Raw genomic sequence first — 857,572 nt, forward strand, 5'->3', positions numbered from 1 at the left:
GCTCAGCTGGGGCGACGCGATTCGCGACGCGTACAGCCCCGCCACGCGGCGGTTGCTGCTGAGCGGTACGCCGTTCCGCAGCGACGACGCGCCGATCCCGTTCGTCGAGTACCTGCCCGACGAGCAGGGGCTTCGCACCTCGGTCACCGACTACAACTATGGCTACGCCCAGGCGCTCGAAGACGGCGTCGTTCGCCCCGTGCTATTCCACGTCTACTCGGGTCACATGAAGTGGCGCACCAAGATGGGCGACGAGCTCGAGGCCTTCCTCGGTCAGGACAACACGAAGGACATCACGAGCCAGGCCTGGCGCACCGCGCTCGACCCCGAGGGCGAGTGGATGCCCGCCGTGCTGAAGAGCGCCGATCTGCGGCTCACCGAGATCCGCAACCACGTGCCCGATGCCGGCGGCCTCGTCATCGCGACCGACCAGACCAACGCCCGCGCCTACGCCGCGATGCTGCGAGAGATCACGGGCCAGCCCGCGACGATCGTGCTGAGCGACGAGGCCGAGTCGTCCAAGCGCATCGAGCAGTTCTCCGAGAACACGTCGCGGTGGATGGTCGCGGTGCGCATGGTTTCCGAGGGCGTCGACGTGCCCCGCCTCGCCGTCGGCGTCTACGCCACTAGCTCGTCGACCCCGCTGTTCTTCGCGCAGGCGATCGGCCGCTTCGTGCGCGCTCGCCGCAAGGGCGAGGCCGCGAGCGTCTTCCTACCCCAGGTGCCCGTGCTCATGTCGCTCGCGCACGAGATGGAAAAGCAGCGCGACCATGTGCTCGACCGCGGCGAGAAAGACGCCGACGGTCTCGACGACTCGCTGCTCGATGCCGCCGAGCGCGAGGAGAAGGCGAGCGATGATCTGCTCGAGGAGGAGTTCTCCTTCCAGAGCCTTGGATCCGTCGCCCACTTCGACTCGGTCGTCTTCGACGGCCAGCAATTCGGTCAGCTCGCGGCGCCCGGCACGGACGAGGAGCTCGAGTTCATCGGCCTGCCGGGCCTGCTCGAGCCCGAGCACGTGCACGACCTGCTGATGCAGCGCCAGGCGAGGCAATCGCGCCACCGCAGCGAACGCGAGAAGCGCGAGCAGGAGTCGGGCGGGGTGAGCTCGCTTCCCGAGCCGCTGCACCGCACACTGAAGGAACAGCGCCAGCTCCTCAACAGCCTCGTCGGCGTGTATGCCAACCAGACGGGCGACCCGCACGGCACGATTCACGCGTGGCTCCGCCGCACATGTGGCGGCCCGGCCGTCGCACAGGCGACCGTCGCGCAGCTCCAGGCGCGCATCGATCTGCTCCACAAGCGCGTCCGCCGATAGGCGGTTTTGGGGCTCCGAAAGGCTCTATTCGGCCTCAGGCGCGCGGGGTAGTTTCGGGAAGTCGTCGAACGGACGACGGTGACTTCCAGGAGACCCGCGTGACAACCACGGCCCCAGATCCCTCGCAAGCCACGCCCGCCCAGCGACGCAAGTGGGCGCAGTACCTCGCCGACGAGCGCGCCGAGGCGGCGACCTATCGAAACCTCGCCAAGCGCCGCGAGGGCGACGAGCGCGACATCCTCGAGAAGCTCGCGGAGGCCGAGGGGCGCCACGAGAGCCACTGGCTCGGCCTGCTCGGCGGGGAGCCGCAGCGCATGCCGCGCGCGAGCATGAGCACGCGGATCGTCGCGTGGCTCGCCTCGCACTTCGGCTCGATCTTCGTGCTCGCCCTCGCGCAGCTCGCGGAGGCCCGCTCGCCGTACGAGGCGGATCCGTACGCGACCGCGCGCATGGCCGCCGACGAGCGGATCCACCACGAGGTCGTGCGTGGGCTCGCGGCGCGTAGCCGCCGCCGGCTCTCCGGCACCTTCCGCGCGGCCGTTTTCGGGGCGAACGACGGTCTGGTCTCGAACCTCGCGCTCGTGATGGGCATCGGCGCGACGGGCGTGTCCGGAAGCTTCGTGCTCTTTAGCGGTATCGCGGGCCTCCTGGCCGGCGCGCTATCGATGGGCGCGGGCGAATTCGTGTCGGTGAAGTCGCAGCGCGAGCTGCTCGAAGCGACCGAGCCGAACGACTACGCCCACCGCGGCCTGCCCGACCTCGACCTCGACGCGAACGAGCTGGCGCTCGTCTATCGCACCCGCGGCATGAGCGAGGCGGAGGCACAGCGAAAGGCCCGCGAGGTCGTCGCGAACGCGCACGACGGTCGCATGCCGGCGCCGCACGTGCCGGGGGAGGACCACGAGGTCGTCGGAGGCGCGTGGCGCGCCGCCGGATCGAGCTTCCTGCTGTTCTCGAGCGGCGCGATCATCCCGGTGCTGCCGTGGATCTTTGGCCTGTCGGGCATCGTCGCCGTCGTCGTCGCCCTCGTGCTCGTCGGCATCGCGCTGATGCTGACCGGTGCGACCGTCGGCCTGCTGTCGGGCGCCTCGCCGCTCCCGCGCGCCCTGCGCCAGCTGGCGATCGGCTTCGGCGCAGCCGCCGTCACCTACGTGCTCGGCCTCGTCTTCGGCGTCTCGGTGGCGTGACGCGCCCGGGATCTGCGGCCGATTAGGCCGCGGATCCCAGGGCTGGTAATGTTTCTTCTTGGTTCGGAAAGCGGTAAGCAGGAAGAATCATCACCCATTTGCGCGGGTGGCGGAATAGGTAGACGCGCTAGCTTGAGGTGCTAGTGCCCGTATTAGGGCGTGGGGGTTCAAGTCCCCCCTCGCGCACAGAGTAAAAATGGTCTCTGACCTGGAAATACTTCCAGAGTCAGGGGCCATTTTTCGTTGGCGGGGCTCGGGGTGGCCTAGACCGCCGTGTGGATGTGTGGGAGAGTCGGGGCGTGCGCCACTCTCAGCCGCTTGATACGCGCCCTGTCCGACGTGCATGGAGCCTCCTCGGGCTGCGGCTGGGCCTGGTGCTCGGCGTGACGCTCGTGATGTGGCTGATTCTTCGCGCCGCCACCGGCACGGCGGCGTTCCCGCCGAACACGACGTGGGCGACGCTGGGCCTCCTGCCCGTGAACGCGATCTGTCTGCTCGCCGTGCGCCGCTTCTACCGCGACGAGGGAATCTCGCTCCGCGAGGCGCTCGGGATCCGGAAGGGGCGCATCGGGCGAGACGTCCTGTGGGGGCTGCTCTGGCTCTTCGTCCTGGCCGTCCCCTTTATGGCGGCGATCTCCGGCACGGTGTTCGCGCTCTATGGCGGGGATGCCCCGGCCGCCTTTGAGACTATCTTCTTCGATCCGGCAGAGGAGGAGCCGATGCACCCCGGGGCCCTGCTCGCCATATCGATCGTGGCGGTCGTGCCCTTCATGCTGATCAACGCACTCACCGAGGAGCTCGTCTTTCGCGGATACGCGCTGGAGGGCATCGCGTCGCGATGGGGCGGCGCCGCGGCGATCGTCGCGACCGCCGTCGCGTTCGGCGCGCAGCACGTGTTCTTCGCCGCGACAGCGCCCGGCATGCTGGTCTACGCGATCGCCTTCACCGTCTGGGGCCTGTGTGCCGCGACGATCGTGCGCAGGCAGGGCTGCATCTTTCCGGTGCTGATCGCCCACTGGATCGTGAACGTCATGATGTCGTCGCCCGCGATCGTCCTCCCGATCCTTCAGCTCGCGGGTGTCAGGCTGGAGTTCTGAGCTCGGCGGTGGAACCGCCTAGATGTGGCCCGTGACGTGCATGGTCGCGAGCGTCGTGCAGGCGACGACGAACGAGAGGATCGCGCCGAGCATGAGCGGCCGGAGACCGGCGGTGCGGATCGCCTTGAGGTCGGTCGAGAGCCCGATGCCGGCGAGGGCTGTGGCGACGAGGAAGACGCTCACGGTATTCGCTCCGGAGACGACGCTCTCGGGGAGGATCCCCGTTGACGTGATGCCGGCCATGATGAGGAAGCCGAAGAGGAACCAGGGGATGAGCGTGAATACCCGCCGGGGAGTCAGGCGCTCGTCGTCACCGTTTCGACGGCCCTCCATCACGGCGAGCGTCACGCTGATCGGGATGATCATGAGCGTGCGCACGAGCTTGACGACGACGGCGAAACTCAGGGCCGCGGTGCTGAACACGCTCGCGGCGGCGACCACGGAGCTCGTGTCGTTGACGGCCGTGCCGGCGAAGAGGCCGAAGGAGTGCGGCGTCATTCCGAGGGCGTGACCGATTGTGGGAAAGATGAGCACGGCCAGGATGTTGAAGAGGAAGACGGTGGAGATCGCGTACGAGATGTCGTGGCTCTTCGCCTTGATGATCGGCGAGACGGCGGCGATCGCCGAGGCGCCGCAGATTCCCGTGCCGACCCCGATGAGGGTCAGGATGTCGCGCTCGATCCGCAGCGCGCGGCCGATAAGCCACGCGCCGATGAGACACACGGCCAGGGAGCTGAGCATGACGGGGAGCGACTCGGCGCCGACCTTGACGATGCTCGCGAGCGAGAGCTGCGTGCCAAGGAGCGCGACCGCGAGCTGCAGCACGAACTTGCCGGAGTAGCCGATGCCGGGCGCGAGGCGCCCGGCGGGCCTGCGAATCACCGCGATGATCACGCCGATGATCACGGCCGGGATGGCGGATCCGACGAGCGGGACGACGGATCCGATGGCGGTGGCAAGCGCGGCGATGCCGACGCACAGCAGGAGGCCGGGCCAGATCTCGCCGGCGAGGGCGCCGAGTCGTCGCGGAAGCGTGGAAACGGGGGTGAATCGCATAGAAATGATGGTTTCTCGGGGCGACATGTTCCCGGAAGATCCGTAACTCTTACCCCGATACAAAGTGCGCTTGTATCCTGGGATACATGTCATCGCCCACGCTCGTCGACCTGCGCTACTTCGAGGCCTCGGTGCGCACGGGCAGCATTTCTCGAGCCGCGCGCGAGCTCCGTGTCACGCAGCAGGCCGTCTCGTATCGTGTGCGGGGCCTCGAGCGGATCCTCGGGCTCGATCTCGTCACGCGATCGCCGTTCGGCATCACGCCGACCGAGGCGGGCGAGGCGCTGCTCGAGGCGTCGCAGGAGGTGCTCGGCGCCGCCGAGCGGCTGGACGTGCTCGCGGCCGCGCTGCGCGGGACCGCGGCGGAGGCGTCGTCGTTCTCGGTCGCCGCCAGCCAGACGATCGCCTCGCACCTGTTGCCGGGCTGGGTGATGGCGCTCCGGAATAGTCGGCAACAGCGCGGCGCCGCGTCGGTGGCAGTCGGGTTGCGCACGGCGAATAGCGAAGAGGTGATCGGGCTCGTCCGCGACGGCACCGTCGATCTCGGGTTCATCGAGCAGCCGGACGTGCCGCGAGACCTGGGGAGCGCGATCGTCGGGGAGGATCACATGCTTGTGGCGGTGCACCCCGATCACCCGTGGGCCTCGCGCGACGGGATCCCGCTCGACGAGCTCGCGCGCGAGGCTCTCGTCTCGCGGGAGCGGGGAAGTGGTACGCGCGCGACATTCGAGAGCGCGGTGCTCCGCGAGGTGGGAACGGTCGCCGCAGAGCCTGCGCTCGTGCTCGCAACCGAGGCCGCCGTGCGATCGGCGGTGGCGACCGGCGTTGCCCCCGCCGTCGTGAGCTGGCTCACGGTACACGACGACGTGCGCCTCCACCGGATGGTTACGCTCCCGATCACGCCGGACGCGGTTTCTCGTCCGTTCACGGCGATCTGGCGCGGATCCTCGCGGGATCTGCGCCAGGGTGCGCGGGAGCTCGTCTCGATCGCCGCCGCGCACCCCGGCGCTGCCGGCCACTAATCGCGAGCGGCGCCTTCGGGGGTCGTCGCCGATGCGCGCCGCTCGCGGAGGCGGACGGCGAGTAGCGCGCCGCAGCTGATGACGACCGCGCCGAGGAGCACCCAGAGGTCGGAGACCTTGCCCGCCGCCCCGAGCACCGTGCCCTCGAGGCGCACCTGGTCGGTGGCGCCGAGGATCCCACCGAGCGAGGTCGTGCCCTGCGTCGCGAGCAGAAAGATCCCGATCCCCATCGTGATTAGGCCGCCGATGAGCCCGGTCCACGTGGTGCGCCACGCCCCGATCCGAATCTCGCGCGGGCGGACCAACTTCTTGATGCCGGGGATCCGGCCCCAGAGCAGCGCGAGGACGAGGAGCGGCGCGGCCATTCCCGCCGCGAAGACGAGCAACACGAGGCCTCCGTAGAGCGCGTTCGCGCCCATCGCGGCGTAGGTTAGCACGGCGCCGAGGAGCGGCCCCGCGCACACCCCGGCGAGGCCGTAGACCGTGCCGAGCGCATACACCGACGCCCCCGACGTGCCGTCGAGCCCCGACGCGCCGGGCAGCCGGAGGAATGGCAGGTTCAGCACCATGATCAGGCCGAGAACGATCACCACGATCGAGGCAACCGTTATGAAGACGAACCGGTACTCGTTGATGAACGCGCCCACCGTCCCCGCGAGCATTCCGAGGGGGACGAGCGTCGTGATGAGCCCGAGGTAGAAGACGCCGGTGCGCGAGACGACCTGCCGGGTCGATGTGAATGCGTACGAGAAGAAGGCGGGGAGGAGCATCACCGAGCACGGGCTCAGCAGCGTGAGGATTCCGCCCAGGAGGGCGCCAAGAAGGCCGATACTCATGCCGGAGGCTTACTTCTGCGTGTTCGCGAGGGCCGAGTCCAGGAACTGGCGGAAGTTCTCGATGGGCTGCGCACCGGATAGCGCCGTACCGTCGGCCACGAAGAACGGAACGCTATTGACCCCGAGCTGCTGCGCGTATGTCGTGCTCTGCGCGACCTCCTCCGCGAGCGTCGGGTCATCGAGATCGCTCTCGAACTGATCCAGGTCGGCGACCCCGGCCGACTTCGCGAAGCCGATCAGCTTCTCGCGCGGCATGTCCGGGTGTCCGTCTTCGGGGGCGTTCGCGTAGACCGTCGTCAGGAACTCGGCGTACTTTCCCTGACGACCCGCCGCGCGCGCCGCGACGGCGGCCGCGGTCGAGTCTTCGCCGAAGAACGAGACATCGTTGACTTCAATCCTGACCTGTCCCGAGTCGACGTACTCGGTCACGACCTCGGGAAGCGTGTCGCGGCTATAGACGGCGCAGAACGGGCAACGCATGTCGGTCCACTCGACCAGCACGAGGGGTGCGTCGATGTCGCCGATCGCCATGGGGTCGTCCGCATCGTTGCGGATGTAGTCGGGCTGGGTGGGCGCCGTCGTCGCCGTCTGCCCGGCGGCGTTTGTCGGCTTCGAGGCGCCCTGGGTCGTGAACTGCGCGAACAGGGCGATAGCGAGGAAGATGCTCACTCCGAGAAGAGAGAACATCAGCATCTGAAGGCGCCTGTACTTCTTGCAGGGAACCGTTTCTGCGCGTGACATACCCGTAGGATACAAGAGAAGTCCTAGCTGGCGTCTGGGCGACCAGCTCCGGTCGGGGCAGTGCAGGTTGGATACTTGTTGTATCCCCGTTGCGTGAGCTGGCGGGGCGAGGAAGGGGCGAGACCGTGGCGTCAGAGACCGAGAGCGCGGCCACCCGTGCGTACACGCACATCCGCGATGGGATCATCGAGGGGCGCTACGAGACGGGCACGATGCTGGGCGAGGCGGGGCTCGCGGCCGAGCTGTCGGTGAGCAGGACCCCGATTCGGGCGGCGCTCGTTCGCCTGCAAGAGGAGCAGTGGATCACGATCTACCCGCGTCGCGGCGCGCTCGTTCGCGGCCTCAGCGAGCGCGAGCTGACCGATCTTGCGGACGCACGCTACGTTCTGGAATCGGCGGCGATTCAGCGAGCCGATGCGCCGCAGATCACGCACCTCGCCGCGCGGCTCACCGAGCAGATCGCCGAGCAACAGGCGGCGTTCGAAGCGGAAGACATCGCGCGCTTTGTGGAGCTGACGACCGCGTTTCATCGCTCGTTCGTCGAGGTCGGCGGAAACGGCGTGCTGCTCGAGCTGAGCGACCGCCTCGCCGACCGCCAGCGCTACATGCTCTTCAAGATCGGCCCGACTCTGCTTCAGCGATGCGAGTCGATCCTGGAAGAACATCGCCAGCTCGTCGCGGCGCTCGACGATGTCGACTCCGCGCGGTTCTCCGAGACGCTGCGGGGCCACATCAACGACGTGCACACCGAGCGCCTGGCCGCGCTCGCGCCGCTCGACTAACGGGCGTCAGGCCTGGGCGGGCCCGACGAGTCCAAACGCCTCCAGCTCGGGCTCCTCGAGCAGGCGCGACCGGATCATGAATCGCTTTCCCGTCGGGCTCTCGACGCTGAAGCCCGCGCCCCTGCCATCGACAACGTCGATCGTGAGGTGCGTGAACTTCCAATACTCGAATTGGCTCGCCGACATGAACACCTCGATCGGCTTGTCGAGACCGACGTGAATCTCGCCGAGACGTACGTCGCCGGGGCCCGTTATGAACATGCCGACGGGGTAACACATCGGCGAGGATCCGTCGCAACAGCCACCGGACTGATGGAACATGAGCGGCCCGTGCTGCGCCGTGAGGTCCCGCAGCAACGCCGCGGCCTCCTCGGAGACATCGACGCGGGAGTATGACTCAGACATAGCTCCTCCTTCGAGAGCGAGCCAAGCGAAAGGCCATGCCGGGGCGGGTGATGGTCACCGCCCCGGCACGGCGCGTGGATCAGAAGAAGCCCTGCGGGCCCTCCGCGTAGGAGACGAGGAGGTTCTTCGTCTGCTGGTAGTGGTCGAGCATCATGCGGTGGTTCTCGCGGCCGATGCCCGACTGCTTGTACCCGCCGAACGCGGCGTGCGCCGGGTACTGGTGGTACGTGTTGGTCCACACGCGACCGGCCTCGATCGCGCGGCCCGCGCGGTAACAGATGTCGGCGCTGCGGCTCCACACTCCCGAGCCGAGGCCATATAGCGTGTCGTTCGCGGTGGCGATGGCGTCGTCGTAGGTCTCGAAGCTCGTGACCGCGAGCACCGGGCCGAAGATCTCCTCCTGGAAGATGCGCATCGAGTTGTTGCCCTCGAACACCGTCGGGGTCACGTAGTAACCGCCGCTGAGGTCGCCGCCGAGGTCGGCGCGCTCGCCGCCCGTCAGCACCTTCGCACCCTCGGCGCGGCCGATGTCCATGTACGAGAGGATCTTCTCGAGCTGGTCGTTGGACGCCTGCGCGCCGATCATGGTGTCGGTGTCGAGCGGGTTGCCCTGCTTGATCCGCTTAACGCGCTCGACGCCGTCGGCGAGGAAGCCGTCGTAGATCGAGCGCTGGATGAGGGCGCGCGATGGGCACGTGCAGACCTCGCCCTGGTTGAGGGCGAACATCGCGAAGCCCTCCTGGGCCTTGTCGTAGTACGAGTCCTTCTCGCGCGCCACGTCCTCGAAGAAGATGTTGGGGCTCTTGCCGCCCAGCTCCAGCGTGACCGGGATGAGGTTCTGCGACGCGTACTGCATGATCAGGCGGCCGGTCGTCGTCTCGCCGGTGAAGGCGATCTTGCGGATCCGCGGGTGCGAGGCAAGGGGAGCCCCGGCCTCGATGCCGAATCCGTTGACGATGTTGAGCACGCCGGCGGGGAGGAGGTCGCCGATGATCTCGATGAGGAAGAGGATCGACGCCGGGGTCTGTTCGGCGGGCTTCAGGACGACGCAGTTGCCGGCCGCGAGGGCCGGAGCGAGCTTCCACGTCGCCATCAGGATCGGGAAGTTCCAGGGGATGATCTGACCGACGACGCCGAGCGGCTCGTGGAAGTGGTAGGCGACGGTGTTCTCGTCGATCTGGCTGATGCCGCCCTCCTGCGCGCGCAGCGCGCCGGCGAAGTAGCGGAAGTGATCGATCGCGAGAGGGATGTCGGCGTTCAGCGTCTCGCGGACGGGCTTGCCGTTCTCCCACGTCTCGGCGACCGCGATCTGCTCGAGGTTCTGCTCCATGCGGTCGGCGATCTTGTTGAGGATCACGGCGCGCTCGGCGGGGCTCGTGCGCTTCCACGAGTCGAAGGCCTTCCACGCGACATCGACGGCGCGGTCGATGTCCTCTGACGTTCCCCGTCCGACCTCGGTGAAGGTCTTGCCCGTGATGGGCGTCGGGTTCTCGAAGTACTCGCCCTTCGCGGGCTCGACGAATTCGCCCCCGATGTAGTGGCCGTAGCGGTCACGATAGTTGGCGATCGCCCCGGGTTGACCGGGCTGGCTGTAGACGGTCATGGCAGTCTCCTTTGACATGCACTCTCCCGCGGGAGGGTGCCCCGCGGTGATCCAGACACTACGCCTCGCAACGTTGCATCGGGTTGCCTCAGCCGAGGTTCTCCAGACGGGCGACGATGCCCGCGCGCCGCGGCGATCTCGGCGGCAGCATGCGGAGGAGTTGCGCCAGCGCGTCGGCGTCGCCGGATCCGAGATCGGAATCGACGTAGTCGAGGAGGGTGTCGACGCTCGCCTCGGTGAGGAGGGTTTCCCGCAGTGACGCGCGGATGTCGTCGCGCAGGGCCTCGACGCCCGGCGCGTGCGAGCCCGGAAGCACCTCGCCGCGGAGCGTCGCGAGCGCGATGCGATGCGCGCCTCGCGCCACGAGCGTGAGCACCTGCTGCGCGTCGGTCTCGACGGGGCGGATCCGGTAGGGCCGCGATTCGGGGACGATCAGGGGCGCGCGGCGCTCGAGGAAACGGCGGAGCCGCACCATCTCGGGGCGTAGCGTGCCGATCGCGGCGGCGTCGCCGTAGACGAGCTCCGCGAGGTGCTCGGCCGTGAGGCCCTGGCGGTGCACCGCGAGCATGAGGAGGATCTCGGCGTGGCGCAGCCCGAGCGCCACGGTCGATTCCTCGGATCCGGATCCGACCGTGAGGAGCGCGCGGTCGCGACCGAGGACGCTCAGGGAGGCGCGATCGGCCGCGCGCGGGCGCCGACGGGCGGGCGGCGCGTCGCGCACGTTCGCGGCGCGGATCCGGGCGACGAGGAGTTCGTTCTCGACGGCGCGCGCGGTCGCGTTCACGAGCATCTGCGCCTGGGGCGTCGCCGCCTCGTCGCCACCCGTGACGTCGATCACGCCCAGCAGCCGGCCTGACTCGGTGTCGCGGATCGGCGCGGCCGTGCACGACCACGGGCGCACGAGGCGGTTGAAGTGCTCGGATCCGCGCACCTGAACCGAACGGCCGAGCGCGAGCGCCGTGCCGGGCGCCGCCGTGCCGACGTGTTCCTCGGCCCAATTGGCGCCCTCGACGAACCCCATCGCGCCGACGCGGGCGCGGAGGTCGTGGTCGCCCTCGACCCAGAGCAGGCGCCCGGAGGCATCGCCGAGCGCGACGACCACGCCCGAATCGTCGTCGGATCCGGGGAGGAGCAGGCTGCGGACGAGCGGGAGGGCGCCCGCGAGCGGGTGGGCCGAGCGATACGCCTCGAGCTCCGCGCCCTCGAGGTCGAGGGGCGGGAACGCCTCCGACGCGACGGATCCGCTGAGCGCGCGCGACCACGACGCCCTCACGAGCGGGCGCACCGCCGTGAGGGCGTCGAGGTTTCCGGCGAGCAGCTCGTCGTGCGCGCGCTCGATCTCGGCGCGCGAGGCCCGGGTGGGCTCGGCCAACCACGGAGAAGTCATGGCACCCCATCCTCATCGAGGGAGTAAACAACTGGTGCCAGTCTAGGGCGGGTGGGGCAGGCTCGGCCCGCCCCACCCGCCGGGCCCGGTTACTCGGCCGTCACGCTCTCGATGAAGCCGAGCGTGCGCAGTGCGAGCTGCTCGATGCGTCGCACGCGCGCGGCTCCCATGTCGTAGCCGTCGTAGGGGAGCGGCGGATCCTTTCGCACGTTGTGTGAGCACTCGAAGTCGAGGCAGGCGAGGATCCCGACCGTCGCGCCGCGGCGGCCTGCCGCTCCGGCGCGCTTCGCGGCCCAGAGGACGACGTCGTTCGGCAGCCGCACGTCGCGGCACCAATTGCACATGGCGCGCGAGTTCGGGGTCGCCTCGGCCTGCGTGAGGGCAACGCCGATGAGGTCTCCATCGAGCGTCGGCACGACGACATACGCGCGGCGCGCGAACTTCGGGTCGCGCCAGCCGTAGAAGTCGAGCGCGGCCCAGTCGGCCTCGGTCATCTGCTCGAACGACTCGGGCAACGCCATGTCTTTGATGGTCTTGCGCGAGGCGTTGACAAAGGAGGATCGGATGGTGGTTTCGGTGAGGGAATGCATGGCTGACGCCTTTCGGAGGGCATGCGCTCGCCGCGTGCCCTCGTAGTGAGGAGAATTCTGGGTTCGACAAAGTCCGCCGTGTCACGATGGTCGCGGCACGGGGGAGCGCGTCAGCTACTCACCGTCGGCGAGGATCTCGCCGACGACCTCCTGGCGCTGTGCATACAGCTCTCGAAAACTCACGTGTGACACTTTACGCCGCAACGCCTGAAAGCGCGCGACGCGCCCGGCCGACCGGCCGCGTGCGGGCGGTCGGCACTGTGGTAATGTTTTCCCTTGGTTCGAAAAGTGTTCAACTGATCGGATCGACACCCAATGCGCGGGTGGCGGAATAGGTAGACGCGCTAGCTTGAGGTGCTAGTGCCCGTATTAGGGCGTGGGGGTTCAAGTCCCCCCTCGCGCACAGAGAAATTGACCCCTGACCTGGGATTTCATCCCGAAGGTCAGGGGTCATTTTTGCGTTGTTCGACGGGTCAGAGCCGCGCGAACGGCACGGCCGGGTCGGCGAGGCGTTTCGGATCGACGACGCGGCGTTCGGCGATGAGCGGTTTGATCTCGTCGATCACGTCCCAGACGTTGACGTTCATCGCGGCCTGGATGTGTGCGTGCTCGTCGAGCCAGAACGCGACGAACTCCCGCGACTCGAGATCGCCACGGATCACGACCTCGCTCTCCGCGCCGTTCGCGTGGCCGATGTACTCGCAGCCGAGGTCGTACTGGTCGGTGAAGAAGTACGGCAGCTCGGTGTATTCGACGTCGTCGCCGAGGAGCGCGGCTGCGGCGACGGCCGGCTGGTTCAGCGCGGTCGCCCAGCGCTCGACCCGGATCCGGTGCCCGAGCACCGGGTGGTCGTGGTTCGCGATGTCGCCGACGGCGTAGACGTCGGGGTCGCTCGTGCGCAGCGACGCGTCAACGAGCACGCCGTTATCGACCGCGAGGCCCGCGGCCTCGGCGATCTCGGTGACGGGGGAAACGCCGATGCCGATCACGATCGCGTCGGCAGGGATGGTCTCGCCGCCCTCGAGGCGCACCCCCGTCGCGCGGCCGCCGTCGGTGACGATGCCCGAGACCTTCGCCTCGGTGCGCAGGTCGACGCCGTTCGACCTGTGGAGGCCCGCGAACACCCGGGCGACCTCGTCGCCGAGCACCCGCAGGAGCGTGAGCGAGGATCCCTCGAGCACCGTCACGGTCGTGCCCGCGGCGCGGGCCGACGAGGCGACCTCGAGGCCGATCCAGCCGCCGCCGATGATGACGAGGCGCTTTCCGTCGCCGAAGCTCGCGCGGATCGCGTCGGAGTCCTCGACGGTGCGCAGGTAGTGCACGTTCTCGGCATCCGCGCCGTCGAGGGGGAGGCGGCGGACGGCCGAGCCCGTCGCGAGCACCAGCTTGTCGTAGGGCAACGCCGTGCCGTCGTCGAGCGTGACGCGGTGGTCGGCGGCGTCGATGCCCGTCGCGCGAACGCCCAGGCGCAGGTCGACGCGGTTGTCGGTGTACCACTCGGCCGTGTGGACCGCGGCATCGTCGAATGGCGCCTTGCCCGCGAGGTAGTCCTTCGACAGCGGCGGCCGCTCGTACGGCAGTTGCTCTTCCGCCGCGACGAGCGTGACCGCGCCGGCGTACTCGCGCTCGCGCAGCGCCTCGGCGGTCTTGGCGCCCGCGAGGCCGCCTCCGATGATGACGACGTTCTCCGGTGTGCTCATGTCCTCTTCTCCTTCGGTTCAGACGCTTACTTCGATCAGGCGGTGACGCCGGACAGGGCGAGGAACTCCCGCCGGGAGTGCGGATCCGTTCGCAGCCGCCCGAGCAGGCTCGACGTCACTGTGTTCGAGCCTGCCACGTGAGCGCCGCGCAGGCTCATGCACGAGTGCTCGGCGGTGATGACGACCCCGACCGCCAAAGGGGAAAGGTTCTCTTGCAGCCAGTCGGCGACCTGCCTCGTGAGCCGCTCCTGCGTCTGCGGTCGGCGCGCGAAGTGCTCGACGATGCGGGCGAGTTTCGACAGCCCGACGATCCTCTCTCCCGGGAGGTAGCCGACGGTGGCGCGGCCGGTGAAGGGGAGGAGGTGGTGCTCGCAGATCGACTGCACGGGCACGTCGCGCACCGTCACCAGCTCGTCGTAGCCCTCCTCGTTCGGGAACGTCGTGAGTTCGAACGGGCGCGGGGTGAGCATCTCCGCCCAGGCGCGCGCCATGCGGCCGGGCGTCGCCCGCAGGTGCTCCGAGTCGAGCGATACGCCGAGCGCCTCGAGGAAGTCCGTCGCCGCGAGCTCGGCCCGCGCGAGATCGTGGGTGGCGGTGCCGTCGACGTGAACCGGTTCGGGGTCGAGGAGGGCGATGTCCGCTCGTTGCGACTGAGGCATTCTCGGATCCTTCTATAGACAGTGACTCTTGGTTATAGAATGACGAGGCGCGGATCTTTTGTCAAGACTGGTTGGTGATAGAGAATGGACGACATGACGATGAACACGCCGGGCGACGACGTCTCGAGGCTGGGGTTGCTCGCCGACCCCGCGCGCCGCCGGCTCTACGACGTCGTCGTCGCGCAGCAGGATCCGGTCACCCGGGAAGCCGCCGCGGCGGCGGCCGGGATCAGCGGAAAGCTCGCCGCCTACCACCTCGACAAGCTCGCCGATGCAGGCCTGCTCGACGTCGACTATGCGCGAGAGCCCGGCCGCACCGGCCCCGGGGCGGGGCGCCCCGCGAAGCGATATCGGCGGTCCGCACGCGAGGTGGCCGCGAGCTTCCCGCCGCGCAACTACAGCCTGCTCGCACACATCCTCGCCGACGCCGCCGACGACGAGGGCCCCGGCCCCGTCCGTCACTCGCTCGAGCGCGCGGCCGAGCGGGCGGGGCGGTCGCTCGGCGAACGCGCCGGCGATCTGCCGACGGCGCTCGACGCGGGTGGCTACGTGCCGGCGGACACCGACGACGGCGACGTGATCCTGCGCAACTGCCCGTTCCACAGCGTCGCGCAGGAGCACACACAGCTGGTGTGCACGCTCAACCACGCCGTCATCAGGGGTGCCCTGGAGGGAACGGGCGACGACCCGGACCGCGCCGAGCTCGACCCGTGCGACGGACGATGCTGCATCGTGATTCACCCCGAGGCGCGGCCGTGACCGCGCCGAGGTTCAGTGTTGTTCCCGCCGCCTACCTCTACTTGAGGCACGGTGACGAGGTGCTGCTGCAGCTGCGCCGGAACACGGGGTATATGGACGGCAGGTGGGCGGCAGCGGCCGCGGGACACATCGAACACGGCGAGACCGCGGCGGCCGCCATCATGCGCGAGGCGCGCGAGGAACTCGGCATCGACGTGCGCGCAGAGGACCTCGAGCCGCTCACTGTCATGCAGCGCACCGACGGCACCGCGACCCCGATCGAGCAGCGCGTCGACTGGCTCTTCACCGCCTCGGCGTGGGAGGGCGAGCCGCGCATCATGGAGCCGCGGAAGTGTGCGGCGATCCAGTGGTTCCCCGTACGCGGACTGCCGCGGCAGATGCCCGGGCACGAGCGCTTCGTGCTCGACGGCGTCGCGCGCGGCGTGCTCGCGCCGTTCAGCGACTTCGGCTTCTGACCGCGCCCTATCCCGCGCGAAGGTGCGCGAGCACGAGCCCCACGGGCACGCTGACGATGAGGATGGCCAGGGCGGCGACGACGAGCCACCGCCACGCGCCCGTCGTCAGCGCCGGGATACCCGGCGTCTGGCGGCGCCACACGGCGCCGAGCAGGGCGCCCAGCGCGACAAGGAGGAGGACGCCGCCCGCATCGACCAGGTAGGGCTGGGAGAGCAAAGACCCCGCGATGACGGCGGCGTTGCCGGCGTTCCACAGCGCGAGCACCGACCAGCCGGTGCGCTCGCTACGCCACGCCACGGCGGCGCGACCCACGATGTACTGGGGCACGCCGCCGACGAGCACGAGGTAGGCCGCCAGCCAGCTGCCCTTGGGGAGGCCGAGCGGCGAGGTGACCGCCGCCACGAGGCCGCCGGCGATCACGAGCGCGCCGCCCAGGATCATCGACCACAGCGCCGTAGGGCGGCGGTGCTCGTCCGCAGGCCGAGGCATCAGGCGCGCGACTTCACGATGGTGAGGAGGACCGCCGCGTCTTCCAGGGCCAGCAGGCTGTGTCGCTCCTGGGGGATGACGAGGTGCTCGTCGGGCCCCAACGCGCAGGTGCCGTCGCCGACGATCAGGCGGACGCGGCCCCGCAGTACGTGGAGGAGGGCCTCGCCCGGGTTATCGTGCTCGGACAGCTCCCTGCCCTCGCGCAGCACGAGCAGTACCTGCGAGAGGGCGCCGCCGGTCACCGCACGGAACACGTGCGTTGCGCGGCCGCTGGATCCCGTGCCCGCCATCAGCTCGTCGACCATTTCTCGGAGGTTGACGCTGCTCATTACTTCGCTCATCGGGGGCCTTCCTCTGCTCACACGGATCTTGTCCGCCGAGGCGCCACGCCCCGACAGGCGATATCGAGCCTATCGAGAGGCGACGGGCACCGGGTTCCGCGCGCCCGCCGCCCGCACGAACACGACGCCGGCGGCGATCGCGAGAGCAAACCCGATCGCGTAGGGCGTGGCGTGCGCGACTCCCGTGTAGAGCACGCCCGCGAGGAGCGGGCCGATCATCTGGATCCCCGAGGTGATCGACTGCAGCGCACCGGCCACGCGGCCCTGCTCGTCGTCGCCCGCGGCGCTCGAGACGAGGCCGTCGAGCGGTGCCTGGGTGAGGCCCTGGAAGCCGCCGAGCATGAGCACGCCGAGGACGAGGATCCAGGGCTGCGCCAGAACCGAGGCGACGAGGGCGAGCACGGCGAGGCCGGCGGCCTGGCCGACGATGCCGATGAGGATCGTGCGGCGTTCGCCGATGCGGGGGAGGAGGAAGGCGAGGAGGCCGCCCTTCACGACGACGTCGACGACGCCGATGACCGCGAGGAGCAGGCCCACCTGCGTCGCGGTCCATGAGACGGTATCGATGGCGAGCACGCTGAAGTTACTCGAGAAGAACGTGAACGGCAGCGTGAGGAGCGCGAGCGCGACGAGGAGGCCGCGGAGCTCTCGCCGCCGGAGCGCGTCGGAGATGACCCCCACGGGGTGGAGGCTCCCGAGGTCGAACTTCGACGCGCGGTTTGATGGCGCGAGCGATTCCGGCAGGAGGAAGATCGCGACGAGCGCGACGATGAGGGCGACGGCCGCCGTGGCGAACACCGGTAGCCGCACGTCGATCCCGGCGAGCAGGCCGCCGAGCGCGGGGCCGACCATGAAGCCGATGCCGTTCAGCGCGCCCAGCAGCCCGAAGCGCTTGGCGCGCTGCTCGGGCGGCGTGATGTCGGCCGCGTAGGCGAAGAGCGCGGGCATGTCACCGGCCGTGATGCCCTGGATGATGCGGCCGAGCAGCAGGATCCAGAGCGCGCCGCCGATGCCGAAGACGACGTAGCCGGCCACGGCCCTGAACGCCGCGACGATGATGACGGGGCGGCGGCCGAAGCGATCCGAGAGCCCGCGCTCGTGGCCTACGAGCGCGCCATGTGGCTGCGTCACGAGGGTGCGCTCGCCGCGGCGATCGCGGACGAGCTCGGTGCCGACCCGCGGGATCCGCGGATCCACCTCTTCGCGCACTTCGTCTTGGAATCGTGGAGCGTCGTCGACGTGAGTGACGACCCGCTCGTCGTGCTCGACGCGACGTTCGCGCTACTCGAGCCCGGCTGGCTCGCCGTCGAGCCCGCGCCGGGGGAGTGAGGGAGGCTTAGGCTTTGCCGCGGTTGCGGCGGCGCGTCGCGCCGGGCGCGCGGCCGCCGAGGAACGAGCGCGCCGGATCCACGACGTACCCGCGCTTGAGCGCCTCGCGGCCAATGAGCATGCGGAAGCCCATCTTGTCGCGGTTCGTGAGCGTCACCTCGGCGTTCACCTCGCGGCCCACCATTATCAGCCGCAGCTTGATGACGTAGCGCTTCTGCTTGTGGCCCGACGAGCTCCGCACGACGCGGCGATCGTGCACGGGGCACTCGACGACGCGCGCGTCCTCCTGGCTGTCCTGCCACGGCTTGATCTTGAATCTGACCCACGGCGTGCCGTCGCGCTCGAACTCGACGATCTCGAAGGCATGGAGCGCCGACGTCCGGGCGCCGGTGTCGATCTTGGCCTTGATCCAGTCCACGCCAAGATCGGGCAGCGACACCCACTCTCGCCAGCCCGTTGTCGTGTTTGAATGAGATCGAACCACCCCCCTATCTTGACAGGAGAAATCCGTGAAGATCGCCGTGCTCTCTCGAGCCCCGCAGTCGTACTCGACGCAGCGCCTTCGCGCGGCCGCCGTTCAGCGCGGTCACAACGTCAAGGTGTTGAACACCTTGCGCTTCGCGATCGACCTCACCTCGGATGAACCTGACCTGCTGTACCGCGGCAAGCAGCTGAGCGATTACGACGCGATCCTGCCGCGCATCGGATCCTCGATCACCTACTTCGGCACCGCCGTCGTGCGCCAGTTCGAGCAGATGGACGTGTACACGCCGAACACGGCGAACGGGATCCAGAGCGCGCGCGACAAGCTGCGTGCGAACCAGATCCTCTCGCGCCACAACATCGCGATGCCCGCGACCGCATTCGTGCGCAACCGTGCCGACGTGCGCCAGGCGATCGAGCGCGTCGGTGGGGCGCCCGTCGTGATCAAGCTGCTCGAGGGCACCCAGGGCATCGGCGTCATCCTCGCGCCGCAGGTAAAGGTCGCCGAGGCGATCATCGAGACGCTCCACTCGACGAACCAGAACGTGCTGATCCAGAAGTTCATCTCGGAGAGCCGCGGGCGTGACATCCGCGCGCTCGTGGTCGGTGACCGCGTCGTCGCGGCCATGCGCCGCGTTGCGGAGGGCGACGAGTTCCGCTCGAACGTGCACCGCGGCGGCCGCGTCGAGGCCGTGACGCTGAGCCCCGAGTACGAGCAGACCGCCGTGCGTTCCGCGCAGATCATGGGCCTGCGCGTCGCGGGCGTTGACATGCTCGAGGGCAACGACGGGCCCCTCGTCATGGAGGTCAACTCCTCGCCCGGCCTGCAGGGTATCGAGGCCGCGACCGGGCTCGACGTCGCGGGCGCGATCGTCGACTACATCGCGTCGCAGGTTGACTTCCCCGACATCGACGTGCGCCAGCGCCTCAGCGTCTCGACGGGCTACGGCGTCGCCGAGCTCGTGCCGAACGCCAGCTACGGCCAGATCGGCAAGGAGCTGGGCGAGCTGGGGCTGTGGGAGCGCGACATCACGGTGCTCACGCTGCACCGCGGCGCGCAGGTCATCCCCAACCCGCGCAAGCACGTGGTGCTCGAGTCCGGTGACCGCCTGCTCTGCTTCGGCAAGCTCGACGAGATGCGCGGCATGATCCCCGAGCGCCGGAAGCGCCGAGCCAAGGTGCGCAAGTTGCCGAAGGAACCGCTCGCCGACGAGTGAGGGGCATCGGTCGCTGTACGGGCCACGGCGATTAGGTGAACATTTGGCAAACAGCCTGGTGGAATTCCTATGATCGGTGATATTTACAGGCTTGGTTCTGCGACGATGGAGTACATGTCCGGTGAGCTCCTCATCTTGATCCTGGTGATCGTCACGGCGATCGCTTTCGACTTCACAAATGGGTTCCATGACACCGGAAACGCGATGGCCACGTCCATCGCGACCGGCGCCCTGAAACCGAAGGCCGCCGTCACGCTGTCGGCGATCCTCAACCTCGTGGGCGCCTTCCTCTCGGTGGAGGTCGCCGCGACCATCACGCGAGATGTCCTCAACATCCAGACCGACACGGGAGATCTCGCCCTGGGGCTGGATCCGCAGACCGCGATGATGATCATCTTCGCGGGTCTCGTCGGCGGCATCCTCTGGAACCTCATGACCTGGCTGCTCGGCCTCCCGTCGAGCTCGTCGCACGCGCTCTTCGGCGGCCTCATCGGCGCGGGCCTCGCCGGCATCGGCACCGCGGGCGTGAACTGGGGCGGCATCATGGCGAAGGTTGTCGTTCCCGCCTTCCTCTCGCCGGCGATCGCCTGTGCGATCGCCGCGATCGGTACCTGGCTCGTCTACGCCGTCACGAAGCGCGTCGACGCCAAGCGTCGCGAGACGGGCTTCCGCTGGGGGCAGATTGGCACGGCATCGCTCGTCTCGCTCGCCCACGGCACGGGCGACGCGCAGAAGACGATGGGCGTCATCGCGCTCGCCCTGATCGCACACGGCTCGCTGACGACGACGAACATCGAAGAGCACGGCCTGCCAGTGTGGATCATCTTCGTCTGCGGCCTCGCGATCGCGCTCGGAACCTATCTCGGCGGCTGGCGCATCATCCGCACGCTCGGCAAGGGCCTCGTCGAGATCGACTCGCCGCAGGGCATGGCCGCTGAGGCATCGTCGGCCGCCATCATCCTGACCTCGTCGACCTTCGGCATGGCCCTGTCGACGACGCACGTCGCGACGGGCTCGATCCTCGGATCCGGTGTCGGCAAGCCGGGAGCGCAGGTGCGCTGGGGCGTCGCCGGCCGCATGGCGTCGGCGTGGCTCATCACGATGCCCGCCGCGGGCATCATGGGCGCGATCTGCTTCTTCCTCGAAAACGGCATCGGCGGTCTCGCCGGCGCGATCACTGTCTTCGTGATCCTCGTGTTCGCATCGCTCTACATGTATTTGCACAGCCGTAAGCAGAAGGTCGATGCCTCCAACGTCAACGCCGACTGGGACGACAACGTCCCCGCCGATTCCGCTCGCTGATCCTCGGGAGTAACGACCATGGACATCAATTTCGCTGAAATCGGCATCTCGGCCCTCCGCGTCCTCGGCGCCGGCCTCCTCCTCGGTGCGGGCCTTCCCGCGCTCTTCGCGCTCGGCATGCGCCTGCACGCGATCGGCAGCGGCGCCGCGGAAGACGGCACGATCGAGCGGCGCAAGCCGATCGCGACGATCGGCGCATACGTGCTGTACGCTGTCGTGATTCTCGCAGTGCTCGCGGGCGTGCTCTTCGTGACGAGGCACTCCCTCGGTCACTACTTCGGCATCACTCTTTTTGGAGGCTGACATGGCTGAAGGCCTGATCGCATCTGTTCTCAACTGGCTGCGCGCCGGCTATCCGGAGGGCGTCCCGCCCAAGGACAGCTTCCCGCTGCTCGCCCTCCTTCGGCGCACGCTCTCCGACGACGACTACGTCAAGATCGTCGCGGAGCTGATCGCGGAGGAGAAGAAGAAGGTTCGCGTGCGGCACATCCGCGATGCGATCGAACGCTTCACGCGTGAGGAGCCCGCGGAAGCCGACATCCGTCAGGTGGCGGCGCAGCTCGCCTCCGGAGGATGGCCGCTGAGCGGGAAGGCGATGCGGCTGGCCGACAAGGTCGACGAGCCCCTCGAGCTCGGCGTGCCGAGTGCCGACGAGGCTCGCGAGGGGTGGGCACAAGCGGCGAGCGAGGACGTTGTTGAGCCGGTGCGCCCCAGCATCGTCGAGCGCGTTGTCGACTGGCTGCGGATCGGGTACCCCGAGGGCGTCCCGTCGAACGACTATGTACCGGTGCTCGCGCTGCTGCGCCGACGCCTGACCGACGACGAGGTCACGCGCGTCGCCGAGAAGCTCGTCGAGATCGCCGACGCCGACCGCGAGGTCGAGATGGAGGACGCGCAGGCGATCATGGGCAAGGTCCTTGACGGGATCCCGGACGAGGCCGACATGGACCGCGTGCTCGAGCACCTGAGGGCAAACGGCGTCACGATCGCAGAATAAGCAACGCAACGAATAAACCCCTCGCGATGCGCGGGGTTTATTCGTTGCTACCGGATCCGGCTACTCGCTGATCGGGTCGCCCCAGGCGTCGACCGACTCGTCGGTGTCGACGACGTAGGCCTGCGGGTGGCCGGGCAGGTAGCGCACCACGAGCTGGTCGGCGCCCGACACAAAGGCGTCGCGCTCGGGATAGGTCGGCGGCGAGAAGAACGGCAGGTTGACGGTGTAGGTCTCGCCGTCGTCGGCCGTGAAGGTGATGCCGCCGTTGAGGCCGTCGCCCTGCGTGGCGATGGCCTGCTCGCCGTTGTTGAAGATGTAGGCGCGGGTAATCGGGCCGAAGATGAGGCTCGCGATGCCGATCGCGAGGCCCGAGAGCACGACGATCGAGAGTAGCCGGAAGAACCAGGCCTTGATCGCGGCGCCCACGCGGACGCGGGCGGGGATCTCGGTGGGGGCCTGGCCGCGCTCCGCGCGGAGCTGCGCGAGGCGGGAGAGCTTCGGCGTCGACGACCGGGAGGCGCCGATGAGGCCGAGGGCCGAGAAGGCTCCGAGGAAGACCATCTCGTAGGCGTGCGTGGCGGGGTAGTTCACCAGCCAGATGAGGGTGTCGAGCACGTTCATGCGAGGGTCTCCTGACGCTGAATCGTCATGTGGACAAGATCGGGGCGCGACGGTTCGTACATCGCGAAGACGGGGGATCCGACCTGCACCCGCGAGAGTGCCTCGGGGTGGAGGAAGATCGTCGAGTCGGCCTCGAACTGATCGGTCCCGTCGGTCGGCATGACCAGGAGGCGGGCCGTGACCTGCACCTGGCCGGCCTTGCGCTCGCCCGTCGGGCGCAGCGCGAGGACGCTCGCGGGCTGCGAGACGCCGCGCGTGCGGGCCGCGATCAGCTCGGGCAGGATCAGGCCGTGCGAGATGCGCCAGCGGAGCATCATCTGTTCGACCTCGCGCGATTGCGGATCCGCGAGCGCGATCCGGTCGCGATTGGCCTCGGAATAGCTAACGGCGAGCAGGCCGCCCGGCTGCAGGTGCGCCGCCTCGGCGGCGTCGACGAGCTGCTTGAGGCTCGACACGAACGGCTCGCCGTCGATGGGCTCGATCTCGAGGAAGATCTCGTACTGCGGCACGTCGTTGACGGTGAGGCCCGTGCGGCGCACCTCGACGATGGTTCCCGGCGCGATCTGCGCGGGGCCGGATCCGGGGCCCGGGCTGGTGCTGCGGAGGGCCGAGCCGATGCTGTTGCTGAAGAGGCCGAACGTGAGTAGGAGGCCCCAGAAGACGCCGGCGACGAGGAACGCGACGTCGACCTCTCCGATGGCGCTCGCGAACGGGAAGATTGACGTCGTCTGGTCGTGCGAGAAGAGGCTCTCGTAAATCCGGGTGACGAGGAACGCGCTGAGGGCGAACCACACAATGCGGAGAATCCAGGTGAACATGCCTTGAGGCTATCGAGGCGGGGTTTCTCCCGATGACGGAAAGTGTTCATCGGACAAAGTGAGGCTCCCCTTATCTGGATGTGCGAGAGTTGTGGTGATGACCGATCAGAAGCCCCGTCGCCCCCAGTACGTCTTCGACGTCGTGTCGACGGAACACGTGACCCCGCACATGATCCGCGTGTGGTTCGGAGGGCCCGATTTCGATGCCTTCGCTCGAGACGCGGACGAGCGCGCGTCGACCGACACCTACGTGAAGATGCTGTTCGCGCGGCCCGAGCTCGGCCTCGAGCCGCCGTACGACATGGACGCTCTCCGCGAGACGCTGGCGCCCGAGGACATGCCCGTGCGCCGCACCTACACGATCCGCAAGATCGACCTCGAGGCGCGCACGATCGCGATCGACTTCGTCGCGCACGGCGACGTGGGGGTCGCCGGCCCGTGGGCCGAGCGCGCGCAGGCGGGCGACAAGGTCGTCATCCCCGGCCCCGGCGGCGGATACGCGCCGAACGGCGACGTCGACGAGCACCTCTTCATCGGCGACGAGTCGGCGCTGCCCGCGATCGCCGCGGCGATCGAGCAGCTCCCGGCCGACGCGCGCGGCCGCGCCTACATCGAGGTCGAGTCGGTCGACGACGAGATGCCCCTCGAAGTGCCCGCCGGCGTCGAGATTAACTGGCTACACCGCGACGGTGCCGGCTACGGATCCGCGATGGTCGCCGCCGTCGAGGCGCTCGACGCGCCCGTCGGCACCGTCGACGTCTTCGCGCACGGGGAGCGCGCGGCGATGAAGCGCCTGCGCCCGCTCATCCACAATGAGTGGGGGATCCCGCGCTCGCACATGTCGTACTCGGCGTACTGGGCGCTGGGCCGCGAACACGACGACTTCCAGGCCGAGAAGCGCACCCCGATCGGGCAGATCTTCGACGACGCCCCGGCCGCGCCGCCTACCTGGCGGGCGTAGACAGGTCGCGCGGGTAGCCTGGAGCGCATGTCTGAGGAGCAACTTCCCGAGGTTGTGCGCATCGCGCGCGATCTGATTCGCATCGACACGACGAACTACGGCGGCGGCCGGTCGAAGGGCGAGCGCGAGGCTGCCGAATACGTCGGCGCCTTCCTCGAGAGCCTGGGGCTTGAGCCCGAGTACTACGAGCCCATCGATCGCCGCACCAACGTGATGGCACGCGTCGCGGGGAGGAACCCCGACAAGCCCGCCCTCGTGCTGCACGGGCACCTCGATGTCGTCCCGGCGGTCGCCGACGACTGGTCGGTGGATCCGTTTGCGGGCGAGATCAGGGACGGCCTGCTTTGGGGCCGTGGCGCGGTCGACATGAAGAACATGGACGCGATGATTCTCGCGTCGATCGCCGACATGATCCGCCGCGGCGAGCAACCCGAGCGCGACCTCATCCTCGTCTTCTTCGCCGACGAGGAGAACGGTGGCGTCGAGGGATCCGCGCTCGTCGTGAAGGACCGGCCCGAGTGGTTCGCGGGCGCGACCGAGGCGATCAGCGAGGTCGGCGGCTACTCTATCCCCGTCGGGGACAAGAGCGCCTACCTGCTGCAGGTCGGTGAGAAGGCGCTCATGTGGATCACGCTGCGCGCCCGCGGCCGCGCCGGTCACGGCAGCCGCGTGCACCGGGACAACGCGATCACGCGCCTCGCGGCGGCGATCGAGAAGATCGGCACCGCGACGTGGCCCGTCGAGCTCACCGACACGACGCGCGCGCTCCTCGACGGCATGCGCGGCGTCTGCGGATCTGACATCGAGGATCCCGATGAGCTCGCGTCGCTTGCGGGCCCGGCCGAGGCGTTCCTCGCCTCGACGTGGCGCACGACCACGAACCCGACGGGCCTGACCGCCGGATACAAGCACAACGTCATCCCCGATGCCGCCGAGGCGACCGTCGACGTGCGCGTGCTCCCCGGCACGGAGGACCGCGTGCTCGACGAGATTCAGGCGCTCGTCGGCGACGACATCGAGATCGGCATGTTCCACCGCGATATCGGCCTCGAGGTGCCCTTCGAGGGCGCCCTCGTCGAGGCGATGGTCGGCGCGATCGAGACCCACGACCCGGGTGTCCCCGTGTTGCCGTACCTGCTGGGCGCGGGCACCGACAACAAGGCGCTCGCGACGATCGGCATTACGGGCTACGGCTTCGCGCCGCTCAAGCTGCCCCGCGACCTCGACTTCACGGGCATGTTCCACGGCGTCGACGAGCGCGTGCCGCTCGACGCCCTCGTCTTCGGCCAGCGCGTTCTGACCGATCTCATCCGCACCTACTGACCCTCAGAAAGACCCGAATGCACCTTATCGAGGCCATCATCCTCGGGCTCGTGCAGGGACTCACCGAGTTCCTGCCGGTCTCTTCTAGCGCGCACATCCGCATCGTGGGTGTGCTGCTCCCCTCGCAGGCGGACCCCGGCGCGACCTTCACCGCCATCACGCAGATCGGTACCGAGCTCGCGGTTCTCGTGTTCTTCTGGACGAAGATCGTGCGCATCGTCAAGCAGTGGGCGCTCTCGCTCGCCGGCAAGGTACCGCGTAACGACCCCGAGGCCCGCATGGGCTGGCTCGTCATCGTCGCGTCGATCCCGATCGGCGTGCTCGGCTACACGCTGCAGGACTACATCCGCGAGCCGTTCCGTAACCTGTGGCTCGTCGCCGCGGTGCTGATCGTCTTCGGCCTCATCCTCGGCGCCGCCGACCGCTTCAGTGCCCGCAGGCTCGACGAGGCCGACGTGACGTACCCGCAGGGCATCACGATCGGCATCGCGCAGGCGCTCGCCCTGATCCCCGGCGTCTCGCGCTCCGGCGCGACCACGACCGCCGCGCGTCTCTTCGGCTTCAAGCGCACGACCGCCGCGGAGTTCTCGTTCCTCATGGCGATCCCCGCGGTCCTCGGGTCCGGCCTCTTCGAGGTGCTGCACGGCATCGAGAGCGCCGACCCCGGCCCCTACGGCTGGAGCGGCACGATCGTCGCGACGATCGTCGCCTTCGTCGTCGGCTGGGCCGTCATCGCCTACCTCATGCGCTACCTCGAGCGCGGCAGCTTCATGCCGTTCGTGGTCTACCGCGTCGCCCTCGGCGCGCTGCTCATGATCCTGCTCGGCACCGGGGTGCTCGACCCCTTCGCGAACGCCGACGCGTAACGGCGCAACGAAAACGGCACCGGGTCCACGCGGATCCGGTGCCGTTTTGAGTTGGGGCTAGCCCTTGGGCGGTCGCCCGTCGCGCAGGAACTTCTCGAACGCCTGGGCGATCGCGTCGCCCGACGCCTCGGGGGAGTCCCACGTGTCGCGGGCCTCCTCGAGCTGGTGAATGTAGTCGCGCATCTCGTCGTCGTCGGCGGCCGCGGCATCGACCGTGGCCTCCCACGCGGCCGCCTCGGTCGGCAGGGTGCCGAGCGGGAACTCGCGCCCCGTGATCTCGCCGATGCGCTCGAGCAGCGCGAGGGTCGCCTTGGGCGAGGGCGTCGTGCCGGCCACGTAGTGGGGCACGCTGGCCCACAGCGACATCGTCGGGATGCCCGCGCGCTCGGTCGCCTCGCTCAGCACGCCGAGGATCCCGGTGGGGCCCTCGTAGCGGTTGCGGTCGATCTCGAGCTGGTTGCGCAGGAGCTTGTTGTCGCTCGTCGCGTGGACCGCGATCGGGCGCGTGTGCGGCACGTCGCTCATCATCGCGCCGATCGCGATGAAGCCCGTGACGTCCTCTGCCAGGAGCGCGTCGACGAACTCGCTCGTGAAGGCGCGCCAGGCGCGCGCCGGCTCGACGCCGCGCACCGTCCAGAACCCCGCCGGATCCTCGGGCCGGTAGAGCGCCGCCTCCGGCCACTCGATGCGCCGGCGCCCCTCGCCGTCCATGCGGATGGCGGGGCGGTTGTACTGGTAGTCGAAGAAGAGCTCGGGATCAACCGAGGCGATCTCGACGCTCGGGTAGGCCTCTCGCAACACCGAAACGGTCTGGGACGCGGCTTCGCCGGCATCGTTCCAGCCGTCGAATGCGGCGACCGCGATCCTCGGGCCGAGGGCCTGCTGAATGCTGTCGTCCATCCTTCAAGGCTAACGGCAGGATCCTGCCCCTAGGCTGGTGCGGTGACAACACTGGCTGGCCCGAAGGCCGTTCTCTGGGACATGGATGGCACTCTCGTCGATACCGAGCCGTATTGGATCGCCGCCGAGACGCCGCTCGTCGAGCGCTTTGGCGGCACCTGGACGCACGAGGATGCCCTCGGTCTCGTCGGCAACGACCTCCTGACCTCCGCGCGGATCCTGCAGGAGGCCGGCGTGCAGATGGACGCCGACGACATCGTCGAACACCTCACCGATAGCGTGATCGAGCAGATCCGCGTCAAGGGCGTGCCGTTTCGTCCGGGCGCGCAAGAGCTCCTGCGGAGCCTCCGCGCCGCGGGCGTCAAGACCGCCATCGTCACGATGTCGCGCCACCGCCTCGCCGAGCGCGTGACGCAGCTGATCGACTTCGACGCGTTCGACGCCGTCCTCGGCGGCGACGACGTCGCGCGACCCAAGCCGTTCCCGGACCCGTACCTCGAGGGCGCACGGGCGCTCGGGGTCGCGATCGAGGACTGCGTCGCGATCGAGGATTCGCCGACCGGGCTGACCTCGGCGGTGTCGTCGGGGGCCGTGTCTCTCGGCGTCCCCAATCTCGTCGCGCTCGAGGGCTACGGCGCTCACGCGATCTGGAACACGCTTGACGGCCGCACGGCGGACGACATTGCGACCCTGTGGAAGGAATCTCGCGCATGACCGCGACCCGTGGCCCGTTCGTCTATGGCGACCGCGTACAGCTGACCGACCCGAAGGGCAAGCTGCAGACGACGACCCTCGTCGACGGGGGAGAACTGCACACCCACATCGGCGTGCTGCGCCACCGCGATATCGTCGGCCGCGAGGACGGCTCGGTGGTGGAGAACAGCGAGGGCCACGAGTACCTGTGCCTGCGCCCGCTGCTGCGCGACTTCGTGATGTCGATGCCGCGCGGCGCCGCGATCGTCTACCCGAAGGACGCCGGCCAGATCGTCTCGCAGGCCGACATCTTCCCCGGCGCGGTCGTGGTCGAGGCGGGCGTCGGATCCGGCGCCCTGTCGATGTCGCTCCTCCGCGCCGTCGGCGCGGGCGGTCGCCTGCACTCGTTCGAGCGCCGGCCCGAGTTCGCCGAGGTCGCCCAGGCGAACATCGAGACGTTCTTCGGCGAGATCCCCGAGCAGTGGGAGATCCACTACGGCGACCTCGCCGAGGCCCTGCCGCGCGACATCGAGGACGGCACCGTCGACCGCGTCGTGCTCGACATGCTCGCGCCATGGGAGGTGCTCCCGGCCGTGAGCGACGCGCTCATGCCGGGCGGCGTCGTGCTCTGCTACGTCGCCACCGCAACCCAGCTGAGCCGCATCGCCGAGTTCATCCGCGGCCTCGGTGCCTTCACCGAGCCGGAATCGAGCGAGACGATGGTGCGCGGCTGGCACGTCGACGGCCTCGCCGTGCGCCCCGACCACCGCATGGTCGGCCACACGGGCTTCCTGATCAGCGCGCGCAAGCTCGCTCCCGGATCCGTCACCCCCGAGGTCAAGCGCCGCGCGTCCAAGCGCAGCTACGGCGACGAGGACGAGGAGATCTGGACCCCCGGATCCGTCGGCGATCGCGAGATCACCGACAAGAACCTGCGGAAGCGGATCCGCGATGCGGAGAAGGCCGCGTCCGGCGCACGCCGGGCGGCCGAGACACGGCGCGACCCGTCGGTGGGCTGATCCATATTCTTGGGCCAGTAGACTGTGCCGGTGCGTAAGACGACATCGGCAGTCACTGTTCTCGGCCTCACCGCGCTCGCCCTCGCCGGGTGCGCGCAGGCGCAGGACCCGGAGACCTCCACGGCATGCGGCCGCGCCGACGGCGCGAGCTCGGCCCTCAGCTCTGTGAGCGTCGAGGGAGATTTCCTCACCGAGACCCCGACGATCGAGGCGCCCGCCTCGTTCCACTCGACGGGCGTGCAGTACCACGACCAGGTTGAGGGTAACGGCGCGGTCGTCACGAGCGACGAGCAGCCGGTCGTGCTGAGCGTCGACTTCGTGAACCCCGCGACGCAGGAGAGCGTGGCGCTCAGCCCCGTTCCCGCGATGACGATCTCGGCGTGGCAGGACATGCTTCCGGGCCTGGGCGACGCGCTGCAGTGCGCGGCCGAGGGCTCGCGCGTCATCGCCGCGCTCGGCGAGACCGGCATCAACGAGGACTTCGGCGCGCAGCTTCCCTCCTACATCGCGACCGACGGTAGCGACTTTGACCTCGGCAACGTCATCACGGTGATCGACGTCGACCGCGTCTACCTCGCATCGGCCGACGGCTCGCTCGTCTACAACGCGGGCGGCGGCATGCCGAGCGTCGTGCGCAACGACGACGGGGTTCCCGGCATCACGATCCCGAACTCCAAGGCGCCGACCTCGCAGAAGACCGAGACCCTCATCAAGGGCGACGGCGACGAGATCGCCGACGGCGACACCGTGACGGTGCACTACACCAGCGTTAACTGGGAGACCTCCTCGGTCTCGTCGTCGACCTGGGACTCGGGCACGCCCACGAGCGCCACGCTCGACGAGCTGCCGGACGGCTTCGCCGACGCGCTCAAGGGCGCGACGGTCGGCTCGCAGGTCGTCACGGTCGTGCCGGGTGACAGCGGCGCCGCGACCGTGTCGGTCATCGACGTGCTGGGTGTCGACGCGCAGTAAGTTTTCCTCCCGGCCATAGGATGGCGGCGTGGCAGAACGGATCAGCGCGGCAGAGCGCATGCTCAGCCTCACGGTCGCGTTGCTCAGCACCGACCAGGGGCTGACGCGCGCGCAGATCTTCGGCTCGGTGAGCGGCTACGTTGAACGCGTCGCCACGGGCGCCGACGAGCCGGCGCTCGAGCGCATGTTCGAGCGCGACAAGGAGACCCTCGCGGCCCTCGGCACGCGCCTCGAGGTGATCGGCGACCCCGAGAACCCGCAGAACCTGCGCGATGCGCGGTACCGGATCCCGCAGGACGATAATGCGCTGCCGGACGACCTCGAGTTCGATTCCGCCGAGCTCGCGGTGCTGAGCCTCGCCGCCGATGCCTGGACCGAGGCGACGATGTCGCGCGAGGCGAGGGCAGCGGTGCGCAAGATCGGGGCGCTCGGCGTCGAGACCGACGAGGCGATCACGGGCTTCGCGCCCCGCCTGAGCGCGCGCGACGAGTCGTTCGCCCCGCTGCAGGAGGCGATCGACCGCCGGCACGAGGTGAGGTTTGACTACCTTCGCCCCGGCAGCCAGCGGGTGCGGACGCGCCGCGTGCAGCCCCTCGCGCTCGTGCAGTTTCAGGGCCGCTGGCACCTGCACGGCCTCGACGTGGGCGTGGGGGAGCCGCGCACCTTCCTGCTGAGCCGCATCGTCTCGCCCGTGTCGACCACGGGCACGCAGGTCGACCCGTCGCTCCTCGCGGGGGCCGCCGAGCGGGCGCTCGCGGGGCTCCGCGAGGTCGCGGCGCGCCAGCACGCGACGATCGAGGCGGTGCCCGACTCGGAGGCGGCGCTGCGGCTCGGCCGCCGCGCGAGCTCCGCGACCGACCGCGTCTTCGAGGTTCCGTACGTCGACGCCTACCTCCTCGCCGACGAGCTCGCGTCCTACGGTCCCGACGCGCGGGTCGTGGATCCGCCAGAGCTGCGCGCGCTCGTCGTCGACCGGCTCGAACGGGTCGCGCGCGTGCACGCGGGGGATCCGGACCTCGCGCCGGCCGAGGGTGCCACGCTTGTGAAGGCGAAGCGGCGCACGCCCGTCGCGTCGGCCGACCGGGTGCGCACGGTGCTGACGCTCGTGCCCTGGCTACTCGAGCGCGACGACGTGCCGGTGTTGCGGGTCGCCGAGGCGTTCGACGTGACGCCCGCCGAGGTGCGCGCGATGCTCACGAACCTCACGCTCGTGGGCGAGCCCGCCGGCGACTACTACTCGGGCCAGATGTTCGACATCGACTGGGACCTGCTCGAGGATCACGACATGGTGCGCCTCACGCAGACGGTCGGGATCGATCGCGTGCAGCGGTTTACGTCGCGCGAGTCGGCGGCGCTGATCGCGGGCCTCCAGCTCGTCGCGGCGCTGCCCGGCGCGGCCGATGCCGACACGATCGCGCGGCTGCGCGACAAGCTCGGGCAGGGATCCGCGACGGCGACCCCCGACACCGTCGTCGTCGACGAGCCCGTCGATGACCGCCGCTCGGAGATCTCGCGCGCCGTGCGCGAGCGCCGGGTCGTCGCCTTCGACTACCGCACGCCCGACGGCGAGACGATGGCGCGCCGCGTAGATCCGGCGCGGCTGCTGCTCGCCGGCGGGCAGTGGTACCTGCAGGGCTGGTGCCACCTGCGCGAGGGGGATCGAACCTTCCTGCTCGACCGGATGAGCGGGCTCGAGGTGACGGACGACACCGCGACGCACTCTTCCGAGCAGACGGGCTCGCGGCCCGGCGAGCTGTTCGAGCGGGGCGACGGCGACGTCGACGCGCTGCTGCGGTTCCCGACGCGCATGCGCACGCTGCTCGCCGACTACCTCGTGCACGCCGAGCTGCGCGAGAGCGGATCCGACACCTTCGCCAGCATTCCGTTCGCGAGCCCCGCGGGCGCGAGGCGGCTCGCCGCATACGGCGGCGGCGATGTCGAGGTGCTCTCGCCCCCGGCGGCGCGCGAGGCGGCACGGACCTGGGCGCAATCAGGCGCGATCCACAACGCACCCGCGTAGACTGGCAAAAAAGTACCTCGGAACTTGGGAGTTCATCATGGGCGGTCTGTTCCACCCCGGAGGAATGCAGATTCTGCTGCTCCTCGTCGTCATCCTGCTCATCTTCGGCGCGTCGCGACTTCCCGCGCTCGCGAAGGGTATCGGCCAGTCTGCGCGCGTCTTCAAGGACGAGATGAAGCAGATGAAGGACGACCAGCCGGCCGAGAACGCATCAGCGCAGATGCAGAACGAGGCGGCCCCCCAGCAGGCGGCCCCCCAGCAGGCCGCGACTGAGCAGACGAACCTTACGCCGCCGCCGGCGAAGCCCGATACACCCCAGCAGTAACCCGCGTGGCTGAATCCCTCCCTGGCGAGGGTGTCCCGGGCGAGCGCGTCCTTCCGAACGAACGCAAGATGACGCTCACGGGGCACCTCCGCGAGCTCCGACGCCGGCTGACGATCGCGGCCATCGCGCTCGTCATCGGCATGATCGCCTCGGCGTTTCTCACCGACTGGATCATCGGCTGGCTGACGTACCCGATCACGGCATTCGCCGAGAAGATCGGCGACGATAGCTTCACGAAGCTGACGTTCACGACTGTTACGGGCGCCTTCGACATGCGCTTCCGCATCGCGATGGTCGCGGGCCTCGTGATCTCGTCGCCGATGTGGCTGTGGCAGCTCTGGCGCTTCGTGACGCCGGGCCTGACGCGGCGCGAGTTCTGGTACGCCATGGGCTTCATGGCCGCCGCGATTCCGCTGTTCGTCGGCGGCGTCATCGTCGCGATCATGCTGCTGCCGAACGTCATCGCCGTGATGTCGTCGTTCTTCCCGAGCGACGTCCAGAACGTGGGGCAGCTGTTTACGGCGACGGAGTACTACAACTTCGTCTTCCGCATGCTGGTGTTCTGTGGCATCGGTTTCGTGACGCCCGTGTTCGTGGTGGCGCTGAACCTCGCCGGCATCGTGCGTGGTAAGTCGATCCTGAAGGCCTGGCGCTGGGTGCTGATCCTGTGCCTCGTCTTCGGCATGGCGGTCTCGTCGCCGGCCGACATCATCACGATGGTGGTCATGGCGGGCATCCTGTTCGTGCTCTACATGGCGGCGACGGTCTTCGCCCTCATCGTCGACGCGCGCCGCAAGAAGGCCAACCCCGAACTCTTCGTCGACGTCGAATAGGCGGCACGAAAAAGGCCGGATCCTCGCGGATCCGGCCTTTTCGTATTCGCTTAATGCTGGTGGTCGGCCCCGAGCTTGAACGCGAGGCGGCCGTGGGCGTAGGCGCCGCCGGCCTTGAGGGCCGAGGCGACCCAGGCGGCCTCGGCGATCTCGGCCTCGGTCGCGCCCGCCTTGATGGCGTTGTTCGTGTGGCCGTCGATGCAGTAGACGCACTGCGTCGTGATCGCGACGGCGACCGCGATGAGCTCGCGGTACTTCAGCGGGATCTCGCGACCCTCCTCGGCGAAGACGGCGCTGTTGAAGTCGTTGAAGGCCTTCAGCACGTCGGGCGTGTGCTGCTTGTAGGTGGCAACGTACTTCTTGTCGGACGGGTCGAGGTAGTGATCGCTCATGCCGCGAGCCTAGCCCGGCGCGGGAGGGGCGAGGCGCAGTCTTTCGCCAAGTTTCACCGCGATTCGACGGGCCGGGCGTGGGCCGACTAGCGTTCAGGGGGTACGCGCGCGCCCGCGCGGTGTGCTCGTGAAAGGTTCTTCGATGACCGTCGAGATCTCCGTCTCATCGTGGGACGACCCCCGCGTCGTGCGTTTCCGTGAGCTCATGGACGCCGAGGTACAGCCGCTCTACGCGCACCTCCGCGACCGCGTGGCACCAGTCGTCGTCGACGAGGCGACCGTCATCGTGACGCTCGTCGCCCAGATAGGCGGCGAGCCCGTCGGCACCGTCGCGCTCAAGCAGACCGGCCGGTACGTCGAGGTGAAGCGGCTCTATGTCGCGGAGGCCGGGCGTCGCGCCGGCGTCGCGGGCGCCCTCATGGCCGCCATCGAGGGCGAGGCGCTCTCGCGCGGGGCGCGCGAGATCTTCCTGCAGACCGGATCCTCGCAGCCGAACGCGATGGCGCTCTACGAGCGCGACGGGTGGATCCCGACCGCGCCCTACGGCCCCTACGAGGGCGACGAGCTGCTGAGCCGCTGCTACGTGAAGCAGCTCTCGCGGCCGGTTGTCGCCGCGCTCGTCGCGGCCGACGGATCCGTGGACCGCGCGCTCGGCGCGATCGAGGCGCTCGACGAGGCCGGCGCGGATCTCGCGATCCTCGACGACGCCCCGCTCGCGGGCGGATCCGCCGGGCTCGACGCGCCGATGCTCGCCGCGGCGGCGGCGGTCTCGACGCGCCGCATCGCGCTCGCGCCGCGGATCGACACGATCCACACCGAGCCGTTCAACGTCGCAAAGGCCGTGCAGAGCGTCGACTGGACCACCGCGGGCCGCGCCGCGTGGGTGGCCTCGGCATCGACCTCAGAGTCGGACGCGCGCGCCCTCGGCCGCCGCGAGGCGCCGACGCCGGGCGCCGCGTGGGCCGAGGCCGAGGCCGTGATCGACACCGTGCGCGCCCTCGAGGACTCGTGGGAGGACGATGCCGAGATCCGCGACGTCGGCACCGGCCGCTTCATCGACAAGGAGCGCGTGCACCACGTGCGCGTCGAGACCGAGTTCTTCAGTGTCGTCGGCCCGTCGATCGTTCCCCGCTCACCGCAGGGCAACGTGCCCGTGATCGTCGAGGTGGACGCGGACGGCCCGGCACTCGAGGCAGCCGCGCGCTCGGCCGACGTCGTGCGCGCCGCGACGCCCGCGCTCGCCCGCCGGGTGCGCGAGCGCGCCGGGCGCAAGCTGACCGTCCTCGTCGACGTGGATCCGGCGCTCGCGCCCCGCGCGCCGCACGAGCGCAGCGCGACCGAGGGCGTCGCCGCCTACGCGGCTGACCGCCGCGCGAGCGCGGGCGCCGACGGCGTCGTGTTCACGGGATCCGCGCTCGCGGCGATCCGCGCGATCGCGGATCCGGTGCCCGGATCCGGCACCCTGCGGGAGCTTCTCGGCCTCGCCCGACCCGCCAGCCGCTACGCCCAGGAGGACGCCCGATGACGAAGCGCAGGATGCACCTCGGCGCGCACTTCCCGGGCGTCAACCAGACGACGATCTGGAACCGCCCCGAGTCGGGAAGCCAGATCGACCCCGCGTCGTTCACGCGCTTCGCGCAGACGGCCGAGCGGGGCCTCATGGACCTGATGTTCCTTGCCGAGGGGCTGCGGCTGCGCGAGCACGCCGGCGAGATCCACGACCTCGACGTCGTGGGCCGGCCCGACACGCTCGTGCAGCTCGCGCAGGTGGCCCGGCAGACCTCGCACATCGGCCTCATCGCGACGCTCAGCACGACCTTCAACGAGCCCGTCGAGTTCGCCCGGCAGCTCGCGACGCTCGACGCGCTCTCGAACGGGCGGGCCGGCTGGAACCTCGTGACGAGCCACGGCGCGTTCTTCGGCGCGAACTTCCGCCGCGGCGGCTATCTCGCCGATGAGGATCGCTACGAGCGCGCCCGAGCCTTCGCCGACACCGCCATCGCGCTGTGGGACGCCGCCGGATCCGGCGACGCGGTGCGGGTGTCCGACCGCTTCTTCGACATCGAGGCGCGCCCGAGCGTGCCGCCGACCCCGCAGGGGCGCCCCGTCATCATGCAGGCCGGCCTCTCGCCCGAGGGGCGCGACATCGCGGTGCGCTACGCCGAGACGGTGTTCTCGCCGTTCCTGCGCGGGTCCGCCGCCGACGAGTACGCGTCGGACCTCCGCGCGCGCCTCGTGGCCGCGGGCCGCGACGAGGACGGCATCAAGATCCTCGCCTCGGCGTCGTTCGCGCTCGGCGACACGCACGAGGAGGCGCTCGAGCAGGCGCGCCGCGACCAGCGCGACCAGGTGAGCCCCGCCACGGCGGTGCGCTACATCGAGTCGATCTGGGGCCGCCGCTTCGACGACCTCGACGCTGACGGGCCGCTCCCGCCGCTCAGCGACGTCGTCGAGGGCGTCGAGCTCACGGCGGGGCGCGCGAAGATGCACCTCGACCAGCGCGGCCGCGCCGCCGAGCTCATCGAGCAGGCCGAGGCCCAGAACCTCAGCGTGCGCGACATCGTGATCGGGGCGACGACCTTCGGCTCGCCGCTCGTGGGCACGCCCGCCGAGGTGGCCCGCATCATGGACGAGCACGTGCAGTCGCGCGCGTGCCACGGCTTCATGCTCATCCCCACCATCACGCCGACGGGGCTCGATCGCTTCGTCGACGAGGTCGTTCCCGAACTGCAAAACCGCGGTGTGTATCGCACCGAATACGAGGGCGAGACCTTCCGCGACCGCCTGGCGTGATGGGATAGGCGTATGCCTTCTCCCGCCGAAATGTATGCCGAGGCGCGTGCCGTGCGCGAGCACCCCATCACGGCGGAGTTCGCCGACGCGCAGCGCTTCGATTTGGATCCCTTCCAGGTCGCGGGCTGCCGCGCCCTCGAGGGCGGATCCAGCGTGCTCGTCGCCGCGCCGACGGGCGCGGGCAAGACGATCGTCGGCGAGTTCGCGATCCACCTCGCGATGCGCTCGGAAGGCGATAAGGCGTTCTACACGACGCCCATGAAGGCGCTGTCGAACCAGAAGTTCCGCGAGCTGCAAGACGTCTACGGCGCCGAGAACGTCGGCCTGCTGACGGGCGACACCAACATCAACGGCGACGCGCGCGTCGTGGTCATGACGACCGAAGTGCTGCGCAACATGATCTACGCCCGCTCGCGCGCGCTCGACGGCCTGCGCTACGTCGTGATGGACGAGATTCACTACCTCGCCGACCGCTTCCGCGGCGCGGTGTGGGAGGAGGTCATCATCCACCTGCCTGAGAGCGTGCGCCTCGTGGGCCTGTCGGCGACGGTGTCGAACGCCGAGGAGTTCGGCGACTGGATCGGCACGGTGCGCGGCGACACCGAGGTCATCGTGTCGGAGACGCGGCCCGTGCCGCTCGAGCAGCATGTGCTCGCGCGCGGCGACCTCATCCCGCTCTTCGACGAGCACAGCGCCGCAGACGTCAACCGCGACCTGCTACGGCTCGGCCGCGGGTTTTCCTCCGGCGGATCCGGTGGTCGCGGGCAGCACGGCCGCGGTCGCCACCGCGGGGGACAGCAGCGCCCGCGTGGCGGCGCGGGGCGCCTCGACCGCGCGGCCGCGATCGACCTGCTCGAGCACCGCAACCTGCTTCCGGCGATCTTCTTCATCTTCAGCCGCGTCGGCTGCGAGCAGGCGGTCGAGCAGGTGCGCCGCTCCGGGATCCGCCTGACGAGCCGCGAGGAGCGCGAACAGATCCGCGAGATCGTGCGCCAGCGCACGGCGACGCTGCAGGACGAGGACCTCGGGGTGCTCGGCTTCTTCGAGTGGTCCGACAACCTCGAGCGGGGGATCGCGGCGCACCACGCCGGCATCCTGCCGATCTTCAAGGAGGTCGTCGAGGAGCTCTTCCAGAAGAAGCTCGTGAAGGTCGTCTTCGCGACCGAGACGCTCGCCCTCGGCATCAACATGCCGGCCCGCACGGTGGTGCTCGAGAAGCTCGAGAAGTTCAACGGCGAGGCGCGCGTGCCGATCACGTCGGGGGAGTACACGCAGCTGACGGGCCGCGCCGGGCGCCGCGGCATCGACGTCGAGGGTCACGCCGTCGTGCACTGGACCGACGGCGTCGACCCCGAGGCCGTGGCGTCGCTCGCGTCTCGCCGCACCTATCCGCTCAACTCGTCGTTCCGGCCGACCTACAACATGGCGGTCAACCTCATCGACCAGTTCGGGCAGGAGCCCGCGCGCGAGATTCTCGAGTCGTCGTTCGCGCAGTTCCAGGCCGACCGCGCCGTCGTGGGCCTCGCCCGTGAGGTGCGCCGCGCCGAGGAGTCGCTCGAGGGCTACCTCGGGTCGATGCAGTGCCACCTCGGCGACTTCGCCGAGTACGCCGGCATCCGCCGCGAGCTGAGCGACCTCGAGAAGAAGGCCCGCCGCGACGTCACGGCGTCGAAGGCGCGGCAGGAGCAGCGCCGCCAGCAGATGGCGAAGCTGAAGAAGCAGATGCAGCGCCACCCGTGCCACCAGTGCGGCGAGCGGGAGCAGCACGCGCGCTGGGGCGAGCGGTACTACCGGCTGAAGCGCACGACCGACAAGCAGCGCCGCGAGATCACGTCGCGAACCGGCACCGTCGCGCGCCAGTTCGACCGCATCGTCGACGTGCTGGCGGCTCTCGACTACGTGAGCTTCGACGCCGAGGGCGCGGCGAGCCTCACCGAGACCGGCCGCACGATGAAGCGCATCTACGGCGACCGCGACCTGCTCGTCGCCGAGTCGCTGCGGCGCGGGCTCTGGAAGAACCTCGACGCGGCCTCGCTCGCGGCGCTCGCCTGCACCCTCGTGTACGAGCCGCGCCGTGGCGAGCAGGGCGGCGACTTCGCGCTGCCCCGCGGATCCTTCCGCGAGGCGCTCGACGAGACCGAGCGGCTGTGGGCCGAGCTCGACGACCTCGAGCAGGATCACCGGTTGCCCGGCACCGCGCCGCTCGCGCCGGGCCTCGCCCAGGCGATGCACCTGTGGGCGCGCGGCGTGATTCTCGACCGCGTGCTCGGCGCCGCCGACATGGCGGCCGGCGACTTCGTGCGCTGGACGAAGCAGACGATCGACCTGCTCGACCAGATCTCGATCGTCGCGGAGGGCGACCTCGCCCGCACCGCGCGCCGCGCCCTCGACGCGGTGCGCCGCGGCATCGTGGCCTACTCGGGCGTCTAACTCTGCAATTCTCCGCGCGGTCAGCAGCGAATAGCTGATGACGCCGCGGAGAATTGACGACTTAGGATTGAGCGGTGCGTATCGACATCGTGACCATCTTTCCGGCGTTCTTCGACGTGCTCGACGTCTCACTGATCGGCAAGGCGCGCGAGTCGGGCGTTCTCGACCTGCGCGTGCACGATCTGCGCGATCACACCCACGACCGCCACCGCACCGTCGACGACACCCCGTACGGCGGCGGCGCTGGCATGGTGATGAAGCCGGAACCCTGGGGCGAGGCTCTCGACGAGATCCTGGGCGACGACGCCGTGCTCATCGTGCCGACCCCGTCGGGCGAGGTCTTCACGCAGAGGACGGCCCGCGAGCTCGCCGAGGAGAAGCAGCTCGTGTTCGCGTGCGGCCGCTACGAGGGAATCGACCAGCGGGTGCTCGACCACTACGCCTCGCGCGGCCGCGTGCGCCTCGTGAGCATCGGCGACTATGTGCTCAACGGCGGCGAGGTCGCCTCGATGGCGATGATCGAGGCCATCGGCCGTCTCATCCCCGGCGTCGTCGGCAACCCCGAGAGCCTCGTCGAGGAGTCGCACGAGCTCGGCATGCTCGAGTATCCGATCTACACGAAGCCCGCCGAATGGCGCGGCCGCGGCGTGCCCGACGTGCTCCTGAGCGGGCACCACGCCAAGATCGCCGAGTGGCGCCGCGAGCAGTCGCTCGAGCGAACGCGAGAGCGCCGCCCCGATCTGCTCGACGAGCAGGATCGGTAGCGGCGCTCTCGGGGCGGAGATCAGGCCTGCGACAGGATGACGGGCCCGTCCTCCGTGATCGCGATGGTGTGCTCGCTGTGCGCGCCGCGGGATCCGTCGGCGCTCGACAGCGTCCAGCCGTCGCGCTGCTCGGTGATGAGCTCGTCGGTGGTCTGCAGGAACCACGGCTCGATCGCGATGACGAGGCCCGGCTTCAGCGGGAAGCCGCGGCCGGCGCGGCCGGCGTTCGGAACGTGCGGGTCGCCGTGCATGGTGCGGCCGACGCCGTGACCGCCGAAGTCGGTGTTGATCTTGAGGCCCTCGGCGCGCGCGACCTTCGCGATCGCGGCCGAGATGTCGCCGACCTTGTTGCCCGGCTGTGCCGCGGCGATGCCGGCGGCGAGTGCGCGCTCGGTCGTGTCGATGAGCTTGAGGTCCTCCTCGCGCGGCGTTCCGACGACGAACGAGATGGCCGAGTCGGCGACCCAGCCGTTCAGCGAGACCGCGAAGTCGAGCGTCAGCAGGTCGCCGTCCTTCAGCGCGTAGTCGTAGGGCATGCCGTGCAGCACCGACTCGTTGACCGAGGTGCAGATCACGTGCCCGAAGGGGCCGGATCCGAACGAGGGCGCGTAATCGAGGTAGCAGCTCTCGGCGCCGGCGCGGCGGATCAGCTCGTGCGCGCGCTTGTCGATGTGTAGCAGGTTCATGCCGACCGTGACCTCGTTCTTGAGGGTCTGCAGGGTCTCGGCGACGAAGCGGCCCGCGGGGCGCATCTGCTCGATCTCGGCGGGAGTGCGCAATTCGATCATGGGAGTCCTTTCGCAATTTTCGCGTGTGGGAACCATTCTCGCTTACTGCGCCGGGGAATGCCCGCACGAGGGTTTTTACGGCACACCCGATCTGTGGCAGAATAGACCCTTGTGCCGTGACCGGTGCGCCCGTTGGTGCTCCGGTTGTGACTCTGCCACGGGGGAGTCACGGTCTCGTCTGACGAGACTCACGACGCCGCCTTCTTTATTTCCTTGTGAAGTGGTCGGCCCGTGGCGGTCACAGAGAGCGATTCATCATGAACATCATTGATGCACTCGACGCAGCCTCGCTGCGCAGCGACATCCCGGAGTTCGGCCCCGGCGACACCGTCAAGGTCCACGTGAATATCATCGAGGGCAACCGCTCGCGTGTTCAGGTGTTCCAGGGCGTCGTGCTCGGCCGTCAGGGCTCGGGCCTCCGCGAGACGTTCACCGTTCGCAAGATCAGCTTCCAGGTGGGCGTGGAGCGTATGTTCCCCGTTCACTCGCCGATCATCGAGAAGATCGAGGTCCTCACGCGCGGTGACGTGCGTCGCGCCAAGATCTACTACCTGCGCGGTCTCACCGGCAAGAAGGCGCGCATCCGCGAGAAGCGGACCAACAACGCCTAATTCTGGTCGGATTCATAGCGAACGTCCCGTGCCGCCTTCGGTACGGGACGTTTGTTGTATGGGAACCTAAAAGAGATGACAACAGAAGCAGGATCCTCGCCTTCGCCCGCGCGTTCTCGTGGGCGGGGTTTTTTGACCTTCCTGCGCGATGTCATCGTGATCGTCGTGGTCGCGGTGCTCGTCTCGGTGCTCATTAAGAGCTTCGTCGTGCGGTCGTTCTACATCCCGTCCGAGTCGATGGAGAACACCCTCCTCGTCGACGACAAGATCCTCGTCGACGAGCTCACGCCGAAGTTCGGCGGCTATCACCGCGGCGATGTGATCGTGTTTAAGGATCCGGGCGGTTGGCTCGACGGCGCGAGTTCGCCGGCCCCCACGGGCATCGCTGGCGCGATCGACTGGGCGCTCTCTGCCGTGGGCATCTCGGCCTCCGACTCCGACGAGCACCTCGTGAAGCGCCTCATCGGCATGCCGGGCGACCACATCACGTGCTGCAACGAGCTCGGCCAGCTCGTGATTAACGGCGCCGGCATCGACGAATCTGACTATCTTCGCCTGCCCGCGGGATCCTCGCTCGCGTCGAAGATCGACTTCGACGTCGTCGTGCCGGAGGGCACGGTGTGGGTGATGGGCGATAACCGCAACAACTCGCGCGACTCGCGCTACCACAACGGGCAGCCGGGCGGCGGATTCGTGCCGATCGAGGACATCGTCGGCCGCGTCGCCCTGCGCACCTGGCCCCTCGACACCTTCGGCCCGCTCGAGAACGAGACGTCGGCGTTCCGCGGCGTGCCCGACGCGTCCGACTCTTCCGACGAATGAGCCCCGTGACGCCGACGCTCGACCTCGAGCGTCACCTGCTCGACGAGTTTCCCTTCGTGATCGGCCTCGACGAGGTGGGGCGCGGCGCGCTCGCCGGCCCCGTGACGGTCGGGGCGAGCATCCTCGACCGCGCGGTCGCGGACGGCGAGGTCCCCGAGGGGCTCCGCGACTCGAAGCTCGTGACCGAGAAAAGGCGCCCCGACGTCGCCGAGCGCACGGCCGCGTGGGTGCTCGGCACCGCCCTCGGCTGGGCGACGCCCGGCGAGGTCGACGAGCGGGGGATCCTCGGCGCGCTCGGCCTCGCGGCGACGCGCGCGGTGGCGGGGCTGCGCGAGCAGGGCTTCGCGGTTGAGAGGGCCGTGCACCTGCTCGACGGCGACCGCGACTACCTCTCGCGCGTGGCGCGCGAGGAGCTCGGGCCACTCGACGTTCGCACCGTCGTCAAGGGCGACCGCGATCGCGCCGTCATCTCGGCCGCGTCGATCGCCGCGAAGGTCGCGCGCGACGCGCTCATGGTCGACCTGCACCCGGGCTTCGAGGCCTACGCGTGGGACCGCAACAAGGGCTACGCGAGCGCCGCGCACCGCTCCGCGATCGAGGCCCACGGCCTCACGGCGCATCACCGGCAGTCGTGGGCAATCGCCCCGGCGCAGCCGCTTTTTTAGAAACCACGGCGACCTCGTAGGATGGGACGACCATGGATGAGGATGCTTTCGAGGAATTCGATCGCGAGCTTGAGCTCGCGCTGTACCGCGAGTATCGCGACATCGTCGGTCAGTTTCAGTTCGTCGTCGAGACGGAGCGCCGGTTCTACCTCGCGAACGAGGTCAACGTCGTTCGCCGCGACACCGAGCACGACTTCTACTTCGAGCTCACGATGCGCGACGTGTGGGTGTGGGACATCTACCGCGCGAACCGCTTCGTGACGAGCGTGCGGGTGCTGACGTTCAAGGACGTCAACGTCGAGGAGCTCTCGCGCGGCGAGTTCAAGCTCCCCGATGACATGTCGCTCGACAAGCCGTAACCGGGGTCAGCGTGTCCACAGGGCGCTAATTCGCCGATTCTCTCCACAATCGGCGGATCCGCCCGCATGCGCGGTCACCCGTTCGGGCACCGTGGTGGCATGAGCCACAACACGACCCTCGGGCGCGCGGGCGAGCAGCGCGCGGCCGACTACCTTCAAGGCCGCGGTTTCGACGTCGTCGACCGCAATTGGCGCTGCTCCGCCGGCGAGATCGATCTCGTCGCGACGCACGGCGACGTGCTCGCGATCGTCGAGGTGAAGACCCGCTCGAACAAGCGCTACGGGCATCCGCTCGAGGCGCTCGACCGCGCGAAGGTCGACCGCCTCTGGCGCCTCGCGCTGATGTGGGCGCGCACGCACCCCGAGACCGCGCGCGGCAGGCGGATCCGCGTCGACGCCGTCGCCGTGATCGGCGCGGATCCGGATACTGCGTCGGTCGAGCACCTCGCGGGGCTGTCGTGATCGTCGTGCGCACCTGGGCCGTGGCCCTCACGGGGCTCAGCGGCCAGCTGATCGAGGTCGAAGCCGACATCACGCAGCACAAGCCCGACTTCCGGCTGATCGGAATGCCCGACAAGGCGCTGGGCGAGGCGGTGCGGCGCGTGACGAACGCGTGCGAGAACACCGGGCTGGAACTGCCGGATCGGCGGCTGACGGTCAACCTCTCGCCCGCGAGCCTCCCCAAGCAGGGATCCGGCTTCGACCTCGCGGTGGCGCTCGCGGCCGTCGCGACCGACGGCAGGCTCGACCCCGACTCGCTCGTGCGCACGGTGCACATCGGCGAGCTCGGCCTCGACGGGCGCGTGCGCGCGGTGCCGGGCGTGCTGCCCGCCGTCCTCGCGGCGGTCGGCGCCGGGCGCACCCGCGTCGTCGTGCCCGAGGCGAACCGGCCCGAGGCGGAGCTCGTGGCGGGCGCCGAGGTCATCGGCGTGCGCACCCTCGCGGAGGCTGCGCGGCTGCACGGCGCGGAGCTCGACGATCCCGTGTTGGAGGGGCCGCCCGAGGTCGAGCCGGTCGCGGATCCGGTCTCGGGGCCGGAGGAGCAGGCGCTCGACCTCGCAGACGTCGTGGGGCAGCGCGACGCCGTCGAGGCGCTCGTGATCGCGGCCGCTGGCGGGCACCACCTGCTGATGTCGGGCCCTCCGGGCGCGGGCAAGACGATGCTGGCGAGGCGCCTACCCGGGATCCTGCCGGCGCTCGACGACGAGGCGGCCCTCGAGGTCGCGTCGGTGCGGTCGCTCTCGGGCGAGAGCGTGCGCGGCCTCACCCGCACGCCGCCCTTCGAGGCGCCGCACCATTCCGCCACGCTCGCGGCGCTCGTCGGCGGGGGATCGCGGCGGGCGACGCCGGGGGCGATCGCCCGGGCCTCGCGCGGCGTGCTGTTCATCGACGAGGTCGCGGAGGCGCCGCGGTCGCTCCTCGACGCGCTCCGGCAACCCCTCGAGAACGGCTCGATCTCGATCCACCGCGCCGGGTTCGTGGCGAGCTTTCCCGCGCAGTTCCAGCTGGTCCTCGCCTGTAATCCTTGTTTTTGCGGGGAACATGGCGTTTTAGGGGGCACCTGCACTTGCTCTCCGGCGGAGGTGCGGCGGTACACCGGGAAGATCTCGGGGCCGCTCCTCGACCGCGTTGACATCGACCTGCGCATGCGGCGCGTGTCGCGCATCTCGGACGAGGGCCGAGGCGGGCTCTCGAGCGCCGAGGCGCGCGCCCGCGTCGTCGCGTCGCGGCAGATCGCCGCCGAGCGGCTCGCCGGCACACCGTGGCGCACGAACGCGCAGGTGCCGGGCACCTGGCTGCGGGAGGGCCCGCGCCGGCTCACCGGATCCGCGCGGCGCACGCTCGACGGCGCGCTCGAGCGCGGCCTCGTCACCCTCCGCGCCTATGACCGGGTCACGCGCGTCGCGTGGACGATCGCCGACCTCGCGGGGCGCGACGAACCCAACGCGCACGACGTCGGGCGCGCGCTGTTCCTCAAGAAGGGCGTGTCGGCATGACCCTGCGGGTGGATGCGCTCTGCAATGCGCGCGCGAGGGACCTCGCCGCGGCCTGGCTCGGCGAGAGGGCGACGCCCGAGGCGCTCGCCCGCATCGCCTGGTCGGTGCTCGTCGAACCGGGCGACGCGACGGCGGGCGCCCTCATCGCCGCCGAGGGCGCGGCCGGCGCGCTCGAGCGGGTGAGCCGCGACGAGGGCGGCGGCGACAAAGAGCTGGCGCAGGCGATCGCGCGGTGGGCGCCGCGCTGGCAGGCGGCGCTCGTTGTGGCCGCGATCGAGCAGGCCGCGCGCCGGGGGCTGGCGCTCGTGCTGCCGGGCGACGTCGCCTGGCCGCGGGGCTTCGACGACCTCGGCCCCCACGCGCCCGTGTGCCTCTGGGTGCGGGGAGACCCGAACATGCTCGCGGCGGCGGCCGCCGTCTCGATCGTCGGCGCGCGCAGCGCGACCCCGTACGGCGAGCACGTCGCCGGGATCCTCGCGGGCGACCTCGCGCACGACGGCATCGCGGTCGTGTCTGGCGCCGCCTACGGCATCGACGGCGCGGCGCACCGCGCGGCGCTGCAGCTCGGCGGGCGCACGATCGCGTTCGTCGCCGGAGGCGTCGACCGCGTCTATCCCGCCGGCCACGCGCAACTGTTCCAGCAGATCGCCTCGACGGGCGCCGTCGTCGCGGAGTGCCCGCCGGGAACAACGCCGACTCGATGGCGATTTCTCGCTCGCAACAGGCTTATTGCCGCGATCGGCGACGCCACGGTGGTCGTCGAGGCAGGGTTCCGCAGCGGCAGCATTAACACAGCTGGCCACGCGGCGAGCCTCGGCCGCGCGCTCGGCGCGGTGCCCGGGCCCATCACGAGCACGACCTCGGCGGGGTGCCACCGTCTGCTCCGCGATTACGACGCCGTCTGCGTGACGAGCGCCGACGACGTGAAGGAGATGTTGGGCATCACGGCCGATCCGGCGCCGCTCGCGTACGAGTCGCCCGAGTCAGTGCGCCTCACCGACGCGCTGAGCAATCGCCGCGCCCGCACGGTCGGCGAGCTCGCGCAGCGCAGCGGCCTCGCGCCGGGCGACGTCGAGGCGACCCTCGGCCTCCTGCACCTCTCGGGGAGCGTGGTCGAGCGCGAGGGCGGGTGGATGCTCGCGCGGTGAGCTACGCCCGTGGGTGCGCCTGGCGGTACGCGGCGGCGAGGCGCTCGCTCGAGACGTGGGTGTACACCTGCGTCGTGCCGAGGCTCGCGTGCCCCAGCAGCTCCTGCACGGCGCGGAGGTCCGCGCCGCCGTCGAGCAGGTGGGTCGCCGCCGAGTGCCGCAGCGCGTGGGGGCCGACGGCCCCGCCGACGAGCGGGCCGACCGTGCGGGCTACGAGGTCGTAGACCGCGCGGGGGCCGAGCCTGCGCCCGCGCGCGCCGAGAAACACCGCGGGGCCGGATCCGCCGCCGCGCGCCGCGAGCGCCGAGCGGCCGCGCGTGAGATAGGCCTCGATCGCGCGCCGCGCGGGGGCGCCGTAGGGCACGACGCGTTCCTTCGAGCCTTTGCCGAGCACACGGGCCGTCGCGCGCGAGGGGTCGAGGTCGTCGACGTCGAGGCCGCAGAGCTCCGACACGCGGATCCCGGATCCGTAGAGCAGTTCGAGGATCGCGTGGTCGCGGAGCGCCACGGGGTCACCCTCGGCGGCCGCCGCCGCGGCGTCCCGCAGCATGTCGTCGAGGCCCTGCGCGGTGGCGACGCGGGGGAGGCGCTGGGCCTTCTTCGGCGTCACGAGGCGCACGGCGGGGTCGACATCGATGAGGCCCTCGTCGAGGGCCCACGCGAAAAAGCCGCGCGCCGACGAGGTGCGCCGGGCGAGCGTCGACCGCGCGTCGCCGCGCTGCGACGCCTTCCAGAGCCACTCGCGCAGAACCTCGATATCGATGGCCGCGAGTTCGACGTCGCCCGAGGCTGCCGCGAGATCGGCGAGGTCGGAGCGATAGGCCCGGACCGTGGCGGGGGAGAGCCTGCGCACACCGTCGAGGTGGTGGGCGAAGCGCTGGGCTGCGGCGGAGAGGAGCACCCGTCCAGTCTGCCCCGCTCAGGAGCAACAGGGCAGTAGCACGGGCCGCTCGGCCGCGCCGAGCAGCGCGAGGGGGTTGATGTACTCGCCGTCGAGACGCGCGCCGAGGTGCAGCAGGCCCTCGGCCGTGTGGCCACCCGTCGCGAGCGTGCCGACCGCCTGGCCCTGCGGCACGGCGTCGCCGGGGTTCAGCTCGCTCTCGACGGGCTCGAGCGTCGAGACGAGTCCGGATCCGTGATCGATCGTGATGAGCGGGCGGTCGACCACCACGCCGCGGAAGGCGACGACACCATCCGCGGGCGCGACGATCTCGTCGGCCGCGACGGCGATGTCGATGCCGCGGTGGCCCGCCTCGTAGGGTGTCGGGGGCTGTTCGTAGGGCCGCACGACGCGCGCGACGCCGCCCGGCCAGACCCACGAGCCGGGCGCGCCCGGATCCGCGACCGCGGGTGCGGATCCGGTGAGGGGCGCGCAGAGCGCGAGAACGCAGGCGAGGAGGAGCGCCCTGCGCGGGCGGCTCCGGGTATTTTCCGAGCTGGGAGAGGTCGTCATGCGCCTACGATGGCGCAGGCCAGAATCGCGCGCTCGACGAGAGCGGCGATTGTGGAGAAACTCCCGCAAATTCGCCCCTGTGGGCACGCTGAGCCGCGCCGGTTCGCGAGCCAAGGTGCTGTATAGTGGGGGATGCATCTCGCTCGTCGAGATGACTTCGCGTGTCCTTTCGGCTTCGGCCGGTCATGCTCCCAACGGTCCCTCGAAAGAGGGCGGGTGCGTGTCAGGACACCAGGCTCGCCGGCGCTCGCCGGCAACTCAACCGCAATCGGCACGCCACAGGTGTGCCCTGACACAAGGAGACGACCATGGCTGTCGTTACCATCCGCCAGCTGCTCGACAGCGGCGTTCACTTCGGACACCAGACCCGTCGGTGGAACCCGAAGGTGAAGCGCTTCATCCTTACGGAGCGCTCGGGCATTCACATCATCGACCTGCAGCAGTCGCTGGGTTACATCGACTCGGCGTACGACTTCGTCAAGGAGACGGTTGCCCGCGGCGGCACCATCCTTTTCGTCGGTACGAAGAAGCAGGCTCAGGAAGTCCTCGCCGAGCAGGCGACCCGCGTGGGCCAGCCCTACGTCAACGAGCGCTGGCTCGGTGGCCTCCTCACCAACTTCCAGACGGTGTCGAAGCGCCTTGCTCGCATGAAGGAGCTCGAGGAGCTCGACTTCGAGAACCCCGCCGAGTCGGGCTTCACGAAGAAGGAACTCCTCCTCAAGAAGCGCGAGCTCGACAAGCTCCACAAGTCGCTGGGCGGTATCCGCAACCTGACGAAGGCCCCCTCGGCCCTCTGGGTTGTTGACGCTAAGCGCGAGCACCTCGCCATCGACGAGGCCCGCAAGCTCAACATCCCGGTCATCGGTATCCTCGACACCAACGTCGACCCCGACGACCTCGCATACCCGATCCCCGGCAACGACGACGCGATCCGTTCGGTCGCGCTCCTCACCCGCATCATCGCGGACGCCGCCGCGGAGGGTCTGCAGCTCAAGCACAACCCCACCGAGGGTGCTGCTGAGCCGCTCGCCGAGTGGGAGCAGGAGCTCCTCGCCGGTGAGAACGCCGAGGCTCCGGCCGAGGCTCCCGCAGCCGAGTAATCGACACCTAGAGCAACTAGAGCAAAGGGAAGCCACTTATGGCAAAGGTCAGCATCGCCGACATCAAGACGCTGCGCGAGCAGCTCGGCACCGGCATGGTCGACACCAAGAAGGCCCTTGAGGAAGCCGACGGCGACCTCGAGAAGGCCATCGAGATCCTCCGCCTCCAGGGCGCGAAGGGCAACGCGAAGCGCGCAGACCGTGCCGCGACCGAGGGCCTCGTGGCCGCGGCCGAGGTCAACGGTTCGACGACGCTCATCGAGCTCGCTTGCGAGACCGACTTCGTCGCGAAGAACGAGAAGTTCCTCGCGCTCTCCGAGAAGGTTCTCGCCGCGGTCTCCGCAGCGGGCGCCACGACCGTTGAGGCCGGCCTCCAGGCCGACGTCGATGGCCAGACCGTTGAGCAGCTCATCGCCGACGAGGCCGCCGTTATCGGAGAGAAGATCGAGCTTCGCAACGTCGCCACCCTCGCGGGTGACGCGTTCCAGGTCTACCTGCACAAGACGAACAAGGACCTGCCCGCGCAGGTCGGTGTCGTTGTCGCCTACTCGGGTGACGACGCCGAGACGGCTCGCTCGATCGCGCAGCACATCTCGTTCGCCGCTCCGCAGTACCTGACCCGCGACGAGGTTCCGGCCGAGGTCGTCGAGAAGGAGCGTGACATCGTCACCGAGATCTCGCGCAACGAGGGCAAGCCCGAGGCCGCCCTGCCGAAGATCATCGAGGGTCGCGTGAACGCCTTCCTCAAGCAGGTCGTGCTCCTCGAGCAGGCCTACGCGAAGGACAACAAGCTCTCGATCAAGCAGGTCGCGGACGCCGCCGGTATCACCGTCACCGGCTTCGCGCGCTTCAAGGTCGGCGCTTAAGCAATACCTTGACGGGGCCCGGGAACCCGCTTCGGCGGATCCCCGGGCCCCGTTTTGCGCGCCGACGCGGCGCGCCATGACGAACGCGCGCAGGAATGATCCGGGCCACCTGCGCTAGCGTTATTCAGATCTCTTTTTCGGCCTCTGAGAGGAACCCTCATCGTGACCAGCGACGCCAGCACCCGCCGTGTACTTCTGAAGCTCTCGGGGGAGGCGTTCGGCGGGGGAACCCTCGGCGTGGCACCGGATGTCGTCAGCGAGATCGCGCGCGCGATCTCGGAGGCGGCGCGCGAGGTGCAGATCGCGATCGTGGTCGGCGGCGGTAACTTCTTCCGCGGCGCCGAGCTCTCGAAGAGCGGCATGGAGCGCTCGCGCGCCGACTACATGGGCATGCTGGGCACCGTCATGAACGCCCTCGCCCTGCAGGACTTCCTCGAGCAGGCCGGCACCGAGACCCGCGTGCAGTCGGCCATCGAGATGCGTCAGGTCGCCGAGCCCTACATCCCGCGCAAGGCCGAGCGCCACATGGAGAAGGGCCGCGTCGTCATCTTCGGTGCGGGCGCGGGCCTGCCCTACTTCTCGACCGACACGGTCGCGGCGCAGCGCGCGCTCGAGATCCGCGCCGACGAGGTCCTCGTGGCGAAGAACGGCGTCGACGGCGTCTACACGGCCGACCCGAAGGTCGACCCGACCGCGACGAAGCTCGAGCACCTCACCTACAACGACGCCCTCGTGAAGGGCCTCAAGGTCGTCGACTCGACGGCGCTGAGCCTCTGCATGGACAACCGCATGCGCATGCGCGTCTTCGGCATGGAGCCCGCCAGCAACATCACGAGCGCCCTGCGCGGCGACGCGATTGGCACGAGCGTCACCGCCTGACGCGCGAGAATAGTCTTACTACACACTCACGAATTGGAGTCCCCGTGATCGCCGACGTTCTTTCTGAAGCAAATAGTCGCATGGAGCGCGCCGTTGAGGCCGCGAAGGAAGACTTTGCCACGGTGCGCACCGGCCGCGCCAACCCGCAGATGTTCCAGCGGGTGCTCGTCGACTACTACGGCACCCCGACGCCCCTGCAGCAGCTCGCGGCTCTCGCTAACCCCGAGGCGCGCACGCTCGTCATCACGCCCTACGACAAGTCGGCGCTGACGGCGATCGAGCAGGCGATCCGCGACATCCCGAACCTCGGCGTGAACCCGACGAACGACGGCAACCTCGTTCGCGTCACGATGCCCGAGCTCACGGAGGAGCGCCGCAAGGAGTACGTCAAGCTCGTCAAGGGCAAGGCCGAAGACGCCCGCGTTCGCGTGCGCGGCATCCGTCGCCAGGTGAAGGACGACCTCACCGCGCTGAAGGACGAGATCGGCGAGGACGACGTCGCCCGCGGCGAGAAGGACCTCGACGCGCTGACGAAGAAGCACGTCGACCTCATCGACGTCGCGCTCACGGCCAAGGAAGCCGAGCTCCTCGAGGTCTGACCCATGAACCATTCGAGTGCTGACGACGAGCGGCGAGACGATCAGTCCGCCGCGGACCCGTCGCGCCCGGGCTCGGTACATGACCGACTGACGCACGCGCGCGACGACCTGGAACACCGGGTCGATCGCGCGCGCGATCAGTTCGACGCGACGAACGAGCGGATCAAGAAGCGAACGGGTCGCGACCTGTTCGCCGCCATCGGCGTCGGCGTGCTCGCCGGCGCGATCGCGCTTGCGTCGCTTCTCTTCCTGAAGTGGGTCTTCGCGATCCTCGCGGTGGGAGTCGCCGGCCTCGGCGTCTTCGAGCTCGCGCGCGCGCTCCAGGCGCGCGGGCGCCGCATCGACCTGGTGCCGCAGCTGCTCGGCAGCACCATGCTCCTCGCCGCCGCATTCTGGCTGCCCTCGGCGGCCTATTGGGCCGCGCTCTTCGTCGCGCTCGTGCTGATCGTGGTGTGGCGCACCGTGGCGCAGATGGCGTCGCCCGACGGGCGCGTGTACGCGTCGATCTTCGCCGACATCATCGTTGGCTGTTTCATCACGCTCTACGTGCCGCTGCTCGCGAGCTCGGCGCTCGTGCTGCTGAAGCAGCCCTCGGGCGAGCTGTGGGTCATGATGTTCCTGCTGCTCGTGATCGTGGCCGATACGGGCGCCTACGCCTCCGGCCTCATGTTCGGCAAGCACAAGCTCGCGCCGCGCATCAGCCCGGGTAAGACGTGGGAGGGCTCGGCCGGCGCCCTCGTGGTCGCCGTGATCGTGGGCGCGTTCGCCGGCTACTTCCTGCTCGAGGTGCCCTGGTGGGCGGGCATGATCATGGCGGTTCCGCTCGTCGCCTCGGCGACGCTCGGCGACCTCGCCGAATCGATGATCAAGCGCGACCTCGGCATTAAAGACATGAGCTCCTGGTTGCCCGGGCACGGGGGAGTGCTCGACCGCCTCGACAGCATCCTGCCGTCGGCCGTCGTCGCCCTCGCGCTGTACCAGCTGCTCTCGCCGCTCAGCGGCCTGTGAGAGGTAACACGATGACCCAGACGTCTGTCAGCGCGCCCTTTACGCGCGTGCCCTGGAACAAGCGCGGCTACGAGCCCGAGGCCGTGCAGGCCTTCCTCGACCGCGCGCGTGCGTCGTATCAGGGCGGCACGGGCGAGCTCACGAGCCTCGACGTGCGCTCGGCGTCGTTCCCGCTCGCGCGGGGCGGTTTCGACATGCGCAGCGTGGATCACGCGCTCGCCCGCCTCGAGGACGCCTTCGCGGCGCGCGAGCGCGACGCGCGGATCCGCACCGGCGGAGCCGAGATGTGGGTCGACGAGGCGCGCGCGGAGGCGCAGGAGCTACTCGCGCGCTTTGGCCGCCCGCAGGGCCACCGCTTCGATCGCGCGGGCGCGCTCCGGTCCGGCTACTCGGTCGCCGAGGTCGACGCCGTCGCCGACCGCCTCTCGCGGTTCTTCGCCCACGGCGACCCCGTCTCGGCGGATCAGCTGCGCACCGCGGCGTTTCACCCGCAGCGCGGGGGATACCGCGAGGAACAGGTCGACGCCGTGCTCGACGCCGCCGTGCGCGTGATTCTCGCGGTCCGATGACATGGTGCAGAATCTAATGTCACATTCAGGTAACAGTCGGGTACACTGGTGCTCACTGTGACTGATCAGAACAGCGAACCCCGCACCCAGACCCGCCGCCAGGCCCGCGCGACTCAGCGCGCGGCGATGAGCGAGGGACGCCGCATCGAACGATCGGCCGTACGCGCCGAGCGTCGTCGCACCCGCGACACGGTTCGCGCCTGGACGGCCCGCCGCATCGCGATCGGCGTGCTCGGCGGCGTCGCAGCCGTCGGCATCGTCGGTGCCATGGTCGCGCCGCTCCTGCAGTCGCAGACCGCGACCGCGAGCCAGGACCATCAGCAGCAGCAGTCCGAGTACTCCGCCGCGGCAGAAGACGCACAGCTGTTCGCCGTCGCCGAGCACGGCGCCGTGCTCTCGGCCCTGACGAACGTCGCATACGAGGTCGAGGTCCCCACGCCCACCCCGACGCCGGAGCCCGAGGTCGCGTCCGTTCCCGAAGGCGACACGTCGGGCGGCACCCAGGCCGAGCAGACGGCGCCCGCGCCGATCCAGCCCCCCGCGGCATACACGGGCGGCGGCTCGGCATCCGAGTGGATGGCGGCGGCCGGCATCGCCGAGAGCGACTGGGGCTACGTCGACTACATCGTCACCCGCGAGAGCGGCTGGAACCCGAACGCGACCAACGCGTCGTCGGGCGCGTGCGGCCTCGTGCAGGCGCTTCCCTGCAGCAAGGTTCCGGGCGGCGGCTACGACCCCGTCGCGAACCTGCAGTGGGCCAATGGCTACGCCGTGGGGCGCTACGGAAGCTGGGCCAACGCCCACGCCTTCTGGGTCTCCAACCACTGGTGGTAAGGGGCACCTGACGATGGGTCGCTCACGCCGCCGTCGTCCCGAACCTCGTTCGACTGACGACTCCTTCGAGCGCCTCCTCTCGGGCTTTCGCCGCACAGAGGAGCGTCGCGGCAACTCGTGGAACGTCCAGCCCGTCGGGCCGGGCCGCAGCGATAAGGCCTACACTTGCCCTGGTTGTTCGCGCCCGATCCCGCCCGGCGCCGCCCACGTGGTCGCGTGGCGCGACGACGGCGTGATGGGGGCGCGCGCCGATCTCGAGGCGCGCCGCCACTGGCACTCGCACTGTTGGAACCTCGCCTGAGCGATCTCTCCGGCAGGCCCCATAGACTGGCGCCGTGGAAATTCGTGGTGCCAGTATCCTCCCCGCCCGTCGCGAGGACATCGAGCTGACAACGAGCGACGGGCTGACGCTCGTCGGCGAGCTGTCGCTCCCGCTCGATCGCGATCCGGTGGCGACGCTCGTCACGCTCCACCCGCTTCCCACGCACGGCGGGTTCATGGACTCGCACATCATCCGCAAGGCCGCGGCGCGGCTCCCCGCGCTCGCTGATCTCGCCGTGCTGCGCTTCAACACCCGCGGCGTGACGTCGCCGCGCGGGACGAGCGAGGGATCCTTTGGCGAGGGCATCGACGAGCGCGCCGACGTCGAGGCCGCGATGCGCTTCGTTGCCGAGCGCGGGCTTCCGAACCCCTGGCTCGTCGGCTGGTCGTTCGGCACCGAGCTCACCCTGAAGTACGGCCGCGAGCACGACATCGCGGGCGCGATCCTGCTCTCGCCGCCGCTGCACCGCGCGACCGACGCGGAGGTCGCGGCGTGGGCCGATGACCCGCGCCCCCTCGTGATCCTCATTCCCGAGTTCGACGACTACCTGCGCCCGGACGAGGCGCGCCAGCGGTTCGCGTGCGTCCCGGACGCCAAGCTCATCGCCGTCGAGGGCGGCAAGCACCTGTGGGTCGGCGAGAAGCAGACGGTGCGCGTCTTGAACGAGATCGTCGGCGCCGTGAACCCCGCGGCGCTGCCGCTGGCCGAGGAGTGGCCTGACGCCTGACGCCTACTTCGCGTTCATGCGCGGGATGAGTACCTGGCGGTAGATGATCAGGGTGCTCGCCGCGACGGGGATCGCGATGAGCGCGCCGAGCAGGCCGAGCAGCGCGCCACCCGCGAGCGCGGCCACGACGACGACGCCACCGGGAACCGCGACCGCGCGGCTCATGATGCGCGGCGCGAGGACGTATGCCTCGATCTGCATATAGATGAGGTAGTAGATCGCGGCCGCGATCGCGGTCGAGACGTCTCCGACGCTCGGGATCAGACAGACGAGCACGATGATCGTCGTGCCCGTCACGGTGCCGACGAGCGGGATCATCGAGCCAATGAAGGCGATCACCGCAAGCACCATTGCGAACGGTGCGTCGATGATCGTCAGGTACAGCGCGCTCAGCAGGCCGTTGAGCGCGGCGAGGCTGACCTGGCCCATGACGTAGTGGCCGACCGAGTCGGTGATCTGGTTACCGATCTCCATCGTGAACGGGCGCTTCGACGCGGGGACGAGCTGGTAGATCGCGCTCTTGAGCGACGGCGTCGATGCCGTCAGATAGATCGTGAGGATCAGGACGATGAACGCGCCGAAGAGGCCGTTCGCGACGCCGAAGGTCGCGTTCAGGACGCTCTCGCTGATCGAGAAGATGTTGTTGGTGAGCCAGTCGTTCAGCGCGTCGAAGACGACCGCGACGTCGAGGTTCGGGAACATCTCGCGCAGCCACGCCTCGACCTCGGTCTGCCAATCGGTGCGATTGAGCTGCAGCGTGATGCGCCGCACCAGCTGAGACACCTGATCGATGAGCACCGGCACGACGATGAGCAGGATGCCCGCGAAGGCCGCGAGCACGCCGACGATCGCGATCAGCACCGCGACCCAGCGCGGCATCCACCGCTTCGAGAGCCAGCTGACGAGCGGATCCAAGCCGAGCGAAATAAACAGCGCGGTGCCGACGTAGAGCAACACCGTCGACAGGCTCTGGATGCTCTGCAACAGGATGACGGCGAGCCCCACACCGAGTGTGGCGATGAAACCGAGACGGAAGGGATTGTGAATCTTCATGACGTTCCTGCAGCCGGTGGTCGTGCCCGGAGCAGTTCCGAGAGTACCGGGCGGTGACACTCCGGCGCGAGGACCGCGCCGCATCGGTTGTGTTCAGCTCACAGGAGTTCTCGTTACCCTGGGGAGTCTGACTGTCGAGGCTGCAGCCTCGGCGCCGATTCGAGGAGAAGTGATTCGTGAGATTTGTCTGGGCGGTCGTCGCCTTCCTCGTTGCGGTGGGATTGATTGGCGCGGGCGTTGCACGCCTCGCGCTCGCAAGTGAGCCCGACACCGTAACGAGCCCCATCGCGGCCGCCGACGCGGAGCTCCCGTACACCGTCATCGACGCCGACGTGTTGTCGGCCTACCCGGGCCAGCAGGGCCTGACGATCGCCGACGCCGACAACGAGATCTTCGTGTCGTACGGCCGCACGTCCGACATCGAGGCCTGGCTGAGCGACACGAGCTACAACCACGCGACCCTCGCCGAGGGGCAGGCCGAGAACGGCGAGCCCCAGGTCTCGGTCGAGGTCGTCGACGCGACGAACGAGTACGCCGATTCGGGCGAGCGCGTGTGGTGGAACCCGCGCGACTCCGACCTCTGGATCGAGCAGCTCACGGCAGAAGACTCGCTCGAGCGCGACTTCGCGCTGCCCGACGGCATGAGCCTGCTCGTCGCGACCGACGGCACCCAGCCCGCCCCGACCGACGTGAGCGTCACCTGGCAGACGGGCGCGATCACGACGCCGTGGGCCGGCCCGCTCATCGCCGCCGGCTGCCTCTTCCTGCTCATCGGCCTGATCTTCTGGATCCTCGGGTTCATTCACCTGCGCCGCCGTCGCGGCCCGCGCCGCAAGGGATCCGCGAACTCGGGCGGCCGCGGCCGCCGCGGATCCGCTCGTCGCGCCTTCTGGGCGATCCCGACCGTCACGGTCGCGGGCGCCCTGCTCGCGGGCTGCACGCCCTCGGCGTGGCCAGACCTTTCGAACGACCCGACGCCGACCCCGTCGCCGACGCTGACGGCGTCGCCCGAGGCCGAGATGCCCGCCGTGACTGACGCGCAGGCGCAGCGCATCGTTGCCTCGATGGCGCAGGTGCTCGCCGATGCCGACCGCGAGACCGACATCGAGCTCGGCGCCAAGCGCCTCACGGGCGCGGCGTACGACATGCGCAAGACGGCGTACGAGATCCGCGCCGACGTCGACGACTGGAAGCTCCCCGTCTCGCTGCCCGAGGGCCCCGTCAGCGTGCTCCTGCCGCAGGCGAACGACGGCTGGCCGCGCACGGCGCTCATGGTCGTCGGCGACGCCGACGAGAAGAACCCGACGATCATCTTCGCCTCGCAACAGAGCCCGTGGGAGACGTACAAGATCTCGTACATGGGCTCGATCGTCGCCGGCACCGAGCTGCCCGAGCTGGCGCCGGCGTGGATGGGCGCCGTCGTGGTGCCGCCGGAGTCATCGTTCCTCGAGGTGACGCCGTCCGATCTCTCGGCGACCTACGCCGACATCATCAAGAACGGCGAGGACAGCGAGTACGCCGACCTCTTCGACATCGACAACGACGCGTTCGCGACGGCCCTCCACGACAAGCGCAAGGCGACGCTCGACACGTTCAACAAGTCGGCGACGTCCGACGACGAGCGCACGGCGTCGATGACGTTCGACCAGCAGGCCGGCGACGGCGACCCCGTCGCGCTCGCGACCTTCGACAGCGGCGCGATCGTCGCGGTGCCGTTCCTCGACTCCGAGACGCTGAAGCCGACGGTCGACGACGGCATCATCAAGATCCCGGACGCCCCCGAGATCCAGCACTTCGTCGGTGAGGAAGAGACCAAGACGGGCCTCACCACCTACTACCGCAGCCAGCTGTTCTTCTACGTGCCCGCGAAGGCGTCGGAGGAGAAGGTCCGGATCCTCGGATTCTCGTACGCGCTGGCCGACGCGACCCTGCTCGACGAGCAGACCGACGACGAACAATAACCTCCCCCTTCAGCGAAAGGTGATCGATGTCTGATGCCTCTCTCGGCTCCGCCCTGCGCGGCGCCGTCGACCTGTCCTCCCTGCGCAACCACCCGGCGCAGCCCGCGCCGGGCGGGGCGGCGCCCAGCGGATCCGCGCCGGACGTCGTGATGGAGGCGAACGACGCCAGCTTCGGCCAGGTGATGGAGCTCTCGCGCCAGATCCCGGTCGTCGTCGACCTGTTCTCGGCGCGGTTCGAACAGAGCGCGCAGCTGAGCCCCGTGATCGAAAAGGTCGTGCGCGAGCTCGCCGGCCGCGTGCTCCTCGCGAAGGTCGACGTCGATCAGAGCCCGCAGATCGTGCAGGCGTTCCAAGTGCAGTCGATGCCGTCGGTCGTGGCCCTTATCGGCGGCCGCCCGGTGCCGATGTTCAACTCGGTCGTCGATGAGGAGCAGGCTCGCGGCGTGTTCGCGCAGTTGCTCGAGCTCGCGGCTCAGCAGGGCGTGACGGGCTCGCTCGACGGCGCGGCCGAGGCGGGCGAGGAGCCGCAGCTCCCGCCGCTGCACCAGGAGGCGTTCGACGCGATCGAGCGCGGCGACAACGCCGCGGCGATCGTCGCGTACGAGAAGGCGCTGGCCGAGAACCCCCGCGACGAGCAGGCCGCGGCGGGCCTCGCGCAGGTCAAGCTGCTCGAGCGCATCTCGGGCGTCGACCTGCAGCAGGCGCGCCAGGCGGCCGCCGCGAACCCAAAGGGCCTCGACGAGCAGTTCCTCGTCGCCGACCTCGACATCGCGGGCGGGCACGTCGACGACGCCTTCGACCGTCTGCTCGACCTGTTCCTCGACACGGGCCGCGACGCGGCCGTGAAGGATCGCCTGATCGAGCTGTTCGGCCTCATCGGCCAGACGGACCCGCGCGTCATCGCGGCGCGCACCCGCCTCACCAACCTGCTCTTCTGAGCATGATCTACCTCGACCACGCCGCGACGACGCCCCTGCGCGACGAGGTGCGCGATGCGTGGCTCGGGGCCCAGCTCGTCGGCAATGCTTCCTCGGTGCACGGCGCGGGCCAGAGCGCCCGCCGCGTGCTCGAGGAGGCGCGCGAGCGCGTCGCCGCGAGCCTCGGGTCCCAGCCGATCGAGGTGGTCTTCACCTCCGGCGGCACCGAGTCGGTGAACCTCGCGCTCAAGGGCCTGTGGTCGGCGCGCGCCGAGCGCCGCGACGCGATCGTGCTCCCGGACGGCGAGCACCACGCGACCCTCGACGCGGTCGGCTGGCTCGCGTCCCGCGAGGGTGCGCGCGTCCGCGCGGTGGCGCTCGAAGAGACCGGCCGGATCCCGGTCTCGGACTTCCGCGACGCGCTCGACGGATCCGCCGCGCTCGCGACCGCCCTCGTGGCGGCGAACGAGACGGGCACGATCAACGACGCGGCCGGGCTCGCGCGGGCCGCCGCCGAGGCGGGCGTCGCGCTGCACCTCGACGCCGTCGCCGCGGCAGGCCACGTGCCGATCGACTTCGCGGGCTGGCGCGGATCCGCCCCCGCGGGTGCGGGGCTCGTCGCGCTCAGCGTGTCGGGGCACAAGCTCGGCGCGCCCGTCGGCACGGGGGCGCTCGTCGTGTCGCGCCACGCGGCACCGGATCCGCTGCTGCACGGCGGCGGGCAACAGCGCGGGCTGCGCGCGGGGACGCAGGACATCGCGGGCGCCGTCGCGCTCGCGACCGCGCTCGAGCTCGCCGACGCCGAGCGCGACGCCGAGAACGCGCGGCTCGAGGAAATCCGGGCGCGGACCGTCGCCGAGCTCGCCGAGCGCGCTCCGGGGATCGTCGTGCTGGGGGATCCGGCGCGGCACCTGCCCGGCACCATCCACCTGCACCTCCCGGGCGCGGTGGGGGAGTCGCTCATGTTCCTCCTCGATCAGCGCGGCTTCTCGGTGTCGACGGGGTCGGCGTGCCAGGCCGGCGTCGCCGAGCCCTCGCACGTCGTGATGGCGCTCGGCTACACCGCCGACGAGGCGCGCCAGGTGCTGCGCATCTCGATGGGCGCGACGACGACGCCCGCCGAGATGGAAGATTTCACGACGGCCCTGGTAGAGGCCTACTCCCGCCTCACAACCCACTAACCCCACCCTTCCGGTCGCCCAATATGCTCGTCCGGGGCTCCGGGAGGCGCAGATTGGGCGACCTGAGCCGGTGTTCAGCACCGCGGCGTACCCTGAAGTCATGCGTGTTTTGGCGGCGATGAGTGGTGGCGTCGACTCTGCGGTCGCGGCGGCGAGGGCCGTCGAGGCCGGTCATGAGGTCGTCGGTGTGCACCTGGCGCTGTCGCGCGCGGGCGGAACCCTGCGCACGGGAAGCCGCGGCTGCTGCACCGTGGAAGACGCGATGGACGCGCGCCGCGTGGCCGACAAGCTCGGGATCCCGTTCTACGTCTGGGACTTCTCGGAGCGCTTCCGCGACGACGTGATCGACGACTTCATCTCGGAGTACCAGGCTGGCCGCACGCCGAACCCTTGCATGCGCTGCAACGAGAAGATCAAGTTCGCTGCCCTCCTCGAGCGCGCGATCGAGCTCGGCTTCGACGCGATCTGCACGGGCCACTACGCCACCCTCGTCGACGGCGAGCACGGCCTCGAGCTGCACCGCTCGAGCGAGGAGGCGAAGGACCAGTCGTACGTGCTGGGCGTGCTGAACGCCGAGCAGCTGGAGCACTGTTACTTCCCGCTCGGCACGACGCCGTCGAAGCAGATCGTGCGCGCCGAGGCTGAGGCCCGCGGCTTCTCGGTTGCGAAGAAGCCCGATAGCTACGACATCTGCTTCATCCCTGACGGCGACACGCGCGGCTACCTCGCCGAGAAGATGGGCATGGAAAAGGGCGAGATTCTCGACCGCTCGGGCGACGTTATCGGGACGCACGAGGGCGCCCACGCCTTTACGGTCGGCCAGCGCAAGGGCCTCAACATTGGCCACCCGGCGCCCGACGGCAAGCCGCGCTTCGTGCTCGAGATCCGCCCCGTGCAGAACCAGGTCGTCGTCGGCCCCAAGGAGGCTCTCGCCGTCTCGCGGATCTCGGGAACCCGCTACAGCTGGGCCGGAGCCGCCCCGCGCGACACGCGATTCGCCTGCGAGGTGCAGATCCGTGCGCACGCGGATCCCGTGCCGGCGGTCGCGTCGCTCGAAGACGGATCGCTGGTGATCACCCCCGACACGCCACTCGACGGCGTCGCGACGGGCCAGACCGCCGTCGTCTACGTCGGCACGCGAGTGGTCGGCCAGTGCACGATCGACACGACGGTGTCGGCGGTTCCGGTCGCGGCCTGACGCCGCCTTATCGGGCCCTCCGCCTTCGTTTGTCGGGGCCTCCATCTACACTCGAAGCGTGACAATCGCCGCATCAGACCTCAGCCTCGACGACGCTCGCGCGGAGGCCGACGACCTCGTCGCCCGCATCGAAACCGCGCGCGACGCGTACTACGGATCCGACACTTCCGAGGTCGACGACCAGACGTATGACGGGTGGCTGCACCGCCTCGAGGAGCTCGAGGAGGCGCACCCCGTGCTGCGCGCGCAAGACTCGCCGACGCAGACCGTCGGCGCGGCCGAGGCCACGGGCCTCGACACGATCGAGCACGCGGAGCGCATGCTGAGCCTCGACAACGTGTTCTCGCCCGAAGAGCTACGCGACTGGTGCGTGAAGGCGGCCGATTCGTCGGCGCGCGAGGTGCGCTGGCTCACTGAGCTCAAGATCGACGGCCTCGCGATCAACCTGCGCTACGAGAACGGCGTGTTGACGTCGGCCGCGACCCGCGGCGACGGCCGCGTGGGCGAGATCGTGACGGACAACGCGCTGCGCGTCGCGGGGATCCCCGCGCGGCTTGCGGGCGATGGGCACCCCGAGATCGTTGAGGTGCGCGGCGAGGTGTTCATCCCGGTCGAGGAGTTCCACGCGCTGAACGCCGGGCAGGCTTCGCGCCGCGAGCGCGCGTTCGCGGAGAGCCGCGCGAAGTGGGAGAACACCCGCAGCGCGCTCAAGAAGGACTTTGACGAGGACCGCGCGAAGACGGCCGCCGAGCGCCGCTTCCCCGCGTTCGCGAACCCGCGCAACGCCGCGAGCGGTGGCCTGCGGCAGCAGATCGAGAAGAAGGACGGGCTCGAGCTCGAGGCCGGCGAGGATCGGCTGCGGTCGCTGCGCCTCTACGTGCACGGCATCGGGGCCTGGCCGAACCCTCCGGTCGCGGCGCAGAGCGAGGTCTACGAGCTGCTCGCGAGCTGGGGTCTGCCGACGAGCCCTCACTACCGGGTGTGCACGACGATCGACGAGGTTCTCGACTTCGTGGCCCACTTCGGTGAGAACCGGCACTCGGTCGAGCATGAGCTCGACGGCATCGTCGTGAAGATCGACGAGCTGGCGCTGCACGACGAGCTCGGCGCGACGAGCCGTGCGCCGCGCTGGGCGATCGCGTACAAGTACCCGCCCGAGGAGGTCCAGACGGTGCTGCTCGACATCCGGGTCGGCGTCGGCCGCACGGGGCGCGCGACGCCCTACGCGGTGATGGAACCCAAGCTCGTGGCCGGCAGCGTCGTGCGCCAGGCGACCCTCCACAACCAGGAGGTCGTGGTGCACAAGGGCGTCCTCATCGGAGACACGGTCGTGCTGCGCAAGGCTGGCGACGTGATCCCCGAGGTGCTGGGCCCCGTCGTCGAGAAGCGCGACGGATCCGAGCGCGCCTTCGTCATGCCGGCGAACTGCCCCGAGTGCGGCACGCCGCTGCGGGCGATGAAGGAGGGCGACATCGACCTCCGCTGCCCCAACGGCCAGTCGTGCCCGGCGCAGGTGCGCGGCCGCGTCGAGCACATCGGCTCGCGCGGAGCGCTCGACGTCGAGGCGCTCGGCGAGGTCACGGCGGCGGCGCTCACGCAGGCGGCCCGCGATGCCCAGACGGGAGAGGCGCGCGAGCCCGTGCTGTCGACGGAGGCGGGCCTGTTCTCGCTGACGCTCGACGACATCGTGCCGGTCGAGGTCGTCGTGACCGACCCCGAGACGGGCGAGGATCGCATCGACGACAAGACGGGCGAGGTCGTGCGGCGCGCGCCGTTCCAGCGCATCGAGCGCGTCTACCCTCCGGGTTGGGAGAACGCGACGCCGGCCGAGCGCCGCAAGGCGGGCATCCGCAAGGACTTCGAGATCGTGCACCCCTCGGCCCAGGCCATGAAGCTGCTCGACGAGCTCGAGAAGGCGAAGACCAAGGAGCTGTGGCGGCAGATCGTGTCGCTCAACATCCGCCACGTGGGGCCGGTCGCGGCGCGCGCCGTCGCGCAGCACTTCGGCTCGCTCGAGGCGATCCGCGCGGCGAGCGTCGAGGAGCTCGCCGCGGTCGAGGGCGTCGGCGGCATCATCGCGCAGTCGCTCCTTGACTGGTTCGAGGCCGACTGGCACCGCGAGATCGTCTCGCAGTGGACAGCGGCCGGCGTCGCCTTCGCGACGCCGGGCCACCCCGGCCCAGGCGCGGCCGTCGCCGAGGGCGGCGTGCTCGATGGACTGACGATCGTCGCGACGGGCACGCTCGACGGGTTCACGCGCGATGGCGCGAAGGACGCGATCATCCAGGCCGGCGGCAAGGCCGCGGGAAGCGTCTCGAAGAAGACCGACTTCGTCGCGGCTGGCCCGGGCGCCGGATCCAAGCTCGCGAAGGCCGAGGAACTCGGCATCCCGGTGCTCGACGCGGCCCAATTCGCGATCCTCGTGGCCGAGGGGCCGGCGGCGCTGAACCTGTAGCAGCGCACGGCGAGACGGCGCGGCCCCGGATGTCCCGGGTGCCGCGCCGTCTTCGCGCGTCCGCAACTCTGCAATTCTCCGCGCAGTCATCTGCGAATCGCAGATGACGCGACGGAGAATTGCAGAGGCCGCGGGATAGTGAGGAATTACGTCGCCGGGGCCGCGCGCCCGCCTACGACGCGAGCACGCGCACGTCCCAGGAGCCGAGCTCGATCGAGGATCCCGCGGCGAGCGTTTCGCCCGTCAGGACGTCGGTCGCCGTGTCGGGCAGCTGATAGCTGCTCACGTCCCACGACCAGTTGTGCAGGACATGGATCGTCTCGCCTCGCTGATTGGTCGAGTTAGAGACCGACTGCGTCTCGGCCTGCGGACGCCAACCGGGCACTCCCTGAGATGCCGACACCGCCCAGTCCATGAGCGCACGTGCGAGTTCGGGGTTCGGCACCGTGCCGACGATTGTCACGCGCCCGGAGCCGTGGGCCTTGGTCGTCGCGGCCGGCCAACGGCCGAAGTGCGGGTGGTCGTAGCCGACGAGCACCTCGGCGTCGGTCACCTGCAGGCCGTCGGCCCAGAGCGTGCCCGCCGCGCCCGAAGGGACGTCGAGCGCCGCGCTCGTCACGGACAGCGGCGCCGAGAGGTTGCTGAACTCGTCATACCATGCGCCCGCTGCCTCGTCGAGGAACGCGGGCTTGGTCTCGAGTCGCGCACGGGCCTCCTCGTCCTCGTAGCCGGTGCGGATGCCGACGATCAGATGACCGCCGGCGGCGGCATAATCTCTCAGCCATACGAGGTCATCGTCGGAGGCGACCGTGAACGCGGCCGCGACGAGCACGGGGAAACGCGTCACCGCGTCGGCGGGGCTCATCTCACGCAGCTGCGCCGCGTGCACCGTTCCGCCCTGGAGACCGGCCTCGAAGGTCCCGCGCACGAACGCGTCGCGCACCGTGTGGTGCGTCCGCACGTCCTTGTCCATGCCCTCGCCGAGGAAGGGATGCTCCGACTGGGCCCACTTGCTGGGGTTGTCGAAGAGCACACCCACGTCGACGGCCGGCGTCAGCTGGGTGACCCGGTCTCCCGCGGCGCGGAAGTCGGATCCGATCTGCGCGAGCTGCTCGTAGACGCGGCCCGGCTTCTGGCTGTGCGGCAGGACGCCGCCCCAGTAGGTCTCCGCACCCGCGTGCAGCGTGTGCCAGTGCCAGTACTCGATCATGTTGGCGCCGCGCGAGACGAGCGCCCAGGCGGCCTGGCGCCACTGCCCGTCGAAGCCGGGCTTGTTGACCCACTGCTGGCCGATCGCCTGCGCGTTGGTCTCCGTGACGAGGAACGGAGCCTGCTTGGTGCCGTACATCCGATCGGCGAGGCCGAAGAGCGCCCAGGTGCCGGCAAGCGTCCAGTTCTGCGCCGTATCGATCGTGCGCGGCAGCTCGAGCTCTTCCTGCATGCGGAAGTAGGCATTGCCCGACGTGACGTCGAGTGCCCGGGCGAGATCCTCGTCGTCTGCCGTGACGCGGTCGTAGGCGATGCAGGTGGTGACGAACTGGTCGTCGCGCTTGTACTCGCGGGCGATATCGGCCTGCCAAGAGATGAAGGTCGACGTGATCTCCGCCTGGAACTTGCGCCACGCGAGGGAGTACTGCGGTTGCGCGTTGCCGTCGGGCCGCCACAGGTCGGCCCAGTCGCTCAGCAGGTGCGACCAGTAGGTCAGGCCCCACTCCTTGTTGAGCCTCTCGACGGATCCGTACTCGTGGCGCAGGTGATTGACGAAGCGCTGGAAGACCTGGTCGTTGGCGAACGGCACCATGCCGGGCTCGTTGTCGACCTGGTAGCCGACGACCGCCGGGTGCTCCGCGTAGCGTGCGATGATCCTGCGGATGATGCGCTCGGCATAGAACAGGAAGGCGGGGTGCGCGTAGTTGATCTCCTGACGCGCGCCCCAGCCCATCTTCTGGCCGGTGCGCAGCTCGACGTTGATCTCCGGCAGCTGCCGGACAAGCCACGGCGGAGCGGCGTAGGTGGGTGTGCCGAGGATGACCTTGATGCCGTGCTCGTGGGCGGCATCGAGCACGGGGGCGAGCCACTCGAGATCGAACTCGCCGTCGTCGGGTTCCCATGTGGACCAGACCGACTCGCCAACGCGGATGACGGTGAAGCCCGCCTCCTTCATGAGGCGCATGTCTTCGTCGAGGCGGGGCGAGGGCTGGTACTCGTGGTAGTAGGCGGCGCCGAACAGCACGGCTTCGTTGAGGTGCGACACGGGGGTCCTTTCGGTGTGGAACGGGGCGGTCATCCCTTGACCGCCCCCGCGGTGAGTCCCTCGAGCAGCTGCTTGCGCAGCAGGATGAACACGAGGATGGTCGGGATGGAGGCGAGCACGGCTCCCGCGAGCACGAGGTCGTACGAGCGGTTCTCGGAGGCGAACAGGATGTTCAGTCCGAGGGGGAGCGTGTATTGATTCTGATCCGAGATGAGCACCAACGGCCAGAGGAAGCTGTTGTAGGTCTGCAGAAAGCTCCAGACCGCCAGCGCACCGAGCGAAGGGCGGAGGAGCGGCAACACGATGCGCCAGAACGTGCCGAACTCGGTCGTACCGTCGATTCGCGCGGCCTCGATGATGTCGTCGGGGATCGACTGCACGATGAACTGCTGCATCATGAAGATTCCGAAGGCCGGAGCGACCCACGGGACGATCAGCGAGAACCACGGCGTCGACAGGCCCGACTTCACGACGAGGATGAACAGTGGCACGAGGATGACGGCGAAGGGGATCGACAACGAGCTGAACATGATCGTGAACAGCACCCGGCGCCCGCGGAAGCGGAACTTCGCGAAGCCGTACCCCGCGAGCGCGCAGACGAACACCGAGACCACCGTCGCGATCAGCGCGGTGCCGACGCTCATGCCGAACCACGCGAAGAACGGCTGCGTGCCGAGCAGGTTCGCGTAGTTCTCACCGGTGATGGGATCCGGGATCAGCCGGGGCGGGGTCTCGAAGATGTCGCCGCGGCCCTTGAAGGATCCGCTGATCGCCCAGACGAGCGGGGCGATGAAGACGACGACGAGCGCGATGAGCGTCGCGTAGAGCAGGCCGCGGCGCACGCGCGCGGCGGGGGTCGTGATGGTCACTGGTCCCTCCCGATGCCGAGAATGCGGTTGAGCGCCTGGCTCACGATGAAGACGACGGCGAACAGAACGACACCGGCGGCCGCCGCATATCCGAACTGCTGGCGCTCGAACGCGGCGCGGAAGATGAACATGGCGACGCTGAGCGTCGATTCGCCGGGACCGCCCTTGGTGAGCAGGTAGGGCTCGTCGAACAGCTGGGCGGCGCTGATGAAGCTCGTCACGACCACGAAAGCGGCGACGGGGCGGATGGACGGCAGGGTCACGGTCGTGAAGGTGCGCCAGCGGCCGGCACCGTCGAGCGCTGCGGCCTCGTAGAGCTCCTTCGGCACGTTCTGGAGTGCCGCGAGGAAGAAGATCGTCAGGTAGCCGACCGTGCGCCACAGCAGCACGAAGCCGATGGCGAACTTCGCGATCATGGGGTCGCCGAGCCAGTCGACATTGGGCAGGCCGAAGAGCGCGTGCAAGGACGCGTTCAGCAGGCCGTAGTCGCGGTCGAGAATGAGGCTGAAGATCAGCGCGATCACGATGGGCGAGATGACCATGGGCACGAAGTAGGCGACGCGGAAGGCGTCGCGGAACTTCAGACCCTGCGCGTTCAACCCCTGCGCGACGAGCAGCGAGACGGGCACGACGATGATCACGGCGATCAGCGTGTAGATGCCCGAGTTGACGAGTGCGCCGCCGAAGCTGGTGTCACGTGCGAGATCGAGATAGTTGTCGAAGCCGATGAACGTCGGTGCGCCGATGCCGACCCATTCGGTCGTCGACAGCACGATCGCCGCGAACACCGGCACGATCATGAAGAGCGCGTAGAGCAGATAGAACGGAGCGATGAAGAGGTACGGGGCGGCGCCGCCGCGCAGATTGCGCCCGCCGTGCCTGCGGCGCAGGTTCTTCGGGAGGACGGTGAGTTCGGTGTGCGTCGACATCATCCTCGTGCCTGCCCTCGGAAGTCGTGAGCCGCGTCGGCGAGCGCCTCCGCGGGGGAGACCTGGCCGCGGTAGGCGCGGAGCAGGTGACCGGAGAGAACGGTGTCCATGATCGGCTTGTTCTCGCTCTGGTGGACGGCCGGGGCCTCGTCGATGATGTCGCGGTACACCTCGAAGAGCCGCTGGCCGCCGAAGAACTCGTCCTCGAGGGCGATCAGCTCCTGCGACTCGTACACGGAACGCAGCGTCGGCAGGTAGCCCATCGCCTTGTAACGGGAGACCTGCTGCTCCTTGTCGAGGTACGTCGAGGTGATCAGCTGCACCCCGGCCTCCGTTGCGGGCTTGTTGCGCAGGGCGGCGAAACCCGTGCCGCCGCCCGCGCCGGTGCGCCCGCCGCCGGAGGCGAAACGGGGCAACGGCGCGATGCGCCACGCGCCGGCCTGCTCGGGCGCGCTCGGCTGGATCCCGTATGTGGAGTACCACGACGGCATGTTGACTCCGAGGATCTTGCCGGACTTCAGACCGCTCTGCATGCCGGGACCGTACATGTCGGACACCGTCGCGATCGCACCGGACTGCACGCCTGCGGAGAGCATCGTGAGCGTTTCGACGGCCTCGGGGGTATCGATCGTCGCTCGGCCCGACTCGTCGAACAGGTCGGCGCCCCGCTGAAGCAGGTGCACGTGGAACGTCTGCACGGTTCCGCCGGGATCGCTCGTCGCGATGGCGCCGAGCGAGACTCCCTCGGCGGCGGCGAGTTTCTCGCCGGCCGCGAGGAAGTCATCCCAGGTCTCGAACGTGCCCGGCAGCCCGAGACGCTCGAACTCGTCCGCCCGGTGGTAGTACACCGTCATCGGGGTGTCGGAGTCGAGTGCGTAGAGCTTGCCGTCCTTGCTGAAGGGCGCGCGCCGCGCCGCGATCAGGTCATCGCCGAAGGGGGCGACGGCGTCGCTCAGGTCGACGAGAAGCTCGGGCGCGATGTTGCCGCGGAGCGTGCGCGAGAACGCGCCGATCTCGAGGCCGACGACGTCGGGCGTGCCCGTTCCGGCGACGGCCTGCGCGATGAGCTTGGTCACGATGTCGGCCGCGCCGGCCTTCGTGACGTGGATGTCGTAGGCGAACGGACTCGCCTTCTCGGCGAGTGGGACGGCCTCGGTGAAGAACTTCACATAGGCATCGTCGTGCGTCCAGAACGAGAGGTCGACTGCGCCTGAGGCGATGGGCGCCGTCGAACGTGGCGCGCAGCCGGTGAGTCCGGCGAGCAGGGCGAGGCCCCCGGCGCCGGCCGCGAGCCGAAACAGCCCGCGCCTCGAGAGAGTGGGGGATTCTGGCGTCATCTAGTGCTCCTGACTACGTTGTCATATTGCAATGGAGGGTGTGGGAGGAAAAAGGGCCTATCGGGGCGCGCTGGAGGCGCGCACGACGAGCCGTGAGGGAAGCGGGTCGGGCGGAGCGCCCGGCACGGATCCATCGAGTCGCGCGAGAAGCTCGCGCATGCCCACGCGGGAGACCGCGCGGAAGTCTCGCTGCACCGATGACAGCGGGGGCGTGAGGAACTCCGCGACATCGAGGTCGTCGAAACCGACGAGGGCGACGTCGATGCCCGTGCGGAGGCCCGCATCGTGGATCGCGCTCATCGCGCCGATCGCCATCTGGTCATTCGCGACGAACACCGCGCGCGCGCCGCGGTCGAGGAGCTCGCGCATGGCCGCAACGCCGGAACGCGGCGACCAATCGCCCGCGATCGGATCCGGCACCTCCGCCCCGGCGGCCTCGAGCGCGTCCCGCCAGCCGCGGATCCGGCTCCGGCTCGCGAGCCAGTTCGTTGGGCCGCAGATGTGATCGACGCGCGGTGCGAACCCGAGCAGGTGCCGTGTGGCCTCGCGGGCGCCCGCGACCTCGTCGCTCGACGCGAGAAATTCGCGCGCGGATGAGGTGACGGGCTCGCTGTTGAACGTCAGGACTTCGATGCCGTCGGGCACGTCGATGAGGCGTCCGCCGAAGTCCTGCGGCTCGGAAACGATGATCGCCTCGGCGCCCTGGCTCACGAGGGAGTCGACGGCGTCCTGGATCTCGCGGCCGCCGCCGGGCGCCGTGCTGACGATGCTCAGCGCATATCCGGCGCGCCGTGCCTCGTCTTCCACACCCGCGAGAACCGAGACGGGCCCGTGAAGCGTCGTGCCACCCATCGTCACGACTCCGATGCGGTGCGATCGGCGGGTGACGAGCGCCCGTGCGGCATGGTTCGGGCGGAATCCGAGCGTGTCGATCGCATGTTGCACGCGATCCCGCACCTCGTCGGTGACATAGGGCTCATCGTTCACCACGCGCGACACGGTCTTCTGCGAGACGCCGGCGGCGCGCGCGACATCGACCATCGAGACGCGGCGAGCGCGCGGCGACGATGTCGGCATGGGGGAACCTCCCTGTTCGAAACTGACGATAGGGCACTCTGACAACGTAGTCAATCTCGTTCGGTTCCGAGGTTCGCGCGCCGGCCGCATACGATGGCCGTGTGACTGACGCGTTCAACCCGCCGCGCCCCTGGACCGCCTCATACGCCCCCGGAGTCCCTGAGGACCTCGACCCGATGAGCGGATCCCTGATGGACCTCGTTCGAGACTCGGCCGCCGCGCACCCTGACGCACCCGCGCTGGAGTTCTTCGGCAGGGTGACGAGCTACCGCGAGCTGAACGAGGCGATCGAGCGCGCCGCGGCGGGCCTGTACGCGCAGGGTGTGCGCAAGGGTGATCCCGTTGCGCTCGTGCTTCCGAACTGCTCCCAGCACATCGTGGCCTTCTATGCCGTGCTGCGCCTCGGCGCGATCGTCGTCGAGCACAACCCGCTCTATACGCCGCGCGAGTTGCGCAAGCAGTTCGAGGACCACGGCGCGAAGCACGCGATCGTGTGGAGCAAGGTCGCGAAGACGATTCAGGAGTTTCCGAAGGACCTCGCCGTCTCGTCGTTGATCTCGGTCGACATCACCCGTGGAATGCCCGGGTACATGCGTGCGGCGCTGTCGCTGCCGATCCCGAAGCTCAGGGCTCAGCGCGAGCAACTGACCGAGCGCGTGCGCGGCGCCGTGGGCTGGGAGTCGATCGTGGGCTACGCGCCGATCGGATCCGATGTGCCCGCGCCGACGACGGACGACATCGCGGTCATCCAGTACACGAGCGGCACGACGGGCGACCCCAAGGGGGCGACACTCACGCACCGCAACCTGCTGGCGAACGCCGCCCAGGCGCGGGCGTGGACGCCCGCCGTCTCGAACGGCGAGGGCACCGTGGTCTACGCGGTGCTGCCGATGTTCCACGCCTACGGCCTGACGCTCTGCCTGACATTCGCGATGTCGCGGGCGGCGCGCCTTGTGCTCTTCCCGAAGTTCGACCCGGACATGGTGCTGAAGGTCACGCAGAAGCACCCCGCGACGGTGCTGCCGGCCGTGCCGCCGATCGCCGAGCGCCTGCTGCGTCGCGCCCAGGAGCGCGGCATCTCGCTCGAGGGCACCGGCATCGGCGTCTCGGGCGCCATGGCCCTCGACGACGCGCTCGTCGTGCCGTGGGAGGCCGAGACGAAGGGCATGCTCGTCGAGGGATACGGCCTCAGCGAGTGCTCGCCCGTGCTGATCGTGAACCCCGTGTCGGACAGGCGCAAGGCGGGCACGATCGGGCTGCCGCTCCCCGGCACCGAGGCGCGCGTCGTGGATCCGGACAACCCGACGGTCGACGTCGCGCCGGGCGAGGCGGGCGAGCTGCTCGTGCGCGGCCCGCAGGTCTTCAGCGGCTACTACGGGCGACCGGAGGAGACCGAGAAGGTCTTCGTCGGCGACTGGTTCCGCACGGGCGACATCGTCGTGATGGACGACGAGGGCTTCTTCAAGGTCGTCGACCGCATCAAGGAACTCATCATCACGGGCGGGTTCAACGTCGCCCCGACCGAGGTCGAGATCGCGCTGCGCCAGCACCCCTCCATCGAGGACGCGGCCGTCGTCGGCCTGCCCTCGGCGGAGCACGGCGAGGAGGTCGTCGCGGCGGTCGTGCTCGACGGCGACCCGAAGTTTGACCCCGAGGAGGTGCGCGCCTTCGTGAAGAACGTGCTCACCCCGTACAAGGCGCCGCGCCGCTTCGTCGTCGTCGACGAGCTGCCGAAGTCGCTGATCGGCAAGGTCATGCGCCGCGAGGTGAAGCAGCTGCTGCTGGACTCTTAGGCCGCGCGGCCGGCGATCGGGGCGAGCGCGTTGCGGATTGCGACGAGCTGATCGATCGACAGCCCCGTCGCCGCCGCGACCTGGGGAGGCACGTCGATCGCCTTCTCGCGGAGCGCCTGCCCCTCGGGCGTGAGCGTGATGTCGAGACGGCGCTCGTCGCCGGCGCGGCGCTCGCGGCTCACGAGCCCCTGCGACTCGAGGCGCTTGACGAGCGGCGATGCGGTCGCCGGATCCATCGCGATCTCGTCCGCGAGATCGGTGAGCGAGCGCGGTGTGCGCTCCCAGAGCGCCAGCATGACGAGGTACTGCGGGTGCGTGAGCCCGAGCGGCGTGAGGATCGGGCGATAGGCCGATACGACGTTGCGGGCCGCCGTCACGAGCGCGAAGCACAGCTGGTTCTCTAGGAGGAGCATCTCGTCGGTCATGTGGGTAGTCTAACCCGCAAATAGTTAGTACACTAATGGTTATGGCACAGAAGAAGCCGTTACGCGAAAGAATCCGTGAGGCAGGCGGCCTCTACCTCTACATCAACACGCGCCTGATCAAATACGCCGGCCCGGCATCGCGCGGGCCCTACGGTCCGGGCAAGGAACTGCCGTGCGGTCACTGCGGGCGCCCGAAGGACGAACACACGGTCGGCGCCGACGGAGCCCTGCTCTGTCCGCGAACCCCAGAGGCAGACGCGTAGACTGGGGGAGTGTCTGAAATCACCCCCGATCTCGTGCGCCATCTCGGTGTGCTCGCCAGGATCCAGCTGTCCGATGAAGAGGTGACCACCCTCACCGGCGAACTCGACGCGATCGTGTCGAGCATCGCCGAGGTGAGCGAGGTCGCCACGAGCGATGTGGTGGCGACGAGCCACCCGGTCCCGCTCGTGAACGTGTTCCGTGAGGACGTCCCCGGCGACATGCTGTCGGTCGACGAGGCCCTCAAGAACGCGCCGGACCACGACGGATCGCGCTTCCGCGTGACCGCGATTCTCGGAGAGGAGCAGTGATGAGCGACCTGATCAAGCTCTCCGCCGCGGAGCTCGCGGCAAAGCTCGGCGCGGGCGAGGTCTCGAGCGTAGAGGCCACGCAGGCCCACCTCGACCGCATCGCCGCCGTTGACGGCGACATCCACGCCTTCCTGCACGTCAACCAGGGTGCGCTGGACGCCGCCCGGTCGATCGACGAGCGCCGCGCCTCTGGCGAGGAGCTGCACGAGCTGGCCGGCGTGCCGCTCGCGGTGAAGGACGTGCTCGTCACGACCGACATGCCGTCGACCTCGGCGTCGAAGATCCTCGAGGGCTACATGTCGCCCTACGACGCGACCGTCGTCGCGAAGTCGCGCGAGGCGGGCCTCGTGCCCCTCGGCAAGACCAACATGGACGAGTTCGCGATGGGCTCGTCGACCGAGTTCTCGGCGTACGGCCCGACCCACAACCCGTGGGATCTCGACCGCATCCCCGGCGGATCCGGCGGCGGCTCGGCCGCGGCGGTCGCGGCCTTCGAGGCGCCCCTCGCCCTCGGATCCGACACCGGCGGATCCATCCGCCAGCCCGCGCACGTGACCGGCACCGTCGGCGTGAAGCCGACCTACGGCGGCGTCAGCCGCTACGGCTCGATCGCGCTCGCCTCGAGCCTCGACCAGGTCGGCCCCGTCTCGCGCACCGTGCTCGACTCTGCGCTCCTGCACGACGTCATCGGCGGCCACGACCCGCACGACGCGACGAGCCTGACGACCGAGTGGCCGTCGTTCGCCGCCGCGGCCCGCGAGGGCGCGTCGGGCGAGGTCCTGAAGGGCCTCAAGGTCGGCCTCGTCAAGGAGCTGCACGGCTTCTCGAAGGGTGTCGACGACTCGTTCCAGTCGGCCGTGAAGAAGCTCGAGGCAGCGGGTGCCGAGGTCGTCGAGATCAGCGCCCCGCACTTCAAGTACGCCACCGCCGCGTACTACCTGATCCTCCCCGCCGAGGCATCGAGTAACCTCGCGAAGTTCGACTCGGTGCGCTTCGGCCTCCGCGCCGACGTGCCCGGCACGGTCGAGGACGTCATGTCGGCGACGCGCGACGCGGGCTTCGGCCCCGAGGTCAAGCGCCGCATCATCCTCGGCACCTACGCCCTGTCGGCCGGCTACTACGACGCTTACTACGGCAGCGCGCAGAAGGTCCGCACGCTGATCCAGCAGGACTTCGCGAACGCGTTCGCGCAGGTCGACGTCATCGCGACGCCCGCCGCGCCCACCACGGCGTTCAAGCTGGGCGAGAAGCTCGACGACCCGCTGGCGATGTACGCGAACGACCTCGCGACGATCCCGGCGAACCTCGCGGGCATCCCCGGCATCACGCTGCCATCGGGCCTCTCGGCCGAGGATGGGCTGCCGGTCGGCATCCAGTTCCTCGCGCCGATCTACGAAGACGCTCGCCTGTACCGCGTGTCGGCCGCGCTCGAGACGCTCCTCGTCGAGGAGTGGGGCGGTCCGCTGCTCGACAAGGCACCCGCATTGAACGGAGGGGCGCGCTGATGGCGAAGCTCATGGACTTCGACAAGGCACTCGAGATGTTCGAGCCGGTTATCGGCCTCGAGGTGCACGTCGAGCTCAACACCAAGACGAAGATGTTCTCGGCCGCCGGTAACCCGGCGAACGAGGAGTTCCACGACGCCGAGCCGAACACGCTCATCGCGCCCGTCGACCTGGGCCTCCCGGGCTCGATGCCGGTCGTGAACGCCGAGGCGATCCGCAGCTCGATCAGCCTGGGCCTCGCGCTCGGCTGCTCGATCGCGCCGTCGAGCCGCTTCGCGCGCAAGAACTACTTCTACCCCGACCTGGGCAAGAACTACCAGATCAGCCAGTACGACGAGCCGATCGCGTTCGAGGGCTCGGTCGAGGTCGAGCTCGAGGACGGCGAGATCATCGTCGTGCCGATCGAGCGCGCGCACATGGAGGAAGACGCCGGCAAGCTCACGCACGTCGGTGGATCCTCCGGCCGCATCCAGGGCGCGTCGAGCTCGCTCGTCGACTACAACCGCGCGGGCGTGCCGCTCGTCGAGATCGTCACGAAGCCGATCTTCGGCACCGAGCACAAGGCGCCCGAGGTGGCGAAGGCCTACCTCGCGACGATCCGCGACATCGCGCGCGGCCTCGGCATCAGCGAGGCGCGCATGGAGCGCGGCAACATCCGATGCGACGCCAACGTGTCGCTGCGCCCCCGTGGCGCGGAGAAGCTCGGCACCCGCACCGAGACGAAGAACGTCAACTCGATGCGCTCGGTCGAGCGCGCGGTCCGCTACGAGATCCGCCGCCAGGCCGCGATCCTCGCCGACGGCGGATCCATCACGCAGGAGACCCGTCACTGGCACGAGGACACGGGCGAGACCTCGCCCGGCCGTCCGAAGTCGGACGCCGACGACTACCGCTACTTCCCGGAGCCCGACCTGCTTCCCGTCGCGCCCAGCGAGGAGCTGATCGAGGAGCTTCGCGCGAAGCTTCCCGAGGCGCCGGCCGCGAAGCGTCGCCGCCTGAAGGGCGAGTGGGGCTTCACCGACCTGGAGTTCCAGGACGTCGCGAACGCGGGCCTCACCGACGTCGTCGAGCAGACGATCGCCGCGGGCACGACGGCAGCGGCCGCGCGCAAGTGGTGGACGGGCGAGATCGCCCGCGTCGCGAACGCCGAGGGCCGCGAGGCCTCCGACCTCGTGACCCCCGCGCACGTCGCCGAGCTGCAGCAGCTCGTCGACGCGGGCACGCTGACCGATAAGCTCGCGCGCCAGGTGCTCGAGGGCGTCATCGCGGGCGAGGGATCCCCGCAGCAGGTCGTCGACACGCGCGGCCTCGCGGTCGTGTCGGACGACGGCGCGCTCATCGCGGCGATCGACGAGGCGCTCGCGTCGCAGCCCGACGTGCTCGAGAAGATCAAGAGCGGCAAGGTGCAGGCCGCCGGCGCCGTCATCGGTGCCGTCATGAAGGCGATGAAGGGCCAGGCCGACGCGGCCCGCGTCCGCGAGCTCGTCCTGGAGCGCGCGCAGGCCTAAGCCTCACCCGAGTAAGTCCCCACGCCCCGACCGGGCGTGGGGACTTCTCGTTCTGGGAGAATAGAGACGTGAGCAAGCAGGACGGGTCGGGCAGGCTCTACTCGCCGCCCGGGGCGGACGACACGGGGGCGAACTTCCTGCACGTCGACATGGACGCGTTCTTCGTCGCGGTCGAGACCCTCGACGATCCCTCGCTCAAGGGCAAGCCCGTCGTCATCGCCCACCGCGACGGGCGCTCGGTCGTCTCGAGCGCGTCGTACGAGGCGCGCCGCTACGGCGTGCGCTCGGCGATGCCCCTCGGCATGGCGCTGCAGAGGTGCCCTCACGCCGTCGTCGTGCCGCCCACATTCGACCGCTACCGCGAGACGTCGGCGCAGGTGATGGAGGTCTTCCGCAGCATCACGCCGCTCGTCGAGCCGCTGTCGATCGACGAGGCGTTCCTCGACGTGCGCGGGGTGCGCAGGCTCTGGGGATCCCCGGGCGAGGTTGCATCCCTCATCCGGCGCCGCGTGAAGGAAGAGATCGGCATCACGTGCAGCGTCGGGGGCGCGGCGACGAAGCACGTCGCGAAGATGGCGTCGACGGCCTCGAAGCCGAACGGCCGCCTCATTATCCCGGCCGCGCGCACGCAGGAATTCCTGGATCCGCGACCCGCCGGATCCCTGTGGGGCGTCGGGCCGAAGGCCGCGGAGGCGCTCGCGGGGCGCGCGATCCACACGATCCGCGACATCCGCGAGACGCCCGTCGAGGTGCTCGCGCGCGTGCTCGGGGCGACGCAGGCGCAGCGTATCCACGAGCTCGCGAACGGGCTCGACGCGCGCGGCATCGAGACGGAGCGGGTCGAGAAGAGCGTGTCGCACGAGGAGACGTTTTCGAACGATGTCTCGGACATCGCTTTCCTGAACGCGGAGGTGCTGCGGCTCGCCGATAGGGTCGCGGTGCGGCTGCGCCGGGGCGGGGTTGAGGCCTCGGGCGTCGCGATCAAGCTGCGCTTCGCCGATTTTCAGACGATCACGCGCTCGCAGGCGCTCTCCGAGCCGACGGCGGTCGGGCAGCGCATCGGCCAGGTCGCTCGGGAGCTCCTCGCGAGCGTCGACATGCGCGCGGCGGTGCGGCTCATCGGGGTGCGCGCGGAGCGGCTCGTGCCGGCCGGATCCGCGGCGCTCGCCCTCTGGGACGACGACGGCGAGTGGAAGCAGGTCGAGGGCGCGCTCGACGTGCTCAGCGAGAAGTTCGGCACCGGATCCGTGACCCGCGCGGCCTTCCTGAACTCGGACCAGAGGCGACCTCCGGAACGCCCGCCCGAGGAGAGCGACTGAGAAGGTACGCTGAAGTCATGCCCAACATCGCGATGGAACTCGGAAAGATCAGCGGCAACCTCGGTGTGACCGCTGCCTACGGCGAGCAGCAGGATCTCGACGGCGTGAAGGTTCTGCCGGTCGCCGCGACCTGGTCGGGCTTCGGCGGCGGCAGCGACGAGTCCGGCAATGGCGGCGGTGGCGGTGGCGGATTCTCGCTGCCCATCGGCGCGTACATTCGCCGCGGCAGCGAGTTCCGCTTCGCGCCGAACCCCGTGACGCTGGTCGCGGTGCTCGTGCCGTTCGTGTGCGTCGCCGGACGCGCGCTCGGCTACGTCATCAAGTGCCTCAAGAAGCGTCGCTGAACGCCCTTGATTCGGCCGCGTTCGACCGTGTGGTCGACGCGGCCGTTCGCGCGCTCCGGGCGGATCCGCGGGGCCGCGTCGTCATCGACGGCCGCAGCGGCGCGGGGAAGACGACGCTCGCGCGGCGCGTCGCGGAGCTCGCGGGCGCGCGGCTCGTGTCGCTCGACGAGTTCTATGAGGGCTGGGCCGGTCTCGCGGGCGCGACGGCCGTGACCGCGCGCCTCGTCGCGGCGCACGCCGATGGATCCGTGGGTACCTACCACCGGTGGGACTGGGAGCGCGACGAATTCTCGGCGCGCGAGGCGTCGGTGGATCCGTCGGTTGCCCTCGTGATCGAGGGGTGCGGGGCGCTCTCGGCCGAGGCGTCCCGGTGCGCGACGGTGTCGATCTGGATCGACGGCGACGCCGCCGTCCGGAAACACCTTGCGCTCACGCGCGACGGCGACTCTTTTGCGCCCTATTGGGACATGTGGTCGGCGCAGGAGGACGAGCACATCCGGGCGAATGCGCCCGAGAGCATCGCTCAGCTCTCGTTCTCGGCGACCTGAATAAGGCCCTCGAGGCGGTAACCGAGCCACTCGTAGAGGCCGTAGGCGGGGTCGTCCTCGTCGTGCTCGGCGCCGTCGGCAATGCCGAGGCGGCTCGCGAGCACGAGGCGCACGGCCGAGAGTGTGCGAAGCCAAGGCTCGAGGTCGGCGATCGAGACGTCGACGGGGGAGAGGGCCTCGTTGACCGACGCCGACTCGATGCGTGCGAGATCGGCGGCGACGATCGCGGCGTCGTGCGCGCGGCGGCCGAGGAGATCGTCGCGGGTGACGCGGCGGAACTCGCGCGACGCGTCCGCGTCGTCGGGGTAGACGTCGGGGGTGAGCCGGTCGACGGCGGGGTCGCCGCTCTCGCCCTCGGAGTTTTCGACGAGGGCCTGAAACTGGCCGACGAGGTCGGCGAGGTGGGCGGCCTCCACGCGGGTGAGGGTGAAGATCACGTGGGTCACTGGGGTGCCTTTCGAACGGTCGCCCAGAGGCCATAGTCGTGCATGGCCTGGGCGTGCAATTCCATCTGCTCGCGGGCACCCTCGGCGACGACCGCGTGGCCGTCGTGGTGCACCTCGAGCATGCGCTTCGTCGCGATGTCATGCGAGAAGCCAAAGTATTCGCGGAAGACCCGCACGACGTAGCTCATGAGGTTGACGGGGTCATCCCACACGACCGTCTGCCACGGCACGTCCGGCGCGACCTCGAGGCGCTCGTCGACCTCGGGGTTCGTGAGGGTGGTCATGCCCACCCCATCTCGTGCAGCTGGTCGTCGTCGATGCCGTAAAAGTGTGCGATCTCGTGGACGAGCGTCGTGTGCACCTCGTCGCGCAACTCGTCGAGCGTCTCGCACTGCTCGAGGTGCGGCTCGCGGTAGACGATGATGCGGTCGGGCAACTCGCCCATGCCGTACGACCCGCGGTCGGTGACGGCGACGCCGTCGTAGAGCCCGAGCAGGTCGAGCGAGCCATCCTCGGGGCGGTCCTCGACGACGAAGATCACGTTGTCGAGCCCGTCGACCATGTCATCCGGAAGCTGATCCAGCTCCTCGATAACGAGCGCCTCGAACTCTTCCGCATTCATGCCTCTACTCTATCGATCGCGCGCTGACCCGTTTCTGCGGAGTTGGCCCGATACTGCGGAGAATTCGGGGTAGTTCTTCCGCAGTTCGGGGTCAGCTCCGCAGTTGCGGATCCGGCCGGGCGCGGATCGCCGACCGTGGCTCGGGCGCGCGCTGGTCCGGATCCGCGGAGATGGCCCCTTGCTGCGGAGGATTTGGGGGAGCTTATCCGCAGTTCGGGGTTAGCTCCGCAGTTGCGGACCCGGCCGGGCGCGGATCGCCGACCGTGGCTCGGGCGCGCGCTGGTCCGGATCTGCGGAGGTGGCCCAGTAGTGCGGAGAATTTGGGGTGGTTCTTCCGCAGTTTGGGCCCATTTCCGTATTTGTGGATCCAGCCGGGGTTGCTTGTCGGCTGCGACGCGCGCGGTGGTCCGTAAGTGCGGGGGTGGGCCCATACTGCGGAGGATTCTGGGTAGTTCTTCCGCAGATTGGGGTCATATCCGCACTTGGGGGTCCGGTCGGGTGCGGCTCGTCGACCGTGGCTCGGGCGCGCGGCGGTCCGGATCCGCGGAGGTGGTCCCATACTGCGGAGGATTCTAGGTAGTTCTTCCGCAGATCGGGGGCACGTCCGCACTTGGGGATCCGGCCGGGCGCGGATCGCCGACCGTGGCTCGGGCGCGCGCTGGCCCGGATCCGCGGAGATGGCCCCTTGCTGCGGAGCGCCGGGGGTGGTTCTTCCGCAGTTTGGGGTCAGCTCCGCAGTTGCGGGGCGGGTTAGATGCGGCCGCGGAGGTATTCGTCGACCGACATGCTCGACGCGGCGGCGCGTGCGCGCAGCGTGTCGAGCTCGCTCTGGGAGAGCGAGATCGTGAGGCGCACCAGCGGATCCTCGTCGAGCGCATCGAAGAGCGTCGGCTGCGCGGCGCGCGCGGGCGCGGGTGCGGATCCCGAATCGACCGATCCGGTAGGCCCGGCGGGCGCGGCTCCGCGAGACCCGGCCACCCCGGATCCGGCGGGCGTCGCCCCGGATCCGGCGGTCTCGGTACCGGCGGATCCAGGGCCCGCGGCCCCGGCGAAGCCCGGGCCGCTCTTCACCGGGGTGTGCTTCTGGTACGCCTGGGCGGCGCCATTGGCGCGGGTGTCGGCGGCCTCGTTAAGGGGGTGCCCGGCGTGTCCCTTGACCCACTCGAAGCGCACGCGGCGGCCCTGCATGGCCTCGTCGAGGGCCTTCATAATCTCGAGGTTCAGGACGGGCTTGCCGTCGGCCTTCTTCCAGCCCTTCTTCTTCCAGCCGGGCATCCACTTGGTGATCGAGTCGATGACGTAGCGGCTATCGCAGTGGATGAGCAGGTCGTCACTTGTGTGGGCGGTGGCGCGCAACAGCTCGAGCACGGCGGTCAGCTCGCCGATGTTGTTGGTGCCGTGGGGAGCACCGCCGGCGGCCCAGCTGTCGTCGTCGATGTACCACGCCCAGCCCATGGGACCGGGGTTACCGAGGGCGGATCCGTCTGCGGCAGCGATGATGGTCATCCGTCCATCCTAGATTTCGTATCAGTGATAGTTGCAGTGATACACCTCAAGCGTTAACATTGCTATGTGCCTAAGAGAACAGTGATACTCGATCGGGCGGCCGAGCTGCTCGCGACCTCCCCGTCGGGCGATGTGTCCACGCGCGCCGTCTGCGAGGCGGCCGGCGTGACGCAACCCGTGCTCTACCGGCTCTTTGGCGACAAGGACGGGCTGCTCTCGGCCGTCGCCGACCACGTGTGGGAGCAGTACCTCGCGGGAAAGCGCGCGGCGGTCCCCGGATCCGATGTGCTCGCCGACCTGCGCGCCGGGTGGGACAACCACACGGCGTTCGCGCTCGCGCACCCGCATGCCTACCGGCTGGTGTTCGGATCCGCGCTCTCGGCCGAACCGGCCGCGATCGCCGAGGCGATGCGGCTGCTCGGCGAGGTGACCGAGCGCCTCGCGTCCGAGGGGCTGCTGCGGGTCTCGCCCGAGGAGGCCGCGCGCGTCATCATGGCCGCCAATAGCGGCGTCGCGCTCGGCATGATCCTGCGCCCGACGGAGTACCCGGAGGGTGCGTCGGAGGAGGTGCGCGAGGCGACGATCCGGGGGATCCTCGCGGGCGACGCGGTCGCGGATCCGGTGGCCGTCGCGGTCGCGACGCTGCGCAGCCGGGTGCGCGGGGGCGATGCCGCGGATACCTTTACCGCGGCCGAGGCTGCGCTCATCGACGAATGGCTCGGGCGCCTTACGAGAACGGGGAGTGGAACATGAGCAATACATCCGACATGCGGGTCGCGCTGGTGACGGGCGGATCCGGCGGCATCGGCCGCGCGGTCGTGCGGCGCCTGCTCGCCGACGGCTTTGCGGTGGCCGTGCACTATTCCGGAAACAGGGCGGCGGCAGAGCAGGTCGTTGCGGAGTCTGAGGGGCGCGCCATCGCGGTCGGGGGAGACGTCGCCGACGAGGGCGCGATGCTCGCGGTCTTCGACGAGGTCGAGCGCGCGTTCGGCGGCATCGACGTCGTGATCAATACGGCGGGCATCATGATCCTCGGCCCCGTCGCCGAGTATTCGCTCGCTGACTTCGACCGCGTCATGCGCACGAACGTGCGCGGCACCTTCGTCGTTGCGCAACTGGCGGCGCGGCGAGTCCGCGAGGGCGGGGCGATCGTCATGTTCTCGACGACCGTGACGCGCACCCACCTGCCGAACTACGGCGCGTACGTCGCGAGCAAGGGTGCCGTCGAGGCGCTGACGCTGACGCTCGCCCGCGAGCTGCGCGGCCGAGACATCACGGTGAACGCCGTCGCGCCGGGCCCGACGGTGACGCCGCTGTTCCTCGAGGGCAAATCGGAGGAGCTGCTGCAGAAACTCGCGAAGGCGGCGCCGCTCGAGCGGCTGGGAGAGCCCGAAGACATCGCGGAGACGGTGGCGCACCTCGCGGGCCCCGCGCGCTGGATCAACGGCCAGACCATCTTCGCCAATGGCGGGTTGGCATAGGGGCTTCGCGTGTCGGAGCTCGCGAGTATCGTGGCGCACGCCAGGTACATACGACGAAGGAGTAACGCATGACCGCAGTTCCCGCGCCCATTCAGGCGATGATCGACGCAACCAATGCCGGCGATAGCGACGCGTTCGTTGCCGCCTTCACCGACGACGGTTACCTCAACGATTGGGGCCGCGAGTTCCGCGGCGCGGCCGAGCTGCGCTCGTGGGACTCGACCGACAACATCGGCAAGCAATCGCACTTCGAGGCCGTGTCGGTCGACGACCACGGCGACGGCGAGTATGTCGTCGTGCTCACGGTCAGCGGCAACGGGTTCAACGGCACGGGCCCGATGACGTTCCAGGTGGAGGGAGACAAGCTCTCGCGCATGGTCATCACCCCGCACTGACCAGGGGTCCGTGACAGGATCGGGGGATGGACGTCTCGACCCTGATGGCCGGCCCGCGCGGTCGCCGCTTCCTGCTGGAGTTCGCCGTGACGAGCGAGCGCCGCTCGGGCGGGCATGCGCTGAGCCACGCGGTCTTCGAGGCCGACCGGGCGCTGGACCCGGAACCGGATCGTGGCGCGCGGTACGTCGCGCTCGTGGGGGACGCGCCGGAGGAAAGCGACGCGCGGGGCGAGGGCGGCGTGCCCGCGGAAGCCGACGTGCCGGACGAGAGCGGCGTGCCCGCGGAAGCCGACGCGCCCGGCTCCGCCGAGCCCTCGTTCGGTGAGGTCGCGCCTCGACCGGAACCAATCCACGCGCGTTACCTCACCACGGCCAAGTCCCTCGCCACCACGGCCGCCAAGGCCCTCACCGCGACGCCGCTCGTTGATGCGACCTGGGCCTCGCTGCGCGGCCCGCTCGCGGACGCCGTTGACTTTGCCCGATACTGGCAGCCCCCGGAGGGAACCGACGTGCTCCTCACCCGTGAGGAGATGCGGACGCCGCTCGAGCGCGTGGCCCGGCACCTCCTCACGTCAGGCGCGCTCGACTGGTGGACCCGCAGCGCGGCGGACAGCGAACAGGTGGCGATGAGCTGGGAAGACGAGGGCCCGGCGACACCGCTCGGCGGTGCCCACCCGTCGCTGGCCGAGAACCGGACGACGGTGACCGAGGCGGAGCGGAGGCTCGCCCGCCGCGCGCCGGCGGATCCGGTGGAAGCGGGGAGCGGCGAATGGTGGTCGGCTCCGAGCTGGCCCCTATGGTTGCCGCAGTCCGCGGGGCTCGCGCCGGACGGGAGCCCGATCGCGGCGCATCTCGTCGAGGACGCCTTCGGATGGGAGCGCGGTATGGGCAACCGCCTCGTGGTTCCGGAGGGCGTGCGCGTATACGAGATTGGCGGTGCGCACGACTGGGCGGAGCTCTGCCGGCGGTTCCCGCTCGAGGTCACGCACCACAAGCGCGGCGACTGGTTCCACACGACGGGCCGCGATGGTGCCTGGGTGATCCCGGACTGGGCCGAGGTCGCGATGGAGTATGACGGCGTGCACCTGAGTATCGTCGGCTACCTCGAGGCCGCGGGCCGCGCCCTCGTCGTCGACGCGCGTGCGTGCACGGTGCTGGCGGGCTGGGATCCCGATACGACGTACTGGTTCACGGCCGACGTGCGATACGTCGGCGAGCCCCGAACGTGGATCCAGCGAGCGTCCGACCTCGACTACTGGTGGGAGCCCGCGGAAGGCTGAGGCGGCCGCGAGGCCACCCCAGCCTGGCTAGGCGAGGCCCGCCGCGAGCTCGGCGAAGACCTCGTCGGCCGAGTCGAGCGTCGCGAGCGGCGCGCCCTGGCCGAGCCACAGCGATTGCAGCTCGCCGAGGTTCTGCTGCCCCGCCGGGGCGCGGAACTTTCCGGTGAGCCAGTTCTGCGTCGGGAAGGGCGCGATCATGCCGCCCGCCTCGATCGCGCGCACGGCACGGTTGCGCACGCCGCGGCTGAGGCGTCCGCTCATCGCACGTGTGAGCACGCTCTCGTCGGCAGCGGTGGTGCGGATCGCCTCGCGATGGGCGTCGTTTGCCGCCGACTCGCGGGTCGCGAGGAAGGCGGTGCCGACCTGCACGCCCTGCGCGCCGAGCGCGAGCGCAGCGGCCACGCCGCGCCGGTCGGACACGCCGCCGGCCGCGATCACCGGGGCGCGCACCGCGTCGACGACCTGCGGCACGAGCGCGAAGGTGCCGACGAGCGACTCCTCCGCGGGCTTCAGGAACGACACCCGGTGGCCAGCGGCCTCGGATCCGCTCGCGACGATCGCGTCGACGCCCGCCTCATCGAGTGCGACCGCCTCCGCGACCGTCGTCGCGGTGCCGATCACACGGATCCCGCGGCCGTGCGCCTCGCCGACGAGATCGTCGGACGGCACGCCGAAGACGACGCTGAGTACGGCCGGGGCCGCCTCCCAGATCGCCTCGAGCTGCTCGTCGAGGGACGGCATGTACGACTCGGGCCGCGCGGGAGGCTCCACCCCGACCGCGGCGTAGAAGGGCTCGAGGGCCTGGGCGAACGCCATGTGCTGTGCGCTCGGGGTGGCCTCGTCGCCCATCGGGAGCCAGATGTTGAGCGTGTACGGCTTGTCGGTCGCGGCGGCGAGCTCGGTGGCGGTCTTGCGGATCCGGTCGCCGTCGTACCCGTACAGGCCGTACGCGCCGAGACCGCCGGCCTCGCTCACCGCCGTCGTCAGCGCGACGGAGGAGAGGCCCCCGAACGCGCCGAGCAGGATGGGGCGATCGATGCCGAGGACCTCGGTGAGGGCACTCACGACTCAGGCGCCGTACTCGTAGAAGCCGCGCCCGGTCGCGACGCCGAGGTAGCCCTTGTCGATGTACTCAGTCTTGAGGCGCTCGGCGAACTCGCGCTTGACGGGGTTCTCGCTGTCCTTGCCGAGGTTGTACGGCGTCATCATGCCGATGACGTCGAGCATCTGGAACGGGCCGACGGGCGCGCCCGTCGCGGTGCGCCAGGTCAGGTCGATCGTCTCAATGTCGGCGACACCGCGGACCCACAGGTCGGCAGCCGCGTCGAGGAGCGGCACGAGGAGCGAGTTCACGACGTAGCCGGGCTGCTCCTTCTTCACGCGGATCGCGATCATGCCGATCTCCTCGGCGAAGACGGCGACCTGCTCGAAGATCTCGGGGTCGGTCTGGTCCTGCGCCATGACCTCGCCGGTGTTGTTGCGCCAGATCTCGTTCGCGAAGTGCAGCGCGAGGAACTTCGACGGGCGGTCGACGGCGCTCACGATGTCGCTCGGCAGGAGCGTCGACGAGTTCGTCGCGAAGATCGTCTTCTCGGGGGCGGCGGCCGAGACCTTCTGCCACGTGTCGCGCTTGATGTCGAGGCGCTCGGGAACGGCCTCGATCACGATGTCGGCGTCCGCGACGGCGTCGGCGAGGTCGCTCGTCGCGCGGATCCGCGACACGGCGGCGTCGAGCTTGTCGGGCGTGGCATCGGGAAGGTCGCGCAGGTAGAGCGGCTTCAGCTGTTCCCACCGCTCGGGGAGCTTCGCGATGATCTCGTCGCTGATGTCGTACGCGACGACATCCTTACCCGAGTATGCCGACTGGAAGATGATCTGGGATCCGAGCACGCCCGTACCGAGCACAGTCACCTGCTGCATTTCTGCCTTCTCTCTGGAGGAATTGGATACCTCCATTCTGCTCCTGCGAGAGTGCCCCGGCGCGGGTTCTCGTTACTCCGGCCAGCGCGCCGTGTAGGGCGCCTCGAGGCTCGCCCGCTCCTCGGCGGTGAGGTGGATGTCGAGCGACGCGATGGCGTCGGACAGGTGGTGCGGCTTCGTCGCCCCAACGATGGGGGCCGTGATGCCGGGCGCCTCGTTCACCCATGCGAGCGCGACCCGCGCGCGGGACACCCCGCGGGCGTCCGCGATCGCGCCGACGGCGTCGGCGATCTTCCTGTCTGCGTCCTCGTTCTGCTGGTAGAGGCGCTGCAGGAGGAGGTCGGATCCGGCGCGGTCGCCCGCGTCCTGCCACGGGCGCGTGAGGCGGCCGCGGGCGAGTGGGCTCCACGGCGTGAGGGCGATGCCGTCGTTGATCGACAGCGGGATCATCTCGCGCTCGTCCTCGCGGGTGATGAGGTTGTACTGGCTCTGCATCGACACGAACGGCGCCCAGCCCTCGGCGCGCTGGATGCCGAGGGCGGTCGCGAACTGCCACGCCGCCATCGACGAGGCGCCGATGTAGCGGGCCTTGCCCGAGCGCACGACGTCGTTGAGCGCCTCGAGCGTCTCGCGCAGAGGGGTGTTCTCGTCGAAGCGATGAATGATGTAGAGATCGACGTAGTCGGTGCCGAGGCGGCGCAGGCTGTTGTCGATCTCCTGCATGATGGCCTTGCGCGAGAGTCCGCGCTTGTTGGGGCCCTCGCCCATCGCCATGTAGACCTTCGTCGCGAGCACGATCTCGTCGCGATCGGCGTAGTCGCGCAGCGCCCGCCCCACGATCTCCTCGCTGTGACCCAGCGAGTACATGTTCGCGGTGTCGAAGAAGTTGATGCCCTTCTCGACGGCCTCGCGGATGAACGGGCGGCTCGCGTCCTCGTCGAGGGTCCAGCCGTGGGATCCGCGGTCCGCGTCGCCGTAGCTCATGCAGCCGAGGGCGATGGGTGACACGTACATGCCGGTGTTGCCGAAGCGGCGGTACTCCATGGTTCTCCTTGAGATCGTCTCCGCCGATGCTATCGGCGGCGGGCGCCACGGCACGCGGCGTGTGACGCCGCATGAAGAACGCCGCTCAGAACAGCGTCAGCCCCGTCGCGGCCACGGGCACCGCTTGCGCCGCGGCTCGCGCGGCGTATCGCGCCTCGGGCTGGTCTTCGTCTTCGACAGAGGCGAGGCCGTAGCGGCGGAGGAGCGGAACCATGCGCGCGGCCAGCTGCTTGCGGTACGCGGCGGGCGCGTAGTGGTTCTGGCCGTAGAAGCGCCGATAGCCCGCCTCGAGCTCGGGGTGCTCGCGCGCGATCCACTCGAGGAACCACTCTTTGGCGCCTGGGCGCAGGTGAAGCGCGCCGAAGACCACGCGGCGCGCGCCCGCGTCGGCGATCTGAGACACCGCGTGCTCGAGGTCGGCGGGGGAATCGCTGAGCCACGGCAGGATCGGCATGAGGAACACCGTCACGTCGAGGCCCGACCCGGCCGCGGCCCGCACGGTCGCGAGCCGCGCCGCGGTCGTCGGGGTGCCGGGCTCGACGCTCTGCTGCAGCTCGTCGTTGAAGATCGCGATCGACATCGACAGGTCGACCGGCACGTGCGCCGCGGCATCGGCGATGAGCGGCAGGTCGCGGCGCAGCAACGTGCCCTTCGTGAGGATCGACATCGGCGTGCCGCTCTCGGCGAGGGCGCGGATGATGCCGGGCATGAGCTGGTATCGGCCCTCGGCCCGCTGATACGGGTCGGTATTGGATCCGAGGGCGACGAGCTCGTGCCGCCACGCGCGGCGACGCACCTCGGCGCGCAACACCTCGGCGACGTTGGTCTTGACGACGATCTGCTGGTCGAAGTCTGCCCCGGCATCGAGATCGAGGTAGCGGTGGGTGTTGCGGGCGAAGCAGTATACGCACGCGTGCGAGCAGCCGCGATAGGGGTTCACGGTCCACGAGAACGGCATGGAGCTCGCCTCGGGAACGCGGTTGAGTGCCGACTTCGCGACGACTTCGTGGAATGTGATCCCGGCGAAATCTGGCGTGCGGATTGACCGCGCGAGGCCGGGAAGGGGGAGTTCGCCGGCCCGTTTTTCGATCGTCTGTTCGCTCCACCGCATGGCTCCATTCGAACACATATTCGATGCCAATGCAATGCCTCATTCTGACAGGATGAGCGCATGGGTTCACACGGCTGGCGCACCACCGCTCGCACAGAGTTGCGCGTCTCGCGCGGCTTTCACCTCGACGATCTCGATGCGTCGGCGACGCCGGGATACGACGGCGATAAGAAGTCGGGTGCGAAGGATCTCGCGCTACGCGCCGAGCGGTTGAGCGACCTTCAAGAGCGCCTCTATGCCGAGAGCCGCGCGGGCGTGGCCCGCAACGCCGTGCTCCTCGTGTTGCAGGGCATGGACACGGCGGGCAAGGGCGGCATCGTCCGCCACGTGCTCGGATCCGTGGATCCGCAGGGCGTTCAACTGCAGTCGTTCGGCGCCCCGAGCGCCGAGGAGCTCGCGCACGACTTCCTGTGGCGCATCGAGCGCCGGCTGCCGAAGCACGGTTTCATCGGGGTGTTCGATCGATCGCACTACGAGGACGTGCTCGTGGGGCGCGTGCGCGAGCTCGCGAGCCCCGAGGAGATTGAGCGCCGATATGGCGCGATCAATGACTTCGAAGCACGGGCCGCCGCGAGCGGGATCCGCATTGTGAAGGTGATGCTTCATCTATCGCGCGATGAGCAGCGAGAGCGTCTACAAGAGCGTCTCGACAGGCCGGACAAACACTGGAAGTACAACCCGGGCGACATCGACGACCGTGAACTGTGGCAGGAGTATCGCGAGGCGTACGACATTGTTTTCGAACGTACGTCGACCGATATCGCTCCCTGGCACGTCGTTCCTGCGGATCGCAAGTGGTACGCGCGCCTCGCGGTACAGGAGCTGCTCATCGCGGCGCTCGAGGACATCGACCCGCAGTGGCCCGCGGCATCGTTCGATGTCGAAGAAGAGAAGAGGCGTCTCGCCGAGAGCTAATCCGTGATCGGGAGCGGCGACGAGCATCGCAAACTGATGCCGACCGGATCGCACGAGCGGCCGGCGACACCCAGGAGGAAACGCATGAACACCATGTTCCGCACAACGAACCGTATCCGCATCGCCGCCCTCGCCGTTGGTCTCGGCGCGGTGATCGCTCTCACCGGTTGCTCGTCCGACGGGTCGGAAGGCACCGACGAGACGACCTCGCAGACGGCCGAGCAGCAGACGACCGAAACCGAAACCGAAACCGAGGCCGAGGAGACCGACGACGACGCGACGAGCGCCGGCAGCTCGGAGGTCTCGATCACGATCGACGGCGAGGCGCTCGAGATCGCCGACCCGACGGTGGTCTGCCAGGAGGTCGACGGCACCATGACGATCGCGGTCGGCTCGGCCTCCGGCGCCGACGGCATCGGCGCCACCCTCACGACGGGCGACTCGCCCACCGTGAAGACGGTCGCGCTCGGCTCGCTCGACGGTACCGCGATGGCGTGGGCCGAGGGCGCGCCCGGCGAGGCGAATGCCACGGTCGACGGCTCGACCTACACGATCTCCGGATCGATGGCGGCGGTCGACATGAGCAACCCGACGGCGATGAACGAGACGCCCTTCGAGATGGTCATCGCCTGCCCGTAACCGCACCACCGACCGCGCCACCGGCATTCGCCGGGTGGTGCGGTTTCGTGCGTTTGTCGACAGGTGATGCGGTCGCTAACGTGGGAAGGTGACCCAAAAGCCCCGCGGCATCGCGCTCCCCGCCTGGTTCGTCCTCCTGGGGCTGCTGCTCGTCGCGGGAAACCTGCGCACGGCGATCACGGCCGTGGGCCCCGTGCTTCCGGCGATCGAGCAGACGTACGGCCTCGCGTCGACGACGGCGTCGATCCTCGTGAGCCTGCCGCTCGTGGCCTTCGCGAGCGTGTCGCCGTTTGCGCCGCGGTTCGCGCGGGCGGTTGGCCTCGAACGCGCGATCGCTCTGGCGCTGTCGCTGCTCGTCGTGGGTCTCGTCGTGCGCTCGACGCCGCCCGTCGCCCTGCTGTGGGTCGGTACGGCCCTCATCGGCGTCGCGATCGCGGTGCTCAATGTCGTCCTGCCGGCGCTCGTGAAGCGCGACTTCCCGACGAAGATCGGGCAGGTGACGGGCGCGTACTCGGCGGTGCAGTCAAGCTTTGCCGCCATCGCGGCGGGCGTCTCGGTTCCCGTCGCGGGTATGACCGAGTGGGGATGGCGCGTGCCGCTCGGCATGTGGGCGGGCCTCACCCTCATCACGCTCGGCGTCCTCGCGCCGCAGCTGCGGCGACACACGGTCCCGGATCCCGGATCCGCCCCCGCGCCCGCGGTGCGCGGCCGGTCGCCGTGGGGGAGCGCGCTCGCCTGGCAGGTCACCGGATTCATGGGCCTGCAGTCGGTCGTCTTCTACGTGTTCGTGACGTGGCTCCCGGCGATCGAACACTCGGCGGGCGTGAGCGAGACGGCGGCGGGCGTGCACTCGTTCCTGTTGAACGCCCTCGCGATCGGCGGAAGCCTGCTGGCGTCGGCGCTCATCCCGCGCCTGCGCAACCAGGGGATCATCAGCGTGGGCGCCCCGGCGCTGACGGTCGTCGCGACGGCGGGGGTTCTGCTCGCGCCGGAGTGGTCGGCGCTGTGGGCGAGCATGCTCGGCCTCGCGGGCGGCGCGAACATCGTGCTCGCGCTGTCGCTCTTCGGGCTGCGCACGACGAACCACGCCGACGCGGCGGCGATGAGCGGCATGGCCCAGTGCATCGGGTACCTCGTGGCGGCCGCGGGCCCCATCGCGATCGGCGCCGTGCACGAGGCGAGCGCCACGTGGACGCCGTCGCTCATTATCGTGATCGTGGTCGTCGAGATCCCGCTGATCGTGTTCGGCCTCCTGGTCGGGCGCGACCGCATCCTCTCGTAGCGCGGCACTCGCGCGCACGTCCCGCGCGTGATCTACTGAGACCAGAACGGCAGCGGTGCCGCTGAGAGGTGCGTCTCATGAGCGCAGAGAACGTGATCGATGTCCGGGGCCTGAGCAAGGCTTTCGGCACATTTCCGGCCCTGTCGGGGCTTGACCTCAGCGTCGGGCGCGGCGAGGTGCACGGCTTTCTCGGGCCCAACGGGGCGGGCAAGTCGACGACTATCCGGGTGCTCCTCGGCCTCCTTCGGGCCGATTCCGGATCCGCACGGGTGCTGGGCGGCGACCCGTGGAAGGACGTCGTCGCGCTGCACCGGCGGCTCGCCTACGTGCCGGGCGACGTGTCGCTGTGGCCCGGCATGACGGGTGGCGAGGCGATCGACCTGCTCGGCGCCATGCGCGGCGGCCTCGACGGCTCGCGCCGCGCCGAGCTCATCGAGCGCTTCGAGCTCGACCCGACGAAGAGGGGCCGGCAGTACTCGAAGGGCAATCGGCAAAAGGTCGCGATCGTGGCGGCGCTCGCGTCCGACGCCGAGCTGCTGATCCTCGACGAGCCGACGAGCGGGCTGGATCCGCTCATGGAGGCGGTGTTCACCGACGTCGTCGGCGAGGCGAAGAAGCGCGGCGCCTCGGTGTTGCTGTCGAGCCACATCCTCGCCGAGGTGGAGACGCTCGCCGATCGCCTCTCGATCATCCGCGAGGGAACGATCGTCGAGACGGGCACGCTCGCCGAGCTGCGGGGCCAGGCGCGCACGTCGATCCGCGCGACGCTCGAACGGATCCCGGAGCGGGCCGCGCTCGCGGGCCTCCACGAGGTGCACCTCGAGCACGGCCACCTCTCGGCGACCGCCGACGCCGATAGGATCGGCGAGGTCATGACGCTGCTCGCGCCGTACGGCATCGCGGCGCTCACGGTCGAGCCGCCGTCGCTCGAGTCGCTGTTCCTGCGCCTGTACGAGTCGGAGGGGGATCCGCGATGAGCGGCGCGCTCGCCTGCACGCGGCCGCTCCTGAAGGTCACGCTGCGCCACGAGATACGTGGCTTCGCGCCGTGGATCGCGATCGCGACGGGGCTGTCGGCCTCGTCGGTGCTCGTGTACCCCTGGATCTTCCCCGAGGCGGCGGACCGCGCGGGGCTCTCCGCCGCCATGAGCGCGAATCCGGCCATCGGGATGGTGTTTGGGCCCGCCTTCGACCTCATGAGCGACGAGGGTTTCAACGCCTGGCGCTCGCTGGCGCTGGCCGGCTTCCTCACGGCGCTGGGCTCGATCCTCACCGTCACCCGCACGACGCGCGGGCAGGAGGATTCGGGGCAGGCCGAGCTCCTCGCCTCGGGCGTACTGGGCCGCGCGAGCCGCCTCCTCGCTGGCGTCGGCGTCGCGCTCGTCGGATCCGTGCTCGTCGGCGTCATCGCGGGCCTCGTCACGGTCCAGTGCGGTGGCGCGTGGGAGCCGTCGATGCTGCTCGCGGCGACGTTCACGGCGTCGGGCTGGATGTTCGCGGCGATCGCCGCCGTCACCGCCCAGCTCGGATCCGACGCGCGCGTGGCGAGCTCGCTCGCGGTCGCGACGCTCGGCGCGCTCTTCGCGCTGCGCGGCTTCGCATATGCGATCGATGCCCCGGCATGGACGATCTGGATCAATCCGCTCGGGTGGATGACCGAGACGCGGCCCGCGAGTGGCGACCACTGGTGGCCCCTGATGCTCGCGGCGGCGCTCACCGTGGTCGCCCTCGCGGTGGCGTTCGCGATTCAGGCGCGCCGCGACTTCGGGCAGGGGATCATCGCATCGCGCCCCGGGCCGGCCGAGGGCCGCGTGCGCTCGCCGCTCGGGCTCGCGCTACGGATCAACCGCCCGCCCCTCATCTCGTGGGCGATCGCGTTCGCGGCGCTCGGCGTCGTCTTCGGGTACTTCGCAACGTCGGTGCAAGACCTGCTCGCCGGCGATAGCGCCGTCGCGGGGATCCTCGCCTCGGGCGCCGCGACGAGCGACGGGCTCACGAGCGCCTTCCTCGTCACGATCCTGAGCCTCGTCGGCATCATCGCCGCCGTCCCCGGCGTGCAGGCGATGCAGAAGCTCCGCGCCGAGGAGATGGCCGACCGGGTGGATCCGGTGCTCGCGGGCGCCGTCTCGCGGCGGCGGCTCTTCGCGGGCAGCGCCTCGATCGCGCTCCTCGCGCCGAGCGTCTACGTGCTCGGGGCGGGCACGATCGTCGCGGCGCTCGCCGCGGGCACCGACATCGGGGTGACGTTCGGCGGCGTGCTCCTGCAGGCCGCCGCGACGGTGCCGGCGGTGTGGACGACGGTCGCGGTCGCGATCGCCGTCATCGGCGCGCGGCCGCAGGTGTCGGTGGCGGCGTGGGCGGGCGTGATGTTGGCCTTCGTGCTCACGCTCCTCGGGCCCACCTTCAAGCTCTGGGACTGGGTGCTCGCCATCAGCCCGTTCTGGCACGTCCCGACGATGACCCAGGCGGATCCGGACGGCTGGGGCCTCGCCTGGATCACGCTCGTCACGGCCGCGCTCGTCGCCGCGGGCTTCGCGGGATTCCGCCGCCGCGACATCGGCGTGTAGCCCCGGATCCGCGCCCGCGGCGGCCGCACGGTAGTCTGATCCGTCGGGGTGCCGCACCCGGCCGCGCCCCGACGACGCGACGATAGGCACCCCAGATGAGCGCAACGACAGCCATCACGAGCGTGCGCGACGCGCTCCGCAACCCCCGGCTTCTCAGCCGCGAGGTGCTCGCGGGCCTCGTGACGACGCTCGCCCTCGTGCCCGAGGTGATCTCGTTCTCGGTCATCGCGGGCGTGGATCCGATGGTCAGCCTCGTCGCGAGCGTGGTGCTCGTGCTGTCGATGACGTTCCTCGGCGGCCGGCCCGGCGTGATCACGGCGGCTGCCGGATCCGTCGCCCTCGTGATCGCGCCGATGGTGCACGAACACGGCACGGCGTACGTGCTCCCGGCGGTGATCCTGGCCGGCATCATCCAGATCGTGTTCGGGCTGACGGGGCTCGCGCGGCTCATGCGCTACGTGCCGCGATCGGTCATGCTGGGCTTCGTCAACGGTCTCGGCGTGCTCATCTTCATGGCGCAGGTGCGCCACGTGCTCGGCGGAAGCCCGCTCGTGTGGGTGTTCTTCGCCGTCACGCTGGCGATCGTGATCGGCCTCCCGTATGCGACAAAGATCGTGCCGGCGCCGCTCGTCGCGATCGTCGTGGTCACCGCCATCGTCATCATCTGGCGGCTCGACGTGCCGAACGTCGCGGACGAGGGCCGCGTCGGCGGCGGGTTGCCGGGCCACACGGAACTCTCGGTGCCCCTCGACCTCGAGACGCTGCGGATCATCGTGCCGACGGCCATCAGCGTCGCGCTCGTCGGGCTGATGGAGTCGCTCCTCACCGCGAAGCTCGTCGACGAGATCACCGAGACGCCCTCGCACAAGGGGCGCGAGTCGTGGGGCCTCGGCGTCGCGAACATCTTCGGCGGGCTGTACGGAGGCATCGCGGGCTGCGCTATGATCGGCCAGACGGTACTCAATGTGAAGACGAGTGGCGCCCGCACCCGCATATCCACCTTCGTGGCCGGCGTGTTCCTCCTCGGCCTCATCACGGGCCTCAGCGACGTTATGGGACAGATTCCGATGGTCGCGCTCGCCGCGGTGATGATGGTGGTCGCGGTGACGACGGTCGACTGGCACAGCGTGAAGCCCTCGACGCTTCGCCGCATGCCGGTGCCGGAGACGCTCGTCATGGTGGTCACGATCGCGATCGTCGTGATCACGAGCAACCTCGCCTACGGCGTGATCGCGGGCGTGATCCTCGCGATGGTGCTGTTCGCGCGCCGCGTGGCCCACGTCATCTCCGTCGAGCGCGACGTCGCGGGCGAGACGGCGCGGTACACCGTGCGCGGCCCGCTCTTCTTCGGCAGCAGCAACGACCTGGTCGAGCAGTTCTCCTACGCGGAGGATCCGGCGTCGATCGTGATCGACCTCACGCACGCCCAGATCTGGGACGCCTCGACGGTCGCCGCGCTCGACTCGGTCGAGGCGCTCTACGCCAAGCACGGCGCGAGCGTCTCGATCGAGGGGCTGGATGAGCGCAGCGGCCGCTTCCACGGGCGGCTCTCGGGCAACCTCGGCTGAGCGGGCCTCAGACGAGCGCGGGCTCGGCGCGGCGGCCGTCGACGATCGTGACGAGCTCGTCGAGCGCGTCGCGGTGCACGAGGTCGTGCGTCACGAGCAGGGTCGCGGTGTCGCGCTCGTGGGTGAGGCGCGCGATGAGGCCCATGATCTCGGCGCCGCGCTCCTGATCGAGCGCACTCGTGGGCTCGTCGACGAGGAGCACCTCGGGCTGGTGGACGAGGGCGCGGGCGATGGCGGCGCGCTGGCGCTGACCGCCGGAGAGCTGGTGCACGCGCTTGTCGGCGTGGGCGATGAGCCCGACGGCGTCGAGCAGCTCGTCGACGCGGGCGTCGATCGCGGCCGTGCGGGCCTTGTTCGAGGATCCGCCGAGGCGCGCCATCACCTGCACCTGCTCGCGGACCGTGAGCGCCGGGATGAGGTTCGACTGCTGGAAGACGATGCCGATGCGCTCGCGGCGGAGGGTGGTCGCCTCGGCGCGCGAGAGCTGGGCCGCGTCGACGGCGTTCTCGCCGTTTCCGATGAGCACGCCTCCCGAATCGGGGCGGATCAGCGTCGCTGCGACGGCGAGGATGCTCGACTTGCCGGATCCGGAGGGGCCGGTGATGCCGGTGACGACGCCGTTCTCGCCGCGGAGGGTGACGTGATCGATGGCGGTGATGCGGTTATCGCCGTCGGGGAAGGTGAGGGTGACGTTCTGCAGATCGATCATCGGTTGCTCCCGAGTGCGGTGAGGGGGTCGGCGTTGGTGACGGAGCGGAGCGCGAAGGCGGCGCCCGCGAGGCCCAGGAGGGCCATGATGGCGGCAGGGGCGATGGTCGTGAGGGGGCTCACGATGAACGGCAGCGCGGATCCGACGAGCATGCCGACGCCCGCGACGACGGCGTTGCCGAGGCCGATGCCGGCGACCAGCACGATGAGCGCCTGACCGAGGGAGTCTCGGACGAGGGATCCGGTGGTCGCGCCGAGCGCCTTGAGCACGGCGATGTCGCCGGAGCGCTGCATCGTCCACACCGTGAAGAAGGCGCCGACCACGAGGGCCGAGATGCCGAAGAGCATGGCGATCATGAGGCCGAGCGAGCCGATCTCGGAGCGGAAGGCCTCGAGCGCGGTAAGGCTCGAGAGGGTCGTCTCGGCCTTCGTGCCTGTCTGGTCGCCGATGGCCTGCCAGTCGGCGTCGCTGCTCACCGAGAGGGCGGTGGCCTCTCCGGATCCGCCGGTGCGGGCGCTCGCGGCGCTCCACGCGTCGGGGGTCATGGTGATGACGGGGGTGTGGCTGTACCAGAGGTCGCCGCCGATCGAGGCGACCGTGTAGTCGTCGCCCGCGAGGGTGATCGTGTCGCCGACGGAGGCGTCGAGGTCGCTCGCGGCGCCCTTCGAGAGGCCCACCTCGTCGTCGTGCGCCGGGGCGAGGGCCACGAGCGCGTTGCCGTCCGCGTCCGGCACGTCGGTGGGGATCCCGTAGAGGGCGACACCGACGGGGTCGTCGGCTCCGCTCATCGAGACGCGCGACTGCGTGATGCCGATGGGCGTGACGGAGGTGACGCCGTCGGCATCGCTCCAGGCCTTCACGGTGGCGTCGTCGATCGCCGACGTCGCGAAGCTGGGCGTGCCGCTGGCGGGCTGCTGCAGGACGATGCGGTCGCCGGGGATCTGCAGGACCGAGGAGATGTTCTGGGACGCGAGGCCGGCGGTCAGGCCCGACAGGAAGCCGACGAGGACCGTGATGAGGGCGACGACCGACCCGATCAGGAGGAAACGGCCGCGGGCGAATCGCAGCTCTCTCCAAGCAACAAACACGAGATTGCCTTTCCACTTGGGCGCTCTGCTCAAGCTCTTCCTCAAGCCTCGTTTCCGGCGACGTTTCGTACATCGCCAGAATCGTCGCAATCGCGGTCAAACTTTCGGTTGATGCCCGCGGGCTGGCGACTCGCATAGTCTGGGCGGGTATGGCACGCTCGAACCTCGCCCCGGCATCTCCCGGCCTCCGATATGGCCTGCACGCTCTGCTCGTGGGGCTCGCGGGCTTCGCCGTCGTGCGCGCCTTCGTCGTCTCCTCGCCGAAGGCGGGATGGGTGCTCGGGGTCGGCCTGGCGTTCGTGTTCGTCTACCTCGCGGGAGCGGGCACGGCGCGCAGGCGCAGGGACCACCCGGTGCCGCGCCGGGTCGCGCTGTGGTGGGTGACGGGCCTCACGGTGCTGTGGGCGGCGCTCACGTGGCTGAGCCCCGAGGGCGCCTACCTCGTCTTCCCGCTGTTCTTCCTCTACCTGTACCTGCTCCCGGGGCACCGCGGCGTCGTCGTCATCGTGCTCGCCACGGCCTTCGCGGTCGTCGCGCTGGGCCTGCACCTCGGGTTCAGCGTGGGCGGCGTGATGGGCCCGCTCGTGGGGGCAGGCGTCGCCCTGCTCATTGGCTGGGCCTACGGGGCGCTCCGCCGCGAGGCCGAGGCCCGCGAGAGGTTGCTCGCCGAGCTGATCCGCACGAGGCAACAGCTCGCCGACACGGAGCGCGAGCAGGGCACGCTCGCCGAGCGCGCGAGGCTCGCCCGCGAGATTCACGACACCGTCGCGCAGGGGCTCTCATCGATCCAGATGCTGCTGCGCGCGGCGGAGCGCGACGTGCCGGAACCCGGCGCCGGGTACCTGCGCCTCGCGCGCGAGACGGCGGCCGACAGCCTCGCCGAGACCCGCCAGATCATTCACGAGCTCACGCCGGCGCGGCTCGGCGAGGGCCTCGCGAGCGCGCTCGGGCGGCTCGCGCGCGAACAGGCGGAGCGATCGCGGATCCGGATCGAGGTCGGTACGGAGGAGATCGAGCTGCCAATGGCGACCCAGACGGCGCTCCTGCGCCTCGCTCAGGGGGCGCTCTCGAACGCGATCCGGCACGCTGACGCGAGCAGGATCGATGTCGATCTCGCGCGCGACGGCGACGCCGTGAGCCTCACGGTGCGCGACGACGGGCGCGGCTTCGAGGTCGAGGGCGCCGTCGCGAGCGCCCACGAGGAGGGATCCTTTGGGATTCAGGCCATGCGAGAGCGCGTGGCGCAATTCGACGGCACGCTCGACATCGCGTCGACGCCGGGCCACGGAACGACGGTGACGGCGCGACTGCCGCTCCACAGCGAGAGCGAGGCGACCGAGTGATCCGGATTCTTCTTGCCGACGACCACCCCGTCGTGCGGGCGGGGGTGCGCGCCATGCTCTCGGGAGACCCCGACCTCGACGTCATCGGCGAGGCCACGACGCCGGGCGAGGCGATCGCCATGGCGACCGAGATCGCGCCCGACATCGTGCTGATGGACCTGCAATTCGGCACCGACCAGACGGGCGCCGACGCGACCCGAGCGATCCGCGCGCTCGTGGATCCGCCGCCCGTGCTCGTGCTCACGAACTACGACACCGATAGCGACATCCTGAGCGCCGTGGAGGCGGGGGCGAGCGGGTACCTGCTCAAGGATTCGCCGCCCGACGAGCTCATCGCGGCGATCCGCGCGGCGGCGGCGGGGGAGACGGCCCTCGCCCCGGCGGTCGCGGGCCGGCTCCTGGCGCGGATGCGCTCGCCGCAGCCGAACCTCAGCCGTCGCGAGGTGGAGGTGCTGCGCCTCGTGGCCGAGGGGGCGACGAACAGCGAGATCGGGCGGCGCCTGCACATCAGCGACGCGACGGTGAAGTCGCACCTCGTGCACATCTTCACGAAGCTCGGGGTCGCGTCGCGCACGGCGGCGGTCGCGGCCGCGCGAGAGAGCGGGATCCTCCGCTAGAGATTTCTCGTCTCCTCCCGTTCACCAGAAATTTTTTTACATGACGGGGAATGTATTTGTTATCGTGTGGGTTGTACCCCCACGTAGCAGCGCAGAGAGGAGACCCGGATGACATCGCCCGCTGACACGACGCGACCGACGTCGGCCGAGCTTCGCCTCGCGAATGCGTCGTGGGAGGCACTCTTCCGCTCGCAGGTCGTGCTGATGCGTGAATTCGTTGCCGAGCAATCGTGGGTCGAGATCACGCAGCACGAGTACGACGTGCTCTACACGCTCGCGAAGGCCCCCGACGGCCTGAGCCTCGCCGAGGCCAATCGCGAGACGCTCATGACGCAGGGCGGGCTGTCGAAGCTCGTCTCGCGGCTCGTCGACCGCGGCTTCATCACCCGGTGTACCGACGACGTCGACCGCCGGGCCGTCAAGCTGCGCCTCACCGAGGAGGGGCGCGAGATGCAGCGCCTCGTCGGCAGGCGGCACGCGCGCTCGGTCGCCGGCGTCATGCGCAGGGCGCTCACGCCGGATCAGATGGAGCAGCTGCTTGAGCTGGGCACGACGATCATCGCGAACATGAGCGACCCGGCCCCGACCTCCCCGTAAACCCCCGATTCTCCCCATCCGTCTCGAAAGGACACATCATGACCCTCAGCGCTTCCACCATCCCCGGTTACGTCGCAGGCACCTGGACGATCGACCCCGCCCACTCGGAGGTCGCCTTCTCGGTGCGCCACCTCGCGATCAGCAAGGTCAAGGGCACGTTCGAGAACTTCGACGTCACGGTCGTGACGGCCGACGAGATCGAGAACTCGACCGTCGAGGCATCGATCGAGATCGCGAGCGTCAACACGGGCCAGGAGGGTCGCGACCAGCACCTCCGGACGGGTGACTTCTTCGCCGCCGACGAGTTCCCGCAGATGACGTTCCGCTCGACCGGCATCACGGTCAAGGGCGACGACCTGCTCGTCGACGGCGAGCTCACGCTGCGCGGCGTCACGAAGCCCGTCACGCTGACGGCCGAGTTCGGCGGCATCACGACCGACGGTTACGGCCAGACGAAGGCGGGCGGCTCGGCGACGACGAAGATCAACCGCCTCGACTTCGGCGTCAACTGGAACGCGGCCCTCGAGGCCGGCGGCTTCACGCTGGGCGACGAGGTCACCATCAACCTCGAGCTGCAGTTCACGCTCCAGAAGTAATTTCTGCCGGACGTGGCCCGCTCCCATCTTCGGGGGCGGGCCACGTTTGTGTCTGGGTCTCAGTAGGCCTGTTGGAAGGCAAAGCGCACCTCGGGGGCGAAGACGTAGAGGTCGTCGCACCGGTAGCCGCGCAGCCACGGCTGGCCGTCGACGACGCGTAGGTAGAAGCCCGTCGGGAAGTCGGGATCGTCGGAGAGCACGGGCGAGGCGACGTTGAGGGCGGCGTCGGGGGCGCGCCCCGCCGACATGACCGAGTCGGCCGACTCGGGCTGATCGAGCCAGGCGAGGCGCAGATAGGGCGCGGTCTGCGGGGGACAGAGACTCAGCCCATGTTCTTCGGCTGCCGCAAATATCTGGGGGAGCGTCGCACCGGCCGCGTGTCCCAGTTCTGCAACAGTGCGGTCGACGATGCGAACGGCTTCGCTGAGCGGCTCGTCGAAGACGGCGTGCGCGAGCAGGGCGTCGGCGTGGGGATTTAGCAGGACGCCCGCGAGGCGGAGCTGTTCGACAAGCTCCTGCCGCGAGTGGCCGCTGATCGCGAGTTCGAAGGATCCGGGCCAGATGGTGTTCTCGGGGGCCATGCGGCCATCGTATTTCGCGGCGGTGGACGTTCGCGACACCCGACGGGATCCGCCGTGCGAGTCTTCTGCACTCAGCTGGGTGAGCCTTCGGGCGCTGGTGGGTACTTGACGAGCGCCTCGGGATCCCGAAGACCGTTCGGATCCAGTTCGAGCAGCACGTCAATACCCGTCGGTGATCGACATCGTGGTCGTGGATGACCACCACCGTGCCTCCCACGACGGGCGCGTTCGCGCGAGGACCACACAGCTCGTCGGTGACGGATCGAGTGCCGCGCTTCGTGCGGAACTCGGCGGTCAGGGTGAAGACAGGGTCGTCGTCTTGGTAGGCGTGTTTCCAACTGAGGTCGGTGATCGTCGCGACCGTGCGGCTGCCATGTTCGCGGAGGTGTTCTCGACGGAGGTGCCGTGCATATCGCCGGCGAAGCGCCCTGAGGAACGCGCGGAACGAGAGCAGGCTGAGGAAGAGAAACAACGCACCGAGTGCGGTGATGCCGAAAGCGATGGGCGGTTGGACGAAACCGGGACCGGCGACGATCAGCCCGAAGCCGCAACCGAGCAAGCCTGAAATCATTCCGGCGACGGTGGGGGCTCCGCCCCGCGTCGACCAGGGCTCCGAGGTATCGAGGGAGATCGCGAGCCCGGCCCCGAGAAACATCGCCGCCAAAGCCACGATGACGCCGACGGCCTCGGGCACTGCTGGCCATCGGACGTCGAAGAGGTGTGTGAGCGCGGGGTCGGGATGGAGCGGACAGACGCGCCCGCCCGTGGGGGAGTCGGAGTAACACTGCGGATCCATGTGCGGTAGCCCCGCGGCGGCGATGACGTATGCCGCGATCGCCCAGAGCACCGCGATGGCACCAGCGTGTCGTAGCACGCGCGCCCATCCCTCATCTGGAGCCGGGAGTGTGCGCACGAGCCTTCTCATACTCATCTCGGCGACTCCTTCCGCTCTTGCACTCAAGGGTGCCGTGTCGCACAGTCTCCCGATCACGGAAAACACAAACGAGGTGCACCGTACGGAGGCGCCTCACACGCCTCGGTGTGGTCGGGCAACGCCGTGGCGAGGCTCCCGCGGCCGCTGAAGGGCTACTGGTCTTCCCAGGGCGTGAATTCGATCGTCAGGTCGTCGCCGTCGATCGTGTAGGTGCCGACGAGCGAGGTCCGGTAAGAGGTCGTTCGGGCCCCCGATGTCGCGCCTTCCTCGGCAGGGCGCCAGAATACGACCGTGGTCATGAACCGCTGGCCGTTCACGAACGTCAGGTCGTACGGTTCCTGGGCGACTCCGGTGGTCGATGGATCCGCTTGCCGGATGCTCGCGGGGCACGCGGCATCCGTCGAGGTTCCGGGTTCGACACAGGCATCGGCCCGGACCTTCGCCGCATCCAGGATGGCCGACCGGAGCTCCTCCGTCGCAGTCACCGCGAGGCTACCCACAGCGTTGTCGCCCAATGTCGGCGAGGGGAATGCCACCAGCTCCGCAGGCGCGATCGCGAAGTAGGGCCCTCGGTCGGGCCCGGTCAGCTCGTAGACGGCCGGATACACGGGCACATACGCCGACGTCGACCGACGGCCGCTCGTATCCACGTCCAGATCGAGCTCCGCCCCGGCAAGGTCCACCTGTTCCACGCCTGTGAGGGAGAGCTCGTCTTGAACCACCACGGCCACGTTGACCGTCAGCGGCGAGTCGGGACGCCAGCCTGGCTGCAGAAGCCAGAAGGCTCCCGTCTCCCGCATCACCGTGAACGTGTGCGTGTACGACTGCCCGGCGAGCTGCATCTCGGCTTCCACCTCGGCGGTGTCGCCGTCGCGCTTCGTCGTCGTGACCCGCGTCACCTCGATGTGCGAGGTGGCGGGGCCGAGGACATCGTCGGTCAGGTAGGTCGCGTCATCGACGAAGTCGCCGGGGTCGACGATCTGCGCGGCCGCCGACGCATCACCCTCGGCGATCGCCCCGAGGTACGAACTCACGACGTCCGACGGATCACTGGAAATGGAGATCACCGCCGCCGCGGTCAGATAGCCACCAAGCGCAAGGACGGCGGCACCCGCAGCGATCCATGCGCCGCGCTTACGCCGTGCCGCGGGCGACTCTGGCGAAGCACCCGTCGGTGCGTTCTCCGTCGTCGTCGTCACTGGACCGATCCCCACATCTCAACCATTCATCGAGCTCTCGCCCTCAGACTAGCCGCGCCAACCTCTTCCTTGAGATCCACGGGCTTGCCAAGGATCCTGCATCAGATCCGGTGCGCTCTGCGATGCGCAGCGGCACGGCAACACACCGAACTGGGCCATCGAGTTAAAGAAAAAGGACGAGGTTCACATCTCCGCGAGAGTAGTTACTCTCGTTGAGGATGTGAACCTCGCACATCTGGGGTGGCTGACGGGGCTTGAACCCGCGACCCCCGCGACCACAACGCGGTGCTCTACCAGCTGAGCTACAGCCACCATGTCTCCCCAGCTCGCCGGGGCAACTTCATTAGTTTGTCATATCGACTGGGTGAACTCGCTCACCACTTTCTCAGAAATCGCCTTCGCTTCTTCGCTTGTGGGGCCGGGTTCCGCGGAAAATGCGGCGAGTCGGTAGTACTGCAGCTCGCGGATCGACTCGAGAATGTCGGCGAGAGCGCGGTGGCCGCCGTGCTTCTCGGGCGCGTTGAAGTAGACGCGCGGCATCCAGCGGCGGCTGAGCTCCTTGATGCTCGAGACGTCGACGTTGCGGTAGTGCAGGTACGTGTCGAGCGCGGGCATGTACTTCGCGAGGAACATACGGTCGGTGCCGATCGTGTTGCCGGCGAGGGGCGCCTTGCGCTCGACGGGTACGAACTGGCGCACGTACTCGAGCACGCGCTCCTCGGCCTCGGCGAGGGGGAGGCCGTTCGGTATCTCCTTGTCGAGACCGCTCGTGGCGTGCATGTTCTGCACGAACTCGCCCATGTTCGCCAGCGCGGCGTCGCTCGCCTTGATGACGAGCTGCAGTCCGGGGTCGAGGATCTTGAGGTTGAAGTCGGTGACGACGACGGCGATCTCGACGAGTTCGTCGATGGCGGGGTCGAGCCCCGTCATCTCGCAGTCGATCCAGACGAGGCGGTCGTTCTCAGCTGAGCCCACGTTCGACGCTCTTCTCTCTTCGCAATGGATATCGTCCCCCAGACAGGATTCGAACCTGCGACCAGCGGATTAGAAGTCCGGCGCTCTTCCTCTGAGCTACTAGGGGTGGTCGTCCCAGGTTACCGGTTTCGACTGGATCCGCTCACGGGCGCCGGCCCGCCCGGGCGAGTCAGCGTGTCCACAGGGCCCAATTTGCGGGAATTCCTCCACAGACTGCCCCGCGGGCCTGCGGGAGGTGCCTCGATCGTGCTGAGTTCGTCATGTGGACCGAGTCGCGGTCTGCGAAAAACGAAAGGAATGGGCATGAACGAGCAGATCACGATTATCGGCAACGTGGGTACGGAGCCGGTCGTCGACAAGGGCGACGACGGGCGCACCTTCACGCGATTCCGGGTCGGCTGCACGCGGCGCTTCCGCGACCCGCAGTCGGGCGCGTGGCGCGACACCGAGTCGAGCTGGTACGACGTCACCGCGAACGGCATGCTCGCCGACAACATCATCAAGTCGGTGAGCAAGGGCACCCGCGTCGTCGTGACGGGCGTGCTCGCGGTGCGCAAATGGGCGCGAGACGAGCGCAGCGGCATCAACGTGACGGTGCGCGCCGAGACGGTCGGCATCGACCTGCAGTGGGCGAAGGTCCAGCAGATCATCAAGACGTCGGTGACGCACCGCAGTGACGCCGACGAGTCGCCTACCGAGGAGAACTGGATGCCGACGGCACCGGATCCCGCGCAGGAGCCCGACGACGAGCTCGCCGAGCTCGACGTCGATGCGGCAACGGGCGAGGTGCGAGAGGGAGAGGAGGTGCCGACGCCGTTCTAATCGCGCAGGTCCATCAAGCGTCGGGCGACGGATCCGCGGCCTCCCCTCCGCGGATCCGCGCCCGCGTGGCGGCCCGCGCGAGCCGTGGATCCGTGCGCGTCACCCATATCGTGTGGGCCGCGCCGATACTGGGGACACCCTGGGCAGAGCAGAGGGGAGAACGGTGCCCGGCCGCGTAGGCTTAGGGGAGACTTTCCACCCCATAGCCAGGAGGTAGGCCAGAGGAATGGCTGAGTACATTTACCAGATGGTTCGCGCCCGCAAGACCGTGGGCGAGAAACTGATTCTCGACGACGTCACGATGTCGTTCTTGCCGGGCGCGAAGATCGGTATGGTCGGCCCGAACGGTGCCGGTAAGTCGACGATCCTCAAGATCATGGCGGGCCTCGACCAGCCGTCGAACGGTGAGGCCGCGCTGACGCCGGGTTTCTCGGTCGGCATCCTCATGCAGGAGCCGGAGCTTGACGAGTCGAAGACGGTTCTCGAGAACGTGCAGGACGGTGTTGCCGAGATTAAGGGCAAGATCGACCGCTTCAACGAGATCTCGGGCCTGATGGCCGAGCCGGACGCCGACTTCGACGCCCTGCTCGCCGAGATGGGCACACTGCAGGAGGCCATCGACGCGGCCGACGCATGGGACCTCGACGCACAGCTCGAGCAGGCGATGGATGCCCTGCGTACGCCCCCGGCCGAGGCTCGCGTCGAGCACCTCTCCGGTGGTGAGAAGCGCCGCGTCGCGCTCTGCAAGCTCCTGCTCGAGAAGCCCGACCTGCTTCTGCTCGATGAGCCCACTAACCACCTCGACGCCGAGAGCGTGCTGTGGCTCGAGCAGCACCTGAAGTCGTACCACGGTGCCGTCATCGCGATTACCCACGACCGGTACTTCCTCGACCACGTGGCCGAGTGGATCGCCGAGGTCGACCGCGGTCGCCTCTACCCGTACGAGGGCAACTACTCGACTTACCTCGAGAAGAAGGCCGAGCGCCTCGACGTTCAGGGCAAGAAGGACGCGAAGCTCGCGAAGCGCCTGAAGGAAGAGCTCGAGTGGGTCCGCTCGAACACGAAGGGTCGCCAGGCCAAGTCGAAGGCGCGTCTGGCGCGCTACGAGGAGATGGCTGCCGAGGCGGAACGCACGAGGAAGCTTGACTTCGAGGAGATCCAGATTCCGGCCGGCCCGCGCCTGGGCTCGGTCGTGATCGAGGCGAAGAACATCTCGAAGGGCTTCGACGACCGCACGCTGATCGACGGCCTGAGCTTCTCGCTCCCGCCGAACGGCATCGTCGGCGTCATCGGCCCGAACGGCGTCGGTAAGACGACGCTGTTCAAGACGATCGTCGGCCTCGAGCCGCTGGACGGCGGCGAGCTGAAGATCGGTGAGACGGTCAAGCTCAGCTACGTCGACCAGACTCGCAGCGCGATCGACCCCGAGAAGACCCTCTGGGAGGTCGTCTCGGACGGCCTCGACATCATGATGGTCGGCAAGACCGAGGTGCCCTCGCGCGCCTACGTGTCGAAGTTCGGCTTCAAGGGCCCGGACCAGCAGAAGAAGGCCGGCGTGCTCTCTGGTGGTGAGCGCAACCGACTGAACCTCGCGCTCACGCTGAAGCAGGGCGGCAACGTGCTGCTGCTTGACGAGCCCACTAACGACCTCGACGTCGAGACCCTGCAGTCGCTTGAGAACGCGCTGCTCGAGTTCCCCGGTTGCGCCGTGGTCGTCACCCACGACCGTTGGTTCCTCGACCGCATCGCGACGCACATCCTCGCCTACGAGGGCACCGAGGAGAACCCGGCGAACTGGTACTGGTTCGAGGGTAACTTCGAGGCGTACGAGGCGAACAAGATCGAGCGCCTCGGCCCGGACGCGGCCCGCCCGCACCGCACGACGCACCGCAAGCTGACGCGCGACTAACGTCGAAATCACGAATGGCCCGCACCGGAAGGTGCGGGCCATTCGTCGTCGTGGCGGCTAGCTGGTGAGGCCGTCGACGTAGTCGCGGTTCTCGTTGATCCACTCGGCGACCACGGGGCCGTAGTCGTCGGTCTGCTCTCCGCTCGCAAACATCGCGGCCTCGAGCGACTGCAGGTGGTCGAGGTCCATGGTGAAGTTCTCGAGCCACCCGGCGACCTCGGGCTGATCCTCGCGGAAGCCGGTGCGCGCCGTGATCTGCATCGTCTCGGCATCGCCGTAGGCATTCTCGGGGTCTTCGAGATTCTTGAGGTCGTACTGGTCGTAGGCCCAGTGCGGCTCCCAGAGCGTCACGACGATGTTGTCGCCGGCCGACATCGCGGCGTCGAGCTCGGAGAGCATCGCGGCGCTCGACGACGTCGAGTACTCCATGCCCTCGAGGCCATACGTCGGAATGACGACGTTGGAGGTGGTCGTCGTGAGGCCGGCGCCGGGGTCGGTGCCAACGATCGTGTTGCCGAATTCGGCCGCGTGGTCGGCGAGCTCGGCGATCGAGTCGATCGGCGCGTCGGCATTGACCGCGAGGTGGTTCTGCGCATCCTCGTTCCACGTGCCGAGCACGTCGAGGTCGTCTCCGAGCTTGTCGAAGTACGACTCGTGCGTGACGGGAAGCCACGTGTCGGTGAAGAAGTCGTAGTCGCCTGCGGCGAGGCCCGCGTAGACCGCGGCCGCGTCGGCATACTCGATGGTGACGGAGTAGCCCTGCTCCTCGAGCACGGCCTTCCAGAGCTCGGAGCTCGCGATTCCCTCATCCCAGCCGGCGATGGCGGGGATCGTAAGGGATCCCTTCGACTCCGTGCCGCCTGACGAGGATCCGCCGGAGGTGATGTCATCGGCCGTGGCGACGCAACCCGTGAGCGCGAGCGCGGTCGCGCCCATCAGGGCTCCGGCCGTCACGATCTTGCGGGTGATCATGGTGTTCCTTCCTGGGCGGCGGGACGCTCCCGCCTGCCACATGCGACGAGGGGCCGCCGCAGAGCCCGGGGCTGCTGCGGCGGCACCTCGCGTCGGGGTGTTAGGCCGTGAGCCCGTCGACGTAGTCCTGGTTATCGGCGATCCAGTCGGAAACAACGGGGCCGAAGTCGTCGGGCTGTTCGTCGCCCGAGAACATGACGGCCTCGAGCGACTGGAGCTGGTCGAGGCTCATCTCGAAGTTCGAGAGCCACTCGGCGACCTCGGGGAACTCGTCCGCAAAGTCGGCGCGTGCCGTGACCCGCATCGTCTCGGCGTCGCCGAGGGTGTTCTCCGGGTCTTCGAGGTTCTTGAGGTCGAACTTCGAGTAGGCCCAGTGGGGCTGCCAGAGCGTCACGACGATGTTCTCGCCGGCGTCGGCCGAGGCCTGCAGCTCGGTGAGCATCGCGGCCGTCGACGAGGTCTGGTAGTCCATGCCCTCGAGGCCGTAGGTCGGGATGACCTTGTTCTGCGTCGCCTCGGTGAGGCCGGCGCCGGGCTCGATGCCGACGATCGTATTGCCGAACTCGTCGGCGTGATCGGCGAGCTCGGTCAGCGAGTCGATCGGGGCATCGGCGTTGACCGCGATCGTGTTCTGGGCGTCCTCGTTCCAGGTGCCCAGGGTCGCGATGTCGTCGCCGTACTTCTCCATGTAGGTCTTGTGGGTCAGCGGCATCCACGTGTCGGTGTAGAAGTCGTAGTCGCCGGCGGCAAGGCCCGCGTACACGGTGGCGGCGTCGGCGTACTCGACGTTGACGGTGTAGCCCTGCTCCTCGAGCACTGCCTTCCAGAGTTCGGAGCTCGCGACGCCTTCGTCCCAGCCGGCGATAGCGGGGATCGTGAGGGTGCCCTTCGAGTCATCGCCCGACGAGGATCCGCCGGAGGCGACGTCGTCCGCGGTCGCGACGCAGCCCGCGAGGGCGAGGGTGGCGGCACCGAGGGCGGCGCCGGAGAAGAGGAGTTTGCGGTTTCGGGTGAGCATGTTTTCGTCCTTCCTGGCCTTCGAGTACCTCTCGAACGCCGGTGTACGACGAAGGGGCCGTCACCTGGCCGGTGACGACCCCTTCCTCACACGTGTGTTGTGTCGGTCAGGCGGTGAGCCCGTCGACGTAGTCCTGGTTGTCGGCGATCCACTCGCGCACGATGGGCTCCCAGTCGGTTGCGTCGGGGTTCTGGTTGAACATCAGGTCCTCGAGGCCGGCGAGCAGCTCGGTGTCCATCGTGAAGTTGGCGAGCCAGCCCTCGACCTCGGAGAAGTCGTCGGCGAAGCCCTCGCGGCTGTACACGTTGAGCGACTCGGCGGATCCGAGGGCGCCCTTCGGGTCGTCGAGGTTCTTGATGTCGTATGCCGAGTAGGCCCAGTGGGGCTCCCACAGCGTGACGACGACGTTCTCGCCAGCGTTCTCGGCGGCCTGCAGCTCGGCGAGCATCGCGGGGGTCGACGAGGTCTGGAAGGTCATGCCCTCGAGGCCATACTCGGGGATGACCGAGTTGTTCATCGCGCCCGTGAGGCCCGCGCCGGGCTCGATGCCGACGATCGTGTTGCCGAACTCATCGGCGTGCGCCGCGAGATCCTCGAGCGAGTCGATCGGGGCATCGGCGTTGACCGCGACGGTCAGCTTCGAGTCCTCGTTCCAGGTGCCGACCTTCTCGATGCCGTCGCCGTACTTGTCGAGGTACTCGGCGTGGGTCGTGGGCTCCCAGACGTCGGTCGTGACGTCGTAGTCGCCGTCGCTCAGACCCTGGAATACCGTACCGGCGTCGACGGCGTCGACCTCGACCGTGTACCCGGCGTCCTCGAGGATGACGCGCCACAGCTCGGTGGTGGCGATGCCCTCCTCCCAGCCGCTGAACTCGGCGATCTTGATGGTGCCCTTCGAGTCGTCCGAGCTCGAGGATCCGCCTGCGATGTCCTCCGCGGAGGCGACGCAACCCGTGAGGGAGAGCGCGCCGGCCGCGATGAGGGTGGTGACGGAGACGATCCGCTTCTTCATGCTGTGTGTTTCCTTTCGTGTCAGCCTGTCAGGGACGTCAGGCTGCTACTTCCTGCTTGGCGGCGCGGCGCTTCGCGATGAAGCCGCGAATCTGCGCGAGCACGCCCATGTTCTTGCCGAAGGCGCCCGTGAGGCGGTCGAGGATGATCGCGATCACGACGACCGAGAGACCGGCCTCCACGCCGAGCGCGGTGTCGAGGCGACCGAGGCTCGCGTAGACGTCGCCTCCGAGTCCGCCGGCACCGACCATGCCCGCGATGACGACCATCGAGAGCGAGAGCATGATGACCTGGTTCACGCCGGCCATGATCGAAGGCAGCGCGAGGGGGAGCTGGATCTGGCGCAGGATGCGGCTGGGCGACGCGCCGAAGGCCTGGCCGGCCTCGACGACCTCGCTGTCGACGCCGCGGATGCCGAGCTCGGTGAGTCGGACTCCGGGGGCGAGCGAGAACAGAATCGTCGCGACGATGCCGGGCGCCACGCCGACGCGCAGCAACAGCAGGGCGGGGACGAGGTACACGAACGCCGGCATGGTCTGCAGGAGGTCGAGCACAGGGCGGAGGATCGCCGAGACGCGGTTGCTCTTCGCGGCGGCGATACCGAGCGGGATCGCGATAAGCAGCGACCAGAAGGTCGCGACGATCACGAGCGACAGGGTCGCCATGGCGTTGTCCCACTGCGCGACCGAGGCGATGAACAGCAGGCCGACGAGCGTGCCGACGCCGAAGATCCAGCCGCGTGCGAGCAGCGCGATCAGAACGATCACGACCATGATCACCGACATGCCGGTGACGGCGAGCTGCCCGGGGACGATCCAGAAATAGTCGGCGCCCAGCAGCGTGTACAGGAGGTTGTACATGCCGGTGAAGATGGTGCGGAGCACGTCGAAGAGCCCGTGCGCGTTCGCGACGAGCCAGTCGACGACGTCGGCGGCCCAGGATCCGAGGGGAAGACGGGGGAAGTCCATCAGTTCGCCTCCTTCGAGTCGGTGGCCGGCACATCGGGCTCAGAATCGGCGAGGACCTGGTCGATGATGCTCGTGGGAACGGGCTCGTGCGGGAGGGTGATCTCGCCGGTCGCGTCGGGGCCGGGGCCGAGGGCTGCGAGCAGGGTGACTCGCGGGATGACGCCGACGAGGCGCTCGTCCTCGTCGACCACGGCGAGCGGCAGGGGCGACTCGACGGCGGGAACGAAGATGTCGATGAGCACGTCGCTCGCCTGCACGACGGAGGGGACCGGCTTGATGATGCCGGCGAGCGAGCGGTCGCCGCGTCGCACGGCCTTGACGGCGTCACGGTCGGAGACCATGCCGATGAGCTTGCGGTTGCGGTCGACGACGAAGACGGCGGCGAGGAACGGCTCGCGCATCGCGCGGAGGGCCGTGCGGGGGCCCGAGGTCTCGGAGACGACGGGACGCGGCTTCTCCATGACGTTGCCGGCCGTGAGGACACGGGCGCGGTCGACGTCCTGCACGAACTGCTCGACGTAGTCGTTCGCGGGGTCGGTGAGGATGTCCTCGGGCGACCCGATCTGCACGATGCGGCCGTCGCGCATGACGGCGATGCGGTCGCCGAGGAACATGGCCTCGTTGAGATCGTGCGTAATGAAGATGATCGTCTTGTGCAGCTTCTGCTGTAGCTCGACGAGCTGCTCCTGCATCTCGCGGCGGATCAGCGGATCCAGCGCGCTGAACGCCTCGTCCATCAGGAGGATGTCGGTGTCGGCGGCGAGGGCGCGGGCGATGCCCACGCGCTGCTGCATGCCGCCGGAGAGCTCGTTCGGGAACTTGTCGCCCCACGAGCCGAGGTCGACCATGTCGAGGATCTCCTGGGCGCGCGCGAGGCGCTTGGCCTGGGGGACGCCCTGGATCTCGAGCGGGTAGGCGACGTTGTCGATGACGGTGCGATGCGGGAGCAGGGCGAAGTGCTGGAAGACCATCGAGATCGACGAGCGTCGGATCTCGCGGAGCTTCTTGTCGGAGATGGTCGTGATCTCCTGGCCGTTGATCTGGAGCTTGCCCGCGGTCGCGTCGTGCAGACCGTTGAGCATGCGGATCAGGGTCGATTTTCCGGATCCGGAAAGACCCATCACGACGAAGATCTCGCCGCGGTTGACCTCGAAGGAGGCGTCGATCACGGCGGCGGTCACGCCATCGATCTGGTCGCGGGGTGTGCCCTTGCGGAGTTTCTCGACTGCGTCGTGGGTGCGTCGGCCAAAGACCTTGAACAGGCCCTCGGCGCGGACGAGCACCTCGGTATCAGTATCACTCACGTGTATTTTGCTGCCGGCGCGCCGCATGACGCAGTACGCGCGCTCAGCCCTAAGTAGATGAATTTCTTCTTCACTGCCGGCGGCCGTGTCGTACGCGAACACCGCGGATGGTACAGATTGACGTTCTGCGTGTCGACAATCTGACAGACCAAGCTTACGCATACTGGTCGATAAGGCGAAATTCAGCGTGTCGTTCGTCATATGAGTCGGCTCCCGCGCCGCTGTCATCTCGGTGAGAGAAGATGGAAGAACACCTCCCGCAATCCGTGATGGAGTTCTTCATGTCACACGCCCTCGGCGTCAACGTCCGCGCAGACTTCCCGTTCTTCGCGGCACACCCCTCAGCCGTCTACCTCGACACCGGCGCGACGAGCCAACGGCCCGCGCGCGTCATCGATGCCGAGGCCGACTTCGTGCGCAGCGATTACGCGGCCGTGCACCGCGGATCCTCGATGGCGACGGGCGAGGCGACCTGGGCTTTCGAGAGCGCGCGCGAGCGCGTCGCGGCCTTCGTGGGCGCGGGGGAGCGCGAGATCGTCTGGACGCAGAACGCGACCGACGCCCTGAACATGGTGGCGCTTGGCATGGCCGACGCCTCGGCCGGCCTCGGTGACGAGCGCTTCGCGCTGCACCCGGGCGACGAGATCGTCATCACGGAGGCGGAGCACCACGCGAACCTCATCCCGTGGCAGCGGCTGGCGGCGAAGACAGGCGCGGTGCTGCGCTGGGCGAGCGTTGACGAGCGCGGCCTCTGGAGCCTCGACGGGATCCGCGAGGTGATCGGAGAGAAGACGCGCGTCGTCGCGTTCGCGCACGTCTCGAACGTGACGGGCCAGATCGCGCCGGTCGCGGAGATCGTGGAGCTGGCGCAGCGGGTGGGGGCCTTCACGGTGCTCGACGCGTGCCAGTCTGCCCCGCACATGCCGCTGGACTTGCGGGGGCTCGGGGTCGATTTCGCGGCCTTCTCGGCGCACAAGATGCTGGGCCCGACGGGCATCGGCGCGCTCTACGGGCGCGGAGACCTGCTCGACGCGTTCCCGCCGGCCCGCACGGGCGGATCCATGATTACGGTGGTCTCGATGGAGACGGCGGACTTCCTGCCGGCGCCGAACCGCTTCGAGGCGGGAACGCAGGCCGTGAGCCAGTCGGTGGGATTCGGCGCGGCGGTCGACTACCTGTCGGGGCTCGGCATGGACGCGGTCGCGGCACACGAGCACGAGATCTCGCAGGCTCTCGTGGAGGCGGTCGAGCGGATCCCGGGCGTGCGCCTGATTGGGCCGGCGGCCGGGGAATACAGAGCGGCGCTCGCGAGTTTTATCGTTGACGGCGTGCACGCGCACGACGTTGGCCAGTTCCTCGACGATCGCGGTATCACGGTTCGCACGGGGCACCACTGCGCGCAGCCGCTACACCGGGCGCTGGGCACGGCGTCGTCGACGCGCGCGAGCGCGGGCGTCTACTCGACGCTCGACGACGTGGCGGCGTTCGGCGCCGCACTGGCAGAAGTACGCGGATTTTTTGGAGCGGATCGATGAGCAGCGCACTCGAGCAGATGTACCAGGAACTGATCCTGGACCACTCGAAGACCCCGGAGGGCAAGGGCGACCCGTCGGTTCACCCCTTCACGCACCACGAGCTGAACCCGTCGTGTGGCGACGAGATCACGCTCGGCATCACGGTCGAGGACGGAAAGATCGCGGGCCTCGCCTGGGAGGGCGACGGCTGCAGCATCTCGATGTCGTCGGCGTCGATCATGAGCGAGCTCCTCGAGGGAGCGTCGCGTGAGGACGCGCTGCGCCGCATCGACGAGTTCCGCAACATGATGCGCTCGCGCGGCGTGGTCGAGCCGACGGAAGAGCTCGGCGACGCGGCGGCCTTCCGCAACACGGCAAAGTACGTGATGCGCATTAAGTGCGCCATGCTCGCCTGGGTCGCGCTTGAGGCCGACCTGCGGGCGTCGCTCGTCGCGTAGTAACGCGGGGCCGCGGATCCGGTGCCGCGATGGCGTGGATCCGGGTTAGACGCCGGGGACGCGCAGCATGATCTCCTGCGCGGTGCTGGCGACGAGGGTGCCGTCCTGCGTGTAGAAGCGCCCGGTGTTCATGCCGCGGCCGCCCTGGGTGGAGGGCGACTCGTTGACGTAGAGAAGCCAGTCGTCGACGCGCGTGAAGCGGTGCCACCAGATGGCGTGGTCGAGGCTCGCCGACTTGATGCCGGGAACGCGCCAGTTCACGCCGTTGGCACGGAGGGATGGCTCCTGGATCGAAAAGTCGCTCATGTAGGCGAGCACGGCGCGGTGGAGGCCGGGGTCGTCGGAGATCGGTTCGCGAACGCGCATCCAGGTGGCCTGGGTTCCGGATCCGTCGGGCTCGATCGGCACGCGGCGGGCCTCGATCGGATTGGAGCGGAGCAGGAAGAAGGACCCGGCCATGTCGTCGCTCGGCTCGATCTCGTCGGGCGAGGGGACGCTCGGCATGGGCGTCTGGTGGTCGAGGCCGCTGTCTTCGGTCTGGAACGAGATGATGCCGGAGAAGATCGGGGTGCCACTCTGGTAGGCCTGCACGCGGCGGCGCGAGAAGGAGCGGCCGTCGTGGATCCGGTCGACGGCGAAGGTGATGGGCAGGTCGAGATCGCCGGGGCGGAGGAAATATCCGTGCATCGAGTGGGGGTGCTGGGTCTCGTCGACGGTCGCGGCCGCGGCGACGACGCACTGGGAGACGACCTGGCCGCCGTAGACGCGGCCGGTCGGGATCGGGTGCGAGCCGCCGACGAAGATGTCTTCGCTCGTGCGGGCGCCGGTGTCCTCCAGGCGGAGGACCTTCAGCATCATGTCGACGGGCTTTTTGAAGTCGATCTCGAAGGTCACACGCCTAGTCTAGGAACGATGAGTGAGCGACTGGTGATGGCGGATCCAGAATCTGCCCAGGACGTGCTGACCTTCGCGGGGCGCGCGGCGCGCGCGGGCGAAGAAGGCGTGCGAGTGCAGGCAGCGGGCGGAACGCTCGTGATGACGGCGGCGGCGCTCGCGCCGAAGGGGCTGCTCGATCGCACGCCGACGGTGCTCGCGATGCGCATGCTGCACGCGGATCCGGAACTCGAATGCGACTTCGTCGTGGAGTCGCTCGAGAAGGACACGGATCCGCGAAACATCGTGCTGCCGGACGAGGCGATCTCGCCGGCGTGGGCGGGCATTGCGCCACCGCGCGGGGGCTGGGAGTACGCGGGCGACATCGACGCGGCGGTTCTCGCGAACCGTGCCCAGTGGGGCATTGCGGCGGTGGCGCGCCAGATCCCGGAGAACCCGGGCGAGGACGCGGTGCGAGCGGTGCGCGGAGCGGTGTGGGGGCCGCCGGACGAGGACCTTGAGGGGCTTCCGCTCGGGGTGGCGTTCGCGGCGTTCACGTTCGGGTTTATCTCGGGCGAGGAGCGCGCGCAGGTGTTCGCGGCGGGGCGCTGGACGCGGGTCTCGCTGCAGCGCGGGCACATTCTTTCGCGCGGGCCGGCGGTCAGCGGACTAACGGCGGTGCGTCGCACGGGCGGTTCCGAGGAAGCGTAAGGGCGGGACCGTGCCGGGGGATGATGGGGGAATGTCGATTGATCGTTCCTACATCCGCGTCAAGGCCATGCTGATCATTCCTCACGAGGATGGCCTCCGCCACCTCGTGAGCGTCAACGACCCGACGACCGAGAACTCGGCGGGATTTCACCGTCTCATCGGCGGGAGCGTCGAACTCGGCGAGACGCATCGCGATGCGATCATTCGCGAGATCGACGAGGAGCTCGGGGCCCGCATCATTGACCTCAGGCACCTCGGGATGATCGAGAACATCTTCCGGTTCAACGGCGAGCTCGGCCACGAGATCGTCGCGCTGTACTCGGGCACCCTTGATCCCTCGCCCGCCGACGAGGGCGGGACGCTCACCGAGTCGGACGGCTCGGTCGTGCCGGTCGAGTGGCGCCCGATCAACGACGCGGATCCGGCGATCCCGCTCTATCCCGCGGGCGCGGAGGAGTGGGTGCGATCTTTGATCGGGTAGGGCGCGGTCGGCTAAGCGGATGGCGGTATCCGACATTCTCGACGGATCGCCGTCATACACAATGGAGCGATGAGCGAAGCCCACGTTGAATGGTTCGGCCAGCCGATCGGGGAGCCTGTCGAGATTCAGGACCCGCGCGAAGACTGGGCTACAACGGGCCGTCGGTGGGAGGAACGCCTCGTGGAGGCGCTCTCACCGCTCCCCGTTCAAGCCGATCACATCGGATCGACATCGGTGCCGGGCCTCGCTGCCAAGCCGGTCATCGACATGCAGATCCAGGTGCCGGACCTTTTAGATGAAGACGCGTATGTGCCCGCGTTGGAGCGAATGGGGATGATACTCCGCGCTCGTGGATCCGACTTTCGTTTTCTTCGGCCGCCAGCAGGAAACGAACGCAACGTGCACATCCACGTGTGCGAGGCCGGCTCCGTCTGGGCGGGGGAACACCTAGCCTTCCGAGATGCGTTGCGCGGAGACGCCGCTCTTGCCGGTGAGTACGAGCGTCTGAAACACCGCCTGGCGGCGGCTGCTGATTCGCGCACGGCCTACAACCGCGGCAAAGAATCGTTCATCCGCGAGGTCGTCGCGCGGCATGCGACGCAGAGCATCGTCGATCACCGAGGCAATCGACTCGTCGCGCTCACGGAAGCATCAGAGCCAGAACTTGACGCCGCGGCCGCGGCGACGCCGTGTCCACTCGCGCTCATCGTGCTCATCGACGATGCGACGAACGGCGTGCTGTTCGGCCTGAACACCTGGCGACACGAGTATGAGCTGCCCGGTGGGATGGTCGAACCGGGGGAGAGTCTCATTGAAGCGGCCCGACGTGAACTCGAGGAAGAGACCGGCATTCGCGTCGACGTCCTTACGCTGGTTGGTTACGCAGAATTCGCACTGACGAACCCGCTGCGTGACGAGCTGGGTGCTGTCTATCGCGCAACGGTTTCGGGTGAGCAAGCCTCGGCAAGTGACGAGATGCAGCAATTTCTCTGGAGAACTCCGCTCAGCACCACTGGTCACGCCATCTCTGCGCTTGACGACGCAATCGCCGAGTGGGCAACCGGTACTTCCTGATCTCGTCACCAAGCGCCCTCAGCGAGCAGACGCCACGTCGATCAGACTGCGACGCCAGCATGGTGGCGAATTCTTCCGAGAGCCAATGCCGTGAAGTTTGGGGCGCAGGATCCAGGAGACTCACCTCTTCTGCCCTTGGCGCGCGCCTACCGCGTGTCCCAGCCCGGCGGATCATCCGGATTGAACGGCGGCGGGTCGTGCCAAAGGCTGGGCCGGTCCGCCGCCGGGAGACGCCCGGGTTCCTTGGGCGAGGGATGCGCCGGTTCCTGGGTCGGGGGAAGCGCCGATTCCTGGGGCGAAGGAGACGCCTGTTCCTGCGGCGGGGCTGGATCGGGTGGTGGTTCTTCACGGAAGAAGACCCTGCTCGGTGGCTCGGTCTCGTACGTTCGGCCGGTCGGGCTCGTCCACTCGATGACGCCATCGTCGAGCTGCCGCATCCGCCAATCCGACTGATGCTTCATCACGTGATGCGCCTCACAGAGGCAGGCGAGGTTCGACATCGTCGTACGCCCGCCCTCGGCGAACGCGTGCGTGTGGTCGATGTCTGCCTTGCGTGCGGGCAGAGTGCACCCCGGGAACCGGCAGGTGATATCCCGCCCGATCAAGGCGCGTTTCTGCCACGCCAGCGGCCGGTAATGGTCGATCTGTTCGACCTGCCCCGTGTCTGGCCGGTAGAAGAGACGGTCCCATCCCGGTGCCGTTCCCGCGAGGTGGCGGGCGCTGTCGGGTGAGATGAGGGTGCCGGCATCGAGCCAGGCGGCCCCGTCATCGGGGTCGAGGATCATCGTCGACGGGATCGTCACCTGCACCTCGGCCTGAATGTTCGACAGTGTCGCGTCGGTGCCGGCCGCATAGAGGTCATGCCCGGTGGGCTCGGCGCCGAGGAGGATGTCGACGAGGACGTCGGTGCGGACCTGATCGAGGGTGCGGTGATCGGTCGCGGCAGTGAGGGTCGGGTTCGCGGCGGTGGTGGCGCTATCGCTGAAGCCCTGACCGGCTCCAGAGCCGTCCCCGCAGCCGCTGTCAGCAGTGCCCGGACTCGCCGCCGCCGAGACCGGCGCATCCGGCAGCGGCGACGTTGCACCGTGCACGCTGGCACCACCCGGCGCACCGGTGTAGTGGTCCGGGGTCGGCGCATCTGTCGCTCGGCCCACGCCCGACGCACCGCCGTTCAGTGCCGTGCCCGATGCGCCAGCACCCGCCGCCCGCATCGCCCGGCACTTACACGCCTCGACCTCGCATTCGGCCCCCACGGGGTGCCCGACCTTCCGCCGGTACTGATCCCGCACCCGCGTCCGATCCTGCTTGATCACCTTCGCGAGCTTCGTCGCACGGTCATACACCGCATGCAACTCCAGTGACGGCCCGTAGATGCGCAGATCGCTCATGCCGTCATCGCGGTCGGTGATCGAGACGTACCGGCGCTTCCGCACCAGCGCGTGCCGCTCCCGCGGCGACATCTCCGCCGCCTCGGCCGCCCGCTTCTTCGCGACCCGCGACAGGTCGCCCGGCGTCATCTCGGCCGCGATCGGCGCCGTCGCGACATCGAACGCCGCCCGCGCGTCGGGCTCCAGCAGTGACCCGGCCTCGACCACGACGCGTGCGTGTTTCGCCGAGATCGTGCCCTCGCCGAGCGCCGCGTGCGTCTCGGGATAGTCATGCGTGAGGAGTTCCGCGTCTTCCATCGCGTGCTTCGCCGACGCCGGATGCGTGTGAGTGGCCGCCGCCACTTCCGCGGCCATCGCCCGGCGGGCGTAGTCGATGCCGTCGGGGTTCGCCGAACGCTCGCCCGCCGCATGCGCGATCGCCGCGAGCTGCGAAAGGGCCGTGGCCTTGAGCGCCTCAAAACGCGCGATCGCCGCATCAAACCGGGTGGTCGCCTCGACGAGCAGGCCCGCGACCTCGCGCTCTTCGGGGGTGAGCCCCGGGAGCGTGAAAGCGGCGTTCGTTGTCATGTATCCAGGCTAGAAACAACCCCTGACAAACGAACGCCGCCCCAGAAAAACTAGGCCTCGAACGAGTTTACGAGCGAGTGTGCCGCGCGGTCCAGATAGTCCCACAGCACGTCGCGGTGCATGGGAGAGAGGTCGACCTCGTCGACCGCCGTCCTCATGCACGCCAGCCACCGGTCGCGCGCATCGGGATTGACCTTGTACGGCACGTGCCGCATTCGAAGCCTCGGGTGCCCGCGCGTCTCGCTGTACGTCTTCGGGCCGCCCCAGTACTGCTCGAGAAACAGCAACAGCCGCTCCGCCGCCGGTCCCAGATCCTCCTCCGGGTACATCGGCTTCAGCACCTCGTCGAGCGCCACCTCACGGTAAAACACGTCGACCAGGCGCTGGAAGGTCGGACGACCGCCCACCTGCTCGTAAAAGGTGGGCGCGTCGTCCGCGAGCGTCATCTCACTCGTCCTCTGCGTCGCGGGCCTGAGCCGTCAGCGCGCGCTCGACGTCGGCGAGGTTCTCCGCGACGATGCGGCGCAGCGCCGCCGGTGCCTCGGCGTTGTCGGCCAGCCACTGGCGCGTCGTGTCGCGCAGCTCGACGCTCGCGAGCGGCGTCGGGTAGAGCAGCTCGATTAGGTACGACGCGATCTGGAACGAGCGCTCGTTCCACACCCGCACCACCATGTCGAAGTAGCGGCCCACGAACTCCGTGAGGTCGCCGCGCGTCGCCGGGTGCACGATGCCCAGCGCCGCCGAACGCAGCACCGTGTTCGGCACATTGTTCGTGTCGACGAGCTCCGTCCACTCCGCGAGCTTGCTGCCCACGCCCGGAAGCGCCGCACGCGCCTGGGCCGCCATCTCGGCGCCCTTCGACGTGTTGTCGGCTTCGAGCGCCGCCGCGATCTCGTCGCGCGTGACCTTGCCGCCCGCAGCGAGCGACACGAGAAGCTGCCACGACAGGTCCGCGTCGATCTCGAGCCCGTCCAGCACGATCTCGCCGCCGCGCAGCGCCGCCACGCGGTCCCAGTGCGCGTCGCGCGACGCCGCCTGCGCGAACGCCGTCGCGAGCTGCAGCTGCATGTCGCTGCCCGCGGCGGATCCGGTGAGCAGGTTCCAGATACCGTCCGCGACCTGCGCGCGCACGAAGTCGCGCGTTTCCGGATCCGTGTACATGTTCGCGGCCGTCCGCACCTGCGCGAGCGTCGTGCGGATCGTCGTCGATTCGGTCTCGGATCCGAGACCCGCGAGCACGAGCTGCACGTAGTCACGCGCGGCCATCTCGCCATCGCGCGTCATGTCCCATGCCGCGCCCCAGACGAGCGAGCGGGCGAGCGGATCCGCGATCGACGCGACGTGCGAGATCGCCGTCTCGAGGCTCTGCGCGTCGAGGCGAATCTTCGCGTACGCGAGGTCGCCGTCGTTCAGCAGCACGAGCGCCGGGCGCTGCACTCCGACGAGATCGGCGATCTCCGTGAGGTCACCGTCGATGTCGACCTCGACCTCGTGCGTGCGCACGAGCGCCCCGCCCTGCAGGTCGTAGAAGCCAATGCCCATGCGGTGCGGGCGGATCGTCGGGTAATCGGCCGGCGCCGTCTGCAGCACCGCGAAGCGCGTGATCTTGCCGTCAACGTCGGTGTCGATGACCGGCGACAGCGTGTTCACGCCCGCCGTCTCGAGCCACTTCGCACTCCACGACTTGAGGTCGCGTCCGCTCGTCGCCTCGAGCTCGACGAGGAGGTCGCTGAGCGTCGTGTTCTGGTAGGCATGCTTGCGGAAGTACGCGCTCACGCCCGCGAAGAAGGCGTCGATGCCGACGTATGCCGCGAGCTGCTTGAGCAGCGAGCCGCCCTTCGCGTAGGTAATGCCGTCGAAGTTGACCTGCACGTCTTCCAGGTCGTTGATGCTCGCCACGACGGGGTGCGTCGACGGCAGCTGGTCCTGGCGGTAGGCCCAGGTCTTCTCCATGGCGGCGAAGGTCGTCCAGGCGCCCTCCCACTCGGTCGCCTCGGCCGTCGCAATGGTCGACGCCCACTCGGCGAACGACTCGTTGAGCCAGAGGTCGTTCCACCACTTCATCGTGACGAGGTCGCCGAACCACATGTGGGCGAGCTCGTGCAGGATCGTGACGACGCGCCGCTCCTTGACGGCGTCGGTCACCTTGCCGCGGAACACGTAGGTCTCGGTGAAGGTCACGCAGCCCGCATTCTCCATCGCGCCCGCGTTGAACTCCGGCACGAAGAGCTGGTCGTACTTCGCGAACGGGTACGGAACCCCGAACTTCTCCTCGTAGTAGGCGAAGCCCTGCTTCGTCTTCTCGAAGACGTAGTCGGCGTCCATGTAAGGCCAGAGGCTCTTGCGCGCGAACACGCCGAGCGGAATCGTGCGGCCCTCGCTGTTCACCAGCTCGTCGCGCACCTCTTCGTAGGGACCCGCCACGAGCGCCGTGATGTATGACGAGATGCGCGGCGTGGGCTCGAAGCCCCACGTTGCCGCCACGCCGTCCTCGTGCTCGATCGGCTCGGGGGTCGGCTGGTTCGAGACGACCTTCCAGTTCTTCGGTGCCGAGACCGTGAACTGGAACGTGGCCTTGAGGTCGGGTTGCTCGAAGACCGCGAACACGCGGCGCGAGTCCGGAACCTCGAACTGCGTGTAGAGGTACACCTCGCCGTCGGCCGGATCCACGAAGCGGTGCAGGCCCTCGCCCGTGTTCGTGTATTCGCAGTCAGCGTCGATGACGAGCTCGTTGTGCTCGGCCAGGTCGTCGAGGGCGATGCGCGAGTCGGCGAAGACGTCCGCCGGCGAGAGCTCGCGGCCGTTGAGCGTGACCTCGCGAACGTCGCGCGCGATCAGGTCGATAAACGTCGACGAACCGGGCGTCGCGTCGAACCGCACGACGCTGCGCGACCCGAACACCTCCTCGCCCTTCGTGAGGTCGAGCGAGACCGCATAGCTGTGGGTGTCGACGACGGCCCGGCGGGCCTCCGCCTCGACGCGGGTGAGGTTCTCTCCAGGCACTTCGATTGCTCCCATGAGGTTGTCGGGGGGATCCGCTCGCGCACGCGTAGTGCCACGAGCAACCCCCACAGCCTACGTTGCCGGGGTGTGTCTTTGCCGCGTTGCCGCGCGGGAATGCGCCATCAGCGAACTTTTCTTTGGCTTCACGGAACGGACTTCTACAGAGGTGCGAAGATAAGTCTGTGACTACCGCTGACGTTCCCTTTGCTTCTGCCGCAGCCCGTTCGGGCGAGCCGTTCGTCGAGACGCCGACCGCATACGACGCGATCCTCCTGGCGAGTTTCGGGGGGCCCGAGGGGCAAGACGACGTCATTCCCTTCCTGCGGAACGTCACGCGCGGCCGCGGCATCCCCGACGAGCGACTCGAGCTCGTGTCGACCCATTACCGGTCGTTCGGCGGCGTCAGCCCCATCAACGGCCAGAACCGCGTTCTGCTCGAGGCCCTCGAGGCCGAGATCGCCCGCCGCGGCCTCAACCTTCCCGTCTACTGGGGCAACCGCAACTGGCACCCGATGATGGACGACGCCGTGACGCGCGCCTACGCCGACGACCACCGCACCGTCCTCGCCCTCGCGACGAGCGCCTACAGCTCGTACTCGAGCGACCGCCAGTATCGCGAGGACTTCGCCCGCGTTCTCGGATCCGAAGACGGCACCGGTCTCGGCGAGGGCGACGACCCCATGACGATCGACAAGATCCGCCTCTTTTTCGACCACCCCGGCTTCGTCGAGCCCTTCTATGAGGGGATCCGCGACGCCATCGGCACCTGGCTGAAGGACGGCCGCGCGGCGCGCGAGATCCGGATCCTCTTCTCCACCCACTCCGTGCCGATGGGCGACGCGAATAAGTCCGGTCCCCGCGATGCCGAGTTCGGCGAGGGCGGCGCGTACGTCGCCCAGCACAAGGCCGTCGCCGAGTACCTCATGGCCCGCCTGCGCGACGAGTTCGCCGCCGCCACCGACATCGACTGGTCGCTCGTCTTCCAGTCGCGCTCCGGCCCGCCGTCGCAGCCCTGGCTCGAGCCCGACATCAACGACGTGATCGCCGAGCTTCCCGGCGAGGGCATCACCGCCGTCGCCGTCGTGCCCCTCGGCTTCGTCAGCGATCACATGGAGGTGCTCTGGGACCTCGACAACGAGGCCAAGCAGTCGGCCGCCGACGCGGGCCTCGCCTTCGCCCGCACCCGCACCCCCGGTGCGCACCCGGCCTTCGTATCTGGCCTCGTCGACCTGATCGAGGAGCGCCTGAACGGCACCCCCGCCTCCGAGCGACCCCACGTGACGCCGCTCGGCCCCTGGTACGACGTGTCGCGCCCGGGAAGCGACGAGAACGAGCGCCTCGGCTTCCGGCCCGCGGCCGCCGGCCTCGCCCCCTGAGCGGGCCGCGCCGGGCACGCTCTAAGCTCGTAGTCATGCGTATTCACATCGCCACCGACCACGCCGGCTTCGAGTTCTCGGCCGAGCTGCAGCAGCACCTCATCGAGGCCGGCCACGAGGTCGTCGACCACGGCCCCGTCGCGTACGAGGCCCTCGACGACTACCCCGCCTTCTGCATCCGCGCCGCCGAGGCCGTCGTCGCCGACCAGCGTTCGGGCGTCGAGTCGCTCGGCGTCGTCTTCGGCGGATCCGGAAACGGCGAGCAGATCGCCGCGAACAAGGTCGAGGGCGTCCGCGCCGCGCTCGTGTGGAACCTGTCGACCGCAGAGCTTGCCCGTCAGCACAACGACGCGAACGTGATCTCGATCGGCGCGCGCCAGCACAGCGTCGACGAGGTCTTCTCGTTCGTCGACGCCTTCATCGCCGAGCCCTTCTCGGGCGACGAGCGCCACGCCCGCCGCATCGCCCAGGTCGGCGCCTACGAGACCGACGGAACCCTCGTCGACACCCCGGCCCCGCGCGTTCGCTCGTAATCGTGCCCGAGGGTCACTCCGTCCACCGCATCACGCGGCAGTTTGATCGCAATTTCGTCGGCCGGCAGATCGCCGTCTCGAGCCCGCAGGGCCGCTTCGCCGACGGCGCCGCCGTGCTCGACGGGCGCGTCATGACGCGCGCCATGGCCGTCGGCAAGCAGATGTTCCTCGAGTTCGAGGGCGAGCTGTGGCTGCGCGTGCACCTCGGTCTCTACGGCGCCTGGGACTTCGCGGGTGAGATCCTCGTGGATCCGACGATCGCCTCCGCGAACGGGCGCATGGGGCAGACGAACCAGCGCGGCACGGATCCGATCTTCGACGACGCGGGGGAGAACTCGCTCGCCTCGATCGGCGCGCCCCGCAAGACGCGCGGGCATGTGCGCATGTCTGAGCAGACGCGCGGACTCGCAGACGACGACCTCGAGTGGCCGCCGCCCGTCGTCGGTCAGGTGCGCGCGCGCCTCATGACCGCACAGACCTGCGCCGACCTCCGCGGCCCGACCGCCTGCGCCGTCGAAACCCCCGACGAGGTGCAGAAGGTTCTCGATCGCCTGGGCCCGGATCCGCTGGTCGGCGACCCCGCGGAAAACGAGGAACGCTTCGTCGCCGCGGTGCGGCGCCGCAAGGTCGCGATCGGTCAGCTCCTGATGGATCAGGCCGTCGTGAGCGGCATCGGCAACGTCTACCGCGCCGAGATGCTCTTCCGGGCGGGGATCGATCCGCACACCCCCGGCAACGTGATCCCCGAGGAGCTCGTGCGCGGGCTGTGGCGCGACTGGGTCGAGCTGCTGCGCATCGGCGTCGAGACCGGCCAGATGATGACGATGGACGGGCTCACGGGCGACGCCTGGCGCCAGGCCATGGCCAGCCGCGACGACCGGCACTGGGTCTACCACCGCGCGGGGCTGCCGTGCCGCGTGTGCAGCACCGAGATCCTGCTCGAGGAGATGCAGGCCCGCAAGCTCTACTGGTGCCCGAGCTGCCAGAAGTAACGCGAAAGGCCCGGAGCAATCGCTCCGGGCCTTTGACGTGTCGTAGCTACTTACTCGGCGATGTGCGAGAAGAGGAACCAGCGGTCCTTCTCGAGGCCGGCCTTGATGCCGATGACGGTGTCCTGGCTGGTGAGGTCGGTCTCGTCGAGGCCCTCGATCGCGGCGTCAAGGTCGGCGACGATCGCGTCGATGTCGGCGATGATGCCCTTGATCACGTCGGTCGACTGCGCGAAGCCCGCAGGGGCGCCGGTGGCCGGAACCTTCTCGGCGACGCGCTGCGCGCGGGCGTCGATCGGCAGACCCAGGGCGACGATGCGCTCGGCGGCCTCGTCGGCCCACTCGCCAGCGTGCTCAACGACGGTGTCGAGGAACTCGTGCACACCGATGAAGTTGGCGCCGCGGACGTGCCAGTGGGCCTGCTTGCCGTTGAGGGTCAGGGCCTGCAGTCCGAGCACGACGGGGGAGAGGAACTGCGAGGTGCTCGACGCGGCGGTGGCGGTGGAAGCGGTGGTTGCGATGGTGGTGGTCATCTGAAATCCCCTTCGTGAGATGTGGGAGAGGTTCTCCCTCTGATGACAACAACGCTAACCCCCATTTTCATCCCGCACAAGCAAGGTGAGCCTGCACTGAATATGCCTCTGATCAGGAGAAAGTAAGCCTTGCCTAATTCGATGCCGCCACCGTTTGACGCGCCCGGGAAGTGTCGCGTTTGGGAAACTCGGCGTGAGTTCGGCTATCGTAGGGGAGTCCCATCCGGGGATGTAGCTCAATGGTAGAGCCCCAGTCTTCCAAACTGGTCACGCGAGTTCGATTCTCGTCATCCCCTCCACATAGATAAAACCCTCGTGATCCGCGAGGGTTTTGTCATCCGTACGCCCCGCCGCCACGCCCGGTATCCCGTGTCGGGCCACACAGGGAAACTCGGTTAGACTCGACGAGGCCGTTTTGTGTTCCCTTCTATAGGGAATCCACGGGGCGTAGCTCAGCTTGGTAGAGCGCCCGCTTTGGGAGCGGGAGGTCGCAGGTTCAAATCCTGTCGCCCCGACGTCGGCCGAATTAGACCTCAGCCCGTGGCGCCTTTCGTCGTGGGTCACGCAACAAGGAGAAGCGAACCGCATGGTGAACACCACCGTCGAGAAGCTCAGCCCGACCCGGGTCAAGCTGCACATCTCGGTCACGCCCGAGGAACTGAAGCCGAGCATCGACCACGCCTACGAGCACATCGCCAAGGATGTTCAGGTCCCCGGTTTCCGCAAGGGCAAGGTGCCCGCGCCGATCATCGACCAGCGCGTCGGTCGCGGTGCCGTCATCGAGCACGCCGTCAACGAGGGCCTCGACCGCTTCTTCCGCGAAGCCGTCGCGACCAACGAGCTCCAGGTTCTCGGTCAGCCGAGCGCCGACATCACCGCCTGGCCGGCCGAGAAGGACTTCTCGGGTGACCTCGAGGTCGACATCGAGGTCGACGTGGCGCCCGAGTTCGAGGTGCCCGCATTCGACGGCCTGAAGATCACGGTCGACGCGATCGAGGTCGACGAGGCCGGTATCGACGCCGAGCTCGACACGCTGCGCGCCCGCTTCGGCACGCTCGTCCCCGTTGAGCGTCCCGCCGCCAAGGGCGACTTCGTCGAGCTCGACCTCGTCGCCAAGATCGGTGACGAAGAGATCGACCGCGCCGAGGGCGTTTCGTACGAGATCGGATCCGGCCAGCTGCTCGAGGGCACTGACGAGGCGATCGAGTCGCTCACCGCTGGTGAGGAGACCACCTACACCTCGAAGCTCGTCGGTGGCGAGCGCGCCGGTGAGGACGCCGAGGTGACCGTCGTTGTCAAGGCCGTCAAGGAGCGCGAGCTTCCCGAGGCCGACGACGACTTCGCTCAGATGGCGAGCGAGTTCGACACGATCGCCGAGCTCCGCGAGTCGCTGACCGAGCAGGTCAAGCAGAAGGGTGCCTTCACGCAGGGCTCGGAGGCGCGCGACAAGCTTGTCGAGCAGCTCCTCGAGGCCGCCGACATCGCCGTTCCCGAGGCCCTCGTCGAGGACGAGGTGCACCGTCACCTCGAGCAGGAGAACCGCCTCGAGGACGACACCCACCGCGCCGAGGTCAAGGAAGCCAGCGAGAAGCAGTTCCGCACGCAGCTCCTCTTCGACCGCATCGCGAAGGACCTCGACGTTCAGGTCTCGCAGGACGAGTTCACGCAGTACCTGATCCAGGCCTCGTCGCAGTACGGCATGAGCCCGCAGGACTTCATCCAGGCGCTGCAGCAGGGCAACCAGCTCCAGGCCATCATGGGTGACGTCGCTCGCAACAAGGCCATCGCCGTCGTTCTCGGCAAGGCCGAGGTCGTCGACACCAACGGCGACGCCGTGAACCTTGACGGCTTCGTCGCCGTCGAAGAGGACGAGGAGTCGGAGGCCGAGGAGTCGGCCGAAGACGAGAAGTAATCTTCTTCCCGAAGGGACCGCTCGCGCACTGCGCGGCGGTCCCTTCGGCGTTCCCGGGCGTGTGACGTATGCCCACGGCGAACACGGCCGAGAGCCGCCGCCGCCGCCGGTAATGTCGAATCGACGCCACACCGAATGGAGTGAGAATGCCTGAACCCCTGATGGCACAGAACGTCTTCGACCAGCTGCTGAAGGATCGCATCATCTGGCTGGGCTCGGAGGTTCGTGACGAGAACGCGAATGAGATCTGCGCAAAGATCTTGCTTCTCGCCGCTGAGGATCCGAACAAGGACATTTACCTCTACATCAACTCGCCCGGCGGATCGATCACCGCGGGCATGGCCATCTACGACACGATGCAGTTCGTTCCGAACGACATCGTGACGGTCGGTATCGGCATGGCCGCCTCGATGGGTCAGCTGCTGCTGACGAGCGGCACGAAGGGCAAGCGCTACATCACGCCCAACGCCCGCGTGCTCCTCCACCAGCCGCACGGCGGCTTCGGCGGCACGGCCAGCGACATCCAGACGCAGGCTCAGCTCATCGTCTCGATGAAGAACCGCCTCGCCGAGATCACCGCTGCCCAGACGGGCAAGACGGTCGAGCAGATTCACGCCGACGGTGACCGCGACCACTGGTTCTCGGCCGAGGAAGCCCTCGAGTACGGCTTCGTCGACCACATCCGCGACAGCGCAACCGACGTCACGGGCGGCGGCGGAACCGACCGCGCGGCGAACTGAGAAAGGCTCTGACGATGCACACTCCGTACACGACTACGCCCCAGGGCCTGCAGGTTCCTTCGAGCCGCTACATCCTCCCGCAGTTCGAAGAGCGCACGGCCTACGGCTTCAAGCGCCAGGATCCGTACAACAAGCTGTTCGAAGATCGCGTGATCTTCCTCGGCGTGCAGGTCGACGACGCGTCGGCCGATGACGTGATGGCCCAGCTCCTCGTTCTCGAGAGCCAGGACCCCGACCGCGACATCATCATGTACATCAACTCGCCCGGTGGCTCGTTCACCGCGATGACGGCGATCTACGACACGATGCAGTACATCTCGCCCGACATTCAGACCGTCGTGCTGGGTCAGGCTGCGTCGGCCGCATCGGTGCTCCTCGCCGCGGGTGCCCCCGGTAAGCGCCTCGCGCTGCCGAACGCCCGCATCCTCATGCACCAGCCCGCCGTGGGTGAGTCTGGTCATGGTCAGGCCTCGGACATCGAGATCCAGGCCGCCGAGATCATGCGCATGCGCACGTGGCTCGAGGAGACGATGGCGAAGCACACGAACAAGTCGGCGGAAGAGGTCCACAAGGACATCGACCGCGACAAGATCATCGGTGCCGCCGAGGCCGTCGAGTACGGCGTCGTCGACCAGGTGCTGACGAGCCGCAAGCGCTCGACCCAGAACTAAACGATGTTCCCCGGCGCGCCCCGTTCGATTTCGAACGGGGCGCGCCGTCGTTCGTTTGTCAGTGGTTCCGATTAGCCTGGAACCACGACAGCGACCAGACCACGAGGAGTGATCGCATGGCTCGACTCGGCGAGAGCGCCGACCTGTTCAAATGTTCTTTCTGCGGAAAGAGCCAAAAGCAGGTGCAGCAGTTGATCGCGGGACCAGGCGTCTACATCTGCGATGAGTGCGTCGAGCTCTGCAACGAGATCATCGACGAGCGCATGTCTGAGCAGGCGGCCGAGGGCGAGCTGTCGCAGATCGACCTGCCGAAGCCGCGCGAGATCTTCGACTACCTCGACGAGTACGTGGTCGGCCAGCTCGACGCCAAGCGCTCGCTCGCCGTCGCGGTCTACAACCACTACAAGCGCGTCCGCGCGAAGGGCGAGCTGAAGCTCGCCGACGCGAAGGCCGAAGAGGTCGAGATCTCCAAGAGCAACATCATGCTCCTCGGGCCGACCGGATCCGGCAAGACCTACCTCGCGCAGACCCTCGCGAAGCGGCTCAACGTGCCCTTCGCGGTCGCCGACGCGACGGCGCTCACCGAGGCGGGCTACGTCGGCGAAGACGTCGAGAACATCATCCTCAAGCTCCTGCAGGCCGCCGACTTCGACGTGCAGCGCGCAGAGCAGGGCATCGTCTACATCGACGAGATCGATAAGATCGCCCGCAAGGCCGAGAACCCGTCGATCACGCGCGACGTCTCGGGCGAGGGCGTGCAGCAGGCGCTGCTGAAGCTGTTCGAAGGCAGCGTCGCCCAGGTGCCGCCGCAGGGCGGCCGCAAGCACCCGCACCAGGAGTTCATCAACGTCGACACGACGAACGTGCTCTTCATCGTCTCCGGCGCGTTCGCGGGCCTGGAAGAGATCATCTCGTCGCGCGTCGGCCGCGCGGGCGTCGGCTTCGGCGCGCCGCTGCAGTCGAAGCAGAACGACGAGGGCCTGTTCGCCGAGGTGCTCCCGGAAGACCTGCACAAGTTCGGCCTGATCCCCGAGTTCATCGGTCGACTCCCCGTCATCGCCGCCGTCGATCCCCTCGACCGCGACGCGCTCGTCGACATCCTGACCGAGCCGCGCAACGCGCTCGTGAAGCAGTACCAGCGCATGTTCGAGTACGACGGCGTCGAACTGGCCTTCGACGACGATGCCCTCAGCTCGATCGCCGACCTCGCCGTCGCGCGGAAGACCGGCGCGCGCGGGCTGCGCGCGATCCTGGAGGACGTGCTCGGCCCGATCATGTTCGAGATCCCGTCGAACGACGACGTGGCGAAGGTCATCGTCACGCGCGCCGCAGTCGACGAGGGCGCGGCCCCGACGGTCGTGTTCCGCGAGCGCCGCAAGAGCGCGTAACGGCCTCACCCAGCGGCGAAGCGCCGGCAGCTCAGGGCCGCCGGCGCTTCGCCGTTGTGAGACCGGGTTAGTCTTCGAGCTCGAACGACGAGATCGTGACGTCTCCGCTCGCCTCGAGGATGACCTCATAGCCGGCGTCGAGTTCCGCAATCGGGCGGCCCTCCAGGAACGTGAGGGTCCACATCGACGCGGGGTCGTCGGCGGGAAGCCGCGACTCGACCTCGGCGATGCCGCCGCGGATGGCGGCGGGGACGGAGGCCGGAACCTCATCGCCCGCGCGCCAGCGGGTACCTAGCTGCATCAGTCCTGCTCCGCCAACTCGATGTCGGTGACGGCGAGCTCGTCGCCCTCGACGATCGTGAGATCGGCGATGCGTCCCACGGCCTTGAGATCGGCCTCGGCGAGGCGCACGAACTCGATCTCCGCCGCGGGCGCGACGATCGTCGCCGACGCGACGGGCGTGCGCTGCGAGGCCTTCGCCTCGGTCTTGGCGCGGCGAACACCGATCAGCGCGGCCGACGCGGCGTCGAGAACGGCGGGGTTGCCGCCGAGCTCCGAGCGCTCCGGCCAGGCGGCGCGGTGCACCGAACCCTCCTGGAACCAGCTCCAGGCCTCCTCGGTCGCGAACGACGCGACGGGCGCGAGCAGGCGCAGCAGCGTCGACAGTGCGGTGCGCAGCGCGACGGCCGCCGAGGCGCCCTCGGCGCCGCCGTTGTATGCGCGCTCCTTGACGAGCTCGAGGTAGTCGTCGCAGAACGTCCAGAAGAACGCCTCCGACACCTCGAGGGCGCGGGCGTGGTCGTACGCCTCGAAGGCGGCCGTCGCCTGCGTCACGACGTCGTCGAGCGCGGCGAGCATCGAGAGGTCAACGGGCTCGGTGATCGCGGCGCCCTCGGGCGCCTCGAAGCCGAGAGCGAACTTGGCCGCGTTCAGGATCTTGATCGCGAGGCGGCGACCGATCTTGATCTGGGTCGGGTTCTGCGCGTCGAACGCCGCGTCGGTGCCGAGGCGGCTCGAGGCGGCCCAGTAACGCACCGCGTCGGATCCGTGCTTGTCGAGGATGTCGGCGGGCGTGACGACGTTGCCCTTCGACTTCGACATCTTCTTCCGGTCGGGGTCGACGATGAAGCCCGAAATGGCGGCGTGCTTCCAGGCCGCGCGATCGTCCTCGAGGACGCTGCGGAGCATCGTCGAGAAGAGCCAGGTGCGGATGATGTCCTGGCCCTGCGGTCGCACGTCGAACGGGGCCACGAGGTTCCACAGCTCCTCGTCGCGCTGCCAGCCACCGGCCAGCTGCGGCGTGAGCGACGAGGTCGCCCAGGTGTCGAGGATGTCGGACTCGGCCTCGAAGCCGCCCGCGACGCCGCGCTGCTCGGCGGTGTAGCCGGCCGGAACGTCGGTCGTCGGGTCGATGGGGAGGGCATCGTGCGAGGGCGTCAGCACGCGGCTGTAGTCGCGCTCGCCGTTCTCGTCGAGTCCGTACCAGATCGGGAACGGCACGCCGAAGAAGCGCTGGCGCGAGACGAGCCAGTCGCCCGTGAGGCCGTTCACCCAGTTCTCGTAGCGCACGCGCATGAACTCGGGGTGGAACTCGACCTCGTTACCGAGCGAGAGCAGCTTCGAGCGAAGCTCCTCGCCGCGGGCGCCGTTGGCGATGTACCACTGGCGGGTCGAGACGATCTCGAGCGGGCGGTCGCCCTTTTCGAAGAACTTGACGGGGTGCTGGAAGGTGTCGCCCACCTTCTGCAGCTCGCCCGACTCCTCGAGCAGCTCGACGACGCGCTTCTGGGCGCTGAAGACCGTCTTGCCGGCGATCTCGGCGTAGGCCGCGAGACCGGCCTCGGTCGTGATCGCCTCGGGGGCGTCGGCGAGCACGCGGCCGTCGCGGCCGATGATGGTGCGGTTCGGCAGGTCGAGCTCGCGCCACCAGATGATGTCGGTCATGTCGCCGAAGGTACAGATCATGGCGATACCCGAACCCTTGTCGGGCTGGGCGAGCTGGTGCGCGAGAACCGGGACCTCGACGTCGAAGAGCGGGGTCTTGACGGTCTGGCCGAAGTACGGCTTGTAGCGCTCGTCGTCGGGGTGCGCGACGAGCGCGACACAGGCGGCGAGGAGCTCGGGGCGGGTCGTCTGGATGACGATGTCGCCGGATCCGTCGGTCTTGTGGAAGGCGAGGCTGTGGTAGGCCGCGGGGCGGTCGCGATCCTCGAGCTCGGCCTGGGCGATCGCCGAGCGGAAGTCGACGTCCCAGAGCGTCGGCGCCATGGCCTGGTAGGCCTCGCCGCGCTCAAGGTTGTTGAGGAACGCGAGCTGGCTCGTGCGGATCGTCTCGTCCGAGATCGTGCGGTAGTTCTGGGTCCAGTCGACCGAGAGGCCGAGCTGGCGCCACAGCTCCTCGAACTTCGCCTCGTCCTCGACCGTCAGGCGCTCGCAGAGCTCGGTGAAGTTGCGGCGGCTGACCGGAATCTGGTCGGCGGCCTTAATGTTCTTCGTCGTGCCCTCGAACGGCGGCGTGAAGTCGGGGTCGTACGGCAGCGTCGGGTCGCAGCGCACGCCGTAGTAGTTCTGCACGCGGCGCTCGGTCGGCAGGCCGTTGTCGTCCCAACCGATGGGGTAGAAGACCTGCTTGCCGCGCATGCGCTCGAAGCGCGCCTTGACGTCGGTGTGGGTGTAGCTGAAGACGTGCCCGATGTGCAGCGAGCCGGACGCGGTCGGCGGGGGAGTGTCAACGGAGAAGACTCCCTCGCGGCCAACCTGCTGTGCAGCGGCGCGGTCGAAGCGGTAGGTACCGTCGTTGTCCCACTGCTCACCCCACTTCGCTTCGAGGCCTTCGAGTTTGGGCTTGTCGGGCATATCTGCCATGGCTGCGCTCCTGGGGCGTTGTGGGCGGCACGGTGTGTACGTGCCTGATGTGGTGAGTTAGATCAGAGTCTACCGGCGCGCACCCGAGAACAGGGGTGGTGCATAGATCCGGGCGGGTTAGAATTGCGGTATCGGCATCGATCCGGCCATCACCGGGGAGCTCGCGGAAGAAAGGTCCCTCGGGATCCGGTAGAACCGCGCGGGGCAGGCCCGTTATCGCCGCAGTGAGAGTGGCGTTCCGTGAGGGGCGCAAAGCGGGGTGGTACCGCGGCTCCTGTCGTCAGCTCGGCAGTGGTCGTCCTCGCAGTTCGGCCCGAGAACTGCTGGAGTGACATGACCTATCCGAAGAGCGCATTCGGCGCCGCGGCTGACGCCGTGACCCCGTCCCCGAGCTTCCCCGATGTCGAGCGCGAGATCCTCGACTTCTGGAAGGAAGACGACACCTTCCGCGCCTCGATCGCGCAGCGCGAGGGCGCCGAGGAGTGGGTCTTCTACGACGGCCCCCCGTTCGCGAACGGCCTGCCGCACTACGGTCACCTCCTGACGGGCTACGCGAAGGACCTCTTCCCGCGCTTCCAGACCATGCGCGGCAAGAAGGTCGACCGCGTCTTCGGCTGGGACACGCACGGCCTCCCGGCCGAGCTCGAGGCCATGAAGCAGCTCGGCATCACCGAGAAGAGCGAGATCGAAGAGATGGGCATCGACGCGTTCAACGCGAAGGCCCGCGAATCGGTGCTCGCCTACACGCGCGAGTGGCAGGACTACGTCACGCGCCAGGCGCGCTGGGTCGACTTCGAGCGCGGCTACAAGACGCTCGACACGTCGTTCATGGAGAGCGTGCTCTGGGCCTTCAAGCAGCTCTTCGACAAGGGCCTCGCCTACGAGGGCTACCGCGTGCTGCCGTACTGCTGGCGCGACCAGACCCCGCTGTCGAACCATGAGCTGCGCATGGACGACGACGTCTACAAGGACCGCCAGGATCCGTCGGTCACGATCGGCTTCCCGCTCGTGGGCGAGAAGGCCGAGGCGCTCGGCGTCGCGGGTGTCTCCGCCCTCGCCTGGACGACCACGCCGTGGACCCTCCCGACGAACAGCGCTCTCGCGGTGGGCCCCGCGATCGAGTACGTCGTCGTGCCCGTGGGACCTGCCGGCGCGAAGGAATCCTTCGCCGGATCCTCGGTGCTGGTCGCCGCCGACCTGCTGGCCGGCTACGCGAAGGACCTCGGCTACGAGGACGCCGACGCCGCCCGCGCCGCCGTCACGAAGACGGTGATCGGATCCGAGCTCGGTGGGGTGCGCTTCGAGCCGCTCTTCGACTACTTCACCGACACCGAGAAGTGGGGCACTGAGAAGGCCTGGCAGATCCTCGTCGACGACTACGTCTCGACCGAGGACGGCACCGGCCTCGTTCACCAGGCCCCCGCCTACGGCGAGGACGACAAGCGACTCTCCGACGCCGCCGGCATCCCGACGATCGTGTCGCTCGGCGACGACGGCACCTTCCTCTCGATCGTTCCCGACTTCGAGGGCGTGCTCTGGCTCGACTCGAACATGGACATCGTGCGCCGCCTGCGCGGCGACGGCCGCCTGCTGCGCCTGCAGTCGTACGAGCACAGCTACCCGCACTGCTGGCGCTGCCGCAACCCCCTCATCTACAAGGCGGTGTCGAGCTGGTTCATCCGCGTCACCGACTTCAAGGACGACATGCTCGCGAACAACGAGCAAATCACCTGGACGCCGGAGAACGTTAAGCACGGCCAGTTCGGCAAGTGGCTCGAGGGCGCGCGCGACTGGTCGATCAGCCGTAACCGCTACTGGGGCTCGCCGATCCCGGTGTGGAAGAGCGACGACCCGAACTACCCGCGCGTCGACGCGTACGGATCCTTCGAGGAGATCGAGCGCGACTTCGGTCGCCTGCCGCTCAACGAGCAGGGCGAGCCGGACCTCCACCGCCCCTACATCGACGACCTGACGCGCCCGAACCCGGACGACCCGACGGGCAAGTCGACGATGCGCCGCATCGAGGACGTCTTCGACGTGTGGTTCGATTCCGGATCCATGCCGTTCGCGCAGGTGCACTACCCGTTCGAGAACAAGGAGTGGTTCGACACCCACTCGCCGGCCGACTTCATCGTCGAGTACATCGGGCAGACGCGCGGCTGGTTCTACGTGATGCACACGCTGTCGACCGCGCTCTTTGACCGCCCGGCCTTCACGGGCGTCAGCTGCCACGGCATCGTGCTCGGCAACGACGGTCAGAAGATGTCGAAGTCGCTGCGCAACTACCCCGACGTCAACGAGGTCTTCGACCGCGACGGATCCGACGCCATGCGCTGGTTCCTCATGTCGTCGAGCGTGCTGCGCGGCGGCAACCTCTCGGTCACGGAGGAGGGGATCCGTCAGGGCGTGCGAGAGTTCATGCTGCCGCTGTGGAACTCGTGGTACTTCTTCGCGACCTACGCGAACGCCGCCGGCTACGAGGCAAAGTTCACGACCGAGTCGACGAACGTGCTCGACCGCTACATCCTCGCGCTCACGGGCGACCTCGTGCGCGACGTCGAGTCCGACCTCGAGAAGCTCGACTCGACGACGGCCGCCGAGCGCCTGCGCGACTTCGCCTCGGCCCTGACGAACTGGTACATCCGCCGCTCGCGCGACCGCTTCTGGGGCAACGTCACCGAGGATCCGGCGTCGAGCGAGGCGTTCGACACGCTCTACACGGTTCTCGAGACGCTGTGCCGCGTCGCCGCCCCGATGCTCCCGCTCGTCGCGGAGCGCGTGTGGCAGGGCCTCACGGGCGGTCGCAGCGTGCACCTGACCGAGTGGCCGTCGGCCGAGCAGTTCCCCGCCGCGGAAGACATCCGCGAGGCGATGGACTCGGTCCGCGACGCATCGAGCGTCGCGAATGCGCTGCGCAAGAAGGAGAAGCTGCGCGTGCGCCTGCCGCTCGCGAAGCTGACGGTCGTGGTCGCGGGATCCGCGGGCCTCGCCCAGTTCGACGACATCCTGCGCGACGAGCTCAACGTCAAGGCGGTCGAGCTCGACGAGCTGACGGGCGACACCGCGGAGCGCTACGGCATCTCGCACCGACTCACCGTGAACGCCCGCGCCATCGGCCCGCGCCTCGGCAAGCAGGTCCAGCAGGTCATCAAGGCATCGAAGTCGGGCGACTGGTCGGAGCAGAACGGGGTCGTCACGGCGGGCGGCATCGAGCTCGTCGAGGGCGAGTACGAGCTGGCGCTCGACACGTCGGGCCGCCCCTCGGGCGAGGCCATCGCGACGCTGCCGGGCGGTGGCTTCGTGATCCTCGACACCGAGACGACGCCCGAGCTCGAGGCCGAGGGCCTCGCGCGCGACATGATCCGCGCCGTGCAGGACACCCGCAAGCAGGCCGACTTCGACGTGTCGGACCGCATCCGCCTGCAGCTCGAGTTCGCCTCCGATGCCGATCGCGCTGCCGTCGAGCAGGCGTGGAACATCGCGGGCGTCGCGACCGAGACGCTGGCGACCTCGTCGTCGATCGGCGAGGGAACCGAAGGTGCCGAGTTCGTCAACGTCGTGAAGGCGGGCACCTACGCCAACGCCGGCGACGTCACGATCGGCGTGGCACGTCAGGAGAACAAGTGAGCGACGTTCAGCGCGCCGATGCCGTCTACGAGAAGCTTCTCGCGCGTGCGGGGGAAGCATGGGTAGAACCCCGCCTCGACCGCACCGCGAAGCTGCTCGACTACCTCGATAACCCCCAGCGCACCTATCGCGTCGTGCACGTCACGGGCACGAACGGCAAGACCTCGACGTCGCGCATGATCGAGTCGCTCATTCGCGCCCACGGCCTGCGCACCGGCCTGTTCACGAGCCCGCACCTCGTGCGTTTCACCGAGCGGATCCTGATCGACGGCAAGCCGATCTCGGACGAGCGGGTCGCCGAGGCGTGGGACGAGATCGAGCCGTTCCTGCCAATCGTCGACGCCGAGCTCGAGGCCGACGGCCAGAACCCCATGACGTTCTTCGAGCTCATGACGGTGCTCGCGTTCGTCGCCTGCGCCGACGCACCCGTCGACGTGCTGGTGCTGGAGGTCGGCATGGGCGGCGCGTGGGACTCGACCAACACCGCCGATGGCGACGTTGCGGTCATCACGCCGGTCGCGATGGACCACGCCGCCCGCCTCGGGAACACCCCCGAGGAGATCGCCGAGGTCAAGGCGGGGATCATCAAGCAGGGCGCCCATGTCGTCTCCGCGCACCAGGAGCCGGGCGTCGCCGCGGTCCTCCGCCGCGTCGCGCAGGAGAAGGGCGCGCAGATCGCCTTCGCGGGCGACGAGTTTGCGCTCACCTCGGCGAAGCTCGCCGTCGGCGGGCAGCTCGTCGAGATCCGCGGGCTCGCGGGCGCCTACGACGAGGAATACCTGCCGCTCTACGGCCGCCACCAGGGCGAGAACCTCGCGCTCGCGGTCGCCGCGGTCGAGGCCCTCATCGGTGGCGGCACGCAGAAGATCGCCGACGATGTGCGCACCGAGGGCTTCGCGAACGCGACCTCGCCCGGCCGGCTGCAGCTCATCGGCACCGAGCCGACGGTCATCGTCGACGCGGCGCACAACCCGCACGGCGCGACGTCGCTCGCGGCGGCGCTGCAGGAGTACTTCGACTTCGACGAGTGGGGCGTCGTCTTCGGCGCCATGGGCGACAAAGACATCGCGGGCACGATCGAGCAGCTGCTCCCGATCACGACGCACCTGTTCGCGACCTCGTCGGAGTCCGAGCGAAGCGCGACAGAGGACGAGGTCGCCGACGCGGCCGAGCAGTTCGGCCTGCACCCGACGGTGCACCCGAACATCATCGACGCGACCGACGCCGCCCGCGAGTGGGCGGCCGAGGGCGAGAAGCGCGCGATCGTGATCGCCGGATCCATCGTGCTCGGCGGCGAGGCGATCGCGCTCGCCCGCGCGGAGGGGTGGAAGAAGTGACCGACAACACGCCCGAGCAGGCGCCCGCGCCGCGCCGGTACCGCACCCTGCCCGAGAAGGTCGGATCCGTCGTTCTCGGATTCGAGTCGATCGTCGTCTTCCTCGCTGGCCTCGTGATCTTCGGCCTCAGCGCGCTCCCCGAGGGGATCCCGCGCTGGTGGGGCGTCGTCGCCGGATCCGTCGGCTTCGTGATTACCCTCGCGGCGAGCGGTACCCTGCGCTGGCGATGGGGGCGGATCCTCGGCTGGGCGATCCAGGTCGTCATCGCGCTCGGTGCGATCCTCGTGCCCGCGATCCTGCTCGTGACGATCGTCTTCGGGGCGCTCTACGCCTACGCGATGATCGGCGGATCCAAGATCGAGCGTCGCGTGCAGCAGCAGCGCCGTGAGGCCGGCTCGGCCTGATCCGGTAGATTCTTTCCCGCAACCGACCATAGGAAGGCACCTCATGGCCATCGAAGAGACCCTCGTTCTCGTCAAGCCCGACGGCGTTAAGCGTCAGCTCACGGGCGAGATCCTCTCGCGCATCGAGCGCAAGGGATACGAGATCGTCGACATCCGTAAGTTCACCCCGGAGCGCGAGCTCCTCGCCGCTCACTACGCCGAGCACGAGGGCAAGCCCTTCTACGAGCCTCTCGTCGAGTTCATGCTCTCGGGCGACGTCGTCGCCGTGCGCGTCGCGGGCAACCGCGTCATTGAGGGCTTCCGCTCGCTCGCGGGCACGACCGACCCGACGACCGCCGCGCCCGGCACGATCCGTGGCGACCTCGGCCGCGACTGGGGCCTGCAGGTTCAGCAGAACCTCGTGCACGGCTCCGACTCGGTCGAGTCGGCGCAGCGCGAGCTCGGCCTCTGGTTCGGCTGATACCGCAGACAGAAATGACCCCACGCCAACCGGCGTGGGGTCATTTTGCTGTGTGGTGGGCTGTGGCTTAGCCGAGCTGCAGAACGTCGTAGAAGATCCAGTCGAGGATCGGCAGCTGGATCATCGCGATGACGGCGATGATGAGGAACGCCGCCGTCACGATGAGCGGGAGCCACGACATGAGCGTGTTGGCGATGCGCTTCATCTTCTCGCCGAGCGGGATCGCGCCGATCCGCACGCTGTGGAGCACGACCGCGAAGAACGAGGGGATCGTGACGGCCCACGTCACCATGCACCAGGGGCAGAGGGTGCCGAGCTTGAAGATGCTCTGGTAAATGAGCCAGCACACGAAGCCGAAGGCGAAGGTGTGACCGGCGGTGTACAGGATCCAGAACCACTTGCCGAAGCGGGCGCCGGCGAGGATCGCCATGCCGACGACGAGCGGCGCCGTCCAGCAGATGAGGCCGAGGACGGGGTTCGGGAAGCCGAAGACGGAGCCTTGGGCCGAGTTGAGGTTGACGGTGCACTGCACGATCGGGCTGATGTCGCAGCTGGCGGCGTGGGTGCCGTTCGGGTCGGCGATGGTCGCCTCGAGCGCGTCAAACTTCTCGATCGTCAGCTGGAACGCCGCGATGAGTCCGACGACACCGGCGATCACGAGCCAGATAGCGAGCGCCGTGGGGCGTTTGGTGGTCTGGGAGGGCATATCCATAGTTTCGCACCGAGATGTTAGGTGTGACGCGCCCGAGTCTGTCAGATAAGCCAGAAACACGTGATGAGCCACGGAAGTGCGATAATGGCCGGAGAAGACTTCGGAGCAATGGCTGCTCCGCGCGGTCGGCGTCGGGTACGACGCGATCGCAGAATGATGAGACGTTGTCGCGCGACGCGCAGTGCAACACGAACGTAACGGGCACGGCCCGTGCAGGGAGTTCGCAAGAAATGGCTGAAGAGACGAGTAACCAGACGGAGTCGCCGGACGAGGCTGCGGCCGTCGAAGAGATGACGCAGGCCACGGACGAGGCCGACGAGTCGTCGACAGATGAGGCCGCCGAGGCCGCAAACGATGAGAAGAGCACCGAGATCCCCACGGCCGTGAGCCTGGGCCTGATCGAGGAGAACTTCGTGTCGCGTGTGTCGACCGCGCTGAAGTTCCACGCGCCCGACGTCAGCCTGTTCCCGCCCCTTCCGTTCTTCGAGGCATCGCACTCGGACGACGAGGGCGAGAGCGAGACGGGTAACCGCTCGTCGCGTCGCCGTCGTCGTCGCCCCTCGGCGAGCGACGAGGAGCGCCACGAGCCACGCCAGCGCGTCGTCGAGGTCATCACCGAGCCGCAGCGCATCAAGGGCTCGACGCGCCTCGAGGCGAAGAAGCAGCGCCGCCGTGACGGCCGCGACGCGGGCCGACGCCGCAGCGTCGTGACCGAGGCCGAGTTCCTCGCGCGCCGCGAGGCCGTCGACCGCCAGATGATCGTGCGCTCGAAGCAGGGCCGCACCCAGATCGGCGTGCTGGAAGACGGCGTGCTCGTCGAGCACTACGTCGCCCGCGCGCAGGAGGCGTCGCTGATCGGCAACGTCTACCATGGCCGCGTGCAGAACGTGCTGCCCTCGATGGAGGCCGCCTTCGTCGACATCGGCCGCGGCCGCAACGCGGTGCTCTACTCGGGCGAGGTCGACTGGGACGCCGTCGAGACGGGCAACCAGCCCCGCCGCATCGAGCTCGCGCTCAAGCAGGGCGACAAGGTTCTCGTGCAGGTCACGAAGGATCCGGTCGGCCACAAGGGCGCCCGCCTGACGAGCCAGATCTCGCTCCCCGGCCGCTACCTCGTGTACGTGCCCGGCGGATCCATGAACGGCATCTCCCGCAAGCTGCCGGACACCGAGCGCGCGCGCCTCAAGAAGATCCTGAAGAAGATCCTCCCCGAGCACGCCGGCGTCATCGTCCGCACGGCCGCCGAGGGTGCGACGGAGGAGCAGCTCACGCGCGACGTGCAGCACCTCGCGCAGCAGTGGGAGCACATCCAGAAGCAGGTCGAGAAGGGCAACGCGCCCGCGATGCTGCACTCGGAGCCCGACCTGCTCGTCAAGATCGTCCGCGACGTCTTCAACGAAGACTTCCAGAAGATGATCATCCAGGGCGGCGAGTCGTACGACACGATCACGCGCTACCTCGAATCGGTCGCGCCCGACCTGCTCGAGCGCGTCGAGAAGTACGAGGGCGACAACGACCCCTTCGACGAGTTCCGCATCACGGAGCAGATCGAGAAGGCGCTCGACCGCAAGGCCTGGCTGCCGTCGGGCGGTTCGCTCGTCATCGACCGCACCGAGGCCATGACGGTCATCGACGTCAACACGGGTAAGTTCGTCGGATCCGGCGGAAACCTCGAAGAGACCGTCACGAAGAACAACCTGGAGGCCGCGGAGGAGATCGTCCGCCAGCTGCGCCTGCGCGACATCGGCGGCATCATCGTCGTCGACTTCATCGACATGGTGCTCGAGTCGAACCGCGACCTCGTGCTGCGCCGCCTCATCGAGTGCCTGAGCCGCGACCGCACGAAGCACCAGGTCGCCGAGGTCACCTCGCTCGGCCTCGTGCAGATGACCCGCAAGAAGATCGGCCTCGGCCTGCTCGAGACGTTCAGCGAGCCCTGCGAGGTCTGCGCCGGCCGCGGCGTGGTCGTGCACCACGACCCCGTCATGAAGCACCGTCAGACGGCGCCCGCGAAGCGCACGCGTGGCGGCGCCGCGAACAAGCCCCGCCAGAACAACGCCCCGGCGAAGCCCGAGCCCGCCCCGGAGAAACCCGACACGTCGGCGCACGTCAACACCGCGGGCGCCAAGTCGGCCCTCGCGAAGATCGCCGCCTCGACGCTCGAGCACCACGACGAGCCGGCTCCCGTCGTTCCGGCCGTGGCGCCGCGATCGCTCGACCAGCTGGCCGGCGTGCTGCCGGAGGGTCCGCGTGGCGGCGCCCAGGCCGAGCCCGAGGAGCGCCCGCGCAAGCCGCGCCGCCGCCGCGCGAGCGACGCGGGCGGATCCACCACCTCCTCGACGACGCAGAGCGCCGCGAACGACCCGACCGACCTGCTCGCGTCGGTGCTGAACGCGCTGCCCGAGCCGAAGGCCCCGGGTCAGGGCCGCTCGCGCCGCCGCGTGACCACCGCCGCCCTGACGGGCACGGCCGTGAACGTGGCCCCGGTCGCCTCGGACGACAAGTAAGTAACGCTAGCGGGATCGCCCCGGGCCGCCCTCGTGGCGCCCGGGGCGATCTTTCGCCCGCACGCGCAACCCCGACGCGATGAGGGCGCGCGTGAGCTCACCGCTCGACACGCGCGTGGCGCCCGCCGCGACGAGCTCGTCGATCATCTCTTCGGGAACGTCGTAGTGATCGAGGTCGAAGGCGCGGGGCGGCACGCCGGCGTGGTCGGCAAAGGCGTGGAGCTCGGCGAGGCTCTCGTCGCTGACGAGGTGCGACCAGAGGCGTCCGTGCGCGGGCCACAGGGGAGTGTCGACGAGGATGGTCATGTCTGTCAGCATATTCTCGACGAATTCACGCGACGCGCCGCCCCAATTGATTGGGCCATCGCGCCGGATGTCAGGTAAAGTATCTCTTTGGCGCGTCTCCATGTCGTGCGCTCACCCACTGGCGGCACGACACACACCATACTTTGGGGAAGCGCCACGCACCTCCAGTGCGTAAAGGATCGTGGACGGCTCTGTTCCCTCGGAGCTCGATACGCCAAGGTTTCCCGTGAGATTCGGATGTCCAGTAGGGCATCCCCAATGAAACAGGTATCAACGTGGTTTACGCAGTTGTTCGCGCCGGTGGCCGGCAGGAGAAGGTCGAGGTTGGCTCGATCATTACGCTCGACCGTGTCCAGGCCGCCGAGGGTGAGTCGATCGAGCTGCCCGCCGTTCTCTTCGTCGACGGCGCTGCTGTGACGACCGACGCCGAGGCTCTCGCCAAGGTCAAGGTCACGGCCGAGGTTCTGAACGACCTTCGCGGTCCGAAGATCGTCATCCAGAAGTACAAGAACAAGACCGGTTACAAGAAGCGCCAGGGTCACCGTCAGGACCTGACCCGCGTCAAGATCACCGGCATCAAGTAATTCGCGAGAAGAGGCTAAGAGATGGCACATAAGAAGGGCGCAAGCTCCACCCGTAACGGTCGTGACTCGAACGCGCAGCGCCTCGGCGTGAAGCGCTTCGGCGGCCAGGAAGTCAACGCCGGCGAGATCCTCGTCCGCCAGCGTGGCACCCACTTCCACCCCGGCGCCAACGTTGGCCGCGGTGGCGACGACACGCTGTTCGCTCTTGCAGCGGGCGCTGTCGAGTTCGGTTCCAAGGGCGGCCGCAAGGTCGTCAACGTGGTGGCCGCCGCCGAGTAATTCTCGCGGACACTTCGCTTGGAACGGGGGCGGGCTGAAGCCCGCCCCCGTTTCGCGTTATCTCGAATCTTTCACTGAAGAGGCACCATGGTCACGTTCGTCGATGAAGTCACGCTCCACCTGAAGGCGGGAAGCGGCGGCAATGGCTGCGTTTCCGTGCGCCGCGAGAAGTTCAAGCCGCTCGCCGGCCCCGACGGCGGAAACGGCGGTGACGGCGGCGACATCGTTCTCGTTTCCGACCCCCAGACGACGACGCTGCTCGCGTACCACTTTTCGCAGCACCGCAAGTCGGAAAACGGCGGCTTCGGCATGGGCGACATGCGTCACGGCCACAAGGGCCAGACCATGGAGCTGCCCGTGCCCGTGGGCACCGTGATCAAGGATCCGTCGGGCGAGGTACTCGCCGACTTCAGCGAGCCCGGCATGCGCTTCATCGTCGCGCCGGGCGGTCAGGGCGGCCTGGGTAACGCCGCGCTCGCGTCGCAGAAGCGCAAGGCACCCGGATTCGCCCTGCTCGGCACCGAGGGCTGGGAGGGTGACGTCGTCCTCGAGCTCAAGACGCTCGCCGACGTCGCGCTCGTGGGTTACCCGTCGGCCGGCAAGTCGAGCCTCATCGCCGCGATCTCGGCCGCGCGCCCGAAGATCGCCGACTATCCCTTCACGACCCTTCACCCGAACCTGGGCGTCGTGCAGGCCGGCGACGTGCGTTACACCGTCGCCGATGTGCCGGGCCTCATCGAGGGCGCGAGCGAGGGACGTGGCCTGGGCCTCGAGTTCCTGCGCCACATCGAGCGTTGCACCGCGCTCGTGCACGTGCTCGACTGCGCCACGCTCGAGCCGGGCCGCGACCCGCTGAGCGACCTCGAGGTGATCCGCGCCGAGCTCGCGAACTACGAGGTTCCCGAGGGCCAGGTGCCGCTTCTCGAGCGCCCGCAGATCGTCGTGCTCAACAAGATCGACGTGCCCGAGGCCGAGGAGCTCGCGGAGTTCGTGCGCGCCGACATCGAGGCGCTCGGCTACCGCGTGTTCGAGGTCTCGACCGTTGCGCGCCGCGGCCTGCGCGAGCTGACCTACGCCCTCGGCGAGATCGTCGAGCATCAACGCGTGACCTCGCCCGTCGAGGCCCCAGCCGAACGCGTGATTATCCGCCCCAAGGGCTCGGAGAAGGACTTCACGATCGTCAAGGAGGGCGGCTCGTACGGCACGTTCTTCCGCATCCGCGGCGAGAAGCCGGAGCGCTGGGTCAAGCAGACCGACTTCAACAACGAAGAGGCCGTGGGCTACCTCGCCGACCGCTTCGAGAAGATCGGCGTCGAGGACGCCCTGTACCGCGCAGGCGCGACGCCGGGCGCGACCGTCGTCGTCGGCGACGAAGACATGGTGTTCGACTGGGATCCGTCGCTGACGTCGGTCGCCGAGCTCACGCAGGCGCCCCGCGGCACGGATCCGCGACTCGAGGGCAACCGCAGGCGCACGACCACCGAGCGCCGCGACGCATACAAGGCGCGCCAGGACGCCCGCACGATCGAGCGCGCCCTCGAGGAGGAGCGCCGCCTCGCTCGCCAGGACGACGATGGCGAGGAGTACCTGGGAGCAGGCGAATGACCGCCTACTCGCGCGGCGAGATTGCGACCGCCAAGCGGATCGTCGTCAAGGTCGGCTCGTCGTCGATCAGCGGCGACTCGACGTGGCGGATCGACCCGCTGGTCGACGCCCTCGCCGCCGCGCGTGCGCGCGGGCAGGAGGTCATCCTCGTGTCGTCGGGCGCTATCGCGACCGCCCTCTCGCTCATCGACTTCGGTGAGACGCGCCCCAACGACCTCGCGTCGCAGCAGGCCGCCGCGGCCGTGGGCCAGAACGTGCTCATGTGGCGCTGGCAGTCGAGCCTCGACCGACACCGCATCCTCGCCGGTCAGGTGCTCGTCACGCTGAGCGACATGCAGAACGACACGCCGCGCCAGAACGCGCGCCGCGCGATCGACCGCATGCTGGCGCTCGGGGTCCTCCCGATCGTGAACGAGAACGACACCGTCGCGACGCACGAGATTCGCTTCGGCGATAACGACCGCCTCTCGGCCCTCGTCGCGCACCTCATGAAGGCCGACGCGCTCGTGCTGCTGAGCGACATCACGGCGCTCTACACGGCGCCGCCAGACCGCCCCGACTCGCGCCCGATCGACACGATCGCGGCCGGCGACGACCTCTCGCGCTTCGAGTTCGGTGGCAAGGTCGTCAACAGCGTCGGAACCGGGGGAGCGGCCACGAAGGCGACCGCGGCCCGTCTGGCGCAGGATAATGGGATCGGTGCGCTCGTGACGAGCGCGGACAACATCGGCGCCGCCCTCGCGGGCGAACACGTCGGTACGTGGTTCGCGCCGGCCCCGAGCGCCGAGCCCCGCACGGACGTGCTGTCCGTGATTCTTCACGACGAGGAGTGACCATGACGGCTTCAGTGATCGAGGAGCGCTTCCGCGCCGCCAAGCAGGCATCGCGACACGTTGCACGCCTGACGAGCGCGCAGAAGGCCGAGGCGCTCGTCGCGATCGCTGACGCCCTCGAGGCGCAGAGCGAGCGGATCATCGCCGCCAACGCCGAGGACCTCCAGCGCGGGCGCGACAACAACATCGGCGACTCGCTGCTCGACCGCCTCGCGCTCGACGCCGCGCGCGTCTCCGCGCTCGCGGACGCGACGCGCGAGGTCGCCTCGCTCCCGGATCCGGTGGGCGAGATCGTGCGCGGCTCGAGGCTCGCGAACGGGGTGCGCCTCGAGCAGATCCGCGTGCCGTTCGGCGTTGTCGGCGCGATCTACGAGGCGCGCCCGAACGTGACCGTCGACATCGCGGCGCTCGCGCTGCGATCGGGCAACGCGTCGGTGCTCCGCGGCGGCAGCGCCGCGCTCAGCTCGAACATGGTGCTCGTCGACGTGATGCGCGAGGCCCTCGCGGGCATCGGCATCGATCGCGACGCGATCCAGACCGTCGACGACTTCGGCCGCGACGGCGCCAACGCGCTCATGACGGGTCGGGGCTTCATCGACGTGCTCGTGCCCCGCGGATCCGCGGCGCTGATCGAGACGGTCGTGACGACCTCGACCGTGCCGGTCATCGAGACCGGTGCCGGCAACGTGCACGTCGTGCTCGACTCGACGGCGCCCGACGACTGGGCGCGCGACATCACGGTCAACTCGAAGACGCACCGCCCGAGCGTCTGCAACTCGGCCGAGAGCGTGCTGATCCTGCGCGACGCGGCCGAGCGGCTCGTGCCGCTCGTCGGATCCGCGCTGCAGGACGCGGGCGTCACGATCCACGGCGACGAGACGGTGCGCGGCCTGCTGGGCGGCGTCGTCGAGGCGACGGAGGAGGACTGGGAGACCGAGTACCTCACGCTCGACATCGCCATGAAGGTCGTTGACACGCTCGATGAGGCGATGGATCACATCGCCCGCTACAGCACGCACCACACCGAGACGATCGTCACGACCGACGTGCGCAACGCCGAGCGCTTCCTCTCCGAGGTCGACTCCGCGGCCGTCTACGTGAACACGTCGACGCGCTTCACCGACGGCGGCGAGTACGGTTTCGGCGCCGAGGTGGGCATCTCGACGCAGAAACTCCACGCCCGCGGGCCGATGGGACTGCCCGAACTCACGAGCACGAAGTGGGTCGGCAGGGGCGCTGGGCAGGTTCGTCGCTAACAGGCTTCACCAGCGCCACAGGATAAGCTGGATCCACACACGTTTTTCCTCTGAACGGAGTCAGGATGCACATCGCTTCCTCCATCGTTACCGTCGCTTCTGAGAGCGTCAACCACACGGAGCTCGCGCTCCAGACGCTGCCCTACGGCCTCGTCGCCGTGGCTGTCTTCGGCATCCTCGCGCTCATCACGGCGTCGTACTCGAACGTCGCGCACCGTCACGCGCCCGCGAAGAAGCACGACGACGAGAACCAGCACTGAGGTCTGGCCTGTGACCTCGTCGCCCAAAGCACCGCGCATCGGAGTGATGGGCGGTACCTTCGATCCCATCCATCACGGCCACCTGGTGGCCGCGAGCGAGGTGGCGGCGAGCTTTGATCTCGACGAGGTCATCTTCGTGCCGACGGGTCAGCCGTGGCACAAGTCCGAGGTCTCGGCGGCCAATCACCGGTACGAGATGACCGTCATCGCGACGGCATCGAACCCGCGGTTCACGGTGAGTCGCGTCGATATCGACCGCGAGGGCCTGACCTACACGGTCGACACGCTCCGCGATCTGAAGAAGCAGCGGCCCGACGCCACGCTGTTCTTCATCACGGGTGCCGATGCCGTCGCGCAGATCCTCGGCTGGCGCGATCACGACGAGCTGTGGGATCTGGCCTACTTCGTGGCGGTGTCCCGCCCGGGCCACGTTCTCGACACACACGAGCTGCCGAGCGGCAAGATCCGCCAGCTCGAGATCCCGGCGCTTGCGATCTCGTCGACCGATTGCCGAGAGCGCGTCGAACATGGCAAACCCGTCTGGTACCTGGTGCCAGACGGCGTCGTTCAGTACATTGCGAAACATCATCTTTATCGGAGCAGGGCATGAGCACACCTGACGAGCAGACAGGGCGTCCGCTGACGCGGCGCGAGCTTCGCGAGCTTCGGGCCAAGGGCGCCGCCCCCGCAGGCAACGCGGCCGAGGCGGGGGAGCCCGCCGAGCAGGAGCCGGTCGCGGATCCATCGCCCGTTGCGGATCCCGCACCGGAGGCGACCCCGGATCCGGAGCCCGCGCCCGTTGAGCCGCCCGCGCCCGCGCCGGTCGAGCAGGCCGCGCCCGCGCACCCGCCGCTGACGCGCAAGGAGATGCGTCAGCTGCGCACCAACGAGGTGCCCGTCGTGGGCGCCGAGCCCGATGCCGCCGACCAGCCGCTCACGCAGCCCGATTCGCCAGTCAGCACGACGGTGTTCGAGATGCCGCGTCTCGACCCGGCCTTCGGTGCCGGAATGGGCACCGCGGCGACCCGCGAGAACGCCAGCTTCGACGCTCTCATGGAGCAGAGCCCGACGACGTCGCCGAGCTCGATCCTCATGACCAGCTCGCACCGTCTTCCGGCCGGTGTCGGATCCACGGGTGCCGCCCACGGCACCACCGACGGCCGCGACATTGACGCGGTTCTTCTCGACCGCGAGCTTCCGGCGGCCTCGTCGCCCACGCCGATCGCGGCGTCGAGTGCGATCTCGACGCAGAAGAGCGCCGCGGAGGTCCTGCGGCCGCCGTCGCCCGAAAAGGGTCGCAGCCTTCTTCTCGTCCTCGGCATCACGGCAGGTGCGCTCGGTATCGTTGCCGTCGGCACTCTCGCCACCCTCTACTTCACAGGAGTCTTCAACTAGTGCGTGATTCGTCTCTCGACATGCTTCAGACCGCGGTCAACGCGGCCGACAAGATGGGCGGTGAAGACTTCGTCGCGCTCGATGTTTCCGAGCCGATGCCGCTCGCTGACATCTTCTTCATCGTGACGGGTCGCTCCGAGCGCAACGTCGGCGCGATCTCCGACGAGATCGAGCGCGAGCTGCACAAGACGGGGCACAAGCTGCTTCGCCGCGAGGGCAAGGCCGGCGGTCGCTGGATCCTGTGCGACTTCGGTGACCTCGTCGTGCACGTCTTCCACGGTGAGGAGCGCGAGTACTACGCCCTCGAGCGCCTCTGGAAGGACTGCCCGACGGTTCCGTTCGAGATGCCGACACGCCCGTCTGTCGCGGGCGATTTCGCCTGATACGACTGGCTGTTGTAAGCTAAATGAGTTGCCTGCGAGGGCAACGCATCACAAATCGGGCCCATGGCGCAGCTGGTAGCGCACCTGCATGGCATGCAGGGGGTCGGGGGTTCGAGTCCCCCTGGGTCCACGATTTGGCTCTCCTGTTGGGGGAGCGAATCTGATTTGGGCCCATGGCGCAGCTGGTAGCGCACCTGCATGGCATGCAGGGGGTCGGGGGTTCGAGTCCCCCTGGGTCCACCATAAGAGTCTTACTAGAACCCTCGACCCCGTATATGCGGTTGAGAAGACTAAAAGTAAGCTCCGATTGCAACTCATTCCCGGGATCGCTAGAAATAGTGGTCCCGGTTTTGTTTTGCGCCGTGTGGCGCGCCAGCTCGGCCTGTGCGGCCTCCACCGCCTCTTCAAGGGGCAGCCCGTCGTTGTGGGCAGCAACGCCGCGTTGTGCGGCCAGGAGATCGCGAAGTGGCGTCTTGATGTCGTCACCGATGATGTCGTCGGCGATGACATAGACGTTGTTGAAGATGGCCTGGTTGAGTTCGCGGCGAATCTCATCTGTCGAGTTCAAGTAGAGCTCCTTGACATCAGTCAGGAGCTTCATCATGGCCTCGATGTAGGACTTACCTGCCAACAGGTCGGCGGTTGCCGTGTTGAGTTGGTCTTGGAGTTTTTCGCGGTCCCGGGCAATCTCACGGAGCCGGATGCGGATGCGCTCCTGCGGGAGAGTGCCGTCTGCGGCAAGGTCGATGAGGTTATCTTCCTTAGCCTTGAGAGACTCGAGGTTGGCGGTCAGTTGCTGACGGCGCAGTGCTTCGGTTTCATGCTGGTCGTTGATACTCTCGGTGAGCACGTTCCCGACGCCGTCGATGAACTCTTCGCTGAGTTGGATGGTCCCGTAGTGCGCTTCGAGCGCCGCTTCGATGTTCGTGACGCTGACATACGGGGCATCGCACGTGCCGTCCTGGACTCCGCGGCAGAAGAAGTACCAGTACTCTTCCCCGTGGCGATTGACGGAGCGCTGCTGGATGAGGCGTCGGTTCACTCCACGCTCGACACGGCAGTGGCCGCACCAGAGCGTCCCTTTGAGGTAGTGCGTATGGACACGGTGGCGCTCGCGCGCCGAGGTGCGCGTCTTCAGAACTGCTTGGACTTCTTCGAAGAGGTCTTCGTCGATGATCGGCTCGTGGCGACCAGGCAGGTACTCGCCTTGATACTTGACCTCACCGAGGTAGTAGCGGTCTCGGAACATCGACTGGAGTTTGCTGTCGGAGATGGGGCCCGCGGGGCGGCGCTGCGTGGGACGCGTTGTGAGACCGCGCTCAGTGAGCTCGTCGGCGATGTCCTGGACGGACATCTTGTTCTCGGCGAACAGCTTGAAGGCGAGCTGAACGAACGGAGCGCGTTCGGGGTCGACCTTCACCGTGTTGACTTTGCGGCCTTCGATGTTCTCGGTGACGTTGAGGTAGCCGATCGGCGCACGCCCGAGGGTGCCGCCGTTTTTCGCTTTCTGGCCCATCTTGTAGGCGATATCGGCACCGTCTTCACGCGAGCGGTACTCATTGAAGGCAGCGAGGATGCCGTGCATGAGTTGGCCGACCGGGGTCGCGTCGACGGACTCAGTTGCGGAGATTAGGGAGACGCCCTGCTTTTGTAGGTCTGCCATGACAAGGGCGTCATCGACGCGGTTACGCGCGAAGCGGGAGAGCTTGTGCACGATCACGTAATCGACATCGCGCTGGGCACGGATGCGTGCCAGCATCTGCTGGAAGGAGATTCGCTTCGTCATCTCGGTACCGGAACGGCCAGGCTCGATGTATTCCGCGATGACGTTTAGGCCCAGCTGCTGAGCCTTTTTCTCACAGGCGATGCGCTGCGCGGGGATCGAGATGCCTTCAGGGTCATAATCGGTGTTCACCTGCCCCTTAGACGAGACACGCAGATAGATGACAGCGCGGGTGCCCTTAGGCGCGGTTGCCGTAAGGATCTCGTCCGTTGTGACCTCCTTCAGCACGCTCGGTTCGTAGTCGAGCGTGGACTCAGTGCGCATCATCTGCACAGGCGGCAGCGGTGGCGGTGCGCTGGTGAAGGCGCTTGGCAGCGTCGCTTGGTTGGGATTGTATTCGTCCATTTGGGTCCTCCTTTTAGGTAGTGGCCTTCGGATTGACGCTCTTTTCGGCCTCGAAGTCCAGCCCCGAGGGGCGCTTCGGGGCTGGTTCAGGGGCGCTTCGCGGGGGTGGCGTCGTGACGCGGTTTATACATCAGGGGGAGTGCTCGACATGGAGGCGTGCGCCGCTCTTCCCTACTTCTGGAAGACGTATGTGTAGCCCTTGTGATCTGCGAAGTCGTAGCGTTCAGTCATGTGGTCTTCGACGCAGGAAAGGAGAACTTCGACGATCCCGTAGGCCAGATCGTGCTTTTCCATCAGAGCCTCGAGATCAGCTTCGAGCGCGGGCACTCCAGCGAGATCGTTGATCGCGGCTTTGAAACTGTCGTAGCGGCCGACGAAGCAACCATGGAACGCCTCCATGATGTCTTCTGCTCCCGCGCTCACATCTGGGAGAGCGAGGAAGGCCTGCAGGGCTTCATCCTCGGGAAGTTGGAGATCCGCGAGCTGCCCACTGACGTCGTCTTCGTCCCCACTGTCCCAGGTGCCAGGGACGTTGATGAGAAAGCGCTCGTCCCCGAGAGGAATTTGGGTGCGGACGAGGAGCTGGCCGAGCTTCGGTGCCATGTGCGGGTTCATGAAGCGGCGGCCCGTACCGATCCCTTCACGCTGGATCAGGTAAGTGCCGAACCAGTCGATGAGCTCCTTAGCGACCGGCGTCGCACGCGGATCCTTGTACAGCTCGAGGTAGGCGTCACGGAGCGACAGGTAGTACCCTTCACCGGTTTCGGCAAACTCAGTCAGCGGCCCCTCGTTGCCAAGGCCACGCCCGAGGACATGGGCGATGTGGCGCGCTGCCTCATCACCGATATCAGTGTGCTTCTCGAGCGCGTAAGCGATGCCATCAGCGATCGGTTCCGCATGGCGTTCGAGCGCAACCTCGAGACGACGGAAATCTGCCCGATCGCTCAGACGTTCGTCGCGGCTACGCTCGACAGCGCTCGCCGCAGTGGTTTCGTGTTCGTTCATGGTTAGGCTCCTTTCTTTACGTTGAAGAAGATGTGGCGGCCGAGGGCATCGACCCAGCACTCCTGCTCGAGGGGGACACAGAGGCTGTTAAGTTCGTCGAGCATGGCTTGGGCGTTGAAGCCGATGCCATTGGCGAAGGCGTAGAGGGCGGTACCGGGGCCATCGTGGAGGCTCGCAGCGATGAGGCGCGCGAGGGTCTCGGAGCGGGCTTCGGGGTCCATGGCGAGGCCGAGCTGGATGAGCTGAGCGGCGCTCTCGGATTCATCGGGTGCGGCGATGCGGGTGCGTGTTGACGTGGTCATTATGTGTTCCTCCTTTCGGGAGAAGGGTTAGATGGTGGGCGCCGGGTACGGCGCAAGATGCGCGAGCGTCTGGTCTGGCGTGATGGTCCAGAACAAGCCGGCGTCGAGGCGAGCGTCGCCGGCGATAGCGTCGCGGATCTTGATGGCGCGGGTGGCGTCAGGCACGATCCAGATGACGGCCGGGAAGACACCGCGGCGCTGCTGCTCGATACCGGTGTCGTGATACCGCTGGTACACGAGGCACTTGCGGATGATCTTGGGCAGGTGCTCTGTGGCGCGGTCGACTTCGACGAACGAGTGCGTCTCGGTTGAGGGGTCTGCCGTGACGGCGAGGAGATCCGGCTTGAGGGAGATCTGTTCGCCGCCTGCTCCGGTGAAGGGGCGCCAGCATTCGGGTTCCGGTTCGAGTTCGAGCAGGTCGAAGTGACGGGCGCTCGATCGTTCCAGGAGAAGCACTGCGACGTCGGCGACGGCGAGGGTGTGCGCGAGGAAGGTGCGGCTCGGTTCGAGGTAGCGGCGGCGAGTCGTGTCGCCGCTTCGGGCACGGAGGTAGCGGTCGCCGGCGGGGCCGAGCTGCCAGACGGTGAGGGCGGAGCCGTGCTTGACGCCACCGATGCGGCGCTGGAGACGGACGATCGCGCCTCGGGTTTCAAGGCGCCCGAGTACTCGGGTGGTGGCACGGGTGGCGCCCGGGACTGAGGTGTGGCTGCCGAAGGGGGTGGCGGCGAAGTGGAGGCGCTGGAGGTGCCTCGTGGTCAGGAGCCGGTAGCGCTGCAGGTCTTCGAGGATGCGCACGTCACGGTCAGTGAGGTGGCCGTCGAGCGACGCATGAGGGCTGCGAGTGTCAGGGGTCATAGGGGCCTCCTTTCGTGGGGCATCAGGAGGAGGAGCACGTCGGCTAAAGGGCGTGCAGTCCGTTCCTGTTTGCAGAGGGTGTGGCTGGTCGGTGGGGTCTACGGCGGAAGGTGTTCGTCGTGACACGACCGGTGACCAGACGGGTGAAGCGAATGCTTCGACCTCTGGGGTGGTGCGTGGGATCTGGTGGCGGCGGTCATGTTCGCCTCGCCTTCTGATGCGCACGACGAGCCGGGGAAGCTACGGGAGCAGCCGCCGGTGCGCTTGTAGCTGTAGCCGTTGTTTCGGCGGCGATGGACGTCGGCTGGGTACTCGTTTCAGTAAGGGTTTCGGCGACCTCTGGTGCCTCTGGCTCAGGCACTGCGGGTGTGATCTCGACGGGTTGGAGTGAGCCAAAGAGGGATCGGCTCATCGCGCGAATCTGGTTGCCGTGGCCGAGGATGGGCGCGGGTGGCAGGGCTTTCGCTGAGCACCAGGCGGTGGGTCCGCCTCCCGCGATGAGGCGGGTGTAGATGTGATGACGCGGGAGCGCTTCGAAATCGCTACTTGTAAGCGCTGGAGCGAGCTTTGCCATGTCTCTGGCATCGTCTGCTTCGAGAGCGAACGCGACCTTCGAGCGGGCGTTAGCGTCGAAGCCGGAACGCATCGTGGCCGGAAGCTGCTCTCGGAACTGGTGCGCGACATGCAGACCGACACCGTACGAGCGGAAGACGCTCATGGCATCGCCCACTGGAGTCGGGAGGTGCAGGTAGTTCTGCACTTCGTCGATGAAAATCATGCCCGGGCGATTCATCGGGTTGCGCTCGGCGGCACGCTCGGTCGTGGCGAGGAAGAGTTCTGCGACGATGAGACTTCCGAGGAGCTGAGCGGCACCTGCTCCGAGAAGTGCCTCGTTGAGTGGTACGAGCAGGGTCTTGCGTTCGCGGAAGATGTCGCGGAGGCGGAACCGTGGTTGGGACTGTCCGAGCACCCGCACGAGGGGCTTGCGCATCACGATCTTGCGGAGCTTATTGAGGGGCGACGCGATCATCGCGGCTCGCTGCGCAGGGCGCATGTCCTCGTACTCTGCCCAGAACGCGGCAAGCGTCGTGTCGTCAGCGACGGCGCCGATCACCGGGCGGCGAAAGGCAGTATCCGTAAGGAGCCGCGGCAGATCGATGAGCGTATACGGCTCACTGCGTACCTGGCCTGCCCTCGCGAGTGAGAGTAATGCGCCCTGGATGAGGTACTCGGTGCGGGGTCCCCAGCCGTTCTTGAAGACGGCGGCGAGCACCGCGAGGATGCCGTCGACGACGATGTCCGGGTCACGGTCACCGACGTCCAGCGGGTTGAAGCCGACGGGTGCGTCTTCGTCGGTGGCGTCGAGGACGACGATGCGCTCTGCTGCCTCGAGGGGAGAGGTCGCGAGGATCCGATCGATGAGCTGCGCCTTCGGTTCGATAACGCAGCAGGCGCGTCCTGCGGTGGTGTCCGAGAGGATCAGATGCTCGAGCAGCGTGGACTTGCCGGAACCGGTCGGGCCGATCACGACCATGTGCTGCAGACGACTCTGCGGGTCGATACCGATCGGACGCTCCGGGCCAGGCGCTGTGCCGACGGCGAAGACAGATTCAGTGCGGGAGACGATCTCCGGCACGGGCAGGAGCCGCGGGTGCAGTGCCTGTACACCGGGGTACTCGTCTTCGCCCAGCGGCCAGGCCAGAAGAGGCACAAGGTCTCGGGTGCTGACGAGCATGCCAGGGCCAGGTGCGTGCCGACCGCTATCCCAGCGAGCAGGAGTATCGCGGCCGAGGGAAAAACGGACGCCAGGGCTTTCGAGCTGCTCGAGCGCGCCGAACACCTCCCAGGTGAGCGCCTTCTGGCGCTTAGGCATATCTGCGGTGACGCCGATACGGAGGGTGACGTCGAGACGGGCTTCACCGGCGTGCTCGTCGAAGCGGCGCTTGAGCGATGCCGGAGCGTCGCGGTGGCCTTCGAAGATGCGCGACCCGAGGGATTGGAAGGGGTCGGCGGTGCGGGCCGAGTACTGCTGCGGGCGCCGTGCACGACCGATCACGAGCTGCACGCCGACGACTTCCTGGCCGTTGCGGGCGGCGAAGGCCTGGTAGAGGGCCTGGATGACGGTCTCGGGGGAGAGACTGGCGAGCGGGAGGCCTCCGGGGCGGGCAGTAACCCGGCTGACAGAGGCCACGTGGGGCCGTGTAGCGGGCTCGAACTGGGAACCGGGCGCATGGGCCAGGAGGAGCCGGTTCAGGCGCGGTTCGGCCGACGGGGCCGTCCCGACGTGGGCGGTAACACCGTCCGCGTGGGCGGCAACTTCGAAGACGAGCGGGCGCGCCACGTCGCCACTAGCGAGGCGCGTAAACAGATCAGCGACCTGCTCGGCAGCGATGGGGCGCGCGAGGTGGATGCGTTGGAATGAGAGTGGTTCAGGCATTGGTCCCCTCCTCTGCTCCGGTATCGATGAGGTCTGCTTCTTTGGCCTGTGCGGTGCGGGCCTGAGCGAGGCCGGCGCGGACAACGATTCGGGCGATGTCGCTCGGCTGGAGCTGATAGTTCGGGTCGGAAAAGACCCAGATGTCACGTCCCTGTGCCTTGCGGTAGCGGCGCCGCTTCGTACGGCGTGGACGTGACGAAGAATGCTGAGTGCTCATGAGGGCACCTCCTTTCAATGAACGTTGATTTACGTCTCGGCCGCGACAGAAAGAGGAAGAACCCTCCAGTGCCGCCTTGTTATGAACTACTTGTGTCGATTTGTCAAGCGTTTTGGTGCGACGCTGACGCTGAATCAGCGCCGCACCAGAGGTGAAAGCGGTTGTACTTTCTATCGCCGACCCCACCAGTAGCGGTAGGCCCACGCCCCGGCACACAACATGAGCGCGATGCCGGCGATCAGCGCGAGCCATCCCCAGAACTGTGCGAGCAGTTCTAACGCGACGGCGAGGGCGATGATGCCTCCGAGGATGAGGAGGCAGGCGTGGAAGAAGCGCGTCACGATGGACGGAGGCTTGCTCTCGCTCACTGCCCCTCACCTCCTGCGGTGACGGCGGCTGCGGCCTGGCGGTGCTTGGCGTCGCTCGGCACCGGGTAGCCGGGGATGACGATGTCGGAGTCGATCTCGTTGCCCCAGACCGACCAGTCCGCGTGGCTGTTCGGGCGGCGGCGAGCGAAGAGCTCGAGGTACGGGCCGTCGAGGACACGCTCGATGACCGGGATCATCTCCTCGGGCTTGTGCGAGTGATCCTGGCGCGGGAACAGGAGCGTCGAGCGCTGCCCATGGAACTTGAACGGCGCCTTACCGCGCGTGCCGTGCAGAAGGATCTCGTGTGAGCCGCGGAACCAATTCCCGAGTCCCATGTAGTACTTATCCCAGACGGCATTCGTCTTGTAGGCGAAGCCCCACGCCTCCATGACCTCGAGGGCCTGGGGGAGCGCGGCATTCGTCGTCCAGAGCAGGAGTGTCGAGTTCTCGTCCATGAGGTCAGCGATGGGCATCTGCTTGATGCGGTCGATCGTCATGAGACGGTAATGACGCTCTGCGCCGCGAGCCTTCCCCTTCTGCTGAATGTCCCAGGGCGGATCGGCATAGACGACCTTGAACTTCTTCTGAGCCCCCGGCGTCGTGGGAGTGGGTGCAGTGGCGGTGGTGTTCATGAGCATCTCCTTTCTGGATTCGCCTGCTTTTTGGGCTCGGTGAATCACGTGACGACTGGTTATGACGGATCGGGACGAAGTCGTCAATCGTCCGCTCGGCTGTGTTGTGAATTCCGCAACAACCAGCCAGTGGTGCGGGGTGCGCCCGCCCCGCTTGCTTTCGTATGAAGCGGGCGCACGGTGACCTCGGTCAGCAGAGAACCGTTTCGATTCCTGCCGCGCGGAGCCTGTCCAAGAACTCATCGATCACGTCGACCGACTCGGCCGTGCGAATTGATGCGGGCAGGTACACGCGTTCGAAACACGCGAGCTTCGCGACGGTCGTGATCCGCAGGAGGACTTCAGCGAGCTTGTTCCAGCTCGGACACTCGACGGTGAAGAGTTCGCGGGTTGCCAGCTCGTGGTGCTCGCGGCGTGCACGAGCGATGACTTTTGCGCGCTGCTCTTCAACGGTGGTGCCGCCGAGCCAGTCCGGCGCCGCAGCGTCGACCTCCCAGCGATCCACGGCCCAGAGGAACGCGCACGGAACCAGCGCGCCCCCTTCGTTCGGTGTTGCATTGGTAGTCATGGCATTCCTCCTTTCAATGAGGTCTGGCAGCCATGGCGGCTGCCTATTCAGTTGTTGATTCCTCGCATGGTGCGAGGCCTGTTACCGGCGCTGGGGCGGTGAGGGCCCCAGCGCCAGAGGTTTGGGGGTGTTCCTGCCGCGACGATGACCATCGCGGCAGGAACGTGGGGACTCACGGATCGCAGAGAACGAGCCGCGTTCCACGCAGGTGAAGCATGAGGTGGAGCTTCATCGCGTCGTCGTCTGAGTCGTGCGTGAACACTTCCGCAGATGTGAGAAGAACGTCAGCCGGTAGTTCCTGCAGGACGTGGAGGATGGCGTCGAGGCGCTGTTCGGCGTCATCGACGTTGTCACTGATGATGTGCGAGATGTGGTGGAGAGGGACACCGTCGTGTTGAGCGCGTGCCATCGCCGCCGTTTCTTGCGCTTTCACCGTGTGACCGCCGAGCGCGTCGGGTGCGCGCGGGTCGTCGGCGCTCCGCATCCAGATGAGGGCCATGGCCGGCAGTCGCTCCTCCGTGTTGTGGGTGTTGTTCTTGTCGTTCATATGCCCTCCTTTCGTGGGGTCTGACAGCTGCTGGAGCTACCTATTCAGTTGTTGGTTCCTCGCGGTTTGCGAGGTCTGTGTCCGCCCCGTGCCTGCTTGGGCATGCGCTGGCACGGGGCGGAAGTCAATCCGCATGTCGCAGGCGTTGTGAGAACTACGACGCGCGGTTGGCCGGGCGCGGGCGGCGCGGGGCGCGCTTCGTCGTCATCTTCGGGCGGTGGACGCCGAGGCGTCCGGCCGTCAGGGACTGGAAGAGCGCCGCGCTGGCGAGACCCGTGGGGCTGTCACTCGCCATCCGCGTCACCGTGACGTTCGGCAGGAGCCCGAGGCGCACATCCGGGTCAGCGTTGAGCACGACCGCGTGGATCGCACCCGGGAAGCGAGCCAGCTCCTCGTAGGTCTGACCCAGGTTCGGATCGGTGAGTTCGAAGTCCGAGAAGATCGTCAGACGGATCGGCTGCTCCGGAAGACTCCGGGCGAGTTTCGCCGCAGCCTGCAGCACCGGCAGGAGCGTGCTGGAGCCCACGACACCGCTCGGCTCTTTGAGAGCGTCGAGGATCTTCGTCAGGCCTGCCTTCTTATGGAAGGGGTGCGGGCCGACGAGGGCCACTTCGGGGTGGTCGAAGTGGCCGACCGCGATCTGCGCGTTGTCGGCGTGCGTCCACCGAGCGAGGTGCTCGATGACCGCGCGGGCTTCGGCGTAGCGGTTCCCGACGGGGTCGTTGCCGCCTTCAACACGCAGCGACCAGGAGTCGTCGAAGAGGAGGATGTCCGTCGCGGGGGTGCGGCTTTCCATGCCGGGGAAGCCGAGGCGGACTTCCTGCGTGTGGCTCGGGGCGTCGCCCTGGAGGTCGGGGCTGATGATTCCAGAGGGCTGAAGGATGGGGGTCATGCTGCTTTCTCCTCTTCTCGACGAGCGGTCTGCGCCGCGGTGAGCGGGCGCAGTGCGGACACGGCAGGTGTGGAGCCGTGGCCGGCGTGGCTGGGGTTTCGGCGGAGGATGCCCCATTTGAGCGCCCGGATGTGGGCGCTGGCGGCCTTGCCGCGGGCGGCGTGCTCGCGGGTCAGGCTGTCGGCCTCAGCGATGGACGCCGCATGGGTGCTGGCGCTGTCACTGGCGGCGAGCTTCTGGTGGGCGGCGACTGCCTTGTCGTAGTCGGCGTCCGCCTGATCGATGAGGTCTGCGACCTCGTCTGCTCCGGCATAGGACAGGAGGAAGGAGCCTCCCGCGATGGCCAGGGCGATGCCGCCGAAGATGAGGCCGATGAGCAGATCATCGACCGCCCCGCGCAGGGCCGCGATCCCGACACCGATCGTGCCGGCCGTGGCCGCGGCGACCGCGAGCATGTGCTTCAAGACCCCGCCCGTGTGGGGCGCGAACAGGTGGCGATACTCCTTGAGATCGTCGGTCTGATCGGGGGTGGCTTCGGCGCGCTGGCGGCGCTGTTCGCGGTCTCGGACATCGCTCCCGATGAGGCCGGCCGCGATGGTCGCGACCGCGGCACTGGCGGCGAGCGACAGCGCGATGGCGGGCATCTCGCCGAGCCAGATTGCTGCCGTCCCGAAGCCTGCGATGTCACCGAGCAGGAGGCCGCACTTCCCTGCCTGGTACCAGCGCTTAGCCTTGCTCGGGCGGCGGCGGTACGGATCGAGGAACTGATGGGTGCGGCGCGCCCTGGTCAGCGCATCATCGATACGCGCACGGTGCGCAGTCACGATGTAGGCCTCTTCGGCCGCTCCGAGAGAGACACGAGCGGCCTCATGACGGGCATCGCGCGCAGCTGTCTCACCGGCCGCGTCCCAGAGGGATGTCTGTTCTGCTTCGAGGTCGTCGTATTCGCGCTCGACCCAGAGCTTCCCGATTCCTTCGGGGCGGACGATGATCTTCGCCTGCTCACCGTGCGGGATCATGATGTCGGCGGCCGTGTCTTCGGCGGCGCCGGAGATCTCGAGCGGACTGATCCGCGGGAGATCGTTACGGGTGGCCATGATCGTCGTCACCGTCCATCCGTGACGACCGTGCAGCTGAGCGCACCGGTGCTCTGGCAGATCTGCTCCCAGAACGCCGTGACGTTCGCGATGGTCTCCGAAGACTGCTCGACCAGCGTGTGCTGCCCGATGCCATAGACCGAGAGCGACATAGCCGACAGATCCGGAACCGTCTGGGCATCCGCGAGAGCACGCGCCTCATCGGGGCTGGCAGCACCCGCCGGGTCGACCCCGATATTGGTGTTGCCATCGGTATAGAGGGCGGCATGGATCTCGCCTGCCGGATGTTGGGCAGCGGCCTGCTCGAAGAGCGTCAGCATGCCGAGCACGTCCGTGCCGACACCGGCGATCTCCATACGGGCGGAGTCGTAGTGCTTCGAGATCTCGCCCATCGCCTCGTCTGCGAGCTTGTTCGCTTTGCGACGCTTCGCGTTCTCCGTCGGAGCCTCGACAGCGAGCGTGCCGTCGTAGAGGGACGCGGTAGTGCCGGTGGAGGACGCGAAGGCGAAGACCTTTACGTACCCCTCGCACTGAGCGGCGTGGCGGACGGCGCGGTCGACCAGCTCGAGGGAGCTGTCCTTGGCGGCTTCGGCCTGGGTGGAGCTGGTGATATCGAGCGCGTGGATCTCGGTGAGGCCGCCGTCCGGGCAGACCTGCTCGGGGGAGGAGCTGGCCTTACCAGCGGGCGTGGTACAGGCCGCGAGCGAGAACGCTGCGGTGGTGAGGATGGCCGTGCCGAGGGCAGCACGGACTACGGTAGTGGGAGCCATGACGGTTCTCCTTCGTGTTCTTGGATGAGTGCGGGGTGGAGCGTGGTGGCTACGAGAGGGTTCCGTTGCCGCGGAACCCTCTCGGCTTACCGGCACCGCTACGGGCCGGAGGAGATCTCGAGACGGCCGCGGGGACGCTTGCTCGAGGGGTGCTCGACCATGGCGTGGAAGGTGCGGGACATCTCATCGATCTCGCGGATGAGACCGGCGCAGCTGTCGCTGATGGTGCCGGTGGTCTTGAGTTCGAAGCGCAGCGTGGCGCCGGCCTCGATGAGGTTCTCGCGAGCGAGGTAGAGCTTCCCCCACAGCACGTGGTCTGCGGGCGGCTCCGTCTCGGCGAACGGCTGAAGAGACATCTGATACTCCGTTCCGAGGAACGCCTACGCGTTGGCCGTGGGCGGAGTGCCACCCGGGGCCTCGTCGTCGGCGTTCTCTTCGAGATGCTTCTGTGCGTCGTTCAACGCCGTGGTGATGCAGGCCAGTTCGCTCAGCAGCTTCGACTCAGCGGGCGTGAACGTACGGCCTTCGCGGGCGTCACGGATGAAGATGACCGATGCGGCGATGAGGCTCTCGCTGGCGACGTCGAGCGTCAGCTTGAACGGGCTCGCGGAGGCGATGAGATCCTCGGCAGTGGTGGCAGCCATTGCAGTTCCTTTCGTAAAGGCGGGGTTGAGATGCGCCGGAGGGGGGTCGCCCCCCTCCGGCGCGGGGGACTACTTCAGCTGGGCGAAGTAGTCGTCGAGCTTGTCGAACTGGGGCTCGACCTTGTCGTCGGTCAGGAGGCTGACCTCGATCGCCTGGCTGAAAAGCTCGGCGAGCGCGGCAAGCAGGTGGCGGGACTCGAAATCGAGGATCTTGCCACGGAGCTGCTCGATGAAGATCGCACCAACGGCCGTCGTCATCGCCTCGCGCAGCGTGTGCAGTGCGGTGAGAACGTGGTCGTCCGGGTACGGGAAGCCGAGGGGAGCCTCGTCACGAGGAGGGATCTTGGTGTCCATCTCGGTGCTCCTTTGTGAAGAAGTTCGCCCCGTTTTTCGGGGGTGATTCGAGCGTAGAAAAGCTCAAGACCGGGCTTCGAAAGTTGGAATAAAGTTGGAAAAAGCCCGCCAGTGCTCGGACGAAGGAACCCGCATGCGACTCGACAAGGCCGCCGCTGCATCGTTGATCGATGAGCTTGCGCTCCTCCGGAAGAACGACGGATTCATCCAGCGACGCCTGACGCGGACACCCATCGTGGACGAGGTGCTTCGGCATTCACTGGAGGAGCCGTTCGAGCGACTCAAGAGCCGGTTTATCTCCGCGATCCACTCCCTCGAGGAACCTGGCGAAGCCGAGCTACTACTCGACATCTTCGCGCTCAGCCCGGAGACGGAAGGCGTGACGCGACTCCAGCAGCGTCGCCAGATCCACGGGCGGAAGATCAACCGCAAGACCGATACGGTGGCGAGCCGCGAAGAAGCGGCACTATCTCACCTGCACTCGCGGCTCGTGATGGGCACGTATGCGCAGTCTCCGCTTGTGCTGCATGTGCCAGAGATGCATGGCGGGATTGTGTACGAGCACACGGCAACGATGATCATCGTCGAAGACAAGAAGTGGCGCCGGACGCTCGAGCATTACCGCTTCGCGAACATGCACGGCGAGCTCGACTACGTCACCGTCAGTCGGTCACACGATGCTTGGATCGACGTACTCAAGGGCGGTGACTTTAAAGTGAACCCGCGCCCGGTACCAGGCGCGGGATGGAACGACCATTTCTGGCACCTGAACGCTGAGCACACTGCAACAGAGCCGATGCGGTACGGCGAGGTGTATGACCTCAGGTTCCATCTCGAACCTGAGGGCGACGACGATGCCCAAGACCCGATCAAACTCGCCAGCCGTGCGTTCCATCAACGGTCGCTTCTGGCGTCCATCGAGGTGAAGTTCATCGGGCAGAAGCCGCGCTTGGTCTGGAAGTTCGAGCAGGTCAGCCCGTTTGCCCGTCCGACGGAAGCAAACGAGTACAACGCTGTGACGCTGGACGAACGCGGTGTCGCGACGCTACGCATGCGGGACGTACACGGAGGGCTGTTCAGCGGCATCTCGTGGGATTGGTGACCGAGGCAGCATTACTTAGTGGGCTGCAGAACGAACCCATCAGGGGCCGTTCCTCGGCCTCAAGGCGCCAGGATCCCCCTCACCGTTAGTTCAAGAGGCAGCGAACCCCAAGCTCGAGGTCAGTCGCCCCTTGCGGGCAAAGTCGCGTCCTGCCGCGACATCGCCGCGATGGAGAGCTTCTTCAGCCTGCTGCAGAAGATCGTCCTCAACCGCCGCGCTTACGCGCAGCGTGAGCGCAGAAGTGAGGTCTGGAGCTCGGACCTCACTTCTGCTTTTGCGCGTCTCATCTTGGCGTCTGGACGCACTCTGAGTTACAGCGCTGGTCCCGTTGAGGTCGAGTTGTTCGGGGTGCCGTTCCAGACCCAACCGGGAGAATCGCCGTCGGCATACGCGCCTGGCGCTGTGGAAACACCGGAGACTTCGATCCAATCTCCACTGACATAGGTCGCGCCGCCCTCCAGTTTGGCGCGGATGCTCATCCGGCTAGCGTTTGCAGGTACTGTTACATCGTTTGCCTGCAGGCGGGTCCATACGTTTGCGGCGACCGTAAAGCTAGGGCCTGGACAGCTCCCAGTCACTATGGTTCCCGTTGAATCGGAGAATGCGCAACTGACAGTAAAGCTTCCGCCTTTCGACGCGCGGACGTGTATCGACGGGACCACGTCTACACCGGTCGGGACAGCAATCTTGACTCCGGTGTGCTCGAGTCCTATGTTCATGCTGCCATTCGAAAAGCCAGGGGCTCCCGCAGTCCATCGATACGAGTACTTGCCCAGCCAAGCGTTGGGCACAACACTCGAAGAGGCGCCACCGGCAAGGTTGTACCCTGTCCACCCGCCAAAGTTTCCTTCCGCTGGCGTCGGCCTCGTAGCGTAGTTGGTCACGACACCCCCGCCGTCTACTCCGTGTCCGGGGCATGCACCCGCCTTGGGACTCGTTTGTGCATCGTTGTCGATGTAAGAGCTCACGCCATTCGCGGTCGCCGTGATGCAGTACTTCCGTCCGCTGTCATAAGTTCGGTACTGGTAGCTCGTGCCGTTGCCATCGGTGACCCCAGCGTCTGCGAGGGCGCTCGGAAGCGCCTCACCGTTGGTGACGGCGTAGATGGCGACCTTTTTCGCCGCCTGCTCGGCAGCGCTGGCTGCAGCGGATGCTTTGGCGCGGTTAGAGATGCCGTTGTAACTGACGATGGTGATTGCGGCAAGGATGGCGATAACTACAATGACAATAAGAAGCTCGACGATAGTGAAACCGCGATCCCTGCGTTGCTTAAATGTGTTGCTGAGCTTGTTCGTCATTTTGTGATGCCCTGTTTAGTTTTTGTCGTCGGTAGTTAACGTGTTACCTATTGCCGCGTATTATGAAGCATTAGCGCAATTCATTCAAGTCTTTCGTGGCGCATCGGCTCTTTCTTTTCGGGGCGCGTCGCAATAGCATTCGCGTGTGGCGAAGAACCCAGACCAGCTGACCAAGAAGCAGATCGAGGTACTCAGCTGGGTGCGTGACGGCTGCCCCGCGGGTGAGTATCCCGAGGGCAACTACGAACATCGGATCTCAGCACGGGCGCTGGAACGGCGCGGGCTGGTCTCTATCTCCGGACAAGGGCCGAGCTGGAAAGCGAAGATCACGAAGGCCGGCCGGGCGCGGCTCGAGAAGTCTGGACTGGAGGAGATACATCGAGCCGAGTCCGAGGCGGAGCAGCTCATCCAGCAGGTACTTGCCGCTGGCGGTGAGCTACAGGTCTCTCGCAATGAGGAAAGCCGGTACACGAAGCTCGTCTCACAGAGCTTTACGTCGCCCCTGCGGCCGCACGGCAAGAAGTTGGCAACTAAACGACGTGGCGATTGGTTCAACGGTGACCTGTTCGTCGTTTTCGTTCCGCATTTTCGAGACGAGATCCTCCCGAAGCCTGTGCTGGTTCCGAAGCGGGTGGCGAAGTATCACCCGGCGGTGAAGGCATATCTCGAACGCAAAGACTGGCACTACGCGAGTGCGAATCTCGTGCCGCGTGCCGCTCGGGTACTGCACGCACTTGCGATAGAAGCAGAGCGGCGTGGATATGAGGTGCGCGACTTCGTGCAGCCTCCGTCCCCTGCCGATCGGTCGTATCGGGATCCGAAGTCTTCACTACACCTTGGGATCGTGAGCGGCGAGCACGTATTCGGCGTCAGGGTGAAGGAAGTGCCCGGCACTGGTGGCGCCAAGGTGGACTACGCGGCGCGGTTCTATGGCAAGCAGCGGGTGCCGCGTTGGCAGGAGCCACGCCTGACTGAGTTCGTCCCGACAGGGCGGCTCGAGGTTGAGATTTCCGGGCCAGGGATCTCCTACGACGGCGAACACTTCCGTGATGCCAGAAGCAAGACTGTAGAGGGCAAGCTTCCGCAGCTATTCGTGCGGATCGAAGAGTGCATCCTGGAAGCCGAGTGGCGGCAGGAGCAAGCGGCTCTTGAAGCTGCTGAGCGGCAGCGCTTACACGAACTCGCTGTTGCTCGTGCGAGGCAGGAGTATGAGCGCGATGCGCGGTGGGAGCACTTCAAGCAGCTCGCGGAGGGACAAACGGATGTGGTGCGCCTGCGGCGCTTCTTGAGCGACGCGCAGGGAGCGATGACGCACCTCCCACTGGAGCGTCGAGACGAAGCGCGCTTCTTCTTCGACGAAGTGAAGGCGCGAATCGACGAGCTGGATCCGCTGACGAATGTAGAACGACTACTTCCCCTGGTTTCGGAGCCGACGTCGAGCGATCTAGAAAAGTATCTGCAGTAACGTCATCCGTCCGATTTCAATGACCAACTATGCGGCGTCGCGAATGATGCGCTTCTGGGCCGCCAGGTACTGCTGGAGATCAATGATTGGTACGTCTGTGGGTTCGTCGCTCACGAGATCCTCCTCCAGCGTGACGGCATTCGCATCGGCTAGCCGCTTCGTATAGTCCGACAGCAAGCCGACGAGCTGACTTGCCTGATCCGGTGATAGCTCGAGCTTCACCGCGCCTGCGTCCTGATCTTTCTCAATTCGCGCGAGGGTAGCCGCGAGGTTGTCGACATGCCCTTCGGCAAGGGCGCCGTGCTGGATCGCCTCGTGGTACGTAGCGAGCGAGTGGTTGTAGTTCGAGACAACCTCGGGCACTTCAGTCGCTTCCAGGAGCTTCTTCTTCGTTGCCTTCTTCGTGAACGCGTACGTAGCAATGCCCGTTGCGACCGCGACCCCGAGGCCCGCCAGACCTATGCCGATCAGCGCGCCGGCGCTCATATTCCCCTTCGCCGCCTGCGCGACGCGATTGGTCACGTCCTCGACGCTGATTTCCTTCAGATGCTCAGTGATGTGCTGATGATCACGGACAACCGAGCCGAAGCGTTTCGCCGCGCCGGTCATGATCTTCGCCATGGTTGATTCCGAAACATAGTAGGTGACTTGGAGAAAGGGCATGGGGTGATCCTAGCCATGTAGGGACTGGGATACGACGTACTTTTCACAACGCCCGCGAACAGACGATTGACGCCCCGCTCTATTGGTCCATAATCAGCGGCACTCCTCGTCGGTATGCGGCCTTGAAGGAGAACTCATCCCGAGTTCGCCGGCCGCTCCCGATGAGGAGGTCTCGCCATGAGTGAGAAGGACGCCGCAACGAGCGGCACGTTCGAGAACGGGTATGGGCCTATTCGTCCGTTGTCCGTTCGCGTCAGCGATGGTACCCGGGCGCAGCTCGAGGTGCTCGCTGAACTCAACGAGCGCAGCGTTACCGAGGAGACTCGCCTGGCGCTGGAGTCGTGGGTTGAGCTGTCTAAGTCGAACCCCGAGGTGCTCAAGCGCGCCGAGGAGGTTCGCGCCAAGATCGAGCGTGAGGCGGAAACCAAGCGCAACGCGATCAACGCCGTGCTGGGGGAGAAGCCTGGTTCTTCGACCCGCACCACGAAGTCGGCGGCTGCCAGCTCCTGACTTCCCTTTCCTGCTTGGGCGGGAACTTCGGGCAGCCGTCCAGAACCCGAGAGGAGCGCCCTGCTAAGCGCTCCTCGATTCTGGGTGGCTGCCCACATCAACAATTGGCGCTGGCTATTTGGAGACTTTGAGGTCCAAGGAAATTACCTGTGCTGTGTGTCGGTCTCGAACTGTCACCTCGTAGGTGCCTGGGTAGAGTTTAATATCAGGCGTCTCTGGAAATGAAAGCATGGCGTTTCCATCATCGTCAGCTTCTAAGCCACCGCTATATGCGAGATGGCAAGGCCCTTCCGTGAGTTCCGGGCAGACACCACTAACCGTGACAATCAGATACCCGGGCTGCGCGATCTCGATATCGACAAACGTTCCTGGCCGTACGCCTGTGACCTCGATCATTGTTTTTTCGTGCGTGCTGGATGAAATTTCAGCGGGTTCGAGCGCGAGACTTAAATTCTGAATTTGGTCGGGATGTTTTTCTGGAGGGTGCGGGTTATCGTGTGTGTCGCCGATTAGATTACCCGAAATTGCTAAGGTGGCAGTGAGAATGAGGCCGCCGAGCACTGTGACGATTATGCCGGACATTATGGTACGAAAAGACATAGGGTCGTTGCCACGGCGATTTGGACCGACTCTCGGCATACGTATACCCCTTCGTGGCTAGTCGAGTCCATGATCTCACGTGCATGTGAGCCAATGAGCCTAAACCGCCATAAGCATGTAGGAAGATTCCGCTTGACAGAATGGGCAAACTGCCGCATAATAAGCTCCAGTTTTGACCACCTCGCTTGTCACCACACTTGCTGGCCTGCTAGGTCGTCAAAACGTGGCGACCTTGATCCTGCGAGGGGTGAAAGAAGGTCATCATGTACGACCCGTCCAAGAGAGATCCATTCCGCCGACGAGACTCGCTATACATTCCGCTTACACTTAGTGCGGCATTCATTATATTAATCGTGATGGATGCGCGTCACCTCGAATTGCGGGATGTGCTCATCGCTTGCTGGGGTGGTCTCCTCGCTGGATATGCGTTCCTTTGGAGCAAATTGCCAAAGTAACATGGGCCCCCGATGGCAGTTGCTTTCGGGGGCTTATAAAAACTTCGTTCTTCATTGCAATTAATACTGCTGGCGTCATGGCGCAGTTGCGCGCACTAACTCTTACGCGCCTGCGTGGTACGGAATGCCGACGACAGGTGCTGCCTCTTCGATCCAGTCTTCGTGACGGTTCGTCTGGGCGCTTGCAGCGACTCGTTCGCTGTCGTCGACGTCGAGGCGGTCTGCGATGCCGTCGAGGATCTCGAGCGTACGGTCTTGCTTCTTCGAGAGATCGCGGAAGTCGTCCTCGAGTCGTTCAAGGCGAGCTTCGACGCGGTCGAAACGGAAGTCAACTTGCCGGAATCTCTCGTCGATCTGGCGGAAGCGTTCGTCCACTTGTTCGAATCGCTCGTCAATTGCATCGGACCGTTCCTCGGTTTTTACAGCGCGCTCTTCGTTGTCGGTAATGTATCCGTTGATAAGTTCAGTGAGTTGGCTCACTGCCTTGTCTACTATTTCTTGCACTTCACCTTTGTTGCATACTCTGCCATATTATGCGCTTTCTCGTCTGAAATGTGTAGCTGTAGTAAATACAACGAGAGCGATCGGAATGGATGCTTCGTTGCTGCCCCGCGGTCTTTAGATAACCAATCCGGTTGTCGGCCGCGACTACAGCAAGGAGGTGGGAACGATGATTCGAGGAATCGTCATCCCTACAGCGATGGAAGTACCGCCCCGACGCTTCGATGCATCTCAGCCCGATGCGGTCAGACAGGCAGTTGGTGGCCTCATGGAGGCTATCGACCTACCGAAGCTCGGCATCACGATGTACGTCAACGAGTCTGGGTTCGTAGAGCGCCTGCCTCTCAACCGGCGGGCGACCTGGCTGCTCTGGCAGCAAGTGCCGAGCGCATGGGATCGGACGTATCTCGTGGGCGATGTCGCCCTTGTTGGCCTCACGGATGACGAGGGCGAAGACACGAGCTTGCCGCTCGTGTTCGAGGAACTGGTGCTCGGCACTCACCTGCTCCGGGTCGAGTCTCGCTACGAGGACAACCTGTCCTGGTGGTGGAACGACGAGACCTACGACAACTACTGGGAAGCGCTACGGCAGGCAATCACCAAACAGGCGCTGTCGCCCGAGCGGTGCGAAACTAGAGTCGCGGCCGCTCCTACGGAGGCAACCTCCCCCAACTGAGCCACCGTGGTGAGCTCGGCCGCACCGGCGGCGACTATTTTCTTGAGCATCATGGCTCGTAGGAGATGGCCGCCGCCTTTTCAATGCGGGTTGCGAAACACTTGAATGAATCTTGCTCATGCTTCATAATTAGGCGCGACTAGACATACTTAAGTGCTGACCAATACAAAAACTAAACAGGGATATGGCGGTGTCATAGCGTCGTAGCAACACTCACCCAGCCATGGCCCGACACTGGAGGTTCCCCGCGTGCAACGACGTCTGCCTCTTTACGGATGGCAGTAAGTGAGGCGTAGTGCTCGAAGTCATCACCACGTACGGGCTCAGAACGGTCGGTCTCTGCTTCGGTGTCCACGTTGAAGTAGCTGAAGCAGTACCAATACGAACTCGAGCCATCTGCATCCCGGTAGTACGTCGAAGGCAGGTCAGCATCGATTGTTCGAGTGGCAAGCAGCGTGAAGGCTTCCATCGTCGGCGCCTTGCCATTTACGTTCGGAGCTCGGTGGATCTTGATGCGGTCGCCAACTACGGCTGTGACCGCGTCAGAGCGCGCGTGAGCCATCTTCAACGGCGAGGTGAGTGTGAGTTCGACTTCATTGTCGACGCTGCCCACAACGGCCTTCTCGACGCCTTCAGCGCCAGGCGTGCCGACGTAGATCGTTTGCCCTTCAGGGAACCCGTCCGTGCCGACTAGCTGAAGCTTCGTTGCTCCCGCTTCTACTTCACTTGCAAGCACTCCGCGTTCTGCGGTGTTGATGCTGGCGAAGGAGTCGATACGTAGGGTGGTGCTCATCTGCCCTTGAATATGGACGAGTCGCGGCAGGTTGTAAAGAGCCGATAGATTGCTCAGGTGATCCTAGACCTCATCTCGGCCGCATCATCGACGCCAGCACCAGACCCAGTGCTGATCCAAATGGTTGGTGGAAAGTCCTCCTGGTGGGACTCCTCCGGAGCGAGCGCCGTCATAGGCGTAGCGGGCGCGATTCTCGGCGCACTAATTGCTCTGATAGGCAGCTTGGGTGTCGCCATCTATAATCGCAGGAAAACCGCCCTCACACGGTGGGATGCAGATATTCGCGCTTTGAGTGTTTCTCTTATTAGCGCTTGCGAATCACTCCGTAAGGCAAGAACGGATCAACTACATTCAGCAGAGATATCCCCGAAACTACTGGCCTCCGAAGAGGATTGCAAAGCGCTAATTAAGGAGATTCAAGAGACCTCGGAAACTCTCCAACTAATCTCTCCTCCCGGGATAGCAGAAGATGTCGATCTGCTCGCAATTGCCATGTCCAACTGCGAAGTGCTCGAGAATACTGCAACGCACTACCCACTTGATCAGGTCAGAACCTTGCGCGCCACCTTGCGTAAGCATTTTGTATTGAAGAAAAAGTAAAGGGCGCCCCATTGGAGCGCTCCTCATACTGTTGACCTAGTCACGGCCTACTTCTTGGCTTCGGACGCCTTCTTCGCGTCAGCCTTGATCTGCTCAGGTAGGTCTGACGCTGCCTTCTTGGTGTCGTCCGCAACCTTCTGAGCGTCAGCCTTGATGGCCTCTGCTTCAACGGTCGCCTTGTCGACAATCTCCTTGGCAATAGCTTCCGCACGTTCCTTCGCTTCGTCGACGATTTGCGCCGCACGAGCGTTGGCATCAGCGATGAGACCCTGAGCGTCCGCTTCTGAGGTCTCCTCGATGGCGTCCTTGTCACGGAGGGCGCCTGCCTTGATGAGTCGCTTCACGACTGCTGCATCACCTTCGAAGGTGTCACCAGCCTGGTAGCGCGTGCCGTCGTGGGGTCTGCTGCAGGGGTAGGTGACATCTGATCTGGCTTGCCCGGGAGGGCTGGCCTGGAAGGATGGCATCGTGCCAAAGCCTTATCCGACTGAGTTCCGCGACGACGTCGTGCGCGTCGCGCGGAATCGCGAACCCGGAGTAACGATCGAGAAGATCGCGAACGACTTCGGGGTTCATCCCATGACGCTCACGAAGTGGATGCGTCGCGCCGATATCGACGACGGCAACAAGCCCGGGCAGACCCGAACGGAGACAGCCGAGCTGCGGGAAGCTCGCAAACGGATTCGACTGCTCGAACAAGAAGTCGAGGTCCTCCGGCGAGCGGCCGCGTATCTATCGCAGGCGAACCTGCCGGGAAAATGATGTACCCGCTCGTTTCCGAGCTCGCCGCTGACGGGATCCCCGTCACGGTGTCGTGTCGGGTCTTGAAGCTCGCTCGCCAGCCCTACTACCGGTGGCTGGCCGCCCCGATCACCGTGAGCGAGGTGGTGGAGGCGTATCGCGCGAACGCGCTGTTCGATGCGCATCGAGATGACCCGGAGTTCGGGCACCGCCTCCTCGCCGACGAAGCCCGGGATGCGGGTGAAGCGATGGCTGACCGGACCGCGTGGCGGATCACATCGAGCAATGGCTAGTGGTCTGTGTTCGGGAAGAAACGCGCCAAAGCCGGGAAGAAGCCCGGCCCGCCTGTTCATGACGACCGCTGCGCTGTTGTTGATGAACACGGCCGCACCCGGCATGTGTTCGCCGCGACGCGGGTGAACGAGCTTTGGCTGGTTGACATCACGGAGCACAAAACGAGTGAAGGCACGCTCTATGCCTGCGCGATCAAAGACGCCTTCTCAGGGCGCATCGTGGGCTACTCGATCGACTCCAGGATGAAGTCGCGTTTGGCTGTCCAAGCCCTCGAGAACGCGATCCAGATGCGTGGTGACGTGGCTGGCTGCGTAGTTCATTCGGACAGGGGATCTCAATTTCGAAGCAGGAAGTTCCTGCGCGCTTTGGCCCGTCACCGCATGGTCGGATCGATGGGCAGAGTTGGTTCCAGCGGCGACAACGCCGCCATGGAATCGTTCTTCGCGCTGCTGCAGAAGAACGTCCTCGACCGGCGCTCCTGGACAACGCGTGAGCAGCTGCGAATCGCGATCGTGACCTGGATCGAGAGGACGTATCACCGTCGCCGACGGCAAGCCCGTCTCGGGCGTTTGACGCCGATCGAATTCGAGACGATCATGACCAAGGACGTCGCACTCGCGGCGTGACTAACAACTGTCACCTATTCGTGCAGCAGACCCACTGAGCGGCGGGACGACTACCCAAGCGAATCGCGTAGTTGCTCAAGCCGTCTTTGTGCCTCGCGCGCGGCTTTCTCGGCTTTCTTGACCTCGCGCTCGGCCTTAACGATTTCGGCGGCACGCGCGAGTTCAGCGTCACGTCGCCGAGTCGCTGCGGTTTCGACCTTAACCGTCTCCACAACTCCGCGCGTGGCGTCGCACTCTGTGCAGGACACCGTTCTTGCGTTGAAGCCGTTGTTCGTCCGGTGCGACGTGCGTTCGGTGACATGGCCACACGTCAGCGTGAGCTTCCAAACGTCGAGATCGGCTTCGTTGCGAGGACTGTCTGTGAGGATGCGAGTGATCGTCTCGATCTGTGATTCTGAGAGAGGAAGCGGTGGACAACAGAGAAGACAGTGTGTCGCTCGAGAACCATCCATGCTCCAACGTCCAGTACCACAGGCGGGATGCATTTTTTCAAACAGTGCGTTGGTGGCGTCGTACTCGATTCGCTCCTCATCGGTGAGATACATCGTGCCGGGCCAGTTTCCGAGATTATCGATTACTGGTAGGCCGCAGGCTCTGCACGGGGCGCCGCTGCGCGCTTCTTCGCGAGTGAGGAACATGTCTTCATCCCGCCAGCGCTGTCGCATCTTTTCACGGCGATGGGCGTCCGATTCGGCCGCAAGGGCTGCTTTCCTTCGTCGTGCAGCGGCTCGTTCTGCCTTTTGAGCTTCGGTAAGGGCCATGGGGGCGCTCCATTTCCATGCTTCGACCACCGTGGTTGTATCGAGGACTACGTGGCACCATCTTCAGAGCCAATGACTCGTAATCAGGCCTGTTCGAGTGTGACTTCTTCGTCGTTGTCACCCATGGGGACCTCACCTGCAACCGCTGTCCGCGGGAGGAGATGTGGCGGTGCCGGCTGACCGATGCAGTGGAGCTTCCAGCCGCCGAGCTCCGGACGCCAGACCAGCGTCACCCAGCCGATCATGTCTTGGCGCGGCTTTTCGCTGAGGTAGATCCCATCGTCAGGCACGAGCTTGACGTAAGCGACATCGGTCGCTTCACGGTGCCGCAGGGACCGCGTCGATATTGAAAATGCCTGATCGAAGAAGTACCTTCGGGCGCTAGAGAAATCTCCCCAATCGTCGAGGACTTCCGGGGTTACAAGCTCAGCGAGCGCTGTAGCGTCTTCCTCAGCAAGTATCGAGTTACTGAACTGCCGTACGGCGCGGCATGGATGGTCCTCGGGGAGCGCTTCGAAGACAGCTCTAGCAGTGTCTTCGTCGGTCCACCGGCCTTCTGAGTTGGTCATACGTACATGCTCCACGGAACCACTGACAAACGACGCTCGGAAGCTACAGATCGCATAAGGCACCGCAGGTCGTTAGCCGTGCGAATGGTGCTGATTCCACTCGTGCCACTCCTCGAATGTCATGTCGGGTCGGTCTCCCTGAGGAAGCCAGATCCGTCGTAGTGGGTCAGAATCGACGACGTATTGCTCCGACCAGGACAGGTATTCGGCAAGGGCCTCGGCGTGCTGGTTCTCGGGGCCTCGCTGTTCTACGGCCACCCGTAGCGCCTCGACTGTCTCTATCATCGCGCGGTGCTTCGCGATGTCGGAACGTAGGGTGTCCAACGTCTTTCGCCATGAGTCGTAGTGTGCGGCGCGTTGACGTAACTCAGCAGCCCGGCGCCGCGCCTCCATCGCTTCGAGCTCACGCTGTCGTACCCATTCTGCAATTTCCCTCGCTTCGATCGTCAGTGCCTCTACCTTCAGGACTGCGCGCAGGAGTTTGTCCTCGATGCGGGTCGTGACGGTGTCATCGAGCTGAAGAACCTTGCCTCCGCGAGCGGCCGACAGCTCAAGGCGCACGCGATCGTTCTGGACGTAGTCGTACTTCGGAGGCCGGTTCCACTCATATCGGGCCTGGTCGGCAAGTTCCTTCTGTGTGGAGATGTGCGGCTTGCGGTCGCGTTGCATGCTTACGTACACGTCTACGGGTGCATCTCCCGCGTCGACCGTAAAGAGCGTTGACCCGGGGGAGTGCTTGACTGTTCGCCCGTTCCACGGGTCCTGGCTCTTCGTCGACGGGATGGCGATGACATCCCAGCTGCGTCGCACGCATTCCTGCACGAACGAGTGCAGGATGAGGAGCGCTCGTCGGCGTTCCTCGATCGGGACGTTGAGCCTCGCCTGGTGGTCGATGAGCGCGCGGATCGCGGCGTGTGGCTTCGTCACCCGTGACGCCATCGGGATCGTCTCGTCCAGTGGCTCCCGTTTCGGCTTTGGCTTCGGCATCGCGGCTTCGGTCTGAGTCAGCTCCGTGGGAGTCATCTCGTTCGGCGTGACATCGGACTTTCTTGCAGTCTTACGCGCACCCACCTTCTTCGTTTGCGCTGCACGTTTGCGACGCTGTTTCTTTGGAGCCGAGGCTTCGCGACGGGCCTGTTCCTCTCGGGCCGCGATATCTGCTGCCACTGCTTGCGGCCATACGCGTCCGCGTTCAGTCGGCGTCGCTTGCCAGGACACGCCATGTCCGCTGAGCTCGACCAGCGCCCGGTTCTTGAGCGCGCGAGCTACAACGCGGTGACTGAATTCGCTGTCGGGATACACGCCAGGCGGGCAGCCACCGACGATCCAGTTGAGCACGGCCTGCTGGTTCTCGTTCAGCTCAATGGTGCTGCGTGCGTTGTCGCCACTCTCCATAGTTCAAGCCTGGCGAACCTGCGATGCGGAGGGAAGTGATTCACGCGATGTCCGTGCGCAGGCTCACCGATAGGCTCGAGGCATGATCGATGATGATCTTCTTGACGCTGTGGTGGAGCCGCACTGCCCTTCATGCGGCACGGTGCTCCATGCACACCCACGCGGATGGTGGTGCCGTGGATGCGACATCGAGTACGCCGCGGGACTTGTGCAGTTCGGAGATCGAGCTCTCGATGGACCCTCGTAACAGGGAGTTGCGGTGCGACGAGGCCTGGAGTCCGATCACGATCGGCCGGCGCATCGGCGGTGCATAGAGCGCCGATAGTATTTGAGGTGGCGCCCCGATGCGCCGAGGACTTGAAAGGGTTTACGAAATTGGCCAAGGGACACCTCTGCCCAGACTGTGGCACCTACACGCTGCAGCGTGTTTCGACGAACTGGGTGCAGTGCACCTCGTGCGGGCTTAAGAAGCGCATCGACTAACACGAGCCTCTACATAGCCATGACTGAGATGCCCAACTGGGAAGGCTTCATGATCCCGACACTCAAGGTGATGAGCTACGGAGAGACGAGGCACTGGCGAGAGCTTCAGCATCTCGTCGCCGATGAAGTTCAGCTCACCGAGGCACAGCGCAAGGAGCGACTACCATCGGGAATCCAAGTCAAGTAGCAGAACCGTATCGGCTGGGCTGTCTCGTTCCTCACTAGCTTTGGAGCACTTGAGCGCCCTTCCCGCGGTCACTACCGCATAACCGACGCCGGTCGTACAGTGCTGGCGCAGTTCCCCGGTGGAGCTAAGGAGCGCGATCTCAAGCCCTCGGGGAAGACGCCTCCTCACCTATTCGCGTCTATCAGTCTGCGTCGACGCAAGCATCGACAGAGCCAGAGGTGCCTGCCGAGGCCTCAACCCTCACCCCGATTGAGCAGGTGCAGGACGGCATCGAGCGTATCCATGAAGAAATCGCGGCGGAGCTCATTACTCGCCTCCAGGGGAAGGAGCCAGGCTTCTTCGAGCAGGCCGTCGTTGATCTGCTACGTGCCATGGGGTACGGCGTCGACGACAGTTCCGCTTTCGTTACGAAAGCCAGCAACGATGGCGGTATCGACGGGGTGATCGACCAGGACGTGCTCGGCATTAATCGCGTGTACATCCAGGCGAGGCGTTACGCCTCGGACAATGCGGTGTCGCGTCCGGAGCTCCATTCATTCATGGGAGCACTGAGCGGTCTCGCAACGAGTGGTGTCTTCATTACGACAAGCCGCTTCACCGAAGGCGCCCGGCGCTACGCCGTGCAGAACCCGACAAGGATCATCCTTATCGATGGCGTGCGGCTGACGCAGCTCATGATCCGCTACAACGTCGGGGTGCAGGTCAAAGAGACCTACAAGGTCGTGGAGATCGACGAGGACTTCTTCGCCTAGTTCGTCGCCGTGTAGCGCGTTCGAACGTCAGTGGTCTGCGAGAGGATGAGCGCATGTCATCACCTGGGCGCGCGAAGTACGGCCCGCAGCAGTACCGTGCGTATATCCAATCCGCCGAGTGGCGTGCAGTAAGGGAACGGTACTGGGCATCCAAGCTTCCTAAGAACTGCTTCGTCTGCGACAGCCCACGTGTACCAGGCATGCACCTGCACCACCGCACATACAAGAACCTCGGCGCGGAGAGACTGATGGATCTCGTGCCGGTTTGCCCTCGGTGCCACGAGTTCATTCATGAGCTTGCTCGAGACCCGTACTGGAAGACGCATGGCGGTCTATGGGCGGTGACGAAGGAAGCGCAACGGCGCATGCATCCGTCCAAGATGCGAACACCTGGCAAGACGCAGCGCGGCCCGGCTGGGGAAGCGGCCGAGCGAGAGCTGGCAGTCCGTCGGGCGCGTAAGAGACGGTAGTTAGCCGTCACCCAGCTCTCCCTATTCCTTAAAATGCCAGGTCATGCGATAATTAGAGCAACTTGCGGCATGTGGTTGAAGCGCTCGCCTCCCCGCCGTAGCCAGGCAACACGACTTCTCGTTTGGAGCGCCCAGCGATCGAATGTCAGTGGTTGTCGATAGCGTAAATATTGCTAGCTTTCAGCACATAACGCGCCGTTGGGTGCGAAGGAGTACCGCCCATGAGCATCCAGCAGATCAACATCCGACGAGCGCGCCTTGAGGCCGCGAAGGTGGTGGCGTGAAATTGGCTCTGAAGAAGTCTGATCTCTACAGCTCGCTGTGGGCCGGAGCGAACGAGCTCCGAGGCGGCATGGACGCCAGCCAGTACAAGGACTACGTCCTGACGCTCCTGTTCATGAAGTACGTCACCGACAAGGCGAAGTCTGACCCGGACAGCCTCATCGAGGTGCCGGAGGGCGGCTCGTTCGACGACATGCTTGCCGCCAAGGGCGACAAGGAGATCGGCGACAAGTTCAACAAGATCATCGGCAAGCTCGCCGATGCGAACGACCTCCGAAACGTCATCGACCAGGCTGACTTCAACGATGGCGAGAAGCTCGGTAGCGGTAAGGAGATGCAGGATCGCCTCTCCAAGCTGGTGACGATCTTCAGTAGCCTCGACTTCGGTGGCGCCCGGGCTGAGGGAGACGACCTGCTCGGTGACGCGTACGAGTTCCTGATGCGCCACTTCGCAACTGAGTCTGGCAAGAGTAAGGGCCAGTTCTACACCCCTGCCGAAGTGTCTCGTGTGGTTGCGAAGGTCGTGGGTATCAACAGCTCGACGCGTCAGTATGAGACCGTCTACGACGCCGCCTGTGGCTCTGGTTCTCTCCTGCTGAAGGCTGCGGATGAGGCGCCGAATGGCATGACGATCTATGGCCAGGAGAAAGACAACGCCACATGGGCGCTGTCGAAGATGAACATGATCCTCCACGGCAACGAGACCGCGGAGATATACAAGGGCGACACGATCACCAACCCGCAGCTCACCCGCGGGACCGAACTGCAGAAGTTCGACTACGTCGTGATGAACCCGCCGTTCTCGGTCAAGTCTTGGACGAACGGCCTCGAGGAGCACTATGGGCGCTTCGAGTACGGCATGCCGCCAGAGAAGAACGGCGACTACGCCTTCCTGCTCCACGCTCTCACCTCGTTGAAGTCGGAGGGTAAGGCAGCGGTGATTCTTCCGCACGGTGTGCTCTTCCGCGGTAACGCTGAGGCGAACATTCGTCGAGAGCTGCTCAAGCGTGGCTTCATCAAGGGCATCATTGGCCTGCCGGCGAACCTCTTCTACGGCACGGGCATTCCTGCGTGCATCGTGATCCTTGATAAGGAGAACGCGGTCAGCCGTACTGGCGTCTTCATGATCGACGCCAGCAAGGGGTTCATCAAGGACGGCAACAAGAACCGTCTGCGCGACCAGGACATCCACAAGATCGTGGATACGTTCAACAACCAGCGCACGATCGAGCGGTACTCGCGCATGGTGCCGATGAGCGAGATCGCTGACGCGAAGAACGACTACAACCTCAATATCCCCCGCTACATCGACTCGTCGGAGCCGGAGGATATTCAGGACCTCGACGCGCACCTCAACGGGGGCATCCCTAACCGCGACCTCGACGCGCTCGAGGAGTACTGGGCTCCGTTCCCGCAGCTCCGTGAGCAGCTGTTCAAGCCGAACCGTCCGGGGTATAGCGACCTCGCGGTGGACGTGAATGAGATCCAGCAGACGATCTTTGACGCGCCTGGCTTCGCGAAGCTCCAGCAGAACGTCTACGAGATTGTGAACGACTGGTTCGAGAGCCACCGCAGCCAGCTTGAGAACATCTCGGCGGAGACGAAGCCTGTCGAGCTGATCCGCGAACTCAGTGACGACTTCCTCGCCCGCTTTAAGGACGTCCCGCTCCTGAATGAGTACGACGCCTATCAGCAGCTCATGTCGTACTGGCACGACGTAATGCATGACGACATCTTCCTCGTCATGCAGGATGGCTGGCTTAACGCTTCCCGCCCTCGCCTCGCGATTGTGGACAAGGAACGCAAGCTCTCCGAGGAAGCAGACCTTATTGTCGGCGCCGGGCGGGCCAAGGCGAAGTACAAGATGGATCTCATCCCACCGGCCCTGATTATCGATCGGTACTTTGCCGCGGATCAGGCACATCTCAATGAGCTGAACGCCGAGCTTGAATCTACGACAGCGGCTCTCACTGAGCATGCGGAAGAGCACGGCTCCGACGAGGGGGCTCTCTCTGAGGCGACCAACGACAAGGGCGCCTATACGAAGGTGCTCGTGACAGCGGCGGTGAAGCAGGCGCGTGCGACCAAGGACAACGAGACTCTTGCGGTCGCGCAGGAAGCACTTGAGCTACTGAACCACGAGGCTGGCTTCAAGAAGACCGTCAAAGATGCACAGGCAAAGCTCGATGAGGCTGTGCTTCGGCAGTACGGCGAGCTTGCGGACGAGGACGTGCGGCGGCTCGTTCTCGACTACAAGTGGCGCGCGACGATATCGCGGCGACTTGGTAGTGAGGTGAGCGCCCTGACGCTTCAGCTGGCTGGTCGCGTACGACAGCTTGGCGAACGATATCTAAATACTGTGGGCGACCTCGACGCCGAGTTGGCGCTTCTCGAAGGGAAGATGACTAGTCACTTTTCAGAGTTGGGTATCACGCGATGAACGTTGCCGAAGCCTCTACGACACTCGGGGCAATCATTTCGAGGACAGGCGGGGCACTGCAAACTGGGCCCTTCGGGAGCCAACTTCACGCTCGTGATTATCGGCCGATCGGGACGCCCCTAGTTATGCCCGTTAACTTAGGCGATAACGAAATTCGGGAGTCCGGAGTTATGCGCATCGGCGCAAGCGATGCGCGGAGGCTTCACCGTCATGCGCTACGCGCCGGTGACATTGTATTCAGTCGAAGAGGCGACGTTGGGCGTAGGTCTCTTGTCCGTCACGCACAAAGCGGGTGGATCTGTGGGACAGGATGTCTTCTGGCGAGGTTTGGGGGGAATCGAGCTGATGTGAACCCTGCCTACGTAGCAGAGTATATTGGATCTTCGTCGGCTCAGGCGTGGCTTTTCGACAACGCAGTCGGGGGCACGATGCCCAACCTTAATACGAGCATACTTTCTTCATTGCCTATCGTATTGCCGCCCAAACGCGTACAGGATCGCGTGGTATCCGCCCTGGGTGATGCCCGGCAGCTTATCGCCTCGCTCGAGCGTTTGATCGCGAAGAAGGAGGCGATCAAGAGTGGCATGACGCATCAGCTTCTGGCTGGTGTGACACGTTTGCCAGGGTTCACAGCTGAGTGGACTGAGTGTGATCTGGGCGAGCTTGGGAGTTTTCTCAAGGGGCGCGGAGTGACGCGCGATGATGTGAGGTCTACGGGGGTCCCGTGTATTCGCTATGGGGAAATTTATACTGAGTTTGGCGACTATACGACGAATACAAGATCCTACGTAAGTCGTGAGATCTCGGCTACCGCACTGCCTGTTCGGGCGGGAGACATTCTATTTGCAGGTTCCGGCGAGACGAAGGCGGAAATCGGTACGGCACTCGCGTACATTGGCGAAAAGGATGCAGTTGCTGGTGGTGACATTATCGTGCTTCGCGGAGCTGGATATAACTCGGTCTTCCTTGCGAGCCTGCTGAATAGCCCTCGAGTTGCAGCGCAAAAGGCGCGGAGGGGTCAGGGTGACGCAGTTGTGCATATCAGTAGTGCAGCGCTTAGTGGTCTAAAGATTCAACTTCCTGATCGTGATGAGCAAGACGCAATTGCGGCGGTCATTCAGGATGCTGATCGTGAGATTGTTGCGCTTCATAAACGCCTCGAGAAAGCACGCTCGATCAAGCAAGGCGTGATGCAGGAGCTGCTCACGGGTAAGACCCGGCTAGAAGTTAAGGAGGTTGAGTAATGAGTATCGTTGGCCAGATTGAACGTAAGACGCAGGATCGCGTCGTTAAGTTGTTCCGGGAGCAGCTCGATTACGAGTACCTCGGAGACTGGCACGACGGTAACCGCACGAGCGGCATCGAGGTAGATCTCCTCGAGCAGAATCTCCGCGCGCGAGGCTACGACGATGTACTTATTAGTCGTGCGCTGGACCGCCTCCAAAAGGCTGCGGCTGTTGGTACCGGGCATGGCCTGTATGAGGCGAACCGTGAGGTCTATGAACTTCTCCGCTATGGCGTGAAGGTTAAGGCTGGCGTCGGAGATCAGACGCAGACAGTCTGGCTCGTGGACTGGCAAACACCTACAGCCAACCACTTCGCTCTTGCCGAGGAAGTAACGGTGCTCGGGCAGCACACGAAGCGCCCGGACATCGTACTGTATGTCAACGGTCTCGCCCTAGGCGTGATCGAGCTGAAGCGTTCGAAGGTTTCGGTGACCGAGGGTATCCGCCAGAACATCGGGAACCAGAGCAAGGACTTTATCCGTCCGTTCTTCTCCACCGTGCAGTTCCTCTTCGCGGGAAACGACGCCGAGGGACTCCGCTACGGCGTGATCGATACGCCGGAGAAGTACTGGCTCGAGTGGAAGGAAGAGTCTGCTGTTGCGTCTCCGCTCGACCGAGCGCTGCTGCAGATGTGCTCGAAGGATCGCTTCCTTGAACTGATCCATGACTTCATCGTGTTCGACAGCGGTGTCAAGAAGGGGCCGCGTCACAACCAGTACTTCGGAATCAAGGCGGCGCAGGAACGCATTGCTCGCCGTGAGGGCGGCATTATCTGGCACACACAGGGTTCGGGCAAGAGCCTCACGATGGTGTGGTTGGCGAAGTGGATTCGTGAGAATCAGCCGGATGCTCGCGTCCTCCTCATTACCGACCGCACGGAACTCGACGAGCAGATCGAGAAGGTATTTAACGGCGTCAGCGAGAGCATCTATCGCGCTAAGAGTGGCGCCGACCTTATCGCGACGTTGAATGCGTCCGAGGAGTGGCTGATCGGCTCCCTCGTGCACAAGTTCCGTGGCGCGAACTCTTCGGACGACGACGACACCGAGGACTTTATTGCGCAGCTCACGGCGGCGCTGCCGAAGGACTTCAAGGCCAAGGGCAACATCTTCGTCTTCGTGGATGAAGCGCACCGTACGCAGTCTGGCCGGATGCACCGGGCAATGAAGCAGATCCTGCCGGATGCGATGTTTATCGGTTTCACCGGTACGCCGCTTCTCAAGGCGGATAAGGCAACGAGCATCGAGACGTTCGGCTCGTTCATCCACACCTACAAGTTCAACGAAGCTGTTGACGACGGCGTTGTGCTGGATCTGCGGTACGAGGCCCGCGACATCGATCAGGAACTCACCTCGCCCGCTCACGTCGACAAGTGGTTCGAAGTCAAGACCAAGGGCATGACCGACCTGTCGCGCGCCGAGCTGAAGAAGCGCTGGGGCACGATGCAGAAGGTTGTCTCGAGCCGTTCGCGTGCCGAACGTATTGTCCAAGACATCTTGCTGGACATGGCGACGAAGCCCCGGCTCATGGATGGCCGCGGCAATGCAATGCTTGTGGGCTCGAGCATCTATCAGGCGTGCAAGTTCTATGAGATGTTCGTGAACGCTGGCTTCAAGGGAAAGTGTGCGATCGTCACGAGCTACCAGCCGAACGCGAGCGAGATCTCGAAGGAAGACTCGGGCGCGGGCAAGACTGAGAAGCTTGCGCAGTACGACATTTACCGCCGTATGCTCGCGGATTACTTCGAGACCTCGGAAGACGAAGCTGTCGGCCGCGTCGAGGAGTTCGAGGCTGCGGTGAAGAAGCAGTTCATCAAGGAGCCGGGCCAGATGCGCCTGCTCGTCGTGGTGGACAAGCTCCTCACCGGTTTCGATGCGCCGAGCGCCACGTACCTATACATCGATAAGAAGATGCAGGACCACGGCCTGTTCCAGGCGATCTGTCGTGTGAACCGACTTGACGGTGACGACAAGGACTACGGCTACATCATCGACTACCGTGACTTGTTCAACTCGCTCGAGACAGCCATCAACGACTACACCACCGGCGCGCTCGATGGCTACGAGAAGCAGGACATCGAAGGCCTCCTCTCTGACCGCATCGACAAGGCACGCGAGAACCTCGACGACGCGCTCGAACGTATCCGTGCGCTGTGTGAGCCGGTGCTCTCTCCGAAGGGCACGGACCAGTACCGCGCCTACTTCGTATCGAAGATCGACGGTGACGATGCGCAGATCAAGGCGAACGAGCCGAAACGCGTCGAACTATACAAAGCCGTCGCTGCCGTCACCCGTGCATACGCGAACCTCGCCAACGACATGACCGAGGCCGGCTACAGCTCGACAGAAATCGAGAAGATCAAGCAGGAGATCGCCCACTACAGCGACGTGCGCACCGAGGTGAAGTTGGCTGCCGGCGAGGACGTCGACTTCAAGGCCTACGAAGCCGACATGCGGTTCCTCCTCGACACATACATCTCGGCGGGCGCTTCGCAGGTGGTGTCGGACTTCGAAGACGCCGGGCTTATCGATCTGATCGTGAACCTTGGCGCGGGTGCTATCGACAAGCTTCCGGACAACATCAAGAAGAACCAGAACGCGGTTGCGGCGACCATCGTGAACAACATGCGCAAGGTCATCGTTGACGAGCACGCGCTGAACCCGAAGTTCTATGACCGCATGAGCGAGCTGCTTGATGCGCTGCTCGAGGAGCGGCGTAAGCAGGCGATCGCGTACGAGGAATACCTTGCGAAGATCCTCGAAGTCGCGCAGCAGCTTGGCAACAAGGAGTCTGGAAAGAGTTATACGAGCTGGGTGAAGAACGAAGCCCAGCGGGCGCTCGTCGATACCCTCGACGACGATTCAGATCTTGCCTTCTCCGTCGACTCCGCCATTCGTAGCTCTAAGCAGCATGGGTGGAAGGACAACCGCCTGAAGTCCAAGAAGGTGCGTCTCGCTATTGGCCGTGCGCTGCCGGACGGTGATGAGCGTATCGACCAGGTGTATGACCTGGTGCGAGGGCACGATGAGTACAACTAGCGCATACATGACGGTGCGCGGCATTGACATCGATGTGATCCACAAGGAGATCAAGCACCTGCACATCGGTGTCTACCCGCCTGCCGGTCGCGTACGTGTTGCTGCACCAGAGCGCCTCGAGGATGACCAGATCCGCCTGGCCGTGGTTCAGCGGTTGCCGTGGATCCGGCGTCAGCGCAAGGAGCTGCAGGACGCGGCCCGGCAGTCGACCCGTGAAATGGTCACAGGGGAGACCCACTATGTCTGGGGCGCGCGTAAGCGGCTCCGTGTTGTGGCGCGCCCAGGGCGTGCACATTTCGAGGTTGAGGGCACTCGGCTCGTGCTCTACGTCGCGCCGGGGTCAACCGCAGAGGAACGCCGCACTTACCTCGAGCGCTGGTACCGGGCGCAGCTTCGTGAGAAGCTCCCTACCCTTCTCTCTGAATGGGAAAATCGCTTGGGTGTCTCGGTTCCGAAGTGGACAATCCGTCGGATGAAGACCAAGTGGGGTTCGTGTAACCGCGAGTCTCATGCCGTGTGGTTCAACGTCGAGCTTGCGAAGAAGGATCCGGCGTCGCTCGAGTACATCGTGGCGCACGAACTCACCCACTACTTCGAGCGTGGCCATGGTGAGGCGTTTACGAAGCGGATGGATCAGCACATGCCGGACTGGCGCAAGCGCCGCGATGAACTGAACGGGATGCCGCTAGCCGAAGAACGGTGGGAGTCCTGATGTCAGCGAGCTATTTTGTTGCCACCAATCCCGGGTCTGAACGTAAGGGGCTTCGCTAATGCGCCTTAGCAAAATCAAGTTTGAGAACTACGCGCGCCTCGTTGACCGTGAAATCGAGGTGCGTGAGCATCTTGTACTCGTAGGCGCTAATGACGTCGGAAAGTCATCATTCTTACGAATGCTTGATTTGACGCTTGGTGCAAGCGTCGCGCAGCTGTATGCAAATATCACGGTTAATGATTTCCGTGACTCGGCTATACCTCTCATCATCGAAGTGACACTCGCGGATTTAGACCCTGAGGCAGAAGGCGCGTATTTCCCCGACGAGATCCGAATCGAACCGTCCACCAACGTTGCGACTCTCACGATCCAACTGCGTGCTGAAGCGGATGATGATGACTCGGTCTCTATCCAGCGCTCTGCGCCTAGCGGTGGCACCGGGCGCCAGTTGTCTCGTGATCAAGTCGCTCGCCTTGGGTGGAAGTTCCTCAGCGCTACATCTCAGGTGCGAGATCTTCGCGAGGATAAACGATCTGCCGTCGACGACATGCTTGAAGTCATAGAACTGGGGGATGAAAAGAACGCATTCGATTCCTTAGCGGCAGCCTTTCAGGACAACCTCAATTCATCGGAAAAGCTTGGTGAACTTCGCACCAAGCTGGCTAGCCAGCTTTCAAAGGCGTTGCCTGAGCAGATCAAGCGGGAACATTTATCTTTCGTGAGTGGTGCTTCTGCCGATCAGGACGTACTATCTGATGTGCGCCTTCAAGTTCAGAAAAACGGAGTGACTCATAACCTTTCCGAACAGTCGGACGGCACCCGAGCGCTGTATGCAATTGCACTCTACGATTTGATGAGTGTCGGAGCTAATATTGTTGGCATCGATGAACCGGAAATCCATCTCCACCCAACGTCACAGCGCAGCCTTGCCCGGTTACTCCGTTCAAGTGCTAGTCAGAAAGTGATCGCCACCCATTCCTCCGACATCGTTGGTGCGTTCGATCCGGATTCGGTCGTTGTCGTACGAAATGGAGGACAAGTCGTCCAGCCGCAGGCAGGATTCATGTCTGACGATGAAAAGATGCGAATCAGGTGGTGGGTTCGCGACCGGCTAGAGCCACTCACCGCGGCGCATGTAATTGCGGTAGAAGGGATATCCGATCGCATCATTCTCGAGCAGGTCGCTACGCTGACGGAGCGAGATCTGGACCGCATCGGCGCTACTGTGCTTGAAGCAGGTGGGGCAAACGAAATGGTACCGATCGAGAAGCTGTTCGGCGACAGGGGGTTCAACATCCCCATGGCACTCTTGATTGACGAGGACGCGGAGGCCGCGACAGCAGAGAAACTTGAAGTTCCTGTTGAGCAACTACCGCAGCATTCGGTCTGGGTCTCGCGGGTCGATCTTGAAGATGAGTATGTCGATGCCCTGGGGCCGGAAGTTGTATGGCAAGCACTGGTGTCGGGAGGGCATTTCGCGTCGAACCAGCTCAGGCAGTGCGAAGCCTCTGGGCCGGGTGGGGAGCGCACAGCTGCAGACGTTGCCTCCTTCTGTCGAAAAAAGAGTGACTATAAAGTGCGTGCAGCGATGTCTGTCGCAAGTGTCATGACTGAGGCGGCGGCACGAAAGATCAAGAGTATCAATGACCTCCTAAGCGAGATTGTGGGCGCTTAAATGGTTACCCCTACTCGTGCGCAGGAAGAGATCCGTGACCATGCCGCTCTGGACTTGCTAGTAGTCGCACCTGCTGGCTGCGGAAAGACCGAGGCCCTCGCTCTTCGCGTGCAAGGCATGCTGAATCGAAGTGAAGTCGTTTCGCCCCGGAAAGTGCTCGTCGTCACGTTCTCGAATCGTGCACGTGATAACATCCGCGAGCGTCTCCGTTCATACATAGGAGTGAACACGCTGCGTGACCGTGTATCGGTAGTCAATTTTCACGGCCTTTCGGCTCGGATAATTCGCGCACACGCTAACGTAATTGGTTTGTCACCTGACCTAAAGATTCCGGAGACGGACATTATTGGCAAGGCGTGCAAAACTCGAAACTTCGGTTACGCGCTCGAGAGTCGTGTCAAAGATGCACTACGTGACGCGAAGCTGGAACCACGCAGCGACCTAGAGGTGCAAGAATACTTGTCGACTAATCGCGAGGTACACGCGCTTGAAATCGAGCAAGAACGAGTTTCGCGAGGTGAGCTTTCATACGATGACCTTCCGCGTTTGGCGGAACTCATACTTGCAAACGAGCGTGTTGCTTCACTTTATAAGGCACATTTCGGCGCGGTCGTCGTCGATGAGTTTCAGGACCTTACTCCGCAGCAGCTGCGTATTGTAAACGCCATTGGGTACAAACGAACCACATTTGCGGGTGATCTTGCTCAAGGTATATACGGTTTTACCGGCGCAAAGCCGTCTGAGGTGAATGCCGCGATCGAAGAGGAATGCACCTCTAGAGTTACTTTTGCTGAATCTCATCGCTCGTCACCCGCCGTGCTAGCGGCAGTTAATTCATTAAGTTCGTTGACGAGTGGGGTTGAACTGACGGCCGCTATTCCTGACCGGTGGCCAGGTGGTGGCATGTTTAGTATCGTCCCCTTCCCGGATTCCGAGGCAGAGGCGCTCTGGATGGTCGAACTGGCACAGGGGTTGCTAGAACGCGCGCCATCACATCGTGTCGGGATCATGGCCCGAACGGCAGCTCGTCGAAGGTTTGTTGAGGCAGAGCTGGTGAAACGGGAGATTGACTTCATGCGTTGGGACGACGGTGTGCTAGATACAGATGCCGCGCGAATGATGCGGTCAATGCTTAGTAGCTTCGACCTCAGAGGCTATGAACGTGCAGAAAACAAAGACCAGTTCCTGCGTGAAGCTGTAGGAATCGATTCCGTTGTTGAGACCGATAGTAAGAAATCTCTCGCTGAAGCGCTCGTGTGGTGTCAGGATTTGCTGCAGCAGGATGTGTCAGTTTTCGAGATTCGTTCACGAGTGCGAGTCGGGGACGACTCGACGTTGGTGACGAAGCCAGGAATTCATGTCCTAACAGGACATGCCGGCAAGGGGCAGCAGTTTGATTGGGCACTAATCGTGGGCGCCGAAGACGGCACTCTGCCCTTTTTTAAAGCGGAGAGCGACGAGGAGCTGGCCGAAGAAGCTCGGGTTTTATCAGTAATGCTGTCTCGTGCTCGACATGGCGCTGTTATCGGATACGCGAAGAACGTCCGGACGCAGGCAGGGCGGCCACGTGATTATGACCCCTCACCTTTTCTGCTGCCGCTTAAGAAAGCTGAGCCTCGAGACCGAAGTTCCTTGAGATCATGGCTTGCTTCGGTCGATTGGGAAATGATTGGAGCGCGATGATGCTTTGCGGCTCGACGAAAACATGATCATGCGGTCAGATCACGAAAGTTCCAGTCTTGACGCACTGGGCGTTCCTGTCATAATCAGGCTTAGTATGAGGAAGAATCACCGTATCTCCCGGAAAATCGCGTTATGTCTAATAGGTGCGGAAGTCGTACGTATGCATCAGGGGAATGAATGACTGTGCCAACAATAGACTTGGTGGGGCAGTTGCTTCGAGTAAGCAGTGTGGAGCACGAGACAGGGACTGTTCACGTGCGGCTTATAAATGGCAACTACGCCACGGTAAGCAATTTGTCGAACGTCGACCAAGTTGTTCGGGGTATGGTCATTATTCTTGGTGACGACGGCTGGCGGCAAGTACCGAACGAAACTTGGCCTGAGCCGAGTTCTATCGCTGTGGTTCGTAGCGTCCTCGAAGATGGCACTGTACTCGTGGAGGCTGGTACAAGTCTCAGGCCGATACACAACGATCGTGCGGTGAGGGTTGAGATCAACAACACGGTCGAATATAGCGATATCGAAGGAGTCATTCGCACAGTTTCGGATACCCCGTTGCGGAGCAGTCCAAGTGACCAGATTACGATCGATGATATTCGCAAAGAGTACTTGTGGAGTGAAAAGGGCCTCGGGGCGGGGTTTAGTGACTTTGGAGGGTATCCGCACGTCAAGGCTCGTGCGCAAGAGCTGATTGAGACGCAGCTAGAGCGCCGTGAGAAGCTGGACAAAATCAAGGCGCGTCCGGTCAAAGGTGTCTTATTTACGGGGTCCCCTGGAACAGGTAAAACGCACCTTGCCCGTATCATCGCTCGCGAGTCGCAGGCGGAGTTCTATCTCGTAAGCGGTCCAGCAGTGATCAGCAAGTGGGTTGGTGACACCGAGGACACGCTGCGTAAGATTTTTGAAGCCGCGACAGCCAGCAAATCGGGACGAGCGATAATATTCTTTGACGAAATCGACAGTATTGCAGAGCGCCGTAGCGGCGATTCTCATGAATCATCACACCGGCTCGTTGCTCAGCTGCTCACATTGATGGACGGCTTTGATGACAAGGGAAAGAGCGTCATCGTTATCGCAGCCACTAACAGGGCTGAGGCACTCGATCCTGCCCTGCTCCGTCCCGGGCGTTTCGACTGGGAGATTCAGTTCGGACTACCCAGTCTGACCGACCGGCTGGAGATATTAAGTGTCCGGGCGAGCAAACTAACCACTGAGGGGCAGCTACCGCTCGAAGATATTGCAGCGCTCACGAACGGCTGGTCAGCAGCGGAGCTCACCGCCATATGGACAGAGGCTGCGTTGGTTGCCGCAGGCGACGATCGAGGCGCTATCACGTCTGAAGATCTCGCTGTGGCATATGAGCGTGTCGCGATGAAGCCGCGACGGTCAGCCGCAGGAGAGGACGAATAATGGGCCTTCGGAAATGGTGGAAGACGCGGCGCAATCGTCCTGTACGAGCTGACGAGGCGCCCGTGAGCAAGGCACCGACGAAAGCAGACCTTCGTGAGTTCATCTACCTGGATGAGGTGAGCCTCCGTAGTCTACTTTCGTCCCTTACGGGTGACCTAAGAGACAGCGCGTCGGAGCAATCATCGGACGAGCTTCAGGCAGAGATCGCGAGCGGTATCAAGGCCGGTAATGCTCTTGTCGGCGCCGAAGCTAATGTCTCTTCCCGCTTTCAGGCGACCAATAACAGCACAATTCAGACGTCGAGGAAGGCGACCGTCCAGTCGTGGTTCAGAGAGTTTCACGCTCTCAAAGGCATTCGGTTGATCGAAGTGACGCGCACAGACGGCCCTGCGTTCGATCAGGCCGCGCTCTTATCGACAACCGACAAATCGTTGTTGCTTAGAAATGACGAGCTGGGACGAGGAGAGCTTGTCGAGTTCCGGGTGAGACTCTCTGCAGACCCTGTCTATCAGCTTGGGGCGATGGTGAGCGAGTTTTCGGGGATGGCGGACGAGTACCCCGATATGTTCAAAGAAAGCGGCGCGCTTGCATCACTTCGCGAGGCCCAACCGATCGGCAAGGTGCTCGATCGCTTCCTCGTTGGGCTGATTCCGATTCGTGCGGTTGTGCTCGACTACTCCATCGTGACGATTGGTGAAGAGAAGTTCATTGCGCACAACGACCTAATTACAGGACTTTCGCTCGTCAGCGAGCCTCTTGAAATAGTCGGCGTCACGGAGCAGGCGGGGTACTGGAAAGACCTCCGTCGGGTGCTTTTTTCTGAAGCGGAGGTGACGTTGATGGGGCGAGTATCGCGCGCCGGCGTCCAAGCAGAATGGACACCTGTCAAACTCGCTGATCTTTTCAAGGAGATGGTCCCTGGGCTTGTAGCTCAGATTAACGCAGCCGGGAGAACAGGAACTCAAGTTCCGCAGCCACAGCCGAACGCTGACTCAAACCGTCTGACGGTCGCGCTCAACGCATATGCCAGCGGAATCCTTGAATATAAAAGAAGGGAGCTAACTCAGCGAGAAAAGCAGGAGCTGGATCTCGCGGTCGCGGCGCTACGCGGCCGGTCAGGCTCAGTATCGGAGCAACACAGCGCTTTCGCCGTGATCCGATCTCGCATCAGTGAACTAACCGGCGTGACAGTTGGGCCTAAACGAGAGCTCGCCATTAGAGAGCAAGCACGTGTATCGTCGGGCCTTCCTCTTTTTCCTGCTTTAGCAGCGAGCACGGACGCACCCGCACCTCCGCCTCAGACAACTGTGAGTAGTGAGAACCTGATCGACGTCGAGATTATTGCGATCTACTGGTGACACGCATACGGGCGCGCCCGCCAATGCGTCAATGGCGTTGGTGTGCGCGCCGCGCGGCGAGCTGACGACTCGGGGGAGCGGATGGGTTGCTGTCGGTGATGACTACCCGTTCGCACTCCGTATCGTCACACCCGCTCGTCTCAGGTGCATTGAAATGGTCTGCGCATTGAAATCAAGCCGCTCGCCAATTCTCGCGAGGGACATGCCTTGTTTGTAGAGCGACACCGCGATGTCGACCTGCGCTGGCGAGATCTTCCGCTGCTTACGAAGCACCACCTCGCCCTCCTCGAGTACATCGCGAATCGACGTCCGGTGGATGGCGTAGCGCCGCGCCAGCTCCTTCATCGAGACGCCGGCGTAGTACGCGTGCACGATGCGCTGCTTTTCGCGGGCTGCGATGCGGCCGTCGCGGCGCGCCACCAAGGGTGTGGGTTCGCGGGAAATACGCCGCTCACCGGTTATTTTAAGCAGGTCATGAAGTTGACGTGCGGCCAATTTTAGGTTCGAGTAGGCACCCAAGACGCCCACCAAAAAATCCCTGGTTAGCTTGGCTAACCAGGGATTTCTCGTTTCCCGCGGCGAGATGGGTTCATCGGCGGGCAGGTGCAACCTCTCGGATCCATGCGGCGACAGTGGCCTCGTAGCGATCGGGATCGACGTTCGGTTCCCACCCGTGTGTGCACGCCGCCACCTCATGGAGGGCGACGTGTCCGGGGTTTCCCGCCGCGAACTCCTCGAGCAGCGCGAAGGGGACGTTGGTGTCGCCGCGCGACCCGAAGATGAGCGTCGGTCGCGTGAGTCGGCCTGGCGCCAGCCAGTCGAGGTCATCGAGGTCAACGTAGGTCGGCATTCCCACGGCCCGGGCGACGATCGGGGTCTGCACGGCCGCCTCCACGACGCGCGACACCCAGCCGGGGAGCCGCATGCGTCGCGCTCCGGCGCGCATGATGTGGCGCCACGACACGGCCGGCGCGACAAGGACGAGCCCGGAGATCAGATCCCGGTGCGGCGAGCGTTCTGTCGCGAGTAGCGCGGCGGATGCGCCCATTGACCAGCCGAACAGGAGAATCTTGGAGGCGCCGCGTTCGGCCGCATAGGCGATCGCGGAGACCACGTCTTCGACCTCGACGGCACCCATCCCCGCGCGGCACCGAGCCGCTCGGCCGTCTGGTGCGCCTCGGTAGGCGATGCTGAGCGACCGGTAGCCTGCCTCGCGCGCCGGCGGCACGCCCCATAGCGTGTTCATCCGATTGGAGCGCACGCCGTGGACGTGAATCGCCCAAGAGTCACCTTCGTCGCCGTACAGCCAGCCGGGCATCTCACCGACGGGCGTCGGAATCGACACATCCGTGTAGTCGCCCGCGACATCCGGCGTTGCTCCCGGATCCGGCGTGACGTCCACCACCGCCTGGGGGATGGGTGCGGTGCTGCGGATCACCGGGCGAATGATTCGCCCCTCGTGACGTACGGGCGCGCCGACGTGCGCGCTGCCGTCGCCCCACACGAGAGTCATGCGGCCGGGCTCCTGTGCGTAGCGTCCCGGAGCGAGCTCCACGTGATCGCGCGCGGCGCCCACAACGGTGACTGTGCGCGCTCGGGGCTTCCACGTCGTCATCCTCGCCACGAACGCGGACGTCACGCCCCAGGCGGCAATGCCGAGGGCGAGAATGGCGACGGCGAAAATTGCGACCACTACGACTGGTCTGTGCCCGTCTTCGTCGTGCCCGCCCACCGACGTGTCGAGATCCGGGACTCCACCGGGTGCGTCGACCAGATGAGTGAGTCCGGATCCGGGGCCGCGCCCGTGCGCCACGTGCCGCTCGCGATCGTCACGGCGGCGACGTTGAGGAAGGCGACGATCGGCACGGCGAAAAGCGCGCCGGGGATGCCGGCGAGCATGGATCCGCCCGCGACCGACATGATTACGGCGAGCGGGTGCACGTTGACCGCCGTGCCCATGATGAGCGGTTGCAGAATGTGGCCCTCGATCTGCTGCACGACGAGCACGACGGCGAGCATCGCGACGGCGACCCAGACGCCGTTGTAGAGCAGCGCGATCAACACGGCGATCGCGCCGGTCGCGATCGCGCCGACGACCGGGACGAAGGATCCGAGGAAGACCGTCACCGCGATCGGGATCGCGAGCGGCACGCCGAGGAGGAACGCGCCCGCGCCGATGCCGACGGCATCGATCGTGGCGACCGCGATCTGCGTCTTGGCGTAGTTGATGAGCGTCTGCCAGCCGTTGCGGCCGGCCTGATCGACGGCCTGGCGGGCGCGCCGGGGGAACAGCCGCACGGTCCAGCGCCAGATCGTGCCGCCGTCGGCGAGCAGGCACAGCAGTGCGAACAGGGCGAGAAGAGCACCTGCACCGACGTGGCCCAGCGTGCTGCCGACCGCAACGACGCCGTTGATCAGCACGCTCGCCTGCTGCTGGAGCTGGTTGAGCCCGTCGGTGAGGAGCTGGTCGATGTCGGTTGAGGAGAGGTGGAGCGGGCCATCGGTGAGGAAGGTTTGGAACGCCGTGACGGTCTGTTCGGCCTTCGCGACGACGTCGCTCCACTGGCGCGAGATCTGCCAGCTGACGAGCCAGATCAGCGCCGAGACGATCGTGAGAGTTCCGAGCACGGTTATCGCGGTCGCGATCCACTTGTGCACGCCGTGCGCTCGTAGCCACGAGAAGATCGGCCAGACGAGCGCCGTGATGAGGATCGCGACGAGGAGCGGCACGACGAGCAGTTTGAACCGCATGACGAGCCAGATCAGGACGCCGGCCGCGGCCGCGATCGCGACGAGGCGCCACGCGTAGGCGCCGGCGATGCGCATGCCGCGCGGGACGTCGTTCGTCAGGGAGGGAGATGTCCGCGGGTTCTGGCGCAGGGCCGGGCTCACTGCGCGCTGGCGCGGGGAGGGCTTCATGCTCCCTTTTTAGACGAACTCGTTAGGGATTACATCCCTCGATTTATGCCGCCGCGTTCCACAGGTGCAGCGTGAGGAAGGTGCGCCAGGGCCGCACGAGATCGGCGATCGCGTCGAGCTGTTCGCCGATCCCCAGCGCCTTCGCGCCCGCGCGCACGGCGGAATCGTTTGGGAGGAGCACGTCGGGCGACCCGAGGATCCGCATGGTCGCGTACGAGGCCGTCCACGGACCGATCCCGGGGAACGCCAGGAGCGCCGCGTAGACGGCGTCCTCGCCGGCGCCTGGATCGATCAGGGCCGGATCCCGCTCGAGCGCCTCGGCGACGAGCCGGAGCGAGCGGCGGCGGCTCTCGGGGCCGCGGAACGCCCGCTGGCCGTCGCCCGCCATGACGGCGGCGGACGGGAAGAGACGGTTCACCGGGCCCTCGAAACCGAGCGCGGGCATCGCGGCCGCCATGCCTGCGAGCATCGACGTCGCCGACTTCACGGTGATCTGCTGGCCGACGATCGCGCGGAAGACCGTCTCGTGCGGGTCGACGCTCCCGGGCAACCGGATCCCCGGATCCGCCCGCACGGCGGCCGCGAGCGCCGGGTGTACACCGAGCGCGCCGTCGATCACGCTCGAATCGACGTCGAGGCCGAGCATCTTGCGCACGCGCGCGACCGCGACGGGAACGTCGTCGGCGTGCGCGTGCCGTAGCTCGAGGCTCACGCTGCCGTCGCCGTCGCGGACGGTCGCGATGGCGGGCCCGTGGGGGAGCGAGAGGGTGCGCGTGTAGGAGGCCTCGTCGACGTGCTCGACGCCCGCGACGGCGCGGGCGCGATAGAAGCGCAGCAGGTGGTGGAAGTTCAGCGGCGGGCGGTAGGGGAGCGCCAGCGTGACGGCTTCGAGAACATCGACCATTGTCTCAGCCTATTCGTGCGGCGAAAGCCCTCGCGCGCCGGGGATCCGCGGCGTACATTGAAGCCGTCGGATCCGCGTCATCGACCTCCCTGGAGCCATCATGATCTTCGTCAACCTGCCCACGACCGACCTCGAGCGCAGCAAGGCGTTCTATACCGCGCTCGGATGCAGCATCAACCCGCTCTTCACCGACGACAACGCCGCCTGCATCGTCTGGGACGACAACACGTTCTTCATGGTGCTGACGCACGCGCACTTCTCGCAGTTCACCTCGAAGGCGATCGGCGACGGCCACACCACAGCTCAGGCGATCATCTCGTTCATGGTCGACTCGCGCGACGAGGTCGACGAGAAGATCACGGCAGGCCTCGCCGCGGGCGGATCCGAGCCCCGCGACGCGCAGGACTACGGCTTCATGTACCAGCGCTCGATCGAGGATCCCGACGGCAACAACCTCGAGTTCGGCTACATGGAGCCGCAGGCGGCCGAGGACGGCCCGGACGCCTACGTCGCCGAGCACGGCGAGGGCCCGGATCCGGTTCCCGGCGTGTAAGGAGCGCGCGCCCTCCGCGCTAGTCTGAGGGCATATGAAACGCCGCCCGCCGCCCGATCCCGAGTCCTTCCGACTACGCGATATCGCGGTCGCGGCGTACGGCCCGTCGGCGCTCTTCGGCCTCGCCGAGGGCGCGATGCTCCCCGTCATCACCCTGTCGGCGCTCGAGCGCGGCGCGTCGCTATCGACGGCCGCCTTCATCGCGGCGCTGCTCGGGATCGGATCCATCCTCACCAACATCCCCGCCGGCGCCCTCACGACCCGCATCGGCGAGCGGTGGAGCATGGTGCTCGCCGCGGCCGCTTCGGCGATCGGCCTGCTCCTGTGCATCCTGCCGTTCGGGCTCTGGGTGTACGGGGCGGGCGTCTTCGTGCTCGGATCCGCGTCGGCCGTCTTCACCCTTGCGCGGCAGACCTACCTGACGGATATGGTCCCGCCGCGCATGCGCGCGCGGGCGCTGTCGACCCTCGGCGGATCCATGCGCATCGGCGTCTTTATCGGCCCGTTCCTGAGCGCCGCGGCCATGCACTTCTTCGGCGTGACGAGCGCGTACGTCATCTCGCTCGTCGCCGTCATCGGCGCGGGGCTCATCGCCTTCACGGTGCCCGACCTCGAGACCCGCACGCCCGCCGCCGTGCACGCGGCGAAGTCGATCTCGACCGTGACGATGTTCCGCACGCACTGGCGCACCTTCCTGACGCTCGGCATCGCCGTGCTGCTCTTGAGCGCCATCCGCCAATCGCGCCAGATCGTGATCCCGCTGTGGGCCACGCACATCGGCCTCGACGAGTCGCAGGCCTCCATCATCTACGGAATCGCCGGCGCGATCGACGCCGCCGTGTTCTACCCGGCCGGCAAGGTCATGGATCGCTACGGCCGCCGCGCCGTCGCCGTACCCTGCATGGTGCTCATGGGCCTGAGCTTCGTGATCATGCCCTTGAGCGGCGCCTTCGTCACGATCATGCTCGTCGCCATGCTGATGGGGTTCGCGAACGGGCTCGGATCCGGCATCATCATGACCCTCGGCGCCGACGTCTCGCCCGCCGTCGGGCGCGCGACCTTCCTCGGCGTGTGGCGGGAGTTCGCCGACGCCGGAGCGGGCCTCGGCCCCGTCATGCTCTCGACGCTCACGGCGGTCGCGTCGCTGAGCGTCGGCGTGATCGCGACCGGCTGTATCGGCTTCGCGGCCGCGATCGCGATGTGGGTGTGGATCCCGAAACGCCCGGCCGGATACACGGGCGCGATCGCGCTCCCGGATCCGCCGCCGGGTCAGGATCCGGGCGCGACCAAGCCGCTCTCGTAGGCGAGGATCACGAGCTGCGCGCGATCGTGCGCGCCGACCTTCGCCATGATGCGGTTGACGTGCGTCTTCGCGGTGTGGGGCGAGATGAACAGCTCGTCGGCGATCTCCTGGTTCGATCGGCCGCGCGCCACGAAGGCGAGCACCTCGCGCTCGCGATCGGTGAGGGCGCCGACCTTGGGGGAGATCTCGGGTGAGACCTGCACCGGCGGGGCCTCGATCGTGCGCGCGATGAGACTGCGCGTCGCGGCCGATGACAGCAGCGCGTCGCCCGCGTGGATCGCCTGCACGGCCCGCAGGATCTCGTCGGGCTCGGATCCCTTGCCGATGAAGCCGCTCGCGCCGGCGCGGAGGGCCTGGACGACGTAATCGTCCTCCTCGAACGTCGTGAGGATGAGCACGCGGGTCTCCGCGTTGTCCGGATCCGCGCAGATCGCGGCCGTCGCCGCGATGCCGTCCATGACGGGCATGCGGATGTCCATGAGCACGACGTCGGGGTGAAGGCTCCGCACCGCCTCGACGGCGGCCGCGCCGTTCGTCGCCTCGCCGACGACCTGCACGTCGTCCTGCCCGTCGAGCAGGTCGGTCACGGCCTGACGGATCAGCGCCTGGTCGTCGACGATGAGGACGGTGGTCATCGGGTGGATCCCTTCGAAATCGGGAGGCGGGCGCGCAGGCGGAACGTGTTGTCCTCGCGTCCGGACAGGACCGATCCTCGCACGGCGGCGACACGTTCACTCATTCCGACGAGGCCGAGCCCGCTGCCCGGGAGGCCCGCGCCATCGTCGTAGGCGGGGTTCGTGACGTCGATGTCGAGCGAGTCTTCCCTGACCTTCAGCTTGACGGTCGCGAGGTGTTTGCGGCCGTGCTTGTGGGCGTTCGTGAGGCCCTCCTGCACGACGCGATACGCGACGCGGTCGATGGCGCCGGCCACGCGCGACAGGTCGCCCGTCGTCTCGAGGGTGACGTGGAGGCCCGCCGCCTCGAACGACGCGATGAGCTCGGGGAGGTCGGCGAGGCCGGGCTGCGGCACCTCGACGGCGTCGTTGTCGTCGCGCAGGTAGCGCAGGAGCTCGCCGATGTCGCTCAGCACGCCGCGAGAGGCCTCGCGGATGGTCGCGAGCGAGGCGCGGGCCTTCTCCGGGCGCTTCTCGAGAGCGCCCGAGGCGACGCCGGCGTTGAGGCTGATGACCGAGATGCGGTGCGCGACGGTGTCGTGCAGGTCCTGCGCGATGCGGAGGCGCTCCTCGGCGACGAGGCGGTGGGCCTCGGCCTCGCGGGTGGCCTCGGCGCGCTCCGCACGCTCCTCGACCGCGCGCAGGTATTCGCGCCGCGAGCGGGCGCTGTCGCCGAGGGCGGTCGCGACCGCGATGGCCGCGGCGACCTGGAAGACCCGCAGTTCCACGACGCCGAAGGTCGCGACCGTGACGCTCAGGATCCCGACGGCGAGCGCCCCGAGGCCGCCGACGGTGAAGCTGAGGCGGCGCAGGCGGCGCGAGGCCATCGCGTAGGCCGCGATGACGGCTGCGATGCCGGCGCCGAGGGATGCCGGCCCGACGAACGCCGTCACGGCGTAGACGATGAGGCAGCCGATCGTTACGATCGTCGGCCAGCGCCGGCGCAACGGCAGGGCCGCGGCCGTGAGGACGACGGGGAGGAACGCCGTGAGCGAGACGAACGCGTCGATGTTGCGCGGGCCCGGGCCCATCGGACCGGGGTCGGGGAACGCGAGTGTCAGGACGACGACCGCGATGCAGATCGCATCCCACGCCCAGTCCGGCAGGTGTGTCGCGGAGCGATGCGGAGCCAGGGTCATGCCCCCATTCTCGCGCCCCGCCCACAGCCCCTCCCGTGAGCTCCCACCCACTCGCGCGAGATCTCGCGAGAACCATACGATCTCGCGGGGACTGGATGCGCGGGGTATGGGGTGAACCGAGACCGTTGCGGGTCTGAGCGCACGGCGCTCCCCGGAGTTCATGGGAGACTAGATGAATGCTTCGTGTGCTGACTGCCGGCGAATCGCACGGCCCCGAACTCATCGCCATCATGGAGGGCCTGCCCTCGGGCGTGCCCGTGAGCCCGGAAGACATCCAGGCCGATCTTCAGCGACGCAAGCTCGGCTATGGCCGCGGCTCGCGCATGAAGTTCGAGCAGGATGAGCTGACGATCTCGAGCGGTATCCGCCACGGTTACACGATGGGAAGCCCCATCGCGCTGCGCGTCGGCAACACCGAGTGGCCCAAGTGGACCGAGGTCATGAGCCCGACGCCCGTCGAGCTCAGCGACAAGTCGCGCGGCCGCGGCGCGCCCCTGACGCGCCCCCGCCCGGGCCACGCCGATCTCGTCGGCATGCAGAAGTACGGCTTCGACGAGGCCCGCCCGATCCTCGAGCGCGCGAGCGCCCGCGAGACCGCGGCGCGCGTCGCCCTCGGCGCCGTCGCCCGCAAGTTCCTCGGCGAGCTCGGCATCACCCTCGTGAGCCACACGCTCTCGATCGGCCCCGTCGCGGTTCCGGAGGGCTTGCCCGTTCCGGTGCCGAGCGACGTCGACTACCTCGACGCGGATCCGCTGCGCTGCTTCGACGCCGCGACGAGCGAGAAGATGGTCGCCGAGATCGACGACGCCAGGAAGTCGGGCGACACGCTCGGCGGCATCGTCGAGGTGCTCGCCTACAACCTGCCCCCGGGGCTCGGCTCGCACGTGCAGTGGGACCGCCGCCTCGACGCGAAGCTCGCGCAGGCGCTCATGAGCATCCAGGCCATCAAGGGCGTCGAGGTCGGCGACGGCTTCGAGACGACCCGCCGTCGCGGATCCGCGGCGCACGACGAGCTCTTCCCGACGGAGGACGGCATCGCCCGCGGCACCGACCGCGCCGGCGGAACCGAGGGTGGCATGTCGACGGGCACGACGCTCCGCGTCCGCGCCGGCATGAAGCCGATCGCGACCGTGCCGCACGCGCTCGAGACGATCGACGTCGCGACCGGCGACGTGGCCTCGGCCCACCACCAGCGTTCCGACATCTCGGCGGTTCCCGCCGCGGGTGTCGTCGCCGAGGCGATGGTGGCGATCACCCTCGCCGACGTGATCCTCGAGAAGTTCGGTGGCGACTCGATCGACGAGACGCGCCGCAACCTCGAGGGCTACATCGCCGCGATTCCGGAGACGCTGAAGACCGCGTCGCACTCGATCGGGCGATGACGAAAACAGTGATCTTTACCGGTCCGATGGGGGCCGGTAAATCCAGCATCGGCCGCCGCGTGGCCAAGAAGATCGGGGCGTCGTTCACCGACACCGACTCGGTCATCGTCGCGCGCCACGGCGCGATCGCGACGATCTTCGCCGAGCACGGCGAGGACGAGTTCCGCCGGATCGAGCGCGAGGTCGTCGCCGAGGCCCTCGCGGGCGGCGGCGTCGTCGCGCTCGGCGGCGGCGCCGTGCTCGCGGCCGAGACGCGCGAGCTCATGCGCGATCACCTCGTGATCTATCTCGACGTCGACGACACGACGATCGCGTCGCGGATCCGTGGCGCAAAGCGCCCGCTGCTCAACGAGGAAGACCCGATCGAGGCGTGGAAGCGGATCACCGACGCGCGCCGACCGATCTACGAAGACATCGCAGACGTGCGCTACGACACGTCGCACGGCCCGATCAAGGCGGTCGTCGAATCGGCCGCCGAGTGGGCACAGGAACGCGTGGGGACGAAGGAGAACGACGATGAGCGATAACACCGCGAGTAATAACACCGTGATCAGCGTGTCGGGCGAGCCCGGATACGACGTGACGGTCGGCCCCGGCGCGCGGCACCAGCTGCGCGCGTCGTTGCCCTCCGGCGTGAAGAAGGTGCTCATCGTTCACCAGCCGTCGCTCGGCCGCATCGTGAACGACGTGCGCGACGAACTCCTCGCCGACGGCGAGCTCGAGGTTCTCCTCGCCGAGATCCCCGACGCCGAGGGCGCGAAGCGCATCGAGGTGATCTCGTTCCTCTGGGGCATCCTCGGCCAGTCCGACTTCGCCCGCACCGACGCGATCATCGGCTTCGGCGGGGGAGCGGCGACCGACGTCGCGGGCTTCGCGGCCGCCACCTGGCTGCGCGGCATCGCCGTCGTGCAGGTGCCGACGACCGTGCTGGGCATGGTCGACGCCGCGATCGGCGGCAAGACCGGCATCAACACGTCGGAGGGCAAGAACCTCGTCGGATCCTTCTGGTCGCCCCGCGCCGTGCTCTGCGACCTCGAGCTGCTCGAGCCGCTCGCGCCCAACGAGCGCACGGCGGGCTTCGCCGAGGTCATCAAGGCCGGCTTCATCGCCTACCCCGAGATCCTCGACATCGTCGAGCGGGATCCGGAGAAGGCACTCGACCCGGAGTCGGCGGAGTTCCGGCGCTGCATTGAGCTCGCGATCCAGATGAAGGCCGACGTCGTCGGGCAGGACTTCCGTGAGGCGGGCCTGCGCGAGATGCTCAACTACGGTCACACGCTGGGTCACGCGATCGAGCACGCCGAGCGCTATCAGTGGCGCCACGGCGCGGCGGTCGCGATCGGCATGATGTTCGCGGCCGAGCTGTCGCGACTCGCCGGGCGCCTGAGCGACGAATCGGTCGACCGGCACCGCCGGATCCTCGAGTCGCTCGGCCTGCCGACGACTTACCGCGCGGGCGCCTTCAACCAGCTGCTCGCCACGATGCAGCGCGACAAGAAGGTCCGCCAGGGCCAGCTGCGCTTTATCGTTCTCGACGAGATCGGGAAGCCCGCCGTGATGCAGGCGCCCGACCAGTCGCTTCTTTTCGCCGCCTACCAGGAGATCGGCGAAGAATCTTCTGGCGCAATCATCCAGACTGGTTCGCGGTAGAATTTCCCGTCGGGCGTTACGCCCGAGCTCGCATAGTGAAAACGAAACGGAATACCTGACACATGGCATCGACCGCAGACATCCGCAACGGCGTCGTTCTCTCGATCGACGGACAGCTCTGGAACGTCATCGAGTTCCAGCACGTGAAGCCGGGTAAGGGCGGCGCCTTCGTCCGCACGAAGATGAAGAACGTCGTGTCGGGCAAGATCATCGACAAGACCTTCAACGCCGGCTCGAAGGTTGACATCCAGAACGTCGACCGCCGCGACTTCCAGTACCTCTACAACGACGGCGAAAGCTACGTCTTCATGGACGTCGAGGACTACGACCAGATCAACGTCTCGGACGCCGTCGTCGGCGACGCGAGCCGCTTCCTGATCGAGAACATGACGGTCCAGATCGGCATGCACGACGGCCAGCCCCTCTACCTCGACATGCCCGCATCGATCGTAGCCGAGATCACCTACACCGAGCCGGGCCTCCAGGGCGACCGCTCGAACGCCGGCACGAAGCCCGCGACGATTTCGACCGGTGCCGAGATTCAGGTTCCGCTGTTCCTGAACGAGGGCGTCAAGGTCAAGGTGGACACCCGCACGGGTGACTACCTCGGCCGCGTCAACGACTGATCCGCCGTGAGCGCACGTACCAAGGCGCGTAAGCGCGCACTGAACGTTCTGTTCTCCGCGGATGTGCGCGGCGATGAGCTCGCCGTCGCGCTCCAGGCCGAGGCCGGGCGCGCGGCGAGCGAGCCCGAGCGCCAGGCCTCCTGGCTCTACGCTCGCGACATCGTCGACGGCGTGATCGACCACGCCGACGAGATCGACGAGCAGATCGAGAGCCACAGCCGCGATTGGCGCCTCGAGCGCATGCCCGCGGTCGACCGCGCCCTGCTGCGCATGGCGACCTGGGAGCTCCTCTTCAACGAGGAGGTTCCCGCTGCCGTCGCGATCGACGAGGCCGTGGAGCTGGCGAAGGAACTCTCGACGGAAGAGTCCGGATCCTTCGTTCACGGCGTGCTCGCACGCATCGCACGCTCGAGCTGAATAGAATAGACACCATCTGCACCTTTAACACCGTCCCGTGAGGCGGAGAAGGGAGCGGCTGATGAGCACGAGAACCGTGTTACTCGAAGCCGACATCGCGCGCGCTCTGACGCGCATCGCACACGAGATCCTTGAGTCGAACAAGGGGCCGGAAGGCCTCCTGCTCCTCGGAATCCCGACGCGCGGTGTCACCCTCGCCGAGCGGCTCGCGGCGCTCATCGAGCGCTTCTCCGGCGTGCGCGTGGCCGCGGGTCAGCTCGATGTGACCACATATCGAGACGACCTCGACCTGCAGCCCGCGCGCACCGCGCACCCCACGATTATCCCGGATGGCGGCATCGATGGCCGCACGGTCGTGCTCGTGGACGACGTGCTGTTTTCCGGCCGCTCGATCCGCGCCGCGCTCGACGCGCTCGGCGACATCGGGCGCCCCGCGGCCGTACGCCTCGCCGTGCTGGTCGATCGCGGCCACCGCGAGCTGCCGATCCGCCCCGATTTCGTGGGCAAGAACCTGCCGTCCGCGCGCCGCGAGCGCGTGAACGTCGCGCTGACAGAGGTCGACGGCATCGACGAGGTCGCCATCGACGAAGCACCCGAGAAGAAGGAGAAGCGATGAGCGAGTCGATCCTCATTCAGCAGGCCGCGATCGAGGGCGGTGAGCGCGCCGACATCCTCATCGACGGCGGCGTGATCGCTGCCGTCGGCCAGGGCCTGAGCCACGAGGGCGCGCGGGTGATCGACGCGTCCGCGCTCATCGCCCTCCCCGGCCTCGTCGACCTCCACGTGCACCTGCGCGAGCCGGGCTACGAGGCGAGCGAGACGGTTCTCACGGGATCGCGCGCGGCCGCGGCCGGCGGTTTCACGGCCGTCTTCGCGATGCCCAACACGCTGCCCGTCGCCGATAGCGCCGAGGTCGTCGAGCGCGAGCTCGAGCTCGGCGAGGCCGCCGGCTACGCCACGGTACAGCCGATCGGCGCCGTGACGATCGGTCAGCAAGGCCTCGCGCTCGCCGACCTCGAGGGCATGGCCTCCTCGGCCGCCGCCGTACGCGTCTTCAGCGACGACGGCTTCTGCGTCTCGGATCCGCTGCTCATGCGCCAGGCGCTCGAGCGCGTGACCGCGTTCGGCGGCATCATCGCGCAGCACGCGCAGGATCCGCGCCTCACCGAGGGCGCCCAGATGAACGAGGGCGTCGTCTCGGCCGAGCTCGGCCTGGCCGGATGGCCGGCCGTCGCCGAGGAGTCGATCATCGCCCGCGACGTGCTGCTCGCCGAGCACCTCGGCGCGCGCCTGCACGTCTGCCACCTGTCGACCGCCGGATCCGTTGACATCGTGCGCTGGGCGAAGGAGCGCGGCGTTCAGGTCACGGCCGAGGTCACCCCGCACCACCTGCTGCTGACCGACGAGCTCGTCCGCACGGGCGACCCGCGATACAAGGTCAACCCGCCGCTGCGCCGCGACGAGGACGTCCTCGCGGTGCGCCGGGGCCTCGCCGATGGCACGATCGACATCGTCGCGACCGACCACGCCCCGCACCCCGCCGAGGCGAAATCCGGCGACTGGACGAAGGCCGCGAACGGCATGGTCGGGCTGGAGTCGGCGCTGCGCGTCGTGCACCAGACGATGGTGGCGACGGGCCTGCTGACCTGGGCGGACGTCGCGCGCGTCATGTCGAAGGCGCCCGCCCGCATCGGCCAGCTCGCCGGTCACGGCGCCGAGATCGCGGCGGGTCAGCCCGCCGAGATCGTGCTCTACGACCCCGAGGGCGACGCGGAGTTCACCGTCGCCGACCTGCGCGGGCAGAGCACGAACACCCCCTACCGCGGCCGCCAGCTTCCGGGCAGCGTCCGCTGGACCATCCACCACGGCTACGTCACGCTGGCCGATGGTGAGCTCGCTGAATTGGAGAATGACGCATGAGCCAGCAGCTTGCCGGCGCGATCATGATCGCGTTTGCCGTCGCCGTTATCGGCCTGATGCTGTGGGGCTGGTCGCGACGACGACGCCGCGACGCGCAGGTCGAGGTGCCGATCGGCGAGCCCGTCGGATCCGCGATCTTCACGGCCAACGGCTTCTACGTCGCCACCACGAAGCACGACGAGCCGCTCAACCGTATCGCGACGAGCCCGCTCGCGTTCCGCTCGCGCGCCGACATCTCGGTGACCGAGGCCGGCTTCGCGCTGTCGCTGCCGGGGGAGAAGCCCGTCTTCGTTCCCGCGAGCCGCATCTCCGGCGCGGGCCGCGCCACCTGGACGATCGACCGCGTCGTCGAGCGCGACGGCCTCGTCCTCGTTGCATGGAGCGACGGAAACCAGATACTTGACACATACGTTCGTCTGCAGGACGACGACCCGGCGGCTCTCGTGGCCGCGATCGACGAGGTTCGTCCCGCGCACTCACCGATGGGAGCACACTCATGACCCCCACCTCGATGCTCGACCGCGACCTCGCGGTGCTCGTGCTCGAAGATGGCAGCCGCTACGAGGGCTACGCCTTCGGCGCCCGCGGCACCACGCTCGGCGAGGTTGTCTTCACGACCGGCATGACCGGCTACCAGGAGACCCTCACCGACCCGTCGTACGCGGGCCAGATCGTGCTGCAGACCGCGCCGCACATCGGCAACACCGGCGTGAACGACGAGGACCCCGAGTCGCGTCGCATCTGGGTCGAGGGCTACATCGTGCGCGACCCCTCGCGCGTCGTCTCGAACTGGCGCGCCAAGGAGCCGCTCGAGGAGGCCCTCGAGCGCGACGGCATCGTCGGCATCTCGGGCGTCGACACCCGCGCGATCACGCGCCGGATCCGCAACGACGGATCCATGCGCGGCGGCGTCTTCTCGGGCGAGGCGGCCGTGCTGTCGGCCGACGAGCAGCTCGCGGCCGTCCGCGAGGCGCCGGAGATGAGCGGCCAGAACCTCTCGGCCGAGGTTTCGGTCGCCGAGACCGAGATCACCCCCGCGGTCGGCGAGAAGATCGGTAACCTCGCGGTCATCGACCTCGGCATCAAGCAGGCCACCGTCAACAACCTCGCGCTGCGCGGCTTCGACGTCTACGTCATGCCGCAGTCGTCTACGTTCGAGGACATCCAGGCGATCGACCCGGTCGCGCTGTTCTACTCGAACGGCCCCGGCGACCCCTCGGCGTCCGACGGCCACGTCGAGCTCCTCCAGAGCGCGCTGAAGGCCGGCCTGCCGTACTTCGGCATCTGCTTCGGCAACCAGCTCTTCGGCCGCGCGCTCGGCCTCGGCACCTACAAGCTGCCCTTCGGCCACCGCGGCATCAACCAGCCGGTGCGCGACAAGGCCACGGGGCGCGTCGAGATCACCGCGCAGAACCACGGCTTCGCCGTCGAGGCACCCATCGAGGGCACCTTCGACAGCCCCGAGGGCTTCGGCCGCGTCGAGGTCAGCCACATCGGCCTGAACGACCAGGTGGTCGAGGGGCTGAAGGCGCTCGACATCCCCGCCTTCAGCGTGCAGTACCACCCGGAGGCCGCGGGCGGCCCCAACGACGCAAACTACCTGTTCGACCGTTTCCGCGACCTCGTCATCGAGTCGCTCAGCAAGAAGGGCGCACATGCCTAAGCGCGACGACATCAACTCCGTTCTCGTCATCGGATCCGGCCCGATCGTCATCGGTCAGGCCTGCGAGTTCGACTACTCCGGCACCCAGGCATGCCGCGTCCTGCGCGAAGAGGGCGTGCGCGTCATCCTCGTGAACTCCAACCCGGCGACGATCATGACCGACCCGGACTTCGCCGATGCCACGTACATCGAGCCGATCACGCCCGAGGTCATCGAGACGATCATCGCGAAGGAGAAGCCCGACGCGATCCTGCCGACGCTCGGCGGCCAGACGGCGCTCAACGCCGCGATGGCGCTGCACTACGGCGGCATCCTCGAGAAGTACGACGTCGAGCTGATCGGCGCCAAGCCCGACGCGATCAACCGCGGTGAAGACCGTCAGATCTTCAAGGAGCTGGTCATCGAGGCCGGTGCCGAGGTGGCGAAGAGCCGCATCGCCCACACGATGGACGAGGTCATGGCGGCCGCCGACGATCTCGGATACCCGATGGTCGTGCGCCCGTCGTTCACGATGGGCGGCCTCGGATCCGGTTTCGCCCACAACGAGGAAGAGCTGCGCCGCATGGCCGGCCAGGGCCTCGCCGAGTCGACGACGACCGAGGTCCTCCTCGAAGAGTCGATCCTCGGGTGGAAGGAGTACGAGCTCGAGCTCATGCGCGACACCGCCGACAATACGGTCGTCGTGTGCTCGATCGAGAACGTCGACCCGGTCGGCGTCCACACGGGCGACTCGATCACGGTCGCGCCCGCGCTGACGCTGACCGACCGCGAGTACCAGAAGCTGCGCGACATCGGCATCGACATCATCCGTCGCGTCGGCGTCGACACGGGCGGCTGCAACATCCAGTTCGCGATCGACCCGGCCACCGGCCGCATCATCGTCATCGAGATGAACCCACGCGTGTCGCGCTCGTCGGCCCTCGCCTCGAAGGCCACGGGCTTCCCGATCGCGAAGCTCGCCGCGAAGCTCGCGCTCGGCTACCGCCTCGACGAGGTCGAGAACGACATCACCAAGGTGACCCCGGCGTCGTTCGAGCCCACGCTCGACTACGTCGTGGTCAAGGTTCCCCGCTTCGCCTTCGAGAAGTTCCCCGCCGCCGACGCGACGTTGACGACCACCATGAAGTCGGTCGGCGAGGCCATGGCGATCGGCCGCAACTACGCGACCGCCCTCCAGAAGGCGCTGCGCTCGATCGAGAAGCGCGGATCCAGCTTCCACTGGGGCGAGGAGACCCGCTCGGTCGCCGAACTGATCGAGATCATCAAGACCCCGACCGACGGCCGCATCATCGACGTGCAGCAGGCGCTGCGCCTCGGCGCGACGAGCGAGCAGGTCTTCGAGTCGACGAAGATCGACCCCTGGTTCATCGACCAGATCATCCTCATCAACGAGGTCGCCGAGGCGATCAAGGGCGCCGCCGAGCTCGACGCCCGCGCGATCCGCCTCGCGAAGGACCACGGCTTCAGCGACGCCCAGATCGCGCAGCTGCGCGGGCTGAGCGAGGCCGAGGTGCGCGAGGTGCGCTACGGCCTCGGGATCCGCCCCGTCTTCAAGACGGTCGATACCTGCGCGGGCGAGTTCCCCGCCACGACGCCGTACCACTACTCGTCGTACGACGCCGAGACCGAGGTCGCCCCGTCCGACCGCAAGAAGGTCGTCATCATCGGTTCGGGCCCGAACCGCATCGGCCAGGGCGTCGAGTTCGACTACTCGTGCGTGCACGCCTCGTTCGCGCTCAGCGACGCCGGCTACGAGACCGTCATGGTCAACTGCAACCCCGAGACCGTGTCGACCGACTACGACACCTCCGACCGCCTGTACTTCGAGCCGCTGACGCTCGAGGACGTGCTCGAGGTGCTCCACGCCGAGAGCCAGTCGGGCGAGATCTACGGTGTGGTCTGCCAGCTGGGTGGCCAGACGCCGCTCGGCCTCGCACACGGCATCCAGGATGCGGGCTACACGGTGCTCGGCACGAGCCCCGACGCGATCGACTTGGCGGAGGACCGCAAGCTCTTCGGCCGGATCCTCGACGAGGGCGGCCTGCTCGCCCCGCGCAACGGCACCGCGACGAGCGAAGCCGAGGCCATCGCGATCGCGGAAGAGATCGGCTACCCGGTTCTCGTTCGCCCGTCGTTCGTGCTCGGTGGCCGCGGCATGGAGATCGTCTACGACACCGCCACGCTGCGCGACTACTTCGTGCGCATCGGCGCCGAGTCGCTGATCCGCGAGGACGCCCCGCTGCTCGTCGACCGCTTCCTCGATGACGCGGTCGAGATCGATGTCGACGCGCTGTTCGACGGCACCGACCTGTACATCGGCGGCGTGATGGAGCACCTCGAGGAGGCCGGTATCCACTCCGGTGACTCGGCGTGCGCCCTGCCCCCGATGTCGCTCGGTCGCGCCGAGATCGAGCGCGTCGTCGCCGCCACGCGCGTTATCGCCGAGGGCGTGGGCGTGCGCGGCCTGCTGAACGTGCAGTACGCGATCAGCGCCGGCGTGCTCTACGTCATCGAGGCGAATCCGCGCGCGAGCCGCACGGTGCCGTTCGTGTCGAAGGCGCTTGGCATCCAGCTCGCGAAGGCCGCCAGCCGCGTCATCGCCGGCACCTCGATCGCTGAGCTGCGCGCCGAGGGCATGCTGCCGGAGCTCGACGGATCGCAGATCCCCCTCGACGCGCCCGTCGCCGTCAAGGAGGCCGTGCTGCCGTTCAAGCGCTTCCGCACCGCCGACGGCGAGATCGTCGACTCGGTTCTCGGCCCGGAGATGCGCTCGACGGGTGAGGTCATGGGCATCGACCGCGACTTCCCGACGGCGTTCGCGAAGAGCCAGGCCGCTGCCTACGGCGGCATCCCGACGGGCGGCACGGTCTTCATCTCGGTCGCTGATAGCGACAAGCGCGACGTGATCCTGCCGGCCAGCCGCCTGCAGCAGCTCGGCTTCCGGATCCTCGCGACCGAGGGCACGGCCGAGATCCTGATGCGCAACGGCATCGAGGTCGAGGTCGTCAAGAAGTACTCGGCGACGCACGGTACCGACCAGGACAACATCGTTGACCTGATCACCCGCGGCGAGGTTGACATCATCGCCAACACGCCGGGCAGCGCCTCGGCGCGCGCTGACGGATACGAGATCCGCGCCGCCGCGGTGGGCGCCGACAAGGCCCTGTTCACGACGATCGCGACGCTCGGCGCGGCCGTCAGCGCCATGGACAAGATGGCGGGCGGCTTCCGCGTGAAGAGCCTGCAGGAGTTCCAGGCGGAGCGCGCGGCGTGACCGGATCCTTCGGACAGCGGGCCCGGGCGGGTATCGACCGGCTCGGCCCGCTGTGCGTGGGCATCGACCCGCACGCCGGCCTGCTCGACGACTGGGGCCTGCCCCAGTCGGCCGCGGGCGCGCGCGACTTTGGCCTGCGCGTGGTGGAGGCCGCCGCGGGCCGCGCGGCGTTCGTGAAGCCGCAGGTGTCGTTCTTCGAGCGCCACGGATCCGCGGGTCTCGCCGCGCTCGAGGACGTGATGGGCGCGGCGCGCGCGGCGGGGATCCTCGTGATCGCCGACGCGAAGCGCGGCGACATCGGCTCGACGATGGATGCTTACGCGGAGGCCTGGCTGACGCCGGGCTCGCCGCTCGAGGCGGACGCGCTGACGATCAGCCCCTACCTGGGCGTCGGCGCGCTCGGCGGCACGATCGAGCTGGCCTACCGACATGGCAAGGGCGTGTTCGTGCTCGCGACGACGAGCAACCCCGAGGCGACGGGCCTGCAGCGCTCGACCGACGCCGATGGGCGCACGGTGTCGCAGCGCGTGATCGACGAGGTGTCGGCGATCAACGCCGCGCACACCGACGGCGACGAGTGGGGGAGCGCCGGCTTCGTCGTCGGCGCCACCGTCGACTGGTCGGAGGCGGGCATCGCCCCGTTCGCGCCCCTCGCCCCGATCCTCGCGCCGGGCTTCGGGCATCAGGGAGCGCGCCCGGAGGACGCCCCGCGCATCTTCGGCGACTTGGCCCCCGCGGTGATCGTGAGCGAGAGCCGGAGCATTCTCTCGGCCGGATCAGGCATGATCGATTCGGTGGTCGAAGACCACGCCCTGGCGGCTCGCGCCGCCGGGGAGCGTCGGGGGAGCGAAGGCCAGGAGCAGGAACGTCAATGAGTCAGGTCGTAGGACCACCCGAGGTCGATCGTCTGGCCGCATCGCGCAAGGCCGTTGCGGCGCGCCGTGCGCGTGCGAGCATCAAGCGCGATCTCGGCACCCGAGTCGTCTCGCCGCAGGAGGTCCTGAGGCGCGCTGAAGCAGACCACGGATCCGCCGCCGGCACCCTGCGGGTGACGGAGTTTCTGACGTCGCTGCCCGCGATCGGCGCCGGAAAGCGCGACAAGATCATGGCCGAGCTCGAGATCTCCTCGGTCAAGCGCCTCGGCGGTCTCGGCGCGCGTCAGCGCGAGGCGCTCTACGGCTGGCTCGACCAGCGGTTCCCCGAGCCGGTCGCGCGCCCCGTGCGCTCGAGCCTCGTGGTGCTCGCCGGCCCGACGGCCGTCGGCAAGGGCACGGTCGCGGCGCACATCCGCGAGAACAACCCCGACGTCATGCTCTCGGTCTCGGCGACGACCCGCGCGCCGCGACCGGGCGAGGTCGACGGGGTGCACTATCACTTCGTGGACGACGCCGAGTTCGATCGCATGATCGCCCAGGACGAGCTGCTCGAGTGGGCCACGGTGCACGGTGTGCATCGCTACGGCACGCCCCGCGGCCCGATCGACCGCGCGATCAACGAGGGCCGCCCCGTGCTGCTCGAGATCGACATGCAGGGCGCCTTCCAGGTGCGCCGCAGCGAGCCCCGTGCGAGCCTCGTGTTCCTTCTTCCGCCGAGCTGGGACGAGCTGGTCGACCGGCTCGTCGGCCGCGGCACGGAGGACGAGGAGGAGCGCGCCCGCCGTCTGCGCACGGCGCGCACCGAATTGGCGGCACAGGGCGAGTTCGATCACCGTGTCGTCAACGACGAAGTGGGCCGTGCGGCCGATGAGGTCGTAAACTTGATGCAGGCTTCCGCGCGCTGATATCGCGCGCATTCATTTCAGGAGGAAAACTCATGGCCACGGAGAACAAGGGCATCATCGATCCGCCCATCGACGAGCTTCTCGAGCGCGTCGAGTCGAAGTACCAGCTCGTGATCTACGGCGCCAAGCGCGCCCGCCAGATCAACGACTACTACACCGACCTGCAGGAGGGCTCGCTCTTCGACAACGTCGGCCCGCTCGTCGACGCATCGGCCGAGGACAAGCCGCTGTCGATCGCGCTTCGCGAGATCCACCAGGACAAGCTGCGTCTTCGCCCCGCGGGCGAGTGATCCAGATTTGACCCTCCGAGAACCTCCGGCATTCGTTTGTCGGGGGTTCTCGGCATGATGAGCATCAGCACCTTCCACCCGCGACCCACAAGGATCGGCCATGAGCCTGCGACTGTTTACCTCCGAATCCGTCACCGAGGGACACCCCGACAAGATCTGTGACCAGATCTCCGATAGCGTTCTCGACGCGCTCCTGGCGCAAGATCCCGCGGCGCGCGTCGCGGTCGAGACGCTCGTGACAACGGGCCTCGTGCACGTCGCGGGCGAGATCCGTACCGACGGCTACGCCGACATCTCGTCGATCGCGCGCGACGTGATCCGCCGCATCGGCTACACCTCGTCCGATATGGGCTTCGACGCCGACTCGTGCGGCGTGACGGTGTCGGTGGGCGAGCAGTCGCAGGAGATCGGCGACGGCGTCACGACGAGCGCGGAGCACCGCTCGGGCGACGACGGCGACGACCTCGACCAGCAGGGTGCCGGCGACCAGGGCATCATGTTCGGCTACGCGACGAACGAGACGCCGACCTACATGCCGATGGCGATCTGGACGGCTCACCGCATCGCCGAGCGCCTTACCGAGGTGCGCCGCTCGGGCCAGCTCGCGTTCCTCCGCCCCGACGGCAAGACGCAGGTCACGCTGGGCTACGACGGCTCGACGCCGAAGACCGTCGAGACGGTCGTGCTGTCGACGCAGCACAGCCCCGAGATCTCGCAGGCCGACCTCGCCGAGGCGGTCGAGCGCGTCGTGATCCGCCCGGTTCTCGAAGAGACCGGCCTCGACATCTCCAACGTCACGCTCCACATCAACCCGTCCGGTAGCTTCGAGCTCGGCGGGCCGAAGGCCGACGCGGGCCTCACCGGCCGCAAGATCATCATCGACACCTACGGCGGCGCCGCCCGCCACGGGGGTGGCGCCTTCAGCGGAAAGGACCCGTCGAAGGTCGACCGCTCGGCGGCTTACGCCCTGCGCTGGGTCGCAAAGAACGCCGTCGCGGCGGGCCTCGCCGACCGCCTCGAGGTGCAGGTCGCCTACGCGATCGGTAAGGCGAAGCCCGTCGGCCTGTACGTCGAGAGCTTCGGCACGGCGCACGTCGCCGACGAGGCGATCGTGGCAGCGATCGGTGAGGTCTTCGACCTGCGCCCGGCCGCGATCATCCGTGATCTCGACCTCCTCCGCCCCATCTACGCGAAGACGGCTGCATACGGTCACTTCGGTCGCGAGCTCCCCGAGTTCACGTGGGAGAAGCTCGACCGCGTCGACGCCCTGCGAGCAGCCGCCGGGCTCTGACATGCCCGAGCACCCGGCGCATATCGCGCCGCGGGGTCCGCGGCGGATCGCTCACGTCCTGATCGACTCGCCGTTGCCGCAGCTCGACCGCCTCTTCGACTACTCCCTTCCCGCGGAGCTGGTCGAGGAGGCGGTGCCCGGCGTGCGCGTCAAGGTGCCGTTGCGGTCGGCGGGCCGCGTTATTCAGGGCTTCGTCGTCGGTGTCGGCGAGGAGACCGACGACGAGCGCACGCTGTCCGAGATCGACACCGTCATCTCGGCGGCCGAGGTGCTTCCCGATCGCCTGTACGCGCTCGCCCGCGCGGTCGCCGATCGCGCCGCCGGATCCGCGAACGACGTCCTGCGCCTCGCGATCCCGCGCCGCATGGTCCGCGCCGAGAAGGCGTGGCTGGCGCGGGAGGCCGCGCCGACAATCGAGGTCGACGCCGGCGCGGCCTCCCGCGCCCTGGCGACGCTCGCCGAGTATCCGGACCTCGACGAGACCCTCGCCGGGGCGGGCCGCGTCGCGCTCGACGCGCGCCCCGGCGTCGCCGGATCCATTCCCGCGTGGGCCGAGCTGCTCGCCGCCGCTGCGGTGCTGACGATCTCGCGCGGCGAGTCGGCCGTCATCGCGGTGCCCGATCACCGCGACCTCGCGCGCCTCGAGGCGGCCCTGGCCGACATCGCCCCCGAGGGCGCCGTGCTGCGGCTCGATGCCGAGTTGCCGGCCCAGCAACGGTACGCGAACTACCTCCGCACGCTCGACGATGCGCCGGCGATCGTGATCGGCAATCGCTCGGCGGTCTACGCGCCCGTGACGCGCCTCGGCATGCTGGCGCTCTGGGACGACGGCGACTCGCTCTTCGACGAGCCCCTGGCACCCTACGTGCACGCCCGCGACGCCGCGCTCGTCCGCCAGAAGCTCGAGGGCGGGGCGCTCGTGTTCTGTGGTCACTCGCGCTCTGCCGACGTGCAGCGGCTCGTCGAGATCGGCTTCCTCACCGAGCCCGCGCCCGCGCGCCGCGTGACGCCGAAGGTCATCCTGGGCGCGCCGCAGGACACACCCGCGACGGGCCGCATCCCGTCGGCCGCGTTCCGCAGCGCGCGCGAGGTGATCGAGCACGGGCCGGTGCTCGTGCAGGTCGCGCGGCCCGGTTACGCGCCGACGCTCGTGTGCGGCGAGTGCCGAGCCCCCGCGCGCTGCCAGCACTGCGGCGGGCCGCTCTTCGCCCCCGCCCGCGGCGCGACGCCCACGTGCGCGTGGTGCGCCCGCGACGCCCGTGGCTGGCAGTGCGCGCACTGCGAGGCGACGACCGTGAGGCTCGCGTCGAGCGGATCCGAGCGCACCGCCGACGAACTCGGCCGCGCCTTCGCAGGGGTGAAGATCATCGTCGCCGACGGCGCGCACCCCGTCGAGACGGTGGGGCCGGAGCCCGCGCTCGTGATCGCGACGCGCGGCGCCGAGCCCATCGCCGAGGGCGGCTACCGCGCCGTGCTCCTGCTCGACGGCGACCGCATGCTGCAGGCGCCCGACCTGCGCATCGGCGAGTCGTGTCTGCGGTGGTGGTCGAACGCGGCCGCTCTCGCGGCGCCGGGCGCTCCCGTGCACCTCGTCGCGGTGACCGGCCCCGTCGCGCGGGCGCTGGCCACGTGGAGTCAGCCCGCCTACGCGCGCGGCGAGCTCGTCGAGCGCGCGCCGCTCAAGATGCCGCCCGCCGTGCGCATCGCCCGCATCGAGGGCGACGCGCCGCAGGTGGACGAGGCCCTCGTGAAGCTCGGCGCCGACGCGCCCCGGCTGGCGCCCGACGCCGTGATCGGGCCCGTGCCGGCGCCCGAGGTCTCCGGCCGCAAGCGCGCCCGGGCGCTTGTGCGCTTCGAGTACGGCCTCGGATCCGTGGTCTCGGCGAGCCTGCGCGCGAGCGTCGTCGCGGCCGCGGTGTCGTCGCGGGCCAGGCGCACGCGGGGCCCCGCGGAACCAGGCAGATCCCGGCCGCCCGCGAATACACTCTCTGTGCGGCTTGACGTCGCCGATCCCGAGCTCTGAGAACGCGATGAGCCGAACAGATAAGGACCCCGTCATGTCGACCGATCTCCGTATCGTCTTTGCGGGAACGCCCGAGGTGGCCGTTCCCTCGCTCCGCGCGCTCGTCGCGGCCGGCGCTCGCGTCGTTGCCGTCGTGACGCGCCCCGACGCGCCCCTCGGGCGCAAGCGCGTGCTGACGCCGTCGCCCGTCGCACAGGCCGCCGACGAGCTCGGCATCCCCGTCGTGAAGGCCGCGAAGCTCGACGACGACGCGACCTCGCGCATCGCGGCGTTCGCGCCCGACCTGGGCGTCATCGTCGCCTACGGCGGGCTCGTGCGCGAGCCGCTGCTCTCGGCCCCGGCGCACGGGTGGATCAACCTGCACTTCTCGCTGCTGCCGGCCTGGCGCGGGGCCGCCCCCGTGCAGCGCTCACTCATGGCGGGCGACGCCGTCACGGGCGCCGCCGTGTTCCAGCTCGTCCCCGCGCTCGACGCGGGCGACGTCTTCGGCCAGATCGAGTACGCCCCGGGCGACGACGAGACCGCGGGCGACGTGCTGGCGGCGCTCGCAGAGCGCGGATCCGCCCTGCTCGTCGACGTCGTCGGCGAGATCGCGGCCGGCACCGCCGTCGCCACGCCCCAGCAGGGCGAGCCGACGCTCGCGCCGAAGCTGGGCCTCGCCGACGGGCTGCTCGACTTCACGCTCCCGGCCGACGAGGTGCTCGCGCGATTCCGCGGCGTCACGCCCGAGCCGGGCGCACACACCACGCTCGCGGGGGAGCGATTCAAGATTCACGCCGCGCGGCGCCACGCCGGGCGGTCGCTCGCGCCGGGCGCGGTCGAGGCAATTAAGGGCGGAATCCTCGTGGGGACCGCGACGGAGGCAATCATGATCGAACGAGTACAGCCCGCGGGCAAGGCCGCCATGGCCGCCGACGCATGGCTGCGCGGCCAGCGCGCGGACGTGGAGCTGGGCTCGTGAGCGGCCAGGGTCGCGGCCCGCGCCGTTCGCAGCCCCGCGACACGCACGTGCAGCCGTCGCGCGAGGTGGCGTTCGAGGTCATCCGCGCGACGACCGCCGACGACGCCTACGCCAACCTTCTCCTCCCGGCCGAGATCGAGCGCGCGGGCCTCAACGCCGCCGACGCCGCGCTCGCGACCGAGCTGACCTACGGCACGCTGCGCCGCCGTGGCGCCTACGAGCAGATCGTGCGCCTCGCCTCGGGCCGCGAGCTCGACGAGATCGATCAGGGCGTGCTCGACGCACTCTGCATGGGCGCCCACCAGCTGCTCTCGACGCGCGTCGCGGCCCACGCGGCCGTGAACGAGTCGGTCGAGTTGGCGCGCCGCGAGTCGGGCCGCGGCGCGGCGGGCTTCGCGAACGCCGTGCTCCGCCGCATCTCGCGCGACGGCCTGGCGACGTGGGAGGACCGCATCAGCGAGTCGGCACGCAGCGCCGATGAGGCGCTCGGCTTCCGCACCTCGCACCCCGTGTGGATCCTGCGCGCCTTCCGCCGGGCACTCGCGGCGACCGGATCCGCCGACGAGCTCGAAGACCTGCTCGAAGCCGACAACGCCTCGCCGTCGGTGACGATGATCGCCCTGCCCGGCCTCGCCGAGACGCAGGGCAAGGCGACGAAGTATTCGCCCGTGGGCTTCCGCGCGCCGCAGGGCGACCCCGAGCAGACGGTGCGCGACTCCGGTGGCGCGCGCCGCGTGCAGGACGAGGGCTCGCAGCTCGTCGCCCTCGCCCTCTCGCGCCTCACGCCCGTGACAGCGGGGGAGAGATGGCTCGACCTGTGCGCGGGCCCCGGCGGCAAGACCGCCCTCCTGGCCGCCGAGGCCCTCGCGGGCGGCGCGGTGCTCGAGGCGAACGAGGTCGTGCCCGCGCGCGCCGGGCTCGTGCGCCGGGCCCTCGAGGCCGTGCCGACCGAGGTCGAGGTGCACGAGCGCGACGGGCGAGAGCTCGCGAAGGAACGCGCGGCGGAGTTTGACCGGATCCTCGTCGACGCCCCCTGCACGGGCCTCGGCGCGCTGCGCCGCCGTCCCGAGGCGCGCTGGCGTAAGCAGCCGGGAGACGTTGCGGAGCTCGTGTCGATCCAGTCGGAGCTTCTCGACGCCGCGCTCGACGCGGCGCGCCCGGGCGGCGTCGTCGCGTACGTGACCTGTTCGCCGCACCTGGCCGAGACGTCGGGCGTCGTGCGCGACGCCCTCGAGCGCCGAAGCGACGTCGAGCTTCTCGACGCCCCCGCGGCCATCCGGGCGGTGTCGCGCGGGCCGATCGAGATCGCCGAGCGCGAGGACGGCCTTCCCGTCGCCCAGCTGTGGCCGCACCGGCACGGCACCGACGCGATGTTCCTCGCCCTGTTCCGCCGCGCCTGAGCCGGGCCACCCCGATCCGATAGCATGGCGGGCATCCCCCGGGCCACTATCCGACCCCGATCGAAGGGATCGCCCGCATGAGCGATCAGCACTCACCCCAGACCGAGCTCCGCGACCCGGCAACCCCCGCCCAACGCCTCGCCGAGATTGCGGCGACCAACCCCGAGCTGGGCGCCGATATCGCGCGCCACCCGAACGTCTACGACGGCCTGCTCGACTGGCTCGCCCAGTACGGCGACGAGGGCGCCCGCGCGGCTGTCGCCCAGCGGCGCGGATCCGCGGCGGCCGCCGCCGCAGGGATCCCCGCGGGCACACCAGCCGCCCCGCAGGGCACGCCCGCCGCGCCCCAGGGCAACCCTGCCGCCCCGCAGGAGTACCCCGCCGCGCCCGAGGGCGCGCCGGTGATTCCGCAGGGCGCACAGGCGGCAGGCTTCGCCGGTGCCGCGCCGGCCGTCGCCGGCCAGCCCGCCGCGCCGAAGAAGAAGTCGAAGAAGGGGCTCACGACAGCGCTTATCGCGGGCGGCCTCGTCGTCGTTCTCGGAGGCGGCGGCGCCGTGTGGGCCGTCAACTCGATCCTCGGCGGCGAGAAGTCGCCCGATGCCGCGGCCGACAAGCTGTTCGAGGGCGCGCTGAAGCTCGACCCGATCGCGCTGTACACCGCGATGTCGCCCACCGAGGTTAAGCCCCTCGAGGAGGCGCTCAAGCAGCTCGAAGACATGCCGACGTCGAGCGAGGAGGACGCCAAGAGCATCCAGGAGACGCTGAACTCGGTCCTCGACGCCATCGAGATCACGACCGACGGGCTCGAGTACCGCACCGACGAGCTCATGGACGGCGTGAGCCGCGTGAGCCTCGTCGACGGCACGCTCGAGATCGACGCCGACACCGACGAGCTCGGCGATGCGCTTCGCGAGTTCATGGAGGTGTCGATGCGCGTCAGCCTCGAGCAGTCGGGCTACTACTCCGATGACGAGATCGACGAGCTGCTCGACGAGAGCCTCGACAGCCAGATCGACTTCATGCTCGACGGCCTCGAGAGCGAGTTGCCGTACCAGGTCGACTTCTCCGAGATGTGGGACAGCCAGCTGGCCGACAAGGAGCGCGTCGACATCTCGGAGGACGACCCGCTGATCGGCCAGGGCTACCCGCTCTCGGTGATCACTGTCGACGAGGGTGGCTGGTACACGAGCCCGCTCCTGACGGGTGTCGACCTCGCGGCCGGTCAGGCGATGATCCAGGGCGGGTACAGCTACGGCGACTCGCTCATCGATGCCGAGAAGTTCGGCTCGCCGGAGGACGCCGCGCACGGCTTCGCCGACGGGCTCGAGGCCTTCGTATCGAACGGCGACTACGAGGCATTCGCGTCGGCCCTGCCGCTGGCCGAGCGCCGCGCGGTGTCGCTCTACGGCCCGGCCCTCGCCGACCTCGGCGCCAACGAAGACGCGTCGCTGAGCGACTTCGACGTCGAGGTCGAGAAGTCGGGCGGCCTCACGGGCCTCCGCATCTCGAACCTCGAGTTCCTCCGCGGCGACACCGTCACGGGCACCTACTCGCACCCGTGCTTCGAAGACCAGTACTCGGGCGAGCAGTGTATCGACGACGTCCCAGCGCTCAAGCTGCTGGGCCTCGACGAGGCGCTGCCGATCGCGATCCAGGAGGATGGCGGCTGGTTCGTGAGCCCGACCGCGACCGTCGGCAACGTCCTGGCGATCGCGACGAAGAACCTCGCGCAGCTGATCGAGGACGACGAGCTCGACAAGCTCTTCGAGTTCTAAGCACCTCACCGAGAACGGGCCCCGCTGTTGCGGGGCCCGTTCGCCGTTCAATCCCAGGTGACGGGGAGGTCCGGATCCGAGAAGTCGACCGTCGGCGCGTAGAGCCACGGGCCACCGTAGATCTGATCGCGACCCGACGAGCCGCCCTGCTGCCAGTCGGCGACGAAGGCGACGTCGCCGATGTAGTCGCCCTCCTGGAACTGCGCGCCGTCGAACGCCGAAGACGTCGGCACCATGGCGTCGATCTCAGCCCACTGTTCATCGGTGAGGGATCGCTCGACGGTGCCGTCGATGATCTGAGCGCCGCCCTGGATGCCGCCAGTGACCTCGAGCCCGCAATCGGCGGCGAGGGTCGTCGACGAGATGCACGCCTCGGCCGCCGCCCGCACGACCTCGCGGAACTTCGCGATGCCGTCGTCCGTCAGCGTGGGCTCGCGGTCATACGGATACATGAAGACCATGCCGCTCTCGGCGACGATGACCGACTCGGGGATCGTGAAGTACTCCGTCGTCGTTCCGAGCGTGTAAGCGCCCGGGAAGACCTCGTAGCTCATCGAGCCCGACGCATCGAAGGCGACGCCGTTGAGCGTCATGTCGAAGGCCTCGTAGCCCTCGGTAATCTCGAGCGTCGGCAGGTCGACATCGAACACAACGTTCTCGGGATCGTTCACGTCGACGTCGACCGTCAGCGTGAAGTCGATGAGCTCGTCGTCCATCATGTAGCTGACGGCGAAGACCTGGTTCTCCCACGCGTCCTCGGCGAGCGGCGTGATCTGGACGTCCGAGATCGGATAGTTCTCGACCATCGCGGCCCACGCGTCGTCGCTCGTGAGCGAGGTCGCCGTGTGGCCGAGCATCGAGAGTGCGAGGGTCGCGTTGCCGCCCGCGATGGCGTTCACGAAGGTCGTCGCCGCGTCGAGGCCGATCTCGCCGGCGGCGAGCGGGATGACGGTCGGCGTCGGCGTCGAGATCGGTTCGCGGTCGTCGCGGCTATCGCCGAGCATGGGGGAGACGACCGCGGCCCCGACGCCCACGAGGATCGCGGCGCCGAGGCCCACGAAGGTCGTGACCGCCGCGATGCGGCCGGCGCGGCCGGACGACGCCTTCGGGGCCGCCTGGGCCTTCGACGTCGCGACGGTCGGCGGCGTCGGGCGAGCCTTCTTTGCCTTCGGGCGGGGCTCCTCGGGGCGCCACGGCGGCGTGAACGTCGACGGCGGAATCTCGCCGTCCGCCGGCGCCTGGGCGCGCGAGCTTGTCGGCGCGGCCGCGGGCGGCTGCCAGGCGGGCGAATCCGTGACCGGCGGATCCGAAACGGGACCTGTCTGGTGAGCCTCCGGCGCGTCGGCGACGGGCGGATCCGTGACCGGCTCGCGCGGTTCCGCGGCGGGATCGGGGGAGCGGACTTCCGGCTCCCGGGCGCGCTCGTCCGCCGCCGGCGACTGCCAGCGCGACGCCGCCGGCTCGGGTGCCGGGACGACGTGCTCGGGCGCCGCGTCGTCGCGCTTGCGCCACGGCATCGACGATTCGGGTTCCGGTGCGACCTCGTCGGCGGTACCTTCGGACTTCGCCTCGTCGGCGCCCTGCCAGGGGAACCGCGGCGCCTTGTCGTCATCGTGGGGTTTCTGCCAGGGAAACTCCGCCATTTCGGTCACCTCGTCTCAGATGTTCTGCTGTCATTATCCCGGCCGCCTTGCGCTCCCGATGCCGGAACCCGGGCGCGCGGACGCGGCCCATTCTCCCAGCAGGTTGGCGGGCGGCGATAATGGAGGGGATGAGCCTCCCCAACGCACCCCGCATTAACCCGAGCATCCTCTCCGCCGACTTCGTGAACATGCAGCGCGATCTCGAGCGCATTTCGGGCGCGGACTTCGTGCATGTCGACGTGATGGACAACCATTTCGTTCCGAACCTGACGTTCGGGCCGCAGATGGTGGAACGGATCCAGGCGACGAGCCCGATCCCGCTCGACGTGCACCTCATGATCTCCGACGCCGACCGCTGGGCGCCCGGCTACGCCGAGATCGGCGCCGCGAGCGTCACCTTCCACCTCGAGGCCGCCGCCGACCCGATCGCGCTCGCGCGCCGGATCCGCGACATCGGCTCGCGCGTCGGCGTCGCGATCAAGCCCGACTCGCCCGCCGAGCAGCTCTTCGAGCACCTCGACGAATTCGATCAGATTCTCGTGATGACGGTCGAGCCCGGCTTCGGCGGTCAGAGCTTCCGCGACGACATGATGCCGAAGCTCCGCGCGCTGAAGTCCGAGGCCGCGCGCCGCGGATCCCAGGTGTGGCTGCAGGTCGACGGCGGCATTGCGCCCGGCACGATCGAGCAGGCCGCGGCCGCCGGCGCCGACACGTTCGTCGCCGGATCCGCCGTATTCGGCGCGGCCGATATCGACGCGCGAATCGGCGAGCTGAGGGCTCTCGCGTCGCAGCACGCTCACGGAACGGATAGCCTGGGACAGTGAAATCGTTCGAGGACCTGTTTGCTGAACTAAGCGACAAGGCCGTCACCCGACCCGCCGGCTCCGGAACTGTCCAGGAGCTTGACGCTGGCGTGCACTTCATCGGCAAGAAGATTGTCGAAGAGGCGGCCGAGGTGTGGATGGCATCGGAGTATGAATCCGACGAGGCCGCTGCGGAAGAAATGTCGCAGCTTATGTACCACCTGCAGGTGATGATGATCGCCAAGGGACTCACTCTCGAGGACGTCTACCGACATCTCTGATCCGGCCCGCGACTAACCGACCTGATCTGAAAGAAACAAGACGTGCTTCGTATTGCCATCCCTAACAAGGGATCCCTCTCCGAGACCGCCGTGCAGCTGCTGGCCGAGGCTGGCTACGCCACTCGCCGCGACTCCAAGACGCTCCACCTGATCGACGAGGCCAACGGGGTGGAGTTCTTCTACCTCCGCCCGCGCGACATCGCGACGTACGTCGCCCGTGGCGCCCTCGACGTGGGCCTCACAGGCCGCGACCTGCTCCGCGACGTTCGCCTCCCGGCGGCGCGCGAGGTCGAGGCGCTCGGCTTCGGTCGCTCGACCTTCCGCTTCGCGGCCCCCGCCGGCACGCTTAGCTCGATCGAGCAGCTCGACGGCAAGCGCGTCGCCACGAGCTACACCGGCCTTGTCGAGGAGTTCCTCGGCGAGCAGGGCATCACGGTCGACGTCGTTCCGCTGAACGGCGCCGTCGAATCGGCCCCGCAGCTAGGCGTCGCCGACGCGATCGCCGACGTCGTCGAGACCGGCACGACGCTCAAGCAGGCCGGCCTCGAGATCTTCGGCCCCGTCATGCTCGAGTCGGAGGCCGTCCTCATCCAGGGTCCCGGATCCGCCGAGGGCATCGACAAGCTCCTGCGCCGCCTGCGCGGCGTGCTTGTGGCGCGCCGCCACGTCATGCTCGACTACGACCTTCCCGCCGACCTCGTCGAGCAGGCCTCGGAGGTCGCCAAGGGCATGCAGTCGCCCACCGTCTCGCCGCTACAGCGCGAGGGCTGGGTCGCCGTGCGGGTCATGGTTCCCAAGCGCGACGCCAACCGCATCATGGATGACCTCTACTCGCTCGGTGCGCGCGCGCTGATCGTCACCGCTATCGACAACGCCCGTCTGTGAGGGCGTCGTGACCAGCACTCAGTCTTCGGAACTCGGTGTCGCGACTCGCGTCATTCCGTGCCTCGACGTCTCGGGCGGCAGGGTCGTCAAGGGCGTGAACTTCGAGAACCTGCGCGAGATGGGTGACCCCGTCGAGCTTGCCCGCGAGTACTACGAGCAGGGCGCCGACGAGCTGACCTTCCTCGACGTGGGCGCCTCGGTCGAGGCGCGCGACACGATGTACGACGTTGTGCGCGCGACGGCGGAGCAGGTCTTCATCCCGCTCACCGTCGGCGGCGGCGTGCGCTCGGTCGACGACGTGTCGCGCCTGCAGGACGTGGGCGCCGACAAGGTCGGCGTGAACTCCGCCGGCATCGCGCGCCCCGACCTCCTCGGTGAGATCGCTGACCGCTACGGCGCGCAGTGCCTCGTGCTCTCGCTCGACATCAAGCGCGCCTCGCACACCCCGAGCGGCTTCGTCGTGACGACCCACGGCGGCCGCCGCGAGACCGACATCGACGCGCTCGCGTGGGCGCGCGAGGCCATCGAGCGCGGGGCGGGCGAGCTCCTCGTCAACTCGATCGACGCCGACGGCACGAAGCAAGGCTTTGACCTCGAGCTCATCTCGGCCATCCGCGAGCTCTCGCACGTTCCCGTCATCGCCTCGGGCGGAGCGGGCGACGTGCGCGACTTCGCCCCGGCGGTCCGCGCCGGCGCCGACGCGATCCTCGCGGCCACGGTCTTCCACTCGGGACAGATCCGCATTGGCGACGCCAAGCGCGCCATGCGAGAAGAAGGAGTGCTGGTTCGATGAACGGCATCAACGAACGTCTCGACCTCGTCTCGTTCAACGACGACGGTCTCGTCCCCGCCGTCGTGCAGGAACACGGCACCGGCCAGGTGCTCATGCTCGCCTGGATGGACCGCGAGGCGCTGCGCCGCACCCTCACCGAGGGCCGCGTGACCTACTGGTCGCGTAGTCGCGGCGAGTACTGGCGCAAGGGCGACACCTCCGGCCATGTGCAGGTCGTGCGCTCGGCGCGCATCGACTGTGACGGCGACACTGTCCTACTCGAGGTCGAGCAGACCGGTGCGGCGTGCCACACCGGCACGCACACGTGCTTCGACGGATCCGAGCGCGATCTGCACCCGGTGATGTCGTGACCCGCCAGGGTGGGTGGGCTGCGCGCCGCGGCCGCACTACGAGTGTCGTGCTCATCCTGCTCGGCGCCGCCGTCGCGCTCATCGGCTCGACGCAGACCTGGCTCGTCGCCAGCGTCGAGGGCACCGACATCCCGGCGACCGGGTCCGAGGCGCTCGCGCTGCTGCAGCCGCTCGCCCTCGCCGGCCTCGCGCTGACGCTCGCCCTCGCCCTCGTGGGCAAGGCGCTGCGCTTCGTCTTCTCGGCCCTCGCTGTGGTGATCGGCGGCGCGCTGACGGCGCTCATCACGCCCATCGCGGCGGATCCGCCCGTGTCGGCCATCGCCCGCGTGGTGACGGAACACACGGGCATCGCGGGCGTCGAGAGCGTGGGTGAGATCACCTCCGCGATCGACGCGACGGCGTGGCCGATCGTGGCGCTCATCGCCTCGCTCGTCGTGGCCGTCGGCGGCGCGCTCGCCCTCGTGACCGGGCCCGCGTGGCGCAAGGGCACGAGCCGCTATGACGCGCCGAGCACATCGACCTCGGCGGGCGAAGGCCCGCTCGATGCGGTCGATTCGTGGGATCGTCTCACGCGCGGCGGCGACCCGACGGATTAACCATCCGCATTCGATAGACTGAACGTATTCCCTCTGGCAATCCTCAGGAGCAGTGCTATGACTTCTAATCCCATCGGTGACCCCGGCCACGGACACTCGCCGGCAGCCTGGACCGCTGTGCTGATCATGCTCATCGGCATCACCGCGGGTACCGTAGGCCTCTACATCGGTCAGCACGTTGTCGTGTACATCTCCGCTGCGATCGTCGTCCTGGGCCCGATCGTTGGCTTCATCGTCTCGAAGGCCGGCTACGGCGTGAACGGACCGAAGTTCCAGCCCAAGGGCCACTGATGTCGCTCCTCGCCGACCTCACGGCCGGTGCGGTGGCGGACGCCGAGTCGCGCCGCGCGGAGCTCTCCCTCGCTGAGGTGGAGCGCCGCGCGGCCGCTCAGTCTCCGGCCCTCGACGCCGTCTCGTTCCTCTCGCGCGGTGAGACAATCCGCGTGATCGCCGAGGTGAAGCGCGCGAGCCCCTCGCGCGGCGACCTCGCCGAGATCCCGGATCCGGCGCTTCAGGCGGCACGCTACGAGCAAGGTGGCGCGAGCGCGATCAGCGTGCTGACGGAGGGGCGCCGCTTCAAGGGCTCGCTCGCCGACCTCACGGCCGTCAAGCAGCAGGTGACCCTTCCGGTCCTGCGCAAGGACTTCATCGCGACGCCGTACCAGGTCGCCGAGGCCCGCGCCGCGGGCGCCGACCTCGTGCTCCTCATCGTCGCGGCGCTCGACCGCAAGACGATCGGCGAGCTGTACGCCCAGATCCGCGAGTTCGGCATGACACCGCTCGTCGAGGCCCACTCGGCCGACGAGGTGAAGATCGCCACCGACCTGGGTGCCCCCATTATCGGCGTGAACGCCCGCGACCTCAGTGACTTCACGCTCGACCGCGACCTCTTTGCGCGCCTCGCCCCCGGGATCCCGGACGGCACGATTCGCGTCGCGGAGTCGGCGGTTTCGACCCCCGACGACGTGGTGCACTACCGCCGAGGCGGCGCCGACGTCGTGCTCATCGGCGAGGCGCTCGTCACGGGCGACCCCGTCGCCACGCTCGACGCTTTCATTTCGGCGACGGAAGGAATCTGATGACCCTGCGCGAACAGCCCGGGCCGTTCTTCGGCGACTTCGGCGGACGCTACATGCCAGAGTCGCTCATCGCGGCCCTCGACGAGGTCACGGCGGCCCACGCCGAGGCCATGGCCGACCCCGCGTTTCGCGCGGAGCTCGCCGGCCTCCTGACCGAGTACGCGGGGCGTCCCTCGCCGCTCACCGAGGTGAAGCGTTTCGCCGAGCATGCCGGTGGCGCGCGCATCTTCCTGAAGCGCGAGGACCTCAACCACACCGGTAGCCACAAGATCAACAACGTTCTCGGTCAGGCGCTGCTTACGAAGCGCCTCGGCAAGACGCGCGTGATCGCCGAGACGGGCGCGGGCCAGCACGGTGTCGCGACCGCGACGGCCGCGGCGCTCTTCGGCCTCGAGTGCACGATCTACATGGGCGAGGTCGACACCGAGCGCCAGGCCCTGAACGTGGCCCGCATGCGCCTCCTCGGCGCCGAGGTGATTTCGGTAAAGGTCGGCTCGCGCACGCTGAAGGACGCGATCAACGAGGCCTTCCGCGACTGGGTCGCGACGGTCGATCGCACCAACTACGTCTTCGGCACCGCCTCGGGCCCGCACCCGTTCCCGGCGCTCGTGCGCGACTTCCAGAAGATCATCTCGGAGGAAGCCCGCGAGCAGGTCCTCGCGAAGACGGGCGCCCTGCCGAGCGCCGTCGTCGCCTGCGTGGGCGGTGGATCCAACGCGATCGGCATGTTCGACGCGTTCATCGACGACGAGGGCGTCGCGCTCTACGGCGTCGAGGCCGCGGGCGATGGCGTCGACACCGACCGCCAGGCCGCGTCGATCGAGCGAGGACGCCCCGGCGTTCTCCACGGCGCGCGCACCTACGTGCTGCAGGACGAAGACGGCCAGACGATCGAGTCGCACTCGATCTCCGCCGGCCTCGACTACCCCGGCGTGGGTCCCGAGCACGCGTGGCTCGCCGACACCGGGCGCGCGAGCTACATCCCGGCGACCGACGACGAGGCGATGCAGGCGCTGCGGCTGCTGAGCGAGACCGAGGGCATCATCCCCGCGATTGAGTCGGCGCACGCCCTCGCCGGCGCCATTCGCCTGGGCCGCGAGCTTGGCCCGGACGCCGTGATCGCGGTGTGCCTGTCGGGCCGCGGCGACAAGGACATGGACACGGCCGCGCGGTACTTCGGTCTCTACGACGGAGAGGACGCATCGTGACTTCCCGCGTCGAAATCGCCCTGGACCGCGCGAAGGACGCCGGTCGCACGGCGTTCATCGGCTACCTGCCCGCCGGGTACCCGGATCCGGACACCGCCGTCGAGGCGGCCGTCGCGCTCGCGGAGGCGGGCGCCGACGTGATCGAGCTCGGCCCGCCCTACAGCGACCCGGTCATGGATGGCCCGATCATCCAGGAGGCGACGAACCACGTCCTCGAGGCGGGTTTCCGCACGCGCGACCTGTTCCCGCTGATCCGGCGGATCACCGAGCGGACGGACGTTCCCGTGCTCGTTATGAGCTACTGGAATCTCATCGTGCAGTACGGCGTCGCCCGCTACGCCGCCGACCTCGCCGCTACAGGGGGAGCGGGCATCATCACGCCCGACATCACGCCCGACGCCGCGGACGAGTGGATCCGCGCCTCGGAGAAGCACGGTCTCGACCGCATCTTCCTCGCAGCCCCGACTTCGACCGACGAGCGCCTCGCGATGATCGCCTCGAACTCGAGCGGCTTCGTCTACACGGTCTCGACCATGGGAATCACGGGCGAGCGCGCCGACCTCGACGAGGCGGCACGCACCCTGGTGGATCGCTTGCGCGCCGCGGGCGCCGAGCGGGCCTGCGTGGGTATCGGCGTGACGACGTCAGAGCACGTCTCGAACATTGCCGGCTACGCCGACGGCGCGATCGTCGGCACCGCCCTCGTGAAGGCGCTGCGCGACGGCGGCGTCGACGGGCTCGCCGCCAAGGCCCGCGAGTTGGTCGCCGGCACTCGACGTTAGGGCCGCGTTCACGCGGCTCATGAGAATCAGGATCTACACTTCAGAAATCATGCTGTCTTTCCCTCCGCTCCCCGCGAGCATCCCCAGCCCGCCGATCTCTGAGTTCACGTTCGGCAGCCAGTGGACCATCTTCGGTTTCACGTTCGGCCCCTTCTCGATTCACATCTACGCGCTGTGCATCCTGGTGGGCATCGTCGCCGCGACGATCATCGCGAATCACCGCCTCTCGAAGCGCGGCGCCGAGCGTTGGGTCGTCATCGACATCGGACTGCCGGCCGTGGTGCTGGCCTTTATCGGCGCGCGTGCCTATCACGTTCTCACGCACTGGGGCTTCTACTTCGAGCAGGGCCGCGAGTGGTGGAACCCGACGGTGCAGGACGCCGTGTGGAACATCTGGGACGGCGGCATCGCGATCTTCGGCGCGCTGCTCGGTGGTGGCCTCGGCGCCTGGCTCGGCTGCAAGTGGACGGGCGTGCGCTTCTCGGCGTTCGCCGACGCTCTCGCGCCCGGACTGATCCTCGCGCAGGCCTTCGGCCGCTTCGGCAACTGGTTCAACCAGGAGCTGTACGGCCTGCCCACCAACCTGCCGTGGGGCCTCGAGATCGACCCGTCGAATAGCGCGTTCCCCGCGGGCCTGCCCGACGACACGCTGTTCCACCCGACCTTCCTCTACGAGGTCATCTGGAACACGCTCGGTGCGCTCGCGCTCATCTGGCTCGGCCGTCGCGCGTCGATGCAGTGGGGCCGCCTCTTCGCGGTATACCTCATCTGGTACGGCGCCGGCCGCATCGTGTGGGAGTCGATTCGCGTCGACCCGAGCCAGGTGTACCTGGGCCTACGCGTCAACGTCTGGGCCGCGATTGCGTCTGTCATGCTCGGTGTCGTTATTCTGGTGGTACAGGCCCGCCACAAGGGGCTGGAGCCCAGTCCTTACACGGCGAAACATCTCCGTAACGTGAACGACATAAGCTCAGAAGACGAGTTCGTCGACGTCAGCGACCCCGCTGGCATCGAGGAGAACGTCGAGCCGTCGCCGCAAACCGCGTCCTGACATCCTCATCCTCGCTGAGAGGATACGGATTCTGCCGCAGAACGCGGCGTTCGGCCCCCGGACATTCCGTCCGGGGGCCTTCCGTATCCACGAGTGAAGGATGTCTTATGTACTTCCAGCCTCCCTATGGTGCTAGCGGTGCTTATCCTCCGCAGCAGGGCATGTACAACCCCCGTTTCGAGAAGGACGCGTGTGGCCTCGCTATGGTCGCCACGCTGCGCGGCGAAGCGGGACATGACATCGTCGCCCTGGCGCTCGAAGCCCTTCGTAATCTTGAGCACCGCGGCGCGATCGGTTCTGACGCCGGAACCGGTGACGGAGCGGGCATCCTAGTTCAGATGCCCGACCGCTTCTTCCGGGAAGTGCTCTCCTTTGAACTCCCTCCCGTCGGCGAGTATGCGGCCGGCCTTGCCTTCCTCCCGACCGACCGCATGGCGCGGGAGAAGCAGAAGCGGCAGATCGAACGCATCGCCGCGGTGGAAAACCTTCACGTGCTCGGATGGCGCGAGGTTCCGGTCGATGAGGCCCACCTCGGACGCCTCGCACACGAAGCCCTCCCGGCCCTCGAGCAGCTCTTCGTTGCGAGCGCGCAGGCCGGTCACGTCGCCCCGCTCAGCGGCGTCGCGCTCGACCGCCGCGCCTACCGCCTGCGCAAGCGCGCCCAGCATGAGGCCGGCGCCTACTTCGTCACCATGTCCGCCCGCACCATCGGCTACAAGGGCATGGTCACGACGCTCCAGCTGGAGCCCTTCTACCTCGACCTGCAGGACGAACGCTTCGCGAGCGAGCTCGCGATCGTGCACTCGCGTTACTCGACGAACACGTTCCCGTCATGGCCCCTGGCGCAGCCCCTGCGCATGATGGCCCACAACGGTGAGATCAACACCGTGAGCGGTAACCGCAACTGGATGCGCGCGCGCCAGTCGCAGCTCGCCAGCGAGTTGCTGGGCGACATGGAGCCGCTGCTTCCGATCTGCTCGGATGCCGAGAGCGACTCGACCTCGTTCGACGAGGTCCTCGAGATGCTCGAGCTCACGGGCCGCAGCCTGCCGCACGTGCTCATGATGATGGTCCCCGAGGCCTACGAGAAGAAGGCCGGCCTCGACCCCGACGTGCGCGCCTTCTACGACTACAACGCGGGCCAGATGGAGCCGTGGGACGGCCCGGCCGCGATCCTCGCGACCGACGGCACCCAGGTCGTGGCGACCCTCGACCGCAACGGCCTCCGCCCGGGCCGCTGGACCCTGACGACCGACGGCCTCGTGATCGCCGGCTCCGAGACGGGCATTCTCGACCTGCCGGCCGAGCGCATCGCGCGCCGTGGCCGCCTGCAGCCGGGCACGATGTTCGTCGTCGACACGGCCGAGCGCCGCATCATCTCGGACGCCGAGATCAAGAAGCGCGTCGCGACGAGCGCGCCCTGGCGCAAGTGGCTCGACGAGGGCACCATGCGCCTCGCAGACCTGCCCGAGCGCGAGCACCTCGTGCACCCCGTCGCGAGCGTGCACCGCCGTCAGCGCACCTTCGGCTACACCGAAGAGGAGCTCAAGATCCTCATCGGCCCGATGGCAAAGGCCGGCATCGAGCCGCTCGGCGCGATGGGATCCGACACCCCGATCGCGGTGCTCAGCGACCGCCCGCGCCTGCTGTTCGACTACTTCGTGCAGCAGTTCGCGCAGGTCACGAACCCGCCGCTCGACTCGATCCGCGAAGAGGTCGTCACGAGCCTCAAGATCACCCTCGGTGGCGAGAACAACCTCCTCACCTGGGGCCCCGAGCACGCGCGGAAGATCGGTCTCGACTTCCCCGTGATCGATAACGACGAGCTCGAGAAGATCCGTCACATCGATCAGGCGATGCCCGGCGCGCGCGCCGTCACCATATCGGCGCTCTACCGCGTCTCGGCGGGCGCCCGCGGCATGAAGAAGCGCCTCGAGCAGATGTACCGCGAGGCCGACCAGGCGATCGCGGCCGGTGCAGAGTTCATCATCATCACCGACCGCGACTCCGACCGGGAGCTCGCTCCGATCCCGTCGCTGCTCGCGGTCTCCGCCGTGCACCACCACCTCATCCGCCAGGAGACTCGCATGAAGGCGAGCCTCGTGGTCGAGGCGGGCGATGTGCGCGAGGTGCACCACGTCGCGACGCTGCTCGGCTTCGGCGCGAGCGCGGTCAACCCGTACCTCGCCATGGAGTCGGCCGAGGAGCTCGTGCGCCGCGGTGTCGTGACCGACATCACGCCCGAGCAGGCCGTCAAGAACCTCATCTACGCGCTCGGCAAGGGCGTGTTGAAGATCATGTCGAAGATCGGCATCTCGGCCGTCTCGTCGTACGCCGGTGCGCAGGTGTTCGAGGCCGTCGGCCTCTCGCGCCCGTTCATCGAGACATACTTCGCCGGCACCGAGTCGAAGATCGGGGGAGTGGACCTCGAGGTCATCGCCACCGAGGCCGCGGCCCGCCACGCGTTCGCGTACCCCGCCGACTGTGCGCCCCGCGCGCACGAGCGGCTCTGGACGGGCGGCGAGTACCAGTGGCGCCGCGACGGCTCGGCCCATCTCTTCAACCCGGAGACGGTGTTCCGCCTGCAGCACTCGACGCGCACGCGCCGCTACGACATCTTCCGCGAGTACACAAAGCTCGTCGACGACCAGGCGACGCAGCTGAAGACCCTCCGCGGGCTCTTCGAGTTCCGCAAGGGCGTCCGCAATCCCGTGCCGATCGACGAGGTCGAGCCCGTCTCGAGCATCGTCAAGCGCTTCTCGACGGGCGCGATGAGCTACGGCTCGATCTCGCGGGAGGCCCACGAGACGCTCGCCATCGCGATGAACCGCATCGGCGGCAAGTCGAACACCGGCGAGGGCGGCGAAGACGTCGACCGTCTTCTGGATCCGGAGCGCCGCAGCGCGATCAAGCAGGTCGCCTCGGGCCGCTTCGGCGTCACGAGCATGTACCTCACGCACGCGGAAGACCTGCAGATCAAGCTCGCGCAGGGCGCCAAGCCCGGCGAGGGCGGCCAGCTGCCCCCGACGAAGGTCTACCCGTGGGTCGCGCGGACCCGTCACTCGACGCCCGGCGTCGGCCTGATCTCGCCCCCGCCGCACCACGACATCTACTCGATCGAAGACCTCAAGCAGCTGATCTTCGACCTGAAGCGCGCGAACCCGAAGGCGCGTATCCACACGAAGCTCGTCAGCCAGTCGGGCATCGGCGCGGTTGCCGCCGGTGTTGCGAAGGCGCTCAGCGACGTGATCCTCGTCTCGGGCCACGACGGCGGCACGGGCGCGAGCCCGCTGAACTCGCTCAAGCACGCGGGTACGCCGTGGGAGCTCGGCCTCGCCGAGACCCAGCAGACGCTCATGCTCAATCGTCTGCGCGATCGCGTTGTCGTGCAGGCCGACGGCCAGCTCAAGACCGGTCGCGACGTCGTGATCGCCGCCCTGCTGGGCGCCGAGGAGTTCGGTTTCGCGACCGCGCCCCTCGTCGTCGAGGGCTGCATCATGATGCGCGTCTGCCACCTCGACACCTGCCCCGTGGGCGTCGCGACGCAGAACCCCGTTCTGCGCGAGCGCTTCAGCGGCAAGGCTGAGTACGTCGTGAACTTCATGGAGTTCATCGCGCAGGAGGTGCGCGAGTACCTCGCCGAGCTGGGCTTCCGCTCGATCGACGAGGCCGTGGGCCAGGTCGACGCGCTCGACGTCAACCGCGCGATCTCGCACTGGAAGGCCGACGGCCTCGACCTCTCGCCGATCCTCAACGGTCCGGCGTTCGACGAGGACGAGCCCCGCCGCCACGGCCGCGAGCAGGACCATGAGCTCGACCAGCACTTCGACGTGCAGCTTATCGAGGCCGCGCGCGACGTCATCGCCCGCGGCGGCGACCTCGAGATCGACCTGCCCGTCAAGAACACCGAGCGCGCCGTCGGCACGATGCTCGGCCACGAGGTCACCCTCGCGCACGGCGAGCACGGCCTGACCAACGGATCCATCACCGTGAACCTCACGGGCACGGCGGGCCAGTCGCTCGGCGCCTTCCTCCCGGGCGGCATCTCGCTGCACCTCGAGGGCGACGCGAACGACTACGTCGGCAAGGGCCTCTCGGGCGGACAGATCGCGGTGCGCCCGTACCGCGGATCCTCGTTCGAGGCCGACAGCAACGTCGTTGCCGGTAACGTCATCGGCTACGGCGCGACGGGCGGATCGCTGTTCCTCTCGGGCCTCGTGGGCGAGCGTTTCCTCGTCCGCAACTCGGGCGCCAGCGCCGTCGTCGAGGGCGTGGGGGACCACGCGCTCGAGTACATGACCGGTGGCCTCGCGGTCATCCTCGGTGAGACGGGTCGTAACCTTGGCGCCGGCATGTCGGGCGGTACCGCCTACGTGTACGGCCTCGAGGAGGACCGCGTGAACGCGGCCGCCCTCTCGTCGGGCGAGCTCACGCTGTCGCCGCTCGGATCCGCGGAGCGCGAGATCCTGCGCGACATGCTCGAGCGCCACGTCGCAGAGACCGACTCTGCGCTGGGTGCGAGGATGCTCGCCGACTTCGACACTGAGGCAGACAAGTTCGTGCTGGTCACGCCGCGCGACTATGCTGCCGTTCTTTCGACCCGCCAGGAGGCGCTCGACGCGGGGCAGGACCCCGACGGCGACGTTGTCTGGCGCCGCATCCTGGAGGTGACCGGTGGCTGATCCCAAGGGCTTTCTGACCGTTACGGAGCGCGAGCTTCCCGCTCGCCGCCCCGTCCCCGTGCGCATTCTCGACTTCAAGGAGGTGTACGAGAAGGGCGATAGCGCCGTTCTCAAGCGCCAGGCCGGTCGTTGCATGGACTGCGGCGTGCCGTTCTGCCACCAGGGCTGCCCCCTCGGCAACCTGATTCCGGAGTGGAACGACCTCACGTGGCGCGGCGATGGCCGCGGCGCGATCGAGCGCCTGCACGCGACGAACAACTTCCCGGAGTTCACGGGCCGGCTGTGCCCCGCCCCATGCGAGAGCGCGTGCGTGCTCGGCATCAACCAGTCCGCCGTCACGATCAAGCAGGTCGAGGTCTCGATCATCGACCAGGCATTCGACAGCGGGTGGGTCGAGGCCCAGCCGCCCGAGCGCCTGACGGGTAAGACCGTCGCGGTCGTCGGATCCGGCCCCGCGGGCCTCGCCGCCGCGCAGCAGCTGACCCGCGCGGGTCACACGGTCGCGGTCTACGAGCGCGACGACCGCATCGGCGGCCTGCTGCGCTACGGCATCCCCGACTTCAAGATGGAGAAGCAGCACATCGATCTCCGCCTCGCGCAGATGCGCGAGGAGGGCACCCGCTTCCGCGCGGGCGTCTCGATCGGAACCGACATCACGTGGTCGGAGCTGCGCCGCCGTTACGACGCCGTTGTGATCGCGACCGGATCCACGGTCCCGCGCGAGCTGCCCATCCCGGGCCGCGACCTCGAGGGTGTGGAGTTCGCGATGGACTACCTCGTGCAGTCGAACCGCGTCGTCGCAGGCGACACGGTCGAGGGCCAGACCACGGCCGAGGGCAAGCACGTCGTCGTGATCGGTGGCGGTGACACCGGCGCGGACTGCATCGGCACCGCCCACCGCCAGGGCGCGAAGAGCGTGACGAACCTCGCGATCGGCAAGCGTCCGTCCGACGGCCGCCCCGACCACCAGCCGTGGCCGACCTTCCCGACGGTGTTCGAGGTCTCGAGCGCCCACGAAGAGGGCGGATCCCGCGAGTACCTCGCGTCGACGGTCGAGTTCCTCGGCGACGAGAACGGTCGCGTGCGCGCCCTGCGCGTCGCCGAGACCGAGTTCGTGAACGGCTCGCGCGTGCCGAAGAGCGGCACCGAGCGCGAGATCCCGGCCGACCTCGTCCTCATCGCGATGGGCTTCACGGGCCCCGAGCACGCCGAGCTCTCGGCGCAGAGCGGCGTGCAGTTCACCGACCGCGGCAACGTCGTGCGCGACGACCGCTTCGAGACCGACGAGCCCGGCGTCTTCGTCGCGGGCGACGCCGGCCGAGGCCAGTCGCTCATCGTGTGGGCGATCGCGGAGGGCCGCTCGGTCGCGGCCCGCGTCGACGAGTACCTGCTCGGCGAGACGGTTCTGCCGACCCCGGTCGCGCCGACGGACATAGCAATTCACGTATGAGTCACTTGGGGGCCCGGCGCGCGTGGCGCGTCGGGCCCCCTTTTACGCGTAGGCTGGAAGTGCGTCCGGAAATATCCGTTCCTTCATGCACGTGCGGTGCGGAAGCGAACGGCACGGACTCACACCGAAACCCATGGGCACCCCATGCCCGTCAGTGCGGAAGGTAATCAGGTGAGACGAGCCAAGATCGTCGCGACCCTCGGGCCGGCGACCTCGACCAAAGAAACAGTGCGGGAGCTGATTGACGCGGGACTTGACGTCGCGCGCTTCAACCTCAGTCACGGCGACTACTCCGTGCACGACAATAACTTCGCGAACGTGCGCGCGGCAGCGGAAGAGGCGGGCAAGCCCGTCGCTATCCTCGCGGACCTCCAGGGTCCGAAGATCCGTCTGGCGACGTTCGCCGACGGACCGCACGAGCTTGCCGTTGACGACATCTTCAAGATCACGACGGAAGACGTCGTGGGTACGAAGGAGCTCGTCGGCACGACGTTCAAGGGCCTCGCAAACGACGTGGCGCCCGGCGACTTCCTGCTCATCGACGATGGCAAGGTGCGCGTGCAGGTCGTCGAGACCGACGGTGTGACCGTGACGACGAAGGTTGTCGTCGGCGGCCCCGTGAGCAACAACAAGGGCATCAACCTGCCCGGCGTGGCCGTGAACGTGCCCGCGCTCAGCGAGAAGGACGAAAACGACCTGCGCTGGGCGCTCCGCAAGGGTGCCGACATCATCGCGCTGTCGTTCGTGCGCGACGCGAAGGACGTGCAGCGCGCACACGTGATCATGGCCGAAGAGGGCCGTCGCATTCCGATCATCGCCAAGATCGAGAAGCCGCAGGCCGTTGACGCGCTCGAAGAGATCGTCGAGGCATTCGACGGCATCATGGTCGCCCGCGGCGACCTCGGCGTCGAGCTTCCGCTCGAGGCCGTGCCGATCGTGCAGAAGAAGGCCGTCGCCATCGCGCGTCGCCTCGCCAAGCCCGTCATCGTCGCGACGCAGATGCTCGAGTCGATGATCTCGAACCCGGTGCCGACGCGCGCCGAGACGAGCGACGTCGCGAACGCCGTCCTCGACGGCGCCGACGCGGTCATGCTCTCGGGCGAGACCAGCGTGGGCAAGTACCCCGCCGTCACGGTGCAGACCATGGCTCGCATCGTCGAGTCGACGGAAGACCACGGCCTCGAGCGCATCGAGCCGCTGACGTCGAAGCCCCGCACGCAGGGCGGCGCCCTGACGGTCGCGGCCGTCGAGGTCGCCGACTTCGTCGACGCGAAGTATCTTTGCATCTTCACGCAGACGGGCGACTCGGCGCGCCGCATGTCGCGCCTTCGCCCCTCGCGCCCGATGATTGCGTTCACGCTGGCGGAGGAGACCCGCCGCCGCATGCAGCTCACCTGGGGCATCCGTTCGGCGATCGTCGAGCACGTCGAGCACACCGACCGCATGTTCGTGCAGGTTGACGAGTACCTCCTGTCGAACGAGCTGGCTCAGATCGGCGACAAGGTCATCGTCATCTCCGGTTCCCCTCCCGGAATCGCGGGTTCGACGAACGACCTCCGCGTGCACCGCGTGGGCGACGCCATGAACGGCGCCGCACCTGCGTATCAGCAGTAACGCGGAGTGTCGCAGGATGGCAATCCGGTAGGCTTGTCATTCTGGCCGGTGTGGCGGAATGGTAGACGCGACGCACTCAAAATGCGTTGTCCACAGGGCGTGCGAGTTCGAGTCTCGCCACCGGCACGTTTTTTACGAGTTTGAATCCTAGGATGGATGACGTGAGCGAAGAGCAGAAACAGAACGTCGAGTCCGCACCGCGTCGTGTGGTGGTTGCAGAAGACGAGTCCCTCATTCGGATGGACATCGTCGAGATCCTGCGCGACAACGGCTACGAGGTCGTCGGTGAGGCGGGCGACGGCGAGACCGCAGTGCAGCTGGCAACCGAGCTCCGCCCGGATCTCGTGGTGATGGACGTTAAGATGCCGCAGCTCGATGGCATCAGCGCCGCCGAGCAGCTCAGCCGCGACAACATCGCTCCCGTCGTGCTTCTCACGGCCTTCAGCCAGAAGGAGCTCGTCGAGCGCGCGACCGAGGCGGGCGCACTCGCCTACGTCGTGAAGCCGTTCACGCCGAACGACCTGCTCCCGGCGATCGAGATCGCGCTTGCGCGTCACGACCAGATCATCACGCTCGAGGCCGAGGTCGCCGACATGGTCGAGCGCTTCGAGACCCGCAAGCTCGTCGACCGCGCCAAGGGCCTGCTCAACGAGAAGATGGGCCTCTCGGAGCCCGAGGCGTTCCGCTGGATCCAGAAGGCATCCATGGACCGCCGCCTGACGATGCAGGACGTCGCCAAAGCCATCATCGAACAGTTGAGTCCTAAGAAGGGCTGACGCCTTCGTGCGTTAAAGGGCGGATCCTCCTCGAGGATCCGCCCTTTCGTGTTGTGTTAGCGCTGCTCGCGGATCGCGTTCGTGATCCGCACCGTCGAGCAGCGGCGACCGCTCTCGTCCGTCACGATGATCTCGTGCACCGTCATGGTGCGGCCGAGGTGGATTGCGGTGCACGTGCCCGTCACGAAGCCGGAGGTCGCCGACGCCGTGTGGGTCGCGTTGATGTCGACGCCGACGGCGTAGCGGCCGGGGCCGGCGTGCAGGTTCGCGGCCATCGACCCGAGCGACTCGCCGAGCACGACGTAGGCTCCGCCGTGCACGAGGCCGATCGGCTGAGTGTTTCCCTCGACGGGCATCGTCGCCACGGCACGCTCGGCCGTGAACTCGGTCATCTCGATGCCCATGCGATCGGCGAGGGCCCCGAGCCCGCGCTCCTTCACCCATGCGAGTCCGTCGGTCATATGCCACGCCTTCCTAAAGAGGTGATTCTTGGGGTTGTCACGCCTACGCTGGAGGGGTGACGGATCCCACGAAGCCTACCCTGCTCATCGTCGACGGCCACTCGCTGGCCTTCCGCGCTTTCTTCGCCCTACCGGTCGACAGCTTTGTCAACGCCGAGGGCCAGCACACGAACGGCATCCACGGATTCCTGTCGATGTTCCTCGGCCTGCTGCGCGACCAGGCGCCCACTCACGTCGCCGTCGCGTTTGACGTGTCCGACAACACCTTCCGCAAGCAGGAGTACCCCGAGTACAAGGAGGGGCGCAACGAGACGCCCTCCGAGTTCAAGGGCCAGATTCCGCTGCTGAAGCAGGCGCTCGAGGCGATGAACGTCACGGTGCTCGAGAAGGATGGCTTCGAGGCCGACGACATCCTCGCGACGCTCGCGAAGCGCGGATCCGAGGCCGGGTACGACGTGCTCGTCTGCTCGGGCGACCGCGACGCGATCCAGCTCGTCAACGATCGCGTCACGCTGCTGTACCCGTCGGTTCAGGGCGTGTCGAAGCTCAAGCGCTACGACCCCGAGGCCGTCGTCGAGCGCTACGGCGTGCCGCCCCACCAGTACCCCGACATCGCGGCGCTCGTGGGCGAGAAGGCGGATAACCTGCCCGGCGTGCCGAAGGTCGGCGAGAAGACCGCCGTGAAGTGGCTCACTCAGTTCGGCTCGCTCGACGAGATCCTCGCCGGCGCCGAGTCGATCAAGGGTGTCGTGGGTCAGAACCTGCGCGACCACATCGACGACGTGCGCCGCAACCGCAAGCTCAACCGCCTGCTCGACGACATCGAGGTGCCCGTCGAGCTCGACGCCCTCGAGCTCGGCGCGCCCGACGAGGCGGCCGTGCGCGACCTGTTCTCGCAGCTCGAGTTCCGCACGCTGCTAAAGCGCGTGCTCGACCAGATGGGCGGATCCGCCGATGAGCCGGCCGCGAACGCCGTCGCCGTGCCCGCCCCGCAGGCGCTCTCCGCCGCGGAGATCGCGGCCTGGCTCGGATCGGCGGAGGACGCCGTCGGCGTCACCGTGACGGTGCAGGGCGGCCTGCCGACCGAGGTCGGCTTCGCGCGCGCCGACGCCATTGTCGAGGCGGCGTGGAGCGACGAGGTCGCCGAGGCGCTCGGCGCATGGTTCGCGTCGGACGCGCCGAAGGCGTTCTGCGACGCGAAGCCCCAGCTGAAGGCCCTCGCCCGTGCGGGCGTTCCCGCGGCGGGCCTCGCGAACGACGCCCTCATCTCGGGCTGGGTCGCGCGCCCCTCGTTCCCGGACAAGTCGCTCGCGCACCTCGTCGACCGCTACCTCGGCGAGAAGCTGCCCGAGGGCGACCCGAACCAGCTCCTCGCGACCGGACCGTCGGCGGGCGAGCTCGCCTGGTACACGCTGCGCGCCGCCGACGCGGTTGTCGCGGCGCTGCCCGAGAAGGAGCGCTCGGTGCTCTTCGACATCGAGCTGCCCACGCTCGTCGCGCTCGCCGACATGGAGCTCGCGGGCGTCACGGTGTCGCACGAGAAGCTCGCCGCTCTGTCGGCGTCGCTCGGCGAGCGGGCCGCCGAGATAGCGGTCGCGGCATACGCCGAGATCGGGCACGAGGTGAACCTCGGCTCGCCGAAGCAGCTGCAGCAGGTGCTGTTCGAAGAGCTCGAGCTGCCGAAGACCCGCAAGACCAAGACGGGCTACACGACCGACGCGGCCGCGCTCGGCGACCTGCAGCAGAAGACGGGGCACCCGTTCCTCGGCCAGCTGCTTGCACACCGCGAGGCGACGAAGCTGAAGCAGATCGTCGACGGCCTCGACCTCGCGATCGCGCCCGACGCGCGCGTGCACACGACCTACCTGCAGACGGGCAGCCAGACGGGCCGCCTGTCGAGCACCGACCCGAACCTGCAGAACATCCCGGTCCGCACCGAGGAGTCGCGCCACATCCGCGCGGCGTTCGAGGTGGGCGAGGGCTACGAGACGCTACTGACGGCCGACTACTCGCAGATCGAGATGCGCATCATGGCGCACCTCTCGGGCGACCCCGGCCTCATCGAGGCGTTCAACGCGGGCGAAGACCTGCACCGCTACGTCGGCGCACAGGTCTTCGGCGTCGACGCCGCGGACGTCACGAGCGAGATGCGCAGCAAGGTGAAGGCGATGAGCTACGGCCTCGTCTACGGCCTGAGCGCGTTCGGCCTCGCCAAGCAGCTCGGCATCGAACAGAAGGAGGCCAAGCAGCTGATGCTCGGCTACTTCGAGCGCTTCGGCGCGGTGCGCGACTACCTCCGCGCGTCTGTCGAGAAGGCCCGCGAAGACGGCTACACCGAGACGATCTTCGGCCGCCGCCGCCCGTTCCCCGACCTCACGAGCCCCAACCGCGTGCTGCGCGAGAACGCCGAGCGCGCGGCGCTCAACGCGCCGATCCAGGGCAGCGCGGCCGACATCATGAAGATCGCGCTGTTCGGGATCCATCAGGATCTTCACGAGCTGGATTCGCGCCTGCTGCTCCAGATCCACGATGAGGTCGTGGTCGAGGTGGCGCCGGGCGAGTGGGACCGCGTCGAGAAGATCGTGCGCGACCGCATGGCCGAGGCGGCGGAGCTCACGGTGCCGCTGTCGGTGCAGGTGGGGCGCGGATCCGATTGGAACGAGGCCGCCCACTAAGGGCGGGTCACGTCACGAGCCGGTACCCCATGCCGGCCTCGGTGGTCAGGTGCACCGGGGCCGCGGGGTTCGCCTCGAGCTTGCGGCGTAGCTGCGACATGTAGAGGCGCAGGTAGCCCGAGTCGGTCACCTCGTCGGATCCCCAGATCTCCTTCAGGAGGTCCTGGCGGGTCAGCAGGGCCCCGGGGTTACGGCACAGCTGCTCGAGCATGCGCCACTCGGTCAGGGTCAGGTGCACGGGCTCGCCGGCCCGCGAGACGCTCTTCATCGCGAGGTCTACCGTCACGTCGCCGAAGGTGATCGTGGCGGTTCCGGCCGGCGCCGCGCTGCGGCGGGCGAGGGCCCGGAGCCGCGCGAGCAGCTCGTCGATCTGGAACGGCTTGGTGATGTAGTCGTCGGCGCCGGCGTCGAGCGCGTCGACCTTGTCGGCGGATCCGGTGCGACCCGAGACGACGAGGATCGGCGCGGCCGTCCACCCGCGCAGGGCGGTGATCACGTCGATGCCGTCGAGCAGCGGCATGCCGAGGTCGAGCACGATGAGGTCGGGATGCGCGCGCGACGCCGTCGTGATCGCGTCGCGCCCGTCGGCGGCGGTCACGACCTCGTAGCCGTGCGCCGAGAGCGTGATGCGCAGCGCGCGCACGAGCTGCGGGTCGTCGTCGGCGAGCAGGAGCTTCATGATCGTCCTTCCTGCGTGAGGGGGAGGCGCACGCAGAGGGTCGCCCCGCCGCCCGGGGTCTCGTTGAGCGTGAGGGTGCCGCCCATGCCCTCGGTGAAGCCGCGGGAGAGGGCGAGGCCGAGGCCGAGCCCCGAGGAGTTGTCGCGGTCGCCCGCGCGCTGGAACGGCGCAAACACGGCGTCGCGGCGGTCGTGGGGGATCCCCGAGCCGTGGTCGACGACCTCGATCCGCAGCCACCCGTCGTCGTCGGCGCGGGTTGCGACGAGAACGGGGTGGCCCGCGGGCGCGTAGCGCTGCGCGTTGGCGACGAGGTTGACGAGCACGCGCTGCAGGAGCACCGGATCCGCGACGATGCGGTCGTCGCCGATGTCGAGGGCCACGGCCGAGGGGCCGAGGCCGAGCTCGTCGATGGCGGCGCCGACGGCGTCCTCCACCGATACCTCCGAGAGCGACACCGCCAGCACGCCGGCCTCGGCGCGGCTGACGTCGAGCAGGTCGGTGACGAGCCGGGTGAGGGCGTCGAGGCTCTCGGCGGCGGTGTCGAGCAGCTCGTCGCGGTCGGCGCCCGTGAGATCCCGGGTCGCCCGCAGCCCGCCGACGGCCGCGACGGCGGCGGCGAGCGGGCGGCGCACGTCGTGGCTGACGGCCGAGAGCAGGGCGCTGCGCACCTGATCCGCGGCCTCGGCGGATTCTGCCGCCGACGCGCTCCTCGCCGCCTCCGCGGCCGACGCCTCGGCCGCGCGGGCGCGGCGCGCGGCCTGGTCGACGATGATGCTCACGAGCACCGCGATCGCGATCGAGAGCGCGATGGTGGCGAGGTGGATCGGCTGCTCGATCGCGATGCTGAAGAGCGGCGCGACGAAGAGCAGGTCGAGCACGATGCCCGAGGCGAGGGCCGCGATGATCGCGGGCCAGAAGCCGCCGATGACGGCGACGATGACGACCACGAGCTGGTAGCTCAGCACCTCGTATGTGATCGACTCGGGGCTACGGGCGAGGAGCAGGGCCGCGGTGAGGAGGGGGATCGCGACGAGCGCGACGCCGAGGCCCGCGACCACGCGCCGCGGCCCGAGCGCGCCGGCCGTGCGTCGCAGGATCCGCAGGTGGGTCATGGCTGGAAGCCTACGACCGATCACCGCGCCACCGCGCCGGAACGCTCCGTGCGATCCTGCCCCGGCAGCGGTCGGGACCGCCGGCCGTAGATGACCTCCGACGAGTCGAGCAGCCACGGCACGAGCGTGACGGCGACGCCGTGCACCAGCATGAGGCGCGAGGCGAGGCGCCGCGCTCGGCGATTGTGCAGGAGCGTCTCCCACCAGTGGCCGACGATGTACTGCGGCAGGTAGACGGTCACGACCGACGGTCCGCGTTCGTCGCGCAGCGCCTCGATGTACCGGATCAGCGGCTCGCCATAGGTGCGATACGGCGAGTCGAGCACGTCGAGGGGGATGCCGGATCCGAGGGCCCGCCACTGCGCCGCGAGGCGGTCGGCGTCGTCCCTGTCGACGGCCACGTGGACGGCGCGCGTCTCGGTGTGGTGGGCGGCGACCGCGTAGTCGATGGCCTTCAGCACCGGCTTCTGCATGCGGCTCACGAGCACGATCGCGACATCGCCCGAGGATCCGAAGCGGGTCGTGCCGTCGACAGCGAGCTCGTGCTCGACGTCGCGGTAATAGCGGCGCACGCCGATCATGAGGAACGCGAGGAGGGGGATGGCGATGAAGACGAGGTAGGCGCCGTGCGTGAACTTCGTGATCGTGACGACGATGAGGACGACGGTCGTCAGTCCCGCGCCGACGCCGTTGACCGCGAGGCCCCAGCGCGCGGAGCGCAGCTCGTCGCGTCCGAGGCCGCCCTCGCGCAGGCGGCGGCGCCAGTGCCGCACCATGCCGATCTGGCCGAGGGTGAACGAGACGAACACGCCGATGATGTACAGCTGCACGAGCGTGCTGAGCTGCGCCCGCGACAGCAGCAGGACGAGGATCGCGGCGCCTCCCAGGATGAGCATGCCGTTCGAGAACACCAGCCGGTCGCCGCGGGTGTTGAGGCTCTTCGGCGCGTAGCCGTCCTTCGCGAGCACGGCTCCGAGCAGCGGGAACCCGTTGAAGGCGGTGTTCGCCGCGAGCAGCAGCACGCACGCCGTCGCCGCCTGCACGACGTAGAACAGCACGCTTCCGGATCCGAACGTCGCCGCGGCGACCTGCGCGATGAGGCTCGGCTGCGGCGCGGTGCAGTCAAAGCCCGCGAGATCGCATGGATTTTCGGCGTAATGCACCCCCGAGACGAGCGCGAGCGCCGTGAGGCCCGCGAAGAGGAAGATTGCGATGGATCCCATGAGCGTGAGGGTCGTCTGCGCGTTCCGCACCTTTGGGCGGCGGAAGGCCGGCACGCCGTTCGAGACGGCCTCGACGCCCGTCAGCGCCGAGCACCCGCTCGAGAAGGCGCGGAGGATCAGCAGGATCACGGCGGCCTGCGCGAGTTCCGGGGTCTCGACCGCGTACTGGGCGCTCGAGGCGACGGGTGCGTCGCCGAGCGCGGTGCGGACGAGACCCGTCACGACCATGAGGGCGACGGATCCCACAAAAACGTAGGTCGGAACCGCGAACGCGAAGGAGGCCTCGCGGACGCCGCGGAGGTTTACGAGCACGATGATGACGACGAAGGCGATCGCGAGCTCGACACGCCACGAGACGAGCTCGGGCACGGCCGAGATGATGTTGTCGACGCCGGAGGCGACCGAGACCGCGACGGTCAGAACGTAGTCGACGAGCAGCGCCGCCGCGACGACGACGCCAGGGATCTCGCCGAGGTTCGTGCGCGCGACCTCGTAGTCGCCGCCGCCGGAGGGATAGGCGCGGATGAGTTGCCGGTAGCTCAGCACGACGACGATCAACAGCACGACAACCATCGCGGCGATCGCGGGCGTGAAGGCGAGGAGCGCGAGCCCGCCCGTCATGAGGATCATGACGAGCTCCTGCGGCGCGTACGCGACCGAGCTCAGCGCGTCGGAGGCGAAGATCGGCAGCGCCCTGTGCTTGGGGAGGAGCTGTTCGGCGCCCTCGTCGGATGCGATCGGCTCGCCCAACAGGATCCGCTTGACGGCGGGTGGCTGTTCGGCGGCGACTCGAGTGTTGTGTGTCACGTGTGGCGACGCTACGCGCGCCGCACCCGCCGGATGCGGGTCCATACGGGATCCGTACGGCCCGTCGCCGTTTCTTCACGGGATGCATACGCCGAGGGATAGCCTGGTGAGATGTCAGAGACCCTGCGACCCCAGACCCCGATCGACGCCCTCGCAGAAGAGTGGCTCGATACCGCCGTCGATCTCGACCCCGTGACCGGCACGTACATCGGCCGCACCGACGGCGATGACCGATACGGCGACTACAGTCCGGAGGGCGCAGAGGCCTTTGCCACCGCCGCGCGCAGCGTACTCGAGCGGCTCGTTGCGCTCGAGCCCGTCGACGACATCGACCGCGTGACGAAGGCCGATCTCGCGAGCGACCTCGAGCTCGACCTCGCGCTGTACGAGGCCGGCTGGCACCTGCGCGACGTGAACGTGATCGAGAGCCCCGCGCAGCAGATCCGCCAGGTGTACGACCTGATGCCGACCGAGACGGAGGCCGATTGGCGCAACGTCGCGTCGCGCCTCGCCGCCGTTCCGGCCGCGATCGACGGATACATGGCGACGCTGCGCGAGGGTATCCAGCGCGGGATCGTGCCGGCGGTGCGCCAGGTGCACGAGGTCGCCGAACAGGCGCGTTCGTTCGCCGCCGCGGGCGGGTTCTTCGATCAGCTGGTCGACGGCTCGCCCGTCTCCGGACACCTGCGCGGCGAGCTGGCGGATGGCGCCGCCGTCGCCCGCGAGGCATACGCACGCCTCGCGCGCTTCTTCGACGGCGTCCTCGCGCCGCGAGCGAGCGACTCCGACGGAGTGGGCCGCGAGCTGTACGCGCTGCACTCGAGGCGCTTCCTCGGCGCGACCGTCGACCTCGACGAGACCTACGAGTGGGGCATCGAGGAACTGGCGCGCGTGACGGCCGAGCAGGAGCGCGTCGCCGACGAGATCCTGCCCGGCGCGACCGTCGAGGAGGCCATCGCGCACCTCGAGGCCGACGTCTCGCGCAAGCTGGTGGGCACCGAGGCGCTGCGCGCATGGATGCAGGAGACCGCCGACCGCGCCGTCGCCGAGCTGGGCGCCTCGCACTTCGACATTCCCGAGCCCGTGCGCCGCATCGAGTGCATGATCGCGCCGACGACGTCGGGCGAGATCTACTACACCGGGCCGAGCGACGACTTCTCGCGACCAGGCCGCATGTGGTGGTCGGTGCCGACGGGCGTCGAGACCTTCGACACGTGGCGCGAGCTCACGACCGTCTATCACGAGGGCGTTCCCGGGCACCACCTCCAGATCGGCCAGGCGGTGTACAACCGCGGCCAGCTCAACGCCTGGCGCCGCCTCGTCGCCGGATCCTCGGGGCACGCCGAGGGGTGGGCGCTGTATGCCGAGCGCCTCATGGAAGAGCTCGGGTACCTCGCGGATCCGGCCGCCCGCCTCGGCATGCTCGACGGCCAGCGCATGCGCGCGGCCCGCGTCGTGCTCGACATCGGCGTTCACCTTGGCAAGGCCCGCCTCGACGGCGAGGGCGTGTGGGATGCCGACTACGCACTCGAGTTCATGCGCCGCAACGTCAACATGGACGACGCCTTCGTGCGCTTCGAGGTCAACCGTTACCTCGGCTGGCCGGGCCAGGCGCCGTCGTACAAGGTGGGGCAGCGCATCTGGGAGCAGATCCGCGACGAGCTCGCCGAGCGCGAGGGCGACGACTTCTCCCTCAAGGTGTTCCACCGCCGCGCGCTCGACATGGGCGGCGTGGGCCTCGATACCCTGCGATCGGCGCTTCTCGCGTCCTGAGTTGCGGTTAAAGTCACCCCGACATTAACCTGACGGTGTGACCAGTCTCGATCAGCACGCCTCCTCGTCGGCCGCCGCGCGGCTCGACCGGGCCCGCTTCGGCCGCCCGCACCTGAAGATCCTGTCCGGATCCGGCGTGGGCTGGGCGCTCGACGCCATGGACGTCGGCCTCATCTCGTTCATTATCGCGGCGCTCGGGGCCGAGTGGCAGCTCGACTCGGCGACGACGGGCTGGATCGCGTCGGTCGGCTTCATCGGCATGGCGATCGGCGCGAGCGTCGGCGGCCTGCTCGCAGACAAGCTCGGCCGCCGCCAGGTATTCGCGATCACGCTGCTGATTTACGGCGTCGCCACGGGCGCATCGGCGCTCGTCGGGGGAGTAGGAGCGCTACTGGTGCTCCGCTTCCTCGTCGGGCTCGGGCTCGGATCCGAGCTGCCCGTCGCCTCGACGTACGTGAGCGAGTTCGCCCCGGCGAAGATCCGCGGTCGCCTCGTCGTCGTGCTCGAGGCGTTCTGGGCCGTCGGCTGGACGGCCGCCGCCCTCATCGGCTACTTCGTCGTGCCGCTCGAGAACGGATGGCGCTGGGCCTTCGCGATCGGCGCCGTGCCGGCGGTCTACGCGCTGGTCGTGCGCTGGACCCTGCCCGAGTCGCCGCGCTGGCTCGAGTCGAAGGGCCGTTTCGCGGAGGCGCAGACGATCGTCGACCGCTTCGAGCACGGTTCCGTCGCCGCGGCGCCGACTGCATCGGCCGCGGTGCCGCGCGCCGGCTTCGCCGACCTGTTCCGCGGCGGCCTCGCGCCGCGCACGCTCGCGTTGTGGTCGGTGTGGGCGTTCGTGAACTTCAGTTACTACGGCGCGTTCATCTGGATCCCGTCGATCCTGCACGCGCAGGGCTTCGATCTCGTGAGGTCGTTCGGCTACACCCTCATCATCACGCTCGCGCAGCTCCCGGGATACGCCCTCGCGGCCTGGCTGATCGAGGTCTGGGGGCGCCGCGCGACTCTCTCGGTCTTCCTCGTCGGATCCGCGATCAGCGCAATGCTCTTCGGCACGGCGGGCGAGGTGTGGCAGATCCTGCTCTTTGGTTGCCTGCTGTCGTTCTTCAACCTCGGCGCGTGGGGTGCGCTCTATGCCGTGAGCCCCGAGGTCTACCCGACGGCGGTGCGCGCGACGGGCGCGGGCGCGGCGGCCGCCGTCGGCCGCATCGCCTCCATCGTGGCCCCGCTGTTTACGCCGTGGGCCCTCGGCGTCGGCGGCGCCCCGCTCGTCTTCACGGTCTTCGCGATCTGCTTCGCGATCGCCGCGGCCTCGGCCTGGGGCCTCAGCGAGCTGAAGGGACGCTCGCTCGCGTAAGTACATCGCAAAGGCGACGGCCCGGGATCCTCGAATGGGGTCCCGGGCCGTTTCTCCTACTTGCGCTTCTTCTTCCGCTTCTTGCGGATGTTGATCGCGCTCGTCTGCGGCAGCGTGATCGAGGTCGTGATGACGGCGTCGACGGCGTCGGATCCCTCGTGCGGGCCGATGAGCGCGATCGGCGTCGTGTCGGTCAGGATCCGCGGGTTGATCGGCGCGTGCGCGAGCTGGCGGTGCGCGCGGATGTATGCCGGGATCAGGATGACGACGGCGCCGATCCAGGCGACCGGGTTACTCCATGCGACGCCGACGAAGCCGAAGAACGCGCCGAGCACGACGGCCGCGAGCGTGCGCATGCCGAGCTCGATGACGCCCGTGATCGTCGGCACGAGCGCGCGCCCGAGCCCCTGCAGGGCGCCGCGCGTGACGAAGAGGATTCCGAGGATCCAGTAGGTGACGCCGTTGATGATGAGCATCGTGTGGGCGAGGTCGACGACGTCCTCGGCCTCGTTGCCCACGAATACGCGGACGACCGGCGCACCGATAACGACCATGAGGACGCCGAGGAACGCGGATCCGATGATCGACATCCAGATCGCCTGCTTCACTCCGCGGCGGATGCGGTCGGGCCGGCCGCCGCCGAAGTTCTGGGCGACGTACATCGAGACTGCGAGGCCGAGCGAGGCGAGGAACGCGCTCGCGAGGCTGTCGATGCGCGATGCGGCGGTATATGCGGCGACGGCCTCGGCGCCGAGGGCGTTGAGGCGCACCTGCACGGCGATGATGCCGAGCGAGATGATCGACGCCTGGAAGCCCATGGGGAGGCCGAGGCGCAGGTGCTCCATGAGGTCGTCGCGCGCGATCCGGAAGTCGGCGCGCGTGACGTGCAGAACGGGGAGCTTGCGGCGCATGTACTCGAGAGTCAGGAGCACCGAGACGGCCTGCGAGACGACGGTCGCGAGCGCCGCGCCCCCGACGCCCCAGCCGAGCGGGCCGACCATGATGATCACGAGCGCGATGTTGAGCAGGCACGCGAGCACCAGGAAGATCAGCGGCGTGCGCGAGTCTCCGATCGCGCGGATGATCGCGGCGAGGTAGTTGAAGAACATCGTCGCGGCGGTGCCGAGGAAGCTCACCTGCGCGAAGGTCACGGCGTCGTCGAGCAGAACGTCTGGCGTCTGCATGAGCACGAGCAGCGGGTGCGCGAGCAGGGGAGCGGCGATCGTGAGCACGACGCTCATCGCCGCCGTGAGCAGCGTGCCGGTGGCGACCGAGCGGCGCACGGCCGCGTGGTCGCCCGCGCCAAAGGCCTGGGCCGTCGGAATCGCGAAACCGCTCGTCACGCCGAGCGCGAAGCCGATGAGCAGGAAGATGAGGCTGCCCGTCGCGCCGACGGCGGCGAGGGCGTCGACGCCCAGGTGGCGGCCGACGACGACGGTATCGATGAACTGGTACAGCTGCTGCACCACGTTGCCGATCAGCAGCGGGAGAGAAAAGGCGAGGATCACGCGCCAGGGCGCGCCGGTGGTGAGGGTGGAGGACACAGCAGCTCGAGTCGATCGAAAGAGGGGAGGAGGGCTGCGCACGCGACGGTGCGATCGGACGATCTTATCGGCATGTGCGCGTCCGAGTCGAGCGACGCGCACGCCACGAATTTCATAGACTGGGCGCTGTGACGAGCGTGCGATATGTGGCCATCGGAGACAGCTTCACGGAGGGCGTCGGAGACGAGCGCCCCGACGGGACTCCTCGCGGCTGGGCGGATCTGACGGCGGCGGGCTGGGCCGCCTCGCTCGGCGAGCCGATCGAGTACGCGAACCTCGCGATCCGAGGCAAGCTCGCGTGGCCCGTCGTCGACGGCCAGCTCGAGGCCGCGCTCGCGCTCAACCCCACGCACCTATCGTTCAACGGCGGCGGCAACGACATGCTGCGGCCGGGAACCGACCTCGAGCGCATTGTCGACGCGTTCGTGACGGTCGAGCGCCGCTGCCGCGAGCAGGGCGTGACGCCGATCCTGCTTGCGGGTGCGGATCCGTCGGGCGGTTTGCCGATGTCGAAGCTGATCCGGCGGCGCGGCGACGAGCTGACCGAGGCCGTGACGAAGCGCCTCCGCCGCACCGACGGCATCGTGTGGGCGATCAACTGGACGGACGCGGAGCTGCGGGATCCGGCGTTCTGGTCGCCCGACCGCCTGCACATGAACTTCCGCGGCCATCACCGGGTCGCCGCCCGCGTGCTCGAGGCGCTCGGCCAGCGGGTGCCGGAGGGCTGGTGGGCGCTGACCGAGCAGGGCGCGCCGCACCTTGGCACGCGCGACTACTACCGCGCCCACGTGGGCCCCTGGGTGAAGCGTCGCCTGACCGGTCGCTCGTCCGGTGATGGGCGTGCACCGAAGTTCGGCGAGTGGATCACGGTCTCCGGCGAATTCTGACGGAATAGATCTCGATTCATGTTGTTGAATAGAAACATGAAGAAGATCGGGTTCCTCTCGTTCGGCCACTGGACGCCGCACCCGCAGTCGCGCACGCAGTCGGCGAGCGACGTATTGCTCCAATCCATCGACCTCGCGCAGGCCGCGGAAGACATCGGTGCCGACGGCGCATACTTCCGCGTGCATCACTTCGCGCGCCAGCTCGCATCCCCGTTCCCGCTGCTCGCCGCCGCGGGCGCGAAGACGAGCACGATCGAGCTCGGCACGGGCGTGATCGACATGCGCTACGAAAACCCGATGTACATGGTCGAAGACGCGAGCGCCGCCGACCTGATCTCGGACAACCGGCTGCAGCTCGGCGTCTCGCGTGGGTCACCCGAGCAGGTCATCGACGGGTGGAAGTACTTCGGCTACCAGTCGGCGGAGGACGACCCGGCGGGCGCCGACGCCGCGCGCAAGAAGACCGAGCTCTTCCTGCAACTTCTCGAGGGTAAGGGCTTCGCCGAGCCGAACCCGCGCCCGATGTTCCCGAACCCGCCGGGGCTCCTGCGCCTCGAGCCGACGAGCGAGAGCCTGCGACAGCGCATCTGGTGGGGTGCGGGATCCGACGCTACCGCGATCTGGGCCGCCGAGAACGGCATGAACCTCATGAGCTCGACGCTGAAGAACGACGAGACGGGCGAGCCCTTCCACGTGCAGCAGGCGAAGCAGCTGCGCGCGTTCAAGGAGGCGTGGGACGCCGAGAAGTGGGGCTTCGAGCCGCGCACCTCGGTGTCGCGCTCGATCGTCGCGATCACGAGCGACGAGGATCGCCGCTACTTCCTCGGCGGCCACGATAGCGAAGACCAGATCGGCAACATCGACGAGCGCACGCGGGCGATCTTCGGCCGCTCCTACACCGACGAGCCCGATCGCCTTATCGAGCAGTTGCGCTACGACGAGGCGATCGAAGAGTCTGACACGCTGCTGATCACGGTGCCGAACCAGCTCGGCGTCGATTACGCGGCGCACGTCATGGAATCGATCATCACCGAGGTCGCGCCGGCGCTCGGCTGGAGGTAACGGGCGACGCGGATCCCGGTCATGGATATTGCATAGAAAGGGCGAGCCTTGTGCCGCCCTTTCTGTGTGTGATCAGGGGATTCCCGCGAGTATCCAACTTAAGCGTTCGTGAAGAGTCGCCTGTCAAGACTCTGTTTAGGTTGTTATCTACTTGTTATCTAGGCGTAGTGTGGCCATCTGAACCGCGAAGGATGGCCACCTGGACCGCCCCGAGAATCCTTCGTTCCATAATGTCTAAAGCACCGGTCGGGCGGGGATGCGATTCGCATCGGGTGGGGCCGTGGAGTTCACTGTGAAGCAGAACCACACCCCCCGCACCACTTCGAGTCGTTTCGCTCGTGGAGGTGCCATCGCCGCCGGCATTCTCGCCCTGGCGGGAGCCGCAACCTTCGTCCCCACCGCCGCGAACGCGGCGGACGCCTCGACCTGGGACGCGCTCGCGCAGTGCGAGTCGGGCGGCAACTGGTCGATCAACACCGGCAACGGCTACTACGGCGGCCTGCAGTTCTCGCTGTCGACCTGGCAGGCGAACGGCGGCTCGGGTAACCCGGCCGACGCGTCGCGCGAGGAGCAGATCCGCGTCGCCGAGAACGTGCTCGCGACGCAGGGCTGGGGCGCATGGCCCACGTGCTCGGCGCAGATCGGCGCGAGCGGCGAGGCCGAGCCGACGACGTCCGAGACCCCCGCGGAAGAGTCGGCTCCGGCCGAGGCCCCCGCCGAGGAGGCCGCCCCGGCCGAGCAGTCGGCTCCCGCTGAGAGCGCCCCGCAGCAGCAGGCCGCCCCCGCGGAGGCCCCGGCCGAGGCGCCCGCCGCCACCACGCCGGAGACGACGAGCTACGACCTGCCCGACGTCGAGGCCTCGGACGAGACCTACACGATCGAGGCGGGCGACACCCTGTCGCTCATCGCCGACGCGCTCGACATCGAGGACGGCTGGCTCGCGCTCTACGCCGTGAACCAGGACCAGATCAGCGACCCGAACCTCATCTTCACGGGTCAGGAGATCGTTCTGCCCGTGCAGTAATCGGCAGGAAAACAAACGGCGAAGGCCGGTGGACGTGGAGCCCACCGGCCTTCGTGCGTGTCAGCGGCGGATCAGATCACGCCGAAGGCGATCATCGCGTTGGCGACCTTGCGGAAGCCGGCGACGTTCGCACCGAGAACGTAGTCACCCGGGCGGCCGAACTCCTCGGCCGTCTCGAGCGTGTTCTGGTGGATGTTGCGCATGATCTCGGTCAGACGCTGCTCGGTGTACTCGAACGACCAGGTGTCGCGCGATGCGTTCTGCTGCATCTCGAGCGCGCTGGTGGCGACGCCACCGGCGTTAGCGGCCTTACCGGGACCGAACGCGATGCCGGCCTCGCGGAAGAGCTCGACGGCGTCGGGGGTCGACGGCATGTTGGCGCCCTCGGAGACGGCGGCGACACCGTTCTCGAGGAGCGTCTTGGCGTCGCGGGCGTTGAGCTCGTTCTGCGTGGCGCAGGGGAGCGCGATATCACCGGGAACGTCCCAGACGCTGCCGTCCTTGACGAAGCGGGCCTTGCCGCCGCGGCGGTCGGCGTACTCGCTGATGCGGCCGCGCTCGACCTCCTTGATCTGCTTCAGCAGCTCGAGGTCGATACCGTCCTCGTCGACGACGTAGCCCGACGAGTCGGACGCCGTGATCGCGGTGCCACCGAGCTGGTGCACCTTCTCGATCGCGTAGATGGCAACGTTTCCGGAGCCCGAGACGATGGCCTTGCGGCCCTCGATGCTCGTGCCGCGGGCGCCCAGCATCTCCTGCGCGAAGAGGGCGGCACCGTAACCGGTGGCCTCCGTGCGCACGAGCGAGCCGCCCCAGGTGAGGCCCTTACCGGTGAGCACACCGGCCTCGTAGCGGTTCGTGAGGCGCTTGTACTGACCGAAGAGGTAGCCGATCTCGCGGGCGCCGACTCCGATGTCACCGGCGGGAACGTCGGTGTGCTCGCCGATGTGACGGTGGAGCTCGGTCATGAACGACTGGCAGAAGCGCATGACCTCGCCGTCGGACTTGCCCGCCGGGTCGAAGTCCGAGCCGCCCTTACCGCCGCCGATCGGCAGGCCGGTGAGCGAGTTCTTGAAGATCTGCTCGAAGCCCAGGAACTTGACGATGCCGAGGTTGACGTTGCCGCGGAAGCGGAGGCCGCCCTTGTACGGGCCGAGGGCCGAGTTGAACTCGACGCGGAAGCCGCGGTTGACCTGAACCTGGCCCTTGTCGTCGACCCACGGCACGCGGAAGATGATCTGACGCTCCGGCTCGCAGAGGCGAGTGAGGATGGCGGCGTCGTTGTATTCCGGGTGGCGCTTCTGAACCACGGCGAGCGAGTCGAAGACCTCGCGTACAGCCTGGTGGAATTCGGGCTCGCCAGGGTTACGGGCGAGGACAGTGTCGAGCGTTGCCTGAAGGCTGGAGTCGAGCATAGTTTCCTTTCTGCGCGGAGCGCGGGAGGCCGCTGAGGCCAGGGGGAACGAGGTCACCCGGGGTGTGTCGGCTCTTGTGGGGCTGACTCTGCTCATCGTCGAAGCTCCCGCGCACGTTATTCGCCGCAGACCAAGTCCGGAGAGATTCTACGGGAAGTAGACAGGCCTTTCACAACCCGCATCGCGCTATAGCGCCTGGCCCGCATCCCACAGTCGCTCTGTTTGGCCGGTGAGGAGGGCATCCAGATGGATCGCCTGTGAATCAGTGAGCGACGAGATGTAGTCGATGACGCCGCGACCCACGGCGCGCCGCTGGAGCTCGGCCTGGTCGTGCGTGGAGAGCAGCTCCGGCCGCTCCTCGCGCACCGTGAAGTAGTCCTCCGTGGCGATGTCGACGAGGTCGAGCAGCCGGTTGGGGGCGCGCCGCACGTCGTGCGGATCCTCGAGCCAGGCCGTGAGGCCGTCGACGAGCCGCTCGACGAGGCTCGCCTGCCCGCGCTGGTAGACGGCGAGGTCGGCGCGGTCGAGGATGAAGCGCTCGTGGAGGAACTTGAGCACCGCAACCTCGTGCCACGCGGTGCGGTTGAGGCTGACGTGCCCGGAGCGGAACGCCGGGTTGCGATGCACCTCGACGGAGGCCTGCAGGTGCCGGATCCACCCGGACGTGAAACGCGAGAGCGCCCGATCGGCGGCGAGGGATCCGTCGAACGGCACCGTGAGCAGGCCGTCGACGACCTCCTCGCTCACGCGCTTTACGGCGGCGTCGAAGGCCTCGGCGTCGGCGATCCACGGGTCGCGTTCGGCGAGCCGGCGCCACAGCGCCTCGAGCGAGTAGCCCGGCGTGCGGCCCTGCGCCGTGATGGATCCGGTATCGGCGCGGCGGAGGGCGGATTGCTGGCGCTCCCAGGCGCGGAACTCGCCGGAGATCGTCGACTGGTTGAGCAGGCCCGCGCGGTAGAAGTCGTCGAGGTCGTGGAGCGAATAGGCGATGTCGTCGGCGATGTCCATGACCGAGCACTCGAGGGTCTGTTGTCCCGCCGCGATCTGCGGGTACGCGCTGAGCGCGTCCTCGGCGTCGGCGACGTCGATCGCGTACATCGAGAACTTGCTGCTGGCGGCGCCTCGGCGGCTGCCGCCGTCGCCGCGGCGCCACGGGTACTTCAGCACGGCGGCCCGCACGGCACGCGTCAGATTGAGCCCGACGCCGGGCCGGTCGTGCTCGTCGAGGCGGGTCATGATGCGGTACGTCTGGGCGTTACCCTCGAAGCCCTCCTGCAGGCGAAAGCGCGAGCGCGCGAGCCGATCGAGCGCCATCTCACCGAGGTGTCCGAAGGGCGGGTGACCGATGTCGTGAGCGCTGGCCGCCGCCTGCACGACGACGGGATGACAGCCGCCGAGGTCGTCGACGAGCTTGCCCGTCACGCCCGAGCTGCGATGCAGGTGCATCGCGATGGCGCGGGCAACGGCCGCGACCTTGACCGAGTGCGTCAGGCGATTGTGGACGGCGAGGCCCGCACCCGACTGGGCGATGACCTGCGTAACGGCCGAGAGCCGCGAGAAATAGGGCGAGAAACGGATCCGCTCGATGTCGACGCGGTAGTGCGGGTTGACCTCGGCGAGTTGAAACTCGTCGAGACGCTCGGGCAGGCGGCGTCCGAGGCGGGCGTCAGCAGTCGTCATGGCCCTATCTTGTCAGCTGGGAATCGCTTCCGAAGCGTTGCGACACCGGGCGTGCCACGCGTCGAAGGCGACAGAATCGATCAACGTGACTTCCTCCGCCTTCGCGCTGCCCCCGACCCGTGCCGACAAGGCGGATCCCGCCATCATTGGCGACGATGACGCGCGCCTCGCGGAAATCGACCGCGCCCTCGTCGCGACGCGCGAGGACATCGAGCGCCGCCTCGCCGAGGCGCGCCGCGTCGGCAGCGACGGTCAGGACGCGATGGACCGCGACATCGCCGTCTACGGCCTGGTCTCGCGCCAGACGGTGCTCCGGCGCTTCGCGATCGACCTGTGCCTCGGCAAGATCGTGGCCGCCGACGGCGAGGTGCTCTACATCGGCCGCACCGGCCTCGTGTCGCCGGAGGGCAAGCGGCTGCTGATCGACTGGCGCGCGCCCGCGGCCGAGCCCTTCTTCGCCGCGACGCACCAGAACCCCATGGGCCTCGTCATGCGCCGCCGCTTCCGCTGGAAGCTCGGCCGCGTCGTCGACTTCTGGGACGAGGTCTTCGACGAGGCGGCCCTCGAAAGCGACGTCGCCCTCGATGACCAGTCGGCGTTCATCCGGAGCCTCGGCACAAGCCGCACCTCGCAGATGCGCGACGTGCTTGGCACGATCCAGGCGGATCAGGACGCAATCATTCGCGCCGGCTCGTCCGACGCGCTCGTCGTCGACGGCGGCCCGGGAACGGGTAAGACGGTCGTGGCCCTGCACCGCGCGGCCTTCCTGCTCTACGCCGACCAGCGCATCTCTGAGCGCGGTGGCGGCGGCGTATTGTTCGTCGGCCCCAACGACCGCTACCTGTCGTACGTTGACGACGTGCTCCCGAGCCTCGGCGAAGACAGCGTCACGATCGCGACGCTGCGCCGCCTCACGCCGGAGGGCGAGGAGGCGCAGCCCGAGGCGGATCCGCGGGTCGCGTCTCTCAAGGGCTCCGCACGTTTCGAAGACGCGATCGCCCGCATCGTGCGCGGCTACGAGCGCGTTCCGACGCAGGAAATCATCGTGCCGACCTCCTGGGCCGACATCGAGATCGAGCCCGAGGACTGGGCCGAGGCCTTCGAGGCCGCGGACGACGGCACCGCCCACAACGACGCGCAGGGCATCGTGTGGGAAGAGCTGCTCGATATCCTGACGGCGAAGGTCGACGAAATGCCGCCGCACCTGGCGCGCCGAGAGCTCGAGAACCACGCGGGGCTGCGCGAGATCTTCGAGAAGGTGTGGCCGATGCTCGACCCCGCGGGCCTCGTGGAGGCGTTGTGGACCTCGCCGTCGCTCCTCGAGCGCGCTGCGCCGTGGCTTTCGGCGACCGAGCGTGCGCTCCTCGCGCGCGGGAAGGCGAGCGCCTGGACGACCGCCGACCTGCCCCTCATCGACGCCGCGCGCGACCTCATGGGCGACCCTGCCGCCACGGCTCGTCGTCGGCAGCGCGATCGCGCGCTGGTCGCCGAACGCGAGCGCATCTCGAGCGTCGTCGATTACCTCTCCGACACCGACGAGGACGGTGAGGGCGTGTCGCTCATGCTCGGCGCCGCCGACATGCAGGAGCGGCTCATCGACGAGGGCGCACTCCCGACCCTCACGGTCGATCGCCTCGCCGGCCCCTTCGCCCACGTGATCGTCGACGAGGCGCAGGAACTCACCGATGCGGAGTGGCGCATGCTGATCCGCCGCTGCCCGTCGAAGAGCTTCACGATCGTCGGCGACCGCGCCCAGGCGCGGCACGGTTTCACCGAGACGTGGGAGGAGCGCCTGGCGGAAGTCGGCTTCACCCGCGCCTCGGTTTCGCGCCTCTCGATCAACTACCGCACGCCCGCCGAGGTCATGGCCGAGGCCGAGCCCGCCATCCGGGCGGCGATTCCCGACGCCAACGTGCCCAGCTCGGTGCGCTCGTCGGGCATCCCGGTCGCGCGCGGCCCGGTGTCGTCGCTCGAGAGCGTGCTCGACGCGTGGCTGGCGGACAACGAGGACGGCACGGCGTGCGTGATCGGGCCCGCGGTCCCCGCGGAGCGCGATCGCGTCACGTTCATGACGGCGGCGGAGTCGAAGGGTCTCGAGTTCGACTTCGTCGTTCTCCTCGAGCCCGCTTCCCTCGGCGACGGGGTCGAGGGCGCCGTCGACCGCTACGTCGCGATGACGAGGGCGACGAAGCAGCTCGTGATCCTCGAGGGTTAAGGCGGCGGCGAGACGGGACACCCCGTCTCGCCGCGATGGCCCACGCCGCCTGCAACATCTGCAGCTCCGGGCCGGGGCCAAAGACCTCGTAGTGGATGCTGTCGGCGTGCACGCCCTTTCGGATGAGGCCCGCGCGCACCGCCGCCATGAAGGCGAGCGGCCCGCACAGGTAGACCTCGGCATTGCTCTCGAGCGCGAGCTGCTCGAGGTCGACGCGGCCGGCGTAGACGAGGTCGGCGGTCGTCGCACCCGGATCCTCATACCAGCGCAGCAGCGACGCCGCCGGCATCTCGTCGACGATGCGCAGCATCTCGGCGCGGTGCGAGTGGGCGGCGGGGGAGCGGTCGGCGTGCACGACGTCGACGCGGCGCGCGGATCCGGTGCTGTGCAGGTGCTGCAGGAAGCCGAGGATCGGGGTGAGCCCGATGCCGGCCGAGATGAGTAGCAGCGGCGCATCGCCGTCGGGCAGAGTGAGCTCGCCGAACGGCAGCGAGGCCTGCAGGCGGTCGCCCTCGAACACGTTCTCGAAGAGGAAGTTCGACACCTCGCCGGCCGGCACGGCGGCGTCGACGGCGGGCACGGCCTTGACCGTGACGCGCGCGCTGTCGGCCGAGCCGCTTCCCGTGAGGCTGTACTGGCGAATCTGGTGGGCGCCGTCCGGCAGGTCGACGGCGACCGAGATGTACTGGCCGGGCTTCCACGCCGGGAAGGCCGAGCCGTCGGGTGTCGCGAGCACGAACGAGACGGTGTCGCGCGACTCGAGCCGGCGCTCGCGCACGACGTAGGCGCGCCAGACGTCGCCGTCGGCGACGGCCGCCTCGGAGTACAGCCCGTGCTCGACCTCGATGAGGGCGTTCGCCATGTCCCAGTACACCTCGGTCCAGGCTGCGGCGATGTCGGGCGTGATGATGTCGCCGAGTACGTCGACGATCGCGGCGAAGAGGTGTTCATACACGACGGGGTAGAGGTCGGCCGTCACGCCGAGCGAGGCGTGCTTGTTGCCGATGCGGGCGAGCATGAGGCGCGGGTCGGGCCCGTCCTCCGCGACGAGCAGCGACGCGTAGGCGGCGATGGCGCCGGCGAGGGCGCGCTGCTGGTCGCCCTGGGCCTGGTTCGCGCGGTTGAACAGGTCGCGTTCGAGGGCGGGGTGCGCGTCGAAGAGGCGGCGGTAGAAGATCGGCGTGATGTCGCCGATGGCGGCGCCGACGGCGGGTAGCGTGGCGCGGACGGTCTCGAGGGCGGGTGCGGTCAGCATGGGCGTCTCCTATGGGGCGAGCGGTGCGGAGCGGCGGAGGGGTCCGTCACTGCACAGTGAAACGCCGCCCCGTTTCTCCGGCGTCGCACCACCGTTGTCAACATGTGAAGAAGTCCTCACGGCCGCACCGCGCATCCGTGAGCGGGCCGTCTTCCGCACAAAGCCTCGTGCCGCGGCGCCGCGTGGCGCAGAATGTAGCCACGAGGGGGACACCATGAGCGAAGTCAGAGATCCGCACCGCACCCGCACGGCCTACATCACGCTCGGCGCGCTCGTGCTCGTGGCGCTCGTCGCGTTCGTCGTCATGTACGCGCTCGCCCCGACCGAGAACGCCAACGGCCAATGCTCCGGCATCGGGTGGGGGTGCACGCTGACGCCGCGCGACACCCTCGTCTTCCTCGGCATGTTTGTCGGGATTCCCGCACTGCTCGGCACCCTGATACTCGGTGCCGTGGCGATCGCCGCGTTCGTGCGGTGGACTCCTCTGCTCGGCTGGCTCGTTGGGATCCTTGCGGCGCTCCTCGCCGCGGGAGTCTCGCTGGCGACCGTCGCTCTCGTGCTCTTCGTGTTCTAGCCGGACGCGAAGGAGTCGGTGCTCTCGAATATGGGCGCCTCGCCGGCACTCACCCGGCCGGCGGATCCTTGCCTGTCGTGTCTGCCCGGCGAAAGCGCGCAGCCGGTTGAGTAACGTGCGCGAAGGTGCGGCGAAGTGCGAGGCGCGGCGTCAAGGCCACGGCGTTCCCGTCGGGGGAGTGGAGGACGAAATCGTCCTTGTCCTCCCGCGTGATGCGCCAACCGCCGCGGTGGAGCTGCATGTGATGGAAACGGCAGAGCAGGATTCCTCGGTCGACATCCGTTCGCCCGCCCTGCCCGAACGGATCGATGTGGTGAGCCTCGCAGTACGAGGCCTGCCGGTCGCAGCCCTCCCATCGGCACCCTCCGTCGCGTACGCCGAGGGCGACGCGTTGGGCGGGCGTGAAGAGACGGCGAGTGCGCCCGACGTTGAGCGGATTCGCCGCGGCGTCGACATCCACGCGCACGACGCCCGTGTTGCATATACGCCGGTCGACGACAGACTCGGGAAGTGCGGTGAGCCCATCCTCGGCATAGCTGGAGGCGGGCGAACCCTGGACCGTGACGACGCGTACGCCCGCCATTTTCGTTATCGAGTTGATCGCGCACGAGCCGCGCCTGCGCGCGAAGCTCCTCCACCGTGCGAACCTGCGCTTCCGCGAGAAGCTGCGTGGCGGCCGTCGACCAGGCGTCGCGCAGAGATGCCTCGGCGACCGCCTGCGTGTGCTCTGGCGTCACGACGTACGCGCGTTCCGACAGCGACGAGGGGTATTCGGCAGACAGATCTGGCGCGGGCATCGCGGCGCCCAATTCGATCGCCTGCGTGGCGATGGCCGCCCTCGCAGCATCGAGGTCGGTAACCGGCGGCGGTGGCTCGCCGATTCCGAGGCGCACCGCATCGCTCTGCGCGACCGATAACCGCCCGGACACCACCGCGTCGCCGAGCGGAGCATGCCACGGAAGCTCGGTAGGTGCATGCGTCGTGAGCGGCTCGGCCTCGAGTAGCGCCTTCCCGACGCGGATCTGCCGATAAGTGCTCGCCCGCGACCGCCCCGTGAGTGCCTGAAGCAGATCGGTGGCATTGCGGTGACCGAGCTTCTGGGCCAGGCCCTCCTGCCCCTCGCGTCGCGTTGAGCGCTCGGCGATGACGGCGGCCGCAACCGTCTCAATTTGGTGCGCCTCCCGTGCGATTGCCGCGGCGGCGCGAGCGACCGTGAGGACCCGCTCATCGTCGAGCGCGCGGATCGTCGGGCGGACCTGCTCGGCGCGCTCGATGTGCAGATCGAAAAGCGTGGCGATCTGCCGCTGGAGTGCGTCGAAAAGGTTCATGCCCATAGCCCACCAGCAACCACTGACATGCGAAGCTCGCGCGCGAAAAATCGCCGCGGATGAGCGGCCCTAGAAGAGCGTGTCGGCGCTGCGGTACCCCTCGAGCTCGAGCAGGAACGACTTGCGCTCGACCCCGCCGGCGTAGCCGGTGACGGACCCGTCGGCACCCATCACACGGTGGCACGGGATGACGATCGACACCGGGTTGTGCCCGACTGCCTGGCCGACGGCCTGTGCCGCGTTGGGGTTGCCGAGCTCGCGCGCGATCTCGCCGTAGGTGCGCGACTGCCCGGCGGGGATCCGGCACAGGATGTCCCACACGGCCTTCTGCTTCTCGGTCCCGGCGGGATCCAGCGGGAGATCGAACGACGCGCGCTCGCCTGCGAGGTACTCGGTGAGCTGCGTGGCTGCGGCATCGAGAAGCGGATCCGTGCCCGGCAGCGCCCGCTCGCCGAGCGTCTCGGCGGTCGGCGGGTACCGGTGCTGCTCGTACCAGACACCCGTGATCGCGGATCCGTTGCTCGCGATCGTGAGCGTGCCGAGCGGGGAATCCGCGAGAAGATGAGCCATATCGCCACTGTACGCATAGCCTGGAATGCATGGACGACCCGCGGAGCAACGCGGCGCGATATCGCGCCGAGCGCGACGGCGAGGCCGAAGCCGCGCAGGCGAGCGGCCCGCCCCGATGGACGACGCGCGAGGAACGCGTCTCGGCCGTCGAGGCCTCGATCCAGGTGGCGATCCGGCGTGGCGACTTCGATAACCTGCCGGGCGCCGGCAAGCCGCTCGAGGGCATCGACAAGCCGCACGATCCCAATTGGTGGATCCGCCAGAAGATCGAGCGCGAGAACCTTACCGGGCTCGCGCCTCCCGCGATCCAGCTGCGGAACGAGCATCGGGCGATGGACGAGACCCTTGACGGGTTCTGGCGCGAGGACGACGTCCGCGAGCACCTCGCGGAGTTCAACAAGCGCGTGAAATACGCGCGCATGCAGCTACAGGGCGGCCCGCCCGTCGTCACCCCGTTGCACGACGTCGAGGCGGACGTGCGCGCGTGGCGCGAGCGCCGCGCGGCAAAGCCCGCGCCGGATCCGGATCCCGCGCCCCGCGGATCCTGGATCGCCCGGTTCCTCCGCGGCGCCGGATAGGCTCGGGCCGTGACCCCCGACACCGACATGGTCGCGATCGACGGCGGATCCGTGACGCTGCACGATCGCCGTCTCAAGATCTCGCGAACCGTCAGCCTCGAGCCGTTCGAGATCTCGCGCTTCGCCGTGACGGAAGAGATCGCTGCAGAGATGCTCGCGCTTCCTTCCGCGCACCCGCGGCGCCCCGTCGTCGGCGTCAGCTGGCAGCAGGCGATCCGGTTCTGCAACGCCCTCTCGGAGTGGGAGGGACTCGAGCCGGCATACGGCTACGACGGCGAGGTCATCACCTGGCACGTCGATTCGGACGGCTACCGCCTGCCGACGGAGGCGGAGTGGGAGTTCGCGTGCCGCGCGGGCTCACCGAAGGCCCAGTACGGCTCCGTGCCCGACATCGCGTGGAGCCGCGCCGATCACGTCAGCCACGCGCAGAACGTCGGCGGCAAGATGCCGAACCTCTTCGGCCTCTTCGACATGCTCGGCAACACGTGGGAGTGGTGTTGGGACCTCCTCGATCCGACCCGCGGCGACGAGCGCGTCTTCCGCGGCGGCGGGTACGGCGATAGCGCCAACATCGATGCCGCGGTGCGTCGCGGCGACCGCCCGCGCACCCGCCACGACGACGTCGGCTTCCGCGTCGCCCGTGGGGCGTTCGACGGCCCGGCCGCGCAGGGATGGTCAGCGAAGGCCGACGAGATCTCGGCCGTGAGCGACCGCCCGCACGGCTGGTCGCGGGCCTAGGCCGCAACGAGCGCCGACGAGACGATCACGACGCCCTCGCCGTACTTCTCGTCGAGCTCGCGCTGTAGCGTGCCGTCGTCGTAGATCACGCTGAGTTCTACGTTGTTGTTCGCTCCCGTGCCGACGCCGAGCGACCCGTCGGTGTCGATCAGTTCGTGGACGATGTCGAGAAGCTCGGCCTCGGTGCGTTCGGCCGTCGTGACGCAGAGCATGCCGCTCCACACCTCGCGCAGCCGCGCCTCCGCGACCTCGGGATCGCCCGTGACCTGCACGTTGATGATCGTGAAGAGCGGGTCGTTCATCGCCTCCTCGTAGGCGAGCGATGAGTCGTCGCCGGGCGGCGGGGACGGGATCTCGTGCGGAACCGTGTCGACCCACGCGCCCGCGTAGTCGTCGAGCGTTGCCGCGACCGCGAACGCCTCCTCGCGGTCTTCCATCGTGACTGCCGACGTGTCGTTCACGCGCCACCCGCCGTCGGGCTCGGCGCAGGGGGTCGAGAAGTCGGTCTGCGGTGCGGGGCGCGACTCCAGCGGTATGTCCGAGATCGTCGTGACGTCAAACGTGTTGGCATCAGCGTCGTAATGGCCCTCAACGGCAAACAGCCCCCACCGAACGCCGTTGGCCTCCTCGAACGACTCCTCGAAGCCCTCCCACGCCCAACCGATGAGGCGAGGGCCCCCGCACTGAGGCGGATAGGACTCGGCGACGCCGCCAAGGCAGAGCTCGGCGCCATCGCCGTCGTCGAGAACGGTCGCGAGGCCGACGGTCCGAAGGAGCGGATCAGACGGTTGAGCGGCAGGCTCCTCGCTCACCGTCGCGCACCCGCTGAGCAGGAGGGCCGACACGATGGCGACGCCGCCGACGCGCGATACGCGTCGTGCAGGGCGCTCATACACCTCACGCTTGGTACGCATGCGACCAGTATCGGCCGGATCCGCGGCACGAATCACGATCGTGACCGGATCGTTCTGGGCTACCCCTCGCGCATCCGTTTTGTGGTCTTCGCCGTCGCGGGCGCCGTCCACGGATCCTCCGGCCACGGGTGGCGAGGATACCGGCCGCGCATCTCCTTGCGCACATCCTGGTACGGGCCGTTCCAGAACGACGAGAGGTCCTCCGTCACGGCGAGCGGGCGCCTGGCGGGGGAGAGGAGGTGGAACTGCACGGGCACGCGGCCGTCGACGAGCCTCGGCGTCTCGGCGAGCCCGAACACCTCCTGCAGCTTCACCGCAACGACGGGGCGGCCGTCGCGCTCGGCCGGATAGTCGATGCGGGCGCTGGATCCCGAGGGTACGTCGAGCCGCTCGGGCGCGAGCGCGTCGAGCCGGCTCGCCTCGGGCCACGGCAGCAGCCCGCGCAGGGCCACGGTCGTATCGATCGAGGCGAGCGACGACCCGGTCACGTGCGGCGCGAGCCACTCGTCGAGGCTCTCGAGAAGCGCCTCGTCGGAGACGTCGGGCCACGGCGCCCCGATCTCGCGGTGGATCATCTGGAGCCGCGCGCGGAGGCGCGCGGCGCCCTCGCCCCACGGGATCCCGTGCTCGCGGATGTGCGCGAGGAGCGCGGCCTTCGCGTCGTCGCCCGTCGCCTTCGCGGGCGTCGACGAGAGCACGATGGATCCGAGCCGGCGCTCCTCCCGCACGCGCACGCGGCCGTCTTCCAGCCACGCGACGCGCTCGGCGCGCACGTGCCCGATCTCGAGCGCGTCGGCCTCGGCGAGCGCCGCCGCGAGCCGGATCACCGCACCGGTCCCGTCGGCGACGCGGCCCTCCGCGCGCTGCACCTCCGCGACCGCGATCCACTCGGATCCGGCGAGCGACGAGCCCTCGGGGAGCGCCGCTCGCGTACCGCTCGCGAGCAGGTAGGAGCGCGAGCCGTCCGCGACACGGCGGGCGATCCAATCGGGCCGCGCAAGGGCGGCCACGGTGCCCGCCGACGGCGACGGGCCGGCCGTTCCACCGGCGATCCGGGCGAGTCGCTTCACGTCGTTCCGCCACCGCCCGACGCCCGGGGCATCGCCGCGGCGGAGCGCCCGCAGGAGCGCGTCGAGGTCGGCACCGGGCTCGCGGAAGTCGCCCGCCATCGCGGCAACGACCTCGGCGGCCGTGCGCGGATCCGCCTCCGCCGCGACCAGCGCGCGCCCCTCGCGCGCGCCGACGGGCATCCTCGCGACGCGCGTGCCGAGCGGCGTCGGGCGCCCGGATCCGTCGACGAGCTCGAGCGCGCGGAGGACGTCATGGGCGCGCGCCATCGACGCCGCGGGCGGCGGCGTGAGCAGCTCGAGGCCGGCGCCCGCCGGGGTGCCCCACTCCGCGAGAGTGAGCGCCACATCGACGAGGTCGGCCGAGAGGATCTCCGGATCCGACGCCGCCCGGAAGGCCGCGAATTCCGCCTCGGTATAGGCACGGACGGCGCGCCCCGGACCCTGCCTGGCCGCGCGGCCGGCGCGCTGATCGGCGCTCGCCCGCGACGCGCTGACCGTGACGAGCCCCGACATGTCGCGAGCCTGGTCGCGGCGCACCTCGCGAGACAGCCCCGCGTCGATGACGAGCCGCACGCCCGGCACGGTGAGCGAGCTCTCGGCCAGCGCCGTGCTCACGACGATGCGCGGCGGCTCGCCCGGCACCCTGCCCGACGTCGCGCGGTCCTGGTCCGCGGCCGGCAGGCGGCCGTGCCGGGGGAGCGCCTCGACGCCGGATGCGGACGACCGGATCCGCCGCACGACCTCGTCGACGTCACGCGCCGACGGAACAAACACGAGCGCGTCGTGGCCGCTGCCGGCCTGCTCGCGCACGGTGAGGTCCGCGACGTGGTCGAGGAAGGCGCGCTCGACGCCCCGGGGCCCGATCCGCGGTGTCGCCGACGGGGCGTAGGCGACGTCGAGCGGGTGAAGCACCGACGGGATCCGGACGATGGGCGCGCCGATCATGCGCGCCAGCGGATCCGCGTCGAGGGTCGCCGACATCGCGACGAGCACGAGGTCGTCGCGTAGCGCGCGCACCTCGCCGAGCAGCCCCAGCAACAGGTCGCCGTCGACGCTGCGCTCGTGCACCTCGTCGAGGATGACGGCGGCGACGTCCTCGAGCCCCGGGTCATTCAGCAACCGGCGCAGCAGCACGCCGGGTGTGACGGTCTCGATGCGCGTCTCATCTGAGACCACCCGCTCACCGCGCACCGTGAAGCCGCTCGGGCCGCCGAGGGCGGATCCGTCGAGCTGCGCGATACGGCGGGCCGCCGCGCGCACGGCGACGCGCCGGGGCTGCGTGACGAGGATCCGGCCCTGGGGGAGCGCGTTCGCGACGAGCGGCGGCACGAACGTCGTCTTACCCGTTCCGGGCGGCGCCGTCACGACGACCGCGCCCGCGGCGAGCGCCCCCTCGATCTCGTCGCGGTGTTGCGAGACGACGAGCCCGGATCCGATGCGGGCGAGATCGAAGAAGTGCATCTTTTCATTCTCCCGGATGAGACAGAATGGAGCGGTGACTTCTACTCCGCCCCTCGGCCTTCTGCTCGACGTCGACGGACCCATCTCTTCCACGCGCACCCGCACGGTGCGCTTGCCCGGCCTCGCGGCCGACCTCGTCGCGATCGCGCGAGCCGGCTGCCCCGTCGTGTTCAACACGGGTCGTTCGGTCGACTTCCTCGCCGAGCAGGTGCTGCCGGCGCTCACGCGCGCGGGGCTCGTGCCGACGGATCCGGTGTTCGGCGTCGGCGAGAAGGGCGGGACCTGGTTCTCGCTCGTCGAGCGCGACGGCGGCCCCGCCGTCGGCGAGGTCTCGGTCGACGAGTCGATCGCGCCGCCCGCTGCGCTCGTTGCGGCGGGAAAGAAGATCGCCGCCGAGCACGCCGACATCGTCTTCTTCGACAACACGAAGCGCACGATGCTCTCGCTCGAACAGCACGTGACGGTGCCGCGCGAGGAGTTCCTGCCGTGCCGCGACGAGATCGTCGCCTCCTTCGAAACCGCGATCGCCGAGACGGGCGCCGACGGGTTCACGATCTACCCGACCGTCATCTCGGTCGACGTCGAGCACGTTAACAGCGGCAAGGCGCTCGGCGCCCGCCGCGCGCTCGAGCTCATCGGCGAGCGCATGGAGGCCCCGCGCCGCTGGTTCACGGCCGGCGACTCGGGCCAGGACTACGACATGGCCACCTACCTCCACGAGCACGGCTTCGAGGTTTCGCACCTCGACGTGCGGCTCGCGGGCGAGGTGCCAGAGACGCCGTTCGAGGTGATCCGCGAGGTGCCCGTGCTCGAAGACGGATCCGCGGAAGACGACATCACCGCCCGACACATTTCGCGCCTGCGGCTCGAGATCGGCGCCTGATCCGGCAGACTGGCGGCATGAGCGCTCTCGATAACCTCGACCCGAAGTTCCGCCGACTGCTTGATCTGCCCTTGTACGGGCACCTCGGCACGATCCGTCCCGACGACACCGTGCAGGTGAACCCGATGTGGTTCGAGTTCGACGGCAAGCACGTGCGCTTCACGCACACGGTCAAGCGCCAGAAGTACCGCAACCTGCAGCACAACCCGTCGATGTCGCTGTCGGTGACCGACCCCGACGAGCCCACCTCGTACCTCGAGGTGCGCGGCAAGCTCATCGACGTGATCCCGGATCCCGAGGGCGAGTTCTACATCCACCTCGGCGACCGCTATGGCAAGCCGCTCGGCGGGAAGCCCGCCGACGCCGCCGACCGCGTCATTCTCGTCATGAGCATCGAGCGCACCACGAAGCAGTAGCCATATGCTGGCCGTATGGCTGGCGAGTGGGTTCCCGATGTGCTCGGCGACGAGTTCGAGCAGCTGACGCTGCCGCTCGGCACCGACGACGAGGGCGAGGTCGTCGCGACGCTCGTGCGCGCGCTGCCGCGCCGGCGTCGGATCCGCAGGCGCGCCCTCGAGGGCGTCGACGTGCTGTACATCCACGGCTGGTCCGACTATTTCTTCCAGAAGCGGCTCGCACGCACCTTCACGTCGCGCGGCGCGCGCTTCTATGCGCTCGACCTGCGGAAGTACGGCCGTAGCCTGCGCGAGGGGCAGACGCCCGGGTACATCGCCGACCTCGCGACCTACGACGAAGACATCGCGGCGGCGCTCTCGGCGATGGGCCCGGGGCGCCGCCTCGTCCTGATGGGGCACTCGACCGGCGGGCTCACCCTCAGCCTCTGGGCGCACCGCAACCCCGGCGTCGCGAGCGCCGTGATCCTCAACAGCCCGTGGCTGGAGTTTCAGCTCCCGCGCACGTCGCGCGATGCGATCATGCCGCTCGTCGAGATGCGCGCCAGGCGGAAGCCGATGACGCAGATTCCCCAGGTCGACTTCGGCTTCTACGCGCGGGCGCAGGCCGAGACGATCGACCCCCTGGATCCGGTCGAGCCGAACCTCAAGTGGCGACCCGAGCAGTCGATGCCGGTCCACGCGGGCTGGCTCGGCGCGATCCTGCGCGGGCACGACCTCGTCGAGGACGGCCTCGCGATCGAGACGCCCGTGCTCGTCATGCTGTCGGCGCGTTCGGCGATGCCGCTGCGGTGGAATAACGAGCTCACGCGCGCCGACTCGGTCCTCGCCGTCGACGACATCGCTCGCGCCTCGCTGAAGCTCGGCTCGCTCGTGACGATCGCGCGCATCGACGGCGCCCTGCACGACATATTCCTCTCGCACCACGACGCGAGGGAGCAGGCGTATCGGGTGCTGGGCGACTGGCTCGACGGCACGGTGCGCGCGCTGCGGTAAGCGAAAGTAGCTTGTTTATGAATTGAACGACGGGTACCGCGACGTCATGTTGCCTCGCTGTCCGGCGGGAACGCGCGTTATCGGGCGCGTCGTAGAGCGCAAATCGCAGCGTGCGGCCGTGCACCCGGATCCTGTCGTGTTTCATGGTCGCTCACAACGAATCCGGCCGCATCGAGCATCCTCGTAATGGACGCGACGCTCCAGAATCGAGCAGTCGTCACAGCGTGGTCGAATTCACCGTCAGTTCCCTCGAACAATCCGAGCAAGACGGAGCCACCTGGGACGAGCACGCGCGCGAACTCGGCGAGCGCTGAGGCGACCTCGTCGGGTTCGAGATGAATCAGCGAGTACCAGGCAAGGACGCCGCCAAGCGTTCCGTCACCGTATGGCAGGTTGAGCAGGGACCCCTCGCGGAAGGTCACGTGCGGGTAGGCATTTCGGGAGTGCGCGACGAACTCAGGGGTGAGATCGAGCCCTTCTACTTGCACGCCTGCCGCGTCAAGGTAGGCGGTCCACTGACCGGGACCGCTTCCCGCGTCGACGATTCGGCCGCTTACGTCCAACGACCAGCGGCGGATCCGTGCCGCATCGAGCGGGGAGAGCGCCTCAACCGAACCGAGCAGACGGACGTACTCATCGGCGCGCTCGTCGTACGCCGCACGCACGCGGTCGCTACTTGTCATGCACATCAGTCAACCACCGATAGCGTGTACGCATGGCAGACGAGATCTGGGACCTGTTGGACATGGACGCGAACCCGACGGGGGAGACCCACGTGCGGGATACGCCCATGCCGAGCGGGCGGATGCACCTCGTCGTCGCGGCCGCGGTCGTGCGCCCCGACGGGTACATCCTCGTCGCCCAGCGCGCGGCCGAGAAGACGTTTCCGCTGATGTGGGAGATCTCCGCCGGCAGCGCGCTCGCGGGCGAGACGAGCCGCGAGGCCGCGTCGCGAGAGCTCTTCGAGGAGGTCGGCGTGCGGTGCGCACCCGAGAATCTTGCCCCGATCGGCCGCGTCGTCGAGCCGACCGCGTTCTTCGACCTCTACGCGACCGTCGTCGGCCCCGATGCCGCGATCGTCCTGGATCCGGAGGAGGTCGCGGCCTCCCGCTGGGTGACGCTCGACGAGTTCGACCGCATGGTCGCCGCCGGCGAGCTCGCGGATCCGTGGACCGGCCGGCTCGAGGAGTTCCGCCCCGGGCTCGGCGCGTTCTTCGCCGCGAACCAGGGGGAGTACGCGTGAGCTTCACGATCCGCCGCATCGTCGGCAACGACTGGCAGGAGTTCCGCGAGATCCGCCTGCGCATGCTCGCCGACACCCCGATCGCCTACGGCGAGACGCTCGCGCACGCGAAGACGCTGGGCGACGCGCAGTGGATCCAGCGCGCGACCAACAACGAACAGGATCCGAATACCGGCCTCGTCGCGATCGACGACAACGATGGCACCTGGCTGGGCGTGATGCGCGGCTACATGAGCGCGAATTCTGGTCCCATGCTCGTGGGCGTCTTCGTGGATCCCGCCGCCCGCGGCCGGCACGAGGGCGTCGCGGACGCGCTGCTCGACGGCATCATCGAGTGGGCGCGGGCGCTCGGCACGACGCTCACGCTCGACGTGCACGCCGACAATGCCCGCGCGATCGCGTTCTACGCGCGCCGCGGATTCGTCGACACCGGCATCACGATGCCCTACGAGCTCGAGCCGGGCGGCATCGAACACGAGATGCGGCTCGCGCTCTAGGCGGATCCGGCACGGCCCGCGCCGGATAGGCTCGAGGCATGCTCGTCGCGACCGACCTCGACGGCACCCTGGTGCCGATCGACAGCTTCACCATCCCCGACTACACGGCGAACGTGCTCCGCGACGTCGATGCCGCCGGGATCCCGGTCGTGTTCATTACGGGCCGCCCACTGCGGTGGGTCGAGCCGTTGCGCGAGCACGTCGGCGAGCACGGCATCGCGATCGTGTCGAACGGCGCCCTCACCTACGACCTGCACGAGAACCGCATCGAGCGGATCCGCGGCATCAAGCCCGAGATCGGGCTCGCGATCGCGCGCGACATCGTCGCGGCGCTGCCCTCGGTGCAACTGGCGATCGAGTTCCCCGACGGGATCCGCCTCACACCGTCCTTCGAACAGGACTTCCCGATGGCGGGCGCCCCGTGCGGCGAGCTCGACGCGCTGTGGAGCGAGCCGGCGATCAAGCTGCTCGCGAAGGATCCGGCCGTCGACCACGACGTGCTGCGCGACAGCGTGCTCGCGGCGGTGGGCGACCGGGCGACCGCGACCTGGTCGATGCCGGGACTCATCGAGATCAGCGCCCGCGGCATCACCAAGGCCAACGCCCTCGCGGCGCTCTGCAAGCAGCGCGGCATCGACGCGGCCGACGTCGTCGCCTTCGGCGACATGCCCAACGACATCCCGATGCTCACCTGGGCGGGCACCGCCTACGCGATGGCCAACGCCCACGACAGCGTCCTCGCCGTCGCCGACCACATCGCCCCCTCCTGTCAGGAAGAGGGCGTCGCCCACACCCTCGCCGCGCTCGCGCTGGGCTAGGGGCGGCTACGAGGCCTCGATCTCGCGGCCAACAACAGAGGTCGTCCGTACGGAGTCGGCACCCACGCCCTCGGGCGCCGGCCAGATATCGATCCGATATGACTCGGGAGCCACGATCTCGAGATCGTCACCAGGAACGTCGCGATCGCGCCCCAGGATCCGGATGCGATAGCGGCCCACGGCACCGACCAGGTTAGTCGTCGTTTCGCCATCACCGAAACATGGCTGCGCGACGAGCTCACCGGAAGGCACATCGATCGTGGTGATGACCATGTCTTGCCAGTCGTCGAGGTTAATCTCGCCCGGCGCGGGCTCCGTTGTCGAATGGATAGTGACCCGAACGCGCCCTGTGTGAACGGCTGTGAGCAGCATGAAACCGCCTGGCTTGTCCAGATAAGCCTCGAAAAGGCTTCCGACGCGGTGACGAACCGCATCTTCGTCGGCCGACATGTACTCATCGTCGGTGACGCCGAAACAGGCGAAGTGGTAAGAAACGCCCATCTCGATGGCGCATGAACCGGACGCGTCAAGGGATCGAATAGCTGGGTAAAGATCCGCCTGCTCACTCATCGTCGGCTCCTCGGCGTGCAGGGCCTCGTCGTAAAGAGGGGTCTCGTCCTCCTGCTCGAATGCGATCCACTCGCCCGACGAGAGGCGGTCGTTCTTGCGAGCAATGATCGTGAAGGTGCACGGTACGTTATCGCGCTCGGATTCGGGCCATGCCCACCCGCCTTCCGTCGGTTCCATGCGGGGCGAGAACTGCCAGGGCAGCGTCTTGCCCTCGTCAAGCAGCTGAAGCGTTAGGCCGGCCCCGATCAGCGCGTTCACGATCTCGGATATCGAGTGCGGCCACTCGTAGGTTCGCGGATGTGCCACGACTCCGTCGCCCGAATAGGTTCCCGAGTCGTTCCAGGTCTGGGCGTCTCCGTTGGGAAAATAGCGGTAGCGGATTCGCAGATCCGAGGCTGTCTCGTCGAGCGAGTAGAGCGCCGGGTGCCCGTCGCGGATGAAGAACGTGCCACCTGGCCGTAGGAGCTGCTCGACTTGCGCGGCCCACGCGTCGAGGTCCTGCAACCAGCAGATGGCGCCTATGGAGGTGTAGACGAGGTCGAAATCGTCACCGATCGCCGCTGCCGCGTCCATCACGTCCGACTGAACCCAGCGGATCCGCTCGCCGTGCTCGGTCGCTAAGCGCTCAGCGGCCTCGAGAGCGGCGGGGGAGAAGTCGAGCCCCGTGACTCGGGCGCCCGCCCGCGCGAGCGAGAGGGTGTCCGTGCCGATGTGGCACTGGAGGTGGCACACGTCGAGCCCGTGCACGCCGTCGCGCACGATACTGAGCGACTCGAGATCGTCACGGACAACATCGGAGATGTACTCAGGGTCGTCGTACGCCGCGAGGCCGTAGCCGGACACGTGGATGTCGACGCGGTCGTTCCAGTTTTTGAGGTTCGCTTCGCGTGCCTCGTCCCAGCTGATGTCCACGTCGTTCTCTGCCATGCCAGTAGCCTCTCACGCGTAGGCGGCGGCCAGCTCGGCTCGGTTTCGGGATCCGGTGCGGCGCAGGAGCTTCGAGACGTGGAACTTCACGGTGTGCTCGCTGATGCCGAGGTCTCGTGCGATCTCGGCGTTGCGGGCGCCGCCGGCGACCCGCACGAGCACCTCGCGCTCGCGCGGGGTGAGGTCTTCGTCGAGCGCCGCGGTGGGTTCCGGCGGATCGAGGGGGATCTGGATCGAGAGCTCGGTGCCCCAGCCCGGTGTCGAGGCGACGCGCATCGTGCCGTCGAGGTGCGAAACGTGCTCGGCGATGGGGCGGAGGGAGTCGTCGTGCGCGTCGATGTCGCCGCGGCCGTCGTCACGGATCCCCATGAGCAGGTGCAGCCCGTCGCAGCCCCACTCGATGCGCACGCGCCTGGCATCGCCCGCGTCGACGAAAGCAAGGACGGCGTTGCGCACGATCGCGCGGGCGGCGTGGGCGACATCACCCGGCAGCGCCCGCCCGTTCGCGGGCGGCTCGACGAACTGCACGTCGAGCTCGCCATATCGGAGCAGGGGAGCGAGGTCGCGGCGCAGCCGCTCGAACGCGCCGGTAACGGGCTCGAGCAACACCGAGAGGTGGTCGTTCGAGCGCGCGCGCAGGTCGACGAGCGCGTTCGCGGCAATATCGACGGCGGCCTGGCGCGCCGCCCGGTCATCGAGGCGCGAGGAGCGAAGCGCGGCCAGGAGCGCCTCGAGCGTGACGGCGTGGCGGTCGGCCTGCTCTGCGAGCGCGCGCTCGTCGCTCGCCTCGCGGGCCCGCTCGTGAAGACTCATGACTCGAGGCTAGTCCACTAGTCGTCCGGCTAGTCACACTGATCGTGTGAGGGAGTGCGTGGGCGTGCGCCTCCGCGCGACGATGAAGTCGTGACCACTGACGACGCATTCGCCGCTTCGCTGCGGCTCGTTTCGGGAGAAGTCGCCGCCGTCGCCGACGCGGTGGCGAACGGACCCTCCGCCGACGGGATCCTCGTCGACATCGAAAACGCCAACCGGGTGTTCCTACTCGGCGCGGGCCGGTCCGGCCTCGCGCTTCGCATGACAGCCATGCGGCTCATGCACCTCGGCCTGACGGCGTACGTCGTCGGCGAGACGACGACTCCCGCGATCTCGGAGGGCGATCTGCTGATCGCCGCCAGCGGATCCGGAACCACCGCCGGCATCGTGCGCTCGGCCGAGACGGCCGCGAAGGTCGGTGCGCGAATCGTCGCGCTGTCGACCACCGACTCGTCTCCGCTCGCCGACGTCGCCGACCACCTGCTCGTGATTCCGGCCGCGGCGAAGCTCGACCGCTCGGGCGAGGCCTCCGCGCAGTACGCCGGGTCGCTCTTCGAACAGGCCGTCGTCCTTGTCGGCGACGCCCTCTTCCACGCGCTGTGGCAGCGATCGGGCGCGAGCGCCGATGAGCTGTGGCCGCGCCACTCCAACCTCGAATAACCCACGAACGAAAGACGGGACCATCATGAAGATCCAGTTCGCGATCGACACCCTCACCACCGCCCACGCCCTCGAGCTCGCGACCGCCGCGGCCGCGCACGTCGACGTGCTCGAGCTCGGCACGCCCCTCATCAAGTCGGAGGGCCTCTCGGCCATCACCGCGATGAAGGAAGCCTTCCCCGACAAGATCGTCTTCGCCGACCTCAAGACCATGGACGCGGGCGAGCTCGAGGCCGACATTGCCTTCAAGGCGGGCGCCGACCTCGTCACCGTGCTCGGTGTCGCCGACGACAGCACGATCGCCGGTGCTGTGAAGGCCGCCAAGGCCCACGGCAAGGGCATCGTCGTCGACCTCATCGGTGTCGCCGACAAGGCGAGCCGCGCCCGCGAGGTCGTCGAGCTCGGCGCCGAGTACGTCGAGATGCACGCGGGCCTCGACGAGCAGGCCCAGCCGGGCTACTCGCTCGACGCGCTGCTCGAGGCCGGTAAGGCCGCGGGCGTGCCGTTCTCGGTCGCGGGCGGCGTGAACGCCTCGTCGATCGCCGCGGTCAAGGCCGCCGGCGCACAGCTCGCAGTCGCCGGTGGCGCCCTGTACGGTGCCGCCGACGTGACCGCCGCCGCGGCGGAACTCCGCGCGGCCGCCGAGTAACACCTCCTGCGGCCACGGCCGTGGCTACTACCCGGCCGTGGCCCCTTTTTTCTCTGGTAGCCCTCCCGTACACAACGACGCAAGTTTTTGACGAGATCCGGGTAGGCACCGGTTTCCCGACGCCCCAGGGCAAAAATTTGCGTCGTTGTGTACGCCGGGGTGCGGCGTAGCATCGGGGCATGACCGTTCCCGTGCCGTACCTGCTGTTCCCCGGATTCGCCGCCGAGGCGCTCGAGTTCTACCGGGGCGCGTTCGGCGGAGAGGTCCGGAGCTTCACGTACGATCAGTTCGGTCGCACCGACGGCCCGCCGACCGATATCGCGCACGGGCAGCTCGACGGCCCCGTCACGCTCTTCGCCTCGGACGCGGGCGGCGATGAGGATGCGGTGCACATGGTCGGGATGTTCCTCTCGCTGCTCGGTGCGGCGGATTCGGAGACCCTCCGGCGTTGGTACGACGCGCTCGCTGACGGAGGTCGAGTCATCGATCCGCTCCAGGAACGCCCGTGGGGCGATTCCGACGGCACCGTCGTCGACCGCTTCGGAGTGCGCTGGCTGATCGGCTATCAGGGCCAGGAATAGTGCACACCAAATATGCACACAAAGTGTATATTTGAGGCATGAGCCTGAATCAGCAGTCGATCCTGCGCGACGCGATGCGCCGCCTCAACCTCACCCGTGACGAGTTCAGCGCGCGCATCGAGGTCAAGCGCCGCACGCTCGACTCGTGGCTCGTTCCGGCGGCGTCGGCGGGCGCGCGCACGATGCCCAGCACGACGCGCCTGCTCATCGAACACCTGCTGAAGGACGCGGGTCTCGCCGCGGCCTCCATCGAACCCGCCGACGAGCCCGGCTTCGGCGGCAGCCGCCACCTACTGTCGGTCGATCAGTTCGACCGCGCGGGGCTCGAGCGCTTCATCCGCGTGGCCGACGTCATGCAGCCGTTCGCCGCGCGTCAGGAGACGACGCGCGTGCTCGAGGGTGCCGTCCTCTCGAACCTGTTCTTCGAGGCGAGCACCCGCACGCGCCTCTCGTTCGGCGCCGCGTTCGCCCGCCTCGGCGGCACGGTGCTCGACACCACCGGCATGACCTTCTCGTCGATGGCGAAGGGCGAGTCGATCTACGACACCTCACGCGTCATCGCCGGATACGCCGACGCGATCGTCGTTCGGCACCCCGACGAGGGATCCGTTGCCCAGTTCGCGGCCGCGAGCAACGTTCCCGTGCTCAACGCGGGCGACGGAGCGGGGGAGCACCCCAGCCAGGCGCTGCTCGACATCTACACAATCCAGCGCGAGTTCTCGTTCCTCGGCAAGCGCATCGACGGCGCCCACATCGCGATGCTCGGCGACCTGCGGTACGGCCGCACGGTGCACTCGCTCGCGCGCCTCCTGTCGCTCTACAACGACCTGACCTTTACGCTCTACGCGCCGAAGCAGCTCGAGATGCCCGAGCACATCGTCGAGCTCGTGCGCGCGAAGGGCCACACCGTCGAGATCTGCGCGACGCCGGCAGATGCGATGGCGGGCGCCGACGCGGTCTACGCGACGCGGATCCAGCTGGAGCGCATGAGCGAGGCGGCCGGCGCCGAGTTCACCGATTACCGCATCGATCAGGCGATGATCGACGCGCATCTCCCGGCCGACGCTCTCCTGATGCACCCGCTCCCGCGCGACTCGCGCGAGGGAGCCGCCGATCTCTCCTCCGAGATCGTCTCGGATCCGCGATTGGCGATCTTCCGCCAGGCCGACAACGGCGTCGCGGTGCGCATGGCGATTTTCACCGAGGCGCTGAGCGTCTCGCACCTCGTGACGCGCAGCGCGACCCCGGTGCCGTGGTTCGTTCCGGCGACCTACGGATCCGACGACGCGACCCTGCTCCCGGATCACTGAGCCGGTATGGCTATTGAGGTCGTTCCCGCCGACCCCGCCTGGCCCGAGCAGTTCCGCCGGGTGGAGGAAGATCTGACGGCGGCGCTCAGGGGCGTGCCGGTGATCGCGATCGAGCACGTCGGATCCACGTCGGTGCCGGGGCTCGCGGCGAAGCCCGTGCTCGACATCGACGTCGTCGTGGCGCGCACCTCGGTGGCGGGCGCCATCGCAGCGCTCGAGCGCGCCCGCTATCGCCACCGCGGCGACCTCGGCGTCTCAGGCCGCGAGGCGTTCGAAGCGCCTGACGCGGATCCGCGCCGCCACGTCTACGTGTGCGTCGAGGGCACGCTGCACCTGCGCAACCACCTCGCGGTGCGCCGGGTGCTGCGTGAGAACGACGAGCTTCGGCAGCGCTACGCCGCCACCAAGCAGACGCTCGCGAGCGACCCCGACATGGACATCGACCGGTACCTGGCCGGCAAGTCGGCGGTCCTGCAGGAGGTCCTCGCACTTTCGGACCTCACAGGGGACGAGAAGGCCCAGATCCTGCGGCTGAACACGGGCGGGCCTGCTACCTGACGAGCCGCGGCACGGCGCGCACCATGACGACCATCGCGACGAGCTCGACGAGGGTCTGCGTGACCACGGCGAGCGGCGCGAGCTCGAAGCCCGCGGGGAGCGCGATCACGAGCGGCAACACGACGAGAGAATTGCGTGTCACGCCGCTAAACACGATCGCGCGCCGGCCCGCCGGATCCGTGCGCGCCGCGCGCCCCAGAAGGATCCCGACGGGCACCATGACGAGCGCGAACGCGGAGTAGACGGCGATCGCGCGCGGGAGCGCGTGGAGGTGGGCGCCGACGCCCGCGATCTGCGACGCGACCACCGCCGCGAGCGTGAGCATCATGAGCGGCACCATCATCCCGAGGGCGCGGCGCTCGAACGCCCGCGCCCACGCGGCGCGCGACGCGAGAAACTGCGTCGCGGCCGCGAGCGCCATCGGCACGACGATCAACACGACGAGCGCCTCCACGAACGGCGCGGGTTCGATCGCCGACGCGATCTCGGATCCCATGAACACCCGCAGGTACGCGGGCAACGCGACCATCTGGGCGAGCAGCAATAGGGGAGCGGCGGCGAGCAACCGGTCGGCGGATCCGCCGGCGAGGCCCGCGAAGACGATCACGTAGTCGACGCACGGCGCGAGCAACACGAACAGCACCCCGGCGAGCAGCGCCTGGTCGTCGGCGACGACGCGAGAGAGGAGCCAGGCAATCGGCGGCACGACGACGAAGTTGAGCACCCCGAGCGTGACGAGAAAGCGGGAATCCCGGAGCGACGACCGGATCCGCGCGAACGGCACGCCGAGGAAGGTCACGTAGAGCAGCAGCGCGAGGGCCGGGCTCACGGCGTGCCCGGCCGGATCCGCGATCGCGGGGGACAGCAGCCCCGCGGCGGCGCCGGCGGCGAGCGCGCCGAGATACATCGCGACCTGGTGCCGCTCGAGCCAATTCATCGCTCATATTGTCGCAGGACGCGGCGGGCGGCCCTTTATGACGTCATAGTCATTCACGCGGCGTCACGCGGCGACCCTCGCGTTCACATTGATTGACACGCGTCGCGGCGCGGCCGGAAGGTTATCGACAAGCAGCGGACCACACCGGCTCCGCTCCATATTTCTCCGGGAGGAGATCCACCATGACGAACGTCGACATCGCATCCGAGCGCACGGCTCTGCAGAACCGCTGGGCAGAGGTCGCGCGCCCCGAGACGGCCGAGGAGTGGCTCGCCCGCGCGGAGGAGGTCTCCGACATCCTCGCGGTCGACGCCCTCGAGCGCGACCGCGCAAACGTCGCGCCCCACGCCGAGGTGCAGCTGCTGAAGGACGCCGGCCTCGTCACGGTTCTCGGGCCGAAGGCTCACGGCGGCGCGGAGCTTCCGTGGCACGTCGTCAACAAGATCGTGCGCATCATCGCGCGCGGCGACGGATCCATCGGGCAGCTGCTCGGATACCACTACGTGTGGGCGTGGGCCGTGCGCCTCGTCGGCACCGAGGCCCAGATCGAGGCGGTGGAGGAGCAGTACACGAGCGGCAACCTCTTCTTCGGCGGGGCCGTGAACCCGCGCGACGCCGACCTCCGCATCACCGAGGACGGCGACGAGCTCGTCTTCAACGGCAGCAAGACCTTCTCGACGGGCGGCCGCGTCGCCGACCTCACCGTGCTCGAGGGCGTGCTCGAGGGCACCGAGACCCACGTGTTCGCAATCGTGTCGACCGACCAGCCCGGCATCGTCTTCCCCGGCAACTGGGACAACCTCGGCCAGCGCCTGACCGAGTCGGGCGGCGTCGAGATCCGCGATGTGCGAGTGGACTGGGCGGGCGCGGCGGGCTTCGTCGACCGCGTGTTCCAGCCGCTCGTCTACAACACCCTCAACGTGCCCGCGCTGCAGGCCGTGTTCAATAACTTCTACCTCGGCATCGCCGAAGGCGCGCTGCGCACCGCCGCGTCGTACACGCGCGAGCACACCCGCGCCTGGCCGTACGGCGGCAAGGGCAAGAAGCGCGGCACCGAGGAGTTCTACGTGCTCGAGGGCTACGGCGAGCTCGCCTCGAAGCTGTGGGCCGACGCCGCGCTGATCGATGCCGTCGACCTCGAGATCAGCGAGATCCTGCACGATGCCCGCGAGAACCTCACAGAGCGCCGTCGCGGCGAGATCGCCGTGCGCGTGGCTGCGGCGAAGCTGCGCATCATCGAGGACGGCCTCGAGGCGGCGACGAAGGTATTCGAGCTGACGGGCGCCCGTGCGACGTCGAACTCGGTGGGCCTCGACATCTACTGGCGCAACCTCCGCACGCACAGCCTCCATGACCCGATCGCGTACAAGAAGCACGAGATCGGCCGCTTCGAGCTGCTGAACGAGATCCCCGAGCCCAGCTGGTACGCGTAAGCCGTTGTCGGTGCCTGTCGAATCTGCGTCATACGATCTAGAGGGCGAGGAAACTCGCCCGCTAGCGAGAGAAGTCACATGCAGATTCGACAGGCACAGGCGTCCGACGCCGCGGGCATCGCGGAGATCTATAACGACGCCGTCCTGAACACGACGGCGATCTGGAACGACGCCACCGTCGATGAGGCGGACCGTGCCGCGTGGATTGCAGGGCGGCAGGGGAGCGGTTTCCCCGTCCTCGTCGCGGTCGACGGCGACGAGGTCGTCGGCTACGCGACCTACGGCGACTTCCGTCCGCACGACGGCTTCCGCCACACCGTCGAGCACTCGGTGTACGTGCGCGGAGACCAGCGCGGATCCGGCATCGGCAGGCAGCTCATGATGCACCTCGTCAATGCGGCACGCGAGAACGGCGTGCACGTCATGGTTGCGGCGATCGAGTCCGGCAACACCGGATCCCTGCGCCTGCATGAGAAGCTCGGCTTCGTCGAGACGGGCCGCATGCCCGAGGTCGGCACGAAGTTCGGCCGCTGGCTCGACCTCGTGCTGCTGCAGCTGATGCTTGACGGACCGCGATAGCGTGCGGTGATCCGTTACGCCCACGTTCATCGACGAAGGTGACCACCGCGCGGATCCATTGATCGAAAGCATCGAGGTGAGCGTCGTGCGACGCTTCGGCGAGGTCGACTCGGCGTGCGAAGGGATTGCGTTCCACGAACTCTGCTTTCTGCGCCTCGGTGAACGTGCCGCCGTCGGCGTAGATGACGAGTGTGGGCGCGGCGACGCGCTCCCACTCGGTCCAGTGCTCGAGGCTGAGCGGGCGGATCGACTCGGCCATGATGTCGGCGTCGAAGCGCGGGCGAAGGCCATCCGGCTGCGCATCCATGTCGGCTGCCCATGCGTGATGGATGGGGGAGTCGCCGATGTCCGCCAACGCCGACTCGGGATCCGCAAACGGTGTCTTCCACGACGAGAAGTAGGCGCCGAGCTTGTCCGCGTTATCGGGATTATCGCCACCGTGATTGCCCTCGAGGAGAATGAGCCGCGCCACGAGCTCCGGGTGTGCCGACGCAACAAGCATCGCGGTATGTGCGCCCATCGACTGGCCGATGAGAACGACGGGGGACGTAGCGACTCTCTCGATAACCGCTCTGACATCGGAGACGAACGCGGCTCTCGAGAGGTCGCGTGGCCGGCGCGTGCTGAGTCCGTGGCCACGCTGATCGACGAGCACCACCTTGCGGCCCGACAGCGCCTGCGCCGTGGGCACAAATTCACGCCCGCTGCCGGCCAGACCGTGCAAGATCACGACGGCAGGCTCGGCGCCCTCGAACACCTCGAACGAGATCTCCGTGCCGTCGAGCGTGACGATGCCGTGGCGTGTGCTCATGGCTGTCAGTCGAACCCGCCCGCGAGCGCGGCGATGCCCGCGAAAAGCGACAGCGCCGCCATCACCATCGCCGCGATGAAGATATACAGGTGCACGGTGAAGAAGGTGGTGACCTTGCCGTTGGCGTCTCGCGCACGCGGATCCTTCACGACGCGCCGAAAGAAGTTCGGCCAGGTGAGAGCGTTGAAAGCGGCGTTGAGGAAGAGAATGACGGCGAGTGTGGTCATCCCATCAGCGTATGGCACGCGCGTCGACGCCTAGGCTGTGAGGCATGCCCATGTCGCCCTATGTCCGCTCGCTACGCGAACGCGTTGGCCACGATCTTCTGCTCCTCCCGGCGGTCTCCGCGGTGATCCGCGATGGTGCCGGACGCGTGCTCCTCGCCCGCCCGCAGGGGAGCGATCGCTGGGCTCTCGTGGGCGGTGGCCTCGAGCCCGGCGAAGAGCCCGCGGATGCGCTCGTCAGAGAGATCCGCGAGGAACTCGGAGCCGAGGGGATCGTCGGACGCATCATCGGCGTCTACGGCGGCGAGGACCTGTTCGTCACGTACCCGAACGGCGACCGGTGCGCCTATGTGACGACCGCCTATGAGGTACGCCTGACGACGGACGTACTTAGCCTTGAGGACGACGAGCTCCGCGAGGCCGCCTGGTTCACCCTCGAAGAAGTCGCCGGACTCGACCTTCAGCGTCACGCCTCACGGATCCTTTCAGATGCGCGGCCTCAGCGCTCGGCGAAGTACCGGATCGGCTTCGCGATGCCGCAGGACTTCGCTGCCCTCGAAGAGATCGAGCGCGCAGCGGACGCTCTCTTTCTCGAGCGCTTCCGTCCGGCGGCGTGGCCGCCGCCGGCGTCGCGCGCGGCGGATCCGGGATTCGTCGTGGTCGCGGCCGGCGACGAACTCCTCGGCTTCGCACATGTGCTCGAGATCGACGGTCTCGCTCACCTCGAGCAGGTGTCTGTCCTGCCCGATCACGGCGGACGGGGAATCGGAAGGGTGCTCGTCGAGACCGCGAAGGCTGAGGCGCGCACCCGCGGGTACGACCGTCTAACGCTTCGTACCTATGCGGATGTGCCGTGGAATGCGCCGTTTTACGCGAAGCTTGGATTTGCGGTCGAAGATCCCGCCACGGACTTTCACCGCGCTCTGGTGGCAACGGAGGAGCGGCTCGGCCTGGATCGATACAGCGCCCGGGTGCAGATGGGGATCGCCCTCGGCTCAGGGGAGTAGCGCCGCCGCCCAGACACCTTCGTGTTGCTCGACGTACTCTGCGACGCGCTTCCAGTGTTCGCCGTGGCCGGCGACGTACATCGACGCCCACGGCTCTCGACTCGCTTCGTGGGACGTGCGAAGCAGACGGTACATTGCCGCCGCACGCCGATGCATCGTGTGGGGGAGTGCTGCCCGGATCGCCTCGTCCGCACGATAGCCGTCGACGAACGCAGCGAGGTCGCGTGCCGCCTCGTGCGGATCGCGATCCGCGGCGTTGAGTGTGAACGTCTGCGCGGCGTAGGCGAGATCCCAGAGCCGGGTGCTCGGGCCGGCTCCGTCCCAATCGATGAATACCCAGCGTTCGCCCGTCAGAAGGTTCCACGGCGCGAGGTCGTTATGGCAGATCAGACGGGCGTCCGGAGGTTCCAACAGGGTCTCCCACGGCGCGTCGACCGGCGGAGCATACGACGCGCTGGCGTCATGAATCGCGCGAACCATCGCACCGACGCGCTGAAGCTCGGCATGAGTGAACGGATCACGACCCATCGCAAGGGGACCCTCGACGTACTCGATGATCTGCCTGCTTTGTTCGTCGCGACCATGGATCCGCGGAACGTCGATGCCAGACTCCCGGAGGCTTCGCACAAAGTCCGCGACGCTCGGCGTCGACGCCGTCCATGGCTTCCGCACGGTGTCACCGATCCGTACAACGGCGCCGCTGGCGTTCCCGCCGGCTAGTGGGATCTCGTCGAGCGCGAGTTCGAACAGCAAGCTCGTTCGGACGGATCCATCGGGACGAATGATCTTCTCCAGCCGGGTGCCGCGGGGGAGAGCGCCGAGTTTCGCGATCGCGCGCGCGGATCGGCGGTTGCGCTCATCGGTCTGGAAGACGATGCGCGTGGCGCCCGCGTTGCGGGCTGCCTCGATCATGAGCCGCTTAATCCGGGCGTTGAGACCGGATCCCCACGTCGACGGCGCCATATAGGTCGCACCGATCTCGAGCGCGTCGGGTTCCTCCGGAAGGACGAAGTGCGATGTCGTTCCCACGACCGCGCCGGCGTGACGGATCAGCCAGGTGCGGCAGAGAGGTGGATTACCGCTGATCCGCGCGACCATCCGTCGGCGTAGCTCGGCGGGATCCGCGGGTGCCCCGCCGGGCACGTGCTCCCACACAGCACGAGTCAACGCGGCATAGAGTTCATCGACATCGTCTCCGACGGCGAACGGTGTCAGCAACGCGTCGCCCTCAGAAAGCGCCTCAGGCAGGGCGCGCAACAGGTCTAGCGACATGCGAGTCAGCCTAGCGGCGTGCCGAGTTCGCCGAAGTCGATCGGCTCGCCGAGTTCACGCCGTAGCAGCTGACCAAAGTGTGCTCGTTCGTCAGGGGTGACCCATTCCGATTCGCGGTGCCGAAGATAGAGCTCATCGCCCACGAATCGCGGGAACACATGCACGTGCACGTGCCACACGTCTTGATCGCCCGCAGGTTCGTTGTGCTGACGGATCGAGGTGCCCTCGCAGTCGTATGACGCCCGTACACCCGTTGCGATGCGCTGCGTGAGGTCCCAGAGGTCATGGCCGATATCCGAGGGGAGGGCATAGATGTTCTCTACGTGCATGCGAGGCATGACGAGTACAGCGCCGGGATTGTTCGGCCACCACTTCGGCGCGACACGGGCATACGCGTGTTCACTGACGGCGACGATGTCCGATGGCCGATTCCACTCGTCGAAGTTCCCTCGCTGCAGCTGGCAGAACGGACAGACATACTGTTGGGGCTCATGCGACCTCGTGGCCATGCTCGATCTTCGCACGCGAGCGGGCCGAACAATCCGCTAACAGCACCAGTAGCGGAGCTTCGGAAGTGCGTAGCGCGATTGGTGACGACGTCCGAGGGGAGCGTCGGCCAAGCGTGAACTGACATAATGTGCATTATCGGCAATACCGCTGATGCGCGTCAGAACAGCGCCAGCGCCTCGCTGAGCTTTCGATGGCCCTGCGCTTCGAACTTTTCGTCTTTGACTTGATACGCCCACGCCGCGGTACCGATCGCTTCGCCGAGCAGCTCCAAACGCCACAGCTCGGGATCCCGCGGATCCTCGCCATACCCGTCGAGGAACGCATGCTCGAGATCCGGACGTCCTCGCCATTCCTTCACCGCGAGTCTCGTCAGGTCGCTCGAAGCGGCGCGATACGCGAACCGGCCGAAGTCGATTGCCTTGACGAAGCCGTCATCGATCAGCCAATTGCGCGTATGCCAGTCCCCGTGCGTCGGCACGAGCCGCACGGGCAGCGCGGATGCGGACTTGAGAATCTCCGCGGACCGTCGCACGAGCTCCGCCGCGATCCGGTGCTCGGTCGCAAGCCAGCGGGACGCGCGATCCAGGATGGTCCTGACATAATCCTCGCCGCCCGGCGCGGGCGCCGCCGAGTGCATGAGCCGAAGCATCGCCCCAGCCTGCCGATGGACGTCCGCCGACAGCTCCAGTCCGCTCCCCTGCACCAGCACTCCCGTCTGATATTCCAGAACGAGCAGATTCAGAGCCCCGTCGGTGTGCAGCATGCGTGATGTGCGACCGACGGCGACGAGCGGCTCGGTCCCACCCCGATGGGCCGCGATCTCCCGGCCGATGTGATGATTTCCCGGCCCCGCGGTCTTCACGATGACGTCGCCGACCGGCGAGCGTACGTGCAGCACGACGGTGTCGACGAGGCCCCAGGAGAGGTTCGCGACGAGCTCGCTCTCTCCGATCCACCGCGTCACCCGCTCCGCCTTCGCCGAATCCAGCACGCCGCCGCTCCAATTCATCACCGCGCCAAGCTACCATCGCTCGACAGTCGCGATACGCTCACGCCATGACACAGTCGGCGCCCCTCGCTGAGCGACTCGCGCGCATGATTCGGATCCCGACGGTCCTGGGACGCGGCGACGGCCCGTTCGACGAGTTCGTCGCATTGCTCGAAGAGCTCTACCCACGGGTCCACACCGTGCTGGAGCGGGAGCGGATCACAGACCGCGGGCTCCTGTTCCGCTGGCGCGGAGCGACGGAAGCCGAGCCGCTCGTCCTCATGGCCCACTACGACGTCGTGCCCGCGAACCCGGACGAATGGGGCGAGGACCCATTCGGCGGTCGCATCGCCGACGGCTGGGTGCACGGGCGGGGCGCGCTCGACGACAAGGGCCCGCTACTCGTCATCCTCGAGGCGGCGGAAACCCTTCTTGAACAGGGCTTCTCCCCCGCGCGCGACGTGTATCTCTCGTTCGGTGGCAACGAGGAGACCTACGGCGAGGCGGCGCAGCGGATCGCACAGACGCTGGCCGAGCGCCGCATCCGTCCGTGGCTCGTGGTCGACGAGGGCGGCGCGGTGGTCGGCGCGCCGCTCCCCTTCACGCGCGGCCGCGCGGCGATGATCGGCACGGGCGAAAAGGGCGTCGCGACGCTGAGGCTCGACGCGACCAGCGACCCCGGCCACGCGTCGGCGCCGCACGGCATCAGCGCGATCGAGCGGCTGGCGCGCGCCACGACGCGCCTTCGCCCGTCGACCTTCCGCCCGCGCACCCCGGAGACCATCACGCGCATGCTCGGATCCCTCGCCGATACGGCGAGCGGGCCCGCGCGGATCCTCTACCGCGCGCTCTCGCGCAGCGGCTTCCTTGCGGGCCGCGTCTTCGCGACCCTCGGCGGCGAGCCGGCCGCGCTCGTGCGGACGACGATTGCGGCGACGATGCAGGACGGCGGATCCGCCCCCAACGTGTTGCCGGCCGACGCGAGCGTGCGGTTCAACCTACGGATCATCCCGGGCGAAACCGTCGATAGCGTCACGCGGCGCGTGGCGCGCCGGATCAACGACGATGGGGTGTCGATCGCGATCGAGGAGGGCTCGGATCCGACGAGCCTCTCCCCCGCCGACGGGCCGCAGTTCGGTGCCATCGCTGCGGCGATCCGCGCGGCATACCCCGACGCGGTGCCGACGCCGTACCTCATGATGCAGGCCTCCGACGCCCGCCACTTTCACGCGATATCCGACCACGTGTACCGCTTCGCTCCCCTCGAGATGTCGTCCGAGCAGCGCGCCTCGATCCACGGCGTCGGCGAACGCGTCAGTGTCGGCAGCCTCGAGAGCGGCCGCGACTTCCACATCGCGCTGATCCGGGGCCTGTCGTGAGGGTCTGGGCGGTCGTCGGCTTTCTCGCCGCGGTCGAGTTCACGAGCGGCATCCTCCAGGGCTACTACACGCCGATGCTCACCGATATCGCCCGGGCCCTCGGCATCCACGACGCAGACGTGAACTGGTTCGAGGGCACGCAGCTCATGCTCTCGGCGCTCGTCGTTCCGGCGTTCGCGAAGCTCGGCGACATGGTCGGGCACAAGAGGATGCTCCTCATCTCGACCGCGATCGTGGCGATCGCCTCGCTCGCGCTGCCCTTCGCTATGACCTTCGCGGTCTTCCTCGCATGCTGGGCGATCCAGGGCGTGTACGTCGTCTGGCTCCCACTCGAGGTCGCGCTCATCTACTCGCGCGCGCACTCGGCCGGCTTCGGGTGGCGCCGCGGCGAGGCCTATTCGATGGGATCCACCGAGCCCGCGGCCGTCACCGCGAAGGCAGCCGGCGTGCTCGTCGCGGCGCTCGAGGCCGGCGCCATCATCGGCGCGCTCGCGGGCGGCGCGCTCGTTGACGCGTTCGACCTGCGCATCGTGCTCCTGGTTCCTGGCATCGCCGTCGCGGCGTGCTTCTTCGTCATCCTCTTCGGCGTGCGCGAGGCGGGCCCCGCCACGGGTGGGCGCCTCGACACCACGGGCCTCGCGCTCGTCTCGCTCGCCCTCATCGCCTTCACGGGCGGCCTCAGCCTGCTGCGCATCGAGGGCCCGGCGAGCCCGCTCGCCTGGGGCGTTACGGCGCTCGGCCTCGCCCTCCTCGTGCCCTTCGTCTTCTGGGAACGCCGCCAAGCGGATCCGGTGATCGACGTGAAGATGTTCATTAACCCGTCGCTCTGGCCGGTCTTCCTCACGGCCGGGCTCTTCGGTGTCAGCGTGCTCGGCGCACAGGCGCCGCTGTCGACCTTTGCGCGCACGGATCCGTCGGTCACGGGTTACGGGCTCGGAACCGAGGGCTTCGCGACCTCGCTCATTATTGGCATCTACCTCATCGCGATGATCGTGGGCGCGCTGCTCTACCCGCGCCTCGCAAACCTCACGAGCCCGCGGCTCGCGCTCATCGTCGCGGCGATTCTCGTCGGCGCGGGCTATCTGCTCTTCCTCCCCCTGCACGCGACGTACGCCCAGGTCGTGACCAACATGGTCATCGCGGGGCTCGGATCCGGTGCCCTCGTCGCGTCGCTCCCGGCGACCGCGGCCGCCGCCGCTCCCCCGTCGCAGACCGGCGTCGCGACGGGGCTCACGAATTCGGTCAAGACCGTCGGTGGCGCGATCGCGTCGTGCGCCTTCGGCATCGCGTTGTCGACGGGTCTCGCAACCGGGACCGCCGGATCCCTCACGGGCTACCTGACGGTATGGACAGTGTGCGGCGTCACGGCGTTCGCTGCCGCCGTCGCTCTATTGGTGGTGCCGAGGAACGCGTTTCGCGACGCCGCGCGACAAAATATATAAGTTACATATGTAATAATCCCCTTATGGATTTCACGCCGACCGACGCGGCCCGCCTCTCGCTGTTGATCGAGCAGCTCGTACGCGCCATTCGGCCGCTCGCCACCGACGACGCGCTCTCGCAGGCCGCCGCGGCGGTGCTGAGTAGGCTCGACGCAACGGGGCCCGGCGGGGTGACCGACCTCGCGCGAGCCGAGGGTGTCAGTCAACCCGCCATGACGCAACTCGTGGCGCGGCTCAACGACGATGGGCTCCTCTCGCGCACTCCCTCGCCGACGGATCGCCGTTCGGTCGTCGTCACCCTCACGGACGCAGGGCGCGCGGCGCTCGCCACACGCCGAGCACGCCGCACCGAGTTCATCAGGGACAGCCTGATGGAACTCGACGGCGGCGAGCAGCGAGCGATCGTCGCGGCACTCCCCGCCCTCGGTCGCCTCGTCGAGGCCACGCGTGAGCGGGGCGCGGCGGGTGAGTGAGGCAGCCGCTGCGCACTGGAAGCGCAATCTATTCGTCAGCGCGGCGGGATCCTTCACCACCGTCGCAGGCATCACGCTCGTTCTGCCGATCCTGCCGCTCTTCGTCGAAGACCTCGGCGTGAGCGACACCGCCGCGGTCACGACATGGTCGGGCATCGCCTACTCGGCCACCTTCCTCACCGCCGCGCTCACGGCGCCCCTTTGGGGCCACCTCGGCGACAAGTACGGCCGAAAGTCGATGCTCATCCGCGCGAGCCTCGGCATGGCGATCGCGATGTCGCTCATCGGCCTCGCGCAGGATGTTTGGCAGCTGGTCGCGCTCCGCCTCCTCGCAGGCCTCCTCGGCGGATACTCCTCCGGATCCATGATCCTCGTCGCCGCGCAGACACCGAAGGAAAAGTCGGCGTGGGCGCTCGGTGTGCTGTCATCCGCGATCATGGCGGGCAACATCGCGGGCCCCCTTCTGGGCGGAACGATGGCCGAACTGTTCGGCGTGAAAACGGCGTTCTTCGCGGTCGGCGCGCTCATCTTCATCGCCTTTCTCGGCACCGCGTTCCTCCTCAAGGAGGACCCCCGCCCACCGCGCGCTAAGCGGGTGAAGAAGGCGGGAGGGTGGCGCGCACTCCCCCACAAGTCGACGATCCTGGCGCTCCTCGGGCTCTCGGCCATCCTCATGTTCGCGACGATCTCGGCCGAGCCGATCATCACGGTGCACGTCCGGCACCTCACGGGCTCCGATGACGGCGTAGCCATCTTCTCGGCGCTCGTGTTCTCGCTCTCGGCCCTCGGCACGATCCTCTCCGGCCCGTGGCTCGGCCGCCTCGCCGACCGCATCGGGCACCTCCGCGTGCTGACCTACAGCCTGATCGCGGCGACCGTGCTGCTCGCCCTGCAGGCCATCGCGCCCGAGCTCATCAGCTTCGCCGCGCTGCGATTCGCGACCGGCATCGCGCTCGGCGGCATCACGCCGACGGTCGTCGCGACGATCCGCAGGCTCCTCCCCGACACCTCGGTCGGGCTCGTGCTCGGCTACAACGTGTCGGCGCAGTACCTCGGGCAGGTGTCGGGGCCGATCATCGCGGGTGCCCTCGGAGGCGCGCTCGGCACGCCCGCCGTCTTCGTCATGACGTCGGCCGCGACGCTCGTGGGGCTCGCCGTCACCCTCATGATCCGGCGCCGGATGCCGTCGAGCGACTGACGCCCGCGCTTACAGTGCACTCTTAGCAAAGAAGTGCAAAATTGCACTCTATGTCCGAGAGTGCACCTAACGCGCGCGAGCGCCGCCGCGCCAACGCGGTCGCCGAGGCGACGGCATTTGCGCAGGCGCGGACGATCGAGCACGGCCTCGCATCGTTCACGATCGAAGACATCTGCGAGGCCGCCGGCTTCTCGCGACGGACGTTCTTCAACTACTTCGCCTCGAAGGAAGACGCCGTGCTCGGCATCCTCCAGACGCGCGACCGCGACGACGACATCGAGGCGGCCTTCATCGCGTCCCGCGGCGACCTCATCGACGATCTCGTCACGCTATCGGTCGCGCGCTGGACGAGGCAGGCCGTGCCCCTCGCCGACGCCGCCACCGTCGGGGCCGCGATCAAGAGCGAGCCCAAGATACTCACCCGCATGCTCTCCCACATCCATGACTCCGAGCAGGGCGCCACCGCCCTCATCGAGCAGCGCGAGGGGTACGAGGCGGGCGACCCGCGCGCCGTCACCGCCGCGCTCATCTTCGGCACGTTCATGCGGATGACCTTCGACGAGGGCATCACCGCCGGTCAGCACGCGTCCTTCGAAGACATCCTCCGCGCGCGCGTGCAGCTCGCTCGGGCCCTCTTCACCTCAACAGAAAGCCCTTCATGACCACCACTACAGAAACGCCGTTTCTCCTGACGAAACGGCGAATCTGGACGATCTTCGGCGCGCTCATCGCCAGCATGCTGCTGTCGAGTCTCGACCAGACAATCGTCTCGACCGCCATGCCCACGATCGTCGGCGAGCTCGGCGGCGTCGCGAACCAGGTGTGGATCACCACCGCGTACCTGCTCGCGACCACGATCGTCATGCCGATCTACGGCAAGTTCGGCGACGTGCTTGGCCGGCGCAACCTCTTCCTCATCGCAATCGTGCTCTTCACGGTCGCGTCCGCGCTCTGTGCCTTCGCGCCCGACTTCTGGACGTTCGTGGTCTTCCGCGCGCTCCAGGGCCTGGGCGGCGGTGGCCTGATGATCCTGTCGCAGGCCATCATGGCCGACATCGTGCCGGCGAACGAGCGCGGTAAGTACATGGGCGCGCTCGGCGCCGTCTTCGGCCTCTCGGCCGTCGCGGGCCCGCTCCTCGGCGGCTTCTTCGTCGACCACCTCACCTGGCAGTGGGCGTTCTACATCAACATCCCCGTTGGCATCGCGGCGTTCATCATCGCGCTCGTAGCCCTCAAGCTTCCGAGCAAGAAGGCGACGAAGAAGATCGACATCCTGGGCGTCGTGCTGCTCTCGATCGCGACAACCTGCCTCATCTTCTTCACCGATTTCGGCGGATCCGCCGATCACGGCTGGAGCGATGGTCTCACCTGGGCGTGGGGCGCCGGACTTCTCATCGCCGCGGCGCTCTTCGTGTTCGTCGAGGCGCGCGCGGAGGATCCGATCATCCCGCTGAACTTCTTCCGCAACCCGATCTTCCTCAACGCCACCGCGATCGGTTTTGCGCTCGGAATGGCGATGTTCGCGGCGATCGGCTTCGTGCCGACCTTCCTGCAGATGGCGTCCGGAACCTCCGCGGCCGTCAGCGGCCTGCTCATGATCCCGATGATGGCGGGCGTCATGGGCACGTCGATCGGATCCGGAATCCTGATCTCGAAGACCGGCAAGTACAAGATGTACCCACTCATCGGCACGCTCACGATGGCCGCCGCGATGGCGCTCATGACGACGCTGTCGGGCGATACCCCGATCTGGCTGATCTGCACGTTCCTGCTCATCTTCGGCGCGGGCATGGGCCTCATCATGCAGGTCGTCGTACTCGTCGTGCAGAACGCCGTTCCGGCCGACCAGCTGGGTGCCGCGACGAGCACGAACAACTACTTCCGCGAGGTGGGCGCCTCGCTCGGCACCGCCGTGTTCGGCACGCTCTTCACGACGCGGCTTTCCGAGCGCCTGACCGACGTGTTCCTCTCGTCGGGTGCCGATGCCGGATCCGCCGCGGAGGCGACCGCGACGATCGACCCCGCGAAGATGGCGCAACTCCCTGAAGAGTTGCAGGACGGCATCGTCAACGCCTACGCCGACGCACTGGCGCCGGTGTTCTGGTACCTCATCCCGTTCATCATCATCGCGTTCGTGCTGGCGTTATGCCTCAAGCAGATCCCGCTGCAGGACCAGCCGGGCATGGTCGCGCGAGGCGAGGCCATCGCGGGCGACGAGGCTGAGCGCCTTGAACGCGAGCTTCACGAGCAGAAGCACCCGTCGTCGGGCGACCGGCCCTAAGGATCCCCCACGAAAGGGCGGCGCCGTTGCGATACGGTGCCGCCCCTTCGGGGATCCTGGCGGTAAGTTCATATCCGCTCTCGATAGCCTGAGCGGCGTGACTCCCCGCTCTCTCTTCAAGACGTTCGCATTCGCCGAGGTCATCACGTGGGCGTTCCTGATCGCCGCCATGATTGTGCGGGGCATCGGTGCGACCGACGCGCTGGTACCCATCGCAGGCGGCGTGCACGGCTTCGTCTTCCTCGCCTACTGTGTCGTCACCGTGATTGTCTGGATCGACGGCCGCTGGCGCGCGGGCCGCGGGATCCTTGGGCTCGTGCTCTCCGTCGTCCCGTTCGCAACGTGGCCGTTCGAGGTGTTCACGGATCGCGCGGGCCTGCTCGGCCGCACATGGCGTCTCGGTAAGGGCGGCGAGGATCCGAAGAACTTTGTCGAGCGTCTCCTCGCTTGGGTGCTGAGCCACGTCGTCCTCGCGGCGGCGATCCTCGCGGTGCTCGTCGTGATTGTCTTCTTGATTCTGCTACGCCTCGGGCCGCCCATCGGTTGAGCGGTCCCGTGGGCCCCTACGCTCCCACGTACGCAGCGAGGTGCTGACCAGTCAGCGTCTTGCGTGCGGCAACGAGGTCGGCGGGGGTTCCCTGGTACACGACGGTGCCACCCTCGTGGCCAGCGCCCGGGCCCATGTCGATGATCCAGTCGGCGTGGGCCATCACCGCCTGATGGTGCTCGATCGCGATGACCGAAACGCCCGAATCGACCAGCTCGTCGAGCATCGCGAGCATCTTCTCGACATCGGCGAGGTGCAACCCGGTCGTCGGCTCGTCGAGCACGTAGATCGAGGCCCCCTCGACCATCTGCACGGCGAGCTTAAGCCGCTGCCGCTCTCCGCCCGAGAGCGTGTTCAGCGACTGCCCGAGTGCCACGTAGCCGATACCGACTCCGGCGAGGCGTTGCAGGATCTTTACGGCCGCGGGCACCCGCGACTCACCCGCTGAGAAGAACGCGAGTGCCTCGTCTATCGGCATGTCAAACACGTCGGCGATCGACTTTCCACCGAGCGTGTATTCCAGCACCTCCGCCATGAACCGTCGCCCACCGCAGTCTTCACACGGTGTCGTGACGCCCTGCATGAACCCGAACTCGGTCGTGATCGACCCGTTGCCCTTGCACGTCGGGCACGCGCCCTCACTATTGGCGCTGAAAAGCGCGGGTTTCACGCCATTTGCCTTGGCAAAGGCCTTGCGCACCGGGTCGAGCAGCCCCGTGTATGTGGCGGGGTTGCTGCGTGATGATCCCTTGATCGCGCCCTGGTCGACGAATACGACGCCGTCGCGGCCGGCGAGAGAGTCCGCGAGCGAGCTCTTGCCGGATCCGGCCACGCCCGTGAGCGCGACAAGGACGCCCGTCGGGATGTCGACGTCGACATCCCGAAGATTGTTCGACGAGGCCCCACGGATCTCGAGTACGCCTGCCGCCGTGCGGACGTTGCTCTTCACCCGCGCACGGTCGTCGAGGTGGCGGCCCGTCACGGTTTCGGAACTGCGGAGTCCGTCAACCGAACCTGTGTAGACGATCTCGCCGCCCGCGGATCCGGCGCCGGGCCCCACGTCGATGACGTGGTCGGCGATCGCGATCGTCTCGGGCTTGTGCTCGACGACGAGCACAGTGTTGCCCTTATCGCGCAGCTGGACGAGCAGGCGGTTCATGCGCTCGATGTCGTGTGGGTGCAGGCCCGCGGTCGGCTCGTCGAAGACGTAGGTGACGTCGGTGAGCGGCGAGCCGAGGTGCTTGATCATCTTGAGGCGCTGGGCCTCGCCACCGGAGAGGGTGCCGGCGGCGCGATCGAGCGAGAGGTATCCGAGGCCGATCTCGACGAAGGAGGCGAGCAGCTCGTCCAGCGCGGTGAGCAGCGTCGCGGCGCCCGGTTCGTCGAGCGAGCGGACCCACGCGAGCAGGTCGCTGATCTGCATCGCGCAGCACTCGGCGATGTTCGTGCCGGCGATCTTCGACGAGCGCGCGGGCTCGGCGAGACGCGTTCCGCCGCAGTCGGGACACGCGCCGAAGGTTACTGCTCGGTCGACGAAGGCTCGCAGGTGCGATTGCAGCTGCTCGCGATCCTTCGACAGCATCGACTGCTGTACGCGTGGAACGAGCCCGAGGTAGGTCATGTTCACCCCGTTCATCTTGACCTTCACGTCTTCCTTGTAGAGGAAGTCGGAGAGCTCGGTCGCGGTGAACTGATCGATGGGCTTATCCGGGTCGAAGAAGCCCGACTCGGCGTACTGGCGCACACTCCAGCCACCGACCTTGTATCCGGGCACGAGGATCGCGCCGTCGTTGATCGACAGCGAGCCGTCGTAGATCTGGGCGAGGTCGAGGTCGCTGACGCGGCCCGTACCGTCGCAGCCGGGGCACATGCCGCCCAGCACGTTGTACTCGGCGCGCTGGCGCTTGGAGTTGCCGGCGCGCTCGATGAGGATGGCCCCCGATGCCTTGACGCTCGGCGTGTTGAACGAGAAGGCGTTCGGCGGGCCGATTTGCGGGTCGCCGAGGCGGCTGAACAGCATGCGCAGCAGGGCGTTCGCGTCGCTCGCGGTTCCGACCGTCGAGCGGATGTTCGCGCCGAGTCGTTCCTGATCCACGAGGATCGCCGTCGTCAAGCCGTTGAGCGAGTCGACATCGGGGCGCGCCAGCTGGGGCATGAAGCCCTGCACGAACGCGCTATATGTCTCGTTGATCATGCGCTGCGACTCGCTCGCGATCGTGTCGAAGGCGAGCGAGCTCTTGCCGGATCCGGAGACGCCGGTGAACACTGTCAGGCGACGCTTCGGGAGGTCGACGTCGACGTTCTTTAGATTGTTCTCGCGGGCGCCGCGCACGCGAATCGTCTCGTGTTGGTCGGCGGGATGAGCAGTCATGAGATCGATCGTCGCACGTCGCACCGCTAGATTGGAACACGGACGCCAACGAGAGGACGCTGCCCCGCATGATGGACATCCTGACCGGGTTCGCGGTCATCGGGCTCGCGATCGTGGTCGGCTACATCGTCGGGCGCATCGACCTGTTGGGATCCGAGGGCGGGCCGATCCTCGCGAAGCTCTCGTTCTTCGTGCTGAACCCGTTCCTCATGGTCGTCGTGCTGAGCGAAGCCGACCTCGGCATGCTGTTCTCGCTGCTCCTGCCGGTCTCGGCGGCGGCGGCTGTCGTGATCTTCCTCGCCTACGGACTGATCGCCAAGCTCGCCTGGAAGCGACCGTGGGGTGACACCGTGATGGGTGCGTTGTCTGCCGGGCAGGTGAACGGCAACAACATGGGCATCCCCATCTCGACGTACCTGCTGGGCAACGCTGCCTACTCGGCTCCGATTGTGCTACTTCAGCAGATCGTGTTCACCCCGATCAGCCTGGCCGTTCTCGACTCGATCTCGACCGGCGAGTCGCGCTGGTGGAAGGCGGTGCTCCGCGCCTTCCGCAATCCCATGGTGCTCGGATCCTTCGCGGGACTCGCGATCGCGCTCACGGGCGTCGAGATCCCGCCGATCGTGCACGAACCCCTACAGCTGCTCGCGAACGCGGCCGTCCCGGTGATCCTCATCAGTTTCGGGATGTCGCTCCATGGGCGGCGCGTTCTCACGGGCCCCGGCACGCGACGCGACGCGATCGTCGCGACGACGTTCAAGATCGTGCTCATGCCCCTCGCGGCATATGCGATCGGGCGGTTCCTGTTCGGCCTCGACGACCACGCTCTGTTCGTCGTGACGGTTCTCGGCGCGCTGCCGACGGCGCAGAACGTGTTCAACTACGCCCAGCGCTACAACATCGGCCTCGTCGTCGCGCGCGACACCGTATTCCTGACGACGATCGGGTGCGCACCGGTGCTCGTCGCGGCGGGCTTGCTCTTGGGCTGACGGCGGGCAAGTACGCCTCGCACGCGGTCGATCCCGAGGCCGATAATGACGGCGAGCACGATGCCGACGGCCGCGCCCAGCAGCGGCTGGTTTGCGAGCAGGCTGCCTGTGACGTGGCCGATCCAGACCGAATAGGTCGCCCAGGTGATGCAGGCCGCGAGCGACAGCGGGAGGAATCGCCGGAGCGCGAAGCCCGTGGCACCGGCCGAGAGGTTCACGGCGACGCGGCCAACGGGGATGTACCTCGCGACGAATATTGCCGAGGCGCCGCCGCGATCGAGACCCCGCGTCGCCGCATCGATGGCCTTGCGCACGCGCCCTCGGCGCATCCAGCCGAAGCGGGTCGTGCCGACGGCTCGCCCGAGGGCGTAGGTCAACAGGTCACCGGCGAACGCCCCGACCGCGGCGCACGCCCCGAGGAGGAATGCGGAGGGGCCGCCGGCCGTCGCGCCGAGCGACGCCGCCGCGATGACGATCGTCTCGCTCGGAATCGGCGGGAAGAACGCGTCGAGCATCGCGAGGGCGAGGACGAGCGGGTATACCCAGCCCGACGAGATGAGGCCCATCAGCAGATCAGTGAATGCGTCCACGAGTTCTGTCCCTTCGATTCTTCCGGAAGACTACGAGCGCAGGTGCCGCGGCCACATCAACCCACGGAGTGAGATCGGCGGGCGGGGCCCCCTACCAGGGAGCCATCCTTCGAGAGGCGCACCGCGGTGACCGCGAGGCCCGCGGCCGCGATCGCAGTCACCCAGTCGAGCCCGGCGACGAACACCAGCACGACGGATCCGACCCCGGCAACGGTCGCGAGACTTGCTCGCCACCGGATCCCGCTCGGGGCGCCCGGCGACCGGCGCTCGAATCGCGCGGTGGCGTGCGCGACGGCGGTGACGACGATGAGAACGAGCGCGAGCCAGCCGGGGCGCGTCAGCCACCACGCGGCACTGTGGAGCTCGGGAAGCGGCAGGAAACCGCCGAGCGAGAACAGCACGCCAATCCCCGCGAGGGCGATGAGCGCGGGCATGTGCCAGAGGTAGATCGTCATCGCCCTGGCGCCGATCCAGTCGACGATTGCCGCGATGACCGGCCGTTCGTATGCGCGCCTCAGCCACGGTCGCGCGAGCGAGAACAGCGCGAGCTGTGCGCCGCCGAGGAGCACAAGGACGAGCGTCGGCGGATCCTGATTCGCGTACATGTTCGCGGCGTACGGGCCCGCGAGGACGAGGATCACAGCGGCGGCGAGCAGGGCCTGCGCGAGGATCGCGCGCGAGCGCACGCGGAGCGCCTCGAGGCGGCCGTCCGCCGCCCAGAAGCCGAGCTGCTGGATCGCGAGCCATGCGAAGGCGAGGTTGAGATAGCCGATTCCGGGGAGCTCCGCGGCGAATCGGGCGACGTCAACCACGGCGACGGCTGCGCCCAGCGAGCCCAGCGCGAAGACCGGCGTGCGCTCGTGCCATCCGGCAAGCACCGGGACGAGCGCCTGCGAGAGAGCGAAGACGCCCAGGAACCACATCGGCTGGGAGAGGCGCCAGCCGGCCTCGTGCACGATCTCGGCGGGCACGCCACAGAGCGTGAGGGCGAGGAGCCCTCCCCCGATTGTGAGCATGACGACGACCGCGGGACCAAAGAGACGGCCCATCCGCGCCGACACCCACTCGGCGGGGCGGGTTCCGGCCGCGCGGGCGCGCCGCCAGGATCCGATCGCGGTGAAGCCGCCGGCGATGAAGAACAGCGGCATCATCTGCACGAACCAGCTGACTGGCGCGAACCACCCGGTCTCCAGGGCGTTCTCGAATACGGGCAGCCCGTCGACGACGGTCACCCCGACCATCATCGCGTGCAGCAGCACGACGAGAACGAGGCAGGCTGCGCGGATCACGTCGACGCTCCGATCGCGGATCCGGGCAGGAGTGGGCGGGGTGACGCGCTCGGGCGTCGCAAAGATAGTCATGAGTCTCCTCGGTGTGTTGTGAGGAGGCTATGAAAAGGGCGTACACGCGGACATCCCGCCGAGGGGTGAACCTCGCGCGTTCGCCTCCGCCCGCGGAGGGATTACGCGGGTGAGACGAGGCCGGCGTCGTACGCCGTGATCACGAGCTGCACGCGGTCTCGCGCCGGGACCTTCTGCAGGAGCTTGCTGACGTGCGTCTTCACCGTCTGCTCGCCGATGAAGAGCTCCGCGGCGATCTCGGAGTTCGACAGGCCCCGCCCGATCTGCACGAGGACCTCGCGCTCGCGATCGGTGAGCCCGTTGAGCGCGAGCACCGCACGGGCGGGCGCCGCGGATCCGGATCCGGCGAAGCGCTCGATGAAGCGGCGCGTCACGCTCGGCGCGAGAAGCGCGTCGCCCGCCGCGATCACGCGGACGGCGTGCGCCAGCTCTTCAGGGAGCGCGTCCTTCAGGAGGAACCCGCTCGCGCCGGCCGAGAGCGCGTCGTAGACGTAGTCGTCGATATCGAAGGTCGTGAGCATGAGCACCCGGGGGACGTGCGGCAGCGGGTGCGCGGGCGAGAGGATCCGCTTGGTCGCCTCGATGCCGTCGAGGTCGGGCATGCGCACGTCCATGAGCACCACGTCGGGCTTGGTCTCGCGCGCGAGCTGCACCGCCTCGAGCCCGCCCGCGGCCTGTCCCACGACGCGGATGCCCGGCTGCGCGTCGAGCAGCGCGGCGAAGCCCGCGCGCACCATGGCCTGATCGTCGGCAACGAGCACGGTAATCGCGTCGGGGGTCATGCGTGGTGGGCCTCTCGCTCCGGGATCGGCAGTCGCGCGGACACGCGGTAGCCGCCGTCTGGCGTCGGCGACGCCTCGAGCGATCCTCCCAGAAGTGCGGCGCGTTCGCGCATTCCGATGAGCCCGTGGCCCGGCCGTGTCGCCGGCGGCACGGTGTCGGGCTTGTCGTTCGTGACGTCGAGCGCGAGGACTCCCCCGAGCTGGTCGACGACGACGTGGATCGAGGCGCCGGGCGCGTGCCGTACGGCGTTGCTGATGGCCTCCTGCACGATGCGATAGGCGGCGATGCCGACGGCGGCGGGCGCCGAGGCCGTGTCGGGCATCGACAGCGCGACGTCGGCGCCCGCGCGCCGCGCCTCGGCCACGAGGCCGGGGATGTCGGTGACCTCGGGCTGCGGCGCCCGTTCGGCGGCCTCGCCGTCGCCGCGGAGCGTTCCGAGCAGGCGCCGCATCTCGGCGAGGGATCCGCGCGCCGCACGGGCGATGTCGGCGAACTCCGCCGCCGCCTCGGGCCCGGCGTCGGGCACGCGATACGGCGCCGAGCTCGCCTGGATCTGAATGAGCGAGAGGCCGTGGGCGACCACGTCGTGCAGCTCGCGCGCGATGCGCTGGCGCTCCTCGACGACGACACGGCGCTCCTGCTCGGACTGGCTGACGCGCCGCTCCTCCGTCAGAGCCTCGCCCAGCCGCATCCGGTCGCGCAGGAGCGCGCCGACGCCGGCCGCGACCGCGCCCACCGAGAGCGCCACGACGTACGACGCGATCGTCGGGCCCGTGATCCAGAGCTGCGCGAGAGCGCTGATACCGATGCCGGGGACAACGTAGGCGACGAGGCCCGCGCGCCAGCCGTGGCGGGCCCACACGAGCAGTACGAGCGCCACGAACTCGATCGTCGCGGTCACCGTCCAGGGCCACGGGGCGTCGGTCGGCGGCGGGACGACGCGCACGACGATGCTCGATAGCGCGAACACGATCGTCGCCGCGAGGGGCGAGCGCAGCGCCAAGACGAGCGCGGCGCACCGCGCGGCCGTGAGGATGAGGGCGATGAGCACCGGAACGCCGTAGAGGGTCGCCTCGAGGGGCGCCGCAATCGCGTAGAGCACGACGGTCAGCGCGATCGTGCCGGCGCGCCACACGGTCTCGCGATGGGCCGAGGCCCAGGCGCGGATCGACCTGCGGGGTGTTCGCTCTACGACAGTCACGCCGTCATCCTGCCACGCGGCCCTCGCCCACCGGATCCCTCCACGGTGGGATTTCCGGGCGTGAAAACGCCCCGGCGGAATCCACCGGGGCGCACGCGTGCCTCATCAGACGATTGGGTTGAAGCTTCCCGTGTCGCCGCAGATGCGCTCATTGTTCTCGGGGATCTCGTCGATCGCGGCCTGCGCGATCTCCGCCGCGAACTCTGCGACGTTGAGCAGCTTGCCAGCCTCCTCACGGCGTGCGTCGATCGCACCCGGCTCGAGGCGGTTGAGCAGCGTCGCCGTGATAGTGCCCTCGATCATGTCGGCCGACACGACGACGAAGCCGATGCCCTTGTCGGCGAGCTCCGGGATCCGCTCGCGGAGCGCGTCTTCGCCGGCGCGCTTCGAGAGCGCCACGGGCGCGTACGCCTCCATCGTCGGGGTCGTGCGGATGAAGTGGGCCTGGTGACTCGTCACGAAGACGACGCGCGAGCCCTCGCCGAGGAGCGGAAGCGCGGCGTCGAGCACGCCCACCTGCGCGTCGCGGTTGAGGCGCATGGCATAGTTCTCGCCGAGGTTCGCCTCCATACCGCCCGAGGCGTTGAGTACGAGGATGTCGAGGCCGCCGAAGACGTCCTTCACGGCGCCGAACATCGAGGCGACGGACTCGGCGTCGGTCAGGTCTGCGCCAACGACGAGCGTCTGCGTGCCGAACTCCTCGTTCAGCTGCGCCGCGAGCTTCTCCGCGCGCGGGGCCTTGTTGCGGAAGTTGATCACGACGTTCGCGCCGGCGGCGGCGAAGAACTTCGCGGTGTCGGCTCCGACGCCTCGCGAAGATCCGGTAACGAGGGCGGTCTTGCCGGCGAGCGATCCGGCGGGAAGCGGGTAGGACACGAGAGTCTCCTGATTTCGAACGGGTGAAAGCCATCCGAGACTATCGGAACGTGGCCGTAATCCTCATGAGTTAAAGTCGCGACATGGCGTCACACCCGTTCTTCGAGGGGCTCACCTCGCCTCGAATCCTCGCCCACCGCGGTCTCGTGACCGACGAGATGCGGGAGGAGGGAATCGCCGAAAACTCCGTTGCCGCGATCGCGGCCGCGCACGCCGCCGGCGCCGAGATCGTCGAGTCCGACTGCCACCTCACGTCCGACGGCGTCGTCGTGTTGTTCCACGACGACAACCTGCAGCGCGTCGCGGACGACCCCCGCGCGCTCGCCGACGTCACCCTCGCGGAGCTCGAGCAGATCATGTCGACCCGCGGCGGCCTCGCGACGCTCGCGCAGGCGCTCGACGCGTTCCCCGAGTCGCGCTTCAACATCGACGTGAAGGCCGCGGCAGCGGCCGTCCCGGCCGGCGAGATCGTCGCGCCCCACGCGAGCCGCGTGCTGCTCACGAGCTTTTCCGACAAGCGACGCAAGACGGCGCTCGCCGCGGCGCGGCGGGCGGGCGGATCCCCCGCGACGTCCGCGGGCTACTCCGTCATCCTCCGCCTCGCCGCTGCGGTGCGCATCCTGCCCCTCGCCGACGTGATCCGGCGGATCCTGCGCGGTATCGACGCGCTCCAGATCCCGGAGCGGAGCGGCCCGATCCGCGTCGTCACCGAGCGCCTCATCGCCGCGGCCCACGCGAACGGCGTCGAGGTGCACGTGTGGACGGTGAACGATCTCGACGACATGCGCCGGCTTCTCGACATGGGCGTCGACGGCATCGTCACCGACGTCGCCGATCGGGCGCTCGCGGCAAGGTGATTGACGCCGGCGTACGGGAGCGATAACGTCCGCCACAGGGGATGCATCGGCAACGACGCCGGGCGTCAACAGGCGGTTCCCTCTGGGCATCAGCTGGGAAACCCTTTGTTGTCGCGCCGTTTCGGATGATCCGCTCAGCGCAGTTCGTTAGACCTAACAAACGACGAGAGGACACGAACATGGCAGATCGCAGCCTGCGTGGTATCCGACTCGGCGCCCAGAGCCTCCAAAGCGAAGAGGGCGTCGTGTTCATGGAACGCAAGGAGCACACGTATGTGTGTAGCTCGTGTGGTCGAGAGACGACACTGATGTTCGCCGCCGACGCCGAGGCACCGGCCACCTGGGAATGCCGCACCTGCGGATCCGAGGCACTTCTGCAGACCGCAGACGGCGCAGCCGAGGTCGACCGCTCGGGCGAGAAGGTCGCGCGTACGCACTGGGACATGCTCCTGGAGCGCCGCACCGTCGAAGAGCTCGAGCAGCTTCTTGCTGACCGTCTCGAGTTTATTCGCGAACGCCGCGGCGAGGGCGAAGACCCGACGCGCGAGAAGAAGGCGAAGCGCGCCTAACGCGCACTTTCACGATGCCGGGATCCGCAAGCGGGTCCCGGCATCGTCATGTCTCCGCGTTCCCATAGACTGGTGCTCATGACAGAAGCACCGCAGCTTGCGATCGGAATTGACATCGGCGGCACCGGCATGAAGGCCGGCATCGTTGACCTTGCCACCGGCTCACTGGTGAGCGATCGTGTTCGCATCCCCACGCCCGAGGGCGCCACTCCCCCCGACGTGCTGGCCACGGCCCGCGAACTGATCGTCCTGCTGGGCGACCAGGCGAAAGACCTGCCGATCGGCGTGTGCTTCCCCGCAAGCGTCAAGAACGGCGTCACGCTGTCGGCCGCCAACGTCTCGGACGAGTGGATCGGCCTCGAGGCGAACAAGCTGTTCAGCGATGCGCTCGGCCGCGACATTCACTTCGTGAACGACGCCGACGCCGCCGGCCTTGCCGAGCTGAAGTTCGGCGTCGCGAAGGACCAGCCGGGCCTGTCGATCATGACGACCCTCGGCACCGGCATCGGTTCGGCGTTCCTGTTCGACGGCAAGCTCGTCCCGAACACCGAGCTCGGCCACCTGATCTGGAAGAACAAGAGCATCGAGCTCTACGCCTCGGCGTCGGCACGCGAGCGCGCCGACATCTCGTGGGCGAAGTGGACGAAGCGCCTGCAGAAGTTCTACTCGCACGTCGAGATGCTCTTCACCCCCGACCTCTTCATCGTCGGCGGCGGCGTGTCGAAGAACCCGGAGAAGTTCCTCCCGGGCATCAAGACCAACGCCCCCATCGTTGTCGCGCAGCACCAGAACAACGCCGGCATCATCGGCGCCGCGAGCCTGGTTCTCGGCTAACCTCCACCGCCCTGTCTAAAGCGCAACTCTGTCGGCGACGAAGTTGCGCTTTAGACAGGGCTGCTTTCGCAAGATCATGGCAGCCTATCTCGCCGCGTAGAACCCGACGCCCTCGTAGCTCCAGTTCTTGTCGCCGGTGCGGATCGCGTCGGCCTCCGCCTTGCTCGCGGTGAAGAAGTGCTTGCCGAACTTCGACGACCAGAAGCGGTAAACGGGCTTCGTCGACGACGAGGATCCGGACGCGGCGCAGAACGCGACGCCCTCGTAGCTCCAATTGCGGTCGGTTCGCCGGATCGTGTCCGACTCCGTGCGGCTCAGCGTATAGAAGTGCGACTCGAACTTCGACGACCAGAAACGGTAGACCGGGGTCTTCCCCGACGCGCACTGCGTGCCGCTCGCGCCCCAGACGCGGAAGTCCTCGCCCTCGTACGTCCAGTTCGGGTCCTTGGCCTTGAGGTTCTGTGCCTCGCTACCGCTGACGGTATAGAAGTGCGCGTTATTGAACTTCGACGACCAGAACCGGTACACCGGCACCGTGCCGCCCTTCGGCGCGGGCGACACCGACTTCGGCACGACCGCCTCGGCCTTCGCCTGGTTCTTGCCCGCGTTGCTCTTGCGGTTGGTCGCGATGCCGTGCCACAGCGTGATGCGATTGCCGGCGCCGAGGTTCTCGGCGAGAATCTGCACCTCGTAGTCGTCGGCCGTCGCGTAGGGGCCGATCGAGATGCTGAACGTGCCGTCGGCGGCGGTCTTCGTCGTCGCCCACGTCGCGTGGATCGCGTATCGCAGCGTGATCGGCTTACCGGGCGCCGACGGATCCGTCACGCGGCCCGTGAAGGTGACCACGCCGTCGCGCGGCACGGACACCGAGGTGACGCTCCCCCGCGGGTCGTCGGGGTGCGACGTCGCCGTGTACATCGACGAGTTCGTGTCGCGGGCCTTGCCGCTGCCGCCGGTGCTGAACTCCTGCACCATGAAGTACCGGCCGTCCTCCGCCACCGCGACCCCGATGCCGATGCGGTCGACGTTCGGCTCGAGAAGGTGCGCGCGGTGCGCCGGCGAGCTCAGCCAGCCGGCGACCCCGCGGATCCCGTCGGGCGCGAGGTGCATGTTCTCGTAGAGCGCGCCGGTCCAGCCGTATTCCCACCCGCCGGCGTCGGAGAGCAGGTTCGGGTTGTGCGTGTAGCCGTGCTGGCTATACGTGTTGGCCCAGTTCTGCGCGACGGCGCCGAGCTTCGGCGACGCCAACACGGGCTGCAAGCCCGCCTGGATCCGCGCGTTGTTCGTCGCCGCGAGGATCTGCGCCTTCACGAGCTCGACGTTCGCGGCATAGGGCGTGTGGTTGCCCGCGGCGACGGTCTCGACGGGTGGCACCTCCTCGCCCGTCGTCTGGGCGACCGCCGATGCGGCGCCGGTCGTAACGAGGAGCGCGGCGACCACCGCGGCAGCGAATGCGCGGCGGATCCGCGCGCGGGTGAAGACCATGGCCTGCCTTCGAATGCGTGGAGCTTGGAAAACGCTGAGTGGGTCAGCACTCCGAACATATCGCGTGATCGGACTCCACGCGTAACCGCGGCGCGCACGAAAAGACCCCCAGCAGGGCCGAAGCCGAACTGGGGGTAAAAAAGCGAATGGGCCACCCGATACGCCGGGTTCTGTTCAAGAGACGAATCTCTCTCGACGGCCATCTCTCTCGGCGACACGTTGCCGTGCCGCTCTAGCAACCTACCCGAGGACTCGGCGGGCCGCGTCATCATCCTCTGTTGGTCTTGCTCCGGACGAGGTTTACCCAGCGAGCCGTGTCACCACAGCCCCTGGTGGTCTCTTACACCACCGTTTCACCCTTACCCATCCGAGGATGGGCGGTCTACTCTCTGTTGCACTTTCTCGCGGATTGCTCCGGGTGGGTGTTACCCACCATCCTGCCCTGTGGAGCCCGGACGTTCCTCGGCGCGCTACTGCGCGACGCGACCGTCTGGATGACCCATTCGCTGGTCTAGTCTACGGGCCTCACAGGCCCGATTCATGTGTGCGCACCATGATGCAACCGCACTCTGGGCAGTACACCACGTCGTCGGCCGCGGCCTTGCGCAGAGCGTCGACATCCGTCGGCGCGAGCGCCATGTGGCAGCCGCCGCACGTGCCGTGCTGGAAGTGTCCGGCGCCGACGCCGCGAGCGGCGAGGCGCTCGTAGTCGGCGAGCAGCGGATCCGGGATCCGGCCCGCGACCGCCTCGCGATCGCTGGTGAGCTGCGTGAACTCGGTCGTGGCGGCCTCGACGGCGGCCTTGCCCTCGGCACTCAGGCGCTGGCCCTCGGTCGAGATCCCGCCGAGCACCTCCTCCTGCTCCGAGACGCGCTTCTCGGCGGCCTGCAGGTCTTCCATCAGCTCGAGCTCGCGGGTCTCGAGGCCGTCGATGCGGGCCGCGAGGGCCTCGATCTCGCTCTCGAGGGCGCGCGCGTCGCGGGCGACGGCGGTCTGGCTGAGGCGCTCCTCGTCGCGCTCCTTGCGTCCGCGGGCGACCTTGATGTCGCCCTCGACACGCTGGAGCTCGGCCTTGATATCGTCGCGCGTGTTGGTGCGCTCAATCAGGGTGCGACCGTGTTCGTTGCGCGACGCGATGAGCTCTTTCACGCGGGCCGCGTGCGGCGGGTTCTTCCGCTGCGCATCGACCCGCTCGAGAGCCACGTCAATCGATACGAGATCGAGCAGAATTCGCTGGTCAGCTGCGGATGCCTTCACGTGGGTCCTGCCGGGATCGAACCGACGACAACCTGGGTGTAAACCAGGTGCTCTACCAGCTGAGCTAAGGACCCGTCCGATCAATCCTAAGGCCGTTTGTCGCCTACGCTTGCACTCGGCACCCGAAAAGAGTGGATAGTCTGGTGTCATACGTGTGCGATGGCCCCGACCACAGCTCGCTACCTCGCACAACTCGATCCGCAAGCCGGGCATGATCTGCCCGCACGACGAAAGGTCACCTGGTGGCAGTTCACGATCAGGATCCGTACTCGCAGGGCACTGTTGACAGCGACCCCGAGGAGACCGCCGAATGGCAGGAGTCCCTCGACCAGCTCGTTGATGCAAAGGGTGCCCAGCGTGGACGCGAGGTCATGCTGAGCCTCCTGCATCGCTCGAAGGAACGCCGTCTGGGCGTTCCGATGGTTCCCACGACGGATTACGTCAACACGATCTCCGCGGAAGACGAAGCTGCTTTCCCGGGTGACGAGGACCTCGAGCGTCGCTACCGCCGTTGGATCCGCTGGAACGCGGCCATGACGGTGCACCGCGCTCAGCGCCCCGGCATCGGTGTGGGCGGCCACATCTCGACGTACGCGTCGGCCGCCGCCCTCTACGAGGTCGGCCACAACCACTTCTTCCGCGGTCAGGACGACGCCGTCGGCGGCGACCAGATCTTCTACCAGGGCCACGCATCGCCCGGTATGTACGCGCGCGCCTTCCTCGAGGGCCGCCTCTCCGAGCAGCAGCTCGATGGCTTCCGCCAGGAGAAGTCGGCGGCGCCGTACGGCCTGCCGTCGTACCCGCACCCCCGCCAGATGCAGGACTTCTGGCAGTTCCCCACCGTTTCGATGGGTCTCGGTCCGATCAACGCGATCTACCAGGCCATGACGAACAAGTACCTCGAGGCGCGCGGCATCAAGCCCGTCGCCGACTCACACGTCTGGGCCTTCCTCGGCGACGGCGAGATGGACGAGGTCGAGTCGCGCGGCCAGCTTCAGGTCGCCGCGAACGAGGGCCTCGACAACCTCACCTTCGTGATCAACTGCAACCTGCAGCGCCTCGACGGCCCTGTGCGCGGTAACGGCAAGATCATCCAGGAGCTCGAGAGCTACTTCCGCGGTGCCGGCTGGAACGTCATCAAGGTCGTGTGGGGCCGCGGTTGGGACGAGCTTCTCGCCCGCGACACCGAGGGCGCGCTGCTCAACATCATGAACTCGACGCCGGACGGCGACTACCAGACGTTCAAGACGGAAGACGGCGCGTTCGTTCGCGAGCACTTCTTCGGTCGCGACCCCCGCGCGCTCAAGCTCGTCGAGAACTACACCGACGACGAGGTCTGGGCCCTGCAGCGCGGTGGCCACGACTACCGCAAGGTCTACGCGGCCTACAAGGCGGCCATGGAGCACAAGGGTCAGCCGACGGTCATCCTCGCGAAGACCATCAAGGGCTACGGCCTCGGCCCGCACTTCGAGGGCCGCAACGCGACCCACCAGATGAAGAAGATGACGCTGGAAGACCTCAAGCTCTTCCGCGACACCATGCAGATCCCGGTGACCGACAAGCAGCTCGAGGACGACCCGTACCGTCCCCCGTACTTCCACCCGGGCAAGAACGACGAGACGATCGAGTACATGCTCGAGCGTCGCCGCGCGCTCGGTGGCTTCCTCCCGGAGCGCCGCACCACCAACGTGCCGCTGGAGCTCCCGAAGGACAAGGACTACTCGCTGCCCAAGAAGGGTTCGGGTAACCAGGAAGTCGCCACGACTATGGCCTTCGTGCGCATGCTGAAGGACCTCATGCGCGTCAAGGGCTTCGGTAACCGCATCGTGCCGATCATCCCGGACGAGGCCCGCACCTTCGGTATGGACTCGTACTTCCCGTCGGCGAAGATCTACAACCACAACGGCCAGAACTACCTCTCGGTCGACCGTGACCTGCTGCTCGCCTACAAGGAGAGCCCGCAGGGTCAGATCATGCACGTCGGCATCAACGAGGCCGGCGCGGTCGCGGCGTTCACCGCCACCGGAACGTCGTACTCGACGCACGGCGAGACCCTCATCCCGGTCTACATCTTCTACTCGATGTTCGGCTTCCAGCGCACGGGCGACGCCTTCTGGGCCGCCGGTGACCAGCTGGCCCGCGGCTTCGTGATCGGCGCCACCGCCGGTCGCACGACGCTGACGGGTGAAGGCACGCAGCACATGGACGGCCACTCGCCGCTCCTCGCCTCGACGAACGACGCGGTCCTCTCCTACGACCCCGCCTACGGCTACGAGGTCGCTCACATCGTGCAGTCGGGTGTCGAGCGCATGTACGGCGGCACCCACGAGAACCCGAACGTCATGTACTACCTCACGGTGTACAACGAGCCGTTCAAGCAGCCAGCAGAGCCGGAGAACGTGGATGTCGACGGCATCGTGCGAGGTATCCACCGCGTCTCCGAGGGATCCGGCGACGGACACCGCGTGCAGCTCCTCGCCTCGGGCGTGGGCGTGCCGTGGGCGTACGAGGCCCAGGAACTCCTCGCGAACGACTGGGGCGTGTCGGCCGACATCTGGTCCGTCACCAGCTGGAACGAGCTGCGCCGCGACGGCCTCGCCGTCGACGAGCACAACTTCCTCAACCCCGCCGACGAGCCCCAGACGGCATACGTCACGCAGAAGCTGCAGCACGCCGAGGGCCAGCCCTTCGTCGCGACGAGCGACTTCATGCACGCGGTTCAGGACCAGATCCGTCCCTGGATCCCCGGCCCCTACGCCACGCTCGGTGCCGACGGCTTCGGGTTCAGCGACACCCGCGCCGCGGCGCGACGCCACTTCAAGATCGACGGCGCCTCGATGGCCGTCAAGGCGCTGCAGATGCTCGCCGACCAGGGCAAGGTCGACCGCTCGGTCGTCGCCCAGGCGATCGAGAAGTACCGCCTGCACGACGTGAACGCGGGAACGTCGGGCAACGAGGGCGGCGACGCCTAACCTGAGAAGGTACCGCACGGGCGGGGATCGGAAGGCTTCGATCCCCGCCCATCGTCGGTGATGAGGAGTCTCATGACAGAATCCACTCGCGTAGTAGGTATGGACAAGCAGGCGACGCTCGCCTGGCTTCGACGCATCTCGGGAGATATCTCGACGGCAACGCTTCGCCGTCTCGAGGACTCCCTCCCCTGGTATTCGGAAATGCCCCCGGGGCGCCGCTCGGCCGTCGGCCTCGTGGCACAGGCGGGCATCACCTCGTTCATCGAGTGGTACGAGGATCCGACCCACACCCCCACGATCGCGGCCGACATCTTCGCGGCCGCGCCCCGCGAGCTCCTGCGCAGCGTCAGCCTGCAGCAGACGCTGCAACTCGTTCGCATCACGGTCGATGTGACCGAGGAGAAGGTCGCCGGCCGAGGCGACCACCTGCGCGAGGCGATCCTGCTGTACTCGCGCGAAGTAGCTTTCACCGCCGCCGACGTCTACGCCCGCGCGGCCGAGTCCCGCGGTCTGTGGGACGCGCGCCTCGAGGCTCTCGTCGTCGACACGATCCTCACGGGCGAGACCGACGACGAGCTCCCGAGCCGCATCGCGGCGCTCGGCTGGCACGGCCACGGCGAGGTCGCCGTGCTCGTCGGCACGACCCCCTCGAGCTTCGATGTCGACCAGGTGCGCCGCAAGGCGCGCAAGCTCGGCGTCGACGTGTTGATCGGCGTGCAGGGCTCGCGGCTCGTGCTCGTCGTCGGGCGGGCCGAGGATCCGTCGGCGGACCACCACGACACGGCGCCCGGTCACGCGTTCGTCGACATCGCGACCGAGCTCGAGCCCTATTTCGGATCCGGTCACCTCGTGCTCGGTCCGACCGTACCGGCTCTCGTCGACGCGAGCCGCAGCGCCCGCGCGGCGCTCGCGGGCTTCGCCGTTGCCGCCTCGTGGCGCGCGGCGCCGCGGCCCGTCGAGGCCGACGACCTTCTCCCCGAGCGCGCCCTCGCGGGCGACGTTATCGCCAAGCAGACGCTCGTCGAGCGCATCTTCCGGCCGCTCGAGGGCCACTCGACCGACCTCGTGACGACGCTCTGGAGCTACCTCGATAATGGCCGCTCGCTTGAGGCGACGGCGCGCGAGCTGTTCGTGCACCCGAACACCGTCCGCTACCGCCTGAAGCGCGTCAGCGACGTCATTGGCTGGGATGCGACGGGACCGCGCGAGGCGCTCATCCTGCAGACCGCGCTCATCCTCGGATCCATCAGTTCTTCGGAACACGCGCGGCGTCGCCAGTCGGCGCGTCGTGCGCGATCGTAGTATTCACACAACGACACGCGACATTCTTGTACGAATGTCGCCAGGCTGGGCGCGCATGCGCCGGGAAGAATGTATCGAGTGATTGTTGCCGCTTTCCCCGGACAGGGTTCGCAGACGCCAGGGTTCTTGATCCCGTGGCTTGAATCGGCCGACGCGCGCGAGCGCCTCGAGCGATACTCGGAGGCCGCCGGTGTCGACCTCGTCGCCGCCGGTACCGAGTGGGACGCCGACCAGATTCGCGACACGTCCGTCGCGCAGCCGCTCATCGTCGCGGCCAGCATCCTCGCTTGGCAGCAGCTCAGCGACGCCGAGCGCGCGCGCTTCGGTGGCGTCGCAGGCCACTCCGTCGGCGAGATCGCCGCCCTCATCGCGGCGAACGTCATCAGCGACATCGACGGCATGCGCCTCGTGGGCGCCCGCGGGCGCGCGATGGCCGAGGCTGCCGCCCTCGCCGAAACCGGCATGAGCGCGGTCGTCGGCGGCAAGGAGCCCGAGGTGCTCGAGGCGATTGCAGCCGCGGGCGTCTCCCCCGCCAACTTCAACGGCGGCGGGCAGATCGTCGCCGCCGGCGCGCTCGACGGCCTCGCCGCCCTCGCGGAGAATCCGCCGCGCGGCGTGCGCGTCATCCCGCTGCAGGTCGCCGGCGCATTCCACACCGCGTACATGTCATCCGCGGGCGACGCGCTTCAGGCCGCGGTCGACGACATCTGCCTCGTGCAAGACCCCGCGCTCCCCCTCTGGACCAATAGCGACGGATCCGTCGTCACGAGCGGTTCGCGGGCGCTCGAGCTGATCGTGCACCAGGTGCAGAACCCGGTGCGCTGGGACCTCTGCATGGAGTCGTTCGCCGAGGCCGGCATCACGGGCCTCGTCGAGTTCACCCCCGCCGGTGCCCTCACGGGCCTCGCAAAGCGCGGCCTGCGCGGTACCCCCGCCGTTGCCCTCAAGACCCCCGACGATCTGGCCGCCATGGGCGACCTCCTCGCCGAGACCGCTCACTGATCCTCGGACGCAGGAGAAACCTCATGACTTCCGTACTGAACCAGGCACCGATTACCGCCTACTCGCGCATCCTCGCGATGGGCGCGGCGCGCGGCGAGAACGCCGTCCCGAACGACGACCTCGTCGGCCCGATCAACTCGAGTGACGAGTGGATCCGCCAGCGCACGGGTATCGCGACCCGCGCCCGCGCGGACCGCGGCACGAGCGCGATCGACCTCGCGACCACCGCCGCCAAGGAGGCCGTCGAGAAGGCGGGCATCGACCCCGCCGAGATCGGCGTCGTCATCGTCGCGACGATCTCGAACCCGAAACAGACCCCGTCGATGGCCGCCATCGTGGCCGACGCCATCGGTGCGACGCCCGCCGCGGCGTACGACATGAACGCCGCCTGCGCCGGATACTGCTACGGCATCGCCCAGGCCGACGCTCTGATCCGCACAGGTGCCGCGAAGTACGCCGTCGTCATCGGTGCCGAGAAGCTGAGCGACATCGTCGACCCGACCGACCGGTCGATCTCGTTCCTCCTCGGTGATGGCGCGGGAGCCGCCGTTCTCGGCCCGAGCGACACGCCTGGTGTGTCGGTCTCGCAATGGGGTTCGGACGGTTCAAAGGCCCACCTCGTCGGCATGAACCACACCCTGACCGAGTTCCGCGACGGCGAGTCCGAGTGGCCGACGCTGCGCCAGGAGGGCCCGAGCGTCTTCCGCTGGGCCGTCTGGGACATGGCTAAGGTCGCCAAGAAGGCGCTCGACGACGCGGGCGTGAAGCCCGAAGACCTCGCGGCTTTCGTGCCTCACCAGGCAAATGGCCGCATCATCGACGAGTTCGCGAAGCAGCTCGGCCTGCCCGACACCGTCAAGATCGCGCGCGACATCGAGACGACGGGTAATACCTCAGCCGCCTCGGTTCCGCTGGCGACCCACCGCCTGCTCGAGGAGAACCCCGACCTCTCCGGCGGCCTCTCGCTGCAGATCGGCTTCGGCGCGGGCCTCGTGTACGCCGCCCAGGTCGTCGTTCTGCCGTAAAAGTTTGTTCTTCCGCCATAGACTTAATGGCGGTTTCCCTGACCATCAGCCACTACCAAGGAGATAATCCCATGGCACTGAACACCGAAGAGGTCCTCGAGGGTCTCGCCGAGCTCATCACCGACGAGACCGGAATCGACGCCGGCGAGGTTGCGCTCGAGAAGTCGTTCACCGACGACCTCGACATCGACTCGATCTCGATGATGACGATCGTCGTCAACGCCGAGGAGAAGTTCGGCGTCACCATCCCCGACGACGAGGTCAAGAACCTCAAGACGGTCGGCGACGCGGTCACGTTCATCACGTCGAACTCCTAAGCGATACCGGGCGCCGCGGAACTCCGCGGCGCCCGGCTCATAGTCATCATTTGGAGCAAGGAAACCACGAATGACCAAGCGCATCGTCGTCACTGGCATCGGCGCATCGTCGGCAATCGGCGGTACCGCTGAAGAGAACTGGAAGAACCTGCGCGCAGGCGTCTCCGGCACTCGTACGCTGACACACGACTGGGTTGAGCAGTACCAGCTCCCCGTCACCTTCGCGGCAGAGGCATCTGTGCGTCCCACCGACGTTCTGCCCCGCCACGAGGCCAAGCGCCTCGACCCCTCGACGCAGTTCGCCCTCATCGTCGCCCGCGAGGCGTGGGAAGACGCGGGTAGCCCCGACGTCGCGCCCGAGCGCCTCGGCATCGACTGGGCGACCGGAATCGGCGGCGTGTGGACGCTGCTCGACGCGTGGGACACCCTGCGCGAAAAGGGCCCCCGTCGCGTCATGCCCCTCACGGTTCCGATGCTGATGCCGAACGCCGGCGCCGGCAACCTCTCCCTTCAGCTCGGCGCGAAGGCCTTCGCCCGCACCGTCGTGAGCGCGTGCGCCTCGAGCACCGAGTCGATCGGCAACGCCTACCAGCACCTGCAGGATGGCCTCGCCGACGTCGTGATCGCCGGTGGCGCCGAGTCGGCGATCCACCCCATCACGATGGCGTCCTTTGCCTCGGCTCAGGCGCTGTCGAAGCGCAACGACTCCCCCGAGACGGCATCCCGCCCCGGCGCGATCGACCGCGACGGCTTCGTCATGGGTGAGGGTGGCGCCGCCATCGTCCTCGAGACGGAAGAGCACGCCAAGGCGCGCGGCGCGAAGATCTACGCCTACCTCGCGGGCGCGGGCGTGAGCGCAGACTCGTACCACATCACGGGTAACGACCCCGAGGGCCGCGGCGCCGAGCGCGCCGTGCGCCTCGCGCTCGAGCAGGCCGGCGCCACACCGGAGGAGGTCACGCACATTAACGCGCACGCGACCTCGACGCCCGTGGGTGACCCCAACGAGTACAACGCCCTGAAGAACGTCTTCGGCGACCGCCTCACCGAGATCCCCGTCTCGGCGACCAAGGCGTCGACCGGTCACCTCCTCGGTGGCACGGGCGCTCTCGAGGCCGTCTACACGATCCTCGCGCTACGCGACCGCGTCGCGCCGCCGACGATCAACATGACCGAGCCCGACCCCGAGGTGCCGTTCCTGCTCTCGGGCGAGGACCAGCCTCTCGGCGATGGCCCGCAGCTCGCGATCAGCAACTCGTTCGGCTTCGGCGGACACAATGCCGTCGTGGCGTTCCGCTCGTACGACGGCTGATTCACGCCAGACGTAACGTGGCCCCCGGAGTGTTCTCCGGGGGCCACGTTGGTCTATGGGGTGTTCGGCCTAGCCGACGCTGCTCGAGAGCCACACGACGGGCGCGTCGTCGCCCGCGACGCGGAACACCTCGAGCTCGTCGTCCCAGGCCGTGCCGAGGGCAAGATCGAGCTCGCGGCGCATCTCCCGCGGATCCGTCAGCTCCAGAGCCACGCGGATCCGCTCCTCCGGCACCGTGATGCTGCCCGCCGCGTCCATCTGCGAGTGGTGGATCCCGAGGTCGGGGGTGTGCATCCAGCGGCCGCCGAGCGACGCCGTCGTCGGCTCCTCGGTCACCTCGAAGCGCAGCTGCTCCCACCCGCGGATCGCGGACGCGATGATCGCGCCCGTGCCGGCGAAGCCGTCCCACGGAAACGCGGCGCGGCGCGTGCCGGGGAGGGCGGGCTGGTCGCTCCACGAGAAGTGAACGGGGCGGCCGATCGAGCGGCCGACGGCCCATTCAAGGTGCGGGCACAACGCCTTTGGCGCTGAGTGGATGAAGACCACTCCGCGCGCACGAGGTGTCGCCATGATCTCTCCGTTTCGTCAGGTGCGGCTTCCCCTCCGAGCCTGACCGGTGCGACATGTGCGACGTTGTTCTGCTGTAGATTCGATTCTGCCTCACCTGTCGTCGTATGACAACACGGCAGAAACAAGACGACCCCCACTCCGAAGAGTGGGGTTCGTCTAGAGCTCCCCGAGTTGGACTCGAACCAACAACCTGCCGGTTTCAAGTCCGCCGAGGTTATCCACGTTGACTTCACGCGCCCGGCTGCGCGCGCCTGAGCGTCGCGGCGTAGGCTTGCCGACCGTGCAGTAGCGCGGCATATTCCGAGGGATGAGCCCGTTGAAAAACGATGAGATCATCGCGCGCTTCGCCACCTGGCTAGAAGCGACCGGCCGCGCAGACGGCACGATTAAGCTGCGCCTCGCGCACGTCGCCCGGCTTGGCCGGCGCGTGCAACTCACGCTCGCGAACGACGAGCATCTCGAGACCGCGCTCGGTGCGACGAGGCACCTCGCGCGCGACACACGCCACTCGATCCTCGCGAGTTGGCGACTCTTCTACCGGTGGGCAGTCGCGAAGCGGCTCGTCCTGGTGGATCCAACGGTCGAGCTCGGCTCGATCCCGGTGCCGGTACGTCTCCCCCGCATCGCGCCCGATGCCGCGATCGCGAGCGCACTGCGAAGCGCCGACGCGCGAGACCGTGCGCTCGTCATGCTCGGCCGGTATGCGTGCCTGCGACTGAGCGAGATCACGACGCTCAAGATGATGCACCGCGACGGCGACCGCCTGCACGTGCGCGGCAAGGGCGATAAGGACCGCGTCGTGTACCTCAACGACGAGGTGCTCGCGGCGCTGCGCGTCCTTGAGCGCGCGCTACCCGATGGGCACTACTTCCCAGGCGAGACCGACGGGCACCTGCATCCGCAGTCGGTGCACAAGATCATCAAGCGCGTGACGGGTTGGCATCCGCACGCTCTCCGGCACGCGGGCGCGACGGCCGCGTACCGTGCGACTCGAGACCTGCGAGCGGTCCAGGCAATGCTCGGGCATAGCTCGCTCGCGACGACGCAGCGCTACCTTCATCTCGATGACGACTCGATGCGAGCGGCCGCGGCCGGCACGGTCATCAAGCTCGCCGCATAGCCGATACCCTCGAGGTGTGAATCTCAGTGAAATGCTCGAGGCCGGCGCTTGGGCTGGCCTCGTCGCCGGTGTCGTCGTGTTTCTCGTATCGTGCCTGATCCTGTGGATCATCATCTATACGGCCGTTCGCGCCGCGCTGAGCGCTCATCGCGAGGCGCTCGCGCGGCGCAGCGGCCGCTATGATCTACCGCCGCGGTAGGTTCTTCGCGGCGACGGCGTTGGATCCGGTGAGGATCGCGCCGACGAGCGAGAGCCAGAGTCCGCTCTGCTCGGCCGTGAGCACGCCGTAGCCGACGAGCAGGGCGCCGACGGTGATCGCGATGCCGTAGAGCCACGCGCGGATCTCGGGGCGCGGGATCCACTTGTTGGGGGTTTCGGTCGGGTTAGTCATGGTTCCTCCTAGTCGAACAGGCCCGGCGGGGGTGGCGGCGGCGGCGGCGGGTTGCCGCGGTAGATGTGGTCAATGAGCTGGCGGTTATGCAGCCACAACAGGTGGTTGTCGGCTTTCCACCTCGTGAGTTGCACTGCGAGGGTCACACCACCGGCAACGAGCGCGGCGATCACGGTGCCGAGGAAAACCAGCAGCGCGATCACGAGCGTTTCGGTCATCGACGCAGCAGGTCGGTGAGGCTCTGGCCGGCGTTCTTGACGGATCCGCCGATGCGCTGCTTGATCCAGCCGAGCGCGCTCGAGTGCGTCTCCTGGTTGCGGATAACCTGGTCGAGGTCCTCGCGGGCGCTCGTCTTTCGGCTGCCGGATCCGCCGAGCTGGTTCTTGATGAACTCGAGGTTGGCGCGGTCTGTTTCGGTGAACATGTCGTCCTCACTTTCAGTTGTGTAGTGGTTGTCGCGGGTCGTGGCGTACTCGAAATGCCACGGCTCGATAAGCACACCGCCGCGGTACACGGTGCGGATCCAGCCGTGATCTTCGAGTAGCTCGAGGTGCTGCTGCCCCTCGTCGGTGTCGATCGCATTGCCCCAGCAGTGCACGCTGTTCTTGGAATCGAACGCGAGCGGTGCCCAGGGGCCGGTGCCGTTGAGGTATGCCTGGTAGGCGGCGTGGTTCGCGTCCGCCTGCTCGGCCGAGCGGCCGGCCTCGGTGATCTGCATCTCGTGGCCGAGCGCGGCGTCGATGCGCCGGATCGATGCCGCGGCCTCGGCGGATGCCCAGCCGCGACCGTGGCCGAGGTCTACGTATTCGGTCATGGCTTTACGTCATCTCCCCAGCGGAGTCCGTAGTAGGCCATCAGGTTCTTTACCTCTGCCACGCGAAATTCGCTAACGGCGAGGGTCGGGAAAACTATGACCTCTGCGATGTCGATTGCCTGACTTTGGGCGCCCGAGCCTCGACGCTGCCCCACCCGGATAGTGCTGAGAGAGGGATCGGTCGTGATGCCGAGCGTGGGCGAGAACTGGAGGTCGACGCCGATGTTCACCGTCGATGCTGTGCGCGTGACCGTGAATACGTGCCAGTCAGTATCCGGGATCCACGGATGCGTCGCGAGGGTCGTGTCCGAGCTGGAGTAGACGTATCGCAGCCGGTTCGGGCCAGCATCGAAGAGCGTGAGGTCCCACCTGTTAGCCCCCGAGGGGCCGTTGAAGAAGATCGTCTGGAAGCCCGCTGTCGACTTGAGCCTTGCCACGATCATGATCGTGGCGGCGGCACGGGAATTAGGATCCGTCGATACGCTCAACGCGTCGTTCACGCCGTCCAGCTCCGCGAAGCTGAAGCCCGTGCCCGAGCCTCGCTTAATGGGGTCGCCCACCACGGCCGGGATCGACGGGTTCGTGGAGCCCGGCCCAGTCGGTATAGCAGTGATCGGCGATCCCAGCGCGTCGGGTGCCATGCCCGGCACAATGCGGTTGTACGGGAACGGATTGAGCAGCGGGGCAGGCCGGTAGAACGGCGACCCGCTCATCGCCTGGGGGATCGTGTGGGCAACCATTTAGAGACCTCGCTTTCGCATCTGGAACGCGATCTCGTGCCCGAGGGCCGTAGAGCACGCAGGGTTGAAGTGGATGTCATCGGACATAATTTGAGGCGGTGGTGCATCCAGCGACATGGCTGCGAGGTCCTCAGATGTCGGGGTTAGGCCCATCGCATAAATCGCCTTGTGAACCAACCACTCCCGGACATCCCAGAACTGAGTGGGCCAATTATCGGCACGCCAGGTGTTGATCGCTCGAATCTTGGCGTAGTTCTGGGTGTTCGATGTCTCGCTCGTCCCGTTGGTCACCGCGAGGATCATCTTGCGACCCGTGAAGTGGCTCATCACGGCCGTGTCGTCGCGCTGGATCCCGGCGCTGTTGTCGATGTTGTTACGACCCGACCAATAGATAAGGGGCATGCGCTCAAAGCCGACGCCCGTACGGTGAGGGACGTCCGGGGCGACGACGAACGTAGTCCCAGCGGGGCAAGGGACTGAGTCGCCCGCTTCGTCTCGGACGAAGCGCGGGGTAAGGTTCGACGCCGAGCGGAACCAATATGTGCCGTACACGCCAGCGAGCCAACCCTTGACGTACCACTGAACCGAAGTGGTCCTCCAGGTAGCGTCAGGGTCGAGCGCGATGACGTCGACACTTCCCGACGCAGGGATCGTGTTCCCGCTCACAGTCATCTTCACGGGGAGCGCACCGAGTCGAAACGCTACCTCGGTCGAGGATTGCCCCGCCTGTCCGAGGTCCACGGTGTTGATAAACGTGTCATCTGCCAGGACTTGTACCCAGTTGTCGTTCGCCGTGAGCGAGTCGCCTGCGCAAACGATGGGGCCGGCGAGGTCAGAAGGTGAGCCTGGATCAGTGGAGCCGCCACCCGTGAGATTGAATCCGAGTTCGGTGAGCACGCGAGCGATCAGCGTGGCCGACTGAGGCGTGGGTGCCCCGTCCGACCGGCGAGCCTCAAGGAACGTTCCGAAACCGTTCTGATCCTTCCAAAAGACGAGAGGATCCCCGACAGTCATCCAGGGGTACGCCGGGTCCGTGCGGCGTGCAATGCTAGCGTCATTGAGTTCATCTTCGACCAGCGGCGGTACGAGATCGTTGACCAGCGGCGGTACGAGATCTTCGACCAGACCTTGAAGACCGGCGGCGCTCGTCCGGTCATCGATGTGCTTGTCAACGTCCTTCGCGAACGTCTCCAGCTCGGGGCCGAGGTTCTTCGCCTTGCTAGCGCCGTCGGGGTACCGGATACCGTGCTCTGTGATGCCGGCCATTAGTGGATCCCTTCATGAACGTTGCCGAGGTCGGCAATCGAGATGTCGTCGGCGAACTGGCCGATCAGCGGCGGGTCGGTCGTGACGAGCTCGGCGACCGTGAGGCCGGCTCTCGCCATGAGCGCGGGCGCTGCAGTGAGGTCATGCGTCCACCCGCCGTCGGCGTAGACGAGGGTGCCGCCGATGAACTGGTGCACACGCGAGATGTCGAGCAGGTCGGCGAACACGGATCCGGGGAAGTAGACCGGCACCTGCTTGCACGACGTGTCGAGCCACCCGTACGTGATCGGGTAGTCGTAGTCGAAGTTGCGCCAGTCGAGGCGCAGTGTCGGCATGACGGCCGCGCCGCGCAGCTGTGCCAGCGCGTCGGCGGTCTCCGAGGCGATCCGCTCGCCGATGTCACCCTCGCCAGCGATCGGCGCTGGTGCGGTCTCATGGCCGTAGAGGTCCATCCAGCTGTGCGGGTTCATGTGCTGGCCGTTGAGCCACGTCTCGAGGTGAAGATGGTTGCCGAACGAGTTGCCGGTGTTGCCGACGTAGCCGAGCACGGTGGTCTTCTCAACGGCCTGGCCGTTGATGACGCTCGGCGCGTTGACCATGTGCGCATAGACCGTCTTGAGGCCGTCGCCGTGGTCGATCTGTACGCCGTTGCCCCAGCCGTGCCAGCCGTCGTTGACCGACAGGATCAGCGACACGGTGCCAGCGCCGACCGGGTGAATGGCAGCGCCGCCGATGCCGGCATAGCTGAAGTCGATGCCGGCGTGGAAACCCTCGTAGGGCGCCGTGCGCCAGCCGTAGTCCGAGGTGACGTAGTCGAGCGAGAACGGCCATTCGTAGTCGCCGCCGGGCGTCTCGGGGTCCGGGTCGGGGTTGGCTGGATCCTCGTACGCGGCAAGCAGGTCGACCTCGATGCGGTGCTCGCGCCGGCCGACGAGCGAGCCGTCGTATCCGTCGACGGCGTGCTCGGTGACGGTCTTGTACTCGGCCGAGAACAGGCCGCCGTCGGTGTCGTCGCCGAGGGTGAACGCGGTCTGCGTCACCTGCACGATGTCGATCGACTCGTCGGCGCCGGTCGCGGCCTTGTACCCGTCGGGAACGACGATCTTCGATGCGGGGATCGCGTAGCCGGCGGTGCCGACGCGCATGTTAATCACGTTGCTCTCGTAGGCGAGCTTCACGGCCGGGCCGACAGCGGGCTTGCCGAGCAGGACCGCGTTGCTCGAGGGCTCGTAGATCGGGTAGCCGAGCGGGTGGATCGCGTAGGTGCCCTCGATGAGATCGAGAATGCTCTTGCCTTCGCCCCACGGGATCAGGCGCGTGACCATCTCCATGCCGTCGTAGGGGTCATTCCAGTCGATCGCGTCAACGATCTGATCGGCGCCCTGCTCCATCATCGCGACGACGTGACGCGCGGGGCGCACGAAGCCGTCAACTGCAAGGCGCTCGAGGTATCCCCAGTAAGCCGGCCCGGCCGCCTGCACGACGAGGTCAACCACGCCGGGGCCAGGGAGCACGGCCTTGGCGAGCTCGGCAAGCTTGTCGCTCGCCTGAATCGAGAGGACCCATACGCGGCGGCGGGTGAACGTGTGCGGATCCGAGATCCAGCGGATCTCGACGTCGTAGTCATCGACGCGGCCGTTGAAGATGCGGCGGGCCGGGCTCACGTCATCGCCCGCGCGCCACACCTCGATCGGCTTACCGGTGAGGGCCTGGTAGCCGTTGAGGTGCGCACGCGGGTCGATGATCTCGCAGTACAGCTGCGCCGGGTTGGCGCGGTCGATGTGCGACGAGCGGCCCCACGTGATCTTGATGCCCTCGAGACCGATACGGCCGGTGTCGCGCCACGACGACGACACGGCCTCGCCGTCGATGCGGATCTCGGGTGCGTCGGTCAGCGCCATCGGGTGCCCCCGGTGGTCTTGCCGGTGCGGCCGGTGCGCTTGTTGAGCACCTTCTCGATCGTGCGGGCGGTGCCGTCGGCGTCGATCGCGCCGTTCACGGTGACGTTGTACGTGTCGCCGGCCGAGCGCGCAGCGGATCCGCGGGCGGGCGCGATGCGCGAGGTGATCGCAGAGAGCGACGGCACGCCCGCAGAGACCGCCTGCATCGTCGCCGACAGGTTAGACACGCCCGCGAGAGCGGTCGTGTCTGCCTGGTATGCGACCGTCGCGGTCTGCTGAATGCCGAGCCAGTCGCCCGAGAAAAAGTCTCCGATGGAAGAACCGACGTTCGCGAACCAGTCGCCGATCGCCTTGAACCAGTCGACCACGGCCTGCAGCGCGTCGCTGAGCCAGTCGAGGACGGGCTGAGCGGCCGTCTTGATGTCCTCCCAGTGCGTCGCGACGAGCACGATACCGGCGACGAGGGCGCCGAGCGCGGTGATGACGATGCCGACCGGGTTAGCGCTCATGGTGATGTTCATCGCGATCTGCGCGGCGCGCGCGGTGACGAGCGCGGCCGCGAAGATGCCGAGCGCGACCGCGAGGGCCTGCACAGTCTCCGAGTTCTCCGAGGCCCACGTCGCGACCTTCTCGAGGATGCCCGCGAGCTCCACGAGGGTTGGCAGCAGGGCCTCGCCGAGCTTGGCCTGAGCGTTCTCCCACTCAGCGGTCGCGCGTGCCTGCGCGCCCGCGGCCGTGTCGGACTCTCGCGCGAACTGGCCTTGCGCGGCGCTCGTCTGGCTCGTCAGCAGTGCCAGCGTGGCCTGCATCTTCGCGTTGGCATCGCCCGCGGCATACAGGTCACCGAGGCCCATCGAGAGCGCCTGCGCCTTAACCGACGCCTCGGTGATCGACACGCCGTAGCGCTCGATCGGGTCACGCTCGCCGCGCAGCAGGCTCGAGACCGCCTCGACGGCGTCGGCGGTCGTGCCGCCGAACGTCGCCGCGAGGTCAGCACCGAGCGCGATGAGCGTGTCGGTCTGCGTCGTGAGCTCGGATCCCGCGAGCCCCATGTTCTCCATCTGCGCGCCGAGCACGCTCGCGAGAGCGTTGTACGACTGCGCCGACAGGCCGACCGCCTGCGCGGCGTCCTCGGCGTACGCGAGGATCGCGTCGGACGAGGCACCGAAGATCGATTCGACAGCGCCGGCCGCCTGCTCGGCCTCGCTCGCGACGCCGGCAACATGCCACGCGGTCGCGGCGAGGCCCGCGAGCGCCGCCGCCGCGCCCTTGGAAGCACGCTCGAAGGTGGACTGCATCGCCTTCGCGCGCTTCTCAGCCTCGCGAAACGCCTTCGACGCCTCGGTGGCGTCGCCGACGATGCGGACACTGAGGATAGCGGTCTTGCCGGCCATGTCAGCTCACTTCCTTCGGGACTGTGCTTCTGCTGCTCGATCGGTCAGGATGCCGACCATCGTGTGAATATCGAGGGGGTCCTCGCGGAGCAGGGCGCTCGGTGCGATCCCGGTCTCGATAGCGAGGGCGCAGATCAGCTCACGAGCGGATCCGCTGGGGTGTCTTCCCCCAGGCCCTCAACCTCCGGCGCGTCGTCCGCCTCGTACGGGTCGACGTCGATCGCGTGAACCTCGTCGGCGTTCGTGCCCTCGAGGAACTGATCGAACGACACGTCGAAGTGGCCGGCGCGCTTGCCGGCCGACCAGGCGAGGACGGCGTTGAAGCGGAACGGGTTGTCGGCGATGCTGCCGAAGCGCTTATTGGCGCGGAAGTACGTCTCGGCGCCGACCTTGTCGAGCAGGGTCGGGCGCACGATGCACTCGGTGCCGTCAGACAGGCCGATCTTGTATTCCTGCATCTCACTTGCCTTTCACTTTTGCGATCGCCTGCTCGGAGAATCGCTCGTACAGTTGCCGCCACTTGTGCTCGGTCTCGCGAGCGCTCTTGGCGATGAACGGGTGTGCCGCGATGTCGCGGTCGGGCCAACCCCAGTGGATCGCGCCCGCGTAGGGAACTCCCCCGTTGGCGCGGTTGTTGCCGGCCCTGATGACGCCGGCGCGGTTCGTCGCGCCGACGCGCAGGGTCTGTGCGAGTCGGCCGCTGCGCTTCGGCACCTCGGTGCCGGCACGCTTCATGGCGATCTCTGCCGCCTCGCGGTTGACGGGCTTCAGCTCGCGGATGTCGACGCCCGCGCGGCGCAGCGTCCGCGAGAGGTTCGATGCACCGTTGAGGGTGAAGCCCGGCTTGCGCGAGTGCTCGGCCATGATTACTCGATCTCAGGGCGCCCGATGATCGGGAACGAGAAGTCCGAGGTGTTTTTGGTCTTCACGTCGCCGCCGATGTTCACGGCGCGGATCCGGCAGGTGCCGGTGTAGGTCTTGGTCACGCTGTTCACGGGCTTGAACGTGAACGTCACTTCCTTGCCGGCGTTCGTGAGGCACCAGTCCTCGAGGGCGTCGGTCTCGAGCTGCTGTCGGATCGTGCCCTCGAGTGCCCACGTTTCCTCGTCCTGCTCGCGCTCGGTCGAGCCGTCCAGCAGGTCGAGCACGTCGCCGTCGGAATACGACGGGACGAGCGAGGTGGCGGTCGTGTGGGCTGCGAACTGTCGAAGTGTGCCGGTCTCGCCGAGGGTCAGCGTGCCGGGGCCGAGTGCGTTAGCCATGATGGCTCCTTAGATGTCGTGGATCGGATCCGGCACAAGCTCGAGCTCGTAGCCGGGCATAGGCGGCTCGCCGTCGGCGACGAGCATCGGGGTGGGGGTGCCGTTGGCGAGGTTGATCGCCGCGGCGCGCATCGCCCCGATGATGCCCTCGAGGGTGTCCCACGCGGCGTTGATGTCGTCCCACGGCCCGGCGGCGACGTGCACCGTCCACGTCTCGGTGGTCTCGTTCCACGAGGTGAACTCGAGCTTCGGGGGCAGCACGACGACGGCGCCGTAGGTGTAGCCGGCGCCCGCCTCGAGCGGGTCGATCGTGACGAGCACGTGGTCGAGGCCGGCCGCGTCGCAGGCGGCCTCGATGTCGTCGCGCAGCAGGATCGCGCGCTCTCGGGTACTCATGCGAACGCCATCGGAAGATACGGTGCGAGCAGTGGATATGCCTGCGTCATCGGGTCGCGGTTGATGCGGACGACGCTTGCCGCTTCGACGCCGGATCCGAACTGCACGACGCCGTTGCGTGCGGCACGGCGGTAGAACAGGTCGGCGCCGACCTCGAGCACGGCCCGCGACCGAATGACCTCGGGCACGTCGGCGTCACGCACGTGACGCGCGACGAGCGCCTCGGCCTCGGCCGTGCAGTCGCTTGCGAACGCCGCGAGCTGCGCGTCGGGAGCCGTGCGCGCGTTGACGAACCACTCGAGGGTGACCTCGTCGGCTTCGATCGCGGGCGTGCTCATGGTTACGCTCCGGCGCCGAAGGTGACGGGTACGACGCCCTCGGGGATCTCCGTTGCGGTCGCGCCGAAGCGGTACACGCTGAAGTCCTTCGACAGGTTGATGATGTTCTCGTCCTGCAGCTGGGTCACGGCCGAGTCGTACTGGCGCACGGCGCGGCGCGTCGCGAACTCGGCGGCCTCGCCGGTGCGGCCGGGGTCACCGATGACGGCGACGCCCGAGAGGTCGCCCGAGATCGCCGACAGGTCGAGCGAGCCGATGAGGTCCTTCTCGCTCGCGACGCGGAAGACCTTGTGGCCGTCGATCTCGAGGCGGTTGAGGCTCTTGAACACGTCAGGCGAGACGAGCAGACCATCGAGCGAGAGCGCGAGCGTGTCGAACTTCACGGCCGCATCCACGATCAGGTCGGTCCAGTCGTACGCGGTCGCGGTCGCGAGCGTCGCGCCGAGCGCGAGCGTGCCGTCGGTCTCGGCGGTGCGCGCGGTGACGAGCGCGAGGTAGGCGGCGCGCAGGACGGCCTTCTTGCGTGCGCCGGCGGCGACGCTCATCGCCTCGAGCGAGCGGTCGAGGATCGGCAGAGTCGAGCGCAGGATCTGCTGGCGCGTCAGCTGCGTGTAGCCGCCGTAGGTCTTGACGGGCGCCGTCTTGGCCTCGAGGACGACCTTGCCGAACGCGAGGTCATCGCCCTCATTCTCCTGCTCGGTCACCGTGACGGTGTTCGACTTCAGCTGCGCGTACTCGATGTTCATGCCCTTGTCGGGCAGCACGCCCTCGGCGAAGAACGCCGAGAGAACGCCAGCCGAGGAATCGAAGATGCGGGTGAGGTCTCCGACCCATGCGTCCTTGATCGGGCTGTCGGCGCTGGTGCCGCCGGTGTAGGCGCGCTCCATCACGGTGTTGACGTAGTCGCGCGTGGCCTCGTCGCCGTTCACGAGCGCCTGGAGGATCGCGCCGGCAGAGCGTCGCTCGCCGGTCTGCTCGCCGTCGGCGTCGCGGGTCTGGCCTGCGACGATCATGCGCATCAGCTCGGTCTGGTCGGCGCGCAGCTGTGCGAGGTCGGCGGCGAACTTCTCGCCGTCGATCGTGTCGGGCTTGTTGTCGGTCATGATGCTGTTCCCTTCGGGGGTGCGTTCGCGCACCTCGGTCACGGTGGCGTTGGGGTAGGCAGGCGACGGCACGAGGGAGAACTCGTTGACGCGCACCTTGGTGTGTCGGACATGCACGCCGTCCTCGTCGTCGCGCTGCTCCCACTCGATGGGCACGAAGCCGATCGAGAACGAGTCGAGCGCGCCGTCACGAGCGAGCGTGAGGGCGTCGTCTCCGGCGCGTGTCTGCGAGACGCGCGTGACGACGTTGAGAGAGCCGGCGGCCCGCTCATTGGAAGCGACGACGCCGATGACCTCGCCGTGTCGGTAGTGGAGCTTCGATCGCTCGATGCCCTCGAACACGCAGTCCTGCGCGAACGACTCGTAGAAGCCGCGGAAGATGAGCGTCTCGTCATCGAGCGGCACGCCGACGCCGCTGATCTCGCGGGCCTCGGTCTCGGCCGCGGCGCGCGCCTCGAATGCGCGTGTCTGCGGCTCATCCAGGTTCACAGTCATGCCGTTACCTCTTCCGGTTCTGATGCGGGCTCGTCGTCCCAGCCGCCTACGGGCTCAGGCGAGAGACCTTCGATCTCGCGGATCTCGCGGCGCGTACGCCAGCGGCCCGCGAGCGCGAGATTGTGCGTCTCGTAGCGCGTCTTGGTGTCGGTCTTCAGCAGTGCCGCGGTGTTCGACACGGCCTCGGATCCGCGGGGCAGCAGGTCGGTGAGCGCGTCCTCGATCTCGGTGAGCACGCCCGCGAGGCCGAAGCGGACGAAACCGAGCCAGTCTTGTTCGACGTTCTGGTAGGTCTGGCTGTCGCCGTCGGTGACGAGCATGAGCGAGCGCGGGGCGCCGAAGATGCGGGCCACGGTCGTGACGGACCACTGCTGCGACTCCACGAACTGCGCGTCCTTCGGCGACAGGAAGATCGGCTTGTAGTCGAGGCCGGCACCGAGGACCGCGACGCTACGCTTGCCGCCGCGCGACTGCTCCCACTGCGTGCGGGCGTCGTCCGCCTGCTCCTTGCTGAGGCGCTGGTCACTCTTGAGCGTGCCGCTCGGCACGTCGCCGTTGTAGATGAACTCGGATCCGTACTTCGCGACATCGAGGGATCCGCGCAACTCAACCTGCGCCGCCTGGATCGGGCCGAGCCCATACGGCGTGCCGGGGATCCGCAGGCGTGCGAGGTGCTTCACGTCGTACACGCCGAGCTGCTTGCCGCGGTGGCGGTAGCCGGTGACGTTGCCGGCCGAGTTCGTGTCGATGAGCACGTCGTTCGGGTTGAGGACCTCGGCGGTAACGGGCTTGTCGATGCCCTTGATCGCGCCGGGCGCGTAGCCGAGGCGCCAGTAGGCGTTGCCGGTGAGGTCGAGGCTCACGCCGGTCATCTCGATGAACGCGCGACGGCTCGCGAGCGGATCGGGCTTGTCGAGGATCCGGGGCCGGTCCTCGAGGATCAGGCCGCCTCGCTTCTGGTCGAAGCTGATCTGGCGCAGCGCGGTCGCGCGGATGTCGACGGCGCGGAACACGGCGCCGAGGCCGAGCGCCTCGCGCGAGGCGACGCCGCGGGATCCGATCTCGTCGCGCGAGGGCGCGGTGATCGCGGTCGACGGATCAGACGGCGGCACCACGTCCGGGGCATCCGCCTCGGCGCGGTGCTGCTCGCCTGTCCACCACTCTCTGAACCCCATGCCCCCGAGGATCCCCCGCGGCGCTCGAGTCGCGCGAGTGAGGAATCGCGCACTATGGGCAGGTTTGCCCAGGATTGATAGCTAGAAGATCTGCAGGCTCGTATCGCGCTGAACGTCAGCCAACAGCACGCCCTGAACGTGCGTCATCACGGCGTCGATCTGCCCCGACTTCGCCCGCGACACGCGGAAACCCTCGCCTACGTCCTTGCGCACGGCCTTCGGTATCTGCATCGCCAACAGCGCGTGACCGGGGTGCACGATGAGCTTCTGCTTGACCTTGCTGTAGAACAGCGCGGATCCATTGAGTGCATCGGCCTGCGTGCCGAACGTGACCGGCAGGCCGCGGTCCTCGAGCGCGCGGCCGAGGTCGCGCAGCGCGTAGCCGTCGATGCCGTACGTCGTCGGGTTCCACTTCGCGAGCGTCACGCACGCATCGACCAGCTGCTCGAGCGCCGGGCGCACGAACGAGGCGACGAGGTCGCAGTAGATGCGGCCGTCCTCGAGCTTGGTGAACGCGCCGATCGATGCGTAGGACCAGTCGGGCGTGCGGTCGACAACGAAGATCGGCGCGGCGCCCGCCGGCCATGCGACGTCGTCGTGGCAGGCGTTCCACATCGCGCCCGAGATGAACACGTTCTCGGATCCGGTGAAGCGGTTGAGGCGGTAGCGGATCGCGCCGGGCTCGGGCATCGAGCGCACGTCCTCGATCGTGGTCTCGAGGTCGACGCGCCCGCACGCGACGGCCGGGTTCGCGCGGGCGAGCTCACGGCCAAGCTCGTCGTCGTCGTCGGGCATCAGCGCGTTGAGTGCTTCCCAGCAGAAGAACGCGACGCGGCCGGCCCCGCCGTTCTCGATCGACTCGGCGCCCTTGGCGTAGAGCGAGAGCAGCAGGTCCGAGTCGTCGTTGCCGGCCGTCGTGATGCCGAAAACGAACGAGTTCGCGCGCCCGCCGAGGCCGTTCACGAGGTCATCCCACACTTCGCGCAACAGCAGGTGAAGCTCGTCCACGAGGCCGGCATCGAGCGGGATACCCTGCAGCGCCCCCGACTTGTTCGCCTTCAGCTCGTAGGATCCGCCGTCGTGCGTGCGGATGCCGCGCGTGCGCGTCGTCGCGGCGAACTTCGCGCGCAGGCGCGGGCTCTGGTTGATGACGTACATCGTGCGCTGGTAGATCAGGTTCGCCTGGTCGACGGTCGAGGCGATGCCGATCAACAGCGGCCGCGCCTTCATCAGCAACACGATAAGCGCGACCGCGCACGCGATCTCGGTCTTGCCGTTCTGCCGGCCGAGCGACACGACGACTTGACGCCAGCGCAGCTGGCCGGCGCGCTTGTGCCCCTCGGGGTACAGCTCGAACACGTGACGCAACAGCGTCTCCTGCCACACCTCGAGGGTGTACGCGAACGCCGCGAACCAGACGACGCGGAACAGCGCCCGGTAGCTATCGAACGCGCTCGGGAAATCTGGCGCGAGCGGCTCGGTCCAGCGTGTCGGGGGCCACGGCGCGATGTCGTCGTACGGCTGCGCGTAGACCGTGGGCTCGGGCGCGTTCATGCGTCCGCCTTCCACACGCCGAAGTCCATCGCGGTGTCATAGGCCGCACCGCCGCCGGATCCGCCGGCCTTCTCCCCCGGCTTGCGAGCGAGCAGGCCGCGATGGATCAGCGTGAACTGCGAGATGAGCGCTGCCTGGAAGGATCCGGCATCGAGCGCCTCGGCGATCGAGCGCAGCGCGATCAGCTGAGGCTGGTCCACGCCCGTCAGCCACGTCGCCGCGGCCTCGAACTCGTCAACGGACTGGACCCAACGACCGGGCTCGAGCGTCTCAGAAGTTTCGGCGGTCATGTCGTCGGATCCTCTCGGTATTCGATGCTGATCAGGGCTTCTCGTGGATATTTGAGGCCCTTGTGTGAAAACGGAAAATTGGGCGCGGGGTGATTTGGGGGCGCCCCGGAAAAGCGGGTCGCGGTCGGCGCGCGGTCCAGGCTGGTCCACGTGGTCCAGGCGAGTTCCCTATCTATTACTCTCTTTCCCCCAACATGTAGGGGTAGGAAGTAGTTAGACCACCTGGACCGCCCTACTCTCGTAAGGCATCGAGCCTGGCCCGTGCCTAGACCACACCTAGACCAGACCGCCCTGCTACCTGGACCACATGCCACGTATGAGCGCGAAGCGCCTTTTAGTCGTGGGGGCGAGGGGGCGCGGGGCGGCCGCCTGCCTGGACCGCGCACGCTCGTGGCCACGATCACTCCTCGTCGTCCCAGCCGTAGCTGGCCAGCGACAGGCCCGTGTAGTGCCACGAGCGTGCGCCGGCCGAGCGGGGGCGGGTGGATCCGTAGCCGGCCTGCGCGAGGCGCTTGCCGAATGGTCCGACCGCGAGGGGCGTGTAGCCGCTCGAGCGGCACCACTTGACGTACCGCTTGTAGATGTCCGCGCGCGGCGCGAGCTCGTCGGGGCCGGTGACGACGAGCTCGTCGTCATCGAGCCACATCATGACGGGGTCCGCCTCGTCGTGTAGGCGCTGGGTAGCTTCCTGCGCGCTGGCAGGCGGGTCGAATCGGCCCCGCTGCATGAGGTCGCGCAGGCCGTTCATCGCGTAGTTGAAGATGCCCGGGGCATCATCGAGCAGGGCCTGCTCATCGAAGGCGGTGCCGCTGATCACGTTGCGGGTGAACTCGAGGACCTCCCAGCGGCGGCGCCAGCCGCTCGAGCTGTCGGAGGTGCGGAAGTACTCGTTGGACGCGAAGATCGGCACGGCGTAGGGCACGAACTCGAACGACTGGCCGAACTTTCGTGAGGCGTTGATCGAGTCGCCGCCGGTGATCTCTTTGAGCACCTGCGGGTCGGAGAGGAAGCGCGCCGACAGGTCACCGGAGATGTTCGCGATCTTGCCGTAGAGGCCTGATGTCGCGAAGCGGTCATCGACGAGCTGGTGCATCGAGATGCTCGAGTAGTTGTTGCGGCCGAGCAGGTGGCGAAGCAGGCGCAGTAGCGTGCCTTTACCGTTGCCGCCGGGGCCGTAGAGCAGGAAGATCTTCTGCAGCGGGTTGCCGGTCATGAGCATGTAGCCGATGACCTCCCAGAGGTGGCGGTGCATGTCCTCGTCGTCGCCGAGGACCTGCTTCATCCACTCGATGAACGTGTGCGGGATCGCGCCGCGGTCGAACTCGATCGGGAGCTTCGACAGCGCGCCGAGGCCGGCCGAGTGGTCCTCGAGCTGGTCGTCGCGCCACCAGTAGATGCCGTTCTCCACGACGATGTACTCGAGGTAGCCAGCGGGCAGGTCTGGCAGGCCAACGTCGGGCAGTTCGACGTTGAGCATGTGATCCTCGACTTGACTGCGCACGCTGGTCGAGTATCGGCCGCCGAGGGCCTTTGCAACGCGCTGCGTGATGACCTTCTCGGAGCGGACGAAGATGCCTTCGCGGTACTCGTAGAGGTCTCCATCGACACCGCGGCCGAGGATGGTCGGCTCGTGCGCGACGTAGTCGGCGATGAGCGTCGCATCGAGCTTCTCGGTGTCGGGGTTGATGAACTGCGAGATCGAGGTCATGGCATGGACTCCAGCCATTGGGGGTTGTACCACGGCATCCGAGCGACGATCTGGTTGCTCTTGATGCCGTTACAACGGCGGCACGCGGCGACGAGGTTATCCAGCTCGTCGGCGCCGCCGGCGTCTTTCGGGATGATGTGGTCTGCGGTCGCGTCGCTACCCTCGAGGTGCTTGTGGCAGTAGGCGCATTGCCAGCCGTCGCGATCGAGGACCGTGAGGCGCAGTGTCTCCCAGGCCGCGCCGCGCGAGGATCCGACGCTCATTGCTGCTTGCGCGCGGCACGCTCGATCTCGTCAGAGTCGAAGCGGCGCGCGCCGCCGAGGGTGCGGGTGCACTCGAGGTCACCTTGGTCTGCCCAGCGGCGCACGGTAGCCGGCGTCACGCCGAAGCGCGCGGCGACCTCGCCGACGGTGAGCTTGCGCGTACTCATAGCGCTACCCCCAGAGCGATACCGATCACGAACGTGATCGCGATCGCCGCCACGGGGTAGCGCTGAACAGCACGGCGCGCCTGATCAAGGAGGCTCGTCTTGCCCTGGCGCCGCCTCACGATTTCTCTCGAGATACGGCGCGCGGCACGCACCTGGTCAGCCGCGAGATACCGATACCCGTCAAGGAGGTTCTTCTTCGCTCGCGCCTCGGCTGCTTGATAGGCGCGAAGAAGCTCTTCTTCGGACATGTTTTGGTAGATGTCTCTCGTGTTCATCGCAGGCCGGCCTTCTTCATGGCGACGTAGAGACCGCCTCGGGAATAGCCGACCTTGTCGGCGATCTGCTCCCACGTCATGCTGGTGTTGTTGCGGAGGTCGAGGGCGTAGAACAGCACTTCGGGCGTGATGGGGTCACGCGGGCCTGCGAGGCCGGGCTTCTGTGCCTCGGGAACGGGCGCATGTGCCGTGGGCTTGGGCTTGATCGATGCGACTGCGAGGCGCGAGACGAGCTCGCCGACTTCGATGTTGCGCTCGCGGGCGTGGCCGACGAGCTCGCGGAACGTCTCGACAGGCAGGTACACCTTGATCTGCATCGTCGCGCCGAGCATGGCCTCGCGGCGCTGGTCGATCATCGTCATTGCTTGTTCACCTTCGCTCGCATCACGAAATAGAGGATCCAGAGGGCCGCTGCCAACGGCAGGCCGATCGCGGGGTCGATGTAGTCGTCGGGGTACATCACAAGGCCCCCATGACCTTGCGCGACGCGGCGTTCCATTCCTCAGGTGTGAAGGAGTCGATGGAGACGTGGGAGACGGCCGACTTCGGCGGGGCCGTCATGTAGGCGGGCGGCTTGGGCACGTCGACGTTCTCGGTCGCGTCGGAGAGTGCGAGCGCGATGATGCCGAGAGAACGCCGCAGTGCGGTCATCATCTCGAGCGCGCCGAGGCGCTCGTCGGCGTTGAGGCGGGTCTCGATCACGTTCGCTTGCTTCATTGCGGCGTCGGCGGCAAGCCACGCGCGGCGAATGTCGGTGTTCATGAGGGGCTACTTTCGCTGGTGGGGAAACCGCGTGACGCTCGGCGATACATCTGCTCGAGTTCGTCACGGCTGTAGAAGGTGCGCGCATACCAGTAGTCGGCTTCGCGCTCCAGCACGTGGATCCGGTCGTACGCCTCGCGCAGCATCTCGATGAGCACTGCGCGCGGTAGCGGATCCGCGACTGGGGAGGTCATCAGTCCGCGATCAGCGCGTCGATGTCGGAGTACCGATAGCGGCGGTGACCGCTCGGCAGCTCAAGCGAGGCCACATCGCCGCGCTCGGACATGCGCAACAGAGTCCGGGTCGTCACACCGAGGAGCGCCGCCGCCTCCGACGGCCTAAGCAATTGAGACGAATCCGTCTTATTTGTCTGCATGAAGGCACCATAACAGACAAATAAGACGGTTCGCGCCTCGCGATGCGTACTTGTCGCGTTTGTCTGATTTGTAGTACTATCGCGACTATGGAGACAACCAAGCGAAAGACCGCCTCGCGCGACCTTGACGCCGAGATCGGCGAACGCGTGCACATGCTGATGTGGCGCGAGGGCATCACACTGAAGGCGATCGCCGACCGCATCGGCGTGGACGCCGGCGGCCTCGGCAAGAAGCTCAAGGGTCAGCGCGGCTTCGCGCCGCAGGAAATCGCCGACCTTGCAGATGAGCTCGACGTCACTGTCGGCTATCTGTTCGGCGAAACGGAAAAGGCCCCCACCCCGAAGGGTGAGGGCCGGAAGCTCCCCGAGTTGGACTCGAACCAACAACCTGCCGGTTAACAGCCGGCTGCTCTGCCATTGAGCTATCGAGGATCATCTCGTTTTGTTACCCCTTGCGCGGCAACTCATTAAGCCTAACACCGCCCCACGCGCAAGGGCCAATTCGGCGGCGTCCCCGGGCGCGTCGCGCCCTGTCACGCTTTCCGGACGACGACGAAGCGCCGTGCAGGGTGTGCACGGCGCTTCGCAAAACGTGGGACCGGTGGGACTTGAACCCACGGATCGTCGAGTTATGAGCTCGCTGCCTTGACCATCTTGGCTACGGTCCCGCGGCTACTTACTTTACCGGTCCTCGCCGCCTGTTTCCGGCACGGCCGGGTCGGGCGTGGCCCGCTTCTGGTTCTCGCTCAAGACTTGAGGGTGATGCTTCGCGAGCAGCGCGACGCCGACGGCGGCGACGGCGCCGGCGAGCACCCAGATCAGCAGGGTCCAGACCGGCGTCCGAACGGCCTCACCGAGCAGGGTCGCGCCGATGATCACGGCGACGATCGGATCCACGACCGTGAGGCCCGCGATCACGAGGTCGGGCGGGCCCGACGAGTACGCCGTCTGCACGAAGTACGCGCCGACGAGGCCGGCCGCCGCGAGCGCGAGGCCGCACGCAATCGTCAGCAGGCCGAAGTCGCCGACCTGCACGCGCTTGATGATGACCTTTGCGAGCGTCGCGACGAAGCCGTACAGCACGCCCGCGCCGGTGATGTAGAAGAGCGCGCCCGCGCGGATCCGGAAAAAGAGCCAGGCGAAGCCGACCAGGATCAGCACAACGAAGAGGATGACGAGCAGCACCATGAGCTGCGAGTCCTGCAGTGGGCGCTCCACGGCGTAGAACGCCGCGAAACCGACGAAGACGAAGATGCCGCCGAGGCAGAGTGCCGTCGCCGTGAGAGATGCCCGCGTCGGCATATGCCCCGTCATCTGCGCGTTGAGCATCGTCGTAATGACGAGCGAGATCGCCCCGAGGGGCTGCACGACGATGAGGGGCGCGATCGCGAGCGCCGAGAGCTGGCAGACGATCGCGGCGCCGAGGATCAGCGTGCCGAGCACCCACGACGGGCGCCGGAAGAGCGCGACGAGGTGGGAGGTGCTGAGCCCCTTGGTGCCGGTGCGGCCGGACTCGGCCTCAACCTTGCGGACGCCGCGGCTCTGGTACTGCGCGCCGAGCGACATGAAGACCGCGCCGGCGATCGCCAGCGGGATCCCGAGCAGGAGGCCGGGGTTGTCAAACAGACCGACGAGCTCATCGCCTCGCCTGGACACGGTCGATACGAAGGTCTCAAACCAGCTCACGTCACGAGCGTACTGGCATATTCTCGGAGAGCGCCATGGGGCTACCCCTAGCCTTGAGCTATGGCTATTCTCCCAATTCGCATCTGGGGCGACCCCGTCTTGCACGCTCCCGCCGAAGAGGTCGGCGAGATCACCGACGAGATCCGCACGCTCGTCGCCGACATGTACGAAACGATGGACGCGGCGCCCGGCGTCGGCCTCGCGGCGCCCCAGGTGGGCGTGGGCCTGCGGATCTACACCTATACCTACGAGGACGACAAGGGTAACCCCTGGCGCGGCGAGGTCATCAACCCCGTGCTGTGGATGGTGCCTCTCGAGCCGGGCGAGCCCGACGAGGACAGCGAGTCGGAGGGCTGCCTCTCCTTCCCCGGGGAGAGCTTCCCGCTTCGTCGCTCGAGCCGCGTCATGGTGACGGGCATCGACCTCGAGGGCGAGCCCGTGCGCATCGAGGTCGACGGGTGGCGCGCTCGCATCATGCAGCACGAGTTCGATCACCTCGACGGCGTCGTCTACATCGACCGCATCTCCGACGGCGATTGGAAGACGGCGCAGAAGATCGTGAAGAAGCGCCGCTGGGGCGTGCCCGGCGTGAGCTGGACCCCGGGAATCGACGACCTGGAAGTGTAAACCCGGTACTGGGAGGCGGGTGTTTTTCCCTACACTGGTTCAGTACACGCATCACACATTCACAGATAGGTCTGCATGATTCTTCGCACCCGCACCGCACGCACGCTTCTCATGGGCGGCGCTCTTCTTGCCGCGACGTCGCTGGCCGGCTGTGGCCAGATCAGCTCCCTCCTCGGCGGTTCGCAGCGCGATAGCGAGACGAACGAGGTCACGGAGGCCGGCACCGACTCGGTCTTCGACATTCAGGTCGGCGACTGCATGGCCGAGCCCACCGAAGACACCGTCACGGACGTTGAGGTCGTGCCGTGCTCGGAGGAGCACGACTACGAGTTCTACTACGAGTACGAGCTTGACCTCGGCGACGACTACGCAACGGCCAACGCCCAGATCGACGACGACGCCAGCCAGAAGTGCTACGACGCCTTTACCGACTTCGTCGGCATCCCCGTCGAAGAGTCGGCCTCGCTGACCTTCAGCTACTACGTGCCGAGCCTGCAGTCGTGGGGCGACGGCGACCGCCAGATCCAGTGCATGGTTCTCGAGGTCGACGAAAACAACGACATCGTCCCCGTCACGGGCACGCTCAAGGGCTCGAAGCGCTAAGTCGTCCCTCACGCTGGCCGTCCCGCATCTGTGCGCGGCGGCCGCTAAATAGACATCGACGCTGGCCGTCCCGCCCTCCGCGGGGCGGCCAGCGTCGCTACTATGCGCCGAGGAACGCGAGCGCGGCGTCGGCGCCGGGGGTCACGAGGGCGTCCTCCCCCGCGCGGCGCGCGCCGATCACGGATCCCTGATCCATCACGAGCTGGTCGGCGCCGATCTCGCGGGCGAACTCCGCGTCGTTCGAGATCACGAGCGCGGCCATGCCCCACTCCTCCTGGCGGCGCAGGATCGCGTCGCGCACCACGTGGCGCACCTCGATGTCGATGCCGGCGAGCGGCTCGTCGGCGATCAGCAGCCGCGGATCCAGCACGAGCGTCATCGCGAGCGCGACGCGCTGGCGCATGCCCGAACTGAGTTCGTGCGGAAACTTCCCCGCGGCGCCGAGCGGCAGTCGCACCTCGTCCAAGAGATTTGACATGCGGATCTCGACCTGACGGCGCGCGAGGCGCGGCTCGCGCTCGACGAGCGGCAGCGCGATGAGCTCCCCGATCGTGCGATCCGGATCCAGCCGCGGGCCGGCGTCCTGCGACAGGTACCCGACCCGGAAGGTGAGCACGTTGTTCGCGCGGCCGCGCCTTTCCGGCGCGATGCCGCAGACGACCGCGGATCCGCCGACGATGCGGGTGTCGCGATCGGCGCGCCCCGAGAGCGCGAGCGCGAGCGACGATTTTCCGGATCCGGTGGGGCCCGAGACGACGAGCGATTCCCCGAAGCGGAGTTCGGAGGTCACGCCGTCGACCGCGCGGACACTCGACGGGCCGCGTCCGCGGGCCACGCTCAGGTCATCGAGGCGCAGGGCCCACTCGGTCAGGTCCGGAAGTGCCATCAGTTCTCCTCGATGAGTCGGCGGCGTTCCATTTCAAGATCGCGCAGGCGAATCTGCACGGCGCGTCCGTCGGGGCTGCCGGGCTCGAGGCGCTGCAGCTCTCCGAGGAGCTCGTGCTTCAGCGCATCGAGCGAGCGCGTGATGATCCTGCGGCAGAGGTCGTTCGCCGACACGGCGGCGTGCTGCTCGTCGCGCGCGGGGAAGTCTCGCATGAGCACCTCTCCCCCGAGCTGGCGCAGCGACTGCGGCAACTGATCGAGCGCCGCCTGGCCCCAGCCGACCTTCGAGCGGTCGACCGCGAGGATCGCCTTGCGCACCTCGTCGAGCGCCGGTGTGCGGAACGTCGACTCGAGCGCGCGCTGGAACAGGGCAGGCTCGATCAGGTGCCCGTACTGCAGGATCCCCGTCAGCGCGTCGCGCTCGATTGCGACGTCGGTCGTGCGCGGCAGGTTCGCGAGCGTCACCGACGGCACGGCTGTGCCTGCAGGCTGGGCCTGGCGCTCCTCGCGCCGACCGCCGCGCGCAGCAAACTCAACCTCTCGGTGCACGTCGGTCGGATCCATGCCCAGGCGCTGCGCGAGCATGCGCTCGTACCCCGGGCGGATCAGGCGGTCCTTGATCTCGGCGACGATCGGCGCCGCGGCGCGCAGCGCGCCGACGCGGCCCTCGACGCTTGTGAGCGGGAAGCCGCCGATCTTGCGGTCGATCACGAACTCGATCATCGGAGCGCGGTTCTCGAGCAGGCCGCGAACCGCCTGGTCGCCGCGCTGCAGGCGCAGATCGCACGGATCCAGCCCATCGGGTGCGACGGCAACGAACGTCTGCGCCGAGAACCGCTCGGCCTCCGAGAACGCGCGCAGCGCCGCCTTCTGGCCCGCCTCGTCGCCGTCGAAGGTGAAGATGACCTCGCCCGTCGCGGAATCGTCGCCCATGACGCGGCGGAGCGTGCGAATGTGCTCGGATCCGAACGCCGTGCCACACGTCGCGACGGCCGTCGTGAGCCCCGCGAGGTGACAGGCCATCACGTCGGTGTAGCCCTCGACCACGATGACGCGCTTGGGGTCGCCGCGCGAGATGTCGCGCTTCGCGAGATCCAGGCCGTAGAGCACCTGGTTCTTCTTATAGATCGGTGTCTCGGGGGTGTTAAGGTACTTCGGCCCCTGATCCTCGTCGTAGAGCTTGCGCGCGCCGAAGCCGATCGTCTGGCCCGTGACGTCGCGGATCGGCCACACGATGCGGCCGCGGAAACGGTCGTACACGCCGCCGCGCTGGTTCGTCGAGACGAGGCCAGCCGTGACGAGCTCGTCGCGCGTGAAGCCCTGGCCGGTCAGGTGGTTCATGAGGTGATCCCACCCCTTCGGCGCGTAGCCGACACCAAAGTGGGCCGCGGCGCCCGGATCAAAGCCGCGCCCGCCCAGGAACGCACGCGCCGCCTCCGCCTCGGGCGAGAGCAGCCGCTGGCGGAAGTACTCGGCCGCCTGCGTGTTCGCGGCGAAGAGGCGCGCGCGGCCGCTCGTCTTCTCGGGGGCGGGACCGCCACCCTCCTCGTAGTGCAGCTCGTACCCGACGCGCTGAGCCATGAGCTCGACCGCCTCGGTGAACGAGAGGTGATCCAGCTCGCGCAGGAACGTGAAGACGTCGCCCGACTCGCCGCAACCGAAGCAGTGGTAGAAGCCCTGGCTGGGGCGCACGTTGAAGCTGGGGCTGCGCTCGTCGTGGAACGGGCAGAGCCCCTTGAGCGAGCCGACTCCTGCTGCCTTCAGCGCCACGCGCTCGCCGATCACGTCGGCGATGTTGATGCGCGACTTGACCTCTTCGATGTCGGCCGCGACGATGCGCGGCATCAGTCTCGCCCTTCGACCGCTCGCAGCTGGATCCCGACGGACGCCGGGTCGATATCGCCCACGAGCCGCGCGTGCCACGCGACGGCCGACTGGTCGGTGAGGCTCGCGACCTGGTCGACGATGACGCGCTTGCGCTCCGCATCGGAGACCGCCGCCGCATAGTCGACCGCGAACGCCGGATCCAGCTGATCCGCGCCCGACGAGAACAGCGTGTCGGTCGTCGAGAGGGCGTCGGCGATGCGCGTCAGCACGGCGCGCTGCTCGCGGTACACCTCGCGGCGGCGCTCGGCCCGCACGATCGACGCGCCCATGATGCCCTTGAGCACCGCGATCTCGAGCTCGATGTCGCGCGGGATGACGACGTGCGCCTGGTAGCGAGTGAGGTCGCCCTCGGGGTACTGCTCGCGCGTCGCCTCGACGGCGGAGCTCGCGAAGCGTCCGATCAGGTCGCTCGTGAGGTTCTTCAGGCGCGCGAGCGATTGCCGCGAGCGGTCGAAGTCGCGCAGCCACATCGGCTGGCGGCTGAGGCGGTACAGCGCGTCGGCGAGCTCGTCGCGGCCGTAGTCGTACCCGACCCACGACTGAATGTTGCCGACGAGGGGGTGGTGCTCCACCGGATCCGCGAGCTGCGCGACGTCGACGTAGCCGTTCATCACGGCGTCTTCGAAGTCGTGCACCGAGTAGGCGATGTCGTCGGAGAGATCCATGACCTCGGCCTCGATGCAGCGCACGCGGTCGGGCGCGCCCTCGCGCATCCACCGGTAGATCTCTTCGTCCTCCGGATACACGCCGAACTTCAGCCGGCCGCCGGGGTCGGCCACCGGATCCGAGACCGTCCAGGGATACTTGCACGTCGCGTCGAGCGTCGCGCGCGTGAGGTTGAGGCCGAGCGAGCGATCGCCCTGCATCGTCTTCGCCTCGAGGCGCGTGAGGATGCGGAGGCTCTGCGCGTTGCCCTCGAAGCCGCCGATGTCGCTCGCCCACTCATTAAGCGCGCGCTCGCCGTTGTGGCCGAAGGGCGGGTGGCCGAGGTCGTGGCTGAGGCACGCCGCGTCGACGACGTCTTCGCTGAGGCCGAGCGAGGTCGCGAGCTCGCGACCGATCTGGGCGACCTCGAGCGAGTGCGTGAGGCGGTTGCGCGCGAAGTCGGCGTCGCTCGCGGGGCTCAGCACCTGCGTCTTCGCGCCGAGGCGCCGCAGGGCCGCCGAGTGCAGGATCCGGGCGCGGTCGCGCGCGAAGTGGCCGCGCGCCGAGCGATGCTGCTCGGTGAGGAACCGCTCACTATCGCGGGCCGTGTACCCCGCCGGGAGCAGTTCAGCCGCCACTGGTATCGAGCTCCGCTTCGTGCAACTCGGCCGATTCCTGCGCATTCATAGTGCGCGACGCGAGCCATCCCTCGGGGAGGACGGCGCGGCGGGCGCGGCCCGAGCGGCCACGCGGACCCTCGACGCCCTCGCCCGGGTACGGGGCTGTGAGGTCAAGCTCGGAGACGAGCGCGTCGATGTCGGCGAGCGTGTTCACCTGCGTGAAGCGTCCGCGCATCTCCCCACCCACGGGGTAGCCCTTGAAGTACCAGCCGGCGTGCTTGCGGATGTCGCGGCAGCCGCGCAGCTCGTCCTCGTAGAAGTCGACGAGCAGCTCGGCGTGGCGGCGGAACGCCTGGGCCACGAACTCGAGCGTCGCATCGACCACGGGGGCCTCGCCGCCGAACGCGCGGGCGAGCTCGCCGAAGAGCCACGGGCGGCCGAGGCAACCGCGGCCCACGACGACGCCGTCGCAGCCGGTCTCGTCGACCATGCGGATCGCGTCCTCCGCGCTCCAGATGTCGCCGTTGCCGAGCACCGGGATGCTCGTGATGTGCTCCTTCAGGCGCGCGATCGACGACCAGTCGGCCTCGCCCGAGTACGACTGCTCGAGGGTGCGCGCGTGCAGCGACACCGCCGCCGCGCCGACCGACTCGGCGGTCTTCGCCGCCTCGAGGTAGGTGAGGTGATCGTCGTCGATGCCCTTGCGGATCTTCACCGTCACGGGCACGTCGCCCGCGCCGTCGACGGCGGCCTTCACGATGTCGCGGAAGAGGTCGCTCTTCCACGGCAACGCGGATCCGCCGCCCTTCCGGGTGACCTTCGGCACGGGGCAGCCGAAGTTGAGGTCGATGTGATCGGCGTGATCCTCCGCCGCGATGATGCGGGCGGCCTCGCCCGTGTACTTCGGGTCGACGCCGTACAGCTGGATAGAGCGCGGGGTCTCCGACTCGTGGTGGCGGATGAGCCGCATCGTCACGTCGTTGCGCTCGACGAGCGCGCGCGTCGTGATCATCTCGGTCACGTAGAGGCCGATGCCGTACTCGCGGCACAGTCGACGGAACGCCATGTTCGTGACTCCGGCCATGGGAGCGAGCACGACGGGGACATCGACCGTGAGCGGTCCGATCTTGAGCGGCGGCATCTTGCGCACGTCGGGGGCGGTATCGAGAACGGCTGTCACCCGTCCATTCTCTCACCGATCGGCCGCACGATAGCTGACGGGCGTAACCTGTGGATTATGAGCACCGAAACCGACATCCGCGCCATCGAGTTCTCCGACGCCGCGGGCGAAACCAAGACCCTCGCCGACTACGGCACGGGCGTCACGATCGTCGTCAACGTCGCCAGCAAGTGCGGCCTCACGCCCCAGTACGAGCAGCTCGAAGAGCTTCAGCGCACCTACGGTGACCGCGGCCTCAACATCGTCGGCTTCCCGTGCAACCAGTTCATGGGCCAGGAGCCCGGATCCATGGACGAGATCCTCGAGTACTGCTCGACGACCTGGGGCGTCAGCTTCCCCGTCGTCGACAAGGTGAAGGTCAACGGATCCGGCGCCGCCCCGCTCTACAAGGCGCTCAAGAAGAACACGGACCACGCGGGCCTCGGCGGCCCCGTCGCCTGGAACTTCGAGAAGTTCGTCATCCTGCCCTCGGGCGAGGTCGAGCGCTTCCGCCCGCAGACGAAGCCCGACGACGAGGCCATCGTCTCGCTCATCGAGGCGAACCTGCCCGCGTAACGCGTATTGCTTCGAGAGGCTCGGCGAACACGTTTCGCCGAGCCTCTCGCGCGATAATGGCGAGATGGCCAAGCCGTACACGCACCCCGACGCCGTCCCGTTCAAGCCCCTGAACTGGACGGGACTCGAGCCGCCGCGCTTCGCGGGTCCGGTCCCCAACCACGTCGCGGTCGTCATGGACGGCAACGGTCGATGGGCCAACCAGCAGGGCCTGCCGCGCACCGACGGGCACCGCGTCGGCGTCGACGCGATGCTCGACGTCATCGCCGGCGCCGTGCAGGCGGGCGTCAAGCACCTCTCCGTCTACGCCTTCTCGACCGAAAACTGGAAGCGCTCCCCCGCGGAGGTGCGCTTCCTCATGGGCTTCAACCGCGAGGTCCTCCACAAGCACCGCGACCAGCTCAACGAGTGGGGCGTGCGCGTGCGGTGGGCCGGGCGCCGGCCGAAGCTCTGGGGATCCGTCATCAAGGATCTCGAGGTCGCCGAGGAGCTGACCAAGGACAACACGACGATGACCCTCGCGATGTGCATCAACTACGGCGGCCGCTGGGAGGTCGTCGACGCGATGCGCGAGATGGCCGAGGAGGTCAAGGCCGGGCGTCTCAAGCCCTCCGCCATCAACGAGAAGACGATCGGCAAGCACCTCTACCTGCCGAACATGCCCGACGTCGACCTGTTCATCCGCTCGGGCGGCGAGCAGCGCACGAGTAACTTCATGCTCTGGGAGTCGGCCTATGCCGAGATGATCTTCGACGATGCCCTGTGGCCCGACTTCACCCGCGAAAACCTGTGGCGCGCGATCCAGAGCTACCACTCCCGCGACCGCCGCTACGGCGGCGCGGTCGACAAGGCCCCGCAGCCGTAGGCGCGCCGAGATTCTGACGATCGGTCGCGATTCTGACGATTATCGCGAAAACGCCCAATCTCGCGCGATCCTCAGAATCTCAGCACGCGGATCCGGCGCCGCGCGCGGCGTGAGGAGCGGCGCTATTGCGTCTGCCTACGCGCTGAGGTTCTGACGATCGGTCGAGACTCTGACGATTATCGCGAAAACGCCCAATCTCGCGCGATCCTCAGAATCTCAGCACGCCGGATCCGCAATTGCGCGGGCAATGGACGCACCGGACGCGCTTCCATAAGCATCGCGCTGCGTGGCTTCCCCGCGTCGAGACTCTGACGATCAGTCGAGATTCTGACGATTATTGCGAGAACGCCCAATCTCGCGCGATCCTCAGAAGCTCAGCACGCGGATCCGGACCCCTGCGCCCCCGAGGCCAACGGATCACGCATGCCCTGCCCGTCCCGGAGGACTCTTGATCTCTGGGCGCGGCGCACGCTGAGGTTCTGACGATCGGTCGCGATTCTGACGATTATCGCGAAAACGCCCAATCTCGCGCGATCCTCAGAATCTCAGCGCCCGGATCCGGCGCCGCGCGCGCGGCCCGGCCACTACCGCGTGCGCAGCGAGCGCACCGCGCGCTCGAGGTGGTGCTGCGCGAAGGCGGCGATGAGGCCGCTCGCGCGGTCGAGGGCCTGCGGATCCGCCTGGTCGATGAGCGCCCACTCGCCCGAGAGCAGGGCGCCGACGAGGGAAACAGAGAGCGGATCCGCGCGCGGCACGCCCGCGGGCGCGCAGCGATCGCAGACGACGCCGCCGAGCTGCGGTGAGAAGCGCGCGTGCGCGCCCGGCTCGCCGCACTGCGCGCACGCCTCGGTCTGGACGGGCCAGCCCGCGAGGCCCAGCGCGCGCAGGAGGTACGAGTCGCGCGTGGCCTGGGGCGAGTGCTCCGTGCGCGAGAGCGAGCGGAGTGCGCCGACGAGCAGGAAGAACTGCTTCTCCTGCGGATCGTCCTCCCCCACCAGGCGCAGCGCCGCCTCGGCCATCGCGTTGGCCGCGAGGTAGCTGTCGTAGTCGGCCGCGATCGCCGCGCCATAGGCACCCACCTGATCGACCTGCTGCACAATATCGAGGCTGCGTCCCACGTAGAGCTGCGCGTCGACCACCATGAACGGCTCGAGGCGCGCGCCGAACTTGCTCGAGGTGCGGCGCACGCCCTTCGCGACGGCGCGCACCTGGCCGTGCTGGCGCGTGAGAAGGGTGAGGATCCGGTCGGCCTCGCCGAGCTTCTGCGTGCGCAACACGACCGCGTCGTCTCGATAGGTGGGCATCCCTCAATTATCTCCCGCCCGGCACGAGAAGGGTCGCCAAGAAATGTCGGTGCGGCGGCGCCGCACCCGGCATTTCTTGGCGACCCTCAGTGGTTATGACGACGCCGTGGCTATGACGACGCAGTGGCTATGACGACGCAGTGGCTATGACACGACGATGGTTACGCCGCGACCTTCGCCCGCACGGCGCGGTTTACGGCCGAGACGATGGCCTTGAGCGATGCGGTCGCGATGTCGCTGTCGATGCCGACGCCCCAGAGGCGCTGGTCGTCGACCTGCAGCTCGACATAGGCCGCGGCCTCCGCATCGCCCGACGCCGACAGCGTGTGCTCGCTGTAGTCGTAGAGCGTGACGTCGTAGCCGCCCTCGCGCACGATGTCGAGGAACGCCGCGACCGGGCCGTTGCCGCGGGCGGTGACGACGCTCTCGTCGGATCCGTTGCGCAACGTCGCCTGCAGCACGCTCGCGCCGTCGGCGTGCGTCACGGTCGTGCCGAGCAGCTCGTACTGGCCCCACGTGGTGTCGGCGGCGCCGGACGGCAGGTACTCGTCCTGGAAGATGTTCCAGATCTCGTCGCTCGTGACCTCGCCACCCTCACTGTCGGTGCGGGTCTGCACGACGTTCGAGAACTCGATCTGCAGCTTGCGCGGCAGGTCGAGCTTGTGGTCGGCCTTCAGCAGGTAGGCGACGCCGCCCTTGCCCGACTGCGAGTTGACGCGGATGACGGCCTCGTACGAGCGACCCAGGTCCTTCGGGTCAACCGGCAGGTAGGGCACCGCCCAGGTGATGTCGTCGACCGAGACGCCCTTGGCCTCGGCGGTCTTCGCCATCGCCTCGAAGCCCTTCTTGATCGCGTCCTGGTGGGATCCGCTGAACGCCGTGAAGACGAGGTCGCCTGCCCAGGGACTGCGCTCCGGGACGGGCAGCTGGTTGCAGTACTCGGCGGTGCGCTTGACCTGGTCGATGTCGCTGAAGTCGATCTGCGGGTCGATTCCCTGCGTGAACATGTTGATGCCCAGCGCGACGAGGTCGACGTTTCCGGTGCGCTCACCGTTGCCGAAGAGGCAACCCTCGATGCGGTCGGCACCGGCCAGGTAGCCGAGCTCGGCGGCGGCGATGCCGGTGCCGCGGTCGTTGTGCGGGTGCAGCGACAGGATCACGTTCTCGCGGTTGTCGAGGTTGCGGCTCATCCACTCGATCGAGTCGGCGTAGACGTTGGGGGTCGCCATCTCGACGGTCGCGGGCAGGTTCAGGATGATCTTCTTCTCGGGCGTCGGCACGAGAACCGTCATGACCTGGTTGCAGATCTCGAGCGCGAACTCGAGCTCGGTGCCGGTGTAAGACTCGGGCGAGTATTCGTAGTAGACCGTCGTCTCGGGGATCGTCGCCTCGTACTTCTTGCACAGGCGCGCGCCCTCGAGGGCGATGTCGATGACGCCCTGCTTGTCGGTGCGGAACACGACCTCGCGCTGCAGCACGCTCGTCGAGTTGTACAGGTGCACGATCGCCTGCTTCGCGCCACGGAGCGACTCGTAGGTGCGCTCGATGAGGTGCTCGCGCGCCTGCGTCAGCACCTGGATCGTGACGTCGTCCGGGATTGCACCGTCTTCGATCAGGTGACGCACGAAGTCGAAGTCGGTCTGGCTCGCCGAGGGGAAGCCGACCTCGATCTCCTTGTACCCCATCTTCACGAGCAGGTCGAACATGATGCGCTTGCGCTCGGGCGTCATCGGGTCGATAAGCGCCTGGTTACCGTCGCGGAGGTCAACGGCGCACCAGCGGGGCGCCTTCTCGATGTGCTTCGAGGGCCACGTGCGGTCGGGCAGGTCGACCGTGATCTGCTCGTGGAACGGCACGTACTTGTGGATCGGCATCGTGCTGGGCTTTTGATTGTTCTTCATCGTCTTGATCTTTCGGTGTTCGTGGAATTCGGGCCACGAGAAACGCCGCGACGAGAAGGCCCTGACTTACGAGGTCTCGTCGCGGCAGATAAGAAGGAGGAACCTACCCTGTCGCACAATGTCAGCGTAACACGCGATCTGCCCGCCCCACGGGCCGGACGGGCAGAAACGTTGAGCAGAATGCTCAGAAACCGAGACGACCGAGGTGCTTCGGATCCCGCTGCCATTCCTTCGCGACGCGCACGTGCAGCGACAGGAAGACCTTCGTGCCCACGAGCGGCTCGATCTCGGCGCGGGCTCGAGCGCCCACGTCCTTCAGGCGGGATCCCTTGCGACCGATGATGATCGCCTTCTGGCTGTCGCGCTCGACCACCACGTTGGCCCACACATCGGTGAGGTCGTCGCGGCCCTCGCGCGGCGCGATGTCTTCGATCTGCACCGCGATCGAGTGCGGGAGCTCGTCGCGCACATCGCTCAGCGCGGCCTCGCGGATGATCTCGGCGATGCGATCCTCGAGCGACTCGTCGGTCGTGATGTCGTCCGGGTACAGCGCGGGCCCCTCGGGCATCAGCGCGAGCACCTCGTCCGACAGCACCTCGAGCTGGTCGCCCGTCTCGCTCGACAGCGGGATCACCGCGGCCCAGTCGTCGCGGAGCGAGTCGACCTCCATGAGGCGCTCCATGATCTCGTCGCGGTCGGACGTGTCGGTCTTCGTGACGATCGCGATCTTCTTCGCACGCGGGTAGCCGTCGAGCGACGCCGCGATGCGGCGGTCGCCAGGGCCGACCTTTTCGTTGGCGGGCGCGCAGAACGCAATGACGTCGACGTCGCCCAGGACGGTCTCGACGAGATCGTTCAGGCGCTGGCCCAGGAGGGTGCGTGGGCGGTGCACGCCCGGCGTGTCGACGACGACCAGCTGGCCGCCGGGGCGGTTCAGGATCCCCCGAATCGCGCGGCGCGTCGTCTGCGGCTTCTCGCTCGTGATGGCGATCTTCTCGCCGACGAGGGCGTTCATCAGCGTCGACTTGCCGACGTTGGGACGGCCGACGAACGTGACGAAGCCGCTGCGCTGGATATCAGTCATGGGATCCATTCTTGCCGCGCTTGCTGGGTTTCCCCTCGGGTGTGCTGGCATTCTGCACCGCGATGTCGCCCGTGCGCGGGTGTCGCCCGAATACCTCGTCGACCTGGCGGAGCGCCTCGGAGCGCTCGACGAACACCGTCGCGATGCCGCGCCCGCGCCCGCGGGACGTGCCGCCCGTGAGGATCAGACCCTCGGTCTCGACCATCTCGCCCGGCTGGGGCATGTGGCCGAGGTGCTTCGACATGAGGCCGCCGATCGAGTCGACGTCTTCGTCGTCGATCTCGATGCCGAAGAGCTCACCGACCTCGTCGGCGCCGAGGCCCGCGCTCACGCGGTAGCTACCGGCGTCGAGCTCGACGATCTCGTTGCTGCGCGAGTCGTACTCGTCGTCGATCTCGCCGACGAGCTCTTCGAGCAGGTCTTCGAGCGTGACGATGCCGGCGATTCCGCCGTACTCGTCGACGGCGAGGCAGACGTGCACCTGATCGCGCTTCATCTGCTGCAGCAGGCTCTCGGCGCGCATCTGCTCGGGCACGAACATCGCGGGGCGCACGTAGGCGGCGACGTGCGAGGTGCGCCATCCGGGTGTCTCGCGGAACGCGTGCTGCACGAGATCCTTGAGGTAGAGCACGCCGATGACGTCGTCGACGTCGCCGTTGATAACGGGCAGGCGCGAGAAACCGCTCGTGAGGAAGATGTCGACGGCCTCGGCCGCCGGCACATCGGCCTCGACCGACACCATCTCGGTGCGCGGCACCATGACGGTGCGCACGATCTGGTCGGTGAAGTCGAACACCGAGTGGATCAGATCGCGGTCGTCGTCTTCGATCAGGTCGTGGCTCGCGGCCTCGTCGACGATCGAGAGCAGCTGCTCCTCCGACTCGAATCCGCGGCGCCGGCCGCCAGGGATCACACGGGAGAGCACGGCGGAGAGCGGCTGTGCCACGACCCCGAAGGTGACCTTCGCGGCGCGAATGCTGCCGGCGCCGAAGCTGAGGATCTGTTCGGCGTAGCGGCGACCGAGGATCGCCGGCACCGTCTGCACGACGACGAAGATGACGATCGTCGACACCACGACGGTGATGAGCACACCCCACCAGAGCCCGCCGACGAGTTCCTGGAACGCGGCGGCCGCGAGCACGATGGATCCGACCTCCGCGAGAACGCGGGTGAAGACGAGGGCCGCCTCGTGCGAATCCCGATCGTGCGCGATGCGCGCCAGCGCGCGCGGGCTATGCCCCTCCGACGCGAGGTCGACGAGATCCGCGGAGCTCGTCACCGCGAGGGCGGCGTCGAGCGCGAACATGAAAGCGGCGAGGAGGACGAGGACGACGACCCCGCCGAGTAAGAGCGCCTCCGTCATGAGCGTCGTCGCCTACGTTCCTCGGCCGCGAAGGCGACGAGCAGCTCGCGCTGCAGCCCGAACATGCGGCGCTCCTCGTCGGGAAGCGCGTGGTCGTAGCCGAGTACGTGGAGCATCCCGTGGGTCGTGAGGAGGCAGATCTCGTCCATGAGCGAGTGGCCGGCCGTCTCGGCCTGCTGCTCGGCGACCTGCGGGCACACGACGATGTCGCCGAGCAGCCCGGGAGGCGTCGGCTTGTCGGAGGTGCCGGGGCGAAGCTCGTCCATGGGGAAGCTCAGCACGTCGGTGGGGCCGGGCTCGTCCATCCACTCGATGTGCAGCTGCTCCATAGCGGGCTCGTCGACCATGAGAATCGCGAGATCCGCATCACCCGACACGAAGAGCGCGCCGAGGTGGTGCTCGGCCAGCCGCAGCACCAGGTCGAGGTCGACCTCGACGCCGGACTCGTTGTTGATGTCGATCATGCGCGTCCCCGCTTTCGGTTGGGCTCGCGGGAGGTCATCCCGCGACGTCGCTCGGCCCGGTTGGCAAATTCTCGCGCCTCTTCCGCCTCCGCGCGGCGCGCGGTGCGCTGCTCGTCGAAGGCGCTGTAGGCGTCGACGATGCGGCCCACGAGGTTGTGGCGCACGACGTCGTCGCTCGTCAGGTAGGCGAAGTGGATATCGTCGACGTCGTTCAGGATCCGGTTGACGACCCGCAGGCCGCTCGTGCCGCCCGGCAGGTCGACCTGCGTGATGTCACCCGTGACGATCATGCGCGTGCCGAAGCCGAGGCGCGTGAGGAACATCTTCATCTGCTCGGGCGTCGTGTTCTGCGCCTCGTCGAGGATGACGAACGAGTCGTTGAGCGTGCGCCCGCGCATGTACGCGAGGGGCGCGACCTCGATGGTGCCGCTCGCCATGAGCTTCGGCACGACCTCGGGATCCATCATCTCGTTGAGCGCGTCGTAGAGCGGCCGCAGGTACGGGTCGATCTTGTCGGTGAGGCTGCCAGGCAGGAAGCCCAGCCGTTCCCCCGCCTCGACGGCGGGACGCGTGAGGATGATGCGGCTCACCTCGCGGCGCTGCAGCGCCTGCACGGCCTTCGCCATCGCGAGATACGTCTTACCGGTACCGGCCGGGCCGATGCCAAACACGATCGTGTTCTCGTCGATCGACTCGACGTACTCGCGCTGGCCCTCGGTCTTCGGCCGGATCACCTTGCCGCGCGTCGTCAAGATCGCCTCGGCGGGTGCGGATCCGTTGCGCAGCGCGCGGCTCGACACCTCGACGTCCTCGGGTGCGGCAGGGATCCCGTCACGCGTGAGCGCAACGAGCTCGTCGACGAGGGCGCGCGCGGAGGCGACCTTCTCGTCGTCACCCGTCAGCGTGATCTCGTTACCGCGGACGTGAACGTCGACGTCGGGGTGTTCTTGTTCGATCATGCGCAGGAGCTTGTCCTGTGGGCCGAGCAGGTGCACCATTGCGACGCTGTCGACGGTGATGTGGGTGGTGGTCGGTTCGGCTTCGTCAGCCAACGAGAGCCCTCTCTTCAAGGTCGCCTGCGAGAACGTGCGCGTGCACATGGAACACGGTCTGCCCCGCGCCCGCCCCCGTGTTGAAAATAAGTCGGAACTCGCCGTCGGCCTTCCCGGCCGCCACACTCTTCGCGACGTCGATGACCTCGGCGAGGAGCGACGGGTCGCCCGCCGCGAGCTCGGTGACGTTCTTGTACTGCTCGGTCTTGGGGATCACGAGCACGTGCAGGGGCGCCTGCGGCGCGATGTCGGTGATCGCGAAGACACGCTCTGTCTCGGCAACGATGTCACCGGGAATCTCGCCGTTCAGAATACGGGTGAAGACGGTGGGCTCACTCATGGGCTCAAGTCTAGTCGCGGGGCGGGGCCCCGGAGGGGCGAGGATTGCCGCTACGCCATCGGCGGAATGACCCGCCGTAGGTGCTCGCGGAGCGCGCCGTCGCACACGTACACGAAGGTGCCGCGGATCCCTCGCGTCAGCAGCACCGCGTAGACGTTCTTCACGTAGCGCTCAATGTCGTCGTCGGTGTAGACGATCCCCCGCTTGGGGTTGTTCTCGACGCCCTTCTTGTCGAAGTAGTTCGAGCGGTCGAACCGGATCCGCTGGGCCGCGGTATCGAAGTACAGGTCGGGCCCAATCACGACGCCGGCGTAGTTCAGGTCGTAGCCCTGGAGGGTGTGGATGGATCCGAACTCCTCGAGCGCGTTGGGCGAGCTGATCCAGTCCTTCGGCGCCGAGTTCCACCGCCACCGGCGCCCGTCGATCTCGATGTCGTACGGGCGATTTGCAAGCGGGACGCCCGAGAGCGCCTTCTTCTTCGGATCCGACTTCCACTCCCACGCGTAGCCGGTGGCCAGGCGCGACAGGCCGTGCTTTCGGTCGCGCTTGCGGATCGCCGCTTCCATCGCCCGGATGTCGTCGAAGAGCCCAAACTCGTAGTCGCCGAGGTCTGGCGTCGCGGTCTCGCGCCCCGCCAGCACGTTGCGAATAAACCCGACGTAGTCGGATCCGGCGGCGACGCGCATCTGCGTCGCGAGCGGGAAGTAGTGGTGGCTCGCCTTGGCCTCGCCGACCACCTCGCCGACGACCTCCGGCGGAAGGTCGGCCGGGCGCACGCTCTGTTCCGGATCCAGCAGCAGGATCGAGAACCTACTCTGCTCGCGGATCCAGTCGAGCTGCGTGCGGTCGGTCGAATCGCTCGTAAAGAGCCGCCGGTTGATCTCGGCGAACTTCGCGTTGAGCGAGCCCGAGGGCTGGTTCGCGCGCTGGTTCAGGCGGTGGGCCTCGTCGACGACGAGCACGTCGAACTTCTCAGCCGACTGCCCCACGTCGAAAGCCGTCAACACCATCGACTTCGACAGGCCGGGCGTGCGGTCGAAGACGCGCCCGATCGATTCGCGCAGCGACTGCTGGGGCACGACGAAGCCGACGCGCAGCGGGCGGGGCGACGAGGAATCGCCGCCCGCGAGGTACTTCAGCAGCTCGGGGTAGCCGCGGGCGAAGTAGTCCGAGATGGGGCTCGCCTGCTCCGAATCCCCGATCCCGCGCGACAGCTCGATGTCTTTCAGCGTCTTGACGAGCGAGATGCCGACGATCGTCTTGCCGGTTCCCGGATGGCCCGCAATCACCATCGACGCCCCGCGACCAGACTCGATGTCGTCGAAGAGGGTGTCGAGCACGTCGAGGATCGCGCGCTCCTGATCGGCCACGAGCGACTTGAACGGCGAGAGTTTGAAGAACTCGCTGTTCTCGATCTGCTCGAGCGTCTGCGTGAACATTCCGCGATTGCGGAACTCCGCGAAGACCTCGCGGAACCGCTCCTGAAACACGTCGCGGCCGGGGTAGGCCTCGTTGCGGTGACCGTCGTTCGCGTTCAACACGTTGTACGTGCCGTCGGCGTAGAACCACTGGATCAATAGCGCCTCGAGGTCGTAGCAGGCCGATCGGTGGAAGCTCTCATCGAGCAGCACGCTCGCAACGGTCAGGTGCTGCTTCCTCGGATCCTTGCGGTGCTGGAGCATGCGGAGCAGCGCGTTGCCGGTCTCGCCGACGTACACGTCGCTCTCGTTGTTGAGCGCATAGACGACGGGCCAGTTGCTGAGCGGCCCCGGCGGATCCTCGCGTTTACGAATCGAGGCCTTATCGAACGCGATCTGTTCGATCTCAAAGTTCGTCATACTTGGCGCTCCGGCCGCGGGCCTTGTCGGCCGGATACTTCTCGCGCGTGATCGCGAGCTTCTCCAGGATGATGGCCTCCGGATCCACCCCAAGGCGGTCGGCGAGCTGGTAGCAGTAGGTCAGCACGTCGGCGAGCTCGAGGCGCACCCGGTCCTCGTCGAACTCGGGCGACCACTGGAACTCCTCGAGCAGCTCGCCGGCCTCGATCGCGATCGACTTCGCGAGGTTCTCCGGAGAGTGGAACTGCGCCCAGTCGCGCTCCGCGACAAACGCGCGCAGGGTGGGCATCACCGCGTCACTGCTCATGCCGTTCAGCATATCGAGTGCGCGGCGAGGCCCTTACGCGACCTCGCCGCGCACGATCTCGGCGCCCGCGACCAGCGCGCGCATCTTCGCCGCCGCGACGCCGCGCGACAGCGGAGCCATGCCGCAATTGGTGCTCGGGATCAGCTTGTCGGCGTCGACGTGAGCAAGCGCGCCGCGCAACGTCGAGGCGACCTCCTCTGGCGTCTCAATCCGGTCGGTCGCGACGTCGATCGCGCCCACCATCAGCCTCTTGCCGCGCAGCAATCCGAGCAGCTCGACGGGCACGTTCGAGTTGTGGCGCTCGAGCGAGACGATGTCGAGCGACGACGCCTGCAGTAGCGGGAAGGTCTGCTCGTACTGGCGCCATTCGGATCCGAGCGTCAGCTTCCAATCGTTGTTGGCCTTGATGCCGTAGCCGTAGCAAATGTGCACGGCGGTCTGCGCCTTCAAGCCCTCGGTGGCGCGCTCAAGCGCCGCGACGCCCCAGTCGCGCACGTCGTCGAAGAACACGTTGAACGCCGGCTCGTCGAACTGGATGATGTCGACGCCCGCGGCCTCGAGCGCGAGGGCCTCCTGGTTCAGGATCCCCGCGAACTCCCACGCCAACTTCTCGCGGCTGCCGTAGTGCGCGTCATAGAGGGTGTCGATCATCGTCATCGGGCCGGGGAGCGCCCACTTGATCGGGCGATCGGTCACGGCGCGCAGGTGCGCGGCGTCGTCCGCGAACACGGATCCGTCGAGGCTCACCGCGCCCGCGACCGTCGGCACGCTCGCGTCGTAGCGGTTGCGGATCCGGACCGTCTCGCGGCGCTCGAAATCGACGCCGTTCAGGTACTCGATGAACGTGGTGACGAAGTGCTGGCGGGTCTGCTCACCGTCGCTGATGATGTCGAGGCCCGCGCGGCGCTGCTCTTCGGCCGCGAGCGTCAGCGCGTCGAGCGTGCCCTCGCGCAGCTCATCGCCCTCGAGGCGCCACGGCGACCAGAGCTTCTCGGGCTCCGACAGCCACGAGGGCTTCGGCAGGCTCCCGACCGTCGAGGTGGGAAGAAGGGGCAGGGTCATCGGTTCGTCCATTCCTCGAGGATCGCGCCGTACGGCTTCATCAGGTGTTCCTCGGTGTAGGCGCCCTGCTCCTTGCCCAGGCGGGCGCGCTCGTCACGGTCGTAGTCGACCTTTGGCACCGAGAAGTCGGAGTGCTCGAGGCTCGGGCGGTAGACCGCCGGCGCCGCCGAGTTGGCGTTGTAGATCTCGGGGCGGTAGATCTTCTGGAACGTCTCCATCGTCGCGATCGTGCCGGCGAGCTGCAGGGGCGTGTAGTCGTTCAGCAGGTCGCCACGGTGGTAGAACGCCAGCGGCGCGACGGATCCGGGCGGCATGAAGTACCGCACGGAGAGCCCCATCTTGCCGAAGTAGACGTCGGTCAGCGAGCCCTCCGGCTGCGCGTACTCGACGCCGAGCACGGGATGCTCGTTCGTCGTGCGCTCGTAGGTGCGCGACGTCGACACGCTGATACAGATCACCGGATCCTGTTCGAAGCGCGAGCGGTACGCGTCCGACTCGAGGAAGCGTTCGAAGACGCGGCCGTGCAACACGCCGAAGTCGTCGGGCAGGCCGTTCGGCAGCTTCACGCTGAAGTCGTAGTCGCGGATGTACGACGAGAAGTTGTTGCCCACGATGCCCGGCGTCACCGCGCCCGTGACGCGATCGCGGATCGACACGTTCAGCACCTCGATGATCGGGAACGCCTCCGGCAGCTGCAGGTCGACCGACACGATGTCGAGGTCGAGGGCGTAGCGATCGCCGCCGCGGTTATCCCAGCGCACCAGGTCGTTGAACCGGTTGTCGATCATCGTGATCGCGTTGCGCAGGTTCTGCTGGCGGTTCTCACCGCGCGCAAGGTTCGCGAAGTTGGTCGTGGTGCGCGTGTCGGCGGACGGGGTATAGTCCTCGTCGAAACGCGTCGTGTGGAGAGTGAATGTCGGGTGCATCGGTCTCAGTTTAGGAAGATCCGTCGCTATAGCCCCATACGCGCACTCGAGGTGTCGCCATAGAAGGAAACTATGAGATGAGCGGCATGCCGTACCCCGCGATGACGCCACGCATCTCGTCGACGAGGCGCCGCGCCTGAGCCGTGAGCGACGCAGATTGGTGATGGATCCACCCGATCTCAATGCGCTCGTCGACGTCGAGCGGCACCGACACGATCGACGGATCCATCTCTCCCGAGATGAGACCCGTCGAAATCGTGTACCCACCGAGACCGATCATGAGGTTGAAGATCGTCGCACGATCGCTCACCCTGATGTCTTGCTTGACGGTGCGGGTCGAGAGGATCTCTTCCGCGAAGTAGAAGGAGTTGTTCGCGCCCTGGTCGAAGGTGAGGCGCGGCAGGTCTTCGAGATCGTCGAGCGTCACGCGTTCGCGCCCCGCGAGCGGATTCGTCCGCGCGATAAAGATGTGAGGCTCCGCGAGGAACAGCGGCGTGAACACGAGCCCGGATTCGCGGAGCAGCTTGTCGATGACCTTGCTATTGAAATCATTGCGATAGAGCACACCGAGCTCGCTGCGCATCGTACGCACGTCTTCGATGATCTCCCACGTGCGCGTCTCGCGCAGGCTGAACGCATACTCGTCGGCGTCGGTCGCGCGCACCATGCGCACGAAGGCGTCGACGACGAACGAGTAGTGCTGCGTCGACACCGCGAGCAGCCGCCGCGCCGGCGCGCCACCGAGGTACTTCTGCTCGAGCAACTCGGCCTGCTCGATCACCTGGCGGGCGTAACCGAGAAACTCGACGCCCTCCTCGGTGAGGCTCACTCCCCGGGTCGAGCGCACGAGCAGCGACCTGCCGGTGCGGGCCTCGAGCTCCTTGAGCGCCGCCGAGAGTGTCGGCTGCGAGATATACAACAGGTCGGCCGCCGCACTGATGGATCCTTCGGCCGCTACTTCTATGAAGTAGCGCAGTTGTTGCAGCGTCACGCCGCGCGCGCCCTCACGAGCCATCGTGGCCTACCAGCGCCCGATCGCCTGGTTGAGCAGGGCGAGCGCCGCCGGACCCGCGGTCGAGGTGCGCAGCACGCTCTGACCGAGGCGCGCGCGCACGGCGCCGGCCTCGTCGAACGCCGAAAGCTCCTCGGGGGCGATGCCGCCCTCGGGCCCAACGACGAGAATCACGTCGCGCTCCCCCGTCCAGTCAAGGTCGGCGACGCGGTTCTCGGTCCACGGATCCAGCACGACGATGTGGGCGTCGGCAGCGAGGGCGACGAGGTCGCGCGTTGACGCGACGGGTTCAACGGAAGGGATCCATGCACGGTGTGCCTGCTTGGCGGCCTCGCGCACGATCGTCTGCCACCGTGCCTGGCCCTTCACGGCCTTCGGTCCCGACCAGCGCGACACGCTGCGCGTCGCCTGCCATGGGATGATGCCGTCGATGTCGAGCTCGGTCGCCGCCTGCACCGCGAGCTCGTCGCGGTCGCCCTTCGCGAGCGCCTGTGCGAGCAGGATCCGCCGCGCGGGCGCCGCGACGAGAGTGCGTGAGGTGACCGAGATCGCGACCCGCTTCGGCTCGACCGACGCGACGGATCCCTCGAGCCACGCGCCGCGGCCGTCGGTCACCGTCACGTCCTCGCCCTCGCGCACGCGGCGCACGGCCGAGGCGTGGTGCGCTTCCGACCCCGTGAGCTCGATCGTGTCGCCCAAGGCATCGTCGACGACGAAGTGGAGCGCCACGATCAGCGGCCGAACTTGTCGCGAAACTTCGAGAAGAAACCCTGCTGGTGCTCGGCGAGGCGGGGCTCCGGCGCCTTGGTGCGCTGGGCCAGTTCCTCGACGAGTTTGCGGGTCTTGTGATCAACCTTCGTCGGCGTCACGACCTGCACGGCAACCCGCAGATCGCCGCGCTTCTTGGTACGCAGACCGGTGATGCCGCGGCCATCGATCTTCAGCACGTCGCCCGACTGCACGCCGGCGCGCACCTCGAGATCGACGGCGCCGTCAAGACCGTCGATCGACGTCGTGGTTCCGAGGATCGCGTCGGTCATCGACACCTCGAGGGTCGCGAGCAGGTCGTCGCCTTCCCGGCTGAACACCGCATGGTTGTCGACGTGGATCTCGACATACAGGTCGCCGTTCGGGCCGCCGGCGGGACCGACCTCACCGGATCCGGCGAGCTGCAGGCGCAGGCCCGTTTCGACGCCCGCAGGGATGTCGAGGCCGACGGTGCGGCGCGAACGGACGCGCCCTTGCCCGCTGCACGTCGCGCAGGGGTGCTCGATGCGCGTGCCATAGCCCTGGCACGAACCGCAGGGCTGCTGCGTAACGACGTTACCGAGGAGGCTACGCACCTGGCGCTGCACGTGACCGGATCCACCGCACACGTCGCAGCGGACCGGCTCGGTGCCGGGCTGGCAGCACGAGCCGTTGCAGGTCTCGCAGAGCACGGCGGTGTCGATCTCGACGTCGCGGTGGGTGCCGAAGACGACGTCGCCGAGCGTCAGCGAGAGGCGAACGAGGGCGTCCTCGCCGCGCTCGCGACGCGAGCGCGGGCGTCCGCCACGGGATCCGCCGCCACCCGCGCCGAAGAACGCCTCGAAGACGTCGCCGAAACCACCGAAGCCACCGCCGCCGAAGCCGCCCATCGCGTCGTCGCCGCCCATGTCGTAGCGGCGGCGCTGCTCGGGATCACTCAACACGTCGTAGGCGTGGGTGACGTTCTTGAACTCTTCCGCCGCCTCTGGCGACGGGTTCACATCGGGATGCAGCTTGCGCGCAAGCTTGCGGTAGGCCTTCTTGATCTCGTCGTCCGATGCCTCACGCGAGACTCCGAGGACGTCGTAGTGGTCTGCCACTTCTCACCTTTCCGCGGGATCATCCGCGATGAGTGTGATGCCGCTTTTAGCGGCGCTCGTCTTCTTCTAGCACCCGCGTCAGGTACCGGGCGACGGCGCGAGCCGCCGCGAGGTTCTGCGGGTAGTCCATGCGGGTCGGGCCCATGAGGCCCACCCGGGCGCGGCCGACGGTCGCGTCGTAGGTACTGGTCACGATCGAGGCCTCGCCCAGCCCGAACGCGGCGTTCTCGCGGCCGATGCTCGTCGCGAGCCCCTCGTCGTCGTCGGCCATCTCGCTCATAAGCTTGAGCAGGGTGACCTGTTCCTCGATGGCCTCGAGCAGCGGGTGAATACTCCCGCGGAAGTCGCCCGCGCGCTGCGCGAGAGTCGCGGATCCAGCCATCACCAGGCGGTTCTGGCGGAATTCCTCCAGATCGTCGGCGATGGCCGCCGCGATCGCGGCGAATGCCGGATCCGGGTGCCCCGAGGATCCGCGAGCCGCCCGTACGCGCTCGGCCGCGATGCGCACGGGACTTCCGACGACGAGAGGCTGAACCATCGCGAGCGCGATGTCGAGGTCGCTCGACGCCGCCTCGGGAGGCAGGATCGCGATGCTCTGCGACACCCGGCCGGTGTCGGTGACCATGATCACGAGCGCGCGCCGCACATCGAGGCGCACAAGCTGCACGTGTGTCACGGTCGCGCGCGAGAACGACGGGTACTGCACGAGGGCGACCTGCCCCGTGAGCTGCGTCAGCAGCCGCACGGTGCGGCTCAACAGGTCGTCGAGGTCGGCGGGATCGCGCAGGAACGTCTCGATCGCCGAGCGCTGCGCCGGCGACAGCGGGCGCACGTCGGCGAGGTGATCGACGAAGGCGCGATACCCCTTGTCGGTCGGCACGCGACCGGACGAGGTGTGCGTCTGCGCGATCAGGTCTTCCTCTTCGAGAACCGCCATGTCGTTGCGGATCGTCGCCGCCGAGACGCCGAACGCGTGGCGCTCGACGATGGTGCGGGATCCGACCGGCTCGTGCGTGTCGACGAAGTCGGTGACGATGGCTTGAAGAACGCGCAGGCGCCGATCGCTGACCATGTCATCTCCCCTCGGATTGGCACTCTCGTATGTCGAGTGCCAATCTTACTCGCTCGGTGCCGGAAAGATGTTCAGACAGTCAGCGCGCGTACGACGGCATCGGCGAGGAGGCGTCCGCGCAGCGTCAGCACAATCCGGCCGCGGATCGCGGCGGATCCGTCGACGAGGCCGTCGGCGACGAGGCCCGCGACCGCGGTGCGTGCGGCGCCGCTCGGGAGTTCCGAGATCGCCATGCCCTCGCGGATCCGCGTCTCGAGCAGCACGCGCTCGAGCGCGCGCGCCTCCGCATCGGGCGTCTCGCGGCCGGCCGCGGGCGACTCGCCGAGCGAGAGGCGCTGCGCGTAGGCCGCGGGGTGCTTCACGTTCCACCAGCGCAGGCCGCCGACGTGGCTGTGGGCGCCGGGGCCGTAGCCCCACCAGTCGAAGCCGCGCCAGTACGAGAGGTTGTGGCGCGAGCGGTGCTCGTCGCCGCCGCGCGACCAGTTCGACACCTCGTACCAGTAGTATCCGCCGGCGGCGAGGAGCGAGTCGGCCAGCTCGTACATGTCGGCCTGCAGGTCGTCATCGGGCGCCGGAACGTCGCCGCGCGAGATCTGGCGGGCGAGCTTCGTGCCCTCCTCGATGATGAGGGCGTATGCCGAGATGTGGTTGGGCTCGAGCGCGAGGGCCGACTCGAGCGAGCTCCGCCAATCGGCGAGGCTCTCCCCCGGCGCCCCATAGATCAGGTCGACGCTGACGTCGAGGCCCGCGCGCTTCGCCGCCGCGACGGCGAGCGTAACGTTCTCGGGGCTGTGGCTGCGGTCGAGCGCCGCGAGCACGTGCGGCACCGACGACTGCATGCCGATCGACAGGCGGTTGACGCCGGCCGCCGCGAGCTCCTCCACGACCGCGTCGGTGACGGTGTCGGGGTTCGCCTCGACCGTCACCTCGGCGCCGTCGGCGAGGCCGAAGGCGTCGCGGACGCCGGCGAGCATCCGCGCGAGGTCGCCGGCCGGGAGCAGGGTTGGCGTGCCGCCGCCGAAAAACACCGTCCGCGCGGGACGCAGCGGGCCGGCCTCGGCGAGCACGCGCTTCGAAAGCTCGACCTCCTGCAGCAGCGTGTCGGCGTACTGATCCTGCCGAGCGCCGCGCAGCTCGGGCGCCGTGTAGGTGTTGAAGTCGCAATAGCCGCAGCGCACGCGGCAGAACGGTACGTGCAGGTACACGCCGAAATCGGTCGCCGGATCGGCGACCACGCCAAGGGATCCGTCGGCGGGTGCGGGGTCGCCGAGCGGAAGTGCGCCCGCCATCAGGCGAACAGCGGCGAGATCGCGCGGAGGTAGGCCGAGTTCACGCGCTTGCGGCGGCGCTTCACGAGGCCCTTGAACAGCTTGTACGAGAACGCGACGGGCACGTCGAACGCGCGCACCTCGAACCACACTTCGTCGTTGTCGCGCCACTCCACGGCGAGAAGAATCTCGCCGCTCACGAGCGTCGCGTCAACGGTGCCGATCGCGAATGCCGTGCGGCGCGGCTCTTCGGAGACGAAGATCACGCGGTAGTCGGCGTTCGCGCGGTGACCGCGCTTGGAGTTCGCGAGGTGCGCCGTGGCGCCCGGCGTCACATAGGGCAGGCCCGCGTCGGAGACGCGCGGTTCCTGATCCCGGCTCGCTGGTGCCTTCGGCGTGCCGTCGGCCGCGAAGCTCACGCCCGTGTAGGCCGCGTCGCGCGGCGGGCGCACATCCGTGATCTCGAGGCCCGCACCACTGATGACCTGCCACGACAACAGGTCTTCGCTCGCCTTGCGGAAGCGCTCTTCGCCACTGCCGATCCGCCACGAATCGACAGCTGGTATGGATCCCTCCGGCGGATATTGCAGCAGGTCGGATGCCTGTGAGGCACCCACCGCCGCATAGTCGACCGTCTGATCACGGAAGGTCGCCCTGCGCATGCTGTTCACCCTAACTGGCGTCGGTTATTTCTTGCCTGAAGACTCGACGTCACCCGAGAGTGCGGCGATGAACGCATTCTGGGGAACCTCAACGCGGCCCACCATCTTCATGCGCTTCTTGCCTTCCTTCTGCTTCTCGAGCAGCTTGCGCTTACGGCTGATGTCACCGCCGTAGCACTTCGCCAGAACGTCCTTGCGGATCGCGCGGATCGTCTCGCGGGCGATGACGCGCGCGCCGATCGCGGCCTGGATCGGCACCTCGAACTGCTGGCGCGGGATCAGCTTGCGCAGACGCTCGGCCATCATCGTGCCGTACGAATAGGCGGCGTCGCGGTGCACGATCGCGCTGAACGCGTCGACACGCTCGCCCTGCAGCAGGATGTCGACCTTCACGAGGTCGGCCTCCTGCGTGCCCGAGGGCTCGTAGTCGAGGCTCGCGTAGCCCTGCGTGCGGCTCTTCAGGTGGTCGAAGAAGTCGAACACGATCTCGCCGAGCGGCATCGTGTACTTGAGCTCGACGCGCTCCTCGGAGAGGTAGTCCATGCCGAGGAGGGATCCGCGGCGCGACTGGCACAGCTCCATGACGGTGCCGACGTAATCCTTCGGAACGAGGATCGAGGTCTGCACGACCGGCTCCGACACCGCGTCGATCTTGCCCTCGGGGTACTCGCTCGGGTTCGTCACGACGATCGTCTCGCCGTTCTCGCTCTTGACCTCGTAGATCACGCTGGGCGCGGTCGTGATGAGGTCGAGGTCGAACTCGCGCTGCAGGCGCTCGGTGATGATCTCGAGGTGGAGCAGGCCGAGGAAGCCACAGCGGAAGCCGAAGCCGAGGGCCACCGAGGTCTCGGGCTCGTACACGAGGGCGGCGTCGGACAGCTTGAGCTTGTCGAGCGCGTCGCGCAGGAGCGGGTAGTCGCTCGCGTCGATCGGGTACAGGCCCGAGAAGACCATGGGCTTCGGCTCGACGTAACCATCGAGCGAGACCGTCGCGGGCTTCGCCGCGTCGGTGACCGTGTCGCCGACCTTCGACTGGCGCACGTCCTTCACGCCGGTGATGAGGTAGCCCACCTCGCCGACGCCCAGGCCCTTCGAGGGCGCGGGCTCGGGGCTCGATACGCCGATCTCGAGAAGCTCGTGCGTCGCCTTGGTCGACATCATCTGCACCTTCTGGCGCGGAGTGAGCTTGCCATCGACCATGCGTACGTAGGTGACGACGCCGCGGTAGGCGTCGTAGACCGAGTCGAAGATCATCGCGCGGGCGGGCGCGTCGGCGTCGCCCTTCGGCGCGGGAATCTGCTGAACGATGAGGTCGAGCAGCTCCTCGACGCCCATGCCCGTCTTGCCGGAGACGCGCAGCACGTCTGCGGGGTCGCCGCCGATCAGGTCGGCGAGCTCCTTCGCGAAGCGCTCCGGATCCGCCGCCGGCAGGTCGATCTTGTTCAGCACGGGAATGATCGTGAGGTCGTTCTCGAGCGCGAGGTAGAGGTTCGCGAGCGTCTGCGCCTCAATACCCTGCGCCGCGTCGACAAGAAGGATCGCACCCTCGCACGCCGCGAGCGAGCGCGAGACCTCGTAGCTGAAGTCGACGTGACCCGGGGTGTCGATCATGTTGAGCGCGAACGTCTCGCCGTCGACCTGCCACGGGATGCGCACCGCCTGGCTCTTCACCGTGATGCCACGCTCGCGCTCGATGTCCATGCGGTCGAGGTACTGAGCCCTCATCTCGCGATCGGGCACGACACCGGTCAGCTGCAGCATGCGATCGGCAAGGGTCGACTTGCCGTGATCGATGTGAGCGATGATGCAGAAGTTTCGAATTCGCTCGGGCGGCGTTGCGGCGGGCGCGAGCGGCTGGGAGGCACGTGGCGACATATCTAGGTCAGTCTACGTGGCGGACCCCCAAAAGTCCGTGTGACCACGCCCATCGCGCCGCTTTGTCGATTGCTCACAAGTCTTCATCACCTGTGTGACATCTTCCAGAAACTTATGGAAACTAGAGTTGCACTCGCGCCGCTGAACTGATCAAACTGCTCAGTAACAGACGCAAATCTCAACAGATACGTGCAAACACATAAAGATTCATAACGCTTTTACGCTGAACGGCCAGCCGATCGGCGGAAGCGTGAGGTAGCGGGCTAGAGTCTCCCCTCAGCACCGTTGCTCACCCACGAAAGTCATTAGACACCTTGTTCTCATACCTGACGCGCCGCCTCATTAACTGGCTGGTCATTATCGTCGTGGCGACCAACATCACGTACTTCCTCGCGTGGAACTTTCTTGATCCTCGCAGCAACTACGTGGGTCGGCGCCCACCTCTCACCCCGGAACAGGTCGACGACCTGCTCCGCCCTCGCAACCTGAGCACAGAGGTGCCCTTGCTTGAGCGATGGTGGACGTGGCTTACGAACATCGTGTTGCACTGGAACTGGGGCCTGACCCCCGAGGGCGACTCGGTCAATCGACAGATCGCGTTCCGCATGTGGACCTCGGCCGAGTTCGTGACGGGCGCCACCTTGATCGGCCTCGTGGCCGGCGTCTCTCTCGGCGTGTACACCGCGAATCGTCAGTACAAGCTCGCGGACCGCATCGGGCACTTCACCTCGACGATCACCATGAACATTCCGCCGATCGTCGCAGCCCTCGGCTTTGTCCTGCTCGCAATCATGCTGAACGAAGCCACCGGAATCACGATCTTCTACGTGACGGGCCCTTCGGGCATCGGCATCGACAATTGGTTCATGGCGGTCCTTGACACCCTCCACCGTCTGGTGTTGCCGACGCTTGCGATGTCGCTCGTCGGCTATGCCTCGACGCACTTCCTGCAGCGCGCACTCCTCCTTGACAACATCGGAGCCGACTACGTGCGCACTGCCCGAGCGAAGGGTCTGACGAAGCAGCGCGCGATCCGCAAGCATGCTCTGCGCACGTCTCTCATCCCTATCGCGACCCAGGTCGCGTTCACGATCCCGACGGTGTTCCTCGGTGCCTTCCTTTCCGAGGTGATCTTCGCCTGGCACGGCCTGGGCGAGTACACCGTCTCGGCATTGGGTAAGAACGATATTCATGGCACCGTTGCCGTTGCTGCCTTCGGTGCCCTCATGACGGCGATCGGTGCGCTGCTCGCTGACATAGCCGTCGTGGCCCTTGATCCTCGAGTGCGGGTGAGCTGACATGACCATCACAGAAACTCCTGACATCCAGCGTTCCAAGCCGTTGTCGAAAGGCGCGCTCTACACGCGCCGGTTCTTCCGCAACATCCCTGCGTCCGTCGGTCTGGGCATCTTCGTCCTCATCGTCGCGTTTGCTGTGTTCGGTAATATCTTTGCGAAGTACGACTACATCGAGCTCGACTTCCTCGCTCTCTCGAAGGGCCCGAGCAGCGAGCACTGGTTCGGCACGACCAGCGCCGGCAACGACGTCTATGCGATGACCGTCCAGGGTCTGCGCCGCTCACTTATGATCGCCATCATCGTGTCCGTCGGCACGACCGTCATCTCGGCGGTGCTCGGAGCCATGGCCGCATATCTCGGCGGCTGGTGGGAGCGAGTGATCCTCTGGGTCATCCACTTCATGCTCGCCGTCCCGGGCTTCCTCATCGTTGCCCTCGTGACGAATGGTTCCGGGGGCAACTGGTTCATCCTCGCGGTCATGCTCGTCGTGATCGGTTGGATGATGCTCGCCCGAACGGTCTGGACGCTGTCGCTGTCGATCCGCGAAAGCGAGTACGTGCAGGCCGCTCGTTACATGGGCGTCAGCGACTTCAAGATCGTTTTGCGTCACATGATCCCCAACATGGCATCGCTACTCATCATCAACTTCACCCTCGGGATCATCGGTGCCGTCAACTCCGAGACGAGCCTCTCGTTCCTCGGCTTTGGCGTGCAGATCCCCGACATCTCGCTCGGTAACCTCATCGCCACGGGCGCGAACGTCGTTTCATCGGCCCCCTGGATCTTCCTCTTCCCAGGCCTCATCCTCACGCTCCTCACGGTGTCGATGGCGTTCGTGGCGGATGGCCTGCGCGATGCCCTCGACCCGAACTCGGTGGCAGGAGGCCGCGCATGACCGATCCCATCCTCTCCGTCAAGGACCTCACCGTCAGCTTTGCGAGCGAGGCGGGACGCGTCGACGCGGTGCGCGGCGTCAGTTTCGACCTGCACCCCGGAAAGACCATCGGCATCGTGGGCGAGTCCGGCTCCGGCAAGTCCGTAACCTCTCTCGCCATCATGGGCCTTCTCGCCGACAACGCCCGTGTCGGCGGCTCGGTCGTGTTCGACGGCATCGAACTCCTCGGCAAGTCAGACAAGCAGATGTCGGAGATTCGCGGCAACGGCCTGTCGATGATCTTCCAGGATCCGCTGACCTCGCTGACCCCAGTGTTCACGATCGGCGACCAGCTCGTCGAGGCCATCACGGCCCATCGCGGCGTGACCAAGGCTCAGGCGTGGCAGAGGGGCATCGAACTGCTGAAGACCGTCGGCATCCCCAACGCCGAAGTTCGCATGAAGGCTTTCCCGCACGAGTTCTCGGGCGGAATGCGGCAGCGCGTGGTGATTGCGATCGCATTGGCGAACGACCCCAAGCTGATCATCGCCGACGAGCCCACGACGGCCCTCGACGTGACGATCCAGGCACAGGTGCTCGACGTGATCAAGAAGGGCCAGCGCGAGACCGGTGCAGCCGTGATCATGATCACGCACGACATGGGCGTTGTCGCAAACGTCGCCGACGATGTGCTCGTGATGTACGCGGGCCGCCCCGTCGAACACGCCCCCGTCGACGACCTGTTCTACGACACGCGCATGCCGTACTCGGTCGGTCTTCTCGCCGCGATCCCGCGCGTCGACAAGAAGGACAAGGAACCGCTGATCCCGATCAAGGGCAACCCGCCCATGCTGATCGGTCTCCCCGATGCCTGCCCCTTCGCCGATCGTTGCCCGATCGCTACCGAGGCGTGCCGCACCGCGGAGCCGGCCCTTACGGCCGTCGCTGACGGTGGCGAGCAGCACTTCGCCGCCTGCATCCGCGCAGACGAGATCCGCAACGGCACGATCGCGGGCGAGCCCGTATTCCCCGCGCCGGTGATCCCCGAGAGTGCGCTGCTTCGGAAGCCCCGCGAGGAGCGTGCCCAAACGCTCCGCGTCGAGAATCTCACCAAGACCTTCCCCCTCCTCAAGGGCGCGCTCGCGAAGCGCAAGGTCGGCGAGGTCCACGCCGTGCAGAACGTCTCCTTCGACATTCGCGAGGGCGAGACCCTCGCGATCGTGGGCGAGTCGGGCTCGGGCAAGACCACGACGCTCCTCGAGATCATGGAACTTGCGAAGGTCGACGGTGGCGACATCGTCATCAACGGCACGAGCGTCAAGGACATTAAGAACCGCCGTCAGGAGCGCGCGCTCCGCCGCGACATCCAGATCGTCTTCCAGGATCCGATGGGTGCGCTTGACCCGCGCATGACGGTGTTCGACATCCTCGCCGAGCCGCTCCGCACCATCGGGGTCGACAAGGCAAAGACGCACCAGCGCGTCGACGAGCTGATGAACCTCGTGGGCCTGAACCCGGCCCACGCCGACCGGTTCCCGCAGGCCTTCTCGGGCGGCCAGCGCCAGCGCATCGGTATCGCGCGCGCTCTCGCGACCGAGCCGAAACTGATCGTGCTCGACGAGCCCGTCTCCGCGCTCGACGTGTCGATCCAGGCGGGCGTCATCAACCTGCTCGACGAGCTCAAGGCCAAGCTCGGCATCTCCTACCTCTTCGTCGCCCACGACCTCTCGGTCGTGCGCCACCTCGCCGACCGCGTCGCCGTCATGTATCTCGGACAATTTGTCGAGCTCGGCGATGTTGACGAGGTCTTCGACGACCCGCAGCACCCGTACACACAGGCGCTGCTCTCGGCGATCCCCGTACCCGATCCCCACGTGGAGCGAACGCGCGAGCGCATCGTTCTTCGCGGCGACCTGCCCAGCCCAACCGACAAGATCGCGGGCTGCCCCTTCGTGAGTCGTTGCCCGCTCTTCCAGACCCTGGATCCCGCGAGCAAGGCCCGCTGCGAGGGAGAGGCACCACAGCTCACCGGTCGTGAGGGCGTGCACACCAACGCGTGCCACTTCCGGTAAGTCTCCCCCTCGATTCCCACCCCAAGCGCAAACGCGCGAAAGGAACACCAATGAACAAGCAGACTAAGTGGATCGGAGCGGCCGCTCTCCTGGCCGCCTCCTCCCTCGTTCTGGCGGCATGCTCCGCGGATGACGAGGCGAACAAGCCCTCCGGCGACAAGGGCGGCGACAGCGCCCCCGCCGCCGTCGAGGCGAAGCCGGACAACAACCCGGTTGACCGCGCCGACATGAAGCAGGGCGGCACTGTTGTCTCTGCGATCGGCGAGATCACGACGCAGTTGAACGCGCTGCACAACGACGGCTCCGCAAACACCATGACGCTGTGGACCTGGTACAACCCCCAGGTCATGCTGATGACTCCGGAGGGTGAGGTCTACGAGAACCCCGCCTATCTGTCGGACCGTACCGTTGAAGAGGTCGACGGCAACACCGTCGTCACCTACACCTTCACGGATGAGGCGACGTTCAACGACGGCACCCCAATGGACTGGAAGACCATCGAGGCGACTTGGCGTGTGCAGAGCGGCGAGGGCGACTACCAGCCGAACTCGACCGACGGCTACCGCCAGATCGCGTCGGTCGAGAAGGGCGAGACCGACAAGCAGGCCGTGGTCACCTTCAAGGGAACCTTCGCATGGGTCGATGCTCTCTTCCAGCAGGTGATCCACCCGGATGCCGCGAAGGACGCCAAGACCTTCAACGAGTCCTACATCAACGAGCCGCATCCCGAGTGGGGTGCTGGGCCCTACACGATCGGGACGTGGGACGCCGACAAGGGCACGGTGACGTTCGTCCCGAACGAGAAGTGGTGGGGCGACGAGCCGATGCTCGACGAACGCACATTCCGCGTGATGGAGGCGACCGCGACGATCAACGCGTTTAAGGCCGGCGAGATCGACATGGTCGCAACCGCCTCCGCCGACCGACTCGCCCAGGTTGCTGACATGGACGGCGTCAAGACCTACCGCGCCCCCGACGTTGCCAACGCGCTGCTGCAGTTCAACGCGAACACACCGGCTCTGAGTGACATTAACGTGCGCAAGGCCGCGATGCTGGCAATCGACCGCGAGCAGATCAAGGAAGTCAACTTCCAGGGTCTCGATTGGGAGGAACCGCCCGCGGGCTCGTTCAACCTCTACCCGTTCCAGGAAGGCTACGAAGACTCGTTCGCGGCTGCTGGATACGAGTTCAACTCCGATGAGTCGGCCACTCTCCTCGACGAGGCTGGCTGGACGATGGGTGACGACGGTATCCGTGAGAAGGACGGCGAGAAGCTGTCGTTCGGCTACACGACCTTCGGCGATGACCCCACCAGCGAGGCGATCGCCCGCGTCATCCAGCAGCAGCTGAAGGCAGTTGGTATCGAGCTGAACATCGAGAACCACCCCTCGAGCGAGTTCGCGACCGTGGTCAACGAGGGTGACTGGGACACCGTCATCATGCGCTTCACCTCGTCCGACCCGTTCGGCGTGATGTGGATGTGCCAGATCTATTGCATGGACCAGGGTCTGAACCTGTCGGACACCTCCGACGAGACGTTCGACTCGCGCATCCACGAGCAGGTTGAGGCGCTCCCGACGGCCGAAGAGCAGATTCCTGCTGCGATGAAGCTCGAGGCTGAACTGATGAGCGAGTCGTGGGGCATCATGCCCGTCTACAACGGCCCGATCATCGCCACCGCGAAGGAAGGACTCGCGAACATGAGCCCCGAGCCGTACAGCGGTCTCGACATGTTCGGAGTTCAGCCGGTCGAGAACTTCGGCTGGGCGAAGTAATCCGCTTCCTCCCATAGTGCGGGGTCGGTGCTGCTGCACCGGCCCCGCACTCGCGTTCGCGGCGCGTTCAGGCACCGCGCATGCCACCTGCTAAGCTTGGTTCTTGGCTTGCGTGCGGGCTCCCACACCTGCACACGTCTCGCGGCGGCCCCTCTACCGCCAACAGACAACATCCGATTCGCAATTAACGAAGGCCTAAATAACGTGGCAAACATCAAGTCGCAGATCAAGCGCAACAAGACCAACGAGAAGGCGCGCGAGCGCAACCGCATCGTCAAGAGCGAGCTGAAGACGCTCGTTCGTGCGACGCGTCGCGCCATCGCGGCCGCCGACAAGGGCGCTGCCGAGACCGCCTTCGCGAAGGCTTCGAAGAAGCTCGACAAGGCCGCCTCGAAGGGCGTGATCCACAAGAACCAGGCCGCGAACCGCAAGGGCGCCCTGGCGAAGCAGATCCACGCGCTCTGATCTTTCAGCGCTAAAGGCCCGTCTCCTTTCGAGGAGGCGGGCCTTTTCTGTGGACGGATTCGGGGCGCTACGCCCCAAAGGGCGCGCGGGTCGCGACGACCGTCACCATGCGCTCGACGGCGAAGACGGGGTCGCGCGAGGCTCCCTTGACCTCGGCATCTGCCCGCGCGGTTGCCTGGATCGCGAGGCCGAGGGTCGACCCCGTCCAGCCCACGAGATCGCGCTGCGCGCGCTCGACCTGCCAGTCGGGCATGCCGAGGTCGCGCGCCACCTGACGAGCGGGCCCGCGCTTGCCGGCGACGCGCGCCATGGTGCGTAGCTTCATCGCGAACGCGGCGACGAGGGGCACCGGATCCGCGCCCGAGTCGAGCGCCTGGCGCAGGGCGACGAGCGCACCGCCGTGGTCGCCGGCGATCGCCATATCGGCGACGGCAAAGCCCGACATCTCGACGCGGCCGCCGTAGTAGCGCTCGACGGTCGCGAGGTCGATCGTGCCGGTCGTGTCTTGGATGAGTTGCTGGCAGGCCGCAGCGAGCTCGGCAAGATCCCCGGCGAAGGCCCGCGTGACCGCCTCGAGCGCTTGCCTGTCAATCTTGCGACGGGCATGACGAAACTCGCCCGCGGCGAAGTTCGCGCGCTCGCCGTCCTTCTTGATAGCGGGGCACGGTACCTCGACGCCCCCGCCGAGCCCAGAGCGAATCGCGTCGAGCAGCTTCTTACCGCGCACGCTCGCGGCCGTGTGCCGCAGGATGACCGTCGCGCCGTCCTGGGGCGCCTCGAGGTAGGCGAGAGCCTCGGTGAGGAAGGCATCGTTGCACTTTTCGACGCCCGAGACGCGCACGAGGCGGGGCTCGCCGAAGAGTGACGGCGACGTGACCGCGAGAAGCGTTCCGGGTGCGTAGTCGTCGGCGCGAATGTCGGTGACCTCGAGCGACGGATCCTCGTCCTTCAGCTGGGTGCGCACGCCCGCGATCGCGCGCTCCGCGCAGACCTCCTCGGATCCAAAAACGAGCACGATCGGCGCCGGGCGCGGCTCGCGCCACTCGAGCGTGGGGATCGCGGAGGGCTTTGCGGAGGATCCGGAGCGTCGTGGGGCGGCCATTTCTCCAGGGTAGTCGGCAGGTGCGACAAGGCTCCCGAGGTAACCTTGACTATCCCCTGTCATCCGCGCTCCAGGGCGCCGACAGACAAGCATCGATCGATAGGCCCCATCCACCGTGTCTGAATCCATCGCACCGGAAGAATTCGCCGAGCAGGCTCCCGATATCCACGCCATCCAGAACAAGTGGCAGGCGTACTGGGACGAGAACGGCACCTTCCTTGCGGGCGGCGACGAGGATCCGCGCCCGCGCAAGTACGTGCTCGCGATGTTCCCGTACCCCTCGGGCGACATGCACATGGGCCACGCGTCGAACTACCTCTACAGCGACATCGTCGCGCGCTACTGGCGCCACCGCGGCCACAACGTGATGCAGCCCATCGGCTGGGACTCGTTCGGCCTGCCCGCCGAGAACGCCGCCATCCAGCGCGGCGCGGATCCGCGTGAATGGACGTACGGCAACATCGCGCAGCAGCGCGAGAGCCTCGGCCGCTACGGCGTCTCGTTCGACTGGTCGCGCGTGCTCCACACGTCCGACCCCGAGTACTACCAGTGGAACCAGTGGCTGTTCCAGCAGATGTACGACCGCGGCCTCGCGTACCGCACCGAGAGCCCCGTCAACTGGTGCCCCAACGACCAGACCGTGCTCGCCAACGAGCAGGTCATCGACGGTGCGTGCGACCGTTGTGGCGCGACCGTGATCAAGAAGAAGCTCACGCAGTGGTACTTCAAGATCACCGACTACGCCGACCGCCTGCTCGACGACCTCGACCAGCTGGAGGGCCGCTGGCCGCACAAGGTGTTGCAGATGCAGCGCAACTGGATCGGCCGCTCGATCGGTGCCGACATCGACTTCGAGATCGAGGGTCGCGCCGACAAGGTCACCGTGTTCTCGACGCGCGCCGACACCCTGCACGGCGCGACCTTCATGGTCGTCGCCCCCGATAGCGACCTCGCCGCTGAGCTCGTCGCAACGGCGAGCCCCGAAACGCGCATGCGCTTCCAGGACTACCTCGACCAGACGCAGAAGCAGACCGACATCGAGCGCCAGTCATCCGACCGCGAGAAGACCGGTGTTCCGCTCGAGCGCTTCGCGATCAACCCCGTCAACGGCGAGAAGCTGCCGATCTGGGCCGCAGACTACGTGCTGGCCGACTACGGACACGGCGCCGTCATGGCCGTGCCCGCGCACGACCAGCGCGACCTCGACTTCGCTCTGAAGTTTGAGCTGCCGGTGCGCGTCGTGCTCGACACGTCGGCCGAGGGCGAGGAACTCGCGAACCCCGCCGAGACCGGCGAGGCTCTGACGGGCGAGGGCGTGCTCATCAATTCCGGCGAGCTCGACGGTCTGCCGAAGGCAGACGCGATCGCGCGCATGATCGAGATTCTGGCGGATTCCGGATCCGGTCGCGCGTCGAAGCAGTACCGCCTGCGCGACTGGCTGATCTCCCGCCAGCGCTTCTGGGGCACGCCGATCCCGATGATCCACACGGCCGACGGCCGCATCGAGAAGGTTCCCTCCGACCAGCTGCCCGTGAGGCTCCCCGTCGCGAAGGACATCGACCTCAAGCCCAAGGGCACCTCGCCCCTGGGCGGCGCGACCGAGTGGGTCACGACGGTCGACCCCGTGACGGGCGAGCAGGCGCTACGCGACCCCGACACGATGGACACCTTCGTCGACAGCTCCTGGTACTACCTGCGCTTCCTCTCGCCGAAGAGCGACCAGTTCGCCTTCGACCCGAACGAGGCCGATCGCTGGGCTCCCGTCGACACGTACATCGGTGGCGTCGAGCACGCGATCCTGCACCTGCTGTACGCGCGCTTCATCACGAAGGTGCTGCACGACATGGGCCTCGTGAAGTTCACCGAGCCCTTCAGCGCGCTTATCAACCAGGGCATGGTCCTGCTCGACGGCTCGAAGATGTCGAAGTCGAAGGGCAACCTCGTGCAGGTGTCCGAGCAGCTCGACGAGAACGGATCCGACGCCGTGCGCGTCGCGCTCGCCTTCGCCGGCCCGGTGGAGGACGACAAGGACTGGAACGACGTGCACACGGCGGGCGCGAAGAAGTTCCTCGCCCGCGCGCTGCGCGCCGCCCAGGACGTCGCCTCGGAGCCCGGAATCTCGTTCGACGGCGGCGACAAGGCGCTCCGCGGCGTCACGCACCACCTGCTAAACGACGCCCCCGGCCTCGTCGAGCAGACGAAGTACAACGTCGTCGTCGCCCGCCTCATGGAGCTCGTCAACGCGATCCGCAAGACGATCGACTCGGGCGCGGGCGCCGCGGATCCGGCGGTCCGCGAGGCCGTCGAGACCGTCGCCGTCGTGCTCGACCTCGTCGCCCCGCACACGGCGGAGGAGATGTGGGAGATCCTCGGCCACGCGCCGAGCGTGAGCGCCGTCGATTGGGCCCCCGCCGACCCCGCGCTCCTCGTCGAGGACGAGGTCACGGCCGTCGTGCAGGTTAACGGCAAGGTGCGCTCGCAGCTTCAGGTTCCGGCCGACATCTCGGTCGACGACCTCGAGAAGCTCGCCCGCGAAGACGAGAAGGTGTTGCGCTTCATCGGCGACAAGCAGATCTTCAAGGCGATCGTGCGCGCGCCGAAGCTCGTGAGCCTCGTCGTCAAGTAATCGCTTCTCACCACGAAGGGCGTCCCGTTCGCGGGGCGCCCTTTTGGCGTGTCGCGGGGGCGGGGCAGCGTGTCCACAGGCCCCTTTTCGGCGCCGAGTTTTCCCCATCCCGGTCGCGGGCACGGCGCTGCGCCTAGCGTCGGAGCCATGTCAGACCTCGAGGCATACGGGCGGGCCTCGCCCCGCGCGCGCCTCGGCGTGGGCGCCGCGATAGCGCTCGTGCTGCTGGCGCTCGCCGTCACGGTCGGCATCGGCATCTGGCGCGGCCACTCGACGCCCGCCGAGGTCGTCGCCTCCACCGACGAGTCGGCGTTCGAGCCGGAGGCGGCCGCCGAGATCTACGTACACGTGGCGGGCGCCGTCGCCTTGCCCGGCCTCTACGTGCTCGCCCCCGACGCCCGCGTGATCGACGCCGTCTCGGCCGCGGGCGGGCTCGCGGGCGACGCGGATCCGTCGGCCATCAATCTCGCCCGCACGCTCGCCGACGGCGAGCAGCTCGTCGTCCCGCGCGAGGGCGAGGCGCCGCCCGCGACCGCGGGAGGCGGATCCGCGGGCGGGCTCGTCAACATCAACACCGCCGATGCCGTGACGCTCGAGACGCTGCCGGGCGTCGGTCCCGCGCTCGCGTCGCGCATCATCGCGTGGCGCGAGTCGGAGGGGCCGTTCACGGCCGTCGACGACCTCCTCGCGGTCTCGGGCATCGGGCCGCGCGTGCTCGAGTCGCTCCGCGAGCTGGTGACGGTGTGAGGCGCGATCTGCGGCTGTTGCCCGTGGCCCTGGCCACGTGGGCGGTCGCGCTCGCGTGCGTGCTGTGGCCGGCGGCCGCGGGTGCCGCGGCAATCGGATCCTGGTGCGCGGCCGGCGCCGCCCTCGCGGCCGCGTTTCTCACCCGCCGGGGCGCACTCGCGCTCGCCTCCGTCGTCTGCGCGGCCGCGGCCATCGCGGCGAGCGGCGTGTGGCTCGCGCTTCCCTCCCGCGACGCGGCTGCCGAGGCCCTCGACGGGCAGGTGAGGGACCTCGTCGTGCACGTGACGACGAAGGTCGAGCCGACGCTCGGCGGGGTGCGGTTCAGCGGATCCGTGATCGTCGACGGATCCTCGGCCCTCGTCGCCGTGCGGCTGAGCGGCGAGATCCCGGAGGATCTCGACCTCGGCGCGCGGGTGTCGGTGACGGGCGGCGGCCAGCCGACGGATCCGGGCGAGGCCGCCGCGGCGATCGTCTTCGCGCGGTCGGCGGAAGTGGTCGACGCGCCACCGCACGTGTTCGGCGTCGCGAGCGCGCTGCGGCGCGGTTTCGTCGATGACGTGGTTCGCGGGCTCCCGGATCCGGGCGGCGGCCTGCTGCCCGGGCTCTCGGTCGGCGAGACGAGCGCCGTCTCGGACGAGCTTGACGCACACATGAAGGCGTCGTCGCTCTCGCATTTGACCGCGGTTTCGGGAAGCAATTGCTCGCTTGTCGTGGGTCTCGCGTACGGCGCGTGCGCGCTGTGCGGCCTCGGTCGGCGCACGCGCATCGCCGTCGCAACGGCGGTTCTCGCGGGCTTCGTGGTGCTCGTGACGCCCGAGGCGAGCGTCATCCGCGCCGCGGCGATGAGCGCGATCGGGATGTTCGCGCTCCTGCTCGGCCGGCGCGGCGCGGGAGCCGCGGTGCTCGCGCTCGCGGTGACGGTGCTCGTCGTCGCGGATCCGTGGCTTGCGACCTCCTTCGGATTCCTGCTCTCGGCGGCCGCGACCGGCGCCCTGCTGCTGCTCGCGGAGCCGCTCGCGCGCGGGCTGGGGCGCTGGATGCCCCGTGCGCTCGCCCTCGGCATCGCCGTGCCGCTCGCCGCGCAGCTCGTGTGCGGGCCGATCATCGTGCTCTTCGCGCCGGAGGTCGCGCTCTACGGGGTCGTCGCGAACATGATTGCGGGGCCGGGCGCGCCCATCGCGACCGTCCTGGGGCTCGTGGCGTGCCTCGCGCAACCGATCCCGCCGCTCGCGCTCGGCGCCGCCGCGATCGCGTGGTTACCGTCGGCGTGGATCGCGCAGACCGCCGAGACCTTCGCGACGCTTCCCGCCGCGCGGCTCGGCTGGAGCGAGGGCTGGCTAGGGTTCGCCCTCCTCACGGCGCTCGGGGCCGCGTGCGCCGCCGTCATCTGCCGCGTGCGGCCGCGGTGGCTGCGCAGGCTCTCGGGCGCCGCCCTCGCGGTGATCGTCGGATCCGGTGCCGGGATGGTCGTGCTCGCGGGCGTCGCGGGACCCCTCACCGCCCCGCGCGACTGGGCGATCGCGCTCTGCGACGTCGGGCAGGGCGACGCGATCCTGCTGCGATCGGCGGGCCACACGGCGATCGTCGACACCGGCCCCGACGTCAGGGCCCTCGAGGCGTGCCTCAGCCGGCTCGGCGTCGACGACATCGACGTCGCGTTCCTGACGCACTTCGACGCCGACCACGTCACGGGCGTGCCCGCCCTCGCGGGACGCGCGCACACGATCATCTACGGGCCCGCCTCGGGCCCGGGCGAGCTCGCCGACGCGCGCGCCGTCACGGACGACGTGAGGGAGGGATCCGCGGGCCTGTCCGGCACGCTCGGCAACGCGAGCTGGCGCGTGCTCTGGCCCCGCGCCGGATCCCGCGCCTTCGAACCCGGGAACGACACGAGCCTCATCGTCGAAATCGCGGGGCCCGACCTGCCGCACACGATCCTGCTCGGCGACCTCGGCGAGGACGCGCAGCGGCTCCTCGGCGCGGAAGCGGACCTCGGCCCCGTCGACGTCGTGAAGGTCTCACACCACGGTAGCCGCGACCACTCGCCCGCGCTCTACGCGGCGCTGCGCCCGCGCATCGCCCTCATCGGCGTCGGCGAGAACGACTACGGGCACCCACACCCGGATCTGCTCGCGACCCTCGCACGTACGGGCTCACGGGTCGCGCGCAGCGACACCGACGGGCTCGTGCTCGTCGGCTACGAGGATGGCGAACTCACGCTCTGGCGAGAGAACCCCGCCGCGGCGCCGCCAGACGACGGCTGATCAGGGATCCACATAACGGGCCTGCACTAAACTCCTCTCGTGATTAACGATGTCCTGACTACGATTCTCGACTTTGTCGAGGGAGTGTCTCCGGTACTTCGCACGCTCATCGCGTCGGTGGCGATGATGCTCGAGACGAGCGTTCTCGTCGGGCTCATCGTTCCGGGCGACACCATCGTTCTCGTGACGGCGACGAGCGTGACGACGTTCCTCGAGGGGCTCGTTCTCGGCGCGTGCATCGTCGCGGGCGCGTTTGCCGGCGAGACGATCGGCTACATGGTCGGCCGCTGGGCCGGTCCGTGGCTGCGGAGATCGCGCGTCGGCGGCTGGATCGGCGAGCGCAATTGGGAGCGCGCCGAGAAGTACCTGCAGCGCCGCGGCGGCATCGCGATCTTCTTCTCCCGCTTCCTGCCGGTGCTGCACTCGATCGTGCCGCTCACGGTGGGGATGTCGGGGTACGCGTACCGCAAGTTCGTCGCCTGGACCCTGCCGGCGTGCGCCCTGTGGTCGGCCATCTACATCACGATCGCCGCGGGAGCCGCCGAGACATACCGCGAGCTCTCGGGCAGTGCGCACTGGGCGGGGTTTGCCTTCATCGGCATCATCGCCGCCGGGATGCTGCTGATCTTCGCGGGAAAGAAGCTTTTGGGCTGGTTTGAGCACCGGCACATGAAAGACTGATTCCGATGGCTTCTCGACCGGCACAGCCCGCCCGAAACCCGCACAAGATCCTGTGGGTCGCACGCGTAGAGCGTAGGTTCCACTCGTGGCGTGAGCGCCGCGCGCGCAAGCATGGCCGCACGCCCGAGGTCGTGCCGTTCCCCGGATACGGCGGCGACGGCTGGGTGCGCGTGCTCGGCCGCGTGATGATCCTGCCGCCCGGCGGTCGCCGGCGCCGCAACGACGGCGCCCGCGGCTGGCGCTCCTTCGCCGGCATCGCCGTCGGCTATGCGACCGTGAAGATCACCGTCGGCGGCGAGACCCACGAGGTCGCCGCCGATCGCGGAGGCGTCATCGACATCCGCGTGCCCGCGACCCTCGAGCCCGGCTGGCAGACGCTGACGATGTCGGTCGAGAACGGCGAGCCCGCGACCGCGCATGTCTACATCGTGGATCCGGCCGCCCGTTTCGGCGTGATCAGCGATGTCGACGACACCGTCATGGTGACGGCGCTCCCCCGCCCGCTGCTCGCGGCGTGGAACTCGTTCGTGCTCAACGAGCACGCGCGGCAGCCGGTACCCGGCATGGCGGTGCTGCTCGAGCGCCTCATGACCGAGCACCCCGGCGCGCCCATGATCTACCTGTCGACGGGCGCCTGGAACGTCGCGCCGACACTCAACCGCTTCCTGCACCGGCACCTCTTTCCCCGCGGCGCCATGCTGCTCACCGACTGGGGCCCCACGCACGACCGCTGGTTCCGTAGCGGACGCCTTCACAAGGAGACCAACCTTCGGCGCATCGCCGAGGAGTTCCCGAACATCACCTGGCTGCTCGTCGGCGATGACGGCCAGCACGACGACGAGATCTACACGCAGTTCACCGTCGAACACCCCGAGTCAGTCGCGGGCGTCGCGATCCGTCGCCTGACGACCACCGAGGCCGTGCTCGCCGGTGGCCGCACCTCGGTCGACAACCACTCTGCCGCGGCCGGCGTGCCGTGGGTGACCGCCAACGACGGCGCGGGTCTTGCCTCGCGGCTGCGCGCGGTGGGGATCCTCTCGTAGCCGTAAGTGCGGGGATGGCCCCGAACTGCGGACCCAGTAGGGGAAACCCTCCGTACTACGGGGCCATCTCCGAAGTACCGGTGTTTTCACCGGCCCACGTCGCCTCTACGCCCGACTATGGAAGGCTGGTGTGGTGCCGTCGTTTCCCTCGCTTATTGTCACTATTGACCAGGAACTTGTCGCGAGCGAGGTGCGACAGGGCGACGAAGAAGTCCTTGTCGCTGCATGTACCGACGCGACAACGCGACTGTGGCTTCCCTTGCCGGATCCGTACACGCCTGAGCTCGCGCGAGAATGGTGCGCCGCCATCGCGCCTGCAATGCGGACTGCAGGAACAGGTCTCGTGCTCGCCGTACGCGAGCACGGTGATATGGTCGCAAACATAGATGCGAAACGTGTCGATTGGCGCGCTCGCACCTGCGAGTTGAGTTACTGGACCGCACCACACGCACGCGGTCGCGGGATCCTGCCGCGTGCGTTGCGAGCGATCGCCGAGTCGCTGATCCGCGAGCTCGGTTTCGAGCGGATCGAACTGCGCATTGCGCCGAAAAATGCTGCGTCTCTCCGCGTCGCGGAGAAGGCTGGCTTCCTCCGCGAAGGAACCGCACGCAACGCAGGATTCACCGATGCAGGCCGCAATGATCTGGTGATCTGGTCGCTGATCCCAGAGGACCTCTAGCCCCCGCGTACCGCAACTGCGGAAGTGACCCCGAACTGCGGACTCAACAGGGGTATTTCTCCGCAGTACCGGACCATCTCCGCAATACGGGGCCAGGGCCCTCGGGCTGAGCCCACGCAAGCGCGGCCTCCGCGTGCCGCAACTACGGAAATGGCCCCAAACTGCGGACTCAGTAGGGGCAGGCCTCCGCACTACGGGGCCATCTCCGAAGTACGGGGCCAGGGCCCAGGGGTTGGGCGCACGCAAGTGCAGTCCCCCCGCGTGCCCCACCTACGGAAGTGACCCCGAACTGCGGACTCACCCAGGGTGAGTCTCCGCAGTTCGGGGCCATCTCCGCAACACGGGGCCAGGGCTACGCGATGTCCACCTTCTCGCGCCGCAGGAACAGCGCCGCGGCGAGGGCGATGAGGATCACACAGGCCGGCAGGATCATGGTCTGCGCCATCGCGGTCGAGAATGCCTCCGCGATGGGCGGGGGCATGGACCCGCCGGTCTGCCCCGCGGGCGCCTCGCCCGCGCCGGGCAGGTTCGCCTCGAGGCGCGACTGCATGAGGGCGGCGACGGCGGCGGATCCGATGACGGATCCGATGGTGCGGGTCGTGTTGTAGATGCCCGCGCCCGCGCCGGCCATGCGCGGCGGGAGCTTGCGGGTCGCGGTCGTCGACAGCGGACCCCACATGCCGGCGTTACCGATACCGAGCAGCGCCGACGGCAGCAGGAAGACCCAGATCGGCGTGTCCATGTCGATGATCGCGGCGTACCAGAACATGCCGGCGGCGACGCACAGGAGGCCGGGTAGGAGGATCACGCGCGGATCCACGCGGTCGAGGATCTTGCCGGCCGCGGGGGCGAGGGCGCCCGAGATGACGGCCATGGGGATCATCAGCAGCGCGGCCTTCGTCGGGGTGAGCCCGCGCGCCGACTGCAGGAAGAACATCAGCGGTAGCGCCTGCGCCGTCACGGTGAACCCGACGGCGGCGATCGCGATGTTCGCTCCCGAGAAGTTGCGGTCGCGGAAGAGCGTCAGCGGCACGAGCGGCTCGCTGCGGGTCTTCGCCTGCTGCACGACGAAGACCACGAGAACGACGAGGCCCGCCGCGATCGTGCCCCAGATCGGCAGCGACCAGTCGTACTTCTCGCCCTCCTGCAGTCCGAAGACGATGAGGAACACCGCGATGGCGCTCAGCACGACGCCGAGGATGTCGAAGCGGTGCGGGTGTGTCTCGAGCTTCGGGACGAGGATCCAAGCGGCGATGAAGCCGATGATGCCGACGGGGATGTTGATGAAGAAGATCCACTCCCAGCCGAGGCCGTCGACGAGCAGTCCGCCCGCGAGCGGCCCGACGAGCGTCGCTACGCCCGCTGTCGCGCCCCACATGCCCATGGCTGCGCCGCGGTTCGTGGGCAGGAAGGTGCGGGTGATGACGGCCATGGTCTGCGGCGTCATGAACGCAGCCCCCAGGCCCTGCACCGCCCGGGCCGCGATGAGGCCGCCGAGCGTCGTCGACAGGCCGCACCATAGCGACGAGAGCGTGAAGATCGCGAGCCCGATGAGGTAGATGTTCTTCGGCCCGAAGCGGTCGCCGAGGCGTCCGGTGACGAGCAGCGGAACAGCGTAGGTGAGCAGGTAGGCGCTCGTGACCCACACGACGTTGTCGAGGTTGCTCGTGGCGGGGTCGAGTGCGGCCTTGATGGCGGGGTTCGCGACCGACACGATCGTCGTGTCGACGAGGATCATGAAGAACCCGATGATCAGGGCCCAGAGTGCCGGCCAGGGGCTGCGCGTGTTCTCGCGTTCGGTCATGGGTCGTGCCTTTCCGGGCGCGAGTGATGGTGCGCCTCGAGGAGAGTACGCCCCTTTTCTGAACCGCGCGCTTCGTTTGTCAGTGGTTCGAAATAGTGTTCGACGCAGGCTGTTTTATATCGAACATTATTTCTATAATGGAGGCGTGAGCATGGCACTGGCACAGGTCGAAAGCGCGGATCAGGTGGCGCAGATCACGCGCCTGCGCGCCCAGATCGGGCAGATGCAGCGCCGCACGGCCGAGCCCGAGCGCGTGCCGGTTCCTGGTCCTCTGGCGCGGCTCTTCCCGACGGGCGGGCTACGCCCCGGCGCGGCCTATGCCCTGCCCGACTCCCCCAGCCTGTTGCTGGCGCTCGCGGGCGAGGCCTCGCACGCCGGATCCTGGTGTGCGTTCGTCGGCATGCCCGACCTCTCGATGCAGGCCGCCACGTCGCACGGCGTCGCGGCCGACCGCGTCGCGCTGATCCCGGATCCGGGCGAGCGCTGGCTCTCGGCGGTGTCGTCGGCGGCCGAGGTCTTCCCGCTCGTCGCGGTGCGCCCGCCGCGCGCCGCGACCGCCGCCGAGACGGCCCGCCTCTCGGCCCGCCTGCGCGACCGAGCCAGCACCCTGCTCGTCATGGGCGCGTGGCCGGGCGCAGAGCTCTCGCTCTCGCTCGGCGAACCCGAGTGGCGCGGCATCGGCGCGGGGCACGGGCTCATCGCCTCGCGCGCCGTGACGATCGCGGCGGCGGGGCGGGGGCTCCCCTCGGCCCGCCACGTGCGCGTGCTCCTCCCCGGCCCGACCGGAGCCGTCTCGGAGATCGCGCCCGCCCGCCGAGCCCACCTGAGGGCGGTGGCCGCATGACCGATCCCGAACGCGCCATCGTGCTGTGGGTGCCCGATTGGCCCATCGAGGCGTACCTGCGCACGCAGGCCCGCGAGGTCTCGGAGCGCGATCAGGTCGCGCCCGAGGCTCCGCTCGCCATCGTCCACGACGGCCGCATACTCGTCTGCTCGGCCTCGGCCAGGGCCGCGGGCGTCTCCCGCGGGCAGCGACGGCGCGACGCGCAGGCGGCCTGCCCCGAGCTCGGCCTTCTCCCCGCCGATCCGGGGCGCGACGCGCGCGCCTTCCACGCCGTCCTGAGCCGCGTCGAGCAGATCGTGCCGGGCGCCGAGCCCCTCCAGCCCGGCCTCGTCGCGGTGCGCGCCCGTGGCCCCGCGCGCTTTTTCGGCGGCGAGGCCCCCGCGGCGCGCGCGCTGCTCGACGCCCTCGCCGAGATCGGCCTCGCGGGCGCCCGCGCGGGCGTCGCCGACGGTCTGTTCACTGCCGAGCGGGCGGCGCGCGCGGCGGGCGCGGATCCGCTGGTGATCCCCGCGGGGATGGCCGCGGAGTTCCTCGCGCCGCTCCCCGTCGCGTCGCTCGGCGATCCCGAGCTCGCGGTCTTTCTCGCCCGGCTCGGGGTGCGCCGGCTCGGCGAGTTCGCCGCGTTACCGGAGAACCTGGTGCGCGACCGGCTGAGTTCGCACGGCGTGCGCCTTCGCGCGCTCGCCGCGGGCGCCGATTCCCGCCCCGTCGTACCGCGGGTGCCACCGCCCGAACTGCGGCGCGCCCTCGACCTCGAGCCGCCCCTCGAGCTCGCTGACCAGGTGGCCTTCGCGGTGCGTCTCACGGCCGATTCCTTCCTGACCGGCCTCAACGAGCAGGGGCTCGTCTGCACGTCGCTGCGCGTCGTCATCGAGACCGATCGCGGCGAGCGTAGCGAGCGCGTCTGGCAGCACCCATCGTGTTTCGATGCGTCGAGCGTCGTCGACCGCGTGAGGTGGCAGCTACAGCCATCGCCGGGTTCCGAGCCGTTCACGGGCGGCGTGAGCCGCGTCGAGATCGAGCCGGAGGCGGTCGACGAGGGCGCGGCCCACCAGCCCGCGCTCCTCGGCCAGGGCCCCGACGAGAGATCCCATCACGCGATGACGCGCGTGCAGGCGGGTCTCGGGCACCGCGGGGTGCTGACGCCGGTGCCGTCCGGCGGTCGCTGGCTGGCCGAGCGCGAGGAGCTGGCGCCCTGGGGCGAGGCGGTATCGGCTTCGCTGCCGAGGGAGCTGCCGTGGCCGGGCTCGCTGCCCGATCCGCTGCCATCGGAGGTGTTCCGCGAGCCGCGGCCCGTCGCCGTTTCGGGCGAGGGCAGCGCCGAGGTATCGGTCGACGAACGCGGCTTCCTCTCGACGCCTCCCGCGTCGATCGACGGCCGCGCCGTGGTCTCGTGGGCCGGCCCATGGCCGGTCGTCGAGCGCACCTGGGATCCGGCACGGGAACGGCGGGCGCACCGGTTCCAGCTGGTCGATGATCGCGGATCCGCGTGGCTCGCGGTACTCGAGGGCGACGCATGGCTTCTCGAGGGGAGGTATGCCTGATGGGCTTTCGTAACCCACCTGTGAAGTGGAACGAGCTGGAGCGTGTGCTGAGCGGCAGGCGACCAACCTCGCAGCCCTCAGCGGCTGATGGCGGGGATAGCCCCGCGTGGAGCCGCAAGCGCGGGGCGTACGAGGCGCCGCCCGTCTCGCGTGCCACGAACCAGACACCATACGCAGAGCTGCACGCGCACTCGTCGTTCTCGTTTCTCGACGGGGCGAGCTCGCCCGAGTCTCTCGTGGAGGAGGCCGAGCGACTCGGCCTCGAGGCGCTGGCACTCACAGATCACGATGGCTTCTATGGCATCGTGCGCTTCGCGGAGGCCGCCGAGCAGACCTCGGTCGCGACGGTCTTCGGCTCCGAGCTCTCGCTCGACCTCCCCGCGCCGCAGAAGGGCATCCCGGATCCGGCGGGCGAGCACCTGCTCGTCCTCGCCCGCGGCGAGCGCGGCTATCACCGTCTGTCGCGGGCGATCACGCGTGCCCAGCTGCGGGGCGCGGAAAAGGGGCGTCCGGTGTACGACCTCGACGAGCTCTCGCGCGAGTCGGCGGGGTCGTGGGCGGTGTTGACGGGGTGCCGGAAGAGTTCGGTGGGGCGGGCCCTCGAAAAGGTGGTGCGCGGCGAGGCCGATGAGAGCGGGCTGGAGCGTGCCATGGGCTCGCTTGTCGACCTGTTCGGGCGCGAGAGCGTGCACGTGGAGCTGACGCGACACGGTGATCCGCTCGACGATCGCCGGTGCGACGCGCTGGTGTCTCTCGCGGAAAAGTGGGGGCTGCCCGTGGTGGCGACGGGCAACGTGCACTATGCGACGCCGAAGCAGGTGCCGCTCGCGCAGGCGGTTGCGGCGATCCGGGCGACGCGCAGCATGGATGCGCTCGACGGTTGGCTTCCGGCGACGGGTGGCGCGCACCTGCGTTCGGGCGACGAAATGGCGCGGCTCTTCGCCCGCTATCCGGGGGCGGTCGAGGCGTCGGCCCGGCTCGCGGGTGAACTGGCGTTTCCGTTGCGCACCGCGAAACCGGCCCTGCCGAAGCAGGAGGTTCCCGAGGGGCACACCCCCATGTCGTACCTGCGGGAGTTGGTGTGGAAGGAGGTTCCCGTGCGCTATCCACGGCTCCCCGAGGCAGATAGGCGGCGCATCGCGCACGAGCTCGACGTGATCGAGAAGAAAGACTTCCCCGGCTACTTCCTCATCGTGCGCGACATCGTCGCCGAGGCGCGCCGGCGCGGGATCCTGTGCCAGGGGCGCGGGTCGGCGGCGAATAGCGCGGTCTGTTACCTGCTGGGTATCACGGCGGTGGATCCGATCTTCTATCGGCTGCCGTTCGAGCGGTTTCTGTCGGCAATGCGCGACGAGGAGCCCGACATCGACGTCGACTTCGATAGCGATCGGCGCGAGGAGATCATCCAGTGGGTGTTCGAGAGGTATGGGCGCGAGCGCGCGGCGCAGGTGGCGAACGTGATCCAGTACCGGCCGAAGAACGCGATCCGCGATGTGTCGCGGGCGCTGGGGTTCTCGGCGGGCCAGCAGGACGCGTGGGCGCGGCAGGTGGAGCGCTGGGGCGCAAGCATCGAGTCGGGCGGCGACCACACGATCCCGGATCGGGTGCTCGAGTACGCCCAGCAGCTGCTGGGCGCGCCCCGGCACCTGGGGATCCACTCGGGCGGCATGGTGCTCACCGATCGTCCCGTGGGCGAGGTGGTGCCGATCGAGCATGCCCGCATGCCGGGGCGCACCGTCATCCAGTGGGATAAGGACGACGCGGCGTGGATGGGGCTCGTGAAGTTCGACCTGCTGGGGCTCGGCATGCTCGCGGCGCTGCAACACTGCTTCGACCTGATCCGGGATTCGACGGGCGAGGCGTTCGATCTCCGGCAGCTCCCGCGGGAGGAGCCGGCCGTGTACGACATGCTGTGCCGCGCCGATTCGATCGGGGTGTTCCAGGTCGAGTCGCGCGCGCAGATGGGGCTGCTCCCGCGCCTGCAGCCGCGCAAGTTCTACGACCTGGTGGTGCAGATCGCGCTGATCCGTCCCGGCCCCATCCAGGGCGGCGCCGTGCACCCCTTCGTGCGCCGCAAGATGGGGCAGGAGCCCATCACCTATGCGCACCCGAAGCTCGAGCCGGTGCTCGAGCGCACCCTCGGCGTTCCGGTGTTTCAGGAGCAGCTGATGCAGATGGCGATGGCAGTCGGCGACTGCACGGGCGAAGACGCCGACCTGCTGCGGCGGGCCATGGGGTCCAAGCGCGGGGTGACGCGCATCGAATCGCTGAAGGAGAAGCTCTTCGCGGGCATGGAGCGCAACGGCATCGACGAGACGACGGCCGCGAGCATCTACGCGCAGATTCAGGCGTTCGCGAACTTCGGCTTCGCCGAATCCCACTCCCTGTCGTTCGCGCTGCTCGTGTACGCGAGCTCGTGGATCAAGTTGCACTACCCGGCGGCGTTCCTCGCCGGCCTCCTCCGGTCGCAACCCATGGGCTTCTACTCCCCCGCGACGCTCACCGCCGACGCGCGGCGGCACGGCGTGGAGGTGCGCCGACCCGACATCTCGCACTCGGGCGTGACCGAGATTCTCGAGCCCCTCGTGCCGGGGCGGCGCGGCGGACCCACGGGCCGGGCCGCGTGTCTGCGCGACCACGAGGGATCCGCCCCCGAGTTCGACCGCCGCGCCCCCGACGAGTCGGCCGCCCACCGCCGCGACGGCAACTTCGCGGTGCGCCTGGGGCTCGCCTCCGTGACGGGCATCGGTGAGAAGACCGCGCGCCTCATCGTCGGCGAGCGAGACTCGGGCGGCCCCTATGCCTCGTTGCACGACCTCGTGCGCCGCACCGGCATCACCGAGAAGCACCTCGAGGCGCTCGCCACAGCCGGGGCCTTCGCGTCCCTCGGGCTCGACACCCGCGAGGCCCTCTGGCTCGCCGGGACGGCGGCGCTCGACCGTCCCGAGTTCCTCGACGGCACGGTCGCCGCAGTGCAGCCGCCGCTCTTCGCGGATCCGACGAGCTACGAGCGGCTCTCGAGCGACCTCTGGGCGACGGGCGTCTCGGTCGACGACCACCCGCTCGTCCACTTCCGCTCTGCCCTCGACGCGCGCGGCGTGGTCACCTCGGTGGGTCTCCGCGCGCACGAGACGGGGCGCCGCATCGAGGTCGCGGGCCTCGTCACCCACCGCCAGCGGCCCGCGACGGCGTCGGGCATCACGTTCATCAACCTCGAAGACGAGCACGGGCTCGTCAACGTCGTCTGCTCCGTGGGGGTGTGGAACCGCTACCGCCACGTCGTCCGCGATGCCCCGGCGCTCATCGCCCGCGGCATCCTCGAGCGTTCCCCCGAGGGGGTGATCAACCTCGTCGCCGATGCCTTCACCGACCTTCGCGTCGGCATCGACCACCGCTCCCGGGATTTCCGCTGATCCGCGATCCCTCCCCCGCCGGGCCCACACGGCGGGTAGGTTCAAAGCATGTGCGGACGCTTCGTGGTGGCCAATGTCGGATCCGAACTCGTGAGCGAGCTCGGCATAGATCTCATGAGCGATGAGCTCCCCGAGCCCAGCTTCAACGTCGCCCCGACGGCGCTCGCCGCGATCGTCCTCGACTCCGCGAAGACCGAGCCACCGACCCGGCGCCTCGAGCCCGCCCGCTGGGGCCTCGTACCTGGCTGGGCGAAGGATCTCTCGATCGGATCCCGTGCGTTCAACGCCCGCGCGGAGGAGCTCGAGGAAAAGAAGATGTTCGCGCCCGCGCTCGCGAAGCGCCGCGCCGTGATCCCCGCGACGGGCTACTACGAGTGGAAGGTCGACGGCGACGGCAAGGTGCCGCTGTTCATCCACCCCGAGGGCGGCGAGCCCATGCTCTTCGCCGGGCTCTATGAGTGGTGGCGTAGCCCCGAGAACCAGTGGATCCTGAGCTTCACGATCCTCACGCAGGAGGCGGTGGGCGGCCTCGGCTCCATCCACAACCGCATGCCCGTCTTCCTCGACGCCGATCACGCCGACGCGTGGCTCGACACCGACCTCGAGGAGCCGCGCGACATGCTCGATGCCGCGATGGCCGACGCGCCCCGCGTCGCCGAATCGTTCGCGTGGCACCCCGTGGGATCCGCCGTCGGCAACGTGCGCAACAACTCGCCCGAGCTGATCCTGCCCGCGTAAGACAGCGAGCTCGCAACACCTCGTTTGCGATAATGGACGGGTGACGACGATTCCTGCAGAAGCCCGTGCCCACATCGATGACCTGGCCGCGTTCGTCCAGGCATCCCCCTCCTCGTACCACGCAGCCGACGAGGCGCGCCGCCGCCTCGTCGAGGGCGGCTTCACGGCGCTCGCCGAGGCCGACGCGTGGGATCTCGCGCCCGGCGGCCGCTACGTCGTCGTGCGCGAGGGCAGCGTCATCGCCTTCGCCCTGCCGGCCGCGGCCACGGCCACGACGCCGTTCCAGATCGTCGGCGCCCACACCGACTCGCCGAGCTTCAAGCTCAAGCCGAAGCCGACGACGATCGGCACCGGCGGCTGGTGGCAGCTCGGCTGGGAGGTCTACGGCGGCCCGCTGCTGAACTCGTGGCTCGACCGCGAGCTCATCCTCGCCGGCCGCATCGTCACGCTCGCGGGCGACGAGCACCTCGTCCGCACGGCCCCCATCGCGCGGATCCCGCAGCTCGCGGTGCACCTCGACCGAGGCGTCAACAACGACGGGCTCTCCCTCGACAAGCAGCGCCAGACCGCGCCCGTCTGGGGCCTCGGAGACGCCGAGTCGGCCGACATCCTCGCCGTTCTGGCGGCCGACGCCGGAGTCGACCCCGAAGAGATCGGCGGCTTCGACATCGTCGCCGCCGACAGCCAGGCGCCCCGTGTCTTCGGCGCGCACGACGAGTTCTTCGCGAGCGGGCGCATGGACAATCTCCTCTCCACGCACGCGGGCCTCATCGCCATCCAGGGTGCGAAGCCCGAGTCGGCCATCGCGATGTTCGCGGCCTTCGACCACGAAGAGATCGGATCCTCGAGCCGCTCGGGCGCGGCCGGCCCGTTCCACGAGGAGGTCCTCACGCGGATCCTCGCCGCCTTCGGAGCCGGCGCCGACGAGCGCGCGCGCTCGTTCGCGCAGTCCCTCCACGTCTCGAGCGACGTGGGCCACTCGGTTCATCCGAACTACTCCGAGCGCCACGACACCGTGAACCAGCCTGTCGCGGGCGGCGGCCCGATCCTCAAGATCAACGCTAACCAGCGCTACGCCACCGACGCCCACGGCGCCGCCGCGTGGAACGCCGCGTGCGAGCGCGCGGGCGTCCCCTCGCAGGAGTTCGTGTCGAACAACACCATGCCCTGCGGCTCGACGATCGGCCCGATCTCGGCAACGCGCCTCGGCATCCGCACGGTCGATGTGGGAGCGCCGATCCTCTCGATGCACTCGGCCCGCGAGCTGACCGCCGTGGTCGACCCGTGGTTCCTCTCGCGCGCCATGGGCGAGATCCTCGCCAAGTGACGCGGCTTTCTCGTGACGAGTGGCGTGAGCGCGAGGCAGCTCACGCCACTCGCGCGAACGCCCTGACGGCCGAGCACCGTGCGCGGCGTCAGAGCGGCGAAAAGCACCCCGTCTGGGACTTCCTCTTCACGTACTACAGCGTCAAGCCGTCGCTCATGGCGCGCTGGCACCCCGGCGCGGGCGTCGTGCTCGAGGGCGCCGCAGACGAACCGCGCGCCGGCTTCCGCTGGTACGCGCCGGGCCCGGATGCCGGATCCCTCGTCGTCGACGACGCCGCCTTCGATCGCGAGATGCCCGTCCTCTCGCGGCTCATCGAGATCATGCTGCGCCGCACCGCCGAGCGCGCCGGCCAGTTCGACTGCTTCGGCCTGCACGAGTGGGCCATGGTGTATCGCCAGGGCGAGCACCGCCACCCCCAGCCGCTGCGCCTCGGCCAGGCGGGCACCGACGAGGTCGTCGATGCGCACGACCTGCGCTGCACGCACTTCGACGCCTTCCGTTTCTATACGCCCGCGGCGATCCCCCTCAACCGCACGCAGCTGACGCGCGACGATCAGCCCGACCGCGAACAGCCCGGTTGCCTGCACGCCGGCATGGACGTCTACAAGTGGGCCATCAAGCTCGGCCCCCTCGTGCCCGGCGAGCTCATGCTCGACGCGTACGAGCTCGCGCGCGACATCCGCCTGCTCGACATGGAGGCCGCGCCCTACGACCTCTCCGACTTCGGCGTCGAGCCCGTGCGCATCGAAACCACCGAGGGCAAGGCCGAATACGTCGCGCGCCAGCGCGCCTTCGCCGAGCGCGCAAACGCCCTCCGCCACCGGATCCTCACCGCCTGGCGCGGATCCGAAATCGGCGTGGGTCTGTCGGAAACCGTCGCGGCCGGATAGGTTCTGGGAAGTCCCTATCACTTCCCTGTTCGGAGACCCCGAATGAAGTTCTTGCAGAACCTCGGTAAATCACTGATGATGCCGGTGGCCGTCCTCCCCGTCGCGGCGATCCTCATGGGCGTCGGCAACTGGATCGACCGTGCCACTGGCGGCAACGTCGTATCCGTCTTCTTCCTGAAGTCCGGCGGCGCCGTCCTCGACAACCTCGCACTGCTCTTCGCCATCGGCATCGCCTTCGGCATGGCCAAGAAATCCGACGGCGTCGCGGCGCTCTCGGGCCTCGTCTCGTGGCTCGTCGTCACGACGCTTCTCGCACCCGACGCCGTCGCCGGGATCCTCGGCGGCATCGCCGTCGAGGACGTGGATCCGGCCTTCGGCGCCGTCAAGAACGTGCTCGTCGGAATCCTGTGCGGCCTCATCGGCGCCTACTCCTACAGCCGCTTCGCCGACACCAAGCTTCCCGATTGGCTCGCGTTCTTCTCGGGTAAGCGCTCGGTCGCGATCGTCTCGGCGGGCATGTCGATCGTGCTGGCCGCGATCCTGTTCTTCGTCTGGCCCGTCGTCTACGGCGCGCTCGTCGCCTTCGGCGAGTGGATCGTGGGCCTCGGCCCCGTCGGCGCCGGCCTCTATGGGCTCTTCAACCGCCTGCTGATCCCGACCGGCCTGCACCACGCGCTCAACTCCGTGTTCTGGTTCGACGTGGCCGGCATCAACGACATCCCGAACTTCCTCGACGGCACCGGCGAACTCGGCGTCACCGGCATGTACACGTCGGGCTTCTTCCCGATCATGATGTTCGGCCTCCCCGGCGCGGCGCTCGCGATGTACGTCACCGCAAAGCCCGGCCGCAAGAAGGTCGCCGCGGGCATCCTGTTCTCGGCCGCCTTCGCCTCGTTCTTTACGGGCATCACCGAGCCGCTCGAGTTCTCGTTCATGTTCCTCGCGCCCGCCCTCTACGGCCTCCATGCCGTGTTCACGGGCATCTCGCTGGCGGTCACCGCGATCCTGCCCGCGCGCATGGGCTTCGGCTTCTCGGCTGGCGCGATCGACCTCGGCCTCGGCTGGTCGAACCCGCTGGCACAGAACCCGTGGATCCTCTTGCTGCTCGGCGTCGCCTGGTTCGTCATCTACTTCCTCGTCTTCACGTTCGTGATCAAGCGCTGGCAGCTGAAGACGATCGGCCGCGAGGACGACGAGATCATCGAGGAAGACGACAGTGCGGGAGTCGACGCCAAGTACGCCGCGACCGCCTCCCGCTTCCTCACCGCCCTCGGCGGCAAGGAGAACATTACGAGCCTCGACAACTGTGCGACCCGCCTGCGCATGGAAGTCGCCGACGTCTCGAAGGTCGACGACAGCGCCCTGAAACGCGCGGGCGCCGCCGGCACGATGAAGCCCGGCGGCAAGTCGGTGCAGGTCGTCTACGGCCTCAACGTGCAGTTCGTGAAGGAAGCCATGGAGGGCATCATGTCGGGCGCCATCGAGGCGCCGGGCGACGACGTTCCCGCCGCGATCTCGGCGACAGAGACCGTCACGACGATCACGCAGCAGAAGGCGCGCGTCGTGCGCCTGCTCCAGCCCATCGCCGGGCAGGTGAAGCCGCTCAGCGCGGTGCCGGATCCGACCTTCGCCGACGAGATCATGGGCCCGGGACTTGCGATCGAACCGATCGGCGACACCGTCGTCTCGCCCGCTCCCGGCCGCGTCGGACACGTGTTCGACACGGGCCACGCCGTCGCGGTCGTGACCGATGAGGGCATCGAGGTGCTCGTGCACGTCGGGCTCGACACCGTCGACATGGGCGGCGACGGCTTCACGACCCTCGTGAAGACGGGCGATCTCGTCGACGAGGGCACGCCGCTCCTGCGCGTCGACCTCGACAAGATCCGTGCCGCCGGACACCCGACGATCACGCCCGTCGTGGTCCTCAACTCGGCGCAGGCGAAGGTCGAGTTCCGGTAATAGCATCGAGGAGATGACCTCCTCCGCATACGCGCAGCTGCGCGACCTCATGGCCCGGGCGGGCGACACTCCCCTGTGGAGCCCGCCCGGGCCCGTGCTGTCCGGATCCGCGGGCGCTGGTTCGCGGCCGGCGGCCGTGCTGATCCTGTTCGGCGTGCTCGACGACGTTCCCGCCGATCACCACGCCGCCGCCGTGCCGCGCGACCTCGACCTGCTGCTCCTGACGCGCGCGACGACGCTCCGCTCGCACCCCGGCCAGGTCGCGTTCCCGGGCGGGCGCATCGATCCGGGCGACAAGGATCCGGTCGACGCCGCGCTCCGCGAGGCCCGCGAGGAGACGGGGATCGACACCGACGGCGTCGAGGTTCTCGGTACGCTCGCCGAGCTCTCGCTCCCCCACTCGCGCCACCGCGTGACGCCCGTCGTCGGATGGTGGCGCTCGCCGTCGCCCTTCCGCGTCGTCGACGAGGCCGAGAGCCAAGCGGTCTTCCGCGCGCCGGTCGCCGACCTCGTGGATCCGCAAAACCGCGTCACCTGGGTCGCCCGCGGCGGGCGCGGCCCGGCCTGGAACCTGGTAGCCGACGGCGAGCCCCAGTTCCTCTGGGGATTCACCGCCGGCATCGTCGACGTGCTACTCACGCGCCTCGGCTGGGCCGAGCCCTGGGACACGACCCGCGAGGTCGAGCTCTAACCCCGCCCCACCCCACCCCGCCCCGCCGAAAGAACAAGATTTCCCCGAACGGATACGAAATAACGTAGGCGCTCGGGGAAATCTTGTGCGTTCGGCGGGGAGGGCTACCCGAACAGGTGCTTCACGCGCCGCGCCAGGCGCACGAGGAAGCGCGCCGGGTGGCCGACGAGGGCCACGGCGCGCGACTGCCACGTGCGGTCGCGGCTGCCGAGGGCGAGGTGCCGCTCCCATACCTCGCGCAGGCCCGAGATCCGCGGCACCTCGCGCGGGCGCGGATCCGCGATGAGCGCCTCGAGCGCCGACACCCACGTGTCGTCGGCGGGCTCGTGGAAATAGTTCTCGGCGAGCCAGCCCGGCGCGGGGTGGCGGAACCGGCGATCGATGACGTCGTCCTCGGATCCGAACAGCCCGCTACCCTCGAACACGAGGTTGATGAGCTCGCCCGAGACCCCGAAGGTGTCGAGCGCGATCACGGGCACGCCCTGCGCGGCCGCCTCGATCGCGGCCGTCGAGCTCACGGTCATGAGGCCCTCGGCGCTCGCGAGCGCCTCCGACATCGGCGCGTACGACACGACGAGGTTCGGCGGCGTCTCGCCGAGCAGCTCGGGATAGCTATCGGTCTCGCGGTGCGTCTCGTGCTCGCCCGGCTTGCCGCGCAACTTCAGCACGACGCGGCGCGACGGATCCGCCGCCGCCGCGGCGACGAGCAGGCGCGCGACGCGGATCCGGTCCTCGCGCTCGCGCGGGACGATCGCCTGCGCCGCGAAGACGAGGTCGGTGCCCTCGGATTCGCGCTCGTGGACCCCCCGCGCGAACGGCAGCGTCGCGAGCGCGAAGCTCTGCTCGATGCCGCGCTCGTGCGCGAGCTCGCCGAACTCCCGCACCTCGCGGTGCGAGTGCAGCACGAAGAGGTCGCACAGGCGCCGGTAGTGCAGCGCGCGCCACGTCGCCGGGATCGAGATGCCGGGCAGCCCCGTGACGATGACGGGCCGCGGCGACAGCCGCGCCGCCGTCCGCGCGATCACGCGCGCGACGGGCCCGCGGGCCGCGACGAGAACCGCGTCGCAGCCCGCGAGGATACCCGTAAGCTCGTCGAGCGTCGCCCGCCGCACCGGCACGTCGACGCCCGCCGTCGCGGCGCGCAGCTGTGCGTCGCTGACGACGAGGTCGGTGTCGAGCACGACGAGCGAACCGTCGACACGGGGATCCGCGACGAGCGCGGCGCCCCACTTCACATACGAGTCGGTATCGGCGACCGCGATGACCCTGGGAGCCAGGGTTACGCCCCGACGCGGCGCAGCTTGGCCTTGGGGGCGAGCTCGCCCTCGAAGACCTTCTTCACGCCGTCGCCGCGCGCTTCCTCGATGATGCGGATGTCGCGCACGAGGGTCGTGAAGCCTCCCGGCTCGAGCGAGGCGGCGTGGTCGGATCCCCACATCGTGCGGTCGAGCGTGATGTGGCGCTCGACGGCGACGGCGCCCATGGCGACGGCGGCGAGCGAGATCTGCAGGCCGCGCTCGTGGCCCGAGTAGCCGACGGGAACGCCCGGGAAGCGGTCGCGCAGCACGGGGATCATGCGCAGGTTCGCCTCGTTCGGCTCCATCGGGTAGGTCGACGTGGCGTGCAGGAGCACGAGGTTGTCGGTGCCGAGGACCGCCACGGCGCGGTCGATCTCTTCCATCGTCGACATGCCGGTCGAGAGGATGACGGGCTTGCCCGTCGCGCGGAGCGCCTCGAGCAGCTCGATGTCGGTGAGGCTCGCCGAGGCGACCTTGTGGGCGCGCACGTCGAGGTCCTCGAGAAACTCCACGCTCGGCACGTCCCACGGCGATGCGAACCACTCGAGGCCGCGAAGGGTCGCGTAGTCGCCGACCTCGACGTACTCGTCGCGGCCGAACTCGACGCGGTAGCGGTAGTCGAGGTAGCTCATGGTGCCCCAGGGCGTCTCGCGCGGCACGTCGCGCATGTGCTCGGGCGTCGCGATCTCGGGCGTGCGCTTCTGGAACTTGACCGCGTTCGCGCCGGCGGCGGCAGCGACGTCGATCAGCTGCTTGGCGATCTCGACCGAACCGTTGTGGTTCAGGCCGATCTCGGCGATCACGAAAGCGGGCGCGGTGCCGCCGATCTGGTGCGATCCAATGGTGACGCTCATCAGCGTGTTCCTTCCTGTGGTGTGGCGCGCGCCGCGAGCACGCGTTCTGCGAGCTCACGGACGGCCCCGTGCCCGCCGCGGCGGGTGAGCTGTACGCGCGCCGCGGCTGCGGCGAGCGGATGCGACCCCGGCACCGCGACGGGCCAACCGACCGCGCCCAGTGCTTCGACGTCGTTAATGTCGTTTCCGACATATGCGATGCGCTCGAGCGGGATGCCGGCGTCGGCCGCCCATTCCTCGAGCGCCGCGCGCTTATCGCGCGAGTTCTGGATGACCTCGACCCCGAGCTTGCGGGCCCGCGCCGTGACGACGGGGTTGCGCTCGGTCGAGAGGATCAGCACGGGGATCCCCGCCTCCCGCAACAGCCTCACGCCCATGCCGTCCGATCGGCTGACGCGCACGTGCTCCTCGCCGTACTCGTCGACCCCGGCGGTGTCGTCGGTGTGCACGCCGTCGAAGTCGGTGACGACGGCGAGCACGTCGATAGGCTCCGCGGATCCGTAGAGCGGCGCGAGCGCGCGCGCCGCGGCCAACTCGTCGGGGGTGTCGATCTCGATCGCCGTCGCCTCCGGCACCTCGACGATGCGGGTGCGGCCGAAGAAGCGGTGCTGGGCCTCGCGGAAGCCCGCGGCATCCATGACGTAGAAGGCGCCCGTCTCGACGTACGCGGGTTCGCGGTCCTGCCTGCGCGGGCGGTGCGAGGCGTCGTGCCCGAGCGCCTGAGCGAGGCCGTCTGCCTTCGTCCAGAAGAACTCGTACGATTCGCGCGCCGAGAACGCGCTCTCGGCCTCGCCCGACGCGACGAGGTCGCAGGCGCGGCCCAGCGCATCGGCAGGGATGAACGGGCTCGTCGCCTGGAGGAATGCCAACACGCGAACGTCGACGCCGCGGCCGGCGAGCTCGTCGAGGGCGTGGATCAGGGCCGCCTCGGAGCTCGCGAGGTGTCCCGAGATCTCGGCGGGGCGCCAGACGATCTCCGCTCCCGCGGTGGTCGCGGCGGCGGCGATCTCGGCGTCGTCGGTCGTGACGACGACGCGATCCATCCGGCCGCTCGCGATCGCGGCGCGAACCGCGCGCGCCACCAACGGGATCCCGCCGACGCGCGCGACGTTCTTGCGCGGCACGCCCTGCGAACCACCACGCGCAGGGATGATCGCGACGATTTCGCCCGTCACAGCGCGAGCTCCGGTCGATCCGCGAGATCGTATTCGCGAACGACCGATTCGGATCCCGCAAGCACGCGCCGCAGCGTCACCACCGCGCTCGAGGGCAGCGTGACGATCTCGCGCGGGCGATCCTGAGCGGCGAGCACCAGCTCGACCGGCAGGCCCGTGTGCACGACCGTCACTCCCCCGATCCGGGCGACCTCGGCGAGCGTCTGTTCGCACTCGCGGCGGTGCGGCAGATAGACGGCAGGGCCCCCTCGCGCCTGCCGCCTGACCCATGCGACGTATTCGGAACGGTCGATCAGCCCGTCGGCGACGCGCGCCGTGCCGAGGATCACCCGTCCCGCCCCGAGGGGCGTCGCGCTCTTGGTGCTGCGCACCCATTCGAACCCGTGGCGCGACACCGTCGCGCCGAGGCTGCGCAGCCGCGCCTCTCGCTCGTCACCGAGCGGGAAGGCTGTAAACAGATCGACGGATCCGCGGGCCGCGCGAAGCTGCACGAGGTCGAGCGCCAGCGGCGTCACCCGGCGCGCGATGGCGCCCTCGCGGGTCGCGCGCGGCCGGGCGTAGGGCCGGGCGCCCGTGAGTGAGTCGGCGAACGCGACCGCGTTCAGCCCGTCGTCGAGGAACGTGATGCGCTTCGGGCGCAGGACCGTCGCGGCCAGGCGAAACTGGCCCGAGAAACCATCGCCGACGAGCCAGTGCTCGCGCGTGGCGAGCATGCGCCACGGGATCCCGTGAAAGCCCACTTGCTCGCCAAAGAGCGCGCCCCGCGCGGCGGCCTCGTTCGACGTCTGCTCGACCTGCGCCATCAGCCGGCCGGCCACGTCCACGCGGGTGCCGTGCGCGTGTGCCCACTCGGCCGCGCCGAGAAGTTGCAGCGGCGACTCAACCCACGCAAGAGGTGACGGCATTCGTGCTCCCGACGAGAAGTTTCCTGGCTTCGGACCACTTTGCGCTCGCGACGTAAACGCGGCCACCCTCAAGGGTGACGTGGAGCTGAACAGCACATTAAGCGTCGCTCGCTCGCGTAGCGTTGTCTTTATGAAGGTTATGGCCGCGGTCCGCGCCCAGCGGCGCTCGCCGCTGCTGCACATCGTGAAGTCCACCGTCGCGACCCTCGCCGCGTGGCTCGTGGCCGAGATCCTGATTCCCTCCGGCCCGCCGCCCGTGTTCGCCGCGATCGCCGCGCTGCTCGTCGTGCAGCCGAGCCTCAACCAATCGCTTTCGAAGGGCATCGAGCGCTCGATCGGCGTGCTCGTCGGCGTGATCATCGCCTCGATGCTCGCGCTCGTCCTCGGCACCTCGTCGTGGGTCGTGCTGCTCGCGATCGTCATCGCGCTCATCGGCTCGTGGGCGATCAAGATGACGCCGGCGACGACCAACCAGGTCGGCATCAGCGCCTTGCTCGTCATCGCGCTGGGCGCCGATACCCCCGACTACGCGCTCATGCGCGTGCTCGAGACCGCGCTTGGCGCCGCCATCGGCTTCAGCGTGAACCTCGCGCTCGTGCCGCCCATCGCGGTCGCGCCCGCGCACGCGAAGCTCGACTCGCTCGGCGCCGAGATCGCCGCCACGATGGATCGGCTCGCGGGCGCCCTCGAGGCCCCGCAGACCCCCGCCCAGCGCGAGGAGCTCCTCCTCACGGCGCGTCTCCTCCGCCCCATGCGCGATCAGACCGAGCTCGCGATCGACGCGGCCGCCGACTCGCTCGCGCTCAACCCGCGTAGCCGGCGCCACCGCGGCGAGCTCACGGAGGTGCGCGCGCTGTTGACGCGCTTCTCCCCCGTCGTCACGCAGGTGCTCGGCATGACGCGCGCGTTCTACGACCGCTACGACGACGACGTCTACCGCGAGAGCGCCGTCATCGGCATCGCCGAGCAGCTCCGGCGCGCCGCTCACGACGTGCGCCTGGCGCTGCGCCAGACCGGCACGGCTGCGGAACCGGCCGAGACGACGACCCTCCCGGCGCTCACGCGCCCGTACACGATCGCGGCGCCGACGGGCGACCACTGGATCCTCATCGGCGCGCTGCTCGAAGACCTCCGCCGGATCCACGAGGAACTCGTCGAGGCGTAGCCCCGCCCACGCCCCTCTCCCCCGCGAAAGAACAAGCTTTTCGCGAGCGCCTACGTTATTTCATGTGCGCTCGGGTAATTCTTGTGCGTTCGGTGGGGGTGGCGCGGCGCGGCGCGTCAGGCCAGGGCCGCGCGCATCGCCGCGATGACCGCGGGCTCGTCCGGCAGCTCGGCCTGCGGGTCGCCGTTCACGAACACGCGGACCTGAATCACGGCCTGGTGCAGCAACATCGCGAGGCCGTGGTGCGTGGTGCCCGGCCAGGCCTCCGCAAGCGAGGTCGGCCACGGGCTGTACGCGACGTCGAAGAGGGTGCCGCCGAGCTCGCCGAGACGCGCCGCAACCCGCGGATCCAGTTCGGTGCCGCCCGGCAGGGTCGCGATCGTGAGGTCGACGGATCCCGTGGGGGCGTCGAACGGCGCGACCGTCACGGGGACGCCCGCCCGCTCGCCGAGCCCGACGAGCGGCGCGGCCGCCTCAGGGCGGCGCGCGACGACCTCGACGCCCTCCGCCCGAAGCTCCGAGAGCGCGACGATCGCCGACGTCGTCGTCGCTCCCGCGCCGACGATGCGCACGCGGCGCGCGGATCCGGATCCGATCTCGTCGAGCGCGCGGGCGAGGCCGCCCACGTCGGTGTTGAAGCCCGCGACCTCGGCCCCGCCGAAGAACAGCGTGTTGGCGACGCCCGTGAGCTCCGCCCAGCGGTCGCGGCGCGCGGCCGCCTCAAAAGCGTGCGACTTCAGGGGGTAGGTCAGGGCCAAGCCACGCACCCCGCCGGCCTCGAGCGACCCCGCGAAGGTCTCACCCGAGACCTCGCGGCGGTCGAACGTCCAGTCGAGCCCCAGCGCGCGGTACGCCGCCAGGTGGAGCTGCGGCGATCTGCTGTGCGAGATCGGCGAGCCCCAGACCTCGAGGTGCGTCATGCACACCCCGCGTTGTCGGGGTTGTCGGCGCACCAGGTGCGAAGCTCCGCGACGTTCTGCTCGTGTTCCTCGAGCGTCGCGGCAAACTTCGTCTCGCCCGTGTCGAGGTTGACGGTCGTGAAGTACAGCCAGTCGCCGTTATCGGGGTGCATCGCGGCCTCGATGGCGTCGTCGCCCGGGTTGGCGATCGGCGTCGCGGGCAGGCCCGTGATCACGTAGGTGTTCCACGCATTGTCGTCGGCGAGTGCCTCCGCCGAGGTGAACACGCTGCCCGAGTGGATCTCGCCGTAGCCGTACTGCGCCGTCGAGTCCATCTGCAGCATCATGTCGATGTCGAGGCGGTTCTCGATGACGCGCGACACCTTGCCGAACTCGCCCGCGGGCGCCTCGCGCTCGATGATCGAGGCGATGGTCAGCACGCGCTCCTCGTCGCCCTCGGCGACGCCCGCCTTCGCGAGCGACTCGCGGGTGCGGTCGACCATGCCCTGGATGACCTCGGTGATGTCAGTCCCCGGCGTGTAGTCGTAGCTCGTCGGGAACAGCCAGCCCTCGAGCGTGTCGGCGTCGACGCCGTAGGCCGACGGATCCTCGACCGCCGCGCGCACGTCGTCCTCGGAGATCTCGAGCGCCGAGGCGATCACGGGAATGATCTGCTCGACCGAGTATCCCTCGGGGAAGGCGATTCCGGGAAGTTTGGATGCCGGATCCTGCAGCGCCGAGAGCGCGGCCCCGGCCGTCATCTTCTGCTGCAGCTGGTAGACGCCCGGCACGAAGTTCGGGTTCTGCTGGATGTCGACGAGCATGTCATAGAAGACGCCTGGCGTAAGCGTGACGCCCGCGTCGTTGAGCTTCTCCGAGATCTCCCAGCCGGTGTCGCCCGACTCAATGAGAATCGTCGCCTCGCCGGTCGCGAGCCCCGACTCGTAGTCGGTCGGCTCGGCGTTCCAGCCGAAGAAGTCCGCAAGGGGGCCCTCGGCGCGCTGCGCGAGCCAGTAGCCGCCGAAGGCGAGGCCCGCGATGAGCGCGAGGATGATCAGGATGATCACGATCGCGCCGCGGCGGCGACGCTTGGGACCGGTCACGTGATTGCCGGTCGTGAGGAGCGAGTCGAGCTCGCCCGAAGAGTGCGCGTCCTCCGCCGCGAACGAGCCGATGCTCGTCTTGACGGTCGCGGGCTCGCGCTCGGACGCCGCGGGCGCCTGGGCGCGCGTCTCCCGCGGCGCGGGCGCGCGCGTCGGTTCCTCACGACGCTGGGGCTGGCGCGTCTGTTGCACGCCGATAAACGGATCCGCGGATGCCGCGGGGCGCTCGGACACGAACGGATCCGAGGTGGTTTCGGGGGCGGGCTCGCCATGTACCGGCGTGCCGCCGGTCACGAATGGGTGCTCTTCGCTGGCCGCTGCCTCGGCTTCGGCCCACTCGCGGGCGCGCAACTCACGGAGCTCACGCCGGGTCAGGCCCGTGCCTTCGGGGGAATCAGGCTGGGTCATTTCGGCTACATTACTCCAGATCGAGCACGAATCCTGGTGCGGAACCTGTGCTCTTCTCGGTGTCGACGGCATGTTGCAGGAACACGACGGCGGCGATCTGGTCGACAATCCCGCGAGATTTCTTCTGCGATCGGCCCGATTGGCGAAGCGCCGTGTGCGCGGTGACGGTGCTCAGGCGCTCGTCGACCATCCGGATCCCGGTGCCGGGAAGCGCGCGACCCAGCTCGGCCGCGAACTCGCGCGCGTCGGCCGTCGACGGGGTGTCGTCGCCCTGCATGTTGAGGGGCAGGCCGACGACGAGCTCGATCGGGCCGTACTCGGCGGCGATCGCCGCGATGCGGGCGATCGATGCCTCGTCGCGCGGCACCGTCTCGACGGGAACCGCGAGCATGCCATCGGGATCGACGCGGGCAACGCCCACGCGGGCCTTCCCCACGTCGATCCCGAGGCGAACGCCTCGACGGAAGTCGCTCACGCGGCCTCGATGGCGGTCCGCACTGCCTCGAGGGCCGCGTCGACCTTCGAGGCGTCCTGTCCGCCGCCCTGGGCGAAGTCGGGCTTGCCGCCACCGCCACCGCCGAGCACGCCGGTCGCAATCTTCACGAGCGCACCCGCCTGCACGCCGGCCTCGCGGGCCCGCTCGGTGGTGCCGACCGCGACGATCGGGCGACCGCCCGCGACACCAACGAGGGCGACGACGGCGGGCTCCGATGCCAGGCGCTCGCGCACCTGGGTGACGAGCGCGCGAACGTCGTCGGCGGATCCGATCTCGCCGAGCGACTCGGCGACGAGCTGAACCCGGCCGACGGTCGTCGCCGATGCCGCGAGGCTCGGAACGCGCTGCTGCAGTTCCTTCGCCTCGAACTGGGCGATCTGCTTCTCGGCGCGCTTCAGGTTGGCGCTGAGCTCGGCGATGCGCTCGGCGAGCTTGTCCTTCGGCGTCTTCAGCGCGCTCGTGAGTTCGTTCACGAGGCGACGCTCGGTCGTGAGCTCGCGGAACGCGTCGATGCCGACGAGGGCCTCGACGCGGCGGTTCGACGCGCCGACCGACGACTCGCCCGTCAGCGAGATCAGGCCAATCTCGCTCGAGCGGCCAACGTGCGTGCCACCGCAGAGCTCGCGCGACCAGGGACCGCCGATGTCGACCATGCGCACGGTCTCGCCGTACTTCTCGCCGAAGAGCGCCATCGCGCCCGCGGCCTTTGCGTCATCGAGGCTCATGATTCGCGTCGAGACCTCGAGGTTGTCTGAGATGGCGTTGTTTGCGATCTCTTCGATCTCGGTCTTCGTCTCGGCCGACAACGCCTGGCCCCAGGCGAAGTCGAAGCGCATGTAGCCTGCGCGGTTCAGCGAACCGGCCTGCGTCGCGCCCGAGCCGAGCGTGTCGCGGAGCGCCGCGTGCACGAGGTGCGTCGCGGAGTGCGCTGCCTGCGCGCGGCGGCGGTTCTCGCCGTCGACGATGGTCGTCGCCGCGTCGCCCACGGCGACCTCGCCGGAGTGGACCGTCACGGTGTGGCTGATGAGGCCCGGGACCGGGCGCTGCACGTCGAGCACGTCGAGCTCGAAGCCGTTGCCCACGATCGCGCCCTTATCGGCGACCTGGCCACCCGACTCGGCGTAGAGGGTCGTCTCGGGCAGGATCACCTCGGCGACCTGACCGGCCGTCGCGCGGTCGGCGGGGACGCCGTCGACGATGAGGCCGAGAACGCGCGTCTCGGTCTGCAGCGCGTCGTAGCCGAGGAAGCTCGTCTCGCCCGCGCCGCGGAACTCGCGGTACACGCTGAGGTCGGCGATCTGGCGCTTGCGCGACCGAGCGTCTTCCTTCGCGCGCTCGCGCTGGGCCTTCATGAGCGAGTCGAAGCCGTCGCGGTCGACGCCGAGGCCGGCCTCCTCGGCGATCTCGAGCGTGAGGTCGATCGGGAAGCCGTAGGTGTCGTGCAGCAGGAAGGCCTGGTCGCCGGCGAGCTTGTCGGATCCGGCGGTCTTCGTCTTCTCGACCGCCGTGTCGAGGATCGTGGATCCGGCGGTGAGGGTGCGCAGGAAGGTCTCTTCCTCCGCGAAGGCGTAGCTCGACAGGCGCTGCCAGTCGGTCTCGAGCTCGGGGTAGCCCGCCTTCATCGCGTCGCGCGACGCGGCGAACAGCTCGGGGAACGTCGCCTCCTCGACGCCCAGCAGGCGCATCGAGCGCACCGTGCGTCGCATGAGGCGGCGGAGGATGTAGCCGCGGCCCTCGTTCGAGGGCGTGACGCCGTCGCTCAGCAGCATGAGCGAGGAGCGCACGTGGTCGGCGATGACCCGGAAACGCACGTCGTCTTCGTGGTTCTTGCCGTACGTGCGGCCCGAGAGCTCCACCGCGCGGTCGAGGACCGGACGCACCTGGTCGGTCTCGTACATGTTCTCGACGCCCTGCTTGAGGAACGCGACGCGCTCGAGGCCCATGCCGGTGTCGATGTTCTTCTGCGGAAGCTCGCCGACGATGTCGAACTCGGTCTTGCCGCGCACGTTGTCGATCGCGTACTGCATGAAGACGAGGTTCCAGATCTCGAGGAACCGGTTGTCGTCGACCGCGGGGCCGCCGTCCTGGCCGTACTTCGGGCCGCGGTCGAAGTAGATCTCCGAGCAGGGGCCCGCGGGGCCGGGCTGGCCCGTCGTCCAGTAGTTGTCCTCGCGGCCCAGCCGCTGGATCCGGTTTGCGGGTAGGCCCGCGACCGAACGCCACAGCTGCTCGGCCTCGTCGTCGTCCTCGTAGACCGTGACCCAGAGATCCTTCTCATCGAAGCCGAGGCCGCCGTCGGCCTCGCTGCTCGTCAGGAGCTCCCAGGCGTACGAGATGGCGCCTTCCTTGAAGTAGTCGCCGAACGACCAGTTGCCCATCATCTGGAAGAAGGTTCCGTGACGGGCGGTTTTGCCGACTTCCTCGATGTCGTTCGTGCGGATGCACTTCTGCAGATCGGCCGCGGCCTTGTACGGCGCGGGGACGACGCCCGTGAGGTACGGGATGAACGGCACCATGCCGGCGATCGTGAACATGATCGAGGGGTCGTCGCTCACCAGCGACGCCGACGGCACGATCTCGTGATCCTTCGAACGGAAGAAGTCGAGGTAGCGGTTGGCGATCTCCGCGGTCTTCATATGAGGGGGGTGTCCTTTTTCGAAGGGAAAACTTACTGCGCGCTCTCGCGCTCGACCTCGGCACGGTAGGCGTCGGTCAGCGCGCCCGTGAAGTCGTTCACACGGGCGTCGATCGAGGCGAGCAGCTCGTGACCCCGCGGATCCTTATTCATGAAGTGCGCGGCAACGAACCCGCCGATGATACCGAGCAGGAACCAGACCACGTTCTTCATGTCATCTCCAGAGGTCGCGAGCAGACGTCGTTCCATCCTATGCCGTGCGCGTGAGGGAATCACGCTGATCCGCCTCGTGTGGTGATCGGGCGCCGCCCGCCGCGACCGTAGGCTGGAGGAATGGCGAAGAATTTCTTCTGGAAGGTCGTCGAATTCGGCATCGACGCGCTGCTCGGATCCGATAGCGCGAAGCGCGGCCGGCGCACGTCGTCGAAACCCTCGGTTAAGCCGTCAGCGAAGCCCGCCTCGACGCAGCCCCCGCACGCCGAGGCGATGGACGGCCAGTTCGGCACGACGGCCACGATCGAGGTGGATCCGAGCGCCGCGAAGAACGTGCGCCTCGAGTACGCGCCGAAGTCGGACGGCCACCCCGACGCGGGCGAGATCGTCTGGACGTGGGTTCCGTATGCCGAGAACGACGGGCGGGGCAAGGACCGCCCCGTGCTCGTCATCGCGCGGCACACGAAGGACCGCGTCTACGCCGTGAAGCTCACCAGCAAGGACAAGCATGGCCGCGACGACCGCCTCGGCATCGGATCCGGTTCCTGGGACTCGAGCGGCCGCCCCTCGTGGGTCGACATCGACCAGCTCTACAGCGTGCACCACGACGGGCTGCGACGCGAGGCCGCCGCGCTCGACATCGAGAGGTTCACGCGGGTCGCCGCGGCGCTGCAGTCGCAGTTCGGCTGGAAGACCGCCAAGGGTTAGGCGTCACGAGACTCGGAGAAATCACGAGACTCGGGCCCTGCGCCGAGATTCCTCCGAGTCTCGTGATTTCTCCGACTTCCGTGCACGCAAAAAGACCCCAGCAAAAGCTGGGGCCTTTTCGGTAGCTCTTAGCGAGCCGCGTAGTACTCGACGACGAGCTGCACTTCACAGGTCACGGGGACCTCAGCGCGCTTCGGGCGAGCAACGAGCTTCGACTGGAGCTTGCCGAGCGACACCTCGAGGTACGAGGGAACGGCCGGCAGAACCTCGGCGTGGCCGCCGGCGGCTGCAACCTGGAAGGGCTCGAGGCCCTCGCTCTTTGCCTTGACCTCGATCGTCTGGCCCGGCTTCACGCGGAAGGAGGGACGGTCGACAATCTTGCCGTCGACGAGGATGTGGCGGTGCACCACGAACTGACGAGCCTGTGCGGTCGTGCGGGCGAAGCCCGAACGGAGCACGAGCGCGTCAAGGCGCATCTCGAGGAGCTCGACGAGGTTCTCACCCGTCAGGCCCTCAGCGCGGTTCGCCTCGTTGAAGGCGATGCGCAGCTGCTTCTCACGGATGCCGTACTGCTCGCGCAGACGCTGCTTCTCGCGAAGACGCACAGCGTAGTCGCTGTCGGCCTTACGCTTGGTGCGTCCGTGCTGGCCGGGGCCGTACGGGCGCTTCTCCATGTAGCGAGCAGCCTTGGGGGTCAGCGCAACGCCGAGCGCGCGCGACAGGCGGACCTTGCGGCGGTCCTGGGACTTGGTAACCATGAAGGTTCCTTTCACGTGCCGTCAGGTGACGGCTTCACGGGCGTACATTCCGCCTTCTTCCACGCGCGGGCGTACGCCGGAGTACCCGCAGGAAGTCGCGAAGGGGATGTGCTCGGATTTCGAGCCTCACCATCCTAACAGAGCGCGCGCCCGCGCAACCAGGGCGGGTCCTGGGATCAGTCGCCAACGATGCGGCGGATCTTGTCGAGCCGCTCGGCGACCTCGCGCTCGGCGCCGTGAGTCGTCGGCTCGTAGTATCGCGTGCCGCGGAGCACGTCGGGAAGGTACTGCTGGGTGACGACGCCGCGGGGGTCGTTGTGCGGGAAGAGATAACCCTTGCCGTGGCCGAGCCGCTTCGCGCCGGCGTAGTGCGCGTCGCGCAGGTGGATCGGCACGACCCCGATCTTCCCTGCGCGCACGTCGGCGAGTGCCGAGTCGATCGCGTTGATGACGGCGCCCGACTTCGGCGCCGTCGCGAGGTAGATGGTCGCCTCGGCGAGCGGGATCCGCGCCTCCGGCATGCCGATGAGCTGCACCGTGTCGGCGGCCGCGACCGCGATCTGCAGCGCGCGCGGATCCGCCATGCCGATGTCCTCGGCCGCGTGCACCATGAGCCGCCGGGCGATGAATCGCGGATCCTCCCCCGCCTCGATCATGCGGGCGAGGTAGTGAACGGCGGCGTCGGGGTCGGATCCGCGGATCGACTTGATGAACGCGCTGATGACGTCGTAGTGCTCGTCACCCTGGCGGTCGTATCTCAGCAGCGCGCGGTCGACGGCCTGAGAGACCTGCTCGGCCGAGATCGTCGGGACGACGCCCTCCTCGGCCTCGCTCACGGCGACGCCCGCGGCGGCCTCGAGCGCCGTGAGGGCGCGGCGCGCGTCGCCCGACGACAGCGCGACGATCGCGTCGCGCGCCTCGTCTTCGAGCACGACGGATCCGTTCAGGCCGCGGGCGTCGGAGACGGCGCGTTCGACGAGGGTCACGAGGTCGGCGTCGGTGAGCGGCTTGAGCGTCAGGAGGAGCGATCGCGACAGCAGCGGCGAGATCACCGAGAACGAGGGGTTCTCGGTCGTCGCGGCAATAAGGATGACCCAACCGTTCTCGACGCCCGGCAACAGCGCGTCCTGCTGCGCCTTCGTGAAGCGGTGGATCTCGTCGAGGAACAGGATCGTGGACTGCCCGTAGAGGTCGCGCTGATCGAGCGCCTGCTGCATGACCTCGCGCACGTCCTTCACGCCCGCCGTGATGGCGGAGAGCTCGACGAAGCGGCGGCCCGAGCTGCGGGCGATCGCCTGCGCGAGGGTCGTCTTGCCGGTTCCGGGCGGCCCCCACAGGATCACCGAGACGGTGCCGGGCTTCTGGGCTTCCGGATCCGCGAGCGCGACGAGCGGGGATCCGGGCCCGAGCAGGTGCCGCTGACCGGCGACCTCGCTCAGCGAGGTCGGCCGCATGCGGACCGCCAGGGGCGTCTGGCCGCTAAAGAGGGCGCCGGAGGATTTCATCCCCTCGAGACTATCGCGCGCGAATGCACGGGATTCCGCGAGATGTCATAGGCTGGGATGGTCCCTTTCCCCTTCCCGCGGACATCCGCGATGAGGAGCCTCCCGTGTCGACTCCCGACAACACCACCGACAACGCCAGCACCGAAGCACCGAAGCCCGGTCCTGTGCCCTCCCCCGCGGCCTTCGCAAAGCTTGCCAAGCCCGCCGCACCGACCGCTCCCGTGGTTGAAACCCCCGCAGCTCCTGCCGCTCCCGTGATCCCGGCGACGCCGGGCGCGAGCGACTGGGGCAAGGTCGACGAAAACGGCGTCGTCTCCGTCAAGGAGGGCGACGACTGGCGCGTCGTCGGCGAGTACCCCGACGGCACGCACGAAGAGGCTCTGCAGTACTACGTACGCAAGTTCGACGAGCTGTCGTTCAAGGTCGTCGCCATCGAGCAGCGCCACCAGTCGGGCGGCGCCACGGCGTCGGCCCTGCGCAGCCAGGCCGCTCAGCTGAAGAGCGAGGTCGTGGGCGCCGCAGCCGTCGGCGACCTCGCCGGCCTCGAGCAGCGCCTCGTGAGCATGATCGATGCCCTCGCCGAGGCCGCCTCGCAGGAGGCCGCCGCACAGCGCGCCGCCGTCGACGGCGCGATCGCTGAGCGCACCGCGATCGTCGAGAAGGCCGAGGCCCTCGCGGCCCGCGACCCGCAGCAGGTGCAGTGGAAGCAGGCGACCGCCGAGCTCAGCGCCCTGTTCGACCAGTGGCAGGACCACCAGAAGAACGGCCCGCGCCTCCCGAAGAACACGGCCCAGGCCCTCTGGAAGCGTTTCCGCGACGCCCGCTCGACCGTCGAGCGCGCCCGCCGCGCGTTCTTCGCCGAGCTCGACGAGGTGCACAAGGCCGCGAAGCAGACCAAGACGCGCCTCATCGAGCGCGCCGAGGCCCTCGCCCCGCAGGGCGAGGATGGCATCGCCTCCTACCGCAACCTCCTCGACGAGTGGAAGCGCTCGGGTCGTGCCGGCCGCAAGGCCGACGACGCGCTCTGGGCCCGTTTCAAGGCCGCCGGAGACGTGCTCTACGGCGCGCGCCAGGAGCGCGACCTCGCCGAGCAGGAAGAGTCGAAGCCGCGCATCGAGGCCCGCGAGGCGCTTCTCGTCGAGGCCGCGAAGGTCGCCGACATCGCCGACCTCAAGGCCGCGCGCCAGGCTCTGACCGACATCCAGCGCAGCTGGGACGAGACGGGCCGCGTGTTCCCGCGCGAGGTCGAGCGCGACCTCGACGGCCGCATGCGCAAGATCGAGCTCGCCCTCAAGGACCGCGAGGACGTCGACTGGAAGCGCAACAACCCCGAGACGAAGGCGCGCGCGAACGACATGGAGTCGCAGCTGCGCGAGTCGATCGCCGGCTTCGAGAAGGAGCTCGCCGACGCACAGGCCGCCGGCAACGCGAAGGCCGCGAAGGAGGCCCAGGAGGCCATCGACGCGCGCACCGCGTGGCTCCGCGCCATCGGGGCGTAGTTATCCACACCCCCTGACATGAGGGGCCATGACGCGAGATGATCGCGGCATGGCCCCTCATGCGTTTCCCGGATCCTCGCCGCTGGCGGTCGCCGAGCTGTCGGCGATGCGGCTCGACGGCGAGCTGCGCCCGGCCACGCGCGACGCGTTTGCGCCGGTCGCGATGCCGCTCAACGAGATGGTGCGCGCGCAGTCGGCGGCCGGCTGGTTGCCGCCCGGTCACGCCGCCGTCTTCACCTCGGCGGCCTGGATCCACGGTGCGGTCCCCCGCGAGCCGCTCACCCACTTCGCGCAGCTTCAGGAGGGGGCGCCGAAGAAACGGCTGTGGCGCGCCGGCGTCACCATCCGCAGCTGGCCGGTACCCGCGGCAGACCTCGTCACGCTCGGCGGCGTCAGCGTCACGAGCCCCGAGCGCACGTTCTACGACCTCGCACGGGTCTACGTCGGCGCGCCCGACGACGAGCTCGCCCGCGCGCTGGCGTGGTTCCTCGCCCGCGACACCCTGCGCGAGCGGATCCTTGCCTGGCTACGCCAGCCCGGGCGACGCCTGCGCTACACGCGCACGGTCGCCCGGCTGGTTCAGGACGAGGTGACGCGGTACACGTCGTAGACGCCCTCGATGCGCCGCACGGCGTTCAGCACGCGGTCGAGGTGTACCGTGTCGCCCATTTCGAAGACGTAGCGGCTGATCGCCAGCTGCTTGCGCGTCGTCTGCACCGAGGCGGAAAGGATGTTCACGTGGTGCTCGCTCAGCACGCGCGTGATGTCGCTCAGCAGGCCGCCGCGGTCGAGCGCCTCGACCTGGATGTTCACGAGGAACACGGCCTTCGTCGTGGGAGCCCAGGCGACGTCGATGAGGCGCTCCGGATCCTCGCGCAGCGACTTCACGTTGGTGCAATCGGCGCGGTGCACGCTGACGCCGCTACCGCGGGTGACGAAGCCGACGATCTCATCGCCCGGCACGGGCGTACAACACTTCGCGAGCTTCACGAGGATGTCGTCGGCGCCGCGCACCAGAATCCCAGACTCGCCCGTGCGCGGCCGCTGCCGCGGCCCGCTCTGCAGCGCGGCGACGGATCCGGTGTTGTCGTCGACCTCGCTGAGCGTCGACTGCACCTTCTCGAGCACCGACTGCGACGAGACGTGCCCCTCGCCGACGGCGGCGTAGAGGGCCGAGATGTCGTCGTAGCGCAGCTGCGAGGCGACCTCAGGCAGGGCCTCCTTGAGGCGCGCGAACGAGAGGTTGTGGCGCCGCATCGCGCGGGCGATCGACTCCTTACCCTGCTCGATGGCTTCCTCACGGCGCTCCTTCGTGAACCACGCACGAATCTTGTTGCGGGCGCGCGTGCTCTTGACGAAGTTGAGCCAGTCTTGGCTGGGGCCCGCGTCGGGGTTCTTCGAGGTGAAAACCTCGACGACGTCGCCCGAGGCGAGCTCGGTCTCGAGCGGCACGAGGCGGCCGTTGACCTTCGCACCCATGGTGCGGTAGCCGATCTCGGTGTGCACCGCGAAGGCGAAGTCGACGGGCGTCGCGCCCTTCGGGAGGCCGACGACGCGGCCCTTGGGCGTGAAGACGTAGACCTCCTTCGCGCCGATCTCGTACCGGAGCGAGTCGAGGAACTCCCCCGGATCCTTCGTCTCGGCCTGCCAGTCGGAGATGCGGGCGATCCACGCCATGTCGGCGTCTGCGGCGCGCGGATCGGGCTTGCCGCCCGTCTGCGCCATGCGCTCCTTGTACATCCAGTGCGCCGCGACACCGTACTCGGCCTGCTGGTGCATCTCGACGGTGCGGATCTGGATCTCGACGGTGCGGCCGCCGGGGCCGATCACGGTCGTGTGGAGCGAGCGGTAAAGGTTGAACTTCGGCGTCGCGATGTAGTCCTTGAACCGTCCGGGGAGCGGGGTCCACCGCGCGTGGATGGAGCCGAGGACGGCGTAGCAGTCGCGCACGCTCGGCACGATGACGCGGATGCCGATGAGGTCATAGATGTCGTCGAACTCGCGGCCCCGCACGACCATCTTCTGGTAAACGGAGTAAAGCTGCTTCGGCCGGCCCGACACGGTGCCGCGGACCTTGAGGTCGGTGAGGTCCTTGCCGACCTCGTCGATGACCTTCTGCACGTACTTCTCGCGCTGCGGCGTGCGCTGCTTGACGAGGCTGTCGATCTCGTTGTAGATCTTCGGGTACATCGCCGCGAACGAGAGATCCTCGAGTTCGCTCTTGATGGCCTGAATACCGAGTCGGTGCGCGAGGGGCGCGTAGATCTCGAGGGTCTCGGTGGCTTTCTTCTTCGCCTTCTCGGGCGGAACGAAGCCCCACGTGCGGGCGTTGTGCAGGCGGTCGGCGAGCTTGATGACGAGCACGCGGACGTCCTTCGACATCGCGACGATCATCTTGCGCACGGTTTCGGCCTGCGCGCTCTCGCCGTACTTGACCTTATCGAGCTTCGTCACGCCGTCGACGAGAAGCGCGACCTCGTCGCCGAACTCTTCCGTGAGCTCGTCGAGCGGGTATCCCGTGTCTTCCACGGTGTCGTGCAGGAGCGCCGCGGCGACGGCGCGAGGCGCGAGGCCCAGCTCGGCGACGATCTGGGCGACCGCGAGCGGGTGCGTGATGTACGGCTCGCCGCTCTGGCGCTTCTGGTCGCGGTGCTTCTCCTCCGCGATCCGGTATGCCTTCTCGATGATCGCGAGGTCGCCGCGCGGGTGGTTGTAGCGCACCGTGTCGATGAGCTTGCGAACCGAGGCGTTCGGCTTGGCGCGCGTGAAGATTCGCGGTACGAGCCAACGCAGACTCGGGCCCGACGAGGTGGACAGTGGATCAGCCATCATTGTCTCCCGTCGGGCCCGAGTGTGTAGTCATCCCCTCATCTTAGGACGAGGATCAGGCCTCCTCTGACCGCGCGCTCAGCACGCGGGCGTCGGCCTGCGCGATCATCGGCTCGCGCTCGCGCATCCACGAGTACAGCGGCGCCGAAACGAACAGCGTGGAGTAGGTCGCGACGATGATGCCGATGAAGATCGACAGCGAAATGTCGCTGAGGGTCTCGGCGCCCATCCCGAACACACCGATGAACAGGATGGCCGCGACGGGTAGCGCCGCGACGACCGAGGTGTTAATTGAGCGGATCAGCGTCTGGTTGACACCGAGGTTGACCGACTCGCCGAAGGTGCGGTCGCCCACCTCTTCGTCGGTGTTCTCGCGCACCTTGTCGAACACGACGGTGGTGTCGTAGAGCGAGTAGGCGAGGATCGTCAGGAAGCCGATGACCGCCGAGGGCGAGATCTGGAAGCCGGCGAGCGAATAGATGCCGATCGTCACGACGAGCACGTCGACGAGGCCGATGATGGCCGCGACGGACATCTTCCAGGTGCGGAAGTAGATCGCGAGCACGAGGAACGTCAGCGCCAGGAAGATGCCGAGGCTCCAGAGGGCCTTCTTCGTGACGTCGGCGCCCCAGGTTGGGCCGATGAAGGAGTCGGTGACCTCGTCGGCCGAGACGCCGTAGGCGTCGGCGAGGGCCGCCGAGATGTCGCGCGTCTGGTCGTTCGTGAGCGTCGAAGTCTGCACCTGGACGTCCTTGTCACCGATGATCGTGACGGTCGCCTCGGCGTCGCCCGCGACGCTGTGCACCGCGTCGGTCGCGATGTTCTGGTCGAGTGACGAGGGCTCCGAGACCGTGAACTTGGATCCGCCGGTGAACTCGATCGAGAGCGGCACGCCGCGGAGGAAGGGCGCCGCGATCGAGATCACGACGAGTGCGATCGCGATGATGAACCACAGCTTGCGCTTCGCGACGAAGGGGATGGAGGTCTTGCCGGTGTAGAGATCGTTACCGAGATCGTTCATCGAACGCATCAGGCGTCACCCTCCCCATTCTTCGTGTTGGTATCGCCCGAGGCGAGCTGGTTCTCCTGCGCGAGCTTGCGCTCCGCGATCGTCTGGCGCTTCGCGGCCTCGCCGCGCGAGCGACGCTCGCGACCTTTCCCGGATCCGCCCGGCGCGCGGAACTGCGAGCGCGCCGCGAACACCGCGCCGAGCGCGTTGGGGTCGAGACCCGACAGCTTGTGCCCGCCGCCGAAGAACGGCGTGCGCACGAGCAGCTGCATGACCGGGTGCGTGAAGACGACGAAGATCAGGATGTCGATCAGGGTCGTGAGCCCCAGCGTGAAGGCGAAGCCCTTCACGGTGGCGTCGGCCATGATGTACAGCACGACGGCCGCGAGCACGTTGATCGACTTCGCGCTGAAGATGGTGCGCTTGGCGCGCGCCCAGCCGTCCTCGACCGCCGCGAACGGAGTCTTGCCGTCGCGCAGCTCGTCTCGGATGCGTTCGAAGTAGACGATGAACGAGTCGGCCGTGAAGCCGATCGTGACGATCAGACCGGCGACGCCCGCGAGCGAGAGTCGGTAATCGATGCGCCACGACAGCAGACACAGCGAGATGTACGTCAGCACGGCCATGACGGCGAGCGACGCGATGATCACGAAGCCGAGCGCGCGGTAGCTGATGAGCAGCACCCAGGCGGCGACGAGCGCGAGGCCGATGAGGCCCGACACGAGGCCGACCATGAGCTGCTGCGAGCCGAGCGTCGCTGAGATCGTGTCGCTCGAGACGACCTCGAAGCTCATCGGCAGGGCGCCGAAGCGCAGCTGGTCGGCAAGCGTCTTGGCCGTGACGTCGGTGAAGTTACCCGAGATCTGGGCGCTTCCGCCCGTGATGACCTGGTTCATGCCGGGGGCCGAGATGACCTGGCCGTCGAGCACGAACGCGAACTGGTTCTGGTAGCCCGTGAGGTTCGCGAGGCGCTCGCTGATCTGCGTGAACTTCTGAGCACCGCTCAGCTCTTCGCCGTCGAGGGCCTTGGTCGAGAACTCGATGTTGACGACCCACTGGCCGTTCTGCGAGTTGACGCCCGAGGTCGCGTCCGAGATCTCGGATCCGTTGATCTCGACCGGGCCGAGGATGTAGGCCTGACCGGCGGTGTCGCAGGTGACGAGCGGCTCGTCGGCGGGCGCGTGCGCCGCGTCGTTCGATTCGTCGGTGCAGTCGTAGGTCGAGACCTCGGAGAGGAGGCGCTCGGTGACCCAGTTGAGGTCGCTACCGTCGGTCGGCTCGACCGTCGGCGTCGCGTTCATCGTGGCGTCGGGCGTCGGATAGGCGGTCTCGTTGCCGTCCTCGCCGACGAAGCTCGTGGCCGGGACCGTCGAGTAGAGTACGGGGCGCAGCTGCATCTGCGCGCTCGACTCGATGCGGTCTCGCTGCGCCTGATCCGGGTTGCCGGGGAGCGCGACGACGATGTTGTCGGATCCCTGCGTCGTGATCTGCGACTCGGAGACACCCGACGCGTCGACGCGCTGGCGGATGATCTCGACGGCCTGCTGGAGCTGGTCGGCGGTCGGCTGCACGTCGCCCTCGGTCACGGCGCGCATGGTGATCTGCGTGCCGCCCTGAAGGTCGAGGGCCAGCTCGGGCACCCAGGTGCCCTCCTTGAATACGTGCACGCCGAGCGCGTTCGCCCCGAAGAGGACGAGCGTGATGCCCAGCAGGCCGATGAGTGTGCGCCATGCACGGCGCGTGGGAGTACTTGTCGCCAAGACGGTCTATGCCTTACGTCAGTCGCTGTAGAAGGTAGTGAGGGGCGCCCGAGGGCGCACGCCGTCAGTTGGTCTTGTTGTCGTCGGACTTCTCGTCGCGGTTCAACAGACCGCCGTAGACGTCCTCATCGGTGATCGTCACCTCGAGGTCGTCATCCTTCTTACCATCAATCGCGTCGTCGGCAGACTCCGACGCCTCGGCCTCGAGAGCCTCGAGCGCATCGAGGTCGTCCTCTTCCTCGATCTCGTCGTCGGCGCTCTCGGTGACGTGATACGAGTTCTGGTCGAGCGTGACGGTCTGGGCGTGAACCTCGATCTCGACACCCTCCGCGATCTCGATGACCGCGGGCATCGTCAGGTCGTCGGCGTCGAACTCGACGAGCGTGCCGTACAGGCCGCTGCGCGTCATGACGCGCGTGCCCGGCACCATCTGGCGCTGGCGCTCCTGCTCGTCCGCCTGCATCTTCTTGCGGCGACGGTTCGACGACACGAACATAAAGATGAGGAGTCCGGCGGCGACAACGAGGAGCACGATATCCATACGGCAAGAGCCTTTCGGGGGTTCAGAGAGGTTCGTCGCGCGCGTCACTCGACGTGCAGCGAGCGGGAACTAAGGGCGCCGGAAAGCCCCGGCGCATCCCGAAAATTATAGGGCATGCCCCTATGTCGCGAGCCCGAGATGCGCATATGCGTCGGGCGTCGCGATGCGGCCCCGGGGCGTGCGCCCCATGAAGCCGATGCGCACGAGATATGGCTCGACGACGCTCTCGACGGTGTCGGGCTCCTCGCCCACCGTGACGGCGAGGGTCGAGAGGCCCACGGGCCCGCCCTGGAAGCGGTGCACGAGCGCGTGGAGCACCGCGCGGTCGAGGCGGTCTAGCCCGATCGCGTCGACGTCATAGAGGTCGAGCGCGGCCTGCACGCCCTCGAGAGAGACGGATCCGCCGGAGCCGTTCACGAGGGTCCAGTCGCGCACGCGGCGTAGCAGGCGGTTCGCGATGCGCGGCGTGCCGCGCGATCGGCGCGCGATCTCGGCGCGCTGGGTGGCGTCGAGCCCGACCCCGAGAACCGAGGCCGAGCGGTCGACGACGTGCTCGAGCTCGCTCGCGTCGTAGTACTCGAGGTGCGCGGTGAAGCCGAAACGGTCGCGCAGCGGGTTGGGCAGCAGGCCCGAGCGGGTCGTCGCGCCCACGAGCGTGAACGGGGCGAGCTCGAGCGGGATGCTCGTGGCGCCCGCGCCCTTGCCGACCATGATGTCGATGCGGAAGTCTTCCATCGCGAGGTAGAGCATCTCCTCCGCCGAGCGCGCCATGCGGTGGATCTCGTCGATGAAGAGCACCTCCCCCGGCGTGAGGCTCGACAGCAGCGCCGCGAGGTCGCCGGCGTGCTGGATCGCCGGCCCGCTCGACATGCGCAGCGGGCGGCCCGACTCGTGGGCGACGATCATCGCGAGCGTCGTCTTGCCGAGGCCGGGAGGGCCCGCAAGCAGGATGTGGTCGGGCGCGCGATCCTGCAGGCGCGCCGCGTCAAGGAGGAGCTGCAGCTGGCCGCGCACCTTGTGCTGGCCGACGAACTCGGCGAGGCTCTGCGGGCGCAGCGCGCCCTCGACCGCGAGCTCGACGTCGTCCTGGGGCTCGGGGGAAACGATGTCCTCAACCACGCGCGCCTCCCGACTTCGCAGGACCGAGCGCCGCGAGCGTCAGCCGCAGAAGGGATCCGACGCTCGCGCGGTCGGCGTCGCTCGCGGTCTCCGCGACCTTGTCGACGGCCTCGATCGCGACGCGCTCGGCCCAGCCGAGGCCCACGAGGGCCTGCACGACCTGGTCCGAGACGTCGGGGGTCGCGGGCGCCGCGGCGGCCCGCGTCGGCGGGGCGAGGCGCCCCTGCAGCTGCACGACGACGAGCTTCGCGATCTTCGGCCCGATGCCCGATACCTTGCGGAAAGGCCGGTCGTCCTCGGCCTCGACGGCCTCGGCGATCTGGTCGATCGTGAGGGTCGCGAGGATCCCGAGGGCCGACTTCGGGCCGACGCCGTTCACGCCGAGGAGCGTGCCGAACACGTCGAGCTCGTCGGCGGTCGGGAAGCCCACGAGGCTCATGGCGTCTTCGCGCACGATGAGGTGCGTGTGCAGGAAGAGCTCGTGCCCCACGCGCGCCGTGCGGGCGACGTCCGGCGGAACCGAGACCGAGAATCCCACCCCCGATACTTCGAGGACGACCGAATCGAGACCGGCGTGCAGCACGGATCCGCGGAGGGAAGAGATCATGCCCCCAGCCTAGCGGCCGCTTCGCACCTTTGTTCGACTGACACGCGCTCGCTTCTCCGCCTCGGCCCACGCGAGCTGCGCGGGCGTCTGGCGCGCGGCGCCCGCCGTCCCGGCGGCCGCTCCCCCGCGCCAGGCGTGACACAGCGCGATCGCGAGCGCGTCGGCGGCGTCGGCGGGCTTCGGCAGCTCGTCGAGCCGCAGCACGCGGGCGACCATCTTCTGCACCTGCAGCTTGTCCGCGGATCCGTAGCCCGTGATCGCCGCCTTCACCTCGCTCGGCGTGTGCGTCGCGGTCGGGATCCCGCGCTCGGCCGCGAGCATCAGCGCGATGCCCGATGCCTGGGCCGTGCCCATGACGCTCGCGACGTTGTGCTGCGCGAACACGCGCTCGACCGCCGCGACGTCGGGGGCGAACTCGTCGAGCACCTCGCGGATCCCCTTCGCGATGATCGCGAGGCGGTTGCCCGGATCCAGGTCGATGGGCGATCGCACGACGCCGACGTGCACGAGCGTCGCCGTGCGGTTCGGCGCGACGTCGACGACGCCCACGCCGCACCGGGTGAGGCCGGGGTCGATTCCGAGAACGCGCGTCGTCATGACTTCAAACGTAATCGCCCCGCGGCCACCTTTCGGCAGCCGCGGGGCGATTCACACGGGATCCGATTACTCGGCAGCCTCGAGCTGAGCCTGCACCTCTTCGGAGATGTCCATGTTCGTGAAGACGTTCTGCACGTCGTCGAGGTCTTCGAGCGCGTCGATGAGCTTGAACAGCTTGCCGGCCGTCTCGGCGTCGAGCGGAACCTTGACGTTCGGCACGAACTCGGCGTCGGCCGACTCGTAGTCGATGCCAGCGCCCTGGAGCGCCTGACGCACCGACACCATGTCGCTCGCCTCGGTGATGATCTCGAAGCCCTCGGGGTGGCCCTCGATCTCCTGAGCGCCCGCCTCGAGCGCGACCATCATGACGTCGTCCTCGGTCGTGCCCTCGCCCGACGCGACGATAACGCCCTTGCGCTCGAAGTTGAACGCGACGCTACCGGGGTCTGCCATGTTGCCACCGTTGCGGGTGACGGCCGTGCGAACCTCGGCGGCGGCGCGGTTCTTGTTGTCGGTCAGACACTCGATGAGCATCGCCGTACCGCCCTGACCGTAGGCCTCGTACATGATGGTGGTGTACTCGACGGCCTCGCCGCCGATTCCCGCACCGCGCTTGATGGCGCGATCGATGTTGTCGTTCGGGACCGACGTCTTCTTCGCCTTCTGAACGGCGTCATACAGCGTCGGGTTGCCCTGCACATCGGGGCCGCCCATACGGGCCGCAACTTCGATGTTCTTGATCAGCTTGGCGAACGACTTTGCACGCTTGGCGTCGATGACGGCCTTCTTGTGCTTCGTGGTCGCCCACTTGGAATGTCCAGACATGTGCCTCCTCGACCTTCCATTTTACGCATGCCTTCGCGTAATCGTTACGAGATGTACACCGGTGTGCCTTCTGGCAGCGCGGCGAGGGCCTCGATCGTCTCCGGGGCGACGCGAATGCATCCGTTCGAGATCGCCCCCGAGCGCACGTCGTGGTAGTGGAACGCCGTCACGGCGACGCTCTGGCCGTCGTAGCCGGCGAGGGTCGGCGACTGCACCCCGAGGTACACGATCGGGTGGCCGCGGGTGTAGCCGAGAGATTCCACCGTGTCCTCGAACATAATGAAGGTTCGGCCGAGCGGGGTCGGGGTCGCGTCGGTCCCCGAGGCGAAGTCGGTGCCGACAATCTCGTTTCCGATCGAATCGCCGTCGTCCGTGGTGATCACGATCGTGCGAGCCGCGAGGTCGACGTTCACGCTCTGCTTTGTCGGCGTCAGCACCAGGTCGTCGACGCGCATCCAGCCGGAGAGCTGGCTCGCGTCGCCCTGGCCCGCGGGCGCCTGGCGCCCGACGAGCAGCACGCGCGCCCAGTTCTCCTCGAGCTCGACGACGGGCACGTTCGAGCCGCTGAACTGCTGCTCCTGGCCGAGCCAGGCGACCGGCTCGCCCGCCGGGTCCGCGAACACGGGCGCGCCGTCGGCGCTCTCGGGGTGCGCGATGATGCCGGCCGCCTCGTCACCCGGCGCATCGTCGACGGGGAGGTCGGGATGGATCCCGAACACGTCGGCGCGCGGCAGGTCGCCCGCCTCGTAGTCGTTCGTGTTGGCGGGCGGGCCCGTCGGGGTCGGGGTGGGGGTAGGCGTGGACGTCGGGGTCTCCGAGACGGTCGGCGTCGGGGTCTGCGTCTCCGCCACCGGCTCCGTGTCTCCCCGCGGCCACAGCACCGCCGTCACGACTATTGCCGCCACCGCCACGATCGCGATCGCGCCTCCGACCCACATCCCCCGCTTAGTCATGTCTTCCATGGTGGCATGATCGAAGGATGCAGATTCTCTCGATTCAGTCCGCGGTGGCATATGGCCACGCGGGCAACTCCGCGGCCGTGTTTCCGATGCAGAGAATCGGGGTCGAAGTGCTTCCGGTCTATACCGTGAACTTTTCGAATCACACGGGTTACGGGGCGTGGCGCGGGCCCGTCATGGATCCGTCGGACGTCGCCGCGGTCATTACCGGCGTCGAGGAGCGCGGCGCGTTCGGGTCGCTCGACGCCGTGCTGAGCGGCTACCAGGGCTCCGACGGCATCGCCGACGTCATCATCGACGCGGTCGCCCGCGTGAAGGCCGCGAACCCCAACGCGCTCTACGCCTGCGACCCCGTCATGGGCAACGCGAAGTCGGGCTGCTTCGTCGCACCCGCGATCCCCGCGCTGCTGCGCGACAAGGTCGTTCCGGTCGCCGACATCATCACGCCGAACCAGTTCGAGCTGGGCTTCCTCACCGACACTGACCCGCACACGATCGACGAGACCCTCGCCTCGGCCGACGCGGCGCGCGCCATGGGCCCGTCGACGATCCTCGTCACGAGCGTCGAGCGCCCCGACCGCGAACACGGCACGATCGAGATGATGGTCGTCGACGACAGCGGCGCGTGGATCGTCACGACCCCGTACCTGCCGATGAAGGCCAACGGATCCGGCGACGTCACCGCCGCGCTCTTCACGAGCCACTACGCGAAGACCCGCGACGCCGCCGATTCCCTCGCACGCACGGCGTCGAGCGTGTACGGCCTGCTCGAGCAGACCCACGCCGCCGGCACGAAGGAGCTGCAGCTGATCGAGGCGCAGGCGCACTACGCGAACCCGCGCATGGAGTTCGAGGTGCGCCAGCTGCGCTGAGGCGCGGACGGAAAAATCGCCTTCGGGAGCTTCCCCGAAGGCGATTTTTCGTTCACAGGCGCGCGAGGAATCTCTCGTGGAGGCGGCTCTCCCCCGTCTGCTCGGGGTGGAAGCTCGTCGCGAGGATCGCGCCCTGCTCGGCGGCGACGACGTGGCCGTCCGGCAGCGTCGCGAGCGCTCGGGCGGCGGATCCGAGCTCCTCGATCACGGGCGCGCGGATGAACGCGGCCCGCACCGGCGGATCCCCGAGCTCCGGCACATCGAGCTCGGTCTCGAACGACTCGGTCTGCCGGCCGAACGCGTTGCGCCGCACCGTCGCGTCGAGCCCGCCGAAGGTCTGCTGCCCCTCGATGCCGTCGACGATGCGGTCGGCGAGCAGAATCAGGCCCGCGCACGTGCCGAAGACCGGCAGCCCGTCGCGGATCCGCTCGATCAGCGGATCCCGAACCCCGAAGGCGCGCGAGAGCTTGTCGATCGTCGACGACTCGCCGCCCGGGAGCACGAGGCCGTCGATCTCGGCGAGCTCCTCGGGGCGGCGCACCCGCACGACGCGCGCGCCGAGCGAGGCGAGCATGGCCTCGTGCTCGCGCACATTGCCCTGCAGCGCGAGGACGCCGACGGTGCGTGTCACCAGCCGCGCTCCGCGAGGCGGTGCGGCGCCGGGACGTCGGAGACGTTGATGCCGACCATGGCCTCGCCGAGGCCGCGCGAGGCCTCCGCGATCACGGCGGGGTCGTCGAAGAAGGTCGTCGCCTTGACGATCGCCTTCGCGCGGGCCGCCGGGTCGCCCGACTTGAAGATGCCGGATCCGACGAACACGCCGTCGGCTCCGAGCTGCATCATCATCGCCGCGTCCGCGGGGGTCGCGACGCCGCCCGCGGTGAAGAGCACGACGGGCAGTTCGCCCGTGCGCGCGACCTCGGCCACGAGCTCGTAGGGCGCCTGGAGTTCCTTGGCGGCGACGTAGAGCTCGTCGTCGCTCTTGCCCGCGAGCGCGCGGATCTCGCCGCGGATCTGGCGGATGTGACGCGTCGCCTCGGAGACGTCGCCCGTGCCGGCCTCGCCCTTCGAGCGGATCATCGCCGCGCCCTCCGTGATGCGGCGAAGCGCCTCGCCCAGGTTGGTCGCGCCGCACACGAACGGCACCTCGAAGGGCCACTTGTCGATGTGGTTGACGTAGTCGGACGGCGAGAGGACCTCGGACTCGTCGATGTAGTCAACGCCGAGCTGCTGTAGCACCTGCGCCTCGACGAAGTGGCCGATGCGGGCCTTCGCCATCACCGGGATCGACACGGCCTCGATGATGCCGTCGATCAGGTCGGGGTCGCTCATGCGGGCCACGCCACCCTGCGCGCGGATGTCGGCGGGCACGCGCTCGAGCGCCATGACGGCGACGGCGCCGGCGTCCTCGGCGATCTTCGCCTGCTCGGCCGTGACGACGTCCATGATGACGCCGCCCTTCAGCATGTCTGCGAGCCCGCGCTTGACGCGGCTGGTTCCGGTGGCGTTCGTGGTCATGGCACTCCCTATGGCCTAGGTCAATGATTGGTCTAGGCCAAAGTGTAAACCCATCGCCGTGAGACAATCGACCACGATGTCCGACTCTTACGACGCGATTACCGGATCCACCGCGGCCGAGATCGCCTCCAGCGTGCGCGGCCTCATCGAGCGGGGGTCCCTCGCGCCCGGCGAGACGCTCCCGCCCGTGCGCGCGCTCGCCGACTCGCTCGGCATCAACCGCAACACCGTCGTCGCGGCCTATCGCCAGCTCGCCGCCACGGGGCTCGCCTCGGGGCACGGGCGCGCGGGCACGCGGGTCGCGTCGCCGGATCCCGTCGCCCAGGAGGGCTTCGCGCCGCGCTCGGCCGACCGGCCGGCGCACGCGCGCGACGTCGGCACCGGCAACCCGGATCCGTCGTTGATCCCGGATCCGTCCCGCGCGCTCGCCCGCGCCGCCGGGCGCCCCGTGCTCTACGGGTCGCCCGTCGTGGATCCGGAACTCGAGCGCTGGGCGACCGAGTTTCTCGGCGCCGACCTCGCCCCCGACGAGCTGCGGATCACCGTCACGGGCGGCGCCTCCGACGCCATGGACCGCCTCTTCACCGCCATGCTCGCGCCTGGCGACCGGGTCGCGATCGAGGATCCGGGCTTCCTCACCGGCATTCACACGCTGCGAATCGGCGGGTATCCGGCGGTTCCCGTGCCGATCGACGACGAGGGGATCACCGTCGCGGGGCTACGCGCGGCCCTCGAACAGGGGGTGCGCGCGATCGTGTGCACGCCGCGCGCGCAGAACCCGACGGGAGTGTCGCTGACGCCGTCTCGCGCCGCAGAACTCCGCGAGGTGCTCGCCGATCACCCCTACGTGCTCATCATCGAAGACGACCACTTCTCGCTGCTCTCACGCCGGCCGTACGCGTCGCTCATCGGCCCGGGCCACGAGCGCTGGGCGCTCGTGCGGAGCGTCTCGAAGTTCCTCGGGCCCGACATGTCGGTCGCGCTCGTCGCGACGGATCCCCGCACCGCCGAGCGCCTCGGCATGCGCCTGCGGCCCGGGATCGCGTGGGTCAGCCACCTGCTGCAGCGTTTGGCCCTCGTTCTCCTCACCGATGCGGAAACGCGCGCCGACTTCGCCTCTGCGGCGGAGCACTACGCCGCGCGCAACGACGCGTTCTGCGCGGCGCTCGCGCGCCACGGGATCCGGTGCGCGCCCGGCGACGGGCTGAGCGTGTGGGTTCCCGTCGCGGACGCGGCCAGCGACGTCACCGCGCGCCTCGCGGAGCAGGGCTGGATCGTGCGCTCGGGCGACGAGTTCCGCGTCTCCCCCGACTCGCCGCGCTCACACCACCTGCGCGTGACGGCGCACGACCTCACCGACGCGGAACAAGAGTCCCTCGCGGCGGCGATCGCCTCCGCCTGAACGCCATGCCTCCACCGCCCCCACCACCTCCGCGAGATCGCATTGTTTTCGCGAGATCGCATCGAATTCAGTGAGATCTCGCGAAAAGAGTGCGATCTCGCGGGGAGGCAGGTAGCGGGTCACGGGGCGGGGCGGGCGGAGCGCTACTTGAGGGCGCCCGAGGTAAGGCCCTCGACCAGACGTTTCTGCAGAATTGCCGCAACCGCGAGCGGCGGCACCGCGCCCAGGAGCGAGGCAGCGGCGACGCGGCCGAAATCCTGGATCCGCTCGCTCAGCATGAGGCTGATCACGACCGGCACCGTGCGCGACTGTTCGCTCTGCGTGACGAAGGCGGCGAAGAGGTATTCGTTGTAGCTCAGGATGACCAGAATCGCCCCGACCGCGACGAGCGCGGGCCCCGTCAGCGGCACGATGATTCGGGTGAGCACCCCAAACTCCCCCGCGCCGTCGAGCCGCGCGGCTTCCTCGAGCTCGATCGGCAAGCGTCGAACGAATCCTTCGAGAAGCCATACCGCGAGCCCGACGTTCATAATCGCGTAGAGCAGCGTAAGCCCCGTCAGGGTGTTATTCAGCCCCAGGATGCGCAGAAGCATGAACAACGGCACGATCGCAACGATCGGCGGCAGGAGCCACGGCGCGAGGAAGGTTCCGGCGAGCAGACGCCCACCGGTGCGGAACCGCACAATCGCCCAGGCCGCCGGAAGCGCGAGCGCGAGGCTCACCACCGTGCTGATGACCGATACGACGAGCGAGTTTACGATCGCGATCGGCACGGGCCCGGAGAAAGCCCGCGTCCACGCGCCGAGGGTCGGGCGTGTGGGGATCAGTCGACCTGCGGCAACCTCGCCCTGCGACATGAACGAGACCGACACGAGGTACAGGATCGGCACGAGCGAGGCGACAAGGGCAGCGATCAGCCATCCGGTCGCTACCCGCGAGGATGGCCTGCCGTCCGCTGCGAGGCGTTCAGCCATGACTCCTCCTTGCGATGAGGATGGGCGGAAGCGTGATGAGCGTCACGACAACCGCGAGCAGGAGTGTGATGGCCGCGCCGCGGCCGACGTCGAATTGCTCGATCGCGGCCTTCCATACGAGCCAGGCCGGCACGGAGCTCGCGTCGCCCGGACCGCCCTTCGTCATGACGTTGACGAGGTCGAAGACCTTGAGCGCGAGCACGAGGCGGATCACAAACGTCGCCGCGATCGTGCCGAGGACGGCCGGGATCGCGATCTCCCGTAGGAGTCGCAGCCCGTGCGCCCCGTCGAGCGATGCCGCCTCCATTACCTCGCGATCGATTCCGAGCAGAGCCGCGAACACGAGAATCGTGACAAGCGGCGCCCACTCCCAGATATCCGCAATCGCGATCGCGACGATCGCGAGAGCCGGATCCGACAGGAAGGAAATCGGATCCGTCCCAGGCGCGACGATGCGCCGGACCGCGTCGATTAGTCCGCCGTTGGGCGTGAAGATGAGGCGCCACAGCACTCCGACAACGACCGGCGGCAGCGCAAGCGGCAGGAGCAGGATGACGCGCGCCGTCGCACCGGCGAGAGCCGAACGCCACAGTGCGAGCGCCGTGACCGTGCCCAGAAACGTCGACGCAATCGCGACGATGATGGCATATGCGACGCCGCGCACAAGAGCCCCGACGACGCTGGTATCGGTCGCGGCCGCCGCGATCTGATCGAAGGCGACAAACTCTTGGAACGGCTTGCCGAGGCTCGAGCGCGTCAGCGCCGCTCCGATGATGAAGACGAGCGGGTAGAGCCCCAGTATCACCGTCACCAGGACGGTGGGTGCGACGAACCCCCGTCGCACCCACCGAGCGGCCCCCCGGACCCGCGTGCCCGCGATGTCAGTCATCGGCGAGCAGCGTCTCCCACTGTTCCTGCACGCGCTGCATCGTCTCCTCGGCGGTGCCACCGGTGCCGGCGATGAGCGCGGCGAGCTCGTCGGTCAGAACCTGCGCCGCCTGCGTCGCGTTCTTGCCCGTCGGCCAGGCAAGGGCGTCGTTGAGCGTCGCGCGGTTCACTTCCTGGATTTCCGGGAACTTCTCGCCGTACGTTTCGTCCTCGAGGGTCGACAGGCGGCTGGGGTCAACGCCCGTCGGCGGCTCGGCCGTCAGGAGCGCGCCGTTGGCCTCGCTCGAAGCGGCGAACTCGATGAAGTCTTCCGCGAGATCGCGCTTTTCGGTGTTCGCCGCAATGACCCAGCTGAATCCCGCGACGAGCGAGGCGCGGGGCTCCTGTCCCTCTTCGCCCACCGGGAGCAGCGTCACGCCCCACTTGCCCGCGACCGGGCTGTCGGTCGACGCCGACTCGGTCTGCACGCCGAGGTCGGTCCAGTTCTCAATGAACGCGACGTTGCCCGCGAACCACGCGGTGTTTCCGGCGCCAAAGTCGGTCTCTGCGGGCGTCGGCAGAGCGACGTCGTTGATGTCCACGAGCGCCTGCGCGGCGGCGACAGCCTCCGGGGTGTCGAGCGCCGGATCCCCGTCCTCGTCGAGGAAGGATCCACCGAAGCCCGCGAGGCGGTTCGCGTAGCTGGCGCCAAGAATCAGCGGCGACTGCTGCCCAAAGACCGATGCGCCGTAGACGCCGCTCGAGCTCTCGTTTTCGGTGATCGTCGTCGCCTGCTCGAGGTACTCGTCCCACGTCGCGGGAGGCTCCGTGAAGCCGTTTCGCTCGAGGATCTCCTTGTTGTAAAAGAGCACGTGCGTGTCGCCGTCGAAGGGAATGCCGTAGATCTTGCCATCGAGCGTCGAGTAGGGCTGCCAGATCGAGGGGATGAAGTCATCGATGTCGAGCTCGGGGGACGCGTCGACCCAGTCGGTGAGTTCCTGGATCGTGCCGTCAGCGGCAAGGTCCCCGAGGGAGACATACCAGGGCGCCGCAACGTCGATCGTGTTCGCGCCCGACTGCTGGTCGAGCGTCAGATTCGACGCGATCTCGTCGTACGGTGAAAGGACCGGATTGATCTTCACGCCAGTCTTCTTCTCGTACTCGGCCGCGAGCCACTCCGAGGCGCCCTCGTGCGACTGGTTGAACAAGACGGTCAGTTCCTGGCCGTCTCCGGCATCTGCGCCATCGGACGAGCAGGAGACGAGAAGGCCTGCGCCGCTCATCATCACGATCGCCGACGAGACGGTAACGATGCGTGCTCTACGGGATCGAGTCATGGGTGCTCCGTGGTTGCTGTGGTCCCGGTGCGTTTCACACTCGGTGACGTTGAGTTTTCGGCGCCGTGAACCCACGCCGCAAACCGACGTGACGTTTTTCGACACGTTCCGTAGCAGAACGACATTTTTCGTTACGGGACGTAGCACGACAGCGTTCGTTGGCCACCCCGGCCCTAGCGTTGAGCCACTGAACCGAACGGATCCAGCGATGAAGCGCATCATTCTCAACGCATTCGACATGTCGTGCGTGACCCATCAGGCACCGGGGCTCTGGCGCCACCCGGCGAACCGCGCCGACCGCTATACCTCGCTCCACGAGTGGGTCGAGCTCGCGAAGCTACTCGAGCGCGGCAGGTTTGACGCCCTGTTCCTCGCCGACGTGCTCGGCGTATACGACGTGTGGCGCGGATCCGGTGAAGCGGCCCTCACCGACGCGGACCAGGTGCCGCTCGGCGACCCGATCATCCCGATCTCGGCGATGGCGTATGCGACCGAGCACCTGGGCTTCGGCATCACGGTCGCCTCGACGTACGACCACCCGTACGCGCTCGCCCGCCGCTTCTCGACGCTCGACCACCTCACCGATGGCCGCGTCGGCTGGAATGTCGTGACCAGCTACCTCGACTCGGCCGCCCGCAACCTCGGGCGCGAGACCCAGATCGCGCACGACGATCGCTACGCCGTCGCCGAGGAGTTCCTCGACGTCGCGTACAAGCTGTGGGAGGCCTCGTGGGAGGACGGCGCCGTCGTCCGCGACCGCGAGCAAGGCGTCTTCACCGACGCGAATCGCGTGCATCCCATCGAACACTCGGGCGAACACTTCCGGGTGCCGGGCTTTCACCTCGCCGAGCCAAGCCCGCAGCGCACGCCCGTCATCTTCCAGGCGGGTGCCTCGCCCCGTGGCCGCGCGTTCGCGGCAAAGCACGGTGAGGCGATTTTCATCAACGGCCTCACCCCCGAACAGACCCGTCCGATCACCGATGACATCAGGGAGCGTGCCGAGGCGGGTGGCCGCCCGGCCGACACCGTCAAGATTCTCGTGCTCGCCACCGTCATTGTCGCCGCGACCGACGCCGAGGCGCACGCGCTCGAAGCGGAGTACCGCGGATACGTGTCCCACGAGGGCGCCCTCGCCCTGTACGCCGGCTGGTCGGGGCTCGATCTCTCGACGTATGACCCCGATACACCGCTGGAGTACGTCGACACCGATGCGGCGCGCTCGGCGCTCGCCGCATTCACGACCTACGATCCCGACCGGTCCTGGACCCCGCGCGACATCGCAAACTACGTTGGGATCGGCGGAATCGGCCCCGTCATCGTGGGCGGCCCCGAGACCGTCGCCGACGAGCTCGAGCGGTGGATCGGGGTCGGTGGAATCGACGGCTTCAACCTCGCGTATGTCGTGACGCCCGGCAGCTTCGAACAGATCGTCGAGCACCTGATCCCGGAACTCCGGCGCCGCGGACGCGTCTGGGATACGTACCCCGAGGGAACGCTACGCGGCCGCCTCACCGGCGACGGATCCGCGATCGTGCCCAGCTGGCACCCGGCAGCCGCGCACCGCGGATCCCTCGTCGGAAAACCGAGCGTCGCCGATGCCTCCGGGCCGGCGTGGAACGCCACACCCACCACTCACGAGGAGACCACACGATGACCGCACACGCCGACCGACAGCGCTGGGTCGCCGTCGCCGAGGAACTCGCCCAGACACTCGCGATCGACGTGCTTGACCGCGACCGATCCGGTGTGGATCCGTTGCCGCAGCTCGATCTGCTGCGCGAGTCGGGCCTCACGACCCTCCTCGTACCCGCCGAGTTCGGCGGCCAGGGCGCTACCTGGAGCACTGCGGTCGCCGTCATTCGTGCACTGGCGCAGACCGATGCGTCGGTGGCACAGGTGCTGGCGTACCACTACGTCAACGAATCGAACGCCGGCTTCGCCGCGACGGCCGAGGCCGGCGAGCGCTGGTATCGCGCGTCGGCGACGAATCGGTGGGTATGGGGTGACTCGGTCAACCCGACCGACCCGGACCTCGCCTTCACGCCGACGGCCGACGGATGGATCCTCAGCGGCACCAAGCGGTTCTCAACGGGTGCTTCCGCCGGCGACGTCGTGCTCGTGAGCGGAACCGTGAGCGGCGGGGACGATGACGGTCGCAACCTCACGGTCGTGCTTGAGCGTAACCGCGCGGGTGTCAGGCCGCTCGGCGACTGGGACGCGCTCGGACAGCGGCAATCTGCCAGTGGATCCGTACGGTTCGAGGACGTTGCCGTCGGATCTGATGACGTGATCGCGTGGGGTAGCGATGAGCCCTTCGCGTCGCTCTTCACGCCCGCGATCCAGCTCTCATTCGGAAATCTCTATCTCGGAGTCGCGCAGGGTGCCCTCGCCCAAGCCATCGACCTCGTACGCGAGCGTCGCGGATCATGGTTCCTCTCAACGGCCGACCGCTACCGCGACGATCCGTTCACGCAGCGCATCGTCGGCGACCTCGACGCGAAGATTGCCGCGGCAGAGGCGCTCGCCGACCGTACGGGCGAGGCCTTCGATGCTGTGGTCGCTCTCGGACACGCAGCCACAGCCGAGGATCGCGGTCGCATCGCCGTCGAGATTGCGCGCCTCAAAATCGTCACGAACGAGACGGCGCTCGATACCGCTCACCGCATCTTCGAGGTCACCGGATCCAGCTCGGCGAAGGCCTCGACCGGGCTCGACCTGCACTGGCGCAACATCCGCACCCACTCGCTGCATGATCCGGTCGACTTCAAGCGGCTCGAGGTCGGCGCCTACATTCTGAACGGCGAGAACCAGCCGATCTCGCTCTACACCTGATCCCACACGACCCCCGCGAGGTCTCACTCTTTTCGCGAGATCGCATCGAATTCAGTGCGATCTCGCGAAAAGAGTGCGATCTCGCGGAAAGCGCGGAGTGCAGCGGAGCGCGGAAGGGCGCGAGCGGGGGCGGGTTACGCCGGCCAGGCCGCCTGTAAGGACTCGCGGACGTCGCCGAGGAGCTGCGGGAGCGCCTTCGTCTGGGCGATGATCGGGAAGAAGTTCGCGTCGGACTTCCAGCGCGGCACGATGTGCTGGTGCAGATGCTCCTCGACACCGGCGCCGGCGACCTCGCCCTGGTTCATGCCCAGGTTGAAGCCGTGGCATCCCGACGTGAGGCGCAGCACCCGCATGGCGGTCTGCGTCAGCGTCGCGATCTCGGCGGTCTCCTCCGGGTTCGCCTCGTCGTAGAGGCCGACGTGGCGATACGGGCACACGAGCAGGTGACCGGCGTTGTACGGGAAGAGGTTTAGCAGCACGAAGGCGTGCGTGCCGCGATAGACGATCAGGCCGTCTTCGTCGGACTTACCGGGCGCCGCGCAGAACGGGCACCCGCTCCCCCGGTTCGCGTCGGCGCCGGCGTTGATGTACGCCATCCGGTGTGGGGTCCAGAGACGCTGGAACGCGTCCTGGACCCCACCGAACTCGGTCGCCGGCTCGAGGCCGGCGAACTCGGCTCGCGGATCCGTCACGCCGTCTCCAGAACGGCGTCCTCGTCCTTCAGCACGAGCGCCTTGCTCTCGATGAGGCCCGTAATGAGCGCGACGGCCTCGTCGACCGGCACGCCGTTGCGCTGGGATCCGTCGCGGAAGCGGAATGAGACCGTTCCGGCCGCGCGGTCCTGCTCGCCGGCGATCATGATGACAGGCACCTTGTGCGTCGTGTGGGTGCGGATCTTCTTGGGCATGCGGTCGTCGGAGTGGTCCACCTCGACGCGCACGCCGGCCTCGCGGAACTTCGCGGCGGCCTCGTTCAGGTAGTCGCCGTACTCGTCGGCAACCGGAACGCCCATGATCTGCAGCGGGGCGAGCCACAGCGGGAAGTCGCCCGCGTAGTGCTCGAGCAGGATCGCGAAGAAGCGCTCGATCGAACCGAACAGCGCGCGGTGGATCATGATCGGCTGCTGCTTGGATCCGTCGCTCGCGGTGTACTCGAGGCCGAAGCGCTCGGGCAGGTTGAAGTCGAGCTGCACCGTCGAAAGCTGCCACGAGCGGCCGAGGGCATCGGTCACCTTGAGGTCGATCTTGGGGCCGTAGAACGCGGCCTCGCCGTCTTCCTCGATGAGCTCGAGGCCCGTGGCGGTGGCAACCTCGCGGAGCGCCTGCGTCGCGGTCTCCCAGATCTCCTCGTCTCCGATCCACTTCGACTTCTCGTCGTCGCGCTTCGACAGCTCGAGGCGGAAGTCGGTCAGGCCGAAGTCCTTCAGCAGCTGGAGCTCGAACTCGAGCACCTTCTTGACCTCGTCCTGGATCTGGTCGCGCGCCACGAAGAGGTGGGCGTCGTCCTGGGTGAAGCCGCGCACGCGGGTGAGGCCGTGCAGCGCTCCCGAGAGCTCGTTGCGGTAGACCGTGCCATTCTCCGCGTAGCGGAGGGGCAGGTCGCGGTAGCTGCGCGCGCGCTCCTTGTAGATGAGGATGTGCATCGGGCAGTTCATGGGCTTCAGGTAGTAGTCCGCGCCCTGCTTGGTGATGTTGCCGTCCTCGTCGCGCTCCTCATCCATGCGGATGGGCGGCCAGATGCCGTCGGCGTAGGTCGCGAGGTGGCCCGACGCCGCGAAGAGGTCGCTCTTCGTGATGTGCGGCGTGTAGACGTAGGTGTAGCCGTTCTTGATGTGCTCGCGGCGGGCGTGCTGTTCCATCTCGCCGCGGATCACGCCGCCGCGCGGGTGCCACACCGAGAGTCCGGATCCGATCTCGTCGGGGAACGAGAACAGGTCGAGTTCCTTACCGAGCTTGCGGTGGTCGCGCTTGGCGGCCTCGGCGAGGCGATCCTTGTACGCGACGAGCTCGTCCTTCGTTGCCCAGGCGGTGCCGTAGATGCGCTGGAGCTGCGGGTTCTTCTCGCTGCCGCGCCAGTAGGCGCCGGCGACGCGCATGAGGTCCCAGCCGTTGCCGACCATGCGGGTCGTCGGCACGTGCGGGCCGCGGCAGAGGTCGCCCCACTTGGTCTCGCCCGACTTGGGGTCGACGTTGTCGTAGATGGTGAGCTCTCCCGCGCCGACCTCGACGCTTGCGCCCTCGGCGGCTTCCTTCTTGCCACCCTTCAAGCCGATGAGCTCGATCTTGAAGGGCTCGTGGGCAAGCTCGGCGATGCCTTCCTCGTCGGTGATGGCGCGGCGCACGAAGCGCTGGCCCTCCTTGACGATTTTCTGCATCTCCTTCTTGATCGCCTTGAGGTCGTCCGTCGAGAACGGCTCGTCGACCTGGAAGTCGTAGTAGAAGCCATCGGTGATGAAGGGGCCGATGCCGAGCTTCGCCGCCGGGTTGAGGCGCTGCACGGCCTGGGCGAGAACGTGTGCGGTCGAGTGGCGCAGGATGTTCAGACCATCCTGGCTGTCGATAGTGACCGCCTCGACCGTCTGTGTGTCCGTCACCTCTGCGGCGAGGTCCTTCAGCGTGCCGTCGACGCGCATCGCGACAACGTTCTTTTCGGGGAACAGATCAAATCCAGTGGTCACCCGAACAGTCTAGTCGCGCCCGCGAGAGCGCCGCGTCACGCCACCTGGGGATCAGGCCTGCGTGCCCTCGCGCTTCGACTTGCGCGCCTTGATCACGGCGCCGATCACGATCGGTAGGACCGAGACGAGCACGATGACGATCGCGAGGATGTCGATGTTGTCGCGCACGAGCGGGATACCGCCGAGCAGCGCGCCGACGAGCGTCATGCTACCCACCCAGAGCACGCCTCCCCCGATGTTCCAGAGCAGGAAGCGGCGGTACGGCATGGCGGCGGTGCCGGCGGCGAGCGGCACGTAGGTGCGGACGATCGGCACGAAGCGGCCGAGCACGAGCGAGACGCCACCGTACTTGCGGAAGAACGCCTCCGCCTCCTCGAGGTGGGAGGTCTTCAGGATCCGCGCGTCGTCCTTGAAGAGCCGGCGACCGAATCGCCGCCCGAGGAAGTAGCCGACCTGGTCGCCCAGGAACGCGGCGGGAATGCCGACGAGGAGGATCTGCCACCAGGTGATGCCGAGGGGGCCCGCAAGGATCGCGGCCGTCACGATGAGCGAGTCGCCCGGGAGGAACGGGAACAGCACGCCCGACTCGATGAACAAGACGGCAAAGAGCCCGATGAGTACCCACGGCCCGAACGACTCGAGAAGCTTCTCGGCGTCCGGAACGATGCTCAGGGTCGGAAAGGTCGCGGCGTGTGCCGCGAGGTCCCAGTGAATCACGCAGTTCCCATCGGTGTCGATCGCCACGCACGGTCGCGCGGCTCGAACCAGTATCAGGGCAGAAGGTAGCGCGTTCCTGACAGCACCGCCGAAATCACTGAGAGAACACAAAAACGGGGCCCCAACCGGGACCCCGTATCTGAGCGGATGACGAGACTCGAACTCGCGACCCTAACCTTGGCAAGGTTATGCGCTACCAACTGCGCTACATCCGCGTGAACCTCTCGAGAGAGGTTCGTGCGCGATACTGGGATCGAACCAGTGACCCCTTCCGTGTCAGGGAAGTGCGCTACCGCTGCGCCAATCGCGCCTAGAAGGCTATTTAGTTGTGTGGAGGTGGCGACGGGATTCGAACCCGTGTAAACGGCTTTGCAGGCCGGTGCCTAGCCTCTCGGCCACGCCACCGTGGTGCAGGAATCGAACCCGCGCGCCTGATCCCCGAGGGGATCCTGCACTCGAGCGGATGACGAGACTCGAACTCGCGACCCTAACCTTGGCAAGGTTATGCGCTACCAACTGCGCTACATCCGCGTTATCCCCGGCTTCTCAGCTGGCGACTCGTTAAACACTACCCCCTCCAGATCCGTCGGACCAAACGGGCCGCCGGTTCGGGCGTGTCCGCTCGCGCGACACCCCCGGGCGTCAACCCGGTTACAGATCCACCCGGAACGCCTGTAGTATCGTTTCTTGTGCCCGAGGGTGCAACACAAATCAATACTCTGGGCGTTTGGCGCAGTTGGTTAGCGCGCTTCGTTCACACCGAAGAGGTCGTGGGTTCGAGTCCCGCATCGCCCACCAGAGAAAGCCCGATCAGACACGTAATCTGATCGGGCTTTTCGCATGCCCGTGCGAGAATCGAGGCATGTCGGTTCTCGCTAGTAACGCTCTGGTCTTCCAGCAGACGGCCCACTTCACGCGCAACGACTTCGCGATCTTCGATGCCGAGAGCCAGCAGCAGGTCGCCCACGCCGAGACCGGCGGCTCGACCGTCGAGCGCATGTTCACGGGAGCCCGTGAGCTCTACGTCTACGACGGACCCGGCAACCCGCTGCTCCACGTGAGCGACACCATGACGTTCGGCCGCGATCGACTCGCGGTCTTCTCCCCCGACGGATCCACACTCGCGCAGATCGTGAAACAGTGGAGCTTCTTCAAGACGCACATCACGATCGACCTCGGCGGCGAGGAGCTCCAGCTCCTCGGTAGCTTTCTGAGCTTCGACTTCCAGATCGTCGCGCCGTACGGCGAGGTCGCGTCGGTCACTCGCAAGTGGTCCGGCTTCGAGAACTCGTTGTTCGGAAAGTCGACGTATCTGCTTCAGCTTCACCCGGGGCTCGACGACGTCCGCCGCAAGGCCGTGATCGGCAGCGTCATCGCGCTCGATCTCATCCGAGCGAAGGCCGATAGGGGCTAACTCACATGCTTTCTCTCGCACTCGGCGTCGTCTTCGCCGTGCTCTACGCGATCTACCGCGACAAGGATCCGCGACTGTTGCGCAACGGTGTCTTCCTCACGGCGGCGGTCGCGTTCGGCGTGCTCGGCGTCCTGCTCATCGCCGCGCCACACAGCATCGTCGCAGCCCTCCTCCTCGGGCTCATCGGGCTCGCGGTTCCGGTGAGCATCCTCGTCTTCGGCATCGGGCTCATCCGCAATGGATTCACGATGATGAAGAAGGAGGGGCGTAGCCTCGGCAACCGCCTCTCGCTCCTGCTCGGCATCGCCGTGCTGGCGCTCCCCCTCATCTCGATCGTGCTCGTGATGACGCTGCAACTCGCGGGCCTCCTCGTCGCGACGCTCATCGCGTTCGTCTCGGCGTACGCGAGTATGGCGTTCATCTCGTTCGCGGTGTACTCGGTCGTCTACGGCCGCATGCGGCACCGGATCGATCCGGTCGCGATCGTCGTTCACGGATCCGGACTCGCGGGCGGCCGCGTGACGCCGCTGCTCCGCGGCCGGCTCGACCGCGGGATCCAGGCGCACCACGCCGAATTCTCGCGCGGCAACCGCGTGCCGATGGTTCCATCCGGCGGGCAGGGATCCGACGAGTCTCGTTCCGAGGGCGAGGCGATGGCCGAGTACCTGCGTGAGCAGGGCGTTCCGGCCGAGCTGATCCTTCCGGAAACGCGCTCGACGACGACCGCCGAGAACATCCGCATGTCGACCGAGCTGCTCGCGAAGCGCGGGGCACCGGGGCCGATCCTGCTCGTCACGAGCGACTACCACGTGCTACGAACGGCGTCGCTCGCGCGCCGCATGGGCATCGAGGCGCAGGTCGTCGGATCCCGCACCGCGCGCTATTACGTGCCGAGCGCGTTCATCCGCGAGTTCATCGCGCTCATCGTCGAGAACCGTTGGGTGAGCGTCGTCGCACTCCTGCCGTTCTGCGCGCTCCTCGTGACGCTAGCGATCTCGGTCCTCACGCTGGGTTGACCGGTGCCGGCCCGCGCTGGGCCGGCAACCCGATCTCCTAGTGGCGGCGCGGCGCGAACGTCACGTAACCCGTGCCGGATCCTTGCGCGACGATTCCGTCGATCGCCTCGAGGTCGGCGGCGTCGGGGATCCACTGCACCGCGGCGGCGTTGGAGGCGACCTGCTCGGGGCGGGTCGCGCCCGCGATGATCGTGTCGACCGCGGGCTGCGCGCGGAGGCCGCCGAGGGCGACGTCAAGCATCGTGATACCGCGCTCGTCGGCGAACGCGCGGAAGCCGTCGATGACGTCCCACTTGGCCGCCTCGAGGCGAGCGGTCTCGGTCGCGAGGCGGGATCCGTCGGGCGCCTTCTCGGCGCTCGTGTACTTGCCCGTGAGCAGGCCGTACGCGAGCGGGAAGTACGGCAGGATGCTCATGCCGTAGTGCTCGAGCGCGGGTGTCAGCTCGGCCTCGGCGCTGCGGTTGTACAGCGAGTACTCGTTCTGCGCCGTGATGAAGTGCTCGGATCCGATCGCCTCGGCGACGAGCGCGGCGTCGGCGACCTCCCACGAGGTGAAGTTCGAGCAGCCGATGTAGCGCACCTTTCCGGCCTGCACGAGGTCGGTCAGCGCCTGCAGCGTCTCGTCGATCGGCGTGATGCGGTCGGGCGTGTGCAACTGGTACAGGTCGATGTAGTCGGTGCCGAGGCGCGAGAGGGATCCCTCAACCGCGCGGGCAATGTAGCCGCGGCTCGCGCGGTTCGACAGCGCGCCGGGATAGGTGTCGCCCATGTCCATGCCGAACTTCGTGGCGACGACGACCTCGCTCCTGTGAGAGCCGAGGGCCGTGCCGAGCATCGTCTCCGACGCGCCCGTGCCATATACATCGGCGGTGTCGAAGAAGCTCACGCCGTTGTCGAGCGCGGCGGTGATGACCGCGGTGGTCTGCTCCTGGTCGATGCGGCGCCCGAAGGCGTTGCAGCCGATTCCGAGGGCCGAGACGACGAGTCCGCTATTTCCGAGGGGTGCGTATTCCATGTGTTCACGCTATCGCGGCGCGGCGCCCGCGGGGCGCACGGCAAAGCCGGGGTCCGCGTGTGGCGCGAACCCCGGCTGAGCGGTGCTGTGTGATGCGTGTGATTAGCGGGTGAGCTGCTCGTTCGGCTCGAAGGAGTAGCCCTCTTCGCCGTGGACCGAGACGTCGATACCGGCGATCTCGTCCTCGTTCTTGACGCGGAAGCCGATCGTCTTCTGGATCGCGAAGCCGAGAATGAGGGCGACGACGAACGAGTAGACGAGGGTGGCCAGGGCGCCGATGAGCTGGACGACCAGCTGCTGCACGCCACCGCCCATGAAGAGGCCGGTGTCGATAGCGAAGAAGCCGAGGTAGACCGTACCGATGAAGCCACCGACGAGGTGGACACCGACGACGTCGAGCGAGTCGTCGTAGCCGAGCTTCCACTTAAGGTCGACCGCGAGGGCACAGGCGACACCGACGATGAGGCCGAGGAGGATGGCCCAGATCGGCTCGAGGTTGGCGCAGGCCGGGGTGATGGCGACGAGACCGGCGACGGCACCCGACACGGCGCCGACCGAGGTGGCCTTGCCGTTCTTGAGCTTCTCGGCGATGATCCAGCCGAGGATCGCGGCGGCGGGGCAGACCATCGTGTTGATGATGATGAGGCCGGTCTGGAGGTTGCCGTCCTCGCCGAGCGGGGCGACCGTGAGGCCGGCGTTGAAGCCGAACCAGCCGAACCAGAGCAGCGCGCCGCCGAGCATGACGAGGGGGACGTTGTGGGGCTTGTTGATGGTCTTCGCGAATCCGACGCGCTTGCCGAGGACGATCGCGAGGGCGAGTGCCGCGGCACCGGCGTTGATGTGAACGGCCGTTCCACCGGCCCAGTCGATGACCTCGACGCCCGAGTCCGGGAACATCACCGAGCCGAGGTTGTAGATCCAGCCACCGCCCCAGACCCAGGCGGCCACGGGGAAGTACACGAGCGTCCCCCAGAGCGCGACGAAGACCATCCAGGATCCGAACTTCGCGCGGTCGGCGATCGCGCCGGAGATTAGCGCGACCGTGATGATCGCGAAGGTGGCGCCGAAGGCGACACCGATGGTCGCCTCACCGGTCGGGTCGTCGGCTGTGGTCGCGCTGAGTGCGAAGTCGGCGAAGGGGTTACCGGAGAAGCTCCAGGTGGAGTTCACGGCGCTCATGCTGAAGCCGAAGAGCACCCAGAGGACGGCGACGAGGCCGAGTGCGCCGAAGCTCATCATCATCATGCTAACGACGCTCTTGGCCTTGACGAGGCCGCCGTAGAAGAACGCGACGCCGGGTGTCATGAGCAAGACGAGCGCGGTGGCGATCATCAGCCACGCGAGTTGTCCACTGTCCATGGGGGTTCCTTACGAGTCGGGGTGAAGAGGAATGCCCTCATACTCCCGAGCCCGCGTTTCCCGCAGAGTGCGCTCGTGGTTTCCGTTATGTTACGCGTGGTCGTGCGTGTTACAAGATCGTGTCAGGCGTGAGTCGACGCGACCAAACGCGACACCGCGCGCAGGTACTTCTTGCGGTAGCCGCCCGCGAGCATCTCGTCGGAGAACACCTTGTCGAGCGCGAGGCCCGTGGCCCGGATCGGCAGCTGCGCGTCGTACACGCGGTCGATGAACGCGACGAAGCGCAGCGCCTCGGACTGATCGGTGATCTGGCGCACATCCCGCAGCCCGATCGCGTCGACGCCCTCGATGAGGCGAATGTAGCGCGACGGGTGCACGTGCGCGAGGTGCTCGACGAGCTCGTCGAAGCCGTCGTCCGAGACGTCGCCGTCGATGCTCGCGAGTGCCTCGGCGTACTCGTCGTCGGCGACGACCGCCGCGCCCTCGTCGAGCGAGCGCTGGCGGAAGTCGACGCCGTCGATGCGGATCGTCTGGAAGCTGTCGGACATCGACTGAATCTCGCGCAGGAAGTCCTGTGCCGCGAAGCGGCCCTCGCCGAGGGCGTTCGGCGGGGTGTTGCTCGTCGCGGCCAGGCGCGTGCCCGTCTTCACGAGCTCACCCAGCAGGCGCGTCATCACCATCGTGTCGCCCGGGTCGTCGAGCTCGAACTCGTCGATGCAGAGCAGGGCGGATCCGGTGAGCAGGTCGACCGTGTTCTTGTAGCCGAGCGCGCCCACGAGGGCGGTGTACTCGATGAACGAGCCGAAGTACTTCCGGCGGGCCGGCATCGCGTGATAGATCGACGCGAGCAGGTGGGTCTTACCGACGCCAAAGCCACCGTCGAGGTACACGCCCGGCTTCATCTCCGGCTCGGTGGCCTTCTTCTTGCGCCCGAACGAGAACAGACCTGCGCGCGCGATGGGCTGGGATCCGCCCGCCGCGAAGCGCTGCAGCAGCTCCTTCGAGTCTTGCTGCGACGGGAACGCGTCGTCGGCCCGGTACGTCTCGAACGTCGCCCCGTCGAACTGGGGCGGCGGCACGAGGCTCGCCAGCATCTCCTCGCCCGTGAGGCGCGGCTGACGCGCGGTGAGCTGAATGGTCGTGGCCTGGGCGGAAGTCATCGCCTTTTAGGATACGCGCTCGGAACCGAGCCCCCGCTCGAAGACCCACGACCGCAGGAGCTCGCTCCAGCGCTTCTCGTCGTAGTTCCAGAGCTTGGTGTGGCGGGCCTCGACGTAGGGCGCGAGCGTGACGAGGTCCGGGCGCGCGTCGGCGAGACCGCGCGACGCGGCCGACGGCACGAAACCGTCGTCGTCGCTGTGCAGCAGCAGGATCGGGTGGGTCAGCTCGTCGGCGCGCGTCACAATGTCGAGGTCGTTGAGCGAGATCGCGTCGCCCGATCGCACGACGCGCGACCACGTCGGCATCGTCAGCTGGCGCAGGGCGATGTGGGTAACGGGGCTCGGCACGCGCAGCTCTCGCGCCTGGTAGCCGAGCACGGTGCGCCAATCGACGACGGGCGAATCGAGGATGATGCTGTCGATCTTGTCGGGGTACGCCGTGCGCAGCGAGGTCTGCAGCACGATCGCGCCGCCCATCGACCACCCCATGAGGATGATGCGCTCGGCGCCGTTCGCGAGCGCGTACTCGATCGCCGCCTCGACGTCGCGCCACTCGGTCGCCCCGAGGCCGTAGTGGCCGGAGTCGCTTCGCGGGGCGTCGCCGTCGTTGCGGTACGAGACCGCGAGGCTCGTGACGCCCGCGGACCGGAACACCGGCGCGGCGCGGAGGGTCTCGGACCGCGTCGTGCCGCGGCCGTGCACGCTGATGACCCACGTCGCGGCGTCGCCGCCGCTCGGCGCCGGGAAGAGCCACGCGGGGCACTCGCCCACGGTCGAGCCGATCGACACCTCGCGGTACGGGATGTGGAGCTCGCCAGGGTGCACGAAGTACCAGCCGCTGAACGTCGCCGCGCGGCCCACCTTCTCGCCCTCTTCGACCTCGGTGAGGAGCTTGCGCGTCGCGGTGCGCTCGGTCTCGGTGAGCAGCGCGCCGAGCTTGAGGTACTCGTGGGTGCCGTTAACGAAGAGGCCGTAGCGGCCCGGCAGAACCGTATCGGGCGAGCGCCTGAGAGTGATGGTCTGGGCCTTGGTGTCGATGCCCAACACCTCGGTGTCGGCGAGGCGTCTCGTGACCGGCGTCACGACCTTCCTCGCGAACGCGAATGAGACGAGTGTGCCCCCGACGACGACGCCCGCCGTGAGCGCCGCGCTGGCGGCAAGAGCACTGAGTACACGTGGACGCTGGGTCACGGCGCGCCTGGATCTCCTGAGCACAAGATCAGCCTAGTCTGACCGCGTGAGTGACGTCTCCCCCGTCTTCGAGGAAACGGCCGAAGCGCTCCGCCGAGTGGCGTTCCGGCCGGACCTTGCCGTGCGGGAGATTCCCTCTCCCAGCGGCGTCGCGCCGCACAGCATCGCGTTCGCGGGCGACGTCCGCCCCGACTCTCACGGCGATTCTCCCTACGGCACGGGCCGATTCCTGCTGCTCTACGACCCCGAGGAGCCCGAGACGTGGGGCGGCCCCTGGCGCGTCGTCGCGTTCGCGCAGGCGCCGCTCGAGATCGAGATCGGCACGGATCCGCTGCTCGCGGAGGTCGCGTGGTCGTGGCTTACCGATGCGCTCGCGTCGCACCACGCGCACCACCACTCCGCCTCGGGGACCGCGACGAAGACGGTCTCGCGCGGCTTCGGATCCCTCGCCGCCCAGGGCGACGGATCCCAGATCGAGTTGCGCGCGTCGTGGACGCCGGATCCGCCCTCGGCCCGCCACATCGAGGCGTGGGCAGAGCTCGTCTGCATGCTCGCGGGGCTCCCTCCCGGATCCGAGGGGATCGCGATCCTCTCCCCCGGTCTGCGGCCTCCCCGCTCGAGCTGAGAGAATGGTCGTCTCACACCCTCCATCCGAGCCGAGGAGCACCGTCATCTCGTACCGCGTCATCGACACCGCCGAAGACTTTCTTGACGCCTGCCGCACCCTGGGCGCCGCATCGGGGCCCGTCGCGGTCGACGTCGAACGCGCATCCGGCTTCCGGTACTCGTCGCGCGCGTACCTGATCCAGGTGTTCCGCCGCGGCGCCGGCGTGTTTCTCTTTGACGCCCCCGAGATCGACGATTTCGCGCCGCTGATGGAGGCCATCGGCGACGCCGAGTGGGTGTTCCACGCCGCGACGCAGGATCTCCCCTCGCTCCGCGAGATCGACCTCGTGCCCGAGCGCATCTTCGACACCGAGCTGTCGGCCCGCCTCCTCGGCTGGCCCGGCGTCGGCCTCGGCGCGGTCGTCGAGCGCACGCTCGGCATCGTGCTGAAGAAGGAACACTCGGCGGCCGACTGGTCGACGCGGCCGCTGCCGCAGGCGTGGCTCGAGTACGCCGCTCTCGACGTCGAGCACCTGCTCGACGTGCGCGATGCCATCGCCGAGGAGCTCGACCTCACCGGCAAAGCCGACTGGGCCGCCGAGGAGTTCGCCGACGAGCTGACCCGCAAGCCGAAGCCCGCTCCCGCCGAGCCGTGGCGCAAGCTCAACGGCCTGCACAAGATTCGCGGCCGCCGCGGCATGGCGATCGCGCGGGCCTTCTGGAACGCGCGCGACGAGCTCGCGCGCTCGACCGACACCGCCCCGGGGCGGCTCGTGCCCGACCGCTCGCTCGTTGCGGCCGTCGCGGCCGGCCCCAAGACCAAGGCCGAGCTGGGCGCCCTCCGCGACTTCACGGGCCGCGCGAGCCGCACCGAGATCAACCGCTGGTGGCAGGCGTTCGTCGACGGCCGAGCCGACACCGACATCCCCCTCGAGCGCGTCCCGAGCGACGCGCTGCCGCCCGTGCGCGCGTGGTCGGGCCGCCGCCCCGAGGCCGACGCGCGCCTCAAGGCCGCGAAGCCCGCGATCGAAGCGCACGCCGAGTTCCTCTCGATGCCCACCGAGAACCTCCTCACGCCGGATCACCTACGGCGCGTCTGCTGGCAGCCGCCGCAGCCCGCGACCGCGGAGGCGATCGCCGCCGCGCTAAAGTCGCACGGCGCCCGCGACTGGCAGGTCGCGCAGGTGAGCCCGATCATCGAGAAGGCGTTTGTGCAGGCGACGCAATCGCCGGCCGAGGCCACCGAATCCGCTTAGTAGCTTCGGCCCAACCGGCTCGCGCCGGTCACCTGAGAACGCCATAGGCTGGCGGTGTCCACCAATCTCAGGAGGCAAAGTGGCCCACCAGACGGATGTCTACTTCGTCGACGGCGTACGCACCCCATTCGGGCGCGCCAGCGCTAACGGAATCTATGCGAACACCCGCGCCGACGACCTCGCCGTGAAGGCCCTCATCGGGCTTCTCGACCGCAACCCGAACGTACCGAGGGATCTGATCGACGACGTCGCGATCGCCGCGACGAGCCAGACGGGTGACCAGGGCCTGACCCTCGGCCGCACCGTGGCGATGCTCGCGGGCCTGCCGCAGGAGGTCCCCGGCCTCGCGATCGAGCGCATGTGCGCCGGCGCGATGACGGCGGTCACCACCATGGGCGCGTCGATCGGTTTCGGAATGTACGACCTCGCGATCGCGGGCGGCGTCGAGCACATGGGCCGCCACCCCATCGGATCCAACTCGGATCCGAACCCGCGCTTCGTCGCGGAGCGGCTCGTCGACCCGCAGGCGCTCAACATGGGCGTCACGGCCGAGCGTCTGCACGACCGGTTCCCGCAGCTGACGAAGGAGCGCGCCGACCGCTTCGGCATGCTCAGCCAGCAGAAGGCCCAGGCGGCGTACGACGTGGGGCACATCCAGCCCGACCTGATCCCTGTTGCCGTGACCGACGCCGACGGCGCCTTCGCGCTCGCGACCGAGGACGAGGGCCGCCGCCCCGAGACGACGATGGAGGCCCTCGCCGGCCTCAAGACCCCGTTCCGCCCGCACGGCCGCGTGACCGCCGGCACGTCGTCGCCGCTCACCGACGGCGCGACCGTGAGCCTGCTCGCGAGCAAGCGCGCGCTGAAGAAGCACGGCCTCACGCCCAAGATGCGCATGGTGTCGTTCGGCTTCGCCGGCGTGCAGCCCGAGGTCATGGGCCTCGGCCCCGTGCCGTCGACCGAGAAGGCGCTCGAGAAGGCCGGTCTCACGATCGACGACATCGGCCTGTTCGAGCTGAACGAGGCGTTCGCCGTGCAGGTGCTGAGCTTCCTCGACCACTTCGGTATCGCCGACGAAGACCCGCGCGTGAACCCGTGGGGCGGCGCGCTCGCCGTCGGCCACCCCCTGGCCGCGAGCGGTGTGCGCCTGATGATCCAGCTCGCCGCGCAGTTCGAACGCCGCCCCGACGTGCGCTACGGCCTCACCGCGATGTGCGTGGGCCTCGGCCAGGGCGGATCCGTGATCTGGGAGAACCCGTTCTACACGGGCAAGAGGAAGTGACGAAGAACGTGACCGATTACGACAGCCTGGATTTCTCCGACCTCGAGAACGCGTCCGTCGACGAGGTCATCACGCACTCGCTGGTGCGCGATGTTCGCCTCGCCTCGGGCCGCACGCTCGCCCTCATCACGCTCCACAACGGGCGCGACCACCGCCGGCCGAACACCCTCGGCCCGCTCACGCTGCGCGAACTCGCCGAGACCCTCGATGGCCTCGCCGAGCGCGCCACGAAGGGCGAGATCGACGCGGTCGCCATCACCGGCAAGCCGTACATCTTCGCCGCGGGCGCCGATCTCTCACAGATCACGTCGCTCTCGACGCGCGACCTGGCGCTCAAGATCGCACAGCGCGGCCACCACGTGCTCGGAAAGCTTGGCAGGCTCGGCGTGCCCAGCTTCGCGTTCGTCAACGGCCTCGCCCTCGGCGGCGGCCTCGAGATCGCGCTGAACTCGACGTACCGCACGGTCGATTCGTCGGCGGCCGCGCTCGGCCTGCCCGAGGTCTTCCTCGGCATCATCCCGGGCTGGGGTGGTGCGACGCTGCTGCCGAACCTCATCGGCATCGAGAACGCCCTCGAGGTCGTCGTCTCGAACCCGCTGAAGCAGAACCGCATGCTGCGCCCCCAGCAGGCGCACGAGCTCGGAATCTTCGACGAGATCTTCGGCCCCGCGAACTTCCTCGAAGACTCGCTGTCGTGGGCAGATCGCGTGCTGTCGGGCGAGACGCGCGTCGAGCGCAAGAACGTTCCCGGGAAGATCGAGCGCACGATCAAGTGGCCCGCCGCGATCAAGATCGCGCGCGGCATGCTCGAGCAGAAGATCGGCACGGTGCCGCTCTCGCCGTATCGCGCTCTCGACCTCCTCGAGCACGCGGCCAAGGGATCCATCGAGGACGGCTTCCAGCTCGAGGACGAGGCGCTTGCCGATCTCGTCGCGAGCGACGAGTTCGCGGCGTCGATGTACGCCTTCGACCTCGTGCAGAAGCGCGCGAAGCGCCCCGTCGGTGCCCCCGACAAGGCACTCGCCAAGCGCGTGACGAAGGTCGGCGTGATCGGTGCGGGCCTCATGGCCAGCCAGTTCGCGCTGCTGTTCGTGCGCCGCCTGCAGGTGCCCGTCGTGATCACCGATGTCTCGGCAGAGCGCGTCGAGAAGGGCCTCGGCTACATCCGCGACGAGATTGCGAGGCTCGAGCAGAAGGGACGCCTCGACGGCGACGGCGCGGGCCGCCTCCGCGCGCTCATCTCGGGCACGACCGACAAGGCCGACTTCGCCGATTGCGACTTCGTCATCGAGGCCGTGTTCGAAGAGACCGCCGTCAAGCAGCAGGTGTTCCGCGAGGTCGAACAGTACATCGCCGACGACGCCGTGCTCGCGACCAACACCTCGTCGCTGTCGGTCGAGGAGATCGGATCCGTGCTCGCGCACCCCGAGCGCCTCATCGGCTTCCACTTCTTCAACCCCGTGGCCGTCATGCCCCTCGTCGAGGTCGTGCGTACCCCGCAGGCCACCGACGAGGCGATCTCGACGGCGTTCGTGGTCGCGAAGGAGCTGAAGAAGAACGCGATCGGATCCGCCGACGCGCCGGGCTTCATCGTCAACCGCCTGCTCGCGAAGGTCATGGGTGAGGCCGCCCGCGCCGTCGACGAGGGCGCCGCCCTCACAGACGTCGAGGAGGCCTTCGGCCCGCTCGGCCTGCCGATGGGGCCGTTCGAGCTCATCGACCTCGTCGGCTGGAAGGTCGCGGCGCACGTGCAGGACACGATGGCGACGCACTTCCCCGACCGGTTCTACTCCTCCCCCAACCTGCACGCTCTCGCGGATCTCGACGCACCGCTCGACCGCGACAAGAAGGGGCGGATCACCGGCTGGTCGAAGGACGCAAAGAAGGCGATCGAGGTCGGTCGCGACGCCGCACCCGCCGACGAGATCCTGCGCCGCGTGCAGCACGAGCTCGCCCGCGAGATCCGCCTAATGCTCGACGAGGGCGTCGTGCCCGAGGTCGAAGACATCGACCTCGCGCTGATCCTCGGTGCGGGCTGGCCGATGATCGACGGCGGCGCCACGCCGTACCTCGACCGCGTCGGCGCCTCGGAGGCCGCCGGCGGCGGCGACTTCCACACCCCACAGATCCGCGGCGTGAAGTAACCCCCGCACACGCGCGAACGCCCGCTCCCACATACCAGTGGGAGCGGGCGTTTGTCGTGCGTGGCGGGCCCGTATCGGCCCGCGCGCCTTACCGCGTGTTGCGGGCGCGGTCCATCGTGATCGCGCCCGTGAGGGGCGTGGAGCCGTCCTGGCGGGCGACGGGGACGCGGGTGCCGAGCACCTGCGAGACGACGTCCTGGGCGATCTTCGACGCCGTGAGGCCGGCGTCCTCGAGCACCTGCTCGCGCGTGGCGTGGTCGATGAACTCGTCGGGCAGACCCAGCTCGTCGACGGCCGTGTCGACACCCGCCTCGCGGAGCACCTGGCGCACGCGCGTGCCGATGCCGCCGACGCGGATGCCGTCTTCGATCGTGATGACGAGGCGGTGGCGGGCGGCGAGGTCGACGATCGAGTCGGCGACGGGGACGACCCAGCGCGGGTCAATCACGGTCGCGCCGATCCCCTGCGCTTTCAGTCGCTCGGCGACGTCGAGCGCCATGCGGGCGAAGGGGCCGATGCCGATGAGGAGCACGTCCTCGTCGCCGTTGCGTGCGAGCACGTCGACGCCATCGGAGAGGCGCTCGATCGCATCGATGCTCTCGCCGACCTCGCCCTTCGGGTAGCGGATCACCGTCGGCGCGTCGTTGATCTCGACGGCCTCGTCGAGCTCCTCGCGGAGGCGCTCGGCGTCGCGGGGGGCCGCGATTCGGATGTGCGGCACGATGTGCAGCAGCGCGAGGTCCCACATGCCGTGGTGGCTGGGACCGTCGGGGCCCGTGACGCCCGAGCGGTCGAAGACGAAGGTCACGCCCGCCTTGTGCAACGCAACGTCCATCAACACCTGGTCGAAGGCGCGGTTCACGAAGGTCGCGTAGAGCGCGACGACGGGGTGCAGGCCGCCGTAGGCGAGGCCCGCGGCGCTCGCGACGGCGTGCTGCTCGGCAATGCCGACGTCGTAGACGCGCTCGGGGAACTTCTCCGCGAACGGGCCGAGTCCCGTCGGGCGCAACATCGCGGCCGTCATCGCGATGACGTCGGAACGGCGCTCGCCGACCTCGACGAGGGCGTCGGCGAACACGCCCGTCCAGTCCTCGCCCTTGCGCCCACCGACGGGCTTACCCGTCTTGGGGTCGATCTTGTTGACGGCGTGGAACTGGTCGGCCTCGTCATTGCGGGCCGGGGCGTAGCCGCGGCCCTTCTCGGTGATGGCGTGGACGATTACCGGCGCGCTGTAGCGCTTGGCCTGCTCGAAGGTCTCGAGGAGCGCCGGCAGGTCGTGCCCGTCGACGGGGCCGAGGTACTTGATGTCGAGCTGCGCGTAGAGCGCCGAGTTGTTGGTCAGGCGCGACAGGAAACCGTGCGTGCCGCCGCGGACACCGCGGTAGAGCGCGCGACCGACGCGGCCCAGGCGGCGCGCCGCTTTGCCGGACTTCTGGTCGAGGTCGCGGTACGCGGATCCGGTGCGGACCCGGTTGAGGTAGCGCGCCATGCCGCCGATCGTCGGGGCGTAGCTGCGGCCATTGTCGTTGACGACGATCACGAGGTTGCGGTCGTTGTCGTCGGTGATGTTGTTGAGGGCCTCCCACGTCATGCCGCCCGTGAGGGCGCCATCGCCGACGACGGCCACCACATGGCGGTCGTCACGGCCCGTGCGGGCGAACGCGCGCGAGATGCCGTCGGCCCAGCTGAGCGAGCTCGATGCGTGCGACGACTCGACAACGTCGTGCTCGCTCTCGGAACGCTGCGGGTAGCCGGCGAGGCCGTCGCGCGAGCGCAGCCCCGAGAAGTCCTGGCGGCCCGTGAGCAGCTTGTGCACGTAAGACTGGTGGCCCGTGTCCCAGACGATCGGATCTTGGGGCGAGTCGAATACGCGGTGTAGGGCGATCGTCAGCTCGACGACGCCGAGGTTCGGCCCGAGGTGCCCGCCGGTCTGCGAGACGTTCTCGACGAGGAACTCTCGCACCTCGGCGGCGAGCTGGGTGAGCTCGCGCTTCGACAGGCGGTCGAGATCGCGCGGACCCGAGATCGAATCAAGCAGACTCATAATTTCGAGCGTACGCCTCCTGGCCTGGAAAACGGGCGGGACGCGACGAGGCCCCTCCCGTCTTGTCGACGGGAGGGGCCTCGTTTCGTTGAGCGGCTGTTACACCAGCGAACGCAGCACGTACTGCAGGATGCCACCGTTGCGGTAGTAGTCGGCCTCACCGGGGGTGTCGATGCGAACGACCGCATCGAACTCGACCGTCTGCTTACCGGCGGGCGAGTGCTCGCTCGGCTGCGCGGTGACGTGGACCGTCTTGGGGGTCACGCCGTTGTTCAGCTCCGTCAGGCCCTCGATCGAGAAGACCTCGGTGCCGTCGAGACCGAGCGAGTCGGCCGACTCACCGGCGGGGAACTGCAGCGGGACAACGCCCATGCCGATGAGGTTCGAGCGGTGGATACGCTCGAAGCTCTCGGTGATGACTGCGCCGACGCCCAGCAGGCTCGTTCCCTTCGCGGCCCAGTCGCGCGAGGATCCCGAACCGTATTCCTTGCCACCGAGGATGACGAGGGGCGTGTTCTCGGCCTGGTAGTTCTGCGACGCGTCGTAGATGAACGACTGCGGGCCGCCCTCCTGCGTGAAGTCGCGGGTGTAACCGCCCTCGACGTTGTCGAGGAGCTGGTTGCGCAGGCGGATGTTCGCGAACGTACCGCGAATCATGACCTCGTGGTTACCGCGACGCGAGCCGTAAGAGTTGAAGTTCTTACGGTCGATGCCGTGGCTCGTGAGGTACTGACCGGCGGGGGTATCGGCCTTGATCGCGCCCGCGGGCGAGATGTGGTCGGTCGTGACCGAGTCGCCGAGCTTCGCGAGAACGCGGGCGCCGGTGATGTCGGTCACGGCCTCCGGCTCGGCCGGCATGCCGTCGAAGTACGGCGCCTTGCGCACGTAGGTCGAGTCTTCGTTCCACTCGAACACCGAGCCCTCGGGCGTCGGCAGGTTGCGCCAGCGGTCGTCACCGTCGAAGACGGTCTTGTACTGCTCGATGAACTGCTCGCGCGAGATCGATGTGTCGATGATCTCCTGCACCTCGTCCGGCGAGGGCCAGATGTCCTTGAGGAAGACCTCGTTGCCCTCGGCGTCGGTACCGAGCGAGTCGGTCTCGAAGTCGAAGTGCATCGAACCGGCCAGCGCGTACGCGACCACGAGGGGCGGCGAGGCGAGGTAGTTCATCTTGACGTCGGGGCTGATGCGCCCCTCGAAGTTACGGTTACCCGAGAGGACTGCGGTAACGGCGAGGTCGTTGGCGTTGATCGCCTCGGAGACCTCTTCGATCATCGGGCCGGAGTTACCGATGCAGATGGTGCAGCCGTAACCGACCGTATAGAAGCCGATCTGCTCGAGGTCCTTGTCGAGGCCCGACTTCTCGTAGTAGTCGGTGACGACCTTCGAGCCCGGGCCGAGCGTCGTCTTGACCCACGGCTTGCGCGTGAGGCCCTTCTCAGCGGCCTTGCGGGCGACGAGACCGGCGGCGATCATGACCGACGGGTTCGACGTGTTGGTGCACGACGTGATCGCGGCAAGCGTCACGGCACCGTTGTCGAGCTCGTAGGTCTGACCCTCGGGGGTCGTGACGAGCGACGGAGTCGAGGCGTTGGCCGGGCCACCGCTCGAGAGCAGGTGCGAGACCTTGTGCTCGTGCTCCTCGCCGGGCACCGAACCGGCGTCCGACGCCGGGAACGACTCGTCGCTCTCGAGGTCGACGACGTCTTCGGTCGCGCGCGGCGAAACGTAGTTCTCGATGTCCTTCTCGAACTGCGACTTCGCGTCCGAGAGGAGGATGCGGTCCTGCGGGCGCTTCGGGCCGGCGATCGACGGGACAACCGTCGACAGGTCGAGCTCGAGGTACTCGCTGAACACGGGCTCGACCGACGGGTCGTGCCACAGGTGCTGCTCCTTGGCGTACGCCTCGACGAGGGCCACGGCCTGCTCGTCGCGGCCCGTCAGGCGCAGGTAGTCGAGCGTGACGTCGTCGATCGGGAACATGGCGGCCGTCGAGCCGAACTCGGGGCTCATGTTGCCGATGGTGGCGCGGTTGGCGAGCGGCACCGAGCCGACGCCCTCGCCGTAGAACTCGACAAACTTGCCGACGACGCCGTGCTTGCGCAGCATGTCGGTGATCGTGAGCACGACATCGGTCGCGGTCACGCCGGCGGGGATGTCGCCCGTGAGCTTGAAGCCCACGACGCGCGGGATCAGCATCGACACGGGCTGACCGAGCATCGCGGCCTCGGCCTCGATGCCACCGACGCCCCAACCGAGCACGCCGAGGCCGTTGACCATCGTCGTGTGCGAGTCGGTGCCGACACAGGTGTCGGGGTAGGCGCGGAGCACGCCGTTCGCGGGGCGGTCGTAGATGACCTTCGCGAGGTGCTCGATGTTGACCTGGTGGACGATACCCGTCCCCGGGGGCACCACCTTGAAGTCGTCGAACGCGGTCTGGCCCCAGCGCAGGAACTGGTAGCGCTCGCCGTTGCGCTCGTACTCGATCTCCACGTTGCGCTCGAGAGCGTCAGGGCGACCGAAGAGGTCGGCGATGACCGAGTGGTCGATGACCATCTCTGCGGGCGAGAGCGGGTTGATCTTGTTCGGGTCGCCGCCGAGCGCCGTCACGGCCTCGCGCATGGTGGCGAGGTCGACGATGCAGGGCACGCCGGTGAAGTCCTGCATCACGACGCGAGCCGGCGTGAACTGGATCTCCGTGTTGGGCTCCGCGTTCGCATCCCACTGGCCGAGGGCCGTGATCTGCTCGCTGGTGACGTTCGCACCGTCCTCCGTGCGGAGCTGGTTCTCAAGAAGCACCTTGAGGCTGAAGGGGAGCTTCTCGTACCCCTCAACCGCGTCGATGCGATAGATCTCGTAGTCGGTGCCACCGACCGAAAGGGTGCTCTGGGCACCGAAGCTGTTCACCGTAGACACGGGTGTCTCCTTTGTGGTCGACCGCAGCATTGCGCTCCCATCTTCCTCCTCAGAGGCAGCTGGTGCTAGGAAGGTCGACCTAACGTCGCAATTTATCTTGATGTCAAGATAAATAATACCAGCGTCGACTACTTGCGATCGCCGTATGCGGCCCGCGCGGCCAGCCACGTGACGGCGACAAGCGGCGCGAAGAGCGGGATCCCCATGACGAGCTTGACGGTGCCGAGCACCTGCACGATGTCGTCGCCACCGGCGAGCCACATCGGAAACTGCACGGCGAGTCGCAGGAAGAACAGCGCCGCCCACATGATCGCGAGCCAGAAGAACACCCGACGCTTGCGGCGATCCTTGCGCCACGCGATTCCGTCGTCCATCAGGAAGCCGACTGCGAGGCCGATGATCGACCAGCCGGCGACCGCCGAGACAAGGAAGGCGGATCCGTAGAGCACGTTCGTGACGAAGCCCGGAATGAAGTTGTCTTCCGCGCGGCCGGTAAAGAGCACGAGCGCGCCGGCCACGCCGACGGCGACGAGGCCGCCGAGCGCGGCGGACGGCGCCTGCTTCTGCGCGAGGCGCGCGACCGTAAAGACTCCGGCGGCGGCGACCGAAGCGATCACGGCGATGAGGTTGTTGTCGGGCCAGATCGTGAGGCTCACGAGGAACACGACGAGCGGCAGGACCGACTCGACGATGCCGCGCACGCCGCCGATCGCGCTCCAGACGGCGGCGCCCGTCGACGTCGATTGCGACGGATCCAGGCCCGCGCGCTTCGCGGCGGCGCCGAACGCCTGCCCGAGCACGCTCGAGGCGCTCGGCTCCGCGGGAGGAGGCGTCAGCGGCGTCTCCTCCCGCGGCTGCTCCTCGGACCGGTCGACCATCAGGATCCGGGGGTCACGGGCATCGTGAGCGGAATGAGGTCGCGCGGCGGCATGGGCGAAGCGCCACGAACGACGACGAGCGAGCGGAAGAGATCCTCAACCTGCTCGGCCGCCTCGGGCGAGCTCGCGCCCGCCCCGCCGATCACGCCGCGCAGGAACCAGCGCGGGCCGTCAACGCCGACGAAGCGCACGACGCGCGTGCCGGCCGGCTCGCGCACCTCCGCGAGCAGCTCGGGGCCGAAGGGGCCCTCGCGCTCCTCGACGCGGCCGCCCTGGCCCGCGACCTGCGCGCGAATCTGCTCGCGCGTCTCGTGCCACAGGCCCGTCGAGCGCGGCGCCGCGAACGGCTGCACCTGCAGCGTCGACTCGGCGTAGTCGAGACCGACGGCGACGATGCGCTGGGTCTTCTCCTCGACCTCAAGACGCAGGTTCAGGCCGTCGCGCGGCAACACCTTGACGCCGCCGATGTCGATGTAGGGGCGGACGGGGTTCGCCTCGGTCGCGTCGAACGGGCCGTTCTCGGCGCGGTCTGCCGGCGCCGACTTCTCGGTCGGCAGCGGGGTTTCCTGGGAATCAGTCATCTGTTTTGCCTTGTGTCTCTGAGATCAGCGAGCCAGGGTGGCGTAGCCGGACGAGCCGAAGCCGCCCTCGCCGCGAACGCTCTCGTCGAGTTCCTCGACGGGGATGAAGGTGGCGCGCAGCACCGGGGCGATGATCAGCTGCGCGATGCGGTCGCCCGCCGTGATCGTATAGGGGTTCTCGCGATCGGTGTTGAGCAGCGCGACCTTGATCTCGCCGCGGTAGCCGGCGTCGATCGTGCCGGGCGAGTTCACGATGGTGATGCCGTGCTTTGCGGCGAGGCCGCTACGGGGCACGACGAACGCCGCGCAACCATCGGGAAGCGCGATGCGCACGCCCGTCGGAACCAACTGGCGCTGGCCGGGTTCGAGCACGAGATCGATTGTCGAAACCAGGTCCGCGCCGGCGTCGCCGGGGTTGGCGTACACCGGAACCGAGGGTGCGACAATGGGGATGTCCACGGAATCACTCACGACTCGAGGGTAATGCACGTCTTGAATGCCTCAGCAGGAACCGGCCGACAGTCGGCGTCCGCCTACCGCGAACGCCTCACCCCGTCGCTCAAGTTCATCGTCGGCGCCGGCATCATCGCGCCCATGATCTCGCTCGTCTTCGTGCGCTTCGACGCCACGGCCGCCCTGATCATCGGCCTGCTCTCGGCCGCGCTCCTCATCTGGATCCTGCTCAGCACCGCCCCGCGCGTGCGAGTGGAGAACGGCGAGCTGATCGCGGGGCGCGCGCACATCGACGTCACGCTCCTCGGCGAGCCGCAGGTGCTCACGGGCGAGGAGGCGGCGCGGGCGCGCGGCACGGGCCTGGATCCGCGGGGCTGGTACCTCATTCGCGGCGGCATCGACGGGATCGTGCTCGTGGAGAACATCGATCCGGCGGATCCCGTCACGTCGTGGACGGTGTCTACGCGAACGCCGGATCGCCTGGCAGCGGCGATCCGGCGTTCACAAAACGCGTCTTAGGCGCAGTCCTTGCAGATCGGGCCCGCGTCGCCGACGTGATCGATCTGCGAGCGGTGCTTCACGAGGAAGCACTCCATGCACGTGAACTCGTCCTGCTGCGGGGGAAGAACGACGACGTCGAGCTCGACGTTCGACAGGTCGGTTCCGCCGAGAACGAAACTGGGGTTATCCGAGTCCTCCGACTCGACCGCGCTGCTCTGGTTCGAACGAGCGGCCTTGAGGGCCTCGATCGACTCGTTGCCCTCGTCTTCGTTCTTGTTGCGCGGGGCGTCGTAATCAGTTGCCATTACCGGGCGTCACTTCTTTCGTGGGGGTGGTTCGGGTCCACGCTGGCGAAAAGATCGGGGATCGAGAGACTTCTCGAATTTCCGGACCGACGCGTGCGTGGCGGCGTTAGTTTGCATGACACAACCTGAATTCGCAAATGCATTTTCTGAGAACGATCCGTGTGCCGATGCCTACGGCCCGACAAAACCCGCGGCACGCCACGGTTCTTCCCGCCATTCACGGGTTCGACGTGACACCATGTGTCGGATGCGGTCGCTCGCGCGCCGCGCGGAGAGGAGCAGGATGGAACAGCTGACCATCGTGGGCACGGAGGGGACGACGCTCGTCCTCGCGACTGAGCACGGACAGCGCTTCACCCTCGAGATCGACGACATGCTTCGCGGCGAGGTCAGGAAGACCCGAGCCATCACGGAGCCGAAGCCTCCCGCGACGGGTCCGAACCCCCGCGAGATCCAGGCGCACATCCGCGCCGGCCTCTCGGCGGACGAGGTCGCCGAGCTGCTCGGATGCGACGTCGAGCGCGTGCGCCCCTTCGAGGGTCCGGTGCTCGCCGAGCGCGAGCACATCGTCGATCGTGCCCTCGCGATGCCCGTCCTCCGCGGCGTGCAGGTGGGTCTCGAGGAGAACCCGACCTTCGGCACCGTCATCCGCGAGAAGCTCGCCGATCTCTCGGCGGTCGCGGAGCGCTGGACGAGCTGGAAGTCCGAGGACGGCTGGATCATCAAGCTGACCTTCGAGGCGGCCGGCGTCGAGCGCGATGCGCGCTGGACCTACGACCCGCGCCGCAGCGCGCTCGCCCCCGCGAACGACGACGCCACCCAGCTGTCGCGCCAGGGCAAGGTGCAGGACGGCCTGATCCCCCGCCTCCGCGCCCTCGACGTCGCCGAGGAGCAGAAGGACGCGTCGACCTTCGACGAGAGCTCCTTCGCCGAAGAGGCTCCCCAGGCCCCGGCCGAGCCGGAGCACGTCGCCGACACCGCAGACCTGCTCGAGGCGCTCCGCCGCAAGCGCGGCCAGCGCGAGACACCGCAGGCGGATCCGGAGATCGACGAGACGCCCTCGAGGCCCGTCGCACTCCTCAGCCCGTCGGCCGACGACGAGCCCGAGGCCGAGCCCGCCGCCGAGTCGGAGACCGATGGTGACGCGTCGTCGAACGGAAACGACGCGTCAAAGCGCCGCCGCCGCCCGTCGATGCCGTCGTGGGACGAGATCGTGTTCGGCGCCCGCGGCGACGATCAGCCGTAAACCGGCTTACGCATAGGCGCCGAGGCGGATGAGCGGCACGGTCGTCTCCTCCGGCGTCAGCGCGCCGTGCTGGCCGACCATGGTCTGCGCGCGCTTGTCGGCCACGCGGTCGTCGTAGAACGCCCAGAGGCCGCGTGCGGCGACCATGACGTCGCCCAGGCGCCCGAGCGCCTCCGGCGCGACATCGGGCCCGAAGAGGCCGTCCTCGAGCGCCTCCGTGCGCGTCGACACGTCGGCGGCTTTGCCGTTCATCTCGCGCCACACCTCGGCCACGCGATCGGCGTCTGCCCCCTCGTCGAGGTAGAGGTGCAGGAAGCGCGGCTCGCCACCGATGAGGCGGACGCCCTCGAGGCGCGGGTCGCCGTCCGCGAGCAGGATGTGCCGCGTCGGTGGCACGTCGACCATGCCATGGTCGGCCGTCACGATCGCGCCAACGCCGGCCGGCAGGCTCAGCGCGGGGCGTAGCGCGCTGTCGATGCGCTCGAGCGTGGCGCGCCAGCGATCGGAGTCGACGCCGCCCTTGTGGCCGGCCCTGTCGAGCTCCGGGATGTAGCAATAGACGAGCGCGCCCTCGGTCTGCGCGGCGAGGGCACACGCGACGCGCACGCGTTCCTCGAGGTCGTTCTCCGCGATGAATTCGCTGCCCCGCTGCACCGCGCGGGTGAAGCCCGTCGCGCGGTACTCGGAGTGCGCGACGGAGTAGGCGCGGATCCCATGCTCCCCCGCGCGCTCGAAGATCGTGCGCTCGAGCTGCCAGGAATCCGGATCCAGCCCCTGCTTCTCGTACCCGCTCAGCTGGTTCGCGACGATGCCGCGCGCCGGATCCAGCAGGCTGTAGCCGACAATGCCGTGCGCGCCGGGCAGGGATCCGGTGAGCATCGAGGTGAGGGCAGCCGCCGTCGTCGACGGCGCGACCGTCTGGGCGGTGTGCTTCTTCGGCATCGCCTGCGCGAGGTGCCGGGCGTGGGATGCGTGGGCGCGCAGCTGGATGGCGCCGAGCCCGTCGATGAGGAACAACACGGCGGAGCGAGCGGGCGCGAACCAGCTCTCCTCCCCCGTCAGCGAGCGGAGCATCTGCTGCGCCACTCCGGCGAGATCCCGGGCCTGGTCTGGCCTCACGGGTAGAATTCTTGGCATCCGGGCCAGTCTCCCACACGTGGCGCTGAGGGCCCGGAATTCGTCGTTTCAGGAGAGAGGCCCAGATGGCGCGTCAGAAGGATCCGACCCCGCCCGTCGAGGAGCGCATCGAGGAGATCGCGCTCGAGAACGAGATGCAGGGCTCGTACCTCGAATACGCGTACTCGGTGATATACTCGCGCGCCCTCCCGGATGCGCGCGACGGCCTGAAGCCCGTGCAGCGACGGATCCTGTTCCAGATGGCCGAGATGGGCCTGCGCCCCGAGCGCGGTCACGTCAAGAGCGCCCGCGTCGTCGGCGACGTCATGGGTAAGCTCCACCCCCACGGCGACACCGCGATCTATGACGCCCTCGTGCGCCTCGCGCAGGACTTCGCCATGCGGGTCCCGCTCGTCGACGGCCACGGCAACTTCGGTTCACTCGACGACGGACCCGCCGCGTCGCGCTACACCGAGGCGCGCCTCGACCGCGCCGCCATGCGCATGACCGAGGACCTCGGCGAGGACGTCGTCGACTTCGTGCCGAACTACGACGGCCAGTACCAGCAGCCCGCCGTGCTTCCGGCCGCCTACCCGAACCTGCTCGTCAACGGCGCGACCGGCATCGCGGTCGGCATGGCGACCAACATGGCGCCGCACAACCTCATCGAGGTCGTGAACGCCGCGACCCACCTGCTCGAGAACCCCGACGCCACGACCGCCGAGCTCATGCAGTTCGTGCCGGGTCCCGACTTCCCGTCGGGCGGCATCATCATGGGCCTCGACGGCGTGCGCGACGCGTACGAGACGGGCCGCGGATCCGTGAAGGTGCGCGCCAAGGCCGCGATCGAGCAGATCGGCCCGCGCCGCACCGGCATCGTCGTCACCGAGCTGCCGTACATGGTCGGCCCCGAGCGCGTCATCGAGAAGCTCAAAGACGCCGTGCAGGCGAAGAAGCTGCAGGGCATCAGCGACGTCAACGATCTCTCCGACCGCAAGAACGGCCTGCGCCTCGTCATCGGCGTGAAGACCGGCTTCGACGCCGCCGCGGTGCTCGAGCGCCTGTACCGCCTGACGCCGCTCGAGGATTCGTTCGGCTTCAACAACGTCGCCCTCGTCGACGGCCAGCCGTCGACGCTGGGGCTGCGCGACATGCTCGTCGTGTACGTGAACCACCGCATCGAGGTCGTCACGCGCCGCACGCGCTACCGCCTCGCCCGTCGCCAGGAACGCCTCCACCTCGTCGAGGGCCTGCTGATCGCGATCCTCGACATCGACGAGGTGATCCAGGTCATCCGCTCGTCCGAGACGAGCGAGGAGGCGCGCACGCGCCTGTGCCAGGTGTTCGACCTCGACGAGATCCAGGCCGAGTACATCCTCGAGCTGCGCCTGCGCCGCCTCACGAAGTTCTCGCGCATCGAGCTCGAGAACGAGCGCGATGAGCTCAAGGCCGAGATCGCGAAGCTCGAGGAGCTGCTCGGATCCGACGCCCTCATCCGTGGCCAGGTCGCCCTCGAGCTCGAGACCGTCGCCGACGAGCTCGGCACGCCGCGACGCACCGTCCTGATGAACGCCAAGCCCGCACAGAAGCGCACGGCAAAGCAGGCCGAGAGCGACCTGCAGATCGCTGACGCGCCGACGCTCGTCGCCCTGTCGACGACGGGCCGCGCGATCCGCATTGACACCCCGGACGGCGAGGAGATCGTCGCGCCCGCGCGCCGCGGGAAACACGACGCGATCCGCTCGACCGCGCGCACGACGGTCCGCGGCGAGCTCGGCGCGGTGACGAACCGCGGCCGGCTCGTGCGCTTCTCCCCCGTCGACCTGCCGAGCGTTCCGCTCGCGTCGATCTCGCTCAGCGCGGGCGCCCGGCTGCGCGACTACATCGGCCTCACCGACCGCACCGAGCAGGTCGTCGGCCTCGTCGAGCTCGCCTCCGACACGCCGCTCGCGCTCGGCACTGCGCAGGGCGTCGTGAAGCGCCTCGTGCCGAGCGCCCTGCCGGCGAAGCCCGAGATCGAGATCGTCGCGCTCAAGCCGAAGGACAGCGTCGTCGGCATCGCCCCCGCGACTGACGAGTCCGACCTCGTCTTCCTTACCGACGACGCGAAGCTCCTCCGCTTCACCGCCTCGTCCGTGCGCCCCCAGGGCGCGTCGGCGGGCGGCATGGCGGGCATCAAGCTCGCGGCCGGTGCCGCGGCGATCTTCTTCGGATCCGTCACCGGCGACGGCAACGTCGTCGTCACGATCTCGACGTCGTCTTCGGCGCTGCCCGGCACGGATCCGGGGCGCGCGAAGATCAGCGACTTCGGCGAGTATCCGTCGAAGGGCCGCGCGACGGGCGGCGTGCGCGCGCACGCGTTCTTGAAGGGCGAGGACCGGATCCAGCTCGGCTGGGCGGGGCCGGATCCGGCCTACGCGCTCGATTCGAAGGGATCCGTGCGCAAGCTGCCGATGACGCTCTCGAAGCGCGACGGATCCGGCCAGCTACTCGAGGCCGAGATCGACTCGATCGGCCGCGCGCTCTAGCTCTCGCGGATCACCGGAACCGACCCGGTCATGACGGCGACGGGTTGCGGTTCGGTCTTCGCGCGCGTCGCGAGTGCGATGCCGACACTGGCCCCGGCGATCAGCGCGATCGCGATCATCTTGAGCGGGCTAATCGCCTGGCTCAAGAGCAACCAGCCGAAAAGCGCCGCGAAGACCGGCTCGAGGCTCACGAGTACGCCGAAGACGCGCTGCGGGAGCCGGCGGAGAGCCATGAGCTCGAGCGTGTACGGCGCGACCGAGGCGAGCACCGCCGTGCCGATCGCGAGCCACACGAGCTCGGGGCGCAGCGCGAGCTCGATCGCCGCGGGCACCCCGAACGGCAGCAACACAACGGAGGCGACCGCAAGGGCGACCGCGAGGCCGCCGACGCCGGGGATCAGCTGGCCGATGCGGGCGCTGACGCGGATGTAGAGGATCCAGAACGTCGCCGCGATGAGCGCGAAGACGACGCCGATGGGCGCGAGCGGCGCGCCGCCGACGACGCCGTCGATGCCGAACAGCGCGATGCCCGCGGCCGCGAGGCCGAGCCAAGCGAAGTCGACGAGGCGGCGCGAAAGCACGGCCGAGAGCAGCAGCGGGCCGACGAACTCGATCGCGACCGCCGGGCCGAGCGGCAGGTGCCCGAGCGCGGCGTAGAAGAAGCCGTTCATTCCGGCAAGCGTCAGGCCGAAGTAGACGACCGCGACCCACTGCTGCTTCGTCCAGGCGAAGAAGCGCGGGCGGCCGGCGATGAGCAGGATGATGGCGGCGATCGTGAGGCGGAGCGCCGTGACGCCCCACGTGCCGAGCTCGGGGAATAGCTGGACGGCCGACGCCGCGCCGAACTGCATCGACACGCAGGAGCCGATGATGAGTGCGACAGGCGTACCGATTGACCCGGATGCGCGCTCGGAAGAAGTCATGGTTCTATCCTTTGCCAACACGTATCGTTAATCCAGCGAATGTTTCTGAATGAAAAACGTAAGGGAAATTGATGCTCAGTCTGCCCCGCCTCCGCATCCTCAGCGAGCTGTCGAACCGCGGCACGATCGCGGCGACGGCGCGAGCGCTGTCGTACACGCCGTCGGCGGTCTCGCAGCAGCTGACGCTGCTCGAGCGCGAGGCGGGCGTGCCCCTGCTCGAGCGTGTCGGCCGCGGCGTGCGGCTGACGGGCGCGGCGGCGCTGCTCGTCGATCACGCGAACGCCGTCATGGCGCGGCTCGACCTCGCCGAGGCCGAGCTCGCCGCGACGCAGCACGAGCTGCACGGGCGCATGCGCGTCGCCTCGTTCCAATCGGTCGTGCTGAGCCTCGTGCCCGGTGCCCTCGACCGCATGGTGATCGAGCACCCGCACCTGCGCATCGACATCGTGCAGCGCGAGCACGGCCAGGCCTACGAGGGCCTGCTCTCCTACGAGTTCGACCTCATCCTCGGCGAGGAGTACCCGGGCAACCCCGACCGCGTGCGCGACGAGGTCGACCGCTTCGATCTGCTCACGGATCCGCTGCGCCTCGCGCTGCCCGCCGAGGGGCCGCTGTCCGAGCGGCCCCGCAGCCTCGCCGACCTCGCGGGCGCGCCGTGGGTGCTCGATCCCGAGGACACCCCGACGGGTCGCTGGGGGCGCGAGGTATGCCGCCAGGCGGGCTTCGAGCCGATCACGAGCTTCGAGAGCCCCGACCTGCTGCTGCAAGCCGAGCTCGTGCGCACGGGCCACGCCGTCGCGTTCCTGCCCGAGCTGCTGCCGTCGACCTACCTGCAGGGCATCACCTTCGTCTCGCTACCCGGCGATCCGCACCGTGTGCTCTACACGGCGTCGCGTGCCGGGCGCGCGGGACACCCCGCCGTGCAGGCGTTCCGCGAGGCGCTCGCGGAGGCGCTCGAGGCGCGCCGCCCGGCCGACCCGGCCTGGGGCGTGCGCGTCAGCTGAGCAGGTCCTCCAGGGCCTCGTGCAGCGTCGGGAACTGGAACTCGAAGCCCGCGTCGGCGAGCACCGTGCTCGTCGTGTGCCGGCCGGTGAGGGCGAGCAGCGGATCCGTGCGGAGCGCGAACGCGCCGATCTTCAGGACGAACGCGGGCGTCGGGAGACCCACCGGGATGTGGGCGGCGCGGCGCATCTCGCGCATGAGCTCGGCGTTGCGCACCGGGTTCGGCGCGGCGGCGATCACCGGGCCGTCCGGAATGACGATGCCCGGCTCGAGGCCGAGCGAGGCGCGCGCGACGCGCACCCAGTCGTCGACGTGGATCCAGCTGAACCACTGCTTGCCGCCCGCGATCGGGCCGCCGAAGCCGAGCTTCGCGGGTAGCAACAGGCGGTCTAGCGCCGGCGTGTGGGCGTCGAGCGCGATCGAGGTGCGGATCGTGACGCGGCGGGCGGCGTTGGCGCCCTCGGCGGCGGCCTCCCATGGCAGCACGACGCCCGTCATCTGCGGAAGCCCGTCGACCGGATCCGGCGTCGCCTCGGTGATGCGCAGATCGCCCGTGTCGTCGAAGAGGCCCGTCGTCGAGCCCTGGAGCCAGCGATCGACGGGGCGCGAGAGCCGCTGCGACGCCGCGACGAGGGCCTCGGTCGCGCGCACGCGCGACTCGCGCAGCTCGCGGATGTTCTCCTCCGTCGGGCGGCAGTCGACGAGCTTGCCGGCGAGGTTCACGACCGCGACCGGCCCGTCCGACTCGAGAACGTGCGCCCACGGCGCGATGTCCGACGGATCCCACCCCACCTCGGCGACGCCCGCGAGCGGGCGGCGACCGGGCGTGCGGGTGAGCACGACAACCTCGTGCCCGTCGGCGAGGAGCGAGGCGCTGAGCGAGCGCCCGAGCGTGCCGGCACCCCCGGCGATGACGATCTTCATAAGAGCGAGGCTACTCCAGCCGCTTAGGCGTCGATCGACTCCTTGTCGAGCTTCGCGGCGCCCGCAACGATGAACTCGCGGCGCGGCGCGACCTCGTTGCCCATGAGCATCTCGAAGACGCGGCCCGCGGCCTCGGCGTCCTCCATCCGCACGCGGCGCAGCAGGCGCCCGTCGCGCGACATGGTCGTCTCGGCCAGCTGGTCGGCGTCCATCTCGCCCAGGCCCTTGTAGCGCTGGATCGGCTCCTGCCACTTCTTGTTCGTGCGGCGGAGCTTCGCAAGGAGCGTGTTGAGCTCGCGGTCGCTGTAGGTGTAGATCGTCTCGTTCGGCTTGGAGCCCGGGTTGATCACGATCACGCGGTGCAGGGGCGGAACCGCGGCGTACACGCGGCCGTGCTCGATGAGCGGGCGCATGTAGCGGTAGAACAGCGTCAGCAGCAGCGTGCGGATGTGCGCGCCGTCGACGTCGGCGTCGCTCATCATGATGACCTTGCCGTAGCGGGCCGTGTCGATGTCGAAGGTGCGGCCGGATCCGGCGCCGATGACCTGGATCAGCGCGGCGCACTCGGCGTTCGACAGCATGTCCGAGATCGACGCCTTCTGCGTGTTCAGGATCTTGCCGCGGATCGGGAAGAGCGCCTGGTATTCGCTGTCGCGGGCCTTGCGCGCCGTCCCGAGCGCCGAGTCACCCTCAACGATGAACAGCTCGGTGTTCGACACGTCGGTCGTGCGGCAGTCGATGAGCTTCGCGGGCAGCGAGGATGACTCGAGGGCGTTCTTGCGACGCTGGGTCTCTTTGTGGGCGCGCGCCGACAGGCGCGCCTTCATCTCGCTGACGACCTTGTCGAGCAGCATCGCGACCTGGTTCTTCTCGTCGCGCTTGGTCGAGGCGAACTTCTCCTTCAGCCCCTCGCGCACGACCTTCGCCACGATGGCGCGCACGGCGGGGGTGCCGAGCACCTCCTTCGTCTGGCCCTCGAACTGGGGCTCGGGCAGGCTGACGTTCAGCACGGCCGTGAGGCCCGCGAGCACGTCGTCCTTCTCGAGCTTGTCGTTACCGGCCTTGAGGCGGCGGGCGTTCTTCTCGACCTCGGCGCGCAGCTGCTTCGTGAGCTCCTGCTCGAAGCCCTGCTGGTGCGTGCCGCCCTTGGGCGTCGAGATGATGTTCACGAACGAGCGGGTCGTGGTGTCGTACCCGGTGCCCCAGCGCACGGCGATGTCGACGCGGCACTCGCGCTCGACCTCGGTCGACAGCATCGACCCGTCGGGCTGCAGCATCGGCACCGTCTCGGTGAAGGCGCCGACGCCCTCGAGGCGCCAGGTGTCGGTCACGGGCGCGTCGGTCGCGAGGAAGTCGACGAACTCGGCGAGGCCGCCATCGAACTTGTAGCTGGTCTCGCGGACGCCGACCTCGGGGTCGTCGACGAAGCGCTCGTCGCGCAGCACGATCTCGAGGCCCGGCACGAGGAAGGCCGTCTGGCGGGCGCGCGTGACGAGGTCGTCGTACTGGAAGGCCGCGTCCTTCGTGAAGATCTGGCGGTCGGCCCAGTAGCGCACGCGCGTGCCCGTGACTCCGCGCTTCGCCTTGCCGGCGATTCGCAGCTCGCTGCCGTTCTCGAACGGCGTGAAGGACGCGTCGGGGCGCGCCTCGCCGGATCCGTCGTCGAAGACGCCCGGCTCGCCGCGGTGGAAGCTCATCGCGTAGGTCTTGCCGGCGCGGTCGACCTCGACGTCGAGGCGCTCGCTCAGCGCGTTCACGACGGAGGCGCCGACGCCGTGCAGGCCGCCGGACGCGGCATAGGATCCGCCGCCGAACTTTCCGCCCGCGTGCAGCTTCGTGAAGACGACCTCGACGCCCGTGAGCCCCGTGCGGGGCTCGACGTCGACGGGCACGCCGCGGCCGCGGTCTTGCACCTCGACGCTACCGTCGGCGCGCAGGATCACGTCGATGCGGTCGCCGTTGCCGGCGACGGCCTCGTCGACGGAGTTGTCGATGATCTCCCACAGGCAGTGCATGAGGCCCGGCGATCCGTTCGAGCCGATGTACATGCCGGGGCGCTTGCGCACGGCCTCGAGCCCCTCGAGGACCTGAAGATGATGGGCGGAGTACTCGGCTGTCACAATATTCGATCTTATCTTCGAAGGGCGCGGATCGCGGGAGAACACCCTGAATCGGCGCAATGCGTACGCCGTAGGCGAAACGGGGAGACCATCGGGATGGATTGTCGGTGCTCCGTGGTTGTATGGAGCATGACCCGTCATCTAGGACGAACTAAGAAGGAGACAGAACAATGACTGCATCAACGACCGCAGAGGCGCCTGTCTCCCACCGTCTCACGGCGCTCGACCGCTGTGACGCATGCGGAGCACAGGCCTACATCGCGGCTGAGGTCGGCGGGAGCGAGCTGCTCTACTGCGCCCACCACGGCCGCAAGTTCGAGGAGAAGCTCCGCGCCGTGGCCACCAAGTGGCACGACGAGACCGACAAGCTCGAAGACTAACCATCGTCTGACGAGGGCCGCCTCCCGGGATTCATTCCCCGGGAGGCGGCCTTCTTCGCGTACTCCAACCGCGGTACGCGGCCGTACCGCGCTCGGGGGTACTTTTCCCTCCTCCACGCGTTCCCGCACTTCGTCATAGAAGCCGCAAAGAATTCGGCTCTTCCCTGAGGGAATGACCAGGCAGACACTCCCCTCCCCAGACCAGTCGCCGACGCGGCACACCCGCCGAAACTTCCTCATCGGCACCGGACTCGCCGCCCTGCTGACGGCCGGTGGCGGCGCCGCGTGGGCCGCGGAGCGCTTCCTCATCCCCAAGGTCGAGATCGACGACGTCGCCGCTTACGAGGCGGCGAACGGCTCGAGCGCGACGACCACGACAAGCGCTCAGAGCAGCACGTCGTCTTCCTCCTCGTCCTCCGCGACGACGACCGCCGCGACCGTGACCGACGACACCTACACAAACGGCGACACGTCGATCACGATCACGAAGAAGACGATGGGATCCGGCGACGACACCGTGACGTACTTCGTCGCGAACGTGCAGCTCGCCGACGCTACCGTCCTCCGCTCCGCGTTCGCGAACAACTCCTTCGGCGAGAACATCACCGCGCTCACGAGCGAGATCGCGAGCGACAACGGCGGCATCTTCGCGATCAACGGCGACTACTACGGCTTCCGCGACACGGGCATCGTCGTACGCAACGGCGTCGCCTTTCGTGACGAGCCGGCGCGCACGGGGCTCGCGATGTACACCGACGGCACCGCCCGCATCTACGACGAGACGACCACGACGGCCGACGAGCTCGTGAGCGCCGGCGTCTGGAACACGCTCAGCTTCGGCCCCGCCCTCATCGACGGCGGCGAGATCGTGGAGGGCATCGACGACGTCGAGGTCGACACGAACTTCGGCAACCACTCGATCCAGGGCGAGCAGCCTCGCACGGCGGTCGGCTTCGTCGACACGAACCACCTCGTGCTCGTCGTGGTCGACGGCCGCGACGCGGGCTACAGCCGCGGCGTTACGATGACCGAGCTCGCCCAGATCATGCACGATCTCGGCGCGACGACGGCCTACAACATCGACGGCGGCGGTTCTTCGACCATGTACTTCAATGGCCAGGTTATCAACCAGCCGTCGAACGGCGGCGAGCGGGCCACCAGCGACATCCTCTACGTGGCGGGCTGACGCGTGTACGTCCTCATCCCGTCCTACGAGCCGAACGAGCGCCTCATCGCGCTCGTCGCCGAGCTTCGCACCGCGGATCCGCGGATCCGGATCCTCGTCGTCGACGACGGATCCGGCGAGCGGTTCGCGGCCGTCTTCGATCGCGCGGCGCTCGCCGGCGCGACCGTCCTCCACCACACGCACAACCGCGGGAAGGGCGCGGCGCTGCGGACCGGGTTCTCGTGGATCCGCGACCACGCCCGCGGCGACGTCATCGTGACGGCCGACGCCGACGGCCAGCACACCGTCCGCGACATCCTCGCGGTCGCGAACAGAACGGATCCGGACGGCGCAAGCCTCGTGCTCGGATGCCGGGCCTTCGACGGCGACGTTCCGCTGCGCAGCCGCGCCGGCAACGCCTTCGCGCGGCGGCTCTTCCGGCTCGCGGCCGGGTGGAGCCTCAGCGACACCCAGACGGGCCTGCGCGGCGTGCCGCCTGCGATGATCGAGTGGTTACTCGACGTTCCGGGCGACCGCTTCGAGTACGAGCAGCGGGTCCTCCTCGGGCTGACGCGCGCGGGCTTCGACGCCGTCGAGGTCGAGATCGAGACGGTCTACATCGAGCAGAATGAGTCGAGCCATTTTCGACCCGTGACCGACTCGATCAGGGTCATGGCGCCCATGCTCACGTTTGCGGCGTCGTCGCTCGCGGGCTTCGTCATCGACGCCGTCGCACTGTTCGTGCTCCAGGCGCTCACGGGGGCTCTCATCCCCTCGATCATCGGCGCGCGCATCATCAGCGCCAGCGCGAACTTCGCGCTCAACCGCCGCGTCGTCTTCATGCGGCGCGGGCGAGAGCACCTCACGCGGCAGATCGTCTCCTACGCGGTCCTCGCCGCGATCCTGCTGGCCTCGAACATCGCGTGGATGGAGTTCCTCACGAGCGTCGGGCTGCCCCTGTGGCTCGCGAAGGTCATCACCGAGCTCGCGCTGTTCGCGCTGAGTTTCCGCGCCCAGAAGAACGCCGTGTTCTCGTCGCATACCGCGGCTGGAGTACGCGGCAATGCCGCGGGTGCGGACTCTTCCCTGCGATTCACCGAATCACACCCTGCGTCATAAGCGCCTCATAGAAAACCGGGCTGAGCTAAGAGCAGTTCACTTCAAGGAGCACCAATGACAACCTCGAACCTGATCCTGATGGCCGTCGACCTCGTGGCCGCCGCCATTCTCGCCTTTGGCGTCTACTACCCCCGCCACCGCCGGCGCGACCTCGTCGTCGCCTTCATGGGAGTCAACATCGGCGTACTCGCCGTCGCGACCGTCCTCGGCACAGCGCAGGTAGCAGCGGGACTCGGACTCGGACTCTTCGGTGTTCTCTCGATCATCCGCCTGCGCTCGTCGGAGATCTCGCAGCGCGAGGTCGCCTACTACTTCGCGGCCCTCGCGATGGGCCTCATCGGCGGGCTCGGCGCCACCGACGTCGCGATCCCGACCGGCCTCATCGCCCTGATCCTCGTGACGATGTGGGTCGCCGACCACCCGGCGCTGCTCTCGCGCAGCCGCCACCAGGTGGTGCGTCTCGACCGGGCCATCGCCGACGAAGACGAGCTGCGCGACGAGGTCGAGGAACGCCTCGGCTGCACCGTCACGTCGCTGACCGTGCAGCAGCTCGACCTCGTGAACGACTCGACCCTCGTCGACGTTCGCTACCGCACCGAGCCCACCCGCGTCGGAAGCGTGGTGGCACGATGACCGCCGTCCTCTCCGGCACCGGCTTCGCGCCCGTCTCGCTCGACGAGCTCGTCGCCGAGGCGGAGCTCCTCACCCGCGTCGACCGCAAGTACCTCCTCCCCGAGGACGAGGCGGCCGAGATCATCGCCTCCTTCACCGACGACACGCGAGTGCTCGAGATCGATGGCCGCCGCGAGTTCTCGTACGACTCGGTGTACTTCGACACCGACGACGACCTCGCCTACCGGCTGACGGCACAGCGCCGCCGACGCCGGTTCAAGCTCCGCACCCGCACCTACGTCGACACCGGCGGCTCGTTCCTCGAGCTCAAGACGAAGAGCGGCCGCGGCAGCACCGTCAAGCGACGGATCCCGTACGACACCGCAGACCGCACCCGGCTCACCCCCGAGGGCGGCGCGTACGTCGCGCAGCTTCTGGACGACGAGGGCCACGACCCGGCGATCGTCGACCAGCTGCACCCCTCCCTCATCAGCCGGTACCGCCGCACGACGCTCCTGCTCTCCTGCGGGAGCCGCGCGACGGTCGACACGGCGCTGCGCTGGTCGGACACCGATGGCGAGACCATCGACCTGCCCGGCTTCGCCATCGTCGAGTCCAAGTCGGCAGGTCGCCCAGGCGCGCTCGACCGCGCGCTGTGGCGGGCAGGCCACAGGCCGAGCGGCATCAGCAAGTTCGGCACGGGCACCGCAGCACTGCGACCCGACCTTCCCGACAACAAGTGGTCTCGCACCCTGCGCGGCCCGTTCGCCCTAGCTGAGGAGCTGTCATGACCTTCAAACGCATCGTCCTTCCCCTGTCCGTCGTGACCGCCGCGGGCCTGCTGCTCGCCGGCTGCTCGGTCGGATCCGCGGTAAACGACGCCGGTTCGACGGCATCCGAGACGACGATCACCTCGTCGAGCACGTCGTCGTCGGGGTCGTCGTCCTCCGAGAGCGACTCCACGACCACCGCGACCTCGTTCACGGGCGATCTCTCGCCCGAGGAGGTGATGGCGGCGAACGCCGACTACACCACCGTGAACGACGACGAGTGGGACGAGTCCGACGCCGTCGACGTCACGCTCGACGGCGACACCGCCAGCAGCGACAGCTCCGGCGTCGAGGTCGACGGCTCGACCGTCACCATCACCGAGGCGGGCGTCTACCGCCTGTCGGGGACGCTCACCGGATCCGTCGTCGTCGCGGCCCCCGACGACGCGCAGGTCGTGCTGATCCTCGATGGCGCCGACATCGCCAACTCCGACGGCGCCGCCATCGACATCCAGACGGCAGACGACGTCGCCATCTTCCTCGCCGACGGCAGCGACAACTCGGTCTCGGACGCGGCGAGCTACGCCGACGACGCCGACGCCAAGGCAGCAATCCACGCCGACACCGACCTCACGATCTCGGGCACCGGCTCGCTCACCGTCGTGGGCAACGGCAACGACGGCATCTCGTCGACCGACGACCTCGTCATCCTCTCGGGCAACATCACCGTGACGGCCGCCGACGACGCCCTGCGAGGCAAGGACTCGCTCGTCGTCGAGGGCGGCACGCTCGACCTCACCGCGGCGGGCGGCGACGGCCTGAAGAGCGACCAGGAAGACGACGAGACGAAGGGGTACATCCTCGTCACCGGCGGCACCATCACGATCGACTCCGGCGACGACGCGATTCAGGCGCAGACCGATACCGTCATCACGGGAGGCGACTTCACCCTCACGGCGGCCGACCACGCCGTGCAGGCCGAGCAGATCCTCTCGATCGGCGGCGGCACGATCCTCGTCGAGGCCTCGAACGAGGGCATGCAGGCGATCTCGATCGGCATCTACGCCGGCGACATCGACATCACCGCGAGCGACGACGGCATCAACGCGGCCGGCATCAACACCGGCGGCAGTGACCGCGAGACCGACACGGGCGAGCGCCTCGAGGTCTACGGCGGAACCATCACGATCGACGCCGTCAAGGACGGGCTCGACTCGAATGGATCGATCGTGATCACCGCCGGCACCCTCGACATCACGAGCGCCGACAACGGCGGCGACGGCCCGCTCGACGCCAACGGCACCGTGACGATCGCCGAGGGCACCGTCACCGCCAACGGCAGCGTCGTCGACCCCGACTCGGCCGGCACGTCGGGCGGACCCGGCGGCGGTCAGATGGGTGGCGGATCCACGGGCGGCGGCGGCCGCCCCGGATCCGGCAGCTAACGCACGCCGATCGTTGAGGGTCGTCTCCCACCCGGGAGACGGCCCTCAGCCCGTGTAGACGCGAGTGACGAGCGGCGACACGCGCAGGAGCGGCTCCTCGCCCACGGTATCGAGCGCCTCGCCGAGGTCGGTCGGCGTCGGCTCGCCGTGGGATCCGGGCCCGAAGAGGGTCACCTCGTCACCGACGGCCGCGCCCTCCCATGCTTCGACGCGCGACGAGAACGGATCCACGCGCAGGAGCGCCCGCGCGCCCGCGGGCGTCGCGACGCGGGCCCGGCCCGCGAGCGCGGACGGGTAGCCGTCAACGGACCCGAGATCGATCGTGACGTCGTCGCCGACCGCGCTCACGCGCGCGACGAGCGACGAGATCGGCGCGATGCCGGGGATGTCCGGGCCGTCCGCCGAGCGCACGCCGTAACAGAACGCGCCGATGCGGACGAGCTCGTAGCGGAACTCCGGGCGGTGCCAGGCGGCTGCGCTCGCCGCGAGGTGGCGGATCTCCGGCGCAAGCCCCGCGGCCCACGCCTCCCCCACCGCTGCGTCGAACTGGGCCCGCGCGATGTCGTCGTCGCGGTCCGAGGCCTCGGCGATGTGGCTCCACACGCCGGCGACACGGATGCGACCCTCGGCCTCGAGTTCGGCCGCGCGGGCGCAGAACGCGCGCCACTGTTCGGGCCGCACGCCGTTGCGGTGCAGGCCCGTGTCGATCTTGAGGTGCACCGTCGCGGTGCCACCCACCGCCGCGATGCGCTCGAGGTACGCGGCGTCGCCGACGCCGAGCTCGAGGCCCTCGGCGATGGCGGTGCGGGCCTCGTCCTCCGAAACGGTCATCCAGCAGAACACGCGCGCGCGGTCGCCCGCGACGCGCTTGGCGCGGACGGCGCTCGGGATGTCGATGCCGCCGAACCACATCGCACCGGCCTCGAGGGCGGCGCCGACGATCGGCTCCACGCCCTGCGCGTAGGCGTCGTCCTTGATGACGACGAGCACCTCGGCGGGTGCCATGCGACGGCGCACGGCGCGCACGTTCGTGCGGAACTGGTCGAGGTCGACGCGCAGCTCGGCGCTCATGCGATCTCCTCCCGGCGTGCGTGGAGGCCCGCGATGGCGGCGAGCTCGAGCTCCGTCCACCCGGTCGCGCGCGCCCACTGCCACAGCAGGTGCGCCCGGCCGGCGCCGAAGAGCACGGCCTCGTCGCGCGGGCTCACGGCCACGTCGCCCACCTCGACGACGCACACGTCCATTGCGACGCGCCCGATGATGGGGCATTCCTCGTCGCCAATCACCACGAGGCCCGCGGGCTCGTCGCCCGTCCAGCCGATCGCGCGGGCCACGCCCTGGGCGTAGCCGCCGGAGACGAGCGCGACGCGCGTGTCGGCCTCGGGACGGTACCAGTAGCCGTACGACACGCCCTCGCCCGCAAGCAGCGCCTTGGTCTGCAGCACGGGCGCCACGAGCGTCATCGCGGTTTCGCCGCGCCCCTCCAGGCCGAAGACGTCCGCGAGAGGAAGCGCCGGCGCGTCGGGGTCGCCGTCACGAATCTCGGCCGTGACGCCGGCCTCCCGCGCGACCGCGGCCACGAGCTCCGCGCCGTGCCCGCAGGCGTCGCGGCGCAGGTCGATCGCGGCCGATGGTTCCGTCGCGTGCGCGATCTGGATGTTCCGTGCAAGCGCGGAACGCGAGATCCGCGCGATGGGCGCGCTGGAGGATCCGAAAACCATCGTCAGCGGCGCGAGGCGGCAGCGGCGGCGTCGAGGACGGGCTTGTGACGCGCGCGCGAGCCCGTGCGGATGCCGGTCGCGCTCACGCGGGTCTCGTAGAGGCCGGGGGTCCAGTTGCCCTCGACGAGGATCGGGCCGTTCGGGCCAACCGCGATGTCCCAGCCGACGTACGGAACCGTCGGCAGCTCGCGCGCGGCGCGGTCGAGGAAGGCCACGACCTCGTCCCACATCGGCACCTGGAAGTCGACGATCGACTTGCCCGACTCGGGGTGGGTCTCGTACTTGCTGATGTGCTTGCCGGTGTGGCCGGGGCCGAACGAGCGGCCGTTCTCGTCGAGCATCGTGAAGAAGCCGCCCCACGTGAACTGGTCGGAGACCGAGCCGCGGCCGAACTTCTGGGCGCCCATGAGAATGTGCACCTTCTCGCCGTCGAAGAACGTCGCGACGCGCGTCGTGTTGACGGTGCCGGCGCAGTACTCGGCGAGGTACGGGTGCTGCACGATGGGCTCCTCGAGGAGGGTCTGCCCCTTCGTGATGAGCTCGGTGCGGAACGCCTCGGCGTCGGCGACCTCGGCCATGTCGTAGCGGAACACGCCCTTGCCCTCGCGGCCGACCGGGGTCTTGGCGATAATGATCGGGTGGCGCGCGACGAAGCCCTGGAAGTCGGCGAAGGTCGAGTTGTCGAGGTCGAGCCAGTCGCGGCCCGCGTACTCGGCGAAGCGCTTGTGGAACGAGATCTTGTTCTCGAGGATCAGCACGTCGACCGGGTCGTTCAGCGTGTCGGCCAGGTGATGCTGCACGAGCGCCGTCATGAAGGTCTTGCGCTCCTTCTTCGTCAGCAGCGCGAAGTCGGCCTCGTAGAAGTCGATGTACGCCGTGTCGTGGAAGGCGGCCCACACCATCATGTCGGCGAGCACGCCGGGCGCCCACTTACCCTGCTCTTCGGCGATCTGCTTCGCGAAGCCCCACGGGCGCGACAGATTGAAGGAGGCGAGTCGGCTCACGAAGTACTTGAGGCGGCGCACGGGCGCGACAGCTGGGGACACGAAGGACCTTTCCTGGGCGGGTCTCGGGAAGACCTACTTTACCGAGAGAGCCTCCGATTCCTGGTGAATGCCCGCGTGCTAGCCTTGCGCGGTGGACCAGAAGCAGTTGCGCGTGCAGTATCTCTTTAATCGAGCTCGCCGCCTCAATCCCACCCAGCTCATCGATATCGCCAAGGGCGTGAAGCGCGTCTCGAAGGCTCCCCTGCCCGTCATCGTGGCAGACATGCTGTGGTGCTCGGTGCGCTACGAGATGGCCTTCCGCGACTACCTCGTCTGGGATATTCGCCTCCTGAAGGCATCCGAGCGCAAGACGTGGATGACGCACCCGAAGGCGTTCCGCCTCAACTCGACGCTCAACGGCCCCGACTCGCGGGCCATCGTCGGCGACAAGGTGCGCTTCCTGAACGACTTCGCCGACCTCATCGGCCGCGAGTGGCTCGACGCCGCGACTGCGACGGACGACGAGCTCGCCGCGTTCCTCGCCCGCCACGACCGCGTCATTGCGAAGCCCGCGAACGGCGAGGGCGGCGCCGGCATCTCGATCATTACCTCGGCCGAGGTTACCGACGTCGCCGTCTTCCGCCGGAGCCTCATCGACAACGATCAGACGCTCGTCGAGGAGGTGCTGCGCCAGCACCCCGACCTCGACCGGCTCTACCCCGACAGCGTCAACACCGTGCGCATGATCACCTACCGCGACCCGCAGGGCACGCTGCACGTCATCGCGTCGGTGCTGCGCATCGGCAACGGATCCGTCATCGATAACTTCGCGTCGGGTGGCATGTTCACGATGCTCGACGATGACGGCGTGGCGCTCTACCCCGGCGTCGACAAGCAGTCGAACGTGTACCCCGAGCACCCGATCACGGGCACGGCGATCGCAGGCTTCCGCGTGCCGCACTTCCCCGAGATCCTCGAAATGGTCGAGGAGGCCTCGAAGCGCCTCCCGACGATCCCCTACGTCGGCTGGGACATCGCCATCACGGCGAACGGCCCCGCGCTGATCGAGGCGAACCACAACTCGAGCGTCTTCCAGATGAAGCCGACCGCCTCCGGCGTGCGCACGGGCCTGCTGCAGCGCTACCGCGACGCCATCGGCCCCGGCGTGCTCGACAAGCGCCGCTAAGACCGCCAACCAGAAAGCGCTGCAAACGAGAAACGCCCTGCCTGCGCAGGGCGTTTCTCGTTTGCGCTCAGCGGCGGCGAAGCGTGTTCCGCGCCGTCTTTACCTCTGGCGCGCGCAGGAGCGCGAGGATCGCGACGTAGACGACGCCGACGACGCCCGCGACGATCACGGCGCCCGCGGCGCCCGTGAACCGGTTCGCGAGCATCCAGCCGTGACTGGATCCGAGCAGCAGGTACGTTCCCCAGCCCGCCGCGCCCGCGACGGCGGCCACGAGGCCGAAGCGCACGAGCGCGAGCCACGTCGCGCCGAGGCCGAGCGGGCCGATCTTGCGGCGCAGCAGGATGGTCGCGAGCACGGTCTGCGCGATGCCGGCGGTCGACTGCGCGAGCGCGACGAGCGCCGTGATGTGCTCCTGCGGCGCGAAGGCCGCGATCAGCAGCGTGAAGATCAGCACGAGCGCGCCCTGCACCATCGTGAAGACGAAGGGTGTGCGCGCGTCGCCATAGGCGTAGAACGTGCGCTGCACGATGTAGAGCACGGCCATCGGGATCAGGCTCACGAGGTAGCCGATCAGCACGGGGGCGATCAGCACGGCGCTCTCGGCGTTGTTGCTGAACATGCGCGAGGCCGGCACCGCCGCTGCCGCGACGGCCGCCGTCGCCGCGACGACGAAGAAGCCGAGGGTGCGGATCGACTGGCTGATGTCGGCGCGGAGCTCGTCGTGGCGGCCGAGAGCGGCGTGCTCGCTGAGGCGCGTGAAGTAGGGCGTACCGATCGCGAGGATCAGGACCGAGTACGGCACCATGTAGACGAGCCAGGCGTTCTGCGACGCGAACACCGACGGGAAGTCGCCCGACGCGTCCGACATCGTGCGCTGCTGGACGATGCCGACCAGCTGGCCGATGAGCGTCGTCACGAGCGTCCACGACGCGAGGTTGCGCATCGCGCCGAGGCCCATGCCGCGCCAGCGGAAGTCGGGGCGCATCGGGACCCCGACCTTCCGCCAGAAGGCGATGAGAACGACGAGCTGCGCCACGATGCCGAGCGTCGCGAAGCCCGCGAGCGTCACGATCATGGGCGTCGTCCACGCCGAGACCTCGGTCTGGTCGCCGCCGAAGATCACGATGAAGGCCGCGAAGCCCGCGATCGACACCACGTTGTTCACGACGGGCGCCCACGCGTAGGGGCCGAAGACCTTGCGCGCGTTCAGAATCTCGCCCAGCAGGGCGAACATGCCGTAGAAGAACAGCTGCGGGATGCACCAATAGGCGAAGCTCGTCGCGAGCGCGCGCTGCGGGCCCGTGTAGTTCGCCGCGAACAGGTCGACGAAGAACGGCGCCGCAAGGGTCGCGGCGATCGTGATGACCGCCATGATCGTCGCGCCGAGCGTCAGTAGCTTCTGCAGGAAGCCATGACCGCCGTCCTTCTGGGCACTCACCCGCACGACCTGCGGCACGATGACACCTGTCAGGATGCCGGCCGAGATGACCTGGTAGATGCTGTTCGGAAGCTGGTTGGCCGTGCCGAATGCGTCACCGGCACGGCCAACGCTGCCAACCGCCGCGACGAGTACCATAGTGCGCGCCAGACCGCTGACGCGGGACGCGAGCGTCCCGGCCGCGATCATGGCGCTCGCGCGAGCGAGTCCCATGCGAGCCTTTTCTGGATCCGGCCGTCAGGCCTTTCGGATGATTCCCATCGGCGTCGACTGGTGGCCCTGTCCGAGCGGGTTGTCGCTCAGGATCTTCACCAGCTGACGCTCCGCCGTCTTGTCGAGCGTGGAACCCAGGATGTTGCCGCCGATGTCGTTGATGTCAACGACCGCGACATCGCATCCGACGATCTTCTTCACGTCGAAGGCAACCTCGCGCGGGCGTTCCGGGCCGAGAACGACGGCCTCGTTGTACGGAGGAATCGTGCCGGGCGTCGGCCCGTCGATCGCGCGCGCCTTCTCACCGGCGATCCGGTAGAAGTCGCCGCGGCGACCGAAGAGCTTCGTCACGGCTGAGACGGCGGCGGCGAAGAGGATCCGGAGCGTGCCGACCTCGCGAAGCGCGAACTCCATCGTCTCGGGGATGCCGAGGCCGATGCCGTACGAGGTCTTCGTCACGTAGCGCGAGAGGAAGGTCGCGAGCTTTCGCGGCTTGATCTCGCTCATCATGTACGAGCGGCCCTGCATGATCGCGACGATCTTCTCGGTCACGAACAGCAGGTCGCCCGGCTGAACCTCATCGACGGCGTAGGTGCGGATGACCTCTTCGAGCGTGTCGCCCGGCATGATGACGCGCGTGCGCACCGGAATGCGCAGGAAGTCGGTGCCGTCGACGTGAACCTGGAGGGCCTTGCCCTCGTTCGCCGAGCTCATTCGAGGTAGTCCCGGAGCGACTGCGAGCGGCTGGGATGGCGAAGCTTCGCCATCGTCTTCGACTCGATCTGACGGATCCGCTCGCGGGTCACCCCGAACGTGTCGCCAATCTGGTCGAGCGTCTTCGGCTGGCCATCGCCCAGGCCGAAGCGCATGCGGATCACGCCCGCCTCGCGCTCCGAGAGCGAGTCGAGCAGGCCCTCGAGCTGGCGCTGCAACATCGTGAAGCCCACGGCGTCGGCGGGAACCACGGCCTCGGTGTCCTCAATGAGGTCACCGAACTCGCTGTCGCCGTCTTCGCCCAGCGGGGTGTGCAGCGAGATCGGCTCGCGGCCGTACTTCTGCACCTCGACGACCTTCTCGGGCGTCATGTCGAGCTCGTGAGCGAGCTCTTCCGGCGTGGGTTCGCGGCCCAGGTCCTGCAGCATCTGGCGCTGCACGCGGGCAAGCTTGTTGATGACCTCGACCATGTGCACCGGGATGCGGATGGTGCGGGCCTGGTCGGCCATGGCGCGGGTGATTGCCTGGCGGATCCACCACGTCGCGTAGGTCGAGAACTTGAAGCCCTTGGTGTAGTCGAACTTCTCGACCGCACGGATGAGGCCCAGGTTTCCCTCCTGGATCAGGTCGAGGAACTGCATTCCGCGACCCGTGTAGCGCTTCGCGAGCGAGACGACGAGGCGGAGGTTCGCGCCGAGCAGGTGGCTCTTCGCGCGGCGTCCGTCGCGCACGACCCACTGCATGTCGAGGCCGAGCTGCGTCTGCTTGTCGGCCGCCGACATGTGCGACAGCTTCTCCTCCGCGAACAGGCCCGCCTCGATACGCATCGCGAGGTCGACCTCCTCGGCGGCGTTCAGCAGCGGAACCTTACCGATCTGCTTCAGGTAGTCCTTGACGGGGTCGGCCGTGGCGCCCGTAATCTGCGTCGAGTAGACCGGAACCTCTTCCTCTTCCGAGGAGGAGATCACGATCGCGCCCGAGGGCAGGGGCTCGGTCTGGACGGACTTCGCCGCCTTGGGCTCCTCGACCTCTTCGGTCTCGGGAGCGCCGTCGTTCAGGATCTGATCAACCGCGTCACCCTTGGCGCGGGTCGTCTTCTTTGCCGGAGCCTTCTTGGCGGGTGCCTTCTTTGCGGCTGCGGTCGTCGTCTTCTTGGCCGTACTCTTCTTCGTTGCCGTCGTGGCCTCTTCGGTCTCGTCGGTCTTCGTGGTCTTCGTGGCAGGAGTCACGTTTCACCTTTCGCCGGGTGCGTCTGGCGCCAGCACCGCGGGTGTGTTCGAACACGATTAATGCCCTTGTCAAGCCTGTGACCCCGGAGGATCGGCCTGACAACGGCTCGGGCATTCATTCTCTCATACATTCGGCAGGGTCTTGACCCGGCCCATCGTCATATGAGATAACGCGCGCCACGAGCGGGCTATTCCTCGCTAGAGATGAAAGTCGTCGTCCGGCCTGTCGGCGAGAAAGCGCTCGAGCTCGGCCGCGAGCTCGTCGGCGCTCGGCAGCTCCCCCTCGACGAAGCCGTCGACGGATCCGCGCCGCGCCTGGTCGAACTCCCCCGCCATGTAGGCGTCGAAGCGGCGCTCGAGCGTCGCGATCATCTGCGCGAGCTCGTCGTTATGCGCGATCTGGTCGCCGATGCGTTCGAGGTAGTCGCGGCCCTCCTCGCGCAGCGAGTCGAGGGCGAAGACGAGACCCGTCGCGGTCATGATCTTGTCGAACGCGGCGATGGTCGCTCCGGGGAACGACGTCTCGGCGAGGTAGTGCGGCACGAGCATCACGAAGCCGGCGACGGGGAACCCCTGCTCCGACATCCGGTACTCGAGCAGGTGGCCGGCGGTCGCGGGCACCTGCGTGCGGGGCTTCCACGCCGAGTGCGCCTGGATCAGCTCGTGGCGGGATCCGCTCACCGTCGTCGCGATGGCGCGCGTGTGCGGCACGGGCATCGCGATCGCGTGAACCCACGTCATCGTGACGACGTCGTACTCGTCGGCGAGGCGCACGACGAGCTCGCTGAACGCCTCCCAGGCGAAGTCGGGCTCGTAGCCCGCGAGCAGGAGGAACGGTTGGCCGAGCGCGTCGTGCGCGAGCGAGAGCTCGAGGCGCGGCGGGGTGAAGTCGGAGAGGTGGTCCTGATCGAAGGTGACGATCGGGCGCCGGGCGCGGTAGTCGAGGAGGGCGTCGTTCGAGAACACGACGACGGGCTGGGGATCCATTTCGTCACGCAGATAGTCGACGGCGCGCGAGACCGTGGAGCCGGCATCGGTGAAGCCCGTGAGCAGGATGACGAGCGGCAACCGGGGCGGTACGACCGGTGCACTCGCGACGCGTTCGAAGATCTCAGGCATCCCTCCATCGTAATTCGGCAAACAGGCTCCAGGGCCGTCTCGCCTCCTAGGATGGAAGCATGCCGATTCCTGATATCTCGATCTCGCATGTTCCCTTCCGCGACACCGAGGCTGACGCCCTCGTTCTCGCCGTCGCCAGCGTCGATGACCTCGACGCCGACCGCTTCCCCGGTCTGCGCACCGCCCTCGACGCCATCGCGTTCACGGGCAAGAAGGGCTCCTACCAGCGCGTTCACGCACCCGAGTACACCACCAAGCCGCTTGCCGTTGTCGGCCTCGGCACCGACGCCGACGTGCACGAGGTGCGCGAGCAGATCGGCGCCGGCGTTCGCCAGCTGACCGGTTTCGACACGGTCGCCGTCGACGTCGCCGCCGACATCGAGGGCGCCTGGCGAGGCGCCGCCGAGGGCGCGATCCTCGGTGGGTACTCGTTTGACTCGCTCAAGAATCTCACCGACGAGCAGCGCGCATCGTCGCGCCGCGCGAGCCGCGTGCTCGTGACGGCGCCCGAGGGCGCCTCGGACGACGACCTCGCGCAGGCCCGCGCCGCGGGCGAGGCCGTCGCGCTGGTGAAGGACCTCGTGTCGACGCCGGCCGACCGCCAGAGCCCCGCACAGCTCGCAGACTACGCGGCCGAGTCGGTCGCCTCGCTCCCCATCCAGGCCACGATCTGGGACGAGCGTGCGCTCGAGGAGGGCGGCTTCGGCGGCATCCTCGGCGTCGGCGCCGGATCCGAGCGCCCGCCGCGCCTCGTGCGCCTCGACTACGCACCCGAGGGCGCCGAGCGCCATGTCGCCCTCGTCGGCAAGGGCATCACCTTCGACACCGGCGGCCTCTCGCTCAAGCCGGCCGCCAGCATGATCGGCATGCAGGAAGACATGACGGGTGCCGCCGAGGTTCTCGCCGTCATCCGCGCCGCCGCCCAGCTGCAGCTGCCGGTGCACGTCACCGCATGGATGTGCATCGCCGACAACATGCCCTCCGGCAAGGCCACCCGCCCGGGCGACGTGCTCGTCATGGCCGACGGCACGACCGTCGAGGTCACCAACACCGACGCCGAGGGTCGCCTCGTGCTCGCCGACGGCCTCGTCGCCGCGAGCCGCGAGAACCCCGACGTGATCGTCGATGTCGCGACCCTCACGGGCGCCGTCATCGTCGCCCTCGGCACGCGCCACACCGGCGTGATGGGTCACGGCGATGGCCCCGACGCCTTCCTCCTCGCCGCCGACCGCACCGGCGAGCACGCCTGGGCCCTGCCGCTCCTCGAGCACATGCAGCCCTCGCTCGACTCGCGCGTCGCCGACATGCAGAACGCCAACATGGGCGACCGCTCGGCCGGCACCGTCTACGCGGCGCTCTTCCTGCAGCGCTTCATCGGCCGCGTCGACAACGAGGCCGAGGGCGAGCGCATCCCCTGGGTGCACCTCGACATCGCGGGCAGCGGCATGAGCACGTCGACGCCGTACGGCTTCACCGACAAGGGCCCGACCGGATCCTCGACGCGCGCGCTCATCGACTTCGTCGCCGCCGGCGGCGACGTCGCCTAAGCCTTAAGGGACGGATCCGCTCGTGACGGACTTCACCTTCGACCTCGTCGTTCTCGGCGGCGGTAGCGGCGGCTATGCGGCCGCGCTGCGCGCCGCCGAGCTCGGCGCTCGCGCGGTCATCATCGAAAAGGACCTCCTCGGGGGCGCCTGCCTGCACCGCGGGTGTGTGCCCACCAAGGCGCTGCTTCACACGGCCGAGGTCGCCGATAGCGTCCGTCACGCGGCCACCGTCGGCGTCAACGCCACCCTCGACGGCATCGACGCGGCGGCGGCGCTCGAGTGGCGCCGCGCCCTCGTCGCGGGCAAGCACCGTGGGCTGAGCTCGCTCGTGAAGGCCCGCGGCATCGAGGTCGTCGCGGGCAGCGGCTTCCTCACCTCGGTCGACGGGCGCCCGGCCGTCGCGGTCGGCGACGATCGCTACGTCGGATCCGACGTCGTTATCGCGACCGGTTCCTTCTCGCGCACGATCCCCGGCATCGAGCTGTCGGATCGCGTGCTCGACTCCGAGGCCGCCCTGGCGCTCGATTCCGTGCCCGCCCGCGTCGCCGTCCTCGGCGGCGGGGTCATCGGCGTGGAGTTCGCGAGCGCGTGGCGCTCGCTCGGCGCTGAGGTCACGATCATCGAGGCTCTCGATCACCTCATCGCGAACGAGGATCCGTCGTCGCGCACCGCGCTCGAAAAGGCGTACCAGCGCCGCGGCATCGCGCTCGAGCTCGGAGCGCGCGTCACGGGCGTGACCGAGACGCCAGGCGGTGTGTCGGTCGCGATCGAGCGCGGCGGATCCGCCGAGGTCATCGATGCCGACGTGCTCCTCGTCGCTGTCGGCCGCGGCCCCAACACGAGCGGCCTCGGCCTCGAGGAGGCGGGCGTTGCTCTCGATCGCGGCTTCGTCGTGGCCGACGAACGCCTGCGCACCGCCGCGGCACACGTCTGGGCGGTCGGCGACATCGTGCCGGGCCCCCAGCTCGCGCACCGTGGATTCCGCCACGGCGTCTTCGTTGCCGAGGCGATCGCGGGCCGCACGCCGGCCCCGCTCGACGACTCGCTGTTCCCGCGCGTGACGTACTCGACGCCCGAGGTTGCCTCGATCGGCATGACCGAGCCGCAGGCTCGCGAGAAGCACGGCGACCGCGTCGTCGTGCAGGAGGTCTCGCTCGCGGGTAACGCCAAGAGCGAAATCGTCTCGGCCGGATCCCCCGTCCGCGCCGGATCCGTGAAGGTCGTCGCGCTCGACGACGGCCCGATTCTCGGCGTGCACCTCGTGGGTGACCGCGTCGGCGAGCTCATCACCGAGGGCCAGCTGGCCGTCGCGTGGGAGGCCCGCGCCGACGACCTCGCGCCCCTCATCCACGCCCACCCATCGCAGAGCGAAGCCCTCGGGGAAGCATTCCTCGCCCTCGCGGGTTCTCCCCTACACACGATGTGACGCCGCGCCCATCTGACACTCACGTGGCAGTGGGCGCAGTGCCCTAAGCTGATACAAGAATTCAACCTTTTTCTAAAAGGAGACTCACATATGAGTACTTCCGTTGTCCTCCCCGCGCTCGGCGAGAGCGTCACCGAGGGAACGGTCACTCGCTGGCTGAAGCAGGTCGGCGACACCGTTGAGGTCGACGAGCCGCTGCTCGAGGTCTCGACCGACAAGGTCGACACCGAGATCCCTTCGCCCGTCTCGGGTGTTCTTGAGGCGATCTTCGCCGACGAGGACGAGACGATCGAGGTCGGCGCACAGCTCGCGATCGTCGGTGACGGATCCGGTGCCACGGCGGCCCCTGCCGCCCCCGCCGCTGAGCCCGCCGCAGCTCCCGAGGCCCCGGCCCAGGAGGCCGCGCCCGCCGCAGCTCCTGCCCCCGCCGCTTCCGGCGATGCCACCGACGTCACGCTCCCCGAGCTCGGCGAGAGCGTCACCGAGGGCACCGTCACGCGCTGGCTGAAGCAGGTCGGCGACACGATCGAGGTCGACGAGCCGCTGCTCGAGATCTCGACCGACAAGGTCGACACCGAGGTTCCCTCGCCCGTCGCCGGTACCGTTCTCGAGCTCCTCGCGGCTGAGGACGACACCGTCGAGATCGGCGCCGTGCTCGCGCGCATCGGTTCGGGTGCAGCTTCGGCCCCCGCCGCTCCTGCCGCCGCGCCCGCAGCTCCGGCTGCTGCCCCGGCCGCCGAGGCACCCGCCCCCGAGGCCGCCCCGGCCGCCGCCGCACCGGCGCCCGCCGCTGCCGCCTCCGGCGACGCCACCGACGTCACGCTCCCCGAGCTCGGCGAGAGCGTCACCGAGGGCACCGTCACGCGCCTGCTCAAGCAGGTCGGCGACACCATCGAGGTCGACGAGGCCCTGATCGAGATCTCGACCGACAAGGTTGACACCGAGGTTCCCTCGCCCGTCGCCGGCACGATTATCGAGCTCCTCGTGGGCGAGGACGACACCGTCGAGATCGGCGCGGTCCTCGCACGCATCGGCTCCGGCACCCCCGCCGCGGCTCCGGCCGCTGCTCCCGCCGCTCCGGCTCCGGCCGCCGCTCCGGCACCCGCCGCTGCTCCCGCTCCGGCCGCTGCTCCCGCCGCGCCGGCTCCGGCCGCCGCTCCGACACCCGCCGCTGCTCCGGCACCCGCCGCCGCTCCCGCAGCGGCCGCCGCCCCGGCTCCGGCCGCTGCACCGGCACCCGACGCGGCCCCCGCAGCCGCGTCGACCGACGCCTCGGGCAAGACCTACGTCACGCCGCTCGTTCGCAAGATCGCCGCCCAGAACGGCGTCGACCTCGCGACCGTGACCGGCACGGGCGTCGGTGGCCGCATCCGTAAGGAAGACGTGCTCGCCGCCGCGAAGGCCCCGGCCGCCGCCGCCCCGGCAGCAGCGCCCGCCGCTGCCCCGGCCGCTGCCGCTCCGGCAACCGCGCTTGAGACGTCGCCGCTGCGCGGCACGACCCAGCCGATGAGCCGCCTCCGCAAGGTTGTGGCCTCGCGCGCCGTCGAGTCGCTCAACACGACCGCGCAGCTCACGACGATCGTTGAGGTCGACGTGACGAAGCTGTCGCAGTTCCGCGACCAGTACAAGAACGACTTCCTCGCGAAGACCGGCCAGAAGCTGTCCTTCCTGTCGTTCTTCTCGCTGGCCGCCGTTGAGGCGCTCAAGGCCTACCCGATCATCAATTCGACGGTCGACGGCGACAACATCGTCTACCCCGACCACGAGAACCTCTCGATCGCGGTTGACACGCCGAAGGGCCTCTACACGCCCGTTCTGCGCGACGCCTCGTCGAAGTCGATCGCCGAGATCGCGGCCGGCATCGCCGACCTCGCCGCTCGCACGCGCGACAGCAAGCTGAAGCCCGACGACCTTGCCGGCGGTACCTTCACAATCACCAACACGGGTTCGCGCGGCGCGCTGTTCGACACGCCGCTCGTCTTCCTCCCGCAGTCGGCGATCCTCGGTACCGGCATCGTCTACAAGCGCCCCGGCGTGACGAAGGTCGACGGCATCGACGCGATCGGCGTGCGCTCGTACGTCTACCTCGCGCTGTCGTACGACCACCGCACGATCGACGGTGCTGACGCGGCCCGTTACCTCTCGGCGGTCAAGAACCGCCTCGAGGAGGCCAACTTCACCGCGAACCTCGGCATGTAATCCAGGTTCCTAGAGGAGGGGGTCGCACCGAAAGGTGCGGCCCCCTCCTCGTCGTATCGGGCCCTATTCCGGCGCCGCGTAGAGGTCGCGCACGCGCCAGCCCTCGTCGCTCCGCTCGATCACGAGCAGCTGACGATCGGCCTCGGGCGCCGCGACCTCGAGCAGGGCGACGGCGCCGTAGTCGTCGACGAGGCTCACGGCGCGGTCGCCGCGCGCCGCCGCACCCGAGCGCTCCACGCCGTCGGGAGCCCGGCAGGCCTCCCCGCACGCGTCCCACGCCGCGAGGATCTCCCCCGCCGCCGCGACGGCGTCGAGGCTCGGCGCCGGATCCGCGGGTGCGGGTTGTTCGCTCTCCTCCGGCGGCTCGGTCCGCTCGGTATCTCCGGCCTGCTCCGTCCGCGTGGCCACCGGATCCGGCGCCTGCTCGCGCGCCCGCGCGTCCGGCGCGCCCGCCGGCCACAGCATCCCGACCGCGACGACGACCGCCGCGGCCGCGGATCCGACGATCACGAGCGGCCACCGCGCGCCCCTCGAGGCGGCCCCCTTCTTCTTTTCGCGGCGACTGCGTCGATCCCTCTCATACGCGGCGCGCTCGCGCCGCTGCGCGAGGCGCGCGCTCAGCGATGAGATCGCGTCACGCAGCGCCTCGCCGAGCGACGAGTCGATGTGGCGATCGATCGCGTCGCGCAGCCACGCGAGGCGGCCGTCGGTCTCGGCCGCGTCGAACGCGATGACGCGCCCGGGCCGCGGGGTGGCGTCGCCACCGAGGTCGTCACTCTGAATGGGTTGGGGCGCCGCGGCGTCGAAGAGCGGCTCCTCGAGGTCGTCCAGCCGGTGTGCGAGCGTGTCGGGGTGGTCGAGAGCCGAGCGCACGTCATCGATCGCGCGGGCGAGCACCCGGTCGTCGATCTGCGACGCCACGCGGTCGACGAGCACACGCGACGCGGCCACGATAGATTCCCCTGCGCCCTCGGCGAACGCGAACATCGGCCGACCGTCGACCGCGATCCACCACTCGCCCTCGCCATCGGTCACGCCGATCGCCGCGGCCTCCGCGACGCCGCGCACGAGAGAGACGAGAAGCGTCACCGCCTCGCCTCGCCTCCAGCCCACCCCGGCCGCCTCCCGCCTGCCACAGGCCCGCGCGACCGACTCGCGCACGTCGGGCAGCACGACCTCGTGCCCCTCGGCATGCCGCACGACATCGAGCGGCGCCAGCAGGTGCTGGGATCCGGCGCACCGCCAACCCGCCCACTCCGTGAGCGTCGACGTGTCGACGAGCAGCACCGTTTCGTCCTCGTGTAGCGTGCCCCGCGTCGCGGCGTAGGGCACCTCGGGCCGCGCGATGTGGCGGATGCGGTGGACGGCCGCGTCGAGCGCCTCGGCGGTGGGTACTATCGCGTCCATGTCCCCCAGCATCGTGCGATCGGCGCCGCCCCGCTCGCCGAAAGGGGCGTTCTGGGGATAACTTCTGCGTATCGCGCCCTGTGCACACGTTGACCCGGCATGCGGTGTCCAGCCCGGGCTAGGTAAACTGGACCGTATGGCATCACGCACGGCAGCCCCCGAGAAGCGTCCGGGGATCTTCTCCACGATCAAACAGCTCATCACCTTCACGAAGGATCCGTTCCCGTGGGTGGTGTGGATCCTGCCGCTCATCCTCTTCGTCGGCGCCGGCCTCGGCGTCATCTTCGCGTTCGCGACGCAGCAGCGCTGGTGGTTCGCGATCCTCTGGGGCTTCTTCGGCCTCATGGTCGGCATCATCGTCGCGATGCTCTTCATGAACCGCCTCGCAACGAAGGCCATGTACATCAAGCTCGACGGCATGCCGGGCGCCGGCGGTCACGTCGTGTCGAACATGCTCGGCCGCAACTGGCGCGGCGAGGAGATGCCCGTCGGCATCAACCCGAAGACGCAGGACGTCGTCTACCGCGCCGTCGGCCGCGGCGGCGTCGTACTCGTCGGCGAGGGCTCGCGCTCGAAGCTCGAGAAGCTCATGAAGAAGGAGCGCACGGTCGCGCGCCGCATCACGCACGACTCCGTGCCCGTCACCGAGTTCTACATCGGCAAGGGCGACGGCGAGATCGCGATCGACCAGCTCGCCAAGCACATCAAGAAGCTGCCGAAGACGGTCGACCGCAACGGTATGGCTCAGCTCATCGCCCGCACCGAGTCGATCTCGCGCGGTGGCGCCGCGGCCCTGCCGATCCCGAAGGGCATCGACCCCATGCGCGCCCGCGCACCCAAGACGCCGCGCTGATCCGAGACGAACGCCGTTCGGATACCGAAAACGCCCCGCTTCTGCGGGGCGTTTTTCCTGTCTGCCTTAGCGGGCGCGGACCAGGATCGTGCCGGCTGCGAGGTCGTGGAGGCCGCGGTTATCGGCGTCCCAGATCGCGGCGGGGATCACGATAACCGTGAGCGCGGCGCGGATGAGCGGGCGCCAGATGCCCGTCCAGGATCCATCGGCGCGCGTGACGCGCAGGCCCCAGATGCGGTGCCCGGGGCTACCGCCGGCCGTCGGGATGAACACGATCTGCAGGACGAAGAAGATGATGAGCTCCGACCACCAGGTGTAGTCGAAGAACGCGGCCGAGATCAGCACGACGGCGGCCCAATCGGTCGCGAACGCACCGATCCTGCGCGGCAGCGTCGCGAGGCTTCCGGGTCCGCTCTGCGGGAGGCCGAGAGACTTGCCGGCGTAGTCGGGCGAGGATGCAGAACTGGTCACGGATCCACCCTATTCGGCGGCGATGTGGCGGCTCTGGGAGGCGGGCGAGTTTGAGTCCTGAGCAGCAACCCCCGTAACATCGGGGAAACACACGAGACATGCCGGAGCAATCGTGCGGCGGTAGTTTCGACGAGTCAGCCCGGCTGGCGCTGATCCGACATCTCTCCCATATCTGGAGCTTTCATGTTCAAGGACCCGTCCGAAGTTCTCGCCTATATCCAGGAAGAGGACGTCAAGTTCCTCGACATCCGCTTCACCGACCTCCCCGGTGTGCAGCAGCACTTCAACATCCCTGCGTCGACGGTCGATGAAGACTTCTTCACCACGGGCCAGATGTTCGATGGTTCCTCGATCCGCGGTTTCGCGTCGATCGACGAGTCGGACCTGCAGCTCATCCCGGATGTGACGACGGCGTACATCGACCCGTTCCGCACCCACAAGACGCTCGTCATGATCTTCGACATCTACAACCCGCGCAACGGCGAGGTGTACTCGAAGGACCCGCGTCAGGTCGCCAAGAAGGCCGAGAAGTACCTCGCGTCGACGGGCATCGCCGACACCGCGTTCTTCGCCCCCGAGGCCGAGTTCTACATCTTCGACGACGTTCGCTACGAGGTCACCGGCGGCAAGAGCTTCTACTCGGTCGACTCGGACGAGGCGCACTGGAACAGCGGCCGCGAGGAAGAGAGCGGCAACCTCGGTAACAAGACCAGTGTCAAGGGTGGCTACTTCCCCGTCGCTCCCGTCGACAAGCAGGCCGACCTGCGCGACGAGATCTGCCTGAACCTCGAGGGCGTTGGCCTTCAGCTCGAGCGCTCGCACCACGAGGTGGGTGCCCCCGGCCAGGCCGAGATCAACTACCGCTTCGACACGATGGTGCATGCGGCTGACGACGTTCTCAAGTTCAAGTACGTCGTGAAGAACACGGCTGAGGAGTGGGGCAAGACCGCCACCTTCATGCCGAAGCCGATCTTCGGCGACAACGGCTCGGGCATGCACACGCACCAGTCGCTGTGGCTCGACGGCAAGCCCCTCTTCTTCGACGAGCAGGGCTACGGCCAGCTCTCGGACATCGCCCGCTGGTACATCGGCGGCATCCTCAAGCACGCCCCGTCGCTGCTCGCGTTCACGAACCCGACGATCAACAGCTACCACCGCCTGGTCAAGGGCTTCGAGGCGCCGATCAACCTGGTCTACTCGGCCGGTAACCGCTCGGCCGCGATCCGCATCCCGCTGACCGGATCCAACCCGAAGGCCAAGCGCATCGAGTTCCGCGCCCCCGACGCCTCGGGTAACCCCTACTTCGCCTTCGCGGCGCAGCTGATGGCGGGCCTCGACGGCATCAAGAACCGCATCGAGCCGATGGACCCGATCGACAAGGACCTCTACGAGCTTCCCCCCGAGGAGGCCAAGAGCATCCCCCAGGTGCCGACGACCCTCCCCGAGGTGCTCGAGGCGCTCCGCGCCGACCACGCCTACCTGCTCGAGGGCGGCGTCTTCACGCAGGAGCTCATCGACACGTGGATCGACTACAAGTACGAGAAGGAGATCCTGCCGATGGCGCAGCGTCCCCACCCGTACGAGTTCGAGCTCTACTACGGCGTGTGACTTCGCGGGGCTCTGAGGAACGCTCTCCCAGCCTGCGAGCCCAGTGAATCACTGAGCCCCAGACGGCAACTGCCGTCTGGGGCTCAGTGTATCTCCGGACGTTTACGGACGTCTACGGGGAGTGAACGGACGGGTTTTCGGACGGGAAGAATAGCGACTGTGCCAAGGCGGCCGGTGAGGGTCCACTCCCCCGTCGTCGGCATCGAGCTGCTCCGCCCGGACGTGGATCTCGATTGCCCTTCACAGCGCCTGACTTGAGGCGTACCCTCGAAGTAGGCGATCAACTCTGCTACGTCATCATCGATGTGATGGCACGACCTGCAGCCGCGCTGAACGGTCTCTTCTACTTCTGTCGCCTCCCGACAGGAGAGGACTGTTCCCATCCTTCGTCTCATCTAGACCCTGAGCGTCTACGTCCGTAGCTTCATGCGCCGGTTCATGCCGACCAACATTGCCCTCGACGCACTCCGCACCCGTCGCGGCCTCAAGTGGGGCGTGCCCGCGATGCTCCTGGCGGTCGTTTACATGTACGCGGCCAGCGTGATGACCACGCTCATCGAAGGCGGCGGGCCTGAGTGGCTCTACCTCGTGATGCTCGTGTGCATCTGGAACGCGCTGAAGTTCATCGTGCACGGCCCGGTCTCGCTGATCCAGCTGGCGCGAGTTCGGGTGCTTGAAAGTCGCGGCAGTCCGATGAATGGGCGGAGGGGCGTAGTTATCTCGGGCTCGATGTTCTCGCTCGTTGCCGGCTCACGATTATCGATGGTGACGGTGATGCCGACGGAGACGAGGAGGTGACGATGCTCGAACCTGCCGCTCTGGCGGCTTAGCAACCAGCTCGAAGGATCACGAACGGGTTACGCCACTCCACGGGACTTGCCCCCCCCAGCACCGGTTCGTCCGTCCCCGGTCGCGTGATCGTGCCGCAAGAACGATCCTTGTCAATTGGTCACTCATAGCTGTATGGTCAGTGCATGCTGACTATTGCTTCGCGGGTGGATGTGATGAACCGGTTAGGCCGAGCAATGGCGGACGCGACGCGCTCGCGCATCCTCCTCTCGCTCCTGGACGGGCCGGGCTATCCGGCGCGACTCGCCCGCGACCTGGGGTTGACGCGCACGAACGTGTCGAACCATCTCGCGTGCCTGCGCGGGTGCGGGATCGTGGTCGCGGAGCCCGAGGGCCGGCAGACCCGCTACGAGATCGCCGACCCGCACCTCGCCGCCGCGCTGACGGCGCTGGTGGAGGTGACGCTCGCGGTCGACGAGCATGCACCGTGCATCGACCCGGCCTGTCAGGTGCCGGGATGCTGCAAGCCGGAGACGGTAGCGTGACCGCGGTAGCGCTGGACCCGGCGCGGATCGGGGTGCTGCAGCGGCGCATTAGGATCGTGGTGGGCATCACGATTACCTGGAACGTCATCGAAGCGATCATCGCCCTCGCCGCGGGCAGGGCGGCGTCGTCTGCGGCGTTGATCGGGTTCGGGCTGGACTCGATCGTCGAGGTGCTGTCGGCCGCGGCGGTCGCGTGGCAGTTCGCCGCCCCCGACCCGGAGCGGCGGGAGAGGACCGCGCTGCGGGTGATCGCGGTGTCGTTCTTCTCCCTGGCCGCCTATGTGACGGTCGACGCGGTCTTGTCGATGGCAGGGCTGCGCGACCCGGAGCATTCGCCGGTCGGGATCGCGATCGCCGCCCTCAGTCTCGTGGTGATGCCGTTCCTGTCGTGGTTCGAGCGCCGCACCGGACGCGAGTTGGGGTCAGCGTCGGCGGTCGCGGACTCGAAGCAGACCCTGATCTGCACCTACCTCTCCGCCGCGCTCCTGGTCGGGCTGCTCCTAAACAGTCTGCTCGAATGGGCATGGGCGGACTCGATCGCTGCGCTCGTGATCGCCGGGTTCGCGATCCGTGAAGGCGTCGAAGCCTGGCGGGGTGAGACCTGCACGGAGCCCGTTGCCGTGCTGACTGGGGAGCGCGAGGCAGAACACTGCGAGGACGGATTCTGTTCGTCGCAAGATGACAGGAATACCCCTGGGGGTATTGGGTTGGTGTGAGTGACGCACCCGATGAGGGTGCACTGACGAAGGAGCGATCGATGTCCGATCCGCATGCGCACCACCACGATTCCGGCCTGCACCGCACGGGAGCGACGGCGTCCGCGAGCGACCACGCGCATCACCGCGACGACATGCCGTCGCACGAGATGCACGACGAGCAGCCCACTGCTCCCGGGCATGAAGCGCACGCGCAGCACAGTGGGCACATGGGGCATGGGGATCATGTCGGTCACGGAGGACACTCGGGGCATGCGGGTCATGTGGGGCGGTTCCGTCGCCTGTTCTGGGTGAATCTGTTGATCGCGGTGCCGGTGGTGGTGTTCTCGCCGATGTTCGCGATGATCCTCGGCTACACGGTTGCGGGCTGGGCGGCATGGGTCGCGCCGGTGCTCGGCACGGTCATGTACGTCTGGGGCGGCTGGCCGTTCGTGACGGGCGCGGTCGGCGAGCTGCGTTCCCGCAAGCCGGGCATGATGCTACTGATCGGGCTCGCGATCACCGTCGCGTTCGCAGCCTCGTGGGGTGCGACGTTGGGACTGCTGGATCATGCGCTGGAGTTCTGGTGGGAGCTGGCGCTGCTGATCGTGATCATGCTGCTCGGGCACTGGATCGAGATGCGCTCCCTCGCCCAGACCACGTCCGCTCTCGATTCCCTTGCGGCGCTCCTGCCGGACGAAGCCGAACGCGTGACCGGCGACGGGGTCGAGACGGTTGCACCGGGCGAGTTGCGGGTCGGCGATGTTGTGATCGTCCGTCCCGGCGGCAGCGTGCCAGCGGATGGTCGCATCGTCGACGGCCGGGCGGATATGGACGAGTCGATGGTGACCGGCGAGTCCCGCCCGGTCGCCCGGAGCCTCGGTGACCCGGTGACCGCGGGCACGGTCGCCACAGATTCCGGTTTGCGGGTGGAGGTCACTGCGACGGGCGAGGACACGGCTCTGGCGGGGATCGGGCGCCTAGTCGCCGAGGCGCAGGCGTCGTCGTCGCGGGCGCAGCGGATCGCAGACCGCGCCGCGGCGCTGCTGTTCTGGTTCGCTCTCACCGCGGCGGTGATCACCGCGGTCGTGTGGATGCTGGTCGGGAGCCCGGACGACGCAGTGGTGCGGGCGATCACGGTGCTCGTGATCGCGTGCCCTCACGCGCTGGGACTTGCGATCCCATTGGTGGTGTCGATCGCGACCGAACGTGCGGCGAAGGGCGGCGTGCTCGTCAAGGACCGCCTCGCGCTGGAGAGCATGCGCACCGTCGACGTCGCCGTGTTTGACAAGACCGGCACCCTCACCAAGGGCGAACCCGTCGTCACTCAGACCGCGACCTTCGAAGGTGTCGATGCGAATCGTCTGCTCGCGCTGGCTGCGGCGGCGGAGGCCGACAGCGAGCACCCGCTCGCGCAGGCCATCGTCCGCGCCGCCCGAGCGAAGCAGCTCACGATCCCGGCGGCGTCGGGTTTCTCCTCGTCGCCGGCGGTCGGGGTGAGCGCGAGCGTGGACGGGCACGAGGTGCGGGTCGGGGGGCCGCGCCTGCTCGAACAGCTCGCTGCCGCCGAGATCGCCGAAGCGGAGACGTGGCGGGCCGAGGGCGCGATTATCCTGCACGTCGCTATTGACGGGCGGGTGGCTGGTGGTCTCGCGCTCGAGGACGAGATCCGTCCGGAGTCGCGCGATGCCGTCGGTGCACTGCACGCGTCCGGGGTGCAGGTGGTGATGATCACCGGCGACGCCGAAGCCGTCGCGCACCGCGTCGGCTCCGAACTCGGCATCGACCGCGTCTTCGCCGGGGTCCGCCCTGAAGACAAGGCCGCGAAGATCGCCTTGCTGCAGGCTGAAGGTGTGAAGGTCGCGATGGTCGGCGACGGCGTGAACGATGCCCCCGCGCTCGCTCAGGCGGATGTCGGGATCGCGATCGGCGCGGGCACAGATGTCGCGATCGCCTCCGCCGGGGTCATCCTCGCCAGTTCCGACCCGCGCTCGGTGCTGTCGGTGATCGAGCTGTCCAGGGCGGCGTACCGGAAAATGCGGCAGAACCTGTGGTGGGCTGCCGGATACAACCTCGTCTCCGTGCCGTTGGCCGCGGGGGTGCTCGCGCCGGTGGGGTTCGTGCTGCCGATGTCGGTCGGTGCGATCCTGATGTCGCTGTCGACGATCGTGGTCGCCGCGAACGCGCAACTGCTGCGCCGGCTTGACCTCCGCCCGGCCGCGAGCACGCGCGCCGCACGGGAACGGTCAGCCTGAGACCGAACTATCGTTGACTATGACAAGGAGGGAGCAGCCGTTGAGTGCAGCGCGTGAGCAGCGGGTCGTATCGACGACCGTGCGGCGGGTGCTGCTCAGCGTCGGGCTCACCCTGCTCGTCGTCACCGGCCTGCTCGGCATGCACGCCCTCTCCGTCGGGCACACCCTGCCCGCCATTGGACACGGCCAGACGGTCGCGCAGTCCGCTCACTCCGCCACCGGGCACGACGCCGCCTCAGTTGAGACGGCGCTGATGACACCCCTGAAGGCTTCGCCTTACGGAGCTTCAATCATGGACGAGGGTGGTGGCTCTTGCGCAGGTGACGGGTGCGGCGGGATGTCGCACGACCATGCGATGCAAATGATGATGTGCGTGCTCGCACTGCTCTCCGTCGCGCTGGTTCTGATCGCGCCGCGCCTGCTCCGCGGCTGGCTCCGGCCCCTACCGTCACTGCTCGTCCAAGTGCGCGTGTTGCTGCGATCTCTGCCGTTGCCGCGCCCGCCCTCTCTTCTTGTCCTGTCGATCAGTCGAACCTGATCCGCACCACCTGCCGCCCACCCGAACACGTGGTGCGGTCGGTGGGTTTCGCCCTGCCCGGGCGACGGATCACCACCTACGTTTCGACTGATAGACAAGGACATTTCTCATGCGTACTCGCACGATCACTCTCTTCACGACCGCTCTGGCCGCCTCCCTCATCCTCTCCGGCTGCTCGACAGCCGCCGACAACTCCACTGGCGGCGCTGATCACAGTTCGCACTCCACCAGCACGCCTGATGCCTCGACTTCGTCGGAGGCGAACGCCGCTGATGAGACGTTTGCGACGATGATGATTCCGCATCACGAACAGGCCGTGGAGATGGCGGACATGATCCTCGACAAGGACGGCGTGGATACGCGGGTGACCGATCTCGCCCAGCAGATCAAGGACGCGCAGGCTCCGGAGATCGAGACGATGACGGGCTGGCTCACCGAGTGGGGCGTCTCGCTTGACTCGGGTATGGCCGGTCACGACATGGGCGATGACGGAATGATGGACGAGTCGGCGATGACGGCCCTCGACGACGCGGACGGTGCGGACGCCGCTCGGTTGTTCCTCGAAGGCATGCTCATGCACCACGAGGGTGCGATCGACATGGCCGAGACGGAGCTCGCGGACGGACAGTTCCCTGACGCTCTCGAACTCGCACAGCAGGTGATCGACGGGCAGAGCGCCGAGATCACGACGATGAACGACATCCTCGACACGCTCTGACTCGACGACAGCGGGTGCGGGGCATGAGTGCCCCGCACCCGCGCCGATCCCGAAGGACAACACGATGAACTACAACCATGTGACCGCTCGCCGCGCGAAGGTCCTCACCTCTGTCGGAGCCATGCTGATGGCGGCGAGCGTGCTCGTCGGGTGCTCCGCGAAGACGTCCCCGACGTCGCCAGCGCCCGAAGCGGAAGCTCCGCTCACCGTGACGATCGAGGGAGCCGATGATGTTGCAGGCCTCGACGCCCGCACGATCATCGACAGTCTCGACAGCACCCCCATCGCGGACCGCCCGACGGATTTCACCGCACAGGTCCGACCGGACGCTCTCGTCATCACTGACGATTCCGGCGAGACGGAACTCCCGATGCCGGACGACCAGGTCTATGTCGCGATCGCTCCGTATGAGCAGCAGACGCACGACTGCTACTTCCACGCACCGGTTAACTGCGTCGGCGAGCAGAGCGACACCGACTTCGACGTGACCGTCACGGACTCCGACACCGGCGATGAGTACGTCGATCAGTCGATCCGGACGTTCGACAACGGCTTCATCGGCATGTGGCTGCCTCGTGGCGTCACCGCTGAGGTCGTCATCGAGAAGGATGGCCGCACTGCGACCGGCACCGTATCGACTGTCAATGATGATGACGCCACCTGCATCACCACGATGCAGTTGAGCTGAGCCTTCTGGTTGCCCCTTTCGTCGCCGCGGCGCAACAGAAAGGGGCAACTACAGCCCTATCCCTGGCGCACCAGGTCTGCGGCGAGCCCACGAACTTTTCGGTGAGAGAGCGAGTTTCAGGCACCAACGAGGGTGCGGGTTGCGTCAGTGAGCGCAGCCGCGGTGGGCTGGTAGTAAGCCCACCGTCCGCGCTGTTCCCGGGTGACGAGGCCTGCCTCGACGAGGAGCTTCATGTGATGCGAGACAGTCGGCTGTGACAGCCCGACAGGTTCGGTGAGATCACAGATACACATCTCGCCGTCCTTGCTGGCGACGATGAGCGAGAAGAGCTTTACCCTGCTGGGATCGCCGAGCGCCTTGAACACTCGCGAGAGCGAGGTTGCCGCCTGGTCATCGATGACGTGTGTGGTCAGTGGCGCGCAACAGTTTTCGACGGTTTCAGGGGCGGCATCGATCAGCTGTGAGGGCATATCAACCATTGTGCCTGACGTATTGACAGTTGTCGATACGTGAGGCAAGCTCGATGTATTGATGTTCTTCGATGTATGGAGGTCGGGATGCTTCCCGTTGTCGTGATCGGTGCAGGCCCACAGGGTCTCGCAGCCGGAGCCCATCTGCTGGAGCGAGGCCTGGAGCCGCTCATTCTTGAGCAAGGCGACTCAGCCGCAGCCTCGGTAGCGGAGTGGGGGCACGTGCGACTGTTCTCACCGTGGTCGGAACTCACCGATCCGGCCTCACGTCGCCTGCTGGAGCCGACGGGCTGGGAAGCGCCGGCGTCGGGATATCCGACGGGTGCGCAGTGGGTCGAGGGCTATCTCGCCCCGCTCGCTTCTGCCTTGGGGAGCCGCGTCCGTTACGGGGCACGCGTGGTCGGGGTCGGGCGGAAGGGTCGCGACCTGTCGGTGGATGCGGGCCGGGCGGAACAGCCGTTCGTGGTTCATGTCGAGCACGCGGATGGTCGCGAGCAGCGTATCGAGGCGAAAGCGGTGATCGACGCGTCGGGTACGTGGGCGACGCCTTCGCCGGCCGGGGCTGATGGGTTGGCTGCACTCGGAGAGCGTGCCGCCGCCCGCGCAGGAAAGTTGGTGTATCGGATTCCGTCGATCGAGGACGCCGCGTCTTTGGCAGGGCGACACGTCGTGGTCGTCGGGAACGGGCATTCGGCGGCGACCGCGATCGGGCTCGTGGCTCGTATCGCCAAGCGTGAGCCCGGCACGCGGATCTCGTGGGTGCTCCGGCGGGGAGCTGTGGGAAACACCTTCGGCGGAGGAATGGCCGATGAGCTTCCGGAGCGCGGTGCGCTCGGTCAGCGTGCGAAACAGGCGGTGGAGTCGGGCCTGGTCGATCTGGTGACGGGGTTCCGCACCGAGCGAATCCTGTGCGAGGAGGATCGCGTGGTGCTTGCCGCCGAGGACGGTCGAAAGCTCGCCGCCGCGGACCAGGTATTCGTCTTGACGGGGTTCCGGCCCGATCTGTCCTTCTTGTCGGAGGTGCGTCTCGATCTGGACGTGCGTCTGCAGGCTCCGTCGAAGGTGGCGGTCGAAGTGGACCCGAACCTGCATTCGTGTGGGTCGGTGCGGGCCACGGGTGCGGTGGATCTCGCGCACCCGGAGCCGGGGTTCTACATCGTGGGTGCGAAGTCGTACGGCCGCGCCCCGACGTTCCTCGCCCTGACGGGGTTTGAGCAGGTGCGCAGCGTGGTCGCCGCGATCGCCGGGGATGATGCGGCGGCGAACCGCGTTGATCTCGTCCTGCCTGATACGGGCGTGTGCGGTGGTGCGGGGCTCTTTGACAGTCCCGATGCGATGGGTGTGGGCGGGTCGTGCTGCGCAGCACCGGCCCCGCAGTTGATCCAGCTCGGCACTGCACCCGTCAAATAGGCAAGTACACGGCGGGGCGGGCAGGAACCGAGACTCCTGCCCGCCCCGCCGATATTTATGCAGCGGAGAAACCGAGTTCGCCCGCGAGCTGTCGAACCTTGTCGGTGATCTGATCCCGGATCGCGCGGGTGCGGTCACCACCACCGATGTCGGAAGCGTCCTGGTCTGCGAAGGTCCAGGTCTCGATCACGCCGGCCATGCCGTCGACCGGTGCGACCTTTGCCTCGTCGCCGAGCACGATGACCCGGTCCACGCTGCGGAGGATCTCCGGGTCGATGGGCTTCGGGTACTCGCCCTCCATCGACGCGCCGACTTCGATGATCGCTTCCTCGGCGAGGGCGCTGAGCTTGTCGCTCGGTGCGGTGCCTGCCGAGTAGACGGTGATCGCGTCGCCGGCGTGCTGGCGCATGAGGGCTGCGGCCATCTGTGACTTGCCGCCGTTCTTCTTGCACACGAACAGCACCGACGCGCTCATGCGCTGGCCGCCTCGGTGGTCGCAGGCTCGAGCGAAGCGATGAGTTCCTCGATGCGGCGCTTGATCTCGTCACGGATGGGACGGACGGACTCGATGCCCTGGCCGGCGGGGTCGTCGAGCTTCCAGTCCTCGTAGCGCTTGCCGGGGAAGAACGGGCAGGCGTCGCCGCAACCCATGGTGATCACGACATCCGAGTCCTGCACGGCCTCGGTGGTGAGGACCTTCGGGGCCTCGCCGCGGATGTCGATGCCCTCCTCGAGCATCGCCTCGACGGCGACAGGGTTGATCTGCTCGGCGGGGATCGACCCGGCGGAACGGACCTCGATACGGCCGGCGGCGAGATGGCGGAGGTAGCCGGCGGCCATCTGGGAGCGGCCGGCGTTGTGGACGCAGACGAACAGGACGCTGGGCGTGGTGGTGGTCATGATCGGAAGTCTTCCTTTTCTCAGTTCTTCACAAGCGAGTCGATAAGGGTGCGCACGCGTGCTTCGATGTCGTCGCGGATGGCGGCGACACCCTCTTCGGAGGCGAGGGCAGGGTCGCCGACCGCCCAGTCGTCATAGGTCACACCCGGAATGATCGGGCAGACATCGCCGCATCCCATCGTGACGACGACATCCGCCGCGCGCACGGCGTCGTCGGTGAGCGGCTTCGGGAACGCGGCCGCAGCGCCCTGCTCGCCCTCGATGCCGACGAGGATCGAGCGCACGTGTGGGTGCACCTCGGATGCAGGCATCGACCCGGCCGAGCGCGCGACGACCGCGCCGCCGGAGAACTGGTTCACCAGTGCGGCGGCGAGCTGCGAGCGGCCCGCGTTGGCAACGCAGACGAACAGCACCTGCGGCTTGCCCGCCTCGCGATCGCGCGCGATGTCGGCGAGGCGCTGGCGGGCGAAGCGCTCGGTCAGCGGGATCATGTGGGTCGTCAGCTTCGCCGAGCGGACGAGACCGGCGAACGATTCCCGCACGATTGTCACGACGAGATCGCGGTTCAAGTGCGGCATCTCGTCAGCGAGCTCCGTGGCGAGGTGCTCGACCTTCGCGGTGAGGGCCTCCAGCGCCGCCGCGCGGTCTTCCTGCTCGGTCGCAGCTTCAGCGATCGCGGCGAGCGCGAACGCGTCGAGCAGTGCGGTCACGGCCTGCTTCCTGGACGGCTGGATGCTGTAGTACACCCAGGTGCCGCGCCGCTCGGAAGCGAGCAGCCCGGTGTCCTTCAGCTTCTTCAGGTGATGCGAGACCGTCGGCTGGGAGACGTCGGCGAGCTCCGCGAGGTCGCACACGCAGGCCTCGCCGCGCGGGTCAGTCGCGATCGCCGACAGCATGCGCAGCCGGAACGGGTCAGCGAGCGCCTTCAGCGTCGACGCGACGGCGTCGGCGGCGTTCTCGCCGATGGCATGAGTCGGAGTAGGAGAACAGATCTCAGCGGTCATGATGCCCTCGATTCGGTGACAGCGGGAACAGCATACGGGTCGGTGTCGAACCACTTCCGCGCCGCCCACAGGGAGACGTAGACGAGTCCCACAAGCACGGGCACCTCGATCAGCGGGCCGACGACGCCCGCGAGAGCCTGGCCGCTCGTCGCACCGAAGGTGCCGATCGCGACGGCGATGGCGAGCTCGAAGTTGTTGCCCGCCGCCGTGAAAGCGAGCGTCGTCGAGCGGGCGTAGTTCAGCCCGACTCCCTTGCCGAGCAGGAGGCCCGCGAACCACATAATCGCGAAGTACGCGAGCAGCGGCAGGGCGATGCGGGCGACGTCCCACGGCTGGGAGGTGATCGCCTCTCCCTGCAGGGCGAACAGCAGCACGATCGTGAAGAGCAGCCCGTAGAGGGCGAACGGGCCGATGACGGGGATGAACTTCGCCTCGTACCAGTCGCGGCCCTTCGCCTTCTCGCCGAAGAACCGGGTGAGGAACCCGGCCGCGAGCGGCACGCCGAGGAAGACGAGCACATTGATCGCGATCTGCCCGATCGAGACGTCGAGCCCCTGCGAGTCGAGGCCGAGCCAGCCCGGCAGCACGGTCAGGTAGAACCAGCCGAGCAGCGAGAACGCGACGACTTGGAAGACCGAGTTGATGAACACCAGCACCGCGGTCGCTTCCCGGTCGCCGCAGGCGAGGTCGTTCCAGATCACGACCATCGCGATACAGCGCGCGAGCCCCACGATGATGAGACCCGTACGGTACTCGGGCAGGTCAGGTAGGAAGATCCACGCCAGGGCGAACATCACGGCCGGCCCCGCGATCCAGTTCAGGATGAGTGAGGAGACGAGGAGCTTCTTGTCCCCAGTCACGGCGGCGACCTTGTCGTAGCGGACCTTCGCCAGCACCGGATACATCATGATCAGCAGGCCGAGGCCGATCGGCACCGAGATCCCGCCGACCTCCATGTGCGCGAGCACGTCGGACAGCGCCGGGATGAAGCGGCCGAGCAGGAGGCCCGCGACCATCGCGAGGCCGATCCACAGCGGCAGCCACCGGTCGAGGGTGGAGAGCTTCGCCGGCTTCGCGCGAACTTCAGTGACGGTGCTCATGCGATCAGCTCGTCGATCATGCCCGCGATGACGGGCTTGGGGTTCGCACCGATGAGCACGTCGACGCGCTCACCGCCGCGGTAGAAGCCGAGGGTCGGGATCGAGGTGACGCCGGCGGCCATCACGGTCGCGGGGTTCGCATCCGCGTCGAGCTTGACGATCTTCACTCGGCCGTCGTACTCGCCGGCGAGGTCTTCGAGGATCGGTGCGATCGCCTTGCACGGTCCGCACCAGGTCGCCCAGATGTCGACCAGCACGGGGATCTCGGACTGCAGCACCTCGGCCTCGAACGTGGCGTCAGTGACGGTGATGGTCGCGCTCATGCGGATACCTCCAGAAGTTCGGTCTCGGTCTCGCCAGCGGGCAGGCCGGCGAGGAAGTGCTGGGCGTCGAGGGCCGCGGCACATCCGGTGCCCGATGCGGTGATCGCCTGACGGTAGCGGCGGTCGACGAGGTCACCTGCGGCGAAGACACCCGGCAGGTTCGTCGCGGTGGTCGGGTGGTCGACGAGCACATAGCCCTCGTCGTCGAGATCGACCTGCCCGGTCAGCAGCTCCGAGCGCGGGTCGTGGCCGATCGCGACGAACACACCGGAGACGGGCAGGACGCGCTCAGCACCAGTGGCCGTGTTGCGCAGGCGGAGCGCCTCGACGGCGCTCTCGCCGACCAGCTCGGCGACCTCGCTGTTCCACGCGACCTCGATCTTCGGGTCGGCGAGCACGCGCTCGGCCATGATCTTCGACGCGCGGAACTCGTCGCGGCGGTGCACGACGGTCACCTTCGACGCGAAACGCGTCAGGAACAGCGCTTCTTCCATCGCGGAGTCACCGCCGCCGACCACCGCGATCTCCTTCTCCCGGAAGAAGAAGCCGTCGCACGTCGCGCACCACGACAGACCATGACCCGACAGACGCTCCTCATCGGCGAGGCCGAGCTTGCGGTACGCGGAGCCGGTGGTGAGGATCACGCTGCGCGAGCGGAACGTCTCACCCGAACCGGTCTCGATCGTCTTCACGTCGCCAGCGAGATCGAGACTGGTCGCATCGTCATAGAGGATGCGCGCACCGAAACGCTCAGCCTGCGCCCGCATCGCCTCCATCAGCTCCGGACCCTGCACACCGTCGGTGAAGCCCGGGAAGTTCTCGACCTCGGTGGTCGTCATGAGCGAACCGCCGGCGGTCACCGCGCCGGCGATCACGACGGGAGCGAGCCCCGCCCGAGCCGCGTAGACCGCGGCCGTGTACCCTGCCGGGCCGGACCCGACGATCACTACCTGTTGCATCGACATGTTTCTATATTGACGTACTTCAAAACAGTCGGCAAGTGGAGCAGGCGGGTTCAGGGAGTTGTTCGCCGGATGTTCATCCGAACCAATCTGCTTCTCGCGACGCGCACGACGCGAGAAGCGGATAGCTCACCTGCGAAAGCAACCGCTTCGTGAGATCCTTCAGACGTCGGCATGGGTATCAGGTATCGGTACGTCCGCTGTCGCGCCGCGCATCTTTCGTATTGCCGCCCTCGAGCGACGCGAGGTACTCGTTGTACGCTTCTAGATCGATCTCGTCCTGAGTCTGTCGGCGCGACGCGAGCTTCGCATCCCGTTTGCTCCATCGCGACAGCGTAACGATGAGCACGATGAGCAACGGCAGCTCCGCGTACGTCCACATCATCGTCCCCGCGACGATCTGGTCTCGCATCGGATCGATCGCCCAACCGTCGCGTGTCACGTCGTATGCGCTGAACAACGGGGCAGCGGAAAGCAGCATCACCAGGCCCAGCACAGCGTGGACTTGGATCTCGACGACGACCTCAACCAGGCGGCCGGCGAACGACGTCGGCCTCGGCACGGGGTCTGAGGACCAGAGCGGAACCGCGGCGACGACGCCCAACGCGAATATCGCCAACAAGAGGACTTCATGGCCGACGGGCACACGGACGAGCAGGCTCACCAGATCGGTGAGGTAGAGCCCCGGGTACAGCAGGATCGCAATCAGGATCGCGATGCCCGGTCGCACCAGAACTCGGCTGACAGGGGACCTCAAGCCGCCGAGTGCGAGCCGGAGCGCGGTTCTGCCGATCCTCCGATGGGGCGTCGCACGCAGCAGCAGACGGCCAGGCGTCCCGAGCACCAGCAATGGCGCAACGATTGTCATCAGGGTGATCTGCTGGAACAGCAGCGCGGAGATGAGAACTTCGGCGTATGCGTGTACGCCGAGACAACCTGTTGCAGCCAGCAGCGCGCATCCGAGCAGGAACGCGATCGATCTGCCGATCGGCCAGCGTCGGCCGGCGCGCCGTAGCCGAATCACTCCGAGCAGGTACAGAACCGCCCCGATCCCGGCGATGACGACGAGAACGGACACTCCGTTGGGCGAGAACGAGAGCAGAGACGGCCACGTTGGAGCCGGTAGATTCTGCGCGTCGATGTTCATCCTGTTGGTGTCACTCCTCGTCAGGATCGTCCCCGGCATCACGCCGGGACTTCGTGTAGGCACGGAGCACAAAGACCAGCGCGATCAGGATGAGTACGACGATGAAGCCTGCAAATACGAACAGCCCTCCCATACCGGCTCCCGTGTCGGCGCTGGATTCCTCTTGAGATTCCTGGGCACCATTGCGAGGGGCCTCCGTGGTCGGTATCGGAGCGGCTTCCTCCGGCGTCTCTGCATCAGGAGCCGTCGTCTCCTCCTGATCAACGTCTTCGCTGCCCGGCTGCACGCGCTGATCCTCATTGTCGCAAGCGGGGAGATCCCATCCCAGTGCCGGAGTCCCGCCTGAGACAGGCTCATAGTCGAAGTCGAAGGCTTCCGAGACCGGGTGGCCGTCGCTCGACACCGCGTTCCACGTCACTGTGTAGGTCCCGGCTTCACCGAGCTCAACGGGAGTGGAGAGTACGTTCCGTTCGATCGTCGAGCATGCGGTCTCGTAGTAGAGACCATCCGGTCCCTCGACCTGCGCAAAACTCGCCTGACCGAAGTCGATCAGCTCGCCGCTGAACGTAAGCGCGACCTCATCAAGAGTCGACACCGTCTCTCCGTTCGCGGGGGTCGACTCGAGCATCGTGTCGTGTGCCGAAGCGGCCTGCGTCGGGATGAGTACCGCAGCGGCAAGCACTGCGCCCCCCACCAAGGTTCGTCCGAGCGTGAGTTTCATCGCTTTCCTTCCAGTACTGCTTTTCGTGTGTCGATCTGTTCCTGAGCGCCTCGCGCAGGTGAGCGCGATGCGCGAAGCATGACGGGAGCGACGAGTATGACGCCCCCACCGAGGAGGAATGCCACCGCGGCGATATCCTGATCCGCTACCGGCTCCGGCCCCCATGCCCGCCCCATCGCGCCGAACCATTCGGCAGCGATCAGCCCTTGTTGGAAGCGGACCCATGCCGCGAAGCTCAGCAATGCGACCAGAGCGATACCGATCGCGGCCACTCGCTGACCGGCTTGCTCCCGACCGCTCCCGGACGCGTTCAGGGCCGCCATAATCAGTGCTCCGCCGACAAGCGATACGACGATCATCATTTGATGTCCGAGCTGGTTGGACAGAGTCCAGCGGAAGATCCCCGGCGCCGCGCCGACCCAGACGATGGCGGCGAACACCAGCGCCGCGACAATCGGCGCAGAGAGCGCGGTACGCACGCGAGAGGCACCGAGCCGCATGATTGCCTCGCGCGGACCGAACGAACCGTCTGACCGCGGAAGAATCGTGCGGATCGCCAGCTCGTACGGCGCGGCCGATGCGAGGAGAAGCGGAACCGCGGTGAGAAGCAGCACTCGACCGAGTGCGTTCATACTGTGCATGTAGTCGCTATATACAGCGCTCGGACCCGACGTCACCCAGGCGAGCAGGGCGAGACCTGCCATCCACGCCGTCGTACGCCGACGCGACCATCGCGCTCCGGCTCGACGGATTCGATGAACACCGAGTGCGTAGTACACAGCTGCTGCGCCGGCGAGCACTGCCCAAAGCAGATCCAGCTTCCATTCGCCGAGCCACGTGGACCCGTCGATCGGCGCGGGCAGGGGTGCGTCCGTCAAGAATTCAGCTGGCGTCACAAGTACGGGAGCAGAGCTGTCCGCAGGTGCAGGTGTGCGCGAAAGTGCGGTCGCCGTTCCCATAGCGACTCCCATGATCAGCAGTTCGAAGGCCACCAGCATCCAGAAAGCAGTGCGTCGGGCGAGACGTGTGATCATGCGACTTCTGTAGTACGCGCCGAGCACGGCGAGCCCTGCCAACGCTGCTGTCTTGATCCCGAGCAGTGCGCCGTATGGGCTCCACAAGTCCGCCAGCGCCGTGATCGACGTCAGCGCACGGGCCACCCCTGACAGAAGCACGAGCATGAAAGAGGCCAGGGCGAGAGAGGAATACCTGGCGACAACAGCTCCGATGCTCTCGCGCGGGATCAACGGCCGAACCAGGATGAGGGTGAGCAGCCCGCCCACCCATACGGCAGCGCCGACGACATGCAGGATGAGGGCCATCACAGCGGCATCGTGGTTCGCGAGGCTTCCCGCGTGCCCCTGGGTCGACAGGGGTACGAGGCATACCACGGCGAGGATCATGAGGACGGTTTCGGCAATAGCACCGCGCGCAACGACCGCGAACGTAGAGATGATCGCCGCGCCGATCACTGTCAGCAGCCACGCGAGCCCGAGTTCCGTCTCCGTCAGGAAGCGGCCGAGCTGCTCGCCGAATCCGATGTCCAACGATAGTTCCGGAGCGAGCGTCGAGAGATACGTCAGAAAGCCGGCCCCGGTCGCCGCCGCAGTCAGGACGACCGCCGCGGCCGCGGCGATCACTTGCGACGCTTCATATGCTTTGGAACCGCGCGGCAGGGCGAAGGCGCGCAGAATGAGAGAGCCCGCCATAACGCCGCCGGCAAGGTTCACGATGAGCTTCGCGAACGGGAGCCCCCATCGCACGAACGCTCCGGGATCGGAGACGAGACGTTCGGCTGCGCCTGACCCGAGCACCAATCCGAACGCTGTCATGAGCACTGCGAACACGAGCAGTCCCACTGGGCCGATGAGACGCAACTGGCGGAGCGTCATGAGCTGCTCCCCTCGTCCGCATTCGCTCCTTCGCGTACATCCGCCTCCGTGCATTGCCCGGTTGACGGCAGCTGCTGAGCTGCCACAGCAAGGCGATCGAGAACGTCGTCTGCCGAGAGCACGGTTGTATCGACGACGACCTCGGCTGCCGGGTTACGACCGAACGTCGCGAGTGTCAGCTGAGGTGAACGCGACTCGTCCACGGTCCAATCGACTCCTCCGATACGAACGCATTGCTTGTCGTCCGATGCCACTGGGTCTGTCCCGCAGGTGAAGGTCACTGCCGTCGGATCGCCCCATGCCCCTGTAGCTTGGGCGTTCGTCCAACGACGCGTCTGCTCACCGATCGCGTTCGGCAACCGTACCGAGGCAGCGGCGCACTCAACCTCGTTCGCGCCCGGTGCGGGGGTGAGCGGAACCGTATCGGCGCAGGCTGTGAGCGCAGCCGCGAGTGCGAGCAGGGCCACAGCCGTTCCGGTGGTTCGTGTTCCTGTTTTCATGACTTCCGTTCTGTTGCGGCCGAGCGGTTGCTCAACCGAACGAGCCCGAGTGAGATGAGCGTGCAGATCGCAAGCACTGCGAGGCCCGCGATTGGGATCGATCCGATGACGACCGCCGGAGTCCGGCCCGCGTACAACGGAACATCCGATACCGACGCAGCAGACTCGCCCGGAGCCGCGGCGTCGATCACGGAGCCGTCCGGCAGCACGACCTGGCTCGTGCCGGTCGTCGACACGTTGACGACAGCCCTACCGGCTTCGAACGCCCGGAGACGAGCGATCGCCATCTGCTGCAGGTTCTCGTCAGTACCGCGGAAGTCTGCGTTGTTCGTTTGAAAGATATAGACCTCCGCGCCGCCTTCCGCGCCGGCTCGGATCACGTCGTCGTAGATCAGGTCGAAGCAGATCCCGACGCCGATCCGAACGCCGTCGACATCGAGCACGGGCTCAGTCCTCCCAGCCGTGTACTCGCGTTGTATGAGCCCCACCAGTCCCGGGACGAGCCGTTCGTAGAACGCACGGTCGGGCACGTACTCACCGAACGGAACGGGATGGCGTTTGTCGTAGAACTGCACGCTGTCCCCTGTGCCCCAGAGGAACGATGTGTTGTAGGTCTCGCCCGAACGTGTGACGGCGGCGTTAGCCAGCAGCGGAGCGTCTGCGGCGCGAACGACGGCGTCGAGCCTGCGCGCAGTCTGCGGGCTCTGGTACGGATCGCTGTCCACGGCTCCCTCGGGCCATACGATCAGATCTGCGCCGCGCCCGTAGAGCGCCTCGCTGCGTGCCTCGTGCAGTTCGAGGATCTCGCCGGGCGAACGGTCATCGAAGTACCCCGATGGTCCGTTCGCCTGAACCCACCCGATCGCCATCTGCCCGGTCTGTCGTGTCGGGAAGGCCGGGATCAGCGCCAGCGCACAGGCGAGCGACACAGGGAGCGCCAGCATTCTGAACCGCCGCGCCCAGAGACATTCGATCGTCAGAGCGCACACCGCAACGATCGCGAACGAGACCCCGTCGACGCCGATCCACGACACCGCCTCTGCGAACGGTCCGTTCGCTTGACTCGTCGCCACCCGCGCCCACGGGAATCCGGAATACGGCCAGGTACCCGCCACCATTTCCCGCGCAGACCACAGTCCAGCCACGAGACCGGGGCGCACCAGGAAGCGCGCGCGGACACCGAGCTTCTCTGTCCATCGATAGGCAAGGGCGATTGCGATGCCTCCCGCCGCTACGAGGGCACCTTCCAGCCCGACGAGAGCAACCCAGGGCAGCGGCCCCAGGAACTCCCCCACCCAACTGAGATGGATCGCGAAGAAGACGACGCCGAATACGGTTCCGACGAGGATTGCGCCGAGGACACTTCGACCGCGCAGCGCCATCAGCGTCAGCACAACAGCGACGAACGCCGCCGGCCAAAGTCCTACTGCGGGGTACGCGACATCGAGCATCACGCCTGCCAGTACCGTCGAGGCTATCGCCCACCGCAATCGGAGCACGCCTGTCTGTGCCGCAGTCGCCCGCGGCGCAGACACCGGTTCAGTCTGCGAGAGCACGATCGATGGCGTCGGTCAGATCGCTGAGCTGAGTGAGCTCGAGCTGCTCTCCGTCGAGAAAGAACGTGGGCGTTCCGCCTACTCCCAGGGCACGTCCCTCCGAGAAGTCTTCCTCGACGCGCGCTTGGGTCCCCGGGTCAGCGACCGCGGCATCATAGTCGGCCATGTCGAGTCCGAGCTCCTCCGCGTATGAACGGAACCTCGCGGCTTCGGACGTCTGACCCTCTCCCCACTCGGCCTGCGTCTCGAACATGAGATCGTGCATCTCTTCGAAGCTTCCCTGCTGGGCGGCGGCCTCGACGGCGACGGCAGCGTTCATCGAATTGAAGTGGCCCGGGATCGGGAAGTATCGCACGACATAGTTGATGTCGCCGTCGTACTGCTGCCGGATCTCTTCGACATAGGGGGCGAAAGCACCGCACACCTCGCACTCGAAATCGAGGAACTCGACGAGCGTCGGTGCGTCTGGGCCCACGTAATCAAGAACGTGCGAGTCGCTCCGAGTGATCGGCAGCTCGCCACGGTCTGGAGCGACCTCGTCCGGCGCTGACGTCTTCACATAGACAACGGCTGCGATCACGATGATCACAGCGATCACAGCTGAAATCAGCAGCGCAACGACGACGGTCGGCAGCTTCTTCGGCGTACGGCGGGCGTTCATCTGTTCCTCCAGTGCGGCGGGTGGGGCGCCGTACATACGACGGCATGATGCGCAGCACCATCGCTCGCCGCTGCCGGAGCCGTATCGGGGCCGGAGGCGATAGATGTGCCGTGCGCTTTTCTCGATCGGAAGGCGTCTGCGTCTGCAGGCCCCGATCCGCACAGGAATCAGATTCTTGAGATACCCAGAAGAAGAGGTGTAGGAGCGGGAATCGGAACCACTCTCCGGGCGCGCAGCGCGAGCATGCCCAGGAGCGGCCCGAGCTTCACGACGAGCCGCGGCCCAGCGAGGAAGAGCAGGCCGGCGAAAGCGAGAGATACCGCGCAGCACACCCCGAGCAGGCAGAGCGCATCGGCGGCTTCTCCCGATTCGTCAGCGCCGGCCGTCACAACGTCGCCGGAAGTCGCATCGACTACTTCCGTCCCGTAGGCAGCGGCGATCTCATTGCCTTGGGCAACGAACCCATGCTGCTCAGCGGCCTCATGCATGCACAGAGCAAGCGCGCCGAAGAGGAGAAAACCGATGAGCGCCAGGATCAGTGAGCGCCTCGCAACCGCCGAACCGCCCTCTGCGGGCGCGACGGATGTACGAGGAGGGATCACCAGGGCACCATATCCAACGTGAATATGCAATGGCCGGGAGGGGAGATCAGCTGTGAAGTCCATCCTCGTCGCCGTAGCCGACTGCTTCCAGCTGGAATGTCGAGTGTTCAATATGCACGGGAAAATGCTCGCCGACGCACGACTGCAGGTCGCGCAGGAGCGCGTCGCGACCAGCATCGTCGATGACAGTCTCGTCAATGACGACATGCGCCGAGAGCGTTGGCAGCTGGCTTGAAACGAGAGATGCGTGGAGGTCGTGCACTGCCACCACGCCTGGGCGGGACAAGATATGCGCACGAACTTCGGCGAGATCCAAACCGGGCGGCGTTCGTTCGAGCAGAACGCCGACGGATGCGCGGATGAGGATCAGCGTGCGCGGGACGATGAGTGCGGCGACCGCGATGCCCGCGACTGCGTCGGCGCGCTCCCAACCGAGCGTCGCGATCAGCACGGCGCTGACGATCACTGCCACTGACCCGAGCGCGTCGTTCACGACTTCGAGGAACGCCGCCCGCATGTTGAGGTTATCGCCCCGCCCTCCGGCAAGCACGGTGATCGAGGCAATGTTCGCGACGAGGCCGATGACTCCGAATATCAGAAGTGCGGTCGATGGCACCGCTGGCGGCTCGAACAAGCGCCGTACTCCTTCGACCAGCGCGAAGAGACCTACTCCCAAGAGCAATGCCGCTTGTCCGAGTGCGGCGAGAATCTCGCTGCGTTTCAAACCCCAGGTGTAGCGATCCGACGGCGGCTTCTCCATCAGCAGTGCCGCCGAGACCGCGACCGCAAGGCCGACGAGGTCAGTCAGCATGTGCGCGGCGTCGACCAGCAGCGCCAAGCTTCCCGTCAGAACTGCTCCGACGACTTCGACGACGAATACGGACCCGGTGATGCAGAGCGCGATCGCGAGGCGCCGACGCGGCGCCGCGGCATGACTGTGGTCGTGATGGTCTCCCATGATTCCTTCTAACGGGTCGCGGTCTGTATTGCGGCGTTCGGTGCCTGCACAGAGTTCCTCGAGAGCCGGCGCCTCGTCTGCGCGGCGCGCAAACCATTGGCGATGACGACGACTTCGGCGACTTCATGCACGAGCACGACAGCGGCAAGCCCCAGCACTCCCGTGATCGCGAGCGGCAGCAGAACGATGATGATCGCGAGCGACAGCACGATGTTCTGGTTCATGATCGCCCGGCCGCGGCGTGCGTGGCGCAGAGCCTGCGGGATGAGGCGCAGGTCGTGACCGGTGAAGGCGACATCAGCGGACTCGATCGCGGCATCGGAGCCAGTTGCGCCCATCGCGATCCCGACCGTCGCCGAGGCGAGAGCGGGAGCGTCGTTGATGCCGTCACCGATCATGCCGGTGGGGCGCTGTGCGACTGATGCGGTCACCTCTGCGGCTTTGTCCTCGGGACGCAGCTCGGCACGCACGTCGGAGATACCGGCGATTTTCGCCAGCGCCATGGCAGTGCGCGCGTTGTCGCCCGTGAGCATGACGACCTCGACGTTCTGCGCGCGGAGAGCAGCGACCGCCTCCGGTGCCTCGGCGCGCAGTTCATCGCGGACGCCAATCGCACCGGCCACGCTGCCGTCGCGCGTGACCATGACGCAGGTCTGTCCGTCAGCTTCCATCGCCGCGACTCGGTCGGCCAGCACGCCGGGAGCGATCCAGCGCGGGCTGCCGACAGTGATCTCATGGCCATCGACCTGCCCGGCCATTCCATGCCCAGGCTGCTCGATCACACGAGCCGCGGCTGGTGCGCCCGGAGCCGCCTCAGTGATGGCGGCGGCAAGCGGATGCGTGCTGTGCTGCTCCAGTGCAGCGGCCCAGCCGAGCACGTCCTCGCGGGAAATCGCAGTAGCCGCGGCGACGTCGGTCACCACGGGCTCGTTGCGCGTCAAAGTGCCGGTCTTGTCGACCGCGATCCGGCGGAGCGAGCCAAGCCGTTCGAACGCGGCCCCGCTCTTGATGATGACGCCGAACCGGGTGGCTGCACCGATGGCCGAGACCACGGTGACCGGAACGGCGATGGCAAGGGCACATGGCGAGGCGGCCACGAGCACAACCAGGGCGCGAGTGATCCAAGTCTGCGGGTCACCGCTGAGCAGCGAGCCGAGCACGCCCACCAGCAGTGCGAGAACGATCACGCCGGGGACCAACGGACGCGCGATCCGGTCGGCGAGACGCGCCCTCTGCCCACGCTCCTGCTGCGCCTGCTCGACGAGCCCGACCAGGGTCGTCAACGAGTTGTCCGTCCCGTCGGCCGTGGCGGTGATCTCGAGTGCACCGGAAGTGTTGATCGACCCAGCCGCGACCTCGTCGCCCACACCAATGTCTACCGGGATCGATTCGCCGGTGATTGCCGAGGTGTCGAGGCTGCTACGACCCGACGCCACAGTGCCGTCGGTTGCCACGCGCTCACCAGGTCGGACCCGAATCACGTCGCCGATCTTCACCTCCCTGGCTGGGACCTCGACGGCGGTGCCACCTCGTACAACGGTGGCCGTCTCGGGTACGAGCCTGAGCAGAGCACGCAGTCCTGAGCGGGCACGGTCCATCGCCTTGTCTTCCAACGCCTCCGCAATGGAGTACAGGAACGCCAGAGCTGCGGCTTCCTCGACGTAGCCGAGAATCACCGCGCCGACGGCGCTGATCGTCATCAGCAGCGCGATCCCGACTTTTCCTCGGGTAAACAGACCACGCACTGCCCCAGGGACGAACGTCCATGCGCCCAGCAGGAGTCCGGACCAGAACAGCACGAGCACCGTGATCTCGGCAGCGACGCTGTCGCCGGTCATCCACCCGGTGAGCAGCCCCGAGACGAAGAAGATGCCTGATGCGATCGGGACGAGGATCGCGGGGTCGCGCCACCATGGGCGCTCGACATCTTTAAGCTCTTCGACCGCGCTGGGAACGTCATGCTCGCAACCGCACGCCGCGCTCATTCTCCGGCCCCCTCGCCTGCGTCGCAGCAGCCGGGGATCGAGCAGGCCGGGTCGATGCACGGCGCACTCTCGTCGACTGCCAAGGTCACGTCTACGAGTGCCGTCAGCGCCGCGGCAAGATGCGGGTCCGCGATCTCGTATCGGGTCTGCCGCCCTTCCAGCTCTGCGACCACGATGCCGCAGTCACGCAGACAGGTCAGATGGTTCGAGACGTTCGAACGGGTCAGATCAAGCTCACGCGACAGCACCCCCGGATAGTTGGGACCGTCGAGGAGCGTCATCAGAATCCGGGAACGCGTCGGGTCCGCCATAGCCCGGCCAAGCCGGTTCATAACGTCGAGACGCGAGGCAATGGTCAGCATGCAGTGAACTATACACTGATTACTGAACACTCCACTGCGTCGTTCTGCTCCGATTCTCTCCCCACGGCATGCTTCTGCGCACCTGGACAGCATGAAGCTTCGAGCACGCCCATCACTTCCTGTCTCCTTGCCGCGCGGCATTATCAGAGTCGAGTCGGGAGGTGGGATCGTCGCCATGCTCGATGGCGAGATCGTGATGCCTCCGGATGGCGGCTCTCCCTGGAGTCGTCCACGAATCGACGAACTGCTGGATGCGATGACGATGCACGGCACGCGCGCAGTATGGGTAACGCTGTATGAAGTCGACGGCCAGGTTTTCACCGAGATCGTCCAAGGCGGCGAGCGCTTGGCGGCAGAGCCCCCGCGACGTGCACGGAAGCGATCGCCTCACGGGAGCGCCGTGTCGCACCTCGAGCTCACAGGTGACGGTTTCTCGCCAGGAGAGGAGGTGCTTGCCGTTGTCGGTGTATGCGTCCGTGCGGAGAACGACCAAGGGCACGTCGTAGCCATTGTCGACCGCCGGGATCTTCCCGCAGGCGCCGCCGTCTCGTTGCTTTGCGGTCGTGAGTCCGGCCACATGGTCGTTCAGGATCTGCGATGACCACGCCAGCGGGACGACAGGCAGGGTCTTTCGGTGATGAGCTGACGAACGCGCTCATGATCGGATTGGTCGCCCTGTTCGGGCTCGCGATCGTACTGCGTGCGGGCGGGAGTGTCGCCGCATGGCTCACACGCACGGCCCAGCCCGACGGCGGTCTTCTCTCGGGGCTCGGTGTCCTGACGAACGCAAGCGACCCAGGTGCGGCGTTGGGCGCGCCGGCGCTGGCAACGGTCGCTTACTGGGTCGTCACGGGACTACTCCTCATCGTCATGATCGTCGGCGGCGTCTGGAGCTGGGTACTGCTCCGACGCCATAGTCGCCGAGCAGCTATGGACCCGCACAACAGCGCCGGTGTCGCCACCCGCCACGAAGTTTCCGTCGCCGCGTCGTCGAAAGCTCTACTCAAGCGCGCCAGGAACCTGCGCCCCTCACTCGACAGCCCCGCGCCCGATGACGTCGGCTATCGCATCGGTGCCTCGAAGGGGGTCGAGGTGTGGGCCTCTGTCGAGGACTCGATCCTTCTGATCGGACCGCCACGTTCGGGCAAGGGCCTGCATGTCGTCATCCCGGCGATCCTTGATGCCCCTGGCGCCGTCATCACGACCAGCACGCGTCCCGATAATCTCACTGCCACCCTGCGCGAGAGGAAGCGTTCAGCAGGCCCGGTAGCGGTGTTCGATCCGCAGCATCTGGCGGAGGGCGTTCCGGCAGGACTGCGCTGGTCGCCTGTGCGTGGCTGCGAGGACCCGTTGACCGCGATGATCCGCGCAACCGGGCTCGCTGCCGCCACAGGTCTGTCCGCAGGCGGAGTCGAAGGCGGCGGGTTCTGGGAGGGGAAGACTCGGACCGCGCTTCAGTCGCTCTTGCACGCAGCCGCGCTGGATCAACGTCCTCCCGTCGAATTGTTCCGTTGGACGCTCGATCCCTCTGCCGCCGCGGATGCTGTGGCGATCTTGGAGAGCCATCCGCAAGCAGCGACAGGCTGGGCCGACTCTCTGCAGTCGATGATCGATTCTGATCCACGCACCCGGGACTCGATCTGGCAGGGCGTCTCGCTCTCCCTCAGCTCCCTTGCTGATCCGCGCGTTCTGGACACTGTCTCACCGGCACCCGGTGAAGCGTTCGATCCGGAGTCATTCATCCGGGATCGAGGCACGCTCTACTTGCTCGCAACCGGGGCCGGCGCCGGCGCTTCCGCGTCGCTCGTCGCCGCGTTCGTCGAAGACCTCGTCGAAGTCGCCCGCAGGATGGCCGCACGCTCCCCCGGCGCCCGCCTCGACCCGCCGGTGCTACTGGCTCTGGACGAGATCGGAAATCTTTCTCCGCTGCCATCGCTACCGACGCTGATGGCAGAAGGCGGTGGCACCGGAATCACGACGATGCCTGTCCTCCAGTCGCTCGCGCAAGCCCGTGACAAGTGGTCGGACGATCAAGCCGGCGCGATCTGGGACGCCTCAATCGTGAAGATCGTTCTCGGCGGTGCCTCGAACTCGAAAGATCTCCAAGATCTGTCCACGCTCATCGGGGAACGCGACGAATACACAGACAGCATCACCCTGGGCGACCACGGCACCCGCTCGAACCAACGATCAGTAAGGCGCATCCCTGTTTTCCCGCCGGACCGCATCCGGACTCTCCCCTTTGGCACAGCGGTGACGCTGTTGCGCTCCGCACCTCCGATCGTCACCGATCTGAAGGCGTGGCCCAGTCGCCGCGATGGCCGACAGCTCGCCCAAGATCGTCGCGCGATCGAGGACCAGCTGAGCGGGCAGTGACGGGAAGCGCACCTACTGACAACACGGGCGTCGGATGCGACGTCCACAGGATGAAGGAGCAGAGAAATGTCCATACAGACCAGGGACGCGGGCGCGGGGTTCATCGCCACCGATCCCCAGCTGACAACGTCGGAGTCCGGTCGGGCGCGCTTCTACGCCAGGTTCGGCCAAGAGCACTTCCGCAAGGAAGATGATGGATCGTTCACGAAGCTGGAGACATCGTTCCACCACCTCGTGATGTTCGGGAAGTCCGCAGAGCACGCGGCCGAGCGCTTCGCCAAGGGCGACAACTTCATCGCTGACGGCTACGTCCGCACGAGCACCTACGAGAAGGAAGGCGGCATGGTCGAGAGCGAAGAGTTCGTCGCCAGCCGCATCGGCCACGACGCAGCCCGCACGCGGTACGAGGTCGACCGCTCACCCCGACGCGACGCGGTGAACGCCAGCTCATTCGCACCTCCCGCCGCCCGATCAGCGCCTGCCACGGTCGGGCTCTGACGTGGAGCAGCCGATGAACGACGATGACTTCCCGATCCCGGAATGGGACGAAGACTCCGACGTCGATGTTCCCGGTCCGATCCACCCGATCAATTGGTGGCTGCTGACCGCCGAGGAGCTGCAGACCGAGTTCTATGAACTCAATCGCTTCGTCGATGAGCTCCGGCACGAGCGCGGCCTCCCCGTCAGCGTGATCCCGCCCTTCTGGCACCGCCACTGGGAACTCGTGCGTGAGCTCTCCGCTCTGCACCTCCACTACCTCGTCTGCCACGACGGCGAGCAGAGCGGATCTGCCCCCATGGGCTGGGAGCGCGACTTCGAAGACTCCTGCCGTCGCCTCCGTGACAAGGTCGCCGCCTGCGGTACCCGCGGCGACAGCGACCGGCCCACTCGCCAATCCATCTGGCCCGGCGAAGACGAGCCGCCGAACCAGATCCCCGTGGTCCTCGACAACCGGGCCAAAGACTTCGTCGCCTACGTGTCCTCGCTTGTCACGGAACGCAAGCAGCGCGAGGAAGCCTTCTACGCGAGCCTCGACCTCCGAACGGGTGAGCTGGCCTGAATCGCCACGGCGCCCCGGTATCCTCGATCGGATGCCGGGGCGCCGTTGCGATTACGCGTCGGTTCCCGCGAACACCTTGTCGAGCGCGTCCGCCGCGCCATCGACGATCAGCTCCGGCCGCTTCGCGTAGTGACCCTCAGTAATCGACTCGTCGCTGTGCCCCAGCAGGTCGCGCGCGACCTCAACACCAGCCATACCCGATACTGCCGCGGCAACCGCCTTGCGCAGACTGCGGAAGGTGAGATGTTCCGCATCGACTCCGATCGCCAGCAGCTCCGGCTCGAACTCGCGACGGAACATCCGCATCAGCTGGCTGACCGCGCTCGGATCGCGCGGCCGACCCCGCTCGCTGGTGAACAGCACGTCATCCGGATTCAGTTCAGGGTTGGGCACGTGATTCGCAACGAGTTCGCTGAGGACCTTCGCCGCGAACTGCGGCGCCCGGACCCAGCGCTTCTGCCGCTCGGCCTTCGGCGAGTCCTGACGGAACAGTCCTCGCGATCGTGTGCGAACCATCGTGCCGCCGACCCAGACCAACGCTTCCATCGTCAAGCTCCCGTCCGGCTGCTCGACTGCCTCGAACCTTACGTCCTGGAAGCGAATCGCGATCGGTTCCGCAGTCCGCTCGGACGTTCCGAGCGTGATCAGGATGTAGTCGGCGAGCAGCTTGAAGTTCGGCCGCCTGCCTACAGGGAACCGAGCACGATGCCGCTCGGGCCACACTTCTCGGATCAGGTGAAGGATGTACTTGACCTGCACCGCGTCGAGTTCGAAGTAGACCGTAGACGGTTCATCCGCTCTCCGGGTCGCACGGATCGGATTCGCGACGACGACTGCACCGTGTCGAGTCTGTTGGATCGACCCGGCAGCGGAGAAGAGTCCCTGTTGGATGGCCCAGTCGTACATCAGCGACAGCACGTTCCGTACCTTGTTCGCCGTCATCACTGTCTTCTCACGCGCGACGTCCATGAGAAGCCCATCCGCGCGATCAGCGGTCATATCGGTGATGGGGATCGCGCCAGCGCGAGGCAGGATGTGCGCCCGGATCACCGACGCGTAACCGTCGACCGTCTGTTCGCGACGCTGGCGCAGCACTCGAGGATCGTCATCGTGGTAGGCGACCTTCAGCCATCTCTCCGCAAGCTCGGCGATCGTCGTGAGCTCGACTCGCCTGGCAAGCACGCGTCCGACGACGACGTCAGCAGCCTCCTGCAGTGACGCTAACGCCTCGGCTTCCGTCGCTCCGCTGCCGTACGGACGACGTTCTTTGCCGCTCCCGTCGAAGACTCGTGCACGCGCAACGACGAGGCCGTTCGGCTCGACGCTGTATGTAACCTTGCCGAGTTCTCCGACCGCCCGCTTCGGACGCGCCATCAGTCGGCGCTCCCGCCGGTCGGCGCGACGAGGTGAGACGTGATGAACGCCTCGACGTCCTCATTGCGGTATCGAATGTTGTGCGAGGACAGCACAACGAACGGCAAACCGAGACCGCGGCTGCGCGCGCGTTCGGTGCGCCAGTCGGCAAGCGTCCTAATAGGGATGCCGGTGTAGTCGGCGAGTTCGCTCGGCGTCCAGAGGCGAGGGCGGTCATCGTTCATACCTGGAAGGTGAGCAGCGCCGTCCGTGGACCCCCAGGAACATCCGTACGCGGGCCACCCCGCGAGTAAACGGACGGGTTTTCGGACAGATGCAGTAGTGAGACGCATCATGCTCAGCATGAGACTCCCCTGTCGTTTCTAGGAGAAACGAGACTGCGGGTCGTACTGTGGTTCACCAACCAACAAGCCGAGCTCTACTACGGCGTGTAAGAACCCGTACCCGCTTCTGGCTCCTCAGCGCTCTCGCTGAGGGGCCATTTGCGTGGCCCGCAGCTTGCTGCCCGGTGAGGCCGCCCGCGCATGACACGATAGATCTCGTGACGGATCCCGAGAAGAAGCGACCACGGTGGCGCGCGTGGGCGGCCGTGGCGGTCGCCGTCGCGCTACTCGTTCCGGGAGCGATCAGCGTCGGCACGGCGGTCTTCAATGGCCAATTCGCCGCGTCCGAGATCGCGTCGTGCACGATGCAGCAGGGGCGCCAGATCACCTACAAGCGCTCCGGCCTCCGCGCGCGGATCGCCACCGATTGCGGCAACTTCCGCGGCGCGAAGGAGGTGAGCTGCACGAGCGATGCCTCGCAGCAGATCGCCCTCATCGCGGGCACGACCTACGACCTCACGGTGCGCGGCCCCCGCATCCCGCTCATCTCGGCGCCGACGATCGTGTCGGCGACCGTCTCCGACGAGCAGCTCGCGGATCCGGAGCCCGGCCTCACCGAGATCGATCCCGACGCGAACGACAACGTGCAATCGCTGCAGAGCTCGCTGCTGCCCGAGACGCTGCGGGCGTTCGACTATGAGCAGCCGGACTTTGACCCCTCGTGCGACCCGTTCCGTTCGGTGATGACGACGAACGGGATCCAGTCGGTGTCCCCCGCCCGCGCGGAAGAGCTCCTCGAGGTTCCAGACGGAATCACCCCGAGCGACCCGCTCCTCCCCTGCGTGGGCTATCAGTGCTCCTCGGCAGACGTCGGTTAGAGCATGCGCATCAGCCGCACCGCGAGTAGCCCGCCCGCGACCACCAGCTCGAAGTACGACATCACGAGCCCGACGATGGCCGCCCAGAGCATCGGCCCGCGGCGCAGGATCGCGCGGTGTCCGATTAGCACGGCGACGAGCCCGACGGCGGCGGCGAGCAGGTAGCTCAGCGGCCCGCCCGGGATCAAAAAGAGCACGACGAACGCGATCAGGCCCGCGGCGAGGGCCACCAGGTGTAACGCACGGCCGTCCGCGGGAGGGCGAGAAGTCATCCGACCAGACTAAAGGGGCTCTTCGCGAACGAGGGTGTAGTCGGCTGAGCGCGTCGGCGGCCGGGTAGGGGTCGAGGTCTCCCGGATGATGGAAGTTCTTCACGCTTGCCATCCCGAAAGACCTCGACTTGCTCCACCCTACGTTCGCGGCCCCTGACCTCACCACGTTCTGCCGTCTCGACGAGCTCGGCCTCGAAGCCGTCGGCCAGCTGCTCGAGCCCGACCGGGCGGTGCTGGAGTGCCGCGTCGTCGACGACGACCCGTGGTGCCGGAAGTGCGGTGCGGAGGGCGTGCCGCGTGACACCGTCACGCGGCCGCTCGCGCACGAGCCGTTCGGACACCGACCGACGACGCTGCTGGTGCGGGTGCGCCGGTACCGGTGCGGCCACTGCCGGCGGACCTGGCGGCAGGACACGACGAAGGCGGCGCCGCCGCGGGCGAAGATCTCCCGCGGCGGGATCGGGTGGGCACTCACGGCGATCGTGGTCGACCATCTCACCGTCTCCCGCGCCGCCGCAGGACCGGGGGTGTCGTGGCATACCGCGAACACCGCGATCCTCGCCGCGGGCAGGCGTCGGCTCATCGACGACCCGGCCAGGTTCGACGGGGTCACCACGATCGGAGTCGACGAGCACGTCTGGCGTCACACCAGGTTCGGCGACAAATACGTCACCGTGATCATCGACCTCACCCCAGCCCGCGACAAGACGGGCCCGGCGCGGCTGCTGGACATGGTCGAGGGCCGCTCGAAGGCGGTGTTCAAGCAGTGGCTCGCCGCCCGCCCGAAGGACTGGTCGAAGGCGATCGAGGTGGTCGCGATGGACGGGTTCTCGGGGTTCAACACCGCCGCGGCCGAAGAGCTGCCCGACGCTGTTCCCGTCATGGATCCGTTCCATGTGGTCCGGCTCGCCGGTGATGCGCTCGATGTCTGTCGGCGCCGGGTCCAGCAGGACACCACGGGGCGCCGCGGGATGAAGGGCGATCCGCTCTACAAGGCTCGCCGCACCCTGCACACCGGGGCGAGTCTGCTCACCGACCGTCAGCGGGTCCGACTGGATGCGGTGTTCGCGAGTGAGGAGCATGTCGAGGTCGAAGCGACCTGGGGCATCTACCAGCGCATCGTCGCCGCCTACCGCGAGCCCGACAAGAAGAAGGCCAAGCTGGCCATGCAGGCCGTGATCGCTACGATCACCACCGGCGTCCCGGCGGCGCTGGTCGAGGTACGCAAGCTCGGTCGCACGATGAAGCAGCGCGCCGCCGACATCCTCGCGTTCTTCGACCGGCCCGGCACCAGCAACGGCCCCACCGAAGCGATCAACGGCAGGCTCGAGCACCTCCGCGGCTCCGCGCTCGGCTTCCGCAACCTCACGAACTACATCGCGAGGTCGCTACTCGAGGCCGGAGGATTCAGAACCCACCTACACCCTTGATTCCGAAGAGCCGAGTAACTGGATGCGCCGTCGGCAGACGTCGACCGCTTCCCCGGCGAGCCGCCCGACGCGGAAGGGGTCCATTACCGCGACCGCGTCCGGGAATTTCTCGGCTGCGGCGGTCTTGAACCCGGTGAAGCCGATTGTCGCAACAACTTCCACTGTCTCGCGCCAAGTCTAGGGGCGGGCGGCGAGCCAGGTCTTGAACACTGCCTTGGAGCGGCCTTCGACCATGTCCAGCAGCCTGGAAGGGCCGCTGTCCTGGCGAACCGTGGTCAAGTCGATGATCACTGTACAGTGCGGCCCGATATGCGACGGCGGGCTTGCAGGGCGGAGACCACCCGCGCGCAGGATCCTTGGCCTCGTCTACCCCACACCGAACAGATCCTGGCGGAGCGTGCTACCTTGTGGTGCATGGAACCTGACGCTGTTCACCTCGTAGGGCAGTTGCGCCGCGGCGCTCTCGAACCATGTGTCCTCGCCGTCATCGCCCAGCAACCGACCTATGGTCTCGACCTGGCTCGAACGCTGAGCGAACTAGGACTCCTCGAGAGCGAAGGGACGCTGTACCCGCTCCTGTCGAGACTCCGAAAACGCAACCTCGTGACCACTGCCTGGCAAGAGTCCCCGAGTGGACCCCCGCGCCGCTACTACCACATCACCCCGGCAGGCAAGACCGGACTTGCTACATTCACCCAGGAATGGGGCCGCTTCCGGCAAGCCGTCGACCTCGTCATTGGAGACCACGCATGACCACTCTGCCCTCGTCCGCCGCCGCCCAGGCCTACCTCAAGCGCCTTACTGCCCTGACCGAATCGCTCCCCTCCAGCGAGCAGCTGGATCTTCTCACCGGAATCGAGGAACACCTCAGGGACGCCGAACAGCGAGGCGTGATCCAGGCGGCACTCGACAGTCTCGGCGCACCTGAGCAGATCGCCCTGGAAGCCGGGGCAGAGACGGCCGGCACACCGCGGTGGATGCGGCTGCTCGCCGTAGCAAGCGCCGTGGCCACAGTGGGAGGCTTCATGGCCCTGGGGGCACTGCTGTGCTTCACGGCGTACTTCGACGATGACTCCGAATACGCTCTACACCCGATGCTCATCCTGCTCGCCTTCGGTGCGGGCAGCATGACAGGAGTCTTCTCGACCGTGCTGTCCTTCCTCGTCAGAGAGCTGACCGGACAGCAGCGGGTTCTGCTGACCGCTTCGTGGATCGCCTCCTCGCTGCTGGCCATCGTGTTCGGCATCGCGGGCGGGAGCGTCCCGGTCGGAGTCAACCTCCCTCTCAGCGCCCTCCCGCTCCTGATGGGTGCCATCGGGGTCGTCCTCGTCCTGCGCTACACCGCACCGAACCCCGCTCGCAAACTGGTCCGAAGCTGAGCCACCCTGGGCCCCATCGCACGTCGCGCTGGGCCGGGTTTCGGAGCTCTTCACAGATGAGGGTGTAGCTGTGGTGCGACCTGGGGCGGCGCGTCGGTGTCGGGGTGAGGGTCGAGGTCTTCCGATGATGGGAGTTCTCACACAACCCGTCCGGAAGACCTCGACCCTCACCCCGACCGGGCAGCCGGCCGCGTCGAGATGAGCTCCGTGATCGACGCCCTCGCCGACAGTGTGCCTGAGGCGTTGGTAGAACTGCGCAAGCTCGGCCGCACCCTGACCAGACGCGCCTGCGACGTCCTCGCCTACTTCGACCGGCCGCGCACGAGCAACGGACCTACCGAAGCCGTGAACGGTCGCCTCGAGCGCCTGCGTGGCCTGGCCCTCGGCTTCCGCAACCCCACCAACTACATCGCCCGCGCACTCCTCGAAGCCGGCGGATTCAGACCACACCTACACCCCGAATTGTGAAGAGCCACTAAAGGTCGTAGAAAACCGCGTCGAAAACACGGCGGGCGCGGCGCGCGGCCCCGAGCCACTGCTCCTCGACGTGCCAGCCGCTGCCCGCGGGCATCTCGAGCACGCGCCCGATGCCGTCGAGCGCGCGATACCCCGTCGGCAGCAGGTCGCTCGTCGTTCCCGTCAGCAGCGTGTTCGCCGACCTCAGCCGCGTCGCGAGCCGCCAGGCGGCGCCGAGAAGTCTCGCATCGTCCTCGGCCAGCAGCCCGGCCTCATACGCCGCGAGGAGCGCGTGCAGCGTGCGCGGGGTGCGCAGGTCGGGCACGCTGTGCGCATGCTTCATCTGGATCAGCTGCACGAGCCACTCGACGTCGCTCAGGCCGCCAGGGCCGAGCTTCAAATGCCTCGTCGGATCGGCGCCCTTCGGCATGCGTTCGGTCTCGACGCGGGCCTTGATGCGCTTAATCTCGCGCACGTCCGTCGGCGCGACGACGTCGGGGTACCGAATCGGATCGATCATCGCCATAAAGTCGTCGAGCAACGACGCGTCGCCCGCGACGGCGCGAGCGCGCAGGAGCGCCTGTGCCTCCCACGACACCGACCACTTCGCGTAATACGCCCGGTATGCCTCGAGCGTGCGGGCGATCGGCCCCTTGCGCCCCTCAGGACGGAGATCGGCGTCGAGGTCGAGCGGCACGAGATTGTCCTCGCCCACCTCGCGAAGCGCCGCGACAATCTTCTTCGCGAGCTGGTCTGCGGCCGTCGGATCCACGGATCCCGCGCGATAGACGAAGAGCACGTCGGCATCGGATCCGAACCCGATCTCAGCCCCGCCATACCTGCCCATACCGATGACCGCGAATTCGAAGCCCACGTGATCATCGGCGACGAGATCGCGCCGCACGGCGGCGAGAAGCGAATCGATCGTCACGTCGGTGATGGTCGTGAGCGACGTCGTCACCTCCTTGATCCCGAGCGCGCCCGTCATCGCTCCCATTGCGGTGCGCAGCAGCTCGCGACGACGCAGGGCACGGATCCGCTTCGCAGATTCCTTGAGCGACACTCGCCGCGCCATGATCGAGCGCGCCTCGTGCGCGAGCACCTCGTGGGTGCGGGGGCGGAGCTGCTCGTCGGAGTCGAGCCACGAGGCCGATTCCGGGATCCACTCCATGAGTTCGCCGATGTACCGCGAGCCGCTCAGGATCTTCGTGAGCGACTCCGCGGCGCCCGCCGAGTCGCGCAGCATGCGCAGGAACCAGGGGCTGTCGCCCAGCCGCTCGCTAATGCGGCGGTAGGCAATGAGGCCGTAGTCGGGGTCGATGCCCTCCGAGAACCAGCGCAACATCACCGGCATGAGGGTGCGCTGCACCGTCGCCTTGCGGCTCACGCCGCGCGTGAGCGCCCCGATGTGCGAGAGCGCGCCCTTCGCGTCGCCGAAGCCGATGGCGGTGAGGCGGCCGATGGCCTCGGATCCCGTGAGCGCGCGGGCGTCGTACTCGGTCTCGGCCACCGCCGACAGCAGCGGCCGGTAGAACAGGCGCACGTGGATGTCGCGCACGTCGTGGCGCACGCGCTCCCACGTCGAGGTGACGTCGCCCGCTGTTCCACCCGCGGTTCCGGGGGTGTGATCGAACAGCCCCGTGGCGCGCGCGAGCACGCGCCGCTCCTCGTCGGTCTCGGGCATGAGGTGCGTGCGCCGCAGCTGCTGCAGCTGCAGGCGGTGCTCGAGAAGGCGCAGGATCCGGTAGTCGGTCGCGAAGCTCGCCGCGTCCGCGCGGCCGATGTAGCCCCGCTCGACGAGCGCGTCGATCGCCGAGAGCGTGCTCTGCACCCGCACGGCCTCGTCGCTCCAGCCGTGCACGATCTGCAGCAGCTGCACCGTGAACTCGACGTCGCGCAGGCCACCGGGGCCGAGCTTCAGCTGCCGGGCGACCTCGTCGGCGGGGATGTTGGCCGTCACGCGGCCGCGCATGTCCTGCACGCTCTCGACGAAGCCGTCGCGTTCGGAGCTCGCCCACACGAGCGGCCGCGTGGCCGCCATGTAGGCGGCGCCCAGCGCGGCGTCTCCCGCGAGGGGCCGCGCCTTCAGCAGCGCCTGAAACTCCCACGACTGCGCCCAGCGGTCGTAGTACGCGAGGTGCGAGGCGAGGGTGCGCACGAGCGCGCCCTTCTTCCCCTCGGGGCGCAGGTTCGCGTCGACCTCCCACAGCGGCGGCTCGGCCTCAAACTCGTCGATGCCGCGCATCGTGAGCATCGCGAGCCGCGTCGCGACCTCGAGCATGCGCGGATCCGAGATCCCGGATCCGTCGGCCCCCTCGGCGACGAAGATCACGTCGACGTCGGAGACATAGTTGAGCTCGCGTGCGCCGGCCTTACCCATACCGATGATCGCCAGGCGCGTGTCGGCGATCTCCTGCGCCGAGAACTGGCCCTCGGCCATGCGGCGCGCGACGCGAAGCGACGCCTCGAGCGCCGCGGCCGCGGCGTCGGACAGCGCGGCGGTGACGACGCGCACGACCTCCACCGGATCCGGCGCCGAGAGGTCGAACGCCGCGATGCGCACAAGCTCGCGGCGGTACGCGACGCGCAGCGCCACCCACAGCGCGGCGCCGCGCCCCTCGCTCGTCGCGTCGACGATGCGGCGCGTCATCTCGGCGGCGGTCGGCAGCGCCGGCCTCATGCCGACGAGGTCGCGCAGGTGCACGGGGTGACGCAGGTAGAAGGCCGCGATGCCCTGGGAGGCGCCGAACAGCCGCCACAGGATCTGGGGGGCGGCGGCGTCTCGGAGCACGCCGCGCACCGGATCCGGCTCGCGGCGCGCAACCTGCACGAGCGCGCGCACGGCGGCGTCCGGATCCGCGCTGCGCGCCGCGCCCGCGACGAGCTCGTCGCGCGGTACGCCCGTCAGCTCCGTGAGCTCATCGAGCGCGCTCGCGGCCTCGCCGAGGTCGACGAAGCCCGCGCGCGCAAGCTGTGATCGGGGCGTGACGCGCCCGCCGGCCCGCATCCGCGCGTCAGACGACGTCGAACGTCGTCTTGAGCTCGAGGTCGGTCACCTGCGAGCGGTACTGCTCGAACTCGCGACGCTTGTTCGCGAGCACGTAGCGGAAGACCTGCTCCCCCAGCGTCTCGGCGACGAGCTCGCTCGACTCCATGAGCTCGATCGCCTCCTCGAGGCTCGAGGGCAGCGCGCGGTAGCCGAGCGCGCGGCGCTCGCTCGACGAGAGCGCCCAGACGTTCTCCTCGGCGGCCTCGGGCAGCTCGTACTCTTCCTCGATGCCCTTGAGGCCCGCCGCGAGCATGAGCGCGTAGGCGAGGTAGGGGTTCGCCGCCGAGTCGATGCCGCGGTGCTCGAAGCGCGCCGACTGGCTCTTGCCCGGCTTGTACATCGGCACGCGGATGAGCGCCGAGCGGTTGCTGTGGCCCCACGTGATGTAGCTGGGCGCCTCGTCGCCGCCCCAGAGGCGCTTGTACGAGTTCACGAACTGGTTGAGCACGAGCGAGATCTCGCTCGAGTGGTGCAGCAGGCCCGCGATGAAGCGGCGGCCGGTGACCGAGAGCTGCTGGGGCGCAGACTGGTCGTAGAACGCGTTCGAGTCGCCCTCGAAGAGCGACATGTGCGTGTGCATGCCGCTTCCGGGCTGGTCGGCGAGGGGCTTGGGCATGAACGTGGCGCGCACGCCCTGCTCGATCGCGACCTCCTTCACGACGGTGCGGAAGGTCATCAGGTTGTCGGCCATCGTCAGCGCGTCGGCGTAACGGAGGTCGATCTCGTTCTGGCCGGGGCCGCCCTCGTGGTGGCTGTACTCGACCGAGATGCCGAGCTCCTCGAGCATGCGCACGGCGCGGCGGCGGAAGTCGTGGGCCGTGCCGCCGGGGACGTTGTCGAAGTAGCCCGCGTTGTCGACCGGCACCGGCTTGCCGCCGTTCGGCCCGTCCTTGAACAGGTAGAACTCGATCTCGGGGTGCGTGTAGTAGGTGAAGCCCATGTCGGCGGCGCGCGACAGCGTGCGCTTCAGCACATTGCGCGGATCCGCGACCGCGGGCTGCCCGTCGGGCGTCGTGATGTCGCAGAACATGCGCGCGGTCGGGTCGACCTCGCCGCGCCAGGGAAGGATCTGGAACGTCGACGGATCCGGGTGGGCAAGCAGGTCGCTCTCCTGAACGCGCGTCAGGCCCTCGATCGCGGAGCCATCGAAGCCGATTCCCTCGCGGAACGCCCCCTCCACCTCGGCGGGCGCGATCGCGACGGATTTCAGCGTGCCAATGACGTCGGTGAACCAAAGGCGAACAAACTTGACGCCGCGTTCTTCGATCGTGCGGAGCACGAAATCCTGCTGCTTATCCATGCACTCAGCCTAAGGGGTCAGTCGTCCCACTCAGCGTCGCGGCGCTCGTCTTCTTCCCATGCGTCGGCACGTTTTTTCAGAAGCTCGGGCGCGCGGGCCGCTTCCTCGGCCGTATCGAAGGGTCCGGCGAGGTCAAGCACCGACGACTGCGTGCCGTGCTCGACCTGCCCCGTGCGCAGGTTGTACCAGTAGCTCTCGGTCATGCCTCGAGGCTACGCCGAAAACGCACGGCGAGCACCCCGAAGACGACGAGCGCTGCGAACGGCCCGAGAAGAAGGATCCCGCGGATCCATGCGGCGCCCCACACGGCGGGCGTCGTGCCCTCGCGCACCTCGACGTCGCGCACGATGGCGCCCGATGTGTCGGCGGCGATCTGCTCGACGGTGGATCCGTCGGCCGCAATCACCTCGCTGGTTCCGACGGTCGAGACGTTCACGACCGCGCGGCCGGTCTCGATCGCGCGCATGCGGGCGAACTCGAGCTGCTGCAGGTTCTCGGCGGATCCGCGGAAGTCGGCGTTGTTCGTCTGGAAGACGAGCACGCCCGCGCCGTCGTTGATGCTCTCGTGCACGAGCGAGTCGTAGAGCACGTCGAAGCAGATGGCGAGGCCGATCGTGGCGTCGCCGGCCGTCATCGTCGGGCTATCGGTTCCCGGCGTGTACTCGCGTCCGATCATCCCGATGAGCGACGGCACGATCTTCTCGAAGACAGAGCGAGCCGGAACGTACTCGCCGAAGGGCACGGGATGACGCTTGGAGTGCGTCTGCGTCGCGCCTTCCTCTGTCCACAGCATCGACATGTTGTAGGTGTCGTCGCCGACATCGGCGGCGGCATTCAGCAGGGTCGGGGCGCCCGTGGCGCGCGAGAGCGCTGACAGCACGAGGGCCGCCTTGTCGTCTCCCCGCGGATCCAGCCCGACGCCGCCCTCAGGCCAGGCGATCAGGTCGGCCCCGGAGTCGAGAACCGCCTCGCTCGCCTGCAGCTGGGCGTTCAGCACGTCGTAGCGGCCGCGCTCGTCGAGGTACGCGGTCGGGCCGTTGCCCTGCACCGCGGCGATCCGCATCGACCCCACGACGTGCGTCGGGAACTGCGGCACGAGGGCGGCAACAACGAGCACCAGCGCCGGCGCCGCGAGCGTCCACCAGCGACGCTGCCGCCGGCCGGTCGCGATGAGGCGCGCGGCCTCCACGGCCAGAGCGACCGCGAAGACGACGACGAAGGTCAGGCCGTCGACGCCGATCCACGAGGCGAGCTGCGCGAGCGGGCTCTCGGCCTGCCCCATGCCGACGCGACCCCACGGAAACCCGCCGAACGGCCAGGATCCCATGACGATCTCGCGCATGGTCCATAGGCCCGCGATGACCGCCGCGGTCACGCCCATGCGCCACAGCGGAGCGCGCACGATGCGCCGCACCCAGCGGTACGCGAGCGAGATAAGAATCGCTCCGAGGCCCATGAAGAGCGCCTCGACGCCCGCGAGCGCGATCCACGGCACCCACGCGAGTTCGTTGTCGCCGAGGAACGACTCGGCCCAGCTGACGTGGGGCACGTAGAACGCGAGCCCGAAGCCCGAGCCGACGAGCAGGGCGCCGCCGGGGCGCCGCCCGATCAGCGAGACGAGCGAGAGGGCGATCGCGACGAAGGCGAACGGCCAGATCCCGGGCGCGGGAAAAGACACCATGAAGGCGAGGCCGCCGATCACGGACAGGGCCGTGGCCGACCAGAGCGGCAGAGCGGTGGAGGGACGGAGGACGCGCGTCACCCGGCGAGCCTACTCGGCGTCGTCGGGAAGCTCCTCGAAGAGACCGGCCGGGGGCGTCATGATGACGCGGCCACCCTCGAGGTCGACCTCGGGCACGATGGCCGACACGAACGGCACCATCACCTCGGTCTCGCCAACGGAGACGATCAGCAGGTCCTGCGAGGGCAGGTGGTCGACGCGCGCGATCCGGCCGATGACCTTGTCATCGCGGACGGCGTCGAGGCCGATGAGCTGGTGGTCGTACCAGGCGTCGGGCTCTTCGGGCGACGAGTCGTCCTGGTCGACCCAGAGGATCGCCCGCGCGAGCGTCTCGGCGGCGTTGCGGTCGTCGACGCCCTCGAAGAAGATGACGGGGCTGGCGTTCATCCAGCGGAACTCGCGCACCGTGACGGTCTTGCGGTGCCACTGCGACTGCTCGGGCACCTGCAGGGTGAACGACGCACCGGGCACGAAGCGGCCATCGGGGTCGTCGGTGTACAGCTCAAGCTTCAACGCGCCCTTGAGGCCGTGTGCCTTGAGGACACGACCGACCCGGAGCTGGCTCTTAGGCGTCGCGGCAGACATCAGTCGTCGGCCACGTCGACGCGAACGCGACGGTCGGCGGCGAGGGCCTTCACAACCGTGCGCAGCGATTTTGCGGTGCGACCGCCGCGCCCGATCACGCGACCACGGTCGTCCGAGGCGACGTGCACTTCCAGCACGTCTCCTCGTGACGAGGTGGTTTCGTCGATGCGGACGTCGTCAGGATGATCGACGATGCCCTTGACGATGTGTTCGAGCGCGGCGGCCAGCACGATGCGATTACTCCGCGGCGGCGTCGGCCGCAGCGTCCTCGGCGGGAGCCTCGGCGGGCTCCTCAGCCTTCTTCGGCGCAGCCGGCTTCACAACCGACTTCTTCGAGGCGTCGGCGACGTACGCCGTCTTGTCCTCGGCGACCTTGAGGGTGCTCTTCGCGTCCTTGTCACCCTTGAACTTGCCCCAGTCGCCCGTGATCTTGAGGATCGCGGTGACCTGCTCGGTCGGCTGCGCGCCGACGGAGAGCCAGTACTGGGCACGCTCGGAGTTAACCTCGATGAACGAGGGCTCCTCGGTGGGGTGGTACTTGCCGATTTCTTCGATGACACGGCCGTCGCGCTTGGTGCGCGAGTCGGCGACAACGATGCGGTAGTAGGGCGCGCGGATCTTACCCAGGCGCTTCAGACGGATCTTGACAGCCACGATTCTCCTAGTGGATGACGAAAGTGAATGAACCTGTTCGCGCGGCGCGTGGGGTCATGCACGCAGGCGGAAGCTCTAAATGATGATGGAGCGACGCGCTGGATAGAGGGTCGAGCACACGCTCCAGCTACCCATTCTGCCAGATCCCCACCTGGAAGGCGAACGTGAACACGCTCGGCGCGTTTGCGATTTTGAGCTAGTTAGGCAAGGCTTGCCTGTGAGCTTCACATCGGAGCGATCCCCCATGGAAAGGCCCTCATGTCAGTGCGCCCGCTTTTCGCCACCCTCGCCGTCGCCGGCACCGTCCTCGCACTCGCATCATGCGCTTCGGACACTGCCGCTGAGACACCTCAAGCCGACAGCACCTGTACTCCGGCGGAGGCACCGACCGTTGAATCCGACGTGACCGTCGAACACGCGCTCGGCACCACGACGATCCCTGCGGGCGCCAGCCGCGTCGCGTCAGTCGGTTGGGGCAACCAGGACGTCGCGCTCGCGCTGGGCTTCGCGCCCGTCGGTGCGGATGACCAGACCTGGTCGATGACGGGCGACGATGGCCTCGGCCTGTATGACTGGACCCTCGACGGCTATGCAGCCCTCTGCGCCGACGAGCCCGTCATCTTCGACACGACCGACGGCGTCGACTTCGAGGCGATCGCCGACGCGGCGCCCGACGTGATCCTCGCCGCTTACTCGGGCCTGACGGAGGACGACTACGCGACGCTCAGCAAGATCGCCCCGACGGTCGCCTACCCCGACATCCCCTGGTACACCCCGTGGCGCGAGGCGATCCAGCTCGACGCCGACGCGCTCGGCAAGTCGGCGGAGGGCGAGGCCCTCGTCGCCGACCTCGACACGCAGATCGCCGACGCGAGCGCCGACATCACGAGCTTCGAGGGCAAGAAGGCGGCATTCTTCTACGTGAACCCCGCCGACCTCTCGACGATCTCGATCTACGCGACGGGCGACTCGCGCACCGCGTTCCTCGGTGACCTCGGCTTTGACGCGCCCCAGTTCGCCGTCGACACCTCGGAAAGCGGCGCGTTCTACGCCGACATCGCCGCCGAGAACGCCGACATCCTCTCCGACGTCGACGTGTTCGTCATGTACGGCGACGACGACCTCGTGAAGGCGTTCCAGGCGGATCCGCTGTGGAGCACGCTCGACGCCGTTAAGAACGGCGCCATCGTGACGATGGGCTCGGGCGACGCGCTCAGCGGTTCGGTCACCCCGACCGCCCTCTCGATCCCGTGGATGCTCGACACGTACGTCGGCATGCTCGACGACGCCGCGTCGCTGGCGGAGTGAGTCAGACCGCACTTACCGCCCGCCGTTCCCCGCGCATCGCGTGGGGAACGGCGGGCGGTGTCGCCGTCGTGCTGATCGCCGTCGGCTGCTCGCTCGTGTTCGGATCCCGCACCGTGTCGCTCGGCGAGGTCGCCGAGGGGCTCCGCGCGTTCTTCACGGGAGAGCAGGCATCGCAGATCGGCGCGATTGCCGTGACCGAGCGGATCCCCCGCACCGTGCTCTCTATCGTCGCGGGCGCGGCGCTCGCGCTCTCGGGCGGCGTCATGCAGGCGGTCACGCGCAACCCGATCGCCGACCCCGGAATTCTCGGCGTCAACACGGGCGCCTCGCTGTTCGTCGTGTGCGGCATCGCCTTCCTCGGCATCAGCTCCGTGTACTCCTACCTCGTGCTCGCCCTCGTCGGCGGCACGCTCGCCGCGATCGTCGTTTATATCGTCGGATCGCTCGGCGCGGGCGGCGCGACGCCCATCAAGCTCGCGCTCGCGGGCGCCGCGATGAGCGCGGCCCTCTCGTCCCTCGTCAGCGCCGTGATGCTTCCGCGCGCCGCCGCCATGAACGACTTCCGCTTCTGGCAGGTCGGCGGCACGGGCGGTGCGACCTGGGGCGCCATCGGCGCCGTCGCTCCCCTGCTCCTCCTCGGCGCGGTCGCGATCTTCGCGCTCTCGGGCAGCATGAATGCGCTCGCGCTCGGCGACGAGGTCGCCCGCGGGCTCGGCGTCAAGGTCGGCACGACGCGCGCGATCGCCGCCGCCGCCGGCGTGCTTCTCTGCGCCTCCGTCACGGCCGTCGCCGGCCCCATCGCCTTCGTCGGCCTCATGGTGCCGCACGCCGTGCGCCTCGTCGTGGGCCCGGACCAGCGCGCCATCCTGCCGCTGTCGGCCCTCGGCGGCGCGGCCCTGCTCTGCATCGCCGACACGATCGGCCGCCTCATCGGCTCGCCCAGCGAGGTCGAGGCCGGCATCGTCACCGCCTTCCTCGGCGCGCCCGTGCTCGTCGCCATCGCCCGCCGCACCCGGATGAGGGCCCTATGACCGCGCTCGAGACGTCCGTCGCCACCATCCGCGCGGGCCGGATCCGCCGTGCGCGCCGTCGCACGATCGCCTCCCTCGTGCTCGCCGTGCTGCTCGTCGTGCTCGCCGCGGCGATGCTCATGCTCGGCAACACGTTCTACACGCCGGCTCAGGTGTGGGGCGTCATCATCGGGCAGGACGTGCCCGGCGCCTCCTTCACGGTCGGGACCCTCCGGATCCCGCGCCTCATCGCCGGCATCCTCGCGGGCATCGCATTCGGCGTCGCCGGATCCACCTTCCAGACGATGCTGCGCAACCCCCTCGCGAGCCCCGACGTCATCGGCATCACCTCCGGCGCGTCGGCAGCGGCCGTTCTCGCGCTCGTCGTGCTGCACTGGTCGGCTGGCGCCACCACGGCCCTCGCCCTCGGCGTCGGCATCGCCACGGCCGTGGTCATCTACCTCGCGGCCCGCGGCGGCGAGTCAACCGGCGGCCGCCTGATCCTCATCGGCATCGGCATCGGCGCGATGCTCGACGCCGTCGTGCAGTTCCTCGTGCAGCGCGCCTCCGAGTGGGACGTCGCCGTCGCGATGCGCTGGCTCACCGGAAGCCTCAACGGCGTGCAGCCCGACCGGCTGTGGCCGCTCGTCGCGGGCGTCGTCGTGCTCGTTCCCGTCATCCTCGCCGTCTCGCGCGGGCTCCGCGCGCTCGAGCTCGGAGACGCGTCGGCGACCGCGCTCGGCGTGAGCGTGAGCGCGACCCGCGTGATCCTGATCGTCGCGGCCGTCGCCCTCGCGTGTGTCGCGACCGCGACCACCGGACCCATCGCGTTTGTCGCGCTGCTTTCGGGCCCGATCGCGACCCGCGTCGTCGGCCCCGGGGCGCCCGCGCTCCTCTCGGCCGGCCTCGTCGGCGCCTGCCTCGTGCTCGGCGCCGACCTCATCGGCCAATTCGCCTTCGACACGGCGTTCCCCGTCGGCGTCATCACCGGCATCATCGGCGCGCCCTACCTGCTCTTCCTCCTCATCCGCATGAGCCGCAACGGAGGTTCCTCATGACACTCGACCACTCCCTCGCGGCCAACGCGCTCTCGTCCGGCTACGGATCCCGCACGATCGTCGACGGCGTCGACCTCGAGCTCCCGCCCGGCAAAATCAGCGTCATCGTCGGCGCGAACGCGTGCGGCAAGTCGACCCTGCTCAAGACGATGTCGCGCCTCGTGCGCCCGTCGAGCGGCGCGGTCGTGCTCGACGGATCCGCGATCGACAAGATCCCGACGAAGAAGCTCGCGACGACTCTCGGCCTGCTCCCGCAGCAGCCGATCGCGCCCGAGGGCATCGCCGTCGCCGACCTCGTGGGCCGCGGGCGCCACCCGCACCAGAAGATGTTCCGGGCGTGGACGGCGGAGGACGACGAGGCGGTGGCCGAGGCCCTGACTGCCACGGGCGTCGCCGACCTCGCCGACCGCAGCGTCGACGAACTCTCGGGCGGGCAGCGCCAGCGCGTGTGGATCGCGATGGCGCTCGCGCAGAACACCGACGTGCTCCTGCTCGACGAGCCGACGACGTTCCTCGATCTCGCCCACCAGGTCGAGGTGCTCGACCTCTTGACCGACCTCAACCTCTCGCGCGGCACGACGATCGCGATGGTCCTGCACGACATCAACCTCGCGGCGCGCTACGCCGATCACCTCTTCGCGATGCGCTCGGGCAAGCTCGTGGCGAGCGGCGCGCCCGCCGAGGTCGTCACGCCGGCGCTCATCGATCAGGTCTTCGGCCTCGACGCCGAGGTCTTCCTCGACCCCGTCTCGCACACCCCGCTGGTGATCCCCCGCGGTCGCCACCACGCAGATTCCCGCCCCACGCACATTGGAGCCCCCGCATGACCGCCACCCGGTTCTTCCGCGCGCGCGTGACGCGCATCACGCAGCTCACGCCGAGCTTCCGCCGCTTCACCGTGACGGCCGACGACATCAACGAGTATGGCGACCCGGGGTTCGATCAGCGCATCAAGGTGGTCTTCCCCACCGCGACCGTGTCGCTCGACGCGATGCCGACGGGCGAAGACTGGTACACCGAGTGGCGCGCCCTGCCGGAGGACGCGCGCCCGCCGTTCCGCACCTACACGACCCGCGCCGTGCGCCCCGGCGAGGTCGACATCGACATGGTCGCCCACGAACCCGACGGCCCCGCCTCGGTGTGGATCGAATCGGCAACCATCGGATCCGAGATCCTGATCGCCGCCCCGACGATCCACGCGACGGGCGTCAGCTACGGCATCGACTTCGTGCCGCCGGCGCAGACCGATGAGTACCTCCTCGTCGGCGACGAGACGGCCGCCCCCGCGATCGCGGTCATCCTCGAGCAGCTCCCGCGCGAGGCGACCGGCGTCGTCATCCTCGAGGTTCCCTACGCGCAGGATGTCGCGTACCTGCCCGAGCACCCGGGCTTCCGTGTCCACGCGGCCGCCCGCGAGGCCGGAGGGCGCCACGAGCACCTCGAGAGCGCCGTGCGCGAGCACGCGGGCGCGCTGTGCCCGAACGGCCGCGGATCCGAGGTCGAGGAGGTCGACATCGATTCGGGGATCCTGTGGGAGGTGCCGCGCACCGCGAAGGGCGGCGCGGCCCTCAAGTCGGCGCCGCTCTACGCGTGGATCGCCGGCGAGGCGAGCGCCGTGAAGTCGCTGCGCCGCCACCTCGTGCGCGACGTGGGCGTCGATCGCCGTGCCGTGTCGTTCATGGGCTACTGGCGCCTCGGCCGCGCCGAGGGCAGCTAAGCGCTAGTCGGCGACGAGCGCCTGGGCGAGCGCCTCGTCGATGACGAGGTCGGTCGCGACGCCCGCCGCGAGGGCTCCCCGCACGGCGGGGAGCTTCGGCAGCCCCGACACGACGCAGATGCGGCGCGGGATCCGGCGGAGGCGGTTGATCGCCGGCCCCGTCCCGCGGGCGTTCAGCGCGATGTCCTCCGACGTGCCGTCGGCGCGGAAGAACACCGTCGAGACGTCACCGACCGCGCGGTCCTCGCGGAGGCTCTGGTAGTCGGCGCGCTCGAGGTAGCCGCCGACGTACACGCGGCTCGGCACGGCCGCGAGCGGCGAACCGAGCCCGAAGAGCGCGATGTCGAGGCGGTCCTGGATCCGCAGCACGCGGCGGGTGCTGCGCTCGCGCCACATCGCCTCCTTCGTGCGCGGGTCGTCGAAGAACGCCGGAACCGGAAACTGCTGCACATCCGCCCCGAACGCCGTGCCGAAGCGCTCGAGGATCTCGCTCGCGAGGCCGACGCCCGACGTCAGCGTATTGCCCGCGCCGTTCAGCTGGACGACCGTCGTGCCGTGCGTGTCGCGCGTCGGCAGGTGGCGGCTCACCGCCGCGATCGTGGATCCCCACGCCACGCCGAGCGACATGTTCGAGTCGAAAAACTCGCCCACGAGGCGGCCCGCCGTCATCGCGACGCGTTCGAGGCGATCGACCTCGCTGACGCCGGCACCCGCCGGAACGACGTGCGCCGTCACGTGGAAACGGCTCCTGATCTCGTGTTCCAGCGACGCGCCGTGCTCGTGCGGAGCGTGCACGCGGATCTCGACGAGCCCCACATCGCGCGCGTGCTGGATGAGGCGCGAGACCGACGAGCGCGAGACGCGAAGCTCGCGCGCGATCGACTCCATCGTCAGCCCCTGCACGTAGTACAGCCGCGCCGCCGTCAGCGCCTGCTGCAGCCGCGACTCGGCGCTCCGCGGCGCCTCCGGCGCGTCGATCGGGCCCGCCATGTCGGCCATCTCGCCTCCTCCGTCGCGCCGCCGCTGCACATTTGTGCAGTCGCCTTGCGCATCCGTCCAATCGGCCCCAGCCTAGTGATAATCCCTGCACACTCGTGAAGAGATCCCCCACGCCGAAGGAGGAGCATGTCTACCTCACCATCCACCGCCGGACAGCGCGAAGCGACGCTGCGCACGATCCGCGAGAACCCTCGTGCCCAGGTCGTCATTATTGGTGGCGGCATTAACGGAATCTCGACCTTCCGAGACCTCGCGCTCCAGGGCGTCGACGTGCTCCTCGTCGAGCGGGGCGACTTCGCATCCGGCGCCTCCGCGGCATCGAGCCACATGGTGCACGGCGGCATCCGCTACCTCGAGAACGGCGAGTTCCGCCTCGTGCACGAGTCGGTCGTCGAGCGCAACGACCTCCTGAAGACGGCGCCGCACTTCGTGAAGCCGCTGAAGACCACCGTGCCGATGTACCACTTCTGGTCGGGCCTGTTCCAGGCGCCCTTCAAGTTCCTCTTCGGCCGCTCCGGCAAGCCCGTCGAGCGCGGCGCCGCGATGATCAAGATCGGCCTCACGATCTACGACCTCTTCGTCGGCCCCGGCCGTCGCACCCCGTGGCACCGCTTCCACGGCCACACCGCATCGCTTCGCGAGCTCCCCCGCCTCAACCCGAGGGTCAAGTACACCGCGACCTACTTCGACGCCTCGATGCACGACCCCGAGCGCCTCGCGCTCGACGTGCTGATCGACGGCCTCGAGTCGAACCGCTCGGCCCACGCGCTCAACTACGTCGAGGCGATCGGCTTCACCGGCACGGGCGTGACGCTGCGCGATCGCGAGACGGGCGAGACCTTCACGGTCGAGGCCGACGCCGTCGTCAACGCCAGCGGTCCCTGGGCCGACCTCACGAACGACGCTCTCGGCAAGGCCACCCGCTTCATGGGCGGCACGAAGGGCTCGCACATCGTGCTCGATAACCCCGAGCTCGTCGCCGCCACGGGCGGGCGCGAGATCTTCTTCGAGCACTCCGATGGCCGCATCGTGCTGATCTACCCGCTCAAGGGCCGCGTCATGGTCGGCACGACCGACATCGCGGCCGACCCGGCCGAGCCCGCGCGCTGCACCGAAGAGGAGGTCGACTACTTCCTCGACCTCATCACCGACGTGTTCCCCGATATCGCCGTCTCGCGCGATCAGATCGTCTACCGCTTCAGCGGCATCCGCCCACTGCCGGCGAGCGACGCATCGAGCACGGGCCAGATCTCGCGCGACTACCGCCTCGTCGTCGATCAGTCGCGCGGCATCCCCGTCACGACCCTCGTGGGCGGCAAGTGGACCACGTTCCGCGCGCTCGGCGAGACCCTCTCCGACCTCGTGCTCGATCAGATTGGCGTGCCGCGCGCCGTCACCACGAAGCACCGCGCGATCGGCGGCGGCCGCGACTTCCCGATGACGCCCCGCGCCCGCGGCGTCTGGCTGCGCTCCCGGATCCCCGGATCCGGCACCCGCGGCAACGTGCTTCTCGGTCGCTACGGCACCCGCGCCGCGGCAGTGTGGGACACGATCGAGGCCGAGCACGACGAGGCCCTCGCCGGCGACCGGCTCTCGACGCGCGAGCTCGCCTGGATGGTCGACCACGAGCACATCGTGCACCTCGCCGACGTCATCCTGCGCCGCACCGACCTCGCGTTCACGGGATCCGTGACGCCGGAGCTGCTCGCCCGCGTCGCCGACACCCTCGCGCCGCTGCTCGGCTGGGATGCCGACCGCGTCGCCGAGGAGATCGACGACACCGTGACGCAGCTGCGCGAGGCGCACGGCGTCACCCTCGTCGCGGAGACCGCCGATGTCTGATTACATCCTCGCGATCGATCAGGGCACGACGTCGAGCCGCGCGATCATCTTCGACCGCTCGGGCACGCTCGTCGCAACCGGCCAGAAGGAGCACGAGCAGATCCTGCCGAAGCCCGGCTGGGTCGAGCACGACCCGGTCGAGATCTGGAAGAACGTGCAGGAGGTCATCGGCCTCGCCCTCAGCCGCGCCGGCCTCACCCGCCACCACCTCGCGGGCATCGGCATCACGAACCAGCGCGAGACCGCCGTCGTGTGGGATCGCGCGACCGGTGAGCCCGTGCACAACGCGATCGTCTGGCAAGACACGCGCACGCAGCACATCGTCGACCGACTCGCGGAGGGTCACGGCACCGACCGGTACAAGAACATCGTGGGTCTCCCGCTCGCGACGTACTTCGCCGGCACGAAGATCGCGTGGATCCTCGAAAACGTGCCGGGCGCGCGCGAGCGGGCCGAGCGCGGCGAGCTGCTCTTCGGTACGACCGACACGTGGGTGTTGTGGAACCTGACGGGCGGCCCCAGGGGTGGCGTTCACGTCACCGACGTGACGAACGCCTCGCGCACGCTGTTCATGGATCTCGACACGCTCGACTGGCGCGACGACATCCTCGCCGACTTCGGCGTGCCGCGGTCGATGATGCCCGAGATCCGCTCGTCGAGCGAGATTTACGGCCACGCGAAAGACTCGTCGCTGCTGCGCGAGACCCCGATCGCGGGCATCCTCGGCGACCAGCAGGCCGCGACCTTCGGGCAGGCCGCGTTCCAGGCGGGCGAGAGCAAGAACACCTACGGCACCGGCAATTTCCTCATCTTCCAGACGGGCGAGGAGAAGATCCTCTCGTCGGGCGGCCTCTTGACGACCGTCGGCTACAAGCTCGGCGACCAGCCGGTGCAGTACGCGCTCGAGGGATCCGTCGCGGTCACGGGATCGCTCATCCAGTGGCTGCGCGACCAGCTCGGGATCATCCGGTCGGCGCCCGAGGTCGAGACGCTCGCCGCGGCCGTGGAGGACAACGGCGGCGTCTACCTCGTGCCGGCCTTCAGCGGCCTCTTCGCGCCGTATTGGCGGCCGGACGCGCGCGGCGTGATCGTGGGCCTCACCCGGTTCGCGAACAAGGGCCACATCGCCCGCGCCGCGCTCGAGGCCGTCGCCTTCCAGACGAGGGATGTGCTCGACGCCGTCGGCACCGACACCCCGCTCGACCTCACCGAGCTGCGCGTCGACGGCGGCATGGTCGCCAACGACACGCTGATGCAGTTCCAGGCCGACATCCTCGGCGTTCCCGTCGTGCGCCCCGTCATCACCGAGACGACCGCGCTCGGCGCCGCCTACGCCGCGGGTCTCGCAACGGGCTTCTGGACGGGCCTCGACGAGCTCCGCGCGAACTGGCGCGAGGACAAGCGGTGGGAGCCGCGCATGGACGCGTCGGAGGTCAACCGCCTCATGCACGGCTGGCGCAAGGCGATCGCCAAGTCCCTCGACTGGGTCGACGACGACACCAAGCAGTAGACGAGAGAAGGGCGGCCCCTCTGGCCGCCCTTCTCTCATAAAGGGGCGGCCCGAAGGGCCACCCCCAAATAGAACGCTAGATAGGTTGAGGGCGGCCCCGCTGGCCGCCCTCAACCTATCTAGCTCTTCCCGAACAGCTTCTGGATCTCGGCCATGTCGGCCTCGCTCGGCTGGGGCGCCTGGGCGCCCAGGCCGAAACCGGATCCGGTGGGCACCGACTCGGCGACCGGCTCGACGGCGCGCTTAGCGGGGTTGCCCGAGCGTCCGCCCTGGAACTTGCCCTTGGCCTTCTTCGCGCGCTTGCTCGACGGCTTCATGCCGGGCATCGCGCCCATGCCGGGGATGCCAGCGTTCTCGCCGCGGGCGACCTTCTTCATCATCTTGGCGGCCTGCTCGAAGCGGTTCACGAGCTGGTTCACCTCGGTGACGCTGACGCCGGATCCGCGGGCGATGCGCGCGCGGCGCGAGCCGTTGAGGATCTTCGTGTTGTTGCGCTCGGCGGGCGTCATGCCGCGGATGATCGCCTCGGTGCGGCCGATCTCGCTCTCGTCGAAGTTCTCGAGCTGCTGCTTCATCTGCCCGCCCATGCCGGGAAGCATGCCGAGCATCTTCTTCATCGAGCCCATCTTCTTGAGCTGCTGCATCTGCTCGAGGAAGTCTTCGAGCGTGAAGGCCTCCTTCGCGAGTTTCTCGGCGACCTTGCGGGCCTCCTCCTCGTCGAACGCAGACTGCGCCTGCTCGATGAGGGTGAGGATGTCGCCGAGGTCGAGGATGCGGCTCGCCATGCGGTCGGGGTGGAAGTCTTCGAGCGCGTCGAGCGTCTCGCCGTTCGAGGCAAAGATGATTGGGCGGCCGGTCACGGATGCGACCGAGAGCGCCGCACCACCGCGGGCGTCACCGTCGAGCTTCGAGAGCACGACACCGGTGAAGTCGACGCCGTCCTGGAACGCCTTGGCCGTGTTGACCGCGTCCTGACCGATCATCGAGTCGATGACGAAGAGCACCTCGTCGGGGTCGGTCGCCTTGCGGATCTTCGACGCCTGCTTCATCAGCTCTTCGTCGACGCCGAGGCGGCCGGCGGTGTCGATGATGACCACGTCGTGCTGCTTCTGGCGGGCGAACTCGACGCCGGCCTTCGACACCTTGACGGGGTCGCCGACGCCGTTGCCGGGCTCGGGCGCGTAGATCGCAGCGCCGGCCTGCTCGGCGACGACCTGCAACTGGTTCACCGCGTTGGGGCGCTGGAGGTCGGCGGCGACGAGGATCGGCGTGTGGCCCTCTCCCTGGAGCTTCTTCGCGAGCTTGCCCGCGAAGGTCGTCTTACCGGATCCCTGCAGGCCCGCGAGCATGATGACCGTCGGGGCCACCTTCGCGAACTGCAGCTTGCGCTGCGTGCCGCCGAGGATCTCGACGAGCTCCTCGTTGACGATCTGCACGACCTGCTGCGCGGGGTTCAGTGCCTTGTTGACCTCGTCGCTGAGCGCGCGCTCGCGCACCTTCGCGGTGAAGTCCTTCACGACCTGCAGCGCGACGTCGGCGTCGAGCAGGGCGCGACGAATCTCGCGGACGGTGCCGTCGACGTCGGACGCCGACAGGCGACCCTTCGTGCGGAGGTTCTTGAATGTCTCGACGAGACGGTCGGAAAGCGTGCCGAAAGTAGCCATGGTGGCCCTATTCTACCGTGACGAGCCGCCCAGAACTCCGAGGGCGCGCTCCAGGTGCTCTTCGAGCGGTGCGGATCCCGCGCCGCTGGCCGCCCAGGCCGAGATCGCGGCGAGGACGGCGGCCCCGTACGCGCCGCCGAGCACGCGCGCGGCGAGCGGATCCGTGCCCTCGCGGCGGAGGGCCGCGGCGGCGAGGTCGGCGATGCGCTTCATGCGCAGGGCGCCCTCGCGCTCGAGGTGATCCTCGATCTGCATCGCCTCGGCGTTAGCGATCGCGAGGGCGAGCGCGTCCGGCGCGAAGCCGTCGACGAGCGCACGCACGCACTCGCGCACCGGCAGGCGGTCGTCGGCGTCGCGGATCCGCTCGTCGAGCGCGGTCCACAGCAGCTCGGCCTTGCCGGGCGCGTAGTTGAAGAAGCTCGAGCGCGCGATGCCCGCGCGCTGGGCGATCTCGGCGACGTTCGTGGCCTCGTAGCCCTGCTCGAGGAAGAGCTCGCACGCGGCCTCGGCGAGCATCTCGCTCGTAATTGCGCGGGGTCGCCCCCTCTTGCCCGTCTGGATCGCCATGCCTCCAGCCTATTGCGCGCCTCATATGCGAGACGCGTTATGGTTTGTTAGACACCGTCCACAATCGAGGGATATCGCATGTCCGACGTACTGGAGGCGGGCTTCGCGCCCGCCACCGTGCCGTATCAAGAGGGCTGGGACCTGCAGCGCCGGATCCACGCCGAGGTCGTCGCGGGAACGCGGGCTGAGACCCTGATCCTGCTGGAGCACGAGGCGGTCTTCACCGCCGGTTCCCGCACGGCGCCCCACGAGCGCCCCCGCGGATCCGCGACGCCCGTGATCGACGTCGATCGCGGCGGGAAGATCACTTGGCACGGGCCGGGCCAGCTCGTCGGGTATCCGATCATCCGCGTGAGCGACCGCGTCGACGCCGTCGCCGTCGTGCGCGGCCTCGAGCGCATGCTCATCGACCTCATCGCGCCCTTTGGCGTCGCCGGCGTGCAGATCGAGGGCCGCAGCGGCGTCTGGGTCCAGCGCGCCGACGGATCCGCCGACAAGATCGCGGCGATCGGCATGCGCGTGCAGAAGGGCGTCACGATGCACGGCTTCGCGCTCAACTGCAACCACTCGCTCGACCCGTACGCCGAGATCGTCGCGTGCGGCATTTCCGACGCGGGCGTCACCACCATCGCCCGCGAGTCAGGGCGGGACATCTCCCCCGCCGCCATCAAGGACGCCACCGCGTCCGCCTTCCGCGACGCCTTCGAGAGGATCCCCGCATGAGTGTCACCGCCCCCAACGGACGCAAGCTTCTTCGACTGGAGGTGCGCAATGCGCAGACCCCGATCGAGAAGAAGCCCGAGTGGATCAAGACGCGCGTCAAGCAGGGTCCGGAGTACCAGGCGCTCCACTCGCTCGTGAAGAGCGAAGACCTGCACACCGTGTGCCAGGAGGCGGGCTGCCCCAACATCTTCGAGTGCTGGGAGGACCGCGAGGCGACGTTCCTCATCGGCGGTTCGCAGTGCACGCGCCGGTGTGACTTCTGCCAGATCGATACCGGCAAGCCCGACGCGTACGACACCGACGAGCCGCGCCGCGTCGCCGAATCGGTCGCGCGCATGGGCCTGCGCTACGCCACCGTCACGAGCGTCGCCCGCGACGACCTCGAGGACACCGGCGCGTGGCTGAACGCCGAGACGGTGCGCCAGATCCACGCAATGAACCCCAACACGGGCGTCGAGCTGCTCGCGAACGAGCACAACGCCGACCCGCGCTTCCTCGGCGAGATCTTCAGCGCCCGCCCCGAGGTCTTCGCGCACAACGTCGAGACCGTGCCGCGCGTGTTCCGACGAATCCGCCCCGCGTTCGACTACGACCGCTCGCTCAGCGTGATCACGCAGGGCCACGAGGCCGGGCTCATCACGAAGTCGAACCTCATCCTCGGCATGGGCGAGGAGCCCGACGAGGTCGCCGTCGCCCTGCAGGACCTGCACGACTCGGGCTGCGACATCATCACGCTCACGCAGTACCTGCGCCCGTCGCCCCGCCACATGCCGGTCGCGCGCTGGGTCAAGCCCGACGAGTTCGTCGAGTTCAAGAAGCTTGCGGAGGAGATCGGCTTCCTCGGCGTGCTTGCGGGCCCGCTCGTGCGCTCGTCGTACCGCGCGGGCCGACTGTGGGCGAAGTCGATGCGAGAAAAGGGCCGCGAGATCCCCGCGCACCTGCAGCACATCGGCGCGGACGAGCCTGCGGAGTTCGCCCAAGCGGTGTAAAGCGCGGATAGACTGAACGATGGTCCATATTCTGGACATCGTCTAATTCACCGTTGAGGGGATGTCATGCCTCTGTTCCGTCGCGCCCTGCCGACACTCGCGCTCGCTTCCGTTGCCCTGCTCGCCGCGGGCTGTTCCGCGTCGGATGGCGGCACCGATTCGAGCGCCTCGTCGGCGCCCACCCAGGCCACGGAGGGCGGCACGCTCGTCTACGCGACGGGTTACGGCGAACCGAGCTGCCTCGACCCGCACGTCGGCGGTTACTGGTCGCAGGCGCTGCTCGCGACGCAGGTGCTCGAGCCCCTCTTCGGCCGCTCGGCCGACGGCGAGATCGTGCCCTGGCTCGCCGAGTCGGGCACCGTCAGCGACGACGGCCTGAGCTGGGACATCGTGCTGAAGGACGGCATCACCTTCACCGACGGCACGCCGTTCAACGCGGAGGCCGTGAAGGTCAACATCGAGCACATGCAGGATCCGGAGACGGGTTCGTCGACCGGCCGGATCGCCGTCAAGGAGGTCGAGAGCGTCGACATCGACGACGACACGCACCTCACGCTCAACCTGTCGAGCCCGAAGTCGGCGCTGCTCGAGGTGCTGAGCCAGCACTGGGCCGCCATGGAGTCGCCCGCCGGCCTCGAGCGCGGCAAGGACGAGAACTGCCTCGCCCCCATCGGCACCGGCCCGTTCGTCTACGGCGAGTGGACGCCGCAGGAGTCGATCATGCTGACGCGCAACGACGACTACGTGACCACGGCGCCCGAGGCCGACCACGACGGCGCCGCCTACCTCGACGCGATCGAATGGCGCTTTATCCCCGACGCCGCGACCCGCCAGGCCGCGCTCGTCTCGGGCGAGGTGCAGATGGTCGACAGCCCGCTGCCGACCGACATCGTCTCGGCCGAGGCCCAGGGCATCACCCACATCAACGCGCCCCGCGCGGCCGCGTCGAACCGCGTCGAGCTCAACATGACGCAGGCGCCCTTCGACGACATCCGCGTGCGCGAGGCGTTCGTGCGCTCGGCCGACCCGACGCCCGGAATCGAGACCCTCTTCGCCGGCACCGCCGAGCGCTCCTACTCGGTGCTCTCGAGCGTCGAGCCCTTCGCCTACTCCGACGAGTCGCTCTTCACGACCGACGTCGACCGCGCGAACGAGCTGCTCGACGAGGCCGGCTGGGTCATGGGCGACGACGGCATCCGCGAGAAGGACGGCGAGAAGCTCACGGTGCGCTTCCCCGTCGCGAGCAACCAGTCGACGCAGGCCGAGCAGTCGCTGTTCGAGCAGATCCAGGCCAACACCGCCAAGGTAGGTTTCGACGTGCAGCTCAACGTGACCGACCTGTGGGGCTGGTACGGCAACCTCTTCGCGTTCGACTACGAGGCCGTCTCGGCGCCGTACACGACCGTTGGCCCCGACGTGCTGCGCATCACGTACCACTCCGATAGCCGCACGCCCGAGCCCTCCGGCTACTTCGCAAACCTCTCGGGCCTCAACGACCCCGAGGTCGACGAGCTGCTCGAGAAGGCGCTCGCGACGACCGACAACGACGAGCGCCGCGAGCTGTACACCGACGCGCAGAAGCTCATCCTCGCCTCGTACGCCGCCATGCCGATCTACGACGAGCAGAACCACTACCTGACGAAGGGCGTCGACGGCGTCGTGCCGATCGCGACGATCAACACGCCGACCCTCATCAACGCCTCCCTCACGCAGTGACCTCTCCCGCTGGCGTCGCACGATGGATCGCGGCGAAGATCGGATCCGCGATTCTCGTGGTCTGGCTCGTCGCGACCGTCGTGTTCTTCGCCATGCGGATGACCGGCGATCCCCTGCAGGCGGTGCTCGGCGGGCCTGGCTCGCAGGCCAGCGCCGAGGCCGTGCAGGCCGCCGTCACGCAGTACGGCTTCGATAAGCCGCTCTTCGTGCAATACCTGTTGCAGCTACGCGACATCGCGACGCTCGACTTTGGTGACTCGTTCGCGAAGCACCGCCCCGTCGCCGAGCTCATCGGCGAGCAGATCGGATCCACGACCCTGCTCGCCGTGCTCGCGCTCGCGGCCGCCTGGATCCTCGCACTCGTGGGCGCGCTGCTCCAGGCGGTCGTGCGGGGGCGCGCCGGACGCGTCGTGTCGGCCGTCGTGCGCGGCATGGAGATCGTCGCGAGCGTCGCGCCGCAGTTCTGGCTCGGCGCCGTCATGATCATGCTCTTCGCCTCCACCTTGCGGTGGCTGCCCGCGACGAGCGCGGGCAACGACCCGGCGTCGCTCGTCATGCCCGTCGTCACGCTCGCGGTGCCGATCGCGGGCTTCCTCTCGCAGGTCTCGCGCGACGCCCTCGACGACGCCGACGCGGCGCCATTCGCGACGACCGCCCGCGCGCGAGGCGCGGGCGAGCCGCGCGTGCTCATCCGGCACACGCTGCGCCACGCGATCCTGCCCGCGATCTCGCTCTCAGGTTGGGCGTTCGGTGGCCTGCTCTCCGGCGCGCTCGTCGTCGAGGTGCTCTTCGCCCGTCCCGGCCTCGGCCGGTTGTTGCAGGACGCGGCGCTCGGCCGCGACGTGCCCGTCATGGTCGGCGCCATCGTGATGGTCGCGCTGATCTACGTCGTCGTGATGATCGCGACCGACGCCCTCGAGCTCGTCGCGGATCCGCGGCTGAAGCGCCGCAGGCGTTCCTCCCCGATCGTGGCGGTGGGATCGTGAGGCGGCTCGGCCTGTCGGGCGCCGTCTCGCTCGCCGTCGTCGCGCTGATTCTCGTCGCGGTCGCGGCGCCGGGCCTCGTCGCGCCCGCGAGCCCCCTCGAGATCTCGCCCGTCGATGCGTTCCAGTCACCGAGCCTCTCGCACCTCTTCGGCACCGACGAGTCGGGCCGCGACGTGCTCTCCCGCGTGCTGCACGGCGCGCGGCTCTCGGCCGGAATCGGGCTCGCCGCGACGGGGATCGGCGTCGGCCTCGGCCTCGTGCTCGGCTTCTGCTCCGGCCTCGGGCCGCGCTTCCTCGACGCCGCGATCACCCGCGTCGTCGAGGTGCTCTACGCCCTGCCGACGCTCGTCATGGCGCTGCTGTTCGTTGCTGTGATCGGCCCCGGGCCCGGAAGCTCTATCCTCGCGATCGGCCTCGCAACGGCGCCCGGTTATGCCCGCATGGTGCGCTCGCGCGTGCGCCAGGTCTCCGGCAGCGACTTCGTCGCCTACGCGCGCCACGAGGGTGTCGGCCCCGTGCGTGTCTTCGCGCGGCACACCCTGCCCAATACCGTGTGGCCGCTCGCGGCGATGATCACCCTCGGCATCGGCCAGGCGATCGTGTGGGTCTCGGCGCTCAGCTTCCTCGGCCTCGGGGCCTCGCCGCCGAGCCCCGAGTGGGGATCCATGCTCAACGCCGGCCGCGTTTACCTCCTCAACGCCCCCTGGATGACGCTCTTCCCCGGTCTCGCGATCGTCGTCACCGCCACGGCCCTGACGGTGCTCGGGCGCCGCATGTCGAAGGGATCCGCCGCATGAGCGCGCTCCTGACCGTCTCGAACCTCAGCGTCGATCTGCCCGGCGCGGGCCGCGTCGTCGACGGCGTCTCGCTGGACGTGCGGCCCGGCGAGGTGCTCAGCATCGTCGGCGAATCGGGCGCCGGGAAGTCGGTGCTCGCGCGCTCACTCCTCGGGCTCACGCAGCGCGACGGCCGCGTCGCGGCCGACGCCCTCGAGTTCGACGGTCGCGACATGCGCCGGGCCGGCCAGCGCGCCTGGCGCGGGCTCCGCGGATCCGAAATCGGGCTCGTCCTGCAGGACGCGCTGCAGTCGCTCGACCCGCTACGCACCGTCTCGGCCGAGGTGGGCGAGACGCTGCAGATCCAGCGCGTGCCGCGGCGCGAGCGCCGGCCGCGCGTCGTCGAGGCGCTCGGCCGCGCGGGCCTGCCGGATGGATCCGCCCTGCTCCCCCGGCGCTCCGGCGAACTCTCCGGCGGCATGCGGCAGCGCGTGCTCATCGCCTCGGCGATCGTCGGCGGCGCGCGCCTCATCATCGCCGACGAGCCGACGACGGCGCTCGACGCGACCGTCGCGGCGCGGATCCTCGACCTCCTCCGCGAACTCGCCGCCGGCGGCGCCGCCGTGATCTTTATCACGCACGACCTCGCCGCCGTCCGTCGCACCGCCGACCGCGTCGCGGTCATGGAGGGCGGCCGCCTCATCGAGCAGGGCGATGCCGCCGCGGTGCTCGGGTCGCCGGCACACCCGACGACGCGCGCGCTGCTTGCCGCGATCCCGCACGGGGCGAAGCCCACGGCTCACTCCCCCGGCGACGCCCTCATCACCGCTCGCGGCCTCGTGCGCCGATACGCATCGACGACCGCCGTCGACGGAGCCGACGTCGACGTGCACGCGGGCGAGACGGTCGGCGTCGTCGGCGAATCCGGATCCGGAAAATCGACCCTCGCGCGGCTCCTTATTGGCGCCGAGCGCGCCGACGCAGGATCCGTCGAGCGCTCCGCGAACCGGGTTCGGCTCGTGCCGCAGGATCCGCTGGGCTCGTTCGACCCCCGGCACACCGTGCGGAAGATTCTCTCGCTCTCGCGCCGCGAGGGCGGGGCCACTCCCGAAGAGCTCATGGAACGCGTCGGGCTCGACGCGGGGCTCCTCGCGCGCCGGCCCGCCAGGCTCTCGGGCGGACAGCGCCAGCGCGTCGCGATCGCCCGCGCGCTCGCGGCTCGCCCCGACGTGCTCGTGTGCGACGAGCCCGTCTCCGCGCTCGACGTGACGACGCAGGCCGGCATCCTCGACCTGCTGCTCGATCTGCAGCGGCGCGACGGCCTCGCGATGGTGTTCATCTCGCACGACCTGGCCGTCGTGCGACAGGTCAGCGACCGCGTGCTCGTCATGAAGAACGGCCGCGTCGTCGAAACGGGCCCCACGGAGCGCGTCTACGCGGACCCGCAGGATCCGTTCACGCGCGAGCTCATCGCGGCGGGGTGATTACTTCTCGTTCGTCACCGACAGGACCACGCCCTGTGCGGAGATGTTGACGAAGAGCACGTCATCGTTTTCGTCGGCGTCGAAGGTGTACTCGAGCACCGCGAAGCCCTCCTCCGTGCCGTGTTCGTCGGCGAGGATCGTCATGCTCATCAGCTCCATGGAGCGGATGACGTCGACGGGGGCGTCGCCCGAGACGTCGATGAGGTAATCGTCGATGTCGTCGCCGTAGCGCTCGGTCATGTCGAGCACGTACTCGGTCACGTCGCTCGCCCTGTTGTCGACCTCGCGCAACATGAAGTCGCGCGCGCGACGATCGAGGATCTCGAGCCCCACGATCAGCGAGGCCGCCGAGTCGAGCGCCGCCTGGGTGATGTCTTCCTCGTCTGGCGCCGTCAGGTCGACCGTGACGCGCATGTCGCCGAGGTCGACGTTCTCGCTCCAGAAGATCGCGCCGTCGGGACCGGACTCGAGCAGTCCGAAGTAGTCGTGTTCGATCGCCATGCGTCTACTCAATCACGTGTGCCAGCCGAATGGGCCGAAAGAAATCGGATCAGCCGACGAGGCTGGCCGCGAACGCCGACGGGGTGAAGCCGGAGATGTCGCCGATGCCCTCGCCCTCGCCGATGAGCTTGACGGGGATGCCGGTGCGCTCCTGCACCGCCAGCACGAAACCGCCCTTCGCGGATCCGTCGAGCTTCGTGATCACGAGGCCCGTCACGCCGGCGTGCTCGAGGAAGGCCTCGGCCTGCATGACGCCGTTCTGGCCCGTCGTCGCGTCGAGCACGAGCAGCACCTCGCTGATGGGCGCCTGCTTTTCGATGACGCGGCGCACCTTCTCGAGTTCGTCCATGAGGCCGGCCTTCGTGTGCAGGCGGCCAGCGGTGTCGACGAGCACGATCTCGGTGCCGGTGCGCTTCGCGTACTCGATGGTCTGGTACGCGACCGAGGCCGGATCCTGCCCCTCGCGCTCGGGGCGCACGATCTGCGCGCCGCCGCGCTCGGCCCACGTCGCGAGCTGCTCGACGGCGGCCGCGCGGAACGTGTCGGCGGCGCCGACGACGATCGATCGGCCGTAGCGCTTCAGGAAGTTCGCGAACTTGCCGATCGTGGTCGTCTTGCCGACGCCGTTCACGCCCACGACGAGCACGACGGCGGGGCGCTCGGTGAGCTTCAGCGTCGAGTCGAACTTCGCGAAGCGGTCTTCGAGCGCCTCGACGAGCATGCGCTTGAGGTCCTTCGGATCCTCGGTCTGGAAGCGCGCGACCTTCTCGCGCATGTCCTCGATGAGGGCCTCGGCGATGTCGGGGCCGAAGTCGGCCGTGATGAGCGCCGTCTCAAGGTCGTCCCACGTGTTTTCGTCGATTGTTTCCTTGACGAACATGCCGCGGAGGGCACGACCGAGGGACCACTTTTCTGCCATGTCCCCAGTCTATCGGGCCGCCCGCCGCCTACTGGTCGAGCACGAATGCGTCGAAGCCCGGAATCGTGAAGCGTAGCTGGCCGCGGCCGGCCGGCTCGATGATTCCCTTGTAGATCAGCGAGCTACGCGCCATGCTGAGGTCAGTGCTCTCTACCCCGAGGCGCTCGGCGATCGCGGCGCGCGACACGAACTCTCCCTCGGCCTCGGCCATCGCGCGGAGGAAGGCCCGCTCGCTGGTCGTCGCGATGTTCCAGCGCGTCAGGAACATCGACCGCATCGACTCGGCCACCTGCGGCAGGCTCTGCTCAACGTGCTCGCGCCGAATCACATCGCCCATGCGGGGCCGCGCGACCTTCCACGTCTCGGCGCCGATGAGCTGCAGTGCCTGCGGGTAGCCGTCGGCGTTGTCGACGCCGAGCGCGACCGCTTCCGGATCCCACGTCACGCTCAGCGGGCGCGCCGCCTCCGTGAGTACGGCGGCCGACACGGCGCTGTCGAACTCGGTGAGGACGATCTCGCGGATCCGCTCGCCGAACGTCGCCGCCTGCGTGAGCGCGGTCTTCGTCTGCGGGAGCCCGGCGCCCAGGACCGCGAGCGGGTACCGCGCGCGGTCGCCGCTCATGTTCTGGATCACGTTGAGCAGGATCGCGGCGTCGAGCAGCGGCGCCTTCTCGGCGGCGCGCGAGCCCGAGGTGCGGGGCTCGAGCGGGGCGTGCAGCTCGTCGATGACGATGAGCAGGCCCGCCCCTCCCCGCTCGCGGATCGACGTCGACGCCTCGTGCAGGAAGTCCTCGACGGGGCCGAGCAGCGCGCCCGTCGGCGCCGGATCCTTGTGCGCCGTGGCGAGCTTCGCCTGCACCTTTGCGATTCCGACGCCGACCTCGAGCGTGAGCGCCTCGAGCTTCGCCTTGCGCCGCCCCTCTGCGCCCATGCCGGCCCGCCGCATCGAGCGCGAGACCTGGTCGATGACGTCGGTCATGAAGGCCTGGTGCTTGACGCCCGCGACCCAGGCCACGACGAAGCCCTCGCGCTCGGCGTTGGCGCTGACCTCGCGCAAGAGCGACGTCTTGCCGAGCCCGCGCGGACCCGTCACGATAGTGAGGGGCCCGCCCATATCGCCGAACGCGATCACCCGGGCGAGCGTGTCGCGCAGCTCCTCCCGCTCGCGCTCGCGGCCGATGAAGACGCGCGGCATGTCGCTCGGGGTGTACGGCGAAGGAAGCATGAGGAACCTTATCGTTCTTTACAATTGGCCGATTTATAAAGAACTATAAGGGTGCGGGCGTCGGGCCTCAACCCCTTTGTGACGCCGTCACCGTGAACGTCGCGTTGCGGCCGATCTGGCGCGTCTCGCCCACGAGCCGCTCGAGCTGCGGACGGTACCGCAGGTGGCTGTTCCACACGACCCACAGCTCGCCGCCCGGCCGCAGCACGCGCGCGGCGTCGGCGAAGAGCCGCGGGGCGATCTCGTCGGTCACGGCGTTCCCCGAGTGGAACGGCGGGTTCAGCAGCACGAGGTCGGCGGATCCGTCGGGCTGCGATCCGAGACCGTCGTCGCGCACGACGCTCACGCGCGCCTCGACGCCGTTCGCCGCCATCGTCTTCTCGGCCGACGCGGCCGCCGCGGCCGAGCGATCGGTCGCGATCACGCGCGCCTCGGGGTTCGCGAGCGCGTACGACGCCGAGATCGCTCCGGTGCCGCAGCCGAGGTCGATCGCCGCGGCCACGCTCGGGATCCGGTCGAGGAAGGTGAGCAGGAAGCGCGTGCCGACGTCGAGATCCGTGCCCGCGAACGCGGCGCCGTGCGCCACGAGGGCGAGCCCATCATGGTCGGCGCGGCGCGGCCACGGATCCCCCGCTCCGCGAACCGGCGAGGCCGCGTGCAGCGCGCGCGACTTGCCGACGCCGCGGCTCGCGCGCACGTCGCCGAAGTGCACCCGCAGCACGTCGTTCATCGACGGCGTCATGTGCTTGACGCGGCCGCCGAACACCATCCGCACCGCCGGATCCGCGTGATCGGCGACGACGCCCGCGATCTCGTCGAGCGCCCCGAGGCCGCGCGGGAGCTGCCCGATGACGAGCCCCGCGCCGCCCGCGAGCGAGGCGTCGAGGCCGTGCCACGTGACCCCCGCGAGGTCGATGCCGAGCTCGGCGGCGTTGTTCGCGAGCGCGCGCTCGCCCGTGATCGGATCCTGGTGCATCCGGATCCGCGTCTCGGGCGCCGCGGTCAGGATCGACAGGGCGAGCGCGCCGTAGCGATCGCCGACGATCGCGACCTCGCCCGGGATCTCGCCCGCCTCGGCGAGGATCAGTCGGTCGCTCTGATCGGCGGCGACGAGGTCGTGCGTCTCGACGTCGGGCCAGCGGCTCAGCCGATCGTGGATCGCGTCGTATGCGGCTTCGGGGGTCACGCGTTTTCTCCAATGCGCTGGCCGACGACCGCCGAGACGCCGTCCTGGCGCATCGAGACGCCGTAGAGCGCGTCGGCGATCTCCATCGTGCGCTTCTGGTGGGTAATGACGAGTAGCTGGCTGTTCTCGCGGAGCTTCTCGAAGACCCCGAGCAGGCGGCCGAGGTTCGCGTCGTCGAGCGCCGCCTCGACCTCGTCGAGGATGTAGAACGGGCTCGGCCGGGCCTTGAAGATCGCGGTGAGGAGCGCGACGGCCGCGAGGGATCGCTCGCCGCCCGAGAGCAGCGAGAGCCGCTCGATCTTCTTGCCCGCGGGCTTGACCGAGACCTCGATGCCCGTCGTCAGCATGTCGTCGGGGTTCGTCAGCGTGATCGAGCCCTCGCCACCCGGGAACAGGATCGGGAACATCTCGCCGAACGCCTCCTGCGTGTCTGCGAACGCGTCGGCGAAGATCGTCTGCATGCGCTCGTCGAGGTCGGCGATGATCGTCATGAGGTCCTTGCGGGTCTTCACGAGGTCATCGAGCTGCTCGACGAGGAACTTGTGGCGCTGCTCGAGCGCATCGAACTCCTCGAGCGCGAGCGGGTTGACGCGGCCCAGCTGGGCCAGTTGCTTCTCGGCGGCGCGGAGGCGGCGCTCCTGCGCGGGCCTCTCAAAGGTCTCGCCGTCGTCGAGGGGCACGCCGGGACCGTACTCGGCGACGAGGATCTCCTCGCCCATGCCGAGCTCCGACTGCACGCGCTCGAGCAGGCTCGTCAGGTGCAGCTTCTTCTCGTGGATCTGCAGCTCGAGGCCGTGCACGCTCTCGGTGATGCGGGCGAGCCGCTCGCGGATCCCCGACTCGCTTTCGCGGAGCTGGCGCAGCTCGCTCGAGACGGCGCCGCGCACGCGCTGGGCCTCGCCGAGCGCGTCGCGGGCCTCGGCGACGGAGCGCGAGACGGACCCGAGGAGCGCCGGGAGCTGGTCCGCGACGCCCTGCGCGATGTCGCGCTGGCGACGCCGCAGAACCGCGCGGCGGGCGGCGTGCTCCGCCGCCTCCTGCTCGCGCACGCGCTGGCGCTCGAGCCCGGCCGCGTGCGTCTTCGCGGCGCGCACGCGCTCCTTCGTCGTCTCGACCTCGAGCTTCGCGGCCATCTCGGCCTCGCGGGCGCGCTCGACGCCGGCCGCGAGCGGCTCGCGGGTCGACGCGTCGAGCACGGGGCGCGGATCCGCCTGCGCGTCCTCGAGGGCGCGGCGCGCCTCGGCGGCGCGGCGCTCGGAGTCGGCCACCGAATCGGCCGCCGACGCGACGCCCGCGGCGAGGCGCTCGCACTCGGCGATCGCCGACTCGTGGCGCACCGTGACGCGGTTGATCCGCTCGGCCTCCTGCGCGAGCTTGGCGTCGTGGTCACGGAGCGCCTGCAGTGCGTCCTTCTGCGCGGCGCGCGCCGCCTGGAGCGCGTCCTGCTTCTCGCGCCGCTCGCCGCCGAAGCCCTCGACCCGCGTGCGCAGCTCGGCGAGGCGGGCCGTCGCGTCGTCGCGCTCGGCCTGCAGGGCGAGGCGCGACTGACCGCCACCGGATCCGGCGCGGATGGTGCGGTGCGTGACGATCTCGCCCGAGAGCGTGACGATCGTCGCGTGATCCGGCACGGTGTCGAGCGCCGCGCGCGCGGCCGCGAGGTCGGGGGCAATCAGCACGGCTCCGAGCACGCCGAGCACGCCGTCCGGCGCCGTCACGACGTCGACGGCGCGCTCGAGGGATCCGGCGCTCAGCTCGCCCGCGGGCGGCGCGTCCGCGATCGCGACGTCGACGGATCCGTCGTCGCCCGTCGAGCCCGCGACGTCGAAGGCCGTGTCGCGGCCGTCGACGAGCACGCCGCTCGCGAGGGATCCGAGGGCGGCCTCGATCGCCGCCTCGTACCCCGCGCGCACCTGCACCGACTCGCTCACGAGCCCGCGGATCCCGTCGCCGCCGCGCGCGATGATCGCGCTGGCGGCGTTCTTGATGTCGAGCGCCGAGCTGAGTGCGCGCGCCTTCGCCTCGAGGGCGTCGGCCTCGCGCTCGGCATCTCGGTGGGCGCCGCGGACCTCTTCGAGGGCGCCCTCGGCGGAGCTCACCGCGGCCTGCGCCCGCTCGTATGCCTCTTGCAGGCGAGCGGCCGCCTCCTCGGAGACCTCGACGGCCTCGAGCTCGTCGAACGCCATCTGGGTCTCCGCGCGGCGCGCGTTCGCGGCGTCGAGGGCGGCCTGCTGGCGAACGACGCCCTCGCGCACGGCCGCGAGCGTCTGATCCGCGGCCTCGGACGCGCCCCGCAGGGTCGTGATCCGCATGTCGTACTCCGAGACGCGGGCGCTCTGCGCGGCGATCTCGGTGTCGGTCGCGTCGAGCGCGGCGCGGGCCCTCGCGAGCTCGCGGCTCGCGGCCGCGACGGCGTCGTCGGCCTCGCCGACCGCGTCGGTCAGCCGCACGACCTCCTCGTGGGCGGCATCGATGGCCTGCTGCGAGACGGTGACGTGGTGGCTATCGGCGTCGTCGTCGGATCCGAGCAGCGCAAGTCGCTGCGTCGCGAGCGTCGAGAGCCCGCGGATCCGCTCCTGCACCTGCTCGAGCGCGAAGAGCGTCTTCTGCGCCCCGTCGACCGCGCGGGCCGTCTGCTCGCGCTCGAGGTGCGAGATGCGGGCGCGGATCCCCGTCGCCTGTTCCTCGAGGGCGACGCGCTCGGTGTGGCGCTCCTGCTCGCCGCGGGCGTGGTCCGAGAGCTCGGTTCGCAGGCGCACGACGTCGTCGGCGAAGAGGCGCGACTTCGCGTCGCGCACCTCGTCCGCGATCGTCTGCGCCTGGCGCGCCACCTCGGCCTGGCGGCCGAGCGGCTTCAGCTGGCGGCGGAGCTCGCCCGCGAGGTCGTTGAGGCGCGCAAGGTTCTGCTCCATCGCCTCGAGCTTGCGCAGCGTCTTTTCCTTGCGGCGGCGGTGCTTGAGAATGCCCGCGGCCTCCTCGATGAAGCCGCGCCGTTCCTCCGGCGTCGCCCGCAGCACCGTATCGAGGCGCCCCTGCCCGACGATGACGTGCATCTCGCGCCCGAGGCCCGAGTCGCTCAGAAGCTCCTGCACGTCAAGAAGGCGGCAGGTCTCGCCGTTGATCGCGTACTCGCTCTGGCCGTTGCGGAACAGCGTGCGGCGGATCGAAACCTCGCTGTACTCGATCGGCAGCGCCCCGTCGGCGTTGTCGATCGTCAGCTGCACCTCAGCGCGGCCGAGCGGTCCGCGCGTGGCCGTGCCGGCGAAGATGACGTCCTCCATCTTGCCGCCGCGCAGGCTCTTCGCGCCCTGCTCGCCCATCACCCAGGCGAGGGCGTCGACGACGTTCGACTTCCCGGATCCGTTCGGGCCGACGATCGCCGTCACGCCCGGCTCGAGCGCGAAGGTCGTCGGCTTCGCGAACGACTTGAATCCCTTGAGGGTCAGGCTTTTGAGATGCATGCCTCCCCCTTCGTCCGTGCGCTGCCCGAGCGTGCTTTTTCGTGCGCCCATCCCGGTGCGCACGACTGATTCACCCTATTCGCCCGCACCTGAGGCCCCGCGGAAAGACGCGGGACACGCCGAAATCTGAGAAATACCTTGACGCGCGCGCCGGAACGTGCGTAGTGTTTTTCCCGCAGATAACCGTTCCGGGCCCAATCACCCGCAGAGCCGAGAGGAGGAGGCGAAGATGATTACTTTCACGAAGAACATCAGCGCTTCCGGCCCCGCTCAGCGAGATTCGCGCGGCAACGGAATCGCCCTCGCCGGCAACCGATAGAAGCGTTCCGCCTCTCGGTTTCCCCGGGCTTCCGCCCGTAGCGGCATTGCCGCGTCTTCTGAGCGATCCCTCCCTTCGGGATCCCCTTTTCCTCACCCTGCGGCCCGCGGCCCCCTCTCCGCGCACCGCTCCCCTGGCCGGCGACCGCCGGCAGGATCCGTCTTTCCTTTTTCGGAGACACACGTGAACATCACACTCACCTCCCACCCGCCGAGTACGACCGTGGCGCTGGACCTGCAAAACCGCACGCCCCGCACCGCGCTTGCCGACCGCATCGCGATGCGCATCGGCTTGGCGCTGCTCGTGTGGGGCACCCGCCCCGCGGCGCCCCTCGGCCCGGACGTATCGGGCTATCGCCCGCACCCGTCCGAGGCCGCCCGCCGCGAGATCGACCGGGCACTGGCCACGCACCAGCGCCCCTTCCCGCCCATCGCCCGCTGATGCCCTCGCACACCCACGGGGTCGCCCCCACCAACCGGGTCGCCCCTCACTCGGCCCACACCCACCGGGTCGCCCCTCACTCGGCCCACCCCTACTGGGTCGCCAAGAAACGTCGCCTCGCGGGGCGCTCAGGCGACGTTTTCTGGCGACCCTCGGAAGGAGTCGCATGAGCGTCACCATCGAGCCCCTCGTCGTGCCCGCGTCGGCCGACGACGAGTCGTGGCGCGCGTACGTCGCGCTGCTCAACCGCGCCTACGAGCGCGAATCCGGATCCGCGCTGTTGCCGTGGGACGCGGCCGTGATGCACTCCGAGTACGTCACGCGCACCCACCGCGTCATCGACGGCTTCGTCGCCCGCCGGGGCGGCGAACTCGTCGGCGCCGCGTCGCTCGAGTACGACCTCTCGACGGCGCGCGATGTGCAGCTCGCGGTGTCGACGGATCCGGCGGATCCGTCGCTGTTCGAGGCGCTCCTCGCGCACGCCGAGGGCGAGGCCCGCGCCCTCGGCCGCACCAACGCGCAGATCTACATCTCGTCGCCCGTCGACATCGACCAGCACGACGACGCCGAGATCCTCCGCCCGCCCTCGGGGTTCGGCGGCGTGCTACGCGCGGCGCCGCTCGTGCAGATCTTGCTCGGCCGCGGATACGCGCTCGGACAGGTCGAGCGGTGCAGCGTGTTCCGGCGCGGAACGGATCCGGCCAAGCTCGAGAGGCGACTCCATGCGGCGAGCGCGGTCGCCGGATCCGACTACGTACCCGTGTGGTGGTCGGGCCGCACCCCCGACGAGTACGTCGACGCGTATGCGTATGCCGTCTCGCGCATGTCGACCGACGTGCCCCACGGCGAGCTCTCGGTCGAGGAGCAGTCGTGGGACGCGGCGCGCGTTCGCGCGCGCGAGGCCCGGGTCGAGCCGACGGGCGAGCTGTGGGCGATCGCGGCGGTGGTGCACCGGCCGACGGGGCAGATCGTGGCGTTCAACGAGCTGGTCATCCCGCCGGATCGCACCGAGACGACGGCGAACTACGGCACGATCGCGCTCTCGAATCACCGCGGCCACCGCCTCGGCACCATCGTCAAGTGCCTGGGGCTCTTGCGCTGGCTCGACCTCGCGCCGTCGTCGCCGGCGGTCGTCACGTTCAACGCCGTCGAGAACCGCTACATGCTCGACGTCAACGAGGCCGTGGGCTTCACGCCCCTCTTCTGGGAGGGCACGTGGAGCAGGCAGCTCTAGCCCCATCTCGCCGAACGCACAAGCTTTACGCGAAAGCCTACGTTATTTCATATCCGCTCGGACAAAGCTTGTGCGTTCGAGCGCCACTCGCAAGGAAGACATGACCTTCACCATCACCCCGCTGCGCGTTCCCCACTCCGTGAACGCGGAGCTGCGGGAGCATGCCCGCATCCTGACCTCGTCGTACGCCCGCGATGCGGGGATCCCGCTGCTCGAGTGGACCGCCGAAGGTCTGCTCGCGCTCCTGCACAACACGACCTATTCGACCGTGAGGGCATTCACTGCCCACGACGGCGAGCGGATCGTCGGAGCCGCGTCGCTGTCGTTCGACAACTCGACGTCTCATGAGGCCGAGCTCGTCGTCGCGACGGATCCCGACTACGGGGACCCCTCTCTCGCGGATGCGCTCTACGAGGCCCTCGAGCGGGAGGCCGCGGCCCTGGGGCGCGACCGCCTGATCGACTACGTCGCGACGCGCGGTGATGCCTCGACGCTCGACGAAGCAGACCTCCTCCGGCCGACGTCGGGCATCGGCTGCGTGCCGCGGCATGATCCGCGCGCGCGGTTTATGCTCGACCGCGGATACTCGCTCGGTCTCGTCGAGCGAGCGAGCGTCTTCGCGCGTCCCGAGGATCCATCGCGGATCCAGAGGATCCTCGACGACGCCCTCGCCTTCGCGGGCGACGACTACGCACCCGTGTGGTGGTCGGGCCGCACCCCCGACGAGTACGTCGACGCCTATGCGTATGCCGTCTCCCGCATGTCGACCGACGTGCCTTCGGGCGACATCGACGTCGAAGAGCAGACCTGGGACGCCGACCGGATCCGTACGCGCGACGAGCGTCACGAACGCGTGGGCCATCTGTTCTGCGTCGCCGCGGTCGTGCACCGCCCGACTGGCACCATGGTCGCGTTCAACGAACTGGTCGTCGGATCCGATCGCGCGAAGCCGACGGAGAACGGCGGCACGCTCGTGCTCGAGGAGCACCGCGGGCACCGGCTCGGCACGGTAGTGAAGGCGCTCGGACTTGTGCGCTGGCTCGATGTGGCCCCGGACAGCCCGTCGGTGTTCACGTTCAACGCCGAAGAGAACCGGCCGATGCTCGACGTGAACGAGGCCGTCGGCTTCACGCCCGCGTTCTGGGAGGGAACCTGGAGCAAGCAGCTCTGAGCCTGGACTCAGGCCGTCAGGCCCGCCGAACGCACAAGATTTGCCCGAACGCCTACGTTATTTCGTATCCGTTCGGATAAATCTTGTGCGTTGGCGGGGGTGGATCCCGCTCCGCCCCAGGAAGGCGAGGAACGCCGACCGGGACGAGAGTTCCTCGAACGTCCATCGGATCAGGCGTTGGCCCGAGACTCCGCGGATATCGTCTTCGCGTCGCTTCTCGTCGATGACGATCTGCTCGGGCGTGCGGCCCTCGCGCATGTCGGGGTTCTGATACTTCGCGGCGCCGTCGAACTCACCCAGCACGCCCTGGATCTCGAAGTCGACAAAATAGTGGCGTCCGGTCGCGCCGGTCACGGGCACCTGCAGCCCCACGTCGTCGATCCCCGACTGAATCAGATAGAGACGGCTCACGCTCTCGCCGGGAGAATCCGCCCGCGGATCCATGACATCGGCGATGAAGCGGGCATTCGTGATCCCGCGGGCTCCGGGATAGCACCCGATGAGCGCGCGCAGCTCGTCCCTGAACTGCTCGGCCTTCTCCTCGTCGACGACGTGGAACCGATCGGTCGCCGCGACTCGATGGATCGCCGCGTCGGCACACGCCAGGCCCGCGGCCAGAGACGCAGTCCGCGCCACGTCGAACACCGTTCGGACGAGCGTCGTCGCGCGCACTCCGTCAACCTCGACGCTCTCGCCATCCCACCGATCCCGGTGACGCACGACCGCTTCGCTGCGGGTACCGGATCCGCTTTCGCCCGTCAGCAGGTGTGCGACGCCGTCGTCGCGGATCCGGAACAGCGGCAGCCCGTGCACCGCCGCCGCTGTCGCGCGGCACGCGACCGGCGGATCCGTTGCCGCGTCAGTCGCGGCGAGCGCCAGCGCGCGCTGCCGCTCTTCGACATACGCGTCGCGCCATTCCTGCGAGGCGGCGTAGTGCCCGTGGCGGATCCGCTCGATGCGCCCGTCCGCGACGAACGTCTGGAGGTCGTGGTCGGTGGTGCCGAATTCCACGAGCGAGCGGCGGGCGAAGGTTTTCATGACCACATGGTGCCAAGAACGGTGCCCGTGGCGTTCGTGCCTGTGAGTAACCGCGTCGAAAGAACAAGCTTTGCCCGAACGCCTACGAAATAACGTAGGCACTCGCGTAAATCTTGTGCGTTCGGCGGGAGGGGCGAGGGTGCGAGCCGGGGCGGGGAATGATCCCGGGCCTGCGTAGTTGCATCCAGTGTGGAGTTCGCGAGCGTTGTCGTTATTGGGGCCGGGCAGGCCGGGCTGTCTGCCGCCTACCATCTGAAGCGCCTGGGGATCGATCACGTCGTCTCCGACGCGAACCCGGCACCCGGCGGCGCGTGGCAGCACCGATGGGAGTCGCTCTCGGTCGGCAAGCTCAACAAGATCTTCGACCTGCCGGGCATGCGGCAGCCCGAGATGGATCCGCGGGAGCCGTCGCGCGACGCCGTCCCGCGATACTTCGCCGAGTTCGAGCGCGCGCACGACCTCGACGTGCGCCGCCCCGTGCGCGTGGCGAGCGTCGAATACGCCGATGAGGATGAGCGCGGCGACCTCATCGTCGCGACCGCCGCCGGTTCCTGGCGTACCCGCGCGATCATCAACGCCACGGGCACGTGGAACAACCCGCTCCTTCCCCATTACCCGGGCGCCGACACGTTCCGCGGGCGCCAGCTTCACACCCGCGACTACACGCGCCTCGAGGATTTCCGCGGCCAGCGCGTCGCGATCGTCGGCGGCGGCATCTCGGGCGTGCAGCTGCTCGAGGAGATCTCGCGCGTCACTGACACCCTCTGGTACACGCGCCGCGAGCCCGTCTTCACCGATGGCGAGTTCACGCCCGAGACGACGGGCCGCGACACCATCGAGAAGGTCACGGCCGCGGTCGAGGCGGGCCTACCGTCGGGCAGCATCGTCGGTTACACGGGCCTCGGCTGGACCGACTACACGATCGCCGCCCGCGACCGCGGCGTGCTCGTGCGCCGCCCCATGTTCACCGCGATCGAGCCCGACGGCGTCCGCGAGGCCGACGGATCCTTCACGCCCGTCGACGTAATCCTTTGGGCGACGGGGTTCCGCGCCGACATCGCGCACCTGGATCCGCTGTTCCTCGTGAACGAGCTCGGCGGGATCCGCATGACCGGCACGGAGGTGTGGGGCGAGCCGCGCGTGCACCTCATCGGCTTCGGCCCGAGCCAGTCGACCGTCGGGGCGAACCGCGCCGGTCGCGATGCGGCGCGGGCGCTCGGCCGCTACCTCGCCGAACGCACACAAAATGCCCCAGCGAACATGAAATAACGTAGGCGCTCGCGAAAAGCTTGTGCGTTCGGGCGGATAGCGTAGGGATATGCGCATCACAGTGATCGGCGGGGGCGTCGGCTGCGCCCGGTTCGTGCTCGGGCTCCGCGAATACGTCAGTAGCGAAGACTCCATCGACGTCGTCGTCAACACCGCCGACGACTGGTGGGTCTCGGGGCTCCGCATCGCCCCCGATCACGACAGTCTGCTCTATGCCCTCGCCGGCGTGAACGACACGGTGCGCGGCTGGGGCCGCTCCGATGAGACCGAGCGCGTCGCCGGCGAGCTCCACGCCTGGGGCACGGCGCCCGAGTGGTTCACCCTCGGTGACCTCGACCTCGGCACGCACATCGCTCGCACCGCGTGGCTGCGCGCGGGCGAGAGCGTCAGCGACGTGTACCGCCGCCTCGGATCCCGCTGGGATCTCGGCGTCACGCTGCACCCCGCGACCGATACCGAGATCGACACGCAGGTCATCACCGACGAGGGCCGGATCCACTTCCAGGAGTGGTGGGTGAAGCACCGTTCACAGATCCCCGCGCGCGGCTTCGAGCAGCTAAACATCGCCAGTGCCGCCCCGAGCGAGGGCGCCCGCGAGGCGATCGAGAACGCCGACGTGATCCTCCTCGCCCCCTCGAACCCCGTCGTCTCGATCGGGCCTGTGCTCGCGGTGCCCGGAATGCGCGACCTCCTCCGGGGTGCCCGCGCCAAGATCGTCGGCGTCTCGGGCATCATCGACGGGTCCGTCGTCCGCGGCATGGCCGACGCCTGCCTCTCGGCGATCGGCGTCGAGACCTCCGCCCGCGCGGTCGCGGAACACTATGGCGCGCGAAAGGCGGGCGGGATCCTCGACGGATGGCTCGTCGACGAAACAGACGCGGCGGCGGTGGATCCGCTCACCGCGTTGGGGATCCGCACCCGCGCGGTGCCCCTGTGGTTACGCGACCCCGCCTCGTCGGCGCAGGTCGCGCGCGACGCCGTCGCGCTCGCGCGCTAAGCGAGGGCCACCGGTTGCCGCAGGATGGTGCGCAGGCGTTCCGGCGCCGTGCGGCGTGGGTCGCTGAGATAGATCTCGTGGTGCGTGCCGGCGAGGCGGTACCCGTCGGCGAGCGCGTGAGAGTGCATCGCCTCGATGACGGGCCCCTCGTCGTCGAATGGCCCGACGTGAAGCGTCTGCACGCAGGTGCCCTCGGTCAGCGATCGAAGCTCGACAGCCGGAGAGCGATCCCCGGCCCTCTCGCGCGCGGCATCGACAATCTCGCCCGGGATCCACGATGGCACGGCGATCATCATCGTCCAGCGCCACGAGCTTTTATCCCGCCGCGAGGTGAATGCGTCCATGTCGTCGGCCCACCAGAGGCCCTCGAGCGGCGGCACCACGTGGTCTCTTCCGAGCGCGTCGCGGGCCACGAACTTCAGCGCGTACGCGAGCGGATAGAGCGCCTCGAGCGCGGCGCGGTACGCGGGTGCGGTGTTCGGATCCCCGGATCCGTCGACCGCGAGATAGCGTGCCTCGGGCACCGCGAGGATCCGGAACTCGCCGCGGCGAGCGCGATACGCGTCATCCGACTTCTTCAGGTCGATCTTCACGCGAGCGTCTTCCGCATGATCACCCGCGGGTATCCGGCCAAGACGGAGGTCGTCTCGGAGACCATCTCGAAGCCCGCGGCTTCGAACAGCGAGCGCGTGCCGACGTAGGCCATCGTGAGGTCGACGCGTTCGCCGCGGTTGTCGACGGGATATCCCTCGATCGCGGGGGCGCCGTGCGAGCGGGCGAGGTCGACCGCGCCCTCGACGAGCTCGTGCATGATGCCCTGCTTGCGGTAGCCCGGCCGCACGCGGAAGCACCAGAGCGACCAGACGTCGAGGTCGTCGACGTGCGGGATCCGCCGATTGCGGGCGAAGCTCGTATCCGCCCGCGGGTGCACGGCGGCCCACCCCACGGGCTCGCCGTCGCGGTAGGCGATCACCCCGGGCGGCGGATCCTCGTGACACAGCTCGCGCACGCGCTCGGCCCGCGCGGGGCCGCGGAGAGCGTTGTTGGCCTTGCTCCCCAGGCGGTAGCTCAGGCAGAAGCAGACGTTCGATTCGGGATTCTTCGGCCCGACGAGGGTCGCGACGGCATCGAAGTCCGTCGCCGGTTGCACGATGATGCCCATGCGCTCATTCTCGTTGACTGTGGCCGAGACGCAAGGCCCCGCCTCACGCGAGGGCTTCGCGCACAGACTCCTCGAACTCCTCCGGCGTGAGGAAGCCCTCGAGCAGCTCCGAGAGGGTGCCGAACTCCTCGACCTCGCCGAAGTAGTCCTCGTGGTCGGTCGTGTAGATCGCGGGGTTCTCCGGGTTCGGATCCTCGGCGATCGTGAAGTAGTAGTTCGGGAAGCCGTCGGAGTATCCGAGCAGCACGACCGTCGGCGCCTCGACGCCGCAGAGCTCGGTCAGCGGTTCGGCGTCGATCGTGCCGTCCCACTCCTCGTGGTCGGGCGTGCCCGGGGTGAAGGGCGTGAAACGGGTCACGTTCCAGGCCAGGTCGGGGTAGGTGACGAGCGTCGACGCCTTCGACGGATCCGCGGCGAGCGCCGTGAACACGTCTTCCTCGGCGTAGTCGGCCCAATCGGCGAAGAGCAGGGGCTTCGGGAACTGCAGTTCCTCGAGCGTGGTTCCGGATCCGCCGAGGGCCGCGATCCGCTGGACGACGTCGGGCGAAAGGGTCATGAGTTCATCTCCGATGCTGCGATGGTGAGGGCGACGATGCCGTCGCGCCTGGCTTCTAGGTCTTCGAGGGAGGCGAGCTTGATGTGGCGCATCGAGGCGGATCCGGTGAGGAGCCCCGCCGGGTCGTCGAGCTGGGAGCCCTTCATGAGCGTCAGCGAGACCCACTTGGTGTACGGCATCACGGCCGCCATGCCCCAGCCGTTGTACCCGTACTGGTGGGCGCCGTATCCGATGGCGGCGTCGACGGTGTCGACCGAGTTGGCGATGCCGGGGAGCGTGTCGATGACGAGCTGGTGCAGGGCGAGGTACACGTCGACAAGGGGCCGTTCTCCGGCCACGCGGGTCAGATCTTCCGGGGTGGGCGACTCGATGTGCGGGTGCGTCTTCGCCATACGGCACAGGGTAAACCATCGCCGTAACCAAAAACTACCCTCGCGGGCTTGACCTGGAGTGCGCTCCAGGTCATACCGTCCGAGACATGATCACTCTCCTACTCCTCATCCCCATGGCGCTCGTCGCCCTCCTCCAGCTCGTCGCCGCCATCGGCATTCCGGGCGAGGCCCGCGCACACGACCTCGAGCTCCCCGCGTACCTCGCCTCGTGGACCCTCTACGCGGTCGGCTTCCTCGGTGCGGTCGCGAGCGTCGTGCTCGCGCGCGGGCCGCTCACGCTCGTCGTTCCACTCGTCGCGGTCACGGCCGCGGCCGTCGTCGCGGGCCCGCTGGTCTGGGGCCACGCAATCGGCGAGTTCCACCTCGCGCACCACCTTGTGCGCGCCGCGCTCCTCGTCGTCGTGCTCGTGTTCTACTTCTGGTATGTCGCTCTCCATCGGTGAAGTCGCACGGCGCTCCGGCCTCACGCACGACACCCTGCGCTACTACGAGCGCATCGGGCTCGTGCCGCCGGCCGACCGCGACTCGGCGGGGCGCCGCAGCTACACCGAGCAAACCCTCGACCAGTTACACGTCGTCACCGCACTGCGCTCGGTCGGTTTCAGCATCGCCGAGGTGCAGCGGGTCCTCGGGGTCAAGGACGGCACGACGACGGCGCGCGCCCGGGTCGGGGCAATGCGCGAGGCAATCGCCGACCTCGAGGCATCGCTCAACGACAAGCAGCTCGCAATCGACACCGCCCGGGCGCAGCTCGCCTCGTGGCGCGGCGAACTCGACGCCGGCGAGCCCTGGCCCGACGTGCCACTCGACGCCTTCGAAGGATCCGCATGACCTCTTCGCTGCGCACCGTCGCGCATGATCGCCTCTACGCGGGCGCCACAATCGCGCTGCTCCTCGACGGGCTCGGCGCGTCGATGGCCGCGCCGCAGATCGCGCGATTCCTCGTCGAAGACCTGGGCGTGCCACTCGGCATGGCGGGCCTGTACTACCTCACCAACCTCGCCGCGCCCGTGGCCGGCTTTCTCGTGGGGCGCCGCTCCGACCACACCGGCAACAGGCTCGGGCTCTTCCGGATATGTGCGATCGCCGGCGCGGCCGGCTGGATCCTCATCGCAACATCGACGGCCGCGTGGGTGCCGTTCGTCGTGAGCGCGCTCGTGCTCGGCTTCGCGGGCGCCGCCGGATCCCAGCTCTTCGCGGCCGTGCACGACGAGATCCGCGCCCGCGGCGACGAGAAGGTCGCCGACGGCATCATCTCGATCGTGCGCATGGCGCTCACCGCAGGATGGGTCATCGGCCCCGTACTCGGCTCGTGGCTCGCGTCGGTCACGAGCCTGTCGACCATGCTGCTCCTCACCGCGGCCGCATGCTTCGCCCAGATCATCCCCATGGGTTTCCTCCGCGACCGAGCCCCGGTCGCCGCCCACGGCGACGCGCCGAACGCGCGCCCCGGGAACCGCCGGTTGTTGCCCGTGATCGCCTTCACGGGGCTCTACGTGCTCGTCTACGCGGGCGAGCCCATCAAGTACGCGTATTTGCCGATCCACATGGATCGGAACCTGCACGTCTCCGCCGCAATCGCCGGAGCGATCATCGGCATCCAGCCGCTCATCGAGCTCATCCTCATGCCCGTGGCGGTCGTCGTCGCGCGCCGGATCGGCCTCATGCGGCTCATGGTGTTCGGCGCCATCTTCGGCGTCGTCGCGAACCTTTTCTTCGCGTTCTCGAGCGGCCCCGTCGGGCTCTTCGCCGGCCAGATCCTCATGGGCGGTGTGTGGGGCATCTTCGCGGGCCTCGGCATCGTCGTCGCGCAACGCCTCCTGCCCGAGGCCGTCGCGACCGCCTCGGCGATCTTCATGAGCGCGACGGCCATCGCGAGCGCCATCGGCGGTGCGACGGGCGCGCTCGGCGTCAGCCTCGGCGGCCTGCCCCTCGTGTTCCTCGCGCCCGCCGCCTACGCGCTGCTCTCCGCGATCGGGCTCGTCGTCATGTCACGCGGCAGGCACGCCGTTGCCTAGCGCCTCGGCGACGCGCTCCCGCAGCGCCGGCACGACCTCCCGTTCGAACCATGGGTTCTTGGCCTGCCATCGGAAGTTCAGCGGCGAGGGGTGTACGAGCGGGAAGAACTCGGGCAGGTAGTCGGCGTAGCCCCGCACCGTCTCGGTGAGGTTTCGGGCCGCGCGCTTGCCGAGATAGTGCTTCTGCGCGTAGCTGCCGATGAGAATCGTCAGGCTCACGTCGGGCATGAGTTCGAGCAGCCGCGGGTGCCAGGTGTCCGCGAAGCCCTTGCGCGGCGGGGCGTCGCCCGTCGCGGCCTTGCCGGGATAGTAGAAGTCCATCGGCAGGATCGTGAACAGGTTGGTGTCGCGGAACTGCTCGTCGCTCACGCCGAGCCACGACTTGAGCGTGACGCCGCTCGCGTCGTCCCACGCGACGCCCGATTCCTCGGCCTTGCGCCCGGGCGCCTGGCCGACGAGCGCGATCCGCGCCCCGGATCCGGCGGTATAGAGCGGCAGGATCCCGCGCGCGGTGGCGCTCGCGTTGTCCAGATCGTCGATGATCTGCTGGCGAATCTCCTCAAAGCCCATGCCTCGATCATCCTCCTGTTCGGGTCGATAGGCGCCCTCAGCCGACGGGGATCGTCCGGTCCGGCCCAATCTTCTTCATCACGAGCGTCGAGCGCAGCTGCAGCACGCCGGGAAGCCCGCTGAGCGTCTCGTCGTACAGCTCCTGGTACCCCGCGAGGTCTCGCGCGAGCACGCGAAGCATGAAATCGGGCTCGCCGAAGAGGCGCTGCGCCTCGGCGATCGCGGGGATTCGCGCGACCTCTTCCTCGAACGCCGACACGACATCCGGCGCCGTCTGTCCCATCGTCACGAAGACGATCGCCTCGAAACCCAGCCCGACGGATCCAGGGTTGATGATCGCGCGGTAGCGCTCGATCGCCCCGGATTGCTCGAGTTCCTTAAGCCGGCGGTGGCACGACGAGAGGCTCAGGCCGACGCGTCCCGCGACGTCGGTGGCGCTCATGCGGCCATCCTCTTGAAGAAGCGAGAGGATCTCTCTGTCAATGGCATCCATGCGAACGATTCTTCCGCAAAGCCCGCGAAATTGGAGGCAGAAGCGAAGCACATTTCGCGCCTTTCTCCGTAGTCTCTTCTTCGCGACACGAGAGGAGCTGAAGAGATGGACTGGTCGCTGGTATTCGAGTTCTGGGTGATCGCCGCAATCCTCACCTGCACACCGGGCGCCGATTGGGCGTACTCGATCGCGGCGGGCATCCGGGCGAAGTCGGTCGTGCCCTCGGTGCTGGGCATCGTCTTCGGCTACGTCGTGGTCGTCTCGGTTGTCGCGGCGGGCCTCGGCACCGTCATCGCGCGCTATCCCGCCGCCCTCACGGGCCTCACCGTCGCGGGCTCGAGCTACCTCATCTACCTCGGGCTCGGCTCGCTCCTCGGCAAGAGCGAGGGCCTCGAGGCAAGCGACAAGAGCCTCGGCGACTCCGCGACCGCGCAGTTCTTCCGCGGCGCCGGCGTGAGTAGCATGAACCCGAAGGGGATCCTGTTACTCATCGCCCTGCTCCCCCAGTTCACGACGCCCGACGGTTGGCCGTCGTCCGTGCAGATGCTGGTTCTCGGCGGCCTCCACGTCGCGAACATCACGATCGCCTACTTCGGCATCGCGCTTCTCGCGCGCCGGATCCTTCGCTCGCGCCCGCGCGCGAGCATCGTCATCACGAAGTTCGCGGGTGTCGCGATGACGATCATCGGCGCGGGCTTGCTCATCGAGAAGGCGATCGAGCTGTTCTAAGTGGGCGTGTCGCCCCGCCTACTTCAGGACGTCGCGGACCTTCAACGAGAAGCTCGCGTGGTTGCGGATCACGCCCCACGGTGATTCGAGCCCCGCCTTTGCTGTCGGAATCTCATCGCGGTCCAGCCGGCAATACGTCGAACCCCGCGTCATGATCTTCTCGAACTCGGGCTCGAGGTGCGGGTACTCACGTAGGGCCGTTTCAAGGGGGCCATAGTCGAGCGAGCGATGCGCACCGTGGTCGCGGAACGGACCGATCGGGCCGTGGATCCCGCGCGTAACGACCTCCGCTGGGAGATCGGGCACGATCGCGAGGATCAGATCCGAGCGCTCCAGCCGGCCGAGTGCCGCCGCGGCCCACGAGCGCGCATTGATGTCGGCGTCTTCGTTGCGCATCAGGTCGTAGAGGGCATCGACGGCCTCGGGGGTCGTGATGTTGATCTCCGCCAGGATCCGCGCCGCAGTGAGGGATCCCTCGGGATACTGTTCGCCCCGGACGACCGACACGAGCGATGGAATTGCCGCGGCGCCACAGGCGACCAGCAAGTCGTCGTATTCCTCAACGAGCGGCCCCTCGAAGTCTGAGAGAACGGCCGCGGGGAGGAGCTCGGCAATGCGCTGTTCCACCGGGAGCGCCGCGAGCCGGATCCGTTCCATCTCCTCCGCATCGTAGTGCGGGAAGTGCATGCGCAACTGCGCCTTCGTGAGGCTCGGCGGCACGAGCTCTTCGGCCTCGTCCATCGCGACCGCGATGAACGCCTTGCCCACGGCCTTGTCCGCGACGAGCTGCTTGCGCGCGAGCTTCGCCGCCTTGGGGAAGCACTTCTGAAAGCGCTCATAGACGCGCACCCATTTGTCGAAGTCGCCGCTCGCCGCCGCGGCCTTCTCCACGCGCGACGCCAGCTCGTCGAGCTCGCCCGTCGGGTCGACGTTGTACTCAAAATCGGGGCCGGACCATCTGAGCGACGCGTCGTCATCGCCGTCGTCGACCATCTCGGCGAGGGTTTCCTCGGTGCCGACCGCGACCATCGGCCACCTGATCGACTCCCCGTCGCCATAGAACGCGTGGAACACCGCGCCATGGATGTTCTCGTCGGGGCTTTCCTCGCGGACCTCGCGGACCGCGTGAACGAGCTGCTCCGCCGCAGCCTCTTCGATCTCTCGCCAGTTGATGTTCCGCGTGCGTACGGTCGCCATGCGTGCAGGATAGCGGGTGCGGGTAGCCGCGACGGGTACGCTTCCAGTCATGCCCCTGCCCCTGCCTTCGCGGCTGGATGCCACCCACGCGCAGTTCCTCGAAGAGCTTCCGACCGGCGCCGACGAGAGCGTGCACATGCTGCAATCGATCGTCGACGAGGTGATCCGAAACTGCAGCCGAGCGGGCGGTGTCGTGTTCGACCCCTTCGCCGGGTTCGGCACGACGCTCGCGCGAGCGATCGCCCTCGGTCGCGAGGCCCTCGGCATCGAGCTCCTGCCCGAGCGCGTCGAGCACATCGCCGCGCACGTGCCCCGGGCCGACGTTATCGAGGGCGACGCCCGCGAGCTCCTGCGCCTCATCGACGGGCACGCCGACACCGGCATCGACCTGATCCTCTGCTCCCCGCCGTACATGACGGCCACGCACCACGACGCGGATCCGCTCATGGCATACGAGACCGAGGGCGGCGACTATGGTCGCTACCTAGCCGAGCTCGAGCTCGTCGCGGCGCAGTGCGCGCGGGTCATCTGGCCCGGCGGCTACGTCGTGTGGAACGTCGCGGACATCCACCACATGGATCACACCACGCACCTGATCGACGACTGCCGGCAGCTTCTCCGCCGCCACCTCGAGGAGGTCGGCACGACCGACATCGTCTGGGACAGTCTCCCCCACGACCTCGTCGCCGACGCGCTGCTCGTCTTCCGGCGTCGCCCACCCGCGCGGACGATGGAGCCGACAGAGGGCCAGTGGCTACCCTGACAAGGACGCATTAGCGACGGAGTACATACCCGCGGGTGTTCCACTCGCTAAGGGCGCCTACCGGCCGTATAACGTCGAAGCCAACGCCTTCAGCGCGGTGATACAGGGAGAACATGTCGATGACGCCGCGGCCGGCGCACGAAAAGTCGCTTCGGGAAAGAGCACGCCGGCTTTCGAAAAACTGCTCATGGGCTACCTTGCGGCCGTCGTGGAGTACAACGAGCCCGCAGCGCTAGACCTGGCAGGCAAGCTTCTTTCCGGCTGGGCGAAAAGCCCCTACAACCGCGCGGGGGCAGACAGAGCCGTGCATGCCGTTCCGCTTCACATCTACGGCTACCTTGAACTTGGAAACCGACGGTTCGGTTGGGATCCTCTGCGATTCGTCGAAGCGGATCTTCTCTGCAAAGACGTGCTCCGCGCGGCGCAGCACGCACGTGAACTCACCGCTGAGGAGAGAGCCAGCGTGCACAAACCTACTGTGACCTTTCATGGGCGCTGTAGTGGCCTGAACCGCATCTTCCGCGAGCGCCCAGTCACGGACGCCGCTGACAACGCGGGCAGGAGCACGACAAACGCCCACAGGCCTGCTACGAACTCGGATACGTAGACTTCCGAATACGTTCCGACTAGTACGTGGTCATGAACATCACATCCGCGCTCCCAACCCGAACACGGCGTTCCTCAGACCTGAGCAAACATTCCGCCGAGGTCTTCGCCGAGGCTGAAGACCACCCCGTCACCGTCACGCGCCGTGACGGCGAATCGTTGGTACTGATGTCTCAGCGAGAGGCCGAAGGACGCGCCCGTCTGCTGAACTTTGCGGCACAGCTGATCACGGTGACTCTTGACGACCGCGGCTCGCTGGCCGAGCGCATGTCCAGGACCTTCCCCTGGATGCTGGCACTCTCGCCCGCTGATCGCGAGGCCTGTGCACAGGAGCTCATCGATGCGGCAAGAGCGTCCTTCTCGACCGATCAGCCGCACCTTGCAATTGCCGAACTGACGTCGTGGAACGAGACCGCCACCGCAGTCGCGGCAGGACTCGGTAATGTCGATCTCGTATGGATTGATGACGCCGAGAGCGTAGAGCGCCCGTAGTCGTGCACCCTCCTAAGAAGGGCGAACGCGTTCACCGCCCTGCGACAAAGCTGGAGTACGAAATCCGGTTCGCCACCGCAGATGCACAGAGGGGTTGGCGCGACCTGGTCGCCACGATCCGTAACTCCATGACCGAGACCTGGGAGTTCCTCACGCACACGCCGTTGGCAACAACACCGACAAATTACCCTCTCAAGGGTGAGCTCGCGAAAGTCACTCGGGGCGGCGAATCCCACGAGCGGTGGCAACATAAACCGACGGCAAGAGGTACGGCGCGGATCTGGTTCTACGTGGACGATCACACGGTCTACCTCGAGCAAGTACACGCGAGCCACCCCAACGAGGCGAGGTAGCACCAGTGCGCTCCTCGGCCTGATGATTCTCAAAGGTGTCGGTCGAGGCTCACCGCTTCCGCTGGCACCTCGGGCAGAAGTGGCTCGAACGGTTCGTGAACGCCTCGCGCACGAGCATCGTGCCGCACCGCGCGCACGGCTCGCCGTCGCGGCCGTAGGCGTTCAATGAGTGCGCGAAATAACCCGACTCGACACGTCAATCGCAGTCATGTATCACCATTCGAATCGTCATCGGAATCATGATTCGGCTCGCGATCACTTCGCCCCCACGCGGCGACCCCGCAAGGCGACCGGGCCCGACGCACCGATCTCCAAGCGATCGGACCGGACCACGGTTGTCCAGGCGGCACTCGCGACGATGATATGCGACCCGAGGCCCCCCTCCCGCGCTCAGGCAGGCCCTGCCGCTATACGCTCCCGGTTCGCTTCACGCTCCAGGCGATGCTTGAGGAAGACGTCGTAAATCACTCTCTTCTGATCGTCGGTCAACGGCGGAGCCGACTCCCCTATCCGCTGGACGTGCTCTTCCCGGGCCGTCACTCTGAACAGCGCGTCCAGATCGGACACCCGAATCAGTGCCTTGAGGATCAGGCGTCCGTCGCGTCCGGGGACCTTCCCGGTTCGGGCCGGCAGACACCCACTGTGGATGCGCCCCGGATCATCTGGGCACTGCACCCGTAAAGTGCTGCCGCGGCAGTTACATCAAGCCATTCTTCATTGGTCAAGATCGGCAACTCTGCATCTCGAGATGCCCCAAGTACATCAGTTGAAGTTCGTGACCCGCGAGCAAACTCCGATGCCCCTCGCTAACCGGGCACGCAGACCAAAACTCACCATGCAGCAGGCCACTGGACGGGAGGTAGGTCAGAGAGCAGATTGATTCCAAACCGGCGCTGAAGCCGCGCTCATAAGCGACTCACCGAAAAGCAGGGTTGCGACCGTAGCATCGCCCGAGACATTCGCCGTCCCGTCCGCGACTGACTGACTCGCCCCGGACGGGCGTCTACCTCGTCGCCAACCCGAAAGATTCGCTACGGTACATATCAACCCCCTCGTACGAGGTGCACGCGACGATGCTGATTGACGCGCCCCATATCCTGATGGCGTGTTCGACCCGTTCTCACTCGGCGACGAGGGCGTGTTCCAGGGGACCCGGCGACCTTCGACGAGTTCCACGACGAGCCGGTCTGGGCCGACGACGAGCCCTGCTGAGGATCAGCCCTGGGAACGGCGCCGGCCAGATGGTGTGCTGTCCCGGCGGATGCGGGCCGTCTGCGCTGCCAGCACCGCGGTCACCGTGAGCACCGAGAGGCTGAGCAGGATCACCGGCAGGTAATCGCGGAGAAGCAGTGCGATCGCGCCGATGACGACGATGACGCCCATGGCGATGAACCGGGATCGTCCCAGCTGCCCGAACCGGGAGCGCAGGAACAGGACGTTGCCAATGAGGTAGACGATCGGTCCTGCGATCGTAACGAGGACAATCGCCGGATCTAGGTGCTCGTGAGAGAGGCGCAGCTCGATGGAGACGGCCACGAGGATCGCCCCCAGGACCATGAGAGCGTGCGCGTAGGCGTACGCCGATCGCAGCGCACCGGTGGACGCGTTGCCTCCCGCGGTCTCCGGGCCGGCGAGGGCAAAGTAGTTCCACCACAGGACGAAGAGCGACGCGAAGCCCACGAGCACGCTGAGTGCGAGCCCTCCGGTGAGGTGGCCGTGCTCGACGACCGACCCGCCCATGAGAAGAACCGATTCGCCGAGGGCGATGATGAAGACGAGGCGGTTACGTTCGGCGAGATGCTCAGCGTCGGTGTCCCACGTCGTCATCGGCGCGGCACCGATCCCCGGGATCCGATAGTCGGCCAGCGGCGCGGCGTAGTCGATGAGGACGGCGACCAGCCAGGCCAGCAGCCGCCATTCGGCAGGAAGAATGGCTCCGATGACCCAGAAGATGCCCGCGAACAGGGTCCACAGCATCAGCATCCGGTAGTTCGACGCGAGCTGCTGGCCGCGGTGGGCGATCATCATGAAGACCGGCCGCAGAACGCCCATGAACAGGTAGCAGCCGACGAATAGCCACGCGCCGTCGCCGAACGCGCCGGGAATGGCGATGGCCATGCCGAGCGCGGCGAGCATGAGCACCCCGGAGAACAGCTGCACGGCCGTGCGGGAAGGGTCGAGCCAGTTCATCGCCCAGGCGGTGTAGTTCCATCCCCACCACACGGCCGCGAACACGACGACGGTCTGCGCCGCGCCCGTCCACGCAAGGTGCCCGATGAGTAGGTGCGAGAGCTGGACGATCGCGAAGACGTAGACGAGATCGAAGAACAGCTCGACCGGCCCGACCTCGGATCGGCGGTGCCCGGGTCGCGCGAGCGGAACAGTGGTCATGCGGTGATCCTCACTGTGTTGATCGGCATGGAAGGCGCGACGGGCGGACGCCGAGCAGGTCGACGTTCGCCCGTCACTGGCGTCAGCCTTCGCGGATGGTCATCTTGGCGAGCTTGTCGCCCGCGACGTCGAAGACGAACTTCGAGCGGCCGTTGGCGTGGTTCGATCGCCAGTCGCCGACGACGGTGACCTCGTCGCCCGCGACGCCGACCTCCTCGACCGTCAGGACGCCCCGGGAGCCGATGAACTCCTTGTCGCTCCAGGTCTTGATCTGCTCTCGGCCGGCGAACGTGCGCCCCCAGTCGTCGACGGCCCCGGCGGGAGTGAAGGCGTCGAGGAACGCCTCCTCGTCGTGGGCGTTGACGCGCTCGAGGAAGGTCGCGACGGGTTCCGGGATCTCGTGTGCACTCATGAGTTCAGTCTCCTTCTCGTCTGCTGCCGCGTGGGGGTCAGCGGGTCGTGTAGCCGCCGTTGGCGAAGATCGTCTGCCCGGTGATCCACCAGCCCTCGGACGCCAGGAAGCGGACGATCGGCGCGATGTCCTCGATCTTCGTGAGCTGGTTGCCCATGCCCTGCGACTTGTGGAACTCGACGCGCTCCGGCGTCTCCTGGCCGTAGAAGAACGGGGTGTCCATCGGGCCGGGAGCGATCGCGGTCACCGAGATCCCGCGCTCGGCGTACTCCTTCGCCGCGGCGCGCGTGAAGTGCTCGACGGGCGACTTGCCGCCGGCGTAGGTCGAGTAGCCGTCGGTGAACGCCGCGAGCAGCGCCGTGACGATCGTGATGATCTTGCCGCCGTCGGCGAGGCGGCGGCCCGCCTCCTGGATGAAGAAGTACGCGGCCTTCGCGTTGATGTCGAACATCGAGTCGTACTCGGCCTCGGTGGTCTCGGCGATCGGCTTGCGCAGCACCTTGCCGACCGTGTTGACCGCGACGTCGATCTTCCCGATCGCCGCCTCAGCATCGGCGAACAGGCGCTCGACGTTCGCCGGGACGGTGAGATCGCCCTGGAAGATCGCGCCCGCGCCGCCCGCGGCTTCGACCGCCGCGAGAGTCTGCTCGGCGTCCGGGCGGGTCGCATCTGAGTTGTAGTGGATCGCGACGTTGGCCCCGGCCTCGGCGGCCTGGCGCGCGATCAGCCCGCCCAGGTTCTTGGCCCCGCCAGCGATCAGAACGTTCTTGCCCGTGAGCGTGTGGTCCGTCATAGTACCCCTTCGTATCGTTGATATATAACGGCGTAACACCGTTACATCAGGTACTGTATCAGCATGACAGGCACAGCGGGAGGCGATACACGGGATCGGCTGATCGCCGCTGCGGCAGACCTGATCGCGACCGCCCCCGGCGAGGACTTCTCCCTGCGCGCGGTGTGCGACGCGGTCGGCGTCAAGATGCCGACGCTGTACCACTTCTTCGGGTCGAAGCAGGGCCTCGTCGACGCCGTCATCGAGCACGGATTCGACCTCTACCTCGGCGAGAAGGCGTCGATGGAGTCGTCCGGCGACCCCATCCAGGACATCCGCGCCGGCTGGGACGCGCACGTCGCCTTCGGCCTCGCGAACCCCGGCTTCTACACGCTCATGTACGGCAAGGTCAGCCCGGGGCACTCCCCCGCGGCGCAGTCCCGGCCCAGCGAGATCCTCCGCGGCCTCACGGCGCGAGCAGCGGCGGAAGGCCGGCTCGTGGTGCCGTCGGAGCAGGCCGCCGCACACGTCCTCGTAACCAACATCGGCGTGACGCTGCGCCAGATCATCCTGGCGCAGCCCGACCCGGCGCTCTCAGCGGCGGTCCGCGAAGGCGCGATTTCCGCGATCACGGGAACGACCGCGGCGACGGACGACCCGCTCGCGGCCGCCCGCGAGATCGCCGCGGCCCAGCCTGAGGTGCTCGGCCGTACCGAGACCCAGCTGCTCATCGAGTGGCTCACCACTCTCGCGGCAGAGCCCGCGTCCCACGGGACCGACTGACGTCATCGACGGCGTCGGATCCGGGCGGTAGCCTCGGAGCACGACATCCCCCGCGCCTCGCGCCGAAGCGCACTTGGGGGATTTTCTCTACCCAGAGCCGGGGACGGCGGGCAGGTCGACGCCGATCAGCTGCGGCGGAGCCCGTCGATCATGAGCGCGACGACGCCGTCGGCTTCCTGACGCTCCTCGGAGTGCACCGCGGCAACGGCGATGCCGTGGAGCGCGAGCATCACCGCACCGGCCGGGACGTCATCTCGGAGGTGACCCCGCTCGGCGCCGCGGCTGAGCATCTCGGTCACCACGTCGTCGAGCACCTGCCCTACGCCGGAGAGAGCCCCACCTGCGGTCTCGGATGCCGCGAACAGCGTTCGAGCGAGACCGCGCTGGGAGTACCTGTGGTCGACCATCTCGCGGAGGAACGCTCCCAGCACCTCGGCGGGCGAGAGGGTCTCCGTCAGCTGATCCGCGCGGTCGCGGAGGGCGGCGACCTCGCCTTCTAACACGGCGGCGGGGGCGTCGCGGTTCGGGAAGTGGCGGTAGAGGGTGCAGGCTCCCACGCCGGCGGGGCGGGCGACGTCCTCGTCGCAGCGATCGTGCTCTTCCTGATCCTCCGCACGCTGCTAGGCATCACGCTGCCGTTCCTGTCCACGTTCCTCGGCGTCGGAGTCTCGTCCCTGGCGGCGCTGTCGTTCTCGGGCGTCGTCGAGTTCACGACGTTCACGCCGATCCTCGGGATGATGCTTGGCCTGGCGGTCGGCATCGATTACTCGCGCTTCATCATCAACCGGCACCGCACGCAGCTGAAGCGAGGCGTGGGACTCGTCCCGTCGATCGGCCTGGCCAACGGCACCTCCGGACACGCCGTCGTCTTCGCGGGTGCCACCGTCATCATCGCGCTCCTGGCGCTCAACGTCACCGGGATCCCGCTCCTCGTCCTCATGGGAAGCGTCGGCGCTGTCTCCGTCGCCGTTGCCATCGCGATCGCGATCGCGATCGCCACCATGTTGCCCCCTGCGCTCCGCTCGATCGTCGGGTTCCGCATCCTCAGCCGGAGCGAACGCGGCACCATCGGACGCCCCGCCACGCAGAGCGTGCCGAATACGCCGATGCTGACCTGGCGCGCCATCACGACGGCGATCGTCGGCGTCGTCGCGCTCGGCGTCATGGCGCTCCCGGCCAGCCAGATGCGTCTGGGGCTGCCCACAGGCAGTGCGGAAGCTCCCGACTCCACCCAGTACCTCGCCTACAGCACCATCGCCGACGAGTTCGGTGCCGGACAGAACGACCCGCTGCTCGTGGTCGCGAACCTCTCCGAGCCGATCGCCGATGACGAGGTGACCGGGCCTCGGTCGAGGTCGTTCAGGCCCTCGCGCAGCACGCGGACGTCGCCGGCAACGCGAGTGCGAACATCGACATCACGCAGAAGATCACGACCGTCCTGCCGATCTATCTCGCTGTGGCCATCGGGCTCTCCCTGCTTATCCTGATCATCGCGTTCCGTTCAGTCCTGGTGCCGATCATCGCGACCGTCGGCTTCGTGCTCTCACTGCCCGCGACGCTCGGCAGCCTGACCGCGATCTACCAGTTCGGATGGTTCGAGGAGCTCTTCGGAGTGCACAACCCCGGCCCGATCATCAGCTTCCTGCCGATCATTCTCATCGGGATCCTCTTCGGGCTCGCGTCAGAGCCTGGGCGCGCCGGGACCGACTGACCTCCGCGACGGCGGTGTTGATACGAGCTTGCGTGGCCGCTCCATGCAGGTCGAACCTCAGGTCAACCTTTCCGCTGACACCTCGGGCAGAAGTGGCTCGAGCGGTTCGTGAACGCCTCGCGCACGAGCATCGTTCCGCACCGCGCGCACGGCTCGCCATCGCGGCCGTAGGCGTTCAGCGAATGCGCGAAGTAACCCGCCTGCCCATTCACGTTCACGTATTGCGCGTCGAAGCTCGTCCCGCCCTCCGCGAGCGCACGCTCGAGCACGAGGCGTACCTCGGCGAGCAGGCGGTTCGCGGCGCGCGTCGACAGCGCCGCGGCGGGGGTTTCCGGATGAATCCGCGCAGCCCAGAGCGACTCGTCGGCGTAGATGTTGCCGATGCCGCTCACCAGGTTCTGGTCGAGGATCACGCGCTTGATCGCGGAGTTTCGGCGCGCGAGCGCGGCGCGGAAGGCGCGATCGTCGAACGCCGGATCCAGCGGATCCCGGCCGATGTGCGCGGCCTGCGATGCGACGAGCGGCAGCGGATCACCGAGGCCGCCCGCGGCCCCGTCGGGCGTCGGCACGAGGGCGTCGACCGCGAGGGATCCGAAGGTGCGCTGGTCGGCGAAGACCACGGCGAGCTCGCCGTGGTCGGGGTGCTCGATCGACAACCGGATCCGCTCGTGCCGCTCGGCGGGTGCGCCCGGCTCGCGGAGCAGCATCTGGCCGCTCATGCCGAGGTGTGCGATGATCGCCTCGTCGGAGCCCTCGAGCGGAAGCCACAGGAACTTGCCGCGGCGCACGGCCGCGCGCATCGTGCGACCGGTGAGGCGACGCTCGAAGTCGGCGCCGCCTCCGGTGTGCCGCGTCAGGGCGCGCTCATCGAAGACCTCCACGCCCATAAGGCGAGCACCCACGACGGCGGGCGCGAGGCCGGCCCGAACGACCTCAACCTCGGGAAGCTCAGGCATTCACATTGCGCCAGAGCGTGAGCGCCGCGACCATCTCGGCCTGCTTCTTGCTCGTGCCAGTGCCGCTCGCGGTGTGCTCGCCGACCGTCACGACGGCCGTGAACCGGCGGTCGTGATCCGGGCCCGAGCTCGTGATCTCGTACGACGGCGGCTGCACGCCCAGCTGCTGAGCGAGCTCCTGTACGGCCGTCTTCGGATCCACCGCCGCGCCGAAGCGATCGGCGTCGGCGAGAAGCGGCGTGATGAGCCGCAGCACGAGGGCGTCGGCGGCTTCGCGCCCCGCGGACAGGAAGGTCGCCCCGAAGAGGGCCTCCGTCGTATCCGCGAGAATCGAATCCTTGTCGCGCCCGCCCGTCTGTTCCTCGCCACGGCCGAGGAGCAGGTACTCCCCCAGGCCGATGCCGCGGGCTACCTCCGCGAGGGCGACGGTCGAGACGACGGCCGCGCGGCGCTTGGCGAGCTCGCCCTCCGACACGTCGGGGAACTTCTCGTAGAGCATCGCCGTGACGGCGAGGCCGAGAACCGAGTCGCCCAGGAATTCGAGGCGCTCGTTGTGAGGGATGGCCCCGTGCTCGTAGGCGTAGGAGCGGTGCGTCAGCGCTAATGCAAGAAGCTCGGCGTCGATCTCGACGCCGAGCTTCTCGGTCAGCGACTCGCGAGTGTGCGATGTCACGTTAATTCAATTTCAGGCGTCAGCGACCTTGCGGCCCTTGTACTCGAGGAACAGCTCGGTGCCCTGCGAGTCGGTGACGACCTTGGCCTGGTGAGGACGGCTGTAGACAACCTTGCCGTTCTCAACGGTCTTGACGAGGGCCGGGGCCGACGCCTTCCACTGCGCGCGGCGCGAGCGGGTGTTCGAACGGGAAAGCTTCCGCTTCGGGGGGTTACCAGCCATGGCTAGTTCTCTTCTCTGCTCAGACCGGCGTCAGACGCCGGCTCGGTTTCGGTAAGTTCTCGGAGCGCTGCCCATCGAGGATCGATGGGATCTTGCGCCACGCCGGAAGATTCAGTCAGCAGGTCGCCCGTGACGGGATCAAGGCCCGGGCAATCCGGCCGACAGACCGGATGAAACGGGAGCGACAACACAATCGCTTCCCTGACCAGAGCTTCAAGATCCACGTGGTCGTCTTGAAGCACAAAATCAGGAGTTTCATCTCCAGGGTACTCGAAAAGCTCCTGGAACTCGACTTCGACACTCTCAGCAATCGGCCGCAAGCAGCGACTGCACTCGCCCACGTACTCGGTGTCAACCGTGCCCGACACGAGGATGCCCTCGTGAACAGACTCGAGTCGCACGTCGATGTCGAGGTTCTCGCCCTTCTCGATGAAGACGATTCCCTCGCCCCAGCGTTCGGGGATGGCGATCGTGAGGGTATGCTCGCGCATCTCGCCCGGCTTGCGAACGATGTCGCGCGCGGGCAGGACGAAAGGCCCGTCAAGGTGATTCTTCACCCCACCAGCCTACGACGAACGAGGATCAGAAGTCGCTGGGCGAGGATCCATCGAGATAACGCACAACCGCCTTCGGCACGTACGGCGACACATCGCCGCCGAGCCCCGCGACCTGGCGCACGAGCGAGCTCGACACTGCCGAGTTCGCCGGATCCGCCAGCAGGAAGACCGTCTCGACGCCCGTGAGGTGGTTGTTGACGATCGCCATCGGGGTTTCGTACGCGACGTCGACCTGCGAGCGAATGCCCTTGACCAGGACGCCCGCGCCCACCTCCTGCGCGTAGTCGACGAGCAGGCCGACGCTCCACGCACCCACCGTGATCTTGCCCTCGATGCCGGCCTCGGCGATCGACTGCTCGAGCAGGCGCAGCCGCAGAGCGATCGGGAGCATGCCCTCCTTGTCGGGGTTGTGCACCACGAGCACGTGCAGCTCGTCGTACAGCCCAGCCGATCGACGAATGATGTCGAGGTGCCCGAGGGTGGGCGGGTCAAAGGAACCGGGAACGACGGCGATGCGGTTGCTCATGGGGCCAGCCTAACTATGCGACTTAGTTCTTTCTGAGTGCCGCGCGCTCGTCGCTACCCAAGCGCGCGGAGAGTGCCTCTGCGAGGCCGGGGTGTTTCTCGAGGGCGGGGTCACCCGCGAGGATATCGTCGGCGATATCGCGGGCGCGCGCGATGAGCGACGCGTCCTTGATGACGCGGAGGAGCTTCAGCGACGAACGGGATCCGGATTGCGAGCCGCCGAGGACGTCGCCTTCGCCGCGGAGCTCGAGGTCGACCTCGGCGAGCTCGAAGCCGTCGAGCGTCGCCGCCACCGCCTCGACGCGCTCGCGCGCGGGCGTCTCGGGCATCGCCTCGGTCACGAGCAGGCAGAGCCCCGGCACGCCGCCGCGGCCCACGCGGCCGCGCAGCTGGTGGAGCTGCGATACGCCGAAGCGATCGGCCTCGAGGATGATCATCGTCGAGGCGTTCGGCACGTCGACACCCACCTCGATGACCGTCGTCGCGACGATGAGGTCGATCTCGCCGCGCGCGAACGCCTGCATGATCTGATCCTTCTCCTCGCCCGGCATGCGCCCGTGCAGCGGCTGGATCCGAAGGTGCGACGTCGTGGGCTGCTTGCGCAGCTGCTCGGTCACCTGGTCGACGCCGAAGCGCGGGCCCTTGCGGCCCTCCTCCGGCACCAACTCGCCCAGCTCGCCCTGCTCAACGACGGGCTTGGCCGTGTCGTCGGTCGCGTCGATCGCGGGGCAGACGACGAAGACCTGGTGACCCTTCGCGACCTCCTCGGCCGCGCGCTCCCACACCCGGCCAAACCAAGCGGGCTTCTCGGCGATCGGGGCGACGAAGGTCTCGATACCCGCGCGGCCGGCGGGCATCGTGCGGATCGTCGACACGTCGAGGTCGCCGAACACCGTCATCGCCACGGTGCGCGGAATGGGCGTCGCCGTGAGGACCAAAACGTGCGGGTTGTTGCCCTTCGAGCGCAGCGTCTCGCGCTGCTCGACGCCGAAGCGGTGCTGCTCGTCGACGACGACGAGACCGAGGTCGGCGAACGTCGTCTTGTCGCTCAGCAGGGCGTGCGTGCCGACGACGATGCGGGCCTGCCCCGAGGCGACGCGGAGTGACGCGCGCCGACGCTCGGGCGCCGACATCTGGCCCGTCAGGAGCGTCGGGATGACCTCGGCGGCGAGATCGGGCCCGAGCATCTTCGTGATCGACCGCAGGTGCTGCCCCGCGAGGACCTCGGTCGGGGCGATGAGAGCCGCCTGGCCGCCGGACTCGGCCACCTGCAGCATGGCGCGCAGCGCGACGAGCGTCTTGCCGGATCCGACCTCGCCCTGCACCAGCCGGTTCATGGGCGTGGGGCCCGTGAGCTCGTCGGCGACGCGCGCGCCGACGGTCTGCTGATCCGGCGTCAGCGTGAAGCCGAGCGCGGCATCAAAGCGCTCGAGCAGGCCGCCGGGCCGGGCCGCGCGGGGCGTCGCCGCCATCGCGCGCACGAACCAGCGCTGCTGCAGGAGCGCCGTCTGCATGACGAGCGCCTCGTGCAGCCGCACGGTATAGCGCGCCCGGTGCAGCTCGGTGTCGTCTTTGGGGCGGTGCACCTTCTCGAGCGCCTCGCGCGCCGTCATCACCTTGTGCTCGGCCCTGGCCGCCTTGTCGAGGGGCTCGGGCACGTCGCCCAGCTGGTCGAGCACCGTCTCGATCATCTGCTGCAGCTTCCACGTGGGAAGCGTCGACGTCGCGGGATAGAACGGCACCGGCTTCTCGGCGTACTCCTCCGCGTCGATGATCTCGCCCTCGTCGAAGAGCTGATAGTCGGGGTGGGAGAACTGCAGCTGGCCGCGGTACTCGCCGACCTTGCCCGAGAACATGCCGCGGGCGCCGGGCACGAGCTCGTTCTGCCGCCACTGCTGCCCGAAGAACGTGAGCGACATCTCGCCCATGCCGTCGCCGATGACGACCTCGAGAATCGTGCCGCGCCGGTTGTGCATCTGACGCGTCGTGGCGCGGATGACCTGCGCGATGATCGTCGCCGGCGCCCCGATCGGCAGGTACGCGATGGGCGTCAGCTGGCCGCGCTTCGCGTAGCGCCGCGGGTAGTGCGTGACGAGATCGCCCACCGTGGCCATATCGAACGCGCGCGCGAGCGACTTGGCGATGGTCTCACCGAGCGCCACCTTCAGCGGCGTCTGCATCTCCAGAGTCATGATTCGATCATATGTTCGATCTCCGACAATCGGAGTCAGACGTCCGGCTCGCCCCACCAGAGCGTCGTGTCGCCGAACTTCTTCGCGCGCACCTCACGGAGCCCCGCGGCTCCCCACGCCGGCGCGCCGGATCGCGTCGCCCGCTCGACGATGACGAGCGCATCGTCCATAAGAAGCGTGCGCAACAGCGACAGATCCTCGTTCAGCTGATCGGCCGGCAGCTCGTAGGGCGGATCCAGGAAAACGACGTCGAAGACGCCGCCCGCCGTGCGCAGATACGTCTGCACCGCGGTCGCGTGCACCTCGGCGCGCCCGCCCGTCGCGCGCGCCACGAGATCGGCGTTGCGGCGGGCGATCTGGGCCGCTTTCTGGCCCTTCTCGACGAGGTGGCAGGCCGCCGCGCCCCGGCTCAGCGACTCCAGCCCGAGCGCGCCGGATCCGGCGTAGAGGTCGAGCACCGTCGTGCCGTCGAGCATTCCCGTCGACTCAAGCGACGAGAACAACGCCTCGCGCACGCGGTCACTCGTCGGCCGTGTTCCCGAGGGCGGGACCTCCAGGCGCGTTCCGCCTGCGGATCCCGAGATGATGCGCGTCACACCATCACCTTACGAGGTCATTGCCCCGCGGAGCCCGAAGAACCGGTCCAATCGCGGTACGGATCCCACCCCGCGCGCCCCGCGAACGGCGCGCCGTCGACGAGGAGGGCGTCGCCCGCGCGCTCCAGAACGCGTCCGATCGCGCGGAACCCGTCGGGCACGTCGCCCGCGAAAACGGCGAGCAGCGCGTGGTCTTCTCCCCCGCCCAGCGCGCGGCGCGGATCCGGGCCCAACAGCGACGAGTCGAGATCGAGCGTCACGCCCGACGCGTCGGCGAGGCGCGTCGCGTCGAGCGCGAGGCCGTCCGAGACGTCCATCATGGCGTGGGCGCCGGCGTCGGCCGCGGCGAGGCCGAGCGCGACGGGCGGCAGCGGCCGCAACTGGCGCTCGACCGCGTACCGCTCGGCGTCGTCGAGCAGCGAGAGATCGGGGGCGGATCCGTCGAAGCGGTCGAAGAGGATCTCGAGCCCGCGGGCCGCGACCCCCATGTCGCCCGCGAGGGCGACGGTGTCGCCGGGGCGCGCGCCGGAACGGAGCACCGGGGCGCGGCCGCCCATGTCGCCGAGCGCCGTCACCGCGACCGTCAAGACGTCAGACTGGGTGAGGTCTCCCCCGACGACGGCGCACCCGGGCGCGAGCTGCTCGCACGCCTCGCGGAGGCCATCGGCGATGCGCTCGACATACGCGATCGGCGTCGCGTTCGGCATCGCGAGCGCCACGAGGAGCGCCGTCGGGCGCGCGCCCATCGCCGCGACGTCCGATAGGTTCACGGCGGCCGACTTCCAGCCCAGGCTGTAGCCGTCCGACCACTCCGACCGGAAGTCGGGACCCTCGATGAGGGTGTCGGTCGTCGCCACGAGCGAACCCGAGACGCGCAGCACCGCCGCATCGTCGCCGGGGCCGACGAGCGCCTGATCGGCCGATCCCGTGCGCTCGGCGATCCGGGCGAGGATCTGCTTCTCGGAGAGGTCTCCGACCGTCGTCTCGCTGTGCATCACTCCAGCCTATGCGGTGGCGGATCACCCACTCAGGCACGCGGAATAGGCTGGCGGGGTGATTCGCCGGATCTCCGCCCTCTCAGCCCTCGTCGTCGCGATCGCCGCGCTCACCGCCTGCACCCCCACGGTGCACATGGAGCCCGCGGCCGACGCGAATGACCCGCTCTGCGCGGAGGTGAGCGTTCGCCTGCCCGACACGATCGACGGCCTGAAGCGCTCCTGGACCGACGCTCAGGCGACCGCGGCCTGGGGCGACCCGAGCACCGTGCTGTTCTCCTGCGGCCTCGAATCCCCCGCGGCGTCGACCCTGCAGTGCGTGACCTTCGGCGGCGTCGACTGGCTCGTCGACGACACCGACTACCCGATGCTGCGCATGACGACCTTCGGCCGCACCCCCGCGGCGCAGGCCTACGTCGACACGTCGAAGATCTCGGGCGACCAGGCCCTCGACGCGCTCAAGCTCGCCGTCGGAACGCTGCCGGTGACCGGACAGTGCACGACGGTCTCCGAGGCGACGCCTGACGGCGACGACGCCCCGGAGACCGCGACAGAGTAGGGCTTATGCCCGAGCGAGCTCGATCAGCTCGGTGATGAGGTCGGCGTAGCCGAGGCCGGAGGCGATCCAGCACTTCGGGTACATCGAGATGGGCGTGAAGCCCGGCATCGTGTTCAGCTCGTTGACGACGATCTCGCCCGACTCCGTCAGGAAGACGTCGACGCGCGCGAGACCGCGGCCGTCGACCGCATCGAACGAGCGCGCGCCGATCTCGCGGATCCGCTCGATCTGCTCGTCGGTGAGGTCGGCCGGGCAGACGACGTCTGCCCCGTCGCCGCCGAGGTACTTGCCCTCGAAGTCGTAGAACTCGCGGGTCGTCAGGACGATCTCGCCCGGAAGCGACGCGCGCGTCGGCTCGGATCCGCGGCCCTCGAGAACCGCGACCTCGATCTCGCGACCGACGATGCCGGTCTCGACGAGCACCTTGTCGTCCTCCGCGAAGGCGATGCGCATGGCCTCGTCGAGCTCGGAGGCGTCGTGCGCCTTCGAGACGCCCACGCTCGAGCCCGCGCGAGCCGGCTTCACGAACACGGGGTAGCTGAGGGCCTCGATCTCGGCGCGGATCGCGTCGGGCTCGGCCGCCCAGCGGGCCGCGCGCACCGTGATCCACGGCGCCACGGCGATGCCGTCGGACTGCAGGGCGATCTTCATGAAGTGCTTGTCCATGCAGATCGCCGAGTCGAGCACGCCGCCGCCCGCATAGGGCAGCTCGAGGATGTCGAGGAAGCCCTGCATCGTGCCGTCCTCGCCGTGCACGCCGTGCAGGATCGGCAGGACGACGTCGATCTCGCCGAGCGACTCGACGGATCCGTCGGCCCGCTCGACGCGCAGCTCGCGCGCGCCGCCCGGCATCGGCCAGATCACGCGCGTGCCGTTATCGACCACCTCGGGCATCTTCTCCGCGTTGAGGCGGAAGCGCTCGGGGTCGTCCTGCTCGAGCACGAAGACGCCATCGCGCGTGATGCCGATCGGCACGACGCGGTAGCGCTCGCGGTCAATCGCGCCGAGCACGCCCCCCGCCGTCGCCGAAGAGATCTCGTGCTCGCTCGAGCGTCCGCCGAAGAGCACCGCCACGGTCGCCTGCTGCATGCTGGGTTTCCTCCTGGGGAGTGTCGTCATCTGTCGTGAGGTGCGGCGCGATGTCGCGCGGCTTCATGGTGCCATCGAGCACCATCTTCACCTGTTCCACGATGGGCATGTCTACGCCCTTTTCGTGTGCAAGCTGCAGGATCGGGGCGACAGAACTCAGGCCCTCGGCCGTCTGTTCCATGTGCGCGACGACGTCGTCGAGCGTGTACCCCTGGCCGAGCAGCCGGCCCGCCGTGTTGTTGCGGCTGAGCGGCGACTGGCAGGTCGCGATCAGGTCGCCGAGGCCCGCGAGCCCCTGCATCGTCTCGGGCTGCGCGCCATACGCAACCGCGAAGTCGGTCATTTCCACGAGCCCTCGGGTGATGATCGAGGCCTTCGTGTTCTCGCCGTAGCCGACGCCATCGACGATGCCGGTGGCGACGGCGATGAGGTTCTTCAGGACGCCGCCGAACTCGGTGCCGGGAACGTCAGTGTTGACGAAGGTGCGGAAGTAGGCGTTCGAGCTCGCGCGGGCGACGACGGCCGCCGTCTCGGCGCTGTACGACGACGCCACCGCCGCGGTCGGCTGCTCCTGGGCGACCTCGCGCGCGAGGTTCGGGCCGCCGACGACCGCGATGCGGTCGCGGTCGCACCCGAGCACCTGCTCGATGACCTCGCTCATGCGCATGTTGGTGCGCTTCTCGACGCCCTTCATGAGGCTGACGATCGGCGCGTCGGTCTTCGCCAGGATCGGGCGGATCTGCTTCAGCGTCTCGCGGGCCGACTTGCTCGGCACCGCGACGTACACCTGATCCGCTCCCTCGAGCGCGCGCGCAATGTCGTGCGTCGCGTGCATCGAGCGAGGGAGGTTAATGCCGGAGAGGTAGCGCGAGTTGCGCTTCGCCTCGTCGATCTCGCGCGCCTGCTCGGGGCGGCGCGCCCACATTGTGACCTGGGATCCGCCGTCGGCAAGTATCTTGCCGAAGGTCGTGCCCCAGCTCCCCGAGCCGAGAACCGTGACTCGGGTGCTCACATGCGCCCCGTCTCGCTCTGGCCGTGGCGCGTCGGATCCCACCGCTCGGCGGGCGGCGTCTCGCCGCGGATCTGGCCGAGGAGGCCGGAGATCTCTGCCATCACGCGATCGGTCGCGTCGGTGAGGACGCCCTTCTCGTGCTCGCGGCCGACGAAGTCGCTCATGTCGACGGGCTTGCCAATGACGACGGTCACGCGGCGACGCGGCGGGAAGAGCTTGATCTTGCCGTAGCGCGGCATGAACTGCTGCTCGCCCCAATGCGCGACGGGGATCAGCGGGATGCCCCCCGCGAGCGCCAGGCGCACGGCGCCCGACTTGCCGCGCATCGGCCACACGTCGGGGTCGCGCGTCAGCGTGCCCTCGGGGTAGACGATCACGCCGCGCGCGTTCTTCACGATGTCGTTCGCCTGGGCCATCGACTGCGAGGCTCCCGACTTGCCGCGGGTGACCGGAACCATGCCGGTCGCCTTCATCGCGGCGCCGAGCACCGGCACGCGAAAGAGGCTCTCCTTCGCCATGAAGCGCGGCGCGCGGCCCAGCCGCCAGGTCGCCACGGCGACCGTCAGCGGGTCGAACTCGCTGTGGTGGTTGGGGGCGAGCACGTACGCGCCCTCGCGCGGCAGGTTCTCGCCGCCACGCACCTCAATCTTCGCGAACCACCCGACAAGCGGTACGACGACGGCCGCGAGCAGCCAAAACAGGCTGGGTCGCGACTTCTCGCTCGAGGCCTTGGCCACGCTCAGCCTACGACGTCGAAGTCAGCGCCGAGGGCGGTGAGCTTGTCGAAGAACTTCTCGTAGCCGCGACGAATGATGCCGACGTTCGACACGCGCGACGTGCCCTTCGCGGCCAGCGCCGCGATGACGTAGGCATAGCCACCACGCAGGTCGGGCACGACGATGTCGGCGCCCTCGAGCGGGGTCGGGCCGGTGATCACGGCGGCCTGCTCGAGCGGGCGGCGCGGCACGCGGCGGTATGCACCCTCGAGACCCTCGGGGTGCACAACGATGTCGGCACCCATCTGGTTCAGCGCGGAGGTGAAGCCGAGGCGGTTCTCGTAGACCGTCTCGTGCACGATCGACACGCCCTCGGCCTGCGTCAGCGCGACGATGAGCGGCTGCTGCCAGTCGGTCATGAACCCGGGGTGCACGTCGGTCTCGACCATCACCGGGTTGAGCGGCGTCTTCGAGCGACGGAAGGTGATGCCCTCGTCGGTGATGTCGAACGCGCCACCGGTCTTGCGGTACACGTTGAGGAACGTCAGCATCTCGTACTGGCGCGCACCCTTGACGAAGATCTCGCCGTCGGTCGCGAGCGCGGCGCAGGCCCAGCTCGCGGCCTCGTTGCGGTCGAAGAGGCTGCGGTGGTCGTAGCCCTTGAGCTCGGCCACACCCTCGATGAAGATGACGCGGTTCGGCTCGTACGAGATGATCGCGCCCATCTTCTGGAGCACGCCGATGAGATCCATGATCTCGGGTTCGATGGCCGCGTTCTTGAGCTCGGTGACGCCCTTCGCGCGGACGGCGGTCAGGAGCACCTGCTCCGTCGCGCCGACGCTCGGGTACGGGAGCTCGATGCTCGCGCCGTGCAGTCCCTCGGGTGCCGAGAGGCGGATCCCGTTGGGCTGCTTGTCGACGATCGCGCCGAACTTGCGGAGCGCGTCGAGGTGGAAGTCGATGGGGCGGTCGCCGATGCGGCAACCTCCGAGGTCGGGAATGAAGGCCTGACCCAGCAGATGAAGGAGCGGGCCGCAGAAGAGGATCGGAATGCGGCTGGATCCCGCGTGCGCGTCGATCTCTTCGAAACCGGCCGACTTCGCGGCGGTGGGGTCGAGCACGAGCGAGCCGGGCTCCTCGCCCTCCGTCACGCGGACGCCGTGAACCTCGAGGAGTGACCTGACGACCTCGACGTCGCGGATCTCGGGAACATCGCGGAGCGTCGACGGCGTTTCGCCGAGGAGCGAGGCCACCATGGCCTTGGTCGCGAGGTTCTTTGCGCCCTTGACATCGACCTGTCCGCGCAGCGGCCGACCGCCGCGGATTTCCAGGACGTCGCCGAGGTCAGGGGTCGCGGTGTTTTCCGCGTCAATCACAGACGTCATTCCAGTGGATCCTCACTCACTTCCGGCGGATGGGCCGCCCCGGGGTTCGGGGCGGCCTCGGTCTCACGGAACCGGGAGGGTCCGCGGCCGCCAAGCCTCGCGGCGGGCCTCGAACTGCGTAATCTCATCCTGATGACGCAGCGTGAGCCCGATGTCATCGAGCCCTTCGAGGAGCCGCCACCTAGTGTAATCGTCGATCTCGAACGGAGCGCTGAAGTCGCCGAGCGTGGCGATTCGCTCGACAAGATCAACCGTCATTTCGACCCCGGGGTTCGCGTCCATCGCGGCCCAGAACTTCTCCATCACGTCTTCCGTGATGATGCCCGTGACCAGGCCCTGCTTGCCCGAGTTACCGCGGAAAATGTCAGCGAAGCGCGGCGAGAGAACGGCCTTGAAGCCGTAGTCGCGGAGCGCCCACACAGCATGTTCACGGCTCGAGCCGGTGCCGAAGTCGGGGCCGGCGACGAGCACCGACGCGTTCTTGTACGGCGCCTGGTTCAGCACGAAATCGTCCTGCTGACGCCACGAGTAGAACAGCGCGTCGTCGAAGCCGGTCTTCGTGACCCGCTTGAGGAACACGGCCGGGATGATCTGGTCGGTGTCGACGTTGCTGCGCTTCAGCGGTGCCGCGACGCCCGTGTGAGTGGTGAATTTCTCCATGATCAGGCTCCTGCACCTTCCAGAACGGGCGTTTCGAGGTCGCTCGGGCTCGAGAGCGTGCCGCGCACGGCGGTCGCCGCCGCGACGAGCGGCGACACCAGGTGGGTCCGACCGCCCTTGCCCTGGCGGCCCTCGAAGTTGCGGTTACTCGTCGAGGCGCAGCGCTCGCCCGGCGCCAGCTGGTCGGGGTTCATGCCGAGGCACATCGAGCAACCCGCGAAGCGCCACTCGCCGCCGAATTCGGTCACGATCTTGTCGATACCCTCGGCCTCGGCCTCGAGACGCACGCGGGCGGATCCGGGAACCACCATGACGCGCACGCCGTCGGCCTTCTTGCGGCCCTTGATGACCGACGCGAACGCGCGCAGGTCTTCGATGCGGCTGTTCGTGCAGGATCCCATGAACACCGCGTCGACCACGATGTCCTTCATGGGCGTTCCCGGCGTCAGGTCCATGTAGTCGTACGCGCGCTGGGCGGCCTGGCGGTCGCCCTCGTCGTCGAAGCTCTCGAGCGTCGGAACCGTCTGCGACAGCGATACGCCCTGGCCGGGGTTGGTGCCCCAGGTCACGAAGGGCTCGAGCTCGTTCGCGTCGATGAACACCTCGGCGTCGAAGGTCGCACCCTCGTCGGTCGGCAGGGTCTTCCAGTAGGCGACCGCGTCGTCCCAGTCCTGGCCCGTCGGCGCGTGGTCGCGGCCCTTGACGTACTCGAAGGTGGTTTCGTCTGGCGCGACCATTCCGGCGCGGGCGCCGGCCTCGATCGACATGTTGCAGATCGTCATGCGCCCCTCCATCGAGAGGGAGCGGATCGCCGAGCCGCGGTACTCGAGCACGTAGCCCTGACCGCCGCCCGTGCCGATCTTCGCGATCACCGCGAGGATGATGTCCTTCGCCGTGACGCCGGGCTTCAGCTCGCCCTCGACGTTGATCGCCATCGTCTTGAACGGCTTGAGCGGCAGCGTCTGCGTGGCCATGACGTGCTCGACCTCGCTGGTGCCGATGCCGAAGGCCAGCGCGCCGAACGCGCCGTGCGTCGAGGTGTGGCTATCGCCGCACACGACCGTCAGGCCGGGCATCGTGAGGCCCAGCTGCGGGCCGACGACGTGCACGATGCCCTGCTCGGCGTCGCCCAGCGGGTGCAGGCGCACGCCGAACTCGGCCGTGTTCTTACGCAGCGTCTCGATCTGCGTACGGCTCGTGAGGTCGGCGATCGGCTTGTCGATCGCGAGCGTCGGCGTGTTGTGGTCTTCCGTGCCGATCGTGAGGTCGACGCGGCGCAGCGGCCGGCCCTCCGTACGGAGGCCGTCGAAGGCCTGCGGGCTCGTCACCTCGTGGATGAGGTGCAGATCGATGTAGATGAGGTCCGGCTCTTGCCCCTCGCCGCGGACCACGACGTGGTCGTCCCACAGCTTCTCGGCCAGGGTGCGCGGGTTTTCCGGAATGGTGATATCAGCGCTCATGCGAATTACTTAACTCCTTGACGGGTGTCGGTGTCAGCCATCGACAAACTCCGCGACGGGGAGGCCTAGAACGAGGTCCCGCCGCGGCAGCTAAGGAGGAGGCTGTAGCACCGCACCCCTCGAGAATAACAGAGTGCTCAGTACTCTCCGTTCGCACGGATCCAGTACTGAGCACTCTGCTTAACGCGGGGGCGATTCGGCCGTCAATTCTCCGGCGCGCTGCGCTTCGTCTCGACCGAGTTCACGGCGATGCTCGCGACCGTCGACACGACGATCGAGGCCACGATGACGCCGAGCGACACCCAGTTGCTGATCTCCGGGGCCCACTCGATCGGCTGGCCGCCGTTGACGAACGGCAGCTCGTTGACGTGCATCGCGTGGAAGACAAGCTTCACGCCGATAAAGGCGAGGATGAACGCCACGCCGAACTTGAGGTAGCGGAGCTTCTCGAGCAAATCGCCTAGCAGGAAGTAGAGCTGGCGCAGCCCCATCAACGCGAAGAGATTGGCCGCGAAGACCAGGAATGGCACCTGCGTGATGCCGAAGATCGCAGGGATCGAGTCGATGGCGAAGATGAGATCGGTGACGCCGATCGAGATAAACACGATGAGCATAGGCGTCAGCATCTTCTTGCCGTTCACCACGGTGCGGATCTTGGATCCGTCGTACTGGTCGTGGATCGGGACGAAACGACGCAGCGTGCGCACGATGAACGACTCGGCCTTCGCGTCACCGCCGTGCTCCTCCTTCTCGAACACCTGCTTCAGCGCGGTGTATACAAGGAACGCGCCGAAGATGTAGAAGATCCAGCTGAGCTGCTCGATGAGCACCGCACCGACCATGATGAACGCAGCGCGAAGAATCAACGCGATGATGATGCCCACCATGAGCACCTCCTGCTGATACTTTCGTGGCACAGCGAACTGGCTCATGATCAGCACGAACACGAAGAGGTTGTCGATCGACAGGCTGTACTCGGTGAGCCAACCGCTCACGAACTCGAGCGCGTGGTTGGTGTCACCGATCACCCACAGGGCGACGGCGAAGAGCAAGGCGAGCGTGACGTAGAAGACAACCCACAGCCCAGACTCCTTGGTCGAGGGAATGTGCGGACGCTTCAGCACTAACAACAGATCTGCAGCCAGGATCAGAACGAGGACGATCAGCGATCCGACCTGGAAAGCAACAGGAATTTCCACAAGCAAGCCTTTCGGGCGCTCGAAACTGCCGAAAGTCTCTCCCCGCACCTCTCGATGCGCCACGCACCCGGAGCCGCTTTGATGGGGCTCGTACTGACGATATGCGCGGTGACGGGATACTCCCCTTCGCGCGAGCAAGTCTATTCCACGGCGCACCGCGCGCCGAGCACGAACGCAAAGAAAGCCTGGACAATCGTCCAGGCTTTCTTTCTGCGGTGACCCCAGCGGGATTCGAACCCGCGTTACCGGCGTGAGAGGCCAGCGTACTAGGCCGCTATACGATGGGGCCGCATGTCTTCCGTGCGAGGCTCGAAGTTTTTCTCTCCGTGTCTCTCGCGGCGACATAGATAACTATACGCACGATTGGTGCGCAGGGCAAAATCGAGCGCCGCTACCCACAACGCCCGGGCGTGTTTGCCTGATCAGAGCCTATTCCATTTTCGACGCGGAGGGAAGCCCCCTGGGCCAACTTCGGTGCGAGAGTTGTCTCATGCGCATCATCAAGCACGAACATGCTCGCCTCACCGTTCAGGAATCGGGCGAGAGCCTCATCGTCGACCCCGGTAGCTTCTCTCCCGACCTCGGCGACCTCGCCGGCGTCGTCGGCGTGATCATCACGCACGAGCACGCCGATCACTGGACGCCCGAGCACCTCGAGCGCATCGCCCACGAGCTGCCCGGCGTGCCGATCTTCAGCACGGCCGCCGTCGCCGCGGCTGTCCCCGCCGAGATCACGGTCGTCGCGCCCGGCGACGAGCGCACCGCCGGATCCTTCACGCTGCGCTTCTTCGGCGGCACCCACAACGAGATCCACTCGTCGATCCCCCTCATCGACAACGTGGGTGTGCTCATCAACGAGACGCTCTACTACCCCGGAGACTCGTACGCGGTGCCGGAGGGGGTCGACGTGCAGGTACTCGCGGCGCCGGCGGGCGCCCCGTGGCTCAAGATCGGCGAGGCCATGGACTACGTCCTCGCGGTCGCCCCGCGCCACGCCTTCGGCACGCACGAGGGCACGCTCTCGGCGCCGGGCCTCGCGATGCACCTCGGGCGCCTCGCGTGGGCGACAGAACAAAACGGCGGCGAGTTCCACCCCCTCGCGGCCGGCGAGGCGCTGGAGGTCTAACCGGGCCGGCCCCACCCCTCCCCTCGGTCAATATCATCGAGGGAGAGGCCGTCACGGCAGGAAGCGAGCGTCGATGTTCACTGTTCCCCCTCACATCCACCGGATCGGTCAGCGGGAGTTCGACTTCTCGCGCCAGGTCGCCGTCATGGCGGTGATCAACCGAACGCCCGACTCGTTCTTTGACCAGGGCGCGACGTTCGCGCTCGACAACGCCGTCGCGGCGTCACTCCGCGCGGCCGAGGGCGGCGCGGATTGGGTGGACATCGGCGGCGTGCCCTTCGGCCGCGGCCCCGAGGTGTCGACGGAGGAGGAGATCGACCGCGTCACCCCCGTCGTCGAGCAGGTGACGCGCCAGAGCGATGTCGTGATCTCCGTCGACACGAACAAGGCGGCCGTCGCGGCCGCGGCGATCGAGGCGGGCGCCGCCGTCATCAACGACACGAGCGGTCTCGGCGACCCTGACATGGCGTCGGTCATCGCGAAGAGCAACGCGTTCGTCGTCGTCACCCACAGCGTGGGGCCGCCCCGCGTCGAGAAGCCCGCGGCGCACTTCGACGACGTCGTGGCCGAGGTGCGCGCCTTCCTCGTGGAGCGCGTCGAGCGCGCCGTCGCGGCGGGGATCCCGCGCGAGCGCATCATCATCGATCCGGGCCACGACCTCGACAAGAACACCCTGCACTCGCTCGAGATCACGCGGCGCCTCGACGAGATCGCCGACATCGGGCTTCCGCTTCTCGCGGCGGTGTCGAACAAGGACTTCGTCGGCGAGGTGCTCGACCGCAAGAAGAAGGAGCGGCTCGCGGGATCCCTCGCGGCGATGGTGATGTGTGTCGAGCGCGGTGCCCGCATCCTCCGCATGCACGACGTCGCCGCCTCGGTCGACTCGGCGCGCATGATCGAGGCCGTGATGGGGTGGCGCGAGCCCGTGCGCCTCGAGCACAACACCCACCCGACGCACAACGTCTAGGAGCATCATGATCGACCGCCTCTGGCCCTCGCCCCACGCCGACCTTGACGACGACATGCTGCTGGAGGCATATGCCTTCCCCGAGGCAGATTCCTGGCTGCGCATGAACTTCATCTCGAGCGTCGACGGCGCCGCGACCCGCGACGGCCTCTCGGGCGGTCTCGGAGACGAGGCCGATCATCGCGTGTTCGACCTGCTCCGCTACGGGGCCGACGTCGTGCTCGTGGCCGCCGGGACGGCGCGCGACGAGGGCTACGCGGCGATGCGGCTGGGCGACGCGGCGGTCGCATGGCGTGAGGCGCGCGGTCTTCCCGCGCACCCCGTCTTCGCGCTCGTCACCCGCTCCGCCGACCTGGATCCGGCATCGTCGATCTTCACCGACGCGCCCGTGCGGCCCATCGTCTACACCGTCTCGTCCGCGAGCCCGGACAGGCGCGACGCGCTCGCGCGGGTGGCCGACGTCGTCATCGTCGGCGAGAACGACACCGATCTCGCGGCCGTCCGCGCCGACCTCGCCTCGCGCGGCCTCACGCGGATCCACAGCGAGGGAGGGCCGAGCCTCTTCGGCGCGGCCCTCTCGGCCGGCGTCGTCGACGAGCTCTGCCTCACCCTCGCGCCGACCCTCGAGGGCGGCACGGCGCGCCGCATCTCGGCGGCGTCCGAGGCGGCCCCCACTCCCCTGCGCCTCGTCGGCGCGATGCGGTCGGGCGACGAACTGCTCCTGAGGTATTCCACTCGGCATCCCTAGAGCCTTCGGGAGTAGCGTGACGGGTCTTGTCTTCCCACACCTGTTGAAGGGGTGACCCGCCGGTGACCCAGGCCCCGAAACCCGCCGTGTCGCGCACGCTGCGCGCCGCCGCATCGACCATCGCCTGGGTGCTGTTCTGGGCCGGGCTGACGCTGCTCATCGCGAGCCTCGGCATCCGCGTCTTCTACGGCAAGATCTCGCTCGACCAGCTTCTGCTCAACCTCATCGCCGTGCAGACCGACGGCGGGGGCGGCGCGGGCCTCGTCTGGGCGGCCATCATCGCGATCGGCGTCCTCCCGATCGCGGCGACGCTCGCGCTCGCGTTCGGGCGCCGCAGGCGGGTCCGCCGCGCTGCGCGCGCCGGTCGCCCCCGGGCGCGGATCCTGGGGCCGGTCGGCATGCTCGCGACCGTCGCGGTCGCCTGCGCCGGATCATTCGCGTTCGCGACGACCATCAAGCTGCCCGACTACGTGCGCTCGGCCGCCAACACCGCCGACATCGGCGACTATTACGTCGCGCCCCGCGTCGCGGACGCGAGCGGCGCCCACAACGTCGTCGTCATCTACCTCGAGTCGGGCGAGGAGACGCTCGAGGATCCGGCGGTCACCGAGGTGAACCCGTACGAGCGGCTCAACGAGGCGACCGCCGACTTCGGTAGCATCGACGAACTGACGCAGTACGCCGGCGGCGGCTGGACCATGGCGGGCCTCGTCTCGACGCAGTGCGGCCTGCCCCTCAAGGGCATCGTCGCGGCCTCGCGCGGCGAGATCATCGACGACCTCTCTGGCGGGCTCACGAGCTACCTGCCGGGCGCGAGTTGCGTCGGCGACGTGCTCGCCGAGGCCGGGTACCGCAACGTCTTCATGGGCGGCGCGAACGCGGCGTTCGCGGCGAAGGGGCTCTTCCTGAGCGACCACGGCTACGGCGCCGAGCTCGACCTCCTGCACTGGCGCGAGCTCGGCGAGGCCGAGGCCGATATGCGCAGCGACTGGGGGCTCAGCGACGAGCGCCTCATGGCGCGCGCGATCGAGCAGGTCGACGCGCTCCACGACGACTACGAGTCGACCGGGCAGCTCTTCAACCTCGGCGTGCTGACGCTCGACACCCACGAGCCGGCGCACGCCTACGACTACTGCCCCATCGAGACCGAGGAGGAGATGACCTCGATCTACGCGTGCTCAATGGATCAGGTCACCGGCCTCGTCGAGCACATGCGCGAGGCCAGCTACCTCGACGACACCGCCCTCGTCATCATGGGCGATCACCTCAAGCAGACAGGAATCGCCGCCGCGTTCCACGCCGAGCTCGCCGATCGCACCGACCGCACGATCTACAACCGCATCTGGGTTCCCGGCGGCACGCCCGCGACGCGCGGGAGCGTCGACCAGCTGAGCATGTACGGCACGATCCTCGAGGCCGCGGGGCTGCACATCGGGGGCGGCGCGGCGGGCCTCGGCGTCTCGGCCTTCGCCGAGCGGATCCCCGACGCGTCGCCCCTCGCGCTCAGCTCATCCCGCTACCGCGCGCTCCTCACCTCGCGGTCCGACGACTTCTACGAGGCGGCATGGGGCCACTAGTGCGCGCGACCGACCGAGCTCTCGCGCGCGCTGAGGGTGGGCTTCAGGACGACGCGGCGGTGCATATGGTCGGGGTCGCGGATCTCGTCGAGTAGCAGGTTCATGCCCGCCTGGCCGACCGCATACCCCGGCAGGTCGATCGTCGAGAGCGGCACGACGTTGTCGTACCCCGACTTGTTGTCGTCGCACGCGATCAGGGCGACGTCGTCCGGGATCCGGAACCCGCGCGCGAGGAGCTCGGGCATGAGGCCCGTCGCGACGAGGTCGGCCGCGGTGATGATGCCGTCGGGCATCTCGCCGGGCGCGCGCGCCGCGAGCTCGCGGGCCACCGCCCGCCCGTCGGTTGCCTGAATGTCGCCGCTCGCGACGAACTCGAGCGTCGCCCCCGCGTGCTCGGCCACGGCCCGCTCGGCGCCCGCGAGCCGTTCACCGATCGCGTGGATCGATCGCAGCCCGCCCGCGAACGCGAGGCGCGAGCGCCCCTGGCTCAGCAGGTGGTCGGCCGCGAGATAACCGGAGAGCTCGTAGTCGATGCGCACGGTGCAGGCGTCGACGTCGAGGTCGGTCGCGACGTCGAGCAGCACGACGCGTCCGCCGGCCTGGCGGATCCGCGCGACGCCGCTGACGTCGTTATCAAAGACCGCCAACAGGATCCCCCGCAGCTGGTTTTCCACGAAGTGGTCGATGTAGGTTGCCTGCCGCGCCGTGCTGCCTTCGACGCCCGCGTTGGCCACAACGAGGTACATGCCGGACGACGACGTGACGTCCTCCGCGCCGCGGGCGATGTCGGTGTAGAGCGAGTTCGAGATGTCGACCATGACGTAGCCGACGGTGTTGCTGCGCCCGGCCGCGAGGGTGCGGGCGGCGCTGTTGCGCACGTAGCCGAGCCGCGTGATCGTCTCCGACACCCGCTCGATCACCTCGTCGCGCACACGCTCGGGGTGGTTGAGAACGTTCGAGACCGTCCCGAGCGACACGCCCGCGGCGGCCGCGACCTCGCTCATCGTCACGGTTCCGCGCGATGGGGAACTCACCATCTGTCCTCCTTATACGCGCCGACGCCCGACGCAGGCGAAGCGATTCACGCTAGCACAGGCGTCGGGCGTCGTATGGGTGGGTGATTACGCGTCGGCCGAAGCGTTCTCGGCGTCGCGAAGCGCCGGGTCGTCGTCGGTCGCCTTGGGCATCCGCGCGATCCAGAAGATACCGATCGCGAAGGCGACGATGCTCGTGCCCGCCATCAGGAAGAAGATGCTCGTCGCGCCGAAGGCAACGAGCGACGGGATAAGCAGGCCGACGAGCGCCGCCACGATGCGGGTGAACGCGATCGTGATGCCCTGCGCGGTAGCGCGGTGCGACGTCGGGAAGAGCTCCTGCGACCAGACCTTATACATCGGCTCGCCCGCGACGGCGCCGCCGATCGAGTAGAGCACGCCAAAGATGACGAGCGTCGTCACCGTCACGCCGAGGAGAGCTGGGATCATGAAGGCGACGAGGCTGAGGATTGCCATGATCGCGAACCAGATCATGCGGCGGCGGCCATCAACGATGCGCATGAGCAACAGGAGCGAGGCCGCGCTGACGATCGTGATGATCATGCCGATCGTCGAGGCCGTCGACACCGTCGAGCCCGCAACCGTCGTGTACATGTAGGTCGAGAACTGGCCGTTGATGTTCGCGGCGATGTTGACGAGGGCATAGAAGACGCCCGTCGCGACGAGCGCGCTGAGGTAGCGGCGCGTCAGCAGCGGCTTGAAGGCGCTGAGGCCGCGCATCTCGGGCTTGACCGCCATCATGGCGGCGGTAGTCTGCCACGCCTTCGACTCGGGCAGGCGCAGGCGCAGGACCAGGACGATGATCGCGATGACGAGCAGGTGTCCGTAGAGGATGCGGCCAGCGATGACGCCGAGGTTACCGAAGAGCGCGCCGAGCAGGCTCACGATGATGACGCCAGCCATCCAGAGGATGTGCGTGAACGAGACCATCTTGCCGCGGTTGTCGTTGCTCGCCGCCTCGGCGATCATCGACATCGAGACGGGCAGGTCGGCGCCGGCAGCGAAGCCGAGCAGGATGATGCCCGGGTAGAGCCACGCGATTCCCGGCGCGAAGGTCAAGATCGCGGCGCCGACCGCGAAGAGCGACAGCGTCAGGATGAAGATACGGCGGCGACCGAAGCGGTCGCCGAGGCGGCCACCGATGAGCGCACCGACGGCGATCGAGAAGGTCAGGATCGACGATAGCGGCGCGATCGTCTCGATGCCGAAGCCGAACTCGTTGCCGTAAAGCACGAGGGCGGTTCCGGTGGTCACGATGGCGCCGGCGTCGAGGTACGACACCATGCCGGAGAGGAAGGCGACCCACCAGGCGTGGCGGTTCGCGGAACGGGTGCTAGTCATGAGAGTTCTCCTTCGAACGTACGAGAGGTTGCTAAGAAATGAAGTGGTGCGTGCCGGATCCGACCTCGACCGGCTCGCGACCCGGCAGGTCGATCACGGCGGTGGTGTTCGGCGGCACGACGACGGTCGCGTCGAGCGCGCTCCGCTCGCCGGCCCCCGGATCCGCGGCCGCCCACTCGACACGGATCCCGCCGAACGCGGTGTCGAGCTGGGCCGACGCGCGCGATGCGAGGCCCGCGCGCGGGCGCACGAGGAACTTCTGCCAGCCGGTCTCGAGCGGCGCGATGCCGCCCACATCGCGGTGGAGCCAGTCGGCGACGGCGCCCAGCGCGTAGTGGTTGAAGCTCGTCATCTCGCCGGGGTTGATGGATCCGTCGGGAAGCATCGAGTCCCAGCGCTCCCAGATCGTGGTCGCGCCCATCGAGACGGGGTAGAGCCAGCTCGGCAGCTCCGAGGTCTGCAGCATCGCCTGGGCGACGTCGCGGTGGCCCGACATCGTGAGAGCGTCCGAGATGATCGGCGTGCCGACGAAGCCCGTGCCGATGCGGTGCTGCCCGCGCTCGACGATGCCGGCGAGGCGCTCCCCCGCCGCCGCAACGAGCTCCTCGGGCAAGAGACCGAAGGCGATGCCGACGGCGTAGGCCGTCTGGCTGTCCGACATCATCCGGCCGGCCGGCGTGACGTATGCGCGCTGGAAGGCCGCGCGCACCTCGTCCGCGAACGCGGAGTAGACGGCCTCGTCGTCGGCGTAGCCGAGCGCCGCGGCGGCCTCGGCGACGAGGGTCGCCGAGCGGTACGCGTACGCCGTCGCGACGAGGTACGGGTCGGTCTTCGCCTCGAACGGGCGCTCCGGCGGCGCCGTGGGGTCGAGCCAGTCGGCGAGCTGCATGCCCGACTCCCAGAGCCCGTCGATGCACTCGCCGCGCACGACGTCGACCCACGAGCGCATGCTCGGATACTGCGCCGCGAGCAGGCCGAGATCGCCCTGCTGCCGGTAGAGCGCCATGGGTACGACGGTGGTCACGTCGCTCCACGCCGCCATGGGCGTCGGAGGAAACAGGTTCTGGTCGATGAGCGGCACGTAGAGCGGGCCGACTCCGCCGATGCGGGCCTGGTCGGCCGCGACGCTCTCCATCCACGAGCCTAGGAACGCCTGGGTGTCGAAGAGGTAGCCGGCGGTGTCGGCGAACACCTGGATGTCGCCCGTCCAGCCCAGGCGCTCGTCGCGCTGGGGACAGTCGGACGGGATCGACACGAAGTTGCTGCGCGTGCTCCACACGACGTTCTGGTGCAGGCGGTTGATCTCGGCGATGTCGGTGTCGAACCAACCGGTGCGCACGAGGTCGCTGCCGATAACCTCGGCCACCACCTCGACGGCCGCGGGGTCGACGCCGGTGATCTCGGCGTAGCGGAAGCCGTGGAACGTGAACCGTGGGGCCCATTCCTCGACGCCGCCGCCCGCGAGCGTGTACTCGTCGGCGGCCTCGGCGAAGCGCAGGGGGCGCACGCCGAGCTCGTCACGTTCGATGACCTCGGCGTGGCGGATCCGGATCGTCGTGCCCGCCTCGCCCGATACGCGGATGCGGAGCCGGCCGACGAGGTTCTGGCCGAAGTCGAGAATCGTGCCGCCCGAGGCCGTCGCCACCGTCGCGGCGACCTCGCGGCGCTCGGTCACGCGCACGGGCGGGGCGCCCGCGGGGCGCAGGCGGGCCGGATCCGCCGGGGCGACGACCGCCGGCGCAGCGCCGGGCAGCGCGCCCTCGAGGGTGAGACCGGCGTCGCTGAGGCGCGCGTCGAAGCGCTCGCCCTGGTAGATGCTCGCGAATCGGATGGCGCTCGCGATGGTCGCCGACCACGACTCGTCGGTCGTGATCGTCTCGACGCCGCCGTCGGCGTACTCGATGCGGAGCTGGGCCGAGAGCGCCCGCGCGCCGCGCCACGTGCGGAAGAAGTCGCCGTCGAAGCCGAAGTACTCGGCGTACCAGCCCGGGCCGACCCACGCCCCGAGGGCGTGATCGCCGGCCGACAGTCGGTCGGTCACATCGACGGTCGAGAAGTTCAGGAGGTCGCGGTAGGAGGTCCAGCCGGGCGCGAGCAGTTCGTCGGAGACAGGCTCGCCGTCGATCGTGAACTCGACGACGCCGTGCGCGGTGTACGACAGCAGGGCGCGCGAGACGGGGCGCTCGATCGTGACGTCGCGGCGGAATCGGCTGGTCCCGCGGTCGGCGGTCTCGGCGCGGAGCGCCGCACGGACCTCGTCGTTCGTGGATCCGTCGCGCACGGTCGCGGGATCCGGGGCGCCCGCGGTCGCGTCGTCGGCGGCCGCAACGAAGGCGGCGTTCCAGTCGGCGGGCGACAGCGGGCCGGCCTCGACGGCCGTCCACTCGCCCGCGGGGATTTCGGATCCGTCGGCGCCGGTCACCGAGACGCGAATCTCGGCGCGCTCGTATGCCGAGAGCGGCGCGAAGGGCCAGGCGACCGAAGCGCTCGCGTTGCCGGCGACCTCGTGGCGCTCAATGCGTTCCCCACGGCGCGCCTCGACGACCGCACCCGCCTGCGTCCAGCCCTCGGCGTCGGTGTCGACGCGCCAGCTGAGCGACGGGTTCGGCGAGGATACGAAGCGGGGGGCTCCCCTGCCGCCCGCACGCACCTCAACGACACGCGAATGAGTGGAAAGTGACATCTACGTCCTCCATCGAAGAATTGAAGCGCTTTAATTGTAACGCATCAAAACCCGACGACGAGGCGCCAATGCCGCGAGGCGCTCAGCGCGCGACGTCGCCGAGCGGTTCGCCGCGCAGCCAGCGCGCGGCCGCGGGCACGATGGGGTGACGCACCGCCGGCACGGATCCGTGGATCCCCTTGCGCACCTCGACGAGCGTCGCGTCGGGCATCGCGCGGCCGAGCGCCGCGGCGGTCGCGCGGAAGTAATCGGCGCTCTTCTCGCCCACGAGAATGCAGACGTTCGACGGCATGTGCGCGAAGTCGGCCGCGCGCGCCTCCTCCGTGAAGGCGGCGCGCAGCTCGGCGGCGCCCGCGGGAAAGAGCGACTCGGACATGCCGCGCAGGCCCGTCCTCACGCACACCGCCATGACGCCGGCGACCATCCACGAGGGCGCCCGCGACAGCGTGTGCGAGCGGCCCATGACCCGCTCGACGACGGCGGCCGCGCGACCCCACTTCCGGCGCTCCACGTAGCCTTCGAACCGCGGTAGCCACGCAGCGTCCATCGAGCCATCGAGGTTGATGGCAGGGTCATAGACGATCGTGCTCTCGGGCACGAGCGGATCCCCCGCCGCCGCGAGCGCCCGCACCGCGTGCAGCACGATCGCGCCGCCGAGCGAGTGGCCGAGCACGTGGCGGGCCCCCGACTCGGACAGCGCCGTGCGCACGTCGGAGAGCTCGGTGTCAAAGCGATACGAGTCGTCGACGGGGCTCGAGCCACCCTTCCCGCGGCGGTCATAGACGTGGATCGCCCACCCGCCGCCGAGCTCGCGCACGAGCGCCGCCGCGAACGGCGCGTAGATCGCGGCGGGCAGGAACGCGCCGCACACGACGACGAGCGTGCGCTCGGGCGGCGCCCCGGGCTCGCCGAACACGAGGTCGCGGAGCGTCGCGCCGTCCGCCGCACGCCACTCGCGGGTCTCGGCAGGCGTCAGGGCCGTCACGCGATGGTCGTGAGGGGCACGGCGCTCGGGCGCTCGCAGGTGCTCTCGATCGCGATCGAGCGGCCCGTGTGCGCCGACTCGACGAGTGACTCCATGACCTCGAGCGCGTGGAACGCGACGGCGCCGCTCGCGCGCGGGGATCCATTCGCGAGCGCCAGATCCTGCAGGCCGATGCCGCGGCCGACACCGACGTAGCCGGCCGTCTGGTCGAGCACCTGCCACTCGTCGTCGCCGAGGGTTTTCAGCTCGGTCGCGCCGTCGAAGTTGTTGGGGTCGGGCACGACGAGCGAGCCCTGTTCGCCGTGCACCTCGATGCGCGAGGCGCGCGAAGCCACGGTGTCGAACGACATGACGAGCGTCGAGAGCACGCCGGACTCGTGCACGAGCACGCCCGTCACGTGCGTGTCGATATTCACCGGCACCGTCTCGCCCGCGCGCGGGCCGGATCCGATCGTGCGCTCGTCGCGCAGGCTGCTCGCGGCGCCGATGACCGAGGTGACGGGGCCGAGCAGGGTGATGAGCGCGGTGACGTAGTACGGGCCCATGTCGAGCAGCGGTCCGCCGCCCGGCTGGTAGTAGAAGTCCGGGTTCGGGTGCCAGCGCTCGTGGCCGGGCGTCGTCATGGTCGCGGTCGCCGCGATCGGGCGGCCGATCAGGCCGTCGTCGACGGCCTTCCGCGCCGTCTGGATCCCGGATCCGAGAACCGTGTCGGGGGCGGATCCGACCGTGATGCCCGCCGCCTCCGCGGCCGCGAGGATCTCGCGGGCGTGGGCGACGGTGTCGGCGAGCGGCTTCTCGCCGTAGACCTGCTTGCCGGCGGCGATCGCCTTCAGCGCGATCTCGTGGTGCACCGCCGGAATCGTGAGGTTCAGCACCAGGTCGACCTCGGGGTCGGCGATGAGCTCGTCGACCGACAGCGCCCGCGCGCCGTCGACGCGGGCGGCGACCGCCTCAGCGCGGGCCGGATCCAGGTCGGCGGCGGCGACGAGGCGCACGTTGCCCAGGTGCGGCAGCGTCTGCAGGTACTGCTCGACGATGTTTCCGCAGCCAACAACGCCGACGCGGAGGATGGTTTCAGGCGTGCCCACGGCAGCCCCTCTCGATGCTTCTTTGCGAATGAGTTCTGCGAGGAAATCTATCGAGAAGGCGCCGCGAGCGTCAAACGAGCCTATGCGGCCTGCTCGCGCGTCGGCAGCACCCAGCCGGCGCGCGGGAAGTGGCAGGTGTAGCCGGCGGGGTACCGCACGAGGTAGTTCTGGTGCTCGGGCTCGGCCTCCCAGAAGGGCGCCTCCGGCTCGATCGTCGTGACGGCCTTGCCCGGCCAGAGGCCCGAGGCGTCGACGTCGGCGATCGTGTCGCGCGCGACGCGCTCCTGCTCGGCGTCGAGCGGGAAGATCGCCGAGCGGTAGCTCGTGCCCACGTCGTTGCCCTGGCGGTTGAGCGTAGACGGGTCGTGGATCTGGAAGAAGTAGGCGAGGATGTCGCGGTACGTCGTCGCCGACGGGTCGAAGACGATCTCGAGCGCCTCGGCGTGGCCCGGGTGGTTGCCGTAGGTGGGGTGGTCGTTCTCGCCGCCGGTGTAGCCGACGCGCGTGCTGACGACGCCCGGCTGCTTGCGCACGAGGTCCTCCATGCCCCAGAAACAGCCGCCCGCGAGGACCGCGGTCTCGGTGCCGGGGGTGCGCGTGATGGCGCCGGTGTCCTGTGCTCCACTGGTCATGAGAACTCCTTGTTACTTGTCGAGCGTCGGATGCGTTTCGACCCTAGCGAGTGCAACACAGAGATATGCCGCAAGATTCCCCGGCGGAGCGAAAGGCGATAGCCTAAAACCGACGCGAGGCGCAGGTTCTCGGGGTCGGCGCCTCCGGCCGTAATCGTGAGACCCCGGGCTGGAGGTCATCATGAACGCCACCGCATCTGACACCCACGACCGCCCGCTCGGCGTCCTGGTCGGTTTCGACGGATCCGAACACGCGCAGCACGCTCTCGCCTACGCCGCCGCCGAGGCGGAGCGCCGCGGGGTAACCCTCACCGTCGCGACCGCGTCGATCGTCCCGACGATGTTCTACGCCACCATGGGCTCGCTCGCGATCCCCGCCGACACCGAGATCGCGAAGAACGCGGCCGAGGGGATCCTCGACGAGGCGCGCGCGAAACTCACGGAGCACCGCGGGGACGTGAAGTACCTCGCCGAGATCGGCGACGCCGCGGGAGTGCTCGTCGAGCTCTCGCACCAGGCCGAGCTCGCCGTCGTCGGCACCCGCGGCCGCGGCGGCTTCACGGGCCGCGTGCTCGGATCCGTGTCGGTCGCCCTCGCCTCGCACGCGCACTGCCCCACGATCGTCGTGAACGAGCGGCTGAACGCCGACGGCCCCGTCACCGTCGCGGTCGAGGGGTCGCACCTCAACGAGGACGTGCTCGCCCAGGCCACCGCGATCGCCGCCTCTCGCGGCGCGACGCTCGACATTGTCACGGCGCTGCCGCCCTTCGAGGAGGTCACCTTCTGGTACCCCGACGCGGCGCTCGACGTCGACCTCGTGGGCGTACGCCAGGGCCAGATCGAGGAGGATCTCGCGGCCCACGCCGAGGCCATCCGGGCGAAGAACCCGGGCCTCGAGGTCGCCTCGGGTGTCGAGGTCGGATCCGCGCAGTCGCTGCTCGCGGCGCGCACGCGCTCGTCGCAGCTCACGGTGCTCGGCACCCGCGGCCGCGGCGCGGTCGCGAGCGTGCTTCTCGGATCCGTGTCGCGCTCGGTGCTGTTCCACGCCGAGGGCCCCGTCATGATCGTGCCGACCGGCGAACAGGCCGCCTAACGACGGGGCGGGCGGGGCGCGTCGAGCGCCCCGCTCCTCCTCGTTTACGCAGGTCCGACGGATAGGATTTCTCTCCGGAATGTGCGGCGCGATGCGGCGCCGAGAGACGCGATAACGGGAGCGCGCATGACCTGGGGCCTTGCCCTCGACCTTCTGGGCACGTTCTTCTTTGCGATCTCGGGCAGCCTGCTCGCCGCAAAGCGCGGTTTCGACATCGTCGCCTCGCTGTTGCTCGGCTCGCTCACGGGCCTCGGCGGCGGCGTCGTGCGCGACCTCATCATCGGCCGCCCGCCCGCGGCGTTTAACGAGCCGATCCACCTGATCCCGCCCGTGCTCGCCGCGCTCGTCGTGTTCTTCATGTCGAGCCACGTGCAACGCTTCTGGACGACGATTCTCGTCTTCGACGCCGTCGGCCTCGCCGTGTTCTGCACGACCGGCGCCGTCACCGCGCTCGAGTTCGGCATGAACCCCATCGCGTCGCTGCTTCTCGGCGTCACGACAGCCGTCGGCGGCGGCCTCATGCGCGACGTGGTCGCGAACCACGACCCGCAGCTATTCAACCCGCGCGACCTCTACGCCGCGCCCGCGTTCGCGGGATCCGCCCTCATCGTGCTGATCTGGCAGCTGGGCGGCGCGGGCAACATCGCGCTCTACTCGGTCACGGCGGCCGTTCTCGTCTTCCGCTTGCTTTCGCTCAAGTACGCCTGGCGCGTGCCGGGCGCCCAGTTCGCGCGCGGGCAGGGCGACGGCTCGGCCGCTAGCTGACCTCGGCCTCGACGGCCTGCTCGGCGCCCCACGAGGCGAGGAGCGCGAGGCGCTCCGCCGACACGGATCCGGGCTCGGCGGTGTAGAGCATGAGCGTGAGGCCGGGATCGGCCGTCACCGAGAGCTCCTCGTACACGAGGGTGAGCTCGCCGACGACGGGGTGCAGGTAGCGCTTCGTGCCGGCCCCGTGCGTGCGCACGTTGTGCGCGCCCCAGAGGGTACGGAAGGTGTCGCTGCGCGTCGAGAGCTCGCCCACGAGATCCTGCAGCGCGCGGTTGTGCGGGTCGCGGCCGGCCGCCGCCCGCATGTTCGCGACGCACATCTCGGCGAAGCGATCCCAGTCGGGATAGAACTCGCGCGACGCGGGGTCGAGAAACTGGAAGCGCGCGAGGTTCGGCGTGCGGCCGCCGTCGCCGATGACGTGCGAGTAGAACGCGCGGGCGAGGGCGTTGGTCGCGAGCACGTCGAGCTGGGCGTTGCTCACGACCGCGATGCCGCCCGTGACCGACTCGATCGCCCACTGCAGCCCCGGGCGCGAGGTCTGCGCGGCGCTCGGGCGGCGGCGCGGGCGACCCGAGGCGGGGATCCCGTCGGCGGCCCGCGCCAGGTCGAAGAGGTGCGCGCGCTCGGTGTCGTCGAGCTGCAGCGCGTCGGCGATCGAGTCGAGCACCGCCGCCGACGCGCCGGCGATCGCGCCGCGCTCGAGCTTGCCGTAGTACTCCACGCTCACGTCTGCGAGGATCGCGACCTCCGCGCGGCGCAGCCCCGGAACGCGGCGGTTGCCGCCGCCCGGCAGCCCCGCCTGCTCGGGCGTGAGCCGTGCCCTGCGCGACATGAGAAACTCGCGCACCTCTGATCGGTTATCCATGCGCTCCAGCGTACGTAGCGGTCGCGTCGCCAGAGGTTCCCTGTCAGTACATCCCTCGCCAGGGTATTCCTGCGCGCGCGAGGTGCCGGTGTACTGGATGACATGACCTCCTCCCCCGCCGGAGTCGAGGTCCCCGATCTCTTCACCCCACATCTGAAGGAGAATCCACATGCGTGGAGTAGTTATGCACGCGCCCCGAGACATCCGTGTCGACGAGCGCCCCAACCCCGTCATCGAGCAGCCGAGCGACGCGGTCATCCGCGTCACGGCGGCCTGCATCTGCGGATCCGACCTGTGGCCGTACCGCGGCACGGATCCGGTGGCCGAGCCCACCCCGATGGGTCACGAGTACGTCGGCATCGTCGAGCAGATCGGCGACGATGTCACGAGCCTCAAGGTCGGCGACTACGTCGTCGGCTCGTTCTTCGCCTCCGACAACACCTGTGAGATCTGCGAGGCCGGCTACCAGTCGCGCTGCATCCACAACGTGCCCATGGGCGCGCTCGGCACGCAGGCCGAGCTGCTGCGCGTTCCGCTCGCCGACGGCACCCTCGTCGTCGTGCCGGGCACCCCGACCCCGGATCAGGTCAAGAGCCTGCTCGCGGCGTCGGACGTTCTCGGAACCGGCTGGTTCGAGGTGGACGCCGCGGCCGCAGCCCCCGGCAAGACCGTCGCGGTCGTCGGTGACGGCGCCGTCGGCCTGCTCGGTGTTCTCGCGGCGAAGCAGATGGGCGCGGAGCGCATCATCGCGATGTCGCGTCATGCCGACCGCCAGGCGCTCGCCCGCGAGTTCGGCGCGACCGACATCGTCACTGAGCGCGGGGACGAGGGCGTGGCGAAGATCCACGAGCTCACGAACGGCCTCGGCGCGCACAGCGTCATCGAGGCCGTCGGCACCCAGGAGTCGATGATGCAGGCGATCCGCTCGACCCGCCCCGGCGGTCACGTCGGCTTCGTGGGCGTCTCGCACGACGTCGCCCTGCCGGGCCTCGAACTGTTCTTCGCCGACATCCACCTGCACGGCGGCCCCGCCCCCGTGCGCCGCTACCTGCCCGAGCTGGTCGAGCTCATCATGACCGACCAGATCAACCCGGGCCTCGTCTTCGACCTCACCCTGCCCCTCGAAGAGGCGGCCGAGGGCTACAAGGCGATGGACGAGCGCCGCGCGACGAAGGTCATGCTGACGTTCTAGCCGCGCTGATCAGTGCGTCGTGGACCAGGAGTCTGACCGAAAGACCTTGAGCCGACATGTCACAACACTACCGTTTTCGGTATAGTTGTGACATGTCGGCTCAAGCGAAGTACCGAGAAGTGGTGCGCGAGATCGCGCTCGACCATTATGGCTACGTCACCACACGGGAAGCAGCTGAGGCCGGTGTCCCGCCCGTCGAACTCCCCAAGCTCGCCGCGCGGGGCGGGGTCGAGAACATCGCATACGGCCTGTATCGCGTCACCGATATCCCCCCAACGCCGTACGACCAATACGCAGAGGCGCTACTCCGTGTCGGCGAGGACGCGTATCTGCATGGCGAGTCCGTTCTCGCACTGTTCGGACTTGCCGACGTAAATCCGCGGCAGGTGAAGGTTGCCGTACCCCGTCGCGCCCGTCCACGGCTTCCCACCTACATTGGCCTGACGCTGGCCGCCCCCGGCGCACCCACCACATTTTATGAGGGCCTGCGGGCACAGCCGGTTGCCGACGCCCTCATCGAGTGCCGCGGACGCATCCAGGACGAACGGCTCTTCACGGCCGCCAAGCAGGCAAGGGCCGAGGGACTGCTAACAATGGCCGACTGGCGACGCCTGCGAAAGGCGCTCCAGCCATGAGCTACGACACACCGCCGCCGAACCTCCGCTCTCTGGAGCAGCGGATCCGCAACCTCGAGGGAGACGAAGGACTCGCTTCTCGTCGTCGTGTGGGGATGGCGCTGGTCGTCGTCGGACAGATGCTGCCCGGCGGAGCTGTCAAGGGTGGAAGCGCGATGGCGCTGCGTTTCGGTCGTGACACTCGATTCACGAGGGATCTCGACGCGGCCAGGCGCGGGCCTCTGAGTCAGTTCCGCAGCGATTTCGAGGAAGCCCTCGCGGCAGGCTGGGCAGGATTCACCGGCCGGCTTATCGAAAAGCAAGCACCGCGCCCCACAGGAATACCGTCCCCATACGTCATGTAGCCTTTCGCGGTGAAGCTCGACTACAAGGGCCGCCCGTGGTGCACGGTCGCGTTTGAGTTGGGCCACAACGAGATCGGTGACGCAGAAGCGCCCGAGTACCGCCTCGCTCACGACCTAGCGGAGCTCTTCACCGAGGTCGGTCTAGAAGCGCCCGGACCGGTTCCTGTTCTGCGGTCAGACCACCAGATCGCGCAGAAGCTTCATGCACTCTCCTCGGTGGGAAGCGAGCGGGCACACGACCTGGTCGATCTTCAGATTCTTGCGGCTGGCGAATCGGTGGATCTGACGTTGACCAAGGCGACGTGTACGAGGCTCTTCGAGTATCGACGCCAGCAGACATGGCCGCCACGCATAGCGGCGGGCGATCGTTGGAACACCCTCTACGAGGAAGCAGCCGACGGCCTCGAGGTGCTGGCAACTATCGATGGCGCGATCATCTGGGTCAACGAACTCATCGCACGCATCGCGCGGAGCTGATCCCTCGAAAGATCTGTAGCCGACCAAGCTCCAACGATCAGGCCTCGAGCGCCGCGCGACGAAGGTCATGCTGACGTTCTAACCACACCAACGCAGAAACCCCCGGCCGTAAGGCCGGGGGTTATCTTCACTGCTGGGGTACCTGGACTCGAACCAAGAACAACGGAACCAGAAACCGCCGTGTTGCCAATTACACCATACCCCATTGGTTTTCAGCTCTCGCTGCCAACAGATGACTACTTTACGCGAGACGAGAGCTGAACCCAAATCGAGCCTGTATCCGGGGCGTGTCGCCCCGGCTATCAGGCCGTCAGGCGGGCCCGCAGGGCGTCGAGGCGCTCGATCGTGCGCTCCTTGCCCAGCAGTTCCATCGACTCGAACAGCGGCGGCGAGACGCGGCGGCCCGAGATGGCGACGCGCGGCGACGCATACGCGACGCGCGGCTTCAGCTCGAGGCCTTCAATGAGGGCCGCCGAGAGGGCGTTCTGGATCGACTCGGTGTCGAAGCTCTCGAGGCCGCGCAGGGCCTCGGCGCTCGCCTCGAGAACGCGAGGGGCGTCGTCGGACAGCTTCGAGACCGCCTCCTCCTCGTACTCGAGCTCGTCGGTGAAGAGGAAGCCGAGCATGCCGCCGGCCTCGCCGAGAAGCTGCATGCGCTCCTTCACGAGGGGCGCCGCGGCCTTCACGAGGGCGCGCTGCTCGTCGGTGACATCGGCGCCGAGGGCGCCCGAGGCCTGCAGGTACGGCACGAGGCGCTCGGCGAAGTCGTCGAGACCGATCAGGCGGATGTGGTCGCCGTTGATCGACTCGGCCTTCTTCTGGTCGAAGCGCGCCGGGTTCGGGTTGACGTCGGAGATGTCGAACGCCGCGACGAACTCGTCGAGCGTGAACACGTCGCGGTCGGCGGCGATCGACCAGCCGAGCAGCGAGAGGTAGTTCAGCAGGCCCTCGCGCACGAAGCCCTTGTCGCGCTGCAGGAAGAGGTCGGCGCGCGGGTCGCGCTTCGACAGCTTCTTGTTGCCGTCGCCCAGCACGAGCGGCATGTGGCCGAAGCGCGGGATGAAGGTCGTGACGCCCGCCTCGATGAGCGCGCGGTACAGCACGATCTGGCGCGGGGTCGAGGGCATGAGGTCCTCGCCGCGGAGCACGTGCGTGACGCCCATGAGCGCGTCGTCGACGGGGTTCACGAACGTGTACAGCGGCACGCCGTTCGGGCGCACGATGACGAAGTCGGTGAAGCTGCCCGCGGGGAACGTGACCTCGCCGCGCACGAGGTCGTCGTACGTGATGTCCTCGTCCGGCACCTTGAGGCGCAGCGCGGGCTCGCGGCCCTCGGCGCGGAACGCCGCGCGCTGCTCGTCGGTGAGGTCGCGGTCGAAGTTGTCGTAGCCCTGCTGCTTCGCGCGGCCGTTGGCCTCGTTGCGGGCGTCGATCTCCTCGGCCGTCGAGAAGCTCTCGTAGACGAGGCCCTTCTCGACGAGCTGCGCGAGAACGTCGCGGTAGATGTCGTGGCGCTGCGACTGGCGGTACGGCTCGTGGGGTCCGCCGACCTCCACGCCCTCGTCCCAGTCGATGCCGAGCCACGTCAGCGCGTCGATGAGCTGGTCGTAGCTCTCCTGGCTGTCGCGGTTCGCATCGGTGTCTTCGATGCGGAAGATGAGCTTGCCGCCGTGGTGGCGAGCGAAGCCCCAGTTGAACAGTGCGGTGCGGATCAGGCCGACGTGCGGCGTGCCGGTCGGCGACGGGCTGAAGCGAACGCGAACGTCGCTGCCGGTGGCCGTGGTGGTGCGGGGATCAGGTGCAGAAGACATCACCCGAATTCTACGCTGAGGGCGCCCTCCCGGTCAGGGAGGACGCCCCAAAGCGTTGCGCGCCGCTCAGGCCGCGTCGCGCGCCACGTTTCGCAGGATGCCGATGCCGGGCACCTCGACCTCGACCGAGTCGCCGGCCTGGAAGGCGCCGACGCCCGCGGGCGTGCCCGTGAGGATCACGTCGCCCGGCAGCAGCGTGAACGCCGCCGAGGCATACTCGATGATCGCGGGGATGTCGAAGATCATGTCGGTGAAGGATCCGCGTTGCACCTCGACGTCGTTGTGGCGCGTGATGATCTCGCCCTTCGACACGTCGAACTCGGTCTCGATCGCGGGGCCGAGCGGGCAGAACGTGTCCATGCCCTTGGCGCGAGCCCACTGGCGGTCGGGACCCTGCAGGTCGCGGGCCGTGACGTCGTTCGCGATCGTGTAGCCGAAGATCACGTCGTTCGCGTCCTCGGCCGAGACGTTCTTCGCGATCTTGCCGATGACAACGGCGAGCTCGCCCTCCCACTGCGTGTCGTTCGTCTGATGGGGGCGCACGATGGCATCGCCCGGGCCGATGACGGCCGTGTTCGGCTTAAAGAACAGCAGCGGCTCGGCCGGGATGTCGTTGTTGAGCTCCGCGGCGTGGTCGCGGTAGTTGCGGCCGACGCACACCACCTTCGAGCGCGGGATCACCGGTGCGAGCAGGGCGACGTCGCCGATCGAGACGCGCTCGCCCGTCGTGTCGTACCCGGCGAACATCGGGTCGCCCGAGAGCACCACCAGCTCCGCCCCGTCGACGATTCCGTACTTAATGGCGTCGTTATGACTAAACCGCGCGATCTTCACGCGACCAGCCTATCCCCCACCAGCGCGGCACCGACCGCTCCGACCGCCTCGTCCGGCGAGACGATCTCGATGCGCTCGGCGAGCCGCAGCGAGGCGAGAAACGCGGATCCGTCGGCGGCGCGCGCGAGCTCGCCCGCGATCTCGTCGCGGAGCCGCTCGCCGCGGCGGGCGATGCCGCCGCCGACGAGCACGCGCTCCGGATCCACCGCGAGGGCGAGCACCCGCACGGCCGCCGCCGCCCCGCGGGCGAGGTCGGCGACGACGCGGCGGGCGACCTCGTCGCCGGCGTCGGCGCGGAGGGAGACCCGCTCGAGCGGCTCCCCCGCGCGCTCGGTGATCGCGCCGCCGCCCGCGAACGCCTCGATGCAGCCGCGCTGCCCGCAGGCGCAAACCGGCCCGCCGGGGTCGATCGCGAGGTGACCGATCTCGCCGGCCACCCCGGCGGATCCGTCGACGACGCGGCCGTCGATCACGACGCCCGCCGCGACGCCCGTGCCCAGGTTGAGGTACGCGAGGTTCGGCATCTCCCACCGGGAGGCGGCGCCGAGGGCCGCGGCCCGCACGTCGTTATCGATCGCAACGGGAACGCCCGTCGCCCCCGCAATCTCGGCGGCGAGGTGCAGCTCGCGCACGCCGAGGTTGACGGCGTCGTACACGCGCCCCGCGTCGATGCGGCCGGGCACCCCGATGCCGATCGTCGCGGCGTCGACGCCGAGCCCGCCGACGGCGTCGAGGATCGACGCGACGACACCCTCCTCCCCGCGCGCGGTGCGGACGCGGGAGCGGGCGGCGATGGATCCGTCCGCGGCGAGCGCGACCGCCTCGACGCTCGTGCCGCCGACGTCGATGCCGACGCGGAGCGGGCCGCTCATCCCTTCACCGCCCCGGCGACGAGCCCGCCCGTCATGCGTCCCTGCACAATGAGGAAGAAGATGACGACGGGGATGCAGATGAGGGTGGATCCGGCCATGACCGCACCGTAGTTCGTCGCCTCGGTCGCCGATTGGAACGAATTGAGCCAGGTCGGCAGGGTGAGGTTCTGCCCCTTCATGAGCAGCAGGGCCATCGTGAACTCGTTCCACGACTGCATGAAGGCGAAGATGCCGGTCGAGACGAGGCCGGGCGCGAGCAGGGGGAAGGTAACCTTCCAGAACGCCTGCGGCTTCGAGCAGCCGTCGATCTGCGCCGATTCCTCGAGCTCGATCGGCACGCCCGCGACGAAGCCGCGCAGCGTCCAGATCGTGAACGGCACGACCGAGGCGACGTGCACGAGCGCGAGCCCCAGCAGGGTGTTGATGAGGCGCATGTCGTCGACGAGGTTGTAGACGGTGAACATCATGGCCTCGCCGGGGATCATCTGTACCACGAGGATGCCGACGATGAAGGCGTGGCGCCCACGGAAGCGGAACCGGGCGAGCGCGATCGAGGCGAGGAACGCGACGAAGAGCGCGCAGGCGACGACCACGATGACGACGATGAGGCTCGTCCTCAGCGCGTTGGGGAAGTCGGTCTGGCCGGGCGCCGCGGGGCGCGTCCACGCCGTCACGAAGTTCTTGAGCGTCGGCTCGCGGGGCACGAGCGACGGGTCGCGGCTGATGATCTGGTTGCCGGGGGTGAACGAGAGGTTCACCATCCAGTAGACCGGGAACACCGAGCAGACGAAGACGATGACGCCGAGGATGTTGAACAGCACGCGCTGCGGGCGGCCCCGCACGGGCGACGACGGGGCGCGCTGCGCCCGGCGCGGCGAAACGATCGCGGCGCGGGTGGCGAGAGAGGTCATTGCTCGTCTTCCTTCAGGAGCAGGCGGATGTTGTACCAGCTGATGGCGAGCATGATGATGACGATCAGCATGCCGATGGCGCTCGTCTCGCCGAACTTGCCGATGCCCTGGCGGAACAGGTACACGGGCAGGACGTTGGTGTCCGCCGCGATGCCGCCGCGGCTCTGCAGCGCGTAGACCTGGGTGAACAGCTTCATGTTCCAGATGATCTGGAGGATGAGCACGCCGCCGAGCACGGGGCGGATCGCCGGGAACACGATGTGCCAGAAGCGCTGCCAGCCGCCGGCGCCGTCGATCTCGGCGGCCTCGATCGTCTCGCGCGGCACCTGGCCGAGGCCGGCGTACGAGGTGAAGGCGACGAAGGGAATCGCGCCCCAGACGACGATGATCGTCAGCACGAGCACGAACGTCCACGGGTTCAGCAACCAGGGGTGGTTGTACCAGTCGTTCGAACCCGTGATCGCGTTCATGAGCCAGTTCACGAGGCCGTACTGGGTATCGAAGATGAAGCCCCACACGACGGTCGCGGTCAGGGGCGGGATCGCCCAGGCAAGCAGCAGGCCGACCGAAACGAGCAGCCGCATGCCGCGGCCAAGTTTCGTCATGAGGATCGCGATGAGCACGCCGCCGACCATGATGAGGGTCGTCGTCAGCACCATGATGCCGATCGTGCGGCCGAGCACCGCGGGGAAGTCGCTGCTCGTGATGACCTTGGCGAAGTTGTCGAGGCCGACAAAGTTCGCGGGCGTGCCCTGGATCTTGTTGCGCACCTGATAGTCGGTGAACGACTGCCAGATCATCGTCACGCCGGGGTACCCGACCATGAGCGCGAGGAGCGCGATCGAGGGGATGAGGAGGGCCCAGGCGCTCAGCGCCTGAGTGCGGCCGCGGCGCCGAAGCCGCTGAGCGGAGAGGGACGGGGTTGCCATCGCGGTCTCCCTTTCACGAAGAGGGGGCGGATCCACGAGTCAGCGGATCCGCCCCGGGGGTGTTAGCCGTTCAGGATCTCCTCGATGCGGGCGTCGAGCGCCTCGGCGACCTCGGCGGTGTCGTCGCCCTGCGCGATGCGGACGAGCGAATCCTGGATGATGAGGCTCGACTCGACCTCCTGCCACTTCGGCGTCGTGGGCACGCTCTTCGAGACCGCGAGTGCCTCGGCCTGCGACTGCGCGACGTCGTTATCCGGCAGCGCGGCGTTCGACTCGAGCAGCGCCGGGGTGAGGCCGGCGCCCGCCATGATGTCCTGGTATTCCTTCGAGACCATGATCTTCACGGCCTCCTTCGCCATCTCGGGCGCGTCGCTCAGCTGCGCGACGGCGATGTTGGATCCGCCGGCGAAGATCGGGGCGGGCTCGCCCGCCGTGTTGCTCGGCAGTGGGAAGGCGTGCAGGTCCTTGCCGAAGGTGTCGGCGCAGCCCGGGTTCTCCGCATCCGCGGGGGCGGTGATGGATCCGGCCATCCACGCGGGCGCCGAGAGGAACGCGACCTCGCCCGCGCAGAACGGCACGTTGGCGTCGGCCTCGTCACCGTCGGTCGGCGCGTTCGTCGCCTCCTGGTACACCTTCTGCAGCAGCTTCAGGCCCTCCTGCGACTCGGGGCTCGAGAACTGCGCGTCCCACGTGTCGCCGTCGAGCACGGCGATCTCGCCGCCGTACGACCAGATGTACGGGAGCATGTTGTACCAGTCGCGGCCCGGCGCGTAGATGCCGCTCATGCTGTCGGTGCGGTAGGCGATTCCCTGGTCGACGTACTCCTCGAGCGTCGTCGGCAGCGCGTCGCCGTCGACCGTGTCGCCCGAGTAGAACACCACGCGGCCGCCCGCGTAGTACGGCGCCGCATAGAAGGTGTCGTCGTAGGTGCCCGAGGCCTCAAGGCCCGGGTTTAGGTCGCCGAGATCGCCGCGGATGTCACCCAGGTCGGCGAAGAGGCCCTGATCGATGAAGCCGATGGCCTGGGTGTTGCCGACCTCGACGACGTCGGGGGCGTCGTTCGACTGCAGCGCCGCGACGTAGTTCTCGGAGACGTCGGCCCAGGTCTTCTCCTCGAGGTCGAGGGTCCAGCCGTCGTTCGCCTCCTCGAACGTCGTCTTCAGCAGGTCGCGCGCCTCCTGGGGCGTGTCGGTGCCGACGAGCCAGACCGTCAGGGTGCCGGTCGCGGCCGGCTCCTCGCTCGTCGTTCCGCCGTCGCTCGAACACCCGGCGAGGGCGAGCCCCGCGATGCCGAGCAGCGCTGCGGCGGGCAGAGCCTTGGATGTGATGCTGTTCATGATGGGGCTTCCTTGTCTACTCTTGGTGGGATTCCGGGGCTTAGGCGATGCCCAGCTCGGTGCTGAGAATGAGCGCCATCGCTCCGAGAAGCACGGCGTCATCGCCGAGCTGGGACATGCGGACTGACACGTCGTCGTGCAGGTAGGTGCGCTCGCGGAGCGTCTGCTCGGCCGACTCCCGGAGGAGCCCGCCGACGTATTCGGTGGGGCCGGAGAGGATGAGCTCCGGCAGGTCGAGCGCGCCGACGACCGGGGCGATCGCGATGCTGAGCCGTTCGCCGGCCTCGCGCAGCACGACGTCCCGGTCCTCGCCCGCGGCGATGCGCGAGTCGAGGAATCGCACGGACGCCCACGTCTCGAGGCAGCCGATGCGGCCACACGCGCAGACGCGGCCGCCGTCGGTGCCGACGGTGACGTGGCCGACCTCGCCCGCGGCAAAGCGGCTGCCGCGCACGAGTTCGCCGCGCACCATGACGCCGCCACCGACACCTCGGTCGAGCTTAATGAGCATGAAATCTTCGCCGGCGCCGCCGAGCGTGCGCTCCGCGAGCGCCGCGACGTCGGCGTCGTTCGACACGCTCACGGGCGTTCCCGTGCGATCGGCGATCAGCTCCTGCAGCGGGAGGTCGGCCCAACCGAGGTTCGGCGAGGCGATGACCACGCCCTCCCCCGACACGATTCCGGGGCTCGCGACGCCGATGCCGAGGATCCGGCCCGTCGCGCGGGCGAGGAGGTCGTCGACCATGCGCTCCGTGAGTTCGCGGATCTCGGCGCCGTCGATCCCTGAGGGCCGCGCGATCGCGGTGCGCTCGATCACGGATTCGGAAACGTCGATCACGGCGCCGCGCAGCTCGTGCGCGGCGGAGAGGTCGATCGCGATCGCCTGGAGGCCCGTGCGGTCGATGTCGACCGCGACGCCGGGCTTGCCGGGGCCGGTCGTCTCGCGCGCCCCCTGCTCGACGACGATTCCCTCGGCGACGAGGTCGCCGACGAGCGCCGACATCGTGACCCGCGTGAGGCCCGTGCGGCGCGCGAGGTCGGCGCGACTCATGGATCCCTCGTGGAACAGCGTCGTGAGCACGAGGGCGCGATTCTGGCGCCGCACGTGGTCGGGCAGCACCCGGGCGCGGCCCGCTCGGGGCGCGGCGGGGGCCGCTTCGGAGGGGGTGGTCGTTCTCGACATGTTTGTAAGTGAACCTCGCAAATTGGCATTCCGCAAGAGTTTGGGAAAAATTTGTGAAGAAGCCTTACTAATTTGTTACCGACCCTGGCGCGGGTGCCGATCGCCGTGTTAGCTTGCCGGGCATGCCCCTCGCACTTCTCCCGTGGCCCGCCGAGGTCGAGACCCGGCCCGGCGCGCTACGGCTCGATATCACCGCGCCCCACGAGGCCCTCCCCCTCGCCCAACACCGCGCCGTGGACGGTCCTCCCGAGGGCTACCGGCTGCTCGTCGACGCGCACGGCGTCCGCATCGAGGCGGCGGACGACGCCGGCGCGTTCTACGCGCGGCACACGCTGGCGCAGCTCGTCGGCCGCGACGACGAGGGCTTCTTCGCCCCTTTCGTCGACATCCGCGATGCCCCGCGCTTCGCCTACCGCGGCATCATGCTCGACGTCGCGCGGCATTTTCACTCCGTCGCCACGATCGAGCGCCTTATCGAGCGCGCCGCCGAACTGAAGTTCAACGCCCTGCACCTGCACCTCACCGACGACCAGGCGTGGCGCCTCGCCCTCGAGAATCACCCGGAGCTCGCGGAGCGCGGTTCGTCGACGAGCATCGGCGGCGACCCGGGCGGGCACTACGGCCGAGACGATGTGCGGCGCATCGTGGCGCACGCGGCGGCGCACCACATGACCGTCGTGCCCGAGATCGACCTGCCCGGCCACACGCACGCCGTGGGCCTCAGCCACCCCGAGTTTGCCGCGGATCCGGTGCTCACGCCGAGCGTGCTCGAGGTCGTCGAGGAGTTCGGCGGCGGAATCCCCGTGCCGGGCGAGCCGTACACCGGCCTCGCGGTCGGCTTCTCGTCGCTCGAGGCCGGGGCCGCCGGGCTCGAGGGCTTCCTCCGCGAGGTCTTCGCCGAGGTGGCCGGGCTCTTCCCCGGCCCCTACCTGCACCTGGGCGGCGACGAGGCGCTCGGAACCGACCGCGCCGACTACCGCGCGATCGTCGACATGGCCGTGCGCGCCGTCGCCGCGACGGGCCGCACGCCAGCCGCGTGGCACGAGGCCGGCGCCGCCGACCTGCCCGAGGGCGCGGTCTACCAGTACTGGGGCTTCGTCACCCCGAGCGAGGAGCACGCCGAGCTGGCGCGCCGCGCGCTCGTACGGGGAGGGCGGTTCGTCCTCTCCCCCGCCGACGCGATCTACCTCGACATGAAGTACGACGCCGACACCCGCGCGGGCCTCGCCTGGGCCAACGGCCCGACGAGCGTCCGGCGCTCGTACGAGTGGGATCCGGCCGCCGTGATCGAGGTGCCCGAGGAGCGGATCCTCGGCGTCGAGGCCGCGCTGTGGACCGAGACCATCGCCGACGAGGAGACCCTCGAGCGGATGGTGTTCCCGCGCATCGCCTCGGCGGCCGAGGCCGCCTGGTCGCGGCCCCTCGGATCCGCAGAGCGCGAGTGGGAGTCCTTCCGCGCCCGCCTCGCGGGGCTCGGCCCCGCGTGGGAGCGCGCCGGGATCCGCTTCACCCGCAGCCCAGAGATCCCCTGGCTCTGACGCAGATCGCCCGCACCGAGAACCGGTGCGGGCGATCTGTGGGATGACGCTTAGGCGTCGAGGCGGTAGAGCCAGCCGTGCTTGTCTTCGCGGCGGCCGTACTGGATGTCGGTGAGTTCCTCGCGCAGCGACAGCGCGAGCTCGCCGACGGGCTGCTCGTCATCAAAGCCCTCGGCCAGCAGGCGGCCGATCGGCGTCACGACGGCCGCCGTGCCGCAGGCGAAGACCTCGACGATGTCGCCCGAGGAGACGCCGTCGCGCCACTCGGCGAGGCTGACGGGGCGACGCTCAACCGTGTGGCCGCGGTCCTCCGCGAGCTGCAGGAGCGAGTTACGCGTCACGCCATCGAGGATGCTGTCGGAGGCGGGGGTGACGAGCGTGCCGTCCTTCTTCACGAACACGATGTTCATGCCGCCGAGCTCCTCGACGTTGCCGTGCGCGTCGAGGAACACGACCTGGTCGCAGCCCTTCTCGTACGCCTCCGACTGCGGGAGCAGGCTCGCGGCGTAGTTGCCGCCGGTCTTCGCCGAGCCCGTGCCACCCTCGGCCGCACGGGCGTAGGTCTCGCTCAGCCAGATCGAGACCGGCTTGACGCCGCCCGTGAAGTAGGCGCCCGCGGGGCTACCGATCACGTAGAAGTCGTACTTCTTCGCCGGGCGCACGCCGAGGAAGGCCTCCTTGGCGTACATGAACGGACGCAGGTACAGCGTTTGGTCGGCGCCTGACGGCACCCACTCGCCATCGGCCGCGATCAGCTCACGGATCGCCTGGAGGAAGTACTCCTCGGGGATCTCAGGCATCGAGAGGCGGCGAGCGCTGCGGTTGAAGCGGCGGGCGTTCTGCTCGGGGCGGAAGGTGTGAATCGAACCGTCAGCGTGACGGTACGCCTTCATGCCCTCGAAGATCTCCTGCGCGTAGTGCAGCACGGCCGCGGCCGGGTCGAGCGAGATCGGGCCGTACGGCTCGACGCGCGGACGGTGCCAGCCGCCCTTCTCCGACCAGCACAGGTTGACCATGTGGTCGGTGAAGATCGTGCCGAAGCCCGGGTTCTCGAGCAGCTTCTCGCGCTCGGCGGGGCTCTTTGCGGCCAGGTTCCGACGAACGAGGAAGGAGAGCGAGGGGGTCTCAGGAGTGGTCATGCGTGTGTTTCCCGTCTGCGCGGTGTCTCTGCGCGAAATCTGTCGTCAGGCCGTCAGGCGAGCCGCGATGGCGTCGCCGATCTGTGCCGTCGTGCGGGGCGCGTCGGTCCGCTCGGCGATGTCCTGCTCGATCGCGCGCGTCACGCGCTGCGACTCGGCCGAGAGGCCGAGGTGCTCGAGGAGGAGGGCGATGGATCCGATGGCCGCCGTCGGGTCGGCCTTCTGCTGCCCTGCGATGTCGGGAGCCGAACCGTGCACGGGCTCAAACATCGAGGGGAACTCGCCCGAGGGGTTCAGGTTTCCCGAGGCGGCGAGCCCGATTCCGCCGGTGATTGCGCCGGCGAGGTCGGTCAGAATGTCTCCGAAGAGGTTGTCGGTGACGATGACGTCGAAGCGGCTGGGGTTGTCCACCATGTGAATGGTCGCCGCGTCGATGTGCATATAGTCTACGGCGACCTCGGGGTGCTTCTCGCTCGTCTCGTCGAAGATGCGCTTCCAGAGCTTCCCCGCGTTGACCATGACGTTGGTCTTGTGCACGAGCGTCAGCTTCTTGCGGCGCGTCTCCGCGAGCTCGAAGGCGTACTCGACGACGCGGCGCACGCCGTGGGCGGTGTTGACGCCGAGCTCGTTCGCGATCTCGTGCTCGGTGCCCTGGCGCAACACGCCGCCGTTGCCGACGTACGAGCCCTCGGTGCCCTCGCGCACGACGACGAAGTCGACCTCGCCCGGGTTCTTCAGCGGGCCGGGAACCGACGGGTAGAGCTTCGACGGGCGCAGGTTCACGTAGTGGTCGAGCGAGAAGCGCAGCTTCAGCAGCAGGCCGCGCTCGATGTTCGCGTTCGCGAGGCGCGGGTCGTTCGGCGTGCCGCCGACCGCGCCGAGCAGGATCGCGTCGTGCGAGGCTATCGCCTGGAGGTCGTCGTCGGTGAGCACGTCGCCCGTCGCGAGGAACCGGTCGGCGCCGAGCGAGAACCGCGTCTTGTCGAAGGTGACGTCGGTGTCGGCCGTGACGGCGTCGAGAACCTTCTCGGCCTCGGCGATCACCTCCGGCCCAATGCCATCCCCGGCGATCACGGCAAGCTTCACGACACGCGACATTCAGACTCCTTGGTTTCGACGCTTTCGGCTGGATCCCAGCGTACTCGCCGCGACGACCACCGCGAGCACCAGCAGGCCCGTGCCGATGAGCGAGGTTGCGACGACTCCCCCGTCGAACGCGGCCGCGGCCGCGTCGCGCAGCGCCTGCCCGGCGGATCCGCCGAGCTCGTCGGCCGCGTTCATCGCGCCGGCGAGCGTCTCCTGCGCGTGCCGCGCGAGCGAGTCGGGGACGCCTCCCGGGATCGCGAGGGTCGCTCGGTACCAGGCGGTCAGGATCCCGCCGAGGATCGACGTGCCGAGCACCGCGCCGAACTCATACGCCGTCTCACTGATCGCGCTCGCGGCGCCCGCCTTGTCGGCCGGGGCCGACGAGATGATCAGCTCGCCCGACACCGTCTGGGCCGCGGAGGTCCCGGCGCCCATGATGACGAAGGCGAGGATGAGCATCCACACGTCGTTCGCGCCCGCGAACGCCACGAGCAGCAGGCCCACCGCGCCGATCGCGAGGCAGATCGGCACGACGACGGCGGCCGAGAAGCGCGCCGCGAACGGCGTCACGATGAAGCCCGCGAGGATCGACATCACGGCGCCAGGGATGAGCGCGAGGCCCGCCGTCATCGGCGAGAGCCCCACGATCATCTGCAGATGCTGCGACACGAAGTAGAGGAAGCCGATGTACGACATGATGCAGCAGAGGTTGACGATCAGCGAGCCCGAGAACTTCGCGCGCCGGAACAGCGACATGTCGAGCATGGGGTGCGGGATCCGCAGCTGACGGCGCACGAACAGCCACCCGAAGAGCGCGCCGAACGCGATCGCGACGAGGCCGGGCCAGCCCGCGACCGCGAGCTCCTTGATGCCCCAGGCGAGCGGCGCAAGCGTCAGCATCGAGAGCAGGATTCCCCAGCCGTCGATCGGGCCGGGGTTCGGGTCGCGGCTCTCGGCCACGAAGATCGGCACGCCGATGAGCATCAGCACGAGCACCGGCACCGCGAGGAGGAACACGCTCTGCCACGGCAGGTGTTCGATCAGGAAACCGCCGATCACGGGTCCGAGAGCGCCGCCCGCCGAGAACGCGCCCGCCCACGCCGCGATGGCGAAGCGGCGCTGGTTGCGGTTGCGGAACGTCGAGCGCAGGAGCGACATCGTCGAGGGCATGAGGCTCGCGCCGAAGACGCCCATTCCGGCGCGGGCGGCGATCAGCCACTCCGCGGTCGGCGAGAAGGCCGCACCGACCGACACCAGGGTGAACCCGACCGCGCCGAAGAGCAGGATCTTCCGGCGGCCGACGCGGTCGCCGAGGGATCCGGCCGTCACGAGCAGGCCCGCGAGGACGAGCGAGTAAGCGTCGATGATCCAGAGCTGCTCGGCGCTCGTCGGCTCGAGGTCGCGGGCGATCTCGGGCAGCGCGAAGTTCAGGATCGTGTTGTCGATCGATACGAGAAGCACCGGCAGCATGAGCACCACGAGGGCGGCCCAGCCCCGCCAGCCCGCGCGCGGGCCGTCGGTCGCGATGGCGTCGGTATCGGTCATGAAATGCCTCTCACACAAAGGTGCGTCCCTGCCGATCGACAGGGACGCACCGAAGCTATCGAATGGGGTTAGTCTTCGACGATCTCGATCTGGCGGATGATGCGGGCGTCGATCGCCTCGCCGATCGACGCGACCACGTCGTCCGGCACGCGCTTGTCGACCGTGATGAGCGACAGCGCCTCGTCGCCGGCGCCGCGGGCAACCTGCAGGCCGTCAATGTTGATGTCGCCAGCGCCGAACTTGTCGGCGTAGACCGCGACGACGCCCGGGCGGTCCTTGTAGACGATGACGAGGTGGTGCTCGGCGAGCGGGGCGTCGAGCTCGTGGCCGTTGATGCCCACGATCTTCGGAACCATGCGCGTGCCCGCGAGCGTGCCCGCGATGCTCAGCACGGTGCCGTCGGCGAGCGTGCCCGTCAGCGTCGTGAGGTTGCGGAACTCAGGGCTGTCCTTCTCGACGTTCAGGCGGGTCTCGATGCCGCGCTGCTCGGCGATAACGGGGGCGTTGACGTACGACACCTTCTCGCTGACGACGCTGCCCAGGATGCCCTTGAGGGCGGCCAGCTTGTAGACCGAGACGTCGTAGTCGGCGAGCTCGCCGCGCACGTCGATCTCGAGGCTCGTGAGCGCACTGCGCGCGACGCCGCTGAAGACCTGGCCGAGCTTCTCGACGAGCGAGATGCCGGGGCGCACGAACGGGTCGATCGCGCCGCCCGCGACGTTGACGGCGTCGGGCACGAGGTCGCCCTCGAGCGCGAGCTTGACCGACTTGGCGACCGAGATGCCCGCCTTCTCCTGCGCCTCTTCCGTCGACGCACCGAGGTGCGGGGTGACGACCGCGTTCGGCTGACGCGTGATGTCGTCGTTGGCCGGGGGCTCCTGCGTGAAGACGTCGATGCCGGCGCCGGCGATCTCGCCCGCCTCGAGGGCGGCCGCGAGGGCCTGCTCGTCGATGAGGCCACCGCGGGCCACGTTGACGACGTAGGCGGTCTTCTTCATCTTCTTCAGCTGAGCCTCGCCGATCATGCCCGTGGTCTCGGGCGTCTTCGGCATGTGGATCGTGAGGAAGTCGGCCTGCTCGACGAGCTCGTCGAGGGTGACGAGCTCGGCGCCGAGCTGCTGGGCGCGCGCCGCGGTGATGTAAGGGTCGAAGGCGACGATGCGCATTCCGAAGGCCTGCATGCGGGCCGCCACGAGGGCACCGATGCGGCCGAGGCCGATCACGCCGAGGGTCTTCTCGAAGAGCTCGGTACCGGTGAACGAGCTGCGCTTCCAGGCGCCGCCCGAGAGCGACGCGTTGGCGGCCGGGATGTGGCGCGCGAGGCTGATGATGTGGCCGCACGTGAGCTCGGCGGCCGAGATGATGTTCGACGTCGGGGCGTTGACGACCATGACGCCGGCCTGGGTCGCGGCCTTGATGTCGACGTTGTCGAGGCCGACACCGGCGCGCGCGATGACCTTGAGGTTCGGCGCGTGCGAGATCGCCTCTTCGTCCATCTTCGTGGCGGAGCGGATCAGAACCGCACTCGCGTCGGTGAGCGCCGAGAAGAGCGCGGGACGGTCAGTACCGTCAACCGATCGGACATCGAAATCGGGCCCAAGGGCCTCGACCGTGGCGGGGGAAAGCTGCTCTGCGAGAAGAACGACGGGCTTCGACAAAGTGGATCCTTTGAGACGGCGCTGCGGTGGAACGGCAGTGCCTGCGGCGCCTGCCGTTGGACTCCAGCTTAATCGCGCTCGGGGCGTGCCCCGACCACGACTACTGCTGGATGACCTGTTGAGTCGTCGTGAAGGCCTGCACGTCGAGCCAAAAAACGCTGGTTACGGCGAGGCCGACGAGCAGCAGGAGGGTGAGTTTCCAGATTGCCTTACCGCGGCCCATGACCATCGCGATCGCGAAGGACGCGATCGGCACGGCGATCGCCATGATGAGCGCCACCCAGGCGAGGGGCGAGAGCGACAGGTTCACGCCCGTGAGCTGACTGTTGACCGACAGCTCCTGCAGGATCGTGACGAGGTATTGCACGCCCGCCCACACGACGTAGGCGTAAAACAGCCCGAAGAACCCGGCGACGACGCCGATGAGCCACCCCGGCGCAGACTTCTTTTTCACGACGTCGCTCACTGTCCGACCACTCCCACCATCACGAAGGGCCAGGGAACCAGCACAAGCACGCCGAGGCCGAGCCAGACGAATCGCTGCCACGCGGCCTTCCCGCGCCCACCGACGAGGCTCACGATGAACCAGATCGCGGGCGCGAAGATGCCGAGCCACATGCTGCCCTGGAACATGAAGTCGGCGACCGTGCCCGACTGTCCCTCGATGTAGTCGCGCAGTCGCAGCGCGCCGATGACCCAGCCCGCGGTCCACAGCGCGTACACGCCGCCGAGCACGCCGTACGCGACGAGCGCGACGTTGCCGACCCCGGCGGGCTCCGCGTCCGCGGGCTCCTCCGAGGCGGGAACCGGCTCCGGATCCGGCGCCGTGACGGCACTGGATTCGGCGACCGCATCGGGCGTGACGCTCAGCGTCGGATCGTCGTCGCCGTCCCAGCGGAAGGCGTCGTCATCGTCGGGCGTCGTCATGTCAGTCCTGGTCGGGGCGCTTGCGCCAGCGAATACCGGCGTTGATGAGTCCGTCGATGTCGCCATCGAACACCTGGTCGGGCTGCGTCATTTCATACCCCGTGCGCAGGTCCTTCACCAGCTGCTGGCCGTAGAGGAAGTAGGAGCGGATCTGGTCGCCCCAGCTCGCCGTGATGTTGCCGGCGAGTTCCTTCTTCTTCGCTGCTTCCTGCTCCTTCTGCAGCAGGAGCAGGCGCGTCTGCAGCAGGCGCATCGCGGCGGCGCGGTTCTGGATCTGCGACTTCTCGTTCTGCATCGAGATGACGATGCCGGTCGGAAGGTGGGTCAGGCGCACGGCCGAGTCGGTCGTGTTCACCGACTGACCGCCGGGGCCCGACGAGCGGAACACGTCGACGCGGATGTCGTTCTCGGGAATGTCGACCTCGGTCGCCTCCTCCATGAGGGGGATGACCTCGACGGCGGCGAAGCTCGTCTGGCGCTTGTCGGCGGATCCGAAGGGGCTGATGCGCGCGAGGCGGTGCGTTCCGGCCTCGACCGAGAGCACGCCGTACGCGTAGGGGGCGTCGATCTCAAAGGTCGCCGACTTGATGCCCGCGCCCTCGGCGTACGAGGTATCGAGAACCTTCGTCGGGTAGCCGTTGCGCTCGGCCCAGCGCAGGTACATGCGCATGAGAATCTCGGCGAAGTCGGTGGCGTCGTCGCCGCCCGCGCCCGAGCGGATCGTCATGACGGCGGAGCGCTCGTCGTACTCGCCGTCGAGGAGCGTCTGCACCTCGAGATCCTGGATGGTCTTCTCGAGGGCGGCGAGCTCGGCGCGAGCCTCGGCGGCCGTGTCCTCGTCTTCCATCTCGTTCGCCAGCTCGACCATCACCTCGAGGTCGTCGAGACGGTTGCCCGCGCCCTCGACCTTGCGGATCGAGGCCTTGCGGTGGCTGAGCGCGCTCGTTACCTTCTGCGCGTTCTCCTGGTCACTCCAGAGGTCGGGGTCGGCGGCGCGCTCTTCGAGGGCGGCGACCTCGGCCTTGAGGCCGTCGACGTTCACCACCTCGGCGATGTTGTCGAAGGTGGTGCGCAGGGCCTGGATTTCGGCGGAAAGATCGAGTTCTAGCATGGCTAGTGAAGCTTAGCGCGATCGTGCTGTGAGCAGTGCCCGGAACGATCGACCCGAAACGGTGCGCGTGGCGGGACTTGAACCCGCACGACCGCAGTCACAGGAACCTAAATCCTGCGTGTCTACCAATTTCACCACACGCGCGCACCTCCCATTCTATGGGGTGCGGCCGAGTGGTCGTTGCACCGTGTCGCGCACGCCGAGGCTTTTAATCCGCCGGTAATTAACCAGATCAGAGAGTGTTTTTCTCGATCTGTGGATAACTTTCGCGGTCGATTCTCGAAATCTGTCACGCTGTGCCCCGTGAGTGCAGAGCAGCGATCGGTGATCGAACGGGTGCGGGAGCGGATCCGCTCGGATCAGGCCGTGCTCGGGCGGCGCGAGGTCACCCGCGACGACGTGCGGCGGCTCGCCGTCGTCGAGATCCGCCGCCACAACGACTACGCCCTCGCCCGCGGATCCCGCACGATCGACGACCTCGACCAGGCGGTGCAGTCGGTCGTCGCGTCGGTCTCGGGCTACGGGCCCCTGCAGGACTTGTTGGACGATGATTCGATCGAGGAGATTTGGGTCAATGGCCCCGACAAGGTCTTTGTCGCGCGCGGCGGCGTGTCAGAACAGATCGCGCTGAGCCTCACGGAGGAGCAGATCCGCGACACCGTCGAGCGCATGCTGCACCAGACCGGCCGGCGCATCGACGTCAGCCAGCCGTTCGTCGACGCCTCCCTCCCCGACGGATCCCGCCTGCACGTCGTCCTCGCCGGGATCGCGCGGGGTGCGTGGTCGGTAAACATCCGCAAGTTCCTCCCGGGGTTCGGGTCCCTTGACACCCTCGTCGAGCACGGATCCCTCCCCCGCGCCGAGGCCGACAGGCTCTCGGCGGCGATCCGGGAGGGCAGCTCGATCCTCGTCTCCGGCGCGACGCACGCCGGGAAGACGACGATGCTCGGCGCGCTCGTGTCGGAGAGCCTGCCGTCGCAGCGCATCGTGACGGTCGAGGAGACGTTCGAGCTGTCGATCGACGCCCTCGACATTGTCGCGATGCAGGGGCGCCAGCCGAGCCTCGAGGGCACGGGCGAGATCACGCTGCGGCGACTCGTGAAGGAGGCCCTGCGCATGCGGCCCGACCGCCTCGTCGTCGGCGAGGTGCGCGACGCCGAGGCGCTCGACCTCGTGCTCGCCCTCAACACGGGCCTCCCGGGCGCCGCGACGATACACGCGAACTCCGCCGAGGACGCCCTCGTGAAGCTCTCGGCCCTGCCGCTCCTCGCGGGGCGCAACATCGACCGCGACTTCGTACTGCCCGCCGTCATGCGCTCGCTCGACCTCGTCGTGCACTGCGCGCGGCGACCCGATGGGCACCGCTACGTCGCCGAGATCGCGGCCCCCACGGGCCGCGCCGTCGGGGGCATCCCCGAGACGCGCACGCTCTACACCGCCTCCGTCGCGGATCCGCTGCCGCTGCGCCGCTCGGAGCGTGCCGCGTGAGCGCCGCGCTGGGGCTCGCGCTCGGGGCGGGGCTGCTGCTCATCGCCTCGCCGTGGCTGTGGCCGCGGCGCGAACGCGACGCGTCGGCCCGCGCGGAGGGCCGCCTGACGCGTCGGGCGCACGAGGTGCTCGAGCTCGCCGGCTTCGCACACGTCGCGCCGCGCGTGCTCGGGGTAGGGATGGTCGCCGCGGCCCTCGTCGCGGCGGCCGCCGCCTGGCTCGCGACCGGCGTCGCCGTGCTGTGCCTGCTCGCCGCCGTCGCCGCGGCGGCGGCCCCGGTCGTGTGGCTGCGCTCGCGCGCCGCGAAGCTCGTGCGGCAGCGCCGCTCGATGTGGCCCGACGTGTGCGACCTGCTCGTCGGATCCGTGCGCGCCGGGCTCTCGCTTCCCGACGCGATCGCGGTGCTCGGGCAATCGGCGCCCCAGGCGCTACGCGGATCCTTCGCGCAATTCGAGCGCGATATGCGCGTCTCGGGCCACTTCCCGTCGAGCATCGACCGGCTGAAGCACGCGCTCGCCGACCCGATGGCTGACCGCATCATCGAGACCCTGCGCATGGCGCGAGAGGTCGGCGGCACCGAGCTCGTGCCCGTGCTGCGGGCGCTCTCGGCGTCCATCCGCGCCGACGCCGCGCTGCGCGGCGAGGTCGAGTCGAAGCAGTCGTGGACGAAGGGCGCCGCCGTCCTTGGATCGGTTGCCCCTTGGATAATTCTCGCGATCCTGTCGCTACGCCCCGAGGCCGCCCAGGCGTACGCGTCGCCGGCCGGCGGCCTGCTTATTTTGATCGGCGCGGCCGTCTCGTTCGTGTCGTACCGCATCATGCTGCGCGTCGGGCGCCTCCCCGAGCCGCGGAGGTGGTTCGCGTGACCGGCCTCACCGACGTCGCGCTCGCGATCATCCTCGGCGGCGGGCTGGGGCTCGGGCTCTGGTCGATCGCTTCGGCCCTGCCGTCGTGGCGGGTCGCGCCGCTGGCGACGCGCATCGCGCCGTACGTGCGCGACATCACCGACCCGGCGGGCACCTCCCTCCCCGACCGGCTCACGGATCCGACCCTCGCGGTCGCGCGCGGCGCCCGCGCGCTCTGGGCGCGGGCGCAGGCGCGCTTCGCCCGGCTCGCGGGCGGGTCCGAGACGATCGAGCTGCGGCTCACGCAGTCGGGCAAGCCCGCAGACTCGGCCGCCTTCCGCGGGAGCCAGCTCGTGTGGGCGATCGTCGGTGCCGCCGCCGGCACCCTGCTGGTGCTCGTCTCGGTCGCCGCGGGAACGTTCGCGGCCGCCGTCATGGCGCTCCCCGCGGTCGGCTTCGTCGGCGGCCTGGTGCTCGCCGATGTCTCGCTCACGACGCAGGCAAAGGCCCGCGTGGCGCGCATAGAGGAGGAGCTACCGACCGTGCTCGAGTTTCTCGCGCTGTGCCTCTCGGCCGGTGAAGGCATCCTCGGCAGCGTGCGGCGCGTCGCGGTCGTCGGATCGGGTGAGCTGACGGCCGAGCTTCGCGCCATCACGATTGAGGTCGACACCGGCGCCACCCTGACCGACTCGCTCATCGGCATGACCCGCCGGCTCCAGGCGCCCGTCCTGACCCGCGCGATCGACCACACCGTCGCCGCAATCGAGCGCGGCTCGCCCCTGTCCGAGACCCTGCAGGCCCAGGCCGCCGACGCGCGCGAAGACGCCAAGCGGCGGCTCATCGAGGCGGCGGGGCGCAAGGAGATCTACATGATGATCCCCCTCGTGTTCGGCCTGCTGCCGCTCTCCATACTTTTCGCCATCTTCCCCGGAGTAGCCCTGCTCCAAACGGGCTTCTAACCCCTTCGAAAGGACACCCGATGTTCACTCGCCTCTCCGCCGCCATCGCACGCCTCCGCACCGCGTGGGGCTCCGTCGCCGATCCCCGCGCCGACGATCCCGAACGGGGTGATGTTCCCGGCTGGGTGCTCGTGACCTTGATGACCGCGACGATTGTCGTCGGCATCTGGCTGCTCGCCCGCCCCGCCCTCGAGCAGCTCTTCGACCGCGCCATGACGATCATCCCGGGCGCCTGATGCCCGCGCGCGCTCCCCGCGCGCCGGACGACGGCGAGCGCGGATCCGCACCCGTCGAGTTCATCCTCGTCGGCGTGCTGCTGACGATGCTCACGCTGGGCGTGCTGCAATTCGCCCTCGCTGTACACACGCGCAACGTCGTGCAGGACGCCGCGGTCGACGCCGCCTTCCACGCGGCGCTCGCCGACACGACGCCCGCCGAGACGGAGGCGCGCGCCAGGGCCGCCGTCGAGCGCGGCCTCGGGCGAGACGTCATCTCGTACGTCGTGATCGTGGAAGGTCGCTCGTATGGCCTCGAGACCGTCCGTGTACACATCGCGGCGACGCTGCCGCTCGTGGGGCTCGCGGGCCCCGGGCGGGGAACCCTGGTGGTGGCCGATGCGCCCGTCGAACGCGTGGGCTGACGACCGCGAGCGCGGCAGCGCGACGATCGAGTTCCTCGTCGCGGGCGTGCTGCTGCTCGTGCCGATCGTGTACCTCGTGATCGCCTTCGGCCTGGTGCAGAACGCCTCGCTCGGTGCGGAGGCGACGGCGCGGTTCGTCGCGCGCACGCTCGCGACCGGATCCGAAGTGCCGCCCGACGCCGTCCGCGACATGGTCGCCGCGGGGTACGGGCTGGATCCGGAGTCGCTCACGGTGCGGGCCGAGTGCTACCCCGCGACGGGCGAGTGCCCCTCGGCCGGGTCGACGATCGTCGTGACGGTCGAGACCACCGTCGGCCTGCCGCTCATGCCCGACGTCTTCGACAGTCACACGGCCGTGCCCGTGACGGGGACGGCGACCTATCGCGTCGAACGGCTCTCCTCGTGAACGGGCTCGCGGGCGACGAGCGGGGCAGCATCCTGCCGCTTCTGGCGGGCTACCTCGCCCTCGCCCTCGCCGTCGTGCTCGTCTGCGTCAACGGCATCGACCTGCTCGTCACGCAGCGCCGCATCGACTCGCTCGCCGACGCCGCGGCGCTCGCGGCCTCCGACGGCTTCGAGATCGTGCCGGGACCGGCCGGCGTCACGCTCGAGCTCAACCCAGCCACGGCGCACGATCAGGCCGCCGAGGTCGTGCGGGTCTCCCCCGGATCCGCCTGGCTCGTCGGCGTCGACCTCGACGGGCCCACGACCGCCCGCGCCACCGTCGCCGACCTCTGGGAGCCAAAGATCCTCGGCATCGTCGTGCCCGCCGGGGTCGTCCTCACCGCGACGGGCACGAGCCGCGCCTCACTCGCGGGGTGACGCCCCCACGAGGCTCAGCGAGACGGTACCCGCCGCAATGTCGGCGCCGTCGACGCGCACCCGCACGATCGAGCCAAGCTCGGGCTCGCCCTCGACGTCGGCCGTGATGAACGGGGTCGCGATCTGCACGCGCGTGCCGTTACTGCGACGCGAGACGGCGACGGCGACGTACTCGCGGCCGATGCGGTGCGAGAGCACGGCTGCCTCGACGCGGGCGATGCACCCGTTCTCGAGGCGGCTGGCGAGCTGGCCGCTGCGGCCCATGATCTTCGGCAACTGCGGCAGCGCCTCGCGGGCCCAGGCGGGGATCTCGGTGCCGTTCGCCTCGGCCTCGCAGATCGCGAGCACGTAGCGGTCGACGAGGCGCCGAAGCGGCGCGGTCGCGTGCGAGTAGGGCGCCGCGATCGCCGATTGGATCTTCTGCTCGGGAGCCTCGCCGTCGAAGGCCTCGTAGCCGGCGCCGCGGAACAGCGCCGTCGCGGCCTGCATGACGGCGGGGGTCGCGTGGTCGCCCGGATCCTGCTGGCGCAGGTACTCGCCGTAGCTGATGTCGGTGCTCCACGGGCGGTCGAGCAGGGCGACGCGGCGGCGGAACTCGTCGATGGCGTCCTGATCCGCGGGCGGCATGGTTCGCAGGATCCCGACCTTCGCGCGCAGCATCAGTTCGGCCGCGGCCATCCCCGTCATGAGCGAGATCTGCGCGTTGAAGTCCTCCGACGCGAGCGTCGCCCGCGCGCGCAGCTCGAACTGACCCTTGACCTCGACGACCTCCTCCTCGGACATACGAAGGCTCGCGCCGCCGCGCTCGGCCTCGAGCTCGATGCGGCGAGCGCCGATCTCGGCAAGGAGCGCGATGCCCTCGGGCGCCGTGCCGGCGTCGAGCTCGGCCTGCACCTCGGTATAGGTCCAGCGCTTCCGCGACCGCACCCACGCGCGCACGAGCTGCGTGTCGGTGACGCGGCCATCGGATCCGAGCGCGAAGCGCCATACATAGGCGCGGCGGCGCTGCTCCGGCAGGAGCGAGGCGGCGTCGCCCGCGATCTGCTCGGGGTGCAGGCCCGTGGATCCGTCGGGCGCGTAGAGCGTCTGCCCGCGCGCCTGGGTCGCCGCGTCGAGCGCGCCGCCCGGGGCGACGATGGCGGCGAGGTCGGCGATCGCATACTGCACGACGTATCCGTCGCCGTCGCGCTCGAGGTGCATCGCCTGGTCGAGGTCGCGCGAGCCCTCGGGGTCGATCGTGAGGAAGGGCACGTCGTCCATATCGACGCGGGCGTCGTCGGATCCGTCGACGGCGACGCCCGCCGCGATCACTCGCTCGGCTTCCTCGACGGCGTCGTCGGGATAGCCAACGGGGGTCTGCAGCTCTGCCCGAAGTGCGGCGAACGACTCTGCCAGGGCACGCGCGGCCGATGACAGGCGGGCTTTTCTCGCGGTCATGGGCCCACCCTAGTCCGCCACTCATCATCATTTCTCCGCGCGGTCGTATGCGATTCGCATACGACCGCGCGGAGAAATGCAGATATGGCGGCGCGGGGGTGAGTGCCGAGTCACCCGGGCGACACCTGTCGTTCACCTAGGTCGACCTCGCCGGACACCCTGCGCGCATATATTCCATCGGCACCCGTCCTCCGGCGCGAGCCGGATCACAAGAGGATTCACATGTCTCACTTCCCCCGTTCCCTGCGTCTGGCGGCCGGCATCGCCGTGATGGCCACCGCCGCCGTTTCCCTCGCCGCGTGCTCGAGCGACGACAACGCCGCCGATTCCGAGGCCGCGTCGGCCACCTCCCTCGCCGACTTCGGCACCCTCGAAGACCTCGAGGCGGCCGCGAAGGAGGAGGGCGCGCTCAACGTCATCGCTCTCCCCCGCGACTGGGCCAACTACGGCGCCATTCTCGACCTGTTCGCCGAGCGCTACCCCGAGATCACGATCAACGAGGCCTCGCCCGACGTGTCAAGCGCCGAGGAGATCCAGGCCGCCGAGACCAACGCCGGCACCGACAAGGCGCCCGACGTCTTCGACCTCGGCCTCACCGTCGCCCTGCAGAACGTCGACTCGTTCGCGGCGTACAAGGTCGAGGGCTTCGACGACATCCCCGAGTCGCTGAAGGACCCGGAGGGCCGCTTCGTCGGCGACTACGGCGGATACATGTCGGTCGGCGTCGACACCTCGAAGTTCCCCGCCCCGGCCGAGATCTCCGACCTCACGGGCAGCGACTACAAGGGCGCGGTTGCGATCAACGGCGACCCGACCCAGGCGGGCGCCGCCTTCGCCGCCGTCGGCCTCGCGTCGATCCTGAACGACGGATCGCTCGACGACTTCCAGCCCGGCATCGACTTCTTCGGTGAGCTGAACTCGGCCGGCAACTTCCTCAAGGTCGACGTCACCCCGGCGACCGTCGCCTCGGGCGAGACGCCCGTCGTCTTCGACTGGGACTACTTGAACGCCGCGTACACGGCCGACAACCCCGACTGGGAGGTCGTGGTCTTCCCCGACCTCGGCTACGCCAGCTACTACAACCAGGCCATCAACGCTGACGCCCCGCACCCCGCGGCCGCCCGCCTGTGGCAGGAGTTCCTGTACAGCGACGAGGTGCAGAACCTCTTCCTCGCCGGTGGCGCCCGCCCCGCCCGCATGGACGCGATGACCGACGCCGGCACGATCGACGCCGACCTCGCGGCCGCCCTGCCCGAGGTTCCGGCCGAGACCCTCGTGCCGACGCAGGAGCAGAGCGACGCGGCCGGCACGCTTCTCGGTGAGAAGTGGGCCGCGGCGGTCCAGTGACTCTCGCTTCCTCCACGGACGCCGGCGCCTCGCTTCCCGCGAGCCGCCGGCGTTCGGCGCGTTCCTGGGCGTGGCTCGGCCTCGTCCCCTTCGCCGTCTACGTCCTCGTCTTCCTCGCGCTGCCCACGGTGCTCGCGATCGGATCCGGCTTCTTCGATAGCGACGGCGGCTTCACCTGGACGAACGTCGCCGCCCTCGGCGACCCCGTCGTCCTCAAGGCCTTCGGCAACTCGGCCTGGCTCTCGGCCCTCACCGCCGTCATCGGCGCGGTCATCGGCGCGCTCGTCTGCTACGCCATGCTGGGCCTCAGCCCCTCTGGCGCCATGCGGGCGACGGTCGACGCCGCCTCCGGCGTGCTCGCCCAGTTCGGCGGCGTGATGCTCGCCTTCGCCTTCATCGCCACCATGGGCGTACAGGGCATCATCACGGTGCTGCTGCGCGAGAGCCTCGGCATCAACATCTACGAGAACGGCACCTGGCTGTACGACATGCCGGGCCTGATCCTCCCGTACGTCTTCTTCCAGATCCCCCTCATGGTCATCACGTTCATGCCGTCGCTCAGCGCGCTGAAGCCCCAGTGGGCCGAGGCAAACCTCACGCTCGGCGGCACGCGGGCGGGCTTCTGGCTACGCATCGGCATTCCCGTGCTCGCCCCGTCGTTCCTCGCGAGCCTGCTGCTGCTGTTCGCGAGCGGTTTCTCGTCGTACGCGACCGCCGCCGCGCTCGCGAGCCAGGGATCCCAGATCGTTCCGCTCCAGATCCGCGCCGCCCTCACGAGCGAGACCGTGCTGGGCCGCGAGAACCTCGCCGGCGCGCTCGCGCTCGGCATGATCGTCGTCGTCGGAGTCGTCATGTGGCTGTACTCGCTCATTCAGCGCCGGGCAGCGAGGTGGCAGGGATGAACCGCTTGGCCCCCAGCCGCACCACGCGCTGGACCATCGGCATCCTCGTTGCCGCGTTCTTCATCATCCCGCTGGGATCGACGCTGCTCTACACGTTCCAGATGCCCGACGGATCCACGACGCTCGCGCACTGGACGTCGCTCGCCGACCCCGCTTCGGCCGCGAAGCTCCGGCCCGTCTGGACGGGCCTCACGAACTCGCTCGTCCTCGCCGTCGTGACCGTCGCGATCGTGCTGTTCCTCCTCGCGCCCACGATGATCCTCGTGAACCTGCGCTTCCCGAGGCTGAAGCCGTTGTTCGAGTTCGTGGCCCTGCTGCCGATTTCGATCCCCGCGATCGTGCTCGTCGTCGGCCTCGCGCCGATCTACCTGCGCATCGCGCGCTCGATCGGCACGGGCACGTGGACCCTCGCGTTCGCCTACGGCATCACGGTGCTGCCGTTCGCCTATCGCTCGATCCAGGCGTCGATCGACGCGGCCGACCTCAAGACGCTGTCGGAGGCCGCGCGCTCGCTCGGCGCCGGATGGCCGACGGTCGTGCTGCAGGTGCTCGCGCCGAACATCCGCCAGGGCCTGCTGGCGGGCTCGCTGATCTCGATCGCCGTCGTGCTCGGCGAGTTCACGATCGCGTCGCTGCTGAACCGCGACGTGTTCCAGACCGCGATGCTCGTGGTCAGCAAGCAGGATCCGTATCTGCCGGCGATCTTCACGCTGCTCGCGCTCGTGTTCTGCTTCGTCCTGCTCCTCATCGTTGGCCGCGTCGGGCGCGGCGCCCGAAAGGCACAGTCATGACCCACACTCCCCTGCCCCGCACCTCCGATAACGCGCTCCTCGCCGAGGCCGGCGAGGGCACCCGCGTCGAGTTCCGCGGCATCGAGAAGAGCTACGGATCCGCGAAGGTGCTCCACGGCGTCGACCTCGACATCGCGCCGGGCGAGTTCGTCTCGCTCCTCGGCCCGTCGGGCTGCGGCAAGACGACCGCGCTGCGCGTGCTGGCGGGCCTCGAATCCTCCGACGGCGGCGCCGTGCTTCTCGGCGGCCAGGACGTCTCGCGCGTGCCGACGAACAAGCGCGACATCGGCATGGTCTTCCAGTCGTACTCGCTATTCCCGCACCTGAACGTCGCCGAGAACACCGCCTTCGGCCTGCGTCGCCGCGGCGTGCGCAAGCCGGAGGCGGCGAAGCGCGCGAAGGACGCCCTGGCCCTCGTCGGGCTCGAGCACCTCGCCGACCGGTTCCCGCACCAGCTCTCGGGCGGCCAGCAGCAGCGCGTCGCCCTCGCCCGCGCCCTCGTCACCGAGCCGCGCGTGCTCCTGCTCGACGAGCCGCTCTCCGCGCTCGACGCGAAGGTGCGCGTGCAGCTGCGCGACGAAATCCGACGGATCCAGCTGCGCCTCGGCATCACGACGCTGTTCGTGACGCACGACCAAGAGGAGGCCCTCGCTGCGTCCGACCGCATCGCGGTCATGAACGCCGGTCGCATCGACCAGGTCGACACGCCGGAGAACCTCTACCTGCGCCCCGCGACCGCCCACGTCGCGTCGTTCGTGGGGCTCTCGAGCCTCGTGCGCGGCGAGGCCGACGGCGAGTTCGTGACGGTGTGGGGCACGAAGTTGCCGCTCAACTCGCCCGCGACCGGCACCGTCGACGTGCACCTGCGCCCCGAGAACCTGCGCCTCGTCGGGCAGCAGGATCGGGCGATCGCCGGCGTCGTCGAGGAGACCACGTTCCTCGGCAGCATGCGCCGCTCGCTCGTGCGCACCGAGACCGACGACGTCGTGCACGTGCAGCACGACGCGGGCCAGCGGCTGAGCTACGGCGACCGCGTCTACCTCGCGGTCGACCCGCAACCCGTCGCGGCGCGCGAGGTCGCGTAGAGCATAAAGCGGCCGGTGTCCCTCTCGCGGAGGGGCACCGGCCGCTTTCTCGCTACAGCGCCTCGAGGAAGGGGACGATCGCCTCGAGCGCGCGGGCGCGGTGCGAGACGGCGTTCTTCTCGGCGGGGGTGAGCTCGGCGGCCGACTTCTCGGATCCCTCGGGAACGAAGATCGGGTCATAGCCGAAGCCGCCCTCGCCGCGCGGCTCGCGCGCGATGTGTCCGGGCCAGATGCCCTCGACCGTGCGCTCGTCGCCCGACGGCGTCACGAGCGCGATCACCGAGGTGTAGTGCGCCGCGCGATCCTCGTCGCGGTGGAGGTCCGAGATCTGGTCGAGCAGCAGCGCGAGGTTCGCGGCGTCGTCCTTCTGGTGCCCGGCCCAGTACGCCGAGAAGACGCCGGGTGAGCCTCCCAGCACGTCGACGCACACACCCGAGTCGTCCGCGAGGGCGACGAGCCCGGTGTGCTGCGCCGCCGTGCGCGCCTTGATGAGGGCGTTCGCCTGGAAGGTCGTGCCGTCTTCTACGGGCTCGGGGCCGTCGTAGCCGACGACCTCGATGTCGGGGCGCACGCGCGAGACGATCGCCTGAAGCTCGGCGATTTTGTGCGCGTTGTGCGTGGCGAGGACGACCTGGGTCATCGGCCGAGGGCCTCGCGCTGCAGCACCGTCAGGTCGGCGCAGCCCTTGGCGCCCAGCTCGAGAAGCTGGTCGAGCTCGGCCTTGTCGAACGGCGCGCCCTCGGCGGTGCCCTGCACCTCGACGAACTTGCCCGAGCCCGTCATGACGATGTTCATGTCGGTCTCGGCGCGCGAGTCTTCCACGTACGGCAGGTCGAGCATCGGCGTGCCGTCGATGATGCCGACCGAGATCGCGGCGATCGAGTCGGAGAGCGGCTGCGCCTTCTTCGCGACGAAGCCCTTCTCGCGGCCCCACTCAATGGCGTCGGCGAGCGCGACGTAGGCGCCCGTGATCGATGCGGTGCGGGTGCCGCCGTCGGCCTGCAGCACGTCGCAGTCGATCACGAGGGTGTTCTCGCCGAGGGCCTTCGTGTCGACGACGGCGCGGAGGGCGCGGCCGATGAGGCGCGAGATCTCGTGCGTGCGGCCGCCGACGCGGCCCTTGATGCTCTCGCGCTGCGAGCGTTCGTTGGTGGCGCGGGGAAGCATGGCGTACTCGGCCGTGACCCATCCCTTGCCCTGGCCGGCGAGCCAGCGCGGCACGCCGTTCGTGAAGCTGGCGGTGCAGAGCACCTTGGTGTCGCCGAAGCTGATGAGGGCGCTGCCCTCGGCCTGGCTGCTCCAGCCGCGCTCGATCGTCACGGGGCGGAGCTGGTCGAGGGCGCGTCCGTCGGCTCGCGTGGTCATCGTTACCTCTTTCGGGGCGGTTAGTGAGGGGTGGAGTCGGAGGCCGCCTGGCGGAACGCCGCGGCACGCGCCTCGTAGTCGGTGAACTCGTCGAAGCTCGGCGCTCCGGGCGACAGCAGGATCGTATCGCCCGCGCCCGTCACTGTACGAGCGACCTCGAGGGCGTCGCGGAAGCCGGCGGCGGTTCGGAGACGCGGCACGCGACCCTCCGCGTCCCGCGCGAAGCGGGATCCGGCGGGCCCCGTGCAGACGACCGTCACGTCGTCTCGCCCCGCGAGCGCGTCGATGAGAGCGTCGAACGGCAGATCGCGCTCCGCGCCGCCCATGACGAGGGCGAGGCGCGGTGCGGAGACGCTCGTGAGGGCCGCCGCGACGGCCTGGGGCGCGGTCGCGAGGCTGTCGTCGATCCAGGTGCGGCCGTCGGTCGACGGCACGACCTCGAGGCGGTGCGCGAGGGGCGAGAAGTCGGCGACCGCGGCGAGCGCCGCCGCGCGGTCGAGGCCGGGCGCGTAGGCGTCGACGGCCGCGAGCGCGAGCGCCGCGTTCGCGAGGTTGTGGCTGCCGACGAGGGCGATGTCGGCGAGCGCAACGGATCCGGCGCCCTCCCAGGCGAGCTCGTCGTCCGTCACGCGGATCCCGAGGTCGGCGGGGACGACGATGCGCGCGTCGCCCGCGATGCCGCGGGCGCGCTCGGCGAGCTCGCCCGTGTGGGCGGGCAGGACGATCGTCTCGGGGCCGTGCGCGAGGAGGTTGAGCTTGTCGGCGACGTAGCGGTCGTAGCCGCCGTGCCACGGGAGGTGCTCGGGGTAGAGCGAGGTGAGCACGGCGACGCGCGGCGAGGCGCTGAGCTCGGCGGCCTGGTAGCTCGAGATCTCGGTGACGGCGCAGTCGACGTCGTCGCCGACGCGGGGGCCGACGGGGATGCCGATATTGCCGGCGAGCTCGGCCGTGTGGCCCGTGCCGCGGAGGATGTGCTGCACGAGCGCCGACGTGGTGCTCTTGCCCTTCGTGCCCGTGACGGCGATGACCTTGTCGCGGTTCTCGCTGAGCCACAGGTCGGTCAGCGAGGTGATCGCGGCGCCCTTTTCGCTGAGCGCGACGTACTCGGGCGAGGTGTGTGGGATGCCGGGCGACTTCACGATCGCGTCGGCCTCCGTGAGCGCCGCCCAGGCGGCGTCTCCGCCGAGGACGCCCTCGGGCGGGGTGCCGGATCCGGTGACGACGATCGTCGACGGCACGCCGCGACCGGCGAGCTCGGCGTGGGCGGCGCGGCCCTCGCGGCCCGCCCCCCAGATGACGACGCGCTTGCCTGCGAGATCCTCAAATCGCACGGGCGACCTCCTCCAGCTCAGCCGAGAGGTGGTGCTCGCCGCTCCGCCAGGCGAAGACGCTCTCGCGCTCGGCGGCGGTCGCGTGGACCGCCCGCACGGCCGCGTCGTCGAGGAACGGGTGGCCCGCCCAGTCGTCGCGGTCGCGGATCATCTCGAGGGCGACGCGGCACTCATCGGGCTCGCCCACGCACTCGAAGGGCTTGAAGAGGCCGTCGACGCCGAGCAGCTCGAGGTAGCCCTCGCGCTGGGCGGGCTCGGCGAACATGTCGCGCCCGCCGAAGATGGCGAGCAGATCGTCGCGCGAGAGGAACGGTGCGAGGATGAGCGACACGAAGCGGCACTTCGGGCACTCGCCGCACCAACTGGCGTCGGCCGCGGCGCTCATCGTGAAGGCGCGATTGCAGCTCGTGAACACCCGGTGATAGGCCGTGTGGCGGGCGAAGGCCCGCGCGATGCGCAGCTCGGTGAGGGGGCGCAGGAGCGAGACGTACTCGGGGGATCCGGCGGGGACGCTGTCGCGCAGCAGGCCCTCGAAGTGGCTCGACTTCGACCACTGGTGGTTGATGTCGCGGCCGTGCCACACCTGGTTGCCGTACGAGGCGCTCGCCTCGTTGCTGAACACGACGGTGTCGTGGCCGGTCGCGAGGGCCGAGAGCAGCGCGATGAGCGAGTTGATGGCCGTCACGGGCACGTGACCGTTCGGCGCGCCCTCGGCGTTGAGGCGCAAAAGCAGCTGGTCGATCTTGCGGCCGGCGCGCTCGAGCTCGAGGCCCGCGACCTCCGCGGTGCGCAGGATCGGCCCGCGCGGGTTAATGCCGAACGCGGTGACGTCGACCGACGCGGCCTTCAACGCCTCGATCGAGACGATCGAGTCCTTCCCGCCGCCGACGGCGACGAGGGCGCGCCCCGTGGCGGATCCCGCGGATCCGGTCTGCACGGCGGGCAGCTCGGGGGCGTCGATCTCGGGCTCGAGGGCGCCGGGGAGGTCGTTGACGATCGCGAACTCGCCGAGGCCACCCGCGATCAGCTCGGTGATGAAGGCGCGCTCGGCCGCCGTCAGCCCGCCGGGAACCGCGAAGGTGACGGGGGCGAACGCCTTGTAATAGCTGAGCGAGGCCGCCAGCGTCAACAGGCGCACGAGGCCGTCGGCGACCGCCGAGTCGGGCAGCTCGCCCGGGATCTCGATGCGCTCTGAGAAGGCATACACCTCGGTTTCGCCGGCGACGGCGGCGTACCGCAGGGTGAGTTGGTTCCCCGAACGTTCCGCCTCCCGACATTCGAAGCGGGTGATGCGCGGACGAGCCTCGGAAAACGCGAACTCCATAGCCGTCAAATCTACACGCGGGCACCAGGGAACACGGCGAGAACCGCATGGCCGTTAGAGTTACGTTCATGTCTGCTTCGACCGCGCTTCTGACGGATCGCTACGAACTCACGATGCTCGACGCCGCGCTCCGCGACGGCACCGCGCACCGCCAGTGCGTCTTCGAACTCTTCGGCCGCCGACTGTCGGGCGGCCGCCGCTTCGGCGTCGCCGCCGGCCAGGGCCGGCTCATGAGCCTCCTGCGCGACTTCCGCTTCGCCGACGACGAGCTGCGCTTCCTCCGCGACGAGAAGGTCGTGAGCGCCGAGACGCTCGCCTACCTCGAGAACTACCGCTTCCGCGGATCCATCGAGGGGTACCGCGAGGGCGAGCTCTACTTCCCCGGCTCTCCCCTGCTGACGGTGAAGGGTACCTTCGCCGACGCCGTCATCCTCGAGACCCTTGCGCTCAGCGTCATGAACTTCGACTCGGCCGTCGCAACCGCCGCGGCGCGCATGTCGATCGCGGCGGGCGACCGACCGCTCGCCGAGATGGGGTCGCGCCGCGCCCACGAGCACGGCGCCGTCGCCGCGGCGCGCGCCGCCTACATCACGGGCTTCGACGCGACGAGCAACCTCGAGGCCGGCCGCGCGTGGGGCGTCCCGACCATGGGCACCGCCGCGCACGCCTGGACCCTGCTGCACGATACCGAGGAAGACGCGTTCCGCGCGCAGCTCGACTCGCTCGGCGCCTCGACGACCCTGCTCGTCGACACCTACGACATCGCGGAGGGCGTGCGCCGCGCCGTCGAACTCGGCGGCCCGGACCTCGGCGGCGTGCGCATCGACTCGGGCGACCTGCCCCTCGTCGCCGCCGACGTGCGCGACCAACTCGACGCCCTCGGCAACACCGAGACGACGATCACGGTCACGAGCGACCTCGACGAGTACGCCATCGCGGCGCTCGCCGCGAGCCCCGTCGACTCGTACGGCGTCGGCACGTCGCTCGTCACCGGATCCGGCTACCCGACCGCGGGCCTCGTCTACAAGCTCGTCGCGCGCCAGGCCGACTCGGGCGAGTGGATCCCCGTCGCCAAGAAGGCGCAGGGCAAGGGATCCACCGGCGGGGCGAAGCAGGCCTTCCGCCTGCTCGAGAACGGCGTCGCGACCGAGGAGCACGTTCGGCTCGCGTCCGACGCGCCCGCCCCCGACGGATCCCGCGCGCTCGTCGTGCCGTTCGTCACCGGCGGCGAGTTCGACGCGTCGCACGAGGGCACCGCGGGCGTGCGCTCGGCGCGCGAGCACCACATGGCGGTGCGGCGCGAGCTACCCACGCGCGCGCTCGCGCTCAGCAAGTCGGATCCGGCGATTCCGACCTCGCTCGTCTGAATAGCTGGATACGCAGAGAGGGTGACCCGCGACGATGCGGGTCACCCTCTCGAAGTTTGTGGTTACTTCTTCAGCGATTCGTAGATTTCCTTGCAGGTCGGGCAGACCGGGAACTTCTCGGGATCGCGGCCCGGAGTCCACTTCTTGCCGCACAGCGCGCGGACGGGCTTGCCGGTGATCGCCGACTCGACGATCTTGTCCTTCTGCACGTAGTGGCTGAAGCGCTCGTGGTCGCCGGGCTCCTGAAGCTGCTCTTCGAGGAGCTCCTGCAACTCGCGGTCGAGAACGCCGGTTCCGCCGGATCCTGGGGTATCGAGTGGGGTGCTCATGCCTAAAAGTGTAAGGCGGATCCGAGGGCAGGGGCCCTATGCCGCGCGACCGACATCGATCAGGCGGTGGCCGCGCTTCTCAAAGATGACCGCGCCGAGGACGAGGCCGAGAAGCAGCACGCCCACCCCCGTGCCGGCGCCCAGGAGGAGCGCCTCGCGGTCGCGGTCCGCGCCGCCCGCGATCGCGTCGAAGGCGGCGAGCATCGTCGGCGCGCCGATCGCGAGCGTCGCGATGAGGACGAACCCGGGCGCGATGACGCCGCGGCCGCCGGCACGCTGGGGCTGCCGGAACGGGCTGTCTCCCGGTCGCGCGACGGCGTAGGGCGACGTGACCGAGAACACGCTCGAGAGCCCGAAGCCCGTGAGGGTCAGGGCGAGCGCGACGCCGATGAGCGACTCCAGGTGTTCCCAGGCCCCGGCGAAGCTCGCCGTGAGCGCGACGGTCGCAGACAACAGCGGCACCGAGATGATCGCCGCGGGCACGAGGCGCCCCGCGCGGTCGGCGAGGCCGCGCACGCTCGAGACGAAGTGCAGCCAGACGGCCTCGGAGTCGTAGGCGAGGTCGTTGTGCGCGATCCAGCCGAGGAACGCGGCGATGATCGGCAACGGGATGAGCGCCACGATCTTCGGGTCGACGCCCGCGACGAGCAGCGGCACAACGGGCGCGAGGCCCGCGACCGGCACCACGACGAGGTTCGACAGGTACCGGGTGTCGCTCGCCCAGTAGATGATGCTGCGCGCGGCGATCGCGCCCGTCGCGCCGCTCGGCAGGATCCCGAGCCAGCCGAGGCCCGCCTCGCGGTGCGTGTCGACGAGCGGGAGGCTGCGGAACGCGTGCGCGCACACGCCCCACCAGGCGCCGAAGAGGGCGAGCGCCCAGGCACCGGCGGTGAGCAGCGGCGCGACGAACGCGGCGCCGGCCGCGACGACGCTGGCGCCCGCGCCGAGCGGCGTGAACCCCAGAACGGTGACGAGCCAGGCCGCGAACCACGGCGTGCCGTCCTGCCACGACGTGCTGACGGCGAAGATAACGGCGGGCACGACGATTGCGGCCGCGATGATTGCGGCGAGGGTCGCGCCCTCCCGCGTGCGGCCCCCGGCGCGGATCCGGTCGCTCGCGGCGAAGCCCGCGCGGGCGAGCAGCACGCAGCTGACGACGTGCAGCGCCGCCCCGACGCCCGCGACCCACGCGGGCGTGCCGAGCTGGGTGCCGACGACGGCCGCCGCGGCATCGACCGCGATGAGCGCGAGCGCGGGAACGCCGACGAGGCCCGCGAGCGTGGACGCCCCCGCGAGCGCGAGGGACGAGAGCGGCAGCGTCGAGACACCGACGGGGTCGAGCGGATCCGACCGCGTCGACACGAATGGCGCGAGGAAGAACCCGGCCGCGAGGACGGATCCGAAAACGACGAGCGCGGTGCGGGCGGTGTCGCCCGGGGCGTCGCGCAGCATCAGCACGCCGAAGACGAGGCCGTACGTGAGCGCCGCGACCGCGAGGAACGCCAGCGTCGCCGAGACGGGTCGCAGGCGGAACGCGCTCGCGCCCTCGGAGAGCCTCAGGCGGAGGACGTGTGCAACCACTCGAGGCGCCCCTTCTCCTCGCCGCCGGAGAGATCGATGAAGCGCTGCTCGAGCGACATCTCGCCGCGCACCTCGTCGAGCGTGCCCTCGGCGAGCACCTGGCCCGTCACGAGCACCGAGATGCGCGAACACATCTGCTCGATGAGGGTCATGCTGTGGCCCGAGAGGATGACGGTGCCGCCCTGGTCGACGTAGTCGCGCAGCACGCCGAGAAGGCGCTGGGCCGACACGGGGTCGACCGACTCGAAGGGCTCGTCGAGCACGAGCAGACGCGGCGCGTGAATCATCGCGCAGGCGAGCATGAGCTTCTTCGTCATGCCCGTCGAGTAGTCGCTGACGGCGCGGCCGAGCGCCGGGACGAAGTCGAAGGCCTCGGCGAGCTCGGCCGCGCGGGCCCTGGTCTGCGCGCCGGACAGGCCGCGGAGGGCGCCGATGTAGTGGAGGAGCTGCTTGCCGGTCAGTCGGTCGAAGGTGCGCATGCGATCGGGCAACACGCCCATCAGGCGCTTCGCGGCCCGCGGATCCTTGCGCGCGTCGACGTCGAACACGCGGATCTCGCCGCGATCGGCCCGGACGAGCCCCGCGACCATCGACAGGGTGGTCGTCTTGCCCGCGCCGTTCGGGCCGACGAGGCCGTAAAACGACCCGGCGGGAACACTAAGATCGATGCCGGCCACCGCCGGTTCACCCCGGTAAGTTTTGACCACTCCGCGCAACTCGAGCGCGTTCTCCCCCGCCGTGTCTGTCACCCGATCAATCTAACCATCCTGCCCGCGGATCGCCCGCCGCGCCAGACCGATTCCTCCGGATCAGCTCGGAAATCCGATTGTTTCAGGCGCACATTGGTATCTTGAAGGTAGATCGAGGATGACGTTCGGGTGAACTTTGCTCTCATGAGGCATCTCCGCCGGGACCCATCCTCCCCAGTATTAGGAGTTTCCGCATGACCCTCCAGACCGTCATCCTCGCCGCGGGCATGGGCACTCGCCTCGGCCGCGAGCTGCCGAAGTCGCTCACGACTCTCGCCGACGGCCGCACCATCATGCAGCAGCAGCACCAGAACATCCGCGCTGCATTCGGCTTCGACGCTCAGATCACGACGGTCGTCGGCTACCGCGCCGAGACCATCATCGACGCGTTCCCCAACGTCAACTACGTGCACAACGAGGCGTACGACGAGACCAACACCTCGAAGAGCCTGCTGCGCGCGCTCCTCGCGACCGGTCGCGGCGGCGTGCTCTGGATGAACGGCGACGTCGTCTTCGACCCGCGCGTGCTCGGCCGCGCCGTCGCCCTCATCGACCAGGACCAGTCGTTCGTCACGGTCAACACCTCGAAGGTCAGCGACGAAGAGGTCAAGTACACCCTCGACGCCCACGGCTTCGTTGCCGAGCTGTCGAAGACCGTCGAGAACGGCATCGGCGAGGCCGTCGGCATCAACTACATCTCGAGCGCCGACAAGCGCGCCCTCATCGCCCAGCTGCAGCGCGTGGGCGACCAGGACTACTTCGAGCGCGGCCTCGAGCTCGCGATCGCCGAGAACGGCGTGCGCGTTGCCGCGATGGACATCAGCGACCTCTACGCCGTCGAGGTCGACTTCGCCGAAGACCTCGAGCGCGCCAACCAGGTGCTCGCCTAAACAATTTCTGCAGACCCCCCCCGGCCTTCGAATCTCTCTTCGAATGTCGGGGGTCTTTCGTATGTTCGGTGCATGAACATCGACGAATCCTCCGCCGTCCCGTCGCCCTGGCGCGTGCGGCACTCCTTCCCACACCCCGTCGTGACCAACGTCTCCGATGCGCCGCTCGCGCTCGCGCGCGCGATGATCAGGGAGGGCGACGAGGTACACCTCGAGCAATGGGGCCTCGTGCTCCCCGGCGACCAGAACGAGATCTGCCTGTGCGGGCTAGAGACGGGCGATCTGTGCGTCACCCTCAGCTGGCGTAGCACGGGCGCAGAGGGGCGCGAGCTGCTGTGGCAGTTCGTCTTCTAGTAGATCGCGCGATAGGCGCGGCGGCGCGTCTTCGCCTGCGAGTAGCCGTAGGGCTCGCGGCCGTGCGGGAGGTCGTTAGGGTCGAGGCCCGTCACGAGCTCGGCGACATCGATCTCGAGCGCCGTCGCGATCTGCACGAGCGTCGCGATCGTCGGGTTGCCGATCCCCCGCTCGATGCGCTGGAAGTTCGTCAGGTCCATGTCGGCGCACTCAGCGAGCACTCGCGCGCTCACGCCGGTCGTGGCGCGAATCTTCTGGATGCGCCGTCCCACTTCCCGGGCGATCTCCGACTCTGTTTGGACCATCCCTCGATGGTCGCCGAGGCTCGGTTCACACGCCTAAGCACCTGTGCCCGGGTTTTTACGCACAGGCATATATGCCCCATGCGGCCGAGCGGCCGGCGCGCGGGTGCCTTACGCCGCCCGGCGCTCGTTCCACTCGTCCCACTTCGCCAGCAGCTGCTCGATGGCGTCGTGAAAGCGCGCCGTCGGTGCGCCAGGAGAAGTGTCGCCGAAGTAGTGCTGCGACCAGTGCGCGATCCGCGCGGTGGTCTCCGGATCCTCGAGCACGCGCGTCACGTGCGCGCGCACGTCCCTCGCCTCGTCGGCGCTCAGCCACTCGCAGGCGCCGAGGTAGCCGCCCTCGTCGACCGACGCCGCCGGGTTCACGGGGCGCGTCACGATGAGCGGCTTGCCCGTCGCAAGGCGGTCGTAGATCATCGCCGAGATGTCCGAGATCGCCACGTCGGCCGCGGCGATCTGCCACCCCACCTCGGGGCCGTCGTCGTACACGTGCTGCGCCGACGGATCCGCGTGGTTGGCGGCCTTGATCGCGTGAACGATGCGGTGGTGCGCGCTGCCGTAGGCGGCGTCGACCACGCCGCTGCGCGGGTGGGGACGGTAGATCAGGCGGTACGCCGAGTCGGCGAGCAACGCCTTGACGAGCTGCTCGCCGTGTGTCGCGATGGATCCGTATGCCGCGGCCGGGCGGTCGCCCTCCCACGTCGGCGTGTAGAGCACGACGGTGCGGCCATCGGGCGTGTACGGCAGCTCGCCCGAGTAATGATCGGCCTGCGGGCGGCCGATCGCGATCGTGCGTCGATCGAGGTCGTAATCCCACAGCGTGCGAGAGAGGCGGTCGCGGGCCGCCTGACCGGCAATCAGGGCGTAGTCGTACGCCTTGAACTGGTTGGTCGTCATGTACATCTTGTCGGACTCGCCGTGGTTGATGAACACGTGCCAGCGCTCGCCATAGCGGAACATCTGGAAGTTGCGCGTGTTCTGGTTCACGTACAAGACGATGCGGATGTCTTGCGCGTCGAGGAACTTCTCGAGCTGGGCCACGCGGCGCACGTAGGCCACCGGCAGCACGCCGTCCTTCAGGATCGCGCCGGCGCCCGTGACCTTGCGCGAGAGCACGACGACGGGATGCGTCTTCGACAGCTCGGCGAGGGGGCCGTACCACTGACGAATCTGATACATGTTGACGTCGTCATCAGCGAAGTACACCGCGATGCGGAAGCGGTTCTTCTCGAGCGGCCCCTGCGCCCGGAGCGCCTTGACGGTCGTCTGGTGGGTCGCTCGAGAACGCGCCGCCTTCATGACAAGTCGCACGGCCTTCTTCGCGTCATTCACCAACTTCACGACACCCACGTTATCCAGCCGACCTCCGACGACCCCGTGGGATGATCGACAAATGAGTAACGATCCCAGCTCGATGCGCCCGCAGGCCGATCGCCGCGACGCGCCCGTCGTGCCGGCGGGAGCCGGAGTGTCGTACATCATGCCCGTGCTCAACGAGGTCGACTACCTCGAGGACGCGGTCGCGTCGACGCTCGCGCAGGAGGTCGACGGCCCGATCGAGCTCGTCATTGCCCTCGCGCCCTCCGACGACGGCACGACCGAGCTCGCCCGCGAGCTCGCGGCGAAGGATCCGCGGATCATCCTGGTCGACAACCCGGCGTCGGACAACCCCGTGGGGCTCAACCTCTGCATCCGCGCCTCGCAGTACCCGACGATCGTGCGCGTCGACGCGCACTCGGAGCTGAGCCCCGGCTACACGATGCGCGCGCTCGAGACCCTCAACCGTACGCGCGCCGCCAACGTCGGCGGCACCATGCACGCCGAGGGGCGCACGCCCTTCCAGCGCGCCGTCGCGGCCGCCTATAACTCGAAGATCGGGCTCGGCGGCGGCGCCTACCACGGCTCGGGCCAGGAGTCGGAGGCCGACTCGGCCTACCTCGGCGTCATGCGCCGCGAGGCCGTCGAAGAGATCGGCATGTTCGACGAGACGCTGCGCCGCGGATCCGATTGGGAGATGAACCTGCGCCTGCGCCAGGCGGGCTACCGGGTGATGTTCGACCCGAAGCTGTCGGTCGCGTACTGGCCCCGCGAGAGCTGGTCGCAGCTCTCGCGTCAGTTCCTCGCGACGGGCCGCTGGCGCGGCGAGCTCGTGCGCCGCTACGGCTTCCGCAACTCGACGCGGTACTTCGCGCCGCCCGCCCTCGTCGTCATGCTGACGCTCGGGCTGCTCGTCGCGGGCCTACGCATCGGCGGCGCGCTGCGCGGCGTCCTCGCGGGCGTGCTGAGCCTCATCTTCCTGCCGATCGCGCTCTACGCGCTCGTGATCGCCGGCTACTCGGCCCTGCAGAAGAAGGCGTCGCTCCGCGAGAAGATCTGGTCGCTCGCGGTCGTCCCCACGATGCACGTCGCCTGGGGCGCCGGATTCATCGTGGGCGTCGTGCGCGGCGCGCGCGACACGATCGACACCTCTCGCGTCAGCAGGTAGCCGCGTCAGCCGGTAGGGCGCGTCGTCTGATGGGGCGCGTCAGCGCTCCAGCAGGCCCCGGTCGAAGATCCGTGCCGTCACGCGCTCGGCCGCGCGGCCGTCGTCGCGCGCGTTGAAGACCTTCCGCCACGCGGCGTACCGGTCCGCGTACGGCGCCGGATCCTCCCCCAGCGCCTCGACGAGCTCGTCGGTCGTGCGCACGACGGGTCCCGGGGCGCGCTCGGCGAGATCGAAGTAGAAGCCGCGCAGATCGCTGCGGTAGTGCTCGAGGTCGGGCACGAGGAAGTAGATCGGCTTGCCCGTGATCGTGAAGTCGAACATGACCGACGAGTAGTCCGTGATCATCGCGTCGGCCGCGCACATGAGCCGCGCGACATCGGCGTAGCCCGTCACGTCGATCACGCGGGCGCCCGTCGCGCTCTGCCCGGGCAACAGCGTGCGGCTGTGCCCGCGCACGAGCACGACCGCGCCGGTGCGCTCGGCGAGCTCCTGCGGATCCATGAAGTCGACCATCTCGCTGCGGTCGTCGCGCCACGTGGGCGCGTAGAGCAGGACCCGCTCGTCGTCGCCGATGCCGAGCTGGCGGCGCGTGGATCCGCCGTCGCCGCCCTGCAGCACGTCGTTGCGCGGGTAGCCCTCGACCCACATCTCGCGGCCGCGGAAGGCGTACGCCCGGGCGAGGATCCGCGCGGCGTACGAGTTCTGCGCGAGCAGGATGTTCCAGCGGCGCGACTCCTTGAGCACGGCGCCCCACGCGCGCGGGCGGAAGCCGGGGCGCGTCAGCGCGAGGCGCTTAAGCGGCGTACCGTGCCAGGTCTGCAGCACCGTCTGCCCGCTGCGGCGCGCGTAGCGGCGGCGCAGCCAGTCGTTGACGATCAGCAGGCGGCTCGCGCTGCGCGCCCGCCACCAATCGGACGAGCCCTCGACGACCGCGATCGCGCCCTCGGGCACCTCGACCGAGTAGTCGATGACGCTCCAGTAGCGCGTGACGCCCGGGGCGACCCGCGCGATCTCGCGGTCGATCGCGAGCGGGTTATCGCCCGCGACGCGGCCGTAGAAGCTCTCGAAGAACACCGCGTTCTCGAGCGGCGAGGTGTGCAGCGTGTAGCGGCGCTCGAGCGCGGCGCGGCCCTCCGGCTCCTCGACCGACGGATCCAGTGGCGGGCCGATCTCGACGCGGTCGCCGTCGACGGCGACGCGCAGGGTGCCCTCGATCGTCATCGGCACCGCGCCGGCCACCCCGACGCCCTCCACCTCGACGCGGTATTCGCCGCTCGGCAGCGGCAGCTCCGCGCCGCCCCAGCGAGCGCGGTGCAGCGGCAGCCGCGCCGACCACGCGGATCCGTCGGCGACCGGATCCGCTTCGACGCCCGCGCGCGGGCCCGCGAGCGCCACGCGCCCCGGTGCGGTGCCGGATCCGGAGACGATGAGCGCCGGGACGGCGCCTGTCGTGTCGAGCGTGATGGTCGCGGTCATCCACGGGCCTTTCCGATGCGGGCGAAGACCTCGTCGATCACGCGCCGCGTGTTGTGTCCATCATCAAAATCGTGCACCCGGGCGCTCAGGGCGCGGGCGCGCTCGGTGCGCCGGGCGAGGGCGTCGGGGTCGCCGAGGGCCTCGTCGAGCTCGGGGATCAGCTCGCTCCAGCTGCGCGCCACGTCGTCGCCCGCGACATCGGCGTAGACGCCATAGAAGCCGCGGCGGCGGGCATACTCGTCGAGGTCGGGCGCGAGGAAGAACGCCGGCAGCGGCACGAGCGACGCGTCGAATGCGAGCGAGGAGTAGTCGGTGACGATCGCGTCGAACACGGGCAGCGCGCGGTTGATGTCGGCGAGCAGGCCGGCCCCCAGCATCGCGACGCGATCGGTCGCGGCCGGCGGCACGTACTCCCCCTCGCCGAGGCGGTGCGAGCGCACCACCAGCGCGGCGTCGTGGCGCTCGAGCAGCCCGAGCAGGCGGTCCCACTCGTCGGGGCTCGGGACTCCGGGATCCGGGTCGCCGTTGCGCCACGTCGGCGCGTAGAGCACGAGCCGCCGGCCGGACGACAGGGCGGGTACGAGCGACGCCACGAGCGCCTGCGCCTCGGCGCGGCGCGATGCCGCGTCGCCGCGCGAGAGCACGTCGACTCGCGGCTCGCCGACGACGGCGACCTTCTCGTGCGAGATGCCGAACGCCGACTCGAGGCGCCCGCGCACGAGGTGACTCGCCGCCGGGATGACCCCGATGCGCTGGGCCGAGCGGCGATACATCCACCTGAGCAGACCGCGCACGAGGCGCGAGTTCGGCAGGAACGAGCTACGCGACACCTCGGGGGCATCGAGCCCGATGCGCTTCAGCGGGATCCCGTGCCAGAGCTGGGCGACGAAGGCGCCCGTCACGGCGTAGGGGTTGACGTCGCCGAAACCGAACGCCACGACGGCGACGCGCGCGCGGGCCGTGGCCCAGAAACCGCGCCAGCTGAACTTGGGGAGCGTCGCGATCCCGAGCCGCTCGGCGTCTCGCGCCTCGTCGTCGCTCGTCGTGAGCCACACCGCGTCAACGCCTCGCGAGGTCGCCTCGCGCCAGGCTTCGAGCGGGCCGTCTGCGATTCCGGCGCCGCACCCGAAGACCCACCGGTTTCCGCGCGGCACGACCAGCGTGACGAGGCGGCCGAGGCCATACAGCGGCAGGCGGGCGAGCTTGGCAGTATTGCCCGAACCGAAAGAGAAAGACGCCACCCGTCGAGCCTAACGGGTGGCGCCTTTCTGATCGGTTTACATCTCGCCGAGCGTGACCTCGGTTTCGTGCTCCGAGCCGTCGCGCACGTAGGTGATCGTGACCTTCGTGCCCGCGGCGTTCGCGCGGATCTGCGCGGTCAGGTCGATGGCGTCGTTGACGCGCACGCCGTCGACCTTCGTGATGATGTCGCCCTTCTGCAGGCCGCCCGCCTCGGCGCCGCCGCCCGATACCGGGTCCTCGGCGATGTAGGCGCCGGTCGTCGTCGTACCCTCGACGCTCGCCGCGGGTGCGACGCTCGCGCCGAGAAGGCCGTGCGTGGCGCTGCCGTTCGCGATGATCTCGTTCGACACGCGCTCGGTGATGTTCGACGGGATCGCGAAGCCGAGGCCGATCGATCCGGACTCGCCGCTCGTCGAGCTCGCGGTCGCGATCGCGACGTTGATGCCGATCAGCTCGCCCGAGCTGTTGAGCAGCGCGCCACCCGAGTTACCGGGGTTGATGGCGGCGTCGGTCTGGAGCACCGCGATCTTGATCGAGTCGCTCGTCGTGGTGGTCGAGTTGTCACCCTGGCCGTTCTGGCCGTCCTGACCGGGCAGGTCGAAGAACCACGGCGACTGCTGCTGCGAGCTGTCGTCCTGCTGCGTCGTCTCATCGTCGGGCGCGGCCGAAGATGCGATCTCGATCGAGCGGTTGACGTTGCTGATGACGCCCGTCGTGACGGTGTTGTTGAGGCCCATGGGCGCACCGATCGCGACCGAGGTGTCGCCGACGTTGAGCTTCGACGAGTCGGCGAACGTCACCGGCGTGAGGCCGCTGGCGCCCTCGAGCTTGATGACCGCGAGGTCGTACGTCGGGTCGGTGCCGACGACCGTGGCGTCGTAGATGGTGCCGTCAGACATCGTCACGCGCAGCTGCGCGTTGGCGGCCTCGCCGCCGAGAGTCACGACGTGCGTGTTGGTGAGGACGTAACCGTCCTCGCTCAACACGACACCGGATCCGCTGCCGCTGGCCGTGTCGCTCGCGGCCTCGATCGTGACGACGCTGGGGAGCGCCTTCGCCGCGATCGCCGCCGTCTCGTTGACGTCGTCGGGGTTGTTGATCGTGACGTTCTGCGCGCCCGTCGCCGACGAGGTGACCTGCTGGGTCGACGAGTCGTTACCGAAGTTGCTGAACCCGAGCCACGCGCCGCCGAGGCCGACGCCGCCGCCGATGAGGGCCGCGACGACCATGAGGCCCGCGACCTTCGCGCCGATGCCGGGCTTCGACTTCTTCTGCTTCTGCTCGGGCTGGGCCCACGCGTATTCCGCCTGGGGCTGGGTCACAAACGCCGGCTCAGCGGTGGCCGTCGTCTGCGGGCGGGCGTAGGCACCGGGCTGTGCCTGACCCGCGGCGGGGTACTGCGGCTGCTGCTGACCGGGCTGCGACTGTGCCGCCGGGCCGACATAACCGCCGCGCGCTGCCTGCTCTGCGGCAGAGCGCTCGGGAAGCGGGGGGATCATTGAACCGCTGTCAGTGCTCATGACTGCTCCTTCTGGGCTGATAAATTCAGCATGCGCCGGTTTCCTATGAGCCGTCTATGTTCAGATTAGGGCAAGTGTGTGAGTTCGTCGCGGGTAGCCTGACGACATGACGCAGGTACCCGGATCGTGGCGGCGCGCGGCCGCCGGAGCCCGCCTCCTCGGCGCGGACGGCGAGGTCGCACCCACAATTTTCGCAGAGATGTCGGCCCTCGCGGGCCGCACGGGAGCGATCAACCTGGGCCAGGGATTCCCCGACGACGAGGGGCCGGCCGAGGTTCTCGAGGCCGCGAGGCGCGCGATCGCCGACGGGCAGAACCAGTACCCGCCCGGCCGCGGCACGCCCGATCTGCGGGCCGCGATCGCCGAACACCAGGAACGCTTCTACGGGCTCTCGTGGGATCCCGGATCCGAGATCCTCGTCACCGCCGGCGCCACCGAGGCGCTGACCGCTTCGCTCCTCGCCCTGCTCGAACCGGGCGACGAGGTCGTCGTCTTCGAGCCCTTCTACGACTCCTATGCCGCCGCGATCGCGCTGGCGGGCGCCCGCCTCGTTCCCGTCCGCCTGCGCTGGCCCGGCTTCCAACCGGATCCGGAGGAGCTCGCCGCAGCCGTCACCGACCGCACCCGCGCGATCCTCGTCAACGACCCGCACAACCCCACCGGCACGATGTTCACCGCCGAGGTACGGTCACTCGTCGTCGAGCTCGCCGAGCGGCACGACGCGCTCATCATCACCGACGAGGTATACGAGCACCTCGCCTTCGCGCGGGCGCACTCTCCCATCGCGGCGATCCCCGGCGCGCGCGATCGCACGATCTCGATCTCGTCGGGCGGGAAGACCTTCCGCACGACCGGATGGAAGATCGGGTGGCTGACGGCGCCCGCCGAGCTCGTCACGGCGATCCTCACGGTTAAGCAGTACCTCACCTACGTCAACGGCTCGCCGTTCCAGCCCGCGATAGCGGCCGGGCTTCGGCTGCCGGACGCCTTCTTCGACGAGCTCGCCCTCGACATGCGCGCCAAGTCGGAGGCGCTCGGGCGCGGCCTCGACGCCGCAGGATTCGCCGTGTCGAGACCCGCCGGCACCTACTTCACGGTCGCCGACGCCGCCTCACTCGGCTACGACGACGCCGCCGAATTCTGCCGGGCGCTCCCCGGCCTCGCAGGCGTCGTCGGCGTGCCGCTCAGCGCGTTCGTCACGGCGGAGCACCACGACGAGTACCGCTCGCTCGTGCGGTTCGCCGCATGCAAGCGCATCGGCATGCTCGAGGAGGCCGCGGGCCGCCTCGCTCAGCTCGCGGGCGTCACCCGGTAGCGGCGCAACTTCAGCGCGGGATTCGTCTCGCGCACCTCGGCGATGCGCTCGCGCGTCGCCCAGCCGACCGCGACGTCGGCCTCCGTGCCGAGCGCGGCCGTCACGACGCCCCGCGGATCCACGATCATCGATCGCCCCACCCCGATCGGCGGCGTGTGGTCGGCCGCGACGACGTAAGCGGTGTTCTCGATCGCGCGCGCCGCGATGAGCGTCTCCCAGTGGTGTTCCTTCAGCGGGCCGCGCACCCACTCCGACGGCACGAGGAGCACCTCGGCGCCGGCGTCGACGAGCGTGCGCGCCGCCTCCGGGAATCGCAGGTCGTAGCAGGTCATGAGCCCGAAGCGCAGGCCGTCGACGACAAAGGTTTCCGGATCCGCGAGCTCCCCCGGCTCGATCCACTCGCTCTCGGTCTGCCCGAAGGCGTCGTAGAGGTGCTGCTTGCGGTAGCTCGCGACGACGCCGGTCGAGTCGACCGCGACCGCGGTGTTGCGCACGCGCTCCCCGTCGCCCCTCTCGACGAGGCCCGCGACGATCGTCAGATCGTGCTGCGCCGCGATCGTCGCGAGCGAGCGCGTGAACGGGCCGTCGAGATCCTGCGCGTGCGCGGCGAGGCTCGCATCGAACGGATCCACGAAGTAGCTCGCATACTCGGGCGCGACGAGGACTCGCGCGCCGCGCGCGGCGGCCGTCGCCGCAGCCTCCGCGAGGCTCGTGAGGTTGGCGTCGACGTCGGCCGCCGGCGCGAACTGGAAGACGGCGATGCCGACGGGCTCGTGTGCACTCATGCCGCCATCCTGCCACGCGCCCAGCCCGCGCACAGGCTCGCCCGGGAATCGCCCCGGCTTGGCCCGCGGGTGAACGGTGGGTAAAGTAGAAGACGTGCCGCGGGATGGAGCAGTTCGGTAGCTCGCTGGGCTCATAACCCAGAGGTCGTAGGTTCAAATCCTGCTCCCGCAACCAATGCGAAGTCCCGGATCCAACAGGATCCGGGCCTTCTGCGTTCCCCCGCCCTTACTCCGCGAGGTCGCACTCTTTTCGCGAGATCTCACTCATTTCGGTGCGATCTCAGGAAAAGAGTGAGATCTCGCGGGCCTGGCGGGGCTATTCCGTCAGGTAGCAGGCCCACGCGTCGTCGCCGTCGGCCTCGGGTAGCTGCAGGTAGACGCCGGCGTGCGCCATGCCGTCCGCCATGATGCGGTCGCGCATCGCCGCACAGAGTTCAGACTGGGCTGCGTCCGCCGTTCCGTGGAGTCCGAAGCCGGTCACGCCGTCGGTCACCTGGATCCGCGTGACGCCATGCTCCTCTGCCATTGTCGCGAGGTCGACGAGGAGGTCCTGCCGACCCTCGATTGGGCCCATGTCGAGGCGCAGAAACGCGTCGGACGTGGTCCAGCCGTCGACCGATACCTCCCACACGGTGTTATCCACGCCGTCGACGTCGAACCGGGTCGCCGTCACGGCGTCGTACGATTCCGCGAGCTCGATGAGGTCGGCCGCCTCAACCCGGCAGTCCAGCGTCACGCGAGCCTCCGGCGCATCCCCGTAAGTCTCGTGGCTGAGCGTGGCCGTCGCGCACGGCGAGTCCGCCGTCGTGTCGACCATGGCTCGCAGCACCTCGGGTCCCGGGTTCTCATCGGTGATGATCCCGGCAAACACGCTGGCGCCCGCAATCGACCCCAGGGCGATCGCGTTGAGTTCGGCGTCGTCGACGATGCCCGCCGCCTCGCCCTCGACCGCCGAGAGCGCCGCGAGCTGTTCGTCGGGGCTCGGCAGCTCGTCCCACATCAGCTGAACATCGACCCCCGTGGCCGATCCGGGGGTCATCGCGATGATCCCCGTGTCGGCGATCCCCGTGTCCTGAACGTAGGTCTGCAGCTCGGCGAGCGTCGTCGGATCCGAAAGCGGGGTTTCCGTCGGCTCCGCCGTCGGTGCCGGATCCGGCGCCGTCTCGCTCGTGCAGCCCGCCGCGAGAAGCGTCAGGGCAACGATCGGAATCGACAGGCTTCGCACGCGCATTTCCCCAGCCTATGCGCAAGGCGCCGACGGCATCGGCCCCCAAGCCCGCGAGATCTCACCCATCTCGCGAGATCGCATCGAATTCAGTGAGATCTCGCGAAAAGAGTGCGATCTCGCGGATGTGGGGGCGGTGGTCGTGGGGCCGAGTTGCGGGGGTGGCGTGGCGCGTGTATAGTGGTCTCTTGTGCCGCGGGATGGAGCAGTTCGGTAGCTCGCTGGGCTCATAACCCAGAGGTCGTAGGTTCAAATCCTGCTCCCGCAACCAAGAACAGCCCCGATCTAGACTTTCTAGATCGGGGCTGTTGCCTTTCCATAGCTCCTACTCCGCGACGGTGATGGTGCCTTCCATGCCCATCGCGCGGTGGTTCGACACCGAGCACCAGAAGTCCATGTCCTCCCCCACCACGCCGACGTTCACCGTCTCGGTCTCGCCGGGGTTCAGGCGCTCCGACGCCTCGCCGTTGCCGAACTCGATGTCGTGCAGATCGGTACCGGTGTTCTCGAACTCAACGACGAGCTCGTCGCCGAGCGGCACCTCGATCTCGGACGGCGTGTAGCTCATCCCCTGCACCTGAACCGTGACCGTCGTCGTGTGACCCGTCGGTTCGACGTCCGGCTCCGACGAGCAGCCGGTAAGCGTCGCGGCCGCGACGAGCGCGAGCCCCAGGGCAAGGATCCGTTTCTTCATGGATCCATTCTCTCGCGCCCGCGGGCGCGCGGCCGGAAACGCCGAAGGCGCCCACGGGACCGGATCCCGTGGGCGCCTTCGGGCGCGATTACTCCGAGAGCTCGAGGAGCGTCTCGAGCGCCTTCGTCAGGTCGGCGTCGGCCTCGGCGTAGGCGACCATGTCGCCCTTGTCGAGCGCCGCCGTCTTCGCGTCGAGGGCGGTCTTCGCCGCGGCGAGCGCCTCCTCGTAGCTTCCGGCCGGCGGGGTGACGCTGCCCGAGTCGGGGTCGTCGGTCGGTTCCGGCGTCGGGTCGGTCGTAGTGCCGCTATCGGTGTCGTTGTCGGTGGGCTCCCCCGTCTCGGGGTCGACCGGGTCGACGTTCTGGTCGCCGGTCTCGGCGCCCGAGTCGCCGCCGAACAGCTTGTCGAGGGCCTCGGCGAGCGTGTCTTCGAACGCGACCTCGTCACCGAACGCGACGAGCACCTTGCGCAGCAGCGGGTACGACGTGTCGCGCTTCGACTGCACGTACACCGGCTGCGCGTAAAGGAGGCCACCGCCGACGGGAAGCGTCAGCAGGTTACCCGGCACGACGTTCGAGTCACCGATCTGCAGCACGTTCAGCTCGTTCGCGATCTCCTGGTTCGAGTCGAACGCGTTCTGTACCTGTCCGGGTGCCGGGATCGTGCTGCTCGACGATATCTCGAGCATTCGGAGCTTGCCGTAGCCCTCGCGCACCGTGCCCGCCTCGCTACCGGCATCGGAGTCGACCGAGAGGTAACCCATGAGCACCTGGCGGTCACCGCCGTCGGGGATGAACGAGGTGAACATCGAGAAGGTCGGCTCGTCCTCGCCGGGCATCTGCATCGTCAGGTAGTACGGCGGCTGCAGGGCCTGGTCGTTGCTCGGGTCCTTCGGCGTCTCCCACGCGTTGTCGCGCTGGTAGAACGCGTTCGCGGTGTCGACGTGGTAGATGCCGAGCATCGAGCGCTGCACCTTGAACAGGTCGGTCGGGTAGCGCACGTGGCTCATGAGGTCGCCCGACATCTCGCTGATGGGCTTCAGCGTCGACGGGAAGATCTTCTGCCAGGTCGCGAGCACCGGGTCGGTCTCGTCCCACGCGTAGAGCGTGACGGATCCGTCGTACGCGTCGACGGTCGCCTTGACCGAGTTGCGGATGTAGTTGACGTCGTCGACCAGCAGGTTGGGCTGCGGGTTGGCCGAGTCGCTGATCGCCTCCGACAGGCTCACCTGGGTGGCGTACGGGTACGACGCACTCGTCGTGTAGCCGTCGATGATCCAGACGATGCGGCCGTCGACGACCGAGGGGTACGGATCCTGATCGAGCGTCAGGTACGGGGCGACCTTCTGCACGCGCTCGCGCGGGCTGCGGTCGTACAGGATCTGCGATTCTTCGTTGATCTGGTCGCTGAAGAGGATCTCCGCCGACTGGTACTTCAGCGAGTACAGCATGCGGTTGAAGTAGTTGCCGAGGCTCGGGCCGCCGTCGCCGGAGAACGTCGTGTAGATCTGGTTCTCGGTACCGCCGGATCCGGTGGCGTAGTCGAGCTCGACGGGGTCGGCTCCCTCGGGGGCGCCGACGATCGAGTACTCGGGCGACTCCTCGCCGAAGTAGATGCGGGGCTCGTACTCGGCGTCGGTCAGGAAGCCCTTCGAGGGGATGTCGCCCTCGACGAAGACCGGCTCGCCCTCGTTGGTGCGGGCGTTACCACGGGCCGCGACCATGCCGTAGCCGTGGGTGTAGGTCATGGTCGAGTTGACCCAGCTTCGGTTATCGCCGAGGCCGTCAAGGTTCAGCTCGCGCAGCGACACCACGGCGTCCTGCGTCTCGCCGTCGATCGTGTAGCGGTCGACGTCGAGGGTGTCGTGGAACTGGTAGTACGGGCGCACCTGCTGCAGCTGCTGCACGGTCGGGCCGATGATCGACGGATCCATGAGACGCAGCGAGGCGGTCGTGTCGGCGTCGCCGCGCAGCTGCCCCTTCTCGACCGTTGTCTCGGCCTCGTACTCGGTGGTCTCGATCTGGTCGAGACCGTACGCGGCGCGGGTCGCGTCGACGTTCTTCTGGTAGTACTCGGACTGCAGCGCGCGCTCGTTCGGCGTGACCTGAATGGTCTGCACACCCCACGGCAGCGCGACCGTGACGACGAGCGACGTCACGATCAGCAGACCGGTCGCGACGAGCGGGTAGCGCCACTTGCCGATGAAGGCGGTGACGAGGAACAGCACGGCGACGAGCACGGCGACGATCGAGAGGATCGTCTGGCCGGGGATCAGCGCGTGGGTCGCGACGTAGTCGGGACCGGTGATGCGGTCGTGCGTCGACACGAGGCTGGCGTAGCGGCCGATCCAGATGCTCACGCCCTGGAACAGCAGGTACACGCCCGCGATGATTGCGATCTGGATCCGCGCGGACTTCGAGATCGAGAGCTCACCCTGGCCGACCCGCACGGATCCGTACAGGTAGCTGATAACCGCCGTGATGAGGAGCGAGATGAGCGTGACCGCGAGCACGAAGCTCACGACGCTCTGGTAGAACGGCAGGTCGAACATGTAGAACGAGATGTCGAGGCCGAACTGCGGGTCGGTCTCCCCCGTCTCGACGCCGTTGGCCCAAAGCCAAGCGGTCTCCCACTGCGTGGACGCGGCGAAGCCGGCGAAGAAGCCGAACAGCACCGGGATACCCCACATCGCGAGGCGGCGCAGCGGCTCGACAACCTCCTGGTACCGGTCAAGCTGCGAGCTGAGACGCGCATACACCGGCCGCAGGCGGTAGGCCAGGAACATCGACAGCCAGACCGGAACGCCCATGCCGACGAAGCCGACGGCGAACATCACCGCCCGCGCGATCCATTGCGTCGTGAGCACTGAGGCGAAGTCGAGCTGGCGATACCAAAGGAATTCGGTATACAGGCTTGCCAGCCCAAACAGCGCCACCAGGATGACGGCGATAATGGCGACGGTCGCGACAACGATCCGTCTGGTCGGCGATGACGGCGTGGCCGAGTTCTGCTGCGAGGTGGAGGTCACCCCTCCATCTTAGGAGAGCCTGTTATGACGCGGCGCAGGTAGGAAGGTTCTCGGCTTCGCCCTGAGCGATCGCCTCGACCGCCGCGATCGACTCCTCGAGCGTCGAGGTCGAGATGACCTGCAGGCCGTCGGGGACGTGCCCGACGACCTCGTCGCAGTTCGAGGCCGGCGCGAGGAAGTAGTCGTTGCCCGCGTCTCGCGCGCCGTAGAGCTTCTGGCGGATCCCGCCGATCGGGCCGACGGTGCCGTCGGCCTCGATCGTGCCGGTGCCTGCGATGGCCGCGCCGCCCGTCATCTCGCCGGGCGTCAGCGTGTCGACGATGCCGAGAGCGAACATCATTCCGGCGCTCGGGCCGCCCACGTTGTTGAGCTGGATCGAGATGTCGATGGGAAGGTCGTAGCCGCTCATGAGGCTCACGCCGATCGCCCACGAGTCCTCGCCGTCGAGCGTGGCCTTCTGCGGCGTCACCTCGACGTCGCTCGTCTCGCCATCGCGCTCGATCGTGAGCGAGACCGGATCCCCGTTCTGCGCACCGATGATGTCGCGCAGCTGCGTGACGTCGGTGATCGTCTCGCCCTCGGCGGCGAGGATCCGGTCGCCCTCGGAGAGGATCCCCTCGGCGGGCGAGTCGTCGACGAGCGACACGACGCTGATGTCGGCGGGGACGTCGTAGCCGAGCGCGATCAGCGCGGCGGCCGATGCCTTGCTCTGCGAGTCCTCCATCATGACGGCGTTGGCCTGGTCGCGCTGCTCGCTCGTCTCCCCCTCCGGGAACACCGAGTCGATCGGCAGGATCGCCTGCGAGGGACGGAACCAGGCGAGCGCCAGCTCGGTCCACGACAGGGGGTGCTCGCGATTGCCCACGACCTGCACCGTCGTGAGCGAGAGCGATCCGCTCGTGTCGTAGGTCTCGGCGTCGTCGACCGCGATCAGCGGCACGTCCTCGTCGTCGGCGTTCTTGACCTCGCCGAGGGTGTTGAACACGGGACCCGGCTGCTCGAGGACGTATCCGGTCGGCAGAAAACTCATGACGAGCAGTGCAACGATCGCTACGATCAGGGCCGAGGCGCCAACCGTCAGTCGACGTGACCAGCGGCGCGTGCTCTCGATGGCTTCTGTCACTGCCCGTACCTTCCTCGCCGGCCGAGGAATGTACTCGGCTCAGAGACGTTAGCGTAGTTGTACTACCCACAGCGCAGGCTGAACACGGCGGCGAAAGGCGGCTCCTCATGAGCGACAATACCCCGGACGACGACTTCCAGGAGATGCTCCGCCGGATGCTCGGCGGCGACCAGAATGCGTTCGGCGAGGCGGGCATAGACCCCGAGCAGCTTCGCAACATGGGCGTGGATCCGGCGCAGCTGCAGCAGATGATGGCCGCGTTCCAGCAGGCGATGTCGACCTCGAACGGCGAGATCCCGTGGGACTCGGCCCGCACGGGCGCGCTGCACGTGGCGAACCAGGACAGCCTGGCGATCACCTCCGGCCAGCGCAACGACCTCGCGGGGGCCTTCCAGCTCGCGGATCTCTGGCTGAGCGAGGCGACGAACCTCGACCCGACGGGGCAGCTCCCGATCGTGCTGACGCGCGGCGAGTGGGTCGAGCAGACGTTGCCGGTGTGGCAGGAGACGGCAGAGCCCGTCGCCGAGTCGGTCGCCGACGCGCTCACGGACGCGCTCGAGCAGCAGACTCCCGAGGAGATGCGCCAGGCGATCAGCGGCGCGAGCCGCATGATCCGCCAGGTCGGCGGCTCGCTGTTCGCGGCCCAGCTGGGCCAGGTCGTCGGCAAGCTGTCGAAGGAGGTCGTGTCGGGCGGCGACGTGGGCATCCCCGTCCTGCCTCCCGGCGTCGCCGCGATCCTGCCGCAGAACTTCGATGACCTCGGCGAGGGCCTCGAGATCCCCCACGAGGAGCTCGCGCTCTACTTCGCCGCCCGCGAACTCGCGCACGCCCGCCTCTTCAAGCACGCAAAGTGGCTGCGCCTGCACGTCATGAGCCAGGTCACCGACTTCGCCCGCGGCATCCACATCGACACCGACGTGCTCGACGACCTCGCCGGGCGCTTCGACCCGTCGGATCCGCAAGAGCTGCAGGAGGCGCTCGGATCCGGTGCCCTGTTGCCGAAGCAGACCGAGGCGCAGAAGCACGCGCTCGACCGCCTCGAGAACATGCTCGCCCTCATCGAGGGCTGGGTCGACGTCGTCGCCGCCGACGCGGCGGCGCGGATCCCGAGCCTCGACCGCATCGCGGAGGCGACCCGCCGCCGCCGCGCCGTCGGCGGCCCCGCGCAGGACGCGCTCGGCATGCTCGTCGGCCTCCAGCTGCGCCCGCGCCGCCTGCGCGAGGCCGCGGCGATGTGGCGCGCGATCGGCGACGCCGTCGGCCGCGACGTGCGCGACGGCCTGTGGGACTACCCCGACCTCGTGCCGACCGCCGAAGACATCGACAACCCGCAGGGCCTCATCGCCCGCCTCGAGGCGTCGGCGCGCGGCGAGGAGGCTCCCCGCGACGAGATGGACGAGGCCCTCGCCCAGCTCTTCGCCGAGGCCGAGGCCGAGGAGCCGGGCGACGACGCGGGCGAGGCCCCGTCGGGCGACGAGCCGGACCGCTCCTAAGCCGGAACGATCCACAGGCGGATTTCGCGGATCCGCCTGTGGATAACCGCCCGCGCGGGCGGGAAGAGGGGCACAATCGGCGACATGCCGATGATTGAGCTCGACCCCGCGTACCCCGTGCTGTGGCGCGACGAGCGCAGCGTGCAGGTCGGTCTCTCAGACCCCGTGTGCACGATCGTGGACCCGACCGCCTGGCAGCTCGAGCTGCTCCGTGTGCTCGCGCACGGCGTCGCGCCCGGCCAGATCGCGGGCCTCGCGATGGCGCTCGGCGGGGATCCGGCGGAAGCGACGGCGCTCGTGGCGCAGCTCGGCACCGCGCTCCGCGAGGTGACCGAAACGTCCGAGGTGTCGCTGCTCGTCACCGACCGCGTTCCCCATCCCGCGGTCCTCGGGGTATACGACGCGCTCGCCGACGCCGGCTTCACGCCCGTGCGGCGCACGACAGCCGACGCCGCGGCGACGCCGGGCGCGATCGCCGTCATCGTCTCGGCGAGCCTCGTGCCGCCGTACCTCGCACACGAGCTGGTGTCGGCCGACGTCGTGCACGTGCCCCTCGTGCTCGACTCCGAGCGAGCGATCCTCGGCCCGGCCGTGCGGCCGGGCGAGACGGCGTGCCTCGCCTGCCTCTGGGCGCACGAGGTCGACCGCGATCCGGCGTGGCCGGCTCTCGCGAGCCAGCTGCTCGCCCGCGAGCTAGTGGATCCGCCGACGAGGTCGGTCGCCGGATCCGCCGCCGCACTGCTCGCGCAGGTGCTCGCGGGGGTCTCGCCGGAGTCGGGGCGCAGCCGGTCGGTCGAGCTCAGCCGCGACGGCCGCCGCCGGTGGCGTTCGCACGCTCCACACGCAGAATGCCTGTGCCGATCTCCGCAAGGAACCGCGACGGAGATCGTTCACCTCGGCCCGCGGCGCGTGCCCACGAAAGCGACAGCGTCTGCGCGGCACGAGTGATGCCGACGTAGGCGAGGCGCCGCTCCTCGTCGATCGCCTCGAGGTTCGACGCGTACGAGATCGGCAGGAGGCCCTCCGAAACGCCGACGAGGAACACGTGCGGCCACTCCAGGCCCTTCGCGGCGTGCAGCGTCGACAGCGTGACGGTGCGCATCGCCGGCTCGTGCTGATCCTTCGCCCGCGCGAGCAGCTCGTCGGCGAAGCCGCGCAGGCTGCGCTCGGACGTCGACTCCGCCAGGCGCACGATCGCCTGGCGCGCCTCCCACGCGGTGCGCAGGGCGCCGCCGGCGGGAGGCGCGTCCTCCACGTGGCCGAGGCCCCGGAGCACGTCACGCACGGCCTCGAGAAAGCCGAGATCGCTCGGCGCGACGGCCGCCGCGCGGATCGCGAGGATCGCCTGGCGCACCTCGGGCATGTCGAAGAAGCGCGTGCCGCCGAGCACCGTCGCCGCGACCTGCGCGTCGGCGAGAGCCTGCTGTAGGAGGGCGGACTGGCCGTGCGCGCGATAGAGGATCGCGATGTCGCTCGCGGGCACGCCGCGATCGACGAGCGACCGGATCCGCGCCGCGACCCCCGCGGCCTCCGACGCGTCGTCGGGGTACTCGACAACGGCGGGGCGCGGCGTGTCCGACTCGCGGGTCGGCCGTAGCCGCAGGGCGCCCGCGCGGTCGCGCATGAGGGCGTTCGCGGCGTCGAGGATCGGCGGGGCCGAACGGTAGTTGTGCTCGAGGCGCACGACCGTCGCGTCGGGGTACCGCGTGCCGAACTCGAGCAGGTGCTTGGCCTCGGCGCCCGTGAACGAGTAGATCGTCTGGCTCGCGTCGCCGACGACGCAGATGTCGCGCCGGTCACCCAGCCACAGCTCGAGCAGCCGGTTCTGCAGCGCCGAGACATCCTGGTACTCGTCGACGGTGAAGTGGCGGTACTGCTCGCGGATCGCGACGGCGACGCGCGGCTCAGCCTCGATCATGCCCGCGCACGCGAGCAGCACGTCCTCGAAGTCGAGCTGGCGGCGCTCGTCCTTCAGCTTCTCGTAGGCGGCCATGAGGTCGACGAGCGCCGATGCCCCGACGGACCCGACGGCGCGGCCGAGTGTCGCGTAATCGTCGATCGAACGCATCGTGACCTTGCGCCACTCGATCTGCGCGGCGATGTCGCGCAGCGTGTTGGTGTCGGGCCTGATGCGGAGCGAGTCGGCGGCGTGCGCGAGCAGGCGCACCTTGTTGTCGATGATCGACGGGGCCGTGTCGCCCGCGACCGTCGGCCAGAAGAAGTTGAGCTGCGAGAGCGCCGCGGCGTGGAACGTCTTCGCCTGCACGCCCGAGATGCCCATCTGGCGTAGCCGGCCGCGCAGCTCGCCCGCCGCCTTCGTCGTGAAGGTCAGCGCGAGCACGCGGTTCGGCGTGTAGGTGCCCTCGTCGACGCCGTGAGCGATGCGGTGCGTGATGACGCGCGTCTTTCCGGTGCCGGCGCCGGCGAGCACCGCGACGGGGCCGCGCAGGACCTCGGCCGCGCGCCGCTGCGACTCGTCGAGCGCGTCGAGCGGGCTCACTTCTCGTCGTACCAGGTACGGATCAGGTGGTGCGCGACCGACGCCCCACCCGGGAGCCGCACGTCGAGCTCGCCCGCGAGTCCGCGGCCGATCTCCTCGCGCGAGAACCAGCGCGACTCGATGATCTCCTCGCCGTCGGGCTTCACCGTCTGCTCGTCGACGATCGTCGCGTGGTAGCCGAGCATGAGCGAGCGCGGGAACGGCCACGCCTGCGAGGTGATGTAGGTGAGGTTGTCGACCTCCACGCCCGTCTCCTCGAGCAGCTCGCGGTGCACCGTGAGCTCGGCAGACTCCCCCGCCTCGACGAAGCCCGCGAAGCACGAGAACATCTCGCCCTTCCACGCCGCGTTGGCGCCGAGCAGCAGCTTGGTGCGGTCGCGATTGGTGATCGCGACGATCACGGCGGGATCCGTGCGGGGGAAGTGCTCGCGACCGCAGGAGGCGCACCGGCGCGCCCAGCCGGCCATCGTGATGGTCGTCGCGGATCCGCAGCGCGGGCAGAACGGCGAGTCGGCGAGCCAGCGGCCGAGGGCGAGCCCCGAGACGAAGAGCGATGACTCGAGCCCGTCGAGCGACGCCCCGATGGTGCGGTAGGAGGTCCACTCGCCGCGCGCCGGATCCGGTGCCTCGCCGCCGAAGACGGCGAGCAGGTAGGCCTGGCCCGCGCGGTCGCGGCCGAGGAAGGCCCAGGTCGCGTCGCTCGCGACGTCGGCCGGATCCGCAAACGCGATCGTGCCGCCCGCGATGGGCGCCTGGTCGCCGGCGATCTGCACCACGCGCGTCAGCGGATCGTTCCGCAACCGGTCGATGAGCCCCTCGTCGGTGCGCTCGTGTGCGCTGGTGTCGAATGCATCGGCGAGATCGATCATCGATGTCCTCTCGGTTGGGGCTTCCTGCGCGGATTCCTGCGTGGCGTGGTGGCCGCGCCCATGCTGTCCGCCTAGTCTGGGCGGCATGGCACGTTCCCTTCTCACTCTAGCCGCGGCCGCTTCGGCGGCCCTGCCCGATGTCGGGATCGAGGGGGTCCGCCAGCTGACCACCGCGACGTCCGGTCGCTACGACGCCGCGCTCGTGACGCTCGAAGGCGGCGAGGATCTCGTCGCCCGCGTTCCCACCTCGGCCGATGCCCTCTCCGATGTCGAGAGCGAATTGATCGCCCTCCGCGCCCTCACCGCGGGCGCCCGCGAGGTCATGGGCTTCGACGCGCCCGAGCTGCGCGGCACGGCCCCGTTCGACGACACCCGCGTGATCGTGACGACCTACCTGCGCGGCTATCACGTCGAGGCCGCCCACATTCCCGCCGGCCGCGGCGTCGCCGACGCCATCGGCCGCGCGATCGGCCGCGTGCACGACCTGCCGCAATCGGTCGTGCGGAGCGCGGGGCTTCCCGTGCGCTCCCCCGCCGCCGCGCGCGCCGACCTCGAGCGGCTGCTCGACGCCGTCGGCCGGAGCGGGCGCGTGCCCGTGCGGCTGATGGTGCGCTGGCGCGAGGCCGTCGAGGACGACAGGCTCTGGGACTACGATTCCCGCGTCGTGCTCGGCGGAACCCAGTCGACCTCGTTCGTGCTGCGCGACGCCGCCGACGGAACCCCGCAGGTCGCGGGCGTGCTCGACTGGCAGGGGCTGTCGATCGGCGACCCCGCGCTCGACCTGCACTGGAGCGCGGGCGCCCCCGACGCCGTCGAGGACATCTTCGCGGCCTACGCCGATGCCTCCGTGCGTGCGCCCGACCGCGCACTGCGCGTGCGCGCGCGGCTGCACGCCGAGCTCGAGTTCGCCCGCTGGCTGGTGCACGGCCTCGAGGCGCACCGCCCCGACATCGTCGACGACGCGGCCGAGCTCATGGACTCGCTGTCGGCCGGCCTCGCCGGCGACGCGCTGCTCGCCGACCTGCCGCGGCAGGATCGCGGCGACATGAGCGAGGCGATCGCGATTCTCGACCGCGTGCCGCGCGACGTGCGCGCGTCGGCCGATACCTCGATGCACACCGACGCGTTCGACCCGAACGACCTCATGCTGCACACCGACGAGACGTGGGACGCGGCGCCGCCGCCCCACGCCCGCACGGAGGCGTCGACCGAGTCGATCGACGTAACCCAGCCGGTCGACGCCGTCGCGCAGGGCGACGACCCGATGGATCCGGTGGACGTCACCCAGCCGATCGGGCTGCGTCCCGACCCCTCGTAGCCGCGCGCCACCGCTCGACGATCTCGCGCTCGTCTGCGGGGTGCGTATCGCGCAGGACGAGGTCGTCGGGGACGTAGTAGAGCACCGCGTCGATCTGATCGAGCGGCACGCCGTGGCGGCGATGGTAGGCGAGGCGGTAGAGCGCCAGCTGGAGCATGCGATCGGTCTTCTCGGCGTCGGTGCGCGGCGCCTTGCCGGTCTTCCAGTCGACGATCTCGATGCGGTCGCCGCGACGGTAGACGGCGTCGAGCTTGCAGATCATGATGTGCGGCGGCCGCCCCTCGTCGAGCTCGAGGGCGAAGTCGACCTCGGTCTCGACCTCGACCGGCTCGAGCCCGGCCCACTCGCTGCGCTCGAACGTCGCGCGCAGCGCCGCGAGGTCGCGCTCGTCGTCGGCTGACGCCGCCGCGACGCCCGACCACTCCTCGCCGTCGTCGAGATCCCACAGCGCGTCGTCGGGCGAGGCCGCCGAACCGGCGAGGCCCGAGCGCTGCTCGACCCACTGGTGAAAGAGCGTGCCGAGGCGCGTCTGGCGGTAGGGCCGCTCGGGCATGGGGCGCTCGAGCTCGCCGATCGTGCCCTCAAAGTCGACGACGTAGTCCTTGAACTTCGAGGCCGGAACGCGCACGGGGATCGCGAGCGCCGCGGCGCGATTCTTCTCGTCGCGCTCGGCGAGGAGGCGGCGGATCTCGGGCGTCATCTCGGCGGCCGCGGCCGCGCGGACCTCGGCGGCGGCCCGCTCGACGGCGCCGCGGCGAGCGCCGAGCGGGTCGAGCGGCCACTGGGCCGTGGCCCCGTCGCCCTCGTAGGGGTTCTCCGCCGTCTTCTCGAGCTCGGCGGTGACGAGCCGCGCGGCCTTCGCGCGCGCGGCGTAGCGCTCGCGCACCGCGGCATCGGCGAAGAGCGGGCGATCCTCGCCGGGCTCGCCGCCGTCGACGATCCCCGCGTCGGCCGCCTGCACGCGCGCCTCGATCTCCTGCAGGATTTCGTCGAGATAGGTGCTGGCCGCGCGCGGCCGCGTCTGCCCCGCCCAGTGGGATCCCGTGAGCAGCAGGTGCCCCCTCGCGCGGGTCACCGCGACGTAGGCGAGCCTGCGGTCTTCGCGCGCGGAGGCCTCGCGGACCGCCCCGCGGAAGGCGTCGAAGGCCTCCGCGAGCTCGGTCGTGAGCTCCTTGCGGGTCTCGTCCGTCACGATCGCGGGCGCGAGCCACTGGAACGACGGCCGCGCGGCCGAGTCGCCGCGGAACGGATCCGGGAGCTCGCCGGTCGCGAAGCCCGCCTGGAGGTCGCGCGGCGACGACGGGAGCTCGCCCGCCACCAGGCGCACGACGGCGACGGCGTCCCACTCGAGGCCCTTCGAGCCGTGGATCGTGAGCAGCTGCACGACGCCAGGCTCGGGCGGCTCGGCGCGCGGCGCGAGGTCGTCCTGCCGCTCGGCCTGGTCGATCCAGGCGAGCAGGCTGCTGAGGGTGCCGCGCTCGTCGATCGACAGGAAGCCGCGCACCTCCTCGGCGAAGGCGCGAAGCTGCAGCTGCGCCGAGCGGGCCGAGCCCCGCGTCTCGTTCGCGAAGAGCTCGACGTCGAGGCGCAGCTCTTGCTCGATCATGCGCAGGAGCTCGGGGATCGGTGCGCCCGCGGCCCGGCGCAGGCGCTCGATGACGTCGGCGGCCTCGCGGAGGCGCGCCTGCCCCTCGGCCGTGAAGGCCTCGAGCAGCCGGTACCCGTCGGGGCTGCGACGGAGGAATTCGAGGGCGTCGATGATCGACACCTGCTCGTCGATGCCCGCCGACCCGCGCATGCGGTCCTTCACCTCATCGCTGAGCGGCGCGAGCGACCCGTCTCGGCGGTTCAGCTCGACGGCCAGGTCGTAGAGGGCGCCCATGTCGGCGACGCCGACGGCGAAGCGCGGTCCGATGAGCAGGCGGATGAGCGCCGAGCCCTCGGCGGGGCTGTGGATCACGCGCAGCGCCGAGACGACGTCGATGACCTCGGGGGCGGAGAGTAGACCGCCGAGGCCGAGAATGCGGTGCGGGATGCCGCGCGCCGTGAGCGCGTCGGCGAATCGCTGCATGTGTCGCTTCGCGCGGAAGAGGATCGCACCGGTGTGCGGCTTGCCGCCCGGGTGCTGCGCCGCGTGCTCGGCGCGGCGCGCCTCGAACCACTCGGCGACGGCCTCGGCCTCCCCGTCGATCGTCTCGGGATAGCGCACCTCGAGATCGCCGATGCCGGCGAACGGGTTCGGCTCGAGCGGCTTCACCTTTACCGTTCCGGGCAGCGCCAGCGGCTCCACGAGCCTGTTCGCCGCGGCGAGCACCATGCGGTCGTTGCGCCAGCTCGTCATGAGCGCGAAGCTCAGGGCCCCGGACTCGCCCGCGAACTCGGTAGAGAACGCGTGCATATTGTCGGAGCTCGCGCCGCGCCACCCGTAGATCGACTGGTTGGGGTCACCGACGGCCATGACCGCGAGGCCCCGGAACATGCCGGCGAGCAGCCTGGTCTGTAGCACCGACGTGTCTTGGTATTCGTCGAGCAAGACGACGGGGAACTGCGCGCGCAGCTCGGCGACGACGTCGGGGGCGCTCTCGACGATGTCGAGCGCACCCGAGACCTGGTCGGCGAACTCGAGCAGGCCGCGGCGCTGCTTCTCGGCCGAGTACGCCTCGACGAGGTCGAGAAGCATCGGCAGGGCGTTCAGCGAGGCGTACGCCTTCTCCCAGTGCTTGTCGCCCTTCTCGGTGACGAACGGTGCGAAGTCCGCCGCGCGGCGCGCGGCCCAGCGCCGCACCTCGCCCGGGTCGGCGCGGTTGTCGAGCAGTGCGCTCGAGAGCCGCTGCACGTCTTCGACGACCGTGTTCGGCGAGCGGTCGAGTTCGACGAGATCGGGGTGGTTCGACGAGAAGACGACCTGTCGCGTCAGCAGCCAGGCGGCGGATCCGCTCAACACCTCGGCGTCGGGGTCGCGCCCAATGCGGGAGGCGTTCTCGCGCACCACCGAGTCGGCGAACGCGTTATAGGTCGATACGCGCGGCCGGTTGAGCATCGCGTCGAGCGCGTGGTCGTCGTCGCGCCGTGCGATGCCCCAGCCCGCGGCGAGCTCGTCGAGCACCTCGCGCCGGATCACCGCGCGCTGCGCGTCGGTCTTCGCCCGGCCAATGCGCGCGAATTCGGGCGAGGCCAGCACGTCGGCGAGGCGAGGGAGGAGCCCGCGCGACGCGTACTCGTCGAGGGCCGCGAGGCGGTGCGAGATGCGCTCGGCGAGCTCGCCGGCGGCCTTGCGCGTGAACGTCAGGCCGAGGATCTGGTCGGCGCGCACGTGCCCGTTCGCGACGAGCCACAGCACGCGGGCCGACATCGTCTCGGTCTTGCCGCTGCCGGCGCCCGCGACGACGAGGGCGGGCTCGAGGGGCGCCTCGATGACCTCGCGCTGCGCCGGGGTCGGGCGGTGCAGCCCGAGCGCGTCGGCGATCTGCTCTGCGGTGATCGTGTGACTCATGCGCTGACGGCTCCGATCGTGTGGATGCGGCAGATGGGGCTGAGGCGGTCGCCCCGGCAGTGGTCTTCGACCGCGGCCGTGAAGCTCGACGCGGCCATGCCGCGCGCCGCCTCCGCGACGCGGGCGAGGAACTCGTCGCGCTCGTCGCCGAGGAGCGTCTGCTGGTGGGCGACGCGGTAGTTGCTCTTCGCGAGGGTCTTCGACACGACGACGAGCCGGGCGCCCGCGAGCGCATCGGGGGCGGCGCCCTCGACGAGGCCCTGCTCGACGGCCAGCTGATAGGCCGAGAGCTGGGCGTCGGTCGTCACCTTGGCGTCCGCCACGCGCTCCTCGCCCTTACCGCTCTTCAGGTCGACCACGACGACGCGACCGGCCGACTCGTCGGCCGCGTGCATGGCGGCGAACTTCTTCGGATAGCGCGCGTCGGGGTGCTCACCGGCACCCGTCGGGTAGGTCTCGACCCGGTCGATGATGCCGCCGATGACGGCGTTTCCGGGCGCGTAGACCTCGTCTCCCGAGACGACCGACGCGTCGGCGAGCGTGACCGCGAAGCGGAACGGCGCCTCGGAGGCGATCACGCGGCCGCCCTGCGCGCGCACCTGGCGGAGGTAGGTGTCGAGGCGCTCGATGTACTCGTCGATGCGCCTGCGTTCCTTCTCGGCGAGCCAGCTGGTCTCGAAGTCGAGCTCGCTCCAGCGTTCGTCGACGACGCGGCGCATCTCGTCGATGCCGCCCTCGGGCACGCGCTCGAGCGCCGCGTGCAGGAGGGTTCCGAGCCCCGCGCTCGGCGAGGTGATCGTGTCGCCGCCGAGCGAGCCGATCGCCCACTCGAGCCCGCACGCCTCGAAGCCGTCGATGCGCGACGGCGAGACGCGCACGAAGGTCTCGTCGAGGTCGCGCAGCGGCGCGAGCGTCGAGGCGGGGCGCACCCCATACCACTCGGTCGGGTCGGCCCCGGCGACGCCGTTCTCGGCGAGCACCCGCAGCTGCGCCGCGGCCTCGGCGCGCTCGGCCGCGTCGTGCGACGACGTGAGGATGCGCCGATACCTGCCGACGAGGCCGCGCAGGGTGAGCGGGTGCTCGCTCCCCGCGCCCGGCTCGATGGCGGGAGGGAGGTATCCGAACAGCGGGCTCGGCGCGGAGCCCTCGTCGTTGACCGCCGTCACGATGACGCGCGTGCGCGCACGCGAGAGGGCGCGCACGAAGAGGCGAAGCTCGTCGTAGAGCGCCTGGCGGCGGCGGTCGAGCGTCGCGGGCTCCGGCACGGGCGTGCCCTCACGATGGGCGCGCACGGCGTCGCCGATCCGCCAGGTGCCGAGGAGGCCGCCGCGCAACCGGGTGTTCGGCCACACGCCGTCTTGCAGGCCCGCGATTACGACGACGTCGAACTCGGTCGAGAGCGCGTTCGCCGGCGTCATGAGGGCGACGGTCGCCTCGCGCTCGGGGGCAGAGAGCGAGTCTTCCGGCACGTCGCTCTCGAGGATCTCGCGGATGAAGTGGTCGGCGCCCGCGCGCGGGTTGCGCTCGATCGCGCGCTTGGCCGCCGCGAACAACGCGACGAGGCCGTCGAGCGACCGCGCCGTCTCGCCCGCGCTCGGGCCGGGCGTCGTCGCCTGGCGACGCCACACATCGGCGAGGCGCCGGTTGCCCGCAAGCCGCGCCCTGTCCCACGCGTGCCACAGCAGCTCGTGAATCGTGGCGCCGTTCGAGGCCATCTCGTGCACCTGGTGCAGGGTCGTCGCGAAGCGCTCGGCCCGCCGCCCCTCGTCGATGTCGAGAGACGAGAACAGGATCGGGTGCGCGAAACCTTCGGCGAGCAGCTCGCGGGCGGGGCGCGTGCCCGCGGCCGCGAGCTCGGCGTGGCGCAGCGCACCGCGCAGGCGGCGCAGGGCGACGCCGTCGAAGCCGCCGAACGGGGTGCGCAGCGCCTCGATGAGCCGGTCGATGTCGCGCTCGGCCGCGGGGAGCAGGGCGAGCCGCACGATCTCGAGGATCTGGCGCACCGTGCGTTCGCTGCCGAGCGGGCGGGGCACGCCCGACGCGCGCGTGGGCACGTCGCGCGCGGCGAGCTCCGACTCGAGCGCCACGAGCTGGCGGGTGTCGTGCGCGACGACCGCCATCTTGCCCCACGGCACGCCCTCGATGAGGTGCAGCTCGCGCAGGGAACGGGCGATGTAGTCGCGCTCCTCCCCCGGCCCGCCGACGGTGACGGCGCGCACATCGTGCCACTCGACGGGCTCGGGCCCCGGCGCCTGGCGGTGGTCGACCCGCCCGCCCGCGCCGATCGCCTGCGTCGCGCGGCGCACGAGCCACTCGATCTCGTCCGACGACCGGTACTGCGCCCGCAGCACGTACACGTCGCCGAGGGCGCGCACGAGGGCGCCGAACAGGTCGGGTGTGATGCCGCGGAAGGCGCCGGAGGCGATGTCGGGGTCGCCCGCCGCCAGCACCGCGATGCCCCGCGCGCGGAGCGACTCGATGAGCGCGACGCCGCCGAGCGTCAGCTCCTGCGCGTCGTCGACCAGCACGACGCGAATGCGGTCGATGCCCGGCAGCGCCCGCTGCTCGGCGAGCGCGCGGCGCGCGGCCGACGCGAGCTCGGCTGCCCCCATCGCGTTGGTGCTCATGCGGCTGAGCACGGCGCCGTACTCGCGGGTGAGCGCGGCGATGGGCCCCCACGCGCCGCCCGCGAGCTGCGCCAGCTCGTCGCGCGACACGTCGAGCTCGATCGCCGCGTCGATGAACGCGCGCAGCTCGGAGCGGAAGTCTTTTGAGCGGCGCACCGTCTCGCCCAGGTGCTCGGGCCACGAGATTTGCGGCGACTCGATGTCGCCCTCGATGATCTGCGAGAGGATGCGGTCTTGCTCGGCGCCCGTCAGCAGCTCGGGCGGCTGCTCGCCGCGCAGCAGCAGGTCGGCGCGCACGATCTGAAACGCGAAAGATCCCACCGACCGCGCGAGCGCGCCCGGTGTCGCGACGCCGACCCGCTGGCCGAGCCGATCGCGAAGGCGCGTGGCGGAGGCGCGCGACGGCGTGAGCACGAGCACCTGATCGGCCTCGAGGGGCGCGCCCTCGCCGCCGATCAAGCGGGCGACCCGCTCGACGAGGGCCGCCGTCTTGCCGCTGCCCGGTGCGCCGATGATCGTTCCGCTCGCGTCTGCGGGCAGCTCGAGCACCGCGCGCTGTTCGGGATCCCACGAGATCTGGCTCATGACGACAACGCTAGTGATGACCTCCGACATCCGAAGAATCACCCCTGCGCGTTCGCCCTCAGCGTGCGCCGCCGCCGGGCGTTCGTCGCGCGGATAGAGTGGAATCGCGCCCCGATCGGGGCGAGTCAGCACGACGAAAGGCACGACCCCGTGGATATCCGCATCGGCATGATGAACACCGGCCGCGAGCTCAACTTCGCCTCGGACGAGACGGCAGAGGCCATCAGCGCGAAGGTCAGCGACGCCCTCTCCGCGGGCACGACCCTCACCCTGACCGACGCGAAGGGCTCGACCTACCTCGTCCCCGCCGCCTCGCTCGCCTACATCGAGATCGGCTCGCAGGACGTCCGCAAGGTCGGCTTCGTCGCCTAACGGCCCGTCTCACCGCGCCCGTGGCGCCGCCGCATCGCGGCGAGCGCCCGGGCGCGGTTTCTTATGCGCTGAGACCCAGCGCGCTCATGCGCTGGGAGTGGGCGGCGACGAGCGCCGTGAAGACGGGCTCTACCTTCTCGGCGTCGTCGGAGTCGTTCGCCGGCAACAGCGCCGCGCGCGCGACGAGGAGCGTGTCGCCCACGAGTCGTCGCGCCCACATCGACAGCAGGCCGCGCATCTCGTCGTCGGCCTCGATCGTGGCGGCGAGGAGCTGCGTGAGCTGCTGCCGGTCGTGATCGGCCCCGAGGATCCGCTCGACGCGCCGCCCCGTCTCGCCGTAGGTCGAGGCGAGAGCGAGATAGAAGTCGTCGAGGATTCCGGCCGTGATGTGCACCGTCAGCATCGTCTCGCGCTGGCGCGAGCCGAGCGTCGACGTGCGGAAGGCGTCGAGGCTCGCCCTAAAGGGCTCCATCGCCTCGGCCGGATCCGCTCCGCGGCTGCGGATGACCTCGACGATCTCCTGGTGCTTCGTGAGAGCGGCGCCGGCCGCGAGCGACAGCGCCTCCTTCTCGACGAGCTGCGGGGTGCGGCGGATCAGTCGCGTGAGCGTCTCGAAGTAGCCGAGCTGCAGGTACGCGGCCTGGCCGAGGAAGACGAGCACGTCGGGCGCGAGCTCGGCAAAGTCGACGCGCACCGCGTCGCCGTGATCGCCCCGCGACCTCAGGCGGAGCTTGCGGACAGGCCTGCGGCGCTGCCAAAACCAATTCACCACGATCACCAGGGTACGCTGGAGTCAGCCCCGGCATGGGATCGGGGCCCCGCGCCTGTGGCAGATGAGTAGAGGCGTGGACGTCATCACCGGCGGCGGCCGCGTCATCAGGCGCCGCGCCGTCGAGACAGGCAGTCACATATGACAGCGTTCGCCGATCTCTCGATCGATGAGGACATCGTCGCCCAGCTGGCGACAAAGGGCATCGAGGATGCCTTCCCGATCCAGGAGCAGACGATTCCGATCTCGCTCCCGGGCCAGGACGTGATCGGCCAGGCCAAGACCGGTACCGGTAAGACCTTCGGCTTCGGCATCCCGGTCGTGCAGCGCCTCGGGCTGAACCCCGAGCCCGGCGTGAAGGCGCTCATCGTCGTGCCGACGCGTGAGCTCGCGACTCAGGTCTACGAAGACATGGACCTCCTGACCGGCGGCCGCTCGACGAGCGTCGTCGCGATCTACGGTGGCAAGGCCTACGAGGGCCAGATCGAGCAGCTGAAGGCCGGCGCGCAGATCGTCGTCGGCACGCCCGGTCGCCTGATCGACCTCGCGGGCCAGGGCCTGCTCGACCTGTCGGGCGCGACCGAGGTCGTCCTCGACGAAGCCGACAAGATGCTCGACCTCGGCTTCCTCGCCGACATCGAGAAGATCTTCCAGCGCGTCGCGCCGAAGCGTCACACGCAGCTCTTCAGCGCGACGATGCCCGGCCCGATCGTGGCGCTCGCGCGCCGGTTCATGTCGAACCCGATCCACATCCGCGCGACCGACCCCGACGAGGGCCTCACGCAGGCGAACATCCGCCACATCGTCTACCGCGCCCACCAGCTCGACAAGGACGAGGTCATCGGCCGCATCCTGCAGGCGAACGGCCGCGGCAAGACCGTCATCTTCACCCGCACCAAGCGCCAGGCGCAGCGCCTCGTCGACGAGCTCACCGACCGCGGTTTCTCGGTCGGCGGCGTGCACGGCGACATGGGCCAGGAGCAGCGCGAGCGCTCGATGGCCGCGTTCAAGGCGGGCAAGAAGGACGTCATGGTCGCGACCGACGTCGCGGCGCGAGGCATCGACGTGAACGACGTGACGCACGTCATCAACCACACGATCCCCGACGACGAGAAGACGTACCTGCACCGCGCCGGCCGCACGGGCCGCGCCGGCCGCACCGGTATCGCGATCACGTTCGTCGACTGGGACGACCTGCACAAGTGGGCGCTCATCAACCGCGCGCTCGACTTCGGCCAGCCCGAGCCCGTCGAGACCTACTCGACGAGCCCGCACCTCTACACGGATCTCGATATCCCCGAGGGCACGAAGGGCCGCATCACGACGGCCCCGAAGAAGGAAGACAAGCCGAAGCGCGAGCCCGGCCAGCGCACGCGCCGCCGCCGCGCCGCGGGCGAGGGCGACGCCGCCGCGACCAAGGCGCCCGCCGAGGGCCAGGGCACGCACGATGGCGCGGGCGTCGAGCACCGCGACGGCAAGCCCGCCGCGGCCCGCCGCCGTCGCCGCCGCCGCTCCTCCGGATCCGGCACGCAGGGCGCGTAACCCACCCGATCGATGTGGTCCTCCCGATACAGGAGGGCCACATCGCGCGTTTACGGCAGGACCGGATCCGTGCCCGACGCCGCGCGCACGATGCGCTCGACCATCTCGGGCGCCGTCGTGTTCTCACCCGGGCGGTTGGGCTTGCCCGCGATGCCGTGATAGTCGCTCGAGCCCGTCACGATGAGGTCGTGCTGGTCGACGAAGCCGCGCAGGTGCGCGACGCCCGCGGCCGAGTTCTCGCGGTGCTCGAGCTCGAAGCCGCCGAGCCCGTCGCCGATGAGGGCGCGGATCACGTCGTCCGGCAGCATGCCACGGCCCGCGGGGTGCGCGATGATCGAGACTCCCCCTGCCGCGCCGATCGCGCGCACGACCTCGCCCGGATCCGGGGCGTCGTGCCCGACGTAGTACGGCCCCGCGGGGTGCAGGATCGCCGCGAAGGCCTCCTCGCGGCTCGCGACGACGCCGGCCGCGATGAGGGCGTCGGCGATGTGCGGTCGCCCGACCGTTGCGTCGCCCGTGCGCTGCGCGAGCACGTCGTCCCAGCTCACGGGATAGTCGCGCGCGATGTTGCGCGCGATGCGCTCGGCGCGCCCCACCCGGTCGTCGCGGACGCGGGCCATGAGGCCGGCGAGCTCGGGGGCGTTCGGATCCGGGAGATACGCGAGCACGTGCACGCTGCGGCCCCTGTGCTTCGCGCTGACCTCGATTCCGGGGATGAGCACGAGCCCCGCGGCGCGCGTCGCGCGGGCGGCCTCGTCCCACCCCGCGACGGTGTCGTGGTCGGTGAGCGCGATCGTCTTCAGCCCCGCCTCGGCCGCGCGCGCGACGACCTCCGTCGGCGGTTCGGTGCCGTCGGAAAAGGTCGAATGCAGGTGGAGATCCGCGGGGGCGGGAAGATCGTGGCGCACGAGAGGAGCATAGTGCGGCGGGCGGAGAAACCCGACACTAGGCCAATGCGCAGGTTTCGCACGCCCTTGCCTGCGGGTTTTCTCAGCGCCCGTGCGTAGGCTCGCCAACGTGATGCGTTCGCTCGGTGTCCTCGTAACGGTCATCTTTGCGTGCGTCGCGGCCGTTCTGACCTGGCCGCAGTTCTTCCGCCTCGAGCAGACCATCGGCATCGCCCACATCGTCGCCCTTCGCGGCGCGACCGTCGCCGGTTTCGCGGTCCTCGCGGTCGTGTTCCTGCTTCTCGCGGCGTCGCGACGGATCCGCGGTTTCGCTGTCTCGATGGCCCTCGTGTGCGTCATCGCCGCCATCTGCGGCGGCGTCACGCTCGGCCTGCGCGGCTACGGATCCGACACGCTGCCGGCCAAGCAGGATGACAGCGTGCGCGTGATGACGTGGAACACCGCGGGCGAGGCGACCACCGCCGAGGAGATCGCCCAGACGGCCGTCGCCATGGACGCCGACATCATCGCGCTCCCCGAGACGACCGAGGCCACCGGCGAGGAGGTCGCCCTGCTGATGCGCGACCTCGACCACCCCATGTGGGTGCACACCGAGGCGTACAACGAAGACATCGAGCGCGGCCCCGACGCCTGGCAGACGACCCTCCTCATCTCGCCCGACCTCGGCGACTACTCCGTGATCGAGGCCTCGTCGGACGGCACGACAGTGCTGCCGTCGGCCATCGCGATGCCGGTCAACGGCGACGGCCCGATCGTCGTCGCGGCGCACGCCGTCGCCCCGCAGCCCTCCTACCTCGAGCAGTGGCGCCACGACCTCGCCTGGCTCGCCGACCAGTGCGTCGACGGCAACGTCATCATGGCGGGCGACTTCAACGCCACGCTCGACCACATGAGCCGCCTCGGCCAGGGCGGCGCCGACATGGGCTACTGCTACGACGCGGCATCGCAGACGGGCAACGGCGCGGCCGGAACGTGGCCCTCGTCGATCCCCGAGCTGCTCGGCGCGCCCATCGACCACGTCATGGCAACGAGCAATTGGACCATCAGCGGGTCCGCCGTGATCGACAAGGCCGAGGGCAGCGACCACCGCGCGCTCGTCGTCCAGCTCGACCCCGCCGACTGATCAGCGGCAGTGACTACCCTGGTGTCATGAGCGACACCAGCGAAAACACGACGACAGACAGCAACACAAACCGCCGTCAGCCGTTCCCCCAGGGCTTCCTCGACACCATCGGAACCGGCTGGGCAGAGCGTGCGGACGAGATCCCCGCGCCGCGCGAGGCCGCGGCGTACGCCGCGAGGCGCCGCGACGCGCTCAGCGCGCAGTTCGAGGGGCGCCGCCTCGTGATCCCCGCCGGCGACTTCAAGCAGCGCTCGAACGACACCGACTTCCCGTTCCGCGCGCACTCGGCGTTCGCGCACCTGACCGGCTGGGGCGCCGACGCCGTCGCCGACTCGGTGCTCGTCTTCGACCCCGCGGGCGAGGCGCACGACGTGACGCTGTTCCTCCGCGACCGCGCCACGCGCGACACCCCGGAGTTCTACCGCGACGCGACGATCGGCGAGTTCTGGGTCGGCCCGCGCCCCTCGCTCGAGGCCGTCGCCGCCGACCTCGGCATCGAGACCGACCACCTCGAGAACTTCGAGCCGGGCGACGATGACCTCGTCGTCGACGAGCATGAGGGCCTCACGAGCGCCGTCAGCGAGCTGCGCCTCGTGAAGGACGAGTACGAGATCGCCCAGATGCAGCTCGCCGTCGACGTGACGGCGAAGGGCTTCGACGACATCGTCCGCGAGCTCCCCCGCATCGTCGAGCACCCCCGCGGCGAGCGCGTCGTCGAGGGCGTCTTCCACCTGCGCGCCCGCACCGACGGCAACTGGGAGGGCTACGACACGATCGCAGCCTCCGGTCCGCACGCGTGCTACCTGCACTGGACCCGCAACGACGGCGCCGTGAAGCCCGGCGACCTCATGCTGGTCGACGCCGGCGTCGAGCTCGACAGCCTTTACACCGCTGACATCACCCGCACGATCCCGGTGAGCGGCACGTTCACGCCGATCCAGCGCACGATCTATGAGGCCGTCCGCGAGGCCGCCGACGCCGCCTTCGCGGCCGCGAAGCCCGGCATGGCGTTCCGCGAGCTGCACAACACGGCGATGCAGGTCATCGCCGCGCGCACCGCCGAGTGGGGCCTGCTCTCCGTCACGGCGGAGGAGGCGCTCGACGCCGACAAGGGCGGCCAGCAGCGCCGCTACATGGTGCACGGCACGAGCCACCACCTCGGCATGGACGTGCACGACTGCGCACAGGCGCGCCGCGAGATGTACTACGACGGCACCGTCGAGCCGGGCATGATCTTCACGATCGAGCCCGGCCTCTACTTCCAGATCGACGACGAGACGGTGCCGGCCGAGTACCGCGGCATCGCCGTGCGCATCGAGGACGACATCCTCATGACCGAGGACGGCCCCGTGAGCCTCTCGGCCGCGATCCCCCGCACCGCGGACGAGATCGAGGCCTGGGTTCAGTCGCGCGACTGAACCGGGGTATCGGATCCGGTGACGGGCCCGGTGGATCGCTGATCCGCCGGGCCCTCGCCCGTTTCCGGGGCGCCCGCTTCGGGGGCCACGGGCGCGGTGGGGCGCGGCTGGTCGGTGATGCGGATGCCGTACTGCGGCGGATCCATCGACGGCGGGCGCGACACCGTGGTGCGCGGCTTCGTCGTGCCGAGGATCTCGCGCGACTTGGCGGTGTAGAGGCCCGTCACGGCGACCTCGTAGCGCTCGGCCGTGACGGCCATGACGCTCGCGTAGTCGCGGCGACGGCGGATGAGCGAGTAGTTCAGCAGGCGCAGGGCCATGCCGAAGGCGAGGCCGATGAGGACCATGCCGCCGATCATCGCGACGCTCGCGTCGGGCACCCAGATCACGGCGAACGCCGAGACGAGCATGCCGAGCAGGATGCCGTTCATCGCGCCCTGCCACGCCGCGCGGCCCCAGCCGAGCTTGCCGGTGATCTTCTCGACGGAGCGCAGGCCCTTGCCGACGATCGAGATGTCGCGAGCGGGAACGTCCTTCTCGATGAGCTTCGACACCGCCCGCTGCGCGCCCTCGTATTTCGAGTAGGTCGCGACGGTCTCGCCCACGTCGGGGGTCGGTAGCGCCATGTTCATCATGCTCATACACTCCATTGTCCCACGGGGCATCGCCGCAAGACCGGCTGAGACTATGCGCCCGCTGTGAGCATGCATGCGTTCGGCGACTACTCTGGTCACGTGAGCATGCAGAGGGTTTTCGTTGGTCGGTTGGCCGGCTGCCCCGTCTTCGATCCGGCGGGTGATCGACTGGGCAAGGTGCGCGACGTGGTTGTTGTGTATCGAAGCCAATCGGCGCCCCGCGTGATCGGGCTCGTGCTCGAGATCCCGGGGCGACGCCAGGTGTTCGTCTCGATCGGCCGCGTGACGTCGATCGCGCAGGGCCAGGTCATCACGACCGGCCTCATCAACGTGCGCCGGTTCGAGCCGCGCGCCGACGAGCGCCGCATCATGGCCGAGATCGTCGGCCGCCGCGTCGAGCTCGCCGACGGATCCGGATCCGCCGTGATCGAGGATGCCGCGATCGAGCCGAACCGCATCGGCGAGTGGTCGATCAGCCAGGTGTACCTGCGCAAGCCCCGCACGAGCGCGTCGCCGTTCTCGAAGGGCCCGACGGTGTTCGCGACGTGGGACGAGATGCGCGAGCGCCAGGCCCCCGGCCAGCCGCAATCGGCCGAGCAGCTCGCGCAGAGCTACGCCGAGCTGCTGCCCGCCGACCTCGCCGGCGCCCTACTCGACCTGCCGGAGTCGCGCATGATCGAGGTCGTCTCCGAGCTGAGCGATAAGCGCCTCGCCGACGCCCTCGAGGAGATGCCGGAGGACGACCAGGTCGCGATCCTCGACGCGATCGGCAACGAGCGCGCGGCCGACGTGCTCGACGAGATGGATCCCGACGACGCCGCCGACGTGCTCGGCGAACTGAGCGACGAGCGCAGCGAGCAGCTCCTCCAGATGATGGAGCCGGACGAGGCCGACGACGTGCGCCTCATCCTCCGATACGGCCCCAACACCGCCGGCGGTCTCATGACGACCGAGCCGCTCATCATGCCGGCCGACGCGACCATCGCCGAGGCCCTCGCGCGCATCCGCCGCCACGAGCTGCACCCCGCCCTCGCGGCGAGCGTCTACGTCACGCTCCCCCCGTACGAGACGCCGACGGGCCGCTACCTCGGCGCCGTGCACTTCCAGCGCATGCTGCGCTACCCGCCGCACGAGCGCATCGGCGCGATCCTCGACGAGTCGATCGAGCCCGTTCAGGCCGAGTCGACGGGCGCCGAGGTCGCGAGGCGCCTCGCGACCTACGACCTCGTCTCGATGCCGGTCGTCGACCGCGCGCACCGGCTCCTCGGATCCGTCACTGTCGACGACGTGCTCGACTCGCTGCTGCCCGACGATTGGCGCTCGCACGACGAAGACGAACCGATCCCCGCCATGGAGACCGGATCCATTAAGACGGTGAAGCCCTGATGGTGCGCGGAGAGAACGGGCGCTTCGTGCGCGGCCGCCGCCCCCGCATCGACGACGCGGTGCACACGAGCGACCGCTTCGGCCGCGCGACCGAGTGGGTCGCGCGCGCCATGGGCACGCCATCGTTCCTGCTCATCCTCACGGTCTTCTGTATCCTCTGGATGGCCTGGAACACGATCGCCCCCGACGAGTGGCGCTTCGACTCGGCCGCCATCGGCTTCACGGCCCTCACGCTGATCCTGTCGCTGCAGGCGTCATACGCGGCCCCGCTCCTCCTGCTCGCGCAGAACCGCCAGGACGACCGCGACCGCGTGGCGCTCGAGAACGACCGCCAGCGCGCCGAGCGCAACCTCGCCGACACCGAGTACCTGGCGCGCGAGATCGTGTCGCTGCGCCTCACGCTCGGCGACCTGCAGAAGGACCAGATCACGCGCGAGACCCTGCGCGATGCGCTCCGCGACATCGCGCACGACACGGCGCACGACACCCTGCGCGACGAGATCCGCGAGGAGATCCGCGCCGAACTGCGCGCGGAGATCCGCGAGGAGATGCGCCGCGAGCTGCGCGACGAGTCGGCCTGACCGGCCCCGCGCGCCAGAAAACGAGGAATACCGATGAGCGATGCGATCATTCAGCGCGTCACCGACGCGGTCGGCCGCGTCACCGACCCCGAGCTGCGTCGGCCCCTGTCCGAGCTCGACATGGTGCGCGGCGTCGACGCGACGGACGACGCCGTCACCGTGAACATCGCGCTCACGATCGTCGGCTGCCCCGCCGCCAACCGCATCGAGGCCGACGTGCGCGCCGCCGCCGAGGGCGCCGCCGAGGGCCGCCCGGTCGCGATCGAGGTGGGCGTCATGACGCCCGCCGAGCGCCAGACCCTCACCGAGAAGCTGCGCGGCCCCGCCAAGCGCAACCCGTTCGGGGCAGACTCGCTGACCCGCGTCATCGCCGTCACGAGCGGCAAGGGCGGCGTGGGCAAGTCGACCCTCACGGCCAATCTCGCGGTCGCGCTCGCGCAGCGGGGCCTCAAGGTGGGCCTCGTCGATGCCGATGTGCACGGCTTCTCGATCCCGCAGCTCCTGGGGCTCGTCGAGAACGGCGAGGCGGTGCAGCCGACCCAGGTCGGCGACATGATCCTGCCGCCCATCGCGCACGACGTGAAGACGATCTCGATCGGCATGTTCCTGAAGCAGTCCGACGGATCCAACCCGGGCGCCGTCATGTGGCGCGGCCCCATGCTGCACCGCACCCTGCAGCAGTTCCTCACCGACGTGTTCTTTGGCGACCTCGACGTGCTGCTGCTCGACATGCCGCCCGGCACGGGCGACATCGCGATCTCCGCGGGGCACCTCTTGCCGAGCGCCGAGGTCGTCGTCGTCACGACGCCTCAGCCGGCCGCGAGCGACGTCGCCATCCGCTCCGGGCTCGTCGCGCGTCAGGTCGGTCAGAAGGTCATCGGCGTCATCGAAAACATGTCGGCCATGGTGATGCCCGACGGATCCACGATGGACCTGTTCGGAACCGGCGGCGGCGAGGAGGTCTCGCGCGCGCTCGGCGACGGCGCTCCCCTGCTCGGATCCATCCCCCTGAGCCCCGCGCTCCGCGCCGACGGCGACGAGGGCACGCCCGTCGTCATCGCGCACCCCGAGGATCCGTCGGCGAAGGCCATTGCGGCCGTGGCCGAGCGCATCGCCTCGACGGGGCGCGGCCTCGCGGCTCGCTCGCTGCCGTTTACGACCCGCTAAGCAGCCTTACGTCGCCTCATCGTCGAAGGGCGGCAGGTTATCGCTCGAGAACGTGTGGGCGACGATGGGCGCTGACTGTCGGGGAGCTGCGGCCGCCGCCGCGGGGGCCGCGACGGGGGCGTCGTCGAGGAGGGCCTCGCGGATGATGCGGCGCGGGTCGTACTGGCGCGGGTCGAGCTTTTTCCAGTCGACCTCGCCGAAGTCTTCCCCAACCTCCTGCTCGACACGGTTGCGCGCACCCTGGATGTACTCGCGCGCCTTGCGCGCGGTGCGCCCCAGCCATTCCGCGGCCTGGGGCAGTCGCTCGGGGCCGATCAAGATCGCCGCGATGACCGCGATCATGATGACCTTCTCGATGCTGAAGCCCATGGAGTCAGCCTAGTGCCGCGGGCCCCGAAGAACCTTGACAGGCCGGGGTCATTAATGTGGAAGCTATGAGCAGCTCCGCCCTCGCACGTTTTGCCCGCGAACAGGTCGTCGAGCCCGAGGCGATCGCCCGGGCCCGCCAGGCCGCGCTCGAGCTCGGAGCGGCGCCGATCAGCCCCCAGGTGGGCGCCCAGTGCGCCGTCATCGCGGCCGCGACCGGCGCGCGCTCGATCATCGAGATCGGCACGGGCGCGGGCGTCTCGGGGCTGTGGCTGCTACACGGCTCGCCCGACGCGGTGCTCACGACGATCGACAAGGAGCCGGAGCACCTGGCCGCGGCCCGCGAGGCCTTCGCCGCCGCGCGCGTTCCGATGGCCCGCGTGCGCGCGATCCGCGGCCGCGCCGCCGACGTCCTGCCGCGTATGAACGAGAAGGCATACGACGTCGTGTTCATCGACGCCGACCAGGATCAGATCATCGACTACGTCGCGCACGGCCTGCGCCTCGTGCGCCCTGGCGGCACGGTGCTCGTGCCGCGCGTGCTCGCGGGCGGGCGGGTCGCGGATCCGGTGGCGCGCGATGCGCACACGAGCGATCTGCGCAACCTCATCTCCGAGACGCTCGGGTCGGCGTCGGTGTTTGCCTCGCTGCAGACGGCCGAGGAGGGCCTGCTGCAGATCACGCTCCCCCGCGCGTAAGGCGGGAATGCCGAAGGGCCGGATCCAGATGGATCCGGCCCTTCGTTGTCAGGTCGCTCAGGCTGCCTCGACGACGCTCGCGAGAACGCCGTGCAGCTCCTTCGCTTCGTCGTCGTTCACGGAGACGACGAGGCGTCCACCGCCCTCAAGCGGGACGCGAACGATGATGAGGCGCCCTTCCTTGACGGCCTCCATGGGTCCGTCTCCGGTGCGCGGCTTCATAGCAGCCATAGGTAGCTCCCCTTCTAGATTGGTCATACACATTCTACAGGGCGATCGTTCAGGGAACCGCTTTTCGGAGTGTCACGCGGCGTCACGGAATGAAGTAGAACGTGTTGCCGTGGCCATACATCGCATGTATCCACCAGAACTGCAACGCCGTCAGGCCGACGAGGATCAGCACCCTCGATTCGCGCAGCAGACGGGGCGTCGCGAGCGCCCCCGCGGCGAGCGGCGCGAGAGGCAGGAGCAGGCGGAACACGCTCGACTGGGGGAACACGACGAGCGCCGTGTACACGAGGTAGCTCGCGCCCCACAGCTTCGTCTCGATGCCGAGGCCGTGCACGGCCGGCAGGAAGAACAGGCCGATGGCGCACGCGGCGATGACCGCGACGAGCAGGTAGCCGGCGGCGTGCGGGATGCCCCAGATGCCCGACCACGCCCTGGCCGCCTGGAGCCACCCCTCACCGGGGAAGAACCCGCCCTGCTCGCCGACCCAGCCGCTGCGCCACGCCAGCTCGGTCTCGAGGTAGGCGTCGGGGTTGCCGGTGACGGTGTTCGCGATCACGGGCCACGCGAAACCGAGCACGGTGCCGAGGGCGCCGGTCGCGAGGATGTGCACGACCTCGCGGCGCTCGATCGGCCGCTCGGCGCGGTGGCGGATCCGCCAGAGGCCGTAGAGGGCGATCGTGAGGGGCAGCGCGAGCTCGCCGGGGCGCGTGAACGCCATCGCCGGGATGATCGCGTAGAGCCACCACCACGACTCGTTCTTGATCGCCACGAGGGCCCACACGACGAGCGCGAGGAAGAGCGCCTCGGCGTAGCCGACCTGGAACATCAGCGCGAGGGGCCCGAAGGCGACGAACGCCGTGGCCCACAGGGCGCGCACGCGGCCCAGGCGGTCGACCAGGAGGGCGTGGACGCCCCAGCAGGCGAAGAAGCCGGCCACGAGCGAGATGATCGCCGCGGAGACGGCCCACGCCTCGGCGACCGCCCACACGTCGTCGCTGCCGAAGCCCGCCCCCGGCACGATCGCGGCGAGGATCCGCGCGAGCCACGGGTAGACCGGCATGAACGCCCAGGCGTTCTGCTGCGCCTGGCCGTTCTCATCGACGGGGATCTCGCCCGGGTAGCCGTTGAGGGCGATCTCGCGGTACCATGCGGCGTCCCAGCCCGAGATGTAGGCGAGCATCGAGGGGTCGGCGCCGTGGCGGCCGTCCTCGGGCGCGAGCGACGAGCTCAGCGAGACGAGCACCGTCGTGACGATGCGCGCCACGACATACACCGCGAGCACGCGCGCCCATACGGGCAGCGTGAGGAGTGCTCGCGGGCGCGTCAGCGTGCGCTCAGCCACGCCCGCAGGCCATTCTCGACGGCGTCGATCTGCGCGACGGGCACGCGCTCCTCGTCGTGATGCGCGAGCTGGCCATCGCCCGGGCCGTAGTTGACGGCGGGGATACCGAGCTCGCTGAAGCGGGCGACGTCGGTCCAGCCGTACTTCGGCTTCGGCGCGCCCCCGACCGCTTCCGCGAAGGAGCGCGCGAGGGGCGCGTCGAGGCCGGGGCGGGCGCCGCCGGAGAGGTCGGTGATCTCGACGTCGTACTCGTCGAAGAACGCCGTCACGCGGCGCACGGCCTCCTCGGCCGACTTGTCGGGCGCGAAGCGGTAGTTGACCTCGACCTCGCACAGGTCGGGGATCACGTTGCCCGCGATGCCGCCCGAGATGCGCACCGCGTTCAGGCCCTCGCGGTAGTCGAGCCCGTCGACCGTGACGGTCTTGGCGGTGTAGCCCGCGAGCTTCGTCAGGATCGGCGCAGCGAAGTGGATCGCGTTCTCGCCCTTCCAGCTGCGCGCGCTGTGCGAGCGCATGCCGCGGGTGCGCACGACGGCGCGGAGCGTGCCGTTGCAGCCGCCCTCGATGCCGCCGTTCGACGGCTCGCCGAGGATCGCGAAGGATCCCTCGAGCAGCTCCGGGCGGGTGCGCGCGAGGCGGCCGAGGCCGTTCTTGACCGCCGCGACCTCCTCGTTGTCGTACCAGACCCACGTGACGTCGTAGACCGGATCCGTGAGCTCGGCCGCGAGCTTCAGCTGCACGGCGACCCCCGCCTTCATGTCGACGGTGCCGCGGCCCCAGATGTAGGGCTCGCCGTCCTCCTCGATCATGCGCGTCGGCAGGTTTTCGTTGATCGGGACCGTGTCGAGGTGCCCCGCGATGATGACGCGGGTGTCGCGGCCCAGGTTCGTGCGCGCGACGACGGCATCGCCGTCGCGGATCACCTCGAGGTGCGGATACGCCGCCAGCGCCTCCGCGACGAGATCGGCGAGATACTTCTCGTCGCCGGACTCACTCGGCACGTCGCAAATGGTGCGAGTGATCTGGGCAGAAGACGCGGTGAGGTCAAGCATGCCCCCAGCCTATTAGCCTGGAGGTATGACTGAAACGCGCTGGGCCTCCGGAGTCGGTATCGCCACCACGGCGGCCGACGGATCCATCCTCGACACCTGGTACCCCTCCCCCGTTCTCGCGCCCCTCGCGGGCCGCGACGTGGCCGCAGAGCGCGCCGCGCTCGAGCCGCAGACCGGATCCGACGAACGACTCGGCACGTCGACCGCCGTTGTCGAGATCGAGATCGACCTCGACGCCGCCGTCGGATCCGTGTCCGACGCCTACCTGCGCCTGCACCTGCTCTCGCACCTGCTCGCGGCGCCCAACACCATCAACCTCGACGGCATCTTCGGGCACCTGCCCAACAACGCATGGACCAACGCGGGCCCGACGACGCCCGAGTTCGCCGCCGCGAACCTCGCGTCGATGAAGCGCGCCAGCATCCAGGTATACGCGCAGGACAAGTTCCCGCGCCTCACCGACTACGTCCTCCCCGAGGGCGTGCGCATCGCCGACGGATCCCGTGCCCGCCTCGGCGCGCACCTCGCCCCCGGAACCGTCGTCATGCACGAGGGCTTCGTCAACTTCAACGCCGGCACCGTCGGCACCTCGATGGTCGAGGGCCGCATCTCGCAGGGCGTTATCGTCGGCGACGGATCCGACATCGGCGGCGGCGCCTCGATCATGGGCACTCTGTCGGGCGGCGGCACGCACCGCGTCTCGGTCGGCTCGCGCAGCCTCCTCGGCGCGAACTCCGGCATCGGCATCTCGCTCGGCGACGACTGCGTCGTCGAGGCCGGCCTCTACATCACCGCCGGCACGAAGGTCGTTCTCGTGAGCGAACCGAAGACGGCCGACGGCTCGTTCCAGACCGTCAAGGCGTCGCAGCTCTCCGGCGTCAACGGTGTGCTGTTCCTGCGCAACTCGGTCACGGGCGCCATCGAGGCCCGCCGCCGCCAGGGCGTCGGCGTCACGCTGAACGAGGCGCTCCACGCCTAACCCGTCCGGGTACGCGAAAGGCGGCCGATCCCTTCCGGGACGGCCGCCTTTTCGTTGGCGAAGCTTACTTCGTGGGGTAGTTACGCTCGGCGGGGCCGACGTAGAGCTGCTGCGGGCGGCCGATCTTGCCCTGGCGGTCGAGGTTCTGCTCGCGCCACTGGGCGAGCCAACCGGGCAGGCGGCCGATCGCGAAGAGCACCGTGAAGACGCTCGTCGGGAAGCCCATCGCCTTGTAGATGACGCCGGTGTAGAAGTCGACGTTCGGGTACAGGTTGCGCGCCTGGAAGTACTCGTCGTTGAGGGCGATCTCCTCGAGTTCCTTCGCCATGTCGAGCAGCGGGTCGTTCACGCCGAGCGCCTCGAGTACCTCGTCGGCCGAGGCCTTGACGATCTTGGCGCGCGGGTCGTAGTTCTTGTAGACGCGGTGCCCGAAGCCCATGAGCTTCACGCCGTCTTCCTTATTCTTGACGCGCTCGACGAAGCGGGAGACGCTCTCGCCCGACTCGCGGATCTGGCCGAGCATGCGCAGCACGGCCTCGTTCGCGCCGCCGTGCAGCGGGCCCGAGAGCGCCTGGATGCCGGCCGAGACCGAGGCGAACTGGTTCGCGCCCGTCGAGGCGACGAGGCGCACCGTCGAGGTCGACGCGTTCTGCTCGTGGTCTTCGTGCAGGATCAGCAGGCGCTCGAGCGCCTTCGCCATGACGGGGTTGATCTCGTACGGCTCGGCCATGACGCCGAAGTTCAGGCGCAGGAAGTTCTCGACGTACCCGAGCGAGTTGTCGGGGTACAGGAACGCCTGGCCGCTCGCGGTCTTGTGCGCGTACGCCGCGATGACCGGAAGCTTCGCGAGGAGGCGAATGATGTTCATGTCGACGTGCTCGGGGTTGTCGGGATCCGACTGGTCCGAATAGTAGGTCGAGAGCGCGCTCGTCGCCGACGAGAGCACGGCCATCGGGTGCGCGCCCGACGGCAGGGCCGAGAAGAACCGCTTGAGGTCTTCGTGCAGCAGCGTGTGGCGACGGATCTTCTCGTCGAACTCGCCGAGCTCATCCGCCGTCGGCAGCTCGCCGTAAATCAGCAGCCAGGCGACCTCGAGGAAGCTCGAGTTCGCGGCGAGCTGCTCGATCGGGTAACCGCGGTGGCGGAGGATGCCCGCCTCGCCGTCGATGTACGTGATCTTCGACTTCGTCGACGCTGTGTTCACGAACCCGTAGTCGAGGGCCGTGTAACCGGTCTGCTTCGAGAGGGTCGATACGTCGATCGTCGGCTTACCGTCAACCGCCGGCAAAACCGGGAATTCGGCGATCTTGTCACCGATCGTCAGAGTGGCCTTCTCGGGCAGGGTTCCCGCGTCGCTCACGGCGCCTCCTCGCATTCGTCTGTGTTCAAGCGGTGGAATCGCCCGCGTGATGCGCGGTGACCCCGCCATAGCCTACCGGCACCGGCAGGCCTATGTTGGTTTCATCAATGTATGGGGATTTTGTCTAGCAATACGCGCTAAACAATCGCGCCGCGGAGTCTTTCTGCGGCGTCATGGATGCGCTCGTCGCTCGCCGTGAGCGACAACCGCACATGGTTCGGGTAGTGGTCTCCGTAGAAGACGCCGGGGCCCGCGAGGATCCCGAGCTCGGCGAGCCGACCCATCGATTCCCAGGCGCCGCGCCCCTCGGTGATCCACAGGTAGAGGCCCGCCTCGCTGCCGTCGACGCGGAAGCCCGCGGCCTCGACCGCCGGCTTCAGCGCCTCGCGGCGCGCGTGGTAGATCTCGCGCTGGCGATCGACGTGCTCGTCGTCGCCCAGCGCGACGGTCATCGCGTGCTGTACCGGTGCCGGGGGCATGAGCCCCAGGTGCTTGCGGTTCTTCAGCAGCTGCGACACGATCGCGGCGTCGCCCGCGACGAACGCGGCACGGTAGCCGGCGAGGTTCGACTGCTTGCTGAGCGAGTAGACGCTCAGCAGCCCGTCGAGCGAGTCGCCCGCGACCCGCGGATCCAGGATGCTCGGGATCCGCTCGGCGTCCCACGGCGCGTCCCAGCCGAGCTCGGCGTAACACTCGTCGCTCGCGATGATCGCGCCGATCTCGCGCGCCCGGACCACCGCGGCGCGCAGCTCCTCGGCGCTCCAGACGCGGCCGTCGGGGTTGCCCGGCGAGTTGATCCAGACGAGCTTGGTGCCCTCGGGCCACTCGGCGGGGTCGTCGGCGGCGACCGGCTTCGCGTCGGCGACGCGCGCTCCGACGTCGTACGTCGGGTAGGCGGCACGCGGGTGGACGACGATGTCGCCCTCCCCCAACCCCAGGAGCAGCGGCAGGAGCGCCACGAGTTCCTTCGACCCGATCGTCGGGATCACGTTGGCGTCGGTCAGCCCGCTCACGCCCCGGCGGCGCTCATACCAGCCGCGGATCGCGGCGCGAACCTCGACCGAGCCGGCGGCCGTCGGGTACGCGTGGGCGTCGGTGGCCTCGATCAGCGCCTCGCGGATGATCGCGGGCGTCGGGTCGGTCGGGGATCCGATCGACAGATCACAGATGCCCTCGGGGTGCTGCCGCGCGCGCTCCGCGAACGGCACAACCTTGTCCCAGGGATAGTCGTCGAGGTCGTTGATGGACATGCAAAAACCTTACCGTCGGGGCAGCATGCTCCGCGCGCGAGTGGCCGGAGCAGACATGCCGCGGCCGAGCTCGGACGCGCTCAGACGCCCTGAGGGGGAAGTGCGGCGATGATCGGGTGATCCTTCGGGATCACGCCCACCTTGGCGGCGCCGCCGGGAGAGCCGACGCCCTCGAAGAACTCGACGTTCGCCTTGTAGTAGTCGGACCACTCGTCCGGCAGATCGTCTTCGTAGTAGATCGCCTCGACGGGGCACACGGGCTCGCAGGCGCCGCAGTCGACGCACTCGTCGGGGTGGATATAGAGGCTACGTTCGCCCTCGTAAATGCAGTCGACCGGGCATTCATCGATGCAGGCCCGGTCTTTAACATCGACACAGGGAAGGGCGATCACGTAAGTCACACCCTTATTCTAGCCGCGGCGTCTGACGATCGCCTCGAAGGAATGCCTTACTCGGCGACCTGCCGCGCCGGGCGGATCCGCGGCCACGCCGCGACCCCCACGACGATCAGGGTCAGCGCCGCCATCCAGACGATCCCGTAGGGAAACTCGCCCTCGGCGGCCTGGGGCACCACGACGGATCCGCCGGGCCCGCGCCCCGAGAACAGCGCCATGGCGCCGAGCATGCCGAAGCCCGCCCACCAGACGACGCCACGCTCTTCAATCAGCAAACGCACCGCAACGAGAATCGCGGCGCAGGCCACGCACGCCACGACCAGCCCGACGGGAATCGGGCCGGCCGTGTAGGCGTGCGTGATCGTGCCGGCCACGCCGAACACGGCCCCCGCCACGAGGGCGAGGATCCATGTCACGATGCGGGCCGGCCACGTCACGGGATCAGCCCTGACGCTTGCGGCGCGAGGCCTCGCGGCCGCGGATGACCTGGTCGAGCTCGACCTTGCGGATGCGCACGGCCTCCGGGGTCACCTCGACGCACTCGTCCTCGTTCGCGAACTCGAGCGACTCCTCGAGCGAGAGGATGCGCGGGGGCGTCATCGACTCGAAGGAGTCCGACGAAGCGGCACGCATGTTCGTGAGCTTCTTTTCCTTCGTGATGTTGACGTCCATGTCGTCGGCGCGCGAGTTCTCGCCGATGACCATGCCCTCGTAGACCTCGTCGGTCGGGCTGACGAAGAACGACATGCGCTCCTGCAGGCCGATCATGGCGAAGGGGGTGACGACGCCCGAGCGGTCGGCGACGATCGATCCCTGTGCGCGGGCGTCGATGTTTCCGGCCCAGGGGCCGTAACCGGTCGACAGCGCGTTGGCGATACCCGTACCGCGCGTGATCGACATGAACTGGGTGCGGAAGCCGATGAGGCCGCGGCTCGGCACCGAGAACTCGATGCGGATCCAGCCGGTGCCGTGGTTCGTCATCGACTCCATGCGACCCTTGCGGGCGGCGAGGAGCTGCGTGATCGCGCCGAGGTACTCCTCCGGCGCGTCGACGGTCAGCTGCTCCCACGGCTCGGTGGTCTGGCCGTTCTCGTCCTTGCGGGTCACGACCTGGGGCTTACCGACGGTGAGCTCGAAGCCCTCACGGCGCATGTTCTCGACGAGGATCGCGAGCTGGAGCTCACCACGACCCTGCACCTCCCACGCGTCGGGGCGACCAATGTCGTTCACGCGGATCGACATGTTACCGATGAGCTCGCGGTCGAGGCGCTCCTTGACCATGCGGGCGGTGAGCTTGTGACCCTTGACCTTGCCGGCGAGCGGCGAGGTGTTGGTACCGATCGTCATCGAGATGCTGGGCTCGTCGATCGTGATCTGCGGCAGCGGGCGCACGTCGTTGGGGTCGGCGATCGTCTCGCCGATCATGATGTCCTCGAAGCCCGCGATCACGGCGATGTCGCCGGGGCCGGCCTCCTCGGCCGGGTAGCGGTCGAGCGCCTTCGTCATCTGCAGCTCGGTGATGCGGGCGTTCTGCACGGATCCGTCCGAACGCACCCAGGCCACGGTCTGGCCCTTCTTGAGCGTGCCGTTGACGACGCGCAGCAGCGCGAGGCGGCCAAGGAACGCCGACGAGTCGAGGTTCGTGACCCACGCCTGCAGGGGCGCCTCGTCGTCGTACGTCGGGGCCGGGATGTGCTTGAGGATCGCCTCGAAGAGCGGCTCAAGGCTGTCGGTGTCGGGCAGCGAGCCGTTCTCGGGGCGGTTCCAGCTCGCGACACCGGCGCGGCCGGACGCATAGATCACGGGAACGTCGAGCAGCGCGTCGACGTCGAGGTCGGGAACCTCGTCGGCGAGGTCACCGGCGAGACCGAGAAGCAGGTCCTGCGCCTCGCCCTCGACCTCGACGATGCGGGCATCGGGGCGGTCGGTCTTGTTGACCAGGAGGATCACGGGCATCTTCGCCTCGAGCGCCTTGCGGAGCACGAAGCGGGTCTGCGGCAGCGGGCCCTCGGACGAGTCGACGAGCAGCACGACGCCGTGCACCATCGACAGACCGCGCTCGACCTCGCCACCGAAGTCGGCGTGACCGGGGGTGTCGATCACGTTGATCGTGATCGGGGTGTCGGTGTGCTCACCGTTGTACGTGATCGCCGTGTTCTTGGCGAGGATCGTGATGCCCTTTTCGCGCTCGAGGTCGTTCGAGTCCATGGCACGCTCGTCGACGTGCTCGTGGTCGCCGAACGAACCGGTCTGGCGAAGCATGGCGTCGACCAGAGTGGTCTTGCCATGGTCGACGTGGGCAACGATCGCGACGTTACGGAGATCTGAACGGGTGGCAAGCGCCATGAAGGGATCCTTCTGGGTCGTTGGAGAGTGCTTCGAAACCGAAGCAGTCAATCCTATCCTGCCCAGTTGACCGTGCGCTGAGCGGGGCTACGGGAGCACAACCCCGCCGGTCTGGATCAGCGAGAACGCGATCCACACGACGATCACCGCGAGCGCCGCTACGGCGGGGACGTCCCACGATCGGTGCACGTAGCCGTCGCGGTTGGTGGTGTTGGCGTGCAGGCTCTGGAGCGCCTCGGCCTCCTGCTCCGCGGGATCCTCGGCCGCGCGGCGCCGGATCGACTTGTGCAGGCGGCGCGAGGATCCGCCCCACGCGGTCACCTTCGCGCCAGTCTTCAGGACGAACTCGGCGTTGTACTTCAGGCGCACGCTCTCGACGGTCGACCACGGCATGTCGATGACGCGCAAGACGTTGACAACGCGGGCGCCGTCCTCGTCGGCCTCGATGCGCGGCGAGACCTGGAAGATCCACACCAGCCAGCAGATGCCGGCGAGCCACGGCGTCACGAGGAACGCGTCCCACACGCTCGCGCGGATCGCCATGTCGACAAGCAGGTATCCGCACACGACGACGGCGAGCCCGAACCACACCCACCCGAGAGTGGAACGGAACACGTACTTGTCGGAGCGTTGCGGCATAGCGCTCAGCCTATAGACGAAAACCGGGCGCCCCCGCAAAGCGGAGGGCGCCCGGTTTCGTAGGCGGAGCTTAGGCCGCGCCGAGCTTCAGGTCCTTGCCCGGAATCGCGTTCAGCAGGCGCTGAGTGTATTCCTGCTCGGGGTTCGCGAACACGCGGTCGACTGTGCCCTGCTCGACGACGCGACCCTTCTCCATGACCGCGACGAGGTCGGCGGCCACGCGCACGACCGCGAGGTCGTGGGTGATGAAGAGGTACGTCAGGTCGAGCTCGGCCTGCAGCTCGCTGAGCAGGGTCAGGATCTGGTCCTGCACCAGCACGTCGAGCGCCGAGACGGCCTCGTCGAGCACGATGATCGACGGCTTGAGCGCGAGGGCGCGCGCCACCGCGATGCGCTGGCGCTGGCCGCCCGAGAGCTCGTTCGGGTAGCGCTCGGCGAGCGACTTCGGCAGGGCGACCTGCTCCAGAAGCTCGTAGACACGCGCGCGACGCGACGCGGCGTCGCCGACGCCGTGAATCTTCAGCGGCTCGGCGATCAGCGCGCCGAGCGAGCGCATCGGGTCCAGGGATCCGTACGGATCCTGGAACACCGGCTGCATGCGGCTACGCAGCGAGAAGACGTCCTGGCGCGTCATCGACGTCGTCTCGCGACCCTCGATGAGCACGGATCCGCTCGTCGGCTTCTCCAGCTGGAGGACCATCTTCGCGACGGTCGACTTACCGGATCCGGACTCGCCCACGAGGGCGAGCGTCTTGCCCTTCGGGATCTGGAACGAGACCCCGTCGACGGCGCGGAACGGCGTGCTGCGCAGGCCGCCGCCACGGATCTGGTACTCCTTGACGAGATCCTTGACCTCGACAACGGGCGCGTGCTCCGTGAGGACCGAGGTCTGCTGCATCTCCCCCGACGCGACGACCGACGCCTGAATGCGGGTCGATGCGAGGCTCGGCGCGGCAGCCACGAGGCGCTGCGTGTACGGGTGCTGCGGGTTCTCGAGGATCGCGCGGCTCGGGCCCGACTCGACGATCTCGCCGCGGTTCATCACGATGATGCGGTCCGCGCGCTCGGCGGCAAGGCCGAGGTCGTGCGTGATGAACAGCACCGAGGTGCCCTTCTCGCGCGTGAGGCTCGCCAGGTGATCGAGGATCACCTTCTGCACCGTCACGTCGAGGGCGCTCGTCGGCTCGTCGGCGATGAGCAGCTTCGGGTCGGCCGCGAGGCCGATACCGATGAGCGCGCGCTGGCGCATACCGCCCGAGAACTGGTGCGGGAACTGGTGCAGGCGGCGCTCGGCGTCGGCAAGGCCCGCGTTCTGCAGCACCTCCACCGCCATCTTGTGCACGTCGCGGCGGCTCGAGGCCAGGCCGTTGGCCTTGACCGTCTCCTTCACCTGGAAGCCGATCGACCACACCGGGTTGAGGTTCGACATCGGATCCTGCGGAACGTAGCCGATCTCGCGGCCGCGCAGGCGCTCCATGTCGGCGCGCTTCAGCGTCGTGAGCTCGCGTCCGTTCAGCTTGACGGATCCGCTGGTCACCTCGCCGGTGCCCGGCAGGAGGTCGATCACGGCGGTCGCCGTAGTCGACTTTCCGGATCCGGATTCGCCGACGATCGCGACGGTCTCGCCGGCGTACACGTCGAAGCTGACGCCGTGCACGACCTCGCGCTGCTTCTTGCCCTTGCCGAACGAGATCTTCAGATCGCGGACGGACAGGAGAGTTTCTTCAGTGCTCAACGCTGTGCCCTCGCCTTCGGGTCCAGGGCGTCGCGCAGAACTTCGCCCAGCATGATGAATGACAGCACCGTGACCGTCAGTGCCAGCGACGGCCAGATGAGCGACATCGGCGCGGTGCGGATGACCGACTGCGCCTGGCTGATGTCGGCACCCCACGAGATGGTGCCGCCGCCGAGGCCCACGCCGAGGAACGACAGGACCGACTCGGCCACGATGTTGTTTCCGAGGCCGAGGGTCGCCACCACGATGAGCGGGGCGATCGAGTTCGGCAGCACGTGCACGAGCAGTGTCTTGAAGCGGCTCATACCGAGCGCCTCGGACGCCATCACGAAGTCCGCCTGCTTCACGCGCAGAACCTCGGCGCGCACGATGCGGGCGATGCTCGCCCAGCTGAAGCCGCCAATCGCGAAGGCCAAAACCAGCACCGTGCGGTCGTCCTTCGGCACGACGGTCATCACGACGATCGCCGCGATGATGTAGGGAATCGTGAAGAAGATGTCGCCGATGCGCGACAGGAGCGCGTCGATCCAGCCGCCGAAGAAGCCGGCGAGGGCGCCCATGATGAGCCCGATGATCGTGCCGATGAGGGTCGCGAGCAGACCGACCGTCACCGAGGTGCGGGATCCCCACGCGATGCGCGACCAGATGTCGCAGCCCTGCTTGTCGAATCCGAGCGGGTGACCGGGGGCGGATCCCTCGTTGCTGTTCATCAGCTGGCACGCGCCGCCGACGGGCGACACGTTCGTGAACAGCTGCGGCACGATCGCCATCACGACGATCACGAGGGCGACGACCGCGGCGATCCAGAACAGCGGGCGGGTGCGCATATCGCGCCACGCGTCGAGCCACAGGTTGCTGCGCTTCTCGTCGACCGAGACGCGGTCGACGACGAGGCCCTCGCCCGAGACGGGCGCGACGAAGTGTTCGTTACGAGACATAGCGGATCCTCGGGTCGAGCAGACCGTACAGCAGGTCGATCAGCAGGTTGATGATCACGTAGAGCACGACGAACACCGTGACGAACGACACGATCGTCGGGGCCTCGTGCTTGATGATCGCGAGGTAGAGCGTGTTTCCCACGCCGGGGATGTTGAAGATCGCCTCGGTCACCGTCGCGCCGACCATGAGCACACCGAAGGTGGTGCCGAGGTCGGTGATCATCGGGATGAGCGAGTTGCGCAGCACGTGAACGGGGATGACGCGGCGGCGCGGGAGGCCCTTGCCGTAGGCGGTGCGCACCCAGTCCTGACCGAGGGTCTCGATCGTCGACGAGCGCGTCAGGCGCATGCTCGTCGCGTAGATGCTGAACGCCAGCGTGATCGCCGGAAGAATGAGGCCCAGCCAGCCGTTGTTGGCGCCGACGGTCGGGCTTGCCCAACCGAGCTTGACGCCGATGAAGTACTGGGCGAAGAAGCCGATCACGAACACCGGAATGGCGACGAAGATCAGAGACACGACGAGCATCGTGTGGTCGAACCAGGTGTTCTTGAAGAACGCCGATAGGCCACCGATCACGATCGCGAGGACGAAGGCCATCAGAACGGCCTCGACCGCGAGGCGAAGCGTCACGGGGAAGGTATCGGCCAGCACGTCGATGACCTCGCGGCCCGCGAAGGTCGTGCCGAAGTCGAGGCGGAAGATGCCGCCGAGGTAGTGCAGGTACTGGATGATGAACGGCTGATCCAGCATGTATTCCGCGCGGATCTGGTCGAGCAGCGCGTCCGGCGGCTGCTTGTCGCCGAAGAGCGCGGCAATGGGGTCGCCCGGCATGGCGAACACCATGAAGTAGATCAGCAGGGTCGCCCCGAGGAACACGGGGATCACTTGCAGGATCCTCTTGAGGATGTAGATGAGCACCCTCGAGCCTCCTTAGATGGAATTACGGTTCCAACACGGTGTGAGGCGGTGGCACTAGGCCACCGCCTCACATCAACGGTTGGTCGGAGAGATCACTCCCAGGGGCTGATCTCGTTGGCCTGGTCCCAGAGTTCCTTCGCCTTCTCCGGGTTGTACTCGAGAACCTCGTCGCCCTCAAGGTCGTCGGTCCAACCGTCGATCACCGGCGAGGTGAAGTCGGTGGCCGGCTGGCGGGTGCCCGAGAAGATCTTGTCGGTGATCGCCTCGCGGTCGATCGCCATCGAGATCGCCTGGCGGCGCAGCGTGCCCTCTTCGTCGGGGCCGAAGTGGTCGACGTACTCGCCGATGGCGAGGGTCTGGATGAGCGCGCCGGGCTGGTTCACCGAGCGGTCGCCGAGCTCGTCCTGGTACGTCTCGTACGCCAGGTCGGGCAGCGTGTCGAGGATGTCGAGGTTGTTCGCGAGCAGGTCGTTGTACGCCGCCTCGAAGCTGGCGTAGAACTTGAAGGTCAGGCCGTCGGCCTGCGCCGGGGTCGGACCGTCGTAGTCCTCGTTCTTCACGAGCGCGATCTGCACGTCGTGCTGCCACGCGCCCTCGCCGTCGAGCTTGAACGGACCGTTACCGATCGGGTTCTCGCCGAAGGCATCCATGTCGTCGAACGCGACCTCGGGAAGCGGCGAGTACGCCGCGTAGCCGAGGCGCTGAGCGAAGTCAGCGGCGGGCTTGTTCAGCGTGACCTGGAAGGTCAGGTCGTCGATCTTCTTGAGGCCCGAGAGGCCCTCATCCGGAGCACCGTACTGGTCTTCGGTGTTGACGAAGCCCTCGATGTCCTGGAAGAAGTACGTCGACTTCTGCGCGTTCGACGCGATGGCGCCGTAGTTCCACGCGTTGATGAAGCTGTCGGCATTGACGGGCTCGCCGTTGGTGAAGGTGAGGCCGTCGCGGACCTTGATCGTGAGCTGCGTCGGCGAGTCCTGAGTGATCGACTCGGCGACGTCGTTCTCGATCGAACCGTCGGCCTTGTAGCTCACGAGACCCGCGAAGATCGTGTCGAGAACGCGTCCGCCGCCGACCTCGTCGGTGCGGCTCGGCAGGATCGGGTTCTGCGGCTCGGTGCCATTCGCGATGATTGGGCCGTCGGTGCTCTTGGTCACCCCGTCGAACAGCGGGACCGAGTCCCAACCGAACTCGACGTTGTCGACGTTCTCGCTCCAGCCGCCCACGGCGTTCTGGTACCAGAGCGGGATGACCGGGAGGTCCTGCAGCAGGACTTCCTGGGCCTGGTTGAACAGGTCGGCGGCCTTGTCGGTGTCGGCCTCGCTGATGCCCTCGGCAACGAGCGTGTCGAACTCCTCCGACGAGTAGGCCGCGTCGTTCGACTCGGCGCCCGTCGTGTAGAGCGGGCCGAGGAAGTTGTAGAGGCCCGGGTAGTCGCCCTGCCATCCGGCGCGGAAGGCACCGGGGACGGTCTCGGCGTCGCGGTCATCGAGGAAGCTCGCGAAGTCGGGGTACATGTCGGCCTCAACCGGGATGCCGAGGGCGCCCGAGATCGAGTTCGAAACGGCGTTGATCCAGCCCTCGTGGCCGCCATCGGCGTTCGACGAGATTGTGAATGCGGGGCCGGAAACCTGGGCCGAGTCGCTACTGTCGTCGGCCGGGGCGCAACCCGCGAGGGCGACGCCAGCGATACCGAGAACTGCGACACCGGTGAAGGTGTAGGTTTTGCGTTTCACTGTTACTCCTTGGGAAGAGACGGGTGCGCACGAAGGTCGGGTAAGACATCGCGCACCGCCCCGTGACTATATGCGCTCGCAAGGAAATCATCAAAGTCAGATTCCTACAGACTGCTCAGGAAGCACACAGTTTTATCTACGGGTTACGCAATGTGCTCAACGGTACGCTCCTTTCCTGCATTCCAGGTGGACATAGCCTGGCTGTGGCACGCTGACTCTCGTGACCACTTCCGCGCCCGCCCGAACCCGCCTGCTCTGGGAGGTCGGAATCGTCCTCGCGCTGTCGATCGGGCAGTCGGCCGTCTACTCCATCGTGTCGTTCGTGAGGTCGGCGATGACCGCCCCACTCTCGCAGCAGGCGACGTCGCTCAACCCCAGCCGAGCCGACCAGGCGATCTGGGACGCGATCTACCGCGTGCTCGACATCTTCTTCGACCTCGCGCTCGTCGCGCTCGTCATCTATCTGCTCTGGGAGCCGTCGCGCCGCGCGTTTGATCGCATCGGGCTGAACTTCTCGCGCATCGGCCGCGACATCGGCACCGCGGTCGCGCTGCTCGCGGCCATCGGGATCCCGGGCCTCGCCCTCTACGCCGTCAGCCGGCTGGCGGGGCTGACCCTTCAGGTGCAGGCGTCCGAGCTCGACGCGGCCTGGTGGACGATTCCGCTGCTCATCTTCTCCGCCCTGCGCGCGGGGCTTCTCGAAGAGGTGATCCTGAATGGATACCTCATCGAGAAGCTCACCTCGATCTGGAGGCCCTGGCAGGTGCTTGTCTCGGTCGCGGCCCTCCGCGGCCTGTACCACCTCTACCAGGGCCCGGCGATGGCGCTCGGGAACATGGTGATGGGACTCGCCTTCGGCTGGGTCTACCTCAGGTGGCGCCGGGTCATGCCGCTCGTGATCGCGCACACGCTGCTCGACACGTTCGCCTTCGTGGGCTACCCGCTGGCGGCGCCGTTCCTGCCCTAGCCCCGCCACAACTCTGCAATTCTCCGCGCCGTCGTATGCGAATCGCATACGACGGCGCGGAGAATTGATGATTTAGTGGTCGAGCTCGCGGAGCGCCGGCACGATGTGGTGTGTCATGAGCGGCGCGAGATCGGCCGACATCGGCGCTTCCGGATCCACCCAGCGGATCTCTTCGATCTCGGCGGCGGGCTCCGTCACCTCGACGGGCGGGTGCGTGAACACCGTCCCGACGACGGTGTAGCCGCCCTCGTTCGCCGCGGGCGCCTCGTACACGCCGAGCAGCCGCATCGCGTCCGGATCCAGGTCGACGCGCAGCTCCTCCCGGATCTCGCGGACCGCCGTCTCGACGGGCCCCTCCCCCGGATCCGGCTTGCCGCCCGGCTGCATGAACATGCTCGTGCCGCGCTTTCGCACCGTGAGGATCCAACCCGTCTCCGGGTGTCGCAGGACGACCGCGCTGACGTGGATCCGCTTGTTCTCGTGATCGATCATCGCGCGAACCGCGCCGTGCCCTCGTGGCCGAGCGCGGTGTGGATGCGCTCGAGCATGTCGCCGGCGAGGCCCGCCGTGTCGAGCTCGTCGATCGGGCACCACCACGCGCGGGCATTCTCACCGTCGGCGGGGTGCGGCTCGCCGCTGACGTAGCGGCAGCGCAGCACGATGTCCATGAACTGGGCCTTGTCGCCGTTCATGAACTCCTGCGGGGCCATCGAGTGCACCCACACGAGCGCCTCGGTCTCGGCGACGAGGCCCGCCTCTTCGAGCACCTCGCGCTCGGCGGCGACGGCGGGTTCCTCGCCCGGATCCACGATGCCGGTCACCGGCGTGATGCGCCCGTTGTCGGCGCGCTCGACGAGGAGCACCGCATCGTCCTTCACGACGACCGCCGTCACGCCCGTGAGCCACAGCAGGTCGTGCCCGATCTTCTCGCGCAACCGAAGGATGAAGTCAGGAGTAGCCATGGGTCGAGCCTACAAGTCATCAATTCTCCACCAACTCTGCAATTCTCCGCGCCGTCGTATGCGATTCGCATACGACGGCGCGGAGAAATGCAGGTGTGAGGGGGAAATGAGGAATCATCACACACAGCTCCGCGCCGCGCAAACTGTCCACACGCGCGATTACGGCTGATCTCTCCACAAATTCGGTCCGGGCCGCGCGTTGGCGCCACGTTCCTGCAAGCCTCGGGACATGAACCAACTCCTTCGCGCGCAGCCCGACCTCGTGGCCTGTCCCATCGAGCTCCTGGTGCGGAGTGAATTCGGATCCGGATTCGACACGTACGTGAGATCTCACGCCGTCGTGCGGATCGTGCCGGGTGTCTATGTCCACGAACACGATTGGCGCAAGCTGTCAGTGTGGGATCGGTATCTCGCCAAGGTCTACGCCGTGCAGCGCAGGCGGCCGGACGCGATCTTCGTCGAAGAATCGGCCGCTGCGTTGCAAGGCCTCCCGTTCCTCGGCCGACCGCAATACGTGCACGTCCTCGCACATAAGAGCGGCGCCGCGCGCATCACCGGAATTGTTCGCGCTCACTTCTCTATCGACGAGGTTGCCCCGGTCGAAACAGCCGGAATTCTCATGACGAGCGCCGTCGACACCGTCGTCGATATCGCGCGTCGAAACCATCCGGCCTTCGGCCTGGCGGCGCTCGACCAGGCCATGAGGCTTCAGAACATCACGCGCGGCGAGCTCGTCGCCAACAACGAGGCGCGTGCGAGTGCGCGCGGCGCCGCGAATGCTCTGTGGGCGCTCGAGCGGGCAACGGGGATCCCCGAATCAGTACTCGAGTCGCTGAGCCTCGCCGAGTTCGAGTGGCTGGGATTCGAGATCCCTGAGCTCCAGGTTCCCTTCGATCTCGGCGCTCTCGGCGACGCTCGAACAGATTGCTATTGGCGCTCACGTGGAATCATCGGCGAGGCAGATGGCGACTCGAAGTACCGCCTCCAAGCCGGCGGCATCGACACCGCGATCATCTCCGAGAAGCGACGCGAGGATGCCCTTCGCCGGCAGGTCAACGGCTTTGTTCGGTGGGGCTGGGCCGACTGCCGTGATCCGAAACAGCTCGAGAGCATTCTGCTCAGCGTGGGGGTGCCGCGGGTCGCGACGAGAAACAGCACACGCCTGCGCACGCTCGCCACGCTTCTGCGCGGATAGCCTCAGGCATCTTCGATCAGCCGCTTACCGCTGACGATGACGTCGGATCGTTCGTACCCCAGCGAATCGTAGAACCCCAGAACGTCAGCATTTGTCGAACGCACCATGAGCTGCACCTTCGGGCACCCGAGCCGCAAGAGCCGCAGTTCCGCCTCTGCAACCAGTGCGCGCCCGATGCCCTCACCGCGGCGATCGGCCGCGGTCGCAAGGTAATAGAGCCAGCCACGGTGCCCGTCGTAACCGGCGATGACTGATCCGATCAGGGCATCCGCATCTGCCGCAACCAGCACGAGCTCCGGATAGACCGCGCGGGCCCGCTCGATGTCTTTGTGCGGGTCGTTCCACGGCCTCGTCAGCCCTGCTTGTTGCCAGAGCTCAACGACGGGCTCGATGTCGGTGTCGGTCAGCGCTCGTATCTCCACGACGCTCGAGCCTACAAGTCGTCATTTCTCCGCGCGGTCATCTGCGAATCGCAGATGACCGCGCGGAGAATTGCAGGGTTCGCGGGGAAGTGAGGAATTACGCCTGCGCGAAGAAGGCCCGCTCGTGGCGGGAGGACAGGGTGAAGGCCTCGCGCATGCGGGTGAGGGTGGCACGGTCGGCGCGGTGGGCCGCCCGCTGGACGAGCTCGATGGCCTGCCGGGTCGACTCTGTGAACTCCGGGGATCCGTAGGTCGAGAGCCAGTCGCCATATGGGTGGCCCGCGTGGTTCTTCGACGCGAGCGTGAGGCCCACCTGCTCGTAGATCCAGAAGCACGGCAGCAGCGCCGCGATGAGCACGGCGTGCTCGCCGCCCGCGCGCTCGAGGTGCGCGACGTATGCCTCGGTCTCGGGCGAGGCGGGCACTCGCTCCCCCGCGCCGCGCGAGCGGTGCAGCTCCATCTCGGTCGCGACGGCCGCCTCGGACGAGGCCCGCCAGAACGCCTTCTCGGCCGGATCCGCCGACAGCTCCGCCGCCCGGGCGAGCAGGTCGGAGTAGGCGAAGAGGTACACCGAGTCCTGCGCGATATAGGTCTCGAAGCGCGCGAGGTCGAGCGTGCCGTCGCCGAGGCTCGCGACGAAGTCATCGCCGTAGATGCCCTCGACGATCGGCAGCACGTCGCCCCACCAGGCGTCGAGCTCGGCGTCGCGGCGCGGCGCCGCGAGCCCTGCGCGGGTCGCGTACGCGTGATCGAGCGGGCCGCTGCCGGATCCGACCTCGAGGGCGTCGGCCGCGAGGATCGCGCCGTGGATCCACTCGTGCGCGAGGCGCGCCGACCACGTCCAGGCGTCGGCGCCCCGCCCCGTGCGCGCATAGATCGTCGCGAGCGCGGACGAGAGCGAGCAGCCGGTTCCGTGGGTGTTCGTCGTCGCGATGCGGGGGCTCTCGAACGAGGCGACGACGCCGCCGGCCGACACGAGCGCGTCGGGCGCGGTGTCGCCGTCGAGGTGGCCGCCCTTCGCGAGCACGAGCACGCCGTGCCGCGATGCAAGCTCGCGGGCCTGGCCCAGCGCCTCGTCCCAGCTCGAGGCCGTGTCGGCCCCGAGGAGCGCCGCGAGTTCCGGCAGGTTCGGAGTGACGACGTCGGCCAGCGCGATCAGACCGTCGAGGGCTCGGGACGCGTCCGCATCGAGCAGGCGGTCGCCGCTCGTGGCGATCATGACGGGGTCAAGCACGACGGCGGGCTTCGGAGAGAGGGCCGCGATCCATTCGGTGACGGCCTGGATGACCTCGGCGTTCGCGAGCATGCCGATCTTGACGGCGTCGATGCGCACGTCATTCGAGATCGCGTCGAGCTGACTCGTGAGGAACTCCGCGGGCGGCGTGTGCACGCCCGAGACGCCGCGGGTGTTCTGCGCCGTGAGGGCGGTGACCGCCGCCATGCCGTAGCCGCCGGTCGCCTGGATCGACTTCAGGTCGGCCTGGATCCCCGCCCCGCCCGAGGGGTCGGATCCGGCGATCGAGAGGACGTTCGGGATCCGCTCGCGGTCCCACTCGTCGCGGAGCTCGCGCGCGGCGGCCCGGGGGTCGTCCGCGGAGCAGATCGCGCGGACGACGGCGAGGCCCGAGGCGCCCGCGGCGCGGGCCTCCGCCGCGTCGCCGAAACCGACGCCGCCGATCGCGACGCAGGGCAGCGGGCCCGCCTGGGCGACGGCGCGGGCGAGCCCCTCCCAGCCGAGCGGCGTGGGGGCGTCGGGCTTCGTCGGGGTCGCGCGCACGGCGCCGACGCCGAGATAGTCGAGCACGCCGGGGCGCAGCGCCGCGGCGGCCGCGAGCTCCTCAGGCTTCGCGGCGCTGAGCCCGAGCACCGCGTGGGCACCGATGCGCTCGCGCACCTCGAGGGGTCCGCCGTCGCTCTGGCCGATGTGCAGGCCGTGCACCGCGGCGCCCGCCTCGCGCGCCGCGAGGTACACGTCGACGCGGTCGTTGACGAGAAGCGTCGCGCGCCCGTCGACGCGGTCGGCGACCGCCGTGACGACGCGCAGAAGCTCCGCGTCGCTCAGCAGCTTGCCGCGGATCTGCACCGTCGTCGCGCCGCCCGCGACGGCCTCGTCGACGATGCGCACGACGTCGCCGTCGCCAATCGTGGCGAGATCGGCGACCAGGTAGGTGCGCAGATCGATCGGGTGGACAGGCTTCAGTGCAGTGTCGAACATCGACATCCCTCCGCTCGTGTGAACGAGATCAGGTTCATCGGGTGTGCTCTCAGTCCCCCGGTTGGGGACACCCCGTGTCTTCTGAACGAGCGTAGCCGATCCCCTAATGGTCAAGTTGACCTTTATAGGGTGTAAGCTTCTGGTCAATTCCACCTTAACCGTCGGAGGAGCACCATGGCCGCCACCCGGATCACCCTCGAACGCGACCCCTCGGTCGCCCGCGCGATCGCCGCGGATCCCTCGAGCGCCTGCGAGAGCGACCTCACGGCCGCGCCGTGGAGCTTCGACGCCGCGCCGGGCTACGGTCCCGGATCCTCGTCCGCGGATCCGTTCCCCGCGGCCGCGCCCGTGCAGGGCGAGATCCCCGCGGAGTATCGCGACGCGAGCGACGCGGAGCTGCACGAGCGGATCCGCGCCGCCCGCACGACCCTCGGCGAGCGCGTCGTCGTGCTGGGGCACTTCTACCAGCGCGACGAGATCGTGCAGCACGCCGACTACGTCGGCGACTCGTTCCAGCTGGCGCGCGCCGCGACCGAGCACCCGGACGCCGAGGCGATCGTCTTCTGCGGCGTGCACTTCATGGCCGAGACGGCCGACATCCTCTCGGGCGCCGGGCAGAACGTCATCCTCCCCCACCTCGGCGCCGGCTGCTCGATGGCCGACATGGCCACGATCGACGAGGTCGAGGAGTGCTGGGAGCAGCTGGAGGACGTACTCGGCCCGCTCGACAAGGAGGACGAGGACGGTCTCGTTCCGGTCATCCCCGTGACATACATGAACTCGTCTGCCGCGATCAAGGGCTTCGTGGGCCGCAACGGCGGCATCGTCTGCACCTCGTCGAACGCCCGCACCGTGCTCGAGTGGGCCTTCGCGCGCGGCCGCCGCGTGCTGTTCTTCCCCGACCAGCACCTGGGCCGCAACATCGCCAAGGCGATGGGCGTGCCGCTCGGCCTCATGCCGATGTGGAACCCGCGACAGCCCCTCGGCGGATCCACCGCCGGCGAGCTCGAGGATTCCCGCGTGATCCTCTGGCACGGCTTCTGCTCGGTGCACCGCCGCTTCACGACGGCGCAGATCGACAAGGCCCGCGCCGAGCACCCCGGGGTGCGCGTCATCGTGCACCCCGAGTGCCCCATGGCGGTCGTCGACGCGGCCGACGAATCCGGATCCACCGACGTCATCCGCCGCGCGATCGAGGGCGCGACCGAGCCCACGACCTTCGCGATCGGAACCGAGATCAACCTCGTGCAGCGCCTCGCGGCGCAGCACCCGCAGCACACGATCTTCTGCCTTGACCCCGTCGTCTGCCCCTGCTCGACGATGTACCGGATCCACCCCGCCTACCTCGCGTGGGTGCTCGAGGAGCTCGTCGCCGGCCGCACCGTGAACCGCATCGGCGTCGCCCCCGACGTCGCCGTGCCCGCCCGCGTCGCGCTCGACCGCATGCTGGCGGCGACCCCGTGAGCCGTGTGCTCGTCGTCGGCAGCGGCATCGCGGGCCTGACCGCTGCGCTCACGGCCGCCTCGCGCGGCGCCGACGTGACGGTCGTCACCAAGGCGGGCGTCTCCGACGCCGCGACGGCGCACGCGCAGGGCGGCATCGCCGGCGTCGTCTTCCCCGACGACTCGGTCGCGAGCCACGAGGCCGACACCCTGCGCGCCTCGGCGCGACTCGCGGATCCGGACGCCGTGCGCGCGCTCGTCGCCGGCGGCACCGAGGCGATCGCGTGGCTGATCGACCTCGGCGTGCGCTTCGATCGCGACGCGGCGGGCCACCTCGAGCGCGGGCTCGAGGGTGCGCACTCGTACCCGCGGATCCTGCACGCCGGCGGCGACGCCACCGGCGCCGAGATCGAGCGGGCGCTCGTCGCCGCCGTCCGCGCGGCGGGCATCGCGGTGCACGAGCGGACCACGCTGGTCGACGTCGCGCTCGCGGGCGGGGCGGCCGTGGGCGCGCACCTGATGGATCCGGACGGCGCCGTGTATGCCGAGGCGGCCGACGCCGTGGTCCTCGCGACCGGTGGCGCCGGCCAGGTCTACGCCCGCACGACGAACCCCGCGGTCGCGACGGGCGACGGCATCGCCGCGGCCCTCCGCGCCGGCGCCGAGGTCGCCGGCATGGAGTTCGTGCAGTTCCACCCCACTGTGTTGGCCGAGGGCGAGGCCTTCCTCGTCTCGGAGGCCGTGCGCGGCGAGGGCGCCGTGCTGCTCGACGAGGCGGGCGCGAGGTTCTGCCTCGACGCGCACCCCGACGCGGAGCTCGCCCCGCGCGACGTCGTCGCCCGCGCGATCGCCGAGGCGATGGCCCGGCAGGGCGGCCGCCCCGTGATGCTCGATGCGAACGCCCTCGGTGACGAGTTGCCCGAGCGGTTCCCCACGATCGACCGCGCCGTGCGCGAACGCGGGCTCGACTGGACGCGCGAGCCCATCCCCGTGGCCCCCGCGGCGCACTACCTGATGGGCGGCGTCGTCACCGACCTCGAGGGGCGCACGAGCGTCCCCGGCCTATACGCCGCCGGCGAGACCGCCCACACGGGCGTCCACGGCGCGAACCGCCTGGCGTCGAACTCGCTCCTCGAGGGAGTCGTCTTCGGCGCGAGGGCCGGATCCGCCGCGGCGCGTTCACGCACGACCCCGTACACAACGACGCAAAAATTTACTCCGACAGTCACAAAAACCGGTTCCCGGTCGCCTGAGCACAAAAATTTGCGTCGTCGTGTACGGAGCGAGTTGCGCGAGCTGATGTGGCGGGAGGCGGGGCTCGCCCGCACCGAGGCCGGGCTCGCCCGCGCGGCTGACCGTATCGACGGGTGGATGCGGGAACTGCCCGAGCCGGCCGATGCCATGGGCCTTGAACTGCGCAGCCTGCTGACCGTCGCGCGCGAGATCGTGCGCGCCGCCCGCGCCCGCACCGGATCCGTCGGCGCGCACTTCCGCTCCGACGCGGCACCTATTCCCGCCCTCGAGGAGGCATCATGCTGACCCAGACCGCCATCGACCGCGTCGTGCGCCGCGCCCTCGACGAGGACGCCCCGTGGGGCGACCTCACGAGCGAGACCCTGATCCCGGCGGACGCCACCGCGACCGCCGACCTCGTCGCGCGCGAGCCCGGCGTCTTCAGCGGCGGATCCGTCTTCCGCGCTGCCTTCGCCGCCACGGATCCCGCGATCCGCGTCGAGCTCCTCGCGGCCGACGGATCCGCCTTCGCCGCCGGCGACCGGCTCGCCCGCGTCGCGGGGCCGGCCCGCGCGGTGCTGACGGCCGAGCGCGTCGCGCTGAACCTCACGCAGCGCATGTCGGGCGTCTCGACCCTCACGGCCCGCTACGTCGCGGCCGTGCGGGGCACGGCGGCGCGCATCGCCGACACCCGCAAGATGACGCCCGGGCTTCGCGCCCTCGAGCGGCACGCGGTCGTCGCGGGCGGCGGACACAACCACCGTTTCTCGCTCTCCGACGCCGTCATGGCGAAGGACAACCACCTGGCCCTCGTCGGCGACGACCTCACCGGGGCGCTCCGCGACGCACGCGCGCGGCTCCCCCACACGACCCACATCGAGGTCGAGGTCGACCGCCTCGACCAGATCCCCGCGGTCCTCGCGGCGGGCGTCGACACCATCATGCTCGACAACTTCTCGCTCGACGACCTGCGCGCGGGCGTCGCCCTGATCGGCGATCGCGCCATCGTCGAGGCCTCGGGCGGCGTGAACCTCGACACCGTCGCCGGCATCGCCGCCACGGGCGTCGACGTCATCTCGGTCGGCGCCCTGACGCACGCCGCCCGCGGCATCGACCTGGGGCTCGACATCGCGCTCGAGCAGGGCTGATGTACCTCGATCACGCCGCCACCTCGCCCGTCCGGCGCGAGGTGCTCGCCGCCATGACGCCGTACCTCACGACCGAGTTCGGCAACCCCTCGAGCGTGCACGGCGCCGGGCAGGCCGCCCGCGCGGCCCTCGACGACGCGCGGCGGCGGATCGCGCGCGTCACCGGCGCACGGGCGGGCGACGTGATCTTCACCTCGGGCGGCACCGAGTCGAACAACCTCGGGATCAAGGGCGTCGCCGTGGCGGCCCTTCTCGGCCGCGGCGCGCGTCACGTCATCACGACCGCGATCGAGCACTCGAGCGTGCTCGAATCGGTGCGGGCGCTCGGGCGCGTCCACGGCTTCGACGTCACGGTGCTGCCGGTCGACCACCAGGGGGTCGTGGATCCGGGCGCTGTCGCGGCGGCGATCCGCGACGACACCGCGCTCGTCGCGATCGGCTACGCCAACAACGAGGTCGGCACAGTGCAGCCGATCGCCGAGATCGAGGGCGTGTGCGCGGCCCGAGGCGTGCCCCTCCACGTCGACGCCGTGCAGGCGGCTGGCTGGCTCCCCCTCGCCCCCGCCGCCCCGCGGGCGCTGCGCACCCTCGCGATCTCCGGCCACAAGATCGGCGCGCCCCAGGGCACCGGCGCGCTCATCGCGCCCGCGCGGATCCCCCTCGAGCCGCTCCTCCACGGCGGCGGTCAGGAGCGCGGGCGCCGATCCGGAACCGAGTCCGTCGCCGGCGCGGTCGCGCTCGCGACGGCGCTCGAGCTCGCCGACGCGGAACGCGCGGCGACCGCCGAGCGGGTGTCGCGGATCCGGGATCGTTTTATCGCGGACGTGCTCGCGCGCGTGCCGGGCGCGGCGCTCACGGGGCACCCCTCGCGGCGGATCCCCCACGTCGCGAGCTTCACGATCGCCGGGGTGAACGGCGAGACCGTGCTGACCGACCTCGAGCGGCGCGGCGTGATCGCGTCGAGCGGATCCGCGTGCTCGTCGGCGAGCGAGGACGCCTCGCACGTGCTGCTCGCCCTCGGGATCGACGACGATCTCGCGCGGACATCGATCCGGTTTTCGCTGTCTCCGCTCGCCACAGACCTCGAGGGCGTCGCCGACGCGCTCGCCGACGCCGCCGCATCTCACCGGAGTCGAAGCACCGACTCGGTAGGGTCATCTCTGTGACATCCGCCTCACCCGACGTTCGCATCGCCGTCTCGACCGCCATCTTCTCGGTGCGGACGACCGACGACGGCGACCAGCTGATGATCCCGCTCGTCCGGCGCACGCGCGAGCCGTTCCTCGGCCAGTGGGCGCTTCCGGGCGGCTGGCTCGGCGGATCCGAGGGGCTCGAGGACGCGGCCGGCCGCACGCTCGCCGAGACGACGGCGCTCGCGCCGAGCTGGCTCGAACAGCTCTACACCTTTGGCGACATCGACCGCTCGCCCGACGCCCGCGTGGTCTCGGTCGTCTACTGGGCACTGCTGCGCAGCGACCTCGTCGAGGCGCAGCGCGCGACCGCCGGGGCGCCCGAGAACGTCGAGTGGTTCCCCGTCGAGGCGCTGCCGGAGCTCGCCTTCGACCACCAGCACATCATCGACTACGCCGTGTGGCGGCTGCGCAATAAGGCCGGCTACAGCCGCATCGCCGCGGCGTTGCTGCCGGACGAGTTCACCCTCGCCGAGCTGCGCGGCGTGTACGAGACGGTGCTTGGCAAGCGCCTCGACCCGTCGAACTTCCGGCGGCTGCTCGAGGGATCCGAGGCCCTCGTGCCCACGGAGGCCTTCCGCACGGGCCCCCACCGCCCCGCGCGCCTCTTCCAATACAACGCCGACATCGACCTCGCGGAGCTCGGCCCCATCTGACCCACCCGGGTCACTCCCGCACCCTTTTCGCGAGATCGCATCCTTTTCGCGAGATCGCACTGATTTCGCGAAATCGCACTGATTTCGCGAAATCGCACTGAATTCAGTGAGACCTCGCGGAGGTGGGCCCAGAAAAGAGTGAGACCTCGCGGAAGTGGGCCGAGAAAAGAGTGAGACCTCGCGGAGGTGGTGAAGGGCAGGCGGGGCGTTAGCCCTGTTGCTCGGCGGCGAGGGAGGCGTAGAGGCCGCCGGCGGCCAGGAGCTCGTCGTGGGTGCCGCTCTCAACGATGCGGCCCTGTTCCAGCACGTTGATGACGTCGGCGCCCGCGATCGTCGAGAGGCGGTGCGCGACCGTGATGGTTGTGCGGCCCTCGGCGGCAGACTCGAGCGCCTCCTGCACGACGCGCTCGCTGACGGTGTCGAGTGCGCTCGTCGCCTCATCGAGCAGTAGCACGGGCGGATCCTTCAGCAGCACGCGCGCGATCGCGATGCGCTGCTTCTCGCCTCCGGAGAGGCGGTAGCCGCGCTCGCCCACGACGGTGTCATAACCGCCGTCGAAGCTCATGATGCGCTCGTGGATGTTCGCCCCGCGGCACGCCCGCTCGATCTCCTCGTCGCTCGCCTCGGGCTTCGCGTAGCGCAGGTTCTCGCGGATCGTGGCGTGGAAGAGATACGTCTCCTGCGTGACGATGCCGATCTGGTCGATGATCGAGGTGCCCTCGAGCTCGCGCACGTCGCGCCCCGAGAACAGCACGGCTCCCGACTCGGCCTCGTACATGCGCGGCGTGAGGTACAGGATCGTCGTCTTGCCCGCGCCGCTCGGCCCCACGAACGCGACGTGCTGGCCCGGCTCCGCCACGAACGAGACGCCGTCGAGCGTCGGGGCGGCATCGGCGGCGATGTCGGGGTACCGAAACCGCACGTCGCGGAACTCGATGCGCCCCTGCGGGCCGGGCGCCTCGGACGCCGCGATCGCGTCCTTCCGGTCGACGATCGCCGGCTTCAGGTCGAGGTATTCGAAGATGCGGGCGAACAGCGCCTGCGAGGTCTGGATCTCGAGCGCCACGCGCATGAGGCTCACGAGCGGCATCGACACGCGCGCCTGCACCGTGGTGAAGGCGACGATGGTGCCGGCGGTGATCGCACCATCGGATCCGCCGATAAAGAACCCGGCGGCCAGGTAGATCACGGCGGGGACGGAGCTCATCAGCACGTTGACGACGGCGAAGAAGCCCTGGCCGCTCATCGTCTGACGGATCTGCAGGCGGATCTGGTTGGCGTTCTCGTTCGCGTAGCGCGCCGACTCGGTGCGCTGGCGGTTGAACGACTTCGACAGCAGGATGCCCGAGACGCTCAGAGTCTCCTGCGTGATCGAGGTCAGCTCCGACAGCGACTGCTGCGTCTCGCTCGCGATGCGCGCGCGGACCTGCCCAACGCGGCGCTGCACGATGACGAGGATCGGCGTCATGATGAGCGAGATGATCGTGAGGCGCCAGTCGATCAGGATCATCGCGACGATCGAGGCGATCACCGTCACGGCGCTGCCGAGGATGCTCGTCACGGTGCTCGTGAGCACGCCAGAGACGCCGCCGACATCGTTCTGCAGGCGCGACTGGATGACGCCCGTCTTCGTGCGCGTGAAGAACGCCAGCTCCATGTTCTGGAGGTGATCGAACATCCGCGTGCGGAGGTCGCCCGCGACGCGGTTACCGACGCTGGAGGTCAGCCACGTCTGCGCGACCTGCACGACCGACGCGGCGATGTAGAGCGCGATCATGGCGGCGACGAGCCACGCGAGCAGGTGCATGTTGACGGCGCCGGACGACGGGAAGAGCGCGTCGTCGAAGATCCGCTGGATCACGAGCGGCGGGATCGCCCCGAGAGCCGCACCGATCACGACGAGCACGGCCGTGAGCGCGACGCGCTTGCTATACGGTCGGAACAGATCCAGGATCCGCTTGCCGAGGTCGGGCACCTTCGGCGCCTGCGCGTTCATCTCGCGGAGCGCCTTCTCATCGACGGGCCGCCCGCCGCGCCCGCCTGCCCCCATGGGCCGTCCCATACTCATCACTGCAAGCTTAGATCCCGCTTCACGCCACGAGATCTGCCAATGTGGGAATAGCCGGCCACACTCTCTCGTTAGAATGATGCGTCCGCCTGCGGGGGCTCTTCGTTCTGTGAGCCCTGGCCCGGGGCGGAGTCATCCCTTATTCTGCCTGGAGCACTTCACGTGACGACAGATACCGGTTCTACGCGCGTACCCGCGCACAACGACACCATTGACCCCGCCGGCATGCGGGTGATCTGGCTCCTTCTTATCGCGGCGTTCGTCGCGATCCTCAACGAGACGACGATGGCGATCGCCATCCCCGAGCTCAACCACACCCTCGGCATCCCGCGCGAACAGGGCCAGTGGCTCACGAGTGCGTTCATGCTGACGATGGCCGTCGTTATCCCGACGACCGGTTTCCTCCTGCAGCGCTTCACGACGCGCCAGGTCTTCCTCGCCGCGATCTCGGCGTTCGCCCTCGGCACGCTCGTCTGCCTCGTCTCCCCCGGCTTCACGCTGCTGCTCATCGGCCGCATCATCCAGGCCAGCGGCACGGGCATCATGATGCCCCTGCTCATGACGACGATGATGAACGTCGTGCCCGCGCACTCGCGCGGCCGCATGATGGGCCGCGTCGGCCTCGTCATCTCGCTCGCCCCGGCCATCGGCCCCACGATGTCGGGCCTCGTGATCGACCACCTCGGCGGCTGGCGCACGATCTTCGCGATCATCCTCCCGATCGCGATCGTCGCTCTCGTCGTCGGCCTCAAGTGGATGACGAACCTCGGCGAGACGACGCACGCCCCGATCGACGGCATCTCGATCGTCCTCAGCGTCTTCGCCTTCGGCGGCACCGTGTTCGGCGTCAGCCAGCTCGGTGGCGGCGAGGGATCCTCGAACCTCGGTTCGCTGCCCATCATCGCCCTCGTCGTCGGCGTCATCTCGCTCGGCCTCTTCGTCTGGCGCCAGCTCTCGCTGCAGAAGAAGGATGACGCGCTGCTCGACCTTCGCGTCTTCCGCTCGCGCAACTTCACGATCGCCGTCGTCATCATGGCCGTGATCGCGTTCGCGATGTTCGGCTCGCTCGGAATGCTCCCGCTCGTGCTGCAGGAGGTCGTAGGACTCGACGCCACGCAGTCGGGCCTCGTGATGCTGCCGGGCGCGCTGCTGATGGGTCTGCTCGGCCCGCTCGTCGGCCGAATCTACGACAAGTACGGCCCGCGCACGCTGCTCATCCCCGGCACGATCCTCGTCACCGCGGCGATGTTCGTGTTCTCGGTGATCAGCCCCGAGATGCCCGTTGCGCTGATCGTCGCGACACAGGTCACGATGTCGCTCGGACTTGCGGCGTCGTTCACGCCGCTGTTCTCGGCATCGCTCGGTTCGCTGACGCGCAACCTGTACTCGCACGGATCCGCCGCGCTCAACACGCTACAGCAGGTCGCCGGCGCCGCAGGCACCGCCCTGCTGATCGGCATCTACTCCTCGACGATCGCGACCGCGGCCGCCGAGGGAACCGACGCCTCGCACGCGAGCGCGTCGGGCGCCCACTCGGCGTTCCTGCTCGGCGCGATCATCGCCGCCATCACCGTCGTGCTGTCGTTCTTCATCGTGAAGCCGGCCGACGACCAGGAGGGCGCGCCCGCGCCCGCGGGCCACTAGGAGCACGAAGAAAGGGGTCGCGCGCCGCGCGGCCCCTTTCTCGCGCCCTCAGAACGACATGCGCGACTCGAAGCGGCGCGCCTTCCCCGTCAACGGATCCGCGAACTCGAGCGTCGTCGCGAGAAGCCGCAGCGGATCCGAGAAGTCGTAGGGATCCGGGCCCAGGTCGCGCGGGTAGACGGGGTCGCCAACGAGCGGCATGCCGAGCCCGTTCATGTGCACGCGCAGCTGGTGCGTCTTGCCCGTGTGCGGCGTGAGTTCGAACTCGCCCACGCTCCCCCGCGCCTCGATGAGCCGGATCGTCGTGTGCGCGTTCGGCTCGCCGTCGATTTCGCGCACGGCGCGGTCGCCGGAGGTCTTCTGCAGGCGGCTGAACCGCTCGCGGGGCTCGCCGCCCGCGAGCCCGAGCGGCAGCTCCCCCTGCTCGGGGAGGTGCGCGAGCGCGCGGTAGGTCTTCCGGATCCGCTTCTCTTGGAACAGCTTCTGGTACGCGCCGCGGGTCTCCGGGCGCCGCGAGAGCGCGAGCAGGCCGCCCGTGACGCGGTCGAGGCGGTGGATCGCGACGATGTCGTCCTCGCCGCGCTCGACGCGCAGGCGCGTCATGACGCACTCGCGCACGAAGGCACCGTTGGGCGTCGAGGCGAGGAAGTGGGGCTTGTCGACGACGATCAGGTCGTCGTCCTCGTGCACGATCTCGATCTCGAACGGGATCCGCGCCTCCGCCGGGAACGGCTTGTGGAACGCGTAGAAGCCGCCGGGGATCACGGGGTCGCCGAGCGCGACCCGGCGGCCGTCCTGATCGGTCAACTCGCCCTCACCGACGAAGTACTCCACCGCGATGCCCGCGAGCGCCTCCTCGTTCGCGAGGGTGCGCGCGATCACGATCTCGCGCAGCCACTCACCGACGGATCCGGGAACCGGCTCGTGCTGCGCGGCGTGCGTCTGCGAGCCGCCGGGCGCGCGGAGCCTCGAGGCGGTGATCCCGTCGCGCGGGCGCAGGATCGCGCCGGGACGCGGGACCTGCGGTCGGGCGGTGACGGACAACGAGTCTCCTTCCGACGGCAATACGTCCCCCCAGTGGGACTCGAACCCACACTGTGCCGATTTTAAGTCGGCTGCCTCTGCCAATTGGGCTATAGGGGGATGCGCGAAGGGCGCCCCTCGAGCGAGGAGCGCCCTTCGGCGAGGATTAGTCCTGCTTCGGCTTGGGGCGCGACGCGTACTCCTCGAAGAACGCGCGGGGCTCCTGAACCTTGGTGAGCTGCACCTGGTCGCGGCCGAGGAAGAAGTTGTGGTACCAACCCCACAGCACGCGCCACTTGCGCTCCCACGTCGGCATCGCGAGGCCGTGGTAGCCGCGGTGGGCGGCCCAGGCAAGGAAGCCGGTCAGGGCGAACTTGCCCGACTGGAACGCGCCGTGGCCGAGGCCGAGACCCGCAACCGCGCCGAGGTTCTTGTGGAAGTAGTCGACCGTCTGCTCGCCGCGGATGACCGCAACGAGGTTCTTCGCGAGGCGCTTGGCCTGGCGGACGGCGTGCTGAGCGTTCGGCACGCAGGTACCGTCGGGCAGACCGCCGGTCTTGTCCGGAACGGCGGCGATGTCACCGGCGGCCCAGGCGCCCGCGACGACGTTGCCCTCGGCGTCGACGACGCGCAGGTCGGCCTGCGTCGTGATGCGACCGCGCGGCTCGCGCGGGAGGTCGGATCCGTTCACGACCTTCGGGTTCGCCATGACGCCCGCAGTCCAGACGATGATGTCGGTCGGGTAGACCGGGCCGTCGACCATGTCGCCGGCCTCGTTCTTGACCTTCGTGCGCACGATGCCGTCGGTCGCGTCGGCGACCTGCGTGTCGAGGTGCACGTGGGCGCCGCGCTGACCGAGGTCGGCGAGAACCTTGTGGCTGGTCTCGAGCGAGACCTCGGGCATGATGCGGCCCATCGCCTCGATGAGGTGGAACTCGGTCTCGTCGAACGAGATCTCCGGGAACTTCTGCAGCAGGGCGTTCGCCGACGAGCGGAGCTCGGCGAAGGTCTCGATACCGGCGAAGCCACCACCCACGACGACGACCGTCAGCAGGCGCTTGCGCAGCTCGCTGTCCTTCGGCAGGCTCGCGGCGCGCTCGAAGTTGCGGATCAGCGAGTCGCGAACGGCGACGGCCTCTTCAATCGACTTCATGCCGATCGCGTTCTCGGCGATGCCCGGGATCGGGAAGGTACGCGAGATCGAGCCGGCGGTCACGACGATCTCGTCGTACTGGTACTCCCAGCTCTCGCCACCCTCGGGGGTGATCGTCGCGGTCTTGTTCGCGTGGTCGATACCCGTGACCTTCGCGTTCACGATCTTGGTCTTCTTCAGGTGGCGACGGTGCGAGACCACGGCGTGACGCGGCTCGATCGCACCGGCGGCGACCTCGGGAAGGAACGGCAGGTAAGCCATGTACGAGAGCGGGTCGACGAGAACGACCTCAGCCTCATTGGTACGAAGGTGCTTCTCGAGCTTCCACGCGGTGTAGAAACCCGCGTAACCGCCGCCGACGATAAGGATCTTAGGCACGGGAAAAAATTCTCCTTGGAGTTGTGTCAGGAACTCGATCCGTGAGAATCACGGCTCGAGCGGAAGCGCCGGGACACAGCGACGACGCCAAGCAAGATAAGGATACCAGCGGCTGACACCGCCATTAACGGCAGGGTCACCTCGCGCAGGCTTTCGGGCGACGGAAGGTACGGGTTCGCGGCCTCGGCCGGCGGATCCATCGGCGGCAGCGCCGGGAGCGTCACGGGCTCGGGCGTGGGCGTCGGGCCCGAGTCGACCTCGCCCGGTTCGGCCGCGCCGCGGTTGATCCGCACCCATTCCTTCAGCGTGACGTCGGTGACGGGGCTCGAGTCGACGAGCGGCACGTCGTCGGTCACGGCGGCCTCGGCGTCGACGATGCCGAATCCGTAGATCGGGTCGCGCGTGCCCTCCTGAGCGGGCGCGCGCCGCGTCGTCGCGACGATGCGGTTGATGACGTTGTTCGCGTCGAGCTCGGGGTGCGCCGCGCGCACGAGCGCCACGATCCCCGCAACGATCGGGGCGGATCCGCTGGTGCCGCGCCACGAATCGACGTCGCCCGCGGGGCCGATGCCGATGAGCGCCTCGCTCGGCGCCGAGACGGCGATCGTGCCGCCCTGCGTCGACGCGCCCTGGCTCGCCTTGCCGTCTTCGTCGACGCCGCCGACGACGAGAACCTCGGGGATCGTCGCGGGCGCGCCGATCATGTCGGTCCCGCCGTCGCGGTTTCCGGCCGCGACGACGACCACGACGTCGTGGTCGAAGGCGTATTGAAACGCCTCGTCCCATGATTCGTCCCACGACGTCTGATTCGTCGTGAACGAGAGGTTGATGATGTCGGCGCCGTGGTCGACCGACCACGTGATTGCCGAGGCGACCTGCTCCGAGAACGGCACCTCGCTCACGGATCCGAAACCGATCGACACCGAGAGGAGCTTCGCCTCCGGCGCGACGCCGATCATGCCCTCGTCCTCGCCCGTTCCGCGGGCCGCGGCCAGCGAGGCGACCCAGGATCCGTGGCTGCGCGTGTGCGCGTCGGCGCCGAGCGGCGAGCGGCCGTCGGCGCTGCCGACGCCGGAGAAGTCCGCTCCCCCGGCGACCGCGCCGTCGAGCTCGTCGATGTCCGACGCGATGCCGCTATCGATGACCGCGATCGTGACGCCCTCGCCCTTCGTCGTCTCCCACGCGTCGGTAACGCCCAGCTCGTCGAGCCAGTACTCCGAGGAGCGCACCGGATCCGGCGTCGGGGTGGGCGTCGGCGTCGGGCTCGGGCTGCGGGTCGCGCTCGGCGTCGGCGACGGCGACTCGGTCGTGGCGACCGCGGCGCCGGGGATGGCCACGAGGGCGCACATCATCGCCAGCGCGGCGGCTACCGCGCGGGCGGGACGCACACCCCGGCGCATGCTCAGGCCGCGTCGTCGCTCAGGGCGGCGCCGGGCTCGTCGCACTCGCAACGCTCGGGCGACCAGGCGGAACGCTCGAGGGCGAGGTCGCCGATCGGGTTCACGCCGGGGCCCGCCGCGAGGGCGTGGCCGGCGAGGGCGTGCAGGCACTTGACGCGGGTGGGCATGCCGCCCGACGAGATGCCGTCGACCTCGGGCACGTCGCCGAACCGCGCGCGATCGGCGAGGAACGCCTCGTGGGCGGCCCTGTACTGCGCGCGAACCGACTCGTCGGAGTCGAGGAGCTCGGTGAATTCGACCATGACCTGGCCCGCCTCGAGGCGCGACATCTCCGCCGTCGCGGCGGGGTGCGTGAGGTAGTAGAAGGTCGGGAAGGGGGTGCCCTGCGGCAGGCGCGGCGCCGTGGCGACGACCGTCGGGTTACCGCACACGCACCGCGCGGCGATGCCGACGATGCCTCGCGCCTCGCGGCCGAGCTGACTGCTAACGACACGGATCTCAGAGTCGCGTACCGGGGCGAAGGGAGGTGTAGTCACCCTGTGAGGCTACCGGGGTTCCCTGGGATTCACTTTGTCGCGGGGGTCGCCTGCTCGGCGAGTCCCGCCCCGACGACCGAGCGAAGCATGGATCCCATCCAGTCGCTCTCGGTCTCGGAGGCCTCCGGCGCGACGACCGAGGGCTCCTCGTCGTCGCTCACCGGCAGGTCGTCCTGAATCAGGTAGACGATCTCGCCGGGGTTCATGTAAAACAGCCGCTCGCGCGCCTCGCTCTGGATGAAGGCGGGGTCGCGCCACTGGTCGCGCTCGAGCTCGAGCTGCGCGATCTCGTCGTTCGTGAGTTCGACGCCCTGCTGCGCCTGCGCGATCTGCTGGCGCATGTCGACGTAGCTGCTGACGGTCGGCACGAGCACGAGCGCGCCGAACACGACGAGCCCCAGGAGGATCGCCGCGAAGCCCGAAAGCTGGATCCCCCCGAGCCACTCGCGCGTGTTCGCGGCCCGGCGCCTGCGCCGGGTACGCGAAGAGGGAGCCGCAATCTTTCGTGCCATTGCGACTCCCTCTCGTGATGCTTGTGCGCTACTTAGCCCTGGAAACGGGGGTAGGCGCCGCGGCCCGCGAACGTTGCCGCGTCACCGAGCTCCTCTTCAATGCGCAGAAGCTGATTGTACTTCGCGACGCGGTCGCTGCGAGCGGGCGCGCCGGACTTGATCTGACCGCAGTTGACGGCGACCGCGAGGTCGGCGATCGTGACGTCCTCGGTCTCGCCCGAGCGGTGCGACATCATCGCGGTGTAGTTCGCCGACTGAGCCATCGACACGGCGTCGAGGGTCTCGGTCAGGGTACCGATCTGGTTCACCTTGACGAGCAGCGAGTTCGCAACGCCGGCGTCGATACCGCGCTTGAGGCGCTCGGGGTTCGTGACGAACAGGTCGTCGCCAACGAGCTGAACCTTGTTACCGATGCGCTCGGTGAGGGCAGCCCAGCCCTCCCAGTCGTCCTCGGCCAGCGCGTCCTCGATCGTGACGAGCGGGAAGTTCGCGAGGAGCTCCTCGTAGTAGCCCGTGAGCTGCTCCGCGGTCCATTCCTTGCCCTCGAACTTGTAGGTGCCGTCCGAGAAGAACTCGGTCGAGGCCACGTCGAGGCCCACCGCGATGTCCTTACCGGGGGTGAAGCCGGCCTTCTCGATGGCGGCCATCAGGAAGTCGAGCGCGGCGCGGTTGCTGGGCAGGTCGGGGGCGAAGCCACCCTCGTCGCCGAGGCCGGTCGCGTAGCCGCCCTGGAGCAGCTCCTTCTTCAGCACGTGATAGGTCTCGGCGCCCCAGCGCAGCGACTCGGCGAACGAGTCGGCACCGTGGGGAACCAGGAAGAACTCCTGCATGTCGATGCCGTTGTCGGCGTGCTCGCCACCGTTGATGACGTTGAGCGCCGGGACGGGCAGGACGTGCGCGTTCGCGCCACCGACGTAGCGGTAGAGGGGCAGGCCGGCGCTGTCCGCGGCGGCCTTCGCAACGGCGAGGCTCACGCCGAGGATGGCGTTCGCGCCGACGCGCTTCTTGTTCGGGGTGCCGTCGACCTCCATGAGGACCTGGTCGACCAGGCGCTGATCGGCGGCATCGAGGCCCTCGATCGCCGGGCCGAGCTCGTCGATGACGGCCTCAACGGCCTTGGTGACGCCCTTGCCGCCGTAACGGCTCTTGTCACCGTCGCGCAGCTCGTAGGCCTCGAACGCGCCGGTCGAGGCGCCCGAGGGAACGGCCGCACGCTGCACGGTGTCATCGTCGAGGAGAACCTCAACCTCGACGGTGGGGTTACCGCGCGAGTCGAGAATCTCGCGTGCGCCAACTGCTTCGATCTGTGCCACGAATGTGCTCCTTCAGAGGTTGTCATGGGCGGGCCGTGAGACCCTCCACTCAGTCTAAGCGGCTCGGGTGAACAACGCGTTCCCCGCTCCCCACACGCGCGTCACCTCGAGCTGCTCGGTGAGCAGCACGGCGTCGGCCGCGGCCCCCGCCTCGAGGCGCCCGATGTCGCGCCGCCCGATCGCGTCGGCGGGCACGCGCGTGAGGGCGTCGACGGCGTCGACGAGCGACACGCCGCAGACGTCGACGCTCTGCCGCAGGGCCGCGTCGAGCGTGAGGGTGGATCCGGCGATCGCGCCGCCCTCGACGAGGCGGGCCGTGCCGCGCTCGACGCGCACCGCGAGGGATCCGAGAACATAGTCGCCGTCGGCGGCGCCCGCGGCGGCCATCGCGTCGGTGATGAGGGCAACGCGCCCGGGCGCGGCGTCCCACAGCATCTTCGCGACGGCGGGGTGCACGTGCACGCCGTCGTTGATGAGCTCGAGGGTCACGTGATCGCGCGCGAGCGCCGCACCGATGGGGCCCGGCGCACGGTGGTAGATCCCGTCCATCGCGTTGAACGCGTGCGTCAGGAGCGACGCGCCCGCGTCGAACGCGGCGAGCGCCTGCTCGTATCCGGCGGCCGTGTGGCCGACGGCGACGGCGACGCCGGCCTCCACGAGCCGCGGGATCGCCGCCATCGCTCCCGGTTTCTCCGGAGCGAGCGTGATCTGGACGAGCGTGCCGCGGGCGGCCGCGAGGAGGGCGTCGATGTCCTCCGCCTGCGGATCCGCGAGCAGCTCGGGCGCGTGCGCGCCCTTGTGCGCGTGGTCGAGGTACGGCCCCTCGAGGTGCGAACCGAGGATGAGCGGGTTGTCGCTCGCGAGGTCGGCGATAAGCGCCAGCTGCGATCGGAGGTCGGCCTGCGTCGCCGTCACGAGCGAGAGCGCCGTGCGGGTCGTGCCGTGCTCGTGATGCGTCGCCATCGCGTGGGCGATCTGGGCCGCGTCGCCGTCGTAGGAGGCCGTACCGCCGCCGTGCACGTGGATGTCGACAAAACCCGGGGTGAGGACTCCCCCGGCCGCGTCGACGACGTCGGCGTCGGCGGGCCAGCCCGTGCCGGATCCGATCTCGGCGACGCGGTCGCCGTCGAACCTCACCCACGCGTTCTCCGTCACGGTTCCCGAGGTGATGAGGCGCGCGGAGTGGATGACGGTCATGGGGTCGATTGTGCCACGAGCTTCGCGGGGCGGAACTGGCCGCAGAGCGCGAGGATGCCGACGAGGGCGGCGAGCAGGATCCACATGACGATGCCCATCGGGCCCGCGATCTCGGGGCGGTAGGGCGAAGTCGCCGCGAGGACGACCATGATGAGGCCCGCGCTGGCGTTGAGCGAGCCGTGCGCGAAGACGGCGGGCCAGAGCGAGCGGCTGCGCAGCCGCAGCCATCCGAAGAACGCGCCCCACGCGATGCACGCGCCGACCATGAGCAGAACGCCCCACACGTCGGTGCGGCCGTAATTGTGGCCGAGCAGGATGACGGGCGCGTGCCACAGTCCCCACAGCACGCCCGTGATGAGGAGGGTCGGCCAGACGCCGTAGGGGCGCAGCGCCGAGGTGAGCCAGCCGCGCCACGCGAGCTCCTCCCCGAACGCGAGGAAGCCGTTCGGGATGATCGCCGCGACCGGGATCGCGATGAACTGCACCGCCGCGAGCACGTGCGGATCCGGCATGTCCTTCCCTGGGGCCGCGGCCGCGAGCTGCGCCGCGAACCCCGAGAGGTGCTCGATGTCGAGCTCGACGAGGCCGAGGGCAGACACCGCCGCGACACCCGCGATCACGAGGGCGATCGGGCCGAGGAGCCCCAGCACGCACATGCCGACGAATCGGCCGATGGGCACCATGGGCCAGGCGCCGACGAAGCGCCAGAACCCCTTCTGCCGCGTCACGAGCGCAACGATCGCGACGGCGATCGCGGGCGTGAACATCATGAGCGAGACGAGAAGTCCCGCAAGGGCGGCATTTCCCGGATCGAGCCACAGCGGCACAGCGACGAGCCACGCGAGCCCGAGCGCGAGCACCGCGAAGAGGGCGGTTTTGCGAATCACGGGGCCGTTTTCATCGTCCGGCGCAGCAGCGCGACCGCCGTCTCGGCGTCGTCGACCGTGATCGTGAGGTCGCTCTTGCCCTCGCGGCCCACGCGAATCCCCTCGCCCGCGCGCAACACGAGTCCGGTTCCGTTCGCGCCCAGGCGCCAGCCCCAGCCGCCGAACTCGCCCATGGGGCTCACGTCGACGACGGTCGCCGAGGTGATCCGCTCGGCCGGGACGTGGATCCGGGGCCATCCAACCGCGCCGCGGGCCGTGAGGCCCCGCGCGTCGACCCGCACGTCGAAACGCAGCACCGCGAGGGACATCACGGCGACGACGATCATGAGCGCGAGGCATCCCCAAAGCGGCCAGGTGGGACCGTCGGCGCGGCGCATGTCGATAAGGCAGAGCACGAACACGCCGAGCGTCGAGACGCCGAGGAGGAGGCCCATGACCCAGGCGCCGGTGCGCGAGATCTGGGTCGTGCGGATCCATACCGCCTGTTCCGACTCCCCGAGCTCGAGCGGCTCGACCTCGCGCGCGTCGGCGTCCGAGGCCGGCGGCTCGTCGATGAGGAAGTAATAGAGCGCGCCCCAGACGAGCGCGATGACCACGCCGAGGCCCAGGATCCCGTACGCGTTCGGCGCGTCGGTCGCGTCGTCGAGCCCCACCTGCGCGATCACGAGGCCGAGCATCGTGGTGCCGAGGAAGCCCGTCTCGCCGCCGATGATCGCGCCGAGGAAGCGGTACTGCGTGCGCTGCGTGTCGCTCTTGATCTCGAAGACCGCGGCGAGCGCGAGGAGCGCCGTGACGCCGCCGCCGATGCCGAGGGTCATCGCCGGATACGTCCATGCAGGCCCGAAGCCGTCGGCCACGCCCGTCGCGCCCCAGTGGATCGCTACCGTGTCCGGCAGCACGGGCAGGAGCGCCGCCTGCGCGACCGCGATCGCCACAAACACCGCGAGCGGGATCCACAGGCAGAGCCGGAGGAAGGTGCGACGCGCCCTCTGTCGTTGTTCAATCATTGCGTTCTCCCTCTCGGCTTCTGATGAGGCTGACGAGCATGTCGACCGACACCCCGCGCTCGCGCGCCCGCGCCACGAGCGCGGAGATGTCGTCATGCAGCGCGGCCGCGGCGACCGCGGCCTGCGTCACGACGGCCCCGCGCCCCGGGCGCATGTCGACGAGCCCCTCGTCGCGGAGCTCCTGGTATGCGTGGAGCACCGTGTGCGCGTTCACCCCGAGCGACGCCGCGACCTGCTTCGCCGCGGGCAACCGCTCCCCCGGCGCGACGCGCCCCGACGCGATATCGCCCCGGATCGACGTCGCGATCTGCGCGAAGACGGGCTCCTCGCGAGTGGGATCGATGCGGATGAGCATGTAGTTATTCTAGTTGAACTAGAACAATGCGTCTAGGGTTGCGGGCGCGATTCGTCCACTTCCCCCGCAACTCTGCATTTCTCCAACAAGTCAGCCGCTAGCAGCAGATGAGTTGACGGAGAATTGCAGAGTTAGGGAGGCTCACACCGAGCGGCGCTCGAACACGAGGCGGACGGCGCGGATCGCGATGCCGATCGCCACGAGCACGATTCCGCCGAGCACCGACTGCCACGGCAGCATCGCCGCGAGCGCGACGCAGCCGACGGCGCCGACGACCTGGATCCAGCGCGGGTATCGCCGCACGGCGGCCCCCTGACGGAACGCGGCGAGGTTCGCGACGAGGTAGTAGATCAGCACGCCGAAAGAGCTGAAGCCGATCGCCCCGCGCAAATCGGCGACGAGAAGCACGCCGATCACGACGACCGCGACCGCGATCTCGGCGACGAAGGGCACCTGGGTCTTGGGGTGGATCCGCGAAAACACTCCCGGCAGGTCGCCACCGCGCGCCATCGCGAGGCTCGTCCGCCCGATCCCAGCGACGAGCGCGAGCAGCGCGCCGAGTGCGGCGCAGGCCGCGCCGACGCGAACGATCGGTCCGCCCCAGCTCCACGGCGATGCGGCGACGACGTCGGCGAGCGGGGCCGTGGATCCGTCGCCGCCGACCGCGCGCAGCGTCACGAGCGCGAGCAGGACGTAGACGACGAGTGCGCCGGCAAAGGATCCGAGAATCGCGCGCGGGATCGTGCGTGCCGGGTCACGGACCTCTTCGCCCATCGTCGCGATGCGCGCGTAACCCGCGAAGGCGAAGAACAGCAGCCCCGCGGCCTGCAGCACGCCGTACCAGCCCTGGCCGACGAGTGGATCGCTCACGGCGGGGGCCGCAAAGCCCGCCGCCACGACGAAGACCAGCACCACGAGAACGATGACGACGAGGATCTTGGTCGCGAGCGCCGTGCGCGTGACGCCCAAGAGGTTCACGGTCGTGAGAGCCACGATCGCCGCGATCGCGACGGGCTTCTCATACCCCGGGGCGACGTACGCCGCGAAGGTCATCGCCATGGCGGCGCAGCTCGCGAGCTTGCCGATGATGAAGCACCATCCGGCGAGGTATCCCCACCAGGCTCCGAGCTCGGCATTTCCGTAGGCGTAGGATCCGCCGGCGACCGGATGTACCGCGGCGAGCTGAGCCGACGACGTCGCGTTGCAGAACGCGACGACGGCGGCGAGCGCGAGCGACACGAGGATCCAGGATCCCGCGGCATCGATCGCCGGCCGCCAGACGGCGAAGGCGCCGGCGCCGATCATGGATCCGAGGCCGATCGCGATGGCGTCGCCGAGCCCGAGCCTGCGGGCAAGACCAGTCGTCATGCTTCGCGAGCGTAGCGGGCCGCGGTCTCCCCGCCGGGCGCGCCGCACCGTCGTTCATCGATCGTTCGCCTTGCGGCGTGGATCGGGTCGCGATCGGCCGGTCGAGTGGCCGCAATTCAGCCACTTCCCCACGCCTCATCAACTCTCCGACAAATCTGCCAACGACAACGGAAGAGTTGTCGGAGAGTTGATGAATTGGAGCCGCGCGGAGGGCAGCGCCAGCTCAGCCGAGGGGCTTGAGCTCGATCTCGTCCTGGCCCGCGGCGACCGACGCGAACGAGGTGTATCCGTCGGCCTCCGCGCGCTCGAGCACGCTCTTGAGGTTGCGGGGACGGCGTTCAAGGCGCACGCGCGCGCCTTCGGCGACGAGGCGCGCCTTGTGGGCGAGGAGCTCCGCAACCGGCACGTCCTTGTCGTGCACGAGCACGATCGAACGGGATCCCTCGGCCTCGGCGAGCGAGACGAGGTCGACGATGCGCTCGAAGCCGATCGAGAAGCCGACGGCGGGAACGTCCTGACCGAGGAATCGGCCGACCATGCCGTCGTAGCGTCCGCCACCACCCAGCGAGTACGACACATCGGGGTGCGCGATCTCGAAGATCGTGCCGGTGTAGTAGCCCATGCCGCGCACGAGGAACGGGTCGAACACGAGCGGGGCGTCGCCGCGCGCGGCCGAGACCGCCTCGCCGACGCCCGTGAGGTGGTCGACGATCTCGTCCGGGATCCCCTCCGGGAGGAGGGCGCGGATCTGCTCGGCCCCGAAGGATCCGGTCGGCTCGGCGAGCCCACGCAGGAACGCCTCGAACGCGTCGACCGAGGCCGCCTCCGCGCCGCGGTCGCGGAGCTCGGCGGCGACGCCCGACGGCCCGATCTTGTCGAGCTTGTCGATCGTGATGAGCACGCCGGGGCGCTCGTCGGCCGGGAAGCCGAAGACGTCGAGCATGGCGTCGAGCGCGCGGCGGTCGTTGATGCGCACGCTCGCGCCGGACAGGCCCAGCGCGTCGAGCGCGTCGAGTGTCGCCGAGATGAGCTCGGCCTCTGCGCGGCTCGTGGCGTCGCCCATGATGTCGATGTCGCACTGCACGAACTGGCGGTAGCGGCCCTTCTGCGGGCGCTCGGCCCGCCACACGGGCGCGATCTGCACGGCGCGGAACACCGTCGGCAGCTCGGCGCGGTGCGAGGCGTAGAAGCGCGACAGCGGCACGGTCAGGTCGTAGCGCAGGCCGAGGTCGGCGAGGTCGGCCGCGTCCTCGGTCGACGCGAGCGTCTCGGCGGTGATGCCGCGCTTCATGATGTTGAAGGCGAGCTTCTCGTTGTCGCCGCCGACGCCGGCATGCAGTCGGTCGTACTCTTCCATGACGGGCGTTTCGATCTCGTCGAAGCCATGGGCGCGGTAGCGCTCACGGATGACGGCGAGCACGCGCTCACGACGGGCCTTGTCAGCGGGGAGGAAGTCGCGCATTCCGCGCGGCGGGTTCACGGTTGCCATAGGAGACCTATTATCCCCTACCGCACGTCAATGCCCGCGGCGACCGCGAAGGCGGGCGCGAGCACGCGCACCTGCTCCTCCGTGAGGGTCGCGCCGCGAAGGGCCAGCGGATCCAGGTACGAGACCGCGTCGAGCCCCCGAAGATCGAGGTCGGTCGCGCGCATCCCGCGCGGATCCACCTCGTCGGCGCGGGATCCGTCGAACGCGACCCGCGTCGCGCGGGCGCGCGGGAGGTCGATCGTCCCGATCGTGCAATCGGCGATCAGGACGTCCTCGAGCTCGGCGGCGGCGAGCCGCAGGTAGTCGATGCGGAGGCCGCGCAGCTCGAGCTCTGAGACGCGGGCGTCCGCGAGGTCGAGGGTGGCGATCCGGCCGCCATGGATCCGCACCCGCCGCAGCGACGCGTCGCGCGCGATCACCTCGACGGCGCGGATGTCGTCGATGTCGACGTCGACGAGCGTCGCGCCGCGGAGCGCGAGCGAGTCGACGTCGGCGCCGGGGATCCGTACCTCCTCGAGCGTCGCGTACGACAGCTCGACCTCACCCGCGAGATTCGGCAGCCGCCTCTGGATGAGGTCGCCGCCGCGCGAGGGCTCGGCGTCGTCGAGGTGGTTCGGCAGGTCGGGTGCGCCGACGCGCGGCGCGACGGGTCGTTTTACTGCTCGGGCCATGCGCAGATCCTACGCGGCCGGGATACGCGTCGCGGCCGGAGCGAGCCGTGCCGCGGCCCAGGCGGTCAGGCGCTCGAGCGGGCCGCGGCCCACCAGGATCGCCCACGCCGAGCACGCGATCAGCAGGCCCACGGCGAGGAACGGGTACAGCCATGCGGGCTGGTCCCAGCCGCCGGGGCCGATGACGATCCAGATCGCGACGATGTGCGCCGAGTATGCCGTGAGCGGCATGGATCCGACGGCGGCGAGCGGCAGGAGCGCGTAGCGGAGGCTGTCGCCCGTGAGGACGAGCAGCGCGATGATCGCGATCGCGAGTCCGCCGGATCCGAGGATCTCCATCGTGCCGCCCGTGTGCGGACCGCTCGAAAAGAACGCCGTCGCGACGGCGCCAGGGATGTCGGCGGCGGCGATCATGTCGCCGACGCCGGCCCAGCCGCTCTCGTCGACGAACGGCTCCTCGATAAACGAATCCTCGATCGAGGGCTCCTCGTACGTGCCGGTGTACATCACGTCATCGGAGTAGCAGACGAGCGTTCCATCGCCGTAGTCCTCGCACGTCTTGCCCGCGAGGTCGGCCTCCTCGCCGGGGATCGACTCGTACGACGGCATCGACGAGGAGGACGAGTACGCCGACACGTACGACGAGTCGCTGCCGCCCCAGGCGCTTCCCGCGGTGTAACCGACGACGCTGAGCGCGACGCCCACCGCGAGGGCGAGCGCCGCGGTCTTCCGCCGCGTGATGTCGAGGCGCCCGAGGGCGAGGCCCGCGAGCATGAGCGCCGTCCACGGCACGATCGAGTACGTGCCCTCGAGGATGAACGAGATGCCCGCGCCCGATGCCGACGGTGAGAGGGCGATGAGGGTCGCGGCGACCGCTGGCCCCGCGACCGCCATCGCTGCCGCCCAGACGACCAGCGCATAGGCGCGCATCCCGATGAACATGACCGCAACGGCATATACGGCGCCGTAGAAGGTGAGGATCACCGCGATGTTGGTGCCCAGCAGCTCCAGCACGAGGCCGATCGCGAAGATCACGAGCCCGCGCGCGACGAGCCGCAGGCGATGCGTCGCGAGCTCCGCGCCGGTCGGGATCCGGCTCCGCCCCGTCATCAACGCGATCGAGACGCCCGCGAGCACCGCAAACAGGATCGACGAGCGCCCGGAGACGAGCTCGACCCAGGTCGACGGATCCGACCACCGGATCTCGCCGGGGAGAGCGACGGTATGGGCCGCGGCCATGCCGAGAACAGCGAGACCTCGGGCGATATCGAGCCCGACGATGCGCGGGGCCATACCAAAGGCGCGCAGTCGCGAAGACGGGGTTGCAGGGGTTACTTCGGTGCTCGGGGTGAGCGTCGCCATCGGTGACTTTCTGGTGGTGACGGTATTCGGTGTTACTCGGCGTCGCGGATGTCGTCCGCGAGCGTGCGGATCCGGCCGCGGAGCGCGCGCTCGGCGTCCCAACCGCGGGCCCGCGCGAGCGCGACGAGCCCCAGGAGGGTCTCGCCGAGGTCTTCCTCGGAGGCGGGCAGGAGCTCTTCGCCGTCTTCGGCCTCGATGACCTCGACGGCGCGAATTTCTTCGACGTACCCGAGGCCGACGCCGACTTGCTCGCCCTTGCCGAGCACCTTCTGGGCGAGGGCGAGGGCCGGCATGGCCTTCGGCACGCCGTCGAGCACCGAGGTGCGCGAGCGCTTCTCCTCGGCCTTCGCGGCGTTCCACAGCTCGATCACGCGCTCGGGCGTCTCGGCGGTCTCCGCCGCGAACACGTGCGGGTGGCGGTGGATCATCTTGGCCGCGAGGTCGCCCGCGACGTCGTCGATCGTGAACGACTCGGCGACGGCGGCGTGGAGCAGCACCTGCCACAGCAGGTCGCCGAGTTCCTCGCGCAGCTCAGGGGCGGATCCGGATTCGATCGCGTCGATCACCTCGGCGGATTCCTCCGTGAGGTATGGCGCGAGCTGCCGGTGGGTGAGGGCCTTCGACCACACGCACTCGGCGTGCACCTGCTCGGCCACCTCGGCCGCGCGGCGCAGCCCGTCGTAAGTCTCGCTCATGACTCCACTCTGCCAGCAACTCTGCAATTCTCCGCGCGGTCATCTGCGAACAGCAGATGACCGCGCGGAGAATTGCCGCACAGGGGGTAGTGGAGAATTACGCCGCGAGCCGGCGGTGGTGGCGGGCGCGCAGCGGCACGAGGATGGCCGACAGGATCAGCGACACGAGCGACCCGAGCAGCACACCGAGCACCGCCTCGTCGGCGACGACGTGATCGGCGTACGCCAGGCGCGACAGCAGGAGCGACACGGTGAAGCCGATGCCTCCGAGCGCGGCGGCCGGGATGATGTCGGCGAAGGGCAGACGATCGCCCTTGCCGACGAACTGCGCGAGCCAGCCGAACAGGCTGATGCCGATCAGCTTGCCCGCGGGAAGGGCGACGAGGATGCCCCACAGGGCGGGCGAGATCTCGTCGAGCGCGACCTGCGGGATCACGACGAGTGCCGAGAAGAAGGCGAAGATCGGCAGGATCAGGCCGTTGATCCACGGCTCGAGCGCGTGGCGGGCCCGCATGCCCTCGTCCTGGCGGATGACGAGACCGAGCATCACGCCCGCGATCGTCGCGTGAATGCCCGACTGGAAGATGAAGACCCACGCCGCGAGCGCGGCCACGATCATGAGCGACACGACGAGCGCTGTGTTCGCGCGGGCGCGGAAGCGACTGAGGATCGCGAAGGCGACGACGCAGGCGAGGCCCGCGAGCATCATGCCGAAATCGAGGTCGGTCGCAAAAAGCACCGCGATGAAGACGATGCCGACGATGTCGTCGATGATCGCGAGCGCGAGCAGGAACACGCGCACGCCCTTCGGCAGCCCCTTCCCGAACATCGCGAGCACGCCGAGGGCGAAGGCGATGTCGGTCGCGGTCGGAATCGGCCAGCCGGAGGCGGTGTCGCCGCGCCCCGCGATGAGCAGGAAGACGATGATCGGCACGATCACGCCGCCGGCCGCCGCGATCGCGGGGCGCACGGCCTTGCTCAGGCTGTTGAGCTGACCGCGCGTCATCTCGAACTGCAGCTCGACGGCGACCCCGAAGAAAAAGATTGCGAGCAGGAAGTCGGCGACCCAGTGCGAGAGCGACAGCTCGAGACCGGGCACCCCGATCTCGGTGTGGCTCCAGTGGATCACCGATTCGCCGAAAGGCAAGTTCGCGAGGATGAGACCCAGCGCGGCAGCACCGAGGAGGAGAAAGGCGGGAAATCGTTCCGAGCGAAGCAGCTTCATGTGTCCGTTCCAGGTTGCACTCTGACGCGAATCAGCGGATCCGCGTCGCCGACCAGACTTCCCGGCACACCACCTACGACTCTACCTTGGGCAGGGGGAACAGCGCATCGAGCAGCTGGCGCACCCATGCCACGACGTCAATGCCTTCGGCGGTTGGCATCGGCACGACGAGGGCGTCACCGTTCGCGAGGATCTTCGCGCCCGGGTACAGCCGCTTAAGCCGTACCTGCATCGAATCGGCGAGATGCGCGGGGGCGACACGGAGGTTCTTACCCATCGCTACGACGTCGGCGAGCTGCGACTGCGCCGCACGCCGGCGAAGCCGCGCGACCTCAACGAGCCCGGCGACCTCCGCCGGCGGTTCGCCGTAGCGGTCGGAAAGCTCCTCGACCACGAGGTCGATCGCGTCGTCGGCCGCCGAGGCCGTCGCCGCGGCCGACAGCTTCTGGTAGGCCTCGAGGCGCAGGCGCTCGCTGTCGATGTAGTCATCGGGGATCCGCGCCTCGACGGGCAGCTCGAGCCGCAGCTCGACGGGCCCATCGGTGCTCTCGCCACGGAACTCGCTCACGGCCTCGCCGATCATGCGCAGGTAGAGGTCGAAGCCAACGCCGGCGATGTGGCCCGCCTGCTCGGCGCCCAGCAGGTTACCGGCGCCACGGATCTCGAGGTCCTTCATCGCGACCTGGATCCCGGATCCGAGATCGTTGTGGACGGCGATCGTCTCGAGGCGGTCGGCGGCCGTCTCCGACAGCGGCTTGCCCTCCTCGTAAACGAAGTAGGCGTACGCGCGCTCGCGCCCGCGTCCGACGCGGCCGCGCAGTTGGTGCAGCTGGGCGAGGCCGTACTTGTCGGCGCGGTCAATGATGATCGTGTTCGCGTTGGCGATGTCGATGCCGGTCTCGATGATCGTCGTGCAGACGAGCACGTCGTACTTGCGCTCCCAGAAGTCGTCGACGACCTGCTCGAGCTGGTTCTCGCTCATCTTGCCGTGCGCGACGGCGATGCGGGCCTCGGGCACGAGCTCGGCGAGGTGCGAGGCGACCTTCTGGATGCTGGTCACGCGGTTGTGCACGAAGAACACCTGGCCCTCGCGCAGCAGCTCGCGGCGGATCGCGGCCGCGATCTGCTTGTCGTTCGAGGGACCGACGTACGACAGGATCGGATGGCGTTCCTCCGGCGGCGTCGCGAGCGTCGACATCTCGCGGATGCCTGTGACGGCCATCTCGAGCGTGCGCGGGATCGGCGTCGCGCTCATCGCGAGGATGTCGACGTTGGTCTTGAGCTTCTTCAGCGCGTCCTTGTGCTCGACGCCGAAGCGTTGCTCCTCGTCGATGATCATGAGCCCGAGGTCCTTAAAGACGACGCCCTGCGTCAGGATCCGGTGGGTTCCGATCACCATGTCGACGGTGCCGTCGGCGAGGCCCTGCACCGTGTCGCGCGCCTGCTTGTCGGTCTGGAAGCGGCTGAGGGCGCGGACGTTGACCGGGAATCCGGCGAAGCGGTCGGCGAACGTCTCGAGGTGCTGCTTCACGAGCAGCGTCGTCGGCACGAGCATCGCGACCTGCTTGCCGTCCTGGATCGCCTTGAACGCGGCGCGCACCGCGACCTCGGTCTTGCCGAAGCCGACGTCGCCGGAGAGCAGACGGTCCATCGGGATGTCGCGCTCCATGTCGCGCTTGATCTCGTCGATCGTCTGCAGCTGGTCGGCGGTCTCGGCGAACGGGAACGCCTCCTCGAGCTCGCGCTGCCACGGGGTATCGGGCCCGAACGCGTAGCCGCGCGACGCCATGCGCGCCGAGTAGAGCTTCACGAGTTCGACGGCGATATCGCGCACCGCCTTGCGCGCCTTGCTCTTCGCCTGCGACCAGTCGGATCCGCCCATCTTCGACAGCTGGGGGTTCTCGCCGCCGACGTACTTCGAGAGCAGGTCGAGCTGGTCGGTCGGCACGAGTAGCTTGTCGCCCGGGCGGCCGCGCTTGCTCGGCGCGTACTCGAGCACGACGTAGTCGCGCGTCGACTTCACGCCGCCCGTCGCGATCTCGCGCTGCTGCATCTCGACGAAGCGGCCGATGCCGTGGGTCGCGTGCACGACGGGGTCACCGGGCTTGAGCTGCAGCGGATCCACGACGTTGCGGCGGCGCGACGCGAGCCGCTTCGGGCCCTGGGATCCGCTGGTCGCGGCGCGGCCGTAGAACTCGGCCTCCGTGAGCACGGCGAGCTTCGCCTCCGCCGAGGCGAAGCCGCTCTCGACCTCGGCACGCACGAGGCTCACGACGCCGGGCTCGGGCGCCTCGGTGAGGGTGTCGACGATGCGGGCGGCGATGCCGCGATCCGAGAGCACGTCGCGGGCGCGGTCGACGAGGCCGGCGCCCGGGGCCGCCAGCACGACGGCCCAGCGGTCGGCGATGAGGGTCGCGACGTGGTCGACCGCGCCCTCGACGTTGCCCTGGAACGACGCGATCGCATCGGCATTAACGCGCTTCGTGAGGCCGTGCTGCATCAGCACCTCAAAGTCGTCGGTCTCGGCCGCGATCTCGGCGAGGCCGGAGTTGAAGGGGCTGAGGCTCAGCCACACTCCCCCGGCGTCGCGCACCTGCTCGTGCAGGTCTTCGAGCGTGAGGAAGCCACCCGATGCCAGGTCGACGGGCGCCTGCCCGCCGGCCGTCGCGGCGCTCCACGCGGCCTCGAGGAACTCGGCGTTCGTGTCTTTGAGGCTCGCAGCGCGGGTCACGGCGCGCTCCGGATCCACGAGGAAGGTCGCGACCCCCTCGGGCAGGCACGCGACGAGAGACTCGAGCGGGCCGGCCACGAGGTTCGAGAGCGACTCCATGCCCTCGGCGGGGATCCCCTCGGCCATCTTCTCGAGCATCTGGGCGATGCCGGGGTATTCGTGCTGGAGTTCGCGGGCGCGCTGGCGCACCTCGGGCGTCAGCAGCAGCTCGCGGCTGGCCGTCAGCTCGACGCCGCGGACCTCGCCCGGTACCGAGCGCTGGTCGGAGACCGAGAACTCGCGAATCTCGTCGACCTCGTCGCCGAAGAACTCCACGCGCACGGGGTGGGCGGCCGTCGGCGGGAACACGTCAAGGATGCCGCCGCGCACGGCGAAGTCGCCGCGCCTCGAGACCATGTCGACGCGGTGATAGGCGAGCTCGACGAGGCGCTCGATGACCTCTTCAAGCCACAGGTTCTTGCCGCCGACCGTCAGCGAGATCGGCTCGGCGTCGCCGAGGCCGCGCACCATCGGCTGAATCGCGGCGCGGATCGACGTCACCACGATGAGCGGGTGCTTGCCGTCCCACGTCGCGATCGCGCGGAGCGTCTCGAGGCGGCGCCCCACGGTCTCGGGGCTCGGGCTCAGCCGCTCGTGGGGCAGCGTCTCCCACGCGGGAAGGTCGCGGACCTCCGCGTCCGGCAGGATCGCGCGGAGCGCGGATCCGAGCGCCTCGGAGCGCCTGCTCGTCGGCGCGATCGCGAGGGCGACGGCCGGGGCGCCCGCCGCGCGCCTGCGCTCGAGGAAGGCCGCGATCGCGGGCGCATCGAGGCCATCAACGAGCGAAAGATCGACGTCGCTGGACGACGGTGCACTCGCCTCCCGGAACGACTCGGACGTGTCGAGGGCGTGCAGGATCCCGGAAAGACTCACAAACCCCAGTCTACGGATACTGTGGTCGGTATGAGCTACCCGGTTTATCCGCAGCCCGCCCCTCCGACCGTCCCGGTCCGCCCCGCCGGCCCCGGCAAGCCGACCATCGGCATCGTCGCCTTTATCGCGTCGGTCTCGGCGTTCGTGATCGGCGGCGTCGGCATCTGGCTGTCGGGTTTCATGATCGGGCGGCTCGTCCGCGCAACCGAGATCCCCGAGATCGTGTCCGGCCTCCAGGACGACGCGTGGGTGCTCGCTCAGGAGCAGGCCCTCCAGGCTATCGACCGCTCCATCGGCGCCTTCGTGGTGCTCATCACCGCGTGGGTCCTGCACATGGCCCTCGCCGCGTGGGGCCTCATTCAGGGCATCGTCGCGACCGCGATGAACCGCGGCCGCGCGTGGGGAATCATCGCGATCGTAATCGCGCTCCTCAGCTGGACCGTGCTCGCCTGGTTCACGCAGGAGGCGATACTGTCGGGCATCATGGGCAACATTCCCTTTATGGGTTAGCCGCTAGCGAGGCGCGTGCACCTTCTGCTGCGCCGCCGTGAGCCCCTCGGAGACGATCAGCTCGACGGCCTCCGCCGCGTCCGAGACGAGGATCGGCAGCGTCTTGCGCTCGGTCGCCGAAAACTCCCCGAGCACCCAGTCGGCCGGATCCTGTCGGCCCGGAGGGCGGCCGATCCCGACCCGCACGCGGGCGAAGTCGGGCGTATCGAGCGCCTTCGCGATGTCGCGGATACCGTTGTGGCCGCCGTGCCCGCCGCCCGTTTTGAGCTTCAGCGCGTCGAACGGAATGTCGAGCTCGTCGTGGACCACGATGACGTGGTCGGGAGCGACCGAGTAGAACTTGGCGAGCGCCGACGCGGGGCCGCCCGAGGTGTTCATGAAGCCGTTCGACTTCGCCAGCACGAGCTTCGGCCCGCCGGGGCGCAGCCAGGTCTCGACGACGCGGGCGCCCGCCTTGTGCTGCTTCCAGGCCTCGCCGCGGCCGGATGCGAGGTCGTCGACGACCATCTGCCCGACGTTGTGGCGGGTGCGCTCGTAGCGCGGCCCGGGGTTTCCCAGGCCAATAACTAGCCAGGTATCGGCCATGTTGTCCTCCAGAAACGAACGAGGGGGTGCGCTAGGCGCACCCCCTCGAACTGTGCGAGTGAATTACTCGGCGTCCTCTTCGGTCGCCTCTTCCTCAGCCGCGACGGCCGTGACCGTCAGGAGCAGCAGGTCAGCCTCGTCGGCGAGCTCCGAGCCCTCGGGAAGGACGATGTCCTTCGCGTGGATCTGAGCGCCGTCCTCAAGGCCGGCAACCGAGACGGTGACGTGCTCGGGGATGTTCAGGGCGTCGACGTTCACGCGGATCGTGTTGACGATCGTCGAGAGGTAGGTGCCCGAGAAGGTCTCGCCGTCGGTGACGATCGGAACCTCGACCTCGATCTTCTCGCCGCGCTTGACGACCACGAGGTCGATGTGCTCGATGATCGAACGGACGGGCTCGCGCTGAACGTCCTTCACGAAGACGAGCTCGGTGGCGCCGTCGATGTCGAGCTCGATGATCGAGTTCGCGTGGCGGACGATGAGGCCGGTCTCGTGGGCGGGCAGCGCAACGTGGCGCACGTCCGAGCCGTGGCCGTACACGACGGCGGGGATCTTGCCGGCTGCGCGCAGGCGGCGGGCGAAGCCCTTACCGAACTCGGTACGGACGTCGGCAACAAGCTTGTTCGAGTCGCTCATTCTCACTCCTAGGGTGAGCGCGACACGAAGCGGGCCGCGCAGTTAATGGAACATGTCTCAACGTCGACGCGTAGCGTGAGGAGACCACAAACAGCCTGCTTCACCGCGTCGATAACGGACAGCGCGTGAGCGCTTCCCTCGCCGAGGTCTCATCCAGAGTACCGGATCCCTCGGTTAGAATCGACTGAGCGTGGGAATTCCGCGCTTTCTTTTATGTCTTTTCCTGTGTCTGGAGACTCATGGACAGCACGCACGTCATCCTGCTCGTCGTCGGAATCCTCACCGTGACCTCGGTCGTCACCAGCTTCGGCGCCATGTTCGCCCTCGGCCGGGGCAAGGCTTACGACAAGTAAGCGGTAGCCTGATAACGGACTGAATAGATTTCCTCTCTCAAGGAGACGTGAGTGAACGCTGCTGCAGCTAACATCGGGGTCGTCGGCCTCGCCGTCATGGGTTCGAACCTCGCCCGCAACCTCGCAAGCCGCGAGGGCAACACGGTAGCGGTGTACAACCGCAGCCGTACGAAGACGGACGAACTGGTGCAGGCGCACCCCGAGGCAGGCTTCGTTCCCGCCTTCTCCTACGAGGAGTTCGCCGCCAGCCTCTCGAAGCCCCGCACCGCCATCATCATGGTCAAGGCCGGTGGCCCGACCGACGCCGTGATCGACGAGCTCGTCAAGGTCTTCGAGCCCGGCGACATCATCGTCGACGGCGGCAACGCCTACTTCCCCGACACGATCCGCCGCGAAAAGGCCGTCCGTGACACGGGCATCAACTTCGTCGGCGCCGGCATCTCGGGCGGTGAGGAGGGAGCCCTCCTCGGCCCCTCGATCATGCCCGGCGGTTCGGACGAGTCGTGGACGACGCTCGGCCCGATCCTGAAGTCGATCGCCGCCGTCGCCGAGGGCGAGCCCTGCGTGACCCACATCGGCCACAACGGCGCCGGCCACTTCGTCAAGATGGTGCACAACGGCATCGAGTACGCCGACATGCAGCTCATCGCCGAGGCCTACGACCTCATCCGTCGCGGCACGGGCAAGACCCCGGCCGAGATCGCCGACATCTTCGCCGAGTGGAACAAGGGCGAGCTCGAGAGCTACCTCATCGAGATCACCGCCGAGGTCCTGCGCCAGATCGACGCCGAGACGGGCAAGCCCCTCGTCGACGTCATCCTCGACCAGGCCGGCGCCAAGGGCACGGGTGCCTGGACCGTTCAGACGGCCCTCTCACTCGGCGTTCCGGTCTCGGGCATCGCCGAGGCGACGTTCGCGCGTTCGCTCTCGTCGCACCCTGAGCAGCGCGCCGTCGCCTCGATCCTCCCCGGCCCCGGCACCGACTTCGCGGTCGACGACGCCGACGCGTTCATCGAGGACGTGCGCCAGGCGCTCTTCGCCTCGAAGATCATCGCCTACTCGCAGGGCTTCGACGAGATCCGTGCCGGCGCTGCCGAGTACGACTGGACGATCGACCTCGGCGCCGTGTCGAAGATCTGGCGCGGCGGCTGCATCATCCGCGCCCAGTTCCTCAACCGCATCGCCGACGCCTACGCCGAGCAGCCCGAGCTGCCCGTGCTCGCGACGTCGCCGTACTTCGCCGATGCGCTCACGCGCGGCCAGGCCGCATGGCGCCGCGTCGTGATCGCCGCGACGCAGGCGGGCATCCCCTCGCCGGCGTTCAGCTCGTCGCTCGCGTACTACGACGGCATCCGCGCCGACCGCCTGCCGGCCGCGCTCGTGCAGGGTCAGCGCGACTTCTTCGGCGCGCACACCTACAAGCGCATCGACAAGGAAGGCACCTTCCACACGCTGTGGTCGGGCGACCGCACCGAGATCGAGGCTGAGGACACGCACTAAGTCCTGACGCGATAAAGGCCGGGTGGAGAAATCCACCCGGCCGTTATGCTGTCCGCGTCAGACGGCCGGCTTCGCCGGCAGTGAGACCGTGAAGGTCGTCGACCCCGGCTCGCTCGTGACCGATATCTCGCCGTGGTGGGCCTCGACGATCGCGCGCGCGATCGAGAGCCCGAGGCCGGATCCGCCGGTCTTCCGCGCGCGGGACGCGTCGGCGCGCACGAAGCGCGTGAAGAGCCTGCTCTGTAGCTCGGGGCTGATGCCCGGGCCCGTGTCGTGCACGCTGACGATCGCGCGCGAGGCGGATCCGGTGCCCTCGAGGGCGACCTTCGCCGTCACGGCCGTGCCCTCCGGCGTGTGGGTGCGCGCGTTCGCCAGCAGGTTCGTGATGACCTGCGTGAGTCGCGCGCGGTCGCCCGCGACGAGCACGGGCTCCTCCCCCACCTCGGCGCCCCAGTCGTACTCCATGCCCGCCATCGCCTGATCGGCGACGGCGTCGAGCACGAGCTGGTTCAGGTCGACCATGTCGTAAACGAGTTCCTTACCCTCGTCGAGGCGCGCGAGCAGCAGCAGGTCCTCCACGAGGCCCGTCATGCGCTGCGACTGCGCCTCGATGCGCTGGAGCGACTGCCTGCTCGTCTCGCTCAGCGTCGTGTCGCGCAGCGACAGCTCGCTGTAACCGCGGATCGACGCGAGGGGCGTGCGCAGCTCGTGGCTCGCGTCGGCGACGAATCGCTGCATCGCCTCCTCGTTGCGCTGGCGCACCGCGAGCGAATCCTCGACGTGATCGAGCAGCGTATTGAGCGACGCGCCCACCTGGCCGACCTCGGTCATCGGATCCGCCTGCCCGGCCGGCACGCGCTCGGTGATCGACACATCGCCCTCGTCGAGCTTCTGTTGCGAGACCCGCGACGCCGTCGCGGCGATGTCGCGCAGGGGCCGGAGGCCCTGACGGATCACGCCCGATGTCGCGACGCCGAGCAGGAGCATGCCGCCCATCGTCGCGAGGCCGATCGCCCACACCATCTGTTGCAGCGTGACGCTCTCGGTGGCGGTCGACATGCCGAAGACGCCCGCCGTCTCGTTGGACGACTTGTCGATCAGGCCTCCGACGCGAAAGCTGCCGAGGCCCGGCAGCGTCACGGTCGTGAGTTCGTCGACCGCGACCGATTCGGCCGCAGCGAGGACGCGCTCGACCTGGGCGTCGGAGAGCGAGTGCCGGGCGTAGTCGCTGCCGACGACGGCGCCCGTCGTGCCCGTGTAGGGGCTGTCGATGATGAGCAGCATGCCCGGCGCGGCCTGCGCCGAGCGCAGCTGCGCGGCGGCGGATCCGTCGACGAGGCTGATGCCGAAGTCGCCACTGAGGCTTGCGAACGCGGCGCGAACGCGGGTGTCGACCTGATTGTTCAGCACGTTGTTGAGCAGCACGCCCGTCACGAGCGAGACGACCAGCAGGATCGCGGCGACGATCATGAACACCGTGATCATGAGGCGCGACTGCAGGCTCATGCGCGAGCGGTACTCCTCTGGCCGCACACCCGCCTTCCGCGACGGGCGGAGGCTCACTGCGCGGCCTTGATCATGTATCCGACGCCGCGCACGGTGTGGATGAGGGGCTCGTTACCGGCGTCGATCTTCTTGCGCAGGTACGAGATGTAGAGCTCGACGACGCTCGACTTGCCGCCGAAGTCGTAGTTCCACACGCGATCGAGAATCTGGGTCTTCGACACCACGCGGCGCGGGTTGCGCATGAGGAAGCGCAGCAGCTCGAACTCGGTCGCGGTCAGCTCGACCTCGACGCCGCCGCGCGTGACCTCGTGGCTGTCCTCGTTGAGGCTCAGGTCGCCGATGCGGAGGATCGGCTCGGGTTCGCTCGCGAGCGCCGTGCCGGCGCGGCGCATGAGGGCGCGGAGCCGTGCGACGACCTCTTCGAGGCTGAAGGGCTTGGTGACGTAGTCGTCGCCGCCCGCTGTGAGGCCGGCCACGCGGTCGGCCACGGCGTCCTTCGCGGTGAGGAACAGTACTGGCACCAGGTTGCCCTGCTTGCGCAGGCGCTGCAGCACGCTCATGCCATCGAGGTCGGGCATCATGATGTCGAGAACGATCGCGTCGGGCGCGAAGTCCTTGACGGCGTCGAGGGCCTCGAAGCCGCTCCCCGCGGAGCGGACCTCCCAGCCCTCCATGCGCAGCGCCATCGAGAGCAGATCGGTGAGCATCTGCTCGTCGTCGACGACGAGCACGCGCACGGGCGATCCGTCGGGGCGGGTGAGTGCAGAAGCGGGCGCAACAGTGGTCATGAGACCATTGTGCGCCCGTTTCTATGAGCTTGCTATGGCGCTCGCTATGCGCGCGCTGTGAGTTGCTTACGCGGCCCCGTCGAACATGCTCGTGACGGATCCGTCGTCGAAGACCTCCTGGATGGCGCGCGCCAGCAGCGGCGCGGCCGAGAGGACCGTGAGGTTTTCGAAGCGGTGGTGCTCCGGAACCGGGACGGTGTCGGTGACGACGACGCGGTCGACGGCCGGATCCTGCAGGCGCTCGACGGCCGGCGAGCTGAAGATCGCGTGGGTCGCGCCCACGATGACCTTCTTCGCGCCGTTGGCCTTGAGGGCCTGGGCGGCCTTCACGATCGTGCCGGCGGTGTCGATCATGTCGTCGACGAGCAGGCAGGTGCGACCCTCGACGGATCCGACGATCTCGTGGACCGACACCTGGTTCGCGACCTTGGGGTCGCGGCGTTTGTGGATGATCGCGAGCGGGGCGCCGAGCGAGTCGCTCCACATGTCGGCCACACGCACGCGGCCCATGTCGGGCGAGACGACCGTGAGCGTCTCGCGCTCCTCCTCGGTGAGGGTCTCGACGAAGTGCGACTCGAGCACCGGCTTCGCGAACAGGTGGTCGACGGGGCCGTTGAAGAAGCCCTGGATCTGCGACGCGTGCAGGTCGACGCTCATGATGCGGTCGGCGCCGGCCGTCGCGATGAGGTCGGTGACGAGGCGGGCCGAGATCGGCTCGCGGCCGCGGCCCTTCTTGTCCTGACGCGAGTAGGGGTAGTACGGAAGCACGACGGTGACGCGCTTCGCCGACGCGCGCTTCAGCGCGTCGAGCATGATGAGCATCTCCATGAGATCCTCGTTGATGTTCTCGCCGAACGACTGCACGAGGAACACGTCGGTTCCGCGCATCGACACCGAGAAGCGCGTGTAGATCTCGCCGGACGCGAAGGTGCGGTGCTCCGTGGGCGCGAGGTCGATGCCGAGGTGGCGCGTGATGTCTTCCGCGAGCTCGGGGTGCGACCGACCGGTCACGACCACCATGCGCTTGCGGGTCTTCTGTTCTATCCCCGGGGCGATGCCCCGATCGAGATCGAGGTCTACCGTCTTACTCTTACTCGCCATCGGTCGCTTCCTGTGCGGTTCGGGCCTGGATCGCCGCTTCAGCGGCCGCCGTACCTGATCTATTGTTCTCGACCCATCCCTGGAGGTTCCTCTGAGGAGCCACGCTCATGGCGAGCGCTCCGGGCGGGACGTCCTTGCGCACGACGGCGCCGGCACCCGTCTTCGCGCCCGCACCGAGGGTGACGGGGGCGATCATGACGGTGTGCGAACCGGTGTGAACGTGGTCACCGATCACGGTGCGGTGCTTGTTCACGTCGTCGTAGTTGGCGGTGATCGCGCCGGCGCCGAGGTTCACGCCCTCGCCGATCTCGGCGTCGCCCACATACGACAGGTGCGGCACCTTGCTGCCGGCACCCACGGTGGAGTTCTTGATCTCGACGAAGGTTCCGGCCTTCGCGCCGTCGGCGAGCTCGGCGCCCGCGCGGAGGTAGGCCCACGGACCGACGTTCACGCCCGCACCGATGACCGCGAGGTTCACGTCGCTGCGGCGAATCGTGGCGCCCGCGCCGACCTCGGTGTCGACGAGCGAGGTGTCGGGGCCGATCGTCGCGTTCTCGGCGATCGTCGTCGCGCCGAGGATGTGCGTGTTCGGCAGGATCGTCACGTCGGGCGCGAGCGTCGCGGTGTCGTCGATCCATGTCGTCGCCGGATCCTGTACCGTCACGCCCTCGCGCTGCCAGCGGCGCACGATGCGGGAGTTCAGGATCCGCGCGGCCTCGGAGAGCTGCACGCGGTCGTTCACGCCGAGGGCGGCTCGCGCGTCGGGGGCCGTGACGCCCGCGATCGCGTGGCCCGCACGGCGCAGGATGCCGATGACGTCGGTCAGGTACATCTCGCCCTGCGCGTTGTCGGTGCCGACCTGAGCGAGGGCGTCGCGGAGCGAGGCTGCCCGGAAGACGTAGACGCCCGGGTTGATCTCGGTCGTCGCAGCCTCCTCCGCGGTCGCGTCCTTCTGCTCGACGATGCGCTCGACCATGCCCGCGTCGTCGCGGATCACGCGGCCGTAGCCGGTGGGATCCGCGAGGTGCGCGCCGAGCAGCGTCGCGTGGGCGCCGCGGGTGCGGTGCTCCTCGAGCATGGCGCGGAAGGTGTCGGCCTCGATCAGCGGCACGTCGCCCGAGAGCACGAGAACGTCGCCGTCGAAGTCGTCGGGGAGCGCCTCGATGCCGACCTGCACGGCGCGGCCGGTGCCCGGCACGTCGTCCTGGTCGACCGGGACGGCTCCCGGGTAGTCGGCGAGCGACTCGACGATGCGGTCGCGCTCGTACCGCACGACGACGCGCACGAGGTCTCCCCCGAGCGACTCCGCCGTGCGTAGCACGTGGCCGAGGAGGGTGCGGCCGCCAAGGCGGTGCAGCACCTTCGGCGTGGCAGACTTCATCCGCGTGCCCTGCCCCGCCGCAAGGATCACTATTGCAAGGTTGTGCTCACTCACGCTCCGCCACCAGGATTCGAACCTGGTCCTCACAGCTCCAAAGGCTGTCGTGCTGCCGTTACACCATGGCGGATCCGCGACCGCAACGGGCCGCTTCTTCCATTTTGGCATGCCCCGCGCGCCGGAACCCACCCGATCCACGTGATAATCGGAGGATGGCCGCAGAACGTGACGAAGTCGACCGGATCGTCGAGGCGTGGAGCGCCGAGCGTCCGGACCTCGATTTCTCGCCGATGGCGGTGCTTTCGCGTGTCGATCGGCTCTCGCACCACCTCGACCGCGCGCGCCGCGCGGCGTTCGCCCGCACCGACATCGAACCCTGGGAGTGGGACGTGCTCTCGGCGCTTCGCCGCGCCGGCGAGCCCTACCAACTGAGCCCCAAGATCCTCCTGCAGCAGACGCTCGTCTCGAGCGGCACCATGACCAACCGCATCGACAAGCTGACCCAGCGCGGCCTGGTGCGCCGCGAGGCGGATCCGGTCGACGGGCGCAGCGTGCTCGTCACCCTCACGAGCCTCGGGCTCGTGCACGTCGACGCCGCCGTCACGCGGCTGATCGACGCCGAGGCCGACATGCTGTCGGCACTCCCCGCGTCCGAGCGCTCGCGCCTCGCGACGCTGCTGCGCCACCTGAGCGTCGGGGTGGAACGAGCCACGGCCCCGTAGACTTGACGGGATATGGCACATCTTCTCGGGGCCGAGTCCCTGCACCTCGAATACCCGACCCGCATCGTCTTCGATTCCGTCACACTCGGAATCGAGGAGGGCGATCGCATCGGCATCGTCGGTAAGAACGGCGACGGCAAGTCGAGCCTGCTCCGCATGCTCACCGGATCCCTGGATCCGCAGTCGGGTCGCGTCACGCGCCGCGGCGGCGTGCGCTTCGGCGTGCTCGCCCAGGGCGACGACCTCGACCCCGACAGCACCGTCGCTCGCGAGGTCGTGGGCGACATGGACGAGCACGAGTGGGCGGGAGACGCCCGCGTCCGCGACGTCATCGCCGGCCTCGTCAGCGACGTGCCGTGGGAGGCCCGCATCGGCGATCTCTCCGGCGGTCAGCGCCGCCGCGTCGCCCTCGCGGCCCTGCTCATCGGCGATTGGGACCTCATCGCGCTCGACGAGCCCACCAACCATCTCGACGTCGAGGGTATCGCCTGGCTCGCCGAGCACCTGAACCGCCGCTGGGCGAAGAACGCCGGCGGCCTCATCGTCATCACCCACGATCGTTGGTTCCTCGACGAGGTCTGCAACAAGACGTGGGAGGTGCACGACCAGATCGTCGAGCCCTTCGAGGGCGGTTACGCCGCCTACGTGCTGCAGCGCGTCGAGCGCGACCGCATCGCCGCGGCGACCGAGACCAAGCGCCAGAACATGATGCGCAAGGAGCTCGCGTGGCTGCGCCGCGGCGCCCCCGCCCGTACCTCGAAGCCGAAGTTCCGCATCGAGGCCGCGAACGAGCTCATCGCCGACATCCCGCCGGTGCGCAACCCCATCGAGCTGAAGCAGATGGCCGTCTCGCGCCTCGGCAAGGACGTCGTCGACGTGCTCGACGCCGGCGTCGTCTTCGGCGAGCGCGAGATCCTCCGCGACGTCACCTGGCGAATCGGACCCGGCGAGCGCACGGGCATCCTCGGCGCGAACGGCACCGGCAAGTCGACGCTGCTCTCGCTCATCGCGGGCACGCTGAAGCCGACCTCGGGTGTCGTCAAGCGCGGCAAGACCGTGAAGCTCGGCATGCTCGACCAACAGTTCTCGCAGCTCGCCGAGATCGGATCCGACCGGGTGCGCGAGGTGCTGGGGCGCGAGAAGACGACGTTCAACGTCGACGGCAAGGACCTCACCCCCGCGCAGCTGCTCGAGCGCCTCGGCTTCGCGAAGGAGCACCTCTCGGCGCGCGTCGACGAGCTCTCGGGTGGCCAGAAGCGCCGCCTGCAGCTGCTGCTGTTGCTGCTCTCCGAGCCCAACGTCATCGTGCTCGACGAGCCCACCAACGACGTCGACTCCGACATGCTCGCCGCGATGGAAGACCTGCTCGACTCGTGGCCCGGCACCCTGCTCGTCGTAAGCCACGACCGGTACCTGCTCGAGCGCATCACCGACCAGCAGTACGCGATCCTCGACAAGAAGCTGCGCCACGTGCCCGGCGGTGTCGACGAGTACCTGCGCCTGCGCGCCGAGGGCCCTGCGCCCACCGCGACCAAGCAGGCGGCTGCCCCCGAGCCGCAGGGCCTCTCCGGATCCGAGCGGCGCGCGGCCGAGAAGGAGCTCGCCTCGATCGAGCGCCGGCTCGAGAAGATCACGGGCGAGGTCGAGAAGATCCACGGCCGCATGGCGACGCACGACCAGGGCGACTTCGACGGCCTGCAGAAGCTCAACACGCAGCTGCGCGAGCTGCAGAACGAGGCCGATTCGCTCGAGGAGCGCTGGCTCGAGCTCGGCGAGCAGCTCGGCTAGGCGCCGGGGTCAGCCGGCGCGCTTCGCGCGCGACTGCGCCCTCATCGCCGTCGTCAACACGACGAGGAACGACGCCATCGCGACGAGGTACGCCGCCGCGGCGACCATGCGGACCGCGCTCGGCACCGGCAAGGCGCAGGCGAGGAGCGCGACGTTGGCGACGGCGACGCGCGACCAGGCGAACCGGTTGAACGCGGCCGTGCCGATGCGCACGGGCGAGGGACCGCCGCCGAGGGCCACGGGAATCAGGTAGCTGAGCGCTCCGACGAGCACCTGGGCGGTGAAGCCCGCCGCGAGGTACGGCACGGCCGCGCGGAGGAGCCGCGACATGCCGCCGACGCCCGCGCCCGAGGCGATGTCGACGACGCCGGAAACGGCCATGACCGCGACGATCGCGATCCACCACACGAGCGCCGCGCAGACCGAGAGCGCCGCGAAGTCGCGGGGTGGTTTCTGGCGCGCCGCGCGCCACAGCGAGACGCCGATGAGGGCGAGCCCCGCGAGATACGCGGCGAGCCCGCTCACCCAGGCGATCGGCTGGGCGATGGCGGCCCCGGTGGCGGCGACGAGCGCGCCCGCCGCGAGCCAGGGCAGCGCCCGCGCGGCGTCACGGCTCGCGTTTTCGGCGGCGCGGGTGCGGAGGATCGTGGGCCACAGCGTCACGATCGTGCCCGCGACCGTGATGCCGATCCAGCCGAACACGTTGACGATCGCGTGGGCGAGCACGAGGTGCGAGGATCCGCCGCGGGCGATGATCGCGCCGAGCGTCGCGCCGATCGCGAGGAACATCGCCGAGACGACGTAGTACCAGACGGTGCGGCCGAACCGGCCGGTGAGGCTTCCGCGCAGGCGCCCAACGAGCGAGGCTGCGTGCCAAACGACGGCGACGACGAGCACGCCGGCTCCGGCCACGGTCGCGGGCCAGAGCGCGGCGGGCACGCCGACGAAGACGAGCACCGCGCCGAGGTTCGCGAGCCCGAGCCGCGCGTTCTGCGAGCGCCGATCGGCGAGGGTCTGGCGGGCGCGCAGGAGCGCGAAGGAGAAGTGCTGGCTCCAGACGAGGATCGCCTGCGTCGCGGCGCCAAGCAGCAGCAGGTGCAGCATGAGCCACGTCGGGGCCGGGATCGCGCGCTGCGCGACGACCGCCACAACCGTCGCGATGACCCACAGCACGGTCGGGAGGTCGCGCATCGGCCAGAAGCCCCGGCCGGGCGCCTTCGGTGCCGCGCCCGGCCCGATATCGAGCGTCATCGTGTGTCCTTATTCCCCAGCCCGAGGAGAAGCAGGCCGGCGTCGATGCCGGCGAGCAGCGCGAGGCCCGCGGGAAGTAGCCAGGCGAGACGGGCGGATCCGTGCCTCGTCACGATGCCGCGCTCACGCGCAGGAGGCACTTGCCGTCGACTGCGAAGGGCGCGAGGCTGGCGCGCGCGCCCGGCTCGGCGCCGCGCGCGATGGCGTCGACCATGCCCTCGTGCACCGCGCACACGACCCGCGAACCGCGCACGGCGGCGTGGAGGGGGCAGTCGCGCAGGAGCACGTCGCCCGCGGGCGTCTCCTCCGGCGAAAACCCCTCGTCGCGCATCACGCGGACGACCGCGCCGAGCGCACCGTCACCGTGCGCACCGTCGCCGCGCGGCCCGCGCGCCGCGAGTTCCTCGCCCCAGGTGGCGCCCGCGGCACGGGCGTCCTCGCGCGCGTCGCCGCGCGGCCCCTCGAGGGCGGCCGCGAGGCTCACGGCGAGCCGCTCGTACGAGGCCCGCGGCGACGGCGCGACGACCCACCTGTGCCCCGGCCGCCCGCGGCCGTGCGGCGCGGCGGTCTCGCGGTGCAGGTATCCGTCGCCCGTGAGCCGGCGCAGGTGATCCCGCACGGTGTTCTCGTGGAGGCCGGTGCGCGACACGACGTCGCCGACCGACGCGGATCCGTGGGCCTCGACATCGCGCAGCACGCGCTCGCGGCTCGTCGAGTGCGCGCGATCGCCCGCGGTGCGACGCGGTGTCATGTTTTCCACGGGATTAATTATAATTAATTCACGCACACGCCGCGGCGCCCGCCGCGCACGAGGAGGATCCATGGCACACATCGACATTCACAGCTCGCGCGAGGCCGCGGTCGACCAGGCCGCCGGCACCGGCTGCGCGTGCGGCGGTCACGACGAGGAGCTGCCCGAGCTCGACGTGCAGACCATCCCGCACGCCGTGCGCCACGCCGCGATCTTCGGCGCGATCGAGTCGCTGCGCCCCGGCGCGGGCATCGTTCTCTCGGCGACGCACAACCCCGTGCCGCTCATCGACCAGCTCCGCGACCGCCACGGCGACGCCTACGCGGTGCGCTACCTCGACGAGGGCCCCGAGCGCTGGCGCCTCCTCGTTCGTCGCCAGGCGTAACATCCGGCGGGTGATCGCGCGGCGTCCGGTTCGGGCGCCGCGCGTCTCGCGTGCTCAGAAACCGGTACCTTGAGACCATGGTCAACTATCGATTCCTCGGTAACAGCGGTCTCAAGATCTCGGAGATCACCTACGGCAACTGGGTCACGCACGCCTCGCAGGTCGAAGACGACGCCGCGGTCAAGACGGTGCACGCCGCTCTCGACGCCGGCATCACCACCTTCGACACCGCCGACACCTACGCCAACACGGCCGCCGAGACGATCCTCGGCACGGCGCTCGCCGGCCAGCGCCGCGAGAGCCTCGAGATCTTCACGAAGGTCTACTTCCCGACGGGCCCCAAGGGCGCGAACGACACGGGCCTCAGCCGCAAGCACATCATGGACTCGATCAACGGCTCGCTGAAGCGCCTCGGCACCGATTACATCGACCTCTACCAGGCGCACCGCTTCGACTACGAGACGCCGCTCGAGGAGACGTTCCAGGCGTTCGCCGACATCGTCCGCCAGGGCAAGGCGCTCTACATCGGCGTCTCGGAGTGGACCGCGGAGCAGCTGCGCGAGGGCCACGCGCTCGCGAAGCAGCTCGGCATCCAGCTCATCTCAAACCAGCCGCAGTACTCGATGCTGCACCGCGTGATCGAGGGCAAGGTCGTCCCCGCCTCCGAGGAGCTCGGCATCTCGCAGATCGTCTGGTCGCCGATGGCGCAGGGCGTGCTGACGGGCAAGTACCTGCCCGGCCAGCCGGTGCCCGCCGGATCCCGCGCGACCGACGAGCACTCGGGCGCAGGCTTCATCAAGCACTTCCTGCGCGACGACCTGCTCGAGGCCGTGCAGCGCCTGAAGCCCATCGCCGCCGAGGCCGGGCTCACGATGCCGCAGCTCGCGATCGCCTGGGTGCTGCAGAACAAGAACGTCGCGGCCGCGCTCGTCGGCGCCTCGCGCCCCGAGCAGCTCGCCGACACCGTCAAGGCCTCGGGCGTCACGCTCGACGCCGACACGCTGACGGCGATCGACACGGCGCTCGCGGGCGTCGTGAACGACGACCCGGAAGACACCTACTCGGTCTCCCCCAAGAGCCGCCTGGTCTGATCCGCGCAAACGCCGGCCCCTCGATCTCTCGAGGGGCCGGCGTTCGTCATGCCGCGGCAAGCGCTCGGTCGGTGTCCCAGCCGATGAGCGTGCCCTGCACGGCGGATCCGGTCATCGCGCCGGCGCCCATCGACATCGGCACGTTCGCCATCGGCGAGACGACGTTTCCGGCCGCCCAGATTCGATCGTCGCTCGTGCGGCCGGCGTGGTCGACGGCGAGGAAGGATCCGACGGGCGACTTGGCGCGGGCGAGCCCCAGCCCGCCCAGGAACTGATCGAGCGGCACGAGCGTTCCACCCGTGAAGATCGCGTCGACATCGACGAGCTCGCCGCCCGCGATGCGGACGCCCGCGATCTCGGATCCGGATCCCTCGACCGCCAGAACCTCCTCGTCGACGATGCGGACGCCGTTCGCCGCGAGCCGCGCGCGGGCCTCGGCCGGGAACTCGACGCCCGCCGAGAAGAAGGTGACGCGGGCGCTCAGCCCGCTCACCATCTCCGCCTGGTGCGCGCTCATGGGCGAGGTCGCGATGACGGCGAGGCTGCGGTCGCGCACCTCCCAGCCGTGGCAGAACGGGCAGTGCAGCACCGACTGCCCCCAGCGCTCGGCGAGGCCCGGGATCGCCGGGAGGTCGTCGCGCACGCCCGTCGCGACGATGAGGGCGCGCGCCTCGAGCGCGTCGCCCGCAACCTCCACGCGCACGGCGTCGCCGACCCGCGTGACCGCGTCGACGGATCCGGCGCGGAAGACGACCCCGTAGCCCTCAGCCTCGGCGCGCCCCTCCGCGCGGAGCTGCGCCGGCGGTTTTCCGTCGTGACCGAGCACGCCGTGCATGTGCGCGGCGAAGCGGTTGCGGCCGTACTCGCCGTCGATGACGAGCACGCGCCGTCGCGATCGGCCGAGCATCTGCGCCGCCTGGAGGCCCGCCGGTCCGGCGCCGATAATAATGACATCCCACTGATTCAGATCCATGCCCCCAGCGTGCGGCGCTATCATCGCGAATGCAAACTTTTTTGCAGAAATGGCAAGGAGCGGTCATGAAGAGCGATGTCGAACAGGTCGGCGCCATCCTGCGCGCCGCGCGCCAATCGGCGCGCCTCACGCTGGAGGAGCTCGCGGCCGACGCCGGCATGTCGCCGAGCACGCTGTCGCGCCTCGAGTCGGGCAAGCGGCAGGCGACGCTCGAGCTGCTCATCCCCCTCACGCGCCGGCTCGGGATCCGCATCGACGACCTCGTCGCGAGGGAGCCGAAGGATCCGCGCGTGCGGCGCGCCGCGTACCGCGAGGGCGGGCGCATCATCGCACCCCTCACACCCGAGCACTCCCCCAACCTGACCTACAAGATCACCTATCCGGCGGCCGAAGACATGCCGGAGCCTCGCGTGCACGACGGCTTCGAGTGGCTCTACGTGCTGAGCGGGCGCCTGCGTCTGCGTCTCGGCGAGCAGGACATCGTGCTCGAGGCGGGCGAGGCTGCCGAGTTCGACACGCGCACCCCGCACGCGATGACCTCGGCGGGCGACGCGCCCGCCGAGGTCATCAGCATCTTCAACGAGGCGGGGGCCCGCCTCCACACGCGCCAGCCCTAGTCGGCATCCTTCGCGACCCGCGGCCAGGCGGGGAACGGATCCGCGAACTTCGCCCACTCGGCGGGTCCGGCCGCGAGCTCCTCGTCGGTCAGCGCCGGGTCGTCGAGCGCGCGCGTGAGTGCCCGCACGTCGAGGTCGATGCCAATGAGGCCGAGCTCCTGCCCGACGGCGAGGATCTCCTCGTCGTCACCCAGGGCGTCGTCACGCCCGAGCGGATCGAACGAGATCATGCCACCGACGTGATTCCACTCGGTCACCGCGTGCGGCCGCGTCGCGAGGCGGCAGAACCCCATCGACCGGATGAGCGTGCCGAACTCCCCCGGCTCGATCCGCTCGTCGAGCAGCACGCCGAGCCGCGCCGGGTGCAGCGGGCGCACGTTCTCGTACCGGAACGCGGTGACCCGCGGGGATCAGGATCCGCTGGGTCAGCCCCGCGAGCCGCGTCGCGTAATCCCGCCGCTCCGGCACACAGCTTCCGACCACCGCAATCACGTCGATGCGATCCACGTAAACCTCCCGTTCGTTTCCTCAGACAGCATCCCTTAGTGTAGATGATAACCACTATCATTAAGGAGTTCTTCGTATGAAGGTTCGTGCCTCGCTCAAGTCGCTCAAGAAGCAGCCCGGCGCCCAGGTCGTGCGTCGCCGCGGAAAGACCTACGTCATCAACAAGCTCAACCCGCGGTTTAAGGGACGCCAGGGTTGACGTCGCTCGACGCGCTCGTCGTCGGCGCGGGCCCGGCCGGAATCGGCACGGGCCTCGCGCTCGACGCCGTCGACGACCTCTACTTCGGCATCATGGAGCGCGGGCGCATCGGCCAGACGTTCCTCGACTGGCCCGAAGAGCAAACCTTTCTGACCCCGTCGTTCACCGGCAACGGCTTCGGCGCGACCGACCTCAACGCCGTGCACTTCGAGACGTCGCCCGCGTTCGGGCTCGGCGTCGACTATCCCACCGGCTCCCAGTACGCCTCGTATCTGCGCGGCGTCGTCGGCCACTTCTCGCTCCCCATCCTCGACGGGGCCGAGGTCACGTCCGTCACGCGCATCGACGACGGTTTCCGCGTCGAGAGCCCTCGCGGCCCCGTCACGACGCGCTCGCTCGTGTGGGCGGGCGGCGAGTTTTCGGATCCGCGGCCCCCGAAGATCGCGGGCGCCGCGTTCTCGGATCCGGCCGGAAGCCCGGCCGCCCGGGAGCCGCGCTCGGGCCGGGTCGTCGTCATCGGCGGCTACGAATCGGGCATCGACATCGCCTGCCATCACGTGCTCGCGGGCGCGAGCGTGACGGTCGTGGACGGATCCACCCCGTGGGATGCGGGCCGCGGATCCGACCCGTCGTTCCGGCTCGCACCGCGCTCGCGGATCCGGTTGAAGGAGGCGCTCGCGACCGGCCGCCTCGCGCTCGAGGCCGCGAACGCGACCGCGATAAAGCGCGACGGATCCGGGTGGGCCGTGGGGCTGTCGAACGGCACGAAGCTGCGCGCCGACTCGCGACCCATCGCCGCGACGGGGTACGGCCCGGGGCTCGGCCCCGTCGCGCACCTGTTTGCCGAGCGCCCCGACGGGTGGCCTGAGCTCGACGACGACGATCAGTCGACGATCGCGCCCGGCCTCTTCCTCGCGGGGCCCGCGATGCGGCACGGGGGGCTCAAGTTCTGCTTCGTCTACAAGTTCCGCCAGCGCTTCGCGCACGTCGCGCGCGTGATCGGCGAGCGCGCGGGCAAGGACACGTCGAAGCTCGAGGCGTGGCGCGACGCAGGCATGCTGACCGACGACCTCTCGTGCTGCGGGGTGGAGTGCGCGTGCTGATTACCCTGCTCTTCGCCGTCGCGATTCTCACGGGAAGCCTGCTCGGCATCGCGGGTCTCGAGCTACCAATCGATCCGCTCATCCTCGTGCTCGTCGGCGCGATCTTCTTCACGCTGCGGCTCGGATCCCTGCGCTCGCTCCGGCGCGCGCCGCGCACGATCCTCGTCGCCCTCGCGACGAACTTCGTGCTGATCCCGCTCATCGCGCTGCCCATCACGCTCGCCCTGCCGAGCGAGGCGCTGCGGCTCGGCGTGCTGATCTACTGCCTCGCGCCGTGCACCGACTGGTTCCTCGGCTTCACGCGGCTCGCGGGCGGCGACACCGTCGCGGGCGCCGCGCTCATCCCCCTGCAGATGCTCATCCAGCTGCTGATGTATCCCATCTGGATGATGCTCTTCGCCGGCGAGAGCGTCGCGTGGATGCCGGAGACCGCGGGTTCCACGCTCGTGCAGTGGTTCCTCGTGCCCGCCGGCATCGGCATCGCCGCGCAGCTTCTCGTGCCGAGGCGCTGGCGGCGGCTCGCGATCGACGGCGTCGACGCGGCGGTGCCGTTCATCATCGCCGTCGTGATCGTCGCGATCTTCGCCGGCAACGTGCAGACGATCCTCGCCGACCCCGCATCCTTCGCCTGGGTGCTGCTCGCCGTCTTCGTCTTCTTCGCCCTGACCTTCGCGCTCGGAGAGGGCCTCGCGCGGGTGTTCCGGCTCGATCACGCGTCGCACGCGCTCGTGACGATGACGACGTCGGCGCGCAACGCGCCGCTCATGCTCGCCGTCACCACGATCGCGCTACCCGATCAGCCGCTCGTGCACGCCGCGATCATCCTCGGCATGCTCATCGAGTTCCCGCACCTCACGGCGCTCACGCACCTGCTGCGCCGGCGCGAGGTGAGGCACGTCCTCGCGGCGTAGCCCGGGGTTATTCGCTGAGGCGGCGGTATCGCTGCAGCCGGCGAAGGCCCGCGGCATCGGCCTCGACGCCGCCCGCGACCGCCGCCAGCCGGTCGCGGGCGGCGGGCTCGTCGAGGTCAATACCGATCGCCACGAGCTCGCCCGGCCCGTCGAAGCGGTGCGAGCGCACGTGGATCGACCGCCCGACGAGGTTCACGAGATACCCGCCGCCTCCCCGCACCCGCACCCGGCCCTTGATCCGGTAGGCGCCGGCGGGCGGATCCTCGAGCAGCTCGACGAGCCCGCCCGCCGCGACCGCGTGCGGGAGAGGGATCGTGACGGCGTGCACGTGCACGTGCGCGGGCGCGCCCTCGCGCAGAAGCGCGCCGATCGGCAGCTGGTCGATCAAATCCTCGGTGCTCGCGACGTCGAAGACGAGCGCCGGGTCGATCCGGCCGTCCCGCGCGACGACGATCTGCGCGCGCGGGTTTCGCCGCGCGACCCGCTCGCGGATCCGATCGACGACCGTCTGCGGGTCGTCGACGAGGTCGGTCTTGCCGACGACGACGAGCGACGCGGCCGCGTAGCGCGCCGGCGGATCCGGCCACGTGTCGACCATGTCGAAGTGGTTCGCGGCGTCGACCACCTCGACGACGCCGCCCGAGCGGATCCGCTCCGCGCCGCTGAACCGCACGAGCCGCGAGAGCGCGATCGGATCCGCCGCCCCGCTCGCCTCGATGACGATCGCGTCGAGCCGCAGGCGCGGATCCGAGAGCTTTTCGAGCGCGTCGTCGAGCCCGCCCGAATCGGGCAGGCAGCACACGCAGCCGCCCGAGATCGCGGCCGCCTCGTCGACCTGACCGGTGACGAGCGCGGCGTCGACGTTGAGGGACCCGAAGTCGTTGATCACGACGCCGAGCCGCGCGCCCGGGGTGCGGAGCAGGTGATTGAGCAGGCTCGTCTTGCCCGCGCCGAGGTGTCCGGTGAGCGAAACGACGGGAACCCGCATGCAACTCCTATTGATAGACCTTCTCAAGAGCCTAGCGCGCGACAATAGTGCTATGGGACTCTTTCAGCAGCGGCCAGAAGAACAGAACGAGTGGGCGGCCATTCCGGGCGAGCCGCTCGATAAGGATCCGTCGGATTTCCTGCCGCCGGCCCCGCCGAGCGACCTGCTCGGGCTCGGCGGCTCGTCGGTGACGATCTCGCTCGACGATACCGACGCCTAAGACGCGAAAAAGCGGGCGCGTGCGATGACCGCACGCGCCCGCTTTTTGCTGCCTTCTAGAGGACCTTCGAGAGGAATTCCTTCGTGCGGGGCTGCTGCGGGTTGCCGAAGACCTCGGCCGGCGCGCCCTGCTCGCAGATGACGCCGTCGGAGAGGAACACGACGCGGTCGCACACCTCGCGGGCGAAGCCCATCTCGTGCGTCACGAGCACCATCGTCATGCCGCTCTTCGCGAGCTCGCGGATGACCTCGAGAACCTCGCCGACCATCTCCGGGTCGAGCGCGCTCGTGGCCTCGTCGAAGAGCATGATCTTGGGCTCCATCGCGAGCGCACGGGCGATCGCGACGCGCTGCTTCTGACCGCCGGACAGCTGCGACGGACGGGCGTCGGCCTTGTCGGCGAGGCCCACGCGCTCGAGGAGAGCCTGCGCCTGCGTGCGGGCGTCGGCCTTGCTCTTCTTGCCCGTCTCGACCGGCGCGAGCATGATGTTCTCGATCACCGACATGTTCGGGAACAGGTTGAAGTGCTGGAACACCATGCCGATGTGGCGGCGCACCTCGTTGATGTCGACCTTCTTGTCGGTCAGGTCGAAGCCGTCGACGACGATCTTGCCGCTCGTCGCGGTCTCGAGCTGGTTCAGGCAGCGCAGGATCGTCGACTTACCGGATCCCGACGGGCCGATGAGCGAGACGACCTCGCCCGAGCGGACCTCGAGGTCGATGCCCTTGATGACTTCGTTCGACCCGTAGGCCTTGCGGAGGCCCGTGACCTCGATGACAGCGCTCACTTGTTCACCTTCTTGTCAATCGTGTTCGCGATCCACGTGAGGATGGTGATCACGATGAAGTACATGATGCCGACGATGATCAGCATCTCGGTCGTGCGGAAGTTGACCGAGTAGATCTGCTGAGCCTGGTACAGCAGCTCGGCGAAACCGATCGTCAGGAGCAGCGACGAGTCCTTCAGCGTGATGACGAACTGGTTGATCATCGCGGGCGTCGAAATCTTGACCGCCTGCGGCACGATCACGCGCTGCATCGATTTGCCCCAGCCGAGGCCGAGCGAACGCGCCGCCTCCATCTGGCCCGGGTCGACGGCGCGGAGGCCGCCTCGGATGATCTCGGTCAGGTACGCACCCGCGTTGAGCGCGAGCGTCGCCGCACCGGCCCAGAAGATGTCGCCCTTCACGCCCGTCAGCTGCGGCAGACCGAAGTAGAACAGGAACGCCCACACCAGCACCGGGGTGCCGCGGAACACCGCGACGTAGACGCTCGCGATGCCGCGCAGGATCTTCGACGTCGAGATCTTCATGAAGCCGAACGCGATACCGAGCACCATCGCGATGATGAAGGCCACGATCGTGATGCGGAGGGTGTTCCACAGACCCTTCATGAGGGCGGGCATCGAGTCGGCGACGACGTCGAAGAACGAGCCGCCCGACACGCTCTGCGGGTCGGCGAGATAGGTGTCGAGGATCTGGTCGTACTGGCCAGACTCCTTCAGCTCGGCGAGGCCCGTGTTGAACGCCTCGAGAAGCGCCTGGTTCTCGCCCTTGGCGACGGCGAAGCCGTACTGGCCGCCGGGGATCTTGTCGGTGACGACCTTCAGGCCGTTACCCTGCGCGATGCCATAGGCGAGCACGGGGTAGTCGTCGAACACGGCGACGGCTGAGCCGTTCTTGACCGACTCGTACATCGTCGCCGACTGGTCGAGAGCCTTGACGGTGAAGCCATACTCCTCCGAGAGCTTCTGCGCCTCGGCGAGGCCCTCCGAGCCGCTCTTTGCGACGACGGTCTCGCCGTCGAGGTCGTCGTAGCTCGAGATGTCGTCGTTGCTCTCGGCAACGGCCATCTGCACGCCCGAATCGAAGTACGGATCCGAGAAGTCGAAGATCTGCTTGCGCTCGTCGGTGATCGACATACCGGCGATCACGCCGTCGGCCTGGCCGCTCGTCACGGCCGAGAGCGCCGCCTGGAAGCCCAGCGACTGCACCTCGAACTCGAAGCCCTGGCTATCGGCGATCGCCTTCAGCAGGTCCATATCGATACCGGCGACCTCGCCGCCCTGGAACATTTCGAAGGGCGCGAACGTCGTGTCGGTCGCGATGATGAACGACTGGCCCTCGACGCCGCTCTGCTCGTCGGCCGCGGATGCGGGTGCGGCACCTACAAAGAGCAGGAACGCTACGAGGGATCCGGCAACAAGCGCTCGGAGCCCGCGGCGGGGTTGAGTCGGATGCACGAGAGAAACTCCTTCGTCAGGAAGCATATTGCCCGCGGCAACATGCCGTACCGCAGTGAATCCTTAGGTTACCGTGAGGCTGTTCGAAGATTCGGGGTCGATCTGAAGGAAAGTCACCCGAGAACCCGGAGGAAGCTGCGACGCGCGGGGCAGATCGGCGTCGATCACGACCGCGATCACGGGGTACCCGCCCGTCACCGGATGATCCGCGCCGAACAGCACCAGCTCCCCCGACGGAGGCACCTGCAGCGCGCCCACGACGACGCCCTCGCTCGCGAGTTCGCCCTCCGGCGTGCGCAGCGGACGGGCCCCGTCCGCCGGCGAGAGCCGCGCCCCGACCCGGTCGGTGCTCGGGCCGACGAGCCACGTCGTCTGCGTGAGGTGGTCTCTTTCGGACGGATCGAACATGTGATCGCGCGGGCCGAAGCGGATCCGAAGGGAGTTGGTTGCGTCTTGCTGTGGCGCGGGCGGTGACGCGGGCGCGGCGACCGCCGACTCGACATCTTTCCCGATCGCGAGCGTCGTCCCGGCGCGGAGCGGATCCGGCCCCAGCCCGCCGAGGACATCCCGCGAGCGGCTCCCGAGCACCTCGGGCACCTCGATCCCGCCGCGCACGGAGACATATGTGCGCAGCCCGACCTCGGGATACCCGAGCGCAAGCTCCTCCCCCGCGCGAAGCAGGAACGGCGCGCCATGCGGCGCCGCCTCCGGCGCCCGCAGCGCGTGCGGATCCGCGGGGGTGGTGAGTGCGGGATCCGGGGATCTCGGAGCCGCGGTGAGCGCGCCAGACGCGGGCCCCGGATCCGCGGAAAGTGCGCCAGCCGCGGGCGCCGGATCCGCGGGGTTGGCGCGGCGGCGGAGCTCGGCCCGCGGATCCGCGCCCGCGAGCGCCACGACGAGGTCGGCTTCGGCCCGCATCACGAGCCCACCGAGGGTCTCGAGGACGGCGGCGCGACGCGAGTTCCCGACGAGGCGATTAGCCTCGCGAGCCGACGCGGTATCTGCGGCGCCCGAGGCGGTGACACCGAGGTCGGAGTACCCGGGTCGCCCCAAATCCTCGATGAGGGTGAGGAGCCCGGGCTCAACCACGGTCAACGCCCGCGCCGAGGTTCTGACAATCGCTCCAGATTCTGACGATTTTTCGGGATCAGGCCCAATCTCGGCCGATTCTCCGTATCTCGCGACGGGTGGGGCCGCGGGCGTGACGTCAGCCCCGCGTCCCCCTTCCCGCACCGCGCCGCCATCCCCCCGCGCCGAGATTCTGACGATCGCTCCAGATTCTGACGATTCTTGCGAATCAGGCCGAATCTCGGCCGATTCTCCGTGTCTCGCGACGGGTGCGGCAACAGAAGAGGCCCGCGCCGCGCGGAAGCGCACGCGGTCGCCGGGGGCGATGAGGGCCGGATCCGCTCGGGTGAGATCCCAGAGGGGCGCGTCGGTGCGGCCGATGAGCTGCCACCCGCCCGGCGAGCGGCGCGGGTAGACCGCGGAGAACTCGCCCGCGAGGGCGACGGATCCGGCCGGCACCGCCGTGCGCGGGCTCTCGCGCCGCGGGACCTGCAGCCGCTGATCCCCGCCGACGAGGTAGGCGAAGCCCGGCGCGAATCCGCCGAACGCGGCGGTCCACGGCGTCGCCTGGTGCGCGGCGACGACGGCCTCGGGGCTGAGGCCGGTCAACAGAGCGACGGTGCTCAGGTCTTCGCCGTCGTAGACGACGTCGATGTCGATTGTGCGGGCCCCCTGCGCGCCCGCGGGCGTGAGGTCGATATCGGCGACGCGGCCGGCCGCGCGCCGCGCGTCGCGCGCGGTCGCGAAGCTCAGCAGCACGGTGCGGGCCGCGGCGATCTGGTCGACCTGGCCCAGCGGATCCGCCACCACCCGCGCGCGGAAGGCCATCGCCTCCGCGAGCGAGGAGAGCTCGACGAGGAAGGCCCGCTCCCCCGCCCAGAGCACGCGGCGGGGCGAGGTCACGCGAAGCTCCGGATCTCCGCACCGGCCTCGTCGAGCGCGCGGCGCACGGCGGAGGCCATCGTGACGGCGCCCGGCGTGTCGCCGTGCAGGCAGATGCTCTCGGCGTCGATGCGCAGGGGCGTGCCGTCGATGGCGTCGATGACGCCGTCCACGGCGAAGCGCACCATGCGGCGCGACACGGCCTCGGCGTCGGTGAGCACGGATCCCGCCTGCCCGCGCGACACGAGCTCGCCCGCGGGCGTGTACGCGCGATCGGCGAACGCCTCGCCGACGAACCGCAGGCCGCGTTCGCGGGCGAAGCGGCCGGCGACGGATCCGGGGAGGAGGAGCAGCGCGAGCGACGGATCCACCGAGCGGACGGCGTCGACGACGGCGCGCGCCTGCGCCTCGTGGTGCACGATCGCGTTGTAGAGCGCTCCGTGCGGCTTCACGTATCGCACCTCGCCGCCTTCGCGGCGCGCGAGCGCCTGCAGCGCGCCGATCTGATAGGCCACCTCATCGGAGAGCTCGGTCTCGGTGTAGTCGATGAACCGACGGCCGAAGCCCGCGAGATCGCGGTAGCCGACGTGGGCGCCGATCGTGACGCCGGCGGCGACGGCCGCGCGGGCCGTCCGCGCAATGCCCGACGGATCCCCCGCGTGAAAACCGCACGCGATGTTCGCGCTCGTGACCTGCGCGAACATCGCCGCGTCGTCGCCCATGTGCCACGCGCCGAACGACTCGCCGACGTCGCTATTGAGGTCCATCAGACGATGCGCGCCCCGTGCACCGGACCGTAGACGCCGATCGCCTCGTAGCCGGCCATCGTCAGGCGCGCCTCGAGCGCCGTGCCCTCCGCGCGGCTCTCGACGAGGAACGCGATCGTCGGTCCGGATCCGGAAACCAGCCCCGCGAGCGCGCCCTGCGCCTCGCCGAACTCGAGGATCTCGCGGACGTCCGGGCGCAGCCGCAACGCGGGCGCCTGCAGGTCGTTGTGGAGCGCCTCGGCGAGCTGCCGGGCGTCGCCCGATCGCAGCGCCTGCAGCACCTCGATCGGCACCGCCGGATCCGCGACCTGATCGGCCGAGACCGCGTCGCCGCGCATCTCGTCGAGCTCGCCGTAGGTGCGCGGCGTCGACATGCCCACGCCGTTCGGCACGATGACCCACTCGAAGCGCCCGCGCGCGAGCGCCGGGTTCAGCGCGTCGCCGCGCCCCGTGCCGATCGCCGTGCCGCCCATGATCGAGAACGGCACGTCGGCGCCGAGCCGCGCGCCGAGCGCCTGCAGCTGCGCGGAGCTCAGCCCCGTGTTCCACAGCGCGTCGCACGCGACGAGCGCCGCGGCCGCGTCGGCGGATCCGCCGCCCATGCCGCCCGCGACCGGAACCTCCTTGCGGATGTCGAGGTGCACGCCGCCCGGGTAACCCGTCTCGGATGCGAGCAGGCGCGCCGCCTTCAGCGCGAGGTTCGACTCGTCCTGCGGGACGCCGGAAACGTCGACGGATCCGGAGACCGCGATCGTGAAGTCGTCGGCGTGGGTCGCGTAGACGTCTTCGAACAGGCTCACGGCCTGGAACGCCGTGGCGAGCTCGTGATATCCGTCGTCGTGGCGCCCGCCGACCGCGAGGAAGACATTGATCTTCCCGGGCGCGCGGACGCGCACGCCGGGAAACTCCTCGACGAGGCTCATGCCTTCTCCCAGAAGTCCGATCCGATACCGGCCGCGGCCTCATCGATCGTGTTCAGCTCGTCTGCCGAGAACGCCGGGCCCTCGAGCGCCTTCACGTTCTCGTCGATCTGCTCCGGGCGGCTCGCGCCGATGAGCGCGCTCGTCACGACGTCCTCGCGCAGCACCCACTGCAGGGCCATCTGCGCGAGCGTCTGGCCGCGGTCGCTCGCGACGCGCTCGAGGATCCGCAGGTGCTCGCGGGCCTCGTCGGTCAGACGCTTGCCGCCGAGGGATCCACGCTGCTGGGCGCGCTCGGCGTCGCCGTCGCCCAGGTACTTGTTCGTCAGCACGCCCTGCGCGAGCGGCACGAAGGCGATCGCGCCCATGCCGCTCGTGGTGAGGGCGTCGGTCAGGCCGTCCTCGATCCAGCGGTTGATGATCGAGTACGACGGCTGGTGGATCACGAGCGGCGTGCCGAGCTGATCGGCGACCTTCTTCGCCTCGAGCGTCTCATCGGCCGAGTACGACGAGATGCCGACGTACAGCGCCTTGCCCTGCTTCACGAGCGTGTCGAGCGCGCCGATGGTCTCGGCGATCGGCGTCACCTTGTCGGGACGGTGCGAGTAGAAGATGTCGACATAGTCGAGGTTCATGCTCGTGAGCGACGCCTCGGCGCTCGCGATGAGGTACTTGCGCGACGCCCAATCGCCGTACGGGCCGCGCCACATGTCGTAGCCCGCCTTCGACGAGATGATGAGCTCGTTGCGGTACGGCGCGAAGTCTTCGCGGTAGATGCGCCCGAAGTTCTTCTCGGCCGAGCCGTAGGGCGGGCCGTAGTTGTTCGCGAGGTCGAAGTGCGTGATGCCGCGGTCGAAGGCGTGGCGCAGCAGGGCCCGCTGGTTGTCCATCGGGATGTTGTCGCCGAAGTTCCACCAGAGGCCGAGCGAGATCGGCGGCAGGAACAGCCCCGACGAGCCCACCTGCCGGTAACGATCGAACGACTCGTAACGGTCGTCGGCTGCCGCATACGGGCGGTGCAGGTCAGCGACGGGGCGGGAGTGGAAGCGCGGGGATTCGGTCACACCCTCAGGCTACCGTGAGCCTCGTTACGGGCGCGCGTCGCGGAGCGCGGGCACCGGATCCGCGGGCTGCGCGCGTGTATTACGCGCGCTTCGTGCGCGATCCGGATCCGCGGGTTACGCGCGTGCGTCCCGCACCGCGAGGGCGATGCGGTAGAACGCGTGCACGTCGAGGGCCTCGCCGCGCACGGTCGGCTCGACGCCGGCCTTTTCGAGGATCTCGCTCGCGGCCGCGGATCCGCCGAGCTCGCGCGAGAGCGCCTGGCGCAGCATCTTGCGGCGCTGCTGGAACGCGAGGTCGATGATCCGGAAGGTTTCGAGGCGGTCCTCCTCGGATCCGAGCGGTTCGCCCGAGCGCTCGAAGCCGACGAGCACGCTGTCGACGTTGGGGACGGGCCAGAACACCTGGCGCGAGACGGTGCCGACGAGCTTCCAGTCGCCATACCAGGCGGCCTTCGCGCTCGGGGCGCCGTAGATCTTGGATCCGGGGGCGGCCGCGAGGCGTTCGCCGACCTCGGCCTGCACCATGACGACGCCGCGCCCGAGATTCGCGAACGTCTCCATGAAGTGCAGGAGCACGGGCACCGAGACGTTGTACGGCAGGTTTGCGACGAGCACCTCGGGGTCGCCGGGCAGCTCGGTGACGGTCATGGCGTCGTGCTCGACGACCGTCAGCTTGCCGTCGGGCACACCCTGCTCCGACGCCGTCTGCGCGAGGCGCGACGCGAGGCGCGAGTCGATCTCGACCGCGGTCACGCTCGCGCCGGTCTCGAGGATCGCGAGCGTCAGGGATCCGAGCCCCGGACCCACCTCGACGACGCGCTCGTTCTCTTCGACGCGCGCGGCCGTGACAATCTTGCGCACCGTGTTGGCGTCGACGACGAAGTTCTGACCGAGCTTCTTCGTCGGCGTCACGTCAAGCTCGGCGGCAAGGCGGCGGATATCGGCGGCGCCGAGGAGGCGAACGGTGCTCATCTGGCCATCCTCTCACCCGATCCGGCGAGTTCCCTGCGGCGCATGTCCCAGTTTGTGCGGGAATGCTGGCGTCATTCCAGCCACAACCGGGACACGCCCCGAAGCATGTCCCACTTCGTGCGGGAATACGGTCGCCATTCCCACCACAACTGGGACACGCCCCGAAGCATGTCCCACTTCGTGCGAGAATACGGTCGCCATTCCCACCACAACTGGGACACGCCCCGAAGCATGTCCCACTTCGTGCGAGAATACGGTCGCCATTCCCACCACAACTGGGACACGCCCCGAAGCATGTCCCACTTCGTGCGGGAATACGGTCGCCATTCCCACCACAACTGGGACACGCCCCGACGCATGTCCCACTTCGTGCGGGAATACGGTCGCCATTCCCACCTCAACTGGGACACGCCCCGAAGCATGTCCCACTTTGTGTGGGAACGGGGGCGTCAGGCGAAGCTGCCGTAGACCTCGAGGGTGTTGGCGGCCACCTGGGCGCAGAGCTCGTCGAGGTCGGCGCCGAGTTCGGCGGCCATGAACCTCATCGTCAGCGGCACGAGATAGGGCGCGTTGGGGCGTCCGCGGTGCGGCACCGGCGTGAGGAAGGGCGCGTCGGTCTCGACGAGGATCCGCTCGCGCGGCGTGACCTTCAGCGCGTCGCGCAGGTTCTGCGCGTTCTTGAACGTGATGTTTCCCGCGAACGACAGCCAGTAGCCGGCGTCCGCCGCCTCGCGCGCCATCGCCTCGTCGCCCGAGAAGCAATGGAACACCGTCTTCTCCGGCGCCCCGACGCGCGCGAGCGTGTCGAGCACGTCGCGGTGGGCGTCGCGGTCGTGGATCTGCATGGCGATGTCGTGCTTCTTCGCCATCGCGATGTGAGCCTCGAACGACGTCAGCTGCACGGCGTGGCCCTCTTCGCCCGTGCGGAAGTAGTCGAGCCCCGTCTCGCCGATCGCGCGCGTGCGCGGGTGCGCCGCGAGCTCGTCGATCACGGCGAGCGCCTCGTCGAGGCGCCCCTGCGAGGCGTACACGGGGGCATCGTTCGGGTGGATCGCGACGGACGCGAGCACCCGGGGGTCGCGCTCGGCCGCCGAGACGGCCCAGCGCGACGACTCGATGTCACCGGACGACTGCACGACTCCCGCGATGCCCGCCCGCTCGGCGCGGGCGAGCTGCTCGTCGAGACCGAGCGGATCCTCGCCATCGTCGATATCGAGGTGGCAGTGGTTGTCGTACACCGGCACCGCGAGCGGCTCCGGCGGCTCGGGATGCGTCAGGTCCTTGCGGCCCTTCTTGTCGCGAGCCTGCACGTAGGTCATTCTTCTTCGATGCGCGGGAACAGCGGCGCGAGCTTCGTGGTCGCGGTTCCGGGCTGGAGGACGCCCCAGGCACCCGCCTCGCGCAGGTTCTGCGCGGTGAGGTCGCCCGCGATGCCGAGGCCCTCCCACAGCTTCGCCGTCGAGTCGGGCATGACGGGCGAGAGCAGCACGGCGAGGGCACGCAGGCCCTCGAGGCACGTGTAGATCACGGTCGCGAGGCGCTCACGCTGCGCGTCATCCTTCGCGAGAACCCACGGCTCCCGCTCGGTGATGTACCCGTTGAGCGCATCGACGATGCGCCAGACCTCGGCGATCGCCTGATCGATGCGGAAGCGCTCGATCGCGGCGTCGGCGTTCGCCGCCGCCTCGGCGACGAGCTTCTGGATCTCGAGGTCGGCCTCGACGTACTCGCCCGGCTCCGGCACGGATCCGTCGAAGTACTTGGCCGTCATCGCGATCGATCGCGACGCGAGGTTTCCGAATCCGTTCGCGAGCTCGGCGTGGTAGCGGGCGAGCATGTCCTCCCACGAGAACGAGCCGTCCTGGCCGAACGCGATGGCCGAGAGGAAGTAGAAGCGGTAGGCGTCGGATCCGAAGGTGTCGACAAGCGTCTTCGGCGCGATACCCGTCGCCTTCGACTTCGACATCTTCTCGCCGCCGACGAGGAGCCAGCCGTGCGCGAACACGCCCTTCGGCACCTCGAGGCCCGCGGCCATGAGCATGGCCGGCCAGATCACGGCGTGGAAGCGCAGGATGTCCTTGCCGACCACGTGGTAGCCGGGCCAGCGGCGCTCGAAGTTCTGCTCGTCGGCGCCGTAGCCGACCGCGGTCGCGTAGTTCAGCAGGGCGTCGACCCACACGTAGATGACGTGCGACGAGTCCCACGGCACGGGGATGCCCCAGTCGAACGCGCTGCGCGAGATCGACAGGTCGTTGAGGCCCTGCTGCACGAAGGCGACGACCTCGTTGCGCGCCGATTCGGGCTGCACGAAGTCGGGCTGTTCGCGGTACAGCTCGAGCAGGCGGTCGCCGAACTCGCTGAGCTTGAAGAAGTAGTTCTTCTCGTGCAGCAGCTCGAGCGGCTTCGAGTGGATCGCGCAGACCTTCAGGCCCTCGAACGCGCCCGTGCCCATGACGATGTCGCTCTCGGGCTTGAACTCCTCGCACCCGACGCAGTACAGCGCCTCGTACTCGCCCGCATAGATGTAGCCGCGGTCGTAGATCGCCTGGATGAACGCCTTCACGCTCTCCTCGTGGCGCTCCTGCGTCGTGCGGATGAAGTCGTCGTTCGCGACGCCGAGCGTGTCGAGCAGCGGGAACCACTCCTCGCTGACGAGCTTGTCGACCCACTCCTGGGGGCTCACGCCATTCGCCGCGGCGGCGCGCATCATCTTCTGGCCGTGCTCGTCGGTACCCGTCAGCATCCAGGTGTCGTCGCCGGACTGTCGGTGCCAGCGCGCAAGGGTGTCGACAGCCACCGTCGTGTACCCGTGCCCGATGTGAGGCACATCGCTCGGGTAGTAGATGGGCGTGGTGATGTAGAACGAACCGCCAGAAGTCACCCGTCCAGTCTATGGGTGTGTGACTGTATGTTTCACCGCCGCTACTTTTGCAGGAATTCCTTCATGAGCGGGGCCGCGGTTCCGGATCCGGTGCCGTCGTCGACGAACACGGCCACGGCGAGGTCGCCCTGCGTCGCAATCATCCACGCGTGCGTCTCGGTCTCGCCGTCGCGGTCGTATTCGGCGGTGCCGGTTTTCGCACCGACCGCCGGATCCAGCCCCGCAAGATCGCTCCCGGATCCGTCGGTCACGACCGCACGCATCAGCTCGGCGAGCGTCGCCGCCTCCTCGGCGGTGAGCGGCGCCGCGCCCTCGGCGGGCGCGCTCACGGCGGCCGGATCCGCGGTTGCCTCGGGAGAAACGCTCGCCTCGGGAGAAGCGGTCGCCTCCGGAGAAACGGTCGCGTCCGGCGAAGCGGTCGCGTCCGGAGATGCCGACGAAGCGGACGAATCGTCCCCCTCCACCACATGCGGCGCGACAGTCTCGCCCGCCGCGACCGACGCCGCGACGGTCGCCATCGCGAGCGGGCTCGCGAGGATCCTCCCCTGCCCGATGAGGTCGGCGGCGTGCTCGGTCTTACTCGTCGAGTCGGGCACGGATCCTGTGAAGGCGCCGATCTGGCTCGTGCCGCCAAGGCCGAGGGAGGCCGCCGCGTCCTGGAGTGCCGCGTCGTCGATCTTCTCGGCCTGCGAGACCATCGCCGTGTTGCACGAGTTGGCGATGGCGTCGCGCAGCGAGATGTCGCCCGTCTTCGACTCGGGGTAGTCGGGGAAGTTGTGGAACTCGTAGCCGTCGACCGTGAGCGTGTCGGAGCAGGTGACGACGTCGTCGGGCGTCGCGCCCGCGCGCAGGAGCGCGAGGGCCGTGACGACCTTGAACGTGGATCCGGGCGCGTACTGCCCGTCGGTCGCGTTGGCGTAAATGCTCGAGGATTCGGTGTTTGCGACGGCGAGGATCCCGCCGGTCGAGGGCCGGATCGCGACGATCGAGGCGGTGCCGTCGACGCCCGCGAGCACCTGATCCGCACGGTTTTGCAGATCGACGTCGAGGGTCGTCGCGAGCGGATCGGCCTCGGCGCCGTCAAACGAGATCAGCTCGCGCGACTCGTCGCCCGAGACGGCGCTCAGCGTGATCGTCGGCGCTCCGCGCAGCTCGGCGTCGTAGGCCTTCTGCAGGCCCGAGAGCCCCACCTGGTCTCCCGCGCTGATGGCACCGTCGGAGGCGTCGATGATCTCGGCGGTCGCCTCGCCCACAGATCCGAGGAGGTCGCGGGCGAACATGCGGGTCGGCGCGAGCATCATGGTCTTCTCGACCGAGTTCGCGCCGGGGATCTCCGAGAAGTCGTCGGGCACGCGATCGGCGGCGTCGGCGGGTCGCAGCGTGATCGCCTCGACGAAGGCCTGATCGCCCATCTGCTCGGCGCGGGCGACGAACTCGTCGGCGTCGATGCCGAGTGCGTCGGCGATCTTCTTCGCCGAGCCCGCGACCTGGTCGGCCTCGACCCAGCTCTTGTCGAGGCCGTAGACCGACACCTCGCGATCGGTGACGATCGTCTCGCCGCCGGCGCCGAGGATGTCGGCACGGTCGGGGTACGCGCGCAAGACCTCGATCGTCTCGCCGTCCTTCAGCCCGAGCCCCGCGAGGTCGGGCGTCTTCTCGACGCTCCAGCCATCGTCGGTCTGGTCGAGCGTCACGGGCACGGTGTAGGCCCACTCGTTGCCCTCGATGTCCCAGTCGAACGCCAGGTCGACGGTCGCGGTCTCGCCGTCCTTGACGGGTTCGCCGGCGGTGACCGTCAGCGGGAACGCGGCGAGCGCGTCGTCGGCGTAGTCGTGGTTCTCGGCCGACTTCTGCAGGTCGGCGACGGCGTCTGCGAGCCCGTCGTCGGCCGTGCAGGAGGCAAGGCCGAGGGCGCTGAGCCCGGCGAGAGAAAGGACTGCGGCACCGCGGATCATTGCTGACACACGCCCAGTCTGCCTCATCGTTCCGTCACGTTGACGCGTATCTAGATAGATGTTGTACTTAGATACATGGATGACGTCGAGCCGCTGTGGCCGCTCCCCTGGGTGCGCGCCGCCATGGGAACCGCGGTGCTCGCCTGCCTCGAACACGAGGAGCTGCACGGCTACGCGATCGCCGAGCGGCTTGCGGCTCGCGGGTTCGGAAGGCCGAAGGGCGGATCCCTGTATCCGCTGCTCGGGGCGCTCGAGGAATCCGGCGCCGTCGAGGCGAGCTGGGTGCAGGGCGAGAAGGGCCCCGGCCGGCGTTCCTACGTCATCACGCGGCTCGGCCGCTCGCGCCTCGCCGACGAGCGCGAGTCGTGGGCCGACCTCGCGGCCGCGCTGCACACCACCGACCCCGAGGAGGCACGCGAATGAGCGACACCCCCATCCGCTCAGCGATCGAGGCCGTGCGCGCGGCGCGCGGCGAGAAGGCCGACGAGGCCTGGGCCGAGGCCGTCTCGTTCGAACTCGTCATGACCGACGTGCGCGTAGAACTCGTCGCGCGGGCCCTCAGCGAGGCCGCGGAGCAGATCGCGCAGGCGGACGAGCCCGCCGCAGAGCTCTTCGGCGACGCCCGCGAATGGGCCGCGGGCCGCAGGGCGGAGTGGGTCGCCGACGGCGCCGACTGGTCGGACGACGACGAGCCCACATCCGTCAAAGGCGCCCTCTTCATGGTGCTCCTCGCCGCCGCGGGCATTTCGTTGCTCTTTGTCGCACAGACCCTCCTCACGGCGGCGTGGTCGGAAGAGATCTCGCTCGCGGGGGCGATCTTCCCCACACTTCTGGGCGCCGCGACCGTCGGCGCGCACGCCCTGTTCACGAGGCTTCGCGAACGCCGATCGCAGCTCGCGGCCGTCGCGGGCACGGCGGCGTTGCTGCTCGCGGTCGGCGGCACGCTCACGGCGGTGGCCTGGCTCAGCAACGGAATCTCCCTCGGCATCGCGACGGGGTGGTGGCACCTCGCCGCCGCGCTGGTGCTCGGGATACTCGCATTCGCGGCGCTCCAATTCCTCCCCGCGCCCCGGCGCCGCGTCGCGGCAGGCCCGCGGGACGACGACGCGTGGCTGAAAGAGCTCGGCGCCTCCCTCCGCACGCGCGGCGACATCACGGATCACCGCGCGAACGAGATCGTCGAGGAGGCGCGCGAGCACGCGGCCGACTCCGGCGGGAGCCTCGGCGACGAGTTCGGCACGCCGCGCGCCTACGCGGCTCGCTTCGCGAAGAACCCCGTCGTCCCGGCGCGCCGGCGCGCGATCTTCTCCGCCGCGCTTGCGACCGTCGCGCTGGTGGTCCTCGCGATCGATCTCTCCGACGGGGGCGACTTCCCGTACGCGACGTTCGCGTGGTTCGCGATCCTCGCGCTCAACGCGGCCCTCACGCTCGCCGCATGGCGCACCGCGGCGCGCGAACGGGCGTAGCGCGACCGCCTACGCCCGCGGGGCGCTCTCGCGCACGACGAGCTCGGTGGGGAGGGTGAGGGTCCGCCCCGCTCCCCCGTCGATCACCTCGAGCAGCATCGCGACCATCTGCTCGCCGATGCGTTCCCAGGGCTGCCGCATCGTCGTGAGCGACGGCTCGAAATCGGCGGCGAGGCCCGAGTCGTCGAAGCCCGCGACCACGACGTCGTCCGGCACGCGCACGCCCGAGCGCTGCAGTCGCTGGATGACACCGACGGCCATGCTGTCGGAGGCCGCGAACACGGCATCGAAGGATCCAGGGGCAAGGCTCGCGATCGCGTCGCCGCCGCTCGCGCGGCTGAAGTCGCCCTCGACGACGAGCGACGCATCGAACAGCTCGCCCATCTCGTCGCGGAAGCCCTCGAGGCGGAAGCGACCACCGGGGGTGTCTTGCGGGCCCGCGATGTGGGCGATCCGCGTGGATCCGCCGGAGAGCAGGTAGCGGGTCATCTCGCGGGCGGATCCGTACTCGTCGACCGAGACGGAGGGGATCTCGAGGTCCGAACCGAGCGGCAGGCCGACGCAGACCGTGGGCACGCCGGCCCCGAGGAGGCTCGACACGAACGGGTCGCTCTCGTGCGACGAGACGAGCATGACGCCGTCGACGTGACCGCCCTCGACGTAGCGCAGGATCCCCTGCTTCTCGTCGGCGGTTCCGGCCGCGAGCAGTACGAGCGTCTGCCCGCGCGACGTGAGCGCCTGGGCCGAATAGCGCAGCAGCAGCGAGTAGGTCGGATCCTCGAACAGCAGGTGGTGCGGCTCGGTGAGCAGGAAGGCGACGGAGTTTGACCGCCCGGTGGCGAGGCTGCGCGCGTGGTGGTTCGCGGTGTAGCCGGTCTGCCGAATGGCGGCCTCGACGGCCTCGCGCGCATCCTCCGATACCCACTTGCCACCGTTGAGCACGCGGGACACCGTGCCATACGAGACCCCGGCGACGACCGCGACATCGCGGATCGTCGGCTTTCGGGGCCGCTTTTCGACGTTCATGAGTTAGACAATAGCCCCCTGGCGCCGCGCGCTGTGACCGGTTACAGTTCTATAACGACATCTCGATCTCGGTAGCACGGGGCGACGACCGCCCGCAGACTGTAACCGGTCACAGAGATGTGACGGTCCCACCACATACGACGGAGTAGCTCTTCCATGACAGCGAACGCTGGCGCGCTTTCTCGAACCGCCTTCCCCCAGATCGATGGCCTCGCCTACGGCGGCGACTACAACCCCGAGCAGTGGTCGCGCGACACGTGGCGCGACGACGTGCGGTTGATGCGCGAGGCGGGCGTGAACCTCGTCAGCATCGGCATGTTCTCGTGGGGCCTCATCGAGGTGCGCGAGGGCGAATTCGACTTCTCGTGGCTCGACGAGATCCTCGGCCTGCTGCACGACAACGGCATCTCGGTCGACCTCGGCACGCCCACCGCGTCGCCGCCCGCGTGGTTCTTCGCCACCTACCCGGAGTCGCGGGTGGAGACCGCGGAGGGCACGAAGCTCGGCTTCGGATCCCGCGGCATGGTGTCGCCGTCGGCGCCCGCCTACCGCGAGGCGATCGCCCGCATCTCCGGCGCGCTCGCGGAGCGCTACGCCGAGCACCCCGCCGTCGTCATGTGGCACATCCACAACGAGTACGGCGCGCCCGTGTCGCAGGACCACTCGCCCGCCTCGAACGTCGCGTTCCGCGAGTGGCTGCGCGAGCGCTACGGCTCGATCGACGCCCTGAACGAGGCGTGGGGCACGGCATTCTGGGGCCAGCACTACACCGAGTGGGACCACATCTCGACGCCCGCCGCGACCCCCACCGTCGCGAATCCGTCGCAGAAGCTCGACTTCCACCGCTTCAGCGATCATCAGCTGCGCCAGTGCTTCATCACCGAGCGCGACGCGATCAAGCGCTTCTCCGACCTGCCCGTCACGACGAACTTCATGGCGAACCAGCACGGCGGCGTCAACCTCTGGGAGTGGGCCAAGCTCGTCGACGTCGTGAGCGACGACCACTACCTCGTCGCGGCCGACCCGCACCCCGAGGTCGGGCTCGCGATCGCGGCCGACCTCACCCGCTCGGTCGCGGGCGGCGCGCCGTGGATGCTCCTTGAGCACTCGACGAGCGGCATCAACTGGCAGCCCACCGGCATCGCCAAGCGCCCCGGAGAGATGGCACGCAACTCGCTCGCGCACGTCGCGCGCGGCGCCGACGCCGTCATGTTCTTCCAGTGGCGCGCCTCCCGCAAGGGCGCCGAGAAGTTCCACTCGGCGATGCTCCCCCACGCCGGCACCGACTCGCGCATCTGGCGCGAGGTCGAGAAGCTCGGCGCCGACGTGCGCGCCCTCGCCCCGCTCAAGCGGTCCCGCGTGAAGGCCGACGTCGCGATGCTGTGGGACTACGAGTCGTTCTGGGCGCAGGACCTCGAGTGGCGCCCCGTCGACGACCTCGACCACAACGAGCGCGTGCGCGCGTTCTACGAGCGCCTCTGGCGCGACGGCTTCACGGTCGACTTCGCGCTGCCGAGCCACGACCTGTCGGCGTACCCGCTCGTCGTCGTCCCGGCGCAGTACATGCTGCGCGCGGAGGATGCCGAAAACCTCACCCGCTACGTCGAGAACGGCGGCACGCTCGTGGTGTCGTACTTCTCGGGCGTCGTCGACGAGAACGACGGCGTGCACGAGGGCGGCTTCCTCTCGCCGCTGCGCGACGCGCTCGGCGTCGATGTCGAGGAGTACCTGCCGCTGCGCCGCGGCACGAGCGCGAAGGTCGTCTGGGCCGACGGCTCGTCGTCCGACGCCGACCACTGGCAGGAGCACCTGCGCGTCTCCGGTGCCGAGGTCCTCGCGCGCTTCGGCGAGGGCGGCGGCAAGGACCTGCCCGCGATCACGCGCGGATCCCACGGATCCGGACACGGCTGGTACGTCGCGACCCGCATGTCGACCGACGCGCTCGCAGACGTGTTCCGCGGCGTCTACGCCGACGCGGGCCTCACGCCGCGCGACCTCGGCGAGGGCCTCGAGGTCGTGCGCCGCGAGTCTGACGCCGACGCCTTCACGATCGCGATCAACCACTCCGAGACCGACCACGAGCTCGCCGTGGCGGGCGAAGACCTGCTGACGGACGAACGCGCAGAGTCGTTCACCGTCTCGGCCGGCACCGTGCGCGCGATTCGCACGAGCCGACACTAACCACCCCACCCGCTCCCACAACCCTGCCGCAATAGCGCGGCGGAAGGAGAACCCCATGAACAAGCGGATGTTCATCACTGCGACCGCTGCCGTCGGCGCGCTCGCGCTTGCCGGTTGCAGCGCCGACGCTGAGCCGACCACGACCGAGACCACGGCGGCCGAACAGGCCGGCGGATCCGGTGCCGAGATCGTCGTCTGGACCGACGCCGAGCGCGAGGAGGCCCTGAGCGCCGCGGCCGAGGCGTTCGAGGCCGACACGGGCGCGACCGTCACGCTCGTGCAGAAGAACTTCGAAGACCTGCGCAACGACTTCATCACGCAGGTGCCGACGGGCGAGGGCCCCGACATCACCGTCGGCGCGCACGACTGGCTCGGCGCCCTCGTGACCGCGGGCGTCGTCGACACGATCGACCTCGGCGACAAGACCGACGACTTCGAGGACGTCGCGGTCGAGGCCATGACCTACGACGGCCAGCTCTACGCGCTGCCGTACTCGGTCGAGACCGTCGCGCTCGTGCAGAACGCCGACCTCGTCGGCGAGGAGATCCCCGCGACCTGGGACGAGCTCGTCGAGCGCGGCCTCGAGGTCAGCGAGCGCCCGATCGCCGTCAACACCGAGGGCGAGACGGGCGACGGCTACACGATGTACGGCTTCCAGACGTCGTTCGGCGCTCCCCTGTTCACGCAGGACGAGACCGGCTCGTACTCGAGCGAGGTCGCGATGGGCGGCGAGAACGGCGAGGCCTTCGCGCAGTGGCTCAGCGACAACAGCCCGAGCGGCACCGGCTACCTGTCGACGACGATCGACTACGACATCAACAACGAGCTGTTCAACTCGGGCGAGACGCCCTTCACGATCCAGGGCCCGTGGGCGCTGTCGACGTACACCGACGTCGACAACATCGTCGTCGGCCCGATCCCGTCGGCCGGCGGCGAGACCGCCTCGCCGCTCGTCGGCGTGCAGGGCTTCTACCTGTCGTCGCAGAGCAAGAACGCCCTCCTCGCGCAGGAGTTCCTCGTGAACTACCTGTCGACGGAGGACGCGCAGCGCACCCTCTACGAGGCGGATCCGCGCATCCCCGCCCTCACGTCGCTCGCCGACGAGGTCGCCTCCGACCCGATCGTCGCGGGCTTCCTCGCCGCGAGCCAGAACGGCGTTCCCATGCCCTCGATCCCCGAGATGGGCGACGTCTGGGACCTCTGGAACGGTGCCGAGGTGCAGATCCTGAACGGCGCTGACCCCGCGAGCACGTGGAACACGATGGTCGAAGACCTCGAGGCCACCATCAACTGATGTCTACGCAGCTCTCCTCTCCCTCCCGCCCGCGCGGCACCTCGCACGCGCGCTCCTGGAGCGGCCGCGGCGCGGGCTTCCTCGTGAAGCTCCTGCTGATGGCCCTCGTGAATGCCCTCGGCATCGCCGCCATCCTCGCGGCGTGGTCGGCCGAGTCGTGGGTCATCCTCGGCGCGACGGTCGTCCTCACGATCGCGGCGGACGTCGTGTACTTCACCAAGCGCGCCCTGCCGCTGAAGTACCTCTTCCCCGGCCTGTCCTTCCTGCTCGTGTTCCAGATCTTCGTGTTCGGTTACACCGGTTACATCGCGTTCACGAACTACGGAACCGGCCACGCGGGATCGATGGAGCAGGCGGTCGACGCGGCCCTCATCCAGGATGAGAAGCGCGTCGAGGGAGCGGAGAGCTACCCCCTGACCGTCGTCGAACGATCGGGCGAGCTCGGCTTCGCGATCGTCGACGGCGACCAGGTGCGCGCCGGAACGGCGGAGGAACCCCTCGCCGTCGTCTCCGGCGCGACCATCGGCGACAACGGCGCGCCCGCGACCGTTCCCGGGTACGACGTCGTCACCCGAGCCGAGGTCCTGAGCGACACCGATCTGCAGCAGCAGGTCGTCTCGCTCCGCGTCCCCGTCTCCGACGACGCGGAGGACGGATCCATCCGCACCCGCGAGGGATCCACCGGATCCGTGTATTCCTCGAGCCTCGAGTGGGACGCCGACGCGCAGACCCTCACCGACACCTCGACCGGCCTCGTCTACGAGGCCGCCGACGACGGCAAGTTCCGCGCGTCCGACGGATCCGAGCTCGCCGCCGGCTGGTACGTCGGCGTCGGTTTCGACAACTTCGTCCGCGCGGTCACGGATCCGGACCTGCGCGGCCCGCTCGGGCAGGTCACGCTCTGGACCTTCGCCTTCGCGATCCTCTCGGTCGCGAGCGCGTTCGGGCTCGGCCTGCTGTTCGCGCTGATCTACAACGACCCGCGCATCCGCGGCCGCGCGCTCTTCCGCACGCTGTTCATCCTCCCGTACGCCTTCCCCGCATTCATGTCGGCGCTGCTCTGGCGCGGCATGCTCAATAGCGAGTTCGGCATCATCAACGACCTGTTCTTCTTCGGGGCGAACATCAACTGGCTCGGCGATCCGTTCCTCGCGAAGGTCGCGATCCTCTGGGTCAACCTCTGGCTCAGCTACCCCTACTGGTTCCTCGTGTGCACGGGCGCGCTACAGGCCATCCCGGAGGACACGCTCGAGGCCGCGACGATCGATGGCGCGGGGCGCTTCCGCCGCTTCCGCTCGGTGATCTTGCCGCAGCTTCTCGTGTCGACGGCGCCGCTCGCGATCTCGTCGTTCGCGGTGAACTTCAACAACTTCACGCTGATCTTCATGATGACCGAGGGCGGCCCGTCGTTCGGCGGCTCGACGGCCCTCGGCCACACCGACATCCTCATCTCGGCGATCTACCGCATCTCCGGCGTGCAGGGCGGATCGGCCGACTACGGCCTCGCGAGCGCCCTGTCGATCCTCGTCTTCATCGTGATCGGCATCATCTCGGCGATCTCGCTCCGCCAGACCCGCAAACTCGAGGAGATGAACTGATGTCCACCACAACAGAACTCGTCACGACCGGCGGCCGCGGATCCCGTTCGCATAACCCGCGCGGTGCCGCGCGCCGGATCCGCTGGTGGGCCGAGGTCGGCTGGAAGTACCCCGCCGCGCTCGTCGTGCTCTTCTATGCGGTGTTCCCGCTCGTCTACGTGCTCTCCGCGTCGTTCAACCCCCGCGGCAGCCTTGCCGGCTCGTCGAGCCTGTTCAGCGCCTTCTCGCTCGACAACTACGCGGCGCTCGGCGACACGCACTTCTGGACGTGGATGGGCAACACCCTCTACGTCGGCCTCGCGGCCGCCGTCGGCGCCGTGATCATGGGCGCCGCGGGCGCGTACGCGTTCAGCCGCTTCCGCTTCACGGGGCGCCGCGTGGGTCTCACGGCCCTGCTCGTGATCCAGATGTTCCCCCAGGCGATCGCGTTCGTCGCGGTGTTCCTCATGCTGCTCGCGATCGGCGAGGTCGTTCCGGCGCTCGGCATCAACTCGCGCATCGCCCTGATCTGCATCTACCTCGGCGGCGCCCTCGGCGCGAACACGTTCCTCATGTACGGGTTCTTCAACTCGATTCCCCGCGACCTCGACGAGTCGGCGAAGATCGACGGCGCGACGCACGCACAGATCTTCTGGCGCATCATCATGCCGCTCGTCACGCCGATCCTCGCGGTCGTCGGCCTGCTGGCGTTCATCTCGTCGTTCGGCGACTTCATCCTCGCGAAGATCGTCCTGACGAGCGAGGAAAACTGGACGCTCGCCGTCGGAATGTACCAGTGGGTCTCGAACCAGCTCACGAGCCGCTGGGGCCTCTTCGCCGCGGGCGCCGTGCTCGCGTCGATCCCCGTGCTCGCCCTGTTCCTGTCGCTGCAGCGCTACATCGTCGGCGGCCTCACCGCGGGATCCGTCAAGGGATAACCCGCTCCCCTCCCTCCAACACCCGCACGAAGGAGTGCCCATGTCACCTCGCCCGATCATCGCGATCGCCGCCGGTGCCGCCCTCGTGGCGGCGCTGGCGGCGCCCGCCGCGGCCGACACCGCCCCGGATCCGATCACCGTTCCCGCGGTCGACGGCCTCGACGACGGCTTCATGCTCGGCGTCGACGTCTCGTCGGCCCTCTCGCTCGAGGAGTCGGGCGTCGTCTTCCGCGACGACGCCGGATCCCCCGCCGACCTCTTCGAGGTGCTCGCGGATCACGGCGTCTCCGACGTGCGGATCCGCGTCTGGAACGACCCGTTCGACGCGGCCGGCAACGGATACGGCGGCGGCAACGTCGACGTCGACCGCGCCCTGGAGATCGGCAAGCGCGCCGACGCCGCCGGCCTCGGCGTCGTCGTCGACTTCCACTATTCCGACTTCTGGGCCGACCCCGGCAAGCAGCACGCCCCGAAGGCGTGGGAGGGGTACACCGTTGATGAGACCGCGAGCGCGGTGCACGACTTCACCGCCGACGCCCTGACGCGCTTCGCAGGCGCCGGCATCGACGTCACGATGGTGCAGGTCGGCAACGAGACCAACAACGGCGTCGCCGGCGTCTCGGGCTGGGACGACATGGCCGAGGTGTTCCGTGCCGGATCCGCCGCCGTGCGCGAGGCGGCCCCCGACGCGCTCGTCGCGCTGCACTTCACCAACCCCGAAACCGCGGGGCGCTACGACGCCGCGGCCGCGGCCCTCGACGCGCGCGGCGTCGACTACGACGTGTTCGCCTCGTCGTACTACCCGTATTGGCACGGCAGCCTCGAGAACCTCACCACGGTGCTCTCGCGCGTCGCCGACACCTACGACAAGAAGGTCGCGGTCGTCGAGACCTCGTGGGTGCACACGCTCGACGACGCCGACGGCCACGAGAACACCATCACCGAGGCGTCCGAGGCGACGGCCTTCCCCATCAGCGCCCAGGGCCAGGCGACCGCGTTCCGCGAGGTCGTGCAGGCCGTCGCGAACGTCGGCGACGCCGGCGTCGGCGTCTTCAGCTGGGAGCCCGCGTGGCTGCCCGTCGGCTCCCCCGACGAGCTCGAGGCCAATCAGCAGAAGTGGGAGCAGTACGGATCCGGTTGGGCGGCGAGCTACGCGGCCGAGTACGACCCTGACGACGCCGGCCGCTGGTACGGCGGATCCGCCGTCGACAACGAGGCGCTCTTCTCCGCCGATGGCACCCCGCTCCCCTCGCTGCGCGTCTTCGAGTACGTGCGCACGGGCGCGACCGGGCCAGTCGTCGTGACCGAGATCCAGCGCGTTTCCCTCACCATGAACGAGGGCGACGAGGTCTCGCTCCCCTCGCACCTGCGCGTGACGTATAGCGACGGCACCGTCAACGAGGAGGCAGTCTCGTGGGACGCGCCGGGCTCGTACCCGCTGGGCGTCCACACGGTCGAGGGCACGACCGAGGCCGGCCACGCCGTCTCGGCCACCGTCACGGTGCGCGAGCGCTCCTACCTCCCGGGCGGCGGTTTCGAGGGCGACGGCGCGGGCCTCTGGTCGCTCGCCGGCACCGGCGGATCCATCGGCTGGCAGGCCGACGCCGTCGAGGGCGAGAACGCCCTGCACTTCTGGAACGACGCCGATTTCACCGGATCCGCGTCGCAGACGGTCTCCGGGCTCGAGCCCGGCCGCTACGCCGCGATCGCGACGAGCCAGGGCGCGATCGCCGAGGCCGACGCCGTGACCCTTACGGTGACGGCCACCCCGACGCACCTACCCCCGCAGGCCTCGGACCGCGCCCGCGCCGCGCAGACGCGCACGGCCGAGGCGCCCCTCGCGTTCGACGGCTGGCGGGCATACGCCACCGCCGAGACGCCCGCGGTGCAGGTCAAGAAGGGCGCCGACGTCACGGTCGAGATCTCGTGGGATCTCACGGCCGAGGCGTGGGGCACGATCGACGACGTGCGGCTGATCCGCATCGGCTAGAAACGCAAAAGGCGGGGCGCAATGCGCCCCGCCTTTTGCTCTACCGTCGGTCGCGTCGCTCCGCGCTTAGTCGCGCGACAGCGGCAGCCGGCTGCCGATCTCCTGCAGCTTCGTGTTGGCCGGGAGGAGCGCCGTGTAGAGCTGCTCGAACACCGGCAGCAGCTCCTCGTACACGCCGCTATCGTCGCTGACGGGCTCGGTGATGCCCTCGACGGGCGACATCTCGGCCGCGACGTCGATCGACTCGATCAGGCCGAGGGCCTGCATGCCGAGGAGCGCGGCGCCGAAGCCGGATCCCTCGGTCGACGCCGGGAACGCGATCTCGGATCCGAAGGCGCTCGCGAGCGTCTGTCGCCAGATCTCGTGCTTCATGACGCCGCCGGTCGCGCGGATCTCGTCGATCTCGAGGTCGGCCTGAGCGAGCGACTGCTTCACGAGCGCGAGCTGCAGGGCGACGCCCTCGACGGCCGCGCGCACGAGGTGGGCGCGGCGGTGTGCGCGGGTGAGGCCCACATAGGCGCCGCGGGCGACGCCGCCCCAGCGGGGAGCGCGCTCGCCGAGCAGGTACGGCAGCATGAGCAGCCCGCCGGATCCGGCCGGAACGGTCATCGCCTCGTCGAGCAGCTGGGCGGTCGACAGCTCGGCGTCGCCGTCGGCGAGCTCGCTGCGCACCCAGTCGAGCACGATGCCGCCGTTGTTGATGGCGCCGCCGATGACCCAGCGATCCTCGGTCAGGGCGTAGCAGAACACGCCGCCGTTCGGGTCGACGACGGGGCGGTCGACGGCGACGCGCAGCGCGCCGCTCGTGCCGACGGAGCAGGCGGCGACGCCGTGGCGCACCGCGCCGACGCCGAGGTTCGCGAGGGGGCCATCGCCCGCTCCCGCGACGACGGCGGTCTGCTCGGGCAGGCCGACGGCCGATGCGACCTCGGCAGTGAGGGCCGGGACGATGTGCGTCGTCGAGACCAGCTTCGGGAGGTTCTCGGGGGCGATGCCGGCGAGCGACAGCGCCTCCTCGTCCCAGTCGAGGCGGTGAATGTCCATGAGGCCCGACGCCGAGGCGAGCGAGTGATCGGTGACGAGTTCGCCCGTCATGCGCCACATCACCCAGTCCTTGATGCCGGCCCAGCGGGCGGCGCGCGCGTGGAGCTCCGACTCGTGTGCGCGGAACCACATGAGCTTCACCAGCGGCGACATCGGGTGCACCGGCGTGCCGGTGCGGCGGTGCAGCGCGAGGCCGGCGTCGGTCGCGCGCAGCGCCTCGGCCTCGGCGGCCGCGCGGGTGTCGCCCCACGTGAGAACCGGGGTCAGCGGCTCGTTGTCGTCGCTCAGCGCCATGAGGCTGTGCATCGCGCTCGAGAAGCTCAGGCCGCGCACGTTTTCGGCGCCGACCTCGGCGACGACCTCGCCCAGCCCGAGCACAACCGCGTCGAAGATTCGGTGCGGATCCTGCTCCGCGCGGCCCGTGGCCGGCACGTCGAGCGGGTATCCGTGAGACGCCTCCGCGATGGAGGATCCATCGACGCGGAACGCGACGACCTTCGTGGCCGTCGTGCCCAGGTCGATGCCGATGACGACGTCGGTTGTGCTCATAGGTGGGGCTGGTCTTTCTCTCAGAGGGCGGGGTCGTCGAGAACGACGACGACCTTGCCCGAAACGGATCCGTCGCGCGCGATCTCGAACGCCTCGCGCACATCGGCGACGGGGATCGAGTGCGTGACGACCGAGGCGATCGCCGGACGGGCGGCGAGAATCTCGATCGCCTCGTCGATCTCCTCGTGGAAGCGGAACGCACCGCGCAGCTCGATCTCCTTCGAGATCACGGGCGCGAGGTTGATGCCGCGGGGCTCGTTCGGCACCATGCCGATCTGCACCAGCACGCCGCGGCGGCGGGCCGCGACGGCGGCCGCGCTGATCGCGACGGGAGCGCCCGAGCACTCGAGCACGACGTCGAACGCCTCGGCGGGGAGGGTGTCCTCCCCCGCGCGCACGATCTCGTCGGCGCCGAGCTCCCGCGCCCGCTCGAGCGGCTGCGGCAGCACGTCGGTGACCGTGATGTGCGCGGCGCCGCGGGCCTGCGCGGCCACGATCGCGAGCAGGCCGATGGGGCCCGCTCCCGAGACGAGAACGCGCGCGCCCGTCAGGTCGCCGGCGCGGGTGGCGCCGTGAAGCGCCACACCGAGGGGCTCGGCGAGGGCCGCGAGGTCCATACCGACGCCGTCCGGAAGGCGGCGCACCATGTCGCGCTCGACGACGATGAGGTCGGCCATCGCGCCCTGCGTGTGGGGCCACGTCGCGGCGCTGCCGAGATACGACCCGCCGGGCCACAGGTGCGGCTCGCCCTCGGTGCCCGGCACCTCGTGGCCGAAGCGCGCGGGGTGCACCGTGACGGGCGTTCCGGGGGCCAGCTCGCCCGACGGATCCAGCTCGACGGTGCCCGACAGCTCGTGACCGGGGATCAGCGGCTCGCGCACGACGTACTCGCCGTTCGCGCCGTTGAAGTAGTAGTGCAGGTCCGAGCCGCAGATGCCGACGCGCGCGACGCGGATCCGCACCTGACCCTCCGAGACCTCGGGGGTGGCGGCGTCGCGAACCTCGATCTGCTCGCGACCATCGATGAATACGGCCCTCATACGACTGCCGTCATTCCGCCGTCGACGACCAGGTTGTGGCCGGAGACAAAGCTCGATGCGTCGGACGCGAGGAACAGGAGCGCGCCGCGAAGCTCGCTCACGTTGCCCCACCGCTGCGCGGGGGTGCGCTGGGTGAGCCAGGCGTCGAATTCCGGATCCTCGACGAGCGCGCGGTTCATCTCGGTGGCGAAGTAGCCGGGCGAGATGGCGTTCGCCTGCACGTTGTGGCGCGCGAGGTCGGCGGCCATGCCCTGCGTGAGCATGGCGACGCCGCCCTTGGATGCCGAGTACGGCGCGATCGTCTGGCGCGCCAGCTTCGACTGCACCGAGGCGATGTTGATGACCTTGCCCGAGCCGCGCTCGACCATGCCCGGCGTCACCTGGCGCGACACGTAGAACATGCTCGAGAGGTTGCTCGCGATGACCGCGTCCCAATCGGCCGGAGCGAACTCCTGGATCGGCGCGCGGCGCTGGAGGCCGGCGTTGTTCACGAGGATGTCGGGAACGCCGTGCGACGCGATGAGGGCCTCGACCCCCGCCGCGACCTCGTCGGCGCTCGTCACATCGAAGCGCACCGAGTCGGGACGAGCCCCGGTGGCGGCCTCGATGCGGTCGGCGGCCTCGGTGAGGGCCTGCGCATCGCGGCCGTGGAGCACGACGCGCGCGCCCGCCTCCGCGAGCGCGAGCGCGAGCTCGCGGCCCAGCCCGCGCGACGAACCCGTCACGAGGGCGAGGCGGCCGGAGATATCAAAGAGATCGGATCCCATTGCCCACTCCTTAGAAGATCGCGTAGACGGCGAGGACGATTGCGAAACCGATGAGCGACTCGATCGCCTGCTGCACCGTCCAGGTCTTCAGCGTGGTCTTGACGTCCATGTTCATCAGCTTGCCGACGAGCCAGAAGCCCGAGTCGTTGACGTGGCTACCGAACACACTTCCCGCGGCGGTCGCGAGCGTGATGGCCGCGATGTCGACGGTGCTGAAGTCGCCCGCGAGGACGGCGGGTGCCATGAGGCCGGCCGTCGTGACGAGCGCGACGGTCGCGGATCCCTGCGCGAGGCGCAGGAGCACCGAGATGATGTAGGCCGCGAAGATGACGGGCAGACCGAGGTCGGCCAGCACGTCGGCGAGCGCGTCACCGATGCCCGAGGCGCGGAGCACGCCACCGAACATTCCGCCGGCGCCCGTGATGAGGATCACGGAGGCAACGGTGCCGAGGGTGCCGTCGACGAGCTTCTCGAGCGCGGATCCGGTCTCGCCGCGGAACTTGCCGAGGACGAGCATCGCGATAAGCACCGAGATGAGGAGGGCGACGGGCGCCGTGCCGATCATCGACAGGGCCTGGGCCCAGGTCGCGTTGGTGTCGACGACGCCGATCGAGCCGAGCGCGTTGAGGCCCGTGTTGAAGAGGATCAGGACGATCGGGATGAGGAGGATCGCGATGACGACGCCGGGCTTCGGCGGGTTCTGCGGCTGATCCTCGTCGACCTCGCCGAACAGGGCGGGGACGGGAAGCGGGATGCGCTTGCTGATGAAGCGACCCCAGACCTGACCCGAGAGGTACCAGGTCGGGATGACGACGACGATGCCGACGAGCAGCACGATGCCGAGGTTGGCGCCGTAGAGCTCGGTCGCCGAGACGGGGCCGGGGTGCGGCGGCAGGAACACGTGCATGACGGAGAAGGCGGCGGCGCCCGTGATTCCGTACAGCAGGAGGTTGTTACCGCCGAGGCGACGCGCGACCGCGAAGATGATCGGCAGCATGACCACGAGGCCCGCATCGAAGAAGATCGGGAAACCGAGGATGAGCGAGGTGACACCGAGCGCGAACGCGGCGTTCTTCTCACCGAAGATGCGCACCATCATCTCGGCGATGGCCTTCGCGCCACCGGACGATTCGATGAGCTTGCCGAGCACGGCACCGAGGCCGATCAGCAGGGCGACGGACCCGAGGGTTCCGCCGAAGTCGCTCGTGAGCTGGGCGACGATCTTGCCGAGCGGAAGGCCCGTGGCGATCGCCGTCAGGAGCGACACGATGATCAGGGTCAGGAACGCGTGAACGCGCAGCTTGATCACGAGGAACAGGATGAGCGCGATCGCGACGACCGCGATCGAAAGCAACGGGCCAGCGCCGAGCGTCTGGGTCCATTCTTCTGTCATGGCTTCTCCGTTGAAGAGGCATGGGCGTCGCGAAGTTGCGGCGCCGTGAACGAAAAGTACTACTTATGCAAATGGTAAAGTAACACTAATACCGCATAAGGGGAAGCGCGATGGCCGCACTGCATGGCGATATCACTGATGATCTCGGCGCCCGGATCGCGTCGGGCGAGCTCCCGACGGGGGCTGTTCTGACGCTGGCCGGCCTCGAGAGTGAATATGACGCGTCGCGTACCGTTGTGCGAGAGGCAGTTCGCGTTCTCGAGACGATGGGCCTCGTCGCGAGCCGTCGGCGCGTCGGCATCACGGTGCGCCCGCGCGACGATTGGGACGCCTTCTCACCCCAGCTGATCCGCTGGAGCCTCCAGAGTCCGCTGCGCCAGCAGCAGCTCGAGTCGCTCATGGAGGTGCGCGTCGCGATCGAGCCGACCGCGGCCCGGCTCGCCGCCACCCGCGCGACGACGACTCAGCGCGCCGAACTCCGGCGCCTCGCGGCGCGCCTCGCCGAGCTCGGCGCGACGGGTCAGGGCGCGAGCGACGAGTTCCACGCCGTCGACGTCGAGTTTCACGCCCTGTTGCTGCGCGCCTCGGGCAACCCCCAGATCTCGGCGCTCTGCGAGCCCGTGCGCGAGGTTCTCGCGGGTCGCGCGCGCCTCGGCCTGACCCCCGCGGTTCCCGCCGACGGCACGCTCGAGCTACACATGGAGGTCGCCGAGGCCGTCGCGCGCTCGGCCCCGAATGAGGCCGAGACCTACTCCCGCGACCACATGATGCGGGTGTGGAACGAGATCCACGCCGACTGATCAGCGCGCGGCGAGCGCCGCCTCGTAGAGCTCGCGCGAGGAGACGTCGGCGACGGCCGACACCTCGCGGGCCGCGTCCTTGAGGCGCGCGCCGTCGGCGACGAGCGCCTGCACCTTCACGAGCGCCTCCTCGAGCGAGAGCCCCGTGGCGCTCGCGCCCTCGACGACCAGCACGACCTCGCCGCGCACGCCCTCCGAAGCCCAGTCGGCGAGCTCGGCCAGCGTTCCGCGCACGACCTGCTCGTACATTTTGGTGAGCTCGCGGCAGACGGCGGCGCGGCGGTCGTCGCCGAACACCGCGGCCATGTCGCGCAGGGTCTGCTCCGTGCGCGTGGGCGCCTCGAAGAACACGAGCGTGCGCGGATCCTGTGCCACGGCGCCGAACGCGCGCGCCTTCTCCCCCGCCTTGCGCGGCACGAAACCCTCGAACGCGAAGCGATCCGTCGGCAGGCCGGAGATCGCGAGCGCCGTGAGCACCGCGCTCGGACCGGGAATCGCCGTGACCTCGACGCCCGCGGCGACGGCCGTCGCGACGAGCCCGTAGCCCGGGTCGCTCACGGTCGGCATGCCGGCGTCGCTCAGCACGACGAGGTCCTCGGTGCGGGCAAGCTCGACGAGCTCGGCCGCGACCCTCTTCTCGTTGTGGTCGTGCAGCGGCACGAGGCGCGGGCGGTTCGGGATCTGTAGCGCCGCGAGGAGCTTCTGCGTCGTGCGCGTGTCTTCGGCCGCGATCGTGGTGGCCGAGGTGAGCACCTCGATCAGCCTCCGGGAGGCGTCGCCGAGATTTCCGATCGGGGTGCCCGCGAGGATGATCATGGGATCCAGAATAGGCTGGTCGCGTGATCGAACGCCTTACGTCCCGCCGAGCGTGGCTCGCGACCCCTCAGGCCATCTGGGTGTCGCTTGCCGTCGTCACGGTCGCGGCGGCCCTCCTCCGGTTCGTCGGGCTGAGCGGCCCGCACACGCTGCTCTTCGACGAGACCTACTACGTCAAGGACGCGTGGAGCCTCATCCACCTCGGCTACGAGGGCACGTGGGGTGACGACCCCAACCCCGCCTTCGAGGCGGGCGATGGATCCGGGTACTCGGACACCGGATCCTTCGTCGCGCACCCGCCGCTCGGAAAGTGGATCATCGGGCTGGGCCTCGCGCTCTTCGGCAACAACCCCTTCGGGTGGCGCGTCATGACGGCGGTCGTCGGAACGGCGCTCGTGCCGCTCGTCTTCGCGATCGCGAAGAAGATCACGACGTCGGGCTGGCTCGGCATCATGGCCGCGCTCCTGCTCGCGATCGACCCGCTCGCGATCTCGATGAGCCGCGTCGCCCTGCTCGACACGCACCTCGCGTTCTTCATCCTGCTGGGCGCGTGGTTCGCGCTGCTCGATCGCGACGGCACCGTGCGGCGGATCCGCGAGGGCGCGGAGGCCAACCGGCTCGCCGGTCCCGTCGTCTGGCGCCGCCCGTGGCTCATCGCCGCGGGACTCGCTCTCGGCTTCGCGTCGGGCGTCAAGTGGTCGGGCCTCTACGCCCTCGCGATCCTCGGCCTCGCCGTCGTCGCGGCCGACTACGTCGACCGCCGCCGCGCCGGCATCGCGCGCCCGATCGAGGCCGCGATCAGCCGCCAGGGCCCCGCCTCGTTCGTGCTGCTCGTCTTCCCCGCGATCCTGACCTACCTCGTCAGCTGGGCGGGCTGGCTCGTCACCTCGGGCGGCTACGACCGCGGATCCTCGTCGAACCCGTTCGTCGCACTCTGGAACTACCACCGCTCCGTGCTGAAGTTCCACGAGGGCGTCACCTCGACCCACACCTACGCGAGCCCCGCGATCGAGTGGATCCCGATGCTCAACCCGACGCTCATGTCGCGCGAATCGACCGACGACGGATCCGTCGGGCTCATGGCAGCCCTCCCGAACCCCCTGCTGTGGTGGGTCGGCGTCGCCGCCGTCGCCTACCTCGTGGTGCGGGTCGCCCTCGCGTACGCGCGCCGCAAGCGGGTGCACGGATCCGACCTCATCCCGATGATCGGCGTGCTCGGCACCTACGCGCCGTGGCTGCTCCTCCCCGACCGCACGATGTTCACCTTCTACGCGATCACGATCCTGCCCTTCGTGATCCTCGCCGTCGTGATCGCGGCGAAGCGGCTCGCCGAGCCGACGGATCCGGTGCTGCTGCCCGACGCGACCCGCACGGAGATCCGCCACGAGCGCGATCGCGTCGAGGCCGCTGCCGGCACCCGCCGCGTCGCCGTCTTGGTCACGCTCGCCGCCGTCACCGCCGTCGGCCTCTTCTTCCTGCCGTTCGGCACGGGGTGGATGGAGCCGGAGGCGCTCTACAAGGCGCACCTCTGGCTGCCGAGCTGGTTCCTCTAAACGCACAAAACCGCCGCCACCCCGATCGGGTGGCGGCGGTTTTGTGTGCGGGTTACTTCAGCTCGAGCGGGTGCGAGCCCACGCGGCCCGAACCGTCCTGCGGGTCGAGGGCGTCGATCGCGGCGACCTCTTCGGCCGTCAGCTCGAAGTCGAACACGTCGAAGTTCTGCTCGATGCGCTCGCGCTTGACCGACTTCGGGAAGACGATGAAGCCGCGCTGCAGGTGCCAGCGGATGACGGCCTGCGCGGGCGACTTGCCGTGCGCCTCGGCGGCCGCGACGACGGCGGGGTTCTCGAAGAGCGGGTACTTGCCCTGGCCGAGCGGGCCCCACGACTCGATCTTCGTGCCGTGCTCGGCGGCCCAGTCGAGCACGTTCTGCTGCTGGTAGGCGGGGTGCAGCTCGATCTGGTTGACGGCCGGGACGACGCCCGTGTCCTTCACGATCTGGTCGAGGTGCTCGGGCAGGTGGTTCGAGACGCCGATCGAGCGCGAGAGGCCCGCGTCGCGGATCTCGATGAGCTTCTGCCAGGCGTTCGAGTAGGTGCCCTTGTCGGGAACCGGCCAGTGGGTCAGGTACAGGTCGACGTAGTCGAGCTGCAGCTTGTCGAGGCTCTCGCGGATCGCGGCGTGCGGCTCCTCGCCCGCCTGGCGGTCGTTCCAGAGCTTCGTCGTGATGAAGAGCTCGTCGCGGGCGATGCCGCTCTTCGCGATCGCCGCGCCGACGCCCTCCTCGTTGCGGTAGATGGCGGCGGTGTCGATGTGGCGGTAGCCCGCCTCGAGCGCCTCGGTGACGGCCTTCTCGGCCTCGTCGGCGGGGACGAGGAAGACGCCGAAGCCGAGCTGGGGGATGTCGTAGCCGGAATTGAGTTTCACGGTGGGAACGGTCATGGCCCCAGCCTAGAGTTACGGGGAGGTCACGGAGCGGGAAATGACGAAACGTTCCATTCCGCCCCGCCCGTCGTAGACTGGAACGCCATGCCTGAAGCCGCTCCCGTCATCATCTACCCGCCCGAACTGCCCGTCAGTGGTGCGCGCGATGAGATCGCCGACGCGATCCGCGACCACCAGGTCGTCGTCGTCGCCGGCGCGACCGGATCCGGCAAGACGACCCAGCTGCCGAAGATCGCCCTCGAGCTCGGACGTTCCTCGATCGCGCACACGCAGCCGCGACGCCTCGCCGCGCGCACGATCGCCGAGCGCATCGCCGAGGAGATGCGGGTCGAGCTCGGCACGACGGTCGGCTACAAGGTGCGCTTCACCGATCAGGTCTCGGCCGAGACCAAGATCGCGCTGATGACCGACGGCATCCTGCTCAACGAGATTCACCGCGACCGGCTGCTGCGCCGCTACGACACGATCATCATCGACGAGGCGCACGAGCGCTCGCTCAACGTCGACTTCCTGCTCGGCTATCTCAAGCGGATCCTGCCCGAGCGCCCCGACCTCAAGGTCATCATCACCTCCGCGACGATCGACCCCGAGTCGTTCGCCGCGCACTTCGCCTCGCCCGATGGCACCCCGGCCCCGGTCATCGAGGTTTCCGGCCGCACCTTCCCGGTAGAAATCCGCTACCGCCCCTTCGGCCCCGCGTACACAACGACGCAAAAATTGGGCTCAGAGCCACAACACGCCGAGGAATCGGGTGACGACGACGAAAATTTGCGTCGTCATGTACGGGACGAGCGGGGGTATGCGGCCGAGGATGAGGTCGGGGCCATCGTTGAGGCCCTTCGGGAGCTCGACCGCGAGGCTCCCGGGGACGTGCTCGTGTTCCTTCCCGGCGAGGCCGAGATCCGGGACGCCATGGACGCCGTCCGCGGCGCCTTCACCAACCCCGCCGCCCCCACCGAGGTCCTCCCCCTCTACGGCCGGCTGAGCGCCGCCGAACAGCACCGGGTCTTCGAGCGCTCGACGGTGCGCGGGCTGAAGCGCCGCGTGATCCTCGCGACGAACGTCGCGGAGACCTCGCTCACCGTTCCCGGCATCAAGTACGTCATCGACGCCGGCACGGCGCGCATCTCGCGCTACGCCAGCCGCGCGAAGGTGCAGCGCCTGCCCATCGAGGCGATCTCGCAGGCCTCGGCGCAGCAGCGCTCGGGCCGCGCGGGCCGCACGAGCGACGGCATCGCGATCCGCCTCTACGCGCAGGACGACTTCGACAAGCGCCCCGAGTTCACGGACCCGGAGGTGCTCCGCACCTCGCTCGCCTCTGTCGTGCTGCAGATGCTGTCGCTCGGCTTCGGCGACATCCAGGCGTTCGACTTCCTCACGCCGCCAGATTCCCGCGGCGTCAAGGCCGCGTTCGACCTGCTGACCGAGCTCGGCGCCGTCACCCTCACGCGCGGCGAGCCGAGGCTCACGAAGATCGGCCGCCAGATCGCGCGCCTGCCGATCGACCCGCGCTTCGCGCGCATGCTCGTCGAGGCGGCCCGCGTCGGCGTGACCGACGACGTGCTCGCGATCGTCGCGGGCCTGTCGATCCAGGACGTGCGCGAGCGCCCCGAGGAGCAGCGCGAGCAGGCGACGGCCGCGCACGCGCGGTTCACGGATCCGTCGAGCGACTTCCTCTCGCTGCTGAAGCTGTGGGAGCACCTGCGGAAGCGGCAGAAGGATCTCGGATCCAGCGCGTTCCGCCGCGAGGTGCGCGCCGACTTCCTGAACTACGTGCGCGTGCGCGAGTGGTTCGATGTGCACCGCCAGCTGCGCTCGCTCACGCGCGACCTCGATCGCGCCGCGCAGGCACCCGAGACGACCCCCGCGACCGAGGGCGGCCACCCGCGCGGCGACGCGATCCACCGCGCCATCCTCGCGGGTCTCCTCAGCCAGATCGGCGTGCTCGACGAGCGCGAGGCGAACAAGCAGCGCGGCGCGAAGCGCCCGGGACCTGCCGTGTACCGCGGCGCTCGGGGCGTCTCGTTCTCGATCTTCCCCGGATCGGGCCTCCGCAAGGCCAAGCCGAAGGCCGTCATGACGGCCGAGCTCGTCGAGACCTCGCGGCTCTTCGCCCGCACGGTCGCGGCGATCGACATCGCGTGGGCAGAGTCTCTCGCGGGCGACCTCGCGAAGCGCCAGATCACCGAGCCGCACTGGTCGAAGGACGCCGGCGCCGCCGTCGCCTACGAGAAGGTCACGCTCTTCGGCGTCGAGATCGTGCCGAAGAGACGGATCCAGTTCGCCCGCGTCGACCGCGCCGCGGCGCGCGAGATGTTCGTGCGGCACGCGCTCGTCGAGGGCGAGTGGGATCCGCAGGTACTCGCGAAGCCCGTCACGCGCTTCCTGCGCGTCAACGCCGAGCTGCGCCGCAAGCTCGAGAAGCTCGAGGAGCGGGAGCGCCGGCGCGACATCCTCGCGGGCGACGAGGCCGTCTACGCGTTCTACGAGGCCCGGATCCCCGCCGACGTGTTCGACGTGCGCAGCTTCGAGAAGTGGTGGCGCGGCGCGCTCGAGACGACGCCGAACCTGCTGTCGATGCGCGAGCAGGACCTGCTCGACGGCGAGGCGACGAGCGACGCCCGCGACTTCCCGACGCGGTGGGCTCAGGGCGACCAGACGCTGAACCTCGCGTACCGCTTCGAGCCCGGCGCGGCCGACGACGGCGTGAGCGTCGTGATCCCCCTCGCGCTGCTCGCCTCGATCGAGGCGCGCGGCTTCGACTGGCAGGTTCCGGGCCTCCGCGCCGAACTCGTCACGGCGATGCTCAAGGCGCTCCCGAAGGCGACGCGCCGCCACGTCGTGCCCGCCGCCGACTGGTCGGCGAAGTTCGCCGAGGAGCTCGCGAACCTCGGCCCCGAGAGCACGAACGGCCTGCCCGAGCAGGGGCTCGCCGACGCGCTCGCCCGGCTCGTGCAGCGCCAGGCAAACCAGCCCGTGACGGCCGCCGACTTCGACCTCGAGCGCGTGCCCGGGCACCTCACGATGAACTTCCGCGCCGTCGACCACCGCGGCCGCGTCGCCGGAAACGACCGCGACCTCGACGCCCTCAAAAAGAAGCTGAGCGGTAGAGCGCGCGATTCCGTCGCGCAGCAGATCAGCCGCGCGACGCCCGCGCAACAGGTCGCGCAGGCGACCGGATCCGCCCCGCAGGGCATCGAGAAGAAGGGCCTCACCGCCTGGACCTTCGGCGACCTGCCCGCGCAGGTCGACACCCGCGTCGCCGGCGGCGTCGTGCGCGGCTACCCCGCGATCATCGACGAGAAGACCTCCGTCGCGATCCGGCTCGAGGCCACCGCCGACGAGGCCGCCTTCCAGACCCGCAGGGGCCTCGCGCGCCTGCTCGCCCTGACGGTGCCCTCCCCCGTGTCGTACGTGCAGGAGCACCTGTCGTCGCAGGAGAAACTCGCCCTCGCCGCCGCACCCTACGCGTCGGCCAAGGCGGTGATCGAGGATTGCCGCGCGGCGATCTTCGACGCCGCGATCGCGGCCCGCGGATCCGTGCGCACGCAGGCGGAGTTCGACGCGCTGCGGCAGGAGGTCACGCAGTCGAGCGTCGACGGCGTCTTCGAGGCCGTATCGCTCGTCGCGAAGATCATCACCGGCTGGCGCGACGTCGAGCGCGCCATGAAGCGCGCGAACTCGATGTCGCTCCTCGGCGCGCTGAACGACGTGCGCGGCCAGCTCGAGGGCCTCGTGCACGCCGGCTTCGTGCGCGAGACCGGCCTCGAGCGCCTGCGCCACCTGCCCCGCTACCTTCAGGGCGCGAAGATCCGCGTCGAGCAGCTCGCCGACGCCGCCGGCCGCGACCGCGCCTGGATGACCGAGTTCGAGAAGGCATCGAAGCTCTTCGCCGACGCCGGCGGATCCGTGCCCCTCGGCGAGCGCGCCGACGAGAAGATCGTGCACGCGCGCTGGATGCTCGAGGAGCTGCGCGTCGGGCTGTTTGCCCAGCGCCTCGGCACTGCCGAGACGGTGTCGGTGCAGCGGATCCAGAAGGCCCTGAATTCGTGAGCGCGAAGACGAAGCAGCGCCTCGACATCCAGGGCCTGCGCGCCGTCGCGGTCGTCGCGGTCATCGCGGCGCACGTCACGGGCGTGCCGCAGGGCGGCTTCGTCGGCGTCGACATCTTCTTCGTGATCTCGGGCTTCCTCATCACGGGGTTGCTGCTGCGCGAGACCGCCCGCACCGGCACGATCTCGTTCCGGAAGTTCTACGAGCGGCGCGCGAAGCGGATCCTGCCGGCCGCCGTCATCGTCCTCGCCGCGACGATCGCGGCCTCCTTCGCGTTGCTCGGCAAGACGGGCGGGAAGGGCGTCGCGGTCGACGCGCTGTATAGCGCGTTCTTCGCGGGAAACTGGCGCTTCGCAATCGAGGGCGTCGACTACTTCGCCGAGGGCACGCCGCCCTCGCCCCTGCAGCACTTCTGGTCACTCGGCGTCGAGGAGCAGTTCTACCTCGTCTGGCCGTGGGTCATGCTCGGCATCGTCGCGATCGCGGCGCGGTCCGGCTGGCGCGCGCAGAGGGCGCGGCGCCTCACCCGCACCCTCATCGTCGCGCTGAGCCTCGTCTCGTTCGTCTGGGCGCTCATCGAGACGCAGACGAACCCGACCTTCGCCTATTTCTCGACATTCTCGCGGGCGTGGGAGCTCGGCATCGGCGCGATCCTCGCGTTCCTCCCGGGGCTCTCGCTCTCGCTCCTCGTGCGGCGGATCCTCGCCTGGGCGGGCCTCGCCGGCATCGCGCTCTCGATCGTCGTGATCAGCGAGTCGTCGTCGCTGTGGCCCGCGCCCCTCGCGCTGCTGCCGGTGCTCAGCACCGCGCTCGTGATCGTCGCGGGGATCTATGCGTCGGAGGACGAGGCCGCGTACGGCCCCTGGATCCTTACGAACCGCGTCGCGACCTACCTCGGCGACATCTCGTACAGCCTCTACCTCTGGCACTTCCCCATCGCGATCCTCGGCGTGACGCTGCTGCCGGCCGGCAGCAAGCGCTACTACCTCGCCGCGATCGTGCTCACGCTCGCGCTGTCGATCGCGTCGTTCCACCTCGTCGAGAACCCCGCGCGGCGCGCGACGTGGTTCCGCTGGTCGGGCGGGCGGATCCGCGGAATCACGCGGGCGTGGATGCCCGTCGGCGTCGCGCTCGTCGCGGTCTGCGCGCTGGGCGCCGCCGGCATCGCCGGCACGGCGACCCTCCGCGGCGAGGCCGCCCCCGGCCCGACCGCGCAGGTCGTCGCCGACCCGACCGCGACCCCCGCGGATCCGGAGAACGTAGATCCGGCCGCCTGCTGGGGTGCCGGATCCATGCTCTACCCGGAGGCCTGCGCCGACGTCGACCTCGGCGCGATCCAGCCCGCCGCCGACGCCGTCCTGAGCGACACCGGCGGCGCCTACGAGTGCTACAACGCCGAGGACGCCCCCGTGAACTCGTGCACCTACGGCTCCGACGACGCCGGGCTCAAGGTCGCCCTCGTCGGCGATAGCCACGCCGCCGCGCTCCTCCCCGCGCTCTGGCCCCAGCTCGACGCCCTCGGCTGGTCGGTCGACACCTACCTCGGCCGCGGCTGCGCGCTCGTCGACCACGTCGACGGCGCCACCGACTGCGACCAGGCCCGGCCCGACATCAACGCGGCCCTCACCTCGGGCGACTACGACATCGTGCTCACGACGTCGACGCGCAAGTTCGCGCTCGATGCCGACGACCAGAAGGCGATCCTCACGCAGATCCGCGACGCCGGATCCGAGGTCATCGTCGTGCGCGATAACCCGCTGCCGACCGACGAGGCCGTCGCCTGCGCGAACCGCATCGCGGCGACCGCCGCCGACAAGTGCGGCACCGACGAATCGGTCGCGCTCGAGAACCCCCACTCGCTCGCCGACGCCGCGGATGACCTCGGCATGCCCGTCGTCGACCTCACCGACCTGTACTGCGCCGACGGGTCCTGCCCCGCCATCATTGGCAACACGCGCGTCTACCGCGACTCGGCGGGACACACCACCGCGACCTGGGCGACGACGATCAGTAAGACGCTCGGCGAGGCGCTGCGCGACGCCATGCCCGCGGAACGCTGATCTGCCATACCGGCCGCACTCCGGTATCTTGATGTCGAGAGAATTCTCGCTTTCCGATTCATCCTGGAGTGGCTCGACGTATGTCCAAGATCATCTACACCCACACCGATGAGGCACCGCTTCTCGCGACCTATTCGTTTCTCCCGATCATCGAGGCTTACGCGGGGAAGGCGGGTGTCGAGTTTGAGACCCGTGACATCTCCCTCGCCGGCCGCATCCTCGCGCAGTTCCCCGAGCGCCTCACCGAAGAGCAGCGCGTTGGCGACGCCCTGACCGAGCTCGGCGAACTCGCCAACGACCCGTCGGCGAACATCATCAAGCTGCCGAACATCTCGGCCTCGATCCCCCAGCTCAAGGCCGCCATCGCCGAGCTGCAGGCCAAGGGCTACGACGTCCCGAACCTGCCCGAGGCGCCCTCGACCGACGAAGAGCGCGACTTCTCGGCCCGCTACGACAAGGTCAAGGGCTCGGCCGTCAACCCCGTCCTCCGACAGGGCAACAGCGACCGCCGCGCGCCCGGCGCCGTGAAGGCCTATGCGAAGGCTCACCCGCACCGCATGGGCGACTGGGCAGCCGACAGCAAGACCCGCGTCGCCCACATGTCGGGTGGCGACTTCTTCTCGAATGAGAAGTCGTGGGTCGCCCCCGCGGCCGACACGCTGCGCATCGAGCTCGTCGACGCCTCCGGCAAGGTCACGGTGCTTAAGGAGTCGCTGCCGGTGCTCGAGGGTGAGGTCATCGACGGCACCTTCATGAGCGCGAAGGCCCTCGACGCCTTCCTCGCCGAGCAGGTCGCCGCGGCCAAGGCAGACGGAGTGCTGTTCTCGGCGCACCTCAAGGCGACGATGATGAAGGTCAGCGACCCGATCATCTTCGGTCACGTCGTGCGCGCCTTCTTCGGCGACGTCTTCGCCGTCTACGGCGACGACCTCGCGGCCGCGGGCCTCAGCGCCAACGACGGCCTCGGCGCGATCTACGCCGGTCTCGACCAGCTCGCGAACGGCGCCGAGATCCGCGCCGCCTTCGACAAGGCCCTCGCGGAGGGCCCGGCCGTCGCGATGGTGAACTCCGACAAGGGCATCACCAACCTACACGTGCCGAGCGACGTCATCATCGACGCCTCGATGCCTGCGATGATCCGCGGCGGCGGCAAGATGTGGAACGCCGAGGGCAAGGAGCAGGACACCCTCGCGGTGATCCCCGACTCGTCCTACGCCCGCGTCTACGACGCGGCCGTCGAAGACTGCAAGGCCAACGGCAAGCTCGACCCCGCCACGATGGGCACCGTTCCCAACGTCGGGCTTATGGCGCAGAAGGCGGAGGAGTACGGCTCGCACGACAAGACGTTTGAGATCCCCGTGGACGGCACCGTGCGCATCGTCACGAGCGCCGGCGAGACCGTCATCGAGCACGCGGTCGAGGCCGGCGACATCTGGCGCGCCTGCCAGACCAAGGACGCGCCGATCCGCGACTGGGTCAAGCTCGCCGTCACGCGTGCGCGCCTGTCGAACACGCCCGCCGTGTTCTGGCTCGACGAGAACCGCGCCCACGACGCGAACCTCGTCGCCAAGGTGAACGCGTACCTGCCCGAGCACGACACCGAGGGCCTCGACATCCGCATCCTCGCCCCGGCCGAGGCGACGCGTCTGTCGTTCGAGCGCATCCGCCAGGGCCTCGACACGATCTCGGTCACGGGCAACGTGCTGCGTGACTACAACACCGACCTGTTCCCGATCCTCGAGGTCGGCACGTCGGCGAAGATGCTCTCGATCGTTCCGCTGATGGCGGGCGGCGGTCTCTTCGAGACCGGTGCCGGTGGATCCGCGCCGAAGCACGTGCAGCAGCTCGTCGAGGAGAACTACCTGCGCTGGGACTCGCTCGGCGAGTTCTTCGCCCTCGCGGCGTCGTTCGAGCACCTCGCCCAGACGACCGGCAACGCCAAGGCACAGGTCCTCGCGACGACGCTCGACAAGGCCACCGCGACGTTCCTCGAGCAGGACCGTTCGCCGGGCCGCAAGCTCGGCACGATCGACAACCGCGGCTCGCACTTCTACCTCGGCCTCTACTGGGCCCAGGAGCTTGCGGCCTCGGACGACGCCGAGCTCGCCGCGGCCTTCGGCCCCCTCGCCGAGAAGCTCGCCGCCAACGAGCAGACGATCGTCGACGAGCTGCTCGCCGTGCAGGGCAGCCCCGCCGACATCGACGGCTACTACCGCTCCGACGCCGCCAAGACCGCGGCCGTCATGCGCCCCTCGGCGACGCTCAACGAGGCGATCGACCAGTTCTGATCGCGCGCTGAGGCGGGCCGGATCCTTCGGGATCCGGCCCGCTTTGCATTGGGGCGTCCCAACTCTGCATTTCTCCGTCAAGTCAGCTGTTGCCGTCGGATGAGTTGACGGAGAGTTGACGATTTGCCGCGATCCCGCCCCGTTCGGCCGCCACTAGGCTTGGCGGCATGACACTTCGATGGGGAATTCTCGCAACCGGCGGCATCGCCCGCGCCTTCGCAAAAGACCTGCACGTGGCGGGCCTCGACCTGCGCGCCGTCGCGTCGCGTTCTCAGGAGTCGGCCGACGCGTTCGCGGCCGAGCTGAACATCCCGACCGCGCACGGATCCTACGACGCCCTCTTCGCGGATCCGGAAGTGGACATCATCTACATCGCGACGCCGCACCCCATGCACGTCGCGCCCGCGCTCGGGGCGCTCGAGGCCGGCAAGCACGTGCTGATCGAGAAGCCGATCACCGTCAACGCGAAGGAGGCCGCGGCGATCCGCGACCTCGCCGCCGAGAAGGGCCTGCTCGCCATGGAGGCGATGTGGACCAGGTACCTTCCGCACATGAAGCGGATCCACGAGATCCTCGACGCCGGCACGCTCGGCGAGATCCGCGTGATCTCGGCGGATCACACGCAGTCGACGCCGACGGATCCGGCGCACCGCATGAACGCGCTCGAGCTCGGCGGCGGCGCGCTGCTCGACCTCGGAATCTACCCGCTCTCGTTCGTGCACGACATCCTCGGCACGCCGACGACGATCCAGGCATCGGCGCGCTTCCTCGACACCGGCGCCGATAGCGAGGTCGCGACGGTGATGACGCACGCCTCCGGCGCGCTCTCGACGACGTTCTCCGGGTCCCGCAGCGCTGGCCCGAACTCGGCCCACATCGTCGGCACCCTCGCGCGCATCGACATCGACCGCGTCTGGTACACCGCGACTTCGTTCACGGTGACGGCGCCCGACGGATCCGTTATCGAGCGTTTCGAGAGTGCGATCGACGGACGCGGAATGCAGTACCAGGCGCTCGCCGCCGAGCACGCCGTCGAGTCGGGCGTCGCGCCCGCCGAGCTCACGATCGACGAGAGCGTCGAGATCATGGGCACGCTCGACGAGATCCGCCGCCAGATCGGCCTGGTGTACCCGGGCGAGTAGGGGTTTCCGCCTCACCAAACTCGGAAGAATCACGGGAATCGGAGGGTTGGGCTAGTTTCCCCCGATTCTCGTGATTTCTCCGATTCTCGTGGTGGGTGTTTTTTCGTGCGGCGGATCCACGACACCGAGCTCGGAAGAATCACAAGACTCGGAGGATTCGACCCAAAACCTCCGACTTCCGTGACATCTCCGACTCTCGTGACGCGAGGCCGGCCGCGCACCACGAATCCGCCCCGCCGAACTCGGAAGAATCACGAAACTCGGACGCCTCCTCCCAAAACTTCCGACTGCCGTGATTTCTCCGACTTTCGTGGCGCGTCGCCCTCCGCGACACCGAACTCGGAAGAATCACGAGAATCGGAGGGTTCAGCCCACAATCCCCGAGCCTCGTGATTTCTCCGAGGTTCGTAAGCCAGGGTCTGCGGATCCGAAGGCGCGTAGGCTCGAAGGGTGACTGACGCATCCGATGGCCGCGTGGCCGTATACCTCGACTTCGACAACATCGTCATGAGCTGGTATGACCGCGTGCATGGCCGCAACGCGTATCACCGCGACCGCTCCCGGATCCAGCAGGACATCACCGAGCCCGAGATCGCCGCGCGCCTCGAGGCCGCGACCGTCGATGTCGGCGCGATCCTCGACTTCGCCGCCAGCTTCGGCACGCTCGTGCTGACGCGCGCGTACGCCGACTGGTCCTCCCCCGTCAACGCGATGTATCGCCGCCAGCTCGTGGGCCGCGCCGTCGATCTCGTGCAACTCTTCCCTGCCGCCGCGTACGCGAAGAACGGCGCCGACATCCGCCTGGCGGTCGACGGTATCGAAGACATGTTCCGCCTGCCCGACCTCACGCACGTCGCGATCGTCGCGGGCGATAGCGACTTCGTGCCGCTGACGCAGCGCGTCAAGCGCCTCGGCCGCTACGTCATCGGCATCGGCGTCGCCGGATCCACCGCGAAGTCGCTCGCCGCCGCCTGCGACATGTTCGAGCCCTACGACACGCTCCCCGGCGTGCCCGAGCTGCCTAAGCGCCCCGCGCAGGACCGCCGCCGCAACGAGAAGCCCGCGCCGGAGAAGGAACCTGCCGAGGCCCCCAAGAAGGACGACGACAAGGATCCGGCAGACGAGCCCGCCGAGAAGCGCACGAACCGCTCGCGCCGCAGCCGTCGCGCATCGTCGACCCCGGATCCGGTGGAGCAGGTCGACGACGACGTCATCCCCGCGTTCGAGGACACACCGCCCGAGGACCTGCACAACGTCGCGACGAACCTGCTCGAACGCGCGCTGCGCGTTGGCCAAGATAAGGGCGATGACCAGGGGTTCCTCTACGCCTCAGCGGTCAAGCAGCACATCCGCCGGATGGATCCGTCGTTCAGCGAGAAGGCCCTCGGCTACCGCTCGTTCAACGATTTCCTCGCGTCGCGCGAGAGCCTCGCCGAGCTCCACGAGTCCGGACACGAGCGCCTCGTGCGCCTCAAGCAGTAGCGAGGCGCGGATCCGGGGCACGAGAGTCGGAGAAATCACGGGAATCGGAAGCCTCAGCCCAAAATCCCCGAGACTCCTGATTTCTCCGAGACTCGTGACGGGCGCGACCCGAGGCGGCTAGGCGCCCCGCGCCCACACCTGCGGCACGGTGCGCACGGGCTCGCCCGTGGCGTGGGCGCGCATGATCGACAGCCCGAGGTAGTGATCCTGCGACGCCTCGGCGAGGGAGTAGAACCCCTCGCCACCGGCGGCGTATGAGGCCATGCCCACGAGGCAGCGGGCGACGGCGATGTCGTCGTCGATGAGGCGCGCCGGGGCGAACTCGTTGGTGTCGACGTAGCGCTCGCCCGCGATGATGCCGCGCAGGAACTTGTCTTCCATGTTCGTGAACTGCCCGCCCTCGACGCGTCGCAGCGTGTACTGGATGGGCGTGCGCGCGTCTTCGAGGTATCGCACCTCGAGGTGATCGATCTCGCCGCGGGTGCCGCGGGTGAGGGTGCGGGGCCCGCGGATCCAAGAGCGGTTTTGCGCGCTCGACCAGTCGTAGACGCCGACTCGTCCGCCGAAATCGACCTGCGCGAGCACCTGCTCGTTCATGACGATCGTCTCGGCGACGGGGTCTCCCCCGCGCCCCGGCCCGCCGGTGAGCGGCCACGAGACCGCGGGCAGCGCCGTGATCGTGGCGTCGTCGAAGCCGACGCCGAGGAGGAGCCGCATGACGCTCACGGCGTGGTATCCGTGGCTGATCGACACGCGCGCCTCGCCGACCTCGCCGAGCACGCCGGATCGGGCGATCGCGATCTGCGCCGCGTGGAGCGGCTGCAGGTGGTACTGCTCGGCGACCTGCACGCGGGCGTCGGGCCCGATATCGTTCCACAGCGCCACGAGCTCGTCGATCGACCCCGCGGGTGGCGTCTCGGTCAGCACCGGGATGCCCACCCGGTGCGCCTCGGCGAGGAGCGCCGGCGTCGCGTGCCCGGCGACGGAGAGCACGAGGAAGTCGGGCCGGCGGTGCGCGAGCAGCTCGTCAAGCGTGTCGAACGCCGGGACGCCGTAACGCGCGGCGAGCGCGTCGCTCTTCGACCGAGTGCGCGAGGTCACGCCCACGATCTCGAAGCGCTCGGGAAGGGCCGCCGCGACGTCGAGGATGAACTGGGAGCGCCAGCCCGTCCCGATCATCGCGAGCGAGGTCGTCATAGCCTGGCCATGCGCTCGGTGATGCGGCGGATCGTGTCGTGCGCCGCGGTGCCCTCGTCCGGGTGGTTGAGGTGCCCGTGGCTCGTGCCGGGCTCAATGAAGACCTCGACGTCGCGGCCGAGCTTCTCGAGTCGCGCGGCGAAGTGCTCCCCCGAGACGCGTAGCTGGTCGACGTCGCCGTTGACCATGATCGTCGGCGGGAACTCGGCGAGTTCCTCGTCGCTCGCGAGCCCCGGGATCGCGCCCGAGGGCGCGCCGTCGACGGGTCCGCCGAGATAGAACTCGTACATCGCGCGCACCCGATCGGTCGCGAAGCGGTCGGGGTCCCCCGAGGCGAGGAGCTTCTCGCGCAGCTCGCCCGACGGCGCCGGCTGCTCGGCGAGCAGCGTCGGGTACGCGAGGACCGCGAGGGCGGGCGCCGCGGCGTGCCCGCGCAGGCGCAGGATCGCGCCGGCCGCGAGGTTTCCGCCGGCGCTCGTGCCGCCGATCGCGAGCTTGCGGGGGTTGATCCGCAGCTCGTCGGCGTGCTCGCGGGTCCACGCCCAGGCGGCGAGGATGTCGTCGGAGGCCGCCGGATAGTGGTGCGCCGTCTCGGTCGTCAGGCGGTAGTCGACCGACAGAACGGTGACACCGCGGGCGGCGAGCTCGCGCCCCACCCAGTCCGACTCGGCCATGTCGATCGTGCCGTGCACGAAGGCGCCGCCGTGCGCCCAGACGAGCCCTGCACCGGTGGGTTCCGCCGCGGGATAGACCCGGACGAGGTTCCCCGCCGCCATATACGGTGCGGTCATCGTGTCTCCTTCAACATGACGTAGCCGAACGGTTCGAGCGTAGCGCCCGTGATGGCCTCGCCGCTGTCGAGCAGGGTGCCGCCAACCGACACGGTGTGGGCGCGGGTGTCGAAGTTGATGATCGTCGTGACATCACCGCGGCGCGAGACCTCGATCATTTCGCTCGGCACCTCGAGCACCGGATCCACGCCCGCCTCGCTCGCCGCCCACGCCGTGATGGCGCGCATCCCGTCGTCGTCGGGGATCGTCGCGAGGTAGTGCGCGCGCCCGGATCCGGTGGTCTTGCTCGTCAGCGCCGGCTCGCCCGTGAGGCGTCCCGAGCTGAAGCGCGCGACGGTCTCGACCGACGGATCCAGGATCTGCAGCTGCTCGGCGAAGAACTCGCCGCGCACGGTCTCGCCCGCGAGCTCGACGTTCGCATGGTTTTCACCGGGGCCGCCGGCCGCGACGACGGATCCGGTGGTGTCGCCCGCCGACGTGCCGGCGGCGGCGGTGACGGGCGGCACGAGCGCGCCGAACTCCTCGGCCGTGACTCCGAGCACCTCGCGCAGGGCAACCTGGAAGCCGCCCTCGCGGAAGGCGTCGTCGGCGTCGACGACGTCGCTGAAGGCCGCGACGAGCAGGTGCCCGCCGCGCTTCACGAACGCCGTGAGGTTCGCGGCGGCCTCGTCGCCCAGCAGGTAGAGGTGCGGGGCGATGACGAGGTCGTAGGCCGAGACGTCCTCGGCGGGGTGCACGAGGTCGACGAGGATCTGCTGGCGGTGCAGGGCCGCGTGCCAGCGCGGGATGAGGGATCCGTAGTCGATCTCGCCGGGGTGGTCGGGGGCGTCGAGCGCCCAGCGCGCCTCCCAGTCGAACGCGATCGCGACGCGCGCGCCGGAGGCGGTGGATCCGAGGTCCGGGAGCGCCCGCAGCGTCGCGCCGAGGTCGGTGATCTCGCGCCAGGTGCGGGTGTTGGTGCCGGCGTGGGGCACCATGCCCGAGTGGAAGCGCTCGCTCCCGCGGCGCGACTGCCGCCACTGGAAGAAGTTGATGCCGTCGGCGCCGCGGGCGACGGCCTGGATCGACAGCGCCTTCATCTGCCGCGGCGCCTTCGGGGCGTTGGTGGGGCGCCAGTTGACGTCGTTCGGGGCCTGCTCGAGGAGCATCCACGGCACGTCCTTCTTCAGCGAGCGCATGAGGTCGCGCGTGAAGGCGGATCCGCGGAAGGTCTCGGGGTCGTTCGGATCTGCGTAGTTGTCGTCGGTGACGAGGTCGAGGTGCGGGGCCCACTTCCAGTAGTCGGCGGGCGGGAAGAAGCCCATGAGGTTCGTCGTGACGGGCTGCGTGGCGCCCGCCGCCTTGACGATGTCGCGTTCCATGATGAATAGCTCGAGGAGCGTGTCGGAGGTGAACCGCTTGAAGTCGAGCAACCCGCCGGGGTTCAGGCTGTAGGGCGCCTTGCGCATCGGCACGATCTCGTCCCACGCCGTGTAGCGCTGCGACCAGAACATGGTGCCCCACGCGGCGTTGAGCGCCTCGAGCGAGCCGTACTTCTTCTGCAGCCACAGGCGGAATGCGACCGCCGCGTTGTCGGAGTAGTCGTAGTTGAGGTGGCAGCCGTACTCGTTGTTCGCCACCCACATACCCACGGCCGGGTGGTGCGCGTAGCGCTCGGCGAGAGCCGTCAGCAGCTCGCGCGCGAGGCGACGGTAGACGGGCGAGCTCGGCGCGTACGCCTGGCGGGATCCGTGCCAGAACGTCGATCCGTCGGCGTCCTTCGGGAGCATCTCGGGGTACTTCGTCGTCGCCCACGGCGGCGGCGTCGCCGTCGCGGTCGCCATCGACACCTGGATGCCGTTGCTGTGCAGCAGGTCGACGACGCGGTCGAGCCACTCCCACTCGAAGACGCCCTCCTCGGGCTGGATCTTCGCCCACGCGAACACGCCGACGCGCACCATGGTGACCCCGGCCTCGCGCATGAGGCGGACGTCTTCTTGCCAGACCGATTCGTCCCACTGCTCGGGGTTGTAGTCGCCGCCGTAATGCATGAGGTGGGTCACTCCTTTGTGTGAGGCGCCGGTTCTAGAAACGTTTCTAGAGCGCGGCGCAGATCGTCCCATTCAACCAGATATCGCCCGCGGAACGCGCATCCGCGGGCGATAATCCGCGGCCGGTCGCGCTCGAATCGGCCACGGGCGGACACGACTGGGCGGTCTGGCGCACCGATCTCCTGCGCGCCCTCGCGGCCCACCCCTGGGCGTAGGGGCGGCGCCGCGCGATCTGCTAGCGTGAACGTTCTCACAAGCGTTGAGGAAGAGATCAATGACGACCACTCGTTACGCCCTCGTCGGCACCGGCCACCGCGCCGAAATGTACGTCGATGCCATCACCGACACCTATCGCGACATCGCCGAGCTCGTCGCGCTCTGCGACCCGAACGCGGCGCGCGCGGCCTATTACGTCGACCGCATGTCGGCGAAGGGCGTCGCCGCCCCGAGCGTCTGGGGCCCCGATGACCTCGAGGCGATGATCCGCGACGAGAAGATCGACCGGGTCATCATCGCCTCGCGCGACGACACCCACGCGGGCCTCATCGTGCGCTGCCTCGATGCGGGCGTCGACGTGATGGTCGAAAAGCCCCTCACGGTCAACGCCGAGTCGGCCGCGGCGATCGAGGACGCGGTCGCCCGCACGGGCCGGAACGTCGTCGTTACCTTCAACTACCGCTATTCGCCGCGCAACTCGGCGCTGCGCGAGGTCATCCAGTCGGGCCGCATCGGCAAGGTCACGTCGATCGACTTCTCGTGGATGCTCGACACCAAGCACGGCGCCGATTACTTCCGCCGCTGGCACCGCGACAAGGCCAACGCGGGCGGCCTCCTCGTCCACAAGTCGAGCCACCACTTCGACCTCGTGAACTGGTGGATCGCGTCCGAACCCCGCCGCGTCTTCGCGTCCGGGGCGCTGCGCTTTTACGGATCCGACAACGCCGCCGAGCGCGGGCTCGCGCAGCGGCCCGAGCGCGGCACGCACGACGGCAGCCACGACGCCTTCGAGCTCGACCTGCGCGACGACCCGCGCCTCGAGGCGCTCTACCTCGGCGAGGCGGGCGGCGACGGGTATGTGCGCGACCGCGACGTCTTCACCGACGGCATCACGATCGAAGACAATCTCGCCCTCATCGTCGACTACGCCTCCGGCGCCACCCTCAGCTACTCGCTCAACGCCCACGCGCCGTGGGAGGGCTACCGCGTCGCCGTCAACGGCACCGAGGGCCGCGTCGAGCTCGACGTCGTCGAGCGCGGATCCCTCGCCGAGACCGAGGGGCTGCACCCCGTGCTCGACCCGAGCTACTCGGCGGTCGAGGCCGGCTCCCTCCGCCCCGTCGCCGACCGCCTGATCCTGCAGCGCCACTGGGAGGAGCCGGTCGAGATCGACATCGCCTCCGGCCCCGGCGGGCACGGCGGCGGCGACGCCCTATTGCTGCGCGACCTCTTCGTCGGCCCGGGCGAGGATCCGCTGGCCCGGCCGGCCGACTGGACCGACGGCGTGCGCTCGATCGCGGTCGGCATCGCCGGCAACATCTCGCTCGAGACGGGACTCCCGGTCAAGACGGCCGAGCTCGGCATCGCCCTCCTCGCCTGACGGGCGCCCGCGGCCCAGGCTCTGGCAGACTGGGCTGAATATCCCCACTCCCATGCAAGGACGCATAGCCGTGACCCGACCTCCCCGCCCCCACGAGATGTTCGAGACTTCGAGGGGCACCCTCCCGCCGCGCGCCTGGAGCCGCTCCGACGCCGGCCGAGTCGACCTCTCGGGCACGTGGGCCTTCCGCTACGGCGACTCCCCCGAGGCCCCGGCCGACTTCGTCGAGGCCCTGCCCGAGGGCTGGGGCGAGATCAAGGTGCCGGGTCACTGGCAGCTGCAGGGCCACGGCGCCCCGATCTACACGAACCAGCGCTACCCCATCCCCGTCGACGTGCCCCGCGTGCCCGACGAGAACCCGACGGGCGACTACGCCCGCGAGTTTGACGTGCCCGCGAGCTGGGACGGCGGCCGCATCGTGCTGCGCTTCGAAGGCGTCGACTCGTTCGCGCGCGTCTGGGTCAACGGATCCGAGATCGGATCGACGAGCGCGAGCCGCCTGCCGAACGAGTTCGACGTCACGGATCACGTGCGCCGCGGCGAGCGCAACCTCGTCGCCGTACGGGTCGCGCAGTGGTCGGCGAACTCGTACATCGAGGATCAGGACATGTGGTGGCTGTCGGGCCTCTTCCGCGAGGTGACGCTGCTGCACCGGCCCGACGGATCCATCGGCGACCACGTGATCACGGCCGACTTCGACGCCGCGGCGGGCCTCGGCACGCTGTCGGCGACCGCCGACGTGCCCGCGCGCCTCGTCGTCCCCGAGCTGGGCGTCGACGTCGCCGCCGGCGAGAGCGTCGAGCTCGCGGTCGAGCCTTGGTCAGCCGAGGAGCCGCGCCTGTATCGCGGCACGCTCGCCTCGGAGTCGGAGACGATCGAGCTGGCGATCGGCTTCCGCCGCGTCGAGGTCGCGGACGGCGTGCTCGTCGTCAACGGCCGCCCGATCCAGTTCCGCGGCGTCAATCGGCACGAGTTCCATCCCGAGACGGGCCGCGCGCTCGACGAGCAGACGATGCTCGACGACGTACTGCTGATGAAGCGCCACAACCTCAACGCCGTGCGCACGAGCCACTACCCGCCGCACCCGCGCTTCCTCGAGCTGTGCGACGAGTACGGCCTGTGGGTCATCGACGAGTGCGATTTCGAGACGCACGGCTTCGGCGGCCAGGGCTTCTCATCCGGCCCCGGCAACCCCGTCGACGACGAGCGCTGGCAGCCGGCCCTCGTCGAGCGCATGCGCCGCATGGTGATCCGCGATCGCAACCGCCCGAGCATCCTCATGTGGTCGCTCGGTAACGAGTGCGGCCCCGGCCGCAACATCGCGCCCATGGCGAACGCGGGTCGAGAGCTCGACACGACCCGCCTGATCCATTACGAGCGCGACTTTACGAGCGAGCACGTCGACATCCACGCGAACATGTACCTCGACTTCCACGACCTCGAGGCGCTCGGCAGGCGCGAGGAGGAGGCGCTCGACGACGCGGCGCTCGACGCGCACCGCCGCGCCCAGCCCTTCATCCTCTCCGAGTACGCCCACGCGATGGGCAACGGCCCCGGCGGCCTCACCGAGTACCAGGAGCTCTTCGACCGCTACCCGCGCCTCGCGGGCGGCTTCATCTGGGAGTGGATCGACCAGGCGATCCTCACGACCGACGCCGAGGGCCGCGAGTTCTACGGCTACGGCGGCGACTTCGGCGAGGAGATCCACGACGGCCACTTCGTCGCCGACGGCCTGCTCTTCCCCGACCGCACCCCGTCGCCCGGCCTCATCGAGGCGAAGAAGGTCTTCGAGCCGCTGCGCATCGAGGCTGCGAGCGACCGGATCCGCCTCGAGAGCGCGCGCGACGCCGTCACGACGCGCGACCTCGCGGCGCGCTGGAGTCTCGAGACGGAGGGCGAGGTCGTCGCCTCCGGGACCCTCGACCTGCCGCCGGTTCCGGCGCGCGAGGTCGTCGAGATCGCGATGCCGGACCTCCCCGAGACCGCCGGCGAGACCTGGTTCACCGTGCGAGCCGTGCTCGCGGCCGACGCCCCGTGGGCCGAGGCGGGGCACGAGGTCGCGACCGGGCAGTGGCAGCTCACGGAGCCCGCCACGCGGGAGCCCGCCCGGGTGACCGTCGCGGAGCCCGCCGTCGGGCCCGGATCCTTCGACGGCCACGGCCGCCTCGAAAGCCTCGGCCCGCTGCTGGTCGATGCCCCGCACCTCGACGTGTGGCGCGCGCCGATCGACAACGACCACTGTTTCTGGGGCTTCGAGCCTCCCGTCATGGACGCGTGGCTGAGGGAGGGCCTCGACCGCATGCACCACCGCACCGACGAGGTGACGTGGCGCGGCGACTCGCTCGAGGTCGTGACCCGCACGGCGGCGGCGAACTCCCGTCTCGCCCTCGTTAGCCGATGGCTCTGGACGAGCGACGGCGGCGGGCTCGACCTCGCCCTGACGGTGACGCCCGAGGGCGAGTGGACGACGCCGCTCCCCCGCCTCGGCATCCGGCTGGGCCTTCCCGGCGTGTTCTCCGACGCCGAGTGGTTCGGCCGCGGCCCCGGCGAGAGCTACGTCGACTCGCACCGCGCCGCCCTCATCGGGCGCTACCGGTCGAGCATCGACGGCCTGCAGACGCCGTACGTCATGCCGCAGGACAACGGCCAGCGCTCCGAGACCCGGTGGGTCGAGCTGACGTCGACCGACGGCGCGTCGCTGCGCGTCTCGGGCGCCGAGCCCTTCGGCTTCACGGCGCGCCGCTGGACGACCGAACAGCTCGCGGCGGCGACCCACCCGTCCGACCTCGTCGCCGGCGACCGCGTCTGGCTCACGCTCGACGCGTACCAATACGGGCTCGGATCCGCGTCCTGCGGCGCCGCAGTGCACCCCAAGTACCGGCACCTGCCGGAGGAAACGACGATGCGGATCCGCTTCGACGTGCGCGGCTAAGGTCGCGGACCCACGGATCCGCGCCACACGACGGTGTTCAGCTCGCGGAAGTCGGCGACGGGCGCCGGCTCTCCGCGGAGCGCCGCGATCAACGTGCCCATCGCCGTGCGGCCGACGGTCTCGTGGTCGACGATGACGGTCGTGAGCCCCGGCGGCATGTACTTGCCGACCTGGCGGTTGTCCCACCCCGTCACGCTGAGGCGCCCGGGCACGCTCCAGCCGCGCCTGCTCGCCCCGAGCAGCACGCCGGCGGCCAGCTCGTCGTTGGCGCAGACGACGGCCGTCACGGGCGAGTCGATCGGCAGGGCCTCGATGGCCTCGACGCCCGTCGAGCCGTCGAACGGTCCGCGGGCGGATCCGTGCGACGTCAGCCCGCGGGCCGAGACCGCCCGGTCGTAAACCGCGAAGCGCTCGTCGGACGCGGGGTGCCCGACCGGGCCGCCCACGTGGAAGAAGTCGCGGTGGCCGAGCTCGGCGAGCCGCCCCACGATCTCGATCATGGGTGACGCGTCGAGCATGATGCCGGCACCGTGCAGCTGGTCGTCGTAGACGGCGAACTCGATGATCGGCACGCCGCCCGGCCTCGTGCCGGGGCCCACGCGCTCGTCGAAGGTCGCGAGCGAGAGCACGCCCTCGACCCACCCCGAGTCGGCGAGCTCGAGGGCCCGATTGGTGCGCGCCGACGCGCCGCCGGCGACGTGCACGACCTCGACCTCGTAGCCGAACGCGTGCGCCTCGGCAGTCGTCGCCGACATCATCTTCGCGGGGGTGTGCGGGGCTGTCGTCGCCGGGGCGACGACGCTCAGGAGGCCCTTGCGCCGCATGCGCATCGAGCGCGCGACGATGTTGGGGCGGTAGCCGAGCTCGTCGATCGCGGCCTGGATCCGATCGCGGTTCGCCTGGCGGATCGCCGGATCCCCGCTCACGAATCGCGAGACGGTCTGGTGCGATACCTCCGCGAGCCTCGCGACGTCCTTCAACGTCGGCCGCCGTCCCGGGGCCATGCTCATCTCAGTGGACCGCCACGTCGTAGGCGCGCAGGTTGCCGCACATGCCGAAGCGGCGGGCGGGCTCGAGGCCCGAGACGAGCGCGGCGTCGTCGAGGTGCGAGGCGTCGCCCGACGTCATGCGGGCGAGCAGCTCGAGGGTGTTCTGCGCCTGCGCCAGCGGGCCGTCCTGGACGATCGCGTTCCAGCCCGAGAGGCGGTCGGCGACGATCTCGGCCGCACGCTCGCGGAAGCGCTTCAGCGGGCCGTCGTCGCCCGCGATCATGGCGTCGCGGATCACGAGGTAGCCCTCGACCGCGAGGTCGCGGCGCTTTGCCGCGGCGATCGCGAGCTCCTCGTCCGACGCGCCGACCGGCAGGGCGGCCGCCTCGCGGTAGCGCTCGACGCTCTCGAGGTACTCGCTCGGGAACGTCATGACGGCATCGCCCGCCTCGGGCAGCCCCGCGTTCGACATCAGCACGACGAAGCGGGCGTTGTCGAGGTTGACGGCGCGGTGAATCGTGCCGGGGGTGAACCAGGTGATGGATCCGGGTTCGAGGTCGGTTTCCCGGTGGCCCTCGCTCGTCAGCGAGTGCAGTTGCCCGCGCCCGCCGACCGCGATGTAGCACTCCGTCGACGCGGTGTGCATGTGCGGGCTTCCGCCACAGATGCCATCGGGCGCCGGCGACGTATACACGTCGAGGAACGAAAGCGAGGTACCACCGGGAAACGTGCTCATGATCAGCCCTTCGAAAGGATGCCGCGCACGGTCTCTGCCAGTGCGGGAGCGTCAGCGGTGACGCCGTCGGCAATACCCACACCGTAGCGGAATGTCGCCGACTCCCCCGCCGCGATCACGACCTCCTCGCTGAAGAACGGCGCGGGGTTGAGCGCGGCGAACTCCTCCGAGCGGGCGAACCACTGCGGCGGGTGGTGCGGGTTCTGCGTGTCGTCGAGCATGAGCACGAGCGACGACGCGTCGATGTGGTCGTGCTTGCCGGCGTAAGCCATCCACTCGTGGCGCTGGCCGCGCAGGTCGCTTCCGGTGCCGGTGCCGTCGCTCGTGACGAGCTCGCCGTCGGTGAACGAGCGCAGACCCCGCCAGAACAGGCCGCCGTAGCCGGCGTTGTCGCGGCCGCGGGTCGTCGGGGATCCGATCGAGATCGGGGCGCCCGAGACGTTGTCGAGCACCGTCTCGAAGGTGAGGATCCATGCGTCGTCGCTCGCCACCTGGGCGGTGATGCGGCGCGTCTCCGAGAAGTACGGCAGCCCGGCCTCGGTCGTCCAGTCGAGCTCGTGCTCGATGACGACGCGCTCGGGCGACTGGCTGAGCTCGGTGAAGCGGCGGTGGCCCTGCGTGCCGTTGTTCGGCAGCTGCACGTAGCCCTCGCCCGTCACATAGGTCGGGCCGCCCCAGAAGTTCTCGTTGTTTACGACCGGCAGCGACCACGTGATGCCTTTGTGCCACACGTGGTCGTGCGGGCGGTAGAGCCCCGTGTCGAGCCCGGCGCGCGTGCGGATCGGGTAGAAGTACGGCCGCGGCGACTCGAGCTGCACGTTGTCGGGGATATACACGTAGCGGAACAGCTCGACGTCGCCGTCGCGGACGACGACCTCGCGGTCGATCTCGTGCGTGATGGTGAGGTTCGTCATCGGTTCGTCTCCTTCAGCGGCGCCCAGGGCACCATGCCGCCATCCATGCTCTTGCGGAACGGGTCATCCACGGTGATCTCGCCCGCCGCGATCGGCCGGCCGCGGAAGGCCGACGCGTAGGTTGCGGCGGCAAACTCCAGCGTACGGGTCGCGTCGGCCAGCGACACCTCCGGATCCGTACCCGCGTCGAACGCGTCGAAGATCGCGGTGAGCTGCTGCGTGTGGCTCGACATCTCGGTGTCGTCGGTGAGGTTCCACTTCTCGGCGAGCTCGGCGTGGCCCTCCGCCGGGGTGAAGGTCCAGTCGGCGTCGGTGTACCCGTAGAGGTGCTCGACCTCGACGGTCGCGTACTCGAAGTCGAAGCGCAGGCGGCTCGTCTCGCGCGGCGACACGATCGAGTTCACGATCGTCGCGAGCGCGCCGCTCTCGAAGCGCGCGACGGCGACCGAGACGTCCTCCGTGTCGGTAGGGCGCGTCTGGCGCGCCGCCATGGCGCTCACGCTCTGCCAGGGGCCGAGGATCGCGAGCAGCACGTCGAACTGGTGGATGCCGTGACCCATCGTGGGGCCACCGCCCTCGACGGCCCACTTGCCGCGCCAGGGCAGGTCGAAGTAACTATCGGCGCGGTACCAGAGCGTCTCGCAGGTCGCGACGAGCGGGCGACCGAGGGATCCGTCGTTCGCGAGCTCCGCGAGGCGGCGCGCGGCGCGGCCGAAGCGGTGCTGGAAGACCGTCAGGACGGGAACGCCCGTCTCGCGCTCGACCTCGGCGAGGGTGTCGAGCTCCGCCAGGCTCAGGGCCGTCGGCTTCTCGGTGAGAACCGCGACGCCGGCCCGCATCGCGATCGTCGCGAGCGGGACGTGGGATCCGGGAGGCGTGCACACGTGCACGAGGTCGAGCTTCTCGGAGGCGATGAGCTCGGCCGCGTCGGCGTAGGTCTTCTCGACGCCGTACTGGTCGGCGAAGCCGCGGGCGCGGTCGGCGTCGACGTCGGCGACGGCGACGAGCTCGACGCGGTCGGACAGCTTCGTCAGCGCCTCGGCGTGCGCGTGGGCGATGGCTCCGGTGCCGATGATGGCGGAACGGTAGCGGGCGGGCGTGGTCATGGTGTGAACGTTCCTTCGTGGAGGCGACGGATGGGGGACGGCGCGATGCCCGTCCCCCATCCCCTGGCTGTTCGCCCGGTGCTTATCGGGCGTTATCGATCTCGGTCTGCAGCTCGGCGACGAACGCCTCGGCCGCGGTCTCCGGCGTCGACTGCCCAGCGAAGACCTCCTGCGTGTAGCGCTGCAGGATCGCCTCGATCGTCGAGGCGCCGTTCGGCGTCACGACCGGGGCGACGGCGCCGGGGGTCACGCGATCTTGGTACTCGATCGCGGCCTGGTCGGTCGCCGAGAGCTGGTCGGCGATCGCCGCGCGGATCTCGTCGTTCGCGGGAACGCCGCGCTCGGTGAGGATGATGTCGGCCGACTCTTCGCTGTTCTCGAGGAAGTCGACGAACAGGGCGGCCTCGGCCTTGTGCTCGCTCGTCGAGGCGATCGACCAGAACATCGACGGCTTGTATGACGACGGGTCGACGCCCTCGGGCTCGGGAGCCTTCAGAAGCACGAGGCTCGCGCCGCTCGCCTGCGCCAGGGCGGTGAGCTGGGTGTTCCACGCGACCGCGAGGCCGACCTTGCCGGTGGCCATGTCGTTGCCCGAGATGCCGGCGTTGAACGACTCGGTGATGGCGGCGGCCGAGTTCATGCCGCCCGACTCCTGCAGGTCGAGCTCGAACTGCCACATCTTCGCCAGGATCGACGGGTCGAGCGTGACCTCGCCGTCCTCGCCGAAGACCTCGTTGCCCTCCGAGCGCGCCCAGTGCTTCAGGCCGCCGATGTCGAAACCGCCGAGCTGGTCGGCGCCGGTGACGGCGCCGCCGCTCTTGTCGGTGAGCTCGTTCGCGAGGTCGGCGACGTCGTCCCACGTCCAGGTCTCGTCGTCGGGCAGCTCGATGCCGTACTCGTCGAACAGATCCTTGTTCGCGACGATCGCGTAGGTCGCGATGCCGTGCGGGAATGCGTACTGCGTGCCGTCGATCTGGCCGGTAGCGAGCGCCGAATCCTCGATGTTCGCGGTGTCGATGTCGAGGGCGCCCATGTCGGTGAGCGCGCCGCGGTCGGCGTAGGACGCCAGGTACAGCTCGTCCATCTGCACGACGTCGGGCATGTCGCTCGCGGCGGTGCGGGTGGCGAGGCCGTCCCAGTAGCCCGTCCAGTCGGAGGACTCGGCCTGCACCGTGATGTTCGGGTACTTCGCCTCGAAGGCCTCGATGACCTCGTTGGTCTGCGTGACGCGGGCGTCGCCGCCCCAGTACGCGAGCGAGATCGTGACGTCGCCGTCGCTCAGCTCGGCGGGCGCGTCGGAGGCGTTCGAGCAGCCGGCGAGCGCGCCGACCGTGATGGTGGCGACGGCCGCGGCGCCAAAACGGACGATGTTCTTCTTCGTCGAGAACACTTTTCTCCTTAGGTGAGAGGTAAGAGGCTTACTTGCCGCCGGTCGTCGCGATGCCCTGGAGCAGGAATCGCTGACCGAAGAGGAAGACGAGGAACACGGGCAGGAGCGAGACGACGCTCATTCCGAAGACCGCGCCCCAGTCGGTCGCCGACTGCGCGTCGACGAACTGGCGCACCGCGAGCGATGCCGTCGCCATCTCGGGCTTGGTGAGGTAGATCAGCTGGCTGAAGAAGTCGTTCCACGTCCAGATGAAGGTGAAGATCGTCGTCGTGCCGAGGGCCGGGACCATGAGCGGCATGATGATCTGGAAGAAAATGCGGGCGTGGCCGGCACCGTCGATGCGCGCCGCCTCGTCGAGCTCGCGCGGAATGCCGCGGATGAACTGCACCATGAGGAACACGAAGAACGCATCGGTCGCGAGCAGCTTCGGCACGATCAGCGGTAGGTAGGTGTTCACCCACCCGATCTGGCTGAACATGATGTACTGCGGCACGATGATGACGTGCACGGGCAGCATGATCGTCACGAGCATCGCGCCAAACCACCAGCGCTTGCTCTTGAAGTTCAGCCGCGCGAACGCGTACGCCGCGAGCGAGCACGACACGAGGTTGCCGACGATGCAGCCGAGCACGATGATCATCGAGTTGATCAGGTACTTACCGAACGGATACGTCAGGGCGTTCCAGCCGTTGACGTAGTTGTCGATGTCGAAGGTCTTGAGGATCAGGCTCGGGTCGCCGAAGATCGCGTCGTTCGGCCGCAGCGAGCTGACGACCATCCAGAGCACCGGGTAGAGCATGATCAGGCCGACGATGATCAGCACGATGTGCTTCACGACGGGGCCGAACTTCCGCCGCATCTTGCGGGCGGATCCGGCCGGGGTGCGCGTCGCCCGCGTCGGGGCGTTGAGGATGAGGGATGTCTCAGTCATCGTAGAAAACCCAGTACTTGGAGGCCCAGAAGTTGATGGCGGTGAAGGCGCCGATGATCAGCACCAGCAGCCACGCGAGGGCCGAGGCGTAACCCATGTCGAAGTTTCGGAAACCGCGCTGGTACAGGTACAGCGAGAACAGCATCGTCGAGTCGGCGGGGCCGCCCGTGCCGCCCGAGACGACGAATGCCTGCGTGAACGACTGGAACGCGTGGATGATCTGCAGCACGAGGTTGAAGAAGATGATCGGGCTGAGCATCGGCAGCGTCACGTTCGAGAACTGGCGCCACTTCCCCGCGCCGTCGATCTGCGCGGCCTCATAGAGCGACGTCGGCACCTGACGAAGGCCCGCCAGGAAGATGACCATCGGCGCGCCGAAGGCCCAGACGTTCAGGAGGATGAGGGTCCAGATCGCGGTGTCGGGCGACGAGATCCAGCCCTTGCCGTCGATGCCGAAGAAGGCGAGGAACTGGTTGACGAGGCCCTCGGTTCCGAAGACCACGCGCCACAGCACGGCGATCGCGACGGATCCGCCGATGAGCGACGGCAGGTAGAACACCGAGCGGTAGAACGACAGGCCGCGCACGCCCTTGTCGAGGAAGATCGCGAGCGCGAGCGCGAACGCGAGCTGCAGCGGAACCGAGACGACGACGTAGAGGAACGTGACGCCGAGCGACTTCAGGAGGCGCTCGTCGGAGAACATTCGGATGAAGTTGTCGATGCCGATGAAATTCGGCGTCTGGAGGAGGTTGTAGTCGGTGAATGACAGGAACAGCGACGCGACCAGGGGTCCCGCCGTGATGGCAAACAGGCCGATGAACCAGGGCAAGAGGAACCAGAACGCGGCCTTGCCGTCGCCCCCGCCCTTCGGGGAGCTCTTCAGTTCGCGAAGCTCACTGACGACGCTCATTCAGCACCACCTTTCAACATTGAACGATGCGTTGGACACATCGAAACTTCTTCGTTTCCCATATGAACGTTCACACTATGGGAGCTTTCGGGACCGCGCAAGCCGCGGGGAACCGCTTTCCGATTGCGTTACGGATCCGAGATAATTGATGAGTGCCCGCACCGCCGCGGGCCCCTACCCCTGCCTCGAAGGAGCACCATGACCACTCGCCTCGTCTTTGTCGGAGACTCGATCACCGATGCCGGGCGCGACCGCGCCGACGCGACCTCGCTCGGCGGCGGCTACGTCGCGCAGATCGCGGCCGACCTCGCGGGCGCCGACGTCGTCAACGTCGGTATCTCCGGCGACCGCGCCGTCGACCTCGAGCGCCGCTGGCAGACCGACGTCGCGCCCACCTCCCCCGACGTGCTCACGATCTACATCGGCGTCAACGACACGTGGCGCCGCTTCGACCGCGACGAGGAGACGACCGCCGAGGCGTTCGAGGCGACGGTGCGCCGCCTGCTCGACACCGATGTCGTGCGCGGCGCGCGGCTGATCTTCGTCGAGCCCTTCCTCCTGCCGATCGACGAGGCGCAGAAGGGCTGGCTGGACGACCTCGACGGCAAGCGCGCGGTCGTCGCGCGGCTCGCCGAGGAGCTCCGCGCCGGGCTCGTCCCGCTACACGCGATCCTCACCGAGGCCGCGGGCACGGATCCGGCCTCGCTCGCGCCCGACGGCGTGCACCCGTCCGCCCGCGGCGCGCGCCTCATCGCCGACGCCTGGCTCGAGGTCTACCGCGGCGCCTGACGCCCGTGCGGCCGCTATCGTGGGCGGTATGACTGCAACGAAGGTGTTGTTTATTGGCGGAACCGGCACGATCTCGTCGGCCGCGAGCGATCTCGCGATCGAGCGCGGGATGGACGTGACGCTGCTCAACCGCGGCGCGTCCTCCCGCGCTCCGCACCCGGACGCCGAGGTGCTCCTTGCCGATGTGAACGATCCCGCCGCCGTCGACGCCGCCCTCGGATCCCGCGAGTTCGATGTCGTCGTCGACATGATCGCGTTCACCCCGAAGCATGTCGAGCGCGACATGGCCCGCTTCGACGGCCGCACCGGCCAGTACGTATTCATCAGCTCGGCGTCGGCCTACGCGAAACCGGTCGCGCACCTGCCGATCACCGAGTCGACCCCGCTCAAGAACCCGCACTGGCAGTACTCGCGCGACAAGATCGCGTGCGAGAACCTGCTGAACGAGGCCTGGCGCGAGCGCGATTTCCCGGCGACGATCGTGCGCCCATCGCACACCTACGACGAGCAGTCGGTCCCGCTGCTCGGCGGGTGGGCGAACATCGAGCGCATGCGCGCCGGCAAGAAGGTCGTCGTGCCGGGCGACGGCACCTCGCTCTGGACCCTCACCCACGCCGACGACTTCGCCGTCGGATTCGTCGGGCTGTTCGGCAACCCGCTCGCCGTCGGCGACACGTTCCAGATCACGAGCAACTTCGTCTACACGTGGGACGAGATCACCCGCATCATGGCGCGCGCCGCCGGCACGACGGCCGACATCCGTCACGTCACGAGCGACGACATCGAGGCGGCCTCCCCCGCCATCGGCGGCCAGGTGCTGGGCGACCGCGCGCACTCGGTCGTCTTCGACAACGCGAAGATCCGCCGCCTCGTGCCGGAGTTCGAGCCCGTCGTCCCGTTCCACGAGGGCGCGGGAGAGATCATGGCCTGGCACGACGAGGATCCGTCGCGCCAGAAGTCGGACCCGCGCTGGCAGGAGATCTTCACGGCCCTCGCGGGCTGACCCGGATCTCCCGGCGCCGCGTCGAAAGGCGACGGCGCCGGGCGCGGTCACATGGTCGTCGTGAAGCCCTCCTGGGCGATGCTCCAGCCCGGCGGGAACCCGTCGCCCGTCTCGCGGTGCTGCGCCGCCATCACCGCGATGGCGGCGAGCAGCCCGCCGTTGCCGGGCAGGTAGAGCGGCAGCGAATCGTTCTGGTGGTTGTGCCCGCTCGCGGCCACCTCGTTCTTCGCGGCGTCGCGCATGAGCGCGTCGATCGCCCACCCCGGCTCGCCGAGGCGCGAGGCCGTCATCGCCATCAGCGGATAGTCCCACCCCCACGTCGATTCCCAGTCCCACTCGCGCAACACGTCGAGGTAGGTCGCCCGCATGACGGCGGGGTCAATGAGGCCGACGTCGGGCACGAAGCCGAGCGCGCCGAGCATCGACGGGTGGTCCTCGCGGATCGTGAACGGTGGCACGTCGACCGACGTATATACGCCGCCACGCATATGCGGATCCGCGATCCCCTCCGCGACGCGGATCCACCGCTCGCGAGCCTCGTGCCCCAGGCGCTCGCGCCACTCCGACGCGACGCGCAGCGCCCAGCGCCAATACGCGAGCTCGAAGGTCGGGTTCGACATGCGCAGGCGGTCCGCCGCGTAGCTCTCCTGCGCCGGGATAAGGGGCGGGCCGAGCACGAAGCGGCCGTCGTCATCCTCCGTCACTACGTCGGCCATGAAGTCGGCGGTCTCGAAGACCATCTCGGCGAACTCCTCGAGCACGGCGCGGTCACCCGTCGCGCGGTAGACGAGCTCGGCGAGCGCGATGGGATGCGGCTGCTGCCACAGCAAGAACACGCCGATCGTGCTGGGCGTCTCGCGCATCGCCGACCCGAGCTGCTTCGGCCAGCGGGCACCCGCGTAGCCCTGCGCCCGCGCGGTCGCTCGCGCGAGGTCGAGCGCCTCGGCGTACCAGCCGAGGCTGCGGCGCAGCAACTCGGGCCTCCCCCACATCGGGAAGTGCGCGGCGTGCCACCAGTGCATCTCGAGGTGGAACTTGCCGCGCCACGAGTTGCAGACGAGCCCCGTCTCCTGCGGCGGCAGGGATCCGGCGCAGTTGACGGCCGTCACGTATTGCGAGAGCACGATGCGGCGCTCGAGCTCCGCCGCGCGCGGGTCGTCGTCGCTCGCGAGCGCGATCGCGGATCCGGCGCTCCAGAAGCTCGCCCAGTGATCGGCCGACGCGCCCCGGATCTCGGCGGCGCGCAGCACGTTCCGCCCGGGCTCGCGCCCGGGGAGGCCCACCATGTCGCCGGATCCGTCGGTCGAGAACTCGATCGAGAACTCGGCATCGTCGCCGGTGAGGCGCAGCCGGATCTCGTGCTCGCCCGCCCGCTCGAGCGCGGCGCCGCGGGCGACGATCCGCGCCTCGTAGCGGGATCCGTCGAGCTCGCGTTCGACGAGCCAGCCGCCATCGCGCTCGGTAACGGTCGTCGTGTGGCGGGTGGGGTTCTCCCAATCGGCGGCGTTGTGCCAATCGCCGGATCCGTACGGGAAGGCGATGCGGATCGCGAGGCCCGCCGCGGCGCCGCCCGACACCGAGACGCCGATGGCGTCGCGGTGCGGGTGCGCGGCCGTCGTCACGGTGACGCCGTGGCCGGCGCGGGCGAAGGTGCTTCGGGCGATGCCCTCCCAGAGCGAGAGGACCTGCTCGGTCGCCGTCAGCTCGGCGGCTTGCAGCGCAGCGCCGTCAGCGCCGCAGAACCCGATCCGCCCGAGGTCGAGGCGGTGCGGGTTCGCGCGGAACCACCGCGTCGCGGCGGCCTGCTCGGCCGTATCGGCGACCTCCTCGAGGTAGGGGACCTCGCGCCCGTCGACCTCGTGCCAGCGGGTGGACTCGGCGAGGTCGTACTCGCGCTCCCCCGGAATCGAGTGCCACGCCCACTGCGCCTGCGTGCCGAGGAAGGTGCCGGGCGCATCGCGATCCGGCTCGTTCGGGCGGGGTTCGACGGGGAACTCGTCGGGGAAGGTCTGCAGCCCCGTGATGTCGAAGGTGAAGGCGAACTCGCCGTTGCCGACCGACACCGCGCCGCGGGGGTCGAGGCTTGTCTGGCGCACGTCGTGCCGCGCGACGAGCGCGCGCCGATCGATGGATCCGTTCTTCACTACCGCTCCTTTGCGATGCCCCACCATCGGGGCCGACTGTTCACGAGCGTATCCAAGAAATCGGTTCCCCAAACCGAACATCGATGCTAATTTGGTCAACCGGTTAACTCTTCGTATGCAACGACGGATCACGGAGGTCCCCATAATGTCCGCCCGCGCCCGCGTGCTCGTCACGACCGATATCGGCGGCACGGATCCCGACGACTTCCAATCGATGGTGCACCTGCTGCTCTACGCCGACGCCGTCGACATCGAGGGGCTCGTGTCGTCGCCCTACGGCGACGGCCGCGCGGGCGACATCCACGCGGTCATCGACGCCTACGAGGCCGACTTTCCCGCGCTCGCGACGCACGCGCGCTACCCGGCGCCGGGCAAGCTCCGCGCCCTCGTGAAACAGGGCGCGCTCGAGGTCGCCCCGGACGCGGGCTTCGCGGATCCGACCGAGGGATCCGAGTGGATCGTCGCGTGCGCGCGGCGCGAGGATCCGCGGCCGCTTCACGTGCTCGTGTGGGGCGGGCTCGAGGACGTCGCGCAGGCGCTGCACGATGCGCCCGATATCGCCCGCAACATCGCCGTGTATTACATCGGCGGGCCGAACACGACGTGGGGCGTCGACGCCTACGCCTACGTCGAGGCCCATCACCGCGACGTCACCTTCATCGAGTCGAACAACAGCTATCGCGGCTTCTTCGTCGGCACCGCCGACGATGACCTGTCGCCGACCCGGTTCATCCCCGAGCACGCCGCCGGCCGCGGCGCGCTCGGCGATTTCTTCGCGCGCCAGCTCCCGACCGTCAAGATGGGCGACTCCCCCACGCTGACGTGGGTCTTGGACGGCGCGCCCCACCCCGACCGGCAGAGCTGGGGCGGGCGCTACGTGCCGATCTGGGGCGGACGCGCGTCGCGCATCGCCCACCCCGCGACCCGCGCCGACATCGTCGAGGCCTTCGGCGTCGTCGAGATCCTCGCTCCGATGCCGGCCGGTTGGGGCGAGGACGACCGCGCGGGCCTCACATTCGACGGGCGCACGCAGGGCCCCTTCCCCGAGGGGATCGTCGAGGGCGATCGTCTCCGATTCCGCCTATCGCCGCGCGACGTGCGCGAGATGGACTACGAGATCCGCAGCTCGCACCCCGCGCTCGACGGCCAGCGCGGATCCTTCACGGCCGCGCTCCCGGGCGCCGACCGCTGGCGGGTGCCCTCGGCCGACCACCGCGACTGGTGGTGCGACGACCTCTCCCCCGATCTCGCGATCGATGGGTGGCCGGGAGCGGCGACGATCGCCCAGCCACGGCGCGAGATCATGCGCGATTTCGCGGCCCGTCTCGCCCGCACAACGCCGCGTTTCTAACGGTCGGATCACCTCACTTGCTCGCTTTTCGGGGAGCTGTTACCCTGTCAGAAACCGGTTCCCGAACGCATCGACACACAGCGGTGGCCCTGCAGGAAACCGGTACCCGAATAGCACGCAGAGAGGCGCCCTTTCGATGAACTCGACCTTGCATGGCCAGGAGGCCCTGGGATGAGCGGCCCGTCCATCCCTCAGGTCAAGCCGACGACCGAGCATCTGTTCACGACGGCGGCTCCGACCATCGCGCCGCGCAAGAAGGGCTGGCGCGAGTCGTACGTGTGGCGCCACCGCACGCTGTACCTCATGGCGCTGCCGGGCATCGTGTACTTCATCATCTTCAAGTACTTCCCCATGGGCGGCCTCATCATGGCCTTCCAGGACTTCACGCCCTACCTCGGCCTCTTCGGCAGCGAGTGGGTCGGCTTCGAGCACTTCATTCGGTTCTTCACCGAAGAGACGTTCTTCATGCTCCTCAGCAACACGATCATCGTGTCGCTGTTGCTGCTGATCTTCTCGTTCCCGATCCCGATCATCCTCGCGCTGCTCCTCAACGAGGTGCGCACGAAGTGGTTCCAGCGCTCGGTGCAGACGATCATCTACCTGCCCCACTTCATGTCGTGGGTCATCGTGGTGTCGCTGTTCTACGTGCTGTTCACGACCGACGGCGGCAGCATCAACAACCTGCTCGAGTCGTGGGGCTTCGACAAGATCGGCTTCCTCACGGATCCGAACTGGCTGCGCCCCATGTACGTGTTCCAGGAGATCTGGAAGACCGCCGGTTGGGGAACCATCATCTACCTGGCGGCGATGACCGCCGTCGACGTCGAGCTCTACGAGGCCGCGGAGCTCGACGGTGCGAACCGCTGGCGCCAGACGTGGCACATCACGCTCCCCGCGATCCGCCCGACCATCATCGTGCTGTTCATCCTCGCGATCGGTGACTTCCTCGAGCTCGGCTTCGAGCACATGTTCCTCGTGCTGAACTCGCTCAACCGCGAGGTCGGCGAGATCTTCGATACCTACGTGTACGTCACGGGTATTCAGAACGGTCAGATGAGTTACGCCGCGGCCGTCGGCATGTTCAAGGGCCTCGTCGGCCTGGTGCTCGTCGTCATGGCCAACAAGCTCGCGAAGAAGTTCGGCGAGGAAGGCGTCTACTGATGTTCTCCTACGAGGGGCTCATGCGGCTGAACGCGTTCCTGACGGGCGTGTATCGCATGGTGTACCTCACCCTGCTGTGGCTGGTGACGACGCTGGCCGGGCTGATCGTGTTCGGCCTCGGCCCCGCGTCGTACGCCCTCGCGGCATACATCGACGGCTGGTTTCGCCTCGGCGAGCAGCCGCCGATGACCCGCACCTTCTTCCAGAAGGCACGGGTGGAGTTCTGGCGCTCGGCGGCGATGGGATGGATCATCATCGTCGCCGGCACCATCATCGGTACGAACATCTTCGCGGCGTCGAGCTGGGCCCTCCGGTTCGCCAACGTCGTCGCCATCTTCCTGCTCTTCATCGCGAGCGCGTACGTCTTCCCGATCGCGGTCGCGACCGACCAGAAGGCGATCCACCGCCGCTTCGCCGCCGCGTTCCTCGCGGGCATCGGCTCGCTGCACTGGACGATCATCGCGGCCGCCGCCACGACCGGCTGGGTCTGGCTGCTCTACACCTACGCGCTCCCCATCCTTCCCCTCTTCGCCATGGTCGTCCCCGCGACCGCCATCGGCCTCATCACCCGCTCCGTTTTCCGCAAGCTCGCCGCCGACAACGAAGGCGACGGCGACACCGCATCGCCCGCTCAGACACCGCAAGGAATCACCACATGAAGCTCAATCGCAAACTCGCCCTCGGATCCGCAGCCCTCGTCATCTCGGGGCTCGCGCTGACGGGTTGCGGCGCCTCCGGCGGATCCGGTGACGGATCGAAGGACAGCGTCTCGTGGATGGCGATCCTCCACACCCCGACGACCCCCGAAAAGGGCGGCACGATCGAGGTCGCGCTCGAAGACCTCGTCGGCGAAGACCTGAACTTCCAGTGGATCCCCGACGCGTCGAAGGACGAGAAGCTCAACGCGGCGATCGCCTCCGACACCCTCGCCGACATCGTCTCGCTCCCCGGCGTGACGAACTCGACGATCCGCCGCTCGCTCGCGGCCGGTCAGTTCTGGGACATCGAGCCCTACCTGTCGGAGTTCCCGAACCTCGCCGCGATCGATCCGCAGATCATCGAGGGCGCGAAGATCGACGGCCATCTCTACGGCGTGCCGGCCCAGAAGCCCAAGGCCCGCTTCGGCGTGCTCGTGCGCCAGGACTGGCTCGACAACCTCGGCCTCGAGGTTCCCCACACCACCGAAGAGATCGCCGAGGTCGCCCGCGCCTTCACGACGCAGGATCCGGACGGCAACGGCAAGGACGACACGACGGGCATCGTCGACCGCTCCGAGAGCTTCGACCTCACCATCCGCACCCTCGCCGGCTACTTCGGCGCCGGCAGCGACTTCGAGCTCAACGACGACGGAGAGGTCGTCGCGAGCTTCGCGACCGACGCGTTCGTCGAGGCGATGGAGTGGTACCACGACCTGTACGTCGACGGCGCTGTCACGCAGGAGTTCGTGACCGTTCAGAAGCAGAACCAGCAGGACGCCATCGCGCAGGGCAAGGGCGGCATCGTCGTCACTGGCCTGTTCGACGCCAAGAACTACATGGCGCTCGCGCAGAGCAGCGACCCCGAGACGCCGATGTCGTGGGCGATCGTCAACGACGTGACGCACGACGACGTGCCGCGCCGCATCGTGTCCGACACGAACGGTGGCCTCGGCGGCTGGTACGCCATCTCGAAGTCGTCGGTGAAGACCGAGGACGAGCTGAAGGTCGTGCTGGGCGTTCTCGACAAGCTACTCACGGAAGAGGGCTTCGGCCTCATGACCAATGGCATCGAGGGCGAGCACTTCGAATACGAGGACGACGGCGCCGTCACGATCCTCGACCAGACGCGCTGGGAGCAGGAAGTTCAGCCGTTCTCGTCGTCGCGCCTCTCGGAGACCATCAAGGTCTTCCCGAGCACCACGGAGTACGTCAACGAGGCCACCGAGAAGATGGCCGAGAACGACGAGTACACCATCACGAACGTCGCGCAGTCGCTGACGTCGGAGACCTTCGACTCGCGCTGGACCGAGGTCCTGCAGCAGGCCCGCGACACCTACAACAAGTACATGGTCGGCCAGCTCGAGCTGAGCGACTACGAAAAGCTGATCGAGGACCTGCGCGCGGGCGACCTCGGCAAGATCGAGGCGGAATTCACCGCCGCGTACGACGAGGTCAACGGCTGACCTCCACACACCCAGGACGCCAGAATGAACATCAACCGCAGACTCGGAATCAGCGTTGCTTCCGTCGCCGTTGCCGGCCTCGCCCTCACGGGCTGTGGCACGGGTGGCGGCGGCGGTGCGAGCGTCGCCGATTCGAAGGCCATCACGTGGATGACGGTCGTGCACACGCCGACCACGCCCGAGAAGAACAGCCCCATCGAAACAGCGCTCGAGGAGGCCACCGGCTTTGACGTCGACTTCACGTGGATTCCGGCCGCGAGCTCCACCGAAAAGCTCGCGTCGGCGCTCGCGTCGAACTCGCTCGCCGATGTCGTGACGCTCAACAGCATCACGTCCTCACCCATCCGCAAGGCCCTCTCGAACGGCCAGTTCTGGGAGGTCTCGGAGTACCTCGACGACTACCCCAACCTGTCGAAGATCGACGAGCAGACCCGTGCGGATGCGAGCATCGACGGACAGCTCTACGGAGTGCCGATGCTGAAGTACAAGGCGCGCTACGGCGTTCTGGTGCGGCAGGACTGGCTCGACAACCTCGGCCTCGAGGTGCCCCACACGCTCGAGGACCTCGCCGACGTTGCCCGGGCGTTCACGAACGACGACCCGGACGGCAACGGCAACGACGACACCACGGGCTTCATCGACCGCCAGGAGAGCTTCGGCGTGGGCCTTCGGAGCCTCTCCGGTTACTTCGGGGCCGGCAGCGTATTCGAGCTCGATGGCAACAACGAGATGGTCGCGAGCTTCACGACCGACGCCTTCAAGGAGGCGATGGAGTGGTACCGCGGGCTCTATAACGAGGGCGCCGTCAACCAGGAATTCGTGACCCTGCAGAAGCAGAACCAGTACGACGCGATCGCCCAGAGCAAGGGCGGCATCGTTGTGACCGGCCTGTTTGAGGCGAAGGGGTTCATGTCGCTGTCCGAGAGCGCGGATCCGAACACCACGATGGAGTGGGCGCTTGTCGACGACATGACCTACGGCGACGTCCCCCGCCGGATCCTCACCGACACCGCGGGCGGCATCGGCGGCTGGTACGCCATGCCTAAGTCCGAGGTGAAGGACGAGGAGGAACTGCGGTCGGTCCTCGATTTCCTCGACAAGATGAGCTCGGAGGAGGTGTTCGGCATCATGACCAACGGCATCGAGGGCGAGCACTTCGAGTACGACGCCGACGGTGCCGTCTCCGTGATCGACCAGAACGTGTGGGACCGGGAGGTTCAGCCGTTCCTGTCATCGCGCATGTCTGACGTCACGCTCACGTACCCGAGCAACTCCCCGTACCAGAACGAGGCCGAGGAGAAGATGGCGGCGCAGGTCGATTACGCCATCACGAACCCCGCGCAGTCGCTCACCTCCGCCACGTTCGACTCGCGCTGGAACGAGGTCAACACCGCCATCGGCGACGCCTACACCAAGTACATGGTCGGCCAGTACGAGATGGAAGACTACGAGGCCGCCATCGAGAAGGAACGCGCGGGCGACCTCGGCAAGATCGAGGCGGAATTCACCGCCGCGTACAACGAAATCAACGGTTGATTTCGACTTCCCCACCAAGAGAAGGATCATCATGAAACTGAACCGCCGACTCGGAATCAGCGTTGCTTCCGTCGCCGTCGCCGGCCTCGCCCTCACGGGCTGTGGCACCGGTGGTGGCGGGGAGGACAGCGCGGCCGAAACGAAGTCCATCACCTGGATGTCGATTCTGCACTCGCCCACCACTCCCGAGGCGGGCGGGCCCGTAGAGTCCGCGCTCGAGGAGCTCTCGGGCTACGACCTGAAGATGCAGTGGGTCCCCGCGGCCAACGCGAGCGAGAAGCTCACCGCGGCGATCGCGTCGGACACGCTCGCCGACATCGTCACGGTCAGTAGCCTGGGCTTCACCTCGCCGACCATTCGCCAGGCGATGAAGTCGGGCCAGTTCTGGGATGTCACCGACTACCTCGACGACTACCCGAACCTCGCCAAGGTCCTGAGCGACCAGGTCAAGACCGACTCCAGTATCGAGGGCCGCATGTACGGCATGCCCCAGGTGAAGGAGAAGGCCCGCTACGGCATCCTGGTCCGTCAGGACTGGCTCGACACCCTCGGCCTGGAGGCTCCCCACACCGTCGAGGAGCTCGGCGAGGTCGCCCGCGCGTTCGCCACGCAAGACCCGGACGGCAACGGCAAGGACGACACGACCGGCTTCATCGATCGCCTCGAGAGCTTCGACCTCGGTTTCCGCAACATCGCCGGCTTCTTCGGCGCGGGCAGCGAGTTCGAGCTCAACGACGACAACGAGATGATCGCGAGCTTCTCCACCGACGCCTTCAAGGAGGGCATGGAGTGGTACCGCAGCGTCTACGAGGACGGCGCCGTGAACAACGAGTTCGTGACGGTGCAGAAGCAGAACCAGTACGACGCCATCGCGCAGGGCAAGGGCGGCATCGTCTCGACCGGTCTGTTCGAGGCCCGCGGCTTCATGCAGCTCGCCGAGAGCGCCAACCCCGACACGACGATGGCGTGGGCGCTCATCAACGACATGACCTACGGGGACGTCGAGCGCCGCACGCTGTCCGACACCCGCGGTGGTATCGGCGGATGGTACGTGTTCCCGAAGTCCGAGGTGAAGGACGAAGACGAGCTGAAGGCGGTGCTGCAGTTCATCAACGACATCAACTCGGAAGAGGCCTACGGCATCATGACCAACGGCATCGAGGGCGTGCACTACAACGTCGGCGCGAACGGCGAGATCGAGACGATCGACGAGGCGCTCTGGGCCGCTGAGGTCCAGCCCTACCAGTCGTCGCGCATCACGCAGAACCTCGTCAACTACCCGAGCAGCTCGCCCTACGTCACCGAGGCCGCGGACAAGATGGCCGAGCAGGAGGAGTTCGTGATCACGAACCCCGCCCAGTCGCTGCAGTCCGACACCTACGACACCCGCTGGAGCGAGGTCGTCACGGCGGCGAAGGACGCCTACAACAAGTACATGGTCGGCCAGATCGACATGGCCGGCTACGAAGAGGTCATCGACAAGCTGCGGGCGGGTGACCTCGGCAAGATCGAGGCCGAGTACACCGCGGCATACGCCGAGTCCAACTAATACCGATCAACGAAGAGCACAGGTACCAGAGCATGAGCATCCCCCTCGAAACCGCCGACATCCAGTCGGCTATCGACCGCGCGGCCGAGGCCGGAGGTGGCGTCGTCACGATCGCCGCCGGCGTTCACCGCACGGGTGCTCTGCGCCTGCGCTCGTTCGTCGAGCTTCACCTGGAGAGCGGGGCCCGGCTAGAATTCGTGCCGGATCCCGCCCTCTACCCCGTCATCGATGCCTCCTGGGAGGGCGCGCCCGCTCGGATCCACCAGCCCTGCATCTTCGCCGACGGCGAGGAGGGCGTGGCCGTCACGGGCCTCGGCACGATCGACGGCGGCGGTGCCTTCTGGTGGGACGCCGTCCGCTCGGGCGCGGCCCTCGAGGCCGCCCGCCCCACCCTCATCAGCTTCCGGCACTCTACCCGCGTCACGATCCGCGACGTCGTTCTCGAGAACTCCCCCGCCTGGACGGTGCACCCGTACCGGTGCGACGACGTGCGCATCTCGGGGATCCGGATCAAGAACCCCGCCGACTCGCCCAACACCGACGGCGTCGACCCCGAGTCGTGCCGCAACGTGCGCATCACCGATTGCCACATCGACGTCGGCGACGACTGCATCGCCATCAAGGCAGGCACGGAGGCGTCGAACGCCGACCCCGCGCCCTGCGAAAACATCGTCATCGCCAATTGCACGATGCTCGCCGGTCACGGCGGCGTCGTCATCGGCAGCGAGATGTCGGGCGGCGTGCGAGGCGTCGTGATCAGCGATTGCGTGTTCGACGGCACCGATCGCGGCGTGCGCCTCAAGACGCGGCGCGGCCGCGGCGGCATGGTCGAAGACCTGCGCATCTCGAACATCGTGATGCGTAACGTCGCGGTTCCCTTCGTCTTCAACCCCTTCTACTTCTGCGGCCCCGAGGGCAAGCTCCCCCGGGTCTCCGACCGCAGCCCGCTCCCTGTCGACGAGGGCACCCCCGGGATCCGGCGGGTGTTCATCTCGAACGTGTCGGCGACGAACGTCAGCTCGTGCGCGGGCTTCATCTCGGGCCTTCCCGAGCTGCCGTTCGAAGACATCACGATCACGGATGTCTCGATCGGCTTCGCCAAGAACCCGACCCCGTCGGTCCCGGCGATGGCCCTCGGCATCGACGAGATGGCGGCCGCGGGCTTCTATATCGACTTCGTCAAGAACTCGCGCATCGAGGGCGTCAGCCTCTCGGGCCTCGTCGGCGACGCCATCATCGGCGGCGCCGGCATCGAGAACCTTACGGCGGAGGTGGCGACCTATGGCAATTGACGCTCCTGTGCGTAAGATAGTCTCCATGAAACCGGTTTCTCGACGGCCTGAGAAATGGATCTCCGGCATCGGGCTCGCGCTTGCGGGCCTGCTACAGGGCGGGTTCACCCTCACGGTCAACGCATCGAGCGAGGCCGAGTTCACCGAGAAGATCCTGCCGGCACTGCAGTCGGCGGGGATCCACCCGACGGGCGACGCGTACGAAGGCGCACGCACCCTCGCCGGTTGGTTCGGCTTCTCGCTGATCCTCATCCTCGCCCTCTGCGCCGTCGGGCTTTTCATCGCCTCCCGCCGCCCCGAGCGGCGCTCGACCGGATGGTGGTTCGCCGGCGCCGGTCTCGCCTGCCTCCTGGGCACGCAGTTCGTTCTCTACCCCGTTGCTTTCTTCTTCTTCCTGACGGCCGCGCTCTTCGCGGTCCGTTCGACGCAGCAAGGATCCCCATCATGACAACCGACGTCGCACCGGCCACCGTGCCGATCAAGTTCCGAGGCAAGGGAAAGGGCAGCCGCGCAACGACGCCTGGCCGCCGGATCTTCGCCGTCATCAACGTCATCGTGTTGACGGCGTTCGCCCTCATCTGCCTCCTCCCCTTCGTCAACGTGCTCGCGAGCTCCCTCGCGACGCCGGGTGAAATTGCGACGACGCCGTTCATCCTGTTCCCGAAGACGTTCACGCTCGACGCGTACCAGTACATCCTCTCGACGCCGACGATCTTCCGCGCCATGGGCGTCTCGGCGTTCGTCACGATCGTCGGAACCTTCGTGAGCCTCGTGCTCACGGCGTTCATGGCCTACGCGCTGTCGAAGAAGCACCTCAAGGGCCGCCGCATCATCAACTTCATGGTCGTCTTCACCATGCTGTTCTCGGGCGGCATGATCCCGACGTTCATGGTCGTCAACGCCTTCGGCCTCATCGACTCGCTGTGGTCGCTGATCCTGCCCGTCGCGATCAACGCGTTCAACTTCGTCATCATGCGCAGCTTCTTCCAGGGCATCCCCGAGAGCCTCGAGGAGGCGGCCCGCATCGACGGCTGCTCGGAGTTCGGCGTATTCCTGCGCATCGTGCTGCCGCTGTCGCTCGCGTCGATCGCCACGATCGGCCTCTTCTACGCGGTCTACTACTGGAACACCTACCAGAGCGCGATTCTCTACATCAACGACTCGAGCAAGTGGCCCATGCAGGTGCTGCTGCGCCAGATCGTCATCGTCGCGAGCGGCCTGAACGCCGACGAGTCGTCGGTCGACGTCGTTCCCCCGGCGCAGTCGATCAAGATGGCCGTCATCTTCGTCGCCACCCTGCCGATGCTCGTCGTCTACCCCTTCGTGCAGCGCTTCTTCGTGAAGGGTGCGCTCATCGGATCCGTCAAGGGCTGATCCCCGCGCGCACAGAAAGATCGCCGCGACCCTTTCGGTCGCGGCGATCTTTTTGTGCGCGGTCAGAGCTCAGAGCTGGTAGGTGCCCCGCCCCGTCCAGCCGCCGGGAGCGCCGGGGCCGTGGCCCTGCGCCTCGATCGTCACGAGGCCATCGTCCGTCACGACGATGCGAACGCGCTGGCGCGCGATGTCGTCGCCGATCACATCGATGCGAGCGTCGAAGATGCCGGGCTCGCTCCAGCCGCCCGTCACGATGCCGCGGCCGACGCCGGGCACCTCGATGGGGCATTCCTCGCCGGCGGTCACGTCGAATGCGATCTCGATGCCGTCGAACGTCACGCGGTCCGGCGCGAGCTCGAGCGCGATGCGCGAGCGCAGCCCGGATCCGGAGACGGCGCGCACGGATCCGCGCACCTCGCGCGCGAAGGAGGGATCGTGCGGCGGCGCGGGCCACGCGATCGACGCGGGGGCGTCGCCGAGCGGCTCGTCGAGCGCCTCGAGCAGGAGCGTGCTGAGGCGGTTATCGCCGGCGTTGCAGCCCTGCGCGTTCGCCGTCATGACGGCGACGAGGCCGCGATCCGGGTCGCCGTAGACGTACTGTCCGCCGAGGCCGACCATCATCCAGCCGCCGCGCCCCGGCAGCCAGGTCTGGGCGGCGTAGCCGAAGCGGTGCGTGGATCCCCACGCCATCATCTCGGTGTTCGCGCGCCGACGCACGAGCTCGTCGACGACCTCGCGCGGGAGCACGCGCACGCCGTCTCGCTCTCCCCCGCCGAGAAGCATCTCGCCGATGACGAGCAGGTCGCGCGGGCGGGCGACCATGCCGCTGCCGCCGTGGGCGATGCCCTCGGGGCTCGTGATCATGCGCATGCCCTCGCCGAGGCCGAGCGGCGCGAAGACGCGCTCGCGAAGCACCTGCTCCCATGCCTTGCCCTCGATGCGCTCGACGAGCGCGGCGAGCACGTACGACGCGCTCGTGTCGTAGTGGAAGAGCGTGCCGGGGCGGTGCGAGGGCTCGGTGCGGAAGAAGCTCTCGAGCCACTCGGGCGACTGTTCGGTGTAGGTCGTGCCCGTGTACGGCGTGCGCATCGACAGCAGGTCGTCGATCGTCGCGAGCTCGAGCAGCGGGTGCACGGGGCGCTTCTCGGGGAAGTGATCGAGCAGCCGGTCGCTCGTCGCGAGCTTGCCCTCGTGGGCAAGCGAGAGCACGGCGATCGCCGTGAACGACTTCGAGATCGAGTAGTGGCGGTGCGGCACGTGCGGGCCCATGCCCGCGGCGCCGGCGCTATAGACGAGCGCGCCGCCCTCCGAGACCTCGATCGAGTGGATCGAGATGTCGTGGGCGGCGGCCTGGGCGATGAGCCGTTCGAGTGAACCGGTCATGAGACTCGCGTAAACTCGCTTCCCAGCTCGGTGAAGGTCGACTCGAGGCGCAGCGCGCGCTCGAGCTCCTCCTCGATGCCCTCGATCACGAGGTGGCGGCCGTTCTCGTCGTCGACGAGGGTTGCGGATCCGTCGGCGACGAGCTTCGGCGCGGGCGCCTGCATGACGCCCTCGACGAGGCGCATGAACGCGCCCGTCTCAGCGAGCGGCGAGAACAGCGTCGCGGATCCGTCGCGGGCCGCGAGCAGGTTCTCGAGGAGGTCGCGGCGGCCGACGTGCGACTGCTCGAGGACCTCGTCGTTCGCGCCGAGCAGGTCGATGTCGTCGCTCGTGTACCAGAGCCGCAGCGTGCCGCTCGTGCCGACGACGTCGACGTAGGGCGGCTTCTGCGACGGCGCCGCGAGCGTCACGGCGGTCGTGAGTCGCACATCGCCCTCGAGGTCGAAGACCGCGACCGATGTATCGTCGGCCTCGATGTCGTTGGCGCGCCACAGGTCGAGCTCGAGCGACTTCACGTCCTCCAGGCGCGTCGCGCCCGCGAGGGCCAGGGCCGTCGCGCTCGCGTGGGCGAGGGGGTTCGTTAGGGCGCCGTCGGCGACGACGCGGCCGTTGAGCGTGCGGCGGCCGGCCCACGCCGAGCGGGCGTAGTAGGCCTCGTTGCGCAGCCACGCGCCGGTCGCGCTGTAGCGCACGACCTCGCCGATGTCGCCCGCGGCAACGCGGCCGCGGATGATGTCGAGGGCGTCGGATCCGAGGCTCTGGAAGCCGACCTGCACGAGGCCGCCCGTGCGGTCGGCGATCGCGAGCAGGCGCTCGAACTCGTCGAGCGTCGCGGTCGTGGGCTTCTCGAGCAGCACGTCGGCGCCCGCCTCGAGTGCGGCCGAGGCAAAGTCGAAATGCGTGTTGATGGGGGTGCAGATGACGACGATGTCGACGCCGCCCGCAGCGATGAGGTCGGCGCCGTCGGTGAAGCGCGCGACGCCGTCCGGCAGGTCCTCCGCCGCGGGCGGGTTCGGATCCGCGACCGCGACGAGGCGCACGCGGCCCTCCGTGTGGAGCTTCAGCCCCTTCTCGACGTGGGTGCGGCCATGACCGCCGGTTCCGATAAGTGCGAGTCGTGGGGCGTTCACGCGGCGACCTCCGATGTCGTCAGGGAGAGAGCGCTCTGAAGAGCGCGTTCGATGGTGTTGTCGTCCGCAGCGTCGACGAGCGCGACGACGAGATCGAGTTCCAGGGGCTCCCCCGGTTCGAGGCGTCGGCGCTCGTCGTAGGCGAGTGCGGGGCAGAATCCAACGTATCCGTCCGCGCGCACGAACCACGGCAGGCGCGAGGCGGAAGCCGCAACAAGGCTCGCGTCGGGGCCCGCGACGACGATCCACGGCGACGTGGATCCGTGCGCGGCATCGACGCCCTCGCCCGCCGCGCTGAACACCTCGGCGGTGCCGAACGGCGCCCGCCAGAAGATGCCGCCGTAGAAGGCGCCGGGGCGCCCGTTGGTCTGCGAGCTGCCGATGCTGACGCCCTCGCGGAGGGCGGTCAGGCGCGAGCGCCACACGAGAATCGTGGATCCGTCGACGTCGTCGACGCGGATCTCGCGCTCCTCGGAGATGATCGGCTCGTCGTCGCGGTCGCGCCACAGGACGGTCGCGGTGTACCGGCTCGGCGAGACCGACTCCGCCTCCACGACCTGCCGGCCGTGGTTGTCGAGGATCTGCGGGCCGACGTCTCGCACGAAGGTGCTGCCGCCCCAGAAGTTGGTGCCCGACACGTCGGGCGTCGTCACGCTCACGCCGAGGTGGTGCAGGTGGTCGCCCGGCGCCGTCTCGGTCACCTCGATGCCGCCCGGCGTCGAGACCGTGATGAAGGGGCGGGGAGCGTGGCCCGGATCGATGTCGTCGCCGCTGTGGAGTGTGACGATGTCGCGCCCCGCGGCATTGCGGAGTGTCGTGGTCATTTCTTCTTTCCTGTGCTGGATCTCACCGTGAGCTTCGGCGCGAACGAGGTTGGCTCGAGGTCGGCCGTGCCGCGCATCTGCTCGAGGAGCGTCGACCAGATCTTCTCGCCGACGTCGCCGAGGCGCGCCGTCATGGTCGTGAGGCTCGGCGACGAGTACTGCGAAAACGGGATGTCGTCGAAGCCGGCGACCGAGAGGTCGTCGGGAACGCGCACGCCCTCCTCCGCCAGCCGGCCGAGGAAGCCGAGCGCGACGACGTCGTTGAACGCCATGGCGGCGCTCGCGCCGGTCTCGCGCACGTCGGGCCAGGCGGCGTAGCCGTCTTCGAACGACGAGCCGCACTCGACCGTGATGATTTCGACCTCGGGGTGTTCGGCGGCGACGACCGCGAGACCGTCGCGGCGGGCCATGTTCGAGCGCGCCTGGGCGGGTCCGGCGAGGTAGGCGATCTTGGTGTGGCCGAGCTCGATGAGGTGGCGGGCGACGGCGCCGATGCCCTCGGCGTAGTCGATGAGCACCGAGCCCGCCCGCTTGCCCGTCGTGCGGTTGAACACGACGACGGGGTCGATCTTCGGCAGCAGGTCGAGCATCGTCAACCGGTCCATTCGGGGCGCGAAGAGCACGATCGCGTCGGTGCGGTTGCGGATGTCGCGGGCGATCTCGACCTCGTGCTCGCGGTGCTCGCGCGTATCGGCGACGAGCACGCGGTAGCCATCGCGCTCGGCGGCGGAGTTCAGGCCGTGGAGCACCTGGTGGAACATGGGGTTCGCGAGGTCCGGCACGACCACCCCGATCGTGCGGCTCTCGCCGAGCGAGAGCGAGCGCGCCGTCGCGCTCGGCGAGTACCCGAGCTCGGCGACCGCGGCGCGCACGCGCTCGGCGATCTGCTCGTTGACCGTCGAGACGCCGTTCATCACGCGCGACACCGTCGCCTTCGACACCCCCGCCGCCGCGGCGATGTCAGAAATGGTGGTTTCTCGGCCGTGCCTCTTCGGAGTCATTCGTTAATCCTCTGCGAGATCGACACGGAACGAGCTGAAGGCCGCGGTCGCCGGATCCGCGCCGTAGCCGTGCCCGGCGAAGATGGCGAGTTCCGCGCCGATCCACTGCCCCTCCGAGGCGACGAAGTCGGGGTCGACGCGCACGGTGTGGCCGGCGGTCGTCAGCTCTGCGACGAGCGACGCGTCGGCGGCGCACTCGATCGCGACCTCGACGCTCTCGCTCACGGGGATCCGCAGGGCGACGCGCTCGGCCATGTCGCCCCGGCGGCGCACCGCGACGACGGCTTCGGCGCCGGCGTCGCCGTGCGCGACGCCCGCCCAGAGGTAGTCGTAGCCGAGCACCGCGAGGCCCGCGCGGGTGCCGGATCCGCCGTCGAGGTCGACGCGCACGCTCGCGCGCGACGCCATGCCGGGAAGCGGCTGGCCGAGCACGCGCGTCAGCGTGCGGAGGTTGCCCGAGTCGTCGCCCGACCGGATCCGCAGGGCACCCTCGCCGGGCGCGATCGCGTCGGCCGCGGGGTTGGCCTGCCAGGTCCACGTCGGGCCGGGGACGCCGCCCGCGAAGTCGTCGCTCCGCGCGACGGTGCGGTATCCCTGGGGCATGCCATGCGGGCTCGGGTATTCGAGCACGGGCTCGCTCGGGCCGCCGTCGACCGCCTTGCCCATGACCGGCCACCCGTCGTCGCCCCACGCCATCGGCTGCAGGTGCACGACGCGGCCGAACGGCCCGCGGTCCTGGAAGTGCAGGAACCAGTCGCGGCCATCGACGGCCGTGACCCACGCGCCCTGGTGCGGCCCGTTGACGGGGGTGGATCCCTGCTCGAGGACGTTGCGCTCCTCGTACGGGCCGAACACATCGCGCGAGCGGAACACCGCCTGCCAGCCGGTCGCGACGCCGCCCGCGGGAGCGAAGATCCAGTACCAGCCATCGCGCCGATAGAACTTCGGGCCCTCGATCGTGCCCCAGCCGTCGATGTCGGCGCCGTCGATCACGTCGCGCGCGGGGCCCGTCGCCTCGCGGAGCGCCGCGTCGACCGGCACGACCGTCAGGATGTTCTTCTTGCCCGCCCGCGAGTTCGCCCAGCCGTGCACGAGGTAGGCCGAGCCGTCGTCGTCCCAGAGCGGGCACGGGTCGATGAGGCCGAGGCCACCGAGCAGCAGGTGCGGCGCGCTCCACGGCCCCTCGGGCTCGGGCGCCGCGACGACGAGGATCCCCTGATCGGGGTCGGGGTAGACGATGTAATAGGTGTCGTCGTGGTGGCGGATCGACGGGGCCCAGACGCCCTGGCCGTGGCGCGGGAGCGCGAACCACTCGGCGGGCTCGTTGCCGCCCGGGAGCGCGTCGGCGACCCGATCCCAGTTCACGAGATCGGTCGACACGTACACCGGCAGCCCCGGCGCGCGGTTGAAGCTCGACGCGATCATGACGTAGCGGTCGCCCACGCGGATGGCGTCGGGGTCTGGCAGGTCGGCATCGAGGATGGGATTCCGATATGTGTGCTCACCGTTGAGTCGATCCATGCCAGCAAGATTACATCAGAAACCGGTTTCTGCTATCGTTTCTTGGAAGACATCCGACCACTCATTCTCGAAACCCACGAGGACCCATGGCTTATCGCAATGACGCGAACCCCGACCACACGATCAAGGTCGACCGAATCCGCACGATCCTGTCGGACCACGGCCGCCCCGCGGTCCACCTCACCTCCGCCGCGGCGCTCGCCTGGCTCTTCGACGGCGCCCGCACGGCCGTTCCGCTCGGCGGCGCCCCGGTGTTTTCCGCGACCGTCGAGGCCGACGGTTCCGTGACCGTCACCGCCCTCGCCAACGAGATCGACCGCCTCCGCGACGAGGAGGTCGCGGGCGACGTCGCGTGGCGCGAGATCCCCTGGTACGGCGCCCTTGCCGAGTCGCCCGTCCCGGCCGCGGCCGAGGCCGAGCTCGGCGCCGCGCTGCGCGACGCGCGCGCCGACCTCCTGCCCTCCGAGATCGAGCGCTACCGCGCGCTCGGCGCCGACACCGCCCGCGCGGTGACCGCCGCGCTCGAGGGCGCGGATCCGTCATGGAGCGAGCGGCAGCTCGCCGGCTATCTCGCCGAGCTCGCCTACGGCATCGGCGCCGAACCCGGCGTGCTGCTCGCGGCGGGCGCGTCCCGCGGATCCGTGCAGCACCCGATCCCGACCGACGCGCCCCTCGGCGAGCGCGCCATGGCGGTCATCACGACCGTGCGCGACGGCGTGCACGTCAGCATGAGCCGCTGGGTGACGTTCGCCGATCACGACCGCTTCGCCGACACCGAGGCGCGCCTGCTCGAGGTCGAGGCCGACATCCTCGACGCGACCGTGCCGGGCGCCTCGTTCGCCTCGGTCTTCGACGAGCTGCGCGCCGCGTATGCGCGCCACGGCTTCGGCGACGACGCCTGGGCCCGCCATCACCAGGGCGGCCCGACCGGCTACGTCGGCCGCGACCCGAAGGTCACGCCCGGCTTCGACGCCGCCGTCTCGGCGCACCAGGCCGTCGCGTGGAACCCGTGGGTACCCGGCGCCAAGCTCGAGGACACCGTCCTCGCGACCGCAGCCGGCATCGAGGTTCTGAGCCTCGACGCCGCCTGGCCCTCCACAACCGTCCGGGGCCGCACGCGCCCCCTCCCCCTCGCCCGCCACTAACTCACTGGAGAGATACGCATGACTCGTCGATTCGCCCTCATCGGTACCGGCGGCCGCGCCGGCATGTACATCGGAGCCCTCGCGGAGAGCCACGCCGACGCTGGCACGCTCGTCGCCTGGGCCGACACGAACCCCGGCCGCCAGGACTGGCACGAGAAGACCTCGCCCGGCATTGGCCAGCCCCGCCGCTTCGACCCCGAAGAGCTCGACGCGATCGTCGCGGAGGAGAAGATCGACGCCGTCATCGTGACGACGCCCGACTACCTCCACGCCAAGTACGTCGTCGCGGCGCTCGAGGCCGGCGCCCACGCCATCGTCGAGAAGCCGCTCACCATCAACGAGGAGGGCATCGAGGCGATCGCCGAGGCGGCCGAGCGCACGGGCCGCAAGGTCACGATCACCTTCAACTACCGCTACTCGCCGCGCAACGCCGAGCTCAAGCGCGTCATCGCCTCGGGCGAGATCGGCGAGGTCACGAGCGTGCACTTCGAGTGGGTGCTCGACACCGCGCACGGCGCCGACTACTTCCGCCGTTGGCACCGCGAGAAGGAGCACTCGGGCGGCCTCCTCATCCACAAGTCGAGCCACCACTTTGACCTCGTCAACTGGTGGATTAACGACGTGCCCTCGCGCGTCTACGCCTCCGGCGGGCTGCGCTTCTACGGCGCCGAGAACGCCGCGCATCGCGGCCTCGGCGAGCGCGCGAGCCGCGGATCCGTCGATGACCCGCGCACCGACGCGTTCAGCCTCGACATGCGAGCCGACGAGAAGCTCAAGGGCCTCTACTTCGACAACGAGGAGCACGACGGCTACCTGCGCGACCGCGACGTGTTCGACGAGAACATCTCGATCGAGGACAACCTGTCGCTCGTCGTCGACTACGTCGGTGGCCCGACGATGAGCTACTCGCTCAACGCCCACTCGCCGTGGGAGGGCTACACCGTCGCCGTCAACGGCACGAAGGGCCGCGCCGAGCTCACGGTCGTCGAGCGCGGCATGGTGCACAGCGACAAGTCCGGCGGCACCGTCGTCGACCCGAGCGCGAACCCCGACGACGTGCAGTCCGACGACAGCCGCCCCGAGTTCGAGAAGCTCGTCGTGCAGAAGCACTTCCAGCCCGCCTACGAGATCCCGATCGTCAACGGCGAGGGCGGCCACGGCGGCGGCGACAAGAAGCTGCTGAACGACGTGTTCTACGGCGCGGCCGAGGATCCGCTGGGCTTCACCGCTGACTGGACCGACGGCGTGCGCAGCGTCGTCGTCGGCGTCGCCGGCAACGCCTCGCTCGAGAACGGCCAGCCCGTGAAGATCGCCGATCTCGACCTCGGCCCCGCGGCCAGCGCCCTGAAGGGTGACGCAGCATGAGCCGCGTCGTCGTAACCGGCGGCGCCGGTCGCCTGGGCCGCAGCGTCGTCACGGCGCTCGCGGAGGCGGGCCACGAGGTCGTCTCGATCGACCGGGGTTCGCTCGAGGGCATGCCCGCGACGCAGCTCTCGGTCGACCTGCTCGACCTCGACGCCGCGGCCGCCGCGTTCGCCGAGATCCGCCCCGATGCCGTCGTGCACCTCGCCGCGATCGCGGTTCCGGGCGCGCTCCCGGACCCGGATATCTACCGCATCAACACGCAGCTCGTGTGGTCGGTGCTGCAGGCGGCCCTCGCCTCCGGCGCCACGAAGATGCTGCTCGCCTCGAGCCCGACCGTCATGGGCTACGGCTCGCCGAGCGGCTGGGAGCCGCAGTACCTCCCCCTCGACGAGAAGCACCCGACCGCGCCCTGGAACGGCTACGGCGCCTCGAAGGTCGCGATGGAGCAGATCGTGCAGATGGCGGTGCGCCAGCACGGCCACCGCACGCGCTTCGGCGCGTTCCGCCCCTGCTACGTGATCGCCCCCGAGGAGTGGGCCGGCGCCCCGACCCAGCAGGGCCACACCGTCGCCGAGCGCATCGCGAACCCCGAGCTGTCGGCCGTCGCGCTGTTCAACTACGTCGACGCGCGCGACGCCGGCGAGTTCGTCGACGCGTGGATCCGGAAGGCCGACGACGTGCCCAATGGCTCGACGTTCTTCGTGGGCGCGCCCGACGCGCTCTACGACGGCGACACCGCCGACGGGATCCGCCAGTACCTACCGGCCGCGGCGGGGGCTGCCGACCAGCTCTCGGGCACGCAGTCGGTGTTCTCGAGCGACAACGCGGAGCAGCTGCTCGGCTGGCGTGCGAAGCGCCTCTGGCGCGACGAGCTCGTGCGCGAGGGGGTCACGGCGTGAGCGCGACCATCGCGGCGGTCGACACGCGCCTCGTCCGGATCCCCCTCTCCCGCCCGTGGGGCGCCGACGTCACCGAGATCCACGTGATCGAGGTCATCGTCACCGACTCGGACGGCGCGACGGGCTTCGGCTTCTCGTGGACCCCGACGATCGGCGCGCACGCGGTGCACCAGCTGATCGCGCACGACATCACCGATTTCGCGCTGGGCAAGGACGCGGATCCGCAGATCTGGAAGGGCGCCTGGAGGCACCTCCACGAGGCGGGCGGCGGCGGCATCACGACGATCGCGCTCGCGGGCCTCGACCTCGCGCTGTGGGATCTCGCGGCCCGCCGCGAGGGGAAGAGTGTCACCGACCTGCTCGGCCGCACGCACGACTCGCTTCCGGCCTACGGCAGCGGCGTCAACCTGCACTACTCGCTCGACGAGCTGGTCGCGCAGGCCGAGCGCTGGGTGGCGGACGGCTTTCAGGCCGTGAAGTTCAAGGTCGGCAGCCCCGACATCGCCCGCGACGTCGCGCGCGTCGCGGCGGTGCGCGAGGTGCTCGGCCCCAACCGCACGCTCATGATCGACGCGAACCAGCGGTGGGACCTCGAGAAGGCGACGGCCGCGATGGCGCAGCTCGCCCCGTTCGAACCCGCCTGGATCGAGGAGCCCCTGCGCGCCGACGACATCGCGGGCGCCGCGGAGCTGCGCAAGCGCATCGACGTGCCGATCGCGTTCGGCGAGAACCGCCACACGGTCTACCAGTTCCGCGACGCGATCGACGCGGGCGCGGTCGACGTGATCCAGCCGAACATCGTGCGCGTGGGCGGCATCACACCGTTCCTCGAGATCGCCGCCCTCGCCGCCGACCGTGGCGTGGGCCTCGCGCCGCACCTGCTGCCGGAGCTGTCGAGCCAGTTGGCCTACACCCTGCCGGTCGCGACGTGGGTCGAGGACGTCGAGGACGCGGGCTTCGCCCAGCTCGGCGCGCTCGTCGAGCCGACGGGCCTCACGATCGCCGATGGTGTGGCCTCCGGCGGTCCCGCCCTGGGCCTCGGCATCCGCTTCCGCTAACCCCCATTTCTGCAATTCTCCGCGCGGTCATCTGCGATTCGCAGATGACCGCGCGGAGAATTGACGGGTTGAGGGGGGAAGTGAGGAATTACCCCACCGCCGAAAGGGCACGCATGAGCAGGTATTCCGCCGCCTTCGCATGGGCACGGCGTCACGTCGACGACGGGCGGCTGCCGCACGCCGTCCTGGGCATCGCGAACGCCGACGGCACGATCGCGCTCGAGAGCTTCGGGGGCGTCGCGGCAGACGCGACGTATCCCCTGTTCTCGATCACCAAGGTCCTGACGGGCATCACGGCGGCCCGCGCGATCGAGCGCGGGCTGCTGACTCCGAATACCCCGCTCTCCGACGCCGTGCCGGGCTTCGGCTCAGGCCGCGACGACGTCGTGCGGCTGTGGCACCTCGGCAGCCACTCCTCGGGCATCAGCGAGCCGCCGCTCGACACGGCGGTTCCGCTCGCGCAGGAGCTCCTCGCGCGCGGCCGCGACTTCCGCGCCGGCACCGCCTCGCGGTACTCGACGCTCGGCTACACCGGCATCGCGGCGCTCTACGAGCACGCGACGGGGCAGGCGTGGGACGCGGGGCTCGCCGAGTGGGCCGCCTCGATCGGGGCGACGGGCATCACGCTCGACCCCGCCGACTACGTGCCGGTCGACGGCATCGACGGATCCGGCCTCGACTTCGCGCAGCTCGTCGCCAACCGCGACCCGGGTGCGGGCCTCTTCGCGCGCGCGGACGACCTGCTGCGCCTCGGATCCGACCTGCTGCGCACCGCCGCGCGCGGCACGCCGGGGGTCCTCACGCCCGCGGGCCTCGAGTTCATGCGCCGCCCCGTGACGGGCGGCATGGCTCGCCTCGAGCCCTACCCCGCGGAGCGCGGGCAGGACTGGGGCTTCACCTTCAACCTGCGAAACCGCGGGCCTGGCCTCATTTCGACCGACGGCTTCGGGCACGGCGGCTGGGCCGGCACCGAGTTCGTCGTGCACCCCGACCACGGCGTCGCGTGGGTGCTGCTCACGGCGAAGGCGGGCCGCACGGGCGTCGACACCGACGAGCTCGACAACGCGGTCGTCGCGGGGCTCTAGGGCGCGCCGAGCGGATCCGCAAGCAGCCGCTCGAAGACGAGCTCGGCCGCGCCGATGAGCAGGCGGTCGGCGCCGAGCGCCGCCGGCGCGATAGTGAGGTCCTCCGCCGGCGCGCCGAGCATCTGCGCGCGCACCGACTCGTCGAACGCGCGGGCGTCGGCCTCGCGGAGCGCCGCGAGGAACCCGCCGAGCACGACGCGCGATGGGTTCATGGTGTTGGCTGCGTTCGCGAGCGTCGAGGCGAGGATCCGCCGCTGCCGCGAGGCCTCGGCCGACAGCAGGCGCGAGATGCCCGCGGCGAGCGCCGCGTCGTCGCGCACGCCGTAGGCCTCGAAGAGCCGGCGGCGGTTGACCTCGTCCTCGAGCGTTCCGCCCGGCACGCACCGGTCGGCGTCGTCGTCGATGCTGGGCCGGTTCTGGCCCCACTCGCCCGCGTACCCGCTGGCGCCGCCGAGGCTCTCGCCGCGAAGGATGGCGCCGCCACCGATACCGCTGGCGCCGCCGTTGAGGTAGATGGCGTTGCTGTGCCCGCGCGCGGCCCCGAAGACCCACTCGGCGATGGCGGCGAGCGAGGCGTCGTTACCGACCTCGGTGGCGAGATCGGTGCGCGCCGCGACGAGCGCGGCGAGGTCGACGTCGCTCCAGCCGAGGTGCGGGGCGTTGCGCACGAGGCGGTCGCTCGCGCGCACGAGGCCGGGCACGGCGATACCGATGCCGAGGATCCGCGCCTGCCGTAGGTGCCCCCAGCCCGCGACCGTGAGGGCGATGTGCTCGGCCGTCTCCTCGGGCGTCAGCACGTGGTCGGTGTCGATGCGGGAGCGCGAGATCACGCGGCCGCCGAAGCCGACGGCGCCCACCTCGAGCGCGTCGACCTCGGGGTTCGCCGCGATCGCGACGACGTCGTCGGCCGGCACGACCGTCGGCGACGGCCGGCCAACGCGGCGGGTGGGATCCGGATCCTGCTCCCGCACGAAGCCATGCTCGACGAGGGTGGTGACGAGGCCGCCGATCGTCGACCGGTTGAGGCCGGTATCGGCGGTGAGCCTCGCGCGGGAGAGCGGACCGACGTGATGCACGAGCCGCAGGATTGCTCCGAGGTTCGCGCGCCGCACGCCCTCCACATTCGATCCGCTCGCCATCGCTCCCCCACCTTAGGTTGTGGGCGAAAGCTTATCGTGCGCTCGCGCCCACCTCCGTGAGGCTCACCCCGACGACGCGGCGGTCGTTCGCCGTCACGACGCGATCGGCGAGCGTGATTGTCGCGCGATCGGTCGCTTCCGTCGCCGCGTCGGTGCCGATCCAGACCTCCGCCTCGCCCGCCTCGACGACGCGGCGCATGCGGCGGTCGCTGAACGCAAAGCGCGACGCCGGCACGTCGAGGGTGACGGTGCGCGACTCGCCGGCCGCGAGCGGTACGCGCGCGTAGCCGAGCAGCTGCGCGACGGGGCGCGTGACGGAGGCCGCGACGTCGTGGCCGTAAAGCTGCACGATCTCGGCGCCCGCGACGCCCGAGGTGTTCGTGACCGTCACGCGCGCGACGATCGAGTCGCCGGCCTCGCACGAGAAGTCGGAGTAGGCGAACGACGCGTACGACAGCCCGAAGCCGAACGGCCGCACGGGCGTCGAGTCGGTCGACGTGACCCCCGAGGGCCCCGCGAGTGGCGCGTGCAGGTAGCTGAAGGGCTGGGATCCGGCCGATCGCGGCAGCGAGACGGGCAGGCGCCCCGAGGGGACGACGGATCCGGCGAGGATCCGCGCGAGCGCGGTCCCGCCTTCCTCGCCCGGGAAGAACGCCTGCACGACGGCCGCGGGGCCGCCGCCCGCGAGCGCCCAGTCGAGCGCGTAGGGGCGGCCGGTCAACAGCACCATGACGACGGGGGTTCCCGTCGCGGCGACGGCCTCGACGAGCTCGCGCTGCACGCCCGGCAGGTCGAGCGACTCGGCGTCGTTGCCCTCGCCGACGGTGCCGCGGCCGAAGAGCCCGGCCTGGTCGCCGACGACGACGACCGCGACCTCGGCCGATGCCGCCGCCGCGACCGCCTCGTCGAAGCCCGATCGGTCGTCGCCCTCGACGTCGCAGCCGCGGGCGTAGGCGACGTCGAACGACTCGGCGAGCGCCTCGCGCACCGTCGGCATGTCGACCTCGACGGGGGTGCCGGGGTGGTTCGCCAGCACGTGGTTCGCGAACGAATAGCAGCCCTGCAGCGCCTCGTCGCGGTCGGCGTTCGGGCCGATGACGGCGATGCGCGTCGCGGGCGCGATCGGCAAGACGCCGTCGTTCGAGAGCAGCACGACCGACTCCTCCGCGAGCCGCCGCGCGATATCGCGGTGCCTCGGCGTGTCGAGGTCGATGGTAGCGGGCGCGTCGGCGTCGAAGGCTCCGGGATCCAGCAGCCCCAGCTCCTCCTTCTGCGCGAGCACGCGCAGCACGGCGCGGTCGACGAATGCCTCGGGCACCTCGCCCGCGCGCACCTTCGCCACGAGCGGCTCGAGGTAGGCGTCGCCCGTCGGCAGCTCGACGTCGATGCCGGCCTCAAGCGCAAGCGCCGCCGCCTCGCCGCGGTCGGCGGCGATCTGGTGGGTCTTCTCGAGAAACGCGACCGCGAAGTAGTCGGCGACGACGACGCCCTCGAAGCCGAGCTCGCCGCGCAGTAGCTCGGTGAGCAGCTCGGGCGACGACGCGACGGGAACCCCGTCGATCTCGGTGTAGCTGTTCATGACGCTCCTCGCGCCGCCGTCGCGCAGCGCCATCTCGAACGGCGGCAGGAACACGTCGGCGATCTCGCGCGGCCCCGCGTGGACGGGCGCGTGGTTGCGGCCCGACTGCGAGGCCGAGTAGCCGAGGAAGTGCTTGAGCGTCGCGTCGATGCCCGCACTCTGCAGCCCGCGCACATAGGCGGTGCCGACGGTGCCGACGAGGTACGGATCCTCGGAAATGCACTCGTCGACGCGCCCCCAGCGCGGATCCCGGATCACGTCGAGCACGGGAGCGAGCCCCTGGTGCACGCCGAGCTCGCGCATCGAGTCGCCGATCGCGATGGCCATCTCCTCGACGATCTCAGGGTCGAAAGAGGCGCCCCAGGCGAGCGGCGTCGGGAAGGTCGCTGCCTTCCACGCCGCGAGGCCCGTGAGGCACTCCTCGTGTACGAGGGCCGGGATCCCGAGCCGCGTCTCGCGGACGAGCCGGCGCTGCTCGGCGACGAGCCAGGCGGCCCTGGCCGCCGGATCCACCGGCCGGGTGCCGTACACGCGAGTGAAGTGTCCGATGCCGTGGCGGGTGATGTCGGAGAGCGAGCGGCCATCGCCGCTGCCCATCTCGTCGGCGAGCGGGGCGACGACCTCGCCGTTCTGGTCGAGCCAGTAGCCGACGAGCTGCGCGACCTTCTCGTCGAGGGTCATCTGTGCGAGGAGGTCTCGCACGCGGGTGGATTCGGTCACGGGGTCATCCCTTCACGGCGCCCGTCAGGCCGCCGACGATGCGCTTCTCGAAGAGACTGAAGAAGATCAGCGCGGGGATCATCGACAGAGAGGTGTAGGCGAGCACGCGGGCTGTGTCGACCGAGTACTGCGAGGCGAAGTTCTGCACGCCGAGCGGCAGGGTGAAGAGCGACTGGTCGCTCAGGATGAACAGCGGCAGGATGTAACCGTTCCACGTCGTGACGAAGCACAGGATCGCGACCGTGATGACGCCCGGCAGGCTCAGCGGGATCACCATGCGCCAGAAGAAGCCGAGGCGGCTGGCGCCGTCGATCGAGGCGGCCTCCTCGAGCTCCTTCGGGATGGCGCGGAGGAACGGCACGAGGATGATGATCGTCGTCGGCAGCGCGAACGCGATCTGCGGCAGGATGATGCCGGCGAGCGAGTTCACGAGGCCGAGGTTGCGGATCAGCAGGTACAGCGGCGTGATCGCGACCGTGGCCGGGAACATGAGCCCCGCCGCGAAGAGCGAGTACATCGCGCCCTTGCCGATGAAGTCGTACCGCGCGATGACGTAGCTCGCCATGACGCCGAGCACGACGGTGCCGAGCGTCGTCACGCCCGCCGAGATGGTCGAGTTGCCCATCGCGAGCCAGAACTCGCTGCTCGTGAGCACGTCGCCATAGTTGGCGAACACCCAGGGCGAGGGCCAGCCCGACGGATCCTGCGTGATCTGCGCGTTCGTGCGGAAGCCACCGATGATGACGTAGAGCACGGGGCCAATGCAGATCGCGACGAGGATCGTCGCCATGAGGTACACCCAGGGCCCGGCGGAGCGCGTCGCGCCCCGCCGCGGCCGCACCACGCGGATCGCGGTTGCCGTGGTGGTCATCGCTTCTTCTTTCCGCTATCGCCCGTGAGGGCACCCGCCGTGTCGCGGTTCAGCGCGAAGCGCTGGTACACGAGGGCCACGACGAGCGAGATGAGGAACAGCAGCACCGCGACGGCGTTGCCGAAGCCGTAGTTACCGGCGAGGTGGCCGTTCAGGTACATATAGGTCGCCATCGTCGAGGTGCCCGCGGTCGCCGCCACGTACTGGCCCCAGATGATGTTGACGAGGTCGAAGAGCTGCAGCGAGCCGATGATCGAGAGGAACGCCCAGATGCGGATCGTCGGCCCGAGGAGCGGCAGCGTGATGCGCCACTGGGTCTGCCAGAAGCTGGCGCCGTCGATCGCGGCGGCCTCGTACAGCTCCTCCGGGATCGACTGGAGGCCGGCGAGCATGAGGATCACGGCGAACCCGATGTACTTCCAGCTGATGATGAACATCAGCGTGCCCATCGCGATGCTCGGGCTCGCGATCCACGACTGCGCCCAGTCGCCCAGGCCGATCTTCTCGAGGAACGAGTTGAGTGCGCCGGCGTCCTGCAGCATGAGCGACCAGCCCGTGCCGACGACGACCTCGCTGATGACGTAGGGCACGAAGATCAGCACGCGGATGAGGCTGCGACCGCGCATCTTCTGGTTCATCAGCAGGGCGAAGAGGATCGCGAGGGGGCCCTGCAGGATGAGCGAGGCGAACACGATGAAGAAGTTGTGGCCGACCGCCGAGCGGAAGGTCGGATCCTTCAGGATCGAGATGTAGTTGTCGAGCCCGACGAAGTCGTCGGGGAAACCGAAACCCTTCCATCGGAAGAAGCCGTAGAAGGCCGCCATCGCGACGGGCAGGATCACGAAGGTGACGAACACGAGGATCGCGGGGCCCGCGAGCAGCGTGATCTCACCGCGCTTTCGCCAATCGGCCCGGGCCGGGGCGCGGTGAGCCGCCCCGGCCGGTGCCACGAGTGTTGCCGTTTCGGTCATCGTTTAACCGCGCGCCGCCGCCTGCGTGGCCGCCTCGACGATCGACTCGGCGGTGCCGGATCCGGCGAGGGTCTCGACGACCGCCGCGTTCAGGGCGTTGCCGACGTTCTGGCCGAGGAGCGTGTCGAGCCACAGCACGATGTAGCCGGCATCGTTGTAGGCGGCCATCATCTCCTGCAGGGCGGGGTCGGTCACGACCGACTGCGCGTCCTTCGACGCCGGGATCGCGTCGAACGCCTCGGCGTACTTTTCCTGCCACTCCGTCTGCGCGAAGAAGTTGAGGAAGTCTTCGCAGGTGCTGGGCGAGTCGGCCGAGCACGAGTAGCCGTCGACGCCGCCCATCATGGCGGTGGGGTCGCCCGCTCCCCCGTCGGTCGCCGGGAGCGGGAACCAGCCGAGGTCGGCGAGGGGCTCGCCGTCCGGGGTTAGCGAGCCGATGACGCCCGCGTCCCAGCCGCCCATCAGCTCCATCGCGGCCTTGTGGTTTGCGACGAGGCCGGCCGAGGATCCGGCACCCTCCTGCGCGTCGGTCGTGAGGAAGCCGTTGTTGAACGGCTCGGTCGCGGCGAAGTCGACGAGGTCCTGGCCCGCCTCGAGCCAGCACGGGTCGCTGAAGTCCTGGTCGACCGCGATGTTCTGGAGGACCTCCTCCGAGCACGCGCGAAGCGCGAAGCCGTAGTACCAGTGGGCAGCCGGCCAGGCGGCCTTCGCGCCGAGGGCGATGGGCTCGACGCCCGAGTCCCTGAGCTTCGCGACGGCGTCGTTCAGCTCGTCGATCGTCGCGGGTTCCTCGGTGATGCCGGCGTCGGCGAACAGGTCTTCGCTGTAGAACATGCCCTGCGGCAGCACCGCGACGGGCATGCCGTAGGTCGCGCCCTCGACCGTGAACGCGCTGAAGGCGGCGTCGCCGTAGGCGGTCTTCGCGTCGTCGGAGATGAGCCCCGTGATGTCCTTGACCACGCCCGCGTCCACAAAGTCGGCGAGCTTGCCGCCGCCGCGCGCCATGAAGATGTCGGGCATGTCGCCCGAGTTCGACGCCGTCTGCAGCTTGCCGTCCATGTCCTCGTTCTGCACCGAGGTCATCGTGACCTTCACGCCGGTCTCGGCCTCGAACGCGGCCGCGACCTCGTCCCAATACGCCTTGCCGTCGCCGGTCGTCGAGTTGTGCCACATCTCGAGCGAGTTCTCGTCGGCGGGCTCGCTGCCGCCACCGGAACAGCCCGTGAGGGCGAGTGTCGCGACGGCCACCGTCGCCATCGCGGACAGCCATGTCTTTCGCACGTTCATTGCAGGTCTCCTCATCGAGTGCGGTGCGCACGCGGCGCGTTGCCGCCGTGCGAGTAAGACTCTGGCACGCGATGTGACAGGATGTCAAACGTTATCGATAACGTTTTACATCGCGTGGTTCTCGTGCCCTTGCGTGGCGCGGGTCTACCGTGGAGGAACCATGAGCATCATCGACGGCGCGCCGCGCGGGCGCACAACGATCACCGACGTCGCGCGCGCCGCCGGCGTCTCGGTTGCGACCGTCTCGAAGGTGATCAACGGCCGCTATGGCGTCGCCGCCGCGACCCACGACCGCGTCATGCAGGTCGTGAACGAGCTGGGCTACGCGAGCTCGCTCGTCGCGACGTCGATGCGCCGCCAGCGCACGCACGTCATCGGCGTTCTCGTCGCGGCGTTCGAGCCCTTCGCGCTCGAGCTCCTGCGCGGCGTCTCCGAGTCGCTCATGGGCACGCCCTACGACGTGCTCGCCTACGCCGGCGCCGTCTCAGCGGGTTCGCACGAGGGCTGGGAGACCCGCTCGCTTTCGAGTCTCGGCGGTACCCTCATCGACGGCGCGATCGTTGTGACCCCCACCGTCGCGCTCACGGGCGCGGCCGTGCCGATCGTGTCGGTCGACCCGCATACGGGCACGACGGGGCCCGCGATCGTCGACATCGACAACCGCCGCGGCGGGGCGCTCGCCACCGAGCACCTGCTCGGGCTTGGCCACACCCGCATCGCGCACCTGAGCGGCCGTGACGACCTCGAGTCGGCGCAGCTCCGCGCGGGCGGCTACCGCGAGGCGCTCGCCGCCGCGGGGATCCCCGTCGACGAGTCGCTCGTCGCCGAGGGTGGCTACTCCCCCGAGGAATCCGCCCAGGCCGCGGCGGGTCTCCTCGACGCGGCCGAACCCCCGACGGCGATCTTTGCCGCGAACGACGTCTCCGCGATCGCGGCGATGTCCGTCGCGCGCGAGCGCGGGATCCGAGTGCCTGAGGATCTCTCGATCGTCGGCTTCGACGACATTCCGGCGGCCGTCGCCATGGATCCGCCGCTCACGACCGTGCACCAGCCTCTGAACGAAATGGGGCACGCCGCGGTCGATCTGCTCGTTCGCATGATCGACCACGGCGCGCCCGCGGAACATGTGCGCATGCCGAGCGAACTCATCGTGAGGGGCTCGACGGCGCCGTCGCCTTACGCCTCGTAGGGCGTCCAATCGGCCGGGATCGCGGCGGGCTGAGCGATGCGGCTCGCGATATCGATCGTCTGGCCCGTGCGCGTCGACTCCTCGATCGCGAGCATCGTCTCGAGCACGTGCAGGCCGATCTCGCCCGAGGCGCGGTGCGGCTCGCCCGAGCGGATGCCGCGCACCATGTCGAGCACGCCGAGGCCGCGTCCACCGACGGTGCCTTCGGTGGGCAGGTCCTCCCAGTCCTCCGCGTCAGGACGGTAGACCCGCAGCGGCCCCTCGAACATATTGGGATCCGGGATCGAGAGGGTTCCCTCGGTTCCGGTGATCTCGACGACGCCCATGCGCGGGAGCGCCGACTCCCAGCTGAAGATGCTCGACGAGGCGCCGCCCGCGACGAACTCGAGGTTGGCATTGACGTGCGTCGGGATGAGCACGGGGAACTCCTCGCCCGCGCGCGGTCCCGCGACGACCGTGCGGGTCGGGCCCGACGCGAGGCCGAAGGCCGAGACGCGGGCGACGGATCCGAACACGTTGACGAGCGTCGTCAGGTAGTACGGGCCCATGTCGAGCACGGGGCCGGCGCCGGGCTGGAAGAAGAACTCGGGGTTCGGATGCCACTTGTCGGGGCCGAGCGACATCATCGCCGTGTGGGCGGCGATCGGTTGACCGATCTCGCCCGCGCGGATGGCGCGCAGCGCGCTCTGCACGCCCTGACCGAGCACGGTGTCGGGCGCGATGCCGACGCGAAGGCCCTTCGCCGCCGCGGCCTCGAGAAGCTGCTGCGCGTCGGCGAACGCCGTCGCGATGGGCTTCTCGCTCCACACGTGCTTGCCGGCCTCGATCGCGGCGAGCGACACCTGGGCGTGCACGGCCGGGATCGTGAGGTTCACGACGAGCTCGACATCGGGGTGCGCGAGCACGTCGTCCGGCGTCCCCGACACGGGCACGCCGTGCTTCTCGGCCTGCGCCGCCGCGCGGTCGGTGTCGATGTCACCGACCGCGACGACCGTCACCTCGGGAAACTGCGCGAGGTGCTCGAGGTAGGTGTCCGAGATCATTCCGGCGCCGACGAAGCCGACGCCCACGGGCTGCTGCGCCATTACTTCGCACCCTCCAGGAGGGCGCGGGTGCCGACCAGGCCCTGCGCGATGCCGTCGAAGATGTCGCCGCGGTACTCGTCGAACTCGACGACGAGGAGCTCGGTCTGCGGGGCCGCCTCGAGGATCGGGGCCCACGCGATCGCGCCGTCGCCCGCGGGGAGCTGGTCGAGGCGATCCTTGCTGAGGCCGCCGTCCACCGCCGGCGCGTCCTTGACGTGCAGCTGGCGCACGCGGTCGCCGAGGGCGGTAAGGAGCGCCGGAACGTCGGCGCCGCCGACGGCGGCCCAGTAGGCGTCGATCTCGAGCGTCATCTCGGCCGGGAGCTGCTCGGCGAGGATCTCGATCGCGGTGCGGCCGCCGAAGGTGTTCTCCACCTCCCAGAAGTGGTTGTGGTAGCCGAAGGTGAGGCCGTAGCTCTTCGCGAGCTCGGCGTGGCCGGCGAGCTGCTCGGCGTTCTGCCGGATGTCGTCGAGGCTCGTCCAGCGCTCGGGCGCGATCATCGGATCGATCAGCGTCTTCACGCCGAGGGCCGCGGCGGCCTCGAAGGCCTCCTCGGCGTTCGCGTTCGACAGCGGCGCGTGCGCGGTCGGGGCCGTCAGGCCGTTGGCGGCGAGCTCGCGCTCGAGCTCCGCGCGCCAGCCGACGAGGTTGTAAAGCTCGATCTGGGTGAAGCCGATCTCGGCGGCGCGGGCGAGGGTGGAACCGAGGTTCTCCCCCGCGGCCTCTCGGACCGAATACAGCTGCAGGGCAATCGACGGTGTCACAGACATGGTTCTCTCTTCATCGAGGTAGGTGGCGTCGTCTCAATCCTAGGGAGACTTTTGCCGACGAATAATCAAAAGTTGGCGATTAGCCGTTTTTGCGCACAATCTGGTCGCGCACCCAGTGCGCGCTATCCTTCGGCAGGCGCTCGCCGGTGTCGTAGTTGACGCGCACGATACCGAAGCGCTTGGAGTAGCCGTAGCCCCACTCGAAGTTGTCGAGCAGCGACCACACGAGGTACCCGCGCAGGTCGACGCCGCGGTCCATCGCACGCTTCGCGGCGCCGAAGTGGCGGAGCAGGTAGTCGGTGCGCTCGTCGTCGTGCACGTGCTCCCCCTCGTCATCCTCGCTCACGACGTCAGGGAAGGCCGCGCCGTTCTCGGTGATCATGAGCGGCTGCTCCGGGAACTGCTCCTTCAGCGACACGAGCAGATCCTCGAGCCCATCGGGCGCGATGTTCCAGCCCATGTCGGTGTACGGGCCGTCCTGCGGCAGGAACTCGACGCCGTCGAGGCCCGGCCACGGCGATCCACCCACGTCCTTGTGCCCGTCGTTGCGCACCCTCTCGCCCGCGCCGTCCCACATCCGCACCGTGACGGTCGAGTAGTAGTTGACGCCGAGCACGTCGAGGGGCTGGTGGATCTGCTCCACGTCGCCCGGGCGCACGAACGACCAGTCGGTGACGCTCTTCGTGAACTCCAGCAGGTCGTCGTCGTAGCGGCCGAGGAGCATGGGGCTCGTGAAGGCGCGGTTCGCGAGCGCCTCGACGCGCTGCGCCGCCTCGCGCTCGCCGCGGGCGACGTGGAAGTTCAGGGTCACCGACACGTCGGGGTCGTTCGTCGCCTCGCGGCGAATCTCGGGCACCGCGAGGCCGTGCGCGAGGTTCAGGTGGTGCACCGCCGCGAGCGCGTCGCGACCACTCGTGCGGCCCGGGGCATGCGCGCCGGATCCGTAGCCGAGGTACGCCGAGCACCAGGGCTCGTTGAAGGTCGTCCACGTGTCGACGCGGTCGCCGAGCTGTTCGACGGTGCGGGCGGCGTACTCCATGAACCGGTAAGAGGTGTCGCGGTTCGCCCAGCCGCCGGCGTCCTCGAGCTCCTGCGGCAGGTCCCAGTGGTACAGGGTCGCGACGGGGCTGATGCCGCGGGCGCGCAGACCGTCGACGAGGCGCGAGTAGAAGTCGATGCCCTTCGCGTTCAGGGCGTTACCGGCGTTCGGGAACACGCGCGACCACGAGATCGAGAAGCGGTAGGCCTCGAGCCCGAGGCTCGCCATCAGGTCGAGGTCCTCCTCGAGGCGGTGATAGTGGTCGCAGGCGACGTCGCCGGTGTCGCCGTTCCAGACGCGGCCCGGCGTGTGCGAGTAGGTGTCCCAGATGGACGGCGTGCGGCCGTCTTCGTGGGCGGCGCCCTCGACCTGATACGAGGCGGTCGCGGATCCGATGAGGAATTCGCGCGGGAAGTCGAGGGGAACGTTGCGGTAGTCGGTCATAACGGGTCTCCAGTGATCCGGTTCGGAAGTATTTTCCGGAAGCGCTTACATTGTAGGTCGAACGGCGGCGGAACCGCCACGGGGCGTGCGGATGACCGCCACCCCGCCGGCCGCGACCTCGAGCCCCTCTGCGGGCCCGCCCGAGAGGAGGTCGACGCCGTCGCCTGCCACAGACGCGGCCGACGACGAGTGGTTCAGGAGGAAGAGGTAGTCGGCCTCGGCGCCGCGGCGGCGCACCGCCTCGAGCCCGAGCGCGGCCGCCCCCGGCACGGCCTCGCCGATGCCGAGCTCGCCCGCGATCCGCGCGTAGAGTGCGTCGCGCGAGGCCTGCTCGAGAACGGTCGAGACGTACCAGGCGGATCCGGATCCCACCGCGCGCCGCGTGACCGCGGGCCCACCCGCCGACGGGCCATCGGCGTAGGAGAGCACCGTCTCGGCGCCGTCGAGGATCAGGTGCTCGGTCCACTCGGTGGCGCGAATCTCAACACCGCCCCCGCGCTCGCCGAGCGACACGGCTTCCCCCGGCGCGAGCACGCGCACCTCGTCGGCGGACACCCCGAGCAGCTCGCGGAAGGTACCCGGGTAGCCGCCGGGCAGGATCCGGAGGTGCGCATCGGCGACGCCGCTGAGGTAACTCACGAGGACCGTGCCGCCGCCCTCGGCGAAGCCGCGCAACCACTCGGCTGTCTCGGGCGCGGCCGCGTAGAGGCACGGCACGACGAGCAGGTCGTACGCCGAGGCGTCTGCCCCGGGCGCCAGGAAGTCGGTCGCGATGCCCGCCCGCCAGAACGATCGGTGCGCGGCGCGCACCTCGTCGCGATAGGTGAGCGCGTCGTTCGGCAGGTGCGGGGTCTCCATCGCCCACCACGCGTCGGCGTGCCAGACGATGCCGACGCGGGCGTCGCCGAGGCGGCCGTCCGCGGGCGGATCCGTCACCTCCGAGATCTTCTCGAGCATGCCGCCGAGCTCGCAGACGGCCTCGTAGCCCGCGCTGGATCCGCCGGCGTGCGGCACGAGCGCGCCGTGCCACTGCTCGGATCCGCCGAGCGAGGCGCGCCACTGGAAGAACAGCGAGCTCTGCGAGCCGCGCGCGATGTACCCGAGCGAGTTGCGGATCATGCGGCTGGCGGGCTTGGCGTAGGTGCGGTCGCCCGTGATGATGCCGGTGGCGTTCTGCTCCATGAGCACCCACGGGCCGCCGCCCCAGCCGCGCACGAGGTCGGATCCGTAGGCGACGTGCGCCTCGCCGTCGGGCCCCGGGGTGTCGAGGTAGTGGTCGACCGAAACGACGTCCATCTCGCGCGACCAGGCCCACTGCTCGAGGTGATTCCACGTCGGCAGCATGAAGTTCGTCGTGACGGGCGCGGCGGATCCGGCGGCCCGGATCTCGTCGCGCTGCTCCGAGAAGCAGGCGAGCATCTCGTCGGACGAGAAGCGCCGGAAGTCGATGAGCTGGGCAGGGTTGTGCACGTACTGCGTCGCGACGGGCGGGAAGATCTCGTCCCACGCGCCGTAGCCCTGCGACCAGAAGCCCGTCGTCCACGCCGCGTTCAGCGCCTCGAGGGTGCCGTAGCGCGCCTCGAGCCAGCGGCGGAACGCGGCGGCGGCGTGGGGGCCGTAGTCGAGCGTGCCGTACTCATTGTGCACGTGCCAGCCGCGAAGCCCGGGGTGGGATCCGTAGCGCTCGGCGAGCATGCGGGCGACGCGGCGCGCGGCCTCGCGGTACGCGGGCGCGCTGATCGCGTAGGTGTCGCGCGAGCCGTGCGTGAGGCGCACGCCGTGGGGCGTCACGGGCAGGGCGTCGGGGTGCGCGAGCGTGAACCACGGCGGCGGCGACGCGGTGGGTGTGGCGAGGAAGAAGCCGATGCCCGCGACCGTCAGCATCTCGATCACGCGGTCGAGCCACGAGGTGTCGTACTCGCCCTCGCGCGGCTCGAGCCGCGCCCATGAGAAGACGCCGAGGGTGACGGTGTTAACCCGCGCCCGCGTCATCAGCTCGATGTCCTCGCGCCAGACCTCCTCGGTCCACTGCTCGGGGTTGTAGTCGCCGCCGAACAGCAGGCGGTCGGGCACGAAGGTCATGCGGTCTCCTCAGTGAGATCGTGTGGCGTGATGGTCGTGGCGCCGTCTTCGCGCACGTCGACGGTGGCGATCGCGGATCCCCACCGCACCCGCACGGCTCCGGCGCGGCCCTCGCGCGAGATGAGCCGCGCCTCGACGAGGCCGCCGTTCTCCCACGAGATGTCGACGACGACGCCGGGGCGCGCGACGAGGCCACGCACGGATCCGGTGGGAAGGGTCGATGGCACCGCCGGCAACAGCTCGATCTCGCCGCGGTGGCTCTGCAGGAGCGACTCGGCGATGCCGGCCACGTAGCCGTAGTTCGCGTCGATCTGGAACGGCGGGTGCGCCGCGAAGAGGTTCGGGTAAAGTCCGCCCGCGAACTGCCCGTCGTTGCCGCGGGCGTCGCGGAAGAAGAGCTGGATCAGCTCGTCGAGGCGGTCGCTGCGGCGAAGGCGCGCCCACAGCGACATCTTCCACGCGAGCGACCAGCCGGTCGAGTCGGCGCCGCGGCGGTCGAGGCTCACGGCGGCGGCGCGCTCGAACGCGGGGCTCGCGGCGGATCCGGGGTGCAGGGCGTACAGGTGGCTGAGGTGCCGGTGGTGCACGTCGGCCTCGGCGTGCGCGGCGTCCCATTCCAGGACGCCGTCGTCGGTGACGCGCTCGTCGAGCTCCGGCAGCCGCGACAGCGCGTCGCGTGCGCGTGCGGCGAGCTCGTCGCCTCCCGCGGCGACCTCCGTCAGCAGCTCGCGCGCAATCGCCAGGTCCATCGTGCTCGTGAGCCCGACCGAGCGCTCGGCGCCGTCGGCGTCGAGGTAGGTGTTCTCGGGCGACGTCGACGGCGCCGTGCCGAGGCCCGTCGGGGTCTCGACGAGCCAGTCGAGCAGGAACTCGACCGCGCCCCGCACGACGGCGGGCGAGACGACCTCGTCGTCGGATCCGAAGGCGCGGTGCTCGGCGACGTGCTGCAGCAGCCAGCCGCCCGCGAACGGCCAGAACGACCACTTTGGGTCGCCGCCGCCCTCGCCGACCGACGACGTGAAGCCCCACGCGTCGGAGTTGTGGTGCGCGGCCCAGCCTCGGGCGCCGAGCGACGCCGCCACCTTCTCCCCCGAGCGCGACATGGCGCCGATGAGGCCGAAGAGCGGATCCGCGAGCTCGGCGAGGTTCGCCGTCTCGGCCGCCCAGTAGTTCATCTCGACGTTGATGTTCGTCGTGAACGCGGCGCTCCACGGCGGCCGCGGGTTGTCGTTCCAGACGCCCTGCAGGTTCGCGGGCAGGCGGCCCGGCGCCCGGGACGCCGAGATCAGCAGGTAGCGGCCGTAGTCGAAGAGCAGGGGCACGAGGTCCGGATCCGCCGCGGCGGTCTCGCCGCTCGCGCGGGCCGCGTCGAGGCGGCCGGAGATCGTGCCGGCAGGCACGGATCCGTCGATCGCCACGCGGTCGAAAAGCTCGCGGTGGGCGCCCACGTGCGCGCGCTCGAGCTCGTCGTAGCCGGCCTCGAGGGCCGCCGCGATCTTCCGCCCGGCGCGCGCGATCGCGTCGTCGAGGCTGAGGAGGCGGTCCTCGCCGAGGCCCGCATAGGTGGTCTCGATCGCGACGACGACGATCGTCGCGCCGCCGCCCCGTCGCACGCACGCCTCGACGACGACCCGCACGGTGTCCTCGGCGTTCTCGGCCCAGACCGCGTCGGGCAGCTGCGGCTCGTGCGCCGGCGGCACGTCGAGGGGCGCCTCGAGGATCCACCGCTCGCCGGTCTCGGTGGGCTCGTGCCGCGCGAGGCGCAGCGGCGTCTCGAGCGCGATGGCCGGATCCGCACCGCCCTCGAGCCGGTACACGACGACGTCGTGGGGAGCCGAGACGAAGGTCGTGGCGCGAAGCTCGCGACCCGCCGCCGTGTGGCGCGCGTCGGCGAGCGCGAGGGAACGACGCGCGGTCTCGTCCGCGCCGCCGTCGATCACGAGGCTACCGACCGGCAGGTACGCCTGCGAGTGGCCGCTCTGCGCGGCCCGTAGCTCGCGCTCGGCGTCCGCGGCACGCCCCTCGAGCGCCGCGCGCTGGGCGTCGGCGTAGAGCTCGCGGGCCTCGGCGCCGCCGACGCGGCGCTGGGCCTCCTCCGAGCCGGGGTTACCCGACCAGACGCTCTCCTCGTTGAGGCCGAGCCGGGCGGGAAAGGATCCCCAGTCCATGACGCCGATGCGGCCGTTGCCGAGGGGCAGGGCCTCGAGCCAGGATCGTGCCGCGCGGTCGTATTCGAGCGTGCGCTCGGACATGCATCCTCCGTGATGATGTGCGATGGTGGGGGCCGGTCAGGCGTGGGGGCCGACCGAGCCGTAGGAACGGTATTCGGGGGTCACGAGGCGCACGCCGGGCTCGACGTGCTGCTTCTCGACTGCGTCGACGAGCTCCTGCAGCGCGAGCTCGCAGCTGTGCTCGGGAACGAGCGGGATCGAGTCGATCGCGCGGTGAAAGCCCGACGTGTCGAAGATCGAGCCGACCGAGACGAGCGACACGTCGCGCGGCACGTCGAGCCCGCGGGCCGTGATCGCGTCGAGCACGGCCTTGTGGCTGCGCTCCTCCGTGTTGAGCACGATGCCCGTCACACCGTTGTCGAGAAACTCGAGCGTGAGCCGGTACGCGTCCTCGGCCGCAAACTGCGCCTCCGACAGTGGCCGGAAATACGCCTCGAGGCCGAGCTCGCGGGCGCGATCGCGGAAGCCCTGGCGGGCGCGCGGCGCGTAGTTTGTCGTCTCGTAGTTTCCAGCCGGGTGGCCGAGCATCGCGATCTTGCGATGCCCGGCCTCGGCGAGGCGGTCGACGGCGGAGGCGGTCGCCCCCGCGAAGTCGAGGTCGACGCACATGAGCCCGTCGGTGTTGTCCGGCACGCCCACGAAGACCGTGGGCGTGTGGCTCGATCGCGCAAGCTCCGCGCGCTCGTCGTTCGGCGAGACGTCGAGCACGATGATCCCGTCGACGAGGCCGCTCGCCTCGACCCGCCGCATGCCCTGCGTCGAGTCTTCGTCGGTCAAGAGCAGGATGTCGTACCCGTGCCTTCGCGCCGCGATCGAGGCGGCGAGCACGAACGCCATGTGCGAGGGCGCGTGCGTGTCCGACCGGAACGGCTCGGTGAGGGCGAAGATGTGGGTCCGCCGCCCCGCGAGCATCCGGGCGCCCGCGTTCGGCAGATACCCGAGCTCGCGGGCGGCGAGATGGATCTTCTCCCGCGTCCGCTCCGACACGGGCCGCTTGCCGCTCAGGGCATACGACACCGTGCTGATCGACACTCCCGCGCGCTTGGCGACGTCATCAATCCGAACCACTGCTACTCCCACCGTCGGCGAGTGCGACGGTCAGAGTTCCCGGCCCGCTGTGCGTGTGAGCGGTTCCACCGGTGTCAACGTTCCAGCTTCCGGCGCCGGCACCGGCCGTGACGGAAATCTCGGACCCCTGGCGTCGAACCCGGAATTCCGTCGCCGCGCCGGTTCCACCCGGCACCTCGATGGTCTGATCGTATCCGTCCGGCAGCGCGTAGAGCTTCACCGTCACCCCATCGGCCCACGCGTACTCGGGCCCGCCGGTCTCGGCGCCGAACGGCACCACGGATCCCTCGCGCACGTAAATCGGGAGCGAATCGAAGCCGTGCTTCTCGCGGCGCCAGGATCCGCCCGTCACCGTCTCCCCCGTCAGTAGCTGCGTCCACTGCCCCTCCGGCAGGTACACGTCAACGTCGCCCTCGGCCGAGAACACCGGCGCGACGAGGATCGACTCGCCCAGCATGTACTGCGTGCCGAGGCCCGAGACCGCGCGGTCGCCCGGGAACTCCAGCGCCATGGCGCGCATGATCGGGGTGCCTCGCAGCGTCGCCTCCCGCGCGGCCCGCGCGAGGTACGGCATGAGCGACATCTTGAGGCGCGTGAACTGGCGCGTCACGTCGACGGCCTCGTCGTCGAACGCCCACGGTACGCGATACGAGTCGGATCCGTGCAGGCGCGAGTGCGACGACAGCAGGCCGAACGCGACCCAGCGCTTGAACACCGCCGGATCCGGCGTGCCCTCGAAGCCGCCGATGTCGTGCGACCAATACCCGAAGCCGCTCATGCCGAGCGACAGGCCGCCGCGCAGCGACTCGGCCATCGACACGAACGTCGACTCGCAATCGCCGCCCCAGTGCACCGGGAAATGCTGCCCTCCGGCCGTCGCCGAGCGCGCGAACAGGACCGCCTCGCCCTCGCCCCGCTCGCTCTCGAGCAGCTCGAACACGGCCTTGTTATAGAGCTGCGTGTAGTAGTTGTGCATGCGCTTCGGGTCGGATCCGTCGTGCCAGACGACGTCGGTCGGCACGCGCTCGCCGAAGTCGGTCTTGAACGCGTCGACGCCGTCGCCCAACAGCGCGCGGAGCTTGTCCTGGAACCACCGCACGGCGTCGGGGTTCGTGAAGTCGACGAGCGCCATGCCCGCCTGCCACATGTCCCACTGCCAGACGGATCCGTCGGCGCGGCGCACGAGGTAGCCGAGCTTCCGGCCCTCCTCGAAGAGGTGGCTGCGCTGGGCGATGTACGGGTTGATCCAGGCGCTGACGCGCAGGCCCTTCGCCTTGATACGGGCAAGCATGCCCTGCGGGTCCGGGAACATCGCCGGATCCCACACGAAGTCCGACCAGTGGAAGGCGCGCATCCAGAAGCAGTCGAAGTGGAACACCGAGAGCGGGATCTCGCGCTCGGCCATGCCGTCGATGAAGCTCATGACGGTCGCCTCGTCGTAGTTCGTCGTGAACGACGTCGAGAGCCACAGGCCGTAGGTCCAGGCGGGTACCTCGGCGGGGCGGCCGGTCAGGGCCGTGTACCGCTCGAGGATGTCCTTCGGCGTCGCGCCGTAGACGACGTAGTACGTCAGCTCTTGTCCGGGCACGCTGAACTGCGCCCGCGACACGGCCTCGGATCCGATCTCGAACGAGACGGCGCCCGGGTGGTCGACGAAGAGGCCGTAGCCGGCGTCGGATAGGTAGAACGGCACGTTCTTATAGGCCTGCTCGGAGGCCGTTCCGCCGTCCTCGTTCCAGATGTCGACGCTCTGACCGTTCTTCGCGAAGGTGCCAAAGCGCTCGCCCAGACCATAAATCGTTTCACCGACGCCCATGGCGAGCTGCTCGCGCACGTACGCCCCCTCGGGGGTCTGTATCGCGCCGACGCTGCGCGCGTCCGAGCTCGTGATGACCCGGCCGTCCGCGACGAAGTCGAGCCGCCATGGCCCCTCGGCGCCGATGCGCGCCTCGAGCGCCCCGGAGGCGAAGACCGCGTCCCCGGATCCGGGGGTCTCGATGCGGACGCTCGGGTTCTCGTCCGCGAGCTCGAAGACCGGCCCCTGATCGGCGGATCCGAGGTGGTGCGCGATGCTGACCCCGATGACGTTCTCGATGGGGCTCGAGAGCCTGATCGTGAGCGACGAGCGGTTGAGGGTCGCACCGCGAGAGGTGATCGGCGACGTCGGGGCGTGGACGACGAGGTCGTCGCCGTCGCGCTCGAAGCCGTCGATGTCTTTCGGCTGCAGGATGCTGACGCCGGGTCGCATCTGCCAGTAGCCGTCGGTGAATTTCATTGTGTTTAGCCCTTGATGGCGCCGAAGATGACGCCTTTGGTGAAGTGACGCTGGACGAACGGGTAGACGAGGAGGATCGGCACGAGCGCGAGCACCATGATCGCCATCTTGACGGGGAGGCCCGTCACGGCACCGGTGTCGACGCTGACCTGGCCCGCGCCGCTGCCCGGCAGGGTGACGCCCTGCAGAACGTAGGAGCGCAGCACGAGCTGGAGAGGCCACTTCGCGTTGTCGTTGATGTACAGCATCGCGTTGAAGAAGGAGTTGAAGTAGCCGACGCCGTAGAACAGCGCGACGACCGCGATGACGGCGCCCGACATCGGCAGCACGATCTTCCACAGGATCCGCCAATCGCCCGCGCCGTCGATGCGCGCGGCCTCGGTGATCGAGGGGTTGATGCCCATGAAGAACGAGCGCAGGATCAGCACGTTGAACGCCGAGACGGCGCCCGGCAGGATCAGCGCCCAGAGGCTGTCGATGAGGCCCAGGCCGCTCACGAGGAGGTACATGGGGATCATGCCCGCGCCGAAGAACATCGTGATGAGGAACGTGAACAGGATTGTGCGGTGGAACAGCGAGTTCGGTCGAGAGAGGCCGTAGGCCGCGAGGATCGACACGACGGTCGAGAGCAGCGTGCCGACGCCCGTGATGATGACGCTGACGACGACCGACCGGGTGACGATGCCGCCCGACAGGATCTGCTTGTAGGCCGAGAAGGTGATCTCGCCGGGGACGACGACCATGCCGCCCGCCGCCGTCACGGTCGCGTTCGACGAGATCGACGTGAGCACGACGGTGTAGAGCGGGAAGAGCACCGCGAGGACGACGAGGATCAGCGCGACCGACTTGCCGGTCTGGCCGAGCACGGTCGGCGGGCCCTCCCAGGCGGGGCGGTTGCCCAGCGAGCGGCGGCGGCGCGGCACCGTGAGGTTTTCGGTGAGGGTGCGAGTACTCATGATTTGCGGTAGACCCCGTCTTCTCCGAACAGGTGGGCGAGCTGGTTGGCGCCGAGCACGAGCAGGAGCGAGACGACGCCCTTGACGAGGCCGGCGGCGGCCGCGAAGGCCCAGTCGCCGTTGATGACGCCCTGGTAGTAGACGTAGGTGTCGAGGACCTCGGCGGCCCCCGCGCCCACGGCGTCGCGCTGGAGGATCAGCTGCTCGAAGCCGACCGTGAGGGCGTCGCCCAGGCGCAGGATCAGCAGCAGGATGATGGTCGGGCGGATGGCGGGGAGCGTGACGTGCCAGATGCGGCCCCACTTGCCCGCGCCGTCCATCGCGGCGGCCTCGTATTGCTCGGGGTTTACCGTGCCGAGCGCCGCGAGGAAGATGATGATGCCCCAGCCGGCGTCCTTCCAGACGGCCTGCGAGGTGATGAGCACCAGGAAGGTATCGGGGTTCGTCATCAGGTCGAAGCCGTCGAAACCGGCGTTCGCGAGAACGCGGTGTAGCAGGCCCGCGCCGCCGAAGATCTGCTGGAAGATCGTCACCACGAGAACCCACGAGAAGAAGTGGGGCAGGTAGACGATCGACTGGATCGTCGAGCGCACCCACGGCGTCGAGACGCTGTTGAGCAGCAGCGCGAGGACGATCGGGATCGGGAAGTAGAACACGAGCTGGAACGCCGTGATCGCGAGCGTGTTGGTGACGGCGTGCCAGAAGGTGGCGTTCTGGAACACGCGGGCGAAGTTATCCCACCCGATCCAGACGCTGTCGATGATGCCGACGTACGGCGAGTAGTCGAGCCACGCGATGACGTTGCCGAGCATCGGCACGTACGCGAAGACGATGAGGAGGGCCACGCCCGGCAGCACCATGAGGAGGAGGGCCCCGTCTCGGCGGAGGCGGTGGCCGAAGCTCTGCTTCCGGCCGGTGGCCGGTGCGGATCCGGCCGCGGCCTTCCGGCCCGGCTGAGCCGGGCCGGAAGGTGACAGCGTGTGAGTCGCGGCTGCGGTCATCGCTATTTAGCCCTGCTCCTGGCCATCGAGGATGTCCTGGTAGAACGCGCGCAGTTCCTCGCCGCCCGACGTGCGCCAGGTCTCGATCGCCGCGTCGAGCGCGTCGATCGACTTGCGCCCGCGGATGATGTCCGAGGCGAGATCCTCAAACGGCTGCCCGAGGGCGGCGTACTGGCTCGGCTCGGTGATGTTCTGGCCGAAGAACGGCGGCTCGGTCAGGTACTCGACGTTGTCGGCCATCCAGGTGGTGTACTTCTCGACGTAGTCGGGAAGCTCGGTCTTCGCGATCGCGGCGGGCGGCGAGACGAGGAAGATGTAGCTTGCCTGGATCTCGTTCTGCGCGAGGGCAGTCGCGACGGGCACGCCGTTGTCGTCGAGCTCGTAGTGCTCGCCCTCGACGCCGTAGGTGATGAGGCGGTTCTCGGCCGTGCCGTAGGGGGCCGCCATGAAGTTTGCCGCCGTGAGGATCTCCTTCGTCTGATCCTCGTCGCCCGTCTTCTTGATGTACGAGCAGATGCCGGCCGCGGGCGTCTTGTAGAGCACGGGTGTGCCGCCGTCGGCGGCGAACACCGGCATAAGCGAGATGCTGAAGTCGGGGTCGGTCGCGCGCATGCGGGTCAGCGCCTCGCTGTAGTAGCCGACGCCGTCACCCATCACGACGTCCTGGCCGCTCTCGAAGCGCTGCTTCGCGCTCGCGGTCTCGCCCGCGACGGCGTCGGGGTGCACGGCGCCGGAGGCGAAGAGCTCGGCCGTCCACTCGAGGGCCTCGCGGTACTCGTCGGTCTCGAACTTATTGATGAGCTGGCCGTCGTCGCCGACCGTCCACTTGTCCGGAACGCCGAACATGATCTGCGCGACCGTCCACGGGTCCTCCGACCCGTAGTGGCCGTCCTTCGTGTTGTCTTTCAGGAACTGCAGCATCTCGTCGGCGTTAGTCGGGAGCTCGGCGTCGGGGAGCAGGTCGTCGCGGTAGAAGTACCAGTTGCCGAGGTTGCCCTCGCCCGGCTGCGGGATGCCGTAGAGCTTGCCGTTCCACGAGCAGGCGCGCCACGCGTCGGTCGGGATGTTGGCGAGGTACGGGTAGTCCTTGATCGCGTCGCCGCCGAGGTAGGGCGTGAGATCTTCGAAGAGCTTGTCGACGCCGGTGCCGAAGCGGGGCGGCACGTTCCACGACGGGATCGAGATCCAGTCGGGCATGTCCTTCGGCGAGGCGAGCACCGCGGCGAGCTTGTCGCCGTAGGTATTGCCGTCGCTGATCTGGAAGTTGATGGTCGTGCCCATCGCCTCGTTCACGGCGTCGAAGTACGAGTTGCCGCTCGTCGGCGGGATCGTGCCCCACAGGGGCGTCATGGCCGTGTAGGTGCCGCCGCTTCCGGGAGGGGTGTCGAAGCCCTGAACCAGCTCATCCGGCACCGTGAGGTACCCCGACGGCGAACCGTCGACGCCGGGGAAGTCGGGTTCGATGGCGTCAATCGGAACGTACGCGGGCAGCGACGCGTCGTCGATGGCGCCGTCGCTCGATGCGACAGTCGTGCCATTGTCGTCGGCCGAACCGCAGCCGCTCATGACGAGGGCGGCGGCGCTGACCGCGCCGACGATCGCCAGTGTTCGACGCACTGCCGTGCGCCTAGTTCCGAGTGTGCTCATGGAGGTCTCCTTTGCTCTCCGAGGAGGCGGGCTGGTGCCCAACCTGCGCCCCGACAGGCTCATTGTCGAAGCGCTTCGCATTACGGTAGCTTTTGTTGCGAACATCCGCAATACTTTGTTCAAAATCGCGTCGAAGCGATTCGCATTTGCCCTCCCAACGTCCGCGAGGAACCCACCATGTCTCTGCACGCCGCCGTCTCAGACCTGCTCTCACAGCTGAGCACCGACGAGAAGATCGCCCTCCTCCACCAGCACCAGCCGGCTATCGAGCGCCTGGGGCTCTCCGCCTTCCACACCGGCACCGAGGCCCTGCACGGGCTCAGCTGGGTCGGCACCGCGACCGTCTTCCCGCAACCCGTCGGGCTCGCCGCGACCTGGGATCCGGAGTTCCTCAAAGAGGTCGGCGACGCCGTCGCGACCGAGGTGCGCGCGAAGCACGCGCAGGATCCGGCGCTGAGCCTCAACGTCTGGGCGCCCGTCGTGAACACGCTGCGACACCCGCTCTGGGGGCGCGGCGAGGAGGGCTACTCCGAGGACCCGGACCTCACGGCCGCCCTCGCGATCGGTTACGCCCGCGGCCTCCGCGGCGACCACCCGACGGTGTGGAAGACCGTCCCGACGCTCAAGCACTTCCTCGCCTACGGCAACGAGACCGACCGCGCGACGACGAGCTCGCACATGCCGCCGCAGGCCCTCCACGAGTACGAGCTCCCCGCCTTTACGCACCCCGTCGCGGCGGGCTGCGTCGGCGCGGTGATGCCGTCGTACAACCTCATCAATGGCCGCCCGACGCACGTCTCGGGCGAACTCCTCCGGTTGCTCCGCGAGCACGCACCGGAGGGCATCGCCTACGTCTCCGACGCCCAGGCGCCGTCGTTCCTCGTCGACGAGCAGCGCTACTTCGAATCGCACGAGGCCTCGCACGCCGTGGCCCTCAAGGCCGGCCTCGACTCGTTCACCGACAACAGCGAGGCGTTCGCGCCAACGGTCGAGCGGGTGAGCGCTGCCCTCGAGGCGGGCGACATCGACATCGCCGACATCGACCGCGCCGTGCGAAACCTGCTGTTCCTGCGCGCCCGCACGGGCGAGCTGACGAATGAGGATCCGTACGGGATCGGCGCCGACCAGATCGACATCCCCGCCCACCGCGCGCTCGCCCGCGAGGCCGTCGCGCGCTCGGTCGTCCTGCTCGAGAACGACGGCGCGCTCCCCCTCGCCGAGCCCCGCACGATCGCCGTCGTCGGCCCCTTCGCCGAGCACCTCGTGCACGATTGGTACTCCGGCACGCCGCCCTACAAGAGCCTCGTCTCGGACGCGGTGCGCGAGCGCTACCCGAACGCCGAGGTGCGGGTCGCCTCCGGCGCCGACCGCATCGCGCTCCGCTCGCGCACGCACGGCCGGTTCCTCGAGGTCGCGGGCGACGGATCCGCCGTGTCGGCGTTCGCCGAAGCGGCGACTCCCGCGACCCACTTCGACCTCGAAGACTGGGGCAACGACACCGCCTCGCTGCGCTCGGTCGAGAGCGGCCTGCTCCTCACGGGCGCGGGCCGATTCCTCAGCGCCTCGTCCGCCCGCATCGGCGAGTGGGTCGCGCAGGAGACCTTCCGCCTGCAGGAGGTCGACGGCGGCGTGCGGATCCAGCACCTCGGATCCAAGGGCTGGCTGCGCGTGCAGCGCGACACGCTCGCGCTCGTCGCCGACGGGACTGAAAAGACCGCCGAGATCTTCGACCTCGAGCTCGTGAGCGACGGCCTCGCGGCCGTCGGCGCGGCCTGCGAGGGCGCCGATGTCGCCATCGTCGCGCTCGGAAACGACCCGCACGTCGCCGGCCGCGAGACCGAGGATCGCCCCGACATGCGCGTCGCCGCCGGATCCCGCGAGCTCTGGCACGTCGCGGCCGAGGCCGCCGACGACGCGATCCTCGCGATCGTGTCGAGCTACCCCTACGAGATCGGCGAGCTCGTCGCCGACGCGAACGCCGCCGTCTGGCTGAGCCACGGCGGGCAGGAGCTCGGCCACGGGCTCGTCGACGTGCTGAGCGGCGACCGCGAGCCGGTTGGCCGGCTGCCGCAGACCTGGTGGGCCTCGGCGGCCGACGCGGGCGACCTGTTCGACTACGACGTCGTCGGCTCGGCGATGACCTACCGCTACGCCGCGGCTCGCCCCGCGTATGGGCTCGGCCACGGCCTCGCCTATTCCCCCGTCTCCTACGAGTTGATCGAGCTCTCGGAGGCGTCGATCGAGGCACCCGCGCCCACGGCAGCGCACACGGCCGCCCGCCCCGCGGGCTTCGGCGGGCGGCTGGTCGCGCGCGTGACGCTCGCCAACACGGGCGATCGCCCGGTCGACGAGCTCGTCGCCGTATACGCGGCGGCGCCGTCGCTCCCCGTCCCCGCCCCGCACACCCGCCTCGCGGGCTGGGTGCGCGCCGAGCTCGCCCCCGGCGAGCGCCGCACCGTCGAGGTCGACCTCGACGAGGGCGTGCTCGCGGTGTGGGACGCGGCCGATCACGCGTTCCGGATCCAGCCCGGATCCTATGAGCTGCGCGCCGGCCGCTCCGCGTCCGAGCCGGCCGTCCGCGCGGCGCTCGAGGTGACGGGCGAGGATCCGGGCGCCCGCGAATCGTCGCTCGTCGACGCCTCGGCCTTCCACTCGCGGGGCGGCGTCGTCACGTCGGACCGCACGCGCGAGAGCGGCCAGAGCATCGAGGTCGAGGCCTCGCGGGCCGAGGGATGGGCGCGCTACGACCGCGTCGATCTCGCGGGCGCGAGCGCGCTGAACATCGAGGTCGCCCGGCGCGCGCTGCCGTCCGAGGCGCCGGCGACCATCCGCGCCGAGGCGCGCTCGGGCGGGGAATGGATCCGAGTGACGGGCGATGTCGAGGTGCCCGAGACAGGCCGGTACGGCTGGATCCGCGTCACCGCGCCGATCGCGGCGGAGGTCGCCGGGCCCACCGAGCTGCGGCTCGTGCTCTCGGGCGCCGCGCGCGTTTCCGAGTTCGAGATCGTGCGCGCGTAACCCGTTGCCACTCCCCCTCGTTCGTGATACGTTCACACCAACAACAATTCACCAATGATGCTGAAAGGCAGGACATCCATGTCCCTCACCCCCACCAAGGCTGACCGCTTCTCGTTCGGCCTCTGGACCATCGGCTACAACGGCACCGACCCCTTCGGCGGCCCGACCCGCCCGGCCCTCGACGTCGTTCACGCCGTCGAGAAGCTCGCGGAGCTCGGCGCCTACGGCCTGACCTTCCACGACGACGACCTCTTCGCCTTCGGCTCGACCGACGCCGAGCGCCAGAAGCAGATCGACCGCCTCAAGGGCGCGATGGCAGACACCGGCATCATCGTGCCGATGGTCACCACCAACCTCTTCAGCGCCCCCGTCTTCAAGGACGGCGGCTTCACCTCCAACGACCGCCAGGTGCGCCGTTACGCGCTGCGCAAGGTGTTCCGCCAGCTCGACCTCGGTGCCGAGCTCGGCGCCAAGACCTTCGTCATGTGGGGCGGCCGCGAGGGCGCCGAGTACGACTCGGCGAAGGACGTGCAGGCGGCACTCGAGCGCTACCGCGAGGCCGTCAACCTCCTCGCCGACTACGTCACCGACAAGGGCTACGACATCCGCTTCGCGATCGAGCCGAAGCCCAACGAGCCCCGCGGTGACATCCTCCTCCCGACCCTCGGCCACGCCATCGCGTTCGCCGACTCGCTCGAGCGCCCCGAGCTGTTCGGCGTGAACCCCGAGGTCGGCCACGAGCAGATGGCGGGTCTGAACTTCACCGCCGGTATCGCCCAGGCGCTCTACCACGGCAAGCTCTTCCACATCGACCTCAACGGCCAGCGCGGCATCAAGTACGACCAGGACCTCGTCTTCGGTCACGGCGACCTGTACAACGCGTTCTCGCTCGTCGACCTGCTCGAGCACGGCGCCCCGCAGGGCGGCCCGGCCTACGACGGCCCGCGCCACTTCGACTACAAGCCGAGCCGCACCGAGGACGAAAACGGCATCTGGGACTCGGTCTCGGCGAACATGCGCAACTACCTCCTCCTCAAGGAGCGTTCGGACGCGTTCCGCGCCGACCCCGAGGTGCAGGAGGCCCTGTCGGCCGCCAAGGTCGACGAGCTGAGCCAGCCCACGCTGAACCCGGGCGAGAGCTACGACGACTTCCTCGCCGACCGCTCGGCGTACGAAGACTTCGACGCGAACGCCTACTTCGGCGCGAAGGGCTTCGGCTTCGTCAAGCTACAGCAGCTCGCCACCGAGCACCTGCTCGGCGCCCGCGGTTAATTCGGTACGAAGGAACACAACACGATGACTCTGGTCGCCGGCGTCGACTCTTCGACGCAGAGCTGTAAGGTCCTCATTCTCGACGGCGAGACGGGCGCGATCGTGCGCTCGGGTCGCGCCTCGCATCCCGACGGATCCGAGGTCGACCCCGCGCACTGGTGGCGCGCTCTCGGCGAGGCGATCGAGAACGCGGGCGGCATCGACGATGTCGACGCGTGGTCGATCGCGGGCCAGCAGCACGGCCTTGTGGCGCTCGATGCCGACGGCCGGGTCATCCGCGACGCGCTCCTGTGGAACGACACCCGTTCCGCGGGGGCCGCCGCGGCCCTCACGAGCGAGGTCGGCGCCGCCGCCTTCGCCGAGCGCACCGGGCTCGTCCCGGTCGCGTCGTTCACCATCACGAAGCTCCGCTGGCTCGCCGACGCCGAACCGGAGAACGCCGCCCGCGTGGCCGCGGTGGCGCTCCCCCACGACTGGCTGACCTGGCGCCTGCGCGGCTACGGCCCCGCGGACGAGAGCGAGCTCGGCCCCGTGCTCGACGAGCTCATCACCGACCGATCGGACGCCTCCGGCACCGGCTACTTCGACTCGTCGCGCGACGAGTACGACCGCGAGCTCCTCTCGATCGCACTGCGCCGCGACGCCTCCGACATCGTCCTGCCGCGCGTCCTCGGCCCCGCCGAGCATACCGTCGACGGCGGCGGTCGCCGCGTCGCCCCCGGCGCGGGCGACAACGCGGGCGCGGCCCTCGGCATGGGATCCGTCACCGGCGACATCGGAGTCTCGATCGGCACGAGCGGCACCGTCTTCGCGATCGCGACCGAGCCGGTGCGCGACACGAGCGGCACGGTCGCGGGCTTCGCCGACGCCGCGGGCGGCTACCTCCCCATCGTCACGACCCTCAACGCGGCCCGCGTGCTCGACCAGGTCGCCGCCCTCCTGGGCGTCGACCACGCCGAACTCTCGCGCCTCGCGCTGGAGGCCGAGCCCGGCTCCGCGGGCCTCGTCCTCCAGCCCTGGTTCGAGGGCGAGCGCACCCCGAACCGCCCCGACGCGACCGCGACACTCTTCGGCATGACGCTCGCGTCGACGACCCGCGAGAACCTCGCGCGCGCCGCCATCGAGGGCGTGCTCTGCTCGCTCGCCGAGGGCCTCGACGCGATGCGCGACCTCGGCGTCGACGCGAAGCGCGTGCTCCTAACGGGCGGCGCGGCGCAGAGCCCCGCCGTGCAGCAGATCGCCGGCGAGGTCTTCGGCCTGCCGGTCGTGATCCCGGATCCGGGCGAGTACGTCGCCCTCGGCGCCGCCACCCAGGCCGCCTTCTCGCTCACGGGATCCCGCCCCGCCTGGTCGCCGAAGATCCTGGCCGAGCTCGCCCCGGGCACGACCCCGGCCAGGGCCGCCTACCGCGCCCGCCTCTAACTGTGATGTCCAGGGACGTTGTTGAGTCGGTCGAAGGGTGCGCCGCCAATCGCAGAGTGGTGTCGGTGGTGGTTGTAGAAGTGGAGCCAGCCGGGCAGCGCCAGGCGTCGTTCGGCCTCTGAACCGTA

At 68.7% G+C, this 857,572-nt stretch carries 794 protein-coding genes, 24 tRNA genes, 1 other RNA gene, 14 pseudogenes and 1 riboswitch (1 of these 834 cut by a window edge); of the genes and pseudogenes, 395 read left to right on the plus strand and 438 right to left on the minus strand.

Going from position 1 to position 857,572, the window contains the following annotated elements; translation table 11 throughout:
* The 4 genes from DTO57_RS01710 to DTO57_RS01725 form a co-directional block, all read left to right on the plus strand.
* A protein-coding gene (locus tag DTO57_RS01710) for a DEAD/DEAH box helicase (RefSeq protein ID WP_114117243.1) crosses the window boundary here: on the plus strand, positions 1-1,315 show its 3' portion. Its footprint begins 434 nt before the window's first position; only the last 1,315 of its 1,749 coding nucleotides appear in the window; its start codon lies off the left edge, out of view; it ends in the stop codon at positions 1,313-1,315.
* 98 nt (positions 1,316-1,413) lie between these two features.
* Positions 1,414-2,502: a VIT1/CCC1 transporter family protein gene (locus DTO57_RS01715; RefSeq protein ID WP_229730340.1), complete on the plus strand. Its 1,089-nt coding sequence runs from the start codon at positions 1,414-1,416 to the stop codon at positions 2,500-2,502.
* A 100-nt stretch (positions 2,503-2,602) separates the two neighbouring features.
* Positions 2,603-2,688, plus strand: a tRNA-Leu gene (locus DTO57_RS01720).
* Positions 2,689-2,801: 113 nt separating this feature from the next.
* Positions 2,802-3,599 carry a CPBP family intramembrane glutamic endopeptidase gene (locus tag DTO57_RS01725; RefSeq protein WP_162785619.1) on the plus strand — a complete coding sequence of 266 codons (798 nt, stop codon included), beginning with the start codon at positions 2,802-2,804 and terminating at the stop codon, positions 3,597-3,599.
* A gap of 18 nt (positions 3,600-3,617) precedes the next feature.
* Here the strand turns inward: DTO57_RS01725 and DTO57_RS01730 are convergent, their stop codons facing one another.
* Positions 3,618-4,655 (minus strand): YeiH family protein, encoded by a 1,038-nt coding sequence (locus DTO57_RS01730; protein WP_114116500.1) that lies wholly within the window; start codon positions 4,653-4,655, stop codon positions 3,618-3,620.
* A gap of 86 nt (positions 4,656-4,741) precedes the next feature.
* On the opposite strand from DTO57_RS01730, the gene DTO57_RS01735 reads away from it, so the two are divergent.
* Positions 4,742-5,677 carry a LysR family transcriptional regulator gene (locus tag DTO57_RS01735; protein ID WP_114116501.1) on the plus strand — a complete coding sequence of 312 codons (936 nt, stop codon included), beginning with the start codon at positions 4,742-4,744 and terminating at the stop codon, positions 5,675-5,677.
* Here DTO57_RS01735 and DTO57_RS01740 read toward each other — a convergent pair.
* Positions 5,674-6,513 carry a cytochrome c biogenesis CcdA family protein gene (locus tag DTO57_RS01740; RefSeq protein ID WP_114116502.1) on the minus strand — a complete coding sequence of 280 codons (840 nt, stop codon included), beginning with the start codon at positions 6,511-6,513 and terminating at the stop codon, positions 5,674-5,676. The two genes, DTO57_RS01735 and DTO57_RS01740, sit on opposite strands and share 4 nt — an antisense overlap.
* 9 nt (positions 6,514-6,522) lie before the next feature.
* A complete protein-coding gene (locus DTO57_RS01745; protein WP_114116503.1) occupies positions 6,523-7,254 on the minus strand; it encodes a DsbA family protein in 732 nt (243 codons plus the stop codon).
* A gap of 125 nt (positions 7,255-7,379) precedes the next feature.
* Between DTO57_RS01745 and DTO57_RS01750 the strand changes: the two genes are divergently transcribed.
* On the plus strand, positions 7,380-8,036 hold the full coding sequence (locus tag DTO57_RS01750; RefSeq protein WP_229730339.1) for a GntR family transcriptional regulator: 657 nt from the start codon (positions 7,380-7,382) through the stop codon (positions 8,034-8,036).
* A 6-nt stretch (positions 8,037-8,042) separates the two neighbouring features.
* On the opposite strand, the gene DTO57_RS01755 is transcribed toward DTO57_RS01750, so the two are convergent.
* From DTO57_RS01755 to DTO57_RS01770, 4 genes are all read right to left on the minus strand, one after another.
* Complete coding sequence (locus DTO57_RS01755) at positions 8,043-8,441, minus strand: DUF779 domain-containing protein (RefSeq protein ID WP_114116504.1); 399 nt, start codon at positions 8,439-8,441, stop codon at positions 8,043-8,045.
* 79 nt (positions 8,442-8,520) lie between these two features.
* Positions 8,521-10,044 carry an acetaldehyde dehydrogenase ExaC gene (gene exaC, locus DTO57_RS01760; RefSeq protein ID WP_114116505.1) on the minus strand — a complete coding sequence of 508 codons (1,524 nt, stop codon included), beginning with the start codon at positions 10,042-10,044 and terminating at the stop codon, positions 8,521-8,523.
* 88 nt (positions 10,045-10,132) lie between these two features.
* Complete coding sequence (locus DTO57_RS01765) at positions 10,133-11,431, minus strand: GAF domain-containing protein (RefSeq protein ID WP_114116506.1); 1,299 nt, start codon at positions 11,429-11,431, stop codon at positions 10,133-10,135.
* 89 nt (positions 11,432-11,520) lie between these two features.
* Positions 11,521-12,021: an FBP domain-containing protein gene (locus DTO57_RS01770; protein ID WP_114116507.1), complete on the minus strand. Its 501-nt coding sequence runs from the start codon at positions 12,019-12,021 to the stop codon at positions 11,521-11,523.
* Between the two features lie 317 nt (positions 12,022-12,338).
* Between DTO57_RS01770 and DTO57_RS01775 the strand changes: the two genes are divergently transcribed.
* Positions 12,339-12,424: transfer RNA gene (locus DTO57_RS01775), tRNA-Leu, on the plus strand.
* 70 nt (positions 12,425-12,494) lie between these two features.
* Here the strand turns inward: DTO57_RS01775 and DTO57_RS01780 are convergent.
* Both DTO57_RS01780 and folE read right to left on the minus strand, forming a co-directional pair.
* Positions 12,495-13,721 carry an NAD(P)/FAD-dependent oxidoreductase gene (locus tag DTO57_RS01780; RefSeq protein ID WP_114116508.1) on the minus strand — a complete coding sequence of 409 codons (1,227 nt, stop codon included), beginning with the start codon at positions 13,719-13,721 and terminating at the stop codon, positions 12,495-12,497.
* Positions 13,722-13,756: 35 nt separating this feature from the next.
* Entirely contained in the window at positions 13,757-14,380 is a 624-nt protein-coding gene (gene folE / locus DTO57_RS01785; protein ID WP_114116509.1) for a GTP cyclohydrolase I, read from the minus strand.
* Positions 14,381-14,473: 93 nt separating this feature from the next.
* Here folE and DTO57_RS01790 point away from each other — a divergent pair, with 93 nt between their 5' ends.
* A complete protein-coding gene (locus tag DTO57_RS01790) occupies positions 14,474-15,139 on the plus strand; it encodes a helix-turn-helix transcriptional regulator (protein ID WP_114117244.1) in 666 nt (221 codons plus the stop codon).
* A complete protein-coding gene (locus DTO57_RS01795; protein WP_114116510.1) occupies positions 15,136-15,594 on the plus strand; it encodes an NUDIX hydrolase in 459 nt (152 codons plus the stop codon). Before DTO57_RS01790 ends, DTO57_RS01795 begins: the two co-directional genes overlap by 4 nt.
* Before the next feature lie 7 nt (positions 15,595-15,601).
* Here the strand turns inward: DTO57_RS01795 and DTO57_RS01800 are convergent, their stop codons facing one another.
* From DTO57_RS01800 to DTO57_RS01810, 3 genes are all read right to left on the minus strand, one after another.
* Positions 15,602-16,084 (minus strand): hypothetical protein, encoded by a 483-nt coding sequence (locus DTO57_RS01800; protein ID WP_114116511.1) that lies wholly within the window; start codon positions 16,082-16,084, stop codon positions 15,602-15,604.
* Positions 16,084-16,413 (minus strand): cupin domain-containing protein, encoded by a 330-nt coding sequence (locus DTO57_RS01805; protein ID WP_222843213.1) that lies wholly within the window; start codon positions 16,411-16,413, stop codon positions 16,084-16,086. The genes DTO57_RS01800 and DTO57_RS01805 overlap by 1 nt, the downstream gene beginning before the upstream one ends.
* A gap of 81 nt (positions 16,414-16,494) precedes the next feature.
* Positions 16,495-17,556, minus strand: a complete 1,062-nt coding sequence (locus DTO57_RS01810; RefSeq protein ID WP_229730338.1) for an MFS transporter — start codon at positions 17,554-17,556, stop codon at positions 16,495-16,497.
* Here DTO57_RS01810 and DTO57_RS01815 point away from each other — a divergent pair.
* Positions 17,542-17,754 carry a hypothetical protein gene (locus DTO57_RS01815; RefSeq protein ID WP_114116514.1) on the plus strand — a complete coding sequence of 71 codons (213 nt, stop codon included), beginning with the start codon at positions 17,542-17,544 and terminating at the stop codon, positions 17,752-17,754. The two genes, DTO57_RS01810 and DTO57_RS01815, sit on opposite strands and share 15 nt — an antisense overlap.
* Positions 17,755-17,761: 7 nt before the next feature.
* Here DTO57_RS01815 and DTO57_RS01820 read toward each other — a convergent pair whose 3' ends face one another.
* Positions 17,762-18,238 carry an ATP-dependent zinc protease family protein gene (locus DTO57_RS01820; RefSeq protein ID WP_114116515.1) on the minus strand — a complete coding sequence of 159 codons (477 nt, stop codon included), beginning with the start codon at positions 18,236-18,238 and terminating at the stop codon, positions 17,762-17,764.
* Between the two features lie 25 nt (positions 18,239-18,263).
* Between DTO57_RS01820 and DTO57_RS01825 the strand changes: the two genes are divergently transcribed.
* The 4 genes from DTO57_RS01825 to DTO57_RS14530 all read left to right on the plus strand — a co-directional run bounded on the left by DTO57_RS01825 (position 18,264) and on the right by DTO57_RS14530 (position 21,753).
* The gene (locus tag DTO57_RS01825; RefSeq protein ID WP_114116516.1) at positions 18,264-19,454 is read left to right on the plus strand and encodes a RimK family alpha-L-glutamate ligase; all 1,191 of its coding nucleotides are present in this window, start codon (positions 18,264-18,266) and stop codon (positions 19,452-19,454) included.
* Between the two features lie 114 nt (positions 19,455-19,568).
* Entirely contained in the window at positions 19,569-20,756 is a 1,188-nt protein-coding gene (locus DTO57_RS01830; RefSeq protein WP_114117245.1) for an inorganic phosphate transporter, read from the plus strand.
* An 18-nt stretch (positions 20,757-20,774) separates the two neighbouring features.
* Positions 20,775-21,059 carry a hypothetical protein gene (locus DTO57_RS01835; protein ID WP_114116517.1) on the plus strand — a complete coding sequence of 95 codons (285 nt, stop codon included), beginning with the start codon at positions 20,775-20,777 and terminating at the stop codon, positions 21,057-21,059.
* Position 21,060: 1 nt separating this feature from the next.
* Positions 21,061-21,753 carry a DUF3349 domain-containing protein gene (locus DTO57_RS14530; protein WP_222843214.1) on the plus strand — a complete coding sequence of 231 codons (693 nt, stop codon included), beginning with the start codon at positions 21,061-21,063 and terminating at the stop codon, positions 21,751-21,753.
* 60 nt (positions 21,754-21,813) lie between these two features.
* On the opposite strand, the gene DTO57_RS01850 is transcribed toward DTO57_RS14530, so the two are convergent.
* Together DTO57_RS01850 and DTO57_RS01855 are read right to left on the minus strand one after the other, a co-directional pair.
* Positions 21,814-22,374 carry a hypothetical protein gene (locus tag DTO57_RS01850; RefSeq protein ID WP_114116518.1) on the minus strand — a complete coding sequence of 187 codons (561 nt, stop codon included), beginning with the start codon at positions 22,372-22,374 and terminating at the stop codon, positions 21,814-21,816.
* Positions 22,371-23,192: a hypothetical protein gene (locus DTO57_RS01855; RefSeq protein WP_114116519.1), complete on the minus strand. Its 822-nt coding sequence runs from the start codon at positions 23,190-23,192 to the stop codon at positions 22,371-22,373. The genes DTO57_RS01850 and DTO57_RS01855 overlap by 4 nt, the downstream gene beginning before the upstream one ends.
* Positions 23,193-23,289: 97 nt before the next feature.
* Between DTO57_RS01855 and DTO57_RS01860 the strand changes: the two genes are divergently transcribed.
* The 3 genes from DTO57_RS01860 to DTO57_RS01870 are packed head-to-tail and all read left to right on the plus strand — an operon-like array spanning position 23,290 to position 26,342.
* Positions 23,290-24,153 carry a siderophore-interacting protein gene (locus DTO57_RS01860; protein WP_114117247.1) on the plus strand — a complete coding sequence of 288 codons (864 nt, stop codon included), beginning with the start codon at positions 23,290-23,292 and terminating at the stop codon, positions 24,151-24,153.
* A gap of 27 nt (positions 24,154-24,180) precedes the next feature.
* On the plus strand, positions 24,181-25,476 hold the full coding sequence (locus DTO57_RS01865) for a M20/M25/M40 family metallo-hydrolase (RefSeq protein WP_114116520.1): 1,296 nt from the start codon (positions 24,181-24,183) through the stop codon (positions 25,474-25,476).
* A 17-nt stretch (positions 25,477-25,493) separates the two neighbouring features.
* Positions 25,494-26,342 carry an undecaprenyl-diphosphate phosphatase gene (locus DTO57_RS01870; protein WP_114116521.1) on the plus strand — a complete coding sequence of 283 codons (849 nt, stop codon included), beginning with the start codon at positions 25,494-25,496 and terminating at the stop codon, positions 26,340-26,342.
* A 57-nt stretch (positions 26,343-26,399) separates the two neighbouring features.
* Here DTO57_RS01870 and DTO57_RS01875 read toward each other — a convergent pair whose 3' ends face one another.
* Positions 26,400-27,242: a PAC2 family protein gene (locus tag DTO57_RS01875; RefSeq protein WP_114116522.1), complete on the minus strand. Its 843-nt coding sequence runs from the start codon at positions 27,240-27,242 to the stop codon at positions 26,400-26,402.
* A 42-nt stretch (positions 27,243-27,284) separates the two neighbouring features.
* Between DTO57_RS01875 and DTO57_RS01880 the strand changes: the two genes are divergently transcribed.
* The 6 genes from DTO57_RS01880 to tatC are packed head-to-tail and all read left to right on the plus strand — an operon-like array spanning position 27,285 to position 33,104.
* A complete protein-coding gene (locus DTO57_RS01880) occupies positions 27,285-27,956 on the plus strand; it encodes an HAD family hydrolase (protein ID WP_373285625.1) in 672 nt (223 codons plus the stop codon).
* Positions 27,953-28,954 carry a tRNA (adenine-N1)-methyltransferase gene (locus DTO57_RS01885; protein WP_114116524.1) on the plus strand — a complete coding sequence of 334 codons (1,002 nt, stop codon included), beginning with the start codon at positions 27,953-27,955 and terminating at the stop codon, positions 28,952-28,954. Before DTO57_RS01880 ends, DTO57_RS01885 begins: the two co-directional genes overlap by 4 nt.
* A gap of 30 nt (positions 28,955-28,984) precedes the next feature.
* Positions 28,985-29,926, plus strand: coding sequence for an FKBP-type peptidyl-prolyl cis-trans isomerase (locus DTO57_RS01890; protein ID WP_114116525.1), 942 nt, complete (start codon positions 28,985-28,987; stop codon positions 29,924-29,926).
* Between the two features lie 28 nt (positions 29,927-29,954).
* On the plus strand, positions 29,955-31,946 hold the full coding sequence (locus DTO57_RS01895) for a helix-turn-helix transcriptional regulator (RefSeq protein ID WP_114116526.1): 1,992 nt from the start codon (positions 29,955-29,957) through the stop codon (positions 31,944-31,946).
* Positions 31,947-31,983: 37 nt separating this feature from the next.
* Positions 31,984-32,271: a twin-arginine translocase TatA/TatE family subunit gene (locus tag DTO57_RS01900; RefSeq protein WP_114116527.1), complete on the plus strand. Its 288-nt coding sequence runs from the start codon at positions 31,984-31,986 to the stop codon at positions 32,269-32,271.
* Between the two features lie 5 nt (positions 32,272-32,276).
* Positions 32,277-33,104 carry a twin-arginine translocase subunit TatC gene (gene tatC / locus DTO57_RS01905; protein WP_162785620.1) on the plus strand — a complete coding sequence of 276 codons (828 nt, stop codon included), beginning with the start codon at positions 32,277-32,279 and terminating at the stop codon, positions 33,102-33,104.
* Between the two features lie 50 nt (positions 33,105-33,154).
* On the opposite strand, the gene DTO57_RS01910 is transcribed toward tatC, so the two are convergent.
* Positions 33,155-33,496, minus strand: coding sequence for a carboxymuconolactone decarboxylase family protein (locus DTO57_RS01910; RefSeq protein ID WP_114116529.1), 342 nt, complete (start codon positions 33,494-33,496; stop codon positions 33,155-33,157).
* Positions 33,497-33,638: 142 nt separating this feature from the next.
* Here DTO57_RS01910 and DTO57_RS01915 point away from each other — a divergent pair, with 142 nt between their 5' ends.
* The 4 genes from DTO57_RS01915 (at position 33,639) to trmD (ending at position 39,483) form a co-directional block, all read left to right on the plus strand.
* Positions 33,639-35,021 carry a GNAT family N-acetyltransferase gene (locus DTO57_RS01915; RefSeq protein WP_114116530.1) on the plus strand — a complete coding sequence of 461 codons (1,383 nt, stop codon included), beginning with the start codon at positions 33,639-33,641 and terminating at the stop codon, positions 35,019-35,021.
* Complete coding sequence (locus tag DTO57_RS01920; RefSeq protein ID WP_114116531.1) at positions 35,018-36,289, plus strand: LLM class flavin-dependent oxidoreductase; 1,272 nt, start codon at positions 35,018-35,020, stop codon at positions 36,287-36,289. Before DTO57_RS01915 ends, DTO57_RS01920 begins: the two co-directional genes overlap by 4 nt.
* A 12-nt stretch (positions 36,290-36,301) precedes the next feature.
* Entirely contained in the window at positions 36,302-38,719 is a 2,418-nt protein-coding gene (locus DTO57_RS01925; RefSeq protein ID WP_114116532.1) for a DEAD/DEAH box helicase, read from the plus strand.
* 74 nt (positions 38,720-38,793) lie between these two features.
* The gene (trmD, locus tag DTO57_RS01930; protein ID WP_114116533.1) at positions 38,794-39,483 is read left to right on the plus strand and encodes a tRNA (guanosine(37)-N1)-methyltransferase TrmD; all 690 of its coding nucleotides are present in this window, start codon (positions 38,794-38,796) and stop codon (positions 39,481-39,483) included.
* A 20-nt stretch (positions 39,484-39,503) separates the two neighbouring features.
* Here trmD and map read toward each other — a convergent pair whose 3' ends face one another.
* Positions 39,504-40,271: a type I methionyl aminopeptidase gene (gene map / locus DTO57_RS01935; RefSeq protein ID WP_114116534.1), complete on the minus strand. Its 768-nt coding sequence runs from the start codon at positions 40,269-40,271 to the stop codon at positions 39,504-39,506.
* Positions 40,272-40,528: 257 nt separating this feature from the next.
* Here map and rplS point away from each other — a divergent pair, with 257 nt between their 5' ends.
* The 7 genes from rplS (at position 40,529) to dprA (ending at position 45,873) form a co-directional block, all read left to right on the plus strand.
* Positions 40,529-40,882 carry a 50S ribosomal protein L19 gene (rplS, locus tag DTO57_RS01940; RefSeq protein WP_114116535.1) on the plus strand — a complete coding sequence of 118 codons (354 nt, stop codon included), beginning with the start codon at positions 40,529-40,531 and terminating at the stop codon, positions 40,880-40,882.
* A gap of 75 nt (positions 40,883-40,957) precedes the next feature.
* Positions 40,958-41,704, plus strand: coding sequence for a signal peptidase I (lepB, locus tag DTO57_RS01945; RefSeq protein ID WP_114116536.1), 747 nt, complete (start codon positions 40,958-40,960; stop codon positions 41,702-41,704).
* Positions 41,701-42,369: a ribonuclease HII gene (locus DTO57_RS01950; RefSeq protein ID WP_114116537.1), complete on the plus strand. Its 669-nt coding sequence runs from the start codon at positions 41,701-41,703 to the stop codon at positions 42,367-42,369. The genes lepB and DTO57_RS01950 overlap by 4 nt, the downstream gene beginning before the upstream one ends.
* 32 nt (positions 42,370-42,401) lie before the next feature.
* Positions 42,402-42,728 (plus strand): DUF2469 family protein, encoded by a 327-nt coding sequence (locus DTO57_RS01955; RefSeq protein ID WP_114116538.1) that lies wholly within the window; start codon positions 42,402-42,404, stop codon positions 42,726-42,728.
* 99 nt (positions 42,729-42,827) lie between these two features.
* Positions 42,828-43,190: a YraN family protein gene (locus DTO57_RS01960; protein WP_114117248.1), complete on the plus strand. Its 363-nt coding sequence runs from the start codon at positions 42,828-42,830 to the stop codon at positions 43,188-43,190.
* Positions 43,187-44,725 (plus strand): YifB family Mg chelatase-like AAA ATPase, encoded by a 1,539-nt coding sequence (locus DTO57_RS01965; RefSeq protein WP_114116539.1) that lies wholly within the window; start codon positions 43,187-43,189, stop codon positions 44,723-44,725. The genes DTO57_RS01960 and DTO57_RS01965 overlap by 4 nt, the downstream gene beginning before the upstream one ends.
* A complete protein-coding gene (dprA, locus tag DTO57_RS01970; protein WP_114116540.1) occupies positions 44,722-45,873 on the plus strand; it encodes a DNA-processing protein DprA in 1,152 nt (383 codons plus the stop codon). Before DTO57_RS01965 ends, dprA begins: the two co-directional genes overlap by 4 nt.
* A gap of 1 nt (position 45,874) precedes the next feature.
* Here dprA and DTO57_RS01975 read toward each other — a convergent pair whose 3' ends face one another.
* A complete protein-coding gene (locus DTO57_RS01975; protein ID WP_114116541.1) occupies positions 45,875-46,774 on the minus strand; it encodes a tyrosine recombinase XerC in 900 nt (299 codons plus the stop codon).
* A gap of 18 nt (positions 46,775-46,792) precedes the next feature.
* On the minus strand, positions 46,793-47,326 hold the full coding sequence (locus DTO57_RS01980) for a murein hydrolase activator EnvC family protein (protein ID WP_114116542.1): 534 nt from the start codon (positions 47,324-47,326) through the stop codon (positions 46,793-46,795).
* 308 nt (positions 47,327-47,634) lie between these two features.
* Here DTO57_RS01980 and rpsB point away from each other — a divergent pair.
* The 9 genes and pseudogenes from rpsB to DTO57_RS02025 form a co-directional block, all read left to right on the plus strand.
* Positions 47,635-48,423: pseudogene (gene rpsB, locus DTO57_RS01985) on the plus strand (30S ribosomal protein S2); the annotation flags it as partial.
* 41 nt (positions 48,424-48,464) lie between these two features.
* Positions 48,465-49,292 carry a translation elongation factor Ts gene (tsf, locus tag DTO57_RS01990; protein WP_114116543.1) on the plus strand — a complete coding sequence of 276 codons (828 nt, stop codon included), beginning with the start codon at positions 48,465-48,467 and terminating at the stop codon, positions 49,290-49,292.
* 162 nt (positions 49,293-49,454) lie between these two features.
* A complete protein-coding gene (gene pyrH, locus DTO57_RS01995; RefSeq protein WP_114116544.1) occupies positions 49,455-50,171 on the plus strand; it encodes a UMP kinase in 717 nt (238 codons plus the stop codon).
* A gap of 44 nt (positions 50,172-50,215) precedes the next feature.
* On the plus strand, positions 50,216-50,770 hold the full coding sequence (gene frr, locus DTO57_RS02000; RefSeq protein ID WP_114116545.1) for a ribosome recycling factor: 555 nt from the start codon (positions 50,216-50,218) through the stop codon (positions 50,768-50,770).
* Between the two features lie 3 nt (positions 50,771-50,773).
* Complete coding sequence (locus DTO57_RS02005) at positions 50,774-51,778, plus strand: phosphatidate cytidylyltransferase (protein ID WP_114116546.1); 1,005 nt, start codon at positions 50,774-50,776, stop codon at positions 51,776-51,778.
* Positions 51,779-51,789: 11 nt separating this feature from the next.
* Positions 51,790-52,347, plus strand: coding sequence for a DivIVA domain-containing protein (locus DTO57_RS02010; protein ID WP_114116547.1), 558 nt, complete (start codon positions 51,790-51,792; stop codon positions 52,345-52,347).
* A gap of 57 nt (positions 52,348-52,404) precedes the next feature.
* Entirely contained in the window at positions 52,405-53,181 is a 777-nt protein-coding gene (locus DTO57_RS02015; protein ID WP_229730335.1) for an aggregation-promoting factor C-terminal-like domain-containing protein, read from the plus strand.
* Positions 53,182-53,194: 13 nt separating this feature from the next.
* A complete protein-coding gene (locus DTO57_RS02020; protein ID WP_114116548.1) occupies positions 53,195-53,482 on the plus strand; it encodes a hypothetical protein in 288 nt (95 codons plus the stop codon).
* Positions 53,483-53,516: 34 nt separating this feature from the next.
* The gene (locus DTO57_RS02025; RefSeq protein ID WP_114116549.1) at positions 53,517-54,230 is read left to right on the plus strand and encodes an alpha/beta hydrolase; all 714 of its coding nucleotides are present in this window, start codon (positions 53,517-53,519) and stop codon (positions 54,228-54,230) included.
* 3 nt (positions 54,231-54,233) lie between these two features.
* Here DTO57_RS02025 and DTO57_RS02030 read toward each other — a convergent pair whose 3' ends face one another.
* Entirely contained in the window at positions 54,234-55,283 is a 1,050-nt protein-coding gene (locus DTO57_RS02030) for an AI-2E family transporter (protein ID WP_114116550.1), read from the minus strand.
* 176 nt (positions 55,284-55,459) lie between these two features.
* On the opposite strand from DTO57_RS02030, the gene DTO57_RS02035 reads away from it, so the two are divergent.
* The 5 genes from DTO57_RS02035 to ligA all read left to right on the plus strand — a co-directional run bounded on the left by DTO57_RS02035 (position 55,460) and on the right by ligA (position 62,995).
* Positions 55,460-57,244 (plus strand): DUF8094 domain-containing protein, encoded by a 1,785-nt coding sequence (locus DTO57_RS02035; protein ID WP_114116551.1) that lies wholly within the window; start codon positions 55,460-55,462, stop codon positions 57,242-57,244.
* Positions 57,245-57,270: 26 nt separating this feature from the next.
* Positions 57,271-58,182, plus strand: a complete 912-nt coding sequence (locus DTO57_RS02040; protein ID WP_114116552.1) for a tetratricopeptide repeat protein — start codon at positions 57,271-57,273, stop codon at positions 58,180-58,182.
* Positions 58,183-58,184: 2 nt separating this feature from the next.
* The gene (locus DTO57_RS02045) at positions 58,185-59,342 is read left to right on the plus strand and encodes a cysteine desulfurase family protein (RefSeq protein ID WP_114116553.1); all 1,158 of its coding nucleotides are present in this window, start codon (positions 58,185-58,187) and stop codon (positions 59,340-59,342) included.
* Positions 59,343-59,442: 100 nt separating this feature from the next.
* Complete coding sequence (gene mnmA, locus DTO57_RS02050) at positions 59,443-60,540, plus strand: tRNA 2-thiouridine(34) synthase MnmA (protein WP_114117250.1); 1,098 nt, start codon at positions 59,443-59,445, stop codon at positions 60,538-60,540.
* 58 nt (positions 60,541-60,598) lie between these two features.
* Positions 60,599-62,995, plus strand: a complete 2,397-nt coding sequence (gene ligA / locus DTO57_RS02055; protein WP_114116554.1) for an NAD-dependent DNA ligase LigA — start codon at positions 60,599-60,601, stop codon at positions 62,993-62,995.
* A gap of 172 nt (positions 62,996-63,167) precedes the next feature.
* Here the strand turns inward: ligA and DTO57_RS02060 are convergent, their stop codons facing one another.
* Genes DTO57_RS02060 through DTO57_RS02080 form a run of 5 tightly spaced genes read right to left on the minus strand, consistent with a single transcriptional unit; the run spans position 63,168 to position 69,461 of the window.
* Entirely contained in the window at positions 63,168-65,249 is a 2,082-nt protein-coding gene (locus tag DTO57_RS02060) for a beta-galactosidase (protein WP_229730334.1), read from the minus strand.
* A 29-nt stretch (positions 65,250-65,278) separates the two neighbouring features.
* Complete coding sequence (locus DTO57_RS02065) at positions 65,279-66,118, minus strand: carbohydrate ABC transporter permease (protein ID WP_114116556.1); 840 nt, start codon at positions 66,116-66,118, stop codon at positions 65,279-65,281.
* On the minus strand, positions 66,115-67,050 hold the full coding sequence (locus tag DTO57_RS02070; RefSeq protein WP_222843215.1) for a carbohydrate ABC transporter permease: 936 nt from the start codon (positions 67,048-67,050) through the stop codon (positions 66,115-66,117). Before DTO57_RS02070 ends, DTO57_RS02065 begins: the two co-directional genes overlap by 4 nt.
* Positions 67,047-68,384, minus strand: a complete 1,338-nt coding sequence (locus tag DTO57_RS02075; protein ID WP_114116558.1) for an ABC transporter substrate-binding protein — start codon at positions 68,382-68,384, stop codon at positions 67,047-67,049. The genes DTO57_RS02070 and DTO57_RS02075 overlap by 4 nt, the downstream gene beginning before the upstream one ends.
* Positions 68,385-68,441: 57 nt before the next feature.
* Entirely contained in the window at positions 68,442-69,461 is a 1,020-nt protein-coding gene (locus DTO57_RS02080; RefSeq protein ID WP_114116559.1) for a LacI family DNA-binding transcriptional regulator, read from the minus strand.
* A gap of 101 nt (positions 69,462-69,562) precedes the next feature.
* Between DTO57_RS02080 and DTO57_RS02085 the strand changes: the two genes are divergently transcribed.
* Positions 69,563-71,254: a long-chain-fatty-acid--CoA ligase gene (locus DTO57_RS02085; RefSeq protein ID WP_114116560.1), complete on the plus strand. Its 1,692-nt coding sequence runs from the start codon at positions 69,563-69,565 to the stop codon at positions 71,252-71,254.
* Here DTO57_RS02085 and DTO57_RS02090 read toward each other — a convergent pair.
* Positions 71,251-71,679, minus strand: a complete 429-nt coding sequence (locus DTO57_RS02090; RefSeq protein WP_114116561.1) for a MarR family winged helix-turn-helix transcriptional regulator — start codon at positions 71,677-71,679, stop codon at positions 71,251-71,253. The two genes, DTO57_RS02085 and DTO57_RS02090, sit on opposite strands and share 4 nt — an antisense overlap.
* 41 nt (positions 71,680-71,720) lie before the next feature.
* On the opposite strand from DTO57_RS02090, the gene DTO57_RS14280 reads away from it, so the two are divergent.
* From DTO57_RS14280 to DTO57_RS02120, 7 genes are all read left to right on the plus strand, one after another.
* Positions 71,721-71,942: a hypothetical protein gene (locus DTO57_RS14280; protein WP_162785621.1), complete on the plus strand. Its 222-nt coding sequence runs from the start codon at positions 71,721-71,723 to the stop codon at positions 71,940-71,942.
* A 9-nt stretch (positions 71,943-71,951) separates the two neighbouring features.
* Complete coding sequence (gene gatC, locus DTO57_RS02095) at positions 71,952-72,251, plus strand: Asp-tRNA(Asn)/Glu-tRNA(Gln) amidotransferase subunit GatC (protein WP_114116562.1); 300 nt, start codon at positions 71,952-71,954, stop codon at positions 72,249-72,251.
* Positions 72,251-73,756: an Asp-tRNA(Asn)/Glu-tRNA(Gln) amidotransferase subunit GatA gene (gene gatA, locus DTO57_RS02100; protein ID WP_114116563.1), complete on the plus strand. Its 1,506-nt coding sequence runs from the start codon at positions 72,251-72,253 to the stop codon at positions 73,754-73,756. The genes gatC and gatA overlap by 1 nt, the downstream gene beginning before the upstream one ends.
* Positions 73,756-75,264, plus strand: coding sequence for an Asp-tRNA(Asn)/Glu-tRNA(Gln) amidotransferase subunit GatB (gene gatB, locus DTO57_RS02105; RefSeq protein WP_114116564.1), 1,509 nt, complete (start codon positions 73,756-73,758; stop codon positions 75,262-75,264). The genes gatA and gatB overlap by 1 nt, the downstream gene beginning before the upstream one ends.
* A gap of 68 nt (positions 75,265-75,332) precedes the next feature.
* Complete coding sequence (dinB, locus tag DTO57_RS02110; protein WP_114116565.1) at positions 75,333-76,583, plus strand: DNA polymerase IV; 1,251 nt, start codon at positions 75,333-75,335, stop codon at positions 76,581-76,583.
* A 17-nt stretch (positions 76,584-76,600) separates the two neighbouring features.
* Positions 76,601-76,927, plus strand: a complete 327-nt coding sequence (locus DTO57_RS02115) for a hypothetical protein (RefSeq protein ID WP_114116566.1) — start codon at positions 76,601-76,603, stop codon at positions 76,925-76,927.
* Entirely contained in the window at positions 76,906-77,475 is a 570-nt protein-coding gene (locus tag DTO57_RS02120) for a nucleoside/nucleotide kinase family protein (RefSeq protein WP_162785622.1), read from the plus strand. The genes DTO57_RS02115 and DTO57_RS02120 overlap by 22 nt, the downstream gene beginning before the upstream one ends.
* Here DTO57_RS02120 and DTO57_RS02125 read toward each other — a convergent pair.
* The 4 genes from DTO57_RS02125 to DTO57_RS02140 form a co-directional block, all read right to left on the minus strand.
* Complete coding sequence (locus DTO57_RS02125; protein WP_229730333.1) at positions 77,451-77,921, minus strand: DUF2017 family protein; 471 nt, start codon at positions 77,919-77,921, stop codon at positions 77,451-77,453. The genes DTO57_RS02120 and DTO57_RS02125 overlap by 25 nt on opposite strands.
* A complete protein-coding gene (clpS, locus tag DTO57_RS02130; protein WP_114117251.1) occupies positions 77,918-78,205 on the minus strand; it encodes an ATP-dependent Clp protease adapter ClpS in 288 nt (95 codons plus the stop codon). The genes DTO57_RS02125 and clpS overlap by 4 nt, the downstream gene beginning before the upstream one ends.
* Entirely contained in the window at positions 78,202-78,543 is a 342-nt protein-coding gene (locus DTO57_RS02135) for a metallopeptidase family protein (protein WP_114116569.1), read from the minus strand. Before DTO57_RS02135 ends, clpS begins: the two co-directional genes overlap by 4 nt.
* 750 nt (positions 78,544-79,293) lie before the next feature.
* The gene (locus DTO57_RS02140; RefSeq protein WP_114116570.1) at positions 79,294-80,049 is read right to left on the minus strand and encodes a ribonuclease H family protein; all 756 of its coding nucleotides are present in this window, start codon (positions 80,047-80,049) and stop codon (positions 79,294-79,296) included.
* A gap of 66 nt (positions 80,050-80,115) precedes the next feature.
* Here DTO57_RS02140 and DTO57_RS02145 point away from each other — a divergent pair, with 66 nt between their 5' ends.
* From DTO57_RS02145 to DTO57_RS02160, 4 genes are all read left to right on the plus strand, one after another.
* On the plus strand, positions 80,116-80,802 hold the full coding sequence (locus DTO57_RS02145; RefSeq protein ID WP_222843216.1) for a TetR/AcrR family transcriptional regulator: 687 nt from the start codon (positions 80,116-80,118) through the stop codon (positions 80,800-80,802).
* On the plus strand, positions 80,799-81,530 hold the full coding sequence (locus DTO57_RS02150) for an SDR family oxidoreductase (RefSeq protein WP_114116572.1): 732 nt from the start codon (positions 80,799-80,801) through the stop codon (positions 81,528-81,530). Before DTO57_RS02145 ends, DTO57_RS02150 begins: the two co-directional genes overlap by 4 nt.
* Positions 81,531-81,598: 68 nt before the next feature.
* On the plus strand, positions 81,599-81,925 hold the full coding sequence (locus DTO57_RS02155; RefSeq protein ID WP_114116573.1) for a nuclear transport factor 2 family protein: 327 nt from the start codon (positions 81,599-81,601) through the stop codon (positions 81,923-81,925).
* Between the two features lie 26 nt (positions 81,926-81,951).
* The gene (locus DTO57_RS02160) at positions 81,952-83,205 is read left to right on the plus strand and encodes a hypothetical protein (protein ID WP_114116574.1); all 1,254 of its coding nucleotides are present in this window, start codon (positions 81,952-81,954) and stop codon (positions 83,203-83,205) included.
* 27 nt (positions 83,206-83,232) lie between these two features.
* Here DTO57_RS02160 and DTO57_RS02165 read toward each other — a convergent pair whose 3' ends face one another.
* The 4 genes from DTO57_RS02165 to DTO57_RS02180 all read right to left on the minus strand — a co-directional run bounded on the left by DTO57_RS02165 (position 83,233) and on the right by DTO57_RS02180 (position 87,280).
* Entirely contained in the window at positions 83,233-84,270 is a 1,038-nt protein-coding gene (locus DTO57_RS02165; protein WP_114116575.1) for an NAD(P)H-dependent flavin oxidoreductase, read from the minus strand.
* A gap of 3 nt (positions 84,271-84,273) precedes the next feature.
* Positions 84,274-85,125, minus strand: a complete 852-nt coding sequence (locus DTO57_RS02170) for a 3-hydroxyacyl-CoA dehydrogenase (protein ID WP_114116576.1) — start codon at positions 85,123-85,125, stop codon at positions 84,274-84,276.
* 72 nt (positions 85,126-85,197) lie between these two features.
* The gene (locus DTO57_RS02175) at positions 85,198-86,169 is read right to left on the minus strand and encodes an aldo/keto reductase (RefSeq protein WP_114116577.1); all 972 of its coding nucleotides are present in this window, start codon (positions 86,167-86,169) and stop codon (positions 85,198-85,200) included.
* An 85-nt stretch (positions 86,170-86,254) separates the two neighbouring features.
* A complete protein-coding gene (locus tag DTO57_RS02180) occupies positions 86,255-87,280 on the minus strand; it encodes an Rv2578c family radical SAM protein (protein WP_114116578.1) in 1,026 nt (341 codons plus the stop codon).
* Between the two features lie 60 nt (positions 87,281-87,340).
* Between DTO57_RS02180 and DTO57_RS02185 the strand changes: the two genes are divergently transcribed.
* The 6 genes from DTO57_RS02185 to DTO57_RS02210 all read left to right on the plus strand — a co-directional run bounded on the left by DTO57_RS02185 (position 87,341) and on the right by DTO57_RS02210 (position 94,250).
* Positions 87,341-88,195, plus strand: a complete 855-nt coding sequence (locus DTO57_RS02185; RefSeq protein ID WP_114116579.1) for a PPK2 family polyphosphate kinase — start codon at positions 87,341-87,343, stop codon at positions 88,193-88,195.
* 84 nt (positions 88,196-88,279) lie between these two features.
* Entirely contained in the window at positions 88,280-88,834 is a 555-nt protein-coding gene (locus tag DTO57_RS02190; RefSeq protein ID WP_162785623.1) for a lipoprotein LpqH, read from the plus strand.
* An 88-nt stretch (positions 88,835-88,922) separates the two neighbouring features.
* Positions 88,923-90,116 carry an MFS transporter gene (locus tag DTO57_RS02195; protein ID WP_114116581.1) on the plus strand — a complete coding sequence of 398 codons (1,194 nt, stop codon included), beginning with the start codon at positions 88,923-88,925 and terminating at the stop codon, positions 90,114-90,116.
* A gap of 77 nt (positions 90,117-90,193) precedes the next feature.
* Complete coding sequence (locus DTO57_RS02200) at positions 90,194-91,093, plus strand: ABC transporter ATP-binding protein (protein WP_114116582.1); 900 nt, start codon at positions 90,194-90,196, stop codon at positions 91,091-91,093.
* The gene (locus DTO57_RS02205) at positions 91,090-92,682 is read left to right on the plus strand and encodes an ABC transporter permease (RefSeq protein WP_114116583.1); all 1,593 of its coding nucleotides are present in this window, start codon (positions 91,090-91,092) and stop codon (positions 92,680-92,682) included. Before DTO57_RS02200 ends, DTO57_RS02205 begins: the two co-directional genes overlap by 4 nt.
* A 95-nt stretch (positions 92,683-92,777) precedes the next feature.
* A complete protein-coding gene (locus DTO57_RS02210) occupies positions 92,778-94,250 on the plus strand; it encodes a SulP family inorganic anion transporter (protein ID WP_114116584.1) in 1,473 nt (490 codons plus the stop codon).
* A 7-nt stretch (positions 94,251-94,257) separates the two neighbouring features.
* Here DTO57_RS02210 and DTO57_RS02215 read toward each other — a convergent pair whose 3' ends face one another.
* Both DTO57_RS02215 and DTO57_RS02220 read right to left on the minus strand, forming a co-directional pair.
* Positions 94,258-94,959, minus strand: coding sequence for an ABC transporter ATP-binding protein (locus tag DTO57_RS02215; RefSeq protein WP_114116585.1), 702 nt, complete (start codon positions 94,957-94,959; stop codon positions 94,258-94,260).
* The gene (locus tag DTO57_RS02220; RefSeq protein WP_114116586.1) at positions 94,956-96,047 is read right to left on the minus strand and encodes an ABC transporter permease; all 1,092 of its coding nucleotides are present in this window, start codon (positions 96,045-96,047) and stop codon (positions 94,956-94,958) included. Before DTO57_RS02220 ends, DTO57_RS02215 begins: the two co-directional genes overlap by 4 nt.
* A 149-nt stretch (positions 96,048-96,196) precedes the next feature.
* On the opposite strand from DTO57_RS02220, the gene DTO57_RS02225 reads away from it, so the two are divergent.
* The 4 genes from DTO57_RS02225 to DTO57_RS02240 all read left to right on the plus strand — a co-directional run bounded on the left by DTO57_RS02225 (position 96,197) and on the right by DTO57_RS02240 (position 99,200).
* Entirely contained in the window at positions 96,197-97,390 is a 1,194-nt protein-coding gene (locus tag DTO57_RS02225; protein WP_114116587.1) for a sensor histidine kinase, read from the plus strand.
* Positions 97,387-98,007, plus strand: coding sequence for a response regulator (locus tag DTO57_RS02230; protein WP_114116588.1), 621 nt, complete (start codon positions 97,387-97,389; stop codon positions 98,005-98,007). Before DTO57_RS02225 ends, DTO57_RS02230 begins: the two co-directional genes overlap by 4 nt.
* A 108-nt stretch (positions 98,008-98,115) precedes the next feature.
* The gene (locus DTO57_RS02235; RefSeq protein WP_114116589.1) at positions 98,116-98,604 is read left to right on the plus strand and encodes a MarR family winged helix-turn-helix transcriptional regulator; all 489 of its coding nucleotides are present in this window, start codon (positions 98,116-98,118) and stop codon (positions 98,602-98,604) included.
* Positions 98,605-98,642: 38 nt separating this feature from the next.
* On the plus strand, positions 98,643-99,200 hold the full coding sequence (locus DTO57_RS02240) for a YceI family protein (protein ID WP_114116590.1): 558 nt from the start codon (positions 98,643-98,645) through the stop codon (positions 99,198-99,200).
* Between the two features lie 59 nt (positions 99,201-99,259).
* Here DTO57_RS02240 and DTO57_RS02245 read toward each other — a convergent pair whose 3' ends face one another.
* Positions 99,260-99,781, minus strand: coding sequence for a hypothetical protein (locus DTO57_RS02245; protein WP_114116591.1), 522 nt, complete (start codon positions 99,779-99,781; stop codon positions 99,260-99,262).
* Between the two features lie 172 nt (positions 99,782-99,953).
* Here DTO57_RS02245 and DTO57_RS02250 point away from each other — a divergent pair, with 172 nt between their 5' ends.
* A complete protein-coding gene (locus tag DTO57_RS02250) occupies positions 99,954-100,346 on the plus strand; it encodes a hypothetical protein (protein ID WP_114116592.1) in 393 nt (130 codons plus the stop codon).
* Between the two features lie 521 nt (positions 100,347-100,867).
* On the opposite strand, the gene DTO57_RS02255 is transcribed toward DTO57_RS02250, so the two are convergent.
* The 4 genes from DTO57_RS02255 to DTO57_RS02270 form a co-directional block, all read right to left on the minus strand.
* Entirely contained in the window at positions 100,868-101,914 is a 1,047-nt protein-coding gene (locus tag DTO57_RS02255; protein ID WP_114116593.1) for a hypothetical protein, read from the minus strand.
* Positions 101,915-102,150: 236 nt separating this feature from the next.
* A tRNA-His gene (locus tag DTO57_RS02260) sits at positions 102,151-102,226 on the minus strand.
* 39 nt (positions 102,227-102,265) lie between these two features.
* Positions 102,266-102,889 (minus strand): oligoribonuclease, encoded by a 624-nt coding sequence (gene orn, locus DTO57_RS02265; RefSeq protein WP_114116594.1) that lies wholly within the window; start codon positions 102,887-102,889, stop codon positions 102,266-102,268.
* Positions 102,890-102,923: 34 nt separating this feature from the next.
* Positions 102,924-102,995, minus strand: a tRNA-Arg gene (locus DTO57_RS02270).
* Positions 102,996-103,192: 197 nt separating this feature from the next.
* Between DTO57_RS02270 and DTO57_RS02275 the strand changes: the two genes are divergently transcribed.
* Complete coding sequence (locus DTO57_RS02275) at positions 103,193-103,711, plus strand: single-stranded DNA-binding protein (protein ID WP_162785624.1); 519 nt, start codon at positions 103,193-103,195, stop codon at positions 103,709-103,711.
* A 226-nt stretch (positions 103,712-103,937) separates the two neighbouring features.
* Positions 103,938-105,620, plus strand: coding sequence for an energy-dependent translational throttle protein EttA (gene ettA / locus DTO57_RS02280; protein ID WP_114116596.1), 1,683 nt, complete (start codon positions 103,938-103,940; stop codon positions 105,618-105,620).
* A gap of 57 nt (positions 105,621-105,677) precedes the next feature.
* Here the strand turns inward: ettA and DTO57_RS02285 are convergent, their stop codons facing one another.
* From DTO57_RS02285 to DTO57_RS02305, 5 genes are all read right to left on the minus strand, one after another.
* Complete coding sequence (locus tag DTO57_RS02285; protein ID WP_114116597.1) at positions 105,678-106,592, minus strand: glycine betaine ABC transporter substrate-binding protein; 915 nt, start codon at positions 106,590-106,592, stop codon at positions 105,678-105,680.
* 100 nt (positions 106,593-106,692) lie between these two features.
* Positions 106,693-107,610 (minus strand): glycine betaine ABC transporter substrate-binding protein, encoded by a 918-nt coding sequence (locus DTO57_RS02290; protein WP_114116598.1) that lies wholly within the window; start codon positions 107,608-107,610, stop codon positions 106,693-106,695.
* Positions 107,611-107,716: 106 nt separating this feature from the next.
* Entirely contained in the window at positions 107,717-108,622 is a 906-nt protein-coding gene (locus DTO57_RS02295; protein WP_114116599.1) for a glycine betaine ABC transporter substrate-binding protein, read from the minus strand.
* Between the two features lie 37 nt (positions 108,623-108,659).
* Entirely contained in the window at positions 108,660-109,589 is a 930-nt protein-coding gene (locus DTO57_RS02300; protein ID WP_187346578.1) for an ABC transporter permease, read from the minus strand.
* On the minus strand, positions 109,589-110,893 hold the full coding sequence (locus DTO57_RS02305) for a quaternary amine ABC transporter ATP-binding protein (RefSeq protein WP_229730332.1): 1,305 nt from the start codon (positions 110,891-110,893) through the stop codon (positions 109,589-109,591). The genes DTO57_RS02300 and DTO57_RS02305 overlap by 1 nt, the downstream gene beginning before the upstream one ends.
* A gap of 281 nt (positions 110,894-111,174) precedes the next feature.
* Here DTO57_RS02305 and DTO57_RS02310 point away from each other — a divergent pair, with 281 nt between their 5' ends.
* Both DTO57_RS02310 and sufU read left to right on the plus strand, forming a co-directional pair.
* On the plus strand, positions 111,175-112,428 hold the full coding sequence (locus tag DTO57_RS02310; RefSeq protein WP_114117252.1) for a SufS family cysteine desulfurase: 1,254 nt from the start codon (positions 111,175-111,177) through the stop codon (positions 112,426-112,428).
* Positions 112,425-112,865 (plus strand): Fe-S cluster assembly sulfur transfer protein SufU, encoded by a 441-nt coding sequence (sufU, locus tag DTO57_RS02315; RefSeq protein ID WP_114116602.1) that lies wholly within the window; start codon positions 112,425-112,427, stop codon positions 112,863-112,865. The genes DTO57_RS02310 and sufU overlap by 4 nt, the downstream gene beginning before the upstream one ends.
* 45 nt (positions 112,866-112,910) lie before the next feature.
* Here sufU and DTO57_RS02320 read toward each other — a convergent pair whose 3' ends face one another.
* Complete coding sequence (locus DTO57_RS02320; RefSeq protein ID WP_114117253.1) at positions 112,911-113,723, minus strand: acyl-CoA thioesterase; 813 nt, start codon at positions 113,721-113,723, stop codon at positions 112,911-112,913.
* Between the two features lie 54 nt (positions 113,724-113,777).
* Between DTO57_RS02320 and DTO57_RS02325 the strand changes: the two genes are divergently transcribed.
* The 3 genes from DTO57_RS02325 to DTO57_RS14745 all read left to right on the plus strand — a co-directional run bounded on the left by DTO57_RS02325 (position 113,778) and on the right by DTO57_RS14745 (position 116,004).
* Positions 113,778-114,449 carry a DUF8185 domain-containing protein gene (locus DTO57_RS02325; protein ID WP_114116603.1) on the plus strand — a complete coding sequence of 224 codons (672 nt, stop codon included), beginning with the start codon at positions 113,778-113,780 and terminating at the stop codon, positions 114,447-114,449.
* Positions 114,450-114,480: 31 nt separating this feature from the next.
* Complete coding sequence (locus DTO57_RS02330) at positions 114,481-114,930, plus strand: NUDIX hydrolase (RefSeq protein ID WP_114116604.1); 450 nt, start codon at positions 114,481-114,483, stop codon at positions 114,928-114,930.
* A gap of 69 nt (positions 114,931-114,999) precedes the next feature.
* Positions 115,000-116,004, plus strand: a complete 1,005-nt coding sequence (locus tag DTO57_RS14745; protein WP_114116605.1) for a GrpB family protein — start codon at positions 115,000-115,002, stop codon at positions 116,002-116,004.
* 146 nt (positions 116,005-116,150) lie between these two features.
* Here the strand turns inward: DTO57_RS14745 and DTO57_RS02340 are convergent, their stop codons facing one another.
* The 3 genes from DTO57_RS02340 to pepN are packed head-to-tail and all read right to left on the minus strand — an operon-like array spanning position 116,151 to position 120,962.
* Positions 116,151-117,959 (minus strand): HNH endonuclease signature motif containing protein, encoded by a 1,809-nt coding sequence (locus tag DTO57_RS02340; RefSeq protein WP_114116606.1) that lies wholly within the window; start codon positions 117,957-117,959, stop codon positions 116,151-116,153.
* Positions 117,960-118,009: 50 nt separating this feature from the next.
* The gene (locus DTO57_RS02345) at positions 118,010-118,405 is read right to left on the minus strand and encodes a globin (RefSeq protein ID WP_114116607.1); all 396 of its coding nucleotides are present in this window, start codon (positions 118,403-118,405) and stop codon (positions 118,010-118,012) included.
* Position 118,406: 1 nt separating this feature from the next.
* Complete coding sequence (gene pepN, locus DTO57_RS02350) at positions 118,407-120,962, minus strand: aminopeptidase N (RefSeq protein ID WP_114117254.1); 2,556 nt, start codon at positions 120,960-120,962, stop codon at positions 118,407-118,409.
* Between the two features lie 182 nt (positions 120,963-121,144).
* Between pepN and DTO57_RS02355 the strand changes: the two genes are divergently transcribed.
* The 3 genes from DTO57_RS02355 to DTO57_RS02365 are packed head-to-tail and all read left to right on the plus strand — an operon-like array spanning position 121,145 to position 123,863.
* Positions 121,145-122,338: a ferrochelatase gene (locus tag DTO57_RS02355; RefSeq protein ID WP_114116608.1), complete on the plus strand. Its 1,194-nt coding sequence runs from the start codon at positions 121,145-121,147 to the stop codon at positions 122,336-122,338.
* A 35-nt stretch (positions 122,339-122,373) separates the two neighbouring features.
* Positions 122,374-122,871: a ribose-5-phosphate isomerase gene (locus DTO57_RS02360; RefSeq protein WP_114116609.1), complete on the plus strand. Its 498-nt coding sequence runs from the start codon at positions 122,374-122,376 to the stop codon at positions 122,869-122,871.
* A 2-nt stretch (positions 122,872-122,873) separates the two neighbouring features.
* Positions 122,874-123,863 (plus strand): Fpg/Nei family DNA glycosylase, encoded by a 990-nt coding sequence (locus DTO57_RS02365; protein WP_114116610.1) that lies wholly within the window; start codon positions 122,874-122,876, stop codon positions 123,861-123,863.
* A 50-nt stretch (positions 123,864-123,913) separates the two neighbouring features.
* Here DTO57_RS02365 and DTO57_RS02370 read toward each other — a convergent pair whose 3' ends face one another.
* Entirely contained in the window at positions 123,914-124,393 is a 480-nt protein-coding gene (locus DTO57_RS02370; RefSeq protein WP_114116611.1) for a Dps family protein, read from the minus strand.
* A gap of 225 nt (positions 124,394-124,618) precedes the next feature.
* On the opposite strand from DTO57_RS02370, the gene DTO57_RS02375 reads away from it, so the two are divergent.
* The 6 genes from DTO57_RS02375 to clpX all read left to right on the plus strand — a co-directional run bounded on the left by DTO57_RS02375 (position 124,619) and on the right by clpX (position 129,104).
* A tRNA-Gly gene (locus DTO57_RS02375) sits at positions 124,619-124,692 on the plus strand.
* A gap of 142 nt (positions 124,693-124,834) precedes the next feature.
* Positions 124,835-124,908: transfer RNA gene (locus tag DTO57_RS02380), tRNA-Pro, on the plus strand.
* A gap of 71 nt (positions 124,909-124,979) precedes the next feature.
* On the plus strand, positions 124,980-126,305 hold the full coding sequence (gene tig, locus DTO57_RS02385; protein WP_114116612.1) for a trigger factor: 1,326 nt from the start codon (positions 124,980-124,982) through the stop codon (positions 126,303-126,305).
* Positions 126,306-126,451: 146 nt separating this feature from the next.
* On the plus strand, positions 126,452-127,045 hold the full coding sequence (locus DTO57_RS02390) for an ATP-dependent Clp protease proteolytic subunit (RefSeq protein WP_187346579.1): 594 nt from the start codon (positions 126,452-126,454) through the stop codon (positions 127,043-127,045).
* A 14-nt stretch (positions 127,046-127,059) separates the two neighbouring features.
* Complete coding sequence (locus DTO57_RS02395; RefSeq protein ID WP_114116614.1) at positions 127,060-127,716, plus strand: ATP-dependent Clp protease proteolytic subunit; 657 nt, start codon at positions 127,060-127,062, stop codon at positions 127,714-127,716.
* A 116-nt stretch (positions 127,717-127,832) separates the two neighbouring features.
* The gene (gene clpX / locus DTO57_RS02400; protein WP_114116615.1) at positions 127,833-129,104 is read left to right on the plus strand and encodes an ATP-dependent Clp protease ATP-binding subunit ClpX; all 1,272 of its coding nucleotides are present in this window, start codon (positions 127,833-127,835) and stop codon (positions 129,102-129,104) included.
* Between the two features lie 67 nt (positions 129,105-129,171).
* Here clpX and DTO57_RS02405 read toward each other — a convergent pair whose 3' ends face one another.
* Both DTO57_RS02405 and valS read right to left on the minus strand, forming a co-directional pair.
* A complete protein-coding gene (locus tag DTO57_RS02405) occupies positions 129,172-129,405 on the minus strand; it encodes a hypothetical protein (RefSeq protein WP_114116616.1) in 234 nt (77 codons plus the stop codon).
* The gene (valS, locus tag DTO57_RS02410) at positions 129,405-131,969 is read right to left on the minus strand and encodes a valine--tRNA ligase (RefSeq protein WP_114116617.1); all 2,565 of its coding nucleotides are present in this window, start codon (positions 131,967-131,969) and stop codon (positions 129,405-129,407) included. The genes DTO57_RS02405 and valS overlap by 1 nt, the downstream gene beginning before the upstream one ends.
* A gap of 333 nt (positions 131,970-132,302) precedes the next feature.
* Between valS and ileS the strand changes: the two genes are divergently transcribed.
* The 4 genes from ileS to ndk are packed head-to-tail and all read left to right on the plus strand — an operon-like array spanning position 132,303 to position 137,797.
* Positions 132,303-135,596, plus strand: a complete 3,294-nt coding sequence (gene ileS, locus DTO57_RS02415; protein WP_114116618.1) for an isoleucine--tRNA ligase — start codon at positions 132,303-132,305, stop codon at positions 135,594-135,596.
* Entirely contained in the window at positions 135,593-136,933 is a 1,341-nt protein-coding gene (locus DTO57_RS02420) for a bifunctional folylpolyglutamate synthase/dihydrofolate synthase (RefSeq protein WP_114116619.1), read from the plus strand. Before ileS ends, DTO57_RS02420 begins: the two co-directional genes overlap by 4 nt.
* Complete coding sequence (locus DTO57_RS02425) at positions 136,930-137,337, plus strand: DUF4233 domain-containing protein (protein ID WP_114116620.1); 408 nt, start codon at positions 136,930-136,932, stop codon at positions 137,335-137,337. The genes DTO57_RS02420 and DTO57_RS02425 overlap by 4 nt, the downstream gene beginning before the upstream one ends.
* 43 nt (positions 137,338-137,380) lie before the next feature.
* Entirely contained in the window at positions 137,381-137,797 is a 417-nt protein-coding gene (gene ndk / locus DTO57_RS02430; protein WP_114116621.1) for a nucleoside-diphosphate kinase, read from the plus strand.
* A gap of 67 nt (positions 137,798-137,864) precedes the next feature.
* Here ndk and DTO57_RS02435 read toward each other — a convergent pair whose 3' ends face one another.
* Positions 137,865-138,503, minus strand: coding sequence for a vitamin K epoxide reductase family protein (locus tag DTO57_RS02435; protein WP_114117255.1), 639 nt, complete (start codon positions 138,501-138,503; stop codon positions 137,865-137,867).
* Between the two features lie 236 nt (positions 138,504-138,739).
* Between DTO57_RS02435 and DTO57_RS02440 the strand changes: the two genes are divergently transcribed.
* Positions 138,740-141,016: an Rne/Rng family ribonuclease gene (locus tag DTO57_RS02440; RefSeq protein ID WP_114116622.1), complete on the plus strand. Its 2,277-nt coding sequence runs from the start codon at positions 138,740-138,742 to the stop codon at positions 141,014-141,016.
* Between the two features lie 6 nt (positions 141,017-141,022).
* Here the strand turns inward: DTO57_RS02440 and DTO57_RS02445 are convergent, their stop codons facing one another.
* Positions 141,023-141,322, minus strand: coding sequence for a DUF4031 domain-containing protein (locus DTO57_RS02445; RefSeq protein WP_114117256.1), 300 nt, complete (start codon positions 141,320-141,322; stop codon positions 141,023-141,025).
* Positions 141,323-141,597: 275 nt separating this feature from the next.
* Between DTO57_RS02445 and rplU the strand changes: the two genes are divergently transcribed.
* The 11 genes from rplU to DTO57_RS02505 all read left to right on the plus strand — a co-directional run bounded on the left by rplU (position 141,598) and on the right by DTO57_RS02505 (position 148,160).
* On the plus strand, positions 141,598-141,906 hold the full coding sequence (gene rplU / locus DTO57_RS02450) for a 50S ribosomal protein L21 (protein WP_114116623.1): 309 nt from the start codon (positions 141,598-141,600) through the stop codon (positions 141,904-141,906).
* Between the two features lie 21 nt (positions 141,907-141,927).
* Positions 141,928-142,185 carry a 50S ribosomal protein L27 gene (gene rpmA, locus DTO57_RS02455; RefSeq protein WP_114116624.1) on the plus strand — a complete coding sequence of 86 codons (258 nt, stop codon included), beginning with the start codon at positions 141,928-141,930 and terminating at the stop codon, positions 142,183-142,185.
* Between the two features lie 87 nt (positions 142,186-142,272).
* On the plus strand, positions 142,273-143,790 hold the full coding sequence (gene obgE, locus DTO57_RS02460; protein WP_114116625.1) for a GTPase ObgE: 1,518 nt from the start codon (positions 142,273-142,275) through the stop codon (positions 143,788-143,790).
* The gene (proB, locus tag DTO57_RS02465; protein WP_114116626.1) at positions 143,787-144,623 is read left to right on the plus strand and encodes a glutamate 5-kinase; all 837 of its coding nucleotides are present in this window, start codon (positions 143,787-143,789) and stop codon (positions 144,621-144,623) included. Before obgE ends, proB begins: the two co-directional genes overlap by 4 nt.
* Before the next feature lie 2 nt (positions 144,624-144,625).
* The gene (locus DTO57_RS02470) at positions 144,626-145,879 is read left to right on the plus strand and encodes a glutamate-5-semialdehyde dehydrogenase (RefSeq protein WP_187346581.1); all 1,254 of its coding nucleotides are present in this window, start codon (positions 144,626-144,628) and stop codon (positions 145,877-145,879) included.
* Positions 145,880-145,944: 65 nt separating this feature from the next.
* On the plus strand, positions 145,945-146,139 hold the full coding sequence (locus DTO57_RS02475; RefSeq protein ID WP_114116628.1) for a hypothetical protein: 195 nt from the start codon (positions 145,945-145,947) through the stop codon (positions 146,137-146,139).
* 10 nt (positions 146,140-146,149) lie between these two features.
* Positions 146,150-146,749 carry a nicotinate-nucleotide adenylyltransferase gene (gene nadD / locus DTO57_RS02480; RefSeq protein ID WP_268235360.1) on the plus strand — a complete coding sequence of 200 codons (600 nt, stop codon included), beginning with the start codon at positions 146,150-146,152 and terminating at the stop codon, positions 146,747-146,749.
* Positions 146,746-147,534, plus strand: a complete 789-nt coding sequence (locus DTO57_RS02490; RefSeq protein ID WP_162785625.1) for a hypothetical protein — start codon at positions 146,746-146,748, stop codon at positions 147,532-147,534. The genes nadD and DTO57_RS02490 overlap by 4 nt, the downstream gene beginning before the upstream one ends.
* 20 nt (positions 147,535-147,554) lie before the next feature.
* The gene (gene rsfS, locus DTO57_RS02495; protein ID WP_114117257.1) at positions 147,555-147,917 is read left to right on the plus strand and encodes a ribosome silencing factor; all 363 of its coding nucleotides are present in this window, start codon (positions 147,555-147,557) and stop codon (positions 147,915-147,917) included.
* A gap of 57 nt (positions 147,918-147,974) precedes the next feature.
* Positions 147,975-148,047, plus strand: a tRNA-Ala gene (locus DTO57_RS02500).
* A gap of 37 nt (positions 148,048-148,084) precedes the next feature.
* Positions 148,085-148,160, plus strand: a tRNA-Ala gene (locus DTO57_RS02505).
* A 943-nt stretch (positions 148,161-149,103) separates the two neighbouring features.
* Here the strand turns inward: DTO57_RS02505 and DTO57_RS14840 are convergent.
* From DTO57_RS14840 to DTO57_RS02585, 16 genes and pseudogenes are all read right to left on the minus strand, one after another.
* Positions 149,104-150,045: pseudogene (locus tag DTO57_RS14840) on the minus strand (recombinase family protein); the annotation flags it as partial.
* Positions 150,046-150,216: 171 nt separating this feature from the next.
* Positions 150,217-151,050: a hypothetical protein gene (locus DTO57_RS02515; protein WP_114116631.1), complete on the minus strand. Its 834-nt coding sequence runs from the start codon at positions 151,048-151,050 to the stop codon at positions 150,217-150,219.
* A 2-nt stretch (positions 151,051-151,052) separates the two neighbouring features.
* Complete coding sequence (locus DTO57_RS02520; RefSeq protein WP_114116632.1) at positions 151,053-151,352, minus strand: hypothetical protein; 300 nt, start codon at positions 151,350-151,352, stop codon at positions 151,053-151,055.
* Between the two features lie 27 nt (positions 151,353-151,379).
* Positions 151,380-152,207 carry a replication-relaxation family protein gene (locus DTO57_RS02525; protein WP_114116633.1) on the minus strand — a complete coding sequence of 276 codons (828 nt, stop codon included), beginning with the start codon at positions 152,205-152,207 and terminating at the stop codon, positions 151,380-151,382.
* 196 nt (positions 152,208-152,403) lie between these two features.
* Complete coding sequence (locus DTO57_RS14285; protein ID WP_162785626.1) at positions 152,404-154,644, minus strand: type IV secretory system conjugative DNA transfer family protein; 2,241 nt, start codon at positions 154,642-154,644, stop codon at positions 152,404-152,406.
* On the minus strand, positions 154,637-154,861 hold the full coding sequence (locus tag DTO57_RS14290) for a hypothetical protein (RefSeq protein ID WP_162785627.1): 225 nt from the start codon (positions 154,859-154,861) through the stop codon (positions 154,637-154,639). Before DTO57_RS14290 ends, DTO57_RS14285 begins: the two co-directional genes overlap by 8 nt.
* Positions 154,862-155,031: 170 nt before the next feature.
* Positions 155,032-155,229, minus strand: a complete 198-nt coding sequence (locus DTO57_RS02540) for a hypothetical protein (RefSeq protein ID WP_114116636.1) — start codon at positions 155,227-155,229, stop codon at positions 155,032-155,034.
* Positions 155,226-155,861 carry an MT-A70 family methyltransferase gene (locus DTO57_RS02545; RefSeq protein WP_114116637.1) on the minus strand — a complete coding sequence of 212 codons (636 nt, stop codon included), beginning with the start codon at positions 155,859-155,861 and terminating at the stop codon, positions 155,226-155,228. Before DTO57_RS02545 ends, DTO57_RS02540 begins: the two co-directional genes overlap by 4 nt.
* Positions 155,862-156,051: 190 nt before the next feature.
* Positions 156,052-156,429, minus strand: coding sequence for a hypothetical protein (locus DTO57_RS02550; protein ID WP_114116638.1), 378 nt, complete (start codon positions 156,427-156,429; stop codon positions 156,052-156,054).
* 172 nt (positions 156,430-156,601) lie between these two features.
* On the minus strand, positions 156,602-156,976 hold the full coding sequence (locus DTO57_RS02555) for a hypothetical protein (protein WP_114116639.1): 375 nt from the start codon (positions 156,974-156,976) through the stop codon (positions 156,602-156,604).
* Between the two features lie 154 nt (positions 156,977-157,130).
* Positions 157,131-157,868: a VWA domain-containing protein gene (locus DTO57_RS02560; RefSeq protein ID WP_114116640.1), complete on the minus strand. Its 738-nt coding sequence runs from the start codon at positions 157,866-157,868 to the stop codon at positions 157,131-157,133.
* Positions 157,865-158,977: a hypothetical protein gene (locus DTO57_RS02565; RefSeq protein WP_114116641.1), complete on the minus strand. Its 1,113-nt coding sequence runs from the start codon at positions 158,975-158,977 to the stop codon at positions 157,865-157,867. The genes DTO57_RS02560 and DTO57_RS02565 overlap by 4 nt, the downstream gene beginning before the upstream one ends.
* Positions 158,974-159,735 carry a hypothetical protein gene (locus tag DTO57_RS02570; protein WP_114116642.1) on the minus strand — a complete coding sequence of 254 codons (762 nt, stop codon included), beginning with the start codon at positions 159,733-159,735 and terminating at the stop codon, positions 158,974-158,976. Before DTO57_RS02570 ends, DTO57_RS02565 begins: the two co-directional genes overlap by 4 nt.
* A 98-nt stretch (positions 159,736-159,833) precedes the next feature.
* Positions 159,834-160,091: a hypothetical protein gene (locus DTO57_RS02575; RefSeq protein ID WP_114116643.1), complete on the minus strand. Its 258-nt coding sequence runs from the start codon at positions 160,089-160,091 to the stop codon at positions 159,834-159,836.
* 24 nt (positions 160,092-160,115) lie between these two features.
* The gene (locus DTO57_RS02580) at positions 160,116-160,379 is read right to left on the minus strand and encodes a hypothetical protein (RefSeq protein WP_114116644.1); all 264 of its coding nucleotides are present in this window, start codon (positions 160,377-160,379) and stop codon (positions 160,116-160,118) included.
* A gap of 69 nt (positions 160,380-160,448) precedes the next feature.
* The gene (locus DTO57_RS02585; protein WP_114116645.1) at positions 160,449-160,733 is read right to left on the minus strand and encodes a hypothetical protein; all 285 of its coding nucleotides are present in this window, start codon (positions 160,731-160,733) and stop codon (positions 160,449-160,451) included.
* A 133-nt stretch (positions 160,734-160,866) separates the two neighbouring features.
* On the opposite strand from DTO57_RS02585, the gene DTO57_RS02590 reads away from it, so the two are divergent.
* Positions 160,867-161,835, plus strand: coding sequence for a hypothetical protein (locus DTO57_RS02590; protein WP_114116646.1), 969 nt, complete (start codon positions 160,867-160,869; stop codon positions 161,833-161,835).
* A gap of 311 nt (positions 161,836-162,146) precedes the next feature.
* Here DTO57_RS02590 and DTO57_RS02595 read toward each other — a convergent pair whose 3' ends face one another.
* The gene (locus DTO57_RS02595; RefSeq protein WP_114116647.1) at positions 162,147-163,133 is read right to left on the minus strand and encodes a type IV pilin protein; all 987 of its coding nucleotides are present in this window, start codon (positions 163,131-163,133) and stop codon (positions 162,147-162,149) included.
* Positions 163,134-163,278: 145 nt separating this feature from the next.
* Between DTO57_RS02595 and DTO57_RS02600 the strand changes: the two genes are divergently transcribed.
* Complete coding sequence (locus DTO57_RS02600) at positions 163,279-164,598, plus strand: hypothetical protein (protein WP_114116648.1); 1,320 nt, start codon at positions 163,279-163,281, stop codon at positions 164,596-164,598.
* A 27-nt stretch (positions 164,599-164,625) separates the two neighbouring features.
* Here DTO57_RS02600 and DTO57_RS02605 read toward each other — a convergent pair whose 3' ends face one another.
* Positions 164,626-165,261, minus strand: a complete 636-nt coding sequence (locus DTO57_RS02605) for a hypothetical protein (protein WP_114116649.1) — start codon at positions 165,259-165,261, stop codon at positions 164,626-164,628.
* 177 nt (positions 165,262-165,438) lie between these two features.
* On the opposite strand from DTO57_RS02605, the gene DTO57_RS02610 reads away from it, so the two are divergent.
* Complete coding sequence (locus DTO57_RS02610) at positions 165,439-165,771, plus strand: hypothetical protein (RefSeq protein ID WP_114116650.1); 333 nt, start codon at positions 165,439-165,441, stop codon at positions 165,769-165,771.
* 114 nt (positions 165,772-165,885) lie between these two features.
* Here DTO57_RS02610 and DTO57_RS14295 read toward each other — a convergent pair whose 3' ends face one another.
* Together DTO57_RS14295 and DTO57_RS02615 are read right to left on the minus strand one after the other, a co-directional pair.
* Complete coding sequence (locus DTO57_RS14295) at positions 165,886-166,332, minus strand: hypothetical protein (protein ID WP_162785628.1); 447 nt, start codon at positions 166,330-166,332, stop codon at positions 165,886-165,888.
* Between the two features lie 596 nt (positions 166,333-166,928).
* Positions 166,929-167,306 (minus strand): hypothetical protein, encoded by a 378-nt coding sequence (locus DTO57_RS02615; RefSeq protein WP_162785629.1) that lies wholly within the window; start codon positions 167,304-167,306, stop codon positions 166,929-166,931.
* Between the two features lie 190 nt (positions 167,307-167,496).
* Between DTO57_RS02615 and DTO57_RS02620 the strand changes: the two genes are divergently transcribed.
* Positions 167,497-168,003 carry a DUF3846 domain-containing protein gene (locus DTO57_RS02620; protein ID WP_114116652.1) on the plus strand — a complete coding sequence of 169 codons (507 nt, stop codon included), beginning with the start codon at positions 167,497-167,499 and terminating at the stop codon, positions 168,001-168,003.
* A gap of 193 nt (positions 168,004-168,196) precedes the next feature.
* Here DTO57_RS02620 and DTO57_RS02625 read toward each other — a convergent pair whose 3' ends face one another.
* Positions 168,197-168,796, minus strand: a complete 600-nt coding sequence (locus DTO57_RS02625; protein WP_114116653.1) for a hypothetical protein — start codon at positions 168,794-168,796, stop codon at positions 168,197-168,199.
* A gap of 57 nt (positions 168,797-168,853) precedes the next feature.
* On the opposite strand from DTO57_RS02625, the gene DTO57_RS14300 reads away from it, so the two are divergent.
* Positions 168,854-169,396, plus strand: a complete 543-nt coding sequence (locus DTO57_RS14300; protein ID WP_162785630.1) for a hypothetical protein — start codon at positions 168,854-168,856, stop codon at positions 169,394-169,396.
* A 47-nt stretch (positions 169,397-169,443) separates the two neighbouring features.
* Here the strand turns inward: DTO57_RS14300 and DTO57_RS02630 are convergent, their stop codons facing one another.
* Entirely contained in the window at positions 169,444-169,740 is a 297-nt protein-coding gene (locus DTO57_RS02630; RefSeq protein ID WP_114116654.1) for a hypothetical protein, read from the minus strand.
* A 124-nt stretch (positions 169,741-169,864) separates the two neighbouring features.
* Between DTO57_RS02630 and DTO57_RS02635 the strand changes: the two are divergent.
* A pseudogene (locus tag DTO57_RS02635) lies at positions 169,865-171,057 on the plus strand (IS3 family transposase).
* A gap of 50 nt (positions 171,058-171,107) precedes the next feature.
* On the opposite strand, the gene DTO57_RS14305 reads toward DTO57_RS02635, so the two are convergent.
* From DTO57_RS14305 to DTO57_RS02645, 3 genes are all read right to left on the minus strand, one after another.
* Positions 171,108-171,818: a hypothetical protein gene (locus DTO57_RS14305; RefSeq protein WP_162785631.1), complete on the minus strand. Its 711-nt coding sequence runs from the start codon at positions 171,816-171,818 to the stop codon at positions 171,108-171,110.
* An 83-nt stretch (positions 171,819-171,901) separates the two neighbouring features.
* A complete protein-coding gene (locus DTO57_RS02640; RefSeq protein ID WP_114116655.1) occupies positions 171,902-172,387 on the minus strand; it encodes a hypothetical protein in 486 nt (161 codons plus the stop codon).
* A 72-nt stretch (positions 172,388-172,459) separates the two neighbouring features.
* Positions 172,460-173,782 carry a hypothetical protein gene (locus DTO57_RS02645; protein ID WP_162785632.1) on the minus strand — a complete coding sequence of 441 codons (1,323 nt, stop codon included), beginning with the start codon at positions 173,780-173,782 and terminating at the stop codon, positions 172,460-172,462.
* 553 nt (positions 173,783-174,335) lie between these two features.
* Between DTO57_RS02645 and DTO57_RS14625 the strand changes: the two are divergent.
* From DTO57_RS14625 to DTO57_RS02690, 10 genes and pseudogenes are all read left to right on the plus strand, one after another.
* Positions 174,336-174,500: pseudogene (locus DTO57_RS14625) on the plus strand (winged helix-turn-helix domain-containing protein); the annotation flags it as partial.
* Between the two features lie 170 nt (positions 174,501-174,670).
* Positions 174,671-175,204: a restriction endonuclease gene (locus tag DTO57_RS14630; protein ID WP_229730330.1), complete on the plus strand. Its 534-nt coding sequence runs from the start codon at positions 174,671-174,673 to the stop codon at positions 175,202-175,204.
* 750 nt (positions 175,205-175,954) lie between these two features.
* Positions 175,955-178,396, plus strand: coding sequence for a type I restriction-modification system subunit M (locus tag DTO57_RS02655; protein WP_229730329.1), 2,442 nt, complete (start codon positions 175,955-175,957; stop codon positions 178,394-178,396).
* A 428-nt stretch (positions 178,397-178,824) separates the two neighbouring features.
* Positions 178,825-179,640 carry a restriction endonuclease subunit S gene (locus DTO57_RS02660; RefSeq protein ID WP_308420483.1) on the plus strand — a complete coding sequence of 272 codons (816 nt, stop codon included), beginning with the start codon at positions 178,825-178,827 and terminating at the stop codon, positions 179,638-179,640.
* Entirely contained in the window at positions 179,640-182,720 is a 3,081-nt protein-coding gene (locus tag DTO57_RS02665; protein WP_114116659.1) for a type I restriction endonuclease subunit R, read from the plus strand. The genes DTO57_RS02660 and DTO57_RS02665 overlap by 1 nt, the downstream gene beginning before the upstream one ends.
* A 7-nt stretch (positions 182,721-182,727) precedes the next feature.
* On the plus strand, positions 182,728-183,432 hold the full coding sequence (locus tag DTO57_RS02670) for a M48 family metallopeptidase (RefSeq protein ID WP_229730328.1): 705 nt from the start codon (positions 182,728-182,730) through the stop codon (positions 183,430-183,432).
* Positions 183,433-183,490: 58 nt separating this feature from the next.
* Positions 183,491-185,107, plus strand: coding sequence for an ATP-dependent nuclease (locus tag DTO57_RS02675; RefSeq protein WP_114116660.1), 1,617 nt, complete (start codon positions 183,491-183,493; stop codon positions 185,105-185,107).
* Positions 185,108-186,790, plus strand: a complete 1,683-nt coding sequence (locus tag DTO57_RS02680; RefSeq protein ID WP_114116661.1) for a UvrD-helicase domain-containing protein — start codon at positions 185,108-185,110, stop codon at positions 186,788-186,790.
* A 201-nt stretch (positions 186,791-186,991) separates the two neighbouring features.
* Complete coding sequence (locus tag DTO57_RS02685; RefSeq protein ID WP_244909099.1) at positions 186,992-188,200, plus strand: ATP-binding protein; 1,209 nt, start codon at positions 186,992-186,994, stop codon at positions 188,198-188,200.
* A gap of 62 nt (positions 188,201-188,262) precedes the next feature.
* On the plus strand, positions 188,263-189,558 hold the full coding sequence (locus DTO57_RS02690; protein ID WP_114116663.1) for a DUF6414 family protein: 1,296 nt from the start codon (positions 188,263-188,265) through the stop codon (positions 189,556-189,558).
* A gap of 102 nt (positions 189,559-189,660) precedes the next feature.
* On the opposite strand, the gene DTO57_RS14310 is transcribed toward DTO57_RS02690, so the two are convergent.
* The 4 genes from DTO57_RS14310 to DTO57_RS02710 are packed head-to-tail and all read right to left on the minus strand — an operon-like array spanning position 189,661 to position 193,381.
* On the minus strand, positions 189,661-190,167 hold the full coding sequence (locus DTO57_RS14310; protein ID WP_162785634.1) for a helix-turn-helix domain-containing protein: 507 nt from the start codon (positions 190,165-190,167) through the stop codon (positions 189,661-189,663).
* A complete protein-coding gene (locus tag DTO57_RS02700; protein ID WP_114116665.1) occupies positions 190,148-191,251 on the minus strand; it encodes an alpha/beta hydrolase family protein in 1,104 nt (367 codons plus the stop codon). Before DTO57_RS02700 ends, DTO57_RS14310 begins: the two co-directional genes overlap by 20 nt.
* A complete protein-coding gene (locus DTO57_RS02705) occupies positions 191,251-192,477 on the minus strand; it encodes an AI-2E family transporter (protein WP_114116666.1) in 1,227 nt (408 codons plus the stop codon). The genes DTO57_RS02700 and DTO57_RS02705 overlap by 1 nt, the downstream gene beginning before the upstream one ends.
* A gap of 43 nt (positions 192,478-192,520) precedes the next feature.
* Positions 192,521-193,381 carry a DNA-3-methyladenine glycosylase family protein gene (locus DTO57_RS02710; RefSeq protein WP_114116667.1) on the minus strand — a complete coding sequence of 287 codons (861 nt, stop codon included), beginning with the start codon at positions 193,379-193,381 and terminating at the stop codon, positions 192,521-192,523.
* Between the two features lie 100 nt (positions 193,382-193,481).
* On the opposite strand from DTO57_RS02710, the gene DTO57_RS02715 reads away from it, so the two are divergent.
* Entirely contained in the window at positions 193,482-193,934 is a 453-nt protein-coding gene (locus tag DTO57_RS02715) for a VOC family protein (protein WP_114116668.1), read from the plus strand.
* A 34-nt stretch (positions 193,935-193,968) separates the two neighbouring features.
* Complete coding sequence (locus DTO57_RS02720) at positions 193,969-195,237, plus strand: MFS transporter (RefSeq protein WP_114116669.1); 1,269 nt, start codon at positions 193,969-193,971, stop codon at positions 195,235-195,237.
* On the opposite strand, the gene DTO57_RS02725 is transcribed toward DTO57_RS02720, so the two are convergent.
* Positions 195,204-195,872 (minus strand): response regulator transcription factor, encoded by a 669-nt coding sequence (locus DTO57_RS02725; RefSeq protein WP_114116670.1) that lies wholly within the window; start codon positions 195,870-195,872, stop codon positions 195,204-195,206. The two genes, DTO57_RS02720 and DTO57_RS02725, sit on opposite strands and share 34 nt — an antisense overlap.
* The gene (locus DTO57_RS02730) at positions 195,869-197,050 is read right to left on the minus strand and encodes a sensor histidine kinase (RefSeq protein ID WP_114116671.1); all 1,182 of its coding nucleotides are present in this window, start codon (positions 197,048-197,050) and stop codon (positions 195,869-195,871) included. Before DTO57_RS02730 ends, DTO57_RS02725 begins: the two co-directional genes overlap by 4 nt.
* A gap of 176 nt (positions 197,051-197,226) precedes the next feature.
* Between DTO57_RS02730 and aroC the strand changes: the two genes are divergently transcribed.
* From aroC to DTO57_RS02820, 18 genes are all read left to right on the plus strand, one after another.
* Positions 197,227-198,432, plus strand: a complete 1,206-nt coding sequence (gene aroC / locus DTO57_RS02735) for a chorismate synthase (protein ID WP_114116672.1) — start codon at positions 197,227-197,229, stop codon at positions 198,430-198,432.
* 26 nt (positions 198,433-198,458) lie between these two features.
* A complete protein-coding gene (locus DTO57_RS02740; protein WP_342352691.1) occupies positions 198,459-198,959 on the plus strand; it encodes a shikimate kinase in 501 nt (166 codons plus the stop codon).
* Positions 198,949-200,082, plus strand: coding sequence for a 3-dehydroquinate synthase (gene aroB, locus DTO57_RS02745; RefSeq protein WP_114116674.1), 1,134 nt, complete (start codon positions 198,949-198,951; stop codon positions 200,080-200,082). The genes DTO57_RS02740 and aroB overlap by 11 nt, the downstream gene beginning before the upstream one ends.
* Positions 200,083-200,144: 62 nt before the next feature.
* The gene (efp, locus tag DTO57_RS02750) at positions 200,145-200,708 is read left to right on the plus strand and encodes an elongation factor P (protein WP_114116675.1); all 564 of its coding nucleotides are present in this window, start codon (positions 200,145-200,147) and stop codon (positions 200,706-200,708) included.
* 6 nt (positions 200,709-200,714) lie between these two features.
* Positions 200,715-201,125 carry a transcription antitermination factor NusB gene (gene nusB / locus DTO57_RS02755; protein ID WP_114116676.1) on the plus strand — a complete coding sequence of 137 codons (411 nt, stop codon included), beginning with the start codon at positions 200,715-200,717 and terminating at the stop codon, positions 201,123-201,125.
* A gap of 61 nt (positions 201,126-201,186) precedes the next feature.
* Complete coding sequence (gene pyrR, locus DTO57_RS02760) at positions 201,187-201,741, plus strand: bifunctional pyr operon transcriptional regulator/uracil phosphoribosyltransferase PyrR (protein ID WP_114116677.1); 555 nt, start codon at positions 201,187-201,189, stop codon at positions 201,739-201,741.
* The gene (locus DTO57_RS02765) at positions 201,738-203,045 is read left to right on the plus strand and encodes a dihydroorotase (protein ID WP_114116678.1); all 1,308 of its coding nucleotides are present in this window, start codon (positions 201,738-201,740) and stop codon (positions 203,043-203,045) included. Before pyrR ends, DTO57_RS02765 begins: the two co-directional genes overlap by 4 nt.
* The gene (locus tag DTO57_RS02770) at positions 203,042-203,545 is read left to right on the plus strand and encodes a PH-like domain-containing protein (protein ID WP_114116679.1); all 504 of its coding nucleotides are present in this window, start codon (positions 203,042-203,044) and stop codon (positions 203,543-203,545) included. Before DTO57_RS02765 ends, DTO57_RS02770 begins: the two co-directional genes overlap by 4 nt.
* The gene (carA, locus tag DTO57_RS02775) at positions 203,542-204,708 is read left to right on the plus strand and encodes a glutamine-hydrolyzing carbamoyl-phosphate synthase small subunit (protein WP_229730326.1); all 1,167 of its coding nucleotides are present in this window, start codon (positions 203,542-203,544) and stop codon (positions 204,706-204,708) included. Before DTO57_RS02770 ends, carA begins: the two co-directional genes overlap by 4 nt.
* On the plus strand, positions 204,701-207,982 hold the full coding sequence (gene carB, locus DTO57_RS02780; RefSeq protein WP_114116680.1) for a carbamoyl-phosphate synthase large subunit: 3,282 nt from the start codon (positions 204,701-204,703) through the stop codon (positions 207,980-207,982). Before carA ends, carB begins: the two co-directional genes overlap by 8 nt.
* Positions 207,979-208,857: an orotidine-5'-phosphate decarboxylase gene (gene pyrF / locus DTO57_RS02785; protein WP_114116681.1), complete on the plus strand. Its 879-nt coding sequence runs from the start codon at positions 207,979-207,981 to the stop codon at positions 208,855-208,857. The genes carB and pyrF overlap by 4 nt, the downstream gene beginning before the upstream one ends.
* Entirely contained in the window at positions 208,854-209,762 is a 909-nt protein-coding gene (gmk, locus tag DTO57_RS02790; protein ID WP_114116682.1) for a guanylate kinase, read from the plus strand. The genes pyrF and gmk overlap by 4 nt, the downstream gene beginning before the upstream one ends.
* Before the next feature lie 32 nt (positions 209,763-209,794).
* Complete coding sequence (rpoZ, locus tag DTO57_RS02795; protein WP_114116683.1) at positions 209,795-210,052, plus strand: DNA-directed RNA polymerase subunit omega; 258 nt, start codon at positions 209,795-209,797, stop codon at positions 210,050-210,052.
* A gap of 100 nt (positions 210,053-210,152) precedes the next feature.
* On the plus strand, positions 210,153-211,343 hold the full coding sequence (metK, locus tag DTO57_RS02800) for a methionine adenosyltransferase (RefSeq protein ID WP_114116684.1): 1,191 nt from the start codon (positions 210,153-210,155) through the stop codon (positions 211,341-211,343).
* Between the two features lies 1 nt (position 211,344).
* Entirely contained in the window at positions 211,345-213,366 is a 2,022-nt protein-coding gene (locus tag DTO57_RS02805) for a primosomal protein N' family DNA-binding protein (RefSeq protein WP_114116685.1), read from the plus strand.
* A gap of 34 nt (positions 213,367-213,400) precedes the next feature.
* Positions 213,401-214,327, plus strand: coding sequence for a methionyl-tRNA formyltransferase (gene fmt, locus DTO57_RS02810; protein WP_114116686.1), 927 nt, complete (start codon positions 213,401-213,403; stop codon positions 214,325-214,327).
* 47 nt (positions 214,328-214,374) lie between these two features.
* Positions 214,375-215,727 carry an RsmB/NOP family class I SAM-dependent RNA methyltransferase gene (locus DTO57_RS02815; RefSeq protein WP_308420491.1) on the plus strand — a complete coding sequence of 451 codons (1,353 nt, stop codon included), beginning with the start codon at positions 214,375-214,377 and terminating at the stop codon, positions 215,725-215,727.
* Positions 215,728-215,804: 77 nt separating this feature from the next.
* Positions 215,805-217,502, plus strand: coding sequence for a variant leucine-rich repeat-containing protein (locus tag DTO57_RS02820; RefSeq protein ID WP_114116688.1), 1,698 nt, complete (start codon positions 215,805-215,807; stop codon positions 217,500-217,502).
* 47 nt (positions 217,503-217,549) lie between these two features.
* On the opposite strand, the gene DTO57_RS02825 is transcribed toward DTO57_RS02820, so the two are convergent.
* Complete coding sequence (locus tag DTO57_RS02825) at positions 217,550-219,145, minus strand: hypothetical protein (RefSeq protein WP_114116689.1); 1,596 nt, start codon at positions 219,143-219,145, stop codon at positions 217,550-217,552.
* A gap of 128 nt (positions 219,146-219,273) precedes the next feature.
* Between DTO57_RS02825 and rpe the strand changes: the two genes are divergently transcribed.
* The 16 genes from rpe to DTO57_RS02905 all read left to right on the plus strand — a co-directional run bounded on the left by rpe (position 219,274) and on the right by DTO57_RS02905 (position 235,495).
* Positions 219,274-219,969, plus strand: coding sequence for a ribulose-phosphate 3-epimerase (gene rpe, locus DTO57_RS02830; RefSeq protein WP_114116690.1), 696 nt, complete (start codon positions 219,274-219,276; stop codon positions 219,967-219,969).
* A complete protein-coding gene (locus DTO57_RS02835; RefSeq protein WP_114116691.1) occupies positions 219,966-220,229 on the plus strand; it encodes a phosphoribosyl-ATP diphosphatase in 264 nt (87 codons plus the stop codon). Before rpe ends, DTO57_RS02835 begins: the two co-directional genes overlap by 4 nt.
* 42 nt (positions 220,230-220,271) lie before the next feature.
* Positions 220,272-221,114 (plus strand): ATP phosphoribosyltransferase, encoded by an 843-nt coding sequence (gene hisG, locus DTO57_RS02840; protein WP_114116692.1) that lies wholly within the window; start codon positions 220,272-220,274, stop codon positions 221,112-221,114.
* A 7-nt stretch (positions 221,115-221,121) separates the two neighbouring features.
* Positions 221,122-221,907, plus strand: coding sequence for an imidazole glycerol phosphate synthase subunit HisF (gene hisF, locus DTO57_RS02845; RefSeq protein WP_114116693.1), 786 nt, complete (start codon positions 221,122-221,124; stop codon positions 221,905-221,907).
* The gene (hisI, locus tag DTO57_RS02850) at positions 221,904-222,257 is read left to right on the plus strand and encodes a phosphoribosyl-AMP cyclohydrolase (protein WP_114117260.1); all 354 of its coding nucleotides are present in this window, start codon (positions 221,904-221,906) and stop codon (positions 222,255-222,257) included. The genes hisF and hisI overlap by 4 nt, the downstream gene beginning before the upstream one ends.
* Positions 222,254-222,853: a Trp biosynthesis-associated membrane protein gene (locus DTO57_RS02855; RefSeq protein WP_162785635.1), complete on the plus strand. Its 600-nt coding sequence runs from the start codon at positions 222,254-222,256 to the stop codon at positions 222,851-222,853. The genes hisI and DTO57_RS02855 overlap by 4 nt, the downstream gene beginning before the upstream one ends.
* A 57-nt stretch (positions 222,854-222,910) precedes the next feature.
* The gene (locus DTO57_RS02860) at positions 222,911-223,144 is read left to right on the plus strand and encodes an HGxxPAAW family protein (RefSeq protein WP_114116695.1); all 234 of its coding nucleotides are present in this window, start codon (positions 222,911-222,913) and stop codon (positions 223,142-223,144) included.
* Positions 223,144-223,932: an indole-3-glycerol phosphate synthase TrpC gene (trpC, locus tag DTO57_RS02865; RefSeq protein WP_114116696.1), complete on the plus strand. Its 789-nt coding sequence runs from the start codon at positions 223,144-223,146 to the stop codon at positions 223,930-223,932. The genes DTO57_RS02860 and trpC overlap by 1 nt, the downstream gene beginning before the upstream one ends.
* Entirely contained in the window at positions 223,932-225,140 is a 1,209-nt protein-coding gene (gene trpB, locus DTO57_RS02870) for a tryptophan synthase subunit beta (RefSeq protein WP_114116697.1), read from the plus strand. The genes trpC and trpB overlap by 1 nt, the downstream gene beginning before the upstream one ends.
* Positions 225,137-225,922, plus strand: a complete 786-nt coding sequence (gene trpA / locus DTO57_RS02875; RefSeq protein ID WP_114116698.1) for a tryptophan synthase subunit alpha — start codon at positions 225,137-225,139, stop codon at positions 225,920-225,922. The genes trpB and trpA overlap by 4 nt, the downstream gene beginning before the upstream one ends.
* 49 nt (positions 225,923-225,971) lie before the next feature.
* Complete coding sequence (gene lgt / locus DTO57_RS02880; protein ID WP_114116699.1) at positions 225,972-226,973, plus strand: prolipoprotein diacylglyceryl transferase; 1,002 nt, start codon at positions 225,972-225,974, stop codon at positions 226,971-226,973.
* Positions 226,974-227,080: 107 nt separating this feature from the next.
* Positions 227,081-231,655, plus strand: coding sequence for a glutamate synthase large subunit (gene gltB, locus DTO57_RS02885; RefSeq protein ID WP_114116700.1), 4,575 nt, complete (start codon positions 227,081-227,083; stop codon positions 231,653-231,655).
* Positions 231,648-233,105 (plus strand): glutamate synthase subunit beta, encoded by a 1,458-nt coding sequence (locus DTO57_RS02890; protein WP_114116701.1) that lies wholly within the window; start codon positions 231,648-231,650, stop codon positions 233,103-233,105. The genes gltB and DTO57_RS02890 overlap by 8 nt, the downstream gene beginning before the upstream one ends.
* A gap of 171 nt (positions 233,106-233,276) precedes the next feature.
* Positions 233,277-234,719 (plus strand): pyruvate kinase, encoded by a 1,443-nt coding sequence (gene pyk, locus DTO57_RS02895; protein ID WP_114116702.1) that lies wholly within the window; start codon positions 233,277-233,279, stop codon positions 234,717-234,719.
* Positions 234,720-234,763: 44 nt separating this feature from the next.
* Positions 234,764-234,845 (plus strand) — tRNA-Leu (locus tag DTO57_RS02900).
* 35 nt (positions 234,846-234,880) lie between these two features.
* Positions 234,881-235,495, plus strand: a complete 615-nt coding sequence (locus tag DTO57_RS02905) for an ANTAR domain-containing response regulator (protein WP_229730325.1) — start codon at positions 234,881-234,883, stop codon at positions 235,493-235,495.
* 56 nt (positions 235,496-235,551) lie between these two features.
* Here the strand turns inward: DTO57_RS02905 and DTO57_RS02910 are convergent, their stop codons facing one another.
* Positions 235,552-235,956 carry a PaaI family thioesterase gene (locus DTO57_RS02910; RefSeq protein WP_114116704.1) on the minus strand — a complete coding sequence of 135 codons (405 nt, stop codon included), beginning with the start codon at positions 235,954-235,956 and terminating at the stop codon, positions 235,552-235,554.
* Positions 235,957-236,012: 56 nt separating this feature from the next.
* Here DTO57_RS02910 and polA point away from each other — a divergent pair, with 56 nt between their 5' ends.
* Positions 236,013-238,631 (plus strand): DNA polymerase I, encoded by a 2,619-nt coding sequence (polA, locus tag DTO57_RS02915; protein WP_114116705.1) that lies wholly within the window; start codon positions 236,013-236,015, stop codon positions 238,629-238,631.
* 7 nt (positions 238,632-238,638) lie between these two features.
* Here polA and DTO57_RS02920 read toward each other — a convergent pair whose 3' ends face one another.
* From DTO57_RS02920 to DTO57_RS02930, 3 genes are read right to left on the minus strand one after another with little or no spacing between them, the layout of a single operon-like run.
* A complete protein-coding gene (locus tag DTO57_RS02920) occupies positions 238,639-239,310 on the minus strand; it encodes a response regulator (RefSeq protein WP_114116706.1) in 672 nt (223 codons plus the stop codon).
* Positions 239,307-240,422: a sensor histidine kinase gene (locus DTO57_RS02925; RefSeq protein WP_114116707.1), complete on the minus strand. Its 1,116-nt coding sequence runs from the start codon at positions 240,420-240,422 to the stop codon at positions 239,307-239,309. The genes DTO57_RS02920 and DTO57_RS02925 overlap by 4 nt, the downstream gene beginning before the upstream one ends.
* Positions 240,423-240,442: 20 nt before the next feature.
* The gene (locus tag DTO57_RS02930) at positions 240,443-242,497 is read right to left on the minus strand and encodes an APC family permease (protein WP_114116708.1); all 2,055 of its coding nucleotides are present in this window, start codon (positions 242,495-242,497) and stop codon (positions 240,443-240,445) included.
* Between the two features lie 66 nt (positions 242,498-242,563).
* Between DTO57_RS02930 and DTO57_RS02935 the strand changes: the two genes are divergently transcribed.
* Together DTO57_RS02935 and DTO57_RS02940 are read left to right on the plus strand one after the other, a co-directional pair.
* Complete coding sequence (locus tag DTO57_RS02935; protein ID WP_114116709.1) at positions 242,564-244,225, plus strand: DUF885 domain-containing protein; 1,662 nt, start codon at positions 242,564-242,566, stop codon at positions 244,223-244,225.
* Positions 244,226-244,262: 37 nt separating this feature from the next.
* A complete protein-coding gene (locus tag DTO57_RS02940) occupies positions 244,263-245,579 on the plus strand; it encodes an MFS transporter (RefSeq protein WP_114116710.1) in 1,317 nt (438 codons plus the stop codon).
* Between the two features lie 56 nt (positions 245,580-245,635).
* Here the strand turns inward: DTO57_RS02940 and DTO57_RS02945 are convergent, their stop codons facing one another.
* On the minus strand, positions 245,636-247,123 hold the full coding sequence (locus DTO57_RS02945; protein WP_114116711.1) for an MATE family efflux transporter: 1,488 nt from the start codon (positions 247,121-247,123) through the stop codon (positions 245,636-245,638).
* A gap of 128 nt (positions 247,124-247,251) precedes the next feature.
* Between DTO57_RS02945 and DTO57_RS02950 the strand changes: the two genes are divergently transcribed.
* From DTO57_RS02950 to DTO57_RS02960, 3 genes are all read left to right on the plus strand, one after another.
* Positions 247,252-248,010 carry an SGNH/GDSL hydrolase family protein gene (locus tag DTO57_RS02950; protein WP_187346582.1) on the plus strand — a complete coding sequence of 253 codons (759 nt, stop codon included), beginning with the start codon at positions 247,252-247,254 and terminating at the stop codon, positions 248,008-248,010.
* Between the two features lie 36 nt (positions 248,011-248,046).
* Positions 248,047-249,072 carry an LLM class flavin-dependent oxidoreductase gene (locus DTO57_RS02955; protein ID WP_114116712.1) on the plus strand — a complete coding sequence of 342 codons (1,026 nt, stop codon included), beginning with the start codon at positions 248,047-248,049 and terminating at the stop codon, positions 249,070-249,072.
* 292 nt (positions 249,073-249,364) lie between these two features.
* Positions 249,365-250,096: a LysM peptidoglycan-binding domain-containing protein gene (locus DTO57_RS02960; RefSeq protein WP_244909100.1), complete on the plus strand. Its 732-nt coding sequence runs from the start codon at positions 249,365-249,367 to the stop codon at positions 250,094-250,096.
* A gap of 71 nt (positions 250,097-250,167) precedes the next feature.
* On the opposite strand, the gene gdhA is transcribed toward DTO57_RS02960, so the two are convergent.
* The gene (gene gdhA / locus DTO57_RS02965; RefSeq protein ID WP_114116714.1) at positions 250,168-251,511 is read right to left on the minus strand and encodes an NADP-specific glutamate dehydrogenase; all 1,344 of its coding nucleotides are present in this window, start codon (positions 251,509-251,511) and stop codon (positions 250,168-250,170) included.
* 186 nt (positions 251,512-251,697) lie between these two features.
* Positions 251,698-253,191: a deoxyguanosinetriphosphate triphosphohydrolase family protein gene (locus DTO57_RS02970; protein ID WP_114116715.1), complete on the minus strand. Its 1,494-nt coding sequence runs from the start codon at positions 253,189-253,191 to the stop codon at positions 251,698-251,700.
* 85 nt (positions 253,192-253,276) lie between these two features.
* Here DTO57_RS02970 and helR point away from each other — a divergent pair, with 85 nt between their 5' ends.
* Positions 253,277-255,406, plus strand: coding sequence for an RNA polymerase recycling motor ATPase HelR (gene helR / locus DTO57_RS02975; protein WP_229730322.1), 2,130 nt, complete (start codon positions 253,277-253,279; stop codon positions 255,404-255,406).
* 145 nt (positions 255,407-255,551) lie between these two features.
* Here helR and DTO57_RS02980 read toward each other — a convergent pair.
* Positions 255,552-256,661: pseudogene (locus tag DTO57_RS02980) on the minus strand (globin domain-containing protein); the annotation flags it as partial.
* A 214-nt stretch (positions 256,662-256,875) separates the two neighbouring features.
* Here DTO57_RS02980 and DTO57_RS02985 point away from each other — a divergent pair.
* Positions 256,876-257,235 carry a hypothetical protein gene (locus tag DTO57_RS02985; protein ID WP_114116717.1) on the plus strand — a complete coding sequence of 120 codons (360 nt, stop codon included), beginning with the start codon at positions 256,876-256,878 and terminating at the stop codon, positions 257,233-257,235.
* Between the two features lie 49 nt (positions 257,236-257,284).
* Here DTO57_RS02985 and DTO57_RS02990 read toward each other — a convergent pair whose 3' ends face one another.
* Positions 257,285-257,818 (minus strand): HNH endonuclease signature motif containing protein, encoded by a 534-nt coding sequence (locus DTO57_RS02990; RefSeq protein WP_114116718.1) that lies wholly within the window; start codon positions 257,816-257,818, stop codon positions 257,285-257,287.
* Between DTO57_RS02990 and DTO57_RS02995 the strand changes: the two genes are divergently transcribed.
* Together DTO57_RS02995 and DTO57_RS14315 are read left to right on the plus strand one after the other, a co-directional pair.
* Entirely contained in the window at positions 257,796-258,152 is a 357-nt protein-coding gene (locus DTO57_RS02995; protein WP_114116719.1) for a hypothetical protein, read from the plus strand. The two genes, DTO57_RS02990 and DTO57_RS02995, sit on opposite strands and share 23 nt — an antisense overlap.
* Positions 258,153-258,404: 252 nt before the next feature.
* The gene (locus tag DTO57_RS14315; protein ID WP_162785636.1) at positions 258,405-258,626 is read left to right on the plus strand and encodes a hypothetical protein; all 222 of its coding nucleotides are present in this window, start codon (positions 258,405-258,407) and stop codon (positions 258,624-258,626) included.
* Between the two features lie 6 nt (positions 258,627-258,632).
* Here DTO57_RS14315 and DTO57_RS03000 read toward each other — a convergent pair whose 3' ends face one another.
* Positions 258,633-259,133, minus strand: a complete 501-nt coding sequence (locus DTO57_RS03000; protein ID WP_114116720.1) for a methylated-DNA--[protein]-cysteine S-methyltransferase — start codon at positions 259,131-259,133, stop codon at positions 258,633-258,635.
* 29 nt (positions 259,134-259,162) lie between these two features.
* Here DTO57_RS03000 and DTO57_RS03005 point away from each other — a divergent pair, with 29 nt between their 5' ends.
* Positions 259,163-259,711: a DnaJ family domain-containing protein gene (locus DTO57_RS03005; RefSeq protein WP_114116721.1), complete on the plus strand. Its 549-nt coding sequence runs from the start codon at positions 259,163-259,165 to the stop codon at positions 259,709-259,711.
* 27 nt (positions 259,712-259,738) lie between these two features.
* Positions 259,739-260,449, plus strand: a complete 711-nt coding sequence (locus tag DTO57_RS03010) for a formylglycine-generating enzyme family protein (protein ID WP_114117262.1) — start codon at positions 259,739-259,741, stop codon at positions 260,447-260,449.
* Here the strand turns inward: DTO57_RS03010 and DTO57_RS03015 are convergent.
* Together DTO57_RS03015 and hrpB are read right to left on the minus strand one after the other, a co-directional pair.
* Positions 260,446-261,363: a hypothetical protein gene (locus tag DTO57_RS03015; protein WP_162785637.1), complete on the minus strand. Its 918-nt coding sequence runs from the start codon at positions 261,361-261,363 to the stop codon at positions 260,446-260,448. The genes DTO57_RS03010 and DTO57_RS03015 overlap by 4 nt on opposite strands.
* A gap of 59 nt (positions 261,364-261,422) precedes the next feature.
* Complete coding sequence (hrpB, locus tag DTO57_RS03020) at positions 261,423-263,894, minus strand: ATP-dependent helicase HrpB (RefSeq protein WP_114116723.1); 2,472 nt, start codon at positions 263,892-263,894, stop codon at positions 261,423-261,425.
* 34 nt (positions 263,895-263,928) lie between these two features.
* Between hrpB and DTO57_RS03025 the strand changes: the two genes are divergently transcribed.
* From DTO57_RS03025 to DTO57_RS03035, 3 genes are read left to right on the plus strand one after another with little or no spacing between them, the layout of a single operon-like run.
* Positions 263,929-264,777, plus strand: coding sequence for a hypothetical protein (locus tag DTO57_RS03025; protein ID WP_114116724.1), 849 nt, complete (start codon positions 263,929-263,931; stop codon positions 264,775-264,777).
* Between the two features lie 17 nt (positions 264,778-264,794).
* Positions 264,795-265,193 (plus strand): PPOX class F420-dependent oxidoreductase, encoded by a 399-nt coding sequence (locus DTO57_RS03030; protein WP_114116725.1) that lies wholly within the window; start codon positions 264,795-264,797, stop codon positions 265,191-265,193.
* 15 nt (positions 265,194-265,208) lie between these two features.
* Positions 265,209-266,186, plus strand: a complete 978-nt coding sequence (locus DTO57_RS03035; RefSeq protein ID WP_114116726.1) for an alpha/beta hydrolase — start codon at positions 265,209-265,211, stop codon at positions 266,184-266,186.
* A gap of 77 nt (positions 266,187-266,263) precedes the next feature.
* Here DTO57_RS03035 and DTO57_RS03040 read toward each other — a convergent pair whose 3' ends face one another.
* Positions 266,264-266,869 (minus strand): class I SAM-dependent methyltransferase, encoded by a 606-nt coding sequence (locus DTO57_RS03040; RefSeq protein ID WP_114117263.1) that lies wholly within the window; start codon positions 266,867-266,869, stop codon positions 266,264-266,266.
* A gap of 32 nt (positions 266,870-266,901) precedes the next feature.
* On the opposite strand from DTO57_RS03040, the gene DTO57_RS03045 reads away from it, so the two are divergent.
* Genes DTO57_RS03045 through DTO57_RS03055 form a run of 3 tightly spaced genes read left to right on the plus strand, consistent with a single transcriptional unit; the run spans position 266,902 to position 268,744 of the window.
* Positions 266,902-267,429: an NUDIX hydrolase gene (locus DTO57_RS03045; protein ID WP_114116727.1), complete on the plus strand. Its 528-nt coding sequence runs from the start codon at positions 266,902-266,904 to the stop codon at positions 267,427-267,429.
* Positions 267,426-267,926 (plus strand): GNAT family N-acetyltransferase, encoded by a 501-nt coding sequence (locus tag DTO57_RS03050; RefSeq protein WP_229730321.1) that lies wholly within the window; start codon positions 267,426-267,428, stop codon positions 267,924-267,926. The genes DTO57_RS03045 and DTO57_RS03050 overlap by 4 nt, the downstream gene beginning before the upstream one ends.
* A 38-nt stretch (positions 267,927-267,964) precedes the next feature.
* Complete coding sequence (locus DTO57_RS03055) at positions 267,965-268,744, plus strand: Cof-type HAD-IIB family hydrolase (RefSeq protein WP_114116728.1); 780 nt, start codon at positions 267,965-267,967, stop codon at positions 268,742-268,744.
* Positions 268,745-268,750: 6 nt separating this feature from the next.
* On the opposite strand, the gene DTO57_RS03060 is transcribed toward DTO57_RS03055, so the two are convergent.
* Positions 268,751-270,241 (minus strand): class I SAM-dependent methyltransferase, encoded by a 1,491-nt coding sequence (locus DTO57_RS03060; RefSeq protein ID WP_114116729.1) that lies wholly within the window; start codon positions 270,239-270,241, stop codon positions 268,751-268,753.
* Between the two features lie 12 nt (positions 270,242-270,253).
* Entirely contained in the window at positions 270,254-271,054 is an 801-nt protein-coding gene (locus tag DTO57_RS03065) for a LuxR C-terminal-related transcriptional regulator (protein ID WP_114116730.1), read from the minus strand.
* 90 nt (positions 271,055-271,144) lie between these two features.
* Between DTO57_RS03065 and hxlB the strand changes: the two genes are divergently transcribed.
* The 5 genes from hxlB (at position 271,145) to DTO57_RS03090 (ending at position 274,812) form a co-directional block, all read left to right on the plus strand.
* Positions 271,145-271,714 (plus strand): 6-phospho-3-hexuloisomerase, encoded by a 570-nt coding sequence (gene hxlB, locus DTO57_RS03070; protein ID WP_114116731.1) that lies wholly within the window; start codon positions 271,145-271,147, stop codon positions 271,712-271,714.
* 25 nt (positions 271,715-271,739) lie between these two features.
* Positions 271,740-272,363 (plus strand): 3-hexulose-6-phosphate synthase, encoded by a 624-nt coding sequence (gene hxlA / locus DTO57_RS03075; RefSeq protein ID WP_114116732.1) that lies wholly within the window; start codon positions 271,740-271,742, stop codon positions 272,361-272,363.
* 179 nt (positions 272,364-272,542) lie between these two features.
* Positions 272,543-272,944, plus strand: a complete 402-nt coding sequence (locus DTO57_RS03080) for a VOC family protein (protein ID WP_114116733.1) — start codon at positions 272,543-272,545, stop codon at positions 272,942-272,944.
* Between the two features lie 38 nt (positions 272,945-272,982).
* A complete protein-coding gene (locus tag DTO57_RS03085; protein WP_114116734.1) occupies positions 272,983-274,254 on the plus strand; it encodes an aspartate carbamoyltransferase in 1,272 nt (423 codons plus the stop codon).
* Positions 274,255-274,260: 6 nt separating this feature from the next.
* Positions 274,261-274,812 carry a GrpB family protein gene (locus DTO57_RS03090; protein ID WP_114116735.1) on the plus strand — a complete coding sequence of 184 codons (552 nt, stop codon included), beginning with the start codon at positions 274,261-274,263 and terminating at the stop codon, positions 274,810-274,812.
* Here DTO57_RS03090 and DTO57_RS03095 read toward each other — a convergent pair.
* Positions 274,805-275,749, minus strand: coding sequence for an arsenic resistance protein (locus DTO57_RS03095; protein WP_114116736.1), 945 nt, complete (start codon positions 275,747-275,749; stop codon positions 274,805-274,807). The genes DTO57_RS03090 and DTO57_RS03095 overlap by 8 nt on opposite strands.
* A gap of 182 nt (positions 275,750-275,931) precedes the next feature.
* On the opposite strand from DTO57_RS03095, the gene DTO57_RS03100 reads away from it, so the two are divergent.
* Complete coding sequence (locus DTO57_RS03100; protein WP_114116737.1) at positions 275,932-277,182, plus strand: acyl-CoA dehydrogenase family protein; 1,251 nt, start codon at positions 275,932-275,934, stop codon at positions 277,180-277,182.
* A 78-nt stretch (positions 277,183-277,260) separates the two neighbouring features.
* Entirely contained in the window at positions 277,261-277,761 is a 501-nt protein-coding gene (locus DTO57_RS03105) for a GNAT family N-acetyltransferase (protein ID WP_114116738.1), read from the plus strand.
* A 67-nt stretch (positions 277,762-277,828) separates the two neighbouring features.
* Here DTO57_RS03105 and DTO57_RS03110 read toward each other — a convergent pair.
* Together DTO57_RS03110 and DTO57_RS03115 are read right to left on the minus strand one after the other, a co-directional pair.
* A pseudogene (locus DTO57_RS03110) lies at positions 277,829-278,572 on the minus strand (alpha/beta fold hydrolase); the annotation flags it as partial.
* 5 nt (positions 278,573-278,577) lie between these two features.
* Positions 278,578-278,799, minus strand: coding sequence for an SCO4848 family membrane protein (locus tag DTO57_RS03115; protein WP_114116739.1), 222 nt, complete (start codon positions 278,797-278,799; stop codon positions 278,578-278,580).
* A 50-nt stretch (positions 278,800-278,849) separates the two neighbouring features.
* Between DTO57_RS03115 and DTO57_RS03120 the strand changes: the two are divergent.
* Positions 278,850-279,191: pseudogene (locus DTO57_RS03120) on the plus strand (NUDIX domain-containing protein); the annotation flags it as partial.
* A gap of 138 nt (positions 279,192-279,329) precedes the next feature.
* Complete coding sequence (locus DTO57_RS03125) at positions 279,330-279,803, plus strand: GNAT family N-acetyltransferase (RefSeq protein ID WP_114117265.1); 474 nt, start codon at positions 279,330-279,332, stop codon at positions 279,801-279,803.
* On the opposite strand, the gene DTO57_RS14805 is transcribed toward DTO57_RS03125, so the two are convergent.
* The 3 genes from DTO57_RS14805 to DTO57_RS03140 all read right to left on the minus strand — a co-directional run bounded on the left by DTO57_RS14805 (position 279,792) and on the right by DTO57_RS03140 (position 282,594).
* Positions 279,792-281,075 (minus strand): GNAT family N-acetyltransferase, encoded by a 1,284-nt coding sequence (locus DTO57_RS14805; RefSeq protein WP_308420481.1) that lies wholly within the window; start codon positions 281,073-281,075, stop codon positions 279,792-279,794. The genes DTO57_RS03125 and DTO57_RS14805 overlap by 12 nt on opposite strands.
* 5 nt (positions 281,076-281,080) lie before the next feature.
* Positions 281,081-281,584 carry an HIT family protein gene (locus DTO57_RS03135; protein WP_114116740.1) on the minus strand — a complete coding sequence of 168 codons (504 nt, stop codon included), beginning with the start codon at positions 281,582-281,584 and terminating at the stop codon, positions 281,081-281,083.
* A 158-nt stretch (positions 281,585-281,742) separates the two neighbouring features.
* The gene (locus DTO57_RS03140; RefSeq protein ID WP_114116741.1) at positions 281,743-282,594 is read right to left on the minus strand and encodes a phosphotransferase family protein; all 852 of its coding nucleotides are present in this window, start codon (positions 282,592-282,594) and stop codon (positions 281,743-281,745) included.
* 47 nt (positions 282,595-282,641) lie between these two features.
* Here DTO57_RS03140 and DTO57_RS03145 point away from each other — a divergent pair, with 47 nt between their 5' ends.
* The 7 genes from DTO57_RS03145 to DTO57_RS03175 all read left to right on the plus strand — a co-directional run bounded on the left by DTO57_RS03145 (position 282,642) and on the right by DTO57_RS03175 (position 289,893).
* Complete coding sequence (locus DTO57_RS03145; RefSeq protein ID WP_114116742.1) at positions 282,642-283,952, plus strand: M20/M25/M40 family metallo-hydrolase; 1,311 nt, start codon at positions 282,642-282,644, stop codon at positions 283,950-283,952.
* Entirely contained in the window at positions 283,949-285,394 is a 1,446-nt protein-coding gene (locus DTO57_RS03150; RefSeq protein WP_229730320.1) for an MFS transporter, read from the plus strand. Before DTO57_RS03145 ends, DTO57_RS03150 begins: the two co-directional genes overlap by 4 nt.
* 23 nt (positions 285,395-285,417) lie before the next feature.
* On the plus strand, positions 285,418-285,867 hold the full coding sequence (locus DTO57_RS03155) for a MarR family winged helix-turn-helix transcriptional regulator (protein ID WP_114116743.1): 450 nt from the start codon (positions 285,418-285,420) through the stop codon (positions 285,865-285,867).
* Positions 285,860-287,065: an MFS transporter gene (locus tag DTO57_RS03160; protein WP_222843217.1), complete on the plus strand. Its 1,206-nt coding sequence runs from the start codon at positions 285,860-285,862 to the stop codon at positions 287,063-287,065. The genes DTO57_RS03155 and DTO57_RS03160 overlap by 8 nt, the downstream gene beginning before the upstream one ends.
* A gap of 50 nt (positions 287,066-287,115) precedes the next feature.
* Positions 287,116-287,727, plus strand: a complete 612-nt coding sequence (locus DTO57_RS03165) for a TetR/AcrR family transcriptional regulator (protein WP_114116745.1) — start codon at positions 287,116-287,118, stop codon at positions 287,725-287,727.
* Positions 287,724-289,346 (plus strand): MDR family MFS transporter, encoded by a 1,623-nt coding sequence (locus DTO57_RS03170; protein WP_114116746.1) that lies wholly within the window; start codon positions 287,724-287,726, stop codon positions 289,344-289,346. Before DTO57_RS03165 ends, DTO57_RS03170 begins: the two co-directional genes overlap by 4 nt.
* A 97-nt stretch (positions 289,347-289,443) precedes the next feature.
* Positions 289,444-289,893 (plus strand): DUF3817 domain-containing protein, encoded by a 450-nt coding sequence (locus DTO57_RS03175; RefSeq protein WP_114116747.1) that lies wholly within the window; start codon positions 289,444-289,446, stop codon positions 289,891-289,893.
* A 16-nt stretch (positions 289,894-289,909) separates the two neighbouring features.
* Here the strand turns inward: DTO57_RS03175 and DTO57_RS03180 are convergent, their stop codons facing one another.
* Positions 289,910-292,264, minus strand: a complete 2,355-nt coding sequence (locus DTO57_RS03180; RefSeq protein WP_114116748.1) for an ATP-binding cassette domain-containing protein — start codon at positions 292,262-292,264, stop codon at positions 289,910-289,912.
* A 68-nt stretch (positions 292,265-292,332) separates the two neighbouring features.
* On the opposite strand from DTO57_RS03180, the gene DTO57_RS03185 reads away from it, so the two are divergent.
* Complete coding sequence (locus DTO57_RS03185) at positions 292,333-293,253, plus strand: AEC family transporter (protein WP_114116749.1); 921 nt, start codon at positions 292,333-292,335, stop codon at positions 293,251-293,253.
* On the opposite strand, the gene DTO57_RS03190 is transcribed toward DTO57_RS03185, so the two are convergent.
* From DTO57_RS03190 to DTO57_RS03210, 5 genes are all read right to left on the minus strand, one after another.
* The gene (locus tag DTO57_RS03190) at positions 293,157-293,843 is read right to left on the minus strand and encodes a DedA family protein (RefSeq protein WP_114116750.1); all 687 of its coding nucleotides are present in this window, start codon (positions 293,841-293,843) and stop codon (positions 293,157-293,159) included. The genes DTO57_RS03185 and DTO57_RS03190 overlap by 97 nt on opposite strands.
* A gap of 56 nt (positions 293,844-293,899) precedes the next feature.
* Positions 293,900-295,204 (minus strand): acyltransferase family protein, encoded by a 1,305-nt coding sequence (locus DTO57_RS03195; protein ID WP_114116751.1) that lies wholly within the window; start codon positions 295,202-295,204, stop codon positions 293,900-293,902.
* A gap of 101 nt (positions 295,205-295,305) precedes the next feature.
* The gene (locus DTO57_RS03200; RefSeq protein ID WP_114116752.1) at positions 295,306-295,986 is read right to left on the minus strand and encodes a response regulator; all 681 of its coding nucleotides are present in this window, start codon (positions 295,984-295,986) and stop codon (positions 295,306-295,308) included.
* Entirely contained in the window at positions 295,983-297,188 is a 1,206-nt protein-coding gene (locus DTO57_RS03205; RefSeq protein WP_162785638.1) for a sensor histidine kinase, read from the minus strand. The genes DTO57_RS03200 and DTO57_RS03205 overlap by 4 nt, the downstream gene beginning before the upstream one ends.
* Before the next feature lie 105 nt (positions 297,189-297,293).
* Positions 297,294-298,064 (minus strand): SDR family oxidoreductase, encoded by a 771-nt coding sequence (locus DTO57_RS03210; RefSeq protein WP_114116754.1) that lies wholly within the window; start codon positions 298,062-298,064, stop codon positions 297,294-297,296.
* Positions 298,065-298,147: 83 nt separating this feature from the next.
* Here DTO57_RS03210 and DTO57_RS03215 point away from each other — a divergent pair, with 83 nt between their 5' ends.
* From DTO57_RS03215 to ppgK, 3 genes are all read left to right on the plus strand, one after another.
* Positions 298,148-298,921 (plus strand): glycerophosphodiester phosphodiesterase family protein, encoded by a 774-nt coding sequence (locus tag DTO57_RS03215; RefSeq protein WP_114116755.1) that lies wholly within the window; start codon positions 298,148-298,150, stop codon positions 298,919-298,921.
* 179 nt (positions 298,922-299,100) lie between these two features.
* Entirely contained in the window at positions 299,101-299,490 is a 390-nt protein-coding gene (locus DTO57_RS03220) for an RNA polymerase-binding protein RbpA (RefSeq protein ID WP_114116756.1), read from the plus strand.
* Positions 299,491-299,568: 78 nt separating this feature from the next.
* On the plus strand, positions 299,569-300,324 hold the full coding sequence (ppgK, locus tag DTO57_RS03225; RefSeq protein ID WP_114116757.1) for a polyphosphate--glucose phosphotransferase: 756 nt from the start codon (positions 299,569-299,571) through the stop codon (positions 300,322-300,324).
* A gap of 84 nt (positions 300,325-300,408) precedes the next feature.
* Here the strand turns inward: ppgK and DTO57_RS03230 are convergent, their stop codons facing one another.
* From DTO57_RS03230 to DTO57_RS03245, 4 genes are all read right to left on the minus strand, one after another.
* Positions 300,409-301,809 (minus strand): CAP domain-containing protein, encoded by a 1,401-nt coding sequence (locus DTO57_RS03230; protein WP_114116758.1) that lies wholly within the window; start codon positions 301,807-301,809, stop codon positions 300,409-300,411.
* A gap of 143 nt (positions 301,810-301,952) precedes the next feature.
* Positions 301,953-302,311: RNase P RNA component class A (gene rnpB / locus DTO57_RS03235), an RNA gene on the minus strand.
* A gap of 23 nt (positions 302,312-302,334) precedes the next feature.
* On the minus strand, positions 302,335-303,066 hold the full coding sequence (locus tag DTO57_RS03240) for a zinc ribbon domain-containing protein (RefSeq protein WP_114116759.1): 732 nt from the start codon (positions 303,064-303,066) through the stop codon (positions 302,335-302,337).
* Position 303,067: 1 nt separating this feature from the next.
* A tRNA-Val gene (locus tag DTO57_RS03245) sits at positions 303,068-303,140 on the minus strand.
* A 168-nt stretch (positions 303,141-303,308) separates the two neighbouring features.
* On the opposite strand from DTO57_RS03245, the gene aceE reads away from it, so the two are divergent.
* The 6 genes from aceE (at position 303,309) to DTO57_RS03275 (ending at position 310,996) form a co-directional block, all read left to right on the plus strand.
* Entirely contained in the window at positions 303,309-306,038 is a 2,730-nt protein-coding gene (aceE, locus tag DTO57_RS03250) for a pyruvate dehydrogenase (acetyl-transferring), homodimeric type (RefSeq protein WP_114116760.1), read from the plus strand.
* A gap of 72 nt (positions 306,039-306,110) precedes the next feature.
* A complete protein-coding gene (locus DTO57_RS03255; protein WP_229730319.1) occupies positions 306,111-307,340 on the plus strand; it encodes a PucR family transcriptional regulator in 1,230 nt (409 codons plus the stop codon).
* A 78-nt stretch (positions 307,341-307,418) separates the two neighbouring features.
* Positions 307,419-308,342, plus strand: a complete 924-nt coding sequence (locus DTO57_RS03260; protein ID WP_114116762.1) for an ACP S-malonyltransferase — start codon at positions 307,419-307,421, stop codon at positions 308,340-308,342.
* Positions 308,343-308,365: 23 nt separating this feature from the next.
* Entirely contained in the window at positions 308,366-309,367 is a 1,002-nt protein-coding gene (locus DTO57_RS03265) for a beta-ketoacyl-ACP synthase III (protein ID WP_114116763.1), read from the plus strand.
* A gap of 71 nt (positions 309,368-309,438) precedes the next feature.
* Positions 309,439-309,684, plus strand: a complete 246-nt coding sequence (locus DTO57_RS03270; protein WP_114116764.1) for an acyl carrier protein — start codon at positions 309,439-309,441, stop codon at positions 309,682-309,684.
* Positions 309,685-309,754: 70 nt separating this feature from the next.
* Positions 309,755-310,996 carry a beta-ketoacyl-[acyl-carrier-protein] synthase family protein gene (locus DTO57_RS03275; protein ID WP_114116765.1) on the plus strand — a complete coding sequence of 414 codons (1,242 nt, stop codon included), beginning with the start codon at positions 309,755-309,757 and terminating at the stop codon, positions 310,994-310,996.
* A gap of 69 nt (positions 310,997-311,065) precedes the next feature.
* On the opposite strand, the gene DTO57_RS03280 is transcribed toward DTO57_RS03275, so the two are convergent.
* Positions 311,066-311,566: a DUF3145 domain-containing protein gene (locus tag DTO57_RS03280; RefSeq protein WP_114116766.1), complete on the minus strand. Its 501-nt coding sequence runs from the start codon at positions 311,564-311,566 to the stop codon at positions 311,066-311,068.
* Between the two features lie 307 nt (positions 311,567-311,873).
* Between DTO57_RS03280 and DTO57_RS03285 the strand changes: the two genes are divergently transcribed.
* Positions 311,874-312,686 carry a tyrosine-type recombinase/integrase gene (locus tag DTO57_RS03285; protein WP_114116767.1) on the plus strand — a complete coding sequence of 271 codons (813 nt, stop codon included), beginning with the start codon at positions 311,874-311,876 and terminating at the stop codon, positions 312,684-312,686.
* A gap of 16 nt (positions 312,687-312,702) precedes the next feature.
* Positions 312,703-312,885: a hypothetical protein gene (locus DTO57_RS14320; RefSeq protein WP_162785639.1), complete on the plus strand. Its 183-nt coding sequence runs from the start codon at positions 312,703-312,705 to the stop codon at positions 312,883-312,885.
* Here DTO57_RS14320 and DTO57_RS03290 read toward each other — a convergent pair.
* The 27 genes from DTO57_RS03290 to DTO57_RS03415 all read right to left on the minus strand — a co-directional run bounded on the left by DTO57_RS03290 (position 312,871) and on the right by DTO57_RS03415 (position 331,042).
* Entirely contained in the window at positions 312,871-313,077 is a 207-nt protein-coding gene (locus DTO57_RS03290) for a phage holin (RefSeq protein WP_114116768.1), read from the minus strand. The two genes, DTO57_RS14320 and DTO57_RS03290, sit on opposite strands and share 15 nt — an antisense overlap.
* Positions 313,078-313,085: 8 nt before the next feature.
* The gene (locus DTO57_RS03295) at positions 313,086-313,295 is read right to left on the minus strand and encodes a hypothetical protein (protein ID WP_114116769.1); all 210 of its coding nucleotides are present in this window, start codon (positions 313,293-313,295) and stop codon (positions 313,086-313,088) included.
* Positions 313,292-313,891, minus strand: a complete 600-nt coding sequence (locus DTO57_RS03300) for a M15 family metallopeptidase domain-containing protein (RefSeq protein ID WP_114116770.1) — start codon at positions 313,889-313,891, stop codon at positions 313,292-313,294. Before DTO57_RS03300 ends, DTO57_RS03295 begins: the two co-directional genes overlap by 4 nt.
* The gene (locus DTO57_RS03305; protein WP_114116771.1) at positions 313,888-314,631 is read right to left on the minus strand and encodes a hypothetical protein; all 744 of its coding nucleotides are present in this window, start codon (positions 314,629-314,631) and stop codon (positions 313,888-313,890) included. The genes DTO57_RS03300 and DTO57_RS03305 overlap by 4 nt, the downstream gene beginning before the upstream one ends.
* Positions 314,632-315,897: a hypothetical protein gene (locus tag DTO57_RS03310; RefSeq protein ID WP_114116772.1), complete on the minus strand. Its 1,266-nt coding sequence runs from the start codon at positions 315,895-315,897 to the stop codon at positions 314,632-314,634.
* Complete coding sequence (locus DTO57_RS03315; RefSeq protein ID WP_114116773.1) at positions 315,897-317,798, minus strand: M23 family metallopeptidase; 1,902 nt, start codon at positions 317,796-317,798, stop codon at positions 315,897-315,899. Before DTO57_RS03315 ends, DTO57_RS03310 begins: the two co-directional genes overlap by 1 nt.
* The gene (locus DTO57_RS03320; protein WP_114116774.1) at positions 317,789-319,192 is read right to left on the minus strand and encodes a phage tail family protein; all 1,404 of its coding nucleotides are present in this window, start codon (positions 319,190-319,192) and stop codon (positions 317,789-317,791) included. Before DTO57_RS03320 ends, DTO57_RS03315 begins: the two co-directional genes overlap by 10 nt.
* A 134-nt stretch (positions 319,193-319,326) precedes the next feature.
* Positions 319,327-319,650 (minus strand): hypothetical protein, encoded by a 324-nt coding sequence (locus tag DTO57_RS03325; protein ID WP_114116775.1) that lies wholly within the window; start codon positions 319,648-319,650, stop codon positions 319,327-319,329.
* 1 nt (position 319,651) lies between these two features.
* The gene (locus tag DTO57_RS03330; protein ID WP_114116776.1) at positions 319,652-320,056 is read right to left on the minus strand and encodes an HK97 gp10 family phage protein; all 405 of its coding nucleotides are present in this window, start codon (positions 320,054-320,056) and stop codon (positions 319,652-319,654) included.
* Positions 320,057-320,058: 2 nt separating this feature from the next.
* A complete protein-coding gene (locus DTO57_RS03335) occupies positions 320,059-320,454 on the minus strand; it encodes a hypothetical protein (protein ID WP_114116777.1) in 396 nt (131 codons plus the stop codon).
* 9 nt (positions 320,455-320,463) lie between these two features.
* Entirely contained in the window at positions 320,464-320,850 is a 387-nt protein-coding gene (locus DTO57_RS03340; RefSeq protein ID WP_114116778.1) for a hypothetical protein, read from the minus strand.
* Positions 320,847-321,188: a hypothetical protein gene (locus DTO57_RS03345; RefSeq protein ID WP_114116779.1), complete on the minus strand. Its 342-nt coding sequence runs from the start codon at positions 321,186-321,188 to the stop codon at positions 320,847-320,849. The genes DTO57_RS03340 and DTO57_RS03345 overlap by 4 nt, the downstream gene beginning before the upstream one ends.
* 2 nt (positions 321,189-321,190) lie before the next feature.
* The gene (locus DTO57_RS03350; RefSeq protein ID WP_114116780.1) at positions 321,191-322,786 is read right to left on the minus strand and encodes an HK97 family phage prohead protease; all 1,596 of its coding nucleotides are present in this window, start codon (positions 322,784-322,786) and stop codon (positions 321,191-321,193) included.
* Complete coding sequence (locus DTO57_RS03355) at positions 322,783-323,961, minus strand: phage portal protein (RefSeq protein ID WP_114116781.1); 1,179 nt, start codon at positions 323,959-323,961, stop codon at positions 322,783-322,785. Before DTO57_RS03355 ends, DTO57_RS03350 begins: the two co-directional genes overlap by 4 nt.
* An 81-nt stretch (positions 323,962-324,042) precedes the next feature.
* On the minus strand, positions 324,043-325,515 hold the full coding sequence (locus DTO57_RS03360) for a terminase large subunit domain-containing protein (protein WP_114116782.1): 1,473 nt from the start codon (positions 325,513-325,515) through the stop codon (positions 324,043-324,045).
* Positions 325,512-325,805, minus strand: coding sequence for a hypothetical protein (locus DTO57_RS03365; RefSeq protein ID WP_114116783.1), 294 nt, complete (start codon positions 325,803-325,805; stop codon positions 325,512-325,514). Before DTO57_RS03365 ends, DTO57_RS03360 begins: the two co-directional genes overlap by 4 nt.
* A gap of 400 nt (positions 325,806-326,205) precedes the next feature.
* Positions 326,206-327,513 (minus strand): DNA primase family protein, encoded by a 1,308-nt coding sequence (locus tag DTO57_RS03370; protein ID WP_162785640.1) that lies wholly within the window; start codon positions 327,511-327,513, stop codon positions 326,206-326,208.
* Entirely contained in the window at positions 327,510-327,776 is a 267-nt protein-coding gene (locus DTO57_RS03375) for an HNH endonuclease (RefSeq protein WP_114116785.1), read from the minus strand. Before DTO57_RS03375 ends, DTO57_RS03370 begins: the two co-directional genes overlap by 4 nt.
* Complete coding sequence (locus DTO57_RS03380) at positions 327,773-327,943, minus strand: MerR family transcriptional regulator (protein WP_114116786.1); 171 nt, start codon at positions 327,941-327,943, stop codon at positions 327,773-327,775. The genes DTO57_RS03375 and DTO57_RS03380 overlap by 4 nt, the downstream gene beginning before the upstream one ends.
* On the minus strand, positions 327,940-328,218 hold the full coding sequence (locus DTO57_RS03385) for a hypothetical protein (protein WP_114116787.1): 279 nt from the start codon (positions 328,216-328,218) through the stop codon (positions 327,940-327,942). The genes DTO57_RS03380 and DTO57_RS03385 overlap by 4 nt, the downstream gene beginning before the upstream one ends.
* Positions 328,215-328,580: a hypothetical protein gene (locus tag DTO57_RS03390; protein WP_114116788.1), complete on the minus strand. Its 366-nt coding sequence runs from the start codon at positions 328,578-328,580 to the stop codon at positions 328,215-328,217. Before DTO57_RS03390 ends, DTO57_RS03385 begins: the two co-directional genes overlap by 4 nt.
* 97 nt (positions 328,581-328,677) lie before the next feature.
* Positions 328,678-328,980 (minus strand): hypothetical protein, encoded by a 303-nt coding sequence (locus tag DTO57_RS03395; protein WP_114116789.1) that lies wholly within the window; start codon positions 328,978-328,980, stop codon positions 328,678-328,680.
* Complete coding sequence (locus tag DTO57_RS14325; RefSeq protein ID WP_162785641.1) at positions 328,977-329,174, minus strand: hypothetical protein; 198 nt, start codon at positions 329,172-329,174, stop codon at positions 328,977-328,979. Before DTO57_RS14325 ends, DTO57_RS03395 begins: the two co-directional genes overlap by 4 nt.
* Positions 329,174-329,740 carry a helix-turn-helix domain-containing protein gene (locus tag DTO57_RS03400; RefSeq protein WP_162785642.1) on the minus strand — a complete coding sequence of 189 codons (567 nt, stop codon included), beginning with the start codon at positions 329,738-329,740 and terminating at the stop codon, positions 329,174-329,176. The genes DTO57_RS14325 and DTO57_RS03400 overlap by 1 nt, the downstream gene beginning before the upstream one ends.
* Positions 329,717-329,788: transfer RNA gene (locus tag DTO57_RS03405), tRNA-Asn, on the minus strand. Before DTO57_RS03405 ends, DTO57_RS03400 begins: the two co-directional genes overlap by 24 nt.
* Before the next feature lie 161 nt (positions 329,789-329,949).
* A tRNA-Ile gene (locus DTO57_RS03410) sits at positions 329,950-330,024 on the minus strand.
* A 13-nt stretch (positions 330,025-330,037) separates the two neighbouring features.
* Positions 330,038-331,042 carry a DMT family transporter gene (locus DTO57_RS03415; protein WP_229730318.1) on the minus strand — a complete coding sequence of 335 codons (1,005 nt, stop codon included), beginning with the start codon at positions 331,040-331,042 and terminating at the stop codon, positions 330,038-330,040.
* Positions 331,043-331,102: 60 nt separating this feature from the next.
* On the opposite strand from DTO57_RS03415, the gene def reads away from it, so the two are divergent.
* Together def and DTO57_RS03425 are read left to right on the plus strand one after the other, a co-directional pair.
* Positions 331,103-331,669 carry a peptide deformylase gene (gene def, locus DTO57_RS03420; RefSeq protein WP_114116791.1) on the plus strand — a complete coding sequence of 189 codons (567 nt, stop codon included), beginning with the start codon at positions 331,103-331,105 and terminating at the stop codon, positions 331,667-331,669.
* 75 nt (positions 331,670-331,744) lie between these two features.
* Positions 331,745-332,272, plus strand: a complete 528-nt coding sequence (locus tag DTO57_RS03425) for a septum formation family protein (RefSeq protein WP_114116792.1) — start codon at positions 331,745-331,747, stop codon at positions 332,270-332,272.
* Between the two features lie 100 nt (positions 332,273-332,372).
* On the opposite strand, the gene DTO57_RS03430 is transcribed toward DTO57_RS03425, so the two are convergent.
* Genes DTO57_RS03430 through dusB form a run of 4 tightly spaced genes read right to left on the minus strand, consistent with a single transcriptional unit; the run spans position 332,373 to position 337,450 of the window.
* Positions 332,373-333,158 carry an ATP-binding cassette domain-containing protein gene (locus tag DTO57_RS03430; protein ID WP_114116793.1) on the minus strand — a complete coding sequence of 262 codons (786 nt, stop codon included), beginning with the start codon at positions 333,156-333,158 and terminating at the stop codon, positions 332,373-332,375.
* Positions 333,158-335,002, minus strand: a complete 1,845-nt coding sequence (dnaG, locus tag DTO57_RS03435) for a DNA primase (RefSeq protein ID WP_114116794.1) — start codon at positions 335,000-335,002, stop codon at positions 333,158-333,160. The genes DTO57_RS03430 and dnaG overlap by 1 nt, the downstream gene beginning before the upstream one ends.
* Positions 335,002-336,372, minus strand: coding sequence for a deoxyguanosinetriphosphate triphosphohydrolase (locus DTO57_RS03440; RefSeq protein ID WP_114116795.1), 1,371 nt, complete (start codon positions 336,370-336,372; stop codon positions 335,002-335,004). Before DTO57_RS03440 ends, dnaG begins: the two co-directional genes overlap by 1 nt.
* The gene (gene dusB / locus DTO57_RS03445; RefSeq protein WP_114117269.1) at positions 336,317-337,450 is read right to left on the minus strand and encodes a tRNA dihydrouridine synthase DusB; all 1,134 of its coding nucleotides are present in this window, start codon (positions 337,448-337,450) and stop codon (positions 336,317-336,319) included. The genes DTO57_RS03440 and dusB overlap by 56 nt, the downstream gene beginning before the upstream one ends.
* Positions 337,451-337,546: 96 nt before the next feature.
* Here dusB and DTO57_RS03450 point away from each other — a divergent pair, with 96 nt between their 5' ends.
* Entirely contained in the window at positions 337,547-338,044 is a 498-nt protein-coding gene (locus tag DTO57_RS03450; RefSeq protein WP_114116796.1) for a glutathione peroxidase, read from the plus strand.
* Between the two features lie 64 nt (positions 338,045-338,108).
* Positions 338,109-338,909 (plus strand): isoprenyl transferase, encoded by an 801-nt coding sequence (locus DTO57_RS03455; RefSeq protein ID WP_114116797.1) that lies wholly within the window; start codon positions 338,109-338,111, stop codon positions 338,907-338,909.
* Between the two features lie 584 nt (positions 338,910-339,493).
* Here DTO57_RS03455 and recO read toward each other — a convergent pair.
* The 18 genes from recO to lepA form a co-directional block, all read right to left on the minus strand.
* Positions 339,494-340,213 carry a DNA repair protein RecO gene (recO, locus tag DTO57_RS03460; RefSeq protein WP_114116798.1) on the minus strand — a complete coding sequence of 240 codons (720 nt, stop codon included), beginning with the start codon at positions 340,211-340,213 and terminating at the stop codon, positions 339,494-339,496.
* Between the two features lie 161 nt (positions 340,214-340,374).
* Complete coding sequence (leuA, locus tag DTO57_RS03465) at positions 340,375-342,114, minus strand: 2-isopropylmalate synthase (RefSeq protein ID WP_114116799.1); 1,740 nt, start codon at positions 342,112-342,114, stop codon at positions 340,375-340,377.
* Between the two features lie 184 nt (positions 342,115-342,298).
* The gene (gene era, locus DTO57_RS03470; protein ID WP_114116800.1) at positions 342,299-343,198 is read right to left on the minus strand and encodes a GTPase Era; all 900 of its coding nucleotides are present in this window, start codon (positions 343,196-343,198) and stop codon (positions 342,299-342,301) included.
* On the minus strand, positions 343,191-344,561 hold the full coding sequence (locus DTO57_RS03475) for a hemolysin family protein (protein ID WP_114116801.1): 1,371 nt from the start codon (positions 344,559-344,561) through the stop codon (positions 343,191-343,193). Before DTO57_RS03475 ends, era begins: the two co-directional genes overlap by 8 nt.
* Positions 344,558-345,025: an rRNA maturation RNase YbeY gene (gene ybeY / locus DTO57_RS03480; protein ID WP_114116802.1), complete on the minus strand. Its 468-nt coding sequence runs from the start codon at positions 345,023-345,025 to the stop codon at positions 344,558-344,560. Before ybeY ends, DTO57_RS03475 begins: the two co-directional genes overlap by 4 nt.
* The gene (locus DTO57_RS03485) at positions 345,022-346,023 is read right to left on the minus strand and encodes a PhoH family protein (RefSeq protein WP_229730366.1); all 1,002 of its coding nucleotides are present in this window, start codon (positions 346,021-346,023) and stop codon (positions 345,022-345,024) included. The genes ybeY and DTO57_RS03485 overlap by 4 nt, the downstream gene beginning before the upstream one ends.
* Before the next feature lie 46 nt (positions 346,024-346,069).
* Positions 346,070-346,417, minus strand: coding sequence for an HIT domain-containing protein (locus DTO57_RS03490; RefSeq protein ID WP_114116804.1), 348 nt, complete (start codon positions 346,415-346,417; stop codon positions 346,070-346,072).
* 50 nt (positions 346,418-346,467) lie between these two features.
* Positions 346,468-348,255, minus strand: a complete 1,788-nt coding sequence (locus tag DTO57_RS03495) for a DUF2075 domain-containing protein (protein WP_114116805.1) — start codon at positions 348,253-348,255, stop codon at positions 346,468-346,470.
* Positions 348,242-348,562, minus strand: a complete 321-nt coding sequence (locus DTO57_RS03500; protein WP_114117270.1) for a nucleotide pyrophosphohydrolase — start codon at positions 348,560-348,562, stop codon at positions 348,242-348,244. The genes DTO57_RS03495 and DTO57_RS03500 overlap by 14 nt, the downstream gene beginning before the upstream one ends.
* Positions 348,563-348,595: 33 nt before the next feature.
* The gene (locus tag DTO57_RS03505) at positions 348,596-349,624 is read right to left on the minus strand and encodes a methionine synthase (protein ID WP_114117271.1); all 1,029 of its coding nucleotides are present in this window, start codon (positions 349,622-349,624) and stop codon (positions 348,596-348,598) included.
* Positions 349,621-350,550, minus strand: a complete 930-nt coding sequence (locus DTO57_RS03510; protein ID WP_114116806.1) for a putative oxygenase MesX — start codon at positions 350,548-350,550, stop codon at positions 349,621-349,623. The genes DTO57_RS03505 and DTO57_RS03510 overlap by 4 nt, the downstream gene beginning before the upstream one ends.
* Positions 350,551-350,620: 70 nt before the next feature.
* Positions 350,621-351,565 (minus strand): LysR family transcriptional regulator, encoded by a 945-nt coding sequence (locus DTO57_RS03515; RefSeq protein WP_114116807.1) that lies wholly within the window; start codon positions 351,563-351,565, stop codon positions 350,621-350,623.
* A gap of 6 nt (positions 351,566-351,571) precedes the next feature.
* Positions 351,572-352,291 carry a 16S rRNA (uracil(1498)-N(3))-methyltransferase gene (locus DTO57_RS03520; protein WP_114116808.1) on the minus strand — a complete coding sequence of 240 codons (720 nt, stop codon included), beginning with the start codon at positions 352,289-352,291 and terminating at the stop codon, positions 351,572-351,574.
* A 2-nt stretch (positions 352,292-352,293) separates the two neighbouring features.
* Positions 352,294-353,409, minus strand: coding sequence for a molecular chaperone DnaJ (gene dnaJ / locus DTO57_RS03525; protein ID WP_114116809.1), 1,116 nt, complete (start codon positions 353,407-353,409; stop codon positions 352,294-352,296).
* A 46-nt stretch (positions 353,410-353,455) separates the two neighbouring features.
* Positions 353,456-354,481, minus strand: coding sequence for a heat-inducible transcriptional repressor HrcA (gene hrcA / locus DTO57_RS03530; RefSeq protein ID WP_114116810.1), 1,026 nt, complete (start codon positions 354,479-354,481; stop codon positions 353,456-353,458).
* 71 nt (positions 354,482-354,552) lie between these two features.
* Positions 354,553-355,770 carry a radical SAM family heme chaperone HemW gene (hemW, locus tag DTO57_RS03535; RefSeq protein ID WP_114116811.1) on the minus strand — a complete coding sequence of 406 codons (1,218 nt, stop codon included), beginning with the start codon at positions 355,768-355,770 and terminating at the stop codon, positions 354,553-354,555.
* Positions 355,770-356,411, minus strand: a complete 642-nt coding sequence (locus tag DTO57_RS03540) for a DUF1990 domain-containing protein (protein WP_114116812.1) — start codon at positions 356,409-356,411, stop codon at positions 355,770-355,772. Before DTO57_RS03540 ends, hemW begins: the two co-directional genes overlap by 1 nt.
* Positions 356,412-356,435: 24 nt before the next feature.
* The gene (gene lepA / locus DTO57_RS03545) at positions 356,436-358,286 is read right to left on the minus strand and encodes a translation elongation factor 4 (protein ID WP_114116813.1); all 1,851 of its coding nucleotides are present in this window, start codon (positions 358,284-358,286) and stop codon (positions 356,436-356,438) included.
* A 314-nt stretch (positions 358,287-358,600) separates the two neighbouring features.
* On the opposite strand from lepA, the gene DTO57_RS03550 reads away from it, so the two are divergent.
* The 5 genes from DTO57_RS03550 to rpsT all read left to right on the plus strand — a co-directional run bounded on the left by DTO57_RS03550 (position 358,601) and on the right by rpsT (position 364,770).
* Entirely contained in the window at positions 358,601-359,584 is a 984-nt protein-coding gene (locus DTO57_RS03550; RefSeq protein WP_114116814.1) for an ABC transporter permease, read from the plus strand.
* Between the two features lies 1 nt (position 359,585).
* On the plus strand, positions 359,586-360,479 hold the full coding sequence (locus DTO57_RS03555) for an ABC transporter permease (RefSeq protein ID WP_114116815.1): 894 nt from the start codon (positions 359,586-359,588) through the stop codon (positions 360,477-360,479).
* Positions 360,476-362,530: an ABC transporter ATP-binding protein gene (locus DTO57_RS03560; RefSeq protein WP_114116816.1), complete on the plus strand. Its 2,055-nt coding sequence runs from the start codon at positions 360,476-360,478 to the stop codon at positions 362,528-362,530. The genes DTO57_RS03555 and DTO57_RS03560 overlap by 4 nt, the downstream gene beginning before the upstream one ends.
* A gap of 50 nt (positions 362,531-362,580) precedes the next feature.
* Positions 362,581-364,305, plus strand: coding sequence for an ABC transporter family substrate-binding protein (locus tag DTO57_RS03565; protein WP_114116817.1), 1,725 nt, complete (start codon positions 362,581-362,583; stop codon positions 364,303-364,305).
* A gap of 204 nt (positions 364,306-364,509) precedes the next feature.
* The gene (gene rpsT / locus DTO57_RS03570; RefSeq protein WP_114116818.1) at positions 364,510-364,770 is read left to right on the plus strand and encodes a 30S ribosomal protein S20; all 261 of its coding nucleotides are present in this window, start codon (positions 364,510-364,512) and stop codon (positions 364,768-364,770) included.
* A 67-nt stretch (positions 364,771-364,837) separates the two neighbouring features.
* Here rpsT and holA read toward each other — a convergent pair whose 3' ends face one another.
* Positions 364,838-365,872, minus strand: a complete 1,035-nt coding sequence (holA, locus tag DTO57_RS03575) for a DNA polymerase III subunit delta (RefSeq protein WP_114116819.1) — start codon at positions 365,870-365,872, stop codon at positions 364,838-364,840.
* Positions 365,873-365,987: 115 nt separating this feature from the next.
* Between holA and leuS the strand changes: the two genes are divergently transcribed.
* The 6 genes from leuS to DTO57_RS03605 all read left to right on the plus strand — a co-directional run bounded on the left by leuS (position 365,988) and on the right by DTO57_RS03605 (position 373,912).
* Positions 365,988-368,498, plus strand: coding sequence for a leucine--tRNA ligase (gene leuS / locus DTO57_RS03580; RefSeq protein ID WP_114116820.1), 2,511 nt, complete (start codon positions 365,988-365,990; stop codon positions 368,496-368,498).
* A 147-nt stretch (positions 368,499-368,645) separates the two neighbouring features.
* Positions 368,646-369,245, plus strand: coding sequence for a ComEA family DNA-binding protein (locus tag DTO57_RS03585; protein ID WP_114116821.1), 600 nt, complete (start codon positions 368,646-368,648; stop codon positions 369,243-369,245).
* Complete coding sequence (locus DTO57_RS03590; RefSeq protein ID WP_244909101.1) at positions 369,242-371,509, plus strand: ComEC/Rec2 family competence protein; 2,268 nt, start codon at positions 369,242-369,244, stop codon at positions 371,507-371,509. Before DTO57_RS03585 ends, DTO57_RS03590 begins: the two co-directional genes overlap by 4 nt.
* A 42-nt stretch (positions 371,510-371,551) precedes the next feature.
* The gene (locus DTO57_RS03595; RefSeq protein ID WP_114117272.1) at positions 371,552-372,190 is read left to right on the plus strand and encodes a DedA family protein; all 639 of its coding nucleotides are present in this window, start codon (positions 371,552-371,554) and stop codon (positions 372,188-372,190) included.
* Between the two features lie 5 nt (positions 372,191-372,195).
* Positions 372,196-373,233 (plus strand): App1 family protein phosphatidate phosphatase, encoded by a 1,038-nt coding sequence (locus DTO57_RS03600; protein WP_114116823.1) that lies wholly within the window; start codon positions 372,196-372,198, stop codon positions 373,231-373,233.
* Between the two features lie 133 nt (positions 373,234-373,366).
* Positions 373,367-373,912 carry a GNAT family N-acetyltransferase gene (locus tag DTO57_RS03605; protein WP_162785643.1) on the plus strand — a complete coding sequence of 182 codons (546 nt, stop codon included), beginning with the start codon at positions 373,367-373,369 and terminating at the stop codon, positions 373,910-373,912.
* 352 nt (positions 373,913-374,264) lie between these two features.
* On the opposite strand, the gene DTO57_RS03610 is transcribed toward DTO57_RS03605, so the two are convergent.
* On the minus strand, positions 374,265-375,716 hold the full coding sequence (locus DTO57_RS03610) for an MFS transporter (protein ID WP_114116825.1): 1,452 nt from the start codon (positions 375,714-375,716) through the stop codon (positions 374,265-374,267).
* 151 nt (positions 375,717-375,867) lie between these two features.
* Here DTO57_RS03610 and DTO57_RS03615 point away from each other — a divergent pair, with 151 nt between their 5' ends.
* The 8 genes from DTO57_RS03615 to DTO57_RS03650 are packed head-to-tail and all read left to right on the plus strand — an operon-like array spanning position 375,868 to position 387,125.
* On the plus strand, positions 375,868-376,560 hold the full coding sequence (locus tag DTO57_RS03615) for a hypothetical protein (protein WP_114116826.1): 693 nt from the start codon (positions 375,868-375,870) through the stop codon (positions 376,558-376,560).
* Positions 376,557-378,104, plus strand: a complete 1,548-nt coding sequence (locus DTO57_RS03620) for a DNA polymerase Y family protein (RefSeq protein ID WP_114116827.1) — start codon at positions 376,557-376,559, stop codon at positions 378,102-378,104. Before DTO57_RS03615 ends, DTO57_RS03620 begins: the two co-directional genes overlap by 4 nt.
* Positions 378,104-381,517 carry an error-prone DNA polymerase gene (locus DTO57_RS03625; protein WP_114116828.1) on the plus strand — a complete coding sequence of 1,138 codons (3,414 nt, stop codon included), beginning with the start codon at positions 378,104-378,106 and terminating at the stop codon, positions 381,515-381,517. Before DTO57_RS03620 ends, DTO57_RS03625 begins: the two co-directional genes overlap by 1 nt.
* Positions 381,518-381,565: 48 nt before the next feature.
* On the plus strand, positions 381,566-382,255 hold the full coding sequence (locus DTO57_RS03630) for an SOS response-associated peptidase (RefSeq protein ID WP_114116829.1): 690 nt from the start codon (positions 381,566-381,568) through the stop codon (positions 382,253-382,255).
* A 49-nt stretch (positions 382,256-382,304) separates the two neighbouring features.
* Entirely contained in the window at positions 382,305-383,582 is a 1,278-nt protein-coding gene (locus DTO57_RS03635) for a M18 family aminopeptidase (protein ID WP_114117273.1), read from the plus strand.
* The gene (locus DTO57_RS03640) at positions 383,579-384,472 is read left to right on the plus strand and encodes a 3-methyladenine DNA glycosylase (protein ID WP_114116830.1); all 894 of its coding nucleotides are present in this window, start codon (positions 383,579-383,581) and stop codon (positions 384,470-384,472) included. The genes DTO57_RS03635 and DTO57_RS03640 overlap by 4 nt, the downstream gene beginning before the upstream one ends.
* Positions 384,473-384,514: 42 nt before the next feature.
* Positions 384,515-386,434: an N-acetylglucosamine-specific PTS transporter subunit IIBC gene (nagE, locus tag DTO57_RS03645; protein ID WP_114116831.1), complete on the plus strand. Its 1,920-nt coding sequence runs from the start codon at positions 384,515-384,517 to the stop codon at positions 386,432-386,434.
* Between the two features lie 13 nt (positions 386,435-386,447).
* A complete protein-coding gene (locus tag DTO57_RS03650) occupies positions 386,448-387,125 on the plus strand; it encodes an NUDIX hydrolase (protein WP_114116832.1) in 678 nt (225 codons plus the stop codon).
* Positions 387,126-387,229: 104 nt separating this feature from the next.
* On the opposite strand, the gene DTO57_RS03655 is transcribed toward DTO57_RS03650, so the two are convergent.
* The 4 genes from DTO57_RS03655 to DTO57_RS03670 are packed head-to-tail and all read right to left on the minus strand — an operon-like array spanning position 387,230 to position 391,357.
* Entirely contained in the window at positions 387,230-388,402 is a 1,173-nt protein-coding gene (locus DTO57_RS03655; protein ID WP_342352692.1) for a DUF6716 putative glycosyltransferase, read from the minus strand.
* A gap of 2 nt (positions 388,403-388,404) precedes the next feature.
* Positions 388,405-389,277, minus strand: coding sequence for an N-acetylneuraminate synthase family protein (locus tag DTO57_RS03660; RefSeq protein ID WP_114116834.1), 873 nt, complete (start codon positions 389,275-389,277; stop codon positions 388,405-388,407).
* Positions 389,277-390,452, minus strand: a complete 1,176-nt coding sequence (locus tag DTO57_RS03665) for an acylneuraminate cytidylyltransferase (RefSeq protein ID WP_229730317.1) — start codon at positions 390,450-390,452, stop codon at positions 389,277-389,279. Before DTO57_RS03665 ends, DTO57_RS03660 begins: the two co-directional genes overlap by 1 nt.
* Entirely contained in the window at positions 390,449-391,357 is a 909-nt protein-coding gene (locus tag DTO57_RS03670; RefSeq protein WP_114116835.1) for a hypothetical protein, read from the minus strand. Before DTO57_RS03670 ends, DTO57_RS03665 begins: the two co-directional genes overlap by 4 nt.
* Before the next feature lie 130 nt (positions 391,358-391,487).
* Here DTO57_RS03670 and DTO57_RS03675 point away from each other — a divergent pair, with 130 nt between their 5' ends.
* Complete coding sequence (locus DTO57_RS03675; protein ID WP_114116836.1) at positions 391,488-392,522, plus strand: FUSC family protein; 1,035 nt, start codon at positions 391,488-391,490, stop codon at positions 392,520-392,522.
* Between the two features lie 116 nt (positions 392,523-392,638).
* Here DTO57_RS03675 and DTO57_RS03680 read toward each other — a convergent pair whose 3' ends face one another.
* From DTO57_RS03680 to DTO57_RS03700, 5 genes are read right to left on the minus strand one after another with little or no spacing between them, the layout of a single operon-like run.
* On the minus strand, positions 392,639-393,442 hold the full coding sequence (locus DTO57_RS03680; RefSeq protein WP_114116837.1) for a shikimate dehydrogenase: 804 nt from the start codon (positions 393,440-393,442) through the stop codon (positions 392,639-392,641).
* A complete protein-coding gene (gene mltG, locus DTO57_RS03685; protein WP_162785645.1) occupies positions 393,439-394,932 on the minus strand; it encodes an endolytic transglycosylase MltG in 1,494 nt (497 codons plus the stop codon). Before mltG ends, DTO57_RS03680 begins: the two co-directional genes overlap by 4 nt.
* A gap of 10 nt (positions 394,933-394,942) precedes the next feature.
* Positions 394,943-395,407, minus strand: a complete 465-nt coding sequence (gene ruvX / locus DTO57_RS03690) for a Holliday junction resolvase RuvX (protein WP_114116839.1) — start codon at positions 395,405-395,407, stop codon at positions 394,943-394,945.
* A complete protein-coding gene (gene alaS, locus DTO57_RS03695; protein ID WP_114116840.1) occupies positions 395,404-398,064 on the minus strand; it encodes an alanine--tRNA ligase in 2,661 nt (886 codons plus the stop codon). Before alaS ends, ruvX begins: the two co-directional genes overlap by 4 nt.
* Positions 398,065-398,096: 32 nt before the next feature.
* Positions 398,097-398,276 (minus strand): hypothetical protein, encoded by a 180-nt coding sequence (locus tag DTO57_RS03700; RefSeq protein ID WP_114116841.1) that lies wholly within the window; start codon positions 398,274-398,276, stop codon positions 398,097-398,099.
* A 120-nt stretch (positions 398,277-398,396) separates the two neighbouring features.
* Between DTO57_RS03700 and DTO57_RS03705 the strand changes: the two genes are divergently transcribed.
* Positions 398,397-398,984: a type II toxin-antitoxin system PemK/MazF family toxin gene (locus DTO57_RS03705; RefSeq protein WP_373285619.1), complete on the plus strand. Its 588-nt coding sequence runs from the start codon at positions 398,397-398,399 to the stop codon at positions 398,982-398,984.
* 128 nt (positions 398,985-399,112) lie between these two features.
* On the opposite strand, the gene rpsD is transcribed toward DTO57_RS03705, so the two are convergent.
* Positions 399,113-399,742 (minus strand): 30S ribosomal protein S4, encoded by a 630-nt coding sequence (gene rpsD, locus DTO57_RS03710; RefSeq protein ID WP_114116842.1) that lies wholly within the window; start codon positions 399,740-399,742, stop codon positions 399,113-399,115.
* 176 nt (positions 399,743-399,918) lie between these two features.
* Positions 399,919-401,247: a replication-associated recombination protein A gene (locus DTO57_RS03715; protein ID WP_114116843.1), complete on the minus strand. Its 1,329-nt coding sequence runs from the start codon at positions 401,245-401,247 to the stop codon at positions 399,919-399,921.
* Positions 401,248-401,351: 104 nt separating this feature from the next.
* Here DTO57_RS03715 and DTO57_RS03720 point away from each other — a divergent pair, with 104 nt between their 5' ends.
* Together DTO57_RS03720 and DTO57_RS03725 are read left to right on the plus strand one after the other, a co-directional pair.
* Positions 401,352-402,746, plus strand: a complete 1,395-nt coding sequence (locus DTO57_RS03720) for a DUF349 domain-containing protein (protein WP_308420479.1) — start codon at positions 401,352-401,354, stop codon at positions 402,744-402,746.
* Between the two features lie 28 nt (positions 402,747-402,774).
* Complete coding sequence (locus DTO57_RS03725; RefSeq protein WP_114116845.1) at positions 402,775-403,356, plus strand: hypothetical protein; 582 nt, start codon at positions 402,775-402,777, stop codon at positions 403,354-403,356.
* Here DTO57_RS03725 and DTO57_RS03730 read toward each other — a convergent pair.
* The 9 genes from DTO57_RS03730 to DTO57_RS14750 all read right to left on the minus strand — a co-directional run bounded on the left by DTO57_RS03730 (position 403,326) and on the right by DTO57_RS14750 (position 412,986).
* Entirely contained in the window at positions 403,326-405,575 is a 2,250-nt protein-coding gene (locus tag DTO57_RS03730; protein WP_114116846.1) for a RelA/SpoT family protein, read from the minus strand. The two genes, DTO57_RS03725 and DTO57_RS03730, sit on opposite strands and share 31 nt — an antisense overlap.
* A 55-nt stretch (positions 405,576-405,630) precedes the next feature.
* A complete protein-coding gene (gene secF / locus DTO57_RS03735) occupies positions 405,631-406,605 on the minus strand; it encodes a protein translocase subunit SecF (protein WP_114116847.1) in 975 nt (324 codons plus the stop codon).
* The gene (secD, locus tag DTO57_RS03740) at positions 406,605-408,344 is read right to left on the minus strand and encodes a protein translocase subunit SecD (RefSeq protein WP_114116848.1); all 1,740 of its coding nucleotides are present in this window, start codon (positions 408,342-408,344) and stop codon (positions 406,605-406,607) included. The genes secF and secD overlap by 1 nt, the downstream gene beginning before the upstream one ends.
* A 64-nt stretch (positions 408,345-408,408) precedes the next feature.
* On the minus strand, positions 408,409-408,885 hold the full coding sequence (locus DTO57_RS03745; protein ID WP_114116849.1) for a preprotein translocase subunit YajC: 477 nt from the start codon (positions 408,883-408,885) through the stop codon (positions 408,409-408,411).
* A gap of 120 nt (positions 408,886-409,005) precedes the next feature.
* Positions 409,006-410,004 (minus strand): Holliday junction branch migration DNA helicase RuvB, encoded by a 999-nt coding sequence (ruvB, locus tag DTO57_RS03750; RefSeq protein ID WP_114116850.1) that lies wholly within the window; start codon positions 410,002-410,004, stop codon positions 409,006-409,008.
* Positions 409,997-410,611, minus strand: coding sequence for a Holliday junction branch migration protein RuvA (ruvA, locus tag DTO57_RS03755; RefSeq protein ID WP_114116851.1), 615 nt, complete (start codon positions 410,609-410,611; stop codon positions 409,997-409,999). The genes ruvB and ruvA overlap by 8 nt, the downstream gene beginning before the upstream one ends.
* A gap of 9 nt (positions 410,612-410,620) precedes the next feature.
* Positions 410,621-411,208, minus strand: a complete 588-nt coding sequence (ruvC, locus tag DTO57_RS03760) for a crossover junction endodeoxyribonuclease RuvC (protein ID WP_114116852.1) — start codon at positions 411,206-411,208, stop codon at positions 410,621-410,623.
* Between the two features lie 66 nt (positions 411,209-411,274).
* Positions 411,275-412,033 carry a YebC/PmpR family DNA-binding transcriptional regulator gene (locus DTO57_RS03765; RefSeq protein WP_114116853.1) on the minus strand — a complete coding sequence of 253 codons (759 nt, stop codon included), beginning with the start codon at positions 412,031-412,033 and terminating at the stop codon, positions 411,275-411,277.
* Positions 412,034-412,077: 44 nt separating this feature from the next.
* Positions 412,078-412,986: a L,D-transpeptidase gene (locus DTO57_RS14750; protein WP_268235359.1), complete on the minus strand. Its 909-nt coding sequence runs from the start codon at positions 412,984-412,986 to the stop codon at positions 412,078-412,080.
* A 26-nt stretch (positions 412,987-413,012) separates the two neighbouring features.
* Here DTO57_RS14750 and pdxY point away from each other — a divergent pair, with 26 nt between their 5' ends.
* The gene (gene pdxY / locus DTO57_RS03775) at positions 413,013-413,864 is read left to right on the plus strand and encodes a pyridoxal kinase PdxY (protein ID WP_114116855.1); all 852 of its coding nucleotides are present in this window, start codon (positions 413,013-413,015) and stop codon (positions 413,862-413,864) included.
* Between the two features lie 52 nt (positions 413,865-413,916).
* Here pdxY and pdxT read toward each other — a convergent pair whose 3' ends face one another.
* Together pdxT and pdxS are read right to left on the minus strand one after the other, a co-directional pair.
* Complete coding sequence (gene pdxT / locus DTO57_RS03780) at positions 413,917-414,495, minus strand: pyridoxal 5'-phosphate synthase glutaminase subunit PdxT (protein ID WP_114116856.1); 579 nt, start codon at positions 414,493-414,495, stop codon at positions 413,917-413,919.
* A complete protein-coding gene (gene pdxS, locus DTO57_RS03785) occupies positions 414,492-415,382 on the minus strand; it encodes a pyridoxal 5'-phosphate synthase lyase subunit PdxS (RefSeq protein WP_114116857.1) in 891 nt (296 codons plus the stop codon). Before pdxS ends, pdxT begins: the two co-directional genes overlap by 4 nt.
* A gap of 76 nt (positions 415,383-415,458) precedes the next feature.
* On the opposite strand from pdxS, the gene DTO57_RS03790 reads away from it, so the two are divergent.
* Complete coding sequence (locus tag DTO57_RS03790) at positions 415,459-416,784, plus strand: aminotransferase class I/II-fold pyridoxal phosphate-dependent enzyme (RefSeq protein WP_114116858.1); 1,326 nt, start codon at positions 415,459-415,461, stop codon at positions 416,782-416,784.
* A 143-nt stretch (positions 416,785-416,927) separates the two neighbouring features.
* Here the strand turns inward: DTO57_RS03790 and DTO57_RS03795 are convergent, their stop codons facing one another.
* The 3 genes from DTO57_RS03795 to DTO57_RS03805 form a co-directional block, all read right to left on the minus strand.
* Positions 416,928-417,758 (minus strand): carbohydrate ABC transporter permease, encoded by an 831-nt coding sequence (locus DTO57_RS03795; RefSeq protein WP_114116859.1) that lies wholly within the window; start codon positions 417,756-417,758, stop codon positions 416,928-416,930.
* Complete coding sequence (locus DTO57_RS03800; protein ID WP_229730316.1) at positions 417,751-418,569, minus strand: carbohydrate ABC transporter permease; 819 nt, start codon at positions 418,567-418,569, stop codon at positions 417,751-417,753. Before DTO57_RS03800 ends, DTO57_RS03795 begins: the two co-directional genes overlap by 8 nt.
* Before the next feature lie 70 nt (positions 418,570-418,639).
* Positions 418,640-419,962 carry an ABC transporter substrate-binding protein gene (locus DTO57_RS03805; protein ID WP_114116861.1) on the minus strand — a complete coding sequence of 441 codons (1,323 nt, stop codon included), beginning with the start codon at positions 419,960-419,962 and terminating at the stop codon, positions 418,640-418,642.
* A gap of 208 nt (positions 419,963-420,170) precedes the next feature.
* On the opposite strand from DTO57_RS03805, the gene DTO57_RS03810 reads away from it, so the two are divergent.
* Positions 420,171-421,616 (plus strand): LLM class flavin-dependent oxidoreductase, encoded by a 1,446-nt coding sequence (locus tag DTO57_RS03810; RefSeq protein ID WP_114116862.1) that lies wholly within the window; start codon positions 420,171-420,173, stop codon positions 421,614-421,616.
* The gene (locus tag DTO57_RS03815) at positions 421,613-422,794 is read left to right on the plus strand and encodes an acyl-CoA dehydrogenase family protein (protein WP_114116863.1); all 1,182 of its coding nucleotides are present in this window, start codon (positions 421,613-421,615) and stop codon (positions 422,792-422,794) included. Before DTO57_RS03810 ends, DTO57_RS03815 begins: the two co-directional genes overlap by 4 nt.
* 134 nt (positions 422,795-422,928) lie before the next feature.
* Here the strand turns inward: DTO57_RS03815 and DTO57_RS03820 are convergent, their stop codons facing one another.
* The 7 genes from DTO57_RS03820 to DTO57_RS03850 all read right to left on the minus strand — a co-directional run bounded on the left by DTO57_RS03820 (position 422,929) and on the right by DTO57_RS03850 (position 426,719).
* Positions 422,929-423,486 (minus strand): HIT family protein, encoded by a 558-nt coding sequence (locus DTO57_RS03820; protein ID WP_229730315.1) that lies wholly within the window; start codon positions 423,484-423,486, stop codon positions 422,929-422,931.
* On the minus strand, positions 423,483-425,426 hold the full coding sequence (gene thrS, locus DTO57_RS03825) for a threonine--tRNA ligase (protein ID WP_222843230.1): 1,944 nt from the start codon (positions 425,424-425,426) through the stop codon (positions 423,483-423,485). The genes DTO57_RS03820 and thrS overlap by 4 nt, the downstream gene beginning before the upstream one ends.
* A 96-nt stretch (positions 425,427-425,522) precedes the next feature.
* Entirely contained in the window at positions 425,523-426,185 is a 663-nt protein-coding gene (locus tag DTO57_RS03830) for a DedA family protein (RefSeq protein WP_114117277.1), read from the minus strand.
* Between the two features lie 145 nt (positions 426,186-426,330).
* A tRNA-Gly gene (locus tag DTO57_RS03835) sits at positions 426,331-426,403 on the minus strand.
* Positions 426,404-426,426: 23 nt separating this feature from the next.
* Positions 426,427-426,498 (minus strand) — tRNA-Val (locus DTO57_RS03840).
* Positions 426,499-426,519: 21 nt separating this feature from the next.
* A tRNA-Cys gene (locus DTO57_RS03845) sits at positions 426,520-426,593 on the minus strand.
* 53 nt (positions 426,594-426,646) lie between these two features.
* Positions 426,647-426,719, minus strand: a tRNA-Gly gene (locus DTO57_RS03850).
* Positions 426,720-426,909: 190 nt separating this feature from the next.
* Between DTO57_RS03850 and DTO57_RS03855 the strand changes: the two genes are divergently transcribed.
* From DTO57_RS03855 to DTO57_RS03865, 3 genes are all read left to right on the plus strand, one after another.
* Positions 426,910-426,986, plus strand: a tRNA-Val gene (locus DTO57_RS03855).
* Between the two features lie 64 nt (positions 426,987-427,050).
* Positions 427,051-427,602 carry an LURP-one-related/scramblase family protein gene (locus DTO57_RS03860; RefSeq protein WP_114116865.1) on the plus strand — a complete coding sequence of 184 codons (552 nt, stop codon included), beginning with the start codon at positions 427,051-427,053 and terminating at the stop codon, positions 427,600-427,602.
* Between the two features lie 5 nt (positions 427,603-427,607).
* Positions 427,608-428,618, plus strand: coding sequence for a YdcF family protein (locus DTO57_RS03865; protein ID WP_114116866.1), 1,011 nt, complete (start codon positions 427,608-427,610; stop codon positions 428,616-428,618).
* A 37-nt stretch (positions 428,619-428,655) separates the two neighbouring features.
* Here DTO57_RS03865 and DTO57_RS03870 read toward each other — a convergent pair whose 3' ends face one another.
* The 4 genes from DTO57_RS03870 to DTO57_RS03885 form a co-directional block, all read right to left on the minus strand.
* Positions 428,656-429,633, minus strand: a complete 978-nt coding sequence (locus DTO57_RS03870; RefSeq protein WP_114116867.1) for an aldo/keto reductase — start codon at positions 429,631-429,633, stop codon at positions 428,656-428,658.
* Positions 429,634-429,735: 102 nt separating this feature from the next.
* The gene (locus DTO57_RS03875; protein ID WP_114116868.1) at positions 429,736-430,992 is read right to left on the minus strand and encodes an ammonium transporter; all 1,257 of its coding nucleotides are present in this window, start codon (positions 430,990-430,992) and stop codon (positions 429,736-429,738) included.
* Positions 430,993-431,114: 122 nt separating this feature from the next.
* Positions 431,115-432,152, minus strand: a complete 1,038-nt coding sequence (gene zapE / locus DTO57_RS03880; protein WP_114116869.1) for a cell division protein ZapE — start codon at positions 432,150-432,152, stop codon at positions 431,115-431,117.
* A 6-nt stretch (positions 432,153-432,158) separates the two neighbouring features.
* Positions 432,159-433,343, minus strand: coding sequence for an alpha/beta hydrolase family protein (locus DTO57_RS03885; RefSeq protein ID WP_229730314.1), 1,185 nt, complete (start codon positions 433,341-433,343; stop codon positions 432,159-432,161).
* A 46-nt stretch (positions 433,344-433,389) separates the two neighbouring features.
* Between DTO57_RS03885 and DTO57_RS03890 the strand changes: the two genes are divergently transcribed.
* The 4 genes from DTO57_RS03890 to DTO57_RS03905 all read left to right on the plus strand — a co-directional run bounded on the left by DTO57_RS03890 (position 433,390) and on the right by DTO57_RS03905 (position 438,631).
* Positions 433,390-433,968, plus strand: coding sequence for a DUF3000 domain-containing protein (locus tag DTO57_RS03890; RefSeq protein WP_114116871.1), 579 nt, complete (start codon positions 433,390-433,392; stop codon positions 433,966-433,968).
* A gap of 4 nt (positions 433,969-433,972) precedes the next feature.
* Positions 433,973-435,205, plus strand: a complete 1,233-nt coding sequence (locus DTO57_RS03895) for an HRDC domain-containing protein (protein ID WP_114116872.1) — start codon at positions 433,973-433,975, stop codon at positions 435,203-435,205.
* 79 nt (positions 435,206-435,284) lie between these two features.
* The gene (locus tag DTO57_RS03900) at positions 435,285-436,487 is read left to right on the plus strand and encodes a thiolase family protein (RefSeq protein WP_114116873.1); all 1,203 of its coding nucleotides are present in this window, start codon (positions 435,285-435,287) and stop codon (positions 436,485-436,487) included.
* A gap of 8 nt (positions 436,488-436,495) precedes the next feature.
* Positions 436,496-438,631: a 3-hydroxyacyl-CoA dehydrogenase NAD-binding domain-containing protein gene (locus tag DTO57_RS03905; protein WP_114117278.1), complete on the plus strand. Its 2,136-nt coding sequence runs from the start codon at positions 436,496-436,498 to the stop codon at positions 438,629-438,631.
* Between the two features lie 88 nt (positions 438,632-438,719).
* Here DTO57_RS03905 and dxs read toward each other — a convergent pair whose 3' ends face one another.
* From dxs to dut, 5 genes are all read right to left on the minus strand, one after another.
* Positions 438,720-440,675 carry a 1-deoxy-D-xylulose-5-phosphate synthase gene (dxs, locus tag DTO57_RS03910; RefSeq protein WP_114116874.1) on the minus strand — a complete coding sequence of 652 codons (1,956 nt, stop codon included), beginning with the start codon at positions 440,673-440,675 and terminating at the stop codon, positions 438,720-438,722.
* A gap of 99 nt (positions 440,676-440,774) precedes the next feature.
* Positions 440,775-443,621 (minus strand): aconitate hydratase AcnA, encoded by a 2,847-nt coding sequence (acnA, locus tag DTO57_RS03915; RefSeq protein WP_187346584.1) that lies wholly within the window; start codon positions 443,619-443,621, stop codon positions 440,775-440,777.
* A 98-nt stretch (positions 443,622-443,719) separates the two neighbouring features.
* Entirely contained in the window at positions 443,720-444,469 is a 750-nt protein-coding gene (locus tag DTO57_RS03920) for a DUF3159 domain-containing protein (protein WP_114116876.1), read from the minus strand.
* Positions 444,469-445,050 (minus strand): DUF3710 domain-containing protein, encoded by a 582-nt coding sequence (locus DTO57_RS03925; protein ID WP_114116877.1) that lies wholly within the window; start codon positions 445,048-445,050, stop codon positions 444,469-444,471. Before DTO57_RS03925 ends, DTO57_RS03920 begins: the two co-directional genes overlap by 1 nt.
* A 24-nt stretch (positions 445,051-445,074) precedes the next feature.
* On the minus strand, positions 445,075-445,521 hold the full coding sequence (dut, locus tag DTO57_RS03930) for a dUTP diphosphatase (protein WP_187346585.1): 447 nt from the start codon (positions 445,519-445,521) through the stop codon (positions 445,075-445,077).
* 21 nt (positions 445,522-445,542) lie between these two features.
* Between dut and DTO57_RS03935 the strand changes: the two genes are divergently transcribed.
* On the plus strand, positions 445,543-446,022 hold the full coding sequence (locus DTO57_RS03935; RefSeq protein WP_244909102.1) for a DUF3093 domain-containing protein: 480 nt from the start codon (positions 445,543-445,545) through the stop codon (positions 446,020-446,022).
* Here DTO57_RS03935 and DTO57_RS03940 read toward each other — a convergent pair.
* Positions 446,019-446,309: a DUF4193 domain-containing protein gene (locus DTO57_RS03940; protein ID WP_114116879.1), complete on the minus strand. Its 291-nt coding sequence runs from the start codon at positions 446,307-446,309 to the stop codon at positions 446,019-446,021. The two genes, DTO57_RS03935 and DTO57_RS03940, sit on opposite strands and share 4 nt — an antisense overlap.
* A 283-nt stretch (positions 446,310-446,592) precedes the next feature.
* On the opposite strand from DTO57_RS03940, the gene sepH reads away from it, so the two are divergent.
* The gene (sepH, locus tag DTO57_RS03945) at positions 446,593-447,555 is read left to right on the plus strand and encodes a septation protein SepH (RefSeq protein ID WP_114116880.1); all 963 of its coding nucleotides are present in this window, start codon (positions 446,593-446,595) and stop codon (positions 447,553-447,555) included.
* A 6-nt stretch (positions 447,556-447,561) separates the two neighbouring features.
* On the opposite strand, the gene DTO57_RS03950 is transcribed toward sepH, so the two are convergent.
* Complete coding sequence (locus DTO57_RS03950) at positions 447,562-448,674, minus strand: alkaline phosphatase family protein (protein WP_114116881.1); 1,113 nt, start codon at positions 448,672-448,674, stop codon at positions 447,562-447,564.
* An 83-nt stretch (positions 448,675-448,757) separates the two neighbouring features.
* On the opposite strand from DTO57_RS03950, the gene DTO57_RS03955 reads away from it, so the two are divergent.
* Positions 448,758-451,199 carry a DNA gyrase/topoisomerase IV subunit A gene (locus DTO57_RS03955; RefSeq protein ID WP_114116882.1) on the plus strand — a complete coding sequence of 814 codons (2,442 nt, stop codon included), beginning with the start codon at positions 448,758-448,760 and terminating at the stop codon, positions 451,197-451,199.
* Here DTO57_RS03955 and DTO57_RS03960 read toward each other — a convergent pair.
* Positions 451,196-452,122, minus strand: coding sequence for an EamA family transporter (locus DTO57_RS03960; RefSeq protein WP_114116883.1), 927 nt, complete (start codon positions 452,120-452,122; stop codon positions 451,196-451,198). The genes DTO57_RS03955 and DTO57_RS03960 overlap by 4 nt on opposite strands.
* 71 nt (positions 452,123-452,193) lie before the next feature.
* Between DTO57_RS03960 and DTO57_RS03965 the strand changes: the two genes are divergently transcribed.
* On the plus strand, positions 452,194-453,126 hold the full coding sequence (locus tag DTO57_RS03965) for a LysR family transcriptional regulator (protein ID WP_114116884.1): 933 nt from the start codon (positions 452,194-452,196) through the stop codon (positions 453,124-453,126).
* Here the strand turns inward: DTO57_RS03965 and DTO57_RS03970 are convergent.
* Positions 453,119-454,048 carry an epimerase gene (locus tag DTO57_RS03970; RefSeq protein WP_114116885.1) on the minus strand — a complete coding sequence of 310 codons (930 nt, stop codon included), beginning with the start codon at positions 454,046-454,048 and terminating at the stop codon, positions 453,119-453,121. The two genes, DTO57_RS03965 and DTO57_RS03970, sit on opposite strands and share 8 nt — an antisense overlap.
* Positions 454,049-454,071: 23 nt before the next feature.
* A complete protein-coding gene (locus DTO57_RS03975; protein WP_114116886.1) occupies positions 454,072-456,168 on the minus strand; it encodes a DNA gyrase/topoisomerase IV subunit B in 2,097 nt (698 codons plus the stop codon).
* Positions 456,169-456,338: 170 nt separating this feature from the next.
* Here DTO57_RS03975 and DTO57_RS03980 point away from each other — a divergent pair, with 170 nt between their 5' ends.
* The 6 genes from DTO57_RS03980 to DTO57_RS04005 all read left to right on the plus strand — a co-directional run bounded on the left by DTO57_RS03980 (position 456,339) and on the right by DTO57_RS04005 (position 461,659).
* The gene (locus tag DTO57_RS03980) at positions 456,339-456,548 is read left to right on the plus strand and encodes a DUF7455 domain-containing protein (RefSeq protein WP_114116887.1); all 210 of its coding nucleotides are present in this window, start codon (positions 456,339-456,341) and stop codon (positions 456,546-456,548) included.
* A gap of 172 nt (positions 456,549-456,720) precedes the next feature.
* Positions 456,721-457,734, plus strand: a complete 1,014-nt coding sequence (locus DTO57_RS03985) for a phosphodiester glycosidase family protein (protein WP_114116888.1) — start codon at positions 456,721-456,723, stop codon at positions 457,732-457,734.
* A gap of 3 nt (positions 457,735-457,737) precedes the next feature.
* The gene (locus tag DTO57_RS03990; protein WP_114116889.1) at positions 457,738-458,832 is read left to right on the plus strand and encodes a bifunctional glycosyltransferase family 2/GtrA family protein; all 1,095 of its coding nucleotides are present in this window, start codon (positions 457,738-457,740) and stop codon (positions 458,830-458,832) included.
* Between the two features lie 54 nt (positions 458,833-458,886).
* On the plus strand, positions 458,887-459,465 hold the full coding sequence (locus DTO57_RS03995; protein WP_114116890.1) for a DUF4956 domain-containing protein: 579 nt from the start codon (positions 458,887-458,889) through the stop codon (positions 459,463-459,465).
* Positions 459,462-460,235 carry a polyphosphate polymerase domain-containing protein gene (locus DTO57_RS04000; protein ID WP_114116891.1) on the plus strand — a complete coding sequence of 258 codons (774 nt, stop codon included), beginning with the start codon at positions 459,462-459,464 and terminating at the stop codon, positions 460,233-460,235. The genes DTO57_RS03995 and DTO57_RS04000 overlap by 4 nt, the downstream gene beginning before the upstream one ends.
* The gene (locus DTO57_RS04005; protein WP_114116892.1) at positions 460,232-461,659 is read left to right on the plus strand and encodes a carbohydrate-binding domain-containing protein; all 1,428 of its coding nucleotides are present in this window, start codon (positions 460,232-460,234) and stop codon (positions 461,657-461,659) included. Before DTO57_RS04000 ends, DTO57_RS04005 begins: the two co-directional genes overlap by 4 nt.
* Before the next feature lie 45 nt (positions 461,660-461,704).
* On the opposite strand, the gene DTO57_RS04010 is transcribed toward DTO57_RS04005, so the two are convergent.
* From DTO57_RS04010 to DTO57_RS04020, 3 genes are read right to left on the minus strand one after another with little or no spacing between them, the layout of a single operon-like run.
* Positions 461,705-462,730, minus strand: coding sequence for an alanine racemase (locus DTO57_RS04010; RefSeq protein ID WP_114116893.1), 1,026 nt, complete (start codon positions 462,728-462,730; stop codon positions 461,705-461,707).
* Complete coding sequence (locus DTO57_RS04015; RefSeq protein WP_114116894.1) at positions 462,727-463,380, minus strand: alanine racemase C-terminal domain-containing protein; 654 nt, start codon at positions 463,378-463,380, stop codon at positions 462,727-462,729. The genes DTO57_RS04010 and DTO57_RS04015 overlap by 4 nt, the downstream gene beginning before the upstream one ends.
* Before the next feature lie 2 nt (positions 463,381-463,382).
* Positions 463,383-464,426, minus strand: a complete 1,044-nt coding sequence (locus DTO57_RS04020) for a sugar-transfer associated ATP-grasp domain-containing protein (RefSeq protein WP_162785646.1) — start codon at positions 464,424-464,426, stop codon at positions 463,383-463,385.
* A gap of 91 nt (positions 464,427-464,517) precedes the next feature.
* Here DTO57_RS04020 and DTO57_RS04025 point away from each other — a divergent pair, with 91 nt between their 5' ends.
* A complete protein-coding gene (locus tag DTO57_RS04025) occupies positions 464,518-465,552 on the plus strand; it encodes a sugar-transfer associated ATP-grasp domain-containing protein (RefSeq protein WP_114116896.1) in 1,035 nt (344 codons plus the stop codon).
* A gap of 67 nt (positions 465,553-465,619) precedes the next feature.
* Here the strand turns inward: DTO57_RS04025 and murJ are convergent, their stop codons facing one another.
* From murJ to DTO57_RS04045, 4 genes are all read right to left on the minus strand, one after another.
* Positions 465,620-467,203: a murein biosynthesis integral membrane protein MurJ gene (gene murJ / locus DTO57_RS04030; RefSeq protein ID WP_114116897.1), complete on the minus strand. Its 1,584-nt coding sequence runs from the start codon at positions 467,201-467,203 to the stop codon at positions 465,620-465,622.
* 24 nt (positions 467,204-467,227) lie between these two features.
* A complete protein-coding gene (locus DTO57_RS04035; protein WP_114116898.1) occupies positions 467,228-467,917 on the minus strand; it encodes a coenzyme F420-0:L-glutamate ligase in 690 nt (229 codons plus the stop codon).
* Entirely contained in the window at positions 467,914-469,146 is a 1,233-nt protein-coding gene (locus DTO57_RS04040; RefSeq protein ID WP_114116899.1) for an RNA polymerase sigma factor, read from the minus strand. Before DTO57_RS04040 ends, DTO57_RS04035 begins: the two co-directional genes overlap by 4 nt.
* Before the next feature lie 198 nt (positions 469,147-469,344).
* Positions 469,345-470,265: a proteasome assembly chaperone family protein gene (locus tag DTO57_RS04045; RefSeq protein WP_114116900.1), complete on the minus strand. Its 921-nt coding sequence runs from the start codon at positions 470,263-470,265 to the stop codon at positions 469,345-469,347.
* Positions 470,266-470,324: 59 nt separating this feature from the next.
* Here DTO57_RS04045 and DTO57_RS04050 point away from each other — a divergent pair, with 59 nt between their 5' ends.
* The 3 genes from DTO57_RS04050 to sucB all read left to right on the plus strand — a co-directional run bounded on the left by DTO57_RS04050 (position 470,325) and on the right by sucB (position 475,437).
* Positions 470,325-471,812, plus strand: coding sequence for a leucyl aminopeptidase (locus tag DTO57_RS04050; RefSeq protein WP_114116901.1), 1,488 nt, complete (start codon positions 470,325-470,327; stop codon positions 471,810-471,812).
* Between the two features lie 22 nt (positions 471,813-471,834).
* Positions 471,835-473,238 (plus strand): dihydrolipoyl dehydrogenase, encoded by a 1,404-nt coding sequence (lpdA, locus tag DTO57_RS04055; protein WP_114116902.1) that lies wholly within the window; start codon positions 471,835-471,837, stop codon positions 473,236-473,238.
* Positions 473,239-473,328: 90 nt separating this feature from the next.
* Positions 473,329-475,437: a 2-oxoglutarate dehydrogenase, E2 component, dihydrolipoamide succinyltransferase gene (gene sucB / locus DTO57_RS04060; protein ID WP_114116903.1), complete on the plus strand. Its 2,109-nt coding sequence runs from the start codon at positions 473,329-473,331 to the stop codon at positions 475,435-475,437.
* Between the two features lie 63 nt (positions 475,438-475,500).
* Here the strand turns inward: sucB and DTO57_RS04065 are convergent, their stop codons facing one another.
* Positions 475,501-476,844 (minus strand): hypothetical protein, encoded by a 1,344-nt coding sequence (locus DTO57_RS04065; protein ID WP_114116904.1) that lies wholly within the window; start codon positions 476,842-476,844, stop codon positions 475,501-475,503.
* 136 nt (positions 476,845-476,980) lie between these two features.
* On the opposite strand from DTO57_RS04065, the gene DTO57_RS04070 reads away from it, so the two are divergent.
* A complete protein-coding gene (locus DTO57_RS04070) occupies positions 476,981-477,697 on the plus strand; it encodes a DUF4191 family protein (protein WP_114116905.1) in 717 nt (238 codons plus the stop codon).
* A gap of 66 nt (positions 477,698-477,763) precedes the next feature.
* Here the strand turns inward: DTO57_RS04070 and DTO57_RS04075 are convergent, their stop codons facing one another.
* Complete coding sequence (locus DTO57_RS04075) at positions 477,764-478,168, minus strand: RDD family protein (protein WP_114116906.1); 405 nt, start codon at positions 478,166-478,168, stop codon at positions 477,764-477,766.
* A gap of 183 nt (positions 478,169-478,351) precedes the next feature.
* Between DTO57_RS04075 and glnA the strand changes: the two genes are divergently transcribed.
* From glnA to DTO57_RS04115, 8 genes and pseudogenes are all read left to right on the plus strand, one after another.
* Entirely contained in the window at positions 478,352-479,776 is a 1,425-nt protein-coding gene (glnA, locus tag DTO57_RS04080; RefSeq protein WP_114116907.1) for a type I glutamate--ammonia ligase, read from the plus strand.
* A gap of 680 nt (positions 479,777-480,456) precedes the next feature.
* Positions 480,457-480,606: pseudogene (locus tag DTO57_RS14645) on the plus strand (IS256 family transposase); the annotation flags it as partial.
* 144 nt (positions 480,607-480,750) lie between these two features.
* Positions 480,751-481,110, plus strand: coding sequence for a Cd(II)/Pb(II)-sensing metalloregulatory transcriptional regulator CmtR (gene cmtR / locus DTO57_RS04090; protein ID WP_114116908.1), 360 nt, complete (start codon positions 480,751-480,753; stop codon positions 481,108-481,110).
* The gene (locus DTO57_RS04095; protein WP_114116909.1) at positions 481,107-481,826 is read left to right on the plus strand and encodes a cation efflux transmembrane domain-containing protein; all 720 of its coding nucleotides are present in this window, start codon (positions 481,107-481,109) and stop codon (positions 481,824-481,826) included. The genes cmtR (DTO57_RS04090) and DTO57_RS04095 overlap by 4 nt, the downstream gene beginning before the upstream one ends.
* A gap of 41 nt (positions 481,827-481,867) precedes the next feature.
* Positions 481,868-484,060 (plus strand): heavy metal translocating P-type ATPase, encoded by a 2,193-nt coding sequence (locus DTO57_RS04100; protein WP_373285671.1) that lies wholly within the window; start codon positions 481,868-481,870, stop codon positions 484,058-484,060.
* Positions 484,061-484,100: 40 nt separating this feature from the next.
* Entirely contained in the window at positions 484,101-484,598 is a 498-nt protein-coding gene (locus DTO57_RS04105) for a DUF6153 family protein (protein ID WP_162785647.1), read from the plus strand.
* Positions 484,599-484,707: 109 nt separating this feature from the next.
* The gene (locus tag DTO57_RS04110) at positions 484,708-485,316 is read left to right on the plus strand and encodes a DUF305 domain-containing protein (protein WP_114116911.1); all 609 of its coding nucleotides are present in this window, start codon (positions 484,708-484,710) and stop codon (positions 485,314-485,316) included.
* 79 nt (positions 485,317-485,395) lie between these two features.
* On the plus strand, positions 485,396-486,004 hold the full coding sequence (locus DTO57_RS04115) for a CueP family metal-binding protein (RefSeq protein WP_244909103.1): 609 nt from the start codon (positions 485,396-485,398) through the stop codon (positions 486,002-486,004).
* A 116-nt stretch (positions 486,005-486,120) separates the two neighbouring features.
* Here DTO57_RS04115 and DTO57_RS04120 read toward each other — a convergent pair whose 3' ends face one another.
* A complete protein-coding gene (locus DTO57_RS04120; RefSeq protein ID WP_222843218.1) occupies positions 486,121-486,474 on the minus strand; it encodes an ArsR/SmtB family transcription factor in 354 nt (117 codons plus the stop codon).
* A gap of 87 nt (positions 486,475-486,561) precedes the next feature.
* Here DTO57_RS04120 and DTO57_RS04125 point away from each other — a divergent pair, with 87 nt between their 5' ends.
* The gene (locus tag DTO57_RS04125; RefSeq protein WP_373285670.1) at positions 486,562-487,884 is read left to right on the plus strand and encodes an NAD(P)-binding domain-containing protein; all 1,323 of its coding nucleotides are present in this window, start codon (positions 486,562-486,564) and stop codon (positions 487,882-487,884) included.
* 55 nt (positions 487,885-487,939) lie between these two features.
* Here DTO57_RS04125 and DTO57_RS04130 read toward each other — a convergent pair whose 3' ends face one another.
* The 16 genes from DTO57_RS04130 to cmtR (DTO57_RS04205) form a co-directional block, all read right to left on the minus strand.
* The gene (locus DTO57_RS04130) at positions 487,940-488,359 is read right to left on the minus strand and encodes an arsenate-mycothiol transferase ArsC (protein ID WP_114116915.1); all 420 of its coding nucleotides are present in this window, start codon (positions 488,357-488,359) and stop codon (positions 487,940-487,942) included.
* Complete coding sequence (locus DTO57_RS04135; protein ID WP_114116916.1) at positions 488,356-488,784, minus strand: arsenate reductase ArsC; 429 nt, start codon at positions 488,782-488,784, stop codon at positions 488,356-488,358. Before DTO57_RS04135 ends, DTO57_RS04130 begins: the two co-directional genes overlap by 4 nt.
* 20 nt (positions 488,785-488,804) lie before the next feature.
* Positions 488,805-489,788, minus strand: coding sequence for a metalloregulator ArsR/SmtB family transcription factor (locus DTO57_RS04140; RefSeq protein ID WP_114116917.1), 984 nt, complete (start codon positions 489,786-489,788; stop codon positions 488,805-488,807).
* The gene (arsB, locus tag DTO57_RS04145) at positions 489,785-490,888 is read right to left on the minus strand and encodes an ACR3 family arsenite efflux transporter (protein WP_114116918.1); all 1,104 of its coding nucleotides are present in this window, start codon (positions 490,886-490,888) and stop codon (positions 489,785-489,787) included. Before arsB ends, DTO57_RS04140 begins: the two co-directional genes overlap by 4 nt.
* Complete coding sequence (gene trxA / locus DTO57_RS04150; protein WP_114116919.1) at positions 490,885-491,211, minus strand: thioredoxin; 327 nt, start codon at positions 491,209-491,211, stop codon at positions 490,885-490,887. The genes arsB and trxA overlap by 4 nt, the downstream gene beginning before the upstream one ends.
* A complete protein-coding gene (gene trxB / locus DTO57_RS04155) occupies positions 491,208-492,176 on the minus strand; it encodes a thioredoxin-disulfide reductase (RefSeq protein WP_114116920.1) in 969 nt (322 codons plus the stop codon). The genes trxA and trxB overlap by 4 nt, the downstream gene beginning before the upstream one ends.
* Before the next feature lie 178 nt (positions 492,177-492,354).
* Positions 492,355-493,320, minus strand: a complete 966-nt coding sequence (locus DTO57_RS04160) for a cytochrome c oxidase assembly protein (RefSeq protein WP_162785648.1) — start codon at positions 493,318-493,320, stop codon at positions 492,355-492,357.
* 10 nt (positions 493,321-493,330) lie between these two features.
* The gene (locus tag DTO57_RS04165) at positions 493,331-494,041 is read right to left on the minus strand and encodes a copper resistance CopC family protein (protein ID WP_162785649.1); all 711 of its coding nucleotides are present in this window, start codon (positions 494,039-494,041) and stop codon (positions 493,331-493,333) included.
* Positions 494,038-495,933, minus strand: coding sequence for a bifunctional copper resistance protein CopD/cytochrome c oxidase assembly protein (locus DTO57_RS04170; RefSeq protein ID WP_162785650.1), 1,896 nt, complete (start codon positions 495,931-495,933; stop codon positions 494,038-494,040). The genes DTO57_RS04165 and DTO57_RS04170 overlap by 4 nt, the downstream gene beginning before the upstream one ends.
* The gene (locus DTO57_RS04175; protein WP_114116924.1) at positions 495,930-496,433 is read right to left on the minus strand and encodes a DUF3515 family protein; all 504 of its coding nucleotides are present in this window, start codon (positions 496,431-496,433) and stop codon (positions 495,930-495,932) included. Before DTO57_RS04175 ends, DTO57_RS04170 begins: the two co-directional genes overlap by 4 nt.
* Positions 496,430-497,968, minus strand: coding sequence for an apolipoprotein N-acyltransferase (gene lnt / locus DTO57_RS04180; protein ID WP_229730569.1), 1,539 nt, complete (start codon positions 497,966-497,968; stop codon positions 496,430-496,432). The genes DTO57_RS04175 and lnt (DTO57_RS04180) overlap by 4 nt, the downstream gene beginning before the upstream one ends.
* A gap of 4 nt (positions 497,969-497,972) precedes the next feature.
* The gene (locus tag DTO57_RS04185; protein WP_229730567.1) at positions 497,973-498,650 is read right to left on the minus strand and encodes a DsbA family protein; all 678 of its coding nucleotides are present in this window, start codon (positions 498,648-498,650) and stop codon (positions 497,973-497,975) included.
* Between the two features lie 167 nt (positions 498,651-498,817).
* Entirely contained in the window at positions 498,818-499,315 is a 498-nt protein-coding gene (locus DTO57_RS04190; protein WP_162785651.1) for a hypothetical protein, read from the minus strand.
* Positions 499,299-500,210, minus strand: coding sequence for a cation diffusion facilitator family transporter (locus DTO57_RS04195; protein ID WP_114116928.1), 912 nt, complete (start codon positions 500,208-500,210; stop codon positions 499,299-499,301). Before DTO57_RS04195 ends, DTO57_RS04190 begins: the two co-directional genes overlap by 17 nt.
* Positions 500,211-500,218: 8 nt before the next feature.
* Positions 500,219-502,195, minus strand: coding sequence for a heavy metal translocating P-type ATPase (locus tag DTO57_RS04200; RefSeq protein ID WP_114116929.1), 1,977 nt, complete (start codon positions 502,193-502,195; stop codon positions 500,219-500,221).
* Positions 502,192-502,557, minus strand: a complete 366-nt coding sequence (gene cmtR / locus DTO57_RS04205) for a Cd(II)/Pb(II)-sensing metalloregulatory transcriptional regulator CmtR (protein ID WP_114116930.1) — start codon at positions 502,555-502,557, stop codon at positions 502,192-502,194. Before cmtR (DTO57_RS04205) ends, DTO57_RS04200 begins: the two co-directional genes overlap by 4 nt.
* A gap of 175 nt (positions 502,558-502,732) precedes the next feature.
* On the opposite strand from cmtR (DTO57_RS04205), the gene DTO57_RS04210 reads away from it, so the two are divergent.
* From DTO57_RS04210 to DTO57_RS04225, 4 genes are all read left to right on the plus strand, one after another.
* Positions 502,733-503,158, plus strand: coding sequence for a hypothetical protein (locus DTO57_RS04210; protein WP_114116931.1), 426 nt, complete (start codon positions 502,733-502,735; stop codon positions 503,156-503,158).
* The gene (locus tag DTO57_RS04215) at positions 503,155-504,933 is read left to right on the plus strand and encodes a type IV secretory system conjugative DNA transfer family protein (protein WP_114116932.1); all 1,779 of its coding nucleotides are present in this window, start codon (positions 503,155-503,157) and stop codon (positions 504,931-504,933) included. Before DTO57_RS04210 ends, DTO57_RS04215 begins: the two co-directional genes overlap by 4 nt.
* Positions 504,934-504,999: 66 nt before the next feature.
* Entirely contained in the window at positions 505,000-505,431 is a 432-nt protein-coding gene (locus tag DTO57_RS04220) for a single-stranded DNA-binding protein (RefSeq protein ID WP_114116933.1), read from the plus strand.
* A 13-nt stretch (positions 505,432-505,444) separates the two neighbouring features.
* Positions 505,445-505,993 (plus strand): hypothetical protein, encoded by a 549-nt coding sequence (locus DTO57_RS04225; RefSeq protein WP_114116934.1) that lies wholly within the window; start codon positions 505,445-505,447, stop codon positions 505,991-505,993.
* Between the two features lie 51 nt (positions 505,994-506,044).
* On the opposite strand, the gene DTO57_RS04230 is transcribed toward DTO57_RS04225, so the two are convergent.
* The gene (locus DTO57_RS04230) at positions 506,045-507,367 is read right to left on the minus strand and encodes a tyrosine-type recombinase/integrase (protein ID WP_114116935.1); all 1,323 of its coding nucleotides are present in this window, start codon (positions 507,365-507,367) and stop codon (positions 506,045-506,047) included.
* Positions 507,367-507,591 carry a helix-turn-helix transcriptional regulator gene (locus tag DTO57_RS04235; protein WP_114116936.1) on the minus strand — a complete coding sequence of 75 codons (225 nt, stop codon included), beginning with the start codon at positions 507,589-507,591 and terminating at the stop codon, positions 507,367-507,369. Before DTO57_RS04235 ends, DTO57_RS04230 begins: the two co-directional genes overlap by 1 nt.
* A 317-nt stretch (positions 507,592-507,908) precedes the next feature.
* Between DTO57_RS04235 and DTO57_RS04240 the strand changes: the two genes are divergently transcribed.
* Entirely contained in the window at positions 507,909-508,568 is a 660-nt protein-coding gene (locus tag DTO57_RS04240; protein ID WP_114116937.1) for a hypothetical protein, read from the plus strand.
* Here DTO57_RS04240 and DTO57_RS04245 read toward each other — a convergent pair.
* A complete protein-coding gene (locus tag DTO57_RS04245; protein ID WP_162785652.1) occupies positions 508,565-508,840 on the minus strand; it encodes a hypothetical protein in 276 nt (91 codons plus the stop codon). The two genes, DTO57_RS04240 and DTO57_RS04245, sit on opposite strands and share 4 nt — an antisense overlap.
* A 128-nt stretch (positions 508,841-508,968) precedes the next feature.
* On the opposite strand from DTO57_RS04245, the gene DTO57_RS04250 reads away from it, so the two are divergent.
* On the plus strand, positions 508,969-510,270 hold the full coding sequence (locus DTO57_RS04250; RefSeq protein ID WP_114116939.1) for an ISL3 family transposase: 1,302 nt from the start codon (positions 508,969-508,971) through the stop codon (positions 510,268-510,270).
* Positions 510,271-510,288: 18 nt separating this feature from the next.
* Here the strand turns inward: DTO57_RS04250 and DTO57_RS04255 are convergent.
* Positions 510,289-510,570: pseudogene (locus tag DTO57_RS04255) on the minus strand (transposase); the annotation flags it as partial.
* Positions 510,571-510,684: 114 nt separating this feature from the next.
* Between DTO57_RS04255 and DTO57_RS04260 the strand changes: the two are divergent.
* From DTO57_RS04260 to DTO57_RS04270, 3 genes and pseudogenes are all read left to right on the plus strand, one after another.
* Positions 510,685-511,023 carry a PadR family transcriptional regulator gene (locus tag DTO57_RS04260; RefSeq protein ID WP_114117280.1) on the plus strand — a complete coding sequence of 113 codons (339 nt, stop codon included), beginning with the start codon at positions 510,685-510,687 and terminating at the stop codon, positions 511,021-511,023.
* Positions 511,020-511,649, plus strand: a complete 630-nt coding sequence (locus DTO57_RS04265; protein WP_114116940.1) for an HAAS signaling domain-containing protein — start codon at positions 511,020-511,022, stop codon at positions 511,647-511,649. The genes DTO57_RS04260 and DTO57_RS04265 overlap by 4 nt, the downstream gene beginning before the upstream one ends.
* Positions 511,650-511,820: 171 nt before the next feature.
* Positions 511,821-512,117: pseudogene (locus DTO57_RS04270) on the plus strand (transposase); the annotation flags it as partial.
* A 7-nt stretch (positions 512,118-512,124) separates the two neighbouring features.
* On the opposite strand, the gene DTO57_RS04275 reads toward DTO57_RS04270, so the two are convergent.
* The 7 genes from DTO57_RS04275 to rpsP are packed head-to-tail and all read right to left on the minus strand — an operon-like array spanning position 512,125 to position 519,434.
* On the minus strand, positions 512,125-515,112 hold the full coding sequence (locus DTO57_RS04275) for a bifunctional [glutamine synthetase] adenylyltransferase/[glutamine synthetase]-adenylyl-L-tyrosine phosphorylase (protein ID WP_114116941.1): 2,988 nt from the start codon (positions 515,110-515,112) through the stop codon (positions 512,125-512,127).
* A 7-nt stretch (positions 515,113-515,119) separates the two neighbouring features.
* Positions 515,120-516,454 carry a glutamine synthetase family protein gene (locus tag DTO57_RS04280; protein WP_114116942.1) on the minus strand — a complete coding sequence of 445 codons (1,335 nt, stop codon included), beginning with the start codon at positions 516,452-516,454 and terminating at the stop codon, positions 515,120-515,122.
* A gap of 17 nt (positions 516,455-516,471) precedes the next feature.
* A complete protein-coding gene (locus DTO57_RS04285; protein ID WP_114116943.1) occupies positions 516,472-516,657 on the minus strand; it encodes an SPOR domain-containing protein in 186 nt (61 codons plus the stop codon).
* Positions 516,654-518,216, minus strand: a complete 1,563-nt coding sequence (gene lnt, locus DTO57_RS04290; RefSeq protein WP_229730565.1) for an apolipoprotein N-acyltransferase — start codon at positions 518,214-518,216, stop codon at positions 516,654-516,656. Before lnt (DTO57_RS04290) ends, DTO57_RS04285 begins: the two co-directional genes overlap by 4 nt.
* 9 nt (positions 518,217-518,225) lie before the next feature.
* Positions 518,226-518,780 carry a ribosome maturation factor RimM gene (gene rimM, locus DTO57_RS04295; RefSeq protein WP_114116944.1) on the minus strand — a complete coding sequence of 185 codons (555 nt, stop codon included), beginning with the start codon at positions 518,778-518,780 and terminating at the stop codon, positions 518,226-518,228.
* A complete protein-coding gene (locus DTO57_RS04300) occupies positions 518,780-519,010 on the minus strand; it encodes an RNA-binding protein (RefSeq protein ID WP_114116945.1) in 231 nt (76 codons plus the stop codon). The genes rimM and DTO57_RS04300 overlap by 1 nt, the downstream gene beginning before the upstream one ends.
* Before the next feature lie 7 nt (positions 519,011-519,017).
* Complete coding sequence (rpsP, locus tag DTO57_RS04305; protein ID WP_114116946.1) at positions 519,018-519,434, minus strand: 30S ribosomal protein S16; 417 nt, start codon at positions 519,432-519,434, stop codon at positions 519,018-519,020.
* A 402-nt stretch (positions 519,435-519,836) separates the two neighbouring features.
* Between rpsP and DTO57_RS04310 the strand changes: the two genes are divergently transcribed.
* The 5 genes from DTO57_RS04310 to DTO57_RS04330 are packed head-to-tail and all read left to right on the plus strand — an operon-like array spanning position 519,837 to position 524,527.
* The gene (locus DTO57_RS04310; protein WP_162785653.1) at positions 519,837-520,742 is read left to right on the plus strand and encodes an iron-siderophore ABC transporter substrate-binding protein; all 906 of its coding nucleotides are present in this window, start codon (positions 519,837-519,839) and stop codon (positions 520,740-520,742) included.
* Positions 520,739-521,773 (plus strand): FecCD family ABC transporter permease, encoded by a 1,035-nt coding sequence (locus tag DTO57_RS04315; RefSeq protein WP_114116948.1) that lies wholly within the window; start codon positions 520,739-520,741, stop codon positions 521,771-521,773. The genes DTO57_RS04310 and DTO57_RS04315 overlap by 4 nt, the downstream gene beginning before the upstream one ends.
* Positions 521,770-522,810, plus strand: a complete 1,041-nt coding sequence (locus DTO57_RS04320; protein WP_114116949.1) for a FecCD family ABC transporter permease — start codon at positions 521,770-521,772, stop codon at positions 522,808-522,810. The genes DTO57_RS04315 and DTO57_RS04320 overlap by 4 nt, the downstream gene beginning before the upstream one ends.
* Positions 522,807-523,637 carry an ABC transporter ATP-binding protein gene (locus DTO57_RS04325; protein WP_114116950.1) on the plus strand — a complete coding sequence of 277 codons (831 nt, stop codon included), beginning with the start codon at positions 522,807-522,809 and terminating at the stop codon, positions 523,635-523,637. The genes DTO57_RS04320 and DTO57_RS04325 overlap by 4 nt, the downstream gene beginning before the upstream one ends.
* A complete protein-coding gene (locus DTO57_RS04330; RefSeq protein WP_114116951.1) occupies positions 523,634-524,527 on the plus strand; it encodes a siderophore-interacting protein in 894 nt (297 codons plus the stop codon). Before DTO57_RS04325 ends, DTO57_RS04330 begins: the two co-directional genes overlap by 4 nt.
* Before the next feature lie 3 nt (positions 524,528-524,530).
* On the opposite strand, the gene DTO57_RS04335 is transcribed toward DTO57_RS04330, so the two are convergent.
* Positions 524,531-525,526: a sugar-binding transcriptional regulator gene (locus DTO57_RS04335; RefSeq protein WP_229730563.1), complete on the minus strand. Its 996-nt coding sequence runs from the start codon at positions 525,524-525,526 to the stop codon at positions 524,531-524,533.
* 126 nt (positions 525,527-525,652) lie between these two features.
* On the opposite strand from DTO57_RS04335, the gene DTO57_RS04340 reads away from it, so the two are divergent.
* Both DTO57_RS04340 and glpK read left to right on the plus strand, forming a co-directional pair.
* The gene (locus DTO57_RS04340) at positions 525,653-527,368 is read left to right on the plus strand and encodes a glycerol-3-phosphate dehydrogenase/oxidase (RefSeq protein ID WP_114116952.1); all 1,716 of its coding nucleotides are present in this window, start codon (positions 525,653-525,655) and stop codon (positions 527,366-527,368) included.
* Complete coding sequence (gene glpK / locus DTO57_RS04345) at positions 527,361-528,878, plus strand: glycerol kinase GlpK (RefSeq protein WP_114116953.1); 1,518 nt, start codon at positions 527,361-527,363, stop codon at positions 528,876-528,878. Before DTO57_RS04340 ends, glpK begins: the two co-directional genes overlap by 8 nt.
* Positions 528,879-528,997: 119 nt before the next feature.
* Here the strand turns inward: glpK and ffh are convergent, their stop codons facing one another.
* On the minus strand, positions 528,998-530,542 hold the full coding sequence (ffh, locus tag DTO57_RS04350; RefSeq protein ID WP_114116954.1) for a signal recognition particle protein: 1,545 nt from the start codon (positions 530,540-530,542) through the stop codon (positions 528,998-529,000).
* 12 nt (positions 530,543-530,554) lie between these two features.
* Positions 530,555-531,109, minus strand: a complete 555-nt coding sequence (locus DTO57_RS04355) for a TetR/AcrR family transcriptional regulator (RefSeq protein WP_114116955.1) — start codon at positions 531,107-531,109, stop codon at positions 530,555-530,557.
* Between the two features lie 78 nt (positions 531,110-531,187).
* Between DTO57_RS04355 and lipB the strand changes: the two genes are divergently transcribed.
* From lipB to DTO57_RS04385, 6 genes are all read left to right on the plus strand, one after another.
* Positions 531,188-531,832 carry a lipoyl(octanoyl) transferase LipB gene (lipB, locus tag DTO57_RS04360; protein WP_114116956.1) on the plus strand — a complete coding sequence of 215 codons (645 nt, stop codon included), beginning with the start codon at positions 531,188-531,190 and terminating at the stop codon, positions 531,830-531,832.
* On the plus strand, positions 531,829-532,821 hold the full coding sequence (gene lipA, locus DTO57_RS04365) for a lipoyl synthase (protein WP_114116957.1): 993 nt from the start codon (positions 531,829-531,831) through the stop codon (positions 532,819-532,821). The genes lipB and lipA overlap by 4 nt, the downstream gene beginning before the upstream one ends.
* A gap of 66 nt (positions 532,822-532,887) precedes the next feature.
* Positions 532,888-534,537, plus strand: a complete 1,650-nt coding sequence (locus tag DTO57_RS04370; RefSeq protein ID WP_114116958.1) for an ABC transporter substrate-binding protein — start codon at positions 532,888-532,890, stop codon at positions 534,535-534,537.
* On the plus strand, positions 534,534-535,523 hold the full coding sequence (locus tag DTO57_RS04375; RefSeq protein WP_229730561.1) for an ABC transporter permease: 990 nt from the start codon (positions 534,534-534,536) through the stop codon (positions 535,521-535,523). Before DTO57_RS04370 ends, DTO57_RS04375 begins: the two co-directional genes overlap by 4 nt.
* Positions 535,520-536,320, plus strand: coding sequence for an ABC transporter permease (locus DTO57_RS04380; RefSeq protein WP_229730559.1), 801 nt, complete (start codon positions 535,520-535,522; stop codon positions 536,318-536,320). Before DTO57_RS04375 ends, DTO57_RS04380 begins: the two co-directional genes overlap by 4 nt.
* On the plus strand, positions 536,317-537,783 hold the full coding sequence (locus tag DTO57_RS04385; protein ID WP_114116959.1) for an ATP-binding cassette domain-containing protein: 1,467 nt from the start codon (positions 536,317-536,319) through the stop codon (positions 537,781-537,783). Before DTO57_RS04380 ends, DTO57_RS04385 begins: the two co-directional genes overlap by 4 nt.
* Here DTO57_RS04385 and DTO57_RS04390 read toward each other — a convergent pair whose 3' ends face one another.
* The 5 genes from DTO57_RS04390 to smc form a co-directional block, all read right to left on the minus strand.
* Positions 537,784-538,284 (minus strand): DUF2004 domain-containing protein, encoded by a 501-nt coding sequence (locus DTO57_RS04390; protein WP_114116960.1) that lies wholly within the window; start codon positions 538,282-538,284, stop codon positions 537,784-537,786.
* A gap of 49 nt (positions 538,285-538,333) precedes the next feature.
* Entirely contained in the window at positions 538,334-539,203 is an 870-nt protein-coding gene (gene ftsY / locus DTO57_RS04395; protein ID WP_114116961.1) for a signal recognition particle-docking protein FtsY, read from the minus strand.
* A 28-nt stretch (positions 539,204-539,231) separates the two neighbouring features.
* Positions 539,232-540,428: an ATP-binding protein gene (locus DTO57_RS04400; protein WP_114116962.1), complete on the minus strand. Its 1,197-nt coding sequence runs from the start codon at positions 540,426-540,428 to the stop codon at positions 539,232-539,234.
* Between the two features lie 67 nt (positions 540,429-540,495).
* Complete coding sequence (locus DTO57_RS04405) at positions 540,496-541,614, minus strand: class I SAM-dependent methyltransferase (protein WP_114116963.1); 1,119 nt, start codon at positions 541,612-541,614, stop codon at positions 540,496-540,498.
* Positions 541,611-545,072, minus strand: a complete 3,462-nt coding sequence (gene smc / locus DTO57_RS04410) for a chromosome segregation protein SMC (protein WP_114116964.1) — start codon at positions 545,070-545,072, stop codon at positions 541,611-541,613. The genes DTO57_RS04405 and smc overlap by 4 nt, the downstream gene beginning before the upstream one ends.
* Positions 545,073-545,574: 502 nt before the next feature.
* On the opposite strand from smc, the gene DTO57_RS04415 reads away from it, so the two are divergent.
* From DTO57_RS04415 to DTO57_RS04425, 3 genes are all read left to right on the plus strand, one after another.
* Entirely contained in the window at positions 545,575-545,832 is a 258-nt protein-coding gene (locus DTO57_RS04415) for a hypothetical protein (protein ID WP_114116965.1), read from the plus strand.
* A 166-nt stretch (positions 545,833-545,998) separates the two neighbouring features.
* Positions 545,999-547,066 carry a GNAT family N-acetyltransferase gene (locus DTO57_RS04420; RefSeq protein WP_114116966.1) on the plus strand — a complete coding sequence of 356 codons (1,068 nt, stop codon included), beginning with the start codon at positions 545,999-546,001 and terminating at the stop codon, positions 547,064-547,066.
* Between the two features lie 100 nt (positions 547,067-547,166).
* Entirely contained in the window at positions 547,167-548,237 is a 1,071-nt protein-coding gene (locus DTO57_RS04425) for a GNAT family N-acetyltransferase (RefSeq protein WP_114116967.1), read from the plus strand.
* Between the two features lie 57 nt (positions 548,238-548,294).
* On the opposite strand, the gene DTO57_RS04430 is transcribed toward DTO57_RS04425, so the two are convergent.
* Positions 548,295-549,275, minus strand: a complete 981-nt coding sequence (locus DTO57_RS04430; protein WP_114116968.1) for a hypothetical protein — start codon at positions 549,273-549,275, stop codon at positions 548,295-548,297.
* 189 nt (positions 549,276-549,464) lie between these two features.
* Here DTO57_RS04430 and DTO57_RS04435 point away from each other — a divergent pair, with 189 nt between their 5' ends.
* Positions 549,465-550,544, plus strand: coding sequence for an FAD-dependent oxidoreductase (locus tag DTO57_RS04435; protein WP_114116969.1), 1,080 nt, complete (start codon positions 549,465-549,467; stop codon positions 550,542-550,544).
* A gap of 49 nt (positions 550,545-550,593) precedes the next feature.
* Positions 550,594-551,541 (plus strand): 2-phospho-L-lactate transferase, encoded by a 948-nt coding sequence (gene cofD, locus DTO57_RS04440; protein ID WP_114116970.1) that lies wholly within the window; start codon positions 550,594-550,596, stop codon positions 551,539-551,541.
* On the opposite strand, the gene DTO57_RS04445 is transcribed toward cofD, so the two are convergent.
* Genes DTO57_RS04445 through DTO57_RS04460 form a run of 4 tightly spaced genes read right to left on the minus strand, consistent with a single transcriptional unit; the run spans position 551,538 to position 553,651 of the window.
* Positions 551,538-552,134: a GyrI-like domain-containing protein gene (locus DTO57_RS04445; RefSeq protein ID WP_114116971.1), complete on the minus strand. Its 597-nt coding sequence runs from the start codon at positions 552,132-552,134 to the stop codon at positions 551,538-551,540. The genes cofD and DTO57_RS04445 overlap by 4 nt on opposite strands.
* On the minus strand, positions 552,131-552,703 hold the full coding sequence (locus DTO57_RS04450) for a GNAT family N-acetyltransferase (protein ID WP_114116972.1): 573 nt from the start codon (positions 552,701-552,703) through the stop codon (positions 552,131-552,133). Before DTO57_RS04450 ends, DTO57_RS04445 begins: the two co-directional genes overlap by 4 nt.
* Positions 552,704-552,746: 43 nt before the next feature.
* Entirely contained in the window at positions 552,747-553,259 is a 513-nt protein-coding gene (locus DTO57_RS04455; protein WP_114116973.1) for a hypothetical protein, read from the minus strand.
* Positions 553,256-553,651, minus strand: a complete 396-nt coding sequence (locus DTO57_RS04460) for a DUF1801 domain-containing protein (protein WP_114116974.1) — start codon at positions 553,649-553,651, stop codon at positions 553,256-553,258. Before DTO57_RS04460 ends, DTO57_RS04455 begins: the two co-directional genes overlap by 4 nt.
* Positions 553,652-553,737: 86 nt before the next feature.
* Between DTO57_RS04460 and DTO57_RS04465 the strand changes: the two genes are divergently transcribed.
* The 3 genes from DTO57_RS04465 to DTO57_RS04475 are packed head-to-tail and all read left to right on the plus strand — an operon-like array spanning position 553,738 to position 555,669.
* On the plus strand, positions 553,738-554,094 hold the full coding sequence (locus DTO57_RS04465) for a hypothetical protein (protein WP_114116975.1): 357 nt from the start codon (positions 553,738-553,740) through the stop codon (positions 554,092-554,094).
* Complete coding sequence (locus DTO57_RS04470; protein ID WP_114116976.1) at positions 554,075-554,482, plus strand: MerR family transcriptional regulator; 408 nt, start codon at positions 554,075-554,077, stop codon at positions 554,480-554,482. Before DTO57_RS04465 ends, DTO57_RS04470 begins: the two co-directional genes overlap by 20 nt.
* The gene (locus DTO57_RS04475; RefSeq protein WP_114116977.1) at positions 554,479-555,669 is read left to right on the plus strand and encodes an MFS transporter; all 1,191 of its coding nucleotides are present in this window, start codon (positions 554,479-554,481) and stop codon (positions 555,667-555,669) included. The genes DTO57_RS04470 and DTO57_RS04475 overlap by 4 nt, the downstream gene beginning before the upstream one ends.
* On the opposite strand, the gene DTO57_RS04480 is transcribed toward DTO57_RS04475, so the two are convergent.
* Both DTO57_RS04480 and DTO57_RS04485 read right to left on the minus strand, forming a co-directional pair.
* Positions 555,643-556,239, minus strand: coding sequence for a uracil-DNA glycosylase family protein (locus DTO57_RS04480; RefSeq protein WP_114116978.1), 597 nt, complete (start codon positions 556,237-556,239; stop codon positions 555,643-555,645). The two genes, DTO57_RS04475 and DTO57_RS04480, sit on opposite strands and share 27 nt — an antisense overlap.
* A gap of 37 nt (positions 556,240-556,276) precedes the next feature.
* Positions 556,277-556,732 (minus strand): Lrp/AsnC family transcriptional regulator, encoded by a 456-nt coding sequence (locus tag DTO57_RS04485; RefSeq protein ID WP_114116979.1) that lies wholly within the window; start codon positions 556,730-556,732, stop codon positions 556,277-556,279.
* A 105-nt stretch (positions 556,733-556,837) separates the two neighbouring features.
* On the opposite strand from DTO57_RS04485, the gene DTO57_RS04490 reads away from it, so the two are divergent.
* Positions 556,838-557,461 carry a LysE family translocator gene (locus tag DTO57_RS04490; protein WP_114116980.1) on the plus strand — a complete coding sequence of 208 codons (624 nt, stop codon included), beginning with the start codon at positions 556,838-556,840 and terminating at the stop codon, positions 557,459-557,461.
* A gap of 18 nt (positions 557,462-557,479) precedes the next feature.
* Here the strand turns inward: DTO57_RS04490 and DTO57_RS04495 are convergent, their stop codons facing one another.
* The gene (locus DTO57_RS04495) at positions 557,480-558,658 is read right to left on the minus strand and encodes a DUF4303 domain-containing protein (RefSeq protein ID WP_162785654.1); all 1,179 of its coding nucleotides are present in this window, start codon (positions 558,656-558,658) and stop codon (positions 557,480-557,482) included.
* 49 nt (positions 558,659-558,707) lie between these two features.
* Here DTO57_RS04495 and DTO57_RS04500 point away from each other — a divergent pair, with 49 nt between their 5' ends.
* The 3 genes from DTO57_RS04500 to DTO57_RS04510 all read left to right on the plus strand — a co-directional run bounded on the left by DTO57_RS04500 (position 558,708) and on the right by DTO57_RS04510 (position 560,519).
* Entirely contained in the window at positions 558,708-559,421 is a 714-nt protein-coding gene (locus tag DTO57_RS04500; RefSeq protein WP_114117285.1) for a DNA methyltransferase, read from the plus strand.
* A 187-nt stretch (positions 559,422-559,608) separates the two neighbouring features.
* A complete protein-coding gene (locus DTO57_RS14330) occupies positions 559,609-560,028 on the plus strand; it encodes a hypothetical protein (protein WP_162785655.1) in 420 nt (139 codons plus the stop codon).
* Between the two features lie 32 nt (positions 560,029-560,060).
* The gene (locus DTO57_RS04510) at positions 560,061-560,519 is read left to right on the plus strand and encodes a prevent-host-death protein (RefSeq protein WP_114117286.1); all 459 of its coding nucleotides are present in this window, start codon (positions 560,061-560,063) and stop codon (positions 560,517-560,519) included.
* A 402-nt stretch (positions 560,520-560,921) separates the two neighbouring features.
* Here the strand turns inward: DTO57_RS04510 and DTO57_RS04520 are convergent.
* The 4 genes and pseudogenes from DTO57_RS04520 to DTO57_RS04535 all read right to left on the minus strand — a co-directional run.
* Positions 560,922-561,062, minus strand: a pseudogene (locus DTO57_RS04520) (zinc finger domain-containing protein); the annotation flags it as partial.
* Positions 561,063-562,087: 1,025 nt separating this feature from the next.
* Positions 562,088-563,263 carry a low temperature requirement protein A gene (locus DTO57_RS04525; RefSeq protein WP_114116985.1) on the minus strand — a complete coding sequence of 392 codons (1,176 nt, stop codon included), beginning with the start codon at positions 563,261-563,263 and terminating at the stop codon, positions 562,088-562,090.
* An 82-nt stretch (positions 563,264-563,345) separates the two neighbouring features.
* Positions 563,346-563,675 carry a nuclear transport factor 2 family protein gene (locus DTO57_RS04530; protein ID WP_114116986.1) on the minus strand — a complete coding sequence of 110 codons (330 nt, stop codon included), beginning with the start codon at positions 563,673-563,675 and terminating at the stop codon, positions 563,346-563,348.
* A 37-nt stretch (positions 563,676-563,712) separates the two neighbouring features.
* On the minus strand, positions 563,713-564,468 hold the full coding sequence (locus DTO57_RS04535; RefSeq protein ID WP_114116987.1) for an SDR family oxidoreductase: 756 nt from the start codon (positions 564,466-564,468) through the stop codon (positions 563,713-563,715).
* 63 nt (positions 564,469-564,531) lie between these two features.
* On the opposite strand from DTO57_RS04535, the gene DTO57_RS04540 reads away from it, so the two are divergent.
* A complete protein-coding gene (locus tag DTO57_RS04540) occupies positions 564,532-565,230 on the plus strand; it encodes a TetR/AcrR family transcriptional regulator (protein WP_114116988.1) in 699 nt (232 codons plus the stop codon).
* Between the two features lie 125 nt (positions 565,231-565,355).
* Here DTO57_RS04540 and DTO57_RS04545 read toward each other — a convergent pair whose 3' ends face one another.
* The gene (locus DTO57_RS04545) at positions 565,356-565,787 is read right to left on the minus strand and encodes a TetR/AcrR family transcriptional regulator (RefSeq protein ID WP_162785656.1); all 432 of its coding nucleotides are present in this window, start codon (positions 565,785-565,787) and stop codon (positions 565,356-565,358) included.
* Between DTO57_RS04545 and DTO57_RS04550 the strand changes: the two genes are divergently transcribed.
* Both DTO57_RS04550 and DTO57_RS04555 read left to right on the plus strand, forming a co-directional pair.
* Positions 565,761-566,717, plus strand: a complete 957-nt coding sequence (locus DTO57_RS04550) for an MMPL family transporter (RefSeq protein ID WP_114116990.1) — start codon at positions 565,761-565,763, stop codon at positions 566,715-566,717. The genes DTO57_RS04545 and DTO57_RS04550 overlap by 27 nt on opposite strands.
* A complete protein-coding gene (locus DTO57_RS04555; protein ID WP_229730579.1) occupies positions 566,657-566,941 on the plus strand; it encodes a hypothetical protein in 285 nt (94 codons plus the stop codon). The genes DTO57_RS04550 and DTO57_RS04555 overlap by 61 nt, the downstream gene beginning before the upstream one ends.
* A gap of 62 nt (positions 566,942-567,003) precedes the next feature.
* On the opposite strand, the gene mutM is transcribed toward DTO57_RS04555, so the two are convergent.
* From mutM to thiL, 8 genes are all read right to left on the minus strand, one after another.
* Positions 567,004-567,897: a bifunctional DNA-formamidopyrimidine glycosylase/DNA-(apurinic or apyrimidinic site) lyase gene (gene mutM / locus DTO57_RS04560; RefSeq protein ID WP_114116992.1), complete on the minus strand. Its 894-nt coding sequence runs from the start codon at positions 567,895-567,897 to the stop codon at positions 567,004-567,006.
* Positions 567,890-568,570 (minus strand): ribonuclease III, encoded by a 681-nt coding sequence (rnc, locus tag DTO57_RS04565; protein WP_229730557.1) that lies wholly within the window; start codon positions 568,568-568,570, stop codon positions 567,890-567,892. The genes mutM and rnc overlap by 8 nt, the downstream gene beginning before the upstream one ends.
* A gap of 12 nt (positions 568,571-568,582) precedes the next feature.
* The gene (gene rpmF, locus DTO57_RS04570; protein WP_114116994.1) at positions 568,583-568,792 is read right to left on the minus strand and encodes a 50S ribosomal protein L32; all 210 of its coding nucleotides are present in this window, start codon (positions 568,790-568,792) and stop codon (positions 568,583-568,585) included.
* 2 nt (positions 568,793-568,794) lie between these two features.
* Entirely contained in the window at positions 568,795-569,283 is a 489-nt protein-coding gene (locus DTO57_RS04575; RefSeq protein ID WP_114117287.1) for a YceD family protein, read from the minus strand.
* Positions 569,284-569,374: 91 nt separating this feature from the next.
* Positions 569,375-569,875 carry a pantetheine-phosphate adenylyltransferase gene (gene coaD / locus DTO57_RS04580; RefSeq protein WP_114116995.1) on the minus strand — a complete coding sequence of 167 codons (501 nt, stop codon included), beginning with the start codon at positions 569,873-569,875 and terminating at the stop codon, positions 569,375-569,377.
* Between the two features lie 22 nt (positions 569,876-569,897).
* Positions 569,898-572,066, minus strand: a complete 2,169-nt coding sequence (locus tag DTO57_RS04585) for an ATP-dependent DNA helicase RecG (RefSeq protein WP_114116996.1) — start codon at positions 572,064-572,066, stop codon at positions 569,898-569,900.
* A gap of 35 nt (positions 572,067-572,101) precedes the next feature.
* Positions 572,102-572,662, minus strand: coding sequence for a 16S rRNA (guanine(966)-N(2))-methyltransferase RsmD (gene rsmD / locus DTO57_RS04590; RefSeq protein WP_114116997.1), 561 nt, complete (start codon positions 572,660-572,662; stop codon positions 572,102-572,104).
* 17 nt (positions 572,663-572,679) lie between these two features.
* On the minus strand, positions 572,680-573,657 hold the full coding sequence (gene thiL / locus DTO57_RS04595; RefSeq protein WP_114116998.1) for a thiamine-phosphate kinase: 978 nt from the start codon (positions 573,655-573,657) through the stop codon (positions 572,680-572,682).
* Positions 573,658-573,715: 58 nt separating this feature from the next.
* Between thiL and DTO57_RS04600 the strand changes: the two genes are divergently transcribed.
* Positions 573,716-574,216 carry a DUF3515 family protein gene (locus DTO57_RS04600; RefSeq protein WP_229730553.1) on the plus strand — a complete coding sequence of 167 codons (501 nt, stop codon included), beginning with the start codon at positions 573,716-573,718 and terminating at the stop codon, positions 574,214-574,216.
* Positions 574,217-574,219: 3 nt separating this feature from the next.
* On the opposite strand, the gene DTO57_RS04605 is transcribed toward DTO57_RS04600, so the two are convergent.
* The 8 genes from DTO57_RS04605 to DTO57_RS04640 form a co-directional block, all read right to left on the minus strand.
* Complete coding sequence (locus tag DTO57_RS04605; protein WP_114116999.1) at positions 574,220-575,305, minus strand: D-alanine--D-alanine ligase family protein; 1,086 nt, start codon at positions 575,303-575,305, stop codon at positions 574,220-574,222.
* Complete coding sequence (locus tag DTO57_RS04610) at positions 575,211-576,317, minus strand: NAD(P)H-dependent glycerol-3-phosphate dehydrogenase (RefSeq protein ID WP_114117000.1); 1,107 nt, start codon at positions 576,315-576,317, stop codon at positions 575,211-575,213. The genes DTO57_RS04605 and DTO57_RS04610 overlap by 95 nt, the downstream gene beginning before the upstream one ends.
* Complete coding sequence (locus DTO57_RS04615; RefSeq protein ID WP_229730551.1) at positions 576,314-577,054, minus strand: lysophospholipid acyltransferase family protein; 741 nt, start codon at positions 577,052-577,054, stop codon at positions 576,314-576,316. Before DTO57_RS04615 ends, DTO57_RS04610 begins: the two co-directional genes overlap by 4 nt.
* A 2-nt stretch (positions 577,055-577,056) precedes the next feature.
* Entirely contained in the window at positions 577,057-578,418 is a 1,362-nt protein-coding gene (gene murA / locus DTO57_RS04620) for a UDP-N-acetylglucosamine 1-carboxyvinyltransferase (RefSeq protein ID WP_114117002.1), read from the minus strand.
* 63 nt (positions 578,419-578,481) lie between these two features.
* Positions 578,482-579,078: a 3-isopropylmalate dehydratase small subunit gene (gene leuD, locus DTO57_RS04625; protein ID WP_114117003.1), complete on the minus strand. Its 597-nt coding sequence runs from the start codon at positions 579,076-579,078 to the stop codon at positions 578,482-578,484.
* A 2-nt stretch (positions 579,079-579,080) separates the two neighbouring features.
* Positions 579,081-580,538 (minus strand): 3-isopropylmalate dehydratase large subunit, encoded by a 1,458-nt coding sequence (leuC, locus tag DTO57_RS04630; protein WP_114117004.1) that lies wholly within the window; start codon positions 580,536-580,538, stop codon positions 579,081-579,083.
* Positions 580,539-580,741: 203 nt separating this feature from the next.
* Complete coding sequence (locus DTO57_RS04635; protein WP_114117005.1) at positions 580,742-581,737, minus strand: TerC family protein; 996 nt, start codon at positions 581,735-581,737, stop codon at positions 580,742-580,744.
* 216 nt (positions 581,738-581,953) lie between these two features.
* Positions 581,954-582,026: transfer RNA gene (locus DTO57_RS04640), tRNA-Glu, on the minus strand.
* Positions 582,027-582,227: 201 nt separating this feature from the next.
* On the opposite strand from DTO57_RS04640, the gene DTO57_RS04645 reads away from it, so the two are divergent.
* The 4 genes from DTO57_RS04645 to DTO57_RS04660 all read left to right on the plus strand — a co-directional run bounded on the left by DTO57_RS04645 (position 582,228) and on the right by DTO57_RS04660 (position 586,155).
* On the plus strand, positions 582,228-582,863 hold the full coding sequence (locus DTO57_RS04645; RefSeq protein ID WP_114117006.1) for an MBL fold metallo-hydrolase: 636 nt from the start codon (positions 582,228-582,230) through the stop codon (positions 582,861-582,863).
* Positions 582,864-582,936: 73 nt separating this feature from the next.
* On the plus strand, positions 582,937-583,830 hold the full coding sequence (gene folP, locus DTO57_RS04650) for a dihydropteroate synthase (protein WP_114117007.1): 894 nt from the start codon (positions 582,937-582,939) through the stop codon (positions 583,828-583,830).
* 7 nt (positions 583,831-583,837) lie between these two features.
* Positions 583,838-584,578 carry a pyrimidine reductase family protein gene (locus DTO57_RS04655; protein ID WP_114117008.1) on the plus strand — a complete coding sequence of 247 codons (741 nt, stop codon included), beginning with the start codon at positions 583,838-583,840 and terminating at the stop codon, positions 584,576-584,578.
* 62 nt (positions 584,579-584,640) lie between these two features.
* Positions 584,641-586,155 carry a sulfatase-like hydrolase/transferase gene (locus DTO57_RS04660; protein ID WP_229730549.1) on the plus strand — a complete coding sequence of 505 codons (1,515 nt, stop codon included), beginning with the start codon at positions 584,641-584,643 and terminating at the stop codon, positions 586,153-586,155.
* Here the strand turns inward: DTO57_RS04660 and DTO57_RS04665 are convergent.
* From DTO57_RS04665 to msrA, 6 genes are all read right to left on the minus strand, one after another.
* Entirely contained in the window at positions 586,152-587,192 is a 1,041-nt protein-coding gene (locus DTO57_RS04665; protein WP_114117010.1) for a LacI family DNA-binding transcriptional regulator, read from the minus strand. The genes DTO57_RS04660 and DTO57_RS04665 overlap by 4 nt on opposite strands.
* A gap of 84 nt (positions 587,193-587,276) precedes the next feature.
* Positions 587,277-588,551 (minus strand): MFS transporter, encoded by a 1,275-nt coding sequence (locus tag DTO57_RS04670; protein ID WP_114117011.1) that lies wholly within the window; start codon positions 588,549-588,551, stop codon positions 587,277-587,279.
* Positions 588,552-588,582: 31 nt separating this feature from the next.
* The gene (locus DTO57_RS04675) at positions 588,583-591,234 is read right to left on the minus strand and encodes an alpha-L-rhamnosidase (protein WP_114117012.1); all 2,652 of its coding nucleotides are present in this window, start codon (positions 591,232-591,234) and stop codon (positions 588,583-588,585) included.
* An 82-nt stretch (positions 591,235-591,316) separates the two neighbouring features.
* Entirely contained in the window at positions 591,317-592,219 is a 903-nt protein-coding gene (locus DTO57_RS04680) for an alpha/beta hydrolase (RefSeq protein ID WP_162785658.1), read from the minus strand.
* On the minus strand, positions 592,216-593,307 hold the full coding sequence (locus DTO57_RS04685; RefSeq protein ID WP_187346588.1) for a Gfo/Idh/MocA family protein: 1,092 nt from the start codon (positions 593,305-593,307) through the stop codon (positions 592,216-592,218). Before DTO57_RS04685 ends, DTO57_RS04680 begins: the two co-directional genes overlap by 4 nt.
* Before the next feature lie 80 nt (positions 593,308-593,387).
* Positions 593,388-593,939, minus strand: a complete 552-nt coding sequence (msrA, locus tag DTO57_RS04690; RefSeq protein ID WP_114117015.1) for a peptide-methionine (S)-S-oxide reductase MsrA — start codon at positions 593,937-593,939, stop codon at positions 593,388-593,390.
* A gap of 181 nt (positions 593,940-594,120) precedes the next feature.
* Between msrA and DTO57_RS04695 the strand changes: the two genes are divergently transcribed.
* Both DTO57_RS04695 and DTO57_RS04700 read left to right on the plus strand, forming a co-directional pair.
* On the plus strand, positions 594,121-595,032 hold the full coding sequence (locus DTO57_RS04695; RefSeq protein WP_114117016.1) for a universal stress protein: 912 nt from the start codon (positions 594,121-594,123) through the stop codon (positions 595,030-595,032).
* 126 nt (positions 595,033-595,158) lie between these two features.
* Positions 595,159-595,797 (plus strand): trimeric intracellular cation channel family protein, encoded by a 639-nt coding sequence (locus DTO57_RS04700; protein ID WP_114117017.1) that lies wholly within the window; start codon positions 595,159-595,161, stop codon positions 595,795-595,797.
* On the opposite strand, the gene DTO57_RS04705 is transcribed toward DTO57_RS04700, so the two are convergent.
* Complete coding sequence (locus tag DTO57_RS04705; protein WP_114117018.1) at positions 595,790-596,665, minus strand: helix-turn-helix transcriptional regulator; 876 nt, start codon at positions 596,663-596,665, stop codon at positions 595,790-595,792. The genes DTO57_RS04700 and DTO57_RS04705 overlap by 8 nt on opposite strands.
* A gap of 169 nt (positions 596,666-596,834) precedes the next feature.
* On the opposite strand from DTO57_RS04705, the gene DTO57_RS04710 reads away from it, so the two are divergent.
* The 3 genes and pseudogenes from DTO57_RS04710 to DTO57_RS14540 all read left to right on the plus strand — a co-directional run bounded on the left by DTO57_RS04710 (position 596,835) and on the right by DTO57_RS14540 (position 599,313).
* Positions 596,835-597,857: a zinc-dependent alcohol dehydrogenase family protein gene (locus tag DTO57_RS04710; protein ID WP_114117019.1), complete on the plus strand. Its 1,023-nt coding sequence runs from the start codon at positions 596,835-596,837 to the stop codon at positions 597,855-597,857.
* Positions 597,858-597,949: 92 nt separating this feature from the next.
* Complete coding sequence (locus DTO57_RS04715) at positions 597,950-598,492, plus strand: type IV toxin-antitoxin system AbiEi family antitoxin domain-containing protein (RefSeq protein ID WP_114117020.1); 543 nt, start codon at positions 597,950-597,952, stop codon at positions 598,490-598,492.
* A gap of 119 nt (positions 598,493-598,611) precedes the next feature.
* Positions 598,612-599,313 (plus strand): annotated as a pseudogene (locus tag DTO57_RS14540) (nucleotidyl transferase AbiEii/AbiGii toxin family protein).
* A gap of 133 nt (positions 599,314-599,446) precedes the next feature.
* Here DTO57_RS14540 and DTO57_RS04725 read toward each other — a convergent pair.
* From DTO57_RS04725 to DTO57_RS04760, 8 genes are all read right to left on the minus strand, one after another.
* Positions 599,447-599,518 (minus strand) — tRNA-Gln (locus DTO57_RS04725).
* A 97-nt stretch (positions 599,519-599,615) separates the two neighbouring features.
* Positions 599,616-601,124, minus strand: a complete 1,509-nt coding sequence (gene gltX / locus DTO57_RS04730) for a glutamate--tRNA ligase (protein WP_114117021.1) — start codon at positions 601,122-601,124, stop codon at positions 599,616-599,618.
* 66 nt (positions 601,125-601,190) lie between these two features.
* The gene (locus tag DTO57_RS04735; RefSeq protein ID WP_114117022.1) at positions 601,191-601,958 is read right to left on the minus strand and encodes a fumarylacetoacetate hydrolase family protein; all 768 of its coding nucleotides are present in this window, start codon (positions 601,956-601,958) and stop codon (positions 601,191-601,193) included.
* A complete protein-coding gene (locus DTO57_RS04740) occupies positions 601,955-602,830 on the minus strand; it encodes an ROK family protein (protein ID WP_114117023.1) in 876 nt (291 codons plus the stop codon). Before DTO57_RS04740 ends, DTO57_RS04735 begins: the two co-directional genes overlap by 4 nt.
* Positions 602,827-603,741 (minus strand): carbohydrate ABC transporter permease, encoded by a 915-nt coding sequence (locus DTO57_RS04745; RefSeq protein ID WP_114117024.1) that lies wholly within the window; start codon positions 603,739-603,741, stop codon positions 602,827-602,829. Before DTO57_RS04745 ends, DTO57_RS04740 begins: the two co-directional genes overlap by 4 nt.
* Complete coding sequence (locus tag DTO57_RS04750; protein WP_114117025.1) at positions 603,738-604,670, minus strand: carbohydrate ABC transporter permease; 933 nt, start codon at positions 604,668-604,670, stop codon at positions 603,738-603,740. The genes DTO57_RS04745 and DTO57_RS04750 overlap by 4 nt, the downstream gene beginning before the upstream one ends.
* A gap of 62 nt (positions 604,671-604,732) precedes the next feature.
* A complete protein-coding gene (locus tag DTO57_RS04755; RefSeq protein WP_114117026.1) occupies positions 604,733-606,007 on the minus strand; it encodes an extracellular solute-binding protein in 1,275 nt (424 codons plus the stop codon).
* Between the two features lie 40 nt (positions 606,008-606,047).
* Entirely contained in the window at positions 606,048-607,190 is a 1,143-nt protein-coding gene (locus tag DTO57_RS04760; RefSeq protein WP_114117027.1) for an ROK family transcriptional regulator, read from the minus strand.
* Positions 607,191-607,312: 122 nt separating this feature from the next.
* Between DTO57_RS04760 and DTO57_RS04765 the strand changes: the two genes are divergently transcribed.
* Complete coding sequence (locus DTO57_RS04765; protein WP_114117028.1) at positions 607,313-608,728, plus strand: family 20 glycosylhydrolase; 1,416 nt, start codon at positions 607,313-607,315, stop codon at positions 608,726-608,728.
* 50 nt (positions 608,729-608,778) lie between these two features.
* Here DTO57_RS04765 and DTO57_RS04770 read toward each other — a convergent pair whose 3' ends face one another.
* From DTO57_RS04770 to DTO57_RS04805, 8 genes are all read right to left on the minus strand, one after another.
* Positions 608,779-609,867, minus strand: a complete 1,089-nt coding sequence (locus DTO57_RS04770; RefSeq protein ID WP_114117029.1) for a branched-chain amino acid aminotransferase — start codon at positions 609,865-609,867, stop codon at positions 608,779-608,781.
* A 45-nt stretch (positions 609,868-609,912) separates the two neighbouring features.
* Positions 609,913-610,965, minus strand: coding sequence for a 3-isopropylmalate dehydrogenase (locus DTO57_RS04775; RefSeq protein ID WP_114117030.1), 1,053 nt, complete (start codon positions 610,963-610,965; stop codon positions 609,913-609,915).
* Positions 610,966-612,498: an MFS transporter gene (locus DTO57_RS04780; protein WP_114117031.1), complete on the minus strand. Its 1,533-nt coding sequence runs from the start codon at positions 612,496-612,498 to the stop codon at positions 610,966-610,968.
* A 68-nt stretch (positions 612,499-612,566) separates the two neighbouring features.
* Positions 612,567-614,156, minus strand: coding sequence for a phosphoglycerate dehydrogenase (gene serA / locus DTO57_RS04785; protein ID WP_114117032.1), 1,590 nt, complete (start codon positions 614,154-614,156; stop codon positions 612,567-612,569).
* A gap of 100 nt (positions 614,157-614,256) precedes the next feature.
* A complete protein-coding gene (locus DTO57_RS04790) occupies positions 614,257-614,622 on the minus strand; it encodes a hypothetical protein (RefSeq protein WP_114117033.1) in 366 nt (121 codons plus the stop codon).
* Positions 614,619-615,083 (minus strand): DNA polymerase III subunit gamma/tau, encoded by a 465-nt coding sequence (locus tag DTO57_RS04795; protein WP_114117034.1) that lies wholly within the window; start codon positions 615,081-615,083, stop codon positions 614,619-614,621. The genes DTO57_RS04790 and DTO57_RS04795 overlap by 4 nt, the downstream gene beginning before the upstream one ends.
* Position 615,084: 1 nt before the next feature.
* Positions 615,085-616,194 carry a peptide chain release factor 2 gene (gene prfB, locus DTO57_RS04800; protein ID WP_114117035.1) on the minus strand — a complete coding sequence of 370 codons (1,110 nt, stop codon included), beginning with the start codon at positions 616,192-616,194 and terminating at the stop codon, positions 615,085-615,087.
* A gap of 62 nt (positions 616,195-616,256) precedes the next feature.
* A tRNA-Leu gene (locus tag DTO57_RS04805) sits at positions 616,257-616,338 on the minus strand.
* Between the two features lie 159 nt (positions 616,339-616,497).
* Here DTO57_RS04805 and DTO57_RS04810 point away from each other — a divergent pair.
* Genes DTO57_RS04810 through DTO57_RS04840 form a run of 7 tightly spaced genes read left to right on the plus strand, consistent with a single transcriptional unit; the run spans position 616,498 to position 620,948 of the window.
* Complete coding sequence (locus tag DTO57_RS04810) at positions 616,498-617,682, plus strand: TadA family conjugal transfer-associated ATPase (RefSeq protein ID WP_229730547.1); 1,185 nt, start codon at positions 616,498-616,500, stop codon at positions 617,680-617,682.
* Positions 617,679-618,548, plus strand: a complete 870-nt coding sequence (locus DTO57_RS04815) for a type II secretion system F family protein (RefSeq protein ID WP_114117036.1) — start codon at positions 617,679-617,681, stop codon at positions 618,546-618,548. Before DTO57_RS04810 ends, DTO57_RS04815 begins: the two co-directional genes overlap by 4 nt.
* A complete protein-coding gene (locus tag DTO57_RS04820) occupies positions 618,545-619,486 on the plus strand; it encodes a type II secretion system F family protein (protein ID WP_229730544.1) in 942 nt (313 codons plus the stop codon). Before DTO57_RS04815 ends, DTO57_RS04820 begins: the two co-directional genes overlap by 4 nt.
* Before the next feature lie 20 nt (positions 619,487-619,506).
* Positions 619,507-619,722, plus strand: coding sequence for a hypothetical protein (locus tag DTO57_RS04825; RefSeq protein ID WP_114117038.1), 216 nt, complete (start codon positions 619,507-619,509; stop codon positions 619,720-619,722).
* Positions 619,722-620,126, plus strand: a complete 405-nt coding sequence (locus DTO57_RS04830) for a TadE family protein (RefSeq protein ID WP_114117039.1) — start codon at positions 619,722-619,724, stop codon at positions 620,124-620,126. Before DTO57_RS04825 ends, DTO57_RS04830 begins: the two co-directional genes overlap by 1 nt.
* Positions 620,101-620,532: a TadE/TadG family type IV pilus assembly protein gene (locus DTO57_RS04835; protein WP_114117040.1), complete on the plus strand. Its 432-nt coding sequence runs from the start codon at positions 620,101-620,103 to the stop codon at positions 620,530-620,532. The genes DTO57_RS04830 and DTO57_RS04835 overlap by 26 nt, the downstream gene beginning before the upstream one ends.
* Entirely contained in the window at positions 620,529-620,948 is a 420-nt protein-coding gene (locus DTO57_RS04840; RefSeq protein ID WP_114117041.1) for a pilus assembly protein TadG-related protein, read from the plus strand. Before DTO57_RS04835 ends, DTO57_RS04840 begins: the two co-directional genes overlap by 4 nt.
* Here DTO57_RS04840 and DTO57_RS04845 read toward each other — a convergent pair.
* Positions 620,934-622,385, minus strand: a complete 1,452-nt coding sequence (locus DTO57_RS04845; protein ID WP_114117042.1) for an RNB domain-containing ribonuclease — start codon at positions 622,383-622,385, stop codon at positions 620,934-620,936. The genes DTO57_RS04840 and DTO57_RS04845 overlap by 15 nt on opposite strands.
* A 222-nt stretch (positions 622,386-622,607) precedes the next feature.
* Between DTO57_RS04845 and DTO57_RS04850 the strand changes: the two genes are divergently transcribed.
* Genes DTO57_RS04850 through DTO57_RS04865 form a run of 4 tightly spaced genes read left to right on the plus strand, consistent with a single transcriptional unit; the run spans position 622,608 to position 626,510 of the window.
* The gene (locus DTO57_RS04850) at positions 622,608-623,732 is read left to right on the plus strand and encodes an ABC transporter substrate-binding protein (protein ID WP_114117043.1); all 1,125 of its coding nucleotides are present in this window, start codon (positions 622,608-622,610) and stop codon (positions 623,730-623,732) included.
* Complete coding sequence (locus DTO57_RS04855) at positions 623,729-624,634, plus strand: ABC transporter permease (protein WP_229730541.1); 906 nt, start codon at positions 623,729-623,731, stop codon at positions 624,632-624,634. The genes DTO57_RS04850 and DTO57_RS04855 overlap by 4 nt, the downstream gene beginning before the upstream one ends.
* Positions 624,631-625,425 (plus strand): ABC transporter permease, encoded by a 795-nt coding sequence (locus DTO57_RS04860; protein WP_114117045.1) that lies wholly within the window; start codon positions 624,631-624,633, stop codon positions 625,423-625,425. Before DTO57_RS04855 ends, DTO57_RS04860 begins: the two co-directional genes overlap by 4 nt.
* Entirely contained in the window at positions 625,422-626,510 is a 1,089-nt protein-coding gene (locus DTO57_RS04865) for an ABC transporter ATP-binding protein (RefSeq protein WP_114117046.1), read from the plus strand. The genes DTO57_RS04860 and DTO57_RS04865 overlap by 4 nt, the downstream gene beginning before the upstream one ends.
* Before the next feature lie 52 nt (positions 626,511-626,562).
* On the opposite strand, the gene rdgB is transcribed toward DTO57_RS04865, so the two are convergent.
* The 4 genes from rdgB to DTO57_RS04885 are packed head-to-tail and all read right to left on the minus strand — an operon-like array spanning position 626,563 to position 630,530.
* Complete coding sequence (rdgB, locus tag DTO57_RS04870; RefSeq protein WP_114117047.1) at positions 626,563-627,150, minus strand: RdgB/HAM1 family non-canonical purine NTP pyrophosphatase; 588 nt, start codon at positions 627,148-627,150, stop codon at positions 626,563-626,565.
* Positions 627,147-627,875 carry a ribonuclease PH gene (gene rph / locus DTO57_RS04875; protein WP_114117048.1) on the minus strand — a complete coding sequence of 243 codons (729 nt, stop codon included), beginning with the start codon at positions 627,873-627,875 and terminating at the stop codon, positions 627,147-627,149. The genes rdgB and rph overlap by 4 nt, the downstream gene beginning before the upstream one ends.
* A gap of 20 nt (positions 627,876-627,895) precedes the next feature.
* On the minus strand, positions 627,896-629,206 hold the full coding sequence (gene murD, locus DTO57_RS04880) for a UDP-N-acetylmuramoyl-L-alanine--D-glutamate ligase (RefSeq protein WP_162785659.1): 1,311 nt from the start codon (positions 629,204-629,206) through the stop codon (positions 627,896-627,898).
* Positions 629,196-630,530, minus strand: coding sequence for a MurL-like N-terminal domain-containing (locus DTO57_RS04885; RefSeq protein WP_114117050.1), 1,335 nt, complete (start codon positions 630,528-630,530; stop codon positions 629,196-629,198). Before DTO57_RS04885 ends, murD begins: the two co-directional genes overlap by 11 nt.
* 68 nt (positions 630,531-630,598) lie before the next feature.
* Between DTO57_RS04885 and DTO57_RS04890 the strand changes: the two genes are divergently transcribed.
* Positions 630,599-631,897 (plus strand): nicotinate phosphoribosyltransferase, encoded by a 1,299-nt coding sequence (locus DTO57_RS04890; protein WP_114117051.1) that lies wholly within the window; start codon positions 630,599-630,601, stop codon positions 631,895-631,897.
* A gap of 62 nt (positions 631,898-631,959) precedes the next feature.
* Here the strand turns inward: DTO57_RS04890 and DTO57_RS04895 are convergent, their stop codons facing one another.
* Genes DTO57_RS04895 through DTO57_RS04905 form a run of 3 tightly spaced genes read right to left on the minus strand, consistent with a single transcriptional unit; the run spans position 631,960 to position 634,484 of the window.
* Entirely contained in the window at positions 631,960-632,226 is a 267-nt protein-coding gene (locus DTO57_RS04895; RefSeq protein WP_114117052.1) for a DUF3039 domain-containing protein, read from the minus strand.
* A gap of 36 nt (positions 632,227-632,262) precedes the next feature.
* A complete protein-coding gene (locus tag DTO57_RS04900) occupies positions 632,263-633,807 on the minus strand; it encodes a hypothetical protein (protein ID WP_114117053.1) in 1,545 nt (514 codons plus the stop codon).
* Positions 633,783-634,484: an ABC transporter ATP-binding protein gene (locus DTO57_RS04905; RefSeq protein ID WP_229730539.1), complete on the minus strand. Its 702-nt coding sequence runs from the start codon at positions 634,482-634,484 to the stop codon at positions 633,783-633,785. The genes DTO57_RS04900 and DTO57_RS04905 overlap by 25 nt, the downstream gene beginning before the upstream one ends.
* Before the next feature lie 266 nt (positions 634,485-634,750).
* On the opposite strand from DTO57_RS04905, the gene DTO57_RS04910 reads away from it, so the two are divergent.
* Positions 634,751-635,446 carry a phosphocholine cytidylyltransferase family protein gene (locus tag DTO57_RS04910; protein ID WP_114117055.1) on the plus strand — a complete coding sequence of 232 codons (696 nt, stop codon included), beginning with the start codon at positions 634,751-634,753 and terminating at the stop codon, positions 635,444-635,446.
* Positions 635,447-635,518: 72 nt separating this feature from the next.
* A complete protein-coding gene (locus DTO57_RS04915; RefSeq protein ID WP_114117056.1) occupies positions 635,519-635,800 on the plus strand; it encodes a hypothetical protein in 282 nt (93 codons plus the stop codon).
* Here DTO57_RS04915 and DTO57_RS04920 read toward each other — a convergent pair.
* Together DTO57_RS04920 and DTO57_RS04925 are read right to left on the minus strand one after the other, a co-directional pair.
* The gene (locus DTO57_RS04920) at positions 635,797-636,105 is read right to left on the minus strand and encodes a helix-turn-helix domain-containing protein (protein WP_114117057.1); all 309 of its coding nucleotides are present in this window, start codon (positions 636,103-636,105) and stop codon (positions 635,797-635,799) included. The genes DTO57_RS04915 and DTO57_RS04920 overlap by 4 nt on opposite strands.
* A 108-nt stretch (positions 636,106-636,213) precedes the next feature.
* Positions 636,214-637,443 (minus strand): CDP-glycerol glycerophosphotransferase family protein, encoded by a 1,230-nt coding sequence (locus DTO57_RS04925; protein ID WP_114117290.1) that lies wholly within the window; start codon positions 637,441-637,443, stop codon positions 636,214-636,216.
* A gap of 52 nt (positions 637,444-637,495) precedes the next feature.
* Between DTO57_RS04925 and DTO57_RS04930 the strand changes: the two genes are divergently transcribed.
* A complete protein-coding gene (locus DTO57_RS04930; protein WP_229730538.1) occupies positions 637,496-638,587 on the plus strand; it encodes a glycosyltransferase family 2 protein in 1,092 nt (363 codons plus the stop codon).
* 39 nt (positions 638,588-638,626) lie between these two features.
* Here the strand turns inward: DTO57_RS04930 and DTO57_RS04935 are convergent, their stop codons facing one another.
* Genes DTO57_RS04935 through DTO57_RS04945 form a run of 3 tightly spaced genes read right to left on the minus strand, consistent with a single transcriptional unit; the run spans position 638,627 to position 642,825 of the window.
* Positions 638,627-640,063 carry a CDP-glycerol glycerophosphotransferase family protein gene (locus DTO57_RS04935; protein WP_114117058.1) on the minus strand — a complete coding sequence of 479 codons (1,437 nt, stop codon included), beginning with the start codon at positions 640,061-640,063 and terminating at the stop codon, positions 638,627-638,629.
* A complete protein-coding gene (locus tag DTO57_RS04940; RefSeq protein WP_114117059.1) occupies positions 640,060-641,304 on the minus strand; it encodes a CDP-glycerol glycerophosphotransferase family protein in 1,245 nt (414 codons plus the stop codon). Before DTO57_RS04940 ends, DTO57_RS04935 begins: the two co-directional genes overlap by 4 nt.
* A 36-nt stretch (positions 641,305-641,340) precedes the next feature.
* Positions 641,341-642,825 (minus strand): S1C family serine protease, encoded by a 1,485-nt coding sequence (locus tag DTO57_RS04945; protein WP_114117060.1) that lies wholly within the window; start codon positions 642,823-642,825, stop codon positions 641,341-641,343.
* Positions 642,826-642,931: 106 nt separating this feature from the next.
* Here DTO57_RS04945 and DTO57_RS04950 point away from each other — a divergent pair, with 106 nt between their 5' ends.
* Complete coding sequence (locus tag DTO57_RS04950; RefSeq protein ID WP_114117061.1) at positions 642,932-644,140, plus strand: aminotransferase class I/II-fold pyridoxal phosphate-dependent enzyme; 1,209 nt, start codon at positions 642,932-642,934, stop codon at positions 644,138-644,140.
* On the opposite strand, the gene DTO57_RS04955 is transcribed toward DTO57_RS04950, so the two are convergent.
* Positions 644,116-644,925 (minus strand): carbon-nitrogen hydrolase family protein, encoded by an 810-nt coding sequence (locus DTO57_RS04955; protein ID WP_114117062.1) that lies wholly within the window; start codon positions 644,923-644,925, stop codon positions 644,116-644,118. The two genes, DTO57_RS04950 and DTO57_RS04955, sit on opposite strands and share 25 nt — an antisense overlap.
* Before the next feature lie 98 nt (positions 644,926-645,023).
* On the opposite strand from DTO57_RS04955, the gene DTO57_RS04960 reads away from it, so the two are divergent.
* A tRNA-Met gene (locus tag DTO57_RS04960) sits at positions 645,024-645,100 on the plus strand.
* Between the two features lie 141 nt (positions 645,101-645,241).
* On the opposite strand, the gene DTO57_RS04965 is transcribed toward DTO57_RS04960, so the two are convergent.
* Complete coding sequence (locus tag DTO57_RS04965; RefSeq protein WP_114117063.1) at positions 645,242-646,156, minus strand: hypothetical protein; 915 nt, start codon at positions 646,154-646,156, stop codon at positions 645,242-645,244.
* 188 nt (positions 646,157-646,344) lie between these two features.
* Between DTO57_RS04965 and DTO57_RS04970 the strand changes: the two genes are divergently transcribed.
* Positions 646,345-646,421: transfer RNA gene (locus DTO57_RS04970), tRNA-Met, on the plus strand.
* Between the two features lie 54 nt (positions 646,422-646,475).
* On the opposite strand, the gene DTO57_RS04975 is transcribed toward DTO57_RS04970, so the two are convergent.
* From DTO57_RS04975 to DTO57_RS04985, 3 genes are all read right to left on the minus strand, one after another.
* A complete protein-coding gene (locus tag DTO57_RS04975) occupies positions 646,476-646,844 on the minus strand; it encodes a cupredoxin domain-containing protein (RefSeq protein WP_114117064.1) in 369 nt (122 codons plus the stop codon).
* 88 nt (positions 646,845-646,932) lie between these two features.
* Entirely contained in the window at positions 646,933-649,872 is a 2,940-nt protein-coding gene (locus DTO57_RS04980) for a UPF0182 family membrane protein (protein WP_114117065.1), read from the minus strand.
* Between the two features lie 22 nt (positions 649,873-649,894).
* Positions 649,895-650,995 carry a YlbL family protein gene (locus DTO57_RS04985; protein ID WP_229730536.1) on the minus strand — a complete coding sequence of 367 codons (1,101 nt, stop codon included), beginning with the start codon at positions 650,993-650,995 and terminating at the stop codon, positions 649,895-649,897.
* A 107-nt stretch (positions 650,996-651,102) separates the two neighbouring features.
* On the opposite strand from DTO57_RS04985, the gene DTO57_RS04990 reads away from it, so the two are divergent.
* The gene (locus DTO57_RS04990; RefSeq protein ID WP_114117066.1) at positions 651,103-652,488 is read left to right on the plus strand and encodes a zinc-dependent metalloprotease; all 1,386 of its coding nucleotides are present in this window, start codon (positions 651,103-651,105) and stop codon (positions 652,486-652,488) included.
* A gap of 799 nt (positions 652,489-653,287) precedes the next feature.
* On the opposite strand, the gene DTO57_RS04995 is transcribed toward DTO57_RS04990, so the two are convergent.
* Both DTO57_RS04995 and nudC read right to left on the minus strand, forming a co-directional pair.
* Positions 653,288-654,988 (minus strand): ATP-dependent helicase, encoded by a 1,701-nt coding sequence (locus tag DTO57_RS04995; protein WP_114117067.1) that lies wholly within the window; start codon positions 654,986-654,988, stop codon positions 653,288-653,290.
* Entirely contained in the window at positions 654,985-655,857 is an 873-nt protein-coding gene (gene nudC, locus DTO57_RS05000; RefSeq protein WP_114117068.1) for an NAD(+) diphosphatase, read from the minus strand. The genes DTO57_RS04995 and nudC overlap by 4 nt, the downstream gene beginning before the upstream one ends.
* 85 nt (positions 655,858-655,942) lie before the next feature.
* On the opposite strand from nudC, the gene DTO57_RS05005 reads away from it, so the two are divergent.
* Positions 655,943-657,175 (plus strand): phosphotransferase, encoded by a 1,233-nt coding sequence (locus DTO57_RS05005; protein ID WP_162785660.1) that lies wholly within the window; start codon positions 655,943-655,945, stop codon positions 657,173-657,175.
* Here the strand turns inward: DTO57_RS05005 and DTO57_RS05010 are convergent.
* Both DTO57_RS05010 and DTO57_RS05015 read right to left on the minus strand, forming a co-directional pair.
* The gene (locus DTO57_RS05010) at positions 657,138-660,668 is read right to left on the minus strand and encodes an ATP-dependent DNA helicase (protein ID WP_114117070.1); all 3,531 of its coding nucleotides are present in this window, start codon (positions 660,666-660,668) and stop codon (positions 657,138-657,140) included. The genes DTO57_RS05005 and DTO57_RS05010 overlap by 38 nt on opposite strands.
* The gene (locus DTO57_RS05015) at positions 660,665-663,880 is read right to left on the minus strand and encodes an ATP-dependent DNA helicase (RefSeq protein WP_162785661.1); all 3,216 of its coding nucleotides are present in this window, start codon (positions 663,878-663,880) and stop codon (positions 660,665-660,667) included. Before DTO57_RS05015 ends, DTO57_RS05010 begins: the two co-directional genes overlap by 4 nt.
* Positions 663,881-664,030: 150 nt before the next feature.
* On the opposite strand from DTO57_RS05015, the gene DTO57_RS05020 reads away from it, so the two are divergent.
* On the plus strand, positions 664,031-664,252 hold the full coding sequence (locus tag DTO57_RS05020; protein WP_114117072.1) for a DUF3107 domain-containing protein: 222 nt from the start codon (positions 664,031-664,033) through the stop codon (positions 664,250-664,252).
* A 61-nt stretch (positions 664,253-664,313) separates the two neighbouring features.
* On the opposite strand, the gene DTO57_RS05025 is transcribed toward DTO57_RS05020, so the two are convergent.
* A complete protein-coding gene (locus tag DTO57_RS05025) occupies positions 664,314-665,024 on the minus strand; it encodes a ferritin-like fold-containing protein (protein ID WP_114117293.1) in 711 nt (236 codons plus the stop codon).
* Positions 665,025-665,162: 138 nt separating this feature from the next.
* On the opposite strand from DTO57_RS05025, the gene DTO57_RS05030 reads away from it, so the two are divergent.
* On the plus strand, positions 665,163-666,563 hold the full coding sequence (locus tag DTO57_RS05030) for a DEAD/DEAH box helicase (protein ID WP_114117073.1): 1,401 nt from the start codon (positions 665,163-665,165) through the stop codon (positions 666,561-666,563).
* 50 nt (positions 666,564-666,613) lie between these two features.
* On the opposite strand, the gene DTO57_RS05035 is transcribed toward DTO57_RS05030, so the two are convergent.
* Entirely contained in the window at positions 666,614-667,471 is an 858-nt protein-coding gene (locus tag DTO57_RS05035; protein WP_229730534.1) for a PHP domain-containing protein, read from the minus strand.
* Between the two features lie 112 nt (positions 667,472-667,583).
* Between DTO57_RS05035 and DTO57_RS05040 the strand changes: the two genes are divergently transcribed.
* Positions 667,584-668,594 carry an endonuclease/exonuclease/phosphatase family protein gene (locus DTO57_RS05040; RefSeq protein ID WP_308420515.1) on the plus strand — a complete coding sequence of 337 codons (1,011 nt, stop codon included), beginning with the start codon at positions 667,584-667,586 and terminating at the stop codon, positions 668,592-668,594.
* Positions 668,595-668,620: 26 nt separating this feature from the next.
* Entirely contained in the window at positions 668,621-670,012 is a 1,392-nt protein-coding gene (locus DTO57_RS05045) for an aminopeptidase P family protein (RefSeq protein ID WP_114117076.1), read from the plus strand.
* Here the strand turns inward: DTO57_RS05045 and DTO57_RS05050 are convergent.
* A complete protein-coding gene (locus DTO57_RS05050; protein ID WP_187346589.1) occupies positions 669,997-670,653 on the minus strand; it encodes a YflT domain-containing protein in 657 nt (218 codons plus the stop codon). The genes DTO57_RS05045 and DTO57_RS05050 overlap by 16 nt on opposite strands.
* A gap of 93 nt (positions 670,654-670,746) precedes the next feature.
* On the opposite strand from DTO57_RS05050, the gene DTO57_RS05055 reads away from it, so the two are divergent.
* From DTO57_RS05055 to DTO57_RS05065, 3 genes are read left to right on the plus strand one after another with little or no spacing between them, the layout of a single operon-like run.
* The gene (locus DTO57_RS05055) at positions 670,747-672,033 is read left to right on the plus strand and encodes a magnesium transporter MgtE N-terminal domain-containing protein (RefSeq protein WP_114117294.1); all 1,287 of its coding nucleotides are present in this window, start codon (positions 670,747-670,749) and stop codon (positions 672,031-672,033) included.
* Positions 672,033-672,614, plus strand: coding sequence for a DUF1003 domain-containing protein (locus DTO57_RS05060; RefSeq protein WP_114117077.1), 582 nt, complete (start codon positions 672,033-672,035; stop codon positions 672,612-672,614). Before DTO57_RS05055 ends, DTO57_RS05060 begins: the two co-directional genes overlap by 1 nt.
* A gap of 33 nt (positions 672,615-672,647) precedes the next feature.
* Positions 672,648-673,781, plus strand: coding sequence for an Mrp/NBP35 family ATP-binding protein (locus DTO57_RS05065; RefSeq protein WP_114117078.1), 1,134 nt, complete (start codon positions 672,648-672,650; stop codon positions 673,779-673,781).
* 6 nt (positions 673,782-673,787) lie between these two features.
* Here the strand turns inward: DTO57_RS05065 and DTO57_RS05070 are convergent, their stop codons facing one another.
* Positions 673,788-674,150, minus strand: a complete 363-nt coding sequence (locus tag DTO57_RS05070; protein ID WP_114117079.1) for a twin-arginine translocase TatA/TatE family subunit — start codon at positions 674,148-674,150, stop codon at positions 673,788-673,790.
* A 65-nt stretch (positions 674,151-674,215) separates the two neighbouring features.
* On the opposite strand from DTO57_RS05070, the gene DTO57_RS05075 reads away from it, so the two are divergent.
* Positions 674,216-674,845, plus strand: a complete 630-nt coding sequence (locus tag DTO57_RS05075; protein ID WP_114117080.1) for an O-methyltransferase — start codon at positions 674,216-674,218, stop codon at positions 674,843-674,845.
* 57 nt (positions 674,846-674,902) lie between these two features.
* Here the strand turns inward: DTO57_RS05075 and DTO57_RS05080 are convergent, their stop codons facing one another.
* The 3 genes from DTO57_RS05080 to dapE form a co-directional block, all read right to left on the minus strand.
* Complete coding sequence (locus tag DTO57_RS05080) at positions 674,903-675,076, minus strand: DUF3117 domain-containing protein (protein ID WP_114117081.1); 174 nt, start codon at positions 675,074-675,076, stop codon at positions 674,903-674,905.
* A gap of 82 nt (positions 675,077-675,158) precedes the next feature.
* Positions 675,159-676,418 carry a hypothetical protein gene (locus DTO57_RS05085; protein WP_114117082.1) on the minus strand — a complete coding sequence of 420 codons (1,260 nt, stop codon included), beginning with the start codon at positions 676,416-676,418 and terminating at the stop codon, positions 675,159-675,161.
* Positions 676,400-677,470 (minus strand): succinyl-diaminopimelate desuccinylase, encoded by a 1,071-nt coding sequence (dapE, locus tag DTO57_RS05090; protein ID WP_114117083.1) that lies wholly within the window; start codon positions 677,468-677,470, stop codon positions 676,400-676,402. Before dapE ends, DTO57_RS05085 begins: the two co-directional genes overlap by 19 nt.
* A 25-nt stretch (positions 677,471-677,495) precedes the next feature.
* Between dapE and dapD the strand changes: the two genes are divergently transcribed.
* Positions 677,496-678,449 (plus strand): 2,3,4,5-tetrahydropyridine-2,6-dicarboxylate N-succinyltransferase, encoded by a 954-nt coding sequence (gene dapD, locus DTO57_RS05095; RefSeq protein WP_114117084.1) that lies wholly within the window; start codon positions 677,496-677,498, stop codon positions 678,447-678,449.
* Between the two features lie 64 nt (positions 678,450-678,513).
* Here dapD and DTO57_RS05100 read toward each other — a convergent pair whose 3' ends face one another.
* The 10 genes from DTO57_RS05100 to DTO57_RS05145 form a co-directional block, all read right to left on the minus strand.
* Complete coding sequence (locus DTO57_RS05100) at positions 678,514-679,809, minus strand: citrate synthase (RefSeq protein ID WP_114117085.1); 1,296 nt, start codon at positions 679,807-679,809, stop codon at positions 678,514-678,516.
* A gap of 137 nt (positions 679,810-679,946) precedes the next feature.
* Complete coding sequence (gene dapC / locus DTO57_RS05105) at positions 679,947-681,059, minus strand: succinyldiaminopimelate transaminase (RefSeq protein WP_114117086.1); 1,113 nt, start codon at positions 681,057-681,059, stop codon at positions 679,947-679,949.
* Between the two features lie 80 nt (positions 681,060-681,139).
* Entirely contained in the window at positions 681,140-681,460 is a 321-nt protein-coding gene (fdxA, locus tag DTO57_RS05110) for a ferredoxin (RefSeq protein ID WP_114117087.1), read from the minus strand.
* A 47-nt stretch (positions 681,461-681,507) separates the two neighbouring features.
* On the minus strand, positions 681,508-681,891 hold the full coding sequence (locus DTO57_RS05115; protein WP_114117088.1) for a histidinol dehydrogenase: 384 nt from the start codon (positions 681,889-681,891) through the stop codon (positions 681,508-681,510).
* A 4-nt stretch (positions 681,892-681,895) separates the two neighbouring features.
* Entirely contained in the window at positions 681,896-683,800 is a 1,905-nt protein-coding gene (gene typA / locus DTO57_RS05120; RefSeq protein ID WP_114117089.1) for a translational GTPase TypA, read from the minus strand.
* A gap of 87 nt (positions 683,801-683,887) precedes the next feature.
* Positions 683,888-684,439: a PH domain-containing protein gene (locus DTO57_RS05125; RefSeq protein WP_114117090.1), complete on the minus strand. Its 552-nt coding sequence runs from the start codon at positions 684,437-684,439 to the stop codon at positions 683,888-683,890.
* 70 nt (positions 684,440-684,509) lie between these two features.
* The gene (locus tag DTO57_RS05130) at positions 684,510-686,174 is read right to left on the minus strand and encodes a dipeptide ABC transporter ATP-binding protein (protein ID WP_114117091.1); all 1,665 of its coding nucleotides are present in this window, start codon (positions 686,172-686,174) and stop codon (positions 684,510-684,512) included.
* Positions 686,171-687,112 carry an ABC transporter permease gene (locus DTO57_RS05135; protein WP_114117092.1) on the minus strand — a complete coding sequence of 314 codons (942 nt, stop codon included), beginning with the start codon at positions 687,110-687,112 and terminating at the stop codon, positions 686,171-686,173. The genes DTO57_RS05130 and DTO57_RS05135 overlap by 4 nt, the downstream gene beginning before the upstream one ends.
* Entirely contained in the window at positions 687,102-688,031 is a 930-nt protein-coding gene (locus DTO57_RS05140; protein ID WP_114117093.1) for an ABC transporter permease, read from the minus strand. The genes DTO57_RS05135 and DTO57_RS05140 overlap by 11 nt, the downstream gene beginning before the upstream one ends.
* Positions 688,032-688,123: 92 nt before the next feature.
* Positions 688,124-689,764 carry an ABC transporter substrate-binding protein gene (locus tag DTO57_RS05145; protein ID WP_229730532.1) on the minus strand — a complete coding sequence of 547 codons (1,641 nt, stop codon included), beginning with the start codon at positions 689,762-689,764 and terminating at the stop codon, positions 688,124-688,126.
* Between the two features lie 220 nt (positions 689,765-689,984).
* Between DTO57_RS05145 and DTO57_RS05150 the strand changes: the two genes are divergently transcribed.
* Entirely contained in the window at positions 689,985-690,731 is a 747-nt protein-coding gene (locus tag DTO57_RS05150; RefSeq protein ID WP_229730530.1) for a CPBP family intramembrane glutamic endopeptidase, read from the plus strand.
* 72 nt (positions 690,732-690,803) lie between these two features.
* Here the strand turns inward: DTO57_RS05150 and DTO57_RS05155 are convergent, their stop codons facing one another.
* Both DTO57_RS05155 and DTO57_RS05160 read right to left on the minus strand, forming a co-directional pair.
* Positions 690,804-691,223, minus strand: a complete 420-nt coding sequence (locus DTO57_RS05155; protein WP_114117095.1) for an NUDIX hydrolase — start codon at positions 691,221-691,223, stop codon at positions 690,804-690,806.
* Positions 691,220-691,693 (minus strand): NUDIX hydrolase, encoded by a 474-nt coding sequence (locus DTO57_RS05160; RefSeq protein WP_114117096.1) that lies wholly within the window; start codon positions 691,691-691,693, stop codon positions 691,220-691,222. Before DTO57_RS05160 ends, DTO57_RS05155 begins: the two co-directional genes overlap by 4 nt.
* 229 nt (positions 691,694-691,922) lie before the next feature.
* Between DTO57_RS05160 and DTO57_RS05165 the strand changes: the two genes are divergently transcribed.
* Positions 691,923-692,888, plus strand: coding sequence for a hypothetical protein (locus tag DTO57_RS05165; protein ID WP_114117097.1), 966 nt, complete (start codon positions 691,923-691,925; stop codon positions 692,886-692,888).
* 2 nt (positions 692,889-692,890) lie between these two features.
* Here the strand turns inward: DTO57_RS05165 and DTO57_RS05170 are convergent, their stop codons facing one another.
* Together DTO57_RS05170 and thiD are read right to left on the minus strand one after the other, a co-directional pair.
* Positions 692,891-693,310 (minus strand): GNAT family acetyltransferase, encoded by a 420-nt coding sequence (locus DTO57_RS05170; RefSeq protein WP_114117098.1) that lies wholly within the window; start codon positions 693,308-693,310, stop codon positions 692,891-692,893.
* A gap of 97 nt (positions 693,311-693,407) precedes the next feature.
* Positions 693,408-695,525, minus strand: coding sequence for a bifunctional hydroxymethylpyrimidine kinase/phosphomethylpyrimidine kinase (thiD, locus tag DTO57_RS05175; RefSeq protein ID WP_114117296.1), 2,118 nt, complete (start codon positions 695,523-695,525; stop codon positions 693,408-693,410).
* Positions 695,514-695,610, minus strand: a riboswitch (TPP riboswitch). It overlaps the preceding gene by 12 nt.
* An 89-nt stretch (positions 695,611-695,699) precedes the next feature.
* On the opposite strand from thiD, the gene nadA reads away from it, so the two are divergent.
* The 5 genes from nadA to DTO57_RS05200 are packed head-to-tail and all read left to right on the plus strand — an operon-like array spanning position 695,700 to position 701,194.
* On the plus strand, positions 695,700-696,989 hold the full coding sequence (gene nadA / locus DTO57_RS05180; protein WP_114117099.1) for a quinolinate synthase NadA: 1,290 nt from the start codon (positions 695,700-695,702) through the stop codon (positions 696,987-696,989).
* Positions 696,986-698,506, plus strand: a complete 1,521-nt coding sequence (nadB, locus tag DTO57_RS05185; RefSeq protein WP_114117100.1) for an L-aspartate oxidase — start codon at positions 696,986-696,988, stop codon at positions 698,504-698,506. Before nadA ends, nadB begins: the two co-directional genes overlap by 4 nt.
* Complete coding sequence (nadC, locus tag DTO57_RS05190) at positions 698,500-699,348, plus strand: carboxylating nicotinate-nucleotide diphosphorylase (RefSeq protein ID WP_114117101.1); 849 nt, start codon at positions 698,500-698,502, stop codon at positions 699,346-699,348. Before nadB ends, nadC begins: the two co-directional genes overlap by 7 nt.
* The gene (locus DTO57_RS05195) at positions 699,345-700,514 is read left to right on the plus strand and encodes a cysteine desulfurase family protein (protein ID WP_114117297.1); all 1,170 of its coding nucleotides are present in this window, start codon (positions 699,345-699,347) and stop codon (positions 700,512-700,514) included. The genes nadC and DTO57_RS05195 overlap by 4 nt, the downstream gene beginning before the upstream one ends.
* Positions 700,505-701,194 (plus strand): NUDIX hydrolase, encoded by a 690-nt coding sequence (locus DTO57_RS05200; protein ID WP_114117298.1) that lies wholly within the window; start codon positions 700,505-700,507, stop codon positions 701,192-701,194. The genes DTO57_RS05195 and DTO57_RS05200 overlap by 10 nt, the downstream gene beginning before the upstream one ends.
* A gap of 208 nt (positions 701,195-701,402) precedes the next feature.
* On the opposite strand, the gene DTO57_RS05205 is transcribed toward DTO57_RS05200, so the two are convergent.
* Complete coding sequence (locus DTO57_RS05205) at positions 701,403-703,256, minus strand: ABC transporter ATP-binding protein (RefSeq protein ID WP_114117102.1); 1,854 nt, start codon at positions 703,254-703,256, stop codon at positions 701,403-701,405.
* Positions 703,257-703,424: 168 nt separating this feature from the next.
* Between DTO57_RS05205 and DTO57_RS05210 the strand changes: the two genes are divergently transcribed.
* Positions 703,425-704,906, plus strand: a complete 1,482-nt coding sequence (locus DTO57_RS05210) for an MDR family MFS transporter (RefSeq protein WP_229730529.1) — start codon at positions 703,425-703,427, stop codon at positions 704,904-704,906.
* Positions 704,907-704,954: 48 nt separating this feature from the next.
* Here the strand turns inward: DTO57_RS05210 and DTO57_RS05215 are convergent, their stop codons facing one another.
* From DTO57_RS05215 to mfd, 18 genes are all read right to left on the minus strand, one after another.
* On the minus strand, positions 704,955-705,950 hold the full coding sequence (locus tag DTO57_RS05215; RefSeq protein ID WP_114117103.1) for a pseudouridine synthase: 996 nt from the start codon (positions 705,948-705,950) through the stop codon (positions 704,955-704,957).
* 25 nt (positions 705,951-705,975) lie between these two features.
* A tRNA-Leu gene (locus DTO57_RS05220) sits at positions 705,976-706,049 on the minus strand.
* A gap of 46 nt (positions 706,050-706,095) precedes the next feature.
* Positions 706,096-707,460, minus strand: a complete 1,365-nt coding sequence (locus DTO57_RS05225) for an NAD(P)/FAD-dependent oxidoreductase (protein WP_114117104.1) — start codon at positions 707,458-707,460, stop codon at positions 706,096-706,098.
* Between the two features lie 26 nt (positions 707,461-707,486).
* Complete coding sequence (locus DTO57_RS05230) at positions 707,487-708,848, minus strand: S8 family serine peptidase (protein WP_229730527.1); 1,362 nt, start codon at positions 708,846-708,848, stop codon at positions 707,487-707,489.
* Between the two features lie 14 nt (positions 708,849-708,862).
* Positions 708,863-709,396: a DUF501 domain-containing protein gene (locus DTO57_RS05235; protein WP_114117106.1), complete on the minus strand. Its 534-nt coding sequence runs from the start codon at positions 709,394-709,396 to the stop codon at positions 708,863-708,865.
* A gap of 29 nt (positions 709,397-709,425) precedes the next feature.
* Positions 709,426-709,908 carry an FtsB family cell division protein gene (locus DTO57_RS05240; protein WP_114117107.1) on the minus strand — a complete coding sequence of 161 codons (483 nt, stop codon included), beginning with the start codon at positions 709,906-709,908 and terminating at the stop codon, positions 709,426-709,428.
* 32 nt (positions 709,909-709,940) lie between these two features.
* Positions 709,941-711,221 carry a phosphopyruvate hydratase gene (gene eno, locus DTO57_RS05245; protein WP_114117108.1) on the minus strand — a complete coding sequence of 427 codons (1,281 nt, stop codon included), beginning with the start codon at positions 711,219-711,221 and terminating at the stop codon, positions 709,941-709,943.
* A 54-nt stretch (positions 711,222-711,275) separates the two neighbouring features.
* Entirely contained in the window at positions 711,276-712,418 is a 1,143-nt protein-coding gene (gene nagA / locus DTO57_RS05250) for an N-acetylglucosamine-6-phosphate deacetylase (protein WP_114117109.1), read from the minus strand.
* Complete coding sequence (locus DTO57_RS05255) at positions 712,415-713,305, minus strand: CPBP family intramembrane glutamic endopeptidase (protein WP_229730525.1); 891 nt, start codon at positions 713,303-713,305, stop codon at positions 712,415-712,417. The genes nagA and DTO57_RS05255 overlap by 4 nt, the downstream gene beginning before the upstream one ends.
* Positions 713,302-714,312 carry a DUF1648 domain-containing protein gene (locus tag DTO57_RS14650; protein ID WP_162785662.1) on the minus strand — a complete coding sequence of 337 codons (1,011 nt, stop codon included), beginning with the start codon at positions 714,310-714,312 and terminating at the stop codon, positions 713,302-713,304. Before DTO57_RS14650 ends, DTO57_RS05255 begins: the two co-directional genes overlap by 4 nt.
* Positions 714,305-714,667 carry a GntR family transcriptional regulator gene (locus tag DTO57_RS05265; RefSeq protein WP_114117112.1) on the minus strand — a complete coding sequence of 121 codons (363 nt, stop codon included), beginning with the start codon at positions 714,665-714,667 and terminating at the stop codon, positions 714,305-714,307. Before DTO57_RS05265 ends, DTO57_RS14650 begins: the two co-directional genes overlap by 8 nt.
* A 141-nt stretch (positions 714,668-714,808) precedes the next feature.
* Positions 714,809-716,035: an APC family permease gene (locus tag DTO57_RS05270; RefSeq protein WP_114117113.1), complete on the minus strand. Its 1,227-nt coding sequence runs from the start codon at positions 716,033-716,035 to the stop codon at positions 714,809-714,811.
* A 223-nt stretch (positions 716,036-716,258) separates the two neighbouring features.
* Positions 716,259-717,524, minus strand: coding sequence for a histidine--tRNA ligase (hisS, locus tag DTO57_RS05275; RefSeq protein ID WP_114117114.1), 1,266 nt, complete (start codon positions 717,522-717,524; stop codon positions 716,259-716,261).
* A gap of 17 nt (positions 717,525-717,541) precedes the next feature.
* Complete coding sequence (locus tag DTO57_RS05280; RefSeq protein WP_114117115.1) at positions 717,542-718,195, minus strand: pentapeptide repeat-containing protein; 654 nt, start codon at positions 718,193-718,195, stop codon at positions 717,542-717,544.
* A gap of 9 nt (positions 718,196-718,204) precedes the next feature.
* Positions 718,205-719,557 (minus strand): heparan-alpha-glucosaminide N-acetyltransferase domain-containing protein, encoded by a 1,353-nt coding sequence (locus DTO57_RS05285; RefSeq protein WP_114117116.1) that lies wholly within the window; start codon positions 719,555-719,557, stop codon positions 718,205-718,207.
* Between the two features lie 32 nt (positions 719,558-719,589).
* Positions 719,590-720,252, minus strand: coding sequence for a nucleoside triphosphate pyrophosphohydrolase (locus tag DTO57_RS05290; protein ID WP_114117117.1), 663 nt, complete (start codon positions 720,250-720,252; stop codon positions 719,590-719,592).
* A gap of 97 nt (positions 720,253-720,349) precedes the next feature.
* Positions 720,350-721,477 (minus strand): Na+/H+ antiporter NhaA, encoded by a 1,128-nt coding sequence (locus DTO57_RS05295; protein WP_114117118.1) that lies wholly within the window; start codon positions 721,475-721,477, stop codon positions 720,350-720,352.
* A 73-nt stretch (positions 721,478-721,550) separates the two neighbouring features.
* The gene (gene mfd, locus DTO57_RS05300; protein WP_187346591.1) at positions 721,551-725,120 is read right to left on the minus strand and encodes a transcription-repair coupling factor; all 3,570 of its coding nucleotides are present in this window, start codon (positions 725,118-725,120) and stop codon (positions 721,551-721,553) included.
* Positions 725,121-725,150: 30 nt separating this feature from the next.
* Between mfd and DTO57_RS05305 the strand changes: the two genes are divergently transcribed.
* Complete coding sequence (locus DTO57_RS05305) at positions 725,151-725,630, plus strand: hypothetical protein (RefSeq protein ID WP_114117119.1); 480 nt, start codon at positions 725,151-725,153, stop codon at positions 725,628-725,630.
* 3 nt (positions 725,631-725,633) lie between these two features.
* Here DTO57_RS05305 and pth read toward each other — a convergent pair whose 3' ends face one another.
* On the minus strand, positions 725,634-726,215 hold the full coding sequence (pth, locus tag DTO57_RS05310; RefSeq protein WP_114117120.1) for an aminoacyl-tRNA hydrolase: 582 nt from the start codon (positions 726,213-726,215) through the stop codon (positions 725,634-725,636).
* A gap of 63 nt (positions 726,216-726,278) precedes the next feature.
* Positions 726,279-726,851 (minus strand): 50S ribosomal protein L25/general stress protein Ctc, encoded by a 573-nt coding sequence (locus DTO57_RS05315; RefSeq protein ID WP_114117121.1) that lies wholly within the window; start codon positions 726,849-726,851, stop codon positions 726,279-726,281.
* Positions 726,852-727,255: 404 nt separating this feature from the next.
* On the opposite strand from DTO57_RS05315, the gene gndA reads away from it, so the two are divergent.
* A complete protein-coding gene (gene gndA / locus DTO57_RS05320) occupies positions 727,256-728,704 on the plus strand; it encodes an NADP-dependent phosphogluconate dehydrogenase (RefSeq protein WP_114117122.1) in 1,449 nt (482 codons plus the stop codon).
* A gap of 57 nt (positions 728,705-728,761) precedes the next feature.
* Here the strand turns inward: gndA and DTO57_RS05325 are convergent, their stop codons facing one another.
* From DTO57_RS05325 to DTO57_RS05345, 5 genes are all read right to left on the minus strand, one after another.
* The gene (locus tag DTO57_RS05325) at positions 728,762-730,267 is read right to left on the minus strand and encodes an ATP-binding protein (protein ID WP_308420511.1); all 1,506 of its coding nucleotides are present in this window, start codon (positions 730,265-730,267) and stop codon (positions 728,762-728,764) included.
* On the minus strand, positions 730,264-730,998 hold the full coding sequence (locus DTO57_RS05330) for a response regulator transcription factor (protein WP_114117124.1): 735 nt from the start codon (positions 730,996-730,998) through the stop codon (positions 730,264-730,266). The genes DTO57_RS05325 and DTO57_RS05330 overlap by 4 nt, the downstream gene beginning before the upstream one ends.
* A 66-nt stretch (positions 730,999-731,064) precedes the next feature.
* Complete coding sequence (locus DTO57_RS05335) at positions 731,065-732,099, minus strand: ribose-phosphate diphosphokinase (protein ID WP_114117125.1); 1,035 nt, start codon at positions 732,097-732,099, stop codon at positions 731,065-731,067.
* Positions 732,089-733,534, minus strand: coding sequence for a bifunctional UDP-N-acetylglucosamine diphosphorylase/glucosamine-1-phosphate N-acetyltransferase GlmU (gene glmU, locus DTO57_RS05340; protein ID WP_114117126.1), 1,446 nt, complete (start codon positions 733,532-733,534; stop codon positions 732,089-732,091). Before glmU ends, DTO57_RS05335 begins: the two co-directional genes overlap by 11 nt.
* Before the next feature lies 1 nt (position 733,535).
* Positions 733,536-733,607: transfer RNA gene (locus tag DTO57_RS05345), tRNA-Gln, on the minus strand.
* Between the two features lie 82 nt (positions 733,608-733,689).
* Here DTO57_RS05345 and DTO57_RS05350 point away from each other — a divergent pair.
* Both DTO57_RS05350 and DTO57_RS05355 read left to right on the plus strand, forming a co-directional pair.
* Positions 733,690-734,199: a MarR family winged helix-turn-helix transcriptional regulator gene (locus DTO57_RS05350; protein ID WP_114117127.1), complete on the plus strand. Its 510-nt coding sequence runs from the start codon at positions 733,690-733,692 to the stop codon at positions 734,197-734,199.
* A 12-nt stretch (positions 734,200-734,211) separates the two neighbouring features.
* Positions 734,212-735,987 carry an ABC-F family ATP-binding cassette domain-containing protein gene (locus DTO57_RS05355; protein WP_114117128.1) on the plus strand — a complete coding sequence of 592 codons (1,776 nt, stop codon included), beginning with the start codon at positions 734,212-734,214 and terminating at the stop codon, positions 735,985-735,987.
* Between the two features lie 9 nt (positions 735,988-735,996).
* Here DTO57_RS05355 and DTO57_RS05360 read toward each other — a convergent pair whose 3' ends face one another.
* The 3 genes from DTO57_RS05360 to DTO57_RS05365 are packed head-to-tail and all read right to left on the minus strand — an operon-like array spanning position 735,997 to position 737,998.
* Positions 735,997-737,238 (minus strand): hypothetical protein, encoded by a 1,242-nt coding sequence (locus DTO57_RS05360; RefSeq protein WP_114117129.1) that lies wholly within the window; start codon positions 737,236-737,238, stop codon positions 735,997-735,999.
* On the minus strand, positions 737,235-737,378 hold the full coding sequence (locus tag DTO57_RS14335; protein ID WP_162785663.1) for a hypothetical protein: 144 nt from the start codon (positions 737,376-737,378) through the stop codon (positions 737,235-737,237). The genes DTO57_RS05360 and DTO57_RS14335 overlap by 4 nt, the downstream gene beginning before the upstream one ends.
* A complete protein-coding gene (locus DTO57_RS05365; RefSeq protein WP_162785664.1) occupies positions 737,348-737,998 on the minus strand; it encodes a helix-turn-helix transcriptional regulator in 651 nt (216 codons plus the stop codon). Before DTO57_RS05365 ends, DTO57_RS14335 begins: the two co-directional genes overlap by 31 nt.
* A 61-nt stretch (positions 737,999-738,059) precedes the next feature.
* Between DTO57_RS05365 and DTO57_RS05370 the strand changes: the two genes are divergently transcribed.
* The gene (locus DTO57_RS05370) at positions 738,060-738,374 is read left to right on the plus strand and encodes a DUF2249 domain-containing protein (RefSeq protein ID WP_114117131.1); all 315 of its coding nucleotides are present in this window, start codon (positions 738,060-738,062) and stop codon (positions 738,372-738,374) included.
* A 77-nt stretch (positions 738,375-738,451) separates the two neighbouring features.
* The gene (locus DTO57_RS05375; RefSeq protein WP_114117132.1) at positions 738,452-739,465 is read left to right on the plus strand and encodes an aldo/keto reductase family protein; all 1,014 of its coding nucleotides are present in this window, start codon (positions 738,452-738,454) and stop codon (positions 739,463-739,465) included.
* A gap of 46 nt (positions 739,466-739,511) precedes the next feature.
* On the opposite strand, the gene DTO57_RS05380 is transcribed toward DTO57_RS05375, so the two are convergent.
* The gene (locus DTO57_RS05380; protein WP_114117133.1) at positions 739,512-740,438 is read right to left on the minus strand and encodes an NAD(P)/FAD-dependent oxidoreductase; all 927 of its coding nucleotides are present in this window, start codon (positions 740,436-740,438) and stop codon (positions 739,512-739,514) included.
* 65 nt (positions 740,439-740,503) lie between these two features.
* Here DTO57_RS05380 and DTO57_RS05385 point away from each other — a divergent pair, with 65 nt between their 5' ends.
* The gene (locus DTO57_RS05385; protein WP_114117134.1) at positions 740,504-741,055 is read left to right on the plus strand and encodes a helix-turn-helix domain-containing protein; all 552 of its coding nucleotides are present in this window, start codon (positions 740,504-740,506) and stop codon (positions 741,053-741,055) included.
* Here the strand turns inward: DTO57_RS05385 and DTO57_RS05390 are convergent.
* Positions 741,052-741,441 (minus strand): annotated as a pseudogene (locus DTO57_RS05390) (CobW C-terminal domain-containing protein); the annotation flags it as partial. The gene DTO57_RS05385 and the pseudogene DTO57_RS05390 overlap by 4 nt on opposite strands.
* Positions 741,442-741,638: 197 nt before the next feature.
* Between DTO57_RS05390 and ykgO the strand changes: the two are divergent.
* The 3 genes from ykgO to DTO57_RS05405 are packed head-to-tail and all read left to right on the plus strand — an operon-like array spanning position 741,639 to position 743,775.
* Positions 741,639-741,761 carry a type B 50S ribosomal protein L36 gene (ykgO, locus tag DTO57_RS05395; protein ID WP_114117136.1) on the plus strand — a complete coding sequence of 41 codons (123 nt, stop codon included), beginning with the start codon at positions 741,639-741,641 and terminating at the stop codon, positions 741,759-741,761.
* The gene (locus DTO57_RS05400; RefSeq protein ID WP_114117137.1) at positions 741,758-742,864 is read left to right on the plus strand and encodes an NAD(P)/FAD-dependent oxidoreductase; all 1,107 of its coding nucleotides are present in this window, start codon (positions 741,758-741,760) and stop codon (positions 742,862-742,864) included. The genes ykgO and DTO57_RS05400 overlap by 4 nt, the downstream gene beginning before the upstream one ends.
* Entirely contained in the window at positions 742,858-743,775 is a 918-nt protein-coding gene (locus tag DTO57_RS05405) for an arsenic resistance protein (protein WP_222843221.1), read from the plus strand. Before DTO57_RS05400 ends, DTO57_RS05405 begins: the two co-directional genes overlap by 7 nt.
* Positions 743,776-743,782: 7 nt before the next feature.
* On the opposite strand, the gene DTO57_RS05410 is transcribed toward DTO57_RS05405, so the two are convergent.
* The gene (locus tag DTO57_RS05410; RefSeq protein WP_114117139.1) at positions 743,783-744,763 is read right to left on the minus strand and encodes a CobW family GTP-binding protein; all 981 of its coding nucleotides are present in this window, start codon (positions 744,761-744,763) and stop codon (positions 743,783-743,785) included.
* A 52-nt stretch (positions 744,764-744,815) separates the two neighbouring features.
* On the opposite strand from DTO57_RS05410, the gene DTO57_RS14340 reads away from it, so the two are divergent.
* Positions 744,816-744,983, plus strand: a complete 168-nt coding sequence (locus DTO57_RS14340; protein ID WP_162785665.1) for a hypothetical protein — start codon at positions 744,816-744,818, stop codon at positions 744,981-744,983.
* A gap of 55 nt (positions 744,984-745,038) precedes the next feature.
* Here the strand turns inward: DTO57_RS14340 and DTO57_RS05415 are convergent, their stop codons facing one another.
* The 10 genes from DTO57_RS05415 to DTO57_RS05460 all read right to left on the minus strand — a co-directional run bounded on the left by DTO57_RS05415 (position 745,039) and on the right by DTO57_RS05460 (position 757,733).
* A complete protein-coding gene (locus tag DTO57_RS05415) occupies positions 745,039-745,770 on the minus strand; it encodes an amino acid ABC transporter ATP-binding protein (RefSeq protein WP_114117140.1) in 732 nt (243 codons plus the stop codon).
* A complete protein-coding gene (locus DTO57_RS05420; protein WP_373285665.1) occupies positions 745,767-747,224 on the minus strand; it encodes an amino acid ABC transporter substrate-binding protein/permease in 1,458 nt (485 codons plus the stop codon). The genes DTO57_RS05415 and DTO57_RS05420 overlap by 4 nt, the downstream gene beginning before the upstream one ends.
* Positions 747,225-747,287: 63 nt before the next feature.
* Complete coding sequence (locus DTO57_RS14755; RefSeq protein ID WP_114117142.1) at positions 747,288-749,195, minus strand: 5-oxoprolinase subunit B/C family protein; 1,908 nt, start codon at positions 749,193-749,195, stop codon at positions 747,288-747,290.
* Positions 749,192-749,941 carry a LamB/YcsF family protein gene (locus tag DTO57_RS05430; RefSeq protein WP_114117143.1) on the minus strand — a complete coding sequence of 250 codons (750 nt, stop codon included), beginning with the start codon at positions 749,939-749,941 and terminating at the stop codon, positions 749,192-749,194. Before DTO57_RS05430 ends, DTO57_RS14755 begins: the two co-directional genes overlap by 4 nt.
* Positions 749,941-750,864, minus strand: a complete 924-nt coding sequence (locus tag DTO57_RS05435) for a 4-(cytidine 5'-diphospho)-2-C-methyl-D-erythritol kinase (protein WP_114117144.1) — start codon at positions 750,862-750,864, stop codon at positions 749,941-749,943. The genes DTO57_RS05430 and DTO57_RS05435 overlap by 1 nt, the downstream gene beginning before the upstream one ends.
* The gene (locus DTO57_RS05440) at positions 750,861-751,925 is read right to left on the minus strand and encodes an aldo/keto reductase (protein ID WP_114117145.1); all 1,065 of its coding nucleotides are present in this window, start codon (positions 751,923-751,925) and stop codon (positions 750,861-750,863) included. Before DTO57_RS05440 ends, DTO57_RS05435 begins: the two co-directional genes overlap by 4 nt.
* Before the next feature lie 114 nt (positions 751,926-752,039).
* Positions 752,040-752,897, minus strand: a complete 858-nt coding sequence (gene rsmA / locus DTO57_RS05445) for a 16S rRNA (adenine(1518)-N(6)/adenine(1519)-N(6))-dimethyltransferase RsmA (RefSeq protein ID WP_114117146.1) — start codon at positions 752,895-752,897, stop codon at positions 752,040-752,042.
* Positions 752,898-753,346: 449 nt separating this feature from the next.
* Positions 753,347-754,216, minus strand: a complete 870-nt coding sequence (locus tag DTO57_RS05450) for a TatD family hydrolase (RefSeq protein WP_114117147.1) — start codon at positions 754,214-754,216, stop codon at positions 753,347-753,349.
* Positions 754,213-755,778 carry a methionine--tRNA ligase gene (gene metG / locus DTO57_RS05455; RefSeq protein WP_114117148.1) on the minus strand — a complete coding sequence of 522 codons (1,566 nt, stop codon included), beginning with the start codon at positions 755,776-755,778 and terminating at the stop codon, positions 754,213-754,215. Before metG ends, DTO57_RS05450 begins: the two co-directional genes overlap by 4 nt.
* 41 nt (positions 755,779-755,819) lie before the next feature.
* Positions 755,820-757,733 (minus strand): penicillin-binding transpeptidase domain-containing protein, encoded by a 1,914-nt coding sequence (locus DTO57_RS05460; RefSeq protein ID WP_114117149.1) that lies wholly within the window; start codon positions 757,731-757,733, stop codon positions 755,820-755,822.
* A gap of 75 nt (positions 757,734-757,808) precedes the next feature.
* On the opposite strand from DTO57_RS05460, the gene DTO57_RS05465 reads away from it, so the two are divergent.
* Positions 757,809-758,156 carry a PadR family transcriptional regulator gene (locus DTO57_RS05465; RefSeq protein ID WP_114117150.1) on the plus strand — a complete coding sequence of 116 codons (348 nt, stop codon included), beginning with the start codon at positions 757,809-757,811 and terminating at the stop codon, positions 758,154-758,156.
* On the plus strand, positions 758,153-759,199 hold the full coding sequence (locus tag DTO57_RS05470; protein ID WP_114117151.1) for a hypothetical protein: 1,047 nt from the start codon (positions 758,153-758,155) through the stop codon (positions 759,197-759,199). The genes DTO57_RS05465 and DTO57_RS05470 overlap by 4 nt, the downstream gene beginning before the upstream one ends.
* Before the next feature lie 9 nt (positions 759,200-759,208).
* Here DTO57_RS05470 and DTO57_RS05475 read toward each other — a convergent pair whose 3' ends face one another.
* Entirely contained in the window at positions 759,209-760,225 is a 1,017-nt protein-coding gene (locus DTO57_RS05475; protein ID WP_114117152.1) for a LacI family DNA-binding transcriptional regulator, read from the minus strand.
* Between the two features lie 156 nt (positions 760,226-760,381).
* Here DTO57_RS05475 and DTO57_RS05480 point away from each other — a divergent pair, with 156 nt between their 5' ends.
* The 5 genes from DTO57_RS05480 to DTO57_RS05500 are packed head-to-tail and all read left to right on the plus strand — an operon-like array spanning position 760,382 to position 768,205.
* Positions 760,382-762,406, plus strand: a complete 2,025-nt coding sequence (locus DTO57_RS05480) for a beta-galactosidase (protein ID WP_114117153.1) — start codon at positions 760,382-760,384, stop codon at positions 762,404-762,406.
* A gap of 55 nt (positions 762,407-762,461) precedes the next feature.
* Positions 762,462-763,700, plus strand: coding sequence for a sugar ABC transporter substrate-binding protein (locus DTO57_RS05485; RefSeq protein ID WP_114117154.1), 1,239 nt, complete (start codon positions 762,462-762,464; stop codon positions 763,698-763,700).
* Positions 763,700-765,298 (plus strand): ABC transporter permease subunit, encoded by a 1,599-nt coding sequence (locus tag DTO57_RS05490; protein WP_114117155.1) that lies wholly within the window; start codon positions 763,700-763,702, stop codon positions 765,296-765,298. Before DTO57_RS05485 ends, DTO57_RS05490 begins: the two co-directional genes overlap by 1 nt.
* Positions 765,298-766,215 (plus strand): sugar ABC transporter permease, encoded by a 918-nt coding sequence (locus DTO57_RS05495; RefSeq protein ID WP_114117156.1) that lies wholly within the window; start codon positions 765,298-765,300, stop codon positions 766,213-766,215. Before DTO57_RS05490 ends, DTO57_RS05495 begins: the two co-directional genes overlap by 1 nt.
* A gap of 40 nt (positions 766,216-766,255) precedes the next feature.
* On the plus strand, positions 766,256-768,205 hold the full coding sequence (locus DTO57_RS05500; RefSeq protein WP_114117157.1) for a glycosyl hydrolase 53 family protein: 1,950 nt from the start codon (positions 766,256-766,258) through the stop codon (positions 768,203-768,205).
* A gap of 66 nt (positions 768,206-768,271) precedes the next feature.
* Here DTO57_RS05500 and DTO57_RS05505 read toward each other — a convergent pair whose 3' ends face one another.
* From DTO57_RS05505 to DTO57_RS05520, 4 genes are read right to left on the minus strand one after another with little or no spacing between them, the layout of a single operon-like run.
* Complete coding sequence (locus tag DTO57_RS05505) at positions 768,272-769,798, minus strand: gluconokinase (RefSeq protein WP_114117158.1); 1,527 nt, start codon at positions 769,796-769,798, stop codon at positions 768,272-768,274.
* A gap of 20 nt (positions 769,799-769,818) precedes the next feature.
* Complete coding sequence (locus DTO57_RS05510) at positions 769,819-770,838, minus strand: zinc-binding dehydrogenase (RefSeq protein ID WP_114117159.1); 1,020 nt, start codon at positions 770,836-770,838, stop codon at positions 769,819-769,821.
* Entirely contained in the window at positions 770,835-771,605 is a 771-nt protein-coding gene (locus DTO57_RS05515) for a glucose 1-dehydrogenase (RefSeq protein ID WP_114117160.1), read from the minus strand. The genes DTO57_RS05510 and DTO57_RS05515 overlap by 4 nt, the downstream gene beginning before the upstream one ends.
* 10 nt (positions 771,606-771,615) lie before the next feature.
* Positions 771,616-772,998, minus strand: coding sequence for a GntP family permease (locus DTO57_RS05520; protein ID WP_114117161.1), 1,383 nt, complete (start codon positions 772,996-772,998; stop codon positions 771,616-771,618).
* A 110-nt stretch (positions 772,999-773,108) separates the two neighbouring features.
* On the opposite strand from DTO57_RS05520, the gene DTO57_RS05525 reads away from it, so the two are divergent.
* Positions 773,109-773,798, plus strand: a complete 690-nt coding sequence (locus DTO57_RS05525; RefSeq protein WP_114117162.1) for a FadR/GntR family transcriptional regulator — start codon at positions 773,109-773,111, stop codon at positions 773,796-773,798.
* On the opposite strand, the gene rsmI is transcribed toward DTO57_RS05525, so the two are convergent.
* Complete coding sequence (gene rsmI / locus DTO57_RS05530) at positions 773,799-774,614, minus strand: 16S rRNA (cytidine(1402)-2'-O)-methyltransferase (protein WP_114117163.1); 816 nt, start codon at positions 774,612-774,614, stop codon at positions 773,799-773,801.
* Positions 774,615-774,637: 23 nt separating this feature from the next.
* On the opposite strand from rsmI, the gene DTO57_RS05535 reads away from it, so the two are divergent.
* Positions 774,638-776,167: a dolichyl-phosphate-mannose--protein mannosyltransferase gene (locus DTO57_RS05535; protein WP_114117164.1), complete on the plus strand. Its 1,530-nt coding sequence runs from the start codon at positions 774,638-774,640 to the stop codon at positions 776,165-776,167.
* A gap of 52 nt (positions 776,168-776,219) precedes the next feature.
* Here the strand turns inward: DTO57_RS05535 and DTO57_RS05540 are convergent, their stop codons facing one another.
* The gene (locus DTO57_RS05540; RefSeq protein ID WP_114117165.1) at positions 776,220-777,056 is read right to left on the minus strand and encodes an aldo/keto reductase; all 837 of its coding nucleotides are present in this window, start codon (positions 777,054-777,056) and stop codon (positions 776,220-776,222) included.
* An 87-nt stretch (positions 777,057-777,143) separates the two neighbouring features.
* Here DTO57_RS05540 and hrpA point away from each other — a divergent pair, with 87 nt between their 5' ends.
* The 5 genes from hrpA to DTO57_RS05565 all read left to right on the plus strand — a co-directional run bounded on the left by hrpA (position 777,144) and on the right by DTO57_RS05565 (position 788,084).
* Complete coding sequence (gene hrpA / locus DTO57_RS05545) at positions 777,144-781,112, plus strand: ATP-dependent RNA helicase HrpA (RefSeq protein ID WP_114117166.1); 3,969 nt, start codon at positions 777,144-777,146, stop codon at positions 781,110-781,112.
* Positions 781,109-783,172: an acyltransferase family protein gene (locus tag DTO57_RS05550; RefSeq protein WP_162785667.1), complete on the plus strand. Its 2,064-nt coding sequence runs from the start codon at positions 781,109-781,111 to the stop codon at positions 783,170-783,172. The genes hrpA and DTO57_RS05550 overlap by 4 nt, the downstream gene beginning before the upstream one ends.
* Positions 783,173-783,252: 80 nt before the next feature.
* Positions 783,253-785,460: an NADP-dependent isocitrate dehydrogenase gene (locus DTO57_RS05555; protein WP_114117168.1), complete on the plus strand. Its 2,208-nt coding sequence runs from the start codon at positions 783,253-783,255 to the stop codon at positions 785,458-785,460.
* A 167-nt stretch (positions 785,461-785,627) separates the two neighbouring features.
* Complete coding sequence (locus DTO57_RS05560; RefSeq protein ID WP_114117169.1) at positions 785,628-786,602, plus strand: Gfo/Idh/MocA family protein; 975 nt, start codon at positions 785,628-785,630, stop codon at positions 786,600-786,602.
* Positions 786,603-787,052: 450 nt separating this feature from the next.
* Positions 787,053-788,084 (plus strand): NYN domain-containing protein, encoded by a 1,032-nt coding sequence (locus tag DTO57_RS05565; RefSeq protein ID WP_114117170.1) that lies wholly within the window; start codon positions 787,053-787,055, stop codon positions 788,082-788,084.
* Positions 788,085-788,201: 117 nt separating this feature from the next.
* Here DTO57_RS05565 and DTO57_RS05570 read toward each other — a convergent pair whose 3' ends face one another.
* The 3 genes from DTO57_RS05570 to DTO57_RS05580 are packed head-to-tail and all read right to left on the minus strand — an operon-like array spanning position 788,202 to position 792,102.
* The gene (locus DTO57_RS05570; protein WP_114117171.1) at positions 788,202-789,281 is read right to left on the minus strand and encodes a Gfo/Idh/MocA family protein; all 1,080 of its coding nucleotides are present in this window, start codon (positions 789,279-789,281) and stop codon (positions 788,202-788,204) included.
* Complete coding sequence (locus tag DTO57_RS05575; protein WP_114117172.1) at positions 789,278-790,072, minus strand: alpha/beta hydrolase; 795 nt, start codon at positions 790,070-790,072, stop codon at positions 789,278-789,280. Before DTO57_RS05575 ends, DTO57_RS05570 begins: the two co-directional genes overlap by 4 nt.
* Positions 790,069-792,102, minus strand: coding sequence for a beta-galactosidase (locus tag DTO57_RS05580; protein WP_162785668.1), 2,034 nt, complete (start codon positions 792,100-792,102; stop codon positions 790,069-790,071). The genes DTO57_RS05575 and DTO57_RS05580 overlap by 4 nt, the downstream gene beginning before the upstream one ends.
* A gap of 274 nt (positions 792,103-792,376) precedes the next feature.
* Here DTO57_RS05580 and DTO57_RS05585 point away from each other — a divergent pair, with 274 nt between their 5' ends.
* On the plus strand, positions 792,377-793,699 hold the full coding sequence (locus tag DTO57_RS05585) for a Gfo/Idh/MocA family protein (protein ID WP_114117174.1): 1,323 nt from the start codon (positions 792,377-792,379) through the stop codon (positions 793,697-793,699).
* Between the two features lie 70 nt (positions 793,700-793,769).
* The gene (locus DTO57_RS05590) at positions 793,770-796,631 is read left to right on the plus strand and encodes a glycoside hydrolase family 2 TIM barrel-domain containing protein (RefSeq protein ID WP_229730523.1); all 2,862 of its coding nucleotides are present in this window, start codon (positions 793,770-793,772) and stop codon (positions 796,629-796,631) included.
* Here DTO57_RS05590 and DTO57_RS05595 read toward each other — a convergent pair.
* The 7 genes from DTO57_RS05595 to DTO57_RS05625 form a co-directional block, all read right to left on the minus strand.
* Positions 796,628-797,641 (minus strand): LacI family DNA-binding transcriptional regulator, encoded by a 1,014-nt coding sequence (locus DTO57_RS05595; protein WP_222843222.1) that lies wholly within the window; start codon positions 797,639-797,641, stop codon positions 796,628-796,630. The two genes, DTO57_RS05590 and DTO57_RS05595, sit on opposite strands and share 4 nt — an antisense overlap.
* Position 797,642: 1 nt before the next feature.
* Complete coding sequence (locus DTO57_RS05600) at positions 797,643-798,356, minus strand: cupin domain-containing protein (RefSeq protein ID WP_114117176.1); 714 nt, start codon at positions 798,354-798,356, stop codon at positions 797,643-797,645.
* A gap of 2 nt (positions 798,357-798,358) precedes the next feature.
* On the minus strand, positions 798,359-799,270 hold the full coding sequence (locus DTO57_RS05605) for a DUF6807 domain-containing protein (protein WP_114117177.1): 912 nt from the start codon (positions 799,268-799,270) through the stop codon (positions 798,359-798,361).
* On the minus strand, positions 799,267-800,376 hold the full coding sequence (locus DTO57_RS05610) for a Gfo/Idh/MocA family protein (RefSeq protein ID WP_114117178.1): 1,110 nt from the start codon (positions 800,374-800,376) through the stop codon (positions 799,267-799,269). Before DTO57_RS05610 ends, DTO57_RS05605 begins: the two co-directional genes overlap by 4 nt.
* 82 nt (positions 800,377-800,458) lie before the next feature.
* The gene (locus DTO57_RS05615; RefSeq protein ID WP_114117179.1) at positions 800,459-801,766 is read right to left on the minus strand and encodes an ABC transporter substrate-binding protein; all 1,308 of its coding nucleotides are present in this window, start codon (positions 801,764-801,766) and stop codon (positions 800,459-800,461) included.
* Positions 801,767-801,794: 28 nt separating this feature from the next.
* Entirely contained in the window at positions 801,795-802,625 is an 831-nt protein-coding gene (locus tag DTO57_RS05620) for a carbohydrate ABC transporter permease (RefSeq protein WP_373285672.1), read from the minus strand.
* A 64-nt stretch (positions 802,626-802,689) separates the two neighbouring features.
* Positions 802,690-803,607 carry a carbohydrate ABC transporter permease gene (locus DTO57_RS05625; RefSeq protein WP_114117181.1) on the minus strand — a complete coding sequence of 306 codons (918 nt, stop codon included), beginning with the start codon at positions 803,605-803,607 and terminating at the stop codon, positions 802,690-802,692.
* Between the two features lie 198 nt (positions 803,608-803,805).
* Between DTO57_RS05625 and DTO57_RS05630 the strand changes: the two genes are divergently transcribed.
* Together DTO57_RS05630 and DTO57_RS05635 are read left to right on the plus strand one after the other, a co-directional pair.
* The gene (locus tag DTO57_RS05630) at positions 803,806-804,396 is read left to right on the plus strand and encodes an SGNH/GDSL hydrolase family protein (protein WP_114117182.1); all 591 of its coding nucleotides are present in this window, start codon (positions 803,806-803,808) and stop codon (positions 804,394-804,396) included.
* Positions 804,397-804,424: 28 nt separating this feature from the next.
* Positions 804,425-805,399, plus strand: a complete 975-nt coding sequence (locus DTO57_RS05635) for an SDR family oxidoreductase (protein ID WP_114117183.1) — start codon at positions 804,425-804,427, stop codon at positions 805,397-805,399.
* A gap of 47 nt (positions 805,400-805,446) precedes the next feature.
* Here DTO57_RS05635 and DTO57_RS05640 read toward each other — a convergent pair whose 3' ends face one another.
* Complete coding sequence (locus DTO57_RS05640) at positions 805,447-807,543, minus strand: hypothetical protein (protein ID WP_229730521.1); 2,097 nt, start codon at positions 807,541-807,543, stop codon at positions 805,447-805,449.
* Positions 807,544-807,688: 145 nt separating this feature from the next.
* Here DTO57_RS05640 and DTO57_RS05645 point away from each other — a divergent pair, with 145 nt between their 5' ends.
* From DTO57_RS05645 to DTO57_RS05685, 9 genes are all read left to right on the plus strand, one after another.
* Entirely contained in the window at positions 807,689-808,894 is a 1,206-nt protein-coding gene (locus tag DTO57_RS05645; RefSeq protein WP_162785669.1) for a DUF1593 domain-containing protein, read from the plus strand.
* A gap of 171 nt (positions 808,895-809,065) precedes the next feature.
* Positions 809,066-810,055 carry an ABC transporter permease gene (locus DTO57_RS05650; protein ID WP_114117186.1) on the plus strand — a complete coding sequence of 330 codons (990 nt, stop codon included), beginning with the start codon at positions 809,066-809,068 and terminating at the stop codon, positions 810,053-810,055.
* The gene (locus DTO57_RS05655; RefSeq protein WP_114117187.1) at positions 810,055-810,714 is read left to right on the plus strand and encodes a YesL family protein; all 660 of its coding nucleotides are present in this window, start codon (positions 810,055-810,057) and stop codon (positions 810,712-810,714) included. The genes DTO57_RS05650 and DTO57_RS05655 overlap by 1 nt, the downstream gene beginning before the upstream one ends.
* Positions 810,711-812,216, plus strand: a complete 1,506-nt coding sequence (locus DTO57_RS05660) for a type 2 periplasmic-binding domain-containing protein (protein WP_114117188.1) — start codon at positions 810,711-810,713, stop codon at positions 812,214-812,216. Before DTO57_RS05655 ends, DTO57_RS05660 begins: the two co-directional genes overlap by 4 nt.
* Before the next feature lie 24 nt (positions 812,217-812,240).
* Positions 812,241-813,752 carry a type 2 periplasmic-binding domain-containing protein gene (locus tag DTO57_RS05665; protein ID WP_114117189.1) on the plus strand — a complete coding sequence of 504 codons (1,512 nt, stop codon included), beginning with the start codon at positions 812,241-812,243 and terminating at the stop codon, positions 813,750-813,752.
* A gap of 31 nt (positions 813,753-813,783) precedes the next feature.
* A complete protein-coding gene (locus DTO57_RS05670) occupies positions 813,784-815,301 on the plus strand; it encodes a type 2 periplasmic-binding domain-containing protein (protein WP_114117190.1) in 1,518 nt (505 codons plus the stop codon).
* A gap of 32 nt (positions 815,302-815,333) precedes the next feature.
* A complete protein-coding gene (locus DTO57_RS05675) occupies positions 815,334-816,593 on the plus strand; it encodes a glycoside hydrolase family 28 protein (protein WP_114117191.1) in 1,260 nt (419 codons plus the stop codon).
* Between the two features lie 25 nt (positions 816,594-816,618).
* The gene (locus tag DTO57_RS05680) at positions 816,619-817,041 is read left to right on the plus strand and encodes a hypothetical protein (RefSeq protein ID WP_114117192.1); all 423 of its coding nucleotides are present in this window, start codon (positions 816,619-816,621) and stop codon (positions 817,039-817,041) included.
* Positions 817,038-817,967: a carbohydrate ABC transporter permease gene (locus DTO57_RS05685; RefSeq protein WP_114117193.1), complete on the plus strand. Its 930-nt coding sequence runs from the start codon at positions 817,038-817,040 to the stop codon at positions 817,965-817,967. The genes DTO57_RS05680 and DTO57_RS05685 overlap by 4 nt, the downstream gene beginning before the upstream one ends.
* A gap of 69 nt (positions 817,968-818,036) precedes the next feature.
* On the opposite strand, the gene DTO57_RS05690 is transcribed toward DTO57_RS05685, so the two are convergent.
* The 5 genes from DTO57_RS05690 to DTO57_RS05710 are packed head-to-tail and all read right to left on the minus strand — an operon-like array spanning position 818,037 to position 823,826.
* On the minus strand, positions 818,037-819,350 hold the full coding sequence (locus DTO57_RS05690) for a serine hydrolase domain-containing protein (RefSeq protein WP_114117194.1): 1,314 nt from the start codon (positions 819,348-819,350) through the stop codon (positions 818,037-818,039).
* Positions 819,347-820,480: a Gfo/Idh/MocA family protein gene (locus DTO57_RS05695; protein ID WP_162785670.1), complete on the minus strand. Its 1,134-nt coding sequence runs from the start codon at positions 820,478-820,480 to the stop codon at positions 819,347-819,349. Before DTO57_RS05695 ends, DTO57_RS05690 begins: the two co-directional genes overlap by 4 nt.
* Positions 820,477-821,304 carry a DUF6807 domain-containing protein gene (locus DTO57_RS05700; RefSeq protein ID WP_114117196.1) on the minus strand — a complete coding sequence of 276 codons (828 nt, stop codon included), beginning with the start codon at positions 821,302-821,304 and terminating at the stop codon, positions 820,477-820,479. The genes DTO57_RS05695 and DTO57_RS05700 overlap by 4 nt, the downstream gene beginning before the upstream one ends.
* Positions 821,301-822,305, minus strand: a complete 1,005-nt coding sequence (locus tag DTO57_RS05705; RefSeq protein WP_114117197.1) for a LacI family DNA-binding transcriptional regulator — start codon at positions 822,303-822,305, stop codon at positions 821,301-821,303. Before DTO57_RS05705 ends, DTO57_RS05700 begins: the two co-directional genes overlap by 4 nt.
* 3 nt (positions 822,306-822,308) lie before the next feature.
* Complete coding sequence (locus tag DTO57_RS05710; RefSeq protein ID WP_114117198.1) at positions 822,309-823,826, minus strand: glycoside hydrolase family 43 protein; 1,518 nt, start codon at positions 823,824-823,826, stop codon at positions 822,309-822,311.
* An 86-nt stretch (positions 823,827-823,912) separates the two neighbouring features.
* Between DTO57_RS05710 and DTO57_RS05715 the strand changes: the two genes are divergently transcribed.
* The 5 genes from DTO57_RS05715 to DTO57_RS05735 all read left to right on the plus strand — a co-directional run bounded on the left by DTO57_RS05715 (position 823,913) and on the right by DTO57_RS05735 (position 829,378).
* Complete coding sequence (locus DTO57_RS05715; RefSeq protein ID WP_114117199.1) at positions 823,913-824,971, plus strand: M24 family metallopeptidase; 1,059 nt, start codon at positions 823,913-823,915, stop codon at positions 824,969-824,971.
* Between the two features lie 18 nt (positions 824,972-824,989).
* Positions 824,990-826,336: a Gfo/Idh/MocA family protein gene (locus DTO57_RS05720; protein ID WP_114117200.1), complete on the plus strand. Its 1,347-nt coding sequence runs from the start codon at positions 824,990-824,992 to the stop codon at positions 826,334-826,336.
* A complete protein-coding gene (locus DTO57_RS05725; protein ID WP_114117201.1) occupies positions 826,333-827,235 on the plus strand; it encodes an NAD-dependent epimerase/dehydratase family protein in 903 nt (300 codons plus the stop codon). Before DTO57_RS05720 ends, DTO57_RS05725 begins: the two co-directional genes overlap by 4 nt.
* A complete protein-coding gene (locus DTO57_RS05730) occupies positions 827,232-828,293 on the plus strand; it encodes a mandelate racemase/muconate lactonizing enzyme family protein (RefSeq protein ID WP_229730520.1) in 1,062 nt (353 codons plus the stop codon). The genes DTO57_RS05725 and DTO57_RS05730 overlap by 4 nt, the downstream gene beginning before the upstream one ends.
* Before the next feature lie 113 nt (positions 828,294-828,406).
* A complete protein-coding gene (locus tag DTO57_RS05735) occupies positions 828,407-829,378 on the plus strand; it encodes a serine hydrolase domain-containing protein (RefSeq protein WP_114117202.1) in 972 nt (323 codons plus the stop codon).
* Here the strand turns inward: DTO57_RS05735 and DTO57_RS05740 are convergent.
* The 5 genes from DTO57_RS05740 to DTO57_RS05760 are packed head-to-tail and all read right to left on the minus strand — an operon-like array spanning position 829,375 to position 835,945.
* Positions 829,375-830,517 carry an ROK family transcriptional regulator gene (locus tag DTO57_RS05740; protein WP_114117203.1) on the minus strand — a complete coding sequence of 381 codons (1,143 nt, stop codon included), beginning with the start codon at positions 830,515-830,517 and terminating at the stop codon, positions 829,375-829,377. The two genes, DTO57_RS05735 and DTO57_RS05740, sit on opposite strands and share 4 nt — an antisense overlap.
* A gap of 31 nt (positions 830,518-830,548) precedes the next feature.
* Entirely contained in the window at positions 830,549-832,816 is a 2,268-nt protein-coding gene (locus DTO57_RS05745; RefSeq protein WP_483403562.1) for a beta-xylosidase/alpha-l-arabinosidase, read from the minus strand.
* A 4-nt stretch (positions 832,817-832,820) separates the two neighbouring features.
* A complete protein-coding gene (locus tag DTO57_RS05750) occupies positions 832,821-833,687 on the minus strand; it encodes a carbohydrate ABC transporter permease (protein WP_114117204.1) in 867 nt (288 codons plus the stop codon).
* Complete coding sequence (locus DTO57_RS05755; protein ID WP_114117205.1) at positions 833,684-834,658, minus strand: carbohydrate ABC transporter permease; 975 nt, start codon at positions 834,656-834,658, stop codon at positions 833,684-833,686. The genes DTO57_RS05750 and DTO57_RS05755 overlap by 4 nt, the downstream gene beginning before the upstream one ends.
* A 3-nt stretch (positions 834,659-834,661) precedes the next feature.
* The gene (locus tag DTO57_RS05760) at positions 834,662-835,945 is read right to left on the minus strand and encodes an ABC transporter substrate-binding protein (RefSeq protein WP_114117206.1); all 1,284 of its coding nucleotides are present in this window, start codon (positions 835,943-835,945) and stop codon (positions 834,662-834,664) included.
* Between the two features lie 160 nt (positions 835,946-836,105).
* Here DTO57_RS05760 and DTO57_RS05765 point away from each other — a divergent pair, with 160 nt between their 5' ends.
* Entirely contained in the window at positions 836,106-837,134 is a 1,029-nt protein-coding gene (locus DTO57_RS05765; RefSeq protein WP_114117207.1) for a LacI family DNA-binding transcriptional regulator, read from the plus strand.
* On the opposite strand, the gene DTO57_RS05770 is transcribed toward DTO57_RS05765, so the two are convergent.
* From DTO57_RS05770 to DTO57_RS05815, 10 genes are all read right to left on the minus strand, one after another.
* On the minus strand, positions 837,122-838,219 hold the full coding sequence (locus DTO57_RS05770) for a Gfo/Idh/MocA family protein (protein ID WP_114117208.1): 1,098 nt from the start codon (positions 838,217-838,219) through the stop codon (positions 837,122-837,124). The genes DTO57_RS05765 and DTO57_RS05770 overlap by 13 nt on opposite strands.
* A complete protein-coding gene (locus DTO57_RS05775; protein WP_114117209.1) occupies positions 838,219-838,989 on the minus strand; it encodes a sugar phosphate isomerase/epimerase family protein in 771 nt (256 codons plus the stop codon). The genes DTO57_RS05770 and DTO57_RS05775 overlap by 1 nt, the downstream gene beginning before the upstream one ends.
* Positions 838,990-839,068: 79 nt before the next feature.
* On the minus strand, positions 839,069-840,472 hold the full coding sequence (locus DTO57_RS05780; protein ID WP_114117210.1) for a GH1 family beta-glucosidase: 1,404 nt from the start codon (positions 840,470-840,472) through the stop codon (positions 839,069-839,071).
* Positions 840,473-840,517: 45 nt separating this feature from the next.
* Positions 840,518-842,554, minus strand: a complete 2,037-nt coding sequence (locus DTO57_RS05785) for a beta-galactosidase (RefSeq protein ID WP_114117211.1) — start codon at positions 842,552-842,554, stop codon at positions 840,518-840,520.
* Positions 842,551-844,806, minus strand: coding sequence for a glycosyl hydrolase family 95 catalytic domain-containing protein (locus tag DTO57_RS05790; protein ID WP_114117212.1), 2,256 nt, complete (start codon positions 844,804-844,806; stop codon positions 842,551-842,553). The genes DTO57_RS05785 and DTO57_RS05790 overlap by 4 nt, the downstream gene beginning before the upstream one ends.
* Positions 844,807-844,842: 36 nt before the next feature.
* A complete protein-coding gene (locus tag DTO57_RS05795; RefSeq protein WP_114117213.1) occupies positions 844,843-845,853 on the minus strand; it encodes a LacI family DNA-binding transcriptional regulator in 1,011 nt (336 codons plus the stop codon).
* On the minus strand, positions 845,840-848,128 hold the full coding sequence (yicI, locus tag DTO57_RS05800; RefSeq protein ID WP_114117214.1) for an alpha-xylosidase: 2,289 nt from the start codon (positions 848,126-848,128) through the stop codon (positions 845,840-845,842). The genes DTO57_RS05795 and yicI overlap by 14 nt, the downstream gene beginning before the upstream one ends.
* 5 nt (positions 848,129-848,133) lie before the next feature.
* Positions 848,134-849,084 (minus strand): carbohydrate ABC transporter permease, encoded by a 951-nt coding sequence (locus tag DTO57_RS05805; RefSeq protein WP_114117215.1) that lies wholly within the window; start codon positions 849,082-849,084, stop codon positions 848,134-848,136.
* Positions 849,081-850,085: an ABC transporter permease gene (locus DTO57_RS05810; RefSeq protein ID WP_114117216.1), complete on the minus strand. Its 1,005-nt coding sequence runs from the start codon at positions 850,083-850,085 to the stop codon at positions 849,081-849,083. The genes DTO57_RS05805 and DTO57_RS05810 overlap by 4 nt, the downstream gene beginning before the upstream one ends.
* Positions 850,086-850,091: 6 nt before the next feature.
* Positions 850,092-851,732, minus strand: a complete 1,641-nt coding sequence (locus DTO57_RS05815) for a type 2 periplasmic-binding domain-containing protein (protein WP_222843223.1) — start codon at positions 851,730-851,732, stop codon at positions 850,092-850,094.
* 177 nt (positions 851,733-851,909) lie between these two features.
* Between DTO57_RS05815 and DTO57_RS05820 the strand changes: the two genes are divergently transcribed.
* The 3 genes from DTO57_RS05820 to xylB all read left to right on the plus strand — a co-directional run bounded on the left by DTO57_RS05820 (position 851,910) and on the right by xylB (position 857,444).
* Positions 851,910-854,750, plus strand: coding sequence for a glycoside hydrolase family 3 N-terminal domain-containing protein (locus DTO57_RS05820; protein WP_162785671.1), 2,841 nt, complete (start codon positions 851,910-851,912; stop codon positions 854,748-854,750).
* Positions 854,751-854,828: 78 nt separating this feature from the next.
* A complete protein-coding gene (gene xylA, locus DTO57_RS05825; protein WP_114117218.1) occupies positions 854,829-856,022 on the plus strand; it encodes a xylose isomerase in 1,194 nt (397 codons plus the stop codon).
* 24 nt (positions 856,023-856,046) lie between these two features.
* Entirely contained in the window at positions 856,047-857,444 is a 1,398-nt protein-coding gene (xylB, locus tag DTO57_RS05830; protein ID WP_114117219.1) for a xylulokinase, read from the plus strand.
* Here xylB and DTO57_RS05835 read toward each other — a convergent pair.
* Positions 857,441-857,572: pseudogene (locus tag DTO57_RS05835) on the minus strand (IS481 family transposase); the annotation flags it as partial. The gene xylB and the pseudogene DTO57_RS05835 overlap by 4 nt on opposite strands.

Source organism: Microbacterium sorbitolivorans, assembly GCF_003327285.1.
In the GTDB taxonomy this organism is placed as follows: domain Bacteria; phylum Actinomycetota; class Actinomycetes; order Actinomycetales; family Microbacteriaceae; genus Microbacterium; species Microbacterium sorbitolivorans.

Bases quoted from the DNA above. Each gene is read 5' to 3' on its own strand.
- DTO57_RS01730 (WP_114116500.1), bottom strand. From the start codon at position 4,655: ATGCGATTCACCCCCGTTTCCACGCTTCCGCGACGACTCGGCGCCCTC.
- DTO57_RS01735 (WP_114116501.1), top strand. From the start codon at position 4,742: ATGTCATCGCCCACGCTCGTCGACCTGCGCTACTTCGAGGCCTCGGTG.
- DTO57_RS01740 (WP_114116502.1), bottom strand. From the start codon at position 6,513: ATGAGTATCGGCCTTCTTGGCGCCCTCCTGGGCGGAATCCTCACGCTG.
- DTO57_RS01745 (WP_114116503.1), bottom strand. From the start codon at position 7,254: ATGTCACGCGCAGAAACGGTTCCCTGCAAGAAGTACAGGCGCCTTCAG.
- DTO57_RS01755 (WP_114116504.1), bottom strand. From the start codon at position 8,441: ATGTCTGAGTCATACTCCCGCGTCGATGTCTCCGAGGAGGCCGCGGCG.
- exaC (WP_114116505.1), bottom strand. From the start codon at position 10,044: ATGACCGTCTACAGCCAGCCCGGTCAACCCGGGGCGATCGCCAACTAT.
- DTO57_RS01765 (WP_114116506.1), bottom strand. From the start codon at position 11,431: ATGACTTCTCCGTGGTTGGCCGAGCCCACCCGGGCCTCGCGCGCCGAG.
- DTO57_RS01770 (WP_114116507.1), bottom strand. From the start codon at position 12,021: ATGCATTCCCTCACCGAAACCACCATCCGATCCTCCTTTGTCAACGCC.
- DTO57_RS01780 (WP_114116508.1), bottom strand. From the start codon at position 13,721: ATGAGCACACCGGAGAACGTCGTCATCATCGGAGGCGGCCTCGCGGGC.
- folE (WP_114116509.1), bottom strand. From the start codon at position 14,380: ATGCCTCAGTCGCAACGAGCGGACATCGCCCTCCTCGACCCCGAACCG.
- DTO57_RS01790 (WP_114117244.1), top strand. From the start codon at position 14,474: ATGACGATGAACACGCCGGGCGACGACGTCTCGAGGCTGGGGTTGCTC.
- DTO57_RS01800 (WP_114116511.1), bottom strand. From the start codon at position 16,084: ATGCCTCGGCCTGCGGACGAGCACCGCCGCCCTACGGCGCTGTGGTCG.
- DTO57_RS01805 (WP_222843213.1), bottom strand. From the start codon at position 16,413: ATGAGCAGCGTCAACCTCCGAGAAATGGTCGACGAGCTGATGGCGGGC.
- DTO57_RS01815 (WP_114116514.1), top strand. From the start codon at position 17,542: ATGTGGCTGCGTCACGAGGGTGCGCTCGCCGCGGCGATCGCGGACGAG.
- DTO57_RS01830 (WP_114117245.1), top strand. From the start codon at position 19,569: ATGTCCGGTGAGCTCCTCATCTTGATCCTGGTGATCGTCACGGCGATC.
- DTO57_RS01835 (WP_114116517.1), top strand. From the start codon at position 20,775: ATGGACATCAATTTCGCTGAAATCGGCATCTCGGCCCTCCGCGTCCTC.
- DTO57_RS14530 (WP_222843214.1), top strand. From the start codon at position 21,061: ATGGCTGAAGGCCTGATCGCATCTGTTCTCAACTGGCTGCGCGCCGGC.
- DTO57_RS01850 (WP_114116518.1), bottom strand. From the start codon at position 22,374: ATGAACGTGCTCGACACCCTCATCTGGCTGGTGAACTACCCCGCCACG.
- DTO57_RS01855 (WP_114116519.1), bottom strand. From the start codon at position 23,192: ATGTTCACCTGGATTCTCCGCATTGTGTGGTTCGCCCTCAGCGCGTTC.
- DTO57_RS01860 (WP_114117247.1), top strand. From the start codon at position 23,290: ATGACCGATCAGAAGCCCCGTCGCCCCCAGTACGTCTTCGACGTCGTG.
- DTO57_RS01865 (WP_114116520.1), top strand. From the start codon at position 24,181: ATGTCTGAGGAGCAACTTCCCGAGGTTGTGCGCATCGCGCGCGATCTG.
- DTO57_RS01870 (WP_114116521.1), top strand. From the start codon at position 25,494: ATGCACCTTATCGAGGCCATCATCCTCGGGCTCGTGCAGGGACTCACC.
- DTO57_RS01875 (WP_114116522.1), bottom strand. From the start codon at position 27,242: ATGGACGACAGCATTCAGCAGGCCCTCGGCCCGAGGATCGCGGTCGCC.
- DTO57_RS01885 (WP_114116524.1), top strand. From the start codon at position 27,953: ATGACCGCGACCCGTGGCCCGTTCGTCTATGGCGACCGCGTACAGCTG.
- DTO57_RS01900 (WP_114116527.1), top strand. From the start codon at position 31,984: ATGGGCGGTCTGTTCCACCCCGGAGGAATGCAGATTCTGCTGCTCCTC.
- DTO57_RS01910 (WP_114116529.1), bottom strand. From the start codon at position 33,496: ATGAGCGATCACTACCTCGACCCGTCCGACAAGAAGTACGTTGCCACC.
- DTO57_RS01915 (WP_114116530.1), top strand. From the start codon at position 33,639: ATGACCGTCGAGATCTCCGTCTCATCGTGGGACGACCCCCGCGTCGTG.
- DTO57_RS01920 (WP_114116531.1), top strand. From the start codon at position 35,018: ATGACGAAGCGCAGGATGCACCTCGGCGCGCACTTCCCGGGCGTCAAC.
- DTO57_RS01925 (WP_114116532.1), top strand. From the start codon at position 36,302: ATGCCTTCTCCCGCCGAAATGTATGCCGAGGCGCGTGCCGTGCGCGAG.
- map (WP_114116534.1), bottom strand. From the start codon at position 40,271: ATGATCGAATTGCGCACTCCCGCCGAGATCGAGCAGATGCGCCCCGCG.
- rplS (WP_114116535.1), top strand. From the start codon at position 40,529: ATGAACATCATTGATGCACTCGACGCAGCCTCGCTGCGCAGCGACATC.
- lepB (WP_114116536.1), top strand. From the start codon at position 40,958: ATGACAACAGAAGCAGGATCCTCGCCTTCGCCCGCGCGTTCTCGTGGG.
- DTO57_RS01950 (WP_114116537.1), top strand. From the start codon at position 41,701: ATGAGCCCCGTGACGCCGACGCTCGACCTCGAGCGTCACCTGCTCGAC.
- DTO57_RS01955 (WP_114116538.1), top strand. From the start codon at position 42,402: ATGGATGAGGATGCTTTCGAGGAATTCGATCGCGAGCTTGAGCTCGCG.
- DTO57_RS01960 (WP_114117248.1), top strand. From the start codon at position 42,828: ATGAGCCACAACACGACCCTCGGGCGCGCGGGCGAGCAGCGCGCGGCC.
- dprA (WP_114116540.1), top strand. From the start codon at position 44,722: ATGACCCTGCGGGTGGATGCGCTCTGCAATGCGCGCGCGAGGGACCTC.
- DTO57_RS01980 (WP_114116542.1), bottom strand. From the start codon at position 47,326: ATGACGACCTCTCCCAGCTCGGAAAATACCCGGAGCCGCCCGCGCAGG.
- tsf (WP_114116543.1), top strand. From the start codon at position 48,465: ATGGCAAAGGTCAGCATCGCCGACATCAAGACGCTGCGCGAGCAGCTC.
- DTO57_RS02005 (WP_114116546.1), top strand. From the start codon at position 50,774: ATGAACCATTCGAGTGCTGACGACGAGCGGCGAGACGATCAGTCCGCC.
- DTO57_RS02010 (WP_114116547.1), top strand. From the start codon at position 51,790: ATGACCCAGACGTCTGTCAGCGCGCCCTTTACGCGCGTGCCCTGGAAC.
- DTO57_RS02020 (WP_114116548.1), top strand. From the start codon at position 53,195: ATGGGTCGCTCACGCCGCCGTCGTCCCGAACCTCGTTCGACTGACGAC.
- DTO57_RS02030 (WP_114116550.1), bottom strand. From the start codon at position 55,283: ATGAAGATTCACAATCCCTTCCGTCTCGGTTTCATCGCCACACTCGGT.
- DTO57_RS02040 (WP_114116552.1), top strand. From the start codon at position 57,271: ATGTCTGATGCCTCTCTCGGCTCCGCCCTGCGCGGCGCCGTCGACCTG.
- DTO57_RS02045 (WP_114116553.1), top strand. From the start codon at position 58,185: ATGATCTACCTCGACCACGCCGCGACGACGCCCCTGCGCGACGAGGTG.
- mnmA (WP_114117250.1), top strand. From the start codon at position 59,443: ATGCGTGTTTTGGCGGCGATGAGTGGTGGCGTCGACTCTGCGGTCGCG.
- DTO57_RS02070 (WP_222843215.1), bottom strand. From the start codon at position 67,050: ATGATGTCGACGCACACCGAACTCACCGTCCTCCCGAAGAACCTGCGC.
- DTO57_RS02075 (WP_114116558.1), bottom strand. From the start codon at position 68,384: ATGACGCCAGAATCCCCCACTCTCTCGAGGCGCGGGCTGTTTCGGCTC.
- DTO57_RS02080 (WP_114116559.1), bottom strand. From the start codon at position 69,461: ATGCCGACATCGTCGCCGCGCGCTCGCCGCGTCTCGATGGTCGATGTC.
- DTO57_RS02090 (WP_114116561.1), bottom strand. From the start codon at position 71,679: ATGACCGACGAGATGCTCCTCCTAGAGAACCAGCTGTGCTTCGCGCTC.
- DTO57_RS14280 (WP_162785621.1), top strand. From the start codon at position 71,721: ATGGCACAGAAGAAGCCGTTACGCGAAAGAATCCGTGAGGCAGGCGGC.
- gatA (WP_114116563.1), top strand. From the start codon at position 72,251: ATGAGCGACCTGATCAAGCTCTCCGCCGCGGAGCTCGCGGCAAAGCTC.
- gatB (WP_114116564.1), top strand. From the start codon at position 73,756: ATGGCGAAGCTCATGGACTTCGACAAGGCACTCGAGATGTTCGAGCCG.
- DTO57_RS02115 (WP_114116566.1), top strand. From the start codon at position 76,601: ATGCCCAACATCGCGATGGAACTCGGAAAGATCAGCGGCAACCTCGGT.
- clpS (WP_114117251.1), bottom strand. From the start codon at position 78,205: ATGACCACCCTCACGAACCCCGAGGTCGACGAGCGCCTCGAGGTCGCG.
- DTO57_RS02135 (WP_114116569.1), bottom strand. From the start codon at position 78,543: ATGAATGCGGAAGAGTTCGAGGCGCTCGTTATCGAGGAGCTGGATCAG.
- DTO57_RS02140 (WP_114116570.1), bottom strand. From the start codon at position 80,049: ATGACCATCATCGCTGCCGCAGACGGATCCGCCCTCGGTAACCCCGGT.
- DTO57_RS02150 (WP_114116572.1), top strand. From the start codon at position 80,799: ATGAGCAATACATCCGACATGCGGGTCGCGCTGGTGACGGGCGGATCC.
- DTO57_RS02155 (WP_114116573.1), top strand. From the start codon at position 81,599: ATGACCGCAGTTCCCGCGCCCATTCAGGCGATGATCGACGCAACCAAT.
- DTO57_RS02160 (WP_114116574.1), top strand. From the start codon at position 81,952: ATGGACGTCTCGACCCTGATGGCCGGCCCGCGCGGTCGCCGCTTCCTG.
- DTO57_RS02170 (WP_114116576.1), bottom strand. From the start codon at position 85,125: ATGCAGCAGGTGACTGTGCTCGGTACGGGCGTGCTCGGATCCCAGATC.
- DTO57_RS02175 (WP_114116577.1), bottom strand. From the start codon at position 86,169: ATGGAGTACCGCCGCTTCGGCAACACCGGCATGTACGTGTCACCCATC.
- DTO57_RS02180 (WP_114116578.1), bottom strand. From the start codon at position 87,280: ATGCGGTGGAGCGAACAGACGATCGAAAAACGGGCCGGCGAACTCCCC.
- DTO57_RS02185 (WP_114116579.1), top strand. From the start codon at position 87,341: ATGGGTTCACACGGCTGGCGCACCACCGCTCGCACAGAGTTGCGCGTC.
- DTO57_RS02190 (WP_162785623.1), top strand. From the start codon at position 88,280: ATGAACACCATGTTCCGCACAACGAACCGTATCCGCATCGCCGCCCTC.
- DTO57_RS02200 (WP_114116582.1), top strand. From the start codon at position 90,194: ATGAGCGCAGAGAACGTGATCGATGTCCGGGGCCTGAGCAAGGCTTTC.
- DTO57_RS02205 (WP_114116583.1), top strand. From the start codon at position 91,090: ATGAGCGGCGCGCTCGCCTGCACGCGGCCGCTCCTGAAGGTCACGCTG.
- DTO57_RS02210 (WP_114116584.1), top strand. From the start codon at position 92,778: ATGAGCGCAACGACAGCCATCACGAGCGTGCGCGACGCGCTCCGCAAC.
- DTO57_RS02215 (WP_114116585.1), bottom strand. From the start codon at position 94,959: ATGATCGATCTGCAGAACGTCACCCTCACCTTCCCCGACGGCGATAAC.
- DTO57_RS02225 (WP_114116587.1), top strand. From the start codon at position 96,197: ATGGCACGCTCGAACCTCGCCCCGGCATCTCCCGGCCTCCGATATGGC.
- DTO57_RS02235 (WP_114116589.1), top strand. From the start codon at position 98,116: ATGACATCGCCCGCTGACACGACGCGACCGACGTCGGCCGAGCTTCGC.
- DTO57_RS02240 (WP_114116590.1), top strand. From the start codon at position 98,643: ATGACCCTCAGCGCTTCCACCATCCCCGGTTACGTCGCAGGCACCTGG.
- DTO57_RS02245 (WP_114116591.1), bottom strand. From the start codon at position 99,781: ATGGCCCCCGAGAACACCATCTGGCCCGGATCCTTCGAACTCGCGATC.
- DTO57_RS02275 (WP_162785624.1), top strand. From the start codon at position 103,193: ATGAACGAGCAGATCACGATTATCGGCAACGTGGGTACGGAGCCGGTC.
- ettA (WP_114116596.1), top strand. From the start codon at position 103,938: ATGGCTGAGTACATTTACCAGATGGTTCGCGCCCGCAAGACCGTGGGC.
- DTO57_RS02285 (WP_114116597.1), bottom strand. From the start codon at position 106,592: ATGATCACCCGCAAGATCGTGACGGCCGGAGCCCTGATGGGCGCGACC.
- DTO57_RS02290 (WP_114116598.1), bottom strand. From the start codon at position 107,610: ATGCTCACCCGAAACCGCAAACTCCTCTTCTCCGGCGCCGCCCTCGGT.
- DTO57_RS02295 (WP_114116599.1), bottom strand. From the start codon at position 108,622: ATGAAGAAGCGGATCGTCTCCGTCACCACCCTCATCGCGGCCGGCGCG.
- DTO57_RS02300 (WP_187346578.1), bottom strand. From the start codon at position 109,589: ATGGACTTCCCCCGTCTTCCCCTCGGATCCTGGGCCGCCGACGTCGTC.
- DTO57_RS02310 (WP_114117252.1), top strand. From the start codon at position 111,175: ATGTCACACGCCCTCGGCGTCAACGTCCGCGCAGACTTCCCGTTCTTC.
- sufU (WP_114116602.1), top strand. From the start codon at position 112,425: ATGAGCAGCGCACTCGAGCAGATGTACCAGGAACTGATCCTGGACCAC.
- DTO57_RS02320 (WP_114117253.1), bottom strand. From the start codon at position 113,723: ATGATGCTGAAGGTCCTCCGCCTGGAGGACACCGGCGCCCGCACGAGC.
- DTO57_RS02325 (WP_114116603.1), top strand. From the start codon at position 113,778: ATGAGTGAGCGACTGGTGATGGCGGATCCAGAATCTGCCCAGGACGTG.
- DTO57_RS02330 (WP_114116604.1), top strand. From the start codon at position 114,481: ATGTCGATTGATCGTTCCTACATCCGCGTCAAGGCCATGCTGATCATT.
- DTO57_RS14745 (WP_114116605.1), top strand. From the start codon at position 115,000: ATGAGCGAAGCCCACGTTGAATGGTTCGGCCAGCCGATCGGGGAGCCT.
- DTO57_RS02340 (WP_114116606.1), bottom strand. From the start codon at position 117,959: ATGACAACGAACGCCGCTTTCACGCTCCCGGGGCTCACCCCCGAAGAG.
- DTO57_RS02345 (WP_114116607.1), bottom strand. From the start codon at position 118,405: ATGACGCTCGCGGACGACGCGCCCACCTTTTACGAGCAGGTGGGCGGT.
- DTO57_RS02360 (WP_114116609.1), top strand. From the start codon at position 122,374: ATGCGTATTCACATCGCCACCGACCACGCCGGCTTCGAGTTCTCGGCC.
- DTO57_RS02370 (WP_114116611.1), bottom strand. From the start codon at position 124,393: ATGACCACCACCATCGCAACCACCGCTTCCACCGCCACCGCCGCGTCG.
- tig (WP_114116612.1), top strand. From the start codon at position 124,980: ATGGTGAACACCACCGTCGAGAAGCTCAGCCCGACCCGGGTCAAGCTG.
- DTO57_RS02390 (WP_187346579.1), top strand. From the start codon at position 126,452: ATGCCTGAACCCCTGATGGCACAGAACGTCTTCGACCAGCTGCTGAAG.
- DTO57_RS02395 (WP_114116614.1), top strand. From the start codon at position 127,060: ATGCACACTCCGTACACGACTACGCCCCAGGGCCTGCAGGTTCCTTCG.
- clpX (WP_114116615.1), top strand. From the start codon at position 127,833: ATGGCTCGACTCGGCGAGAGCGCCGACCTGTTCAAATGTTCTTTCTGC.
- DTO57_RS02405 (WP_114116616.1), bottom strand. From the start codon at position 129,405: ATGCAGCTAGGTACCCGCTGGCGCGCGGGCGATGAGGTTCCGGCCTCC.
- valS (WP_114116617.1), bottom strand. From the start codon at position 131,969: ATGGCAGATATGCCCGACAAGCCCAAACTCGAAGGCCTCGAAGCGAAG.
- ileS (WP_114116618.1), top strand. From the start codon at position 132,303: ATGACCTATCCGAAGAGCGCATTCGGCGCCGCGGCTGACGCCGTGACC.
- ndk (WP_114116621.1), top strand. From the start codon at position 137,381: ATGGCCATCGAAGAGACCCTCGTTCTCGTCAAGCCCGACGGCGTTAAG.
- DTO57_RS02435 (WP_114117255.1), bottom strand. From the start codon at position 138,503: ATGCCCTCCCAGACCACCAAACGCCCCACGGCGCTCGCTATCTGGCTC.
- DTO57_RS02440 (WP_114116622.1), top strand. From the start codon at position 138,740: ATGGCTGAAGAGACGAGTAACCAGACGGAGTCGCCGGACGAGGCTGCG.
- DTO57_RS02445 (WP_114117256.1), bottom strand. From the start codon at position 141,322: ATGACCATCCTCGTCGACACTCCCCTGTGGCCCGCGCACGGACGCCTC.
- rpmA (WP_114116624.1), top strand. From the start codon at position 141,928: ATGGCACATAAGAAGGGCGCAAGCTCCACCCGTAACGGTCGTGACTCG.
- obgE (WP_114116625.1), top strand. From the start codon at position 142,273: ATGGTCACGTTCGTCGATGAAGTCACGCTCCACCTGAAGGCGGGAAGC.
- proB (WP_114116626.1), top strand. From the start codon at position 143,787: ATGACCGCCTACTCGCGCGGCGAGATTGCGACCGCCAAGCGGATCGTC.
- DTO57_RS02470 (WP_187346581.1), top strand. From the start codon at position 144,626: ATGACGGCTTCAGTGATCGAGGAGCGCTTCCGCGCCGCCAAGCAGGCA.
- DTO57_RS02475 (WP_114116628.1), top strand. From the start codon at position 145,945: ATGCACATCGCTTCCTCCATCGTTACCGTCGCTTCTGAGAGCGTCAAC.
- DTO57_RS02490 (WP_162785625.1), top strand. From the start codon at position 146,746: ATGAGCACACCTGACGAGCAGACAGGGCGTCCGCTGACGCGGCGCGAG.
- rsfS (WP_114117257.1), top strand. From the start codon at position 147,555: ATGCTTCAGACCGCGGTCAACGCGGCCGACAAGATGGGCGGTGAAGAC.
- DTO57_RS02515 (WP_114116631.1), bottom strand. From the start codon at position 151,050: ATGAACGAACACGAAACCACTGCGGCGAGCGCTGTCGAGCGTAGCCGC.
- DTO57_RS02520 (WP_114116632.1), bottom strand. From the start codon at position 151,352: ATGACCACGTCAACACGCACCCGCATCGCCGCACCCGATGAATCCGAG.
- DTO57_RS02525 (WP_114116633.1), bottom strand. From the start codon at position 152,207: ATGACCCCTGACACTCGCAGCCCTCATGCGTCGCTCGACGGCCACCTC.
- DTO57_RS14285 (WP_162785626.1), bottom strand. From the start codon at position 154,644: ATGCCTGAACCACTCTCATTCCAACGCATCCACCTCGCGCGCCCCATC.
- DTO57_RS14290 (WP_162785627.1), bottom strand. From the start codon at position 154,861: ATGAGCACTCAGCATTCTTCGTCACGTCCACGCCGTACGAAGCGGCGC.
- DTO57_RS02545 (WP_114116637.1), bottom strand. From the start codon at position 155,861: ATGAACACCACCGCCACTGCACCCACTCCCACGACGCCGGGGGCTCAG.
- DTO57_RS02550 (WP_114116638.1), bottom strand. From the start codon at position 156,429: ATGACTACCAATGCAACACCGAACGAAGGGGGCGCGCTGGTTCCGTGC.
- DTO57_RS02555 (WP_114116639.1), bottom strand. From the start codon at position 156,976: ATGAACGACAAGAACAACACCCACAACACGGAGGAGCGACTGCCGGCC.
- DTO57_RS02560 (WP_114116640.1), bottom strand. From the start codon at position 157,868: ATGACCCCCATCCTTCAGCCCTCTGGAATCATCAGCCCCGACCTCCAG.
- DTO57_RS02570 (WP_114116642.1), bottom strand. From the start codon at position 159,735: ATGGCTCCCACTACCGTAGTCCGTGCTGCCCTCGGCACGGCCATCCTC.
- DTO57_RS02575 (WP_114116643.1), bottom strand. From the start codon at position 160,091: ATGTCTCTTCAGCCGTTCGCCGAGACGGAGCCGCCCGCAGACCACGTG.
- DTO57_RS02580 (WP_114116644.1), bottom strand. From the start codon at position 160,379: ATGGCTGCCACCACTGCCGAGGATCTCATCGCCTCCGCGAGCCCGTTC.
- DTO57_RS02585 (WP_114116645.1), bottom strand. From the start codon at position 160,733: ATGGACACCAAGATCCCTCCTCGTGACGAGGCTCCCCTCGGCTTCCCG.
- DTO57_RS02590 (WP_114116646.1), top strand. From the start codon at position 160,867: ATGCGACTCGACAAGGCCGCCGCTGCATCGTTGATCGATGAGCTTGCG.
- DTO57_RS02595 (WP_114116647.1), bottom strand. From the start codon at position 163,133: ATGACGAACAAGCTCAGCAACACATTTAAGCAACGCAGGGATCGCGGT.
- DTO57_RS02605 (WP_114116649.1), bottom strand. From the start codon at position 165,261: ATGCCCTTTCTCCAAGTCACCTACTATGTTTCGGAATCAACCATGGCG.
- DTO57_RS02610 (WP_114116650.1), top strand. From the start codon at position 165,439: ATGAGTGAGAAGGACGCCGCAACGAGCGGCACGTTCGAGAACGGGTAT.
- DTO57_RS02620 (WP_114116652.1), top strand. From the start codon at position 167,497: ATGATTCGAGGAATCGTCATCCCTACAGCGATGGAAGTACCGCCCCGA.
- DTO57_RS02625 (WP_114116653.1), bottom strand. From the start codon at position 168,796: ATGAGCACCACCCTACGTATCGACTCCTTCGCCAGCATCAACACCGCA.
- DTO57_RS14305 (WP_162785631.1), bottom strand. From the start codon at position 171,818: ATGGCCCTTACCGAAGCTCAAAAGGCAGAACGAGCCGCTGCACGACGA.
- DTO57_RS02640 (WP_114116655.1), bottom strand. From the start codon at position 172,387: ATGACCAACTCAGAAGGCCGGTGGACCGACGAAGACACTGCTAGAGCT.
- DTO57_RS02645 (WP_162785632.1), bottom strand. From the start codon at position 173,782: ATGGAGAGTGGCGACAACGCACGCAGCACCATTGAGCTGAACGAGAAC.
- DTO57_RS02660 (WP_308420483.1), top strand. From the start codon at position 178,825: ATGCCCAACCTTAATACGAGCATACTTTCTTCATTGCCTATCGTATTG.
- DTO57_RS02665 (WP_114116659.1), top strand. From the start codon at position 179,640: ATGAGTATCGTTGGCCAGATTGAACGTAAGACGCAGGATCGCGTCGTT.
- DTO57_RS02670 (WP_229730328.1), top strand. From the start codon at position 182,728: ATGACGGTGCGCGGCATTGACATCGATGTGATCCACAAGGAGATCAAG.
- DTO57_RS02675 (WP_114116660.1), top strand. From the start codon at position 183,491: ATGCGCCTTAGCAAAATCAAGTTTGAGAACTACGCGCGCCTCGTTGAC.
- DTO57_RS02680 (WP_114116661.1), top strand. From the start codon at position 185,108: ATGGTTACCCCTACTCGTGCGCAGGAAGAGATCCGTGACCATGCCGCT.
- DTO57_RS02705 (WP_114116666.1), bottom strand. From the start codon at position 192,477: ATGAAGCCCTCCCCGCGCCAGCGCGCAGTGAGCCCGGCCCTGCGCCAG.
- DTO57_RS02710 (WP_114116667.1), bottom strand. From the start codon at position 193,381: ATGGTCGATGTTCTCGAAGCCGTCACGCTGGCGCTCCCCTACCGCCCG.
- DTO57_RS02715 (WP_114116668.1), top strand. From the start codon at position 193,482: ATGATCTTCGTCAACCTGCCCACGACCGACCTCGAGCGCAGCAAGGCG.
- DTO57_RS02720 (WP_114116669.1), top strand. From the start codon at position 193,969: ATGAAACGCCGCCCGCCGCCCGATCCCGAGTCCTTCCGACTACGCGAT.
- DTO57_RS02725 (WP_114116670.1), bottom strand. From the start codon at position 195,872: ATGACCACCGTCCTCATCGTCGACGACCAGGCGCTGATCCGTCAGGCC.
- DTO57_RS02730 (WP_114116671.1), bottom strand. From the start codon at position 197,050: ATGACCCTGGCTCCGCATCGCTCCGCGACACACCTGCCGGACTGGGCG.
- aroC (WP_114116672.1), top strand. From the start codon at position 197,227: ATGCTTCGTGTGCTGACTGCCGGCGAATCGCACGGCCCCGAACTCATC.
- DTO57_RS02740 (WP_342352691.1), top strand. From the start codon at position 198,459: ATGGGGGCCGGTAAATCCAGCATCGGCCGCCGCGTGGCCAAGAAGATC.
- aroB (WP_114116674.1), top strand. From the start codon at position 198,949: ATGAGCGATAACACCGCGAGTAATAACACCGTGATCAGCGTGTCGGGC.
- efp (WP_114116675.1), top strand. From the start codon at position 200,145: ATGGCATCGACCGCAGACATCCGCAACGGCGTCGTTCTCTCGATCGAC.
- pyrR (WP_114116677.1), top strand. From the start codon at position 201,187: ATGAGCACGAGAACCGTGTTACTCGAAGCCGACATCGCGCGCGCTCTG.
- DTO57_RS02765 (WP_114116678.1), top strand. From the start codon at position 201,738: ATGAGCGAGTCGATCCTCATTCAGCAGGCCGCGATCGAGGGCGGTGAG.
- DTO57_RS02770 (WP_114116679.1), top strand. From the start codon at position 203,042: ATGAGCCAGCAGCTTGCCGGCGCGATCATGATCGCGTTTGCCGTCGCC.
- carA (WP_229730326.1), top strand. From the start codon at position 203,542: ATGACCCCCACCTCGATGCTCGACCGCGACCTCGCGGTGCTCGTGCTC.
- carB (WP_114116680.1), top strand. From the start codon at position 204,701: ATGCCTAAGCGCGACGACATCAACTCCGTTCTCGTCATCGGATCCGGC.
- gmk (WP_114116682.1), top strand. From the start codon at position 208,854: ATGAGTCAGGTCGTAGGACCACCCGAGGTCGATCGTCTGGCCGCATCG.
- rpoZ (WP_114116683.1), top strand. From the start codon at position 209,795: ATGGCCACGGAGAACAAGGGCATCATCGATCCGCCCATCGACGAGCTT.
- metK (WP_114116684.1), top strand. From the start codon at position 210,153: ATGAGCCTGCGACTGTTTACCTCCGAATCCGTCACCGAGGGACACCCC.
- DTO57_RS02805 (WP_114116685.1), top strand. From the start codon at position 211,345: ATGCCCGAGCACCCGGCGCATATCGCGCCGCGGGGTCCGCGGCGGATC.
- fmt (WP_114116686.1), top strand. From the start codon at position 213,401: ATGTCGACCGATCTCCGTATCGTCTTTGCGGGAACGCCCGAGGTGGCC.
- DTO57_RS02820 (WP_114116688.1), top strand. From the start codon at position 215,805: ATGAGCGATCAGCACTCACCCCAGACCGAGCTCCGCGACCCGGCAACC.
- DTO57_RS02825 (WP_114116689.1), bottom strand. From the start codon at position 219,145: ATGGCGGAGTTTCCCTGGCAGAAACCCCACGATGACGACAAGGCGCCG.
- rpe (WP_114116690.1), top strand. From the start codon at position 219,274: ATGAGCCTCCCCAACGCACCCCGCATTAACCCGAGCATCCTCTCCGCC.
- hisI (WP_114117260.1), top strand. From the start codon at position 221,904: ATGAACGGCATCAACGAACGTCTCGACCTCGTCTCGTTCAACGACGAC.
- DTO57_RS02860 (WP_114116695.1), top strand. From the start codon at position 222,911: ATGACTTCTAATCCCATCGGTGACCCCGGCCACGGACACTCGCCGGCA.
- trpC (WP_114116696.1), top strand. From the start codon at position 223,144: ATGTCGCTCCTCGCCGACCTCACGGCCGGTGCGGTGGCGGACGCCGAG.
- trpB (WP_114116697.1), top strand. From the start codon at position 223,932: ATGACCCTGCGCGAACAGCCCGGGCCGTTCTTCGGCGACTTCGGCGGA.
- lgt (WP_114116699.1), top strand. From the start codon at position 225,972: ATGCTGTCTTTCCCTCCGCTCCCCGCGAGCATCCCCAGCCCGCCGATC.
- gltB (WP_114116700.1), top strand. From the start codon at position 227,081: ATGTACTTCCAGCCTCCCTATGGTGCTAGCGGTGCTTATCCTCCGCAG.
- DTO57_RS02910 (WP_114116704.1), bottom strand. From the start codon at position 235,956: ATGACCGACGGACTCGCATGGGTGAAGGAGCGCGGGCTCGGGGCCCTC.
- DTO57_RS02920 (WP_114116706.1), bottom strand. From the start codon at position 239,310: ATGAAGCTCCTGCTCGCCGACGACGACCCGCAGCTCGTGCGCGCGCTG.
- DTO57_RS02925 (WP_114116707.1), bottom strand. From the start codon at position 240,422: ATGACCCACCTGCGGATCCTGCGACGCACGGCCGGCGCGCTCGGGCCG.
- DTO57_RS02930 (WP_114116708.1), bottom strand. From the start codon at position 242,497: ATGGACCCGCATCCGGCGGGTGCGGCGCGCGTAGCGTCGCCACACGTG.
- DTO57_RS02935 (WP_114116709.1), top strand. From the start codon at position 242,564: ATGTCAGAGACCCTGCGACCCCAGACCCCGATCGACGCCCTCGCAGAA.
- DTO57_RS02955 (WP_114116712.1), top strand. From the start codon at position 248,047: ATGAAGAAGATCGGGTTCCTCTCGTTCGGCCACTGGACGCCGCACCCG.
- gdhA (WP_114116714.1), bottom strand. From the start codon at position 251,511: ATGCTCGACTCCAGCCTTCAGGCAACGCTCGACACTGTCCTCGCCCGT.
- DTO57_RS02970 (WP_114116715.1), bottom strand. From the start codon at position 253,191: ATGACGACTGCTGACGCCCGCCTCGGACGCCGCCTGCCCGAGCGTCTC.
- DTO57_RS02985 (WP_114116717.1), top strand. From the start codon at position 256,876: ATGAGCGAAGTCAGAGATCCGCACCGCACCCGCACGGCCTACATCACG.
- DTO57_RS02990 (WP_114116718.1), bottom strand. From the start codon at position 257,818: ATGGCGGGCGTACGCGTCGTCACGGTCCAGGGTTCGCCCGCCTCCAGC.
- DTO57_RS03000 (WP_114116720.1), bottom strand. From the start codon at position 259,133: ATGGCTCATCTTCTCGCGGATTCCCCGCTCGGCACGCTCACGATCGCG.
- DTO57_RS03005 (WP_114116721.1), top strand. From the start codon at position 259,163: ATGGACGACCCGCGGAGCAACGCGGCGCGATATCGCGCCGAGCGCGAC.
- DTO57_RS03010 (WP_114117262.1), top strand. From the start codon at position 259,739: ATGGTCGCGATCGACGGCGGATCCGTGACGCTGCACGATCGCCGTCTC.
- DTO57_RS03015 (WP_162785637.1), bottom strand. From the start codon at position 261,363: ATGCGTACCAAGCGTGAGGTGTATGAGCGCCCTGCACGACGCGTATCG.
- hrpB (WP_114116723.1), bottom strand. From the start codon at position 263,894: ATGCACTTCTTCGATCTCGCCCGCATCGGATCCGGGCTCGTCGTCTCG.
- DTO57_RS03030 (WP_114116725.1), top strand. From the start codon at position 264,795: ATGAGCGCTCTCGATAACCTCGACCCGAAGTTCCGCCGACTGCTTGAT.
- DTO57_RS03035 (WP_114116726.1), top strand. From the start codon at position 265,209: ATGGCTGGCGAGTGGGTTCCCGATGTGCTCGGCGACGAGTTCGAGCAG.
- DTO57_RS03040 (WP_114117263.1), bottom strand. From the start codon at position 266,869: ATGACAAGTAGCGACCGCGTGCGTGCGGCGTACGACGAGCGCGCCGAT.
- DTO57_RS03045 (WP_114116727.1), top strand. From the start codon at position 266,902: ATGGCAGACGAGATCTGGGACCTGTTGGACATGGACGCGAACCCGACG.
- DTO57_RS03055 (WP_114116728.1), top strand. From the start codon at position 267,965: ATGCTCGTCGCGACCGACCTCGACGGCACCCTGGTGCCGATCGACAGC.
- DTO57_RS03060 (WP_114116729.1), bottom strand. From the start codon at position 270,241: ATGGCAGAGAACGACGTGGACATCAGCTGGGACGAGGCACGCGAAGCG.
- DTO57_RS03065 (WP_114116730.1), bottom strand. From the start codon at position 271,054: ATGAGTCTTCACGAGCGGGCCCGCGAGGCGAGCGACGAGCGCGCGCTC.
- hxlA (WP_114116732.1), top strand. From the start codon at position 271,740: ATGAAGATCCAGTTCGCGATCGACACCCTCACCACCGCCCACGCCCTC.
- DTO57_RS03080 (WP_114116733.1), top strand. From the start codon at position 272,543: ATGACCGTTCCCGTGCCGTACCTGCTGTTCCCCGGATTCGCCGCCGAG.
- DTO57_RS03085 (WP_114116734.1), top strand. From the start codon at position 272,983: ATGAGCCTGAATCAGCAGTCGATCCTGCGCGACGCGATGCGCCGCCTC.
- DTO57_RS03090 (WP_114116735.1), top strand. From the start codon at position 274,261: ATGGCTATTGAGGTCGTTCCCGCCGACCCCGCCTGGCCCGAGCAGTTC.
- DTO57_RS03095 (WP_114116736.1), bottom strand. From the start codon at position 275,749: ATGAATTGGCTCGAGCGGCACCAGGTCGCGATGTATCTCGGCGCGCTC.
- DTO57_RS03100 (WP_114116737.1), top strand. From the start codon at position 275,932: ATGACGAACGTCGACATCGCATCCGAGCGCACGGCTCTGCAGAACCGC.
- DTO57_RS03105 (WP_114116738.1), top strand. From the start codon at position 277,261: ATGCAGATTCGACAGGCACAGGCGTCCGACGCCGCGGGCATCGCGGAG.
- DTO57_RS03115 (WP_114116739.1), bottom strand. From the start codon at position 278,799: ATGACCACACTCGCCGTCATTCTCTTCCTCAACGCCGCTTTCAACGCT.
- DTO57_RS03125 (WP_114117265.1), top strand. From the start codon at position 279,330: ATGCCGCAGGACTTCGCTGCCCTCGAAGAGATCGAGCGCGCAGCGGAC.
- DTO57_RS14805 (WP_308420481.1), bottom strand. From the start codon at position 281,075: ATGTCGCTAGACCTGTTGCGCGCCCTGCCTGAGGCGCTTTCTGAGGGC.
- DTO57_RS03135 (WP_114116740.1), bottom strand. From the start codon at position 281,584: ATGGCCACGAGGTCGCATGAGCCCCAACAGTATGTCTGTCCGTTCTGC.
- DTO57_RS03140 (WP_114116741.1), bottom strand. From the start codon at position 282,594: ATGAATTGGAGCGGCGGCGTGCTGGATTCGGCGAAGGCGGAGCGGGTG.
- DTO57_RS03145 (WP_114116742.1), top strand. From the start codon at position 282,642: ATGACACAGTCGGCGCCCCTCGCTGAGCGACTCGCGCGCATGATTCGG.
- DTO57_RS03155 (WP_114116743.1), top strand. From the start codon at position 285,418: ATGGATTTCACGCCGACCGACGCGGCCCGCCTCTCGCTGTTGATCGAG.
- DTO57_RS03165 (WP_114116745.1), top strand. From the start codon at position 287,116: ATGTCCGAGAGTGCACCTAACGCGCGCGAGCGCCGCCGCGCCAACGCG.
- DTO57_RS03170 (WP_114116746.1), top strand. From the start codon at position 287,724: ATGACCACCACTACAGAAACGCCGTTTCTCCTGACGAAACGGCGAATC.
- DTO57_RS03180 (WP_114116748.1), bottom strand. From the start codon at position 292,264: ATGACTGCTCATCCCGCCGACCAACACGAGACGATTCGCGTGCGCGGC.
- DTO57_RS03185 (WP_114116749.1), top strand. From the start codon at position 292,333: ATGATGGACATCCTGACCGGGTTCGCGGTCATCGGGCTCGCGATCGTG.
- DTO57_RS03195 (WP_114116751.1), bottom strand. From the start codon at position 295,204: ATGACTATCTTTGCGACGCCCGAGCGCGTCACCCCGCCCACTCCTGCC.
- DTO57_RS03200 (WP_114116752.1), bottom strand. From the start codon at position 295,986: ATGACCCCCGACGCGATTACCGTGCTCGTTGCCGACGATCAGGCCATG.
- DTO57_RS03215 (WP_114116755.1), top strand. From the start codon at position 298,148: ATGGCGTCACACCCGTTCTTCGAGGGGCTCACCTCGCCTCGAATCCTC.
- DTO57_RS03220 (WP_114116756.1), top strand. From the start codon at position 299,101: ATGGCAGATCGCAGCCTGCGTGGTATCCGACTCGGCGCCCAGAGCCTC.
- ppgK (WP_114116757.1), top strand. From the start codon at position 299,569: ATGACAGAAGCACCGCAGCTTGCGATCGGAATTGACATCGGCGGCACC.
- DTO57_RS03230 (WP_114116758.1), bottom strand. From the start codon at position 301,809: ATGGTCTTCACCCGCGCGCGGATCCGCCGCGCATTCGCTGCCGCGGTG.
- DTO57_RS03255 (WP_229730319.1), top strand. From the start codon at position 306,111: ATGACAGAATCCACTCGCGTAGTAGGTATGGACAAGCAGGCGACGCTC.
- DTO57_RS03265 (WP_114116763.1), top strand. From the start codon at position 308,366: ATGACTTCCGTACTGAACCAGGCACCGATTACCGCCTACTCGCGCATC.
- DTO57_RS03270 (WP_114116764.1), top strand. From the start codon at position 309,439: ATGGCACTGAACACCGAAGAGGTCCTCGAGGGTCTCGCCGAGCTCATC.
- DTO57_RS03275 (WP_114116765.1), top strand. From the start codon at position 309,755: ATGACCAAGCGCATCGTCGTCACTGGCATCGGCGCATCGTCGGCAATC.
- DTO57_RS03280 (WP_114116766.1), bottom strand. From the start codon at position 311,566: ATGGCGACACCTCGTGCGCGCGGAGTGGTCTTCATCCACTCAGCGCCA.
- DTO57_RS03285 (WP_114116767.1), top strand. From the start codon at position 311,874: ATGAGCCCGTTGAAAAACGATGAGATCATCGCGCGCTTCGCCACCTGG.
- DTO57_RS03290 (WP_114116768.1), bottom strand. From the start codon at position 313,077: ATGACTAACCCGACCGAAACCCCCAACAAGTGGATCCCGCGCCCCGAG.
- DTO57_RS03295 (WP_114116769.1), bottom strand. From the start codon at position 313,295: ATGACCGAAACGCTCGTGATCGCGCTGCTGGTTTTCCTCGGCACCGTG.
- DTO57_RS03300 (WP_114116770.1), bottom strand. From the start codon at position 313,891: ATGACCGAATACGTAGACCTCGGCCACGGTCGCGGCTGGGCATCCGCC.
- DTO57_RS03305 (WP_114116771.1), bottom strand. From the start codon at position 314,631: ATGGTTGCCCACACGATCCCCCAGGCGATGAGCGGGTCGCCGTTCTAC.
- DTO57_RS03310 (WP_114116772.1), bottom strand. From the start codon at position 315,897: ATGGCCGGCATCACAGAGCACGGTATCCGGTACCCCGACGGCGCTAGC.
- DTO57_RS03315 (WP_114116773.1), bottom strand. From the start codon at position 317,798: ATGGCGCTGACCGACGCACCCGAGATCCGCATCGACGGCGAGGCCGTG.
- DTO57_RS03320 (WP_114116774.1), bottom strand. From the start codon at position 319,192: ATGGCCGGCAAGACCGCTATCCTCAGTGTCCGCATCGTCGGCGACGCC.
- DTO57_RS03325 (WP_114116775.1), bottom strand. From the start codon at position 319,650: ATGCAGGAATACAAGATCGGCCTGTCTGACGGCACCGAGTGCATCGTG.
- DTO57_RS03330 (WP_114116776.1), bottom strand. From the start codon at position 320,056: ATGGCCGAGCACTCGCGCAAGCCGGGCTTCACCCTCAACGGTGCATCG.
- DTO57_RS03335 (WP_114116777.1), bottom strand. From the start codon at position 320,454: ATGGCTAACGCACTCGGCCCCGGCACGCTGACCCTCGGCGAGACCGGC.
- DTO57_RS03340 (WP_114116778.1), bottom strand. From the start codon at position 320,850: ATGAGTACCCGAGAGCGCGCGATCCTGCTGCGCGACGACATCGAGGCC.
- DTO57_RS03345 (WP_114116779.1), bottom strand. From the start codon at position 321,188: ATGAGCACGCCCGCGATCGAAGCCGACGAGGTCACCCTCGAGTGGTTC.
- DTO57_RS03350 (WP_114116780.1), bottom strand. From the start codon at position 322,786: ATGACTGTGAACCTGGATGAGCCGCAGACACGCGCATTCGAGGCGCGC.
- DTO57_RS03355 (WP_114116781.1), bottom strand. From the start codon at position 323,961: ATGGGGTTCAGAGAGTGGTGGACAGGCGAGCAGCACCGCGCCGAGGCG.
- DTO57_RS03360 (WP_114116782.1), bottom strand. From the start codon at position 325,515: ATGAACGCGCCCGAGCCCACGGTCTACGCGCAGCCGTACGACGACATC.
- DTO57_RS03365 (WP_114116783.1), bottom strand. From the start codon at position 325,805: ATGACCGCCGAAACTTCTGAGACGCTCGAGCCCGGTCGTTGGGTCCAG.
- DTO57_RS03370 (WP_162785640.1), bottom strand. From the start codon at position 327,513: ATGACCTCGATCTCGCAGTTCATCAACCCCGACACCGAGAAGCTCGAT.
- DTO57_RS03375 (WP_114116785.1), bottom strand. From the start codon at position 327,776: ATGAGCGTCGGATCCTCGCGCGGCGCGGCCTGGGAGACACTGCGCCTC.
- DTO57_RS03380 (WP_114116786.1), bottom strand. From the start codon at position 327,943: ATGAGTACGCGCAAGCTCACCGTCGGCGAGGTCGCCGCGCGCTTCGGC.
- DTO57_RS03385 (WP_114116787.1), bottom strand. From the start codon at position 328,218: ATGAACACGAGAGACATCTACCAAAACATGTCCGAAGAAGAGCTTCTT.
- DTO57_RS03390 (WP_114116788.1), bottom strand. From the start codon at position 328,580: ATGACGATGATCGACCAGCGCCGCGAGGCCATGCTCGGCGCGACGATG.
- DTO57_RS03395 (WP_114116789.1), bottom strand. From the start codon at position 328,980: ATGAACACCGACATTCGCCGCGCGTGGCTTGCCGCCGACGCCGCAATG.
- DTO57_RS14325 (WP_162785641.1), bottom strand. From the start codon at position 329,174: ATGACCTCCCCAGTCGCGGATCCGCTACCGCGCGCAGTGCTCATCGAG.
- def (WP_114116791.1), top strand. From the start codon at position 331,103: ATGGCTATTCTCCCAATTCGCATCTGGGGCGACCCCGTCTTGCACGCT.
- DTO57_RS03425 (WP_114116792.1), top strand. From the start codon at position 331,745: ATGATTCTTCGCACCCGCACCGCACGCACGCTTCTCATGGGCGGCGCT.
- DTO57_RS03430 (WP_114116793.1), bottom strand. From the start codon at position 333,158: ATGGCACTTCCGGACCTGACCGAGTGGGCCCTGCGCCTCGATGACCTG.
- dnaG (WP_114116794.1), bottom strand. From the start codon at position 335,002: ATGCCGCGCATCGTCGCGGCCGACATCGAAGAGGTCAAGTCGCGCATC.
- DTO57_RS03440 (WP_114116795.1), bottom strand. From the start codon at position 336,372: ATGCGCAGGAATCGGCCGAGTTGCACGAAGCGGAGCTCGATACCAGTG.
- dusB (WP_114117269.1), bottom strand. From the start codon at position 337,450: ATGCCGCCGCTCAAGATCGGACCGCTCACGGTCGATGTCCCCGTCGTG.
- DTO57_RS03450 (WP_114116796.1), top strand. From the start codon at position 337,547: ATGAGCACCGAAACCGACATCCGCGCCATCGAGTTCTCCGACGCCGCG.
- DTO57_RS03455 (WP_114116797.1), top strand. From the start codon at position 338,109: ATGGCCAAGCCGTACACGCACCCCGACGCCGTCCCGTTCAAGCCCCTG.
- recO (WP_114116798.1), bottom strand. From the start codon at position 340,213: ATGCCCACCTATCGAGACGACGCGGTCGTGTTGCGCACGCAGAAGCTC.
- leuA (WP_114116799.1), bottom strand. From the start codon at position 342,114: ATGAAGAACAATCAAAAGCCCAGCACGATGCCGATCCACAAGTACGTG.
- era (WP_114116800.1), bottom strand. From the start codon at position 343,198: ATGACTGATATCCAGCGCAGCGGCTTCGTCACGTTCGTCGGCCGTCCC.
- DTO57_RS03475 (WP_114116801.1), bottom strand. From the start codon at position 344,561: ATGACGGAGGCGCTCTTACTCGGCGGGGTCGTCGTCCTCGTCCTCCTC.
- ybeY (WP_114116802.1), bottom strand. From the start codon at position 345,025: ATGATCGACATCAACAACGAGTCCGGCGTCGAGGTCGACCTCGACCTG.
- DTO57_RS03485 (WP_229730366.1), bottom strand. From the start codon at position 346,023: ATGGTGCACCTGCTCGGCCCACAGGACAAGCTCCTGCGCATGATCGAA.
- DTO57_RS03490 (WP_114116804.1), bottom strand. From the start codon at position 346,417: ATGAGTGAGCCCACCGTCTTCACCCGTATTCTGAACGGCGAGATTCCC.
- DTO57_RS03495 (WP_114116805.1), bottom strand. From the start codon at position 348,255: ATGACGAACTTTGAGATCGAACAGATCGCGTTCGATAAGGCCTCGATT.
- DTO57_RS03500 (WP_114117270.1), bottom strand. From the start codon at position 348,562: ATGAGCAGTGACGCGGTGATGCCCACCCTGCGCGCGTTTGTCGCGGAG.
- DTO57_RS03505 (WP_114117271.1), bottom strand. From the start codon at position 349,624: ATGACCCTGCCCCTTCTTCCCACCTCGACGGTCGGGAGCCTGCCGAAG.
- DTO57_RS03510 (WP_114116806.1), bottom strand. From the start codon at position 350,550: ATGCACCCGACATTCACTCTCCACACGACGCGTTTCGACGAGGACTAT.
- DTO57_RS03515 (WP_114116807.1), bottom strand. From the start codon at position 351,565: ATGGCTCGTGAGGGCGCGCGCGGCGTGACGCTGCAACAACTGCGCTAC.
- hrcA (WP_114116810.1), bottom strand. From the start codon at position 354,481: ATGGTCAGCGATCGGCGCCTGCGCGTTCTTCAAGCCATCGTCACCGAC.
- hemW (WP_114116811.1), bottom strand. From the start codon at position 355,770: ATGGCGGGCGCACTTCCGCTCGGCGACCCCGCACCCGCCGACGGATCC.
- DTO57_RS03540 (WP_114116812.1), bottom strand. From the start codon at position 356,411: ATGCGCAGGGCGACCTTCCGTGATCAGACGGTCGACTATGCGGCGGTG.
- lepA (WP_114116813.1), bottom strand. From the start codon at position 358,286: ATGTCGCCACGTGCCTCCCAGCCGCTCGCGCCCGCCGCAACGCCGCCC.
- DTO57_RS03555 (WP_114116815.1), top strand. From the start codon at position 359,586: ATGACCATCACAGAAACTCCTGACATCCAGCGTTCCAAGCCGTTGTCG.
- DTO57_RS03560 (WP_114116816.1), top strand. From the start codon at position 360,476: ATGACCGATCCCATCCTCTCCGTCAAGGACCTCACCGTCAGCTTTGCG.
- DTO57_RS03565 (WP_114116817.1), top strand. From the start codon at position 362,581: ATGAACAAGCAGACTAAGTGGATCGGAGCGGCCGCTCTCCTGGCCGCC.
- holA (WP_114116819.1), bottom strand. From the start codon at position 365,872: ATGGCCGCCCCACGACGCTCCGGATCCTCCGCAAAGCCCTCCGCGATC.
- DTO57_RS03585 (WP_114116821.1), top strand. From the start codon at position 368,646: ATGTCAGACCTCGAGGCATACGGGCGGGCCTCGCCCCGCGCGCGCCTC.
- DTO57_RS03600 (WP_114116823.1), top strand. From the start codon at position 372,196: ATGGCTTCTCGACCGGCACAGCCCGCCCGAAACCCGCACAAGATCCTG.
- DTO57_RS03610 (WP_114116825.1), bottom strand. From the start codon at position 375,716: ATGACCGAACGCGAGAACACGCGCAGCCCCTGGCCGGCACTCTGGGCC.
- DTO57_RS03615 (WP_114116826.1), top strand. From the start codon at position 375,868: ATGGCACTGGCACAGGTCGAAAGCGCGGATCAGGTGGCGCAGATCACG.
- DTO57_RS03620 (WP_114116827.1), top strand. From the start codon at position 376,557: ATGACCGATCCCGAACGCGCCATCGTGCTGTGGGTGCCCGATTGGCCC.
- DTO57_RS03625 (WP_114116828.1), top strand. From the start codon at position 378,104: ATGGGCTTTCGTAACCCACCTGTGAAGTGGAACGAGCTGGAGCGTGTG.
- DTO57_RS03630 (WP_114116829.1), top strand. From the start codon at position 381,566: ATGTGCGGACGCTTCGTGGTGGCCAATGTCGGATCCGAACTCGTGAGC.
- nagE (WP_114116831.1), top strand. From the start codon at position 384,515: ATGAAGTTCTTGCAGAACCTCGGTAAATCACTGATGATGCCGGTGGCC.
- DTO57_RS03650 (WP_114116832.1), top strand. From the start codon at position 386,448: ATGACCTCCTCCGCATACGCGCAGCTGCGCGACCTCATGGCCCGGGCG.
- DTO57_RS03660 (WP_114116834.1), bottom strand. From the start codon at position 389,277: ATGAGCGTCACCATTGGATCGCACCAGATCGGCGGCACCGCGCCCGCT.
- DTO57_RS03670 (WP_114116835.1), bottom strand. From the start codon at position 391,357: ATGCCGTCACCTCTTGCGTGGGTTGAGTCGCCGCTGCAACTTCTCGGC.
- DTO57_RS03675 (WP_114116836.1), top strand. From the start codon at position 391,488: ATGAAGGTTATGGCCGCGGTCCGCGCCCAGCGGCGCTCGCCGCTGCTG.
- DTO57_RS03680 (WP_114116837.1), bottom strand. From the start codon at position 393,442: ATGACGCACCTCGAGGTCTGGGGCTCGCCGATCTCGCACAGCAGATCG.
- mltG (WP_162785645.1), bottom strand. From the start codon at position 394,932: ATGACCCAGCCTGATTCCCCCGAAGGCACGGGCCTGACCCGGCGTGAG.
- alaS (WP_114116840.1), bottom strand. From the start codon at position 398,064: ATGAAGACCGCGGAGATCGCCAACCGCTACCTCGACTTCTTCCGTTCG.
- DTO57_RS03700 (WP_114116841.1), bottom strand. From the start codon at position 398,276: ATGAAGAACGTGGTCTGGTTCCTGCTCGGTATCATCGGCGGGTTCGTT.
- DTO57_RS03705 (WP_373285619.1), top strand. From the start codon at position 398,397: ATGGCGAAGAATTTCTTCTGGAAGGTCGTCGAATTCGGCATCGACGCG.
- rpsD (WP_114116842.1), bottom strand. From the start codon at position 399,742: ATGGTTACCAAGTCCCAGGACCGCCGCAAGGTCCGCCTGTCGCGCGCG.
- DTO57_RS03715 (WP_114116843.1), bottom strand. From the start codon at position 401,247: ATGAAATCCTCCGGCGCCCTCTTTAGCGGCCAGACGCCCCTGGCGGTC.
- DTO57_RS03725 (WP_114116845.1), top strand. From the start codon at position 402,775: ATGACGCGAGATGATCGCGGCATGGCCCCTCATGCGTTTCCCGGATCC.
- DTO57_RS03730 (WP_114116846.1), bottom strand. From the start codon at position 405,575: ATGGCTGATCCACTGTCCACCTCGTCGGGCCCGAGTCTGCGTTGGCTC.
- secF (WP_114116847.1), bottom strand. From the start codon at position 406,605: ATGCGTTCGATGAACGATCTCGGTAACGATCTCTACACCGGCAAGACC.
- DTO57_RS03745 (WP_114116849.1), bottom strand. From the start codon at position 408,885: ATGGATATCGTGCTCCTCGTTGTCGCCGCCGGACTCCTCATCTTTATG.
- ruvA (WP_114116851.1), bottom strand. From the start codon at position 410,611: ATGATCTCTTCCCTCCGCGGATCCGTGCTGCACGCCGGTCTCGATTCG.
- ruvC (WP_114116852.1), bottom strand. From the start codon at position 411,208: ATGACGACGCGCGTTCTCGGAATCGACCCCGGCCTCACCCGGTGCGGC.
- DTO57_RS03765 (WP_114116853.1), bottom strand. From the start codon at position 412,033: ATGTCTGGACATTCCAAGTGGGCGACCACGAAGCACAAGAAGGCCGTC.
- DTO57_RS14750 (WP_268235359.1), bottom strand. From the start codon at position 412,986: ATGACTAAGCGGGGGATGTGGGTCGGAGGCGCGATCGCGATCGTGGCG.
- pdxY (WP_114116855.1), top strand. From the start codon at position 413,013: ATGCAGATTCTCTCGATTCAGTCCGCGGTGGCATATGGCCACGCGGGC.
- pdxS (WP_114116857.1), bottom strand. From the start codon at position 415,382: ATGACCACGAACGCCACCGGAACCAGCCGCGTCAAGCGCGGGCTCGCA.
- DTO57_RS03790 (WP_114116858.1), top strand. From the start codon at position 415,459: ATGTCCGACTCTTACGACGCGATTACCGGATCCACCGCGGCCGAGATC.
- DTO57_RS03795 (WP_114116859.1), bottom strand. From the start codon at position 417,758: ATGGCTGAACGCCTCGCAGCGGACGGCAGGCCATCCTCGCGGGTAGCG.
- DTO57_RS03805 (WP_114116861.1), bottom strand. From the start codon at position 419,962: ATGACTCGATCCCGTAGAGCACGCATCGTTACCGTCTCGTCGGCGATC.
- DTO57_RS03810 (WP_114116862.1), top strand. From the start codon at position 420,171: ATGAAGCGCATCATTCTCAACGCATTCGACATGTCGTGCGTGACCCAT.
- DTO57_RS03815 (WP_114116863.1), top strand. From the start codon at position 421,613: ATGACCGCACACGCCGACCGACAGCGCTGGGTCGCCGTCGCCGAGGAA.
- thrS (WP_222843230.1), bottom strand. From the start codon at position 425,426: ATGCGCGTCGACGGCACGCTGAAGGACCTCGCCGCAGAGGTGACGGAC.
- DTO57_RS03860 (WP_114116865.1), top strand. From the start codon at position 427,051: ATGTCGGTTCTCGCTAGTAACGCTCTGGTCTTCCAGCAGACGGCCCAC.
- DTO57_RS03865 (WP_114116866.1), top strand. From the start codon at position 427,608: ATGCTTTCTCTCGCACTCGGCGTCGTCTTCGCCGTGCTCTACGCGATC.
- DTO57_RS03870 (WP_114116867.1), bottom strand. From the start codon at position 429,633: ATGGAATACGCACCCCTCGGAAATAGCGGACTCGTCGTCTCGGCCCTC.
- DTO57_RS03875 (WP_114116868.1), bottom strand. From the start codon at position 430,992: ATGGACAGTGGACAACTCGCGTGGCTGATGATCGCCACCGCGCTCGTC.
- zapE (WP_114116869.1), bottom strand. From the start codon at position 432,152: ATGACTTCCGCCCAGGCCACGACCATTCAGCTCACCGCGCGTCAGCCG.
- DTO57_RS03895 (WP_114116872.1), top strand. From the start codon at position 433,973: ATGGTCGTCTCACACCCTCCATCCGAGCCGAGGAGCACCGTCATCTCG.
- dxs (WP_114116874.1), bottom strand. From the start codon at position 440,675: ATGAGTCTGCTTGATTCGATCTCGGGTCCGCGCGATCTCGACCGCCTG.
- acnA (WP_187346584.1), bottom strand. From the start codon at position 443,621: ATGCTGCGGTCGACCACAAAGGAGACACCCGTGTCTACGGTGAACAGC.
- DTO57_RS03920 (WP_114116876.1), bottom strand. From the start codon at position 444,469: ATGGTCGACCGGTCCGAGGAGCAGCCGCGGGAGGAGACGCCGCTGACG.
- DTO57_RS03925 (WP_114116877.1), bottom strand. From the start codon at position 445,050: ATGACTGATTCCCAGGAAACCCCGCTGCCGACCGAGAAGTCGGCGCCG.
- DTO57_RS03940 (WP_114116879.1), bottom strand. From the start codon at position 446,309: ATGGCAACTGATTACGACGCCCCGCGCAACAAGAACGAAGACGAGGGC.
- sepH (WP_114116880.1), top strand. From the start codon at position 446,593: ATGGAACAGCTGACCATCGTGGGCACGGAGGGGACGACGCTCGTCCTC.
- DTO57_RS03955 (WP_114116882.1), top strand. From the start codon at position 448,758: ATGGCGCGTCAGAAGGATCCGACCCCGCCCGTCGAGGAGCGCATCGAG.
- DTO57_RS03960 (WP_114116883.1), bottom strand. From the start codon at position 452,122: ATGACTTCTTCCGAGCGCGCATCCGGGTCAATCGGTACGCCTGTCGCA.
- DTO57_RS03965 (WP_114116884.1), top strand. From the start codon at position 452,194: ATGCTCAGTCTGCCCCGCCTCCGCATCCTCAGCGAGCTGTCGAACCGC.
- DTO57_RS03970 (WP_114116885.1), bottom strand. From the start codon at position 454,048: ATGAAGATCGTCATCGCCGGGGGTGCCGGCACGCTCGGGCGCTCGCTC.
- DTO57_RS03980 (WP_114116887.1), top strand. From the start codon at position 456,339: ATGACTGCATCAACGACCGCAGAGGCGCCTGTCTCCCACCGTCTCACG.
- DTO57_RS03985 (WP_114116888.1), top strand. From the start codon at position 456,721: ATGACCAGGCAGACACTCCCCTCCCCAGACCAGTCGCCGACGCGGCAC.
- DTO57_RS03995 (WP_114116890.1), top strand. From the start codon at position 458,887: ATGACAACCTCGAACCTGATCCTGATGGCCGTCGACCTCGTGGCCGCC.
- DTO57_RS04000 (WP_114116891.1), top strand. From the start codon at position 459,462: ATGACCGCCGTCCTCTCCGGCACCGGCTTCGCGCCCGTCTCGCTCGAC.
- DTO57_RS04005 (WP_114116892.1), top strand. From the start codon at position 460,232: ATGACCTTCAAACGCATCGTCCTTCCCCTGTCCGTCGTGACCGCCGCG.
- DTO57_RS04010 (WP_114116893.1), bottom strand. From the start codon at position 462,730: ATGAGCGCCGAGCTGCGCGTCGACCTCGACCAGTTCCGCACGAACGTG.
- DTO57_RS04015 (WP_114116894.1), bottom strand. From the start codon at position 463,380: ATGGTTTTCGGATCCTCCAGCGCGCCCATCGCGCGGATCTCGCGTTCC.
- murJ (WP_114116897.1), bottom strand. From the start codon at position 467,203: ATGGGACTCGCTCGCGCGAGCGCCATGATCGCGGCCGGGACGCTCGCG.
- DTO57_RS04035 (WP_114116898.1), bottom strand. From the start codon at position 467,917: ATGAGCTCGGCGAACGAGGGCAAGGCCCTCCAGGTTCACGTCGACGGC.
- DTO57_RS04045 (WP_114116900.1), bottom strand. From the start codon at position 470,265: ATGCCTGAGATCTTCGAACGCGTCGCGAGTGCACCGGTCGTACCGCCC.
- DTO57_RS04050 (WP_114116901.1), top strand. From the start codon at position 470,325: ATGCCGATTCCTGATATCTCGATCTCGCATGTTCCCTTCCGCGACACC.
- sucB (WP_114116903.1), top strand. From the start codon at position 473,329: ATGAGTACTTCCGTTGTCCTCCCCGCGCTCGGCGAGAGCGTCACCGAG.
- DTO57_RS04065 (WP_114116904.1), bottom strand. From the start codon at position 476,844: ATGGACGCGATAGTACCCACCGCCGAGGCGCTCGACGCGGCCGTCCAC.
- DTO57_RS04070 (WP_114116905.1), top strand. From the start codon at position 476,981: ATGGCATCACGCACGGCAGCCCCCGAGAAGCGTCCGGGGATCTTCTCC.
- glnA (WP_114116907.1), top strand. From the start codon at position 478,352: ATGTTCAAGGACCCGTCCGAAGTTCTCGCCTATATCCAGGAAGAGGAC.
- cmtR (WP_114116908.1), top strand. From the start codon at position 480,751: ATGCTGACTATTGCTTCGCGGGTGGATGTGATGAACCGGTTAGGCCGA.
- DTO57_RS04100 (WP_373285671.1), top strand. From the start codon at position 481,868: ATGTCCGATCCGCATGCGCACCACCACGATTCCGGCCTGCACCGCACG.
- DTO57_RS04110 (WP_114116911.1), top strand. From the start codon at position 484,708: ATGCGTACTCGCACGATCACTCTCTTCACGACCGCTCTGGCCGCCTCC.
- DTO57_RS04120 (WP_222843218.1), bottom strand. From the start codon at position 486,474: ATGCCCTCACAGCTGATCGATGCCGCCCCTGAAACCGTCGAAAACTGT.
- DTO57_RS04125 (WP_373285670.1), top strand. From the start codon at position 486,562: ATGCTTCCCGTTGTCGTGATCGGTGCAGGCCCACAGGGTCTCGCAGCC.
- DTO57_RS04130 (WP_114116915.1), bottom strand. From the start codon at position 488,359: ATGAGCGCGTCGGTGCTGTTCGTGTGCAAGAAGAACGGCGGCAAGTCA.
- DTO57_RS04135 (WP_114116916.1), bottom strand. From the start codon at position 488,784: ATGACCACCACCACGCCCAGCGTCCTGTTCGTCTGCGTCCACAACGCC.
- DTO57_RS04140 (WP_114116917.1), bottom strand. From the start codon at position 489,788: ATGACCGCTGAGATCTGTTCTCCTACTCCGACTCATGCCATCGGCGAG.
- arsB (WP_114116918.1), bottom strand. From the start codon at position 490,888: ATGAGCACCGTCACTGAAGTTCGCGCGAAGCCGGCGAAGCTCTCCACC.
- trxA (WP_114116919.1), bottom strand. From the start codon at position 491,211: ATGAGCGCGACCATCACCGTCACTGACGCCACGTTCGAGGCCGAGGTG.
- trxB (WP_114116920.1), bottom strand. From the start codon at position 492,176: ATGTCGATGCAACAGGTAGTGATCGTCGGGTCCGGCCCGGCAGGGTAC.
- DTO57_RS04160 (WP_162785648.1), bottom strand. From the start codon at position 493,320: ATGAACATCGACGCGCAGAATCTACCGGCTCCAACGTGGCCGTCTCTG.
- DTO57_RS04165 (WP_162785649.1), bottom strand. From the start codon at position 494,041: ATGAAACTCACGCTCGGACGAACCTTGGTGGGGGGCGCAGTGCTTGCC.
- DTO57_RS04170 (WP_162785650.1), bottom strand. From the start codon at position 495,933: ATGACGCTCCGCCAGTTGCGTCTCATCGGCCCAGTGGGACTGCTCGTG.
- DTO57_RS04175 (WP_114116924.1), bottom strand. From the start codon at position 496,433: ATGAAAACAGGAACACGAACCACCGGAACGGCTGTGGCCCTGCTCGCA.
- DTO57_RS04185 (WP_229730567.1), bottom strand. From the start codon at position 498,650: ATGAACGCCCGCCGTACGCCGAAGAAGCTGCCGACCGTCGTCGTTGCG.
- DTO57_RS04190 (WP_162785651.1), bottom strand. From the start codon at position 499,315: ATGGACTTCACAGCTGATCTCCCCTCCCGGCCATTGCATATTCACGTT.
- DTO57_RS04195 (WP_114116928.1), bottom strand. From the start codon at position 500,210: ATGGGAGACCATCACGACCACAGTCATGCCGCGGCGCCGCGTCGGCGC.
- DTO57_RS04200 (WP_114116929.1), bottom strand. From the start codon at position 502,195: ATGAGCGCGGCGTGCGGTTGCGAGCATGACGTTCCCAGCGCGGTCGAA.
- cmtR (WP_114116930.1), bottom strand. From the start codon at position 502,557: ATGCTGACCATTGCCTCGCGTCTCGACGTTATGAACCGGCTTGGCCGG.
- DTO57_RS04210 (WP_114116931.1), top strand. From the start codon at position 502,733: ATGCTCGATGGCGAGATCGTGATGCCTCCGGATGGCGGCTCTCCCTGG.
- DTO57_RS04215 (WP_114116932.1), top strand. From the start codon at position 503,155: ATGACCACGCCAGCGGGACGACAGGCAGGGTCTTTCGGTGATGAGCTG.
- DTO57_RS04220 (WP_114116933.1), top strand. From the start codon at position 505,000: ATGTCCATACAGACCAGGGACGCGGGCGCGGGGTTCATCGCCACCGAT.
- DTO57_RS04225 (WP_114116934.1), top strand. From the start codon at position 505,445: ATGAACGACGATGACTTCCCGATCCCGGAATGGGACGAAGACTCCGAC.
- DTO57_RS04230 (WP_114116935.1), bottom strand. From the start codon at position 507,367: ATGGCGCGTCCGAAGCGGGCGGTCGGAGAACTCGGCAAGGTTACATAC.
- DTO57_RS04235 (WP_114116936.1), bottom strand. From the start codon at position 507,591: ATGAACGATGACCGCCCTCGCCTCTGGACGCCGAGCGAACTCGCCGAC.
- DTO57_RS04245 (WP_162785652.1), bottom strand. From the start codon at position 508,840: ATGACTTCTCGCCCTCCCGCGGACGGCCGTGCGTTACACCTGGTGGCC.
- DTO57_RS04260 (WP_114117280.1), top strand. From the start codon at position 510,685: ATGGAACCTGACGCTGTTCACCTCGTAGGGCAGTTGCGCCGCGGCGCT.
- DTO57_RS04265 (WP_114116940.1), top strand. From the start codon at position 511,020: ATGACCACTCTGCCCTCGTCCGCCGCCGCCCAGGCCTACCTCAAGCGC.
- DTO57_RS04275 (WP_114116941.1), bottom strand. From the start codon at position 515,112: ATGCGGGCCGGCGGGCGCGTCACGCCCCGATCACAGCTTGCGCGCGCG.
- DTO57_RS04280 (WP_114116942.1), bottom strand. From the start codon at position 516,454: ATGGATAAGCAGCAGGATTTCGTGCTCCGCACGATCGAAGAACGCGGC.
- DTO57_RS04285 (WP_114116943.1), bottom strand. From the start codon at position 516,657: ATGACCGAGAGCTACTGGTACAACCTGCGCACGGGGCAGGTCGAGCAC.
- rimM (WP_114116944.1), bottom strand. From the start codon at position 518,780: ATGTCTGCCGCGACGCCTAAGAGCCAGCTCCGGGTCGGTCGTGTCCTC.
- DTO57_RS04320 (WP_114116949.1), top strand. From the start codon at position 521,770: ATGACCGCGCTCGAGACGTCCGTCGCCACCATCCGCGCGGGCCGGATC.
- DTO57_RS04325 (WP_114116950.1), top strand. From the start codon at position 522,807: ATGACACTCGACCACTCCCTCGCGGCCAACGCGCTCTCGTCCGGCTAC.
- DTO57_RS04330 (WP_114116951.1), top strand. From the start codon at position 523,634: ATGACCGCCACCCGGTTCTTCCGCGCGCGCGTGACGCGCATCACGCAG.
- DTO57_RS04335 (WP_229730563.1), bottom strand. From the start codon at position 525,526: ATGGCCGACATGGCGGGCCCGATCGACGCGCCGGAGGCGCCGCGGAGC.
- DTO57_RS04340 (WP_114116952.1), top strand. From the start codon at position 525,653: ATGTCTACCTCACCATCCACCGCCGGACAGCGCGAAGCGACGCTGCGC.
- glpK (WP_114116953.1), top strand. From the start codon at position 527,361: ATGTCTGATTACATCCTCGCGATCGATCAGGGCACGACGTCGAGCCGC.
- ffh (WP_114116954.1), bottom strand. From the start codon at position 530,542: ATGGCTACTTTCGGCACGCTTTCCGACCGTCTCGTCGAGACATTCAAG.
- DTO57_RS04355 (WP_114116955.1), bottom strand. From the start codon at position 531,109: ATGGCGATCCAGACGGGCAAGAGGGGGCGACCCCGCGCAATTACGAGC.
- lipB (WP_114116956.1), top strand. From the start codon at position 531,188: ATGTCCGACGTACTGGAGGCGGGCTTCGCGCCCGCCACCGTGCCGTAT.
- lipA (WP_114116957.1), top strand. From the start codon at position 531,829: ATGAGTGTCACCGCCCCCAACGGACGCAAGCTTCTTCGACTGGAGGTG.
- DTO57_RS04370 (WP_114116958.1), top strand. From the start codon at position 532,888: ATGCCTCTGTTCCGTCGCGCCCTGCCGACACTCGCGCTCGCTTCCGTT.
- DTO57_RS04385 (WP_114116959.1), top strand. From the start codon at position 536,317: ATGAGCGCGCTCCTGACCGTCTCGAACCTCAGCGTCGATCTGCCCGGC.
- DTO57_RS04390 (WP_114116960.1), bottom strand. From the start codon at position 538,284: ATGGCGATCGAACACGACTACTTCGGACTGCTCGAGTCCGGTCCCGAC.
- ftsY (WP_114116961.1), bottom strand. From the start codon at position 539,203: ATGGCAGAAAAGTGGTCCCTCGGTCGTGCCCTCCGCGGCATGTTCGTC.
- DTO57_RS04400 (WP_114116962.1), bottom strand. From the start codon at position 540,428: ATGCTTCCTTCGCCGTACACCCCGAGCGACATGCCGCGCGTCTTCATC.
- smc (WP_114116964.1), bottom strand. From the start codon at position 545,072: ATGCATCTCAAAAGCCTGACCCTCAAGGGATTCAAGTCGTTCGCGAAG.
- DTO57_RS04420 (WP_114116966.1), top strand. From the start codon at position 545,999: ATGAGCGTCACCATCGAGCCCCTCGTCGTGCCCGCGTCGGCCGACGAC.
- DTO57_RS04425 (WP_114116967.1), top strand. From the start codon at position 547,167: ATGACCTTCACCATCACCCCGCTGCGCGTTCCCCACTCCGTGAACGCG.
- DTO57_RS04430 (WP_114116968.1), bottom strand. From the start codon at position 549,275: ATGAAAACCTTCGCCCGCCGCTCGCTCGTGGAATTCGGCACCACCGAC.
- cofD (WP_114116970.1), top strand. From the start codon at position 550,594: ATGCGCATCACAGTGATCGGCGGGGGCGTCGGCTGCGCCCGGTTCGTG.
- DTO57_RS04450 (WP_114116972.1), bottom strand. From the start codon at position 552,703: ATGGGCATCATCGTGCAACCGGCGACGGACTTCGATGCCGTCGCGACC.
- DTO57_RS04455 (WP_114116973.1), bottom strand. From the start codon at position 553,259: ATGACCCTTTCGCCCGACGTCGTCCAGCGGATCGCGGCCCTCGGCGGA.
- DTO57_RS04460 (WP_114116974.1), bottom strand. From the start codon at position 553,651: ATGGCGAAGACGCACCCGCACATCGAGTCGCCCACCCCGGAAGATCTG.
- DTO57_RS04465 (WP_114116975.1), top strand. From the start codon at position 553,738: ATGATCACTCTCCTACTCCTCATCCCCATGGCGCTCGTCGCCCTCCTC.
- DTO57_RS04470 (WP_114116976.1), top strand. From the start codon at position 554,075: ATGTCGCTCTCCATCGGTGAAGTCGCACGGCGCTCCGGCCTCACGCAC.
- DTO57_RS04475 (WP_114116977.1), top strand. From the start codon at position 554,479: ATGACCTCTTCGCTGCGCACCGTCGCGCATGATCGCCTCTACGCGGGC.
- DTO57_RS04480 (WP_114116978.1), bottom strand. From the start codon at position 556,239: ATGGGCTTTGAGGAGATTCGCCAGCAGATCATCGACGATCTGGACAAC.
- DTO57_RS04485 (WP_114116979.1), bottom strand. From the start codon at position 556,732: ATGGATGCCATTGACAGAGAGATCCTCTCGCTTCTTCAAGAGGATGGC.
- DTO57_RS04490 (WP_114116980.1), top strand. From the start codon at position 556,838: ATGGACTGGTCGCTGGTATTCGAGTTCTGGGTGATCGCCGCAATCCTC.
- DTO57_RS04495 (WP_162785654.1), bottom strand. From the start codon at position 558,658: ATGGCGACCGTACGCACGCGGAACATCAACTGGCGAGAGATCGAAGAG.
- DTO57_RS04500 (WP_114117285.1), top strand. From the start codon at position 558,708: ATGCCCCTGCCCCTGCCTTCGCGGCTGGATGCCACCCACGCGCAGTTC.
- DTO57_RS14330 (WP_162785655.1), top strand. From the start codon at position 559,609: ATGGGCTACCTTGCGGCCGTCGTGGAGTACAACGAGCCCGCAGCGCTA.
- DTO57_RS04510 (WP_114117286.1), top strand. From the start codon at position 560,061: ATGAACATCACATCCGCGCTCCCAACCCGAACACGGCGTTCCTCAGAC.
- DTO57_RS04525 (WP_114116985.1), bottom strand. From the start codon at position 563,263: ATGACCACTGTTCCGCTCGCGCGACCCGGGCACCGCCGATCCGAGGTC.
- DTO57_RS04530 (WP_114116986.1), bottom strand. From the start codon at position 563,675: ATGAGTGCACACGAGATCCCGGAACCCGTCGCGACCTTCCTCGAGCGC.
- DTO57_RS04535 (WP_114116987.1), bottom strand. From the start codon at position 564,468: ATGACGGACCACACGCTCACGGGCAAGAACGTTCTGATCGCTGGCGGG.
- DTO57_RS04540 (WP_114116988.1), top strand. From the start codon at position 564,532: ATGACAGGCACAGCGGGAGGCGATACACGGGATCGGCTGATCGCCGCT.
- mutM (WP_114116992.1), bottom strand. From the start codon at position 567,897: ATGCCTGAGCTTCCCGAGGTTGAGGTCGTTCGGGCCGGCCTCGCGCCC.
- rpmF (WP_114116994.1), bottom strand. From the start codon at position 568,792: ATGGCTGGTAACCCCCCGAAGCGGAAGCTTTCCCGTTCGAACACCCGC.
- DTO57_RS04575 (WP_114117287.1), bottom strand. From the start codon at position 569,283: ATGCGCGAGCATACCCTCACGATCGCCATCCCCGAACGCTGGGGCGAG.
- coaD (WP_114116995.1), bottom strand. From the start codon at position 569,875: ATGAGCAACCGCATCGCCGTCGTTCCCGGTTCCTTTGACCCGCCCACC.
- DTO57_RS04585 (WP_114116996.1), bottom strand. From the start codon at position 572,066: ATGACTCTGGAGATGCAGACGCCGCTGAAGGTGGCGCTCGGTGAGACC.
- thiL (WP_114116998.1), bottom strand. From the start codon at position 573,657: ATGCACAGCGAGACGACGGTCGGAGACCTCTCCGAGAAGCAGATCCTC.
- DTO57_RS04605 (WP_114116999.1), bottom strand. From the start codon at position 575,305: ATGCAGCAGGCGACCGTGGCGGTGCTCTTCGGCGGACGCTCGAGCGAG.
- murA (WP_114117002.1), bottom strand. From the start codon at position 578,418: ATGACGTCTGTGATTGACGCGGAAAACACCGCGACCCCTGACCTCGGC.
- leuD (WP_114117003.1), bottom strand. From the start codon at position 579,078: ATGGAGAAATTCACCACTCACACGGGCGTCGCGGCACCGCTGAAGCGC.
- leuC (WP_114117004.1), bottom strand. From the start codon at position 580,538: ATGAGCGCTGATATCACCATTCCGGAAAACCCGCGCACCCTGGCCGAG.
- DTO57_RS04645 (WP_114117006.1), top strand. From the start codon at position 582,228: ATGCGCATCATCAAGCACGAACATGCTCGCCTCACCGTTCAGGAATCG.
- folP (WP_114117007.1), top strand. From the start codon at position 582,937: ATGTTCACTGTTCCCCCTCACATCCACCGGATCGGTCAGCGGGAGTTC.
- DTO57_RS04655 (WP_114117008.1), top strand. From the start codon at position 583,838: ATGATCGACCGCCTCTGGCCCTCGCCCCACGCCGACCTTGACGACGAC.
- DTO57_RS04665 (WP_114117010.1), bottom strand. From the start codon at position 587,192: ATGGTGAGTTCCCCATCGCGCGGAACCGTGACGATGAGCGAGGTCGCG.
- DTO57_RS04670 (WP_114117011.1), bottom strand. From the start codon at position 588,551: ATGACTAGCACCCGTTCCGCGAACCGCCACGCCTGGTGGGTCGCCTTC.
- DTO57_RS04675 (WP_114117012.1), bottom strand. From the start codon at position 591,234: ATGTCACTTTCCACTCATTCGCGTGTCGTTGAGGTGCGTGCGGGCGGC.
- msrA (WP_114117015.1), bottom strand. From the start codon at position 593,939: ATGACCAGTGGAGCACAGGACACCGGCGCCATCACGCGCACCCCCGGC.
- DTO57_RS04695 (WP_114117016.1), top strand. From the start codon at position 594,121: ATGAACGCCACCGCATCTGACACCCACGACCGCCCGCTCGGCGTCCTG.
- DTO57_RS04700 (WP_114117017.1), top strand. From the start codon at position 595,159: ATGACCTGGGGCCTTGCCCTCGACCTTCTGGGCACGTTCTTCTTTGCG.
- DTO57_RS04705 (WP_114117018.1), bottom strand. From the start codon at position 596,665: ATGGATAACCGATCAGAGGTGCGCGAGTTTCTCATGTCGCGCAGGGCA.
- DTO57_RS04710 (WP_114117019.1), top strand. From the start codon at position 596,835: ATGCGTGGAGTAGTTATGCACGCGCCCCGAGACATCCGTGTCGACGAG.
- DTO57_RS04715 (WP_114117020.1), top strand. From the start codon at position 597,950: ATGTCGGCTCAAGCGAAGTACCGAGAAGTGGTGCGCGAGATCGCGCTC.
- gltX (WP_114117021.1), bottom strand. From the start codon at position 601,124: ATGTCTTCTGCACCTGATCCCCGCACCACCACGGCCACCGGCAGCGAC.
- DTO57_RS04740 (WP_114117023.1), bottom strand. From the start codon at position 602,830: ATGAGCGGCCCGCTCCGCGTCGGCATCGACGTCGGCGGCACGAGCGTC.
- DTO57_RS04745 (WP_114117024.1), bottom strand. From the start codon at position 603,741: ATGACCTCTCTCGCCACCCGCGCCGCGATCGTTTCGCCGCGCCGGGCG.
- DTO57_RS04750 (WP_114117025.1), bottom strand. From the start codon at position 604,670: ATGGCAACCCCGTCCCTCTCCGCTCAGCGGCTTCGGCGCCGCGGCCGC.
- DTO57_RS04755 (WP_114117026.1), bottom strand. From the start codon at position 606,007: ATGAACAGCATCACATCCAAGGCTCTGCCCGCCGCAGCGCTGCTCGGC.
- DTO57_RS04760 (WP_114117027.1), bottom strand. From the start codon at position 607,190: ATGTCGAGAACGACCACCCCCTCCGAAGCGGCCCCCGCCGCGCCCCGA.
- DTO57_RS04765 (WP_114117028.1), top strand. From the start codon at position 607,313: ATGCCCCTCGCACTTCTCCCGTGGCCCGCCGAGGTCGAGACCCGGCCC.
- DTO57_RS04770 (WP_114117029.1), bottom strand. From the start codon at position 609,867: ATGACCACTCCTGAGACCCCCTCGCTCTCCTTCCTCGTTCGTCGGAAC.
- DTO57_RS04775 (WP_114117030.1), bottom strand. From the start codon at position 610,965: ATGTCGCGTGTCGTGAAGCTTGCCGTGATCGCCGGGGATGGCATTGGG.
- DTO57_RS04780 (WP_114117031.1), bottom strand. From the start codon at position 612,498: ATGACCGATACCGACGCCATCGCGACCGACGGCCCGCGCGCGGGCTGG.
- DTO57_RS04795 (WP_114117034.1), bottom strand. From the start codon at position 615,083: ATGACGACGCCCGACGATGACGACGCCTTCCGCTGGGACGGCGACGAC.
- prfB (WP_114117035.1), bottom strand. From the start codon at position 616,194: ATGCTAGAACTCGATCTTTCCGCCGAAATCCAGGCCCTGCGCACCACC.
- DTO57_RS04825 (WP_114117038.1), top strand. From the start codon at position 619,507: ATGTTCACTCGCCTCTCCGCCGCCATCGCACGCCTCCGCACCGCGTGG.
- DTO57_RS04830 (WP_114117039.1), top strand. From the start codon at position 619,722: ATGCCCGCGCGCGCTCCCCGCGCGCCGGACGACGGCGAGCGCGGATCC.
- DTO57_RS04835 (WP_114117040.1), top strand. From the start codon at position 620,101: ATGCGCCCGTCGAACGCGTGGGCTGACGACCGCGAGCGCGGCAGCGCG.
- DTO57_RS04845 (WP_114117042.1), bottom strand. From the start codon at position 622,385: ATGACCGCGAGAAAAGCCCGCCTGTCATCGGCCGCGCGTGCCCTGGCA.
- DTO57_RS04850 (WP_114117043.1), top strand. From the start codon at position 622,608: ATGTCTCACTTCCCCCGTTCCCTGCGTCTGGCGGCCGGCATCGCCGTG.
- DTO57_RS04860 (WP_114117045.1), top strand. From the start codon at position 624,631: ATGAACCGCTTGGCCCCCAGCCGCACCACGCGCTGGACCATCGGCATC.
- DTO57_RS04865 (WP_114117046.1), top strand. From the start codon at position 625,422: ATGACCCACACTCCCCTGCCCCGCACCTCCGATAACGCGCTCCTCGCC.
- rdgB (WP_114117047.1), bottom strand. From the start codon at position 627,150: ATGACCCAGGTCGTCCTCGCCACGCACAACGCGCACAAAATCGCCGAG.
- rph (WP_114117048.1), bottom strand. From the start codon at position 627,875: ATGACCACGCGAGCCGACGGACGCGCCCTCGACCAGCTCCGCCCCGTG.
- DTO57_RS04885 (WP_114117050.1), bottom strand. From the start codon at position 630,530: ATGGAGTTCGCGTTTTCCGAGGCTCGTCCGCGCATCACCCGCTTCGAA.
- DTO57_RS04890 (WP_114117051.1), top strand. From the start codon at position 630,599: ATGTCTGCTTCGACCGCGCTTCTGACGGATCGCTACGAACTCACGATG.
- DTO57_RS04895 (WP_114117052.1), bottom strand. From the start codon at position 632,226: ATGAGCACCCCACTCGATACCCCAGGATCCGGCGGAACCGGCGTTCTC.
- DTO57_RS04910 (WP_114117055.1), top strand. From the start codon at position 634,751: ATGACCCTCCAGACCGTCATCCTCGCCGCGGGCATGGGCACTCGCCTC.
- DTO57_RS04915 (WP_114117056.1), top strand. From the start codon at position 635,519: ATGAACATCGACGAATCCTCCGCCGTCCCGTCGCCCTGGCGCGTGCGG.
- DTO57_RS04920 (WP_114117057.1), bottom strand. From the start codon at position 636,105: ATGGTCCAAACAGAGTCGGAGATCGCCCGGGAAGTGGGACGGCGCATC.
- DTO57_RS04930 (WP_229730538.1), top strand. From the start codon at position 637,496: ATGAGTAACGATCCCAGCTCGATGCGCCCGCAGGCCGATCGCCGCGAC.
- DTO57_RS04935 (WP_114117058.1), bottom strand. From the start codon at position 640,063: ATGACCGCGACCATCACGCTCGACACGACAGGCGCCGTCCCGGCGCTC.
- DTO57_RS04945 (WP_114117060.1), bottom strand. From the start codon at position 642,825: ATGAGCACTGACAGCGGTTCAATGATCCCCCCGCTTCCCGAGCGCTCT.
- DTO57_RS04950 (WP_114117061.1), top strand. From the start codon at position 642,932: ATGACGCAGGTACCCGGATCGTGGCGGCGCGCGGCCGCCGGAGCCCGC.
- DTO57_RS04955 (WP_114117062.1), bottom strand. From the start codon at position 644,925: ATGAGTGCACACGAGCCCGTCGGCATCGCCGTCTTCCAGTTCGCGCCG.
- DTO57_RS04965 (WP_114117063.1), bottom strand. From the start codon at position 646,156: ATGCGCGTGCGAAGCCTGTCGATTCCGATCGTTGCCCTGACGCTTCTC.
- DTO57_RS04975 (WP_114117064.1), bottom strand. From the start codon at position 646,844: ATGAAGAAACGGATCCTTGCCCTGGGGCTCGCGCTCGTCGCGGCCGCG.
- DTO57_RS04990 (WP_114117066.1), top strand. From the start codon at position 651,103: ATGAGCGACAATACCCCGGACGACGACTTCCAGGAGATGCTCCGCCGG.
- nudC (WP_114117068.1), bottom strand. From the start codon at position 655,857: ATGATCGATCTCGCCGATGCATTCGACACCAGCGCACACGAGCGCACC.
- DTO57_RS05005 (WP_162785660.1), top strand. From the start codon at position 655,943: ATGGCACGTTCCCTTCTCACTCTAGCCGCGGCCGCTTCGGCGGCCCTG.
- DTO57_RS05010 (WP_114117070.1), bottom strand. From the start codon at position 660,668: ATGAGTCACACGATCACCGCAGAGCAGATCGCCGACGCGCTCGGGCTG.
- DTO57_RS05015 (WP_162785661.1), bottom strand. From the start codon at position 663,880: ATGAGCCAGATCTCGTGGGATCCCGAACAGCGCGCGGTGCTCGAGCTG.
- DTO57_RS05030 (WP_114117073.1), top strand. From the start codon at position 665,163: ATGACAGCGTTCGCCGATCTCTCGATCGATGAGGACATCGTCGCCCAG.
- DTO57_RS05040 (WP_308420515.1), top strand. From the start codon at position 667,584: ATGCGTTCGCTCGGTGTCCTCGTAACGGTCATCTTTGCGTGCGTCGCG.
- DTO57_RS05045 (WP_114117076.1), top strand. From the start codon at position 668,621: ATGAGCGACACCAGCGAAAACACGACGACAGACAGCAACACAAACCGC.
- DTO57_RS05050 (WP_187346589.1), bottom strand. From the start codon at position 670,653: ATGAGCATGATGAACATGGCGCTACCGACCCCCGACGTGGGCGAGACC.
- DTO57_RS05060 (WP_114117077.1), top strand. From the start codon at position 672,033: ATGGTGCGCGGAGAGAACGGGCGCTTCGTGCGCGGCCGCCGCCCCCGC.
- DTO57_RS05065 (WP_114117078.1), top strand. From the start codon at position 672,648: ATGAGCGATGCGATCATTCAGCGCGTCACCGACGCGGTCGGCCGCGTC.
- DTO57_RS05070 (WP_114117079.1), bottom strand. From the start codon at position 674,150: ATGGGCTTCAGCATCGAGAAGGTCATCATGATCGCGGTCATCGCGGCG.
- DTO57_RS05075 (WP_114117080.1), top strand. From the start codon at position 674,216: ATGAGCAGCTCCGCCCTCGCACGTTTTGCCCGCGAACAGGTCGTCGAG.
- DTO57_RS05080 (WP_114117081.1), bottom strand. From the start codon at position 675,076: ATGGCTGCTATGAAGCCGCGCACCGGAGACGGACCCATGGAGGCCGTC.
- dapE (WP_114117083.1), bottom strand. From the start codon at position 677,470: ATGCTTGACCTCACCGCGTCTTCTGCCCAGATCACTCGCACCATTTGC.
- dapD (WP_114117084.1), top strand. From the start codon at position 677,496: ATGACTGAAACGCGCTGGGCCTCCGGAGTCGGTATCGCCACCACGGCG.
- dapC (WP_114117086.1), bottom strand. From the start codon at position 681,059: ATGTCCATCAACGACCTCGACGACTATCCCTGGGACAAGGTTGTGCCG.
- typA (WP_114117089.1), bottom strand. From the start codon at position 683,800: ATGGCGCTTGCCACCCGTTCAGATCTCCGTAACGTCGCGATCGTTGCC.
- DTO57_RS05125 (WP_114117090.1), bottom strand. From the start codon at position 684,439: ATGCCGCAACGCTCCGACAAGTACGTGTTCCGTTCCACTCTCGGGTGG.
- DTO57_RS05135 (WP_114117092.1), bottom strand. From the start codon at position 687,112: ATGTCTCGTAACGAACACTTCGTCGCGCCCGTCTCGGGCGAGGGCCTC.
- DTO57_RS05155 (WP_114117095.1), bottom strand. From the start codon at position 691,223: ATGATCGATCACGAGAACAAGCGGATCCACGTCAGCGCGGTCGTCCTG.
- DTO57_RS05160 (WP_114117096.1), bottom strand. From the start codon at position 691,693: ATGGCTACTCCTGACTTCATCCTTCGGTTGCGCGAGAAGATCGGGCAC.
- DTO57_RS05165 (WP_114117097.1), top strand. From the start codon at position 691,923: ATGAACCAACTCCTTCGCGCGCAGCCCGACCTCGTGGCCTGTCCCATC.
- thiD (WP_114117296.1), bottom strand. From the start codon at position 695,525: ATGTTCGACACTGCACTGAAGCCTGTCCACCCGATCGATCTGCGCACC.
- nadA (WP_114117099.1), top strand. From the start codon at position 695,700: ATGGCCGCCACCCGGATCACCCTCGAACGCGACCCCTCGGTCGCCCGC.
- nadC (WP_114117101.1), top strand. From the start codon at position 698,500: ATGCTGACCCAGACCGCCATCGACCGCGTCGTGCGCCGCGCCCTCGAC.
- DTO57_RS05205 (WP_114117102.1), bottom strand. From the start codon at position 703,256: ATGGGACGGCCCATGGGGGCAGGCGGGCGCGGCGGGCGGCCCGTCGAT.
- DTO57_RS05240 (WP_114117107.1), bottom strand. From the start codon at position 709,908: ATGGCACGAAAGATTGCGGCTCCCTCTTCGCGTACCCGGCGCAGGCGC.
- nagA (WP_114117109.1), bottom strand. From the start codon at position 712,418: ATGACCGTCATCCACTCCGCGCGCCTCATCACCTCGGGAACCGTGACG.
- DTO57_RS14650 (WP_162785662.1), bottom strand. From the start codon at position 714,312: ATGATTGAACAACGACAGAGGGCGCGTCGCACCTTCCTCCGGCTCTGC.
- DTO57_RS05265 (WP_114117112.1), bottom strand. From the start codon at position 714,667: ATGCTCATCCGCATCGATCCCACTCGCGAGGAGCCCGTCTTCGCGCAG.
- DTO57_RS05270 (WP_114117113.1), bottom strand. From the start codon at position 716,035: ATGACGACTGGTCTTGCCCGCAGGCTCGGGCTCGGCGACGCCATCGCG.
- hisS (WP_114117114.1), bottom strand. From the start codon at position 717,524: ATGGCAACCGTGAACCCGCCGCGCGGAATGCGCGACTTCCTCCCCGCT.
- DTO57_RS05280 (WP_114117115.1), bottom strand. From the start codon at position 718,195: ATGGCCCGAGCAGTAAAACGACCCGTCGCGCCGCGCGTCGGCGCACCC.
- DTO57_RS05285 (WP_114117116.1), bottom strand. From the start codon at position 719,557: ATGGCGACGCTCACCCCGAGCACCGAAGTAACCCCTGCAACCCCGTCT.
- DTO57_RS05290 (WP_114117117.1), bottom strand. From the start codon at position 720,252: ATGAGCGAGACTTACGACGGGCTGCGCCGCGCGGCCGAGGTGGCCGAG.
- DTO57_RS05295 (WP_114117118.1), bottom strand. From the start codon at position 721,477: ATGAAGCTGCTTCGCTCGGAACGATTTCCCGCCTTTCTCCTCCTCGGT.
- DTO57_RS05305 (WP_114117119.1), top strand. From the start codon at position 725,151: ATGAGCTACCCGGTTTATCCGCAGCCCGCCCCTCCGACCGTCCCGGTC.
- pth (WP_114117120.1), bottom strand. From the start codon at position 726,215: ATGGCCGATACCTGGCTAGTTATTGGCCTGGGAAACCCCGGGCCGCGC.
- DTO57_RS05315 (WP_114117121.1), bottom strand. From the start codon at position 726,851: ATGAGCGACTCGAACAAGCTTGTTGCCGACGTCCGTACCGAGTTCGGT.
- DTO57_RS05330 (WP_114117124.1), bottom strand. From the start codon at position 730,998: ATGACCACTGTTGCGCCCGCTTCTGCACTCACCCGCCCCGACGGATCG.
- DTO57_RS05335 (WP_114117125.1), bottom strand. From the start codon at position 732,099: ATGGCGAGTAAGAGTAAGACGGTAGACCTCGATCTCGATCGGGGCATC.
- DTO57_RS05350 (WP_114117127.1), top strand. From the start codon at position 733,690: ATGGCCGCAGAACGTGACGAAGTCGACCGGATCGTCGAGGCGTGGAGC.
- DTO57_RS05355 (WP_114117128.1), top strand. From the start codon at position 734,212: ATGGCACATCTTCTCGGGGCCGAGTCCCTGCACCTCGAATACCCGACC.
- DTO57_RS05360 (WP_114117129.1), bottom strand. From the start codon at position 737,238: ATGACGCTCGATATCGGGCCGGGCGCGGCACCGAAGGCGCCCGGCCGG.
- DTO57_RS05370 (WP_114117131.1), top strand. From the start codon at position 738,060: ATGGCACACATCGACATTCACAGCTCGCGCGAGGCCGCGGTCGACCAG.
- DTO57_RS05375 (WP_114117132.1), top strand. From the start codon at position 738,452: ATGGTCAACTATCGATTCCTCGGTAACAGCGGTCTCAAGATCTCGGAG.
- DTO57_RS05380 (WP_114117133.1), bottom strand. From the start codon at position 740,438: ATGGATCTGAATCAGTGGGATGTCATTATTATCGGCGCCGGACCGGCG.
- DTO57_RS05385 (WP_114117134.1), top strand. From the start codon at position 740,504: ATGAAGAGCGATGTCGAACAGGTCGGCGCCATCCTGCGCGCCGCGCGC.
- ykgO (WP_114117136.1), top strand. From the start codon at position 741,639: ATGAAGGTTCGTGCCTCGCTCAAGTCGCTCAAGAAGCAGCCCGGCGCC.
- DTO57_RS05410 (WP_114117139.1), bottom strand. From the start codon at position 744,763: ATGCGGGTTCCCGTCGTTTCGCTCACCGGACACCTCGGCGCGGGCAAG.
- DTO57_RS14340 (WP_162785665.1), top strand. From the start codon at position 744,816: ATGGGACTCTTTCAGCAGCGGCCAGAAGAACAGAACGAGTGGGCGGCC.
- DTO57_RS05430 (WP_114117143.1), bottom strand. From the start codon at position 749,941: ATGGACCTCAATAGCGACGTCGGCGAGTCGTTCGGCGCGTGGCACATG.
- DTO57_RS05435 (WP_114117144.1), bottom strand. From the start codon at position 750,864: ATGAGCCTCGTCGAGGAGTTTCCCGGCGTGCGCGTCCGCGCGCCCGGG.
- rsmA (WP_114117146.1), bottom strand. From the start codon at position 752,897: ATGAGCACCGTTCGCCTCCTCGGCGCCGCCGATATCCGCCGCCTTGCC.
- DTO57_RS05450 (WP_114117147.1), bottom strand. From the start codon at position 754,216: ATGACCTACGTGCAGGCTCGCGACAAGAAGGGCCGCAAGGACCTGACG.
- DTO57_RS05460 (WP_114117149.1), bottom strand. From the start codon at position 757,733: ATGATCCGCGGTGCCGCAGTCCTTTCTCTCGCCGGGCTCAGCGCCCTC.
- DTO57_RS05465 (WP_114117150.1), top strand. From the start codon at position 757,809: ATGGATGACGTCGAGCCGCTGTGGCCGCTCCCCTGGGTGCGCGCCGCC.
- DTO57_RS05470 (WP_114117151.1), top strand. From the start codon at position 758,153: ATGAGCGACACCCCCATCCGCTCAGCGATCGAGGCCGTGCGCGCGGCG.
- DTO57_RS05475 (WP_114117152.1), bottom strand. From the start codon at position 760,225: ATGAACGTCGAAAAGCGGCCCCGAAAGCCGACGATCCGCGATGTCGCG.
- DTO57_RS05480 (WP_114117153.1), top strand. From the start codon at position 760,382: ATGACAGCGAACGCTGGCGCGCTTTCTCGAACCGCCTTCCCCCAGATC.
- DTO57_RS05485 (WP_114117154.1), top strand. From the start codon at position 762,462: ATGAACAAGCGGATGTTCATCACTGCGACCGCTGCCGTCGGCGCGCTC.
- DTO57_RS05490 (WP_114117155.1), top strand. From the start codon at position 763,700: ATGTCTACGCAGCTCTCCTCTCCCTCCCGCCCGCGCGGCACCTCGCAC.
- DTO57_RS05495 (WP_114117156.1), top strand. From the start codon at position 765,298: ATGTCCACCACAACAGAACTCGTCACGACCGGCGGCCGCGGATCCCGT.
- DTO57_RS05500 (WP_114117157.1), top strand. From the start codon at position 766,256: ATGTCACCTCGCCCGATCATCGCGATCGCCGCCGGTGCCGCCCTCGTG.
- DTO57_RS05505 (WP_114117158.1), bottom strand. From the start codon at position 769,798: ATGAGCACAACCGACGTCGTCATCGGCATCGACCTGGGCACGACGGCC.
- DTO57_RS05510 (WP_114117159.1), bottom strand. From the start codon at position 770,838: ATGAGGGCCGTATTCATCGATGGTCGCGAGCAGATCGAGGTTCGCGAC.
- DTO57_RS05515 (WP_114117160.1), bottom strand. From the start codon at position 771,605: ATGGGATCCGATCTCTTTGATATCTCCGGCCGCCTCGCCCTCGTGACG.
- DTO57_RS05520 (WP_114117161.1), bottom strand. From the start codon at position 772,998: ATGACAGAAGAATGGACCCAGACGCTCGGCGCTGGCCCGTTGCTTTCG.
- DTO57_RS05525 (WP_114117162.1), top strand. From the start codon at position 773,109: ATGGCCGCACTGCATGGCGATATCACTGATGATCTCGGCGCCCGGATC.
- rsmI (WP_114117163.1), bottom strand. From the start codon at position 774,614: ATGATCATCCTCGCGGGCACCCCGATCGGAAATCTCGGCGACGCCTCC.
- DTO57_RS05540 (WP_114117165.1), bottom strand. From the start codon at position 777,056: ATGACCGTTCCCACCGTGAAACTCAATTCCGGCTACGACATCCCCCAG.
- hrpA (WP_114117166.1), top strand. From the start codon at position 777,144: ATGCCTGAAGCCGCTCCCGTCATCATCTACCCGCCCGAACTGCCCGTC.
- DTO57_RS05555 (WP_114117168.1), top strand. From the start codon at position 783,253: ATGTCCAAGATCATCTACACCCACACCGATGAGGCACCGCTTCTCGCG.
- DTO57_RS05560 (WP_114117169.1), top strand. From the start codon at position 785,628: ATGACACTTCGATGGGGAATTCTCGCAACCGGCGGCATCGCCCGCGCC.
- DTO57_RS05570 (WP_114117171.1), bottom strand. From the start codon at position 789,281: ATGACGACCTCGCTCGCGATGATCGGGACGGGCTGGCGCTCCCAGTTC.
- DTO57_RS05575 (WP_114117172.1), bottom strand. From the start codon at position 790,072: ATGACCGCACCGTATATGGCGGCGGGGAACCTCGTCCGGGTCTATCCC.
- DTO57_RS05580 (WP_162785668.1), bottom strand. From the start codon at position 792,102: ATGCATTACGGCGGCGACTACAACCCCGAGCAGTGGGACGAATCGGTC.
- DTO57_RS05585 (WP_114117174.1), top strand. From the start codon at position 792,377: ATGACGACCACTCGTTACGCCCTCGTCGGCACCGGCCACCGCGCCGAA.
- DTO57_RS05595 (WP_222843222.1), bottom strand. From the start codon at position 797,641: ATGAGCATGGCCCCGGGACGGCGGCCGACGTTGAAGGACGTCGCGAGG.
- DTO57_RS05600 (WP_114117176.1), bottom strand. From the start codon at position 798,356: ATGAGCACGTTTCCCGGTGGTACCTCGCTTTCGTTCCTCGACGTGTAT.
- DTO57_RS05605 (WP_114117177.1), bottom strand. From the start codon at position 799,270: ATGACGAACCTCACCATCACGCACGAGATCGACCGCGAGGTCGTCGTC.
- DTO57_RS05610 (WP_114117178.1), bottom strand. From the start codon at position 800,376: ATGACCACGCCCGCCCGCTACCGTTCCGCCATCATCGGCACCGGAGCC.
- DTO57_RS05620 (WP_373285672.1), bottom strand. From the start codon at position 802,625: ATGCGGCGGAAGTTCGGCCCCGTCGTGAAGCACATCGTGCTGATCATC.
- DTO57_RS05625 (WP_114117181.1), bottom strand. From the start codon at position 803,607: ATGAGCGTCGTCAGTGAGCTTCGCGAACTGAAGAGCTCCCCGAAGGGC.
- DTO57_RS05630 (WP_114117182.1), top strand. From the start codon at position 803,806: ATGACCACTCGCCTCGTCTTTGTCGGAGACTCGATCACCGATGCCGGG.
- DTO57_RS05635 (WP_114117183.1), top strand. From the start codon at position 804,425: ATGACTGCAACGAAGGTGTTGTTTATTGGCGGAACCGGCACGATCTCG.
- DTO57_RS05645 (WP_162785669.1), top strand. From the start codon at position 807,689: ATGTCCGCCCGCGCCCGCGTGCTCGTCACGACCGATATCGGCGGCACG.
- DTO57_RS05650 (WP_114117186.1), top strand. From the start codon at position 809,066: ATGAGCGGCCCGTCCATCCCTCAGGTCAAGCCGACGACCGAGCATCTG.
- DTO57_RS05655 (WP_114117187.1), top strand. From the start codon at position 810,055: ATGTTCTCCTACGAGGGGCTCATGCGGCTGAACGCGTTCCTGACGGGC.
- DTO57_RS05660 (WP_114117188.1), top strand. From the start codon at position 810,711: ATGAAGCTCAATCGCAAACTCGCCCTCGGATCCGCAGCCCTCGTCATC.
- DTO57_RS05665 (WP_114117189.1), top strand. From the start codon at position 812,241: ATGAACATCAACCGCAGACTCGGAATCAGCGTTGCTTCCGTCGCCGTT.
- DTO57_RS05670 (WP_114117190.1), top strand. From the start codon at position 813,784: ATGAAACTGAACCGCCGACTCGGAATCAGCGTTGCTTCCGTCGCCGTC.
- DTO57_RS05675 (WP_114117191.1), top strand. From the start codon at position 815,334: ATGAGCATCCCCCTCGAAACCGCCGACATCCAGTCGGCTATCGACCGC.
- DTO57_RS05680 (WP_114117192.1), top strand. From the start codon at position 816,619: ATGAAACCGGTTTCTCGACGGCCTGAGAAATGGATCTCCGGCATCGGG.
- DTO57_RS05685 (WP_114117193.1), top strand. From the start codon at position 817,038: ATGACAACCGACGTCGCACCGGCCACCGTGCCGATCAAGTTCCGAGGC.
- DTO57_RS05690 (WP_114117194.1), bottom strand. From the start codon at position 819,350: ATGACCGGTTCACTCGAACGGCTCATCGCCCAGGCCGCCGCCCACGAC.
- DTO57_RS05700 (WP_114117196.1), bottom strand. From the start codon at position 821,304: ATGACCACGACACTCCGCAATGCCGCGGGGCGCGACATCGTCACACTC.
- DTO57_RS05705 (WP_114117197.1), bottom strand. From the start codon at position 822,305: ATGACTCCGAAGAGGCACGGCCGAGAAACCACCATTTCTGACATCGCC.
- DTO57_RS05710 (WP_114117198.1), bottom strand. From the start codon at position 823,826: ATGGATCGACTCAACGGTGAGCACACATATCGGAATCCCATCCTCGAT.
- DTO57_RS05715 (WP_114117199.1), top strand. From the start codon at position 823,913: ATGGCTTATCGCAATGACGCGAACCCCGACCACACGATCAAGGTCGAC.
- DTO57_RS05720 (WP_114117200.1), top strand. From the start codon at position 824,990: ATGACTCGTCGATTCGCCCTCATCGGTACCGGCGGCCGCGCCGGCATG.
- DTO57_RS05725 (WP_114117201.1), top strand. From the start codon at position 826,333: ATGAGCCGCGTCGTCGTAACCGGCGGCGCCGGTCGCCTGGGCCGCAGC.
- DTO57_RS05735 (WP_114117202.1), top strand. From the start codon at position 828,407: ATGAGCAGGTATTCCGCCGCCTTCGCATGGGCACGGCGTCACGTCGAC.
- DTO57_RS05740 (WP_114117203.1), bottom strand. From the start codon at position 830,517: ATGGCGAGCGGATCGAATGTGGAGGGCGTGCGGCGCGCGAACCTCGGA.
- DTO57_RS05750 (WP_114117204.1), bottom strand. From the start codon at position 833,687: ATGACCACCACGGCAACCGCGATCCGCGTGGTGCGGCCGCGGCGGGGC.
- DTO57_RS05755 (WP_114117205.1), bottom strand. From the start codon at position 834,658: ATGACCGAAACGGCAACACTCGTGGCACCGGCCGGGGCGGCTCACCGC.
- DTO57_RS05760 (WP_114117206.1), bottom strand. From the start codon at position 835,945: ATGAACGTGCGAAAGACATGGCTGTCCGCGATGGCGACGGTGGCCGTC.
- DTO57_RS05765 (WP_114117207.1), top strand. From the start codon at position 836,106: ATGAGCATCATCGACGGCGCGCCGCGCGGGCGCACAACGATCACCGAC.
- DTO57_RS05770 (WP_114117208.1), bottom strand. From the start codon at position 838,219: ATGGCGCAGCAGCCCGTGGGCGTCGGCTTCGTCGGCGCCGGAATGATC.
- DTO57_RS05775 (WP_114117209.1), bottom strand. From the start codon at position 838,989: ATGTCTGTGACACCGTCGATTGCCCTGCAGCTGTATTCGGTCCGAGAG.
- DTO57_RS05780 (WP_114117210.1), bottom strand. From the start codon at position 840,472: ATGACCGACTACCGCAACGTTCCCCTCGACTTCCCGCGCGAATTCCTC.
- DTO57_RS05785 (WP_114117211.1), bottom strand. From the start codon at position 842,554: ATGACCTTCGTGCCCGACCGCCTGCTGTTCGGCGGCGACTACAACCCC.
- DTO57_RS05790 (WP_114117212.1), bottom strand. From the start codon at position 844,806: ATGTCCGAGCGCACGCTCGAATACGACCGCGCGGCACGATCCTGGCTC.
- yicI (WP_114117214.1), bottom strand. From the start codon at position 848,128: ATGAAATTCACCGACGGCTACTGGCAGATGCGACCCGGCGTCAGCATC.
- DTO57_RS05805 (WP_114117215.1), bottom strand. From the start codon at position 849,084: ATGAGTACTCGCACCCTCACCGAAAACCTCACGGTGCCGCGCCGCCGC.
- DTO57_RS05810 (WP_114117216.1), bottom strand. From the start codon at position 850,085: ATGACCGCAGCCGCGACTCACACGCTGTCACCTTCCGGCCCGGCTCAG.
- DTO57_RS05815 (WP_222843223.1), bottom strand. From the start codon at position 851,732: ATGAGCACACTCGGAACTAGGCGCACGGCAGTGCGTCGAACACTGGCG.
- DTO57_RS05820 (WP_162785671.1), top strand. From the start codon at position 851,910: ATGTCTCTGCACGCCGCCGTCTCAGACCTGCTCTCACAGCTGAGCACC.
- xylA (WP_114117218.1), top strand. From the start codon at position 854,829: ATGTCCCTCACCCCCACCAAGGCTGACCGCTTCTCGTTCGGCCTCTGG.
- xylB (WP_114117219.1), top strand. From the start codon at position 856,047: ATGACTCTGGTCGCCGGCGTCGACTCTTCGACGCAGAGCTGTAAGGTC.